This window comes from Ancylobacter polymorphus, from assembly GCF_022836935.1.
In the GTDB taxonomy this organism is placed as follows: domain Bacteria; phylum Pseudomonadota; class Alphaproteobacteria; order Rhizobiales; family Xanthobacteraceae; genus Ancylobacter; species Ancylobacter polymorphus_A.
This window is the reverse complement of sequence record NZ_CP083239.1, coordinates 2033108-2932194: the sequence shown is the minus strand read 5'-3', so window position 1 is coordinate 2932194 and position 899087 is coordinate 2033108. Positions and strand designations below refer to the sequence as shown.

Below are 899087 nucleotides of genomic sequence, written 5' to 3'. Positions count from 1 at the left end.
CCAGCGCCAGCAGCGCCGAGCCGCTCAGCGTCGTCATCAGATTGAGCGCGGCGAGCCGCAGCGGATCGTCCGGCAGCGCGCCGGCGATGAGTTCCAGCGTGCGCGGCGGCTGGGCGACATGGACGACGCCCTCGCTCAGCATGAAAATGGCGCCGAAGCGCTCGCGTGCCCAGGCCAGCACCGGGTCCCACAGTTCCACGTGCAGTGCCACCAGCTGCGCCGGAGTGTCGGTGCGATAGCACAGCAGATCGCTGCCGGCGTAGCGTACGATCTCGTCGCCGACCTCGGCCATGTTGGGCGCGACGCCGTCTAGAGCGGAATTGACCAGCCGTGTCATCGGCATGGTCATGGGGTCGATGAATTCGCCCTGCGCCTGCCACTCCTCCGCCAGAGCCTGCGCCAGCGCCAGGCTCGGCACCGCGACGAGGTGGCGCCCCGGCGTGCGCACGGGGCGACCGTCCAGCTCCACGCGGAACAGGACGCCCTCCGTCGCCGCGGCACCGGCCTCGCGGTAGAACCGCTTGGGCAGCGGCTTGCGCTCGGCAAAGCCCGGCCGGGCCGGCGCTGGCGGCGCCTCGGGAATCCCTTCGCTCACGCCACCGTCTCCCAGAGTTCGTCGATTGCCCGTTGCAGCTCGTCCGCATCCGTCGCCAGACGCTCGGCGCCCGACTGGGTCAGCAGATCAGGCGCGTGATAGCCCCAGCTCACGCCGATGGCGCGGGCGCCGGCAGCACGGGCCATCACCATGTCGAAGCTGGTGTCGCCGATCAGCACCGTGTCCATCGGCTCCGCGCCGGTGGCCGCCATCGCCTGCAGCACCATGGCCGGGTGCGGCTTGGAGGGGGCGTCGTCGGCCGTCTGGATGGTGACGAAGCGCCCTTCCAGCCCGTGATGGGCCAGCACCGCCGCCACGCCGCGCTGCGACTTGCCGGTGGCGATGCCGAGCAGCAGGTCGTCGCGGGCGGCGAGCCGGTCGATCAGCGCGCGCATGCCCGGGAACATCGGCTCGCTGAAATCCGGCTCGGTGCGCAATTCGCGGAACGCCTCGCGGTAGAGTTCGGCCAGCCGCTCGGCGGGAAAGCGCGGATCGTCCTCGCCCAGCCGCTGCATCGCTTCCACCAGCGACAGCCCGACAATGCCGAGAACCGCCTCGCGCGAGGGCATGGCGAGTTCCGCGCGGGTGAAGGCGCGGCCCATGGCGGCGACGATGACGTGCTGGCTGTCCACCAGCGTGCCGTCGCAATCGAACAGAACGAGTTTCATCGGCACCACGGCGCGGCTGACGGGGCGCGGCACGTGGGGGCACGGCCGCGCGGGAGAGCCGTCGAAGTCGGGGATGCGGCCGGGGATGTCAACCCCCGGCGCCGGGGCGGCCGGGCGGCCTCCCGAAAAGCAAACCGCGCGCCGCTGGGGGAAGCGGCGCGCGGCGGGGCTGGGAGCCGATGGACGGTCAGGCCGCCCGCAGGCTGCGCACCAGCTCACCCACTTGCTGCTTCAGGTCGCTGGCCTGATGCGCCAGCGAACCGGAAAGCGAGGTCAACTGGGCGGAAGCCGCGCCGGTCATTTCGGCCGCGCGGCCGACACCGACGATGTTCTCGCTCACCATGCCGGTGCCGCTGGCGGCCTGATTGGTGTTGGCGGCAATCTCCTGCGTGGCCGAGCCCTGCTGCTCCACCGAGCTGGCGATCATGGTCGTCGCGTCGCGGATCTGGGCGATGGTGGTGACGATGTGCTCGATCGAGCCCACGGTGCGGCCGGTCGCCTGCTGGATATCGTTGACCTTGAGGCCGATCTCCTTGGTGGCGCCAGCGGTCTGCTCGGCAAGCTGCTTCACTTCCTGCGCGACCACCGCGAAGCCACGGCCCGCCTCGCCCGCCCGCGCCGCCTCGATGGTGGCGTTGAGGGCCAGAAGGTTGGTCTGGGCGGCGATGTCGGTGATGAGGTTGACGACCTCGCCGATCTTGGTAGCCGCGTCGGACAGTTCGCGGATTTCGCCGGCGGCACGGTTCACCACCTCGGCCCCGCTCACCGCACGCCCGGCAGCGCCGCTGACTTGGTTGCCGATCTCGCGGATCGAGGAGGTGAGCTCCTCCGTCGCCGCCGCGACCGTCTGCACGCTGCCCGAGGCTTCGGCCGCAGCACTGCCGACCGCCGCCGCCTGACGGGAGGTTTCCTCCGCGCTGGCGGCGAGGTTGCGCGCCGCTTCCGACACTTCGGTGGAGGAGTTCGACAGCGCGTTGACGAGAGTGCCCATCTTCGCTTCGAACTCGTCGGCGATCGCCTGGCGCTGCGCCACGACGCGCTGGGCGGCGTGCATTTCGGCCTGGCGGGCCTCCTCGCGCGCCTTCTCGGCATCGACGAGAGCGCCGCGCAGCACTTCCGCCGAACGGGCCATGCCGCCGATCTCGTCCTTGCGCTCGGTGCCGTCCACGGTGACGGCGAGCACGCCCTGGGCGAGATTGTCGAACACCTTCCGCAGCTGCTCCAGCGGCTTCACCACGCCAAAGCGCGTCGCCAGGAAGGCCAGCAGCAGGACGAGCACGAGGCCGGCGGCCATGATGCTATACACTAGGGAGACGGTGGAATCGGCGTCGGCGCGCAGGCTGGCGGACAGCGTGGCGATGTCGTTTGCCCGCGAGCTCACCTCCTTGGCGATATCGGCGATGAGAGCCGTCGAAGTCGGCATGCAGCGCGCATTCCATTCCGCGACGATCTTGATGTTCTCCTCGGCCGAGGTCGAGGCATTGGCGCGGGCGACGATGTCGCCGCACTGCTCGCCGGTGAAGCGGTCGAACTTCGCCACCAGCGTTTTCACCTGCTCGGAGACCGAGGGGTCCTTGCTGGCCGCTTCCGCCATGCGGTCATGGAAGCCGGCGACGGCCTCCTTCTGCACCTTGATGGCGGCCTCATTGTCCTCGTCGGTCAGCGACGAGAGAGACTGATAGACACCCTGGTTGAAATAGACGGTGAAGCGATTGGCCCGGGCCAGCGCCACGGCGGCCGAGGCCGGGCCCGTGAGGGCCCCCTGATATTCCGAACTGATCGCCTGCATGCGGGTGCCGGCGAAAATCACCCCGCCGGCGGCGAAGGCGGCCAGCAGCAGCAGCAGCGCCGATATCTTGCCGATGAGCGGCAAATTCTTGAAGGACATGTGAGCTCCACGGGACAGCTAACCCAGCCCCAGCCCGGGCGCGTCGCTGCGCGGTGCCGGCCGAGACCTACCGCCGCCACCATGAAAACGCCGCCTTGTGTGAAGCTGTCCTGCCGGTAGGTCACAACCCCTGCGGATGCGCCGCCTCGGCTTTGGGGAGCGATGGTGGGCGGTGACGGGCTCGAACCGCCGACCCTCTCGGTGTAAACGAGATGCTCTACCAACTGAGCTAACCGCCCAACCTGTTTAGGCTGCTGCCTTTTCCGCTTCTCCGTCTTTCAACGGTGTCCCGTAAATGGCGCGTACCAGCTTTTCCAGAGCCTCGCGGCTCGCCGCCATATAAAGCGGGTCAGCGGCAGCGTAAACCTCCGTGATTGAATATCCCGGCATGCGATGGCCAAGGAACGCAGCCACCTCCCAGGGCGAAACCGAGTGTGACCTCATCCAGCGGGCGATGGTGTGCCGGAATGACGTGGGCTGCACCGTCTTGCCATCAAGGCCGGTATCCTTTCGCCGCGTGCGCCACGCCGTCTTGACGCTACCGGGAACCGCCCCGTTCGGGCTGACCAGCGCCGCGCCCATGCTTAAGCTGAAGGAGCGCCATCCCCGGCTTCTCGATAAACCGAAAGCTCGCAAGCGACAGGGGCACGACCGTCGCAAAGGTCAGCAAGGCGCCAAGCAGGAAGCTCACCTCCGCATTCTCGTTCGCAAGCGCAAAGATGGCTCTATAGATGCCCAGTTTCGAATAACCGGCTATCACGGGCGGATGCCATAGATAGATTCCAAAACTGGCCCGGCCCCAGTGGCAGACAAGCGAGGACGACAGAAGCTTTGTTGGCGCCAGGCACATACCTATCGTGAACGTTGCCAGCACGGTTGCCCAAAGGAAATAAACAATGGTGTGGTTCAGCTTCCAGCTCGTGAAGACACCTGCCGCGAAAATCAGCCAGAATCCGAACACAACCAAGGAGACGGTGGCGGCGCATGAAATCACGAGCAAAATCAATCCGATCAGCCGTACGCGCGCGGGACACAGCCGAACTGCTATTCGCCAGACATGGAAAGCCACGATCCCAGCGGCGAAGTAATGAAACTGGACGACAATAAAGAAATTTCCGAAAGATTGGAGCGGCCCCTTTACATCAACGAATTCATTGCGCCAGAGCGTAGCAAGCACAGTGGCTCCGATGAAGATGACAAGCGCTCTTCGTAGATTCGATGCCAGCACGATCAGCACGGGGAAAAGTAGATAGAATATCATCTCCACGCCGATGGTCCACGATCCCCAAACGTAGCCCTCCACGTAAGAGGGGACGAGGTTCATCGTAAAGGTCGCACTCGCCAAGAACTGCCCCAGCGTCGGGCCCGAGTCGCCGAAAACTGGCAACATTATTATATATAACAACATCATCACATAGAAAAAAGTAGCAATTCGCAAGAACCTCCTCATATAAAAGTCTTTTATACTCCCTTCCGTTTCGAGCTTACCAAAATACCCGATACACATGCCCATAGCGCTTATAATGAAAAACAATGGCACGCCCATCGCGGCGTAATTTAAAATATATATAGAAAGAATGTTCGTCGGAAGGTCACTCATCACTGTTAGATGGAACAGCATGATTGAGCTGGCAGCGTAGAAGCGCGCGGCTTCCATACCCGCGATTTTCTGCCTAGAAGAGTCCTGAAATACGCCGACGGACCCGGTCATATGCCGCATACGCCAGTTATCGCGTTTTTGCGTCGATGGCGTTCATACCGATTTTTTACATATATATATTGCATCTCTTATCACTGTGGCTCAGCGGTGAGTACACAACAGAATTTCGGTCTTGTCGGTCAGGACAGAAATAAAAATAGCGACGGTGAAGACATTGCCCTATCGCTGATGCTTTCCTGCGCAGCGACCGGAGATGATTATATTATCAGCCCCGGAAACTTCTCGGTTCGAATAGGAACTCCTCGTCGAATCCGCTCCTGAAGAATTTTTGATACACACCGATGCAGTATCGCATCCGTTCAAAGCAAAACTGTAGGTTTTCGTCTGTCAGGGGATAACGATCGTCCCTGAAATTCAACCGCATCATCGCGTCCAGCAGGACATCGAAATCATGCGCTTCGATGCCGCCGAGCAAGGCTCTGCGCAGGATCTCCACGGACGTATAGGACAGGCTCTCATTGACGCGGAAGTCGTTGGCGCGCATCTGATCGGGAGATGCGCCGATCATCCTCAAGAAGTCGACACAAAGCGATCCACCATGCCATTGTCGTCGATCATAGGGAGCCAATATCAACTCGATATCGTTGCGAGCGATCCATGTAGTGAGAACGTCGAGCTGTCCCGGATCATAGGCCAGCGGGTGGTCGTTGACGTCACTAGTGTACTGATTTGGATAGTATTTAACGCGCTCGCCAAATGCCGACAGCACGATGTCGCAAGGGTGTCGGATATAGGCGATCACCTTTTTCTTCTGGTCTCCGAGCAAATCCAGAAATCGGCTGGCTTCGATTTGCGGTTCACAAAACATTTCGCTCGAAATGAGCAGTTCCCTGCCTTGGGACCTGCGCAAGAGGTCCTCCAGAAGCCGCTCGCCGAGCGAAGAATCCTGACCGATCCGGAAGGCGTCAGCGAGGGGACTGTGGTTTGGCCACTCCGGCATGGTGGGGGCATAGAACACGCCCTGGCTGCCAAGTGCCGAAGCATTCAGTGCCAGAAACTGCTGTATGGCGCTGGAGCCCGTCTTGTGCAGCCCAATATGAATTATGACGGCCATCGGGCTCAGTCCACCCTCGACTTTCTCACGATGTACAGATCCTGATGCTCCCACCAGCAGGCGGCCTCATAGGCTAAGTATTCGGCCTGCGGCAGCGCGGCAATGCTCGCGTCGACAAAGGCTTTCGATGTGATGGTGTTGATTTCCGTTGAGAAGTGACCCTGGATTTCCAGTGAGAAGTGACCCGGGCTGATGGTGGTCTTGGGGTTAGGTTGCGGTCAAGTTTCGCGGCTTCTCCCTGGTGGGTTTGGGTGGCTTTGCCGAGCTGCTCTTGAAGCGGAAGCTGTCATTGCCGGTCTCGAGGATATGGCAGTGATGGGTGAGCCGGTCGAGCAGGGCCGTGGTCATCTTGGCATCGCCGAAGACGGCAGCCCATTCGGAGAAGCTGAGATTGGTGGTGATGATCACGCTGGTGCGCTCATAGAGCTTGCTCAGCAGGTGGAACAGCAAGGCGCCGCCCGAGGTGCTGAACGGCAGGTAGCCGAGCTCGTCGAGGATGACGAGGTCGGCATGGAGGAGCCGACCGGCGATCTGACCCGCTTTGCCTTGGGCCTTCTCCTGTTCGAGAGCGTTGACGAGCTCGACGGTAGAGAAGAAGCGGACCCGCCTGTGATGATGCTCGACGGCGTGGACGCCGAGAGCCGTGGCGATGTGGGTCTTGCCGGTACCGGGACCACCGATCAGGACGACGTTGTGCGCGTCGTCGAGGAACTCGCAGCGATGGAGTTGGCGCACGAGCGCCTCATTGACCTCGCTGCTGGTGAAGTCGAAGCCGGCGAGGTCGCGATAGGCCGGGAAGCGGGCGGCCTTGAGCTGATAGGCGGTCGAGCGCACCTCCCGCTCGGCGGTCTCTGCCTTCAGGAGCTGTGAGAGGATCGGCATGGCGGTCTCGAAGGCGGGAGACCCCTGTTCGATGAGTTCGGCAGCGGCTTGCGCCATGCCGTGCATCTTGAGGCTTCTCAGCATAATGACGAGGGCTCCGCTGGCCGGATCATGACGCATGGCGCGCCTCCCTGGCCCTGCGGAGGGCGTCATAGCGTTCGACATTGGCTTGAGGCTCGGTGGTCAGCGTAAGGGCGCCAGGAGCTGGGATCGTCGGCGTGCTCAGCGGTGTACCGTCGATCAGGCGGTGCAGCAGATTGAGGATGTGGGTCTTGGTCGGCACGCCTGCTTGCAGCGCGAGTTCGACGGCCGTGAGCACGACCTGCTCGTCATGCTGGAGGACCAGGGACAGGATCTCCACCATCTCGCGGTCACCGCCCGGCCGCTTGAGCAGATGCTGCTGCAAGGATCGGAACGCCGGCGGCATCTCGGCGAACGGTGCGCCGTTGCGCAATGCGCCGGGCTTGCGCTGGACCACGGCCAGATAATGCCGCCAGTCATAGACGGTCCGGCTCTGGCGATCATGGGAGCGAGCGAACACCCGACCATGCTCACAGATGGCCTGTCCCTCAGCGACCACAACGATCCGGTCGGGATAGACACGCAAGCTCACCGGGCGGTTGGCGAAGGAGGCCGGCACGCTGTAGCGATTGCGCTCGAGGTGGACGAGGCAGGTCGGGGAAACGCGCTTGGCGTGTTCGACGAAGCCGTCGAACGGCCGCGGCATCGGCATCAGGTGGCGGATCTCCTCAGCCCACACATCGGCGATCGAGCCGGGTTGCGAGCCGTGCCCGGCCTGCGACCACAGCTCCCGGCACCGGGTCTCGAGCCACTCGTTCAAGGCCTCCAGCGAGGGGACGTTCGGTATGGGTTGCCAGAGCCGATGACGGGCATCCTGTACGTTCTTCTCGATCTGCCCCTTCTCCCAGCCGGAGGCCGGGTTGCAGAACTCCGCCTCGAACAGGAAGTGGCTGACCATGGCCGAGAAGCGGATGTTGACCTGGCGCTCCTTGCCCCGGCCGACCTTGTCGACGGCCGTTCGCATGTTGTCGTAAATCCCCCGCCGCGGCACGCCGCCCAGTACCCGGAAGGCGTGGTTATGGGCGTCGAACAGCATCTCGTGGGTCTGCTGCGGGTAGGCTCGCAGAGTGAAGGCGCGGCTGTAGGACAGCTTGACGTGAGCGACCTGCAGCTTGGTGCGCTCGCCGGCGATGATCGCCCAGTCCTCAGACCAGTCGAACTGGAACGCCTCTCCGGGCACAAAGGCCAGCGGCACGAAGGTGCCGCGGCCGCTGGTCTGCTGCTCGCGCAACCGGGCGGCCTTCCAGTCGCGGGCAAAGGCCGCCACCCGATTGTAGGAGCCCTCATAGCCCAACGTCACGAGATCGGCGTGCAACTGCTTGACGGTGCGCTTGTGCTTGCGCGACTTGCCGCTCTCCACCCGCAGCATCGCCGCGAGCTTGTCGGCATAGGGATCGAGCTTGCTCGGCCGGTCCGGAACGTGAAACCGGGGTTCGACGCTGTCCGCTCGCAGGTACTTACGCACGGTGTTCCGTGAGAGCCCGGTGCGGCGGGATATCTCCCGGATCGAGCTACGATCCCTATGATGCCAGCGTCGGATGACGCTCAATAACTCCATGTCGATCACTCCGCTGTCCCCCGCGTGTGCCGCGTGAGACGTGGTGAAAACATGGGTCACTTCTCGATGGAAAAATCCGCTCCTGCAGGGTCAGATCTCAGTGGAAATCAACATGTGGCCGTCTCCGGCCGACGGCATGGTGACGATCACCCCTGCGCAGCTCGGCTATCTGCTGGAAGGCATAGACTGGCGGCATCCGCAGAGGACGTGGCGACCGGGCGCATCGGGGTAATTTGGGCGTGGCACAGGAGCGGCGGATATGATTCCATCGCCCTATGTCGAGCCCGATGGATCCTTTGCCGAGCGACCTTGCCGCGGCCCACGCCATGATCCTGGCGGAGCGTAGCGCGCGGCTGGAAGCCGAGGCGACCGTCGCCCGGGAGCGCGCTGCGAACAGCAGCACGGATGCCCTCATCGCGCGGCTGAAGCTGGAGATCGAGAAGCTCCGGCGCGAGCTTTACGGCACGCGCTCGGAGCGCAAGGCACGGCTGCTCGACCAGCTGGAGATGCAGCTCGAGGACCTGGAGGCTGACGCCACCGAAGACGAACTGGCCGCGGAAGCCGCAGCACAAACGGCCAATGTGGCGTCCTTCGAGCGCAAGCGGCCGGCACGCAAGCCGTTCCCTGATCATCTCCCGCGTGAGCGCGTCATCGTCGCCGCACCCGAGAGCTGCCCGTGCTGCGGATCCGGCAGACTGGTGAAGCTCGGGGAAGATATCACCGAGACGCTGGAGGTGATCCCGCGCCAGTGGAAGGTGATCCAGACGGTGCGCGAGCGCTTCTCCTGCCGGGCCTGCGAGGCGGTGACCCAGGCGCCGGCGCCGTTCCACGTCATCCCGCGCGGCCATGTCGGGCCGAACCTGCTGGCTATGGTGCTGTTCGAGAAGTTCGGCCAGCACCAGCCTCTGAACCGGCAGAGCGAGCGCTATGCTCGCGAGGGCATCGATCTGCCGCTGTCGACGCTGGCCGATCATGTCGGCGCCTGCGCCGCAGCGCTGCACCCGTTGCACGTGCTGCTCGAGCGCCATGTCATGGCGGCAGATCGCCTGCATGGCGACGACACGCCGGTGCCGATCCTGGCGAAGGGCACGACCGACACCGGTCGAGCCTGGGTGTATGTGCGCGACGATCGGCCCTTCGGCGGCGCCGATCCGCCGGCGGTGTTGTTCCGGGCATCACGCGACCGCTCGGGCGAACACCCGCAAGAGCATCTGACGCACTTCACCGGCAGCCTGCAGGCCGACGCCTATGCCGGTTACAATCGCCTGCTCGCTCCCGACCGCCAGCCGGGGCCGATCGTCGAGGCCCTGTGCTGGGCTCATGCACGCCGCAAGTTATTCGAGCTCGCCGACATCGCGGCGAACCGCCGGCGTGGGCGTAACGCCGCACCGATCTCACCGATTGCCTTCGAGGCCGTCGCCCGCATCGACGCGCTGTTCGACATGGAGCGTGAGATCAATGGCCTGAGTGCCGATCAGCGCCGAGCCGTTCGCCAGGAGCGCAGCGCTCCTCTCGTCGCCGAGCTTGAGGTTTGGATGCGCGAGCATCGCGCCAGGCTCTCCCGCCATGCACCTGTCGCCCAGGCCATGGACTACATGCTGCGGCGCTGGGACGCCTTCGCCCGCTTCCTCGATGACGGACACGTCTGCCTCACGAACAATGCGGCAGAACGGGCGCTGCGCGGCATCGCCCTCGGCCGCAAGGCCTGGCTGTTCGCCGGTTCCGACCGCGGCGCCGAGCGCGCCGCCGTCATGTACAGCCTGATCGGGACCGCCCGGCTCAACGACATCGATCCGCAGGCCTGGCTCGCTGACGTGCTCGCTCGCATCGCAGACATGCCGCAGAACCGGCTCGCCGAGCTGCTGCCCTGGAACTGGCATGCGGCGCGAGAGCCCGGGAGTCTCGCGGCATGAGCCATGTCGATCGGATCGCTCGCCTGAAGATCGAACTGGATGACTGGCAGCCCACCATCTGGCGCCGTGTCGAGGTGCCGCTCACCTCGTCGCTCAAGGCCTTGCACGACGTCATCCAGGCCGTCATGCCGTTCGAGGACACTCACCTGTTCGAGTTCCGCGCCGGCGGGCAGCGCTTTGCCATCCCCGATCCAGAATGGGACAGCCTGCGCGACAGGACCTATTCCGCCAAGACGTTGAGGCTCGGCGCTCTCATCGACCGCAGCATCACCGAGTTCAGCTACACCTATGACTTCGGCGACGACTGGCGGCACACGATCACGATCGAGGCGACCACCGCAGCCGATCCCGCCACGGATTATCCCCGTTACCTCGATGGTGCCCACCGTGCACCACCCGAGGATGTCGGCGGGCATCCCCGGCTTCAAGCTCTTCCTCGAAGCCATCGCCGATCCAACCCACGAGGAGCATGACGAGCTCATGCGCTGGTACGGGGCGCCGTTCGATCCGGCTCTCATCGACGAGGACCTCATCCGCGCCCGCATCGCAAGGCTCGCCCGACGCCGCGCAATCGGCAAAGCCGCGTTCGCCAAGAGCCGTGGTCAAATCAACTGATCAGGCCGATAACCCCCGTGGCCCTCGCCGGGGGGGTACGTTTTACCGCTGGTATGATCGCTACCTTGAAGGCGGGCCGGAGGCGCTGGAGGATCGCCCGTCGGCGCCGAGCCGGGTGTGGAACCGTATCCCTGCGGGCATCCACGACCAGATCATCGAACTGGCGCTGGAACAAGCCGAGCTGAGCCCCCGGGAGTTGGCCGTGCGCTTCACCGACGAGAAGCGCTACTTCGTGTCGGAATCAACGATCTACCGGCTGCTCAAGGCGCACGATCTGATCACCAGCCCGGCTTTCGTCGTGATCAAGGCCGCCGATGCTTGCACACCCGGACCACCCGCCCAAACGAGATGTGGCAGACCGACTTTACCTACTTCAAGATGATCGGTTGGGGCTGGATGTACCTGTCGACCGTGCTCGACGACTTCTCGCGCTACATCATTGCCTGGAAGCTGTGCACCAACATGCGCGCCGAGGACGTCAACGACACGTTGGACCTCGCCCTGGCGGCGTCCGGCTGCGACAGCGCCACGGTGTTGCACAAGCCTCAGCTGCTCAGCGACAACGGCCCCAGCTACATCGCCAGCGAACTGGCCGGATACATCGAGGCCAATAAGATGAGCCATGTGCGCGGCGCCCCGTGCCATCCTCAGACCCAAGGCAAGATCGAGGTAGCACCAGAACCTGAAAAACCGCATCCTCCTTTCATCGGGCTCGGCCTTCCGTCAGGTCGAACCAAGCTTAGCTCCCTGTCCGGCTTTCGGGGACCACCTCAAACCGCCCGCACGGCTTTCGCCGGCCGCGTTTAAGCATCGCCGCCGCGAGGCGGCAAGAGCCTCTAGGGTCTGTACCTGATCAGCCCTTTGAATTTGTGATCGAACATGATTCCCTCCGCATGCTTGGAGGAGTGTCATGGCAAACGAGTTCTGGCTGAGTGATGCTCAATGGCATGCGATCGCGGCTCATCTCCCACACAACCAGCCCGGCGCGCGCCGGGTCGATGATCGGCGGGTGATCAGCGGGATTGTCCATGTGTTGCGGTCAGGGTGCCGCTGGCGTGATTGTCCCGCTGTCTACGGACCCTACACAACGATCTATAACCGCTGGAACCGGTGGTCTCGCCGCCGGTTCTGGCAGGGCCTGTTCGAAGCCCTGCGTCAGGCATCGCCCGACGACGACTTTCACGCGATCGATTCCACCACCGCCAAGGCCCACCGCTCGGCCGCTGGTGGAAAAGGGGGGCGGAAGAGCAGGCTATCGGCCGCTCCCGTGGTGGCCGCACCACCAAGATCCACGCGCTCTGCGACCCGCTCGGGCGACCGCTCGCCATCGAGGTGACGCCAGGCCAACTCGGCGACCTGCGGGCTGCTCTCGTCCTGCTCGCGCAGGTCCCCAGGGCTCGGTCCTGTGCAGCCGATTGTGCCTACGACGCGCGTGGCCTGCGCCAATGGCTGATCGACCGTGGCACCACGCCCGTCATCCCGAACAACCCCACGCGCAAACAGCCGAGCCCGTTCGATCGAGAAGCCTATAAGCGCCGAAACCTCATCGAGCGCATGTTCTGCCGCCTCAAGGACTTCCGACGCATCGCAACACGCTACGACAAGCTCGCGAGAAACTACGCCTCCGCCGTCGCTCTCGCCGCAACTATCATCTGGTGGTGTTGATCGAGTCCGAAGCCTAGAGTGTTTTCGAGCGAAGTGGATACCGGTTCGCGTGAAGAAAACGCGACAAAACGAAGAATTAGATCATTTCACTGTTTCCGTGAAACGGTGAAATGATCTAGCGAGAAAGCGGCGCCGGTGGCAAAGAGGCTGTGGGTGAGAAGCGCGGCGCGGGGGCGCCAGCAGACGCGCCATCGGCCCGTGGGCCGTGCCATCCCGACGGTTGAGCCGGGGTGCGAGGGGCGCCGCTCATGCGGATGGACATCTGTAAAAATCAGGCGCAGCGCTTCTGTCGCTGCCGCCATGCGCCGCCATCGGAGGCGGGCGCAGCGCGGGTCCGCCGGCATGGCCGGCGAACCTGCGCCCTCAGTGCCGCACCGCACCCCGCACCCTCAGGCGCGGGGGGCGCGACGCCGCGAGGATCAACCGTTGACGGTTTCCTTCAGGCCCTTGCCGGGCGTGAACTTCGGGGCCTTGGAGGCCTCGATCTTGACCGGGTTGCCGGTGCGGGGGTTGCGGCCTTCGCGCGCGGCGCGGGTCACGACGGAGAAGCTGCCGAAGCCGATCAGCTTGACTTCTTCGCCGGCCTTCAGCGAGGCGGCAATAGCATCGAAGGTCGCGTCGACCGCGGCCGCCGCAGCAGCCTTCGTCAGCTTGGCCTGCTCGGCCACAGCGGCGACGAGTTCGTTCTTCGTGGTCATTTGACCGGTCCTTCCCTTGATTGCACAAGAATCGTCGGTCGCATGCACCGACGACGGGCGGGCACACTTTCCCCAAATTGCGGCGATTGCAAGCGCTCCCACCGCGAAACCCGCACAAATACACGGCTTCAGGGCAATTGCGCGTAATGGGATACCGTAATTTGTGACGGCTCCGCCACGCCCGCATTTTGGGCGAATGTGTGGGTTTCACCTCACCGAATCGGCGTCGGGGCGGCCAAGGCCCGGTGAAACGAAAACGGCGGCGCCCAAGGGCACCGCCGTTTCCTCTTTACGTTGCAGCGTCCCTATTCGCCCGCTCAGTGCGGGGCGATGACGCCGATCTCGTCGCGGGCGATGACCGGCTCGACCTCGGTGGCCGGGGCCAGCGCCTTCTCTTCCCAGACGATCGCCTCCGGCTGGCGGACGAGCGCGTGCTGCAGCACCTCGTCCATCCGCGACACCGGCACGACCTCAAGCGCGTTCTTCACATTGTCGGGGATTTCCGCCAGATCCTTGGCGTTCTCCTCGGGGATCAGAACCTTCTTGATGCCGGCGCGCAGGGCCGCCAGCAGCTTTTCCTTCAGCCCGCCGATCGGCAGCACCCGGCCGCGCAGCGTCACTTCGCCGGTCATGGCGACATCGCGACGGATCGGGATGCCGGTCAGCACCGAGGTCAGCACCGTGGCCATGGCGACGCCGGCGGACGGGCCGTCCTTCGGGGTCGCCCCCTCCGGCACATGCACGTGGATGTCGCGGCGGTCGAACAGCGGCGGCTCGATGCCGAAATCGAGCGCGCGCGAGCGGACATAGGAGGCCGCCGCCGAGATCGATTCCTTCATCACGTCGCGCAGATTGCCCGTCACCGTCATCTTGCCCTTGCCGGGCATCATGACGCCTTCGATCGAGAGGATTTCGCCCCCGACCTCGGTCCAGGCAAGGCCGGTCACAACGCCGACCTGGTCCTCGCTCTCGGCCTCGCCATAGCGGTACTTCGGCGCGCCGAGATAGTCCTCCAGCTGCTTGACCGTGATCTTGACCGTCTTCTTCTTGGTCAGCATCAGGTCCTTCACCGCCTTGCGGGCGAGATTGGAAATCTCGCGCTCAAGGTTACGCACGCCCGCTTCGCGGGTGTAGCGGCGCACGAGGGTGAGCAGCGCCTCGTCGTCGATCGACCATTCCTTGGGCTGCAGACCATGCTTGGTCAGCGCCTGCGGGATGAGGTGACGGCGGGCGATCTCGACCTTCTCGTCCTCGGTGTAGCCGGCGATGCGGATCACCTCCATCCGGTCCAGCAGGGCCGGCGGGATGTTCAGCGTGTTGGCGGTGGTCACGAACATCACGTTCGAGAGGTCGTAATCCACTTCCAGATAGTGATCGGCGAAGGTGTGGTTCTGCTCGGGGTCGAGCACCTCAAGCAGGGCCGAGGACGGGTCGCCGCGGAAATCCGCGCCCATCTTGTCGATTTCGTCCAGCAGGAACAGCGGGTTGGCCTTCTTGGCCTTGCGCATGGACTGGATGATCTTGCCGGGCATGGAGCCGATATAGGTCCGGCGGTGGCCACGGATCTCCGCCTCGTCGCGCACGCCGCCGAGGGCGACGCGCACATATTCGCGGCCCGTCGCCTTGGCGATGGACTTGGCGAGCGAGGTCTTGCCGACGCCGGGCGGGCCGACCAGGCACAGGATCGGCCCGGTGAGCTTGTTCTGCCGGCTCTGCACGGCGAGATACTCGACGATGCGGTCCTTGACCTTGTCGAGGCCGAAATGATCGGTGTCGAGCACGTTCTGGGCGAAGGGCAGGTCCTTCTTGACCTTGCTGCGGTTGCCCCACGGGATCGACAGCAGCCAGTCGAGATAGTTGCGCACCACGGTGGCTTCCGCCGACATGGGCGACATCTGCCGCAGCTTCTTCAGCTCATGCGTCGCCTTCTCGCGCGCTTCCTTGGAGAGCTTGACGGTCTTGATGCGCTCTTCCAGCTCGGCCAGCTCGTCGCGGCCGTCCTCGCCGTCTCCCAGCTCCTTCTGGATCGCCTTCATCTGCTCGTTGAGATAGTACTCGCGCTGGGTCTTCTCCATCTGGCGCTTGACGCGCGTGCGGATGCGCTTCTCGACCTGAAGGACCGAGATTTCGCTCTCCATCAGCGAAAGCACCTTCTCCAGCCGGCTGGTGACCTTGAGAATCTCCAGCACGGCCTGCTTCTCGGGGATCTTCACCGCGAGATGCGAGGCGACGGTGTCGGCCAGCTTCGAGTGGTCCTCGATCTGGGTGACGACGCCGACGACTTCGGGCGAAACCTTCTTGTTCAGCTTCACATAGCTGTCGAATTCGGCCAGCACGGAGCGGCCGAGCGCCTCGGCCTCGACCTTGGAGCCGAGTTCCTCTTCCAGCGCCTGCGCCTCGGCCTCATAGAGGTCGGTGCGGTCGGTGTAGTGGTTCACCTTGGCGCGCGAAATGCCCTCGACCAGCACCTTCACCGTGCCGTCCGGCAGCTTCAAGAGCTGCAGCACCGAGGCCAGCGTGCCGATCTTGTAGATGGAGGAGGTCGCCGGATCGTCGTCCGAGGCGTTCTCCTGCGTCGCCAGCAGGATGAAGGTGTCGTTGCGCATCACCTCTTCGAGGGCGCGGATCGACTTTTCGCGGCCGACGAACAGCGGCACGATCATGTGCGGGAAGACGACGATGTCGCGCAGCGGCAGGACCGGGAAGGTCTGCGCCACTCCCGGGGTGAGCGCGGTGCGAGGCTTGGGGCTCGTCATGGCTCTTTCCTTTCTTTGGGCGGCAGGCGGCCCGACCCGAGGACAAGCGTCCTCAGGGAGAACCGCGCCGCGATGCGGCCGGAACGCGAACGTTGATCTCTGTGCGGGGGCTGCGTCAGGCGCGCGGGGCACGTCGATGCGGTCGAGGACCGGTGGTTGAGGCTCAGATGGCGATGCCCCCGCCCCCCGTCAAGGGAGCGGGCCGCGCCGCTGGCCGGACCTGCTGGCCCGGCCCCGTCCACCGCCGGTCGACTACGCACTCGCGCCCGCATCGCCGGCCGCGCGGTCCGCATAAATGTAGAGCGGACGTGCGTTCTGCTCGACGACCTCTTTGCTGATGACGACCTCTTCCACGCCTTCCAGGCCCGGCAGGTCGAACATCGTGTCGAGCAGGATGCCTTCCATGATCGAGCGCAGGCCGCGCGCGCCGGTCTTGCGCTCGATGGCCTTGCGGGCGATGGCGCCCAGCGCTTCCTCATGAATGGTCAGCTCGACATTCTCCATCTCGAACAGGCGCTGATACTGCTTCACCAGCGCGTTCTTCGGCTCGGAGAGGATCTTCTTCAGCGCGGCCTCGTCGAGGTCGCCCAGCGTGGCGATGACCGGCAGACGGCCGATGAATTCCGGGATCAGCCCGTATTTCAGCAGGTCTTCCGGCTCCACTTCGCGGAACACTTCGCCGGGCTTGCGGTCCTCGGGGGCCGCCACCACCGCGCCGAAACCGATGGACGTGCCCTTGCCGCGCGAGGAGATGATCTTGTCGAGGCCGGCGAAGGCGCCGCCGCAGATGAACAGGATGTTGGTCGTGTCCACCTGCAGGAATTCCTGCTGCGGATGCTTGCGCCCGCCCTGCGGCGGCACGGAGGCGACCGTGCCTTCCATGATCTTCAACAGCGCCTGCTGCACGCCCTCGCCCGACACGTCGCGGGTGATGGAGGGGTTGTCGGACTTGCGGCTGATCTTGTCGATCTCGTCGATATAGACGATGCCGCGCTGCGCCCGCTCGACATTGTAGTCGGCCGACTGCAGCAGCTTGAGGATGATGTTCTCCACATCCTCGCCGACATAGCCCGCCTCGGTCAGCGTGGTCGCGTCCGCCATGGTGAAGGGCACGTCGAGGATGCGGGCGAGCGTCTGCGCGAGCAGCGTCTTGCCCGAGCCCGTCGGCCCGATCAGCATGATGTTGGACTTGGCCAGCTCGACATCGCCGGCGTGCTTGGTCGCGTGGTTCAGGCGCTTGTAGTGGTTATGCACCGCCACCGAGAGGACGCGCTTGGCATGGAACTGGCCGATCACATAGTCGTCCAGAACCTTGCAGATTTCCTTCGGGGTCGGGATGCCGTCGCGCGACTTCACCAGCGAGGATTTGTTCTCCTCGCGGATGATGTCCATGCACAGCTCGACGCATTCATCGCAGATGAACACGGTCGGTCCCGCAATGAGTTTGCGGACCTCGTGCTGGCTCTTGCCGCAGAACGAGCAGTAAAGAGTATTCTTGCTGTCGCCGCCGCCAACCTTGCTCATGCGTCTCTCCGTCCGCTCGGCGGTCCAGGCACTGCCCGGAACCGCCCCAGTCCCGCGGCCGCCGCGGGCCTCCAAGGGGGGAGAAACGCGACGGCTCGAAAAGGCCGTCAAAAGGAAGCGACTTAAGGGTCCCTGTTCTGTCACAGCCAAGCACGCTGGCTACGATCCGATCAAGAAGGCATTCGCACCATCCCCGCTTTCGCGAAATGGGCATCTGCCCGTCGTCCCCTCGTCACACCTCCAGGCGACACTTCATGCTGATGCCATGCAAGCGCGATACCGCGACGCATGCAAGCCCGCGCTTCATCTCGACGCGGGCTCAGGTGTCAATATAGGAAGTCGCGCCGCATTCGGAAACACGGCGCGAAGGCCCGTCAGGGCTTCACCGGCGCCTCATCCGGGCGCTTGTCGATCACTTTGTCGATAAGCCCGAAGGACTTGGCCACCTCGGCGGTCATGAAGTTGTCGCGCTCCAGCGCGTCTTCCACCGACTTGAGGTCCTGGCCCGTGTGCTTCACGTAGATCTCGTTGAGCCGCTGCTTGAGGCTCATGATCTCCTTGGCGTGGAGCATGATGTCGGTCACCTGGCCCTGGAAGCCGCCCGAGGGCTGGTGCACCATGATTCGCGCGTTCGGCAGGGCGAAGCGCATGTCCTTCTCGCCGGCGGTCAGCAGCAGCGAGCCCATCGAGGCGGCCTGGCCGATGCACAGCGTCGACACCGCCGGCTTGATGAACTGCATGGTGTCGTAGATCGCCAGACCCGATGTCACCACCCCGCCGGGGGAGTTGATGTACATCGAGATTTCCTTCTTCGGATTTTCCGCTTCGAGGAACAGCAGCTGGGCGACCATGAGGGTCGCCATGCCGTCCTCGACCGGACCGGTCAGGAAAATGATGCGCTCTTTCAGCAGCCGCGAATAAATGTCGTAGGAACGCTCGCCCCGGTTGGTCTGCTCGACCACCATCGGGACCAGGTAGTTGTTCAGGGTATCAATCGGGTCACGCATATTTCGATCCTCGGCGGCACGGCGCGCCTGCGCCGCCCGCGAATCCACCTACCCCACAATAAAGGGAAAGCGCGTCCCTACCAGCCCGCCGGTGCGGCAGCGGCGGGAGGCGGAGCCGCGCAACGCGCACGACTCCGCGCGTTCCGCCGAAATCAGGCCGCCTTGTCGTCCTCGTCCTCGGCATAGAGTTCCTCGCGGGTGACGGGGACCTCGTTGACGGTGGCGAGTTCGAGCAGGTAGTCGACGACCTTCTCCTCGAAGATCGGCGCGCGCAGGCTGGCCAGCGCCTGGGCGTTCTTGCGGTAGAACTCCCACACCTGCTGCTCCTGCCCCGGGAACTGCCGGGCGCGCTCGACGACGGCGCGGGTCACTTCGTCGTCGGTGACCTGGATGTTGTTCTTCTCACCGATTTCCGCAAGGACCAGGCCGAGGCGCACGCGGCGCTCGGCGATCTTGCGGTAATCCTCGCGGGCGGCCTCCTCGGTGGTGCCCTCATCGGCGAAGGTCTTCTTCTGGGCTTCCATCTCGGCGGTCACCGAACCCCAGATGCCATCGAATTCCTGCTCCGCCAGGGTCGGCGGCACGTCGAACTTGTGCAGGCCGTCCAGCGCGTCGAGCAGGCGGCGCTTGGCCTTGTTGCGGCTCTGCGCGTTGTGCTCCTGGGCGATGCGGCTCTTCACCTGCTCCTTAAGCGCGGCGAGGCTGTCCATGCCCAGCGTCTTGGCGAACTCGTCGCCGATTTCCATCTCGGTCGGGGCTTCGATCATCTTCGCCGTCACCTCGAAGGAGGCTTCCTTGCCGGCGAGGTGAGCGGCCTGATAGGCCTCGGGGAAGGTGACGGTGACGGTGCGGGTCTCGTCTTCCTTGATGCCGACCAGCTGCTCCTCGAAGCCGGGGATGAAGCTGTTGGAGCCGAGCACCAGCGGCACGTCCTCGCCCGCGCCGCCCTCGAACTTCTCGCCGTCGATCGAGCCGACGAAGGAGATGGTGACGCGGTCGCCGTTCTCGGCCGTGCCTTCGGGCTTGGCGGCATAGGGGCGGTTGGCGTCGGCGATGCGCTTGACGGTCTCCTCGACCTCCTCGTCGGAGACGGCGAGCACCGGCTTGTCCAGCGTGATCGACTTGAAGTCGCCGAGCGTGATCGCCGGCAGCACTTCGAGGTTCACGGTGAAGGACAGGTCGGCCTTGCCCTCGATGACCTCGTTCACCTGCTCCTGGTCCTGCGGCAGCTCCACCTTGGGCTGCATGGCCAGCTTGAAGCCGTTATCCTCGATGATCTTGGTGTTGGCCTCGTTCACCGCCTGGTCGATGACCTCGGCGAGCACGGACTTGCCATACATGCGCTTGAGATGCGCGACCGGCACCTTGCCGGGGCGGAAGCCGTTGAGGCGGACCTTGTCCTTGAGTTCGCTGAGGCGCGCATTGGCCTTGGCGTCAAGTTCGGAGGCCGGCAGCACCACGCGATATTCGCGCTTCAGACCTTCGGCGAGGAGTTCGGTGACCTGCATTTTAATCGGCCTTCGTCTAGTTTGCCGCGTGCGCGGGCTCTCGAATGTCGGTGTGCGTGGCCGCGTGATCGCCGACGGCCGCGCTCGGTGCAAATGGGTCGGAAGGCGGCACCGGACAAGGGTAAGGCACTGGTGCGGGCGGAGGGACTCGAACCCCCACGACTCTCGCCACTGGAACCTAAATCCTCGGCTGACTTACGCCACTTCCAACAATTTCAAGGGGTTCCATCCGCCACAGGTGGCGCGGTGTGGTACACTCACCGGGTCGTCGTCGCCCGGCAGGCGGATCGCAACGTTTGCTGCTCATCCCACCACACCTTGCAAAACTCCATGCGCCCGGTAAGGCGGTCCACCTTGATGAGACCCCCTAACGTCGCGCTCTCATAGTAGCTGTATCGAAGCTGCGCAAGGGCAGGTACTACCCAGAGGACCAGTGCCACCCCAAGGGCTGCAAGGCTCAGGCGGCCGATTTGGGAACCCACCCAAGTCCCTAGCCGCGCCAAGGTCGTCTGCTGGGCCGCTATGCGGCGGCGGGCATCCTCCTCGAACGTTGACATCGCGGGCTCCGCAGCGCTACCAGCGGCCGTTATAGGGCCCCCTTGGCGGAATTGGTAGACGCGACGGATTTAGGTTCCGTTCTCGTGAGAGGTGCCGGTTCGAGTCCGGTGGGGGGCACCAACTCGATCGTACCGAAGCTACACAGCCCCCAGCCGGCCGAAGAGGCGGCGATAAACCGGGCGCAGCGCGTCGATCAGATCGTCGGCCACCAGCCCGGGCCCGGCCTCGCGCGCGGCCTCGCCGTGGAGCCACACCGCGGCGCTCGCCGCCTCGAAAGGCGGCATGCCCTGCGCCAGCAGCCCGCCGACGATTCCCGCCAGCACGTCCCCCGCCCCGGCGGTCGCGAGCCAGGGCGGCGCATTGGCGGCGATGCTAGCGCGCCCGTCCGGGCTCGCCACCACCGTGTCCGGCCCCTTGAGCAGCAGCGTCGCCCCAAGGCGCGCGGCGCCGGCCCGCGCCCGCTCCAGCCGCGAGGGCGCCTCCAGCACCTGCGGGCAGCGCTCGAAAATCCGCGCGAACTCACCGTCATGCGGGGTCGCCACGGCCGCCGGCGCACCCGCCAGCGCCCGCGCCAGCGCGTCCGCCTCGCCCTTGAAGGAGGTGAGGAGATCGGCGTCGATGACCAGACGCCGGCCGCCGCACACTGCGAGCTTGGCGCGGGCCGCCTCCCCGACGCCCAGCCCGGGGCCAAGCACCAGCGTCGTCAGGCGCGGATCGGCGAGCAGATGCGCCAGCCCGGCCGCGTCCTCCACCGGCCGTACCATGATGGCGGAGAGATTCGCCGCGTGGATCGGCAGCGCCTCGGCCGGGCACGCCACCGTCACCAGCCCGGCCCCGGCCCGCAGCGCCGCGCGAGCGGAAAGCCGCGTCGCCCCGGTCGCCTGCGCCGGGCCGGAAACGGCCACGAGATGACCGCGCGAATATTTATGCCCCTCCGGCGCCGGCACCGGGAAATGGCCGGCCCACAGCTCCGGCACATTGGCGAAGGCGCGGGGCGCGAGGACGTCAAGCGCGGCGGGGAGGATGCCGATATCCGCGACGCTCACCTCCCCCGCATGCAGGCGCCCCGGCAGCAGCACATGGCCGGGCTTGGCGCGGAAGAAGGTGACGCTCCAGCGCGCCTCGATCGCCGCCCCGCGCACCGCCCCGGTCGCGCCGTCAATGCCGGAGGGCAGGTCCACCGCCAGTACCGGCAGTCCGGCGGCGTTCACCCGCTCCACCAGCGCCCGCGCCGCGCCGTCGAGATCGCGCGCTAGCCCGGCGCCGAACAGCGCGTCGATGACGAGATCGGCGCCGATGAGGTCCACCGTCTCCGCCGGCGCGACCGGCCCTTCCCAGCGCGCCGCCATGAGCGCGGCATCGCCGCGCAAGGCCTCCCGCTCGCCCAGCAGAGCGAGACGCACCCGGTAGCCGGCCGCCGCCAGGAGCCGCGCGGCGACGAATCCGTCCCCGCCATTATTGCCCGGCCCGCACAGCACCAGCACAAGCCCGCCGGCCGCCGTCACCCGCGCAGCGAAGGCTGCGACAGCGTGTCCCGCCCGTTCCATGAGCACCGCGCCGGGAACGCCGGCGGCGATAGTGAAGGCATCGGCGCGGGCCATTTCGGCGGGGGTGAGAAGCTGCATCGGTCCTGGGTCCTGCGCGGGCGGCGGCGTCGGCTTTAGCTTAGCGGAAACCGCGTCGGCCGGGGCAAGAGCACGACAGCCGCAACAATCGGCGGCAAATGCCTAGCTTTAGCGCAGCCCCTAGGCCGCCGGCCTCGCGGCTTTTGCCTACTTTGCCGGCATATCGCTCATAACTTCATCATTCCCGGAAATCGAAGCTGTTTGGCCGGTGCGGTAGCGGCATGCGATGATGCGCTATTAACGGTTTCCGGCGACACTAGGGTGCTTGGCATGGGTTCTGCTTCTTCGCGACCCGACTCGGCCGGGCGTCGCGGATCGACGAGTCAGGGAGACGAGGTCAGATGAAGAAGATTGAGGCCATCATTAAGCCCTTCAAGCTCGACGAGGTGAAGGAGGCGCTGCAGGAGATCGGCCTGCAGGGCATCACCGTCACGGAAGCCAAGGGCTTCGGCCGGCAGAAGGGACACACGGAACTCTATCGGGGCGCCGAATACGTCGTCGATTTCCTGCCGAAGGTGAAGATCGAGATCGTGGTCGCCGACGAGACGGTGGAAACGGCGATCGACGCTATCCGCCGCGCCGCCCAGACCGGCCGCATCGGCGACGGCAAGATCTTCGTTTCCAACATCGAAGAAGCCATTCGCATTCGTACCGGTGAGTCGGGCGTCGACGCCATCTGACAGCCAGCGTAGTATGGTGGCGCATATGAGCGCGCCGCATCCCCACGGATGCGGCGCGTATCGTCGTTGACCATCCGCTTGGGATCCATCTGCCCTGCAAAAGACGGCAGTATCAGAAGAGGTACGAACAATATGACGACGGCCAAGGATGTAATGAAGCTGATAAAGGACAACGACGTGAAATACGTCGACCTGCGCTTCACCGATCCCCGCGGCAAGTGGCAGCATGTGACCTTCGATATCTCGATGGTCGACGAAGATTTCTTCGCCGAAGGTCAGGCATTCGACGGTTCCTCCATTGCGGGCTGGAAGGCCATCAACGAATCGGACATGCATCTGCAGCCCGATCTCGACTCCGTCAGCATCGACCCGTTCTTCGCCGAAACCACGCTCGTCGTGGTCTGCGACGTGCTGGAGCCGACCACCGGCGAGCCCTATTCGCGCGACCCGCGCGGCATCGCCAAGAAGGCCGAGGCCTATCTCAAGTCCACCGGCATCGGCGACACCATCTATATCGGCCCCGAGGCCGAATTCTTCATCTTCGACGACGTGCGCTTCACCGCCGACCCCTACAACACCGGCTTCAAGCTCGATTCGGTGGAACTGCCGACCAATGGCGGCACCGAATATGAAGGCGGCAATCTCGGCCACCGCGTGCGCACCAAGGGCGGCTATTTCCCGGTGCCGCCGGTCGACAGCTGCCAGGACCTGCGCGGCGAGATGCTCGCGGCCATGGCCCGCATGGGCGCCAAGGTCGAAAAGCACCATCACGAGGTCGCTTCCGCCCAGCATGAGCTGGGTCTGAAGTTCGACACGCTGGTGACGATGGCCGACCAGCTGCAGGTCTACAAGTACTGCATCCACCAGGTCGCCAATGTCTATGGCAAGACGGCCACCTTCATGCCGAAGCCAATCTTCGGCGACAACGGCTCGGGCATGCATGTGCACCAGTCGATCTGGAAGGACGGCAAGCCGATGTTTGCCGGCAACAAATATGCCGACCTCAGCCAGGAATGCCTGTGGTACATTGGCGGCATCATCAAGCACGCCAAGGCGCTGAACGCCTTCACCAACCCGCTGACCAACTCCTACAAGCGGCTGGTCCCGGGCTATGAGGCGCCCGTGCTGCTCGCCTATTCCGCGCGCAACCGCTCGGCCTCCTGCCGCATCCCCTACACCACCTCGGCCAAGGCCAAGCGCGTCGAGACCCGCTTCCCGGACCCCGGCGCGAACCCCTATCTCGCCTTCGCCGCGCTTGTCATGGCCGGCCTCGACGGCATCCTCAACAAGATCGATCCGGGTCCGGCCATGGACAAGGACCTCTATGATCTGCCGCCGAAGGAGCTGAAGAAGATCCCGACCGTCTGCGGCTCGCTGCGTGAGGCGCTTGCCTCGCTCGACAAGGACCGCGAGTTCCTCAAGAAGGGCGACGTGTTCGGCGACGACTTCATCAACGCCTATATCGAGCTGAAGATGGCCGAGGTGATGCGGTTCGAAATGACCCCGCACCCGGTCGAGTTCGAGATGTACTACTCGGTCTGATCGGCACGCCGGTCGACCAACGGAAAGGGGCGCCGCGAGGCGCCCCTTTTTCGTGCCCGCCCGTCGATTTCCAGCGGTATCCTGCGGCAATTTACTCTAGGCGCTATCACGGTTGCGTGAATCGTGTAAGGCTCCCCTACGGTATCTTAGTGGGGGCTTTTCTATGCGTCATACTGTGTTGGGAGCCGTTGCGTCGGTGCTCCTGATGGGAACCAGCAGCGCCGCGCTCGCGTCGACCGGCTGCTCCGCTCTGAACGGCAGCTTCTCAGGCGGCTCGACCTCCGGCAGCATGACCGGCACCGGGTTCGCTGCCGGCGACACGATCAAGCTGACCATCACCGCCGTCGGGGGCTCCGACCGGCTGGGCCTCTACAATGCGACGACGCACAACCCGGCGATCCTGAGCTTCGACACGGTCGGCTCGCAGACCTATGTCGTGCCGGAGGCAACCACGGACGAACTCATCATCAGCGGCACGCAGTCCAACCCAGCCTCGAATTTCTCGTGGAGCTGCACGGCCGGCGGCGGCGGGAGCGCCGGTGTCACCGACAGCCAGAAACTGACCAGCGTCCAGTCGATCGGCTCGACGGTCGTGGCCAACACGTCGGGCGCCGCCATCAGCACCTCGGTGTCCACCGCCATCGATTCCGCGCTGGGCGGGGGCGGCTCCAGCCCCTCGACATCGACCGGCAAGGTCATGAGCGCCTATGAGTACGCCACTTATGTGGCTAAGGATAAAGCCTCTGGGTTCAATGGGCCAGCGCAGTTGGGGGCGTTCGGAAAGGCCTACAGTGAGGCATTAGTTTCCTACGGCGTGCACTCCATGGATGGGCAAGTGCCCGTGCTAACCGCAACTGGCATCGAGTGAGTAGCTAAGTCTTCGGTGACCGCCAGCACCTCGTCGCAATTCGCTCCCGCCGACAACCGCACCGGCGTTTCGCAAACCGCGGGCGATGCCTTCTCGGCCCTCAGCTATGCGAACGTCAACAAGTCGCTCTCGCTCGCCACGCCGATGGCCGAGCAGAACTGGAGCGCCTGGGTCGATGTGCGCGGCAGCGGATTCCAGCAGTCGGATTCCGACCTGATGAAGGGCACGCAGATTAACGCCACGGTCGGCCTCACCTATCGGCTCGCCCCCACCGTGGTGGTCGGCGTGTTCGGCGGTTACGAGAATTTCGACTATGACTTCGCCTGGCTCACCGGCAATCTGGATGGCGACGGCGCCACGGTCGGCACCTATGCCGGCTGGCAGATCACGCCGACGCTGCGCTGGAAGGGCATGGTCGGCTGGACGGGCCTGAGCTACGACGCCTCCGCCGGGCTGGCGGCCGGCAGCTTCGACGGCTCGCGCTGGCTGCTCTCCACCGGGATCAACGGCACCTATGATGTCGCCGGCTATGTCGTCGAACCCTCCGCCGATGTGTTCGCCCTCTGGGAAAGTCAGGGCAACTATATCGACACGCTGGGAGGCCTCCACGATTCGCGCGATTTCTCCACCGGGCGCGTCGCGCTGGGCGGCAAGGTGACGGCGCCGCACTGGATCGAGGGCGTGATGCCCTATCTCGGTCTTTACGCCGACTGGCGCTTTGCCTCGGACGATGCGGTGGTGGCGGATGTGCCCGACACCGGCATTGGCGATGGCTGGTCGGCGCGGGTCACGGGCGGTTTCAGCATGCGTGTTCTCACGGCCGGGTCGCTGTCGCTCGGCGGCGAATATGGCGGCATCGGCGCGGATTACAGCGTGTGGACCGGCACCGCCCGTCTGACCGTGCCGTTCTGACCCTCACAGTACCGACAGCGGGGCGGCGACGCCGCCTGCGCTGCCCTGCCTGCGCTGTGCCGATGGCGCCGTACGGCAGCACCCGGCACAGAGTGCGAGCAGACAAACAAAAAGGGCGGGTCGCAGGACCCGCCCTTTCGCATTGGAAGCCGAAGCGCCGATCAGCGCTTGGAGAACTGGAAGCTGCGGCGGGCCTTGGCCTTGCCGTACTTCTTGCGCTCGACCACGCGCGAGTCGCGGGTCAGGAAGCCACCCTTCTTCAGCGGGCCGCGCAGTTCGGGCTCGTAATAGGTGAGCGCGCGGGAGATGCCGTGGCGCAGCGCGCCGGCCTGGCCGGAGAGGCCGCCGCCGGAAACGGTGCAGACCACGTCATACTGGCCGGTACGGGCAGCGGTGGCGAAGGGCTGCTGGATGATGAGGCGCAGCACGGGACGGGCGAAATACACCTCGACGTCGCGCTCATTGACCAGGATCTTGCCGGTGCCGGGGCGCACCCACACGCGGGCGACCGCGTTCTTGCGCTTGCCGGTGGCGTAGGCGCGGCCCTGCTTGTCCAGCTTCTGGACATGCTTGGGGGCCTCGGCGGCCTGGGACTTCAGGGCTTCGAGCCCGTCGAGCGACTGGATGAGCTCAGCCATGATCAGATACCCACGTTCTTGCGGTTGAGCGCGGCGACATCGAGCGTCTCCGGCTGCTGGGCCTCATGCGGATGAGTGGCGCCCTTGTAGACACGCAGATTGCCCATCAGCTTGCGGCCGAGCGGGCCGCGCGCCAGCATGCGCTCCACCGCCTTCTCGACGACCCGCTCCGGGAACCGGCCTTCGAGGATGAACTTCGCAGTCCGCTCCTTGATGCCGCCGGGGAAACCGGTGTGGTGGTAATACACCTTGTCGTCGCGCTTGCGGCCGGTCAGCACCACCTTGTCGGCGTTGATGACGACGATGTTGTCACCGCAATCGACGTGGGGGGTATAGATCGCCTTGTGCTTGCCCTTCAGGCGGGTGGCGATGATGGTGGCGAGACGACCGACCACGAGGCCGGTGGCGTCGATCACGACCCACTTCTTCTCAATATCGGCGGGTTTTGCCGAAAACGTCTTCATGGGAAAATCCATATGCAAGGGCGCGGAGTACCCGCACCTCTCTCGTGGCGGGGTTCTAGACGAGAGCCCATGCAACGTCAATCCCACCTTATCGGATATATTGCTTATAAATCAATGAGTTACGATTTAGGTATTTTAATACCCCATCCTAACCCCTTGAAATCCGCCCTCCGGCCCGCCGCTCTACAGCCCATGCGGCCCCTCCCCGTGCCCGCACCGGCGCACCATATGTCGGATAGAAGCCTCGTCATCTGCCTGAGGAGACCCCGTGAATCACGATCCCTATGACGACGCCTTCATCGCGGGCTGGCTCGGACGCGTGCGCACCATCGCCGTGGTCGGCGCCAGCCCGAATCCGGCCCGCCCGAGCCATGGCGTCGCCCGCTTTCTCGCCGCGCACGGCTATACCGTGTTCGCCATCAATCCCGGCCAGGCCGGGCGCAACATCGCTGGGCTGCCCACCTATGCGCGCCTTGCCGATGTACCGGAGCCGATCGACATGGTGGACGTGTTCCGCGCGCCGGAATATCTCGCCGCCGTGGTAGCGGAATCGCTCGCCCTTTCGCCCCGCCCGCAGCTGATCTGGAGCCAGCTCGGCGTGCGCGACGATGCCGCCGCCGCCACCGCCGAGGCGCAGGGCATCGCCGTCATTCAGGACCGCTGCCCCGCCATCGAGATTCCCCGGCTGCGGCTTCCACGCCTCGCCTAGACGCAATATCAACAGCCAACTTCCGCTGTTTAATTCTTTCTCCAGCCCTGTTGCGTTTTTTAGCCAAGGCGCGACACTGCCTCCCAAGACGCCCGCCGCCGCGCACCGCTCGCGCGGCCGCTGAGCCGTCGACAGGAGAACGCCAATGACCGACGCCACCACCCCCGCCCCGGGCTTCGCCACCCTCGCCGTGCATGCCGGCGCCGCCCCCGACCCGACCACCAAGGCGCGCGCGACGCCGATCTACCAGACCACCTCCTTCGTGTTCGACGATGTCGACCACGCCGCCTCGCTGTTCGGGCTGAAGGCGTTCGGCAACATCTATACGCGCATCGGCAACCCCACCAATGCGGTGCTGGAAGAGCGCGTGGCGGCGCTGGAAGGCGGCACCGCCGCGCTGGCGGTCGCCTCCGGCCATGCCGCGCAGCTGCTCACCTTCCAGACGCTGCTGACCCCCGGCGACGAGTTCATCGCCGCGCGCCGTCTCTATGGCGGGTCGATCAACCAGTTCAACCACGCCTTCAAGAGCTTCGGCTGGAACGTCGTCTGGGCGGATTCGGACGATGTCGCCTCCTTCGAGCGCGCGATCTCCCCGCGCACCAAGGCGATCTTCATCGAGTCCATCGCCAATCCCGGCGGCATCGTCACCGACATCGCCGCCATATCGAAGATCGCCAAGCGCGCCGGCGTGCCGCTGATCGTCGACAACACGCTGGCGACGCCCTACCTCATCCGTCCGTTCGAGCACGGCGCCGACATCATCATCCATTCCGCCACCAAATTCCTCGGCGGCCATGGCAATTCCATCGGCGGCGTCATCGTCGATGGCGGCTCCTTCGACTGGCTGCGCGAGGGGCGCTATCCCTTCCTCACCCAGCCGCGCCCGGAATATGAGGGCGTGGTCATCGGCGAGACCTTCGGCAATTTCGCCTTCGCCATCGCCGCCCGCGTGCTCGGCCTGCGCGATCTCGGCCCGGCGCTGTCGCCGTTCAACGCCTTCCTGCTGCTCACCGGTATCGAAACGCTGCCGCTGCGCATCCAGCGCCATTGCGACAATGCGCTGGCGGTGGCGAAATTCCTCGCCGACCACCCCAAGGTGTCGTGGGTCAGCTATCCCGGCCTGCCGGGAGACCGCTATTACAACCTCGCCCAGCAATACACGCCCAAGGGCGCCGGCGCGGTGTTCACCTTCGGCCTGAAGGGCGGCTTCGAGGCCGGCGTGGCGCTGGTGTCCGGGGTGAAGCTGTTCTCGCACCTCGCCAATATTGGCGACACCCGCTCGCTCATCATCCACCCCGCCTCCACCACCCACCGCCAGCTCGCCGACGAGCAGAAGGTGCTGGCCGGTGCTGGCCCGGATGTGGTGCGCCTCTCGGTCGGCATCGAGGACGCGGCGGACATCATCGCCGATCTCGAACAGGCGCTGGCAAACGCCTGAGATCACCGGCGAACCGGCGCCGGCGGGCGCGCGATGGCCGATCTCGATCAGGCGCCCACGGGCGCCTGATTCACACCAAGGTTTCGCCAACCTTGCGGATCGTGAATGAATTGTGAGCGTGGCATGCGCGGCCCGCAGGGCTGGGATGCGGTATATTTCCTACCAAACAAGCAGGATGTCGAATATCTAGGCAACGGAATGATTAACGGACGTGCAGCTGCCGGGGATGCCCGGAGGCCGCGATCCGGTAACTACAACCGATGGAGACTGACATGCTGCTTTGGGGCCTCGTTGCCAAGCAGATCCGCCGCTACCAGGCGTATCGCCGCACTCTCGTTGAGCTCTCCCAGCTCGACGACCGCACCCTCGCCGACATCAACGTGTCGCGTGGCGAAATCACCAGCGTTGCCCGTCGCGCCGCCGCTGCGGCGTGATGCGGCCTTGAGGCCGGACGCTGGCGTCTGAATCGGACACATCGTCCACCTCACTGCACTGATCGTACGGCCCCGGAATTTTCCGGGGCCGTTCTTTTTTGCCCCCGTTCCGTGCTAAGCCGCGCGCGGATGTGTTGAGCAGCGGCAGGATATGAGCATCACCGAAAAGCGCCCGGTTCACATTGTCGGCGGCGGCCTCGCCGGCTGCGAAGCCGCCTGGCAGCTCGCCCGTCGCGGCACCCCTGTCGTGCTGCACGAAATGCGCCCGACGCGCGGCACCGATGCCCACAAGACCGACAGCCTGGCCGAGCTCGTATGCTCTAACTCCTTCAGATCAGACGATTCTTCCAATAATGCCGTCGGCGTGCTGCATGCCGAGATGCGCCGCCTCGGCTCGCTCATCATGGGCTGCGCCGACCGTCACCAGATCCCCGCCGGTGGCGCGCTGGCGGTCGATCGCGACGGCTTTGCCGAGGCCGTCACCGCCGCCATCGCCGCCCATCCGCTGATCACGGTGGAGCGCGGCGAGGTCGCCGGCCTGCCGCCGGAGGATTGGGACAGCGTCATCATCGCCACGGGCCCCCTCACCTCACCGGCCCTGGCGGAAGCGATCCGCGCCCGCGCCGACGAGCAGGCGCTCGCTTTCTTCGACGCGATCGCGCCGATAATTCACTTTGATTCCATAGACATGACCGTCTGCTGGTTCCAATCGCGCTACGACAAGATGGGGCCCGGCGGCACCGGCGCCGACTACATCAACTGCCCCATGGACAAGGAGCAGTACGAGGCCTTCGTCGCCGCCCTCGTCGCCTCCGACACCGTGCCCTTCCGGGAGTTCGAGGCCAACACGCCCTATTTCGACGGCTGCCTGCCGATCGAGGTGATGGCCGCGCGCGGACCGGAGACGCTGCGCCACGGCCCGATGAAGCCGATGGGGCTGACCAACGCGCATAACCCGACGGTAAAGCCCTATGCGGTGGTCCAGCTGCGGCAGGATAACGCGCTGGGCACGCTCTATAATATGGTCGGCTTCCAGACCAAGACCCGCCATGGCGAGCAGACCCGCCTGTTCCGCATGATTCCGGGGCTGGAGAAGGCGGAATTCGCCCGGCTCGGCGGGCTTCACCGCAACACCTATCTCAATTCGCCCCGTGTCCTCGACCCCACGCTACGGCTGAAGGCCGAGCCGCGCCTGCGCTTCGCCGGCCAAATCACCGGCTGCGAGGGCTATGTGGAAAGCGCCGCCATGGGGCTGATGGCCGGCCTGTTCGCCAGCGCCGAGCAGCGCGGGGAGGCCCCCGTCTTGCCGCCTCCAACCACCGCCCATGGCGCCCTCCTCAACCACATTACCGGCGGCCATATCGAGAGCTTGGAAGCGGGCCCACGCTCCTTCCAGCCGATGAACGTCAATTTCGGCCTGTTCCCGCCGCTCGACGCCAACCCCACTCGCGACGCCGAAGGCAACCGCCTGCGCGGCACGCAGAAGACGGTGGCCAAGAAGCAGGTGCTCGCCGCCCGCGCCCTCGCCGATATGGACGCCTGGGCCAAGGCCCACGCGGATGAGCCGAACGAGGCCGCCGCGTGAGCCTCACGGTCCCCGCCAAGGGCGGCGTGTTCGAGCTCGACACCGTGCTCAAGCGCGACACCTTCTCCACCATCGAGCGCGGCTTCTGGCGCGATGCCGCCGGCACCGTCTACCCGGCGGTCCGACGCAACTATGCGGAGGTGAAATGGTGGGTGAAGCCGCTCGCCCGCCACTTCGCCGCCCGCGAGGCGCGCGCGCTCATGCGTGCGGAGGGCAGCGGCCACACCGTGCCAGTGTATGCGCTGGAAGAGGGTTATCTGGTCCGCGGCTTCGTCGACGGCATCCCGCTGCAGATCGCCCGTCCGCGCGGCGACCGCGCCTTCTTCGCCTCCGCCCGCAAGGGCCTGCGCGAGGTACACCGGCGCAACATCGCCCATAACGACCTCGCCAAACCGCAGAACTGGCTCTACGCCGCCGATGGCCGCGCAGTCCTGATGGACTTCCAGCTCGCCATGGTATTCTCCAAGCGCAGCAAGGCGTTCCGTGTCGCGGCCTATGAGGACATCCGCCACTTTCTGAAGCAGAAGCGTAGCTACTGCCCGGAGGCATTGACCGCGCGCGAGAAGAAAATCCTGGCGCGCAAGAGCCTGTTCACCCGTGTGTGGATGAAGACGGGCAAGAAAATCTACAATTTCGTTACCCGCCGCCTGCTGAACTATCACGACACCGAAGGGCGCGGCCCTCGCGCCATGGAGCAGGGCCCGCGCATCGCGAGCGCGCTGGGCGAGGTCTCGAGCGTGCGCCACGTGCATATCTGCGATTTCCCCACCGCCGGCCATTCCTTCGGGCTCTATGCCTTCGTCGAGGCGGAGGGCGTGACCGAGGAGGGGCTGCGCGCGCATCTCGCCGCCCGCCTACCGGACCTGCTGCCGCCCGAGCATCTCCAGCTCGTGCCCGCCCTGCCACGCGATGCGACCGGCATGGTCCGCGACGACCTGCTGCGCCTCGTCGCCCTCAACCAGCTCGATCAACTCTCCCAGCTGCCGCGTGGGCCGGAGGAGGATGAGGCGCTGGCCGTCATCGTCCGCGAGCGCCGCAACCTCAGCGACCGCGTGCGCGGCGGCATCTAGATCATTTCACCGCTTCACGGAAACGGTGAAATGATCTAATTATTTGTTTTGTCGCGTTTTCTTCACGCGAACCGGTATCCACTTCGCTCGAAAACGCTCTAGCCGGCCGCGCCGCCGCCCGCCTGCGCCTTCAATTCGCGCACGAAGGCATCGACCAGCGGCTGCTCACCCTTGAGCCGCCGCGTGGCGGCGAAATGGGTGGTCTCGAAGCCATAGGCCTCGGGCCGCAGCACCCGCATCTCTCCCCGCGCCACCCAGTCCTCGCCGATATGGCGCGGGAGATAGCCGATGAACCGGCCGGAGAGGATCATCATCACCTGCGCCTCCATCTGCACGATGGCGCCGCTCGCGCGCGGGTGGTTGACCCGGTAGAGGTCGTCGAGGTGCCGATAGCGCCGCACCGAGAAAAGCGCCTCCTCGATGCGGGCATGGATGATGTCAGTGCCCGGCAACGCGAAGAGCGGGTGCGCGCGCCCGCAATAGAGCGCCTGCGCCTCGCGGTTGAGCGGCACATAGGTGAGGCCCGGCACCTTCTGCGAGAAGGGTCCGACCACAATGTCCCGCGCTCCGTCCATCAAGGCCCGCTCCAGCACCAGCGGCGTGCCGAGTTCGAGATCGACGAACACCTCGGACGCATAGGCCATGTAGCGCGACAGCGCTGTCTGCAAGCCGAGTTGCGGGTTGGTGACGACGCCATCGACAATGCCGATCCGCAGCCGCCCCACCAGCCGGCGCTGGTCCTGGCCGATGCGGCCGTGGAAGGCGTCGATGTCGTCGAACAGCCGCTTGGCGGCGGCGAGAGTCGATTCGCCGAAGGGCGTCAGCCGAAAGCCGGCGCGCCCGCGCTCGCAGAGCTGCCCACCCAGCTTGCGCTCCAGTGCCGCGAGATGGGTGGAGAGCGTGGATTGCGACAGGTTGAGCGCGATCTGCGCGTCTTGGAAGCCGCCCTTCTCCGCCAGCGTGACGAAGACGCGCAGCAGCCGCAGGTCGATATTGTCGAGACGGCGCATCCGCTCTCCACTCACATCGAACTTTGCCGATGTATCTTTCCATTAATTCCGATTTCTCCTGATGTGAAGATGCGCCAGCATGGCGGGGCCAAAGGGAGCCCACCGTGCCCGTCTTCCCCCGCCTCACCCGGTCCCGCCCATGAGCCTCGACGGCATTTCCGGCCGCAGCGTGCTGGTCACGGGCGCCAGCCGTGGCATCGGCCTTGGCATCGCCCGCGCTTTCGCCGCGGCGGGAGCGCAGTTGCATATGCTGGCCGATGACGAGGCGATCCATGAGGCCGCCGAACGCATCGGCGCGCGCGGCCACCGCGCCGACATCACCTCGGCGGAACAGATGGCAGCGGTGGCGGACGCGATCCCCCATCTCGACGTGCTGGTGAACAATGCCGGGCTGGAGCGCGTCACCCCGCTGGACGATATGAGCACCGACAACGAAGCGATTTTCCGCCGTGTGGTGGAGATCAATGTCGTCGGTACGTTTCTCGTCACCCGCGCTTTGCTACCCCGCCTCGCCCATGGCGGGCGCATCATCAACACCGCTTCCATCTGGTCGCGCGGCGCCGAGCAACTGTTCGGCGCCTATGTCGCCTCCAAGCACGCGGTGATCGGCCTCACCAAGACCTGGGCCAAGGAGCTCGGGCCGCGCGGCATCACCGTCAATGCCGTCTGCCCCGGCTGGGTGCGCACGGAAGCCTCGCTGCGCTCGCTCCATGCCATGGCCGCGCGCACTGGCCTCGCCCCCGAAATGCTGCTGGAGGAAATCGTCGCCGCGCAGATTCTGCCGGGCTTCATGGACCCGGAAGATGTGGCGGGTACATATCTCTTCCTCGCCTCGGACCTGGCGGCCAACATCACCGGCCAGAGTCTCGGGGTCGATCGCGGAGAATTGCCATGGTAGCCCACCACAAGGACCACCCCCACCGGGATTTGCGCGTCATCGTCACCGGCGCGGCAAGCGGCATCGGCCGGGCAAGCGCGGATGCACTGTGCGCCGCCGGCGCCAAGGTCATCGGCTTCGATCTTCACCCGCCACCCGACGAGACCCGCTGGCCGACCATTCTGGTGAACGTGGCGGACGAAGCCTCGGTCATTGGCGGCATGGAGGCGGCGGTGGCGGAACTGCGCGGGCTCGATGTCATCGTCAACTGCGCTGGCATCTGCGAGGAGACGCCGCTGGCGAGCCTCAATATCGCGACCTATGAGCGGATGGCGGCGGTCAATATACGCGGGCCGATGCTGATGGCACGCGAGGCGCTCTCCCGCTTCAGCGGCGAGGGGCCGGTGCGCGGGCGGATCATCAACATCGCGTCGGAACTCGCCTATCTCGGCCGCGCCGGCTTCTCCGGCTATGCCGGCACCAAGGGCGCGGTCCTCACCCTCACCCGCTCCTGGGCGCGGGAACTGGCGCCGGAGATTCTCGTCAACGCCATCGCGCCTGGGCCTGTCGACACGCCGCTGCTCGACTTCGCCAATCTGAGCGAGGAACTGAAGCGGCTGGAAACCGGAAACCCGTCCGGCCGCGTCGGCCGCCCGGAAGAGGTCGCGCAAGCCGTTCTCTTCCTGGCGAGCCGCACCACCACCTTCATTACCGGCCAGTGCCTCAGCGTCGATGGCGGCGCGGCGATGCACTGAACGGGCACGCCATCACACTCAGGGGGACCGCATGGTCGACAGCGTACGTCTCGACGAACTCAGCTGGCCGGAATTCGCGGCGAAGATGGCCGCCGGCGCGCCGGTGTTCCTGCCGCTCGGCTCCACCGAGCAGCACGGCCCGCATCTCCCGCTCAATGTCGATGTGGTGCTGCCCACCGGCGTGTGCGAGCGCATCGCCCGCGAGGTGGGCGGCCTCGTCGCCCCGACCGTCCCCTATGGCTGCAAGTCGATGCCGCGCTCGGGCGGCGGCGAGCAGTTCCCCGGCACGCTGAGCGTCGATGCCCACACCTTCGCGCTGGTGGTGCGGGACGTGATCCGCAACCTCGTCCGCCAAGGCGTGCGGCGTCTGGTGGTGGTCAACGGCCATTATGAGAACCTCTGGCCGTCGGTGGAGGGGCTGGACCTTGCCCGGCGCGAGATCGCCCGCGACGGCATCACCGACCTCACCGTGATGCGGCTGGAATATTGGGACTTCGCCCAGCGCGCGACGCTGGAGAGCATCTTCCCCGCCGGTTTCCCCGGCATCGAGTTGGAACATGCCAGCCTGATGGAAACCTCGTTGATGCTGGTGCTGCGGCCCGACCTGGTGGAAATGGACAAGGCGCCTTCCGACGGCCCGGCGACCTTCCCACCCTATGACCGCTTCCCGGTGCCGGACGATTTCGGCCTGCCGCCCTCCGGCGTGCTGGCGGTGGCCACCGGCTCGACCGTTGAAAAGGGCCAGGCGCTGATGGCCGATTACGTCACCCACATCTCCGCCGCCGTCCGCAAGGAGTTCGGGCTTTAGGCCCCAACACAGGCATCAGGTTCCGCCAATATGACCGACGCTTTCGAACCCCTCGATTCCGGCACCGTTCCCCGCTTCGCCGGCCTTCCCACCTTCATGCGCCTGCCGGTGGCCGAGCCCTCCCAGGTCGACATCGCGATTCTCGGCGTGCCGTTCGACCTCGGCACCACCAACCGCGCCGGCACCCGCCACGGCCCGCGCGAATTGCGCAACCAGTCGAGCCTGATGCGCCGCGTGCACCATGTCACGGGGCTATCGCCCTATGACCGCGCCCGCGTCGCTGATTGCGGCGATGTCATCATCGATCCCTTCGACCTGATGCGCTCGCTCGACATCATCACCGCCCATTATGAGGGCGTGCGGAAAGTGGGCGCGCTGCCGCTGACCGCCGGTGGCGACCATCTCATCAGCCTGCCGATCCTGCGCGGGCTGGCCAAGGATGGCCCGGTCGGGCTCATCCAGTTCGATGCCCATTCCGACACGTACGACACCTTCTTCAACGGCTCGAAATACACTCACGGCACGCCGTTCCGCCGCGCTATCGAGGAAGGCCTTGTCGACCCCAAGCGCTTCGTGCAGATCGGCCTGCGCGGGGCCATCTCCGACGCCGGCAATTATGATTACGCCCGTGAAATGGGCGTGCGCATCATCTTCATCGAGGAGTTCATGGAGCGTGGCGTCGCCGATGTGATGGCGGAAGCCCGCGCCATTGTCGGCGACGCGCCGACCTATGTGACCTTCGATATTGACGGCATCGACCCGTCGCAGGCGCCGGGCACCGGCACACCGGAAATCGGCGGTTTCTCCACCCGCGAAGCGCAGCAGATGGTGCGCCTGCTCGACGGGCTGGACATCATTGGGGCCGATCTCGTCGAGGTGGCGCCGCCCTTCGATCCCTCCGGTCTCACCGCCCTCACCGGCGCCACCATCCTGTTCGAACTGCTCTGCGTCCTTGCCGGCGCGGTGGAAAAGAAGGGCGCGCGCTGATGGCTCACGGTTATGAGGGCGGCCGGCTCGATCTTCCCTTCGTCGGCATCTGCACCTTCGGCAAATACCCGCTGCTGCTTGACTGGGACAAGATCGACGCCGATGTCGCCATCGTCGGCGCCCCGTTCGACCTCGGCACGCAATGGCGCTCGGGCGCCCGCTCGGGCCCGCGTGCCATTCGCGAAGCGTCGACCCTGTTCTCCTTCGGCCATGCGGGTGCTTACGACCACGAGGACGACGTCACCTATCTCGCGGCGGAGACCACCCGCATCGTCGATATCGGCGATGCGGACATGATCCACACCGACACCGAGGGTAGCCACGCCAATATCGAGCTGGCCGTGCGCAAGATCCTCGCCGCGGGCGCTCTCCCGGTGGTGCTCGGTGGCGACCATTCGATCAACATTCCCTGCATCGAAGCTTTCTCGGAGCAGGAGCCGATTCACATCGTCCAGTTCGACGCTCATCTCGACTTCGTCGACGAGCGCCACGGCGTGCGGCGCGGCCATGGCAACCCGCTGCGCCGCGCAGCGGAAAAGCCCTATGTCACCGGGCTCACCCAGCTTGGCATCCGCAACGTCTCCTCCACCGCGCGTGAGGGCTATGAGGCGGCGCGCGCCATGGGCTCGGACATCCTTTCCGTGCGCCAGATCCGCAAGCTCGGCACGGAAGCGGTGCTGGCGCGCATTCCTGCCGGCAAGCGCTATTACGTCACCATCGATATTGACGGCTTCGACCCCTCCATCGCACCCGGCACCGGCACGCCGAGCCATGGTGGCTTCACCTATTACGAAGTGCTGGAACTGCTGGACGGGCTGACCAAACGCGGCACCGTGGCGGGGGTCGACCTCGTTGAGGTGGCGCGGGAATATGACCCCGGCGGCGTCACCTCCATCCTCGCCGCCCAGTTGCTTCTCAACTTCATTGGCCGGATTCTTCACAACAGGGGCTCTTGAATACCGTTCAGCGCGGCCAATCTTGTCCCTGTTGGCGCCCGGCAGTGCCGCTGCCGGGCCGTCCCAGGAAGAGGATTTCCCATGGCTGACCACAAGACCGCGAATGACGTTCCGTCCAATGCCAAGAAGGTCGCCATCGACCTGCTCAACGCCAATCTCGCCGCCGGCATCGATCTCGCACTGGCGGTCAAGCAGGCGCACTGGAACCTGAAGGGCCCGCAGTTCATCGCGGTCCACGAGATGCTCGACGGCTTCCGCACCGAGTTGGACGACCACAACGACACCATGGCCGAACGCGTGGTGCAGCTTGGCGGCACGGCGCTGGGAACCACGCAAACCGTCGCCGACGGCAGCCCGCTGAAAGCCTACCCGACCGACATCTACGCCATTCCCGACCATCTGGCGGCTCTGGCCGAGCGTTTCGGTGCGGTAGCGAACAATGTGCGCAAGGCGATCAATGAGTCCGATGACGCCGGCGACCCGACCACTGCCGATATCTTCACCGCCGCTTCGCGCTCCCTCGATAAAGCGCTCTGGTTTCTCGAATCGCATCTCGAAACCCCGCACTGAGGTTACGATTCCGGTCCTCATGGGGACGAGATCAGCTCCCACGGAACGCTTTGCAATGCCGCACCCATCCAGCGGCGATTTTCCGTGGACCGGGGCACCTCTCTCATAAATCCGTTGGCGACCGCCGCATTTTCTCAATAATCTGCTGGCCACATCATCGGCGTCTGCTGCGTGACCGTTCGGGGACGGTCACGAAATCAGTCATCGATTACGGGGATGGGGACACAGCTATGAGGTCAACTGCACGCAAAGCTGCCCTGGCAGCGGAAACGGCCGGAGACTCCGACGCCCCGGAGGCGGGCTTTCCGGCGGTCGCCTCCTTGGATGGGCCCGCAGGGTCCGCATCGGTCACCCCCTTGGACATCGGGCGGCTGATCGAGCGGGCCCATCGCCGCTTCCTCGATGTGCTGCGCGCCGAGCTCACCCGCCTTGGCGTGGATGACATCAGCCCGTCGCAGGTAATGCTGCTGTTCAATATCGGCAATGACGAACTGTCCGTCCGCGACCTGCTGGAGCGCGGGCACTATCTCGGCTCGAACGCGTCCTACAATCTCAAGCAACTTGTTGATGCGGAATATGTGCATCGCGCCGCCTCGCAACGCGACCGCCGCTCGGCCCGGCTGCGACTGACGACAAAGGCGCAGAGCCTGTGTGACGCTATTCGCGCCACACATGACGGCCGACCCGCCGGCTCACAACCCGCACCTGATGATGAGAGTGATGACCTCACCATCGCCTATGGCGTCCTTCGGCGGCTGGAACTGCACTGGACAGGCGCCCTGCGGTAGCCAAGCGCCGTCGCGCCGCGCCGGCCGTCGCTGCGCCGTCAGGTAATCACGGTCGGCGCGCTGCGCCCCGTGCGCCCCTCAATATCCGACAGATCGCGGGCAATCTGCACCAGGCCGGCAAGCGCGTCCTGCGTGTCGAGATCGTGCCGGGCGGCGTCGGGCTCGAAACGCTCGAGATAGATGCGCAGCGTCGCGCCAGCAGTCCCCGTGCCGGAGAGACGGTAAACGATCCGCGAGCCGTCCTCGAAGAACACGCGGATGCCCTGCTTCGTGGTCACCGAACCATCCACCGGATCGCGGTAGGCAAAATCGTCGGCGCGCTCCACGGTGATCCCGTTGATGACGGTGCCCGGCAGTGTCTCCAGCCGCGCCCGCAGATCGGCCATCAGCGCATCGGCGGCGGCGCTGTCGACTTCCTCGTAATCGTGCCGGGTGTAATAGTTGCGCCCATAGGCCTGCCAGTGCTCGGCGACGATTTCCGCGACGCTCTGGCGGCGCACGGCGAGGATGTTGAGCCACATCAGCACGGCCCAAAGACCGTCCTTCTCGCGCACATGATTGGAGCCGGTGCCGAAGCTCTCCTCGCCGCACACGGTGGCGAGCCCGGCGTCGAGCAGATTGCCGAAGAACTTCCAGCCCGTCGGCGTCTCGTAGCATGTGATACCGAGCTTGGCGGCCACACGGTCCGCCGCGCCGCTGGTCGGCATGGAGCGGGCAATGCCGGTAATGCCCGCCTTGTAGCCCGGCGCGAGATGCGCATTGGCGGCGATGATGGCGAGCGAATCCGAGGGCGTGACGAAGCGGCCACGGCCGATGATCATGTTGCGGTCGCCATCGCCATCGGAAGCTGCGCCGAACTCTGGCCCCTCCTCCGACATGACGAGGTCGCAGAGCTCCTTCGCGTGAACGAGGTTCGGGTCGGGGTGGTGGCCGCCGAAATCCGGCAGCGGGGTGCCGTGCATCACCGTGCCCCGGCGGGCGCCCAGCGTCTCTTCCAGAATCGCGGTGGCGTAAGGGCCCGTTACCGCGCTCATCGCGTCGAAGCGCATGGTGAAGCCTGAGGCGAAAAGGTCGCGGATCGCGTCGAAGTCGAACAGCTCGCCCATCAGCTCCGCATAGTCTTCAACGGGGTCGATGACATCGACCACCATGTCGCCGAGGCGCGTGATGCCGAGCGTATCGAGGTCGACATCCTCGCCATCGAGAATCCGGTATTCGCGGATCGTCTTGCTCCGCTCGAAGATCGCGTCGGTCACATGCTCCGGCGCCGGGCCGCCATTGCCGATATTGTACTTGATGCCGAAATCGCCTTCCGGCCCGCCGGGATTGTGGCTGGCGGAGAGGATGATGCCGCCAAACGCCTCGTGCTTGCGGATGACGCAGGAGGCGGCGGGAGTAGAGAGAATGCCGCCTTTGCCCACAAGCACCCGGCCAAACCCGGCCGCCGCCGCCATCTTGAGCACGATCTGGATCGCCTCGCGGTTGTAGTAGCGTCCGTCGCCGCCGATCACTAGGGTCTCGCCCTCGAAGGCATCGAGGCTGTCGAACAGCGCCTGCACGAAATTCTCGATGTAGTGCGGCTGCTGGAACACCGGCACCTTCTTGCGCAGGCCCGACGTGCCCGGCTTCTGGCCCTCATACGGCGTAGTGGCGACGACGCGGATCATGCTCGCTCCCGGACTTTGCTCAACCCATCCCCGACAGCCGCAGCCGCGCCGGGATCGTTAGACGTTTGGGAAGAAGCCCGGTTCCCGATAAAGAGAGCCGGGCCAGGGTGGACCGTCACTTACGGACGAGATGGCGCAGCAGCCCGGCCGCCGAGGTCGAGACGCTGTCCGGCGCCACGCCGCTTTCCACCGCCGGCAGCAAGGTGCTGGCGAGTTCCTTGCCGAGTTCGACGCCCCACTGGTCGAAGCTGTTGATGTTCCACACCGCACCCTCGACGAACACACGGTGCTCATAGAGCGCGATGAGGCGCCCGAGCGTGTAGGGGTCGAGCGTTTCATAGGCGATGGTCACGGAGGGCCGGCTGCCGGTGAACACGCGGTGGGGAGCGATCTTGTCGGCGGTCGCCTCGTCACGGCCCGCGGCGAGAAGCTGCGCCTTGGCCTCTTCCAGCGTGCGCCCGCGCATCAGCGCCTCGGACTGGGCGAGGCAGTTGGCAATCAGCATGGCGTGCTGGCGCTTCAGGCCCGGCTCGGTCTCTTCCGCATGGCCCTTGGCGGCGATCAGAAACTCAACCGGAATCGGGCTGGTGCCCTGGTGGATCAGCTGGAAGAAAGCATGCTGGCCATTGGTCCCCGGCTCGCCCCACACCACCGGGCCGGTGTCATGCGCCACCGTCTTGCCGTCGAGCGTCACATGCTTGCCGTTGCTCTCCATGTCGAGCTGCTGGAGATAGGCCGGCAGCCGCGCCAGATGCTGGTCGTAGGGAATGACCGCGCGGGTGGCGTAGCCGCACACATCGCGGTGCCACAGACCGACGAGCGCGAGCAGGACGGGGAGGTTCTTTTCCAGCGGCGCGGTGCGGAAATGCGTGTCCATCGCATGGCCGCCGGCGAGAAAGCGGCGGAAATTCGCTTCGCCCACGGCGATCATGACCGGCAGGCCGATGGCTGACCATACCGAATACCGCCCGCCGACCCAGTCCCAGAAGCCGAACACCCGCTCCGGCGCGATGCCGAAGGCGGCAACCTTGTCGAGCGCGGTGGATACGGCGGCGAAATGGTTCGCCACCGCCGCCTCGCCCAGCGCCTCGACGATCCAGTGGCGGGCGCTGGCGGCGTTCGCCATCGTCTCCTGGGTGGTGAAGGTCTTGGAGGCGACGATGAACAGGGTGGATGCCGGATCGAGACCCTTCACCGTGTCGTAGAGATGGGCGCCGTCGATATTGGAGACGTAATGCGCGCGCGGGCCGTCATGGTAGGGCGTCAGCGCAATGGTCGCCATGACGGGCCCGAGGTCCGATCCGCCAATGCCGATATTGACCACGTCGGTGATCGGCTTGCCGGTCCAGCCCTTGAGCGCGCCGGAGCGGATGCCCTCCGCAAAATTCGCCATGGCGGCGAGAACCGAGGCGACATCGGCACGCACATCTTGCCCATCGACGACCAGCGGCGTCTCGCCGGGATCGCGCAGCGCGGTATGAAGCACCGCCCGGTCCTCGGTGAGATTGATGTGCACGCCGGAGAACATCGCCTCGCGCTTGGCCTCGACCCCGGCGGCCCGGACGAGATCGAGCAGCAGGCCGAGCGTGTCCGCCGTCAGCGAGCATTTCGAGAAATCGAGCAGCATGTCCTCGAAAGAGGCTGAGAAGCGCGCGAAACGGTCCGCATCGGCGGCGAAGAGGTCCGCCACCTTTTGCTCGGCGCGGGAAGCATGGTCGGCGGCCAGAGCCTTGAAGACGTCCTCGGTCGCTGCGCTCATCTCATCCTCCAGACGGTCCCCTCGCGGGACATTACTCGGTACGGCCCGGCTCGCTCCGGCCCATGCTCGCCTTCACCGCCTCGATCAGCTGCTTGAGGGTGAACGGCTTCGGCAGGAAGCCGAAATCCGCGCCCTCCGGCAGATTCTTGGCGAAGGCCTCCTCGGCATAGCCCGACATGAATATCACCTTGATGTCGGGATGGCTGGGGCGCAACTCCTTCAACAGCGTCGGGCCATCCATTTCCGGCATCACCACGTCGGAAAGGATCAGTTCGACCTCGCCGGGATGCTGCGCCATCACTTCCAGCGCCTCGACACCGGAGCCGGCCTCCAGCACATGATAGCCACGCGAGGCCAGTGCCCGGGCAGCGAAGGCGCGCACCGCCTCCTCGTCCTCCACCAGCAGCAGCGTGCCGCGCCCGGTGAGGTCGGCGGCCTTCGCCGGGACATCGGGCTCGGGCGCACGCGGTGCCAATTCCGCGGCATCGGGCACATGGCGCGGCAGGAAGACACGGAACACCGAGCCCCGTCCCACTTCGCTCTCCACCTGCAGCGTGCCGCCCGTCTGCTTGACGATGCCATAGACGGTGGAGAGCCCAAGGCCCGTGCCCTTGCCGACTTCCTTGGTGGAGAAGAAGGGCTCGAAGATCTTGTCGAGAATGTCGGGCGGGATGCCGGTGCCGGTATCGGCCACCTCCACCAGCACATGGTCGGCCTCCGGCAGGCCGGCCTCTGCGTAGGAAGCGGCCTGCGCGGCGCTGACATTCGCCGTGCGGATGGCGAGCGTGCCGCCGGCCGGCATGGCGTCGCGGGCGTTGACGGCAAGATTGACGATGACCTGCTCGAACTGGTTGAGATCGGCCTTCACCGGCCACAGGTCCCGTCCTTCCTTCACCTCCAGCTTGATCGTCTCGCCGAGCAGGCGGCGCAGCAGCATGGTGAGGTCGCTCATCACGTCGCCGAGCCGCAGCACCTGCGGGCGCAACGTCTGGCGGCGGGAGAAAGCGAGAAGCTGACGCACCAGACCTGCCGCGCGGTTGGCGTTCTGCTTGATCTGCATCACATCCTGGAAGGACGGATCGGTGGGGCGCGCATTGGCCAGCAGCAGGTCGGAATAGCCGATGATGGCGGTCAGCACGTTGTTGAAGTCATGCGCCACGCCGCCGGCAAGCTGGCCAACCGCCTGCATCTTCTGCGACTGGGCGAACTGCGCTTCCAGCGCCCGCTGTTCGGTGGTCTCGATGACATAGACGATCGCCGCCTCGCGCGCGGCACCGCCATCCTCCACCGAAGCGAAGTAGAAGCGCGCCGACCGGCCGCCCTCGCGCTCCAGAACGATGTCGAGCGGTGCCGACGGCGCCTGCCCCTGCACCGCCGCCGTCAACGCCCCCCGTAGCGGCGCGCGTGCCGGCTCAGGCACGAAATCGACAATGTGCCGGCGCTCGTCCTCGCGGCCACCGAACAGCCGGGCGAACATCGCATTGGCACGGACGACGCGGCCTTCGGCGTCTACCTCGGCGATAGCGATGGGCGAATTGTGGAAGAACCGGGCGAACCGCACCTCGGCCGCGCGGGCGGGATCGGCGGCATTGTCCTCGCGCGAGCGGTTGACCACCAGCGTGCGCGAGGCGCCCGGCGTGCCATCGGAGGCATAGGCGACGCGGTGCCAGAGCCGGACCGGAAGGGGCTGCCCATTCTTGCGCCGCAGGTCGAGATCCAGCACCTCGGTGCGCACACCGCCCGGAAGCGGCGCCATGCCGGTGAGCAGCGCCGCCGCCGGCCCCGGCACGATGTCGCCGACCGTGAGCCCGCCGGGGCCGAACTCGGCAAGGTCGTAGCCGAGCCAATCCACCAGCGTCGCATTGATGTAATGAATGGCCCCACCCGCCGCCGAGAAGAAGCCGGCCGGTGCGTGGTCGAGATAGTCGATGGCGTGCTGCAGTTCGAGAAAGGCGCTCTCCTGCCGCTCCCGTTCGCGGGTCAGGTCGCTCACCGTCCACACGGTGCAGCGCACGCCCTTCCCCGCCGCCGCCGGGCGGGCGCCGAGGCGGAGCCAGCGCACCGGCTGGCCGGGAACGGCATGACGCACCTCCTCGACGGAGGCGCGCCCCTCGCGCACGCTCTGGGCGAGGCGATAGACCGCCTCCGAGACATCGGGGTCGCTGGTAAACAGCCGCTCGACCGGCCGCGCCTCCTGCAGGGAGGCCGCGCCCGTGATCTCGCAATAGCGCGGATTGGCATAGAGCACCCGCCCGAGCGTATCGACGATGCTGACGCCCTCTGGGCCGCTGTCGACGATTCGTCGCGCCAGTTCGTCTCGCAGGTCCGGCTCGCCGAAGCGCAGCAGGCCCGCCGCATAGGCGAAGAGGGCGAAAACGCCGACGACCGCAAGGACGGTGAGCAGCCCGATGATCCACGGGTCGGCTCGGTCGCGCCCCAAAAGCAGCAGTGACACCACCGCGCCGACCAGCGCGAGCGCGACCAGCAGCACCAGCCGGATGCTGCCGCCGATCTCGGTCCGGTCGAGGGTGGGATCGTCGCGTCCGCCGTCCGCCATGTTCAAGCCAGGAGCCTTCCGCTGCCGCCGCCGACGCCGCGCAGCGAGGCGATTCAACCTGTCCTTCTTGGTGCCCGACCCGCTCCCCCGGAGCAAGGGCCGATTGGGCTTATCCGCCGCACGCAGCGATCTAAGCCGTGTGCGGAACGGCGGAATTGAGGCCGGGACTTGCCGGGAGAGCCCTGACGCGACACAAAGGACGTATGTGATCGGGCCTGTGCGACGCCAGCGCAGGCCGCCCTGCAGGAGATGTGGCGCATGATGGATGTACTGTCCGATCTCGGACCCTACACCGTACCGATCCTCGCCCTTGCCGGGTTGATCGTGCTGGCGGGCCTCGTGGTGTGGCTGGGCCGCCTGACCCGGCGCAATCGGAGCCAGCGCATGGTCGCCGGCCACCGGCTGGCCGTCATCGACCATATCCAGATCGACGAAACTCGCCGCCTCGTACTGATCCAGCGCGACGATGTTCAGCATCTGGTCGTGCTCGGTGGGGGCAGCGACTTCCTGGTGGAAAGCGGCATCGCCGCCGTCCACGCTCGGGCGCCGCAACACCCGTCCCTGGCCGCGCGGGGAGTCGAGCCGGCGCGCGCACACGCGCCGGGACGGCTGCCGGACCCCGCGCCGCATCACGAGCCGCTGCGCACCGAGCCGGCGCGGGCCCCGGACCACCCGCCGCTCGATCCTCACCGTTTCGACCCGCCGCGGCCCGGCGATCTTCACCGCCCCGCCCCGCGAGCCGAACCGCTGCGCGAGCCGCGCCCCTCCCGCGAGGCGCCGCCGCCGTCCCCGAACGCAGCGCGTCCGCCGCGCGCCACGCCCTTGCCCTCCGAAGCGCGCGGACCTGTGGACCCCCGCCCGCCGATGATCTCGCGCGGCCCGGCCCGCGATATCGGTGCGGAGCTCGCTCCTCTTCCGCCAGGCCCGGCGATGTCGCCGGGGCCGGTCGCCGGTCCGCCCTTTGCCCGCCGCCCGCTGGAAGCGCGCGCGCCTGAGATGGCGGAGGCCCCTCGCACGTCGCCGCTGCTGGCCCCACTGCCCCACGCGCCGGGCGCCGGTTCAGTCGCGACCCGCAGCGAACCTGTTGTGAGCGCTTCCGAACCTGACACCGGGGCGCGGGTCACTGTGAAGGTCGACCCGCTGTTTGCCGGCATGGCCGAGCATCTGGAGGAGACGCTGCGGCGTCCGCCCATGGCCGACGCCGAGCCTGTTCGGCCGGCAGTTGCCGCCTCGCCTCTTGGTTCGCCGGCGTTCGAACGCGCGCTCGAAAAGGCGATCGACCGGCCGGGGCGGTCCGCCGCGCCCGTGCCTCACGCGGCGATGCCTGTCCATGCGGCGCCATCGGCGCCCGACGTCTCCCCTCCGGCGGTCGCGGGACCCGTGGCGGAAATGTCGCCCGTTCCGCCCGCGCGGGCACCGCTGACCGCGGCGCCGGTCGTCAAGCCGCCCGTCGGCGCAGCCGATGCGCAGGCGCCAGAGATACGCGTGGACGCCATCGCGGAGAATGCGCCCGCTGCGCCCACGGCGTCGGTCCGGGCGATCGACATGTTCGCCCCGGAAATCCGCCTGCCCGACGAGGCCACCGCACCCCGTCCAGGCGAGGAAGTGGACCTGTTCGAGGAGGAAATGGCGAGCCTCCTGGGCCGCAACCGCCGCCCCTGAACCGCAGGACGCCACAGCGAGCAAAGGAAAAGGGCGGCCCGTTACCCGGGCCGCCCTTTTCATATCCCCTCGCCGATCCGTGATGATGACGGCAGATGGACGACCGCTGATTTCTAGTCGTCGCGATAGACGCGCTCCCGGCGCTCATGCCGCTCCTGCGCTTCGATCGACAGTGTCGCGATCGGACGGGCCTCAAGGCGCTTGAGCGAAATCGGCTCGCCGGTCTCCTCGCAATAACCGTAGGAGCCGTCATCGATCCGCTCCAGCGCGGATTCGATCTTCGCGATCAGCTTACGCTGCCGATCGCGCGCCCGCAGTTCGATGGCGCGGTCGGTTTCCGACGACGCACGGTCGGCAATGTCCGGGTGATTCTGATTCTCGTCCTGAAGGTGCTGAAGCGTCTCTTTCGCCTCGCGCAGGATGTCTTCCTTCCACTGCAGCAGCTTGTGGCGGAAATACTCCCGCTGCCGCTCATTCATGAAAGGCTCGTCCTCGCGGGGGCGATACTCTTGGTCGATCTCAACCGACATCGGCCTTGGTCCTCGTTTTCCGGGGGCACCCCTATCGGGGGCAGCTTATATCGCCACGCCCCGCGCCGCACAACACCTCACAGCGTCATGCGCTCGACACAAAATGCCGGATTTTTCAGCAGGTTGAGCGCCCAATCGAGGCAGGGAGCCGTCACGGCTCCCAAGCGCGAGCCGTGCCCGCGCCGCAAGGGGAAGCGCGCCGGTAGCCCGGCCCGCGCAACTACTCGAAACCGAGGAAGAACGTGTAGGCGAGCGAGACGCCAGCCTGGAACTGGTTGCGGTCGCCGTTCTGCACAACGAGCGGGCTGTCCGCCGCGTCGTCCATCAGATATTTGTACTCGGCAAAGATCGAACCGGTGATGTTCTCGGTGAAGCGCTTCACCACCTGCCCACCGAAGCCCACCGAATAGATGCCGCCGCCGGCCTTATAGGGCGTCAGCGGATTGCCGAGCGCCTGGGCGAACGTCGCCTCGGCCGGAGTGATTCCGTAATAGGTGTCGGTATAGCCCGAGCTGGCCAGCGTCATGCGCGGACCGGCCGACAGGGTGACGCCCCAGAGTTCCGGGCTGAAGTGAATGGCGTCGACAGCGAAGTCCGCCACAACGCCCTCGAAGCCGCCAAAGCCGTAGCGGACATCGCCGCGCAGGCGCAGCCAGTCCATCGGGAACCACTGGGCGTAGCCGCCGATCTGGTAGGCATAATCGATGTTGGACATGCCGCGCAGGGCGTAGGAGCTGGACGAGTCCCGCTTCCATGTCATCGTGCCGGTGATACCGGCCTCGAACACGCCGTTATCGAACAGCGCGATGCTCGGATTGTCGTTGAAGCTCTTGAACTCGCTCAGCCGGTCCGCGCGATTGATGCTGATGATCGGCTTGAAGCCGAACTCATAGTCATCCGAGCCCATCCAGGTCGGCACGCCCATCACATAGCCGCCAAGCGTGACCGTCCACTGGCGATCGCGCGATTCGGCCGGGGCGTAGGCCGGGTCGCCCTTATAGGTCATGTCGGCCGCATAGGTGATCGACGCCGTAAGGCCGAGCGTTCCCGCAACAACCACGACACTGGCGAAGCCGACTGACCGCATTGCAACCATCCTATGAAACCGACAGCCTCTTCCTTACAGCAGGTTAGCACGCAAGTGGTTGCCGAAAAGTCACTTAATGGCCGTCAATCATTAAGGCGACAACGCGTGCAGATACTCGCACCGCCGAATTTCGCGCCTATATGTCCGCTACGTCGCCGTCCCCTACTCATGGATTCTAATGCTGCGCCTCATCCTGCTGCGTCACGCCAAGTCCGCCTGGCCGGACGGGGTTGCCGACATCGATCGTCCGCTGGCCCCGCGTGGCCTGCGCGCCGCCGCCGCCATCGGCGCTTATATGGTGCAGGAGGAACTGCTTCCCGCCCTCATCTTCGTCTCGCCGGCACGCCGCACCATCGAGACCTGGGAGATTGTGAGCCGCCACTGGCCAGCGCACCCGCTGCCGGCCTATGAGCGCAGCATCTATGAGGCGCCCGCCGCCAATCTGATGCGTCTCGTCACCGCGCAGAACGAGGCGTCGCCCTTGATGCTGGTGGGGCACAATCCCGGCATGGAGGACTTCACCACGCTGCTCCTGCGCCGCGAGCAGCGGGCCAAGGTTCTGCCGAAATTTCCCACAGGTGCCTTGGCGGTCATTGATGTGCCGGTGGCGAACTGGGCCGAGATCGAGCCTGGCATCGGCACGCTGGAACGATTCGTCACGCCGCATGCGCTCGGGGTGACGAAGGAGAAGGACTAGCCGTGGCCTCCCGCCTTGACTGGCTGCTCGACGAGGCGCGCCTCACCGCGCAGACCCTGATCGACCGCGCCGAGGACCTCGCCAGCCCGACGCTGCGGCTCGGCATCACCGGCCTGTCGCGGGCGGGAAAGACCGTGTTCACCACCGCGCTGGTCCATGCGCTGATGCGCGGCGGACGGTTGCCGGTCTTCCGGGCCATGCATGAGGGACGCATCGCCTCCGCGAGGCTGGAGCCGCAGCCAGACGACGGGGTGCCGCGCTTCGACTATGAGGGGCATCTGGCCACCCTGGTGGACGACCGCCGCTGGCCGGAATCGACACGGCGCATCAGCGAGTTGCGCCTGGCCATCGACTACGCTCCCGCGCGCGGCGGGCGCCGGACGCTCACACTCGACATCGTCGACTATCCCGGCGAATGGCTGCTCGACCTGCCACTGCTCGACCAGTCCTTCGCCGATTTCGCCCGGCATAGCCTCGCCCTTGCCCATGCACCCGCCCGCCGTCCGCTCGCCGGCCCGTTCCTGGCGGCGTTGCAAGCGACGGACCCGTCCGCCCCGGCGGATGAGGCCGAGGCACGGAAGCTCGCAGCGCTGTTTACCGACTATCTCGCCGCGTGCCGCGCCGAGACCGTGTCGATGAGCCTGCTGCCGCCGGGGCGCTTCCTCATGCCGGGCGACCTCGAAGGCTCGCCCGCCCTCACCTTCGCCCCGCTCGACCTTGCCGAAGGTACGCAGGCCCCTTCCGGCTCGCTGCAGGCGATGATGGAGCGGCGCTTCGAAGCCTATAAGGAACGCATCGTCCGCCCGTTCTTCCGCGATCATTTCGCCCGGCTCGATCGGCAGATCGTGCTCATCGACGTGCTCTCCGCGCTCAATGCCGGGCCGGCGGCGCTGGCAGACCTCGAATCCGCACTGGACGGCATCCTCGCCGCCTTCCGCATCGGGCGGAACTCATGGCTTGCCGCCCTTTTCCGCCATCGCATCGGCAAAGTGCTGTTCGCCGCGACCAAGGCCGACCATCTGCACCACACCAGCCACGACCCGCTGGAGGCGATCCTGCGCCGGCTCGTGGAGCGGGCCTTGGGGCGGGCGGAAAACGCGGGTGCTGACATCGACGTGGTAGCGCTCGCCGCCGTGCGGGCGACGCGCGAGGCGATGGTGAAGCGCGGGCGGGCGCATCTGCCGGCCATTGTCGGCGTACCCGAGGCCGGCCAACACGGCGCGGACGATTTCGACGGGCTGGCGGAAGCCGCCGTTTTCCCCGGCGACCTGCCGGAGAACCCGTCCGCCCTGTTCGATCCCGCCCATGGCTTCAGCGGCCTGTCGGACGCGGCAGGCGGCGATTTCCGCTTCCTGCGCTTCCGTCCCCCGCTGGTCACACGCAATGCGGAGACTCTCGCGCTGCCGCTTCCCCATATTCGTCTCGATCGCGCGCTGGAATTCCTCCTCGGCGACCGACTGAAATAAAGCCGGCTGGACACGGACACCCATGAGCGACCGCACCCCTCGCCGCCCGCAAGCCTTCCGTCTCGACGATCCCGGCGTCGTGCTGGCCGAAGACGGTCGCGCCGCGCCACGTGGCGCCGTGGTGGTCACTCCCACCTCGGCCGAAGCTCTTGAGGAAATTACCCCGCTCCCGCCGGCCCCGCCGAAGACGTCGCGCTGGGGCCAACTGTTCTGGGCGGGGCTCGGCGGCCTGGTCAGCCTCGGGGCTGGACTGGCGGTGACGAAGCTGGTCGAAGACCTGTTCGCCCGTGCCGACTGGCTCGGCTATGTCGGCCTCGCTTTCGCGCTGGCTCTGGCGCTGGCCAGCCTCGCCATTCTGACGCGCGAGGCCTTCGGGCTCATTCGCCTGCGCACGCTCAATCACCTGCGCGAACAAGCGGCGGAAGCGCTAGCGAAAGACGACCGGCGCCTCGCTGAATCGGTGACGAATGAACTCCTGGCCATCGCCGCCACCTCGCCGCGCCTGTTTCGCGCCCGCACAGAACTGTCAGGCCATCTCGACGCCATCATCGACGGCGCCGATCTGATCCGGCTCACCGAGCGCCAGCTGATGGCCCCGCTGGACGCCGAGGCGACGCAGTTGGTGTCCAACGCCGCCAAGCGCGTCTCGGTGGTTACCGCCGTCTCGCCGCGTGCGGCGGTGGACCTCATCTTCGTGCTGGTGACCGCCATCGGCCTCGTGCGACGGCTGGCGCAGCTTTATGGCGGACGCCCCGGCGCGCTCGGCATGGTGCGGCTTTTTCGCCAGGTGGTCACCCATCTCGCCGTCACCGGTGGAATGGCGGCGGGCGATTCGCTGGTTCAGCAGGTTGTCGGCCACGGCATCGCCGCCAAGCTCTCGGCACGGCTGGGCGAGGGCGTGGTGAACGGTCTGCTCACCGCGCGGCTCGGTATCGCCGCTATCGAGGTGACACGCCCCCTGCCCTTCGTCGCCCTGCCGGCGCCGGCGCTCAGCGATGTCGCCTCTGGGCTCGTGAGCCGCAGCACGACGAAGGAGACCGGAAGCGAGGGCCAAAAGCCCCCGACGGGAACCGCTCAGCCCTGATTTTCCGGCGTGCGTACGACCAGCCCGTCCAGCGCCTCGGTGACCTTTATCTGGCAGGACAGGCGCGAGGTGGGGCGCACGTCGGAGGCGAAATCGAGCATATCCTCCTCCATGGGCCCCGGCTCGCCGGTGGCGGCCTGCCATGCTTCGTCCACATAAACGTGACAGGTCGCACAGGCGCAGGCGCCGCCGCACTCGGCGTCGATTCCCGGAACGCCGTTGCGGATCGCCGCTTCCATTACGGTGGCGCCGAGGGCGGCCTCCACGGTGCGCTCTGTGCCGGCGGCGTCGACGAAGGTGATTTTGGGCATGGGGGCTTCAGCGATTTGGAATGACTTCAGGAAGGTCCGCCCTAGATAACGATGAGACGCGCCGAACACCAGCCGGCTCGCACCACGTCCCGACGGTTTGGCCGCAGCGCGATTCGCGGGGCGGGAGGCGACGAAGAGATTTTCGGAAGACCGTGAATCACAGGTTTCACAGCGTGGTAAACAGGGCGTTAACGATAACTGAAATCAGCCCGTTAACCCCCGTTCCATTTCTGATGGTCAAGAGCGTAGGATAAAGCTGCGGGGAACTGGCGTTCCTCTCGTCAAGTGCGGAACTCTCCCACGGACGGGAATGCCATGACTCCGCGAAACCCCGGGCCGACGGCGCGAGCCGGTCGGAGTAGAGTACGGACCGGAGGCAGGCGCCGATGTCGACGAACACGAAGAAGATTGAGCAGGATCCCGCCGAGGCCGCGCTGTCGGCCATCGAGGAGGCGCTCAGTCTCGACCACACGCCAGATGACGGTTTTGCCGCATCGGCGGGGGACGACTTCGAGCTGCCCCCGGCCCGCGAGCCGGAGGGACCGCGGATCGAGACCCGCACCGGCGCCACTGGCGACGCCGGGTCGTCACGCTTTCTCGACGAAATTGACCTCTTCGGCGACACGGCGGAACCAGCCGAGTTCGACGCGGCGTCGCTCGACGACGACTTCCGGCTGTCCGAGGATGACCTCGCCGACACGTCCGACCTTGCTCGCGCGGGCGAGCCGACATTCGACGTCACCCCTTCCGGTGCCGATGCCGGGCTGAGCCCGGCTGCCCCCGCTGTGGCGGCAAGCGCGGCAGCCGCGGGCGCCGCGGCGGTTCTTCCTCGCAGTGAGGTGCGCAGCGAGCCCGAACCGGCCGAGACGGCCACGCCGTCGAAGGGACGCCGTGCCGCCGCCAATGACGACCGGGAGAGCATCGGGCAGCTGCTGGCGTCTCTGCAGCGCCGGCCCTCCTCCACGCCCTATGTCGTTGCCAGCATCGCCGCTCTGGTTTGGCTCGTGGCCGGCGGCGTGCTGCTGCAGGCGCAGTTCGGGGCCGTTGGCGGTAATTTCTCCGCGCTGATGAATGCGCCCGGCTTCCTCGCGGGCATTGCCGCGACTCTCGTTCCGCCGATCTTCTTCGTCGTGCTCGCCGCCATGGTACGGCGGATGCAGGAAATGCGGATCGTCGCCTACTCCATGGCGCAGGTCGCCATCCGCCTTGCCGAACCGGCGAAGACCCCGGCAGCCGCACCCGCCCCGGCCGTGATCGCGCCGGCAACCGCCGCCGCCCTGCCGGCCATCCAGATGCCGGAAGGCGTCTCGCCGGACACGCTCGCTCAATATGCCGGGCTCGAACAGGCGGTCACCCGCGCCAGCGAGGCGGAAGCCTTCGTGCGCGGCGAAGTTGCGGCACTGGCCCAAGCCTATGACGACAACAACCGCAAGATGCATCAGCTTATCGAGCGCCTGCAGCTCGAACGCGATGCGATCCTGACCCAGACCGAGCATGTGCGCGAGACCCTCGCCGCCTCGCAATTCACCTTTGCCGAGGAAGTCGGCAATGTCAGCGACCGCATCAACGAGACTGTCACGCTGGCCGCCGACCGGGTGGCCCTGACGCTTTCGGATCGTGGCGAACACATCACCCTCGCGCTCGGCCGCGTCGGTGACACCATCATTGAGGCGCTGTCCGACAAGGGCGGCGACCTGATCGACCGGCTGCAGGCGACGGGGTCGGAGGTCAACACCAACCTGTCCGATTCCAGCGAGCATCTGCTCTCCTCCCTCGCCGCCAAGAGCGACGAGATCGGCAACCGCCTCTCCGGCGTCACCACGCAGCTCACCGAAACGCTGAGCGCGCGCACGGACGAGATCAGCCGCCAGCTCTCGGGCGCGACCGACAACCTCTCCAAGACGCTGACGGCACGCTCCGACGAAATCGGCCTGCGGCTTGCCGGCATCGCCGAGAACCTAACCGACACGCTGGCCACCCGTACCGACGCGATCAGCCGCCAGCTCGCCGGTGTCACCGAAAACCTTTCCGACACCCTGTCGATCCGTACCGACGAGATCAGCCGCCAGCTGACCGGCGTCACCGAGAACCTCTCCGACACCCTCGCCGCCCGGACCGATGAAATCGGCGACCGCCTGCTGCGCACCGCCTCCGAACTGTCGCATGTGGTCAATCTGCGGACCGAGGAACTGGGCGACAAGCTGTCGGCCACGACCATCAACCTCACCAGCACGCTCACCGCGCGCTCGGACGAGATCACCGATGCCCTGGTCAGCACCGGAACGCGTCTCGCCGACGAGATCGCGATCCGCGCCAGCCAGGTGAACCAGACGCTCAAGACCACCGGTGACGCGCTGGTACTCGACCTCTCGGTGCGCGGCGGCGAAGTCGTGCGCAAGCTGGAAGAGACCGGCAACCGGGTGGCGGACACCATCACCGTGCGCGGCGACGACCTCGCCGACCGCATCGCCGATACCGGCAACCGCATCTATGACGCTGTCGCCGTGCGCGGCGCCGAGCTGGAGCGGCTGCTCGGCGAGACCGGGCAGCGCGTGGTCCACCAGCTGTCGCAGGCCGGCACCGGCATTCACGATGCCCTCGCCGAAGCGGCAGGCCGGGTCTCGCAGGATATCGACTATCGCGGCCAGGCTCTGACCCAGCAGCTCGCCCATGTCGGCGCCGAAGCGGCGCAGACGCTCGCCGACAACGGTGCGCGGGTGACCGAGCAGTTCCGCGAGGCGGCCGACTATCTCGCCTCCGACCTCACCACGCGCAGCGAGAACATGCGCGACCACCTGGAGCAGCAGTTCCGCAACATCGAGGATCTGGTCAGCGTCCGCGGCGGCGAGATCGCCGACCGCATCTCTGTCGACACCGCGATGCTGGGCCGCCAGATCGTCGACGGGCTGCGCGACTTCGATACGGTCATCAACACCAATGGTGGCCAGCTGGTCCAGCGCATTTCGGACCGCGTCGACGCGGTCACCCGCGCGATCGACACCAACCTCTCCGGCTTCGACGATCAGGTCTCGAACAAGGCAGAACAGGTGGCCGCCGCGCTCGACCAGCGCATTGCCAGCATCGAAAGCGTGCTCGACCGGGGCGTGGAAGGCCTCAACGAGACCCTTGGCAGCCGCACCGTCGAGTTCGCCCAGACACTGTCGGAAGGCGCCCGTCAGGCCAATGACGCGATGAGCGAATCGCTTGGCATGCTCAGCGGCTTCTTTGACGAGCGTGCCGGCACCATCGCCGACCAGCTCTCGCAGCATATCGATCAGGCCGACCGCACCCTCGCGGCGCGCGCCCAGGATATCGCGACCTCGCTCGACGAGCGCGTGGGCCGCTTCGAGGCGACCGTCATCAGCCGTCTCGACAATGTCGCCACCTCGGTGGAGGTGCGCGGCGCGGCAATGGCCGACCTGCTCGGCCAACGCATCGGTGCCGTCGCCGGTCAGCTGCGCAGCGAAGCGTCCGAAATCGAAACCAGCCTCACCTCGCTGGTCGACAATGTCAGCCGGACCCTGTCCGACCGGGCCGGCGAAGTGACGACGTTGTTCGACTCACGCACGGATGAGATCGCCCGCATCGTCGAAGAGCGCGGCAACGGCCTTCTCACGGCGCTGGAAGACCGCAGCATCTCCATCACCAGCGAGATCGCCCGCGCCAGCACCGATCTTCTGACGGCCATCGACGATCACCGCCAGAACCTGGTTGCCGCGCTCGACACCACGCGCAATGGCGCCGTGACCGAGATCATGCGCGCCAGCGACGAGTTGCTGAACACGCTGGAAGCCCGCTCGGATGCCATCATCTCCGCCTTCGACAGCGCGACCACCAGCCGCGCCGACCAGCTGATGCAGATCAGCGGCGATGTCGTGTCCTCGCTGCAGCAGATCACCGGCGATGTCGCCGCCTCTCTGCAGGCGGCGGGTGGCGAGGTCACCGCTTCGCTGCAGTCGGTGGGCAGCGACGTCAACAGCCAGCTCAAGCTGGTCACCGGCGAAGTCTCCACCTCGCTGCAGCAGATCGGCGGCCAGGTCACCCAGGAAATCGCCACAGCCGGCGATGTCCTCCTCAGCGAATTCGACGGGCGCGGCGCCCAGCTGGTGGAAAGCGCCCGCCAGGCGACCGCTCTCGCCTCCAGCGAGTTCTCCCGCCTCGTCGACGAGTTCGATGGGCGCGGCAGCCAGCTGGTCGAAAGCGTGCGCGAAGCCACCGGTGGGGCCTCCCAGGAATTCGCCCGCCTTGTCGATGCGTTCGACGGCCAGGGCGCTCAGCTTACCGACAGCGCCCGCCGCGCCACCACGGTGGCGTCCGAGGAGTTTGCACGGCTGGCCGAAGAGTTCGCGGCGGCGCTGGAAGGGCGTGGCAGCGGCCTGATCGATGCGATCGCCGCCAGCGGCCGTTCGGCGGTGGCCGAGATCGCCGCCACCAATGAGGCGCTGCAGGGCGATGTCACCAGCCTGCTGGAACGCCTTGGCGACGTGAACGTGCAGTTGCAGGACGTACTCGCCAGCTCGGCCAGCAATCTCGCCGACACCGAGAAGACCATCAGCGAACGTCTGGAAGCCTTCCGCAGCACCGTCGCCAATGTCGAGGAGGCCAGTGCCGTCGCCTCCGCGCGTATGGACGAGCAGATCCGCGCGCTGCGTTCGGTCTCCACTGACGTGCTCAAGGATGTCGCCCGCCTCAGCCATTCCTTCAGCGAGCAGGCGGGTCTCATCACCAACGTCGCCAATGCGCTCGGCAATGCGCATGAGAACCTGGACGACACGCTTGGCGGCCGCCACGAAGCGCTTCTCGCGCTCGCGGAACAGGTCACCGGGCGGACGGCGGAGCTGGATGAGCGGCTGTCGCACTACACCACCACGCTGGAGAGCACCTTCGGCCGCGCTGAGGAGCGCGTCGGTGCCATCTCCAAGTCGATCCTGGCGGCCGCCGGCAACTCGACCGAGGCCATCGTGCGCCAGCAGCAGGAGATGCGGGAAGCGACCGAGGCCGAGCGCGAACGTACTGTTGCTGCGCTGCACGAGACCTATGAGCAGGCCGTGCGTGAGGTCGAGACGCTGATGCGTCAGGCCAATCAGGGCTTCTCCGGCACCGCCCAGGCGCTGCGCGCCTCCGTCCAGGACATCCAGCGCCTGCTGGAGACGACCCGCGAGGAACTGAAGCGCGGCATTCTGGAACTGCCGGAGGAGACCGAGGCCAATGCCTCGGCCATGCGTCGTACCGTCGCCGAGCAGATCAAGGCACTGGCCGAGCTGAACGAGATCGTCTCGCGCCACGGTCGCACGCTCGACGTGGAAGCCGCCCCCCGCACGCGCGTTGCCGCCCCGCTGCCCGGCCCGCAGCCGCTGCCAGCAGCGCCGGCTCCCGCCGCGCGCGCGCCGCTCACCCGCCCACAGGCGGCAGCTCCGCGCCCTGAACCGGCCCCGCGGCCGGAAGCCCCCGCCTATTTCGAGGCCACTCGCGGCAATGGCAACGCGGCTCCCGCGCCCCAGCGCCGCGCCAATGTCACCCCGGCGGCCGCTGAACGCAGCGGTTCCGACAAGGGCGGCTGGCTGTCCGAACTGCTGGCGCGGGCCTCGGACGGTGAGAGCAATGCGCCCGTGGGCCCCATGCCCCGCAGCGTCCCGGTCAATCCTGCGCGCAGTTTCGATCCGCGCCAGGGCCAGCCGGAGCGGCCGGTGCACCACACCATCGAGTCGCTCGACTCGCTGTCGGTCGACATCGCCCGGATGATCGACCACGAAGCGGCGGTCGATCTTTGGGAGCGCTACAAGAAGGGTGAGCGCAACGTCTTCACCCGCCGCCTCTACACGATGCAGGGTCAGCAGACCTTCGAGGAAATCCGCCGCAAATATCGGCGCGACCTCGAATTCCGCGACACGGTCGACCGCTACATTGGCGAATTCGAGCGTCTGCTGGAGCAGGTCTCCCGCGATGAGCGCGGGCAGGAGCTGACGAAGACCTATCTCACCTCGGACACGGGCAAGGTCTACACCCTGCTCGCCCACGCCGCCGGCCGCTTCGACTGACGCGGCACGGCCGGCCCCTACCCCACCGAATGAGAGCCCCCGTCTTGAGCGGGGGTTTTCTTTTGGGCGGGGCGCGGCAGGCTGTGAACAAGCATCGTCGACGACCATCGTTGGGAAGGGAGCCGTTGGAGAACCGCTGCGGCTGCTGTGGCATAGCCACGGTACCGCCCGGGGGCGCACGCCACAGGGCGCGCTTCTCCCGTTGGGTTTCTTGGGGGTGTGTCGTCTCCGCTGCTTCGCTGCCGGGCTGGTGACGCTTGGCACAACGTGGGCGGACGACCACGGCCCCCATCGCAACGAGATGCCGGATGGCCGGGCCCCTCTGTCCAGCGGTGCATGTCGAACCCGACCCGGGGAAGCAGGCCGTCGCGAACGTTGCAGAGATCAGTACTCCGCGGATTGCACGGCTCATCTCGCGACAAAGAAAAACCCCGCCGCTCAGAGGAGCGGCGGGGTCCATCGGTCATCCGCTGATCGCGGCGCCCTGTCAGTGAGGCGCGGCGGCGGGCGTCTCGGCCTTGCGGGCGCGGCGGCGCTCGCCGAAGCCGGCGAGCCAGCGGCAGACGACATAGAAGGTCGGGGTGAACAGCAGACCGAAGACAGTCACGCCGATCATTCCCGAAAACACCGCCGTCCCAAGGGCTTGCCGCAGCTCCGCACCGGCGCCCGTGGCGATGACGAGGGGGACGACGCCGAAGATGAAGGCGAGTGAGGTCATGATGATCGGCCGAAGCCGCAGCTTGGCGGCCTCGGTGGCGGCGACGAAGCGGTTTTCCCCCCGATCTTCCAATTGCTTGGCGAATTCAACGATCAGGATCGCGTTCTTTGCCGCGAGGCCGATGAGGACGATGAAGCCGACCTGGCTGAGGATGTTGTTGTCCTGCCCCCGGATCTGGATGCCCACCACCGCCGCGATGAGACACATGGGCACGATGAGGATCACCGCCAGCGGCAGGGTCAGGCTCTCATACTGTGCCGCCAGCACCAGGAACACGAACACCACGCCCAGCGCGAAGGCGAAGATCGCGGTATTGCCCGCCCTCACCTGCTGATAGGCCAGCGTCGTCCACTCGAAGGCGAAGCCATCCGGCAGCACCTGGGCGGCGATCTGCTGCATTTTCTGGATGGCCTGGCCCTGCGAGGTGCCGGGCATGGTGTCGCCGTCGAGTTCCGCCGCCGGATAGAGATTGTAGCGGGGCACGCGGTAGGGGCCGGAGATGTCGTTCACCGTGGTGAAGGAGCCGAGCGGCACCAATTGGCCGTCCGCATTCTTGACCCGCAGCCGCAGCAGATCGTCCGAGGTCAGGCGATAAGGCGCGTCGGCCTGCGCCTGCACGCGGTAAGTGCGGCCGAACAGGTTGAAGTCGTTGACATAGGACGAGCCGATATAGGTCTGCAGCGTCGAGAACACATCGGCGATGTTGACCCCGAGCAGTTGCGCCTTGGTGCGGTCGATGTCGAGGAACAGCTGCGGCGTCGAGGTCTCGAACAGCGAATAAACCTGCTTCAGACCCGGTGTCTGGTTCGCCGCACCCATCATGGCGTAGACCGCGCCCTGCAGCGCCTGATAGCCGCGCCCACCGCGATCCTCGATCATCATCCGGTAGCCGCCGGCATTGCCGATGCCCGAGACGGGCGGCGGCATGACGACGATCATCTGCGCTTCCTCCACTGAAGCGAGCTTGCCGAACAGCGTGCCCTGGATCGCCGGGGCGGACTGGCCGGGATGCTGCGCGCGCTCGGCGGCGGGACCAAGGATGACGAACATGGCGCCCGCATTGGGCGCATTGGTGAAGGTCGCGCCGGAGAAGCCGACAATGTTCACCACATGCGCCACGCCGGGGGTCGCGAGAACCTCCTTGGCGGCCTTGGTCATCACCTCATTGGTGCGCGACAGCGCCGCGCCGCCGGGAAGCTGGGCCGCGACGATGAGGTAGCCACGGTCCTGCGCCGGAATGAAGCCCTGCGGCGTGGTACGGAACAGCTGGAAACCACCGGCGAGGATGGCGATATAGACCAGCAGCACCACCACGGCGACACGGACCAGCTTGCTGGTGAGCCAGCCATAGCCGCCCGAAACCGCGTCGAAGCCCTTGTTGAAATAGTAGAAGAAGCCGGTGAACGGCCGGGCGTACCAGGCCGGCTTGTGGTCTGGCCCCTTATGCGGCTTCAGCAGCAGCGCGCACATGGCCGGCGACAGCGTGAGCGACACCATCAGCGAGATCAGCGTCGAGCCGGCGATGGTGAGCGCGAACTGGCGGTAGAACTCGCCGGAAATGCCGGTGATGAAGGCCGAGGGGATGAACACCGAGGCCAGCACGAGCGAGATCGCCACCAGCGCCCCGCCCACCTCGTCCATGGTTTTGTACGCCGCATCGCGCGGTGAGAGCCCGGTGGAGATGTTGTGCTCCACGCTCTCCACCACCACGATGGCGTCGTCCACGACGATGCCGATGGCCAGCACGAGGCCGAACAGCGAGAGATTGTTCAGCGAGAAGCCGAACAGGCTCATGATGAAGAAGGTGCCGACCAGCGACACCGGAATGGCGAGGATGGGGATGATCGCCGCCCGCCAGCTTTGCAGGAACAGCACCACCACGATCACCACCAGAACGATGGCTTCCATGATGGTGTGTTCCACCGCCCGCACGGATTCGGCGATGAACTGCGTCGGGTTGTAGGCGGTGGAATAGGCGACGCCGGGCGGGAAACCCTTGGCGATTTCCTTGATCGCCGCTTCGATCGCCTCGCCGGTGGCGAGCGCGTTGGAACCGGGCAGCTGGAAGATGCCGAGCGCAACGGAGGGTTTGGAATCGAAGTAGGAGATCGAGGAATTATCCTGCGCCTCGATGTCGATCCGCGCCACATCGCGCAGCCGCACCACGGCGTTGCCCGTCTCTCGCACCACGATGTTGCCGAACTGCTCGGGCGTCGAGAGGCGGCCGAGCGTACGCACCGCGATCTGGAAGCCCATCTGGTTCGGCACCGGCGGCGCGTTCAGCACGCCGGAGGCGACCTGGAGGTTCTGCGCCTGCAGCGCGGCGGTCACGTCGCCCGCCGTCAGGTTCAGCGCCTGCAGCTTCAAGGGATCGAGCCACACCTGCATCGCGTAGTCGCGGGAGCCGAAGACGGTGATCGAGCCGACGCCCGGCACGCGCTGGAGCTGGTCCTTGATCTGCAGATTGGCGTAGTTGGAGATGAACAGCGAGTCGCGGGAATCGTCCGGCGAGAACAGGCTGACCACCATAAGAATGTCCGGCGAGGACTTGGCGACGGTGACGCCGATCTGCTGCACGTCCTGCGGCAGACGCGGTGTCGCCGTGGCGACCCGGTTCTGCACCTGCACCTGCGCGATATCGAGATCGGTGCCGATATCGAAGGTCACGGCGATGGAGAAGCGCCCGTCCGCGGTCGAATTGGAGGAGATGTAGAGCATCCCCTCAACGCCATTGATCTGCTGCTCGATCGGCGCGACCACCGTGTCGGCCACCGTTTCGGCGCTGGCGCCGGGATATTGGCCGCTGACATTGACCACCGGCGGGGCGATATCGGGATATTGCGCCACAGGCAGGGAGACGAAGGCGACCGCGCCGAGGATCATCACCACGATGGAAACCACCGAGGCGAAGATCGGGCGATCGATGAAGAAGTGTGAGAATCGCATGAGACCGCTCCGCGCTCAGTTGGCGGTGGTCGTGGTGGATGCCTTGCCGTCGGCCGGCTTGGTGTCGGCCGCCGCACCGGCGGCGGGAGGAGCCGCCGGAGCTTCCAGCTTGCCCACCACCTTCGCGCCGGGACGGATGCGCATCAGGCCATTGACGACGACGAGGTCGTCCTTGCTGAGGCCGCTGGTGACGACACGCTGGCCGTCATAGGCCCGGCCAAGGGTGACATATTTCATCTGCGGCGCCTGCGGCTGGTCGCCCGGCTGCATCACATAGACGAATTTGCGGGTCTGCTCGGTGCCGATCGCGACATCGGAAACCAGCAGCGCCTCGTGCGGGGCGGACGAGGGAATCTCGATGCGGCCGAACATGCCGGGGGTGAAGGTGCCGTCCGGATTGGCGAAGGTGGCGCGGCCGCGGATCGTGCCCGTATCCTCGCTGATGCGGTTATCGACGAAGTCGAGCTTGCCCTCATGCGGGAAGCCCTTCTCATCGATCAGTCCGAGCTTCACCGGGATCGAATCCGCCTTGGTGCCCAATTCCTTGGCCATGCGCTGGTAGCGCAGGTAGGACGCCTCGTCATAGGTGAACTCGAAATAGATCGGATCCAGCGAGACGATGGTGGCGAGCAGCGTATTGGTGTTGGTGCCGCCCGAGCCGCCGGTGACGAGGTTGCCGACCGACACCTTGCGGTCGCCGATGCGGCCACTCACGGGCGCCTTCAGATCGGTGAAATCGAGATCGAGCTGCGAGGCCTGCAGCGCCGCCTGCGCCGCCGCCACGCTCGCCCGCGCCGTGCGCTCGCTCTGCAGGCGCTGGTCATAGGCCTGCTTGGAAATGGCGTTGGACGTCTTGTCGTCGATCAGCGTCTGGGCGCGCTGAAGGTCGGAGGTGGCGAAGTCGAGTTCCGCCTGGGCGCGCTGGAGATTGGCCTGCGCCTGATCATGCGCCACCTGGAAGGGTCGCTTGTCGATGGTGAACAGGAGGTCGCCCTGCTTCACCAGCTGACCGTCAGTGAAGGCCACCTTTTCCAGATAGCCGGAAACCCGCGCATAGACATTGACGAGATCGACGGCGGCGAAGCGGCCGACATATTCGTCGTAATCGGTAATGGTGCGCGTCGTCGGATGGGCGACGGTCACGGATGGCGGCGGAGGAGCGGCCGCCGGCTGGCCCTGATTCTGCTCGGAGCACCCCGCCAGCGCGAGGGCGGCGAGCGAGAGGGCAGCGAGGGAAAGACGCGGCAGCGCGGTGATCATGGACATCTCCGGAACGGCTCATCGGGCATGTCGGGACACTGTCCCTTTGGGGTCGCAAGCCATGGGACACCCCGCCCGGAACCCATGACGCCGGTGCGACGTACCACAGTTTTGCTGCACCGCGTAAGCAATAAAACGTAAACGAACGTGCCCCTCAGCGCCGCCCGCGCAGCAGGCCGACAAGGTAGCGGCGACCAAAAAGCGCCAAGGCCAGAACCGCATAGACCGCTCCGCCCGCTGCGACGCACAAGGCCAGAAGCGTCTCGTCGCGGCCATGCGCCAGCACACTAAGCCAAGGCGGTGCGACGGTGGCCGTCGCGAACAGGGTCGCCGCCAGCGCGGCGAGGATCAGCCCCAGGCGCGGAAGGGCCCGCAGCAATTGCGCATCGCCGCACTCATAGCCGCGCCAGCGCGCCAGCAAAGCGAGCACCAGGACAGTGATCCAGCCGCCGACGGAGGTGGCGAAAGCCAGCCCCACCTGGGCGAACGTGCCCATCAGCAGCACTTTCAGGCCGATATTGATCACCGCCGCCCCCAGAGTCGCCAGCACGGGTGTGCGCGTGTCGCCACGGGCATAGAAGGGCGACATGAACGCCCGCACCACGACAAAGGGCGCGAGCCCGATGCCATAGGCGGCCAGCGTCGCACCAGCTTCGGCGGCCGCCTCCGGCGTGAAGGCGCCGCGCATGAACAGCCCGCGCATGATGATCTCGGGGATGGTCAACGCCGCCGCGAGGAAGGGCAGCACCAGCAGCAGTGTCAGCTCGATTGCCCGTGACTGGGCAAAGCGGGCGCCGTCGAAATCCTCCGCCGCGATACGGCGCGACATTTCCGGCAGCAACACGATGCCCGCCGCGATGCCGACCACGCCGATGGGCAGCTGGTTGATGCGGTCGGCATAAAACAGCGCCGCCACGGCCCCCTGCGGCAGGAAGGAGGCGATGATGGTGTCGGCGAAGATCGCCAGCTGGACGCCGGCCGAGCCGATGATCGCCGGGCCGAGAGCAATTAGAAAGGCGCGCGTCTCCGGGTCCAGCCGCGGCCGTCCGAAGCGCAGGCCGAGGCCGTGGCGCTCGGCATCGAACACCAGCAGCCCGAGTTGCAGGAATCCGGAGATAAGAACGCCCCAGGCCGCCGCATGGCCGGCGGTGGGAAACAGACCGGCAACGCTGAGCGTGCCGACCATGGCGACGTTGAGCAGAATGGACGCCGCCGCTGCCGCCCAGAAGCGGTCATTGGCGTTCAGTACCCCGCCGACCAGCGTCACCACGGCGATGAGGCCGAGATAGGGGAAGGTGATGCGGGTGAAGTCGACGGTGAGGGCGAAGCGGCCGGGATCGTCCGACAGGCCGGGCGCGAGCGTCGCCACCACCCAGTCGGTGGCGAGCAGGGCGATGGCAAGGATGGCCAGCTGCACCAGCACCACGCCGGTGAGGATGCCATCGGCAAAGCGGCGCGCCTTCACCTCGCCCTCCACGGTCTTCACCCGCGCATAGGCCGGGATGAAGGCGGTGTTGAACGCGCCCTCGGCGAAGATGGAGCGGAAATGGTTGGGCAGGCGGAAGGCGATGTAGAAGGCATCCGCCATCGGTCCGGCGCCGAGCACCGCCGCCATGACGATGTCGCGCACGAAGCCGGTGAGCCGCGAGAGCAGCGTCCAGCCGCCGACCGTGAAGATGCTGCGTATCATGGGAGCCGACGCGTTTGAGGCTGCCGGAATCGGACGGCGGGCGGAAAGCTAGCCTCCCCGCCCCCGCCCGGCCAGTCCTGCCGTGCCTTCAGGCGCCAAGCGCGCGGCGGACTGCCGCGATGACGCGCTCCTGCGCCGCCTCATCCAGATAGGGATGCATGGGCAGGCTGATCACCTCGCCGGCCAGCTTCTCGCACACCGGCAGACCGTTGCCTGCGGCGGGATAATGCGCATAGGCCGGCTGGCGATGCATCGGAATGCGGTAATAAACCGCCGTGGGCACGCCTTCCTTCTGCAGCGCCGCCGCCAGATCGTCACGCACGCCATGCGGCAGCCGGATCGTGTACTGCGCCCAGACCGAACTCGCACGCGGATCAACCATCGGCACCGTGCAGACATCGGCCAGCGCCGCATTGTAGCGGTCGGCGATGCGCTGCCGTGCGGCGATCTCGTCCTCGAAAATGGCGAGCTTTTCCAGCAGCACCGCAGCTTGGATCGTGTCGAGCCGACCGGTCATGCCAAGGCGGACATTCTCATATTTGTCGACGCCCTGCCCGTGCTCGCGCACGCTCTTCAGCACCGGCAGAAGTTCGTCGTCATCGGTCAGCACCGCACCGCCGTCGCCATAGCAGCCGAGCGGCTTGGCGGGGAAGAAGCTGGTGGCGGTGGCGTCGCCGAAGGAGCCGGTGCGCCGGCCGTTCCAGGTAGCGCCGAAGCCCTGTGCCGTGTCGCACAGCACCTTGAGACCATGCGCCTTGGCGATGGCCTCGATGGCATCCATGTCGGCGGGCTGGCCGAACAGATCGACCGGCACCACCACCTTCGGCGTGAGCCCCTTCTGCTTCGCCACCGCGATGGCGGCCTCCAGGCTGGCCGGGTCCATATTGAACGTGTCTTCGAGGATATCGACGAAGACCGGGGTCGCCCCGACCCACGGCACCACCTCGGCCGTGGCGCAGAAGGTGAAGGCCGGGCAGAACACCGCGTCACCGGCCTTGATGCCCCAGGCCATGAGGATCATGGCCAGCGCGTCTGTGCCGCTGGAACAGGCGAGCGCATGTTTGGCGCCGGCGAAGGTCGCGAGCTGCTGCTCGAATTCCGTTACCTCGGGGCCGTTGATGAACCGGCAATGCGTGAGAACCCGTGCCACCGCCTCGTCGATGCGCGTGCCAAGCCGCGCCCGCTGGGCGGCAATGTCGATGAAAGGAATGGGCGCCAACTCGGTCTTCACATGCGAATTCATCGGTGTTCCTTTCATGCCACGCTGGCGCGCAGGGGCGACGGCACGGCGGAGGTCGGCGCGGGGGGCGCGGGCTCCAGCGCCTCAAGGCAGCGCATGGCGACCGCAATCGCGGCCACGCCATCCTCGCCTGTCACCGCCGGCGCCGAACCGCCACGCACCGCCTCAAGGAACCGCAGCAGTTCAAGCCGCAGCGGTTCGGCATAGGCGACGGGAAGATGGCGCATGGAATAGCTGCCATCCGGCTTGTAGTCGAAATACTCGGTCACCTGGCGGGTGAGCAGGTCGCCGATCACGTATTTCTTGCGGGTGGCGACATGCACGGTGCGCGCCTTGAAGGGGGTCAGCCAGTTGGTGTTGATGTGCGCCAGCACGCCATTGGCGGTGCGGAACTGCAGCAGCGCGATATCCTCGCGCTCGGCCACCGCCGCCTTCACCTGCGGCTGCACCTCGGTGATGTGCGAGCCGGTGAAATGGCAGATCAGGTCGATGTCATGCACGGCAAGGTCGATCACCACACCGACATTCGACATGCGCGGCGGGAACGGACCGACGCGGGTAATGCCAATGGAGAGAATCTCCTCGTCGCGGATCGCATTCTTCACCGCCTCGACCGCCGGGTTGAAGCGTTCGACATGGCCGACCACCAGCGCCACATCCTTCGCCTTGGCCGCAGCGACGATCGCCTCCGCCTCGGCAACTGTGGGCGCGATCGGCTTTTCCACCAGCACATGCATGCCGGCCTCGATCGCGCGCAGCGACACTTCGTGATGGAGATGGGTCGGGGCGGCGATGACCAGCGCCTCGGCTCCGTTCGCCACGAGGTCGTCAATGCTGGCAAAGGCCTGGCAGCCAAGCAGTGCCGCCACCTTCTCGCGCTGGCCCTGATCGGGATCGGCGACGCCGACCATCTCGGCGCCAGGCAGGTCGATCAGCACGCGGGCATGGTTGTAACCCATGATGCCGACGCCGACGACGCCGACGCGAACGGGCTTAGAAGCCCCGCTCGGGTCCTTCACCATTCGGGAACATCCTTCCGTCTGAATAGGTTGCCGGGGTCTAACACGCGCCCCGAAGCGTGGCGAGAGAGGCCGAATCGTAAAGCCGCACCAAAGGCTTCACTATTTGCTTCAACCTGTTACCGACGGCCTCACTCGGGAGCGGCGGCCTCGGCCTCCGCCGCGTCGCCGGCCTCTTCCGCCGCAGCACCCGCGCTCGCCGCAACGGCGCCGGTATCGACGAAGCTCTTGTAGACGAAGGCCCGCCTGCCATCGACGATGATCTCGCACCATTGCTGGCAGGTCACCAGTTGCACCTGCTTGCCGCGCGGCAGGTTGCCAATGGCGGCGGCCCCCTTCTTCGGCGCCGCCCGCATCGTCACCGGGCTGCGCATGACCGCCGTACCGACAGGATCGCCGCCGAAGCCAGCTGGCAGAGGTTCAGCCACGGCGGGCGCCGCAGCAGCGGCAGGAGCGGAAGACGGAGCGTCGGCGTCGGAAGCCGCAGGAGTGGCCGCCGCGACGTCGCGCTGGGGTGCCCGGGCGGGCGGCAGCGGTGCCTGCTTCGGCAGGGCCGCCACGCGAGTCGTTGCTGGCGCATCGGCGCCCGCATCGGCGGCGACGGCCTCGACCGCCTCAGGCGCCCCTTCGGCGGCATCGGGGATGGCACCAGCGGCTGCCACCACGGGATCGGGCGCCGCGAAGGCGGTGACGCCGGAGGCCAGCGGCGCGACATCGGGAGCGTCGCTCGCGCGTCCCCGTGCGTTCAGCACGATGGGGGGCAGATTATCCGAGGCCGAGCCATGGGCCAGCACGGCCGGCGGGGCGGACGACGGCACCGAGGCCTCGACCGCCGCGCCCGACAGTTCCACCGGCTTGAGCGTAACGGCCGCTTGCCCCTCGGTCTGGGCGGAGGGAGCGACGCTCGCCACCGCAGCGTTGCCGATCACTTCAGGGGCGACCTTCGCCTCCTCACGGGCGGCAAGCGATTGCAGGAGGATGGCCCCGCCGCCGACCACCGCCATGAACACCGCCAGCACACCGAGACGCTGCCATGTGATGACATCCTTGGACGCGTTGCGTTTGCGCCGCGCCTCCGATTCTCCGGGCTGGCGCGCCGTGCTGCCGAAGCTGCGCCGACGGGCGGCCTGCGCTGTCTCGGCGGCGGGCGCCGCGACCGGTTCGATCCGTGCCGATGCCGGCCTGGCGGCCAGCACATCGCCCATATCGCCCAGCGCCGCGATACGGCTGCGGACATCGCCGAGGGAACGCTCCTCACCAGCCGTGGGGCGCGCTACCGCAGACGCCTCGCCGTCGGGTGGGCTCCCGTCGCGACCCGCCTTTTCCTGCTCAAGCGTGCTGACGATGGAGCGGAAATCCGAAATCAGCGAGGAGGAGAGACCGTTTCCGCGCGACTGTTGCGATGCCGTGGCCATGACGCGGGAACTCTACGCTACGAGGAAAGGGCGGGCGAACAAGAAAGACGAAACGGCAAAAGCGTCTGCACGGTGCGGATGCCGACAGTGCCTAGAAGCACTGACGGCCAGCTCAAGGGCGCGGCGCTGACCACTTCGCATGCGTTCTTCCAGTCCATTCGGGCCGGCGCCCTGAGGCCCGCGACCGAGTTCCGTAAACCGCCTTCGTATGCGACGGGTCACAACTTACCGGCAAATGGCCCCTTGATGCAAGAATGTCACATGCCGGAAATTTCCTTATGAACAAAGATTGCGGCAACTCTTGGCCGCCATCACACGCCTCGCGTCAAATTACCTCAACAGCTGCAATGCCTTGTGGGAAACACGTCCGCCCTTACACCAGCACCGCCCGTGCCGGGGCGGTCGTGGCGCCGAAAATGCGGCGATAACGTTCCAGCTCCGCCGGCGATCCCATGGCTTTGGTCGGATTGTCGGAGAGTTTCACCGTCGGGTGCCCGTCGGCCGAGATGACCTTGCAGACGATGGAGATCGGGTCCAGCCGCCCCTCAGGTGCGAAGCCACGGAAATCATTGGTCAAAAGCGTGCCCCAGCCGAAGCCCATGCGCATGCGGCCGTGGAAATGGCGGTAGATGCGCTCAATGTCGCCGATATCGAGCCCGTCGGAAAAGATGGCGAGTTTCTGCGTCGGGTCCTGCCCACGCGCCTGCCACCAGCGCAGTGCCTCCTCGCCGCCCTCGATCGGATCCTTGCTGTCGATTCGGATCCCGGTCCATCGCGCGACCCAGTCCGGTGCCTTCTCAAGGAAATGCGTGGTGCCGAAGGTGTCGGGCAGGATGACGAGGAGATTGCCCTCGTAATCCTGCTGCCAGTCGGCCAGCACGTCATAGGGCGCGCGGGCCAAGGCGGCGTCGCCGTCAGCGAGGGCGGCGTAGACCATGGGCAGTTCATGGGCGTTGGTGCCGGTGGCCTCGACCTCGCGGCGCAGCGCGATGAGGCAATTCGACGTGCCGAGAAAGCGCTCGCCCAGCCCTTCCATCATCGCCTGAACGCACCAGTCCTGCCACAGGAAGCCGTGCCGGCGCCGGGTGCCGAAATCGGCGACCCCAACCCCATTCAGCGCCTTCAGCCGTTCCACCTTCTCCCAGACGCGGGTCATGGCGCGGGCATAGAGCACCTGCAGCTCGAAGCGCCCCATGCTGCGCAGCACGGCGCGCGAGCGCAGCTCGTTGATGATGGCGAGCGCCGGGATTTCCCACATCGTGGTCTCGATCCACGGCCCCTCGAAGGTCAGCTCATATTGCCCGTCCCGCTTTTCGAGGTGGTAGGCGGGAAAGCGGAACCCCTCGAACCAGGCGACGAAGTCCGGCGAGAACATCTGGCGCTTGCCGTAGAACATGTTGCCACGCAGCCAGGTCGACTCTCCACGCGTGAGCGACAGGGTGCGCACATGGTCGAGTTGCTCGCGCAGTTCTCCCTCGTCGACGAAATCGGCGATGCGCACGGAATGGGTGCGGTTGATGATGCCGAAGGTGACGCGGGTGTGGAAGTGACGGCGGTAGATCGTCTGCGCCATCAAGAGCTTGTAGAAGTCCGTGTCGAGCACGGAGCGGACGATCGGGTCGATCTTCCACGTGTGGTTATAGACGCGAGTCGCGATGTCGATCATTCGGTAGGCCCCGTTTGCCCGGCCTCCCCTTCTAGAGCATGCCGCACGAAATTGCAGGCCATGCCTGCCGGCAGCGCGGTGCCGGTGCAGCCTGCGACGAAGGTCGTGCGATTTGGCCCTTGGAACCGCAGATCCAATGATTAACTGCGCTCCAACGCCCGGCCCAATGGCAGGGCCCCATCTCCACAGGAGCACATCGTGGCTGCCACGAAATCCCTCTTCGATACCTATCGCCTCGGCGACATCATCCTGGCCAACCGCGTCGTCATGGCGCCGCTGACGCGCAACCGCGCCGGGGCGGGACTCGTCCCCTCACCGCTCGCAGTGGAATATTATCGTCAGCGTGCCACCGCCGGTCTCATCATCACCGAGGCGACGCAGATCTCCGACACCGCGCAGGGCTATCAGGACACGCCCGGCCTGTTCACCGAGGCGCAGATCGAAGGCTGGAAGAAGATTACCGATGCCGTCCATACGGCCGGCGGCCACATCTTCGTGCAGCTCTGGCATGTCGGGCGCGTCTCGCACCGCTCGCTGCAGCCGGGCGGCGCCGCGCCCCTCGCCCCTTCCGCCATCCGCGCCAACACCAAGACCTATGTGAATAACGGCTTCGTCGAGGTGGACGAGCCGCGCGCGCTGGCGCTTGAGGAAATCCCGGGCATCGTCGACGACTTCCGCAAGGCGGCGGCCAATGCCATCCGCGCGGGCTTCGACGGCGTGGAGATTCACGGCGCCAATGGCTATCTCGTCGACCAGTTCCTGCGCGACGGCGCCAACAAGCGGACCGACGCCTATGGCGGGTCGATCGAGAACCGCACGCGGTTCCTCAAGGAGGTTCTGGCGGCGGTGATCGGCGAGATCGGCGCGGCCCGCACCGGGCTGCGCCTCTCCCCCGTCACCCCCGCCAATGACCTCGCGGACAGCGACCCGCAGGCGCTGTTCAACCACGTGATGGACGTGGTGGAGAGCCTGCACCCGGTCTATGTCCATATGATCGAGGGCGCCACCGGCGGACCGCGTGACATTGCGCCGGACTTCGATTTCGAGGCGCTGCGCGCCCGCTACAGCGGCGCGTGGATGGTCAATAATGGCTACGACAAGGCCATGGCGGAGCAGGTGATCGCGGACGGCAAGGCTGACCTCGTCGCCTTCGGCAAGGCGTTCATCTCCTCGCCCGACGCGGTGGAACGCCTGCGCCGGGGCGTCGGCTTCAACGAGCTCGACCGCGACCATCTCTATGGCGGCGGCGCCAAGGGTTATACCGACTACCCCACGCTGGAAGGCGCCAGCGCCTGACGCAAAAAGGCCCGGCACTGCCGGGCCTTTTCTTTTGCCGGGGGGGCCGAAGTCAGGCGGCGAGTGGCGCCTCGGGTTGGACCGTGCGCACCGCCACGTCGACATTCATGCCGAGATAATCGCCCGTCAGACCGGTGAAGCCGCCGCCCACCGGCACTGCTTGGCTGGGATCACGCGTAACCGCCACGCGGATAAGATTGTCAGCGGCAATGGTACCGTTGGTGGGATCGAACTCGACCCACCCCGCGCCCGGCAGATAGATGTCTGCCCACGCATGGGTGGCCCCCGCACCGACAACGCCGTTCTCGCCGCCATCGAGCGCGGGATCGTAGAGATAGCCGGTCACGAAACGCGCCGCGATGCCAAGAGAGCGCGCCGTCTCGATCAGCAGCAGAGCGAAATCGCGGCAGGACCCCGTGCCCAGGCGCAGCGTCTCCAGCGGCGGCTGCGTGCCTTCCTCGATCCGCAGATTATAGGCGAAATTCGCATGGATGCTGTTGTTGATGTCCGTCAGCAGCGCCATCGTGTCCGTGGGGCGGGTGGCGACGAAGCCCTTTGCCCAGGCCTCGAGCTCCCCGTTCGGATCGGGATAGTGCGGCTCAAGCATCCGGCCGAGATCGATCCGGTCATCCGGTGAATAGACGAACGGGTACGACTGCGCTTCCTCGGCGAGCTCGAAGATGAGGCCCCCCAGGCCGTAGCGCTCAAGTGTCAGAACGCTTTCGATCCGCAATTCGCTGGCCGGCTCGGCGAAGTCGACGATGGCAACGGAATTGCCGAATACGTCGTGGATCCAACGAACCGTGCCGTGCGGCGAGAGCACGAGTTCCGCCTCCACCAGCCGCAGATCATGGCTGTCGCGCGGACGAAGCATCAGCCGGTGCGTGTGAAACACCACCGGGTTTGCATAGCGGTAATGGGTGATGTGTCGGACGGTCAAAGTCTGCATGATCGATTCCAGCGAGCGGTGTAAACGCCGCCCGCACCAGAGAGGGGCCTCAGCGGCAGATGCGGCCCACCATGAAGCCCAGCACGCCCATCGCGACCAGCGCCTGGAAGGAATAAAGGCGCGGAGGGAACAAGGAGGCGGTCGAGCGGCTGCCGGGGTCCCGGGGTCCCTTCGACGCGTTCGCGCCGATCATAGTGGGTTGGGCCGTCGCTCCCTCCGGCTTGCGCTCCGGATTCGTGCCGCCGGTTCCCCCCGATACGCCATAACCGTTGTTCGGATGTTCCATGACCTGCCTCGCCTGATTGTGCTGTTGCGAGGCCTAACGCGCGAAGCCGCAATTCGTTCGCCGCGGCCTTCACGCCGGGCCGGCGACGGCCCCCTCACATGCGTCCGTTGAGAAAGGCCAGCATTTCCACCGGGCCCTGAGCGTTGAACAGCTTCACCTGCCGGCCGCCGCACATGTCGCAGCGAAGGCGCGGCGCGTTGCCGCCCTCCGTCGGCGGCGCGAGAGTGGCCGCATCGACACGCCCCAGTACGGAGCGCCGCCCGCAGCGCTGGCAATGGGCACACAGCATGGAAGACTGGTCGATCATGTCGCCCTCCTGAGCAAAGCGGCCTGGATCGCACCGCGCCGCCGCCAATAGATCGGCCTCGCCCGGTGCGTTTCACATGGCCGATAGGGAAGAGAAAGTCCCAGCGACGAGCGTCGCCGCGCGATGCCGTCAAATAATCATGACCGGTAAAATTAAGAAGAGGGGGTGGCGAAGAGACTTCGCCGTGGTTTCCACCAGTCGCCGGCGAACCGGGATTTGGTGGGCGCACTAGGGCTCGAACCTAGGACCCGCTGATTAAGAGTCAGCTGCTCTACCAACTGAGCTATGCGCCCCCGCCGCAGACCGTGGCCTTGCGGACGGGGGGTCGTGTAGCAGAGCCCCCGGGGTGTGTCCATAGGGTCAGGTGAGCTTCCTGATCTATCCACAGGCGCGGCGGACCGCCCTGCTTATTCCTGGAAGGCTTCCTCGCGCTTTTTGCGGACGGAGGGCAGGAGGACGATGATGAGGGCAAGCATGGCGAGGCCAAGCATGGTGGCGGAGATCGGCCGGGTGAAGAACACGGTCGGGTCGCCGCGCGAGATCAGCATGGCGCGGCGCAGATATTCCTCCAGCATCGGCCCGATGATGAAGCCGAGCAGCAGCGGCGCCGGCTCGCAGTCGAGCTTGACCAGCACGTAGCCGACCACCCCGAACAGCGCCATCGTGTAGACGTCGATGGCGTTGTTGTTGACGCTGTAGACGCCGATGCAGCAGAAGCCGACGATGAGCGGGAACAGGATGTGGTAGGGCACGGTGAGCAGCCGGACCCAGATGCCAATCAACGGTAGGTTGAGTACCACCAGCATAAAATTGCCGATCCACATCGAGGCGATGATGCCCCAGAACAGGTTCGGCTGCTCGTTGACCACATTCGGGCCCGGCACGATGCCCTGGATGATCAGCGCGCCGATCATCAGCGCCATGACCGGATTTGAGGGAATACCCAGGGTGAGCATGGGGATGAACGAGGTCTGCGCACCCGCATTATTGGCGCTTTCCGGCCCAGCCACGCCCTCGATGGCGCCCTTGCCGAACTTCTCGGGATGGCGGGAGATTTTCTTCTCGATCGAATAGGCGGCGAAGGAGGACAGGATCGCCCCACCGCCGGGAAGGATGCCGAGGAAGGAGCCTAGGAAGGTGCCGCGGAGGATGGGACCGAGGATGCGCTTGATGTCGTCCTTGGTCAGCAGCAGACCCTTCACCTTCTGCACCAGCACGGTACGGGTGTGCTCATCCTCCAGGTTGCGGACGATCTCGCCAATGCCGAACACGCCCATGGCCAGCGCGACGAATTCGACGCCGTCGGCGAGTTCCAGCATGTCGAAGGTGAAACGGGGCGTACCGGTGTAGACATCCTGACCCGACAGACCGAGCAGGATGCCGAGCACCACCATGGCCAGCGCCTTCACCACCGAGCCGGAGGCGAGCGCCACGGAGGCCACAAGCCCTAGAACCATCAGCGCAAAATACTCCGGCGGCCCGAATTTCAGCGCGAGGTCGGCGAGCGGCGGGGCGAAGACGGCGAGCAGGAAGGTGGCGACCGAGCCGGCGAAGAAGGAACCGAGCGCGGCGGTGGCGAGCGCCGCCCCGGCGCGGCCCTGGCGCGCCATCTGGTAGCCGTCAATGGCGGTAACGACGGAGGAGCTTTCGCCCGGCAAATTGATCAGGATCGCCGTGGTCGAGCCGCCATATTGCGCGCCGTAATAGATGCCCGAGAGCATGATCAGCGCGGAGACCGGCGGCAGGCCGAAGGTGATCGGCAGCAGCATGGCGATGGTCGGCACCGGGCCGAGGCCCGGCAGCACGCCGATCAGCGTGCCCAGCAGCACGCCGATGAAGCAGTAGAAAATGTTCTGAAAGGTGACGGCGACGGAGAAGCCGAGGGCGAGATTGTCGAAGATTTCCATGGGGTTCGCTCCTCAGTAGCCGCCGAGCCACGGGCCCAGCATGGGCAGTGGCAACCCGAGCCCCTTGATGAACACCGCCCAGGAGAACGCCACCATGATCGCGGAGGAGAGCAGCGCGGTGGTCAGGCGGAACTTGCGGCTGGCGAGGGTGGAGAGGAACACCGCCAGCCCCATGGAGGGGCCGAGGCCAAGCGGGCGGATGCCGAGGCCGAACACAACCACCGCGAGCGTCACCAGCCCCAGCGGCACCCATGGCCAGCGGCTCAGCCCGATTTTCTGCCCCTCATCCTCCTCCGCCACGGGGTGGAGTGTGAGTCCAGTGAGGAGGACGATGAGACCGAGAAAGCCGAGCAGGCCGGCCAGGATCATCGGGAAGTAGCCCGGCCCCATGCGGATGGCGCGGCCCATGGGCAGGTCCATCGCCTGCCAGGCGAAGAAGGCGGCGAGGAGCACCAGCAGGAAGCCGCTGGCGACCTCCTTCGGGCTTTTGACGAAACGTGTCATGGGATGTGTCCAGCGGCCGGATGGGGGACCGGCCCACCGGGGTGAGCGGCAGACCGGCGGGCAAGAGCGGGGGCAGGAAGCAGGGGCGGAACGCGTGCCGCAGCGGCGCGCCACAGCGGCGCGCCACATGGGCGCGCCGGAACTGCGGCGGCGTCAGTCGGCGAAGACGCCGGCCTTCTCGATCACCGGCTTCCACTTGGCGACTTCGGCTTCCAGATATTTCTGGTGCACTTCCGGCGTGGCGCGGTCCAGCGCCACCGGCTCGGTACCGAGATCGGCGAAGCGGGAAATGACCTTGGGGTCCTGCAGCGCGGCGACGAGCGCGGCGTTGAGCTTGTCGATCTCCGCCTTGGGCGTGCCCTTGGGCGCGTACATGCCGTGCCACACCGCCACCTCGAAGCCGGGCAGGCCGGCGGAGTCGAGGGTCGGGATGTTGGGCAGCGACTTCACCGGCGCCTTGGTGGTGACGCCATAGGCCTTCACCTTGCCGGCCTTGATCTGGCCGGTCGTGTTGGTGGTCTGGTCGCACAGCAGGTCGATCTGCCCGCCGACGAGATCGTTCATCGCCGGGCCCGTGCCCTGATAGGGAACGGTGGTCATCTGCGTGTCCAGCGCCGACATGAACAGCATGCCGCACAGATGCGAGGCCGAGCCGACGCCGGCATTGCCGTAGATCACGCCGTCCTTGTTCTTCTTCACATAGGCGATCAGCTCGGCCGCATCCTTCGGCTCCAGCGTCGATTTGCCGATGACGGTCATCGGCACGTCGGTCACGAGCCCGACTTCCTCGAAATCGGTGAGCACGTTGTAGGGCAGCTTGCGGTAGAGCGTGGCCGAGGTCGCCTGGCCGATATGGTGCAGCAGCACGGTGTAGCCGTCGGGCGCGGCCTTCGCCACCTGCCCGGCCCCGCGCGTGCCGCCGGCACCGCCGACATTCTCCACCACCACCTGCTGGCCGAGCGTGCGCGACATCGATTCCGCGATCAGCCGTGCCACCGTGTCGGTCGGCCCGCCGGCGGCGAACGGCACCACCATCGTCACCGGACGGTTGGGATAATCCTGCGCAACCGCGGCGCCAAAAGGCAGTGCCATCAGCGCCAAGGCCGCAAGGGCCGTGGCCGCCCCCTTGAAGTTCGTCATATGTCCCTCCCGAGACGTGTTGAGCCTGTTTGATTGCACGGTCGCCCGTCCGCGCGGGCGCCGTATTGTTGGGAGACTAGGCCACCACCCGCGCAACGCAGCGTCAAGTGGCCCTTTGGCTTAGAAAGCGTGACGCCTCGGAGATATCCTCGGTTGGCGGGCGGAGGGCGCATCACCGCTCTAGGAACCCGCCGCGCGACGTTCCATATTCGCCGCATGATTCAGGAGCCGCCTCCCCTCATTGTCGAAATCGCCTGGCAGGAGCCCTGGCTGGCCGCGCGCCGGCTCGGCACGCGCGAGGGTGTGCCGGTGCCGGGCCTGACCTTTCTCGACAGTGCCATGCGCCACCCCGTGCTCGGGCGCTGGTCCTATGTCATGGCCGAACCTTTCGGCCGTTTCCGTAGCGAGGGCGGTATCGCGCACTGGAACGGGACGCGCGAAGACGCGACGCCGCTGGAGGCGCTGCGCGCAAGGCTGAAAACCTACGCCCAGCCCCGACTGCCGGGCGAGGCCGGCTTTCAGGCCGGGGCGGCGGGCTATATCGCCTATGAAGCCGGCCGGCTGTTCGACCGCTTCCCCACCCCGCAGGCCGAGCCCGGCGAGGGGCCGGAAATCGACCTCGGCTTCTACGATCTCGTCGCCGCCTTCGACGTGGTGGCGGAACGGGCCTTTCTCATTTCCACCGGCTGGCCGGAGGCGGACCCCGCCCGCCGCGCCCGCCGCGCCCGCGAACGGCTGAACGACGCCAGCGCCCGGCTGGCGGCGCCGGAAGCCCCGCTGGGCGCGCCGGTGCGCGCGCGCGACTGGCGTTCCAATTTCGACGCGGAGAGCTATTGCCGCGCCGTCGCCCGGGTGATCGACTACATCCGCGCCGGCGATATTTTCCAGGCCAATTTCACCCAGCGCTTCGAGGCGGAGGTCGGCGCCGTCGACCCCTTCGCCCTCTATGACCAGCTGCGCCGCGCCAACCCCGCCACCTTCGCGGCGCTGATCGTCAATGACGACCGTGTCATCGCCTCCTCCTCGCCGGAGCGCTTCGTCAAGCTTATCGGCGCCGAGGTGGAGACGCGCCCGATCAAGGGCACGCTGCCGCGCTCGGTGGAGCCGACGCTCGACGCCTTTCGCGGCCGTGCGCTCGCCGCCAGCGAGAAGGACCGCGCCGAGAACGTGATGATCGTCGACCTGCTGCGCAACGATCTCTCGCGCGTGTGCCGGCCCGGCACGGTGAAGGTGCCGCGCCTGTGCGGGCTGGAGACCTATGCCAATGTCCACCACCTGGTCTCGGTGGTCACAGGCGAGTTGAAGCAGGGCTGCGATGGGCTGGATCTGATGGCCGCCTCCTTTCCCGGCGGTTCGATCACCGGGGCGCCGAAGATCCGCGCCATGGAAATCATCCGCGAACTGGAAGGCCGGCCGCGCGGGGTCTATTGCGGCTCCATCGGCACTATCGGCTTCGACGGCGCCATGGATTTCAACATCGCCATCCGCACGGTGACGGTGGAAGGCGGACGCGCCAGCTTCGGCGTCGGCGGCGGCATCACCACCCTCTCCGACCCTGCCGCCGAACATGCGGAAAGCCTGACCAAGGCCGAGCGGCTGTTCCGCGCCTTCACCGAGGGGGCGGCGCCGTGATCCTGCTGATCGACAATTACGACAGCTTCGTCTTCAACGTCGCCCGCTATCTCACCGAGCTCGGCGAAGAGGTGGAGGTCGCCCGCAACGACGCCCTGGACCTTGCGTCCATCGAGGCGCGGGCGCCGGAGGCGCTGGTGATCTCGCCCGGCCCCTGTTCGCCGAACGAGGCCGGCATCTCGCTGGAGGCGGTGCGGGCGCTTTCGGGAAAGCTGCCCATCCTCGGCATCTGCCTCGGCCATCAATGCATCGGCCAGGCCTTTGGCGGGCGCGTGGTGCGGGCGAAGGAGCCGATGCACGGGCGCGCCTCGCGGCTGCGCCATGCCGGCACGGATGTGTTTGCCGGCCTGCCCTCGCCGCTGCCGGCCGGGCGCTACCATTCGCTGGCGGTGGAGCTGGACGCGGGCGGGCCGTTGGTCGCCACCGCCTGGAGCGAGGATGGCGAGATCATGGGCCTCGCCCATCGCACCCACCCGACCTATGGCGTGCAGTTCCACCCGGAATCGGTGCTGACCCCGGATGGCTACGCGCTGCTGGGCAATTTCCTGAAATTGGCGCGTCAGTCTCCCTCTCCCCGTGGGGGAGAGGGCTGGGGTGAGGGGCCGCTGGCCCCGTCGGCTTCCCCTCACCCGGCGCTGCGCGCCGACCTCTCCCCCACGGGGAGAGGTGATGGCGGCAGCGTGCGATGACCTTGATCAGTGTCGAGGATCGCGGCTTCACCCTCGGCGACGGGGTGTTCGACACCGCGCTGGCGCTGGAGGGCGCCGTCTTCGCCCGCGACCGCCATGTCGGCCGGCTGGTGGCGGCGGCGCAGCGGATCGGCATCGCCCTTGAGGCGGCGGCGGTCGAGGCGGCGCTGGACGCGGCCGTGACGCCGGAGCCGGCCATTCTGCGCACCACGGTAACGCGCGGCACGGCGGCGCGCGGCCTGTGGCCGGCGAGCGCGGGGGCGCCGACCGTCGTGGTGACGCGCGCGCCCTGGTCCCCTGCCCTGCTCGGCCAGCCGGCGCGGCTGATCACTGCCAGCGGGCGGCGCAACGAGCTCTCGCCCACCGCCAACCTCAAGACGCTGGGCTATCTCGACCACATCCTCGCCTCACGCGAGGCGGCGGCGGCAGGGGGGGACGACGCGCTGCTGCTCAACACGCGCGGCCGCGTCGCCTGCACCACCATCGCCAATGTGTTCGCGCTCATCGCCGGGCGGCTGGTGACGCCGGCGCTCAGCGAGGGCTGCCTGCCCGGCATCATGCGGGCGCTGGTGATCGAGGCGGCGCCGCGGCTCGGGCTGGCGGTGGAAGAGCGCCCGCTGGCGCCGGCGGCGCTCAGCGGGGCGGATGCGGTGTTCCTCACCAATTCCGTGCGCTTCCTCCGCCCGGTGACGGCGCTGGATGGCATTCCACTGGGCGAAGCGCACGACACGGTTCGCAACTTGCAGGATATTATCTGGCGGCAAGCCACCGGCGGAAAATAAGCGCGCCGCTCACCTTGCGACTTCTTGCATTGGCGATAGAGGACGCGAGACAGGACGGCATCATATTTTTGACGCTTTCTTGGCCGGCTGCGTTTTGCACCGGTGACCCGACCCAGACACGCCGCAATTATTTGAAACCTTCCGGCGGCGGCGGCGTTGAAGACCACCGCAAAGCTGCCGGAGGTGCCCCATGCTTCGCCTGACACGCCCCCTGCTCGCCGCCGGAATCGGCGCGAGCCTTCTCGCCGGCGTCGCCACTTTGCCCGCCCTCGCGCAGAACGCGCCGATCCGGCTGGCGCAGGCCGGCCCGCAGGGCGGCGCCGCGACGATGGACGTGAACCTTTTCTATGACCAGCTGGGCCGCTTCGGCACCTGGGTCGCCCATCCCGATTACGACTATGTCTTCATTCCCAGCGATGTCGGCCCGGGCTGGCGCCCCTATCAGGAAGGGCGCTGGGTGTGGACCGAGCAATATGGCTGGTACTGGGAATCCTATGAGCCCTTCGGCTGGGCGACCTATCATTATGGCCGCTGGGGTTATGACCCCGCCTATGGCTGGTTCTGGGTGCCGGGCGACACCTGGGCGCCGGCCTGGGTGACGTGGCGGCGCGGCGGCGGGCGCACCGGCTGGGCGCCGATCGCACCGGACCGTCCCGGCTATGCCGTCGGCCGGCCCGCGCATTATGCCCCGCCCGTGGCGGAAAGCTGGGTCTTCGTCGAGGACCGCTACATGGCGGCGGAGGACATCGCCGTCCATGTCGCGCCGATCCCGCAGATCAACATCTATCTCCAGGCGGCTCCGGATGCGTATGAGCCGAGCTGGGACGATGGCTATTACGTCAATCGCGGCTTCGGCTACCGCGTCTATGACGCGCCGGTGCGCGAGCGGCTGGTGACGCGCGAGGTCTATTATGTCGACAATCGCGACGATGTTTTCTTCGATGGGAATGGCGGCCGGCTCGGCATCTTCGCGCCGCGCCTCGATTTCAGCGACCGGCGTGGCCCGCCGCCGCGCTATGTGCGCGAGATCGAGCCCGACCGGCGGCCGCTGATCCGGCAATATGTGCGCGAGGACCGCGACGTGCCGGGCTGGCTCGCGCCCTCGGCGGCGCTGCTCAACGTGCTCACCCCCGACAACCGGCGCGATCTGCGCGAACGCCGCTTCGAGAACCCCGACCGCTTCCGCCAGCAGGTGCAGCTTCTGGAGCGCGAGCGGGCCGACCGGCTGCTGGAAGAGCGGCGGCAAGCGGATGCGCGCGCCGAGGCGTTCCAGCGCCAGCAGCGCGAGGCGCTGGAGCAGCGCCGCGCCGTGTATGAGAAGCTGCGCGCGGAACAGCGCGCCAAGGCGCAGCGTGTGGTGGACCGGGTGGAAAACCAGCCCGGCCCGCGCCCCGGCGGCCCCGGTGCTCCCGGTGTGGGACCCGGCCGGCCCGGCGGCCCCGGTGCGCCCGGAGCGACGCCGCCCCGTCCGGGCGGCCCGAATAACGGTCCCGACGCCGGCCCCGGTCGCCCCGGCGGACCGGCCGCGCCCGGAGCGACGCCACCCCGTCCGGGCGGCCCGAATAACGGCCCCGACGCTGGCGCCGGCCAGCCGGGTAGCCCCGGTGCGCCCGGAACGACGCCGCCCCGTCCGGGCGGCCCGAATAACGGCCCCGACGCCGGCCCCGGCCGGCCCGGCGGCCCCGGTGCGCCCGGAGCGACGCCACCCCGTCCGGGCGGCCCGAACAACGGCCCCGACGCCGGCCCCGGCCGGCCCGGCGGTCCCGGTGCGCCCGGAGCGACGCCGCCCCGTCCGGGCGGCCCGAATAACGGCCCCGACGCCAGCCCCGGCCGGCCCGGCGGCCCCGCTACGCCCGGTGCCGCGCCGAATGCTCCGGCGGCCCCCGGCGCGGTGCAAAGCCCACCTGCCTCCTCCCGCCCGGGACCCGATCAGCCGCCGGCGGCGGCACGACCGGCCCCCAATCCGGCGCCGCTGAACAATGCGGATCGGGCGAAGCGGAATCAGGAGGTGCGCGAGCGGCAGCAGCAGGAGCGTCAGCAGAAGCAGGACGCTCAGCAGGAACAGCAGCGCGCCCGGCAGCAGCAGAACCAGCAGCAGCGTCAGCAGAAGCAGGAGGCCCAGCAGGAGCAGCAGCGCGCCAGGCAGCAGCAGCGCCAGCAGCAGCAGGACGCCCAGCAGGAACAGCAGCGCGCCCGGCAGCAGCAGCGGCAAGAGCAGAGGCAGCAGCAGATGCAGCAGCGTCAGCAGAAGCCGCCGCAGCAGCCGGGGGCACAGCAGGCCCGTCCCCCGCAGGGCCAGCCCGGTCCGAACCGGCCCGCGCGTCCGCCGCAGGGCCAGCCGCGCCCGCCCGGCGGCGGGGCGGGCGGTCCGGGTGGCCCGGGAGGTCCGGGTGGCCCCGGGCAGCCGCCCGTGCCGCCCGGCGCGCAGTAAGCGCGAGCCTCGACCGGAACGACGGACATTCCCGGCAAGGGCCACCGGAGCTTGCCGGGGCTGGCGGCTCCGACAGGCATGCCGTTGAAACAAAAGAGCCCCGGCGGTGCCGGGGCTCTTTCCTTAAATCACACCCTTCGGCGGCCGTTCATTCCGCCGCCGGCTGCGCCTGAGCGTTCAGGCTGCCGCGCTTGGTCGCCAGCTTGTTGAGCGCGATGATATAGGCCTGCGCCGAGGCGACCAGCGTGTCGGGGTCGGAACCGCGCCCGGTCACCGCCTTGTCGCCGTCTTCCAGCCGCACCGAGACTTCGGCCTGCGCGTCCGTGCCCTCGGTCACCGCGTGGACCTGATAGAGCGCCAGCTTCGCCTCATGCGGGACGATGGCCTTGATGCAGTTGAACACCGCATCCACCGGGCCATTGCCCTCGCATTCCTCGGTGACGAGGATGCCGTCCACCTTCATCTTCATGGTGGCGCGCTGCGGGCCGTGGCTGCCGGCGATGACGCTGAGCGAAACGAGCTTCATGCGGTCATGGGCGGCGGCGATCTCGTGATCGACCAGCGCCTCGATGTCCTCGTCATAGACCACCTTCTTGCGGTCGGCGAGTTCCTTGAAGCGGCTGAAAGCGTCGTTCAGCGCGTTCTCGCCCAGCTCGTAGCCCAGAGCCTTCAGCTTGTCGCGGAAGGCGGCGCGGCCGGAATGCTTGCCCATCACCAGAGAGGTCTTGGACACGCCGACGCTGTCGGGGGTCATGATCTCGTAGGTGGTGTTGTTCTTGAGCATGCCATCCTGGTGGATGCCGCTCTCATGCGCGAAGGCGTTCCGGCCGACGATGGCCTTGTTGTACTGCACCGGGAAGGAGGTGACGGCCGAGACCAGCTTGGAGGCGCGGGTCAGCATGGTGCTCTCGATGCCGGTGGCATAGGGCAGCACGTCGCCACGGGTGCGGATGGCCATGACCACCTCTTCCAGCGCCGCATTGCCGGCGCGCTCGCCGAGGCCGTTGATGGTGCATTCGATCTGCCGCGCGCCGCCGTTGAGCGCCGCCAGCGAATTCGCCACGGCGAGGCCGAGATCGTCATGGCAATGGGCGGAGAAGATGATCTGCTCGCCATTCGGCACGCGGTCGAGGATGTAGGCGCGCACCTGGCGGAACATCGCCTCATATTCCGACGGGGTGGCATAGCCCACCGTGTCCGGCAGGTTGATGGTGGTGGCGCCGGCCTTCACCGCCGTCTCGACGCAGCGGGAGAGATAGTCGATGGGCGTGCGGGTGGCGTCCATCGCCGACCATTCGATGTTGTCGACGAGGTTGCGCGCCTGCGTCACCGTCGCGGTGATGATGTCGATCACCTGATCCTGCGTCTTGCGCATCTGGTGTTCGAGATGGATCGGCGAGGTGGAGACGAAGGTGTGGATGCGCGGGCGCTGGGCGAACTTCACCGCCTCGCCGGCGCGGGCGATATCGGCGGGGATGGCGCGGGCGAGGCCGGCGATCACCGCGCGCTTGGTGCGGCGGGCGATCTCGGCGACGCTCTCGAAATCGCCGTTGGAGGCGATGGGGAAGCCGGCCTCGATCACATCGACGCCCATCGTGTCGAGCAGATCGGCGACTTCCAGCTTCTCTTCCAGCGTCATCGAGGCGCCGGGGCACTGCTCGCCGTCGCGCAAGGTGGTGTCGAAAATGACGACGCGGTCATGAGGGGTGGACATGTGGGCTTCCTTCTCGGCTCCGGCACCGGGAGCGGCAGGGCCTTCTGGCCCGTGCGGCATCGTCCGTTGCCTGTCTGACAGTGTGGCGGGAGGCGTCATCCCCTGAGCGCCCAGGCGCGAAGCCCGGCCGGCCCTCAGGGGCGGCTAAGAAGAAGGAGCCCGGACGCAAGGAGAACCTTCCCCGCAAACCGCAGCGCGGTCGGGGTCGCGGAAGAACGGCGGGCGGACGAATTCGTCACGGCTCGGCTCTCGCGAGGTTGCTCTGGCGCAAGGTCATAGCCGAGCGCGGGGGAAACGGCAAGGGCGGGGGTAAGCGGCGCCTCGGGCTCGCGCCTGCGGGGGGCGAGTGCGTCATGGCCGGGCGGGCGCCTAGCCGCGCGCCTTCGGGTGGAGGGGGCGGCCTCCCGAGGGTGCGGCAGCCGGGCCTCGCCCGGCCATGACGTTCGACCCCGTCACGTCCGTGCGGCCGGACGGGGAAGCGCAGACTTCAGTGCCCGCCCTCCACCTTGTGCGTCGGACGGCGCAGCAGCGGGGCGGCGAAGAACAGGGCGACGAACAGCACGGTGAGCACGAGGAACACGTCGGAAAACGCCATCACCTCGGCCTGGATGCGCACCTGCCCCGCCAGCCGCTTCAGCGCCGCCGTCCCGGCGTCCGAACCGAGGGCGGAGAGCGCGCGGGTCATGGAATCGAGCCGATCCACCGCCGTCGCATTCGCCCATTGCACATTCTCGTGCAGGCGGGCGAGGTGCAGGTCCCAGCGGTCGTTGAGCACGGTGTTGATGAGGGCGAGCCCCACCGCGCCACCGAGATTGCGCATCAGGTTGAACAGGCCGGAGGCGTTCTTCAGCTGGTCCGGCGGCAGGGTGCCGAGCGAGATGTTGTTGATCGGGATCATCGCCATCATGATGCCGACGCCGCGCAGGATCTGCGGCACCAGCAGCTCCCAGAAATCCCAGTCCTTGGTCAGTCCCGTCACCTGCCACGTGCCCACCGCGAAGGCGGCGAAGCCGAAGGCGATCATGGCGCGCGGATCGACCTTGCTCATCAGCCGGCCGGCGATGGGCGCGCACAGGAACATGGCGAGGCCGGAGACGAACATCGTCTCGCCGATCATCAGCGCCGAATAGCCCCGCACCCGGGCGAGATAGAGCGGGTAGAGATAGGTCAGCCCGTACAGCCCGATGCCGACCACGAAGCTGAAAGCCGAGCCGACGGCGAAATTGCGGTTGGCGAAGGCGCGCAGATCGACCACCGGCTCGCGGGAAATGAAGACGCGGGCGAAGAACGCCACCGCCGACACCGCGCCGAGCACGGCGAAGATGAGGATCCACTCATCCTCGAACCAGTCATTGGTCGGCCCCTCCTCCAGCACGAATTCGAGGCTGCCGAGAAAGCCGGCCATGAACAGCAGGCCCCACCAGTCGAAGCGGTCGAGCAGAGCGAGGTCCGGCTCGTCGAAATCCACCAGCGTTACCGTGGTGATGACGACGAAGATGCCGGGGATGATGTTGACCAGAAACAGCCAGTGCCAGGAGAACAGGTCGGTGAGATAGCCGCCAATGGTCGGGCCGATGGTCGGCGCCAGCGTCGCCACCAGGCCGATGAGCGGCGCCACCACGCCCTGCTTCTCGCGCGGAAACACGGAATAGGCGGCGGCGAACACGGTCGGGATCATGCCGCCGCCGAGAAAGCCCTGCAGCGCGCGATAGACGATCATCTGGTTGATCGAGGTCGCGGTGGCGCACATGAAGCTCATCACGGTGAAGCCCACCGCCGAGGCGGCGAACAGCCAGCGCGTGGACAGCGCCCGCGACAGGAAGCCGGACAGCGGAATCATCACCACCTCGGCGATGAGGTAGCTGGTCTGCACCCAGGAGATTTCGTCGGACGACGCGGCGAGGCCGGCCTGAATTTCGGACAGCGAGGCGGAGACGATCTGGATGTCCAGGATCGCCATGAACATGCCGAACACCATGCACAGGAAGGCGAACATGCGCCTCCCCTCGCTGGCGGCGGCGCGGGGCGCGGCGCCGGGCGTTGCTGTGATGTCGGACATGCGCGCCTCCTGAAGGCTCAGCCGCGGGTGTCGACGGTGGCGACCACCGACATGCCCGGGCGCAGCTCCGCCTTGTCGCGGGCCGCCTCATCCAGCTCGATCCGCACCGGGACGCGCTGGACGATCTTGGTGAAATTGCCGGTGGCGTTCTCCGGCGGCAGCAGGCTGAACACCGAGCCGGAGGCCGGGGCGACGCTGACCACGCGGCCATGGAAGGTCTCGTCGGGATAGGCGTCGACCTCGACATCGACCTTCTGGCCGGGATGCAGCCGGCCGAGCTGCGTCTCCTTGAAATTGGCGTCGACATAGACCTGCGCCATCGGCACCAGCGCGGCGATGCGCGTGCCGGCCTGCACCAATTGCCCCACCTGCACCGCGCGATTGCCGACGACGCCATCGAAGGGCGCCTTGACGAGGGTGAAGTCGAGGTCGCGCTGGGCCTGCTCGCGGGCGGTCTTCAGCTCGTCGAGCGTGCGCAGCGCCTCGGTACGCTGGGCGTCGAGCACGGCGACATTGGCCTGCGCCGAGACCACCTTCGCCTTGGCGGCATCGACGGCGGCCTGCGCCTTGTCGCGATCGGCGCGCGCGGTCTCCAGCGTGGCGCGGCTGGAGAACTGGTCCTTCATCAGCTGGGTCTGGCGGGTGAGTTCGAGATCGGCGCGCTGAAGTTCCGCCTGCTGCGAGGTCAGTTCGGCCTGCGCCTGGTCGATCTCCGCCCGCGCCGCCTCCATCTGCTGGCCATAGCGGTCGATCGTCGCCTGCTGGGTGGCGATCTTGTCCTCCGCCGCCTTGAGGGCGAGCCGGTAGTCGCCATCGTCGATGCGGGCGATGACATCGCCGGCCTTGACGTTCTGGTTGGTCTCGACATCGAGCGCGACGATATGGCCGGCCACCTTGGCGGCGAGGATCGAGGTGTCCGCGCCGACATAGGCATCGTCGGTGGAGACCATGAACCGGCCCACCCGCCACCAATCGGCGCCATAAAAGCCCCCGCCCGCCAGCACGGCGAGCAGGATCGCGCCAAGGATCAGCTTCTTGCGCGAGCGCGGCGGCTTGGGGGCCGCGTCAGTGGACGGCGCGACGGGCGCGGCGGCGTCCGGTGCCGGCTTGCGCGCGGTGAGCGGGATCGGCTCGGCGGATTGCCTTCCCGCCGCCTCCGGCAGTGCCTTGATCTCAGCCTGCGCCATGCCACCCTCCGTAACGTAACTAAACCGTTCAGTTCACTCTGACGCTTTACATATCAAACTAAACAGTTTAGTCAAGAGCTTTGACAACAGCGCTCCGCGCGCCCTATCAGGGGGCTGGGGATAGCCATGAGCATGATCGACATCGAAACGCCCGCCGCGCCTGCGCGCACCGAGCCGGAATCGTCCAAGCGCCGCGACATCATCGACGGCGCGCGGAAGGTCTTTTTCGAAAAGGGCTTCGACGCCGCCAGCATGGACGAGGTGGCCAAGGCGGCCAGCGTCTCCAAGGCGACGATCTATGTCTATTTCAATAGCAAGGAAGAGCTGTTCGAGGCGCTGGTGCACAATGACCGCGCCCGCTCCGCCGAACACCTGTTCGTGGTCGACCCCTCGATCGACGATGTGGCGAGCCTGCTGCGGCGGATCGGCATTTCCTTCATGACCATGATGGTGCAGCCGGACCATATAAGGCTGGTGCGCATGGTGATGGCGGTGGCGGAGCGGTTTCCGCGCGTGGGCCGCACCTTCTTCGAGGCCGGCCCCTGCCATGGCGGCCAGCGGCTGGGCGAGTTGCTGCGCCAGCAGGCCGATCTCGGCCGGCTCGCCATCGACGACGATCTCGCCGCCGCCTATGTGTTCTTCAACCTGTGCCAGAGCAATCAGGTGAAGGGCCTGCTGTTCGGCACCGAGCAGCAGCCCAGCCCGGCGCAGATCGAGGCCACGGTGGACCGGGCCGTGGCGATCTTCCTCGCCTATTACGGCGCGGAGCCGGTCGAGAAGCCCGCCGCGCGCGGCTAGAGCACGCGCCGATCAGCTTGCATCGCAAGCTGATCGGATAACGCGTTCTCTATCTTAGAGTTAGAGGGCGATTTACCGATCAGATTGATTCAATCTGATCGGATCGCACTCTAGAATGGGTGCTGCGGCCGTCCATCAGCCGCGCGGCTAGAGGTCAGGCCGCCCGGCGCTCCCAGATCTCGCGCAGCGCCTTCAGCAACGGTTCGCTCTCATAGGGCTTGGGCAGCACCGGCACGCTTTCGCAACCCGCCGGGATCATCGAACGGTCGCCATAGCCGGTGGCGAAGAGGAAGGGCACGCCGAGCCGCTGCAGTTCCTGCGCCACCGGGGCCGAGGTGCCGGCGCCGAGATTGACATCGAGCACCGCCACATCGGGCGTGAAGTCCTGCAGGCGGCGCAGCGCCTCGGCGGCGGAAGGCGCCGTCACCACATTGTCGATACCGGCATCGTTCAGCATCATCTCCACATCCATGGCGATGAGCATCTGGTCTTCCACCAGCAGCACGCCCAGTTCCGACAATGGCTCCGGCTGCTCCGGGGCGGCGCCGAGCCCCTCGCCCTCGGCCCCCTCCCCCGCCTCGCCCGACGAGGTGGAGATATGGCGGGCCGGCAGGCACAGATGCGCAACGAGGCCGCTGGGGGCGAATTCCAGCCGGCTGGTGCCGCCGAGATCATAGGGCACGCTGCGCTCGATCAACGCCATGCCGAAGCCGCGCCTTCCGGTGGCAACCACGTCGGGCCCGCCCTGTTCGCGCCACACCACCTCGCAATCGCCCTCCGGGGTGACGCGCCATGTCACTTCCAGCCGCCCGCCGAGACGCGACAGCGCGCCATATTTCGCGGCGTTGGTGGAGAGTTCGTGCAGCACCAGCGCCATGACCGAGAAGGCGCGCGCATCCAGCCACACCGTGGGGCCGCTCAGCGTCAGCCGGGACCCGTCGCCGCCATAGGGCGAGAGTTCGGCGCGCAGAAGATCGCCCAGTGAGCCGCCGCCGGCCCCGCGGACCACCTGGTCATGGGCGATGGCGAGCGCCTGAACCCGGCCGCGCAGGCTATCGACATAATCCTGCGTGCTGCGGCCGTCGCGCAGCGAGTGCTCCACCAGCGACTTGATGACCGCGAGAATGTTCTTCACCCGGTGGTTCAGCTCTTCATTGAGCAGGCGCTGGCGGGTGTCGGCCTTGTCGCGCTCATCGGCCATCAGCTCATTATGGCGCAGCACGATTTCCACCAGCGTGGAGCGCGCCGCTTCGGCGATCTCGCGGTCGGCCTCGGTCCACGGGCTCGCCTTGCCGCGCACCGTCTCCTTCCAGATGGCGAAGCTCTTGCGCGGGGTCAGCCGGTCGCCGAGCGGGCCGGTCTCATAGGTCTTTTCCGGCCGGCCGGCCCAGTCCAGCGTGTGGACGATCTCCTTGCGGAAGAACAGGAGATAGTCGCGCGGCAGCTGCGACAGCGGCAGCGCCAGCACGCCGGAGGCCTCGGCGCAGAACGCTTCCGCCCGCGGCCAGAGGGCGGAGAGTTCGTGGCTCGCCCACACCTTGCCCTCGGCCCGCTCGCCGATGAAATTGGCGAGGCCGGGAATGTCGGCGGCCGGCGGCACCGCGCCTTCCGCGCTCCACTGCCCGCCGAGCCACAGGCCGATGCCGTCGCACGGCATCAGCTTGGCGAAATCGGCGAGATTGGTGCGCAGAAGATCGCCAATATCCTCTTCCTGCGAGGCCAGGCGCAGCACGCGGTCGAGCGCCCGGCGCGCCATGGTGGCGACATCGAGCGTGCGCTTCTGCTTCAGCGCCTGCAGATGCAGGGCGAAGAAGGCGCCGAACATCTCCGCCGCCACCCGCTCCGCCATCGGCAGCACGCGCGGCGCATAGTGATGGCACGCCACCAGGCCCCAGAGCTGGCCGTCGACGATGACCGAAATCGACATGGAGGCGGCCACCCCCATATTGCGCAGATATTCGAGATGGATCGGCGATACCGAGCGCAGATGCGCGAAGGACAGGTCCAGCGGGTCGTCGAGCGGGGTTTCCTCCGGCACCAGCGGGCAGCGGTCGCCATTGGCATCGCCGATGACGCGGACGATGTTGCGGACATAGAGCGTGCGCGCCTGCTGGGGAATGTCGCTGGCGGGGAACCACTGGTGCAGGAAGCTCTCCAGATCCTCGCGCTTGTCCTCGCTCACCACCTGCCCGGCGCCGTCCTCGGCGAACTGGTAGATCATCACCCGGTCATAGCCGAGCAGGCTGCGGATCAGCCGAGAGGAATGTTCGAGCAGCTTGTCGATGTCCTTCTCGCCGCGCACGCGGGCGAACATGGAGCGCGCGAGGTCCAGCGCCGGTCCGTCCTCCGCCGAGGCGACCTCGAATTCGATGAGGCTGACACCTTTGAACACATGGGCGGACACGTCGAAGTGCCCGCCGGACGCCAGTTCGACATTGAACAGCAGCGCCGGCGAGGACGGGTCCGAGCCGCGCGCCAGCGCCTCGCGGATGCGGGTGGCGGCGTGCGGACCGAGCAGGTCGGCGAGATCGCGGCCGATGAGTTCCCCCGTCAGGGCGAGCATCTCGGCCGCATTGCTGGAATGGCGCTGCACCACCCCGCCCTGCGGATCGCAGGCGATGAGGCAGCCATGGCACTGCACGCTGCCGGGAATGTGGATCGGCTCGCGATCGCAATTGGAAAGATCGACCCGCTCACCCGCCGACATGAAGCGCCCCGGCCTTCGCACGCGCGGCCGGGCCGGTGAGGCCGGAAGCGGGGAGGAACATGCCCGCCGCCAAGGGCTTCGGACCAGGGCGGCGAGGCCGCGAACGGGGCGACGGACGACACGGAGCGAGGGGCATACGGGAACTTTTGGCTTTCACAGGCGGTCAGTAGCTACGGAGAACGCAATACCCCTCGCCGGGTTCCCCGCTCCGTCCGCCAAATCTTTCCCGCCTAGGGCACCGGCCGCGCCGCCAGCGCCCTTTCGCCATCGGTGATGAAGTCGCGGATGACCGGCACGTCGTCGCGTTCATTGGACAGCAGGAGCTGGAACACCATGTTCGAGCCGTGCAGAAAGCCGAGTTCCACCGCGACGAGGTAGAACTCCCACATGCGGGCGAAGCGCTCGCCCATCATTGCCACGACCTCGCCGCGCTTGGCCTCGAAGTTCTGCCGCCAGTGGCGGATGGTCCAGTAATAGTGCAGGCGCAGGATCTCGCAATCGGCCGTCCACAGCCCCACCCGCTCCAGCGAGGTGAACACTTCAGACATGGCCGGCACATAGCCGCCGGGGAAGATGTATTTGCGGATGAACGGCGCGGTCGAGCCGGGCGGCGACATGCGGCCAATGGCGTGGATCATGGCGAAGCCGCCCGGCGCCAGCAGCCGCTTGATGGTGTTGAAATAGTCGTCGAAATGATTGACGCCGACATGCTCCATCATGCCGACGGAGACGATGCGGTCGAAGCGGCCGGTGAGTTCGCGATAGTCGCGCTCGAAGAAGGTGATGCGGTCGGCGACGCCGGCCGCCTCGGCGCGCTTCTTCGATTCGGCGAGCTGTTCGGTGGCGACGTTGATGGCGGTGACATGCACGCCGAGCTCGGCGAGATAGATGGCGAGCGCGCCCCAGCCCGAGCCGATCTCGGCCACCCGCATGCCGGGTTCCAGCTTCAGCTTGGCGGCGATGTGGCGCAGCTTGGCTTCCTGCGCCTCTTCCAGCGAGGCGTCGGGGGTGGGGAAATAGGCGCAGGAATAGATCATGCGCGAATCCAGCCACAGCCGGTAGAACTCGGGCGGATGGTCGTAATGACTCTGGGCGTTGCTGGCCGAGCGGCCCAGCGGGTTCGACTGGTGCCAGCGCTTGAGCGCGCGCCAGGAGCGCCGCAACGCCTGCTGCACCGGATGCGAGGCGAGGCCGCGCCGGTTGACCGAGAACAGCATGAGGAAGTCGTAGACCGTCGAGCCGTCTTCGAAGGTCAGGCGGCCGTCCATATAGGCCTCGGCCGACACGAGTTCGGGGTTGAAGAACAGCTCGCGGTCGAGCTTTTCGTCCTTCAGCCGCATCACCACATTCGGCCCGTCCTCGCCGCTGCCGAAGACGGTGCGCGTGCCATTGGGCTCGATGACCGTCAGCTGGCCCTTATGGACGAACCGCTTGAGGAGATGGGGTAGAAACCGCATGGAACGCTCCGCCTGCCCGGCGAGCCCCCGCCGGTCCGCCTGCGGGCATCGGGCATAAGGGCCGCCGCCCTGTCAAGCGCGCGGGGCGGGTGCCGCCTTTCGTTAACCGGCCACCTCGCGCAGCGCCGGCGGCTTCGGCGTCTCCTCGGCGCGGGCGAGTTTGCGCACCTGCGAACTGGCGACGATGGTGCCGCGGTCGAAGAACGCCTCGTGGTTCTTCTCGATGTCCTCGGCGATGTAGCGGTAATTGACCATCAGCCCGTAGGACTGCGCCATGCCGCGCGCCGACAGGTCGCCGAACGGGTTGATCCGGTCCAGCCGCGCGCCATTGCCGAGATGGAAACGCGCCACCGGGTCCAACGGCTTGCCCTTCGGAGAACGTGCGATCAGGAAGTAATGCGCCGCCAGCGCCTCGATCACCGGGCGCAGCGCCTCGCGTGCCGGGGCATCGGGCGTCTCCTTCGCCGCAAGGCCGGCGAGCGCGCTGCGTTGCTCCGCCGTGAGAACGGTGGAGGCGGGGTCGGCGAGCTGCCCCTCCACCCAGGCGCGGAAGCCGGGCACGGGGGAGAGGGTGACGAACTCCTTCAGATTGGGAAATTCGCGGGAGATTTCCGCCACCACCTGCTTGATGAGGAAATTGCCGAAGCTGACCCCGCCGAGCCCGGTCTGGCAGTTGGAGATGGAATAGAACACGGCGGTACGCGCGCTCTCCGGTGCCAGCGGCGTGCGCGCCGTGTCGAGGATCGGCGCGATGGCGGAAGGCGTCTCGCGGGTCAGCGCCACTTCGACGAAGATCAGCGGCTCGTCCACCAGCGCGGGGTGGAAGAAGGCGTAGCAGCGCCGGTCGGGTGAGTCGACGCGGGCGCGCAGATCGTTCCAGTCGCGGATCTCATGCACCGCCTCGTAGCGGATGATCTTTTCCAGGACATTGGCGGGGGTCGACCAATCGATCCGGCGCAGCACGAGGAACCCCCGATTGAACCAGGAAGCAAAGAGATGAACGAAGTCGCGGTCGACTTCGGCGAGATCGGGGCGGCGGCGCAGGAAGCCGAGAAGATCGGCCCGCATCGCCACCAGCCGGGCGGTGGCGCCGGGGGCAAGGTTGAAGCGGCGGATCAGTTCCTGCCGGCGCGGCTCGCTGGCAAAGTGAATCTCCGCCACGCTGCGCGCGCCGGGATGGGCGGCGTGCGCCGCCAGCGCCTTGTCCAGCCGGGCGGCATCGGGGCCGAAATCATGCGCCAGCGTCTCGAAGAAGGCGATGCGCTCGCCGCTGCGCAGCCCGGCATAGGCGGCGAGAATCTCCTGCGCCAGCGCGACGCCGGAGGCTTCCCCCTGCCCGGAGAGCAGCCGCTCGCACAGTTCGGCGACGCTGGCGGTGCGGGCCTCGCCGGTGGGTCGGCGCTCACGGCCAAGGTCCAGCAGCGCACGTCCGCGCTCGGCAATGCTGCCGAGAAGCTCGCCGAAGAAGCTGGTTCCGCCGTCCATGCCGCCTCCCCTTTCGATGCGCATGCCGCGCCATCTGACCCCTATGGGGCGACGCGCGCAAGACAGCGGCGCCGCGCGCGGCAGCGGCAAAGGCGGACGGCGTGGACACGTTTTCGCGCGCGGCCGGTGCTTCCCCTTTAAATTCCGAGGCTTGGAAGCCATGTTCGCGGCCGATGCTGAAAGCCCTCCGTCTCATGCTCCTCGGTTTCCTGTTGCTCTTCATCCTGCCGCTCGGCGCGCATGCGCTGGTGCAGTGGCAGACGGCCGACTGGTCGCGCAGCTGGGGCAGCGCCGACTGGTCCAGCACCGGCACGCTGCCGGCGGCCGATGCCCACCCGCAAGCGATGGTGCGCATCTATGCCGCCCGCGTCGGGCGCTGGCGCGGCATCTTCGCCGTGCATAGCTGGCTCGTGTTCAAGGAGCCGGGCGCGGGGGCCTATGAGCGCTACGACAAGGTCGGCTGGGGCCGGCCGATCCGCCACAATGGCTATGCGCCGGACGGGCGCTGGTATGGCAACGACCCGGAGATCGTGTTCGAGGCCACGGGCGAGGAGGCCGAGCGGCTGATTCCGAAGCTGCGGGCGGCGGTCGCCTCCTATCCCTATGGCAAGGCCGGCGACTACCATGTGTGGCCGGGGCCGAACTCCAACAGCTTCATTGCCCATGTGATCGGCCAGGTGCCGGAACTCGGCGTCACCCTGCCGCCCACCGCCATCGGCAAGGATTATCCCGTCGATGGCGGCTGGTTCGGGCTCGCGCCCTCGCGCACCGGCCTCCGGGTGACGCTCGACGGCTATCTCGGGCTGACCGTCGCCTGGGTGGAGGGCATCGAGGTCAATTTCCTCGGCGCCGTCGCCGGGCTCGACCTGCGCCGGCCGGGCATCAAGCTGCCGGGTTTCGGGCGGATCGGCATTTGACCGGTGCCGGGCCGCTGTTGACGCCAAGGTGAAACCACCCGTTCACTCGCCTGCGTCATGCTGGGACATGGCGACAGGTGGGGGATGAGGATGAGCGCAGGCATGTTCAAGCGGTTCTGGCGGGGTGGCATCGCCGCCCTGTGTCTTGTTCCCGTGGCGCTCGCCTCGGCGCAGGCAGCGACCTGCGGCAATGACGCCTCAGGCTTTGCCGCCTGGCTGCCGGCCTTCAAGCGGGAGGCGCAGGCGCAGGGCATTTCGCCCGCCGCGCTGCGGGCGCTGGACGGGGTGACCTACGACACCACGGTGATTCGGCTCGACCGCAACCAGAAGCACTTCAAGGTGAGCTTCGAGCAGTTCGCCGCCAGCCGCATCAGCGCCGGGCGCATCGCCACCGGCAAGAAGAAGATGCAGCAATACGCTTCCACCCTCGCCCGCATCGAGCAACGCTATGGCGTGCCCGGCGAGGTGCTGGTGGCGATCTGGGGGCTGGAGACCGATTACGGCGTCAACAAGGGCAAGATGCCGATCCTGCGCTCGCTCGCCACCCTGTCCTATGACTGCCGGCGCTCCGATTTCTTCACAGGCCAGTTGCTCGACGCGCTGCGCATCTACCAGCATGGCGACCTGACCCTCGACGAAATGCGCGGCGCCTGGGCCGGCGAGATCGGCCAGACCCAGTTCCTCGCCTCGTCCTATGTGAAATACGCGGTCGATTTCGACGGCGATGGCCGCGCCGACCTCGTGCGCAGCGCCCCGGACGTGCTGGCCTCCACCGCCAATTATCTGCGCGGCCATGGCTGGCGCCCCGGTGCCGGCTGGGGGCCGGGCGAGCCGAATTATCAGGCGCTGCTCGGCTGGAACAAGGCGGAGGTCTATGTGAAGACCATCGGCCTGTTCGCCAGCAAGCTGAAGCAGTAGGGACAGAAGAGCGTCATCCCGGCCGCAGGCGAAGCCGAAGCGCCGGGATCGCGGAAACCGGACGGCGGACGATCCCGGCTCGCCGCTGCGCGGCGTCCGGGATGACGGCATGGGAGGGCGCACTACCGCCCATAAGCGAACAGCCCTTGCGCGGGATTTCGGCTTGCCGCGCGGGAAGGCGGGCGGCTTTATCGCAGTCCCCCCGTGATACTGCCAGGTGCCTGCCGTGACCGACGCCCTCCCCGCTTCCGCCGAAACCTATGACTACATCGTGGTCGGCGCCGGCTCGGCCGGCTGCGTGCTGGCGAACCGGCTTTCCGCCGACCCGAAGAACCGGGTGTTGGTGCTGGAGGCCGGCGGGCGCGACAACTGGATCTGGTTGCACATCCCGGTCGGCTATCTCTTCGCCATCGGCAATCCCCGCGCCGACTGGTGCTTCAAGACCGAGACGGAAGCCGGGCTGAATGGCCGGGCGCTGAACTACCCGCGCGGCAAGACCATTGGCGGCTCCTCCGCCATCAACGCCATGATCTATATGCGCGGCCAGGCGGCGGATTACGACCATTGGCGCCAGCTCGGGCTTGAGGGCTGGGGCTGGGACGACGTGCTCCCCGTGTTCAAGCGGCATGAGGACCATTATCTCGGCGCGGGCGAATTCCATGGCGGCGGCGGCGAGTGGCGGGTGGAGGCGCCGCGCCTCACCTGGAAGCTGCTCGACACGGTGCGGGTGGCGGCCGAGCAGGCGGGCATTGCGCCGATTCCGGATTTCAACACCGGGGACAATGAAGGCTCGTCCTATTTCCAGGTGAACCAGAAGCGCGGCTTTCGCTGGAGCGCGGCGCGCGGCTTCCTGAAACCCGTGCTCTCCCGCCCGAATCTGCGGCTGGAAACCTCCTGCCACACCGAGCGGGTGCTGATCGAGGACGGGCGCGCCGCCGGGGTCGTCTACCGGCAGAACGGCGTCACCAAGGTCGCGCGGGCGCGGGGCGAGGTGATCCTCGCCGCCGGCGCCATCGGCTCGCCGCATCTGCTCAAGCTCTCCGGCATCGGGCCGGGCGAGGAACTGGCGCGCCACGGCCTCAAAGTGAAACACGCGCTGCCGGGCGTCGGCGCCAATCTGCAGGACCATCTGCAATTGCGGATGATCTACAAGGTCTCGGGCGTGCCGACGCTGAACGAGCAGTATCACTCGCTGTTCGGCCGGGCGAAGATGGGGCTCGACTTCGCCCTGTTCCAGCGCGGGCCGCTGACCATGGCCCCCTCGCAACTCGGCATTTTCACCCGCTCGCGCGCCGGGGTGGAACATGCCGACCTCGAATTCCACGTCCAGCCGCTCTCGCTCGGCAAGTTCGGCGAACCGCTGCACCGCTTCCCCGCCTTCACCATGAGCGTGTGCAATCTGCGCCCCACCAGCCGGGGCACGCTGACGCTGGCGAGCGCCGACAGCGCCACCCCGCCCCGCATCCAGCCGAACTATCTCGCCACCGAGGAAGACCGGCGCGTCGCCGCCGACAGCCTGCGCACCGGCCGGCGCATCGTCGCCCAGCCGGCGCTGGCGCCGTTCACGCCGGAGGAGTTTCTGCCCGGCCCGGCTATCGACGACAGCGAGGAGGCGCTGGCCCGCGCCGCCGGCGATATCGGCACCACCATCTTCCACCCCGTCGGCACGGCGAAGATGGGCCTGGCCTCCGACCCGACGGCGGTGGTGGATGCGCGGCTGCGTGTGTTCGGTATTCGCGGCCTGCGCGTCGCCGATGCCTCGATCATGCCGACCATCGTCTCCGGCAACACCAATTCGCCGACCATCATGATCGCGGAGAAGGCGGCGGGGATGATCCTCGCGGACGCGCGGGGGTAGTTGCCGCCCCTTCCGGTCAGACCGGATCAATCTCCCTCTCCCCATTGGGGAGAGGTGGCCCGCGAAGCGGGTCGGTGAGGGGCCACCGTCCGGAGAGCTTTAGATCCCCCTCACCCCAACCCTCTCCCCGACGGGGAGAGGGAGCGACGACGTCCATCTGCGCCGGCGGCCTTGCCGAGATCTCCTACGGCGCCAGCACCACCTGCCGGCAGGCCTCGGGCAGGTCCTTCATCAGCATGGGCGGCTTGGGCTTGGGCGGCGTCGCCGGGGGCTTGGGGTGGAGATTCTCGTCCGAGAACCACCAGTCCAGCTCCGGCCCGCAGCCCTCGCCCGGCGTCACCGGATCCTGCGGGCGGCAATCCTTCGCCCCTTCCGGGCAGGAAAGCCGCACATGCATGTGGTAGTCGTGCCCCCAATAGGGCCGCACCTTCTGCAGCCACGAACGGTCGCCCTTCGCATCCCGGCACAGCGCCTTCTTGATCGCGGCATTCACCAGCACGCGCTCGACCTCCAGGTCCTGCGCCGCCGCCTTGATGACGGCGATGTGCGATGGCGTCCACACCGCCGCGTCCACGTCGAGCCGGTCTTTCCGCACGATCATGGTGGCGGCGACCTTCTCGCGCTCGTCGCGGGTGAATTCGCGCTTCGGCATCGGGGTGAGCCAGATATCGGCGTCGAGGCCGATCTGGTGCGAGGCGTGGCCGGTGAGCATCGGTCCGCCGCGCGGCTGCGACATGTCGCCGACCAATATGCCGGGCCATTGCGAGACGCTGGGCACGGTGGCGGCGAAGCGCTCCAGGAAGGCGATGAGGTTCGGATGGCCCCAGTTGCGGTTGCGCGACAGGCGCATCGCCTGCCAGGTCGCGCCATTGACCGGCAGCGCCTGCGCGCCGGCGAGGCAGCCCTTGGAATAGAAGCCGATGGCGCGCGCTTCCAGCGGCGCCGGCGCCTTGGCCGCGCCGAAGACCTGCTTGGCCGGCAGCGTGTCGAGCCGGCCGGCGTCCGACGTCTGCGCCGATGCTGCCCCTGCCGCCAGGACGAGGGCCAGCGCCGCGAGCCCCGCGCGCCGCCGCATCACTTCGCCGCCTGCGAGAGGATGACGAAATTCTTGTCCGAGCGCGTATCGGGCTTGGCGGAAAGCTCGGTGACGAACAGGGTCGAGCCCGGCACGAGCAGCTTGGCCAATTGCTGGTTGGCGCTCGCCGCCACGGTCACGCGGTCGATGGCGGCGGCGGCCTTGCCCCCGGCGGCGCCATAGCCCTCGAAGGACAGCGCCGTCCACGACACCTCGCCGCCGACATTCTTCAGGACATAGACGACATTGCCGAGCGGGGTCTGCGGGTCGCGGATCGTCACCGGGGCGGTGAAGGCCACCGCGCCGTCTTTCAGCACGGTCAGCGCCATGTCGGCCTGGCTGACGATCATCGTCACCGCGTCCTGCGCCGGATCGGGCGCCGCCTCGGTGTCGGGCGTGCCATTGCTGTTCTTCGGGTCGGCCTTGGCGATCGCCGCCGTGGCGTCGGCCGGCAGCACGAGGCCGGGATGCAGCACGTCCACCGGCTCGGAATGCGAATCGGCGATGATGACCGGCGTGCCGTAATGGGTGATGGAAAACAGCAGCTTGGCGAATTCCAGCGGCAGATGCACGCAGCCATGCGAGGACGGGTAGCCCGGCAGCCCGCCCGCATGCAGCGCCACCCCGGACCAGGTGAGCATTTCCGTGTAGGGCATGGAGGCGTCGTCATAGAGCGAGGAATGGTGGTCGACATCCTTCTCAAGGATGACGAACACGCCGACCGGCGTCTCGTGCCCTTCCCGCCCGGTCGAGACGGTGGAGACGCCGATGCGCACGCCGTTGCGGTAGACATAGCAGCGCTGGTCCGGCAGCGAGACGATGATGGCGACGAAGCCTTCCGGCGCACGGTCGGGGAACCAGGCGAACTGGCCGGGCTTCAGCTTGTCGACCTCGGTCTCCGCCACCTGCTGGGCGTGCGCCGGCCAGCCCCCGGCCACCGTCAGCAGGACCGCCGCGCCGCCCAGCAGCACCGCACGGCGATCCGCGCGCCAGCCGCTCGTCCCGTCCGTCATGGTGATTCTCCCTGTGCTGAAGCCAGCGCGACGATATCGGGCACGGGCGGGCGGCGCCAACCGCCGATTTCTGGTCGCATCGCGGGACGACGCACCGCAACGGAACCCCGGCCCTGCCAAGCCGTTGATCCTGCGAGACTGTCAACAATGGGAGGCCAACATGCAGACGACGCAGCAGAATGTCGACGCGCGCGAGACCCGCACGCTGATCGGCAGCGACAAGGTGGAAGGCACCGCCGTCTATCGCCCCAATGGCGAGCGTATCGGCACTATCGAGCGGGTGATGATCGATAAGCTGACCGGCCAGACCGCCTATGCGGTGATGAGCTTCGGCGGCTTCCTCGGCTTTGGCGAGGACTACTACCCGCTGCCCTGGTCGCTGCTGAAATATGACGAGCGGCTCGACGGCTATGTCGTCGACATCAGCGAGGAGCAGCTGCAGGGCGCGCCGCACCACGCGACCTCGGACGAGCGTTCCTGGCAGGACCGCGACTGGGGCCGCAAGGTCGACGACTATTACAACGTGCCGCCCTACGTCATCTGACGGCGGCGCAGCGCGGAAAGGGAACGGCCGGGCCCACGCCCGGCCGTTTTGCGTCGGCGCTCAGCCCTGCGCGTCCTTCGTCATGTCGACGAGATCGGCGCCGGGCGCGTTCTTCTGGATGGATTCGACGGCGGCCAGGGCGGATGCCTTGGCCTTGTAGCCCTCGGACGAGAACATCGCCTCACCGTTCGATGCGCGGAAGCGGAACCGGAACTCGCCCGCCTTGTCCTTGTAGACTTCGAACTTGTAGGCCATGGGCTGCCCTCCCTTCGATGCTGCAGGGAAGGCCGATCACATCACGAAAGCCGGCGCTTGGGTAGCGGGCGGCTCAGTCGTCGACCTTCAGCGCGGCGATGAAGGCTTCCTGCGGAATCTCGACGCGGCCGAACTGGCGCATCTTCTTCTTGCCTTCCTTCTGCTTCTCCAGAAGCTTGCGCTTACGCGTGATGTCGCCGCCATAGCACTTGGCGGTCACGTCCTTGCGCAGCGCGCGGATGGTTTCGCGGGCAATGATCTTGGCGCCGATCGAGGCCTGGATCGGAATCTGGAACAGATGCTGCGGGATCAGATCCTTCAGCTTCTCGCACATGGCGCGGCCGCGATATTCGGCGCGGGTGCGGTGCACCAGCATGGAGAGCGCGTCCACCGGCTCGGCATTGACCAGGATCGACATCTTCACGAGATCGCCGACCCGGTAATCGGTGATGTGGTAGTCGAACGAGGCATAGCCCTTGGAAATCGACTTCAGCCGGTCGTAGAAGTCGAACACCACCTCGTTCAGCGGCAGGTCATAGGTCAGCATGGCGCGCGCGCCGACATAGGTCAGCTCGATCTGGCTGCCGCGCCGGTCCTGGCACAGCTTGATCACCGAGCCGAGATAGTCGTCCGGGGTGAGGATGGTGGCGCGGATCCACGGCTCGCGGATTTCCTTGATCTTCACTACATCCGGCATGTCGGCGGGGTTGTGCAGTTCCAGCACGCTGCCGTCGTTCATCTCGATCTCGTAGATGACCGAGGGGGCGGTGGCGATCAGGTCGAGATTGAACTCGCGCTCCAGCCGCTCCTGGATGATTTCCAGATGCAGCAGCCCAAGAAACCCGCAGCGGAAGCCGAAGCCGAGCGCGGCGCTGGTTTCCATCTCGAAGGAGAAGCTGGCGTCGTTGAGCCGCAGCTTGCCCATGGCGGCGCGCAGATCCTCGAAATCGGCGGCATCGACCGGGAACAGGCCGCAGAACACCACCGGCTGCGCCGGCTTGAAGCCCGGCAGCGCTTCGGCGGTGGGGCGCTTTTCCTCGGTGATGGTGTCACCGACGCGGGTGTCCGCCACTTCCTTGATCGAGCCGGTGAGGAAGCCGATCTCGCCGGTGCCGAGTTCCGACATCACGGTGAGCTTGGGCGTGAACACGCCGACGCGGTCGACCTCGTAGACGGCGCCGGTCTGCATCATCTTGATGCGCATGCCCTTCTTCATCACGCCGTCGACGATGCGCACCAGCACGACGACGCCGAGATAGACATCGTACCAGCTATCCACCAGCAGCGCCTTCAGCGGCGCCTCGCGGTCGCCCTTGGGCGGCGGCAGGCGGGTGACGATGGCTTCCAGCACGTCGGGGATGCCGATGCCGGTCTTGGCCGAGATCAGGATGGCATCGGAGGCATCGAGGCCGATCACGTCCTCGATCTGCGCCTTCACCTTGTCCGGCTCGGCGGCCGGCAGGTCCACCTTGTTGAGGACCGGCACGATCTCGTGATTATTGTCGATGGCCTGATAGACGTTCGCCAGCGTCTGCGCCTCGACGCCCTGGGAGGCATCGACCACCAGCAGCGAGCCCTCGACGGCGGCGAGCGAGCGGTTCACCTCATAGGCGAAGTCGACATGGCCGGGCGTGTCGATGAGGTTGAGCACATAGTCCTGCCCGTCCTTGGCCTTGTAGGACAGGCGCACCGTCTGCGCCTTGATGGTGATGCCGCGCTCACGCTCGATATCCATATTGTCGAGCACCTGCTCGGACATCTCGCGTTCCGACAACCCGCCGGTGATCTGGATCAGGCGGTCGGCAAGGGTCGACTTCCCATGGTCGATATGGGCGACGATGGAGAAGTTGCGGATGTTGGAAATCGGCTCGGTGCTCATGCCGGGCGGGATAGCATTGGCGCCGTTACGCCACAAGGCGCCGCCTTGCGCGGCGGGGCGTGTTCGACCACATTCGCGCCGCCTGTCGCCAAGGAGCCCCCATGCCCGAACTCAAGGTCGCCCTCGTCCCCGTCACCCCGTTCCAGCAGAACTGCTCCATCGTCTGGGACGAGACCAGCAAGCGCGGCGCGGTGATCGATCCCGGCGGCGACCTGCCGCGCATTCTCGCCGCGCTGGAGGAACTGGAAGTCACGGCCGAGAAGATCGTGCTCACCCATGGCCATATCGACCATGCCGCCGGCGCGGCGGAACTGGCGGAAACGCTGAAGATTCCGGTGGAAGGCCCGCACAAGGGCGACAAGTTCCTGCTCGACGACCTGCCGAGCGCGGGCGAGCGCACCGGCATTCCCGGCCGCGTGGTGACGCCGGACCGCTGGCTGGAGGAAGGCGAGACGGTGGATATTGGCGGGGTGGTGTTCGAGGTGCTGCATGTGCCCGGCCACACGCCGGGCCATATCGTGCTGGTCAGCCGGGAGAACAAGCTCGCCATTGTCGGCGATACGCTGTTCCAGCGCTCGGTCGGGCGCACCGACTTCCCCTATGGCGACGGGCCGCTGCTCATCAAGGGCATCAAGGAGAAGATCCTGCCGCTCGGCGACGCCTTCACCGTGCTGCCGGGCCATGGCAACGCCACAAATATCGCGCTGGAAAAGCGCACCAACCCGTTCCTGCGCTGAGGCGCGCGGTCGGAGGGCGGCCGGGACCGGGCTCTCTCTTCCGCCACGGAACTGTGACTCGCCCTGACGCAAGGGAGGGTCGATGATGCTCCGGACGCCAGCCCGGAGCCCCGCCCATGCCGTGCCCCCTGTCGCGTATCGCCGCTCTCGGCTCCGCCCTGCTCCTCGGCCTCGCCGCGCTCATCGCCGCAAGCCCCGCCCGCGCCCAGGCGGAGCGCTGCCCCAAGCTGGTGGCGCAGAACCCGTTCCTGGAGCATCTGGCGCCGCGCGCCCTCCCCGCCGCCTATGTCGCGCCGCGCCAGGTGGGGCTGACCTATATCGGCCACTCCACCTTCCTGATCGAGACCGCCGGCGGGGTGACGGTGGCAACCGACTATAACGACTATGTCCGCCCCTCCGTGGTACCGCGCGTCGCCACCATGAACCGGGCGCACTCAACCCATTATTCGCTCAACCCCGATCCCGGCATCGAATATGTGCTCAAGGGCTGGCGCGACGACCGCGACCCCGTGCATTACGACCTCGACATTGACGACCTCTGGGTCGGCAACCTGCCGACCAATATCCGCGACTGGCAGGGCGAGACGATCCGCAACGGCAATTCGATCTTCGTCTTCCGCGCCGCCGATCTGTGCATCGCCCATCTCGGCCATCTGCACCACACGCTCACTGAGGAGGATATCGGCGCGCTCGGCCGGCTCGATGTGGTGCTGGCGCCGGTCGATGGCAGCTACACGCTCGACATTGACGGCATGATCGAGGTGCTGAAAGCGCTGGAAGCCCCGGTCATCATTCCGATGCACTATTTCAACGAGGGCACGCTGAACCACTTCCTCACCCGCTTCGCCGGGCGGGACTATGTGATCGAGCGGCGCGAGAGCCCGGAACTCGTGCTCTCGCGCGCGACGCTGCCGAAGAAGCCGACGGTGATCGTGCTGCCGCCGGGCGGGTGAGGCGGGTAGCCGTCTACTCGCCCTGTTGGATGAACGTCATCCTGAGGTGCCCGGCCCGCGGCCGGGCCTCGAAGGATGCTGTTTTGGACGTGCCGGAGACCCATCCTTCGAGGCTGGCTGCGCGAGCGCCTCAGGATGACGGCGCTCGTCCGTCAGTCATCTAACCGCCCGCCGCCACCGGCGCATAGGCCGCCGGATCGACCAGCCCCGGCCGGCCCGGCAGATCGAGCACGCTGACGCGCGGCATGCCCTCGGCGATCACCCGGCCGCGCCGCACCACGAACATCCGCACTGCCTTGAGCCGGATCGCCTCGATCGCGTCGGCCGCCTGCAGCAGCACGAAATCGGCGTTGCAGCCGGGCGCGATGCCGTAGCCCTCCAGCCCCATGATGCGGGCGGGATTGGTGGTGACGGCTTCCAGGCACCAGCTCATCGCCTCGCGCGAGGTCATCTGGCCGACATGCAGCGCCATATGCGCGACTTCCAGCATGTCGCCGGAGCCGAGCGAGTACCAGGGGTCCATCACGCAGTCATGGCCGAAGGCGACATTCACGCCCGCCGCGCGCAGCTCCGGCACCCGGGTCATGCCGCGCCGCTTGGGGTAGGTGTCGTGCCTTCCCTGCAGGGTGATGTTGATCAGCGGGTTGGCGATGGCGTGCACGCCGGCTTCCGCGATCAGCGGGATGAGCTTGGAGACATAGTAATTGTCCATGGAGTGCATGGAAGTGAGGTGCGAGCCCGCCACCCTTCCCTGCAGGCCCAGCCGCTGCGTCTCATAGGCCAGCGTCTCGATATGGCGTGACAGCGGATCGTCGCTTTCGTCGCAATGGATATCGACCCGCAGCCCGCGCGCGGCGGCGATCTCGCACAGCGCTTTCAGCGAGGCGGCGCCGTCGGCCATGCTGCGCTCGAAATGCGGGATGCCGCCGACGACATCGACGCCCATGTCGAGCGCGCGGTCGAGGTTCTCCGCCGCCTTGGGCGAACGGTAATAGCCGTCCTGCGGGAAGGCGACGAGTTGCAGGTCGATATAGTCCTTCACCCGTTCCTTCACGTCGAGCAGCGCCTCGACCGCCAGCAGCCGGTCGTCGCAAATATCGACATGGCTGCGGATGGCGAGCAGGCCCTGGCTCACCGCGAGGTCGCAATAGCGCAGCGCCCGCTCGATCACCGCCTCATGCGTCAGCAGCGGCTTCAGTTCGCCCCACAAGGCGATGCCTTCCAGCAGCGTGCCGGACTGGTTGAGCCGCGGCAGGCCGAGCGAGAGCGTGGCGTCCATGTGGAAATGCGCATCGACGAAGGGCGGCGTCACCAGCCGGCCATCCGCCTCGATGACGCGCCCGGCCTCGGCGTCGATGCCCGGCTCGACGGCGGTGATGCGGCCGCCCTCGCAGGCGATGTCCATGCCGGCGCGCCCGTCGGGCAGGCGGGCGTTCTTGACGAGAAGGTCGATGCTCATGGGAACTCCAGACTCACCTTTGGCCCTTGAAATAGGGCTTCATCAGCGCGCGCGGGTAATCCGCGCGGCGGGCGACCAGCACCAGCGCGGCGATGGAGAAGATATAGGGCAGCATGAGGAAAATCTGGCTCGGCACCACGCCGCCGGCAATGGTCTGCACCCGCAGCTGATAGGCGTCGAGCGCGCCGAACAGCAGGGCACCCAGCAGCGCCTTGCCCGGCCGCCAGGAGGCGAAGACGGTGAGCGCGATGCACACCCAGCCGCGCCCGTTGATCATGCCGAAATAGAAGGCGTTGAAGGCGGAAAGTGTGAGGAACGCCCCGCCCAGCGCCATCAGCGCCGAGCCGGCCATGACCGCGCCGATGCGCAGCCCGACCACGGAGAGCCCCTGCGCTTCCACCGCCTCCGGATTGTCGCCCACCGCCCGGAGCGCGAGGCCGAGCGGCGTGCGAGCAAGCACGAAGGCGAGCCCGCCGACACAGGCGAAGGCCAGCACGGTGAAGCCGGTCTGCTGGCCGAGGATCGGCCCGATGAAGGGCAGATCGCCCAGCACCGGCACATCAAGCGGGGCGAAGGGCTCGATGCGCGGCGGCGTCGCCACATTGGGGAAGGCGACGCGGTAGCCGAAATAGGCGAGCGACGTCGCGAGCAGCGTCACCCCGATGCCGGTGACGTGCTGGGACAGGCCGAGCGGCACGGTGAGCACGCCGTGCAGCAGGCCGAACGCCGCCCCCACGCCGGCCGCGACTAGCACCCCGCCCCAGAGCGGCAGGCCGAGATAGACCGCCAGCCAGCCCGACAGCGCGCCGGCGACAAAGATGCCCTCAATGCCGAGATTGAGCACCCCGGCCCGCTCGCACAGCAGCGCGCCGAGCACACCGAAGATCAGCGGCGTGGCGATGCGCAGCGTCGCGGCCCAGAAATTGGCCTGGGTGAGAATATCCAGCGCCTCCCACATCAGGCGGTCCCCCGGCGCACGAAGACGATGCGAAAGCGCGTCAGCAGGCCGCCTACCAGCACGCTGAGCAGGGCGAAGGCGACGACGAGATCGGCGAGATAGTTGGAGACGCCGATGGCCCGGCTCATCGAATCCGCGCCGACGAACACGCCGGCGACGAAGATCGCGGCGGGAATGACGCCGAGCGGCGAAAGGTTCGCGAGCGTCGCCACCACGATGCCGGCATAGCCGAAGCCGGGCGAGAGATCGGCGGTGAGGTAGCCCTTCAGCCCCGCCACCTCGCTCGCCCCCGCAAGGCCCGCAAGTCCGCCGGAGAGCAGGCCGACCAGCGCCATCGCCTTGCCCACCGGCAGGCCGGCATAGCGCGCGGCGCGGGCATTCTCGCCTACCGCCCGCAGGCGGAAGCCCCAGACGGTGCGGGTGATGAAGATGTGGAGAGCCACGGCGGCGAGGATGGCGAGCACCAGCCCCCAATGCAGCCGCCAGCCGGCGACCAGCTTCGGCAGCGTCGCCTCGTCCAGCACCGGCGCCGATTGCGGCCAGCCGAGCGCCATCTCGTCCTTCATCGGCCCTTCCAGCATCATTTGCACGAACAGCAGCACGATGAAATTGAGCAGCAGCGTCACCACCACCTCATCGGCGCCGAAGCGGGTCTTGAACAGCACCGGCACCAGCAGCAGCACCGCTCCGGCCAGCGCGGCGCCGATCAGCACCAGCGGCACCAGCACATAGGACGGCGCCTCGATCAGCCCGGCGCCCAGCGCCACGGTGGCGAGCGCGCCAGCATAGAGCTGGCCCTCGGCGCCGATGTTCCAGAGCTTGGCGCGGAAGGCGACGGCGGCGGCGAGGCCGGTGAAGATGAGCGGCGTCGCCCGCGTCAGCGTTTCCGCCAGCGCGAAGCCATTGCCGGCCGCGCCCTGCGCCATCAGCGCGAAGGCGGTGAACACCGGGGCGCCGGTAAGCGCCAGCGGAATGGCGGTGAGCGCCAGCGCCGCCAGCCCGGCGCCGATGGAGACGGCAAGGGTGAGCCAGAGCGGGGTGCGGGCGCGGGGCACGAAGCGGATCATGCGCGGGCTCCGGGCAGGGACTTCATGGCTGTCGTCATCACGCCGCCTCCCCCACGCCATGGCCGGCCATCATCAGCCCGACGGTACGCACATCCAGCCCCTCGGCCGGCAAGGCTGGCGAGAGATGCCCGGCATGGACCACGGCGATGCGGTCGGAAAGGGCGAACAATTCGTCGAGATCTTCGGAGATCAGCAGCACCGCCGCCCCGCGCCCGCGCGCGGCGATCAGCCTTCGGTGCACATCCGTGGTGGCGCCGATGTCGAGGCCGCGCGTCGGCTGATGCGCCAGCACGAGGCGCGGCGCGCGCTCCAGCACACGGGCCAGCACCACCTTCTGCATATTGCCGCCCGACAGGGCGCGGATTGCCGCGTCCGGCCCGGGGCAGCGCACATCATAGGCCTGTATCGCCTCGGCAGCGCGGGCGCGGATGGCGGCGCGGCGGATAAAGCCGGCGCGCTGGTTTTCCGGCGCGGCGATGGTTTCCAGCACGAAATTCTCGGCCACGGTGAGCGCGCCGATGGTGCCGTCGCGGTGGCGGTCCTCAGGGATTCGGCCGACCCCGGCAGCGACACGTCCGGCCGGATCGGCGCCAGCGAGGCGCGCGCCGTCGAGCCGCGCCTCCCCGGCACGGGGCGCGGCAAGACCGGCGACCAGTGCCGCCAGCGCGCCCTGCCCATTGCCGGAGACGCCGGCAATGCCGACGATCTCGCCGCCGCAGACCTCAAGATCGGCGTCTTCCAGCCGATCACGCGCGGAAGGCGCGCCGACGCTGACGCTCTTGAGACTAAGCACCGGCGCGGCGGGGGTGGAGGGCGGGCGCTCGCGCGCGGGAATGGCGCGGCCGACCATGAGCTCGGCAAGGGTCGCGCGATCGGCCCCGGCGGTCGGACGATCAGCGACCTTGGCGCCGCCGCGCAGCACCACCACCCGTTCGCACAGCGCCAGCACCTCGTGCAGCTTGTGGCTGATGAAAATGACCGCCAGCCCCTTCCCCGCCAGCGCCCGCACCGTGGCGGCGAGGCTGTCCGCCTCCTGCGGGGTGAGCACGGCGGTCGGCTCGTCGAGGATCAGCACCCGCACATCGCGATAAAGCGCTTTGAGGATTTCGATGCGCTGCTGCTCGCCCACCGACAGCCGCGCCACCGGCACGTCGAGATCGACGGCAAGGCCGCTCTCTTCCATCAGCCGGGCGATCTTCGCCCGCGCGCCACGCCCGCGCAGCTTGAGGCTCCACAGCGACTGGGTGCCGAGCACGATGTTCTCGAAGCCGGTGAGGTTTTCGGCCAGCGCGAAATGCTGGTGCACCATGCCGATGCCCGCCGCCAGCGCCGCCTGCGCCGAGCCGCCCGGCAGCGGGCTCAGCTGCCCATCGGCGCCGGCGATCGAGACGCTGCCCTCATCGGCGATGTAATGGCCGAACAGGATGCTCATCAGCGTGGTCTTGCCGGCCCCGTTCTCGCCCAGCAGCGCCACGATCTCCCCGGCGCGCACATCGAGGTCGATGGCGTCGTTCGCCACCAGCGGCCCGAACCGCTTGGTGATGCCGCTGAGCGAGAGGACGAGCGGGCGGGGATCGGGATGCCGAGAATCGGGGTGCATGGAACTGGCGCCGGGTCGGCCTCTTTACGAACCTCTCCCCGTCGGGGAGAGGTCGGCCGCGAAGCGGCCGGGTGAGGGGCGAGCACCGGAAACTCCCCTCACCCTTCCCTCTCCCCGACGGGGAGAGGGAAGAAGGCGTCACAACGCGCGCCTCACAGCGTCGATTTGGGCTCGGCGTCGTTGACGTTGACGCGGAAGAGACCGTCCTTGATCTCCTTTTCCTTCACCAGCACCATCTCGATCACCTCAGGCGGCACCAGCTTGGGGTCGAGCGGGGCGAGGCTCGCGCCGCCTTCGGCCATGTAGCTGTAGGGGCCGTAATCGGCGGCGACGAAGGTGCCCTCCGTCACTTCCTTGATCGCCTTGTCGATGGTCGGCTCCATCTGCCACAGCGCCGAGGCGATGATCGTGCCGGGGTACTGGCTCGACGTGTCGATGACGTTGCCGATCGCCTTCACGCCGCGCTCCTTGGCGGCGTCGGAGACGCCGAAGCGCTCGGCGTAGAGCACGTCCGCGCCCTTGTCGATCTGGGCGAAAGCCGCCTCCTTGGCCTTGGGCGGGTCGTACCAGGAGTTGATGAAGGTGACGATGAACTTCACGTTCGGATTCACCGAGACCGCGCCTTCCATGAAGGCCTGCATCAGCCGGTTCACTTCCGGAATGGCATAGCCGCCGACAAGGCCGATGATGTTGGACTTGGTCGTCTTGCCCGCCACCATGCCGGTGAGGAAGGACGGCTCATGGATGAAATTGTCGAACACCGAGAAGTTCGGCTTGGTCGGGCCGAAGGAGGAGCCCATGAGATAGGCGGTCTTGGGGTAATCCGCCGCCACCTTGCGGGCCGGGCGCTCCACCGCGAACACCTCGCCGACCACGAGGTCGGCGCCCTCTTCCGAATATTGGCGCATCACGCGCTCATAATCGGTGTTGGCGACGTTCTCGGAGAATTTATAGGTGATGTCGCCGCGCGCCTCGGCGGCTTTGAGCGCCTTGTGGATGCGCGACACCCATTGCTGCTCCACCGGCACGGTGTAGATGGCGGCAACCTTGATCGGCTTGGCCTTGCCGGCGGCGAAGGCCTCGCGGCCGGCGGCGGTCAGCGCCAGCGCGCCCGCGCCGAGCGCCAGCAATTGCCGCCGATCGAGCACGCCTGACGAAAAAAGCGGCAGGCTTCCAGACGACTTGCGCAGCATTTCCTGTACTCCCCGAATAAGCCCCGGCGACCGGCCCCAGCTCAGCGCCGCGATGACCCTGCCCATGCGAGGGCCGTGCCATTTTCGAACTGATTGGTCCGAAAAGTCACGGCCTCATTCTACCCTGTCCCCTGCCCCGTTGACATGGCGGGCGTCGGCTTCTCTTTCCAAGCCTGCGCGAGATAGCGGCGAATGAGGGGCGACATGCCCTCGGCGAAATCCTGCGGGCCGCGCACCACCAGCACCTCGTCGAATTCCGGCCTTTGCTCGCGCGCCCCGAAGCGGCGGATGCGGGCGGCAAGCGCCTCCGCCTCCTCCTGCGCGCGCACCTCGCGCAGCAGCGCCAGCCGGCGCGCATCGTGCAGCGCCGTCCAGCCGGGGGCGAGCGTGATGTCCTCGGCGGTCAGGCCGGTCTCCTCGGTGAGCTCGCGCCGGACGCTGCCTTCGAGGTCGACCGTTCCCTCGGGGGTGAGGTCGGTGAGGTCCGGCGTGCCGGCGGCGAAATAGATGCGCCCGGCATTGGCGGTCCATTGCGCCATGCGGATCAGGACAAAGCCGCCATCCGCCCCGCGCAGCGCGCCCATGGCGAAGGAGACGCGCAGGCGCGGATGCGCGCGCTCGCCCGACAGCAGCCAGAGCAGCGCGGCATAATCGGCCTCGGCATAGTCCGCCACCAGCCGCCGCTCCTCGAAGCGGTGCGCGTCGAGCAGCAGCACGCGGCCGTTCCACAACGCCGGATTGGCCGCCTTGCGCGCGGCGTAATGCGCGTCGATCGCCGCCCGCTCCTCCGGCGTGAAAATGAGCGGCGCCGGCGCGAGCCGGGCGTCGACATGGTCGAGCGTGCGCAGCGTCAGCCCGTCCGGCGCCGCCGCCATGCTCACCGGCCTGCCGGGCGCCCGGCGCCCGGCTCAGACATGCAGCACGCCTTCGGAGACGATGACCGCGCCGCCGCCGATGGTCACGGCGGTCAGCGCGCCGTCCTCCACCTTGAGCCCGAGCCGCACCAGGCTGGGACGGCCCATCTCGACGCCCTGCAGAATGTCATAGGCGTGGAAACCATCCCCCGGCTGCTCGCCGGCCAGCAGCGCCGCCGCCAGCGACGCGGCGGCCGAGCCGGTCGCGGGGTCCTCGTCGATGCCCATATTGGCGGCGAACATGCGGGCGCGGAAATCGCCCTCGCCATCCTCGTCGCGACAGAAAACATAGACGGAATCGGCGCCGCCGCCGAAGGTGGAGATCAGCCGCGCCGCGCTCGGGCTGATGCGCGCCAGCGCCGAGCGCGAGGCCAGCGGCACGCAGACAAAGGGCACCCCAGCGGAGGCGATGAACGGGCCATAGCCGTCAAAGCCGATATCGGACGTGTCGAGGCCCAGCGCCTGGGCGCAGGCCTCGCGCGTCATCGGCGCGGCGTCGAGGATTTCCGGGATGCGTGGCACGGTGAAGGTGGCGCTGCCGGAACGCTCGCCCCGCACCGTGACATGGCAGGCCACCGGCCCGACATTCTCCTCCAGCACGAAATCGTCGCTGGTGGTCACGCCGTCGCGCAGCGCCAGCAGCACCGCCGCCCCCACGGTCGGGTGGCCGGCGAAGGGCAGTTCGTGGCTGGTGGTGAAGATGCGCAGCCGCGCCCGGTTCGCCTCGTCCTGCGGCGGCAGGATGAACACCGTTTCCGAGAGATTGAACTCACGGGTGATCGCCTGCATGTGGTTGCCGTCGAGCCCCTCCGTGTCGAGCACGACGGCCAGCGGATTGCCGGAGAGTGTCCGGTCGGTGAAGACGTCGAGCACAACGAAGCGGCGGGCCATGGGGTCAGATCTTCTCCGGGGTGAAGAGGCGGGACGGGGTGACGAATTCGTCCTGGGCGGCGACGGTGAGGATTTCGCGCGAGCCGGCCGCCGCGGTGCGGGCGAGGAGGCCGTACGCGGAAGACGCCGCCTTGGCGAGCGCCTCGGCGGTGGAATGCGTCGCCTTCCAGTGCACGAAGAACAGCGCCGCGATGGCGTCGCCCGCGCCGTTCACCGAAATGTCGAGCTTGGGCGTGCGCAGGCGGAAGCGCCCGTCCGGGCCGGACGCCATCAGGTCGATGGAATCCTCCGGCGTGTCCTCGGTGTGCAGGCTGGTGACCATGATGACGCGCGGCCCGTTGGCATGCACCGCGTCGCAGGCCGCCGCCGCCTCATTGAGCGTGGTGGAGGAGCGGCCGGAGAGATAGTCCAGCTCGAACTGGTTGGGGGTGATGAGATCGGCCGCCGGCACCGCCCGGTCGCGCATGAATTCAGGGATGCCCGGCCGCACGAACACGCCGCGCCCGACATCGCCGATGACAGGGTCGCAGCAATAATGCGCTTCGGCGTTGGCTGCCTTCACACGGCCCACCGTGTCGAGAATGGCGTCGCCGATCTCGGCCGAGCCCATATAGCCGGAAAGCACGCCGTCGCAGCGCGGCAGAACGTTGCGGTCCTCCAGCCCCCCGACCAGCTCGCGGATCAGATCGGCGCCGAAGACCTCGCCGCGCCAGGCGCCATAGCCGGTGTGGTTGGAGAACTGCACCGTGTGCAGGCCCCACACCTCATGCCCGAGCCGCTGCATGGGAAACATGGCGGACGCATTGCCGACATGCCCATAGGCCACCCATGACTGGATCGACAGAATATTCATGCAACGCGCCCCACCTTTGCTGACGATCCGCGCTTAGCGCCCCGAAGGCAAGCGCTCAAACGAAATTCCGCGCGGCTCCCATAAGCGGAATCGATGCGTCGCCGGCACGCAGGCTCTTGTCGCGAATCCCCGCCCATGCGACAGGCTTAAGGCCATGACAGAGATGCTCTCCGCCGCCGCCCTCGCCCAGGCCGTCCACGCCGGACGCCTCTCCCCGGCCGATGTCGCCGAACGCTGTGCCGAGGCGATCCGCGCCCGCGAGGAAGAGGTGCGCGCCTTTGCCAGCCTCGACCTGCCGGCGCTGCTCACCGCCGCCGCCCGGCCGGGACTGGCGCAGACGCCGCTGGCCGGGCTGCCGGTCGGGGTGAAGGATATTCTCGACACGGTGGACTTTCCCACCGAGCGCGGCTCGAAACTCTTTGCCGGCTATCGTCCCACAACCGACGCGGCCATCGTGCGCATGGCGGCGCGGGCGGGCGGGCTCATAGCCGGCAAACTGGTGACGACGGAATTTGCCTTCCTGCAGCCGAGCGTCACCCGCAACCCGCGTCGCCTCACCCACACGCCGGGCGGCTCGTCCGCCGGATCGGCGGCGGCGGTGGCGGCGGGCATGCTGCCGGTGACGATCGGCACCCAGACCGGCGGCTCGATCATTCGCCCGGCCTCCTTTTGCGGCGTCACGGGCTACAAGCCGTCCTTCAAGCTGCTGCCCGTGCTGGGCCTCAAGCCGTTTTCCTGGTCGCTCGACACGATCGGCCTGTTCGGCGCCCATGTCGCCGATGTCGCCTTCGCCGCCGGGGCGCTGACCGGGCGCGACTTCGCGCTCGGCGACGACATGCCGGCCCCGCGCATCGCCGTGGTGAAGACGGCGCGCGCGGCGCTCGCCACGGCCGACGCCCATGCCGCGCTCGCCGCCGCCGCCGCCGCCGCCGGAAAGGCCGGTGCGCAGGTCACGGTGCTCGATCTGCCGGACGCGGTCGAGGCGGCGGACGAGGCGCATGGTGTGGTGCAGGGCTATGAGGCCGCGCTCGCCTTCGCCGATGAATGGGACCGCCACCGCGACGCCCTGTCGCCGACGCTTTCGACCTATCTGCAAGGCGCCGCCGCCCTCACCCCGGAACAGTACGATTCCGCCCGGCGCACCGCCCGCCGCGGCCGTCACGCGCTCGCCGACCTCTATGCGGATTACGACGCGCTGCTGACCTTCTCGGTGGCGGGCGAAGCGCCGGAAGGCTTCGCCAGCACCGGCTCGCCCGCCTTCAACCGGCTGTGGACGCTCACCGGCGGACCGTGCCTCAACATCACCGGCCTCACCGGTGCCACCGGCCTGCCGATCGGCGTGCAACTCGTCGGCCGTTTCGGCCGCGACCGCGAGCTGATGCAGATCGGCCGGTTCCTGGAGCGGGCCATCGTCGCCGCCTGAGACACGTTTCCGGTCCAAGCGCCTGCGGCCCGACAAAAAGTTGACGCCGTTTGGGTCAAAGAAAACGGTTTGTTAACGACACCGGCAGAGGCTTTGTTAAGTACGCATCGCTAGTTTGCCCCCATTCCATTTCCTTCGGGGGCGTTCCTCATGCGTATCAAGTCTCTCCTCCTCGGCACCGTCGCAGCGGCGGCTCTCGCCGCTCCGGCCCTCGCGGCCGACCTCTCCTATCCCGTGAAGGCGGCGCCCGTCGCCGCTTACGTGCCGGCCTTCACCTGGACCGGCGTCTATCTCGGCGGCAATGTCGGCTATGGCTGGGGCGATGGCTCCGCGCCGTGGAACAACTACCTGCTGTACTATTACAGCGGCTATGATTCGGTTGCCGCCAATGGCGGCTCCAACCCCACCGGCTGGTTCGGCGGCGCGCAGATCGGCTACAACTACCAGCTGGCGAACAACGTCGTTCTCGGCGCGGAAGCCGACTTCAACTTCGGCTCCATGACGGATCGCCTGAACTACACCGCCATCGCCGCCGGCGACCCGACCCTGCAGGACACCGGCTCGATCAACACCAAGATCGATTCCTTCGGCACCGTGCGCGCCCGCGTCGGCTATTCCATGGATCGCTTCCTCCCCTATGTCACCGGCGGTCTCGCCTGGGGCAATGTGAAGGTCAGCGAGAGCTTCACCTCCTATGCCGACGGCGCGCTCGACGGCTTCGGCGCCGCCTCGCGCAGCGACACGCTGTGGGGCTGGACGCTGGGCGGCGGCGTGGAATACGCCATCACCGACAACTGGACCGTGAAGGCCGAGTATCTCTACATCGACCTCGGCGACATCACCTGGGACGGCGCCTCCGGCACCAAGCTGGACATGTCCATGTCCACCCTCAAGGCCGGCGTGAACTACAAGTTCTGATCGCCGCAGCGACTGCCTGCGACAAGGCCCCGGACGGCAACGTCCGGGGCTTTTTTGCGTGAACCGAGATGCCGTTCACTCAACCCCGAGCAGCGACGCCGCCGCGCTCCACACCGCGTTCTTCACCCCCACGCCGGGGGGCGAGGCGACGATGGTGGGCGGGTCGGGGTTCTTCTCGCCATTGGTGGTCAGCCGGGCGAAGGTGACCTCGCCATCGGTATAGTAGCGGTCGCCACCGCCATTGCGCCCGAACAGCGTGGGGCCGAGACCGGTGACCTGATAGACCGTGCGCACCATGCCGGCGGCCTTGAGGTCGTCGATCAGCAGGTCGCGCACCGCATCGACATTGGCGCCGATATGGTGGGTCACCGCGCCGGTGTAATGGCTGAGGCCGACGCCCTTGTCATAGGTGGCAGAGCCGAGCCACACCGGGGCGCCTTCCTTGCCGCTGTCCAGCACCTTCCAGAAGCGCACATGGTCGCGCCGGTCGGCGCTGCGCCCGACCTCCTTCTCGAAGGCGAGGTCTTCCACCCGTCCATCATAGTAGAGCGGGCTCACCGGCGCCTGCGGATCCGGCCGGCGCAGCAGCACCGAGCCGACAATGGCGAGGCTCGATTTCAGCGTGATCGGGTCCGCCGGCAGCCAGCCGGCCGCGTTCATGGCGTGGAGGATATCCTCCCTCGTGCCGACCAGCCCGACATCGATCGGGTCGCCGGGAATGCCCTGCTTGGTCTGCGTCACCATCGGCATGTGCTTGATGCCGGGCTGGTGCTCGTGATGCGTCCACAGCCGCGGCAGCATCACATAGGCGAGCGCGGCCCAGATGACGAGCGCGACCAGCGCCCACATCAGCACCTTGCGCGTCTCGCCATCCAGCACGCTCACCGCCCCTACTCCGCCGCCTGCGACCGCAGGCTGAGCGGGTCATAATTGAGCACCGGGGCCAGCCAGCGCTCGGCCTCCTCCACGCTCATACCCTTGCGCGCGGCATAATCCTCGACCTGGTCGCGCTCGATGCGGCCGACGCCGAAATAGGCGGCTTCGGGATGGGCGAAATACAGCCCCGACACCGCAGCACCTGGCCACATGGCGAAGCTTTCCGTCAGCTCGACTCCGATCTCAGAGGTGGCGTCGAGCAGGTTGAAAAGAATCGCCTTTTCCGTGTGGTCGGGTTGCGCGGGATAGCCCGGCGCCGGGCGGATGCCGCGATAGGCCTCTTGAATCAGATTCTCATTCTCAAGCGCTTCATCCGGCGCATAGGCCCAAAACTCCTTGCGCACCCGCTCATGCATGCGTTCCGCAAACGCTTCGGCAAGACGGTCCGCCAAGGCCTTGAGAAGAATCGAGGAATAGTCGTCGTTCGCCGCCTTGAAGGCGTCGGAGCGTTCCTGCTCGCCAAAGCCGGTGGAAACGCAGAAACCGCCGATATAGTCGGGCACCCCGGTCGAGGTCGGGGCGATGAAATCGGCCAGCGCCAGATTGGTGCGCCCCTCGCGCTTGGCCATCTGCTGGCGCAGCGTGTGCAGCGTGGCGCGCTCCTGCGCCCGGCTGTCATCCGCGAACAGCACGATGTCGTCGCCCACCGCACCCGCCGGCCAGAAGCCGACCACAGCGCGGGCGGTGAGCCATTTCTCCGTGACGATTCTGTCCAGCATCTTGCGCGCATCGTCATAGAGCGCGCGCGCGGCGATGCCGACCTTGGGGTCGTCGAGAATGGCGGGGTAATGGCCGGCGAGTTCCCAGGACTGGAAGAACGGCGTCCAGTCGATATAGGGCACGAGTTCGGCGAGATCGTAATCGCTGAACACCTTTGTGCCGAGGAAGGTCGGCACCGGGGCCGTGTAGCTGGCGAAGTCCAGCGCCAGCCGGTTGGCGCGGGCATCCGCCAGCTTCACCCGCACCTTGTTGCGGTCGCTCTTGGCATGCGCGTCGGCGACCTTGGCGTATTCGGCGCGCAGGCTGGCGACGTAGTCGGTGCGGGTGTTGTCGTTCAGCAGATTGGAGACCACGCCCACCGCGCGGCTGGCATCGGTGACGTAGACCGCCTGCCCGCGCACATATTGCGGGGCGATCTTCACCGCCGTGTGGACGCGCGAGGTCGTCGCCCCGCCGATCAGCAGCGGCACCTCGAAACCTTCGCGCTCCATCTCGGCGGCGACATGCACCATCTCGTCCAGCGAGGGGGTGATTAGGCCGGACAGGCCGATCACGTCCACCTTCTCGGCCTTGGCGACCTCAAGGATCTTCGCCGCCGGCACCATGACGCCGAGGTCGATCACCTCGTAATTGTTGCACTGGAGCACGACGCCGACGATGTTCTTACCGATGTCGTGCACATCGCCCTTCACGGTGGCCATCAGCACCTTGCCGGCGGAGGAATCCCCCGTGGTGCCGTTGTCGATCTTCTCCTGCTCCATGAAGGGCATGAGATAGGCCACCGCCTGTTTCATCACCCGGGCGGACTTCACCACCTGCGGCAGGAACATCTTGCCGGAGCCGAACAGGTCGCCGACCACGTTCATGCCGGCCATCAGCGGGCCTTCGATGACATGCAGCGGCCGGGCGACCGACTGGCGCGCCTCTTCCGTGTCCACCTCGACGAATTCGGTGATGCCGTTGACCAGCGCGTGTTCCAGCCGCTTCTCCACGGCCCAGGTCCGCCAGGTGAGATCGGCTTCCTTCTTCTCGCGCCCGCCGCCCTTGAAGCGCTCGGCCAGCGCGAGAAGGCGCTCGGTGGCGTCCTCGCGGCGGTTGAGCACCACGTCCTCGCAGGCCTCGCGCAGTTCCGGTTCGATCTCGGAATAGGGCGCGAGCTGGCCGGCATTGACGATGCCCATGTCCATGCCCGCCGCGATGGCGTGGTACAGGAACACGGCGTGCATTGCCTCGCGCACCTGCTCATTGCCGCGGAAGGAGAAGGACAGGTTCGAGACGCCGCCGGAGATATGGGCGTGCGGCAGCTGCTGGCGGATGGCGCGGGTCGCCTCGATGAAGGCGACGCCATAGCCCGCATGTTCCTCGATGCCCGTCGCCACCGCGAAGATGTTGGGATCGAAGATGATGTCCTCAGGCGGGAACCCGACCTCATCCACCAGAATGCGGTAGGCGCGCGAGCAGATCTCGATCTTGCGCTCGAACGTGTCGGCCTGCCCCTTCTCGTCAAAGGCCATCACCACCACGGCGGCACCATAGGCGCGCACGAGGCGGGCATGGTGGCGGAACGCCTCCTCGCCTTCCTTCATGGAGATGGAATTGACGATGCCCTTGCCCTGAATGCACTTCAGCCCGGCCTCGATGACGCTCCATTTGGAGCTGTCGACCATGACCGGCACGCGGGCGATGTCCGGCTCGGCGGCGAGCAGGTTGAGGAAGGTCACCATGGCCTTCTCGGAATCGAGCAGGCCCTCATCCATGTTGATGTCGATAACCTGCGCGCCGTTCTCCACCTGGTCGCGCGCCACCGCCAGCGCGGCGGTGTAGTCGCCATTGGTGATCAGCTTGCGGAAGCGGGCCGAGCCGGTGACGTTGGTGCGCTCGCCGACATTGACGAAGGGAATGATCGGGGTGAGTTCGAACGGCTCCAGCCCCGACAGCCGCAGCATCGGCACAATTTCCGGGACGAGCCGCGGCGCGTGCGGGGCCACCGCCTCGGCAATGGCGCGGATATGGTCCGGCGTCGTGCCGCAGCAGCCGCCGACGATGTTGACGAGGCCGGAAGCGGCGAACTCGCCAACCAGCTTCGCCATCGCCGCCGGGCTCTCATCATAGAGGCCGAATTCGTTGGGCAGCCCGGCATTGGGATAGGCGCAGACCAGCGTGTCGGCGAGGCGCGAGAGCTCGTCGATATGGGCGCGCATCTCCTTGGCCCCGAGCGCGCAGTTCAGGCCGATGGAGAAGGGCTGGGCGTGGCGCAGCGAATTCCAGAACGCCGCCGGGGTCTGGCCCGATAGGGTGCGGCCGGAGAGATCGGTGATGGTGCCGGAGATCATGACCGGCACGCGGATGCCGCGTTCTTCGAACAGCCGCTCGATGGCGAACACCGCCGCCTTGGCGTTCAGCGTGTCGAAAATGGTTTCGATCAGCAGGAGGTCCGCCCCGCCATCCAGCAGCGCGGCGGCCTGCTCGCCATAGGCGGTGGCCAGTTCGTCGAAGGAGGTGGCGCGGAAGCCGGGATCGTTCACATCGGGCGAGATGGAGGCGGTGCGGTTGGTCGGCCCGATGGCGCCGGCGACAAAACGGCGGCGGCCGTCCTTCGCGTGCGCGAGGCGGGCGGCCTCCTTGGCGAGCTTGGCGCCCTCGAAATTGATCTCGTAGACGAGGCTCTCCATGCCGTAATCGGCCATGGCGATGGTGGTGCCGGAGAAGGTGTTGGTCTCGACGATGTCGGCGCCCGCCATGAAATAGGCGAGGTGAATGTCGCGCACCGCCTCGGGGGCGGTGAGGTTGAGCAGATCGTTATTGCCCTTGAGGTCGCGGTTCCACGCCTTGAACCGCTCGCCGCGATAGCCGGCCTCGTCCAGCTTCAATTGCTGGATCATCGTGCCCATGGCGCCGTCGAGCACAAGGATGCGCTCGCGCGCGGCCTGATGCAGGGCGTCGAGGGTGTCGGAGGTCAAGGTCGGGGCGTTGGCCATGACAGAGCACTTTCTACTCCCTCTCCCTGTCGGGGAGAGGGTTGGGGTGAGGGGTACCTGCGCGCATCGCGTCAACGATAGTCAGCAGGACACCGTCCATGTTTGTCAGCACGTCGTTATTCCAGAAACGGATAACCAGATAGCCACAGGCTTCGATCACCCGCGTCCTTGCCTCGTCGGTCGTGGCCGTATGCTGACCACCGTCGAGTTCGATTACCAGCCTCGCGTCGACGCAGAGGAAATCAACGAATGTATCTATCAACCGGCGCCTGTCGGCGAAACTTCCATCCGTCGAGGCGGCGGTCGCGCAACCGCGACCAGAGGAGAGCTTCGGCATCCGTCTGATCGCGTCTCAGCCGCCGCGCCCGCTCGATCCGACCGTTCATCTCCCCTCACCCGGCGCTGCGCGCCGACTTCTCCCCCACGGGGAGAGGTTAAATCAGCTTTCGACCAGCCTTCTACTCCCTCTCCCCGGCGGGAGAGGGTTGGGGTGAGGGGCTGCGGCGCGCAAGGCTTCGAGATTGCGCACAAGAACCCCATCAATGTTCATCAGCACGTCGTTATTCCAGAAACGGATGACCCGATAGTCATAGGCTTCGATTGCCCGCGTCCTTGCTCCGTCGGTCGCCCCATGTTGGCCGCCGTCGAGTTCGTTTAGCCGTTGCGCATCGACGCAAAGGAAATCGACGATGCATCGATCACCCGTCGCTGCGCGCCGACCTCTCCCCCACGGGGCGAGGTTAAGTGGCGTCCATTGCGCGGGCCTTTCGAAACGTATCTTGACGCTTCTTGGCCTCGGCGATCGCTGCGTCGAGTTTCTGGGCGAGCCCGTCAAGACGAACCTCTACGGCGTCGAACCGGCGTTCAAGTGCCATGAAGCAAGCCTGAATGTCGCGCTGCAAGCCCCTCACTTCAGCGACGATGTCGTCCTCCGGCTCGCTCATCGACCGTCTCCGTGGAACGCCCCTACTATAGGGCATCCCACTGCGAAATTCTCATGCCGCCGCCTGGCCCTTGCCGTCGCCGGCGCCATTGACCTCCTGCGGCGGGCGGATGCCCAGGAGGTGACACACGGCGTAGACGAGATCGGCGCGGTTGAGCGTGTAGAAATGGAACTCGGTGACGCCGCGATCCACGAGATCGAACACCTGCTCGGCCGCGACCGCGGCGGCGATCAGCTTGCGGGTCTCGGGATCGTTGTCGAGCCCCTCGAAGCGGGCGGCCAGCCAGTCCGGCATGAAGGTGCCGGTCTTCTCCGAGAAGTTCTTCGCCTGCTTGAAGTTCGAGACGGGGAGGATGCCCGGCACGATCGGCACATCGATGCCGCGCGCCCGCACCTTGTCGAGATAGGCGAAGTAGAGGTCATTGTCGAAGAAGCACTGGGTGATGGCCCGGGTTGCCCCGGCCTCCACCTTGGCGGCGAGAATGTCGAGATCGGTGTCGAGCGAGGGGCTCTCCGGGTGCTTTTCCGGATAGGCAGAGACCGACACTTCGAAATTGGCGATGCGGCGAATGCCGGCAACCAGTTCCGCCGTGGTGCGGTAGCCGTCCGGGTGCGGTTCATAATGATGGCCGACCCCGCCCGGCGGATCGCCGCGCAGCGCCACGATGTGGCGCACGCCGGCGTCCCAATAGCCGCGCACCACCTCGTCCACCTCGCCCTTGGTGGCGGAGACGCAGGTGAGATGCGCCGCCGGCGCGAGGCGGGTTTCCTTGACGATGCGCTCCACCGTGGCGTGGGTGCGCTCGCGGGTGGAGCCGCCGGCGCCATAGGTCACCGAGACGAATTTCGGCGCCAGCGGCGCCAGCCGGGTGATGGAGTTCCACAGCGTGGTCTCCATCTCGGCCGTCTTGGGCGGGAAAAACTCGAACGACACCGAAATGGGCCGCCCGCCGGCGCGGCGGCTGCGGCGCTCGACATCCGACGACATCAGGCGACCTCCTTGTTGTGTTGGGCGTCCGCCCGCGCCAAACGCGGATCGCGGGCGAGCCAGAGCGACACGGTGAGCCGGCCCTCCCCGGACGTTGCATGGTCCTTGGGGGCGAGCAGGCGATGGGATTGCGGCACGAGGCCGGCCTGGGCGAGCCAGCTTTCCATGATCTCCGGCGCGAAGCCGAGCCGGCGATGGGCGTGCTGCTCGCGCAGGAATTCGAGGTCGTGCGGGTCGAAATCGACCACGAGCAGCCGTCCGCCGGGGCGCAGCACCCGCGCCGCTTCCTTTATGGCGCGCGGCGCGTCTTCAAGGAAATGCAGCACCTGATGCACGATCACCACATCGAAGGCGTCGCGCGGCAGAGCGAGGCTGTAAATGTCGCCCTGCCGCACCGTAGCGTTGCGCACGCCGGCGCGGTCGAGATTGGCGCGCGCGACCGCCAGCATTTCGGCGGAGAGGTCGATGCCGACGCCGCGCTCCATCTCGCCCGCGAACAGTTCGAGAATGCGCCCGGTGCCGGTGCCGAGATCGAGCAGGCTACCGATGCGCCCGCCGGCCAGCGCCTGCCGGATGGCGGCTTCCACCTGCGCCTCCGGCACGTGCAGCCGGCGGATGGCGTCCCATTCATGCGCATGGGCGCGGAAATAGGCCTGCGCATGGGCGGCACGGGCGGCGCGCACCGCCTCCAGCCGTTCGCGGTCGCGCCGCAGCACCTCGTCATCGGGCGCCATGAGTTCCAGCAACGCATCGGTGAGCGCGGCGCCGGGCGCGTCGACGGCGCGACGGTAGAACACCCAGCTCGCCTCGCGGAAGCGCTCGACAAGCCCGGCCTCGGCCAGCAGCTTGAGATGGCGCGAGATTCGCGGCTGCGACTGGCCCAGAATCTCGGTAAGCTCGGAAACGGTCAGTTCGCCCTCGCCGATCAGCGCCAGCAGGCGCAGCCGCGTGTCCTCGCCGGCCGCCTTGAGGCCGTCGAGCAGCAACGCGAAACCGAGAGGGGAAGCGGACAAAGAGACCTCCAAGAAAGATATAAAGATATGTTTATGTCTTATCCCGACCCGACGCAAGGGGCCGCGACGCATCATGAGCGTTGAGAATGACGACACCGCACGCGGGATGACCGGCGCAGCCGGCGATTTCGGCGTGCGCCCCGGCGAGGTGACGGTGGACCTGCCGGCGCAGCCGGACGCCGGGCTCTATTTCATCGGCCGCATCCGCACCCCGTGGACGCAGCGCGCCGATTGCCCGAAAAATGCCGGCGAGGCGATGGCGCGGCAGGAGGTGTGCACGGTGGAGATCGACCCGGCCTTTCGCCCCGCGCTGCATGGACTTGAGGGAACCACCCATCTCTGGCTGCTCTATTTCATGGATCAGGCGCCGCGCAACCTCGTGGTGCAGGTGCCGCGGCGCTCCGGCACCGCCCATGGCACCTTCGCCCTGCGCAGCCCGGCGCGGCCCAACCCCATCGCCCTGAGCGCGGTGCGTCTCCTCGGCATCGACGGCGGCACGCTCACCGTGATCGGCCCCGACTGCCTCGACGGCACGCCGCTCCTCGACATCAAGCCCTATTTCGCCTCCACCGACTGCCACCCCGACGCCACTGTCGGCTGGCGGCGCGAACGCTCCGACACGGCCGGCCCTGCCGCTGGGTGATGTGTGGCGCCACTGCATCAGCCCCGCGCCACACGCATGGCAGGGCGGAACCCGCGTTTTCGTGAGGACTTATGGTCTTGAACCTGCCTTGATCCTGCGTCATGTCCCTCGGCAGAACATTTTGGCGCAGTTCCGCGCCGACAGATTCGATTAAGGCTTGATGATGGTCGTTCGCCTCGGTTTCGTCCCCGCTGTCGCCTTCTCGGTACTGGCATCGGTCGGCACCGCCGCAGCCCAGTACTACCCCGTCGAGGGTCAGGACCCGGCCGCGCAGGGTGGATCGGCCTATGACGCGGCAGGTAGCCGCGCGAATGAGAATGTCGAGGTCCCGGCGGCCTATGACCCCTATGGGGCGCAGGCCCCCAGCGCGGCGGCGCCCTCGGGTGCCTATGGCCAGCCCGGCGCTTACGGCCAGCCGCAGGCGGCTTATGGCACGCCTCCCGGCGTGCGCGATCCCTATGCCCCGGCGGCGCCCGGCGTGCCGCAGGTGGCCAATGCCCCCTATGCGGACCCCTCGCGCCAGCCCTCCGGCTATCCCGCCGGCGCCTATTCCGGCCAGCCGCCGGCCGGCATGGCATCGCCCTATGGCAACCAGGCCGCCGCGCCGCAGCCGGCCTACAGCCAGCCCAATTACGGCCAGCCGCCGGCCTATGGCCAGCCGCCCGCGCCGGTGAGCAATGGCGCCAACACCGCTGGCGCCAACGGCTCCAGCGTCGCCATGCTGCCGCCCGAGGACCAGCCGGAAGAAGGCCCGCCGAAGGAACTCCCGGCCAATCTGAAGCGGCAGGTGGTGGACTATGTGACCAAGGAGCCCCCGGGCACCATCGTCATCGACACCCCGAACACCTATCTCTATTACGTGCTGCCCGGCGGCAAGGCCGAGCGCTACGGCATCGGCGTCGGCCGCGAAGGCTTCACCTGGGCCGGCACGGAGAAGATCAGCCGCAAGGCGGAGTGGGCGGATTGGCGCCCGCCGGCGGAAATGATCGAGCGCCAGCCCTATCTGCCGCGCTTCATGGCCGGCGGCCCGGGCAACCCGCTCGGCGCCCGCACCATGTATCTCGGCGGCACGATCTACCGCATCCACGGCACCAACCAGCCTTCCACCATCGGCCAGTTCATGTCGTCGGGCTGCATCCGCATGCTGAACGAGGATGTGGAAGCGCTGTATGACAAGGTGAAGGTCGGCACCAAGGTGGTGGTGCTGCCGGGCAACCCGCCCGCCACCGCCAATGCCGGCGGCGTGCCGCCCACCGCCGCCGCGCCCGTCGCCGAGACCGGCTTCGCTGTCCGCTGAGCGGGCGCCGCGCGGACCTTCCGAGTCTCAAACGGCCGGATCGCCCCCGCGATCCGGCCGTTTTCATTCAGCCGCCCCAGAAGCGCTGGGGCGGAACGCGCAGGCTCACCTCGGTGCCGGCCGTGAGCGTACCGGCGCGCTCGACCCAGGCGACCAGCCCGCGCAGCCCCTTTGCCACCTTGGCGAAGTCCAGCTCCGCCGCGCTGTTCCCGGTTGCCGCCGCGATCGCCGCGCCGGCATGGCGGCAGGGCGCGTTCTCTCCCTCCACCACCAGCGCCGCGCCGCCGGTGAAATGCAGCCGCGTGCCCGGCGGCAGGCCGGTGAGATCCGGCACGCCCGCGATCACCAGATTGGCGCCGATCCATTCCGGCGCCACCGCCGGCACGCCGAGCCGGCGGGCGATCTCGGCGAGTTCGTCGGGCGCCACCAGCGACAGTTGCCGGCTGTTGCGGATCGGCGCCCCGCGCGGATACCAGGGCACACGCGAATCCGCCCGGCGGGCAAAGCCGGCATGGCGATCGCCCGCAATGCCCTCAAGCGTGAGCGCGAGTTCCGCCACCGCGCGGGTGATGAAGCCCGGCCCGTCGGCGATCAGCGTCTGCGCGAGTTGCGCGGTGAGGCGGCGGCCGGGCCGCGCGAGGGGCGCGCCGAACAGGTCAGGCGCCGGCGGTGCGGGGGATCGGGAGGGCATCCGGTTCTTCCATGACGACAGGGCAGCGCCAGCCTATACGTTAGGGCGCTCGTTCAACACGAGTCGCTGGAACTCCGGGAGGCGGGATCGCGTTACCGCGCTGCCGGCGTGGCGGGCAAGAATGAGGATCGACCACATGTCTTCGCAATCGGGTTCCCTCTCGCCGACGCCGGGCGGCATGGTCGCCGGGCATCTTTCCGAACTGCGCGCCAAATGGGGCTGGTTCGTCGCGCTCGGCCTGCTGATGGTCATGGCCGGCGCCATCGCGCTCGGCAATCTCGTGCTCAGCACCGTGGTCTCGGTGCTCTATATCGGCGTTATGATGGCCATTTCCGGCGGCGCGCAGGTCATCCACGCCTTCCAGGTCAAGACCTGGGGCGCCTTCGCCTTCTGGCTGCTCGACGGCCTGCTGTTCCTCGCCGCCGGCCTCGTCTGCATCTTCGTACCGATGGTGGCGGCCGAGTTCCTCACCCTGTTCCTCGGCGTGTCGCTGATTGTCGGCGGCGTGTTCCGCCTGGTCGCCGCCTTCCGGCTGCGCCCGGCCGAGGGCTGGGGCTGGATCGCCTTTTCCGCCGTCATCGCCATTCTGCTCGGCATCGAGATCATCGCCGGCTGGCCGGTGAGCGGCCTGTGGGTGCTCGGCCTGCTGCTCGGCATCGACCTGGTGTTCAACGGCATCGCCGTGCTGTTCCTCGGCTTCGGCCTGAAGAAGTAGCGCGGAACGGTGCCTGCGCCCCTAGCCGCCACGGCGACCACGCATGCGGATCCGGCCGAACGGCCGGCCCCGCCCCCACCCGCCTCCGGGCGCGATCTGCGGCTCGACCTGTTCCGTGGGCTGGCGCTGTGGTTCATCTTCCTAAACCATGTGCCCAACAATGTCGGCAACTGGATCACCAACCGCAATTTCGGCTTCTCCGACGCCACCGAGATTTTCGTCTTCATCTCCGGCTACACCGCCGCCATGGTCTATGGGCGCCAGCTCGATTCCAGCGGCGCGATGGTGACGTCCGCGCGCATCCTGCGGCGGGCGTGGCAGCTCTATGTCGCCTTCATCTTCCTGTTCGTCATCTACCTCGCCGAAATCTCCTATGTCGTCGGCAGCTTCGAGAACCCGCTCTATGCCGAGGAGATGGGCGCGCTGCAGTTCCTGGCCGAGCCGGACGTGGCGCTGGTGCAGGCGCTGCTGTTGAAGTTCCGGCCGGCCAATATGGACGTGCTGCCGCTCTATATCGTGCTGCTGGCAACTTTTCCGCCAATCCTGTGGGCGCTGAAACGCTGGCCCGATGCCACGCTCTTCGCCTCCTTCCTGCTCTGGCTCGCCGTGCAGTTCCTCGGCTTCAACCTGCCGGGCTATCCCGACGACCGGATGTGGTTCTTCAACCCCTTCGCCTGGCAGCTGATGTTCGTGTTCGGCGGCTGGTGTGGGCTCGGCGGCAGCGACCGGCTGTCCGTGCTGGTGCATTCGCGCCTCGTGCTGGCGCTGTCCGTCCTCTATCTCGCGCTGTCGCTGGCGGTGGTCACCAGCTGGTACTGGCCGCCGATGGAAGGTTTCGTGCCGCCGGTCATCGGCGACATCATCTACCCCATCAGCAAGACCGACCTCTCCGTGCTGCGCTTCGTGCATTTTCTCGCGCTGGCGGTGGTGATCGTCAGGCTGATACCGGTGCACGCCGCCTTTCTACGCTGGGAGTTGCTGAAACCGCTCATCATGTGCGGCCAGCACTCACTTGAGGTGTTCTGTTTCGGCGTCTTCCTTTCTTTTGCCGCACATTTCGTGCTGAACGAGGTCTCCGGCACGGTGCTCATGCAATTGACCATGAGCGTGTCCGGCATCGCCTTAATGGTAGGTCTCTCGGCATTGCTGTCGTGGTATGCTCGCGCCGAGCGCGACCGTATGGCGCGCAAGAAGGCTGGCTAGCGCGGTTCGACGTGAAACGCTGGATTTTGGGTGTTGTCTTCGCAAGCGTCCTTGCCTGGGACGGCGGACCCGTGGCCGCCGCCGAGACGGGGAAGGTGTGCGCGGCGCCCTCCGCCCTCACCCGCGCCGGCTTTGCCCTGCCGCGCCTCGCCCGTTCGCTGGAGAAGAAGGAACCGACCACCATCCTGGTCGTGAACAGCGCCAGCACCGCCAAGCCGCCTTCCACCTCTGACGGCGGCAAGGCGGTCGCCCGCCGCAGCTTCCCCAGCTATATCGAGGAGACGCTGCGCGCCCGCTATCCCGAGGGCGGCGTGGTGGTGACCACCCGCAGCCAGCCGCGCGCCACCGCCGAGGCGATGCTCGACGATCTGCCGGCCATGCTAGCGGAAACCAGGCCGGCGCTGATGATCTGGCAGACCGGCACCTACGACGCCATTCTCAGCGCCGAGACCTCCACTTTCTCCGACGCGGTCGGCACTGGCATCCGCTCAGCCCATGCGGCCGGCGCCGATGTCATTCTCGTCAGCCCGCAATACAGCCCGCGCACCGCCCTCGCCTTCGATATCGGCGCCTATACCAACGCCATGCGCTGGACCGCGCGGCTCGAAGGGGTGCCCTTCTTCGACCGCTACGCCATCATGCGGTTCTGGGAAGACGATGGCGTTTTCGATCTCGACACCGCCCGCCCCTCCCCCACGCTGTTCGACGATGTGCACAGTTGCATTGGCCGCCTTCTGGTGACCATGATCGTCGATGGCGTCGACCTGCGAACGCTCGGTTCCCGCTAAATGCTGCTGCGCCGTCTTCTTCCCCTCGCCCTCGCCGCCACCTTTCTGGCGCCCGCCGCCCTGCCGGCCCGCGCCCAGACGGTGATCCCGGCCGGTTGCCCTACCTCCAAGACGCTGGCCAAGCTCAACGCGCCGCTCGCCCGCACCGCCGCCGCGCTCAGGGGTGGCGACAAGGTGGTGATCGTCGCCATCGGCTCCTCCTCCACCGCCGGGGCCGGCGCCAGCAGCCAGGAGGCGAGCTATCCCGCCCGCCTGCAGGCGATGCTGCGCGAGCGCTTCCCCGCTGCCGACATCACCGTGCTCAACCGCGGCATTAACGGGCAGGACGCGCCGGAAATGCTGGCGCGCTTCGACAGCGATGTCGCCGCGCTGAAGCCGACGCTGGTGATCTGGCAATCGGGCGTGAACGCGCTGTTCCGCGACAACGGTCTCGCCTCCGCCGACGCCCTCCTGCACGAGGCCATTGCCCGGGTGAAGGCGATCGGTGCCGATCTGGTGCTGGTCGATCCGCAATATGCCCCGCGCGTGCTCGCGGATGACGATAGCGGGCCGATGGTCCGCCTCATTGATCAGGTGGGGGCGGAGGAAGGCGTGGCGGTCTATCACCGCTTCGCCCTGATGCGCGACTGGCACGAAAAGGCGTCCATGGGCTTCGATTCCTTCCTCTGGAAGGACAAGTTCCACATGAACGACTGGGGGTATAACTGCTTCGCCCGCGATCTCGGCCGGGCCGTGGTCGCCAATGTGGAATCGCAGCAGCGCTCGGCGGAAGTGGGCAATGCGGGCGGCACGGCGGCGAAGTCCGCCGGGCTTCCGGCCGCGCCTGCTCTGCCGATGTCGGCCGCAGCCGCGCCCTGAGCGGGCCCGCTCATCGGCGACGGCTTGAGCTCAGTCCTCGCCCTTGTCGGAGAAAGCACCGCCGAAGCGCTTCATCACCGCTTCGCGCGCTTTCAGCACACGGCGCTCGTAATCCTCGGCCATCGGCTCGGTGAGCACGCTTTCCAGCCCGGCGAGCAGCGCCCACAGCGCGGGAATCTCCGCCTCGTCCTCGATGAACTCGGCCATCGCCTCGCCATCGGCATCGTCGACCGTGCGCGAGAGGAACTCGAACAGCACGACTGCGACGGAGCGGTCGATGACCAAGGTGATTTCGTCGTCCGGCGCCTCGGCCATGCCATGTCCCCTTGCGAGCCTGTCTCCTTCCTATCGTCCCGTCACAGGGCGATGACAAGCCCACTGCTTGCATTCGGCGCCCTGCCGTGCTGACCCTTGGCGCGACAATGGGGAGAGGCACGATGACAGCGGCGGACGATCTGAAGACGGTCAGGGATTTCGTGCGCTATGCGGTGAGCCGCTTTGCCAAGGCCGGCATCGCCTTCGGCCATGGCACCAGCGAGCCGCTGGACGAGGCCGCCTTCATGGTGCTGGAAGGGCTCAACCTGCCGGTCGACGACCTTTCCCCCTGGCTCGACGCCCGCCTGACCCATGAGGAGCGCCTGCGCCTCGCCAATCTCATCGAACAGCGCTGCACCACCCGGCAGCCCGCCGCCTATCTGCTGGGGCGCACCTATATTGGCGGCGTGCCGTTCCGCTCCGACAAGCGGGCCATCGTGCCGCGTTCCTTCATCGGCGAATTGATGGCGGGCGAACTCTTCACCGGCGGCGATTATTCGCTGGTGCCGCAGCCGGAGACGGTCGGGCGCGTGCTCGACCTGTGCACCGGCTCGGGCTGCCTCGCCATTCTCGCCGCCATGACCTTCCCCAATGCCGAGATCGACGCGGTGGACCTCTCTCCCGAGGCGCTGACGCTGGCAGCGGAGAACGTCGCCGAACACGGGCTGGAAGACCGGGTGCGGCTGCTGGAGGGCGACCTGTTCGGCCCGCTCGGGGGCGAAGTCTACGACCTCATCATCACCAACCCGCCCTATGTCGATGAAGAGGCGATGGCCGCGCTGCCGGCGGAATACCGGCACGAGCCGAGCCTCGCCTTTGCCGGCGGGCCGGACGGGCTCGACATCGTGCGCCGCATCCTCGCCGAGGCACCGGCCCATCTCAGCCCCGGTGGCGGCCTCATCTGCGAATTTGGCACCGGCAAGGAAATCTTGCAGGCGGAATACCCGCATCTGCCCTTCCTCTGGCTCGACACGGAGGAAAGTGAAGGCGAGGTGTTCTGGCTCTCCGCCGCCGATCTCACGGTCAACGCGGATCTGCGCGTCATCAACCGCATGCCGCGCTGAGGTTCAGCCGCCCTTCTTCATATGCGCCAGCACGGCGGCGTCCGGCCAGCAGTCGAGCGGCAGACCGTTGGCCTTCTGATAGGCGCCGAGCGCGGCGCGGGTCTTCATCCCGGCCTTGCCGTCGATCTTGTCGGCGTAGAAGCCCTCGCGGGTCAGCACCTTCTGCATGAATTCGAGGTCGCGCGTCTTCACCAGCGCGATCTCCGCCCAATCGCGGGCGAAGGGCCTGTCGTCCTCGATGCGGTCGGCGAGATGGCCGACATAGAGGACGTACAGGTCGGCGAAATTGTAGCTCTTGAGCACGAAATAGTTGGCCGGCGTCAGGAAGGCCGGCCCATAGGGCCCCGCCGGCATGATGATCGACGCCTCGTCCTTCAGCGCGGCCGGCGGCACGCGGCGCCCGTCGGCGATTCGGACGCCGCGCTTTAGCCATTCACCGATCGGCAGCCGTGTCTCCGGCTCGGCCAGCGTGCAGTCGAAGCCCGGCGGCACGGTGATCTCATAGGCCCAGCGCTTGCCGGCCTGCCAGCCCTTGTCCTTGAGCAGGCTCGCCGTGGCGGCCAGCGCCTCCGGCACGTCGGTCCAGATATTGGCGGTGCCATCGCCGTCGAGATCGACGCCATAGTCGAGATAGCCGGTGGGCATGAACTGGGTCAGCCCCATCGCCCCGGCCCAGGAACTCTTCATCGCCGCGCGGGTGACATGGCCTTCGTCGAGGATCTTCAGCGCGGCGAGGAATTCGGCGCGGAACTCCTCCTTGCGCCGGCCGACATAGGCCTGCGTCGCCAGAACCCGCAGCGCGTCATGGTTCAGCTTGGCGCCGCCATAGGAGGTCTCGCGCGCCCAGATGGCGAGCAGGATCGGCCCCGGCACGCCGAACTGCCGCTCCAGCGCGGCAAGCTGCGCGCGGTACTGCGCCGCCAGCTTGCGCCCGCGCGCGGCATAGCTGGCGATCGCCTTGTCGGAGAGATAGGCCGCCGGGGTCTGGACGAATTCAGCCTGCCGGTCGGGTGCTTTCGGCTTGCCGGGAAGGGCGAGGTCGGGCAGCCCATAATCCGGCTCCAGCCCGGCGGTCTCGCGCTCGAAAGTGGCGCGGGAAATGCCCATGGCCTGCGCCGCCGGCCATTGCGCCGCCAGCCAGCGGTCAAAGCCGGCATCGGCGAGCGCGGGGCGCGCGGCGAGGAGGAGGCCCAGCACCAGGGCGGCGGCGACAAGGGGGCGGCGAAGCGCGGGGAACATCATGGCTTGAGATAACCCGTATCGCCCCCGGCTGTGAACCTTTGAGCGCAATCCGACCGGAGTGCGGATCGCTCACTCACCGCGGCGCTTTGCAAAAGGCGGGAACTCTCTTACCCTACCATGATGCCGGTCGGCGGCATGCGACACACCGGGATCGGACCATGAAGAAGAAGAGTTTGTGGTGCGCGGCGCTTGCCGGCGCGGGGATGATGGCCGCCGTGCAGATTGCCGGCCTGCAAAGCGCAGCCGCCCAATCCAAGCCGACCATCGAAACCGGCATGGAACATTTTCAGGGCCGCTGGGTGTGGCAGGGCGCGCTGAAGGACAAACGCGACCCGAAGAACATAAGCCGGCTTCAATTCACCGACCGCGATCGCATCGTCTATTGCTACAAGACCTTATGCGTCGAAGTGAACGTGCACCGCGACGCCGGCGGCGGCTTCAGCTTCACCACCAATGGCAAGAACAACTTCGTGATGGTCAGCGACGCCTCGGGCAACCTCAGGGGCCGGTTCTGGGAGGACTTCACCTCGCCGTCGCGTCCGCCGGACGCGGTCGTGACCTTCACCCTGAAGTCCGGCATCTGAGCGGCCGGCCGGCGCGTCGCGGGCGGCCCGCCGCGCCGGGCGTCAGCGCACCGCCACAATGAACAGCCGGGGAAAGCGCAGCAGCACCCGGCCGTCGACGCGGGCGGGATAGGCCTTGGCCAGCCGCGCGGTGTAGTCGGCGAGAAACCCCTCCCGCTCGGCCTCGTCGAGCGGCGCGAGATAGGGGCGCAGGCCGGTGGAGCGGAACCAGTCGGCAATGGCCCGCGGCCCCGCCAGCGGGTGGTTGTACAGCGTGTGCCAGATATCGACCTGGCGGGCGAGCGGCGCGAGACGGTCGTAATAGGCCCCCACCGCCGGCAGAACATCGCGGGCCGCGCCGGCGATGCGCGCCGCCCATCGCCCGGCGGCGGCGGCTTCCTCCATCAGCAGATGCGAGGGCTCGTTGACATTGTCCGGCATCTGCACCGCCAGCACGCCGCCCGGCGGCAGCCTGTCGAGCAGCCGCGCCAGCACGTCGAGATGCTCCGGCACCCACTGGAACACGGCATTGGCGAAGAGCAGGTCGGTGCCCTCGGGCGGTGTCCAGGAGGCGAGGTCCGCCAGCTCGAAGCGCGCGCCCGGCAGGCGGGCGCGGGCCTGCTCCAGCATGGCGGGGGAATTGTCGACGCCGATCACCTCGGCATCGTTCCAGCGCTGCGCCAGCAACTCGGTCGAATTGCCTGGCCCGCAGCCGAGGTCGATCACCCGGCGGGGCTTAAGGAGCGGCACCCGCGCCAGCAGGTCGCGCGGCGGGCGGGTGCGCTCATCCTCGAAGGCGAGATAGAGGGCGGGGTTCCAGTCTTCGCTCATCGCCGCCCTCCGTCCGCTCATGGCGTCACCGCATCAGCTTCTTGTGCTTCATCCGGTGCGGGATGATCTCGTCGACGCCGAGGCGGCGCTTCTTGTCTTCCTCATAGTCGTGGAAGTTGCCCTCGAACCACTCGACATGGCCCTCGCCCTCGAAGGCGAGCATGTGGGTGGCGATACGGTCGAGGAAGAAGCGGTCATGCGAGATGATGACCGCGCAGCCGGCGAAGTCTTCCAGCGCTTCTTCCAGCGCGCGCAGGGTTTCCACGTCGAGATCGTTGGTCGGCTCGTCCAGCAGCAGGACGTTGGCACCCTGCTGCAGAATGCGGGCGAGATGCACGCGGTTGCGCTCACCGCCCGAGAGCATGCCGACCTTCTTCTGCTGGTCGCCGCCCTTGAAGTTGAAGGCGCCGCAATAGGCGCGCGAATTGATCTCGCGCTTGCCGAGATACAGCACCTCGTTGCCGCCGGAGATTTCCTCCCAGACGGTCTTCTTGTCGTTCAGCGCGTCGCGGTTCTGGTCGACATAGCCGAGCTGGACGCTGTCGCCGACAGTGATGGTGCCGGCATCGGGCTTCTCCAGCCCGTTGATCATGCGGAACAGCGTGGTCTTGCCCGCGCCGTTCGGCCCGATGACGCCGACAATGCCGCCCGGCGGCAGCTTGAAGGACAGGTTGTCGATCAGCAACTTGTCGCCGAACGACTTGCTGAGGCCGTTGAACTCGATGACGTTGTTGCCGAGCCGCTCCGACACCGGAATGACGATCTGGGCGGTGGTCGGCGCCTTTTCGGACGCCTTCTTCACCAGCTCGTCATAGCGCTGGATACGGGCCTTGTTCTTGGCCTGGCGGGCCTTCGGGGAGGCCCCCATCCACTCCGCCTCAGCGGCGATCGCACGCTGGCGGGCCTCGTCCTCGCGGTTTTCCTGCGCCATGCGCTTGGCCTTCTGCGCCAGCCAGGAGGAATAGTTGCCCTCATAGGGAATGCCGCGGCCGCGATCGAGCTCAAGAATCCAGCCCGTCACATTGTCGAGGAAGTAGCGGTCATGGGTGACGATCAGGATCGCGCCGGGATAGTTGCGCAGATGCCCTTCGAGCCAGTTGGTGGTCTCGGCGTCGAGATGGTTGGTCGGCTCGTCCAGCAGCAGCAGTTCCGGCTGCGAGAGCAGCAGCTGGCACAGCGCGACGCGGCGGCGCTCACCGCCCGAGAGCTTGGAAACGTCCGAACCCTCTTCCGGGCAGCCGAGCGCATCCATCGCCTGGTCGATCTTGCTGTCGAGATCCCACAGGCCCTGGCCTTCGATCTCGTCCTGGAGCGCGGTCATCTCGTCCGCGGTCTCCTCGGAGTAGTTCATCGCGAGTTCGTTGTAGCGGTCGAGGATCGCCTTCTGCTTGGCGACGCCGAGCATCACGTTCTCGCGCACGGACAGGTTGGGGTCGAGCAGCGGCTCCTGCGGGAGGTAACCCACGCGCGCACCTTCCGCGACCCAGGCCTCGCCCGAGAAGTCCTTGTCCATGCCGGCCATGATCTTCAGCAGCGTGGACTTGCCCGAGCCGTTGGGGCCGAGAATGCCGATCTTGGCGTCGGGGTAGAAGGACAGGTGCACATTGTCGAGCACCTTCTTGCCGCCCGGATAGGCCTTGGTCATGCCGTGCATGTGGTAGATAAACTGATAAGCCATGTCCAAATCCTGCGCGTGCGGGCGAGCCGGTAACATGCCGCGCTGCCGCGGCGTCATAAGGTGCGGGTTGGGCGCTATGTAAACTGCGCGCCGTTGAGCGGCAAGGCCGTCACGCGCCGGACGCCCGCCAACCGCCCCGCGAGAGGCGGGCTTTCGCGGCTTTTTCACCGAGGTATTGGAACGCCTCCGGCTCTGGCGCGTTAGTGGCAGCCGGCGACCGTGCCGGCGGCCTATGCCTCTCTTTCGACCTCACTATGCCGGACCCGGGCGGAATAAACGACAGCATGGCGACAGCACCCAGCGCACCCCTCCCCCTGCTTCCCCGCCCCGACTGGGCTCTCTTCCTCGACATTGACGGTACCCTGATCGAGCATGCGGACCACCCGGAAGGCGTGAACATTCCAAGCGACCTGCCCGACCTGCTGGCGCGGCTGCAAAGCGCGCTCGACGGCGCAGTAGCGCTGGTGTCCGGGCGCACCATCGACTGGATGGACCGCCGCTTCGCCCCCACCCGCCTCGCCGCCTCCGGCCAGCACGGGGCGGAGGTGCGTCTTGCGCCGGACGCCCCCTCCGTGCCGATCCCGCTGCCGAAATGGCGCCGGCCGCTGGAACAGGCGCTGGACGAGGTGCTGGCCACCTGGCCCGGCGTGTATGTCGAGCACAAGCCGCTGTCGCTGGCCGTGCATTTCCGCGCCGTGCCGCAGTTCGGCGAGGCGATCATGGACCGGGTGATCGCGCTCGGCACCGGCATCGATGGCGGGGTCGAATTCCTCAAGGGCAAATACGTCATCGAAGTCCGTCAGGCCGGCCGCAACAAGGGCACGGCGGTGGCGGAACTGATGAACTCGGCGCTGTTCGCCGGCCGCCGCCCGGTGTTCCTCGGCGATGATGTGACGGATGAGGACGGCTTTCGCGCCGTCCGCGCCGCCGGCGGCCTCGCCCTCGCCGTCGGGCCCCGCCCGACCGATCAGGCCGATTTCAAGCTGGCCTCGCCCACCGAGGTGCGGCGCTGGCTGACCGACCTTCCCACGGCACTGGAGCGCGTGAATTCGTGAGCACCCATCTCGACCTGGCCGCCATCGGCAACGGCACCATCGCCGCGCTGATCGACCGCAACGGGCGCATCGGCTGGTGCTGCTGGCCGCGCATCGACGGCGACCCGGTGTTCTCCTCGCTGCTCGGCGGCACCGAGCCGGAGGCGGGCTTCTTCGACGTGGTACTGGAAGGCCAGGTGAAGGCGACGCGCCGCTACCAGACCAACACCGCGATCATCGAGACCATTCTGGAGAACGACCAGGGCGCCAAGTTGCGCATCGTCGACTTCGCGCCGCGCTTCAAGCTCTATGACCGCATCTACCGCCCGGCCATGCTGGTGCGGCGGATCGAGCCGATCAGCGGCATGTGTCGGGTGACGCTGCGCCTGCGCCCGCATTTCAACTGGGGCGAACAGCGCCCGGCGCCGGTGCGCGGCTCCAACCATATGCGCTTTGCCGGCGACGACGTGACGCTGCGCGCCACGACGGACCTGCCCATCGTCTATGTGATGGAAGAGCGCCCCTTCGTGCTCAGCAAGGCGGCGACTTTGGTGCTGGGGCCGGACGAGCCCTTCCCCGCCAGCATCGCCGACACCACGCGCGGTTTCGAGGAGAAGACGCGCGACTATTGGCACGAATGGGTGCGCTACCTCTCCATTCCCTATGAGTGGCAGGACGCGGTGATCCGCGCCGCCATTTCGCTGAAACTCTGCGCCTTCGAGGAGACCGGCGGCATTGTCGCCGCGCTCACCACCTCGATTCCCGAGGCGCCGCATTCGATCCGCAACTGGGACTATCGCCACTGCTGGCTGCGCGATTCCTATTTCACCGTGCGCGCGCTGAACATGCTCGGCGCCACCCGCACCATGGAAGACTATATCCGCTACCTCACCACGGTAATCGCCTCCGAGCCCTCGGGGCGGCTGGCGCCGGTCTATTCCATCGTGCCGGGCACGCCGCTGGAGGAGCGCTTCGCTCCAGCACTTTCCGGCTTCCAGGGCATGGGGCCGGTGCGCGTCGGCAACCAGGCCGGTGAGCAGGTGCAGAATGACGGCTATGGCCATGTCGTGCTGGCGGCGGCGCAGATGTTCTTCGACGAACGCCTGCCCAAGCGCGGCGACAAGGCGCTGTTCGAACTTCTGGAAGGCGTCGGGGCGCGGGCGGTGGAATTCGCCTTCGAACCGGATGCCGGGCTGTGGGAGCTGCGCGGCAAGCGGCGGCTGCACACTTTCTCCGCCGTGATGAGCTGGGCCGCCTGCGACCGGCTGGCCCGCATCGCCCGGGTGCTGGAACTGCCCGACCGCGCCGCGTTCTGGACCCAGCACGCCAACGAGATCCGCACCCGCATCCTCGCCTTCGCCTGGGACGAGGCGCGCGGCAGTTTCGTCGATGCGGAGGAGGACGGACAGCTCGACGCCAGCCTGCTGCTGCTGGCCGAGCTCGGCTTCGTCCGGCCGGACGATCCGCGCTATGTCGCCACGGTGGAGACCATCGGCCGCGAGCTGAAGCGCAATGGCTACCTCATGCGCTATGCCGGGGAGGATGATTTCGGCCTGCCGGAGACCTCCTTCACCATCTGCTCGTTCTGGTACGCCGGCGCGCTCGACCTGATCGGCCGCCGCGACGAGGCGCGCGAGATGTTCACCAGCCTGCTCGCCCGGCGCAACCCGGCGGGGCTGCTGTCCGAAGATATCGACAACCAGACGCTGGAGCTGTGGGGCAATATTCCGCAGACCTATTCCATGGTCGGCCTGATCGACACCGCCATGCGTCTGTCGAAGACATGGGAGGAAGCCTTTTGGCGCGGCTCGTAATCGTCTCGAACCGGGTGGCGTCGCCCAAGGAGCGCGCGGCCAAGGCGGGCGGACTGGCGGTGGCCCTGCGCGAGGCGCTGAGCCAGCGCGGCGGGCTCTGGTTCGGCTGGAGCGGGGAAACCGAGGTCAACCCGCCGGATGCGCCCAAGGTCTTCCGTTCCGGCCGCGTCACCTATGCCCTGCTCAACCTCGACCCGGAAGACCAGCGCGCCCATTATGCGGGCTATGCCAATGGCACGCTGTGGCCGCTGTGCCATTACCGGCTCGGCCTTCTCTCCTTCCGCAAGGCGGACTGGGAGGGCTATCGCCGCGTCAACGAGCATTTCGCCCGTGCGCTGATGCCGCTGCTGAAGCCCGACGACATCGTCTGGGTGCATGACTACCATTTCATCCCGCTGGCGGCGGAACTGCGCAAGCTCGGCTTCGGTGGGCGGATCGGCTATTTCCACCACATCCCCTGGCCGACGCCGGAGGTCTATCTCAGCCTGCCCTCGCATGCGGCGCTGGTCGACGATCTCTCGCGCTATGATCTCGTCGGGCTGCAGACCGAAAACGATGTCCGCGCGCTGTTGACCTACATCTCCTCCGAAGTCCGCGGCTGGATCGCGCCGGGCGGCACGGTGGGGCTGAAGGACCGGCGTTTCCGCGTCGCCGCCTATCCCATCGGCATCGACGCCGACGCCTTCGTCCACGACGCCACGAAGTCCGTCGGCAGCGAGGAGGAGCGGCGGCTGAACGAGAGCCTCGCCGGTCGCGCCCTCGCCGTCGGCGTCGACCGGCTGGACTATTCCAAGGGCCTGCCCGGCAAGTTCGGCGCTTTCGGCGAACTGCTGCGCAGCTATCCCGAGCACCGCTCAAAGGTGACGATGATGCAGGTGGCGCCGCTCTCGCGCAGCGAGGTGGCGGAGTATCAGGCGCTGCGGCGCGAGCTGGAGGAACTGGGCGGCGCCATCAATGGCGAATTCGCCGAATTCGACTGGGTGCCGCTGCGCTATCTCAACCGCCCGTTCCAGCGCGCCACGCTCGCCGCCATCTATCGCCGCGCCCGCATCGGGCTGGTGACACCCTTGCGCGACGGCATGAACCTCGTCGCCAAAGAATATGTCGCGGCGCAGGACCCGGAAGACCCCGGCGTGCTGGTGCTCTCGCGCTTCGCCGGCGCGGCGGACGAACTGAAAGGTTCGCTGCTGGTCAATCCCTATGACATCGAAGGCATGGCGGCGGCGATGGACCGGGCGCTGACCATGCCGCGCGAGGAGCGGCGGGAGCGCTGGCGCACCAATATGAACACGGTGGAGACCAACACCATCCATCATTGGTGCCAGCGCTTCATCGACGAGCTGACCCATATCGGCGACACGTTCGGCGAGACGGCCGACCCGCGCGCCGGCGCCCGGCCGCTCTGACGACCGGCGCGGGCCGCGTCAGGGCGTGTTCGGGTTAGGGCGTGTTGGGATTGGGGATCGCTCCGCGCGCCTGCTTCAGCCGGGCGATCTCCGCCCGGATCGGGGCGAAGGGGCCGTAGCGGTGCTGCTCGACCGGGAAGCTGTCGGCGAAGGGCGGATAGGCCGCGTCCACCGGCTTCAGCAGCAGATCGGGAAAATCCCGGTCGATGCCGGCGAGTTGCGGCCGCTTCTGCGACAGCACGAAGGCCGCCACGTCCCAGGCGTCTTGCGGCGCGAGCGTCGGCGCCACCCAGGACGTGCCATTCGGCATGTTGTCATGGACGAAATTGGCCAACGTGATCAGCCGCGCCGTGCCCGCGCCGTCATTGAAACTGTCCGGCCCCCAGAGCGGCGGGAAGGCATAGCCCATATCCGGCTGCGCCTCATTGCGCCGCACGCCGAGCCCGTCGCGACGGTGGCACTCCGCGCAATGGGCGGCATAGATCGCCGCGCCCCGCACCGGATCGGCCGCGCGGTCCAATTCGGGGATCGCCCCGGCCCCGGCGCCGACAATCGTCGCATCGGGCGGGATGTTGGTCGCGAGAACGTCGAGATAGGCGAGGATCGCCTGCATGGGCCGGTCGTCTTGGCGCATCGGCCGGCCGTTCATGCTGCGCTTCAGGCACTGGTTGACGCGGTCGAACAGCGAACTCACCGCACCGGACCGGCTGCTATAGGTGGGGTAGTCGGCGGAAGCGGCGACCAGCGGCAGGCCGAATTTCTTGCGGCCCGCCTGCAAATGGCAATTGGAGCAGGCGAGATTATTGCCGGCGAAGCGGGCGGCGGGATCGGCGACGGCCGGGCCGATATGGGCATAGGTCGCCTCGATGACCGAGCGGCCATAGCGGGCGAGCCGCCCCTGTTCATCGTCCGGCAGGGCATTGAAGGCGGGAACATCCCAGATGATGACGGGTTTTGGCGCGGCCGGCGGCGGCTCGACCTGGGCGAAGGCCGGCAGGGCCGAGCCGGCCAGCGCCAAAGCGAGACCGGCGAGGAGCTTGAGACTGGAAAAGCCGTAACGCGCCATCTTCACCATCGAGCCATCGTGCGCGGCGATGGTCTCAGAACACCGCGCGGGAGGCAATGATGGCGCGGAAGAGCCTTGTGCGGCGAAGAGCCGGCGACTTACCCGGCTCCTCCCCGCATCGGCGCACCGCGCATGGCTAGCCCTCCACCTCATGCGGGCCGATCAGCCGGCCGACATCGGGCAGCCAGCGCACCGTCATGGCGAAGCGCTTGGTGGCGCCCGGCGCCAGCAGCGACAGGCCCGGCTTGTCGATGAATTCGGCCGGCCCGTCCTCGGGCGAGGCATAGCCGGCCCAGGGCTCGATGCACAGGAACGGCGCGCCGGGCTTCGACCAGATGCCGAGATGCGGCATGTCGGGGAAGGCCACTTCCAGCCCCGGCTCGCCCGGCACGCCGAAGCGCACATGGTGCGAGCGCAGATCGAGGAAGATCAGCGCGTCGCGCGCGAACAGCGCGTCGGTCGGCTCCAGGATCGCGTCCACCGCCGGGTTGGCCTCGGTGGCGGCGGCGAGCAGCCCGCCGACCGGACGGTGGATGGCGTCGGCTTCCGCCTTCTCGAACACCAGCCGGTGGTCGGCGCGCGTGCCGCCATAAGGCAGCGGCCAGCGGAAGGCCGGGTGGAAGCCGAAACTCGCCGGCAGCACGCCCGCGCCCGTGTTCGCCACCTCCGCCTCGATGGTGAGCGTCGCCTCTTCCAGCCGGTAGGTGACGGTGAGCGAGAACGGGAACGGGTATTGCTTGCGCGTCTCCTCGTCGTCATGCAGCGCCAGACGCACCGCCTGATCCGTCGCCTCCTCCAGCGTGAAGGCGCGGCGGCGGGCGAAGCCGTGCTGCGCCATCGGATAGACCTTGCCGTCATGCACGAGCTGGTCGTTGGGCAGCCGCCCGACGATGGGAAACAGCAGCGGCGCGCGGCCGGTCCAGAAGGCCGGGTCGCCATTCCACAGCAGGCCATGCCCGTGCCGGTCCCTCAGCGCCACCATCTCCGCGCCCTGAGGCGAAATGTCCACCTCCAGGAAGCCCGACTTCAGCCGTACCGCACCGTCACTCATACCAATCCCCGTCTCGACTTCGCCAAAGATCAGGTCTAACCGGACCTTGCGGAACAAGGATTCCGCGCGCCCGCCACCCTCACCGTCCGGTTCCCATCATGGCCCAGACTCTCGGCCCTGTCGCCGCGCTCCTGCTCGGCGTGTTCTTTCTGGTAACCGGGAGCGGCCTGCAGAACACGCTTCTGCCGCTGCGCGGTGCCTTCGAGGGCTTCAGCGCCATCAATCTCGGCATATTGGGGTCGAGCTATTATCTCGGCTTCGTGGTCGGTTGCCTCGCCGTGCCGCATCTGGTGCGCCGCACTGGGCATATCCGCGCCTTTGCCGCCCTCACCTCGGGCGTGGTGGCGGCGATGATGGCGCATCCGCTTTTCATCGAGCCCTTCACCTGGTTCGCGCTGCGCACCATCACCGGCTTCTGCTTCGCCGGGCTCTATCTCGTGATCGAAAGCTGGCTGAACGACCGCGCCACCAACCAGACGCGCGGCTTCGTCATGAGCGCCTATGTCATCGTCGACTATGCCGCGCTCACCGCCGGGCAGATGATGATCACCCTCTACCCCGTGCGGGCTTTCGACCTGTTCGCCCTCGCCGCCATTCTGTTCTCGCTGGCGGTGCTGCCGGTGGCGATCGGCTCCAGCACCCAGCCGGCGCCGATCGAGACCGCCCGCATCCGCCTGCCGCGCCTGTTCAAGGCGGCGCCGGTGGCGATGGTCGGCTGTTTCGCCATCGGGCTCACCAATGGCTCGCTGTGGTCGCTGGGGCCGATCTTCGGCATCGGGCGCGGCCTCACCTCCGACGGCGCCGCGACCTTCATGAGCGCCGTGGTGGTGGCGGGCGCCTTGGCGCAGTGGCCGGTGGGCTATCTCTCCGACCGCATGGACCGTCGGCGCATCCTCGCCGCGCTGCTGGTCGGCGCGCTGCTCGCCGGGCTGGCGCTGGGGGCGCTGCCCTTCGACCTGCTCGGGCTCTGCCTGCTCGGCATGCTCTATGGCGGCCTGTCGCTGCCGGCCTATTCGCTGGCGGCGGCCCATGCCTATGACCGCACCGCGCCTTCCGAGGCCGTGGAGACGGCGGCGGGGCTGCTGCTGCTCTATGGCGTCGGCTCGGTGGTGGGGCCGGCGCTGGCCTCGCTCGGCATGCAGCATTACGGGCCGGGGGCGCTGTTCTTCTTCACCGCCGGCTCCTACACGCTGCTGCTGCTGTTCGTGCTCTGGCGCGTGCTGCTGAAGGAGAAGGGGCGGCAGATCGACGGCAAGAGCGAGCCCATCGCCTCGGCGGCCACCGGCACCGTGCCGCGGCCGGAAAAGAGCCGCGCGGAAGCGCCACTCTCGGGCCTGCGCCGCTGGCGCCGGGCCGCGTCTCCCCCGGCGGCCAAGCCTGTCACACCCAAGCCGGCTTCGGACAAGCCCCCGGCTTCGGACAAGCCCGTAGCCGCCAGCGCGCCGCCCCCGCCGCAGGCGCCCCAGCCGACCAAGGGCGAGGACGATTTCCCCACCGCGCAGGACGGGCGTTCCGACGGCGCGTAAGCCGGCGGAACTCCGGCGCTGCCCGTGCGTTGATACCGCGCCCTCTCCTGCCGCTTCGGGAAACGCCGCATGATCAAATACGCCGTGATCTTCCTGGTGATCTCGATGATCGCCGGCGCCATCGGCATGACCGGCGTGTCGCAGCTCGCGCGCAAGATCTCGCTCGTGCTGTTCGGCCTGTTCTTTCTCGGCTTCCTGCTGCTGATCGGCTTCGCCGTGCTGATCGACCACGCCGTGTCGACTCCCTGACGCGGAGACGGCCCCGTCGCGGATTGACATACCGCAAGGCACCCTCCCCCTTCGGTCGCTAGCCTCCGGGAAAATGACCAAGGAGGATGCCATGCCGACCGAAACCCTCTTATTCGTCGCCGCCACCATCATCGCCTTCAGCGGCTTCGCTGCCACGCTGGCCTATGTGGAAGCCTCCACCAAGGCCGTGCGCCGCCACAACCACCCGCTTCCGGGCGAGTGAGCGCACGCCGAAGCGACGCGGGGCGCCGGCCGACAGGACGGCGCGGCCGGCCCGATGGAGTGCCCGGACATGGGATTTCGGCCGCCGCGAAAGCGGTGGCGCGGGCGCAGGGATTCAGCTAGGAGAAGACGTCGGCACATTGTGCCGGCCGTAAGCGTCCGACGTCAGGCAACGCATCCACCCGGTCACGGCCGGCCGGATGCGCGTGCTCCGGACCCGCCGCGACCATCCAGAAGGATGGCCCGCATGGCCTCTCCCCTCTTCCGCAAGCTGCCGGCCCGCTATGCCGGCTTCATCATGCCGCTGGTGCTCTCGGTGCTGATGACCTTCGTGGTCTCGGCCATCGCCACGCTGCGCAGTCTCGGCCCCAGCCCCGCCTTTGTCGCGATGTGGCCCACAGCCTGGGCGCTGTCCTGGGTGGTGGCGTTCCCCACCCTGCTGCTCGTGCTGCCGCTTGTCCGGCGCATTGTCGGCCTGATGGTCGAACCGCCCGTGCGGTGAGCCAAAACAAAAGGCGGCCGAGAGGCCGCCTTCTGCATTCCGGACGCTGAAGCCCTGGAAGGCCGCCGCCTCAATTGTCGAGGAAGCTGCGCAGCTTGCGCGAGCGCGAGGGGTGCTTGAGCTTGCGCAGCGCCTTCGCCTCGATCTGACGGATACGCTCGCGCGTCACCGAGAACTGCTGGCCGACTTCTTCCAGCGTGTGGTCGGTGTTCATGCCGATGCCGAAGCGCATGCGCAGCACGCGCTCCTCACGCGGGGTGAGCGAGGCCAGCACGCGCGTGGTCGTCTCGCGCAGATTGGACTGGATCGCCGCGTCGATCGGCAGGATGGCGTTCTTGTCCTCGATGAAGTCGCCGAGATGGCTGTCTTCCTCGTCGCCGATGGGCGTCTCCAGCGAGATCGGCTCCTTGGCGATCTTCAGCACCTTGCGCACCTTCTCCAGCGGCATGCCGAGCTTTTCGGCCAGTTCCTCCGGGGTCGGCTCGCGGCCGATCTCGTGCAGCATCTGGCGCGAGGTGCGGACGATCTTGTTGATCGTCTCGATCATGTGCACCGGGATGCGGATGGTGCGGGCCTGGTCGGCGATCGAGCGGGTGATCGCCTGCCGGATCCACCAGGTGGCATAGGTCGAGAACTTGTAGCCGCGGCGGTACTCGAACTTGTCGACCGCCTTCATCAGGCCGATATTGCCTTCCTGAATGAGGTCGAGGAACTGCAGGCCGCGGTTCGTGTACTTCTTGGCGATGGAGATGACGAGGCGCAGATTGGCCTCCACCATTTCCTTCTTCGCCTGCCGGGCTTCCTTTTCGCCCTTCTGCACCATCTGCACGATCTTGCGGAATTCCTGGATCTCTAGCCCCGTCTCGGTGGCGAGGGCGTGGATTTCCGAGCGCAGATCCTTGATGCCGTCGAGTTCCTGCCCGACAAAACCCTTCCAGCCGCGCGAGGTCAGGTTCTTCACCCGGGCGACCCATTTCGGGTCGAGCTCGGAACCCTGATACTGGCGCAGGAAGTCCTCGCGCGAGACGCCGAAGCTCTCGGCGAGCCGCATCAGCCGGCCTTCCAGCGAGACGAGGCGCTTGTTGATGTCGTAGAGCTGCTCGACGAGATTGTCGATGCGCGCCTGGTTCAGCGACAGCGACTTCACGTCGAGGATCAGCGCGTCCTTCAGGCTCTTGTACTTGCGGTCCTGCGAGGGCGAGAGGCTCTCGTTCTTCAGCTTGGACTCGACGTTCTGGTCCTGAAGACGGCGCAGCTTCTTATAGGCGTCGGCGATGCGGTCGAAGGTTTCCAGCACCTTCGGCTTGATCTCCGCTTCCATCGCCGCCAGCGACAGGGAGTTCTCCATGTCGTCATCATCATCGCCGGCGATGGTCTCGCCGATGGTCGGCTCACGCTCCTCCTCCGCCTCGGGGGCGAGCGAGCCGCCCTCGACGATGGGGCCGTTCTTCGCCTCGGGCCCGGCATAGGTGGCCTCAAGGTCGATGATGTCGCGCAGCAGCACCTTGCCTTCGACGAGTTCGTCGCGCCAGATGATGATGGCCTGGAAGGTCAGCGGGCTTTCGCACAGGCCGGCGATCATCGCCTCGCGGCCGGCCTCGATGCGCTTGGCGATGGCGATTTCGCCCTCGCGCGACAGCAACTCGACCGAGCCCATCTCGCGCAGATACATGCGCACGGGGTCGTCGGTGCGCTCGCCCGGCTCGGACTTCGTCTCCGAGCGGATGACGGTGCGCGAGCCGGTCTCGGCCAGTTCGCCGCCGCTCTCTTCCTCTTCCTCCGCCGCCTCGGCCGGGGCTTCCTCACCTTCGGCCTCGGCTTCCGCCTCTTCCGCCTCGACGACATTGATGCCCATCTCGTTGAGCATGGCGTAAATGTCTTCGATCTGGTCGGAGGTGTTCTGCTCGGAGGGGAGAACCTCGTTCAGCTCGTCATACGTCACGTAACCGCGCTTCTTGGCGAGCTTGATCATCTTCCGGACGCCAGCGTCCGAAAGGTCCAGCAACGGGCTGTCCGGGGTGTCGCCGTCCTTCTCGGGGGCTTCCGTCGCTTCCGCTGCCTGCTTCGCCATGCGTTTGTGCTCCTCAAGCGCCGCAGACCTGCGTCCCGGCGTGCGACGGCGTCCTTGCGGCACCGCCCTTCGATCGTTCAACCCGGCGCCCCGCGCAGTGGCAGGCGAGAGACGCAAACAGGGCTACGCGCACCACGCGCCCGAAAGACGCGCGGGCGAGCAGCCCGAAGGGACCTTACATCGACCGCCCCGGTCGACCCGACGCGGCGCCGAACCCCTCTACCAAAGCTTCGGTTCCGTCAAGTGCCGCGAGCTGACTTTGTACGTCGAGAAAGCGCGCCCAATTCATCTCCGTGGGCTCTTCCGCCAGGCGTTTCTCGGCTTGTTTCAGTTCCTTAGATAGGGCATGGCCGCGCCGGTGCAAGACCAGACGCTGGTGCCACCACAACTCCACATCGCTGCGGCCGGCATCGGAGAAGGCCGGCCAGTCGTGCCGCGCCACCGCCATACGCCCCAGCCGTTCGACCAGCGGCGCCAGCCCCTGCGCTTCCAGCCGCGCGGTGAGCCGTTCGGGCGCTTCGGTATCGCCGTCCATATGCGCATCGAGTAAGGCGCGGCGCAGTTCCGCGGCCTCCTTGTTCTGCAGCGAAAGCCCGGCAAGCTCCTCCGCATATTGGTCGATCAGCCAGGAATGGTTGATGAGCGCGAACAGTAGGAGCGCCTCGTTACGCGGCATTTCCGCCGCGGCCCCGCGCACCAACGCCGAGCGGCGCATCGCCTCGCCGGCCGGTCGGCCCGCCCCGCCGCGACCATTGCCCGGCCGGCGCGCGCCCTTGGCGCCGGCACGCCCGGAATAGCCGGAATAGTCATTGGTCGAGCGCCGTCCGCCCTCCCCGCCCCCCGAGGACGGGGCGAACAGGCGGCGGAAGCGCTCCATCAGCTCGGCGCGGTAATGCTTGCGCACGGTTTCGTCGCCGATCACCTTCACGATGTCGCCGATCCGCGCCTCCAGCGCCGCCCGGCGTTCCGGCGTGTCGACACTCGCGCCCTCGATCTCGCGCGCCCACAGCACGTCCGCCAGCGGCCGGGCCTGCGCCAGCACCGCGTCCACCGCCTCACGCCCGCCGGCGCGCACGAGATCGTCCGGGTCCTGCCCCTCGGGCAGCAGGCCGAAGGAGAGGCTCATGCCGGGTTTGAGATGCGGCAGAGCGAGGTCCATCGCGCGGAAGGCGGCGCGCCGCCCGGCCTTGTCGCCGTCGAACAGCAGCACCGGCTCGGGCGCCATCTTCCACAGCAGCGACAACTGCTCCTCGGTCAGCGCCGTGCCGAGCGGGGCCACCGCCCCGGCAAAGCCGGCCTCGACCAGGGCGATCACATCGACATAGCCTTCCGCCGCGATGACGGCGGCGCCGTTATGGGCGGCTGTGCGTGCGTTGAAGGCGTTGTAGAGCAGCGCGCCCTTGTGGAAGAGCGGGGTCTCCGGCGAGTTGAGATATTTCGCCGGCACGTCCTTTTCCAGCGCCCGCCCGCCAAAGGCGACGACGCGCCCGCGCAGATCGGTGATGGGAAACATCACCCGGTCGCGGAAGCGGTCATAGGGGATGGCGATGTCCTCGGCCGAAATCAGCAGCCCGGCCTCGACCATGTCCTCGACGGGAACGCCGCGCCCGCCCAGCGCCTCTTTCAACGCGAAGCGGTCCGGCGGGGCGTAGCCGATGCGGAAGCGCTTCTGCACCGCCGGGCCTAGGCCGCGATCGGCGAGATAGCCGCGCCCCTTGGCGCCGGCGCGGCCCTGCAGCGTCGCCTCGAAATATTGCGCGGCGAGTTCCATCACCTCATGCAGCGTCTTGCGCCGGCTCTCGCGCTTTTCCTCTTCGCGTGACTGCACCGGCATCGGCACGCCGGCCATGGAGGCGAGCCGTTCCACCGCCTCCGGAAAGGGCAGGCCCTCGACCTCCATCAGGAAGTCGAAATGGTCGCCATGCTTGCCGGAGGAGAAGCAGTGATAGAAGCCCTTCTGATCGTTGACATAGAAGGACGGGGTCTTCTCAGGGTTGAACGGCGACAGGCCGCGCCACTCGCGCCCCTGCTTCTTCAATTGCACGCGCTTGCCCACCACCTCCGATACCGGGAGGCGGGCACGTATCTCGTCGAGGAACGAGGGCGGGTAGCGCATGGAGAGGTGAACTCAACCGTTAGGGCGGCCGGCCATTCTAGCAGGAGGCGTCGCTTTGCGACCGCAAGAAGCGTGCCGACGGCGGCATCGTCCCCGCTGTCCCCAGCCTCAGCTCGCTCCCATATAGGCACGCCACAGCGCCGCCGCGAGGATGCCGAGCGCGATCGCCGGCAGCGCCTTGCGCAAGACCAGCCGGGCGAGGATGGCGACCCCGACCGCGACATAGCCTTCCGGCCCGCCGCGCACCGTCGCCGGCACCACCAGCGCCACCAGCACCGCGCCGGCGAGATAGCGCAGGAAATTCTCGGTGCGGGCCGACATCGGCACGAAGCCGACGAGAAAGATGCCGCCCGCCCGCGTGGCATAGGTGACGAGCGCCATGGCGAAGACGACGAGCAGCGCCTGCGAGGTGCTCATGAGCGCCTCAGCTCGTCTCGGATGAGGCCGGCGAGCCCGCCCGCTAGCCCGCCCACCATCACATGCCAGTTCGGCGGCAGGAACCAGACGGCGCCCATGGCGGCGGCACCGGCCACCAGCCAGGGCAGATCGTCCACCCGGCCCCGCCGCAGCCCGACCAGCGTGGTGGCGAAGAAGGCCACCAGCACCAGATCGAGCGCATAGGTCTTCACATCGTCCAGGGTCAGCCCGCCGGCGACCGCGCCGATAATGGTCGCCGTCACCCAGGTCGCCCACATCAGCAGGCCGCCGCCGACGAGATAGCCGAGGTCGCGCTCGCCCTTGCGCTCGGCGGCGATCAGCGCCGCCCAGTTGAGATCGCTGAGCAGCGTCATCGCGCCATAGACCTTCCACGGCGAAAGCCCCCGGCACAGCGCCCGCAGCGAGGCGCCGAGCAGGATGTGGCGGGCATTGATGGCGAAGGTCGCCACCAGCAGCGGCAGCCACGGCACCGGGCTGGTCCACAGATCGAGCACGGCGAACTGCGCCGCCCCCGCGAAGACGGCCATGCTCATCAGCGCCGCCAGCCAGCCCTCCAGCCCGGCCCCGCGCGCGGCGATGCCAAAGGCGATGCCGAACACGAAGACCGGCGGCAGCACGGCGACGATGGCCCGGGCCCCGCGCCCGCATCCCGCAAGGGTCAGCGTGGCCGGCGCGGGCGATGGGGAGGCTGAAGACATGGCACCAACGCGCGAAGATAGACCGGCCGCAAGCCCGGCTCAGGCGGTGAGCAGCGCCTTGACCGTGCCGCTCGCCTTGCCGAAATCCATGACGCCGGTGTGGCGCTCCTTCAGCGCCGCCATGGTGCGCCCCATATCCTTGAGGCCATGGGCGCCGATCTCGGCGATGACGGCGGCGATGGCGGCCTGCGCCTCCGCCTCGGTCATCTGCACCGGCAGGAAGGACTGGATGATCGCGGTCTCCTCACGCTCCTGCGTGGCGAGATCGACGCGCCCGGCCTCCTCATAGACCTTCGCCGATTCCTCGCGCTGCTTGATCATCTTGGTCAGCAGCCCGAGCACTTCCTCATCGGAGAGCGGGTCCTTGCCATGGCCGCGCGCTTCGATGTCGCGGTCCTTGATCGCGGCATTGACGAGGCGCAGCGTGCCGAGGCGGCGCTTGTCCTGGGCCTTCATGGCCTCTTTCAGCGAGGTGTTGATGTCGTCGCGCAGCACGTCGGCCAGCCTTCCTGAAATCCGCGAGTCGGCATCTGCGCCCGATTCGGGGCCGCACGCCGCACGCGCCAATGGATGTTTCACCCGCGGGGTTTCTGCCCCCTCCGGCGGTCGCCGCCCGATCGCGAAAGGCGCCGCGCAGCAGAGCCCGGCGCAGCCATCCGCAATTCGTGGGCCAGATACGCAGTGTGGAGGCTGGCATCCGGCGCGGCAACGGACTAATTAGGGCACACGATGACAGGGAACAAGATCAATGAACGGTAGCGCTGAACAGCACTCCGGCGATGACGTGTGGGCCGAGCCGCTCGCGACCGCCGTCCTCGTCCTGGCCGATGGCACGGTCCTCGAAGGCTTCGGCCTCGGCGCCACGGGCCACGCGGTGGGCGAAGTTTGCTTCAACACCGCCATGACCGGCTATCAGGAAGTGCTCACCGATCCGTCCTATGCCGGGCAGATCATCACCTTCACCTTCCCCCATATCGGCAATGTCGGCACCAATGAGGAAGACGTGGAAACCGTCTCCATGGCCGGCGCCTCCGGTGTGCGCGGCGTGGTGCTGCATTCCGCCATCACCGACCCGTCGAATTACCGCGCCACACGGCATTTCGACGCCTGGCTGAAGGCGCGCGGCATCATCGCGATTTCCGGCATCGACACCCGGGCGCTGACCGCGCTGATCCGCGACGGCGGCATGCCGAACGCGGTGATCGCCCATGCGCCGGACGGCCAGTTCGATCTTGCCGCGCTGAAGGCGGAAGCCGCCGCCTGGCCGGGGCTGGAGGGCATGGACCTGGTGCCGATGGTCACCACCGCCCAGCGCTTCAACTGGGACGAGACGACCTGGAGCTGGCCGCAGGGCTATGGCCAGCAGACCGCCCCGGCGCACCATGTCGTCGCCGTCGATTACGGCATCAAGCGCAACATTCTGCGCCTGCTCGCCCGCGCCGGCTGCAAGGTCACGGTGGTGCCCGCCACCGCCACGGCGGAGGAGATCCTGGCGCTGCAGCCCGATGGCGTATTCCTCTCCAACGGCCCCGGCGACCCGGCGGCGACGGGGGAATATGCGGTGCCGGTCATCCGCGAGATCATCGATCGCGGCGTGCCGACCTTCGGCATCTGCCTCGGCCACCAGATGATCGGCCTCGCCGTCGGCGGGCGCACGGTGAAGATGCACCAGGGTCACCATGGCGCGAACCACCCGGTCAAGGACATGACCACCGGCAAGGTCGAGATCACCTCGATGAATCACGGCTTCGCCGTCGACCGCGACAGCCTGCCGGCCAGCGCCACCGAAACCCATGTCTCGCTGTTCGACGGCTCCAATGCCGGCATCGCGCTGACCGACAAGCCGGTGTTCTCGGTGCAGTACCACCCGGAAGCCAGCCCGGGCCCGCAGGACAGCCATTATCTGTTCGACCGCTTCGTCGAGCTGATCGCCAAGAACAAGGCGGCGTGACACGCCGCCCGCGAAGACCCTCGCCGGCCGCCGCGCCGGTGAGGGTCATGGCGCGGACATGGGCATCGCCCGCATCAGCAATGCGCCGCTGTTCACCAAGGGCGGAACAGGCGACGGTATTTTTGGTGGGTTGATACGATCAAATAGGGAACATAAAGTGAACGTGGGAGGAATTCCACGTGGATGACACTCTGAGGACCAAGCTCGGCATTCTCGCCGACGCCGCCAAATACGATGCCTCCTGCGCCTCTTCCGGCGCACGCGGGCGTAAGGCGGAGAAGGACGGCATCGGTTCGACCACCGGCATGGGCATCTGCCACTCCTACACGCCGGACGGGCGCTGCGTGTCGCTGCTGAAAATCCTGCTGACCAATTACTGCCTGTTCGACTGCGCCTATTGCATCAACCGGCGTTCCTCCAATGTGCGGCGGGCGCGGTTCAGCGTCGAGGAAGTGGTGGCGATCACGCTCGGTTTCTACAAGCGCAATTACATCGAGGGCCTGTTCCTCTCCTCCGGCATCATCCGCTCGCCGGACTACACGATGGAACAGATGATGCTCGTCGCCCGCCGGCTGCGGCAGGAGCATGGCTTCGCCGGCTATATCCACCTCAAGGCCATCCCCGAGGCCAGCCCCTGGCTGGTGGAGCAGGCCGGGCTGTGGGCGGACCGGCTCTCGGTGAATGTCGAACTCGCCTCCGACATCAGCCTGAAGGCGCTGGCGCCGGAAAAGGACGCGCCCGGCATCAAGGCGACGATGGGCCAGATGCGGGAGCGCATCACCGAGGCACGCGCGGAAAAGCGCCGCTTCGCCCCCGCCGGCCAGAGCACGCAGATGATCGTCGGCGCCGATGCCACCACCGATGCGGCAGTGCTGGAGACCAGCGCCGGCCTCTATGGTGGCTTTGGTCTGAAGCGCGTCTACTACTCCGCCTTCAGTCCCATTCCCGAGGCCAGCCGCGTGCTGCCGGTGAAGGCCGCGCCGTTGGTCCGCGAGCACCGGCTCTACCAGGCGGACTGGCTGCTGCGCTTCTACGGCTTCTCCGTCGACGAGATCGCTGCGGGCGGTGCGGGCGGCATGCTCGATCTCGACATCGACCCCAAACTCGCCTGGGCGCTGAAGCACCGCGAGCAGTTTCCGGTGGACGTGAACGCAGCCGACCGCGAGGCGCTGCTGCGCGTGCCCGGTCTCGGCGCCCGCGCGGTGGAGCGCATCCTGCGGGCAAGACGCCAGACGAGGCTGACGCTCGACGACATCGCCCGGGTGAGCACCGGGGTGAAGCGGGCGCGCGCCTTCCTCATCACCGCCGACCATCACCCGCTCAAGCTCACCGACCGCACGAATCTGCGCGCCCGCCTCGCCCCGCCGGCACGCCAGCTGGAGCTGTTCGCGTGAGCGTGGCGGCGGCGCGCGGCACGCCGGGCGACATCCGCGAGGTCGCGCTGCGCTTCGGCGCCGACCGCGCTGGATTTCGTGCCGCCGTGCGGACGCTGGTGGCGGCACAGGTGCCGCCGGCGCGCGTGGTCTGGCGGATGGCGGTGCCGGGCGAGCCGGCCATGGAGGGCGGCGGCGACCTGTTCGGCAGCCCCGGGCCGGGGATCGCGTCCGGCGGCGCGCCGGCCCTCGCTCTGCCGCGCGCGGTCGCGACGCTGGCCGATCTCGTGCTCTGCCACCGCGATCCCGCGCGCTTCGCCCTGCTCTACACGCTGATCTGGCGCGTGACGCAGGGCGAGCGGCAACTGGCCGACAACCCGGCCGATCCGCTGGTGCATCGTCTCGGGCGCATGGCGAAGGCGGTGCGCCGCGACATTCACAAGATGCACGCCTTCGTGCGCTTCAAGGCGCTGGGAGTGGAGAACGGGCGGGAGCGTTTCGTCGCCTGGTTCGAGCCGGAGCATTTCACCCTGGAAGCCGCCGCGCCGTTCTTCCGCACCCGCTTTCCCGCCATGGACTGGGCGATTCTCACACCGCAAGGCACGGTGGGCTGGAAGGACCACACGCTCGCCTTCGGCCCGCCCGCAAGCCGGCCCACTCTGCCGGAGGGCGACGGCTTCGAGGAAGGCTGGCTCGCCTATTACGCTAGCGCCTTCAACCCGGCCCGCGCCAACCCCCAGATGATGAGGACAGAGATGCCGAAGAAGTACTGGGCGAATCTCCCGGAGGCCCGCCTCATTCCCACGCTGCTCGAAGGCGCCCCCGCCCGCGTCGCCGACATGCTGGCGCGCGAGGCCGCCACGCCGCGCAAGCGCGACCCGCAAAGGGCGGTGGCGGCGATGGCGCAGCAGGCGCCAAGCAGCCTTGAGGCATTGAACGCCCTCATCGCCGCCTCGCCCGCTTTCGTCGCCGGCGGCACCCGTGCCGTGCTGGGCGAAGGGCCGCTCCACTCGCGGCTCGCTTTGGTGGGCGAGCAGCCGGGCGACCAGGAGGACGAGGAGGGACGCCCCTTTGTCGGCCCGGCCGGGCAATTGCTGATGAAGGCGATGGCCGAGGCCGGGCTCAGCCGCGAGGCGGTCTATCTCACCAATGCGGTCAAGCACTTCAAATTCGTGCCACGTGGCACGCGCCGCCTGCACCAGAAGCCGACCGCCGGGGAGGTGAAGCATTATCGCTGGTGGCTGGAAAAGGAGCTGGATTTCGTCCGCCCGCGCCTCGTCGTCGCGCTCGGCGGCACGGCGGCGCTGGCGCTGACCGGCACGGCGCTGGCGGTGACGCGGGAACGCGGCCCACGCCAATTGGGTGCGCATGCGGGCTATCTCACCGTCCACCCCTCCTATCTGCTGCGGCTGCCGGAGGAGAGCGCGCGCAACGCGGCGTATTCCGCCTTCGTCGCCGATCTCGCGGCGGCGAAGGCGCTGGCGGAGGCGGCGTGAGCGGGGAACCGGGTGGCGCGGCAGGCGGTTGAGACTTGCCAGACCGGAGACTGCCATGACCGTTCCCGAAGCCCGCCTGTTCCCGCCGTCCGGCGGCGTGCCGAACAACCCGACACTTCCGGTCCTGATCTACCGCGCCGCCCTGCCCGCTAATGCCGACGAGATCGAGCGGCGCCTCATCGCCAATGGCTGGGACTGTCGCTGGCGGGACGGCGTGTTCGACTTCCATCATTTTCATTCCACGGCGCATGAGACGCTGGCGCTGGCCCGCGGCTCGGCGCGTCTTCTCATCGGCGGAGAAGGCGGGGCGGAACTGGAGCTGGCGGCCGGCGACGTGCTGTTGCTGCCCGCCGGCACCGGCCATAAGCGGATGTCCGCCAGCCCCGATCTCGTCATCGTCGGCGCCTACCCGCCGGGGCAGGATTATGCGATCGAAAAGCCCGACGCCGCTTCGCTCGGACACGCGCGCGAGGCCATCGCGCGGGTGCCCCTGCCGGTCAGCGATCCGGTCGAGGGGGGCCAGGGCGCGCTCACCCGTCTGTGGAAGGGATGAGCGCTCCGCGCGGCGCGCAGGGCTACCTCCCGACTCAACTCTTCCCCCCCGAGGGAATCTGGTTTAAGGGAAGCCCCCAATTGCGGGGCGTGACCTCGCCCAGAAAGTTCAATCCGGGTCCGCCCAAGGACGCGTCGCACAACGCGTCCTTTTTCGTGCGCCCGGACCAATGCGCGAGCCGCACGGGATCCGATGCCGAAACGCACAGATATCTCCACCATCCTCATCATCGGCGCCGGCCCTATCGTTATCGGGCAGGCCTGCGAGTTCGATTACTCCGGCACCCAGGCGTGCAAGACGCTGAAGGCCGAGGGCTATCGCGTCGTCCTGGTCAATTCCAATCCGGCCACGATCATGACGGACCCGGACCTGGCCGACGCCACCTATATCGAGCCGATCACCCCGGAGATCGTCGCCAAGATCATCGCCAAGGAACGCCACGCGATCCCCGGCGGCTTCGCCCTGCTGCCCACCATGGGCGGCCAGACCGCGCTGAACTGCGCGCTGTCGCTGCGCAAGATGGGCGTGCTCGACGAATATGATGTCGAGATGATCGGCGCCACCGCCGAAGCCATCGACAAGGCCGAGGATCGCGAGCTGTTCCGCGACGCGATGACCAAGATCGGTCTCGACACGCCGCGCTCGCGCCAGATCAAGACCCTGCCGCAGGCGCTGGAAGCGCTGGAAGAGGTCGGCCTGCCCGCCATCATCCGCCCCTCCTTCACCATGGGCGGGCTCGGCGGCGGCATCGCCTACAACAAGTCGGAATATATCGAAATCATCGAGCGCGGCATCGACGCCTCCCCCACCAATGAGGTGCTGGTGGAAGAGAGCGTGCTGGGCTGGAAGGAGTATGAGATGGAGGTCGTCCGCGACAAGGCGGACAACTGCATCATCGTCTGCTCCATCGAGAACATCGACCCGATGGGCGTCCATACCGGCGATTCCATCACCGTCGCCCCGGCGTTGACGCTGACTGACAAGGAATATCAGCGCATGCGCGACGCCTCGCTCGCCGTGCTGCGCGAGATCGGCGTCGAGACCGGCGGCTCCAACGTGCAGTTCGCCATCGACCCGGAAACGGGCCGGATGATCGTCATCGAGATGAATCCGCGCGTCTCGCGCTCCTCGGCGCTCGCCTCCAAGGCGACGGGCTTCCCCATCGCCAAGGTCGCCGCGCGTCTTGCCGTCGGCTACACGCTGGACGAGATCGCAAACGACATCACCGGCGGCGCCACGCCGGCCTCGTTCGAGCCGACCATCGACTATGTCGTCACCAAGATTCCGCGCTTCGCCTTCGAGAAGTTCCCCGGCGCCGAGCCGACCCTGACCACCTCGATGAAGTCGGTCGGCGAGGCGATGGCGATCGGCCGCACCTTCCAGGAATCGCTGCAGAAGGCGCTGCGTTCGCTGGAAACCGGCCTCACCGGGCTCGACGAGATCGAGATCGAGGGCCTCGGCCTCGGCGACGACAAGAACGCGGTGCGCGCCGCGCTCGGCACCCCGACCCCGGACCGGCTGCTGAAGGTGGCGCAGGCCATGCGCCTCGGCCTCGACGACGCCGCCATCCATGCCGGCTGCAAGATCGACCCGTGGTTCCTCGAACAGATCCGCGAAATCGTCGACACCGAGGCCAAGGTGCGCGCGCACGGCCTGCCGACGACGGCGGGCGCCTTCCGCCGGCTCAAGGCCATGGGCTTCTCGGATTCGCGCCTCGCCGGCCTCGCCCGCCTCACCGAGGCGGAAGTCGCCGCCCGCCGCCGCGCGCTCGATGTGCGCCCGGTCTATAAACGCATCGACACCTGCGCCGCCGAATTCGCCGCCCCCACGGCCTATATGTACTCGTCCTACGAGATGCCCTTCGCCGGCGTCCCGGCCGACGAGTCGCGGCCCTCGAACGCCAAGAAGGTCGCCATTCTCGGCGGCGGGCCGAACCGCATCGGCCAGGGCATCGAGTTCGACTATTGCTGCTGCCACGCCGCCTTCGCGCTGAAGGATGCGGGCTATGAGACCATCATGGTCAACTGCAACCCGGAGACCGTGTCGACCGATTATGACACCTCCGACCGGCTCTATTTCGAGCCGCTGACCGCGGAAGACGTGATCGAGATCCTGGAGCGCGAGCGCTCTGCCGGTACGCTGCACGGCGTCATCGTGCAGTTCGGTGGCCAGACCCCGCTCAAGCTCGCCCGCGCGCTGGAAGAGGCGGAAATCCCGATCCTCGGCACCTCGCCGGACGCCATCGACCTCGCCGAGGACCGCGACCGCTTCAAGAGCCTGCTCGACAAGCTGAAGCTGCGCCAGCCGGCCAACGGCATCGCCTATTCCGTGGAGCAGGCCCGGCTGGTGACGGCCGAGCTCGGCTATCCCCTCGTCGTGCGCCCCTCCTATGTGCTGGGCGGGCGGGCGATGCAGATCATCCATGAGGAGAGCCAGCTCGGCGACTATCTCCTGGAGACGCTGCCGGGGCTGGTGCCGAACGACATCAAGGCGCGCTACCCCAACGACAAGACCGGGCAGATCAACACGCTGCTGGGCAAGAACCCGCTGCTGTTCGACCGCTACCTCTCCGACGCCATCGAGGTGGATGTCGACTGCCTGGCCGATGGCCGCGACACCTTCATCTGCGGCATCATGGAGCATATCGAGGAAGCCGGCATCCATTCCGGCGACTCGGCCTGCTCCCTGCCGCCCTATTCGCTCAGCCCCGAGACCATCGCCGAGCTGGAAGCCCAGACCCGCAAGATGGCGCTGGCGCTGGAAGTCGGCGGCCTGATGAACGTTCAGTACGCCATCAAGGACGGCAAGATCTTCGTGCTGGAGGTCAACCCGCGCGCCTCGCGCACCGTGCCTTTCGTCGCCAAGGTGGTGGGTCAGCCGATCGCCAAGATCGCCGCCCGCGTCATGGCCGGCGAGGCGCTCGCCTCCTTCGGGCTCACGCCCTTCGCCGGCGACCATGTGGCGGTGAAGGAGGCGGTGTTCCCCTTCGCCCGCTTCCCCGGCGTCGACACGGTGCTCGGCCCGGAAATGCGCTCCACCGGCGAGGTGATGGGGCTCGACCGCTCCTTCGCCGTCGCCTTCGCCAAGAGCCAGCTCGGCGGCGGCACCAAGGTGCCGACCTCGGGCACGGTGTTCATCTCCGTGCGCGAGGCCGACAAGGCGCGCATCCTCGATACGGCGCGGCTTCTTGTCTCGCTCGGCTTCAAGGTGATCGCCACCTCGGGCACCCAGCGCTTCCTGGCGGAAAACGGCGTGCCCAGCACCAAGATCAACAAGGTGCTGGAAGGACGGCCGCATATCGTCGATTCCATCAAGAATGGCGAGGTGCAGCTCGTCTTCAACACGACCGAGGGCGCGCAGGCGCTCGCGGACTCGCGTTCGCTGCGCCGCGCGGCCCTCTTGCATAAAGTGCCGTACTACACCACGCTATCGGGAGCGATCGCGGCGGCGCGCGGAATCAAGGCCTATATCGGCGGCGATCTGGAAGTGCGCGCCCTGCAGGACTACTTCTAACCCGGACCGGGCCCGACGGCGCCTCACGGCGCCTCGGGTTCACGGAAGACCGGACCAAGCCCGCGCGGGCGTTTCATGGAGGCAGATGGCCCCGATGGAACACCCGCGGGGGCTTCCTTTGCTTTTGGGAGGTCAAGAACAGACCAATGGACAAGATTCCGATGACCGCCGGCGGCCACGCCGCACTGGAAGACGAACTCAAGCGCCGCCAGCAGGTGGATCGTCCCCGCATCATCGAGGCGATCTCGGAAGCGCGCGCCCATGGCGACCTGTCCGAGAATGCGGAGTACCACGCCGCCAAGGAGCAGCAGGCGCTCAATGAGGGCCGTATCGCCGAGCTTGAGGACAAGCTGTCGCGCGCCGAGATCATCGATGTCGCCAAGCTCACCGGCGACACCGTGATGTTCGGCGCCACCGTCAAGCTCATCGACGAGGACACCGAGGAAGAGCGCGTGTGGCAGATCGTCGGCGATATGGAAGCCGATGCCAAGGCCGGCCGCATCTCCATTTCCTCGCCCATGGCCCGCGCGCTGATCGGCAAGAAGCTCGGCTCGTCGGTGGAAGTGGTGACGCCCAAGGGCGCCCGCTCCTACGAGATCGCCGCCGTCCGCTTCGCCTGATCACGGACACGGCCCGACATGACGGAGAAGGCGGCGATCGAACCGGCACGGCTCGAAGTCGTGGCGCCGAATTTCAAGCGCCGCCTCTCCGGTGTCACCTCCACCCTTGAGCGCGTCCTGCCCTATCAGGCGCGCGAGGTCGGCATCGCCGCCTTCGGCCCGGGCCTCGCGGCGCATGTGCCGCGCATCGGCCTCGGCATGTTCCGCCATTTCTGGGGCCGGCCGGCGCGCCGACCCTGCCGCATCTGGCACGCCCGCCGCAATGTCGAAATGCTCGGCGGCGTGGTGCTGCGCGATGTGCTGCGGATGCGGCTGGGGCTGGTCTTCACCTCCGCCTCGCAGCGCCGGCACACGCGCTGGAGCCGCTTCCTCATCGCCCGCATGGACGCGGTGATATCGACCTCCGCCAAGACCGCCGACTATCTCAAGCGGGCCTCGACCGTCATCCACCACGGCATCGACATGGGCAGCTTCGCCCCGGCGCCCGACAAGGCGGCGGCACGGCGCGCGGTGGGCCTGCCCGAAAGTCTCAACATGATCGGCTGCTTCGGCCGCATCCGCGCGCAGAAGGGCACCGACGTGTTCGTCGACGCGCTGATCCGCGTGCTGCCCGACCATCCCGGCTGGGGCGGCGTGGTGCTGGGGCGGGCGACGGGGGCGCATACCGCCTTTTTCGCCGAACAGAGGGCCAAGGTGGAAAAGGCCGGCCTCGCGGACCGCATCCTCTTCCCCGGCGAGGTCGCCACCTCGGACATTGCCCGCTGGTACCGCGCGCTCGACCTCTATGTCGCGCCCCAGCGCTGGGAGGGTTTCGGCGTCACCCCGCTGGAGGCGATGGCCTGCGCCGTGCCTGTTGTCGCCACCCGCGTCGGCGCCTTCGAGGAGCTGGTGGTGGAAGGCCGCACCGGCGCCATCATCCCGCCCGGTGACGTCCCAGCCATGGCGGAAGCGGTGGCGGCCTTCGTGCAGCGGGACGACGCCGACCGCGCGGCGATGGCCGACGCCTCCCGCCGCCATGTCGTCGACAACCACTCGATTGAGACCGAGGCGCGGCGGATCAATGCCGTCTATGACGAGGTGTGGTCGCGGTTCTGAGCCAGCCCGAGCACCGGGGCGATGAGAGCGGCGATCGCGCCGCGCACATCCAGCGTCGGCGGCTCCAGCGTGACGAGGGTGCAGGCGAACTGGTCCGCAGTCACCGTGCCGAGCGGCAGGATGGCGAGGCTCGGCGCGAAGGACGGCGCGGCCCAGCTCTTGGCCGCCCAGGCGGAAATCGCCTCGCTGGCATAGCCGTCATGCACCTTGGCCGAGCGCAGGCCGATCACCGGCCGCTGCGCGGTGAGCCCTTCCACCAGCATGCTCATCGAATCTTCCGTCACCGCCACCGCATCGGCGCCGAACAGCGCCCGCACCGAGCCCGGCCCGGCAGTGCGGTAGTCGATGAACTCGGCGAGCACGCCCTCCCCCGCCAGTGCCGCGAGGCGCGCGCCGACCGCGTCCGGCGTGCGGCGCGAGGTGGTGACCCGCCAGCGCACGCCATGCTCGCGCGCCACGTCGCGCACGAGGCGCAGCAGCGCGTCCCACTCGCCCTCCGGCCATTCCTTGCGATAGGCGGTGCCGCCGACCAGCAGCGCGATCTCCGCGCCCTTGAGGTCGGCAAGCGTCGACAGCCGCCGCGGGGTGGGATAGTCGGCGGGATCGACGATGGAGGGGATCGGCGCCCAGGCGGAACGCGGATTGCCGGCTGCGCGCGGCGAGGCGACGATCATCAGGCTGACCTCGCGCGTGTCATAGCCGCCGATGCCGCCGGAATAGACGAAGGGCACGCCGCCGAAGAAGCGGCTGAGCAGAATGCCGGCGGCGATGGTCGGCCGTCCGGAGCCGACGAGGACATCCGGCTTTTCCAGGGTCGAGGCGTCGATGGCATACATGGAGCGCAGCCAAGTGCCGGCGTCGCGGCCATAGCGGCGCATCACGAATTTGCGCACATCGTCATGGGCGAACCAGGTGGGGCGGATGTCGAGCCGCGTCACCTCCGTCGGGGCCAGCCGTTCGATGGCCAGCGCGACACCTTCCGCCTGGTTGAAATGCCCCGGCTTCTTGTCGCGCAGGACCAGCAGCTTCACTGGGCGCCCCCGCGCGGCTTGGTGCCGAACAGCTTGCGATGCGCGGTGCGGGTCAGCTTCTGCGTGCGGTAGATCACCCGCTCGCGCGCCCGCACGGCAAGGCCGGTGAGCCCTCTCACCTCGCCGTCCCAGGTCTTGAAGGCGATACGGGCGCGGCGGTGGATCGGCATTTCGCGAATGGTGGGGAAATGCGGCTTCAGCCGCGCCAGCCACCACGCCGCACCGTGCTGCGAGACATGGGCGTTGCGCCCGTCGGAAAGCAGCATCTTGGCCGGACCGGTATCGATGACGAACAAGGCCTGCGTCGCAGTCGCGGCGATGGAGGCCAGCACCGCGTCGATTTCCTCGTCCGGTATGTGCTCCATCACATCGACATTGACCGCCAGTTCCACCCGCTTGTTCGGCAGGGTGGAAATGGCGGGAATGGCGGGGTCATAGCGGTGGATCTCGCCAATCCCCGCCTTGGCGGCGATGAGGAAGGCGAGGTTGCTCTGCCCGCAGCCGAAATCGATCAGCGAGGCGGGCTTCAGCGCCATGATGTGCGGCAGCATGTCTGCCAGCGCGTGCCGCGCCGTGGCGCCGTAGCGGTGGCGGGCATGGAGCTTCGCATATTCGTCGACGAGGCTGTGTGCCATCCCTAGGCTCCGAAAAGGCGACGCTTGAGCTTGCCGAAGAACCGCCGCAGCTTGCGCGCGCGCTTCTCCACCTTGCGGCCGAGCTTGGTCTTCAGCGGCGCATTGGCGAAGGGCGTGCGGGCGCGATAGGCCATGAACAGGTCGCGCCGCGGGTGATTGCAGTCGGTGTAATTGGGCTTCACCTGGCCGATGAAGTGGACGATGCGGGCGCCTTCCCACACGGCGGGGTCGGCCTTGTAGACGCCCTTTTCCAGCCGGTGGTGCATGTTCCAGCTCTCGTCGAGCGGCAGCCACTCGCCCCGCAGCGCGCCGTTGAGCGCGTCCTGGTCCATCATCGGCAGCGAGGGCCGCGAGGCGATGAACTCGAGCGTGCGCTCGGTCACGCGCTCCCGCCGCCAGGCGTCGAGATCGATCAGCAGCACGCCGCTGTTGAAATAGCGCATCTCGTCCGGCAGGCCGATGGCACGGTTGCGGGTGATGTGGCGCTGCGGCACCAGCCGGGCGACATCGTCCACCGCTGCCACCGCGAAGCCTTGCATGGGCAGGGTGGCCAGCGGCGCCAGCGGCGCGGCGATCAGCGTGTCGCAATCGACATAGAGCAGCCGCCCCGTCGCCTCGGCCAGCGTCAGCGGCATGAGGATGCGGGCATAGGCGGTGCGCGAGAGATGGTTGTTCACCGGCCCAGTGGCGAAATGCCGGACCATGTCGTCGTCAATATCGAGAAAATGCAGGTCCGGCCGGCCATAGCTGGCAGCCATCCGCTTCTTGTCCTCGTCCGATACGCGGTCGCAGAACACCCAGACGGCGCTCACCGCATCCCCCGCCCGGTCGGCGATTGAGGCGAGGAGGACGGCGGTCAGTTCGACATAGGCGGTGTCGGTGGCGGTGGCGACGATCAAGGGACATTCCCTTCCATAGGCACCACCGCGGCGTCCTTCGACTGCTGCAGCGTCAGCGCGGTCTTCACATTGCGCACATTCGGCGCGCCGGTGAGTTCCAGCACGAAATTCTGGAACGTCCGCAGGTCCGGCGCGACGCAGAGCAGGATGAAATCGGTCTCGCCCGAGAGCATCCAGCACGCCCGCACCAGCGGCCAGCGCTCGACCTGCGCGGCGAAGGCGGAAAGGTCGGCCTCGGCCTGGCTGATCAGATGCACCATGGCGAAGGCCATCAGGTCGAAGCCGAGCTTCTTCTCGTCGAGCAGCGCCCTATAGCCCTTGATGATGCCTTCCTCTTCCAGCGCGCGCACGCGGCGCAGGCAGGGCGGGGCGGAAATGCCGACCCGCTGGGAAAGCTCCACATTGGTGATGCGGCCATCGCCCTGAAGCTCGCGAAGGATGTTCCAGTCGATCGCGTCGATGCGGCGAACCAAGAGGGGTATCTCCGTGTGCGGCGCGCCGTGGCGCGCCCTTGGCCGCGACGCGAATGCCGCCGCCGGCCAGAGCAATTATCTTGCGCGCGAGCCCCGCGCAATCTTCCTTCTGGAAAACTAATGGATAGGAACCGCCTGCCTTGCGGTTGCCAAGGTCAGCTCCTACATTTTCGCATGGCTAACGCAGCGGCCCGTGCACGGTGCTCATGTGTCGGCCGCGTTCCACGCCGCGCTTTCCCCCCTGCCGCAACTTTAGTGAGCCTGCCATGTCGGCCTCTTCCGCCCGTCCGGCCAACCACGTCAAGGTCCTGATCATCGGATCGGGCCCGGCGGGCTATACCGCCGCCGTCTATGCCGCGCGCGCGATGCTGGAGCCGGTGCTGATCCAGGGCATCCAGCCCGGCGGGCAGCTCACTATCACCACCGATGTGGAGAACTATCCCGGCTTCGCCGGTCCGATCCAGGGCCCGTGGCTGATGGAGCAGATGCAGGCGCAGGCCGAGAAGATGGGCACGCGCATCGTCAACGATCTGGTGACGCGGCTCGACCTCTCCTCCCGCCCGTTCCGGGCCGAAACCGATTCCGGCACGGTGTGGATCGCCGAGACCGTTATCCTCGCCACCGGCGCGCAGGCGCGCTGGCTCGACCTCGATTCCGAGCAGGCCTATCGCGGCCACGGCGTTTCCGCCTGCGCCACCTGCGACGGCTTCTTCTATCGCGGCAAGGAAGTGATGGTGATCGGCGGCGGCAACACCGCGGTCGAAGAAGCGCTGTTCCTCACCAATTTCGCCTCCAAGGTCACGGTGGTGCACCGGCGCGACAGCTTCCGCGCGGAGAAGATCCTGCAGGAGCGCCTCTTCGCCCATCCCAAGGTGGAAGTGGTGTGGAACGCCGCCCTGCATGAGGTGAAGGGCGAGCAGGAACCGCCGCACGTCACCGGCGTGGTGCTGAAGGATGTCGTCACCGGCGCGCTGTCCGAGCGGCGGGCCGACGGCGTGTTCATCGCCATCGGCCATGCGCCGGCGACCGATCTGGTACAGGGCCAGCTGACGCTGAAGCCCAGCGGCTATGTCTGGACGGCCCCGCATTCCACCCAGACCTCGGTGGAAGGCGTGTTCGCCGCAGGCGATGTCGCCGACGACATCTTCCGCCAGGCGGTCACCGCCGCCGGCATGGGCTGCATGGCGGCGCTGGAGGCCGAGCGCTTCCTCGCCGCCCGCGAGCCGCTCGCCCAAGCCGCCGAATGAACGAGGGCACCCGTCGGATGGACAACAAGGCCAATCGCGCGCGTGACATGGACTGGGACAAGCTGAAAGTGTTCCACGTCGCGGCTGAGGCGGGTTCGTTCACCCATGCGGGTGAAGCGCTCGGCCTGTCGCAATCGGCGGTGAGCCGGCAGGTCTCGGCGCTGGAGCAGGAACTCAACATCCCGCTGTTCCACCGCCATGCGCGCGGGCTGATCCTGACCGAACAGGGCGACCTGCTCTACCGCACCGCGCATGAAGTGTTCATGAAGCTGGAAGCGGCACGGGCCAAGCTGACGGATTCGCGCGAGAAGCCGAATGGCGAATTGCGCGTCACCACCACCATGGGCCTCGGCACCCATTGGCTGACCGCCCGCATCGGCGAGTTTCTCGAACTCTATCCCGACATCCGCATCACCCTCATCCTCACCGATGACGAGCTCGACCTCGCCATGCGCGAGGCGGACGTGGCCATTCGCCTGCGCCAGCCGGTGCAGCCGGACCTGATTCAGCGCAAGCTGTTCACCGTGCATTTCCACGCCTTCGCCTCGGCGGAATATCTCAAGCGCAACGGCCATCCGCGCTCGCTCGACGAGCTCGACAAGGACAAGCACCGCATCATCCTGCTCGGCGGGCCGATCCCCTCCTATTTCCAGGGGCTGAACTGGCTGGAACGGGCCGGGCTGGAAGACGACCAGGAAGGCCGCGTGCCCTCGCTCTCGGTCAACAATGTGCTCGGCCTCAAGCGGGCGGTGGAACGCGGCGTCGGCATCGGCATCGTGCCGGATTATCTCCTGGAGGATTCCGCCACGCTGGTGCAGCTCTTCCCCGAACGGACCACGCCGACGCTGGAAGCCTATTTCGTCTATCCGCAGGAAATGCGCTCGGTGGCGCGCATCCAGGTGTTCCGCGATTTCCTGGTCGCCAAGGCGCAGCGCTGGAGCTTCTGAGCGCGCTCCTTGCCGACCTCACGCCGGCGGCAGGGCCTGCGCCACCTCGCGGGCGACATAGTCGCCGGCATGCTGCCAGCCCGCGTCATTGTCGCCGCGAAAGCTGAGCAGCCGCTCGAACAGCAGCTTGCCGGTCGCAGCGTCGAGCACCGCCACCCGCATCGACAGCACCAGCGTGCTCATCTTGTGCACGCTGCCCACCAGCAGAAGGCGCGCGCCTTCCGCCCTCGCCCGTTGGCGCAGCGCCTCCACCCCTTCCGCATCGAGACGGCAGGCCCCGTCGCAGCCGAGCGGCAGGCTCCGCAGCTTGCCGTCCTGCCCGATGCCGCCGCGCACCTCCTGCGTCAGCGCGATTCGCCGCGTCTCATGCGCGGCGCGCTGGTCGGCGGGCTCGCCGGACGAATCGGTGAAGCCGATATCGGCCACGGCCACCAATTCCGGCGCCGCGGCGCCGGAATTGGGCGCGGCGAGCGACACGACCGCGAGCGACAAAACGGCGATCCACAGACGCGGGGCACGACGGGAAACCGGCATGGCACTCCTCCCTGAAACATCCCGCTCTGCGGCGGATGGGACGGAAAGATACGCGGCGCCGCCCTTTTGAGACAGGCGAAACGACTCACGGAGGTAATGGGCCCGCCCAATTCGCAGGCAGTGACAGCATCAAGAAACGCCCGATGCAATTACGCATGCCTGCCATGCAGGCATACATTATTGCAGAATGCCCGAGATGTGAGCATATGAACACCAGACGCCGAGGCGCCTTGCGTTTCGGCTGTTCCCCTCTGGAAGGTTCGCTGCTTCGGCAGCGAAAACTTTGGCCGGGCCCTTTTGGGACCCGGCCATTTTTCTTTCAGACGGTGGCGCGCCGCAGCGCCTCACATGAACAGCTTCTCGCCCGACATTCCCTTGTAGAGACCCGCGACCTGCTCGGCATAGCCGTTATAGAGCAGTGTCGGCCGGCGCTCGCCGGTGCCGATGTCGCGCTCGGAGGCCTGGCTCCAGCGCGGGTGCGGCACCTCCGGGTTCACATTGGCCCAGAAGCCATATTCGCGGCCCTGCACCTGCTCCCACAGCCCCACCGGCCGCTCCGCGACGAAGGAGATGCGCACGATCGACTTCACCGATTTGAAGCCGTACTTCCACGGCAAGGCGAGCCGCAGCGGCGCGCCATACTGGTTCGGCGCCGGCTTGCCGTAGATGCCGGTGACGAGGAAGGCGAGATTGTTATTCGCCTCGGCCATGGTCAGCCCGTCAATATAGGGCCAGGGGTAGATGAAGCGGCGCTGGCCGAGCGCCACTTCCGGGTTCATGAAGGTCTCGAAGCGCACATATTTGGCGCCGGAGAGCGGCTTGGCGTAGGCGACGAGGTCCTTCACAGGGAAGCCGGTCCACGGCACGGTCATCGACCAGGCCTCGACGCAGCGGTGGCGATAGATGCGCTCTTCCAGCGCCATGGCGCGGATCAGATCGTCGATCCCGACCTCGCGCGGCTGTTCCACCAGCCCGTCGATCTTCACCGTCCACGGCCGGCGGGGCATGCGCGCGGCCACGTCGGCGATCTGGTAGGCGGAGCGCTCCGAGCCGAACTCGTAGAAATTATTGTAATTGCCGGAAATCTCCTCCGGGGTGATCGGCCGGTCACCGGCGGTGAAGGCGGTGTTCTTCTTCGCGGGGTACAGGTCGCGCGTGGGGTCGTTGGCAGGATCGCCCGGGGCCGGGGCGGCGTCCGCGAAAGGCGCGAGCGCGGCGGACAGGCCGGCGACACCGAGCAGCCCCACCCCGGCGCCAAGAAGGTTTCGGCGCGAGAGATAGGTGGCTTCCGGCGTGACCGCGCTCTCCGGCAGTTCCCAGGACCGACGACGGCGTATGTGCATGGCGGGCTCCTCTTGGATGCTGCGGAGAGTACGCCGGAAGCCCGCCCTTTATTTCACCTGCCGCGTCAACTTCTCGTGCGGATATGAAAAAAGCCCGGCGGGGTGCCGCCGGGCTTTTCTGTCTTACGAAGGCGCCAGAGCGCCGCATGGCTCACTTGGAGACGAAGCTCACTTGGAGCCCAGACTCACTTGGAGACGAGGTGCAGGTCGCCCACGCCGAGCGCGACGTTCACGCCGGTCTGGCCTTCGACGCTGATCGGCTGCAGGGCGATGGTCTTGTTGGAACCGCCGACCAGCACGTTGCCGGCCACGCCCACGCCGAGCGCCACGCTGCCGGAGACGCCGACATAGGTGCCGTCGAGATCGGACGAGCGCACGCCCTTGGACGGCGCGAGCACAGTCCACAGCAGGATGTTGCGGCCGGTGATGCCGAGATCGAGGCCCCAGCGGTGGATCGAGCCCTCATAGGCGAACTTCTTGCCGCGCACGGTGGTGAAGGTGCACTCCAGCGTCCGCTTGGAGCCGATGATGAAGCTCACCGACTTGGAACCCGTGCAGGCCAGCGAGCCAGCCTCGACGCGCTTGGTCTGGGCCGAAGCCGGCGCGGCGACGAGGGTAGCGGCACCGGCGACGAGCGCGGTGGCGAGCAGGCCGCGCGACAGAACAGTACGGAACATTCAGATCTCCTGACGATGACGCGCTGCCGGCTCTCGGGAACCGGCGCCCCCGCCCTATGGCGCTTGCCGGCCGGGGCGCGCCGCCCGGCCGGTCAATACCCTTCTACCTCAGCGGAGCGAACCACAGAAGCGCTGGATTCGCAGGCAGGCCTCTTCCAGATCCTTGGTCGAGGTGGCGTAGGAGATGCGGAAGGCCGGGCCGAGGCCGAAGGCCGAGCCATGCACCACCGCGACGCCCTCGGCTTCCAGCAGTTCCGAGGCGAAGGCTTCGTCCGTGTCAATGACCTTGCCGGCCGGCGTCGACTTGCCGATCAGCCCGGCGCAGGAGGGATAGACGTAGAACGCGCCTTCCGGCTTCGGGCAGGTGAGGCCCGACGCCTGGTTGAGCATGGAGACCACGAGGTCGCGGCGCTCCTTGAACACCTTGTTGTTGGCGGCGATGAAGTCCTGCGGCCCGTTCAACGCCTCGACCGCCGCCCACTGGGCGATGGAGTTGGGGTTGGAAGTCGACTGCGACTGCAGCGTGCCGATGGCCTTGATCAGCGCCTCCGGCCCGGCGGCGTAGCCGATACGCCAGCCGGTCATGCAATAGGCCTTGGAGACGCCGTTCATGGTCAGCGTGCGGTCATAGAGCGCGGGCTCGACCTGCGCCGGGGTGACGAATTCGAAGTCGTCATAGACGAGGTGCTCATACATGTCGTCGGTGAGGATCCACACATGCGGATGCTTCACCAGCACATCGGTGAGCGCCTTCATTTCCTCGCGCGAATAGGCCGAGCCGGTCGGGTTGGACGGTGAGTTGAAGATCAGCCACTTGGTCTTCGGGGTGATCGCCGCTTCCAGCGCCTCGGGCTTCAGCTTGAAATTGTCTTCGAGCTTGGTCTCGACCGGCACCGGCGTGCCGCCGCAGAACTGGACGATATCGGGATAGCTGACCCAATACGGCGCCGGGATGATCACTTCATCGCCCGCGTCGACGGTGGCGACGAGCGCGTTGAACAGCACCTGCTTGCCGCCGGTGCCGACCGTGACCTGGCTCGGCTTGTAGGTGAGGCCATTCTCGCGCTTGAACTTGGCGACGATGGCCGCCTTCAGCTCGGGAATGCCGTCCACCGCGGTGTAGCGGGTCTGGCCATCGCGGATCGCCTTGATCGCGGCTTCCTTGATGTTGTCGGGCGTCTCGAAATCGGGCTCGCCGGCCGCGAGCGCGATCACGTCACGTCCGGCCGCTTTCAGCTCCCGCGCCTTGTTGGAAATGGCGATGGTCTGGGAGGGATTGATGCGCTTCAGGGCGGCGGATATCAGGCTCATGGCCGGTCTCCCTTGAGGGTTTTGCGCGCGACAACTAGTCGAGCCCTTGCGCCCCGGCAAGCGATTCCCTACCTGCGGGCGGCACCCGCGCTGCGTTTTCCTGACGCGGCCCTTCGTCAGCCCCCTCTGCCAGGAATTCCTGCATGCTGAAGCTCCATGCCATGCAAAGTTCCGGCAACTCCTACAAGGTGCGGCTGCTGCTGGCCCGGCTCGGCCTGCCCTTCGACCTCATCGATGTCGATCTGCTGCGCGGGGAGAACCGGACGCCGGATTTCCTGATGAAGAATCCGGAAGGCCGGGTGCCGCTGCTGGAACTGCCGGGCGGGCGCTATCTGCCGGAATCGAACGCCATCCTGTTCTATCTCGCCGATGGCACGCCGCTTCTGCCGAACGACCCTCTGGGGCGGGCGGAGGCGCTGCGCTGGATGTTCTTCGAGCAGCACAGCGTCGATTCCTCCATCGGCCATGCGCGTTTCTGGCTGAAGCTGGTGCGCGGCGGGCGCGAGCTGCGCACCCATGACATCGACCGCTGGCTGGAAGAGGGTTATGCCGCCCTCGGCGTGATGGAACGCCACCTCGCCCGCCGGCCCTTCTTCATCGACGGCACGCTCAGCGTCGCCGACATTGCCCTCTACGCCCATACCCATCTGGCGCATGAGGGCGACTTCGACCTGCGCCCCTTTCCGGCGGTACGGGAATGGCTGAAGCGGGTCGAATCGCAGCCCGGCCATGTGGCGATCGACTGGCGCCCGGCACCGATTCTTCAGCCGGTTAATGAACAGGTTAACGGGGCTTAACCCCTTGCCCTGAAATCGCCCCGAAATGGCACCGGGTCGCCCAAACCGGCGTCCCCGCCCGGCCGCCTTCCCGCACGAACTTACCTTCAGCCAAGGGCACCCGCCCGGACCGATTGAAGGGAGTTCGCCATGACCGATCCGATGTCGAACCAGTTCCCCGCCGCCCTGCCGCACACCGGCATGGTGGCGACCAAGCGCTACACGGCGGTCCGCCGGCTGCGCCGCGCCGCGCTGGAAGCCGGTGTCGTCCTGTCGCTGACCGTGGCCATCGTCGCCGTGCTGTGCCTGTTCGGCCTGCAGCGCGCCTCGGCCTTCGAGCTGGTGCAGGGCACCGCCTCGGATGAGCGCCTCGCCATCGGCGCGGTGCTGCTGGCCGCCTTTGTCGGCCTCTCCGGCCTCACCACCTTCATGCTGCGCAGCACGCTGCAGGCGGCCGGCGAGGCGAGCCCGCAGGAACGCCGCCGTAACTGAACGCTTCGGGCGGTCGCGGCGGGGCGCGGCCCGCGTCTGCGCCCCGCTCACCTTTCCTAACGTCATCGTGCGCGACAGGCGATTGGCCTGCCGGGCCGTGTGCTCTAACCATACGGCTCGCAACCGAACCCCGGAGCGCGCCGTGCCTCATCCTTCCCTCTCCTGGCGCCTCTCGTCGCGTCGCACTACCTTCGCCGGCCTGCTGGCGGCACTCATTCTCGCCACCGCCGCGCAGGCACAGCAGCCGGAAAGTGCGCCGATCGAGGCCCCCTCTTCCATCGGGCCGCTAAGCGTCGAGACCGTCGCCGCCGGCCTGCGCAGCCCCTGGGGTCTCGCCTTCCTTCCCGATGGCCGCATGCTGGTGACCGAGCGTCCCGGCACGCTGCGCCTCGTCAGCCCGAGCGGCACCGTCTCCAACCCGGTCGCCGGCGTGCCGCCGGTGTTCGCGCGTGGCCAGGGCGGTCTGCTCGATGTCGCGCTGGCCCCGGATTTCGACCGCAGCCGGCTCGTCTATCTCGCCTATGCCGAGCCGCGCGAAGGCGCCTCCGGCACCTCGGTGGCGCGCGGCCGGCTGATGGAAGAGAACGGCGATGCGCGGCTGGAGAATGTCGAGGTCATCTTCCGCCAGTCTCCGGCCGCCGGTGGCAGCAACCACTACGGCGCGCGGCTCGTCTTCGCCCGCGACGGGACGCTGTTCGTCACCCTCGGCGACCGCTACTCCCAGCGCGAGCAGGCGCAGAACCTCTCCAACCATATCGGCAAGATCATCCGCATCGCGGCCAATGGCGACGTGCCGACCGACAACCCGTTCCGCCAGAAGAACGGTGCCCGGCCGGAAATCTGGAGCATTGGACACCGCAATGTGCAGGGCGCGGCGCTCGACCCCGCCACCGGCCGGCTGTGGACCATCGAGCACGGTGCGCGCGGCGGCGACGAGCTGAACCATCCCGAAGCCGGCAAGAATTATGGCTGGCCGGTCATCTCCTATGGCCGCGACTACTCGGGCGCCGCCCTTGGCGAGGGCACGGAGAAGGCCGGGATGGAACAGCCGGTGAAATATTGGGACCCGTCCTTCGCCCCCTCCGGCCTCACCTTCTACACCGGCACGTTGATGCCCAAATGGAAAGGCGACCTGTTCGCCGGCGGCCTTGCCGGCACACGGCTGGTGCGGCTGCGGCTCGACACCGCGCGCGGCAGCGTCACCGAGGAGGAGGTGCTGCTCACCGACCTCAACGCCCGCATCCGCGATGTGCGCCAGGGACCGGACGGCGCGCTGTGGCTGCTGACCGACGATCCCTCGAATGGCCGCCTGCTGCGCGTCGCCCCCGCCGACTGAGCCTCACGACCATTTCTGGAAGATGAAGAACGCGCCCAGCGCGATCAGCGCGAAGCCGATCAGGTGGTTCCAGTGGAACGGCTCCTTCAGCCACAGCACGGAGAAGCCGGCGAACACCACCAGCGTGATCACCTCCTGCATGGTCTTGAGTTCCACCGTCGAATAGACGGCGGAGCCATAGCGGTTGGCCGGCACCGCAAGGCAATATTCGAAGAAGGCTATGCCCCAGCTCGCCAGAATGGCGATGAGCAGCGGCGAGGATTTGTGCTTGAGGTGGCCGTACCAGGCGAAGGTCATGAAGATGTTCGAGGCGAACAGCAGCACGATCGGCGTCAGCGTGGGCGGCAGCAGCGACGAGAAGAACGGCATGGGGGGAATCCGGTTGCGATGCGCCGAGCATCACCGCCTGCCCGCCGCCGTCAATGGTGCCCCGCCACTTGGCTGAGACGCGACCGTTGGGCGCGTTGCGGCACGAGCGGCTGCGGCCGGACGGTCGCGCACGATCCGACGGCGCCGGAGGCCGTGTGATGGTGTCTTTCTCGGCATTCACAAGTAAGTGATACGTAATTGCTTCAGCATTACTCCGAAACCGGCCAAAGGCGTCAAATTACCGTGGTCGGTGACGTGGGCTGTGGAATGCCAGATTCCAGCCGTTCACGTGCCCACATCTCTGCAACTTTCGCCCGAAACGCCGCCTTTTTCTAGCGGCGCCGGGCTCAACGCCATGACGCCACCTTCTGAAACAGGGAGAGCGTTATGAAGCGAAACGAGACGGCAAGACATGGATTGGCCCTGCTCAGCACCGGCGTGCTCGCGGCCTGCCTGGTGATGGCGAGCGCCCCGGCCGATGCCCGCCTGGGCGGGCTGGGCGGCGGCCGTGATGGCGGCTCCTCGGCCGGTGGCAAGAGCGACAGCGGCGGCAAAAGCGCGAGCGGCCGCAGCGGCGGGCTCGGCGGCTCGGTCGGACGCGCGGCGTCCGGCGTCGGCCGGTCCGTCGGCGGCGCCGTCTCGGGTGTCGGCCGGGCGGCCGGTGGCGCGCTTTCGGGCGTGGGTGACGGCGTCAGCCGGGCCGGCGATGCCGCCAGCGCCAGCAGCGGCGGAACCGGCTTGGGCGGCGCGGTCGGCGGGGCGGTGAGCGGTGCCGGTCGGGCCGTGTCGGGCATCGGCAGCGGCGTCTCCGGCGCCACGAGCGACCTCGGTGGCGCGGTGAGCGGGCTTGGCACGGGCCTTGGCGGGGCGGTGAGCGGCGTCGGCGCGGTGGGACCGCAGCCCTCAAGGGGCGACGCGACCACCTCGGTCACCGGGCGCGCGCCGGTCGCGGCCAATGTGGTCGGCCTGCAGATCGAACTGCTCAAGCGCGGCCAGCGCCCGCTCGGCTTCGGCCGCAGCACCAGCGGCAACATCGCGGATGTGAACGCGAATGTTCTGGGCCGGCGCGGCGTCAATGCCGATGTTGCGGTCGGCACGTCGCGCCAGCGTCCGCTCGGCGTCGATGCGCGCGTCGGCGCGCTCGGCCCACGCGGGGTCAACGCCAATGCCGACGCGACGCTTGGTGACCGTCGGCCCGCCTCGCGGGGCCTCGCCGACGCCAATGTCGGGCTGAACGCGCTGGGGCCGCGCGGGCTGAACAGCACCAACCGCGCCACCCTCGGCGGCCGGCAGGCGGTGGATGTGGCAAGCCGCACCACGCTCGGCGGCCCGCGCGGCGTGCGCGCCAATGCGGATGTCGATGTCGGCGGCGAGACCACCTCGGCGGTGGGTGTCGATATCGGCATCGGCGGCGGTGGCCCCGGTGGTCCGGGCGGTCCCGGTGGGCCGGGTGGTCCGGGTGGTCCGGGCGGTCCCGGCGGCCCGGGCACGCCCGGCGGCCCCTCCGCCGGGGGCGGCGGCGCGGCGACGGGAGGCAATGCCAACCGTTCCGACATGGCCGCGAAGAAGACGCGCTGCACGGGCGTCCTCTCCGAGCCGCGCGCCTATGACGCCGGCATCGTCGCCCTGTGCCGCGACCTTATCGGCGGCTGATCGATGAACCGAGGGCCGTCCCGGAATCCGGGGCGGCCTTCGCCTTTCACAGGCCCGTCTCGACCGCCGTCGCCTTTCCATAGGGAACGTCTTCGCGCCGCCGCGATTGCAGAGGAGTATTCCGTGGCTCCTCCAATCCGGTTTCCCCCATGGCCCAGCTTCTCGTCCTTCTCAACGCCAATGCCGGCACGCTGCTGGACCGCGACGCGGAGGAGGTTCGGCGCCACATCGCCGATGCGCTCGATGGCGGGGGTCGCACCGTCGAGGTCCGCCTGCTGCGCGGCAAGGAACTGGTGAAGGCCATCCGCGCCTCCGGCAGCGGCGAGCATGACACCGTCATCGTCGGCGGTGGCGATGGCAGCGTCAGCCTGGCGGTGCAGAGCCTCGAAGGTTCCGGCAAGACGCTGGGCATCCTGCCGCTCGGCACGCTCAACCTCCTCGCCACCGATCTCGGCATGCCGCGCGACCTCGATGCGGCCTTAGCGGCGCTCAGCAACGCGCGGGTGGGCGAGATCGACCTGGCGACGCTGAACGGGCGCCGCTTCCACACCATTTCCGGCATGGGCTTCTTCAGCCAGATGGCCCGCGCCCGCGAAACCGCCCGGCGTTGGAAGCTCTGGCGCTTTTTCGCCGTCGCCATCGCCGCCGTCTTCGCCTTGCGCCGCAGCGGCCGTTTCGATCTCGATGTGACGGTGGACGGCACCGACCATCACTTCCAGGCCTTCGCCGCGCTCGCCTCGATCAACCGCTTCACCGGGCCGGGCTGGCGGCGCGGCCGGCTGGACGAAGGCGTGCTCGAACTGCATGTGGCGGAAGATCGCGGCGGGCTCGCCCTGCTGAAGGCCGGCGCCGACATGGTCACCGACAATTGGCGCGACAATCCCGGCATCATCAGCCTGACCGGCCGGGAAATCGTGCTGCGCCGCGCCAACCGCGCCCGCGTGTGGGTGTCCACCGACGGCGAACTCGGGCGGGAGGACATGCCGCTCACCTACCGGATCGTGCCGCGCGGGCTGAAAGTCCTCATCCCGCCGCCTGCCGATGGCGAGAGCGCCGTCGTCGGGGCCACTGAAGCGGCCACGACACGAGCCGAGGCGCTTCAGAGTGGCTCGATCTCATAGACCACCGTGACGCCGGCGCGCACCTGCGTCTCGCCGGCTTCCACCGGCACCGAATCCATCTTCTCCGCCCGCGCCGCCATCATCATCATGCGCGGCATGGGCTGCGGGCCGGCCTCGCTGTTGATCGACACCACGCGCACCAGCCGCACCCCGGCGGCGCCGGCGATGATCTCGGCCTGGTGGCGGGCATCCTTCACCGCCTCGGCGCGGGCCGCATCCTCCAGCTTGCCGGGCTCGGCGAGGTCGAAGGCGATACCGTTGATCTGGTTGGCGCCATTGGTCACCAGCTGGTCGAGCAGATCGCCGAGCTTGGCGAGGTCACGCAGCCGCACCGTGACGGAATTGGTCACCTGATAGGAGGCGATGCGCAGCGGATCGCCGTCCTTCTTCTGCGGCGCGTATTGCGGCTGCACCGAGAAACCGGAGGTCGAGACATCGCGCCCCTCGACACCGGCGGCCTTGATCGCGGCGATCATCGTCGCCACGGCGGCGGAATTGGCGTCGAGCGCCTCGCGCGCGGTCTTGCCCTCGCTCACCACGCCGGAGGTGAGCGTCGCTCGGTCGGGAACGGCGCTGGCCGTGCCTTCGCCTGACACCGCGAGCGTCGCCCGCCGGGCATTGGGCGCGAGATCCTGCGCGGCGAGCGGCGACAGGCTGGCGAACAGCGCGGCGGTGCCGAGAACGGCGGCGCAGGCGGTGGCGCGGAGGAGCTTCATGTCGTTTTCTTTCCTGAAACCGGCCGGGGCGGCGGATTTAAGCGCCCGCCCGCCCCCATGCCGGCAGACTGACGATGCGGCACGCCAGAGCACCCCGCGAAGGCGGCGGGAATGCGGCGGCGGGCGACGCCTTCCCCGGCGGGCCCCTGCCACGCGCCGGGCACGGCACCCCTCACGTCAGATGTCGGGGTGGACGGCCGGCGCAAGGCGGTTGGCGCCGACGCCACGCTTTGCTAGTTTCCCCCGCCCGCCGCGCCACCGCGCGCCGCCGGCCGGGCCTGTAGCTCAATGGTTAGAGCCGACCGCTCATAACGGTCTGGTTGCAGGTTCGAGTCCTGCCGGGCCCACCAAATCATTCAATAGGTTAGCGGGTCTGCGCAAAGATCCGGTCGGCGCCCCCCAACGAAACACCAAAGCGCGCCGCTCTTCGCTCAAACGCCTCGCCTCCCCCACCCGCCGCTTCCAATGCCGGCGGCAAAATGGCACTGTGCCGGCCTTCGCGTTGGGTCTACATCCTCGTCCATGCTCAAACTGTGCTTTCTTCTCATCGGTGCGCCCTCGTTCCGGGCCCGGTGGTATGTCATCGCGATTCTCGGCGGGGTCTTCGTGACGCTTGCCACGCTGCTGGCCATCGACGCGTCGGATGGCGTCACCTTCGTCACACGCGAGGCTCTCGGCCTCATCTTCATCGTCAACGGGCTGGCGGCGCTGCTCGTCCTGCTGGGGCGGATGCGCGGGGCGGCGCGCTCGCTGCTCTTCCTGAAGGCCGCCGCGCTGATGCTGCTGGGGGTGCTGATCATCCAGCCGCCGGTCTCGACAGAATGGGCGCTCGCCCTGCTGTTCGGCCTCGCTTTTGCGCTCGACGGAATCGGGCGGATCGCCACCGGGCTGGTGGTGCGTTTCGCCGGCTGGCGGACGATGGCGCTCATCGGCGCGCTGGAAATCGCCGTGGCCGGTCTCATCATCACCGAATGGCCGCTGCCGCATAACCGCAACATCCCCTTCTGCATCGCCCTGCTGCTGGCGCTGTCCGGCTGGCTGCTGCTGCGCATCGGCTTCATGTTCCGCACGCTGGAAAGCGAGGCGGCCATTCTCGCTTTGCCGATCTTCGGCGGGCGCGGCTGGTACGACAACGCCCCTGTCATGATCGACACGGGCGACGAGCCGGCGCCGGATCAGCCGATGATCGTGCATGTGTGGACGCCGGTCGGCTCCGCCTATGCGCCGGAGCGGCGGCTGCTGGTGGACCGCTACGTCGCCGCCGTCGATGGGCACGGCGTGATCTCCACCGGCCACGCGGCGCTGGAAATGCCGCCGGACCTCTATATCAGCCATTACCCGGCCATGGAGGTGGAGCGCTCCAGCAGCGACTTCATCGCCTCGCTGCGCGCCACCGGCGAGAACGACCTCAAGGGCCGCTTCCAGCCCTCCTACGCCTATGAGTCGGACTGGTGGTGCCCGGCGGACCAGAATGTCGAATTCCGCAACTACAGCCCGCGCCGGCTGCGCGTGTTCTGGGCCGGCTACAAGCAGGACGACACGTATAACCTCACCAACCGCAACTGTTCCGTGGTGGTGGCGCAGGCGCTCGACGCCGCGCTCGAAGGGTCGCTGGCGAGCCGCTTCCCCTGGCTGCGCCTCCTCCGCCTGCTGTCCAATCCCGATATCTGGGTGGCGGCGATGATCCGCACCCGCGCCCATTCGGCGACCTGGACGCCGGGGCTGGTGCTGGACTATGCCCGCACCCTGGCGCGGATCGTCGAACAGAGTGATGTCGCCTGGAGCACGCGCCTGCTCGGCTTTCTCAAGCGGGGCCGGCACGGCCCGATAGATGGCAACGAGGTTCGCCCCGCATGACGACGCCGGTCTCCGCCGAACACCCCGCCAGCCTGCTCTCGCGCGGCGCCGTCATCATGACCGCCATGATGTTCGGGCTCACCTACAGCCTGAGCGCGGCGCTGATCGCGCTCGACCTGACCGCGCGCGGCCTGAGCGAGAGCCTGATCGGCGCCAACGCGGCCATGCACGCGGTCGGCGTGCTCATCACCGCGATGATCCTGCCGCGCATCGTCGCGTTTTTCGGCATACGCCGGCTGGTCATCATCGCGCTGGTGGTGGCGGCGCTGGTGCTGAGCGCCTTCCCGGCGATCCCGCTGATCTGGCTGTGGTTTCCGCTGCGCCTCGTCCTCGGCATGGCGTCGGAGATCCTGTTCGTGCTGTCGGAAACCTGGACCAACAGCCTGAGCACCGAATCCACCCGCGCCCGCGCCATGGCGGCCTATACCGCCGCGCTCTCGGTCGGCTTCGCCCTCGGGCCGCTGATCCTCTCCGTGGTCGGCTCCGGCGGCGCCCTGCCCTATCTCGTCGGCGCCGGCATTTCGCTGGTGGCCGCGGGTTTCATCGCCTCGCCGAAGGTGCAGGCGCCGGTGTTCGACGAACCCGCCACCGGCAGCCCGCTGCGCTTCATCCGCCTGGCGCCGGTCGCCATTTCCGCCGTGATGCTGAACGCGGCGATCGAGACCGCCGGCCTGTCCTTCCTCGCCATCTATGCCGTCAATCTCGGCTGGGAGGAGAGCGGGGCCACACGGCTGATGTCGTGCATGATGATCGGCGCCATCCTGCTGCAGCTGCCCATCGGCTGGCTCGGCGACAAGATGGACCGGGTGAAGCTGGTGATCGCCCTCGCCGCCGCCTCCATGCTGGGCGCGCTGGCCTGGCCGTTCGCCCTGCAGAACGAGATCGCCACCTATACGCTGCTGTTCCTGTGGGGCGGCGCCTTTGTCGGCATCTACACCATCATGCTCACTCTGGTCGGCAGCCGGTTCAAGGGGTCGGAACTGGTCGGCATCTATGCCGCCATGGGGCTGATGTGGGGGCTCGGCGCGCTGCTCGGGCCGCTGCTGGCCGGCTTTGCGATGAACGCCACGCTGCACGGCCTCGCCTTCTTCACCGCCGCCATCTGCGGCGCCTTCACCCTGTTCGTGACACTCAAGGGCCGGGGCGGTAGTTGAGAGCGGCCCTCACGCCCTTGTGGCTCGGCCATGCCTTGACCGCCGACGCCGCAGCGTCATTTCCGAGGGCGAAGCGCCCCGCCGACGGAGAGCGCGCCGCCGAGGCCCGATCATGACCCCTGCTTTCACCATCCCCGCCCTTTCGGCATCCACCATCGCCGCCAGCCTGTTCCTCCCGCTTCCCGCCTCTGCCCAGGCGATGCCGAACTCGCTCACCATGAGCTGCGCCCAGGCGCAGGCTCTGGTCGCGCGCCAAAGGGCGGTGGTCATCAGCACTGGGCCGGGTCTGTTCGACCGCTACGTCACCGATGCCGGCTATTGCCAGTCGCAGCGCTCCAAGCCCGCCTGGATTCCCACGCGCGACAACCCGCAATGCCTCGTCGGCCAGGAATGCCGCGAGCGCCGCTTCCGCTGGCGGTGAGCCCCATCTCCCGCACGAGCTTCGCGCCACAACGGCGAGACGGTTGCGCGATACGCGCACGGGGGGCATAAGCGCGGCAAAGAGTTTGGAGGAATTCCATGCCCGCCTATCGCTCGCGCACGTCCACCCATGGCCGCAACATGGCCGGAGCCCGCGGCCTCTGGCGCGCCACGGGCATGAAAGACGGCGATTTCGGCAAGCCGATCATCGCCGTCGTCAACTCCTTCACCCAGTTCGTGCCCGGCCATGTCCATCTCAAGGACCTCGGCCAGCTGGTGGCGCGGGAGATCGAGAAAGCGGGCGGCGTCGCCAAGGAATTCAACACCATCGCGGTGGATGACGGCATCGCCATGGGCCATGACGGCATGCTCTATTCGCTGCCCTCGCGCGAGATCATCGCCGACAGCGTGGAGTACATGGTCAACGCCCATTGCGCCGATGCCATGGTCTGCATTTCCAATTGCGACAAGATCACGCCCGGCATGCTGATGGCGGCGCTGCGGCTCAACATCCCGGCCGTCTTCGTTTCCGGCGGGCCGATGGAGGCGGGCAAGGTGCTGCTCTCCACCGGCGAGAAGAAGGTGGACCTGATCGACGCCATGGTCGCCGCCGCCGACGACCGGGTGAGCGACGCGGATGTGACGGTGATGGAGCGCTCGGCCTGCCCGACCTGCGGCTCCTGCTCCGGCATGTTCACCGCCAATTCCATGAACTGCCTCACCGAAGCCCTCGGACTCGCTTTGCCGGGCAATGGCTCGGTGCTCGCCACCCATGCCGATCGCGAGCGGCTGTTCGTCGAGGCCGGCCATCTCATCGTCGATCTCGCCCGCCGCTATTACGAGCAGGAAGACGAGAGCGTGCTGCCGCGCGCGGTCGCCTCGTTCAAGGCGTTCGAGAACGCCATGACGCTCGACATCTCCATGGGCGGCTCCACCAACACGGTGCTGCACCTGCTCGCCGCCGCGCATGAGGGCGAGGTGCCCTTCACCATGGCCGATATCGACCGGCTGTCGCGCCGCGTGCCGGTGCTGTGCAAGGTGGCCCCCGCCGTCGCCAATATTCATATGGAAGACGTGCACCGCGCCGGCGGCATCATGGCCATTCTCGGCGAACTCGACCGCGCCGGCCTCCTCCACACCGATCTGCCGACCGTCCACGCCCCCACGCTGGGCGACGCGCTGGAGCGCTGGGATGTGGTGCGCAGCAAGAGCGAGCAGGTGCAGAATTTCTACCGCGCCGCGCCGGGCGGAGTGCCGACGCAGGTGGCGTTCAGCCAGTCCCGCCGCTGGGACGATCTCGACCTCGACCGCGAAGCCGGCGTCATCCGCGACGCCGCGCATGCCTATTCCAAGGATGGCGGCCTCGCCGTGCTGTTCGGCAATCTCGCCGAGGATGGCTGCATCGTGAAGACGGCAGGGGTGGACGAGAGCATCCTCAAATTCACCGGCACCGCCACCGTGTTCGAAAGCCAGGACGACGCGGTCTCCGCCATTCTCGGCAACCGGGTGAAGCCGGGCCAGATCGTGCTCATCCGCTATGAGGGGCCGCGCGGCGGGCCGGGCATGCAGGAAATGCTCTATCCCACGAGCTATCTGAAGTCGAAGGGCCTCGGCAAGGCCTGCGCGCTCGTCACCGATGGCCGCTTCTCCGGTGGTTCCTCGGGTCTGTCCATCGGCCATGTCTCGCCGGAAGCGGCGGAAGGCGGCACGGTCGGGCTGGTGCGCGAGGGCGACGTGATCGAAATCGACATTCCCAACCGCCGCATCCACCTCGCCGTGGACGATTCCGAACTCGCCGCCCGCCGCGAGGAGCAGCAGGCCAAGGGCTGGGTGCCGGCGGCGCCGCGCAAGCGCAACGTCACCACTGCGCTCCGTGCCTATGCCGCGCTCGCCACCAGCGCCGCCAAGGGCGCCGTGCGTCAGGTGCCCTGAGCGGCCACTCGCGCGGCGACAAGGCCGACAGACGAAACGGAGGCGGGGCCGCAGGCTCCGCCTTTTTGCATCCCCCTTCACGATCCCGCAGGGAGGCCGACATGGCCGATGACGACGATTCCTATGTCTATGACGAAGCCACCGGCGAATGGCGCCCGGCCTCCGAGGTGAAGGCCGCCGCCGCGGCCGCCCTTGAAGTGCGCGACGCCTCCGGCAACCTGCTCGCCGACGGGGATTCCGTCGTGCTGATCAAGGACCTTAAGGTGAAGGGCGCCGGCCAGACGCTGAAACAGGGCACGGTCATCAAGACCATTCGCCTCACCGACAACCCCGAGGAAATCGACTGCCGGCACGAGGCCATCAAGGGGCTGGTGCTGCGCACGGAATTCGTGCGCAAGCGCGGCTGAGCACGGCGGACGGCGTGGCGCGCGGCACGGTGGCATGGTAGCGTCTGCCGTGCCCTCCACTGCGCAGGTTCTCCATGCGAAAGCCCGTCCTGAGAAAGCTCGTTCTCGCCCTCTCCCTTGCCGCACCCGTGCTTACGGGCCTGCCGCACGCCGCACTGGCGGAGAAGATCGACCTCTCCACCACCACCTGCGGCCAGTTCCTGGAAAGCGACAAGACCGAGATCATGCTGACGTTGGCCTGGCTCGACGCCTATTACAAGGATGTCGACGCGCCGCCGGTCATCGACACTGACAAGTTCATCGAAAACGCTGGCAAGCTCGGCGAGTATTGCGCGGCCAACCCGACCATCGGGCTGATCACCGCCGCCGACCAACTATTCGGCGAGTGAGTGCTGGCGCCCCGGTCACGCCTTCGTGAGCGGCCGAGCCATGCAGTGTCCGATCCGGTATTATTATCGGATCGGACGGTAAAATGAACCTGCACTGCCGACGCCATACGAACATTTGCCTGAAAAGCGGTAGCGAATTACGCAGCCACACAAGTTAATGTCGCGGAACTCTGGGAGATCGTCGGGATTATTCCTTCACTCAACAGGAGGATACAGCCGATGATCAACGCCAAGACAGCTTCCGCTGCCGTTCTCGCCGCCATGCTCGCCCTTAGCGGCCCCGCCCTCGCCCAGTCCAGCGGGACGGGCGGCTCTTCGTCGAGCGCGGGTGCGTCGGATTCCGGCGCGGGCACGGGCAACGATGCCGGCACCAACAGCACCGAAAGCCGCATCGGCGCTCCGTCCAACGCGACCTCGGGTTCGGACATGAACGCCCCGGAAGGTCGTAATACGACCACCGGCACCAGCAGCACCGACAATGTCGGCGCCACCACCGACCAGCCGAGCGACACCAAGTCGAACCGCGACTGCTCAAGCACGCAGACCCCCTGCTGACCCGCGCTGTCGTGACATGGGAAAGGCCGCCCACTCCCCGGGGCGGCCTTTTCTCATGCGCGCAGGATTACCCCACCGAGTTGCGAACAAAACGCGAAACGTGCTCTCTGGTTCGCTGATCCGCGCCGGAGATTCGTCCGTCCATGCAGCCCGCTGCCTATCTCGACACGCTCAATCCGCAGCAGCGGCGGGCGGTCGAGCATGGAATAAAGGGGCCCGGCGACACACTTGCCGGTCCGCTGCTGGTGATCGCCGGTGCCGGTTCCGGCAAGACTGACACGCTGGCCCATCGCGTCGCCCATCTCATCGTCAACCGCGCCGATCCGCGCCGCATCCTGCTGCTTACCTTCTCGCGCCGGGCGGCGGCGGAGATGGCGCGGCGGGTGGAGCGCATCGCTGCCAAGGTGCTGGGACCGGAAGCGCGGGTGCTGACCGAGGGGCTGAACTGGGCCGGCACCTTCCACGGCATCGGCTCCCGTCTGCTGCGCGACCACGCGCTCGACATCGGCCTCGACCCCGCCTTCACCATCCATGACCGCGAGGACAGCGCCGACCTCATCAATCTCCTCCGCCACGAACTGGGGTTCTCCAAGACCGAGAAGCGGTTCCCCACCAAGGGCACGCTGCTCGCCATCTATTCGCGCGCGGTGAATGCCGAGCAGAAGCTGGAAGAGGTGATCGGCCGCGCGTTTCCCTGGTGCGCGGGCTGGAACGGCGAACTGAAGACGCTCTTCGCCGCCTATGTCGAAGCCAAGCAGCGCCAGAACGTGCTCGATTACGACGATTTGCTGCTCTACTGGGCCCAGATGATGAGCGAGCCGACGCTGGCGGCCCGCGTGGCCAGCCGCTTCGACCATGTGCTGGTGGACGAATATCAGGACACCAACCGGCTCCAGTCCACCATCCTGCTCGGGCTGAAGCCCGACGGGCGTGGCCTCACCGTGGTCGGCGACGACGCCCAGTCGATCTATTCCTTCCGCGCCGCCACGGTGCGTAACATCCTTGACTTCCCCGGCCATTTCACGCCGCGCGCCGACACGGTGATGCTGGAGCAGAATTACCGCTCCACCCAGCCCATCCTCGCCGCCGCCAATGCGGTGATCGACTTCGCCAGCGAGCGCTACGCCAAGAATCTCTGGTCCGAGCGCGCGTCTGCCGAACGGCCGGTGCTGGTGAGCGTGCGCGACGAGATCGAGCAGGCCAATTTCATCGCCACCCGCGTGCTGGAGAACCGCGAGGACGGTATGGCGCTGAAGCAGCAGGCCGTGCTGTTCCGCGCCGCCCATCACAGCGGGCCGCTGGAAGTGGAACTGACCCGCCGCAACATCCCCTTCGTCAAGTTCGGCGGGCTGAAATTCCTCGATTCCGCCCATGTGAAGGATGTGCTCGGCGTGCTGCGCTTCGTCGAGAACCCGCGCGACCGCGTCGCCGGCTTCCGCGTGCTGCGGCTGCTCTCCGGCCTCGGCCCGGCCACGGCGGGGCGCATTCTTGACGCGGTCGACGCCGCCGGCACGCTGTTGCCGGCGCTGGAAGCGGTGAGCCCACCGGCCCGGGCGGAGCAGGAATGGCCGGGCTTCCTCGCCATGACACGCGAATTGAAGGCGAACAGCGCGGGCTGGCCGGGCGAGCTTGACCTCGTGCGCGCCTGGTACGAGCCACTGCTGGAGCGCCTGCACGAGGATGCCGGCAGCCGGCAGGCCGATCTCGTCCAACTCGCGCAGATCGCGGCGAGCTATCCCTCCCGCGCCCGCTTCCTCACCGAACTGACGCTCGACCCGCCGGACGCCACCAGCGCCGAAGCCGGGCCGCCGCACCGCGACGAGGATTACCTCATCCTCTCCACCATCCACTCCGCCAAGGGGCAGGAATGGAAATCCGTTTTCGTGCTCAACGCGGTGGATGGCTGCATCCCGAGCGACCTCGGCACCGGCACGCGCGAGGAGATCGAGGAGGAGCGGCGCCTGCTCTATGTCGCGATGACGCGGGCGAAGGACAGCCTGCACCTGATGCTGCCGCAGCGCTTCTTCACCCATGGACAGTCCGCGCGCGGCGACCGGCATGTCTACGCCGCCCGCACCCGCTTCATCCCGCCCACCATCCTCTCCCGCTTCGCCATGGCCAGCTGGCCGCCGGCGACGGCGGAAGCGGTGGGCACGCGGGCCACGCCGCAGGCCCCCATCGACATCGGGGCGCGGATGCGGGCAATGTGGAAATAGGGGGTCAGCGTATCCGCACGCCCGGCCCGTGCTCGCCGGGCGGCAACAGCATAATTCCGGCCTGTTCGAGCGTGGTGATGAGCAGCGCCTCCGTCGCGCGGTGGAGCACATGGCGGTGGCGCTCGAAATCGCGCACCGTGCTGCGCGAGACGCCCGCGCGCTCGGCCAGATGTTCCTGCGTCCAGTCGAGAAGCCCGCGTGCGGCGCGGCATTGTTCGGGCGCCAAATCCATCGCTTCTGCCTTGCGTAACGACGACCAAATCAACCATAATGGGCGACATATCGCAAGACTCGAGGATTAACCGCCCGCAGGGAGGCCCCCGCTACCTATGTCCCATGGCACGCTGCTCCTCGTCGCGCTGCTTCTGCCGTTCATCGGCAGCCTCGCTGCGGGGTTTCTGCCGACCCACGCGCGCAACACCGCCGCGATCCTGGCCGGCAGCGTGGCGGTGGCGGGGATCGGCATAAGCGTCTGGCTCTACACCTTGCTTGCCGATGGGGCACCGGTGCAGTTCTGGCTGTCCTGGCTGCCCATGCTGGGACTGGACTTCACCCTTCGGCTCGACGGCCTCGCCTGGCTGTTCGCCCTGCTGATCTTCGGCATCGGCGCGCTCGTCGTTCTGTATGCCCGCTACTACATGTCGCGCGAAGATCCGGTGCCGCGCTTCTTCTCCTTTCTGCTCGCCTTCATGGGCTCGATGGTCGGCATCGTGCTGTCGGGCAATCTCATCCAGCTGGTGTTCTTCTGGGAACTGACCAGCCTGTTCTCCTTCCTGCTCATCGGCTACTGGCACCACACCGCCAATGCGCGCGACGGCGCCCGCATGGCGCTCACCGTCACCGGCACGGGCGGGCTGTGCCTGCTGGTCGGCGTGCTGCTGATCGGCCGCATCGTCGGCAGCTACGACATCGACCAGGTGCTGGAATCGCGCGACCTCATCGTCCAGAGCGATCTCTATGTCCCGGCGCTGGTATTGATCCTGCTCGGCGCCTTCACCAAGAGCGCGCAGTTCCCGTTCCATTTCTGGCTGCCGCACGCCATGACGGCGCCGACGCCGGTGTCGGCCTATCTGCATTCCGCCACCATGGTGAAGGCCGGCATCTTCCTATTGATGCGGCTGTGGCCGGTCATGGCCGGCACGGATGCGTGGTTCTATCTCGTCGTGCCCGCGGGGCTGGTGACGCTGCTGATCGGCGCCTTCATCGCCATCTTCCAACAGGACCTGAAGGGGCTGCTGGCCTACTCCACCATCAGCCATCTCGGCCTGATCACGCTGCTGCTCGGCCTCGGCAGCCCGCTGGCGGCGGTGGCGGCGATCTTCCACACGCTGAACCACGCCATCTTCAAGGCGTCGCTGTTCATGGCCGCCGGCATCATCGACCATGAGACCGGCACGCGTGATCTGCGCAAGCTGAGCGGGCTCTACCGCTACATGCCGATCACCGCCACGCTCGCCATGGTCGCCGCCGCCGCCATGGCAGGCGTGCCGCTGCTCAACGGCTTCATTTCCAAGGAAATGTTCTTCGCCGAGGCGGTGGCGGAGCATACCGGCTCGCTGCTCGACGACAGCCTGCCCTATTGGGCGACGCTCGCGGGCGTGTTCAGCGTCACCTATTCGCTGCGCTTCATCCTCGGCGTGTTCTTCGGCCCGCCGCCGATCGACCTGCCGCACCGGCCGCACGAGCCGGCGCACTGGATGCGCTTTCCCATCGAGCTTTTGGTGCTGATCTGCCTGCTCATCGGCATCGTGCCGGGGCTCACCGTCGGCCCGTTCCTCGCCACCGCCGTGAAGGGCCTGCTCGACGCCACCCCGCCCTATTACAGCCTGGCGCTGTGGCACGGTTTCAACCTGCCGCTGATGATGAGCCTCATCGCCATGGCCGGCGGCGTGGTGCTCTATCTCGGCCTGCGCCGCTATCTCGAAAGCGGCATCGAGGGCCCACCGATCCTGCGCGACTTCAAGGGCCAGCGCATTTTCGAGAAGGTGCTGGCGACGCTGTCCTGGCAATGGGCGCGCGCCGGCGAGGCGACGCTCGGCACGCGGCGCCTGCAGCCGCAGATGCGCATCGTCATCGCACTCGCCGTGGTGGCGGCGCTGGCGCCCTTCATCGCCAATGGCGCGGTGGGCACGGGCGACATGCCCGGCACGCCGCTGCCGCCGGGCTTCGCCCTGCTCTGGCTGGTCGGCGGCGTCTGCGCGCTCGGTGCCGCCTATCAGGCGAAGTATCACCGCTTCGCCGCGCTGGTACTGGTCGGCGGGGCGGGCCTCGTCACCTGCGTCACCTTCGCCTGGCTGTCGGCGCCAGACCTCGCCGTGACCCAGCTTCTGGTGGAGATCGTCACCACCGTGCTGCTGCTGCTCGGCCTGCGCTGGTTGCCCAAGCGCATCGAGGATGTCTATCCCAGCCGTCCGCCGCTGAAAGTGCTGCTGCGTCGCTATATCGACCTCACCATCGCCTGTGCGCTGGGCGGGCTGATGGCGTTCCTCGCCTATTGCCTGATGACCCGTCCGCTGACCCAGAGCGTCTCGCGCTTCTTTGTCGAGCGCGCCTATTCCGAAGGCGGCGGCACCAACATCATCAATGTCATCCTGGTCGATTTCCGCGGCTTCGACACGATGGGCGAGATCGTCGTGCTGTGCCTCGCCGGCCTCACCGTCTTCGCCCTGCTGCGCCGTTTCCGCCCCGCGCCGGAGAGCATCGAGCAGCCGGAGCAGCAGCGCATCCAGCACGCCTACGATGTCGCCACGCCCGACCGCTCGCCCGGCGACACGGTGGCGGACTACATGCTGATCCCCCGGCTGATCATGCACTGGCTGTTCCCGGTGATCGCGGTCATGGCGGTGTATCTGTTCATGCGCGGCCATGACCTGCCGGGCGGTGGCTTCGCCGCCGGCATCACCCTCTCCATCGCCTTTGTGGTGCAGTACATGGCCAGCGGCACCCGTTGGGTGGAAGACCATCTGCGGGTGCTGCCGCTGCGCTGGATGGGGATGGGCCTGCTCACCTCCTGCGCCACCGGTGTCGGTTCCTGGTGGTTCGGCTATCCCTTCCTCACCTCGCATTTCCAGTATGTGGAGCTGCCCTATATCGGCAAGGTGCCGGCGGCCTCCGCGCTGGTGTTCGACCTCGGCGTGTTCGCCCTGGTGGTCGGCGCCACGGTGCTGATCCTCATCGCCCTCGCCCATCAGTCGCTGCGCAGTTCGCGCGCGGCGCAGGCCAGCGAGGGAGGCGAGTGATGGAAATCGTCCTCTCCATCGGCATCGGCCTGTTCACCGCCTCGGGCGTGTGGCTGCTGCTGCGCCCGCGCACCTATCAGGTCATCATCGGCCTTGCGCTGCTTTCCTATGCGGTGAACCTGTTCATCTTCGCCATGGCCGGCGGCGGGCTGCGCGTCGACGGGCCGCCCATCCTCGCGCCCGGCGGCGTCGGCGACCCCGCGAAGATCGCTGACCCCATCCCGCAGGCGCTGGTGCTCACCGCCATCGTCATCGGCTTCGCCATGACGGCGCTGTTCCTGGTCGTGCTTATGGCCGCGCGCGGACGCACCGGCACCGACCATGTCGATGGGCGGGAGCCGGACTGATGACCCCCGCCCTCGATCATCTCGCCATTCTTCCCATCGTGCTGCCGCTGGCCGTCGGCGCGCTCATGCTGCTGTTCGACGAGCGGCGGCGGCGGCTGAAGATGACGCTCAGCCTCGCCACGGTCTTCGCTCTGCTCGCCATCGCCGTGACCATGGTGGTGATGGTCGGCCTGCCCACGGGCGACCGCTGGTCGACCCTCATCGTCTACCCCCTCGGCAACTGGCCGCCGCCCTTCGGCATCGTGCTGGTGGTGGACCGGCTGGCCGCGCTGATGCTGCTGGTGACCGCCGTGCTGGGCTGCACCACGCTGCTCTTCGCCCTCGCCCGCTGGCACACGGCGGGACCGCGCTTCCACACGCTGTTCCTGCTGCTGCTCACCGGGCTCAACGGCGCCTTCCTCACCGGCGACCTGTTCAACCTGTTCGTGTTCTTCGAAATCCTGCTCGCCGCCTCTTACGGGCTGGTGCTGCACGGCTCGGGCACGGCGCGGGTGCGGGCGGGGCTGCACTATATCCCGATCAACCTCGTCGCCTCCTCGCTGTTCCTCGTCGGCGTGGCGGTGATCTATGGCGTGACCGGCACGCTGAACATGGCCGATCTCAGCCGGATCGTGCCGACGCTGGCGCCGGAGTCGCGCACCCTCATGGAAGCGGGCGCGGCGGTGCTTGGCATCGCCTTTCTGGTCAAGGCCGGCATGTGGCCGCTCAGCTTCTGGCTGCCGACCACCTATGCCGCCGCCTGCGCCCCCGTCGCCGCCATGTTCGCGATCATGACCAAGGTCGGCATCTATGTGATCCTGCGGCTGTTCCTGCTGTGCTTCGGCGACGAGGCCGGCGCGTCGGCGGATTTCGGTGCCGACTGGCTCTATTATGGCGGCATGGCGACGCTGCTGTTCGGCGGCATCGGCGTGCTCGCCTCGCAATCCATGCAGCGGCTCGGCGGCTATAGCGTGCTGATCTCCTCCGGCACGCTGCTCGCCGCCATCGGCACCGGCAACAGCGCGGTGATCTCAGGCGCGCTCTATTATCTCGTCGCCTCCACCTTCGCCATCAGCGCCTATTTCCTGCTGGTGGAACTGATCGAACGCGGCCAGGCCGCCGGTGCCGACGTGCTCGCCGTCACGCTGGAGATTTTCGGCGATCCGGAGGAGGATATCGAGGACGAGGACGAGGAGGTCGGCGTCGCCATTCCCGCCACCATCGCCGTGCTCGGCGGCGGCTTTGTCGCCTGCACCGCCGTGCTGGCCGGCCTGCCGCCGCTCTCCGGCTTCATCGGCAAATTCGCCATGCTGTCGGCGCTGCTGAACGAGGCGGGCGAAATCCCCTTCGACCACTGGCTGTTCGTCGCGCTGCTGATGCTCTCCGGCCTCGCCACCCTCATCGCCATGACCCGCAACGGCATCCGTACCCTCTGGGTGCCGGCCGAGACGGACATTCCGCGCGTGCGCGCCATCGAGGCTATTCCGGTCGGGGTGCTGCTGCTGCTCTGCGCGGTGATGACCTTCGCCGGGGGCCCGACCATGCGCTACATGGAAGCCACGGCGCAGATCCTCTATTGGCCGAGCGAATATGCCCGCGATGTGCTCGGTAGCCAGCCGGCGGGCCATAGCACGAGCGATTCGCGCGCCAGCGGCCACGGCCCGTCCGGGGTCGACACGACGGGAGCCACGCCATGAACGGGCTGCGCCGCGTCATCCCCTACCCGCTGCTGTTTCTCGCCCTGCTGGTCATGTGGCTCCTGATGACGCAGAGCCTGTCGCTGGGCCAGCTTCTGCTCGGCGCGGTGGTGGCGCTCGGTGGCTGCTGGGCCATGACCGCGCTCGATCCGCCACCGGCCCGGCTGCGTCGCCCCGCCGCCGCCGCGCGTCTGGCCGGGCGGGTGTTCGTCGATGTGTTCCGCTCCAATCTTGCGGTCGGCAGCATCATCCTCGGCAATGAGGACCGGCGCACCCATGCCGGCTTCATGCGGCTGAAGCTGGATTTGAAAAGCCCCTATGGCCTCGCCATCCTCGCCATCGTGCTCACCTGCACGCCGGGCACGCAATGGGTGCGCTACGATCCCGCCACCGGGCTCCTGCTGCTGCATGTGCTCGATCTCGTCGACGACAAGGAGTGGGTGCGCACCATCAAGGGGCGTTATGAGGGGCTGCTGATGGAGATCTTCGAATGAGCGTCGCCATCCTCGGCTGGTCGATCACGCTGGCGCAGGTGCTGCTGACCCTCGCCATGGGCTGCGCCGCGCTGCGCTTCATTCGCGGCCCGCGCGCGCAGGACCGCATCATCGGCCTCGACACCTTCTATGTGAACGCCATGCTGCTTCTGGTCACGCTCGGCATCCGCAGCGGCACCACGCTCTATTTCGAGGCGGCGCTGGTCATCGGCCTGCTCGGCTTCGTCGGCACGGTGGCGCTGGCGAAATTCCTCATGCGCGGCGAGGTGATCGAATGAGCGCCGCTCCCGACCTGCCGCTCTGGGCGGCGATTCTCGTCTCGTTCTTCGTCGTCGCCGGCGCGCTGGTGACGCTCATCGGCTCGATCGGCCTGTGGCGCCTGCCGGATTTCTACGCCCGCCTGCACGCCCCCTCGCTCGGCGCCACGCTGGGCACCGGGGCGATGCTGGTCGGGTCGATCATCTGCTTCTCCGTGCTGCAGCAGCGGCCGCTGATCCACGAAGTGCTGATCGGCCTGTTCGTCACCATCACCACCCCGGTTACGCTGATGCTGCTCGCCAGCGCCTCGCTCTACCGCGACCGGGTGGAAGGAAACGACGCCGCGCCCAAGGAAGACCCGGCGCCGACCGAGCTCTGAACCGCCTCAGCGGCGGGAATCCTCGGGCTTTTTCGGCGTGCCGTCCGCCGAGCCATCCACCGTGTTCAGCGTCTCCGGCGCGAATCGGCCACCATCGCGCCGGGCGGGCTCGCCATCCACCGGGGAATTGTCATTGTCCACCTCGTCCAGCGGCGGGGTCAAAGGGTTCGAGACCGCCGTGGTGCGGTCATCGAGCACGGCGTCGACATTGGCGGGGTCGACGACGACGGGGTTCTGGTCGAGCGTACGGGGATCGCGCACCATCGTAGGGCCTCCATGAGTGTTGCCAGAGGCAACAAGCGGGGCCGCCTGCGGTTCCCTCGTCTGCCCGCCGGGAATACCGGCTCAGGCGTGAAACAGCCGCCGATAGAGAGTGGAGCGGTTCACGCCCAGCCGGCGCGCGGCCTGCGAGACATTGCCGCCGCAGGCCTCCACCGCCTGCCGCATCGCCTCCACGGTGAGCGCGTCGAGCGTGCCGACGGGCGGCGACGCCGCGGGTGCGGCGAGAATGTCCGGCGGCAGCATGTCCTCGCCCACCGGGCGGAACGGATCGGCAAGCGCCGCCAGCGCCTTGAGCGTGCCGGCCAGCTGGCGGAAATTGCCCGGCCAGTCATAGGCGGCAAGCCGCGCCTCGCAGCCTTCCGACAGCGTCAGCCGCTCATCCGCCACCAGCCGCCCCCACAGCGCGCGGACGATCCCCGCCCGGTCCGGCAGGCGGCGCAGCGGCGGCAATTCGACGGTGTAATGGGCGATGCGGAAATACAGGTCCTGGCGGAAGCTGCCGGCTTCCACCAGCAGGCGCAGATCGCGATGGGTGGCGCAGAGCAGCGCCACGTCGATCTTCACCGGGCGCCCGCCGCCGAGCGGGGCGACCTCGCGCTCCTGCAGCACCCGCAGCAGGCGCGATTGCAGCGCCAGCGGCATGTCGCCGATCTCGTCGAGAAATAGAATGCCGCCATCGGCCTCGCGCAGCAGGCCCCGCCGCCCCTGCCGGCGCGCGCCGGTGAAGGCGCCGTCCTCATAGCCGAACAGTTCGGATTCGATCAGCGTCTCGGGAATGGCGGCGCAGTTGACCGCCACGAACGGCCCGCCGGCCCGGGCGCTCTGGCGGTGAATCTCGCGCGCCGCCATCTCCTTTCCGGTGCCGGTCTCGCCGCGGATCAGCACCGGCACGTCCGCTGCCACCATGCGCACCGCGCGGCCGAGCGCCGCCCGCTCCTCCGCCCCGAGCAGCGGCCCCTCCTCGCGCGGCGCACGGGGACGCGGCGTCGGCTGCGGCCGGGCGCGGGCGCCCTCGAAGCGGCCGAACAGGGTGCGCCCGCCCGGCTGGCGCAAGGCGTGGGTATCGCCGTCCGAGCCCGGCAGCCGTTCCAGCAATTCGCCCGCGCGCTTTTCGCCCAGCGCCGACCAGTCGGCCCCGACAAGGCCGAGCCCGGCGCGGTTGGCCGCGACCAGCCGGTCGTCTTCGAACACCAGCACGCCTTCGCGGGAGGTGCCGAGCAGCGCCCGGTCGGCCTGCAGGCGCAGCACCCGGCGGTCGGAAAAGCCCTCGTCAAAGAAACGATGCTCGATCTGCTCCACCGCCAGCCGCACGAGGCCGAGCGCATGGCGGTGGTCAACCGCCGCCGGGCCGGACATGTCGAGCGCGCCGACCGTGTGGCCATAGGGATCGAGGATCGGCGCGGCCGAGCAGCTCAGAATCGCGTGGGGGTCGTAATAATGCTCGCCGCCATGCACGGCGATCGGCCGCCCCTCCACCAGCGCCGTGCCCACCGCATTGGTGCCGGTGGAGCTTTCACCCCACAACACGCCCGGCCGCAGCGCCACCTGCGCCGCCCGCGCGGCGAAATCGGCGTTGCCGAGCGCGTCGAGGATCATGCCCTCCGCATCGGTGAGAATGACCACGCAGCCGGTCTGCATGGCGTCGGCATAGAGGCTTTCCACCTCCGGCCGGCACAGCCGGCGCAGCCGCTCATGCCGCTCGGCGATGGCGCTAAGCTCGTGCGCGGTCAGCGGTTCGAGGCGCGGCAGGGCGGCGTTGTCGAGCCCACGCTCCGCGCAACGCTTCCAGGAGCGCAGGATCGGCTCGGGCAGCAGCGCCGCCAGCGGCCGGTCATGCAGACCCTGCTGGAAGAACTGCCGGCGCGCGGCCAGCACGGCACGCGGCGAGACCTCTTGGCGCATGCGATCCTCCTGGAGTGTTGCAAAATGCCACACATGTCGCAGGTCTTGTTGTTCTTTCCGACAGTTTCTACCAAGTTTTCCGGCGGCGTCTATCGGTAGAATCCTCACGCCCTCGCGAGTACTCGTCTAAAGCGAGGTATTTCAATATTTTGCCGTGTCGCAACGACGATTTTTTGCGCTGCGATAGGCCGGCTGGCACGGGCGCTGCAATCTTGAGTGTCCCTATCGGGAGGATCCAATGAACAAGCCAGAACTCGCCATCACCAAGCAGTCCCCGTTCAAGGCCCGCTACGGCAATTTCATCGGCGGCCAGTTCGTCGAGCCGGTGTCCGGCCGCTATTTCGACAACACCTCGCCGGTGACCGGCGGCAAGATCTGCGAAGTCGCGCGCTCGGAAGCCGCCGACATCGACAAGGCGCTCGACGCCGCCCATGCCGCCAAGGCCGCCTGGGGCAAGACCTCGGCCGCCGAACGGGCGCTGATCCTCAACAAGATCGCCGACCGCATGGAGGAGAATCTCGACCTCCTCGCGCTGGCCGAGACCTGGGACAATGGCAAGCCGATCCGCGAGACGACGGCGGCCGACATTCCGCTCGCCATCGACCATTTCCGCTATTTCGCCGGCGCGGTGCGCGCGCAGGAAGGCGGCATCAGCGAGATCGACCACGACACTATCGCCTATCACTTCCACGAGCCGCTCGGCGTGGTCGGGCAGATCATCCCGTGGAACTTCCCCATCCTGATGGCGGTGTGGAAGCTGGCCCCGGCGCTCGCCGCCGGCAACTGCGTGGTTCTGAAGCCCGCCGAGCAGACCCCGTCCAGCATCATGGTGCTGGTGGAACTGATCGCCGACCTGCTGCCCCCGGGCGTGCTCAACGTGGTCAACGGCTTCGGTCTTGAGGCCGGCAAGCCGCTCGCCAGCTCGAACCGCATCGCCAAGATCGCCTTCACCGGCGAGACGACGACGGGCCGGCTGATCATGCAGTATGCCAGCCAGAACCTCATTCCGGTCACGCTGGAACTGGGCGGCAAGTCGCCGAACATCTTCTTCGCCGACGTGGCGGCCGAGGATGACGACTTCTTCGACAAGGCGATCGAAGGCTTCGTCATGTTCGCGCTCAACCAGGGCGAGGTCTGCACCTGCCCGAGCCGCGCGCTGATCCAGGAAAGCATCTATGACCGCTTCATGGAGAAGGCGCTGAAGCGGGTGGAAGCCATCATCCAGGGCTCGCCGCTCGACCCGGCGACCATGATCGGCGCCCAGGCCTCCTCCGAGCAGCTGGAGAAGATCCTCTCCTATATCGACATCGGCAAGCAGGAAGGCGCCGAGGTCCTCATCGGTGGCGAGCGCAACAATCTCGGCGGCGACTTCGCCGGCGGCTACTATGTGAAGCCCACCGTGTTCAAGGGCCACAACAAGATGCGGATCTTCCAGGAGGAGATCTTCGGCCCGGTCGTCTCGGTGACCACCTTCAAGGACGATGCGGAAGCGCTGTCCATCGCCAATGACACGCTCTACGGCCTCGGCGCCGGCGTGTGGACCCGCGACGGCAACCGCGCCTACCGCTTCGGCCGCGCCATCGAGGCCGGCCGCGTGTGGACCAACTGCTACCATGCCTACCCCGCCCATGCGGCGTTCGGTGGCTACAAGCAGTCGGGCATCGGCCGCGAGAACCACAAGATGATGCTCGACCACTACCAGCAGACCAAGAACATGCTGGTCAGCTACTCCCCGAAGAAGCTCGGCTTCTTCTGAGGCCAGGGCGCCCTCGCCGTCCCTCATGGCCGGGCTTGACCCGGCCACCCAGGCTTAACGACCCGCAGGCAGAAGGCTGGGTCCCCGGACCAAGCCCGGGGATGAGGAAGCGGGGGCGCTCCCCCCATCGTCCCCGGGTGTGTCCCGGGGACGATGGGGACATGCGCCTGATCTGGCCGAAACGGCCATGGGTGACGCGCAATGTCACTTCGCCCTCACGACCAGGGGGACCGGCCTGCGTGCTTCGAGACGCGGCGCGGCGCGCCGCTCCTCAGCATGACGAGGATTTGGGACGGCGCCGTCTCGGACTACCTCGTCATCCTGAGGTGCCCGGCCCCGCCGGGCCTCGAAGGACGCACCACCTCTCCACTTCTCTCTTCGCATGGAAAGGCGTCCCTCACGCCGCCCTCCGCCGAGCCGGCACCGCTTCACCGCTTTCTCCGGCGTTGACCCGATCCTGCCGGCGCCCCACCTCTCACTCGGATGTTCAGTCCCCGGGATGAGGGACAGGAAGGGAGCCCCCATGGACACGCAGACCGCGCCGCCGTCGGCCACTGAAGTCACCATCCCCCGCGTCCTCGCCACCGAGGCGGCACTGGCGCTGATCGAAACCTTGAAGGCGCAGCACGGCCCGCTGCTGTTCCACCAGTCCGGCGGCTGCTGCGACGGTTCCTCGCCCATGTGCTACGCGAAGGGCGATTACATGTTGGCCGACCGCGACGTGCGGATGGGCATCATCGGCGGCGCGCCCTTCTATATGAGCCCGTCGCAGTTCGAATATTGGCAGCACACCCAGCTCATCATCGACGTGGTGCCGGGGCGGGGCGGCATGTTCAGCCTGGAAAACGGGCGCGACGTGCGCTTCCTCACCCGCTCGCGGCTGTTCACCGACGAAGAGCTGGACCGCCTCGCCCCGCTCGCCTATGGCCCGGACGCCTGACCGCGGGGGTCCACAGCAAGTCCCGCAAAAGTGCGTCGCGGTTTTGCGATAGGAATTGCGTCTAATCAGAGAGTTAGAGCCGTTCCGGTGAATGTGAGTTTACCGGAACTTCTCTAGCGCGGCGTCAGCGCCGTCACCGCCAGCGCGGTGGCCGCCGCCCGGTTCTCGACGCCGATCTTGGCGTAGATCTGCTCCAGATGCTTGTTCACCGTGCGCGGCGACAGGCCGAGAATCTCGCCGATGTCGCGGTTGGCCTTGCCGCGCGCCAGCCATACCAGCACCTCCGCCTCGCGGAGCGTCAGATTGAGCTTGGACTTCAGCACCTGCTCCGGCGGGATGCCGGAATCCTCGACAATGCGCAGCAGCAGCTCCTCCGGGCCGATCTGCCCGACATAGGACAGCTTCAGCCGGCGCGGCGAGCCCTCGACCGACACCTCCACCGCCGCCATCTCGCCGCTGCCGCCATCCCCGTTGCGCCCCTCCAGCCAGCGACGCACCGGCTCCGGTAGGGTGAAGCTGTCGCCCGGCGCGGCGGCGCTGAGCGCGGTCAGCAGCGTGGTCGCCTGCGGCGTCGACCACAGGACGCGCCCGGCTCGATTGGCCGAGAGCAGATAGCGCCCGGCGGCATCGAGCGCGGCACGGGCGCTGTGGGTCTGCCGTGCATTGGCGAGATGCACGCGGATACGGGCGATCAACTCGTCCGGCGCGATCGGTTTGGTCACATAATCCACCCCACCGGCCTCGAGCCCCTTCACGATCTGCTCGGTTTCCGACAGGCCGGTCATGAAGATGACCGGCACATGCGCCACCGCCTTGTTGCGCTTGAGCTGCCGGCACGCCTCGAATCCATCCATCCCCGGCATGATCGCGTCCATCAGGATCACATCGGGGGTGATACGCTCGACCAGCGCCAGCGCATTGGCGCCCTCGGTCGCGACCAGCACGGTGGTCCCCGCCGCCTCCAGCGCGTCGGTGAGCAGGCTGAGGGTTTCGGGCGAATCATCCACCACAAGGACGATGTCGCGGCGCTCCACGCTAGGCATCATTGGCGCGCATCGCCTCCAGGACGGACATGTATTGCTTGAGATCGAAGGTTTCCATCAGCTCGCGCATATGGGCGACGAAGGCCTTGCTGTCGGGCGAGGCGCTTTCGATCTCCCGCAGCTTGGCCTGGATGCCGCGCACATAGCCGATCTCCCCCAGCTTCATCAGATCGTCGAGATGCACACCGGCCGGCGCCCGCAGCTCGCCCGGCTTGGCGGCCTCGCCAGCGACCAGCGCCGCGAGTTCGCCATCGCCCACCCATTCGAGGTCGAGCAGCGCCGCCATTTTTTCCAGCAGCGTGCGCAGATGCACCGGCTTGACCAGATGGTCGTCATGCTGGGCGAGGCCGTCGCCATGGATTTCCCCGGCATTGGCCGAGATCATGATGATGCGCAGCCGGCCGAAGCCTTCGTCGCGCAGCTGCCGCACCACCTCCCAGCCATTCAGCCCCGGCATGGAGATGTCGAGCAGAAGGAGGTCCGGCTCCCATTCGCGCACCATGTCCAGCGCCTGCACCCCATCGGCGGCGGCAAGCACGGTGAACCCAAGCGGCACCAGCAATTCATGCATGAGGTCGCGATGGGCGACATCGTCATCGGCCACCAGCACGGTGCGGCGCGGGCCGGTATAGCCGGCGATATGGCGGTGCTGGATCGGGCCGAGGCGCGAGGGGTTGGTCACCTCCGACAGCATCATCTTGACGCGGAAGACGCTGCCCTCCCCCGGCGCCGATTTCAGCGCGATCTCCCCGCCCATGATCTCGGTGAGCAGCTTGGTAATGGTAAGGCCGAGGCCGATGCCGGCGGTGGAATAGGTGCCCGCCCGCTCCCCGCGCTCGAACGGCTCGAAGATGCGCTTGTGGTCGGCGGCGGGAATGCCGATGCCGCTGTCCTCGATCTCGAACTCCGCCACCTGGTTGCGATAGGAAACGCGCAGCGCCACCCGGCCGCGATCGGTGAACTTGATGGCATTTGACAGCAGGTTGATGAGGATCTGCCGCAGCCGCTTCTCGTCGGTAAACACCACCGCCGGCAGGCGCTCCGGCCGCACATAGACGAAATCGATGCCCTTGGCGGTCGCCTGCAGCCGGAACATGTCGACCAACTGGTCGAGAAACTCGCCGATCCGCACCTCGTCCCGGGTGAGATAGAGCCGGCCCGCCTCGATCTTGGAAATGTCGAGCAGCCCGTCGATCAGGCCGGAGAGATGCTCGGCCGAGCGGCGCACCACGCGGATGGCGTCGCGCCGGTGCGGGGGAATGGCGACATCGCGCTCCAGCAGCTGGGCATAGCCGAGAATGGCGTTGAGCGGGGTGCGCAATTCGTGGCTGATGCCGACGACATAACGGCTCTTGGCGAGATTGGCGGCCTCGGCGGCTTCCTTGGCCTTTTGCAGCTTGGCGTCGGTGCGCTTATGGGCCTCGATCTCGCGCATCAGCAGCGCGGTCTGGCGGTTGCTCTCCTCCTGCGCCACCCGCCGGCTTTCCTGCGCCAGCACGAACAGCCAGGCAGCGACGCCGGCGATGATGAGCAGGATGAAGTAGAGCGTGAACAGCACATTGCCGACCGTCTCCGCCTGATCCGGCGGGGCGAAGGTCGACTGGAAGTAGATCACGCCCAATATGCCACCGATGACGGTCGCCAGCAGCGCCATCACGCCGATATAGTGGCCAAGGCGGGAATTGAGCTGCGTCACCATCCAGGCCGGCAGCGTTGCCCGCAGCGCCGCCAGAATCTGGTCGGGGAAGCGCGCCTCCTCCTTGCAGCGATCGTTGCAGCGCGCATCGAGCGAGCAGCACAGCGAGCAGATCGGCCCGGCGTAGACCGGGCAATGCGCCATGTCCTCCGGCTCGAATTTGTGCTCACAGATGCAGCATTTCAGCGTGTGGCGCGCCTCCCAGTTCTTCGCCGTCCGCCGCGCGATGTAGTAGCGCCCGCCTGTGGCATAGGCGATGCTGGCGGCGGTGACGAAAGACACCACCAGGGCGAGGAACGGCGCGAAGGCCTTCAGCGTCGGGCCGAGAAAGCCGGCAAAGGCGATGACGCCCACCAGCGTGCCGGCCAGCAGCGCGCCGACGCCGACGGGGTTGATGTCGTAGAGATGCGCCCGCTTGAACTCGATGCCCGGCGGGCTCCAGCCCATGGGCTTGTTGACCACGAGATCCGCCACCAGCGCCGCCACCCAGGCCACGGCGATGATGGCGTAAAGGCCGAGGATCTGCTCCAGCACCTTGTAGATGCCGAGCGCCATCAGCATCAGCGCGATGGTGACGTTGAACACCAGCCACACCACCCGGCCCGGATGGCTGTGGGTGAGGCGGGAGAAGAAGTTCGACCAGGCGATCGAGCCCGCATAGGAATTCGTCACATTGATCTTCAACTGGGCGAGGATGACGAACACCCCGGTGAAGGCCAGCGCCACCTCGGGCGAGAACACGGTCTTGAACGCCACCAGATACATCTGGGTCGGCTCGGCCGCGTGCAGGAACGGTATGCCCTGGGTGACGGCGAAATAGGCCAGAAACGAACCACCCAGCATCTTGATGCCGCCGGGGATGATCCAGCCCGGGCCGGCGCTGAGCAGTGCCACCCACCACAGCGCATTGCGCCGCGCCTCGGTGCGCCCGGGTGCCCGGCGCGGCAGGAAGCGCAGGAAATCCACCTGCTCGCCGATCTGCGCCACCAGCGCGAACACCACCGTCGTCGCCGTACCGAACAGCACGAGATCGAAGGAGCCGTCAGGATGGCCGAAGCGGCCGGTATAGGCGGTCCAGCCGGCGAAAGGGGTGTCGTCGAGGGCGAGGATGAAGACGAAGGGGATGATGTTCAGCACAAGCCAGACCGGCTGGGTCCAGAGCTGGAACCGGCTGATGAAGGTGATGCCGTGCGTCACCAGCGGGATCACCACCAGCGCGCTGATGAAATAGCCCACCATCAGCGGCACGCCGAAGCACATCTCCAGCGCCAGCGCCATGATCGCCGCCTCGATGGCGAAGAACAGATAGGTGAAGGAGGCGTAGATGAGCGAGGTCAGCGTCGAGCCGATATAGCCAAAGCCGGCGCCACGGGTCAGCAGGTCGATGTCGACGCCGAACTTGGCAGCGTAATAGCTGATCGGCAGGCCGGCGGCGAAGATGACGACGCAGACGAGAAGGATCGCCGCCACCGCATTTTCAAAACCATAGGCGAGCGTGATCGCGCCGCCGATGGCCTCCAGCGCCAGAAAGGAAACGGCGCCGAGTGCGGTATTGGCGACCCGCAGCGCCGACCAGCGCCGCCCGCTCTTGGCCGTGAAGCGGAGCGCGTAATCCTCCAGCGTCTCGTTGACGACCCACTGATTGTAGCGACGCCGAACGCGAACGATCTTCTGCTCCGCCGCCATGGGGGTGTGCCTCGCCGTGCCAACGCCAGACATGCTTCCGTGCCCACCCTCCCCAGGGATTTTCTTGTTTGTTGCACCGCGACGGCGGCGGGTTGCCACCCGCGCCGACGCCACCCCCAAGCATAAATCATTCCACACGCCGGTCAGGCCGAAGACAGATTAACGCAGCGCCTTGTCCCGCATTTAATTACCTTTTCCTTCGCCATCACAGCATTAAATGCCCAATAATCGGGCTAATCAGCGCCGGTTCTGTCCACTTTCCCTACACTTACCTCGCGCGCGCGCGAAAAAACCTATTCGACGCGAGGGAAAAACCTCCGCGCCGGACATACGATCCATTTTCGCCTTCACAGTGCGCGAGACACGACGTTTCCCCTATACGTCAATCGACGTATTGCTGCATCGCGACATCGCCCGCCACGATCCGGCCAATGCAAGCACAAGAGAAGCTTGTTGAGGCCACGTCAAACCCGTGGAGGGGAATCGTATGTCTTCGAAGAATGATCCGACGAACACGTTTTCAGCGACGCGGCGCAAGCTCTTGATGGGTATTGCCGCGCTCCCGGCCGTGCCTGTTCTTGCGTCGACCGGCCTTTTTTCCACCCCGGCACAGGCCCAGGCCCCGGCGACATCGGCGGTGAACACCACTGGTCTCGCCGTGACCGACACGGAAGTCACCGTCGGCATCCTGCATTCCGTCACCGGCACCATGGCGATCTCCGAGACCGGCTCGGTGCAGGCGGAAAAGCTGGCGATCGAGCAGATCAACGCCATGGGCGGCGTGCTCGGCCGCAAGATCAAGTTCATCCAGGAAGACGGCGCCTCCGACTGGCCGACCTTCGCGGAGAAGGCCAAGAAGCTGCTGGTCAACGACAAGGTCGCGGCCATCATGGGCTGCTGGACCTCGGCCTCGCGCAAGGCGGTGCTGCCGGTGGTCGAGCAGTATAACGGCATGCTCTACTACCCGACCTTCTATGAAGGTCTGGAGCAGTCCAAGAACGTCATCTACACCGGCCAGGAAGCCACGCAGCAGATTCTCGCCGGCCTGGACTGGGTGCAGAAGACCAAGGGCGGCAAGACCTTCTATCTCATCGGCTCGGACTATATCTGGCCGCGCACCTCGATGAAGATCGCCCGCAAGCACATCGAAGGGCACCTGAAGGACTCCTCGGTCGTCGGCGAAGAATATTTCCCGCTCGGCCACACCCAGTTCAATTCCGTCATCAACAAGATCAAGCTGAAGAAGCCGGACGTGATCTACGCCGCCGTTGTCGGCGGCTCCAACGTCGCCTTCTACAAGCAGCTCAAGGCCGCCGGCATCGACCTCAACAAGCAGACACTGCTGACCATCTCCGTCACCGAGGACGAGATCGACGGCATCGGCGGCGAGAACTTCGCCGGCGCCTATAGCTGCATGAAGTATTTCCAGTCGCTCGACAACCCGAACAACAAGGACTTCGTCGCCGCCTTCAAGAAGATGTGGGGCGAGAAGACCGTGATCGGCGACGTGACGCAGGCCGCCTATCTCGGCCCGTGGCTGTGGAAATTCACCGTCGAGAAGGCCGGCTCCTTCGATGTCGACAAGGTCGCCGAGGCCTCGCCCGGCATCGAGTTCACCAAGGCGCCGGAAGGCTACGTCAAGATCCACCCGAACCATCACCTCTGGTCGAAGACCCGCGTCGGCCTCGCCCAGCCGGACGGCCAGTTCAAGGTGGTGTTCGAGACCCCGGACCTGATCGAGCCCGATCCGTTCCCCAAGGGCTACCAGTGATCGGCTGACGCTCCCACCCGGAGAGGGCCGCGCCCTCTCCGGGACTTCACGCCGTTGATGCCAAGCGCGCGCTCGCGCGCCCGCCGGGGGATTCCTGAATGTTCGCTGACTATTCGCTGGCCGAGCTTGGCTCGATTTTCGTGATGCAGGGCTTTGCCGGCCTCATCCTGTTCTCGGTCTTCGTGCTCATGGCGCTCGGCCTCGCCATCATCTTCGGCCAGATGGGCGTCATCAACATGGCGCATGGCGAGTTCATGATTCTCGGCGCCTATGTCACCTATTTCACTTCGCAATTCTTCCTGAACTATGTGCCGGGCCTGTTCGGCGCCTACTTCTTTGTCGCCATGGTGCTCGCCTTTTTCGCCGCCGGCGCGCTCGGCATGGCGGTGGAATGGCTGATGATCCGGCGATTGTACAAACGCCCGCTCGACACGCTGCTCGCCACCTGGGGCCTCAGCCTCATTCTTCAGCAGGTCTACCGCTCCGTCTTCGGCCCGCGCGAAGTGGGCGTGGAACTGCCGAACTGGATGATGGGCTCAATCTCGCTCACCGACTCGATCGAAGTGCAGATCAACGGCCTGTTCGTCATGGGCCTTACCATCGCCATCACCGTTGCCGTCGCCCTGCTGATGTACAAGTCGGCCTGGGGCAAGCAGGTGCGCGCCGTGGTGCAGAACCGCGTCATGGCCGGCGCCGTTGGCATCAATACCGAGAAGATCGACCGCTACACCTTCGGCCTCGGCTGCGGCATCGCCGGCGTGGCCGGCTCGGCCTTCACCATGATCGGCTCGACCGGCCCGACCTCCGGCCAGCTCTACATCGTCGACACCTTCCTGGTCGTCGTCTTCGGCGGCGCGCAGAGCCTGCTCGGCACCATCGCCTCCGCCTTCACCATCTCGCAGGCCCAGTCGACCATGGAGTTCTTCCTCTCCGGTTCGATGGCCAAGGTCCTCACGCTGCTCGGCGTGGTCATCATCCTGATGCTGCGGCCGCAGGGCCTGTTCGTCATCAAGGTCCGTCGCTGAGGAGGCGCATATGAGCAAGTCATCCGGCCGCACCTTCTTCCTGCGCCCGCAGGACATGATCGGGATCGCGATCCTGGCCTTCATCCTCCTCGTCGTGCTTCCGCTGGCGCTGGACAATTTCCGCCTGCAATTCGTCGGCAAGTACCTCACCTACGCCTTCGTCGCGCTCGGCCTGGTGCTGTGCTGGGGCTATGCCGGCATCCTTTCCCTCGGCCAGGGCGTATTCTTCGGTCTCGGCGGCTACTGCATGGCCATGTTCCTCAAGCTGGAAGCCTCCAGCGTCGAGAACACCAAGATCCAGACCACGCCCGGCATTCCGGACTTCATGGACTGGAACCAGATCACCGCGCTGCCCTGGTTCTGGGAGCCCTTCAAGAGCTTCACCTTTTCCACCGTCGCCGTCGTGCTGGTGCCGGCCTTCTTCGCCCTCATCCTCGGCTTCGCTCTGTTCAAGCGGCGTGTGGGCGGCGTGTATTTCGCCATCATCACCCAGGCGCTCGCCGCGATCATGACCATCCTGATCATCGGCCAGCAGGGCTATACCGGCGGCATCAACGGCATCACCGATCTGCGCACCCTGCACGGCTGGGACATCCGCACCGACAGCGCCAAGACGATCCTCTATTTCGTCTGCGTCGGCCTGCTGCTCGCCTGCATCCTGCTGGCCTTCTACGTGAAGTCGTCCAAGCTCGGCCGCATCCTCGTCGCCATGCGTGACAAGGAGGACCGCGTCCGCTTCTCCGGCTACGACGTGGCCAGCTTCAAGATCTTCGTCTTCTGCCTGGCGGCGGCGCTGTCGGGCATTGGCGGGGCCATGTTCGCGCTGCAGGTCGGGTTCATGTCGCCGTCCTTCGTCGGCATCGTGCCGTCGATCGAGATGGTCATCTACACCGCGGTGGGCGGGCGCCTCTCCATCCTCGGCGCCATCTACGGCACGCTGCTGGTGAACTGGGCCAAGACCTCGTTCTCCGAGAGCTTCCCGGAACTCTGGCTGTTCGGCCTCGGCGGCCTGTTCATCGCCGTGGTGCTGATCTTCCCGAACGGCATTGCCGGCCTCTGGCAGAGCTACATCGCCCCGCGCCTCGGCCCGCTCTTCGGCGGCGCCGCCCGCCGGACGCCCCCCGCCGCGACGCCGCCCGCCGCCCCGTCCCCCGGGACGGCCGCCCCCGCCGCCGCCGAATAGGAGCCGGAGCCATGAACAGCCAAGTCATCACCGACTCCATGAACAAGGACTTCGTCCTGGCGGTGGAAGGACTCACCGTCTCCTTCGACGGGTTCAAGGCGGTCAACGACCTGTCCTTCTATGTCGACGAGAACGAGATCCGCGTCATCATCGGCCCCAATGGCGCCGGCAAGACCACGGTGCTCGACCTCATCTGCGGGCGCACCAAGGCCACCACGGGCTCGATCCGGTTCAAGGAACGCGAGTTGACCCGGATGAAGGAGCACGAGATCGTCCGCGCCGGGGTCGGGCGCAAGTTCCAGAACCCGTCGATCTATGAAGACCTCACCGTCTTCGAGAATCTCGAAATCTCCTATCCCAAGGGCCGCTCGGTGCCTGGCGCGCTGACCTTCCGCCGCGACCGGGCGGTGAAGGAGCGGGTGCAGGAGGTGGCGGAAACCATCTTCCTCGCCGACCAGCTCGACCAGCGGGCCGAATATCTCTCGCACGGCCAGAAGCAGTGGCTGGAGATCGGCATGCTGCTGATCCAGGACCCGGAACTCCTGATGCTCGACGAGCCGGTGGCCGGCATGAGCGTCTCCGAGCGCAAGAAGACCGCCGAACTGCTCAATACCATCATCAAGAACCGTTCGGTGATCGTGATCGAGCACGACATGAAGTTCGTCGAGGACATCGCCCACAAGGTGACGGTGCTGCACCAGGGCAAGATTCTCTCGGAAGGCTCCATGGCCAAGGTCCAGGCGGACCCGAAGGTCATCGAAGTCTATCTCGGCCATTGAGGGGGCGGATCATGCTGAACGTATCGAAGCTGCACGTCTCCTATGGCGAGAGCGAGGTTCTGCACGGCCTCAACTTCACCGTGGCGCCGAACGAGATCATCGCCATCATGGGCCGCAACGGCATGGGCAAGACCACGCTCATGAAGTCGCTCATGGGCATCGTGCCGACCAAGAGCGGCGCGGTGAGCGTCGGCGCCACCGACATCACCCGGCTGAAGAGCTATGAGCGCGTCAAGAACGGCGTCGCCTATGTGCCGCAGGGCCGCATGATCTTCTCCACCATGACGGTGCAGGAGAACATCGAGACCGGGCTGATCCCGCGCGGCGAAAGCAAGGTGCCGCCGGACATTTACGAACTGTTCCCGGTGCTCCTGGAAATGAAGGGCCGGCGCGGCGGCAACCTCTCCGGCGGCCAGCAGCAGCAGCTCGCCATCGCCCGCGCGCTCGCCACCGCGCCGAAGGTGCTGCTGCTCGATGAGCCGACCGAGGGCATCCAGCCCTCGATCATCCGCGACATGGCCCGCACGCTGAAGCGCATCCGCGACGAGCGCGGGCTGTCCATCGTGGTGTCGGAACAGGTGCTGTCCTTCGCCCTCGACATCGCCGACCGCGTGCTGGTGATCGAGAACGGCGAGATCGTCCACGAGGACCGGCGCGCCGATGTCGACGAGGCCAAGGTCGCCCGCTTCCTGTCGGTGTGAGCCCGGCCGGACCGCCTTCACCCTTTGCCAAAGATCCCAGCTTGCCCACGTGGAGTGAGACGCATGACCGAAACGCTGATCAAGATCGACCTGAACCAGTCGGCCTACGACAACGACATGGTTCACAACCGCTGGCACCCGGACATTCCGATGGTGGCCTGGGTGAAGCCGGGCGACGATTTCATCGTCGAGACCTATGACTGGACCGGCGGCTTCATCAAGAACAACGAATCCGCCGACGATGTGCGCGACATCGACCTGTCGATCGTGCACTTCCTCTCCGGCCCGATCGGTGTGAAGGGCGCCGAGCCGGGCGACCTGCTGGTGGTCGATTTGCTCGACATCGGCGCCATGCCGGACAGCCAATGGGGCTTCAACGGCTTCTTCTCCAAGAAGAATGGCGGCGGCTTCCTGACCGACCACTTCCCGCTGGCGCAGAAGTCGATCTGGGACTTCAAGGGCATGTACACCTCCTCGCGCCATGTGCCGGGGGTGAATTTCGCCGGGCTGATCCATCCCGGCCTCATCGGCTGCCTGCCCGACCCGAAGCTGCTCGACACCTGGAACACCCGCGAGCAGGCGCTGATCGACACCAACCCGACCCGCGTGCCGCCGCTCGCCGCCCCGCCCTTCGCCGCGACCGCCCATATGGGCCGGCTCACCGGCGACGCGCGGGACGCCGCCGCCGCCACCGGCGCGCGCACCGTGCCGCCGCGCGAGCATGGCGGCAATTGCGACATCAAGGATCTGTCGCGCGGCTCCAAGATCTACTTCCCGGTCTATGTCGAAGGCGGCGGCCTCTCCATGGGCGACCTGCATTTCAGCCAGGGCGACGGCGAGATCACCTTCTGCGGCGCCATCGAAATGGCCGGCTGGGTGCACCTCAAGGTCGAGGTGCTGAAGGGCGGCATGGCCAAGTACGGGATCAAGAACCCGATCTTCAAGCCCTCGCCGGTGACGCCGAACTACAAGGACTATCTGATCTTCGAGGGCATCTCGGTCGACGAGGCCGGCGGCCAGCACTATCTCGACGTGCACATCGCCTATCGCCAGGCCTGCCTCAACGCCATCGAGTACCTGAAGAAGTTCGGCTATTCCGGCGCCCAGGCCTATTCGATCCTCGGCACGGCGCCGGTGCAGGGCCACATCTCCGGCGTGGTCGACATCCCGAATGCCTGCGCCACGCTGTGGCTGCCGACCGAGATCTTCGACTTCGACATCAACCCCACCGCGGCCGGACCGACGAAATTCCTCGACGGCTCCATCGACATGCCGCTGTCACCGGACCTTTGACCCCCTCTGACGTCCGGTGCATGCGGGGCGATGCCAAGGCGTCGCCCCGCTCCCTTCATCTTAGAAATGAGGGCGATGCCAAGACATCGCCCCGCTCCCTCTCAGGAAACGCCCAAGGGGTCGCGCTCAAGACCCGCACACAGGGACATGCCGATGCCCGTCTATGAATATGAATGCGAAAGCTGCGGCGATTTCACCGCGATGCGGCCGATGAGCGAATATCAGGCCCCGCAGCCCTGCCCGGATTGCGGCGCACTGGCCCCGCGCGTGATGCTCACCGCCCCGCATTTCTCCGGCATGTCGCGCGAGAGCTTCACCGCCCATGCCACCAATGAGCGCGCCAGCCACGCGCCGATGACCACGGGCGAATATGCGGCGAAGAAACACCCGTCGAGCTGTTCTTGCTGCACGGGCGGCATGAAGAGCCGCTCGAAGAAATCCAAGACCGCCACCGCCGCCTCAGGCGCCAAGAGCTTCCCCTCCGCCCGGCCGTGGATGATCAGCCATTGAGGCGCTGAGCGCCCATGCCGGACCGGCGTCATCCCGGACGCGCCAAAGGTGCGATCCGGGATCGCGCGGACATTGGAGAGCGGTCCCGGCGCTCGCTACGCTCGGCCGGGATGACGGCAGGATCAGACCCGCTCCCCTCACTCCCCAATCGCCACGCCTTCGCGGCGCGGGTCGGCGGCACCGAGCAATCCGTCGGGCGTGATCGCCACCGCCTGCACGCCCGAGGTCATCGCCCCGGTCTTCACGCTGAAGCCGAGCGCGGCGAGGCCCGGCGCCAGCGCCTCCGCCGCCGTTCCCGCCTCGATCTCCACCGCGTCGAAGCGCGCCAGCACATTGGGCGCGGCGATGGCATCGGGCAGGCTCATGCCCCAGTCGAGATGGGCGAACAGCGTTTTGGCGACATAGCCGATGATCTGGCTGCCGCCGGGCGAACCTAGCGCCAGCACCGGGCGCCCGTCCTTCAGCACGATGGTGGGGGTCATCGACGAGCGCGGCCGCTTGCCCGGCTCCACCCGGTTAGCCACCGGCACACCGTCCTTTTGGGAGCGGAAGGAGAAATCGGTCAATTCGTTGTTGAGCAGGAAGCCGCCCACCATCAACCGCGACCCGAACCCCGCCTCGATGGTCGAGGTCATGGAGACGATGTTGCCCTGCGCATCGACAATGGTGATCTGCGTGGTGGAGGGCAGTTCCGGCGCCAGCCCGTCCGCACGCTCCGGGACGATGGCGGCGTGGTCCCAGGTGGGGTTACCGGGCGCGACCTCGGGCAGCGCGTCGTCGCCTTCCAGCAGCTTGGCCCGCTGGGCGAGATAATCGCGCGCCAGCAGCCCCTTGGTCGGCATCGGCACATAGTCGCTGTCGGCCATGTAGCGCTCGCGGTCGGCGAAGGCGAGGCGCGAGGCATCCGCGATCAGCCGCCACGCCTCGGGCGAGCTCGGGCCGAGCGCCTTCAAATCATAGGGTTCCAGCAGGCCGAGGATCTGGCCCAGGGTGAGTGCGCCGGAGCCCGGCGGCCCCATGCCGCAGACCTCCAGGCCGCGATAGGCGCCGCACACGGGCGCGCGCTCCTTCACCTGGTAATCGGCGAGGTCCTCCTCCTCCAGCAGGCCGGGATTGGCCGCGCCGCGCACCGCCGCGACGATCGCCGTCGCCAGCGCACCGTCATAGAACGCCGCCGCGCCACCGTCGCGTAAGCTGCGCAGCGTCTGCGCATAGGCCGGGTTCTTCAGCACCGTGCCCTCGGCCAGTGGAGCGCCGGCGGCGTCGAGGAAATAGGCCTTTGCAGCGGGATCGCGCGCCAGCGTGTCGACATCGCCGGCGATCAGCCCGGCAAGGCGGGGCGAGACGGCAAAGCCGTTCTCCGCCCGCTCCAGCGCCGGGGCGAACAGCGTCTCCCAGCCGAGGCGGCCATAGCGGCGATGCACCGTCTCCAACAGCGCCGGCGTGCCCGGCGTGCCGACCGAGCGCCCGCCGACCACGGCCTCCATGAAGGCGAGCGGCTGGCCCTGCGCGTTCTGGAACAGCGTCGGCGTCGCCGCGCGCGGCGCGGTCTCGCGCCCGTCAAAGCTGGTGAGCGTGCGGGTCGCGGCGTCCCAATAGACCAGAAAGCCGCCGCCGCCGAGGCCGGAGGATTGCGGCTCCACAAGGCCGAGCATCAGCTGCACCGCGACCATGGCGTCGACGACGTTGCCGCCCGCGCGTAGCATCTGCGCGCCTGCCTCCGCCGCCAGCGGGTTGGCCGCCGTCACCATCCAATTCCGGCTGGTGGCGGCTTTTGGCGCGGTGGCCAGCGCCCCGGCAGCCTCCGGCGCCCGCACGTCGGAAGCCTGCTGCGCCTGTAGCGGGCTCATGGTCAGCACCAGGGCGATAAGCCCGTGCCACAGCTTCATCTGCGTCCCCTCCCGCCTGTCGTGCACTCAAGATTGCGCGCCGTAACGCGATGTGAACAGCCGATTCCCACCCCGCACTGCAACAAGCGCGTGACCTTTTGGCGAATCGGTCTAAGCTTCAGTTGTCGTCAACAATCGAAAGGAGGTGATCCAGTGTCTGATCGTCTTGATCCGCGGTCGTCGGTATCCGTGACCTGGACGCTTGCCTCTTCTGAGGTTCGTTCCGCGTGATGCGATACGTCGCGCTGCCCTTCTAGGCAGTTACCGGACCGAACCGCGGTCTGACATGGGAAGGGCTGCCCTCGCGGGCAGCCCTTCTTTCTTGTCTCCCCGCCCATTACCGCAAGGACTACTTTGCCGAAGCCGATCCTCATCTATATCGACGCCGATGCCTGCCCGGTGAAGGACGAGACCTACCGCGTCGCCGCCCGCCACCGGCTCAAGGTGTTTCTCGTCGCCAATTCCTGGATCGCCATCCCGCGCGACGCCGAGGTCGAGCGCGTCATCGTCGCCGCCGGGCCTGACGTCGCCGATGGCTGGATCGTCGAGCGGGTGGAAGAGGGCGACCTCGTCATTACCGCCGACGTGCCTCTCGCCGCTCGGGTGGTGGCGAAGGGGGCGGAGGCCATCGGCCCGACGGGGAAACCCTTCACTGCCGCCTCCATCGGCATGCAGCTCGCCACCCGCAATCTGATGGCCGATCTGCGCGAAGCCGGCGAGATCACGCGCGGACCCCGCCCCTTCTCCCCGCGCGACCGCTCGGAATTTCTCCAATCGCTGGAACGCGCCGTGCAGCGTTTGAAACGAAAGGGCTTTGTGGCGGGTTGAAGGGGCAGAAACCAGGAGACGCCGATGCTGCAGGCCTGCCTCAACGGAGCGCGCGACCGCGCCTTCCATGCCTACACGCCGCTGACCCCCGCCGAGCTTGCGGCGGACGCCGCCGCCGTTGTCGCCGCCGGGGCGAGCGAGCTGCACCTGCACCCGCGGGACGCCTCCGGCGCCGAGACGCTGGACCCCGCCGCCGTCGCCCCCGCGCTTGAGGCCATCCGCGCCCGCGTGCCGGATGTGCCCATCGGCCTGTCCACCCATGCCGGCATCGCCCCCGGCGGCGCGGCGCGGCTGAAGGCGGTGAAGGGCTGGACGGTTCTGCCGGACTATGTGTCGGTCAATCTCATCGAGGACGACGCCCCCGAGATGATCGCGCTCGCGCTGTCGCGCGGCATCGGCGTCGAGGCGGGGCTGTGGTCGGTGGCGGATACGGAGCGCTTCATCGCCCTGCCCGAAGCGAAGAAATGCCTGCGCATTCTCATCGAGATCAATGAGCAGGATGTCGACGAGGGGCTTGCCGTCGCCGCCGCCATTCGCAAGCTGCTGGCCCGCGCGAGCCTCGACGTGCCGGTGCTGCAGCACGGCTATGACGCGACCGTCTGGCCGCTCTATCAGGATGCGCTGATGCGCGGGCTCGACGGGCGTATCGGGCTGGAAGACGGCAAGCATCTGCCCGATGGCAGCGAGGCGGCGGATAATGCGGCGCTGATCAAGGCCGCCTTCCGCCTCGCCCGCGTGCCGCCCAACCTGCCGCCGGAAGCCGTGCCGCCGCTGGCGGGGTGAAGCTGCTGTCAGCCGCGCCGAGTCGGGATCAAGTCCGCCATGCGCCGCTCGTCCGGACGCTCGCTGCCGGCCAGCCCGGCCGCCACGCCGGCGCGGTCGGCCTCGGAGCGGTTCTGGCTCATCTTGCGCTTGCCTTCCAGCCGGGTGATCGGCAGCCGCAGCCCGACAATGCCGCGAAGCTGCGCGGCAACGAAGGCCTCCGGCGCATCGCTCACCGACCAGGGCTCGGCGCGCTTCTGCTCATACAGCGTGGTGAGCCGCGTCACCGCCTCCAGCAGCCGCGCGGGATCGTCGAAGAACTCGGCCACGCCATAGGCGTGCACGGCCTCATAATTCCACGTCGGCACCACCTTGCCGTGCTCGGCCTTGGCGGCGTACCAGCTGGGCGTGATGTAGGCGTCCAATCCTGAAAACAGCACCAGCGCCTCGCCGATCGGCGCCGCTTTCCATTGGCCATTGGCCCGGGCGAGATGCCCGTAAAGCACGCCGTGCTCCCCCTCGCTCGCGTCGAGAAACAGCGGCAGCGGCGTCGCCATCAGCCCCTCGGCGGTGGCGGTGACCAGCGTCGCCAGCCGCGCCTCGCGCATGATGCTGCGCAGGATCGTCGGGTCGTCTTCGCGGAAGGCGGGCGGCGTATACATGACGAACCCCGGCAGGGATGGCGGCTGCCGGCACTCTACAGCCGGCCCGCCGCGCCGCCTATTTCATCTCCACTTCGACGAAGCTCATCGGCGCGTCGCCGGCATTGCGCACATCGTGGCGGATGCCGGCGGGGCGCGAATAGGCGGCGCCGGCCGCCATGGCGATTTGCGTCACCACCCCGTCGACATCGATCTCCATCAGCCCGTCGGTGACGAAGACGATGGCATAGTCCATCGCGTGCTCGTGCCAGCCCGTGGTGGCGCCCGGCGCGAAGTCCCAGCGGGTGATGCGCACCCGCGCATCGTCCGCCAGCTGGGTCGCGACGGCCGGAATGGTGCAGGCGAAGGCCATGAGGTCTATCCCGAGTTCCGCAGCCCGGCGGAGATGCCGTTAATGGTGAGCTGGATGCCTTGCAGCACCTTCTCGTCGGTATCGCTGGCGCGGTATTTGCGCAAGAGGCCGACCTGCACATGGTTCAGCGGGTCGATATAGGGGAAGCGGGCGCGGATCGAGCGTTCCAGCAGCGGGTTGGAGCCGAGCAGGGCCGGCTGCTGCGAGATCGCCAGCAGCGCGTCGATGGCGCCCTGATGCTCGGCGCGGATGCGGCCGAAAATGCTCTCGCGCAGTTCCGCGTCCTCCACCAGCGCCGCGTAGCGCGAGGCGATGGCGATGGAGCTCTTGGAGAGCACCATGTCCATGTTGGACAGCTGGGTGCGGAAGAACGGCCATTCCTGGTACATCTCCTGCAACAGCGGCAGGCCGTCGGGGTGCGCGTCCAGCCACTGGCGGACGGCCGTGCCGAAGCCGTACCAGCCCGGCAGCATCAGCCGGCACTGCGCCCAGGAAAACACCCAGGGAATCGCGCGCAGATCCTCGATCCGCCGCCTCTTCTTGCGCGAGGCCGGGCGCGAGCCGATGTTCAGCGTCGCGATCTCGTTGATGACGGTGGATTCCCAGAAATAGTCCTCGAAGCGCGGGGTCTCGTAGACCAGCGCCCGGTAAGCGGCGAAGGCGGCGTCGGAAAGCGCCTCCATGACGGTGAGATATTCCTCGCGCGGCGCCATGGCGTCGCCGGAAAGCAGCGTCGCTTCCATCGTCGCCGCCGCGAGGATTTCGAGATTGCCGCGCCCCACCGCCGGGTTCGAGTACTTCGACGAGATGATCTCGCCCTGTTCGGTGATGCGGATCTGCCCCTGCACCGCCCCGCCCGGCTGGGCGAGGATGGCGTCGTAGCTCGGCCCGCCGCCGCGCCCCACCGAGCCGCCGCGCCCATGGAACAGGCGCAGCCGCACCCCATGGCGCTTGAACACCTCGATCAGCTCGATCTCGGCCTTGTAGAGCTCCCAGCCGGAGGTGAGGAAGCCGCCATCCTTGTTGCTGTCGGAATAGCCGAGCATCACTTCCTGCACGCCGCCGCGGCTGTCCACCAGCTTGCGGTATTCCGGCAGGCGGAACATCTGCTCCATCACCTTGGCGGCGTTGCGCAGATCGCCGATGGTCTCGAACAGCGGCACGATATGCACCGCCGAGGCGCCGGCCGGGTCGACCAGGCCGACCTCCTTCAGCAGCAGCGCCAGCTCCAGCATGTCGGAGACGCTCTCTGCCTTGGAGATGATGCAGGTCTGGATCGCTTCCGGCCCGTAGATGTCGTGGATGCGGGCGCAGGTGCGCAGCATGGCGAGCTCGCCCACCGTCTCGTCGGAATAGCCGGCGAAGGGCGAGGTGAGCGGGCGCGCCGTGGTCAATTCGCGCAGCAGCAGCGCGACGCGGGTGCCCTCCGGCAGCGCCTTGTAGTTCGTGCCGGGCGCGGCGACTTCGAACAGTTCGGCGACGCAGCGCTCATGCACGTCGGAGTTCTGCCGCGAGTCGAGCACGGCGAGGTGGAAGCCGAACGCATCCACCGCCCGGCGCAGGGCCCGCAGCTTGCCGCCGGCGATGACGCCGGACTTATGCGCCTTGAGCGAGGCGTCGATGATGTCGAGATCGGCGCGCAACTCGGCCGCCGAACCATAGGGCCGGGCCGGAGGCATCTGGGTAATGCCCAAGAGATCGGCAACTTCCAGCCGGAAGGCGGTGGCGCGCAGGCGCGAGGCGATGGCGGTCACCGCGAGGCGGTAGGGCTCGTTGCGCCGGTGCGGCGAGAGATCGGGCGACGCGTCGACCAGCGCCAGCAGGTCGCTCGACACGCTTACCCGGATGGTGCTGATGGAGAGTTCGGCGCCGAGGCTGTCCAGCTCTTCCAGATAGAACCGCACCGCCTGCGCGGACTGCATGCGCATCGTCTCGCGCGTCACCTCGGCGGTGACGAAGGGATTGCCGTCGCGGTCGCCGCCGATCCAGCTGCCCATGCGCAGGAAGGAGGCAATTTCCGGCGCCTCCCCGGTGCGGCCTTCCATTGCCGCCAGCCGGTCCTCCAGCGCGGCATAGAGCGTCGGCAGCTGGCGCAGGAAGGTGTAATCGTAATAGGAAAGCCCGTTCGCCACCTCGTCCAGCACGGTCAGCTTGGTGCGGCGCAGCAGGTTGGTCTGCCACAGCATCAGCACGCGCCGGCGCAGTTCCGCCGCCGCCATTTCCTGCTCTTCCGGCGTTGGGTCGCGGCGGGCGCGGTCGGCCAGCAGCTCCGCCACCTTCATTTCATGCGTCAGGGTCGAGCGGCGGCGCACCTCGGTCGGGTGGGCGGTCAGCACCGGGCTCGCCAGCGCGGTGGTGAAGAAGGCGCGCAGATCGTCGGTGGAAATGCCGGCCTCGCGCGCCCGCTCCAGCGCCCGCGCCACCGTGGCGGGGCCGGCCGCGCTGCCATTGGCCGCCGCCGCGCGCATGCGGCGGATGACGTTCTGGTCCTCGGCGATGTTGGCGAGATGCGAGAAATAGGAGAAGGCGCGGACGATGGAAATGGTCTGGTCCGGGCCGAGATCGCTCAGGATCGCTTCCAGCTCGTGCCTTGCGCCCTCGTCCTCCTCGCGGTGAAAGCGGGTGGAGACGCGGCGTATGTGCTCCACCAGCTCATAGATCGCCTCGCCCTCCTGGTCGCGCAACGTGTCGCCCAGCACGCGGCCGAGCATGCGGATGTCCTCACGCAGCGACAGGTCGAGTTCGCCATCGGCTTCAGGCTCGGCATCGGAAAGGGCGATGGTCAGGGCAACGGACATGGCGATACTCCTTAAGGCGTAGACAACTTAGCAATTAGCATGCCGTCGATGACACCCGTGCGGGCGCGCTTATCCCCGGCAAGGCGGGGCGCATCGCGGCGGCAGACCGTCACGGGCGGATCGAGTTACCTGCGGATGGCGCGGCACACGGGAAGGTGAGGCTTGCGGGCCACACACCCACAGGTTTCTCAGGCTCGCCCCAGAGCCGCCGCGATTGTGAACGAATCCCCCGCCAGGATGAACACCATGCTCAGGAAAGCTTCATGGTTGAGGGTTCATAAAGAGCACATGAAGCGCCGACCTGCGGCGGTGCTTTTCGAAACAACCGGCCGAAAGCCGTGTTGACCCGATAAGCCGGGCCGCGAGGCCCGATTTAATTCACTGCGTAACGCGTATCAGGAAGGACGACCCAAATGCCCCCCGTCATGAACCGCAACGAGGTTCAGGCTCCCCTCGCTTCCCCCCAATCCAAGGCTTCCTACACCGGCGCCGTCTCGCCGCTGCGTCCCGCCGACGCGCGCGAGAAGAAGGCCGTGAACGTGCCCGTGGGCTCGATCGCCGCGATCGAATCGCAGCTCGGCTTCTGACGCCGCGCCCTTTGCGGACCCCTTCCCGCGCGACGCCACCCCCGGCGCCGCGCTTCGATCCCGAATGAGCCCCTGCCCCTCGGCGGCAGCGCCTCATCACAGGATTGTGTGTCGCCCGCAAAGCGCGGTTTTGCGCTGGCTCGCCGCGACCTGACGGCCCTGCGCGGCAGCGGCGCAGCCCCAAGGCACTGGATTCCGGGCGGCCTCTTCCCATATGGGTGACGTTGCGGCAACTCCGCACCAAACCCTTCGAGAGAGGCCAAGCCCTTGCTTTTCCCGCGTTCGCGTCCCTTCGCCCTGCGTCTGATGATCGGCGCGCTGTTTGTTGCCGCCGGCGTATTGGTGGCCACCGACTTCGCCGAGGCCCGCGCCGGCCGCAGCGGCAGCTTCGGCAGCCGTGGCACGCGCAGCTATTCGACGCCCGCCCCCACTCCCACCGCCCCCACCGCCCAGCCGCTGCAGCGCTCCGCGACGCCGCAGAACCAGGCCGCTACCGCGGCCCGCGCTCCCGGCGCGCAGCCCGGCGGCTTCTTCAACCGTGGCGGCTTCATGGGCGGGCTGATGGGCGGCCTGCTCGGCGCCGGCCTTTTCGGCCTGCTGATGGGCTCGGGCTTCTTCTCCGGCCTGGGCAGCCTCTCCGGCATTCTCGGCCTGCTGCTGCAGGTGGCGCTCATCTTCATCGTCGTCCGGCTGGTCATGGGCTGGCTGCGCTCGCGCAACCAGCCGTCCTATGCGGGCGGCGCGCGGCCCGACCCGATAAACCGGGATGCGATGAACGGCGCCGGCCCGGGCCCGCAGCCCGGTGCCATGGGCGGCGGCACGGCCGCGCCGCGCGCGGGCTTCGGCACCGCGCCGCGCGGCAAGCCGCTCAAGCTGGAAGGATCGGATTTCGACACGTTCGAGCGCACCCTCACCGAGGTGCAGGCCGCCTATAGCCGCGCCGACAAGGCCGCTCTTTCCACGCTGCTGACCCCGGAAATGGCTGGCTATATGGCCGAGGAGCTGGACGAGCTGGCGCGCGACGGGCTGGAGAACCGCGTCACCGATGTGAAGCTGCTGCAGGGCGACCTGTCGGAAGCCTGGTCGGAAGGCGACGCCGAGTACGCCACCGTCGCCATGCGCTACGAGCTGAAGGACGTGACGCTCGACAAGGCCACCGGCCGCGTCGTGCAGGGTGATCCGGACCGGCTGGAACAGGCGGTGGAGTTCTGGACCTTCGCCCGCCCCCCGCGCGGCCAATGGAAGCTCAGCGCCATCCAGCAGGGCTGAGCGGCCTCATATCCGAGACACGAGAAGGGCGGCCCGCGAGCCGCCCTTTTTCATGCGCGTCAGAATTCCAGCGGGTCGCGGCCGAAGCGGTTCGGCCCACGCGTGCCGCGCACCATGAACCAGAAGAAGATGACGATGGCGCCGATGCCGGTGAGGATCAGCAGCAGCCACCAGCCGGAGAAGTCCATGTCGTGGAAGCGCCGCACGCTCACCGCGATGGAGGGGATCAGCAGGGCGAGCGTTGCCAGCGTGGTCAGCGGAGTGAAGGCGTCGATCTCGCCAAAGGTCAGCAGCGAGAACGCCCCGAACAGGGCGGTGTCGAGCACGCCGGCGGCGATGTTGACGAGAATCTGGAAAACGACGAACCACCAATATTCCGAGCGCGGCGCGCGCCCGGAAAAGGTGGCGTACTTGCCGAGAACGCTGGAAATCGCCTGCGTGAAACTCATGTCTTCCCCCGTGCCCCATTGGCGCGAAGCCATATTCTTGGCACGAAAGGCGCGGAACACCATCCCCCGCGCCGCCTCGCCCGGCGCCGGTCTGCGGGAGAGCGGCTTTTGAAGATCACCATTGAAACCGACCCGGGCGTCGAGGTCCGCGATCTCATCGACCGTGGCCTCGATATCTTCAACGAGGCCAAGGCCGGCCCTTTGGGGGCGTCGCAGCTTTGGGTCATCGCCCGCGATGACGCCGGGGTTGCGACAGGCGGGCTCAAGGCCAGCACCTATTTCGGCTGGATGCACATCACCTGGCTATGGGTGTCGCCGCAGGCGCGCGGCAGCGGGATCGGCAGCGCCCTTCTGAACGCGGCCGAGGCAGAGGCGCGCGCGCGTGGCTGCACCGGGGTACATCTGGAAACCTATAGCTTCCAGGCACCGGATTTCTACGCGCGGCACGGCTATGAGCGCTTCGGACAGATCGACGATTATCCGCCCGGCCATGCCAACATCTGGTTGAAGAAGCGCTTCTGAGCGCCCGCCCTCACCGCTTCGGCGCGCGCCGTCCGCCCTTGCGATAGCCCTTGGTCATCGGGTCCGGCCGTTCCGGGCGCACCCAGTCCTCCACTCGCAGCGGCTCCACACGGTCGGTGCCGGGGCCCATATCGTCCAGCGACGGCTTGACGATGCGCGAGGTGCCGGAGGCGAACATGGAAGGCTCGCCCGGCTCGTAGACGGCCTGCGCCTCGTCGGCCCGCGCCTCATGACCGGAGGAGACGTGACCGGGCGAGGAGCGCCGGCCGGACGCGCCGCTCTTGCCCTTCTTCTCCGGCAGATTGGCGGCGCGGCCATATTTGCGCTCGCCGCGATAGCCGCCGGTGCGCTCGTCCACGCTGTCCTGCCGCGCCAGCGGATCGTCGGAGAGCACCAGTTCCGTCGCCTGCAGCCGCTTGATCTCGTCGCGCAGCCGCGCGGCCTGCTCGAAATCGAGATCGGCCGCCGCCTTGCGCATGCGCTTTTCCATGTCGGCGATCACGGTGGCGAGGTTGTTGCCATAGGTGGCCGCGCCCTCGGCGAGGCCGGTATCGACCGTCACATGGTCGCGCTCATAGACGCTGTTGAGAATGTCGCCGATCGCCTTGCGCACCGTCTCCGGCGTGATGCCGTTCGCGGTGTTCCAGGCGATCTGCTTCTCGCGCCGGCGCTGGGTTTCCGCCATCGCCCGCTCCATCGAGCCGGTGATGGTGTCGGCATAGAGCAGCACCCGCCCATCGACATTGCGCGCCGCGCGGCCGATGGTCTGGATCAGCGAGGTTTCCGAGCGCAGGAAGCCTTCCTTGTCGGCATCGAGAATGGCCACCAGCCCGCATTCGGGAATGTCGAGGCCCTCGCGCAGCAGGTTGATGCCGATCAGCACGTCGAAAGCGCCGAGGCGCAGGTCGCGCAGGATTTCGATGCGCTCGATCGTGTCGATATCCGAATGCATGTAACGCACGCGGATGCCGTTCTCGTGCAGATATTCCGTCAGGTCCTCGGCCATGCGCTTGGTCAGCACCGTCACCAGCGTGCGGTAGCCCTTCGCCGCCGTGGCGCGCACCTCGCCGAGCAGGTCGTCGACCTGGGTGCGGGCCGGGCGCACCTCCACTTCCGGATCGACGAGGCCGGTGGGGCGGATCACCTGCTCGACGAAGACGCCGCCCGTCTTCTCCATTTCCCATTTGCCGGGGGTGGCGGAGACATGCACCGTCTGCGGGCGCATCGCCTCCCATTCCTCGAAGCGCAGCGGCCGGTTGTCCATGCAGCTCGGCAGGCGGAAGCCATATTCCGCCAGCGTCGCCTTGCGGCGGAAGTCGCCGCGATACATCGCGCCGATCTGCGGCACGGTGACATGGCTTTCGTCGCAGAAGATCAGCGCGTTGTCGGGCACATATTCGAACAGGGTCGGCGGCGGCTCGCCCGGCTGGCGGCCGGTGAGCCAGCGCGAATAGTTCTCGATGCCGGCGCAGCTTCCCGTCGCCTCCATCATCTCGATATCGAAGGTGCAGCGCTGTTCCAGCCGCTGCGCTTCCAGCAGCCGCCCCATGGCGTTGAGCTCGTCCAGCCGCATCTTCAGCTCGGCCTTGATGCCCTGGATGGCCTGAATCAGCGTCGGGCGCGGCGTCACATAATGCGAATTGGCGTAGAGCTTGACGAATTTCAGGTCCTGCGACTTCTGACCCGTCAGCGGATCGAACTCCTGGATGCTCTCCACCTCGTCGCCGAACAGCGAGACGCGCCAGGCACGGTCTTCATAATGCGCCGGGAAAATCTCGATCACGTCGCCGCGCACACGGAAGGTGCCGCGGCCGAAATCGCCCTGGGTGCGCTTGTATTGCAGCGCCACGAGATCGGCGAGCAGGGCGCGCTGGTCGATGCGCTCGCCCACCTCGATCTTGAAGGTCATCGAGGCATAGGTCTCGACCGAGCCGATACCGTAGATGCACGAGACCGAGGCGACGATAATGACATCGTCGCGCTCCAGCAGCGAGCGCGTGGCGGAGTGGCGCATGCGGTCGATCTGCTCGTTGATCGACGATTCCTTCTCGATGAAGGTGTCGGTGCGCGGCACATAGGCTTCGGGCTGGTAGTAGTCGTAATAGGAGACGAAATACTCCACCGCATTGTCGGGGAAGAAGCTCTTGAACTCGCCATAGAGCTGCGCCGCCAGCGTCTTGTTCGGCGCCAGCACCAGTGCCGGGCGCTGCAGCCGCTGGATGACGTTGGCCATGGTGAAGGTCTTGCCCGAGCCGGTGACGCCGAGCAGCACCTGGTCGCGCTCGCCCTGCTTCGCCGCCGCGCACAGTTCCTCGATCGCCTGCGGCTGGTCGCCATTGGGCGTGTAGTCGGACTTCAGCACGAATTTGACGCCGCCTTCGGACTTCTCCGGCCGCGCCGGCCGATGCGGCACCCAGATCTGGCCGTCCACTTCGGGCCGGCCGCTCTCGATCAGCGCCGAGAGCGCGGCGACGGTGGCGGAGGCGCCCGAGGTCGGCGCCACGCCGAGCTTTTCGGCAAGGGCGGGATCGAGCGTGGCGGATTGCGCGGGCTCGAAGGCGCGCTGTGAGCGCTCGGAGAACCCGCCGGGACGTGCTGCTTTGGCCATGGCCGCAATATGGGGTGCGGCCGCGACGGTGGAAAGCCCCGCCGCGACCGCCGTGCCGCGTTTCAGTAGCCGGTGCCGGTCTTGGTCTTGCCGACGAAGGCGAAGACCATTCCATTGCCCTTGAAGCGGAGGTCGGTCTCGCGCGACAGCGCCGCCTGCACCGCCGGCGCGCTCAGTTCGCCGGAGAGGCTGGCCCCGGTCTTCCTGCGGAAGACGATGTCGCCGACATAGGCCTTGGTGACCTGGACGACCGAGCCGCCGGCGAGTTCTTCGGCCACCTGCGTGCGGCAGTCGGCCTTCTTCATCAGCTTGGCGAAGACTGTGCTCGCATCGGCGAGGCCCAGTTCATAGGAGGACGCATTGACGATCTTGTATTCGTAATAGTCGGAGATCGTGCCGGAAAGGCCCGCCTTGGCGACGGCGACGTTCAGCCCGGATACCGACGCCGAGAGCGTCCGCGTCGCCAACAGATCGATATCCGCGATGGCGTTGCCCTCCGGCGCCGGCACGCCGAACTCGCTGAGTGTGGTGGAAACGGTGCAGATGCGGATGAGATTGACCGGCGCCGAGCCACGGCGGCTACCGCCAATCGGCTTGTAGAGCCCGCCGACATAAATGCCCTTGGTCGGCGGCTCGATATTCGTTGAGCCGGGAATGATTGGAGTTTTGCACCCGCCGAGACACAGGCCTGCGGCTATCACGACCGGAATGAACGCCTTCATTGTAGCCCCCAAGGTTGAAACACCCAAAGGTTGCACAACCGCCACATACTACTCAAGGCATTTCGGCAGCAGGGCACCAGAAGCTGCCACCGAATTCTATTTGCCGCTTTTTTATACAATATTGACCCGTCAAACCGACTCTCAAGCAGCCTCTACGCCGAGAAGGACGACGCGACATCTCATTAAGATAATGAATTATCAGGATTTCTTTTTCATTCAGAAGCGGCACGCTTTCTGCATGCACCATTGCATGCAACGAACAAGGCAGGCCGCTCATGCCCGCAACACCGTCCCACGCCCTCCTCGCCGCCGAGCCGGCACCGCTCGCCTTCGCCCCGGCCCGCGCGGCGCTCATCATCATCGACATGCAGCGCGATTTCCTGGAGCCGGGCGGCTTCGGCGAGACGCTGGGCAATGACGTGTCGCGGCTGCAGGCGGCGGTGGAGCCGTGCAAGGCCGTGCTCGCCGCCGCCCGTGCCGCCGGCCTGCTCGTCATCCACACCCGCGAGGGCCATCGCCCAGACATGATGGACGCGCCGCCGGCCAAGGTGGAGCGCGGCTCCCCCACGGCCCGCATCGGCTGCGCCGGGCCGATGGGGCGCATCCTCATTCGCGGCGAGCCCGGCCACGACATCATCGCCGAACTCGCCCCCGCGCCGGGCGAGCCGGTGCTCGACAAGCCCGGCAAGGGCGCGTTTTACCAGACCGATCTCGAACTGATGCTGAAGAACCGGGGCATCGACACGCTGCTGGTGGCCGGCGTCACCACCGAGGTCTGCGTCCACACCACCATCCGCGAGGGCAATGACCGCGGCTATCGCTGCGTTGCGCTGGCCGATTGCTGCGCCTCCTACATCCCCGAATTCCACCGCGTCGGGCTGGAGATGATCAAGGCGCAGGGCGGCATTTTCGGCTGGGTGTCGGATTCCGCCGCCCTGCTCGCCGCGCTCGACACCTCACAAGCGACGGCGACCTCCGCCAGCGCCGCCTGAACCCGCCTGCCGCCTCCGGCGCCCGGCGCCGCTTTCACCGCGTCCCCGTCATTCGTTCTTCGAGGGATAACGAGCATGTCCGCGACTGAAATGACCCCGATCTCACCCGCCCGCACCGGCATGCGCCCGACCCTGTGGACGCGCGGTGACTGGAATGCCCTGTTCGGCTTCGGCACCAACATCCTCGTCAACATGCTTGTGCTGACCGGCCTGCTGCAATTCGTGCTGAAAATGCCGCCCGACATCGTCTTCGGCCGCATCCTGCCGGCGGTGGGGCTGATGATGTTCCTCTCCACCGCCTATTACGCCTGGCTCGGCTACCAACTGGCCAAGCAGACCGGGCGCGACGATGTCTGCGCCCTGCCCTCCGGCATCTCCGTGCCGCACATGTTCGTCGTCACCTTCGTCATCATGTTGCCCATCGGCGCGGCGACCGGCGATCCGATCCAGGGCTGGGAAGCGGGGCTGGTCTGGGTGTTCTTCCAGAGCTTCATCCTGATGATCGGCGGCTTCGTCGCGCCCTATATCCGCAAGATCACCCCCCGCGCGGCGCTGCTCGGCACGCTGGCGGGCGTGTCCATCGCCTTCATCTCCATGCGCCCCGCCTTCGAGATCTTCGCCACGCCGGTCATCGGCCTCACCTGCTTCGCCATCATCATGGTGAGCTGGTTCGGCGGGGTGAAGTACCCGCGCGGCATCCCCGCCGGCCTCATTGCCATCGCGGTGGGCATGGCCATCGCCTGGGGCTCGAACCTCGTCGGGCTCAACTATGGCGGTATGAGCCTCGCCAATGTCGGCGCCGCCTTCGCCACCTTCGGCTTCGCGGTGCCGCTGCCAGCCTTCGACCATGTGTTCCACGGCTTCAGCTATCTCGGCGTCATCCTCGTCACCGCCATCCCCTTCGGCATCTATGATCTCGTCGAGGCGATGGACAATGTGGAGAGCGCCGAGGCGGCGGGTGACCATTACCCCACCACCCGCGTGCTCACCGCCGATGGCGTGGTCAGCCTCATCGGTTGCCTGATGGGTAACCCCTTCATCAACGCGGTCTATATCGGCCACCCCGGCTGGAAGTCGATGGGCGGGCGCATCGGCTATTCCGCCGCCACCGGGCTCATGGTCATCGTGCTGTCCTGGTTCGGCATCATCGCCCTTTTGCTGGCGCTGATCCCGGTCGTCGCCATCTCGCCGATCCTTCTGTACATCGGCATGCTCATCGGGGCGCAGGCGTTCCAGACCACGCCGGCCAAGCACGCCCCCGCCGTGGTGCTGGCGCTCACGCCCCACCTCGCCGCCTGGACCAAGCTGCTGATCGACAATTCGCTGGCCGTGGCCGGCACCTCAGCCGCGACTCTGGGACTGGAGAAGCTCGGCGCGGTCGGCGTGCTCTATCACGGGCTGGAAGTGATGGGCGGCGGCGCCATTCTGGTCGGCTTGGTGCTGGGCGCCATCGGCGTGTTCGTGGTCGAACGGCAGTTCGTCAATGCCGCCGCCTTCGCCCTCGCCGGCGCCGTCCTCACCTTTTTCGGCTTCATGCACGGGGAAAGTGTCGGATTCGGCGTGACACCGGGGGTAGCATTTGCTTACCTTCTGGTTGCCGGCTTCCTCTTCGCCTGCGCCAAATACGCGGCGCTGCAGGGGGCGCCCGCCGGAGAGACGGCGGCCGGGCCGCAGCCGGCACCGGCGGAATAGACCTTCGCTTCGATGCTGGGGGGTATCGAAGCAGCTTGAGACGGCGCGGCACATCCCGCAGGATGTCCCGCGCCGCTCTTGCTTCCGGCCCCTTTCGGAAGCCGGACCGCTCCCGCCCCTGCCGTCCGCGAGGTCTCCATGTCGTTCCTGCTTTCCTTCGACCCGGCCACACTCGGCGCGCCGGAGGAAACCGCCCCGCCCGCCGACCGCCTCCTCTCCGGCGATCCCCGCCACCGCACCTGGAACGCCGAGACGCTGCCGGACGGCGCGCTGTTCGCCGGCATCTGGGAATCCACCCCCGGCGCCTGGCGGGTGGATTATGAGGAGTGGGAGTTCTGCTCGATCCTCGAAGGCGTCTCCATCCTGCACGAGGACGGCGAGGCGCCGGTGACGGTGAAGGCGGGCGACACCTTCGCCCTGCGGCCGGGCTTCAAGGGCGTGTGGGAAGTCGTCGAGACCACCCGCAAGCACTATGTCATCCGCCTCATCTGACGGCGGTGCGCAAATCCGGCGAAGTGTGGCCTTGCCGTCATTGACCGCGCGGCAGGCGCGACGCATCTTCGCCGCAGACTCTGTAGGAGACGCGCGATGCCGGCCGACATGAAGCATGCCAAGGGACGGGTGACGCGGGCGATGGCGCGGACCGCGGCCGGCGCTGGCGCGCTCTTCCTGCTCGCCGCCTCGCTCGGCAGCGCCGAGGCCGCGAATTTCTTCGAGAAGAACTTCTGGCTGTCCGGCCCGAACTACAGCGGCAACGTGCCGGCCTGCGACACGCCCGGCGCGCTGTCGAAGATCCGGAGCGACTTCGCCACCACCGAATCGCGCTTCTGGAACTCCAAGCTCACCATCGACCGCATCGACGATGTGCGCGAGGTGGCGTTCCGCCCGTGGGGCGAGCAGTATATTCCCCGCCGCTACTGCCGCGCCGAAGTCGTTATCTCCGGCATCGAGGGCACACCGCATTTCGAGAGCGAGGGGGCCTATGGCAGCGGCGCCTATGACGGCCACATGACCGGCAAGGCGGCGGCTCAGCCGGTGGGCAAGGCCCATGGCAAGGCGCCCGGCCTGCCGCGCACCCACACCGTGTGGTACTCGATCATCGAGGATGGCGGCTTCCTCGGCGCCTCCTGGGGCGTGGATTTCTGCGTCGAAGGCTTCGACCGCTCCTGGACCTACGCCCCGAATTGTCGCATGGCCCGTCCGTGAGGCGGGCGCGGGCGGCGGGGCTTGCCCTCGCCGCGCTGCTTTTCGCGCCGCTCGCCGCCAGCGCCCAGACCAAGGGCGAACCCGGCCAGTTCGACCATTACGTTCTCGCCCTCTCCTGGTCGCCCTCCTATTGCGAAGCCATGGGCGCGCGCGCCGAGCCCGCGCAATGTGCGACCGCCCGGCCTTTCGCCTTCGTCATCCACGGGCTGTGGCCGCAATATAAGCGGGGCTGGCCGGAGAACTGCGTCGCCCCCGCCCCCTTCCTCCCGGAGCCGCTGCTGCGCTCCATGCTCGACGTGATGCCGAGCCGCCGGCTGGTGCTGCACCAGTGGCGCAAGCACGGCACCTGCGACGGCACCGATTCGGCGGCCTATTTCGCCACCGTCCGCCGCGCTTACGAGCGCGTGACAATTCCCGAGGCCTTCCGCCGGCTCGACGACTACCGCATGGTCTCCCCCGGCGAGGTTGAGGCCGCCCTCCGCGCCGCCAATCCGGGCCTGGAGCCAGACATGATCGCCGTCGCCTGCGACGGCCGTCGGCTGACCGAAGTGCGCATCTGCCTCAGCCGGACGCTGGAATTCGCCCCCTGCCCGGATGTCGACCGCCGCGCCTGCCGCGCGGAGCGGGTGGCGATGCCGCCGCAGCGCGAGGGCGAGGGCGCGCCACAGAGGACCGAATGAACTACCGCCACGCCTTCCATGCCGGCAATTTCGCCGATGTCGTCAAACATGTCGTGCTTGCGCGCATCCTTGCCTATCTCGGGCACAAGGATGCCGCCTATCGCGTCATCGACACCCATGCCGGCGCCGGCCTCTACGACCTCACCGGCGACGAGGCCCGCCGCACCGGCGAGTGGGAGGGCGGCATCGGCGCGGTCCTGCGCGCCCGCTTCACCCCGGCGGTGACCGAACTGCTCGCCCCCTGGCTCGACGCGGTGCGGGCGGTGAACCCGCCGGCGGCGGACGATGCCGCGCTGGCCGCCGCGCTCTCCCGCTATCCCGGCTCGCCGCTCATCGCCCAGGCGCTGACCCGTCCGCAGGACCGGCTGCTGTTGTGCGAGACCCAGCCCGGCGTGCGCGCGGCGCTGGAGGAATCGGTCGGCCGCGACGCCCGCGCCAAGGTGCTTGCCACCGATGGCTGGCAGGCGCTCAGCGCCTATGTGCCGCCCAAGGAACGGCGCGGCGTGGTGCTGGTCGATCCGCCCTTCGAGGAGCCGGGCGAGTTCCACCGCCTCGCCCAGGGACTCGCCGAGGCGCATCGGCGCTGGGCGGGCGGCATCTATCTCCTGTGGTACCCGATCAAGGATGTGCGCGCGGTCGACGCCTTCCGCCGCGAGATCGAGCGCGCCGGCATTCCGAAGACGCTGAACATCCAGTTCGACCTGCGCGCCGTGCGGCAGGCCGACACGATGACCGGCTGTGGCCTCATCGTGGTCAACCCGCCCTTCACCCTCGCCGAGGAACTGCGCAGCGTGCTCGGCGCCCTCGCCCCCGTGCTGGCAACGGACGGCGCCGGGCGCGTGCGCGTCGGCTGGCTGACGCCGGAGCGCGGATCCGGCGCCTTGTAGCCCGCCGCGTCATCATCCGGCATCGGTCTTGCTTCACCCTGGCCCGAACCGACGTAACCGGCGGATGGGCACGCCCGTCCGGGGGTAAGGAGCAGGCGCATGGCGACGATGGGCACCGTCAAATTCTTCAACACCGACAAGGGCTATGGCTTCATCCGGCCGGATGATGGGGGGCGCGACGTGTTCGTGCATGTCTCGGCCGTCACCCGTTCCGGCCTCGGAACGCTGATGGAAGGCCAGCGCGTGAGCTTCGAGATCGAGCCGGACAAGCGCGGCAAAGGGCCGAAGGCCATCGACCTGCAGCCGGCCGACTGATAAGCCTGCCGGCCGAAGCTGCGGCGCCGCCGCGGCCGGGCGCAGGCGTCACCGGGCATCCGGAACGGCGGCGGCTGGCCCCTCAGAAGGTGCCGAACCCGATGAAGCTTCGCTCCTCCCCGCTGTCTCCGTTCGGACGCAAGGTCAAGATCGGCGCCATTCTGTGCGACATCCATCTCGATGTCGTGCCGGCCGACACGACCGACCCCACCGATTCCCTGCGGGAGCAGAACCCGCTCGGCAAGATTCCGGTGCTGCTGCGCGAGGACGGGCCGGCGATCTACGATTCCCGCGTCATCGTCGAGTATCTCGACATGGTGGCGGGCGGCGGCGTGCTGATCCCCGTGAGCGGCGAGGACCGCATCACGGCCTTGACGATGCTCGCGCTCGGCGACGGCATTTCCGACGCCGCGCTGCTGCAGATCTATGAGAGCCGCTTCCGCGACCCCGACACCCACAGCGCCCGCTGGCTCGACCATCAGGCGGGCAAGGTGGCGCGCGGGCTGGCGGCGCTGGAAGCCGCGCCGCCACAGCCACTGCCGGTCAGCGGTGCTGCGCATATCGGCGAGGTCGCGGTCGCCTGCGCGCTCGGCTATCTCGACCTGCGCTTTGCCGGCGCCTGGCGCGCCGGCCATCCCGCGCTGGTGGCCTGGCTCGACGCCTTTGCCGCGCGTGTGCCCGCTTTCGAGGCAACGACGCCGCAAGCCTGATCTTTCACCCTGATCTTTCGGACCGCCACCCGGCCATGAAAAAGGCCCCGGATCGCCGATCCGGGGCCTTTCTCTTTGAGGCAGCGTCAGCCGCGCATCAGAACTTGTAGTTCACGCCCGCGCGGACGATGTTCGCGGTCAGCCCGGTCTTGTAGCCGATGCTGTCGTAATAGTCCTCGCCGAGATCCATGTAGAGATACTCGCCCTTGATCGTCCAGTTGTTGGTGAGGGCGTATTCCACGCCGCCACCGACCGTCCAGCCGGTCTGGGTCTTGTCCGTGGACAGGCCGAACAGGTTGTCGCGCACTTCGGTGTGGCCGTAAGCGAGACCGCCGGTCACGTAGGGGAGGATGTTGCCGAAGGCATAGCCGAGGCGGGCGCGGACGGTGCCGAAATAGTCCATCTTGGACTCATAGCCGGCATAGGTGTCCTTGATGTCGGAGCCCTGGAAGTCGGCCTCGACGCCCACCACGACATTGTTGGCGAACTGGTAGTTCACGCCGATCTGACCGCCGCCGAGGAAGCCCGACGGATCGAGATTGACGATGCCCGCGCCGCCTTCGCCCGAACCCCAGGCATAGCCGGCATTGGCGCCGAGATAGAAACCGGTCCAGGTGAAGGCCGGCTCGACGATCATCGGCGCCGCCTTGGTGGGATAGGGCTGCTGCCGCGCCAGATCGGCCGCGAAGGCGGGGGCGGCGGCGAGGAGGGCGGCCGCAGCGACGCCCGAGCAGAGGATCTTCTTCATGGCTATTCTCCGAAAGAGTCCTGAAACCAGGAAAGGCGTGCGCAATCCCTTGGGCTTGCGTCTCGGAGCATGAAGTAGAAGCGCAGATGGGCAGGCCAAGGGCTGGATTGGGGCAGCCTCGCCGCATTTCCGGCCCCCACCCTCCAAGTGAGAGGCCGGAAGGGGCAGAAAACCGTTCGCATGCAACGGTTTTCGCGCCCTTGGCGGCCATTCACAGAACCGTGAGCGGCGCAACAATTCCGCCATGATCGACTGACGATCCCAGAAAGGGTGTGTCGTGCATGTCACAAATTTAGGGCCTTTGCCGCCGCACGGCAGGGCGACGGCGCGGAATCGGGGCGCCCACGCGCCCCGCTGGGGCTCAGAAACGGTAATTGACGCCGGCGCGCAGCACATTCGCGCTCATGCCGACATCGCGCGGGCCGAAGAAGCTGGCATAGGTCTCGTCGCCGAGGTCGATATAGAGATACTCGCCCTTGACGCTCCAATTGCCACCCAGCGCATATTCGGCGCCGGCGCCGAGGGTCCAGCCGAGATGGTTGCGGTCGTTGGACAGGCCGAGCAGCTGGTAGCTGCCGCCGCCATAGGCGAAGCCGCCGGTGCCGTAGATCAGGAACTGGTCGAAGGCGTAGCCGATGCGGGCGCGCACCGTGCCGAAATAATCGAGCGTGAACACCGAGCTCGACACATCCGCATACTGGATGTCGGCCTCGACGCCGAACACCAGCGGCCCGGCGCCCTGCCAGTTATAGCCCGCCTGCAGGCCCCCGAGAAAACCGTCGACATCCGGCGAGGCGTCGGCCTCGCCCCAGCCATAGCCGGCATTGGCGCCGAGATAGAAACCGGTCCAGGTGAACACCGGCGCCGGCGCGTAGGAGGCCACCGGGGCGGGCGCGGGATAGGACATGTCCGCCGCCGCGGCAGGAACGGCCATCAGGGCTACAAGCCCGAGACCGGCACGGATGCTGTTGTTCATGGTCGTCTCCTGAAATCCTGGCTCAGCCGCCGGCGAGCCAACAACTCTCGCCTGCGCTGAAACAATTCCGAAGAGACGACAAAGATGCGGCTGAAATCTCGCGGAATTCTGGAAGACAATATTATGCTTAATAGACCGTATACTTCATGTATACGGAAGTACCTCCGCATGGTTCACGTCTTGGACCACCGGCCAAGATCCCGGCGCAGGCGCTCTATGGCCTCGCGACGCGTGGAACGGTAAGAATGCGCGCCTTTCGGGCACCGAAGTACCAAGGCGCGGCAGGAAAATACCTATCCGCACCCCGCGCCGTCATCCACTACCGCGACTCGCCCGTAATGTTGTTCGGGCGAGGCGTCGCCCTACCCTGCCCCGCCAACACCCCTGAGACCGCATGTCCTATTCCCCCGCCTCCGCCCCGGCTTCTCCCCGCCCCGTCGCCCTCGTCACCGGCGGCGCGGTGCGGATCGGCCGCGCCATCTCCCTGCGGCTTGCGCAAGAGGGCTATGACATCGCCCTGCATGTGCGCCGGCCCGGCCCGGCGGCCGAGGCCACGGCGGCGGAGATCGTGGGGCTGGGCGGGCGCGTGGTCGTCCTCCCCGCCGAACTGGCGGAGGCGGAGGCGGTGGACGCGCTCATTCCCGCCGCTGTTGCGGCTCTGGGAAAGCTCAGCCTGCTGGTCAACAACGCCTCGGAATTCCAGCCCGACACGCTGGAGACGCTCGACCTCGCGCGGTGGGAGCGGCACATGGCGGCAAATCTGCGCGCCCCGGTGCAGCTCGCCCGCGCCTTCGCCGCGCAATTGCCGGAGGGCGCGCGGGGCGGCGTGGTCAACATCATCGACCAGCGCGTGCTGAAGCCGACACCGGCCTATTTCTCCTACAGCGTTGCCAAGGAGGCGCTGTGGTCCGCCACCCGCATGATGGCGCAGGCGCTTGCGCCGCGCGTGCGGGTCAATGCCGTCGGCCCCGGCCCGACGCTGGCCAATGGCCGGCAAGACGACAGCGCCTTCGCCCGCCAGTCCGCCTCGGTGTTGCTGGGGCGCGGCCCGCAACCGGAGGAGATTGCCGACGCCGTCGCCTATCTCGCCCGTGCGGCCAGCGTCACCGGGCAGATGATCGCGGTGGATGGCGGCCAGCACCTCGCCTGGCGCACCCCCGACGTGGAAGAGGATTGAGACCGGGGCTCAGCGCTTGCGCGCGTCGCTCAGCGTGAACCAGCCGATGCTGGTCATGACCAGCACCGCGCCGGCGATTTCCGCCGGGCTGGCGCTCTCGCCGAGAAACAGCACCGCCAGCACCATGGTCGCCACCGGGCTCACCGTGCTGATCATGGAATTGGCCTGCGCCGAGATGCGCTTCAGCGCCGCGTTCATCAAGAAGGTGGGCAGCACCGTGGCGCCGATGGCCACCATCACCGCCAGCATGAGCCCGTGCGGCGACACCATCAGCGCGTCCACCGGCCGTACCAGCGCGAACTGGCCGATCGCCATCACCGAGGCCGCAATCATGGCGATGCAGGTGAACAGCGCCGAGCCGACCTTCTGCAGCAGCGAGCGGGCGCACAGCAGATAGAGCGCGAAGCTGATCGCCGCCAGCGTCACCAGCACCGCGCCCTTCACCACATCCGAGCCCATGACGCTGACATTCTGCAGGAAGATCAGCGCCAGCCCGCCATAGCACACGGCGAAGGCCAGCATCGCCTTGGGGCGGATCGGCTGGCCGAACAGCAGCGCGCCGAACAGCGCGACATAGATCGGGTAGGTGAAGAGGATCAGCCGGCTGAACGAGGCCGAGGCATATTGCAGCCCGGCGAAGTCGAGATAGCTCGCCAGCCAGTAGCCGAGCGCGCCCACCAGCATGGACTGCACCACCAGCTTTCCGCCCGGCAGAGGCTCGCCCATGCCGCGCAGGCGCAGCAGCGCCAGCGCGCCGATGACGAGATAAAAGGGCAGCGAGAATGCCATGCGCAGCGCCAGCAGCGTCTCCGGGTCGATGCCCTCGGCATAGGCGAGCTTGATGATGATGCCCTTGGACGCGAACAGGGTCGCCCCGGCGGCACCGAAGGCATAGCCGGCCCAAGGCAGCGGCGGGGTGGAGACGGCTTGGCTCGATGCGGACATGAAGCTCCCATAGGCGCTTTTTCCCGCCCACGCACCCTCCCCCGGCGCAGGACGGCCCGGCGCCCGACGCATGTTCCAGCCCTGTGCCGCAACGGAAACAGCGCGGGAAGACGCGCCGGGCCCTGCCGGCCTCGACCGCGAAAAGCCGTGCCCCCGGCGCGCCCGCCCCTGTCCTATTCGCGCCAGTGAACCGCCACGAAAGGCGCGTGCCGGCAATTCTGGTAGCTGCCCTGCATGACATGCTGCGGCTTCATCTTGCCGGCGAAGGAGACGATGCGCGCCCCAGCCGGGGGCATGGCCTCCCCCTTGGGGTTGTCGTGGTCGGCATAGGCGTTGCAGTCCTGGCGGAAATAAACCACCCGGCCCTCCTCGAAGAAGGGCATCTCGTCGAGGTTACGGTCGAGCCAGCGCTGGTCGGAGATATGCCCCGGAGCGCCGCGATGGTGCTGGCAGGTCGCCACCGCCATCGCCGGATCCGCCACCAGCCGGTCCCACACATGGGTAAGGGTCCCGATGCGGTGGCGAAGGATCGCCGCATGCCCGCGCGTATTGCCGCTCTGGTTTCGGCCGCGCACGATGAGGAAATCCTCCTCCGGACGATCGGCGAGAAAGTCCACATTGCCGATCAGCACCATGTCGATATCGGTCTGCACCACGAGTTCGCCGTTCAGCCCGAGATAGTTATCGCTGAACAGCAGCAGCTTGCGGCCATTGCCGAGGTCCCAGTCGCAGAAATCGTAGCTCGGCAGCGGGTGCACCTCGATATCCGGCCGCAGCCCTTCCGGATCGTCCGTGACGCAGTGGAAGACGTGCGGCACGGTGAGGTGCCGAAGGAACATCGCCCGCAGCCGGTTGACATCATCGGCGCTGTAAAGATCGCCCCATTTGAAGCAGTTCACGTGCAGAAACATACCCGCCCCCTGAGGCATCCGATCGGTCGTGTTCAGTCCAAGCCCGGCGCGGCCGTGCGCTTCTTGCCCAGCGCGTAGCGGATCTCCTCGTCATTGCGGCGCAGATGCTCGGTGACGAAGGCCCGCTCGGAGGCATCGAGCCGCTGGCCGCACAGCAGCCGGGCGATGATCTCCGGCTGGTAGAAGCGCAGCGCCGCCGAGAGCACGAAGGCTTCGTCCACCAGGTCGGGCGTGGTGCTGGGCGAGCAGATGTCGGCGATATTGTCGGACCCCAGCCGCACCGCGACCCCGCGGCTCAGCAGTTCGAGGATACGTGGCATGCAATTGCCGGTCGGGGCCTGCAGCGGGCGCAGCATCCGCATGCCCAGCGCCGCCGAGGGGCAGGCGATGAGACCGATGTTCAGTTCGGCCATGGCGTCGGCGAGGCGCCAGAACCGGGCGTCGTCATAGGTCGAGGGCGAGACCATATGCACCGCCCACACCATGGGCTCGCCCTCCGGCGATTGCGGCGCGCCATGGCGGCGGATCGTCTCGATCAGCCGCTCCGTGCCGCACTCGCCGGCCTCGAACCGCTGATCCGTATGGACGTGGAGCATCTTGCCGAGCTCTTGCGCCAGTTCCAGCACGCGCCGGCAGTGCTCGGTGAAACCGATATGGCTGGGATAATCGTCAATATCGTCCGCCTCCGGCAGGCAGCCGATGAAATCGGCCCGCCGCGCGCCCTCGGCGAAAATCTCCCAGCGGGCGGGGTCGGCATCGTCGAAACCGAAAGGGGTATAGGCCCCCAGCCGCAGATCGATCCGGTCCGCCCAGCGCACCTTGATCTCCTGCATCCAGCCGAGATCTTTGAGGCCGACGCGCGGATTGGGCGTGACATCGACCATGGTGTCGGCCCGGCGTGTGTCCACCGCGACCATCTCCGCCAGCGCGTCCTCCACACGGGCAAAGAAGTCGTCGCGATCAAAGGCCGGCCCGGCATGCAGGTCCGCGATCATCGCATGCTTGCGCTTCAGCGAGACGTGGAAGTCCTCCACCATGCGATGCCCCGTGCCGGGCAGGTACCGGTCATCGAAAGTGCCGGCTCGGTCGAGGTGCAAATGCGCGTTGAACATCCCGCCGCCGCGACGCACCCCCTGCCGCAGCTGTTCGTACCAGACCCTCGACACCTTACCTGCCCCCTATCTGCCGCCCCGACCCTGCGGTTCCAACGCCGGCACCTCATCGCGGCGGCGGCGGATCATCTCGACCAGATCGAAAATGTGCGGCTCGTGAAAGAACTGCCCATGCCCCCCCGACACCAGATCGATGGTGAAATCGCCGACGAAATGCGCGCGGAATTCGGCGGCGGGGTCTTCGTTCCAGAGATAAGGGTTGCGGCTGCTCTCGCGCCCGAAACTCAGGGCCACCCGCCCGCCATAGCGCTCCGGCACCATCTTCTCGTGCAGCACCAGCAGCGCGACCTCCCGTCCGGCGGCAACGACGTGGCGGGCGACGTGGAAGGCGATGGTCGCCGCCTGGCAGTTGCCGCCGATGAAGAGCGGCCCCTGCGCCACGGTCCGCATGATCTCGCCGGCATAATGGGCGGCCAGCCGGTCAATATTCTCCGGCGACTTGACCATCGCCTCGTGACCGGAACGCATACCGAACACCGGCTGATCGTCGCCGATATATCGCGCCAGTTGCTCAAACTCGGTCCCGTTCTGCAGGCACCAGAACAGAGGCCGCCTTTTTCCGCGCAGATTGAGCCCGACGATGAGGGCGCCCGGGAAGGGGCGCTCTCCTTTCCAGCTCGCCGTATAGGCATGCAGCCGGGCAAGAATCTCCGGGTCGAGGCCACTCTCCACCACAGGGGGCCCGTCACCGATGCCGTCGTCGCCCTCGATGGCCGCAGCAAAGGCCGCCACCGTTCCCAGCTTCATGAGCACCTCGGCGGAAAGCCGCCGGCCAAGGCGCTGTTCCAGATCGGCGAGCATCCGGACCGCGAGCAGCGAATGGCCGCCCAGATCCCTGAAATGCTCGTCGCGTCCGACGGGACGCTCCAGCCACATTATCTCGCGCCAGAGTTCCGCGATCGTCTCTTCGAGAGCGGATTGCGGCGCGAGGAACGGGCGTTGCCGGCGTGTCAGCGCGCTGTCGCGCAGCGCCTTAAGGTCCACCGCACCTTCCGGCGTGCGCGGCAGCGCGGCGAGCGAGGTGAGTTCGATCGCCGGCAGCAGCCCGCCGATCGCCTCGCCGAGCCATGCCTTCAGTTCGTCCGCCGAGGTTCGGTTGAACTCGTTCAACACGACCCAGGCCGACAGCGTGCCGTTGGCCTCATCCGCGAGCACGGCCGCATCGTCGACGCCGGGATGGCCGGTCAGCAGCGTCCTGAGCCGATCACAGGACACCTGAGGCGGGGCGAGTTCCGCAATCGGCAGGTGGGAGTCATCGCCCGCGACGGCGGCGAGCACCTCGCCAAGCAGGTCGCCGAAGGCCAGAGCCCCGGTGCGGCCCATGACATCGCCGCGATAGCTGATCTGGCAGGACAACGCGGTGCCATCGGCCTCGAACTGGAGAGCGAGGGCAAAATCCGCGCTCTCCCGCTCCACCGGCACAAGCGCAACCGGCCTGTCGTTGATCCGCAGCGCGCCCTGACGGCGCTCCTGCCACGCCGCCATGACATGGTTGATCGGGGTGCGCGCCAGCCCGGGCGCCGCCATCATCTCGGCACCGGACAGGAAACGATGACCGTTGGCGGCAAAAAGGCCGCGTGCCAGCTCCGCCACGATGTCCGAGGCCGTGGCGGCCGGCGGCAGCGGCACGGAGAGGGGGACGAGGCGGCTGAGATAGCCGATCACCTCCGCCGCTTCCGGCTGATCGCGATTGGCCAGCGGGGTGCACAACAGGACGCGGTTCTGACCGGTCACGCGGTGCAGCGCCAGTGCCGCCCCGGTCAGCGCCAGCGCACCGACCGGCTGGCGGATGTCCCCCGCCCGCGCCCGCAGCGCCTCGGCAAGATCGGGCGCGAAGGTGATGCGCACGGAGCCGTCGGCCTCGGGCGGGCCGGCCAGACCCGGCAAGGAAGCGGGAGGATGGGGCTCCGGGAAGCGTTCGCCCCACCACACGCGCGAGTGCTGCCCGCGCGGGCCTTCGGCCATCTGGCGTTCCCAGGCCGCGATATCCGCGCACTGGACACGCGGCGGCGACGCGGCCGGCGGAGGCGCAAGAGCGATGGTCGGCATCGCCAGCAGTTCCGACAGTTCGGAGAGGAACACGTCGCGCGAGAAGCCGTCGAAGATGAGATGGTGAAAGACGAAGAGGAGGACGGTGCGCGCCGGGCCGAGCGTGAACACGCAATAGCGCCAGAGCGGCCCGCGCTCCAGATCGAACGGCCGCGCCGTGGCACGACGAAGCGCCTGCGCCACCTCAGCCGGCAGGCCCTCGCCCCCGCGCGTCGCCGTCGCCGCAAAGGCCACGGACTCCTCAATGGTGATCCGCGCCATGCGCGGCCGCAGGACGGGCCCCGCAGCCTCGGCGGGAAAGCAGAACCGCAGCGCTTCGTGCCGGTCATGAAGCGCGTTCACCGCATTGTAGAGGGCGTTGGGGTTCAAGGCGCCCGCCAGGTCGATCGCGACCGGGACGTGATAGACACCGTCTGCGGCGCGGGCGCGCGCGAGCGCAAGCAATGCCTCCTGCGCGAAGGTCAAGGCGCGCGGCGCCTCAGCAGGCCGACGCGTTACGCCGGCCGAGGCCGGAATTTCGGCCGCCCCGGAAGGGGCAAGCAGCGCGATGAGCGCCTCTCGCTCGGCCTTGAGCCGTGTGCGCAGCGTGTCGTCAAGCCGGTCGGCCGGCGCACTGCAGCACAGCCGCCCGTCTTCGACCCACAGGCGAATGCCGCTCTCGCCCAGTTCTTCGAGCAGGCGCAACGCACCCGTTGCTCCGCGGCCCGACGACTCCCCCACCAACCCGTGCACTGACGCCCCCGCCAACGAGCTGCACACGGCCCTAAGGCCGCCCTACCCCACTGCCTTGTGCGACGAGCCAGGAAGCGGGTCAATCGCCTGCTTTCCCATGCGTGAGTTATATTTCGAAAACGATGCGATCTGCGCCATCCGCAAGGCGCTCCCCATGGCCGAGGCGCTCGGCGAGGCGCCACGTCTCCTCGCAGAGGAAGTCGCGGTCATAATCGCGCTTCCAGCGATGGGCGCTCTCCCGCTCGATGCCGCGATGCGCGTGGAATTTGGGATCGCCGATCATGCGCGAGCCCGGCCGCAGCCCATCGGTCATGCGCTGCGCGGGGTCGCCAAGCGGGTCGAGCATGGCGGGTTCGAAGTCCAGGCCGAGCGCCGTGCAGAGCCGCGCGCACGCCGCCTCGGGCTGCTCGACAAGGTCCTCGTAGCGCAGATGCACCTGCCGCGCGTCCGGGATACCGTCGAGAAAGCCGAGCACATTGGCGTGGATGCTGGCCCAGATGAGTTCCGCCAGCTGGTGCGAGGGCAGCGGACAGGTCGCGTCAGCCCCGGGACCCGCCAGACGCGGCCACCACAACTGGCCGAGCCGTGCCTCGTCGAACGAACGGATCATCCCATAGGGGTGGCGGCTGAGATGAATATAGACCGCGTTATCGAACACCGTCTCGGCGGCATCGAGAACATGCGGATAAAGCCCATAGAACGGCGTCTTGTCGACCAGCCGCCGGGTGCCGATCGCGGCCTGCAATCGCCCATAGACCTCCGCCGCCGACGCACCCGCGCTTTCCATCTCGTCCACCAGCGCGGCGGCCTCATCCGGCCCGAGCCCCATCGCCCCGACAAAGGCGCGCGGCAACCCTTCCAGCTGCGAGCCATGGGCGGCGCCATACCATGCCCGCCGCGCCGCGAGATCGGGATGGCTCAGCAGATAGAGTTCGGGCGGCGCGAAGAGCTGCGTGTGGCCGGCCAGCATCGCACGCAGAAGCGTCGAGCCGGAGCGCGGCGGGCTCAGAACGAACACCGCTGGCGGATTGCGGGAAGCCTCGGCGCGACGCGACGGCAGCGGATCGGCCAGCGCACGGCGAAACACCGCGCGTTCGGCATCCGTCACCGGCGGGAGGACGATGTCCCGTCGGTGAAATTCCTGTCCGATGGCACGCGCGGCGAGTTCCGGATAATGCGTGGCGAGGAACGTCGCCTGAAGGTCCGGCGTGGGCGCCTCATAGACCGATGAGACGTAAAGAATGTGCTCGGGAAAACGGGCCTGGATGAGGGTAGCGGCCTGCGCCGCCTGAAGCGACGTGCCCCCGCACTGGAAGAAGTCTTCCTCGCCGCCCATCGTGTCCTTGCCGAGCACCCCGGCCCAGATTCCCGCGACCCAGCGGGCCAGAGGCCGTCGCGGCCAGTCCTGCGGCGGCGATGCGGGCGCGGCCGGCGCCGCCGGGGCCGTGGCGAAGCGCTCGACCAGAAGGTGACGCTGCAGCTTGCCGCCGGCGGTGCGCGGGATCGCCTCGACAACATGCAGCCGCGCCGGCACCCGCCCATGCCCGAGCAGGGGGCGAAGCGCGGCGCGGAGGGCGTCGCGATTGAGGGTTCCGACCAGCGAAGGCGCGGGGACGAGAGCGGCCTCGATCTCCTCGCCGAGCATTGGGTGCGGCACGGCAAAGGCGGCCGCGTCGGCGATGCCGTCCAGCGACAGCAGCGCCGCCTCGATCTCCGCCGGGCTGATCTTCTCGCCGCCGCGATTTATGAGATCCTTGAGCCGCCCGAGCAGCCACAGATGGCCATCCGCATCCAGCCGCCCGAGATCGCCGGTGTGGAACCCGTCAGCTCCGAAGACGGCGGCATCACCGGCCGCGGCGGCGAGATAGCCGGGGGAGACCTGCGGCCCGCGCACCACGACCTCGCCTTCCTCGCCCGGCGCCGCCACCTCTCCCGAGGGGCGGCGGATGACGATGTCCGGCCCCACGCACCGCCCCACCGATCCGGCGCGCTGGAGCGCCGGCTCCAGCGGATTGCTGGCGATGACCCCGGCGGTCTCGGTCATGCCGTAAATCTCGACGATTGGAACGCCGAGCTTTTCGGTCGCCTCGTCCTTCAGCGCGGGCGGCAAGGGTGCCGAGACTGAACGTAGAAACCGGAGCGAGGACGGCGGCACACCGGCGGCGAGCGGCGCATCCACAAGCGCGCGGATCATGCTCGGCACCAGCTGGGTCCAGGTCGGCGCCAGCCCGCAGCCGGCCTCGAACGCCGCCCGCGAGAACGCGCCGGCGCAGATGACGCTTCCGCCGGAGAGAAGCGGCGCGGCGATCAGGTCCCACAGGCCGCCGATATGAAATTGCGGAAGCAGGTTCAGGCCGCGGTCGCGCGCGGTCAGGCCGAGCGATCCGATCAGCGCAGCGGCGGCGGCAAACAGGTTCGTCTCGGTGAGAGGCACCAGCTTGGGCTGCGCCGTCGTTCCGGAGGTCTGGAGGATCATCCGCGTGCCGGCGGGAGCGGCCAGCGGATCGTCGCCGTCGACGGCAAGCGCCTCTCCCGAGGCGGGCCCGAGGCGCGGCCAGCCGGCGACATCAGCCGGCGACCATTCGACGGCGAGGGTGGGGACGCCGAAGGACGCGGCAACGGCTTCGGGCGTGCCGGGCAGCCCCGGCCGGAAAACGAGCAGATGCGGGCGCAGGCGCCGCAGCGCCGAGGCGATCTCGGCGGCGGTGAGTTCCGGGTTGAGCGGCACCGCAATGCCGGTGCGCATCGCCGCGAGGCAGAGCGTCGCCGCTTCCGCGCCCGCCGGCACGAGAAAGGCAATGCGCGCGCCCCGCCCCGCCCCGGCCTGTTCAAGCCGGCGGGCGAGCCCTGCGATGCAGGCGGGCAGATCCCCCCAGCGCAGCGGCGGCCGGTCTCCTGTGGCGAGCATGGCGGCCGCTTGCGGCTGCCGGCGCGCCCACAGCTCCAGTGTGTGCCAACCGAGAGCGTCCGCCGGCTCGCTCACGCCGCAAAGGCCCGCTGCTCATGCGTGCGGATGGTTTCCTGCAGGCGCCCCATGGCGGGATCGACCGTGGCGTCGGCCCGGATCCGCAGGCTGAAATTGAACGAACGCCGGGGAAGCGCGGCGGCGGGATCGAGGGCGGAAACCCCATGCCACGCACGGTCCGTCTTGGCGAAGAAGAACAGGCGGTTCGGGCGGAAGGCGCTGGAGCCGATCAGTTCCACCTGTTCCCGGTGAAGGAAGAAATTGCTGAAATTGATCTCCTGCGCCGGGTTGAGCGGGCGATAAAGTTCGGTCGCGCCGCCCCAGCCTTCACGCCAATCGGGCTGCGCGAAATACAGGACGAAGATCAGCAGCTTGTCGACGGAGTCGGAGTGCGGCGGCAGCAAGGCACCGTCTTCGATGCTCGAAAACTCGCATTGAAGTTCCACCTGTTCGGGCGTCAGCTTCTGGCGAAGGCTGAACAGCTCGCGATACGGACCGGCGGGCAGCGTGTCGAGCGGAACGAGTTGCTTCGTCCATTCCAGGCAATGGCTGAGAAAATCACGCGTTGACAGCGCGTGGAGGAAACCCTTCCACAGCGGATCGATGCCATCGAGCAGCGTGGGGACGGGGGGCATGCGGAACAGGATCCGCTTCTTGCCCATTTTCAGCGTGTCGAGAGCCGGATGCTGGTCGGGCATGACGAAGCGGCGATCCAGCGCCTCATAGATGTCGGCGGGCAGATAATTGTCGATCCAGCCATAAGGAAAGGGGTCGCGATGCAGTTGCGCAACGCAGGCACCGGGCGGGGCGATCGTTACATCCACCATGGCAGCTACCGAACTCCGGTGATTTTCGTTCGATTATTATAATAGCCACCGTCGGGACGCCAGATCGGAACACCGCAGATGGTAACGTCACCGCTCCCGCGTGTCGGTCGGCACCGAGGCTTCGGCGGAACGTCACGCCCTTCCCGCCCTTTCTGCCGTCGCCCGGTCGTCGCCTCAGCCGCTCGGGGGCGCGAACGCGGTATCGGAAGGAGCGGAGGCGGCCTGCGACCGGATGAGGAACGGCAGTTCGTCCCGCCGGGTCGCGCACATCGCGTTGAATGCGTGGCGTATCCGGTCGAGCGTCTCCGTCGCCACGGTCGGGTCGCGGCTCTCGTCGCTGAGGATATCGAGAGCGTCAAAGGTGTCGGCCAGCCAGGGGTTGAACAGGCGCAGTTCCGGCTCCGTCACCATCTGGCGCCGAAGGCGTTTGTCGAGGAAGGCGTCGATCTCGGTGGCGACTTCTGCGGGCGCGACCGGCCATTCCAGTTCAAGCGCCCGCCCCACCCGTGCCATTGTGCCGGGCCAATCCTCGATCAACCGGTCGTAGCGCAGGAACACCCGGCGCTGATCGCGTGTCTCGGCCTCCGCGTCCAGGACATGGCGGAGCCAGAGGAGGAGACCATGTTCCGTGGTCATTGCGTCGCCACGCTTGGCAAGGGAGGCGACCACTTCCAGCGGATTCCGGTAGGGGATCACGATGCGCGGGCTGAGCCCGCCGGTCGCCAGGGCATCCAGCCAAAAGGGCACCATCCGGCAGATGCGAGGGTCCTTCACGGTGCTGATGCGGCTCAGATCGAATTCCTTTCCCAGCACCGCCAAAAGCTTGCGGGTGCGGGCCCGGTTAGCCACCAGCCGCAGCGCCGTCCAGTCGTCCCATCGGCTGCCGGCCTCCCTCAGCATATCGTCATGCAACGCGCATAGACGCGCCGACTCCCAATAGCCGGTTGGGTTGTCCTCATGCCGCGCCATAGGGATCCTGGGCATGGCGAACCCCAGCTTGCCCAGAACGGCCGTGGTCGCCGACGTCCCGCTGCGATGCATGCCAAGGACGAGAATGAGAGGTCTCGTGCGGCGGGAGCGGAATAGACTGAAGCGCATGCCCGTATGCGGCTCCGATAAGGCCGGTATCGCCATTGCCGACAGGTAAAATGGGAAGAACACTAAGCCGCTTTTTATTCCCGGCGACAAGTTCCACCAGCAAATCACTGCCGGGAAAGCGATGAGTTCAGCCAGGGATTTCAGCGGCAGAACGCCGAACGGCACCTCTCGGGCGCGTCGGTCCATACACCAAATCCCGACCGCCGATTCCCCCGGGTATCAGGGGTCTCGCCAATCGGCGGCGGAGAGCGAAGACGGCGTCGTTTCCGGCGCCCGGCGCATGTTCCAGCCCTATGCCGCAACGGAAACAGGCGCGGGGAAGAGGCACCCGCCCCCTGTTCGCCCGCGCCGCAGATGCGTATCTAGGGACACATGATTGCCCGACCGACCCGCGACATGCCCGACCTCGACACCGACGATGCCGACATCGCCGAGCTCGACCAGGACGAGGCCCTCATTGCCGACCTAGCCGAGGAGGCCGAGCCCGCGCCGGGCTCCGTCGCCATGGGCCGCGCCGCCATTGCGCGCGCCCTCAAGCACGCGCCGAGCGGGCCCGGCGTGTACCGCATGCTGGGGCCGGACGGCACGGTGCTCTATGTCGGCAAGGCCAAGAGCATCAAGCGCCGCATCGTCGCTTATACCCGCCCGACCGGGCTGACCGCCCGCATCATGCGCATGGTGGCGGCCACGGCCGAGATGGAATTCGTCTCCACCGGCACCGAGACCGAAGCGCTGCTGCTGGAAGCCAACCTGATCAAGCAGCTGCGCCCGCGCTTCAACGTGCTGCTGCGCGACGACAAGTCGTTTCCCTATATCCTCATCACCCGCGACCATGTCTCGCCGCAGATCACCAAGCATCGCGGCGCCCGCAACCGGCCGGGCGACTATTACGGGCCCTTCGCCTCGGTCTGGGCGGTGAACCGCACCATCAACGCGCTGCAAAAGGCGTTTCTGGTGCGCTCCTGCTCCGACAGCTTCTACGAGGCGCGCACCCGCCCCTGCCTGCTGTTCCAGATCAAGCGCTGCGCCGGCCCCTGCACCGGCGAGGTCAGCCACACCGACTATGCCGAATATGTCCGCGAGGCGCGCGACTTCCTCTCCGGCCGCAGCAAGGCGGTGAAGGAGCAATTGGCGCGGGAGATGGAAGCCGCCTCGCAGGAGCTTGAATTCGAGCGCGCCGCCGCCCTGCGCGACCGCCTCGCGGCGCTCTCCGCCGTGCAGGGCACGCAGGGCATCAACCCGCGCTCGGTGGAAGAGGCGGACGTGTTCGCCATCCATCAGGAAGGCGGGGCGACCTGCGTGCAGGTGTTCTTCTTCCGCACCGGCCAGAACTGGGGCAACCACGCGCTCTATCCCCGCGCCGACCGGACGCTGGAGATCGGCGAGGTGCTGGAATCCTTCCTCGCCCAGTTCTACGAGGACAAGCCCTGCCCGCGCCTCATCCTGCTCAGCCATGACATTGCCGAGCGCGAGCTGCTGGAAGAGGCGCTTTCCACCCGCGCCGGCCATCGCGTGGAGATCGCGGCTCCCAAGCGCGGCGAGAAGCGCGAGCTGGTCGAGCACGCGCTGCAGAACGCCCGCGAGGCGCTCGGCCGCAAGCTGGCGGAAAGCGCCAGCCAGGCCCGGCTGCTGGAAGAGCTCGCCCGCGCCTTCGCGCTCCAGGGCCCGCCGAAGCGGATCGAGGTCTATGACAACAGCCACATCATGGGCTCGAACGCCGTCGGCGGCATGATCGTCGCCGGGCCGGAAGGCTTCGCCAAGAGCCAGTACCGCAAGTTCAACATCCGCTCGACCGAACTCACCCCGGGCGACGATTACGGCATGATGCGCGAAGTGCTGACCCGCCGCTTCTCCCGCCTCTTGAAGGAGAATCCGCGGGCGGTGCCCCTCCCTTCCCCCTCTCCCCTTGGGGGAGAGGGTTGGGGTGAGGGGGAGCCGCCTCCGGAACCGGCACGCGCGCCCCCCCTCACCGACCCGCTTCGCGGGCCACCTCTCCCCGACGGGGAGAGGGAAGCCGACGACATGCCGTCCGCCGCCTCCTCCGCCTGGCCGGACCTTCTGCTCATCGACGGCGGCCCCGGCCAGTTGAAGGCGGCGCAGGAAACCCTCGCCGGCCTCGGCGTCACCGATGTGCCGATGGTCGGCGTCGCCAAGGGGCCGGACCGCGACGCCGGCCGCGAGACCTTCTATGTCGCGGGGCGCGAGCCCTTCCGGCTGGAGCCGCGCGACCCGGTGCTGTATTTCGTCCAGCGCCTGCGCGACGAGGCGCACCGCTTCGCCATCGGCTCGCACCGCGCGCGGCGCAAGAAGGACCTGACCCAGGCCGGGCTGCAGGAAATTCCCGGCATCGGCCCGACCCGCAAGCGCGCGCTGCTGCACCATTTCGGCACGCTCAAAGCCATTGAACGCGCCTCGCTCGCCGATCTCGAAGGCGTGCCGGGGGTGAACGCGGCGACGGCGCGGGCGGTTTACGACTTCTTTCATGCCAAGGCGACATGAAGGACTGGAACGGCCATGCGCGTCATGCGATGGCCACAGCCCTGACGCATCGTGATAAGCCTGCGGCAGGCAAGGCTGGGGACCGGGACGCGATTGACGCGGCCGGCTCGCATGTTTACCTGCCTGTGAGGGAGCCGGCGCAGTATGGTCGATGTCGCATCTAACCCGCAGACGGATCGGGAGCCGGCCAAGGTGACGCGCGGACACGCCATGTCGCTGCCCAACATCCTCACCTATGGCCGCTGCGTGGCGGTGCCGCTGGTGGCCGCCTGCCTGTTCTGGTCCGACATTCTCGAAGGCGGCCTGTGGCTGCGCTGGGTCGCCGTAGCCCTATACGCGGTCGCGGCCATCACGGATTTCTTCGACGGCTATCTCGCCCGCGCCTGGTCGCAGCAATCGGCCATCGGCCGCATGCTCGACCCGATCGCCGACAAGCTGCTGGTTTCCGCCTCGCTGCTGATGCTGGCCTCCGACGGCACGATTCGCGGCTGGTCGCTGTGGGCGGCGCTGGTGATTCTGTGCCGCGAGATTCTTGTCTCCGGCCTGCGCGAATTTCTCGCCGAACTGCGCGTCAGCGTTCCCGTCACCCGCCTCGCCAAATGGAAAACCACCGCCCAGCTGGTGGCGGTCGGCGTGCTGCTGGCCGGCCCGGCGGCGGACCTCGTGGTGCCCGGCATCACCTTGTTCGGCATCGGCCTGTTGTGGATCGCGGCGCTGCTGACACTCTATACAGGCTGGGACTATTTCCGCGCCGGCGCCCGCCATCTGATCGGGGACGACGCGTGAAGGTGCTGTATTTCGCCTGGGTGCGCGAGCGCATCGGGCTGGAGGCGGAGGAGGTCGCGGTGCCGGAAGGCGTCGCCACCGTCGCCGAACTCGCCGCCCATCTCGCCGCCCGCGGCGAGGGCTATGCCCGCGCCTTCGAAAATCCGCGCATCGTCCGCGCGGCGCTCGACCGGCGGCACGCACGGCCCGACACGCCGCTGGGCGACGCACGCGAGATTGCCTTCTTCCCGCCCATGACGGGCGGCTGAACCAGCGAGGTGAGCATGTTCACCGTCCGCATCCAGGCGCAGGATTTCGACCCCGCGCAGGAGGCCGCCGCCCTGTCGAAGGGGCGCACCGACGTCGGCGCCGTCGTCACCTTCACCGGCCTGTGCCGCGCGCAGGACGCCCCCGGCGGCGCCCCGCTCATCGCGCTGACGCTGGAGCATTATCCCGGCATGGCGGAGGAGGAGATCGGCCGGCTGGTCGAGCAGGCCCGCGCCCGCTGGCCGCTGATCGGCGCCACCGTCATTCACCGCTATGGCCGCATGGTGCCGGGCGACAATATCGTGCTCGTCGTCACCGCCTCCGCCCACCGCGCCGCCGCCTTCGAGGCGGCCGAATTCCTGATGGACTGGCTGAAGACCAGCGCGCCGTTCTGGAAGATGGAAGAGCGCGACGAGGGCACCGCCTGGGTCGTCGCCAAGGACGAAGACGACGACGCGGCGGAGCGCTGGAACTAGCCGATTTTGCCTCCGCCCTTCGGCCGGGATGACGGCAGGAGCCCAGGCAAACGAAAAATGCCGGCCCGAGGGCCGGCATTTCCATCATGCGCTCTCAGCAGCCCTCAGGCCGCTTCCGCCTTCTTCGGCTGCACCTCGGACATGTAGTCCTCCAGCAGCGTCTTGGTCACCGGGCCGGGCTGGAAGTGCTGGCCGGCGATCTCGGACACCGGCGTCACCTCGGCGGCGGTGCCGGTGATGAAGCACTCGTCGAAGCTCGCCAGCTCCTCCGGCATGATCGCCCGCTCCACCACCTCGATGCCGCGCCGCTTGGCGAGCGCGATCACCGTCTGGCGGGTGATGCCATTGAGGAAGGCGTCGGCTTCTGGCGTGTGGACCACGCCGTCCTTGACGAAGAACACATTGGCGCCGGTGCATTCGGCGACACGGCCGCGCCAGTCCAGCATCAGCGCGTCGGCGAAGCCCTCGCGCTCGGCGGCGTGCTTGGAGATGGTGCAGATCATGTAGAGGCCGGCGGCCTTGGAGGTCGAGGGCGCGGTCTGCGGGTCGGGACGGCGGTACTTCGCCATGCCGATGCGGATGCCCTTGAGCCGCTGCGCCGGGTCGAAATAGCTCGGCCATTCCCACGCCGCGATGGCGAGGTGGATTTGGTTGTGCTGGGCGGAAACGCCCATCATGTCCGAGCCGCGCCAGGCGACGGGGCGCAGATACGCGTCCACCAGCTTCTGCCGGGTCAGCAATTCGCGGCAGGCGGCGTTGATCTCGTCCTCGCTGTAGGGAATCTCGAAGTCGAGCAGTTCGGCGCTGTGCTTCAGACGCGTCGTGTGCTCGTCGAGCTTGAAAATCTCGCCGCCATAGGCGCGCTCGCCCTCGAACACGCAGCTGCCATAGTGCAGCCCGTGGGTCAGTACGTGGACCTGCGCGTCCTGCCAGGGCACGAAGGCGCCGTCATACCAGATCCAGCCGCTGCGTTTGTCGAAAGGTTCGCTCGCCATGGTTAAGTCTCCCAACCGGTGCGCCGGCGCGCCATGGGGAGGCGCCGGAGCCCTTCTTTCCTTCGGCATGGTGGCTACGGCCTGTCCGGCGAGAGCGCAACGCTTTGCCTCGCGGCCGAAGTCCCGTTATCGTCGCCGCTCGGCACGAGCGGGTACGACTTTGTCCTGTTCCGAGGCGGATCGGGCGGCGTGCCGAACGATCCTTTCGTTGAACGGGACATCTGGGTAACGATCATAACGAAAAAAGTCAACATGGCTGACATAAATGTCTCGCTGACAGCGCGCACCGGCAAGAGCGAGCCGGGGGCGGCGCGTGGCTCGTCGTCCTCCGAGGGCGAGCCGATGCTCGACCTGATCGAGCTGTTGTTCTTCGCCTATCGCAATTTCGTCAGCGATCCCGACGAGATCCTGCAGGGCTTCGGCTTCGGCCGGGCGCATCACCGGGTGCTGCATTTCGTCAACCGCCATCCCGGCATGCGCGTCACCGACTTGCTCGACATTCTGCGCATCACCAAGCAGAGCCTCGGCCGGGTGCTGCGGGAGCTGGTGGACCAGGGCTTCATCGACAGCCGCGCCGGCGCGTCCGACCGCCGCCAGCGCCTGCTCTACCTCACCCCCAAGGGCGAGGCGCTGACCCAGGAATTCGTCGCCATCCAGTCCCGCCGCATCCGCCGGGCGCTGGAGGAGAGCGGCGGCGAGTCGCGCGAGCTGGTGCGCCGCTTTCTTGTCGCCATGATCGACCCGGAAGATCGCAGCTCGACCGAGAAGCTGATCGCCCGCGCCGACCAGGCCGTGGAGGCGCGCAGCGCCGCCCGCGGCCGGACGGCCGGCTGACGGGAGGACCGCCATGCTCGACGCCCGCCTGAGCCCGGCCGAAGCGGCAAGGGAATCCCGCACCATGCCTGCCGACGACGCCTTCCACCTGCTCATCGTCGATGACGACCGCCGCATTCGCGACCTGCTGTCGCGCTTCCTCACCGAGCATGGCTACCGCGTCACCACGGCGGAATCCGCCGCCGATGCGCGCGCCCGGCTCGGCGGCCTCGCCTTCGACCTTTTGATCCTCGACGTGATGATGCCGGGCGAGAACGGCTTCGACCTCGCCCGCTCGGTGCGCGCCGATTCCCCCGTGCCCATCCTCATGCTCACCGCCCGCTCCGAGCCGGGCGACCGCATCGAGGGGCTGGAGATCGGCGCCGACGATTATCTCGCCAAGCCGTTCGAGCCGCGCGAATTGCTGCTGCGCATCGGCAACATCATCAAGCGCGCCGCCCCGCCGCCGGCGCAGGCCATCGAGGCCGTGCGCTTCGGCCCCTTCACCTTCCATCTCGCGCGCGGCGAACTCACCCGCGACGGCGAGCTGGTGCGCCTCACCGACCGCGAGCGCGACATGCTGCGGGTGCTGGGCGAGGCGCCGGGCCAGACCGTGCCGCGTCAGGACCTCGTGGCCCCCGGCGTCGCCGCCGGCGACCGGGCGGTGGACGTGCAGGTCAACCGGCTGCGCCGCAAGATCGAGCGCGACCCGGCCAATCCGGCCTATGTGCAGACGGTGCGCGGCGTCGGCTACCGGCTGGTCGTCGCTCCTTGAGCCCCCGCGACACCAGCGTGGTGGGCGCCGCGCGGGCGCGCCTGCGCCTCACCCAGCGCCGCATGCGGGAGAACAATGCCCGCTTCGGCGCGTGGTTCAACCGCGTCATGCCGAAGGGCCTGTTCGCCCGCTCGCTGATCATCATCGTCACCCCGGTGGTGATCCTGCAATCGGTGCTCGCCTTCGTGTTCATGGAGCGGCACTACAACACGGTGACGCGACGCCTCTCCGCGGCGGTGTCGCAGGACATCACCGCCGTCACCCAGCTCGCCGTGGCCTTCCCCACCGAGGAAGACCAGGACAAGATCAAGCGCATCGCCCAGCTCACATTGGGCCTCACCGTGGATTTCCTGCCCGGGGAGCGCCTGCCGCCGCCCGGCCCGAAGCCCTTTTTCTCCACCCTCGATTCCGCCTTCACCAGCGAACTGGCCAAGCGCCTGCACCGGCCGTTCTGGACCGACACGGTCGGCAATTCCAACCTCATCGAGGTGCGGGTGCAGCTGGACGACATGGTGCTGCGGGTGTTTGCCCGCCGCAGCCAGGCCTATCTCTCCAATTCGCACATCTTCCTGTTGTGGATGGTGGGCACCGCGCTGGTGCTGATGGCGGTGGCCATCCTGTTCCTGCGCAACCAGATCAAGCCGATCGAGGCGCTGGCCGATGCCGCCATCGCCTTCGGCAAGGGCCGCGACGTGCCCGGCTTCCGCCCGCGCGGCGCGCGCGAGGTGCGCGGCGCGGCGCTGGCCTTCCTCGAAATGAAGCGGCGCATCGAACGGCAGATCGAGCAGCGCACCACCATGCTCGCCGGCGTCAGCCACGACATGCGCACCATCCTCACCCGGTTCAAGCTGGAATTGGCGCTGCTCGGCGACAGCGCCGACACCGAGGCGCTGCGCAAGGATGTCGACGATCTCCAGAGCATGCTGGAGGCCTATCTCGCCTTCGCCCGCGAGGATGTGGCGGAAACGCCGGCGCTCGCCGACATGGCGCGGCTGATCGAGGAGGCGCGGTTCAACGCCGAGCGGCAGGGGGCGCGGGTGAGCGCCAGCTATAGCGGCGACCCGCTGGTGATGGTGCGCGTCGACGCCTTCCGCCGCTGCCTCGCCAATCTCGTCGGCAATGCCGGCCGGCATGCCGCGCGCATCGAAATCACCGGCACGCGCGACGAGCGCTGGCTCACCATCACCGTCGACGATGACGGGCCGGGCATCGCGCCCGATCTGCGCGAGGATGTGTTCCGTCCGTTCTTCCGGCTGGACGAGGCGCGCAATCAGGATGCTGGCGGCTCCGGCCTCGGCCTCACCATCGCCCGCGACGCCGCCCGCGCCCATGGCGGCGATGTCATTCTCGGCGAAAGCCCGCTCGGCGGCCTGCGGGCGACGATCCGGATTCCGGTGTAGACGCGAGCCTCAGAACAACCGCGCGCCGTTGGGCACATCCTGGTCCGGCTTGAACAGCACCACCGCGCCGTCGGCGTCGGGAAAGCCGAGGGTGAGCACCTCGGACATGATCGGGCCGATCTGGCGCGGGGGAAAGTTCACCACCGCCGCCACCTGCCGCCCGATAAGATCCTCCGGCGCGTAATGCACGGTGATCTGCGCCGAGGATTTCTTGCAGCCGATATGCGGGCCGAAATCGATCACCAGCTTGATCGCCGGCTTGCGCGCCTCCGGGAAGGGCTCGGCCTGGATGATGGTGCCGACGCGGATATCGACCTTGAGGAAGTCCGCGATCGTGATCTGTTCGATGGGGGCAAGACTCATGATGAACGCCTCAAGCTGAACGCCACAAACCCCGCACCAGAGGCGGCGCGAGGTGATTCCGGCGGTCAGTCTACGCGAAAGCCCGGCGTCGCTGTCACGCCATCACGGGCGCGTCCGGCGGAACCGGGGTCTCCGGCGCGGCGGGTGCGTCGGTTCCCCGGCTCCCACGGCGTCCGCCGGTGGCGAGGCACACCGCTCCCTCGATCAGGCCGAGCGCCCGCTCGCCGCGCGCCAGCTCGCGGTCCAGCGCCGCCATGGTACGGGCGAGCGCGGGATCGTCGTCGGAGAGGAAAGTCTGCAGCACCCGGCCGAACACCAGCGCCAGTCCCTGCGCCCGCACCGCGCCCTTCAGGCCGGCGGTGTCGATGCGCGCCGCCGCCAGCATCCATTGCTGCGAGCGCACGGAAAGCTTGTTCAGCGCAAGGGCGAAGAACGGGTTGCGTCGCGCCGAGTCCATCAGCGAACGCAGCGCCGCCTTGTGCGACGCCAGCACGTCGAGCCGGCGCATCAGCACATCGACCAGACGGTCACGGGCCGGCTCGTCCGCCATGTCGTCGGTGGGGGCGGCCAGCACCTTGGAATCGACCTCGCGCAGGAAGCCGGAGAGCATGTCGAAGGTGGAACCGAAGGCGGCGCGCAGCTCCGCAAGCGGCATCTTCGCCTCGTCCGCCACTTCGCCGAGGCTGATGCGCTCGAAAGGTTTGCGCGCCAGCAGCCGCATGAAGCTGTCGAGGGCGAGGGCGCGCCCCTCGCTCACCTTCTCGGTGGTCGCTTTCGTTCCCGGGGAGCGTGCCATGATGACCTCCATTCCTGAACGTTGCCTCACCCTGATGTAGGGTGCGGCACCGCACGGGAGAAGCCCCCGCGCGGCAAATCCCGGCAGGGTTCGCGCACGAAAGCGGGAGCGCTCAGCCTGCGAGTTCGCGCGAACGCCGCGCCGCCGCCGCCACCGCCTCGGACAGCAGCGGGCCGAAGCCCTTGTCCTCGTCCATCAGCACGGCGAGCGCCGCCGCCGTGGTGCCGTTGGGCGAGGTGACATTGCGGCGCAGCTGCGCCGGGTCGATGCCGGTGCGAACCATCAGCTCGCCCGCCCCCGCCACCGTCGCCCGCGCCAGCCGGTCGGCCATGTCGGCGGGCAGGCCCGCCTGCGCCCCCGCCGCCGCCAGCGCCTCGGCCAGCAGGAACACATAGGCCGGGCCGGAGCCGGAAACGGCGGTGGCGACATCGATCAGCGCCTCGTCCTCCACCCATTCCACCCCGCCCGTGGCGCGCAGCAGCGCGTCGGCGATGTTCATCTGGTCGGGGCTCACGGCGCCATTGGCTACCGCCACCGTCACCCCGCGCCCGATCGCCGCCGGCGTGTTGGGAATGGAGCGGACCACGGCCGCCCCGGCGGGAAAATAGGATTCGAGAAAACCGAGCGTGCGCCCCGCCATGACCGAGACGATGAGCGTGCCGGCATCGGCCAGCCCGGCCACCCGGGCGAGCACGTCGGGGGCCACCTGCGGCTTCACCGCCAGCAGCATCACCGCCGGCGGGCCGCCATTGAGCGGGTTCAGCGCCACGCCGCGCGCCTCGATGAGGGCAGCAACTTCCGCCGGCGGCGCCGGGTCGATCACCGCCGCCCGCGCCGGATCGAGCCCGAGATCAAGCCAGCCTTCCAGCATGGCACCGCCCATCTTGCCGGCGCCGACAAGCAGCACCCGCCCGGGAATGTCGGAAAGTGTGGCCATTGTGGAACTCCCCTGCCCGCGCGAGCGCGCGTCTTCATCCGCGCGAATGCGCGCCGTCAGCGGTCTTACTGCCGCCGTCGCGCCGCTTTGGCAATGGGAGTGTGCGCCGGATCGGCGGGCCTGTGCGTCAGGCCTCGCCCACCGTCTCGAACAGGGTGGCGTCCATCGCCTCGCGGGCGGTCTTGCCGGCCCAGACGACGAACTGGAAGGCGGGGAAATAGCGTTCCACCGCCTCGATGGCGCATTCCATCAGCACCTCGCACTGGCGGTCGGTGGCTTCCGCCCCGGCCAGCAGCAGCGCGTGGCGGAACATGATGACGCCTTCCTTCGACCAGAGATCGAAATGGCCGACCCACATCTGCTCGTTGATGAGCGAGAGCAGGCGCAGCACCTCGGTCTTGCGCTTCTCCGGCACCTTCAGGTCGAAGGCGCAGGCGATGTGCAGAGCCTCGACCTCGTCCATCCACTGGAACGAGACATGGCAATCCGTCCACCGCCCTTCGAGGGAGATGGTGATCTCGTCCTCGGCCGAGCGCTCGAACGCCCATTCGTTGAGCGCGGCCATGCGCTCGACGAGATCCAGCGGGTTGAGGCTGATGTCGGTCTCGAAGTCACTAGTATGGGTCATGCTCGACCTCGCGAGGGTGGGACGCGGAGGGGGTCGAACGCACGCAACGCGACGGCTGAGGCAAGCCGTTCAAGAATCGAACGAATCGCCGTCGTCCCAACTATATCGCGCTGAATCCGTACCTCGCTACGACCGTTGTACCATGGTCCGTATAAAAACGGGCCATGGCGAAAATTGGCACCATTGACTTGTCGCGGGATTCGGCCCGGCGCGGCAAGCGCCGTGTCGAAGCGTCCACAAGCCAGGCGGATGAACGGCTCAACCAAGCGAATCGGGCGGATCGATCGTCGCCTCAAGCTTCGACTCGCGGGCCTCCAGCGCGGCGATGCGGGCGGCGAGCCGCTCATTCTCCTCGCGCGCGGCGGCGGCGAGTTCCTTCACCGTCTCGAATTCCTCGCGGGTGACGACATCGAGCTCGCGCAGGATGCGCTCGGCCTGGGCGCGCATCACGCCTTCCGCCTCGCGGCGCACGCCGGTGGCGACGCCGGCCGCGTCGTTCATCAGCTTGGCAAAATCGTCGAAGATCCGGCCGGTGGTCTGGGTCATGGTCATCTCCCGGGATGAGGCCGGTACTATGCCGTGCCTTTGCAGAAACAATGGGGCGGCCGGGCGGTGATCGCAAGGGGAGCGGCCTTTGCGCGGTGCGCGGCGGCCACAGGCGCCTTGATCCCGTCACGCAACGGGGGCAAAGCGAAGATGCCGCCTTCCGCACGTCCGCCGCCGGCCGCGCGCCCTTCCGCCGAGAGGTCCGATGCTGCTCACACCGCCGCTGCTCGCTTTGCCCTTCCCGAACATCGACCCGGTGCTGATCGAGCTCGGCCCCTTCGCCATACGCTGGTACGCGCTGGCCTATATTGGCGGCTTGCTGTTCGGCTGGTGGATGGCCAAGCGTCTGTGTTCCAGCCCGGCGTTGTGGGGCGGGCAGGCGCCGATCAAGCCGGAGGAGTTCGACGACGCGGTGGTGTGGATCGCGGTCGGCGTCATCCTCGGCGGGCGCATCGGCTATGTGCTGTTCTACAACCTGCCCTTCTATGCCGAAAATCCGTTGCAGGCCTTCACCCTGTGGCATGGCGGCATGGCGTTCCATGGCGGCTTCCTCGGCTCCATCCTCGCCATGTACCTGTTCTGCCGGCGGCGCGGCCTGCCCTTCGTCTCCATGCTGGATATCGCCGCCTCGGTGGTGCCGGTCGGCCTGTTCCTGGGGCGGCTGGCGAATTTCATCAATGGCGAATTGTGGGGCCGGCCGACCGATGTCGCCTGGGCCTTCGTCTTCCCGCATGGCGGGCCGGAGCCGCGCCATCCGAGCCAGCTCTATGAGGCGGGGCTGGAGGGGCTGGCGATCTTCCTCATCCTGCAGCTCGCCATCCGCGCCGGCGCGCTGGCCCGGCCGGGCACGGTGGCCGGCATGTTCGTGTTTCTCTATGGCTGCGCCCGCATCTTCGTCGAGTTCTTCCGCGAGCCCGACCCGCAGCTCGGCTATCTCTTCGGCGGCTGGCTGACCATGGGCATGCTGCTCTCCCTGCCCATGCTGGCGCTGGGAAGCTGGCTCATCTGGCGCGCCCGCCAGCGCCCGGCGCTGAGCGCAGGTGCCGCATGAACGCGCTGGCGGAACAGCTCGCCCGGCAGATCGCCCTCACCGGCCCGATCACCGTCGCCGATTATATGGAACAGTGCCTGTTCCACCCGACGCTCGGCTACTACACCACGCGCGAGCCCTTCGGCACGTCAGGCGATTTCATCACCGCGCCGGAAATCAGCCAGATGTTCGGCGAGCTCATCGGCCTGTGGGCGGCGGAAACCTGGCTGCGCCTCGGCTCGCCCGCACCTTTTGTTCTTGCCGAATTCGGCCCCGGCCGCGGCACGATGATGGCCGACATGCTGCGCGCCACCGCCCGCGTGCCCGGCCTGCATGAGGCCGCCCGCGTGGTGCTGTTGGAAGCCTCGCCCCGCCTGCGCGCCCGGCAGGCGGAAACGCTGCGCGGCCATGCCGTCGAATGGGTGGAGCGGATCGAGGCGCTGCCGCCCGGCCCGCTGATCGCGCTCGGCAACGAATTCGTCGACGCGCTGCCGATCCGCCAGTTCGTCCGCACGCCGGACGGCATCGCCGAGCGCATGGTCGGCCTCGATTCCGCCGGCACCCTCGCCTTCGGCCTGCGCCCTGGCGCCCGGCTCGATGCGCGCGGCGAGGCCCGCCTCGCCGCCGCCCCGCTGGGCGCGGTGCTGGAAACCTGCCCGCTCGGCCTCTCCATCGCCGCCACGCTCGGTGCCCGCATCGCTTTGAGCGGCGGCGCGGCGCTGCTGGTCGATTACGGCCATGCCGGCGAGCAGGAGCGCGGCGGCGGCTTCGGCGACACGCTGCAGGCGCTTTATCGCCGGGCCTTCGACGATGTGCTGGCCCATCCCGGCGAAGCGGACCTTACCGCCCATGTCGACTTCGCCGCCCTCGCCCATGCCGCCCGCACGGCCGGCGCACGGGTGTTCGGCCCCATAGGCCAGGGCCCGCTGCTGGAGCGGCTCGGCCTGGACGAGCGCGCCTTCCGGCTGAAGCGCGCGGCGAGCGAGGCCGACCGGGAAATGGTGGAGGCGGCGCGCCTGCGCCTCGCCGGCACGGAGGAGGGGCAGATGGGCGCCCTCTTCAAGGCGCTCGCCCTGGTGCATCCTGCGCTCGACATGGTGGCCGGATTCGCCCCCTCCGAACTGTTCGAGGACAATCCCGCATGAAGGTCGAATCCCCCGCGCTGAGCGGCCTGCCGGGCATCCGCCACGCCTTCTTCACCCGCGAGGGCGGCGTCTCGCAGGGCCTCTATGCCGGGCTCAATGGCGGCACAGGCTCGCGCGACGAGCCCGCCCATGTCGCGGAGAACCGCGCCCGCATGGAAGCCGCGCTCGGCGTGCCGTCCGGCCATTTGCTCACCGCCTGGCAGATCCACTCGCCCGATTGCGTGATCGTCGACCGGCTGTGGGACGAGCGGCCGAAGGCCGATGCGGTCGCCACCGCCACGCCGGGCATCGCCGCCGCCGTCACCATCGCCGATTGCGGGCCGGTGCTGTTCGCCGACCCGCACGCCCGCGTCGTCGGTGCCGCCCATGCCGGCTGGAAGGGCGCGGTCGGCGGCGTGCTCGACGCCACGCTCGCCCGCATGGAAGAACTCGGCGCCCGCCGGGAGAACATCGTCGCCGCCATCGGCCCGCTGATCCGGCAGGAAAGCTATGAGGTCGGGCCGGATTTCATTGAAACGCTCACCGGCCTCGACTCCGGCAATGCGCGCTTCCTCATCCCCTCGCCCCGGCCGGACCATGCGCTGTTCGACCTGCCCGGCTACATCGCCGCCCGGCTCACCGCGCTGGGCGTCGGCACCATCGACGATCTCGGTCTCGACACCTATGCCGACGAGGCGCGCTTCTTCTCCTATCGCCGCGCCACCCATCGCGGCGAGCCCGACTATGGACGCCTGATCGCCGCCATCACCCTGGTGTGAGCTTCGCCATGACCCTGCATTTCACCGCACCGGAATTCGAGCGCCGCCGCCAGCGCCTGCTGACCGTTCTGGCGGAACAGCGGCTCGACGGGCTGCTGATGTTCCAGCAGGAGTCCATGTACTGGCTCACCGGCTATGACACGTTCGGCTTCTGCTTCTTCCAGGCGCTGTGGCTCGGCGCGGATGGGCGGCTCGCGCTCCTCACCCGCTCGGCCGATCTGCGGCAGGCGCAGCACACCTCGCTGATCCAGGATATCCGCGTCTGGACCGACCGCGCCGACGCCACGCCGCAGCAGCAATTGCGCGCCATGGTGACGGAGCTGGGCGGCGCGGGCGGGCGCATCGGCGTGGAATATGAGAGCTATGGCCTCACCGCCGCGAATGGCCGGAAACTGGACGCCGCCTTTGACGGCATCGCCACGCTCATCGACGCCTCGCGGCTGGTGGACCGGCTGCGGGCGGTGAAGTCGGCGGCGGAAATCCTGTATGTCCGGCAAGCCGGCAAGCTGGCGCTGGCGGCGCGCGAGGCGGCGCTCGCCACCATCGCGCCGGGCGTCGACGAGGGCGAGGTGCTGGCGGCGATGCAGGGCGCCATCTTCAAAGGTGGCGGCGATTATCCCGCCAATGAGTTCATCATCGGCTCGGGCGCCGACGCGCTGCTCTGCCGCTACAAGAGCGGCCGGCGCGTGCTCGGCGACGAAGACCAGCTCACGCTGGAATGGGCCGGCGCCTATCGCCACTACCATGCGGCGATGATGGAGACGGTGGTGATCGGCCCGCCGCGCGACCGGCATCTGGAACTGTTCGCGGCGGCGAAGCAGGCGCTGGAAGCCTGCGCCCACGCCATGGTGCCCGGCCGCACCGCCGGCGAGGTGTTCGCCGCCCATGCGCATGTGATGGACGGGCACGGGCTGGAAAAGCACCGGCTGGCCGCCTGCGGCTATTCGCTGGGCGCCAAGTTCACCCCTTCCTGGATGGACCCGCCGATGTTCTACGAGAACAATCCCTGGGTCCTGGAGCCCGGCATGGTGCTGTTCGCGCACATGATTCTGATGGACAGCGACACCGGCACCGCCATGTGCCTCGGGCGCACCTATCTCGTCGGCGTTAACGCTAACGAGGGCTTAACGCCCGCCCCTCTGGACCTGATCGTTAATTAGTTTTAACCCTTTCCCGTCCGCTGGCGACGTTCGCGGCCCTGCTTCGGCAGGGACACGCGGCGCGACCAGCCCACAGGGAATGGTTCATGCTCGCTCGCTTCCGCCCTCTGGGCCGACGCCTCACGACGACCGCGGTTCTCCTTGCCGCCCTCGCCCTCGGCGCCTGCCAGACCAATGGCGGGGGCAACAAGCCAGTGGCGGCGACCGCCATCTCCTCGGGCAACAAGACCATCGCCTTCGAATCCATCGACGGCCCGCCGGAGCCGGTGTTCAACCGGCTGGTGGCCGACCTCTCCGACCAGGCCAAGGCCCGGCAGATGCCCGTCGTCTCGCGCGGGTCGCAGGCGGCCTACCGGGTGCGCGGCTATCTCGCCGCCACCGTCGCCAATGGCAAGGGCGAGGTCGACTGGGTGTGGGACGTGTTCGATGCCGACAGCGACCGCGTGCTGCGCGTCGCCGGCCGTGAGAAGGTCGGCCCCGGCAAGGATGTCTGGAACAATCTGGACGACGCCACGGTGCAGCGCATCGCCGCCCAGAGCCTCAGCGAAATCTCGACCCGCCTCGCCGGCGGCACGCCTGCGGGCGCGTCCACGACCCCGGCCGCCGCGCCCGAACTCGACCCGGCGGACGCTCCGCCGGTCAACCCCGGCGACGGTCCCGTCGTCGCCAGCGCGGTGCCGGACGACATCCCCGCCGATGTCGTAACGGCACCTTCCGCGACCGAAGGCGCGAGCAGCGCCCTCACCTTCGCCTCGCATCCCTGAACCCGCGTGGCACCTATGCGGCAACGCATGGGACAAGCGGGCGCGACGCGGCTCTGGAACCTTTACAGGCCGGGCCGGCCCGCCTATCAGGTCTGCGCGACGGCCATAAGACGGCCGGCGGAAGGTTGACGGCTGGGAGCGCGCCGGGAATGTCTGACAATAACGGTTCGATCAAACTCGTCGCCGGCAATGCCAACCGCCCGCTGGCGGAAGCGATCGGGGCCTATCTGCGCACCTCGATGACCAAGGCCGTGGTCCGCCGCTTCGCGGACATGGAAATCTTCGTCGAGATCCAGGAGAATGTGCGCGGCAAGGACGTGTTCGTCCTGCAGTCCACCTCCTTCCCGACCAATGACCATCTGATGGAGCTGCTCATCATCACCGATGCGCTGCGCCGCTCCTCCGCCCGCCGCATCACCGCCGTGCTGCCCTATTTCGGCTATGCCCGCCAGGACCGCCGGTCCTCCGGCCGCACGCCGATCTCCGCCAAGCTGGTGGCCAACCTCATCACCCATGCCGGCGCCGACCGCGTGCTCACCGTCGACCTGCATGCCGGCCAGATCCAGGGCTTCTTCGACATTCCGACCGACAACCTGTTCTCCGCCCCCGTCATGGTGGCGGACATCAAGTCGCGGTTCGAGCTGTCCGACATCACCGTCGTCTCGCCCGACGTGGGCGGCGTGGTGCGCGCCCGCGCGCTGGCCAAGCGCATCGACGCCCAGCTCGCCATTGTCGACAAGCGCCGCGAGCGCCCCGGCGAGAGCGAGGTGATGAACGTCATCGGCGATGTCGAGGGCAAGCGCTGCATCCTCGTCGACGACATCATCGATTCCGGCGGCACGCTGGTGAACGCGGCGGACGCGCTGCTGGCGCGCGGCGCCACCGAGGTCTACGCCTATATCACCCATGGCGTGCTGTCGGGCGGCGCGGTCTCGCGCGTCACCGCCTCGAATCTCAAGGAACTGGTGATCACCGATTCGATCCAGCCGACCGAAGCGGTGCGGGTGGCGCGCAACATCCGCGTCATCTCCATCGCCAGCCTGCTGGCGGAGGCCATCGGCCGCACGGCGCATGAGGAAAGCGTCTCCAGCCTGTTCGACTGAGCGGGCGCGGAAATACCGCCTAACCCCTTGATGTTGAACGGGCGGCGTCAAAATGCTGCGCTGCGCCATCTTGCGTCCACAGTTCGGCTGCACCCTGTCCGCTCGCTGAAACCGACCGGACTGTTCTGATGCCGCGTACCCCCTTGCCGCGTCTCTCCTTGCCGCGCCCCTTCGGGATCCGCCTCGCGCCCCTCGCCCGCCGCGTCGCCCCCGCGACGGGCCTGATGCTCGCCCTGGCCTTGCCCGCCGCCGCCCAGTCCATCGGCACTGTGACCAAGCCCGGCCTGCCGGACCCGTGGTTCGGGGTGATCATGATCTCGCCCTATGACGAGGCGGCGGCCGAAGGCTCGGCCTATGACGCCGCGCACGACGCGGCGGAAGCGACGGCGGAAGCGGCACAGCCCACCCCGCCGGCCGTCGCGGACGCGCCCGTGACCTTCGATCCCGCGCAGGAAACCGCCGTCATGCCCTCGCTGTGGGAGACCATCGAGCTCGGCCTCGGCGGGCCGCCGGAGGAGCCGGAGCCGGAAGCGCCCACGCCCTACCAGCTCATCGAACAGCGCAGTGCCCCCGTGCAGCGGGCGCGGGCCCAGCTGCCGACGCAGATGGAACTGCGCCAGGGCGCGGCGATCATGTCGGTTTCCTCCAGCGCCAACGCCACCGCTCCCGCCTCGGGCGCGCTCGCGACCACCAGCACCAGCGGCTCGGGCGAGCTGAAAGGTCGGCTCGGGCTGGAGCAGGACAATCTCACCGTCTACAGCACCGGCACGGTCGGCGCCTCGGCCGGACCGAACCCGGCTTCCGCCTCGCTCTATGACAATATCGCCGTCGGCAGCACCGTGTCGGTGCCGCTGGCGCCGCTCGGCCTCGGCGCGGAACAGCTCGGCACGAAGGTCGAGGTGGACAAGGGGAACAACGTGGTCACCGGGGTGGAGCTGCGCGCGCCGGCCGGCCGTGCCGAGCGCTACATCTCGGTGGAGCGCTCGCAGGCGCCCGGTTCGGAGGCGAGCGGCCTCGTCAAGGCGGGCGTGCTCGGCAAGTTCTGACCCCGCCACGCGGGCCGCGCATTGCCGGCCAAGGCTTTTGCTGCTATGAGCCCGCCCGGTTCCGGCCTTTCCGCACCCCTGGAGGCGCGCCGGGGCTCACCGTACCAAGCCTGAAGGAACGGGCCGCGCAAGCGGCCTTCTCCTTTTGCAACCATTTGAGGACAATCATGACCGCCATCAAGGAACTGAAGGCGCAGGCGCGCACGAAGGTCGGCAAGGGGGCCGCTCGTGCAGAACGCCGCGCCGGTCGCGTACCCGCCGTCATCTATGGCGACGGCAAGGCCCCCGTCGGCATCACGCTCGATCATATCGAGATCAACAAGATCATCTATGCCGGCCACTTCCTGACCACGCTGTTCAACGTCGAGGTCGAGGGCGAGAAGCACCGGGTGATCCCGCGCGACTACCAGCTCGATCCGGTCAAGGACTTCCCGCTGCACATCGACTTCCTGCGCGTCGCCGTTGGCGCCAGCCTCGCGGTCGACGTGCCGGTGCACTTCCTGAACGCCGAGACGGCCCCGGCGATCAAGCAGGGCGGCACGCTGAACATCGTCAGCCACACCGTTTCCCTCAACGTGCCGGCGGACGCGATCCCCGACGCGATCGAGGTCGATCTCTCCGGCTACAATTTCGGCGACTCGATCCACCTCTCGGCGGTCAAGCTGCCGGCGGGCGTGACCTGGGCCGGCCATGGCGACGACACGCTGGCCACCATCACCGCCCCGTCGGGCCTGAAGGAAGCCGAGGAAGACGAAGCCGCGGCTGCCGCGGCGGACGCCGCCAAGGGCTGACGCCTTTACGGCTGAAACGGCTGATCCGGGCGGCCCTTCGCGGTGCCGCCCGCCCATCCCGCGAGGAGAGCCGGAAGCCCGCTTCCGGCTCTTGTCGTTTCGCGGCGAGGCATGAACTGCAGGAGGCGCGCGGTGCTGCTGTTCACCGGGCTCGGCAATCCCGGGTCCAAATATGCCGGCAACCGGCACAATATCGGCTTCATGGCGGTGGACGCCATCGCCCGCCGGCACCGTTTCTCGCCCTGGCGCCGCCGCTTTCAGGGCGCGGCCTGCGAAGGCGAGATCGAGGGCCAGAAGGTGCTCGCCTTGCTGCCGGAAACCTACATGAACGAGAGCGGCCGCGCCGTCGCCGAAGCCCAGCGCTTCTACAAGATCGAGCTGCGCGACGTGTTCGCCTTCCATGACGAGCTCGACCTGCCGCCCGCCAAGGTGCGCTACAAGGTCGGCGGCGGCAATGCCGGGCATAATGGCCTGCGCTCCATCACCGCCCATTGCGGCAATGACTATGCCCGCGTGCGGCTCGGCATCGGTCATCCCGGCGACAAGGCGCTGGTGCACAACTATGTGCTGAGCGACTTCGCCAAGGCCGAACGCGACTGGGTAGAGGCGGTGTGCGACGGCTGCGCCGAACTTGCCGGCCTGCTCGCCACTCACCGGCTGGACGAGTTTCAGAACCGCATGCACCTGTTTCTGGAAGCGCGCGGCGTCGGCCCGGCGGAAAAGCCCGGCAAGAAGCCGGGCTGAACACCGGACAGCACCCGCCGGGGCACCCCTCACTTGCACTCGCCCGCCATTCTGCCTAACCACGGCGGCAATTGTTCCTCTCGACCGAGCATCGCATCATGGGCTTCAAATGCGGCATTGTCGGCCTGCCCAACGTCGGCAAGTCGACCCTCTTCAACGCGCTGACGCAGACGGCGGCGGCGCAGGCGGCGAACTACCCGTTCTGCACCATCGAGCCGAATGTCGGCGACGTGGCGGTGCCGGATGCGCGGCTGGAAACGCTGGCGCAGATCGCCGGCTCGCAGCAGATCATCCCCACCCGCCTCACCTTCGTCGACATTGCCGGCCTGGTGCGCGGCGCTTCGAAGGGTGAGGGCCTCGGCAACCAGTTCCTCGCCAATATCCGCGAATGCGACGCCATCGCCCATGTCGTGCGCTGCTTCGAGGATTCGGACGTCACCCATGTCGAGGGCAAGCTCGCCCCGGTATCCGACATCGAGACCATCGAGACCGAGCTGATGCTCGCCGACCTCGAAAGCCTGGAAAAGCGCGCGGCCGCGCTGGAGAAGAAGGCCAAGGGCGGCGACAAGGAAGCCAAGGAACTGCTCGACCTGATGAACCGCGCCCTCGTGCTGCTGCGCGACGGCAAGCCGGCGCGTCTGGTCGAGGTGAAGCCGGAGGAGGAAAAGGCCTTCCGCATGCTCGGCCTGCTGTCCTCCAAGCCCGTGCTCTATGTCTGCAATGTCGAGGAAGCCTCGGCCAAGAACGGCAATTCCCTCTCGGCTGAGGTCTTCGCCCGCGCGGCGGAGGAAGGCGCCAAGGCTGTCGTGGTCTCCGCCAAGATCGAGAGCGAGATCGCCGTGCTGCCGGCCGAGGAGCAGAAGGACTATCTCGAAGCCATCGACCTCGAAGAGCCCGGCCTCAACCGCATCATCCGCACCGGCTACGAGCTCTTGAAGCTCGTGACCTATTTCACCGTCGGCCCCAAGGAAGCCCGCGCCTGGACCATCACGGCGGGCACCAAGGCGCCGGGCGCGGCGGGCGTCATCCATTCCGATTTCGAAAAGGGCTTCATCCGCGCCGAAACCATCGCCTTTGACGACTATGTCAAGGGCAAGGGCGAGGCCGGCGCGCGCGATGCCGGGCGGCTACGGCTGGAAGGCAAGGAATATGTCGTCGCCGATGGCGACGTGCTGCATTTCCGCTTTAACACCTGAACCGGCGCGGCGCGCCATGACCGCCCCCGGCAGCGCGCCCCTGCTCCGCCCCGCCCGCCCCGGCGAGGGCGGCGCGCTTTTCGAGGTGACGCGCCTTTCCGTCGCCGGCCTCGCGCGCGGGCATTATGCCGCCGCGCAGATCGACGGCTGGATGGGGGCGCGCACCCCGGCCTATTACGAGGCGCTCATCGCCAAAGGCGGCGTGGTGGTGGCCGACCGTGGCGGCGTGGTGGTCGGCTTCGTCGATGCCGAGCCGGGCGAGATCACCCGGCTTTTCCTGCTGCCCGACGCCGCCGGCGCCGGCCTCGGCCGCCGGCTGCTGGAGATCGGCCTCCAAGCCGCCCGGCGCGGCCATGACGGCCCGGTGAAGGTGGAAGCGACCGTCAACGCCGAAGGCTTCTACCGCCGCCACGGCTTCCGCACGCTCGGCCAGGGCTTTTTCTCCCACGGCGTCGGCGGCGACCCGATCGCCATCGTGAAGATGGAACTGTAGCCGACCCACCCCTCCCCGCTCTTGACCTTGCCGCGCCGCTCGCCTGTCATGGACGGGCGCAGAGGGGGACGCGATGCTGTTCTGGGAGGATTTTCAGGAGGGGCATGTGGCGACCTGCGGGCGCTATGTGGTCGGGCGCGAGGAAATCCTCGCCTTCGCCCGCGACTATGACCCGCAACCGATCCATCTCGACGATTCCGCCGCCGAAGCGACGCGGCTCGGCGGGCTCTCGGCTTCCGGCTGGCATCTGTGCTGCATCTTCATGCGCCTCGCCGCCGACGGCTTCCTCATCCGCAGCGACTGCCTCGGCTCGCCGGGACTGGAGGAGGTGCGCTTCCTCAAGCCGGTGCATCCCGGCACGGTACTGAGCCTGCGCCGGCATGTGCTGGAAACCCGCTCCTCGAAAAGCCGGCCGGAAATGGGCCTGGTGAAGTTTCGCTTCGAACTGCTCGACGCCGCCGGCGAGGTGATGGCGGACCTTGTCGGCACCATCCTGTTCGGCCGGCGCAATCCCGGCTTCCGGCCGGCCTGAGGGGTGTGATGCGGTTCTTTGAGGATATCGAGATCGGCGCCCGCACCCGGCTCGGCGCGCACAGCTTCACCGAAGACGAGATCGTCGCCTTCGCCCGCGCCTTCGATCCACAGCCCTTCCATCTCGACGCGGCGGCGGGTGCGCGCACCCATTTCGGCGGTCTGGTGGCGTCGGGCTGGCATGTGGTGGCGATTTCCGCGCGGCTGCGGGCGCAGGCCTGGGCCCGCGAGCATGAGCTGCTGCGGCGCGAGGGAAGGCCGGTGCCGCGCCTTGGTCCCTCCCCCGGTTTCAAGGATCTGCGCTGGCTGCGCCCGGTGCGCCCCGGCGACACGCTGACCTTTCTCAGCGAGGTGACGGCGAAGAAGCCGAGCGCGAGCCGCCCGGAATGGGGCCTCGTCTTCACCCGCGAAACCGCCACCGACCCCGCTGGCACGCCGGTGATGGAGTTCACCAACAGCCTGTTTGTGGAACGGCTGGAGGGGTGACGGGGGCCTGCGCTCCGCCTCATGCCCGGGCTTGACCCGGGCCCCCAGAGACGCCTCCGCGTGCCAAGCCCTCGAACACGCCATGCGAATGCGGAAAGCTGGGTCCCCGGGTCAAGCCGGGGGATGAGGGCGTGAGGGGATTGGGCCTTACTCCCCTTCCCTCATGCCCGGGCTTGACCCGGGCACCCAGACTTCACACTCTGACCGACGAGGCGTGACAGGCCATGAAGCCGCACTGGGTCTATATCCTCGCCAGCCAACGTAACGGGACGCTCTATGTCGGCGTGACCCGAGATCTTCCCAAGCGCATGCACGAGCATCGGACAGGCCTGTTCGGCGGGTTTACCGAGCAGCATGGGGTGAAGACGCTTGTGTTTGCCGAGCCGCACGACACCGCCATGGCCGCGATCCAGCGCGAAAAGAACCTCAAGCACTGGCCGCGCCGCTGGAAGCTTGCCCTGATCGAGCGCGACAATCCCGACTGGCGGGACCTTTACGACGACCTGCTGTGACGGCCAAATAGCTGGGTCCCCGGGTCAAGCCCGGGGATGAGGGCGTGTGGGGATGAGGCCAAACTCCCCTTCCCTCATGCCCGGGCGTGACCCGGGCACCCAGAGACGGCTCCGCTTGCCAGGCTCTCGACCACTCCATGCGGATGCGGGAAGGCTGGGTCCCCGGGTCAAGCCCGGGGATGAGGGCGTGAGGGAATGAGGCCAAACTCCCCTTCCCTCATGCCCGGGCTTGACCCGGGCACCCAGAGACGCCTCCGCGTGCCAAGCCCTCGCTTAAGCGATACGGATACGGGAAGGCTGGGTCCCCGGGTCACGCCCGGGGATGAGGGCGTGTGGGAATGAGGCCATGCTACCCTTCCCTCATGCCCGGGCTTGACCCGGGCACCCAGAGACGCCTCCGCGTGGCAAGCCCTCGAACACGCCATGCGGATGCGGGAAGGCTGGGTCCCCGGGTCACGCCCGGGGATGAGGGGACAGAATCGGATTCAGCGCTCGCGCCGTCACGGCCACTTCACCACCGGCGGCATGGAGGAGAGGATCGAATCCACATTGCCGCCGGTCTTCAGCCCGAACAGCGTGCCGCGGTCATAGAGCAGGTTGAACTCGACATAGCGCCCGCGGCGGATCAGCTGTTCCTCGCGCGCGGCCTCGTTCCACGGTGTCATCATGTTCGCGCGCACGAGGCGCGGATAGACATCGAGAAAGGCGAGGCCCACCGCCTTGGTGAAGTGGAAATCCGCGTCCCGGTCGCCCGAGTCCAGCCAGTCGTAGAAAATGCCGCCAATGCCGCGCATTTCCTTGCGGTGCGGCAGATAGAAATACTCGTCGCACCACTCTTTATAGCGGGCATAGTCGATGTGCGGGCGCCCCTCGCAGGCGCCGCGCATCGCGGCGTGGAAAGCCACCGAATCCGGGTCTTCCTGGGTGCGGCGGGCGTCGAGCACCGGGGTCAGGTCCGCCCCACCGCCGAACCAAGCCTTGGTGGTGACGACGAAGCGCGTGTTCATGTGCACGGCCGGCACATGCGGGTTCGCCATATGGGCGATGAGCGAGATGCCGGTCGCGTGGAAGCGCGGGTCTTCCTCCGCGCCGGGGATCTGCTTGCGGAATTCGGGCGCGAATTCGCCATGCACGGTGGAACAGTGCACGCCCACCTTCTCGAACAGCCGCCCGCGCATCAGCGACATCACGCCGCCACCGCCCGGCGCGCCGGAATGGTCGGTCCGCTGCCATGGCGTGCGCTCGAAGCGGCCCGGGGCGCCGGGATAGAGCGCTTCCGGCGCCTCAATCTCCAGCGCCTCGAAGGCGGCGCAGATGCGGTCGCGCAATTCCTCGAACCAGGCGCGGGCGGCGGCCTTGCGGGCCTCGATGTCGGCGGCGGTCTCGGCACTCATGACGGCTCTTCCTGCGGATGGACGCAGGCCCGCTTCTAGCCTCTCCCGCCGCGCGCCGGAAGGGCGGGCTACACCATCGTGCCGGAGACCGCGCCGATGGCGGCGGTGGCGGCCATGGCCAGCGCGCCCCAGAAGGTGACGCGCAGCGCCGCCTTCACGGGATCGGCCCCGCCCGCCTTCGCCCCGGCGACGCCGAGCAAAGCGAGGAAGGCCAGCGCGGCGCCCGACACCGTCAGCGGCAGGCCGGAGAGCGGCATCAGCAGCGCGGTCGCCAGCGGCAGCGCCGCGCCGGCGGCAAAGCTGGCGGCGGAGGCCAGCGCCGCCTGCACCGGGCGGGCGGCGGTGATCTCGTTCATGCCGAGTTCGTCGCGCGCATGCGCCTCCAGCGCGTCCTTGGCCATCAATTGCCGCGCCACCTGGCGGGCGAGCGCCGGATCGAGCCCGCGCCCGACATAGATCTGCGCCAGTTCCTCCTCCTCGCCGGCGGGGTCGGCGGCGAGCTCGGCGGTCTCGCGCGCGAGGTCGGCACGCTCGGTGTCGGATTGCGAGGAGACGGAGACATATTCGCCCGCCGCCATCGACATGGCGCCCGCCACCAGCCCGGCAATGCCGGCGAGCAGCACGGCGTCGCGCTCAGCATTGGCGGCGGCGACACCGACGATGAGGCTGGCGGTGGAGAGGATGCCGTCATTGGCCCCCAGCACGGCGGCACGCAGCCAGCCGGCACGGTCGACATAGTGATTCTCGGCGTGGCGCGGGCGCATGCGGGGTCTCCGTCGGTCAAGGCGCAATCGGCAAGGCGCGGGAGGCTGCGCCGGAACCATTACATTCTTATGATACCGCCGGCCCCCAGGGGAAACCGTCCCCCGCCGGGGGACACAAAGGTGCCGCATCGCGAGCGCAGAAGGCGGCCCATGCTGACGCGCATCTTCACCCTGTTCGAGAAGCTGGTCGACCCCTTCCATCCCGCGCCCATCGGGCAGCCGCCGGAAGGGTTGATCGCGTTTTACTGGCACTTCGTGCGCCAGACCGGCTGGGTCTACGTCGCGGCGCTCGGCGCGGCCTTCGTCGTCGCGCTGATCGAGGTCTCGCTGTTCCGCTATATCGGCCAGATCGTCGACCTTCTGCAGGCCTCCAGCCCGCAGACCTTCTTCACCGACCATGGCGGGCTGCTGCTGTGGATGGCCTTCGTCGTCGTCGTCGCGCGCCCCTTGGCCAATCTGCTGCACGATTTGCTGGTGCGGCAGACGATCACCGCCAAGGTCGGGCCGATGATCCGCTGGCAGTCCTATCGCTGGGTGATCCGCCAGAGCGTCGGCTTCTTCAGCAACGACTTCGCCGGCCGCATCGCCACGCGGGTGCTGCAGGCCGGCCCGGCCCTGCGCGGCTCGGTGGTCGAGGTGATCGACGCGCTGTGGTACGCCGGCATTTACGCGGTGAGCGCGGTGCTGCTCTTCGCCGAGGCCGACTGGCGCCTCGCGCTGCCGATGGTGGCGTGGATCGGCCTCTATGTGCTGGCGCTCGCCGTCTTCGTGCCGCGCATCCGGCATCTGTCCAAGCGCACCGCCGAGAGCAATTCGGCCCTCACCGGGCGGGTGGTGGACAGCTACACCAACATCCTCACCGTGAAGCTGTTCGCCCATTCCGACCGCGAGGACAGCTATGTCCGCGCGGCGCTGGCGCGCAATGTCGACGACAACAGCCGCCAGCAGCGGCACATCTCGCGCATGGCCTTCACCATCAGCGTGCTGAACAGCCTGATGCTGGGCGCGGTCGGCGCGCTCGGCATCTGGCTGTGGTCGGTGGGCGCGATCAATCTCGGCGCCATCGCCCTGTCCACCGGCCTGTCGATCCGCATCGTCAACATGTCCGGCTGGATCATGTGGGTGGTCACCGGCGTGTTCGAGAATGTCGGCACGGTGCAGGAGGCCATCACCACCCTGTCGCGCCCGCGCGAGGTGGCGGACGCGCCCGCCGCCCCGGCGCTGCGTGTGAGCGAAGGCGAGATCCGCTTCGAGCGCGTGTCGTTCCACTATGGCAAGGGCGGGGGCGTGATCGACGACCTCTCCCTCACCATCCGCCCCGGCGAGCGCGTGGGGCTGGTCGGCCCCTCCGGTGCCGGCAAGTCGACGCTGATGAGCCTGCTGCTGCGCTTCTACGACCCGGAATCGGGGCGCGTGCTGATCGACGGGCAGGATGTGCGCGGCGTGACGCAGGATTCGCTGCACGCGCAGATCGGCGTGGTGACGCAGGATACGTCGCTGATGCACCGCTCCGTGCGCGACAACATCGCCTATGGCCGACCGGACGCCAGCGAGGACGCCATCCGCACCGCCGCGCGGCGCGCGCATACGGACAGCTTCATCGACACGCTGTCCGACCCGCAGGGGCGCGTCGGGCTCGACGCCCATGTCGGCGAGCGCGGGGTGAAGCTCTCCGGCGGCCAGCGCCAGCGCATCGCCATCGCCCGGGTGCTGCTGAAGGACGCGCCGATCCTCATCCTCGATGAAGCGACCTCGGCGCTCGATTCGGAGGTGGAAGCGGCGATCCAGGCCAATCTCGACGAGCTGATGACCGGCAAGACGGTGATCGCCATCGCCCACCGCCTCTCCACCATCGCCCGCATGGATCGGCTGGTGGTGATGGAGCACGGGCGCATCGTCGAGAGCGGCACCCATGCCGAGCTGGTGGCGAAGGGCGGCCTCTATGCCCGGCTCTGGCACCGCCAGTCCGGCGGCTTCATCGACGCGGACGAGGTCGAGGCGGCGGCGGAATAAGGGCGTTCTAGCCGCCGGCCTCGTCGACCCAGGCGATGGAGAGGATTTCGAGGCTGCGCCCCCCCAACTCGACCACGTCGCCGACGGACTTCCCCATCAGGGCGAGCGCGACGGGGGAGCCATGCGAGATCGTCGCCCGCGACGGGTCGGCCTCATCCTCGCCGACAATGCGGTAGGTCTGCACCCGGCCATCTTCCCGCTCGAAACTCACCGTGTGGCCGAAGGCGACGACCTCGTGCGAGGCGGGAGGCGGGGAAAGCTGGGCCGTCTCCACGCGCTGGGCATAGTAGCTGACATCGCGCAGCGGAATCGCCGCCTGCCGGCGCCGCTCATTGACATCGTCCAACGCGTTCGCGGCCGCCAGCGCCTGCTGCGCGGCGGCGAGTTCCGCCTGCAGCCTCGCGAGCCCCGCCTGCGTCACCAGATTGATTCGCCCCGAAATCGGCCGCGGCGGCAGAATGGTCTCCGACGCCGCCTCGGCGCTCTCTTCCTTCGCAAACGCAACGCTCACGTCGCCGGGCTCCTGTCAGGCGTTCACCATGTGCTGGCCCACAGCTAGCACCGCGCGGGGCGGAGGGGCTATGGGCCGTATACCGAGGACGAAGGCTCAGGCAGCCTCGCGCGGGGTTATGTTCGCGAGCTCCGGCCGTTCCGCCTGCGTCTTGGCGAGATCGAACGCGGTCTGGAGATTCATCCAGAATTCCGGGCCGGTGCCGAAATAGCGGCCCAGCCGCAGCGCCGTGTCAGCCGTGACCGGCACGTCCTCGCGCGCCAGCCGCTCGATGCGGGTACGCGGCACGTGCAGCGCCTTGGCGAGGCCATAGGGCCTGAGCCCAAGCGGCAGCAAAAACTCCTCGCGCAGGATTTCGCCGGGATGGATGGGCGGAGTTGGGCCGATCATCGCGCGCTCCTCAGTGATAGTCGGTGATCTCGACCTCGGCCGCATTGCCCTCGCGCCAGAGAAAGCAGATGCGAAACTGGTCGTTGATGCGGATGGAATGCTGGCCGGCACGGTCGCCCTTCAGCGCTTCCAACCGGTTGGCCGGCGGCACGCGCAGCGACTCCAGCGTCACCGCGGCGTTGAGCATGGCGAGCCGGCGCTGCGCCACCCGCACCAGATCGGCAGGAAAACCCTTGCCGACACGGCCACTCCACACCGCCTCCGTTCTCTTGTCCCTGAAACTGACGATCATCGTGGCGTGCGGCGTGGACGACGCAGCAAACGTATCTCAACATGATACGTCGCGCAACATCAGCTCCGCACCGCCCCCAATCCCCCCGTCTGCCGCAGCGCCTCGCCGAGAATCATCGCCCCCGCCAGCGCGACATTGAGCGAGCGGGCGCCCGCCACCAGCGGGATGACGATTCGCGCATCGGCCGCCTGATGCACCTCCTCCGGCACGCCGGCGCTTTCGCGACCGAGCAGCAGCACGTCGTCGGGCGCGAAGGTGAAGGCGGTGTAGGTCACCGCGCCGCGCGTGGTGCACAGAACGAGGCGCCGCCCCTCCCCGGCCCGCCAGACCTCGAACGCCGCGAAGCTCGCATGGCGGGTGATGGCGGCGCGGTCGAGATAGTCCATCCCCGCCCGGCGGAAGCCGGCATCACCGACAGGAAAGCCCGCCGGCTCGATAATGTGCAGCGACAGGCCGAAACAGGCGCTCATGCGCGCCAGCGTGCCGGCATTCGGCGCGATATCCGGCTGATAGAGCGCCAGCGCCAGCGTCATGAGAAACCCCTCCCTCGCCCGGCCGCGACGCGGCAGGAGTGCGTTGCCTAGGCCAGCCACCGGCCCGGCGGCAAGGCTGGTGGCGCCGGAATCTGCGCCCGCCGCGCGGCGTGCGGCGCCCGATGCGACCGGCCGGCCCGCCCCGCCGGGCGCGAAGACCCCTCGCGCGCTGGGGGCAGGACGGGTTGCCGCACTGGGTTCATCTGGACAAGGGACGGCCCGGATGCAATTAGAGGCAATCGAAGGTAGGGTCGACCGCGTGCCACGCGGACGCCTGCCTGTTTCGTGCGAGCGCTGGGCGCCGCGACGGACGGCGGGCCAAGGCAGCGGTGACGGGTTCGAGGGGAAAGGAAACCATCGTGGCAGCAACTGAGACGGCGGGTACCACGCGCCGCGACTTTCTCTACATCGCCACCGGCGCCATGGGCGCGGTCGGCGCCGCCGCACTCGTGTGGCCCTTCATCTCCCAGCTTCAGCCCGACGCTTCGGTCCTCGCGCTGTCCTCCACCGAGGTGGACCTGTCGCAGGTCGCCGAAGGCCAGATGGTCACGGTGAAGTGGCGCGGCAAGCCGGTCTTCGTGTGGAACCGCACGGAGAAGGACATTGCCGAGGCCAAGGGCGTGCAGCTCACCGCGCTGCTCGATCCGATCGCCCGCAATGCCAATCTCGCGGCGGACGCCCCGGCGACCGACGAGAACCGCGCCGGCGAGGGCCACGAGAAGTGGCTGGTCGTCATCGGCATCTGCACCCATCTCGGCTGCGTGCCGATCGGCCATTCCGGCGAATATGACGGCTGGTTCTGCCCCTGCCACGGGTCGGAATACGACACGGCCGGCCGGGTCCGTCGCGGGCCGGCGCCGACCAATCTCGAAGTCCCGCCCTACAAGTTCGTGTCCGACACGAAGATCTCCATCGGCTGAGCCGGCGTTCAGGGATATTCAAAGATGAGCGGACATTCCACGTTCGAGCCGAAGCACCCGGCGCTCAAGTGGTTCGAGAGCCGGCTGCCCCTGGTCGGCCTGATCCATTCCTCCTTCGTCGCCTATCCGACGCCGCGCAACCTGAACTACTGGTGGACCTTCGGCGGCATCCTGTCGCTGATGCTGGTCTGCCAGATTCTGTCGGGCGTGGTGCTGGTGATGCACTACACGCCGCACATCACGCTGGCGTTCGATTCCGTCGAGCACATCATGCGCGATGTCAGCTATGGCTGGCTGATCCGCTACATCCACTCGAACGGCGCCTCGATGTTCTTCATCGCGGTGTACATCCACATGTTCCGCGGCCTCTATTACGGGTCCTACAAGGCCCCGCGCGAGGTGCTGTGGATCCTCGGCTGCATCATCTATCTGCTGATGATGGCCACCGCCTTCATGGGCTATGTGCTGCCGTGGGGCCAGATGAGCTTCTGGGGCGCCACCGTCATCACCAACCTGTTCTCCGCCTTCCCGGTCGTCGGCCCGACCATCGTGGAATGGCTGTGGGGCGGCTTCTCGGTCGATAACGCGACGCTCAACCGCTTCTTCTCGCTGCACTATCTGCTGCCCTTCATGATCGCGGGCGTCGTCGTCCTGCACGTCTGGGCGCTGCATGTGGTCGGCCAGAACAACCCGACCGGCGTCGAGCCGAAGAGCGCCAAGGACACCGTGCCCTTCACCCCTTACGCGACCATCAAGGACGCGTTCGGCATGGTGTGCTTCCTCATCTTCTTCGCCTGGTTCCTGTTCTACATCCCGAACTATCTCGGCCATGCCGACAACTACATCCCGGCCAACCCGCTGGTGACGCCCGCGCACATCGTGCCCGAATGGTACTACCTGCCGTTCTACGCCATGCTGCGCGCGGTGCCGGACAAGCTCGGCGGCGTGCTCACCATGTTCGGCGCGATCATCGTGCTGTTCTTCGTGCCGTGGCTCGACACGTCGAAGGTGCGCTCGGGCGTGTACCGTCCGCTGTTCAAGCAGTTCTTCTGGATCTGGATCGCGGTGTGCATCGGTCTCGGCTGGCTCGGTTCCAAGCCGGCGGAAGGCGGCTATGTCATCGCCGGCCGCATCCTGACCATCTACTACTTCGCCCATTTCCTCATCATCCTTCCGCTGCTCGGCCTGTTCGAGAAGCCGAAGGCGGTGCCGGCCTCCATCACCGAGGCCGTGCTGGGCAAGAACAAGGGCGCGGCACCGGCCTCGGCGGGCGTCTCGGCGCCACAGACCAAGGGTTGAGCGGATCATCATGAGCACCACCATGTCCTTCCGTTCCACTCTTCTCCGTCCGCTCGCCGTCGCCGCGCTGGCGTTCGGCCTGGCCGCCCCGGCGCTTGCCGCCGAGGGCGCGCCCAAGCCCCCCCGCGAGGAGTGGAGCTTCGCCGGTCCGTTCGGCACGTTCGATCAGGCGCAGCTGCAGCGCGGCTTCCAGGTGTTCAAGGAAGTCTGCGCCTCCTGCCACGCGGCGCACCTGTTCTCGTTCCGCAACCTCGCCCAGCCCGGCGGTCCCTCCTTCAGCGAGGCGCAGGCCAAGGCGGTGGCGGAGAGCTACCAGGTGCAGGACGGGCCGAACGATGCGGGCGACATGTTCGACCGCCCCGGCCGGCTGTCCGACCGCTGGCCCTCGCCCTTCCCGAACGAGCAGGCGGCCCGCGCCTCCAATGGCGGCGCCTACCCGCCGGACTTCTCGACGCTCGCCAAGGCGCGCACCTATGAGGTCGGCTTCCCCGGCTTCCTGATCGACATCTTCACCCAGTATCAGGAGCAGGGCCCGGACTACATCCACGCCCTGCTGGTGGGCTATGAGGAGCCGCCGGAGGGCTTCGCCCTGCCGGAAGGCGCGCATTACAACAAGTACTTCCCCGGCCACGCCATCAAGATGCCGCAGCCCATCTCCGACGGGCAGGTGACCTATTCCGACGGCTCGCCGGAGACGCTCGACCAGTATTCGCGCGACGTCACCGCCTTCATGATGTGGATGGCGGAACCGCACCTCGAAGCGCGCAAGCGTATCGGCTTCCAGGTGATGATCTTCCTCATCATCTTCGCCGGCCTGCTCTACTTCACCAAGAAGAAGGTGTGGAAGGACGTCGCGCACTAAGGCGCCCCCCCTCCCGCCAGACACCGACACGCGAAGGGCCCCGCAAGGGGCCCTTTTGCATTTGTGCCGTCCCTCATCCCCGGGGGTGACCCGGGGACCCAGCCTTGCCGCCCCTCCCGCACTCACGTCTCAGCCCCGGGAGAACCGTATCTGGGTGCCCGGGTCAGGCCCGGGCATGAGGAGTATGGGCGGCCCGGAGAAGGCGGAGCGCGACCCGCCCCGCCCGCACGCCCTCATCCCCGGGCTTGACCCGGGGACCCAGCCTTCCCGCCGCTCACCACTCCCATCTCAGCCCCGGCCGGAATGTCTCTGGGTGCCCGGGTCAAGCCCGGGCATGAGGAGTATGGGCGGCTCCGGAGAAGGCGGAGCGCGACCCGCCCCTGCCGCACGCCCTCATCCCCGGGCTTGACCCGGGGACCCAGCCTTCCCGCCGCTCGCGCACTCACCCCTCAACCCCGACTGGGGCCGTCTCTAGGTGCCCGGGTCAAGCCTTCCCGCCGCTCCGCCACTCACAGCAGCCCCGACTGGCGCCGTCTCTGGGTGCCCGGGTCAAGCCCGGGCATGAGGGAAAAGAGGGGCATGCCCGCGCTGAACCCTGGCACGCCCCCGCCACACCCCGGCAGGGGGCGCTGGCGTTCAGCCCACCGCCCCCGTGACGATCTCCGCCAGAGCCGCCTCGCCGGAGGGGAAGCCGGCCTCGACCCACGCCTCCTCCGCCCGCCTCAGCGCCGCGCCGAGCGCCGGGCCGGGGGCCATGCCGCGCGTGAGGAAATCCGCCGCCTTGAGCGGAAACACGGGTAGCGGCCAGTCGGCGGCGATGGCGGCCAGGGCGCGCCAGCCTTCATCGTCAAGCGGCGCCCCGGCGCGGGCGAAGGCAATCAGCGCCCGGTCCTGAAACGCCTGCCGGCCCATGCGGTACAAAAACGCCTTCTGCCCCTTCTCGCACATGCCTGGCGTCGGTGCCGGGCCGGCCAGCGCGGTAAGCCGCGCGGCTTCGGTGTTGGACAGCCGCAGCCCCTCGCGCAGCGCCTCCGCGTCCGCGGGCTCGCGCACGCCAAGCGCGCCCAGCCGCCGCACGGCGTCGGGCGGCAGCCCCAGCGCCGCCTCCACCTCGGCGAGGCGGGCGAAGGTGGCGACGGCGCCCTCCCGCCCCAGCACCGGCGCCAGCAGCCCGGCCGCCTGCATCTGCGCCAGCGTCTCGGCGGCGCGGGGGGCGACAAGCAGCTTCATCAGCTCCGCCCGCACCCGCTCGCGCGAAAGCTGGCCCAGCCCGGCGCGGTGGCGCGCCGCCGCCGCCAGCGCGTCCGCATCGAGCGGTCCCCGGCCGAACGAGGCGTGGAAGCGGAACAGCCGAAGGATGCGTAAGTAATCCTCGCGGATGCGGGTATCGGCATCGCCGATGAAGCGCACGCGCCCGGCCCTGGCATCTTCCACGCCGCCGACGAGATCGACCACCGCGCCGGTGCGGGTGAGGTAAAGCGCGTTCATGCTGAAGTCGCGCCGCTGCGCGTCATGCTCCCAGCTGCGGCCGAAGACGACGCGCGCCCGCCGCCCGTCGGTCTCCACATCCTCGCGCAGCGTGGTCACTTCATAGGGCTCGCCCTCGGCGATGACCGTGATCGTACCGTGCTCGATGCCGGTCGGCACCGGCTTCAGCCCGGCGGCGTGGGCGCGGCGCGTGATCTCGTCCGGCAGAGCGGTGGTGGCGATGTCGATATCCGAGCGGAGCCCGCGCCCGATCAGCCAGTCGCGCACCGCGCCGCCGACGATGCGCGCCTCTTCGCCGTCCCCATCGAGCGCGGCGAGCACGCGGGCCAGGCCCGGGCGCCCTTCAAGAAGCGGGTTCATTCGATATGCCCCGGCACCATCACCCCGTCCTTCCAGGTCGGCGGCACATAGCGGCCGGTGGTCGGCCCGCGCGAGGAGGATTCGAACACATAAAGGCTGCCCGCCACCAGCAGCACGGCGATGACGGAACACACCAGCATCGCCCGCAGCGACCAGCCGGAAAGCCAGGAATCGACCTTGCGGCCGTAGCGCAGATACAGCGCGAAGGCGAGGAAAGGCAGGACGAACAGCGCGAGCTGGGCGAGGATACGGGCCATCAGGCGTAGATCCTCTCGTAAAGGCTGCGCAATATGCCGGCGGTGATGCCCCAGATGCGGCGCTTCTCATAGGTCATGGCGTGGAAGGTGCGGACCATGCCGAGCCATTCGCGGCTTTCGCGCTGGTGGTTGCCGTCATTCATCAGAAAATCCAGCGGCACCTCGAAGGCTTCGTCCACCTCGCCGGGGTTCAGCGTCAGCCCGAAATCCGGCTGGACGAGCCCCACGACAGGCACGATGCGATAGCCGGTGCGGGCGAGATAGGGGTCGAGATAGCCGAGCGGGTCCACCAGATCAGCCGCCAGCCCCACCTCCTCCTGCGCCTCGCGCAGCGCCGCGCCGAGCGGGCCGTCGTCCTGCGGGTCGATCTTGCCGCCGGGAAAGGCGATCTGCGCCGCATGGCTGGAAAGATGCGCCGAGCGCAGGGTGAGCAGCACGGTCGGCCGCTCGCGGGCGATGATCGGCACCAGCACCGCCGCCCCGCGCACCGGGCGGGCATCGACCAGCGCGCGGAATTCCGGCGTCAGCTCATGGTCGCCGCGCACCGGGTCGCCATCGAGGTCCGGCACGGCGAGCAGGCGGGCACGGGCGCGGGCGAGAAAGTCGCCGAGGTCGAGCGGCGCCGCGTCGGTCGTCTCCGGCGTCGTCAGCACGTTCACAGGCAAGGCGTTCATCCCTCCTCGTCCAGCTCTTCGGCGGGCGCCAGCGCGAAGAACGCCCCGCCCGAGGCGACGCCGAAGACGCGCCGCCCGTCCATCACGCGCTCTTCCGCCCGCTCGGCGAGATCGAGGAAGACGGCGCGGGTCAGCCGCGCCCACAGGCCGCGACGGATATAGACATAGGGTCGCGGCTCGCCATCCGCCCGTATGTCGACCCGCAGCTTATGGTCGCGGTCGCAGGCGACGACATCGTCGAGATTGGTGCGGAAGATAAGGCGCGGCGCGCCCTCCCCCGCCCCTTCCGGCTCCACCGCCATCGCGACGGCGAGGAAGGGCGCGTCCTCCACCCGGATGCCCAGCTTCTCCACCGGCGTCACCAGCACGTAGCGTTCGCCCTCGCGCCGCAGCACCGAGGCGAACAGGCGCACCAGCGCCGGGCGGCGGATCGGCCGGCCCTCATGGTGCCACACGCCCTCGCGGTCGATCACGATGTCGATCTCGCCACAATCGGGCGGATTCCACCGCTCCACCGGCGGCAGGGCTTGCGCGGGGCTGTTTCCGAGCGCGCGCACCAAATCGTCAATCCGCGCGGAAGTTTCTGAGTTCATGGGGAAATCCCTGTCACACGCATGCAATCGCGCAGTCGTGATCCCCCGCCCGATAGTCGACGCGGTTGCAGGATAGCGTAAGCTCAGCCCTGCGGAAGCCCAAGCCGGCGCGCGAATCCCTCGCGCGGTTGTGCGTTCCACGCGTTGCACTCGTTCGTGTTGCAGCGCACAATCGGCGCGGGGTGGAAGCGACGGGGCGTCTCGCGGTGCGGCCTTCGGGCCGGGCGGGGACGCGGGATTTGGAATTGCAGGAGCACGCCATGACATCCGCCACCGGCGAGAATTTCGAATCCCTCGATGACATGATCATCCGCACGGCGGAATCCACCGCCGCCAATGTCCGCGCCGCCCGGGCCGGCATCGGCGCGGTGATTTTCGGCCAGGAAGCGGTGGTCGAGCGCACGCTCATCACCCTGCTGTCCGGCGGCCACGGCCTCTTGGTCGGCGTGCCGGGCCTTGCCAAGACCAAGCTGGTGGAAACGCTCGGCGTGGTGCTGGGGCTCGACGCCCGGCGCGTGCAGTTCACGCCCGACCTCATGCCCTCCGACATTCTCGGCGCCGAGGTGCTGGAGGAAAGCGCCGGCGGGCGGCGTTCCTTCCGCTTCATTCCCGGCCCGGTCTTCGCCCAGCTCCTGATGGCGGACGAGATCAACCGCGCCTCGCCGCGCACCCAGTCGGCGCTGCTGCAGTCGATGCAGGAGGGCCATGTCACGGTCGCCGGCGTGCGCCATGATCTGCCGAAGCCCTTCCATGTGCTGGCGACGCAGAACCCGCTGGAGCAGGAGGGCACCTATCCCCTGCCCGAAGCCCAGCTCGACCGCTTCCTCATGGAAATCGATGTCGATTACCCCGACCGTGAGTCCGAGCGGAAAATCCTGTTCGACACCACAAGCGCGGAAGAGACCAAGCCGCGCGCGGTGATGACGGCGGACGAACTCGCCGCCGCCCAGCGTCTGGTGCGCCGCCTCCCCGTGGGCGAATCCGTAGTCGAGGCCATCCTCACCTTGGTCCGCTCCGCCCGTCCGGGGTCGGAGGCGGGCGACCTCTCGAAGTTCATCGCCTGGGGCCCCGGCCCGCGCGCCTCGCAGTCGCTGATGCTGGCGGTGCGCGCCCGCGCGCTGCTGGACGGGCGCTACGCCCCGTCGGTGGACGATGTGGTGGCGCTGGCCGAACCCGTGCTCAAGCACCGCATGGCGCTCACCTTCGCCGCCCGCGCCGATGGCGAGACGGTGCCGGGCGTGATCGCCAAGCTGGCGAAGCGGATCGGCTGAAGCTGTTTGTAACGGCGGCGCGCGCCGCCAAGCCTGTGTTGTAACGGCGGCGCGAGCCGCCAACCGTGTGACGGAGACCTGACCGGGTGGAATTCGACGCCGATACCGCCGTGCGAGGCGCCGCGCAGGACGCGGCCGGCCTTGTCGCGGCCATGCCCCGGCTGGTGCTGGAAGCGCGCCGCATCGCCGCCAGTGTTTATCACGGCCTGCACGGGCGCCGCCGCGCCGGCACGGGCGAGAATTTCTGGCAGTACCGCCGCTTCAACGATGGCGAGCCCTCGGCCCGCGTCGACTGGCGCCGCTCCGCCCGGGACGATCATCTCTATGTCCGCGAGCGCGAATGGGAAGCCGCGCACACGGTGTGGATCTGGCCGGACCTCTCCGCCTCCATGGTGTTTGCCTCGCCGCTGGTGTGGGAGACCAAGCGCGACCGCGCGCTCGTGCTCGCCTTCGCCCTGGCGGACCTGCTGGTGCGGGGTGGCGAGCGGGTCGGCATTCCCGGCGTGATGCGCCCTTCCGCCTCGCGCCGCATCGTCGAGAAGATGGCGGAATCGCTCATCCACGCCGCCAGCCTGCCGCAAAGCCTGCCGCCCGCCTTCGCTCCCTCGCCGCTGGCGGAAGTGGTGCTGCTCGGCGACCTGTGGAGCCCGACGCGGGAGGTGGTGGCGAGCCTTGGCGGCCTCTCCTCCTCCGGCGCCAACGGCCATGTGGTGCAGGTGTGCGATCCGGCGGAAGAGACCTTCCCCTATTCCGGCCGCGTCGAATTCCGCGAGCCGGAAAGCGGCGCCACGCTGACCATCGGCCGGGCCGAGACGGTGCGGGCGGAGTATGTCGCCCGCGTCGCGGCCCATCGCGACGCCATTCGCCGCGAGGCCGAGCGCCACCGCTGGAGCTTCCTCGTCCACCGCACCGACCGGCCGGCGAGCGAGGTGCTGCTGGCGCTGCATGCGCGCATGAGCGGCGGCCTTGGCGCCGTGCCGCCGCGCGAGGGCGCCGCTGACGAGACGGGGCATGTTTCGGGGCATCTGGCATGACCGGACTTTTCGGGCTGCCCCTCGCCTTCGCCACCCCGCTGCTGCTGACCGCGCTCGCCGCCCTGCCGCTGCTCTGGTTCCTGCTGCGCCTCGTGCCGCCGCGTCCGCGCAAGCTCGCCTTCGCGCCAATGCGCCTGCTGCTCGACATTCCGCCAAAGGAAGAAACCCCGGCCCGCACGCCGTGGTGGCTCACCGTGCTGCGGCTCCTGCTGGCCGCGCTCATCATCCTTGCCGCCGCCGGGCCGATCTGGAATCCGCCCGTCGCCGGCCCGGCCTCGTCCGGCCCGGTGGTGCTGCTCATCGATTCCGGTTGGCCCGCCGCCGCCGGCTGGTCTGCGCGCCTCGCCAGCGCCGAGGGCGTGGTCGCCGATGCCGATCTCGAAGGGCGCGGCGTCATCCTCATCCCCACCGGCGAGCCGCCGCTGGAGCCCCGCGTGATCTCCCCGCGCGAGGCGCGCGAGCGGCTGCGCACGCTCGCCCCCGCGGCCTTCGTGCCCGACCGCGCCCCGGCTTTCGCCAGCCTGGCCAAGGCGCTCGCCGCCGCGCCGGAGGCGAGCGTGATCTATCTCTCCGACGGCGTCGCCCTCGACAGCGCCGGCACCGCCCCGGCCGATCTCGCCGCCATCATTGGCAACCGGCCGCTCACCACGCTGGTCGATGGCGTCACCGAGCCGCTGGCGCTGGCGGCGGCCGACAATGCGGTGGACGCGCTCACCGTGAAGGTGCTGCGCGCCGGCCGCGAGAGCGCACCTCGCGCCGGCATGGTGCGCGCCTATGACATGCGCGGCCTGCCGCTGGGCGAGGCGCCCTTCGCCTTCACCGCCGGCGCCGGCGAGAGCGAGGCCCGCTTCGACCTGCCGGTGGAAATCCGCAACGAGGTGGCACGGCTCGACATTCGCGACGAGGCCTCTGCCGGCGCGGTGCAGCTGCTCGACAAGCGCTGGCGCCGCCGCACCGTCGGCGTGGTCTCCGGCGTCGCCGCCGACCAGCGCCAGCCCTTGCTCGCGCCGTCCTATTACCTCACGCGGGCGCTCGCCCCCTTCGCCGATATCCGCACCGCCGAGGGCACCTCCACTGCCGAGGCGGTGGACCGCTTCATCGAGCAGAAGCTGCCGGTGATCATTCTCTCCGATGTCGGTACCCTGCCGGCGCAGACGCAGGCCCGCCTCGCCCGCTGGGTGGAGGGCGGCGGCGTGCTCATCCGCTTCGCCGGCCCGCGCCTCGCCAATGGCTCGGACGAGCTGGTGCCGGTGACGCTGCGGCGCGGCGGGCGCGTGCTCGGCGGCTCGCTGTCCTGGGAACAGCCGCAGGCGCTCGGCGGCTTTTCGGCCGAAGGCCCGTTCCGCGACGTGGCGGTTCCGAACGACATCACCGTAAACCGCCAGGTGCTGGCCGAACCCGACGGGCTGTTGGCCTCCCGCACCTGGGCGACGCTCACCGATGGCACGCCGCTCGTCACCGGCGAGCGGCGCGGCGCCGGCACGCTGGTGCTGTTCCACGTCACCGCCGACACGTCGTGGTCGAACCTGCCGATCTCGGGCGCCTTCGTGGAAATGCTGCGCCGGGTGGTGGCGCTGGGCGGTGCCACCGCCAGCGAAGCCGCGACGGATGCCACCGGCGGGCCGGTGCTGAGTGGCGAGACGCTCGCCCCCACCCGGCTGCTCGACGGCTTCGGCGCCTTCCGCCCGACCCTGCCCACCGCCAAGGCGATTCCCGTCGGCTATCGCGGCCGCGCCAGCGCCGACCATCCGCCGGGCTTCTACGGCCCGCCGGACGGGCTGGTGGCGGTCAACGCCCTGTTGCCGCGCGACCGGCTGGTGGCGCTGGACCTCTCAAGCCTCGGCCGGCTGGAGCCCTACCGCGACGCCGCCCCGCGCGATTTGCGCGCGCCGCTCTTGGTGGCGCTGCTGGCCCTCCTTCTGGTCGACGCCATGATCGTGTTCCTGCTCGCCGGCGGCGCCTCCCGCCTCACCTCCCGTCGGACGGCCGGGGGTGCGGCCGCGCTGTTGCTGGCGCTCGGCCTCGCCACCGGCGCGCCGGGCGACGCCCATGCCCAGCCCAAGCCCATGACCCCGCCGCTCGCCCAGAGCGCGCAGGCTCCTGCACCGGCCGCCGCGCCGGACAAGCCGATGACGCCGGGCGAGATCGATTTCGCGCTGCAGGCGACCAATTCCACCCGCCTCGCCTATGTCGTCACCGGCGATGCCGAGACCGACGCGGTCAGCCGCGCCGGGCTGAAGGGGCTCACCGATTTCCTCGGTGAGCGCACCGCGCTGGAAGCCGGCGAGCCGATGGGCGTCGACGTCGCGCGCGACGAGCTCTCCTTCTTCCCGCTGATCTACTGGCCGATCGTGCCCGGCGCCGAGCGCCCGAGCCCGCAGACGCTGGCGCGCGTCGACGCCTTCATGAAGCAGGGCGGCACCGTCATCTTCGACACGCGCGACGCCGAGACCACGTTGCCCGGCTCCAACGGCGCCGGTTCGCCCGCCAATGCGACGCTGCGCGCCATTCTGGAGGGGCTCGACATTCCCGAGCTGGAGCCGGTGCCGCGCGACCATGTGCTGACCAAGGCGTTCTATCTGCTGCGCGATTTCCCCGGCCGCTTCACCGGCGGCACCACCTGGGTGGAAGCGCTGCCCGCCGCCGACGAGGCGGAGGAACGCCCGGCCCGCGCCGGCGACGGCGTGTCGCCGGTCGTCATCACCTCCAACGACCTCGCCGGCGCCTGGGCGGTGGACGAATACGGCCAGCCCCTGCTCCCGGTCTCCGATGGCGGCCCGCGCCAGCGCGAACTCGCCTTCCGCGCCGGCGCCAACCTCGTCATGTATGTGCTCACCGGCAACTACAAGGCCGATCAGGTGCATGTGCCGGCGCTGCTGGAAAGGCTGGGGCAGTGAGTTGTTTTCAGGTCACCCCGCCCGCCTCCCTCTCCCCGTCGGGGAGAGGGGGCCCGCGCAGCGGGTCGGTGAGGGGCCACGACGCTGCCGGTGCGTGCAGCCCCCTCACCCCATCCCTCTCCCCCCTGGGGAGAGGGGGTAAAACCCGCGCCGACGGATGCCTCCCATGAATCTCGGCCTCGCCTTCGATCCGCTGATCCCGCTGCCCTGGCTGATCGCCGCGGCGGTGATCGCCAGCGCGGTGGCGCTTCTGGTCATTGTCTCGCGCACGCGCGGCTCGCTGCTGCGCGCGCTCGCCATTGCGCTGGCCGTGCTGGCGCTGGCCAATCCCTCGCTGACCCGCGAGGAACGCGAGCCGCTCTCCACCGTGGTCGCCGTCGTCGTCGACCAGAGCGCCAGCCAGGATTTCGGCGAGCGCACGCAGATGACGCAGGCCGCCCGCGCCGAGCTGGACAGCCGCCTCGCCCGGCTGAAGGAACAGGGCGCCGAGATCCGCTTCATCGACGCTGGCGGCGGCGCCGGCGAGGTGGACGGCACGCGCCTGTTCACCGCGCTTTCCGCCGGCCTCGCCGATGTGCCGCCCGAGCGGGTGGCCGGCGCCATCTTCCTCACCGACGGGCGGGTGCACGACATCCCCGCTACCGTCGCCGCGCTCGGCTTCCGCGCGCCGGTGCATGCCATCATCTCCGGCCATGAGGGCGAGCGCGACCGGCGCGTGGCGCTCACCTCCACCCCGCGCTTCGGCATTGTCGGGCAGAACCAGACCATCGGCTACCGCGTCGAGGACGAGGGCGCCCCGGCCGGGGCGCGCGTCGCCGTCACCGTGCGCCGCGACGGCGAGGTGGTGGCCCGCCCCATCGTCACCTCGGGCCAGCCGGCGCAGGTGGATGTCGAGATCACCCATGCCGGCGCCAACATCGTCGAGATCGAGGCCGCCGGGCTGGAGGGCGAACTCACCCCGGTCAACAACCGCGCCGCCGTCTCCATTGACGGCGTGCGCGACAAGCTGCGCGTGCTGCTCGTCTCCGGCGAGCCGCATGTCGGCGAGCGCACCTGGCGCAACCTCCTGAAATCCGACGCGAATGTCGATCTCGTCCACTTCACTATCCTGCGCCCGCCGGAAAAGCAGGACGGCACGCCGATCAACGAGCTGTCGCTCATCGCCTTCCCGACGCGCGAGCTGTTCCAGCAAAAGATCAAGGATTTCGATCTCATCATCTTCGACCGCTACGCCCAGCAGGGCGTGCTGCCGATGATCTATTTCGACAATATCGTGCGCTATGTGCAGGAGGGCGGCGCGCTGCTGGTTTCCGCCGGCACCGACTACATCTCCGACGGCTCGGTCTATTACACCCCGCTCGACGCCATCCTGCCCGCCGGCCCGACGGGGCAGATGACCGAGACGCCCTACCGCCCGCAACTGACCGAAGCCGGCCAGCGCCACCCCGTCACCCGCGCTCTGCCGGGCTCGGAGAGCACGCCGCCGGCCTGGTCGCGCTTCTTCCGTCTGGTCGACACCGATGCCGCGCGCGGCACCAGCGTGATGGACGGGCCGAACGGCAAGCCCGTGGTGCTGCTCGACCGCGTCGGCGAAGGCCGCGTCGCCTTGCTGCTGTCCGATCATTTCTGGCTGTGGGCGCGCGGCTATGAGGGCGGCGGCCCGCATATCGACCTGCTGCGCCGGCTCTCGCACTGGCTGATGAAGGAGCCGGATCTGGAGGAGGAGCGGCTGCGCATGGTGGCCAGCGGCGGCGACATCATGGTCGAGCGCCAGACCATGGGCGACAGCGCCCCGCCCGTCACCATCACCACACCCACCGGCGCCACGCGGCGCGTGACGCTGGAACCCGCCGCGCCCGGCCTGTTCCGCGTCACCTTCCCCGCCGACATGCTCGGCCTGTGGCGCGCCAGCGACGGCACCCACACGGCGCTGGTGAATATCGGCCCGCTCAACCCGCTCGAATTCGCCGAGGTGACCTCGACCACGCAGACGCTGCGCCCGATCCTGGAAGCGACCGGCGGCGGCGTCTGGCGCATGGCGGACCTCGCCGGCTTTGTCCCGCGTGTCGTCGCGGTGCGCTCGGGCGAGCGCTTCGCCGGCGAGGACTGGATGGGCCTGCAGATGCGCGAGGTTTCCGTCGTGCGCGGGCTCGGCCTGTTCCCGCTCTTTGCCGGCCTGTCCGGCCTGCTCATCCTGCTCGCCGGCGTCGCCGCCGCCTGGGCCCGCGAGGGACGGTAAGGCCGACCCGGCGGCTTGGCTTCTGCATAAGCGGACGCCGGGGCTGGCCCCCGCGCCCGCGACCGGTCATGTTCGTGCGCCAACGAGTCGGAGCACCCATGACCCGCATCTATGGCTTCATCGCCGCCAGCCTTGATGGCTACATCGCCGACCGTAATGGCGGCCTCGACTGGCTCACCCCGTTCGACGATGTCGATTCCGGCTATCACGCCTTCATTGCCGAAATCGGCACGGTGGTGATGGGCCGCGCGACCTATGAGGCGATCATGGCCATGCCGGGCGGCTGGCCCTATGCCGGACGGCGCGGGCTCATCGTCACCTCGCGCCCGCTCGACGACGCCCCTGCCGGCGTTGCCGCCTGGACGGAAGGCGTCCCGGCGCTCATCGACCATGTGCGGACGAACGGAGACGGCGCCGCGTGGGTGGTCGGCGGCGGCGGGCTGCAGGCGGCCTTCATCGCCGCCGACGCCCTCGACCGGCTGGACCTGTTCGTGATCCCCGTGCTGCTCGGGGGCGGCATTCCGCTGTTTCCGCCGGGCGCAACGCCGGCCCGGCGGCTGCAGCTTGAAGACACCGAACGCTACGCCAATGGCATGGCGCGCCTGCGCTACGCGCTTTCCTGAAGCGCCGCCGGGGCGAAGGCCTTGCGCACGGCGCCGCGCACCTCGTCCAGCGGCGTGGCGTCGAGCGGGCACACCAGCACCCGCGCCGGGTCAACCGGGCCGGGCAGGCTCACCTGCCCGCGCGGCACGCGCTGAAAGCCCATGCGGCCATAATAGGGCTCGTCGCCCACCAGCAGCACCAGCCGCGCCGCGCCGTCGCCCTGCGCCAGCACCGCCTTCGCCGCGTCCAGCGCCCGTTCCACCAGCCGCCGGCCGATGCCGTGCGAGCGGAAGGGCGGTTCCACCGTCAGCGGCCCGAGCAGCAGCGCCGGCAGTTCGCCGATGACGATCGGCGTCAGCCGCACCGAGCCGACCAGCATGGTGCCGATGGAAGCGGTGAAGGAGAGGTCGCGCCGGTGCGGATTGCCCTCGCGCAGCCGGAAGGCGGTGCGGGCATAGCGGCCGGGGCCGAAGGTGCGGGCGATCAGCCGCTCGATGGCGGCATCGTCGGCGGGGGTTTCGGGCAGCAGGGAAATGGAAAGCTCGGTCATCGGGACTCTCGGCGCTCAGGATCGGCGGTTCGCCGCACCGAGCGGCCGTGGATCACGGCCGCCGGCGGGCGCGAACGGGCAGGCACACGCGCGCAAAGGCGCGGCGGGCTCGCTCGTCTCGTCGTCGCTGGGCCGGCAACCGGAACATCGGGCTTTCCTCGATCGGACGCGCCCGATAGCACGGACAGCGCGCGAGGTCGAGCCGTTGCCGGGCACGAAGGGCATGGAATAGGCTCCCGGCATGACCGCGCCCGACATCCGCCCCCTCGGCCCCGACACCGCCACCATCGACGCTCTCGCCGCCCTGCTCATCGAGACGGTGGCGGGGGGCGGCTCGGTCGGCTTCATGCATCCCGTGGCGCCGGAAAAAGCCGCCGCCTTCGCCCGCGCCAGCCTGGAAGCGGCGGCGCGCGGGGAACGCATCGTGTTCGGCGCCTTCGTCGACGGCACGCTCGCCAGCACCGTGACGCTGCTGCTCGCTCTGCCGGAGAACCAGCCGCACCGCGCCGAGATCGCCAAGATGATGACCGCGCCTGCCTTTCGCGGCCGGGGCCTGGCCCGCGCGCTGCTGATTGAGGCCGAGCGGCAGGCCACCCTGCGCGGCCGCACCCTGCTGGTGCTCGACACCGCCGAAGAGGAAGGCGCCGCCGGGCTCTATGAGAAAGCCGGCTTCACACGCGTCGGCGCCATCCCGGATTTCGCACTGAAGCCGCATGGCGGGCTGACCGCGACGCTGCTCTATGTGAAGCGCCTCGCCCCGGCCGGCTGATACCGGCATCCGCGCAAGACCGCCCTCTCCTTCGTGCAAACGGGAAAGCTGGCCTCCTCCGCCGCGCGCCCTATTGTCAGCGGCAACAGGGAGAGCGCGCATGGGACTGCTGGTCGAAGGCAAGTGGGTCGACAAATGGTACGACACCAAGAGCACGGGCGGGCGCTTCGTGCGCACCACGACGAGCTTCCGCAACTGGATCACGGCGGACGGCAGCCCCGGCCCTTCCGGTGAAGGCGGCTTTCCCGCCGAGGCCGGGCGTTACCATCTCTATGTCTCGCTCGCCTGCCCCTGGGCCCACCGCACCCTCATCATGCGGGCGCTGAAGGGGCTCGAAGACATCGTCTCCGTCTCGGTGGTCGATCCCTTCATGGGCGCGGAAGGCTGGGTGTTCGCCGACCACGCCGCCCGCCGGAGCGAGGGCGCCACCACCGATGCCGTGCTCGGCAAGCAGCGGCTCTACGAGGTCTATCTCGCCGCCGATCCCGCCTATTCCGGCCGCGTCACCGTGCCGGTGCTGTGGGACAAAAAGCGCGGCACCATTGTCAGCAACGAGTCGGCGGAAATCATCCGCATGCTCAACACCGCCTTCGCCGCCTTCACCGAGGACCGGCACGACTATTACCCCGCCGCCCTCGCCGGCGAGATCGACGCGCTGAACGCCCGCGTCTATGACGCGGTGAACAACGGCGTCTACAAGGCCGGCTTCGCCACCGCGCAGGACGCCTATGAGGAGGCGGTCACCGCCCTGTTCAAGGAGCTGGACGCGCTGGAAGCTCGGCTTGAGGGCCGCGACTGGCTGCTGGGCGAGGCGCTGACCGAGGCCGATATCCGCCTGTTCACCACGCTGATCCGCTTCGACCCGGTCTATGTCGGCCACTTCAAGTGCAATATCCGCCGCATCTTCGACTATCCGAACCTGTCGCGCTTCGTGCGGGCGTTCTACGCGTTGCCGGGGGTCGCGGGCACGGTGAACCTCACCCACATCAAGCGGCACTATTACGAGAGCCACAAGACCATCAACCCCACCGGCGTGGTGCCGGTGGGGCCGGAGGTGTGGTGGGGGTGAGGGGCCTCGCTTCAGCCACTTCCCCGACGGGAATTCGATTGCGCGGTGCGAAGCGGCGCCTATATTCCGTGAGAGGCATTGACCAGATCAGGCATAGCCATGTCGACGAAATCGCAACATGTCGCGCCGCGTGGCGACAAATGGATCGTCCGGACGACGGGTGCCGGCCGCGCCAGTGCGACATTCGCCACCCAACAGGAAGCCGTTGCGCGCGCACGCTCGATTGCCAAGGAGCGCGGCACCGAGCTTTACATTCACGGCACCGATGGCCGCATTCGCGAGCGCTTGTCCTACGGCAAGGATCCCTTCCCGCCCAAAGGGTGATGCTTGTCGGACTTCGCCAGAAGCGTCTTTATCAATTGCCCATTCGATGAAGAATTCGAGCCGATCCTTCAGGCGGTGCTGTTCTGCACGATCTATCTCGGCTTTACGCCGCGGATCGCCACGGAAAGTGCCGATTCTGGGGCGGTGCGGCTAGAGAAAATCAAAACGCTTATCGCGGAGTCGAAATACTCGATCCACGATCTCAGCCGCATTCAGGCACGCCGCCGGGGCGAGCATTTTCGGCTCAACATGCCGTTCGAACTTGGCCTCGACTATGGCTGCCGGCAGTTCTCGGGTGGCGAGCACCGGGCCAAGAGAATCCTCATCCTGGAAGAAAAGCCTTATCGTTATCAGGCCGCCATTTCGGATCTCGCCGGCTGCGACATCCAGGCTCATGCGGGACAGTTTGCCACCGCCATCCGCAAAGTCCGCAACTGGCTGGTGAGCGAAGCCGACATCCGGGCCGATGGCGCCACGCGCATACTCGCGGCCTATGAAGACTTCCAGACGTGGTATTATGAGCAGCAACTGGCGGCAGGGTTCTCCGAGCGCGACATCAGAGATTACCCGACCGCTGAATTGTTGGTGGCGATGAAGCAATGGGTCGCCAGCGATGGGCGCCCCTAGCCCCCTCACTTCCCGTCGAACCACGCCTTCCACTGCGGCACGGCGGTGGCGAAGGTGCCGCGATGGGTGGTCTTGCCGGTCGAGACCGCCTCCACCGCCGGGTTGCCCGTGCCCATCGCCCGCTGATAGGTCTGCGCCAGCTGGCCGAGGCCGGGGGTGATCACCTCGTCGGCCTCGCCGTAGTAATTCCGCACCGGCGACTTGATGACCCAGCGATAGGCGGTGGTCGCCTTGACCAGCCGCCCATAGGCCGACTCGGCAAAGAACTGCGGGTCGAAATAGGCCGGGCGGATCAGCTTCTTGAGGTCGGTGGGAATGGCGGCGGGGTCATAGGGCTCGCGCGCATAGGCCTTGCGGGCGATCTCATAGGTCTCGTCCGTCAGCAGCGCCCGCGCCAGCCCCGGCACGCCATAGTAATTCTCGAACGAGAAAGAGGAGAGGATGAACAGCGAGGTCACCCATGACGCGTCATTGGGGCGGGGAAAGTCGAGAAACCCGCTCAGCGCGACATAGATGTCCACCGGCGCGCTGGCGGTGGCGGCGGCGTCCACCTTCACGCCCTCCGCCTCCAGCTTTTCCAAGAGCGCCATGGTGACGAAGCCGCCCTGCGACCACCCGGCGAGATAGAGCTTCGGCGTGTCGATCTTCAGCGCCGCCAGTACCTGCCGGCTGGCGGCGAGCATGTCGGCGGTGGCCTGCTGGTGACTCGCCTTCACCATATAGCCCTCCGGCTCGGTGGAGAGGCCGAGGCCGAAATAATCGGCGCCGATCACCACATAGCCCTGCCCGGCGAACTGGGCGACCATCAGCGCCGTCTCCGGCGACTGGGCGATGAAGGACGGCACCTCCTGTTTCCCGTACACCGTGCCGTGCTGGTAGGACACCAGCGGGAAGCGGCTGCCGGGCAGATCGGGAATGGCGATCAGCCCCGTGGCCACGGTCGGCCGGTTACCGCGTTCGGGAATGAGGCTGGGATAGGTGACGCGATAGAGCTTCACCGCGTTCTTCGCAGGCGTGTAGCTGACGCTAATGCCGGCAAAGGCCGGAATCTGCTTGTTGAGCACCTCGTTCAGGCGCGCGACATCCCAGCGTTCGAGAAATTCATAACGCACGCCGCCGGCCACAGTGACGGCGCCGGCCTCCTGCGCCCGCGCCGGGGCGGCGATGGCAAGGGCGAGCAGGCTGAAGAACAGGGCGAAAGGCGCGGCGATGCCGCGACGGCGGGAGAACAGGGCCATGATCTGCCGGAAGCTGGGGGGGGTGGCGGGCCGCGGACCGGCAGGGCGCCGGCACGCCCCCGCCAGATACCACCCTCAGCCGACCAGCGCCACGCTCTCGTGGGCGGAGGCCATCTCCGCCTCGGTGCGCTTGCGGAAGCGCACCATGGTGTACATGCCGAGCGCCACGTCGCGCTTAACGGGCAAATCCACCGTGCCGTTGCGCACCGCCCAATTGTGCAGCCGGGCGAACTGGAATTCCGGGCGCCAGCCGAGCTTGCGGGCGCGGCGGGCGAACCAGCGCTCGAAAGCGGCGCGCGGGCCGTCCTCGGCGCCGAGATGGTTCACCAGAATGATCTCGCCGCCGGGCTTCAGCACGCGGGCCATCTCGTCCAGCGTCTCCTCGGGGTGCGGCACCACGGTGATGACGAACTGCGCCATCACCACGTCGAAGGAATTGTCGGCAAAACCCATATGGGCGCCGTCCATCAGGCAAAGGCCCTCGACATGGGTGAGGTTTTCCTTCGCCACCTTCTCATGCGCCTTGCGCAGCATGGGCTCGGAAATGTCGACGCCGACGATGCGGTTGCTGCGCTTATAGGCCGGCAGGGCGAAGCCGGTGCCGACACCGAAATCGAGGATCCGCCCGCCGATCTTTTCCGCCGCCTGCAGCGCCGCCTTGCGGCCGGGCTCGAACACCGCGCCGAAGACGATATCGTAAATCGGCGCCCAGCCGGCATAGGCCTCTTGAACGGTGGCGTGATCGAGATCGGTCTTCATGCGGTTCCCCTTGCACAACCCCGGGCCGGCGCGCCCATTCCTGCAGCCTTGTCGCGATGCGACGCGGCTGCAGTTTCCTGATCTTGGAGCACTTTCTTATCGATCCGGTGAATTCACCGGATCGGAAAGGGCTCTAACGTAACGTCAACTCAGGCCGAATGTGCCATCATCTCCGCGTCACGTGTCAGTGTGGTGAACGGCGCCAGCTTGCGGCGGATCACGCCGCCGCCGAGCATGCGGGTACCGGCCTCGCCATCCTCGTAGAACACGCAGGCCTGCCCCGGCGCCACGCCTTCCTCGGTGCCGTGCAGCCGCACCTCCACCCCGCCGCCCTCGGCGGGGGCAAGATGACCGGGCACCGGCGCGCGGGAGGAACGCACCTTCACATAAAGCTCGCGCTCGCGCGCGGCGGCCTCCTCAAGCGTTTCCTCGCCGAGCCAGTTCACCTCGTCGATGCGGATGGCGGAAACGCCGAGCGCGGCGCGCGGGCCCACCACCACCTGCCGGCGGCCGGCATCGATGCCCACCACATAGAGCGGCTCGGAAGCGGCGATGCCCAGCCCCTTGCGCTGGCCGATGGTGAAGCGCATCACCCCGGCATGCCGGCCCAGCACCCGCCCGTCGAGATGCACGATCTCGCCCGGCTCGGCCGCCTCCGGGCGCAGCTTCTCGACAATGGCGGTGTAATGGCCATTGGGCACGAAGCAGATGTCCTGGCTGTCCGGCTTGTCCGCCACCTTCAGCCCGAAGCCCTCGGCCAGCGCCCGCACTTCCGGCTTGGTGGTCTCGCCGAGCGGAAAGCGCAGCATGTCGATCTGCGCCTGGGTGGTGGCGTAGAGGAAATAGCTCTGGTCGCGGTTCTCATCCAGCGGGCGGAACAGGCCGCGCCGCCCGCCGTCCATCGTCCGGCTGGCGACATAATGGCCGGTGGCGAGAATGTCGGCGCCGAGGTCGCGCGCGGTCTCCAGCAAATCGCGGAACTTCACCGTGCGATTGCAGTCGACGCAGGGAATGGGCGTCTCGCCGGCCGCATAGGCATCGGCGAAGCGCTCGATCACCGCGTGGCGGAAGCGGCTTTCATAGTCGAGCACGTAATGGGGAATGCCGAGCTTTTCGGCCACGGTGCGCGCGTCATAGATGTCCTGCCCGGCGCAGCAGGCGCCGGGGCGGTGGTGCATCGCCTCGCCATGGTCGTAGAGCTGCAGCGTCACCCCCACCACATCATAGCCCGCCTGCGCGTAAAGCGCGGCGACGACGGAGGAATCCACGCCGCCCGACATCGCGACCACGACGCGCGTCTGGCTGGGGGCTCGGTCGGTGTCGTCGAGACGGATCATGGCGGGGCGGAAACCGGGAGAAAAAAGGACGCGTGCGACGCACTATATAGGGCACCTCGGCGATTTCATGAACCCTGCGCGGCGCGCCCGGGCGTCTGCGGTAACATTTTGCCCAAGCGCAGACGCCGGAGGTGTTGCCGTTGCGGCACGAAAAGTAAACAAACTCCTTCGCAACTATTAACGAAGCAGCAATCACTTAGCGCTCACGGGGTGGTGATTCGCTTAGGAGAATATTTAAATCTCCATCGCTATGCTCACTTTCATTGGTCGTGTGTATTGAGTGAGTGAAACATGACAGAACCCTATCGCCCGAGGGTGAAGTATGTAATCGGGCCGGACGGAAGTCCGTTGACCATTGCCGATCTGCCCCCGCCGAACACCCGGCGCTGGGTCATCCGCCGCAAGGCGGAAGTCGTTGCCGCCGTCCGCGGCGGGCTCCTCAGCCTGGAGGAAGCCTGCAGCCGCTATACGTTGACCACGGAAGAATTTCTGTCCTGGCAGGCCTCCATCGACCGCCACGGCCTCGCCGGCCTGCGCACCACGCGCATCCAGCAATACCGGCAGTAAAGCGGCGACGGCGTCCGACATTTCCGGCCGCCGCCGCCCGACGTCTCCCCATAAGCCCGCAAGCCGGCTTCCCCCTCGGCCTCAGCCCTCCAGCGCCGCGAGATAGTCGCGCCCCGTCAGCATGAACGGTGCATAGCGGCCCGGCCAGGTCTCTTCCCGCGCGCGCCGGCTGGGTCGGCAGCGGGGATCATAAGAATAGAAATCGGCCCAGCTCGCCTCACCGTCGAGCCGGCGCGCATAACCGGCAAGCGCCGGCAAGGTCTCGACGGGATCTTCGGCGCCAAGGTCGAAATTGATCTCGATTTCTTCACCGACATACACCGTCACGGCGGGGTAATGGGCGATGTCGACCAGACACACGCTCACCTTGTCGATCTCATCCACCGCACGAATGAACGCGGAGGGACGTGAGCGTGCATGGAACCCGTGAAGGTCGAGCATGAGGCGAGGCGCCACGCGGCGGGCGACGCCGTGCAGACGCTCCGGCCTGTCGAGCTGCAGGAACTCGACAAAGGGCGCCGCTCCCTCGGGCTGCGCGAAGCTAATTTCAAGATTGCCGTATAGCCAGTAGGGCTGCCGCGTCGCATGCGGCGCCGGCTCACCGATCGTCTTGGTCGGCTCCCCCAGCAGGGCGACGATTTCCTCCATCGAAGCGCCCGGCCGGACAGGCCCGAGGCAGCCAGTGTTGAGAAAATCGACGAGCGACGCGCGGATCATGCCGCAGCTTAGCTGGCGCGGCGGGCCCTCGTCGCCCCCCCTCAGCCGAGCCCGCCCAGAAAATCCGCCAGCGCCGCGCCGGCGGTCTCCACCGTCCCGACATTCAGCACGGTGAGGTCCGGCGGGGCGTCGAGCGCGGGCTCGCGCTTCAGCCGGGCGAGCACGTCCTGCGCGCTCTCGCGCCCCCGCGCGGCGATGCGCGCGGCCAGCATCTCCACCGGCGCGGTGACATGCACAATCTTCACCCGGGCGAAGCGGCGGCGCGCCTCGCTCACCGCCGCGCGCGAGCCATTGGCGACCACGGTGCAGCCGGCGAGAATATCCTCCGCCACCTCCGCCCCCAGCGCGTAGCTGAGCCCGTTGGCCCGCCAGTAGAGCGGGAAGCTGCCAAGCGCGACGCCTTGCGCGAAATCGCGCTCGTCCAGCGCGATATGGTTCTCGGTGGCATCCGCCGGCCGGGTGATGCGCCGGCGGGCGAAGCGCAGGTCGGTGCGCTCGGCCAGCCGCGCGCGGGCATAGGCGAGCAGCGTGTCCTTGCCGGCGCCCGAGGGGCCGACCACCAGCACCAGCAGGCCGGGGCCGAGTTTTTCGCCCACGTCCAGAGCCTGCGCCACCATTGCCTCGCCGTTCACGCCACGCGCTCCCCCTGCCGCCACACCGCCCGCGCCGCCGGGCCGGCCCCGGCCGCCGAGACGCGGATGAAATCCGCCCGCAGCCCCGGCGCCAGCCGGCCGCGATCGCTGAGCCCCGCCGCCTGCGCCGGATTGGCGCTCACCATCGCCACCGCCTGCGGCAGGGTGATGACGCCTTCCGTACGCGCCGGCAGGTCGAACGCCGCCAGCAGCAGGCTGCCGGGCACATAGTCGGAGGAGAGAATGTCGAGCACGCCCCGCCGCGCCAGGCTCTCGGCGGCGACATTGCCGGTGTGCGAGCCGCCGCGCACGATGTTGGGCGCGCCCATCAGCACGCGGATGCCAGCGGCATGCGAGGCGTCCGCCGCGCGGTCGGTGGTGGGAAATTCGGCGATCGCCACCCCGTCCCCGATCGCCTCGGCGACGTGATCGTCGGTGGCGTCGTCATGGCTCGCCAGCACGATGCCCTGCGCGCGGGCCATCTCCACCAGCCGGGCGCGGTTGGGTCGGGCGTAGCGGGCATGCGCCTCCTGCCGCTCGGAAACGATGAGGTCGAGCTCGGCGTCGCTCATGCCGCTCTTCTTCTTGTAATAGCTGCGGAACTGCGCCTCTGTCATGAACTGGCGCTGCCCCGGCGTGTGGTCCATCAGCGAGATCAGCCGCACGCCGGCCTCGTCGAGCAGCGCGCCCGCTTCCTCCACCACGCCGTCGGCGGTCACTTCGCAGCGCAGATGCACGAAATGTTCCGCCCGCAGCACGCCGGCGTCGCCCGCCTCGCGCACCGTGGCGGCGAGCAGCGCCGCGTCGCCATCCATGCCGGCCGCGCGCTTGTCCGGCCACACCCGCAGCGAATCGAACACGGTGGTGATGCCGGAAGCGGCGATCTGCGCGTCATAGGCGGTCACCGCCGCGAAGGCGTTCCAGGTCACGCGCGGGCGCGGGTAGAGATGGCCTTCCACATGATCGGTGTGCAGTTCGACAAAGCCGGGCAGCACATGGTCGCCGCCCATGTCGATGGCGCCGCGCGGTGCCGTGCCCTCGCCGATCTCGGCGATGATCCCGTCGCGCACCACGAGATGGCCGGGGCGCACCTCGTCTTCCAGCACCAGCAGGGCGTTGGCGTAGACCGTCTCGTTCATCATTCCCTCACGCCGCCGCTTTCACGCCGCCACCTGGCCGAAGCTCGTCACGTCGATCACCCGGTCGCACACCGCCTCGCGCACTTCCGCATCGTGGAAAATGCCGAGAATGGCGACGCCGGCCCGCTTCTTCTCCTCGATCAGTTCCACCACCACGGCACGATTGGCCGCGTCCAGCGAGGCGGTCGGCTCGTCCATCAGGAGCAGCGGGCGATGGGCGATGAGCCCGCGCGCGATGTTCACCCGCTGCTGCTCGCCGCCGGAGAAGGTGGCGGGCGGCAGGGCCCACAGCCGCTCCGGCAGGTTCAGCCGGGCGAGCAGCTCGCCCGCCCGCGCCACCGCCTCCTCCGCCGCCACGCCGTCATGGATCAGCGGTTCGGCCACCACGTCGAGGGCGCCGACGCGGGGGATCACCCGCAGGAACTGGCTGACATAGCCCATGGCGGTGTCGCGCAAGCGGATCAGCCGGCGCGGCGGCGCGGTGGCGACATCCACCACCTCGTCGCCATCGCGCACGCGGATCGCGCCGTCATCGACGCGGTAATTGCCGTACACCATCTTCAGCAGCGAGCTTTTGCCCGCGCCCGAAGGCCCGCCGAGCGCCACGCACTCGCCGGCATAGAGGTCGAAGCCGGCGCCGTTGACCACGGGCAGCCGTGCCCCTTCGCGCAGATGCAGGATGAAGGTCTTGGCGACGCCGGAAACGGAAAGGATGGGGTTAGTCGCCATGTCGTGTCTTCCTTGTCAACCCGGCCGAAGCGAAGCGGAGAGCCGGGATCGCGGGCCGACCGCGCGCTCCCGTCGGCAGACGATCCCGGCTCGGCGCGTGCCGCGCCGTCCGGGATGACGGTGAAGAGGGGGGCGCCATGCTCACGCCGCCAGCACCGAGGAGACGAGCAGCTGGGTGTAGGGCTCGCGCGGGTCGTCCAGCACCTGGTCGGTGATGCCGGTCTCGATCACCCGCCCGTGCCGCATCACCACCATGCGGTGCGAGAGCAGCCGGGCCACGGCGAGGTCGTGGGTGACGATGATCACCGCCAGCCCCAGCTCCGCCACCAGCTGGCGGATGAGATCGAGCAGCCGCGCCTGCACCGACACATCGAGCCCGCCGGTGGGCTCGTCCATGAACACGAGGCGCGGGCGGGTGACGAGGTTGCGGGCGATCTGCAGCCGCTGGCGCATGCCGCCGGAAAAGGCGCGCGGGTCGTCATCCACCCGGTCGGCGGCGATTTCGACCTTGGCCAGCCAGTCGATCGCCTCATTGCGGATATGGCCATAGTGCCGCCAGCCGACCGCCATCAGCCGCTCGCCAACATTGCCGCCGGCCGAGACCGCCATGCGCAGCCCGTCCGCCGGGTTCTGCCGCACGAAGCCCCAATCGGTGCGCATCAGCAGCCGCTTCTCGGCGGCGCCGAGGCTGGCGAGGTCGGCCATCCGTCCGTCGCGCAGCCGGTAGGAGACGCTTCCGGCGCTGGCTTCCAGCTCGGTGGAAAGCAGGCCGAGCAGGGTCGACTTGCCGGAGCCGGATTCCCCGACCACGGCCAGCACCTCGCCGGGATAGACCTCCAGCGACACGTCGCGGCAGCCGAGGCGGGCGCCGTAATTCTTGGAAAGACCCTCGGCGATGAGGAGGGGTTGTTCGTTCATGACGCGCCTCTCTTCTACTTCGTCATCCCGGACGGCGCGGCACGCGCCGATCCGGGATCGCTTGCCGATAAAGGCGTGGCAGGCACGCCCGAAGCCCCCTCACCCGGCCCTTCGGGCCGACCTCTCCCCGACGGGGAGAGGTGAAGCGCGCCGTCTGCTCCCTCTCCCCGCGGGGGAGAGAGTTGGGGTGAGGGGGAAGCGCCGGACATCTCGCCCCGATGGCCGGCTTCCTGCCGCCCGTTGCAGTAATCGGTGTCCGAGCAGACGAACATCCGCCCGCCCTTGTCGTCGAGGATCACCTCGTCGAGATAGACCCCGCTCGCCGCGCACAGCGCGCAGGGCTGGGCGAAGCGCTGCACCCGGAAGGGATGATCCTCGAAATCGAGCGAGCGCACCTTCGTGTAAGGCGGAATGGCGTAGATGCGCTTCTCGCGCCCGGCACCGAACAGCTGCAAAGCCGGGCAGTCGTCGAGCTTCGGGTTGTCGAATTTCGGGATGGGGGACGGGTCCATCACATAGCGCCCCGCCACCTCCACAGGGTAGGCATAGGTGGTGGCGATATGGCCGTGGCGGGCGATGTCCTCATAGAGCTTCACATGCATGAGGCCATATTCCGCCAGCGCGTGCAGCTGCCGCGTCTCGGTCTCGCGCGGTTCCAGAAAGCGTAGCGGCTCGGGAATCGGCACCTGGTAGACGAGGATCTGGTGCTCGGCGAGCGGCGTTTCGGGAATGCGGTGGCGGGTCTGGATGACGGTCGCCTCGCGTGCCGAGGTGGTGGTGGCGACCCGCGCCGTCTTCTCGAAGAAGCCGCGAATGGCCACCGCATTGGTGGTGTCGTCGGCGCCCTGGTCGATGACCTTGAGAACATCGTCCGGCCCCAGCACGGCGGCGGTGACCTGTACGCCGCCCGTGCCCCAGCCATAGGGCATGGGCATTTCGCGGGCGGCGAACGGCACCTGATAGCCGGGTACGGCGATCGCCTTGAGGATCGCCCGGCGAATCATCCGCTTGGTCTGCTCGTCGAGATAGGCGAAGTTGTAGGTGATTTCGGGCATGGCCCCGGTCGCGTGGGCGTTCATTCCGCCGCCTCCTTGATCCCGTCCGCCGGCCGCTCGGCTGCCTGTTCCGCGCGCATGCGGCGCACGAGGTCGAGTTCCGCTTGGAAGTCGACGTAATGCGGCAGCTTGAGGTGCTCGACGAAGCCAGTCGCCTGCACATTGTCGCAATGGGAGAGCACGAATTCCTCGTCCTGCGCCGGGGCGCCGGGCTCCTCGCCCAGCTCCTTCCAGCGCAGCGCCCGCTCCACCAGCGCCATGGACAGCGCCTTGCGCTCGCATTGCCCGAAGACGAGGCCATAGCCGCGCGTGAACTGCGGTGGCGTGGTCGCCGAGCCTTTGAACTGGTTCACGCTCTGGCATTCGGTCACCTGCACCGTGCCGAGCGAGAGTTCGAAGCCGAGTTCCGGCGCCTCGAAGATCACCTCGACATCGCCGAAGCGGATTTCGCCGACAAAGGGATGCGAGCGGGCATAGCCACGCTGGGTGGAATAGCCGAGCGCCAGCAGATAGCCCTCATCGCCGCGCGCCAGCGTCTGCAGCCGGGTGGAGCGGTCGACGGGGAAGGAGACGGGCGCGCGGGTGATGTCGAAGGGTTCGGCGCCGTCATCGGCGGGGGCGGCCTCGATCAGCCCCTCCTGCCCCAGCAGGTCGGTGACGCGCGGCATGGCGACGGGGGCGTCGGCGGGCGGATCGGCCTGTCTGGCCTCATCGTCCACCTCACCGGCCTCATCGGTCACACCAAGAGAGGTGTCCAGAAGCCGGTGGGTGTAGTCGAAAGTGGGCCCGAGAAGCTGGCCACCCGGCAGGTCCTTATAGGTCGCGGAAACGCGCCGGCGCACAAGCATCTCAGACGTATCAAGGGCTTGCGCATAGCCGAAGCGCGGCAGGGTGGTGCGGAAGGCGCGGATGAGGAAGATCGCCTCGATCAGGTCGCCGCGCGCCTGCTTCACCGCCAGCGCCGCAAGCTCCACGTCATAAAGCGACCCCTCCGCCATCACCCGGTCCACCGCCAGCGTCAATTGCTGCGCGATCTGGGCGAGGCTGACCGAGGGCAGATTCCTGTTTCCGCGTCGACACTTAGCGAGAAGCGCGTGGGCGTTGCGGATGGCCTTTTCGCCGCCTTTGGCCGCCACATACATGGCTCAACCCTCCTTCACGGTGACGGAACGCGGCAGGCCGGCAACCCCGCCCGCCCCCGCCAGCAGCAGGTCGACCCCGAGCGGAAAGCCCGCCCGATTGGCCGCCATCCGCTCGATAAAGTCCGCCGGCAACGGCGCCGCGCCGAAAGCGGTGCGGCCGTTGATTCCCGGCCCTTCCAGCACCAGCCCGGCGGTGAAGGAGTCGACCTGCAGGATCAGCGTCGCGGAGATGTCCGGAAACTCGGGTGAGCCCTGGGCGAAGTCGAAAAAATCAGGCATGTCAACGGGTTCGGCGATCAGCGCGAAGCGCGCCTCGCGCGCCTCCGCCACGATCGGCGCGCCGGTGTGGAAGCGCAGAAAGTCGACCACAGCGGGCGCGCCCGCGAGGGCGGGATCGAGCCAGAGCGGGGTTTCATAGTCGCACAGCGCCAGCACCAGCGCCGCCGCTTCCGCATTGAGCGGTGCCGGCGGGGTCAACCCGGCGCGGATCGGTTCCACCCGCCCGGGGCGTGACAGCGCCCACATGGCGGCGCGGAAGGTCGCCTGCTGGTCGAAGACGGGATCGGCGAAGCCAGCGGCCATAAGTGTCTGGGACATATCAATCTTCCCCGCGCACGAGGGTGAAGAAATCGACCTTGGTGGCCGCCGTCTCGGCCCGCACCTGCGCCGCCTGCACCGCCAGCCGCGCCCGCACCGGCGCCAGCGCCGCATCGACCTCGGCCCGGCGCGTCTCGTCCTGCCACAGCGCGTCGAGAATGGCGGCGGCGCGGGCCGCCTTCACATCGCGACCGAGGCGATAGGCGAAGCCGCTGGCGCCCCCTTCAAGCCGCACGGCGGCGCGGGAAACCGTCGCCTCGCCGAGATTGAATGCGGCGCCGTCGCCTCCGGTACGTCCGCGCAGCATCACCAGCCCGACCTCCGGCGGCTTGAGATCGGAGGCCACCGGCAGCGGGGCGAAGCCGGCCAGAACGGCTTCAAGCTCGCCCGCCTCGGCCCGCGCCATCAGCGCCATCGCGTCCTGCCGGGGCGAGCGGGAAGCCGCGCCATTGTTGGGTTTTGAAGGGGAAGGCTGCATTGGAAAAATCCGCTGACCTGCCGTCAAGGCCGTTTACATTTCGACGGATTTGTATATTCATCTATACAAACAGGCAAGAGTGGTTTTGCAGCGCGGTAGAAATATGGACCCGACAAACGACAGCGCCGTGACGACGCCCCCCTCCCCGGCGGAAGACGTGGCGCGCGGCACGGGCGTCGCGCTGTGGAAACAGATCGCGGAGCGGATCGAGGCGGATATCATCGAAGGCCGCCTCGCCGCCGGCGCCCGCCTGCCGACAGAAAACGAGCTGGCGGAACGCTTTGGCGTCAATCGCCACACGCTGCGCCGGGCACTGGCCCACCTCACCGAGCGGCGACTGATCGAGGCCACGCCTGGGCGCGGCACCTTCGTCAAGGAGCCGCCGATCCGCTACCCGATCGGGCCGCGCACCCGCTTTTCCGAGATCGTCTCGCGCGAAGGCCGCGCGCCCGGCGGCCGGCTCATCGGCTCGCGCATCGAGCCGTCCTCGTCCGAGATCGCGCAGGCTCTGGGGCTCGCCCCCGGCGCCGAAGTGCTGCGGGTGGACATGATCCGCGAGGCCGATGGCGTGCCGATCACCGTCGCCTCGCACTGGTACGAGGCCGACCGCTGCCGCGACCTCGACCTCCTGGTCGCCGCCACCGGCTCGGTGACACGGGCGCTGGAGACGCTCGGCCTCGGCGATTACCGCCGCCTTGAAACCCGCATCACCGCCCGCCCCGCCGATGAGGAGGATTGCCGCCTGCTCGCCCTCCCCGCCGGCCGCACCGTCATGGTACTGGATGCCATCAATGGCGACGCCCAGCGCCGCCCGATTCAATATTCGCGTGCCCGCTTCTGCGCCGACCGGGTGCAGCTTGTGGTGAAGAACTGAAAGGACCGATCATGGCCGCCCTCACCCGCCTTGAGGACCTCCGCGCGCTCTATGGCGAGGTGCGCGAGCGCAGCCGCCGCAAGGTGCTGCCGGCCATCGATCCGCACTCCCGCACCTTCATCAGCTTCTCGCCGCTGGTCATGCTGTCGTCCATGGGCGCGGATGGCCGCGCCGATGTCACCCCGCGCGGCGACGCGCCCGGCTTCGTCGTGGTCGAAGACCCCTCCACCCTGCTGCTGCCGGACCGGCCGGGCAATAACCGGCTGGACACGCTCACCAATCTGATCGGCAACCCAGCGGTGGGCCTGCTCTTCCTCATTCCCGGCGTCGACGAGACACTGCGCGTGAATGGCCGCGCCGAGATCCACGACGATGCGGACCTGCTCGCCCGCTTCATCGTCAACGGCAAGGCGCCGACGACGGTGCTGCGCATCGCGGTGGAGGAGGTTTACCTGCACTGCGCCAAGGCGTTCATGCGGTCGGGTGCATGGAATCCAGAGAGCTTCCTGCCGCGCGACCGCCTGCCCAGCATGGGCGAGATGATGCGCGACCAACTCGGCATGGCCAGCGCCGAAACCCAGGCGGAGATGCTGGAGCGCTACCGCGCCACGCTGTACTGAGGCCGCGCTCGCACGGGGTGGCGCCCCACCAACGGCCCATTAACCCGATGTCGCCATGATGGGACGCACGGGAAACGGGGACGAAAGCGCGATGGACGACGAGCGCCTGCGGGGCGAGACGCCCGGCCTCTCGCTGCGCGACGCGATTCGCGCCGCGCGGATGGAGGCGGCGGAGCGTTCCGGCGTCATCGTCGAGCTGCGCGACGCGACCCTCGCCCGCCTTTCCATGCTGAACGAACTGCTCGACCCGGTCTTCGCCCAGGTACCGCTGGAGCATGTCGACCTGTTCGACCGCGGCCTCATGCCGGGCGAAATCCCGCGTCTGTTCATCGACATGGTCGCGCATGTGACGCTGGCGCGCGACCGCCGCACCTACCGCTTCCTGCAGGATACGCGCTCAGGCCGCCACGTGCTGGCCGAGAGCGCCAATGCCAACGACATCGTCGACGCGGTGACGCGCTACATCGCCCGCCGGCTGATCGCGCGCGAACAGGCGATGGTCAGCGTCGGCGCGCCGCCGGAGATCGCGGCGGCCGAACCGCACCCGGCGCCGCACCACCCCGCCCCGGCGCCGCCTGCACCGCCCGAAACCGACCGGGCCGAGGGCGGCGGGCGCGCCCTGCCCTTCCTGCTGGGCCTCGTTCTCGGCGCGCTGGTCATGTTCGCGCTGACGAGCTTCTACCCCGAGATCACCGCCCGCTTATCGCTTCCGTGATCACCCGTGTCCCGCGCGAGGCCACGGTGGTCTCGCCCTGCTGGAAGCCGCGCGCCTCCAGCGTGCAGCGCCACGGAAAGCCGCCGTCCGAGACGCGCTCGATGCGGTAGAGGTGGTAGCCGCCCGGCCAGTGGCGGTCTTCCGGCCCGGCGGCGAAGGATGGCGCCTCGACGACCGGAATCAGGCCCGAATGCGGGCCGGGAATCATCTCCACCATCGGCACATGGTCATGGCCGCAAATGACGAGTTCCGCCCCGTGGCGGGCCAGAACCCCGCGCACGCGCTCCTCGTCGATCAGCCGCTTGTGCCCGGCGCGCAGACCCGCAGGGGGGTGATGGATCATCACCACCCGGAACAGCCCCTCGGCGCCCAGTTGGTCCAGCGCCGCGCCAAGCCGCTCGCACTGCGCCCGCCCCACCTTGCCGGTCGCCATGAAGGGACGGGTGGGAATGGCGGAGGACACGCCGATCAGCGCCACCTCGCCGCGTCGGCGCACGAAGGGGAAGGCGCTTTCATCGGTCACATCGCCATTTACCCCGTCGCCACGCATATAGTCGCCCCAGTTGAGGAGCGAATGGTGAGCGGTGGAGCGGACATAGGCGTCGTGATTGCCAGGCACGACCGTCACATCGAGGCCGTCGCCCAGCGATTTGAGGAAGTTGAGCCCGGTGGCGAATTCGGCCGCGAGGCCGACATTCACGAGATCGCCGGTCACCGCGATATGATCGGGCGCCATCGCCTTGATGTCGTCGACCAGCAGGTCGATCGTGGCGACGGAGAAACGGTGCTGGCGGCCGCGCCGCCAGTTGAGCACGCCAAGCGCCCGCTTTCCCGCCAGCTCGGCGAAGCGAGCGCGCGGCAGCGGTCCCAGATGAGCGTCGGTGACATGGGCGAGAACAAACACGCGGGCATCCTTATCAGCCCGGAGCGGGGAAAGGAAAGCGCCGGCGGTCACCCTTTGGGCAGTCCGCCCACGCGAATGACGGCTTTCCAGCGGCTTTTCGTCCGGCTCGTCCACCGCTGGACCCGACTGACCCGCAGCGTCACCCTCGGTGTGCGCGCCGTGGTGAGGGATCAGGACGGCGCCTTTCTCCTGCTGCGCCACACCTATGTGCCGGGCTGGCACCTGCCGGGCGGCGGTGTCGATCGCGGCGAGAGCGCCGCCGATGCCGTGGTGAGGGAACTGTTCGAAGAAGCCGGAATCACCGTCACCGCCGCGCCGCGCCTCCACGGCCTGCTGCTCAACCACCATCTCGGCGCGCGCGACCATGTCGCGGTCTATGTCATCGAGAGCTTCCAGCGCGGCGCCTGGACGCCGAACCGCGAAATCGCCGAGATCGGCTTCTTCCCCGTCTCTGCCCTGCCACCGGACACTTCCCCGGCAACCTGCCGACGCCTTGCGGAAGTGCTGGAGGGCCGGCCCGCCGCCGCGCATTGGTGACACTGTGGGGGGCAATGCGCTTTCCCGCCTTGACACCGTCCGGCCCGCTTCCTTATATCGCGCCACTTCGCGCATCGGTTCGCCGGTTCGCTGTGGCGGGGTAGCTCAGCTGGTTAGAGCACGGGAATCATAATCCTGGGGTCGGGGGTTCAAGTCCCTCTCCCGCTACCACAACCCTCTCTGTGACGATGTGCCAGAACGCAAAAAGCCCGGCCGAAGCCGGGCTTTTCGTTTGTGGCGCTAACGGCGGCTCAGTAGGGCGAGACGCACTGCTGGCGCGGGCCGTTGTAAGGCTGGAACGTGTTGTCCGAAGCGCGGTACGAGCGATACTGGCTGGCGCACCACTGGACATGGGCGTTGCCGCCGCCGGAATAGGTCGGCTGGCTCGCCGCCGCGCCCAGAGCTCCGCCGATGAGCGCGCCGGCCGCGAAGGCACCGGCCGGGAACCACCAGCCATTATACTGGCGGTAGCCGGGGCGGTAATAATTGTAGCCGCGATAGCCATTGTAATAATGGTTGCGGCCGCTGCGCCAATAGCCGTGGCGGTTGCCCTGCCTGTAGCCCTGACGGTAACCCTGGCGATAGCCCTGCCGGTTGCCCTGGCGATAGCCCGGACGGTACTGCACCGGCTCGATATTCGAGGTCGACTGCGCCACCGGCTGCGGGATGAACGGCGCGGACATCGCCGGCATCACGCTTGAGGTGATGACCATGGCCGCTGTCGCGATAGCAATAGAGAGCTTCTTCATAGTAGCTTCCTCCGAATGACAATCGTTACACAGGATGTAACGGCTGTTCCATGAATGCTCCCTGAACGAAATCTGCAGCAAGATTTCAGATTTCTGAACCTGCGTTCAGAATAGTCAGACACGGCATTCCAGAAGCCCAAACGCACGAGGGCGCGCGGAGTTCCCGCGCGCCCTCATCTGGCGGTATCAAGGTCGTGTGAGCGACGCGTCAGTCCGCGCCGGGATCGGCGACAAAACCCGCCGCCGCAATGCCGGCGCTCGCCGCCGCCTCGTCATTCTCCGACGTGTCGCCGGAAATGCCGACCGCGCCGATCACCGCGCCGCTTTCGTCGCGGATCAGCACGCCGCCGGGCACCGGCACCAGCGCCCCGCCCACCACATCCGTCACCGAAGCGACGAAGAAGGCCTGCTCCTTCGCCCGCTTGAAGATCGAGCGCGAACCCATGCCGAGCGCCAGCGCGCCATAGGCCTTGCCATGGGCGACCTCGAAGCGCTTGAGGCTGGTGCCGTCTTCGGCGGCGGAGACCTTCACCGCACCGCGCGCGTCGAGCACGACCACGGCCATCGGCTTGAAATTGCCGGCGCGGCAATGGCCGAGCGCGGTGGAAAGGATGGTCTGGGCGGCGTCGAGGGTGAGACTCATGGACGGCTGCTCCCGCTGCTGGCCGCGCCCGGCGCCGAGCGGCCCGAACCACGGATCATGTCGATGGCCTTTCCGATAAGCGGCCAGAACAGCATGATCAAGGCCAGGGTCGAGATGGTGCCGACCAGCTTGTTGGACCAGAAGATGCCCAGCCCGCCATCAAGCCCGATCATGGACTGGCGGAAGGCGTCCTCCGCCTTGTCGCCCAGCACCAGCGCCAGCGTCATCGGCGCCAGCGGGATGCCGATCTTCTTGAAGACATAGCCGACAATACCGAAGCCGAGCATGAGCCAGATATCGAACATGGCGTTCTGCACCGCGAAGGCACCGACCGCGCAGGAGACGATGATCATCGGCGCAATGGTGGCGAAGGGCACGCGCAGCACCGAGGCGAACAGCGGTACGGTGGCGAGCACGATGATCAGGCCGGCGATGTTGCCGAGATACATCGAGGCGATGAGGCCCCAGACGAAGTCCTTCTGCTCGACGAAGAGCAGCGGGCCGGGCTGGAGGCCCCACACCATCAGGCCGCCGAGCAGCACCGCCGCCGTACCGGAGCCGGGAATGCCGAGGGCCAGCATGGGCAGCAGGGCGGAGGTGCCGGCGGCATGGGCGGCGGTCTCGGGGGCGAGCACGCCCTCGATCTTGCCCTTGCCGAAGCTCGCCCCGTCGCGGGAGAAACGCTTGGCGAGGTTGTAGCCCATGAAGGAGGCGGCGATGGCGCCGCCCGGCGTCACGCCGAGCCAGCAGCCGATGGCGCTGGAGCGCAGCAGCGTCATCCAGTAGCGCGGCAGCGTCATCCAGGTGCGCCAGACGACGGTGAAGCGGATCTTCGCCTCCTGGCCCTTGAAGGCGAGGTGCTCTTCCATCGCCAGCAGGATTTCGGAAATGCCGAACAGGCCGATCACCGCGACCAGGAAGTCGAAGCCGCGCAGCAGTTCGACCGAGCCGAAGGTCATGCGCAGTTCGCCCGACACCGTGTCCATGCCGACCGCCGCCAGCAGAAAGCCGATGGTCAGCGAGATGACGATCTTGTGGCGCGCTTCCTTGCCGAGACCGACGAAGGAACAGAAGGTCAGCATATAGACGGCAAAGAATTCCGGCGGGCCGAAGCGCAGCGCGAAGCTGGCGATCCACGGCGCAAGGAAGGTGATGAGCATCACCGCGACGATGGAGCCGACGAAGGAGGCGGTGAAGGCGGCGGTCAGCGCCTCGGCGGCCTCGCCCTTCTGGGCCATCGGATAGCCGTCGAAGGTGGTGGCCACCGACCAGGCCTCGCCCGGAATGTTGAACAGGATCGAGGTGATGGCGCCGCCGAACAGCGCCCCCCAATAGATGCACGACAGCAGCACGATGGCCGAGGTCGGGTCCATGGTGAAGGTCAGCGGCAGCAGGATGGCGACGCCGTTGGGGCCGCCGAGGCCCGGCAGCACGCCGACCAGAATGCCGAGGCAGATGCCGATGAGCATCAGCACCATATTGTGGAAGGTCAGCAGAACGCCGAAGCCGTGGAACAGGGAATCAAGTGCTTCCATCGGGCCCTCCTCAGAAACCGAATGCCGCTTCGAGCGGGCCCTTGGGCAGCAGAACGTTGAACTGAACGTCGAAGACGTAGAACATCAGCGCCGAGAAGATCAGGCCGGTGAGCACCGACTTCCACGGCGAGAGCTTGCCGATGACGATCATGAACAGCGCCACGAAGATGAAGCTGGCGACATAGAGCCCGATGACCTGCACCAGGAACACGAACAGGATGGTCGGGATGAACACCCGCAGCACGCGGCCGAAGGCGCTGCGGCCGACGAAGATCTCGTCTTTCAGGTCGGGATGGCGCAGCGCCGAGATGATGCCGACCACGCTGGCGCCGCCGAGCAGCACCGAGAGATAGAAGGGGAAATAGCCGGCCTGCGGGCCGTCCGGTGCCCAGCCGGCACCGATGCGCAGATTGTCCCAGCCCAGGAACACGGCGACGCCCAGAAGGAGCGCCATCACCACGACTTCGACGCTGCGCGTCGACACCAGCGCGGGATCCACTCCCACGTTCGGGTCATCGGACATCGGTATTCTCCAGAGAAAAGTGCAGCCGGCCGGACGCCGCGCCCGGCGCTGGCGTCATCGCATCAAGGCAAGCGCCGGCGCGGCCCGAGGGCGCGCCGGCGGCCGCAAGGGTCAGTTGGCGACGAAACCCGACTGGGTCATCAGGTCCTTGTAGAGAGCCTCGTCCTGCTCCAGGAACTTGACCATCTCGGCGCCCTTGAGATCGGACGGCTTGAGCGCCTGCTTCTCAAGATATTCCTTGAATTCCTTAGTCTCGACCAGCTTGCCCAGCATGTCCTGGTAGAAAGCCACCTGGTCGGGGGTCACGCCCGCCGGCAGGAACACGCCGCGCAGCATGATCCACTGGAAGTCGATGCCCTGCGACTTGCAGGTCGGGATGTCCTTCCACGACTTGTCGCCCGCGACCTTGGCCGGGTAGTCCATCGGCTCATTGTCGAACACGCACAGCGCCTTCACCTGCCCGGCGCGCCACACGGCGACGTTTTCCGAGGGGTTGTTGACGTTGACCTTGATGTGGTCGCCGACCAGCTGGGTGGCCGCTTCGCCGCCCGACTTGTAGGGGATGTAGCTGAACTTGACGCCCGAGATCCGCTCGACAGCGGCCGCGAGAATGTGGTCTTCGCGCTTGGAGCCGGTGCCGCCGAGCTTGTAGGCGCCCGCCGGCTCCTTCTTCATTGCCTCGACGAGTTCCTGGGCCGTGTTGTAGGGCGCGTTGGCGTTCACCCACAGCACGAAATTGTCGAAGGCGAGTATGCTGACCGGGGTCAGCTTGCGCCAGTCGAAAGGCAGCTTGTTGGCGAGCGGCAGCGTGTAGATGGCCGAATTGGAGATGACCATCTTGTAGGGGTCGCCGGCGCTCGCCTGCATGTCCATCAGGCCCTCGCCGCCATTGGCGCCGCCCTTGAGCGTCACCACGATCGGCGTCGGCGAGAGCTTATTGTTCTGGATCGCCGCCTGCATCATGCGCGCCATCTGATCCGAGGCGCCGCCGGCACCGGCGGGAACGATGATCTCGATCGGCTTGGTCGGCTCCCACGCCGCCATGGCGGACGAGACGGTGAAGCCGGACAGGCAGGCCGCGACCAGCGCGGCGCGTTTGGAGACGAGCTTCTCCAGCATGGACATTTCCTCTCTTGTCGTTGAGCCGGAACGGGCCGGCACCACAGCGTTTCCGTTATATTTTTTGAGTTATGCATTCATAATGCAGAATCGACGCGTCATATCAAGCGGAGTTTTCCCCCTACTCCGCCGCCTCCAACTGCCGATGGGGAAGACCAACACGTGCCGCCGCAAGGCTTTGCGCGAGCACCTGCACCACATGCACCGCGTCGCGGGCGGCGCCGTCATGGATCTGGTGACGGCAGGACGTGCCGTCGGCGACGATGAGCGTTCCCGGCTCCGCCTTGCGCACCGCCGGCAGCAGCGAGAGCTCGGCCATGGCGAGCGAGGTGTCGATGGTCTCGCTGTGATAGCCGAACGCGCCGGCCATGCCGCAGCAGCTCGACTCCACCGTCTCGACCTGCAGCCCCGGCACCAGCCGCAGCGCCTTCTCCACCGCGCCCATGGCGCCGAAGCTCTTCTGGTGGCAATGGCCGTGCAGCAGCGCCTTCTCCGCCAGCGGCGCAAGTGGCAGGTCGAAGCGGCCGGCGTCGATCTCGCGGGCGATGAATTCCTCGATCAGCAGCGCATGGGCGGAAAGCGTCTGCGTCCCCTCCCCCGGCAGCATGGAGGGCAGTTCGTCGCGGAAGGCGAGCAGGCAGCTCGGCTCCAGCCCCACCACCGGCACGCCGCGCGCCACGAAGGGAGCGTATGTGTCGACCACCCGCCGCGCCTCGGCCTTGGCCTCATCCACCAGCCCGGCGGAAAGGAAGGTGCGCCCGCAGCACAGCGCGCGCTTGCTACCGTCCACCGGGCGCGGCATGTGCACGCGATAGCCGGCCGCGGTCAGCACCTCCAGCGCGGCGACGACGTTCTCCTTCTCGAACCAGCGGTTGAAGGTGTCGGCAAACAGCACCACCTCGCGCCCGCCCTCCGGCCCAAACGCCACCGCCTCCTCGCGGAAAGCATCCGCCCGCCAGCGCGGCAGCGTGCGGCGGGCGCTGAACTGGGCGATCCGCTCCGACAATTGCGCCGCCCCCGGCAGCCGGTCGCGCAGGTTGAGCAGCCACGGCATCCGCGCGGCAAGGCCGGCATAGCGCGGCAGATAGGCGACCAGCCGCTGGTGCAGGCTGATGCCCTTGGCCTTCGCCCGCGCCGCCAGTGCCTCGATCTTCATCTTCGCCATGTCGACGCCGGTCGGGCATTCGCGCCGGCACCCCTTGCAGGAGACGCACAGCTTCAGCGTCTCCATCATCTCGTCCGAGGCGAGAGCGTCGGGACCGAGCCGGCCGGAAATGGCAAGGCGCAGTGTGTTGGCGCGCCCGCGCGTCACGTCCTTCTCGTCGCGGGTGACGCGGTAGCTCGGGCACATGACGCCGCCCACCGCCTTGCGGCAGGCGCCATTGTTGTTGCACATCTCGATGGCGCCCTGCAGGCCGCCGCCCTCGCCGGAATAGCCGGACCAGTCGAGCGCCGCCGCGATCGGCGCCACCTTGTAGTCGGGCGCGTAGCGGAAGATGGTGCGGTCGTCGAATTTCGGCGCGCGGACGATCTTGCCGGGATTGTAGAGCCCGTTCGGGTCGAAGCGGTCCTTCACCTCCTCGAAAGCGCGGACCAGCCGGGTGCCGAACATGGTCTCGTGGAATTCCGAGCGGACGATGCCGTCGCCATGCTCGCCGGAATGCGAGCCCTTGTACTCGCGCACCATGGCGAAGGCTTCCTCGGCGATGGCGCGCATCGCCTTCACGTCCTTCTCCAGCCGCAGATTCAGCACCGGCCGCACATGCAGGCAGCCCTCGGAGGCGTGGGCGTACCAGGTGCCCTTGGTGCCGTTCTTCTCGAACACCTCCGTCAGCCGCGCCGTGTAGTCGGCGAGGTGCGGCAGCGGCACGGCGCAGTCCTCGACGAAGGAGACCGGTTTGCCCGCCTGCTTCATCGACATCATGATGTTGAGGCCGGAGGTGCGCACATCGGCAATCGCCGCCTGCAGCCCGGCCTCGCGCACCGGCACGACGCCGCCCCAGCGCGCGCCGTCGCGGTCCCAGCCGAAGCCGAGATCGCCCATCGTGTCGTCCAGCAGCTTCAGCCGCCGCTCATTCTCCGCCTCGTCCTCGGCGAACTCGACCAGAAGGATGGCGTCGGGCGTGCCGCGCACGAACTGCTTCAGCGTCGCCTGGAACATCGGGATTTCGCTGGCGAGCGCCAGCAGCGTCGAATCCACCAGCTCGACCGCGATGGGCTTGAGCTTCACCAGATGCTGCGCCGCGTCCATCGCCTGGTAGAAGCTGCCGAAATGGCAGGCGCCGATCACCTTCTTGCCGATCAGCGGCCACAGCTTCAGCTCGATCCGCGTGGAATAAGCGAGCGTGCCCTCGGAGCCGACAAGGATATGGGCGAGGTTGGTGCCGCTTGCCTTCGGCACCAGCGCGTCGAGATTATAGCCGCCGACGCGCCGCTGCACGGCGGGGAAGCGCGCCGCCACCTCTTCGGCTTCGCGCGCGCCAAGGTCGAACAGGTCGCGGGCGAGCGGCGCCAGCGGCGCGTCCGGCGGCAGGCTGGAAAGGTTGTGGTCCACCGGGCCGAAATGCGCCTTGGCCCCATCCGCCAGCATGGCGTCGATGGACAGCACATTGTCGCGCATCGTGCCGTAGCGCAGCGAGCGGCCGCCGCAGCTATTGTTGCCGGCCATGCCGCCGATGGTGGCGCGCGAGGCGGTGGACACATCGACCGGAAACCACAGCCCGTGCTTCTTCAGCGCCCGGTTGAGGTCGTCGAGCACGATGCCCGGCTCGACCACGCAGCGCCGGTTCGCCACATCGAGTTCGAGAATGCGGTTGAGGTGCTTCGACCCGTCAATGACGAGCGAATCGTTGATCGTCTGGCCGCATTGCGAGGTGCCGCCGCCGCGCGGCGTGACGGCAATGCCCTCGGCCCGCGCCAGAGCGATGGCGCGTTCGGCCTCTTCCGTCGTGCGCGGCACGACGACGCCCAGCGGCATGATCTGGTAGAACGACGCATCGGTGGCGTAGCGCCCGCGGTTGAAGCGGTCGAACCACACATCTCCCGAAACTTCCGCCTTCAGACGCCGCTCCAGTCCGGGCGTCAGCCGTGCCGCCATGATGGTCTCGCTCCCTCATGTCCTTTTTCGCGACGCCGGCGCGCCGCCATGGACTGAAACGCATTTTGCATTCATAATTCATTTATGCAAGATGGGGCGTGGAAGCGGGTCGTCACCAGCCGCCCGCTCGCAGCCGTGAAGAGGCGCGCGCATCAGCGCCGACCAAGGGAGAGAAAAAGATGTCCAGCAATGCCGCCCGGGTGGCGGGTCGTCATTTCCTGCAGATTCCGGGCCCCACGCCGGTGCCTGATCGCATCCTGCGCGCGATGGACATGCCGACCATCGACCATCGCGGACCCGAGTTCCAGAAGCTCGGCAAGCGCGTCCTGGAAGGCATGAAGAGCGTCTTCAAGACCGCCAACCCGGTCATCATCTACCCCGCCTCCGGCACCGGCGCGTGGGAAGCCGCCCTCGCCAACGTGCTCTCGCCCGGCGACAAGGTGCTGATGTTCGAAACCGGCCATTTCGCCACGCTGTGGAAGAACATGGCGATCAAGCTCGGCCTGCACCCGGAATTCATCGCCTCGGACTGGCGCATCGGCGCCGATGCCGACGCCATCGAGGCGCGGCTGCGCGAGGACAAGAACCACGAGATCAAGGCGGTCTGCGTGGTTCATAACGAGACCTCGACCGGCTGCATCTCGCTCATCCCCGAGGTGCGCAAGGCCATCGACGCCGCCGGCCATCCGGCGCTGCTTCTGGTCGACACCATCTCCTCCCTGGCCTCCATCGACTTCCGCCACGACGAATGGGGCGTCGATGTCACCGTCTCCGGCTCGCAGAAGGGCCTGATGCTGCCGCCGGGCCTCTCCTTCAACGCCCTGTCGCCCAAGGCGCTGGCGGCGGCGAAGAAGTCGACCATGCCCAAGCTGTTCTGGTCGTGGGAGGAAATGCTTCCCCACAATGAGAAGGGCTATTTCCCCTACACGCCCGGCACCAACCTGCTCTACGGCCTCGCCGAGGCCATCGACATGCTGCATGAGGAGGGGCTGGACAACGTCTTCGCCCGCCACGACCGCCATGCCGAGGCCACCCGCCGCGCCGTGCGCGCCTGGGGGCTGGAAGTGCTTTGCCGCGATCCGAAGTACTACTCGTCCTCGCTCACCGCCGTGCTGATGCCCGAAGGGCACGACGCTGACGCCTTCCGCGAGAAGACGCTGAACCATTTCGACATGTCGCTCGGCACCGGCCTCACCAAGCTGTCCGGCCGCGTCTTCCGCATCGGCCATCTCGGCGACACCAACGACCTCACCATTCTCGGCGCGCTGTCCGGCGTCGAGATGGGCCTGTCGGTCGCCGGCGTGCCGCACAAGAAGGGCGGCGTGCAGGCGGCGATGGACTACCTCACCGACTGCGCCCGCGGCACGCTCAGCGCCGCCGCGTGAGCCTCAGCTCCGGCCGCGCGACCTTCGTTGACCTTGCGAAATTCGCCGGCCGGAGCGATTTAGGGGTAGATTTGCGCAGGTGCCGCGCCGGGCGCGCGGCCATTTGGAGATTCGCCATATGGCGATGTCGGACACGGCCATCATTCCGCGGCGCAGCCTGCATGACGAGCTGGCCGCGCAGCTGCGCGACATGCTGATGCGCGGCGATCTGAAGGCCGGCGACAAGATTTCCGAACAGGCGCTGTGCCAGCGCTTCGGCGTCTCCCGCACCCCACTTCGCGAGGCATTGAAGGTGCTGGCCAATGAGGGGCTAGTCATCCTCTCCCCCAATCGCGGCGCCAGCGTCGCCCGCGTCTCGCCCGACGAGGTGGACGAGCTTTTCCCCATCATGGGGGCGATGGAGGCGCTGGCCGGCGAAGCCGCCTGCGCCCGCGCCACCGATGCCGACATCGCCCGCGTGCAGGCGATGCATGACGAGATGCTGGTGCATTACCGTGCCGGCGACCCGGCCGCCTACCTCAGGCTCAACCGGCGCATCCACGAGGCCTTCTTCGACATCGCCGGCAACCATGCGCTGGCCCAACTCTACCAGACGCTGATGGTACGTATCCACGCGGTGCGCTTCGTCGCCCAGAAGTCCAGCGAGCGCTGGCGCGAGGCGGTGGACGACCATGAGGAGATGATGGCCGCCCTGAAAGCGCGGGATGGCGCCCGGCTCGGGGCCATCCTCAAGCTGCACCTGCGCCACAAGGCGGCGATGGTGCATGAATCGCTGGAAGGCACGGATTCGCAGGCGGCGGAATAGGCGGGCGACCTCCAGACCGAACGTCATCCCGGCCGCAGCGAAGCGGAGAGCCGGGATAGCTCTCCGTCCTGCAGGCGATCCCGGATCGGCCTATGCCGTCCGGGATGACGCTCTAACAATTTCCCTCATGCCGCCTTCAGCGCGGCCGCATCCTTCAGCGCGGCTTCGAGCGCCGCCTCGCGCCGGCCGGCGGCGATGCCCTCGGCGATGATGAGTTCGGGCTCGACCCCGATGAAGCCGAACACCCAGCGCAGATAGGTCTCCGCGTGCTCGGCCACGGCGGCGAAGGACGGATCGGCATAGCTGCCGCCGCGCGCCAGCGCCACGATCACCCGCTTGCCCTTGGCGAGCCCCTCCACCGCGCCGCCCGCGCCATAGGCGAAGGTCTTGCCCGGCACGAGGATGCGGTCGATCCAGGCCCGCAACTGGGTGGGGACCGAGAAATTGTACATCGGCGCGCCCACCACCACGATGTCCGCAGCGAGGAAGTCGTCGAGCGCCTGCTGGCTCGCCGCATCGCCCTTGCCGCCGGACAGCGGATGGTCGGCCGGCATGGAGGCGGGCGTCGCGTGCGGCAGCGGGGCGGCAGCGAGATCGCGATACACGACGGTAAGCGAGGGATCGGCGGCGGTGAGCCGCGCCACGATGGCGGCGCTGACCTGCCGGCTCACCGAATGGTCGCCGAGAATGGATGAATCGAGGTGAAGGAGGGTCTTGGACATGATGCCACCGTGATTGGCTGGTTACGATTTGTAACTGACCCAACTAGATACCTGCGATAAACTCCGCAAGAACGCACATCGCTCACCCTGAGGCACACGGAAGTGACTGAGGAACATCCACCTTTCCATACTGAGGGCTGCCTCGCGGTCAGCCGCGTGCTGGCCCGCGTCGGCGACAAATGGAGCGTGCTCATCGTCATGCTGCTGGCCGGCGGGCCGCGCCGCTTCAACGAGATGAAGCGCATGGTCAACGGCATCTCCCAGCGCATGCTCACCCTGACCTTGCGCGGGTTGGAGCGCGACGGGCTGGTCTCGCGTACCGTCTACCCCACCATTCCGCCGCGCGTCGATTATGAGCTGACCCCGCTCGGCCATTCCCTGCGCGGCCCGGTGATGGCGCTCGGCCAGTGGGTGGAAGCGAACCTCGATGAGATCGCGCAGGCACAGGCGGCGTTCGACCGGCGCACCGCGCCCGATCCCGACGAGCGGCCGTTGCAGCGCGCGGCGGGGCTGTGACCGCCGCGCCGGGGTGCGCCCCGACGATAATTATTGATGCAATCTGACCGGCGCGCTAGGCTGAACGCCCACCCCGCCGGAAACGCCCATGCCCTCCTCGCCGATCATCCGTCATTCCCTGCACGAATCGCTGGTCGCTCCGCTGCGTGAGATGATCCTGCAGGGCGAATTGCGCCCTGGGGAAAAGGTGCCGGAGGAACAGCTTTGCGAGCGCTTCGGCGTCTCGCGTACCCCCATCCGCGAGGCGTTGAAGGTGCTGGCGGCGGAAGGGGTGCTGCAGATCCTGCCGCATCGCGGCGCCATCGTCGCCCGCATCACCGAGGAGCAGATCGACGAGCTTTTCCCGATCATGGCCTCGCTGGAGCGACTGGCCGGCTTGCTGGCCTGCGCCCAGGCCTCGGATGAGGACATCGCCCGCGTGCGCGCCCTGCACGACGCCATGATGGGGCATTTCGAGAAGGACGAGGAGGCGGAGTATCTGCGGCATAACCGGCTGATCCACGAAGCCTTTTTCGCCATCGCCGGCAATGCCACCCTCTCCGCCTATTACCAGCAGATCCTCACCCGCATCCATGCCTGCCGCTTCGTGGTGCGCAAGAGCCGCTATCACTGGGCGGCGGCGGTGGAGGAGCACAAGGCGATGATCGAGGCGCTGGAGGCGCGCGACGCCCCGCGCCTCGGCGCGCTGATGGAACGCCACGTCATGGGCACCACCGCCGGCATTGCCCGCGCCTTCATAGAGCGGATGCGCGCGGGCGCCGGCGACCCTTCGCCGCGCAGCGGGTCCGTGCCGGCCCCGCAGGAGGCCTGAGCAAAGGGCTCACATGGGCGTGAACGACCAATCTATAATTATTGATTTAAAATCATAAGTGAGCGGAGAGAGACCCCATGAGCGACGTACTCGATCAGGCGCCGCCGGACGCCGCGCCGGCCTCCGAGGCTGCTAAAGCGCCGCGCCCGCTGCCGCTCGCCGGCGTGCGGGTGCTCGATGTCAGTCAGGTGATGGCCGGGCCCTATAGCTGCATGCTGCTGGGCGATCTCGGCGCCGATGTCATCAAGATCGAGCCGCCCGGCACCGGGGACCAGACGCGCGGCGCCATGGGGTTCAAGATGAAGGGCCCGGATTCCATGGGCTTTCTCAACATGAACCGCAACAAGCGCTCCGTCGCCCTCAACCTCAAGAGCGAGGCCGGGCGCGAGGCCTTCTATGAGCTGGTGAAGACCGCCGACATTCTGGTCGAGAACTACCGACCCGGCGTGATGAAGAAGCTGAAATGCGATTACGAGACGGTGCGCGCCTATAATCCCCGCCTCGTCTACGCCTCCATATCCGGCTTCGGCCAGACCGGCCCCTGGGCCGGCCGTCCCGGCTTCGATCTGATGGCGCAGGCCATGTCGGGCGTGATGAGCGTCACCGGCCATCCCGGCGGCCCGCCGGTCAAGGCCGGCGTGCCGGTGGCCGATATCGGCTGCGGCCTGTTCGCCACCTATGCCGTGCTCGGTGCCTATATCGGCGCGAAGAACACCGGCGAGGGCCAGTATATCGACGCCTCGCTGTTCGAGGCGGCGCTGGCCTTCTCCGTCTGGGACATTTCGGAATATTGGGGGCGCGGCACCGAGCCGATCCCGCTCGGCACCGCCAACCGCATGACCGCGCCCTATCAGGCGGTGAAATCGCAGGACGGCTATTTCGTCATGGGGGCCACCAGCCAGAAGCTGTGGCTGCAGCTGTGCGAGACGCTGGCGCGGCCGGATCTGGCCGCCGATCCGCGCTTCGCCACCATCCCCGACCGTCTCGACAATCGCGAGGCGCTGATCGCCGAGCTGGAAAAGACCTTCGTTACCCGGACCTCGGACGAATGGGTCGAGACCCTGCTCGCCGTCGGCATTCCCGCCGGCACCATGTACACCTACCCCCAGGCCTTCGAGAGCGAGCATGGCCGCCACCGCCAGATGCGCATGGAGATCGACCACCCGCATGAGGGCAAGGTGTCGAATATCGGCTTCGCGGTGAAGCTCACCGGCACGCCGCAGCAGGTGCGGCTCCATCCCCCGCTGCTGGGCCAGCATACGGACGAAGTGCTGCGGGAGATCGGCCTCGACGAAGCGGCGGTGGAAAGCCTGACCACGCGCGGAGCCTTCGCCCCATGAGCGCCCCCGACACCGCAAGCCCCTCCCCTGCCGAGGGCCGCGTCCGCTTCTCCTGCGAGGGCGCGGTCGCTCACCTCGTCTTCGACCGACCCACGGCCCGCAACGCCATGAGCTGGCGCATGTATGAGGAGATGGCCCACGTCCTCGCCGCCATCGCGGCCGATCCCGCCATCCGCGTCGCGGTGCTGCGCGGCGCCGGCGGCAAGGCCTTCGTCGCCGGCACCGATATCGAGCAGTTCCGCGGCTTCTCCGGCGAGGACGGCCTCGCCTATGAGGCGAAGGTCGAGCACTATATGCGCCTTCTCGAACAGGTGCCCGTGCCGACCGTCGCGGTGGTGGAAGGCTGGGCGGTCGGCGGCGGCATGGCCATTGCCAATGCCTGCGATTTCCGTCTGGCGACGCCCGGCGCACGCTTCGGCGTGCCCATTGCCCGCACGCTCGGCAATTGCCTGTCGGCGGCAAATCTACGGCGGCTGGTCGCCACGCTCGGGCTTGGCATGGTCCGCCGCATGCTGCTCGCCGCCGAGACCCCGACCGCCGAGGAGATGCCCCCCGGCTATGTCGCGATCCATCCGGCTGAAGAACTCGACGCGGCGGTGGACGCGCTATGCGCGCGCCTCGCGGCCCATGCGCCGCTCACCCTGCGCGTCACCAAGCAGATGCTGGATCGCCTCGCCCATCGGCCCGGTGCCGACGACACCGACCTCGTCCGGGAAATCTATGGCAGCGCCGATTTCCGCGAAGGGGTGGAGTCGTTCCTCGCCAAGCGCCCGGCACAGTGGCGCGGGGCGTAACCCGTTTTCGTCACGTCCCAACTGAAAAAGCCGGCGCCCTGTCCGGGTCGCCGGCTTTCATTTCGGCCGTCAGGCGGTCAGCGGATCGGCGGGGCGTACTGGATGCCGCCGGTGCTCCACAGCTGGTTGATGCCGCGCGGAATGCCGAGCGGCGACTGCGCGCCGACATTGCGCTCGAACACTTCGCCGTAATTGCCGACGCTCTTGACGATGCGCATGGCCCAGTCCTTGGTCAGGCCCAGCTTCTCGCCATAGGCGCCGTCCGAACCGACGAAGCGCCGCACATCCGGCTTGGCGGACTGCGCCGCCTGGTCGAGCGTCACGGTGCTGATGCCGAGTTCCTCCGCGTTCACCAGCGCGTAGAAGCTCCACTTGACGATGTTGAGCCAGTTGTCGTCGCCCTGCCGCACCACGGGGCCGAGCGGCTCCTTGGAGATCACGTCCGGCAGCACGACATAGTCGGCGGGCTTCGGCAGCTTCAGCCGCAGCGCGTAGAGCTGCGACACGTCGGTGGTCAGCACGTCGCATTTGCCGTCGGCATAGGCCTGCACCAACTCGTCGACATTGGGCAGCTGGATCAGCTCCAGCTCCATCTTGTTCTGCTTGAAATAGTCCTGAACGTTGTCGACGCTCGTGGTGCCGGCCTGGGTGCAGACCTTGGAGCCGCCCAGTTCCAGCGCGCCCATCACATTCTTGGCCGCCGGCACCATGAAGCCCTGGCCGTCATAATAGGAGACGGCGGCGAACAGCAGGCCGAGATCGGCCTCGCGCTGCATGGTCCAGGTGGAATTGCGCGAGAGCAGATCGACCTCGCCCTTCTGCAGGGCGGGGAAGCGCGCCTCGGCCGAGAGCGGCACATACTCCACCTTGGCGGGATCGTCGAAGATCGCCGCCGCCACCGCCTTGCAGAAATCGACATCGAAGCCGGACCACTGGCCCTTGTCGTCCTTGGCGGAAAAGCCGGCGAGACCCTGGCTGACGCCGCATTTCAGCGTGCCGCGCGCCTTCACATCCGCCAGCGTGCCCGCCTGCGCGAAGCCGGCTGAGAGCAGAACGCCGGCGGCGGCCAGCGCGGTTGCGATCCTGTTCATTTTTCCCCCAATGTCGATCGAAAGCCGTGCGGCAGGACGGGCTGCGCTCACAGCTCGGGCGCCTGCCGGATGACCACCTTCGTCCCCACCGGGACGCGGTTGTAGAGGTCCTGCACGTCCGAATTGACCAGCCGGAAGCAGCCGGACGAAATCGCCATGCCGATCGTGTTCGGCATGTTGGTGCCGTGGATGCGGTAGACGGTGGAGCCGAGATAGAGCGCGGCGGCGCCCATCGGGTTGCCCGGTCCGCCGGCCATGAAGCGCGGCAGGTAGGGCTGACGCTGGATCATTTCCGGCGGCGGGGTCCAGTCCGGCCATTCCGCCTTGCGGCTCACCTTCTGCAGCCCGGCCCACTGGAAGCCGTCGCGACCGACGCCGATGCCATAGCGCAGCGCCCGGTTGTCGCCGAGCACGAGATAGAGGAAGCGCTCATTGGTGTGGACGATGATCGTCCCCGGCGGCTCATTGGTGCGGAAATATACCGGCTGGCGGCGGAAGGCCGGGTCCAGCTGCTCCTCGTCGGCCGAGGGCACATAGCCGGGCTTTTCCGGCACATCGACGATCTGGTTGCCCATGCCCGCCGCCGGCCGCATCTGCGCCACAGCTGGGCCGAGGGGAAGCGCGAGGGCCAGCGCCAGCGCCGCCCCGATCAGGCCTGCCCCCACATGATGAAGACGCATGTCATTCCCCTCTGAGAACCGGGCGCACGCGCACGCGCGCCACCGAGTCACGGGTCGCTCCCTGGGTCGGGATCGAAAGAGGATTATGACCTAAAGTCAATCACTGTTTGATGAAATCTGCGCCAGCCCTGCCGGCGCAGATCGTGTCGTGAATCGTCCGCGCTCAGCGCAGGTAGCTGCCCACCAGCGCCTCAAGCCGCTCCTGCCGGCCGGAGCGCGGCTGCGGGTCGAGCCCTTCCGCCGCGACGCGGGCGGCGATCGCGTCCAGCGAGCTGTCGGCGGCGAGCATCGCCTTGTTCGCGGGCGCCTCCCAGCCGGCATAGCGTTCATCGACCGCCTTCTGCAGCGCGCCGTCCTCGATCATGTCGGCGGCGATCAGCAGGGCGCGCGCGCACACATCCATGGCAGCCGCATGGGCGATGACGAGGTCTTCCGGCTCGATCGACTGGCGCCGCACCTTGGCGTCGAAATTGGTGCCGCCGGTGGTGTAGCCGCCCGCGCGCAGGATTTCGTACATGGCGAGCGCCGTGTCCTCGACATTGGTCGGGAACTGGTCGGTGTCCCAGCCGGACTGGGCGTCGCCCTTGTTCATGTCGATGGAGCCGAAAATGCCGAGCGCCGCCGCCATGGCGATCTCGTGCTCGAAGCTGTGGCCGGCGAGCGTGGCGTGGTTGGCCTCGATATTGACCTTCACTTCCTTCTCCAGCCCGGCGCGGCAGAGCAGGCCGTAGACGGTGGAGACGTCGAAGTCGTACTGGTGCTTGGTCGGCTCCTGCGGCTTCGGCTCGATGAGGATCGTGCCCTTGAAGCCGATCTTGTGCTTGTGCTCGACCACCAGGTTGAGGAAACGGCCCATCTGGTCGAGTTCGCGCTTGAGATCGGTGTTGAGCAGCGTCTCATAGCCCTCGCGGCCGCCCCACAGCACATAGTTCGCGCCGCCCAGCTCGTGCGTCACTTCCAGCACGTTCTTCACCTGCGCGGCGGAATAGGCGAACACGTCCGGGTCCGGATTGGTCGCCGCGCCCGACATGAAGCGCCGGTTGGAGAACAGGTTCGCCGTGCCCCAGAGCAGCTTGGTCTTCGACGTCTCCATCTTCTTGGCGAAGATGTCGGCGATGGCGCGGACATTGGCGTTCGATTCCGCCAGCGTCTTGCCTTCGGGGGCGATGTCGCGGTCATGGAAGGCGAAGAACGGCACGTCGAGAATGTCGAACAGCTCAAACGCCACATCCGCCTTGGCGCGGGCCAGCGCCAGTTCGTCCGTGCCATGCATCCACGGGCGCAGGAAGGTCTCGCCGCCGAAGGGGTCGCCGCCCGGCCAGGTGAAGCTGTGCCAATAGGCGACGGCGAAGCGCAGATGGTCCTCCATCCGCTTGCCCAGCACCACCCGGTCCTTGTCGTACCAGTGGAAGGCGAGCGGATCCCGGCTCTCGGGCCCCGCATATGTCAGCTTGTCGATGGAGGGGAAGAAGCGGGCGGTCATGAGGTCACTCCCTTGAGCGCGGGGTACAGCGCCTTGTAGAGCGCGTGGCGTTCCGCATAGGCCTGTTGAAGAACGGGATCGGGTTCGATGGTCTCAAGGCGGCGCGGCGGCAGGCAGATCTCCGCCGGGCTTTCGCCGGTGGCCGCCATGCGGGCGAGCCGCGCGGCGCCGAAGGCCCCTCCCCGCTCGCCATCCTCGATCCGGTTGAGCGGAATGCCGAGCACGCTCGCCAGCACCGCGATCCAGAAGCGCGAGCGCGAGCCGCCGCCGATGACATCGGCCTGGGTGAGGCGCGTGCCGGCGGCGGTCAGCGCGTCGAGGCAATCCTTGAAGGCGAAGGACACGCCTTCCAGCACCGCCTGGGTCAGCGCCGCGCGGCCGGTGTCGTGGTCCATGCCGATGAAGGCGGCGCGGATCGCCGTGTCGTTATGCGGGGTGCGCTCGCCGGAGAGATAAGGCAGGAAGGTGGCGCGCGAGGGCGCCTTGGGCGCATCGCCCAGCGGCGCCAGCAGATCGCCCGGCGCCTCCTTCGCCACCTCCGCCCACCAGCCCAGCGCCGAGGCGGCGGAAAGGATCACGCCCATCTGGTGCCAGGTGGCGGGAATGGCGTGGCAGAAGGCGTGGACGCTCGATTGCGGGTTCGGGGCGTAACGGTCCGTCGTCGCCCACAGCACGCCCGACGTGCCGAGCGAGACGAAGGCGTCATTGGCGCCGATGGCCCCGAGCCCGATGGCGCCGGCGGCATTGTCGCCCGCCCCGCCCGCCAGCACCGGCGGCGTCTCCATGCCCCAGCGCGCCGCCAGTTCCGGCTTGATCCGCCCGGCCGCCGCGCTGCCCTCGACAAGGCGCGGCATGTGTTCACGCGAGAGATAGGTGGCGGCGAGCGCCTCGTCCGACCAGTCGCGCCGGCCGACATCGAGCCACAGCGTGCCCGAGGCGTCCGACATCTCCTCCACCATCTCGCCGGTGAGGCGGTAGCCGACATAGGCCTTGGGCAGCAGCACCTTGGCCGTGCGGGCGAACAGGTCCGGCTCATGTGTGCGCACCCACAGGAGCTTGGGCGCGGTGAAGCCGGGGAAGGCGAGATTGCCGGCGATCTGGTGCAGCGCTGGGAAGCGCTCTTCAAGCTCGCGGCATTCGGCGGAGGAGCGCCCGTCATTCCAGAGAATGGCGGGGCGCAGCACCTTGCCGAAAGCGTCGAGCAACACCGCGCCGTGCATCTGGCCGGAGAGACCGATGCCGCGCACGGCGGCGAGCGCCGCCGGCTGTTCCGCCTTCAGCTTGTCGATGCTGGAGAGCGTCGCCTGCCACCAGTCCTCCGGGTTCTGTTCGCTGAAACCCGGCTGCGGACGCGAGATCGCCAGCGGCGTCTCCGCCGTCGCGAGGACGTTCTGCCCATCATCGACGAGCACCGCCTTGATGGCGGAGGTTCCAATATCGAGGCCGAGATACATGCCTCACACCCTTTCGGCACAACGGAGAAGGAAGGTCACGGCAGGTTGTCCCGCACGAAGATGTCGATGCGGATGCGCTCCTGCTCGTTCAGCAGCGGCTCGCCGGCGCAATGCGCCAGCAGCACCCGGGCGGCCGAGCGCGACTGGTGGCCGGCATCCTGGTTGATCACCGCGTCCATCACCCCGCGCAGCAGGAAGCGGCGCGTGTCGTCGGTGAGGTCGTGGCCGATGAAGATGAGGTCGCCGGCGCGGTTGGCGGCGGAAACCGCCGCGGCGATGCCGCGATTGCCGGCGCCGACATTGTAGACGCCGATCAGGTCCGGCACCTCGCGCAGCATCTGCGAGACGATGGCCTCGTTGCGCTCGTCCTCGTCGAGGCTCTCGCGCACCGGCAGCACCTTCAGCGCCGTGTATTCGCCCGCCATCACCTGGGTGAAGCCGAACTGCCGTTCGGCGTGGTCGCGCAGGGCCGGCGTGCCGACGATGAGGCCAATGGAGCCGCGCCGCCCGCGGGCGAAGCGACCGAGCAGGGTGGCGGCAGTGCGGCCGGCGGCGATGTTGTCGATGCCGACATAATGCAGGCGGTGCGAGGACGGCACGTCCGACACCAGCGTCACCACGGCAATGCCGGAGGCCGCGAGGTCGTCGATCGCCGCCCGCACGCGCGGATGGTCGAGGGCGACCACCGCCACCCCGTCATAATGGCCGATCAACCCCTCAAGCGCCGTCGCCAGCGTTTCCGGCGCGAACACGTCGACCCGAAGCGTGTCGATATAGGCGTTGTTGGCGGCCAGCCACGTCGCGGTGTTGGACACCTGCTCCCCGAGCATGCGCATGAACACATTGGCGCCGGCCGGCAGCACGAAGCAGAAACGGTAGGTTTCCCCCCGCGCCAGCCGGGCAGCGGCGAGGTTCGGACGGTAGCCGAGGCGGGCCACCGCCTGCTTCACCCGCTCCGCCGTGATGCCGCGCACCCCCGCGCGGCCATTGAGCACGCGGTCGGCGGTGGCCAGCGACACGCCGGCCTCCCGGGCGACATCTTGCAGGGTTATGCGCGAAACACCTCTGGACATGGCATCATGTTGCCCTCAAAATCTGAGGTACGCAACTCAGGCTGTGGATCGCCGCTTTAGACCAAAGATCGACAAGCGCCCGGCATCACGATTTGTTACCTTGACCATCAGCACCTCGCTGAGCGAGGTGAAACCCTACCGCCGGCGTCCGCGCCGGCCAACCACTTGACGGCGATCGGATCTCAATGAGGTTCGAACGTCAGGATAACGACCGCGGCAGGCATCGCCCCTTCGGGGCGGCACGCCCAGCCACCGGCACCCGCCTGTCGCACCCCTTTGGGAGGAAGAGATGAATCTGAAACTGACGATTTCCGCCATGGCCCTCACCACGGTTCTGGCGATGGGCGCTGCCCATGCCCAGCAGCCCGTGGTCGGCGTGAGCTGGTCGAACTTCCAGGAAGAGCGCTGGAAGACCGACGAGACCGCGATCAAGAAGGCGCTCGACGCCGCCGGCGCCAAGTACATCTCGGCCGATGCGCAGTCCTCCGCCGCCAAGCAGCTCTCCGATGTCGAGGCGCTGATCGCCCAGGGCGCCACCGCCCTCATCATTCTGGCGCAGGATGCCGACGCCATCGCCCCCGCCATCACCAAGGCGCAGAACGAGGGCATCCCGGTGGTCGGCTATGACCGGCTGATCGAGAATCCCTATGCCTACTACATCACCTTCGACAACAAGGAAGTCGGCCGCCTGCAGGCCGCCGAGGTGATGAAGGTGAAGCCCAAGGGCAATTACATCTTCATCAAGGGCTCGGCCTCCGATCCCAATGCCGACTTCCTGTTCTCCGGCCAGATGGAAGTGCTCAAGCCCTCCATCGACAAGGGCGACATCAAGAATGTCGGCGAGGCGTATACGGATAGCTGGCTTCCCGCCAATGCCCAGCGCAACACCGAGCAGATGCTGACCGCCAACAACAACAAGGTCGACGCCGTGGTCGCCTCCAATGACGGCACCGCCGGCGGCGCCATCGCCGCGCTCGCCGCCCAGGGCCTCGCCGGCTCGGTGCCGGTGTCCGGCCAGGACGCCGATTTCGCCGCGCTGAACCGCATCGCGCTCGGCACCCAGACCGTGTCGGTGTGGAAGGATTCGCGCGAGCTCGGCAAGCGCGCCGCCGAAATCGCCATCGACCTCGCCAAGGGCACCGATCCCAAGGCGGTGAAGGGCACCACCACCTTCACCGGCGGCCCGAAGGGCGTGGCGATGAACTCCACCTTCCTCAAGCCCGTTCCGATCACCAAGGACAATCTCGACGTGATCATCGACGCCGGCTGGGTGCCGAAGGCGACGGTCTGCCAGGGCGTGAAGCCCGGCACGGTGAAGGCCTGCAACTGATCCGGCAGCCGCCGGTCCGGTAACGATCCGCGCGGCGGGGGCTCACCCCGCCGCTGCGCAGGCGTCACCGCACCCAGCGCGCGGCGGGGAGAGAACGCTCATGACAGACACCACCACCACGACGCCGGCCCCCGCCTCGCGGGCCTCCGGCTCTGCCCCCGCCGCCGCGCCCACCAGCTTCATCGGCGCGCTGGAAATCGATGTCCGCTTCCTCGGCATGCTCGGCGCCCTCGCCGTCATCTGGGTGGTGTTCGATTTCCTCGCCGGCGGCACGTTCCTCACCGCCCGCAATCTCTGGAACCTCTCGGTCCAGAGTTCCTCCATCGCCGTCATGTCCACCGGCATGGTGCTGGTGATCGTGATGCGCCACATCGACCTGTCGGTGGGCTCCATCCTCGGCGTCACCGGCATGATCATGGCGGTGTTCCAGGTCAATTACCTGCTGCCGACCTTCGGCTTCAACCACCCCGCGGTGATCGTCCTCACCCTCGCCGCCGGCATCGGCATCGGCGCCGCCATCGGCGCGCTGCACGGCTTCGTCATCGCCTATCTCGGCGTGCCGGCCTTCATCGTCACGCTGGGCGGCCTGCTCGTGTGGCGCGGCGCCGCCTGGGCGGTGGCCGAGGGCAAGACGATCCCGCTGGTCGACGACAATTTCAAGCTGCTCGGCGGCGGTGCCAATGGCTCGGTCGGCGAGATGTGGAGCTGGGTGATCGCCGTCATCGCCTGCCTCGCCATCGCCTTCGCCGCGGTGCAGGCGCGCCGCCAGCGCCAGCGCTTCCACTTCCCGCTGAAGCCCGTCTGGGCCGAGTTCACGCTCGTCATTTCCGGCTGCCTCGCCGTGATCGCGGCCACGCTGGTGGTCAACGCTTACACGCTCCCACCCGCGCTCGCCCGCCGCTATGCCGAGGCCGCCGGCCTCACCGTGCCGCCGGAGGGCCTGTCGATCAGCTTCGGCTACGCCATTCCCGTGCTGGTGGCCGTCGCGGTCGGCATCGTCATGACCTTTGTGACCACCCGCACCCGCTTCGGCCGCTATGTCTTCGCCATTGGCGGCAATCCGGAGGCGGCGGAACTCGCCGGCATCAACACCAAGCGGGTGACGCTCGCCGTGTTCGCGCTGATGGGCGCGCTCGCCGCCATCGGCGCCGCCATCTCCACCGCACGCCTCAACTCGGCGACCAATGCGCAGGGCACGCTGGACGAACTCTACGTCATCGCCGCGGCGGTCATCGGCGGCACCTCGCTCGCCGGCGGCTCCGGCACCATCGTCGGCGCCATGGTCGGCGCGCTGGTCATGCAGAGCCTACAGTCGGGCATGGTGCTGATGCGCGTCGACACGCCCTATCAGAACATCGTGGTCGGCATCGTGCTGGTCGTCGCCGTGTGGATCGACACGGTCTATCGCAAGCGGATCAAGTGAGGAGCGCGACCATGAACGCTGTCACGTCGCCCGTCGCCAATCCTGGCGCCTCCCGCATGACCGGCACCCCTGCCGTCGACATGCGCGACATCTGCATCTCCTTCGGCGGCATCCGCGCCGTCGACGGGGTGTCCGTCGATCTCTATCCCGGCGAGGTCGTCGGTCTGCTCGGCCATAACGGCGCCGGCAAGTCGACGCTGATCAAGATCCTCGCCGGCGCCTATCGCCCGGATGCCGGCGAAATCCGCATCAATGGCGAGAAGGCCGATATCGGCAATCCGCGCGATGCCAAGCGCTACGGCATCGAGACCATCTACCAGACCCTCGCCCTCGCCGATAATGTCGACGCCGCCGCCAATCTCTTCCTCGGCCGCGAGCTGATGACCCCCTGGGGCACGCTCGACGACGTGGCCATGGAGGCGGCGACGCGCGAGGTGATGGGCCGGCTCAACCCGAACTTCCGCAAGTTCAAAGAGCCGGTGCGCGGCCTCTCCGGCGGCCAGCGCCAGTCGGTGGCGATCGCCCGCGCCATCCACTTCAACGCCAAGATCCTGATCATGGACGAGCCCACCGCCGCGCTCGGCCCGCAGGAAACGGCGCAGGTGGCCGAGCTGATCAAGCAGCTCAAGGCCGAGGGCATCGCCATCTTCCTCATCAGCCACGACATTCACGACGTGTTCGACCTCGCGGACCGGGTGAGCGTGATGAAGAACGGCAAGTTGGTGGGCACCGCCCGCACCTCGGACGTGACCAAGGACGAGGTGCTCGGCATGATCATCCTCGGCAAGAGCCCGCCTGGCGCGCTGGCCGGCCCGGGCGCCGCCGCCGACTGATCGTCCCGACGCGGGGGCTGGGGAGCGGCGGCGTGCCGCTGTTCCGGCCCCTCCCCACCTGTGCTATGAGGCGGGCAAGGGAGCACGCCGTGTCCGCAACCGACGCCACCGCCAAGGCCATCCGCCCCGCCGATGCGCCGCTGCGCCGGCTGGCTCTGGTGCTGGCTGTCGCCTATGTGCTGGTGTTGCAGGCGCTTCTCGGCGGCATGGCGAGCGGCGCCCATGCAGCCGGCTTCCTCACCGTCGACGCCTTCGGCCAGACGCTCTGCCTCAACAGACATGGCGTCCCCGACGCGCCGGGCGAATCCGGGCGCCATACACCCGATTGCTGCCTCACCGGCTGTCAGAGCGCCCCCGCGAGCGCCCTGCCGCCGCCGGTGGCGACCACGCCCGTTCTCACGGCCAGTCCTGCGCAGGCCCGCACGCTGGCGCCGCGCACCGCGCGCCTCGCCTTTCTCCCCGAGCGCTCGCCCCGCCATACACGGGCCCCTCCCGCCGCCTGACGCCGGAACACCGCTTTCGATCGTCATCAATGCGCCGGCCATGTGCGCGGAATGCGCCTGCCGGCAGCCCGGGAGACCTCACATGATCACCACCGTTCTGCGCCGCGCCCTTCGCCGCACCGAGGACCGCGTCGGCTTCGCCACCCTCGCCGCCGCGCTCGGCCTGCTCGTCATGCAGCCCGCCTTCGCCCATGAGTACAAGATCGGCAGTCTCGAAATCGAGCACCCCTGGGCGCGCATGACCCCGGCCGGCGCCAAGGTCGGCGGCGGCTACCTCACCATCGAGAATGAGGGCAAAGAGGCCGACCGCCTCGTCTCCGCCACCGCCGAGGTGGCCGGGCGCGTGGAAATCCACGAAATGGCCGTCAAGGACGGCGTCATGACCATGCGCATGCTTGCCGACGGGCTGGAAATCCCGGCCGGCGGCGAAGCCAAGCTGGCGCCCGGCGGCTTTCACCTGATGTTCATGGATCTGAAGCAGCCGCTGAAGGAAGGCGAGAGCTTCAAGGGCACGCTCACCTTCGCCAAGGCCGGCACGGTGAACGTCTCGTTCAAGATCGAGGGCATGGCCGGGCCGAAGGGTTCGGAAGCCGCCGGTCAGGATGGGCACAGCCACCAGCACGGCACCCCCGCCAACTGATCCTCATCAGCGGACCGCCCGCCGCGCGCCTTGAGGCCGGCCCTCCCCTGTGAGGGCCGGGGCTCGGCGCGTGCGTGGCGTGCCCTTTTCCGGAACCTCTCCGATGAACACCACGACTCTGTCTGCCGACCGCACGCTCGGCGCCGAGGAGCGCTCGGCCAATCTCTACCGCGCCGTCTGGCGCTGGCATTTCTATGCCGGCCTGCTGGTGCTGCCCTTCATGATCCTGCTGGCGGTGACCGGCGGGCTCTATCTCTTCCGCGAGGAGATCGACAATGTCTGGCACCACCAGCTCAAGGTCGTCGAGGCCCGCGCCACGCCTGTGGAGGCCCCCAGCGCCTGGATCGACGCGGCGCTCAAGGCCCGCCCCGGCACGGCGCTGAAGATCATCTCGCCGGTCGACGCCACCGCTTCGGCCGAGGTGGTGATCAAGACCCCCGAGGGCGCCCGCCGCTCGGTCTATGTCGACCCCTACGATTCGCGCGTCCTCGGCGAATTGAAGGATCGCGGCACCATCATGTGGCTGATGCGCCGGCTGCACAGCCTGGCCGAGTTCGGCCCCATCGCCAACGGCATCATCGAGATCGTCGGCGGCTGGTCGATCCTGCTGGTCGCCACGGGCTTCTATCTCTGGTGGCCGCGCAAGCAGGCCGGCGGCGTGGTGAGCGTGCGCGGCACGCCGGGCAAGCGCATCTTCTGGCGCGATGTTCACGCCGTCACCGGCGCCTTCGCCGGCGTGCTCATCGCCTTCATGTCGCTGTCGGGCATGCCGTGGTCGGTGTTCTGGGGCGACAAGGTCAATGAGTGGGCCAACAGCTCCAATTACGGCTACCCCTCCGGCCTCTACGTCAACGTGCCGATGTCGGACGAGCACCTCGCCCACGCCAACGGCCCCACCACCTGGTCGCTGGAACAGGCGAAGATGCCGGAATCGACCCCGGCTCCCGGCGCGCCCATCGGCATCGACAAGGCGGCGGCGATCGTGAACGGTCTCGGCGTCTCGCCAGGCTACACGCTGAGCCTGCCAGGCGGTCCCACCGGCGTCTATTCCGCCACGGTCTATCCCGACGACCTGTCCAAGCAGCGCGTCGTCCATCTCGACCAGTACACCGGCAAGCCGCTGATCGACTTCTCCTATGCCGATTACGGCCCGGCGGCGAAGGCGATGGAATGGGGCATCAACTTCCATATGGGCCAGGAATTCGGGCTGGCGAACCAGCTGTTCCTGCTCGCCTTGTGCCTCGCCATCATTCTGATGGCGGTGTCGGCCGGGGTGATGTGGTGGAAGCGCCGGCCGGCCGGTTCGCTCGGCGTGCCGCCCGCGCCCACCAGCGCCGGGGTGATGTGGGGGCTGATCGCCATCATGGCCGTGGTCGGGGTCATTTTCCCGCTGGTCGGCGCCTCGCTGGTGGTGATGGTGGCGCTCGACCTCGTCTTCGCCCGCCGTCGCCCGAAGCTGCGCACCGCCTGAGCGGGTTCCAGCCGCGCGCCTCTTCCCCTAACATTGCGCGGGGCAAGGGGCGCGCATGGCCGGAACGAAGACGACGACCGCCGACACGGAAGGCGCGGATGCGGGAACGCCGCGTCCGCGCGACGGGCTGTTCATCCGCGTCTATTTCGGCGATGGGCGCCATCTCGGCCCCGGCATGATCGAACTTCTGGAAGCGATCCGCCACGAGCGCTCGATTCTCTCCGCTGCCCGCCGGCTCGGCATGAGCTATCGCCGCGCCTGGCTGTTGGTGGACGAGATCGGCCGCAATTTCCGCCAGCCCGTGGTCGAAACCCATCCCGGCCGGCGCGGCCATGGCACTGATCTAACCGCCTTCGGCGAAAGGCTGATCGCGCTTTATCGCGAGGTCGAGCGCGCCAGCGCCGCCGCCAGCCGGGACGCGGTGGACGAACTGCGCGCCGCGCTGGCGCCGCAGGACGAAGAGGCGGGCAAAGACGGGTAGCGGGGAACCCGCGAGCGCCCGGCCCGTTGTCCCACCGGCGGGCGTTCCGCCCTGGGGGACACCATGCAGACGCTGCTTATCGTCATCCTGATCCTCGTGCTGCTCAGCGGTTTCGGCGTGTTGCGCGCCCGCTCGGCCCGGCTGCGCCTGGTGCTGATCGTGCTGACCATCGGCCTGCTGATCCTCGCGGTCATCGGCTTCGTGCGCGACGAGCAGGCGGTCGGACCCGGCGTGGCGCCGATCATTCAGGCGCCGTGACGCCGCCAGAACTGAGAAAATCCGGGTTACGGCTGTCGACCGCCACCGATTTCACCATCGCCCACACATCGAGCCCCGGCCGCAGCGCCAGCCGCGCCACGCTTTCGCGCGTGACCATGGAGGCGAGGCGGACGCCGCCGACGTTGAGGCCGACATCGGCATAGGGCCCTTCCTGCGCCACCACCTCTTCCACCACCGCCGGCAGCAGGTTGGAGACCGAGACGCCCTCGGGTTTCGCCAGGGCGATGGCGACATCGCGCGCCCGCACCCGCGCCCGCACCTTCTCGCCCACCGCTCGGTCCACCTGCGGCACGCGCAGTTCCCCGCCGGCAAAGGCGAGGCTGGACAAAGCGAGATCGGCATCGTGCCGGGCAACGACGCATTCCAGCAGCGTGCCGAGGTCGAACCGCCCGACCACTGGCAGCATCTCCGGCCGGGAGAGCACCTGCGCCACCGGCCCCGCCGCCACCTGCCGCCCGTCACGCAGCGCCACCAGGGTGTCGGCAAGGCGCAGCACCTCGTCGAGCGAATGGCTGACATAGAGGATGGGCAGGCGCATCGTGTCGCGCAGCCGCTCCAGATAGGGCAGGATTTCCGCCTTGCGCGCCTCGTCCAGCGCCGCCAGCGGCTCGTCCATCAAGAGCAGGCGCGGCTGCGCCAGCAGCGCCCGGCCGATGGCGACGCGCTGGCGCTCGCCGCCCGACAATGTGTGCGGCCGGCGCGCCAGAAGGTGGCCGATGCCGAGCAATTCCACCACCGCCTCGAAGCGGATGGGGCGTTCCGCCGCCCGGCAGCGGCGCTCGCCATAGCGCAGATTGCCCTCGACCTTGAGATGCGGGAACAGCCGCGACTCCTGGAACACATAGCCGACGCGCCGCGCCTCGATCGGCACGTCGATGCCGCGCGCCGCGTCGAAGAACACCTCGCCCCCGACCACGATGCGCCCGGCATCGGGCCGCACCACGCCGGCCACCGCCTGGATGATGGTGGTCTTGCCGGCGCCGGAACGGCCGAACAGCGCGGTGACGCCCTCGCTCGGCACGGCGAAGCCGCAGTCGAGCGCGAAACCGCCCGGCCGGGCGAGGCGCAGATCAACCTCGATCATGCCTATCCCCGCCCGATCATGACGCGGATGCGCCGGTCGACGAGGCTCGCCAGCAGCAGCGAGCCGAGCGCCAGCACCACGGAAACCAGAGTCAGCCGCAGCGCCATGGCGTCGCCGTCCGGCATATGGGTGGCGCTGTAAATGGCGAGCGGGATGGTGCGGGTCTGGCCTTCGACATTGGAGACGAAGGTTATGGTGGCGCCGAACTCGCCCAGCGCCGAGGCAATGGCGAGCAGCGCGCCGGAGAGGATGCCGGGCAGCATCAGCGGCAGCGTCACCGAGAAGAACACGTCGAGCCGTGAGGCGCCGAGCGTGCGCGCCGCCGTCTCCAGCCCCCGGTCCACCGCCTCCAGCGCCAGGCGGATGGCGTTGACGGTGAGCGGAAAGCTCACCACCGCCGCCGCCACCGTCGCCCCTGCCGTGGTGAAGATCAGCCGGATACCGAACCAGGCGTCGAGATACTGGCCGAGAAAGCCGCGCGCGCCAAGGCTGACCAGCAGCAGATAGCCCACCACCACCTTGGGCAGCACGAGGGGGAGATAGACCAGCCCGTCGAGCAGGCTCTTGCCGGGAAAGCGCGCGCGCGCCAGCACGAAGGCGGTGAGTACCGCGAGCGGCAGACTCCAGAAGGTCGCCCAGAACGCGACCTTCAGGCTGAGCGTGACCGCCGTCCATTCCTCGGGGGTGAGCATGCCTAAGGCCCTTGATCGCACATCCCTCACAGCTCGCTGCGCGAGCACCTCAGGATGACGTGGTTCTCATGATACGACACGCTGCGTCATGCTGAGGTGCCGGCCAGAAGGCCGGCCTCGAAGCACGCAGGCGGCCGACCAACGGCTCGCCTCACTTCACCACGAAGCCGTACTTCGCATACACCGCCTTGGCCTCCGGCCCCACCAGGAAGTCGAAAAAGGCCCGCGTCGCCGCAGTGTCCTGCCCCTTGACGATCTCGAACGGGTACTCGACCGGCGGATGGCTGTTCGCCGGGAAGGTGGCGACCACCTTCACATTCTTCGCCACCGCCGCGTCGGTGGAATAGACGATGCCGGCGGCCGCCTCGCCGCGCTCGACCAGCGCCAGCGCCGCGCGCACGCTCTCGGCGCCGACGACGCGCTCCTTCACCTTGTCCCACGCGCCGAGAGTGGTCAGCGCGGTCTTGGCATAGATGCCGATCGGCACGCTGTCGGTGATGCCAGTGGCGATGCGGCCATCGGCGCCGAGGAAGGCCATCCAGTCGAAGGCGGCGCTGATGGTCACATCCTTGGCCTTGTCCGCCGGCATTATGAGCACGAGGCTGTTGCCGATCGGGGTAACGCGGGTGGCCTTCAGCGTCAGGTCCTTGCTCTCGGCATAGTCCATCCATTTGTTGTCGGCGGAAGCGAAAATCCCCGCCGGTGCGCCGGCCTCCAGCTGCTTGGCCAGCGCCGAGGAGGCCGCGAAGGAGAAGGCGACCTCCGTGCCGGTCTTCGCCTTGTAGAGCTTGCCGATGTCCTGAAACGCATTGGTCAGGCTGGCGGCGGCGAAGACGGTGACGGGTGCCTCGGCCCGCACGGGCGCCGGGAGCGCTGTGCCGAGAAGGGCGGCGACGGCGGCAGCGGCAAGGCTGCGCAGGACAAGGCGGCGAGACGTCATGGCGGGCCCCCTCATATATCCCGTGATATACATGTATCCGTCCATATACATGATTGGCCGCGTGATGCCAGCACCGATCCGCCCGGCGACGGCGCGTCGGAAGTCCTGTGAACGGGGAGACCCAGAGGCTGCGGAAGTCAGATGCCCGAAAGAGCCGGGCGCGGCCTCAATCGATCATGCCGGTATGGCGCGCGGTGGCGGCGGCGACCTGCTCGGCGGCGCTCAGCAATTCCAGCGCCGGCACAGCGCCGTGGCCGCAGGTCACCTGCGGGCCGCCGCGCATGCGCCGCCGGCCGCTGGCATCCTCTTCCAGCGCGAATTCGTAAATGTGGTGGGCGACGCGGTGCATCACCCGGACCGTCGACGGCGAGAGCGTGACGACATCGAAATCGGTGTGCGGCATGGTCATCTCCCCTGTGGCCGCCAGTTCGGCGGGCCGGCGGCCGCGTGGGCGCGGCTCGGTTTGTCGGCGTCCGCCCTGCGGCGGAATGGAGCAGGAACTTTCGTCGAATAATGACGTTGCGACAATGGTAAATCCACAGGCGGCGCCGTTTTTGGCGCGTCCGGGCCGTGGCCCGGCTGTGGATTTACCTGCAACGGCCCCGCCTGCGGGCATCCCGTGAAGCCATGCCTCGTGGACTGGGCGACGCCTGTCGGTTCTCCGAAGCGGGCGCCGGGCCACCAAGTCGGAGACGCGTAAATGAGCCGAAACATGATGCTGATCGTGGCAGCGATCGTCCTGGTGATCGCCGCCTATGCCGCCGTCCAATATTCCGGGCGCATGACCCCGCAGCCCACGGAAAACCCGACCCCGCCGGCTGCCCAGCCCTCGGTTCCCCCGGCTGCCGATCCGATCACCCCGCCGCCGCCCGCGCCGGAAGCCACCCTGCCGCCGCCGAATGATCCGGCGGTGCAGCCCTCGACCCCGCCGGCCGCGTCGCCGGAACCCGCGCCCGCCACGCCGGCCGAGCCGGCTCCGTCTGCCCCGGCGCCCACGACCCCGTAAGGCTCACGCCTCCCCGCCGCGCTCGCCCGACATGGCGGCGAGCGCGGCCCTGGCGCGCGGGCTGTCCAGCACCGTCTCCACCGTCTGCGCCAGCCGCCGCCGCCAGTTCGGCCGCTCCTTGTCCGTGCCCGGCAGGTTCACCGCCACCGTCTCGCCGGCGAGATCGTCGAGCTGCGCCAGCGCCAGCGCCGCCTTGGTGCGCGAGACGAAGGCGTGAATCGCCGCCAGCAGCGCATCGTCGAGCGGCGCTCCCGCCGCCGGCAGCGTGGCAATCAGCCCCTCCTCAAGCAGCGCCGCGCATAGTCGTTCGCGCTCAGCGGCCCGCTCCACCAGCCCCGCCGCATAATCCGCCGCGTCGATCAGGCCGAGCGTTTCCCGCTCCTTCAGGTCGATCCCCTCCCACCAGCCGGCCAGCGTCGGCAGGTCATGGGTGGAGACGCAGGCCGCCGCCAGCGCCGGATAGTCCTCCGGCGGCGTGAACACGCCCGCCTTCTGCTCGAACCACAGCACGCGGTAGGACAGCATGCGCTCGGCGGAAAGCTGGTCGCGCATGCCGAAGGGCACAGTGCCGAGATCCTCGCCGATGACGAGGCACTGCGCCCGCGCGCTTTCCAGCGCCACCTGCGCCGCCAGCGCCTCGAACGGCATGGCGAGATAGGCGCCGTCCGCCCCGCTGGCCCCTTCGGGAATGAGGAACAGCCGCCGCAACCCCATCACATGGTCGATCCGCAGCGCGCCGGCATGGCGCATATTCGCCAGCAACAGCCCGGCAAAGCGGAGATAGCCGTCGCGCTGCAGCGCCAGCGGGTCGAAGGGCGGCAGGTTCCAGTTCTGCCCTTCCGGCCCCAGCGGATCGGGCGGCGCACCGATGGTGACGCCAGGCATCAAAAGGTCGGCCTCGGCCCAGGCTTCGGCGCCGTCCAGCGTCGTGCCCACGGCGAGGTCGCGGTAGAGGCCTAGCGAGAGCCCTGCCGCGCGCGCCCTCTCCGCCGCAGCGGCCAGCTGCCGGTCGGCCACCCATTGCTGCCACAGCGCGAAGCGGACCTCGTCCGCATGGGCGCGGCCGAACGCCTCCACCGCCGCGCCGCCGACCTCGCTCAGACCGCCCGGCCAGTCGCGCCAGGGGCGGCGGGGATGGGCGCCGGCAATCGCCTGGAACAGGGCGAAGCGGCGCAGCGTCTCGCCGCCTTCGGCGATGAAACGGTCGAAATCGGGGTCCGGCCCGCGCTCGAAGCGCGCGAAGGCGGCCCGCAGCGCCGCCTCCTTGGCCGCCCACACGCCGGCATAGTCGACCGACGGTGTGGCGGCGAGCGCGGCGAAATCCGCCATCTCCGCGCCGAGCGCGGCGACATCGATATAGATCGGGTCGAGGAAGCGCCGGTCGGACGGCGAATAGGGGCTGGTGCGCTCCCGGTCGTCCGGGAACAGCGCGTGCAGCGGGTTCAGCCCCAGCGTGCGCGCCCCCGCCTGTGCCGCCCGCTCGCCGAGTTCAGCCAGCGCGGTGAAATCGCCAATGCCCTGATCCGCCTCGCCCCTGCGCAGCGTGTAAAGATGCGTGCCAAGTCCGAACAGCCGTCCCCCTGCCTCAAGCACACGTGGCAGATGGCTCGCCGGCGGCGCGACGGTGATCCGGCACGCATCCGCGCCGAGGCGCAGCACATGCCGGCCCGGCGGCAGGGCGGGCAGCGCCACGGCGCGCAGCGTCGCCAGCCGGCCGTCCGGCCGCTCCACGCTGCGGCTCTCGCCGTCCTCGGGGCGGATGGGAAAGGCGATCTCCTGCCCATCCTCCAGCGTCACGGAAAGGTCCAGCCGGCGCGGCGCCTGTGCGGCCTCGCCCGCCAGCGTCAGCAGCGGCACTGTCCCCTCGCGCAGAAGGGCGGCGAAGGGAATGGCGCGGTCGAAATGCTGGGCGGACAGCCGGGCGAGGCTGTCGCTGACCTCGCCGGGGGTGCCGGCCGGCAGGTCCAGCGCGGCGAGCAGCGCGCGCTTGGTATCGTCGCCCACCTTCTGCGCCTTGCCATCGGCGGTGAACCACTGGCCATCGATGCCGGCCGCAGCGGAGAGCTTGTCGAGCCGCTCCAGCGCGGCGGCGCGGCGCGGTGCGGCCGGCTCAGTGGTCTCGACGGCGATCAGCACCGCGCGCGGTGCGACCTCGGTGGGCTCCCCCTCCCCGGCCTCCGGCCGGGCGGTGTCGGCGGCGACGCGCCAGACGAAGCCGTCGCGCGGTTCGGGCAGAACCAGCGGCTCCGCTTTGTCTGAGGCGTTGAGCGCCACCGCCACGCGGTCCGCCTCTTCCTCCGACATGGCTGGGGCGTAGAACACCGCCACCAGCGCGCGGGTGGCGCCGTCGTCCCAGCGCACCGTGCCGCCGGAGGGCGCACGCCAGTCGACATCGGCAATGCCGCTGCCATCGGGCGGGCGCCCGGTCAGCGGGGCCTCGCCGCGCAGCGCGCGATGGGCAAGGCGCAGCTTCACCAGCCGGGCGGTGAAGGCGGCAAGCTCCGCATCCATCGCCGACCAGTCGAGCCAGGTCAGCTCATTGTCCTGTGCATAGGCATTGTTGTTACCGGCCTGCGTGCGCCCGCATTCGTCGCCCATGGTCAGCATCGGCGTGCCGCGCGCGGCGAGCAGCGTCGCCAGCAGCGCCCGCGCATCGCCGCGCCGGGCGGCGTTGATGGCTGGATCGTCGGTGCCGCCCTCGACGCCGTGGTTCCAGCTCACATTATTGTCGGTGCCGTCGCGGTTGTGCTCGCCATTGGCGTCGTTGTGCTTGCCCGCATAGGCGACGAGATCGGCCAGGGTGAAGCCGTCATGGGCGGTGACGAAATTGATGCCGCGCGAGAGCGGGCGGTGGCGCCCGGCGAAAATGTCGGCAGAGCCGGCCAGCCGCGTCGCCAGCTCGCCCACGACGCCGGCATCGCCGCGCCAGAAATGCCGCGCCGTGTCGCGGAAATGGTCGTTCCATTCGCCCCAGCCCGGCGGAAAGCGCCCGACCTGATAGCCGCCCGGCCCGATATCCCAGGGTTCGGCGATGAGCGCGAGATCGCGTAGCGCCGGGTCCTGCTGCATCGCGGCGAGGAACGGCGCCTCCATGTCGAAGCCGGCTGGCCGGCGCCCCAGCGTGGCGGCGAGGTCGAAGCGGAAGCCGTCGAGCCCGCAGGCGGCCCAGCGCCGCAGCGCATCCATGGCGAGGCGCAGCACCGGCGCCCGCTCCAGCGCCAGCGTGTTCCCCGTGCCGGCATCGTTGATGAGGCGGGAGGGATCGTCGGCGGCGTGGCGGTAATAGGTCGCGTTGTCGAGCCCGCGCAGGCTCAGCGTCGGCCCGAAGGCGTCGCTCTCGCCGGAATGGTTCAGCACCACATCCAGCACCACAGCGATGCCGGCCGCGTGCAGCGCGGCGATGGTGCGGGCGATTTCCTCGAAACCGCCGGGCGCGAGGCGCGGATCGGGCGCGCCGAATACGACGGGATTGTAGCCCCAGTAATTGCTCAGCCCCAGCGGTGGCAGATGCCGCTCGTCGATCCAGGCCATGGCGGGCATCAGCTCCACCGTGGTGACGCCGAGCCGCACCAGATGGTCCAGCGCCGCCGGTTCGGCCAGCCCGGCAAAGGTGCCGCGTAAGCCGGGCGGAACCGCCTCCTGCCGCATGGTGAAGCCGCGCACATGCAGCTCGTACAGCACCTGCCGGTCCCAGCGGAACGGCGAGCGCGGCGCGACGGGTCCGGCTTCCGCCCCCATCACGATGGCTTTCGGCAGCGCGAAGGCGCTGTCGGTCTCGTCATGCAGCGCGCCGCTGGCGCGGTTGTCGAACAAGGCGGCATCGAGCCGGAACGGCCGGTCGAGCCGGCGCGCATAGGGGTCGACCAGCAGCTTGGCCGGGTTGAAGCGGTGGCCCTCCTTCGGCGCCCACGGCCCCGCCGCGCGCAGGCCGTAGCGGGCACCCGCCGTCACCCCGGCAATGTGACCGTGAAACACGTCGCCGGTACGCTCCGGCAGGCCGATACGGGCGATCTCCACCTCGCCCGCCGCGTCGAACAGGCAGAACTCGATGCGCGTCGCATGGGCGGAGAAAACCGCGACATTGATGCCGCGCGCGTCGAGGGTGACGCCGAGCGGCTCGGGGCTGCCGGGGGCGAGGGTAAGGTCGCTCACCCCGCCCGCTCCGCCGCCAGCGTGCGGAACAGCGTGTTGTACTGGCCGGCCGCCCGCTGCCAGGATACGTCGGTCGTCATCGCATTGCGCTGCAGCTTCTGCCACAGCGCCTTGTCCTGCCACAGCGCCGCCACCCGCTTGAGCGCGATCTGCAGCGCCGGCGCGGTGACGGGCGAGAACTGCACCCCGGTGCCGACGCCGGCGCTGCGCGCCATCTCGTTCACGTCGATCACCGTATCGGCGAGCCCGCCGACGCGCGCCACCAGCGGCAGCGCGCCATAGCGCAGGGCGGAAAGCTGGGTGAGGCCGCAGGGCTCGAAGCGCGAGGGCACGATCAGCACATCCGCCCCCGCCTGGATGCGATGCGCCACGCCCTCGTCATAGCCGAGCTGCACGCCGACGCGGCCGGGATGGGCATGGGCGGCCGCGGCGAAGCGGCCGGCAAGGTCGGCGTCGCCCGCACCGAGCAGCACCATCTGCGCGCCGAGGCCGAGCAGCGTATCGAGGCTGTCGGCCAGCAGATCGAGCCCCTTCTGCCAGGACAGGCGGCTGACCACGCCGAACAGCAGCGCCTCCGGGTCGGCCTCAAGCCCGAACGCCTCCTTCAGCGCCACCTTGTTCGCCGCCCGCGCCTTCAGCGTCTTGGCGTCGAAGGGCTTGGCGATCAGCGTATCGGTGGCGGGGTTCCAGCCAGCATCGTCGAGCCCGTTGAGAATCCCCGACAGAACGGAGGCGCGGGCATTGAGCAGGCCGTCGAGGCCCATGCCAGCATCGGGCAGCAGGATTTCGCCGGCATAGCCCGGGGAGACCGTGGTGATGCGGTCCGCCAGTTGCAGCCCGGCCTTGAGATAGCCGACCATGCCGTAATACTCGACGCCGCCAAGCCCGAACGCGTGCGGCGGCAGGCCGAGCATGGGGAAATCATGGGCGGGAAACTGCCCCTGAAAGGCAATGTTGTGGATGGTCATCACCGTGCCGGGCCGCCTTGTGCCGGCATAGTGGAGATAGGCCGGCGCGAGCCCGGCCTGCCAGTCATGCGCATGGACGATATCGGGCACGAAGCCGGCGATCAGGCCGAGCCCGACGCCGGAGGCCACCGCCCCCAGCGCCGCGAAGCGCCGCGCATTGTCGCCCCAGTCGGCCCCGTCCGGCCCGGCATAGGGGCCGCCCGGGCGGTCATAGAGATGCGGCGCCTCGATGACGAACAGGTCGAGCCCGCCGCCTTTGGCCGCCAGCAGTGTCGCCGGCCCGCCGAACAGATCGTCGAAACGGTGCGCCGGCGCCGCCTCGGTCAATTTCGCCATCACGGCGGGATAGCCGGGAACGAGCGTGCGAACCTCGACATCGTGCCGCGCCAGCGCCGCCGGCAGCGCGCCGGCCACATCGGCGAGGCCGCCGGTTTTGATCAGCGGAAAGACTTCCGAGACGACGGAGAGAACCTTGAGGGATGACACGTCAGACCCGCGCCCTGTGCCGTTAGAACCGAAGCCGCCGACGGCCTGAACCGCCGGCGCGGGTTGAGTGTAAAGCAGCTTCTTGTCGATCGGATTTCCCAACCCGACCGACGCGAGCCCCCTAGACCGACAGCTTGTCGATCATCTGCTGGGTAATGAGGCAGATGCCCTTTTCCGTGCGGCGGAAGCGCTTGGCGTCCAGCTCCGGGTCCTCGCCGACGACAAGGCCCTCGGGAATGCGCACGTGCGAATCGATCACCACATTCTTCAGCCGGGCGGACCGGCCGATCTCGACATAGGGCAGGATCACCCCGTTCTCGATCGAGCCATAGGAGTTGATCCGCACCCCGGTGAACAGCAGCGCCCGGCGCAGCGACGAGCCGGAGATGATGCAGCCGCCCGACACGAGCGAGGAAATCGCCTGTCCGCGCCGGCCCTCGTCATCATGCACGAACTTGGCCGGCGGGGTGATCTCGGCATAGGTCCAGATCGGCCAGTCGCGGTCATAGAGGTCGAGCTCCGGCACCACGCCGGTGAGGTCGATATTGGCCTCCCAATAGGCGTCCACCGTGCCGACATCGCGCCAATAGGGCGCCGTCTCCTGGTCGGAACGCACGCAGGACCGCGAGAAATGGTGCGCCGAGGCGGTGCCGTTCTTGACGATGTAGGGGATGATGTCCTTGCCGAAATCATGCGTCGACAGCGGGTCGGCGGCGTCGCGGCGCAGCTGGTCGATGAGGAATTTGGTCTCGAAGACATAGATGCCCATCGAGGCCAGCGCCTTGTCCGGCCGGCCGGGCATGGCCGGCGGGTCCTTCGGCTTTTCCAGGAAGGAGATGATGCGGTCCCGGTCATCGACATGCATCACGCCGAAGGCGCTCGCCTCGTGCCGCGGCACTTCGAGGCAGCCGACGGTCACGTCGGCCCCCGAGTCGACGTGCTGCTGCAGCATGATCTCGTAGTCCTGCTTGTAGACGTGGTCGCCCGCCAGAATGATGATGTGGCGGGTGTCATAGGCCTCGATGATGTCGAGGTTCTGATAGACCGCATCCGCCGTTCCCAGATACCACATGGTTTCCGAAACACGCTGGCTGGCGGGCAGCACGTCGAAGCTCTCATTGCGCTCATGGCGCAGGAAGTTCCAGCCGCGCTGCATGTGCCGGATCAGGCTGTGCGCCTGATACTGGGTGGCGACGCCGATGCGGCGGATGCCGGAATTGATGGCGTTGGACAGGGTGAAGTCGATGATGCGCGACTTGCCGCCGAAATAGACCGCCGGCTTGGCGCGGCGGTCGGTCAGTTCCATCAGGCGGCTGCCGCGGCCGCCGGCAAGGACATAGGCCATCGCGGAGCGGGCCAGGGGTGCGTTGGGTAGCGTCGGCCGTGCCATGTCGCGTGGTCTCCCTCAGTTACTCTGTTCCGGCTCGTCGCGTTCGGCGGCGCGCGTTTCCGGTTCCCATTTGAAATACAGCGTGGCGAGCGGCGGCAGCGTCAGCCGCGCGCTGGCGGGCAGCCCATGCGCGGGCTCGTCCGTGGCATCGACGCCGCCGAGATTGCCCATGCCGGAGCCGCCATAGAGATCGGCGTCGGTGTTGAGGATTTCGCGCCAGCGCCCCGCGCGCGGCAAGCCGACGCGGTAGTCGTGACGCGGCACGGGGGTGAGGTTGGCGACCATCACGACAGGCGCGTCGTCATTCTCGCCGAAGCGCGCCCAGGCGAACACCGATTGCGCGCTGTCGTCGACCACGATCCAGCGGAAGCCCTCCGGCTCGCAGTCGCGCACATGCAAGGCGGGCGTGTCGCGGTAGATCAGGTTGAGGTCGCGCACCAGCAGCTGCATGCCGCGATGATAGGGCCCCATGCCGACGAGATGCCAGTCGAGCGAGCGCTCCTCGCTCCATTCCCGGCGCTGGGCGAATTCCTGGCCCATGAACAGCAGCTTCTTGCCGGAATAGGCCCACATCATGCCGTAGCAGGCGCGCATATTGGCGAATTGCTGCCAGTCATCGCCCGGCATGCGCGAGAGAATGGTGCCCTTTCCGTGCACGACCTCATCATGGGAGAGCGGCAGTACGAAATTCTCGGTGAAGGCGTAGGTGATGCCGAAGGTCACCCGGTTGTGGTGCCAGGGGCGATAGACCGGATCGAGCGACATATAGTCGAGCGTGTCGTGCATCCAGCCCATGTTCCACTTGAAGCCGAAGCCGAGCCCGCCGGCGAAGACGGGCTGCGAGACGCCGGCCCAGGAGGTGGATTCCTCGGCGATGACCACCGTGCCGGGATGCTCGGCATAGATGATCTCGTTGGCGCGGCGCAGGAACGACACCGCGTCCTTGTTGTCGTTGGAGCCGTCGGGGTTGGGCGACCACTCCCCGTGCTTGCGCGAATAGTCGAGGTAGAGCATCGACGCCACCGCATCCACGCGCAGCCCGTCGACATGGAAACGGTCGAGCCAGTACAGCGCGTTGGCGATCAGCATATTGGCGACCTCGCGGCGGCCGAAGTCGTAGATCGCCGTATTCCAGTCCGGGTGAAAACCGCGCTGCGGATTGGGGTGCTCATAAAGCGGCCCGCCGTCGAAATGCGCCAGCCCGTGAATGTCGGTGGGGAAATGCGCCGGCACCCAGTCGAGGATCACCGACAGCCCCGCCTGATGCGCCTTGTCGACAAAGCGGGCGAAGCCGGCGGGGTCGCCGAAGCGGCTGGTCGGCGCGAACAGGCCGATCGGCTGGTAGCCCCAGGAGGCGTCGAGCGGGTGTTCGGAAATCGGCAGCAATTCGAGATGGGTAAAGCCCATCCACTGCACATAGGGGATCAGCTGGTCGGCGAGTTCGTCATAGGTGAGGAAGCGGTTGTCCTCGCCGCGCCGCCAGGAGCCGAGATGCACCTCATAGGTGCTCATCGGCTTGCGGCGCGCCTCGCCTTCGGCGCGGGCGGCGATATGGGCATCGTCGCCCCACGCGAAATTGTCGGTGCGCGCCACCACCGAGCCCGTTGCCGGGCGGAACTCGCCGGCAAAGCCGAACGGGTCAGCCTTGAGCGGCAACAGCCGGCCATCGGCAGCGACGATCTCATATTTGTAGATTGCCCCTTCGGTCACGCCGGGGGCGAAGATCTCCCACAGTCCGCTGTCGACGCGCTTGCGCATCTGGTGGCGGCGCCCGTCCCAGCGGTTGAAGTCGCCGACGACCGAAACGCGGGCCGCGTTCGGCGCCCAGACGGCGAAGCGCACGCCTTCGACACCTTCATGCGCGTCGGGATGGGCGCCGAGCCGCTCATAAAGCGTGCGATGCGTGCCTTCGACCAGCAGATGGTCGTCGAGCGGGCCGAGCATCGGCGGGAAGGAATAGGGATCGTCGAGTTCCCACGTTCCGCCCTCATTGCGGGCGCGCAGGCGGTAGCGCGCCCAGGCGGGGCGGTCGGGCACCAGCGCCTCGAAGAAGCCGGCCGGGTGCCGGCAGTCGAAGGTCGCGAACACCGCGCCGTCGGGCTCGATCGCCTCGAGCGCCTGCGCGTCCGGCACGAAGGCGCGCAGCACGAGGCCCTCCTCGGACTGGTGCGGACCCAGCAGCGCGAAGGGGTCGTGATGGCGGCCTGCGACGAGAGCGTCGACCTCCCGTGCGGGTGCCTGCCATGCCTGCATCACTGCCAACCCTTCCTGAGCCGAAACACCGGGGACAAGCCCCGCGCGCAGTGAAGGTTCCTCTACCGCCAACACAAAGTCCACTGGTCGCAGCCGCTCGTCGCGGCATCAGGTTAATGGCGGGCTTACCGGGGCGCGGCCCCGATGGCCGCCGTGCAACGGCCGCCGGGCGGAACCCGGCGGCCGGCCGCGTCAGCGCACCGGGCGCACTGGCACGTTCCAGATGTCCTTGGCGTATTCGGAAATGGTCCGGTCGGAGGAGAACCAGCCCATATTGGCGGTGTTGATGGCACTCGACGTCCACCATGCCGCCCGGTTGTTCCAGCGCGCGTCCACCTTGCGCTGGGCGTCCCAATAGGCGTCGAAGTCCGTCGTCACCAGGAAGTAGTCGTGGTAGCGCAGCGCGTCGACCAGCGGCTTGAAGCGGTCCGGCTCGTCCGGGGAGAACACGCCGGAGCCGACCGCGTCCAGCACCTCGCCGAGATGCTGCGAATTGCGGATCGAGCCCGCCTCGTCGATGCCGGCGGCGCGGCGCTGCTCCACCTCCTCGGCGGTGAGGCCGAAGATGAAGATGTTGTCGTCGCCGACATGCTGTTTGATCTCGACATTGGCGCCGTCGAGCGTGCCGATGGTGAGCGCACCGTTCAGCGCCATCTTCATGTTGCCGGTGCCGGAGGCTTCCATGCCGGCGGTGGAGATCTGCTCGGACAGGTCCGCCGCCGGGATCACCACCTCGGCGAGCGAGACATTGTAGTTCGGCAGGAACACGACCTTCAGCAGGTCCTTCACCGTCGGGTCGTCATTGACCACCTTGGCCACGTCATTGGCGAGCTTGATGACCAGCTTGGCCATCTGGTAGCTCGCCGCCGCCTTGCCGGAGAAGATCTTGACCCGCGGCGCCCAATTGCGCGCCGGATTGGCGCGCATTGCGTCATAGAGCGCGATGGTCTCCAGCACGTTCAGGAGCTGGCGCTTATATTCGTGGATGCGCTTGATCTGCACGTCGAACAGCGCGCCGGGGTTCACCTTGATGTCCAGCCGGTCGCGGATCAGCCGGGCCAGCGCCACCTTGTTCTGCCGCCGCACCGCCATCAGCCGGTCGTGCAGCGAGGAATCCCCGGCGAGCGCTTCCAGCTTCTTCAGCTGCGTCGCGTCGTCCAGCACCGCCGGCCCGCACACATCCACCAGCAGGTTGGTGAGGCCCGGATTGGCCTGGTAGAGCCAGCGGCGGAAGGTGATGCCGTTGGTCTTGTTGTTCATCCGCTCGGGGAAGAGGCGGTAGAAATCCTTGAACACCGTCGTCGTCATCAGGTCGCTGTGCAGCGCCGCGACGCCATTGATCGAGTGCGAGCCGAGGAAGGCGAGATTGCCCATGCGCACGCGCCGGCCATGGTCTTCCTGGATCAGCGACACCGAGCCGAGCAGCGCGTCGTCGCCGGGGAACTCGGTGCGCACCCGCTCCAGATGCTTGGCGTTGAGCAGGTAGATGATCTGCATGTGGCGCGGCAGCACCCGCTCCATCAGCGGCACCGGCCAGGTTTCCAGCGCCTCCGGCAGCAGGGTGTGGTTGGTGTAGGAGATGGTCCGCACCGTGATGTCGAACGCTTCGTCGAATTCGATGTCGTTCTCGTCGATCAGCACCCGCATCAGCTCCGCCACCGCGATGGCGGGGTGGGTGTCGTTGAGCTGGATCGCCACCTTGTCGGGCAGCGAGCGCACATCGCCGAAGCTGTCGACATGGCGGCGGATCAGGTCGTGCAACGAGGCGGCGGTGAAGAAATATTCCTGCCGCAGCCGCAGCTCCTGCCCCGCCGGCGTGGCGTCGGAGGGGTAGAGCACCTTGGAGATCGCCTCGGCCTTCACCTGGTTCACCAGCGCGCCGACATGGTCGCCCTGGTTGAAGGCGTCGAGCCGGATCGGATCGGCCGCGCGGGCCGACCACAGGCGCAGCGTGTTCACATGCCGCCCGCGCCAGCCGACGATGGGCGTGTCATAGGCGACCGCCTCCACCGTCTCGGCGGGATGCCAGACCTGCTTCTTGCGGTCGCCGCCCATGGCCACGGACTCCACCGAGCCGCCGAAGCCGATGTCGTAATAGACCTCCGGCCGCTCGAATTCCCAGGGGTTGCCGAAGGACAGCCAGTCCTCGGGATATTCCTGCTGCCAGCCATTCTTGATCATCTGGCGGAACAGGCCGTTCTCGTAGCGGATGCCATAGCCATAGGCGGCGATGGAGAGTGTCGCCATGCTGTCCATGAAACAGGCGGCGAGCCGGCCGAGGCCGCCATTGCCCAGCGCCGCGTCCGGCTCCACCTGGCGCAGCCGGTCGAGATCGACACCGAGATCGCCCAGCGCCGAGCGCGCCGTCTCCAGCATCTCGATATTGGTCAGCGCGTCGAACAGCAGCCGGCCGATGAGGAATTCCAGCGAGAGATAGTAAACCCGTTTGCGCCCTTCCGAATAGGTCTGGCGGGTGGAGGTGATCCAGCGGTCGACGATGCGGTCGCGGGTGGCGAAGGCGGTGGCGAGAAACCAGTCGCGGTCGCTCGCGGCGGCGGGGTTCTTGCCCACCGCATAGGTGAGCTTCGAGATCACCGCGGCACGGAACTTGGCGACCTCGTCGCCCTGCGCGGAAAGGGTGCGGGCGGGTGTCTCCGGCGTGTCCAGCATCTTCTCTTCGACCTCGACTGACATGTGCAGCTTGTGCTCCCCTTGCGGTCACTCCCCGCGAAACGGGAAGCGGCCGCTCATCTCACCCCTGCCGGATGCAACCTTTTGGCCAACTCAGCCGGCGCGGGGTTCCCTCTGAAACGCGGCCAGGGCGAGCACCAGCCATCCGAGGATGAGCATAGTACCGCCGATCGGCGCGGCCATAGGAAAAACAACGATGTCCCACAGCGCGCGCAGCGCCAGCGCCCCGCTGAACAGCACCGTGCCCAGCGCGATGATACCGGCGCCGACACTGGCGAAGGACCAGCCCGGACCGCGCAGCGCGGCCAGGGCGCAGCCTCCCACCACCGCGCTGGCGCCCAGCATGAGGAAGGTGGCGGCCGTGGTCAAATTCGGGGCGGCGTTCACATGCGCGCCGGCCGCCGCCGCAGCCACCCCGGCCGCGCCCATCAGGCCGGCGACAAAAACGAGGAAACGGCGAAAGGCGTTCATGGGTCGGCTCCGCTTGACTGGCCGTCCGTGGCGATGACGTGGAAGAAGGTTCCCGAAACGCGCCCCCGGCGGCTTCCTGAAGGACCCATTTCCTTACCCTGTCCATCGCTCAGCGCGACCAGCGGCGCATCGTCGCCGGCTTGTGTGACGCTGGCATAATGGAACTCGTGGCCGCGCAGCCTTGTCCCCGCCGGCCCCAGCGCCGAAGCGTCGAGCGTCACCGCGCGGCGATAGCCGAGATTGAGCCGGCGGCGGGCGAAGCTGGTGGCGTGGCCGAGCAGGCCGAGCATCGGGTGGCTCCGGCCCTCCGCGTCCTCGATCGCCTCGCCCAGCACCATGAAGCCCCCGCATTCGCCGTGCACCGGCCGGGTTCGGGCAAAGGCCCGCACCCCATCGAGAAAGCGGAAGGCTTGCGCGAGCCTTTCCCCATGCAGTTCGGGGTAGCCGCCGGGCAGCCAACAGGCATCGGCATGGTCGGCGGGCGCCTCATCGGCGAGCGGGGAAAAGGGCAGGATTTCCGCCCCCGCCCGGCGCCAGCCGGCCATCAGATGCTCATAGGCGAAGGAAAAGGCGACATCGCGCGCCAGGGCGATGCGCTGGCCGGGCGGAGCCAGCGCCACCGGCGCCGGGCCGGCCGGGGTCACCGGCGCCCCCAGCGCGCAGAGCGTAGCAAGGTCGATGTGCTTTTCCGCCCGTTCCGCCAGCGCCGCCAATTGCGCCGCGAGCGCGGGGTGCTCCTCCGCCTGCACGAGGCCGAGATGGCGCTCCGGCAGCCGCACCGCCCCGTCGCGCGGCAGGCTGCCGAGAATGGGGAGGCCGAGCGCTTCGATGGCCGTGCTGGCCTGCGTCCGGTGCCGCTCGCTCGCCACCTGGTTGAGGATCACCCCGGCGATGCGCACGCGCGGGTCATGGCCGGCAAAGCCGCGCACCACGGCGGCGGCCGATTGCGACTGGCCGGAAATGTCGAGCACCAGCACGACAGGCAGGCCGAGCCGGGCGGCGAGGTCCGCCGCCGCGCCGCTGCGCCCGGCCTCGCCCTCGATGCCGTCGAATAGCCCCATCGAGGCTTCGATGATGACGGTATCGGCCGCCTCTGCCACCTCCGCCGCCAGCGCGTCGATGAGGGCGGGCGGCATGGCGAAACTGTCGAGGTTGAGCCCCGGCCGCCCGGTGGCGGCGGCGTGGAAGGCGGGGTCGATATAGTCCGGCCCGGACTTCGCCACCCGTACCCGCACGCCGCGCGCCCGCAGCGCCGCCGCCACGCCGAGCGTCACCGTGGTCTTGCCCGAACCGGAGCGCGGCGCGGCGATGATGAAGGCGCGGGCGGTCATGCGGCGGCTCCGGGGAGTTCGCGGCTGCCCCCTCTCCCCGACGGGGAGAGGGATGGGGTGAGGGGCAGTCGAGCGCGGCAACTCAGGCACCCCTCACCGTCCCGCTGCGCGGGCCACCTCTCCCCGACGGGGAGAGGCAAAGGCAAGCCGCGCCCCCTCATTCCCGCCCCCGGAAGCGGCGCTGATAGGCGGCGTCATAGAGCGCGCTCTCGCGGAAATCCTCCGGCGCCAGCGCCTTACCCACCATGATGAGCGCGGTGCGCTCCACCGGCGCCGCTGCCACCTGCGCGACGATATCGCCCAGCGTGCCCCGGATCACCCGCTCGCGCGGCCGGCTCGCCTCCACCACCACGGCGACGGGGCACACCGCGCCATAGAGCGGGGTCAGTTCCGCCACCACCTCACCCAGCGCGTGAATGGCGAGATGGATGGCGAGCGTCGCCCCGGTCGCGCCAAAGGCCGCCAGTGTCTCGCCTGCCGGCATCGCCGAAGCGCGGCCGGAAACGCGGGTGATGACCAGGCTCTGCGCCAGCCCCGGCACGGTGAATTCGCGCCCCAGCACCGCGCTCGCCGCCGCGAAGGCCGGCACGCCGGGGGTGAGCGTGTAGGGAATGGCGTGTTTCTCCAGCCGCCGAATCTGCTCCGCCACCGCCGAATAGATCGAGAGGTCGCCCGACTGCAGCCGCGCCACATCCTGCCCCAACGCCTGCGCCGCGACGAACTCCGCCTCGATCTCGTCGAGCGACAGCGGCGCGGTATCAACGATGCGCGCGCCCGCCGGGCACCAGGCCAGCACCTCCGGCGGCACGATGGAGCCGGCATAGAGGCACACCGGACAGCGGGCGATGAGGTCGCGCCCGCGCAGCGTCATCAGGTCGGCCGCGCCCGGCCCGGCGCCGATGAAATGCACGGTCACGGTGCTTCTCCCTTCTCCGCCTCGCGCGCGAAGGCGCAGGTCACCGGCCCCAGCACGAAGCGCGGCCCGATCAGCGTCGAGCGCCGCCCGGCCACGGCCAGTGCCGAGGCTTCCGCCACCGAGGGCACGCCCATCAGCGCCACGACCCGGTCGGAATGGCTCATCGCCCGCGTGCCCGCCGCTTCCAGCTGGCGCTGCGGCACCATGACCAGCAACAGGCCGAGATCGAGCGCCGCCTTGATGATGCCGGCCTCGCTGCCCTTCGCCGCCGGGGTCGCCATCAGCGAGATGTCGCACAGCTTCACGCCGTGGCGCTCCATCGCCCCGCGCACAGCCGCGCACACCTCCTCCGAGGTGACGCCGCGCCGGCTGCCGACTCCGGCGACGATCACGGCGCGCCCCCCGGCTTCACCCAGCTCCATTGCGTCACCGGCATCGCCGGCCGCCAGCCGGTGAGCCCACCCACCGGCACGGCGCGGGCGACGGAGAGGCGCGTGAGGTCTCCCCCCAGCGCCGCATGGCGGGCGATGAGCAGCGCCTCGGTCTCCAGCGTCACCGCATTGGCGACCAGCCGCCCACCGGGCTTGAGCGCGGCCAGCGCGGCGTCCATCACGCCTTCATCGCCCGCGCCACCGCCGAGGAAAATCGCGGCCGGCGCCGGCAGGCCGGAAAGCGCCTCGGGCGCACGCCCCTCGACGATCTCCAGTCCGGGCACGCCGAGCGCGGCCGCATTGCGCCGCGCCCGCGCCGCCCGCTCCGGGTGCTCCTCGATGCCGATGGCGGCGAGCGAGGGGTCGGCCAGCATCCATTCAATGCCGACCGAACCGGCGCCGGCGCCGATGTCCCACAGAAGTTCCCCCCGGCGGGGCGCGAGGGCGGAAAGCGTCACCGCGCGGATCTCGCGCTTGGTCAATTGCCCGTCATGTTCGAACAGCGCGTCCGGCAGGCCCGGCGCCCGGGCAATGATGCGCGCGCCCTCCCCCGCGGCCACCTCGATGGCGAGCACGTTCAGCGCGTCGATATCATCGAGCGCGAAGCCCTCGGCCCGAGCGCGGCGCACAAGCTCGCGCGGGCCGCCCAGCGCTTCCAGCACGGTGAGATGGGAGCCGCCAAAGCCGCCTTCCGCCAGCAGGCGCGCGATCTCGCCCGGCCCGGCGCCGTCCGAGGTCAACACCAGCAGCCGCCGACCGGGGTAAAGATGCGCCCGCACCAGATCGAGCGAGCGGCCATGCACGGTAAGACAGGTCACCTCCGCCAGCGGCCAGCCGAGCCGGGCGCAGGCGAGGCTATAGGCGGACGGCGCGGGAAACACCCGCATCTCCTCCGCCGGCACATGCCGCGCCAGCGTGGCGCCGACACCGTGCAGGAACGGGTCGCCGGAAGCCAGCACGCAGACCCGCCGCCCGCGTAGCGCCAGCACCGCCTCGATGCCGCGCGCGAACGGGCTCGGCCAGGCCCGCGCCTCGCCCTTCACCGCATCGCCGGCCAGCGCCAGATGCCGCGCCCCGCCGAACACGATTTCCGCCGCCTCCACCGCCGCCCGCGCGGCGGGGGAAAGGCCATCGAGCCCATCCTCGCCGATGCCGACAAGGGTGAGCCAGCGGTCGTCAGCGGTTGACGCGGCGGAGGCGATGGTTTCACGGTCGGGCATGAACGCATCCGATAAGAGCCGGGAGGCCGGCGTCCCGCGCCTGCTCATCCTCGGCGGCACCAATGAGGCCCGCGACCTCGCGGCACGGCTCGCCGCGCGCGGGGGATTCGCGGTGAGCCTGTCGCTGGCCGGGCGCACGCGCAACCCGCTGCCTGTGGAGGCCCCCACCCGCTCCGGCGGCTTCGGTGGCGTGGAGGGTCTCGAAGCCTATCTGAAAACCGAGGGCATCGACGCGGTGATCGACGCCACCCATCCCTTCGCCGCCACCATGTCGCACAACGCCGCTGAGGCCGCCCGCCGCGCCGGCGTGCCGCTCATCGCCCTGCTGCGCCCCGCATGGCAGCGGCAGCCCGGCGATCTCTGGACGCAGGCCACGGACATTGCCGAAGCGGTGGAAAAGCTCGGCCCCGCCCCGCGCCGGGTGCTGGTGGCGCTCGGCCGCAATGAGGTGCGCGCGCTGGAGGCCGCGCCGCAGCACGCCTATCTCGTGCGCAGCATCGACCCCGTCGACCCGCCGCTCGCCCTGCCGCAGGCGCGCTATATCGAGGCGCGCGGGCCGTTCCCCGAGGCGGACGAGCACGCGCTGCTCAAAACCCACCGCATCGACGCCCTCCTGTCCAAGAACAGCGGCGGGGAGGCGACCTATGGCAAGATCAAAGCCGCCCGCGCGCTCGGCATCGAGGTGATCATGGTCACCCGCCCGCCCCGGCCCGAGGTCGAGACGGTCGACAGCGTGGACGGGGTGTTGGACTGGCTGGAGACACTCAGCCGAACCTCCTAGCCCTCTCCCCGTCGGGGAGAGGGTTGGGTGAGGGGCGCCTGCGGGCAAGGGCCGGCCCTCCCCCTCACCCCGACACTCTCCCCGACGGGGCGAGGGAGTGACGGCCACCGCCCGCATCACTCCTCCCCGGCGCGGCGCGGCGTGTAGACCAGCGCCGGCAGGCCGGGGCGTTCCACCAGCCGCGTCTCCGGCGAACCGACGATGATGCAGGTCGCCATGTCGGCCATGTGCCCGCGCGCATGGCCGAGCGGCACCACCCGCATCCGCTCGTCCGGCCGCCCCACCGCCCGGCCGAAAATGACCGGCACGCTCGCCGGCAGCTCGGCGCGCAGAATCTCGAAAGCGGTGTCGAGCTGGTGCGGGCGGGCTTTCGACACCGGGTTGTAGAACGCCATGGCGAACCCCGCCTGCGCCGCGAGGCGCAGCCGCTTCTCGATCACCTCCCAGGGCTTCAGATTGTCCGAGAGCGAGATGGCGCAGAAATCATGCCCCAGCGGCGCGCCGCACTTCGCCGCCACCGCCAGCATGGCGGTGATGCCGGGCACGATGGCGAGATCGAGCGCCCGCCATTCCGCCGGCCCGGCCTCGATCGCCTCGATCACCGCCGCCGCCATGGCGAACACACCGGGATCGCCGCCCGAGACCATCGCCACCGTGGCGCCGGCGGCGGCATGGGCCAGCGCCGCGCCGGCGCGCACCAGTTCCTCGCGATTGTCGGAGGGGTGGCGCGTCTGCCCCTCGCGCACCGGTACGCGGGCGAGATAGGGTTCGTAGCCATAAAGCGCCTCGGCGGCGCTGAGCGCCGCGCTCGCCTCCGGGGTGAGGAAGCGCGCCTCGCCGGGGCCGAGGCCGATGACGAACAATCTGCCCTTGCTCATGCCCTCGTCTCCCAGCCTGGCACCAGCACGATGGCGAAATAGGGCGCCGGGGCATCCCCGCGCGTCTCCAGCCTTTCGCACAGGCTGCCCGTCATCGTCCCGCGCTCGACATAGAGCGCCCGCTCCAGCCGCCCGGCAATGGCCAGCGCCCGGCGGATCTTCGGCAAATTGCGCCCCACCTTCATGATAACCGCCGCATCGGTGCCTTTGAGCCGGCGCGCCAGTTCGTCCTCGGCAAGCGTGCCCGGCAGAATGCTCAGCACATCGTCGCCCTGGGCGATCGGGGTGCCCGCCTGCGACCAGCAGCCGGACATGCCGGTGACGCCGGCGATGACCTCGGTCGGATAACGATGCGCCAGCCGCACATGCAGATGCATGTAGGAGCCGTAGAACATCGGATCGCCCTCGGAGAGCACCGCCACGGTGCGCCCGGCCGCGAGATGCGCCGCCACCGCTTCCGCCGCCGCCTCGTAAAACCCCGTGATCGCCGTGCGATAGGGCGCCTCGTCCTTCGGCATTTCCGTGGTCACGGGGTAGCCGAGCGGCAGTTCCTCCGCCCCGGCGCGGAAATGCGGATGGGCGATGGCGCGGGCATGGCTGGCATTGCCGAGCTTGGCGAAATAGGCGACCACATCCGCCGCGCCGAGCGCCCGCACCGCCTTCAGCGTGATGAGGTCCGGGTCGCCCGGCCCGACGCCGACGCCGATCAGCCGCCCCTGCGCGATCTCGCTCATAGGCCCGGCCTCGCCAGTGCGTTCACCGCCGCCGCCGCCATGGCGCTACCCCCGAGCCTTCCGCGCACCACCAGCCACGGCACGCCATGCTCGCCCAGCGCCAGCGCGTCCTTGGATTCCGCCGCGCCGACAAAGCCGACCGGGATACCCAGAATCGCCGCCGGCTTCGGCGCGCCGGCGTCGAGCATTTCCAGGAGGCGGAACAAGGCGGTCGGGGCGTTGCCGATGGCGATCACCGCGCCTTCCATCCTGTCGCGCCACAGCTCCAGCGCGGCGGCCGAGCGGGTGGTGCCGAGCCGCTCGGCGAGAGCGGGCACCTCAGGATCGCGCAATGTGCAGATCACCTCGTTCTGCGCCGGCAGCCGGGCGCGGGTGACGCCATGCGCCACCATCTGCGCGTCGCACAGGATGGGCGCGCCGGCCTTGAGCGCGTTGCGGGCGGCCCGCACCAGATCGGGGGCGAAATCGATGGCGAAGGCGGCTTCCACTAGCCCGCAGGCATGGATCATCCGCACCGCCACATCCGCCTCCTCGGGCGTGAAGCGGCCGAGCTCGGCCTCCTCGCGGATGATGGCGAAGGAGCGCTCATAGATCGCATTGCCGTCGCGCTCATAGTCGAACGGGGTGGACACTCAGGCCAGATCCTTCTCAATCGTCTCGCGCAGGCGCGCGGGAGGCACGATGCGGGCGGGCACGTCGCGCGGCGTGCCTTCGACCACGAGACCCGCCCCTTCGTCCAGCCCCACAATGGTCAGCGCCGCTTTTGCCGGGTGCGCGCAGCCCTTCGGACAGCCCGACACATGGAGATCGCGCCCACCCAGCAGCGGCACCAGCGTCGCCGCGAGTTCATGGGTGTCGAGCCGCGCGGAGGCGCAGGCCGGGCGCCCGGCGCAGGCGAAGACACGCCGGCGCGGGTCGCCGGCATCGGTGAGGAAACCGAGCCCCGCCGCTATCGCGCGCAGGGTTTCCGCCGCCTCGGGCGTGAGCCCGACCAACAGCAGCGCCCGCCCGGCTGCGGGCTCGACCTCGGTCACGCCCGCCCGACGCGCGGCGTCGATCAGATTCGCCAGCGCCGCCGCCCGGACCTGACCGAAGGCGAGGCCGATTCCGAGCGCAACGCTTCCGTCGCTGAGCGCGTGCAGACCCACCGGGTCGAAACCCTCCCCCGGTGCGGCGACGGGCGAGGCGAGGCCATAGGCGGCGCGCAGGCTCTCGATCCCCTCCGCCGCCACAAGTTCCGCCATCCGCGCCGTCGGGCCGCACGCCGCCAACCGCTGCAGCAGCGCGACCACCACCGCCGCCGCCCGCGCCTGTTCCATCACGCCGAACGGCGTGCCGGCGAGCGTGAGGGAAAGCCCCCCCTCCGCCGCGCTCACCGCGATATCCGCCTTCAGCCCGCCGAGCCGGAACAGCCCGCCGCCATCCACCACCACGGAGGCCTTCGGCGCCAGATGCGGCACCAGCGGGGCGGCGCGCTCGGAGATCGCCCGCGCCAGCGGGCGCGGGTCGAACCGCCCCTCGGGGTCGCGCCCCGCCAGCGCGCTCACTTCCACCGGAAAGCCCTGTGGCACGTCGATGCCGAGCGCCGCCACCGCCTCGGGAAGACCCGGCACGGTGGCCGGCGTCAGCCCGCGCAATTGCAGCTTGCCGCGCGCCGTCACCTCAAGGATGCCATTGCCGCGTTCCGCCGCCAGAAGCGCCAGCCCGGCGAGCTGGTCCAGCGTCAGTGGTGCCAGAGGCTGCAGCCGCGCCAGCAGCCCGTCGCCGGTTTGCATCGGTTCCGGCAGGCTCGGGCAGGCGCCCCGGCGCATGGAGAGCGCGCTCATTCCGCCGCCTCCCCGGCAAGCTGCGCGAGCCCGGCGCCGACATCGTTGCGGCGCGGGTGCCAAAGGCCCTTGTCGCGCGCGCCGTCGAACCGGGCGGCGATGAAGCGCGCCGCCTCGGGCGAGGCGTCCATCAGGAAGGCGCGCATGCCGGCATCGTCGACATAGGCGCCGTGCAGCGCGTCGATCAGATGGCCGGGCACGGCCCGCGTCGCCTCGGCGAAGCCGATCAGCCGGTCCACCGTCTCCGCCATTTCCGCCGCCCCACGCGGGCCGTGCCGCTTCAGCCCGTCGAGATAGCGCGGGTTCACCCGCCCGCGCACGATCCGCGCCAGCGCCGCCGCCAAAGGGCGGGCCTGCGGCCGGGCGGGATCGGAGGTGTCGAGCACCACGAGGTCCGGTGCGCGGCCGAGCTTTTCCGCCGCCGCCGCGAAACCGCCGATAAAGGCGAGATCGGCATCGCCTTCCAAGAGGTCGCGGCCGGGATCGTCGGCGCCATGCACCAGCATATCCGCCGCCGCCACCCGCGCGGCGAAATCGCCTGTCGCCCGGCCCGCGCCTTCCGCCCCGCCATAGGCATGCGAGGCGCTGGCGAGATAGGCGTCGGCCAGCGCGTCGCGCTCCATTCCGTCGGCGCGGCGTTCCAGCCCGGCGCCATAGGCCCCCGGCGCGGTGCCGAAAATGCGCGCCGCCCCCTCGCCCGCCGCGCGCAGCGGGTTTTCCTCCTCGCTCTCCTCGCGCCGCGCCACCGCCCGCAGCGCGGCATCGAGAAGCGCGATCTGCGCCGGGAACAGGTCGCGGAATAGCCCCGATATGCGAAAGGTGACATCGACGCGCGGGCGCCCCAGCACCGCCGGCGGCAGAACCTCGATGCCGGTGACCCGGCCCGAACCCGGGTCCCACACCGGCCTTGCGCCGATCAGCGCCAGGCCCTGCGCGATCTCCTCGCCGCCGGTGCGCAGCGTCGCGCTGCCCCAGAGGTCGAGCACGAGCGAACGCGGCCAGTCGCCATGCGCCTGCGCATAGGCGCGCACGATCTCCTCTGCCGCCAGCCGGCCGAGATCCATGGCGGTGGGCGTCGGCAGAGCGCGGGGGTCGCTGGTGAACAGGTTGCGCCCGGTCGGCATCACGTCGGTCCGCCCACGCCCCGGCGCGCCGGCCGGGCCGGCGGACACCCGGCGGGCGTCCAGCGCCGCCAGCAGCCCGTCGCGCTCGGCCTCCCCGCAGGGGCCACGGCCATAGACATGGAAACCGTCCTTCAGCCGCATCTCCTTGATGTCGCAGAGAAAGGCGTCGATCTGTCTGAGGGCCTCCTCCGGGTCGGCGCCCGTGTCCAGCCCGGCGTCGCGGGCAAAGCCGGTGCGCGTCGCCTCCTCCACGATCAGCCGGGCGAGGCGTTCGCGGCGGCGGCGGTCGAGCCCGTCGGCCTCGGCATATTCATCCACCAGCCGCTCCAGGCTAGCGGCGTCGTCCGCGAGGCCGGCCTCCTGCGTCGGCGGCGGCAGATGGCCGAGCGTCACCGCCGCGATCCGCCGCTTGGCCTGCGCCGCCTCGCCGGGGTTGGAGACAATGAACGGGTAGGCCACCGGCAGGGCGCCGAGCACGATTTCGGGGAAGCAGGCGCGGGTCAGCGCCACATGCTTGCCGGGCAGCCATTCCAGCGTGCCATGCGCGCCCATATGCACGAGAGCGTCGGCGGTCTGCTGCAGCAACAGGCCGAAGGCGATGAGCCCGTGGCGCGGCGGCAGGGCGGGATCGTGATACTGCGCCCGCCGGTCCGCCGCATCGCCGCGCTCCGGCGCCAGCGCCACGGTGACATGGCCGAAGCGCGCAGCGCGGAAGCGGAAGGCCCCGTCGATCAACTCCGGGTCGTCTTCCGGCGCTCCCCAGGCGGCCTCGACCGCCGCCACCGCCTCGGACGGCAGCGTGGCGAGATGGGCGCGGTAGGCGGCGAGGGAGAGGACGGCGTCGTGCCCCGCAAAGCCCTCTCCCCGGCGGGGAGAGGGTTGGGTGAGGGGTAGAACGGGGGCAGAGGGAAAAGCACCCCTCACCCCATCCCTCTCCCCCGCGGGGAGAGGGGGCGACCCGCCCCTCACCGCCGCCACTAGCGCCGTCTCATCGCGAGGCTCGTCTTCCACCCGGTAGCCGGCGGCCTTCAAATCGGCCAGCAGCGCCCGCACGCTCGCCGGCACGTCGAGCCCCACTGCCCAGCCAGTGCGGCCGGGAGCGCCGGCGTAGTCCGGCATCAGCACGGCGACGCGGCGCGCGCCGCGCGGGGTCTGGCGCAGCCGCACCAGGCGAGAGACGCGCTCTGCCACCTGCGCCACACGGTCGGGCACCGGCGCGTTCACCAGCGCGGCGAAGCCGGGCACGGCGTCCATCTCCTGCGGCGCCTTGAAGGAGAGCGCCCCCGCCAGCACCCGCCCGTCGAGTTCGGGCAGCACCACATGCATGGCGAGATCGGCGCTGGTCAGCCCGCGCACGCCCTCCGTCCAGCCGGTGCGGCTGGTGGTGCCGATGACCGCTTGCAGCACCGGCACGCCGGGCGCGTCCAGCACTGTCGCCTCGCCGGGATCGGCGGCGGCGAAGGCGGTCAGGGTCAGGATCGCGGCCGGGTCCATACCCGCCAGCGCATCGCGCAGGAAGCCGATGGAGACTGGCTCCTTCAGGCTGGCGACGAAGATCGGGCGCGGATCGAGCCCGCGCGCGATCAGCGCCGCACACAGGGCCTCCACCGGCGCGGTATCGCCCGCCAGCGCCATGGAGCGGTAGAAGATGATCGGGATGGCGGCGGCAGAAGCCCCCTCACCCCGACCCTCTCCCCGAGGGGGAGAGGGGGAAGAAAACGGCGGTGGGAAGCCGGCCAAAGCCCTCTCCCCGCCGGTGAGAGGGTTGGGTGAGGGGGACGCCCCGCCCCACGCATAAAACCCGGCCAGCGGCAGGTTCTGCGCCGCGGACGGCGGGGGCATCGCCCGCCCCGCATAAGTGGCAAGCAGCCGCAGCAGCGCGGCCATATTGCCCGGCCCGCCGGCGCGGAAATAGCCGAGCAGTGTGGCGAGCTCCGCCTCGCTCAGGGTGGAGGCCTCGGCAAGGCGGGGATCGTCGCGGTCCTCGCCCGGCAGCACGGCGAGGTGAAAGCCCCGTGCCCGCGCCTCGGCGCTGAGCCGGTCGACGCCGTAGCGCCACCAGTCGAGCCCGCCGAGCAGCCGCACCACCACGATGCGGGCATGGATCGCCACCTTGTCGATCCAGAGGTCGACCGACATCGGGTGGCGCAGATCGCGCAGATTGGCGAGGCGCAGGCTCGGCAGGTCCTCGCCCCGCTCTTCCTCCCGCGCCTGCGCCCGCGCCATGGCGGTGGCGAGCGCGCCGAGATCGCTGTCGGCAAAGGACACCACCACCACCTCGCCCGGCGTCTGGCCGAGATCGACCGGCTCGACGAGATCGTCGAGGCTGGAGGAGCTGGTGGCGAGAATGTGCATGGGAAGGCGGGTCTCCTGAAATCGTCATCCCGGCCGACACGCAGCGCCGGGCCGGGATCGGTTGCCGTTCATTCCGGCCGGCGATCCCGGATCGGCCTCGCGGCCGTCCGGGATGACGGAAGGCTCACGCCGCCACGCGCTCCCCGGCGAGGATCGCCTCCACCTTGGCGCGGTCGAGGCCCTTCAGCCCGATGGCGACGAGGCGCCCGGTGCGCTCAGCTTCGCCCCAGGGGCGGTCGAAATGATGCGCCACGCGCGGGCCGACCGCCTGCACCAGCAACCGCATCGACTTGCCGGCGACGGGCAAAAACCCCTTCACCCGCAGCACGTCGGCCTCCTCCGCCGCCCGCTCCACCCGTGCCGCGAACTCGGCCGGGTCGGTGATTTCAGGCACCGCGACGACGAAACTGTCGAAATCGTCGTGGTCGTGGTCGAGCTCGTCATCGTGATGCGTCTTGCGGTTCTCGATGTCGTTCTCGGTGCCGATGCCGAGGCCCATCAGGATCGCCGGGTCGATCCGCCCCTCGGTCACGCTCACCACCCGCACGCCCTTGGGCAGTTCGGCGTCGAGCGCGGCGCGGGCCTTGGCCTGGCCGGCATCATCGATCAGGTCGGCCTTGGTCAGGATGACGAGATCGGCGCAGGCGATCTGGTCGTCGAACACTTCCTCGATCGGGTCGTCATGGTCGAGGCTGTCATCGGCGGCGCGCTGAGCGGCGAGCGCGTCGTGGTCATGCGCCACGCGGCCGGAGGCCAGCGCCTCGCCATCCACCACCGCCACCACGCCGTCCACCGTCACCCGGCTCTTGATCGCCGGCCAGTGGAAGGCCTGCACCAGGGGCTTGGGCAGAGCGAGGCCGGAGGTCTCGATCAGGATGTGATCGACCTTCGGCTCCCGCGCGAGAATGGCGTCGAGCGCCGGCACGAAATCATCCGCCACGGTGCAGCAGATGCAGCCATTGGCGAGTTCGACGATGTTCTCTTCCGGGCAGGTGTCGATGCCGCAGCCTTTGAGGATGTCGCCGTCGATGCCGACATCGCCGAATTCGTTGACGATCACCGCCAGCCTCTTGCCGCGCGCATGCTCCAGCACATGGCGGATCAGCGTCGTTTTCCCCGAGCCGAGAAAGCCGGTGACGATGGTGCAGGGGACACGATCAAGGGCGGTGCGGGAATCGGTAGTCATGCGGCATCTCCACGGGCGACGGATTCGTGGGATGCGTCGGTCGCGGGGAGGAATCCCCGCGCGAAGCCGCGCCGTGGCGCGTCTCTGCCTGTCTGCCGGGCACCCCGCCGGCACGCACGACCGGACCGCCGGCAGGTCTCCTGGCTCGCGGGTCGCCGCCTCGTCGCCGCCTTCCCGGAGAGGTCTCCAGTGGCTTCCGGCTGAGGCTCGCCGCTTACAGTTGCGGGGGCAGCCGCGGAATTGGGGCCCGAGAGCCCCGCACCGCATTCCCTCTTCGTCCCTCCCTCGCGGGAGGAAACCGTCGGTCGCGGCCACTAAAGGAGGCTTGGCCGGCAAAGTCAAACCGCAGGCCCCGGCCCCCGGCGGTTGCCCGCCCCCGCGCCGCCGCTATAGTCCGCCGCTCGCCCGCCGCCGCCCCATTGGGAGCCGATGACGATGCCGCCCCGCTTTGCCCCGGTCTGCCTGCCATGGCGCTGACGCTCGTTCTCGGCGGCGCGCGTTCGGGCAAGAGCGCCTATGCCGAAGGCCTCGTCACCGCCCTGCCGCCGCCCTGGTGCTACCTCGCCACCGCGCAGGCCTTCGACGACGAGATGGCCGCGCGCATTGGCGAGCACCGCGCCCGCCGCGCGGAAGGCTGGGAGACGCGGGACGCCCCGCACGACCTCGCCGCCGCGCTCAAGGCGCTGCCGCCCGGCCGGCCGGTGCTGGTCGATTGCCTCACCCTCTGGCTTTCCAACCGGCTGCTGGCGGAAGCTGACCTTGCCACGGAGTCCGCCGCGCTGGTGGAAGCGCTCGCCGCCCATGACGGGCCGATTGTGGCCGTCTCCAACGAGGTCGGCCTCTCCATCGTGCCGGACAATGCGCTGGCCCGCCGGTTCCGCGACGCGCAGGGACGGCTCAACCAGATGGTCGCCGCCCGCGCGGAGCGCGTGGTGTTCACCGTCGCCGGCCTGCCGCTTTACGTGAAAGGAAGCGCCGCATGAGCGAGATTTCCCCCGAGGAGGCCGCCCGCCACCGCGCCAAGATGGAAAAGCGCAAGGCGGTGCAGGACGCGGAAGTGGCGGAAAAGACCGTCGAAAAGGGCCTGCTGCTCGTCCATACTGGCCCCGGCAAGGGCAAGTCCACCGCCGCCTTCGGCCTAGCGCTGCGCACGCTCGGCCAGCCGGACGGATTGAGGGTCGGCGTCGTCCAGTTCATCAAGGGCGCGTGGGATTCCGGCGAGCGCCGGGCGCTGGAGAGCTTCGGCGCGCGGGTGGAATGGCATTCCATGGGCGAGGGCTTCACCTGGGAGACGCAGGACCTCGCCCGCGACATCGCGTCCGCCCGCCGCGCCTGGGACAAGGCGCGCGAGATGATGGACGACCCCGCCTTCGGGCTGATCATTCTGGACGAGCTGAACATCGCCCTGCGCTACGATTATCTCCCCCTGCCCGAGGTGGTGGCCGCGCTCAGCGACCGGCGCGCGGGGCTGCACATCGTCGTCACCGGCCGCAACGCCAAGCCGGAGCTGATCGAGGCGGCGGACCTCGTCACCGAGATGGGGCTCGTCAAGCACCATTTCAAAGCCGGGGTGAAGGCGCAGAAGGGCATCGAATTCTGATGCGCGACCGATCGAAATCGGCACGCGGGCCGTGGCGGCGATCTCGCAATTGCGCAACGGCATTCCTATGTGAAAGCCGACGCCGGCTGTTGCGGCGTGGTTCTTTCATGGAGAAACGCTTCGATGCGTTCCACCCCCATCGCCTATCTGTTCTGGTGCTTCGGCCTGATCGGCGTGTGCGGCATCCAGCGCTTCTATACCGGCCGCTACTGGACCGGCGCCCTGTGGCTGTTGACGGTCGGCCTGCTCGGCATCGGCCAGATCATCGACCTGTTCCTCATCCCCGGCATGGTGCGCGAGGCCAATCTGGAGCGCCGCGTCGACTATCTCGAAGCAAGGCGCGGCTGAGGCCGGCCGCCCCCTCATCCCCGGGCTCGCCCCGGGGATCCACCACCTGTGCGAGCCTTCCTGTTGCGGGCCGTCCTGCCCTCTCCCCGTCGGGGAGAGGTGGCCCGCGCAGCGGGCCGGTGAGAGGGCTCCCGGCTCATCGGCCCCGATTCCCCTCACCCCATCCCTCTCCCCGACGGGGAGAGGGTGCATGACCGCCCCCCGCTCTCCCCTCGCCCTTATGTTCCAGGGCACCGGCTCGGATGTCGGCAAGTCGCTCATCGTCGCCGGCCTCGCCCGCGCCTTCACCCGGCGCGGGCTCATCGTGCGCCCGTTCAAGCCGCAGAACATGTCGAACAACGCCGCCGTCACACCCGATGGCGGCGAGATCGGCCGCGCGCAGGCGCTGCAGGCCCGCGCCGCCGGCGTGGCCCCTTCCGTCCATATGAACCCTGTATTGCTCAAACCCCAGAGCGAGATCGGCGCGCAGGTCATCGTGCAGGGCCGGGCGCAGGGCACGGCGAAGGCGGCGGACTACCAGAAGCTCAAACCCGCCCTCATGGCAGCCGTGCTGGACAGCTATGGGCGGCTGCGGGCCGAGGCCGACCTCGTGCTGGTGGAAGGCGCCGGCTCGGCGTCGGAAATCAATCTTCGCGCCAATGACATCGCCAATATGGGTTTCGCCCGCGCGGCGCAGGTGCCGGTCATCCTCATCGGCGACATCGACCGCGGCGGCGTCATCGCCTCGCTCGTCGGCACCAAGGCGGTGCTGCCGGAGGACGACGCGGCGATGATACGCGGCTTCCTCGTCAACCGCTTTCGCGGCGACCCGGCCCTCTTCGCCGCCGGCATGGAGGCGATCGCGTCCCGCACCGGCTGGGAGGCGCTCGGCCTCATCCCCTTCTTCACCGACGCCCGCCGCCTGCCGGCGGAGGACGCGCTGGCGCTCGACGCTCCGACGCCGGCGAAGCCCGGTGCGCGGGTGAAGATCGCCGTGCCGCTGCTGCCGCGCATCGCCAATTTCGACGATCTCGACCCGCTGGAGGCCGAACCGGGCGTCGACGTCGTGCGCGTGCGGCCCGGCACGCCGCTGCCCGCCGATGCCGCGCTCATCCTGCTGCCGGGCTCGAAATCCACCATTGCCGACCTCGCCGATTTCCGCCGCGAGGGCTGGGACATCGACCTTCTCGCGCATATCAGGCGCGGCGGGCGGGTGCTCGGCCTGTGCGGCGGCTACCAGATGCTGGGGCGCAGCCTCTCCGACCCCGACGGCGTGGAAGGCCCGCCCGGCACCGTGCCCGGCCTCGGCCTTCTGGAGGTCGACACGGTGCTTTCAGGCGAAAAGCGGCTCGTCGCCGTCACCGGGTCGGCCGGCGGCGCGCCCTTCTCCGGCTACGAGATGCATATGGGCGTGACCGAGGGCCCCGGCCGCGCCCGGCCCTTCGCGCTTATCGACGGCGCCGGGCCGGAAGGCGCGGTCTCCCCGGACGGGCGCGTCATCGGCACCTATGCGCACGGCCTGTTCTCGGACGACCGCCAGCGCGCGCATTGGTTGGCCACGCTCGGCGCGCCGCCGAGCGGGCTCGACTATGAGGCCGGGGTGGAGGCGGCGCTCGACGCGCTGGCCGCGCATCTGGAACGCCATGTCGATCTCGACCGGCTGCTGGAAATCGCGGCGAACGTCCCTCATGCCCGGGCCTGACCCGGGCACCCAGCGGCCGGGAGCGCCGGCATTCTCTGGATCCGCGGGTCACGCCCGCGGATGAGGGCGCGGAAGTGAGGCCCTTCCTCACCACCCCCAAGCGACCAGCGCCAGCCCGGCCACCAGCGCCAGCATCACCGCATCCGCCGCGCGGTAGAGGGCGAGCGCGCGGCGGATGTCGGCCGCGGTGCATTCATAGCGCCCGCCCTCGCCCATCAGCCCGTCGACGGAGAGCTTGCCGCCATAATGGCGCGGCCCGGCGATGGCGATGCCGAGCGCGCCGGCCATCGCCGCCTCCGGCCAGCCGGCATTGGGCGAGCGGTGGCGGCGGGCGTCGCGCCGCATCGCCTGCCATGCCCGGCGCGACGAAGCGCCCGGCACGAACAGCGCCCCGGCGACGATCAGCAGGCCCGCCAGCCGCGAGGCCGGCAGGTTGATCACATCGTCGAACCGCGCCGAGGCCCAGCCGAAATGAAGGTGCCGCGCGTCGCGATGGCCGATCATACTGTCGGAGGTGTTCACCCCCTTGTAGATCGCCGCGCCCGGCAGCCCGCCGACCGCCATCCACAAGGCCGGCGCCACCACGCCGTCGGAATAGTTCTCCGCCAGGCTCTCGATCGCCGCCCGCGCCACCCCGGCCTCGTCGAGCTTGTCCGGGTCGCGGCCGACAATGTGCGACACCGCCCGCCGCCCCTCATCGAGGCTCACTTCCAGCCCGTCCGCCACCGCGCCGACGAACTGGTAGAGGCTGCGCTGCGCCAGCAGGCTGGAGCCGGCGAGCCCGGCCAGCAGCAGGCCGATGAACGGCACCTTCATCGCGAGGCCCTGAACCAGCAGCCCGGCACCGCCGCTCACCGCCACGATCAGCACCAGCGCCCCGACGCCAGCGAGGCGCCGCTCGCGCGGGGCGGCGGCGTCGCGGTTGACATGGCGGTCGAGAGCGCCGATCAGCCGGCCGATCCACATCACCGGGTGGCCAATCCGGGCGAGCAAAAAGGAGGGATAGCCGAAGGCGACCTCGAACAGCAGCGCCGCCAGGGTTAAACCAAGAGTAAGGTCGAGGCTCATCGCGAGTGATTCTCTCGGCATGTCGTTGGTCCGGCGCGCGGTTCACCCCTCCCTGCCGGAAGGCGGCGAATCCCCCGGGGGGCCGCGCGGCCACCATTTCCGCCCGCGCGGTCGCCAGCAAGACCCCTGACGCCCAAGGGCACCTGAAACGGACGACGACGCACGGAATGAATATCCCCGTCACCTCATCGCACGGCATCCTGCCGCCTCACATCGAGGAGGCGAAGCGGGCGCGGCTCGCCGAGGTGTTCGGCTTCGACCGTTTCCGTCCCGGCCAGCAGGAGGTGGTCGATTCCATCCTCGCCGGCGTGCCGACGCTCGCGGTCATGCCCACCGGTGCGGGAAAATCGCTGTGCTACCAATTGCCGGCGCTGGTGAAGGGCGGGCTCTCCATCGTCGTCTCGCCGCTCATCGCGCTGATGGACGACCAGGTGAACGCGCTCAAGCTGCAGGGTGTCGCCGCCGAGGCCATCCATTCGGGCAAATCCCGCGAGGAGAATGTCGCAATCTGGCGCCGCGTGGCGGCGGGCGAGGTGCGCCTGCTCTATCTCGCCCCGGAACGCCTGCTCACCGAGCGCATGCTGGCGGCGCTGTCGCGCTTTCCGCTCGGGCTGGTGGCGGTGGACGAGGCGCATTGCATCTCGCAATGGGGCCATTCCTTCCGCAATGAATATCTCGGCCTCGGCCGGCTGCGCGAGATATTCCCCGGCCTGCCGCTGGTGGCGATGACCGCCACCGCCGACCGCGCCACCCGCGACGACATTGTCGAGCGGCTGTTCGGCGGGCAGGCGCGCGTCTTCGTCTCCGGCTTCGACCGGCCGAACATCTTCATCGGCGTCGAGGACAAGAAGGACCCGGCGCGGCAGATCGAGAGCTATGTCCGCGCCCGGCCGGGGCTGTCCGGCATCATCTACCGCATCTCGCGCAAGAAGGTGGACGAGACCGCCGAGCGGCTCGCCGCCACCGGCATCCGCGCTTTGCCCTACCATGCCGGCATGAGCGCGGAGGCGCGCGCCGCCAATCAGGAAATCTTCCTCGCCGAGGACGGGGTGGTGATGGTCGCCACCGTCGCCTTCGGCATGGGCATCGACAAGTCGGATGTGCGCTATGTGCTGCATGCCGACGCGCCGGGCACGCTGGAATCCTATTATCAGGAGATCGGCCGCGCCGGCCGCGACGGCCAGCCGGCGGAAGCGCTGCTGCTCTATTCCGCCGGTGACATCGCCACCCGCCGCCGCTTCCTCGACGAGGAACCCTCCCCGCCCGAGCGCAAGATGGTGGAAGCCCGCCGGCTCGACGCCATGGTCGGCTTCTGCGAGGCGGTGACCTGCCGGCGCGCCGTGCTGCTTGGCTATTTCGGCGAGCGCGCCAAGGCGTGCGGCGCCTGCGATGTCTGCCGCGATCCGCCCAAGGTGATCGACGCCAGCACCGAGGCCCAGCTGGTGCTGCGCCTCGTGCGCGCCACCGGCGAGCGCTTCGGCGCCGCCTATCTCGCCAGCGTCGTCACCGGCCAGCGCACGGATGCGATCTGCGGTCGCGGCCATGACAAGCTCGCCGATTTCGGCGCGGGCGGCGACAAGCCGGCGACCGAGTGGCGCGCCTTGCTGCGCCAGCTGGTCGCCACCGGGGCGCTGCACGCCGACCCCACCCGCTTCGGCGCGCTCACCCTCACCGAGACCGGCCTCGCCGTGCTGAAGGGCACCCGCGCCTTCACTTTGCGCGCGCCCGCCAAGCGCTCGCGCGAGCGCTTCGCCCGTTCCGACAGCGGGGCGGAACTGGCCCCGGCCGAAGCGGCGCTGCTCGGCAGGCTCAAGGCGCTGCGCCGCGATCTCGCGGCCGAGCGCAACGTGCCGGCCTATGTCGTCTTCGCCGACAAGACGCTGGAGGAAATGGCGGTGGAGCACCCGCGCACGCGCAGCGAACTCGCCGGCGTCAAGGGCGTCGGCGCCGCCAAGCTGGAGGCGTTCGGAGCGGCGTTTCTTAAGATTCTCAAAGAATTCTCTTAAGAAATCCGAAGAATTCGACCCGGGAAATTTTCCACGCGCAAAAGAGTTCACGAACGGCGAATCCCTCCCTAGACTGGGCATCAACGGGCGCAAAAGCCCGGAAGGAACCCTGCTCCGGGATGGAAACGATGAAGCTTCAACTCTTTGCCGCGGCGCTGGCCGCCACCTCTCTGCTCGCCACCCTGCCGCCCGCCGCCGCGCACGGCCCGACCCGCCAGAAAATCTCCGAGAAGATCGAGATCAACGCCCCGCCGGAGAAGGTGTGGGCCGTGGTCTCCAACTTCCAGGATGGCGGCTGGATTCCGGTGGTCGCCAAGACCGAAGGCACGGGCGGCAACGCCCCCGGCGCCAAGCGCACCCTGACCCTGAAGAACGGCGCCACCGTCGAGGAAGAGGTCGCCAAGTTCGAGCCGGAAAAGATGACCCTCATGTACCGCATCGACAAGGTCGACGTGGCGGTGCTGCCGGTTACCAATTACTCCTCCTGGTTGATCGTCACCCCGGCCGATGATGGCAAGAAGTCCGAGGTCGAGTGGCGCGGCGCCTTCTATCGCGGCTACCCCAATAACGACCCGCCGCCGGAGCTGAACGACGAAGCCGCCGTCAACGCGGTGACGGGCCTCTACAAGGCGGGTCTGGAAAGTCTGAAGAAGCAGATCGAGGGCGGCAGCTGAGCCGTGACGGCGCCCCCAATCTCGCGGCGCCCGGCCCCCTCTCCCCGTCGGGGAGAGGGTTGGGGTGAGGGGCGTGGGCGGCCAGACGAGCCGTCTCGCTCTCACGGCGTCATCCCGGCCGCGCAACCGCGCGCGCCGGGATCGCGCGCCGCCTCCGTGCGATCCCGGCTCGACCTTCGGTCGTCCGGGATGACGTTCATCGGTGCACTGGCCCTCCTCACCCTCCTCGCGGCCCCGCCCGCCCGCGCGGACGAGGCCTTCATCACCTCGCAGCCGGCGGAAACCCTTTCCGTCGTCGATCTCGCCACCCGCAAGGTGGTCGCCACCCTGCCCATCCCAGGCAAGCCGGCCGGCATCGCGGTGAGCGCCGACGGCGCGCGCGCCTTCGTCACGTCGCCGGATGGCAAGGCGCTGACCATCCTCGACGCCGCCAGCCGCACCGTCATCCACCGGGTGGAGCTGGGCGGCGGGCCGCTCGGCGTCGCCGTTCATCCCTCCGGCAGCCCGGCCTATGTCGCCGACTGGTATCTGCACCGAATCAAGGCGGTGGATGCGGCGAGCGGCGCGGTCACCGGCGAGGTCGCGGTCGGCCAGTCGCCCTCCGGCCTCGCGGTGACGCCGGACGGCGCGCTGCTGCTCTCCGCCGACCGCGATTCCGATGCGGTGAGCGTGATCGACACCAAAACCCTCACCCGCTTCGCCTCGATTCCCGTCGGCGCCCGTCCGTTCGGCGTCACCATCGATGCGGCGGGCGCGCGCGCCTACACCGCCAATGTCGCCTCCAACGATGTGAGCGTGATCGACCTCGCCTCCCGCCAGGTGGTGGCGCGCGTGAAGGTCGGCGCGCGGCCCTATGCGGTGGCGCTGGCGAAAGGCCGAGCCTTCGTCACCGATCAGTATGATTCGACCGTCACCGTGTTCGATACCGACACGCTGAAGACGCTCGCCACCATTCCCGTCGGCGACTATCCCGAAGGCATCGCCGCCAGCCGTGACGGCGCCTTCGTCTATGTCGCCTGCTGGGAGGCGAACACGCTGGAGATCATCGACGCCGCCACGCTGAAGGTGGTGGAGACGATCCCCGTCGCCGACGGCCCGCGCGCCTTCGGCGCCTTCATCCGCCGGACAGGCGATTGAGCCTCCCGCCCGGCCGGGTCTAGGATGCCGGCCCGGCACCCAGGAAAGGCACCGCCATGGACCCCGATTTCTGGCACAAGAAGTGGGAGGCGAACGAGATCGCCTTCCACGAGAGCGAAGCCCATCCGCTGCTGGTCCGGCATTTCCATGCGCTCGGCCTCGCCCCCGGCGCGCGGGTGTTCGTGCCGCTCTGCGGCAAGAGCCGCGACATGAACTGGCTGCTCGGCCATGGCTATGAGGTCGCCGGGGCGGAGCTGAGCCGCCTCGCCGTCGAACAGCTGTTCAGCGAACTCGGCGTGACGCCTGAGATCACCGAGATCGGCCCGCTGGAGCGCTTCGCGGCGGAAGGCATCACGATCTATGTCGGCGACATCTTCGACCTCACCCGCGACGTGCTCGGCCCGGTCGATGCCGTCTATGACCGCGCCGCGCTGGTCGCCCTGCCGGAGGCGATGCGGGCGCGCTATGCCGGCCATCTCGTGCATCTCACCCACAGCGCCCGGCAATTGCTGATCACCTTCGACTACGATCCGCTGCTCACCGTCGGGCCGCCCTTCTCCGTCAACGAGCACGAGGTGCGCCGGCACTATGGCGCGGCCTATCACGTGACCCTTTTGGAAAAGCACCCGCTCAAGGGCGGGCTGCGCGGCAAGGAGCCGGTGGCCGAGGAAGCGTGGAAGCTGGAGCGACGCTGACCGCCCGCTCCCCCTCTGGCCCGGGCGTGACCCGGGCAGCCAGAGGCTTGGGAGGTCGCCCCCGGCATCGGGCCGCGCGTCCGGCGCAAGCCGGGACCCCGGGCCAAGCCCGGGGATGAGGGCGCCCGCCCGCCCCCTCAGATCGCGTAGTCGCCCGGCTGCTGCGCCGGCGGGGCCTTGGTGTCGACGCCCGGCCCGCCGGAGGCGAACAGGCGGGCGCGGTCGAGCCGCACCGCCACCTTCTCGCCGATCGGCACCCGCACCGTGGGGGCGATGTCGGCTTCCAGCACCGCATTGCCGACCGCGATCTCCACCCGGCGAATGGCGCCGTGACGGCGGAAGGCGCGCACCTGCCCCTTCAGCCCCTCCGTGCCCGGCAGGCCCAGCGTCACATCGTGCGGGCGCACATAGAGCAGGCCCGGCCCGTCCGGCACGCCTTGCGTCGCCGCAGCGATGGCGGTGGCGCCAGCCAGCGCGACGCCGCCCTTCACCTCGACCTCGATCCGGCTCGACTCGCCCATGAAGCCGAACACGGCAGCGGTCTCCGGCCGGTCATAGACATCGTCCGGCGTGCCGACCTGCTCGATCTTGCCCTTGCCCATCACCACCACGCGGTCGGCGAGTTCCAGCGCCTCCTCCTGGTCGTGGGTGACGAACAGAGTCGTGTGGCCGGTGCGGTCGTGCAGTTCGCGCAGCCAGCGGCGCAGTTCCTTGCGCACCAGCGCGTCGAGCGCGCCGAACGGCTCGTCCAGCAGCAGCACCTTGGGCTCGATGGCGAGCGCGCGGGCGAGCGCCACGCGCTGGCGCTGGCCGCCGGAAAGCTGCGCCGGGAAGCGTCCGCCAAAGGCTTCCAGCTGCACCAGCGCCAGAAGATCGGCGACGCGCGAGCGGATCTCGGCCTCCGAGGGCCGCTCGGCGCGCGGGCGCGAGCGCAGGCCGAAGGCGACATTCTCCGCCACCGTCATGTGGCGGAACAGGGCGTAATTCTGGAACACGAAGCCGATGCCGCGCCGGCGCACCGGCACGGAAAGCGCGTCCTCGCCATTGAACAGCACCCGCCCATGGCTCGGCTGTTCCAGCCCGGCGACGATGCGCAGCAGCGTGGTCTTGCCCGAACCGGAAGGCCCGAGCAGCGCCACCAGCTCGCTGGGCTTCACATCCAGCGACACGTTGGAAAGCGCCGGCGCGCCGCTGCCGAAGCTCTTGCCGACCTGGTCGATGGTGACGGCGACCGTCATGAATTCACTCTCATTAGATGTACTAAATGGAATTATCCGCAAGATATCCGAAAATTCGCCGCTGTGAACCCCGCAACGCACCGCGCCCCGGCATCCGCCCCATGGCGGAAGGTGCGCGGATGAGGCTAGAAGGGGCGACCTTACCGGAAGTTCCCGCCATGACCGCCACCGACGCCCCGCTCCTTCTCAATCTCGATGGCTACACGCCCCTGCCTCCCGGCAAGGTCGCGGCGATCGTCACCATGCTGGAGATGACCGCCCCGCCGCCGCCGCTGCCGGAGCGGGCGAGCGAGGGGCTGACGCTGGAGCGCGTGCCCTGCCCCGATCCCGGCTGGTACCGCGCCCTGTTCCGCCGGGTCGGCGAGGACTGGATGTGGTTCTCGCGGCTGCGCATGAGCGACGCCGAACTGGCCGCCATCATCCAGCACCCCGAGGTGGAGGTGCTGCTGCTGCGCAAGGACGGGGTGGAGGCCGGCTATATCGAGCTGGACGGCCGCGAACCGGGCGAGATCGAACTCGCTTTTGTCGGGCTGGTGCCCGACATGGTCGGCAGCGGCGCCGGGCGCTTCATGATCAACCGGGCGCTGGCGCGCGCCTGGGAACGCCAGCCCCGGCGGGTGCATGTCCACACCTGCACCCATGACAAGCAGGGCGCGCTGCTTTTCTACCTCAAGGCCGGGTTCCGGCCCTATGCGAGCGCGGTGGAGATCGTCGACGATCCCCGCCTCGCCGGCCTGTTGGCACGCGAGGCGGCGCCGCATGTGCCGGTCATTCGCCCGGCCGGCTGAGAGGGTTCAGGCGCCGAGCACGGCGCGGGCGCGGCCGGCGATGTTGCGCGGGGTCATTTCCACCGGCGCCTCGATCCGCTCGCGCTCGCCCAGCGCCTCGATCTTCTTGAGCTCGTCCAGCGCATCGTCCAGCGCCAGCCGCGCCTCGCTGAGCTGGCCCTTCAGCTCGTCGGCGGAGCGGCGCATATTGTCGCGGCGGGTGGCGGCGGCGCGGGCATAGGTGGAATAGGCGAAATGCTGGGTGTCGGTGATGCCCGAGCGCTGTTCTTCGGCCTCGATCTCGCGTTCCAGGTCGCGCGCCATGCGGTCGAAGTCCGCGATCATGGTCTCGATCTGGGCGAGATGGCGGCGCTTTTCCTCCGCCTGGAAGCGCTTGAGGCGAATAAGGGTGTCCAGCGACTTCATGGTCGGCATAACTCCGTTCCGTCGTCCGCCCGCATCCCTGATGGGCGCGACAAGGCGGCCGTCACGTACCGCCATCACGCTGCGGCAAAGCCATTTTCGACAACAGATATTGCCGCTTCCTTACTCTTTCGTCGGAAAAGGGTGCCCGGCTGGGGGAAAGCACCTCAGAGCCGTCGGATCGAAACGATTTGTTTACCGGGCTCATTAATGATCGCGATGTCGTCCGGTGGGGTCAGGCTTTCGCGAAAGCGGAGTCGAGAGACTCACTTAGGCATGCTTGTTAAGATTCGACTCTAAGGGCTGGGATCTGGAATTCCAATTTTCGAACAAACTCTTGGCGGAAGACTCGAAGATAATTCGGATCGCCGCTTGTGCTCGGGAATCGGTTTTTGTTACCCCTTGTCTCACGAGTAACGAATCGGTGTGTGTCGGCCGGGCGCGGGGTGGGGTCACGCTCGGCTTGAAAGAGTCGTGTTGAGCGCTGACCCCCCCGGGGCCATGGCGAGGGAAGGGGATTGGCATGCGCGTCTTGCTCATCGAGGACGACCGCGCGACCGCGCAGAGCATCGAGTTGATGCTCAAGTCCGAGAACTTCAACGTCTACACGACCGATCTAGGTGAAGAGGGCGTCGATCTCGGCAAACTCTACGATTACGACATCATCCTCCTGGACCTCAACCTGCCCGACATGTCGGGCTATGATGTCCTCAAGGGGCTGCGCGTCGCCAAGGTGAAGACGCCGATCCTCATCCTCTCCGGCCTCGCCGGCATCGAGGACAAGGTGAAGGGCCTCGGCTTCGGCGCCGACGATTATCTCACCAAGCCGTTCCACAAGGACGAGCTGGTCGCCCGCATCCACGCCATTGTGCGCCGCTCCAAGGGGCATGCGCAGTCGGTCATCACCACGGGCGACCTCGTGGTCAATCTCGACACCAAGACGGTCGAGGTCGCCGGCAACCGCGTGCATCTGACGGGCAAGGAGTACCAGATGCTGGAGCTCCTCTCCCTGCGCAAGGGCACGACCCTGACCAAGGAGATGTTCCTCAACCATCTCTATGGCGGCATGGACGAGCCGGAGCTGAAGATCATCGACGTGTTCATCTGCAAGCTGCGCAAGAAGCTGGCCAATGCCTCGCAGGGACACAATTTCATCGAGACGGTCTGGGGCCGCGGCTATGTGCTGCGCGACGCCGGCAATGAGTCGGACCGCCTGTCCGCCTGACCGCCCGCTTCTCCGATCCTCCCCGACTGAAAGCCCCGCCGCAAGGCGGGGTTTTTGTTTTGGGGCTGGGCCGTCGCCTGCGTCATCCCGTCCGAGCGTAGCGAGAGCCGGGATCGCGATGAGGTGGCGCGCGATCCCGGATCGGCCGTTCCGGCCGTCCGGGATGACGTCTCGTTCAGGCGCCCTCGCCTGCTTTGCCTGCCCGGCTACTTCGCGTTCTTCGCCAGCCAGGCCTTGAGGAAGGCGATCTCGCCCTCCTGCGCCTTGATGATCTCTTCCGCCAGCGCCCGCAGTTCCGGGTCCTTGCCGTGTTCCAGCTCGATCCGCGCCATGTCGATCGCCCCCTGGTGATGGGGGATCATGCCGCGGGCGAAGTCGATATCGGCATTGCCGGTGAAGGGAATGGCCATCCCCTCATGCATGCGGGCATTGGCCGCCTCGAAGGCCTGGGTCGAAGGGGCCGCGGCGCTCATATGCGTGCTGTGGTCCATCTGGCTGTGATCCATGCCGGGCATGGGGGTGGTCGCCTGCTGCGCCAGCAGGGGTGCGGGCAGGACGAGGCCGGCGGCGAGCAGCGCCGCGCACAGGGTACGGTTCATGTGAAGAAATCCTCTGATGGTGGGAAAGCGGCCGTTCCGGCCGCGCGAAACCGATCAGAGAACGCGCGGCGGCGGCACCGGGATCCGCGGGGCAAGGCCCGCCCGCGTCGTCTCCGCCGGCACGGCCGGGCGCGCGGACACCGCCTCCGGCACCGGCAGGGCGGGCGAAGTGAGCGGCGGCACAACGGCCTGGGTCAGAACGCAGCACAGATGCGACGCAGCCGGCTTCTGTGCGGGGGTGACGGTTTGCGACGCCTGCGCCGCGGCTTGCGCCGCTTCGGACGCGGTCTCGTGGCAGGGCAGGACGGGGTCGGACACGGCCGGACCCGGCGCCGCGATCGCCCGCGCCGCCGCGACCGGGCTCGCCAGGGCGGCGCCCAGCGCACAAAGCGCCAACAGCAGGCGGAGCCATCGAAGCCGCATCATCCCTCCGGTGACGGCCGGCCGCAGAAACGGGGCCCATCGAGCCGTCACGCTAGCAAGCCCCGCCCGGAGAGGACAGAGCGGGCTCATCCGGATGGCGCAAGCGTGATCGGGCGTCAGCGCTCCGGCGGGCTTTGCAGCAGCGCCAGCACCAGCGCCACCGCGTCGCCGGCCGGCACCACCGCCTCGAAGCCCGGCGGCGTCGCGACGGGCGAGGTCGAGAGCCCGATGCGCCGGCCCGGCCCGGCAGCAATTCCGGCCTCACACCCCTCGCCATAGGCGTCGAGGTCGAACAGAATCACATCGAAGCGTTCGCCCATCAGCCGCGCCGCGCGCGGATCCTCGGCCAGCGACACCTCATGCCCGAGGGAGCGCATGAGCGCGCGCAGCGCGGTGCGGGCGGCGCCGGCCGGCGCCGTCACCAGCACGCGACACGGGGTCGGGCGCGGCGCCTGGGTGCTGGACGGCTCCAACAGCCGGTAGCGCCCCTGCGCGGTGGCGAGAAAGCGCAGACCGCCCACGCGCTCGATCCGGCCTTCCGGTGCCAGCCCGACGATCTCGTCGACGATCACCACCTCGCCCTCGCCGCCAAAGGCCAGCAGCATGCGCCGGGCCGGGGCGCCGGCCGTGGGCAGAAGCGCGATGCCCGGCACCTTCTCCAGCGCCGTCACCGTCTTCAGCGAGGCGATGCGCACCGCCTCCATCTGCGCCCGCCCGGCGCGCACCAGAAGATGCGCCGTGTCGGTCTCCGGCGCGGCGGCGGCGGGGCGCTTCATCGCCACGCCGAGCGGCAGCGCGACCATGGCCGCCCGCGTGCCGTCGGCCAGCAGCGCCATGCCGTCCACGAGATCGGCACCGCTGCCAAAGCGCGGCCGCCAGCCCGGCGGCAGGCTCTCCACGCGGGCCGTCTGCGCCTGCAATTCGCCTTCCACCAGCACGGCGGCGCGCACCTTGCCACCGCTGCCGAGCAGCAGCAGCGTGCCCGTGGTGGCACGCAGCGGCGCCACGCCCATGCGGGCGGCGAGATGGATGAGCGGCAGGCCGCTGGAGGCCAGCGTGCCGGTCTGGGTCATGGCGAGCAGCCGCGCCCAGCGCGCGCCGCTCACCGTCATCGTGTCCATCACCTGGGAGGCGGCGAAGGCGAGACGCAGCCCGCCAAGGGCGAAGGCCATGATCTCGACGCGCGCCGTCGCCGGGCGCGGGGCGGCACGGGTCGCCTCCGGGCGCGGCGCGGGCGCGCGCAGGCTCGCGGCGATGCGGGCGGCTTCGCGGGAAACGGGGCCGCGCGGGGCGGCAGGCAGGGAATCGACGGGGAACATGGGCGACCGGCACTACGGGACAGGACACACCGACCTTTCGGCCTGCGAATGTCAGTTTCCACCGATACCGTTAATGTCGTCTGAACCTTCGGGAAGCTGTCCCGCCCGCCGTCGCGGTTTCGCCATAAACCGGCGGCGCGGCCTCAGCCGCGCGCCACCAGAATCGTCACCGTGTCGCCTTCATGGGCGAGGTCGATGCCATAGCCGGTCGCCCGCGCCAGCAGGCCGGTGTAATGCGGCTGGATGGCATGGGCGTCGAGCGCCGCGCCCTCCTCGGCCGGGTGGCCGGCCAGCAGCGCCACGAGATGCGGGGGAATGCGCGAATGGCTGCCCTGGGTGGTGAGGCGGAAACCGCCCTCCTCGCCCGCGCCGTTCTCTTCCACGCCGATGCGCCCGCCGCGCGGAATGGTCGAGGTGGCGACCACCAGCAGGTTGAGCAGCAGCTTCACCTTGTTCTTCGGCGCGAGCACGCGCGGCAGCTGCCAGGTCAGGCTGGTGCGGTCGTCTTCCAGGAAGCCGCGCGCCACCTTTTCCGCGTCGCCGGTGTCGATCTGCGCCCCGGCCGAGCCGGCGGCGCCGAAGGCGAGGCGGGCGAATTGCAGCCGGGCAGACGCCTGCCGGGCGCTCTTGGCGATGAGGTCGAGCGCGAAGCTCTTCATCGCCGGGTCGTCCTCGTCTTCCAGCACTTCCAGCCCGTTGACGATGGCGCCGACCGGACTGATCACGTCGTGGCAGACGCGCGAGCACAGAAGAGCGGCGAGGTCGAGCTTGTCGAGGTCGATGGCGGTCGTCATCGCGTCCCTTGCGAAGAGCTATGGCGGGATCGCCCGCCCGGAAATCGCGCCGGCCTGTGTGGCCGGCATCGCCGGGTGTGATACACCGCGCTCCCATGGAGGCCAACCGTTTCTCCCCCTCCGCTCTCCCGTTCCAGCCGGAAACACGCGCGCAATGTCCTCTCTTCCCCCGCACCTGCCGCCCGCCCTCAGCCTGCTCTCCGCCCTCGCCGACGCGGCGCTGAAGGCGGGAGAGGTCATTCTGCGCATCCGCGCCGAAGGGCTCGCCAGCGGGGGTTTGGCTAGTGCGCGCAAGAGCGACGAAAGCCCCGTCACCGCCGCCGACCTCGCCGCCGAGGCGATCCTGCGCGAGGAACTCGCCCGCCTGCTGCCGGGCGTGCCCGTCATCGCCGAGGAGGCGGTGGCGCAGGGCCAGGGCGAAGCGCCGGCCGATACCTTCCTTCTGGTCGATCCGCTCGACGGCACGCGCGAATTCATCGGTGCCAGCGGCGAGTTCACCGTCAATATCGGGCTGGTGGAAGCCGGTGTGCCGAGCATCGGCATCGTGCTCGCCCCGGCGGTGAACAAGCTCTATGCCGGCGCCACCACGGCGGAAGGCGGGCTCGCCTTTCTCGGCGGCAACGACGCCGCTCCCGCGAGCTGGACGCCGATTCGCTGCCGGCCCATGCCGGAAAAGGGGCTCATCGCCGTCGCCAGCCGCTCGCATCTCGACCCGGACACCTCGGCCTTCCTCGCCAATCTCGACATCGCCGAATCGATCAGCTGCGGCTCGGCGCTGAAATTCGGCCTGGTGGCGGAAGGGCGGGCCGATCTCTATCCGCGCTTCGGCACGGTGTGCGAATGGGATGTCGCCGCCGGCCATGCGCTGGTGCGGGCGGCGGGGGGCAGCGTGCGCCGGCCCGATGGCAGCGCCCTGCCCTATGCGCGCACGCAGGCGGACTATCGGGTGCACGGTTTCATCGCCCGCGGCCGCGAGGCGTGAGGCAAGGCCGCCGGGCCACACCTGCCCCGCTTCCGCCCTTTTGGGCCGGCCATGCCTTTCTCTGGTCGCACTCCATGCTATTGATAGGCACGCGGTGCCGGTTGCCCGGGTCCTGAAACGGGCCCGTCACCGGCGGCGCCCTGCCTGTCGTGATCAAACGCGAGACCGTCCATGCCGACCTTGCGCGCCCTTTATGCCTGCTTCGCCCTTCTCTGCGCCCTGCCCTTCCTCGCCCCGCCCGCGGCGGCGCAGCAGGCCGGCGGCACCTATTCCACGGACGAACTGGTGGAGAAGGGCCATGGCTTCTTCGGCGAGGTCTCGCGCGGCCTTGCTCTGTCGATCGAGAAGGCGGTCAGCCAGTGGGGCCAGCCCAATGGCTATATTCTCGGCCAGGAGGGCTCCGGCGCCTTTGTCGGCGGCCTGCGCTATGGCGACGGCACGCTCTACACCCGCAATGCCGGCGACCTGAAGGTCTACTGGCAGGGCCCCTCGCTCGGCTGGGATTTCGGCGGCGACGGCGCCCGCACCATGATCCTTGTGTACAACCTCAACGGCATCAACGACATTTACCGGCGCTTCGGCGGCATTTCCGGCTCGGCCTATTTCGTCGCCGGCTTCGGCATGACGGCGCTGGCCTCCGACAATATCGTCGTGGTGCCGATCCGCTCCGGCGTCGGCGTGCGCCTCGGCGCCAATATCGGCTATCTGAAGTTCACCCCCTCGGCGACGTGGAATCCTTTCTGAACCGTCTCACCGAATGCCGTGCGGCCGGGCTAGCCCGGCCGTTTTGGTATCTGTAACCTGTTGGCTCCCTGGCCGGCGGTCCCGCTCCCGACCGCCGCCGCGTTGTGAGGTGAAATCACCGCATGATCGAAGCGATCATGTATTGCGCCATCGGCTTCCTGGCCGCGACCCTGCTGGCGCTGCTGACGCTGCCGGCCGTGTGGCGCCGGGCGGTGCGGCTCACCCGCAAGCGGATCGAGGGCGCGATTCCCGTCTCCATCGCCGAGGTGCAGGCCGACAAGGACGAACAGCGCGCCCTCTTCGCCGTCGGCATCCGCCGGCTGGAGATGGAAGTCGAGCGCCAGCAGGTTCGCACCGCCGCGCAATATGGCGAGATCGTCCGCCAGGCCGAGGCCCTGCGCCTGCGGCAGGACACGATCGACCGCCTCTCCACCGAGCTCGACGCGCTGCAGACCGAACATGCCAGCGTCTCCACCCATCGCGACCATCTGCTGGCCGAGCTGGAGACGACCACCAGCGCGCTGGAAGAAGCCCGCTCCGCGCTGCTCCATACCCGCGCGGAACTTGCCCGCACCCGCGACGCCTTCGAGGACACCCGTTCGCGTGAGGAAGGGCTGCAGATCGAGCATGTGGCGCTGACCACGCTGCGCGACACGCTGAAAGACCGCATCCACGAACTCGACCGCCAGCTCGTCGCCGCCAACGCCCATCTGGCGAGCGAGCGCGAGACGGTCCGCACCACGGGCGAAAGCCTCGCAACCGAACTGCGCCGGAACCACGCGATGAAGGACGAACTGGCCAAGGTGCAGGAGGCTCTCACCCGCGCGCAGGACGAACGCGCGGCGCTGCAGGAGCGGATCGAACAGCTCACCGCACTCGCCGCCGCCGTGCCGCCGGCCGCCAATGGCGCGGCGGAAAACGGCACGGAAGCCGCGGCACTGCTGCGGGAGCATATCAGCGACATCGCCGCCGGGGTCGCCCATCTCACCGCCCGGCTGGAAGGGCCGGGCTCGAAGATCGAGGCGCTGCTCGCCGAGCACACGCGCGTGCCCGGCGCGCCGCCGAGCCTCGCCGACCGCATTCTCGACCTCAAGGCCGCCGCCGACCGCTCTGAGGCCGAGCGCGCCGAAGCCGAGGCGCCGGCCGTCCCGCCCGCTCCCGCCGTCATCGAGGCCGTGGCCGCGGAAGAGGCCCGCCCGCAGGGCCGCGCCGCCGCCGGCTGATCCCATCCCCGCCGGCCCGAACCGGCGGGCGACCAAACGGACCGGGCAGCATAAGCCCGGCCGCCCTCCCGGGACGAAACGCATCAAGGAAACGCCATGAATCTCGCCCGCCTGCTCCGGGCCCGCGCCGATGCCGGCCGGCCCGTCCGTGTCGGCCTCATCGGCGCCGGCAAGTTCGGCTCCATGTTCCTCTCGCAGCTGCGCACCACGCCGGGCCTGCATCTGCTCGGCATTGCCGATCTCTCCGTGCCGCGCGCCCGCGCCGCGCTGGAGGCGACCGGCTGGGACGCGGACGCCGTCGTCGCCTCCTCCTTCACCGAGGCGCTGGGCACCGGCCGCACCATGCTGACCGATGACGCGGCCGCGCTCATCGCCACCGACGGGCTCGATGTCGTGGTGGAAGTCACCGGCAGCCCCGCCGGCGGCGCCGCCCATGCGCTGCTGGCAATCGAGCATGGCCGGCACGTCATCATGGTCACGGTGGAGGCCGACGTGCTGGTCGGCCCGCTTCTGGCCGAGCGCGCCCGCAAGGCCGGCGTGGTCTATTCCATGGCCTATGGCGACCAGCCGGCGCTGGTATGCGAGATGGTCGACTGGGCCCGCACCTGCGGCTTCAACGTCGTCTGCGCCGGCAAGGGCACCAAATACCTGCCGAGCTTCCACCGCTCGACGCCCGACACGATCTGGAGCCTCTACGGCCTCACCGCCGAACAGGCGGCGGAGGGAGGCATGAACGCGCAGATGTTCAACTCCTTCGCCGACGGCACCAAATCCTCCATCGAAATGGCCGCCATCGCCAATGCGGCGGGACTGAAGGCGCCTTCCGACGGGTTGCTGTTCCCGCCCTGCGGCGTCGACGACCTCGCCACCATTCTCCGCCCGCGCGAACAGGGCGGGGTGCTGGAGCATTCCGGCACGGTGGAAACCGTCTCCTCGCTGGAGCGCGACGGCCGCCCGGTGTTCCGCGATCTGCGCTGGGGCGTCTATGTCGTGTTCGACGCCGATCCCAGCCCGCGCGGCGATTATGCCCGGCGCTGCTTCAAGGAATATGGCGTGGTGACGGATGCCTCCGGCCGCACCACCGCGCTCTACCGGCCCTATCACCTCATCGGGCTGGAACTCGGCGTCAGCGTCGCCTCGGCGGCGCTGCGCCATGAGCCGACGGGGGTGACGGAAGCCTTCAATGCCGATGTGGTGGCGGTGGCGAAGCGCCCGCTAAAGGCCGGCGAGACGCTGGATGGCGAAGGCGGCTTCACCGTCTGGGGCAAGCTCTTCCCCGCCGCCACCTCGCTGGCGAAGGGCGGCCTGCCCATCGGCCTCGCCCATCACGTCACGCTCAACCGCGACATTGCGGAAGGCGAGATCGTCGGCTGGGCCGATGTCGAGGTGAAGGACAGCCCGGCGGTGCGCCTGCGCCGCGAAATGGAGCGGAGCTTCACCGGCGCGGCCTGAGCGGCGGAGGCGTAGGCTCCCAGCCGTCCGGGATGACGAGCCACCACCCCCTCATACCCGGGCTTGACCCGGGCACCCAGCGGCCCCGGTGCTCTCACGGAAAAGTCTGGATCCCCGGGTCAAGCCCGGGGATGAGGGGTGGCGCATGCGTCTAGGTCAGGGACGCGGCCGCGCCTCTGGACATCGCGCCCGGCCTCGCCTATCTCTGCGCCACGGTCTGCAGTTCACCGAGGCGTTGCCGCCCCGCGAGGGGAGCTAAACCTGCTCAACATTCGCACCCCGCACTTGTCCTTGTGCCCGGTCGCAAGACGGCAACCCCGACATTTCCTCGCGAAAGGGCACCAACGAGGATAAGTCATGCCCCGACTCCATCTGGCCTATGAGGCGCCGGATATTTCTGCGCTCGCCCGGACCCTGCATCAGGGCCTTGCCGCGCTCGACCGCCCGGCCGGCCATGTCGAACTGCTGAACCTGCTGGCGCGCGGCGCCGGTTATCGCAATTTCCAGCATTTGCGGGCGGATGCGCAGGCGCGCGGCCGGCTGTCGGCCGCCCCGCCCGAACCGCCGCCGGTGGCGGACCATACGCGCTGCGAGAAGGCGCTGCGGCTGTTCGATCCGCAGGGCCGGCTGGTGCGCTGGCCGAAGAAGCGCAACCAGCAGATCCTCTGCCTGTGGCTGCTGTGGTCGCGCCTGCCGAGCGGCGAGACCTTCCCCGAGCGGCGGATGAACGAGCTGCTCAACGCCGAACACTTGTTCGGAGACTACGCGCTGCTGCGGCGGGAAATGGTGGAATTCGGCCTATTCCGCCGCACGCCGGACGGGCGGGAATACTCCCGCATCGAACGCGAGCCGCCGCCGGAAATGGCCAAACTCGCCGCCCTGCTGCGCCAGCGCCGCGCCGCCGGCTAAGGCCGCTCTCCTGCCTCATGCCCGGGCGTGACCCGGGCACCGAGGGCTCCGGGGCGATCACCCCCAAGCCGTCATCCCGGCCGCAGCGAAGCGGAGAGCCGGGATCGCGCGCCGATCTGCCCCGGAAAATGATCCCGGATCGACGCGCTGCGTCGTCCGGGATGACGGGCCATTCCCCCCTCATGCCCGGGCGTGACCCAGGCACCGAGGGCTCCGGGGCGATCACTCCCAGCCGTCATCCCGGCCGCAGCGAAGCGGAGAGCCGGGATCGCGCGCCGATCTGCCCCGGAAAACGATCCCGGATCGACGCGCTGCGTCGTCCGGGATGACGGGCCATTGCCTCCCTCAAGCCCGGGGATGAGGGCAAGACGAATGTCCGCACTCGGAGACGTAGAGCTGACGCGCACGCGTCCCCTCACCTCGCTCATGCCCGGGCGTGACCCGGGCACCCAGACGACCGGGACGGCCTGCGCCAAGCCTGTGTCACCGGCGCGTGCGGAAAGTCTGGGTCCCCGGGTCAAGCCCGGGGATGAGGGGTGCGAGGGTGGGATGAGCCCATCGCTACCGCGTCGCCAGCACCCATTCGCGCGCGCGCGCTTCCGGATTGGCGTTCAAGAGAATGTCGGTGACGACGGCGAGGCTGTCCGCGCCTGCCTGCTGCACGCCCGGCGCGCGCTCGATGGTGAGGCCGCCAATGCCGACCAGCGGCAGGTCGCCGATCCGCTTCTTCCACTGCGTCACCCGCTCCAGCCCCTGCGGCGCCCAGCGCATCTTCTTCAGGATGGTGGGGTAGACCGGGCCGAGCGCGACATAATCCGGCCCCGCCAGCAGCGCGGCTTCCAGCTCCGCCTCGTCATGGGTGCTGATGCCGAGCTTAAGCCCGGCGCGGCGCATGGCCGGCACATCGGCCTCGGCGAGGTCCTCCTGCCCGAGATGGACGAAATCGCAGCCGAGCTCGATGGCGAGCTTCCAATAGTCATTGACGATCAGCTGCGCGCCATAGCGCGCGCACACCTCGCGCGCGGTGGCGATCTCGCGCCGCAGCTCGGCCTCGTCCATGTCCTTGGCGCGCAATTGCACCAGCTTCACCCCCTGCGGCAGCAGGCGGGGCAGCCAGGAGGCGCGGTCGACGATGAGATAGAACGGATCGAGCTTCATCACGCACTCACGCTTGGTTCTCAGGAGCCGACAAAGGCCCGGCCCATCACAGGGGTGGAAGGCGCCGCCATGTCGCGCACCTCCATGGGGTCCGCCAGCACCGCCTCGCGGCCCGCCGCGATGGCGGCGGCGAAGGCGCGGGCCATGCGCACGGGATCGCCGGCCTTGGCCACCGCCGTGTTCAGCAGCACCGCGTCATAGCCGAGTTCCATGGCCGCCGCCGCATGCGAGGGCACGCCGACGCCGGCATCCACCACCAGCGGCACGCCGGGGAAATGCGCCCGCATGGAGCGCAGCCCATAGGGGTTGTTGAGCCCGCGCCCGGAGCCGATCGGCGCGCCCCAGGGCATCAGCACCTCGCAGCCGGCGGAGAGCAGCTTCTCCGCCACGACGAGGTCTTCCGTGGTGTAGGGGAACACCTGAAAGCCGTCGCGGGAGAGGATGCGCGCCGCCTCCACCAGCCCGAACACGTCGGGCTGCAGCGTGTCGTCCTCGCCGATCACCTCCAGCTTCACCCAGGGCGTGCCGAAGAGTTCGCGCGCCATCTCGGCGGTGGTTACGGCTTCCTTCACCGTCTTGCAGCCGGCGGTGTTGGGCAGCACCTTCACCCCTAGATCGCGGATCAGCTGCCAGAAGCTCTGGCCCGCCTTCGCCGCGCCGGATTCGCGTCGCAGCGAGACGGTGACGATGTCCGCCCCCGAGGCGCGGATCGCCTCAGCGAGGATCGCCGGGGACGGGTATTGCGCCGTGCCGAGCAGCAGGCGCGAGGAGATTTCCGTGTCGTAGAAGGTCACCTTGTCGGTGCCGATGCCGGTCGTCAGGCCTGTCATCGCATCCATGGTTCATCCACCCTGCATGGGGGCGAGGATCTCCACCCGGTCGCCATCGGCAATCGGGGTCGCCGTGCGGCGCGCGGCCCTCACCATGTCGCCATTCACCGCCGTCGCCACGATGGCGTCGGCGAGTTCGAGTTCGGCCAGAAGGTCCGCCAGCGTGGCGGCGTCGGTGCTGGCCGGTTCACCATTGACGATGATCTTCATCCATCACCTCCGGGAAATAGGTCCCGTCAAACGCCAGTTCCGCCGCCCGGCGCGCCAGAGCGGGGGCGGCGAGGAAGCCATGGCGGTAAAGGCCGTTCACATAGATCGTGTTGCCGCGCTTGCGCAGGCGCGGAAGGTTGTCCGGGAAGGCCGGGCGCACATCCGCGCCGATCTCGACGATCTCCGCCTCGCCAAAGGCGGGGTGCAGCGCATAGACCGCGCCGAGCAGTTCCAGCATGGAGCGCCCCGTCACCCGGCCGCGCTCGTCATTCTCGATCGAGGTCGCCCCGATCATGAAATGCCCGTCGCCGCGCGGGACGATATAGACCGGGATGCGCGGGTGCAGCATGCGCACCGGACGGCTGAGCGCCACCTCGGTGGAATAGAGCACCAGCATCTCGCCCTTCACCCCGCGCAGGTCGGCGAGCGTGTCGCGCGCCGCCAGGCCGCGGCAATCGACCACGAGATCGGCCTCGCCGGCCGCGCCGGCCTCATCGTCCACCTCATCGAACCCATCGGCCTCGAAGCGGAAGGTAACCCGATGCTCGTCGACCAGCCGCCGGGTCAGGGCCGCCAGTGCCTTGCGCGGCTCAAGATGCGCCTCGGTGGGGAAGAACAGCCCCTGGTCGAAACGCCCCTCAAGATCGGGTTCCAATTCGCCGATCCGCGCCCCGTCAACCCATTCGAAATGCTCGGTTCTTCGCGAAAACCTCCGCAGGTCCGCGAGATCGCGCGGCTGGGCCAGCACCAGCGAGCCCTCATTGGGCACATCCGGCACCGCCACCTGCCAGTAAGCCTGTGATTCCAAACCGAGATCGACGATCAGCGGCTCCGCGCTCTCGCGCTCGCACCACGGCGCCAGCATGCCGCCGGCATACCAGGAGCAGCCCTGCCCCGACCCCGGCCGGCGGTCCACCACCGTCACCTGCGCGCCGCGCAGCGCAAAGGCATGGGCGCAGGTGAGCCCGGCAACGCCCGCGCCGACCACCTTCACCCGCATGGCGTTCGCCATGGGGTAAGCCGTTGTCGTTTCAGTCGATTTCGTGTGAGGAGACACTATGCACTCCCTCCCTCCGCCAGTGTCAACTGGATCAGGTTCAAAGGGTCGCCATGCCGCGCGAACGCGCCGATGGCCTCTCAGCCTCCTGACGAGGCTCCCCTGGACGCTCTGGATATAATCACTCAGCCGGCGAATGTCACCGGCGCTTGTCAATAATCCAACGGGTGCTCAGCCCCGCCGCGACATTGGCACCACATTGCTCGGCACCTTGCGCGTCGCCGCGACAATGGCGCGCTTCAGCGCCTCGCGGCTGAAGGGTTTGCCGAGGCGCGGCAGGCCGGCCCTGGCATCGGCCGGCAGTTCGGCATAGCCGGTTCCGAGAACCACGGGCAGTTCCGGCCAGCGCTGCTCGATCACCGCCGCCATCTGCACCCCGGTCATGCCCGGCATGGCCTGATCGGTGAGCACCACATCGAACACCTGCCCGGAATCGAGCAATTCCAACGCTTCCCGCGCGGAAATAGCCTCGGTGACGACGCAGCCGAGATCCTCCAGCATGGCGCCGGTGGCGGAAAGTACCAGCGGATCGTCATCGACCACCAGAACCCGCTGGGCGCCGTCCTCGCCATCCGGCACGCCGCTTTCATCCTCGACCTCGGCCGTGGGAGCCGGCCGCGCCACCTCGGCGACCGGCAGATAGATCGTGGCGGTCGTGCCCTTGCCGGGCGTACTGGAGAGCACAAGCCGCCCATCCGACTGGGCGGCGAGACCGTGAACCATGGCGAGACCGAGCCCTGTGCCTTTGCCGACGCCCTTGGTGGTGAAAAAGGGTTCGGCCGCACGCGCCAGCGTTTCCGCATCCATGCCGCTGCCGGTATCGGCGATCGACAGGCAGAAATAATGCCCCGGCTTCAGCCGCCCCGGCTCGACCACATCGTCCCCGGCCGGCGCGGCGACGTTTTCCTCCCGCGCGGCGATGGTGATCACCCCTCCATCGGGCATGGCGTCGCGGGCATTCACCGCGAGGTTCAACAGAGCAAGTTCAAGCTGGTTGGCGTCGACCCGCGCCAGCGGCAGGCCGAGCGGAAAACGCGTCTCGATGCGCACCGCCGGGCCGATGGAACGGCGCATCATCTCCGCCATGCCGAGCACAAGTTCCGGCACATCCACCGCTTCCGGCTTCAGGTCCTGCCGGCGGGCAAAGGCCAGCATGCGCTGGGTGAGCGCTGCCCCGCGCTGGGCGGCCTGCATGGCGTTGCCCAGCAGGGTCCGCAGCCGCGCGTCGTCCGGCGCGCGCTTGGCCGCGAGTTCGAGATTGCCCAGAACCACGGCGAGCAGATTGTTGAAATCATGGGCGATTCCGCCGGTGAGCTGGCCGACGGCCTCCAGCTTCTGCGCCTGGCGCAGGGCATCCTCCGCGGCGCGCCGCTCGGTGACATCGACGAGACCGCACAGCGTGTTGGTGAGGTTCCCGTCGGCGTCGCGTTCGGCCACGGCGGACAGCACGCAGTCGAGGAGGTGCCCGTCCTTGGCGACGAGCTTGTACTCCGCCTCCCGCAGTTCGCCGGTTTCCAGCAGGCGCGGCCAGTGCTCCTCGTTGCGCCGCCGGGCGGAGTCTTCCGTCATGAAATCGGTCAGCGGCCGCCCGACCACCTCCTCGCGCGGATAGCCGAGCAGGCTCAGCCAGCGATCACTGACCTGCGCGATGCGGCCATCCGGCCCCAGAGAGTGCAGCGGCAGCGGCGTGTGACGGTAGAGATTGCGGTAGCGCTCCTCGCTCTCGCGCCACGCCCCGGCCTCGCGGTCGGCGAGCAGCGCGACGCGCCGGTCATAGGCGGCGGCGAGCAACAAAGCGATGAAGATGGCAAAGGTGGCGGCGGTCACCACGGCGACAAGCGAGGCCGCACCGATCCCGCCCGACACGGCCGCCTGGGCCGTCGCGGCGGCGTCATGGGCGTCGGTATGGCCGGTGAAGGTGACACCCAGCATCGCGACATAGTGCATGCCGGCAATGCCGAAGCCGAGGGCCAGCGCCGCGATGGCACGCTGAAGCACCGAATGGTGGCGGAAGGCGAGCCAGATGGCGACGGTTGAGGCGGCAATGGCAAGGACGATGGCCATGCCGACATGGATCATGTCGTAGCTCATCGAGCCCGGCATACGCATCGCCGCCATGCCGGTATAATGCATGCCGACAATGCCCAGCCCCATGAAAATGCCGCTGAGCAGTATCCCCTCGAAGCCCACGCCCGGTCGGCTGGCGCCGAACAGCGCCAGCGCGGTGGCGAACACCGCCAGCAGAAGCGAGGCGAGCGTGAGTTCGGCGCCGTAGGAAATCTCCATCCCCACATTGAGCGCGAGCATGGCGATGAAGTGCATCGCCCATATGCCCCCGCCGAGCACAACCGCAGCGGCACCGAGCCAAACCAGCCCGGCGGACCGCGTGCGCGTCATGCGGCCGGCGAGATCGAGCGCCGTGTAGGACGCCGCGACGGCGATCAGGATCGACAGCGCCACCAGTGCGCTATTGTGGCTCCCGATGATGCTCATGATCGGCGTGTGTATCTCACCTTTTGCGCGGAAGAAGGCGCCTATCGCGCATCCTCGACCTCACATTGGCGGCGTCAAGGTCTCAGGACATGAAGGCCCTCATACGGCCTCAGAGATAACCCATGAACCAGAGAATGAGAATAATCGGCAGGGGAATACCGAGCATCCAGAGAGCGGCACCTTTGAACATGAACGACCTCCTTGCATGTGCAGCAAGGGAACACCGCAGGCCCCTCATCGGTTCCATCCCCGCCAGGCCCCGTTCGGCCCCCTCCCTGTCTGTCCCGGTGAACGATGTCCCCACCCTCCTCTCGCCTCGCGCACTACCTCCCTCCTCGCCTGCGCCAATTGCCCGGCCTGGTCCTGCCTGAACTGGCGATCCTCCTGGCCTTGCTCGCCGCGGCGCTGGCTTTGCTCGGCTTCGCGTTTATCGCCGACGAAGTGGTGGAGGGTGAAACCCACGCCTTCGACCAGGCGGTGCTCCTGGCCTTTCGCGCGCCCGGCGACCCGGCGGACCCGTTGGGGCCCGCCTGGCTCGAAATCGTCATGCGCGACGTGACGGCGCTGGGCGGCACAACGGTGCTGACCCTGCTCACCCTCATCGTGGCCGGCTTCCTCGCAATTGACGGCAAACGCGCCGCCGCTCTCTTCGTGCTGCTGGCGACCTCCAGCGGCGGCCTGCTGAGCTATGCGCTGAAACTCGGCTTCGAGCGCCCCCGGCCGGACCTCGTCGCCCATCTCGTCGATGTCCGCACACTCAGTTTCCCGAGCGGCCACGCCATGGGATCGGCGATCACCTTTCTCACGCTGGGCGTCCTCATCGTCCGCACCGAGCGCAAGCGACGGGTGAAAGCCTATGCGCTCGCCGTCGCGGTCGGTCTTACTTTGCTGGTGGGTTTCAGCCGCATCTATCTCGGCGTCCACTGGCCGACTGACGTTCTCGCCGGCTGGTGCGCCGGAAGCGCTTGGGCGCTTCTGTGCTGGATCACCGTCCTGCTGCTGCAACGGCGCGGAAAGGTGGAAAGCCCCACTGGCAACGGATCGGAGGACGCCAGCCCGCGCACGCCGCCCTCGTGATCCCCGCAAACCACCCGATGGCTTTCGCCGCGCGCTCGGCTATCATCACCTCAGGCCGCCGCAGAGCGCGCCAGCAAACGCAGGAGAAAGCCCATGAGCTCCACCGCACCGGAAGGTCATCTGATTCCGGGGATCGGCGTCATCGAGACCGTCGAATCCGACAACATCCTGCGCTGGGACGGCACCAATCTCTATGTCGAGCAGGATGTCTTCCATAATGGCCAGCTCGTCCATCGCCGCTACCGTAAGCGCGTGACCAAATCGGTTGCGCAGGCGATCGCCGCGATTCTGGCGCAGCACTGAGCGGCAGCGCCACTAGATCCGCGCCAGCAACCCACCCAGAAGCACCAGCCCCTGCGGCCACAGGCCGAGCCGGGCGGCGGAGCCGATGTGGCCGAGTTCGCCCACATCGGAGATTTCCGCGCCCCAGGCCTGCGCAAAGGCCTGTGCCTGGTGCGGCGTCACCCGCGGATCATCCCGCGATGACAGGATCAAGGCGGGGTAAGGCAAAGGCGAGAGTGGCATGGGGCCGAAATTGCGCACGAGATCGAAGGAGGGGTCGGGGTCGTCGACATTCGTCGGCGCCACCAGCAAGGCCGCCGCCACCTTGGCGCGCGCCCGCTCTGGCTGCGCCAAGGTCCAGCGCACGACGGTCGCCACGCCCACCGAATGCGCGATGAGCACCACCCGCCGCGGTGCCGCTTCCACCGCCGCATCGAGCCGGTGGGTCCAGGCCCCGACCTCGGGCCGGCTCCACTCGGCCTGGATCAGCCGGCTGGAGTTGGCAAAGGCGCCGAGCCAATGCGACTGCCAATGTTCGGCCGGCGCGTTCTCACGACCCGGGACGACGAGAAAATCGAAAGAGGCGAAATCGACCGCCATGCGCCCGCCCTCCTCAGCCCGGGATCAGAATGGCGAACAGGATCAGCCCCAGCCCCAGCAGGGACACGGACCAGACTGCCGAACGCAGATAAGGCACGCCCATTGCATAAAGCGGCACATAGACGATCCGCGCCCCGAGATAGAGCCACGCGCCCCAGAGCGTGAGCGCCCCTTCCCGGCCGGCGACGTGAGCGATCAGCACCGCCGCAGCGAAAAGAGGAAGCGTCTCATAAAGATTGGCCTGCGCACGCCGGAGCCGACCGGTGACCACACCGACCGGCGGACCGGGCTCGTCGCGCGGGCCGGCATTGTAGTCGAGCCCCGTCTCCCGGTTACGCCACATGGCGGGAAGCATCACCTGCACCACGGCGAGGACGAGAACCCAGGCGAGAAGGCTCAATTCGGTCGTCATGCGAGATCCCGTCGGATGAGAAAGGCCCCTGAGAGGCATCGCTATTCCTGCGCGATGCCCTACATTTAGCACATCATGGCCAAACAGAAGCAGATCAGGCGTCGCATCACCGACGGCCGCCCCCTCAGCCAGGTGGCGGCACTACCCTACCGTGTGACACCCGCTGGCGAGATCGAGGTGCTCATCATGACCTCGCGGGAAACCCAGCGTGTGGTGATCCCGAAGGGCTGGCCGATGAAGAACCGCAAGGACTGGAAGTCGGCGGAGATCGAGGCCCGTCAGGAAGCCGGCGTGGTGGGCGAGGTCGGCCGCAAGCGGCTGGGCCAGTATCTCTATTGGAAGCGGCTCGACAGCCATTTCGCGCTGGTGAAAGTGTCTGTCTATCCTCTCGCCGTGCGCCGTCAGCTCGCCGACTGGCCCGAGCGTCACGAGCGGGCGCAAGTCTGGCTGCCGGCCGAAGACGCCGCGCTGCTGATCGACGAGCCGGAACTCGGCGCGATTTTGCTCGAATTTTCGCAGTCCCGGGCGGCACGCTTGCTCGCGGCCTCCAAGCCGCCGCGCGCCGGTCGGTCGTCGCGTCGCACGGAGGCCAGCGCCAGCTCCGCGGCGGGATGAACCGCCACGGAGCGGGCTTTCGTCAGTCGATGATCTGCACGACCCGGTTGGTGGCGGGGTCGACCAGCACGGTGCGCTCGTTCACGACGGTGTAACGGTATTCCTGCACGCCATATTCGGCGGGTACTTCATAATAGCGGATGCTGCCCGGCGGCAGCTCGGTCCCGACCACGACCTCACGCTCGACGCGATAGGACGGGATGTTCTCTTCCACGACATAACCGCGGAAGCGCGACCGGCGCTCGTCGGAAATGCCCCCGACCACCGCCCCGGCGACACCGCCGACCACGGCCCCGACGGGGCCACCCACCAGCGCGCCACCGACGGCCCCCGTGGTCGCGCCGGCCGCGGTACCGGCGCCATCCTGCGCATTCGCGGCCAGCGGCGCGGCCAGAACCAGCGAAGCCGCAATAATAGCATGTCGAATCATGGTAATTCTCCTGTCGCCCTGCCCCTTTGATTGGCGGGAACTCAACGCCGAAACAGGAAAGGCGTTCCAGTGTCGGGGCAGGCGACAGAAGACGGCGGCGGAATACCTTGGCGTGCTCTGCCAGTTCAGGTTTCGGTATCAGAAACGTGGCGGTCGCGTTGGAACAGCCGGCCCCTCTCGGCGAACAGCACGAAGCCCAGCGCCGCGAGGGCCAAGGCGGCGAAGCCCAGGGTCAGCGGCTGCGTGGTGCCATCGAAATTCTGCCCCAGAGCGAAGCCGGCGAGCGCCCCGCCTACCGTGCTGACGAAACCCAGCACCGACGATGCCGTGCCGGCCACATGCCCCACCGGCTCCATCGCCATCGAATTGAAGTTCGACACCATGAGGCCGAAGCAGAACATCATCGCCCCCTGCAGGATGGAGAAGCTCCAGATGCTCTCGATCCCGGCCAGCACGATGGCGGCATGCACAAGCGTCACGGTGACGTAGCCGCACAGCGCCGCATGCGACACCCGCCGCATGCCCAGCTTTTCGACGATCCGGGCATTGAGCAGCGAGGAAGCCGCCATGAACACCGCGATCAGCGCGAAGATGAGCGTAAAGAACGCCTCGGCATCGAAGGCATCCGCGAACACCTGCTGCGCCGAATTGATGAAACCGAACAGCCCGCCCATCGCCATGGTGATGGCCAGCGTGTAGCCGACCGTGATGCGGCTGCGGACAATCAGCCCGAACGCATGGGAAATGCCGGCGAAGGAGATGGGCGAGCGGTCTTCCGGATGCAGCGTCTCCGGCAGCCGCGCCAGCGTCCAGACGAACAGCACCGCCCCGAACAGGCACAGCATCAGGAAAATGCCGCGCCACGGCGCGATCAGCATGATCGCCTGCCCGATGGAGGGCGCCACGATCGGCACCGAGAGGAAGACGAGGAAGGCGAGCGACATCACCCGCGCCATGTGCGAGCCGGAATAGCAGTCGCGCACGATGGTGATGGCGAGAATGCGCGTCGCCGCCGAGCCCACGCCCTGCAGCACCCGTGCCGCCAGCATCACCCCCAGCGTGCCGGCGAACACCGCTCCGATGGAGGCGAGCGTATAGACCGCGAGGCCGAACAGCAGCACGCGGCGCCGCCCGAAACGGTCCGCCAGCGTGCCATAGACCAGCTGCGCCCCGCCGAAGCCGAGCAGGTAGGCGGTGATGACGAGCTGGGCGTGGTTCGCCGTGTCGATGCCGAGCGACACGCCGATCTCCGGCAGCGCTGGCAGCATCGAGTCGATGGCGATGGCGTTGGTGGCCATCAATCCGGCGATGAACAGCACGAATTCCCGGAAACCCATTCCCGGGTGCGGAGAGCCGGCGGGCGGACGCTCCGGCGTGGACAGGGGGGAGGACATAGGCGATCCAATGCGGCAGGGCCGCCCCGATCGGCGAAGGGGCGGCGGCGGGTAGCGGACCTCGCCTTAGCGCGCGGCGCCGACGCGGCCTATAGGCCGAAAGACACAGACGGGTGAATTCCGCCGTGCGTCGGCGACAAAAGCAGCAACCGCAAGGCTTTCGTGCTGGCGTCAATAAATCTGATGGATATCATCAATGCGCCGGCGGCGGCCTGCCGGCGCCGCGCACCGCGTCGGGCGGAGGCGCCATCGGGGAGCATGCGCATGTTCGATCCGACCACGTGGACGGGTTTCCACACCTGGCTCAGCCTCATCGCCATCGCCACCGGTTTCATCGTGATGGCGGACCTCATCGCCGGCCGCGACCGGCGGGGCTGGACGGTGGCCTTCCTCGCCACCGCCTTCGCGACCAGCGCCACCGGTTTCGGCTTTCCCTTCAACGGCGTATTGCCCTCGCACATCGTCGGCGCCATCGCTCTGGCGGTGCTCGCCGTCACCGTGCCGGCGCTCACCCATTTCCACCGGGCCGGACGATGGGGCCTCGTCTATGCCATCGGCATTGTCGCCAGCCAGTGGCTGCTGGTCTTCGTCGCCATTGCCCAGCTCTTCGCCAAGGTGCCGGCGTTGAAAGCGCTGGCGCCCACCCAGTCCGAACCGCCCTTCGCCATTGCGCAGGGCGTCGTCCTGCTGCTCTTCGTGCTGGCCGGCATCGCAGCGGTGCGCGGAAAGAGGCCGCCCGCCGCCCTCCCCGCCTGAGGTCAGAACTTCGGCGGCGCCAGATCGAGCGGCGGCGCGTCGAATTGCGGGATGTTCAGCTCGATGGTCGAAGGGTCCACGGTGGAGGGCGCGCTGATCCAGTAGGTCACCGCCTCCGGCCACAGGATGACCACGACCACGAGAACAAGCTGCATCAGCAGCCAGGGGATCGCGCCCCAATAGATCTGCGAGGTGCGGATCGACTTGGGCGCGATGCCGCGCAGGTAGAACAGCGCGAAGCCGAAGGGGGGGTGCATGAACGCCGTCTGCATGTTCACGCACAGCAGCACGCCGAACCAGACGAGATTGATGTCGAGCTTCATCGCCACCGGCACCAGCAGCGGCACGATGATGAAGGCGATCTCGAAGAAGTCGAGGAAGAAGGCGATAAAGAAGATGAACACATTGACGAAGATCAGGAATCCGACCTTCCCGCCCGGCAGCTGGGCCAGCAGGTGCTCGATCCACAGCGCGCCGTCCATGCCCTGAAACACGAGGCTGAACACGGTGGCGCCGATGAGGATGAACACCACCATCGAGGTCAGCCGCGCGGTCGAGGCCATGGCCTGGCGCAGCAGGGTCCAGCTGAGCCGCCCATGCAGCGCCGCCAGCGCAATCGCGCCGACCGCCCCCATGGCGCCCGCTTCCGTCGGCGTGGCGAGGCCCATGGCCAGCGTGCCGAGCACCAGCAGGATCAGCACGATGGAGGGCACCATGCCCCACAGCACCTGCCGCACCAGCGGCCAGCCGCCCTCCCCGCGCGCTTCCGGTGGCAGCGGCGGCATATGCTGCGGCTTTATGAGCGACAGCACGAACACATAGGCGAGGAAGATCAGCACCTGCAGCAGCGAGGGGCCGATGGCGCCGAGATACATCTCGCCCACCGGACGGCCGAGCTGCTCGGCGAGCACGATCAACACCAGCGAGGGCGGGATCAGCTGGGTGATCGTGCCCGAGGCCGCAATGACGCCGGTGGCGAGGCGCTCATTATAGCCATAGCGGATCATCACCGGCAGCGAGATCACGCCCATGGCGATGACCGAGGCCGCCACCGTGCCGGTGATGGCGCCGAGGATGGCGCCGACGATGATCACCGCATAGGCGAGCCCGCCCGGCACCTTGCCGAACAGCTTGCCCGTTCCCTCCAGCAGGTCCTCCGCAAGCCCGCAGCGTTCCAGTATCGCCCCCATGAAGGTGAAGAACGGAATGGCGAGCAGCAGGTCGTTCGAGATGATGCCGTAGAAGCGGAACGGCAGCGCCTGCAGGAAGCTGAAGGTGAAATGGTCGGTCAGTATGCCGAGCGTGCCGAAGAACAGGCCGACCGCCACCAGCGAGAACGCGACGGGAAAGCCGGCCAGCATGAAGCAGATCATGCCGGCGAACATCAGCGGGGGCATCACGCCATAGGAGAACATGCGGGGCTCGCGCGTCGGATAGGGGCCGGAACAGCGGGGTGTCGTGCCGCTCCTATTGGAGCGGCTTCTCGTAGTCGGTCGAGATGTCGAGCACGCCCGACAGCGCGGCAATGCGCTTGATGAGTTCGGAAAGCCCCTGCACGGTGAGCAGCGCGAAGCCGAGCGGCAGCAGCAACTTGGCCGGCCAGAGGATCAGCCCGCCGGCATTCTGCGAGACTTCGCCGGCCTCGAAGGACTGCCAGAAGAAGGGGAAACTCAGCCAGGTGAGATAGAGGCCGGCCGGGATGAGCACCAGCAGGAAGCCCAGCGTGTCGATCCACAGCCGCACGCGGGGCGACACCGCCATGTAGACCAGATCGACCCGCACATGCTCGTTGCGCTTGAGCGTATAGGGGGCGCCCAGCAGCACCACGGCGCCGAACAGATACCACTGCACTTCCAGCAGGCCGTTGGTGGAATAGCTGAAGAGATAGCGTACCGTGGCATTGCCGGCGCTGACGAGGCAGGCGAACAGCACGCAGTAATCGGCGATACGGCCGAACTTCTCGTTGAACCCGTCAACGAAACGGCTGAAGGCGAGAAGCCCTCCCATCCTATCCCCCCGAACTGGCCGGCTGTTCTGTTTGGGCCGGGGCGCCCCCATCGCCGCCCCCACCGAGGACGGCAAGATAGACCATCGTCTCAGCCAATTTAACCCGCCTTGTCGCGGCGCGCGCCGACGGCGTCTCTGCCCTTGCGTCAGCGAACCGTGGTCACGCCGGCTCTGGCGGATTTCCCAAGGCGGCGCGGCGTGTTATCCCGCATGTCACTTTGTCGCCATCTTTCACGAAAGCTCCCATGACGCTCGGCGCGCTCCGCCTCCCGCTCGGTATCTGCGCGTTCATTCTCGCGGCCGGGGCGATTTATCTCGCACGCTCCGTGGTGGCGCCGGTGGCGTTCGCCCTGTTCATCATCGCCCTTGTCTGGCCGCTGCAGCAGCGGCTGCAGCAGCGCGTGCCGGCGCTGCTGGCGATGATGGTGACGCTGGTCCTCACCATCCTCGCGCTGGCCCTGCTCGGCTATGTCACCATCTGGGGCTTCAGCCAGGCCGGGCGCTGGCTCATCGCCAATGCCGGGCGCTTCCAGGCGATCTACAGCGAGACGGCGGCGCAGTTGGAGGAAATGGGGCTCTATTCCGCCGGCATGCTGGCCGACACCTTCAACGCCAGCTGGCTGATCGGCACGTTTCAGGGGCTGGCCGGACGGCTCAACGGCATGCTCGGCTTCGGCGTGGTCACGCTGATCTTCGTCATGCTCGGCCTGCTGGAGGTCGACATCGTCCGCACCAAGCTGGTGGCGGAAGCGGGCGACACCGGCCGGCGCCTCGTGCGGGCCAGTGCGGCGACGGCGGCGAAGTTCCGCACCTATATGATGGTGCGCACGGTGATGAGCCTGCTCACCGGCCTGTTCGTCTGGGCGCTGTCCGCCGCCATGGGGCTCGATCTCGCGCTGGCCTTCGGCGTCATCGCCTTCGCGCTCAACTACATCCCCTTCATCGGCCCGCTGGTGGCGACGCTGCTGCCGACCTTCTTCGCCCTGGCCCAATTCGGCGCGTGGGAGACTGCGGTGGCGGTGTTCCTCGCCATGAACGTCATCCAGTTCTTCAGCGGCAGCTATATCGAGCCGCGCGTGGCCGGCAAGGCGCTCGCCATCTCGCCCTTCCTCGTGCTGTTCGCCGTGTTCTTCTGGGCGTTCATGTGGGGCCTGTCCGGCGCCTTCATCGGCGTGCCGCTGGTCATTGCCGCCCTCACCTTCTGCGAGGAGGGCGACGGCACACGCTGGATCGCCCGGCTGCTGTCCGGCCGCGAGGAACCCGAGGTCCGCTCATGAGCACGCTTTTCAAGGTTTTGCGCAGGGCCCTCAAATGGGCGGGCGTGCTGGCGCTGGTGCTGTTCGTCGCCTTTCTCGGCTCGCGCGTCTGGTTCGCCCAGAGCGGCGCGCCGCTGGAACCCTGGCACACCTTCGTGCCGGAGGAGATGAGCGTCGCCGAGCTCGACAAGGCCGACTGGAGCGCCTACCTCGCCCGCGAGGACAAGCTGTTCGCCGACGTGACCCGCGAAGTCGTGCAGACGCTGCCGGAGGAGGACCGGGTACCCTCCAACCGCTATTTCGCCGGCAGCGTGGTCTACCCGCCCCATCTCTCGCAGGATTTCAACCGCTCCTATGAGCTGGTGCCGGAAGGCGCGCCGGTGGGCGTCGTCGTGCTGCTGCACGGGCTCACCGATTCGCCCTACAGCCTGCGCCATGTCGCCCGGCGCTATCTCGCCAATGGCTTCCTGGTCATCGCCCCGCGTCTGCCCGGCCATGGCACGGTGCCGGCGGGGCTCACCGCCGCCGAGTGGGAGGACTGGCTCGCCGCCACGCGCCTCGCCGTGCGCGAAGCCGCCGCCCGCGCGCCGGGCAAGCCTCTGGAAATCGTCGGCTTTTCCAATGGCGGTGCGCTGGCGCTGAAATACGCGCTCGACGCGCTCAGCGACGACAAACTCGTCCGCCCGGACCGGCTGGTGCTGATCTCGCCGATGATCGGCATCACCCGCTTCGCCCGCTTCGCCGGGCTGGCGGCGCTGCCGGCCTGGCTGCCGGCCTTCGACAAAGCGGCGTGGCTCGGCATCGTGCCGGAGTTCAATCCGTTCAAGTACAACAGCTTCCCGGTGAACGGCGCCGTGCAGTCGCACCGTCTCACACGGGCGCTGCAAGCCTCCATCACCGCCGAGGCGCGGGCCGGGCGGCTGAAGGATGTGGCGCCGACGCTCACCTTCCAGTCGGTGATGGACTTCACCGTCTCCACCCGCGCCATCATCGATGCGTTGTACGGCCAGTTGCCGGCCAATGGCAGCGAGCTGGTGCTGTTCGACATCAACCGCAACACCAAGCTCGGTCCCCTGCTGCGCGCCACCTCCTATTCAGCGCTGCTGCGCCTGCTGCCGCCGCTGCCGCGAACCTTCCGCACCGTGATCATCACCAATGAGGATGCGGGGTCGGACCAGGTGATCGAGCATGCCATCCCCGCCGGCAGCACCGAGGAGACGGTGCGTCCGCTCGGCCTGTTCTACCCGTCCGATGTCTATTCGCTGTCCCATGTCGCCCTGCCCTTCCCGCCTGAGGACGGGCTGTACGGGTCGCATCCCGATCCAAAGGACAATTTCGGGCTGGAGCTCGGGGCCATGGCGGTGCGGGGTGAGCGCGGCGCGCTGATCGTCAGCCTCGATGCGCTGGTGCGCATGTCGTCCAACCCGTTCTTCTCCTACATGAACGACCGCATCATGCCCCCGCCGGCGGCGGCGAGCGCGACACAGGAGCCAGCCGCCGCGCCGGCCCCCTGAGGCGCTCAGCGGTCGGCGCGGCCGTGCCTCGACGACTCGCCTTTGACACGGTGCCGCGCTAATGCTGGCACTCGGCACAGGCAGGGGCCTGCGGAGGCTGAATGCGTCTCGTCATCGTTGCGTTGGTTCTCGCCTTGTGCGCGGGATGCTCGAACCGGCCGGTGGGCGTGCTCACCCCCGTCGAGGCCGCCGCGCCCGACACCACCAAGGTCGATCTGCTCGTCGCCACCACGCGCGAGCCCTCCACCGACGCCGGCATTCTCTACACCGGCGAGCGCGGCGCGGGCGTGTCGCTCGACGCCTTCACCGTCTCCATCCCGCCGGACAGCCGCCGCCAGATCGGCGAAGTGCAGTGGCCGCGCCGCCTGCCGCCCAACCCGGAAACCGACTTCGCCACGCTCTCGGTCAAGCCGCTGCCGAATGTGAAGGCGGCGAAGGGCTGGCTCGACAGCCATCTGCCGCCGAGCCGGCGGGTGCTGATCTTCGTCCACGGCTTCAACAACCGCTTTGAAGACGCGGTCTACCGCTTCGCCCAGATCGTGCATGATTCGGGATCGGAGGTCGCTCCGGTCCTGTTCACCTGGCCCTCCCGCGCCCGGGTGTTCGACTATCTCTTCGACCGTGAAAGCACGATCTTCTCGCGCGACGCCTTCGAGGAGACGGTGTGGCAGGTCGCCAGCGATCCGCGCGTCGAGGACGTGACGATCATGGCCCATTCCATGGGGGCGTGGCTCGCCATGGAAAGCCTGCGCCAGATGGCGATCCGGCGCGGCAAGCTGCCGGCCAAGATCCGCAACGTCATCCTCGCCTCGCCCGATGTCGATGTCGACGTGTTCGCCTCGCAATGGCGGGCGCTGAACGGGCCGCAGGCGCGCTTCACCCTGTTCGTGTCGCAGGACGACCGGGCGCTGCAGGTTTCCCGCCGCATCGCCGGCGGCGTGGACCGGCTGGGGCTGATTGACACCCAGAAATACTACGCCGATCTGGAGAAATCCGGCATCGTGGTCATTGATCTCACTGCCATGCGTGGCGGCGACTCGCTCAATCACGGCCGCTTCGCCTCCTCGCCGGAGGTGGTGCAGCTCATCGGCCAGCGGCTGGTGAACGGGCAGACCGTCACCGATTCCGAGATCAGTCTCGGCGACCGCATCGCCGCCGGTGCCATCGGGGTCGGCCAGACCGTCGGCAGTGCCGCCGGCCTCGCGCTCAGCGCGCCGATCGCCGTCATCGACCCCAAGACGCGGCGCACCTATCAGGGCCAGGTCGAACGCTTCGGCCAGACGCTCAGCGAGACGGTCGAGGACCCGGCGGCGGACTGAACCGCCGCGTCAGCGCGCCAGGAAGCCGATCGCCGCCGCGTTGATGATGTCGATGAAGAAGGCCGAGACCAGCGGCAGGATGATGAAGGCGCGGGGCGAAGGTCCATGCGCCTTGGTCACCGCGGTCATATTGGCGATGGCGGTCGGCGTGGCCCCGAGGCTGATGCCGGTGAAACCGGCGGAGATCACCGCCGCCTGGTAGTCGCGCCCCATCGCCGGGAACACCACGAAGACGATATAGGCCACCGCCGCCACCGTCTGCACCGCCAGCACCAGCACCAAAGCGAGGCCCAGCCCGCCAATGCTCCATAGCTGCATGCTCATCAGCGACATGGCGAGGAAGATGTTGAGCGCGAGATCGGAGAGCAGCGCCAGCGCCCTCGTCCGGGTGGGCCAGGCGAGGCGCGGCAACAGGCGCGGCACGGTGTTGGTGAGCGCGATGCCGACCAGCAGGCACACCACGAACATGGGCAGCTTCAGCCCCGTCCACTCCACCGCCTCCTCAAGCCCGAAGGCGATGAGGATGGCGACGTTGAGCACCAGCACGGTGCGCAGCAGGCTGACATGGCTGATGTCGTCATCCGCACGCTCGTTCACTGGCTTCGGCAGGCCGACGATAGCCTCCTGACCCGGCTCGCTCCTGAGATGGTGGCGGGCGATGAGATAGCGGGCGATGGGCCCGCCAGCGAGGCTCGCCAGCACGAGGCCGAGCGTCGCCACGGCGATGCCTACCTCCAGCGCATTGGCGACGCCGAAGCGCTCCGCGATCAGCGGCGCCCAGGCGATGGTGGTGCCATGCCCGCCGATGAGCGAGGCCGAGCCGAGGAAGACGGCAAGCCCCTCGGGCAGGTCGAGCAGGCTCACGGCACCGAGGGCGATCAGGTTCTGGATGACGAGATAGAGCACGGTGAGCGCGAGCAGGATCAACAGCGGCCGCCCGCCGGCCACGAGGTCGTCGAGCCGGGCATTGAGGCCGATGCCGGTGAAGAAATACAGCAGCAGCATGTCCCGCGCGGCGAGATCGAACACGATGGCGGTGTCGAAGACGCGGTAGGCGATCAGCGTCGCCAGCGCCGCCAGCAGCCCGCCGGTCACCGCCTCGGGGATGTTGAACCGGCCGAGCGGCGGAATCGCCCGGTTGATGCCGGAACCGGCGAAAAACACCACGATGGCGATGGTGAAGGTGAGCAGACCCGAAATCTCGATCGCCGGCATGGTCACTCCGCCTCGGCGCCTTCAGGCACCCTTTTGCATGACATCCTTGGCGCTCGGCGCCCGGTCAGCGCCCTAGGTGCCACCCCGGTGCCGGCCATGGCAAGCCGGGCCGCGCCTCACACGCCGTCGAGCAGCGCGTCGAGATCGACCGAAGAGCGTTTGCCGATATTGTCGCCATCGGCCTTGAGGAAGGCGTCGGCCGCCTTGCGCCCCTCCTCCCGAAGCATGGCGAGGAATTCGCGTTCGGCATTCAGCTTGGAAGAATAGCCGAGTTGATCGACCACGCCGTTGGGCACGACATGAATGCGCATCCGCGCCCAGTGCGCGCCCTCGCAATTGCCGGGATCGGCCACCTGCCGCAGCAGGGCGATCATGCGCAGCTCCTTGATCAGCACGGAATTGAACGAGACTTCGTTCAGCCGGTTGAGGATTTCATAGGCGGTGCGCGGCGTGCCGGGACGCTCCACCGGGTTGATCGGGACGAGGATCGTGTCCTCCGACGCGAGTTCGCGCACCAGCGGCGTCATGGTCGGGTTGCCGGAATAGCCGCCGTCCCAATAGCTGTCGCCGTCGATTTCCACCGCCTGGAACAGGGTGGGCAGGCAGGCGGAAGCGAGCAGCACCTCCGGCGTGATCTCGGCATTGCGGAAAACGCGTCCCCGCCCGGTGCGTACATTGGTGGCGGTGATGAAGAGCTTGATCGGCGAGGTGCGCAGCCGCTCGAACTCGATCACCTTCTCCAGCACGGCACGCAGCGGGTTGGCGCCGGTCGGGTTGAGATCATAGGGCGAGTAGAGCCGCGACATCAGGTCGAGGGCGACGAAGAGCGGCGAATGGTCGAGCGTCCAGCGCCCGAGCAGCACATCGAGAGGACCGCGCTGGAACGGGCTGAAGCGCGCCGCCTCGGCGACATTGTGCCAGAAGGCGTCGAGCGCCGCCCGTGCGCCCTCCCGCCCGCCAGCGGCAAAGCCGTCCGCCAGCACCGCCGCGTTCATCGCCCCGGCGGAGGTGCCGGAAACACCTTCGATGCTGAGCCAGTCTTCTTCCAGCAGCCGGTCGAGCACGCCCCAGGTGAAGGCGCCATGCGAGCCGCCGCCCTGCAAAGCGAGTTCGACCCGCACCGGGCCGCGCGCCGAGGCGGGCGCCTGTCCCGCTTCCGGCTCATGCGCCGCGCTGGGCTGAGACCGCCGCCGGCCGCCTGGTCGCGGCTTCCGGGCGGTGGTCGAACCGGATGCCGATGCGGGAGACGGGATCTTGGAGGGCATGGGCGCGCCTTCTGGAACCGGGGGCGGGCACCGTAGCGGTCAGGATGCTGCGTCGCAACATCGGGAGAATGATCGACGAGCTCATCCCAAGGGCAGCAGCCGACCCTCCCGCAGCTCCAGAACCCGGTCGAACAGGTCCAGATTCTCGCGCCTGTGCGTCACCATCAGCACGGCCGGGCGCGGAGCGAGAGCAAAGAGGTGTTGCAGCAGAAGCCTCTCCGAGGGCAGGTCGAGAGCGTTGGTGGCCTCGTCGAGCATGAGCAGGCGCGGGCGCCGCAAAATGGCGCGGGCAAGGGCCAGGCGCTGGCGCTCCCCGCCGGAGAGCACGGCGCCGCCTTCGCCGATGAGCGTGTCGACCCCGCGCTCCAGGCGCCGCACCAGCGTGTCGGCACCCACAAGCTCAAGCACCGACCAGAGCGCGGCGTCGTCACAGGGTGTATCGGCCGTCACATTGGCGCGCACGCTGTCACGGAACAGATAGGGTTCCTGCACGACATAGGCGACACGCTCGCGCCAGGCCGGCAGGGCGGTGACATCAAGCGTGGAGCCGCCTACCAGAACCGCGCCCCCGTCCGGCGCCGTCAGCCCGGCCAGCACGTCGAGCAGCGTCGTCTTGCCCGCGCCCGAGGCGCCGGTGACCGCGATCCGTTCTGCCGGGTTAATGACGAGATCGACGCCGGCGAGGCCGGCCCCTTCGCCATGGAGCCGATGCACAGCCCGCAGTTCGACGGCCCCCGGCAGTATCCGCTGAGCTTCCACCGCCCCTGCAGCGGGCGCCTCCAGCTGCGCCTCCAGGGCCGCGACGGCGGCGAAGGAGGGCAGGGAATAGGCGAACTGCTGCATCGCCTGCTGCAGGTTCAGCACCGGTCCGGCGAGGCGGGCGCAGATCAGCACGAGCAGGATCAGCGCCGGCGTCGGCATCTCCAGCACCAGCGCGCCACCTGCCACCACCAGGCAAGCGCAGACGGCCGATCCGATGCCGAACACCAGCCGGAGCCGCGCCTGCCGTTCGGAGAAGCGCCGCCGGTTGCCGCGTGCCTCGCCGAGCGTGTCGCGGAAGTCGCGCAGGAAGCGGTACTGAAGGTTCTGCGCCAGTGCCGCCTTGAGCCCCGACAGGAGACTTCCCATCGTCTGCATCTGGTTAAGGCTGGAGCGGGCGAGATCGTGTCCCAGGGCGCCGGCCCGCTGCAGGCCGGAAAAGGCGACGCCCGCCGCGGCCACGGCCGCGAGCAGGGTGCCGGCCAGAGCCGGCGCCACATAGATGGCCAGCCCCCCCTGCACCAGCACCAGCAGCGCGGCCACACCGATCTGCACGAACAGCCGGACAGCCATGGCCAGCCGGATCATCTCCGTCGACAGGACGCTCTGGATTTCCGCGTGACGCACCGAGGCCAGCGACGCCCAGCGCGCGGAGGCCAGCCCCTGCACCAGTCGCGCGCGCTGGCCGTCGACGAAGTCGTTCTCCACCCGCCACAACAGCCGGTCGCGCGCATAGAGGAGAAAGGCCCGCGCCGTCATCGCCAGCAGGAAAGCCGCGAGAAGGAGCAGCAACAGCCTTTCGCGGCGCCATTCGGCGAACCAGAGGGAGACGAGCCCCTCACGGTCGGTGAGCAACTGCAGGACCGGGATGAGCAGAACGAGCCCGACGCTTTCCACCATCGCCCCGCCAATGATGAGGGCGATGCTGAGCGCCCCGCGCCCGCGTGCGGACTGTGCGAGAGCCCGCAGGAAGGCGACGAGCAGCGCCGCGTCGACGGGTTGCCGTCTCACGGGGCACGCCCCGTGCTACTGAACATGCCTCTCCCCGCGATCTGCCGGCCGGCCCAGAGCGGCAGGCGCAGCAGCGGATAGAGAAAAAACAGGTAGCGCGGCAGCGGCAGTTCCAGCACATCCTGGCCGTTTACCCCCCAGCGCAGGAACTCGCTGCCGATGTGCGCGGGCCCGCAGGCCACCGCATGCAGCATGGGCAGCACGAGCACCTGGCCTAACGAGGTCTGCGGATGGTTGGCGCCGAGTGACGCATGGCAGAGCCTGCGCATGGCCCGTTGCAGCGGCGCCTCGACCGCACGGGCCAGCGCGGCCGGCACCGGCAGCGCGAACAGGTCGCGGCACAGGCCATAGGCCAGCAGGGCCGCCGGCCCCGCCCCCCGACCTACGGCGTGGCGATAGAGGCGCAGCCGCTCCTCCTCCGCATGCCCTGCCAGCAGGGCATGAAGATCGGCCAGCCATTTCAGCCGAAACCAGCCGCTGCGCACGCCGTGGACGCAGAGATAGGCGAACTCATCGTCGGGATGAAAGCCGCGAATTGGCACGCCGCCGAGGCTCTCGCGCTTGCCGGCCCCCGCCCGAAGCGGGCCGAGAGGCAGCAGCCGACGGTTCTCGGTCAACCGCCAATGCGGCTCCAATTGCACGCCGCGCGTGGGATCGACCATCACCGCCTCGATCTGGAAGTCCCGTAGCGCGTCGATCCTGGCCGCCGTCAGCGGCGCCGCGGGAAAGACCGGCTGGTAGCCTTCCCCGGCGAGCAGGGCAAAGGTCGCCGCGAGGTCCTCCGGCGGCACCAGAAAGTCGATGTCCTTGCCGTGCTTGACCGCGAGCGAGCCATAGGCGCGCTGCCCGACCAGCGCACCCTTGAAGAAGATCACCTCGATTCCGGCGGCGTCGAACAGCCTCTGGAGTCGGACGGTGGCGGCGACGAGGGCGAGGTTGCGACGCGCCTGCGCGTGAAGGGCAGGTGCCGCTCCAGCGTGTTCAGCATCTCCATGGCCGAAGGCTTGGCGCCGCCGGAGTTCTCCTGCATCGCCAACGCCACCAGCGGAAACGCCGCCACCTCGCCGATGGCGGGTACGATCACCCGGCGGTTGAGACCGGTTCCTCAAGCGTGGAGAGCACGCCGACCCGCAGGGCATCGATGCCGACCGCCTTCTTGCCCCCGCTCTTGGCGAAGGCGTCCGCCGCCGCACCGATCGCCCCGCCGACAACCGGCAGGCTGCGGAAGTCGATGGTTGCCGGACCCATTCTGAGGCTGTACTCCCAGCCGGCCTTTTCCCCCGACAGCTGGCGCGCCGCACCAGAGTGAGGCGGAAATCGCCGTCCTTGGTCTTGAACGCGAAACTGAGTGCGATCCGGGTGCCTTCGGCCCCGAGCCGCAGGGCGCCGACCACGCCGGTGACGGTGAGGCTGCCGTCTTGGAACGGTGGCTCGAAGCCGATTTCCGCCGCCAGCGGCCGAAGCGCCCGGCCGAGATCGAAGCTCGTCCTGGCATTGACGGAGAAGTTCCACGTGCGCCTTGTCGATGGCGGCCTGCGCGGGTTTGAGCGCGGCATAGGCGTCGCCGGGACGCCACACCTCGCGCGTTTCGCGGGAGGCGACGAACACGCGCGTGGCGGTGGTGCGCCCCCCGCCCTTGGCATAGACCGGCAGTTCGAATTGCCGCGCGGAGACGGCCCCGCCGCTCTCGCCAAGCGCGGCCAGCCACACGTCCAACTGGGCGCAGCCATGATCCGTCAACCCCAGCGCCTCGAACCGTTCCGGGTCGATCTTCGACAGGGGAATGACGTTGTCCGCCTTTATCCCCTCATTGCCGCCGGCCATGGCCTCGCCCTTTGCTGAACACGTCACATTGCGAAAAGGCGCTCAGACGCCGAGCTGCACCCGATCGAAGAACTTGGTGATGTCGGAGAGTTCGACGGGAAACACGGGACTACGCCGCACCTGCTGCGACGCAAGAGCCTGCATTTGCTCAGCCATCTCCATTAGCCCCATCCCCTGCGCTGCGAGTATTGAAAGCGAATCTTCAGGAGGATCGGCGAATTCTGCGCCTTCGTTTGCCGAAATGGATTTTACGACGTCCACTCCATCGACATTTTCGAATTTTATTTTGTAGGATCTAACATATCGACCCCAAGGATTTCGCAATAAAACGAAACGCAAATCAACGTAACCCTTTGCACTTCTGACGGTTGTTTTTGAGGTTCCGGATATTTCGTAAGCATGACCAGGAACAAGTCCTTTGCGCTGACTTTCCGTTACGTAGATATCGAGGCCAAGATCAAGGAGATCAAGGATATACAAGACGTTGCGGGTGGATGCGAAAGCCGCCCTGGGGGGCTGCGCGGTGCAAGCTGCGGTCAGCCGCGTGAAGAGCGCTTCATGGTAATCCGTGTATTCGCCCGTTCCCCGCTTGCCCGGAAATGACTTCCTGACGAACTCCAGGAGCAACGTGCCGAAATCAATGTCCTCCATTTCACTCGCGGCAAGAGATACGGGCATCCGGACCATGCGCGCGAGGAACGGCCGAACGTCGGTGCTCCGCACCTCCCGCATCAGCTTCTTTTTCTTGTCGAGCATCCCGATCAAATCGACGACGACGGAGTGGTTCGCCTTTCGCGTGTCCGCGATGTGCTGCTTGATCGCGGCTCGCACGACGATGTCGTTCACCGGCACGGCGGGAACCGCGAGGGAGGTCGTCAGGCCCGACACTGTGCGGCCCAACACGCCAATGAACCGGTCGAAGGTCGCATCCCAGGTTTCGGCGAACGGATTTTCGAGACTCTCGTCGAGAACGCAGCGGAGCAGCGCGCCGCGATAGTCCCTCATATCCATCCATACCGTGCCGTTCGGGCCGGGAACTTCTATGTCGGCCGTTGCATCTTCCGTCTTTTCGCCCGTGAGATGTTGGTAGGCGCGCCCACAATTGCCGCCTTTCAGCGCCTCGACATAGTTGACGAAATACCGGTGGCCGGGGTCCGGCGCCGGACGGGTTGCCCTGTCGAACGGCCAGGGCGGCAGCGCTGGCTGGGGCTTGGTCGGATCGGGGATCTTGATCTGCACTTGCCGGAGCAGTGGTTGCAAATAATAGGCCCGAAAGAAAGCGTAGGCCTTTTCGACGAAATACGGCCAGACCGCGCTGTGGTGCTGCAGATCGACGACGTGGTCGCCGTTGACCTTCTTCAGTATCGTACGCTGGACCTGAACGATGACGGGGACTATCGCGCCGGCATTCTCCACATAGAACCGCACATGCACATGCAAACGATCCGCGGCGACACCTATCATCTCGTAGAAGAAATTCGCATTCTTCACACGGATCATCGAATTTATCGCTGACAGCAGATAACAGTCACCGATATCGCCCTGCTTTACATCCTCGAAATCGGGCTCGTACTTGAAGAGTGGACATGATACCGGAACGTACTTGTACTCATCGCTCGGCGGCGGAAGGTGCGTGTCGTTGAATGTATGAAAATCCCAGTGAACGAGAGGAGCCGGATCCCCCGGCGCCGGACCGGGTGGCGCGGGGAAGGCCAGCAGACCGTCCCTGTCCGCAAGGCTCACATTCTTCCGCACCATCCACCGCCCCCGCGCTCCTGCCGCGAAAGGTAGATTGGCACCCCAGAGTTGTACCGTCAATGAGCGCAATCAGGGATTTTTAACTGAGCGCCGCCCCGCAGACGACGCGCGCGTCGCCACAAGCCATTGAGATAAAATCCTTTCTTGTGTCTGGCGCGACTCTTCGCGCAGCGAACGAACCGAAGCCTCACCAAAGAATCACAACCTTTACGAGAAGAACCGCCGCGTCGAAGGGTGCAGGCTCCGGGCTCGCCCGCCGCGCCAGCAGCGCTCACGCGCCGGCGAAAACGGGCGACCTCGCATTGGACAGCACGCTGAACACGCCGTCGCGGTCCACCACCGTGCCGCAACTCGTCACATAGTCCGGGCGGGGCAGAAGGCGGCTCTGGCCCAGCTCCATATGCACATCGACCAGGCAGTCCACGAACTGGCGGGCGAGCTTGAAATCGGCGGCGGCGGGTCCGGTCATCGCGGTGATCGGGTTGACGATGCGCACCCGGTCCGGCCGCAGCGCCCGGAGCGCGCCGCTGGCGATGAGCGGCTGGGCGGTGTGGTCGAGCACATAGCCGATATTGCGCCCCGACAGGATGAGCGCCAGCTGCGACTGGATGCCGAGCCCGACATCGCCGCAGGTGTCGCTGCGCCGCGTGCGCTCGGGGTGGTAGTATTCGAGATGACCGCGGTTGCAATAGGCGGCGGATTCGATCTCCGCCAGCGTCAGTTCCTCCTCGGGAACGGCGAATAGCGGATGCCGGTGGCCGCAGCACATGAAGCCCTGCTCATCGAACAGATGCTCATAGGACAGCTGGGCATAATGCTCGTTCACCAGCCCGATGCCGACATGCAGCATGCCGTCGGCGACCCTTCCCGCCAGTTGAAAGCCGAGCATCACCTCCATGCGGAAGCGGATATTGGGATAATAGTCGCTGAAACGGTGAATGGCGTCGTGGATGCGGGCGCACGGGTTTTCGACGATGCCGTCCTGTATGCCGATGGAAAGCTCATAGCCGGCATTCTGGTTGATGTTGGCGGCCTTCTGCTTGAACGCTTCGACCGAGGCGAACAGCTCCTTCGCCGCCTTGTAAACCACCTCGCCCTCGCGGAAGAGCTTGAACCCCTTCGGCCCGCGTCGGCACAGCCGCGTGCCGAGGCGGATTTCCAGCGATTTCAGGTTCTCGCTGAGGGTGGATTGGGAGAGATTCAGCGCGGCCTGCGCGGCGGTGAAGCTCTGCTCCTCCACAATGGTGCAGAAGCAGCGCAGAAGCTTCAGGTCGATATCGTAGATCTGGCTGATAGACGACATGGTTCGGCCTCTCCGGTCAACGACACCCCTTCCCCCCGCCATCCCGCTAGCAAATTGTGCGCCGCATGATCGCGCGCGATCTGTCCGCGTGCGGCGCATCATGGCGGCGGAGGTAATTGCCCAGCGTTTGAACATCCTCTGCCCCGCTGCCCAAGGATGAGCCGCCCGGGCGCGAACATCGCTTGGGCTTTTCGCGATGGTACGGACAGGGAGCCCCGCCCTAGCCTCGGCCTATCGGTAACGGGCAGACAGGGCAGGTATCATGGCGCCACGGCCACTCCATCTCGGCTGGTTCACCAATTTCGCGGTCGATGAATGGACCAAGCCGTTCACCGGCGGCGGCGGCGACCCCTGGGATGGCGGGTTCTACATCGACATGGCCAAGGCCATGGAGCGCGCGTGTTTCGACTACATCATGCTCGAAGACACGCTGATGATCTCCGAGGCCTATGGCGGCTCCAACGCGGTCTATCTCAAGCACAACATCATGGGCCCGAAGGCCGACCCCTCGCCGATGGCGGCGCTGATCGGCGCCAACACCACCCATCTCGGCGTGGTGGCGACCTTCTCCACCATGGCCTATCCGCCCTTCATGCTGGCGCGCCTGTGCTCGACGCTGGACAGCATCTGCAAGGGCCGCTTCGGCTGGAACATCGTCACCACGGGCGAGGACCTCGCCGCCGAGAATTTCGGCATGGACAAGCTGCCGCCGCGCCAGGAGCGCTACGACATGGCGGACGAATATGTCGAACTCGTCAAGCAGCTCTGGGGCAGTTGGGACGCCGACGCCGTGGTGCGCGACCGCGCCACCGGCACCTATGCCGACGCTTCCAAGGTCCGGCCGATCCATTTCGAAGGCAAGTATTTCAAGAGCCGCGGCCCGCTCAACTGCGTGCCCTCGCCGCAGCAGCGCCCGGCTTTTGTGCAAGCCGGCGGCTCGCCGCGCGGGCGGCAATTCGCGGCCATGACCGCCGACAGCATCATCGCCCCTTCCATGGGCGTCGCCGGGCTGAAGGCCTATCGCGACGATGTGCGGGCGCGTGCGCAGGCCGGCGGGCGCGACCCGGACGAGATCAAGGTTCTGTTCGTCGTCGCCCCGATCCTTGGCGAGACCGAGGAAGAGGCGAAGGCCAAGGCGGCGCGCATCATCGAGGCGCCGGATTATTGCGAGAAGGCTCTGGCGATGATCGCCGCCATCACCGACATCGATTTCTCGAAATTCGACCTCGACGCTCCCCTGCCCCACCTCACCACCAATGGCGAGCAGGGCTCGCTCGACGCCTTCCAGCAGGCGGGCTCGGGCAAGACGCTGCGCCAGCTCTGCGCCGACCAGCTCTCGCGCGGGCTCGACGGGCTGATCGGCACGCCCGACCAGGTGGCCGAGCGCATGGGCGAGGTGATGGCGGAAGTGGGCGGCGACGGCTTTCTCATCACCCGGCCCTTCACCGCCAACATCAGCCGGCAATACATCACCGATATCTGCGAGGGGCTGGTGCCCGCCCTGCAACGGCGCGGCCTCGCCCGCACGAGCTACACCGAAGGCGCCACGCTGCGGCAGATGCTGCGGGAGTTCTGAGAGCGCGGCAGCGCCGCCTGCGGAAGCGTCATCCCGGAAGGACCGCAGGTCCTGTCCGGGATCGCGTGTCTATGGAATTGAGGGCGATCCCGGCTCTCCGCCTTCGGCTGCGGCCGGGATGACGAAGGATCGCGCGGCGTGGCCGCCTCACCGCAGGATCTGCGCGAGAAAATGGCGCAGCCGCTCGCTCGACGGCGCCTCGAAGAAGCGGGCGGCCTCGCCCATTTCCACGATCTCGCCCCGGTCCATGAACACGCAGCGATCCGCCACGCGGCGGGCGAAGCCCATTTCATGGGTGACGCAGACCATGGTGACGCCGCTGGCGGCGAGTTCCTCCATCACGCCGAGCACCTCGTTCACCATTTCCGGGTCGAGCGCCGAGGTCGGCTCGTCGAACAGCAGGATGCGCGGCTCCATGCACAGCGCCCGGGCGATGGCGACGCGTTGCTGCTGCCCGCCGGAAAGTCGCGCCGGGTATTTGCGCGCCTGATCGGCCAGATGCACCCGCTCCAGATGCGCCATGGCGAGCTTTTCCGCCTGCGCCTTCGACAGCCCGCGATTGAGCCGCGGCGCCAGCATGCAGTTTTCCAGCGCGGTGAGGTGCGGAAACAGGTTGAAGTGCTGGAACACCATGCCGACTTCCTGGCGGATGTCCTGCACCGTGCCTTCATCGCCCGTCAGTTCGACGCCATTGACCACGATCCGCCCGCCATCATGGCGTTCCAGCGCGTTGATGCAGCGGATCAGCGTCGATTTGCCCGAGCCCGAGGGGCCGCAGACCACCACCCTCTCGCCGCGCCGCACATCGAGATCGACCCCCGCCAGGGCGCGATGCGTGCCGTAGCGCTTCACCACCCCGGCGAGATGGATCGCCGGCACGGCGGCGAGGTCGGCGGGGAGCGCGCGCGGGCTCATGGTGTCACCTTCCCCCCGGCCGGCACAGCGACGGCATCCTCGGCGCTGTGGCGGTTGAGCCAGCGTCCCCAGAACTGGAAGCCGAGGCGCAGCACATTGACGAAGGCCCAGTAGAAGGCCGCCGCGCACAGGATCGGCGTGAACGGATCATAGGTCTGTTCGAAGATCGCATTCGCCACCGCCATCAGGTCGGTGATCGTCACCACGGAGACGATAGCCGTGCCCTTGACGAAGCTCACCACCTCGTTCTGGTAGGCTTTGAGCCCATAGCGCAAAGCGAGCGGCATCCGCACCCAGAGAAAGATGTTGCGCCTCGTGATGCCCAGCGCCTCGCTGGCCTCGACCAGCCCATGCGGCACGGCGAGCAGGCTGCCGCGCAGCACCTCCACCATATAGGCGGCATGGTTGAGGCTCAGCGCCACGATGGCGCAGCCGAAGGGCGAGCCGAACAGCACCCAGAACGGCCCCTCGCGCAGCGCCTCGATCTGGCCGAGGCCGTAATAGACGAGATAGAGCAGGATCAGCAGCGGGGCGCCGCGAAAGAACACAACGAAGATCTCCGCCGGCAGCGACAGGACGCGGCGGGGCGACATGCGGGCGAAGCAGATGGGAAAGGCCAGCATCAGCCCGATGATCAGCGGCAGCACGGTGAGGAACACCGTCACCCTGAGGCCGGCGAGCAGCGCCGGCAGGCTCTCCCAGGCGAGGGCGAAATCGATGGGAAGTGCGCTCATGCCTCGGCCCGGCTCGGTGAAGGCGGGGCGCGGCGCTGGCCACGGTCGAGACGGGCCTCCAGCCGGTTCGCGACCCAGAGGCTGGCGGCGCTGAAGGCGATGAACACCAGCGCGGTGGCGATGAAGAAGACGAAGGGCTCCTTGGTCGCCCCGGCGGCGATCTTGGCGGCGGCGACGAGGTCCTGCAGCCCGGCCAGCGACACCAGCGGCGTCTCCTTCAGCATGAAGCTCCACACATTGACGAGGCCGGGAAGCGCGAGCCGCATCACCTGCGGCAGGATCACCCGCCCCCACATGATGAACGGGGGAATGGCGAGCGCCCGGGCGCCCTCGAACTGGCCCTTGGGCAGGTTCTCGATCGCCCCGCGCACGAGTTCGGCGATATAGGCGGCATAGACGATGCCGAGCGCCGCCACGCCGGCGCCGAAGGGCGAGATATCGATGCGGGAGCCGAATTCGCCCAGCACCGCGCCCAGCATGGCGCTGCCGCCATAGAAGATGAGGAAGATCACCAGCAGCGACGGCACGCCCATGAAGATGGACGCATAGACCCGCCATGCCGCGCGGATGATCCTGTTGCGCGAGAGCGTGGCGACACCGATCAGCACGCCCAGCGTGAAGGCGAGCGCGAAACTGGTGAGGAACAGCTCCAGCGTGATCAGCGCTCCCTCGCCGAGCTGGCGCAGATAGCCTGCGAGGTCGGCGGGGGAGAGATTGGTCATCGGCCGGGTTCCAGGGGGCGCGCGGTCAGTTGGTCTTCTCGCAGGCGGCTTCCGCCGAGAGCGTGGCCACCGGCACGTATTTCTTGCGGATGGTGGTGTAGGTGCAGTCCTTGATCATCTCGGCGAGCGCGGTGTTGACGCGCTTGACCAGCGCCTCGCTCTTCTTCGGGAAGATCCAGCTATAGCCGCGCTCGGCCTCGGGGATGGACGGGTCGCCCAGCCAGTGGTCGCCGCCGGCGAGTTCGTAATCCTTGCCCTCGGGCTTGGCGATCAGTTCCAGCGTCCAGTTGATCTTGGAATCGAAGATCAGGTCCAGCCGGCCGGCGAGCAGATCGAGCTTCATCTGGTCGGGATTGTCGTAATAGACCTCGACGAAGGTGTCCTTGCCGAAATGCTTGTGGATGTAGGGCACCATGGAGGCGCCGCGCTGCAGCGCGATGCGCAATCCCTTGCCGGTGACGCCTTCCTTGGTCAGCGTGTAGTTGCTGCCCTTCTTCACCACGAAGGTCGCGGGATTATAGACGATGGGCATGGCGAACAGCGCCTTCTCCATCCGCTCCGGGGTCGGCGAAATCTGGGTGACGATGCCGTCGAACTTGCCCTGCAGCATGGACGGGATCAGCGCCTTGAAATCCATCACGACGATTTCGCAGTCCGCGCCGATGCGCTTGCACATCTCGCGCGCCAGCTCCGGCTCCATGCCGGTGAGGTTGCCGGAGGAATCCACCATGGAGAAGGGCGGGTAGACGCCTTCATTGCCGAGCTTGAGCTTCTCGGCGGAGGCGGCCGAGAGGCCGACCGTCGCCAGGAACAGGCCGAGCGCGAGGGTACCGGCCCGGCGGAGAGGATGATGCGGAAGGCGGGAGATCATCGGCGTCATGTCCTGGTGGGGGGCGGGGTTCGATGCTGGGGGGTCAGAATTCGGTCAGCGTGTCGCGCAGATGCTGGTGGGTGTAGGCGGCGCGGGTCAGGCCACGGCGCTGCAGCACCGGCACCAGCCCGTCGGTGATCGTCGCCACGGAGCGGCGCGAGACATCGCCGAGGGCGATGAGGAAGCCGTCGCCGCCCACTTCCTGCATGATCTCGTCCATCTGGCTGGCGACGCTGTCCGGCGTGCCGACGACATCGACGCAATAGCCGCAGCTCACATGGTCGATCATCGCCTGGCGCAGCGGCTTGTCGCCGGCGCGGGTGAGGAACTGCGAGAGGCTCGACTGGTGGCCGTTGGTGGTGAGCGTGAGCTGGCTCACCGGAGTGTCGAGGTCGAGACCGGAGAGGTCGAGATTGGTGCTCCAGCCGAAGCGGGCCATGCGGGCGTCGAGATTCTGCGCGGCGGAGACGCGACGCTGGTCGGCGGCCCATTTCGCCTGTTCCTCGGTCTCGGCGACGATGGGCGAGAGCAGGAACAGCACCTTGCAATCGTCCGGGTTGCGGCCGAGCCCGGCCATCTGCGCGCGGATGTCGTCGCGGTACTGTTTCATCGCGGCGACGCCATTCGGCGCGGCGACGATCGTGTCGGCATGGGTGGCGGCGATCTTGCGCCCGCTCTTGGAGCCGCCCGCCTGCGCGATGACCGGCTGACCCTGCGGGCACGGCCCGGAATTCAGTGGCCCGCGTGAGGCGTAGTATTTGCCGGCATAGTCGATGGTGTGGACCTTGGCGGGGTCGATCAGCACGCCATTCTCGCGATCATCGAGAAAGGCGCCCGGCTCCCAGGAGCCCCACAGCCCCTTGACGATGTCGATATACTCTTCCGCCATCAGATAGCGTTCATCGTGCTCGGGCAGCTTCTCCATGCCGAAATTCTGGGCGGAGAAGTCGGACGAGCCGGTCACCATGTTCCAGCCGGCGCGCCCGCCCGATATCTGATCGAGCGAGGAGACGATGCGGGCGGTGAGATAGGGGTGATAGGCGAAGGTCGAGAGCGTCGGAACGATGCCGAGCTTGCGGGTGGAGGCGGCGAGCAGCGTCGCCACCACGCTCGGCTCCTGCCGGGGGATGCAGATGCCGCCCTTCAGGAAGATGTCGCGCGAATTCTGCCAGTTCTCGCCGACATAGATCGAATCCTCGATCAGCAGATAATCGAAGCAGGCGCGCTCCATCGACCGTACGAGGTCGACGAAGAGATCGGCGCTCATCCAGTCCTGGCCGATATTGCCGGTCCACGGCTCGCCCCAGGCCTGGACGCTGGAACCCTGGAGAAACCAGGCGAGATGGAAGGGATTCGCCGTCATGCACGCACCTATGTCCTGATCCGCACGCCGGCTTCCGCCGGCACGCAGGAGAGGTTAAGGGCGCGACACCCGGGGGGAGTATCGTGAAGAGGCGAAGCTTGGTCGGCTGCTTGTGAATTAATCCTGCCCAAGAAGCCGGCAGATTGTGCCTCCGACCCGTCGGGCAAAAGGAAATGCCGGGCTCCGAGGGCCCGGCATCCTGATCATTCACGCATCACGCGCCGCAGCGCGTGCCGGTCACGCGCGGTAGCGGGCGCGCTCGCGCTGCACTTCCGGCGCGGTATAGGCCGGCGCCTCCGGGTCGAAGCGGGTCCAGCCCTCGTCACGGTAAATGCGCTCGCGCGCGGTCACATCCACGGCGGACTCGGCGTCGAGAATGGCCTGCGCCTCGGCCTCGCGCTCGTCCGGCACGCGGGCGGAAACCACGGTGCCGCCGCGACGCACGCCCTCGGCATAGACATGCGCCCGCTCCTCGGGCACGCCTTCCGAGGTCATCGCGCCGACGAGACCGCCGACCGCGCCACCCGCCGCCGCGCCGGCCACCGCGCCGGCGCCGGTCGCCACCAGCCAGCCCGCCGCCACGACGGGGCCGACGCCGGGGATCGCCATCAGGCCGAGGCCGGTGAGCAGGCCGCCCGCGCCACCGAGCACGGCGCCGATGCCGGCACCGGTGGCCGCGCCCTCGCCGGCATGGCTCTCATGGTGCTCATGGGTACGCCCATCGGCATGGGGCGTGGTCGTCGTCGTGGTCGTCGTCGTGGTGGTCGCGCTGTCGCGGCCATACCAGTCGTCGGAATTATTGGCCACGAGGCTGATCTGCGCGCGGTCGATGCCCAGAGCCTGCAGCTTGTTCACCGCGGTGAGCGCGTCATCGTAATTGTCGAAAAGTCCGGAAACGGTCGCCATGATAGGTCCTCCCTAAGGGGCCAGCGTGAGATCAGTTCGGAAAGACGTTGCCCTGATAGTCGAGCGCCACGTCATGCGAGGCGCCGCCCTTCATCGCCTTGCCGCGCCAGACGCCGTCCTTGTCCTTGGCGAGGCCGGTCACGTCGGAGAAGCCGCGCGCCTCGATGCGCTCCTTCGCCTGCGCTTCGGTGAAGCTGTTGGCGCCCTTGGCGGGCTCCGCCGGCTGGGGCGCGCTCTCGGTGGTCACGGCCGGCGTGTTGGGGTCCTGCGCCGCCGGCGGGGACTGCGCCCAGGCCGGCGCGGCGATCGCCATTGCAGCAAGAATAGGCAGAATGCGCTTCATCTGATGACCCTCCGATCACAAATTGTGAGGAGTGAACGCCATTTAGGCAGAACGGTTCCGCAGCGCGCCCGACCGAAACACGACAGAGCGGCGCGTCCCTTGACGCCGACGCAGGATGCGCTTGATTAGGAACCGGGGCGCGTGCAAGGAAACGCCATGAAAAACCGCCTGCCGCTCACGGTCGTTCTCGTCGCCCTGGCCCTTCCGGCCAGCGCGGTCGTCGCCTCGGCGCAATATTCGGGCAATCCCGGCCTGCGCAATCCGGGCGCGACGACGCCGGTGCCGAAGCAGGCCGGCAAGCCGCCGCAGACCTGGGAGCCCGCGGCGCAGCCGACCCCGGCCTCGCGTCAGCTCAATCCCAATCCAAGCTGCGTCACCCTGCCCTGCAACGCGCCGCCGGTGATCCGGAAACCGGCTTCCTGAGCCGCGCGTCTGTCACCGCCGCAGAAGACGGCGCCTAGAGCCCTGCCGTCTTGCGCAGCGCGGCGTTCATCCGCTCCTGCCAGCCGGGCCCATCCTGCTGGAAGTGCTCCAGCACATCCCGGTCGAGACGCAGCGAGACCAGTTCCTTGGCGTTGGGCAGCGACAAGGTGCCCCGCGCCGGCGCGGGCTTTTCCACCACGGGCGCCGGCTTGGCGGTCGCGCTCTTGAAGGCGGCTTCGGCGATGTCGCGGGCCGAACCGCTGCCGCGTCGTGTGGGGGTCATGGCCATGGGGAATCCTCGAATCGGCCGCAGCTTACAACTCATTCGCGCCGCGCCGCCAGCCGCGCCGGCCGACGGCGGACAGGCAAGCCTTGCGCGCTCGCGCCCCCGCCCCCACTCTTGCCGCCAGAGCAGGGGCGCGCCGCCGGCACAGCACCCCGGAGGTTCGCCATGTCCTACGGCTTTCTCGATATCGCCATCACCCCCAGCGTCCGGGCGGCGCAGGAGGAAATGGGCGTCGCCCATCTCTGGGAGGACTTTCGCGGCGACCGCGCCTCCGACCGCTTTTCCCGCAGCGAGGAAGCCTTCATTGCCCAGCGCGACAGCTTCTACATCGCCAGCGTGTCGGAAACCGGCTGGCCCTATGTGCAGCATCGCGGCGGGCCGCGCGGCTTTCTCAAAGTCATCGACGAGCGCACCCTCGCCTTCGCCGATTACAGCGGCAACCGGCAATACATCAGCACCGGCAATGTGGCAGCCAACAGCCGCACCTGCCTGTTCCTGATGGACTATCCCAGGCGTACCCGGCTGAAAATCTATGCCCAAGCCGAGGTTCTCGCGCTCGACGCCGATCCCGAGCTGACGGAAAAGCTGAGCCCGCAGGGCTACCGCGCCCGGCCTGAGCGCCTTTTCCGTTTGCGGCTCGACGCCTTCGACTGGAACTGCCCGCAGCACATCACCCCGCGCTTCACCGAGGCCGATATCACCGAGGCCGTCCGCCCGCTGCGCGACCGGCTGGCGGAGCTGGAGGCGGAGAATGCCGCGCTGCGCGCCCGCCTCGCCGGCGAGGGGCCGCAGGCCGGGGACTGAGCGGACCTGCGCCCCTGCCCCCTCACACCGAAGTGTCCTGCCGACGCGCGAGCGCCGCCGGAACACAAGCGCCGTCCGGCCATTAGCGTCTCACAGCCAAGGAGACCGATATGAGCGAACGCGCCCGGCACGCCACCTATGATCAACCCGTCGGCGGCTGGGGGTCGGCAAAGTCCCTGCTCAAACATTCCACTGAGCAGCACGCGGTTTCCGCCGTCGCGGCGCTGGTGAAGGACCACAACAAGACCGGCGGCTATATGTGCACCAGTTGCGCCTGGGCGAAGCCGGCCCAGCCGCACGCGGCCGAATTCTGCGAGAACGGCGCCAAGGCCACCTTCTGGGACGTGACCTCCCGGCGCACGACGCCGGATTTCTTCGCCCGGCACACCGTCGCGGAACTGCTCGACTGGTCGGATTACGATCTGGAGAACGAGGGCCGGCTCACCCATCCGCTGCGCTACGACGCCCGCCTCGACCGCTATGTCGAAGTGGCGTGGGAGGACGCCTTCGCCGATATCGGCGCGAAGCTGCGCACCTATCAGCCCGACGAGGCGGTGTTCTACGCCTCCGGCCGCGCCTCGCTGGAAACCTCCTATATGTACCAGCTGCTCGCCCGGCTCTACGGCACCAATAACCTGCCCGACAGTTCCAACATGTGCCACGAGACCACGTCGGTCGCCCTGCCGCCGACGCTGGGCACGCCGGTGGGCACGGTCCTTCTGGACGACTTCAAGGAGACGGACTGCATCCTCTCCTTCGGCCAGAATGTCGGCACCAATTCGCCCCGCATGCTGCACCAGCTGCAGGAGGCGCGGGAGCGTGACGTGCCCGTCGTGGTGTTCAATCCGCTGCGCGAAAAGGGCTGGGAGGAATTCGTCAATCCGCAGCGGCCCGGCCAGATGCTGACCAACGAGCCGACCACCATCGCAACGCAGTACTATCAGGTACGCGCCGGCGGCGACATCGCCGCCATGGTCGGCATGGCCAAGACGCTGCTGGCGCTGGACGACAAGGCGCAGGCGATAGGTGGCGCACGGGTGCTGGACGCGGAGTTCATCGCCGCCCACACGGACGGTTTCTCCGCCTTCGAGGCCATGGTGCGGGCGACCGAATGGGCGGAGATCGAGCACGAATCCGGCCTCGCCCAGGCGGAACTGGAGGCCGCCGCTCACACCTTCGCCAAGTCCCGGGCGGTGATCGCGATCTATGGCATGGGCCTCACCCAGCACCGGCTCGGCGTCGATACCGTGCAGATGCTGGTCAATCTTCTGCTCATGGGTGGGCATATTGGCCGGCCCGGCGCCGGCATCTGCCCGGTGCGCGGCCATTCCAATGTGCAGGGCCAGCGCACCGTCGGCATCGCCGAAAAGGCGGAATTGGTGCCGCTCGACCGCCTCGCCGCGCAGTTTGGCTTCGAGCCGCCGCGCGCGGACGGCATGAACACGGTGGAAGCCTGCGAGGCGGTCATCGCCGGCAAGGTCCGCGCCTTTATCGGTCTCGGCGGCAATTTCGTCCGCGCCATTCCCGAGCGCGAGCTGATGGAGGAAAAATGGCGCGATCTCGACCTCTGCGTGCAGATCGCCACCAAGCTGAACCGCAGCCACCTCGTCACCGCCAAGACGACCTACCTGCTGCCGACGCTGGTGCGCTCGGAGATCGACCGGCAGGCGACCGGGCCGCAAATCGTGACGATGGAGGATTCCACCACCTGCATCCACGCCTCGCGCGGCAGCTTCGAGCCGGCCGCAGACACGTTGCTCTCCGAGCCACGCATCGTCGCCGAAATCGCCAAAGCGACGCTGCCGCCCAATCCGCTTGTGCCGTGGGACCGCTGGGTCGAGGATTATGCCCGCGTGCGCGAGGCCATCGAGGAGACTTTCCCCGATGATTTCCGCGCCTTCAACGCCCGGCTCGACACGCCCGGCGGCTTTCCCCGGCCCGTGGCGGCGCGGGAGCGGCGCTGGGAGACGGAATCGGGCAAGGCGACCTTCACCCGGCCGAAGGCGCTTTCCGCCAGCTTCGACGATGGCCGCGATGCCGATGTGCTGCGCCTCATCACGCTGCGCTCCAACGACCAGTTCAACACCACGGTCTATGGCTATGCCGACCGCCTGCGCGGCATACACGGTTCGCGCATGGTGGTGATGATGAACCGCGACGACCGCCTCCGCCTCGGCCTCAGCGAGGACGGACGGGCCACACTCGTCACGGCGGTGGATGACGGCATCCACCGCGCCATGGGCGGCTTTCAGGTCATCGACTACGACCTGCCGCCCGGCACCTGCGCCGCCTATTTCCCCGAATGCAACGCGCTGATCCCGCTCTGGCACCATGCCGAGGGCAGCAAGACCCCGGCGGCCAAATCCGTGCCGATCCGGGTGCGGCCGGAGCGATCTGCCGTTAGGGAAGACGCCGAGCCTTCCGCCGGAACCCCCGCCGCTGCGGCGCGTTAGGCGAAGGCGTTTCCCGCTACCGCGCGGCGTTTTCTCGCAACCGCGCGCCGTGGCGGGAGGCTCGGCGCCAGGACAACCCACGGAGGTCGCAGCTGGACCCGATCGTTCCCTATTGCGGTCCCCCGCCTGAAAACCTGCTGACGGCGTGGAACCTCGCGCCGCTTCCGCTCGCCCTGTGCGCGGCGCCGCTTGCGCTCGCCTTCCTGCGCCGGGATGTGCCGCGCGGACCGGCGGCGCTGGCGGCGGCGGCGCTGTTTCTCGCCTTCGTCTCGCCGCTCTGCGCCCTCACCGTCGCGCTGTTTTCCGCGCGCGGGCTGCATCATCTCGTGCTCGTGCTGGTTGCCGCGCCGGCGCTGGCGCTGGCCTTCCCGCTCCGCCTGCCCTTCGCCCGCATCGGCGGCTTTCTCGGCCTGTCGCTGTTCCTCTGGCTCTGGCACCTGCCGGCGGCCTATACGCTGGCCTGGAACAGCCATGCCGCCTATTGGCTGATGCAGGCGGGCCTCCTCGGCTCGGGGTTCGCCTTCTGGTCGTCGGTGTTCCGGGTGGAGCGTCCGGCCGAACGCGTCGCCTCCGTCGGGCTGGTGCTGGCGCTGGCCGGGCAGATGGGGCTGATTGGCGCCATCCTCACCTTCTCCCCGCGCCTGCTCTATCTCCAGCATCTCGGCGCCACCGAGGCCTATGGCCTTGGCGCCCTCGCCGACCAGCAGCTGGCCGGACTCATCATGTGGGTGCCGGGCATGCTGCCCCTCGCCCTCATCGGCGCGCGGCTGCTGCGGCGCGGCTGGCGCGAGGCGAGCGCGGCATGATCGCCCTGCTGAAAGCGCTGCACATCGCCGCCCTCAGCCTGTGGTGCGCGGGGCTGGTGGCCATGCCGCTGGTGCTGCAGATCTATGGCCGGCGCGAGGAAGTGCGAACACAGGCCGGCTTTACCGAATTCCGCCTGCTGATGCACGCCGCCTATACCCGCATCGTCACCCCGGCCGCGATCATCGCCATCGCCGCAGGAACCGGGCTGATCTTCGCCGCCGACATCACCCAGCCCTGGCTGGTGGCGAAGCTGGTCGCGGTGGTGGGCATGGTGCTGGCCCATGCCTGGCTCGGCCATCTCAATGTCGAGGCGTCGGAAGGGCGCGGCTCCTATCAGATGCCGCACGCCATCGCCGCCCTCCCCGCCAGCCTCATCTGCATGAGCGCGGTGCTCTATCTCGTCCTCGCGAAGCCCGACCTGCAGCCGCTGATCGAGGCGCTGCCGGCGGCGCTCACCACCCCTCAGGGCCGCCCGCTTCCCGACGTTCTGGTGCCGATTTGATAGTCGAAGACGAGTTTTCCGCCATGCCAGCCGGTCAGGGCGGTCATTGCGGCCATGACCAGGGACAGCGCCAGCCCGACGGGCAGCACCGCGCCGTCGGGATCGCCGATGCGGATGATCCAGTTCATGCCGATGAGCGAGAGCAGCATCACCGCGAGGATGAAATGCGTCCAGCTGGCGGAGCGGTTGCGGATGCCGCGCACCATCAGGAGTTCGGCCGTGCCGGTGATCCCCGCCAGCACGCCCATGGCGAAGGCGCCGAACACCGCATAGGCCGAGACATGCGACCAGAAGCTGTTGCCGGTCCAGAGATAGAGCAGATCGCCGCCGAGCGTGCTGAAGGACAGCGCGATGGGAAAGGTCACCAGCATGGCGTGCAGGGGATGGCCGGAAATCGCGATCTTGGATTCCGTGTCCTCAAGCGCGCGCCGCTCTTCCAGCGGGTCGAACAGGTCGGGGCGGGCGTCCATCGGGCCTCCTTCGCGTGGCGGTCGGTCTCACCGGGCAAGTGCGCAGCCCTCGCGCTGGTTCCCATGACCCTCGCGGGATGCAAGGGCCCGCTCTCCACGCTCACCCCGGCGGGGCCTATTGCGCAGGACATTGCCTTTCTGTGGTGGGGGCTGCTCGCCGGGGCGACGGCGCTGGCGCTGATGGTGTTCGTGCTCGTCGCCCTCGGCTTCGGCCGTCCGCGCGCCATCACGGAAGGGCGCTGGGTGTTCGGCATGGGGGTATGGTTCTCCCTCGGCGTGCTCAGCCTCATCCTCATCGCCGCGCTCTGGGTCGGCGAGCGCATCCTGCCGCACGGGCCGGCGCTGGAAGTGCGCGCCCATGCCCGGCAATGGGCGTGGAGCTTCAGCCATCCCGGTGCCGATGGCCCGGTCACGTCCGAGGGTGTGCTGCACATCCCCGCCGGCCGGCCGGTGGATGTGCTCATCACCTCGACCGACGTGATCCATTCCTTCTGGGTGCCGCAGCTCGGCGGCAAGATGGACGCCATCCCCGGACGCGAGAACCGACTGCGCCTCGAAGCGGCGCAGCCCGGCACCTATGAGGGCCTGTGCGCCGAGTTCTGCGGGCTGGAACACGCGACCATGCGCTTCGAGGTGATCGCGCATGACCCCGCCCAATGGCCGCCCGTGTCGCCGGAGGGCCCGCGCCCATGAATACGTCCACGCAGACGCCCCACGACCCCGCCCCCATTCCGGCCAATCCGCCGCAGCGCGCGCTCGCCCTGCACCGGGAGCTGGACCGCGTCTGGCGCAACGCGCCGGGCCTATGGGGGCAGATCACCGCCGTCAGCCACACCACGCTCGGCCTGCGCTTCATGGTGACGGCCTTCATGTTCTTCGGCATTGGCGGGCTGCTCGCCATGCTGATCCGGGCGCAGCTGGCGACCCCCAACGGGGCCTTTCTCGACACCGCGCTCTACAACCAGATCTTCACGATGCATGGCAGCATCATGATGTTTCTGTTCGCCATTCCCATGCTGGAAGGGCTGGCGATGTACCTCTTGCCGAAGATGCTCGGCACGCGCGACCTCGCCTTTCCCCGGCTCTCGGCGCTGGGTTATTGGTGCTATCTGCTCGGTGGGGGCATCCTCATCGCCGCCCTCCTCGCCGGCGTCGCCCCGGGCGAGGGCTGGTTCATGTACACGCCGCTGTCCGGCAAGACCTATTCGCCCGGCATCAATGCCGATGTCTGGCTGCTGGGCGTCACCTTCGTCGAAATCTCCGCGCTGTCGGCGGCGATCGAGCTGATGGTCTCCATCCTGCGCCTGCGGGCACCGGGCATGAAGCTGACGCAGATGCCGCTTTTCGCCTGGTACATGCTGGGCACGGCGGCGATGATGCTGGCGGGCTTCCCCCCGCTCATCCTCGGCTCGGTGCTGCTGGAGATGGAGCGCGCCTTCGGCTGGCCGTTCTTCGACCCCGAACGCGGCGGCGACCCGCTCTTGTGGCAGCATCTGTTCTGGCTGTTCGGCCACCCCGAGGTCTACATCATCTTCCTGCCGGCGGCGGGCGTGCTCTCCACCGTCATTCCGGTGCTGTGCCGCACGCAGATCGTCGGCTATGGCGCCGTCGTCGCCGCCATTCTCGGCATGGTGTTCCTCAGCTTCGGCCTGTGGGTGCACCATATGTTCACGGTCGGCATCCCGCATCTGGCGCTGGCCTTCTTCTCCGCCGCCTCCATGCTGGTGGCGGTGCCCACCGCCGTGCAGATCTTCGCCTGGATCGCCACGCTGTGGCGCGGCCGGCCGGAACTGAAGCTGCCGATGCTCTATATTCTCGGTTTCTTCTTCACCTTCGTCATGGGCGGGCTCACCGGCGTCATGCTGGCGGTGGTGCCGTTCAACTGGCAGGCGCACGACACCGCTTTCGTGACCGCGCATCTGCATTACGTGCTGATCGGCGGCTTCGTCTTCCCCATGCTGGCCGGCGTCGCCTGGTGGACGCCGCTGATGAGCGGCCGCCGCCGGGTGCGCGGTCTGGGTGAAGCCGCGTTCTGGTTCATCCTCGTCGGCTTCCACGGCACCTTCTTCCTCATGCACCTCACCGGGCTGATGGGCATGGCGCGCCGCATCCCCTCCTATCCCGACAACCCGGAATGGACGGCGCTGAACCTCTCCTCGTCCTTTTTCGGCTTCGTCATGACCATCGGTTTCGCGCTGTTCGCCATGGACCTGATCCTGCAGGCGGGCTTCGGCAAGCGCAGCGTGCGCAACCCGTGGAAGGCGCCGTCGCTCGATTGGGCGATGGCGCTGCCGCCGCCCAACTATAATTTCGCCTCACTGCCGGGGCCGGCGCTGCAACAGGCCGGAGCCGACGCCGCCATGCTGGCGCTGGCGAAGGGCGAGGGCCTGCTGCCCGGCGCCCCGCGCGGCCGGCGCGAAATCCTCGTCACCTCGGTGGGCACGGCGCGGCCGGAACATGTGGCGATCCTGCCCGTCAATACCGGCCTGCCGCTGCTGCTGGCGCTCGCCATCTGCGCCTTCGTGCTGCTGATGCTGGCGGGGCTCTACACGCTGGCGCCGCTGGCGCTGATCCCGGTCGCGACGCTGATCTGGATCTGGGCGCGGCGCGCGGTGGCGCCGCTCGACGCCACGCCGATCGAGGTCGCGCCGGGGCTGGTGCTGCCGGTCCAGCCGGGCGATGGCGGGACACTGACCCGCAGCGGCCTCGCCAGCCTGCTGTTCGCCAATGGCACCTTCTTCGCCTCGCTGCTGTTCGGGCTGGCGTTTATCTCGCTGGTCTCCCCCGGCCCGGCCCGGCCGGTATGGCACGCGGACGGAACGCTGCTCCTCGCCGCCGGAATGGTCCTGGCCCTGCTGGCGGTCGCCGCGCTCGGCCTGCCCCGGGCGCTCGCCCGGATTGAAGCGGGGCGCCCCGCCGGGGCGGCGCTGCCGGCTGCCTTCGCCGCGAACCTGCTGGCGCTCGCCCTCCTCCTCGCGCTGGCGCTCTGGCAGCTGCCCGACCCCACGCGCCATGCGGCGGACGCGGTGCGGGCCGCGCTGGTGGCCTATGTCGGCCTGCACGCAGCCATCGCCACCCTGTTCACCGCCTTCGCGCTCGACCAGGCGAGGCGGGGCGAACTGGCCCCCGGCCGCGCCGGCGCGCTGCGCAATACGGGGCTCTGGCAGAGCTACACCCTCGCCGCCGCCGCGGTGACGCTGGCCGCGCTGTGGGCGCAGGAGGCGGCGTCGTGAGGCCGGCGGGCGGCATGGTCTGGCTCGGCTGGCTGATCGCCGGGCCGACGATATGGGCGGCGGCGTTCTCGCTCGCCTATGGGCTGCATGGCATGGGGTGCGAGCTCGGCTGGCCGGCGGTCGCGGTCGGGCCGGTCAGCCTGCACCGGCTCGCCATCGCCCTCCCCGCCCTTGGCGGCGCGCTCATCTGCCTCGGCCTTTTGGGGCGGGTGAAGACGGCGCTCGGACCGGAGGCGGACCTCCCCCGGCTCGGCCTGTGGATCGGGCTGGGCGCCACCCTGTTCAGCCTGGCGCCGGTGCTGGTGGCGACGAGCTGCGGGCCTGGCCCCGGCTGAGCCTCCGCCGCCCATTCAGCGGGAGGCGGCGCGCGCGCCCTCGCCTCGTGCCTTGTCGGCGCGCAGCCGCGCCCGCCAGACGCCGGCCTCGACCAGGCCGGCGATCACATCCGCCATCACCTTCGCCACCGCGTCGCTGCCGCGCGGGTTCATGGTGCGCGGCGACACCACCACCGACAGGCGCCAGGATGGCGTCGGGTCGAGAATGGGCACGGCCACCATCTCGCCGCGCCGCATCTCCTCGACAAAGGCGAAATGCGGCATGACGGCCAGCGCCCGGCCCTGCTGCACCAGCTGGGCGATGGCCGGCAGGCTGTCGCAGTCCATCGCCACCGGCGTGATGTCATGGCGGGCGGCGACCTGCTCGATGACGGTGCGCAGCACATTGGGCGCGCCCGGCAGGACGATGGGATGGTCGAACAGGGCGCGCAGCGTCACCCCGCCGCTCGCCGCCAGCGCGTGGCCCGGCGGCACGAACAGCATCAAATCCTCGACCATCAGCTCGGTCCAGGCGACGGTCTCGAAGGCCCGGCGGTCATAGAGCAGCGCGACATCGAGCCGCCCCACCTGCAGGAACTCGTCGAGATAGCCGGTCATCGCCTCCACCACGCGCAGGGTGATGTTGGGCTGGCGCTCGGCCATGGCGGTGATGAGCGGGATGGAGAGCCCACGGCAGGCCGAGGTCGGCAGGCCGACGGCGACGCGGCCGGACGGGTTGACCGATTGCGAGCGCACCACATCCTTCACCCGCTCCACCTCTTCGAGGATGCGGCGGGCATGGTCATAGAACTGCTGGCCCATCTCGGTCGGCGTCACGCCGCGCGCATGGCGCCGCAGCAGCTCGACGCCCAGCTCGTCCTCCAGGTTCTTCACCTGCTGGCTGAGGGAAGGCTGGGCGATGCGCAGCATTTCGGCGGCACGGGAAAAATTGCCGCTTTCAGTGATCTGCACGAAGTATTTCAGCTGACGAAGATCCATGGATCGCCCCGGCTCACCCGGCAACTCTGCGCGCCATCGTCCAATTGTCAAACTGACTAACAAATCATCATTTGCATGATCTATAGGCAGGAATTTTCCAATACTCGTTTTCAAACAAGACGTTACGAAAACAGGGGTTTGATCATTGCTGCCTATAAATAAAAACCATAGGCTGAACCTATATATGTGATCGGAAAATCGTCTTTGCCGATGCCGGCTGCTTGTCTCTAGCCTCTGCCTCGTCGAGCCACGCAGAGCCCCCCGCAACCCGTGGCCTCCGGAGATGCGCCAATGCCTTCCGCACGAACCCAGCGCTGCCAGCTTCTGGCGGCGACGGCGACGTTCGGCCGTGCGCCGGCACCCTCCCCAGCTTTTTAGGAGCGCCCATGTCCCGCGTCGTCGATCCCAGCCCCCACGACACCTTCATGCGCCGCGCCATCGAGATCAGCCGCGACAAGATGCGGGCGGACGGCTCGGCGCCGTTCGGCTGCGTCATCGTCAAGGACGGGGTGATCGTGGGCGAGGGCGTGAACAACGTCATCAACAACCACGACGCCACCTCGCATGGCGAGGTCGAGGCGATCCGCGATGCCGGGCGGAACCTCAAGACCTGGGACCTCTCGGGCTGCGACCTCTACACCACCTGCGAGCCCTGCGAGATGTGCGTCGCCTCCATGTTCTGGGCGAAGATCCGCCGGCTCTACTACGCCAACACGCTGAAGGACTGCGCCGATATCGGCTTCAAGCTGGAGCCGCTGACGAAAATGGTCCGCAGCGATCTGCATGAGCGCACCCTCCCCGCCGAACGCCTGCTCCCCGGCGAGGCCCGCGAGGTGCTCGACGAATGGGCGGCCTCGCCCGGCTTCAGCCCGTTCCAGTGAGTGCCGGCCCAATCCCGAACGCCCTTCCCGATGGAGACGACGACATGAACGAGTTCGACGGTCCGATCACCGATTTCCGCGCGCTGCTGCACCCGATGAACCGGCGCCGCCTGCTGCAGGGCGCCGGTGCGCTCGCCGGCGCCGCCGCGCTTGGCGTCACCGCCACCGCGCCGGAACCCGCCTATGCGCAGGACAAGGTGCTGAACCTGCTGTCCTGGCCCGGCCATGCCGATCCGGCGGTCGTGAAGCCCTTCGAGGACAAATACGGCGTCAAGGTCGTCGCCAAGGAATATGTCGGCGGTGAGCCGATGCTGGCGCTGATGAACCAGTCGCCCCCCGGCTCCTTCGACGTGGTGCTTGCCGATGCCGAGTACATCCACATGCTGAAAGAGGGCGGCTTCATCGACAAGATGAACCCGGCCGACTACCCGCTCGCCGATTACTGGCCGGAGTTCCAGAAGTTCGAGCCGCACTGGGTCGGCGACGATCTCTATTCGGTGCTGATCCGCTTCGGCTATCTCGGCATCGCCTACCGCACCGACGTGCTCTCGGAAGCCGACGTGAAGTCCTACAAGGTGCTGTGGGACCCGAAGATCAAGGGCAAGCTCGGCTTCTTCGACTGGTACCTGCCGACCATGGGCTGCCTCAGCCTCTATGACGGCAACAAGCCACCCTTCGACATTTCCGACGCCGCCTTCGGCAAGCTGAAGGAGACGCTGTTCTCGCTGAAGCCGCAGACCGCCGGCTTCTATTCCATGGCCGACCAGTTCTCCATGCTGACCAACGGCACCGCCGCCGCCATTCCCGGCGTCGGCGACTGGGTGGTGCTGCTCCTGCAGAAGAACGGCGTGCCGGTCTCCGCCACCGTGCCGGACGAGGGCGGCATCCAGTGGACGGAATCGATGTCCATCGTTTCCTCCTCCACCAAGAAGGACCTCGCCAAGGCCTTCATCCAGTACATGTCTTCGCCCGAAGGCCAGGTGCGCTCCTCGATCATGCCGGCCTACTGGGCCTCGATCCCCAACAAGAAGGGCTGGGAACTGCTCAACAAGCAGCACCTCGCCGAGGCCAAGGCGCTGCGCCACACCTTCGACGCCCGCAACGTCATGGACGAGTACAAGGACGGCAAGATCTTCATCCGCAAGACGCCGGTGCAGCAGAGCATCGAGCAGTGGAACGACGTCTGGTCGGAATTCAAGGCCATGTAGTCCGCGCCCCGGCGGGTGGCCGCGCGCCGCCCGCCGGCCCTGCTTTGCCCGGCACGAGCCCCGAAGGCTTCATGAGCGAAACCGTACCTGCCTCCTCGACGCCCCCGCCTGCGACGGTCCCGTCGCGCCGTGCCACCGGCGCACGCTTCGCCCTGTTCTGGGGCGCGCCGCCGGCGCTGTGGCAGGCCGCGTTCTTCCTCGTGCCGCTCGGCTTCCTCGTCGCCATGACCTTCTGGTCGGTGAAGAGCTTCCGCCTGACGCCGGATTCGACGCTGGCGAACTGGGTGTTCATCCTCAACGCCAGCTTCTTCCGCAACGCCTATGTCTACACCTTCTGGCTCTCGGTGCTCACCGCGCTGATCGCCAGCGTGGCGGCGTTTCCCGCGGCCTATACGCTCGCCTACAAGGTGAGCCCGGCGACGCGGCGCTTCATGATCTTCATGCTGGTGGTGCCGTTCTTCACCAGCTACCCCGTGCGCATCTATTCCACCCAGATCTTCTTCAGCCCGCAGGGCATCATCAACACCGTGCTCGTGCCGCTTGGGATCGGGCCGCTGCAGGTGCTGAACACGCCGACCGGCACGGTGGTGGGCTATCTCGTGCTCACTCTGCCGCTCGTGGTGCTGCTGCAGACCTTCGCCCTCGCCAATGTGCCGCGCACCCTCATCGAAGCCGCGCATAATCTCGGCTGCGGCCGCTTGCGCACCATCGCGACAGTGATCATCCCCTCGGCCCGCATCGGCCTCATCGTCGCCGGCACCTTCGCCTTCGTGCTGGCCTTCGGCGACTATGTCGCGCCGACCTATCTCGGCGGATCCAAGCCGCCCACGCTCAGCATCCTCATCGCCGATCAGGTGAAATCCGGCAACAACTGGCCGCGCGCCTCCGTGGTCGCGGTGATGATGATCGTGACGCTGATGGTGGTGATGCTGGTGATGATCGGCCTTGCCTATGGCCGGCGGAAAGGCAGGGCATGAGCATGGCCGCGCTCCGCCGCCTCCTGCTGGTCGTCTACACGGCGCTGGTGTTCGCCTTCATCTTCGCGCCCATCGTCTCGACCATCGTGTTCTCGTTCAACGCCGACCGCTTCCCCAGCCTGCCCTGGGGCGGGTTCAGCCTGCAATGGTACGAGGCGATCTTCGCCGACGCGACCATCCAGCGCGGGCTGATGAACAGCCTCGTTGTCGCCGGCGTCACCTGCGTCATCGCCACCTTTCTCGGCTTCTCCGCCGCCTATGTCGATTACCGCTACCGCTTCCTCGGCAAGTCGGTCTATCTCGCCCTCGCCGCCCTGCCGCCGACCGTGCCGGTGGTCATTCTCGGCGTGGCGCTGCTCACCTTCGAGGGGCGGGTCGGACTGTCGGGCACGCTGACCGGCATCATCGTCGGCCATGTCGTGCTCAGCACACCCTTCGCCATGGCGCTGGTGCGGATGCGCCTTGCCGATCTCGACCCCGATATCGAGCGCGCCGCCTGGAATCTCGGCGCCTCGCCCTGGGCGACCATGTTCGGCGTCATCGTGCCGTTCTGCCTGCCGGCGATCCTCGCGGCGGTGTTCCTCACGGCGGCCGTCTCCTTCGACGAGTTCATGATCGCCTGGTTCGTCTCCGGGGTGAACGAGACGCTGCCGGTGCGCGTGCTCGCCATGCTGCAGGGGCAGGTCAGCCCGCGCATCAACGCCATCGGCGCCATCGTCTTCGGCGTCAGCATCACCCTCATCGTGCTCGCCCAATTGCTGCTCGGCCGCCTCTCCGGCCGCGCGGCCCGCCGGAAAGGATGACGCGCATGGCCGCCCCCATGATCGAACTCGACCGCGTCGCCAAGCATTATGGCGGCCAGGCCGCCGTCGCCGATGTGTCCTTCACCATCGACAAGGGCGAGTTCATCGCGCTGATGGGCCCTTCCGGCTGCGGCAAGACCACCACGCTGCGGATGATCGCCGGGCTGGACCAGCCGACCTCAGGCGAAATCCGCCTGTGGGGAAGGCGGCTCAACGAGGATGCTCCCTGGGAGCGCGACGCGCCGCTGGTGTGGCAGAGCTATGCGCTGTTCCCCTTCCTCTCCGTTCGCAAGAACGTCGAATTCGGCCTCAAGCAGCGCCGCCTGCCGGCGCCCGAGCGCCGCAAGAAGGCGGAGGAGTGGATGGAGCGGCTCGGCATCGCCGGCTTTGCCGAACGCGGCATCGACCAGCTTTCCGGCGGCCAGCGCCAGCGCGTGGCGCTGGCCCGCGCCCTCGCCCTCGAACCCGAAATGCTGCTGCTCGACGAGCCGCTCTCCGCCCTCGACCCGCATCTGCGGGTGCGGATGCAGTCCGAACTCGTGCGGCTGCACCGCGAACTCGGCATCACCTTCATCTGCGTCACCCACAGCCATTCCGAGGCCTTCGCCATGGCCGACCGGGTGGTGATCATGAATGAGGGGCGCATCCAGCAGATCGGCGCGCCGCGCGAGATCCACCGCCGCGCCGCCAACCGTTTCGTCGCCGAATTCGTCGGCGGCAACAACCTGTTCACCGGCACGGCGCGGGTGGAGGCGAACGGCGCCATCGCGCTGGAAAGCCCGGTGGGCACCGTCCACGCCCCCGCCAGTGAGGGCGGCCCCGCCTCCGGCACGACCGCGACGCTGGTGGTGCCGGCCGACCGCATCGAGCTGGCGAGCGCGGGCACCGGCACGGGCAATGAGGTGGCGGCGCGCGTCGTCACGGTGGAATTCGTCGGCTCCACCGTCACCGTCTTCCTGGAAACCGAGGGCGGCGGTGAATTGCGCGCCCAGCGCTCGCTGCACGAAATCGAGAATACCCCGCTCGCCGTCGGCCAGCCGGTCGTCGCCCGCTGGTCCCCCAGCCAGGGCTTCTTCCTGCCGGGCTGACGCCCCCCTTTCCGCGCGAACCTCTGGAGCTTCGCCAATGTCCATCGTCATCCGCGGCGCCACCGTGCTCGCCATGGGCGGCCCGAACGGCAGCACCCCTTTCCTCGGCGATGTCCATGTCGAGGGCGACCGCATCACGGCCATCGGCGCGGATCTTCCGGTGCCGGAGGGCGCCACGGTCATTGATGGCAGCGGCAAGCTGGTAATGCCGGGCCTCGTCAACGCGCATCTGCATTCCGGCGAAGCGCTGTTCAAGAGCCGCTACGATAACCTGCCGCTCGAACTGTGGATGCTCTACGCCTACCCCATCCTCGGCGCCAAGGCGCTGAGCGAGCGCATGATTTATCTCCGCAGCATGGTGGTGGCCATCGAGTCGCTGAAAACCGGCGTAACCTGCCTGACCGACGACATTTTCGAGGCCCCGCGCCAGTCGCTGGCGCAGCTCGGCGCGGCGGTATCGGCCTATGACGATGCCGGCATCCGCGCCACCGTCTCCGGCCATGTGATGGACCGCGACTTTCTCGATTCCATCCCGTTCTCGCGCGAGCATGTCTCGGCCGAGCTTCAGGCGGAAGTCGCCAAGCTCACCCCGCCGACAACGGATGAATATCTCGCCTTCGCCAAGGAGGCCTATGCGCAGTTCCATGGCCGCTCGGGGCGCATCCGCTTCATGCTGGCCCCCTCCGCGCCGCAGCGCTGCACGCCGGAGCTGATGCAGGCGGTGAACGCGCTGGCGCTGGAATGGCAGGTGCCGTTTCACACCCATATCGTCGAGACCAAGGTGCAGGGCGTCACCGGCCCGGCGATGTATGGCAAGTCGCTGATGCGCTACATGGCCGATCTCGGCCTGATGCACCCTGGCACCACCATCGCCCATTCCATCTGGGTGACGCCTGACGACATCGCGCTGATGGGCGAGGCCGGCGTCTCGGTGGTGCACAACACCATCTCCAACCAGAAGCTCGGCGCCGGCGTCGCCCCAGTGCGGCAGCTGCTCAGCGCCGGGGTCAATGTCGCGCTCGGCTCGGACGGTATTTCCACCAACGACACGCCGCGCATGTTTGACGTGATGCATGCCTGCGGCCTGATCCACAAGGTGACGACGCCGGACTACACCCAGTGGCTCAGTTCCGCCGAAGTGCTGCACGCCTGCACGCTGGCGGGGGCGAAAAGCGCGCTGATCGGCCATGAGACCGGCTCGCTGGAAGCGGGCAAGAAGGCCGATTTGCTGGTGATCAATCTCGACACGGTGTGCTTCACCCCGCGCCACGACATCCTCAACCACCTCGTCTACAGCGAGAACGGCTCGTCCATCGAGAAGGTGATGGTGAATGGCGAGATCGTGGTCGAGAACGGCCGGCTGACCAAGATCGACGAGAAGGCGCTGCTGGCCGAGCTGCGGTCGCTGATGCCGGCTTTCAATGAGTACCATTCCGGCGTCGAGGCGGCGAACCGCGCCTTCGCCCCGGCTTTCGATGCCATCCACCGCCGCTGCAATCAGGTCGACCTCGGCATTCACCGCCTGGTCGGCACCAGCGACATGTGGCCCGCCTGACCCCCGACGGAGCCCCCGCCATGAGCACCCCCACCGTCCGCATCGCCGACATGACCTGGTACGAATTCGCCGACCGGATGAAGGAAGACCCCATCGTCTTCCTGCCCACCGGGTCGGTGGAGCAGCACGGCCCGCATCTGCCGCTGCTGACCGATGTGATCCTGCCCGTCAGCGTCGCGGAGGCGGTGGCGGCCGAGGTCGGCGGCATGGTCGCTCCGCCCGTGAGCTATGGCTACAAGTCGCAGCCGAAATCCGGCGGCGGCAACCATTTCCCCGGCACGCTGAGCTTGGATGCCAGCGTGTTCATCGCCCTCGTGCGCAACATCGTCAACGAACTCGTCCGCCACGGCGCACGCAAGATCGTGCTGTTCGACGGGCATATGGAGAATGCGTGGTTCCTGGTCGAAGCCGCCGACCTCGCGCTGCGCGACCAGGCCATGCTGGGCCGCAGCGATGTGAAAATCGTCAAGCTCGGCTATTGGGACTTCATCAACAAGGCGACCGAGGCCGTGCTGTTTCCCGATGGCTTTCCCAGCTGGGAGCTCGAACACGCCGCCGTCATGGAAACTTCGATCATGCTGCATGTGCGGCCCGATCTGGTGCGCGACGACAAGATTCCCGACGATCCCGCCGCCGTGTTCCCGCCTTACGACGTGTACCCGTTCGACACCCGCCCGATCCCGCCCACCGGCGTTCTGTCCTCCGCCAAATCATCCTCGGCGGAAAAGGGCGCGACCGTGCTGGCGCAGGTGGTGCCGGACATCGCGGCGAGCCTGCGCACGGTGTTCGGGCCGGAATGAGCGGCGGGCGGCTCAGCCATCCCCGCGCTCCCGCTTCACGCTCTTGGTCACGACATAGCTGAAATAGCGCGCGATCCCGACCTCCTGCTCCAGCAGGCGGTCGATCAGGCGCTGATAGCTGTCAATGTCGGGCACGACCACGCGCAGCACATAGTCGATGCCGCCGCCGGTGGCATCGCAGGCGATGATGGCGGGCTCGCGCGCCACCGCCTCCTCGAAGCGGCGGAAATCCGCCTGCTGGTGGCCGGCAAGACTGATCTCGACGATGACCGTGGTGCGCGGCTCATCCGCCCCGAGATCGATGATCGCGGTATAGCCCTTGATGATGCCGGTGGTCTCCAGCCGGCGCAGCCGCTCCCAGCAGGCGGCCGGGGAGAGATGCACCTCCTCCGCCAACTTCAGCTTGGTGATGCGCCCGTCGCGGCGCAGCGCCGCGAGAATGCGGTGGTCGATGGCATCGAGCTTCATCTTTTGCGACCGGGGGTGCATAATGTCATGAATACCGCCCCCTAAGAACGAGACAATTCCATGCTGCGTCAAGTCCACCCTGCGGCCGCCCTGCCGGCTGGCGCGGCAATGGGAAAAAGCGTGGACTGGCAGCCTCGCCTCACCAAGGCCAAAGGCCAGACCAAGCACGCGGCGCTGACCGAGCGCATCATCGCCGACATCGAGTCCGGCGTGCTCAAACCCATGGACCGCCTGCCGACGCATCGCGACCTGGCCCGCGCGCTCGGCCTGTCGGTGCAGACGGTGAGCCTGAGCTACCGCGAGGCGGAACGGCTCGGCTATCTCTCCGGCGAGATCGGGCGCGGCACCTTTGTCAGGACCCGCGTCACCGAGCGCGCCGGCCGCCTGATGCTGGACCGCAACCCGGATGAGGCGGTCGACCTCTCCATCGTCCGCGGCGTCTACACCAAAGCCCATGAGGAAGCCGCGCGCACCGTGCTGGCGGCGCTGGCGGAGGCGGATAATGATTCCTTCCTCAGCAGCTGCCGGCCGATCGCCGGCCTCGACCACCACCGCGAGGCAGCGCGGTCCTGGCTCGCGCCGCTGGGCATTGAGGCCGGAATCGAGCGCATCCTCATCACCAATGGCGCGGCCCATGGCCTGTTTCTGGCGCTGAGCTGCATCGTGCGCGCCGGCGACGTGGTGCTGACGGAGAACCTCACCGACCATGGCGTGATCGGCCTCGCCAATGTGCTGGGCTTCAGCCTGAAGGGGCTTCCCACCGACGCGGAGGGTATTCTCCCGGAGGCGTTCGAGGCGGCGTGCCTCGCCAGCAGCCCGCGCGCTCTGGTGCTGATTCCGACCCTGAACAACCCCACCAGCCATGTCGCCGGGCCGGCGCGGCGCGAAGCCATCGCCGCCATCGCCCGCCGCCACGGCGTGTTCGTGATCGAGGACGAAGTCTACAAGCCGCTGATCGACACGCCCCTGCCCGCCATCAGCCAGATGGTGCCGGACCTCGGCTTCTTCGTCACCAGCTTCACCAAAACGGTGCTGACCGGGCTGCGCGTCGGCTATCTCGTCGTGCCGCCGCATTATTCCATCCGCGCCGCCTCGATCCTGCGCGTCACCAGCTGGAGCGGGGCCTATCTGCTCGCCGAGATCGCCAGCCGCTGGGTGGAGGACGGCACGGCGCGACGCCTGCTCGCCGTGCAGCGCGAGGAAGCGCAGGCCCGGCAGGCGCTGGTGGCGCAGGCGCTCGGCCCCTACATCGCCGCCAGCCACCCGCTCTCGCTGTGCGCCTGGCTCACCGTGCCGCCGCACTGGACGGAGGACGGGCTGGTGCGCTCGCTGGCGGAACGGCGCGTGGCGGTGACGCCGTCCGACCCCTTCATCGCCGGCAGCAATCATGGCGGCGGCATCCGCATCTGCCTCGGCGGGCATTTCACGTCCGCGACCCTGGCACAGGCGCTGACCACGGTGCGGCAGACTTTCGAGCAGCTACCCCCGGTCTTCGACATCGGCGCCATCGGCTGACGACCCGGCCCCGCGCGGCCGAGCTGCGCGCGCACGCCATTGGATCATTACAATATAATAATTGACATGATTTTTGATGCCTCTCACCATCACAAGCGAGAGGGAATTTCAGTTCATGTCGCAACAAGCCGCCTCAGACGCCATTCGTTCCACCGGAGAGGACCTGCCGGTCGCCTTCGCGGCGATCGAAGCGGCGGCGGAGCGCATCGCCGGCCGTGTGGCGCGCACGCCGCTCATCGCCTCCCCGTCGCTGGCGGCGCTAACGGGCCAGCCCATCCATCTCAAGCTGGAAACCCGCCAGCCGGTCGGCGCCTTCAAGCTGCGCGGTGCCATGAACGCGCTGCTGGCGCTGGACGAGACGGCGCGACGGCGCGGGCTGGTCACCGCGTCCACCGGCAATCACGGCCGCGCCGTCGCTCATGCCGCGCGCGAGGCCGGGGTGCCGGCGGTGGTGTGCATGTCGGCGCTGGTGCCGGCCAACAAGATCGAGGCGGTGCGGGCGCTCGGCGCCGAGGTGCGGATTGTCGGCCGCTCGCAGGACGACGCGCAGGCCGAGGTGGAGCGGCTCGTGAACGAGCGCGGCCTCACCGCCCTCCCCCCTTTCGACCACCCGGATGTCATCGCCGGCCAAGGCACGATCGGCCTCGAACTGGTCGCGGACCTGCCGGACCTCGCCACGGTTCTGGTGCCGCTATCGGGCGGCGGTCTCGCCGCCGGCATCGCGCTGGCGGTCAAGACACTGCGCCCGAAGGTTCGCGTCATCGGCGTATCGATGGAGAAGGGCGCTGCCATGGCCGCCTCGCTCAAGGCGGGCCGGCCGGTCGAAGTGGTGGAGGAGGAAACGCTGGCGGATTCGCTCGGCGGCGGCATCGGCCTCGCCAATCGTTACAGCTTTCCGCTGTGCCGCGCTTTGCTTGATGAGGTGGTCCTCGTCAGCGAGGACGAGATCGCCGCCGGCATCCGCCACGCCGCGACGGCCGAGGGCGAAACGGTGGAGGGCGCCGGCGCGGTCGGCATCGCCGCGCTGCGCACCGGCAAGCTCCGCCCCGAGGGCCCGACCGCCCTGATCCTCTCCGGCGGCAATATCGACCCCGCCTTGCACCGCCGCCTCGTCAACGGAGCGTCCGCATGAGCCGCATGCTCGTCCTCACCGAAACCGACCTGCGCCCGATCATCCGCCTCGACGCCAGCGCCGTCGACAGCGTCGAGCAGGCCTTCGCCGCGCTGGCCACCAAGCCGGTCGCCATGCCGCCGATCCTGCGTCTCGACATCCCCGAGCATCGCGGCGAGGTGGATGTGAAGACCGCCTATGTCCCCGGCCTCGACGGCTTCGCCATCAAGATCAGCCCCGGCTTCTTCGACAACCCGCTGCTGGGCCTGCCGAGCCTCAACGGCCTGATGATCCTGCTGAGCACCCGCACCGGCCTCGTCGACGCGCTGCTGCTCGACAATGGCTACCTCACCGATGTGCGCACCGCCGCCGCCGGCGCGGTCGCCGCCCGGCACCTCGCGCGCCCCGATTCCGCCGTTGCCGCGATCCTCGGCGCCGGCATGCAGGCGCGGCTGCAACTGGAGGCGCTGACACTGGTGCGCCCGATCCGCGAGGCGCGGATCTGGGCGCGCGACGCGGCCAAGGCCGCCGCGACGGCGGGCGATCTCACCACGCACCTCGGCTTTTCCGTCACTGCCGTGGCAGACCCGGCGGCAGCGGTGCGCGGCGCCGATATCGTCGTCACCACCACGCCGGCGGAGCGGCCGATCCTGATGGCGGACTGGCTGCAACCCGGCCAGCACATCACCGCCATGGGCGCCGACAGCGAGCACAAGAACGAGATCGACCCCGCCGCCTTCGCCCGCGTCACCTACATCGCCGACCGGCTGAGCCAGACACGGCGCCTGGGCGAACTGCACCACGCCATCGCTGCCGGAATTGTCAGCGCAGACAAGAGCTTCGCCGAACTGGGCGAAGTCATTGCCGGCCGCGCGCCGGGCCGCACACGCCCGGACGAGATCACGCTCGCCGACCTCACCGGCACCGGCGTGCAGGACACCGCCATCGCCAATCTCACCCTTGCCCGTGCGCGCGACGCCGGCGCGGGGCGCCCCATCGACACCAAGGCCGCAGCCGGAGACATCGCGTGACCGTCACCCTCAACTTCTCCCGCGAGGAATATGCCGAGCGCCTCGCCAAGACCCGCGCGGCGATGGACAAGGCCGGCATCGACCTTCTGGTCGTCACCGACCCCTCCAACATGCACTGGCTCACCGGCTATGATGGCTGGTCGTTCTATGTCCACCAGTGCGTTCTCGTGCCGCCGACCGGCGAACCCATCTGGTACGGCCGCAAGCAGGACGCCAATGGCGCCAAGCGCACCGCCTATCTCGCCCACGACAACATCATCGGCTATCCCGACCATTACGTGCAGTCGACCGAGCGCCACCCGATGGACCTGCTGGCGCAGATCATCGCGGATCGCGGCTGGGACAAGGGTTCCATCGCGGTCGAGATGGACAATTACTATTTCTCCGCCGCCGCCTTCGCCTCGCTGGTCAGGCACCTGCCCAATGCCCGCTTCCAGGATGCCGGCGGGCTGGTGAACTGGCAGCGCGCGGTCAAGAGCCCGACCGAACTCGACTACATGCGCAAGGCCGGCCGCATCGTCGAGCTGATGCACAAGCGCATCGTCGAGGTGGTCGAGCCCGGCATGCGCAAATGCGACCTCGTGGCCGAGATCTACGATGCCGGCATTCGCGGCACGGCCGAGTTCGGCGGCGACTATCCCGCCATCGTGCCGCTGCTCCCCTCGGGCGCGGATGCGTCCGCCCCGCACCTCACCTGGGACGACAAGCCGATGCGGTCCGGGGAAGGCACCTTCTTCGAGATCGCCGGCGCCTATAAGCGCTATCACTGCCCGCTCTCGCGCACCGTCTTTCTCGGCACGCCGACACAGGCTTTTCTCGACGCCGAAAAGGCGACGCTGGAAGGCATGGAGGCCGGTCTCGCCGCCGCCCGGCCCGGCAACACCTGCGAGGACATCGCCAACGCCTTCTTCGCGGTGCTGAAGAAATACGGGATCATCAAGGACAACCGCACTGGCTACCCGATCGGGCTGAGCTACCCCCCGGACTGGGGCGAGCGCACCATGAGCCTGCGCCCCGGCGACCGCACCGAATTGCAGCCCGGCATGACCTTCCACTTCATGACCGGCCTGTGGCTGGAGGATATGGGGCTGGAAATCACCGAGAGCATCGCCATCACCGAGGCCGGGCATGAATGCCTGTCCAATGTGCCGCGCCAGCTCTTCGTGAAGCGGTGACGGGCATGCTCACCGCCTCCCCCCGCCCCTCCCCGATCGCGCCGACGGTCGATTTCGCCGCGAAAGGCGTGCAGCACGGCCATCTGCGCCTGCCCTACAGCCGCGACGACAGCGCCTGGGGTTCGGTGATGATCCCGATCTGCGTCATCGCCAATGGCGAGGGGCCGACCGCCCTGCTCACCGGCGCCAATCATGGCGACGAATATGAGGGCCCGGCCGCGCTGTTCGAGCTGGCGCAGACCTTGAAGCCGGAGGAGGTGCAGGGCCGCGTCATCCTCGTGCCGGCGCTGAACTACCCCGCCTTTCGCGCCGGCACCCGGACCTCCCCCATCGACCGCGGCAATCTCAACCGCAGCTTCCCCGGCCGGCCGGACGGCACGGTGACGGAGAAGATCGCCGATTACGTCACCCGCCACCTCGTGCCGCTCGCCGATCTGGTGCTCGACTTCCATTCCGGCGGCAAGACGCTGGACTTCCTGCCCTATGCCGCCGCGCATGAGCTGGCGGACAAGGCGCAGGAGGCGGCGTGCTTCGCGGCGGTGGCCGCCTTCGCTGCTCCCTATTCGATGAAAATGCTGGAGATCGACGCCGTCGGCATGCTCGACACCACCGTCGAGGACATGGGCAAGGTCTTCGTCACCACCGAACTCGGCGGTGCCGGCACGGCGAGCGCCACCAGCATCGGCATCGCCCGGCGCGGCGTCACCAACCTGCTGCGCCATGCCGGCATCCTGCGGGGCGAGCCGGAACCCGCGCCGACGCGCTGGCTCGACATGCCGTCATCCGACTGTTTCGCCTTCGCCGGGGATGACGGGCTGATCGCCTTCGCGGTCGATCTCGGCGCGCCGGTGCGCAAGGGCGACCTCATCGCCCGCGTCTATCCCATCGGACGCACGGGCGAGGCGCCCGCCGAATACCGCGCCGCGATGGACGGCGTGCTCGCCGCCCGCCACGTGCCCGGCCTGATCAAGGCGGGCGACTGCCTTTCCGTTCTCGCCGTGGTGACGGCGGCCTGATCGAACCGGCCGCCGAGCGGCCCAACACGCACGCCGGAACACGGCGCACCGCCTTTCACTCCAACCCGACCAGAGGAGAAGAACATGTCGTATCTCAAGCTCGCCGGGCTTTCCGCCCTCGCCCTCGCCGCCGGCCTCTCCGCCGCAAGCGCCACCACGCTGAAGGATGTGAAGGACCAAGGCTATATCCGCGCCGCCACCGCCAATGAGGTGCCCTATTCCTACATGAAGGATGACGGCACCTCGGCCGGCATCGGTCCCGATGTCGCCAATGCCGTGCTCAAGAAGATGGGCATCACCGATGTCACCTGGACGGTGACGCCCTTCGGCACGCTGATCCCCGGCCTGAAGGCCAAGCGCTACGATTTCGTCGCCGCCGAGCAGAACATCTCGCCCGAACGCTGCAAGCAGGTCGCCTTCACCGAGCCGAACTCCTCCTATGGCGAGGGGCTGCTGGTGAAGAAGGGCAACCCGAAGAAGCTCACCACCTATGCCGACATCGCCAAGGATCCGTCGCTGAAGGTGGCGGTGGTCTCCGGCGCCAACAATATCGACTTCCTGCGCGCCGTCGGTGTGAAGGATGACCAGGTGATCTTCATCACCGCCAATGCCGACGCGCTCGCCACCGTGCAGAACCGCGCCGACGCCTATGCCGCCACCGAGCTGACCGTGGCCGCGCTCGCCAAGGGGCAGGCCAATGTCGAGCAGGCGGCGCCGTTCACCGACCCGGTCGTCGACGGCAAGCCGGTGCGCAATTACGGCGGCTTCGCCTTCCGTCCCGAGGACAAGGACCTCTATCAGGCCTTCAACGCCGCGCTGGTCGAGTTCCGCACCACCGACGAGTACAAGAAGATCCTCGCCGGCTACGGCCTCTCGCCGGAGAGCATCAAGGCCGCGGCGGACCGCAAGGTGGCCGATCTCTGCGCCGGCAAGTAGCCCGCGCCGCCTGAACCCGCGTCCCTCCGCCGGCGGCCAGGCCACGGCGGAGGGCGTGCCGTTTCCGCCGCTCACATCGGGAGCTGTCGATGTCGTGGGTCTCCTATCTGCCCTCGCTGGCGCAGGGCGCCTTCGTCACCGCGTGGATCACGCTGGCGGCCATCGCCATCGGGGCGGTACTGGCTTTCGTCGCCGGCATCGCCCGTGTCGAGGGCGGACGGGCCGTCTCCACGCTGGCGCTGTGCTACACTGAGCTGTTTCGCGGCACCTCGCTGCTGGTGCAGCTGTTCTGGTTCTATTACGCGATGCCGCTGGTCGGCATCAGCTTCGAGCCGGTGGCAACAGGCATATTGGTGCTGGCGCTGCATGTCGGCGCCTATGGTTCGGAAATCGTCCGCGGCGCGCTGGCCTCCGTCTCGGTGCAGCAGCACGAGGCGGCGCGGGCGCTGAATTTCGGACGGCTGCACACGCTCATCCACATCACCCTGCCGCAGGCGCTCATCGAAATGCTGCCGGCCTTCGGCAACCTCGCCATCGAGACGCTGAAACTGTCGTCGCTGGTCTCGCTGATCTCCATCGCCGACCTGACCTTCCGTGCCCAGTCGATCCGCAACCTCACCCTCGACAGTGCCGGCGTCTACACGCTGACGCTGCTCGGCTATTTCGCCATGTCGCTGGTGCTGATGCTGCTGATGCGGCTGATCGAGCGGCTCGCCCGGCGCGGCGCGGCCTTCCCGCGCGCGGCGCATTCGTGAGGGGCCCGGCATGATGTACGGCTACGCCTGGGATACGACGACCCCGCTCACCTATGCGTGGTCGATCCTGCCCATCATTCTCATCGGCCTCACCGTGACGCTGAAGGCGGCCGCCGCCGGCTTCGCCATCGCGCTCGGGCTGGGTCTGGTCTTCGCCATGCTCCGGCGCAGCCGCTTCCGCAGCGTCTCCTGGACCACGGCCTGCATCGTCGAGTTCCTGCGCGACACGCCTCTGCTGGTGCAGCTCTTCTTCCTCTACTATGTGCTGCCGGAATATGGCGTGACCCTGCCCGCCTTCCTCACCGGAGCGCTGGCGCTCGGGCTGCAATATTCGGCCTACACATCGGAGGTCTATCGCGGCGGCATCGAGGCGGTGCCGCGCGGCCAGTGGGAAGCCGCCACCGCGCTCAACATGACCCGGATGCAGACCTATCGCGACATCGTCATCCCGCAGATCGTGCCGCGCATCCTGCCGGCCATGGGCAATTACATGGTGGCGATGATCAAGGAGACGCCCGTGCTCTCCGTCATCACCGTGCTCGACATGATGGCGCTGGCCAACATGATCGGCGAGCGGACCTTCGAATATCTCGTGCCGCTGACCATGGTCGGCCTGATTTTCCTCATCCTGACGCTGATCTGCTCGGCCGGCCTGCACCGGCTGCAGAAAGTGCTCCCCAAGGCAGGAATCCCGCTGCGATGACCGAGAACGCCCCCGCGCCCCTCATCCAGTTCGCCGGCGTGACCAAGCGTTTCGGCGCGCTCACCGTGCTCGACGACTTCAATTTCGAGGTCGCGCCGGGCGAGAAGGTCACGCTCATCGGCCCGTCCGGCTCGGGCAAATCGACCGTGCTGCGCATCCTGATGACGCTGGAGCCGTTCCAGGAGGGACGCCTCACTCTGGCGGGCAAGGACTATCACGAGCCTCACGGCACCGGCCCGTTCCAGGCATCGGAACGGCATCTGCGCGAGATCCGCAGCCATGTCGGCATGGTGTTCCAGAGCTTCAACCTGTTTCCGCATATGAGCGTGATGCGCAATGTGGCGGAAGCGCCGGTGCGCGTGCTCGGCCTCTCGCGGGCGGAGGCGGAGGCGCGGGCGGCGGATCTGCTGGCGCTGGTCGGGCTCGCGGACAAGAAAGACCATTTTCCCTCCCAGCTCTCCGGCGGCCAGCAGCAGCGCGTCGCCATCGCCCGGGCGCTGGCCATGCGCCCGCGCGTGCTGCTGTTCGACGAGCCGACCTCGGCGCTCGACCCGCAGCTGGTCGGCGAGGTGCTGGCCGTCATCCGCGACCTCGCCCATGAGCACGACCTGACCATGCTGCTGGTGACGCATGAGATGCGCTTCGCCCGCGAGGTCTCGGACCGCGTGTGCTTCTTCGACAAGGGCCGCATCTGCGAGCAGGGCGCGCCGGAGGCGATCTTCACCGCCCCCACCCACCCGCGCACCTGCGAGTTCCTGGCCTCGGTGCTGCGGTAGACGCCGCGCCCGCCGATAATCCTTCGGTGGACCGGCGAAGTTCCGGCGGCCTGTCGGTGGTCGCCGGGATGTTCGGAAACCCTCTCGGCCCCCGCCCGCCTAGGCTTCAGGGAACGAGAGAAAGGAGCCGCCATGATCGCGCCCGCCCGCAATGAACGCGCCCGCAACGAACGCTTCGCCCGCACCGCCGGCCACCCGGCGTTGGGGCGGCTGTCCGATCCGCGTCTGCTGCGCAGCCTGTCCTATATCGACGGCAAATGGACCGGCGCGCCGGAAGGCCAGACCTTCACCGTCACCGATCCGGCCGATGGCAGCGTCCTCGCCGAGGTCGCGGCGCTGGGTGCGGCCGAGGCGACGCGGGCGGTTAATGCCGCCCACCGCGCCTTCCCGGCCTGGAAAGGGCTTCTCCCCCAGGAGCGCACCGACCTTCTGCACCGCTGGCACGGGCTCATGCGGGAGGCCGCCGACGATCTCGCCCTTCTCATGACCCTTGAGCAAGGCAAGCCGCTGGCGGAATCGCGCGGCGAGATCGCCTATGCCGCCTCCTTCATCGCCTATTACGCCGAGGAGGCGCTGCGGGTGAATGTGGAGGGCGTCACCAGCCATCTCCCCGGCGCGCAGATGTCGCTCGCCCGTGTCCCGGTCGGTGTCGCCGCGCTGCTGACGCCGTGGAACTTCCCGTCCGCCATGCTCACCCGCAAGGCGGCGGCGGCGCTGGCGGCCGGCTGCACCGTCGTCGCGCACCCGTCCTCGCACACGCCGCTCTCGGCGCTGGCGCTGGCGGAGCTGGCCGAGCGGGCCGGCTTCCCGGCCGGCGTGTTCAATGTCGTCACCGGCGAACCCGCCCCGATCGCCGAGACCTTCTGCGCCGATCTGCGGGTGCGGGCGGTCAGCTTCACCGGCTCGACGGAGATCGGCCGGATCGTCGCCCGCAATGCCGCCTCCAGCATGAAGCGGGTGGTGATGGAACTTGGCGGCCATGCGCCGCTGATCGTGTTCGACGATGCCGATCTTGAGCGCGCCGTCGCCATCGCCGTCGATGCCAAATTCGCCACCTCCGGCCAGGACTGCCTCGCCGCCAACCGGATCTATGTGCAGCGTGCGCTTTATCCGCGCTTCTGCACCGCCTTTGCCGCGCGCGTCGCGGCACTGCGGATGGGGCCCGGGCTGGACGAGGCAACGGAGATCGGCCCGCTGATGCACGCGCAGGCCGTCGCGAAGGCGCAGGCGCAGATCGACGACGCGCGGACACGCGGCGCGCGCCGCCTGACACCGGAGCGCGCGCTACCGGGCCCGCTCTTCCTCGCCCCCACCGTTCTCGCCGACGTGCCGGACGAGGCGCTGATCATGCGCGAGGAAACCTTCGCCCCCGTCGCCGCCCTCGCCCCCTTCGACACGGAGGCAGAGGTGATCGCCCGGGCCAATGCCACCGAATACGGGCTGGTCGCCTATGTCGTCACACGCGACGGCGCGCGGGCGGCGCGGATGGCGCAGTCGCTCGACTACGGCATGGTCGCGGTCAACCGCGTCAAGATCACCGGCGCCCCCATCCCCTTTGGCGGCGTGAAGCAGTCCGGCCTCGGCCGCGAAGGCGCGCGCCACGGCCTCGAAGCCTTCACCGACCTCAAATATGTCTGCCTCGACCTCGGCTGAGGCGGGAGTTTTAAGGAGACCCATCATGCTCGACCATCCCGCCCCCGCCAGCAACGAACTGGAAAGCTGGGACCGCGACCACTTCTTCCACCCCTCCACCCACATGGCCCAGCATGCGCGTGGCGAGACCCCGAACCGCATCGTCACCGGCGGCGAGGGTGTCTATATCGTCGACCGCGAGGGCCGGCGCAGCCTCGACGCCTTTGGCGGGCTGTACTGCGTGAATGTCGGCTATGGCCGACGCAAGATCACCGACGCCATCGCCGAACAGGCGTCCAGGCTCGCCTATTACCATGCCTATGCCGGTCATGGTTCCGAGCCGTCGATCAACCTCGCCCGCATGGTGGTGGAGCGCGCGCCGGCGGGGATGAGCCGGGTGTTCTTCGGGCTTTCGGGGTCGGACGCCAACGAGACCAACATCAAGCTGGTCTGGTACATCAACAATGTGCTCGGCCGGCCGCAGAAGAAGAAGATCATCTCGCGCTGGCGCGGCTATCACGGCTCCGGCGTGATGACCGGCAGCCTCACCGGCCTCGCCGGCTTCCACAATCTGTTCGACCTGCCGCGCGCGCCGATCCTGCACACCGAGGCGCCCTATTATTTCCGCCGGCCGGACCGTTCCATGAGCGAGGAGCAGTTCTCCCAGTACTGCGCCGACAAGCTGGAAGAGATGATCCTCACGGAAGGGCCGGACACCATCGCTGCCTTCATCGGCGAGCCGGTGCTGGGCACCGGGGGCATCGTGCCGCCGCCGGCCGGCTACTGGCCGAAGATCCAGGCGGTGCTGAAGAAATACGACATCCTGCTGATCGCCGACGAGGTGGTCACCGGCTTCGGGCGGCTCGGCAGCATGTTCGGCTCCGACCATTACGGCATCGAACCGGACCTCATCACCATCGCCAAGGGCCTCACCTCCGCCTATGCGCCGCTTTCCGGCGTCATCGTCTCGGAGAAGGTCTGGCGGATACTGGAACAGGGCTCGGACGCCTACGGTCCCATCGGCCATGGCTGGACCTACTCCTCGCACCCGCTGTGCACCGCGGCCGGCGTCGCCAATCTCGAACTGGTCGACGAGCTCGACCTCGTCACCAATGCCCGCGAGACCGGCGCCTATTTCAATGCCGCGCTGAAGGACGCGCTCGCCGGCCACCGCTTCGTCGGCGAGGTGCGCGGCGAGGGGCTGCTGGCGGCGGTGGAACTGGTGCGCGACAAGGACGACCGCGCTTTCTTCGACACGGCCGAGAAGGTCGGCCCGCGCATCGCCGCCGCCATGCTGGAGCGCGGTGTCATCGCCCGTGCCATGCCGCAGGGCGACATTATCGGCTTCGCCCCGCCGCTGTGCCTGACGCGGGAGGAAGCCGATGCCGTGGTCGAGGCCACGCGCGGCGCGGTCGAGGCGGTTGCCGCCACGCTCGGCTGAGCCGGGCCGCGAGGGGCCCGGTCCGGGCCTCTCGCATTGCCGTCAGTTCCGCTTCGCCTTGATGTCGCGCATCACCTCGCGGGCGGCGTTGAAGCCGGGGATGCCGGAAACGCCGCCGCCCGGATGCATGGAGGAGCCGCAGATATAGAGCCCCTTCACCGGCGTGCGGTAATCCGCATAGCCCGAGACCGGCCGCTGGAAGAACAGCTGGTCGGTCGACAGCTCGCCATGGAAGATGTGGCCCTGCGGCAGGTTGACGATGTTCTCGATGTCAGGCGCGACGAGCAGCTGCGCCTCGATCACATCGTCGCGGAAGCCGGGGGCGTATTCCTCGATGGTGTCGAACACCGTCTTGCGGAAGTTCTCCTTCTCGGTGGCCCAGTCGCCGCCCTTCAGCGTGTAGGGCGCGTGGCCGCCGAACAGATTGACCACATGCTTGCCCGGCGGCGCCAGCGTCGTGTCGACCATGGTCGGCACCACGGGGGTGATGAAGGGGCGCGACGAGTACCAGCCATGCTTGGCATCGTCATAGGCGCGCTCCAGATAGTCGATGTCGGGCGCGATGTGCATATAGGTGGGGTAGTCGAAATTCCCCAGCGTCCCCTCGCGCCGCACCCGGTCAAGAATGCGGTATTGCGGCGGGCGCTCGCAGGCAATGTTCATCTTGAAGGCGGTCGAGAAGGTGCGATAGCCCTTGATCTCCCGCACCACCTCCTCCGGCAGATGCGTCTCGCCGACGAGGTCGAGATAGAGCGTCTTGGCGCTGGCATTGGAGATGATGGTCTTGGCGGCATAGGTCTCGCCTTTCGTGGTCGAGACCGCCGTGGCGCGGCCATTCTGCACCCGCACTTCCCGGATCGGCGCGCCGGTGACGATGTCGACGCCCTTCTCGCGCGCGGAAGAGGCGAGCGCCTGGGTGATGGCGCCCATGCCGCCCTTGATGAAGCCCCAGCCGCCGGCGCCCTCATGCTCGCCCATGATGTGGTGCATGATGACATAGGCCGAACCCGGCGATTTCGGCCCGGCGAAGGTGCCGATCGAGGCGTAATAGGCCAGCACCGCCATCACGCGCTCATCCTCGAACCATTCGCGCAGGAAGTCATAGGCGCTCATCGTCAGCATATCGACGATGCGGTACATCTTCCGCCCGATCTTGCGGTGGCGCCACAGCAGCGACGCCCCGTCCTTGAAGGTTCGCCAGTCGCGCTTGGTCGGGTCGACCGGCGTCTCCCACAGCAGCTTGCGCACGATGTTGGCCGCTTCGTTCAGATAGCGGTCGAATTCGGGATAGATATCCGCATCGTGCTTGGAGAAGCGGGCGAAGCTCGCCTGCGACTTGGCGATATTGTCGGAGAACAGGATGTAGTCCTCCCCGTCCAGCGGGGAGACCATGTCCGAGCAGGGCAGCACTTCCAGCCCGTGCTTCTTCAGCTCCAGCTCGCGAATGATGCGCGGGTGCAGCAGGCTCATGAGGTAGGAGAAGATCGACGCCCGGAAGCCGGGCGCGATCTCCTCCGTCACCGCCGCCCCGCCGACGACATCGCGGCGTTCCAGCACCAGCACCTTCTGTCCCGCCTTGGCGAGATAATTGGCGCAGACCAGCCCATTGTGCCCGGCGCCGATAATGATGGCGTCGTAAACCTTGCCCACGGTAACGTCGGCATTCATCGCTTCAACCCCACGCTGACGGATCGCATTCCCAAGGACGGCACGAATTATTCCGCGGCGACGCCGCGCAGCGGGGCCTTGGGCTCCAGTCCTTCGCGGCACATGTCCTGGAAGGCTTTGACCGAATACTCATTTTTCGGCGACAGCGGCCCGCGCGTGTAGATGCCGGCCTCCAGATTGCGCTGCACGCCGGTGATGATGTCGAGATCCTCGGTCACGATCTGCGCCGACCACTCGGCCGAGCGGCGGTTCTCTTCCGCTTTCTCCGGCGAGACATCGGTGAAGAAGTACCAGTTGATGTGGCGGATGCGCCCCGGCCCCAGCGGCTCGATAGTGGCGATGGACGAGCCCCAGTCATAGAGGTTCAGCATGAGGAAGGGGAAGCGATAGAAATACAGCCCCCGCGTCAGCCCGCCATCGCGCTTGGGCGCGTGCAAATGGAAGAACTTGTCTTTGGGGTAGGTGTCGATGCGGTAATTGTCGATATCCAGCGACTGGCACAGGCCCGGATGCATGGTCCGGCAGTGGTAGCATTCGAGGTAGTTCTCGCCATAGACCTTCCAGTCGACGGCGCAATCGCGATCCTTCGACATGAAATAATGCTGCTGCTCCAGCGGATAATCCGCCGCCATGGCGTGGATCGGGCCGAGCCAGTCGATGAGGCTCTCGCCGCCGCGGGCGATGCGCAGAAAGACGAGGCCGCGCCATTCCTCGGCGTCGATGGCGTAAAGGCCCCACGCCTTCGGGTCGAAATTGATGCCCTCGCCGAAATCCACCGCCTTGTTCAGGGCGCCGTCACGGGTAAAGCTCCAGCTGTGATAGGGGCAGACCACCAGCTTGCCGCAATGGCCCTCCTCCTTTTCCAGCAGCTGCGCGCCGCGATGGCGGCAGACATTGTGGAAGGCACGCACCACCCCGTCATCGTCGCGGATGACGAAGACGGGATAGCCCGCCAGCGTGCCGGTCACATAGTCGCCCGGCTTCTGCAGCCGCTCCGACCAGGTGAACAGCATCCAGTTGCGGGCGAAGATCTCCTTGCGCTCGCGCGCGTAAAGCGCGGGATCGCAATAATCGCTGGCCGGCAGGGTCCAGTCGAAGCTGCCAGCGGCGGCACTCGTCTCGGTGGTCATGTGCGTGCTCCCAGGCGTTCGGATCTTGCTGATCCCTTGAATGTTCAGGTGCGGTAGGACGGATCGAGCGCGTCGAGCATCCGCAGATGCGCGTCCCATTCGAGCTGCAGGTCGCCGTCGTCGAAATTCATCTGGTCATATTGCGCGCCGACCTTCTCGCAGACCTCGCGCGGCGGCAGCACGATCTCGCGGCCCATGGAAAGCGTCGCCACCTGCACCTCGCAGGCGCGCTCCAGATAGAACATCAGGTTGAACGCCTCGGCGACGCTGCGCCCGACGGTGAGCAGGCCATGATTGCGCAGCAGCAGGCCGCAATGGGTGCCGAGATCGGCGATGATGCGTTCGCGCTCGTCGAGATCGAGCGCGATGCCCTCATAGTCATGCAGACCGAGCCGGCCATAGAATTGCAGCGCGATCTGGTTGAGCGGCAGCAGCCCTTCCTTCAGCGAGGCCACCGCCATGCCGGCGCGGGTGTGGGTGTGGATGACGCAGGCCGCGTCGTGCCGGCTCATATGCACGGCGGAATGGATGGTGAAGCCGGCGGGATTCACCCGGTGCGGGCTGTCGCCCACCTTGTTGCCGTCGACATCGATCTTCACCAGCGAGGAAGCGGTGATCTCCTCCCAGCGGTGGCCATAGGGGTTGATGAGAAACCGCCCCGGCTCGCCCGGCACCCGCACGGTGCAATGGGTGTAGATGAGGTCGGTCATCCGGTAATGCGCGAGCAGCCGGTAGCAGGCGGCAAGGTCCACACGCTGCTGCCATTCAGCGGCGCTCATCTCCGGGCTCAGGCGGGCGACGACCATGACGGCTTCTCCTCAGTTCGGTTCGGCGACGGGATGCGCGGTAGCCGCGTCCCAGTCCTCAAGCGCCCATTGGCGCAGCAGCAGGGCTTCCTGCGCGCGGTCCGACAATTCCTCGCCCTGCGCATCGGTGATGGCGTAGTCACGCGGGCCGAGCTCGCACAGGAACAGGCAGTCGGCGTCCGTGCCGTGGCGCGCCTGCCATGAAGAAAATCCCCGCCGCCACCAGTCGCGGAACACGGCGACCCAGGGCTGGTGCTGGGGGAAATGCAGCGGCAGCTGCACCTGGCAGCGATTGGCCACCCGGCCCTGGAAGCTGTCCGAGCGCGCCAGCAGCCGGCCCACCTGCGCCTGATACTCAGTGCTGATCGGCAGCATCATCTCGCGGTCGACCACATAATGCGACAGGTCGGCGGCGAGCCGCAGCTCAGGGATGGCGTCGAGCAGCAGCAGCGTCGCGAACATGTCGTTGGTGATGCAGTTGCGATGTGTCTCGAACTGCAGCGGGACGCCCTCCTCCCGCCCGATCCGCATCCACGCCTCGATGACAGGCACCATCTCCGCCACGGAGAGCGGCATCACCTGGCCGATGACGATGACGAAGGGCGAACCGATCTCCTTGGCGAGGTGCAGCGCCGGGCGCAGTTCCTCGATCGAGCGGGGAAAGGCGGTCAGCAGCCCGCCAAGGCCGGTGCGGGCGAACTCCGCCACCGTGCCCCGCGCCGCGTCTATATCCATGGCGCCGAGGTCGATGGCCATGCCGTCGAAGCCGGCCGCCTTCACCGCGTCGAAGCGCTCGGGCACCGGCCGCTCCGGCGTGCCGGGGCGGCGGCGTTCGGTGGCCCAGAGCGACTGGTAGACCTTGAGCGGCATGGCTCAGACCCGCTTGGCGGCGCGCGGGCCGACCGGTTCGAGGTCGGTGTCGTCCATGATCCAGATCTTGTCGTCGGGATAGTCCGCCTCGGTCCGCCCGTTCCAGAACGCCTTGATCACCGCCAGCTGAAAGCCGAGATAGGTCATGGAATGCGGCTTGCGGCCCTTCTCCACGAAGATGGTGCGGTGGAGGTCCGGCAGCCGGTGGAACGGCACGCCGGGGAAGGCGTGGTGGGCGGTGTGGAACTGCATGTTCCAGCACATCCAGCGCATCAGCGCGTTGGTGCGGGTGGTGCGGGTGTTCTCGGTGATCTGGTCGACATGCGGCAGGCCGAGATGCTCGATCGTGTTCTGCAGCTGGTGCACCGGCTTCATCACGATCATCGGCAGCAGCCAGAGCTTCACCGCCAGCCAGCTGCCCGTCGCCACCGACAGCACCGCGATCAGCGCATAGCCCGCCAGATGCCAGCGCGCTTCGCGAATGACCTTCGCGTGCTGGTCCTGCGGAATGTAATGCTCGCTGACGATGCCGCAGGCGAAGCGCAGCACCCGACGGATGCGGCTGTACCAATAGGTCGGCCCCAGCACCCAGAGCAGATAGGACAGCATCGAATAGCGCTCGCGCCCCAGCTCGCCGTCGCCCTCCCAGTCCTGGGTGTAGCGGTGATGGGCGAAGTGCTGGATCTGGTCGAAATCGCGCGGATAGATCAGCACGAAGCCGAACAGCCGGCCGAAGAACTCGTTGAGCGCCTTGGTCTTGAAGACCGTGGAATGGCTCATCTCATGCTGGCCGGCATAGAGGAAGTTGATCAGCGTGCCGTGCAGCATGAACACCGGCACCATCCACCACGTGCCCCAGCTGAACCACAGCGCCGCGCCGGTGATCGCCAGCGCGCCGAGATGGCTGCCGAGCTGGATGAAGCCCGACACATCCGATTTCGCGCTCAGTTCCTTGAGCCGGGAGGGACTGATCATGTCCTTGCGGCCGAATACCTCGTCCATCTCATTCCTCCTCGAAATCGGGGCGGCGCTGCAGCGCCACGCGGGCCAGCAGGATCAGCGTCGTGACCACGATCAGCACGACGGAAATAGCGGCGACGGCGGGATCGACATTGTCGCGCAGCCCCATCCACATCAGCCGCGGCAAGGTGATCGCGTCGACGCTGGTGATGAACAGCGTGACGCCGATCTCCTCCCAGGACAGGACGAAGACCAGCAGCGCCGCCGTCGCCACGCCGAAGCCGATATTGGGCAGGATGACGTGCACGATGCGCTGGACGACGCCCGCCCCCATGCCGCGCGCAGCGAGGTCGATGCGCCGGTCGACCTGCGCCAGCGCCACCAGCACCATCACCACCGCGAAAGGCACCGTCATCACCACATGGGCAAGCGTCACGCCGATCACGCTGTCGAAGCCGATGGCGTGCGAGACCTGTGACATGCCGGTGAGCAGGAAATACAGCGTCATCGCCGAAACCACCGGCGGCACGATCATCGGCAGCAGCACGAAGCCGACCAGAAGCTGGGAGAAGCGCGGCTGCAGCATCCAGATGCCGAGCGCGAAACTGGTCGCCAGCCCGGTCGCGATCACGCTGGTGAACAGCGCGATGCGCGCGCTCAGCAGGATGCTGGCGAGCCAGTCCGGATTCTCGAACAAAGTGCGGTAATGGGTCAGCGACAGGCTGCCCTTGGGCAGGGTCAGCAGCCGGCCGGGGGTGAAGGAGATCGGCACCACCGCCAGCAGCGGCAGCAGCAGGAACACCCCCACCAGCAGCGCGAGCACGACCGCGACGGGCCCGGGACGCTGCAGCCTCATCGCCCGCTCCCCATCAGCCCGAGCCGGGCGAAGCGCGCCAGCAGGCCCATCAGCGCGGCGACGAGAACCACCAGCGCCACGCTGATCGCCGCGCCCAGCCCCCAGTCCGGGCTCTGGAACATGCGCAGATACACCAGCTCGGCCACCATGATCGACCGGCCGCCGCCGAGAATGGCCGGGGTGACGAAAAAGCCGAGGCTGAACACGAAGACGATCAGCGTCGCGCCGATCACCCCGGGCAGCGTCATGGGAAAGAACACCGACCAGAAGATGCGCAGGCGCGAGGCGCCCATGCCACGCGCCGCGAGCAGCACCCGCTCGTCCACCGCCCGCATCGCGGAAGCGAGCGGCAGCACGGCGAAGGGGATGAGCACATGCACCATGCCGGCGATCACGCTCGGCTCGTTGCGCACCAGCGCCAGCGGCGCGTCGATGAGGCCGAGCGCCTGCAGTGCGCTATTGACGATGCCGCGATTGGACAGCAGCGCCAGCCAGCCAAAGGCGCGTGTCAACAGCGAAATCCAGAACGGCACGAAGATGCAGATCTCGATGAGCCGGCGCTGCATCCTTGAGCCCCGCACCCAGACATAAGTGACGGCATAGGCGCAGGCCACCGCGATCAGCGTGACAAGAAAGCAGATGCGGAAGGTGCGCAGAAACACCGACAGCACCAGCGGATCGCTCACCAGCCGCTCATACTGCCCGACCCCCGGCTCCGGCAGCGTCACGCTCCACAGCGCGACGCCGAGGAAGGGCAGCGCATAGGCAAACGCCAGAAACAGCACCAGAGGCGCTGTCAGGGCGAGTGCGGGCCAGAAGGCGGAGCGCGGGCGCATGGGGGCAATCCGTCGGGGGCGAAAGCCCTCCCGCGCGGTGCGGGAGGGCGCGGGCCTCAGGCCGAGATGACCTTGGTGAACTCGTCGAGCGCGGCGCCGTAATTGTCGGCGTACCAGGGCATGTCGAGCACGGCCTGGCTCTTCATATTGGCGGGGTCGACCGGGTTGTAGCGCCGCTGGTCCGCGGGGATCAGCGCATCGGTCGCCGGGTTGGCCGGCCCCTGCCCGAGCATGTCGAACATCACCAGCTGGCGCTCGGGCACGGAGGTGGAGGCGATGAACTTCATCGCGTTCTCCTTGCCGCCGGGGTTGTTCTTGATCACCGCCAGCGCGCCCGGCGAGAGCAGCCCCTGATTCCAGGTGAACTTGATCTGCCCGCCGGAATCCTTCTCGATCAGCGAGGCGCGGGTCGACCAGATCAGCCCCATCGAGGCGTCGCCGCTCAGCATCAGCTGCTGGCTCTCCGCGCCGCCGCCCCAATAGGCCGCGACATCCGGCTTCAGCGCGGCGATCTTGGCATGGGCGCGCTTGAGATCGAGCGGGTAGAGCTTGTCGGGCGCGACGCCATCGGCGAGCAGCGCCGCCTCCCACATGCCCGCGCCCCATTTATACATGGTGCGCTTGCCCGGGAACGTCTTCACATCGAAGAAGTCGGCCATGGTCTTGGGCGGGTTGGCGCCGTATTTCTCCGCGTCATAGGCAAGGACATAGGAGAAGAAATAGGTCGAAGCGGCATATTCCCAGTCGAAGCCGGGCCGCATCTTCGCCTTGTCGACGATCGTATAGTCGATCGGCTCGATCATCCCCTGCTTGCCGAGCGAGATGGCCGAGAACGGGTCGGCATCGACGATATCCCAGGTCGGCTTGCCGCTCTTGAACTGGGCGGCGATGGCGCCCTCGGTCGGGCCGGTGCCGTCCTCCTTGACGACGATGCCGGTCGCCTTCTCGAAGGGCTGGCCATAGGCCTTGTCATAGGCTTTCAGCGCGTCGCCGCCCCAATTCACCAGCACGAGCTGGCGCACCTGCGCCAGCGCTTCGGGCGTGCGCAGGAGCAGCGGGGCGCCGCCAAAGATCAGCGCGGCGAGGGTGACGAAACGGCGGCGGTCGATCTCGCCACGCGCGGCCTTCGCCGCGAGAATGTCGAGGCAGTCTTTCTGGAATGCGTCGTTCACGGCGTGCTCCTGCTGTTTTCAGCTTTGCTCTGGAAGAAGGAAGCCATTCTCGAAGGACCAGGTGACCCAGACATCCGGCCCATGGGAGAGGATGCGGCCGGCGGCCTCGCTCGGCAGGGTCACGGTCAGCGGCGTGCCGCTGCGTGTGGCGAAGGCAAGGCGCATCGCCGAGCCGAGATAGGTGGTGCCGGCGAGCCGCGCAGGCACGCCATTGCCTTCCGCCGGCGGTTCGGGGCTGACCGACATGTGCTCGGGCCGCACCGCCAGCACGGCACTGCCGTTCAGGTTCTCATGCCGCGGCGCGGTGAGGCGCACCTCCTCGAACCGGCCGCTGGTGCCCCGCGAACAATGGCCGATGCCGTCGACGGGAAGCAGGTTGATCTCGCCGAGGAACTCGGCGACGAAGCGGCTCGACGGGCGCTCATAGATGTCGCGCGGCGCCCCGACCTGCAGCAGCCGGCCATGATTGAAGATGGCGATGCGCGAGGACAGCGACAGCGCCTCGCTCTGGTCATGGGTGACGAAGACGAAGGTGGTGCCGAACTCGCCATGCAGGCGCGCCACCTCGTCCTGCATGCGGCCGCGCAAATGCTTGTCGAGGGCGGAAAACGGCTCGTCGAGCAGCAGCACCGGCGGCTCGAACACCAGCGCGCGGGCCAGCGCCACGCGCTGCTGCTGCCCGCCCGAGAGCTGGGCGGGGCGCTTGTTCGCGTGCCCCACCAGCCCGACCCGGGCGATGATGGCGTCGACGCGGCGGGCGATCTCCTCGCGCGCCACGCCCCTCACCTGCAGCGGGAAGGCGATGTTCTGCGCGACGCTCTTGTGCGGAAACAGCGCATAGCCCTGAAACACCATGCCGAAGGAACGGTCTTCCGCCCGGCTGCGGGTGATGTCGGTGCCGTCGCTGAGCAGCCGGCCCGTGGTCGCGGCCTGGAAACCGGCGAGCACCATGAGGAAGGTCGTCTTGCCGGACCCTGAGGGGCCGAGCAGGGTGAGGAACTCCCCCGCCGCGATGTCGAGCGTGATGCCCTCCAGCGCCGTGAAGTGGCCGAAGGTTTTGCCGATCCCGACCGCCTGCAACCCGACCGCGCGCTTGCTCACCTTTGCCGCGTGCTCCCTGTATATGTAGAAATCCTAATCTCGCGATCCGCTCACCTCAAATGAATAAAAATGCCGAATGCTGTAGCTATAAATTCACGCCATTGGCGGCATGCTAAGCACGGATAGTGCGCCGCCTATCAATTCAGCATTCATAGCCGCATGACCGGCGCGGTCTGGACGAGGCGTGATTTCAGCCAGTCGGCGAAGGCCTCGATCGCGGGATTGCCGGGACGGTCGCGCGGGGTGACGAAGTAGTAAGCGCGCGAGGCGCGGATGGTGAGATCGAACGGCACCACCAGCCGCCCGGTCTCCACCGCCTGCCGGCAGACGAAATTGTCGCCGATGGCGATCCCCTGCCCCGCCAGCGCCGCCGCCAGAACGAGGTTCATGTCGGAGAAGATCACGCCCTGGTCGGTGCGCGGCGCCACGACGCCGGCCGCCGATAGCCAGGTAAACCAGTCTCCGAGCCCGTCGAGATGCAGCAGCACCGTGCGGAACACGTCCACCGGCTCGCTCAAGCCGCCGAGCTGGTTGAGCAGCGCCGGGCTGCATACCGGCATGAAATCGACCACGCTGAGCAGTTCCACGCTGTGGCGCGGCCAGTCGCCGTCGCCATAGGCAATGAAGGCATCGACGCCCGGCGCGTCGACATCCTCCAGCCGCGACGGGGTGACGATGCGCAGCGTCACGCCGGGATGGAGCTGGCGGAACTCGGCGATATGGGTGCAGAGCCAGAAGGTGGCGAAGCCCGGCGTCGAGCTGATGGTGATCGCCCCCTGCAGCAGCCCGCGATCGCCATATTGCACCGCCGCGTCGGCCAGCAGCGCCAGAGCGGTGCGCACATCGGCGGCGTAGCGCTTGCCCTGCGCCGTCAGGCTCACGCCCTTGCCGGCGCGCTGGAGCAGGGCGAAGCCGAGATCCTGTTCGAGGAAGCGCAGCTGGTGGCTGACCGCGCTGCGGGTGATGTTCAGCTCCGCCGCCGCCTGCCAGACCGTGCCATGGCGGGCGAAGGCTTCCAGCGCCCGCAGCGCCTGTGTCGAGGGCACTCGCATGAAACCTCGTCCTTCGTCCGCCGCAACCGCGCCCCGTGCACGCTCACGCCGGTTTCAGATAGGTCTCGACCAGCTCGGTCCAGAAGGCGGCGCCGATCGGCAGCAGATCGTCGTTGAAATTGTAGCCGGGATGGTGGAGCGGGCGGTCCGCCTCCGACACCCTTCCGCCGAGGAAGAAATAGCTGCCCGGCCGCTCCTTCAGCATATAGGCGAAATCCTCGCTGCCCATGCTGGGGCGCGCCATTTCGCGTACCTTGTCCGCCCCGGAGAAACGGGTGGCGAGCGCGCGCAGGAAGTCCGTCTCCGCCGCGTGGTTGATGGTGGCGTCATAGCTGCGCTGATAGTCCACCGTCGCGCTCATGCCGTAGCTCGCCGCCTGCCCCTCGGCGATCAGGCGGATGCGGCGCTCCAGCTCGTCGCGCACGCCCGGATCGAAGGAGCGGATGCCGATCACCAGTTCGGCGCGTTCGGGAATGACATTGCTCGCCGCCCCGGCATGGAAGGCGCCGACCGTGATCACGCTCGGGTCCATCGGGTGGATGTTGCGCGCGACGATGGATTGCAGCGCCATGACGATGGAGGCCCCGGCAAGGATGGGATCGGCCGTCGATTGCGGCTCCGCCCCGTGCCCGCCCCGGCCATGCACGGTGATGCGGCACTCATCCACCGCCGCCATGATCGGCCCGTCGCGGAACACGAAGGTGCCGAAGGGCACGTCGGGGTCATTGTGCAGCGCGAACACCGCGTCGCAGGGGAAGCGGTCGAACAGCCCCTCCTCCACCATGATCTTCGCCCCGCCGAAATTCTCCTCCGCCGGCTGGAAGATGAGATGCACCGTGCCGTCGAAATGGCGCCGCTCGGCGATGGCGCGCGCCGCGCCGATCAGCATGGCGGTGTGCCCGTCATGGCCGCAGGCATGCATCAGCCCCGGCGTCGTGCTGGCATAGGGCAGGCCGGTCTCCTCAAGGATCGGCAGCGCGTCGATGTCGGCCCGCACCCCGACCGAGCGCCTGCTGCTGCCCTGGGACAGCGTCGCCACCAGCCCGGTCTTGGCGAGCCCGCGCGTCACCTGATAGCCGAGCGCGGTCAGTTCGCGGGCGATGAGATCGGAGGTGCGCACCTCCTCAAGCCCGAGTTCGGGATGGGCATGCAGGTCCCGGCGCAGCGCGACCAATTCCGGCATCGCATTGGTGAGCGTGGCGCGCGCGTTCATGTTCAGGCACTCCGGTTGGGTATTCTGTTCTCGAAATAGCGGAATCCCGCCACCAGCAAAGCGGTGAGGATAAGGTAGATCAGCGCCAGCAGCAGCAGCGGCTCATAGGTCAGATAGGTGACCTGCCGAATCTTGGAGATGACGGCATAGACATCGATCACCGTGATGGTGGCGACGAGCGGGGTCGCCTTCAGCTGCAGCACGGTCTCGCCATTGAGCGTGGGCAAGGCGCGGTGCACGGCGCGCGGTAGCCAGATGCGCCAGAACAGTTTCCAGCGACCCATGCCATAGGCGCGGGCCGCCTCCAGCTCGCCCCTCGGCACGCCGGAAAAGGCGCCGCGCATCACCTCGCCCTCATAGGCGGCGAAGGAAAAGGTCAGCGCCGCCACGCCATAGGGCCAGGCTTCGCGCAGATAGGGCCAGAGGAAGGACTGGCGGATTTCCGGGAATTGCGGAAACAGCGAGCCGAGCCCGTAATAGAGCAGCCAGAGCTGTAGCAGCAGCGGCGTGCCGCGGATGATGGTGCAGAAGCCCTGCGCCGGCAGGCTCAGCCACCACGGCCCCGTCACCTGCACCAGCCCGATCGGCACGGCGAGCACGAAGCCGAGCAGCGCCGTGCTCACCAGCATCAGCAGCGTGACACCGACGCCGGAGACGAGCGCCCCGGCATAGGTTGGCAGCCAGTCCCAGCGCATGAACCACGCCGCGCAGAACACCAGCACGCCCGCCACTGCCATCAGCGCGAGGCGGTGCGGCTGGAGCAGGGCCCGCGCCCTCGGCAGCCGGGTCAGCGCCGTGGCCTCCAGCGTGCTCTCTTCCGGCGGAAGCTCCACCAGCGGTTCCGCCGCCCCGGCGCGGCGTTGGGGCGTCATCGCGCCACCCAGCCGCGCCGGGCGCGGGCCTCGATGAAGCGGATGACGAGGGTGGAAGCCAGCGTCAGCAGCAGATAGAGCACCCCTGCCGCGCAGAAGAACAGCATATAGGCCTTGGTCGTGCCCGCCGCCTGCCGCGTCACCAGCGTCAGCTCGCTGAAGCCGACCACCGCGAGCAACGCGGTGTCCTTGGTGCAGATCAGCCAGAGATTGGACAGCCCCGGCAGCGCATGCGGCAGCATGGCCGGCAGCGTCACCCGCCGCAGCACCATCAGCGGCGACATGCCGAAGGCGCGCGCCGCCTCGATCTGCCCGGACGGCACGGCGAGAATGGCCCCGCGCAGCACCTCGGTCGAATAGGCGCCCTGCACCACGCCGATGACGAAGATGCCGGCCGCCAGCCCGCTAATGTCCACCGACCCATAGCCGAGCGCGGCGGAGAGGCGGTTGAGCACATCCGTGCCGGCGTAATAGAGCAGCAGGATCAGCACCAGTTCCGGCACCGCGCGCACCAGCGTGGTGTAGACCTCCATCAGGTCCTTGGTCACCGGCCCGCCATAGAGCTTGCCGAAGGCGCCGCCCGTGCCGAGCACGAGGCCGAGCGCGTAGCCGCCAAAGGCGATCTTGAGCGAGTTCATCAGCCCGCCGAGCAGCACCCCGCCCCAGCCGGGCGGCTCCAGTGCCAGCAGGCCCCAATTGATCAGGTCGGCCGCCATCAGCCCCTCCCGGGCTCCGGCGGGCGCGGGCCGGCATCACCTGCCGGCCCGGCCCGCACAGGATCAGCCGCCATAGATGTCGAAGTCGAAATACTTCTTGGAGAAGCTGTCGTAGGTGCCGTTGGCGCGGATCGCCTTGATCGCGGCGTTGATCTTGTCCTTCAGCTCGGTGTCGCCCTTGCGCAGGCCGACGCCCACGCCGGCGCCGAGGATTTCCGGGTCATCCTTCACATTGCCCTTGAGGTCGCAGCACTGCTTGCCCTGGTCGGTGCTGAGGAAGGCGGCGAGCGCGATGGCGTCGGCCTGCACCGCGTCGAGACGCCCGGCCGCGAGGTCGGCATTGGCCTCATCCTGCGTCTGGTATTCCTTCACGGTCGCGCCGGCCTTGCCGAAATACTTGTTGGCATAGTCCTGGTGAATGGTGGCGACCTGCACGCCGATGGTCTTGCCCTTCAGCCCCTCCGGCGTCGCGGTGAACTTCTCGCTCTTGGGGCCGATCACGCCGGTCGGCGTGTTGTAGTACTTGTCGGAGAAGTCGATGGTCTTCAGCCGCTCGGGCGTGATCGACATCGAACCGACGATCATGTCGATCTTCTTCGAGGTCAGCGCCGGAATGATGCCGTCCCAGGCCACGGGCGTGATCACGCATTCGAGCTTGGCCTGCTTGCAGATGGCCTCCATGAACTCGACTTCCCAGCCTTCCCACTTGCCGCTGGCGTCCGGCGAGGCGAAGGGCGGATAGGGCTCGGCGGCGAAGCCGACCTTGAGCGGTTCGGCGGCCGCGCCGCAAATGCCGGCCATGCCGATGACGGCGGCGGCGATCATCGTCCTGAAAGCGTGTTTCATGCTGGTCCCCTCTGGTTTTCGGGCTTTTTCAGTGGCTTGAGCTGATGAACTTCTTCAGCCGCTCCGATTTTGGATCGCCGAAGATCTGTTCCGGCGGGCCCTGTTCCTCGATCACGCCATGGGCCAGGAACACGATGTGGCTGGCGACATTGCGGGCGAATTTCATCTCATGCGTCACCAGGATCATGGTGCGCTGCTCGCGGGCGAGATCGCCGATGACGGTCAGCACCTCACCGACCAGTTCGGGGTCGAGCGCGGAGGTCGGCTCGTCGAACAGCATCACATGCGGCTGGATGGCGAGGGCGCGGGCGATCGCGGCCCGCTGCTGCTGGCCGCCGGAGAGAAAGGCGGGATAGGCGTCGCGCTTGTCGAACAGGCCGACACGCCGCAGCAGCGCCTCGCCGCGCGCCACCGCCTCGGCTTTCGGCACGCCGAGCACATGCACCGGCGCCTCGATGACATTTTGCAGAATGGTCATGTGCTGCCAGAGGTTGAAGCTCTGGAACACCATGCCGAGGCGGGAGCGCAGGCGCTGCACCTGCCGCCGGTCCGCGGTCGCCAGCCCGCCGAGCCCGTTCGGCTTCAGCGCGATCTCCTCGCCGCGAATGGCGACCGAACCACGGCTGGGAACCTCCAGCATGTTGATGCAGCGCAGCAGCGTCGATTTGCCGGAGCCGGAACCGCCGATGATGGCGATGACATCGCCTTCATGCGCCGTGAGCGAGATGCCCTTGAGGACCTCCAGCGCACCGAAATGCTTGTGCAGGTCGCGAATGGCGATGGCCTCGGCGCGCTCCGTCATCGGATGGGCGCCTCCGCAGGCCGAGACCAAGGCATATCGCTCATGCCGTCCCTCTTTCCTGACGCCACCGCGCGCCCCGCCGGAGACCGGCAACGGGCAAGGCGTGAGCGCCTCGTGTCATTTCACGGGGTAACGATGCACTTTCCTTCGCAGTTATTCAAGCGTATAACTAATCGCACCGCAACGTTTTTGTGCAGTGCCAAAAATTTGGCAGTTGATCGCCAAGAGGTATCATATGTCGCCTTTCGGGTCGCAGGAAATGTCGGCGCCGCTGCAGCGCGTGCTCATGCGCCGCCCGGGCCCGAGCCTGCGCGCGGCGGACCCGGCGCAGTGGCACTACGGCCCGACCTTCGATGGCGCGAAAGCCGTCGAGCAATATGGCGCCTTCGCCCGCCTGGTCGAACAGTCCGGCGCCGAGGTCCTCTGGCTGGACGATCCCGGCGACGGGCTCGCCGACGCCATGTTCACCCATGACCCCTCGCTGATGACGGACCATGGCGCGGTGATCCTGCGCATGGGCAAGCCGCTGCGCGCCAGCGAGCCGGCGCTGCATGAGCGGGCCTATGCGGAACGCCAGATTCCGATCCTCGGGCGCATCGAGGCTCCCGGCACGGTGGAAGGCGGCGACTGCGTGTGGCTGGATGCGCGCACCCTCATTGTCGGGCGCGGCGTGCGCACCAATCAGGCGGGCATCGACCAGCTCGGCGCCCTGCTCGCCCCCTATGGCATCACGGTGCTGGGCTTCGACCTGCCGCTCTGGCACGGGGAAGAAGCCTGCCTGCACCTCATGAGCGTCATCAGCCCCTTGGCCGACGATCTCGCCCTCGTCTTCGCGCCCCTGCTGCCGGCGGCGTTCTACCAGCTGCTGAAGGCGCGCGGCATCCGCCTAATCGAAGCCCCCGCGGACGAGTTCCACGCCAGCAACGGCCTCTCGCTCAACGTGCTGCCGACACGCCCGAACGAGGTGATCATGGTCGAGGGCTTCCCCGCCACCAAAGCGGCGATGGAGGCCGCCGGCTGCACGGTGTCGACCTTCGCGGCGGACGCGCTGTGCATCGCCTGCGAGGGCGGCCCCACCTGCCTGACGCGGCCCGTGCTGCGTCGCGCGGCATGACCCGCCGCGATTTCCATAGGGGCACCGAGGCCGAGCGTCGGCACGACCTCATCGAGGCGACGCTGGACTGCATTTCAGAAGCCGGGCTACAGGGCGCCACCGTGCGCCAGATCGCGACACGGGCCGGGGTGACGGCGGGGCTGATCCGGCACTATTTCGCCTCCAAGGACATCATCCTCCAGGAAGCCTACAAGGTCCTCATCGCCCGGCTGACCGAGAAGGCGAAGAACCTTGAGGGCACGCCGGAGCAGCGGCTGTCGGACTTCATCTTCGTCAACCTGACCGAGCCCGTCGCCAACAGCCGCAGCCTCTCGCTCTGGGCGGCGTTCATCAGCCGGGTCAGCGTCGACCCCGCCCTCGCGGCGATCCACCGCGAAGGCTATCTGAGCTTCCGCGCCGAGCTGGAAGAACTGCTGGCGGACTTTTTCGCCGGCCGGGGCGCGCCCGTCACGCGGGAACGCATCCGCGCGCTGGCCATCGCCATTAACGGCATCCTCGACGGCCTGTGGCTGGAAGGCTGCCTCGCCGGCGAACTTTTCGGGGAAAGCGAACTGGTCTCGATCGCCTTTTCCTCCGTCGAGGCGCTGATCGGCCAGCCGATCGCCGCGCCAACCCCCACCGCTCGCGACCGGGAGTAGCCCAATGCGCTACGCATCCATCACCGACAGGCTCGCCCGCCTCGGCTCCGAGAAATGGGCCGTCCATGTCGAGGGCCGGCGCCGCAAGGCCGCCGGTCGGCCCATCATCGAGCTGACCATCGGCGAGCCCGACCTGCCGCCGCATGAGCGGCTGATCGCGGAAGCGACGCGCGCCATGGCGGCCGGCCGGCACCGCTATTCCAACGGGCGCGGCGAGCAAGTGGTGGTCGACGCGCTGGTGCGCAAATACGCGAGGCGCCGGCCGGACGTGACCAGCGACAATGTGCTGTGCTTTCCCGGCACCCAGACCGCGCTTTTCGCCGTCATGCTCGGCCTGGTCGAGACCGGCGACGCGGTGCTGGTGGGCGATCCGCTCTACGCCACCTATGAGGGCGTCGTCCGCGCCACCGGCGCCGAGATGATCCCCGTGCCGCTGCGCCCGGAAAAAGGCTTCCACATGCAGGCGGCGGATCTTGAGCGGGCGATCACCCCTCATTCCCGCGTGCTGCTGCTCAACACGCCGCACAACCCCACCGGCGCCGTGCTCACGGCCGAGGAGATCGCCGCCATCGGCGAGGTCTGCCGCCGCCACGATCTGTGGATCGTCTCCGACGAGGTCTATGAGGAGCTGATCCTCGAAGGCCGCTTCGCCTCGCCCTTCGACGATCCCGCCCTGGCCGAGTGCACCATTGTCTGTTCCTCCATCTCGAAGTCGCACGCCGCGCCGGGCTTCCGCAGCGGCTGGGCCATCGGGCCGGCCGAGTTCTGCGCCCGCCTTCTGGCGGTGTCGGAAACCATGCTATTCGGCCAGCAGCCCTTCATCGCCGACATGACCGCGCACGCGCTCGACAACCCCATCGGCACTTCGGCGCTCATGCGCACCGCCTATCGCCGGCGCGCCGCCCTCATCGGCACCATGCTGGCGGAGGCGCCGGGGCTGGTGCCGTTCCCGCCCGAGGCCGGCATGTTCATCGTCGTCGATGTCAGCGGCACCGGCATGGACGGCGAAGCCTTCGCCTGGGCGCTGCTGGACGAGGAGGAGGTCGCTGTCATGCCGGGCTCCGCCTTCGGTGCCGAGGCGCGCGACTTCATCCGCATCAGCCTCACGGTGCCGGATGACAGGATCGAAGAGGCGTGCCGGCGCATGGCGGCGCTGGCCGCGCGCTCGGGATTGAGAACGGCACGGCGGGCATAACGCGACATCCCGGTCGCGGCCGGGCAAGGCGGGGTGGGAGGAACGGTCATGGGTACGAAAACGGTTGGGGAGGCGCTGATCGACCTCCTGGAAGCCAATGGCGTCGAGGTGGTGTTCGGCATTCCCGGCGTCCACACGGTCGAGCTCTATCGCGGCCTCGCCGACGCGAAAATCCGCCACATCACCCCGCGCCATGAGCAGGGCGCCGGCTTCATGGCCGATGGCTATGCCCGCGTCACCGGCAAGCCGGGCGTGGCGCTTGTTATCACCGGGCCCGGGCTCACCAACACCATCACCGCCATGGCACAGGCGCGGCAGGATTCGGTGCCGATGCTGGTGATTTCGGGAGTCAACCGGCGCGCCTCGCTCGGCCAGGGGCTCGGCTATCTCCACGAATTGCCGGATCAGGCGGCACTGATGAAAAGCTTCGCCGCCGCCTCCTGGACGCTGAACGATCCGGCGGACCTCGCCTCGGTGGTGGCGCAGGCCTTCGCGGTCATGGGCTCGGCGCGGCCGGGGCCGGTGCATATCGAAATTCCCACCGATGTGATGCCGCTGCCGGCCGGCGCGATCGTCGCCAGGGCCACCGTACCGGCCCGTCCCGGTGCGGCGGCGGCGACGCTGCATCAGCTCGCCGCCCTGTGCGATGACGCCCGGCGCATCGTGCTGATGTGCGGCGGCGGCGCCGTCGCGGCGGCGGACGCGATCGAAGCGCTGGCGGAAAAGCTCGACGCGCCCGTGGTCATGACCGTGAACGCGCGCGGCCTTCTAGCCGGCCATCCCCTGCGCGTGCCGGCGAGCCCGAGCCTTGCCGCCACCCGCCGGCTCATCGCCGAGGCGGATCTCGTCATCGGGCTCGGCACCGAAATGGGCCAGACCGATTACGACATGTATGATGACGGCCACTTCCCCTCGCTGGCCACATTCGTGCGCGTCGACATCGACCCGCTCCAGCTCGCCCGCGCGCCGCGCGCGGACCTTCCCGTGCTGTCGACGGTGGAAGCGGCGGTCGAGGGCCTCCTGCCGCTCGTTGCCGCCCGCAGCGGCGACGGTGCGGCGCGGGCGGCAGCGACGCGCGAGGCGGCGTGGCAGGAACTGACGCCGAAAATCCGCACCGAGATCGGCGTGATCGAGGCGATCTACGCCGCACTGCCGGACGCGCTGGTGGTGGGCGATTCCACCCAGGCCGTCTATGCCGGCAATCTCTATCTCGATCTCGCCCGCCCGCGCGCCTGGTTCAATGCCGCCACCGGCTTCGGCGCGCTGGGCTACGGCCCGCCGGCCGCCATCGGCGCGGCGCTCGGTGCGCCGGAGCGCCCGGTGGTCTGCCTCACCGGCGATGGCGGGTTCCAGTTCTCCCTCGCCGAGATCGGCTCGGCGGTCGATGCCGGAACGCGGGTGATCTTCCTCGTGTGGAACAATGACGGCTATCAGGAGATCGAGACCTACATGGTCTCGAACGGCATCACCCCGGAGGGCGTGAAGCCCTCCCCGCCGGATTTCCTCGGCATGGCCGGGGCCTATGGCGTGCCCGCGCTGCGGCTCTCGGATGTGAGCGAGCTCGGCGCGGCCCTCACCGCCGCCAAGGAGCGCAACGGGCCGAGCCTGATCGAAATTCACCAGACGCGCACGCACGGCGCCACCGCCTGACGCGCCGCGCCTCTTCGATCCGGCGGAGGCATTTTCGCCGGAATTGGTCTAGACGGGGCCATGGTCGAGCGCTTCACCCTCATTGACGTGGCCCAGTGCCAGCAGGAGATCAAGAAAAGCCGCTTCCGCGCGGCGGCCGCGCCCGTGGCGGACGAGGCGGCGGCGAAGGCGTTCATCGCCGCGCAGTCCGATCCCGGGGCCAATCACAATTGCTGGGCGTGGCGGATCGGCGCCGCCTACCGCTTCAGCGATGACGGCGAGCCTTCCGGCACCGCCGGCAAGCCGATCCTCGCCGCGCTCGACGGGCAGAACCTAGACCGTGTCGCCGTGGTGGTCACGCGCTGGTTCGGCGGCATTCTGCTCGGCAGCGGCGGGCTGGTGCGCGCCTATGGCGGCACCGCCGCGCAATGCCTGCGCGAGGCCGCGAAGGTGGCGCTGGTGGAGACGGTGGCGGGGACGGCGGAGTGCGGCTTCAGCGATCTCGCTCTGGTGCAGGCGCGCCTCGGTGCCCTGCCCGGCGTGGAGGTCGCGGTGGAGGCCTTCACCGCGAGCGGCGCCATCCTGTCGATTGTGTCACCGGCCGCCCAAGTGGAGCCTGTGCAGCGACTGCTGTCCGACCTCACCAGCGGGCGCTCGCGGCTGCGATGGCAGGACGAGACGCCCGACGCCTGACGCCCCCCTCGCCCCCCGCCCTGCGTTTTCCGCAGGGCATCCGGCGTCGGCTGGCGACAATTTGGGCTGACGAAAACCCTGCACAGGTTCTAAGCTAACCCCACGCGGGCCCCTGCCCGTCTCCGCCAGCCGAGCACGTTTTTATGAACATCGCCGCCCCCCCGACCTCCCCCGCCGCCGCGCCCATTGCCGACGCCTTCGCCCACACGCCCTATGACGGGTCGCGCAAGGCGTTTTCCGTCGGCCTCGCCCCGCTCGACCTCGCGGAATGGATCGAGCCCGACGCCCACCTCGCCACCACGCTGGCCGAGCGCGCGGCGTTGATCCGCGACAAGCGCGACATCGTGGTGTGCGAGGAGCCGGACACCCGCGCGGCGCAGCGCGAGACGCTGGAGCTGCTCGTCGCCCATCTCACCGCGCGCTTTCCCGATCAGTACCGGCTGCAGGGCCGCCACCTCACCGTGACCGCCACCGGCCAGACCTTCGATCTCGACGACGAGAGCGAGGCACCGCTGGTCGTCGCCGGGCAGATCGTCTCCGACGATCTCGTGCTGCTGCGCAAAGGCGAGGCCGGCTACCGCCTCGTCGCCGCCGTGCTGTGCTTTCCCTCCGCCTGGTCGCTCACCGAAAAATTCGGCCAGTCGCTCGACGAACTCCACCGCGCGGTGCCGGGCTATGAGAGCAAGCTCGCCCGGGTGATGAACCGCATCTTCGAGAATCTGAAGGTCGATCAGCCGGTGTGGCGGGTGAACTGGTCGATCTATCCCGATGACGAGCGGCACCACCCCGAATCGAAGGAGCGCCCGCGCCACTGGTTCGAGGACCCCGCCCATCTCGCCCCGGAAGCCTTCGTGCGGGTGGAACGCCAGACCCTGCGCCGCCTGCCGGAGAGCGGCGACATGCTGTTCACCATCCGCATTCATGTCGACCCGTTCCTCGCCTTCCGCCGCCACCCGGAAGGGCGCACCCTCGCCGCCTCGCTGCGCGAGCAGATTCTCGGCCTCGACGCCGACCAGCTGGCGTATAAGGGGCTGACCGAGCACCGCGACGCCGTGGCGGCGGCGCTGGAAAGACTGGCGGCGGGCGACTGAACCGGCCGCGCATGTGGGGGGAAAGGCTGATGGTCTTCTGGGTTCCGTTGATCGCCTGGGCGCTCGCCATCGGCCTCGCCCTGCTGATGTCGTGGCGCGGGCCGCACCCGTTCTCGCTCGCCCTCGTGGTGGACCAGCTGCTGCGTTACATCCTGCTCCTGCCGGTCGGGCTGATGGGGCTGTGGGCCTTTCTGGGGCATGTGTTCTTCCCCGGCCAGGCGGCGGCCTCCATCGGCTGGGCGCCGAGCCCGTTCCAGTTCGAGGTCGGCATGGCCAATCTCGGCATCGGCGTCGCCGGTGTGATCGGTGCCTTTTTCGGCTCGCCGGGCTTCCGCGCCGCGGTGGGCATCGTCGCTCTGGGCTTTCTCGGCGGCGCCGGCATCGGCCACGCCATCCAGATCGAGGAGACCGGCAACGTGGCCAGCGGCAATGCCGGGCCGATCTTCTACACCGATTTCCTCACGCCGCTCGCCGTGCTCGGCCTGTTGCTGATCCAGCGCGTGCTCGGGCCCGTACCGCAAAGGTGATGGAGGGCGGGGGCCGGCACGCTTGCCTCCAGCCCGGTGCGGCCTAACTGATGGGCCATCCGTGAGGCTGCCTTGACCGACCCCGATTCTCCCGACCGCGAAGCCAACCGCCTTTCCGCCCGCGCTCTGCGCTATGCCCGCGTCGGCACCAGCGTCGGCGGCGTCGCCGCGCGCATGGCCGGCACCAGGCTGTTCGGCACCGGCGCGAAGCAGGGCGACGCCGCCGCGCTCGCCGCCGCGCTGGGCGGGCTGAAAGGGCCGATCATGAAGGTCGCCCAGCTGATGGCGACCATCCCCGACGCGCTGCCGCCGGAATACGCCAAGGAACTCGCCACGCTGCAGAACCAGGCCCCGCCCATGGGCTGGGCCTTCGTCAAGCGGCGGATGATGGCCGAGCTCGGCCCGGACTGGCAGGCGCGCTTCCTCTCCTTCGACAAGGAGCCCGCCGCCGCCGCCTCGCTCGGCCAGGTTCACCGCGCCCGCGCCCTCGACGGCACGGCGCTGGCGGTGAAGCTGCAATATCCCGACATGCAGTCGGCGGTGGAAGCGGACCTCAAGCAGCTCGGCCTGCTGCTTTCCATCCACCGGCGGATGGACCCGGCCATCGACACGACAGACATCGCCGAGGAGATCGGCGAAAGGGTGCGCGAGGAGCTGGACTATAAGCGCGAGGCCGCCCATGCCGGGCTCTACGCCGCCATGCTGGCGGATGCGCCGCAGGTGCGGGTGCCGCGCGTGCATAAGGACCTCTCCACCGGCCGCCTGCTGACGCTGGACTGGCTGGACGGCCGGCGCCTGCTCGATTTCGTCGACCATCCGCTGGAGGAGCGCAACGCCATCGCCCGCGCCATGTTCGCGGCGTGGTGGCAGCCCTTCTCCCGCTTCGGCGTCATCCATGGCGACCCGCATCTCGGCAATTACACCGTGTTCGAGCAGGCGGGCGCGCCGGCCGGGATCAATCTGCTCGACTATGGCTGCATCCGCATCTTCCCGCCCAGCTTCGTCGGCGGCGTGGTCGATCTCTATCGCGGCCTGCAGGCGGGGGACGAGGCCCGCATCGTCCATGCCTATGAGGTCTGGGGCTTTCGCGGTCTCACCCGCGCGCTGATCGACGTGCTCAACATCTGGGCCCGCTTCATCTATGGCCCGCTGCTCGACGACCGCGTCCGCACCATCGCCGACGGCGTGGCGCCGGGGGACTATGGGCGGCGCGAGGCCTTCACCGTGCACCGCGCGCTGAAGGAACAGGGCCCGGTGCGGGTGCCGCGCGAATTCGTCTTCATGGACCGCGCCGCCATCGGCCTTGGCGGGGTGTTCCTGCACCTCAAGGCGGAGCTGAATTTCCACGCGCTTTTCGAGGACGCGATCGCCGATTTCTCCACCGAAAGCGTGGCGGCGCGTCAAGGCGCCGCGCTGGTGGAGGCCGGACTGCGCTGACCTGCCCCGGCGCGCGCCGTTGCCGCAGGCGGAGTCTTCCGCTAAAGCGGAGCATCGCGCGATCATTATTCTTTGGGAGGGGGTCGACATGGCCGATCACGGAGTGACCGAATACGCCAAGGCGGATGGCAACGACTATGCCGAGCACCGGGGCACGTACCACTTCTTCACCAAGATGACCCTCGTCAGCACGCTGGCCCTGTGCAGCTTCATGGTGTCCTTCGCCATTGGCGGCGCCAACGGCCATTGGGGCATCTTCACCATCGGCACCCTCGCCTCGGTCGCCGCCTGCGCCATCGGCCTCGCCTCGGAAGACGGCAAGCCCAAGCTGCTGTTCGGCCTGCTCGGCGTTCTCGTGCTCGCCCTGATCATCACCTCCTGAGACCAGCCATGCGTATCGCGATTGTCAAAGAGAGCTCTGCTTCGGAGCCACGGGTCGCCGCGTCTGCCGACACGGTAAAGCGCTATATCGGTCTGGGTGCGACGGTTTTTGTTGCGTCGGGGGCGGGGTCGGCGTCGGGGATTGGCGACGGGGAGTATGAGGGCGCGGGCGCGACCGTGGTGGCGGACAATGCCGCCGCCGTCGCCGGCGCGGACATCGTGCTCGCGGTGCGCCGGCCGGAAGCCGCTTCGCTCAAGGGCGCCAACAAGGGCGCGCTGGTCATCGCCATCGCTGACCCGCATGGCCATGAGGCCGCGCTGACCGAGATCGCCGGCACCGGCGTGTCGCTGTTCGCCATGGAGCTGATGCCGCGCATCACCCGCGCGCAGGTGATGGACGTGCTGTCCTCCCAGGCGAACCTCGCCGGCTACCGCGCGGTGATCGACGCTTCCGCCGAGTTCGGCCGGGCCTTCCCGATGATGATGACGGCGGCCGGCACGGTGCCGGCGGCGCGCGTGTTCATCATGGGCGCGGGCGTGGCCGGGCTGCAGGCCATCGCCACGGCGCGGCGCCTCGGCGCGGTGGTCTCGGCCACCGATGTGCGCCCGGCGGCGAAGGAACAGGTCGAGAGCCTCGGCGCCAAGTTCATCGCCGTCGAGGATGAGGAGTTCAAGCAGGCGGAAACCTCCGGCGGCTACGCCAAGGCGATGTCGGCGGAATACCAGGCCAAGCAGGCGGCGCTGACCGCCAGCCACATCGCCAAGCAGGACATCGTCATCACCACGGCGCTGATCCCCGGCCGCCCGGCGCCCAAGCTGGTCTCGGCCGACATGGTGGCGTCGATGAAGCCGGGCTCGGTCATCATCGACCTCGCGGTGGAGCGCGGCGGCAATGTCGCCGGTGCGGTGCCGGGCGAGGTGGTGACGACCGCCAATGGGGTGAAGATCGTCGGGCATCTGAACGTGCCGGGCCGCCTCGCCGCCACCGCCTCGCAGCTCTACGCCAAGAACCTCTACGCCTTCGTCGAGACGCTGGTGGACAAGGGGTCGAAGGCGCTCAGCGTGAAGTGGGACGACGAGCTGGTGAAGGCGACGCTGCTGACCAAGGACGGGGCGGTGGTGCATCCCGGTTTCGCGCCGGCGCCGGCGGCGCCGGCCGAGGGCGCGTCGGCGGCGTGAGCCGGGCGGGCTGAGGGCCGGCACCCTTTCTTCCTCATGCCCGGGCTTGACCCGGGCACCCAGGTCTTCCGGGTGGCCCGGCGTCAGGCTGGGTCCCCGGGTCAAGCCCGGGGATGAGGGCGCGAAGGGGGAAGCGTTCGGCACGACGCCAGCCGGTTTGCCGGCTGCTCCAATGGCCGCCGCGTGCGGCTTCGGCAAGACGACCGCATCACGGAACAGAGCGGGCCTCCGGCTTCGGGGAGTGGGACGGCCCGGCAGAGACAGAGATAAGGGAATCGAGGAAATGGCCAATCCGGCAGGGGGCGTGATACTCGCCCAGAACGCGCCTGGCGTCTCCGACGCGGCGCAGGGGGCGATGGCGCAGAACGCGGCCGAAGGGGCGCGGATGGCGGCGGAAGTGGCGCGGCAGGCGGCGGAAGCGGCGCAGGCCTATGCCGCGGCGGCGCAGCAGAGCTATGCGGAACTCGCCGGCAACGCCGCGCATGCGCTGACCGGCGGGGCGATCGACCCCTTCGTGTTCCAGCTCGCCATCTTCGTGCTGGCGGTGTTCGTCGGCTATTACGTCGTGTGGTCGGTGACCCCGGCGCTGCACACGCCCTTGATGAGCGTCACCAACGCCATCTCCTCGGTGATCGTGGTCGGCGCGCTGCTCGCGGTCGGCGTCGACACGGTGGCGGAAGGCACGGGCTGGGCACGCGGCTTCGGCTTTGTCGGCCTCGTCCTGGCGGCGGTGAACATCTTCGGCGGGTTCCTGGTGACCAGCCGCATGCTCGCCATGTACTCGAAGAAGAAGTGAGCGCTGACATGAACGCCAATCTGGTCGCGCTGCTCTACCTCATCTCCGGTGTGCTGTTCATCCTGGCGCTGCGCGGGCTCTCCAGCCCGGTCACCTCCCGCCAGGGCAACATCTTCGGCATGGTCGGCATGACCATCGCCATTGTGACGACGCTCGGCTCCTCCCCGCCGGCCGGCCCGGGCGGCTGGGCGCTGGTGCTCGGCGGCCTCGCGCTCGGCGGCGGCGCCGGCGCGGTCATCGCCAAGAAGATCGCGATGACGCAGATGCCGCAGCTCGTGGCCGCGTTCCACTCGCTGGTCGGCCTTGCCGCCGTGATGGTGGCGGCGGCGGCGCTCTACGCGCCGGCGGCGTTCCATATCGGCGATCCCGGCCATATCCATGCCCAGGCGCTGATCGAGATGAGCCTCGGCGTCGCCATCGGTGCCATCACCTTCACCGGCTCGGTCATCGCCTTCGCCAAGCTCAACGGCAACATGTCGGGCAAGCCGATCCTGCTGCCGGCGCGCCACCTCATCAATGCGTCGCTCGCCGGCCTGATCGTGGTGCTGATCGGCGTGCTGGTGGCGACCGAGAGCCACACCGTGTTCTGGCTGATCGTCATCGCCTCGCTGGTTCTGGGCGGGCTGATCATCATCCCGATCGGCGGCGCCGACATGCCGGTCGTGGTGTCGATGCTGAACTCCTATTCCGGCTGGGCGGCGGCGGGCATCGGCTTCACTTTGTCCAACACCGCGCTGATCATCACCGGCGCGCTGGTCGGCTCGTCGGGCGCGATCCTGTCCTACATCATGTGCAAGGGCATGAACCGCTCCTTCATCTCGGTGATCCTGGGCGGCTTCGGCGGCGACAGCGCCACCGGCCCGGCCGGGGCGGTGGAAACGCGCCCGGTGAAGCAGGGCTCGGCCGAGGACGCGGCCTTCATCATGAAGAACGCCTCCAAGGTCATCATCGTGCCGGGCTATGGCATGGCGGTGGCGCAGGCCCAGCACGCGCTGCGCGAGATGGCCGACAAGCTGAAGGAGGAAGGCGTCGAGGTGAAATACGCCATCCATCCCGTGGCGGGCCGCATGCCCGGGCACATGAACGTGCTGCTGGCGGAAGCCAACGTGCCCTATGACGAGGTGTTCGAGCTGGAGGACATCAACTCCGAGTTCGCGCAGGCGGATGTGGCCTTCGTCATCGGCGCCAATGACGTGACCAACCCGGCGGCGAAGACCGACCCGACCTCGGCGATCTACGGCATGCCGATCCTCGACGTGGAGAAGGCCAAGACCGTGCTGTTCATCAAGCGCGGCATGGCGGCGGGCTATGCCGGCGTGGAGAACGAGCTGTTCTTCCGCGACAACACGATGATGCTGTTCGCCGACGCCAAGAAGATGGTCGAGGACGTGGTGAAGAACCTCAACCACTGAGGACGGCAGGGGCGGCTGAGCACGAAGCGCGGCCCCGCCGCCCCGCACCCGGCGGAGCGGGAGCGAGGCGGATCGGTCTCATCGTCCACCTCACCGCACTCATCGTCCACGCCAAGAACACGCGCAAAGGCCCGCCCTCCGGCGGGCCTTTTTGCCAGGGGGGGAGACGTGGATGCTGCGTTGCCGCAACGGATTTCATTGACGACGTGTGTATTGCATACCAGACTTAGACCAAAGAATAAGAAGCGTGACAGTCGAGGCTCCACCAGAGGGATACGCCATGCTTGTCGCCGATCTCATGAAGCTGAAGAATGCCCGCGTACCGACCGTTCGGATGGGCGAAACCGTTGAAATGGCAGCGACTTTGCTCAACCGCGAGCGCATCGGTGCCGTGGTGGTGAAGGATGCCTGCGGCTCGGAAGGCGTCACCGTGGTCGGCATTTTCTCCGAACGCGACGTGGTCCGCGCCATCGCCGAGCGCGGGGCGCTCGCGCTGCGCCTCACCGTCGGCGATCTCATGTCGCGCAACATGATTTCCTGCCGGATGGAGGACAGCGTCGACCATGTCCGCGCGCTGATGGAGCAGCACCATGTGCGCCATCTCCCCGTCATGGAGGAGCACCAGCTGGTCGGCGTGCTCAGCATTCGCGACGTGCTCTCGCACGATGTCCGCGCGGCGGCGACGCTGTCGGGCGCGGCGATGGCGGATGTGACGGCGGCGCCGCTTCCGGCGTAAGGTCTTGCAACAAAAGAAAAACCGCCCGGAATCGCTCCGGGCGGCTCGGTGTTTCTGTGGCGCCTGCCGTGTCACATGGCGGGGGAATGATCCTGCCGCATCGGCGCCGTCTCCATCTGGTGCACGCGGTCGATGACCGCCTTCTGCACCTTCTCGAAGGCGCGCACCTCGATCTGCCGCACACGCTCGCGCGACACGCCGAACTCGGCGGCGAGGTCTTCCAGCGTCATCGGGTCGTCGGACAGCCGCCGCGCCTCGAAGATGCGCCGCTCGCGCTCATTGAGCACGGAAAGCGCGCCCGAGAGTGCGCTGCGGCGGTTGTCCATCTCCTCATGCTCGACGAGAACGGACTCCTGACTGTCGCGATCATCCGCCAGCCAGTCCTGCCACTCCCCGCCCCCCTCGACATCTCCGCGAAGAGGCGAGTTCAGAGACGCGTCTCCGCCAAGACGACGGTTCATTTCGATCACTTCCTGCTCGGTAACGCCGAGCTTGGTCGCGATCTGCTGCACCTGGTCGGGACGAAGATCCCCCTCTTCCAGCGCCGAAATCTGGCTCTTTGCTTTACGCAGGTTGAAGAAAAGCTTCTTCTGCGCCGCCGTGGTGCCCATCTTCACCAGGCTCCACGAGCGCAGGATGTACTCCTGGATCGAGGCCTTGATCCACCACATGGCATAGGTGGCAAGGCGGAAGCCCTTGTCCGGCTCGAAGCGCTTCACCGCCTGCATCAGGCCGACATTGCCCTCCGAGATCACCTCGGAGATCGGCAGGCCGTAGCCGCGATAGCCCATGGCGATCTTGGCCACGAGCCGCAGATGGCTGGTGACGAGACGATGCGCGGCGTCGGGATCCTCATGCTCGCGCCAGCGCTTGGCGAGCATATATTCTTCCTGCGGCTCCAGCATCGGGAACCGGCGGATTTCCGCGAGGTAGCGGCTCAGGCCACCTTCGGCGGACGGTAGGCTCATAGCGGAACGGGCCATGACTGCACCCTCCTTCTCTCGCGGTCCCCATCAGCGGGCGACCGCCATGCGGCCGCTTGTCAGCCGGCCTCGAATTTATAATAGCAGGAAGAAGCCGAATTTGCGAAAGCGCAAGGCGTTACGGGGTCACGATACGTTGAGGCGGGCACGTCAGCCGCCCGCAGCCAGCACCTCCTCAAGGCGGGCAAGGTCCGGCGGCAAAGCACTTTCGAACGACAGGACTTCGCCCGTGGCGGGATGCTCGAACCCGAGCCGGGCCGCATGCAGCGCCTGCCGGCCGAGCCCGTCGAGCGCTTCTCGCGCCGCTTCGGGAAGGCGGCTCGCGCGCGTGCGCTGGCCGACGCCATAAAGCGCGTCCCCGAGCAGGGGATGGCCGATATGGGCCATGTGCACGCGAATCTGATGTGTGCGACCGGTTTCCAGCTGACACTCCACCAGTGTGGCGATCGGCCGGCCGAGCGTATCCGCGTACGCCGCGAGGCGCTGCCAATGGGTGATGGCGAAGCGCCCGCCGCTGCGCACCGCGATGCGCTCCCGCGCCACGGGATGGCGGGCGAGAGGGGCGTCCACCGTCCCGCTTGGCAAATCCGGCGCGCCCCAGACGAAAGCAAGATAGGCGCGCTCCAGCGGCCCTGTACGGCCATGATCGGCGAACTGGGCGGCGAGCGCCTTGTGCGTACGGTCGTTCTTGGCCACGACGAGCAGGCCCGACGTGTCCTTGTCCAGCCGATGGACGATTCCGGGCCGGCGCACGCCGCCAATGCCGGACAGGCTGGCGCCGCAATGGAACAGCAGCGCATTGACCAGCGTGCCGTCCGGGCTGCCCGGGGCGGGGTGCACCACCATGCCGGCGGGCTTGTCGACGACGATCAGATGATCGTCCTCATAGACGATGACGAGGGGAATGTCCTGCGCGGCCGGCGTGGCGTCCTCGGGCTCCGGCACCTCGACGCTATATGTTTCACCGGCTATCGCCTTGGCTGAACCACCGGCCACCGGCTTGTCGCCGCGAAGGACCCTCCCCTCGCCGATCAACGCCTGAAGGCGCGTACGGCTGAGTTCCGGCAGGTGGCGCGCCAGCACGCGATCGAGGCGAAGGCCTTCATCCTCGGGCCCGACGGTGATATCGACGCGGCTCGCGACCGCCTCCGGCGCGTCATCGTCCATCTCCTCGTTGAGTTCCGGTGCCGGCATGACTTCTCCTGATTCCGACGACACGCTCGACCCCGCGGCCGAGCGCGTGCTGCGCCGCATGCGCCGCTTCGCCGCCTTTTCCGGGCTTATCATGCTTCTGGGCTTTCTCGCCGTCTTCGGGGCCATCGGATACAAGCTGATGAGCGGCAGGAAAAGCGCGCCGGCGGAAATCGCCGGCACGATCCAGTTGCCCAAGGGTGCGGAGGTGCGCGCGGCCGTCGTTTCCGGCGACCTGATCGCCGTGACGGTTTTGCGTGACGGGCGCGTGGAGACGCATCTGTTCGATCTCGAGACCCGCGCGCCGCGTGGGGTGCTCGGTTTCGCCAGCACGCCGTGAAGCACTTCACCCGGCGCCGCGCGGGTCTTTACGGCGACACCGAAGCTGGCCGGTTGAAAAGATCGTCTCATTTCGCCCGCCCCCTTGATCCGGCCGGCAAAGCGCTCTAAGAGACCGGCCTGCCTAGATGCGCCCATCGTCTAGCGGTCAGGACGTCGCCCTCTCACGGCGAAAACCGGGGTTCGATTCCCCGTGGGCGCGCCATTTCCGTACAGAACCGCGGACACCCGAATGGGTGGCTTGATCGGCGAGTACGGCTCTTTCCAGAACCGATCATGATGTGTGGATGCCCTGCCGGTTGCTCGCCATCCGGGCCGCCGACGTTCGCCAGATCGGCCTGGAGCGTCCCACCCAGGCCGCATCCGGTTCGCCAGCGCGTCGGCGAGGGAGAGGCGACGCGAAGCGTTGTCCTGAGTTCACCCTTGCCGGTCTCGACTTTCAGTCGCGTGTCAGGGACAGGCGGCTCCGCTCTCGACCCAGGCGATCACCAGCGCCTTGGCCTCGGCCTGCGTGCCCGGCGCCGGCGTTCGTCCGGGGCCGGGATGCCACGCCCAGCCGACCAGCGTGTCATCGCCGATATGCTCGATCAGCTCGTGCAGCGACCTGCCGCCATTGCGGGCGGGATCCTTGATCTGCTCACAGATCTGCGCGACGGTCCGGCCCTCCCACGCCATTTCCGCGGGCGCGAGATGCCAGGCGGGATGACCCGGCATCCCGGCCGGATCGAAATTCGCCCCGCCATGGCAGCTGGAACAGCGCAGGCTGGCGAGCCCCATACCGTCGACGCCACGATAGACCGGCGGCTGGTGCAGCCGCTTGGCGTCGCCCTGCCGGGGACGATCCGTGGCCGGATGGCAGTTGGTGCAGCGCGGGCTGGTCAGCACCTTGCCGAGTTCGGTGAAATAGGCCGCCGAGCGCGTGGCGGGATCGGCGATCGTCGCAAAGCTCTCAGGTGACGCCAGCGCATTCGCCGGGGTGTCGGTCGGGGTCGCCAGCCCGTTCCGACTGGTGATGCCGGCCGTCAGCACGCTGACCGTCACCACCGCCCCCCACAACATCAGATGGCGCTTGTTCATCGTCATGGCCGCCGTCACGCCGCGAGGAAGCGCGAAGGATCGGCAAGGATCACATCGCGCACTGCCTGATGATATTTCACATAGCCGGAGCAACGGCAGATATGGCCGTCCAGCGCTTCCATGATGGTGCGCTCGAGATCCGCGCGCGCCACTTTCTGCTTTTCCAGCCGCTCCAGCAGCACTTGCCCCTCATTGAGAAAGCCGGGGGTGCAATAGCCGCACTGGAAGGCGAAATGCTCGACAAAGCTCACTTGCAACGGCGTCAGCACACCGTTGACGGCATGGCCTTCCACGGTCCGGATCGTCTGGTTGTTGAAATCGAGCGCCGGGACGACACAGGTCGGCCTTGTCACGCTGGTGCCGTCATCGAGATCGACGATCACGGCACAACTCAGGCACTGCGCCGCCCCGCAGCCGAACTTGGTGCCGGTCATGCCGAGCACTTCGCGCAGGAAGTCGTTCATCGACAGGTCCGGGCGAACGTCCAGCGGGCCAACCGCGCGACCATTGATCGTCAGCGACAACATCGTCACGCGAGCACTCCCTTGATCATCTCGGGCGTCACCGGCAGCGCGTAGAAACGATGACCCGTCGCATCAAAGATCGCGTTGAGCAGCGCCGGCACGACCGGGATCATCACCACCTCGGCCATTCCCTTGGGCGGCTCATTGGCAGCGAGCGGCGGCAGCACCTCGATATCGAGATCGTGCAGCGGCAGATCGGAGCCCCGCGCGACGACATATTGGCCGAGGTTCCACGTGCCATTGCCCGGCCCATCCTCGAAGGGCGGCAGATCCTCCAGCAGCGCATAGCCAACGCCCATGGCGAAGCCACCCTGCGCCTGGCCGAGCACGACTTCCGGAACCAGGGCCTTGCCGCATTCAAGCACGCTGTACGCCTTGACGATCCGCAGAATGCCTGTCGCGCGCTCGATTTCGATCCGCACCGAGGTCCCGCACATCGAGGCGAAGGCGGTGCCGATCCGGTTGTAGTCCGCCGGCGGGAAGGCCACCGCCTTGCGGTCCAGCCGCTGATAGCGGCCGCTGCCGCGCCGCACGGCCAGCGCATCGATCTCGGCGCTCCACTCGCCCTCGGGGAGCGCAAAGGTCGCTTCCGCCCAGGCCCAGCGCGAGAAGGCGTGCGCCATCGCACCCGTCACGCCCCCCTGCTCGTGAGCTTTCGCCGCAAGGGCCTTCAGCCGAAGCGGCGGGAGCCCCGAGAACAGCAGCGTCTCGCCCTGCCAATAGGCCTCGGTCCACCGCTCGGCGCGCGGATCATGGGGCGCGACACCCCACAGCGCCAGCGCCGCCGGCCACAAGCCAAATCGGAACACCACACGTGCGGCCTCCGCCGCGGCCTGCGTGCCGACATGCGCGCCGATGGAGGCGCTGGTGGCGGACGAGATGGCCGGCACCCAGCGCGGGTCGCGCGCGGCCTGGTCCTGATCGGCCTGCGATATCGAATAGGGATCGCCCGAGGTCACCAGTTCGAGCCCGTCGAACACGTCGATCTGCGCGACGGTCACTTCGTCGGCAATTGCACCGATATGGGTGGCGACACGGTTCGCCAGTGCCGTGCCAATACCATTGCCCATCTCGACCGCGTCGCCATTGATCGAGACACGCCCCTGCGGATCGATAGAGACGGCGCCGAGCGAGCAATCCGCGCCGGTGCCGTAGTCTTTCGCCGCGCACGCGACGCCGGTGCCGATGAGGAATCCGCTGCGTGCCGCCGCCTTCTCCCTGGCCCGATCTCGCCAGATCGCCTGCGTCTGCAGCCTGTCGAGAATTTCAGGCGCGCGGACCGAGACGGAATAGGGATTGCCGGTCATGGTGCGCGCCCCGACCTTGAGCGCGTTCCTGCGGCGGAACTCGATAGGGTCGAGCGAGAGCGCCGTGCAGGCTTCATCCACCAGCGTCTCCAGCGCCGTCATCGTCTGCAGCGTGCCGTAGCCGCGCATCGAGCCGGCGGTGACGCCGCGCGTATGCTCGGCAACGGTGGTGACGTCGACCTTGGGGACGGCATACATGCCGATGGCGCCGGTGGCCCCGACCACCGCGACGCTGACGGAATAGTTCGCAAGCCCGCCACCATCGAGCACATGATCGGCCGCAAAGGCGGTGATCAGGCCGCTTTTGCGGTCGACGCCGATCTGCGAGCGCATCTTGAACGCGTGGCGCTTCACCCCGCCCTGAAACTGCTGAAACCGGTCATGGGCGAGCCGCACCGGGCGTCCGGGGAAGAACATGGCCGCCAGCGCGACATAGAGCGGAAAGGGCGTATGGTCTCGCCCGCCGAAACCTCCCCCGACATAGCAGAAGCGCGTGTTGATCGTGGCGGGCTTGTGGTCGGCCTGCGCCGCGCCGAGCAGATGGGCTACCGCCTCCGCCGCCTCGAAGGGCGACTGCACGCCGATGACCATGTCGAGCGTCTTGGTCGCCGGGTCGTACCAGGCAAGCCCCGTTTCCGGTTCAAGAAACATCGGATCGACCGACTGCGTCTCGAACGAACGGTCAAGCGTCAGCACCGCCGGATTGACGGCCTCGAGCTCCGCGCGGATCGCCTCGCCATAGGCGGCGCCTTTGACATAGTCGGGGCCCTTCTCATCCGGCAGCACCCGCCAGATCGGCCGGCCCGAACCGCCGTCGACGAAGCCGGGGCTGATCCAGCCTTCCTGCAGCGGCGAGTAGATGTCCGGCGCACCGGGTTCAGCACCGGCGACACGGGTAAAGCGAAAGGCGCCATAATTCGCCCCCGCCAGCGGCCCGGTCTCCTTGCCGAACTTCAGCAAGTTGCCGGCGCGGAAGGCGACGCGGGCGACATCATAGGCATCGAAGGTCTCGAACAGCAGCAACGCGACGGGCTGGCCGAGATAGAGCGGCGTGGTGCCGACCGGGCAGAACAGGTCGCCGGCATAGAACTCCGGCACACGCGCGCCGATGCGCTTGATGTCTTCCGCCGTCACCACGAGTGTTGGCGTCGCCTGGGGCGGGAGCGCCGCCAGATCGAGTCCTTCATAGAGATGCGTGGCATCCGGCGCCCGCACCAGCAGCGCATGGTGGGTCGTGGCCGGCCACCCCGGCAGATCGGCGGCCCGAAAATCGGCGGCATAGAGCTTGCCGCCGGTGACTTTGGCGACGCCGTCGACGCGGCCCAATGCGGGATGCGCGACGCCGCGTCCCGGAAGCGTCTCGCGTGTGGTGAAGTCTGGAACCTGAGCGCTCGCGACCGGCGCGACGGAAAGCGAAATGCCGCAGACCGAAGCCAGCTTCAGAAAATCGCGGCGCGAAGGTCGCATAAGATGTTCTTTCAGGTCAGCACTGCGCAAATATGCAAAACTAAATCAAAAATGGTATTTAGATGCGCGTCACTTGGACGTTCATCCACGTGGACCTTGCACATATTGCCGCGAAAATCAGGGTCACGCATGTATTGACGCCCCCTGAACCGCCACAGCACCATCAGATCATCTTAGAAACGCTCTCAAGTCAACAGCGCAGCGCGCGAACGGCGGCTGCGGCCAGGCCCGTCTGATCGTGGCCGCGACCGCCCTGGTCCTCGCTGATCGCCGGGAAGGCGGCGACGTTGGCCGCAGGCGGGTTTCTCCGGCTCCGCCCTGTGCCGGGGTTGCGAGCTTGGCCTCGCCTCACTTCGCCCCGCGCCGGAACTCGCCGGGGGAGATGCCGACATGGCGGCGAAAAGCCCGCGTGAAGGTCGATTGCGAGGAAAAGCGGCAGGCATGGGCGATTTCCGCCAGGCTTAAATCGCTGTGCAGCAGCAAATCCTGCGCCCGTTCCACCCGCAGGGAACTGATGAAGCGGTGCGGCGGCACACCCATGGCGGAGCGGAAGGCGCGGGCGAAATGATGCACGCTCAGGCAGGCAATGTCCGAAAGCTCGGCCAGCAGCAGTTCGGATTCGATGTTGTCGTTGATGTAGTCGATGACACGGCGCAGCCGGTTGCGGTCGAGCGACACGTCGCCCAATGGCGGGCGCCGCTCGCCCGCATAGAGCGAGACGAGATGCGCCGCGAGGGCGCGGGTCAGGCTGTCGACCAGCAGCCGGCCGGCCGAGCTTTCCTGTTCCAGCTCGGCCTGAACGCGGAAGCCGACTTGCCGGAGAAAATCGTCGTCGACATCCGCGCGATAGGCGATCTCTTCCGGCGCCACCGGGCGCGAGAGGTCGCGCGACATGTCGGCGAACACCTCGCGGCCGATATAGATGTGCAGCACGTCCTGCAGGTCGTCGGTGATGCGGATGGAGTCTTCAACGACCCCGATAGGGCACAGCCATACCGTGCCGCGCCGTACGGCCGTGTCCTGAAGTTCCCCGCCCGCCCGGCGCTGCACCCGCGCGCCCTCCGCGCCGCGCAGGGCCAGAGTGATTTCCATCTGTTGCGGAACGGGCGGCGGTATCTCGCCCGCCGGATGGTTGCGGATCTCGGCCGCCATCCCCGACCAGTTGCGCCGCGCGGAACTGAACAGAAGCTCGGCCCGGGGAAACTTGCGGCGGCCAAAATCGTGCACGCTCGCCATGTGTCACATCCTCGTTCGCATGGGCTGCACTCTCACATTTCGATCCCGAGGCCGTGCGGTGCCGGGATCAACCACGTCAATCCAAGCAAACACAATGCCGATCCCGGCAAAGACGCCGCCGCAGGGCTGCGGCACGTTATGGCCCTGTAGTTTCCGCTCCCCCTTGCGACACGGCGCCGGCAGGGTGGAGCGGAGCGGACGGAGATGACGATGAACTCCAGGACCCCCGCGCAGCATGTCGAGGACGCCGGCATCGCCAGCGCCCCCGGCACCGCCTACCTTCTCAGTAATGAGCTCGTTGGTCGCCTCGGCGTCAAGGGCGACGAATGGTGGGGGCGCCTGAGGGTAACGGCACGGACCGTCGAGGCGGGGATCGAGAGCTGGCACGCGCTCGACGCGGAGGGCGGAAGCTGGCTCATCCGCAGCGCGCGCTGGAACAGCGCGGCGGCCTGCCGGCTGCAGCTTGGCGCCGCTCTCGCCCTACGGCTGGGCGAAGACCTCGCCGAGGTCCCGGCCTTTCTCGGCGCGCCGGAGAGGTTCGCCCTCGCCTATCCCCACCCTAAGCGACGCACCCTCGCGGACCTCGCCCTAGGCAAGGCCGGCCTTGCCGACTTTCTCGCCCTCGCCGTGGCGGTGGCGAGCGCGCTGGCGCGGCTGCACGCGGCTGGTGTCGTTCATGGCGCGCTGGTGCCGGGACGGCTGTTGCTCGACGCGGACATGCGTGTGCGTTTCGCCGAGTTCGAGGCTGGTGCCGGCGCGGGCGCCGGCCCTGCGCAGGACCACGCGACGCTGCGGCAGGAGCTGCCCTATGCCGCGCCCGAATTGCTGCGCACCGATCCGGCGCCGGCCGATGCCCGTGCCGACCTCTACGCCATCGGCGTCATTCTCTACGAGCAGCTGACCGGCGCGCTGCCTCTGGCCGCCGATGGCCTCGCCGGCTGGCTTCACGCCCATGTGGCGATGGAAGCGCCCTCGGTGCGGCAGCGGCGGCCGGACGTGCCGCCCGTGCTCGACGCCCTCCTGCTCAAGCTGCTGAGCAAGGACGCCCGCGCGCGCTACCAGACCGCCGAGGCGCTGGCGGCCGATCTGCGGCGCGTGGCGCGCGCGCTCGACCGCAACGGACAGGCGGAGACCTTCCCCCTCGCGCGCGGGGAGTTCGCCGATGCCGCGCAGGTCGCCACACGGCTGTTCGGGCGGCGGGAGGAGAGCCGGGCTCTGGCCGAGGCTTATGCGGCTTTCCGTGCTGCTGCGGCGCCGCATGTCCTGCTGGTGTCCGGCCCGCCCGGCGCCGGCAAATCCACGCTGGTCGAGACCTTTCTGACCGAGCTGCGGGGCCAGGGCGTGATCTGTGCCGCCGCCAAGGGCGTGCAATTGCGGCAGGGCGCGCCCCTCGCGCCGCTGCGGCAGGCACTGCGGCGGATACTGGCGCAGTTTATGGCCGGGGACGCCACCGCGCTCACGGCCGCGCAGGCGCGCCTCGCCACCGTGAGCGGATGCGGCCGGCTCCTCGCCGAACTGGCGCCGGACCTGCCCTTCCTGCCGCCGGACGCCTCCGCCCCGCGCGATGTCCCCGCGCAACTGGCGCAGGCCCGCTTGGCGCGAATCTTCATCGAGACCTTCGGCGCCCTCGCCGCGCCGGAGAACCCGGTGGTGCTGTTCTTCGACGACCTGCAATGGTTCGACCATGCCAGCCTCGCCGTGCTGCGCCAGCTCTGCGACGCGCCGCCCGCCCATGTGCTGGTGATTGGTTCCTACCGCACGGAGGCGCGCCATCGGATGAACCTGCGCGAGCTGCTCGATGCGGCCGTTCGTGCGGCACCGGAAGTGCGCCTGCAACCGCTCGCGGCTCGCGACACGGCCGAGTTGGTCGCCTTCACGCTCAAGAGCACGGCGGAGGAGGTGCGCGGCCTCGCCGAGATCGTCCACCGCGAGGCCGGGGGCAATCCGTTCCATGCCGGCCAGTTGCTGCAAAGGCTGCGCGACGAGCGCATTCTGCGGTTCGACGCGGAGCGCCATGAGTGGGTGTGGGACGCCGAACGCCTCGGCCAGCCGCAGGGCATTCCCGACCTGATGAACCGGCGCATCGACGCGCTGTCACCGCTCCAGCGTGGCGTCCTCCAGCATTGCGCTAGTCTCGGCGGGCGCTGCTCAGCGGCCGCGGCGGCGCGGCTGTCAGGCATCAGCGTCGAGCAGGCCGCGAGCGCCGCCGGCGCGCTGGTCGCCGCGGGCCTGCTGCACCGGGTGGGGGCGGATTACGCCATCGTCCATGACCGGGTGCTGGAAGCGGCCTATGCGCGGATGACGCCGGAGCACCGGGCGCGCGAGCATCTCAACAATGCGCGGCTGCTGGCCGCCGGCGACATCGCGACCGACCGCAACCTCGCCCTCGATATCGCCGCCCAGATCGAACGCTGCGAGCTCGACAGCCTTTCCGCGCAGGACCGCGCTCGCTTCGCCCGCATCGTCATGGTGGCGGCGCGGCTGTGCCGGAGCGCGGGCGATGCCGAGCGCGCGCTGCACTGCGTGGACCTGATCCGGCGCATGGCCGCCGATCCGGCTGAGGCCGGAGCGCTGCCCGGCTTCGACGTGGAATGGCTGCGCTGCGACTGCCTGCTGGCGCTGGCGCAGGTCGAGGAGGCGCTCGACGCGCTGGACGCCCTGCCGGCGCTGGCGCGCGACGCCTTCGACCTCGCCGACATCCAACGCCTTCGCGCGCTGGCCTTGACGGTCAAGAGCGCCTATCCCGAGGCGATCGCGGCGGCGCTGGACGGGTTGAGAAAGCTCGACATCGCGCTCGACGCGGCACCGACCCTCCAACAGATCGATGCGCGCTACCACGCCTGCCGGGAGCGGCTCGACGCGATGGGCCTCGACGCGCTGCTGGCGCTGCCCGACATGACCGACCGGCGGGCGCGCGCGGCGCTGGCGCTGCTCTCCACCCTCATCTCGTCCTTCTTCGTCGAAGGCGAACTGCGCTTCCTGCACACGATCTCTATTCTCGAACTCTCCCTCGCTCATGGGTTGGCGCCCGAAACCGCCTATGGCCTCGCTTTCTTCGGCATGCAGAGCGCCCAGCATTACGCCGCCTATGAGCGCGGTGCCGAACTCGCGGCGGCGGCGACCACCCTCGCCGCCCGCGACGGGTATGAGGCGCAGCGCACGGCAACGCTCATCGCCCTCGATCAGGTCAGCGCCTGGACCCAGCCGATCCGCACCGCGCTCGACCACGCCCGCGAAGGCGCCCGGATCGGACAGGCGGCCGGCGATGTCGGCATGACCTGCTATGCCCGCAACCATATCGCTTCCAACCTGCTGATCCTTGGCGAGCGGCTGGACCGGCTGCGGGTGGAGCTGGTCGACAGCCTCGCGAAGACCGCTGAGGTCGGCTATGCCGATATCGAGCAGATCCTCGCCGCGCAGCTCGCCTTCGTCGACGATCTCGCCTCGACGGACCGCGCGCCCGTCCCGGCCGAACCGGCCTCGCACAGCTCCTCCGTCGCCACGAGCTTCTGGACCGAGCATTACGCCGGGCTGCGCTGTTTCTATCGCGGCGATTACGACGCCGCCGCGCGCCATCTCACCCGCGCGGACGCGCTCGCCTGGGCGGCGGCGGCACATATCGACACGGCGCAATCCTGCTTCTTCCTCGCCCTCGCAAGGCTGCGCACCCTGCCGGCCGAGGCGCCGCTCGCCGCGCGCCTTGACGGCCTGAGCGAGGCCCGCGCGCGCTTTGCCGGCTGGGCGCGGCTCAACCCCGAAACCTTCGGCGGCAAGCATCTGCTGCTGGAAGCCGAGGCGGCACGGCTTGAGGGGCGCTTCGAAAGCGCGGCGGCGCTGTTCGAACAGGCCGCCGGCGCGGCGGGCGCCGCCGGCTTCCTCCACGACCAGGCCCTCGCCCACGAACTGGCTGCGCAGCTCTATCTGGGCGCGCGTCTCGTGGCGCCGGCGCAGGGTTGCCTGCGCGCGGCGGCGCGCTTCTACCGGCAATGGGGCGCCCATGGCAAGGCCGCGCGGCTCGGCGCCGCGCCGGAGCCCATGGACGATGCCGACACGCGCGTCGCCGCGCCGGAGCGGATGCAGAACCAGCTCGACCTCGCCGTGGTCAGGTCGGCCTCACAGGCATTGGCGGAAGAAATCGGGCTGGAACAGGTCGTCCGCACGCTGATGAAGAGCATGGTGGTGCATGCGGGCGCGCAGTTCGGCCTGCTGCTGCTGCTGCGCGGCGGCGCGCCGGTCATCGAGGCCGCGGCGCGGGTGCGTCACCAGGCGGTCGAGATCGAGCTGCGGCCGGACGCGGCGCCGGAACAGCTCATGCCCTCCTCCGTGCTGCAGACGGTGTGGCGCACGGGCAAGCCGGTGACGCTGGCCGATGCGGCGCTGGAAGCGCCCGATCGCGGCCTGTCGATGGGGCGGAGCAGCATCCGCTCGCTCGCCTGTATCCCGCTCCTCAAGCGCGGCGAACTCATCGGCATTCTCTATCTCGAAAACGCGCTGGCGGCCGAGGTGTTTACCCCGCGCCGCATGGCGATGCTCGACGTGCTGGCCCCGCAGGCGGCCATCTCGCTGGACGCCGCCCGGCTCTATGGCGACCTGATGGAAGAGAATCTGCGCCGCGCGCGGGCGGAATTCGACCTGCGCGAGGCCCGCAGCGAACTGGCGCGCACCACCCAACTGACCGCCATGGGCAGTTTCGCGTCCTCCATCGCCCATGAGATCAACCAGCCGCTCGGCAGTATCGTCTCCTATGCCGAGGCGGCGCTGCGCTGGATGAACCGGCCGGAGCCGGATCTGGAGGAGGTGAAGAGCAATCTGCACGGCATTCGCAATGCCGGGCGGCGGGCCGCCGACATCCTCCAGGCCCTGCGCGCGCTGGTGAAGCAGGCGCCCTCCTCGCTCGCCCCGCTGCGGATCGAAAGCGTGGTCGAGGAGGTGCTGGCGCTGCTGGCACCGGAGATCGCCGCTGCCGGGGTGACGCTCGCCACCGCCCTCGCCCCGGAAAGCCGCGCCGTGCTGGCGGACCGGGTGCAGTTGCAGCAGGTGATGTTCAACCTCGTCACCAATGCGCTGCACGCCATGGGCGATCCGGCACGCGCAGAACGCACATTGAGCATCACCACCACCACGACCGGGGACTGGGTCGAGGTGACGGTCGAGGACAGCGGCTGCGGCATGGCGCCGGAACTTCTGGGGCGGATCTTCCAGCCCTTCTTCACCACCAAGGCCACCGGCATGGGGGTGGGGCTCGCCATCTGCCGCTCCATCGTCGAATTGCATGGCGGCACGCTGGACGCGCGGTCGGTGGAGGGACGGGGCAGCGCCTTCCGCCTCCGCCTGCCCTTCCACGCCGAGGCGGCCAGCTGAGGCGCGGCAGGCTCAGTCAGCGTTGAGCGCGAGGTTGCGGCCGAGCCGCTGGCCATAGGCGACGATCGCCTGCCCGGCCGGCACGCGGACCCGCGCATAGGCGGCGAGCGCGGCATCGAGATCGGCATGCTGGCGCAGCGCGTCGCGCAGGGCGAAGGCGTCCCCCGCCGCCTTGGCGACGCCCATCGCCGTGTGGGGCCGGGCGACGAAGGCGGCATCGCCCATCAGCGCGACCCGGCCCTGCATCATATGGTCCGGCGCATAGTCGAAAATGGCGTGGATGAAGGGCTCCGGCTCTGTCGCCACCGCCGCCGCGAAGGAGGGCGGGAGCAGCTCCTGCGCCTGCGCCCTGAGCGCCGCCACGCGTTCGGGCCGGACACGCCCGGGGGCAAGCGAGAAGGGCCGTCGCACGCCGTCTCGGTCGGTGAGCACCTCGCCCAGTTCTTCCGGCGTGTAGCGGCGATACCAGACCCAGTTGTAGCGCCGGTGCCCGACCCCGGTGGCGCCGTCGGCGCCGGGGACGAGATAGCCCAATATGTGCGAGCCCGGCGCATCGCAGAAGGCAAAGCGCTCGAACAGCTGGCGCGCCGCGACCGCCGGCATGTCCGCTTCCGGCACCAGCCCGCGCCAGGTGGCGTAGCCGACATAGGCCGGCTGCGCCGATGGGCCGGAGACGGCGGCGCGGACCCGCGAGCCGATACCGTCGGCGCCGATGACGAGGTCCGCCTCCTCCTCGGTGCCGTCCTCATAGCGCACGCGCGCCCCGGCGGGCACCGGGTTCACCGCGACGGCGCGGGCGTCGATGCGGTAGCGCTCCGCCGGCACCTGCGCGCGGAAGCTGCGCCACAGCACATCCCAGGAAAGCTGCGTCTGCGGCATGTGCTGGCGGTGGATGATGCGGTCATAGCGGTCGAGATAGATGCGCTCCGGCGCGGTGACGCCGACACGGGCGACATGCTCGACGCCAATCTCCCGCAGCATGTCGAACACCTCGCGCTGCGCCACCAGACCGGCCCCGCGCCCTTCGAGGCCATGGCGCGAGCGCTCGCGCACCTGCACGTCGAAGCCGGCGCGGGCGAGGAGAACGGCGGCAAACAGGCCGCCCATCGACCCGCCAATGATGAGGATGCGAGGGTTCATGGCGCGCCTCCGGCCAGTTCAGCTGATGAAGTCGATGGTGCCGCCATCGACGCGCAGCGCCGCGCCTGTCGTTGCCGAGGACAGCGGAGAGGCGAGATAGACGGCGAAATTGGCCACCTCCTCCACCGTCGCCGGGCGGCCGAGCAGCGAGGAGGGGCGGTGCGCCTTGACGAAGGCCGCCCCGGCCTCTTCCAGCGTCTGGCCGGTCGCGGTCTCGGCGGCGAGCATCTGTGCCACGCCTTCCGAGAGCGTCGGACCGGGCAGAAGCGAGTTCACCGTGACCCCGGTGCCCGCCATGCGCTTGGCAAGGCCGCGCGCGAGCGCGACATCGGCGGTCTTGCTCACCCCGTAATGGATCATCTCGACGGGAATGTTGAAGGCGGATTCCGAGCCGAGGAACAGCATCCGCCCCCAGCCCCGCGCGGCCATGCCGGGTAGATAGGCGCGGGCGAGCCGCACGCCGCTCATCACATTGACCTGCCAGTGCCGTTCCCACACCGCGTCGTCGGTGTCGAAGAAGTCGGACGGCTGGAAGATGCCGAGATTGTTCACGACGATGTCGAAGGACGGCTCCGCCGCCACCAGCGCCCGCGCCCCCTCGGCGGTGGCGAGGTCGATCGCCTGCCCCCGCGCCTCCCCGCCGAGACGGGCGAGCGCCGCCGCGACCCTCTCCGGGGTGCGGCCATTGATGACGACGCGCGCTCCCGCGTCCTGAAGGCCCCGGGCGATGGCGAAGCCGATGCCCTCGGTGGAGCCGGTAACGAGGGCGGTCTTGCCGGCAAGGTCGATCTTCATCGCAGATCTCCGTGAGAGGCGCGCGCCACGGCCGATGCCGCCGGCGGCGGGAACAAGCGTTAGGCGCCGCGGCGCGCCCTGTCTTGCAGGAAGGCACGGCCCGCCGCGCGCGTGCCTACGGGAAAAATCCCGGACTTCCCGCGTGCTCACATGGCCGGCTGGCCTCGCGCGCCTTACTTTGCAAAGTGCGTGCACCGGGAAAGTCGAAACCGGCGGCGGGTAAATCATACATGAGTATTGTGCCGCCAAACCAATCATTCCCGGCGATACCCTGATGTAGAATGGAGCGCTTTCCATACGGCCGCCATTCTGACTGCAGCGCCGGACCCGACGTGACCTTGTGAATGCGTTCACCGGGCCGGCGCCACGCACGGCTCCCCGGAGCCGGCGTCGGTCTCATCACGCCGTCGGAGACACACATGGGCATCGCGAAGAGTATTCGTCCCTATCATGAACCCGCCGGGGGCTGGGGCGCCCTCAAGGCGATGGGCACCGCGCTGGTCGAGCAGCATGTCGCGGTCTCCGGCATGGCGACGCTCGCGCGCATGAACCAGCCCGGCGGCTTCGACTGCCCCGGCTGCGGCTGGGCCGACCCGAAAAACCCCTCGCCTTTCGAATATTGCGAGAATGGCGGCAAGGCGGTGGCCTGGGAGGCGACCACCAAGCGCTGCACGCCGGATTTCTTCGCCCGCTTCACCGTGAGCGAACTGGAAGCCTTCACCGATTTCGAGCTGGAAATGCAGGGCCGGCTCACCCATCCCCTGCGCTATGAGGCGCTGACCGACCGCTATGTGCCGGTGAGCTGGGAGGAAGCCTTCGCCACTGTGGGGCGCCATCTCAACGCATTGCCTAACCCGGACATGGCCGAGTTCTATACCTCCGGCCGCGCCTCCAATGAAGCCGCGTTTCTCTACCAGCTGTTCGCCCGCGCCGTCGGCACCAACAATTTTCCCGACTGCTCCAACATGTGCCACGAGGCCACCAGCGTTGGCCTGCCGCAATCGATCGGCGTCGGCAAGGGCACGGTGCTGCTGGAGGATTTCGACAAGGCCGACGCCATACTGATCTTCGGCCAGAACCCTGGCACCAATTCCCCCCGCATGATGACGGAGCTGCGCAACGCGTCGCGGCGCGGGGCGACCATCCTCTCCTTCAATCCGTTCCGCGAGCGGGCGCTGGAGCGCTTCCAGGCGCCGCAGAACCCGGTGGAAATGGCGACGCTGACCTCGACGCCGATCTCCTCCCACATCTTCCAGGTCAAGGTCGGCGGCGATGTCGCCGTGCTCAAGGGGATGATGAAACATCTCCTCGCCGCCGACCGCGCCGCTCAGGCGGCCGGCGCGGCGCCGGTGCTGGACTGGGATTTCATCCATGGCCACAGCACCGGCATCGAGGCGCTGATCGCCGATCTCGACGCCACGTCGTGGGAGGTCATCACCGCCAAGAGCGGCCTGTCGCGCGCCGACATTGAAAGCGCGGGCGCGGCCTATGCCAAGGCCGAGCGCGCCATTCTCGTCTATGGCATGGGCATCACCCAGCACCGCCACGGCACGCAGAATGTGCAGCAGATCGCCAATCTCGCTTTGCTGCGCGGCCATGTCGGGCGCGAGGGCAGCGGCATCTGCCCGGTGCGCGGCCATTCCAATGTGCAGGGCGACCGCACGGTCGGCATCACCGAGGTGCCCTCGACCGACTTCCTCGACCGGCTGCAGGCGCGCTACGGCTTCGCCCCGCCGCGCGCGCATGGCCATAACGTCGTTATGGCGCTGGAGGCGATGCTGCGCGGCGAGGTGCGCGTGTTCATCGGCCTCGGCGGCAATTTCGCCGCCGCGATTCCCGATCTCGCGCGCACGCAGGAGGCGCTGCGGCGGCTCGACCTCACCGTCCACATCGCCACCAAGCTCAACCGCAGCCATCTCGTCCATGGCCGCGAGGCGCTGATCCTGCCCTGCCTCGGCCGCACCGAGCAGGACATGCAGGCCACCGGCCCGCAGGCGGTGACGGTGGAGGATTCCATGTCCATGGTCCATGCCTCCACCGGCCACAACCCGCCCGCCTCGCCCTATCTGAAAAGCGAGCCCGCCATCATCGCCGGCATGGCGCGGGCGACGCTGGGCAGCAGGGTCGCGATCGACTGGGAGGGGCTCGTCGGCGATTACGCGCGGATCCGCACGGAGATCGAGGCGATCTTCCCGATCTTCCAGGGCTACAACACGCGGATCGAGGCGCCGGGCGGCTTCCATCTCACCTCGCTCGCCCGCGAGCGCATCTGGGCGACGCCGAGCGGCAAGGCGCAGTTCCTCGTCTGCGAGGGGCTGTGCGAAGACCCGGCCGTGACCCACCCCGACGCGCTGTGGCTGTCCACCATGCGCAGCCACGACCAGTACAACACCACGCTCTATTCGCTCTCCGACCGCTATCGCGGCGTCTATGGCCAGCGCGACGTGCTGTTCCTCAACCGCGACGAGATCGCCCGCCGGGGCCTCAAGGATGGCGACCGGGTCGACATCGCGACCCTCTCCGCGGACGGGGTGGAGCGCGCCCTGCGCGGCTTCCGCCTCATTGCCTACGATTTCCCGGCCGGCAGCTGCGCCGCCTACTACCCCGAGACCAACCCCCTCGTTCCGCTCTACGCGCACGATCCCCAGAGCTTCACGCCGTCGTCCAAGGGCGTGCCGGTGCGGATCGCCCGATCAACCCTTCAGCCGGGAGCCCAGTGATCCCATGGACGCCGTCGCTTTCGCCCGCCTGCAATTCGCCTTCACCGTCGGCTTCCACATTCTGTGGCCGACCCTGACCATCGGCCTCGCCTGGTTCGTCACCTGCCTCAGCGCCCTGTGGTGGCGCACGGGCAAGCCGGTGTACCGCCAGCTCATGCGCTTCTGGATGCGCATCTTCGCCCTCGGCTTCGGCATGGGCGTCGTCACCGGCATCGTGCTCAGCTATGAGATCGGCACCAACTGGGCCGGCTTCTCGCGCTCGGCCTCCAATGTGCTCGGCCCGCTGTTCCTCTACGAGACGCTGACCGCGTTCTTCCTGGAGGCCGGCTTCATCGGCATCATGCTGTTCGGCGAGGGGCGGGTGTCGAAGGGCGCCCATGTCTTCGCCAGCCTGATGGTGTCGGTCGGCGCGCTGTTCAGCGCCACCTGGATCATCGCCGCCAATAGCTGGATGCAGACCCCGGCCGGCGCCGTGGCCGATGCCGATGGCATCTTCCATGTGGTGAACTGGTGGGACGTGGTGTTCACCGCCTCCTTCCCCTACCGGCTGGCGCATATGGTGTGCGCGAGCTTCCTCACCGTCTCCTTCGTCGTCGCCGGTGTCTCGGCCTTCCACCTCTGGCGCGGGCGGCAGGTCGCGGCCTCGCGCACCGCCTTCTCCATGGCGCTGTGGATGGCGCTCGTCCTCGCCCCGACGCAGATCGCGCTCGGCGACCTGCACGGGCGCAACACGCTGGAGCACCAGCCGACCAAGCTCGCCGCGATGGAAGGTCTGTGGGAGACCACGAAGGGCCCGGCGATGACACTGATCGCCTGGCCGGACATGGCGGCGCAGAAGAACCTCTACGCGCTCGACATCCCCCATCTCGCCAGCCTCTACCTCACCCATAGCTGGGACGGCGAGGTGCAAGGGTTGAAGGCGGTGCCGCCGGCCGACCAGCCCAATGTGCCCGTCGTGTTCTTCGCCTTCCGCATCATGGCCGGCATCGGCATGGTGCTGCTCGCCACCGCCTTGACCGGGCTCGTGCTGCGCCTGCGCCACCGCCTGTTCGAAACGCGCTGGTTCCTCGGGCTGGCGATGGCGACCACGCCGCTCGGCTTTATCGCCGTCATTGCCGGCTGGACGGTGACGGAGGCCGGCCGGCAGCCCTGGGTCATCTATGGCCAGCTGCGGACGGCGGATGCGGTCGCCCCGGTGAGCGCCGGCGCGGTGGGGGCGAGCCTCATTGGCTTCTTCCTCCTCTACAATGTGCTGATGCTGACCTTCCTCTGGTTCGCCGGCCGCGCCGCCATCGCCGGGCCGACCGACTTGCCGGTGCCGGTCGAGATACATCCCGGCCTGGACGGCACCAACAGCGGCGGCCGCGCCGCCCTTCCCCCTGCCCCCGATGCGCCGCCCCTGCCGGGCGCGCCCCATGCTGCGGGAGCCTGACCATGATCGCCCTTCTCACCGCGCATATCGCGCTCGTCTTCGCCGCGCTCGCCGTGTTCTGCGTCGTGGTCTATGTGCTGGCCGACGGCCTCGACCTCGGTGTCGGCATCCTGTTCCTCGCCGCGCCGCGCGACGCGGACCGCGACGTGATGATGGCCAGCATCGAACCCGTCTGGGACGGCAACGAGACCTGGCTGGTGGCCGGCGGCACGCTGCTGCTCGCCGCCTTCCCCGCCGGCTACTACATCCTGCTGCCGGCCTTCTACCTGCCCATCGTCACCATGCTGTTCGCGCTGATCCTGCGCGGCGTCGCCTTCGGCTTCCGCCTGCAGGCGACACGGTTCCGCTTCATCTGGGACTTCGCCTTCGCCGGCGGTTCCATCCTCGCCGCGCTGTGCCAAGGGCTGATCCTCGGCGGGCTGATCGACGGCGTGCCGGTGGCGGACGGCATGTTCGCCGGGGGACCGTTCAGCTTCCTCAGCCTGCTCGGCCTGCTCTGCGGCATCGGCCTCGTCGGCGGCTATGCGCTGATCGGCGCCGGCTGGCTGATCCTGAAGACGCAGGGCCGCACCCAGATCTTCGCCCGCGAGATCGCCCATGCCGCGCTGATCCTCGTCGCGGTGATGATGCTGGTGGTCAGCGGCTGGAGCGCGCTCACCGTGCCGGACGTGGCGGCGCGCTGGTTCAGCCTGCCCAATATCCTGCTGCTGGCGCCGGTGCCGCTGGTGACGCTGGCGGTCATCGTCGCGCTCTGGCGCGGCATCTGGACCGGAGCGGAGATGCGCACCTTCGCCCTCGCGCTGGTTTTGTTCGCCCTCGGCCTCATCGGGCTGGTGGTGAGCCTGTGGCCCTATGTCGTGCCGCGCGCCGTCACCGTGTGGGACGGGCTTGCCGACCCGCAATCCCTGACCTTCATCAGCTTCGGCCTTGCCGTCGTCCTACCGGTCGTCCTCGCCTACCAGGCGCATGCCTACTGGGTGTTCCGGGGCAAGACCCTGACGGAGCACGGCGCCTATGACGCCCCGGCCGGGACGCATCAGCCCGAAAGCCTTTCGTGAAGACCTTCACGCCTCCCCCCAAGCGAGACCGGACCATGTCACGAAACATCGCAGAACTCATGATCGAAACCCTGGAACAGGCGGGCGTCGCGCGCATCTACGGCGTCGTCGGCGACAGCCTGAACGGAATGACGGAAGCCCTGCGCGACAGCGACCGCATCACATGGGTGCATGTCCGCCACGAAGAGGCGGCCGCCTTCGCCGCCGCGGGCGAAGCGCAGATCACCGGCAAGCTCGCCGTCTGCGCCGGCTCCTGCGGGCCGGGCAATCTGCACCTGATCAACGGCCTGTACGATGCCCAGCGCAGCCGCACGCCCGTGCTCGCCATCGCCGCGCAGATCCCCTCCTCGGAAATCGGCGGCGGCTATTTTCAGGAGACACACCCGCAGAACCTGTTCCGCGAATGCAGCGTCTATTGCGAGATGGTCTCCGACCCCTCGCAGATGCCCTATGTGCTGGAAAACGCCATCCGCGCGGCGGTGGGCGCGCGCGGCGTCGCCGTCATCGTGGTGCCCGGCGACGTGGCGCTGCGCGCGGCACCGGCGCGGGCGATCTCGCCGCCCGCCGGCCTGCTGCCCCCCACCCCGGTGGTGACGCCCGCCGTCTCCGAGATCGAGGCCTTCGCCGATCTGCTCAACGGCGCCAGCCGCGTGACGCTGTTCTGCGGGCGCGGCTGCGCCGGCGCCCATGCCGAACTGATGGCGCTGGCCGAGGCGGTCAAGAGCCCGATCGTGCATGCGCTGGGCGGCAAGGAATATGTCGAATACGACAACCCCTATGATGTCGGCATGACCGGCTTCATCGGCTTCGCCTCCGGCTATGAGGCGATGCATGCCTGCGACCTGCTGGTGCTGCTGGGCACGGATTTCCCCTACAAGCAGTTTCTGCCGACGGGCGTGAAGACCGTGCAGGTCGACATCCGCGCCGCGCAGCTCGGCCGGCGCTGCACGCTCGATCTCGGCCTCGTCGGCGATGTGCGGGCGACGCTCGCGGCCGTGCTGCCGCTGCTGCGAGCCAAGACAGACCGGGCGCATCTCGACGACGCGCTGGCGCGCTACAAGCGGGCGCGCGAGGGGCTCGATGCCCTCGCGGTGGGCACGCCCGGCCGCAAGCCGATCCACCCGCAATATCTCGCCAAGGTGGTGAGCGACCTCGCCACGGAGGACGCCGCCTTCACCTTCGATGTCGGCACGCCGACCATCTGGGCGGCGCGCTACCTCGCCATGAACGGCAAGCGCCGGCTGGTCGGCTCGCTGGTGCATGGCTCGATGGCCAATGCCATGCCGCAGGCCATCGGCATCCAGGCGGCGCAGCCGGGCCGGCAGGTGGTCTCGCTCTCCGGCGATGGCGGCTTCGCCATGCTGATGGGCGATCTCCTCACGCTGGTGCAGGAGAAGCTGCCGGTGAAGATCGTGATCTTCAACAATGGCGTGCTCGGCTTCGTGGCGATGGAGATGAAGGCCGCCGGCTTCGTCGGGCTCGGCACGGATCTTGAGAACCCCGATTTCGCCGCCATGGCCCGCGCCATCGGGCTGATGGCGGTGCGGGTGGAAGACCCCGGCGACCTGCCCGGCGCGGTGCGGCAGGTGTTCGACCATGACGGCCCGGCCTTGCTCGACGTGGTCACCGCCAAGCAGGAACTGTCCATGCCGCCGACCATCGGCATCAAGGAGGCCACCGGCTTCGGCCTCTGGCTGCTCCGCGCGGTGATGAGCGGGCGCGGCGACGAGGTGATCGACCTCGCCCGGCAGAACCTGCTGCCGCGCTGAGTGAGCCGCCCGCTTCGCCCTCACCGCAGCAGCGCCGCGCCTCCCGCGGCCATGAGGGCGAGGAAGCTGGCGCCGGCCAGCGTGAGGGCGAAGCGCCGCTTGCCGAACAGGCCGGCATAGGCCGTCTTCGCCAGCATGTTGGCGATGACGGCGAGGCCGAGCGCCCGCGCCGCCACGCTGGCGTCGAGCGTCGGCAGCATCCCGGCCACCGTCACCGTCACCGCGTCGACATCGGCGAGGCCGGACAGGGCGGCGGCGGCATAAAGCCCGCCCGTGCCCCAGATCTCGCTCGCCACCCGGGCGGCGAAGGCCACCGCCACCAGCAGCAGCGCCATCTTGAACACGGCGAGGAGATCGAAGGGATTGCCCGGCTCCGGCCGCTGTGCCGGCGGCGCGCCGGGCTCGGCCCGGCGGATCAGCAGCAGCGCGGCGGCGAACATCACCGCCGCGCCGGCCGCCAGCGGCAGCAACAGGCGGTCCGCCAGCGCGGGAAGCAGCGCCGACACCAGCAGCGCGGTGCGTACAAGCGAGACCCCGCCCGCGCTCACCGCCCCGGCGGCCAGTGCCCCGACGGCGGGGCTTTCGCGCGAGCGGCGGGCATTGGTGATGGTGGTGGCGGTGGAGGAGATGAGCCCGCCAATGGTGCCGGCGAGCAGTTCGCCGCGCGTGGCACCGAACAGGCGGACCGCGATGTAGCCGCAGAAGGAAATCGCCGCCAGCACGATGGCCATGGCGAGAATGCGCGCCGGCGACACCCCGCCGAACGGGCCGATCGGCTCCGCCGGCACGATGGGCCGCAGCACGAAGGCGAGCGCCAGCAGGATCAGCGCCGAGCGCAGCTCCGCCCAGCGCAGGCGCTTGATCGCCCGGTGCAGCATGTCGCGGCTGGCGAGGATCACCGCCAGCACCACCCCGCCGGCCGAAGCCAGCGTCATGTCGCCGAGCAGCGCCAGCGCGCCGAGCGCGAAGGTCAGCATCGCCGCGACCACGGCAGTCGCGCTGAAACGGTTCTCCGCTACGCCCTCGCGGTACTGGAACAGGGCGATGACGGCGGTGAGCGTGACGAGGAAGCCGACCAGCACCGCGCCCGACTTCGCCCCGGCGGGGGCGAGCAGCCGTTCCAGCAGGCCGGCGACGCCGCCCAGCATGCCGATGAGCGTGAAGGTGCGGATGCCGGCGGTGCGGGCGCCCTCATCCTCGTCGCGCTCGCGCCAGTGGCGCTCCACCCCCACCAGCGCGCCGATGGCGATCGCCAGCGCCAGGCGTCGGAAGATGTCCATCTCATCCATGGCCGGCCTCAATCCCTCGGGCTGCGCGCCTCCCGGCCCCCGCGACCGTGCGGCCGAACTATCGGCCCGGCCGGCAGGCGCCGGCAAGCGGGGGGATTACGGAGGGGAGCGCCCGTCTCGACAGAAGGCGCGGTTTAAGCCATTCCCTCCCCCATCGCCACGGGCGCCGGCGCGGGAGGGACGGATGCGGGACGCATGGATGAAAGCCGGACGCCACGTCGCGGCGCTCGGACTGCTCTGCCTCACCCTCGGCATGCCGGCCCGCGCCGCCGAGCCGCCCATCTGGCCGGATGATGCCATGCACCGGCTGGCGGCGCTGGCGCTGCTGCAAACGCTGAACGCCGAGCTGCTGTCCAATCCCAGCGCCACGCTGACGCTGGACCGCTGGTGCGCCGCGCATCGGCTGGCGGAGGCTCCCACCATCGTCGCCGACCGCGTGCGCGGGCAGGACAAGCCGGCGGGGCCGGAGATTCGCGCCCTGCTCAAAGTCCACGCGGACGCGCCGGTGAATTACCGCAGGGTCCGGCTCACCTGCGGCGACAAGGTATTGTCCGAAGCCGACAACTGGTATCTGCCGGCGCTTCTGACGCCGGCGATGAACGCGGCGCTGGAGACCACTGACACGTCCTTTGGCCGGGTTGTGAAGCCGCTCGACTTCCGCCGCACCACGCTCGGCGCCCGGCTGCTGTGGCAGCCGCTGCCCGAGGGCTGGGCGATGGGCGCGCCACTGCCGCCTGCGGCCGGCGCCCTCGCCATCCCGCCCTTCGTGCTGGAACACCGCGCCGTACTGACCCTGCCCGACGGCACGCCGTTCAGCGCGCTGGTGGAGAGCTATACGCGCGAGACGCTGGCCTTCCCCCCGCCCGCACTCGCCGCGCCGGAGGCTCAGAACGCTCCGAGATAGTCCATCTTGCCGACCGGCACGCCCTTGTGGCGCAGAATGTCGTAGGCGGTGGTGACGTGGAAGAAGAAGTTCGGCAGCGCGAAGGTGAGCAGATAGCTCGTCCCGACGAACTGCCTTTCGCCGCGCCGCGACTTCTGCACGATCTCCCGCGTCTCGCTGCCCGCGAAGCCGGCCGGATCGACGCTGGCGAGATAGTCCAGCGTGGCGGCGATGCGCTGGTGCAGTTCCGCGAAGGTCGTCTCGGTGTCGGGGAAGCTCGGCGCCGTGGTGCCGGTCAGGCGCGCGGCGGCGAACTTGGCGGAATCGCACGCGCTCTGGACCTGCCCGGTCAGCGGAAACATGTCCGGCGCGAGCCGTGCGGCGGCGAGTTCCGCGAGATCGAGGCCAGCGGCGGCGGCATGTTCCTCGCCCTTGCGCAGCAGCGCATCGAGATTGCCCAGCGCGCGCTGGAACACGGGGACGGAGGCGTCATACATGGAAAGCGGCATGGAAGTCTCCACAAGGGGAATGCGACGGGACCGCCCGCGCCGGAGCATCGCCTGCGGGGAATCGGCCGGCGCGTCGGTCGGAACGAAAAACCCCGGCGCGGAGAACCGGCCGGGGTTTGATCGAAGCGGAGACGGTCAGGCGATCAGAGCGCGCCGCCGACCCAGCTCAGCATCTTCGCCTTCGGCGCCGCGCCGACCTGGCGCGAGGCCAGCTGGCCGTCCTTGAACAGCAGCAGGGTCGGGATCGACATGATGCCGTACTTCGACGCCGTCGCCGGGTTCTCGTCGACGTTCAGCTTGACGATCTTCACCTTGTCGCCGAGCTCGCTCGCCATCTCGTCGAGCACCGGGGCCACCATGCGGCACGGGCCGCACCATTCCGCCCAGAAGTCGACGATGACGGGGGAAGAGGAGTTCAGCACCTCGGACTCGAAATTCTGGTCCGATACTTTTTCGACGCCCATTTGGACACCTTTCTAGAATCGTGGATTTCCACAAAGTTGACGGGAAGGTAGGTAGCCGCCCCCCCATGCGTCAAGGCAGCGTCACCCCAACGTGACTCTTTCCACCGCCCGCTCCAGCGCCGCGCCGTCGAGCGCATGCACGAGAGGGCCGGCGGTATAGACCAGCAATGCCCGCACAGGCTTGCCTGGGAATAGCTTGGCGATGAGCCGCGCATAGAGCGCGACCTGGCGGATATGCGCGGGCGGCATGGCTGATGCGACGCGCGGCACATGCCGGTCGGTCTTGAAGTCGGCGATCAGCACCGCGCCGTCGCTGACGCTCAGCCGGTCGATGCGGCCGGAAACCGGGGTGCCGTCCTCCAGTTCGCCGGCCAGCGGAACCTCGCCGAGGCTGCCGGGCGCGAACAGGGGGCTGAGTTCCGGCAGAGCCAGCGTCGCCAGCGCCTCGGCAAGCAGTTCCTCGCGCGCGGCCTCCGACCAGTCGGTGCTCGACGCCAGCAGGCGGCGGCCGGGCTCGGGCCGCCCAGCTTCGGGCAGCGGCGCCAGCGCCGCCATCAGCCGGTGCAGCAGATCGCCGCGTTCCAGCGCGCGGGCGGCATCGCCGGTGGGCGCGGGGCCAAAGACATCGGCGCCGGAGGGGCGAAGGCTCGCCGGTGCCAGCGTCTCGCGCACCGGCCGGGCCAGCGCCTGCGCCAGGGCGCGCTCCTCGGCGGCACCGGCGGGCGGCGGGGGGACAGGCAGCGGCGGCAGCGGCGCGTCCGCCGCACCGGCGCGCCAGCGCAGCACCGTGCCGGCAAAGCCGCTCGCCGGGACTTCCAGAGCCTCCGGCTCCAGCGCGGAGCGCACGAGATCGTACCAGCAATCGGCCGGGCGCTGACGCGCGCCATCCGCCCCGCACAGAACCAGCGCCGTCTCGGCGCGGGTCAGCGCGACATAGAGCAGGCGGCGATATTCGTCCTGCTGGGCGTCGTCGCCGCGCTGGCGGGCGCTCGCCATGGCTGATGTGTCGCCCTTCTTGGCCGGAGCGTGCAGCGCCACACGGCGGCCATCGGGCAGTTCCACGCGCAGCAGCCCGGCGCTGCGGCGGGTCATCGGCCCGGAGGTGGTGTCGGCGAGAATGACATAGGGCGCCTCCAGCCCCTTGGCGCCGTGCACGGTCATCACCCGCACCTCGTCGCGCCCGGCTTCCATGTCGCGCTTGGCCTCGGCGCCGCCGCGCCGCAGAAAGGCCAGGAACCCCGCGAGCGAGGGCGCCTCCAGGCTCTCATAGGACCGTGCCAGCGCCAGCATCTCGTCGAGCGCGTCAGCCGCCTCGGGCCCCAGCCGGGCGAGCATGGCGGCGCGGCCGCGCTCGCGCCCGAGCACGCGGGTGTAGAAATCGAACGGCCGCAGCCGCCGCGCCTCGTCGCGCAGCCGCGCCAGCCGCCCGGCGGCCGCGGCCCATTTCGGGTTCTCGCCCGCGCGGGCCGCCAGCACATCTTCCAGCAGCCCATCGCGGCCGGGCGCCAGCTTCATCAGGTCATTGTCGTCAAAGCCGAAGAGCGGGCTTTTCAGCACGCTCGCCAGCGCCAGCTCGTCGTCGCGGGCGAGCAGCGCGTCGCCCAGCGCCATCAGGTCCATGACCGCGATATGCTCGGCCACGACCAGACGGTCGGCGCCGGCCACTTCCACCCGCGCCTGCTTCAGTTCGCGGATGATGGAGGTGAACAGCCCGTCACGTCGGCGCACCAGAATAAGGAAATCGCCCGGCCGGGCCGGGCGCGTGCCATGGCGGCCGGTGACGGGAAAGCCTTCGCGGATGCGGGCGGCGATATGGGCGGCGATCTTCTTCGCCAGCCTTCCCTTGGGGTCGTCGGCGCCGGGCGCGTCGAGCGGGCGCTGCCAGGCGTCGACATCCACCTTCTCGCTCGGCGCTTCCGGCTCCCACATTTCCACCAGCGCCGGCAGCGCGGCGTGGATCGGCGCGTGCACCGGCGGCTTGGCTTCGGCGGAAAGGCCGCGATAGGAGGCCTCGCGACCGAACACCGCGTCCACCGCCTCCAATATGCCCGGCGCCGAGCGGAAGGAGTGCTGCAATTCCACATGCACGAAGCCGGCGCCGCCCGCCGCCTCGAATTCGCGCCGCACCGTGTCGAAGCGGCGGGGATCCGCACCCTGGAACGAGAAGATCGACTGCTTCTCGTCGCCGACCACGAACAGCGTGCGCGGCAGCTGGCGGTCCTCGCGCGCGCCTTCGCCCGCAAAAAACTCGGCCACCAGCGGGCGGATCACCTCCCATTGCTCCGGGCTGGTGTCCTGCGCTTCGTCCAGCAGCACATGGTCGATGCCCTGGTCGAGCTTGTAATGCACCCAGGCCGAGGCGCCCGAGGCCAGCAGCCGGCGGGCGGCGTTGACGAGATCGGCGAAGTCGAGCACGCCGCGCGCCGCCTTGGCCCGCTCATAGCGCCGCGCCGCCTCGCGCCCGAGGATCAGCACCGCCCGGCTGCGCTCGAAGGCGCGGGCGGCGGAAAGCTGGCGCGCCAGCGGGGCGATGCGGTCGCGCTCATTGATCAATTGCGGGTATTTCGCCCGCGCCGCCGCATTGCCGAACTGCCCCTCGGAATAAGGCTCGCCATCCTCTTTGAGAAACACGCCGGCATAGGTCTCCGCCACCGCCTCGGGCGGCGCCAGCACGGCCGCGCGCAGGCCCTGGCCGCGTTTGGCGCAATTGCCGCCTTCCAGCAGCAGCGCCTCCGCCAGCCCAAGCCACGCCCCGCGCGGGATCAGCGCCGCTTCGATGATCGCCCGCTCGATATCGGCGGAGGCGATGGGCGCGTCGAGCCCGACGGCGCGGGCGAGATCGTCCTCGCTCGCCGCGAGTGCCGGGGCATCCGCCACCAGCTCCTTCAGCAGATCGTTGATGCCGGCATCGGAGGTCTGGGCGACGATCAGCGCCAGCGCCTGACCGAGGTCGCTCGCCGGGGCGCCGGCGGCTTGCAGCACCACCTCCGCTCGCACCCGCGCCAGCAGTTCCAGCCGCGCCGCTTCCTCCAGCTCGCCGAAGCCGGCGGGCACCCCGGCCTCGAAGGGGAAGGCGTGCAGCAGCGCGCCGCAAAAGGCGTGGATGGTCTGGATCTTCAGCCCGCCCGGCGTTTCCAGCGCCTGCGCGAACAGCCGCCGCGCCTGCGCCCGGCGCAGCGGGTCGGGCGCGCCGCCATCGGTGCGGACGATCTCGGCGTCGAGCGCTTCGTCGTCCAGCGTCGTCCAGCGCCGCAATTCGCCGAGCACGCGGTTGGCCATGTTGGCCGCCGCCGCCTTGGTATAGGTGAGGCAGAGAATGCGCCCCGGCTTCACGCCCCGCATCAGCAGGCGGATCACCCGTCGCGCCAGCACATGGGTCTTGCCCGAGCCGGCATTGGCCGACACCCAGGCCGAGAGCATGGGGTCGGAGGCGGAGGTCTGCAGCACGGTGGCCGCCCGCAGCGCGCCGGGGGCGAGGTCGGTGATGTCGCTCATTCCTCGCCCTCCCCGCCGGTGGACCATTCCTTGGCCCGCGCCAGATGGTCGTAATCGCCATAGCGCCCGCCGAACATCGGCCGCGCCAGCGAGGCATAGCCGCGCGAGGGATTCTCGAAGGCAGCGATCAGCGTCTGCAGCCGCGCCAGCGTGTCGCTCGCGAGGCCGGCGGCGGTGCTGTCCTTGTCCACCGCGTTCACTTCCTTCACCTCGGCCGTGCCGAGCCTGATATAGGCGAGCCCGGCCGCCTCCTCGCCCGGCACGTCGGGGAAGCAGCCGGCCGCCGCCATCGCCGCTTCCAGCGGCAGCTGCGGGGAATAATGCACCGCCGTCTGCTTGGCGGTCGGCACCGCGCCGGTCTTGAAGTCGAGAATCGCCAGTCCGCCCTCGGCCAATTGTTCGATGCGGTCGGCGCGGCCGGTGAGGGTGAAGCGCCCGCCGGCGAGGGCCAGCCGGCCATATTTCTCCGCGAAGACCCGCCGGGTCCGGGTGCGCCGGGCGCGCTCCCAGCCGATGAGGCGCGGCACCAGCCGCTCGAAACGCGCCCACCACAGCGCGTGCTCGGCGGGAAAGCGCTCCAGCGACGCGAAGGCGGCGCGCCCATAATCCAGCAGCACCGCCTCGGCATTCGCCGGCAACGCCTCCGGGAACGCCTGCGCGAAGGTGCCGAGCGCGTCGTGAATGGCGCTGCCGCGCTCCCCCGCGCCCGGTGCCTCGTCGAGCCCGTCGAGCGGGGCGAGGCTAAGGACATGGCGGGCATAGATGGTGTAGGGGTCGCGCAGCCAGGTCTCGATCTCGGTGACGCTGAGCTGGCGCGGCCGCAGTTCCACCGGCGGCGCCGGCTCCGGCCGGGCGATGCGGGCGGCGGGCGGCTCCTCCTCGATGATGCCGGCGAGGCGGCGGAAGCGGTCGCCCCGGGCGATGGCCGCCTTCCAGCGCGCCTCCCCGCTCACCGCCGCCAACCGCTGCAAAAAGCGCGAGGGCACGGTCGGCGCCCCGCCGAGCTTGCGCGGATAGGACAGCACCAGTTCCGGCGCGCCGCAGCCTTGGGCGAAGTCATGCGCGGAAAGGCCGATGCGCCGCTCCGGCGCTTCGAGCCCCAGCGCGGCGCGCATCGGCCGGCTGAGCCAGGGGTCGGCACGCACGGCGTTCGGCCAGGTGCCCTCGACCAGCCCGGCCAGCACCACGCGGTCGACGCCGACGAGACGCGCTTCCAGCGGCCCGAGAATGCGCAGCCGCGCGCCCGGCACCAGCGGCGGGCGCACCGGCTGGCTGGAGAGCAGCAGCACCAGTGCGGCGGCATAATCCGCCAGCGTCATGGCGGGCGCATGCGCCGCGCCCTCCGCCAGCGCCTCGAAGGCGCGGGCGAGTTCAGCCAGCGCCGTCGCCTCGGCGGGGGAATCGATCCCGGGCCCGTCGGCCTCCGGCCCGTTCCACGCGGCGGCTATGGCCGCGCGGTGCGCCTCCAGCAGGGCGGCGAAGGGGTGCTCCCCCTCCCCCAGCGCCAGCAGCGGCGCGAGGGCGGCGGCGAGGCGTTTTGCGAGCGCCTCGGCCAGCGTGCGGCGCTCCTCGCCCAACCGGGCGCGCGGGTCGCGCGGGTGGAAATCGGACGGGCTGAACCCCGCCACCGCCTCGGTCAGCCCCGACGCTCCGGCCGCCGGCCGGGGGCCGCGCAGCACCATCATTTCCAGCGCGTCGGCGCCGGCGTCGAGGCGGGCGCGCTCCAGCCCGAAGCGGGCGAGCGGGTGACGCAACAGGGCGGAAAGCGGCAGCGGCGCCAGCGCGTCGCGGCAGGCATCCGCCACCAGCCTGGCGAAGCGGCCCGGCCCGCTCTCGGACAGCGGCTCGCCGGCGGAATCGTCGATGGCGACCTCGAAGCGCAGCAGCTCCGCCGCCACCCGCCGTGCAAGGTCACGGTCGGGGGTGATGAGCGCGCCGGTGCGGCCCGGCACTTCCAGCACCTCGCGCAGCGCCAGCGCGATGGCCAGCGCCTCCTCGCGCGCATCCTCCGCCTCGATCACGCTCACCTCGGCGAGCGCGGCGTCGATGGCCGCGGGGCCGAGCCGGTCGGACAGGCTCGCCCATTGCTCGGTGGAGGCGACGGGGCGCAGCGCCTCGGACAGAAGAGCCTCGCGGCCATGCGCGGCGGAGGGCGCCAGTTCGCGCACCGCCTCGCGCCCCACGCGCATATGGCGCTTCAGCAGCAAGGCGAGGCCGTATTGCGGGTGGCTCGGGGCGCTGGTCTCCTCGTCAGTCAGCCCCGCCCAGGAGGGCTCATCGAGCGTGAAATCCAGCCCCGGCAGCACCACGGCGCCGCGCGGCAGATGCGCCACCGTCGCCAGCAGCCGGGCGGTGGCGGGCATGGAGCCGGTGGAGCCGGCGGCGATGACCGGGCCGCCCTCGGCGGTGTTCGCCAGCCGCGCCGCCTCGGCGGCGATCAGCTGGTCGCGCCGCACCGCCGCGTCCACCTGTCCCTGCTCTTCCAGGAAGCCGGGCCAGAAGGCGCGGGCGATCTTGAGGAAGTCCAGCGCCATGTCCCAGTAGCGGTCGTGTTCGCCGGGCACCAGCGTGTCCAGCCGCTCCCACGGCACTTCCTGCGCCGCCATCTCATCGATCAGCCGCGCCAGTTCGTCGGCGAGGGCGAATTCCGCGCCCGGACCGGCGGCGACGGCGGTGCGCCCGTCATCGCCCGCCAGCGCCCGCCGCCACAGCCGGATCAGGCTCGCCAGCGCCAGCCGGCGGGTCGTCGGCGGCACGGCACGCGGCGGATCGGTGAAGGTCTCGGCGAAGGCCAGCGCGTCCTCGTCGACATCGCCGACCGGCACGATGCGCGGCAGCAGCGTCACCCCCGCCCCCATGCGCTGGCGCAGCGCCTCGGCCAGCAGGCGCCCGGCGCGGCGGGTCGGCAGATAGACGGTGGCGGTGGCAAGGCGCAGCGGATCGCCGCGCGGGGCGAAGCCTTCGACCAGCACCCCGTCGAGCAACGCGTCGGCCAGCACCGCAACGAAGGGCGCGGAGGAGGGAATCGAGAACAGCCGGGGATGGCGGCGCGGCGCGTCCATGCTCATGAGCGCGCGCCTCGGGCGGCCGCCATGCCCTCAGTCCTTGGAGCGCGCAATGGCCTCTTCGGCCTCGGCGATGGCTTCCGGCGTGCCGACATGCATCCACACCCCTTCCATGCGCTGGCCGAACAGCCGGCCGGCCTCGGCGGCGCGGCGGAACAGCCGGTTCAGCGAGAACGCCCCCTGCGGCGCATCCTCGAACAGGGCCGGCGCCACCACCGCCGCGCCAGCATAGACGAAAGGCACGGTGAGTCGCTCCGGGCGCGGGGTGAGCCGGCCGAGCCCGTCCATGAGGAAATCGCCCCGCCCGTCATAGCCGATGGAGGTCGCCGCCGGGGCGAGCAGCAGGCAGATGTCCATCGCCTCCGGGTCGAAGCGGTTGGCGAGACTGCGCAGATTGGGGCGGATGCCCTCGATCCACACCGTGTCGGCGTTCATCACGAAGAAGGGCGCGTCGCCCAGCAACGGCAGCGCCCGGGCGATCCCGCCGCCGGTCTCCAGCAACTCGCCGCGCTCGTCCGAGAGAATGATGCGCGGACGGGTGCGCCCTTCGAGGTGGCGCTCCAGCAGGTCGGCATGGGCGTGGAGATTGACCACGGCGGTGGTGACGCCTGCCGCCGCCAGGCTGTCCAGCGCGAAGTCGATCATCGCCCGCCCGCCGACCTCGACCATCGGCTTGGGCAGGCGGTCGGTGATCGGGCGCATGCGCGTGCCGAGGCCGGCGGCGAGCACCATGGCGGTGGTGATGTCGGTCATGAACGGCCGGGCTCATTCGGCGGGGTGGAGGCGGGCGTGGCAGCAGGCGTTGCCGCCGGTTTGGCGACCGGGAACACCGCCGGGCGCACGCCGGGCGGCAGCCGCGAGGCGCCGGGCGCGGTCACATGGTCCTTGTACCAGCTCGCCAGCCCGCCCAGCTCGGGGAAGGACAGGCAGCGCTCCAGATAGTTCCAGATGCGCGGCAGGTGCTTGAGATAGACCGGCTTGCGGTCGCGCTGGTTCAGCCGGGTGAAGATGCCGAGGATCTTGGTCGCGCGCTGCGCGCCCATCACTGCATAGGAGGCGGCAAAACCCTTGGTGTCGAAGCTGGGATCGGCGGTGCGCCGCGCCTTCACATAGCGCGAGAGCAAAGCCAGTTCGAGCGCTTCGGGCACGTCGACCCGCGCGTCCTGCGCCAGCGAGACGACATCATAGGCCGGCGGACCCATCACCGCGTCCTGGAAATCCAGCAGCCCGACCCGCGCCAGCCCGGCGCGCTGGGGCAGCCACATCAGGTTCGGCGAATGGTAGTCGCGCAGCACCCATACCGGCTTCTGCGCCAGCGAGGGCGCCAGCGCCGCCGTCCATAGCTGGCGGAAGGAGCGGCGGGCATCGGTGGACAGCCTTCCGCCGGAATGCGGCAGGTACCAGTCGAGCAGCAATTCGACCTCGATCAGCAGCGCGTCGAGATCATAGGGCGGGATGTGGTGGTCGAGGCCGGTGGTGACGGCGACGGTGGAGGGCAGGTCCTGCGCGTGCAGCGCCGCCAGCACGTCCACCGCCAGTTCGTAGCGCTCCGGCACCGGCGCGGGCGGGGTACCGTCGAGCACGCCCTCATGGCCGAGGTCCTCGATGACAAGCAGCCCGGCATCGAGATCGCCGCCATAGATCGCCGGCGCGGAGAAGCCACGCGCCCGCAGCGCCCGCGCCATGGCGACAAAGGGCTTCACGTCCTCGGCGAGATGGGCGATGGCGCTGTAGGGCTTGCCATTATGCACCGGCGGGCCGTCGGGCCGGCGCGGGGAATTCATCAGCACACCGTTGCGCTTGGCGCCGATCAGCCGCTCATAGGAGCGGGCGGAGGCGTCGCCCTGCAGGAAACGGCGCTGCGCCGCGCCGAAGCCGACCTGGTCGATCAGCGCCCGGATCGCCTTCATGCGGTAGAGCGCCCCCGCCATGCGGCCATAGCCGAGCAGGCGCACCCGGCGCATCTTCTCCGCGCCCTCGCTGGGCAGGGTGATGTGCACTTCCATCCGGTCGGGCCGCAGCACGGCGCCCTCGGCGCGCTCGGCCCATTCCACCAGCGTCACCGCCCCGTCGGTCTGCTCGCTCCAGCCGAGTTCATCGAGTTCGGAGGAATCGCCGAGCCGGTAGAGGTCGGCATGCACCACGCGGTGGCGCGGCAGGTCATAGGCCTGCAGCAGGGTGAAGGTCGGGCTCGGCACTTCGAGATTCGGATCGCCCGCCAGTTCGCGGATGATCGCCCGCGCCAGCGTGGTCTTGCCGGCACCGAGATCGCCGCCGAGCGTCACCAGATCGCCCGGCCGCAGCAGGGCGGCGAGGTCCATGGCGAGGCGGCCGGTGGCGGTCTCGTCCGGCAGCACCACGTCCCAATGCGCCACCGGCGAGGTGGGAACGGCGCCCGTGTTGCGGCTGTCGATCATCGCCCTACTCCGCCGCGTCCCGGCCGGCATCCGCCGCGCGCGGGAAGATGCAGGTCACCAGCGTGCCCCCGCCCGGCGCCGCGCTGAGGCTCACCGTACCGCCATGCAGCGCCACCAGCGAGCGCACGATGGACAGGCCGAGCCCGACACCGCGATGGCGCGAGCCGGCGGTGTGGCTCTCGAAGCGGTCGAACACCCGCGCGCCGATTTCCGGCGGGACGCCTGGGCCCATGTCGCGCACGCGGAACACCACCTTGTCGTCGCGCCGCTCGGCGGCGAGCGTGACGGTGGAGCCCTCCGGCGCGAAGCCGACGGCGTTGGAGAGCAGATTATAGAGCACCTGCCGCACCCTTTTCGCATCGGCGCGGAAGGTGCCGGCGGCGGGCGGCAGCTCGATGGACAAGCGGATGCCGCCCTCGGCGAGGCGGTCGCGCACGCCTTCCGCCGCCGCCTCCATCGCCGCGCGCAGATCGACATCGGTGAGTTCCAGCGTCATCGCGCCGGCGTCGATGGTGGCGAGGTCGAGAATGTCGTTGATGATGGCGAGCAGCGCCGCGCTGCTCTCGGTGATGTGGTTCACATAGGCGCGCTGCTTGGGGTTGAGCGGGCCGATACCGGTGTCGTCCAGCAGCTGGGCGAAGCCGATGATGGTGGTCAGCGGCGAGCGCAGTTCATAGGAGACATGGCCGACGAAGGTGCTCTTGAGGTGGTCGGCGGCGACCAGTGCCTCGTTGCGCTCCACCAGCGCGCGCTCCACCTGCACGCTGTCGGTGATGTCGCGCAGCGTCACCAGCGTGCCGCCATCCGGCAGCGGCTGGGTGGAGCCGTCGAGAATGATGCCGTCGGTACGCTCCAGCCGGAATTCGGTCGGCACGCGCGCGTCGATGCCGGTGACGGCGGCGCGCAGCTTGCGCCAGGCCGTGCCGTCGGCGGTCAGGCGGCGGCAGGCCTCGGCCACCGCGTCGATATGCGGGTGGGCGCCGAGCCCGGCCTTGTCGAGACGCCAGAGCCGCTGGAAGGCGGAGTTGGACAGGCCGAGCCGGCCGTCGCTGCCGAACACCGCCACCGCTTCGGCAAGCGCGTCCAGCGTCTCGCTCTGGATGCGGGTGAGCGAATTGAAGCGGCTTTCCAGCGCCAGGCGCTCGGTCACCTCGTCGAACAGATAGGTGACGCCGCCTTCCGGGTTCGGGGCGGTGACGACGCGCAGCGTGCGCCCGCCCGGCAAATGCCACCAGTGCTCGCGCGGCTCGATGGCGCGGTAGGCGGCGTGCAGATCCTCGCGCCAGACGCGGAAATCCGCCTGTTCCGGCAGGCGCCGCGCCGCGCGCAGCCGGTCGAGCACCGCGCCATCGGTCGGGCGGTCGTCGAGAAAGGCGGCGTCGAGCTCGAACAGACTGGCATAGGCGGCATTGTGGAACACCAGCCGCTGGTCCTTGCCGAAAATGGCGACCGCGGTGGCGAGCTGGTCCAGCGTGCGGCGATGCGCACCGATGACATGGGCGAGTTCGGCCCGCACCGTCTCCGCCTCGGTGGCATCGAGCGCGATGCCGGCGGCGCCGCCGCCGACCGGCACTTCCAGCACGTCGCGCACCTGCCGCGTGCCGGCGATCACCACCGGCTGGCGCGCCTTGAACGGCAGGCTGGCCGCGTGCAGCTTCTGCGCCTTGGCCCGGCTCTGCTGGTCGAGCAGCCAGAGGTCGCGCGCGGCCGCGTCATGCCCGTCGCGCGCTTCCACCGCATGGGCATAGGCGGCATTGCTCCAGCGCAGCTTGCCGTCCTCGCCGCCGACCCAGACGGGGGCGGGCAGCGCGTCGAGCAGCGCGCGCAGCGCCGTGGTCTCGTCGTCGAGGGTGCGATAGGCGACTTCGAGCCGCGCCTGGTCCAGCCGCACGCCGGTGATGTCGCGCAGGCGCAGCACCACGGCCGAGCCGACCGGGCGCCCTTCCGCCTCGACGAAGCGGCCGTCCTGCGTCGCCAGCGTGGCGGTGAGCGGCGTGCCGCGCGCCCGCAGCCGGTCCACCGCCGCCTCGATCTCGCCCGCCGCCGCCGGCACCAGCCAGGAACCGAAGGCGAGGATGCGGGCGGGCGCGACCACGCCGGTAAAGGCGGGGGTGTTGCCGATGATTTCCGGCTCGCCGGCGGGATCGCGCCAGACCACGACGATCTGCGGCTCGGCCATCAGCAGCGCGCGCGCCTCGTCGATCTGCGCTTCCAGACGGGCGATCTCGCCATAGGCTTCCGCCTCGCGCAGCAGCGACTGCCGGCGGTAGCGCAGATGCACGATGGCGGTGGTGGCGGCGAAGACGATGAGGCCGACGACGAGAGCGAGGCCGATCAGCGCGCTGGGGTCCTGCACCGCCAGCACCGCGAACACGCCGTCCCCGGCGGGCTGGGCATAGGCGCGCGCCCCGGAAAGGGCGAGCGCGCCGCCGGCAAGGGTGGCGGCGGCGAGAACCGCGAGGCGGGCAAGGGAGGCGGCGGGCAGCGCGGCCATGCGGCGCGCGGAGCGGCGGACAAGGCGGCGCAGCTGCCGGCGCCAGGGGCGCGAAAGCGTGCCGGCCCGCACGTCGCGGCGCCAGTCGTCTCCCGTCCCGCCGTTGTCGGCCGGATGCGCCATCCGAGCCCGTCTCCCCCTCGCCGCGTGCCGACCTCCGGCAAACGCCCCGCGCGCGGCGGGGCATCGAATCACCGCGACTTTAGCGAAGCCGGGTGTGCTCTAGAAGGGCCGGCGGCGGCCTATACAGGCCAAGGCGTGGCGGCGGGTCAAAGTCCTTCGAACAGGGCGGTAGAAAGATAGCGCTCGGCGAAGGAGGGAATGATGACCACGATGGTCTTGCCCTCGTTTTCCGGCCGCGCGCCCACTTCCAGCGCCGCCGCGATGGCCGCGCCGGAGGAGATGCCGACCGGGATGCCCTCAAGCCGGGCGATGGCGCGGGCGGTCTCGAAGGCGGTCTGGTTGCCGACCGTCACCACCTCGTCAATGACCGAGCGGTCGAGCACGTCCGGCACGAAGCCGGCGCCGATGCCCTGGATCTTGTGCGGGCCGGGCTGGCCGCCGGACAGAACCGGGCTGTCCTCCGGCTCCACCGCCACCATGCGCAGGCCGGGCTTGCGCGGCTTGAGCACCTGGCCGAGGCCGGTGATGGTGCCGCCGGTGCCGACGCCGGAAATGACGATATCGACCGCGCCGTCCGTGTCGTTCCAGATCTCTTCCGCTGTGGTGCGGCGGTGGACGGCCGGGTTGGCGGGGTTGCGGAACTGCTGGGGAATGATGGCGTCCGGCAGCTCCTTCACCAGCTCTTCCGCCCGCGCCACCGCGCCGCGCATGCCCTGCGCCGCCGGGGTCAGCACCAGTTCGGCGCCAAGCAGCGCCAGCATCTTGCGGCGCTCCACCGACATGGATTCCGGCATGACGAGGATCAGCCGGTAGCCGCGCGCGGCGGCGACGAAGGCGAGCGCGATGCCGGTATTGCCCGAGGTCGGCTCGACCAGCACGGTGCCGGCCTTGATCACGCCGGCTTCTTCCAGCGCCTCGATCATGGAGACGCCGATGCGGTCCTTGACCGAGCCGATCGGGTTGAAGAATTCGAGCTTGGCGAGAATGCGCGCCTTCACCCCCCGCTCGGCCGGCAGCCGGTTGAGCTGAACCAGCGGCGTGTCGCCAATGGTCTCGGTGATCGAGGAATAAACCCGCCCGCGGCCCGGCTTGTCAGCGGTGGTGGCGGTGGTGGTGGGAGCGGTCTCGGCCATGGGTGCCTCCAGCAAGCGGGCCGGCGCAGGCGCGGCCCGTCATTGGCGAATTGTTTTCGCCGGCAGCGCTAACATATTCACGCCGCCACGTCGAGAAAACAAATAATAAACGAAATCAAATTGTGAAATCTATGCCTTCTGGCAGGCCTTTGCGCAGCGTGTTCTGCGCGGCGGCGCGGCAGAGGTCTTCCACCGTCACCCCATCCAGTGCGGTCTCGAAGGCGCGCTCCGCATCGGCCACCGCCGGCTGGACGATGTCACGGACGATGGGCGGGAAGCCTTCCAGCGCCTCCTCGCCTTCCGCCTCGACCACGCGGACCACTTCGGCCACGGTGATGCGTCGGCGCTCGCGGGCGAGTTCATAGCCACCGCGCGGGCCGCGCACGCCCTTGAGCACGCCGGCATGGACGAGGGCCTGCAGCACCGGCTCCAGATGGCGCGGCGGCAATTCGTGCCGCGCGGCGAGCGCCTTGGCCGCCACCGGCGCGCCACGGGCGTGCAACGCCACGTCGACGACGGCGGCGATGGCGAGAAGGCTTTTATCGGAGAGGCGCGGCATGGCTCTTGGCTAGCGCGATATTTGCCGGCCGTCGAGCCCTGTCGAGCCAAATCCACCATCTCCGCGCGTTGTTTCGTCGAAATTACCGGTCTCGACGAGATGAATGCGCGTCACCGGCGCCACCACCATCTGCGCGATGCGCTGCCCGCGCTCCAGCACCACCGGTTCCGTGCCGAGATTGACCAGGATCACCTTCACCTCGCCGCGATAGTCGGAATCGACCGTGCCCGGCGCGTTCAGCACCGTCAGCCCCTGTTTCAGCGCCAGCCCGGAGCGCGGGCGCACCTGCGCCTCGAAGCCTTCCGGCAGGGCGAGCGCCAGCCCGGTCGGCACCGCCGCGCGGGCGAGCGGGGCGAGCGTCAGAGCCTCCCCCTCCGGCAGCGCCGCCATCAAATCGAGCCCGGCCGCGCCTGGCGTGGCATAGGCGGGCAGCGGCAGGCCCTCGCCATGGGGGAGGATGCGGACGGTGACAGCGAGACTCACGGGCGGGTCTCCTCAGAGCCGGTTGCGGCGATGATGCGGGCGATGAGGCGCGTGGCAACCTCGCTCTTGGAGGCCGGCGGCCACGCCTCCACCCCGGCCTCGGTGATGAGGTGGACTTCGTTGCTGTCGCCGCCCATCACCCCGCCGGGAATGCCGCTCTGGGCGGAAACGTCATTGGCGACGATCCAGTCGCAGCCCTTGCGGGCGCGCTTGGCCTGCGCATACGCCACCACATTCTGCGTCTCCGCCGCGAAGCCGATGACGAGGCCCGGGCGCCCCTCCCCCCGCTGCGCGATGGTGGCGAGAATGTCGGGATTCTCGGTCAGCGCCAGCGGTGGCAGGGCGCCGCCATCCTTCTTCATCTTCTCGCTGGCCTCACGCGCGGCGCGCCAGTCCGCCACGGCAGCGGCGAAGATGGCGATATCGGCCGGCAGCGCCGCCTCCACCGCCGCCAGCATCTCGCGCGCGCTTTCCACCCGGCGGACATCGACGCCGGCGGGGTCCGGCAGGTTCACCGGCCCGCTCACCAGCGTCACCCGTGCCCCGGCCTGCGCGGCGGCGGCGGCGATGGCGTGGCCCTGCTTGCCGGAGGAGCGGTTGGCGATATAGCGCACCGGGTCGATCGGCTCATGCGTCGGGCCTGAAGTCACCAGCACATGCCGCCCCTTGAGCGGGCCGTCGCCTTCCAGCATTGCCTCGGCGGCGTCGGCGATCTCCAGCGGCTCGGCCATGCGCCCCGCGCCCTCCTCGCCGCGCTCGGCCATGGCGCCGGCATTCGGCCCGACGAAGCGCACCCCGTCGGCGGCAAGCTGCGCCGCGTTGCGCCGTGTGGCGGGGTTCGCCCACATGGCCGGGTTCATCGCCGGGGCGAGCAGCACCGGGCGGGTATTCGCCAGCAGCACGGCGGAAGCGAGGTCATCCGCGAGCCCATGCGCCATCTTCGCCATCAGATCGGCGGTGGCGGGGGCGACGATGATGAGGTCCGCCTCGCGCGAGAGGCGGATATGACCGACATCCTGCTCCGCCTCGCGGTCGAACAGCTCGGTGAACACCGTGTCATGGGAAAGCGCGCCGGCGGCCAGCGGGGTGATGAAATGCTGCGCGGCGGATGTCATCACCACGCGCACCGAGGCGCCGCGTTCCTTCAGCCGGCGGATCAGGTCGAGGCTCTTATAGGCGGCGATACCGCCGCCGATGATGAGCAGAAGGCGCTTGGTGGCGAGCATGGCGTTTCCCGAAGGCCCGGAGCGGGAGGTCGGGCGTTCATACAGCCAAACGCCGATTCGGCCGAAGGGCAACCGCGAACATGCTGAACGCCCGCCGCCGGCAGGAGGGCACCGGCGGCGGGAGCGCGCCTTACTGCGCGAAGTTGAAGCGCGTCGGTGTGCCCGCGGCAAGGCTCGGCAGGAAGCTGAAATCGGACGGGGTCTTGTTGTCCACCAGCGTCGCCGCGCGGTGGCAACCAATGCAGGAACCGACGCCGCCAGAGGCGGTCGGCTGGGTGTTGTTCTGGATGTAGGTTTCCAGCGTTGCGTTGGAGAGCAGGCCGGGCACGGCATTGGCGGGATAAGGATCAAGGCGCGTTTCAAGCCCGGCCCCCCACTGGGTGCCGACGAGCTGGTAATTGGCGAGTACCGAATTCGAGTTCGCCAACGCAGTTTGCCACTGGGCGTTCAACTGCATGGTCAGATCATAGATCTGCCAGCACCTGACCACCTGCGGCCCAAGATAGAAGGTTCGCTCCCCAACGCCCGCCGGTTGGACATAGCCTTTGGCATAGGGCTGTTTCGTGTCCCAGGCGAAACTGGGAAGTTTGGACGACGCTGTGGGCTTCACATTCGTGGCGATCGGAACGGCGCTCGTCACCGGGACGTAATAGGATCCAATCCCTGCGCCCCGTGCCGCCTCGCCGCAGGAAGGCTGGTTGAGCGTCTTGCAAGAGAGAGGAGCTTTGGGATCGCAGGCGGCCGCCGCCAGCGGAGCATTGTCGATATGCTCGAAGGTCGACCAGATCCATTCCGGCAGCAGATTCTTGTTCGTGGCGTAATCGAGATTGCGCTGGATGATGTGCATGCCAACCATGCCGACCGTCACTTCGGCGCAGATCTCTTGAGTGCCGTTCACGAGGTCCTTTGCCACCGCCAGCAGCACGTTCTGGGTGATGTAGCGGCTTGCGTCGTCATTCGGCCCAAGAATGCGCCAGGCTATCTTCAGCTCCATGGCGCCGTGCAGCCCGACCGGAGCGGTTGAAACGGCGGGAAAGGCGACGGTCTGTCCGGCAGCGACAAAATTCGTCTGACCCTGGACAGTTGTCAGGGTGTTGTCCAGCTTGCCGTTGGGAGCTTTGAGATAAGCGAGCTCGATGAAGTTCAGCCGCCGCTCATAGAGCGTCCAATTGCCGTTGATGTCGATCAGCGGGACATCGGTGGAGGCCTGGTAATAGTCGTCGTTCTTCTGCGAAGGGTTGCCATTGCCGTCGCTGCCGATGGAAATGACCGGCAGGCCCGACTTATTGGCGCAGGTGGCCTGCTCCGGCGAATTGCCGAACACCTGGTTCACCTTCAGCCAGCTCTGCCACACGCGCACGCCGCCGGCGGCGAGGCCCGCAGCGGCGGGGGCAGATTCCATATTTATCATCCAGTTCAGCCCGACAAAGCTCTGCCACGACATGTTGTCGAACGGCGTCTGCGGATCACTGGCAGCGCTTGTGGGAAGCCCGCCGATGATGCCGTTATAGCCAACGCTGTTCGCGAGCATCTTGTCGGACCCGATATAGGCCGGGATGATGGAGCAGGGCGCGCTGGTGTCATTGGCGCAGAACTTCGCCGCCGGCACATAGGACGACTGGCTGTAGGCATATTGCGCGGCGGCGGTGGTGAGGCCGACCGCTCCGGCGAGGCACAGCATGGTGAGGGCACGCATGGTTCTTCTCCCCGCAAAGGTTGCAGGGAGTACCATTACACCATTATGGCACGGTTCGCACTCTTAAGTTGCATGCGCCGGAACGCGCAATTGAGCTGAAACGCCCCTCAGAACAGCATCTGCGCCAGCAGCAGCGCCGCGATCGCCCACAGCGCGCCGGCCACCCAGCGATTGCCCCGCCCCTCCGCCCGGCCGATGGCCTCGGTGCTGGCGGGCGAGAGGGTGAGCCCGTCGCGCGTGGCGGCGTCGAGCTGCACGGCGATGCGCTGGCCATGGGCGATGAGTTCCGGCAGCGTCTGCAGCGAGCGGCCCACCGCCCCGATGCCGACCGCCACTTCCTCGATTCGCCCGGCGGGGCCGAGATTGCGCTCAATCCAGGTCCGCACCACCGGCTCTGCGGTCTTCCACATGTCGAGCTGCGGGTCGAGGCTGCGGGCGACGCCTTCAACCACCACCATGGTCTTCTGCAGCAGCAGCAGTTCCGGCCGCGTCTGCATGTCGAACAGCGCGGTGACCTCGAACAGCAGGGTCAGCAGCCTGGCCATGGAAATCTGGTCGGCGCGGCGCGAATAGATCGGCTCGCCAATGGCGCGGATCGCCTGGGCGAAATCCTCCACCGAATGGTGCGGCGGCACATAGCCGGCCTCGAAATGCACCTGCGCCGTGCGCAGCCAGTCGCGGGTGATGAAGCCGAACAGGATTTCCGCGAGGAAGCGCCGCTCCTTGTGGCCGAGCCGGCCCATGATGCCGCAATCCACCGCCACCAGCTTGCCGTCGGCATCGACGAACAGATTGCCGGGGTGCATGTCGGCATGGAAAAAGCCGTCGCGCAGCGCGTGGCGCAGGAAGGACTGCATGACGATCCGGCCGAGGCGCGGCAGGTCGTGGCCGGCGTCGCGCAGCGCCTGCAGATTGTTCAGCTTGATGCCGTCGACCCATTGCGTGGTCAGCACCTCGCGCCCGGTGCGGTCCCAGTCGACCGCCGGCACGCGGAAATCTTCGTCTTCGCCGGTGTTCTGCGCCAGTTCGGACATGGCGGCGGCTTCCAGCCGCAGGTCCATCTCCATCGACACCGAGCGCGCCAGCGTATCCACCACCGCCACCAGCCGCAGCCGCTTGCCCTCCGGCGAGGTGCTCTCGCCGAGCCGGGCGGCGCGGTAGAAGGAAGAGAGGTCGATGCGGAAGCGGCGCTGCACATCCGGGCGCAGCACCTTCACCGCGACGCGGCGGGCGGTGCCGTCGGGGTCGATCACCTCGCCCTGATGCACCTGCGCGATCGAGGCGGCGGCGAGCGGCGGGTCGAGCCGGGCGTAGACCTCGGCGACTGGCCGGTCGAAGGTGCGGGCGATGGTCGCCTCCGCCACCGCCTGCGGAAAGGGCGGCATGCGGTCCTGCAGCAGTTCCAGGTCGCGGGCGAGCTGCGGGCCGACCACATCCGGGCGGGTGGCGAGGAACTGGCCGAGCTTCACATAGGACGGGCCGAGCCGCGACAGCGCGGCGCCGAGCCGGGCGGCGCTGGAGGCGGGCCCCCGCCGCGCGATCAGCCCGGCAAGCGCGAACAGCGGCTCGGAACCGGGCGGGCGCACGCCGGGGTCGATGCGCGAGGCGACGCCCTCGCGCGCCATCACGAAGCCGGCGCGGGCGAGGCGCAGATAATCGCCGAGAGGAGTGGCCACGGCGCTAGATCCGTACGCCGGAATGCAGCGCGACAATGCCGCCGGTCAACGGCTGCCACGCCACGCGCCGGAACCCCGCCCCGCGCATCAGGTCGGCGAAGGCTTCCGGCGGGGGGAATTTGCGGATCGATTCGACGAGATACTGGTAGGACTCGGCGTCCCCGGTCACCAGCTTGCCCATGCAGGGGATCAGCTTGAAGGAATAGGCGTCATAGATGGCGTCCAGCCCCGGCACGTCGACGCGGGAGAATTCCAGCACGAAGCAGCGCCCGCCGGGCTTCAGCACGCGCCGCATCTCGGCAAGCGCCTTGTCCATGCGCGGCACGTTGCGGATGCCGAAGGCGACGGTGGCGGCGTCGAAGCTCTTGTCGGCGAAGGGCAGCGATTCAGCGTTGGCCTCGACGAATTCCACGCGGTCGGCGAGGCCGAGCCCCTGCGCCCGCTCCCGCCCGACGCCGAGCATGCCGCCATTGATGTCGGCGACGACCGCGCTTGTGCCCGGCCCGCCGGCTTCCACCGTGCGGAAGGAGACATCGCCCGTGCCGCCGGCGACATCGAGCAGGCGGAAGGCGCGATCGCTCTTCGGCGGGCGCAGGCGGGAGACCAGCAGGTCCTTCCACACCCGGTGCAGGCCCATCGACATGAGGTCGTTCATCAGGTCGTAGCGGCGCGCCACCGAGTGGAACACCTCGTCGACCATGCGCTGCTTGGCGTCCAGCGGCACGGTGCGGAAGCCGAAATGCGTGTCGGCGCCTTGCTGTGTGTCGCCAATCACGTGTGTGTCGCCCGCCATGGCTGCGCGGCTCCCGCGTTCGATCCGAAATCGGGCCGGACCATAGCGGAGAGGCCCCGCGCCTCCAAGCCGCCGGCCGGGAGCCGCGAGCAACCCAGCCCTGCGCGGGCGGCTAGCCGCGGCTGCTCCGAATCAGTCCCGCCCGCTCACGCCGGGCAGCGGACATAGACCATGGTGCCGTAGCGGCCCGCCACTTCCGGGTCGAGCCATTTGAGCACCAGAACCTGCCCGTCGAAGCGCACCACTTCGCGGTCGGAGCGCGCGCCCGGCGGCTCGTCCGGCAGGCCGATATAGATCGGGCCGTTGCCGACCTGCTTCGACACCACCTCGGAGGGGGACGAATCGTCGGCGAGATACATCATGAACCCGCCCGACGGGCCGATATTGATGACATAGGGCTGCCGGCAGCCCTGGCGGGCCTGCGCCTCGGTGCGCGCCGCGTCCTCCGGCCGGTGATAGGCGGCCAGCCCCCATTTGCCTTCCACCTGCTGCGCCGTGATCGGCGAGGTGAACTGCGGGCGCGGCGGCTCGATCGGCTGCGGCGACGGCGCGGAGGCGCAGCCGGCCAGCAGGGCGGCGAGAGCGGCGGCCGAAGCCAGGCGGAGGACAGGGCGGGACAGGTTCATCGAGCACTCCGGAACGGAAGGCCAAACAGGCGGATAGCAGCGGTTAAGCACCAGCCCGCCATTTCAGATCCATGTATCGGGCATAATGAATGGTCTTTACGCCAGAAGACGAGCCGAACATAGTCCGCCCGCGCCCCGCCGTCGAACTCTCCCAGCCTTCCCGGCGAGAAAATGGACCGCGCCGGGCCGGAGTGAGTGACGTGACCGATTTCCTGATCCGGCCGGCGAGCGACGCGGATGGCGATGCCATCGCCGCGCTCATCGCCGCCGCCTTCGCCGAATATGAGGGCTGCGTGTTCGACCGCGCCGCCGAATTTCCCGAGCTCGACGCCATCGCCAGCCATTTCGCCGGACGCGGCGGCACCATCTGGGTGGCGCAAGCGGCAGAAGGCGTCATCGGCTCGATGGCGCTGGCTCCGACCCGCGACCCCGATGCGCCGGCCGGCGGGCAGGAGATCTTCAAGGTCTATGTCGCCCGCACCGCCCGTCGGCGCGGCATCGCCCGCACCCTGTTCGACACCGCGCTCAGTGCCGCCCACGCCGCCGGCGCGCCGGAAATCCGGCTATGGACCGACACGCGCTTCACCGACGCCCACCGCTTCTATGAGCGCTGCGGCTTCACCCGGGACGGGGTGGCGCGCGAGTGCCACGACCTTTCCGCCACCTGGGAATATCTCTACCGCCTGCCGCTCGCGGCCGGCCGGAAGGTCGAAGGCTGAACCTCCATGTGGCAGGCAACCCTTCGACGTGCCGTGCTCAACGGGCCCGCTCTGGTGGCCATCGCCGCCATCGGCCTTCTGTCGATCATGGACGGGGTGATCAAATATGTCGCCGTCGCCCATGGCCCCGGCCAGATCGCGATGCTGCGCTACGCCATCGGCGCGCTGGCGGCGGGGGCGGTGTTCTTCGCCTGCCGCACCCCCTTGCCCGGCCCTTCCATGCTGCGCCCGCATCTGTGGCGCTCCGTGCTGGTGTCGATCACCGCGCTGACCTTCTTCTACTCGCTCTCCGTGCTGCAGCTCGCGGTGGCGCTGGCGCTGTCCTTCAGCTCACCGCTGTTCATCGCCCTGTTCGCCGCGCTGTTCCTCGGCGAGCGGCCGGGAAAGTCGATCCTGCTCGCCATCGCCCTCGGCTTCGCCGGCGTTCTCGTGGTGCTGTGGAACGAGCTCGACATGAGCGCGGGCGGCAGCCTCGCCAATGGGCCGGGCGTGCTTGCGGCGCTGGTGGCGGCGGTCACCTATGCGCTCGCCATGGTGACGCTGAAGAGCCGCGCGGCGCGCGACCCGATCCCGACCATCGTGCTGCTGCAGAATGGCTTCGCCTGCTTGCTGGTGTCGCCGCTCGGCGCCTGGCAGTGGGTGCCGGTGTCGGGGGATGCGGTGTGGCTGTTCGTGCTCATCGGCGTGCTCGGCACAATGGGGCATCTGGGCATGGCCTGGGCCTATGGACGCGCGGATGCGAGCCAGCTCGGCGTGTTTGAATACACCTCCTTCCTGTGGGCGCTGGTGATCGGGCTGGTGGTGTTCAGCGAAATCCCCTCCCCCAGCACGCTCGCCGGCGCCGCGCTGATCGCCGGCGGCGCGCTCATCGCCTCGCGGCGCAGCCATTTGCAGGAGGCCGAAGTGGAAGTCGGTCCGTAGGCTGCGCTTCCCGGCGCGGGGCTGGACCCCGCGCCGCAAGGCGGTAGGTTAGGCCGCGACACGCCCGCCCCTCCCCTCCTCGTGCCACCCGGAGTTTTCCGATGCGCCCCCAAAAGGCCGCGCCGTTCCTCTCGGCGCCTCTCCTGCGCCGGCGCGCGGCGCTGGTCGCCCTCGCCGCCCTCGCGCTGCTGCCGGCGCTGCCGGTCGGCGCGGCGGAGCCGATCCGCATCGGCGAACTCAACAGCTACAAGGCGCAGGCCGCCTTTCTCGACCCCTATCGCAAGGGCATGGAACTGGCGCTGAAGCAGGTGAACGACGCCGGCGGCGTGCTCGGGCGGCCCCTTGAGCTGATCTCCCGCGACGATGGCGGCAATCCCGGTGACGCGGTGCGCGTCGCCACCGAATTGCTGACCCGCGACAAGGTGGACCTCCTCACCGGCACTTTCCTCTCCCATGTCGGGCTGGCGGTGGCGGAGCTGGCCAAGCGGCGCAAGGTGTTCTTCCTCGCCGCCGAGCCGCTGAGCGACAAGCTGACCTGGGCCGACGGCAACCGCTACACGTTCCGCCTGCGCCCCTCCACCTATATGCAGGTGGCGATGCTGATGCCGGAGGCAGTGAAGGCCAACCGCAAGCGCTGGGCCATCGTCTATCCCAATTACGAGTACGGCCAGTCCGCCGCGCAGACCTTCAAGACGCTGCTGAAGGCAGCGCAGCCGGATGTGGAATTCGTCGCCGAACAGGCAACCCCGCTCGGCAAGATCGACGCCGGCCCGGTGGCGCAGGCCATCGCCGACGCCAAGCCGGACGCGGTGTTCAACGTGCTGTTCGCCGCCGATCTCGCCCGCTTCGTGCGCGAGGCCAATACCCGCAAGGCGCTGGACGGCACCTTCGTCGTCAGCCTGCTGTCGGGCGAGCCGGAATATCTCGACCCGCTGAAGGAAGAGGCGCCGATGGGCTGGATCGTCACCGGCTATCCCTGGTACGCCATCACCATTCCCGAACATCAGGCGTTCCTCGACGCCTATCGCGCCGCCTATGGCGACTATCCCCGCCTTGGCTCCATCGTCGGCTACGCCACCATCAAGTCGCTCGCCGCCGGCCTCGCCAAGGCGGGCAGCACCGACAGCGAGAAGCTGGTCGAGGCGTTCGAGGGGCTGAAAGTGGATGGCCCGTTCGGCCCCTTCACCTACCGCGCCAGCGACCATCAGGCGACGATGGGCGCCTTTGTCGGCACGCTGGCGGTGAAGGACGGGCGCGGGGTGATGGTCGATCCCGTCTATATCGACGGCGCAAGCGTCCTGCCCTCGGACGCCGAGGTGAAGAGCCTGCGCCCGGCGGCGAATTAGCGCGGCGGGCGGGAAGACGCGATGTCGTTTGAGTCGCTGCTGTTCCAGGCGGTCAACGGTTTCGCCTCGGCCTCCGGCCTGTTCCTCGTCGCGGCGGGGCTGTCGATCATTTTCGGCGTCACCCGCATCGTCAACATGGCGCATGGCTCCTTCTACATGCTGGGGTTGTACCTTGCGGTCACGCTGGCGCCCCGGCTCGGTGAGATGTTCGGCGATGCGCTCGGCTTCTGGGGCGCGATCCTCGGCGCCGCGCTGATCACGGCGGCGCTGGGCGCGCTGGTGGAGGTGGTGCTGCTGCGGCGCATCTACGCCGCGCCGGAACTCTACCAGCTGCTGGCCACCTTCGCCCTGCTGCTGATCCTCAGCGACGCCACCCTCGCTTTGTGGGGGCCGGAGGACATTCTCGGCCCCCGCGCGCCGGGGCTGACGGGGACGGTCGAGCTCCTCGGCCGGCGGCTGCCGGATTACGACATTTTCCTCGCTCTCGTCGGTCCCATCGTCCTCATCGTCCTCCACATCGTACTCACGCGCACCCGCTTCGGGCGGCTGGTGCGGGCGGCGACGCAGGACCGAGAAATGGTCGCGGCGCTGGGCATCAACGAGGCGGTGCTGTTCACCGCCGTCTTCGCGCTCGGCACCGGCATCGCCGGCTTCGGCGGCGCGCTGCAGATGGCGCGCGAGCCGGCCAATCTCGCGCTCGACCTCTCGGTTCTGGGCGACGCCTTCGTGGTGGTGGTGATCGGCGGGCTGGGTTCGATCCGCGGCGCCTATCTCGCCGCCCTGCTGGTCGCCGAGGTGAAAGCGCTGTGCACCGCACTAGGGGTAGTGGAGGTGGCCGGCTTCACCTTCAACATGTCGCGGCTGACCCTGGTGGCGGAATTCCTGGTCATGGCGGTGGTGCTGGTGGTGCGCCCGCACGGCCTGTTCGGCCGGCCGCTGCCCCCCGCCGCCCGGCGTAGCGAAATAGAGGCGCCGCTCACCCCGCTGGGACAGCGGGGCCGGCTTGTCGTGCTGGCGGCGCTGGTGCTGTTCGCCGCCGTGCCGCTGTTCGGCCTGGTGTCCAGCTATGCGCCGGTGCTGGCGCTCGACATGGTGATCGCGGCGCTGTTCGCCGCCTCGCTGCACCTGCTCATGGGCCCTGGCGGCCTCGCCTCCTTCGGCCACGCCGCCTATTTCGGCCTGGGCGCCTATGGCACCGCCTATGCCGCGACCGTGCTCGGGCTGTCGACGCCGCTCGCCTTAGGCGTTGGAATCCTTACCGCTTCTGCCGGCGCCGTGCTGTTCGGCTGGTTCTGCGTGCGGCTGGAGGGTGTGTATTTCGCCATGCTCACCCTCGCCTTCGCCCAGATCGTCTGGTCGATCGCCCATCAATGGGAAGAGGTCACCGGCGGCTCGAACGGGCTGTTCGGCGTGTGGCCGGACCCGCCCTTCGACAGTGCCAACGGGCTTTATCTCGCCGCGCTGGCGGTCACTGTGCTCGGCCTCGTGCTTCTCCGCCGCCTCGTCTTCGCCCCGCTCGGCCTCGCCTTGCGGGCGGCGCGGGATTCGCGGCTGCGGGCGGAAGCCTCTGGAATCGCGGTGGAAAAAGTGCGCTGGCTCGCTTTCGCTGTGGCCGGCACGCTGTGCGGTGCGGCGGGCGGGCTGTTCGCCTTCGCCAAGGGGTCGATCTCGCCGGAGGCGATCTCGGTCGGGCGCTCGATCGACGGGCTGGTGATGGTGCTGCTCGGCGGCGTGCACAGCCTGATGGGCCCGCTGCTCGGCGCCGGCGGCCTTACGCTGCTGCAGGACATGGTGATGCGCGAGAGTCCTTATTGGCGCGGCCTGCTCGGCCTGCTCATCCTCGCGCTCGTACTCGCCTTCCCCTCCGGCCTCGCCGGCGGGCTGCGCCGCGTGCGGAGCGCGCCATGAGTGTCGGCACGCCCGTCCTGGAAATCTCAGCGCTGACAAAGCATTATGGCGGCGTGCGAGCGCTGGACGGGGTGAGCTTTACTATTGCGCCCGGCGAATTGCTGGCGCTGATCGGCCCGAACGGCGCCGGCAAATCCACCTGCTTCAACATCGTCAACGGCCAGCTGCGGCCGGATGCCGGCGAGGTGCGGCTCAAGGGCCGCGATATCACCGGCCTCGCCCCCCGCCGTATCGCCCGGCTGGGCGTGGGCCGCACCTTCCAGGTCGCCAGCGTCTTCGGTTCGATGACGGTGCGGGAAAACGTGCAGATGGCGCTGATCGCCGCCCGCGGGCAGGTTTTTCGCCTGTGGGCGCCGGCACATCGCATGGCGCGCGAGGAGGCGCTGGCGCTGCTGGAACAGACCGGCATGGCCGCGCAGGCCGAACGCCCCGCCGCCACCCTCGCCTATGGCGACGTGAAGCGGCTCGAACTCGCCATGGCGCTGGCCGGCAACCCCGGCCTCTTACTGATGGACGAACCCACCGCCGGCATGTCGGGCGACGAGCGGCAGGCGATGATCGCGCTGGTGCGCAGCCTCACCCGGGCGCGGGATCTCGCCGTGCTGTTCACTGAGCACGCCATGGATGTGGTGTTCGGCCATGCCGACCGCGTGGTCGTGCTGGCGCGTGGACGGCTGATCGCCAATGGCGGGGTCGAAGAGGTGCGGAACGACCCGGCGGTGCGCGCCGCCTATCTCGGGGGTGTCGCGCCCGCGTCGAGCGAGGCGCCATGAGGTCGGACCCGCCGATTCTGGAAATCGAGGGTCTCGACGCCTGGTATGGCGAGGCTCAGATCCTGTTCGACCTGTCCTTCCAAGTGGCGCCCGGCGAAGCCGTCGCGCTGGTCGGGCGCAACGGTGCCGGAAAGTCGACCACGCTCAAGGCGATCATGGGTCTTGTCCGGCGGCGGGCGCGCCGGCTGAGCTTCGGCGGCACCGACCTTATCGCGCTGCCAACCCACGCCATCGCCCGCCTCGGCGTCGGCTATGTGCCGGAGGATCGCCGCATCTTCACCGAACTCACCGTCCGGGAAAATCTCGACCTGGGCCGCCGCCCGCCTCTGCCCGGCGCCGGCCGCGCCGCGTGGACGCTGGAAGCCGTGTTCGAGCTGTTCCCTCAGCTCGGCGACATGCGCGAGCGGCGCGGCGGACAGATGTCGGGCGGCGAACAACAGATGCTGGCCGTGGCCCGCGCGCTGATCGGCAACCCGGCGCTGCTGCTGCTCGACGAGCCCTCGGAAGGGGTGGCGCCGATCGTGGTCGAGCAGATGGGCCGGGCGCTGGCGCGGCTGAAGGCGAGCGGCCTGTCGCTGCTGATCTGCGAGGAGAATTCGGACCTCTGCGCCGGGCTCTGCGACCGGGTTCTGCGGATCGAGCAGGGCGAACTGCGCGGACCGGCGCCGGCGCCACCGCCCTAGGCCGCCCCACCACCACGCGAGTGCTTCTATACGCACAATTTGCTCTTGCGTGATGGCCGGGCTGTGCTCTGATGCGATGACGGTATCAGAGGGAGGCATCGTCATGAACAGCGAGGGCGCGTACCAGCCGGACGGCGCCAGCGTCCGACCCGGCGCTGCCTATCACGTCGACGCACAGGTCGGCTTTCTCATCCGCGTCGCCAGCCAACGCCACACCGCGCTTTTCGCGGCGCGGATGGTCGAAGGGCTGACGCCGCCGCAATTCGCCGCCCTCGCCAAGCTGCGCGAGATCGGCCCTTGCTCGCAGAACCAGCTCGGGCGGCTGATTCATCTCGATGCCGCCACTATCAAGGGCGTGGTCGACCGGCTGGAGGCGCGCGCGCTGCTCTCTATAACCGACGATCCGCGCGACCGCCGCCGCCGCACGCTCGACCTGTCCGCCCGTGGCCGCGAGGTCGCCGATGTCGCGATCCGGGTGGCCGAAGAGATCAGCGCGGCCACGCTCGAACCGCTAACCCCGAGCGAACGCGCGGAAGTGCTGCGGCTGCTGCGCAAGCTCGGCTGAGCCGCGCCCTCGCGGTCAGGAACGTCCAGTGGCGGCAAGCAGAACCTGCCGCAGCGATTTTTCGATCTCGCCGCCGCAATAGGCGTCGCCATAGAGCTGGCGCGAACGCTCCCGCAATGTGGTGAGGGCGGGAATGGCGGCGACACGCCGCGTCAGGCCGGCGATTTGGGGTGCATTCTCATCCAGTAGCGCCTCAATGGCAGGAAAGCGCTCGCCCATCGTGCACCATAGCGTGCTGGTGACAATGTCGGCGACGCCCGGCTCCGGGGTGCCGAGCAGCGTGCCGCGCTCCGCCGTCAAGCCGTGACGCCGGCCCATCGCCTCGCCGATCCGCATCCAATGGATCAGACGGGGAATGAAAGCCTCCCAACGCGCGCGCGTCCACATCTGCCGACCGCCATCCAGCGTCACCTCGTCCAGCACGTCATTGGCATCATTGACCACTTTCGCCGTCAGCGCCCGCCGGGCGGGATCGTCGGCGATGAGGCCGAGACTCTCGCCGAGATAGATCGCGATGGCCGGCATCTGCGACAAGGCAAGGCCAGTGGCGCGCTCGACAAGCACCGGTGGTCCCATGAAGGCAATGGGCTGGTCGGTCGGATCACGCTGCATCAGCGCTTCGATCTCCCCCGCCCCATGCTCGTCCCAGCTCTTGCCGGCATGGGCCAGAAGCCCCCGGATGAACTGGCCGCGAAACGGCAGCGGCCAGTAGTAGAAATCATAATCGCTCACGCCAACGCCTCCTTCTGCCGGCAATCTCCGGGCAGAAAACGACGGCCGGCGATGTTGGTTCGATCCGGCCGGCGCTCGCACCGTGCGGCCCGGTGCCGACAAGAAGCGGCCGCCGCTGCGGCACAGCGACGGCCAGGTGGGTCTTCGGGGAGGAAGCAGGCAGCGCGCGGCGGCTCAGCCCCGCGCCTCGTCGTGGCGGCCGGATTCGTAGAGGAACCAGGTCCGGCGCTCGGTCTCGTCGATCCAGTTCTCGATCAGGCTGGCACTGGCAACATCACCATGCTCGTCGCACAGCGCGTGGGTGGCGCGCAGGAAGCCGGCGAGCGCGATATTGTCGCTGCACAGTTCGGCCAGCATGTCCTGGGCGGTGACAAAATCGGCGTCATTGTCGTCGAGCCGCGACAACCGGGCGATGTGGCCGACCGAACGCAGCGTTACGCCGCCGAGCTTGCGCACGCGCTCGGCGATGTCGTCGGTCATGGCGAAGAGCTGATCGCCCTGCTCGTCGAGCATGAGGTGATAATCGCGGAAGTGCGGGCCCGAGAGGTGCCAGTGGAAGTTCTTGGTCTTGATGTAGAGCGTGAACACGTCGGCCAGCAGCGTGGTCAGGGCACCGGCGATGTCGGCGACGGCGTTGGAAGGCAAGGCGGTGGGAGTCCCCAGCGGGGCGAGGCGGCGCTTCTTGGTAGCTTCGATGTCCATAACAGGCTCCTGAGGCTCGGTGCGGGGGCGCATGGGTCGAATACAGGACAAGCGTCAGCATGCGCCCCGAAGCGGCGCTCGTCTTGTCGGTTTGAACGGCGGCGGCGGACCGGCGCTAGCGCGGTAGCGGCTGGCCCTTGAGGGCTTCGAACACGCAGCCCATCATGGTGTCGGCGTCGAACGGCTTGGCGAGGAAGCCGGCGGCGCCCGCCTCCTGCGCCCGCCGCTTCACCCGCTCCTCGGGAAAGCTGGTGATGAAGATCACGGGAAGGGCGACGCCCCGCGCCCGCAACGCCTCGAACAGTTCGATGCCGCTCATGGTCGGCATCTGCACATCGGTAACGAGGCAGGCCGTGCGCGGCATCGTCGGCGAGGCGAGAAAATCTTCCGCCGACGCGAACACCGTCGTCTTGAAGCCGAAGGACCGGACAAGGCTGGAGGTGGCCACGCGCACCGACTCATCATCATCGACGATGGCGATCATCGGAACTTCAGACACGGGGGCATTCCTTTCGCGGTCAAAGCGGCACGCCTTGGCGCGTTCCCTGAAGGATGGCGCGAATGGTCCGGGATGCAAATCATACGGAGGTTTGCAATTTAAGCCTTTGTGATGCCAAGGCCGAGCGTTTCGGCCATCCGCACCAGATCCGCCAAGGACTTAGCGTTCATTTTGCGCATCACATGGCCCCGGTGGATCTTCACGGTGATCTCCGACAGATTGATCTGCGCCGCCACCTGCTTGTTCATCAGCCCTGAGGTGACGAGCGCCATCACCTCCTTCTCGCGGGCGGTGAGCGACTGATAGAGATCCCGGATGTCGGTGGCTGCCTTGTTGGCCTCGCTCTGCCGGCGGTCATGCTCGAGCGCCGTCGTGACCGCATCGAGCATGTCCTGGTCGCGGAACGGCTTCGTGAGAAAGTCCACCGCGCCCGCCTTCATCGCCCGAACGGTCATCGGGATATCACCGTGACCGGTCATGAAGATGATGGGCATGTTCATGGGCGAGGCGGCGATCTGGGCCTGGAAGTCCAGCCCGCTCACCCCCGGCAGGCGGATGTCGAGCACCAGGCAGCGCGGCGCGGCGGGCGGCTTGGCGGCGAGCAGTTCCGCCGCCGAGCCATAGAGTTCGACCCGCAGCCCGACCGAGCGAAACAGGCTGCTCAGCGCCTCGCGCAACGCCTCGTCGTCATCGACGACGATCACTGTCGGCGCGGGCGCGGCGGCGGGCGGGCGGCTGGACGAGGTATGCGAAATCACGGCGCCGGCTCCTTCAGTGCGGGCAGCTTGACGGTGAACTTCATCCCGTGATCGGGATTGGCGGCGAAGGCTATGCGCCCGCCATGGGCCTCGATGATCGAGCGGCAGATCGACAGCCCCATACCGAGCCCCTCCTTCTTCGTACTGTAGAAGGCGGTGAACAGATGTTCCGCCCCATCGCCGTCCACGCCGATGCCGGTGTCGCGTACCTCCACCGTCACGCAGCCGGGGCCGCCGGCCATCGCCTCCTGCCGGGTCGTGACCGCAAGGCGCCTTGCCCGGCCGGAAACGCTGGCCATCGCCTGGATGGCGTTCATCATCAGGTTGATGACCACCTGCTGCAACTGCACGCGGTCGCCGGAGATGGCCGGCAGCGCAAGCTGAAGGTCGAGCTGGACGGCGACATGGTGCGAATCCGCCTCCCGCTCCACCAGCGTCAACGCGTCCTCGACGACGTCGTTGAGGTTGAGCGCGACATGATCGGGATCGTCGCGGCGGGCCAGCGCCCGCAGCCGGGCAATCACATTGCTGGCGCGCCGTCCGTTGCTGATCATCCGCTCCACCGAGGCACGCGCCTCACCAAGGTCCGGCACATCGCGCCCCAGCCAGCGCAGGCACGCCTCGCCATTGGTGACGACCGCGGCAAGCGGCTGGTTCACTTCATGGGCAATGGAAGCGGTAAGTTCGCCCATGGTCGCCACGCGCGCGGCATGGGCAAGCTCGGTCTGGGCCTTTTGCAGCATGGCTTCGGAGCGTTTGCGTTCGGTGATGTCGTTATTGGTCTCCATAACAGCAACCGGGCGGCCGGATTTGTCGCGTTGCAACGACCATCGGCTGAGCACGGTGACCTGCGCACCGTCGCGCTTGAAATGGGTCAGCTCGCCTGCCCATTGCGAGTCCGCCAGCAGCGCCGCGTGGATGCGCGCCGGCGTGTCAGGAAAGCGGGTGCGCAGCAGGCTGGCGACCGTCTGGCCCAGTGCCTCCGCCCGGCTCCAGCCATAGAGCTCCTCGGCGCCGTGATTCCAGTAAGTGATCCGGTCGGCGAGATCGCGCACGAAAATGGCGTCGTGGGTGAGATTGAGCAGGTTGGCCTGCTCTCGCAGCGCCGAGGTCACTTGCTGGTTGCGCAAGGTGAGCAGGCTGGTGATGAGGATGGCGGACAGGCTGACGATCAGCCGCACCAGCGCCGAGCCCTCCCAGTCGTCCTGATGCACGATGAAGAAACTGGTGAGCGTCAGCGCGATGCAGGTGCCCGAGACCGCCAGCACGCCGCGACGGCCAACGAAATGCGCCGATGGCATGATGACGGCGACGTAGAGAACGGCGATGGCGGTATCGAGCGGCGTGAGCGTGTCGACGGCGAAGATCGGTGCCGCCATGACGACGGCCAGAGCCGGAAAGAAATACGGTGATTTTCCCGTCATGCCGCCTGGTACCTCCCGCCGCCCTGACGTTCCGTCAGACGGCGCATGACGGTTGAAGGTGCTGATTAAAGCTATCCTGTTCGCACGGTCCAGCGCAGATGCGGCGCGGCCGCCGGTATCTTCCCGCGCGCAGCTCCTGGGCTTAGAGGTATTTTTATAGTCTATCCCGCCCCGGCGCGGTGCCGTCGCGGCGATGCCTCCTTCGGTATCTCCGGGCGGCTCGCCGTACATACCAAGGTATGAAAGCGGACACCCAAGAGCATAGCGAACGAAACGCTGGTACGATTTTGTCTGGCGTCCAGCCGTCTACTCTCAACTCATCGAATTGCCTGATGATCTTGAGAGGATTTCAGATGCATTCCCCCGCAGCCAACACCACCGACAGCGGCGTGTATTGCGAGAGCGCAGAACGCCTTCAGGAAGCAGACGGCGCGATCACCGCCATTGACCGCAATGCGCGGGTCAAGTCGGCGCTGCCGAAATGGCGCCTCAAGCGCGTCGTTGAATATGTGAAGATGAACATTGGCGAGCGCATCACCCTCGCAGACATGGCTGGCGCCGCCGGGCTGAGCCGCATGCATTTCGCCGCCCAGTTCCGTCTCGCCACCGGACTGCGCCCGCATGACTATCTCCTGCGCTGCCGGATCGAAGCCGCGCAGGAATTGCTGGCGGGCACCAACCAGCGGGTGATCGACATCGCCCTCGCGGTCGGCTTTCAGACGCAGGCGCATTTCACCACGGTGTTCAAACGTGTCGTGGGTGACACGCCGCGGCACTGGCGGGTGGCCGAAGCCCGCCGGTTCAAGGTGGAAAAGGCGCAGATGGCGGCGCGCCGCGACCACGGGGCGAGCGCATCCCTTACGTTCATGGCCGCCGGCTGGCCGGGCCGAGCGGCGGCAACCGAGACGCGCGCCGCCATCGGCTTCTGACCTACGCCGCGCTCGCCCCCCTGCCGGTGCCCCCTGACCGGCCGGCGGTTTCGCGAAAGCGCCGCGCCTATCTGCCATGCACGACTGCACACACAAAAAGGCGCCCGCGCCCGCATTTCGTGCTTTCACGAAAAAATATATCGCGCTATATATTATCGCGAACGATGCAACGGCGCCTCACGGACGCCGGCCGCGCATCACGGGTTTCCCGCGCCCTCCCGCAGGAAGCGCAGGAAGAGACTGGTTTCTACCCCTCCATCAAAGGAATAGCGCTATGGGTTACGTCACGACCAAGGACGGCGTTGAGATCTTCTTCAAGGATTGGGGTCCGAAGGATGCCCAGCCCATCGTCTTTCACCATGGCTGGCCGCTGTCCTCAGACGATTGGGACGCGCAGATGCTGTATTTCCTCGGCAAGGGCTTCCGCGTCGTCGCCAGCGACCGCCGCGGCCATGGTCGCTCGGCGCAGGTCAGCGAAGGCCATGACATGGACCACTACGCCGCCGATGTCTCGGCCGTGGTGGAGCATCTCGACCTGAAGAACGCGGTGCATATCGGCCATTCCACCGGCGGCGGCCAGGTGGCGCGCTATGTCGCCAAGTTCGGCGAGCCGCAGGGCCGCGTGGCCAAGGCGGTGCTGGTCTCCGCCGTTCCCCCGATCATGGCCAAGACCGAAGCCTATCCCGGCGGCCTGCCGATCGAGGTGTTTGACGGCTTCCGTTCCGCGCTCGCCGCCAACCGCGCGCAGTTCTTCCTCGATGTCGCCTCCGGCCCGTTCTACGGCTTCAACCGCGAGGGTGCGCAGGTCTCGCAGGGCGCGATCAATAATTGGTGGCGCCAGGGCATGATGGGCAGCGCCAAGGCCCATTATGAGGGCATCAAGGCCTTTTCCGAGACCGACCAGACGGAAGATCTCAAGGCCATCAGCGTGCCGGTGCTGGTGATGCATGGCGAGGACGACCAGATCGTCCCCATCGGCAACTCCGCCCATCTGTCGGTGAAGCTGGTGCAGAACGGCACGCTGAAGACCTATCCGGGCTTCCCGCACGGCATGCTCACCACCCATGCCGATGTCATCAACCCGGACCTGCTCGCCTTCATCCAGGCCTGAGCGGGCGGCGAACGAGCCATTCCAGACGGCGGCGATGCCTTTGCGGGCATCGCCGCTTTTTTCGCGTGCGGTCAGCCGGAATTCCCGGCCATACCAAAGCGCTAGAGGCAGGAACGGGCGTATAATTTCCGCCGCCGACGCACCGCCTATGCTGGGCTCAATCAACTCTCCCGGCAGGCGACACGATGAGCGACGCTCACAATGCACCGGCGCTGAATCTTGGTAATCCGCCGCCCGCTCTGGCGGCGCTACTGTCGTTCTTCGCCCCGCTTCGGCCGCGCCTGCTCTTCGGGCTGCGCCTCGCCGCCTCGGTCAGCCTCGCGTTGTACATCACCTATTATCTCGAACTGCAGAACTCGTTCTGGGCCGCGACCACCGCGGCCATCGTCTGCCAGCCCAATCTCGGCGCCTCGCTGCAGAAGGGCCGCTTCCGCGCCATTGGCACCCTTGTCGGCGGGCTGATGATGGTGGCGATGCTGGCGGTGTTTCCACAACAACGCGACGCGCTGCTGTTCTGCCTCGCCCTCTGGTGCGGCCTGTGCGGGGTCGCGGTGGTGCTGCTGCGCAACTTCGCCTCCTATGCGGCGGCGCTGTCCGGCATCACCGCGGTGATCATCTTCGCCGACACGCTGGCGAATCCGGACACGGCGTTCTTTCTCGCCGTCATCCGCGTCGGCGAGATTTGCATCGGCATCGCCTCGGCCGGCTTCGTGATGGTGCTGACCGATTTCGGCGCGGCGCGCCGGCAACTGGCCGGCACACTGCGCGGCACGGCGGGACAGCTCAGGGACGGCTTCCTCGCGACGCTGCGGCAGGGCGGCGAGTCTCCCGACCTCATCGCCGCGCGGCGCGGTCTCGCGGGCAGCCTCGGCCTGCTGCACGCGCAGATCGACGCGGCCATCGGCGAATCCTCCTATCTCCGCTCCCGCTCCGGCAATCTGCAGCGGATGATGGACGGGCTGGTTGGCGCGCTCGTCGGCTGGCGCAATGCCGGCGCGCATCTCACCCTTCACAGCGAAAGCCGCACGTCGATCCGCGACCTTCTTGTTCCGCTGCTGGAGCGCCTCGACCCGGCACAGCTCGACCATGCCCCCCGGCAGCTGCGACAGGCGGCCGAGGAAGTCGTGGCACAGCTTGAAACGCTTCCTGCCAGCGACGGCGCCGGCCGCATCGCGCTCGACGCCACGCGCGAGGTCGTCTGCGGCCTCGCAGGCCTCGCCGACGCCATCTTGCTGCTGCGAGAACGCAACAGCCCGCGCCTCCCGCCGCCCCGCCGACCCTTCGTGATTGCCGACCCGTTGCCGGCGCTGCTCAACGGGCTGCGCGTCTTCCTTGCGGTGCTGCTCACCTCCGCCTTCTGGGTGGTGTCGGCCTGGCCGAACGGGGCTTTCGCCATCGTCTTCGCCGCCATCGGCACGCTGGTCTTCGGCTCCTTCGGCGATAAGGCTGCCCCCCTGTCGAAGGACTATGCGCTCGGCGCCGCCGCGATGGTGGGGCTGGGAAGCCTTCTGTATTTCGGCGTGCTGCCGGGCCTCTCGACCTTTCCCGCTCTCCTCGCCGTCATCGTGCTGCTCTACCTCCCGCTCGGGATGCTGCAGGCGGGCAGCTGGCACAATGTCTCCTTTCTCGGCATGTCCATCGCCGCGCTGCCGCTGCTCGGGGTAGGCAATCCGACCAGCTACGACGCCGCCGCCTATTTCAACCTTGCTCTGGCAATCGTCACCGGCACGGTCATCGGCACGCTGTTCTTCACCATTCTGCCAATGGTCCCGCCACCGCTCCGCGCCCGCCGGCTCATCGACCTGTCGCTGCGCGACTTCCGCCGCCTCCCCCGCTCCCCCGGCGCGACCACCTCCCTGCGCTGGACCGAGCGACTAACCCGGCGGGCCGAGGCGCTGCCGGTGCAGGCGACGCCGGAGCAGGCCGGAAGCCTGATGGCGCTGCTCGCCCTCGGGCAGGCTGTCCTGCAACTGCGGGCGCTGGCGACCGACGCCCCGACGGGCCGCGCCCTGCAGCATGCCCTCGACGCGCTCGCCGCCGGGCAGGTCGCCACCGCGCGGGACGCGTTGTCGAAGGCCGTTCTCGCGGGAGCGATCACGGACGATCCGCTGGGCCGGCGGCAACTAAAGGCGCGTGCCGCGATCGATGTGATCCGCGACACGATCGACCTGCACACCGAACTGCTCAGCGCCGGGGCCGTTGCGCGCTCCCCGCTCCTTTGAAAAGGCCGAACGACATGTTCAGAGAAATCGACATTCTCGGGGTCTATGTCGCCCCCTTCGCCGTGATGATTCTGGCGGCCTGGGTGGCGACCTTTCCGCTCAGCCGGATCGCCAATCATTTCAGCCTGTCGCGCCATGTCTGGCATCCCGGCCTGTTCAACCTCTGCATCTACATCATCCTGCTTTCGCTCATCGTCCTTTCTGTGGGGCCACGGCCATGACCATGCTCACCCCGGCCGCAGAGCGGCCGTCGACCTTTCGCGCCCTGCTGTCTGTGGGGCTCACTCTCTGCGCGCTCGCCGCCGCCGGCCTGCTCGGCTGGTGGACCTGGCGGACCTATATGGATACCCCCTGGACGCGCGACGGCACGGTGCGCGCCTATGTGGTGACCGTCACCCCGCAGGTCTCCGGCCGCATCATCGAACTGCCGGTCAAGGACGACCAGTTCGTACACAAGGGCGATGTTCTCATGGTGATCGAGCCCGACGACTACCAGATCGCGCTCGCCAATGCCGACGCCGCCGTGACCCGGGCCAAGGCCGATCTCGACAACAAGCAGGCGCAGGCGCAGCGGCGCGCCGATCTCGATGCCCTCGCCGTCTCCAAGGAGGAGCAGCAGGCATTTGCCGCCGCCGCAGAGATGGCGCAGGGCGCCTATCAGCAGGCGCTAGCCAATCGCGACCAGGCACGGCTCAATCTCAGCCGCACGCGGATCGTCTCGCCAGTCAATGGCTACGTCACCAATCTCCTCGCCCAGCCCGGCGACTACGCCACCAGCGGCCAGCGCGCCCTATCGGTGGTGGACAGCGACAGCTTCTGGGTCGACGCCTATTTCGAGGAATCGGTGCTGAGCGGCATCCATGTCGGCGATACCGCGCGGGTGGCGCTGATGGCCTATCCCGGCACGTTGAACGGCAAGGTCACGGGCGTCGGGCGCGGCATCGCGGTGCCCAACGCACAGCCCGACGGTTCCGGCCTCGCGACGGTGAACCCGGTCTTCACCTGGGTGCGCCTCGCCCAGCGCGTGCCAGTGCGCGTGGTGCTCGATCCTGTGCCGCCCGGCATCACCCTCGTCGCCGGGCTCACCGCGACCGTCTCCATCACCGGCGACGGGTCGGGCGGCTGACGGGCCGTGTGCCCGCCATCATCGCCGGCGCGGCGGCCGCATATGTTGCAGGCCGCGCACCATGGTGCGGCGGAGACGGGATAACCCGTTCGATGGGCAGTCGCTGAAGGTGAAGACACCCAAGGACGCCAATGCCCCCTGGAGCTCGGAAGCCTTGAAGGCCGTTCTTGCCCTGGAAAGCTCCCCAGGCACTCCTGGAGAGCCCACTCCGCTCCACTGGTTGCCACGGATCGCACTGCTGTCGGGCATGCGCCTCAACGAGATTTGCTCCCTGGAGGCCGTAGACATCCAGGAAGCGGATGGCGTCCGCTACTTCAACATCCCCGCTGGCAAGACAGAGAGCAGCGTCCGCGTCGTGCCCATTCACAGCAGCCTGCAGGCCTTCGTGGAGCTGTGTCCGCCGTCCGGTTTCCTATTCCCCAATCTCACACCGGGAGGCCCGGACAGGAAGCGCAGCTGGTACATCGGCAGAGACTTCGGGCGCAGCACCAAGCAGATCGAGGGGTGATCTACCTTTCACGGCTTTCGGAAGAACGTGGTCGAGACCTTCGAGCGCAGCCGCATCCCGGAAACCGAAGTCGCCCAGATCGTGGGGCACGGCAAGAAGGGCCTCACCTACCGGGTGTGCTCGCCCAACGGCCTCACCATTCGGCAGAAACAGGAGCTTGTGGAGTTGCTAAGGCTGCCGACGTGAACGCGCCCCGATTGCAGGCATCGAGAGGATCGCTACGGCTCCCAAAAGTGGTCGTTACCATTGCCGAATTATCAATGCGCGCGCGCAAAAGCACCCTCGGCATACCGCCGCAGCACGAAATCCCAAACCTGCGTCACTTTCGCGTCCCATAGCGCCTGCGGATAAGGCTCGTCGGGTAGTTCGTTCAGGCGCACCCGGATTTCGCTGAACACGGCGCTCCGCGTTTCCTGCCCCCGCACCCAATCAATCGTCTTTACCAGCCCATCCAGCTTCGTCAGCAGTTCTCGCGCAACCCGCTTCACCTCAACCTCCTGAGCCTGAGTCAGCTTCGGTTCGGGGGTGGTGAGCAGATCAAAAATTGCCAGCTCTTCCTCATTCAGGCCCTCTCGCGCGTCTCGCTGTTCCTCCTCGTCGAGGTCGGCAACGAAACCCTTCAGCGCTTCAAAGAACCGTTCCGTATCGATGGACCCGGCTTTGTATTCGGCAACGAGCTTTTCCAGCTTCTCGACCAAGTCGATGCGTGGGGGGTTCGCTTCGGCCATCTTCCGGGTCTTCCCCTCAGCCTCCTCTTTCTGCATCCGCTCCCGGTGGGGCAGGATGTTGAGGCCCTTCTTGCGACGGTCGTCCACCTCGTTCTGGCCCTGGCTGACGACCACCGCCATATCTAATTCGCGTAGCCATTGCAGCCGCTCTGCAATGGCCGCGCCTTTTGGAGCTGCGCGCGTCGATCCACGCCCCTGTTTTTTGGCCGTCTTCGGTAAAAGAGCTCCCAGCACAAGCTGTGAGGGGCCAGCTCTTCCTGGCATCCCGCATGGCCAGACGAACCCGGTCAACTGCGGGTCTAGGGCGTGTACTAGAATTCTGTACTAGAGCCGACCGCACAAACCCACATAAGCCATTGAAATATAAAAATTTATGGGTGGTGGCTGGGGCGGGAGGATTCGAACCTCCGCATGGGGGAATCAAAATCCCCTGCCTTACCGCTTGGCGACGCCCCAATGGTCGCGCCGCTAGCGGCGCGTTCCGTGGGGGCGGACATAGCCACAGCTTGACGCGGCTTTCAACCTCGACGCACCCGCCGGCCACAACAGGCTTATCCACTGCTCGCTGCGCAAGTGGTGGTGGGGCCCTTGCCGGGCGGCTCATTGCCATGTTACAGGCTGCGCGCCGCGGCGGAGTGTAGCGCAGCCTGGTAGCGCACCTCGTTCGGGACGAGGGGGTCGCAGGTTCAAATCCTGCCACTCCGACCACGCGGACCCAAGACATCTCGATGTCTGGGGACATGGGCACACCAGGGCCCTGAGAGATGCGCTCACAAGGGTGCAGACAGACCTAAGCCCTTATTCGAGATCGTCCGGCACGTGGCCGTAACGCACGATCTCGACCGCCGGCTGAAAATCCCCGACGTTCGGGTCCCCTGTCCGCGAAAAAGCGACCACACCCGCCTTCTGGCCCTTGAGCGCGCGTGCCATGGCTTCCGCCTGCCCCCGGCTCTGCGCCTCGCGCGGCTCTTCGGGGATGAGGTCGCCTTCTTCATTGGCGACGAAGGACAGCACGACATAGTAGGTGGTGGACATTTGGCGGGGCTCCTCGCCGCGGACCGGACGCCGTCAGATCAGGCGGCGGCAAAGCCCCCAGCCGCCTCCCCATCCGCGCCTCTTCCGCCCTCGTGAACGCTCTGGCCGCGCGGGTCAAGCGTGCACTAGGCGGGGAAGGCCCCTGGCCCGTCCGGGGCCGCAGCGTGTGCGGCCCCGGTTCCGGTCAAACGTTCAGCCCGCGCGCAGGTTCTGCACGAACTCGGCGACTTCGCGCTGCAGTTCGCCCGCGCGCGAGGACAGCGACGTCGACAGCGAGGAGAGCTGCGTCGACGCTGCGCCCGTCATCTCCGCCGAGCGTCCGACGCCGGCCATGTTGTCGTTCACCGCGCCGGTGCCGCTGGCCGCCATATGCGTGTTGCTGGCAATTTCGCGCGTGGCGGCAGCCTGCTCTTCCACCGCCGTGGCGATGGCGGTGGTGACATCGCGAATCTGGGTGATGGTGCCGACGATCCTCTCGATCGAGCCGACGGTGCGGCTGGTCGATTGCTGGATGCCTTGCACCTTCAGGCCGATCTCCTGCGTCGCGCGGGCGGTCTGCTCGGCGAGTTGTTTGACCTCCTGCGCCACGACAGCGAAGCCGCGGCCCGCCTCGCCCGCCCGCGCCGCCTCGATGGTGGCGTTGAGCGCGAGAAGGTTGGTCTGCGCGGCGATGTCGGTGATGAGGTTGACCACTTCGCCGATCTTGCTGGCGGCGTCGGACAGCTCACGGATCTCGCTGGCGGCGCGGGTGACTTCGTCCGAACCGGAGGCGGCGAACGCGGCGGCCTGCGTGACCTGCGAGCCGATTTCGCTGATGGACGAGCTCATCTCCTCCGTCGCGCTGGCCACCGTCTGCACATTGGTGGAGGCTTCCGCCGCCGCATTGGTCACCGCGACCGCCTGGCGCGAGGTTTCCTCGGCCGTGTCCGAGAGATTGCGCGCCGCCACTGACACCTCGCTCGAAGAAGAGGCGACTTGGTTGACGATGCTTTCCATATTGGCGACGAAGGATTGCGCCAGCCGGTCGCGCCGGGCCATGGCGGCGCGCTCAGCTTCGGCGCGGGCGGTCGCCTCGCGGCGGGCGGCTTCGGCCTCGGCAAGGCTGTCGCGGAAGGCGAGCAGCGCGTTGCCCATGGCGCCGATCTCATCCTTCCTTTCCGTGTAGTCCACAGCCGTGGCGTAATCGCCCCCGCGGATGCGCTCCATGCCGGCAACAGTGGCACGGATCGGCAAGGCGACGAGTTTGTTCAGCGCAAAGGCCGCCACCACGCCGATAAGAAGGATGATGACCACCGACAGCACGACGGCGTAGAGAATGACGTGTTCGGCGGACTGCATCTCCTCCTGACGGACGGTGAGCAGCGACGCTTCGGCCTGACTTAGCTCGGCGACAAGACCGCGGATCTTGTCGAAATACTCCTTGCCCTTGCCGGCATACTCCACTTCACGCGCGGCCTCCGCCTGCCCCGCCTTCATGAGACCGATGGCATAGGCCGACACATCGCGCTGCCAGGCCTCGACCTGCTGACGAACGGCATCGAGCCGCTGCTGCTGGACGGGATTGTCGCTGGTGAGCGACTTCGCTTCCTTCCAGTTGGTGACGAAGGCGCCTTCGCCGGCCCGGAGCGGATCGAGATTGCCATCCTTGCCGGTGATCAGATAGCCGCGCAGGCCGGTTTCCTGATCGACCATAGCGGCCATCATCCGGTCGACACGGTCCAGCACCTCATAGGTGTGGACGGTCCAGCCGACATTCTGACTGACGGTCGACTGCGCCTTCAGGATGACTCCACCGGTGACAAGGCTGGCAATGAGGACAAGCCCGAATGCCAGCATGATCTTTGTGCGGATCGCGAGATTCTTCACGTTCATTCGAGGTCTCCGGCGCTGCGGGCCAGGCCGCGCAGCCACTGTTTGGCTGTATCGGGGGTGGGTTGACACTGATGCGGACGATGAGAGGCGATGCGGCGAAACGAAGAGGCGGAGACGCAATGGCGCTCACGCTCCTCCCCTGCTCCAAGATCGGAGACATGGCTTGCGCGAACCTGACGCGTATCGGGGAGCGTTTCACTCTGTCAGGCAGGCGCCTCTGGCGCAGCGATCACCATCTGGAAACGGCACGCTTCTTCCCCATATGCCGTCGATGAACCCGCCACCTTGGTGCCGCGCGTGAGCGCGCCTTCCCTGCTATTTCAGCCCCTGCCCGCGCCGCTGACCCGAGATGGCCAAGCGCGGCTGGTCGGCGTCGAGATCGAATTCACGCGCCTGTCCGAGCGCGGGGCGGCGCAGTGCCTTAGCGCGCTCATCGGCGGAACGGTGGAGGAGGAAGACCCGCACGCCTTTCGGCTCACGGGTTCACGGCTCGGGGACATCGGCATCGAGCTCGACATGCGCCATGTCCATCCCGGACGCGAGGGCCCGGCCCGGCGACTGGGGCCACTCTCGCTCTGGCTCGGCGCGGTGGTGAGCCCGCTCGTGCCGCGCGAACTCATCACCGGGCCCTTGCCGGTGGAGAGGCTCAGCGAATTGGATGGGGTGGTTCAGGCGCTGCGCACAGCGGGAGCGAGGGGCGAAGGGGTGATACTCACCGATTCGCTCGGCCTGCATTTCAACGTCATGCCGGAAGCCACGGATGCCGGGACGCTGCTGCGGCTGCTGCAAGCCTATCTGGTGAGCGAACCGGCCTTGCGCCAAGCGACACTGACGAGTGGGCTAATGCGCTTCCACGCGCCACCGCCCTACGCCGCTGACTATGTCAGGCGGGTCCTTTCAGCCGACTACCGGCCCGACCTCGCCACGCTCTGCGCCGACTATGTCGCGGCAAACCCGACGCGCAAGCGCTCGCTCGATCTGCTTCCGCTGTTCCTGGAGCTGTTCCCGGACATCGGGCACCGCATCAGCGGCAAGGTGAAGCCGCGCGCCGTGCTGCATTACCGGCTGCCTCTCGCCTATGTCGGCCGGCCGGGCTGGAGCCTCGCGGCCGACTGGAATCACTGGGTGGCGGTGGAGGCGCTCGCCGATGACCCCGGCCGGCTCACCGAGGCGTGCCGGCAGGCCCTTCGATAGGCTGGCGGCTTGCTGCCGGTCAGCTGGCGATCGCCACCGGAAGCGGCCCGCGCCCGCCACGGCCCAGCGCACGGGGATTGAGGCGCTTCTCGGCCAGCAGGCGCAGCATGTCGGCGACGCGCTGGTGATGGGCCAGCCCTGCCTGAAGCAGGCGGCAGCAATCCGTCCGGCCGACGCCCGCGAGGCTGGCAATGAGGCCAGCATAGCGCGCGGCGGTATAGGCCGCAGATGCCTGCACCGCGCCGGCGATGGCGATGTCCAGCACATGATCATCGTCGATCTCGCCGGCCAGCTCTTCCGCGCTGATGAAGATGCCGTCGATCGCCGGGGACTCCGCGACATGCGGGCGGCAGTCGCGGCGGCGGCAGACTTCCTCGATCTGCACAATATTGCCGTTGCTCGCGGCAAGACCGTCTTCGAGATCGCGGCGCAGCGCCGGATCGGACACCTTGCCGGCCAGCGCAGCGAGCGTCTTGGCGATCCGGCGCTCGGTGTAGAGAAGCTCGCCGAGCCCCTGGATCAGAAGGTCGTCAAGCGACCTGATGTCTTTTGAGAGCAGTCCCACGGCACGTCCTCCCGCCTTTTGGCTGATGGACCAGCATCGCCGGTCGAGCGCCAAACGCGGGTGCGGGGTGGAAGTTCCGGCCGTCTCAACCGAAAGTATCAGGCCGGGGCGAAGGTGCCGTCCGGACCCAGTCGCTCCAGAACGCCGGTGGCCACGGCAAAATAGGCGCCCTGCAACGAAAGCCGGCCATCCTCAAGCCGCTCCCGCACCCAGGGGAAGGTCGCGAGATTGCGAAGGGACAGCCTGACGCACTGGTACTCCACAATGGTCCGCCGCTCGGCCGGATCGTCGCTGAGATTGAGGGCGATGTCGCGGGCCGGAGCGCCGATGCGGATCCAGTCCGGCAGGAAGTCCTGCGCCTGGGGCGGAGCGCCGTCGATCAACGCGCCGGCGCCGCCGCACAGCGCATGGCCGAGCACGACGATCTCCCGCACCTCAAGCACCCGCACGGCGAATTCGATGGCGGCGCTCGTGCCATGGTGCTGGTGGTCCGGCGTCGAATAGGCCGGCACCAGATTGGCGACGTTGCGCACGACGAACAACTCGCCCGGCCCGGCGTCGAAGATCATGGACGGGTCGACGCGGCTGTCGGAACAGGCGATGACGAGGGTCTGCGGCTTTTGCCCCAGAGCCGCCAGCCGTTCAAAGAGCGCCTTGCGCTCCGGCCAGCCGGTGGCACGGAAGCGGTGATAGCCGTCGAGCAGTTTGTCCATCCCTCACCCTTGCGATAGGCAGTCCGCGCAGTAGCTGAATAGACGTGCCGGGGCCGGCGTGCAAACGCCATGCCCGAACCGCACGCGCGCGCAAGCCGGAGGCATTGATGGCGGACGACATTCCCTTCGAGCGGCGCTTCACCGCTGTGCCGGGGGTTGTGGAAGAGGTGGCGCCGGGCGTGCGCCGGGTGCTCGCCCCCAATCCCGGGCCATTCACCTTCACCGGCACCTGCACCTATATCGTCGGGCGCGACGCGGTGGCGATCATCGACCCCGGCCCGGACGACGCCTCGCATGTCGCTGCCGTGCTGGCGGCGGTGGAGGCGGAGACGGTGACGCATCTCTTTCTCACCCACACCCATCGCGACCACAGCGGCGCGCTGGCGGCGCTGAAGGCGGCAACCGGTGCCCCGACCTATGGTGAGGGCCCCCACCGCGCCGCCCGGCCTCTGCACGCTCAGGAGGTCAACACGCTCGATTCCGCTGGCGACCGTGGCTTTCTCCCCGATGTGGCGCTGGCCGACGGCGCCCGGGTGGAAGGGGCCGGCTGGACGCTCGCGGCGCTGGCGACGCCCGGCCACACCGCCAATCACATGGCCTTCGTACTGGAGGAGGCCGGGGCGATCTTCGTCGGCGATCATGTGATGGGCTGGTCGACCACGGTGGTGGCGCCGCCGGACGGGTCGATGAATGACTATATGCACTCGCTGCGGCGGCTCAGGGAGCGGCCGGAGACGCTCTATTTCCCCGGCCATGGCGGCGTGATCACTCAGGGGCCGGCGTTCGTCGAGCGCTTCCTGCGCCACCGGCTGGCACGCGAAACCGCAATCATGCGGGCGCTGGAGCGGGGGCCGCGCGCCATTCCGGACATTGTACGCGCGATCTATTTTGGCCTCGATCCCCGGCTCGCCGGCGCGGCGGGGCTCTCCACCCTGGCGCATCTCGAAGATCTGGTGGAGCGTGGCGACGTGCTCACTGACGGCCCCGCCGTGCTCGCCGGCTTCTACCGCCTGCCCTGAGCCGCCACGGCGTCAGCGGCGCAGCGGGCGGCCCTGCTGGTCGGCCAGTTCGGCGAAGAGCTGGGAAATGCGCCGTGCATTGGAGCCGAAATCGGCATCGCCGCTGCGCGCGGTGGAGCGGATATCGACCCGCGTGCCGGTGGCGATGGGGCGGATGCGGATGACGAGATCATCACGCAGGCCGAAAGGCAGGCTGCGCGCCACCGCTTCCAGCCGCCCGTCGCGCCCGTCGCGCGGCGGCACCGCCTCGACCACCAGCCATTTGTGCCGCTTCGCCAGCGCCAGCAGGCCGCGGAAGATCTCGTCCGGCGGCGCCTCGAAGCTCATCGGCTTGATGCCGGGATAAAGGTCGAGCTGCAGCGCCGCCATCCGGTCGCCGGGATAGGCGAGGCTGTTGGCGGCGCGCGAGCGCACCGTGCCGAGGGTGACGAAGGACGGCGGGTCCTCGGGGTCTGTCGTCACGTCGGGAAGGTTGCGCACGCCCATGCCGAGCGCAGCGAGCGTCGCCGTCGGCATGATCAGCACCAGCGCCAGCGCCGCCGCGCCGATCACCCGCCACAGCCCTTTCAGCCCGTCATTCCAGATCACCACAAAGCCCGCCAGCGCCAGCACCAGCGCCAGCACCGCCACGGCGACGCCGGCCAGCACGGTGTAGAGCGCGCTGCGGAAATCCAAGGTCTCGGTGGCGAACAGCGCGGCGCCGATGAAGGTGACGGGAAAGGCGAAGATGGCGGTGCGCAAGCTCCATATGGCGAGCCGCGACATGCGTTCCTCGATGTAGAGCCGCCGCCGGATCATTGCTGCCCCTCCCCCGCCCGTCTCAGGCCACCGCCGGCTGGGCAGCGTCCGCACCGAGGATCAGCGCGGCCAGTTCCTCCACCGAATCCACCACGAGATCGGCCTCATGCGCGAAGTCGTCCACCGGCGCGGGCCCGCAGCGCACAAGGATCGCCATCGCCCCCGCCGCCCGCGCGGTTTCAAGATCGTGCCGGGTGTCGCCGACCAGCGCGATGGCGCAAGCCGGCAGGCCGGTGAGCGCGGCGAAGGCAACGACCATGCCGGGGTTCGGCTTCGAGCCATAACCCGAATCATGCCCGTACACGGCGCTGAGATAGGGCGAGAGGCCGAGCCGGTCGGCCTGCAGCCGCGCATTCGGCTCGGCGTCATTGGTGGCGATGCCGAGCGGCAGCCCCACCGCGTGCAGCCGCGCAAGTGTTTCGGCCGGCCGGCCGATGGGGGTGAGGTAGCGCGCGCCCTCTTCGCAGAACAGGTGATCGACCTGTTTATAGAAGGCGGCATCGGCTGCTCGCGCGAGGATGTCGGCCCAAAGCGGCCCATATTGGCGCGAGGACCCGGCGATGAGCGGCGAGGTCTGCAGGAAGCGCCGTTCCTCGGCGACATAATGGCTGGCATCAAACAGCCGTGCCAGCGTCGGGCCCTCGTCGCCGGCCAGACGCCGCATCACCGCACCGGCGGCAGGTCCCCAAGTGTGGTCGAAGTCGACAAGAGTACCATCCTTGTCGAACAGAATGGCGCGAGGAGCGTTCACAGTTTGTCGCAATCCAGTTCGTCCGGGCAGGCAAGCCGGCAATGGAGGCCTGATAGCATGGATTTTCCCCGGCTCCCATCCGCCCACCGCAGCGCCCTGTCCGGCATTGCCGGGCTCGCCTTGCTGGCCGTCGGCGCCGCGCCTCTGGCTGCCGAACCAGTGCAGGAGCTCAAGCGCTCGATTGACGAGGCCGGTACGGCGGTTAATCGCCAATTGGGCGACTGGCTCGGCGTGGCGCCGAACAGGTCGGCGCGCGCACGCAACGCGACGCGCGCCAAGGCGGCGGCCATTCCCCTGCCGCCGCCGCGCCCGCAGGACATCGCCGCCGAACCGTCGGCGGCACCCGCCGAAGGCGACGCGAGCAAGACAACGAGAGTACCGTCTGACGACGCCGCGCCCGTGGCCCCGGTGGCGGTGGCGCCCGCCCTACCCCCGCGCGATCCCCGCCCCGCCCGAGGCGACGCGCCGACGGAGCCCGCAGCCACCGCAGAGACAGCGGCGGCGATACCCGCGCCGGCAGAGCCGCCCGCCCCGGAATCCCCACCCGCCGCTCCCGAGCCGCCAGCGGAGAAGGCGGCAACGGACGAGGCGACGATAGGGACGGCTCCCGTTCCCCTGCCCCCGCCGTCTCCCGAGCCGCGCCTTGCCGCTCTGCCGCCGCCGGCGCCAGCCGCGCCGGCAGCCGCCCCCGCGCCGCCGGCCGGCACGCCGGAGCCCACCATCTGCCCGGAACTCTCCAACGAATCGCTCGGCGTGTTCACGCCCGTCGCGGTGACGGCCACCAACACCGCCTGCACGGTGGACCGGGGCGTTTCCCTCTCGGCCGTACGGATGAAGGACGGGCGGCTGGTGACGCTGGAGCCGGCGGCGACGCTGCGCTGCGAAATGGCCGCCGCCGTCGCGCGCTGGGTTCGCGAGGGAATCGAGCCGGCGGTGGCAACGCTCGGCGCGCCGCTCGATAAAGTGCTCGTCGCCGGCTCGCAGCAATGCCGCCCGCGCAACCGCGTTGTCGGCGCCCGCACCAGCGAGCACGGGCGCGGCAATGCGATGGACACACGGGGCTATGTGCTGAAGGACGGGCGGCGTTTCGTCATCGGCGCCCCAGTACCCGGCAGTGGTGACGCGGCCATGCCCGTCGCCTTCCAGGAATTGATCAAGGCCAGCGCCTGCGCCGACTTCACCACCATCCTCGGGCCCGGCTCGGACGGTTATCACGAGCAGCATCTGCACGTGGACCGCGCCGAGCGGCGCAGCGGCGCGGTGCTGTGCCAATGGTCTGTGGCCGAAGCGACGGCCAAGGTGCCGAGCCCGCCGCGCAAGCCGGACGCGCCCGCCGCGATGGACGCTACGGAAGGGGCGGATGAGGAGGCGCCGCCCGCCTCCTCCGCGGTCGAAAACCCCGGCACAAGTCAATAGGTCGGGGGTTCCGACCAAGGGCCCGCTTCCGGCGCGCCCGCCGCCGCTCTAGGGTGGGGCCGGTTCAACCCGGCCGGCGGAGTAGCTGCCATGCTTACCAATCTTCAGGCTCGCGACGTCGAGACGCTGATCCATCCCTATACCAACCTTGTCGCCGTGCGCGAGACCGGGCCGTTGATCCTGGAACGCGGCAAGGGCGTGTGGGTGCACGATGTCGACGGCAAGCCCTATCTCGAAGGCATGGCCGGCCTCTGGTGCACGGCGCTCGGCTACGGCAATGAAGAGCTGGTCGAGGCGGCCGCGACGCAGATGCGCAAGCTGCCCTTCACCCATATCTTCGGCGGCAAGAGCCACGACCCCGCGATCGAACTGGCGGAAAAGCTCAAGGAGATTGCGCCGGTGCCGATCTCCAAGGTGTTCTTCACCTCGTCCGGCTCCGAGGCCAACGACACCCAGATGAAGCTCGTCTGGTACATGAACAATGCGCTGGGTCGGCCGAAGAAGAAGAAGATCATCGCCCGCATGCGCGGCTATCACGGCGTGACCATCGCCGCCGCCTCGCTGACCGGCCTCGCCGGCAACCATAATGATTTCGACCTGCCGATCGCTGGTGTGCGCCACACCACCGCGCCGCACCATTATCGTCTGGCCGAGCCGGGCGAGAGCGAGGCGGATTTCGCCACCCGTCTCGCCGCCGATCTCGAAGCCCTCATCATCGCCGAGGGACCGGAGACGGTCGCCGCCTTCATCGCCGAGCCTGTCATGGGCGCGGGCGGGGTGATCGTGCCGCCGGCGACCTACTACCCGAAGATCCAGGCCGTGCTGAAAAAGTACGACGTGTTCTTCATCGGCGACGAGGTAATCACCGGCTTCGGCCGTCTCGGCACCGCCTTCGGCAGCGAAGCGATGGAGATGCGGCCCGATTCGATCTCCGTCGCCAAGGCTCTGTCCTCGGCTTACCAGCCGATCGGCGCGGTGATGGTGCCCGAACTGATGTATGAGGCGATGCTTACCGAGAGCAGCAAGCTCGGCAGCTTCGGCCATGGCTACACCTATTCCGGCCACCCCGTGGCCGCCGCCGTGGCGGTGAAGACGCTGGAAATCTACGAGCGCGAGAGCATCTTCGAACGGGTGCGGGCGAAGATCCCGCAGTTCGACGCCCGCCGCGCCGCGCTGGAAGACCACCCGCTGGTGGGCGAGGCACGCGGCAAGGGGCTGGTGGGCGCCGTCGAGCTGGTGGCAGACAAGAAGACCAAGCGCCAGTTCGACCCCAAGCTCGGCATGGCGGCGAAGTGCGTGGCTTTCTGCCAGCAGGAAGGGCTCATCCTGCGCAACGTGTTCGGCGACGCGGTCACCATCTGCCCGCCGCTGGTCATCTCTCCGGCGGAGATCGACGAATTGTTCGACCGCCTCACCCGCGCGCTCGACAAGACGCTGGACTACGCCGTGCGCGAGAACCTGCTGGCCGCTTGACGCGACAGGGCCCCGGCCGAGCGCCGGGGCCCTGCCCTTTTCGACATAATGGCAGGCGGCAAGCTCCTAAAGCACTGCACCGACAAACAAAAAGGGCGCTGCCAGCGGCAGCGCCCTTTTCATTTGAACCCGTCGCGGTCGTCAGAGAACGACGACGTTGGCGCCCTGCGGCACGCGGGTATAGAGGTCGATCACGTCCTCATTGAGCATGCGGATGCAGCCCGAGGAAATGGCCCAACCGATATATTCGGGCTGGTTGGTGCCATGGATGCGGAACAGCGTGTCCTTGTTGCCCTGGTAGAGATAAAGGGCGCGGGCCCCCATCGGGTTATGCGGACCGGGGCCGACAAAGTTCGGAATGCCGGCGAGGCGCTGCTTGATTTCCGGGGTCGGGGTCCAGGTCGGCCATTCGGCCTTGCGGCCCACCTTGGCTTCGCCCTTGAAGGCGAGGCCTTCTTCGCCGACGGTCACGCCGTAGCGGATCGCCTTACCGTTATCCTCGACCAGGTAGAGGAACTTCTTGTCGGTATCGACGACGATCGTGCCGGGCTTCTCGGTGCCGGCATAGTCGACGATCGCGCGCTGATACATCTCCGGCGGCTGAACCTTCTTATAGGGTGCGTCCGCCAGCAGCTTCTTGTCCCGCGGCGTCAGCGACGCCTCGGGAGCCGGCTGCCGCTGCGCATTGCTGCACGCCGCCAGAAGAACCGCCAACAGGACCACCGCCGCCCCGCGCAAAACCATATCCAAAGCTCCGAATCCCGCCACGCGCCATGCGCGTCAAATCGCTCGCTGTCCGTCGATTAACCCATGTAGGACCCGCCTTGAAGGGGCCACATGACTGCCACCGGTTCGTCGCCATAAGTTGTTGCGAAAAAACATCACTTCCGTTGGAAGAGGTCGAAAAAGCCGGGATGAAGCCGGCTAAGCGCCAAGAGGCCTTATCTCCGACCGCGACTTTGCATATTTTTGACGCAGTCGACGCCCACTTCGTCGGCATCCGCCCGCAATGGCGGGGAGTTCAACCTGGAGAGTGTCATGTCTACCGAAGAAGAAAGCCCGGCCCAACAGAGCCGCGCCCCCGAATCCCGACCGAGCGAGCGCTGGGACCGCGCGGAACAGAGCGCACATTGGCGCGAGATCGGCATTTCCGCGGTTGCCGCTGCGGCCCGTTACGCCTCCTCCAAGAAGACGGTATCCGATGCCCCCGTTTCGGGCGCGGCGCGGACCGATGATGCGGAAGCCAAAATCGTCACGCTTCGCGACGTAGAATATTTCGCGGCCTGAGGCCGCCTCTTCCCCCAGAGACGCTGAACGACGAACCGCCCTCCTTCGGGTGCTGCACCGATGTGCGCCCGGACGGGACAGGCTCGCCTGATTCGCGCCGCGATGACGGCTACGACACGGCCCTGCGCCTTTGGCGGGGGGCCGGCTGGCATCTGTTTGCGATCCAGAGCATGGTCGGCGCCGCCGCGACCCGTGCCGGAGGAGCTATGATCACCGCCTATTGCGTCCGCGACGGACTGCTCGCCCCCGTCGCCGTGCGGACCGTGGACGACATGCCGGACGACGCCGTCTGGGTCGACCTGTTCCGCCCCTGCGAGGGCGAGGACCGGATCATCGAGCAGGCGCTCGGCCTTTCCGTGCCGACGCGCGAGGAAATGGTCGAGATCGAACCGTCGAGCCGCCTGCGGGTGGAGAACGGCGCGCGCTACATGACCGGCGCCATCGTCTGCAACAGCGACGGCGAACGCCCCACACTGGCCGAAATCTCGTTCATCCTCGCCGGCAACCGGCTCACCACGGTGCGCTATGACGAGCCAACGCCCTTCCGCCTCGTCGTGGCCAAGCTCGATCGCGCCTGCCCGCCCGGCACGCGCGGCGACCGGCTGCTGCTGATCATGCTGGACACCATCATCGACCGCGCCGCCGACATCATCGAGCGCCTGTCGAGCGACATCGATGCCGTGTCACGCCAGGTCTTCGAGGAGGCCACCGACCGGCCGAGCGATAGCCGGCGCTTCCGCACCATATTGAAACTGCTGGGGCGGCGCGGCGATCTTGCCTCCAAGGTGCGCGAGAGCCTCGTGTCGATGGGCCGTCTCATCACCTTCCTGTCCACCGAGGGCGAGGCGCAGCGATTCGACAAGGAGCAGCGCGCGCTCTTGAAAAGCATGCAGCGCGATGTCGGCTCGCTGAACGACCACGTTTCCTATCTCGGCAACAAGATCACCTTCCTGCTCGATGCCACGCTGGGCATGGTCGGCATCGAGCAGAACAACATCATCAAGATTTTCGCGGTGCTCTCGGTGGTGCTGATGCCGCCGACGCTGATCGCCTCGGTCTATGGCATGAACTTCCAGCACATGCCGGAGCTGGACGAGCGCTGGGGTTACCCGCTGGCGCTGGCGGGCATGCTGGCGGCGGCGGTGGTGCCGTATCTGTTCTTCAAGTGGAAACGGTGGCTGTAGCGCCGTCATCCCGGACGAACTGGCGCCTTCCGGGATGACGGGGTGTCCGGCACGGCTCAGACGTGCTGGCCACCATTGATGTGGATTTCCGCCCCGTTCAGATAGGACGAGGTCTCGGTGCACAGCACATAGATGATCTTGGCTACCTCATCGGGCGTGCCGAGCCGCTGCATCGGGATCTGCTCCACCAGCTTCTCCGTGCCGGGCGACAGGATCGACGTGTCGATCTCGCCGGGGGCGATGGCGTTAACCCGCACGCCGAGCGGGCCGAAATCGGCCGCCATTTCGCGCGTCAGGCCGGCCAGCGCCGCCTTGGAGGTCGCGTAGGCCGCGCCGGCGAAGGGGTGCACGCGCGAGCCGGCGATGGAGGTGACGTTCACCACCGCGCCATGGGTGCGCTTCAGCTCTTCCAGCAGGCCGCGCGCCAGCAGGATGGGGGCGAAGAAATTCACCTGGAACACGCGCCGCCAGTCTTCCTCCGGCGTGTTCAGCGTGCCGAGCCGCGCTCCGCCCGCGCCCTTGGGCGAGATGCCGGCATTGTTGACCAGCGCGTGGAGTTGGCCATCGGGCAGGCGGTTCTTGATTTCCTCCACCGCCCGCAGCGTGTCGGCGGGGTCGGACAGGTCGACCTGGATGTGGTCTTCCGGCCCCATTTCCCAGGGGCAGTTTTCCGGGAAAGCGTGGCGCGAACAGGTGATGACGCGCCATCCGGCGGCGGAGAACCGCTTGACGGTGGCGTGGCCGATGCCGCGGGAGGCGCCGGTGAGCAGGAGAGTGCGGCGAGGCTGGTTGTTCATGGGCGATGTCTAGCTCAGCGACGGGGCGGTGTCAGGGGACGAGGCCGCCGGGGAAAGGCCGATCAGGGGTAGAGTCTCGTCTTGGTCCATTCCGGCGCCTCAGCCGTCTCGCGCGCGAAGACGACGCGATCATGCAGGCGGAAGGGCCGGTCGTGCCAGAATTCGATTTGCAGGGGGCGGATGCGGAAGCCGGTCCAGTGCGGCGGACGCGGCACCGTGCCGAGCGCGTATTGCGCCGTCACCTTGGCCACCGCCGTCTCCAGCGCGAAGCGCCCTTCCATCGGCCGCGACTGCTGGCTCGCCCAGGCACCGATCTGCGACAGGCGCGGACGGGAGGCGAAATAGGCGTCCGCCTCGGCTTCGCTCACCTGCTCCACCGGGCCGCGCACGCGCACCTGCCGGCGCAGCGACTTCCAGTGAAACACCACCGCCGCCTTGGGCGTGCCAGCAAGTTCGCGCCCCTTGGCGCTGCCGGTATTGGTGAAGAACACGAAGCCGCGCGCATCGCGCTGGTTCAGCAGCACCATCCGCACATCCGGCAGGCCGTCGGCGTCCACGGTGGCGAGCGCCATGGCGTTGGGGTCGTTGGGCTCGCTCTCCTTCGCCTGCGCAAACCATTCCTCGAACAGCAGGAAAGGTTCGGTGGCGGCGGTGAAATCACCGGATGTTAACGGTTCGGACGCTTCCATAACGACAACTTCGGACGGTCGAGTACGGGACCCATGGAAACGTTCCACAGGTGGCGAGAGCAGGCGGCGCGCGAACGGGACAGCGCGCGTCCTCCATATACGCTCCCGGCATCCTTCCGCACAGCACCCAGCGTGCTGACTTTGGTCGGCGCGGCGCTTCTCGTCGCCGGCTGCTCCACCGGGCCGGACCTCGACACGCTGGCGACCGGCTCGGTGCCCCCGAGCGCCTATGCCCGCGAGCCGGTGCCGAAAGGCATCGCCCCCGATGACTGGGCCGCCGCCCGCAACGCCCTCGCCGAAGCGCTGCGCGAGAAGCAGGCCGCTCCCAGCGTCCCTTGGGAAAACTATGCCAGCGCCACGCGCGGCACCGTGACGCCGCTCGGCGAGACCGGCGACGACGGCAAGTGCCGTGAGTTCCTGATGAGCTTCGTGCGCGAAAAGCAGGAAGACTGGCTGCAGGGCGAGGCCTGCCGCGCCGGCAAGAACGGCTGGAAGGTCGATCAGGCCCGCCTGCTCGACCGCTGAGCCCTCACCGCCCGCGATCTCCGCGCCAATGGCCATGGTGAGCCGTTGCATCCCCGCAACACCCTCCCTACATGAAGGGAAGCCGGAACCGCCGGACGAGATTACCATTCATGCGCGATCCCTATGACATTCTCGGCGTGGCCCGTAACGCTGACCAGAACGACATCAAGCGAGCCTTCCGCAAGCTCGCCAAGAAGCTGCATCCCGACGCCAATAAGGACAACCCGAAGGCGCAGGACCAGTTCGCCGAACTGAACGCCGCGCACGAAATCCTTTCCGACGTGGAGAAGCGTGGCCAGTTCGACCGTGGCGAGATCGACGCCGAAGGCAAGCCGCGCGGCTTCGAGGGCTTTCCGGGCGGCGGCTTCGGGCGCGGATTCCGTCGCCCCCCGCCGGGGGACGCCGCCTATGAGAGCTTCTCCTTCGGTCCCGAGGGCGCCCGCCGCTCCGGCCATGGCCCGCATGACGCGGGCGGCTTCGACGACGTGATCGCCGACATTCTCGGCGGCCTTGGCGGGCGCGGTCGGGGACGCGGCGCGGGTGGAGAAACGCCGCGCGGCGGCGATGTCGACATCACCGTGCCGGTGGCGCTGGAGCGCATCGTCGAGGGCGGGTCGGTGAAGGTCCACCTGCCCAACGGGCGTGTGGTCGAGGTGAAGATTCCCGCTGGCGCTGTCGAAGGCCACCGCATGCGGCTGAAGGGACAGGGCGAGCCAAGTCCGTTCGGCGGCGCCCCGGGCGATGCCTATGTGGTGGTGGCCTATGCCCCGCACCGGCATTTCCGCATCGAGGGCACGGATCTGCGTGCCGATGTGGCGTTGCCGCTCGCCGATGCGGTGCTGGGCGGCAAGGTGCGGGTGCCGACGCTGGGCGGCGAGGTCTCGCTCAGCGTGCCCGCGCACACCCAATCCGGCCGCACCTTCCGCCTGCGCGGCAAGGGCCTGCCCAAGGCGGACGGTAGCTTTGGCGATCTGCTCGCCACCATGCGGATCATGCTTCCCGAGGCGCCGGACCCGCACCTCGAAGAGCTGATGCGCAAGCGACGCGACGGCGCCGGCTGAGTTCCGCCGCCCGCGCACGCCTGTCGCGCGCGACCGCTCGCTTGAGCGGGTCCTGCTGCTGTGCGATAGGAACCTGCGCCCGGAAAGACGGGCAACGGTACGGAGCATCGTGACGAGCATGGCATCGGGCGGATTGATGAGCGGCAAGCGCGGCCTGGTGATGGGAGTGGCGAATAATCGCTCCATCGCCTGGGGCATCGCGAAGGCGGCCCACGCGCAGGGGGCGACACTCGCGCTCACCTATCAGGGCGAACCGCTGCGCAAGCGTGTGGAGCCGCTCGCCGCCGAGCTTGACGCGGCGATTGTCGGCCATTGCGACGTCACCGACCCCGCCACGATCGACGCGGTCTTCGCGGAGACGGAGCGCCAGCTCGGCGGTCTCGACTTCCTCGTTCACGCCATCGCCTTCTCGGACAAGAACGAGCTCGACGGGCGCTATGTCGACACCACGGCGGAGAATTTCAGCAAGACCATGCTGATCTCCTGCTACAGCTTCACCGCCGTCGCCCAGCGCGCGGAGAAGCTGATGACGAATGGCGGCTCCATGCTCACCCTCACCTATTACGGCGCCGAGAAGTGGATGCCGCATTACAATGTGATGGGCGTCGCTAAGGCCGCGCTGGAGGCGAGCGTGCGCTATCTCGCCGCCGATCTCGGCCCGAAAAACATTCGCGTCAACGCCATTTCCGCTGGCCCCATCAAGACGTTGGCGGCCTCCGGCATCGGCGATTTCCGCTATATCCTGAAGTGGAACGAGCTCAACGCCCCGCTGCGCCGCACCGTCACCATCGACGAAGTGGGCGATACGGGGATGTATCTGCTCTCCGATCTCGGCCGCGCCGTCACCGGCGAGGTGCATCACGTCGATGCCGGCTATCATATCGTCGGCATGAAGAACCCGGACGCGCCCGACCTCACCCTCGACCGGGACTGAGCCGACCCCCCAGCGGAGCACGCGCCATGATGAAGGCCCGCCTGATATCGCTCTTCCGCCGCAACGCCTTGCCCGCTCTGGCGGCAGGGACACTGGTGCTCGCTCTGGCCGGCCTGCAGCCGGCGGCGGCGCAGTCCGGCCCCATCATCGTCAACCCGCCGCCGGGGTCGGGGCTCTCCAACCTGCCCTATGTTCCCCCGCCGGACGCGCAGGACAGCGGCGTGCCGCCGACCTTCCAGCAATACCCGCTGATGAACCGCATCTTCGGATTCGGCGGCGCCATCTTCCCCGGCTATGTCAGCCCCAGCGACGGGCGCGACGACCAGGATCGGCGCGGCTATCTCACCGGCGGCCGCCAGGGGCCGGTGCTGTTCGCCGCCGGCTCGGCCGATTCGCTGTGCCAGATGACGCAGGCCCCGCAGGTGAAGGTGCTTTCTGCCCCGCCCGGCGTGAAGCTGAACTTCAGCATCGGCAAGTTCACCGCCACCGGCGTCGACGGCGGCTCGCATCGCTGCGTGGGTCGCACCGTGGGCGGCGTGCTGGTCACGGCCAAGGGCCGCGCGCCCGCCGGCTCCACGGTGACGCTTCGGGTCGCCTACCCGTTCAAGCGGATCAGCTACACGCATGTCGTGAGCCTGCCTTCCAAATGACCCGACGCATCTTTCTCGTTCGGCACGGCGAGACCGACTGGAATCTCGCCGGCCGCCTTCAAGGCTCGCATGACATCCCGCTGAACGATCTTGGCCGCGAGCAGGCGGCGGAGACGGCGCGGGTGGTGGAACGTCTCAGCGGCGGCGCGCGTCATCTCGACTTCGTCGCGAGCCCGCTCAGCCGTGCCGCGCAGACCATGGCGATCCTGCGCGCCGAGCTTGGCCTGCCGCCGGATGCCTTCCGCCGCGATCCCCGGCTGCGCGAAATCACCTTCGGCCGCTGGGAAGGCTCCACCTGGCCGGAACTGCGCCGGCGCGACCCGGTGAGCCTCGCCGCCCGCGATGCCGACCCGTGGAACTTCTCTCCCCCCGGTGGCGAGAGCTATGCCGAGCTTTCGACGCGGGTGCTGGAAGCGGTCGCCGAACTCACCGGCGATGCGGTGGTGGTGACCCATGGCGGCGTCGTGCGCGCCATGCTGCACGCCTTCGCCGGCATGCCGCCGAGCCAGGCGGTGGAGCTTCCGGTGCGCCAGGGGGCCGTCTATCTCATTGAAAACGGCGCGTTCGAACTCGCCGTCGCCTGACCTTCTTCCGGAGAGCCACGAATGGGCGCCCAGTTGATCCGTGCCGACGAGGCGCGCACTCCCCGTCCGATCTGGTGCGTCACGCCGCAGAACTGGCGCGAGGTGGCAAGCGGCCTGCCGGCACCGGCGCTCGCCTTTGGCGAGACCACGGGCTTCAAGGCCGAGGCCGGATCGCTGCTGGTGCTGCCGGCGGCCGATGGCGCCATCGCCGGCGTCCTGTTCGGCTGCGACGGCGCCCCGCGCGACCCGCTGAGCTTCGGCAAGCTCGCCACCGCCCTGCCGGCCGGCGACTATGTCATCGCCCATGCCCCCGTCGATCCCCGGCTCGCTGCGCTCGGTTTTCTGCTCGGCGGCTATCGCTTCACCCGCTACGGCAAGCGGGCGGGCGCCGATGTGCGGCTCGTGGTGCCCGAGGGGACCGACGAGGCCTATCTGCGCCGCACCGCCGAGGCGGTGACGCTGACCCGCGACCTCGTCAACACCCCCGCCAACGACCTCGGCCCCGCCGAAATCGAGGCGGCGGTGCGCACCCTCGCCTCGCGCTTTGGCGGACAGGTGAAGGTGACCACCGGCGACGATCTGCTGGCCGCCAATTTCCCGCTGGTCCATGCCGTCGGCCGTGCCTCTCCGCGCGCGCCCCGCCTCATCGACCTGTCATGGGGCGACCCAAGCGCGCCCAAGGTGACGCTGGTCGGCAAGGGCGTCGCCTTCGACACGGGCGGGCTCGATATCAAGCCGTCCAGCGGCATGCTGCTGATGAAGAAGGATATGGGCGGTGCCGCCAATGCCATCGGCCTCGCACAGATGATCATGGCGCGCGGGCTCAAGCTGCGGCTGCGGCTCATCGTGGCAGCGGTGGAAAACGCCATTGACGGTTCCGCCTTCCGCCCCGGTGACGTGTTCCCCTCGCGAAAGGGCCTCACCGTCGAGATCGGCAACACCGATGCCGAAGGCCGGCTGATCCTTGCCGACGCGCTCAGCCTCGCCGACGAGGAAGCACCGGAATTGCTGATCGACTTCGCCACACTCACCGGCGCCGCCCGCGTCGCGCTGGGGCCGCAACTGCCGCCGGCCTATACCGATGATGAGCCGCTGGCCGCCGACCTCGCCCGCCATGGCGCGGCGGAGGCCGACCCGTCCTGGCGGATGCCGCTGTGGCAGCCCTATGCCTCGATGCTCGACAGCAAGATCGCCGATCTGAACAACGCCCCCGGCAGCGGCTTCGCCGGCTCCATCACCGCCGCGCTGTTCCTGCAGCGCTTCGTCTCCCGCGCCGGGGCGTGGCTGCATCTCGACATCTTCGCCTGGAACCCCACCTCCCGCCCCGGCCGACCGGAAGGCGGCGAGGCGCAGACCATCCGTGCCCTCGACGCGTTGCTGGCCGAGCGCTACGGCTGACGCTGCGGCACAATCGAAACGCCGCTCGCGCGGGTGTTAATGGTTTCTTCGGCGCCGAGCCGCCATAGTCCCGAACAATCCGCAGCCGTAACGATTGCGGATCCGGGGACAGGCCAATGGCGGTCGAGCTGCGTCCATCGCAGGCGTTGCGTCTCCTGCACGAGCTTTCCCTCGCGCAGGTGCGCGACGACGCGCCCGATCTCAGCCAGCGCCAGTTGGCCATCCTCCTCAGCGTCTATCTGGAAGCCCCGCCGCATACGGTACGCGGGCTGGCCGCCCGGCTGGGCGTCACCAAGCCCGTCATCACCCGCGCGCTCGACACGATGGGGCAGCTTCGGCTTGTCTCCCGCCGGCGCGACGAGGCGGATCGACGCAATGTCATCATCCAGCGCACGGTGGAAGGCGCGCTCTACCTGGAGCGGCTCGGCGATCTTGTTGTCGCCACCGCCCGTGCCCTGCCACGCTGAACCTCGCCTCACCTCGCGCAGGAGCGCTCTGTGACCTTCGATCCCCGCCTCACCCCTGCCCGGCCCGACCTCGCTGCGCGCCATCTCCAGGGCGTGGTGACGGCGGAGCGCTTCGTCGAGGGCACAGCCGGCCGCATCGTCCACCCGACCGCACCGGTACGCGCCACGCCGGACCCGCTGGCGCCCTTGACCACGGAAGCGCTCTATGGCGAGGCGGTGACGGTCTATGAGACCACTGCGGAGGGCTGGGCCTGGGGCCAACTCGACGCGGATTCCTATGTCGGCTGGCTCCCGGCCGAGGCGCTCGCGCCAGCCGGCCCGGCGCCGACGCATAAGGTGAGCGCACTGCGCACGCCGGTGTTTCCCGGCCCCTCGATCAAGCTGCCGCCGATCGACCTCCTGTCTTTTGGCAGCCGTCTCGTCATCGCGAGCACGCGGGGGCGTTTCGCAGTGACGGCCGAGGGCGGCTTCGTCTTCGCCGACCATCTCGTGCCGCTCGATGCCTTCGAAGAGGATATCGTCACGGTTGCCGCCCGCTTCCTCGGCGCCGCCTATCTCTGGGGCGGGCGCTCCAGCCTGGGGCTGGACTGTTCCGGCCTGGTGCAGGCGGCGCTCACCGCCTGCGGCCATGCCTGCCCGCGCGACACCGACATGCAGGAGAAAGCGGTAGGGGCAGAAGTGGTGTTCTCCGGCGATCTCGGCGCGTTGCGGCGCGGCGATCTGCTCTACTGGCCCGGCCATGTCGGCATCGTCGAGGACGGCGCGACGCTGCTGCACGCCACCGCGCATTTCATGTCCGTGGTGCGCGAACCGCTGGAACCGGCGCTGGCCCGTATTGAAGCGTCCGGCACGCCGCTGCGCAGCGTTCGGCGGATTTAGCCGTTCGCCGCGACGAAGGCGTCCACCCGCGCCCGGTTCAGCGCGAACCATTGCAGGGCGATCAACACGAAGCCATTGGCGACGGGCGCGGGAGCCGGCGCTGAAAGCACCGCCAGCGCCTCGTCCACCGGCACCAGGAACGGCAGGGTCAGCTCGGTCTCGCCCGGCTCGCCGGCGATGTCGGGCACGGCAGCGGAATCGACCAGCCCCAGATAGATCGTGGCGTGCTCGTCCGTCACGCCGGGGCTGGGAAGGAAGCGGGCCATCGGCAACAGGGCGCGCGGGGCGACACCGATCTCTTCCATGCATTCGCGCCGAGCCGCCACCTCGGCCTCCTCGCCGGGATCGATGAGGCCGGCGGCGATCTCCACCAATTCCCCCTTCCCGGTCGCCAGCTCCGCCCCCAGACGGAACTGGCGGATCAGCACGAAACACGCCGCGCCGGGATCATAGGCCAGCACGCCCACCACCGGCCCGACGCGCAGAATGTCCCTGCGCTGGCGCAACGGTGCCCCGCCTGCCCCGGCAAAGGTGGCGATGAAACGGTGATAGGGGCGGAAGCCGGTTCCGACACTTTCCGGCTCGGTCAGGTCGAGGGCGATAGAGCGATCCGCGAGGTGACCGGCGCCGGCTTTCCCACTCATAGCGGCGCCGTCTCCATGTCGAAGGCCGCGGCGAACAGAGCGCGGGTGTAAGCGGTCTTCGGCTGGGCAAAGAGGTCGGCCGCCGGCCCCTCCTCCACCACCACGCCACCCTTCATCACCATGACCCGCGAGGCCAGAGCCGCGACGACGCGCAGATCATGGCTGATGAACAGATAGGTCAGGCCGCGCCTCTGCTGCAGATCGCGCAGCAGATCGACGATCTGCGCCTGCACGATCATGTCGAGCGCGCTGGTCGGCTCGTCCAGCACGATGAAGGAGGGCTCCAACACGACGGCGCGGGCAATGGCGATGCGCTGGCGCTGACCGCCGGAGAACTCGTGGGGATAGCGGTGGCGCGCCTCGGGATCCAGGCCCACATCGGTGAGCGCGGCGACGACGCGGGCATCGCGCTCGTCGGCAGACAGCCTCGGGTGATGCACGCGCAGCCCCTCGCCGATGATGTCGGCCACCGACATGCGCGGGCTGAGCGAGCCGAACGGATCCTGGAACACCACCTGCATCGCCTGTCGGTGGGCGCGCATCTGCTTGAAACCGAGCCGGTCGATGGGATCGCCCATGAACACGATCGGCCCCTCGCTGGAGATCAGCCGCAGAAGCGCCAGGCCGAGTGTGGTCTTGCCCGAGCCGCTCTCGCCCACCACGCCCAGCGTCTCGCCGCGCCGGATTTCCACCGAGATGCCATCCACCGCCTTGATGTGGCCGACCGTGCGGCGCATCACCCCGGCCTTGATCGGAAACCAGACCTTCAGGCCCGTGGTTTCCAGCACCACCGGCGCCTCGGGATGCGGCGAGGCGGGGTTGCCGCGTGGCTGGGCGGCGATCAGCGCCTGCGTATAGGGATGGCGGGGATGGGCGAAGAGTTCGCCCACAAGACCTTCTTCGACGATCTTGCCATGGTTCATCACGCAGACCCGGTCGGCGATCTTGCGCACGATGCCGAGATCATGGGTGATGAACAGCATGGCCATGCCGAGCCGGCGCTGCAGCTCCTTTAAGAGCTTGAGGATTTGCGCCTGCACGGTCACGTCGAGCGCGGTGGTGGGCTCATCGGCGATGAGCAGTTTCGGCTCATTGGCGAGCGCCATGGCGATCATCACACGCTGGCGCTGGCCGCCGGAAAGCTGGTGCGGATAGGAGCCAAGCCGGGTCTCGGGTTCGGGAATGCCGACCTCGGTGAGCAGTTCGATCACCCGCGCCCGCGCCGCCGGTCCGCGCATGCCGCGATGCAGGAACAGGATTTCGGCGATCTGCTGTTCCACCGTATGCAGCGGGTTCAGCGAACTCATGGGTTCCTGGAACACCATGGTGATGTCGTTGCCGCGCACCCGGCGGATCTCGCGCTCCTCCATGGCGAGCAAATTCTCGCCCTGGAAAAGAACCTCGCCGGAAGGGTGGCTGGCGGCGGGATAGTGCAGCAGCTTGAGAATGGAAAGCGCGGTGACCGACTTGCCCGACCCGCTCTCGCCCACCAGCGCCACCGTCTCGCCGCGGCGGACATCGAAGGAGACGCGATCCACCGCCAGCGTCGACCGCCCGCCCTGGGCAAAGGCGACGGAGAGATCGCGGACGGAGAGCAGGGGGATGTCAGTCATCGAGTTGCGCCAGCAGTTGATCGAGCAGAGCTATGTCGAGATCGACCTTGTTAAAGGCCGGGCGAACCGGCAATCGGAGATCGCCGCTGAGGAAATGCGAACAGCGAGCGATTTCGGCTGTGGCGATGTGGATGGCGTCGGGCAGCCTGACCGAGCGATGGTCGGCCCGAATTTGCGCTGTCGCGAGAAGAACGTCGCGACTGATGGACAGTGCTTCTATAGTGCCCACTGCCTCAAGCAAATCGCGGTAGACATAGACGCGATCGGCATTGTCTTCGCGAAGTGGTCGCACGAGCAGTTCAGCCAACGTCAGCTCACTGGTGACGATAGTTATTTCCTCATCGAAGGCTCGTTCAAGAAGCTCTCCCAACCGTTCCGATACGGGGCCGCCGTTTTCGACCAAGGTGATGAAAGCATTCGCGTCCCAATAAAGCCTCACGACGCTCAATCATCCCACTCGTCGCGAAGCTCCCGGATACGGCGAACGGCCTCCTCGACCGTGACCCCGGTCGGCTTAACCCGTGCCCTTATGTCAGCATAGGTGAGGGGCTTTTTGCGGAACGTCCCGGATTTTTCCTCCGGCACAACCGTCACCCGCACGTGCGTAGCTTCGAGCCCCTCTCGCAGGTCCTCGGGCAGTTTCTCCACCGGATAATGTTCGCGCACGATCTTGTTCATGGCTCTCGCTCCATCAACGACGATCCTACCACACCTCACTGGAAGGTCTTCCGCGGGTCGAAGGCGTCGCGCACGGCTTCGCCGATGAAGATAAGCAGGCTCAGCATGATGGCGAGGGTGAAGAAGCCGGTGAGGCCAAGCCAGGGCGCCTGCACATTGGCCTTGCCCTGCGCCAGCAACTCGCCAAGCGAAGGCGAGCCGGGCGGCAGGCCGAAGCCGAGGAAATCCAGCGCGGTGAGCGTCATCACCGAGGAGGAGACGATGAAGGGCAGCATGGTCAGCGTCGCGACCATCGCGTTGGGCAGCATGTGCCGCCACATCAGCACCGCGTTGGAAACGCCGAGCGCCCGTGCCGCCTGCACATATTCGAAGTTGCGCGCGCGCAGGAACTCCGCCCGCACCAGCCCCACAAGCGCCACCCAGGAGAACAGCAGCAGAATCCCGAGCAGCACCCAGAAGCCGGGGGCGAGGATGGAGGAGATGATGAGCAGCAGATAGAGCGCCGGAATGGCGGTCCATATCTCGATGAACCGCTGGAAGATGAGGTCGGTCCAGCCGCCGAAATAGCCCTGCACCGCGCCCGCCGCCACGCCGACGACGGACGAGATCAGCGTGAGGATCAGGCCGAACAGCACCGACAGGCGGAAACCGTAGATCAGCCGGGCCAGCACGTCGCGGCCCTGATCATCCGTGCCGAGCCAATTCCACTCCAGCGCGTCGCAGCCGCCGGTGCGGCCGAGCTTCTCCACGACAGGCGCGCATTGCGCCTCGGTCAGCATCCAGGTCGGGGGCGAAGGGGCCGGTGTCGGCAGGTCGAGATTATGGGTGGAATAGGAGTAGCGGATCGGCGGCCACAGCATCCAGCCGCCCTTCTCGCGGATCAGATTCTGCAAATAGGGGTCGCGGTAGTCCGCCTCGGTCTCGAAATCGCCGCCGAAGGTGGTCTCAGGGTAGGCGACGAGGCCGGGGAAATAATAGCCGCCGTCATATTCCACCAGGAACGGCTTGTCGTTGGCGATGAACTCCGCCCCGAGGCTGAGGATGAACAGCACCGCAAAAATCCAGAAGCTCCACCAGCCGCGCCGGTTACGCTTGAAATTGGCGAGGCGGCGCTGGTTCAGCGGCGAGAGCCACGGGCGGCGCGGCGCGGCGGAGGCGGCGGGGTTGGTCGGCACGGCGGCGTTGGCGTCCATGTTCAGACGTCCCGCGTATCGAAGTCGATGCGCGGATCGACCCAGGTATAGGTGAGGTCGGAAATGAGGTTCACCACCAGCCCCACCAGCGAGAAGATGTAGAGATTGGCGAACACCACGGGATAGTCGCGGTTGAGCACGCTCTCGAAGCCGAGCAGGCCGAGCCCGTCGAGCGAGAAGATGGTCTCGATCAGCAGCGAGCCGGTGAAGAAGGCGCCGACGAAGGCGCCGGGAAAGCCGGCGATGACGATCAGCATGGCATTACGGAACACGTGGCCGTAAAGCACGCGCCGCTCGGAAAGCCCCTTCATCCGCGCGGTGACGACATATTGCTTCCTGATCTCGTCGAGGAACGAATTCTTGGTCAGCAAGGCGGTGGTGGCGAAGGCCCCGAGCACCATGGCGGTGATGGGCAGCACCAGGTGCCAGAAATAATCGAGGATCTTTCCGGTCAGCGAAAGCTGCTCCCAATTGTCGGACGTGAGGCCGCGCAAAGGGAACCACGAGAAGAACGAGCCACCGGCGAACAGGATGACCAGCAGGATGGCGAACAGGAAGCCCGGTATCGCATAGCCGACCACGATGACCGCCGAGGTCCACATGTCGAAGCGCGAGCCGTCGCGCACAGCCTTGGCAATGCCGAGCGGGATGGAAATGCCGTAGCTGATCAGCATCATCCACAGGCCGAGCGAGATCGACACCGGCATTTTCTCGATAACGAGGTCGATCACCGAGACATCGCGGAAGTAGGAGCGGCCGAAATCGAAGCGGGCATAGTCCCACATCATCTTGAAGAAGCGCTCATGCGCCGGCTTGTCGAAGCCGAATTGCCGCTCCAGTTCCTTGATGAAGGCGGGGTCCAGCCCCTGCGCGCCGCGATATTTCGAGGAGACGGGATCGCCCCCCGGCGCGCTCTGCGGCATGCCGCCGAAATCGCCGCCGCTACCGGAGATGCGGGCGGTGGCCGAACTCCCCTGCCCGGTCAGCTCGGCAATCATCCGCTCAACCGGCCCGCCAGGCGCGAACTGCACCACCACGAAGGAAATCAGCATGATGCCGATCACGGTCGGCACCATCAGCGCGATGCGTCGGACGATATAGGCGAGCATTCGGTCGGGTTTCTCCGCGAGGCGGGTTCAAGGTGGCGGGCGGCCGGGGCCGCGTCAACTTAACGTCCGTTCATGCGCGACAACGGCGCCGCCGGCTTCACCCCGCCGAGCGCGTGCGCGGCGACCAGATGTCCGGTATGGCGCGGGCATAGGTGGGGCGCGGCGCGCTCGGCCAGCCGAACTCGTCCCAGAAGGCGATGCGGAACTCGGCCGAGTACCATTGCGGCACCCAGTAGCGCCCGGCCCGCAGGCGACGGTCGAGCACGCGGCAGGCGGTGCGCAGCTGGTCGCGCGTCGGCGCCGCGATCACCTCCTCGATCAAAAGATCAACCACCGGATCGGCGATGCCGGAGAGGTTGTTGGAGCCCGGAATGGAGGCCGCCGCCGAGCCGAAATAATTGCGCAGCGATTCGCCCGGTACGGTGGAGACGGAGAAGCGCCGCACCGTGGTGTCGAAGTCGAAATCGTTGAGCCGGCGCTGATATTGCGGCGAGTCGACCAGGCGGAAATGTGCCTCGATACCGAGCAGCTTGAGGTTTTTGATGAAGGGCGCGGTGTGGCGTTCCAGCCCGTTCTCGTCGTCGAGGAACTCGATGGAAAGCCCGTTTCCCTGTGGGTCGACGAGGCGGCCATCCTTGATGACCCATCCCGCCTCGCGCAGCAGCTGCGTAGCCTTGCGCAGCAAAGCGCGGTCCTGGCCGGAGCCATCGGAGACCGGCGGGCTCCAGGGGGGCGCCTTGAGCACGGCGATGTCTTCCGGGGTGAGCCGGCCGGCGATACGCTCGATCAGCGCGAGTTCGTCCGGCCCGGCCGGGCCTTCCGCTTCGAGGTCGGAATTCTCGAAAAAGGATGTCGTGCGCTTATAGGCATCGAACATCAGGTTCTTGTTGGTCCACTCGAAATCGAAGGCGTAGGATAGCGCCTCGCGCACGCGCGGATCGGCGAATTTCGGCCGGCGCAGATTGAGAAACCAGCCCTGCGCCCCGGAGGGCGTGCGATCGGGCAGGATCTCGCGCTTCACCTTGCCCTCGTTCAGCGCCGGGAAATTATAGCCCGTGGCCCAGCTTCGGGCGGTGAATTCCTGCCGGAACAGATAGGCCCGCGCCTTGAACGCCTCGAAGCCGACCTCGCGGTCGCGGAAATACTCGTAGCGCAGTACGTCGAAATTGTTCACACCGATATTCACCGGCAGCCCGTTGCCCCAATAGGCGGGGTCGCGGCGATATTCGATGTAACGGCCGACCTCGAACGGACCCACGCGATAAGGGCCGGAACCGAGCGGCACGTCCAGCGTGCTCGCGTCGAAGGGACGGGCGCTGTAATAGGCCTTGGAGAAGATCGGCAGCGAGGCCGCGAACAGCGGCACGTCGCGCGCCCGCGTCGGCGCGAAGCGCAGCACGGCGACCTCCTCGCCCTCCGCCTGCGCGCTCACGAGATCACGCAGATTCTGCGCGATGACGGGATGGCCCTTTTCCTTCAACAGGGTGAGCGAGAAGGCGACATCCTCGGCGGTGAGCTTCGAGCCGTCATGGAAGCGCGCCTGCGGGCGCAGGCGGAAGCGGTAGAGCGTACCGTCCTCCGACACGGAGACACTCTGCGCCACCAGCCCGTACAGCGCGTCCGGCTCGTCATAGGCGCGCGTCATCAGCGTGTCGAAGAGCAGTTCGACGCCCTGCGCGGCATCGCCCTTGAGGATGTAGCCGTTCAGCGTGTTGAAGGTCTGGAACGACTGGTTGAAGGCGATGGTGGGGCCGATTTGCGAGAAGGTGCCGCCCTTCGGAGACGCCGGATCGACATAGTCGAAATGGGCGAAATCGGCGGGGTATTTCAGATCGCCGAAAATGGAGAGGCCGTGGCGCTCCGGCCCGAGAGCCGCGGCCGGTGCGGCACTGGGCGCGCCGGGCGCCGGCTGCGCCACGGCGCGGCGGCCGAGCCAGGGCAAGGCTACGGTACCGGCCGCCAGCGCCATCAGAGCACGGCGGGAGAGCGGGGCCGACAGCAGCCCGCTCATCGTGCCGCCCCGGTCTTGGCCGCCTTCTCCGCGTCCCACCACCAGATGGCCGGGAAGGCGTCGCCGCCATATTCCGGCATCTTCTCGGGATGGCTGAAGCGGTTCCAGCGTGCTGTGCGGGTGTTGGGGTAGGTCCAGCTCGGGATCACATAGTCATGCGCCAGCAGCACCCGGTCGAGCGCATGGGTCGCGGCGACGAGTTCCTCGCGGTCCTTGGCGTAAATCACCTTCTCGATCAGGGCGTCGATGCCGGGGTCCTTGATGCCGGCATGGTTGCCCGATCCCGCACGGTCAGCGGCGCTGGAACCCCAGAAGTCGCGCTGCTCATTGCCGGGCGAGAGCGACTGTCCCCAGCCGGCGATGATCATGTCGTAGTCGCGGGCACGCAGGCGGTTGATGTATTGGGAGGAATCGACCTGACGGACGGTGACGGTGATCCCGAGCCGTTCCAGCGACGGCTTGTAGAACAGGGCGACGCGCTCGAAGGCCGGGTTGCCGATCAGAATCTCAAGCGTGAAGGGCTCGCCCTTGGCGTTCACCAGCTTGCCGTCCTTCACGTCATAGCCGGCCGCACGCAGAAGCTGCGCCGCCTCGCGCAGATTGGAGCGGCGAATACCCTCGCTGCCCGAGGGCGGGTTCTCATAAGGCTTGGTGAAGACGCTTTCAGGGATCTTGTCGCGGACGCTCTCCAGAATCTCCAGCTCCTTGCCTGTCGGCAGGCCCGAAGAGGCGAGCTCGGTGTTCTGGAAATAGCTCGAGGTGCGCTTGTACTGACCGAAGAACAACGTGCGGTTCATGCCCTCGAAATCGAGCGCAAAGTTCAGCGCCCGCCGCACCCGCTGGTCCTGGAACTTCTCGCGCCGCAGATTGGGGATGAAGGCCTGCATCGAACCGAAGGAACGGTTGGGGAACTCCTCGAGGATGACCTTGCCTTCCTTCACCGCCGGAAAATTATAGGCAGTGGCCCAGTCCTTGGCCGAGGACTCGATGCGGAAATCATATTGGTCGCCCTTGAAGGCTTCGAGTTCCACCGTTGAATCGCGGAAATACTCGTAGCGCTGCTCGGCGAAATTATTGGTACCGATATTCACCGGCAGGTCCTTGCCCCAATAATCCGGCACGCGCTCGAAGGAGATGGAACGGCCCGGCTGCACCTGCTTGACCTTATAGGGGCCCGAGCCGAGCGGCACTTCCAGCGTGCCCTGGCTGATGTCGCGCGGCTTGCCGTCCGGACCATTCGCCGTCCACCAGTGCTTGGGCATGATGCGCAGCTGGCCGACGATCTGCGGCAGTTCACGGTTGCCCGCCTGATCGAAGGTGAAGGTCACCTCACGCTCGCCGGTAACGGCGGCGCCCTTCACATGGCTGTAGTAATAGGCTTGGCGGGGGTTGTTCTTGGTCATCTGCTCGAACGACCACACCACATCCTCGGCGGTGATCGGCTGGCCGTCATGCCATTTCGCCTCCGGGCGCAGGCGATAGGTGACGGACGAGAAGTCAGCGGGATAGCGCACACTCTCGGCGATCAGGCCGTATTCCGTGGCCACCTCGTCAGAGGCCGGGCTCATCAGCGTGTCGTAGATGAGGTGCAGCCCAGCCGCCGCCGCGCCACGTGGAATGATGTCGTTCAGCGAATCGAAGGTGCCGTCGACGGACTGCCTCACGAGGCCAGTCTTCGGCGCGTCGGGGTTCACATAGTCGAAATGCTTGAAGTCGGCCGGGTATTTCGGCTCGCCCATCAGGGAGAGGCCGTGCTTCCACTCGCCGGCACTTGCCGTCGATGTGGCGGGGGCGGCAGGTGCCGCCTCCTGCGCCAGCGCCGGACCGGCGAGACCGATGCCGAGAAGGGCGACGGCGAGCGACCGGGTCATCGTCCCGCTCCATGCCGGAGGACGCCAGCCGGGGGCGGCGGGGCGGTCGGGGCGGTGGAGACGGATCATGCGCTTTCATCCCTCTGGCACGTCGGAAGGCGGGACCGTTCGGGTCCTCGCGACGGATTATGGACAGTGGCGTCGAATAAGAAGAGGTCAGTCCGGAAAAGAATAAGGCCGGCGACGCAAAGCGCCGCCGGCCTGACGTGATCGTGAAAGCCGCGCCCCGTGGGGCGCACGCCTCAGGGCGTGGCCGGCGCCGCCGGAGCGGGCTGGGCCGGAGCCGTTTCCGCCGGAGCGGGGGCCGCCGGAGCCGCGGGCGCAGGGGCCGCTTCGGGTGCAGGAGCAGCCGGGGCCGGAGCGGCCGGAGCCGGGGTCGCCTCAGGCGCCGGAGTGGCGGGCGCGGGAACGGTGGTCGCCGGCGCGGCGGAGCCAGCGGGCGGCGGCACGTTGCCGCCCGTCTCGCCGGAAGCCGGCTGGGTGGCGGCGGGCTCGGCAGCGGCAGGAGTCGCTTCCGGCGAGGGCAGCGGCAGCGGGCTGTGCGAGAGCGTGTTGAGATAGGCGATCAGGTCGGCGCGATCGGTGTCCTTGGCGATACCGGCAAAGCCCATCGCCGTGCCGGGAATGTCGGCCTTCGGATTCTTGATGAAGTCGCTGAGGTCCTGGAACGTCCAGTTGCCGCCATGGGCCTTCATCGCCGCGGAATAGGCGAAGCCCTCGACGCCACCGACCGGGCGGCCGACGATGCCATAGAGATCCGGGCCGACCTTGGCGCCGGCGCCTTCCACGAAATTGTGGCAGGCGGCGCACTTCTTGGCCTGGGCCTCGCCCTTCTCCGGGCTGGCGGCGGCGAGCAGCTGCGCGAGCGGAACCGCGGCCGGCGCGGCCTGCGCCTCGCCGGTCATTTCCTCCTGCACGGCGATCTCGTAGCCGGCCTTCTCAGGCCCGTGGCTGGAGAACAGAATGTCGGCGAACACATTCAGACCGAGCGTGAACGTGAGCACGCCCAGGACCGCACCAGCAACCTTGTTCAGCTCGAAGCTGTCCATCGAAATATTCGCTCCCTCACCCGGCACCGCGACCATCCGGCTGGTCCGCCGATACCCCGCGCGCAATGTATCAGCGCTCGCTTGCGACCGCCAATGGCGCGCGGGAACTAATCATTTTGACGGTTGACGTGCAACCCGTATAAGCGCGCTGCGGTGCTACGTTTCGCCACTCTGAGAGGGGCGCCGGCACCTTCCAGCACGATGACGGGGCTCCCGAATGTCCTCGCAGGACACAGTTATTCTTATTCCAGCCCGCATGGCTTCGACCCGGCTGCCGGGAAAGCCGCTCGCCGATCTCGGTGGCCGCCCGATGATCGTCGAGGTGGCGCGGCGTTCCGCCGCGGCGCAGATCGGCCGCGTGGTGGTGGCGACCGACGATGAGGGCGTGCGCGCCGCCGTGGAGAAGGCCGGCTTCGAAGTGGCGATGACCCGCGCCGACCATGCCAGCGGCTCGGACCGAATCTTCGAGGCGCTCGGGCGCATCGATCCGGCAGGCCGGGTGGCCCGCATCGTCAATGTGCAGGGCGACCTGCCGACCATCGACCCCGCGCTCATCCGTGCCGCGCTCGACCTGCTCGACGATCCGGCTGTGGATATCGGCACGCTGGCCGCCGAGATCACCGAAGCGGGCGAACGCACCAACCCGAATGTGGTGAAGGCGGTGGGCAGCCCGCTCAGCGCCACACGGCTGCGCGCCCTCTATTTCACCCGCGCCACCGCCCCCTATGGCGAGGGTCCGCTGTTCCACCATATCGGCCTCTATGCCTATCGGCGCCGCGCCCTTGAGCGCTTCGTCGCCCTGCCGCCCTCCGCGCTGGAGAGCCGCGAGAAGCTGGAGCAACTGCGCGCGCTGGAAGCCGGCATGCGGATCGATGTCGCCATCGTCGACACCGTGCCGCTCGGTGTCGACACGCCGGACGATCTCGAAAAGGCGCGCCTCATGCTCGCGCGCGAATCAACGTGAAGGACGCTGCCATGACGACCCGCCGCACCATCGTCTTCCAGGGCGAGCCGGGCGCGAACTCGCATATCGCCTGCCGCGAGGTCTATCCCACCCACGAGGCCGTGCCCTGCGCCACCTTCGAGGACGCTTTCGCTGCGCTGCAGAATGGCGAGGCCGATCTCGGCATGATCCCGATCGAGAATTCGGTCGCCGGGCGGGTGGCGGATATTCACCACCTGATGCCGACGTCCGGCCTCACCATCATCGGCGAGTTCTTCCTGCCGCTCTCCCATCAGCTTATGGCCGTTCCCGGCGCCACGCTGGCGACGGTCAAGTCGGCGGAGAGCCATGTGATGGCGCTCGGCCAATGCCGCAACATCATCCGCAAGCTCGGGCTGAAGGCCATTGTCGGCGCCGACACCGCCGGCTCGGCCCGGCTGGTGGCGGAAGCGCAGGACCCGAGCCGCGCCGCCATCGCCTCCCGCCTCGCGGCGGAGATCTACGGGCTGGATATCATCGCCGAGAACATCGAGGACGAGGCGCACAACACAACCCGCTTCGTCATCCTCGCCAAGGATGGCGACTGGGCGCCGGCCAATAACGGACCGACCGTCACCACCTTCGTGTTCCGGGTGCGCAACGTGCCGGCGGCGCTGTACAAGGCGATGGGCGGCTTCGCCACCAATGGCGTGAACATGACCAAGCTGGAATCCTACCAGCTCGACGGCGAGTTCTTCGCCACCCAGTTCTATGCCGATGTCGATGGCCACCCCGAGGACGCCAATCTCAAGCTGGCGCTGGAGGAACTGTCGTTCTTCTCCAAGGAAGTGCGCATTCTCGGCGTCTATCCCGCCCACCCCTACCGCGTGGCGCTGCGGGCCTGAAAAAGCAAAGGCCCGGCGCAGGACCGGGCCTTGTCTCATATAGAGCTATAAGGCCCCTACTCGGCGGCCTCGCCGGTCGCACGCTCGACGGCGTCCTCAATGGTCTTCAGCGCGTCCGGGTGCGGCATCGAGATGATGTTGTAGCCGGAATCGACGAAATGCACCTCGCCGGTCACGCCGGTCGAAAGGTCCGAGAGCAGGTACAGAGCGGCGCCGCCGACCTCGTCGATGGAGACGGTGCGGCGCAGCGGGGCGTGGCGCTTCTGATAGTTGAACATCAGCCGGGCATCGGCGATGCCGGCGCCCGCCAAGGTGCGGATCGGGCCGGCGGAAATCGCGTTCACCCGCACGCCCTGCGGCCCGTAATCGGCGGCGAGGTAGCGCACGCTCGCCTCCAGCGCCGCCTTGGCCACGCCCATCACATTGTAATTCGGCATCACCCGCGTCGAGCCACCATAGGTGAGCGTGATGAGCGAACCGCCTTCCGTCATCAGCGGCGCCGCGCGCTTGGCGAGCTCGGTGAAGGAGAAGCAGGAAATCACCATGGTGCGGGTGAAGTTCGCCCGCGTGGTGTCGGCATAGAGGCCTTTCAGCTCGTTCTTGTCGGAAAAGCCGATGGCGTGCACGAGAAAGTCGAGCTTGCCCCACTTCTCCTTCAGCGCCGCGAACACCGCGTCGACCGAAGCCAGATCCTCGACATCGCAGGCGAGCAGCGTGTCGCTGCCGAGGCTCTCGGCCAGCGGCCTCACGCGGCGCCCGAGCGCCTCGCCCTGATAGGTGAAGGCGAGTTCCGCCCCCTGCGCCGCCAGCGTCCGGGCGATGCCCCAGGCGATGGAATGATCGTTGGCGACACCCATGATGAGGCCGCGTTTGCCCTGCATCAGGTTGCCCTGAGGGGAAGTGCCCTGCGTCAGGCTCATGCTTGTGGTTCCTTCCGCCCCGCCGCCTCGATCACGCCTCGGGATGCTGGAACACCAGCACCGCATTGGCTCCGCCGAAGCCGAAGCCGTTGGAAAGCACCCGCTCCAGCCGCGCATTGTCGACGCGCTCGCGCACGATCGGCATGTCGGCGAAGGCCGGGTCGATTTCGTCAATATGGGCGCTCGCCGAGATGAAGCCGTTCTGCATCATCAGGATGGAGTAGATCGCCTCATGCACGCCGGTCGCGCCCTGCGAATGGCCGGTGAGCGACTTGGTGGCCGAGATCGGCGGCGCCTTGTCGCCGAACACGGCGCGGATCGCCTCGATCTCCTTGAGATCGCCGATGGGGGTCGAGGTGGCGTGCGGGTTGATATAGTCGATGCCGCCCTTCACGCCGGAGAGGGCCAGCTTCATGGCGCGGGCCGCGCCCTCGCCGGAAGGGGCGACCATGTCGGCGCCGTCCGAGGTCGCGCCATAGCCGATGATCTCGGCATAGATGCGCGCGCCGCGTGCCTTGGCATGCTCCAACTCTTCCAGCACCAGCACGCCGGCGCCGCCGGAGATGACAAAGCCGTCGCGATTCTTGTCATAGGGGCGCGAGGCGACCGCCGGGCGGTCATTATAATCCGACGACATGGCGCCCATGGCGTCGAACAGGCAGGAGAGCGTCCAGTCGAGATCCTCGCAGCCGCCGGCGAACATGATGTCCTGCTTGCCGTACTGGATCATCTCGGCGGCGTTGCCGATGCAGATATTGGTGGTCGCGCAGGCGGCCGAGATCGAATAGCTCAGCCCCTTGATCTTGAACCAGGTGGAAAGCGTCGCGGAAGCGGTCGAGCCCATCGCCTTCGGCACGGCGAAGGGGCCGACGCGCTTGGGGCTGGTGTTCTTGCGGGTGATGTCCGCCGCCTCGACGATGGTGCGGGTGGACGACCCGCCCGAGCCCATGATGAGCCCGGTGCGCTCGTTGGAAATCTCGTGCTCTTCGAGGCCCGCATCGCGGATCGCCTGATCCATGGCGACATGGTTCCACGCCGTGCCGCCGCCGTGGAAGCGCATGGCCCGGCGGTCGACCACCTCGCTGGCGTCGAGCTGGGGCGCGCCATGCACCTGGCTGCGGAAGCCGAGTTCGGCATAGGCGTCGGCCCGGCGGATGCCGCTCTTGCCCTCGCGCAGGGAGGCCAGCACCTCCTGGGTGGAGTTGCCTATGGACGAGACGATGCCCATTCCGGTTACAACAACACGGCGCATAGGCTTCCTTTCCTTCAAAGCACGCGAGAGGATCGAGACAGGCGAGATGGCCCCGCCCGGGTGGCGCCGCAAGGGCGCTGGGGTCAGGACTGGAACAGGCCGACCTTCAGGTCGCTCGCGCGATAGATCACCTCGCCATCGGCTTCCAACCAGCCATCGGCAATGCCGAGCACCAGCTTGGAACGCATCACGCGCTTGAAGTCGATGCCGTACACGACCTTCTTCACCGTGGGCAGCACCTGACCGGAGAACTTGATCTCGCCCGCGCCCAGCGCCCGCCCGCGGCCGGGAGAACCGAGCCAGCCGAGATGGAAGCCGACCAGCTGCCACAGCGCATCGAGGCCGAGGCAGCCGGGCATGACCGGATCGCCGATGAAGTGGCAGCCGAAGAACCAGAGGTCGGGCTTGATGTCGAGTTCGGCCCGCACATGCCCCTTGCCATTGGGGCCGCCATCCTCGGAAATCTCGGTGATGCGGTCGAACATCAGCATGGGCGGAGCGGGAAGCTGCGCGTTGCCCGGCCCGAAAAGCTCTCCGCGCCCGCACGCGAGCAGTTCCTCGTAAGTGAAGCTCGTCTGCCGCTCGACCATCGTCTCGGTATTACCCACGCTTGCTGTTTCCATGCCTTGAGCGGCCCGCAGCCGCCGGTTTTATGCGGCACGCGCGGGCACTCTCCGGCCCGGCCACCTGACGCAGCGCGCTTCCTATCACAGCGCCCCGCGCGCTCAAAGCCGGCCCGGCGCCTGCGGAGATGCCGAAAATGTCATCCCTATGACAATACCCCTGCACCGCTGCGCCGGAAAGCGGCAGAGGGTCGCCTCCGGCGCGGGCACGTAGGAAGGCTGCGCCATACCCCCCACAGATTGGAACTGTTACGATTATTCCGCCCGATATTGCCCCGGCGGTCACCGTACCGATATAATGCCAAGTGAAAAAGGTGCCCTGTGCCCGCTTCCGGCTCTGCCAGGAAGCGTGTCGCGGGGCCGGAGTTGCGGATCGACCTTGTCTCTCCCTTCGGGGGAAAGGCGGTAACGATGGTTCGGAAGACGAGATGAGCGAAGTTTTTCGCCCCCAGAACGTAGCCTTCTCCCGCATGGTGGTGGAAGAGGACGGCCCCGTGCTGCCGGTCGCCAAGCTGCGTGACGGCGCGGGCCGCACCGGCTGCCCGTTCCACGATGTGCGCCACATGCTGCGCGATGTCGGCCTGCGCCCCACCCGCCAGCGCCTCGCGCTCGGCTGGCTGCTCTTCGCCAAGGGCGACCGCCACGTCTCGGCGGAAATCCTGCACGAAGAGGCGATCAAGGCGCGCTTCCCGGTGTCGCTCGCCACCGTCTACAACACGCTGCACCAGTTTACCGAGGTCGGCCTGCTGCGCGAGCTGGCGGTGGACGGCTCGAAGACCTATTTCGACACCAACCCGTCGGACCACCATCACTTCTTCCTCGAAGGCGAGAACAACCTCGTCGACATTCCCAGCGCCTCGGTCGAGGTGGAGCGGATCCCCGAGCCGCCGGAAGGTTATGAGGTCGCGCGTGTCGACGTGGTGGTGCGCCTGCGCCCCAAGCGCCGCTCCTGATCCACGCCATTGCGCGAAATGTTCAAGGCCGGTCGCTCGACCGGCCTTTTTTCGTTTTGGCGGCACCGCCGGCTCACGCCCGCAGGAAGGCGGCAAGTTCGCGCAGCGCGGTTTTCGCCAGCGCATCGCCCGCGCGGGCGACCAGCATGACGGTCGCGGACGGCAGAGCGGGCAGATTCAACGCCGGGCCGACCTCGACGCTGCCCGCTGGCGCGAGATGGGTCGCCATGGGGGCGACCGCGAGCCCCGCCGCCACCGCCGCGCCGACGGAGGACACACTGCCGCCCGTGAAGGCTTCGCGCCAGCCAATCGCGGCCGAATCGAGCGCGGCGATCACGGCCGCGCGCACACCGCAGGGCGCCGCCAGCAGGGCGAGCGGCAGACGGCCGTCATCGGCGCGCCAGCCGGCGCCAGCAAACCAGCCATAGCGGTCCTGCCGTAGCATCTGACCGTCGCGTCGGTTGCCCTCGCGCCGGACCACGACGGCGTCGAGATCGCCGGCGTCGAAGGCATCCAGCAGGAGCCGCGAAAAGCCCATGCGGATGTCGAAGACGAGGCCGGGGCTCGCCGCCGCCAGCCGCCGCAACAGGCCGGGCAGCGTGTCGCCGGTGACATGATCGCTGATGCCAAGTCGTAGACGCTGCGGCGGCGCCACCTCCCACAGCCGCGCTTCGCGATCGGCCGCCAGCAGGCGGCGCGCCCGCTCCAGAAACGCCGCCCCATCTGCGGTGAGACGGACCAGGCGCGGCGTGCGCTCCAGCAGGGTGCGGCCGAGCCGGTCTTCCAGCTTGCGCAGCTTCAGACTCACCCCTGCCTGCGTGCCGCCCAGCGCCTCCGCCGCGCGGGTGAAGCTGGACAGCTCGGCGACATGGACAAAGGCGCGGACAAGTTCGAGGTCGAGAGGACGCTCATTCATTGCAAAATGCTATCATTGATATATTCAATGATAGCATTTTATCATGCTTCTCAGCGCGCTACGAGTCTCCGCACAGTGTTGCAAGGAGACCCGCCATGCCCATGATCCAGATAAAGTACGCGACTCCCACCGCCGCCGCCGGGCTGGACGCCGCCCTCGCCGCCCGCGCGTCGCAGCTTGCGCAGCAGCGGCTAGGAAAGGACCCGGCACTCACCGCGGTGCTAGTGGAGCGCGCCGACCCCGCGCATTGGTTCTGTGCGGGGCGCAGCCTCGCCGAAGCCGGCCTGTCCGGCTTCTGGCTCGATATCCGCGTGACTGAGGGGACCAACACCAAGGACGAGAAGGCGGCCTTCATCGCCGAGACCTTCGCCGCCTTCAGCGACATGCTCGGCCCCCTTCATGCGGAAAGCTATGTGCATGTGGTGGAAGCGCGCGGCGACGCCTATGGCTATGCCGGCCTGACCCAGGAACGGCGCTACATCGCCGCCCGGTCCGCCTAGGGCTCAAGCTGATAGGTGAGCGGCAGCCAGCGATACCCCTCGCCCTGCCGCTCGACATAGCCGAGCGAGGGGAAGGAGGTGTGATAGGCGGCCACCAGCACGCGGTCTGTCGACACCATGTCGTAGATTTTCCGCCGCGTGGCGGCGCCCGCCACCTTGTCCTGATCGAACAGCGCGTGCCAGTCCGGCCGCGCCAGCGAGGCGACCTCGTGATGGGCGCAGTCACCCCACACCAGAAGGCGCTTGCCCTGGCTTTCGACATGGAAGGCGAGATGCCCCGGCGTGTGCCCATGCGCCGCCACCGCGCGAATGCCGGGCAGCACCTCACCGTCCGCCGCAAGGAAACTCGTCTTGTCGGCCAGCGGCAGAACATGTGAGCGAAACAGGACGGCGGAGCCGTATTCGTTGCTCTCCTTCGGCGCCGCCAGCGGCCTGTCGCTCTTCCAGAAATCGAATTCGGTGGCGCCGATGACATAGCGGGCGTTCGGGAAGGTCGGCTTACCCTCGTTCATCAGCCCGCCGACATGGTCGGGATGGGCGTGGGTGATCACAACGACATCCACCTGCTCCGGAGCATAGCCTGCGGCGACGAGCGACTTCACCAGCTGACCGCCCGCAGGGGGCGGGACGAAGCCGTTGGCGCCATTGCCGGCGTCAAACAGCACCAGTTCGCGGCCCGTGTTGACCAGCGTGGGGGAGAAGCCGGGGCGGAAACGCCTTTCGGGCAGAAGGTTCGCCGCCATCAGCGCTTCGACCTCGCCCGCGAGCCGGTCCTCGCCGACGATGGGCCACGGCCCGTCAATCATCACGCTGGCGTCGAGCAGGCTGGTCACCTCGAACCCGCCGAGCCGGAAGCGCTGGAAAGTTGGGGTCGACGGCCCCAGCTCCGGCGCGGCCGCCAAGGCTGGAAACGCCCGCAGCACGGCCGGGGCGGCAAGGAGGCCGAGCGCGGCGGCGAGCGTCTGGCGGCGCGAGAATGCGAGCTGACGGCGCGCGGGAAGCGGAGACAAGCGGCGCATGGGCGTCCTCCAGGCCCGCTTCGCGGCGGACCATTTTGATGGTTGAATGCGCGCTTCGGGCGCGGCTTCGGGGAGGCTACAAATGGCGCCAGCGGATAGCTTGTACGAACGTGCGCCGACCGCCCCTCCCCGTCTCGCGGCCGGGCCGCTCTGGCATCTCGATGCGGCGCGCACCTGCTTCGTCGGTCCGCTCACCTACAACGCCCCGCACCAGCACGGCGCGCCGGTGTTTCTTGCCGGGCTGTACGGCCCCTTCGGCCTGCGGCTCGCCAGAGGCGACTGGCGCCGGGTGCGCACGGCGATGATTCCGGCCGGCCTTCTGCACGAGCTCGATGTGGGTGGAGAGCCGATCGGCGTGCTCTACATCGAGCCGTCGCTAGCGGGGGCCACCAGCCTTGCGGCTCTGACGGCGGGGACGGAGGAAAGCGGCGGTGCCGTTCTCGGCGCCAGCGGCGAATGCGCGCCGCTGCGCGCGCTCTGGGAGGATGCCGGCAGCCCCGACTGGGCCGGCGAGGCGCTGGACGATCTTCTCGGCTTTGGCGCCCGTCAGGCGCGGCGCGCATTGGATCCTCGCATCGCCCGCATCGTCGCGGGGCTGGACGCGACAGATCAAGCGCCGGGCGTGGCCAGCGCCTGCGCGCGGGTCGGTCTTTCCGCGCACCATTTCCAGCATCTGTTCACGCGGGAAATTGGCGTGCCCTACCGCCGCTACCGGGCGTGGCGGCGCCTGAGGCGGGCGATCGCGGCGGTGGCGGGCGGCAGCGGCCTGACCGCCGCCGCCCATGAGGCCGGCTTCTGCGACCAGGCGCATTTCACCCACGATTTCCGCCGCACCTTCGGCGCGCCGCCCTCGTGGAGTCTGAGCGGCGTGCGGATGTCTGGCGACCCAGCACGGCGGCGGGCCGCCAGTCAGGGGTGAGGCTCAAGCCTCTTCCATCGCTTCCAGTTCGCCGATCATGCGCTCGATAAGACCGAGGCCGGTCTGCCAGAAGGCGGGGTCGCGGGCATCGAGGCCGAAGGGCTTGAGCAGTTCCGAGTGATGCTTCGTGCCACCGGCCGCCAGCATGGCGAGATAGCGCTCGGCGAAGCCCTCCTGGGCGTTCTCATAGACCGCGTAGAGCGAGTTCACCAGGCAATCGCCGAAGGCATAGGCGTAGACATAGAAGGGCGAATGGATGAAGTGGCCGATATAGACCCAGTAATTCTCATAGCCGGGCCCGAGATGGATGGCCTCGCCAAGGCTTTCCGACTGAACTTCCATCCAGATGGCGCAAATGCGCTCGGCGGTTAGCTCGCCATTCTTGCGCTCGGTGTGGATGCGGCGCTCGAAGGTGTAGAAGGCGATCTGCCGCACCACCGTGTTGATCATGTCCTCGACCTTCGAGGCGAGCATCGCCTTGCGGGCTCGCGCATCCGGCGCCGCCGCGAGAAGCCGGCGGAAGGTCAGCATCTCGCCGAACACCGACGCGGTCTCCGCCAGGGTGAGCGGGGTCGGCGCCATCAGCGCGCCGTTCGGCGCCGCCAGCACCTGATGCACGCCATGGCCGAGCTCATGGGCGAGCGTCATCACGTCGCGCGGCTTGCCCATATAGTTGAGCAGCACATAGGGGTGGGCCGAGGGCACGGTGGGGTGGGCGAAGGCACCGGTGGCCTTGCCCGGACGCACGCCGGCATCGATCCAGCTCTTGTCGAAGAAGTCGCGGGCGATGTCGGCCATGCGCGGGGAGAAGGTGGAATAGGCGCCGAGCACCGTGTCGCGCGCCTCGTCCCAGCCGATGGGGCGCGTCTCCACCTTCGGCAGCGGCGCGTTGCGGTCCCAATATTCCAGCTTCTCCTTGCCGAACCACTTGGCCTTCAGCTTGTAATAGCGATGGGCGAGGCGCGGATAGGCGGCGTGGACGGAGGACACAAGCGCGTCCACCACCTCGCGCTCGACGCGGTTGGCGAGGTGGCGGGAATCCGCGATGTCCTCGAAGCCGCGCCAGCGGTCGGAGATTTCCTTGTCCTTGGCCAGCGTGTTGGTGATGAGGGTGAACAGGCGCAGATTCTCGCCGAACACCTTGGCCAGCGCCTCGGCGCCCTGTTTGCGCTTCTCCTCCTCCGGCTCGGCGAGGAAGTTCAGCGTCTGCTCCAGCGGCAGGCTCTCGCCGCCAACCTCGAAGCGCAGGCCCGCGACGGTCTCGTCGAACAGCCGGTTCCAGGCGCCACGGCCGGTGACGCCCTTCTCATGGAACAGGTGCTCGATGCGGTCTTCCAGCTGGTAGGGCTTCTCCGCCCGCACATCCTCGATCCACGGCCGATACTTGGCGAAGGCCGGGTCGGTGAGCGCCGTTTCCATCTTGGCATCGTCGAGCCGGTTCAGCTCCAGCGTGAAGAACAGAAGATGCGTCGAGGCGTCGGTGAGCTTTTCCTGCACGTCGCCATAGAATTTGGCGCGAACGGGGTCGGTGGTGTCACCGGAATAGACAAGGCCGGCATAGGAGTAGAGCCGGCCGAGCCGGTCCTCGATCTTCTCGTAGCGGGCGATGATGAGCGCCATCTGTCCGCCGGCATCCGCGCCGTCGAGCACCTCAGCCAGCTTGCCCTTATAGGCTTCCTCGAAGCCCGCCGACTCGGCGGCGACCGCGGCGAGGTCGGCCGTGAGCTCGGGCGAATCCATCGCCGGATAGAGATCCGACAGGTCCCATTGCGGCAGGGAGCCGAGAGCGGCGGCGGACGCCTCCGGCGAGCGGGGCGCGAAGGCGAAGGAATCGAAACGGCGCTGCATGGTCACTCCGGCGGGTAAGGCGAGGTGGCAGTGATATCGTGCGTCCCGGCGGGCTATCAACCGTCGCCTTGCGAATTGGCAGCGTCGACAAGGCGCGGCATTCTCTGCGAACCCTGCGCGTCCCGAGGAAAAAATGCGACCGCTGCTCCGAATTCTCGCCTGCCTGACCCTGCTCACCACTCTCGGCACCGCGCTGGCCGAGGCGGCGCCCCGCCGGATCGTGATCGTGCGGCATGGCGAGAAACACACGGCGCTGACCCTGTGCAGCCTCGGCAAGGAACGGGCGCAGGCGCTGGCGGCGCAATATCTCAGCCCGACCAGCCCGATGAGCCTGATCCGCAACGACCCGCCGGCCGCCATCCTCGCCATGACGCTGCATACGGTGGAGACCGCCCGCCCGATCGCCCGCGCCTGGGACATGCCCCTCACCGCGCCGCCGATCGGCTATGTGCCGATCCGCAACAACCGCTACTTCAATTCGAAGCTGAACGTGGTCAACCGCGACGTGGCGCGCGACCTTCTGGAAAATCCCCGCTGGCACGGCAAGACGGTGGTGATGGTGTGGGAGCATTTCCACATTGCCAGCGCGGCGCTGGAGGCGGAATTCGCCGGCGAGCAGGTGACGCTGCGCCAGCTGCTTCATCTCGACCGGGTGAAGGGCGTCAAGGGCGGCGTGCCGACCACCTGGCCCGACAGCAATTACAATTTCTTCTGGATCCTCACCTATGACCGCCCGAACGATACGGTGCCGAGCCGGTTCGAGGTCGTGCGGCAGTATTTCGCTGAGCCCTATGCCAACCTGCCCTCCAATGACTGGGGCGCGCCGGAGCCCCGCCCCGCGAACAGCGGCTGCTCCTGACAAAAAAAGAGCGCCACGGGGGCGCTCAGTCTTGGTCCATTTGGGATCGGCACGGTCAGTCGAAAGTGCGCTTCATCTTCTGCCAGGGCGAATTTTTGCCCTCATAGAGCGGGCCGAAGAAGGCGCGCGTCTTGGACTGGCCTTCGGTCTGGCGCACCTGCTGCTTGCGCACGCGCTCATGCTCGCGCACCTGGGTGCGGTCCACAGTGTCGCCAAAACGCGGCGTGTCGCGGGGACCGACGGACGTGGCGCCGGCCGGAGCCGCTGCAAAAACAAGGCCAGCAGCCACCAGAGCGGCAACGCCGACCGAACTCATCCGAGTCTTCGTCATGTTGACCTCCTCAAGAAACGATCTTCTGGCCTGACAACACGAGGCACTGAAAATAGTTTCCAATAGAGGCGGCGACGATCGACAAATTTCTCGGCACGCGACACGCCCACACGCGCGAGGAACCTGTCGCGCGTCCGGCCGTTGTTCGCGCGAAACCACGGGGGACGCCATGGCGATCACTTCTTCCACCACCGCCGCCTTCACCCCGCCGCTGCGCCTTAAGGACGAGGCCGAAGCGGTGGTGATCCGCACGCTCGACGAGGCGCTGGTCTTCGCCGAGCGCAACCCGCATCCCGAAGGCGACTATGAAGGGATGATCCGCCGCCTGCAGGGCGCCCATCGCGAGGAAGACGTTATCGAGGCCGCGAACGCCTTCCGCTGGTGGTGCGAGGCCAATGGGCTGCTGGGAGAGAACATCGGTTAAGCCTCGGCAACGCGCAGCACGACGATGCCGTTGCTGTTGCCGCGATTGCCGACGACGAGAACCTTGCCTTCCGGCGTGATGGCGACGGCGTCCGGCGGGCCATCCGCCTCATCGGCCGCGAAGCGCCGCCGAAGCCCGCCAAATCGCGGGCCAGTGCGTACGCGCAGCCGCAGCCCGTCCCGGTGATCGATGTCGTATGGGAAGGAATGGTGGGCGCGACAGGGATTGAACCTGTGACCCCCTCGATGTCAACGAGGTGCTCTCCCGCTGAGCTACGCGCCCATTCCGTGGTCTCTTGCGAGCGGGGCTCCCCTATAACCAGAAGCCCGGCTCGGTGCAAGCGGGGAATGGCGGCTGTGGATGACGCCGCCCTTCCCCACCGATCGGGCGCGCGTCAAGCCGCCAGCATCTTGCCGACCTCATTGACGAGATCGCGCAGATGGAAGGGCTTGGAAAGCACCTTCGCATCCTTCGGTGCCTGGCTGTCGGCATTGAGCGCGACGGCGGCGAATCCGGTGATGAACATCACCTTGATATCCGGGTCGAGATCGGTGGCGCGGCGGGCGAGTTCGATTCCGTCCATCTCCGGCATGACGATGTCGGTGAGGAGCAATTCGAACGGCTCCTCGCGCAGCCGGTCATAGGCAGAGCGACCATTGTCGAAATCGGCGACCTCATAGCCGGCATTCTGCAGCGCCTTCACCAGAAAGCGGCGCATGTCATTATCGTCTTCGGCGAGCAGGATCTTGAGCATCCCGGGCATCCTGATTGTCCTGAGGCGGCCATGGAGGGAGTCGGACGAACCGACCCGCGCACCGCGCCGCGTACACGTTCTCCTTGGGTACTCCAGCGCCCCTTAGCACATCGTGAACGCGCGCCCGTTTCCCTCGCGCGGACGTGTGCGCAAAAACTGGCGCGCCTCCGTGCGGCCGCATTCCGCCCCGCTATGCGTCATGTTAGACACGACGATCAGGCCCGCACGCGGCGGGACCGGAAGCGGATTGAGGAATGATGGCCGTCATTGCCGAGACGATCGACCCCGCCTTCGAGATCGTCCAACCGGCCGCGCTTCGTGCCCCGTTCCTGTTCAATTCGCCCCATAGCGGCATCGTCTATCCCCGCGCCTTCGTCAGCCAGTCGCGACTCGATCTGCCCGTGCTGCGCCGCTCCGAGGACAGCTTCGTCGACCGTCTGTTCGCCGAGGTGACGCGATTCGGCATGGGGTTCATGCGCGCACATTTCCCGCGCTGCTATCTCGACGTGAATCGCGAGCCCTATGAGCTCGACCCCCGCATGTTCGAAGGTCGCTTGCCCGCTTACGCCAATACGCGCTCCATGCGCGTCGCCGGCGGGCTCGGCACCATCGCCCGCATCGTCGGCGAGGCGCAGGAGATTTATGGCCGGCGCATTCCGGTGGACGAGGCGATCGCCCGCATCGAATCGCTCTACAAGCCCTATCATCGCTCGCTGCGCCAGCTGATGGCGCAGATGCAGCGCAGCTTCGGCGTCGCCGTTCTGGTGGACTGCCACTCCATGCCGTCCGGCTGCCAGCGGGACGGGCGCATCGACATCGTGCTGGGCGATCGCTACGGCACGAGCTGCGCCGGTGTCATTCCCGACACGATCGAAGCCGAGCTGCGCCGGCGCGGCTACAGCGTGGTGCGCAACAAGCCCTATGCCGGCGGCTTCATCACCGAGCATTACGGCAACCCCGCCTCCGGGATGCATGCGGTGCAGATCGAGATCAACCGCGCGCTCTATATGCGCGAGGCGACCTACGAACCGTCCGAAAATTTCGAGATCGTGCAGAACGATCTGCTCGAAGTCGCGCTCGCGCTGACCGAGATACCGCATCTCGACCTCGCGCCGCTGCGCACAGCGGCTGAATAACCCATATTTTTCAATTCATTGACGAGGCGTTTCAAATTTTTGATGGGGCGACGCAAAAAACCTCATCGCAGAGCCTTGCATTTTAAACATGCGAGCTATACCAATTCTGCACGCTCGGTTCCGGGCTGAAATCCACCACCGGTTGTTCGGTCAAAGCCGCTGAAAAAGCGGGGGGAAAGGTCGGTCCGAAAGGACGGACGGGCTCTCACAGAGAGACCACGGAACCGCAACGGGACGACCGGCAAGATGGCAGAAGCCACGGCAGGCGTTTTCGTCCGGCGCAAAAGAAAGAGGCCGCTTACGCAGCGCGCAAGCGGCCCAAGTCTAGGGAGGAAACGCCCAAGGAGGGCTGCACGGAGCGACGCCAATCGCTGCGTGCGAATGCAAGATGTAGGTGCATTGCGGAATAATCAAGGCAAGCCCTGTCAGTTTCTGGCATACCAAATACGGTGACGCGAGCGGTGTGACATTAATACCGCAACTTGCCGTATGAAATTACCTTTCAGGAGCGCTTGGCGCCCTGCCGGGCGTTGACGGAGCCGACCGGGGGGTCGCGGCACGTCAGCGCCCGTTTCCGTTTTGAGGCAGGCGCACGGCCGGTTGGCGGAATCCCGGCATCAGGAAACCGAGCCGTCTGTCCGGCTACCGCCTGAAGTTCGGCTGCCGAAAAAGCAGCAGAGCGAGCCCACCTCCCTTCTCGCCGCCCACCTTGATCCCGCACGCTTTCGCGCAGCGGTGGCGCGCTCTGTGCGACCAAGGGCGCATGAGGAGCCCGAACCCATTGAGCACGCGGGTGGGACGGGGAGAAGTGGCAGAAAAAGGCCTGCGTTCATTCGGGGCACCGTGCTCGCCCGGCACTCCAGACTGCGCCATTGAGGCCGAGCCGTCACGGCCGAGGCTGAACACTGCTCTTTCGCCGGGAGAACGGCCCTCCTCATCGCCAACCGACCGAGGCCGTTCCGCGCCCGGATGAGCTGCGCGACGCAGGAGCCGCGATGAACTCCCTTCGCGATAGTCCGGAGGTGATGATGGTGGCGCGATCAGCCTACTGAGATCGCGCGCAGGGAAACAGCGGGTCTGTCCGGCGCTGAAAAGAAAGAGGCCGCTTACGCAGCGCGCAAGCGGCCCAAGTCTAGGGAGGAAACGCCCAAGGAGGGCGGCGGCAGCGTGACGCCAATCACGCCGCCGCAACGCAATAAACATAGACCTGCGACGCCGCCGTGACAACGGCGAAACGAAAGAAACGAAACTGGCAATTGGTCGCAGGCGCTCAAATGATGACAATCGCGCATCCAGCGCGCGTGGCGCCGGAATCGGCACGCGGTGCTTTTAAGCGCCGCCTGCCATCGCCCTGAACCCGGCTTTCGTCGGGAGAACCCATCCCATGCGGAGCTGCATAGCGCGCCCGGGTCGCTGAAAATCTCATTGCTTTTCAAAAGGATGGCGAAAAAGAAAGGGGCCGCTCACGTTGCCGGAGCGGCCCAAGTCTAGGGAGGAAACGCCCAAGGAGGGCGGCGGTAAGGCGACGCCAATCGCTCTACCGCGCTGCAATAATATGGCAGGTTCACTTCTCCCGTGCAACGACGGAATTGCCCATTTCTTGACCCTGCCGGAATGGCAGCCATGCGCTTGGCGCGGGGCAAAATTGAGGGACGCCCCTCATCTCGCGCAGGAGTCGCGCCCGCCTCCGCCCCCTGCGCCACGCATAGGGCAATTGCCGTTCCCTGCGCTGCCCGGTAGGAAGTGAGGGCGCCGGACGGAACGTCCCGGCAGGGCAGCAGCAGGGGCAGGACCAGATGGGCGCGGTGGACTTCGAGAGCTTCGTCGACGAACTCGCCTCCGTGTCCGGGCAGGCCATACTGCCCTTCTTCCGCACCGCTCTGGGTGTCGAGGACAAGAGCCGCGGCGCGGTGTTCGATCCCGTCACCGCCGCCGACCGCGCCGCCGAGCAGGCGATGCGCTCGCTCATCCGCCGCACCTTTCCCAGCCATGGCGTGCGCGGCGAGGAGTTTCCCGATGAGGGCCTCGATGCCGATTATGTCTGGGTGCTCGATCCCATCGACGGCACAAAGTCCTTCATCAGCGGCATGCCGGCCTGGGGCACGCTGATCGGCCTGTGCCGGCAGGGCGAGCCGGTCTTTGGCATGATGCACCAGCCCTTCATCCGCGAGCGCTTCACCGGCGACGGCGCGCAGGCGCGCTATCGCGGCCCGGCCGGCGACCGCCGGCTCACCGTCCGCCCCTGCGCCTCCCTGGGCGAAGCGGTCATGATGACCACCAGCCCACTGCTGATGGAGGAAGGCAACCGCGTCCTCTACACGGAAGTGGAGAAGCGCGTGCGGCTGCCGCGCTACGGCGGCGATTGCTATGCCTATTGCATGCTCGCCGCCGGCCATGTCGATCTCGTCATCGAGACCAATCTGAACGATTTCGACATTCTGCCGCTCACCCCCATCGTTCAGGGCGCGGGCGGCATCGTCACCAATTGGGAGGGCGGCTCGGATCTCTCCGGCGGGCGCGTCGTCGCCTCAGGCGACCGCCGCCTGCATGAAGAGGCGCTGAGCGTGCTCAACCGCGGCTGAGGCCCCGTCGACGCCGATTCAGGCGGCCGCGCTGCCGGGAATGAAGGCATCGAAAGCGGCGAGCAAGGGCTCGCGGAACAGGTCGCGCTCCTGCAGCAATTCGTGTCGCGCGCCGGGAATGATAATGTGCGCGCCGGCGATCAGCCGGGTGCCGAGATGCTCGATGCTGGGCGTGGAGACGATCTTGTCCGCCCCCGCGCCGACCATCAGCAGCGGCTGGCGGATCGCCCGCGCCGAGGCCGGGTCGGCCAGCGTCTCCATCAGATCGAAGGCGGCCTTCACCCAGCCAATGGTCGGGGGGCCGACTTCGAGCTGCGGATGCTCCATGGATATGGTGAGGTTGCGGGCGAAGCGCGTGGCGTCGGAGGTCAGGCGATTGCCCTCGAAATGCACCTCGTGCAGCGGCCGCACCTTGCGGGTCGGCACATAGGCGCGCGACAGGCCGAGGCGCGACAGGGTGCGGGCAATGCGCCGCGCCGCGACATCGTGCTTCAGCAGCGAGAGGTCGAGCATGGGCGCGACCAGGAACATGCGCTCGAACGACTGCCCGCCCCGGCGCGCATGGTCGAGCAGGATGGCCGCGCCCATGGAATGGGCAAGGGCGAAACAGGGCCCCGGCATGTCCGGCAGCACCACCTCGCGCAGCAGCGCCTCAATGTCGAGCTGGTAGTCCGCGAAGTCCTTGATATGGCCCTTCATGGGGTTGGACAGCAGCCGCTGCGATCCGCCCTGCCCGCGCCAGTCAAGCGCGGCCACCGCGAAGCCCCGGCGCAGCAGGTCGCGCACGGTCTCGAAATATTTCTCGATCTTCTCGGTGCGGCCGGGAAAGACGCAGACAGTGCCGTGACACACGTCGCCCAGCGGCATCCAGCGGGCGAAACGCAGCCGGATTCCATCGGTGGCGGTGACCGCACCGCACAGGGCACCTTCCGGCACCGGATTATCCCGGGTCGAATAGAGAACGGGTTTGAAGCTCATGTCGCCGCGCGCTGGTTTTTGCCCTGCGGCTTATAGCGAAGCCCCGGCACCGGGCAAAGGCGCAAAAGCGCGCAAAGCGCCGCAACGTCAGGCCCGCCGGGCGGTGGCGCCTCTCAGTAGCGCTTGTCGCCGAAGCCGATCACCTTCATGCCGCTGATGGCGCCGGACGCGCCGTCCACCACCACTTGCACGCGCTCGCCGCGCGGGCCGTTGGCTTCCAGAAGAATGGTGGCCCCGCGCCGGCGGATCACGGAAATGTTGGAAAAGCCGCGCGCGCTCAGCATCCGCACCGCCGCGTCGGCATCCACCGGCCCGCCCGCCCGGCCGCCCGGCGGCGCGTCATAAGGCGCGTAGGGGCCCGGTCCCGGCGTATAGGGCCCGGGCGGCGGTCGATAATTCTGGGCGAACGCGGTCATGCTCCCCGGCAGCAGCGGGGGAAGCGTCCCGACCAGCAGTCCCACGGCGACGGCCAGCGCCACCGGTGCCCGCGTCCTCACTCCACACACCCCTTGATCGGATATTTACCGACCTTCGATCCCTTAACCCGTCGGCACTGAATAGGGTCCGAGCCCCTCGTTCATCCCGCGTTCATGTGCGATCCGCGCGGGCCGCGACAGGCGCGCCGCCGATTTCGCCATGAGGCTCTTGCGCGCCGCAAAGCCTTTCCTATCTCGCTGTTGTACCGGCCAGAAGGCGGTACGTGAACCGGGTTCGGCTCATTTGAGAGGACCCTTCTGCATGTCGCTTAATGTGAGGATATGCCATGCGTACGTTTGACCTTACCCCCCTGCACCGTTCGACCGTCGGCTTTGATCGCCTGTTCTCGCTGCTGGACCAGGTGAACAGCGTCGACACTGCCCCGACCTACCCGCCCTATAATATCGAGCGCACCGGCGAGAACGCCTACCGCATCACCGTCGCCGTCGCCGGCTTCACCGCGGACGATCTGTCCATCGAGGTGAAGGAGAATGGCCTGTCCATTCGCGGCGATCGCAAGGTCGAGGCCGGCAAGCCGGCCGATGTGCTCTATCAGGGCATCGCCGCCCGCGCTTTCGAGCGCCGCTTCCAGCTCGCCGACCATGTGGAAGTGCGCGGGGCCAGCCTCGCCAACGGCCTGCTGCATGTGGAACTGGTGCGCGAGATTCCCGAGGCGATGAAGCCCCGGACCATTCCCATCGCCACCGGCGCCAGCGCGCCGCGCGTGATCGAGGCCAAGACCAGCGAGGCGAAAGCCAGCGAGGCCCAAGCCGCGTGAGGCGGAGGCCGTACTAGCGAAGCCGACGGCCTGCTGCGGGTGAGGACCGTCCCCGCAGCGGCGCCTCAGCTCTCCATGGACAAAAAAGGGCGCCCCGGCGGACCACCGGGGCGCCCTTTGCGTTGCGGGCGGGAGATCAGTCCTCCGTCGGCGCCGGCTTGCCCGAGGCGCCGCGCGCATAGACCGAGGCGGTGCCGGCCGGCACGGTGCTGCCGGTGCCGACGCCGGTTCCCGTGCCGCTGCCGGCGGGGGGAACGGCAGGCGTTGCGGCGGCAGCCTTGGCCGGTTCGGCGGGCGGCGTGGCCGCGGGAGGCGCAGTCGATGCCGTCGCCGGGGGCATGGCGCTCGGCGGGACGGCGGTCCCCGGGATGATCCGCACCGGGGAGGCAGCGCCCGGCGCCGGCTCGCTCGCCCCCGTCGCAGCGGAGGGGGACGCGGGCGTCGTCGCATTGGCCGCCGGCTCGGGGGACGGCGGGGCGGAAGGCGGCGGGGAATCCGGGGCGGCGGCGGGCAGCGCCTCGGCCGAAGGCTCCGGCGCTGGGATGGCGGCGAGTTCCGGCGGCCGCGCGGGCGGCAGCGGCGCCACCGCCGGCAGCGCCTGACGGGCGGGTGCGGACGGCGCGGCGCCCACCGGCCCCTGCCCGATCGGGTGCATGGCGATCACCTCGCCGCTATAGGCATCGATACGCACGCGCATGCGCGCCCCCGAGCGCGCGGTGGCATCGACGAGATAGGTGTTGCCGTCGACGCGCGGCCGGCCGATGGCGCTCATGCCCAGGGAGCGCAGCATCGGGGCGACATCGGCGAAGGGAAAGCGACCCGGCGCCTGATAGACCGGCGGTGGGGGTGGATAGGCGGCCGGCGGGGGATAATAGACCGGGGGCGGCGGGTAATAAGCCGGGGGCGGGCCGTAATAGCGCTCCACATAGACCCCGCCATAGGGCCGGACATACATCTGCGCCTGCGCCGGCAGGCTGATGAGGGTGCACAAACCGGCCAGCGCCGGCACGGCCACCGCGAGGCGCCGGGGCAAGCGGGCGGTCGGCGCGCAGGGCATCGGCATGGACATCTCCGAAGCGGAAGGGCGAGTGGGCAGCGAAGCCGCAAAATGCGGCATCGGCAAGACCTTGGCGCATGTCCCCTCCCCTCCCCGCCCTCGCAACCACGCGGGCGGTAACGGCGACCTTCAGACGCAACGGCGTTGCGCACGGAGGCCAGGCGCCTTACCGTTCGTTTCGCTTCGCGCGCGCGCTTCGCAAGAAGAGTGAAAAAACGCGCCGGCGATTGCACGCGCGCCGCTTGTGCGCGGGCGTCAATTCTGGCATCTTCGCGGTTGATAGGGCAGGTATGCTGTCCTATAATTCGCGGCCCAGCCCTTCTGAGGGCGTGGCACGGCGGATGCTAGCGTAGTTCGGCGAGCGGGAACGCCTTGCGGGAGAGCGCCCCGCGGGAACAGACCGTTTCGGCGCCGGACATCAAAGCGACCCTTGAGGGAGTGACGGGAATGAATGAGGAATGGGGCGGCTCCGCCGCGCACGTTGTCCACGAGGCTCCGGTTCGTCCGGCCGCGGCGGATCGTGCCACCAAATCCATTTCCCACATCGACCCGGGCCTGCCGTCGGCGCAGGGGCTCTATGACCCGCGCAACGAGAAGGATTCCTGCGGCGTCGGCTTCATCGCCGACATCAAGGGCCGCAAGTCGCACCAGATCGTCCAGGACGGGCTGAAGATCCTGCTCAACCTCGAACATCGCGGCGCGGTGGGCGCTGACCCGCGCGCCGGCGACGGCGCCGGCATGCTGGTGCAGCTGCCGCACCGATTCTTCGCCAAGGAGGCGGAGAAGCTGGGCTTCACCCTGCCCGCGCCCGGCCATTACGCGGTCGGCCACATCTTCATGCCGCAGGACGCCGAGGGGCGGGAGATCATCCGCGCCACCATGGAGCGCGTGGTGGCGGAAGAGGGCCAGGTGCTGCTCGGCTGGCGCGACGTGCCGACCGACAACTCCTCGCTCGGCCACACTGTCCTCCCCACCGAACCGCGTCATGTGCAGGTTTTCATCGGCCGCGCCGAGGCGATCGCCAGCGAGGACGACTTCGAGCGCCGGCTGTTCATCCTGCGCAAGGTGATCTCCAACGCCGTCTACGACGCCAAGGACCCGCGCACGGCCGGCTATTACGTCGTGTCGCTGTCCTGCCGCACCATCGTCTATAAGGGCATGTTCAACGCTGACCAGCTCGGCGCCTATTATGCCGACCTGCACGACCCGGAGTTCGAGAGCGCGGTCGCTCTCGTGCATCAGCGTTTCTCGACCAACACCTTCCCCGCCTGGTCGCTCGCCCATCCCTACCGGATGGTCGCGCATAATGGCGAGATCAACACGCTGCGCGGCAATGTGAACTGGATGGCGGCCCGCCAGGCTTCCGTCGACAGCGAGCTGTTCGGCAACGACATCTCCAAGCTCTGGCCGATCTCCTATGAGGGCCAGTCGGACACGGCGTGCTTCGACAACGCGCTCGAATTCCTTATTCAGGGCGGCTACGAGCTGCCGCATGCCGCGATGATGCTGGTGCCCGAAGCCTGGGCCGGCAACCCGCTGATGAACGAGGAGCGCCGCGCCTTCTACGAATACCACGCCGCCATGATGGAGCCTTGGGACGGGCCGGCCGCCATCGTCGCCACCGACGGGCGGCAGATCGTCGCCACGCTGGACCGTAACGGCCTGCGCCCCGCGCGCTATCTCGTCACCAAGGACGACAAGATCGTGCTCGCCTCGGAAATGGGCGTGCTCACTTTCCCGGAGAGCGAGATCGTCACGAAGTGGCGCCTGCAGCCGGGCCGGATGCTGCTGGTCGACCTCGAAGAAGGCCGTCTCGTCCCCGACGAGGAGGTGAAGACCACGCTCGCCAAGGCGCATCCCTATAAGGAGTGGCTGCAGCGCACCCAGCTGGTGCTGGAGGAGCTGCGCTCGGTGGAAGCGCGCGAGGTGCGCACCGACGTATCGCTGCTCGATCGCCAGCAGGCCTTCGGCTACACCCAGGAAGACCTCAAGCTGCTGATGGCGCCGATGGCGACCACCGGCCAGGAAGCGGTCGGCTCCATGGGCACCGATACGCCGATCTCGCCGCTGTCGAAGAAGTCGAAGTCGCTGTTCACCTATTTCAAGCAGAACTTCGCCCAGGTCACCAACCCGCCGATCGACCCGATCCGCGAAGAGCTGGTGATGAGCCTCGTCTCCTTTATCGGGCCGCGGCCGAACATTTTCGACCTGGAAGGCAATTCCCGCCGCAAGCGGCTGGAAGTGCGCCAGCCGATCCTGACCAATGAGGACCTGGAGAAGATCCGCTCCATCGGCTTCATGGAGGAGCGCTTCGACACCCGCACGCTCGACATCACCTACCCCTCCGACAAGGGCGCGGCGGGCATGGGCGATGCGGTGGAGCGGCTGTGCGAGCGCGCCGAGGCGGCGGTGCATGGCGGCTACAACATCATCATCCTCTCCGACCGTCTCGTCGGGCCGGACCGCATCCCGATTCCCTCGCTGCTGGCGACGGCGGCGGTGCATCATCACCTGATCCGCAAGGGCCTGCGCACCTCGGTCGGTCTCGTGGTCGAGACGGGTGAAGCGCGCGAGGTGCATCACTTCGCCTGTCTCGCCGGCTATGGCGCCGAGGCGATCAACCCCTATCTCGCCTTCGAGACGATGATCGACATGCGCGTCGACATCCCCGAGGAGGTTGACGAGTACGAAATCGTCAAGCGCTACATCAAGTCGATCGACAAGGGCCTGCTCAAGGTCATGTCCAAGATGGGCATCTCGACCTACCAGTCCTATTGCGGCGCGCAGATCTTCGACGCCGTCGGCCTCAACCAGGAGGTCGTCGATCGCTATTTCTTCGGCACCGCCTCCTCGGTCGGCGGCATCGGCCTTGCCGAGATCGCCGAAGAGACCGCCATGCGCCACCGCGACGCCTTCAGCGACGCGCCGGTCTACCGCACCTCGCTCGATGTCGGCGGCGACTACGCCTTTCGCCTGCGCGGCGAAGAGCACGCCTGGGACCCCGAAACGGTCGCGGTGCTGCAGCATGCGGTGCGCGGCAATGCGCAGGACAAGTACCGCCACTTCGCCCAGCTGGTGAACGAAGCCGGCGCCAAGACGCTGAACATCCGCTCGCTGTTCCGCATCCGCGAGGCCGGCGAGATCGGCCGCGCGCCGATCGCGCTCGACGAGGTCGAGCCGGTGGCCGAGATCGTCAAGCGCTTCGTCACCGGGGCGATGTCGTTCGGCTCCATCTCGCGCGAGGCGCACACGACGCTCGCCATCGCCATGAACCGCATCGGCGGCAAGTCGAACACCGGCGAGGGCGGCGAGGAAGCGACGCGCTTCAAGCCGCTGCCGAACGGCGATTCCATGCGCTCGGCGATCAAGCAGGTGGCGTCGGGTCGCTTCGGCGTCACGGCGGACTACCTCGTCAACGCCGACATGATCCAGATCAAGATGGCGCAGGGCGCCAAGCCCGGCGAAGGCGGCCAGCTGCCCGGTCACAAGGTGGATGCGGTCATCGCCAAGGTGCGCCACTCCACCCCGGGCGTCGGCCTCATCTCGCCGCCGCCGCACCACGACATCTACTCGATCGAGGATCTGGCGCAGCTCATTTACGACCTGAAGAACGTCAACCCGGAAGCCGACATCTCGGTGAAGCTGGTGTCCGAGGTGGGCGTCGGCACGGTTGCGGCCGGCGTCGCCAAGGCGCGCGCCGACCACATCACCGTCTCCGGCTTCGAGGGCGGCACGGGCGCCTCCCCGCTCACCGCCATCAAGCATGCCGGCTCGCCCTGGGAGATGGGCCTCGCGGAAGCGCACCAGACGCTGGTGCTGAACAATCTGCGCGGGCGCATCGCGCTGCAGGTCGATGGCGGCCTGCGCACCGGCCGCGACGTGGTGATCGGCGCCATGCTGGGGGCGGACGACTTCGCCTTCTCCACCGCGCCGCTGATTGCGGCCGGCTGCATCATGATGCGCAAGTGCCACCTCAACACCTGCCCGGTCGGCGTCGCCACCCAGGACCCGGTGCTGCGCAAGCGCTTCAAGGGCACGCCCGAGCACGTCATCAACTACTTCTTCTTCGTCGCCGAGGAAGTGCGCGAGTTCATGGCGGCCCTCGGCGTGCGAACCTTCAACGAACTGATCGGCCGCTCCGACTGGCTCGACCAGCGCGAGGCGATCGAGCACTGGAAGGCCAAGGGTCTCGACTTCAGCCGCATCTTCGCCAAGCCGCAGGTCGGCCCCGACGTCGCGATCTACCACACCGAGCGACAGAACCACCCGATCGAGCATGTGCTCGACCGCACGCTGATCCACCAGGCCATGCCGGCGCTGGAGAGCGGCGAGAAGGTGGTGATCCACAGCCAGATCAAGAGCATCAACCGCTCCGTCGGCGCCATGCTCTCGGGTGAAGTGGCCAAGCGCTATGGCGATGCCGGCCTGCCGGACGACACGATCAACATCCATCTGACCGGCACCGCCGGCCAGGCCTTCGGCGCCTTCCTCGCCACCGGCGTCGCCATGACGCTGGTCGGCGAAGCCAATGACTATGTCGGCAAGGGCCTCTCGGGTGGGCGGATCGTGGTGATGCCGGCGGCGGACAGCGCCATCGTGCCGGAACAGTCGATCATCGTCGGCAACACGGTGCTCTACGGCGCCACCTCGGGCGAGGTCTATTTCCGCGGGGTGGCCGGCGAGCGCTTCGCCGTGCGCAATTCGGGCGCCATCGCGGTGGTCGAAGGCACGGGCGATCATGGCTGCGAGTACATGACCGGCGGCGTTGTCGTCGTCATCGGCCAGACCGGGCGCAACTTCGCGGCCGGCATGTCCGGCGGCGTCGCCTATGTGCTGGATGAGGACGGCACCTTCAAGAAGCGCTGCAACCTCTCCATGGTCGATCTCGAACCGGTGGAAGAGGAAGAGGACCTGCTGGAGCGCCTGCACCACCATGGTGGCGACCTGGAATTCAAGGGCCGCATCGATATCATGGCGGATATGGGCCATCACGACGAGGAGCGCCTGCATCAGCTCATCGCCAAACACCTGCACTATACGGGCTCGGCGCGGGCGCAGGCGATCCTCGACAACTGGGCCGATTATCGCGGCAAGTTCGTCAAGGTGATGCCCGTCGAGTACCAGCGGGCGCTGCGCGAAATGGAGAAAATGCGCGGCCTGCAAGCAGCCGAATAGGTCTGCCCGCACCCGCCGGGGCTCCCGGCGGGACCGGCCCTTCGGGAGGGCCGCGGCTCGGTCGCGGCGCGGTACGGTGCCGCGCCGCCATTTTCCAACTGGCATGTTTGATGTATCTGCACCGGGGGGTGGAATGCCTCCAAGGTGGCGGTGCTCCGCGAAAGAGGGCGCAATGGGCAAGGTTACGGGCTTTCTCGAAATCGATCGGCGCGAGGCGAAGTATCAGCCCGCCTCCGACCGCATTCGCCATTTCCGCGAGTTCACCCTGCCGCTGCCGGACGCCGAGGTCGCCAACCAGGCCTCGCGCTGCATGGATTGCGGTGTGCCGTTCTGCCATGGCCCGAATGGCTGCCCGATCCACAACCAGATCCCGGACTGGAACGACCTCGTCTATCACGGCAATTGGGAAGAGGCGGCGCGCAACCTCCACTCCACCAATAACTTCCCCGAATTCACCGGCCGCATCTGCCCCGCCCCCTGCGAGGAAGCCTGCACGCTGAATCTCGAGGACGTGCCGGTCACCATCAAGACCGTCGAACAGGCCATCGCCGACAAGGCGTGGAAGGCAGGCTGGATCAAGCCGGAGCCAGCCGCGCACAAGACCGGCAAGAAGGTCGCCGTGGTCGGCTCCGGCCCGGCCGGCCTCGCCGCCGCCCAGCAACTCGCCCGCGCCGGCCATGAGGTGCATGTCTATGAGCGCGAGCCGAAGGCTGGCGGCCTGCTGCGCTACGGCATCCCCGACTTCAAGATGGAGAAGCACTATATCGACCGCCGCGTCGCCCAGATGCAGGGCGAAGGCGTGACCTTCCATTACGGCGTCAATGTCGGCGTCACCACGCCACTGGAAGAATTGCTGGAAGGCCATGACGCGGTACTGATGTGCGGTGGATCGGAAGCCCCGCGCAACCCGGCCCTGCCCGGCCAGGAACTGGAAGGCGTGCACTACGCCATGCCCTATCTGGTGCAGCAGAACCGCCGCGTCGGCCATGAGGATGTGTCGCGCGAGCAGCCCATTCTCGCCGCTGGCAAGCATGTGGTGGTGATCGGCGGCGGCGACACCGCCTCCGACTGCGTGGGCACCGCCTTCCGCCAGGGCGCGCTGTCGGTACACCAGCTCGACATCCGCCCGGTGCCGCCGCTGAAGGAAGACAAGCTGGCGGTGTGGCCCTATTGGCCGACCAAGTTCCGCACCTCTTCCTCGCAGGCCGAAGGCGCCGAGCGCGAATTCGCCGCCGCGACCCTCGGCATCGAGGGCAAGAAGGGCCATGTCACCGCCGTGAAGTGCGCCCGCGTCGACGCCAAGCGCCAGCCGATCGCCGGGACCGAATTCCTGATCAAGGCGGATCTCGTCTTCATCGCTCTCGGCTTCGTCCATCCGGTGCGCGAAGGCATGCTGGAGCAGGAGGGCCTCACCCTCGACAAGCGCGGCAATGTGGCGGCTACCGATCTCGATTACGCCACCACCGTGCCGAAGCTGTTCGCCGCTGGCGACATGCGCCGCGGCCAGTCCCTCGTGGTGTGGGCGATCCGCGAAGGCCGTCAGGCGGCGCAGTCGATCGACACCTTCCTGATGGGCAGCTCCGTCCTGCCGCGCTGAGGGTCCTCGCCTGCCAGAAGCAAAAGCCGGGCCTCACGCCCGGCTTTTTCATGCGGCCATGTCTAAGGGGTAGGCGCCGTTCCCGGCAGCGGCGCCTGCGGCATGGCGGGAACCAGCGGTTCCGCCGGCTGGCCGGGCGGCCAGCGGAAATCGTCTGTGCGGCCGGCCACCGCTGGCGGAGCCGTGCCCTCGACCAGAACACTGGCCGGCTCCGGCTTGGCCTCCTCCGCCAGCGCCGAGCGGCGGCTATCATTGCCCGCGGCCAGCGCCGGCGCCCCGGCGAGCGTGCGCGCATTGCCGGCCGGCGGCCCTCCGGTCAGCATGATGATGGAAGGTCGCGTGTCCGCCGGGTCGGCGGCAGCGGCGGGAACGTCCTGCCCGGAGAGCAGATCGTCGAGCTTCTGGTCGACGAAGAAGGCCAGCTTGCGCGCGCCGGCGCGGGTGAAGCCGACACCGTCGGCGGTGCGCAGGCGGCGGCGCTGGCCGTCCACCGCCGGGCCGGACATCATGAACTTGCCGTTCTCATCGACGAAACCGTCGGTGGCGTCGACGAAGATGAAGCCGTTGCGCTCCACCATTTCCTTCAAAAGGGCGTTGTAGCGGGCGATCTGCTCGCTGCGCACGCTGTCTTCCACCGGCGGCAGACCGACCACGACCACGTTGCGGCGCTGCAGCTTCAACGCCAGCAGGAAGTCCTCGAAGCGACGCGAATAGAGTTCGCGCCAGCGCTCATCGAACAATTCTGCCCGCACGCCGGACGCATCGGTGATCGGCTCCAGATCGTTGGCGCCGGCGAGGACAACGATCACATCGGCCTGATCATTGCCCGTGGGCAATTGCCGCGCGCCAGCGAGAAGGTCCACCGTGCGACCCGGGGCAAAGCCGGCGCCGGCTTCCGCGCGACCGACTACCGCCGCGCTTTCGCGGTCGGCAGCGAAGGCATCCGCCAGCCCCTGAGCCAGCGTGCCGGCCTGCTCGTCGCCGAACACCAGCACCACGTCCTTCACCTTGTCGGACGCCGCCCGCGCCTCGCTGGACGAGGCATAGACCTTGCCGCGCGGCTCGGCCGGAGGCTGCGCCACCACGGGCGGCGGCGGCGCTAGCTGGGGTTCCATCGGCATCATACGCCGGGGGCGGGCGTCATTGCCGCCGAACAGATTGATCAGCGGCTGGAAGGGCGACCAGGAACGGCTCGGGGCGGCAGCCTGCGGCGGCGCGCCGCGCTGCTGCGGACGCGCCTGCTGGCGCTGCTGGGGGCGCTGCTGCTGTTGGGAAGGCCGGACGGAGGGCTGGCCGACATCGGCTGGCGGGCGGAACCAGTCGCTCTGCGCCTGCGCCAGCGCGCAGCCGGCCAGAAGCAGACCGGCCGCCGCCAGTGCCTTCGCTCCGATCCGATAGCCGAGCCTGCGGCCCATGCGCCGATTTCCCAATGGTGACACCCAGAACGGGTGGCCCATTATCGCGGCTGATTCAAGACCCTCCGGCCCGGTTCCGGTATCAGGAGCCGCCGCGCAGGCTGTCCAGCACCTCGCCGCTGGCCATTCCGTCCGGCGGCAGGCCGACCGCGACCTGATAATCGCGCACCGCCGCCCGCGTCTGCGCGCCGATCGCGCCATCGGGCGTGCCGACATTATAGCCGCGTGAGGCGAGGCGCTGCTGAAGCTCCGAGCGCTCATTGCGCGAGAGCGCGCGCTGCTCCGGCCAGGGCTGGACGAAAGGCCCGCCGCCACGCAGACGGTCGGCCAGATGGCCGATGGCGAGCGCATAGGCATCCGCCGGGTTGTAGCTGAGAATGGCCTTGAAATTGTCGGTCATCAGGAAGGCCGGGCCTTTGGCCCCCGCGGGCAGCAGCAGATAGGCCATCTCGTCGCCCGGCGGCATCGCCCGCCCGTCGGGGCGGTGAATGCCGAGCGCCGCCCATTCCCGCATCGGCTTGCGGATGTTCTTGTCGGCCAGCAGATAGTCGAAGCGGCGCGGCAGCACGACCTCATAACCCCAGCTGCGGCCCGCCTGCCAGCCGCCGCGCTTCAGCTTGTTGGCGGTGGAGCCCATGGCGTCGGCCACCGAATCCACCACGTTGCGATGCCCGTCACCGTCGAAATCCACCGCATCGCGCTGGAAGGCGGTGGGCATGAACTGGGTGAGCCCGAAAGCGCCGGCCCAGGAGCCGCGCAGATGGCTCTCCGGGATGTCGCCGCGATCGACGATGCGCAGGGCGGCGACGAATTCGTCGCGGAAATAGGCCTTGCGGCGGCCGACGCAGGCGAGCGTACCGGTCGCCTGGATCACGGGATAGGAGCCGCGCGCGCTGCCGTAATTGGTCTCGATGCCCCAGATGGCGGCGACGACATAGCGGTCGACACCATAGCGGCGCTCGACTTCCGCGAACACGGCCGCGTTCTGCGCCATCGCCTCGCGGCCCTTGCGGATGCGGGTCTCGGAGACGAGCATCTCGACATAGTCGCCAGCGGTGCGGCTGAATTCCGGCTGGGTCTGCAGCTTCTCCATGATGCCCATATCGGGCTTCAGCCCCGCCGTGTAGCGGCGGAAGCCGGCGGCGGAGACACCGGCGGCGCGCGCCTTCGGTTCCAGCGCGGCGATGCAGCGGCTGAAATTCGCTTCGTCGCGCGCCAGCGCGGCCGGGGTCATGTCGGGATGGCTGGCGGTGGTGGCCGGCGAGGCGGGAGCCGCCTCCGCCCGCGCCTGCGGACGCACGGGTGCCGGGCGGGCCGGTGCCGCATTGGCATAGGCGGCCGGCGGCGCGGAAAGGGCGCCGGTGATGTCGTCGGTGCCGGCACAACCGGCAAGCCCGAGACAGACGATGGCGACGCCGGCCGCGCGGCCGGCATACCCCCGGTCGGAGGCCGTGCGATGAACCATGACGCTTACCCTAACGCGGAAACCGGCGATGATTAGGCCGGCCGCATGGTTTCGGTGATGTTAACGCCGCGTCACTTTCCGCTGCGGCATTGCGCTTCTTTCGCGTCGTTTCGCGGAAGTGACTGCCCTTGGAACCTATTCCGCCACCTCCGCGTTAACCCACCGGTGCATTGACAGGAGCGAAGCGTTAAGTTCGTTGCGCTACGAGTTCGCCCGTCTGCCTGAACCTGCGTCATCAAGAGCGGCATATTCCCCCGATGGTAAAACCTATTCGCAAAGCGATCCTCCCCGTCGCCGGCCTCGGCACGCGCTTCCTGCCCGCTACCAAGGCGGTGCCGAAGGAAATGCTCACCGTGGTGGATCGTCCCGTCGTGCAGCATGTGGTGGACGAGGCGCGCGCCGCCGGCATCGAGCACATCGTCTTCGTCACCGGCCGCAACAAGGGTGTGATCGAGGACCATTTCGACCGCCAATATGAGCTTGAAGACACGTTGAACGAGCGCGGCAAGACCCAGATGCTGGCGATGCTGCGCGAGGAAACCATGGGTCCCGGCGCCACCAGCTTCACCCGCCAGCAGCTCCCGCTCGGCCTGGGTCACGCGGTGTGGTGTGCCCGCGACATCATCGGCAACGAGCCCTTCGCGCTGCTGCTGCCGGACATGCTGCACAAGCCGGCTAACGGCAAAGGCTGCCTCGGCCAGATGGTGCAGGCCTATGCCCGCACCGGCGGCGGCAACCACATCGCGGTATATGAGGTGCCGCCCGAGCAGACCGACCAATACGGCATTGTCGGCCTCGGCGAGGAGATGGCCGACGGCGTGCACAAGATCGCCCGCATGGTCGAGAAGCCGAAGAAGGAGGTTGCTCCCTCCAACCTCGCAATTTCCGGCCGCTACATCCTCCAGCCGGAAATCTTCGATCTCCTCGCCACCCAGGAGCGCGGCGCCGGCAACGAAATTCAGCTGACCGACTCGATGCTGAAGCTGGCCCAGACGCAGGATTTCTACAGCGTCACTTTCGACGGCGCGATCTATGATTGCGGCTCGAAGCTCGGCTTCCTCATGGCCAATGTGGCCTATGCGCTGGACAATCCGGAAATCTCCGGCGCCTTCCGTCCCGAACTCGACGCGCTGCTGGGGCGGGGTTGAGCCCCCGTCCTGCCGCTGCAATCTCATAAAAAAGGGCGCCCGACGGCGCCCTTTTGCTTGCTTGGCGCGGCTTGGCCGGCGCACCTCGCTTTACACCTTCCAATAATCCGCCGCGCCCTCCGGCAACGTGGCCACTACCCGGTCGAACGCTTCTGTATCGACATGACGGCGCAGCGCCCGGGCGACATCGGACAGGCAACTGTCGGGCGCGAAATTATGGTGCTGCCGCAGAGCCTGCACCTCACGCGTCAGCGTCGCCCGGTCGGCGAAGGGCCGCACCGGCTCCGCGACATCCCAACGCGAGACGAAGATCGCGCGCAGGAGCGGCGGTAGCACATCGGCGAAGCGAAGCGCCTGCTGTACCTCCAGCCGGCGGCGGAAGGTCAGCAGCACGCCTTCAACCATGGTGTAGGTCTGGTTGCGGGTGGCAAGCCCCGAGAAATCGCGGGCATCGGCGAGGAAACGCTCGAAATCGTCGGAGGCGTGCTGCAGTTCCATCGGCATCGGCATTCTCAGCCCTCCCCTCATGAAAGAAGGGCCCCCGCAAGAGGGCCCTTCGATATCACGAGCGCATGGTAGATGCTGCGGGCCTGGTCAGGCCGCTTCGTCCACATTGCGCGGGCGGGTGTCGAACAGAAGTTCGTTCGCCCCGCGCTCGACCCGGACGACATCGCCATCCTTCACCGTGCCGGCGAGGATGCGGCCGGCCAGCGGATCCTGCAGCAGCTTCTGCATCACCCGCTTGAGGGGACGCGCGCCATAGGCCGGGTCGTAGCCCTTGTCGGCGAGGAAGTCCCGCGCCTCGGGGGTGATCTCCAGCGCGATCTTGCGCTCTTCCAGCAGCTTCTCCAGCCGCTTGGCCTGGATATCGACGATGGCGCCCATCTGCTCCCGCCGCAGCCGGTGGAAGAGGACAATCTCGTCGACGCGGTTGAGGAATTCCGGGCGGAAATGCGCACGCACCACGCCCATCACCTCCTCGCGCACCGCCTCGCTGTCCTGCCCGTCGGGCTGGTTCACCAGATATTCGGCCCCGAGATTCGAGGTCATGATGATCAGCGTGTTGCGGAAGTCGACCGTGCGGCCCTGCCCGTCCGTCAGGCGCCCGTCGTCGAGCACCTGCAGGAGGACGTTGAACACATCCGGATGCGCCTTCTCGATCTCGTCGAACAGCACGACCTGATAGGGCCGGCGCCGCACCGCCTCGGTGAGCGCGCCGCCCTCCTCATATCCGACATAGCCGGGAGGCGCGCCGATGAGCCGGGCGACCGAGTGCTTCTCCATATATTCCGACATGTCGAGACGCACGAGCGCGGTATCGTCGTCGAACAGGAACGAGGCCAGCGCCTTGGTCAGCTCGGTCTTGCCGACGCCGGTGGGGCCAAGAAAGATGAAGGAACCGATCGGCCGGTGCGGGTCCTGAAGCCCCGCCCGTGCGCGACGGACCGCAGTCGAGACGGCTTCCACCGCCTCCTTCTGGCCGACGACGCGCTTACTGAGCATGTCCTCCATGCGCAGCAGCTTCTCCTTTTCGCCTTCCAGCATCTTGTCGACGGGAACGCCGGTCCAGCGCGAGACGACGCCGGCGATGTGGTCGGGCGTCACCGCCTCTTCCACCATCGCGCCAGCCTTCACCTCGGCAGCGGTGTCCTTCGCCTCAATGGCGGCGAGCTTCTTCTCCAGCGCCGGAATGGTGCCATAGGCCAGCTCGCCCGCCTTCTGGTACTCGCCCGAGCGCTGGGCGATGGCGAGATCGGCGCGGGCCTTCTCAAGATCGCTCTTGATCTTCTGCGCATCGCCGAGCTTCTCCTTCTCCGCCTTCCAGCGCGAGGTGATGGAGGCGGATTGCTCCTCCAGATTGGCGAGCTCCTTCTCCAACTTCTTCAGCCGGTCCTTGGAAGCAGCGTCGCTCTCCTTCTTCAGCGCTTCCTGCTCGATGCGCAGGCGCACGATCTCACGGTCGATATTGTCGAGTTCCTCGGGCTTGGAATCGACCTGCATGCGCAGGCGCGAGGCCGCCTCGTCGACGAGGTCGATCGCCTTGTCGGGCAGGAAACGGTCGGTGATGTAGCGGTTGGACAGCGTCGCCGCCGCCACCAGCGCCGAATCGGTGATGCGCACACCGTGGTGCAGCTCGTACTTCTCCTTGATGCCGCGCAGGATGGACACCGTGTCCTCCACCGTCGGCTCGGAGACGAAGACGGGCTGGAAGCGACGGGCCAGCGCCGCGTCCTTCTCCACATGCTTGCGGTATTCGTCGAGCGTGGTCGCGCCGACGCAGTGCAGCTCGCCGCGCGCCAGCGCCGGCTTGAGCAGGTTCGAGGCGTCCATCGCGCCATCCGTCTTACCGGCGCCGACCAGCGTGTGCATCTCGTCGATGAACAGGATGATGCCGCCTTCGGCCGCCTCGACCTCGGAGAGCACGCTCTTCAGCCGCTCCTCGAACTCGCCGCGATACTTGGCGCCAGCAATCAGTGCGCCCATGTCGAGGGCAAGCAGCTGCTTGTCCTTCAGGCTCTCCGGCACGTCGCCATCGACAATACGCAGGGCGAGCCCCTCGACGATCGCCGTCTTGCCGACGCCGGGCTCGCCGATCAGTACCGGGTTGTTCTTGGTGCGGCGGGACAGAACCTGGATGGTGCGACGGATTTCCTCGTCGCGGCCGATCACCGGGTCGAGCTTGCCTTCGCGCGCCGCCTCGGTGAGGTCGCGGGCGTACTTCTTCAGCGCGTCATAGGCGTTCTCCGCCGTGGCGCTGTCAGCCGTGCGGCCCTTGCGCAGCGCCTCGATGGCGGTGTTGATCTTCTGCGGCGTGGCGCCGGCCTTGGCGAGGATCTTGCCCGCCTCGCTGTCCTTCTCAAGCGCCAGCGCGAGCAGCAGCCGCTCGACGGTGACGTAGCCGTCGCCGGCCTTCTTCGCCGCCTGCTCGGCGGCCTCGAAGACACGCGCCATGGCGGGCGCGAGATAGACCTGGCCGGCGCCGGAGCCCTGCACCTTGGGCAGCTTGTTCAGCGCCGCCTCGGTATCGGCGAGCACGATACGGGGATCGCCGCCGGTGCGGGTGATCAGCCCGGCGCAGAGACCTTCCGGATCGTCGAGCAGAACCTTCAGCAGGTGCTCGGGAGTGAATTGCTGGTTGCCCTCACGCAGGGCAAGCGACTGGGCGGACTGGACGAATCCGCGCGCGCGCTCGGTGTAGATTTCGAAATTCATTTCGCGTTGCCTCCTGGCCCCCCGTCCGCCCATGAAGGCGCGAACGGTCATTCGGGACGACGGCGCCCGTATCCCGGCCGCCGTAACGGACCCCGTTGCGGCAATCCGTCCGTCCTCATGTAGTGTGGCGAAACGGCAACGGAAGGGCGTTGCGCCGGATCAAACGCGGATTTTGCTCAGGCCGCTGCCGCCGCTGTGCCGGGCCCTGCGACGGGACGCCTCGGCGCGGTGCCGCCGGGGCAGCCACCGATCAGATAAGCGCCCGCCGCCAGCACTGCCACGCCGCCCAAGACGAGGAAGGCCGCGGGGTAGCCGAGCCGCTGCGCCACCACCCCGCCCAGCAGGGTGGAGAGCGAAGCGCCGATGCCCTGCGCCGTCATGGCGAAGCCGAGGCCAAGATTGAACCGCCCCGATCCGGCGAGAATGCGGGCCACAAGGCCCGGCGTCGCGACGCCCAGCAGGCCGGCGCCGACACCGTCGAGCATCTGCACCGGAATCAACGCCCAGGCGGCCCCGTAATGCACCGCCGCCGCAGCGATGACACCCCGGATCGGCAGCGCCGCCAGGGCGAGCAGCAGCACGAGCCGATAGCCGCTGCGCTGGCCCAGCCACGCCGCGACCAGCGCCATCGGGATCATCGTGCCCTGCGCCACCACCACGGTCGCGGCGGTGAGACCGCTCGGGTCGGCGCCTGCGGTTGCCACCATCGCCTGCCCGAACAGCGGCAGCATCGCCGCATTGCCGAGATGAAACAGGCCAAAGGTGATGGCCGCCGTCACCAGCGCCGGTTCCCGCAACAGCTTGCCGATACTCTCATGCCCCTCCCCCACCGCCGCGCCGCTGCCGCCGCGCGCCGCCTCGTGGTCGATGGCTGCGGCCGGGATGGCGAGGGCCGACAGCGCGCCGAGCAGCGCCATCGCGCCCAGCAGCGCGAACACCGCCGGCAGGCCGAACCACCAGCCGAGCACGCCCGCCAGCACGGCGGCGAGGATGTTGCCGGCATGGTTGAACGCCTCGTTGCGGCCGAGCTGGCGGTCGAAGCCCGCCGGACCGACGAGACCGAGGGTGAGTCCGGCAATGGCCGGAAGCAGCGCGGCAGCGGCGACGCCGTTCACCGCCTGCGCCGCCGCCACCGCTACGAATTGGGGAATGGCGAGGATGGTCAGCGATGCCGCGAGGATGGCCGCCGAGCCGATGACGATGATCGCCCGCTTGGCGCGGCTGGCATCGACGAGGGCTCCCATCGGCATGGTCGCCGCCATGCCGACAAGGCCGCCCAGCGTCATCACCAGTCCGATCTCCGCCGGTCCCCAGCCTTTTTCCTGCAGGAACACGCCGAGAAACGGACCGAGCCCGTCGCGCACATCGGCGAGGAAGAGGTTCAGCGCGGCAAGCGCCGCGAGCGGGGAGAGCAGCACGGCGGAGGTGGAGGTGCGCATGGAGATCTACCGGCGGTGGCATCGCACCGGAAACGGCCGGCCGCCGGAACGGTTCCGACGGCACGGCGCGATCTTCGCCGGTCAGCGAGACTAGGACGCGGCGGGGCGCTCCGCCACCATCATGTAGTTGACGGAAAGATCGCCCGAGCGCCGCCACTCATCCGCCAGCGGGTTGAACACGACGCCCTCGCGCTCGATCACCCGCAGGCCGCCCGCTTCCAGCGCCGCCTGCAATTCCTCCGGCGTGACAAAGCGCTGCCAGTCATGGGTGCCCTTGGGAAGCCAGCCCAGCACATATTCGGCGCCGACAATGGCGAGGGCGAAGGCGCGCTTGGTGCGGTTCAGCGTCGCCGCGACCAGGAGACCGCCCGGCTTTACCATCTCAGCGGCGCGGGCGAGGAACAGGTCGACATCGGCCACGTGCTCCACCACCTCCATCGCCATGACCACGTCGAATCGCTCGCCCGCATCGGCCAGCGCCTCGGCCGTGGTGGCGCGGTAATCGACGGGAACGCCGCTTTCCTCCGCATGCAGCGCGGCGATGCGGACATTGCGCTCGGCGGGATCGATGCCGGTGACATCGGCGCCCATGCGCGCCAGCGGCTCGCTCAGCAGCCCGCCACCGCAGCCGATATCGAGCAGGCGCAGCCCTTCCAGCGGGCGGATGGCGCGGGGATCGCGGCCGAAATGCGCGATGATCGTCTCGCGCAGATAGGCGAGCCGGACGGGATTGAACTTGTGCAGCACCCGCATCTTGCCGCGTGGATTCCACCATTCGGCGGCGAGCGCGGCGAAGCGCTCGACTTCACGGGGATCGACGGTGGTGGCGGTTGCGGTCATCGGCGCCTCATCTTCGCCCGGCCGTGCCGAGAGGGATTCCAAGCTCGCGCGCTGCCGTTGCGGGCGCGGCGCGAGGTGGATATGTATACGCGCCTTTTGGGCCGGGAGCCCACCTCCTCCCGCCCGGCCCCACAGAAGAACACGGTACGGTTTCCCGCAATGGCACGTCTGGTGATGAAGTTCGGCGGCACCTCGGTCGCCAACATTGAGCGCATTCGCATCGTTGCGCGGCACGTCAAACGGGAAGTGGAGGCCGGCCATCAGGTCGCCGTCGTCGTCTCCGCCATGTCCGGCAAGACCAATGAGTTGGTCGCCTGGTGCCGCGAGGCGGCCGTGCTGCACGACGCGCGCGAATATGACGCCATCGTCGCTTCGGGCGAGCAGGTGACCTCCGGCCTGCTGGCCATCGTGCTGCAGGACATGGGCATTCCGGCCCGCTCCTGGCTCGGCTGGCAGCTGCCGATTTCGACCGACGACGCCCATGGCGCCGCCCGCATCCTCGACGTAAACGGCGAGGAGATCATCAACCGTTTCGCCCAGGGTGAGGTCGCGGTCATCGCCGGCTTCCAGGGCATCCACCTGCCGACCGGCCGCCTCACCACGCTCGGGCGCGGCGGCTCGGACACCAGCGCCGTGGCAGTCGCCGCCGGCATCAAGGCCGACCGCTGCGACATCTACACGGATGTCGACGGCGTCTACACCACCGATCCGCGCATCGTGCCGAAGGCGCGGCGGCTGGAGAAGGTGGCCTTCGAGGAAATGCTGGAAATGGCGTCGCTCGGCGCCAAGGTGCTTCAGGTGCGCTCGGTCGAGCTCGCCATGGTACACAAGGTGCGCACCTTCGTGCGCTCCAGCTTCACCGATCCGGACGCCCCGGAACTCAAGACCGCCGGCGACCCGCCCGGCACCCTGATTTGCGACGAGGAGGAAATCGTGGAGAGTGAAGTCGTCACCGGCATCGCCTTCGCCCGGGACGAAGCCCAGGTCAGCATTCGCCATGTGCCGGACCAGCCTGGCATCGCGGCCAATGTGTTCGTGCCGCTCGCGGATGCGAACATCAATGTCGACATGATCGTCCAGAACATCTCGGCCGAGGGCTTCACCGACATCACCTTCACTGTGCCGAGCACCGATTTCGAGCGCGCCAAGGCGGCCCTTGCCGTGGTACGCGACCAGATCGGCTTCCAGAGCATCGAGGGCGCCACTGACGTGGTGAAGGTCTCGATCATCGGTATCGGCATGCGCAGCCATGCCGGCGTCGCGGCACGGGCCTTCAAGGCGCTTTCCGAGCGCGGAATCAACATCCGCGCCATCTCCACCTCCGAGATCAAGATCTCGGTGCTGATCGACGCCGCCTATACCGAGCTTGCCGTGCGAACGCTGCATTCGGTATACGGGCTAGACGCCTGAAGTCAGGCAACGGCGCGGCGCGAGTCGCGCCGTCTTAAGTGACGCTCCGGGATAGCGGCTCCCGGAAACCGAGGACGGCCCATGCGTGGCGCGCTCGGCGGCCCGCGCGTGCTTTTGAGGCGTCTCCGCGAGGTCATGGCGGAGCCGGTGAGCGCGCAGGACCGCCTCGACAAGATCGTGGTACTGATCGCGGCCAACATGGTGGCCGAGGTGTGCTCGGTCTATGTGCTGCGCGTCGACGGCACGCTCGAGCTCTACGCCACCGAAGGCCTGAACCGCACCGCCGTGCATCTCACGGTGATGCGGATCGATGAGGGCCTCGTCGGCACGGTGGCGCGCGAGGCCGAGCCGATCAGCCTCTCCAACGCCCAGGCGCACCCGGCCTTCTCCTATCGGCCGGAAACGGGCGAAGAAATCTACCACTCCTTCCTCGGCGTGCCGATCCTGCGCGCCGGCAACACGCTCGGCGTGCTGGTGGTGCAGAACCGCGCCCACCGCTCCTATACCGAGGAGGAGATCGAGGCGCTGCAGACCACGGCCATGGTGTTGGCCGAGATCATCGCCTCGGGCGAGCTCACCGCCATGGCGCTGCCCGGCGCCGAGCCGGCGGCGCGCCGGCCGCTGCACCTCAAGGGGCTGGCGCTGTCGGAAGGCATCGGCCTCGGCCATGTGGTGCTGCACGAGCCGCGCATCGAGGTCACCAAGGTCATCGCCGACGATCTGCCCGGCGAATTGAAGCGGCTCGACGGCGCGGTCGAGACGCTGCGCGCTTCCATCGACATCATGCTGGAGGATGAGGGCGTCGCCCGCGTCGGCGAGCACCGCGAAATTCTCGAAGCCTACCGCATGTTTGCGCATGATCGCGGCTGGATCGGCCGCATGCGCGAGGCGGTCATGACCGGCCTCACCGCCGAGGGCGCGGTGGAGCGCGTGCAGTCCGACACCCGCGCCCGCATGCTGCGCATGACCGACCCCTATCTGCGCGAGCGGATGCACGATCTCGACGATCTCGCCAATCGGCTGCTGCGCCAGCTCACCGGCCGTGCCGCCGGTTCCGAGCACACCAAGCTGCCGGACAATGCCGTCATCGTCGCCCGCAATATGAGCCCGGCGGCGCTGCTCGACTATGACCGCACCCGCATTCGCGGCCTGGTGCTGGAAGAAGGCGCGGCGACCAGCCACCTCACCATCGTGGCGCGGGCGCTCGGCATCGCCGCCGTGGGCCATATGGAGAATGTCGTCGGCCAGGTCGATGCCGGCGACGCGGTGATCGTCGACGGCGTCTCGGGCGAGGTGCATATCCGCCCGCCCGCCGATGTCGAGAACGCCTATGTCGACAAGGTGCGGTTCCGGGCCAAGCGGCTGGAGCGCTACGCCGCCCTGCGCGACGTGCCGACCGTCACCAAGGACGGCACGCCGATCGAACTGCACCTCAATGCCGGCCTGCTGGTCGACCTGCCGCATATCGCCGAGACCGGCGCCACCGGCATCGGCCTGTTCCGCACCGAACTGCAGTTCATGATCGCCTCCGCCTTCCCGCGCACGAATGAGCAGCTGAAGCTCTATCGCTCGGTGCTGGACGCGGCAGGAGAGCGGCCCGTGGTGTTCCGCACTCTCGACATCGGCGGCGACAAGGTGCTGCCCTATATGCGGGCGATCGAGGAAGAGAATCCGGCGCTGGGCTGGCGGGCGATTCGCCTCGGCCTCGACCGGCCCGGCCTGCTGCGCAGCCAGATTCGTGCCCTGCTGCGCGCCGCCACCGGGCGCGAGCTACGCCTCATCTTCCCCATGGTGTCGGCGGTCGAGGAATATGACCGCGCCCACCACATCGTCGAGCGCGAGCTCACCCATCTGCGCCGGCACGGCCACGGCTTGCCCGAGCGGGTGCTGGTCGGGGTGATGCTGGAAGTGCCGGCGCTGTTGTTCCAGCTCGACCAGCTGTTCAGCCGGGTGGATTTCGCCTCGGTGGGCTCCAACGACCTCGTGCAGTTCCTCTATGCCGCCGATCGCGGCAATGCCCGCGTCGCCGACCGCTTCGATCCGCTTGCCCCCTCGGCTTTGCGGGCGCTCAAGCTGATCATCGACAAGGCGGCGGAATACGGCAAGCCGGTCACGCTCTGCGGCGAACTGGCCTCGCGCCCGCTGGAAGCGCTGGCCCTCGCCGCCATCGGCTACCGCAAATTGTCTGTTTCCCCGGCGTCCTATGGCCCGGTCAAGGCGATGCTGCTCGAACTCGACCTGACCGCCGCTTCCGCCTTTGTCGAACCGCTGCTCGGCACGCGCGGCGAGGTGGCGTCGCTGCGTCCGCAGCTCGCCGCCTTCGCCGAGAAGGCCGGCCTGCCGCTGTGAGTGCCGCCGCGTGACCGCCCTGCCCGATGCCCGCCTCGACCAGCTCCTCGCGCGCCATGCCGAGATCGAGCACGCCCTCTCCGCCAGCCCGGAGGCGGAGACCTATGTGCGCCTGTCGCGCGAATTCGCTGACCTCTCGCCGCTGGTCGAGAGCGTGAAGGCGCTCCGCCGCGCCGAGCGTCAGCTCACCGAGGCGCGCAGCCTCGCCACCGAGGCGGCGGGCGACCGCGAGATGGCGGCGATGGCGCAGGAAGAGGCGGAGACGCTGGAGGAGGAGGTCGAGACCCTCTCCCACGCGGTGCGGCTTGCGCTGCTGCCCAAGGACGCGATGGACGAGCGCGGCGTCATTCTGGAAGTGCGCGCCGGCACCGGCGGCGACGAGGCGGCCCTGTTCGCCGGCGACCTTTTTCGCATGTATGAGCGCTTCGCCGGCCTGAATGGCTGGTCGGTCGAGGTGCTGTCGATGACCGAGGGCACGGCCGGCGGCTTCAAGGAAATCGTCGCCGGCCTGCACGGCTCCGGCGCTTACGCCAAGTTGAAATTCGAATCGGGCGTCCACCGCGTGCAGCGCGTGCCGGACACCGAGGCCTCGGGCCGCATCCACACCTCCGCCGCCACCGTCGCGGTGCTGCCGGAGGTGGAGGATGTCGATATCGAGATCAACGAATCCGACCTGCGCATCGATGTGTTCCGCGCTTCCGGTGCCGGCGGCCAACACGTCAACAAAACCGAAAGCGCGGTGCGCATCACCCACATTCCCACCGGCACCGTCGTCGCGGTGCAGGACGAGCGCTCGCAGCACAAGAACAAGGCGCGCGCCATGGGCATGCTGCGGGCGAAGATCTATGAGGCCGAGCGTGAGAAGCGCGACAGCGCCCGCGCCAGCGAGCGCAAGGTGCAGGTCGGCTCCGGCGACCGCTCCGAGCGTATCCGCACCTATAATTTCCCGCAGGGGCGCGTCACCGATCACCGCATCGGCCTCACCCTCCACAAGCTGCCGGAAATCCTCGCCGGCGACGCGCTGGGCGAACTGGTCGATGCGCTGACGACGGAATATCAGGCCGCGCTGCTGGCGGAAGCCGAAAGCGCCGGCTGGGGCGAGCGGTGACCACGCGCACCGCCCTTCTGCGCGCCTTTGCCGCAGCCTTCGCCGAAAGCGGGATGGAGGCGCCCGAGCGCGAGGCCCGCGCCCTGCTCCGGGGCGGCCTCGGCCTCACCGATCTCGACCTCGTGACACGGGGGGAACAGGAAGTCGCGGAAGACGATGCGACCCGCCTTCGCGCTCTCGCGGAACGCCGTACCCGGGGCGAACCACTGGCCCGGCTGACCGGGCGGCGGGAGTTCTGGAGCCTCGACTTCTCCCTCAGCCCCGAAACGCTGGTGCCCCGCCCGGAGACGGAAACGCTGGTGGAGGTGGCGCTGTCGCTGTTCCCAGACCGTACCGCGCCGCTGCGATTGCTCGATCTCGGCACCGGCAGCGGCGCCCTGCTCGCGGCGCTGCTGAGCGAGTATCCCACCGCTTTTGGCGTGGGGGTCGACCTCGCGCCGGGCGCCGCCCGGCAGGCGCGCGCAAACCTTGCGGCGCTTGAATTTGCGACGCGCGCGGCGGTGCTGGTGGGGCACTGGGGGGAGGCGCTCGTCGGTGGCTTCGATCTCGTGGTCTCCAATCCGCCATACATTCCCAGCACCGATATTCCGGCGCTGCAACGGGAGGTTCGGACGCACGACCCGCTGCTCGCGCTCGACGGAGGGCCGCAGGGGCTCGATGCCTACCGCGCCCTCACTCTCGCGCTGCCCGGCCTGCTGGTTGCGGGCGGCTATGCGGTGCTGGAACTGGGCATCGGGCAGGAGCGGCAGGTGGCAGGTCTGCTGACCGCCGCCGGCCTCACCGTCCAAGGCCCGGCGCGCGCCGATCTCGCCGGAATCGCCCGCGCGATCATCGCCCGAAAGGCTTGATTGCGCAGAAGGCGCCGCAAAAAAGGGCTTGGAACACGTTCCCGAACCGATTAGTGTCTTTCGCAGGAATCGTCCTGAGACATCAACTGCCTTTTGGTGATTGGAACGCCGGCCGCTCATTCGTTCGGGTAGCCGTGCTCGTCGCTGGCAGTGGCGTTCAGCGCTTTGCGAAGAGCCTGGATGCGACCTGTTTCATTAAGGGGCGAACGCTCCAAGAGTTTATCGGCGTGGCTTCGGTTGCGCGATGAAACATGGGGTCGGCCGCAGCGCATTCGTGCGCGCGCCGGGTCCGGGCCGGAGAAATGCGGTTCGGACGGAGTGTCGTCGGCATGGCCGGCGACGATGCATCGTCGAGATGCGCTCCCATGGAAGAAGCCCGATGGTCGAGGTCGACCTGCGGCATGACTGGAGCCCCTCTGGGGTCCCGGCCTGCGGCAGCTTTTCCCCGGCTGACGGCGAGATTTGCCGCCGTGCCGTTGATGATGGTTGAGGCCGAAGCAACGGCACAGCGGACACCGTGTGATTGACCCGCCCGTGTGGCACCGAACGGCACTGCCGTCCGGCATTGTGGGGCACCAGAGACCAGCTCGATGCGAAATAACAATCAGCAGAAGCGTACGCGCGGCCGCAACAACGGCAATCGGCGCAGCCAGAATCCGCTTACCCGCGTTTACGAGTCGAACGGCCCGGACGTGAAGGTGCGCGGCACGGCGCAGCACGTCGTCGAGAAGTACCAGCAGCTCGCCCGCGACGCGCAGGCCTCCGGCGATCACGTGGCCGCCGAGAACTATCTGCAGCACGCCGAGCACTATTTCCGCATCATCGCCGCCGCTCAGGCGCAGTTCGGGGTGCAGGGTCAGCCCTATCAGCGCAACGACGACGACGATTTCGACGACGAGATGGACGAGGGCGGCGCGGAGCCGCCGCAGCTCTATCAGGTTCGCGAGCCGCAGGCGCCGCGCGAGAACGGCTACCGCGAGAACGGGCACCGTGAAGGCGGCCAGCGGGACGGCCAGCGCGATTTCCCGCGTGACCGCGACAATCGGCGCGACAATCGCGAGCGCGGTGCCGACCGCTATCAGGACCGGAACCAGGATCGCAATCAGGACCGCGGCCAGGATCGGAACCAGGACCGCCACGCCGAGCGCGGGCAGGATCGTGACCGGGGCGACCGTCCGGAGCGCAATGAGGGCCGTGAGGGCCGCTGGTCGCGCGACAACCGCCCCTACCGTGACAATCGCGACAACCGCGCGCCCCGCGAGGGTGGCGAGGGCGGCTATCGCGACCCCGCCCAGCAGCCGCAGCCGCGCCTCGGGCCGGATGTGGAAGCCGAGATCGGCCTGCCGGCCTTCATCACCCAGAGCGGCGGCGCCGTCCCGGTGACCCCAGCCGCACCGCGCCGGAACGAGGCGCCGGCGGAAGCAACGGAGGCCAAGGCCACCGAAGCCCCGATCCCGGCCGCCGTGCCCGTGTCTCAGCCGGCGGCTGAGCCTGCGCCCGCAGAGGCAGCCGCCCCTGCGGCGCCGGCCCCGAAGGCACCCGGCCGCAGCCGTGCTGCCAAGGCGGCCGCCGTGCCGGCGCCCGAGGAAGCCCCGACCGAGGACAGCGAGGCCCGTGCGCCGCGCACCCGCCGCCGCCGCTATCGCCGCGCCGATGCGGAAGGTGAAGGCGAAGGCGCCGACACCGCCCCGGCGGAAGTAGCGGAGTGAGTTAGCCCCAAATGAAAAGGCCCGGCGCGTGCCGGGCCTTTTTCGTTGCGGGAGCGCCTTTGTGCGGCCCCGAGACGTTCAGACTGTGATGCGGACGGAATCGCCCTCGGCGATGAGCCCACCCTGCTCGATCTCGGCGAAGATGCCGCAGTCGGTATGGCCAAAGGTCCGCATCAGCGTGCCCGGCACATCCATGTCGCGTTTGGCCGTCACCGGATCGACATTGGTGGCGGCGCAGCGGAAAATGCGCTGGGTGATCTTGAGCCGCACCTGGCTGCCGACCTCGATCGTATGGCCGACAAGGTCGAACTCCTCCCACGGCTCCATGCCGTCGAGATAGAGATTGCCGCGGAAGCGCAGCGGATCCACCGGCCGGCCGATGATCTCGCCCAGCGCCCGGCAACTCGCCAGATTGATCAGCGACACATAGCCCTCGGTGGTGTCGACGAAGCGAAAGGCCGGCGGTGCCGCCAGCACGCGCGGCGCGCCGCGCAGCTCGTAGCGCGAATAGCGCTGGAAGAACGCCTCGATCGCCTCGCGCCCTTCCGCCGTGTCGAGCCGGCCGCGCGCCACCTCGTCGCCGTCGAGATGGATGACCAGTTCCGCCGCCGCGTCGTCATAGCGCGCCTCAAGCGCCGCGAGCCGCTCATTGCGCATGAGCATCAGGAACTTGATCTTGGGCTGGAAGGCCGGCGCTTCCGGGATGAAGCCGGAGGGGCCGTTCTCGATGGCGTAAAGCCGGTCGCCGGGAAAGTACCCGCCCGCCTCAAGCTCGACCAGATCGAGACGCTCCGGCGTCAGCCCTTTCACGGGGTAACGGTAGAGCGCCTGAATGCTGGCGAAGCTGAGAGACTTCGGCGCCTCGTCAGCCGCGGTGAAAAGGTCGGCGTCGTCGGTCGATTCGCTCATCATGCCTCACCATATCGGCTCCGGGCGCCCACGTCAGCCGCGAGCGGGGACTCCGGCGGCCCGTGTTTTGCCTGTCGCAATTTTAGCTTTTCCTCGGCTTACGAATCCGTCTCAATGGCTGGCGGGTTCCCTGCCGAAACCACCAGGAGGGGGTCATGCCGCGGCTCTTCACCGCCCTCGAAATTCCGGCCGATATCGCCGAACACCTGTCCATGCTGCGCGGCGGTCTTCCCGGCGCCCGCTGGATCAGCCCGGAATATTACCACGTCACGCTGCGCTTCATCGGCGATGTCGACCATGTGGTCGCCCGCGACGCCGCCGCCGCGCTGGATGAAATCGAACGCTTCGGCTTCGATCTCACTTTGTCGGGCGTCGACCAGTTCGGCAATCACAAGCCGCACTCGATCTTCGCCGGCGTGCAGGCCAACCCGGCGCTGAACGAGCTTCAGGCCGAGCATGAGCGGGCGATGAAGCGCATCGGCCTGCCGCCGGAAGGGCGCAATTTCCGCCCGCATGTCACCCTCGCCCGGCTGCGCGACGCCGCGCCCCGGCAGGTGGCGGATTATCTCGCCTTGCGCGGCTATTTCCGCAGCAGCACGTTCGAAGTCTCGCGCTTCGTGCTCTATTCCTCGCGCGATTCGGTGGGGGGTGGACCCTATCGGGTCGAAGCCGCCTATCCGCTGATGTGACGGCCCGCCCGTTGCGAAACGCAAAGCCGGCAACCATGTCTTGGTTGCTGGCCCAGCCATGGGTCGTCCGGAGACCGAGATGAGCCAAAGAGCCGACCCTGCCCTTGATGCCGACCTGCTCGATGCCGCCCCCCTCGGCACGGAGCGCGAGGGGCTCTCCGGCGCCAGCGCGGCGGACGAGGCCCGGGTGCGCGCCGGCTTCTGGCCGAAGCTGGCGGGGGCGCTCTCGCGCATCCCCTTCGCCGAGGACGCGGCCGCCGCCTATTATTGCGCGCTGGACACTCAGACGCCGACGCGGGTGCGGGCGCTGCTGTTCGGCGCGCTCGCCTATTTCCTGCTGCCCACCGATGCGGTCCCGGATGTCTTTGTCGGCCTCGGTTTCACCGACGACGCGGCGGTGCTGGCGACGGCGCTCAATCTGCTCGCCAGCCATATCGGCGCCGATCACCGCACGGCGGCCAAGAGCGCGCTGGCGCGGCTGCGCGCCCGTTGAAGGCGCGCCGCGCCGCGACCGGCGCCGATCTTTGCCGCGAGCGCCGCTTCTGCCATCAATTCGCCGCCGCCCTTTCGCCAATTGAGCAGCAAAGCCGTCCGATCGGGGGTCCAAGGGTTCACAGCCGCCAACAGCGCGGATATCCCTGAGCCGCTGAGACGGAGAATCACGCGGAACCGCCGCTGGCGGCCTTTTGGAATACGGAGGATGCAGACCATGGGACGACGCACCGTGCGCGCCGCACTCGCCGGCCTGGCAATGGCATTGATCGGCATCGGCGGCGCCAATGCCCAGGGTGCGCCGAAGCTCGTCACCCAGTCGGGTGACTGGGGCGTCTATCTCGACACCAGTGGCAGCGGCAAGATTTGCTACGCGCTCTCCCAGCCCAAGACCCGCATGCCGGCAGGGCTGAAACGCGATCCCGCCTATTTCTTCATCTCCACCCGCACTGCCGAGAATGTGAAGGGCGAGGTCAGCGTGGTCATGGGCTTCGCGCTCAAGGAAGGCACGGACGCCACCCTGACCATCGGTACAAACAATTTCGACCTCTATACGCGCGGCACGGGCGCGTGGGTGCGCAACGTCGCGGAAGAGGCGCGGCTGGTGGATGCACTGCGCAAGGGCAAGGACGTGGTGGTGAAGAGCACCTCGGCGCGCGGCAATGTCACAACCGACACCTATTCGCTCAGCGGCATCTCGGCGGCCATCGACCGCGCCGCCCAGGAATGCCGCTGACGCGCCATGTGCGCCTGCTAGAGTGCCGGCGGCGGCTTCGCGCCACGCCCTTCCCCGAGCGCCCATCTTCGAGGTCATCATGCCTGCCGAACTGCGGCTCATCCCCTGCCTCGCCGACAATTACGCGGTGCTGCTGCGCGACCCTGTGACCGAGGCCACCGCCGTCATCGACGTGCCGGAGGTGGCGCCCGTTCTGGCCGCGCTGGAACGCGAGGACTGGACGCTCACCCATATTCTCGTCACCCACCACCACACCGATCACATCGCCGGCGTCGAGGCGCTGAAAGAACGCTTCGGCGCGACGGTGATCGGCCCGCGCGCCGAGCGCGACACCATTCCCGGCCTCGACTTCGCTGTGGTCGATGGCGATCCCGTCGCCGTCGGCGGGCTGGTGGGGCGAGTGATGGAGACGCCGGGCCACACCAAGGGGCACATCGTCTTCCTGTTTGAAGAGGAGCGCCTGCTGTTCGCTGGTGACACGCTGTTCGTCATGGGGTGCGGCCGCCCCTTCGAGTGCGATCCGCCCGTGTTGTGGGAATCGCTCGCCCGGCTGCGCACCCTGCCGGACGACATCGCGGTCTATTGCGGGCACGAATACACCCTTTCCAATGCCCGTTTCGCATTGAGCGTCGACCCTGAAAACGCCGCCATCGCCGCGCGGCTCAAGGAAATCGAGGCGCAGCGCGCCGCCGGCATGCCGACCCTGCCGACCAGCATCGGCGCGGAGAAGGCGACCAATCCTTTCATGCGCGCCGACGATCCCGAACTCGCCGCCCACATCGGCCTGCCTGGCGCCGAGCCGGGAGCGGTGTTCACCGAGCTGCGCAGCCTGAAGAACAGCTTCCGGGGCTGAGCGATGCGGCTGAACGGGCTTTCCGCCGCCGACATCGTCGCCCATCTCGGCCTTGTCCCCCATCCGGAGGGCGGGCATTACCGTGAGACCTTCCGCGATTCCCACCTGACGCCGGACGGGCGCTCGGCCTCCACCGCCATCTATTTTCTGCTGGCGGCGGGGGAAGTCTCGCACTGGCACCGGGTGGATGCGGTGGAGGTGTGGCACTGGCACGCGGGCGCGCCGCTCGAACTCTCGATCGCGCCGGGCGATGCCGGGCCCGTGGTGCCGCATCGGCTCGGCCCGGGCCTCGACGCGGGCGAGGAGCCGCAGCGCATCGTCCCACGCGCGGCCTGGCAATCCGCGCGCAGCCTCGGCGACTGGACGCTGGTCGGCTGCACCGTGGCGCCCGGCTTCCATTTCGCCGGCTTCGAGCTGGCGGCGCCCGGCTGGTCGCCGGGCTGAGCCGGGATCAGCGCCGCGCCAGCAGTGTCGCCACCGCCGCACCGCCAACGATGAGCGCGCAGGCGAGCCCCAGAGACCAGCTCAGCGCGGCAAAGCCCGCCAGCACCAGCAGCAGGGTGGAGAGCACCGGCGCCGCATAGGACATGACGCCGAGCAGGCGGATGTCGCCGCGCTTCATGCCGATGTCCCAGGTGTAGAAGGCGATGCCGACCGGCCCGATGCCGAGCGCCACCACGGCCAGCCACTCCCCTGCCCCCGCCGGCCATACGGACGGCTCGAACAGCACATGGCAGAGCGCCGAGAGCGCGGCGGTGGCGAGGCAGAAGCCGGCCACCACCTCGGTCGGCACGCTGGCGAAGCGGCGCGAGGCGACCGAGTAGACCGACCAGATCACCGCGCACAGCGCGGCCGCGAGATAGCCCGGCACATATTCCGGCGCGAAGCCGAAGCCGCCCGCCCGGGCGCCGAGCAGCACCACCGTGCCGGCAAGCCCCATAAGCGCGCCGATAATGTGCGCCGGCCGCAGCCCTTCCCCCGGCAGGAAGGCGGACATCAGCACGATGAGCAGCGGCCAGAGATAGGCGATGAGGCCGGCCTCGGCCGGCGGGGCCAGCTTCAGCGCCGAGAAATAGAAGAAATGATAGCCGAACAGCCCGCCCACACCGTGCAGCCACACCGGCCAGGGCTGGCGCAGCACGCCGAGGCCGACGCCGCGCGCCACCGCCGTGACCAGCCCCACCGCCCCACCAATGGCGAAGGTGAGCGCGGTGAGCAGGAAGGGCGGCACCGCGCCGGTGGAGGAGGTCGTCAGCGCCAGCGTCGACCACAGGAGAATGGCGCTGAAGCCGATCAGCGTGGCCGTCCGGCGGGACAGGGAGCGGGCGGGAGTGGAAGCGGAAGAGGGCATGGAAACACCTGTGCGGACCCTCCTTATGACCGGTGCGGCCGCACACGCCAAGGGTCGTCTTCGGCCTGCCGCCGACCGGGAATCGCACCGCGCACGGGAACCTGCGGCGCGGGGGCCGATTACCAAACGTCACCCCTGTTCGGAGGAGTTCCCCCTGATGATCTTAGCTCGTGCCCTCGCCCCGGCCCTCGCCCTTGCCGCGCTCTTCGCCGTGCCGGCCTTTGCCCAGACGCCGGCTCCGGCCACCGGCATCGAGGAGGCGCTGCGCATCGCCCGCGACAATGGCGTGGCCCAGGTCACCAAGATCGAGCTCGATGACGGGAAGTGGGAAGTGGAGGGAATGAACGCTTCCCAGCGCAAGATCGAGATCGACATCGACCCGGCAACCGGCAAGGTCCTCAAGACCGAGACACGCTAAAGGGCATCAAGCCGCCCGCTGTCGCAGCGGGCGGCGTTCGGCCTCAACTCAGCAGCTGGCCGCCATTGGCGGAGAGGGTCGAGCCTGTGATGAAGCCAGCCTCGTCGGCGGCGAGGAACACCACGCAGCGCGCGATCTCCTCGGCCTCGCCGAGCCGGCCGACGGGGATGTTGGCGACGATCTTCGCCAGCACGTCCGGGGGCACCGCCATCACCATCTCGGTGGCGATGTAGCCGGGGCATATGGCGTTGACTGTGATGCCCTTGCGCGCGACTTCCTGCGCCAGCGCCTTGGTGAAGCCGATCTCGCCGGCCTTGGCGGCGGAATAATTGGTCTGGCCCATCTGGCCCTTCTGGCCATTGATCGACGAAATATTGACGATGCGGCCGTAATTGCGATCGCGCATGCCGTCGATCACGTTGCGGCACATATTGAACACCGATGTGAGGTTGGTGTTGATCACCGCGTGCCAGTTCTCCGGCGACATCTTGTGCAGCATGCCATCGCGGGTGATGCCGGCATTGTTCACCAGCACATCGATCGGGCCGACCTTTTCCGTCACCTCGGCAATGCCCGCCTGGCACGCCGCGAAGTCGGACACGTCCCATTTGAAGGCTGGAATGCCGGTCTTCTCGGTGAACGCCGCCGCCGCCGCGTCATTGCCGGCGTAATTGGCCGCTACCGTATAGCCCGCCGCCTTCAAGGCTTCGCAGATGGCCGCGCCGATACCGCGCGTGCCGCCCGTGACCAATGCAACTCGCGCCATGTCTCCCCCCTCTGGCGTCCCTTTCCCAAGGGAACTCGCGACGGTTGTACGTCGATTTGTGACGGCGGCAAGGCGTTATCCCCCCTGCCGCCGGGTTCGTTGGAGTCACGGCCGATGCCCGCCGCGACCGTCCGCCTCAGTCGCGCTGAAGGCACATGGCGATGCCCATGCCGCCGCCGATGCACAGCGTGGCGAGCGCCTTTTTGGCGTCGCGCTTCTCCATCTCGTAGAGCAGCGTGGTGAGGATGCGGGCGCCCGAGGCGCCGATCGGGTGCCCGATGGCGATGGCGCCGCCATTGACGTTCACCTTGTCGGTATCCCAGCCCAGGTCCTTGTTCACGGCGCAGGCCTGCGCCGCGAAAGCCTCATTGGCCTCGATCAGGTCGAGATCGGCGGCGCTCCAGCCGGCCTTTTCCAGCGCGCGGCGAGAGGCGGGAATGGGGCCCGACCCCATGATGGCGGGATCGACGCCGGCCTGCGCCCAGGAGACGATGCGCGCCAGCGGCTTCTTTCCCGCGCTCGCGGCCCGGGCGGCGGACATCAGCACCACGGCGGCGGCGCCGTCATTGATGCCGGAGGCGTTGCCAGCGGTGACCGTGCCATCCTTGGAGAAGGCGGGGCGCAGCTTGGTCATCGCCTCGATGGTAGCGCCGTGGCGCGGGTATTCGTCATCGGCGACGACGATATCGCCCTTGCGCGAAGCGATGGTCACCGGGACGATTTCGTCCTTGAAGCGGCCCGCTTTCTGCGCCGCCTCAGCCTTGTTCTGCGAACGGACGGCGAAGCTGTCCTGCTCATCGCGGGTGATCTGCCACTGGCGGGCGACGTTCTCAGCTGTCGTGCCCATGTGATAGCCGTTAAAGGCGTCCCACAGGCCGTCCTTGATCATGGTATCGACCATCTCAAGGCTGCCCATCTTGGTGCCGTTGCGCAGATGCGCGCAGTGCGGCGCCTGGCTCATCGATTCCTGGCCGCCGGCGACCACGATGTCGCTGTCGCCATTGAGGATCGCCTGGTAGCCAAGCGCAACGGCGCGAAGGCCCGAGCCGCAGAGCTGGTTGACGCCCCAAGCCGGACTTTCCACCGGAATGCCGGCCGCCACCGAGGCCTGGCGCGCCGGGTTCTGCCCCGCGCCGGCGGTGAGGATCTGGCCCATGATGGTCTCACTCACCTCGCCCGGCGCCACGCCAGCCCGCTCCAGCGCGGCGGCGATGGCGATCTTGCCCAGATCATGGGCGGGCAGCGACGAGAGCGCCCCGTTGAACGCGCCGACCGCCGTGCGCGCAGCGCCGACAATGACGATGCCGTCTTTCATGAATGACGTCCTCCGGTACCGTTCCTGGATGCGGGCTCGGCCTCCCGGCCGGCGCCTCACCTTGTTATTTAGGTGTGACAGCATCGTGGTGGCCACCTGTGATCCATGTCAATGGCAGGCGGATATTCTTGACGTCAGGTCAGGCGTGCGCTGCACCCTGCCTTCGCGCGCGCCGTGGGGCGCCACAATTCCTGTAGCCGGGCGGCGGGAAACGTCCTAGAGTTTTCAATGGGAAACGATCAAGGCGACTGGATCACAATGGCAAAATCCACCGAACCCGTCACCATCAAGAAATACGCGAACCGCCGCCTCTACAATACCGGCACGAGCACCTATGTAACGCTCGAAGACCTCGCGCAGATGGTCAAGAACGGCGAAGACTTCGTCGTCTACGACGCTAAGACTTCCGACGACATCACTCACTCCGTATTGACCCAGATCATCTTCGAGCAGGAAGGCAAAGGCCAGAACCTGCTCCCGATCAATTTCCTTCGCCAGATCATCCGCTTCTATGGCGACAGCATGCAGATGCTGGTGCCACGCTATCTCGACATGTCGATCGAGAATTTCAGCAAGGAACAGAACAACCTGCGGGAACACTTCACCAAGACGCTCGGCATGGGCGGCATGGGAGGTATAGGCGGCTTCGGCATGCTGGAAGAACAGGTGCGGCGCAACATGGAAATGTTCGACCGCACCTTCAAGATGTTCCTGCCCAACGGGCGCGACGAGGCGCCCACCGCACCCGCAGCGCCGGCCGCTCCGCAGGCGGGCGATTTCGACGAGCTGCGCCGACAGGTGGCGGATATGCAGAAGCGGCTCGACAAGCTCGGCGACGGCGGCAAGAAGGACTGATCCACCGGGGAAACGACCGAGCCGGCTCCCGGCCGGCCCGGCGGCGCCGGAGCGGTGCCGCCCCACGTCACGCGCGCGACCTCCCGCACCATTAGCAGTAGCGAGCCGAGATTCGGCGCCAGCGCCTGCGGGTCAGGGCTGCGCCACGGAATTGGCCGTAACGACGGCGGCATCGCCCGTGACCGCCCCATTCGCTGGCACCTGCACCACGGACAGCCCCGAGGTCACCTGCGCCGCGCGGACACGGTCCAGCCCAACGAAGCGGATGCCGGCCACCTCGACATTGGATGGCGGCGCCGACTGGCCCTGCGCGGCGCGCGCAATCAGGCCGCGCAGTTCCGGCGCCATCTCCGCCAGCTGGGCGAACTTGGCGTGGTTATAGCCGTCGACCGACTTCACCTTCGACATGTCGACGACGACGGCGCCCAGTTCCACCAGTTCGGTATCCTGGGTGTAGGCCCCGAGCCGCGGCTTGTCGCCGGCGATGAAGTTGGAGAAGGCCAGCGCCTTGTCGTCGCTCGACACGATGACGATGAAGGGCTTGGGCGGCTTGCCGAAGCGCTTGAGCTGGCTCTTGAACACGTCGACATCGATGTCCGGCGCGGCCAGCACAATGTTGCCGATCTTCTCCACCGGCAGGCGCTTGCCGGAAATCTGGATCTGCCGCAGCGCCTCGACCGTCACCCAATTGCCCATGGAATGCGCGACGATGCTCACCTGGTCGGCGCCGCTGTCGAAGACGAGGCGGATCGTCTCTTCCAGCCGGTCGCGCGCCGCCGTGGCACTGTTATTGTCATAGACATAGTCGGCGACTTCGCCGCGCGAGGCCCAGGTAAACAACACCGGTACGCCCGTGGCCTTGGAATCCTCGGCCATCTGGGTGAGGCGATAGAGCGCCTCGGAGAACAGCGTGTTGTAGCCATGAACGAAAATCACCGCCTGCCGCTTGCCGGCCGGGTATTTCGCCAGTTCGCTCTTGAGATCGGCGGTGAATTCCTTCGGCGTCTCGCGATAGACCGCCTCGCGCACCACCATGTCCGTGGCGGGGTTGGGCGGCGACTTGGTCGGCGCCTCCACCATGCCGGACTTGTGAGTGGGCGGAACGCTGACCTGAACCTTGGCGAAGCTCAGTTCCGGCGTGCGTTCACCACTGTAGAACACGCCCGGCCGTGGGTCGCGGGCACGGGCCGAGGCGACCAGCAGCGTGTGGGTGCTGATGCTGACATCCTCGTCGGCGATGACGGAGAGCGCGTCCGGCCCCGGACGCGCGGCACAACCAGCCAGAACAGGCGCGATCAGCGCCAGCGCCACGATCCAAACGAAGCCGCTGCGCGATCCGCGACGAGACTTACGCGACACGACAGGCTCTCCGTTCGATGCGCCCGATGCTCCCCCCTTCATAAGGGCAGCCGGCACGATAGCAGTGGCGACCCTACAAGGATACGGCACCAAGGCTTCTGGATCGTTACCGCCACGCGGGGCAAATGCCGGCCGAACACGCGAAAGCCGGCCCGAGGGCCGGCTTCAGACAGATCGACACGGGTCCGGGGCGATCAGGCCTCGGCCTTGACCTTCAGCACCTGACGGCCCTTGTACATGCCGGTCTTCAGGTCGAGGTGGTGCGGACGGCGCAGCTCGCCCGAATCCTTGTCCTCGATATAGGTCGGCTTGGCGAGGGCATCGGCGGAACGGCGCATGCCGCGACGCGACGGGCTGGTTTTCTTCTTCGGAACTGCCATGGTCTTCTCCTGTCCCGGCCTGGCTCACGCCCAGTCGGAAGGGCCGCGCCGGATGGTGCGTAATTCGAGTGGCGGCTTATACAGACTCATACGCGCGAGCGAAAGGGGCTGACGCAATTCTGTCGCACGCTTCCTGCGCCACGCGACCTTAGAGGCAGGAGGTCAGCTCCGGCCCCTCGCGCGGGATGCGCGCCTGCAGGTTTCCCGCCAGCCGGTTCAGCCCTCGTCCCGGCTTTCCGGCATTGCGGTTGTGCGGATTGGGCAGCATGACCGCGAGCAGCGCCGCCTGTCGTGCCGTCAGATCGCGGGCGGAGCGACCGAAGGCCCGCTGCGCGCCGGCCTCGACGCCGAACTCCCCATCCGGCCCCCATTCGGCGATGTTGAGGTAGATCTCCAGCTGGCGGTGCTTGGTCATAACCGCGTTGAGATACAGCGCCAGCGGCAGTTCCAGCCCCTTGCGGATGACGCTGCGGCCGTTCCATAGGAACAGGTTCTTGGCGAGCTGCATGGTGATGGTGGAGGCTCCGCGCGGCGCGTTGAGCCCGTCCGATTCGTCGATCACCCCCTGCAGTTCCACCATGTCGATGCCGGAATGGGAGCAGAAGCGCGCATCCTCCGAGGCCAGCACGGAACGGATGAGCGTCGGCGAAATCTCGTCGAGAGGCAGCCACACCCGTTCCACACGCTGGCCGGTGACCCAGCGGCCGAGCATCAGCGTGGAGGGCGCGGGCAGCACATTATAGAGAAGACCCAGCACGAGCGGTGTCGCCACCACCACGACTGCGATCTTCCACGCCCAGCTCCACACCCGACCCATGCGTTCTCCCCGCCCCGGGCACTGTAGCCGCCCCGCTTCCGCCGGTCGACCGGGACGGGCTGCGGCAATCGCCTCGCTTGACCCCACCGCCCGCCTCGGGCACGCAACGCATTACCCCTCTTGAACGATCCCTCGGTCCGATGCCCCCCGCCGAAAACCGCCCTCCCCTCGCCGTTGCACTCGCCGCCACCGCCGATTCCGTCGCGGCCTATATCGACGACGCCATCGCCCGCAGCGGAGCTCCGGGCGAGCGGCTAGCGATGGCAATGCGGCACGCGACCCTCGCCGGCGGCAAAAGGCTGCGCCCCTTCCTAGTGATCGAATCGGCGGCGCTGTTCGGTGTCCCCTCGCATGCGGCGATGCCGGCAGCGGCGGCTCTGGAGTGCATCCACTGCTACTCGCTGGTGCATGACGACCTGCCCGCCATGGACAATGACGATATGCGGCGCGGCCGGCCGACCGTGCACCGCGCCTATGATGAGGCCACAGCGATTCTGGCGGGCGACGGGTTGCTGACCCTCGCCTTCGAGATCCTGGCGGATGACGCGACCGACACGGATCCGGCGGTGCGCCTCGCGCTCATCGCCAGTCTGGCCCGCGCAGCGGGAGTGGCAGGGATGATCGGCGGGCAGATGCTCGACCTCGCCGCAGAGGGGCGATTCGCGAAAGGCGTGGCGCACGGCGTCCCGCTCGACCTGCCGGCCGATTCCATCATCGAGTTGCAAGCGATGAAGACCGGCGCGCTGCTGCGCCAGGCCTGCGAGGCCGGCGCGCTGCTGGGGCGGGCAAGTCCCCCTGAGCGCGCCAGCCTGGACCGCTACGCCCGCGCCGTCGGCCGCGCCTTCCAGATCGCCGACGACCTGCTCGATGTCGAGGGCGAAGCGGGGCTGGTGGGCAAGGCCGTGGGCAAGGATGCCGCCGCCGGCAAGGCCACATTGGTCGGAAAGCTGGGCATTGAGGGGGCGCGGGCAGAGCTTGCGCGGCTGGTTGGCGAGGCGGAAGCGGCCCTTGCCGGCTTTGGCAGCGCGGCCACACTTCTCGTGGAAGCGGCATATTTCATCGCCGATCGGCGCAATTAGGACTTTCATCATCTCGACGGAACGATAAGTTCCGGGCAATGTTGTACCGAACGAGACCGTCCGCGCCGCGCGACGCGACCGTTTCCTGGAGGTTGAGATGCGTGTCGCCCTGTTCGCCCTTGCCGCTCTTGTCGCCGGCTCAGCCGTCGTCGCCACGGCCCCTGCCCAGGCGCAGGACAGCAACCGCATCATTATTCGCAAGCTGCCGCCGCGCTCCTATCTCGATCCCGGCCCCGTGGTGAAGCCCGGCACGGCGCGCGACCTCAATTACATCTATGTCGCCCAGTCGGTGTATCCGCAGTATGGCAATGATGGTGGCATTACCGGCATTCGCTGGCCGCTGCCGAGCCGCTTCGATCTGCCGGGTTACTGATTCGCCCCGTCTTTTTCGGCGCCTCGCCTGACGACACCGAAGCCCGGCTTCCGCCGGGCTTTTTCATGCGCCGAACCGCGACACAAAAGCCCGGACAGGAAAAAGCCCGGCACGAGCCGGGCTTTTCATGAGCTTGGAGAGAGGTCCGGCGGCTCAGTTGGCCTTGTCGAGTTCGGCGAGGATGGCGTCGCCCATGCCTGACGTGCCGACCCGAGTCTTGCCCTCGGAATAGATGTCGGCCGTACGCACGCCGCCCGCCAGCACGCCGGCGATCGCCGCCTCAATGCGGTCGGCGGCTTCCAGCTCGCCGAAGGAATAGCGCAGCGCCATGGCCAGCGAGCCGATCATCGCGATCGGGTTGGCGAGCCCCTTGCCAGCGATATCCGGCGCGGCGCCGTGCACGGGCTCATAGAGCGCGCGACGTCGGCCGGAGACTTCCTCGACACCGCCCAGCGAGGCCGAGGGCAGCATGCCGAGCGAACCGGTGAGCATCGCCGCGACGTCCGAGAGAATGTCGCCGAACAGGTTGTCGGTGACGATCACGTCGAACTGCTTGGGCGCGCGCACCAGCTGCATGCCGCAGGAATCCGCCAGCTGATGCTCCAGATGCACGTCCTCATAAGCCGAGCCGTGCACCTCGCTCACCACCTGCTTCCACAGCAGGCCGGTCTTCATCACATTGTGCTTCTCGGTGGAGACCACCTTGTTCCGGCGGGTGCGGGCAAGCTCGAAGGCGACGCGGGCAATGCGCTCGATCTCGTAGGATTCATAGACTTGGGTGTCGACGGCACGCTTCTGGCCATCGCTGAGGTCGGTGATGGTCTTGGGCTCGCCGAAATAGACGCCGCCGGTCAGTTCGCGCACGATCAGCACGTCGAGCCCCTCGACCAGCTCGCGCTTGAGGCTGGAGGCGTCGGCGAGGGCGGGGTAGCACACGGCGGGGCGCAGATTGGCGAAAAGCTGCAGGTCCTTGCGCAGGCGCAGCAGGCCCGCCTCAGGCCGGTCCTCATAGGGCACATTCGCCCATTTGGTGCCGCCCACGGCGCCGAGCAGGATCGCATCCGCCGCGAAGGCCTTGGCCATCGCCTCCTCGGAGATCGGCTGGCCGCAGGAATCATAGGCGGCCCCGCCGACGAGGTCTTCCTCGATGGCGAAGGAGGCGACCCCGCGCCGGTCAAGCCAGTCGATGACCCGCTTCACCTCGGCCATCACTTCGACGCCGATACCGTCGCCGGGAAGAAGCAGGAGCTTGTGGGTCGCCATGGTTTCCTCGCATTCGCCTGTGGCCCGAGCCTCTGTCTCAGGCGAAGCGTTGCTAATCGCTAAGCCTGACGCTGGCAAGACATTGGCCGGCCCGGCGCGGGCGAGGCCCCCTCGCGCGAAAGAAAAAAGCCGCCGGCGCGCAAACGCCAGCGGCCTGGAGCCGGATCCGATTGAAGCAAGACGAGCGGATCGCGCTCGAGTGGGACGAGTTTAGGCGTCACCCCGAGAGGTGGCCGGGGGGCATGCCGGCACCCGTTCTACGCAGCCTCTGCCCCGTTAGATCGTCTTGCGCGACATTTCTCCGGCGATGAAATCCGCCTGGCGCAGCGCCAGGGCGACGATGGTCAGCGTCGGGTTCTCGGCACCGCCGGTGGTGAACTGGCTGCCATCGGCGATGAACAGGTTCGGGATGTCGTGCGTCTGCCCGTGCTTGTTCACCACGCCGTCGCGCGCCTTCTCGCTCATCCGGTTGGTGCCGAGATTATGCGTCGAGGGGTAAGGCGGCGTCGGGAAGGTACGAACAGCGCCGACCGAATCGTAGATCGCCGCCCCACGGCTATAGGCGTGGTTGCGCATGGCGACATCGTTGGGGTGATCGTCGAAATGCACATTGGCCACCGGCAGGCCGTACTGGTCCTTCACGTCCGTGTTGAGGGTGACGCGGTTGGTCTCCTGCGGCATGTCCTCGCCGACGATCCACAGCCCGGCCATGTTCACATAGCCATCCATGGCGGAGGTGAAGGAACGGCCCCAGCCGCCGGGATCGAGGAAGGCGGCCATGAAGGGCACGCCGAGCGAGAGCGTCTCCATCTCGTAGCCGCCGGCGAAGCCGCGCTTGGTGTCGTTCCTCGCCTCGTCGCGGACGATGCCGGCCATGGTGGTGCCGCGATACATGTGCACCGGCTTCTCGAAGATGCCGTAGACCGAGCCGGTCATGTGCCGCATGTAGTTGCGCCCCACCTGCCCCGAGGAATTGGCGAGCCCGTCCGGGAACATGGCGCTGGCGGAGTTCAGCAGCAGGCGCGGGCTTTCGATGGAGTTGCCGGCCACGGCAACGATACGCGCCTTCTGGCGCTGGGTCTTGCCGTCCTTGTCGACATAGACGACGCCTGTCACCTTGCCGGAAGCATCGTGCTCGATCTTCTGCACCATGCTCTGCGGTCGCACTTCCAGATTGCCGGTGGCCTCGCCGCGCGGAATCTCGGCGATCAGCGTCGACCATTTCGCGCCCGACTTGCAGCCCTGGAAGCAGAAGCCGATCTGCTGGCAGGAACCACGGTCGGCGCGCGGCTCGCTGTTGATCGCCATCCGGCCGGTCGAGACCTCCTGGTAGCCGATCTTCTTCGCCCCGGCCTCGAACACCTTGAAGTTGTTGTTGCCGGGCAGGCCGGGAATGCCGTTGGTGCGGGTCACGCCCATCCGATCCTCGGCCTTGGCGTACCAGGGCTCCAGCTCGGCCAGCGTGATTGGCCAGTCGAGCAGATTGGCGCCGTCAATGTCGCCATAGGTGGTGCGGGTCTTGAACTCGTGCTCCTGGAAGCGCAGCGACGCGCCGGCCCAATGCACGGAGGAGCCGCCCACCGCCTTGACGATCCAGGCGGGGAGGTTGGGGAAGTTTTTATGCACCCGCCATGAGCCGGAGGTGGTGCGCATGTCTTTCCAGGCGAGCTGGGAGAAGCTTTCCCACTCGTTGTTGACGAAATCTTCCATGTTGTGGCGCTGGCCGGCTTCAAGGATCACCACCTTGATGCCCTTGAGCGCCAGCTCAGTGCCGAGCGTGCCGCCGCCGGCGCCGGAGCCGACGATGACCACGACGGAATCGTCATTCAGATCGAAGGGTGCGGACATGGGTTGAGCCTCCCCTCACAGCCAGGCGATGTCGTTGAAGCCGCGGTCGATGTAACCGCCCTTGTCGGCCGAGGAGCCCTCATAGCCGAAGATCGGCCACACCTCCTCCTGGTTGTAGAGGCCGACCACGAGGCCGCCGCGCACCTTCTGGAAGAAGGCGCTGTCCTCGATCTCGCGCAGCACCGCCACCCGCTGGTCCTCCCAGCCGACATCGGCATAGGCAACGCCGTATTTGGCCTTGGACAGGGTATCGAGGGTGATGACGCCGTCCTCGACCAGCGCCTTCAGCGCCGGGTCCTTGGCCGCGTCCGCCTCATAGGGCTTCATGGCAATGGCGTAGAAGCGGTCGGGGATGCGGTCATGCGGGTAGACGTCGCGCGCCATGACGATGAGCGTCCGCATCGTCTCCGGCTTCAGCGCGGTGACTTCCAGCCCCCACGCCTCGCGCGGGTTGAGCACGGCCGCGCCGCTCACCATCAGCGCCCCGGCGGCACCGAGGCCGGCGAGCACGGCACGGCGTGAAGGGCCGCGCCTGTCGATCAGTGTTGGCATTGTTACCTCCCGGTACTTTTATCTATTATTTTGTGATATCGGCGCCGCTTGGCGTATCGGCGCGGTCGTTCAGCGGTAGCGGCCGTGTTTCTGCAGCACCTCGATCTTGTAACCATCGGGATCGGTGACGAAAAAGAACTTGGCCAGCAGCGCGCCCTCGTGGAAAAACTCCTTGACCGGCTGCGGATTGAGGCCAGCTTCTGTGAAGCGCGCGTGCTCGGCGTCAAGATCATCGACCACAAAAGCGATATGCCCGTAGCCGTCGCCCAGCACATAGGGCTCGGTGCGGTCGTGGTTGATGGTCAGTTCGACCTCGAAATCGGCTTCCGGATTGCGCAGATAGACCAGCGTGAAGCCGTCAAAGGGAAGCCGCTGCGCGATCGTCAGCCCGAAGGCCCGCGCGTAGAAATCCACCGAGCGCGCCTCATCCAGCACGCGGATCATCGAATGAATGGCCTTCGCCACCTGTACCTCCGACCTTGAACCTCACTTCGGCGACGCAGGTCGCCTTGAGGAGGATGCTAGGCCGCAGAGGGAGCGGCAGGTGGTAGACCGCTAACACATCACCACGATGTGCATTGCCGACGGACGGTGCCCGCGCGCTATTCGGCGGCGTGCAGATGCACCCGCCCGCTCTCGCAGAGATAGCGCTCGCGGGCGGCCGCAGGGGCGATGCCGGCAGGGCGCAGCTCGGCGAGATAAATCAGACAGGAGCAGCGCAGCAGCGAGGCGAAGTTGCGCACCTCGCCATGCAGTTCCAGCACCTCGTCATGCAGCTTGGTGACGAATTTGCCCAGACTCATGCCCTGATGGGCGGCGACCTCTTCGAGCACGGTCCAGAAGGCGGCTTCGAGGCGAATCGAGGTGGAATGGCCGCCGATACGCACCGAGCGCGTCTGGCTGTCATAGGTTTCGGGCGCCTGGCCGGCGAAGATGTGGCACATGGAGCGTCTCCCGGGGTGTTCTCGTTTTGAACGATTCCATCCCGAGACGCGGGCGCTGTAAAGCGAAAAGGCTTCGAGGCTGGGCTCAGCCTTGCCGGCGTGCCGTTACCTCGATCTCGATCTTCATCTGCGGTTGCAGCAACCCCGCGACGATGAGCGTGGCGGCGGGTCGGGCCTTGGCGAAATACTGGCCGAAGATCGGAAAGACGGTCGCGGCGTAGGCCGCTTCGGTCACGATGTAGCGCACGCGCACCACATCATCGAGGCTAGCACCCGCCTCCGCCAGCGCGGCGGCAATGTTGCGGAAGCAGCCATGGGTCTGCGCCACCAGATCCTCCGGCAGCTCCATGGCGGCGTAGTCATAGCCTGTGGTGCCGGAGACGAAGATGTCGTTCCCATCCACCACGGCGCGGGAATAGCCGGCCTCCGCCTCGAAGGCGGAGCCGGAAGAGATGCGGCGACGCTCGGCCATTCAAACCTCCCGCGAGGCGCCGCGACATGGCGGCGCCAGCACGCTCTGGCCCAGGGGCGCTCAGGCCCAAGGGCGCTCTTCGGCGAGCTTGTCCTCATAGGACGCGATCTTGTCCGCCTTCACCTGGGTGAGGCCGATATCGTCGAGGCCGTTGAGCAGGCAGTGCTTGCGGAACGGGTCGATGTCGAACGAGATCGAGCCGCCGTCCGGGCCGGTGATGGTCTGGCTTTCGAGATCGACGGTGATCTTGGCATTGGCGCCCCGCGCCGCGTCGTCGAACAGAGCCGCCAGTTGCTCCGGCGTCACCCGGATCGGCAGGATGCCGTTCTTGAAGCAGTTATTGTAGAAGATGTCGGCGAAGGAGGTCGAGATCACGCAGCGAATGCCGAAGTCGAGCAGCGCCCAGGGCGCGTGCTCGCGCGAGGAGCCGCAGCCGAAATTATCACCGGCGATCAGAATCTGCGCGCCCTTATAGGCGGGCTTATTGAGCACGAAGTCAGGATTGTCCGAGCCGTCTTCCTTGTAGCGCAGTTCTGAGAACAGCCCGGTGCCGAGCCCGGTGCGCTTGATCGTCTTGAGATACTGCTTCGGGATGATCATGTCGGTGTCGACATTGACCAGATGCAGCGGCGCCGCGACGCCGGTCAGGGTGGTGAACTTGTCCACGGCACTCTCCTCAGATTCCGGAGGCGGCGCGTGCCGCTCCCCGTCAGATATTCCGCCTTCGCGGCTGATGTGACCTGACGACGCGCCGTTGGCAACCCGCCCCCCTTGCGAGGTCAGCGGCGGGGCAGCATGCGGCGCAGCACGTCGTCCTTGAGGACGTGGTGATGCACCAGAGCCGCCGCCGCGTGCAGCAGGGCCAGCACGACCAGCGCATTCGCCAGAAGCTCGTGCCACTCGATGACCTGGCCGGCGGCTGTCCGGTCCACCTCCACCGGAGAGGGAATCGTGAACAGGCCGAAGAACGTCACCTCATTGCCGCGCAGGAAGGCGAGATAGATGCCGACCAGAGGTGTTGCGACCAGCAGGACATAAAGCAGCACATGAACCGTCGTCGAGGCCAGGTGAACCGGCCGCGACAAAGCCGCCGAGGGCGGCGGCACCGGCCCGGCAAGCCGCGCCACAAGGCGCAGGATGACGAAGCCGAGAATCGTCAGACCCACGGAGATGTGGGTCCACCAGATGAGCGCGCGTCCGGGCGTGCCGCGCGCGAAGAAATCTTCGAGATAGGTGACGCCATAGGTGACGACGATCGCGAGCACCGTCAGCCAGTGAAGCGCCCGCAGCGGCAGGCTGTAGCAGGGCTCGGCAGAGGGAACGGATGAATTTGACATGGGCTTTGCCTCGTCTCTCCATTTGGAGAGATTCTAAGCAGAGCCTTACTCCGTTCCCATGCGGTCCGCTACGTATCCGCCTCCTCCTCGATCCGCTCCATGTCCTCGTCCGACAGACCGAAATGATGGCCGATCTCGTGCACGAGCACATGGGTGACGATATCGCCCAGCGTCTCCTCATTCTCCGCCCAATAGTCGAGGATCGGGCGGCGATAGAGGAAGATCATGTTGGGCAGCACGCCGGTCGCCAGCTCGTAGCCCTGCGCCAGACCGATGCCCTGGAACAGGCCGAGCAGATCGAACGGCGTCTCCGCCTCCATCTCCTTCAGCACCTCATCGGTCGGGAAATCCTCGACCCGGATGACGAGATTGCCGCACAGGGCGCGGAATTCCTCGGGCAGGCGGGCATAGGCCTCCTCAGCCATGGCCTCCATCTCCGCCAGCGAGGGCGCCCCGCGCTTCAGCCAATCCGCACTCATGGTCTCACCGCAGATAGGTCACGAGAAGATAGACGGCGAGCGAGAAGGCGACGACCACGGCCAGCCCCCGCCCGATGCGACGGCCCCACATTTCCATGGGGTCGTCGGGCGGAGGTTCCCAGAACGGATCGCCCCTCATCGCGGCGCCCTCCCCCGTGCGTTCAGCCCGCCCGCGGCCAGCTGCGCACGTCGACGAAACGACCGGCGATCGCCGCCGCCGCCGCCATGGCGGGCGAGACGAGATGGGTGCGGCCCTTGAAGCCCTGCCGGCCCTCGAAATTACGGTTCGAGGTGGAGGCGCAGCGCTCCTCCGGACCGAGCTTGTCGGCGTTCATGGCCAGGCACATGGAGCAACCCGGCTCGCGCCAGTCGAAGCCCGCCGCCTTGAAGATGGCGTCGAGCCCCTCGGCCTCGGCCTGCAGCTTCACCAGCCCCGAACCCGGCACGATCATGCCGGAGACGCCCTCACGCACCTTGTGGCCGCGCACGATGGACGCGGCGGCACGCAGATCCTCGATGCGGGCATTGGTGCAGGAGCCGATGAACACCTTGTCGATGGCGATGTCGGTGATCTTCGTGCCGGCGGTCAGGCCCATATAGGCCAGCGCGCGCTTCTTGGCCTCGCGCTTGTCGGCGTCGTGGATCAGTTCGGGGTCGGGCACCGTGCCTTCCACCGAGATCACGTCCTCCGGGCTGGTGCCCCAGGAGACGATGGGCGGCAGGGCGGCGCCGTCGAGGCGGATTTCCTTGTCGAAGAAGGCGCCGTCATCCGTGCGCAGCGTGTCCCAATAGCGCAGCGCCGCGTCCCAGGCGGCGCCCTTGGGGGCGCGCGGGCGGTCCTTCACATAGGCATAGGTGGTCTCGTCAGGCGCCACCATGCCGGCGCGCGCCCCGCCCTCGATCGACATGTTGCAGACCGTCATACGGCCTTCCATGGTGAGGTTGCGGAAAACCTCACCGGCATATTCGATGACATAGCCGGTGCCGCCGGCGGTGCCGGTGGCGCCGATGATGGCGAGCGTCACGTCCTTGGCGGTCACGCCCTCGGGCAGCCGGCCATCGACCAGCACCCGCATGTTCTTGCTCTTCTTCTGGATCAGCGTCTGGGTGGCGAGCACATGCTCGACCTCGGACGTGCCGATGCCATGGGCGAGCGCGCCGAACGCACCATGCGTCGAGGTGTGGCTGTCGCCGCAGACGATGGTGGTGCCAGGCAGGGTAAAGCCCTGCTCCGGGCCGATGACGTGGACGATGCCCTGGCGCTTGTCGAGTTCGTTGAAATACTCGACCCCGAATTCGCGGGCATTCTCGGCCAGCGTCTCCACCTGGGTGCGGCTCTCGGGATCGTCGATGCCGAAGCGGCGGTCGGTGGTCGGGACGTTGTGATCGACCACAGCCAGCGTCTTCGACGGCGCGTGCACGCGGCGACCCGCCACGCGCAGCCCTTCGAAGGCCTGCGGGCTGGTGACTTCATGCACCAGATGCCGGTCGATATAGAGGAGGCAGGTGCCGTCCTCCTGGCGGTCGATGACGTGGTCGTCGAAAATCTTGTCGTACAGGGTGCGGGGAGCGGACGTGCTCATGCTGGGCGTCTCATGCGATGAGGAAAACAGGGGCGGGCAGCAGCGCGGCCGGGAGCACGAAGCCAAAAGGCGGCTCCGGGCGGCGCTCAGCTAAGCCCGGCGACCGCGCAGGCGGTGAAGCGTCCGAAAAAGCGCGCCGGCAGGCGGACATGGTCCGGCACGGCGGCGAAACCGATGGTGGTCGGCAGGCGACGGCGGGCCTCGGGTCGAGCGGCACCGGGCGCCGGCGAGGTCGCCGCGCCGCAAGTAGCCGTGATCGAGAAGCCCTGCGCCATCATGGAACCCTTCTAGCAAGTCTCGGCGCGGCAAACAATCGCTGCCAGCCAGCCCCGCCCGGATCTGCGCTGCACGAGGGCGTGAAGGCAACGGTCGGAATGATTGGAATAATGTATTCCAAAGTAAATTGCCGCGTTTAGTGCGGAAACCGCGTCATCTCTCGCCAACTATATTCGATGTGGCGCAACGTCATGCGTGGCGTTAAGCTGATTCGGGGAAGGGAGGGGAATGATGCGCCTGTCCGATATCGCCTTGATCGCCGCGACATTCGCCACTTTCGCCGCTGTGGAAGCCGGCAATCGCGTGGAAATGCGGCCGCAGGAAGCGGCAAAGATCCAGCATCCGCAATTGATTACCTGCCCGCTGCGCAAGCCGGACTTCGCCACCGTCATGCAGGCTGCGATGCTCGGCGACGGCACGCTGCTGGTCGAGCAGCAGACCAACACCCGCGTCTCCCATATCAAGGACTGCTGACGCGCGCCGGCACACCATTCCGTAACGGCATCATCCTCTGGACAGGGTCAGGCGTCGGTGGCAATCCCGTTCCTCGTTGCGAACGAGGATCATGCGATGCTCCGGCTCTTCCTGCTCATGCTGGCGCTTGCGGCGGCGCCGGCGACCGGCCGCAGCAGCGATCTCCCCGAGGGCTTTGTGCGGCTGCACAGCCTCGCCCCCACCATTCGCCATGAGATGCGCTATGCCGGCAGCCACAATTTCGTCGGCCGCCCGATCGCCGGCTATGACGCGCCGGACTGCGTTCTCACCCGTCCCGCGGCCGAGGCGCTGGCTGCCGCCGCGCGGGAGCTGGCGCCAGAGGGGCTCGGCCTGAAGGTCTATGATTGCTACCGCCCGGCACGAGCTGTCGCCGCTTTTGTCGCTTGGGCGAAGGACCTGTCCGACGAGACGATGAAGCCGGAGTTCTATCCCCGCGTGCCCAAGAGCGAGCTTTTTGCCCGTGGCTACATCGCCGAGAAGTCCGGTCACAGCCGGGGCAGCACGGTCGATCTCGCGCTGGTGAGGCTGGAGCAGGCCCCCGCCAAACCTTGGAGGCCCGGCGACCCACTGGCGGATTGCGCCCTCCCGGCCGGCCAGCGCTACGCTGACGCGACACTGGATTTCGGCACCGGCTATGACTGTTTCGATGTGAAGGCGCATCACGGCGCCGCCGGCATCGCGGCGGAGGTCACCGCCAATCGCGAGACGCTGAAGGCACTGATGCAGCGCCACGGCTTTAGGCCCTATGCCGAAGAATGGTGGCACTACACGCTGGCGAACGAGCCTTTCCCCGACACCTATTTCGATTTTCCCGTCACAGCTGCGCCCTGAACGGCACCCGGCGCGGGACAAATGAAAAGGGCGGCCGAAGCCGCCCTGAACGTCCTTCATCGCCCGGCCGAAGCCGGAGCCCGCCTCACTCGGCCGCGACCGGGGCGGCGCCCTTCTTGCGGCTGCCGGCGTTCTTGTCCTGGCGCTCGGCGATACGGGCCGACTTGCCGCGACGGTCGCGCAGGTAATAGAGCTTGGCGCGGCGCACCTTGCCGCGACGGACAACCTTCAGGCTGTCGATGTTCGGCGAGTAGAGCGGGAACACGCGCTCGACGCCTTCGCCGTAGGAAATCTTGCGGACGGTGAAGCTCTCATTGATGCCGCCGCCATTGCGGGCGATCACGACGCCCTCATAGGCCTGTACGCGGGTGCGCTCGCCTTCCTTCACCTTCACATTGACGATGACGGTATCGCCCGGCTGGAAGTCGGGGATAGCGCGTACTTCGGCCAGCTTGGCAGCCTGCTCGATGTCGAGCTCGCGGATAATATCGACCATTTCTATCACCTCAGGCAGGATCGTCCGTGGCACGTCAGGCCCGGACGCCCGCATCTTGCTGTTGTCAGTTGGTAGTGACGGCGCGCCCTATACGCGAAACGCGCGGGTTTGTCATTCCCCCTTCGTCGCAGAACCGTCACGCGCGGCGCGATAAGCCGACCACAGATCAGGCCGGCGCTCCCGCGTCACCGCCTCCGCCTGCTCGCGCCGCCAGCGGGCGACCTTGGCATGGTCGCCGCCGGTGAGGATGGCGGGGATCTCAAGCCCTTCGAAGCTCTGGGGGCGTGTGTATTGCGGATATTCCAGCAGGCCGGCGGAAAAACTCTCCTCGGTGCCGGATTCCGGATGCCCCATCACCCCCGGCAGCAGCCGCACGCAGGCGTCGAGCAGCACCAGCGCGCCAATCTCGCCGCCGGAGAGAACCACATCGCCGACGGACACCTCCTCCAGCCCGCGCGCGGCGACGAGGCGGTCATCGACCCCCTCGAAGCGGCCGCAGATGATGACGACGCCCTCCCCAGCGCTCAGTTCACGCACGCGCTTCTGGGTCAGCGGCGTGCCGCGCGGCGTCATCAGCAGGCGCGGACGGGTGTCGCCCTCCGGTGCGGCGGCATCCACCGCGCGGGCGAGCACATCCACCCGCATCACCATGCCCGGCCCGCCGCCGGCCGGCGTGTCGTCGACCGATCGGTGGCGATCAGTGGCGTGGTCGCGCGGGTCGACCGTCTCCAGCGCCCAGCCGCCCTGCGCCAGAGCGCGCCCGGCCAGCGACAGGCCGAGCGGGCCGGGAAACATGTCGGGGAAGATGGTGAGAACCGAGGCGCGCCACATGAGCGGGCCCCTAACCCTGGTCCGCCTCAGGCGGCGGGGCTTCCTCGCGCACCCATTCGCCGGGATCGACGACAAGGCGGCCCGCCTTGATGTCGACCTGCGGCACCACCGCCTTGGTGAAGGGCAGCATCAGCGTCTTGCCGCCGGCTTCCGGGGTGATTTCCAGAATATCGCCGGCGCCGAAATCATGCACCGCCACTACCTTGCCGAAGGGCGCGCCTTCCAGGGTCTCGACGGCGAGGCCGATCAGGTCGGCATGGTAGAAATCGTCCTCCTCCTCCGGCTCGGGGAGCAGGTCGCGGGCGATGAACACGCCCTGATTGGTCAGCGCCTCCGCCGCCTCGCGGGTATCGACGCCCTCCAGCCGGGCGACGAAATGCTCCTTGGCCGGCCGCAGCGTCTTGATGCGAAACACGCGCGTGCCCACCTCGTCGGTCAGCGGCGCGTAGTCCATCAGCGAAGCCGGATCATCGGCGAAGATGAACAGCCGCACCTCGCCGCGCACGCCATGCGGCGCGCCGATACGGGCGAGGAGAATGCGGTCCTGGGGCATGGGGTGCGCTCTGAAATGGCCATCCTTCGAGGCTCGCCCCGAAGGAGGCTCAAGCGGGGCGACGCAAAGCCGCCCCGCCCAAACTCACTCCGCCGAAGCGGCGGCAGCGGCGGCGGCTTCGGCAGCCTTGGCGGCCTCAGCGGCGCGCTCCTGCGCCTTCTTGCCGGGGACGGCCTTGTTCGGGTTGTTGCGCGGGGAGCGCTTCACCAGTTCGAGGCTGTCAAGGAAGCGGGCGACGCGGTCGGTCGGCTGGGCGCCCTTGGCGAGCCAGGCCTTGGCCTTCTCGGTGTCGAGCGTGAAGCGGTCGGCGGCGTCCTTGGGCTTCAGCGGATCGAAGGTGCCGATCTTCTCGATGAAGCGGCCATCGCGCGGGGAGCGCGAATCGGCGACGACGATGCGGTAATAGGGACGCTTCTTGGCGCCGCCACGGGCGAGACGGATCTTGAGGGACATGCGGGTCTTCCTTTCAGCAGTTTTGTTCGGTTCGTCGGTTGGTCGGCCGCATCCCGGATGATGAAGGCGGAGCGAACGGAGATCCGGGATCGCTGACCGCCAGGCGGAGAACGATCCCGGATCGCCGCCTGCGGCGCCGTCCGGGATGACAGGCTGGATTCAAGGCACGTCGTTCGTCACTTCTTCTTTCCCGGGAAGCCCGGCAGGCCAGGCAACCCGCCCGGCTTGGTTCCCAGCCCCGGCAGCCCGCCCGGCAGGCCGGGCATGTTGCCGGGGAAATTCGGCGGCAGACCGCCACCGGGCAGGCCGCCCGGCATCTTCTCGGCCATCTGCTTCAATTGCTCGGGGCTCGGCATCCCGCCGCCCCCGCCAAGGCCGAACATGGAGGCGAGCCCGGCCATCGGGCCGCGCTTGGCGCCGGGGGCACCCATCGCCTTCATCATGTCCGCCATCTGGCGGTGCATCTTCATCAGCCGGTTGACGTCCTCGACCTTGGTGCCCGAGCCGGCAGCGATGCGCTTGCGGCGGGAGGCGTCGAGCAGCTTGGGATTGCGCCGCTCCTTCTTGGTCATCGAATCGATGATCGCCTTCTGCCGCTTCAGCACGCCGTCATTCATGCCGGAGGCGGCGAGCTGGTTCTTCATCTTGCCGACGCCGGGCAGCATGCCCATCAGCCCGCCAAGGCCGCCGAGCTTCTCCATCTGGTCGAGCTGCATGCGCAGATCATTGAGGTCGAACTGCCCCTTGCGCATGCGCTCGGCGGCGGCCATCGCCTTTTCGGCGTCGAGATTCTCGACCGCCTTCTCGACCAGCGAGACCACATCGCCCATGCCGAGGATGCGGCCGGCGACGCGGCGAGGATCGAAATCCTCCAGCGCGTCCATCTTTTCGCCGGTGCCGAGCAGCTTGATCGGCTTGCCGGTGACGGCGCGCATGGAAAGGGCGGCACCGCCGCGCCCGTCGCCATCGGCGCGGGTCAGCACGATGCCGGTGAGACCGACGCGCGCGTCAAACGCCTTGGCAGTGTTCACCGCGTCCTGGCCGGTGAGGCTGTCGGCGACGAGCAGCACTTCGTGCGGCTTGGTCGCGGCCTTCACCTCGGCCACTTCCGCCATCAGCGCCTCGTCCAGCGTGACGCGGCCGGCAGTGTCGAGCATCACCACGTCGTAGCCGCCGAGACGGGCGGCTTCCATGGCGCGGCGGGCGATCTGCACGGCGGACTGGCCGGCGACGATCGGCAGGGTGGCGACCCCCACCTGGGTGCCGAGCGTGGCCAGCTGCTCCATCGCCGCCGGGCGGCGGGTGTCGAGCGAGGCCATCAGCACCTTGCGGTTGCCGCGCTCGGTGAGGCGTTTGGCGATCTTGGCGGTGGAGGTGGTCTTGCCCGAGCCCTGCAGGCCGACCATCAGCACCGGCACCGGCGGCGCGGCGTCGAGGTCGATCGCCTTGGCGTCGGAGCCGAGCATGGCGACGAGTTCGTCATTGACGATCTTCACCACCATCTGGCCGGGGGTGACCGACTTGATCACCTCGGCACCGACCGCGCGCGTCCTCACCTTGTCGGTGAAGGAGCGCACCACGTCGAGCGCCACATCGGCCTCGATCAGAGCCCGGCGCACCTCGCGCATGGCCTCGTTCACGTCGGCCTCGGTGAGGGCGCCGCGTCGTTTCAGCCGGTCGAGTATGCCGCCAAGGCGGTCGGTCAATGAATCGAACATGCGTTCGCTCCGGTGCTTTCCCACAGCTCACAGCGCAATGCCGAACGGCGCCCGAGGGCGCAAAGCGCTGTCGGGCGTTGACCTCCGGTCTCGGGGACCGGGCGGCGGATCGGCTCGCGGGTTGTGCGAGGATGCCGGCTTGGTAAGCGCCGCCCGCCGCCAAGTCAAGTTTTGACGGCCCTTTGCGGGAGAGTACGGAGGTCACAGCCGCGTAACAGCCCCATCCTATAGCGTGCCCACCCTCGCGAGGAACCCGGTCATGACCCACGACACCGCCCCCCTCCCCGTCACCAGCGAGAGCGCCGCCGATGACTGTGCCGCCCTGTTCGAGACGCTGCTCTCACTGCGCGCGGCGGTGGTCGAGGAAGCCGCCCCGCTCATCGAGCGATTCCGGCGCGAGGCCGGCCGCGAGGACGCGGCGCTGGACAATCTCGCCTATTATCTCGCGCTGCGTCGGCATGAACTGCGCCCGCTGCAGCGGCAGCTGATGCGGCGCGGCCTGTCCTCGCTCGGCCGGCTGGAGAGCCGGGTACTGCCGACTCTCGACGCGGTGCTGGCGGCCCTCGCGGCGCTGGCGGGTCGCCCCGCCCCCTTCGCCATGCCGGACGAGACCGCCTTTTTCGCCGGCGCGGACCGCCTCGACGCCGCCGCGGTGGCGAGCCTCGGTCCGGAGCGGGCGGGGCGCTACACCCGCATCATGGTAACCCTGCCCGGCGAGGCGGCGGACGATCCGGCATTCATCCTCGCGCTGGCGCGGGCCGGCATGGATGTCGCCCGCATCAACTGCGCCCATGACACACCGGATGCGTGGCGTCGCATGGCCGAACATGTGCGCGTGGCAGGCGGGGCGGTTGGGCGCCCCATTGCCGTGCTGATGGACGTTGCCGGGCCGAAGATCCGCACCGGCGCCGTGCTGCCGATGCGCAAGGGCAAGCCTTCCGGCCGGCTGCTGCCGGGCGACACGCTTCGCCTGGTCGCCGAGGGCGAACCGCGCGTAGACGAGGGCGCGCTGTTCAGCGCCGCCGTCTCGCTGCCGGAGATCGTCACCCGCCTCGCGGTCGGCCACCGCGTGCGCTATGACGACGGCAAGGTGGAAGCGGTGGTCGAGAGCGTGCGCGAGGGCGAGGCGATCCTGCGCACTCTCCACACGCGGCCCGGCGGCACCAAGCTCAAGCCGGAAAAGGGCATCAACCTGCCCGACACCGCGCTTGGCCTCTCGCCGCTGACCGACAAGGACGATGCCGATCTCGCCACCGTCATCGAATGCGCCGATCTCATCGGCTATTCCTTCGTCAGCCGGCCGGAAGATCTCGATCTGCTCGACGCCGCCATCGCCCGCCATGGCGCGGGGCGCGAGCGCCCGCTCGGCCTGATGGCCAAGATCGAACGCCCGGAGGCGGTGCGCAACCTGCCCGATCTGATCGCCCGCGCCGCCCGCTCCGGGACGTTCAGCGTGATGATCGCGCGCGGCGACCTCGCGGCCGAAATCGGCTTCGAGCGGCTCGCGGAAATGCAGGAAGAGCTGCTGTGGATCTGCGAGGCCGCCGCCGTTCCCGCGATTTGGGCGACGCAGGTGCTGGAGGATCTGGTGCGCGACGGCATTCCCTCACGCGGCGAAATGACCGATGCCGCCATGGCCGCCCGCGCCGAATGCGTGATGCTCAACAAGGGTCCGGCGGTGGTGGAAGCGGTTCAACTGCTCGACCGGCTGCTCGGCCGCATGGCCGACCATCTCGACAAGAAGACCCCGACCCTGCGGGCGCTGCGCTCCTGGTAAGGCCATCGGCCCCTTTGGCGGCGCTCACTGTCCCACGAGATAGTGGGCGCCCCATTCCGAGGTGGGGATCGCCGCGCCCAGCGTGTAGTGGAAGCTGGTCACGTCGAGGCCGTCATGCGCGGTCTCGCATTCATAGGCGATGTGGTACCAGGTACCGCCGGAGCGCACCGCCGCGCCGGGCGCCTTGATCTTCCAGCCCTTCACCACGGGATCGCGATAGGCATAGGCGACGAGTTCGTCGGGGCGCAGGCCCTTGCCCGCCCGCTGGACCTCGCCCATCGCCCGGGTGTTGCACACCTGCTCGATCCGCTCCGAGGGCTCCAGCTGCATCATCTCGTCCTGGGTCGAGCGCGCCTGCGCACTGGAGAGGGCACCGACCGGCAGCGCGACCAGCGCGAGCAGAAGGGCGGCGGGGGCGGCGGCGATGTGCGGCATAAGCGCTCGAATCCTGTTCGCTCGTTGATGCTCTCCTTCAATAGCGCAGATTTGGCGATGCTATGGCGTCCCATCCGCATTTCGACAGGGCGCCTGCGAGTTGCCGAGCGCCGAGCGGCAGATTAGAACCGCCCCATGGCGCTGATGGACCTTGCCAACCCCACCCGTTTTCTCGCCCTTTCCGGGCGCGTGCTGCCATGGCTGAGCGGCCTCGCGCTCGTGACGCTGGCGATCGGCTTCGTGCTCGCCTTCCGCGCCCCGGCCGATTACCAGCAGGGCGAGACGGTGAAGATCATGTACATCCACGTGCCTTTCGCGTGGCTGGCCATGTTCGGCTATTCCATGCTGGCGGTCTCCGCGCTCGGCATCCTCGTTTGGCGTCACCCGCTGGCGGATGTGGCGCACAAGGCGATGGCGCCCATCGGCGCGGTGTTCGCCTTTCTCTGCCTGTTCACCGGCTCGCTCTGGGGACGGCCGATGTGGGGCACCTATTGGGTGTGGGACGCGCGCCTCACCTCCATGCTGGTGCTGCTGCTGCTCTATCTCGGCCTCTTGGCGCTGCGCTCGGCGATCGAGGACCCCAACCAGGCCGGGAGGGCGGCGGCGGTGCTCTCGCTGGTCGGCTTCGTCAATGTGCCGATCGTCAAGTTCTCCGTCGACTGGTGGAACACGCTGCACCAGCCGGCCTCGGTGTTCCGCATGGACGGACCGACCATCCATTCCAGCCTGCTCTGGCCTCTGCTGATCTGCGCGCTCGGCTTCACCCTGCTGATGCTGGCGCTGCACATGGCGGCGATGCGCAATGAAATCTACCGCCGCAGACTGCGCGTTCTGGAAGCGCGCGCCGCCGCCGAGGCGGCCTATGCGTGAGGCCTCCTGAATGTTCGGCGAGCACGGCTTCTTCATCCTCGCCTGCTATGGCGTGAGCGCCCTCGCGCTCGGCGGGCTGGCACTGTGGATCGTCCTCGACGGTCGCTCCGTGCGCCGCCGGCTGAACGAGATGGAGGCGCGTGGGGTCCGCCGCCGCTCGGCAGGCCGGAGCGACGCATGAGCACGCCGCCGGACACCCCGAACGCGCCCCCGGCCGCACGGTCCGGCCGCCGGCTGCTGGTGCTTTTGCCCCTGGTCGCCTTCCTGGCGCTGGCCGGGCTGTTCTATGGGCGGCTGTTCTCTGGAGATCCCTCGCGCGTGCCCTCGGCGCTGATCGGCCGGCCCGCGCCCACACTCGACCTGCCGCCGCTGGAGGGCCTGACCCGCGACGGCCAGCCCGTGCCGGGCCTTGCCTCGGCCGGGCTGAAAGGCGAGGTCACGGTGCTGAACGTCTTCGCCTCCTGGTGCGTGCCCTGCCGGGATGAGCATCCTTTCCTCGTCGAACTGTCGCAAATGCCGGGCTTCCGTCTCGTCGGGCTGAACTACAAGGACGATGCCGGCAATGCCCGCCGCTTCCTCGGCCGCTTCGGCAATCCCTATGCCGCCGTCGGCGTCGACGCCAATGGACGCGCGGCCATCGACTGGGGCGTTTATGGGGTGCCGGAAACCTTCGTCATCGGCAAGGACGGGCGCATCGCCTACAAATTCATCGGCCCGCTCGACGCGGACGGGTTGAAGACGCGCCTGCTGCCGGAAATCGCCAAGGCGCAGGCGGCGCCCTAGAGCGCGATCCGATCAGATTGAATCAATCTGATCGGTAAATCGCCCTCTAACTCTAAAATAGAGAACGCGTTACCCGATCAGCTTGCGATGCAAGCTGATCGGCGCGTGCCCTAAGCGCCGCTCAGTTCCGCTCGTCCGGCAGCACCGGCAGCGGCAGGATCTCGATCTCGTCCTCGATCAGCGCACGCACCTCGTCCGGCGTCGCCTCGCCGCGAATGGCACGCTTTTCCTCCTCGCCCTCATGCATGCGGCGGGCAAGGGTGGCGAACTCGTCGCCGACATCGACCGAATTGGCGACCACATGGGCGCGCACCGCGCGCAGCATGGCGCGCAGCTGCTGCTCCTTCTCCGACACCAGCGCAACCGGCTGCGGCGCCGGCACCGCCACCTCCGCCGGCTCGTCAACGGGCACCTCGGCGGCCGGCTCGAGAGCGAATTTGCGCGTTCCCCGCCCGAGCGCCGGCGCCATCAGCGCCTTTTCCACCTCAGCGGAACCGCAGACCGGGCACGTGATCAGCCCCCTCGTCCGCTGCTCGTCATAGGCAGCCGAGTCGCGGAACCAGCTCTCGAAGTCATGGTTCGCGGCGCAGCACAGGCGGTAGAGGATCATGCCGCGCCACCGGGCACGAGATGCAGCCGGCTTTGATCGGCCGGCATCACCAACTCGAAGCGCCGGCCGTTCGACAGCGAGGGAATCCGCCCGCGCACCGCCGCCACCTGAGCCGGGTCGATCTCGGCGGCGATGATGCCGGGCTCGCTGCCGCCCTCGGCAAGGATCGTGCCCCAGGGGTCGATGATGAGGCTGTGGCCGAAGGTCTTGCGGCCATTCTCATGCGTGCCGCCCTGCGCGGCGGCGAGCACGAAACAGCCGGTCTCGATCGCCCGCGCCCGCTGGAGAATGTGCCAATGCGCCTCGCCGGTGGATTGCGTGAACGCCGCCGGCGTGGCGATCATGCCCGCGCCCGCTTCCGCCAGCGCGCGGAACAGCGCGGGAAAGCGCAGATCGTAGCAGATGGTGAGGCCGAGCCGAATCTGCGGCAGATCGGCGACGATGGCGAGCTCGCCCGGCCGGTAGGCGGCGGATTCGCGGTACACGTCGCCATTGGGCAGGTCGACATCGAACATGTGGATCTTGTCGTAGCGGGCCGCGATCGTGCCGTCCGGGTCGAGGAGATAGGAACGATTGGCCGCGCGGTGCTCGCTCGCCCGCACCGCCAGCGAGCCGATATGCAGATGCACCTTCAGTTCGGCCGCGAGCGCGCGGAAGGCGGCCAGCGCCGGGTCGTCCTCTTCCGTGTGCAGCACCTTGAACAGCGCCTCGCGGTTCTCCTCCATCGTGCCGGTCATTTCCGGCGTCTGGATGTAGCTCGCCCCCTCCTCCGCTGCCTGACGGATCAGCGCGGAGGCCGCCGCGATGTTGGCGGCAACGCTCTTGGCCGTGCGCATCTGGATGAGCGCCGCGCGGAAAGGGGCACCCAGTGGCGGGGCACCGGGCATTGAGGCGTGGTCGGAAGACGTCATGATCGCGGTCTCGTTCAGCTTGCCAGCAGCGCGTCCAGTTCGCCTGCTTCCTCAAGCGCATAAAGGTCGTCGCAGCCACCGACATGCCGCCCGTCGATAAAGATCTGCGGCACGCTGGTGCGCCCATTGGCGCGGTTCGACATGGCCGAGCGCCCCACCGGATCGCCTGTCACATTGACCTCGGAGAAATCGACGCCCTTGCGGCCCAGCAGCGACTTGGCCGCGTGGCAATAGGGGCAGCTTGACGTGGTGTAAATCTCGATCTTCGCCATCGGCTTGTCCTAACCGTCAGCCGCCAGCGCGGCCGTGATCCTGGTCGCTCATGATATGGGCGCGTCCGCCTCGTCAGCAACCCGGGCGAACACCAGTACATCCACCTGTCCCGCCCCGGCGCGCTGCAGCGCCTTGACGCAGGCGTCGATCGTGGCCCCGGTCGTGAGCACGTCATCGACCAGAACCAGCCGCCGGCCGCGCAATTCGCCCTTCGCCATATCGGGCACGGCGAAGGCACCCTGCACATTGCGCGCCCGCGCCGCCCGGTCGAGCCCCACCTGCGGCCGCGTCGCCCGGCGCCGCTCCAGCCAGCCCGCGCGCACCGGCAGGCCCGTCTCGCAACCGATGACCCCGGCCAGCGCCGCCGACTGGTTGAACCGCCGCCGCCACAACCGCAGCCGATGCAGCGGCACGGGCACCAGCGCCTGTGCATCCGCGAGAATATCCGCGCCCGCGCGCGCCATCATCCGCCCCATCGGCGGAGCGACATCCAGCCGGTCGGCATATTTCAGCGCATGGATCAGGTCCCGCGTCACGTCGCCGAACGCCGCCACCGCCCGCGCCCTGCCATAGGCCGGCGGCGCCTCCCGCGCGGCCGGCGAGAGCAGCCGCCCTTCCCCGAAGCCATAGGGCAGAGGCGTGCCGAAACGGTCGCAGATCGGCGGCGCGATGAAGGCAAGCTGGCTCCAGCACGCGCCGCACAGGCAGCCCGGCGCGTCTACCGCAGCACGGCAGGCCATGCAGCCCGGCGGCAGGGCGACATCGACCAGCCCGCCCCACAGCCGCCGCGCCAGGCCGCGCAGCCGCGTGGCCAGAGCCGGCGGCAATGCCTCGGCCTCACCGGCAGGCGCGGACCTTGGCTCCGGGAGCGGTGTCATGGTGGCAGATTAGCACGGCTCCGGTTTCCCCGCCCATTGCCTCACCGCTTTTGGCCGCGCCCTGCCTTTGACCTCTCCTGCCCGCCGCCCTATGGCTCTCATCCGAGGAGCCTTAAGCATGCCCGCTGCCCCGACCGCCGCCGCGCCGATGAACGTGTTCGACCCCGTCGCCCTGGCGCAACGCCGCCAACGCGCCCTCGCGCTCGGCCCGGAGACCTTCCTGCTCGACCGGGTGGCAGAGGACCTCCTTGACCGGCTGGGCGCGGTGAAGCGGCGCTTTGGTAATGCGGCCGATCTCGGCACCCCGACCCGCGTCCTTCGCGACGCGCTGGCCGCCTCGGGCATGGTTGAGACCTACAAAGCCTTTGGTCCGGCGGAACGGGCCGATGTCGATGTTGTCACCGACCCGGAAATCCTGCCCTTCGCGCCGGCGTCGCTCGATCTCGTCGTTTCCGCCCTCGCGCTGCAGAGCGTCAACGACCTGCCCGGCGTGCTGGCGCAGATCCGCCGCGCGCTTAAGCCCGACGGGCTGCTGCTCGCGGGTTTTCTCGGCGGCGGCACGCTTACCGAGCTGCGCGAGGCCTTCGCCATCGCCGAAAGCGACACGCTGGGCGGCATCTCGCCGCGCGTCGCGCCTTTCGTCGATCTGCGCGATCTCGGTGGGCTGCTGCAGCGGGCCGGCCTCGCCCTCCCCGTCACCGATGTCGACCGCGTGGTGGTGCGCTATGGCGACCCGCTGGCGCTGCTGCACGATCTGCGCCGCATGGGCGCCGCCAATCCGCTGACCGACCGGCGGCGGGCCCCGCTTTTGAAGAAGACGCTGGTGCGGCTGTTCGAGGTCTATGCCGAACGCTTCGCCGATCCCGATGGCCGCCTGCGCGCGACCTTCGAGATTGTGTGGATTTCCGGCTGGGCGCCGCATGAGAGCCAGCAGAAGCCGCTGCGCCCCGGCTCCGCCAAGACCCGGCTGGCGGATGCGCTGAAGGTGCCGGAAGGAAGACTGCCGGGCGAAGGATAGAGCGCGCCCGCCCGATCTCTACCGCCCGGGTCCCAGCAGATCCAGCAGCACCGGGATCAGCGGCTCGTCCGCCGGCGGCATGGGGTAGTCGCGCAGCGCGCCCGGCTTCACCCAGGCGAGGCGCTGGCCTTCGCGACCCTGCGCCACCCCGTCCCAGCGACGGCAGATCCACAGCGGCATCAGCAGTTGGAAGGTCTCATAGGTGTGGCTGGCGAAGGTGAGAGGGGCAAGGCACGGCTCCTTGACCGTGATCCCCAGTTCCTCGGACAGTTCGCGGATCAGGCACTCCTCCGGCCGCTCGCCGGGCTCCACCTTGCCACCGGGAAACTCCCACAGCCCGGCGAGCGACTTGCCCGCCGGCCGCTCGGTCAGCAGCACGCGGCCATCGACATCGACAAGCGCGGCGGCGGCGACGAGAACGAGTTTCATACCGGGAATCCCGCGCCGCTCACGAGCGATAATCGCCGTTGATGGCGACATATTCCTTGGTGAGATCGCAGGTCATCACCCGGTCCGACCCACGCCCGAGGCCGAGATCGACGGTGATGTCGATCACATCGTTCTTCATATAGGCGGAGACTTCGGCCTCATTATAGGCCGGGTCGCGGGCGCCTTCATGCGCCACGCGGATGGCGCCGAAAGAGATGGAAAGACGGTCGCGCTCCGCCGGCTCGCCGGCCTTGCCCACCGCCATGACGATGCGGCCCCAATTGGCGTCCTCTCCCGCCACCGCCGTCTTCACCAGCGGGGAGTTGGCGATGGACATGGCGATGCGCCGCGCCGAGCGCTTGGAGGTCGCGCCCGTGACATGGATCTTCACCAGCTTGCGCGCGCCCTCGCCATCGCGCGCCACCTGTTCGGCGAGATCGGCCAGCACGCCGGTCAGCGCCTTGCGGAAGCGGGCGAGGCGTGGGTCCTTCGCGTCATTGATGCGCGGCGCGCCGGAGGCTCCGGTGGCGAACAGCATCAGCGTGTCCGAGGTCGAGGTATCGCCGTCGATGGTGACGGCGTTGAAGCTGTCCACCACGCCCTTTGAGAGCAGGGTCTGAAGTGCCGGGGCCTCGATGGCGGCATCGGTGAAGACGAAGGAGAGCATGGTCGCCATGTCAGGCGCGATCATGCCAGCGCCCTTGGCAATGCCGGCGATCGTCACCTCGACGCCATCGATCTTCACCTTGGCGGTGGCGAGCTTGGGGAAGGTGTCGGTGGTCATGATCGCCTTGGCCGGCTCGATCCAGGGCAGCGGCGCGAGGCGCGCGGCGGTCTCTTCCAGCACGCCCTCGAACTTTGTCGCGTCCAGCGGCTCGCCGATGACACCAGTGGAGGCGAGGTAGATCTCCTCCTCGCGGCAGCCCAGCGCCTTGGCCGCGATTTTCGCGGTCAGCGCGGTCGATTCCCTGCCCTTGGCGCCGGTGAACGCATTGGCATTTCCGGAATTCACCACCAAAGCCCGCGCCGTGCCGTGCGGGAGATTGGCGCGGCACCACTCGACCGGCGCGGAAGGGCATTTGGAGCGGGTGAACACGCCCGCCACCGTGGTGCCTTCGTCCAGCGTCAGCAGCAGCACATCGGTGCGGCCCTTATAGCGGATGCCGGCCTCGGCGGTGGCGAAGCGCACCCCGGCAACCGGGCCGAGTTCAGGCGTGGTCTTGGGGGCGAGCGGAGAGACGGGAGCAGCGTGGGCCATCGGCGGGAACTCGATCGCGGGAAAGGGCTGCACGGGTGTGCCCGAGATGCGCAACATCCGCAAGACGATGGGCGGCGGTCACGCTCGAACCCGCCATGCCGAATGGCGGGGCTCGATCGGAGCGGCGGCACCGGGACGGGTTCGGACAGGAAACCCCAGGGATGTGACGCGGCCGAGCGCGGGCATGGAAACGCGCGCGGAGCAAGTCTCAGTCGGCAGACCCGAGAACGGCATCATGAGCGGCCTAGCAGCGCTCGGTTCCGGCGGGCCGCGGCAGGCGACAGGCGGCAGTGTGTGGCCCGATGCGGCGACGACGCCCGAACATCGGCAAGCAAGGAGGATCCGGGCGGGGCGGAACGTCGAGCGCCGCCGGAGCCGGCGACGCGACCGAAGGCGTGTTTGACCTGGCCAGGGCCGGGCGGCATCGACGCCGCCGCCAGTATGGTTCGAACGGGGGGCGAGCCGTGGACCGAGGCGATCCGCAGGTGACAGCCGAGACGGCCCCTGCGGCTTGACCGATGACGCGGAGCCCTGCAGGCAGACCGGAGGCATTGTTCGACCACGCGCAAGGGGCGAGGGAATGAGGCGAGGCCCGAACGCAGCCACCCGGCATGAAGGATCGTGCCCCGATTTCCGAAAAATGAGGCGCGGGTGGATGACCACCGACGGATCAGCGCGATCGCTGGCGGCCGCGCACCTCGCTTGGGCGGAATGTGCCCGAACGCTACGGGCCTCGAACAAGCCACCGAATCCCTTTCGCCCGCGGAAGGGGGCAGGCTCGGCCGCAAGCGGCTCGAATCGGTCTCCACCGCCGCCGGGGGATCATCCTTGTGATCGACGCCCCTGCGTGCGCTTGGTACCACAGAGCCAACGCCGAAAATGAGCCAGCGGAAATCAAGGCATGGGTCGCCTTCGGCATGGGCTGACGACCAGATGGTCGATCTGACGACGGCTCATCCCGGCTCATCGCCGTGCAGCCCGGCGATGTCGACGCGAGGCGTATGGCGGAGCCCGGCCCGCACGACCTTGTCGCCCTTCTTGATCTTAGCGGCCATCAAACCACCTCCGGCGCCAGCGAGATGATCTTCATGTGCGCGCATCCCGCGCGCCGGGAGAGCTTGCAGATCGGCATCATCCGCGCTCAGGCGGCGGTGGAGGCGCGCCAGTTCAAGTCGAGCATCCGGCCGTCCAGGCCGACCTGCGTGCGGTCGTTTTGGCCGAACCAGATGGCAGTGCTTCGGATCCGGCTGGACACGGTCGGCTTTGGACGAATGCTCGTCTTGTCTGGGTGGACTCATCACGCGGCGTGAGGAGAGGACTCGGTACCGTCCCGACACCGCATCGCACCATCTTTACCTTTTGCGTCTGCCGAGCGACAAGTTGTGGGGGGCGATCTGAAGTGATTCGCGCTCGTCCACCCTCTGCTACTCGGCATTGCAGGTCCGGCCGAGGACGCGGGCCACCTTGCAGCGCGCGAGCCGCGTCGCCCGAGATTACCCACAAAAAGATTAGTCGGATAAGCAGTCTAGTATTGTTACGAAACGTATCGTTTCATGTATCGAAACGTTTCGTATCGTTTTCCGGCGAACGCATCTGGGCTACTGCCGTCGAACAGCGAGCGAGGGTATGGGCGGCGCTCCGAGGATGCGCGCGGTGCAAGAAAGTTAACGGCGATGGTTAATAAAACCGCTCTTTCACGCTCGGGCGGAGTCCAAGGGAGCACGGCACGACGGGGCTCCGAGGGGCCGCGCCGGAGCAAGGCCGCCACCGAGGCGATCCTGGAAGCTGCGGAGGCGGTGCTCGCCGAGACCGGATATGCCGGTTTCACGATCGAGCAGGTGGCGCGCCGGGCGGGCGCGGGCAAGCCGACCATCTATCGCTGGTGGAGCGGAAAGCCGGCACTGCTCGTCGAAATCTATGCCCGCCAGCCTTTCGACATGTCGGAGACCAACACCGGCTCTCTCGAAGCCGACCTGGCGGCGGCGTTGCGGAAGCTCATCACCTTCTGGCGCGATACGCCCGCCGGTGAAGCTCTCACCGCGCTGCTGGTGGAGGCGCAGCAGGACCCGGCGGCCTTGGAAACCCTGCGCGCCTTCCTGGCTGAGCGCAGCTTTCCCGTTGCCGAACTTTTCGCAAGGGCCGCGCGACGCGGAGAACTGGTGGCGGATTTCGACGCTGCGGCCGGCCTCGATCTCGTCAACGGTTATGTGTGGGCGCGCCTGCTGACGCGCCGGCTTGAAGATGACGCCGCCGGCCTCGCCGCCGCCGCCCGTCTGATCGCCCGGGGATGCCTGCGTTCGTGAGACCCTCGGTCCGCGAAAGGGCTGCGAGAGAGGCTTCCGGTGCCGCGACGCGCGCCCATCGCGCCCGCATGGAATAGGCACGCTCTGCGCAGCCTCCTCACGGCGGGGGGTGTGCGCAGGCCGCACTCGCGTGAAAGGGCCCTGCCGCTCAGACGGCCTCGCCGCCGCCCGCCTGATCGCCTGATCGCCTGATCGCCTGATCGCCTGATCGCCTGGGATGCCTGCCCTGCCGAGAGCCTCAAGCTTTGTTGACGGGAGAAGCGGGTCTCCAAGCGCCGCCCCGCATATGGTGCGGCCGGCCGCAAACCGTTCGACCTCGATCCCCACGCGGGCAGCGAGCCCCATGCCAAGATCCTCGCCCGAGGCCAGCCGACACTCCTGCGTGCCCGTCATCGCACACGCACTTCTGTCCAGAGGCGGCGCGGCGACGGCACAGCGGCGCCTCGCGCCGGCAGACCTGCCGCCGGATCAGCGGCTGATTGCGGCGGGTTGGCGCCGGCGTCGCGGCCCGCCCGGGGGCGAGCACAGAGACGTGCCAGAAGGGCCCCTTGGCCCGTTCGCGCTCGCTGAGCTATTGAGGCACCATGCCGCCCTTCGTATTGTGGGCCCCCTACGCGCGGATCAAAGGTTGACCGCCGCATGGCTGGAAGTCTGTTCATCCCGATGGGCTCTTACGTCGTGACGCCTGCCGGCGGCACGCCGGAGGCGGGAGGGGCTGCCCCTCGTCAGGAGATCGCCCCGTGAGCATCCCGGTCCCGCGATGAAAATTGGCGGAAAGACGATCAAGGCGGGCGTGCGATCGCTGCTGTGCACGCATGCGAATTGCCCTCCGGCGCGGGCGATGCCCTGCTGGCTGCGTCGCCTCGCCGGCAAGAGCCTAGAGCCCGGGGTCGATATCGTCGGCTTTCTTCGATCGGAGATCGGGCTTGGCGAAGCGGCGCGCCTCATGGTGGCCGCCCTTGACGCCGGCGACATTCCCGCAGGTTTCGTCAATGTTCCCCTGCCGGGGAGGATGGCCGAACCGGCATTGGCAAACCGGCTGGCCGCTTCATCCCGCCACCACACCGCGCTGGCCATCTTCGGCGCCGCCGAAATCGGCATGTTCGCCCGCCGCACCTGCCGCGACCAGACCAACATCGCCTATCCCTATTGGGAGCTGCCCAGCTTTCCCACCGCATGGAGGCGCTGGTTCGAACGCTTCGACGCGTACTGGGCGCCGACGACGTTCATTCGTGACGCGCTCGCGAGCGTCCATTCGAGGCCGATCAGCGTGGTCCCGCAACCCGTCGACCTGCCGACGGAACCACCACAGCAGCTGTTCACGGGCCCTTTGAAGTTTCACACCTTCTTTGACGCCGATTCCTCCATCGCGCGAAAGAACCCGCTGGGCACGGTAGAAGCGTTCCGCCTCGCGTTTCCGAGCGGACGGGAGGACGCCCGGCTGCTGGTCAAGGCACGCGGCGGAGGCTCGGACGCGGCCCGGCTCTCAAGCCTGCTGGCGCTTGCCCGCCAGGATGCCCGTATCGAGATTATCGACGGCACGCTCACCAGAGCCGAGATGACGGCCTTGATGGAGGACTGCAACGTGTTCGTGTCCCTCCATCGGTCGGAGGGATTTGGCCTCGGATGCGCCGAGGCGCTGGCGCGCGGCAAGGGGGTCATCGCGACCGATTTTGGCGGCACGCGCGACTTCATCAATGAGCAAACCGGGTATCCCGTGCAGTTCGCCGAGGCCGCCGTGCCCCCCGAGGATTACTTTGGCGCCGAGGGAAGCTATTGGGCGGAACCGAGCATCGCCCATGCCGCGAGCATCATGCGGGCCATCTATGACGATCCTGGACAGACCACCGCAAAAGCACAGGCGGGGTTCGCCCATCTCAAGCGCCATAATTCCTTTGACGCCGTGGGACACCTTATCAAAGCGCGGCTCGGCTGACGGCGGGCTGCCCTCGCTCGCGTCTCTAGGTAGAAATACGAGGGTGCGGACCACCGTGGCCCTGGAGGATCAAAATACCACTCCGCCGCTCGACAATCCGCTAGAGCGGTATGTATGTAGGTCCCGTGACGTTTTGTAATGCGTGGGGTCCAAGTTGAAGAAGGCGCTGATCACGGGGATTACCGGGCAAGATGGTAGCTATCTCGCGCGTCTGCTGCTTGAAAAAGGCTATGAGGTTACTGGCACCGTCCGCGCCAATTCGCAAGCCAAGCTGACCCGCCTGCGGAAGCTGGGTGTTGCTGAAGACGTGCAGCTCGTCGACTTCGACCTGAGCGAGATCAACAGCGTCAACCGCGTGCTCCGCCGGACCACCTTTGATGAGGTGTACAATCTCGCGGCACAAAGTTTTGTCGGCTCTTCCTGGGACCAGCCGCTTTATGTCGCCGATGTCAACGGCATGGGCGTGGCACGCCTCCTCGATGCCATCCGCACCTATTGTCCGCAAACCCGCTTCTATCAGGCGTCGACCTCGGAAATGTTCGGCCGCGCCCGGGCGGTGCCGCAGAGCGAGGAAACGCCCTTCCACCCCCGCTCGCCCTATGGCGCGGCCAAGGTGTATGGCCACTACATCACCATGAATTACCGCGAGTCGTTCGGGCTTCACGCCTCGTCCGGCATTCTCTTCAATCATGAGAGCCCTGTGCGCGGTGCGGAAATGGTGACACGCAAGGTCACCTTGGGGCTGGCCCGCTTCGCCCATGGCGAACATGTTCCGGTCGAACTCGGCAATCTCGATGCACGCCGCGACTGGGGCTTCGCCGGCGACTATGTCGACGGCATGTGGCGCATGCTCCAGCAGGACGAGGCGGACGATTATGTCCTGGCCACCGGGGTAACGACGCCGATTCGCGACTTTGTCGGCTTCGCCGCCGAGGCGCTCGGCCTCGCGCTGGAATGGTCCGGCACGGCCGAGGCCGAACAGGCCGTGGACCGGCGCAGCGGCAAGGTGGCGGTCAAGGTCAATCCGAAATTCTACCGGCCGGCAGAGGTCGACCTGCTGCTCGGCGACGCGACGAAGGCGCGCACGCGGCTGGGTTGGGCACCCAAGGTCACCGTCCGCGAACTCGCGGACATGATGGCCCGCTCGGATTACGACGACTGGAGGGCCGACGCCCCCTCGCGCTAATCAGCCGGCCGTCGCTGCGGTGGCCGGTCCAACTGCTGCGGTGAACGAAACTTCTCTGGCGCGGCGACGCGCGGGCCAGCGCGCGGCAGGCTCGGGCTGTAGCGGCAGCGTCCGACTCCTCGGAGTTCCCAATGCCGTTCGTCTCCTTCGCACAGAATTATGAAGACGTGATGCTCTGGCGGGCGCTCGGCCATGTCGAGGCCGGCTTCTATGTCGATGTCGGCGCCTTCTCACCCGACGCCGACAGTGTCACCCGCGCCTTTTACGAGCGCGGCTGGCGGGGCGTGAACATTGAGCCGCTACCCCACAGGCTGGCCGAGCTTGAGGCGCGGCGCGCGCGGGACGTGAATCTCGGCGTGGTGGCGAGCGATCACGACGGCACTGCCCGGCTGCACATCGTTGGCGATACGGGGTTGTCCACCGTCGATACCACCATTGCCGAGAGGCACCGTACAAAGGGCTGGGCGATATCGGCCATTGACGTGCCCCAACGCACATTGACTGGCCTCCTTGACGCGCACCTGGCGCCGGGACAGCCCATCCACTTTCTCAAGATCGATGTGGAAGGCCATGAGACCGCCGTGGTGCGCGGGCTGGATCTCACCCGTTATCGCCCCTGGGTGATCCTGATCGAGGCCACGCACCCGAACTCACCGGAAGAGACAGCGAGAAACTGGGAGCCGTTCCTGACGGCTGCCGGCTATCGCAACATCTATTGGGATGGGCTGAACCGTTTCTACCTCGCCGCGGAACACGAGAATCTCGCGCCGGCCTTCTCCGCGCCGCCCAATGTGTTCGATCAGTTCGTCAAGACTGACGAAAACGCGCATGCGCAGTGGTTGCAGGCGCAGGTGGACGGTTTGGAGCGCCTCCTCGCCGCCGAGCGCACCCTTAACGGCGACCTCACGGCGCAGATTCGGCAGCGGGAGCAGACGATCGAGGCGCTGACCACGGAGTTGGCCCGCCAGGCCCAGGCGGCCGCCGTCGCCCTTGAATGCGCCACTCAGCGGAGCCTCTGGGAGACGCTGTTCTTCCGCCCATCGGGTCGCCCGAAGAAGATGTTGCGCCGGCTGATGTTCCACACCAGCGGCAAGCCTCGCAAGGCGTTCCGCCGTCTCGTCGTTCACTCCAGCGGACGGCCCCGCCGGCCGTTCAGGCTCTGGCTCCACAGCGCGGAATACCAAGCTCTGCGCGGCGCGGTGGCGATGGCGGCCGCTCCCGGCATGGCGCCGCACCTGCCGGAGCCATCGCAGGATGCGTCTTCCCTCAGCCCCGCCGCATCCCATCTGTCGCGACGCATCGCGGCGCGGCGCGCTCGTCAAACGTCCTGAAGCGAGAGAGATAACGTGCGCATTCTTGTCGACCTGCAGGCGCTTCAGTCACGATCGAGCGGACAGCGCGGCATCGGCCGCTATGCCCGCTCTCTGGTGGAAGGCCTTCTGCGCCTGGCGCCCGAGGACGACTTCGTCCTGCTTCTGAATGGCATGATCGGCGAGGACAATGAGGGTCTGCAACGCGACTTCGCCGCATGGCCCAATGTCACCCTGCGCCTCTGGACCGCGGCCCGGCCCGGCAGCTTCCTGGCAACGGCCGCGCGGAGACGGGCGGCAGAGGCGACCCGCGAGGCCGTGATCGCCGATTGCGCCGCCGATATCGTTCTCGTCACCAGCTTGTTCGAAGGCCTGTCGGAGGACTGCGTGACCGGGGTCGGCCACACCCCGACCGCCGTGGTGCTTTATGACCTGATCCCGCTGCTCTTTTCCTCGCTCTACCTCACCGACCCCAATGTCACGGGCTGGTACCAAAGCAAGATTGAGGCGCTGACAAAGGCCGATCTGCTGCTCGCGATCTCCGATTGCTCGGCGCGTGATGCGGCACTGCATCTGGGACGGCCGGCGGATCGGATCGTCACCATAGGCGCCGATGTCGACGCCCGCTTCGCCCCTCTCGCCATCAGCGAGGAGGAACGCGAACGGCACACCGCCGGGTTGGGCCTCACCCGTCCCTTCCTCATGTACACGGGCGGCATCGACCATCGAAAGAACATTCCCGCCCTGATCAGCGCGTTTGCCACCCTTTCCCCGTCGCTGATCGAAACCCACCAACTCGCCATTGTCTGCCGCGCCACGGCGGATGAGAAGGAGCAGCTGCTCGCCCATGCCCGCGCCGCGGGCCTGCCGGACACGGCCGTGATCCTCACGGGCTATGTGCCGGACGACACTCTGGTCGCCCTCTATAATCTGTGCGCCGCGTTCATCTTCCCGAGCTGGTACGAGGGCTTCGGCCTGCCGGTGCTGGAGGCGCTGCGCTGCGGGGCTGCGGTGGTCGGGGCGAACACGTCGAGCGTGCCCGAGATCATCGGGCGGGACGACGCGCTGTTCGATCCGCACTCCATCGACGACATGGCGCGGATGATGGCGAAGGTTCTGACGGATGAGACGTTCCGCCAGTCGCTGCGCGATTCCGCGCCAGCACAGGCGGCACGCTACAGCTGGGACGCGACGGCCGCGCGTGCGCTCGATGCGCTGCGTGCACGGGTGCGCGAGACGACTCAAGTGGGATCCACCCAAACCGCTCGCCCCAAGCCGCGCTTGGCCTTTGTCGCGCCGCTGCCGCCGGAACGCAGCGGCGTCAGCTTCTACAGCGCCGATCTTCTGCCCGCGCTCGCGGACCATTACGACATCGAACTCATCGCGCGGGAGCCGGATTGCGTCGCGCCCACACTCGCGGAGCGGTTCCGGATAAGGGATGTCTCTTTTCTCCGGAAGCACGCCGAGGCCTTCGATCGCGTCCTCTACCAGTTCGGCAATTCGCAGTTTCACGCGCATATGTTCGATCTGCTGGAGGAGGTGCCGGGCGTCGTCGTCCTGCACGATTTCTTCCTGTCCGGCATCGAGCGCGCCACCTGTCTGACGCGCTTCTCGCGGCTTCTGGCAGAGAACCACGGCTATGCGGCCCTCCTCGCCTGCCACACGGCAGCCGAAGGCCGCGATCCCGTGACTGAGGCCATCTACGCCTGGCCCACCAATGCCCGCGCCGTGCGCGAGGCGGAGGGCGTGATCGTCCATTCCGAGCATGCCCGCCGACTGGCGCGGCACTTTTACAATCCGGCAACCGTCGCCGATTGGGTGGTCGTCCCCCACCTTGCCATCCCCCGGGACAGGGCCAACGTGGGGCGGGCCGAGACCCGCGCGCGGCTGGGCATCGGCCAGGACGAGGTGCTGATATGCAGTTTCGGCTATGTCGCGCCCACCAAACTGCCGCTCCGCCTGATCGAAGGCCTGTGCGCGTCGGCCTGCTCCACGGATTCCCGCGTCCGCTTCGTCTTTGTCGGCGATGCGGAAAGCCTGGGCGCAGCGATCATGGACCGGGTGGCCCACTCATAATGGGCCGGACGGGTTCACATCACCGGCTGGGCCAGCGAGGAACTGTTCAGCGACTATCTGCTGGCAGCCGATTTCGCCGTCCAGCTGCGCACGCACTCGCGCGGCGAGAGTTCCGGTTCGGTCATTGACTGCCTGACCGGCGGCCTTCCGGTGATCGTGAACGCGCATGGAAGCCTTGCGGATCTGCCGCCCGACGGGGTGCTGCATATTCCCGATGCCTTCGAAGATCGCGAGCTCGCAGAGGCCATCGACCTTCTGGTGAATGATCCTGTCCTGCGGCAGCGCATGGGCACGGACGGACGCGAGCGGATTTTGGCGGAACAGGCGCCGGCCGATTGCGCCCGCGCCTATTACGCCGCGATCGAAGGCTTCAACCGCCGCGCCCAGGGCCGGCGCCGGCTTGTCGGCGAACTGGCGCGACTGGAAACCGATCCCGCCCTCGACGTCGAGCTGGCGCAGGCCGCGGCCGACAGCCTGCCGGCCGGCGCGCGGCTGCGGCAGCTGCTGGTCGATGTCGGGGAAATCGCGAAGTGGGATGCCAATAGCGGTATTCAGCGGGTGGTGCGTGCCCTGCTGGAAACCTTGTTGCGGGAGCCGCCGGCCGGCTGGCGAGTGGAGCCGGTTTTCGGCGATCCTGTCCTCGGCCGCTACCGCTATGCCCGCCGCTTCACCTGCGAATTTCTGGGAATGCCCTGTGTCTGGCCCGGGGACGACCCCATCGACATCTACGCCGGCGACATATTCCTCAGCCCGGATGCCTGCTTCACTCAAATCCCGGAAATGCAAGCCGCGCTGGACGCGATGGCACAGGCGGGCGTGCATCTCGCCTCCGTTGTCTATGATCTGCTGCCGACCCGTTTCCCTCACTATTTCCCGCTGGCCGACGGGCTGTTCGCACGCTGGCTCGACACCATCGCGCGTTTTAACCAGTTGCTGTGCATCTCGCGGGCGGTGGCTGCGGATCTCGCCGACTATCTCGCAGCGCATCCGCCGGCCAATGGCCGGATGCCGGCCATCGACTGGTTTCACCTTGGCGCCGATCTTGAGACCGCGACAGCGCCGGTGGCGCGGGGCGAGGATCTGCGCGAGGCGGCGCTGCGGACGCCCGACCGACCGAGCTTCCTGATGGTCGGGACCATCGAACCGCGCAAGGGCCACGCCCTGGCGCTCGCGGCGATGGAACGTCTGTGGGGCGCCGGCGGGGATGCGGCGCTGGTGATTGCCGGCGCGCGGGGCTGGATGGTCGACGACCTCATGGAGAAGCTGCATCAGCATCCCGAAAGCGGCAGGCGGCTGATCTGGATCGAACGGCCCAGCGACGCGGAGCTGCGGCAACTTTACCGCGCATGCAGCTGCCTTCTCGCCGCCAGCGAAGGGGAAGGCTTCGGCCTGCCGCTGATCGAAGCCGCCCGACACGACCTGCCCATCCTCGCCCGCGACATTCCGGTCTTTCGCGAAGTAGCCGGCGACCATGCCAGCTATTTCGACGGCACGGGACCGGAAACCCTGCACGCGGCGCTCGAAGCCTGGCTCGCCGCCTTCCAGGCCGGGCGCGCGGTGGGATCGCGCGGACTGCCCTGGCTGACCTGGCGCCAGAGCGTCGATGCGCTTTTGCAGCGCCTCCCCATGAACTGAGCCACGCGGGGCGACCGTCCCGTCCGAAGGCGCTGGGCCTCTTCACGCGAAAAAGCCCCGGATCCGTGCGGTCCGGGGCTTTTCTACTCAACGGCTCGTCGCGGCAGACCGCGCGGGGGCCGCGGCGATCACGGGGTCGGGGTCGCCGGGGCGGCCGGCTTCGCGGCGGGGGCGTTGATCAGGTCGCCCGGCTTCGGCGCGGCCTCGGTCTTCTCGACCTTCGCGGCCTCGCGGGTCTTCTGCACCGCATCGGCCTGGGCCTTCTGCGCCAGGAACTGCTCGATCTGCGGCTTGACCTCGTCGAAGGTCGGCACCGGGCGCTCGCGCACCTCCTCAAGCTTGATGACGTGCCAGCCGAACTGCGTCTTCACCGGCTTGGAGACTTCGCCCGGCTTCAGCTCGAAGGCGACTTCGGCGAATTCCGGCACCATCTGCTCCTTGGTGAAGAAGCCGAGATCGCCGCCATCATCCTTGCCCGAGGGGTCCTCGGTCAGCTCGCTCGCCAGCTTGGCGAAGTCCGCGCCCTTCTTGAGCTGGGCTTCGACATCCTGCGCCTTCTTTTCGGCGGCAGCCTGGGCTTCCTTGTTGTTGGGGTCGGCGCGGAACAGGATGTGGCGGGCGCGCACTTCCTTCTCCGGCTTCTGCTGCTTCACCGCCTCTTCATAGGTCTGCTTCAGGGCGGCGTCGGTCAGCGCGTCCTTGGTGGCCTTGGTGAGGATGGCCTGCATCAGCACGCGCTTGCGGATGAAATCCATCTCGCGCTTGAATTCCTCGGTCTCGTAGAGCTTCTGCGCCTCGGCGGCCTGCGCCATGGCGTTGAGGTCGATGAGGAAGCCGAGCACATATTCGTCGCGCGCCGCGCCCTGGATCTGCTGCGGCAGGTTCGGCGCCAGTTCGGCGGCAGCGGCGGTCACGTCGCTGCGGCGGATCGGCTGGCCGTTGACGGTGGCGAGCACGGGATCGTCCTGGGTCGCGGCAGCGGCCGGCGCGGCCGGCTTCGGCGCGGCGTCCTGGGCGAGCGCCGGCAGGGCGGGAAGCAGGGCGGTGCCGATCAGCGCAGCCAGCAGGCCGGCACGCAGCGGGCCGGCGGAGACCCGGCCGGCGACGGCGCGAGCGGACGCCTTGGGCGCGGCGAGCGGGAAATGACGGGTCATGGAACGTTCCTCAATTCGGTTTGGCCGCGTGGGCCGCGAAAGCTGGCCCAGCACGGCACAGGTTGCAAGCCGGTATGATGGCCAACGCCGGATATTTCGCCGCTTGCGCGCCGGTGGCATGGGCTACCTGCGCGACCGCCCGCTGATCGGCGAAACTGTCGTCCGGCCTGCGATTGACAACCCCCAAACCCGTTCATAAGTGTGGCACGCGGTGCGGGTTCTCGCCGGCACTCGCGCTTATGTGAGCCAAGAACCCGCAAGCCGTTCGCGGCGGCCCGGCCCTGAAGACCCATTTCGGCCGCAAATGGCGTCTCGATGAGGCTTCAGCCCGCGCGTTCGCGCCCGCAGCTTGCTCAAGAGGACGTGGCGGCCCGTCACCGCCCGTCCGACACCTGCCCTTGGCGGACTCGGATTGGAAGTCTCATGTTCGGCGCTCTCGCGCGAAAGCTCTTCGGATCGGCCAATGACCGCCGCGTGCGCGGTTACCAGCCCAAGATCGCGGCCATCAACGCGCTCGAACCCGAGGTCAAGGCGCTCTCCGACGAGGCGCTGCGCGCCCGCACCATTGCCTTCCGCGAGCAGCTGGCCAAGGGCGCGAGCCTCGACGATTTGCTAGTCCCCGCCTTCGCCACGGTGCGCGAGGCCGCGCGCCGGGCGCTCGGGCAGCGGCATTTCGACGTGCAGCTGATCGGCGGCATGGTGCTGCATGAGCGCGGCATCGCCGAGATGCGCACCGGCGAAGGCAAGACGCTGGTGGCTACCTCCCCGGTCTATCTCAACGCGTTGACCGGCAAGGGCGTCCACGTCGTCACCGTCAACGACTACCTCGCCAAGCGCGACGCCGAATGGATGGGGCGAGTCTATCGCTTCCTCGGCCTCACCGTCGGCATCATCCATCACGGCATGGACGACAATGAGCGCCGCGCGGCCTATGCCTGCGATGTCACCTACGCCACGAATAACGAGCTCGGCTTCGATTATCTGCGCGACAACATGAAGTACGAGCTGAACCAGATGGTGCAGCGCCCGCACTTCTACGCCGTGGTCGACGAGGTGGACTCCATCCTGGTCGACGAGGCGCGCACGCCGCTCATCATTTCCGGCCCGCTCGACGACCGCTCGGATTTCTATAACACCATCGACACTTACATCCCGAAGCTGTCGAAGGAAGACTACGAGGTCGACGAGAAGCAGCGCTCCGTCGCCATGACCGAAGCCGGCATGGAGAAGATCGAGACCCTGCTGCGCGACGCCGGCATTCTCAAGGGCGAGAGCCTGTACGACATCGAGAACGTCTCGGTGGTCCACCACGTCAATCAGGCGCTGCGCGCGCACTCGCTGTTCCAGCGCGACAAGGACTACATCGTCCGCAACGGCGAAGTCGTCATCATCGACGAGTTCACCGGCCGCATGATGCCGGGCCGGCGCTATTCGGAAGGTCTCCACCAGGCTTTGGAAGCCAAGGAGCGGGTGCAGGTCCAGCCTGAGAACCAGACGCTGGCCTCCATCACCTTCCAGAACTATTTCCGCATGTATGAGAAGCTGGCCGGCATGACCGGCACGGCCAATACCGAAGCGGCGGAATTCCAGGACATCTACAATCTCGAAGTGGTCGAGATCCCGACCAACCTGCCGGTGCAGCGCATCGACGACGATGACGAAGTCTATCGGACGGCGGGCGAGAAATATAACGCCATCATCGACCTCATCACCGACTGCAAGACCCGCGGCCAGCCCGTGCTGGTGGGCACCACCTCGATCGAGAAATCTGAGCTTCTGGCCGAACTGCTGAAGCAGCGCGGCTTCAAGCAGAAGGACTTCTCCGACCCCGACGCCTTCCGCCCGCTCTATGACGGCGATCAGGGCACGGCGGACGACAAGGTGTTCGCGGTGCTGAACGCCCGCCACCATGAGCAGGAATCCTACATCGTCAGCCAGGCCGGCGTGCCCGGCGCCGTTACCATCGCCACCAACATGGCCGGCCGCGGCACCGACATCCAGCTCGGTGGCAATGCCGAGATGCGCATCAGCCACGAACTCGGCGACATGCCGGAGGGCGAGGAACGCGCCGCCGCCGAAGCCCGCATCCGCGACGAGATCGCCAAGCTGAAGGCGAAGGCGCTGGAAGCGGGCGGGCTCTACGTCATCGGCACCGAACGCCATGAGAGCCGGCGCATCGACAACCAGCTGCGCGGCCGCTCCGGCCGCCAGGGCGACCCCGGCCACTCGCACTTCTTCCTGTCGCTGGAAGACGACCTGATGCGCATCTTCGGGTCGGACCGGCTCGACGGCATGCTACAGAAGCTCGGCCTCAAGGAGGGCGAGGCGATCGTCCATCCTTGGATCAACCGCGCGCTGGAAAAGGCGCAGCAGAAGGTCGAGGCGCGCAATTACGACATCCGCAAGAACCTGCTGAAATACGACGACGTGATGAACGACCAGCGCAAGGTGGTGTTCGAGCAGCGCGTGGAACTGATGCAGGACGAGGACGTCGCCGAGACGGTCGCCGAAATGCGCCATGGCGTCATCGAGGACATCGTCACCAAGCATGTGCCGCCCAATGCCTATCCCGAGCAGTGGGACACGGACGGCCTTGACGAGCAGCTGCAGCGCGTGCTCGGCCTCGACCTGCCGGTCAAGGAATGGGCGGCCGAGGAAGGCATCGCCGACGAGGAGATGCGCGAGCGCGTGCAGCGCCGGGCCGATGAAGCGATGGCGCTTAAGGCGGCCAAATACGGCCCCGACATCATGCGCTATGTCGAGAAGTCGATCCTCTTGCAGACGCTGGACCACCTCTGGCGCGAGCATCTGGTGACGCTCGATCATCTGCGCCAGGTCATCGGCCTGCGCGGTTATGCCCAGCGCGACCCGCTGAACGAGTACAAGTCGGAAGCCTTCCAGCTGTTCGAGGCTATGCTCGCCAATCTGCGCGAGGCGGTCACCGCCCAGCTGATGCGCGTCGAGGTGATGGCCGCGCCGCAGACCGACGAGATGCCGCCCATGGCGCCGCACCATATCGACGCGGCGACCGGCGAGGACGAGTTCGCGCTCGCCGACGCCGAGATTGCCGCGGCGGCGACGCTGGCCCCGGCTTTCGACGCGGCGACGCCGAACCGTGACCCCAATGACCCCTCGACCTGGGGTCGGGTCGGCCGCAATGAGGCCTGCCCCTGCGGTTCGGGCCTGAAATACAAGCACTGCCACGGCAAGTTCGTCTGAGGCGGAGCGATGGGTGACGGGGCGCAGGGCGATCGAAATGACGACCTGCATCGCGTCGCCGCCGCCGAACAGCGGCTGCGCGACGCCGCTCTCGCGGGCGATGTCGCCGCGCTCGACGCGCTGCTGGCCGACGATCTGGTCTTCGTCAACCAGTTCGGCCATGTACTGAGCAAAGAGGACGATCTCGACCTGCACCGCACCGGTGCTTTCCGGCTGGAGCGGCTGACCTTTTCCGACTATCGGATCAGCCATCTCGCGCCCGGGCTGGTGCTCGCGGTGCTGCGCGCCGATGCCACTGGGACGGCGGGCGGAGCGCCCTTCGAGGCAAGGCTGCGCTTCACGCGGGTATGGCGGAACGAAGCCACGGGCTGGCGGGTCGCCAGCGCCCACAGCACCCCGCTCGCCTGAATCCCTTTCGGGACCTTACTGAACCGCTGAGAAGCTACCCGGCGCCAGAATGCCGGCAGCACCCGGGAGGGTCTGAACCGTGCCGGGCGTCGTCGCAGAGCCGGACGACACCACCGAAGGAGCCGAAGCGGCGGCGGCAGGCGCCGGCGGGTTCGCCCGCGTTGCCGCCTGCGGCGCCGCCGCCTGGCGCGGCACGGGCGGCCGGACGGGCGGAACCGGCACGTCGGCGATCGGCTCGGCCGCCGGGGCCGTCTCTGCCGGCGGCGCGCTGCCGCCGAACAGGTTCTTTAGGCTGTCGAGAAAGCCGCCATTGCTGCCGGCATCGAGCGCGGCCAGCTGCGGCAGCGGCGCCCGCTCAGCCGGCCGGGCTTGAACGTCGGCAGACGGCGAGCCGCCGGCCTGCGGCGGGGTCGGCGCCGAAGCGGGCGTCGCTGCAGCCACGGCCGGCGGCGCGGAAGTGGTCGGCGCAGACGTCAGCCCGCCGAAAAGATTGTCGAAGAACCCACCCGTGCTGGGGGCGGCGGCGGCAACGGCGAGGCGCGGCCCGCCCGGCGCATCGTCCGGACGCGGCGCCGGCAGCGGAACGGCGGCGGCCTCGGTCACCGTATCGGCGGTGGCGAGCGCGATGCTCTCCGCCGGCGCCGGCTCCGTGGTCGAAACTCCATAATCGCTGCCTGGCGGCTTCACCACCGGCGGCAGCGAACCGGGCGCGGACAGTTCGGGGTTTTCCAGCTTGGCGAGGAACACCTTATGCATGCCGCCATCCTTGCCGGTTTTGACCGGGGCGACGGGCTGCAGCGCGCCGGCGCTGGCGATCTTGGTGCTGACCTCCTTCTGCCGGGCGGCGACTTCTTCCTCCAGCCCCTCCGGCATCGTGTAGTCCGGGCAGGGAAGGCTCGCCTGCAGCTTCTGGTTCGGGTCGACCGGCGTGGCGTTGAACACATAGCGCTTGCCGCAATAATCCACCTTTGGCGGCGCCTTGGTGATCTCGAACACGTCGCTGCCTTCCTTCAGCATCTTCCAGAAGGCGAGATTCGGGTTGTTGCGGTGGCGGACCAGATTGTCCGTCGTCATGCGGAACGGATAGGCCTGCACCTGGAAGGAGCGCTGCCCGCCATAGAAGCTCTCGCGGCCGAGCGCGAAAATCTCCTGCACCTGCTCGTCGGTCATGGCGTAGCAGCCGCGCGAGGAGCAGTCGCCATGCACCATCAGATTGCTGCCGGAGCGGCCCCAGGCGCGGTCATAGGCATTGGGAAAGCCAAGGTCGAAGGCGAGGTAATAGCTGGAATTCGGGTTCATCTGGCCGGGGGTGATGGCGTAGAAACCCTCCGGCGCCTGCCGGTCGCCCTCCTTCACCTTCGGCCCCAATTCGCCGGACCAGCGGCAGATCGGGTAGGTCTTCAGCAGCGCATACTCGCCGCTGGTGGTTTCCTTCCAGACTTCGAGCTCGGATTCCTCCTTGAAGATCCGCACCACGATCGGGCTCGACTTGGTCATGCCCTTCTGGTCGATCAGCGCCAGAGTCTGCGGGGAGAGGCTCTTGCTCGCCTTCGACATGGGCGAGGAACTGTCGCCGCCATTGCAGCCGGCCAGCACCAGCGCGGTGCAGCCGGCCAATAGGGCCGCGCGCCAGCGCGCACCGAGTCCCCGGTCACGCGCCTGACGCGAGAGGCTCGAAATGGCCTGAAACCTCAACCCCGGTATCTCCCCGAAACCGCAGCGCACAAGGCGCCCGCGCCAAGCGTTATACCGCGTCCGGGGTCGGCGCAATCCCGCCGCGCATCACCGTCGATCACAGCCCGGCGAGGGGATCGCTTCGGCGCGCGCCCGTATCCGCTCAGAGATTGCGGCCGATGGCCAGGAACTTCTCGCGGCGGGCCTTGCGCAGCGCCGCCGGCTCCATCCCGTCGAGTTCCCCGAGCGCGGCCTCGATGGCATCGCCCGTCGCCCGCATCGCCGCCTCGGGGTCGCGATGGGCGCCGCCAGGGGGCTCGGGAATCACGGAATCGATGACGTGGAAACGGAGCAGGTCCTGCGCGGTGATCTTCATGTTCATCGCCGCTTCCTGCGCCTTGGCAGTGTCGCGCCAGAGGATCGAGGCCGCGCCTTCCGGCGAGATCACGCTGTAGATCGAATGCTCCAGCATCAGCACCCGGTTGGCGGTGGCGATGGCGATGGCGCCGCCGGAGCCGCCCTCACCGATGATGACGGCGACATTGGGCACGCCGAGCGAGAGGCAGGCATCGGTCGAGCGGGCAATGGCCTCGGCCTGGCCGCGCTCCTCGGCGTCGAGGCCGGGGAAGGCGCCGGCGGTGTCGACCAGCGAAATGACAGGAAGCGAGAAGCGGTCGGCCAGTTCCATCAGCCGCACCGCCTTGCGGTAGCCCTCGGGCCGCGCCATGCCGAAATTGTGCTTGATGCGGGTCTCGGTGCTGGAGCCTTTCTCCTGCCCGATCAGGCAGACGGCGCGGCCGCGAAAGCGGGCGAGACCGCCGAGAATGGCGTGGTCGTCGCCGAATTTGCGGTCGCCGGCCAGCGGGTCGAACTCCTCGAACAGCGCCGAGGCATAATCGGAGAAGTGCGGGCGCAGCGGATGACGCGCCACCTGCGTCTTCTGCGAGGGCGAGAGATTCGCGTAGAGCTGGAGCAGGGCGTCGCGCGCCTTGCCTTCCAGCCGCACGATATCGTCGCCAATGGCGACCGCGTCGCCCTGCGCCGCCATGGCGCGCAATTCTTCCAGCTTGGCCTCGAGTTCGGCCACGGGCTTCTCAAAATCGAGGTAGCTGCGCATTGGAAATGATTGAACCGGCTCACGGGAAAGGGGGGCCACCGGGAAGGACAGCCCGCGAAATCGGGCGGAAGCTGCCCCGAGAGGGTGGCGACGTCAAGGCAGGCGCGCATCTGCGCTCAATCGCCGCTGCCCTCACTGAGCGGATGCAGGTCGCGCACCAGGCTTTTCAACCGCTCATCGAGCACATGGGTATAGATCTGCGTGGTGGAAATGTCGCTGTGACCGAGCAGCGTCTGCACGATGCGCAGCTCCGCCCCATGCGCCAGAAGGTGGCTGGCGAAGGCGTGGCGCAGCACATGCGGCGACAGCCGCGCCGGATCGAGCCCGGCGGCCAGAGCGAGGTCTTTCAGGTCCAGCGCCACCTGCTGGCGGGTAATGTGCCCGCTCGCCGCGCCGGAGGGAAAAAGCCAGCGCCCGCGTTCGGCCGGTGCTTTGCGTCCGCCCGCCCCCGCCCGCTCCGCCGCGACCCTGTCCAGTGCCGCGCGATAGGCGGACATGGCGGCGCGCGCCGGCTCACCGAGCGGGACCAGCCGCTCCTTACTGCCCTTGCCGCGCACAATGATGGCGTCGCCGCGCGCATTCGCCGCCGAAGCCGGCAGCGCCGCGAGTTCGGACACGCGCAGACCCGTCGCGTAGAGAAGTTCGACGAAACAGGCGGTGCGCGCCCGCCGCGCGGCTTCAGCAAAGCTCGCCACCGCTTCGCCCGCCCGCTCATGGGCGGTGGCGATGAGACGGCTCACCTCCTCCTGCGACAGCACCTTGGGCAGCGGCCGGCTGCGGCGCGGCCCTTCCAGCACGGCGGCGGGATCGTCGCCGCGATGGCCCTCGGCATAGAGAAAGCGGTGGAACTGGCGCACGGCGGAGAGCTTGCGCGCCACGCTGGCGCTGGCGAGGCCGCGGGCGGAGAGCGCGGCGAGCCAGCCGCGCAGATCGGCGGTGGTGGCGCCCGCGATATCGCGGCCCTGCGTCGCCAGGAACCCTTCATAGTCTTCGAGGTCGCGCTGATAGGCGCCGAGCGTGTTCGCCCCGGCGCCCCGTTCAGCGGCCATCATGTCGAGAAACAGCTGCGCCTCGCGCGGGCTCATTTGGCGAACCGGTCCGGCGGCACCACGACGCTCATCTCGCGCATCTGCGGCTTCACCAGCGTGGCGAACGCCCACAGCGTGCCATAGCCGATGCCACCGAGGATGCCGAGAATGACGAGAAGGCGAATGAGGCTCGGCATGGTGAGCAGGCCCTGCACGATTCGAAAGGGGTTGTGCCGATCCTAAGGCCGTTCGGCGCGGCGGTGGAAGCCGGCGGTATCGTCCTCACCCTGCCATCTCTGTCTGAACGGAGCGTTACAGCGCCGCCACGGGCGCGCACGGGCCGCGCTCGCATTGCGTCACCCCCGCGCTGATGATAGTCCGCGCTTGAGCGAGCGAGCGCAGGGCGATGACGGCGGAACCCGAACAGGACGAGAAGGCGGAACGGCTGCGCGCACTTCTGGGTGCGCGCTCCGTCGTGCTCGTCGGCATGATGGGCGCCGGCAAGTCCTCGGTCGGCAAGCGCCTCGCCCGCCGCCTCGCCTTGCCCTTCGCCGATGCCGATACCGAGATCGAGCAGGCGGCGGGGATGACCATTCCGGAGATTTTCGCCCTGCGCGGCGAGCCGGCCTTCCGCGACGGCGAGAAAAAGGTGATCGCCCGCCTACTGGAAGCCGGGCCGATGGTGCTCGCCACCGGCGGCGGCGCCTATATGAATGCTGACACCCGCGCCGCCATCGCCGCCAACGGCATCTGCGTCTGGCTGAAGGCCGAGCTCGACGTGCTGCTGCGCCGCGTGCGCCGGCGCGACGACCGGCCGCTGCTGAAGAACGACCCGGAAGGCACGCTGGCCCGGCTCATCGACCAGCGCTACCCCGTCTATGCGGGCGCGGACCTCACCGTGGTATCGCATGACGTGCCGCAGGAAGTGATGGTCGACACGGTGATCGAGGCCCTGATCGGCCATCTCGCCGTGCCGGGATCGGGAGACGAGACGTGAACAAGCAAGCCACCCCTTTGGCCGCCGACCGCACCCAGCTCAGCGTCGGGCTCGGCGATCGCTCCTATGACATCGTCATCGGCCCCGGTCTGCTGGCAGAAGCCGGCGCGCGCATCGCCGCGCTACGGCCCGGCGCCCGCATTGGCATCGTCACCGACAGCAACGTCGCCGACCGCCATCTCGGCGTGGTCGAGGCCTCGCTGCGCGAGGCCGGCCTCACCCCGACACCGATCCTCGTCGAGCCCGGCGAGAAGTCGAAGTGCTTCGCCGTGTTCGAGCAGGTGGTGGACGCGCTGCTCGCCGCCCGCATTGAGCGGCGCGACCTCGTGCTGGCGCTGGGCGGCGGCGTGGTCGGCGATCTCGCCGGCTTCGCGGCGGCAGCGCTGCGGCGCGGCGTCGATTTCGTCCAGGCCCCGACCAGCCTGCTGGCGCAGGTCGATTCTTCCGTCGGCGGCAAGACCGGCATCAATTCGCGCCACGGCAAGAATCTGGTCGGTGCCTTCCACCAGCCGATTCTCGTGCTCGCCGACACCGGCGCGCTCGACACGCTGCCGCTGCGGGAGTTCCGTTCCGGCTATGCCGAAGTCGCCAAATACGGGCTGATCGACAACGCCCCGTTCTTCGGCTGGCTGGAGCGGCGCTGGGAAGCGGTGTTCCGCGGCGGGGCGGAGCGCATCGAGGCCATCGCCACCAGTTGCGCCTCCAAGGCCGCCGTGGTCAGCCGCGACGAGAAGGAGACGGGCGACCGCGCCTTGCTCAATCTCGGCCACACGTTCGGTCATGCGCTGGAAGCGGGCGCCGGCTTCTCGCAGCGCCTGCTCCATGGCGAGGCGGTGGCGGTGGGCATGGCGCAGGCCTTCCGCTTTTCCGCCGCGCAGGGGCTGTGCGCCACGGCGGATGCCGAGCGGGTGGAGGCGCATCTGCGCACGGTCGGGCTGCCGACGCGCATCGCCGACATTCCCGGCGCCCTGCCCGATACGGACGGGCTGATGGACCTGATCGCGCAGGACAAGAAGGTCTCGCGCGGCGCGCTCACCTTCATCCTCGCGCGCGGCATCGGCCAGAGCTACATCGCCCGGGATGTTGATCCCGCGCAATTGCGCGCCTTCCTTGAGGAGGAGCGCCGGGGCCGCTAAGAAGGGCGCATGACCCTTTATGACTGGATGGCCCTCGGCGCCGTCGTCCTCTGCCTCCTGCTGTCCTTCTTCTTCTCCGGCAGCGAGACCGCACTGACGGCCTCCTCCAAGGCGCGCATGCACGCGCTGGAGAAGAACGGCGACGCCCGCGCGGCGCTGGTCAACCGGATGATGGCGCAGCGCGAGCGGCTCATCGGCGGCATCCTGCTCGGCAACAACCTCGTCAACATCGCCGCCTCCTCGCTCACCACCGGGCTGCTGTTGGCGTGGTTCGGCTCGGCCGGCATCGCCTATGCGACGGTGGGCATGACCGTCGTCGTCGTCATCTTCTCCGAGGTGCTGCCCAAGACCATCGCCATCAACCATCCCGACCGCGTGTCGCTGCGGGTGGCGGGCCCGATCCGCTTCATCGTCGGCCTGTTCGGTCCGCTCACCCTCGCCATCGAGGCGCTGGTGCGCGCGCTGCTGCGCGCGATGGGCGTGCCGCTCGGCGCCACCACCAATGTGCTCTCCGCCTCGGAGGAATTGCGCGGCGCGGTCGACCTGCTGCACCGCGAGGGCAGCGTGGTGAAGGACGAGCGCGACATGCTCGGCGGCCTGCTCGATCTCGGCGAGCTGGAAGTCTCCGACATCATGGTCCACCGCACCAAGATGGCGAGTCTGAACGCCGACACGCCGCCGGAGCGCATCGTGCAGGAGGTGCTCGCCTCCCCGCATACGCGCCTGCCGCTGTGGCGCGAGCGGCCGGACAACATCATCGGCGTGCTGCACGCCAAGGACCTGCTGCGCGAATTGATGGCGCTCGGCAACGACACGTCCAAGCTCGACATCGAGAAAATCGCCCGCGCGCCGTGGTTCGTGCCCGACGTGACCTCGCTGCCGGACCAGCTCAAGGCGTTCCGGCGCCGCAAGCAGCATTTCGCCCTCGTGGTCGACGAGTATGGCGAGGTGATGGGTCTGGTGACCCTTGAGGACATTCTGGAAGAGATCGTCGGCGATATCTCCGACGAGCATGACCGCGCCTTCACCGGCGCCCGCCGCAACCCGGACGGCTCGGTCAGCGTCGAGGGCTCCGTGCCGATCCGCGATCTCAACCGCGCCATGGGCTGGCACCTGCCGGACGAGGAGGCGACGACCCTCGCCGGCCTCGTCATCCACGAGGCCCGCATCATCCCCGAGCCGGGGCAGGCCTTCATGTTCCACGGCTTCCGCTTTCAGGTGATGCGCAAGCAGCGCAACCGCATCACCCTTCTGCGCGTGGCCCCGCTGCGGCGGACGCAGGGGTAATCCCTCCGCCGCCGAGCGGGATCGCGGGTCAGCCCTGTGCGCCCCGCTTGGCGTCTCTCTTCGCCTGCGCGGCCTTGGTCCGCTGCGACACGCGGCCGACCTTCCCGGGATGAACGGCGGAGCGCCGGCGTCGGCTCGCGATAACCTCCATGCCCTCATCCGCCCGCGCCGCGCCGGGAGGCGGGCTGACGAAATTCTCCCGGCGCATCGCCAGCGCCTTTTTGGCGATCTCGGCCTGGCTTGGACGGGCGGCGAGTTCGGCCCGGCGCTCGATCTCGCGGTTGAGACGCTTTACCGCCGCCGCGAACACCTGCTTGCGGCGGCTCGGCCGCTCATGCGTGCCGGGAAAGCTGCCGCCGCGCGGTTCCGCCTTGCCGCGGGAGATGCGCCGCTTCTCCCAGGCAAGGGTGCGCTCCTTTGCGTGCAGGTCGCGCAGACGCTTGCGGGTCGATGAGAGATCGTCGTCGGATACGTCGTAGATTTCAGGATGATGAGTGAGGCGAACGACCTCATATTCGTCGCGGCTGATCAGGCTGCGCTCGGCACGACCCGCAATCGACATGAATATCTCCTCCATACACCAAAACAATTTGCGAAGCCGGAGGCCGTGCCCGACCGATCTACAGTGCGGGCGGCGGACACAACCATGGTTCCATTGGGCATATGGAAGAGACGAACGGGAAATCAAGAAAATGAACGCAGAGACGGCGCCCATGGGCGCTACGTTGCGCCGAAAACGTTAGGTAAACGCCATCGGAGACAGGCCTTACGCCGCTCTGGAAAAACGTCGCCGGCTCCCCATATCGGCGGAGCTTTCCTCTCCGGCGCGATGATCCGGCCGCTACTCGCCCGGTGCCTTGGCTTCGATGGCGAGGGCGTGCAGGCCACGCGCCAGTTCGTCCGCCAGCAGGCCGTTCACCAGACGATGCCGCGCCAGCCGGCTCTGGCCGGCAAAGGCCTGCGCGACAATACGCACGCGAAGATGCGTGAGCTGACCGGGACGATGACCGCCATGACCTTCATGCCGATGACTCTCATCCTCGAGTTCGAGAACGCTGGGCGAGAGTTCGGCCAGCGCCGCCCGCACGCGGGCCAGCCTCTGGGAGATCGCATCGTCGGTCGGCAGCGGGGGAACGGGCGTGCTCATGCCCGATGCGGTACGCCCGCCGCCTAGCCGCGTCAACAGCCCGGCGCGGCATCCGCCGACCCGATTGCACCGCAATCGCGGCGCACACTTGGCGGTTCTGCACCGTATAAGGCGCGGGACCGCATCGTTCCCGCCGCGTCATGGGGCCTCTGCCGCCTCGGAATGATGCGGTGGGGGCGGTGACGAACCCGCGGTTTCTTGTATACCTGCTCCAGCAACAGCATAATCGTCGGACCATGAAGCTCGACTCCCCCCTCTTCGATCGCATCCGGGTGAAGCCCGACCGTGATCGCCGCCTGAAGGCGGAAGGCCCTACCTGCGAATGGGAGGGCTGCTGCAATGCCGCGACTCACCGGGCGCCCAAGGGCCGGCAGATGGAAGGACAGTTCTGGCGCTTCTGCTTCGAGCACACACGCGCCTACAACCAGTCGTATAATTATTTCGCCGGCATGGGCGATGACGCCGTCGCCGCCTATCAGAAGGATGCCGCCACCGGCCATCGCCCGACCTGGAAGATGGGCTCGCGCGGCGCGGCCGGCCGCGCGGCCGAGCACGCCAAGCGCCATTCGACGGAGAATATCGGCGATCCCTTCGGCATGTTCGGTGAGGTCGGCGGCCGGGCGCGACCGGAGCCCGAGGCCCCGCGCGAAAGCCGGATGATCCGCAATGCCGAGCGCCGCGCCTTCGAATCCCTCGGCGTGGAGATTTCCGCCACGCCGGAGGAGATCAAGGCCCGCTTCAAGGTGCTGGTGAAGAAATACCATCCCGACGCCAATGGCGGCGATATTTCAACCGAGGACCGTCTGCGCGACGTGATCCAGTCCTATAATCATCTCAAGAACGCGGGCTTCTGCTAGGGAAGCGCGTGCCAGACCAGCCCGCGCGCATGCGCGGCAACGGAGGAAGAATGACCGCCCCGCTCACGCAAGCGCCCGCGCTGCCGGACATGAAGGTCTCTGTTCGTCAGGTGTTCGGCATCGACGTCGATCTCGAAGTGCCGGCCTACGCCGAACCGGACGCCTATGTCCCGGAGATCGACCCGGACTATCTGTTCGACCGCCCGACCACGCTCGCCATCCTCGCCGGCTTCGCCCATAACCGCCGCGTGATGGTCACGGGCTATCACGGCACCGGCAAGTCGAGCCATATCGAGCAGGTCGCCGCCCGGCTCAACTGGCCTTGCGTGCGCGTGAACCTCGACAGCCACATCAGCCGTATCGACCTGATCGGCAAGGACGCCATCGTGGTGAAGGAGGGCCTTCAGGTCACCGAGTTCCGCGACGGCATCCTGCCCTGGGCCTACCAGAACAATGTCGCGCTGGTGTTCGACGAATATGACGCCGGCCGCCCGGACGTGATGTTCGTCATTCAGCGCGTGCTGGAATCCGCCGGCCGCCTGACGCTGCTCGACCAGAACCGCGTCATCCGTCCGCACGGCGCCTTCCGCCTGTTCGCCACCGCCAACACGATCGGCCTCGGCGACACCACCGGCCTCTATCACGGCACGCAGCAGATCAACCAGGCGCAGATGGACCGCTGGTCCATCGTCACCACGCTGAACTATCTGGCCCATGACAAGGAAGTCGACATCGTCGTCTCCAAGGCCAAGAACCTGCAGACGCCGGAAGGCCGCGACACCGCCGCGCGCATGGTGCGCCTCGCCGACCTCACCCGCCAGGCCTTCATCAATGGCGACCTGTCGACGGTGATGAGCCCGCGCACCGTCATCACCTGGGGCGAGAATGCCGAGATCTTCCAGGATCTCGCCTTCTCCTTCCGCGTGACCTTCCTCAACAAGTGCGACGAGCTGGAGCGCCCGCTGGTGGCGGAGTTCTACCAGCGCTGCTTCGGCAAGGAACTGACCGAGTCCGCGGTCAACGTCGTCCTGTCCTGAGCGACACGCGCCCTCTCCCCGCCGGGGAGAGGGGCACCGCCCCGGCCTTTCGGGGCGCCCTCCCGCAAGGGAGCCGTGATGCCAACCTCCAAGGCAAGCCCATGTCCACGTCGAACCGCACCACCCGCACGCCGCCCAAGGAAGCCCCGACCGAGCCGCTCAAGCGCGCCGTCACCGGCTGCCTGCGCGCCATTGCGGGCAATCGCGAGATCGACGTGACCTTCGGCGCGGAAAAGCCCGGCTATGCCGATGGCCGCGCGCGGCTGCCGGAGCCGGCCCGCCGCATGTCGAAGCACGACGCCGCCATCATGCGCGGCCATGCCGATTCCATGGCGCTGCGCATGGCCTGCCACGACCCGAAGATCCACCAGCGCCTGGTGCCGATGGGCGAGCAGGCCCGCGCCGCCTTCGAGGCGGCCGAACAGACGCGCTGCGAATCCGTCGGCGCGCTGCGCATGGACGGCGTGGCGCTGAACCTCTCCGCCATGCTGGAGGACCGCTACCAGAAGGCCAATTTCGCCAATCTCGCCGACCGCTCGGACGCGCCGCTGGAACACGCGCTCTCGCTGATCCTGCGCGAGCGCATGACCGGCATGGCACCGCCCGCCGCTGCGCGCGAAATGGTCAATCTCTGGCGCGGCTTCATCGAGGAGCACGGTTCCGCCGCCCTCGATGAGCTGGCCGGCGCCGCCGAGAACCAGGCCCGCTTCGCCGAGGCGATGCGCGACCTGCTGTCCTCGCTCGGCATGGGCGAGGACATCGCCCCCTTCGACGAGAACAACGACCCCTCCACCGAGACCGACGACAGCCGCGACGACGACAACGGCAAGGGCAGCGACAGCGAGGAAGACGAGAACGCCGAGGGCCAGACCGAGGTTGATACCGATCTGTCCTCCGACCAGAACCCGGAAGAGTCCGAGGAGCAGCAGGACCAGCCGAATTCCGAACTGTCCGATGACGCCGAGCTCGGCGAATCCGACGATGCCTCCGAGCCATGGAAGCCGGAAAACGCGGTGCCGGCCGAGCCGCGCCCGCCGGAGTATCACCCCTTCACCCCGCGCTTCGACGAGACGGTGAACGCCGACGAGCTGTGCGATGCGGAGGAACTGACCCGGCTGCGCGCCCATCTCGACAAGCAGCTGGTGCATCTCTCCGGCATCGTCGCCCGCCTCGCCAACCGGCTACAGCGCCGGCTGATGGCGCAGCAGAGCCGCGGCTGGGAGTTCGATCTGGAAGAGGGCATGCTGGACCCGGCGCGCCTGCACCGCATCATTCTCGATCCGATGCAGCCGCTCTCCTTCAAGCGCGAGCGCGACACCGACTTCCGCGACACCGTCGTCACCCTGCTCCTCGACAATTCCGGTTCGATGCGCGGGCGCCCGATCACCGTCGCCGCCGCCTGCGCCGATATTCTCGCCCGCACGCTGGAGCGCTGCGGCGTGAAGGTGGAGATTCTCGGCTTCACCACCAAGGCATGGAAGGGCGGCCAGGCACGCGAAGCGTGGCTTTCCGCCGGCAAGCCGGGCGCGCCCGGCCGGCTGAACGATCTGCGCCACATCATCTACAAGTCGGCCGACGCGCCCTGGCGCCGCGCCCGGCGCAATCTCGGCCTGATGATGCGCGAGGGGCTGCTGAAGGAGAACATCGACGGCGAGGCGCTGGAATGGGCGCATAACCGCCTGCTGGCGCGCAATGAATCGCGCCGCATCCTGATGATGATCTCCGACGGCGCGCCGGTGGACGATTCCACCCTCTCGGTGAACCCCGGCAATTATCTGGAGCGTCATCTGCGCTGGATGATCCAGCAGATCGAGGACAAGTCCCCGGTGGAGCTGATCGCCATCGGCATCGGCCATGACGTGACGCGTTACTACAAGCGCGCCGTCACCATCGTCGACGCCGAGGAACTGGGCGGCGCGATGACCGAGAAGCTGGCGGAGCTGTTCAGCGAGCAGGGCGCGCGCGGGGTCGCCAAGGAAACCAAGGGCCGCAGCGCTGCGGCCTTCGCGCAGCCCCCCAAGGCGTCGCCGAAGCCCGCAGCTCCGGCCGGCCGCCCGTCCGCGACCCCGCTCTCAACCCGCCGGGTGCACTAAGCGGCGCGGAAGCGGCGGCGGCCGCACGATCCGCCGCCGTCATCCCGGCCGCAGCGAAGCGCAGAGCCGGGATCGGGCAGGCGGCAGGCGCGCGGCTTTCGTGGCGGCCCCCTTGAAAGCCGCCGGGCGTGCCCCATATAGGCTTCATCCCGGTCAGAACAGGGCTTCCGGCATGTTGGCACCTCGTCAGTGCCTCGCCGGATGGAGAGCGGTCAGGACGGATGTACTCCGGCCGCCCTTTCACCCTCCGGCCGCTTGACGAGCGGCCGGCTTCTGACCGGTTCTCTTCGAAGGAAGACAGGAAGCGCGCCCGCAAGGCGCGCTTTTTTGTTGCCGTCGGGCGACCCGGCGCGAGGCGCCGGCTGCGCCTCAGACGGGATAGGGCGGGCGGCTGCCGCCCTGCTCATCGCCAAAGGAGCCGCCGGGGCCGGGATCGTCCGGCAGATGCGGCATGGCGACCACGGGCGAGGCCTTCACCGCGCCTTCCCCTGTCGCTTTCGCGGCGACGGGCTTGATCGGCGCCGGCGCGGGGGACGCCGTGACATCCGTTTTGCCTTCCGCCTCGGGCGCCAGGCTGGCAGCGGCGCTGTCGGCGGACAGGTCGACCACAGGCTCCGCCGGCGGACGGCTCTCGATCGCGGCGGCGATCGCCAGTTTCACCCGCTCCGCCTCGTTCTCCAGCATCGGCGTCGTGGCGAGGCCCGGCGGCAGCTTCCACTCATAGGCGTCGAGCCGGCCGGTGACTGGCGACACCGGCCCCCAGGCTTCCGCCACCACGCCATCGGCGACCCAGGCCGGATCGCGCTGGGCGCGCACGGCGCGGGCGGTCCATTCGCGGGCCTTGCCGACATCGCCATGCTCGCCGGCCTCAAGCTCGGCCATCAGCAAACAGGTGCGCTGCGTCGGCGCCACCAGCAGCGGCGCCAGCGCGGTGCGGGCGACCTCATAATCCTGCGCGTCGAGCGCGGCGCGGGCGAGCGCCATGGCGCTTTCGGGATGCGCGGGCTGGTGCGCGGTGAGCGTGCGCACCCGCTTCAGCCGCTCGCGCGAGGCATCGCCGGGGCGCAGATGCAGATAGGCGTCGGCGAGGTCGGGATGCGGCGTGGCGGCATAAGCCGCCTCGATGATCTTGGCCGCCTTGCGGACATCGCCGGAGGCGCCGAGCAGACGGCCGGCGATCTCGGCCGCCGGCACCAGCGTCGGGGCGAGGCGCGCGGCTTCCTGCGCCTTTTCCCGCGCGCTGGCGGGGTCGGAGAGTTCGAGCGCCTGCGCCTGTGCGGCCAGCAGCACCGCGCGGCGGCGGCGATGAGTCGCGCGGTCGAGCGCACCATGCGCGGCCTCGCGCTCCAGCATGGCCAGCGCCCCGGCGAAATCGCCATTGAGGCAGCGCGCCTCGATCACCGCATCAGCCGCCCAGGCGAGGCCGGGCTCGTGGCGGGCGGCTTCTTCCGCCGCCTGCAGCGCCGCGCCCTGGTCGCCGCGCCGGCGCGCCTCCACATGCAGGCCGCGCAGGCCGAGCAGCCGCGTGCCGGGCGCCTCGGTCATCGAGCGGAACACCGCCTCGGCCCCGGCCGCGTCGCCGGAAAGCTGCGCCGCCTGCGCGGCGAGCAGCTTGGCGAGCGGTTCCTCGCCCAGGAGGCGCTGGGCGTCATTGGCCGCCCGGCGCGCACCGACCGCGTCGCCGGAACCCACCGCGACAAGACCCCGCGTCACCGCCGACCAGCCGCGATTGCGCCGCCGGCTGCGCCAGGAATGGGCGATGCTGTCGGGCGAACGGACGATCAGCCGCAGCAGCGTCCACAGCAGGATCGTCGCCGCCAGCAGCGCCAGCAGGGCGCTGGCCGCGACCAGAATGCTGGTCTCGATCTGCCAGCCCTGCCAGTCGATCACCACCGCGCCGGGCCGGTCCGCCAGCCAGGCGATGCCGAACGCCACGGCGGAAAGAACGAGGAGATAGACGACGAGCCGGATCACTGGCTTGCTCCCGCGAGAGTGGCGAGCGCCCGCCGATGCAGTTCGGCGAGGGTGGTGAGCGCCGCCTGCCGGGCGTCGAGCGCGGCGAGCATGGGCTGGGCCGCGTTACGCTCGGCTTCCGGCAGCGTGGCGATGGCCGTGCGCGCGCCCTCCGCATCGCCACGCGCCAGCGCGGCTTCCGCCTTGGCGAGATCGGCCGAGGCGGCGGCTTCATCGGAGCGGCGGATGGTGACGAGCTTCTGCGCGCCCTTCAACAGCGTGCCGACGACGCCCTCTTCCGTGGCAGCGGCTGGCGCCGCCTCGGCCTTCGGCGCGGTGGCGGCACGCAGCTGCGCGGCGAGCGCCGCATCGGTGGCATAGCCGGTGGCGGCGGCGGGCTGCAGCGTCGCGAGCGGCGCGCCCTGATCACCCAGCAGCGCCTGCGCCGCCTTCAGTTCGGTGGCGAAGGGGCGACCGTCGATCACCGCCTCGCGCAGGGTGCCGAGCACGACGATCTGCGCCGCACCCTGGCCACTGCTACGCTGAGCGGCGGTGGCCGCGCCGAGCTTTTCCTCCAGCGCGGCGAGGCGGGCATTGGTGGCGTCGAGCGCGGCCGGGGTGGCGGCCGGAGCCGGCGCCGGAAGCGCATTCACCCGCTGTTCCAGCGTCGCGACCTGTCCCTTCACCGCCGCGACATCCTCGGGCGAAGCCGCCGGCGCCGCGGCGGGCGCGGTGGCCGGAAGGGCGTCGACCTTGGAGCCGAGCGCGCCGAGCCCGCTTTCTAGCGCATCGAGCCGGGTCGCCAGTTCAGCGGGGGCGGCGAGCCCGGGCGCCGGCGCGTCGCCATTGCGCGCTTCCAGCATTTCCAGCCGCTGGCGCAGATCGAGCGCGCGCGCTTCCAGCTCGGTGATGGCCTCGACATTCTGCTCGGCGCTGGAAAAGGCGGAAACCACCGCGACGGCGAAAGCGGCGCCGATCACGCCGGAAATCAGCGCGACGAGGAGCGTGCCGAACAGGCCCAGCTGGCGCTTCGGCGCCGGCGCGGCCGGCGGCGGCACGGGATGCACCGGCTCCAGCGGGTCCGGTCGTGCGTCAGCAGGCGCGTCCGTCGACGCCGGCTCCTTCGTGTCGGGGGGCGTCGCACCGGCGTCGAGCACGGGGACCTCGCCGACGGCAGGCGCCTCGGGACCGGTTGGGGTTTGCGTCGACGTGTCCGGCGGGGCCGCGGAAGCGGCCTCATCCGCCGGCACCGGCGTCGTGGCCGCGTCGTCGGAAACCTTCTCCCCCTCGGGCGTCACGTCACGGGCGGAAAGGTCGAGCGTCGGCGGCTTGCGGCGCGCGGGCTTGGCCCCCGCCTCCGGCTTGTCGGTCGCGCTCTTATTGGGATCGTCTGTCGCCACGTCCTTACCTCCGCCTTGATAAAGCGCCGGGCTGGCCCCTGGTTCCGGGATAGACCGCCCGTCCCCGCGCCGCAACCTCGGGAGACTGCGATGGTTTACCGGCCGATGAGATCGAACAGCCCGTCCTCGGTCGGCTCGCGCGCGATCCGGGTCGGCCAGCCCATCGCCGCCAGCGGCTTCGCCACATTGGCGGAGAAGCACAGATGCTCGACATGGCGGAAATGCGTCGCCAGCCCCGCCGCTTCCGCCCGCCCCGCCAGCGTCGCCGCCGTGCGCGGCGAAAAATGGAAGGCCGCGTCGATCCGCCCCGCCCGCACCGCCTCCACGGTGGCCGGCGCCAGCGCCTCGGCCGGCACGGTGCGGTAGATCACGAAAAGTTCGGTGGAAATGCCGGCATCCGCCAGCACCGCGCCGATGTCCACCGCCCGCTCTTCGCCGGCGATATAGAGCAGACGCGCCCCGGCCGGCAGGCGTTCGCGCAGCAAGGCGCCCAGCGCCGCCCCGTCGCCGCCCGCCACATGCACCTCGGTGAACGCCTCCGGCGCCGCCGCCGCCGTGCGCCGGCCGACGGCATAGAGCGGCAGGCCGGCCAGCGCCGGCAGTTCCGGGCGGGTGCCCAGCAGCCGGGCGCTATTGACGCTGGTCAGGGTCACGGCGTCGAAAGTGCCGGCGGGCAGAAGCGCATCGGGCAGCGGCTCCACCGTCAGCATCGGATCGACCAGCGCGTCGCATCCGGCGTTGCGCAGCCGAGCGGCGGTGGCCTGCGCGTCCGGCTGCGGCCGTGTCACCAGCACCCGCATCAGTGCGGCAGCAGATCGGCCGGAACAATGGCGCGCATTTCCTTGCCCGCCGCGATGCCGAGTTCCAGCGCCCGGTTGATCGGCCCATAGCGCACGATCTCGTAGAAGCGCGAGCCGTCCGGCGCCAGCACCACGCCGCGGAAGCGGATCTCGTCGCCTTCCACCTGCGCCAGCCCGCCAATCGGCGTGCGGCAGGAGCCGTCGAGCTCGGCGAGATAGGCCCGCTCCACGCGCAGCGCGAGGCCAGTGGCGGGGCTGACCACCGGCACCACCAGCGCGTCCACCGCGATATCGCCAAAACGGGTCTCGATCGCCACCGCGCCCTGGCCGACGGCGGGGAGGAAATCCGTCGTCTCCAGCACCGAACTCACCTTGTCGGCGAGGCCGAGGCGGCTGAGGCCGGCATAGGCGAGCAGCGTGCCGTCGAACTCGCCGCTTTCCACCTTGGCGAGGCGGGTGTGTACATTGCCGCGCAGCAGCGACACGTCGAGGTCCGGCCGCAGCCGGCGCAGCTGCGCCTCGCGCCGCAGCGAGGCGGTACCGACGCGAGCGCCGGGCTTGAGGTCGCGCAGCGCCACGCCCTCGCGCAGGATCAGCGCGTCGCGCACATCCGCGCGCGGGAGGTAGCCGACAAGGTGCAGCCCGTCCGGCAGCCGCGTCGGCATGTCCTTGGCCGAATGCACGGCGAGGTCGATGCGCCGGTCGAGCAGCGCTTCCTCAAGCTCCTTGGTGAACAGACCCTTGCCGCCGGCTTCCGAGAGCGCGCGGTCGGTGATGGCGTCGCCCGTGGTGCGGATCACCTGCACTTCCACCGCCTCGTCCGGCCAGCGATGCGCCTTCAAGAGCGCGTCGCGTACCGCATGCGCCTGCCACAGGGCGAGCGGGCTGCCACGGGTGCCGAGCCGGAGTTTGGGAAGCGATTGCGTCATGCCGTCCTGCGGTGCTAGCGGTTCGTATGCGTTCAGTTCACCGGCCAACCCCGTAAAGTCAATGCGTGATCTTCTCCTGCTCGGCATCGAGACCACCTGCGACGAGACCGCCGCTGCGGTGGTGCGTCGGCGTGCCGACGGGACCGGCGCGATCCTGTCCAACATCGTGCATTCGCAGACCGAGGACCACGCGGAGTATGGCGGCGTGGTGCCGGAGATCGCCGCCCGCGCCCATGTCGAGGTGCTCGACCATCTCGTCGCACGCGCCCTGCGCGCCGCCGGGCTGCGGCTGGACGAGATCGACGGCATCGCCGCCGCCGCCGGCCCCGGGCTGATCGGCGGTGTCATCGTCGGCCTCACCACTGCCAAGGCGCTGGCGCTGGCAGCGAACAAGCCCTTGGTCGCGGTCAATCATCTCGAAGCGCACGCCCTCACCGCGCGGCTCACCGACAAGGTGCCCTTCCCCTTCCTGCTGCTGCTCGTCTCCGGCGGGCACACCCAGCTCGTCGCCGTCACCGGCATCGGTGAATATGAGAAGCTCGGCGGCACGATGGACGACGCCATCGGCGAGGCCTTCGACAAGACCGCCAAGATGCTCGGCCTGCCCTATCCCGGCGGCCCGGCGGTGGAACGCGCGGCGCTGCAGGGCGACCCCGAGCGCTTCGCCCTGCCGCGGCCGCTGCATGGCAAGCCGGTGCCGGATTTCTCGCTGTCCGGCCTCAAGACCGCCGTGCGCATCGAGGCGCTGAAGATCGCCCCGCTAAGCGAGCAGGATGTGAACGATCTGTGCGCCTCGTTCCAGGCGGCGGTGGTCGATATTCTCGCCGACCGCGTGCGCTGCGCGCTGCGGCTGATGCGCCATCAGGGGCTGAAGCCTTCCGCGCTGGTGCTGGCCGGCGGCGTCGGGGCCAACCAGTCGGTGCGCCGGGCGCTGCACAAGGTCGCGGCCGATGGCGGCACCCGCCTCGCCGTGCCGCCACCGGAGCTGTGCACCGACAATGGCGCGATGATCGCCTGGGCCGGCGCCGAGCGGCTGGCGCGCGGCCTTCACGACGGGCTCGACGCCTCCCCCCGCGCCCGCTGGCCGCTCGGCGAAATCGAGGGCGTGGGCGCGATGCGTGCCGCCGCGCAGGCGGCCGAGGCTGGCACCGACACCCCTGCCGCACCTCCGGTCGCGTCCGAAGGGATCGGCGGCTGATGCCGGCACGCTTCGCCTCCATCGGCGTGGTCGGGGCCGGCGCCTGGGGAACGGCGCTGGCCAATGCCGCCGCTCGCGCAGGGCGCGAGGTGGTGCTGTGGGGCCGCGACGCGGCGCTGATGGAGACACTGACACAGCGGCGGGCCAATCCCGCTCATCTGCCCGGCGTGTCGCTGGCCGATTCGGTGCGCCCGACGGACGATCTCGCCGCCGCCGCCGCCACCGATGCGGTGCTCCTCGTCGTGCCCGCACAGGCCAGCCGTGCGGTGGCGACCGCCCTCGCCCCGCATCTCGCGCCGGGCACGCCGGTCGTCACCTGCGCCAAGGGCATCGAGCGCGGCACCTCGCTGTTCATGACGCAGGTGCTGGGCGAGGCCTGCCCGCGGGCGGTGCCCGCCATTCTCTCCGGTCCCAGCTTCGCCGCCGATGTCGCCGCCGGCCTGCCCACCGCCGTGACGCTGGCCGCGCGGGACGGCGCGGTGGCGGAGGCGCTGGCCACCGCACTGGGCTCCGGCTCGTTCCGGCTCTATCACAGCGAGGATGTGCGCGGGGTCGAGATCGGCGGCGCGGCCAAGAACGTGCTCGCCATCGCCGCCGGCATTGTCGGCGGCCGCAGGCTCGGCGCCAGCGCCGGGGCGGCCCTGATCGCACGCGGTTTCGCCGAGCTGAAGCGCTTCGGCAAGGCGTATGGCGCGCGGGCGGAAACGCTCACCGGCCTGTCGGGCCTCGGCGACCTCATCCTCACCTGCTCCACCGCGCAGTCGCGCAACTACGCGCTCGGTCTCAGCCTCGGCCAGGAGGACGGCCTGCACCCGGCGGGCAAACTGGCGGAGGGCGCGCTCACCGCCAGCGTGCTGGTGGCGATGGCGCAGGCGCGCGGCGTCGACATGCCTATCGCCCGCGCGGTGGAAGACGTGCTGGCCGGGCGCCATGGCATCGAGCAGGCGATCGGTTCGCTGCTGGCACGCCCGCAAAAGGCGGAAGCGTGAGATATGGCCCGCCGGGCCCTGCGGGATGACGGAGGCGCGGCGAGGCGGTAAGTGAATGGGCCTCCCGGCGAGGCGACGAGGAATGGAAATGGCGCACTGGCTCTACAAGTCCGAACCCTTCAAATGGTCCTGGGAGCAGCAGGTCGCCGCTGCCGACAAGGGCACCCATTGGGACGGTGTGCGCAACCACTTGGCCAAGCAGCAGCTTCTCGCCATGCGGCTCGGCGATCGCGGGTTCTTCTACCACTCCAATGAGGGCAAGGAGATCGTCGGCATCGTCGAGGTGATCAAGGAAGCCTATCCCGACCCCTCCGATCCCTCGGGCAAGTTCGTCATGGTCGACCTCAAGGCGGTGGCGGCGTTGAAGAACCCGGTGTCGCTCGCGGCGGTGAAGGCGGAACCGCGCCTCGCCGACATGGCGCTGATGAAATTCTCCCGCCTCTCCGTCCAGCCCGTCACCGACGCCGAATGGGACATCGTGCTGGAGATGGCGGGCGGCACATTGTGACGCCGCGCGGCATCGCCGACCCCGCCGCCTTCATCCGCGCCGAGACGCAGCGCCTCGCCCCGCCGCTGGTGCCCGAAATCACACTGCACCTCGCCGAGGAATCGCTGCCGATCTGGCAACGGACCGAGGAGGAACTGGGCGAGATCGGCCTGCCGCCGCCATTCTGGGCCTTCGCCTGGGCCGGCGGGCAGGCGCTGGCGCGCTACATCCTTGACCATCCCGAGACAGTGCGCGGCAAGCGCGTGCTGGATTTCGCCGCCGGCTCGGGGCTGGTCGGCATCGCCGCGATGAAGGCCGGCGCGGCCCATGTCGCCTGCGCCGACATCGACCGCTTCGCCCATGCCGCCATCGCGGCGAATGCCGCCCTCAACGGTGCGGCGGTGGACGTGCTCACCGCCGATGTGGTGGGCACCGAGGGCGGCTGGGACGTGGTGCTGGCCGGCGACATCGCCTATGAGCGCGACCTGGCGACGCGGGTCTTCGCCTGGCTGGAAGCCCTCGCGGCGGGCGGCGTCGAGGTGTGGATCGGCGATCCCGGCCGCTCCTATCTGCCGCGCGAACGGCTGGAAAAGATGGCGGATTATGCCGTTCCGGTCTCCCGCGAGCTGGAAGACGCGGAGATCAAGGCCACCGCCGTCTGGCGCCCGAAGCCGCGCTGAAAGCCGGCGTGGTTCGCCCCTCCGCGCGACTACCTACCGACCAAAGTTGCGCGCCCGCGCGCTTGTCCCGCCCCGGCGGGGTCACCATAATCCCGCCGAAGCAAGAGAGGGCGCACAGCGCCGCCTGATGGGGAGAACGCCATGTCCGACAAGATTTACGACGTGCCCGCGGAGTGGGCGAAGCGGGCCTTCCTCGACGATCGCGCCTATCAGGCGAAGTATGAGGCCTCGCTCAACGACCCGCAGGCCTTCTGGGCCGACGAGGGCAAGCGCATCGAGTGGTTCGAGCCCTATACGGTGGTGAAGAACACCTCCTTCGACCCCGGCCATGTCTCTATCAAATGGTTCGAGGACGGCGTCACCAACGTCGCCTGGAACTGCATCGACCGGCATCTGCCGACCCGCGCCGACCAGGTCGCCATCATCTGGGAAGGCGACGACCCGTCCGAGCACCGCCACATCACCTATCAGGAGCTGCATGACGAGGTCTGCCGCTTCGCCAATGTGCTGCGCAACCGCAATGTGGAGAAGGGCGACCGCGTCACCATCTACATGCCGATGATCCCCGAGGCGGCCTATGCGATGCTCGCCTGCGCACGGCTCGGCGCCGTCCATTCCGTGGTGTTCGGCGGCTTCTCACCGGACAGCCTCGCCGGCCGCATCCGCGATTGCGGCTCCAAGGTCGTCATCACCGCCGATGAGGGCCTGCGCGGCGGCCGCAAGGTGCCGCTGAAGGCCAATGTCGACGCCGCCATCGCCAAGCTTGGCGATGTCGAGGTCGACCATGTCGTCGTCGTCCGCCGCACCGGCGGGGCGGTGAACATGGAGCCCGGCCGCGATGTCTGGTACCACGAGGCAGCCGATCTGGTGACCAGCCATTGCCCGGCGACGCCGGTGAACGCCGAGCACCCGCTGTTCATCCTCTACACCTCGGGCTCCACCGGCCTGCCCAAGGGTGTGCTGCACACGACGGGCGGCTATCTCGTCTATGCCTCGATGACCCACCAGTATGTCTTCGACTATCACGACGGCGACATCTACTGGTGCACCGCCGATATCGGCTGGGTCACCGGCCACAGCTACATCGTCTATGGCCCGCTCGCCAATGGCGCCACCACGCTGATGTTCGAGGGCGTGCCGAACTACCCGACCAATTCCCGCTTCTGGGAGGTCATCGACAAGCACAAGGTCAACATCTTCTACACCGCCCCCACCGCTATCCGCGCACTGATGCAGGGCGGCGATGCGCCGGTGACCAAGACCAGCCGCGCCTCGCTGCGCCTGCTCGGTTCTGTCGGCGAGCCGATCAACCCGGAAGCGTGGGAATGGTATTACCGCGTGGTCGGCGAGGAGCGCTGCCCGATCGTCGACACCTGGTGGCAGACCGAGACCGGCGGCATCCTCATCACCCCCCTGCCCGGCGCCACCAGGCTCAAGCCCGGCTCGGCGACGCGCCCGTTCTTCGGCGTGATCCCGGAAGTGGTGGATGCGGAAGGCAACCCGCTCAGCGGCGCCTGCGAGGGCAATCTGGTGATCGCCGACTCCTGGCCGGGGCAGATGCGCACGGTCTATGGCGACCATGAGCGCTTCATGCAGACCTATTTCTCCACCTATCCCGGCAAGTATTTCACCGGCGACGGCTGCCGCCGCGACGCCGACGGCTATTACTGGATCACCGGCCGCGTCGACGACGTGATCAACGTCTCCGGCCACCGCATGGGCACGGCCGAGGTGGAAAGCGCCCTCGTCGCCCATCCCAAGGTGTCGGAGGCCGCCGTGGTCGGCTATCCCCACGACATCAAGGGCCAGGGCATCTATGCCTATGTGACGCTGATGGCCGGTGTCGAGCCGACCGAGGCGCTGCGCAAGGAGCTGGTGGTCTGGGTGCGGCAGGAGATCGGCCCCATCGCCTCGCCCGACCTGATCCAGTTCGCCCCCGGCCTGCCCAAGACCCGCTCCGGCAAGATCATGCGCCGCATCCTGCGCAAGATCGCCGAGGACGAGTTTGGCAGCCTCGGCGACACCTCGACGCTGGCCGACCCGGCCGTGGTGGACGACCTCATCTCCCACCGACAGAACAAGAAGCACGCGGCGGTTTAGGCGGCATACGGTGGAAGCGGGGATCCGGGTAGCCCGGCTCCCCTCCGTAATCCCGGCCGGCGCGTAGCGCAGAGCCGGGACCGTTCTCCATTTGGATGACGATCCCGGATGGGCCTACGGCCCTCCGGGATGACGGTCATGGATGCGACCGCGTCGGGACCGGGTGCGGCCATTGTCCAGGGAATATGTTTGCGAGCCGGTCGCGCCACGCGTGGCCGGTCTTCCTTTGGGCGAAGGCAACCGCACTGGGCGCCCAAACGCCCGGCCTACCCCCGCACCAGATCGCCGATCAGGCTCGCCGCCACCGACAGCTTCGACACGCTGAGCCCCGAGCCGGCGATCTCGTGCACGCCATTGCGCGCGCGCTCCACCACCTCGCCGCGCGCCCGTGCCCAGCTCGACACCCCGGCGACGCCGGCGCCGTGCTCCTCGATCACCTCGGCGGTGAGCCGGCGCACCGCGCTCTCGAACGCCGCCAGCGCCCGCTCCAGCGCCAGCCGGTCGTAATAGTCCGTCACCGTCAAGGTCCGCGCAGGGCCGAGAATGCGCTCCAGCCGGAACAGCAGGGCGACGGCGAAGAAGGTCACGGCGGCATCCGCCAGCGGCGCGCGGGTGCGGTCGGCGATCAGCACGATATCGGTGGCGCTCTCCACCGCCGGCAGGCGGGCGATGCGGCGCGCCAGCGCCTCCGGCACGCCGGCCTGCGTCCACTGGCTGATGCGGGCATCGTGCAGCACCCGCGCTTCTTCGGGCAGCAATTCGCGCACCGGGCCGGCCAGCACCTTCTCCACCGGCGGGATGCCGGCGGCGTAATGGCCGACGAGGTCGTCGAGATTGCGCCGGAGGTCGACATTGCGCAGGAACCAGATGGCACGGTCGAGCAGCATGTCCTGCACGACGCCATAGAGGTCGAGCTGCACCGCGCCCGGCACCAGCCCGTCCAGCGCGTCGATCTCGCGGTTGAGCCCGGCGAGGCCGAAACCGTCGCGCACCACGGCGAAGGCCTTGGCGATGCCGTCAATGCCCGCGCCGGTCTCGTCCATCAGCCGGGCGACGAAGGCCGGCCCGCCATGGTTGATCATGGCGTTGGACAGCCGGGTGGCGATGATGTCGCGCCGCAGCCGGTGATGCTCGACGCCTTCCGGGAAATGCTCGCGCAGTTCGGGCGGGAAATAGGCCGCGAGTTCGCGCGCGAGATAGGGGTCGTCCGGCACGTCGGTGTCGAGCAGGTCGGCATGGACGGACAGCTTGGCATAGGCCAGCAGCACCGCCATTTCCGGCCGGGTCAGCGCCTCGCCGCGCCCGCGCCGCTCGGCGATCTCGTTGTCAGTGGGCAGATACTCCACCGCCCGGTCGAGCAGGCCGCGCGCTTCCAGCCGCTGCATCAGCCGCTGCAGGAAGCCGAGATCGTCGAGCCCGCGCATTTCCGCGAGCGAGAGCGCCAGCGTCTGCAGATAATTGTTGGTCAGCGCCAGCGCGGCGACCTCGGGGGTCATGCCGGCCAGCACCTGCGCCCGCGCCTGCGGGTCGAGCCGCCCCTCGCGCAGGGCCGGCGCCATGGCGATCTTGATGTTCACCTCGATGTCGGAGGTGTTGACGCCGGCGGAATTGTCGATGGCATCGGTGTTCAGCCGCACGCCGCGGCGCGCTGCCTCGATGCGCCCGCGCTGGGTGACGCCGAGATTGGCGCCCTCGCCGATGACCCGCGCCCGGATCTGGCTGCCGGTGATGCGCACGCCGTCATTGGCGCGGTCGCCGGCCTGCGCGTCGGTCTCGCTGGTCGCGCGCACATAGGTGCCGATGCCACCGAACCACAGCAGGTCCACCGGCGCGCGCAAGATGGCGCTGATCACTTCGGCGGGCGAAGCGGAGGCGGCCTCGAAGCCCAGAATCTCGCGCATCGCCAGGGTGAGCGGAATGCTCTTGGCGCTGCGCGGAAACACGCCGCCGCCGGGCGAGATCAGCGACTTGTCATAGTCCTGCCAGCTGGAGCGCGGCAGCGCGAACAGCCGCTGGCGCTCGCGGAAGGAGAGCTCGGGGTCGGGGTTCGGATCGAGGAAGATGTCGCGATGGTCGAAGGCGGCGACCAGGCGGATCGTGTTCTCCAGCAGCATGCCATTGCCGAACACGTCGCCCGACATGTCGCCGACCCCGGCCACGGTGAAGGGCGTGCGGCGAATGTCGATGTCGAGTTCGCGGAAATGCCGGCGCACCGCCTCCCACGCCCCGCGAGCGGTGATGCCCATCGCCTTGTGGTCATAGCCGACCGAACCGCCGGAGGCGAAGGCGTCGCCGAGCCAGAAGCCGCGCTCCAGCGACAGCGCGTTGGCGGTGTCGGAGAAAGTGGCGGTGCCCTTGTCGGCGGCGACGACGAGATAGGGGTCGTCCTCGTCGTGCCGCACCGTCTGCGCGGGGTGGACGGTCTGGCCGTCCTCGATATTGTCGGTCACGTCGAGCAGGCTGGAAATGAACAGCTTGTAGGCTTCGACGCCCTCGGCCTGGATCGCCTCGCGCGGCCCGGCCGGAAGCTGCTGCGGCACGAATCCGCCCTTGGCGCCCACCGGCACGATCACCGCGTTCTTCACCTGCTGCGCCTTGACGAGGCTGAGCACCTCGGTGCGGAAATCCTGCGGCCGGTCGGACCAGCGAAGCCCGCCGCGCGCCACCCGGCCGAAGCGCAGATGGATGCCCTCGACGCGCGGCGACTGCACGAAAATCTCGAACAGCGGGCGCGGCTGCGGCAGTCCCTCGACCTCGGCACTGAGGAACTTGAAGGCGATGGTCGGGCGGTGGCTGCCCTGCGGCGCGCGCTGGAAGAAATTGGTCCGCACCGCCGCACCGATGAGATTGGCGAAGCGGCGCAGGATGCGGTCCTCGTCGAGGCTCGGCACATCCGCCAGCGCGGCCTCAATGGCGGCGCGCAGTTCCTCCTGCCGCTCAGCCCGGCGCTCGCCCTGTTCGGGGTCGAAGCGGGCATGGAACAGCGCCACCAGCTTCTGCGCGATGCCGGGGTGGGCGTTCAGCGTCTGCCAGAGATAGTCCTGGCTGAAGGGAATGCCGACCTGCCGAAGATAGCGCCCCAGCGCCCGCAGCAGCGCGATGTCGCGCCAGCCGAGCTGGGCGGTCAGCGCCAGCGCGTTGAACCCGTCGCTCTCGCCGCCGCGCAGCACCGACATCAGCGTCGCGTGCAGCCGTGGCCCCAGCTTGTCGAGCGCGACATCGCCGCCGCCGCGCCGCGAGAGCAGCATGTCGTGCAGATAAACCGGTGCGCCCCCGCCGGGACGGACGGTGAAGGTGCGCTCGTCAATGACCACGAAGCCCATGGATTCGAGCAGCGGCACCCGCTCGGACAGCAGGCGCGGCACCTTGTAGCTGAACACTTTGAGCGCGAGGCGCCCGCGCTCGCGCAGCGTGGAGGGGCGGAAATCCGCCGCCACCGGGTTTGCCTCGCTCAGTTCCTCGATGAGGCGCAGATCGTCGATCGCCTCCGCCGGCGTCGCCGCCGCCTGATAGCCGGCTGGGAAGGCGCCGGCATAGCGTTCCATCAGTTCGCTCGCCTTGCTGGCCGGCACGGTGGCCGCCAGCGCCTCGGCAAAGCCGTCGCCCCAGGTGCGGATGATCGCGCCGATCGCCTCTTCCAACGTCGCGCGATTGATGTTCGGCACCTCGCCCGTGCCGCGCTCGATGATGAAATGCACCCGCGTCAGCGGGCCTTCCAGGAACAGCGGCCGGAACGCCACGACCTGCCCGCCGAAGCTCGACGCCAGCAGCGTGCCGATCTTGGCGCGGACCTCGCTGCCATAGCGTTCGCGCGGCACGAAGACGAGGATGGAGACGAAACGGTCGAACCGCTCATTCAGCGCCAGCACCCGCACGCGCGGGTGTTCGTCCAGCTGCAGGATGGCGAGCGAGAACTGGTAGAGCGCGGCAATGTCGATCTGGAACAGATCGTCGCGCGGATAGGTCTCCAGCACCTTCACCAGCGCCCGGCCGGAATGGCTTTCCGGCGCGAAGCCGGCGCGCGCCAGCACGGTGGCGGCCTTGCGCCGCAGCACCGGGATGGTGCGGACCGAGCTCGTATAGGCGGTGGCGGTGAACAGGCCGGCAATGCACAGCCCGCCGACCACACGCCCCTGCGCGTCGTAGCGCTTGACCAGCACCACATCGATCCAGGCCCGCCGGTGCACGCTGGAGACGGTGCGCGACTTGGTGACGATCAGCGGACTGGGATCGGCCAGCGCCTCGGCGATGTCGGCGCTGACCGAGCGCGGATCGCCGGTAGGACGGAACAGGCGGAAGGCCTCGTCCGCCATCATCCCGAGCGCATCCTCCATGCGCCGCTCGAACACCGTCGCTTTGGCGCCGGGCGTGCCGGCGGACTGATAGTGGCGGCAGCCGAGAAAGGTGAAGCGGCCGGCCAGCAGCCATTCCAGAAAGGCGATCGCCTCTTCCCGGTCCTCGCGCGGCACCATGGCGGGGGCGAGGGTGAGGTTGGTCACCGCCGCGCGCACCTGCGCCATCATCGGCTGCCAGGCGGCGACCACCACGCGCACCTGGTTGAGCACCACGCTGAGTTCGTCGATCAAGGCGAGCTGGCGCCCCTCATCCTCGATGCGCGGCACATGGATCTGGATCAGGCTTTCGCGCCGCATGCGGGCGCCGGCCGGGGTCTCGCCGGGCACGAGATTGGTCACCTGCCCGCTGGTGTCGCGGTCGACGCCCATGATCGGGTGGACAACGAAGCTCGCCGTCAGCCCCTGGGCGTTGAGCGCGCCCATGAGCGAATCAAGCAGGAACGGCATGTCGTCATTGACGATCTCGATCACCGAGACCCGGGCGAGCCGGTCGCCGCCCTCGGCGGCCGGGAGCTGTTCGATGCGGATGTCGAAACTGTCGCGGCGGCGGACCTTGAGATGCCCATAGGCGAGCCGGGCCAGCGCGGCGAGTTCGTGCGGCGTGTAAACCCGCACATCTTCCGCCACCGCGCGGCCGAACAGCCCCTGCGCGAACCGGGACGGCACGTCGCCGTCGGTCGCCTGCAGGATAAGGTCCGCCTGCTCGACGAGCTGGCGCGGCACGCGCTCGTCCTCGCTGGCCAGGAACCCTTCGACGCCCATCACTTCCCCCCGCCGGATGGCGCGGCCTCCGCCTGGGAGACCGCCCGCCGGCTGTAGCCGATTGTTCTATTATACGTCTATTCCGCCCACTGAAATGCGGGCGAGCCCTCTCTCGGCCGCTGTTGCCTGTTGGTCACAGAAAGACAAGACTATCGCCCGATTGATCTCGATCAAGCGCACGACTCGCCCGCGCCCTCACCAATAGGCCCGCGCCCTTGCACGGGGCTTAAGGGAATAAAGGGGTTTTGGGGCATGTCGTCCATCCGGTCATTTTTTGCTCGCACCGCCGCGCCGGCGGTTCTCGCGCTCGCGGGCGCCGCTCTGATGGGGGGCCCGGCGCTGGCCGCCGACATCTCCAAGGCCGCGCCGCTGGCCTACAAGGCGCCCGCGCCGGTGCAGGAACAGAGCCCGTGGCAGATTCGCCTGCGCCTGCTCGGCGTGTTCCCCGAGGATAATGGTTCGGTGCGCGGCGTCCCCGGCTCCGGGCTCGACATCTCGGATTCGGTGGTGCCGGAACTCGACATCACCTACTACTTCACCAAGAACTGGGCCGCCGAACTGATCCTCGGCGTCACCCCGCACGACATCAACGGCACTGGCACGATTGCCAGCCTGAACAAGATCGGCGAAGTCTGGCTGCTGCCGCCGACCCTGACACTGCAATATCACTTCACCGATTTCGGCGCTTTCAAGCCTTATGTCGGCGCGGGCATCAACTACACCTTCTTCTTCGATCAGAAGGCCTATTCGGCCGATTCGATCGACGTGAAGGACACGTTCGGCTGGGCGCTGCAGGTCGGCTTCGACTACATGTTCGACGAGCATTGGGGCCTCAACGTCGACGTGAAGAAGCTCTTCCTCAAGCCCGATTTCGACGTGGTCGTCGCCGGCCAGCCGCTGACCGGCAAGGCCGATCTCGACCCGTGGATCGTCGGCCTCGGCGTCACCTACCGCTTCTGAGGCGAGGGGCCTCACACGCAAAGGGCCGGCTCGCGCCGGCCCTTTTTCGTTGGCGTGTCCGTCCCGCTCAGTGGCGGAAATGGCGGATGCCGGTGAACACCATGGCGATGCCGGCCGCGTCCGCCGCCGCGATCACATCCGCGTCACGGATCGAGCCGCCCGGCTGGATCACCGCGGTGGCCCCGGCCTCGATGGCGGTGATCAGCCCGTCGGCGAAGGGGAAGAAGGCATCGGAGGCCACCACGCTGCCGCGCGTCAGCGGCTCGGCATTCCCTGCCGCCTCGGCGGCGTCGCGCGCCTTGTGGGCGGCGATGCGGGCCGAATCGACCCGGCTCATCTGCCCGGCGCCGATGCCGACGGTCGCGAGGTCCTTGGCATAGACGATGGCGTTCGACTTCACATGCTTCACCACGCGGAAGGCGAAGGCGAGGTCCGCCAGTTCCTTCGCCGTCGGCGCGCGCTTGGTCACCACTTTCAGCGCCATGTGGTCCACCACGGCATTGTCGCGCGACTGCACGAGATAGCCGCCGGCGAGCGACTTCACCGCCAGCCCGCCGCCGCGCGGGTCCGGCAGGCCGCCGGTCACCAGCAGGCGCAGATTCTTCTTGGCGCCGACAATGGCAGCAGCCTCCTCGGTCGCGTCGGGGGCTACGATGACCTCGGTGAAGATGTCGACGATGGCGCGCGCCGCATCGGCGTCCAGCGTGCGGTTCAGCGCCACGATGCCGCCAAAGGCCGAGGTGGGGTCGCAGGCCAGCGCCTTGCGATAGGCCTCGACCAGCGTTTCACCCTCGGCGACGCCACAGGGATTGGCGTGCTTGACGATCACCACCGCCGGGGCGCGGGCAGGGTCGAACTCCGCCACCGCCTCGAAGGCCGCGTCGGTGTCGTTGAGGTTGTTGTAGGACAGCGCCTTGCCCTGCAGCTGGCGGGCGGTGGCCACCCCCGGCCGCGCCGGGCCGCCGACATAGAAGGCCGCGCTCTGGTGCGGGTTCTCGCCATAGCGCAGCGCCTCCGCGAGGCGCCCGCCGAACACCCGGCTTTCCGCCGCCGCTTCCGCGTTTTCCTTCGCCTCCACCTCGGCGAACCAGGCGGCAATGGCGCCGTCATAGGTGGCGGTGCGGGCATAGGCCAGCTGCGCCAGCTTGCGGCGCGTGGCGAGGCTCGTGCCGCCCTTCTCTTCGATGTCGGCCAGCACGGTGGCGTAGCTCGCGGGATCGACCACCACGGCCACATCGGCGTGGTTCTTGGCGGCGGCGCGGATCATCGCCGGCCCGCCAATGTCGATGTTTTCGACGCAGTCGTCATAGCCGGCGCCGCGCGCCACGGTGGCCTCGAACGGGTAGAGATTCACCACCACGAGGTCGATCGGCAGGATGCCGTGCTCGTCCATGGAGGCGCGGTGGCCGGCATCGTCGCGAATGGCGAGAATGCCGCCATGCACGCCCGGGTGCAGCGTCTTCACCCGCCCGTCCATCATTTCGGGAAAGCCGGTGAGGTCCGACACATCGCTCACCTCCAGCCCCGCCTCGGCCAGCGCCTTGCGCGTGCCACCGGTGGACACCAGCGCGATGCCCTTGGCGGCAAGCGCCTGCGCGAAGGGCACGAGGCCGGTCTTGTCGGAAACCGAAAGCAGAGCGCGGGCGATGGGGCGGATATCAGCGGGCGTTGAACCAGACATGGGAGCGGCCAGTGCGTTTGAACGAGGAAGCCGCCGCCCCTACCACGTCTGGCCTTCCGGGTGAACCGCCCGGCCGGCAGGGCAGCCGTGCGCCGTCTATCCCCGCAGCGCCTTGAGCTGGACGAAGGTCCATTCCACCCGCGGCGTCTGCCGCGCGGTGCCTGTCATGACAAGCTGCGCGGTGCGGCGCGGGCCGGCGCCGCTGCCGAGGAAGATACTCTCCTCGATCGCCACGCTGCTGCCCGGCGCGGTGAAGGCCCAGTCATCGCCATCCGGCAGGCGCAGGATCACCGTCTGCCCATCCGAGGTGCGCGAAGGCTCGACCGAAGGGTGCAGGTGAAAGCGCACCGCGTAGCGGGCCGGCTGGTCGGCGGAGAATTCCTCGCCCTGCGCCACGCGGAACAGATCCTCGCCGTCGAGCCGCATGCCGTCGGCCGACAGACGCCAGGAGCGCTGATGCACCACGCCGAAGCGGCCGGCATATCCGTCATGGCTGGCGCGCAGCACATCCGCCCCGCCCCGCTCGCTACGGTCGACATGCAGGTCGCGGGGGCCGCTCAGCACCGGCGCGCCGCACAGGCGCGTCAGCGGGCCGGCGGCGAGGAAGCGGCAGGAGGAGGCATCCTCCACCACCACGGTGGAATGCGCCGCCGTCTGCCGCGCCACCGCGCGCCATTCGTCGCGCCCGGCGGCCGGCAGGCCGCAATTCACCACGATGCGGTGCCGCCCGGCGGAAAGCTCGAAGGACAGGCAGCCCGCATGCGCCTCCAGGCTCACCGGCAGCGGCGGCGGCGCGCCGGTGTCGGCGATGACCACGGTGGCGCCGGCTTCCATGCGCTGATAGCCGGAATAAGGCGCGTTCGCCACCGGCCGCCCGCGCGCATCGTCATAGGCCAGCACGGTGGCGAGCACGTCCGCCGGCGTCGGCCCCATGCCGTTGAACAGCGCGAAGGCGCCGTCGACATGGCGGAAGAAGCGCAGCATCGGCATCATCCGGTCGAGCGCGTTGAGCAGCGCCGGCGGCGGCGGCACGTGCCGCGCCTCATAGCTCTGGCGCAGCGGCAGCAGGTCGAGCAGCACCTCGATCAGCAGGCCGGGATTGCGGCTGACATGGCCGCCATCGCCCAGTATTTGCCGGTCGAGTTCCTCCACCAGCCGCTTCTGCGCCGCGCGCATCAACCGTGTCTGGTCGGCCATGCACAGGCTGGCCAGCGCCAGGGCGAAGGCGCAGGAAAGCCGCGCCCGCCCGTCCGGCGCGCTGGGGCCCACGCTCTTGATGTAGCGCACCTGCGCGGTGAGGCTGCGGATGAAGCGGCGGTGGAAGCTCGGATCGGCATCCTGCAGGATCAAGGGCGCCTGGGTGAGCCAGCTCGTCACCCGCCGCGCCGCCACATCGGGGGCGGAGGCCAGCGGCAGGCGGTGGCCGCGCATGGCGATCCAGTCGCCGACCAGCGCGCGGGCATGGGCGCGGGCGACCGGTGAGGCCGCCGCCTGCAAATGCCGCAGCCAGCCGAAGGAATAGAGCTCGCGCGCCCATTCCGGCGAGGGCGGCTCCATCTCGAAAGGCGAGGCGCCGTCGGTCAGCACCAGCTTGCCGACGAAGCTGTAGCGCCCGGCATAGAATTCGGCCGCGCGGGCGGGGTCGCCGGTGCGCAGCTCATGCGGGGCGAACAGCAGGCGCGAGGGCACCGGCACGGCCGTCGCCCGCCAGGGAAACCAGGGATGCACCAGCGTGCGCGCCACCAGCCTGTTCCAGCCGGTCTCGATCGCGAACAGCGCCAGGCGGGCGCGCTTCGCGTGGATGTCGCGGGCCATCAGCGCCTCAGCCCCTCTCGAAGACGCCGGGAATCACCAGCTCTGCCATGGGCGCGAGCTTAGCGGAGCGAGTCCCGGCCTCCAACCGGGCAGCAGGGCCGAAGGCGGCGCGGTGGAAAAGCTCACCCCCGGCGCAGCCGCGCGGCGAAGAAGCCGTCGAGGCCGGCAAAGCGCGGGTCCTCGTCCGGCAGATGGGTGGGCAGGGTGCGCACCTCGCCCTCGGCATTGATCCATTCCGCGGGGATGCCGCCCTCGCCCGGCGTCACCGGGTCGCGGACGAAATCGGGCCGGCGCGCAAGAAAGGCCGCAACCTGCCGCTCGCCCTCCTCCGGCTCCAGCGAGCAGGTGGAATAGACCAGCACCCCGCCCGGCTTCACCATGTCGGCGGCGTGGGAGAGCAGGCGCGTCTGCAGGTCGGCGAGGCTGGCAATGTCGCCCGGCGCCTTGGTCCAGGCGACCTCGGGGTGGCGGCGTATGGTGCCGGTGGCCGAGCAAGGGGCGTCGATCAGCACGCCGTCGAACGGGCCGGCATTGAGGCGCGTGGCGTCGGCCTCAATGATGTCGGCGGAGAGGTTCAGCCGTGCCAGATTGGCCTTGAGCCGGCGCAGGCGCGGGCCGGAACGGTCCACCGCCACCACCCGCGCGCCGGCAGCGGCGAGCTGGGCGGTCTTGCCGCCGGGCGCGGCGCAGAGATCGGCGATCGTCATTCCCGCCGCCGGGCGCAGCAGCCGCGCCGGCAGCGCCGCCGCCGCGTCCTGCACCCACCATTCGCCCTCCGCGAAGCCGGGCAGCGCAGTGACATTGCCGGCCTCGACCAGGCGGATCGAGCCGGTCGGCAGCAACCGGCCGCCGAGCTTTTCGGCGAGGGCCGCCGGGTTCTCCCGCGCGGTGAGGTCGAGCGGCGCCTCCTGAGCCAGCGCGCGGGAGATCGCCTCGCCCTGCGCCGGGCCATAGGCCGCCGTCCAGCCTTCCACCAGCCATTCCGGCTGGTCGGCGGCGTCGGGCAGCACCGCCCCACCCTCACGCGCGATGCGCCGCAGCACCGCATTGGCGAGCCCCTTGAAGCCGGCGGTCGCCGCCTGCTCGCCCACCAGCGTCACCGTGGTGCCCACCGCCGCATGGTCGGGCACGTCCATGAACAGGATCTGCGCCGCGCCGGTGAGGATCAGTACCTCCACCCGGCGCGCCTTGTCGGGAATGCCGCGTTCCAGCAGCGTCTTCAGCAGCGCGCGCAGGCTGCCCAGCCGCCGCAGTGTCGTCGCCGCGATCATCCGCGCCAGCGCCCGGTCGCGGTCCTCCAGCCCACGGGTGAGCCGCTCCAGCGTCTCTTCGAGCGGGTGGCCGGTGTCCAGCACGGCGAGCACCGCCTCGGCGGCGGCGCGGCGGGCGGCGAGGCCCGGCGCCTCGGAGGCGGGCGGTGAACCGGCGGGGGAGCCCGAAGCCGGGCGGCGGGGAGACGAGCGCGTATCTTTCATCGCGATGGGACTAGGCCGAGGCGGGCGGGAAGGCAACCTTATCCGCAACTTCCCGCAAGCGGTGCATCCAAATGCCGGCATGGGGGTTGTCGAAGCGGGTCCGAATGGGCCCTAATCCTTGCCGTGCCGCCCACCCTCGGCCTCGTCCTGCAGCGAATGGAACATGCCCAGCAAGATCCTCATCGCCGATATCGGCGGAACCTCCTCCCGCCTCGCTCTTGTCGGCCCGGACGGCGTGCCGCGCGACATCCAGATTCACCGCAATGACGATTTCGCCGGCTTCGAGCGGATGATCGAGGCTGATCTTGCCCAGCGCGGCGCGGAGGCGCGGGCCTCGGTCGGTGGCGCGGTGCTGGCGGTGGCCGGACCGGCGGATGAGGAGGAGATCCGCCTCACCAACCGTGACTGGGCCTTCTCCAAGCGCGAGATGCGGCGCTATTTCGGCTGGCAGAAATTCAACGTGCTGAACGATTTCGAGGCGCTGGCGCTGGGCGTGCCGGCGCTCACCGCCGACGACCTCGTCGCGGTCGGCGGCGGCCATGCCGAGCGCGACGCGCCCATTCTGGTGTGCGGGCCCGGCACCGGCTTCGGCACCGCAATGCTGGTCAAGACCGGCCGCAACCGCATGGTGCTCACCGGCGAGGGCGGACGGGTGCGGCTCGGCGCCGCCGATTCGGAAGAGGCGCTGCTGCTCGGCCATATGGTGCGCGAGCTCGGCCCCGTCGTGGTGGAGCACGCGCTCTCCGGCTCCGGCCTCGCCCGCATCCACCGCATCCTCTCCGGCACCGCCCTCTCGCCGGAAGAGGTGATTGCGGCGGCGAAGCGTGACGACGACGCGGCCCGGCACAGCTGCCACGTGTTCCTGCGGCTGTTCGGCCGTATCGCCGGCGATCTCGCGCTGATCACCAATGCGCGCGGCGGCGTGTTTCTCGCCGGCGGCGTCTCGGTCGGCCTCGCCTCGCTGTTCGCGCAATCGGACTTCCGCGCCGCCTTCGAGGAGCACCCGCCCTTCGAGGGCCGGCTCGCCGAGATGCCGGTGCATGTCATCACCCATCCGACGCCGGGGCTGATCGGCTGCGGCCAGTTCGGAGGCCGGGTGGCGCGCACGCTCAAGCCCGGTTTGCGGGTGGTCTAGCCAAACGCAGGTTCCGATCGGGCGGGCTTAACCTGATCGGAACCTGAACGCGTGCGACAGCCAGCTTTGCTATTTTTCGCGCTTGAAGAGCGCGCAGGAGGCCACCGTCGGCGCCATCTGCGCATAGCACAACTCAAAGCTGTTCGGATCGATGATGTGGCCGACGGAGTTTCCGTCACTGTCCGCCGAGCGGAGCGTCTTCCGATCTTCGGACAGGATCATGAATTTTTCTTCGCGGTGGCCCGCAGAGACGATCGTGCCGATGTACCGGCCCTGGTCCTGCTTGGTGATCTCGATCACGAGATCGGCGGAGACGAACCGTGGCTCGTTGCCGCTGCCGGCGCTGCCATAGTGACCCGCCGGGCTCATAATGATCGCCCGGCTCTTACCCACCCATTTGCCGAGGAGATCGGGCCACGCGTCCTGCGCAACCGCCGGAGCCGTGAGACACATGGCAGCAAGAACAACAGGCACACTTCGACGCACAGGTATCTCCCGACAAACAGACCGCCGATCCGCGACGGTATGATCTTGTCTTATGCCTTGGGAGACGCAAGGGGGTACCCGCGTCGAATGCCCTTACCGGTCCGCCCGTGGCGTGAAGACGGCGGCGTCCGCCTGCGCTTCCAGCGTGGCGGGATCGAAGCCGGCGCGCTCCAGCGTGGCGCGCATGTGCAGGGGCAGAGGCGCCCGCACATCCACCGCCTCGCGCCCCTTCTTCTGCGGGATCACCGCCCGGCGCGAATGCAGGTGCAGGATCGGCCCGCCCGGCAGGCGCGAGGCACCGCCATAGATGGAATCGCCCAGAATCGGATGGCCGATGGCGTCGAGATGCACGCGCAGCTGGTGCGTGCGCCCGGTGAGCGGCGAGAGTGCCAGCACCGCCAACCCCTCGCCCTGCGCGATCATCTCCCACTCGGTGATGGCTTCCTGGCCCTTGGGGTCGACCGCCATCCACCAGCCGCGCGTCGGCGAGCGCTTGGCGAGGCGCAGCTCGATGCGCCCGCGCGTCTCGCCCGGCACGCCGCGCACCACGGCCATATAGGTCTTGCCCACTGTGCCGTCGGCAAACGCCTTGCCGAGGTCGGCCAGCGCCTTGCGGTGACGGCCGAGCACGAGACAGCCGGAGGTATCCTTGTCGAGCCGGTGCGCGAGTTCCGGCGCATTGGGCAGGCCGAAGCGCAGCGCGTCGAGATGGTCGGCCAGCGTCTCGCCGCCCTTCGGGCCTTTATGCACGGCAAGGCCCGCCGGCTTGTCGATGACCAGCATCATACCGTCGCGGTAGAGCACGCGGGCGGCGATGTCGAAGGCGGGCGGGGCGGGCGTGACGGTGTCGCTCATCGCGCCGTCACACCACAAAGCAGCCCGCGCGTCGAGAGGCGCTACTTCGCCACCCAGCCGCCATCCATCTGCTGCATAGCACCCGTGATGGAGCGTGCCGCGTCACTGGCGAGGAACACCGCCAGCGCCGCGACTTCCTCCACGGTGACGAACTGCTTGGTCGGCTGCTCCGCCAGCAGCATGTCCTTCACCTGCTGCTCGGTCATGCCGCGCGCCTTCATCGTGTCGGGAATCTGCTTTTCCACCAGCGGCGTCCAGACATAGCCGGGGCAGATGGCGTTGACGGTAATGCCGAACGGCGCCGTCTCCAGCGCCACGGTCTTGGTCAGGCCGGCGATACCGTGCTTGGCGGCGACGTAGGCGGATTTGAACGGCGAGGCCACCAGCGCATGGGCGGAGCCTGTGTTGATGATGCGGCCCCACTGCCGCGCCTTCATGCCGGGCACGGCGGCCTTGATGGCGTGGAAGGCGGCGGACAGGTTCAGCGCCAGAATGAGGTCCCATTTGTCGTCGGGGAATTCCTCCACCGGCGCGACATGCTGCATGCCGGCATTGTTCACGAGAATGTCGACCGAACCGAGTTCCTTCTCCGCATAGGCCACCAGCCCGGCGCAGGCCGCCGCCTTGGTGAGGTCGGCGTCGGAATAAAGCGCGCGGACGCCGAATTCGCTTGCGATGCCGGCGCGCAGCGCCTCGATCTCGGCCGCATCGCCGAAGCCGTTCAGCGTGACATTCACCCCCTCGGCGGCGAAGGCGCGGGCGATGGCGAGGCCGATGCCACTGGTGGAGCCGGTGACGACGGCGTTCTTACCCTTCAGGGACATAGTCTATTCCTCATGCGACGGGACGGGCGGCCAAGGACAAGCAGCATCAGCCGCCCGCTGGAATCTAGGGCGGAGCGGTGACGTGCCCATCACCGCCCCGCCTCGACCAAGGCTCGGTCGCGGCTCAGGGCTGCTTGAGGCAGACCGCGACCACTTCCTTCACCGGATGCTCGCAGGCGACGACCGTCTTGCCGCCATCATCGGCGAAGGAGGCGATGTGCTGGAAGCCGCGCTCGGTGTTGACGCAATAGCCGGAGATGATGACCTCGCCGGTCTCGCAACTGCTGGTGCAGCCCGCCGCCGGGCACGGCACGCTGCGCACCGTGATTGCGGACGAACCGGGCGCACCCGCCGCGCCGGGCGTGCCGGCCGGCCCCTGCGGACCGGTGGGACCGGCCGGGCCGGCGGGACCGGCGGGGCCCGCAGGACCCGTCGCGCCAGCCGGGCCCGCCGGACCGGCAGGTCCCGCGGCGCCGGCCACACCGGCCTCGCCCTTCGGACCCGCCGGGCCCGAAGGCCCCTCGAAACACGCCGCCAGAGGCAGCGCGAGCGCCGCCACGAGAATGAACTTGAAAGCCTTCATGGAACCCCCACTTGACGAACCGGCACCTGTATCCTGCTCCGGCACGCGGACGCCCACAAGGGCGAAGCGCGCCGAACCCGCCGCCAGCCGCTGCCTCTTTCGTCGCCTGCGCCGGAACCGGGTGACGGCAGCGTGAAGGGGGCGTGACTCGAGCCGTCATGGCGCCGTGACGCCGGAAGGTCTATAATATCTACATGTCGGTTTTACCTCTCCCCGCCGGCCCGCACGGGCATGACCACGATGGCCACGACCATGACCACGCGGCCTGCGTCGCCGGGGCCATCGCCCGCTTCGAGGCGCGCTGCGCCAAAAGCGGCGCGCGGCTGACCTTGCTGCGTCGCCGTGTGCTGGAGGAACTGGCCGACAGCCATACCCCGCTCGGCGCCTATGACATCGTCGAAAGGCTCGGCGCCTCCGGCGAGAAGCCGCCGCCGATGTCGGTCTACCGGGCGCTGGACTTTCTGGTCAGCGAGGGGTTGGCCCACCGCATCGAAAGCCGCAACGCCTATCTCGTCTGCGGGCGCGAACACGGCCCCGACGATGTGATCGTATTCCTCATCTGCGAGGGCTGCGGCGTGACGGCGGAAGTCGCCTCCCACGCCATCGGCCGCGACCTCGCCTGGGCGACCCGCGCCGAGGGCTTCACCCCGCGCACCCCTGTGGTGGAGATCGCCGGCACCTGCGCAAAGTGCCGCGCCGCTACGGCGCAAGCGGACGCCGTCACCACGCCCGCCGAGGCGGCCCGTTGACGCCCCGCCCGCCCCGTCTTACCCCCTGCCGCCCGCCGCACGCTTCAGTCCCCGGACGATGAACATGGACGCCCTCTCCCCCGCCCCCGTCGTCGCCCCCGAGCTTGAAGCCGCCGGGCCCGCCCCGCGCCGCCGCACCGTGGCGGTGAAGGTCGGCGGCGTCACCGTCGGCGGCGGCGCGCCCGTCGTCGTGCAGTCGATGACCAACACCGACACGGCGGACGCCGAAGGCACCGCAAGGCAGATCGCCGCGCTGGCCCGCGCCGGCTCGGAAATCGTCCGCATCACCGTGGACCGCGAGGAAGCGGCGATGGCGGTGCCCGAGATCAAGGAGCGTCTGCTCAAGATGGGGCTCGATACCCCCATCGTCGGCGACTTCCATTACAACGGCCATTTGCTGCTGACGAAGTACCCCGCCTGTGCCGAGGCGCTCGACAAATACCGCATCAATCCCGGCAATGTCGGTTTCGGCGAGAAGCGCGACCGCCACTTCACCACCATCGTCGAGCAGGCGATCCGCTACCGCAAGGCGGTGCGCATCGGTGCCAATTGGGGCTCGCTCGACGGCGACCTGCTCACCGCCCTGATGGACGAAAACGCCAGGCTCCCCCGCCCGGCGGAAGCGCGCGCCGTCACCCGCGAGGCGCTGGTGCGCTCGGCCCTGCTCTCGGCCGCGCTGGCGGAGGAGATCGGCCTGCCGCGCGATCAGATCATCCTCTCCGCCAAGGTCTCGGCGGTACAGGACCTCATCACCGTCTATGCCGAACTGGCGCGCCGCGCCGATTACGCGCTGCATCTCGGCCTCACCGAGGCCGGCATGGGCTCCAAGGGCATCGTCGCCTCCTCCACCGCCATGGGCGTGCTGCTCCAGCAGGGCATCGGCGACACGATCCGCGTCTCGCTCACCCCCGAACCCGGCGGCGACCGCACCCGCGAGGTGACGGTGGCGCAGGAAATGCTGCAGACCATGGGCCTGCGCACCTTCGTGCCGCTGGTCGCCGCCTGCCCCGGCTGCGGGCGCACCACCTCCACCACCTTCCAGGAACTGGCCTTCGAGGTGCAGGATTTCATCCGCACCTCCATGCCGGAATGGAAGAAGCGCTATCCCGGCGTCGAGACGCTGAACGTCGCGGTCATGGGCTGCATCGTCAACGGGCCGGGCGAGTCGAAGCACGCCGATATCGGCATCTCGCTGCCCGGCACCGGCGAGTTCCCCACCGCCCCAGTCTATCTCGACGGCAAGAAGGCGATGACGCTGCGCGGCCCTTCCCTGCGCGAGGACTTCAAGAAGATCGTCGAGGACTATGTCGAGCGCCGCTTCGGCGTCACCGGCACTGCGCCCGCGCCGGGCGTCGATGCCGGCATTGATGCGGCGGAGTGAGGCGATGAAGAAGGGCTACAAGCAGCTGCTCGCCGAGGCCGACGCCGTGGTGAGCGCCATCGACGTGGCGGAGGCCGCGGCCCTGCACGGCCGCGACGACGTGGTCTTCGTCGATCTGCGCGACCCGCGCGAGCGCGAGCGCGAGGGCGCCATTCCCGGCGCCTTCTCCTGCCCCCGCGGCCTGCTGGAATTCTGGATCGACCCGGAAAGCCCCTACGCCAAAGAGGTCTTCCAGCAGGACAAGCGCTTCGTCTTCTACTGCTCGCTCGGCTGGCGCTCGGCACTGGCGACCAGGACGGCGCAGGAAATGGGGCTGGAAAAGCTGTGCCACCTCACGGGCGGCTTCACCGCCTGGAAGGCGGCCGGCGCGCCGGTGGAGACGGTCGTGGCGAAAGGGTGAGCTGGCGGCCGGCGTCAGCCCAGGCCGAGAAACAGCGCCAGCGAGCGCGTGACCCGAAGCATCACCTCGTCTTCCAGCTGGCCGAAGCTTGGGCCGGTCCGGTCGCGCCGGATCGTCATCGGCTTGTCGACCATGATCTGCGAGGACTTGCGTAACCCGTTGGCCTCGCTCGGTTCCACTGGAATACGGATCAGCGGCGCATCGACCAATGTGCCGGACAGAGGCAGTACCGTGACGGTCGCCGTCTCAGCGAACTGGTCCGCCTGGATCACCAGCGCCGGCCGGGGCTTGCCGATATCACCGGGCAGCGACACCGTCACGAGATGCCCGCGCATCACTCGTCCGCCACGACATCGGCCCAGGCCGCATCGATGAAGGACTGCACATCCTGATCCGCCAGGTCGGCCCTGGCGACGTTCCGCGACTGCCGCCGGCACTCATCAGCGAAGCCCGGACGCCGCGTATCGGGTAGCCATATCTGCACAGGGCGAAGCCCCGCCGCCCGCAACGCATCGCGACGTCGCTGAACCCGTGCCCGAACCGATGTGGCCATGTGGCTCACTCCATTACGTTACATGTAACATATGCAACCCACCACGTCGATCAAGAGCACCAGCCCCCACCCGTTGCCTCGCTTCGCCTTATCGCGTAAAAGCCCGCGCTCGCCCGAGCCTGTGAATGGCAGGGCCTTCAGGAGATCAGCACATGGGCTACAAGGTCGCCATCGTCGGTGCCACGGGTAATGTGGGCCGCGAAATGCTCGACATCCTCTCCGAGCGGGGCTTTCCCGCTGACGAGGTGGTCGCGCTCGCCTCTCGCCGCTCCGTCGGCACCGAGGTTTCTTTCGGCGACAAGACCATTAAGTGCAAAGCCCTGGAAAATTACGATTTTTCCGACACCGACATCTGCCTGATGTCGGCCGGCGGCGAGGTGTCCAAGGAATGGTCGCCCAAGATCGGCCGTCAGGGCTGCGTGGTGATCGATAATTCCTCCGCCTGGCGCTACGACAGCGACGTGCCGCTGATCGTGCCGGAGGTGAATGCCGACGCTGTCGCCGGCTTCACCAAGAAGAACATCATCGCCAACCCGAACTGCTCGACCGCCCAGCTCGTCGTGGCGCTGAAGCCGCTGCACGACAAGGCGACGATCAAGCGCGTCGTCGTGGCGACCTATCAGTCCGTTTCCGGCGCCGGCAAGGACGCCATGGACGAACTGTTCGCCCAGACCCGCGCCGTGTTCGTCTCCGATCCGGTGGAAGCCAAGAAGTTCCCCAAGCGCATTGCCTTCAACGTCATTCCTCACATCGACGTCTTCATGGAAGACGGCTACACGAAGGAAGAGTGGAAGGTGATGGCCGAGACGAAGAAGATTCTCGACCCGAAGATCAAGCTCACCTGCACCGCCGTGCGCGTGCCGGTGTTCATCTCCCACTCCGAGGCGGTGAACGTCGAGTTCGAGAATCCGATCAGCGTCGAGGAAGCGACCGAAACCCTGCGCAACGCGCCGGGCGTGCTGGTCGTCGACAAGCGCGAGCCGGGTGGCTACATCACGCCCTATGAAGCGGCCGGCGAGGACGCCACCTATGTCTCGCGCATCCGCGAGGACGCGACGGTGGAGAACGGCCTCTCCTTCTGGTGCGTGTCGGACAATCTGCGCAAGGGCGCGGCGCTGAACGCGGTGCAGATCGCCGAAGTGCTGGTCAACCGCAAGCTGATCCAGCCGAAGGCGCAGAAGGCGGCCTGACGTCCAGACACGACCCGCACGGGGTTGTGAAACGATCCGACGGCCGCCGCGAGGCGGCCGTTGCTGTTTGAGGCGCCGTCCGTCACCATTCCGCCGAACTCCCCCGCCACCAGTGGCTCATCCCAGCGGCTCCGGAGAGGCCCGACGTGATTCAGCGACTTCTGGCGATCTTCGTCGTCCTCACCGCACTCACTGGCGGCGCCACTGCACACCCGCATGTCTGGGTCGAGGTGCAGTCCGAACTCGACTACGCGCCCGATGGCCGGCTGACCGGGGTGCGCCACCACTGGAAGTTCGACGAGGCGTTCTCGACCTATGCGCTGCAGGGGCTGGAAACCACGCCCGACGGCAAGCCCAGCGACAAGACGCTGAAGGAACTGGCGCAGGTGAACATCGACTCCCTGCACGAGTTCGATTTCTTCACCTATGCCAAGCGCGGCAAGCAGGACATCAAGTTCCTGCCGCCGAAGGACTATTCGCTCACCTATGACGGCACCGCGCTGACCTTGCACTTCACCCTGCCCTTCGCCGATCCGCCGGCGAAGAAGGGGGAAATGTCGCTCGACGTTTATGACCCCACCTATTTCGTCGCCTTCCAGCTCGCCGACGATGATCCGGTGAAGCTCGCCGGCGACGCCGGCAGCTGCGCGCTCACCCTGCACCGCCCCGACCCGGCGGCGACGACAAGTTCGACCACGCTGTCGGAAGGCTTCTTCAACGCCCTCACCTCGGCCAGCCAGTTCGGCTCGCAATTCGCCAACCGCGTGACGGTGAAGTGCTCGTGAGACGGCAGCTCGCCCTGCTGGCGCTGACGCTCGGCGCCTGCGCGCTGATGCTGCATCCCGCCTTCGCCCAGAGCCCGTTCGGCGTCGGCGCGCCGGCGGCGCCCGAGGCCGGCGGCATCGCCGGCTTCATCCTCGCCAAGCAGGCGGAATTCTACCGGCTGCTCACCTCCGCCGTGCGCGCCTCCAAGCAGGATGGCCATGCGGTGCTGCTGCTCGGCGGCATTTCCTTCGCCTATGGCGTGTTCCACGCCGCCGGTCCCGGCCATGGCAAGGCGGTGATCTCCTCCTATCTGCTCGCCAATGAGGCGACGCTGAAGCGCGGCGTCGGCCTCGCCTTCGCCAGCGCGCTGGCCCAGGCGCTCACCGCCATCGCCGTCGCCGGCCTGCTCGCCGCCCTCCTCGGCGCCACCGCCGCGACGATGAGCCGGGCGGTGAGCTTCATCGAGCTCGCGGCCTATGGCCTCATCGTCGTCCTCGGCCTGCGCCTCGCCTGGATCAAGGCCCGCGCGCTCATGGCCGCCTGGCGCGGCACGCCCGCCCATGTCCATGGGCCGGATTGCGGCTGCGGCGACGGCCACGCCCATATGCCCGCACCTGAGGATTTGCCGCGCGGGAGCGGCTGGCGCGACTGGTGGGGGGCGGTGCTGTCGGTCGGGCTGCGGCCCTGCTCGGGCGCCATTCTCGTGCTGGTCTTCGCACTGGCGCAGGGCATTTTCTGGGTCGGCGCCGCCTCGGCCCTGCTGATGGGGGTGGGCACGGCGCTCACTGTCAGCGCCATCGCCGCGCTGGCGGTGTTCGCCAAGCACGCGGCGGTGCGGCTCGCCGCCAACCGTTCCGGATCGGCGGCGGCGGTGGCCTTGCGCGGCGTGGAACTCCTCGCCGCCCTGATGCTGGTGGCCTTCGGCCTTGCCCTGTTCTTCGGCTTCATGGCGACGGAGCGGCTGACGCTCGGCTAGCGCCTCAATCCTTCAGATAGTCGAACGCCACCTTGCCAAGGCCGAGGGTGAGGTCGGTGCGGAAATGCGCCGCCGAGATCACTTCCAGCACCGGCAGCTTGGCGACATCCGCCAGCGCATGCGGAAACAGGCCGAGCGCCGCCGGGCCGGTCCACGCCTCATAGACCGTGATGTCTTCGAGATAATATTCGACCAGCTCGCACACCCGCGTCGTGCCGTCGACATGGGGAATGATCTTCAGCACCCAGTTCGGGCCCAGAAGCGAGGCGTGCAGCGCCGCCTTGTCGAGCGCCGCATATTTGTAGCCCATGGTGGCGGAAGCGACGAGCACGCTGCCATAGTTAAGCGTGCCGACCAGCGTGTCGCTCTCCACCTTCAGGCTCGGCTTCGCCAGCTTCTTGGGAAAGCCCCACAGTTCGCGCCCGCCGGCGATGGGGGCCTCGTCGTCGAGATACATGGAGTGGACATAGCCACCCTTGACGCCGTTCAGCTCGACCGGAATCACCTGCCCGGTCTCGGTGTAGTCGCCGAAGCCGGTCGAATCCGGCATGCGGATGAACTCATATTTGACGATTGGCTCGACCACTTTCAGCGGCTCGGGCACCACCTTCTCCAGCGCCGCCGGATCGGTGCGGTAGGTGATGACGAAGAATTCGCGGTTGAAGAAGCGATACGGCCCCTTGGGAAAGGCCGGGTTGGTGAGCGGCATCGAATAGGCGGTGCGGCGAACGTCGTCGATCTTCATGCGGACTCTCTCCTGCGACGCCCGAGCCTAGCCTATTTACCGCTGCCGGGCAGGGGCCACGACCGGATCCGAGCGGAAGAACCCGGCCGCGCGCCCTCTCAGAGGCGGCGCCTCAGAACCGGTAGGTGAAGCCGCCCTTGATCGCGTTGGTGTTCACCTCGCTGGCGAACTGCCCCTCATAGCCGATATTGAGAAGCACATTTGCCCCCACCGCGAAGTCGATGCCGGCGCCGAACAGGAAGCTGTCCTCGGCGATCGGCGCGCCGGCCACGGTGAAGGCCGTGCCGGTGGAAGCGAAGCTCATGCCGAGCTCCGGGGTGATATCGCCATAGGCATGGCGCCAGGCGATGCTGGCATGCGGGGTCACCGTGCCCTCGCCCATGGCCAGTGTGGTGGCGAGGCGAAGGCCCAGCGTCGAATAGGGCACGTCATAGGACAGGCCGGAGGAAGCGAGGCCGCTGGTGAAGGCGCCGGTCTCGGTGAAGCTGTCCGTGTCGATCCAGCTCCACGCCATCTGCGCGAACGGCTCGAAGGCGACGCCGCCGGCTTCCACCGCATAGGCGGCCTCGACGAAGATGTTCGCGGTCGAGCCGTCATAGGAGCCGAGCGGGTTCTCGAACAGGCTGAGCATTGCGACGCTGCGCGTGGTGTCGATGCTGCTCCAGCCATAGCTCGCGCCGCCGCGCAGGCGGAAGGCGTCGAAATTCGCGCCGGCATAGGCGGCGAGGAGCACGGTGTCGGCGTCGGCGCTGCTCATCCGGTCGTCGACATCGAGGCTGGCGGAGGCATAGCCGGCGGCGAGGCCGAAGGTGACATTGCCCGCGGTGACGTCGCCGCCGGCGAGGAAGCCGCCGAGCGAGGAATCGACATCGGCGGAATTGCCGGTGCCATTCGCCGAATTCCACTGGCCAAAGCCCTGTGCCCAGGCGGCGTAGACCGGACCCGCCGGCTCAGGCGGCAGGGCCTTCACCGGGAACGGGCTCGCCGCCTCCGGCGCCTTGGCCGCATAGGCGGTCACCGGCCCGCCGGTGGCCAGCGCCGCCAGTGCCGGCGAGGCCCCGGCCGCCGAAGCCTGCCGGAGACGGCCGACGAGCGTGTCGGCCACCAGCGTCGACTGGAAATACAGCGTCGTGCCGACCGAGGCATGCACCTCGCCGGAGAGCAGATCGTAGCCGGCGCGGATCGCCTCTTCCTGACCGGATGTGCCGGCCAGCACGGTGGCCTGCAGCGCGCTGCCATTGGCGCGGTCGAGCGCGCCAGCGACGCTGGTCTGGTTGGCGGTGCGGGCGAGGCTGGCGAGGGACACGCCGTTGCGGGTGAGGGTGAGCGTCACCGAGGCGTCGTCGCGGCCGAGTGCGGCATTGACGAACAGGAAGTCTGGCTCCTCCAGCGTAAACTGGCTCGACGGCGTGGTCGTCGCCGCCGCCGAGATGATCTCGTAGGGCGTGCCGGTATAGACCGGGCCGATCGCCGAGAGCACCACCGTGCCGCCATTGAGCGTGAGCGTATCGGTAACGATGCGGTCCGAGGCGAGGCCGCTGAGCTCCACCTCATAGAAGGAGCCGGTCTCGAAGGTCGTCGTGCCCAGCACGGTAACCGTGCCGATGGAATTGCCCGGCGAGACCGTGCCGCCCAAGCCGACGACAATGTTGCCGACGGTGGCATTCCCGCCAAGCAGACCACCGTCCTCGACCGCCACGGAGGCGGCCGCCAGCGAACCGTTCAGCACGAAGGAGCCGTCGATCTGCACCTCGCCGTCGAAGGTGGAGACGCCGGTACCGGTGAAGCTGGAGAGTTCGCCCACCAGCAGCGTGCCGAAGTCGCGATACTGCGCCGCGTCCCCGAGCAGGGAGACGTCGAACGTGCCCGCGCCGGAGAGTTCGAACGTGTTGTCGCCCGCCCCGCCCAGAACCAGCCCGACGACCTCGCTGCCGGCGACATAGACGAACAGGTCGTTGCCGCCGCCCATGTCGACCGCGACCTCGCCGCCACTGCTGATAAGGCCGCTATTGACGATGGTGTCGTTCTGCGTGCCGATGAAGGTCACGGTCGGCCCGTCGGAGCGGATGATGCCCTCATTGAACAGCTGGGTGGCGAAGGGCGCCGGCCCCTGCGCGCTGTCGTCGATGAGGATGGCGCGGCCGACATCGTCGGAATCCACGTTCGGATAGTTGTCGAAGGCTTCGATGATGCCGGTCTTGTGGTTGTAGATGACGCCACCGCCGGCCGCGATGCCGTCGGCCGTGTTCGGCTCGCCATCCTTGGTGCCGGAGGCGCCGGTTCCCTGGATGAGGCCGTAATTGTTCAGCAGCACCTGGCCGTCGACATCGACGCCGTCGCCATCGCCGTCCGGCACGCTGTCCGTGCCTTCCTCGTCGATGAGCCCGGTAACCTCGCCGCGAATGGTGCCGTAATTGGTGACCGTCACCAGGGTCGCGCCGGTGCTGTCGATATTGATGCCCGAGCCGTTCTTGCCGGTGATGGTCGCCCCGGTCTCATTGGTGACGGTGACGGCGCCGTCACCGGTGATGCCGTGCTTGGCGCCGATGATCTGGCCGCCGGTCTTGTTGACGACCGTGCCGCCAGCCTTCTGGAAGTCGATCCCGTCGCCGTCGCTGGACAGGTCGGTCGACTGGATCAGCCCGTAATTCGTCACCGTGGCGCCGGCGCCGGGGCGGATCCCGTCAGCGGTGGCGGATGTGAGCGTGCCGTAATTGGTGATGGCGATGACATTGCCCGCGGAGGTCAGGTCGGCAAAGTCGAGCGCCTGGCCGGCCCCGCCGTCGATGAGGCCGCGATTGATCACCGTAATGATGGCAGAGGAGGCGTTGGTCGAAGCGTCGGCGCTGATCTTTACAGCGTCATTCACGCCGATGATCTCGCCGCCCTCTTCATTGGTGAGGGTGAAGGAAACGAGCTTCTCGACATTGCCCGTGGCGTCGAAACTGATCGCCTTGCGGTTGGTGGCGGTGGTCTGGATCGTACCGGAATTGGTCAGCGTGATCGTACCCGCGCCAAGGCGGATGGCGTCCTGGCCGGCGGCGGTGATCGCGCCGCTATTGCTGATGGAGACCACGGCCGTCGCCGCGGATGCCGAATCGAGGTCGAACACCTGCCCGGTGGTCGAACTCATCGTGCCGCTATTGGTCAGGGTGAGGGTGCCGTTCGCCAGGTCGTCATTGACACGGAAGGTGTCGTTCGACGCGGAGATCGTGCCGGTGTTGGTCAGCGTGTAGAGACCGGTGATCGACGAACCGTTGGTGTCGAAGGCGCGCCCGCCCGTGCTGCTGATCGTGCCGTCATTGGTGACGCTGATGCCGGTGCCGGTGGCGGCGCCGTTCCACAGCACCGCGACGCCCGAGGTGGTGATCGAGCCGGTACCGGTGACGGTGCCGACATTGGTGCCGGAGACCGTCTGCTGCGTGGTCGTCGCCGTGCTGATGTTGAAATCGTCGGCCTGCGCGGCCAGCGGCGCGATAAGCACGGCAGCGGCCACCACCAGCGCAAGGCGGCTTGTCGACGTGACGTAGCGGTTCGACGTGACGTGACGGTTCATGGCGGTCAGCTCCCCGGTCCTCTGTTCCCGCTGCCCCGCTAGCGAGCGCGGACGACAGACCGGTGACAGGTCGGTGACACACCTCAGATTGTTGGCGCGCGAGCGACTTCCTCTCCTCACCGTGGCCGAGTTGCCACAGCGGAAGGGAACTAACCTCCAGAAATCACGGTATTAAATAACCTCAGAACGCGATGAGGCCGGCCGCGCCGCTTTCGGTGCCGATGCCGAGCGCGCCGCCATCGCCGCGCCAGGCCAGCGCCGTCACCGGCGCGCCATCGGGGACGCGCAGCAGGATTTCCGCGCCGTCGGAGATGCGCACCATCAGCACCAGCCCGTCCTCGTAGCCGCAGGCGATCACTTCGTCGCGCGGATGGGCGGCGACGCTGGAGACGCGCACGTCGCGCGGCGCGAGCATGGAAGGCTGCTTGCCCATCGGCCCTTCCTTGCTGGCGAAGGGCCAAAGGATCGCTTCGCTGGAACCGGAGGTCGCGAGGAACTTGCCGCCAGCGGTGAACGCCATGGAGGTGACACGCGAGGGATAACCCGACATGCGCATATGCCCGCCATCGGCGAGCCGCCAGCCATGCAGTGCCGCTTCCTGCATGGTCGTCACCACGAAACGCATGTCCGGGCTCCACAGAACGCCGCGATGCGAACCCTTCCATTCCAGGAATTCGGGCTTGGCCTGGGCATTGGGGAACCAGAGCGAGACGCCGCCATAATGCGCGACGGCCAGCCGCGTGCCCTTCGGCGCGAAGGCGAGGCCGCCGACGGTGGAGGGGAAATCGTGCGACTTGCGCTCGCCCTTCACGGGAAGGAAATGCGCGGTCTTGCCGGCCGAGAAGGCCACAGTCCCGTCGGCCCCGGCCGCCACCTGGTCGATCCACCGGCCCTTCTGCTCGAACAGCGCCTGCGTCGCGCCGTCGGCGGTGGTCGCCACCACCCGCCCGTCATCGCCGCCGGTGAGGAGGCGCCTGTCGTCGCCGGCGACCGAGAGAACCGCGCCCTTATGCGCCTCCACCCGCGTCTCCTGCGCGTCCACCAGAACGATCTCGCCCTCGCCCAGCACGAAACCGGCGGTGGTGCCGAGAAAGCGCAGGCCGACGACCGCGCCGCCGAGAGCGAGCGGGCGCAGCTTCGAGGTGAGCGAGGAGGGCGTGGAGGATTGGGAGGTCATGGGCTCGACGGCTTCTTGGCGGGAAATGTCGGGTTAGCCCAATTCGCGGCCGGCGTCACGACGGAACTCCCCCGGCCCGCATCATCCCGGACCGGCCGTCAGGCCGTATCCGGGATCGTGGGCAGGGTGGGGAGGGATCGCAGGCTCTACGCCACGCAGCTGAGAAAACCCTTTTCCAGCGCCGCGGCATCGAGCTGCCGGCCGATGAAGACGATGCGGCTCACCTTCGCCTCGTCCGCACGCCAGGGACGCTGATGGTCGCCGTCGAGGATCATGTGCACGCCCTGGAACACGAAACGGTCCGCATCGTCCTTGAAGGCGAGAATGCCCTTGGAGCGCAGGATATTGGCGCCCTCGCGCTGGGTCAGCTCCTGGATCCACGGGAAGAACTTGTCCGGGTCCAGCGGCTTGTCGGTGGCGAAGGAATAGGAGCGCATGTCCTCGTCATGGAAGTGGCGGTGGCCGCCTTCCAGAAAGTCCGGGTCGATGGCGGTGATGCGGTCGAGGTCGAACGCCCCCTGCCCCAGCACCTTGTCGATGGCGATCTCGGAGCGCTGCGTATGGTGGATGCGGGCGAACGGGTTGATGGCGCGAATGCGCATCTCCACGTCCTTCAGCTCGGTCTCCGTCACCAGATCAGTCTTGTTGAGCAGGATCACGTCGGCGAAGGCGATCTGGCTCTTGGCCTCGGGCGCGTCCTTCAGCCGGTCCTTCAGCCATTTGGCGTCAGCCACCGTCACCACCGCGTCGAGCGCGGTCTTTGCCCCCACCGTCTCGTCGACGAAGAAGGTCTGGGCGACGGGGGCGGGGTCGGCGAGGCCGGTGGTCTCGATGATGATGCCGTCAAAGTCGTTCTTGCGGCGCAGCAGGCCGTCGATGATGCGGATCAGGTCGCCGCGCACGGTGCAGCAGATGCAGCCGTTGTTCATCTCGAACACTTCCTCATCGGCGCCGACCACGAGGTCGTTGTCGATGCCGATCTCGCCGAATTCGTTGACGACGACGGCGAATTTCTTGCCGTGCGGCTCGGAGAGGATGCGGTTGAGCAGCGTGGTCTTGCCGGCGCCGAGATAGCCGGTGAGCACGGTGACGGGGATTTTGGACGAAGCCGCTTCGGGCATGGTGAACTCCAGTGGTCGTCTCAAATGCGTCATCCCGGACGCCGCAGTGCGACGAACCGGGATCACGTGTTCCGTTCACATTTCCCGCCGCTCCCGGTCCGACCAGCGGCCGGCCGGGATGCGGGGGCCCCGCGTCAGCTCGACAGGGCCGAGGAGAGCTGGGTGATGTTGTTTTTCATCATGTCGATGTAGGTGCTCGCCGGGCCCTTGTCATCGGAGAGCGCATCGGAAAACAGCTCGCCGCCGATCTTCGCCTGGGTCTCCTTGGCGATGCGCTTGACGAGGCGCGGATCGGAGATGTTCTCCATGAACACCGCCGGAATGTTCTCGGCCTTGATCTGGCGGATGATGCGGGCAACGTCCTTGGCGGAGGCCTCCGATTCCGTCGACACGCCTTGCGGCGCGATGAACTCGACGCCATAGGCCGCGCCGAAATAGCCGAACGCATCATGCGAGGTGATGATGCGGCGCCGGCTTTCCGGGATCGCCGCCATCGCCGCCTTCACCTGCGCGTCCAGCGCCTCCAGCTTGGCGGTATAAGCGCTCGCATTGGCCTCATACGCCGCCTTGCCGGCGGGATCGGCAGCGATCAGCGCGTCGCGGATATTGGCGACATAGATCTCCGCATTGGCCACCGACTGCCAGGCGTGCGGGTCGATGCCGCCATGGTCGTGGTCATGCTCGCCCTTCTTGGCGTGGTCGTGGTCGTGATCCTTGTGGCCGTGCGCGGCGTGGTCGTCCTCATCCTCGTCCGCCATTTCGCGCGGGGTGATGCCCTTGGTGGCGACGACGATCTCCGCCTTGGTGCCAGAGGCCTTCACCAGCCGGTCGATCCAGCCTTCGAAGCCGAGGCCGTTGACGAAGACGATCTGCGCCGCCGCCACCTTCTTGGCGTCGGCCGGCGCCGGCTGGAACACATGGGCATCGCCATTGGGGCCGACCAGGGTGGTGACGGCGACGCGGTCGCCGCCCACTTCCTTCACGAAGTCGCCGAGGATGGAAAAGGAGGCGACGACGGGGATCTTCTTCGTGGCGTCCTGCGCGGCGGCGGGGAGCGCGAGCGGGAGGGAAAGGCCGAGCGCGAGCGCGCCGGCGACAGCAAGGCGGCGAGTGAGCATGGGGGGCTCCTTCAGGCTTCGAGATGGCGTTGCGGCAGGAAGCGGGGCAGCAGCCCGCCCACCGGCCCGAACAGCACCGACAGCGCATAGGCGCCGCCGGCGACAAGGATGATGGCGGGCCCGGAGGGCACGCCGGAATGATAGGAAACCAGCAGCCCCAGCACGCCGGAACCGCAGGCGATCAGCACCGAGACGCCGACCAGCGCGGTGAGCTCGCGGGTCCAGAAGCGGCCGGCGGCGGCGGGCAGCATCATGAGCCCGACCGCCAGCAGCGTGCCCAGCGCATGGAAGCCACCGACGAGGTTCATCACCACCAGCGCCAGGAAGATGAGATGGGTCGGCGCCCCCGCCCGGCTCACCGAGCGCAGGAAGCCGGGGTCGACGCTCTCCAGCACCAGCGGGCGCCAGGCCAGCGCCAGCGGCACCAGCGTCAGGCTGGAAATGGAGACGATGAGCAGCAGCGTCGCGTCATCGAGCGCCAGCACCGTGCCGAACAGCACATGCAGCAGATCGACATTCGAGCCGCGCAGCGACACCAGAAGCACCCCCAGCGCCAGCGAGATGAGGTAGAAGGCGGCCAGCGCCGCGTCCTCCTTCATCTGCGTCGCCCGCGCCACCGCGCCGGCGCCGAGCGCCACCGCGAAGCCCGCCACCAGCCCGCCCACCGTCATCGCAAACAGGTTCAGCCCGGCAGCGAGGAAGCCGACCGCCGCGCCGGGCAGGATGGCGTGAGCCATGGCGTCGCCGGCGAGACTCATGCGGCGCAGCATCATCAGCACGCCGATGGGACCGGCACCGATGCCGAGCGCGAGCACGCCCACCAGCGCGCGGCGCATGAAATCGAATTCGGCAAAGGGGGCGATGAGCAGATCGTAGATCACGCCACCCTCCCCGCCATCGCCTTCGGGGCAGGAGCACAGGCCGGCGCATCCTCGTCCCACGCCTCGCACATGCGGCGGGCCTCGGCGAGGTTGGCGGATGTGAGCACCTCGCCGGTGGCGCCCCAGGCGACCGCCTCGCGGGCGAGCAGCAGCGTGCGGGGGAAATGCCCGCGCACCAGTTCGAAATCGTGCAGCACGGCGATGACCGTGCGGCCTTCGCCGTTCCAGCGCTTCACCAGCGCGGTAAGATCGGTGATGGTGCCGGCATCGAGCGCGGTGAAGGGCTCGTCGAGCAGCAGCAGCCGCGCATCCTGCAGCAGCAGGCGGGCGAACAGCGCGCGCTGCATCTGCCCGCCCGATAGCGTGCCGATGGGGCGCGCCTCGAAGCCTTCCAGCCCGACGGCGGCGAGCGCCTCCTCGATCCGCACCCGGTCGGCGCGGCTGATGCCGCCGAACAGGCCGGCGCGCCGCCACAGTCCCATGGAGACGAGATCGTAAACGTCGATCGGGAAGGAGCGGTCCACCTCCGCCGCCTGTGGCAGATAGGCGATGTCCCGCGCCGGAATATGGCCCTCGATGCGCCCGGTGAGCGGCGACAATACGCCGGCAATGCCCTTGAGCAGGGTGGATTTTCCCGCCCCGTTCGGCCCGCAAATGGCGAGCAGGTCGCCCTCGGCCACCTCGCCGTCGAGATGGTGCACCGCCGGGTGGCGATCATAGCCGAGCGTGAGATTGCGGAAGGCCAGCACATTTCCCATCACGCACCCACCCCGATCACCGCCAGCGCCATGGCCCACAGCACCGCCGCCAGCGGCAGCGCGATGGCGAGGCGCTGCAGGGCGGACAGCCGCAGCAGCGAGAAGCCCGGCCGGGCCGGCGGGTGCCGCTCGCCCGCGGCATGGGAATGATGGCGATGCAGATGGGCGCCGCTGGCCACCTCGGCGCCGTGGGAAGCGCCATGCGCGTGATGATGGCCGTGGTCGTGGTCATCACCATGATCATGCGCGTGGCCCGGAGAATGAGCGTGCCCATGCCCGCCGACGTCGGCCTTTCCACGTCCCTCCGGAGGGGCGGATATGTGGGCGTGGTCGTGCAGGCGGACGGGGGCGACGGACATGCTCAAACTCCAGACCTGGAATTGATACTGTATATCGGCATTGCCCGTCCAGCAGAAAGATACAGTGTATCAACTCGTTGACGGTGCGTCAGCGGAGCCTCGCCGTGCGAGCGGTGCCCGTCGAATTGATCCGACATTCCCCAAGTGGCCTGCCGCTTGACTTCAAGATCGCCTGATTTTGCTCGCTGGGCAAGCGTTTTTCGCCCCGAGCGGTGTCTGTCGTCGCGCAAACGGCCGAAGTCGGGTGGATCAAGCCTCGAACCCGCAGCATTCTGGCCCGGCAGAGCCGCTTTTCCGCGCGGCAGACGGACCTGTCCTGCCGCTTTCGTTCAGCTTGGGCATGGATCGTGGTCATGCGCATGACGGAGGCGTTCGAAGACGGCGGATGGCGGCAAGGACGGCCCGCACCATCGGGCCGGTGACGGCGACCTCGGCCAACTGGAAGGTAATGGCGCGGGCGTGGCGGACGACGCGGGCGCCGATCTTGATCAGCTTGAGTTGCAGGCTGGTCAACGACCAGTCCGCCATGGCCTCGGGCAGTTCGATGCAGCGCAGGAAGGTTGCCAGGTTGTAGGCCAGCGCGTGCAGTTGCAGCCGCACCTCGTTGTGCCGGAACTTCCGGCATGACAGCCGCGTCCAGCGAAAGGCATATTTGCCTTCCTTGATGTGCTGCTCTGCGGTGCCGCGCTGGTTGTAGAACCTCACCACCCAGTCTGGCTCCATCGGCAGGTTGGTGACGATGAAGCCGACTTTGGGGAACAGCTCGCCCGGATGCCATTCGATCTTGGCGATGACGCGGCGCGGCTTGTCCCAGGACGCCGCCTGATACTCGAAGTCCTCGAAGAACCGTTTGACCTTGGTCAGCGAAGGCCGTCCCACGGGCCGTGTCAGCCGATGCGCGATCTTCTCGCGCAAGACGGCGTTGGCGGGCAGACGGATGGCGTAGAAGAACCTGGCTTCTTCCAGCCGCATATAGATCGCGGGGATCGCGTAGGCAGCGTCGGCCCGGAAGAAGCGTCCACCAAGGTCGCGGCCAGCATATCGGGCAATGACGGGATCAAGGACATCCCGCCAGCCATCGGCGCTGTGGGCATTGCCGTTACGCAGGGCGCAGCGCTCCAGCATGCCAAACTGGTTGAACAAGAAGATGGGGTGATAGCAGGTGCAGTCGAAATGCCCGTTCCAGGCAGCACCTTCCTGATCGCCGTGGGTGGGGCTGACCGAGCTGTCCATGTCCAGCACGATGTATTTCAACCCGTTGCGGTCATGAAACCGGTCGATCCATTGGCCGTTCAGATCGGCCAGCGCCGCCCGGTTCGCGGCCAGAGCCAGCGTCTCGGTCTCGAACCGTCCCATCTGCGATGCCGAAGCAGCTTGCGCCTCGACGGCCCTGCCGCCAACGACCTGACGCATCACGGGATCGAGGGCCAAGCGGTCGGCATCGTTCACATCCTCGTATCCGGCCAGTCGTCCGAACACCGATTGCCGGAACAATCCGTCAAGCCGATGGAGCGTGTTCTTCCCGGTGCGGCTGTCTCGCAGCGCCTCCGACGCCAGATTGGACAGGCCGAGCACGTCATCAAGCTCGCGCATCACCAGCAGGCCACCGTCTGAACTGATCTGCGCACCACGGAACTCCAGACGCACACGGCGGTCGAAATCAACCCGATCTCCCCGCGCCAAGCCCGCACCCTCCAGGTGATCCATGAAACGCGCCCCTCGCAGCCGTCAACGCCATGATTTATATGCGAAATATCACGATTACGACAGCGAAATCAGCGACTTACTTGGAGAATGTGGGTTGATGGGACAACACGTCTCGACGGCGCGCCCGCAGCGACCTATGAGAGGGCGCCTTTCTGCCTGCCGGCCTTGCCGGCCCGTCGACCTGGAGCCGTTGGAGCCCATTCATGGATATTTCGCGCATTTCGGTCGGGCCCAACCCGCCTGACGAAGTCCACGCCATCATCGAAATCCCCGCCGGCGGCGCGCCGGTGAAATACGAGATCGACAAGGAATCGGGCGCGCTGTTCGTCGACCGCTTTCTGCACACGCCGATGTTCTATCCCGGCAATTACGGCTTCGTGCCGAACACGCTCGGCGATGACGGCGACCCGATCGACGTGATCGTGCTGTCGCCCATGCCGTTGCTCGCGGGTTCGGTTATCGCCTGCCGCCCGGTCGGCGTGCTGATGATGACCGACGAGAAGGGCGGCGACGAGAAGATCCTCGCCGTGCCGGCGGACTCGGTCTATCCGTACCACTCCAAGATCAAGAGCTATGCCGACCTGCCGGAGCTGATCATCGAGCAGATCGGCCACTTCTTCACCCATTACAAGGATCTGGAGAAGGGCAAGAAGGTCACGGTCGCCGGCTGGGAAGGCCCGGAGCGCGCCCGCGAGCTGATCCTCAAGGCGATCGCCGCCTATAAGTGAGCGACGCGCCTCCGGCGTTGGGAAAATACGAAAGGCCCGGCCCGTCCGGGCCTTTCGGCTGTCAGGCCCCCGCCGCTTCCGGAGCGTCGACATAGCCCATCTGCGCCAGCGCCCGCTGCACGCCGACGGTGAGCGTCACACCCTCGCGGGCCGCGCGTTCGCGGTTGACCAGCCGGCGCGTTCCCGGCAGCCGCGCGCCGGGCTCGCTCTCGATGGTGAGCGCCAGGCGTTCGAGATGGTCGAGATAGGCATCGCCCGCCAGCAGGCCGGGATTGATGGCGATCACCACATGGCCGACCGAAGCGGGCGGCCCCTCGCCGGTGAAGAAGCTCGGCGCATCGAAGGAGAAGGTGGAGGCGGTAAGCGCCGCCGCCATCACCTCGACGACGAAGGCGAGAGCGGTGCCCTTGGCCTCACCCATCGGCACCATGGTGCCGGCGAGCCCCGCCTTGGCGTCAGTGGTGGGATTGCCCTCGCGGTCGAAGGCCCAGCCCGGAGGAATGGCCTCCTCGCCACGCTGCACGGCGGCGAGCAGATTGCCGCGCGCCACCTTGGCGACGGAGAGGTCCACCACCGCCGGCGCCCGTCCCTTCAGCGGCGTGGCGAAGGCGATGGGGTTGGTGCCGAACACCGGCCGCTTCCCGCCCCAGGGGGCGATGGAGGCCGAGGCGTTGGAAAAGGCGAGGCCGACGAGACCTTCATTCGCCAGCGTCTCCACCGGCTGGCCGGCGACGCCGAAATGGCTGGAGCGCCGCACCGCCATCAGCGCCACCCCGCTCACCCGCGCCATTTCCGCCAATGTCGGAAGAGCATGAGCGAGGGCGGGGTAGGCAAAGCCGTTGCCGGCATCCACCGCCAGCACCGCCGGCGCGACGGGGCGCATGCGCGGCACCGCATGGCCGTCGATCTTGCCGGCGGCGACCATGGCGCTGTAGCTCGGCAACCGGGTCAGGCCATGGGTGATGAGCCCGTCCGCCTCGGCGCGCACCAGCGCGTCGGCGGTCACCGCGGCATTGCCGGGCGCCGCACCGAAGCGCTCCAGTACCCGCGCCGCATAGGCGCGGGCAGCGTCAAGCGAGAGAGGGCGGGAATGGAACGCCGCCCGCGCGACCGAGCCTTCCATCAGCGGACCACCCCGCCGCGCGGCCCCGCCGGCAGCCGCGACAGATCGAAACGATGGACATCGCCGAGCAGTTCGACAAAAGAGCGCGCCCCGTACAGCGCGCAGACCTCGCCCTTCTCAAAGCTCGCCTCGGTGGCATCGCCCATCGCGCCGGTGGGCTGGATATCCTGCGCCATCCAGCCGAACCCGGCCGGCGAGCCGGCGCGCAGAAAGGCGAATTCCTGCTCCATGGCCAGCGTCACCGGAGGAAAGTCCCGCACCTCGTCCGTCCGCACCGTATCGGGCCGGAAGGCGAGCATCAGCGAGGTCTCCACCCCGCCGGCATGGATGCCGTGCTGGCGTTCCTGCGCGGTGAACAGGCCCTCGGGATAGCCGAAGCGATGCCAGGAGACCATGACCGCGAGCATGCCGAGCCGCGCCCGCAATTCGCGCGCGACGATGTCGAGGATCGGCACATTGCCGCCATGGGAATTGACGATCACCAGCTTGCGCACCCCGGCGCGGTGCACGCTCTCGCCGATCTCCGTCCAGGCGCGGATCACCGTCTCGGCCGAAAGCGTCAGCGTGCCGGGAAAATCGAGATGCTCGTTCGACTTGCCGATGGCCTGCATGGGCAGGAACAGGGCGGGGATATCGTCCGGCAGCAGCCGCACCACTTCCTTGAGATAGCCCTCGCCGATGAAGGCGTCGACGCCCACCGGCAGATGCGGCCCGTGCTGTTCCACCGCCGCCACCGGCAAGACGGCGATCCAGTTCTCCGTGTCGCCCTGGGCGAAGTCGGTCCAGCTGAGTTCGGTCCAGAAGCGTTTGGGGGGCATGGCACGGCTCCGGTCGTTGCTGGCGGCGTTCTAGGCTCAATCCTGCCGGGCCGCCAGCGCCTCGATTTCCACCTTGAATTCCGGCCGGGCGAAGCCGGAGACGATCATCAGCGTCGACGCCGGCGGCGGGGCAGCGATGAAGCGGTCGCGCGCCGCCATATAGCCGGCGAGATAAGCCCGGTCGGTGACATAGGCGTTGAGCCGCACAATATCGGCGCGCCCCATGCCGGCCTCGGTGAGGCAGGCCTCGATGGCGGCGAAGCACAGCGCGGCCTGTTCTTCCACCCCGTCGGGAATGGCGTCGTCCGGGGTGATGCCGAGCTGGCCGGAGACCAACAACAACCGGGCGCCGGCGGGGATTTCCACCGCGTGGCTGTAGCGGGCGAAAGGGGCGCGGATGGCGGGTGGCACGAAATGGCGAAGCATGGGGGTTCTCCGTTCAGCCGGGCCGAAGGCGGGCGATGCTGCGCATGCACAGTTCTCTCGCGACAGCATATGTGCATGGCGATTAAGCTCGCCTATCATGAGGGCATGGGTTCCGTCACGCACCGCCCTTGTTAGCCCGGATGGAGATTTCGATGCGCCCGCGTCTGCCGCGCTTGCGTTCCCTCTTCCCTCTCGCCGCGCTGGGTGCGCTGGCCCTCGCCACTCTGCTCACGGCCGGGCCGGCGCGTGCGGCGGACAAGGTGACCTTCGGCACCAACTGGGTCGCCCAGGCCGAGCATGGCGGCTTCTACCAGGCGGTAGCCGATGGCACCTATGCGAAATACGGGCTCGACGTCACCATCATGCCCGGCGGCCCGCAGGCCAATAACCGGCTGCTGCTGCCGGTGGGCAAGATCGATTTCTACATGGGCGCCAACATGCTGCAGGCGATCTCCTCGGTGGTGGAGAACATCCCCACCGAAGTCGTCGCCGCGATGTTCCAGAAGGACCCGCAGGTCCTCATCGCCCATCCCGACGTGACGCAGTTCGAGCAGCTGAAGACCCGGACGCTGTTCATTTCCAAGGAAGGGCTGGCGAGCTACTACCAATGGCTGATCGCCGATTACGGCTTCAGCGAGAGCCAGGTGAAGCCCTACACCTTCAACGCCGCGCCGTTCCTCGTCGACAAGAACAGCGCCATGCAGGGCTACATCACCTCCGAGCCTTATGCGGTGGAACAGCAGGGCGGCTTCAAGCCGAGCCTGTTCCTGCTCGCCGATTACGGTTTCGAGACCTACGCCACAACTATTGAGACCCGCACCGAGCTGGTGAAGCAGAACCCCGACCTCGTGCAGCGCTTCGTCGATGCCTCGATCATCGGATGGTACAATTATCTGTATGGCGACAATGCCAAGGCCAATGCCCTGATCAAACAGGACAATCCGGAGATGACCGACGCCATGATCGCCTTCTCCATCGCCAAGATGAAGGAATATGGCATCGTCGATTCCGGCGACACGACCACGCTCGGCATCGGTGCGATGAGCGATGCGCGGATGAAGGCGTTCTACGACAAGATGGTGAAGGCCAAGGTGCTGGCGCCGGGCATCGACTACGCCAAATCCTACACGCTGCACTTCGTCAACAAGGGCGTCGGCAAGGAGCTGGCGCCGAAATGAGGCGTGCCTCGCCCCCTGCTCGCCGCGCGAGCCCGGCATGAACGCTCACCCGTCGGACATCGCACCCCGTCCGGCCGGCGAGGGCGCGCCGCTGCTGCGGCTTTCCGGCGTCGGCAAACGCTTTGCCAACAGCGTCACCGCGCTGGAAGGGCTGGATATGGAGGTCCGCGCGGGCGAGTTCGTCTCGCTGCTCGGCCCCTCCGGCTGCGGCAAATCGACGGCGCTGCGGCTCATCGCCGGCCTCGCCGAGCCGAGCGAGGGCCGGCTGGACTGGGACGCGGACGAGAAGGCCCGGCGCGCGCAGCATCCCCACGCCATCGGCTTCGTGTTTCAGGAACCGACGCTGATGCCCTGGGCCAGCGTGTTCGGCAATGTGCATCTGCCGCTGAAACTCGCCGGGGTCGGCCGGCGCGAGGCCGAGCCCGCCATCATGGAAGCGCTGGAGCTGGTCGGCCTTTCCGCCTTCCGTAACGCCTATCCGCGCGAGCTTTCCGGCGGCATGAAGATGCGCGTTTCCATCGCCCGCGCGCTCGTCACCAAGCCGCGCCTGCTCTTGATGGACGAGCCTTTCGCCGCGCTGGACGAGATCACCCGCTTCAAGCTCAACAATGATCTGTTGGAGGTGTGGCGGCGCCTCAACTGCACCATCGTCTTCGTCACCCATTCCGTGTTCGAATCGGTCTATCTCTCGTCGCGCATCTTGGTCTTCCGCGCCCGCCCCGGACGCGTCTCGGCGGAACTGACCATCGCGCCGGATCAGCCGCGCGACGAAGCCTTCCGCACCTCGCCGGAATATGCGGCGCTGTGCCGCGAAACCTCCCTCGCCCTCGCCCGGGCGATGGACGCGCGCTAGCGGGGGCGGGCATGGCCACCTCGCCGCTGCGCTGGCTGCTCCCCCTCGGCGTGCTGGCGGCGCTCATCCTCGGCTGGGAAGCGGTGGTGAAGCTCAACAACCTGCCACCCTATGTGCTGCCGGCCCCGGACGCGGTGCTGGCGACGCTGGTGAAGGACCGCGCGGTGCTGTTCGCCTCCATGCTGGTGACGCTGCAAACCACGCTGGTCGCGCTGGCGCTGGCCGTGGTCGGCGGCGTCGCCCTGGCGCTGCTGTTCGCCAGCGCCCGCATCGTCGAATTCTCGCTGTTCCCCATCGCTGTCATTCTGCAGGTGACGCCCGTCATCGCCGTGGCGCCGCTGATGCTGATCTACCTCTCCACCGACAGCGCGGTGCTGCTCTGCGCCTGGATCGTCGCCTTCTTCCCGGTTCTGTCCAACACCACGCTGGGGCTGAACTCGGTCGACCCGAACCTGCGCGACCTGTTCCGCCTCTCCGGCGCCTCGCGCTGGCAGACCCTGGCGCAGCTCAAACTGCCCACCGCCCTGCCCTATTTCCTCGGCGGGCTGCGCATTGCCGGCGGGCTGGCGCTGATCGGCGCCGTGGTCGGCGAGATCGCCGCCGGCTCGGCCGGGCAGGGTTCGGGCCTCGCCTTCCGCATCGTCGAATCCGCCTACCGGCTGAACATTCCGCGCCTGTTCGCCGCGCTGCTGCTCATCTCGCTCACCGGCATCCTCATCTATGCGGCGCTGAGCCTGCTGTCCTGGCTGGTGCTGCGGCGCTGGCACGAAAGCGAACTGGGTGGCCGGACGTGACGCTCGATCTGAAGGCCCCGCCCGCCGCCTTCGTGCTCGGCCATGTGCGCGCGCCCGCCTGTCTCGTGCCGTCCTTTGCCGGGACGGCGGATGCGGAAGGGCTGGTGGCGCTCGACATCGCGGTGGAAGGGGCGCGCCTCGCCCGCCTCGCCCCGGCCGGCGCACTGGTCGAGGCCGGACCCCGGCTCGACCTCTCGGGCGGGCTGGTGCTGCCCGGCCTTGTCGACATCCACACCCATCTCGACAAGGGTTTCATCTGGAAGCGGGCGCCCAACCCCGACGGCAGTTTCGACGGCGCGGTGAACGCGGTGAACGCGGACCGCGCGGCGCATTGGAACGAGGAGGACATAAGCCGGCGCTTCGATTTCGGCCTGCGCTGCGCCTATGCCCATGGCACGGTGGCGATTCGCACCCATCTCGATTCCGATGGGCCGCGCGCTGCCGGCGCGTGGCGGGTCTTCGCGCAGATGCGCGAGGCCTGGCGCGGGCGGATCGAGTTGCAGGCCGTCGGCCTCATCGCCATCGACCGCGTGCTGGACGATTCGGCCTTCACGCCGTTGCTGGATCTGGTGCGCACCCATGGCGGCCGGCTCGGCGCCTATACCTATCTCACCCCAAACCTCGAAGCCGGCCTTGCCCGGCTGTTCGACGCCGCCGAGCGCTTCGGCCTCGGGCTCGATCTGCATGTGGACGAGCGCGACCGCGAGGGGCGCGGGCTCGACCTGCTGGCGCGCATGGCGCTGGAGCGCGGATTTGAGGGGCCGATCCTCGCCGGCCATTGCTGCGCGCTGGCGGTGAAGGGAGAGGACGAGATCGACCGCACGCTCGACCGCGTCGCGCAGGCCGGCATCGCCGTGGTCTCGCTGCCCATGTGCAATCTCTATTTGCAGGACCGCCAGCCCGGCCGTACCCCGCGCTGGCGCGGCGTCACTTTGCTGCAGGAAATGAGGGCGCGCGGCATCCCGGTCATGGTCGCGAGCGACAATGCGCGCGATCCCTTCTATGCCTTTGGCGATCTCGATCTCGTTGAGGTCTACCGCGAGGCCGCCCGCATCGCCCATCTCGACCATCCCCATGGCGACGGGCCGGCGCTCATCACCCGCGCGCCGGCGGCGCATATGGGCGTGGCGGCCGGCACGCTGGCCGAGGGAGCCGACGCCGATCTCTCGCTTTTTCCCGCGCGCAGCCTCAATGAATGGCTCGCCCGCCCGCTGGCGGCGCGCAACGTGCTCCGCGCGGGCCGCGCGATTGCGACCACGCCGCCCGACTATGCCGAGCTGGACGATCTGATGGAGCGCCCGCGTGACCTATGACATCGCCGCCCTGAAGGCCCGGCTGGCGGGCATCCGGCTGGAGGACAACCCGGCCGTGCTGCGGCAGAAGAGCCGCGATTTCTACTGGTACTCGCCGACGCTGAAGCGCCAGCTCGACGGGGTGGTCGGCGACATCCTCGCCGCCCCCGTTAGCGAGGAGGAGGTGCTGCGCATCCTCGCCGCCTGCTTCGACCTCGGCATTCCCGTCACCCCGCGCGGCACGGGCACCGGCAATTACGGCCAGGCCATGCCGCTGGCGGGCGGGCTGGTGCTCGACCTCTCCGGCCTCGACAAGGTGCTCGACATCGCCCCCGGCCGGGTGCGGGCGCAGGCCGGCGCATTGCTGGCGGACATCGACGCCGCCTGCGCAGCGAGCGGGCAGGAACTGCGCCTACACCCTTCCACCTACCGCACCGCCTCGCTGGGCGGCTTCATCGCCGGCGGCTCGGGCGGTGTCGGCTCCATCAGCTGGGGCGGGCTGCGCGACCTCGGCAATATCCTCTCGCTGCGCCTCGCCACCATGGAGACGAACCCGCGCCTCCTCACCCTGACTGGCGAGGAGGTGCAGAAGGTCGCCCACGCCTATGGCACCAACGGCATCATTCTCGACATCGAGATGCCGCTCGCGCCGGCCTATGACTGGACCGAGGCGATTGTCGGCTTTTCCGACTTCAACGAGGCCGCCGCCTATGCCAACGCGCTGGGCGAACAGGACGCGCTGCTGAAGAAGCTCGTTTCCGTTATCGCCGCGCCCATTCCGCAGATGAGCTTTTTGCGTCATCGCCCCTTCCTGCCGGACGGCCGGCACATCGTGCTGGTGATGCTGGCGCCGATGGGCCGCGCGGCGTTCGAGAGCTTCACCGCCCGCTGGGGCGGGGAAATGCTGTTCCGCTCCGATCTGCTGCCGCCGGAGGAGCGCAAGGGCCTGCCGCCGCTCTATGAACTTGCCTGGAACCACACGACGCTGCGGGCGCTGCGGGTTGATCCCGCCATCACCTATCTGCAGACGCTTTATCCCTTCCCGGACCAGCTGAGGCTGGTGGCGAAGGCGCATGACCTGCTGGGCGAGGAAGTGCCGGCACATCTCGAATTCGTGCGCTTCGATGGCAAGGTCACCTGCTTCGGCCTGCCGCTGGTGCGCTTTACCTCCGAGGAGCGGCTTGAGGAAATCGTCGCTCTGCATGAGGCGTTGGGCATCCCGGTGTTCAACCCGCACCGCTACACGCTGGAAGAGGGCGGCATGAAGCAGACCGACCCGGCGCAGCTCGCCTTCAAGCGCCAGGCGGACCCGCGCGGCCTGCTCAACCCCGGCAAGATGATCGCCTGGGAAAATCCCGACTTCGACTTTGCCACCGGCCGCACCTATCTGTTTCCGGGGCTCGAAGGCCGAAGCACGGGGGAGGTGGTCTGATGCGCGCGCTTGTCGTCTATTGCCACCCGGTGGCGGAAAGCTTCACCGCCGGCGTCCGCGACGCGGTTGTAAGGGGCCTGAAGGCCGCCGGCCATGAGGTGGATTTGCTCGATCTCTATGGCGAGGGCGTCGATCCGGTGATGGGCCGCGAGGAGCGGCTCGCCTATCACGAGCCCGGCCTCAACACGGTCCGCATCGCCGGTCATCTCGAACGGGTGAAGCAGGCCGACGCCCTCATCTTCGTCGCGCCCACCTGGTGGTACGGCCCTCCCGCCATGCTCAAGGGCTGGCTGGAGCGGGTACTGGTGCCGCACGAGACCTTCGGCATGCCCAAGCCCTTCCGCTCGCTGGAACGCCGGCTGACCAATATCCGCGTGCTGGCGGCGGTGAGTTCGCTCGGCTCGCCCTGGTATTGGTGGCTGTGGATCGGCCAGCCCGGCCGGCGCATCCTGCTCGACGGCATTGGCGGCATCGTCCACCGGCGCGCGCGCAAGCTATGGCTGGCGCTGCACAGCATGGATTCCGCCAGTGCCGAGCGCCGCGCCGCCTTCCTCGCCAAGGTCGAGGCCCGTTTCGCCCGGCTCTGACGCCGCGCACCCTCTTTGCCGGGCGATCTTTCGCTGGCATCGGTGTTTGTGTCACGGCAATGCGTTATTTTCGCATTAGATAATGGTACCGTGGCGTGCATTGGATGGCAGGGACGCCCATGAAGGACGGCTTCGACAAGAAGATTGGCCAGCGGCTGCATCACGTCGCGCGGCTTCAGCGTGCTCTGGCGGCACGGCGTCTTCAGGATATCGGGCTGTTTCCCGGTCAGGAAACGGTGCTCAAGCTGCTCTGCGAAAGCGATGGCCGCACCATGAGCGAGCTCGCCGCCGCGCTGAAGGTGCGCCCGCCGACCGCGTCGAAGACGGTCGGCCGCCTCTCCGCGCAAGGTCTGCTGGTGCGCCGCGCTTCCGAGGGCGATGCCCGGCTGGTGCGGGTGCATCTCACCGAGGAAGGCCGCCACCGCGCCGAGGCGATCGACGCCATTTCCGACTCCATCGAAGACACGATGATCGCCGGCCTCGACGGCAAGGACCGCAAGCGTTTCCGCAAGATGCTGCGCAAGATCGACCGCAACCTCTCCGCCCAGCTCGGCGCCACGACGACCGAGGCGGACGAGGACGCCGAGGACGCGGCCGAGGAAGAGACCGCCTGAACGCGAAAGGTGCCTTCTGCCGAATCGGGCTTGAAACCGGCCCGGCTTTGGTGAGGAATGTCGGCCCCTTTCCGCGCAGGAGTGCCCCATGTCCGGCCGCCCCGACCTTCTCCAGACCGGCCCGATGATGGGCATGATCGAGGCGCAGCTGAACGAGCACTTTACCGTTCACCGGCTCGACGCGCCGGACGCCGAGGCGATGCTGGCGGAAGTCGGCCCGCGCATCCGTGCGGTGGCCACCGGGGTCGGTTCCACCGGCGGCGGTGCCCGCCGGGTGACCGAGGCGCTGATGGCCCGTTTGCCGGCGCTGGAAATCGTTGCCAATTTCGGCGTCGGCTATGATTCCGTCGATGCCGAGGCGGCCGGCCGGCGCGGCGTGGTGGTCACCAACACGCCCGGCGTGCTCGACGACGAGGTGGCCGACCTCACCATCGGCCTGCTGCTCGCCACCATCCGCCAGATTCCCCAGGCCGAACGGCATCTGCGCGAGGGCAAGTGGCCCGCCGGCGGCTTCCCGCTCACCGCCACCCTGCGCGACCGCACGCTCGGCATTGTCGGCATGGGCCGCATCGGCCGCGCCATCGCCCGCCGGCTGGAAGGCTTCGGCCGGCCCATCGCCTATCACAGCCGCCGTCCTGTCGCGGATGTGCCCTACACCCATTATCCCGAGCTCGTCGCGCTGGCGCGGGATGTCGACGCGCTCATCGTCATCGTGCCGGGTGGCGCCGAGACCGACCGCATGATCAATGCCGAGGTGCTGGCGGCGCTCGGCCCGAAGGGCGTGCTGATCAATGTCGCGCGCGGCTCGGTGGTCGACGAGCCGGCGCTGGTGAGGGCCTTGGAAGACGGCACCATCGCCGCCGCCGGGCTCGACGTGTTCGCCAACGAGCCGCATGTCCCGGAAGCGCTGATCGGCAGGGACAATGTCGTGCTGCTGCCGCATGTCGCCTCCGCCACCCATGTCACCCGCAACGCCATGGGCCAGCTTGTGGTCGACAACCTCCTCGCCTGGGCGGCGGGCAAGCCGGTGCTGACTCCGGTGCCGGAGACGCCCGTGAAGCCGGTCGGCTGAGGGAGACGCCCATGCCGGCGCCCCGCCGCCCCGCCCGCCGCCGCCCGCGTGTCGCCGCCGCGCTCGTCGCCGGCGTGCTCGCGCTTGCCCACGGAGCACCGGCCAGCGCGCAGGAAAGCGACATTCCCGAGCCGGCCACGCTCGCGGCCGAGTATCGGCTGACCAATGCCGATGGCGACCGGGTGTGTCTTCTCACCCTGTCCGAGAAACCGCAGGGCCGGGCCCGCAGCCCGGCGCGCTTCGAGGTCGCCCTCGACCGGCAGGCCTGCGCCGGCGCCATCCTGTTCAGCGTCGACATCGCCTCCTGGTCGCCCGGCCCCGGCAATGCCATCCGGCTGCAGGGACCGGATGGCGCGCTGGTGGCGGAGTTTACGGAAGGCGTCGGCGGCACCTGGGAGGCGCTGCGCGAGGGCGATGGGGTGTATTTCCTCGTCAATCCGCGCCTCGCCGATCCCGCCCTGCACGCCGCCGATCTCGTCGGCATGTGGGACATGGCCGAGCAGGCGGGCAAGCCGCTGTGCCGGCTCGAACTCACCAATGCCGAGGCCGGCGGCGGCACCTTCCGCGCGCGCCTTGCCAAGGGCTGCCCGGCGCGGCTGGTGGCGCTGGCGCCGGACCGCTGGCGGCTCGACGGCGGCAGCCTGGTGCTGCTCACCGCGCGTGGCGAGGGCCTGCGCTTCGCCGCGCAGGAAGATGGCGGCTGGGAGAAGGTGCCGCCCGACGAGGGAACGCCGCTGCTGCTGAGCCGCCCCTGAGCCGCGCCGGTAGATGCGAGACTTTTGAACTATCTCCTGCTAGATGCCGTAACGGCAAGGTGGAGCTTCAACCGATGACGACCGATACGTCCCCCCGTGGCTTTTCGCGCCGCACGCTGCTGGCCGGCACCGCCGCGACCTTGGGGGCGCTCGCCGCCCCGCCGCTGGCGGCCCCGGCGCGGGCGCAGGCGCGCACCGGCAACCCCATCGAGGTTCTGGTGCTCGGCGCCGGCATGTCCGGCCTCACCGCCGCGCTCGCGCTGCAGCGGCGCGGCCACAAGGTGACGGTGATCGAGCGGCAGGGACGCATCGGCGGCCGGCTGCTCTCTCTGCCCTTGGGTGACGGCATGTTCACCGAGGCGGGCGGCGGCCATTTCCGCTCCGACATGCCGCTGGTGCTGAACTATGTGCGCCATTTCAACCTGCCGCTGCTCAGCCTGAATGACGGGCTGCCGGTCTATATGGTGGACGGCAAGACCGCGAAATCGGCCGACATCACCAACTGGCCGTGGGACCTGACGGCGGAAGAGCGCAACGTCACCGTCTCCGCCAATCTCAACCGCTATCTGTTCCGCGCCGGGCTCGACACCAACACCGTGCTCAGCCCCGACTGGCCGGACGAGGACCTGCTCGACCGGCTCGACGACATCACGCTGGAGGACCTGCTGCGCCCGGTGGGCGCCTCGCCCGCCTTCCTCAAGCTGCTCGCCGCCAATGCCGGGCTGTTCACCCCCTACGCGCAGACGCTCAGCATCATTCCCGACCTCGCCTATCATTTCGGCGACCAGAACGTGTTCCGCATCCAGGGCGGCAATAACCGCCTGCCGATGGCGATGGCCAATGCCCTCGGCCGTAGCAATATCGTGCTCGACGCGCAGGTGGTCCGCATCGACCAGACCGGCCCGCGCATCCGCGTCGGCACCAAGGACGGCAAGGAGTTCACCGGCGACGCCATCGTCTCCACCATCCCCTTCAGCGTGATGGACGAGGTCGAGGTCACGCCCGCCTGGTCCGCCGGCAAGGCACGCATGTTCGCCGAAATGGAGTGGGACAAGACGGTCAAGGTCATCGTCAAGACCCGGGAGCCGACCTGGCTCGCCCATAATGTGCGCGGCTGGCCGATGGCCGGCGGCGACCGGCCGTGGGAGCGCTTCATCGACATCACCGGCAACGAGCCCGGCGGCCATGGCAGTGGCTTCTTCTACCTCAATGGCGAGAATGCCGACCGCGTGCTCGCCGCCCCGCGCGAGGTGCGGGCGCAGCAGGTGGTGGACCTGTTCCAGCAGGACCTGCCGGGGCTGCTCGGCGATGTCGTCAGCGTCAGCGATTTCGCCTGGAGCGAACAGCCCTGGATTCGCGGCTCCTTCGGCTCCACCCCGGTCGGCGGCGGCTGGATGGTGAAGGAATGGACCGCACCGGAAGGGCGCATCCATTTCGCCGGCGACTTCACCACGCTGAAGACCGGCTGGGTCGAAGGCGCCATCGAATCCGGCCTGCGCGCCGCCCGGCAGATCGACCCGGAGGCGCGCCCGCTCTCCGGCGCGCGCTGACGTAGACGTCAAATCAGCCGCAGCCCGCGCAGCGAGGCGTGGCCGTCCTTGCCGACGATGATGTGGTCATGCACCTCGATGCCGAGCGGCTTGGCCACGTCGATGATGGTCTTGGTCATCTGGATGTCGGCATGGGACGGGGTGGGATCGCCGCTCGGATGGTTGTGCACGAGGATGATCGCGCTCGCCGCCACTTCCAGTGCCCGCTTCACCACCTCGCGCGGATAGACCGGCGTGTGGTCCACCGTGCCGCGCTGCTGCACCTCGTCGAGGATGAGCTGGTTGCGCTTGTCGAGGAACAGGATGCGGAACTGCTCCTGCTCGACAAAGGCCATGCTGGCCCGGCAATGGGCGATGACCGCGCTCCAGGAGGACAGCACCGGGCGGGCGCGCACCTGGCCGCGCGTCACCCGCTCCACCGCCGCGCCGATCAGCTTCAGCTCGGTGATGATGGCTTCGCCCACCCCTTTCACCTCACGCAGCCGCCCGGGCGGGGCGCTGATCGCCTCGGCGAAGGAGCCGAAACGGTCGATCAGAGCCTTGGCGAGCGGCTTTACATCGGCGCGCGGCACGGCGCGGAACAGCACGAGTTCGAGCAGTTCGTAGTCCGGCAGCGCCTCCCCGCCCCCGCTGCGGAAGCGCTCGCGCAGCCGCTCGCGATGGCCGAGGAAATGCGGCTCCGCCTCGTCGAAGCCGGAAGGCGCGGCCGGCTCGCTCCCGGCGGACCCCGGCGCGGCCTCGCGGCCGCCGCTGCGCCCTGCTCCGTTGCGCGCCATGCCGGCCCCGGCCCCGCTCAGTCGTTGCTGAAGATCGGCTTGTGATAGCCCTTGGGCGAGAGGGTGAAAATCTCGCACCCCGTCTCCGTCACGCCCACCGTGTGCTCGAACTGGGCAGAGAGTGAACGGTCGCGCGTCACCGCCGTCCAGCCGTCGGACAGCACCTTCACATGCGGGCGGCCGAGATTGATCATCGGCTCGATGGTGAAGATCATGCCGGGCATCAGCTCCGGCCCGTCGCCGCGCCGGCCGACATGCACAATGTTGGGCTCGTCGTGGAACACCTGGCCGACGCCATGGCCGCAGAAATCGCGCACCACGCTCATATGCAGCGGCTCGACGAAATCCTGGATCGCCGCGCCGATATCGCCGACATGCTTGCCGGGCTTCACCTCGGCGATGCCGCGCATCAGCGATTCATAGGTCACGTCCAGCAGCCGCTCGGCGCGGCGGGGAATCTCGCCCACCGGGTACATCCGGCTCGAATCGCCATACCAGCCATCGACGATCAGCGTCACATCGACATTGACGATGTCGCCCTCGCGCAGCGGCTTGTCGTTGGGAATGCCGTGGCAGACGACATGGTTGATCGAGGTACAGGTGGATTTGCGGTAGCCGCGATACATCAGCGTCGCCGGCAGCGCGCCATGGTCCATCGCGAACTCGAACACCAGCCGGTCGATGGCGTCGGTGGTCACGCCCGGCGCCACAAGCTCATGCACGAGGTCGAGCGCCTGCGCCGTCAGCTGCCCGGCCTTGCGCATGCCGGCAAAGCCTTCGGGGCCATGCAGCTTGATATGGCCGGTCTTGCGCAGCGGCGCGCCGGCCGCCTCCACATAGCTCATCGTCGAACGTCCAAAAGCACGGGGTCAGGGCGAAGGTGCGCCCCGAATGTAAGCCATCCGCGCGCTGGCGCAAGGAAAGCGCGCGCCGAACGGCCCGCGCCTCGCCCTCACCCCAGCGGCTTGGCCATATGCACCAGCCGCCGGTCGGGCAGTTGCTCCACCCGCTCGATGGCGTAGCCCTTGCGGCGGTACCAGTTGATGTTGGCTTCCAGCGGCTCGCCCGTATAGAGCCGCACCGTGTCCCGCCCGAGCGCGCGGGCCCGCGCCTCCGCCGCCGCCAGCAGCAGATTGCCATGGCCGAAACCCTGCGCCCGCGGGCAGGCGGCGAGGCTGTCGGCCAGCAGGTCGTCGCCGCGCGGCTGGAGAATGGCGACGGCGGCGATGCCGTCGGCGCCCTCCAGCACCCACACCTCGCGCTCGCGGAACACGCGGGCGTAATCCCACAAGAGCGGCACCGGCTCGACCCCGAGCAGGATGCGGTTGCGGGCATAGGCGGCGCGCTGCAGCGTCTCGACAGCGGGAAGATCGGCAAGGTCGGCGCGGCGCAGCGTGCGGCCTTCCACCTCAAGCGTGCGGGCGTTGAGCACGGAGAGCGAGACCAGCTGCCGGCCGGCGGCGTCGAAATTCTCCGGTGCCAGCCATGTCTCCATCGCCACCGCGATCTGCGGCCATTCCTCTTCGAGGATGGAGAACCACGCCGTGTCGCGGTTGCGGCCCTTGATGATCATGTGGTGGCGGAAAATCCCCTCGAAGCGGAAGCCATAGCGCTCCGCCGCCCGGCGCGAGGGGGCATTGAGCGCGTTGCACTTCCACTCATAGCGGCGATAGCCCAGCGTCTCGAACACATGGCGGGCCATGAGATACATGGCTTCCGTGCCGCCCGGCGTGCGCATCAGCGCCGGCGTGTAGAGGATATGCCCGACCTCGATCGTGCGGTTCGGCGGGTCGATCCGCAGATAGGTCGCATGGCCCACCGCGACGCCGGTCGCCTTGTCGATGATCGCGAACAGCAGCGGGTCGTCGCGCTCCGCCGCCGGGCCGTAATAGGCGGCGAACGCGGCGTAATCCGCATAGGGGCCGCTGGGGAGATAGGCGAAGATAGCCTCGCTCTCCGGCCCGTGGCTGGCGGCGTACAGCGCCGGCCCATGGGCGGCGAGATCGAAGGGCACGAGGTCGACGAAGCGGCCGGCGAGCACCGTGCGCACGGGCCGCTGCGCTGGCGCGGTGTCGACCAAGGGCCCGATCGGCAGTGCCGGCGGCGCGGAAAGCTCACTTAGCGGCCCAGTCATCGGCGTCTTGTCCCACTCCCGCATGGCCAGCGTCGCACTTGAACCCGGCCCCGTTCCCGTGTGACACGACTGCGAAAGACTGCAAGAGCTTTGATGCGCCGCGTCAACCGAAACGCCAACGCAAGCCGAACGAGGACATGATGACGCCAGCCGCCCGCCTGCCGATCCAGCCCGTCGCCGCCTTCGACCGCATCGGCGAGGAGAACGCCTTCGCCGTGCTGGCGCGCGCCGCCGCCCTGTCGGCACAGGGGCGCGACATCATCAATCTCGGCATCGGCCAGCCGGATTTCTCAACGCCGGGCCACATTGTGGACGCCGCGATCAAGGCGCTGCGCGACGGCCAGCACGGCTACACCCCTTCCGTCGGCATCCAGCCGCTGCGCGAGGCGGTGGCGGGCGACATCGAGCGCCGCTTCGGCCTCGGCATCGACCCCGGCCGGGTGATGATCGTCCCCGGCGGCAAGGTGACGATGTTCTCGGCCATCCTGATGCTCGGCGAGCCGGGGGCGGAAATCCTCTATCCCGACCCCGGCTTTCCCATCTATCGCTCGATGATCGAGTTCACCGGCGCCACCCCGGTGCCGGTGCCGGTGCGCGAGGAGAATGGCTTCGGCTTCTCCGCCGCCGAGGCGCTCTCGCTCATCACCGAGCGCACCCGCCTCGTCATCCTCAATTCGCCGGCCAACCCGACCGGCGGTGTGACCCCCAAGGCCGAGATCGACGCCTTCATTGCCGGGCTGGCCGCGCACCCGCAGGTCGCGATCCTCTCCGACGAGATTTATGACCAGTTCCTGTTCGACGGCGAAGCCCACACCACCCTGCTCGCCTACCCCGAAATCCGCGACCGGCTGATCCTGCTCAATGGCTGGTCGAAGACCTATGCGATGACCGGCTGGCGGCTCGGCTGGGCGCTGTGGCCGGAAGGGCTGTTCGACGCCGCGCGCAAGCTCGCGGTCAATGCGTGGTCCTGCGTCAACGCCCCGGCGCAGTTCGGCGCGCTCGCCGCGCTCACCGGCCCGCAGGACTGCGTGGCGGAAATGGTCGCCGAGTTCGACCGGCGGCGCCATCTGGTGGTGGACGGGCTCAACGCCCTGCCGGGCGTGCGCTGCGCCGTGCCGAAGGGCGCCTTCTACGCCTTCCCCAACATTACGGGCACCGGCTGGACCTCGGCCAAGAAGCTCGCCACCGCCTTGCTCGACGAGGCCGGCGTCGCCACCATAGGCGGGCCGGATTTCGGCGTGTTCGGCGAGGGCTATATCCGCCTGTCCTATGCCAACTCGGCCGAGAACATCTCCCGCGCGCTGGAGCGCATGGACGCGTTCCTGCGCAAGACGCCCGCCGCCTGAGGGCGGCGGCCGAACGGAGGCCGAGACCGATGACCGACCGAAGCCGCCTCGGCCTTCACCTTCTTGCCGCGCCGCTTCTGCTCGGGCTCGGCGGCATCGCCGTCGCGGCCGCGACTGACCCTGCGGCCTGCCGGCGCGAACACGCCGAGCCGCGCGCTTATCTCGACTGCCTTGGCGCGCTGCAGGCGGCGGGCGAAAGCGCGCTGGAACGCAGCGTCACCGGCGTGCTCGCCGCCATCGAGGCGCGGGCCGATCTGCAGCCGGCGCAGCGCCGCCGCTGGAGTTCGCTGTTCGAGGAGGCGCAGGGGCGTTTCGTCCACTGGCGCAATTTCGAGTGCCAGAGCATCGCCCCGTTCGAAGGCGAGGGCCCAAAGCAGAGCATTGGCGGGCGGCTCGGCGGGTCGGGCGTCATGGAACAGCGGCTGATCTGCCTGATCGGCCTCAACGGGCAGCGCGCCCGCGACCTCGAAACCCGCTACGCGCCGGAAGGCGGCTGGCCGCCGGCCGCTCCTGCGGCGCCCGCGCCGCCCGCCGAGGCCGCCGCCGCCCCGCCCACCCCGCCCGCCGGCGCGCCGCGCATCATCATGATCGCGCCGTGAGCGTCGGCCTCCACACGGCATCGGGATAAGCCGAGGAAGCGTCTTGTGCAGGGGCGGCGGTGTTGGGATCATGCCGCCCTCTTCCCCCCGCTCATGAAGGACCCCCGACCATGGATCTCGGACTCAAGGGACTGCGCGCCGTCGTCACCGGTGGCACCAAGGGCATCGGCCTCGCCATCGCCGAGACCCTGGCCGCCGAGGGCTGCGATGTCGCCCTGTGCAGCCGCAACGGTGCGGAGGCGGAAGCCACCGCCGCGCGGCTGGCGGAAAGCGGCGTGAAGACGCTGGGCGCGGCGGCGGATGTGTCCGACGGCGCCGCCCTGGCCAGCCTGGTGGACAAGGCGGCGGAAGCGTTCGGCGGGCTCGACATCGTCGTCGCCAATGTCAGCGCGCTGGCGGTCGGCCATGATGAGGAGCACTGGAAGAAGGGCTTCGAGACCGACCTGATGGGTACGGTGCGCCTCGTCAACGCCGCCATGCCTTATCTGGAAAAGAGCGCCGCCGCCTCCATCGTCACGATTTCCTCGGTGTCGGGCCGCGAGATCGATTTCGCCTGCGGTCCCTATGGCGTGTTCAAGGCGGCGCTCATTCACTATACGCAGGGCCTCGCCTTCCAGCTGGCGCCGAAGAAGATCCGCGCCAACACCGTCTCGCCGGGCAACACCTATTTCGACGGCGGCATCTGGAACCAGATCAAGGACGGCAACCCGACCCTGTTCGCCGAGGCGCTGGCCCTGAACCCGACCGGCCGCATGGCGACGCCGCAGGAAATCGCCAATGCCGCCGTCTTCCTGGCGAGCCCGGCGGCGAGCTTCATCTACGGCACCAATCTCGTCGTCGACGGCGCGCTGACCCGCGGCGTCCAGCTCTGATAATACCCTCCCCGTCCCGCCCGCGCGGGGCGGGGAGACGCCCCGGCCTTGCCTCCCCCGGCGAATAGGGCGAGGCTCCCGCGCGAATCGACGCGACAGGGAGGGACGCATGGCCCAGGTAATTTCCATCGGCGAAGTGATGGTCGAACTGGCCCGCGGCGCCGATGGCCGCTTCAGCCAGGGCGTCGGCGGCGATACCTTCAACACCGCCGTCTATCTCGCCCGCGCCGGCGTCGACACCGCCTATGCCACCGCGCTGGGCGACGATCCCTATTCCGACGCCATCCGCGCCTCCGCCCAGGCCGAGGGGCTCGACATCAGCCTGATGGCCCGCGTGCCCGGCCGCACCGCCGGGCTCTATCTCATCGACATCGACGCGGCGGGCGAGCGCAGCTTCACCTATTGGCGCGACAGCGCCCCCGCGCGCGAGCTGTTCGAACTGCCCGGCTGGGAGGGGATGTGCGAGGCGCTGATCGAGGCCAAGCTCATCTATCTCTCCGGCATCACCCTCTCGCTCTATTCGAATGCCGGACTGGGCCGCCTGCTGGCGACGATCGAATTCGCCCGCGAGCGCGGCACGCGCGTCGTGTTCGACGGCAATTTCCGCCCGCGCAACTGGCGCGGCGACGTGGCCCGCGCCCGCGCCGTCTATGCCGAGGCGCTGAAGCGCACCTCCATCGCCCTGCCGACCTTCGAGGATGAGGCGACGCTGTGGGGCGATGGTTCCCCCACCGCCACCGCCGAGCGGCTCGCCACCTTCGGCGTGCAGGAAATCGTGGTGAAGAACGGCGCCGAGGGCGCGCTGGTCGTGAGTGGTGGCCAGGCGCAGCTGGTCGCCATACCCCAGCCCGTCGTGCCGGTGGACACCACCGCCGCCGGCGACAGTTTCAACGCCGCCTATCTCGCCGCGCGCCTTGCCGGCGAAGCCCCGGCGGCGGCAGCGGAGGCCGGGCACCAACTCGCCGGTCGCGTCATCCGCCACCGCGGCGCCCTTCTGCCGCGCCACGCCAATGCCTGAGCGAGAGGGCCGCAGAGGCTGCAAACGCTTCTGCGAACGACTTGCAAACCCTTGTGCTTGCTTGATTTCTGCCCGCCAAGCGACTAAGCGCTGCGGCAGCGGGCGCGCGGCGCCGGAACGGGTTTGCGCCGATGACTGTCTCCTCGCGGATCGCCTTGATCAATGTCGGCGTCAGCCTCGCCGTGCTGGGGCTGAAATATCTCGCCTTCCTGCTCACCGGCAGCGTCGCGCTGTATTCGGACGCGCTGGAGAGCATCGTCAATGTGGCAACCGCCATCACGGCGGTGCTGGCGCTGCGGGTCAGCGCCAAGCCGGCCGATGCCGCCCATCCCTATGGCTATGCCAAGGCCGAGTATTTCTCCGCCGTCATCGTCGGCGTGCTGATCGTGGTGGCGGCGATCTCGATCCTGCGCGAGGTCTATCTCGGCTGGCTGGAACCGCACAGCTTCGATGCCTCGCCGCAGGGTCTGGCGATCAACGCCGCCGCGACGGTCATCAACGGCATCTGGTGCGCGGTGCTGATCCGCGAAGGCCGGCGCGCGCGCTCCCCCGCTCTGGCGGCCGACGGGCGGCATCTGTTCACCGATGTGCTGTCCTCGGCCGGCGTGCTGCTCGGCGTGGTGCTGGCGGTGCTGTCGGGCTGGGAGAAGCTCGATCTCGTGCTCGCCGGCCTCGTCGCGGTCAACATCCTCTGGTCGGGCTGGTCGGTACTGAAGGAGAGCGTCGGCGGGCTGATGGATCAGGCCGTGCCGGCGGAGACGCTGGAGCGCATCCGCAAGCGCATCGCCGCCGAGGCCACCGGCGCCATCGAGGCGCATGATCTGCGCACCCGCCAGGCCGGACGCATGACCTTCGTCGATTTCCACCTCGTCGTGCCCGGCGACATGCCGGTCAGCGAAGCCCACGCCATCTGCGACCGTATCGAGGACGCGCTGGAAGCGGAGGTTGCCGATATCCTGGTCAACATCCATGTCGAGCCGGAAGTGAAGGCCAAGCAGCAGGGCGTGCCGGTTCTCTGAGGCTCACTTGCCCGCGCGCAGCGCCGCCACCAGCTCCGGCGTCGGATAGGAGTCGGCCGGCAGGCCGAGCCGCATCTGCTCGACCTTGATCGCCTGCCGCGTCGCCGCCCCGACGATGCCGTCGACCCGGCCCACATGGTGCCCGCGCGCGTTGAGCAGCGTCTGCAGGTCCTTCACCTCGGCCATGGAGAGCACCGGAATCTTGTCGCCCTGCCCCCGGTTGAACGGCCCGGCGCCAGCGACGCGCGAGGCGAGATAGGCGGCTGACGTGGCGTAGGTCAGCGAGTTGTTCCACTCGGTGAACACATCGAAATTGGGATAGACGAGGAAGGCCGGGCCGTTGCGCCCCATCGGCAGCAGCAGCGAGGCGGGAAGCTGGTCGGCGGGAAGCTGGCCACCGCCCGCCCGCACCACGCCCATGCGCGCCCATTGCGCGCGGGGAATCTTGATCGACAGGTCCGCCTGGTCCCAGGGCAGGTTGGGCGGCACGCGCACCTCTTCCAGCCAGGGCTGACCGGCCTTCCAGCCCAGCGCCTTGATGTAATTGGCCGCCGAGGCCAGCGCGTCGGGCGCCGAGCGGATGAGATCGACCCGCCCGTCGCCGTCGAAATCGACGCCATAGTTGAGATAATGGTCGGGCAGGAACTGGAACTGGCCGAGTTCCCCCGCCCACGGCCCGCGCATCGTCTGCACGGTGAGGTCGCCGCGATCGATGATCTTCAACGCCGCCATCAGCTGGGTGCGGAACATTTCCGCGCGCCGGCAGTCCCAGGCCAGCGTGGCGACGGAGCGGATGGTCGGCTTGTCGCCCATGAAGGCGCCGAAATCGGTTTCCAGCCCCCAGAACGCCACCAGCACCGCGCCCGGCACGCCGAATCGCTGCTCGATGCGGCTGAACAGATCGGGATTGGCCTGGATCTTCTGCCGGCCCTGCTGGATGCGATAATTCGCCACCATGCGGTCGGAGAACTGGAAGAAGCTCTGGCCGAACACCTTCTGCCCGCGATCGGTTCCGACAATGTCGGGGGCATAGGTCAGGCCGTTGAGCGCCGCCGCCACCGTGCGCGGCGACACGCCTTCCGCCACCGCCTGCTGCTTGAAGCCGGCAAGCCAGGCGTCGAAGCCGGCGCCGCTGCGCCCGCAATTCTCCTGCGCCGAGGCGGCGGAGGAGAAGGCCAAAGGCGCGGCCAGCGCCACCAGTGCGGCCATCCGGCCGATCGAATTCTTCCAGCGGCGCATGGCACTCCCCGACCTGTCGTTCTGCAATCGTCTCGCCGTCAGCCATTCTACAGGAATACGGCAGCGGCAGGGTGACGGTTCAGGCCGATTGACCCCGGCTCCCGTTTCACCCAAGATCGACCCGTTCCAAGGGGAGCCCCGCTAGGGGGCTGAGAGAGCGCCGGCTGTGCCGCAAGGCACCGCAACGCGATGACCCTTCGAACCTGATCCGGGTCATGCCGGCGAAGGGATCGGAACCGAATGGCGTCGCCACGCGCGGGTTCAGGCCGCGTCCCGCGCCGCCATCCTTCCCCAACGTCATACGCCCGGATCTCCCCAACCCTCTGGTTCTGGAGATCCAGCATGTCGTCCAAGTCCCCCGACAACCTCAGCGTCGCCACCGGGCCGATTCCCGGCTCCCGTCGCCTCTATGCCGAATGCCCCGTGCGCGGCTTCCGCGTGCCATTCCGCGAAATCCTGCTGCACCCCTCGGCCGGCGAGCCCAATCTCGCGGTCTATGACGCCTCCGGCCCCTATACCGATGTCGAGGCCCGCATCGACATCGCCGCCGGCCTCCCCCGCCCGCGCGACGCCTGGGTGCAGGCGCGCGGCGATGTGGAGGCCTATGACGGGCGCGCGGTGAAGCCAGAGGATAACGGCCATGTCCCGGCCGACCGGCTCGTCACCCCCTTCCCGCTCGCCCACCGCCCGCTGCGGGCCCGGTCCGGCGCGGTGACGCAGATGGCCTATGCCCGCGCCGGCACCGTCACGGCGGAGATGGAATATGTCGCCTTGCGCGAGAACGGCCTGCGCGATCGCCTGCGCGACATCATCCGCGACGGCGAGGATTTCGGCGCCGCCATCCCCGATGTGGTGACACCGGAATTCGTGCGCGACGAGGTGGCGCGCGGGCGCGCCGTCATTCCCGCCAATATCAACCATGGCGAATTGGAGCCGATGGCGATCGGCCGCAATTTCCTGGTCAAGATCAACGCCAATATCGGCAATTCCGCCGTCACCTCCTCGGTCGCCGACGAGGTGGACAAGATGGTGTGGGCGATACGCTGGGGCGCCGACACGGTGATGGACCTCTCGACCGGGCGGAATATCCACAACATTCGCGACTGGATCATCCGCAACGCCCCCGTGCCCATCGGCACCGTGCCCATCTATCAGGCGCTGGAGAAGGTCGGCGGCATCGCCGAGGACCTGACCTGGGAGGTGTTTCGCGACACGCTGGTCGAGCAGGCCGAGCAGGGCGTGGACTATTTCACCATCCATGCCGGCGTGCGGCTCGCTCACGTTCCGCTCACCGCCAGTCGCGTCACCGGCATCGTCTCGCGCGGCGGCTCCATCATGGCGAAATGGTGCCTCGCCCATCACCGCGAGAGCTTTCTCTATGAGCGATTCGCCGAGATCTGCGAGATCATGCGCGCCTATGATGTCACCTTCTCGCTCGGCGACGGGCTGCGGCCCGGCTCCATTGCCGACGCCAATGACGCGGCGCAGTTCGCCGAGCTGGAGACGCTGGGCGAGCTGACGCAGATCGCCTGGGCGCGGGACTGCCAGGTGATGATCGAGGGGCCCGGCCATGTGCCCATGCACAAGATCAAGGCCAATATGGACAAGCAGCTCGCCACCTGCGGCGAGGCGCCCTTCTACACGCTAGGGCCGCTGACCACCGACATCGCGCCGGGCTATGACCACATCACCTCAGCCATCGGCGCGGCGATGATCGGCTGGTTTGGCACCGCCATGCTCTGCTACGTCACGCCGAAGGAGCATCTCGGCCTGCCCAACCGCGACGACGTGAAGACCGGCGTCATCACCTACAAGATCGCCGCCCACGCCGCCGACCTCGCCAAGGGGCACCCGCTGGCGCGGGCCTGGGACGACGCGCTCTCACGGGCTCGCTTCGAGTTCCGCTGGCAGGACCAGTTCAACCTCGCCCTCGACCCCGACACCGCCCTCGCCTTCCATGACGAGACGCTGCCGAAGGAGGCGCACAAGCTGGCGCATTTCTGCTCCATGTGCGGGCCGAAATTCTGCTCGATGAAGATCAGTCACGTAATCCGCGACACCGCCCGGCAGGCGGAAGAGGCCGCGCAGGGCATGGAGGACATGGCCGCCCGCTTCCGCGACGGCGGCGGCCAGCTCTATCGCGATGTCACAGCGGCAGAGTAGTTTTGGCGCGGCCGGGGCTTTCCCGGCCGCGTTCTCATCGGGAGCCCTCGCTGCATGACGTCGTCCCCTGTCCGCCCCACCGTCGCCGTGCTCGCCCTCGTCGAGCGCGCGGGTGAGGTTCTGCTGGTGCGCCGCGCCAACCCGCCCGACCAGGGGCTATGGGGCTTTCCCGGCGGACGGGTGGAGCCGGGCGAGACCTATCGCGACGCGGCGCTGCGCGAGCTTCACGAGGAAACCGGCCTTCTCGCCGCAGATCCGCGCCTCATCACCGTGCTGGACTTCATCGAGCATGAGGCGTCCGGCACCCTCGCCCATCATTTCGCGATGATCGCCGTGCTGTGCCGCTGGCAGGCAGGCGAGGCCGTCGCCGCCGACGACGCGCTGGAAGCGCGCTGGTTCGACCGGGCCGAACTCGCCCGCCTCGGCCCCGCCGCCAGCCTGAAGGTGGAGTATCTCGCCGACCTCGCCCTGGCTGCGGCGAGCACCGACTGAGAACTCCGCAACGAAAAAGGGGCCCGCGAGGGCCCCTTGTCCAAGGTCGTTCCGTTGCGTCCCGGGCGGCGTTCGCCGCCCGGGACGCAAGCGGATCAGGCATGCGCCGAGGCGGTCGCGGTCTTGTCGACCGAAGGACCCATCGCGGCGGACTGCGCCACATGCGACTTCAGCGTGCGCGGCAGCAGGGTGATCGCCAGGAAGGCGGCGAACAGGTCCATGGCGGCGACGGTGTAGAGCACGGTCGACCAGGTGCCGGTGGCTTCCATCAGCAGGTTGCCGATCGGCACGAACAGCGCGCCGATGCCCTTGGCGCAGTAGAGCACGCCATAGATCTTGGCGATGTGCTTGGTGCCGAAGGCGTCGCCGGCCAGCGCCGAGAACAGCGAGTAGACTTCACCCCAGGCGAGGAACACGACGCCGGAGAGGATGAGGAAGGCCCACGGATTGTGGCCGAAATAGCCGAGCGCGATGATGCCCATGCCTTCGAGCGAGAAGGCGATGACCATGGTCTTCTCACGGCCGATATGGTCGGAGATCCAGCCGAACAGCGGACGCGAAATGCCGTTCATGACGCGGTCGAGCATCAGGGCGAGCGGCAGGGCGGCCATGGTGAAGAAGTACAGGTTGACCTCGAACTCCTTCACGCCGAGGTCCTGCGCGATCACGCCCAGCTGCGCCACGGCCATCATGCCGCCGGTGACGACGCAGGTGAACATGACCAGCATCAGCCAGAACAGCTTGGTGTTCAGGGCTTCCTTCAGGGTGTAGTCGCGGCGGCTCTGGTTGAGCTTGGTGGAGGCCTTGACCTCACCCGCCTTCGGCGAACGCAGGAACCACGCCGCGATGAAGGCGAGACCGCCCTGCAGCAGGCCGAAGAAGAAGAAGGTCTCCTGGAAGCCCGAGGATTCGATCATCGCCGCGATGGGCAGGATGGTGGCGGCCGAACCGGCGCCATAGCCACCGGCGGTGAGGCCGACGGCGAGGCCGCGGCGATCCGGGAACCACTTCAGCGCGTTGTTGATGCAGGTGGCGTAGATGGAGCCGACGCCGATGCCGCCAATGGCCGCGCCGACATAGAAGCCCATCAGGGTGGTGGCCTGCGAATTGATGACCCAGGCAGTGCCGATGAACAGGGCGCCGAAGGCGACCATCAGGCGGGGGCCGAACTTGTCGATGAAGTAGCCTTCGATCGGCGCCAGCCAGGTCTGCACCAGCACGAAGATGGTGAACGCCACCTGGATCGAGGCGCGCTCCCAGCCGAAGGTCTGCTGAATTTCAGGGACGAACAGGGTCCAGGCATACTGGATGTTGGCGGTCGCGATCATGCAGACCACCCCGACGACCAGCTGCATCCAGCGGCGGCTCTCAGAGAAATCCTGGCCCGGCCCGACAGCCGCCAGAGTCTTGGACGTATTCAAGGGCGATCTCCTCTCCCAAATCGATAAATGCCGCGGATCGGCTTTTTTGTTGCGGTCGCTCCTGGGCCTGTGGGGCCCGGGCGCCGGCTTGTCGTTGGTCCCGGGGGCGCTTTCTGCGTCGCCCCCGCGACGGCCGCTCGTGCGGCATCTTCTTCTCAAAGGTTGCGCGGTATCCGCCCCTGACGCCGCGTTCCGACACTTCGGAGACGCCCTGCCGCAGGGTTGCGGAACCGACCCGCTGAGCAAGGATCATAATCGACAATATTATGTATGCCAATTGGCTTTTATGACTCGCCAACCGTTCCGTAAGGCTAAAGATACCGAACAATTTTCATTTGGTTGGTCGGTGGCTATTAATAGATGTAACATCGTTGTCGTGCAACGACGCTGCGTCAGTTCAAATTCAGATAAAAGTTGAAGATCAGGAACGTTCGGGAAGGGTGACTTGGCGTTGTCACGTCGCACGACACGAATGCCCGAACGACGACACGAAAGCGCACGGTTCGCATCCCCTTCTCGCCGCCAGTTTACAATTGGAATGCTGTCAATCTTGCCGCCAATGGAGGGCAGGCGCGCGTCAGCTTCCGGTGTTCCGGAAAAGAAAAAGGGCCCGTCCGAGGACGGGCCCTGAAAGAAGGCCAGGGAAGGAGGGGGCAGCTTACTCGGCCGCCACCACCTTCGACGCGGCCGCCTGCGCCGCGGCGCGGCGCCCATGGGCGGAGGCGAGCGGCTTCAGCACCACCAGCGCCATCACGGCGGCGATGATGTTGAGCGCCGCGGCGGTGATGAACACCGCATGCCAGCTACCGGTCATGGTGGTGATGATGGAGGTGAACGGCACGATCAGCGCCGCCGTGCCCTTGGCGGTGTAGAGCAGGCCGGCATTGGTGGTGGCGAACTTCGAGCCGAAGGCGTCGCCGCACATGGCCGGGAACAGCGAGTAGATCTCGCCCCAGGCGAAGAAGACGAGGCCGGTGAGGATGACGAACAGCACCGGGTTATGGCCGAGCACGCTCAGCGCATAGATGCCGACGCCCTCGATGGCGAAGGCCACGAACATGGTGTTCTCGCGGCCGATCTGGTCCGACACCCAGCCGAAGAACGGACGGGTCAGGCCGTTAAGCACGCGGTCGATGGCGGCGGCGAAGGTCAGCGCCGGCAGGGTGATGCCGATCAGGCTCACCGGAATATCGGCGATGCCGAAATCCTTGGCGATCGGGCCGAGCTGGGCGGTCGCCATCAGGCCGCCGGCGGCCATCATGACGAACATCGCGTACATCACCCAGAACAGCGGGGTGGAGAGCATTTCCTTCGGCGCGAAATCGCGGGCCGACTGGGAGACCTTGGCCACGGCCTTGGCGGCGAAGGCGGCGATCTGCTCCTTCTTCGGCGCAACGAGGAAGAGGGCGAGCAGCGTGATCACCACGCCCTGGCCGACGCCGAAATAGAAGAAGGCGGCCTCATAGCCCTGATTCTTGATCATGTTCTGGATCGGAATCACGGTCAGCGCCGAGCCCGCGCCGAAGCCGGCGGCGGTGATGCCGGCGGCAAGGCCGCGACGATCCGGGAACCACTTCAGCGAGTTACCCACGCAGGTGCCGTACACCGCGCCAGCGCCGATACCGCCGAGAGCCGCGCCGACATAGAGCAGGGTCAGCGTGTCGGCATAGGAGTTGATCACCCAGGCAAGGCCGCACAGCAGGCCGCCGAACAGCACCACGACGCGCGGGCCGTACTTGTCGACGAACCAGCCCTCAACCGGCACCAGCCAGGTCTCAGTGACGATGAAGATGGAGAACGCCACCTGGATCGCCGCGCGATCCCAGCCGTGGGTTTCCTGCATCGGATTGACGAAGAAGGTCCAGCCATACTGCATGTTGGCGATCATGCACATGCAGATCACGCCGAACACCAGCTGCAGCCAGCGCTTTTTATTGATGGATGCCGTTGCGTCAGATGTCATGTTGTCCTCGAACGTTTCCCAACGTAAACTGACCGACTATTTTCTGTTTTCTTATTGAATGCCCGCTACGCACGCCCATCCGGGCGGGTCATCAATCAGCCATTGAAACGACCATACTATGAATTTTGGGTAATGCAAAATTTTGCATACCACGAACACAGGCTATGTGTAGAACGCAGACTGACGTAACGGCATCTTCCCGTAGGGAATACTTGCCCATTATTACGTAGCGTCAGATGCCGCCTTGGATACGCAGGACGCCCGCGCGCCGGCGGAGCGCGCGGGTGAAAGGGTCCGGCCGGAAGCGCTGGGAAAGGCAGGCGCGGGGAACCCGCAGCGCCGGTAAGGGGCCTCCCGCATGGACATTCTGTATGTGTTATACGATGCTCACGATGCCTTGATCCGCCACAGAATCGCCAATGACAGGACAGGGTCGCGTGAAGGCCGCCAAAGCCGGCCGCGCCGCAGCCACGCTGCGACGGACAACAACAAGAACAAGACACCGAGCAACTGACGAGGAAACCGCCCGTGGAAAGCGCCGACACCCAGATGAGGCTGAACATCGCGCCTCTCGCCGCCAATACGAGCCTTCGCACGCTGGCCTATGACGCCATCAAGAAGGCCATCACCGAGATGGACATGTATGGCCAGGAGAGCGAGATCCGGCTCGATGAGCGGCAGCTCTCCCACGATCTCGGCGTCAGCCGCACGCCGATCCGCGAGGCACTGACCGTCCTCGAACAGGAAGGCTTCGTGCGCTCGGTGCCGCGCCGGGGCATCTTCGTCGTGCGCAAGTCCAAGCGCGAGATCATCGACATGATCATTGTCTGGGCGGCGCTGGAGAGCATGGCCGCCCGGCTGGCGACCAGCCGTGCCAGCGACCGCGACCTCGCGGAACTGCGCGACATGTTCCATGACTTCGAGGCCGAGGCGCCGGCCGAGCACATGAACGAGTACTCGAACGCCAATATCCGCTTCCACCAGACCATCATCCGCCTCGGCGGCTGCGCCATGATCGGCGAGGTGACGGAAAACCTGTTCATCCATATTCGCGGCATCCGCGCCGTCTCGGTGCGGCAGGAAAACCGCTCGGAGCGCTCGCTGCAGGAGCACCGCGCCATCATCGCCGCGCTGGTCGCCCGCGATGCCGATCTCGCCGAACGACTCGTGCGCGAGCACACGCTGGGCCTCGCCGCCCATGTGGAGAAGCACGGCCGCTTCCCCTCCTGACATCAGGCATGGTGCGGCGCACAGGTGCCGGCCGCTTCACGCGGCCGGTGCGCCGTCGTGGCGCGCGGGCGCGCCGCGCGTTCGCAAAGCGCTGAGAACGTAAGGCTTTCCGCCCCGGCGGCCGCAGATGCGCATCCCGGCCCGGACCTCCAATCACCCTACCTCAACACCGCCGACGAACTTTTGACTGCGCAGCGCAGCAAAGTGTTCAGACGCTCTCGCCAGCCGCATCCACCCGTGGTATATTGCATACGCAAGCGCGTTCCGGCACTCTTCCCCTGGGGCAGGTGGACCTGAGAAAGCGCGCGGCGCAGGTGAGGAAAAGGAGCCGGAGGGGTTCCCGCAGCGGGGACAAGCGAATTGACATGTTGGTATTTGGTATGCCACTTTTTCGGAAATCCACTGTGGGTTTTCCGCAGAGGACGCTTCCGTGAGCAGCAAAGCCGTTGAGAGCAAGCCCTGGCAAAGCGGTGAGAATGGTCTGACCATCGAACGCCTGCCGGCCAAGGAGAGCTTCAAGAGCAAGGCCTACGCCGCTCTCAAGGAAGCTATCACGCACATGAATATTTACGGCTCAAGCGAGCCGATGCTGCTCGACGAGCGGGACATTTCCGAGCGTCTCGGCGCAAGCCGGACGCCGATCCGCGAGGCGGTCGCGATGCTGGAGCAGGAAGGCCTGCTCCGCGCCGTGCCCCGGCGGGGAATTATGGTGGTTCGCCGCTCCAAGGCCGAGATCATCCAGATGATCGAGGCCTGGGCGGCACTGGAAAGCATGGCGGCCCGCCTGGCCACGCAGCGCGCAAGCGACGAGGCGATCGCCGAGCTGAGGACGTTGTTCAAGAAGTTCGATCTGGCGCGGATCGAGCGCGACCGGTGCGACGAATATTCGAGTGCGAATATCGCGTTTCACCAGGCGCTGATCCGGCTGAGCGGCTCTTCGCTGCTCGTGGCGATGACGGAAAACCTGTTCTTCCATGTACGGGCCATCCGCCACCGCACGATCTTCGAGATGGACCGGGCGCAGCGTTCGGCCTCCGACCATCTGGAGATCATTCTTGCTCTCGAGGCGCGGGACGCGGACCGCGCCGAGCGTTTGGTGCGCGACCACACGCTCCGGCTCGCTGAGCATGTCGAGAACCACGTAGACCTAGATTAGGGCGGCATGAACCCGCCGAAGGACGTTTGGGAGGGAATACGGGATGTCCGCAGTCGCACAGGTTATTGACGTGAATGCCGCCACCGAGACCGAACAGGAGCTCACGGACGGCTTCCACCTGGTCATCGATGCGCTCAAACTGAACGATATCGACACCATCTACGGCGTGCCCGGGATTCCGATCACGGACCTCGGCCGCATGGCGCAGGCCGAAGGCATCCGCGTGATCTCGTTCCGCCATGAGCAGAACGCCGGCAACGCCGCCGCCATCGCCGGCTTTCTGACCAAGAAGCCGGGCGTGTGCCTCACCGTCTCGGCGCCGGGCTTCCTCAACGGCCTCACCGCCCTGGCGAACGCCACCACCAACTGCTTCCCCATGATCCTCATCTCCGGCTCCTCCGAGCGCGAGATCGTCGACCTGCAGCAGGGCGACTATGAGGAAATGGACCAGCTCGCCATCGCCAAGCCGCTCTGCAAGGCCGCGTTCCGCGTGCTGCATGCGGCCGATATCGGCATCGGCGTCGCCCGCGCCATCCGCGCGGCGGTCTCCGGCCGTCCCGGCGGCGTGTATCTCGACCTGCCGGCCAAGCTGTTCTCGCAGGTGATGGACGCCGACGCCGGCGCCAAGTCGCTGGTGAAGGTGATCGACGCCGCCCCGGCGCAGCTCCCCTCCCCGGCCGCGGTCACCCGCGCGCTCGACGTGCTGAAGTCGGCGAAGAAGCCGCTCGTCATCCTCGGCAAGGGCGCGGCTTACGCGCAGGCCGACGAGGCGATCCGCTCCTTCATCGAAACCTCCGGCATCCCCTTCCTGCCGATGTCGATGGCCAAGGGCCTGCTGCCCGACACCCATCCGCTCTCGGCCGGCGCCGCCCGCTCGACGGTGCTGAAGGATTCCGACGTGGTCGTCCTCGTCGGCGCCCGCCTCAACTGGTTGCTCTCGCACGGCAAGGGCAAGACCTGGGGCGATGCCCCGAAGAAGTTCATCCAGATCGACATCGAGCCCAAGGAAATGGACTCGAACGTCGAGATCGCGGCGCCGCTGGTCGGCGACATCGGCTCGGTGATCGAGGCCCTGAACGAGGGCATCAAGTCCGGCTGGACCGCCCCCTCGCAGGAGTGGATCGGCGCGATCAACGCCCGCAAGGAAGTCAACATCTCCAAGATGTCCCAGCGGCTGCTGAAGAACTCGACGCCGATGGACTTCCACTCGGCGCTCGGTGCGCTCAAGCAGGTGATCAAGGAGCGTCCCGACGCGATCCTGGTCAATGAAGGCGCCAACACGCTCGACCTCGCCCGCGGCGTCATCGACATGTACCAGCCGCGCAAGCGCCTGGACGTGGGCACCTGGGGCGTGATGGGCATCGGCATGGGCTTCGCCATCGCCGCCGCCGTGGAAACCGGCAAGCCGGTTCTGGCGGTCGAGGGCGACTCGGCCTTCGGCTTCTCCGGCATGGAGGTGGAGACGATCTGCCGCTACAACCTGCCGGTCTGCGTCGTTATCTTCAACAATAACGGCATCTATCGCGGCACCGACACCGACCCGACCGGTCGTGATCCCGGCACCACCGTCTTCGTCGCCGACTCGCGCTACGACAAGATGATGGAAGCCTTCGGCGGCGTCGGTTACCACGTCACCACCCCGGACGAGCTCAAGCGCGCCGTGGACGAGGCGATGGACAGCGGCAAGCCGACCCTCATCAACGCCGTGATCGACCCGGCCGCCGGCAGCGAAAGCGGCAACATCGGCAGCCTGAACCCGCAGAGCGTCGTGAAGAAGAAGTAAGTCACACCGGGACGGGTGGGGAGCGGCAATATCCCCACCCGTCCCATTCCCTAAGTAACAAAGACACAACGGCGAAAAGCCGGGTCATCTTGAGAGGAACCCCATGGGCAAGGCATTGGACGGCGTTCGCGTCCTCGATTTCACCCATGTTCAGTCCGGCCCCACCTGCACGCAGCTTCTCGCGTGGTTCGGGGCCGATGTGATCAAGGTAGAGCGCCCGGGCGAAGGGGATGTCACCCGCGCCCAGCTGCGCGATGTCCCCAATGCGGACAGCCTCTACTTCACGATGCTGAACTCCAACAAGCGCTCCATCACGCTCGACACCAAGAAGCCCGAGGGCAAGAAGGTCCTCGAGGAACTGGTGAAGATCTGCGACGTGATGGTCGAGAATTTCGCCCCGGGCGCGCTCGACCGCATGGGCTTCAGCTGGGAACGCATCCAGGAACTGAACCCCCGCATCATCCTCGCCTCGGTTAAGGGCTTCGGCCCCGGCCCGTTCGAGGACTGCAAGGTCTATGAGAACGTCGCCCAGTGCACCGGCGGTTCCGCCTCGACCACGGGTTTCCGCGACGGGCTGCCGCTCGTCACCGCCGCGCAGATCGGCGATTCCGGCACCGGCCTGCACCTGGCGCTTGGCATCGTCACCGCGCTGTACCAGCGCACGCTGACCGGCCGTGGCCAGAAGGTGCTCTGCGCCATGCAGGACGCGGTGCTGAATTTCTGCCGCGTGAAGATGCGCGACCAGCAGCGCCTCGATCGCGGCCCGCTGCGCGAATACAGCCAGTTCGGCGAGGGCTTCCCCTTCGGCGACACCGTGCCCCGCGCCGGCAATGATTCCGGTGGCGGCCAGCCGGGCCGCATCCTGAAGTGCAAGGGCTGGGAGACCGATCCCAACGCCTACATCTATTTCATCACCCAGGCCCCGGTCTGGGGGAAGATCTGCGACGTCATCGGCGAGCCGGAGTGGAAGACCGATCCGAACTACGCCACGCCGGCGGCCCGCCTGCCGCATCTCAACGAGATTTTCCACCGCATCGAATCGTGGACCATGGCCCACACCAAGTTCGAGGCGATGGAAATCCTCAACAAGGTCGACATTCCCTGCGGCCCGGTGCTCTCGATGAAGGAGATCGCCGAGGACGAGTCGCTCTACGCGACCGGCACGCTGGTGGAGATCGACCACCCCACGCGCGGCAAGTATCTGACCGTCGGCAACCCGATCAAGCTGTCGGACAATGATGTCGCGGTCGAGCGTTCGCCGCTGCTGGGCGAGCACACCGAGGAAATCCTCGCCGAGGTTCTCGGCCTCGGTGGCGACGAGATCGAGCGCATCAAGGCCTCCGGCGCGGTCGGCGCCCCCGTGGCGCTGGCGGCGGAGTGATCCTGCGCGCCTGACGCGCCTCCCGGCGACGGGAGGCGTCGCGTGACGATACGGGCATGGCGCGGGCAACCGCGGCATGCCCGCAACGAGACGTTCCGCCGGAAGGCCGCCCGAGGCGCGGCGCCCGGCGGGATGTGAGGCCAGGGTGGACGAAAAGAAGTCGTGAATCGTTCCGAAGTCGATCACCCCCTGGGAGATGCCCGCCGGTGCTGAACAGCGCCGGGGAGCATGGGGAGACGAAAGCCTTCCATCCGCGGGATGGAGGCCTCAATCCGGCGGCAGGGTGAGCCTCCGTCCGGACTGTTAACGCGAAAAGGGAAGTCGACTACAATGTCTAAGCCCCTCGAAGGTATTAAGATCATCGATTTCACGCACGTTCAGGCCGGTCCGGCCTGCACGCAGCTTCTTGCCTGGTTCGGCGCCGACGTGATCAAGGTCGAGCGCCCCGGCGCGGGCGATGTCACGCGCTCGCAGCTGCGTCATGTCAAGGACGCCGACGCGCTGTACTTCACCATGCTGAACTCCAACAAGCGTTCGCTGACGCTCGACACCAAGACGGCGCAGGGCAAGGAAGTCCTGACCAAGCTGATCAAGGAGTCGGACGTGATGGTCGAGAATTTCGGCCCCGGCGCGCTCGACCGCATGGGTTTCACCTGGGAGCACATCCAGTCGCTCAACCCGGGCATGATCCTCGCTTCGGTGAAGGGCTTCTCGGAAGGCCACGCCTATGAGGACCTGAAGGTCTACGAGAACGTCGCGCAGTGCGCGGGCGGTGCCGCCTCCACCACCGGCTTCTGGGATGGCCCCCCGACCGTGTCGGCCGCCGCTCTCGGCGATTCCAACACCGGCATGCACCTCGCCATCGGCATCCTGACCGCGCTGCACCAGAAGGTGAAGACCGGCAAGGGCCAGAAGGTCGCCGTGTCGATGCAGGATTCGGTGCTCAACCTCTGCCGCGTCAAGCTGCGTGACCAGCAGCGCCTCGACGCCCTCGGCTATCTCGAAGAATATCCGCAGTACCCGCATGGCGAGTTCTCGGATGTCGTTCCGCGCGGCGGCAATGCCGGCGGCGGCGGCCAGCCGGGCTGGGTGCTGAAGTGCAAGGGCTGGGAGACCGACCCGAACGCCTACATCTACTTCACCATTCAGGGCCATGCCTGGGCGCCGATCTGTAAGGCGCTGGGCAAGCCGGAGTGGATTGACGATCCGGCCTACAACACCGCCGAAGCCCGTCAGGACAAGATCTTCGACATCTTCGCCTTCATCGAGTCCTGGCTCGCCGACAAGACGAAGTTCGAAGCCATCGACATCCTGCGCAAGTTCGACATCCCCTGCGCCCCGGTGCTGTCGATGAAGGAAATCGCCAACGACCCGTCGCTGCGCAAGAGCGGCACCGTGGTCGAGGTCGATCACCCCAAGCTCGGCAAGTATCTGACCGTCGGCTCGCCGATCAAGTTCTCGGACGTGGAAGTCGAGGTCACCGCCTCGCCGCTGCTCGGCCAGCACACCAACGAAGTGCTCGCCCAGCTCGGCTATTCGCAGGAAGAAATCGCCGCGATGCACGACGCCAAGGCGGTCTGATCGCCTGTGGCCTGCGGAGCGGCGCCCGGCGCCGCTCCTTTCCCGCCTTCCGCGGGACCTATCGGCCCCCTTTCACGCCACGCGGCAGATGCGGCGGAGAGGGAAAAGCCCACGAGCCTCCCGGAGCAGGACGAAGGGTTCACCCAACGTTCGGTTCCTCCTAGGCGACTAACGCCGGCGCGATGAGCGCCGGCTTTTTTTTTGCGCGCTACCGCCCCGAATATTGCGTCGTCAGCCGGCGCGCCGCCTCGCGCACACGCGAGCCGAGATCGGCGATGCGCTCGGGCGGCATGCGCACGGTCGGCGCGGAGATCGAGATCGCCCCCACAGGCTCGCGCCATTCGTCCAGCACCGCCGCCGCCACGCAGCGCATGCCCGGCGTGTGCTCCTCATCGTCGATGGAAAAGCCGCGCTCGGCGATTTCGGCAAGGTCGGCCTGCAGGGCGCGCCGGCTGATATGGGTGTGCTCGGTGAAGCGCTGCAGCTGGTCGCCGCCGAGCCAGGCGCGCCGCGCCTCCGGGTTCATGGCGGAGAGAATGGCCTTGCCGCCGCCCGAGGCGTGGATCGGCAGATCGCCGCCTATGCGGAAGAAGGCGCGCACCGCGGCATGGCTTTCCACCTGCGCGACGCAGACGAGATGCGGCCCCTCGATCAGCGACAGGTTCACCGTCTCGTTCACCCCGTGCGAGAGTTCGCGCAGCAGCGCGCGGGCGATCTCGGGCAGCTTGCGGATACGCAGATAGGCCGAGCCAACACGGAACAGGCCGATGCCGACCATCCACAGCCCGGTCGCCGCGTCATGGCCGACGAGGCCGCGCCGCTCCAGCGTGGTCAGCAGGCGGTGCACGGTGGAGGTCGGCAGTTCGGCCGCGCGCGCCACCTCGCTCAGCGTCAGCCCGTCGGACAGCGCCAGCACTTCGAGCAACGCGATGGCGCGGTCGAGCGACTGCACCTCGCCCCCGCCCTCGGTTCCGGTCGCGGAGGAAGGGCGGCCGCGGCGGCGCACGGTCGGAACATCCTGATTCATCCGCAGATCACCTCCGAAAGGGAGCACACCATCGCACCGCCCGGCCCCGCTGCCTACGCCGCACAGCCTAGGCCATCGGCCGGCGGGGTCGCCTCCCCGCATAAAGGCGCATCCTCACATTTTTCGCAAACCAGAAATATATCCCGTATTGCGGAAATAGCGCCGCCGTGGCATGTTTTCCGCGATTTCGGAAATTCATTCCGCAGTGCGGAAAGAATGATACCGCCCCGCAGCATGCGCCTGGGTTCCGCGACCCCCGCGCAAGGCGGCGCCGTGCGGTGCCGGACAAGTGTTTTGAACAGGTCGAACAGGCCGGTGCCGGGCGCCGCCAGCCCCTTCAAGGGGCGAGCCCCCGCCGGACCTGCGACGCGAGGAGGAAGTGCCATGGCCAAGATGCGTGCCGTCGATGCGGCGATCCGGATTCTCGCAATGGAAGGCGTCACCACCGCCTTCGGCGTTCCCGGTGCCGCGATCAATCCGCTCTATTCCGCGATGCGCGCCTATGGCCAGACGCGCCACGTGCTCGCCCGCCATGTCGAGGCCGCCTCGCACATGGCCGAAGGCTACACCCGCGCCAAGGCCGGTAATATCGGCGTGTGCATCGGCACGTCCGGCCCGGCCGGCACCGACATGATCACCGGCCTGTATTCGGCCTCCGCCGATTCGATCCCGATCCTGTGCATCACCGGCCAGGCCCCGCGCGCCCGCCTCTACAAGGAAGACTTCCAGGCGGTCGACATCGAATCCATCGCCAAGCCGGTCGCCAAGTGGGCGGTCATGGTGCGCGAGCCGGCGCTGGTGCCGATGGTGTTCCAGCAGGCCTTCCACGTCATGCGCTCCGGCCGTCCCGGCCCGGTGCTGATCGACCTGCCGATCGACGTGCAGCTGGCCGAGATCGAGTTCGACGAGGAAACCTACGCCCCGCTCGAAGTCTACAAGCCCAAGGCGACGCGCAAGCAGGCCGAGAAGGCCATTGCCATGCTGAACGAGGCCGAGCGCCCGCTCATCGTCTCCGGCGGCGGCATCATCAATGCGGACGCCTCCGACAAGCTGGTCGAATTCGCCGAACTGACCGGCGTGCCCGTCATCCCGACCCTGATGGGCTGGGGCACGATTCCCGACGATCACGACCTGATGGCCGGCATGTGCGGCCTGCAGACCTCGCACCGCTATGGCAATGCCAACATGCTGGCCTCGGACTTCGTGTTCGGCATCGGCAATCGCTGGGCGAACCGCCACACCGGCTCGGTCGATGTCTACACCAAGGGCCGCAAGTTCATTCACGTCGACATCGAGCCGACCCAGATCGGCCGCGTGTTCGGCCCGGATCTCGGCATCGTCTCCGATGCCGGCGCGGCGCTCGACCTCTTCATCGAGGTGGCGAAGGAATACAAGGCCGCCGGCAAGCTGAAGGACCGTTCCGCCTGGGCCAAGGAATGCCTTGACCGCAAGAAGACCATGCTGCGCAAGACGCATTTCGACAATGTGCCGCTCAAGCCGCAGCGCGTCTATGAGGAGATGAACGAGGCGTTCGGCCGCGACACGCGCTACGTCTCCACCATCGGTCTCAGCCAGATCGCCGGCGCGCAGATGCTGCACGTCTACAAGCCGCGCAACTGGATCAATTGCGGCCAGGCCGGCCCGCTCGGCTGGACTCTTCCGGCGGCGCTCGGCGTGCGCGCGGCGGACCCGGATGCGGAGATCGTCGCGCTCTCCGGCGATTATGACTTCCAGTTCCTCATCGAGGAGCTGGCGGTGGGCGCCCAGCACAAGCTGCCCTACATCCATGTGGTGGTGAACAACTCCTATCTCGGGCTGATCCGTCAGGCGCAGCGCGGCTTCAACATGGACTTCGAGGTCTCGCTCGCCTTCGACAACATCAATGCCGACGAGAATGCCGGCTATGGCGTCGATCACGTGGCGGTGGCCGAGGGCCTCGGCTGCAAGGCGGTGCGCGTCTCCTCGCCGAACGAGTTCAAGGACGCCTTCGTCAAGGCCAAGGCACTGATGAAGGAGCACCAGGTGCCGGTCGTGATGGAGTTCATTCTCGAGCGCGTCACCAACATCGCCATGGGCACCGAGATCGACGCGGTGAACGAGTTCGAGGAAGTGCTCGACCTGCCGCTGGAAGACGCGGCCAAGGCGTGAGGGTGTTGTCGCGCTGATACGCGAACCGATTAGCCTTTACTTTCCTCTCCCCGTTGGGGAGAGGTCGCCGCGCAGCGGCGGGTGAGGGGATAAGCCTCCTCCAGCGCTAGCCCCCTCACTCCACCCCTCTCCCCGCCGGGGAGAGGGAGCCCGTCCATCTTACGAATGCCCCAGGAGCGGTCCATGCCCCGTTTTGCCGCCAATCTCACCATGCTGTTCAACGAGGTGCCCTTCCTCGATCGTTTCGAGAAGGCCGCCGCCGCCGGCTTCACCGGCGTTGAGTACCTGTTCCCCTATGACTTCCCGGTCGAGGAACTGGTCGCCAAGCTGAAGGCGAACAACCTCAGCCAGGTCCTGCACAATCTCCCCGCCGGCAATTGGGGCGCGGGTGAGCGCGGCATCGCCATCCTGCCCGAGCGCGTGGACGAGTTCCGCGCCGGCGTCGACAAGGCGATCAGCTACGCCACGGCGCTCGGCTGCCCGCAGGTCAACATCCTCGCCGGCATCGCCCCGGCGGGCGCCGACCGCGAGCTGCTGCACAACACCTTCGTCAATAACCTGAAGTTCGCCGCGCCGAAGATCAAGGAAGCCGGTCTCAAGCTGCTGATCGAGCCGATCAACACCCGCGACATTCCCGGCTTCTTCCTGAACTACACCAAGCAGGCGAAGGCGATCATCGAAGAGGTCGGTTCCGACAACCTCTTCATCCAGTACGACATCTACCACATGCAGATCATGGAAGGGGATCTCGCCCGCACCATCGAGGCGAACCTGCCCCAGATCGCGCATATCCAGCTTGCCGACAATCCCGGCCGCAACGAGCCCGGCACCGGCGAGATCAACTACCCCTTCCTGTTCCGCCATCTCGACGCCATCGGCTACGAGGGCTGGGTCGGCTGCGAATACAAGCCGAAGGGCGAAACGGCCGCCGGCCTCGGCTGGCTGAAGGAACTCACCGGCGCAGCGTGAGGCTGCGGCGGTCAAGAAACGAAACGTCTGGGAAAACGAGGATAAGACGATGGCGAATGTTGGATTTGTCGGTCTCGGCATCATGGGCGCGCCCATGGCCGGTCATCTCATCGACGCCGGCCACACGCTCTATCTCTACGACGTCAAGCCGGTTCCGGCCGAGCTGACCGGCAAGGGCGGCGTGGCCTGCGCCAGCGGCACCGAAGTCGCCAAGAACGCCGACATCATCATCACCATGGTGCCGGACACCCCGCATGTGAACGCCGCCCTGTTCGGCGAGAACGGCATCGCCGCCGGCCTCACCCCGGGCAAGATCGTGGTCGACATGTCCTCGATCGCCCCGGTCGAGACCAAGGAGTTCGCCAAGAAGATCAACGAACTCGGCTGCGACTATCTCGACGCCCCGGTGTCGGGCGGCGAGGTCGGCGCCAAGGCGGCCTCGCTCACCATCATGGTCGGCGGCCCGGAGAAGGCGTTCGAGACGGTGAAGCCGCTCTTCGAGAAGATGGGCAAGAACATCACCCTCGTCGGCGGCAATGGCGACGGCCAGACCACCAAGGTGGCCAACCAGATCATCGTCGCGCTGAACATCCTCGCCGTCGGCGAGGCGCTGCTCTTCGCCTCCAAGGCGGGTGCGGACCCGGCCAAGGTGCGCCAGGCGCTGATGGGCGGCTTCGCCAATTCGCGCATTCTGGAAGTCCATGGCGAGCGCATGATCAAGCGCACCTTCAATCCGGGCTTCCGCATCGAGCTGCACCAGAAGGACCTGAACCTGGCGCTGAACGGCGCGCGTCAGATGCAGATGGCGCTGCCCTCCACCGCGCTGGCGCAGCAGCTGTTCAGCACCTGCGCCGCCAATGGCGGCTCGGCCTGGGACCACTCGGCCCTCGTCAAGGCGCTGGAACTGATGGCCAATCACACCGTCGCGCCGGACGCCTGAACGCATCTGCATTCATAATTCAAAACGACCTTCGGGGGCGCTTGGCGCCCCCGAACTGTTTCTGACGAGAAAAGTAAGCATTGCTGTCCGGCTAGTGAAATCCGACGCCCCGCGCCGTCTTTTGCGTATTCATTCAGACAATTGTTCTGGCCTATACACCGTGGACAAGCCGGTCCTTCGCGAAGTAACTTAAGTGACACGTCGCAAACACGCCCCGCTGGGATAAGCGAAGCGGCTAAACATGCGCGACGTTTTATCACGCCCGTGCCTTCGCTCTTGACTAGGGGCTCATTGCACCTAATCATGGCATACAAAATACCAAACAAGTCCGGGCGCCGCGGGGGCAGCCTGGACATAGGAGGGAGTCCCATGAAGGTCTGCATCTATGGTGCCGGCGCGATCGGCGGTTATGTTGGCGTCCAGCTCAAGCGGGCGGGCGTCGATGTCAGCCTCGTTGCCCGTGGCGCCCATCTCGAGGCCATGAAGAAGAACGGCCTCAAGCTGCTCATCGACGGCGAAGAGCGTGTCGAGCACATTCCCTGCTCCGACAACCCGGCCGAACTCGGCCCGCAGGACTATGTCATCGTCGCGCTCAAGGCCCATTCGGTGCCGGGCGTCGTCGACGCCATGCAGCCGCTGCTCGGCAACGACACCGCCGTGGTCACCGCCGTCAACGGCGTGCCCTACTGGTACTACTACAAGCATGGCGATCAGCTCGAAGGTAAGACGCTGGAAAGCGTCGATCCCGGCGGCAAGCAGTGGAATGGCCTGCGCCCCGAGCGCGCCATTGGCTGCATCGTCTATCCCGCGACGGAAGTGGTCGAGCCGGGCGTCATCAAGCACGTCTATGGTGACAAGTTCCCGCTGGGCGAGCCCTCCGGCGAGATCACCGACCGCGCCACCAAGCTCTCGGAGGCCTTCGCCGCCGGCGGCATGCGCGCGCCCGTGCTGCCCAACATTCGCGACGAGCTGTGGCTGAAGCTGTGGGGCAATCTCTGCTTCAACCCGATCAGCGCCCTCACCCACGCGACGCTGGACGTGATCGCCTCCGATCCCGGCACCCGCGCGGTCGCCAAGGCGATGATGCTGGAAGCGCAGGAAATCGCCGTCCAGTCGGGCGTCAATTTCCGCGTCGGCGTCGAACGCCGCATTGACGGCGCCGGTGCCGTCGGCGCGCACAAGACCTCCATGCTGCAGGATCTCGAACGCTCCCGCGCCATGGAAATCGACGCGCTCGTCACCGTCGTCCAGGAAATGGGCCGCCTCGCCGGCATCCCGACCCCGACCATCGACGTTGTGCTCTCGCTGGTCCGCCAGCGCGCGCAGATCGCCGGCTGCTACAACTGAGTTCGGCGAGACATGGCACACTGGGTTCGTTACCAGCGCTCGGGCGCGGCCGGCTTCGGCACGCTCGAGGGCGACACCATCGCGGTTCACAGCGGCGACATGTTCGCTGGCGCCACGCCGACCGGAGAGCGCATCGCGCTCTCCGAGGTCGATCTCCTCGCCCCGACGGAGCCGACCAAGGTCATCGCGCTGTGGAACAACTTCCACGCCCTCGCGGCCAAGATCAATTCGCCGGTTCCGGCCGATCCGCTTTATCTGCTCAAAGCCGGTTCCTGCCTCACCAGCCCCGGCGCCACCGTGCACCGCCCGGCCTCCTATGACGGCAAGGTCGTTTATGAGGGCGAGCTCGGCATCGTCATCGGCAAGAAGGCGACCGCCGTCTCCGAAGAAGAAGCCGATGGCTACATCTTCGGCTATACCTGCGTGAACGACATCACCGCGGCCGACATCATCAACAAGGACGCCACCTTCGCCCAATGGGTGCGGGCCAAGAGCTTCGACGGCTTCGGCCCGTTCGGGCCCGTGGTGGCGACCGATGTCGATCCCGCCAGCCTCGTCGTGCGCACGGTGCTCAATGGCGACGAGCGCCAGAACTACCCGATCAGCGATATGGTCTTTTCGGCCCGCCAGCTGGTGAGCCGCATTTCGCACGACATGACACTGAACCCCGGCGACATCATCTGCTGCGGCACGTCGGTCGGCGTCGGTGTGATGAAGGCCCCGAGCAACACGGTGGAAATCGTGATCGAGGGCATCGGGACGCTGAGCAACACCTTCGTGCAGTAGCGGCATAGGGTGTCTGCGTTTCGGCGCAGTAGCGTCTTGGCGCGTGTGCGCCTATAGGGAAATAGGATACGCCAATCGACGGGAGGGCCGGGGCGGCTCTCCCGACCCGCCGGTTGTGGAGGAGCGGAATTAATGAACATCCATGAATATCAGGCCAAGGGAGTGCTCCGCGAATACGGGGTCCCGGTGCCGAATGGCGTTGCCATTCTCGACGCCGCTGAGGCGGAAGCCGCCGCGGCCAAGGTCGCCGGCCCCGTCTGGGTGGTGAAGAGCCAGATCCACGCCGGCGGGCGCGGCAAGGGCAAGTTCAAGGAGGCCGATGCCGGCGAAAAGGGCGGCGTGCGCGTCGTCAAGTCCGCCGAGGAAGCGGCCGCCAATGCCAAGCAGATTCTCGGCAAGACGCTGGTGACGATCCAGACCGGCCCGGCCGGCAAGCAGGTCAACCGCGTCTATATCGAGGAAGGCTCCGACATCGACAAGGAGTTCTACCTCTCCGCCCTCGTCGACCGCGCTACCTCGCGCATCGCCTTCGTCGTGTCCACCGAAGGCGGCATGGACATCGAGGAAGTCGCGCACTCCACGCCTGAGAAGATCCACACCTTCTCCGTCGATCCCGCCACCGGCGTGATGCCCCATCACGGGCGCACCGTCGCGCAGGCACTCGGCCTCACCGGCGATCTCGCCAAGCAGGCCGGCGACCTCGTCGCCAAGCTCTATGCCGCCTTCGTCGGCAAGGACATGGCGATGCTCGAGATCAACCCGCTGGTCGTCACCAAGGACGGCAAGCTGAAGTGCCTCGACGCCAAGATCTCCTTCGACTCCAACTCGCTCTACCGCCACGCCGATGTGGTGGCGCTGCGCGACGAGACCGAGGAAGACGCCAAGGAAATCGAGGCCTCGAAATACGACCTCGCCTATATCGCCCTCGACGGCACGATCGGCTGCATGGTCAACGGCGCCGGCCTTGCCATGGCGACGCTCGACATCATCAAGCTCTATGGCGAAAGCCCGGCCAACTTCCTCGATGTCGGCGGCGGCGCCACGGAAGAGAAGGTGACGGCGGCGTTCAAGATCATCACCTCCGATCCGAGCGTGAAGGGCATCCTCGTCAACATCTTCGGCGGCATCATGAAGTGCGATGTCATCGCGCGCGGCGTCATCGCCGCGGTGAAGGCGGTCGGCCTCAAGGTTCCGCTGGTGGTGCGCCTCGAAGGCACCAATGTCGAGGAAGGCAAGCAGATCATCCGTGACAGCGGCCTGAACGTCATCCCCGCCGACGATCTCGACGATGCCGCGCAGAAGATCGTCAAGGCCGTGAAGGAGACTGTGTGATGTCGGTCCTCATCAACAAGAACACCAAGATCATCACCCAGGGCTTCACCGGCAAGAACGGCACCTTCCACTCCGAGCAGGCGCTGGCCTATGGCTCGCAGGTGGTCGGCGGCACCTCGCCGGGCAAGGGCGGCTCCACCCATCTCGGCCTGCCGGTGTTCGACACCGTCGCCGAGGCGCGCGAGAAGACCGGCGCCGACGCCTCGGTCATCTATGTGCCGCCTCCGGGCGCGGCGGATGCCATCTGCGAGGCGATCGCGGCGGAAATCCCGCTCATCGTCTGCATCACCGAGGGCATTCCGGTGCTCGACATGGTGAAGGTGCGCCGCGCGCTGGACGGTTCCAAGTCCCGCCTCGTCGGCCCCAACTGCCCCGGCATCGTCACCGCCGGCGAGTGCAAGATCGGCATCATGCCGGCCAACATCTTCAAGAAGGGCTCGGTCGGCGTCGTCTCGCGCTCCGGCACGCTGACCTATGAGGCGGTGTTCCAGACCTCGCAGGAAGGCCTCGGCCAGACCACCGCCGTCGGCATTGGCGGCGACCCGGTGAAGGGCACCGAGTTCATCGACGTGCTGGAACTGTTCCTGGCCGACGACGCCACCGAATCCATCGTCATGATCGGCGAGATCGGCGGCTCGGCGGAAGAAGAAGCGGCGCAGTTCCTCAAGGACGAGGCCAAGCGCGGCCGCAAGAAGCCGATGGTCGGTTTCATCGCCGGCCGCACCGCCCCTCCCGGCCGCCGCATGGGCCATGCCGGCGCCATCATCTCCGGCGGCAAGGGCGGCGCCGAGGACAAGATCGCGGCGATGGAAGAGGCCGGCATCGTGGTCTCCCCCTCCCCCGCGCGGCTCGGCAAGACGCTGGTCGAGGTGCTCAAGGGCCGCGTCGCCGCCTGATCGGCACGCGTCCAGGGCCTGAACACGACAAACCCCGCGGCGCCGCCGCGGGGTTTTTCATGTCATGCCGGGTAGCATTCCGGCGCCATTCCCGCCGTCTCCTCATTGCCGAGCAGCTCGACGATCATGATCGTCATCCACGCATGGCCGAGAATGAGCAGCGGCAGGAGGGGGTAAATCGACTGGAACATGCGCCGACTCCGATCGCGTCTGTGTTGCGACGCACAATACCGACGACCGCGTGTTTGTGGTATACCACATACCAGATACCGCCCTTGCGCCAGACGCATGACATTGACCCACCGGAACCCGCCAGCGGCTCCGCCGGTGAAGGCACAAAGAAAAAGGGGAAGCACGAGGCTTCCCCTTTTTCTTTGTAACGCTGCGAACATGTGTCAGTTCGGGTTCTGGTCCTGCTGCGCGGGCGGCGTCGCCGGGGCGAGGCCCCACGCCGTATAGGCCTGGCGGAACGCCGCCTGCCCGGCCCCGCCCTTGTCGAGCACCAGAATGGCGCGGCGGCCATTCTCGAACACCAGCGGCAGGTCGAGCCAGTTGCGGGAGATGATGAAGCCGAGATTGCGCTGCACGTCCGTCGGCAGCGAGGACAGGCCGATCAGGAAGTAGTTCGGCGCCACCCGCACGGCGAGCCCCACCAGCGGCGCGCCCTGCGCCCCTTCCGATGCCTTCGCCCGTACGCCCGGCACGCTGGAAATGTTGCCGAGATCGAAGCCCGGCGGCAGCTTGAACTGCACCTCGACGATATGCGAGGCCGGAATCGACGGGTCCTGGTTGCGGCGGAAGGTCAGCGTGGCGCTGAAATTGCGCGCGGGAATGGAAATCTCCGCCCGCACGCCGAGATCGGCCGGCTGGCCGGCGCTGGCGCTGGCCTGCTCGGTGCTCCACTCCACCGTGCCGACATATTGCTGCAGCCCCTGCTCGCCGCCGCCGGGGCTTTCCTCGAACAGCACGGCGCGCTGGTCGGTGCTCTGCCCCGCATCGGCGCCCCCCGGCGCCTGCGGCGCGCTGGCCGGCGCGGAGGCGGGCTCGCCGCTCGCTTGCGTGATGCGATCCGTCGACTTCGGGGCATCGGCGCGGGCCGGTGTGGCCGGCGCCTGCGCGGAGGGCGTGGACGAGCCGGCGCTGCCGCCATGCAGAAGCGCCACGATGGTCGCGCGCTGGGTATAGCCGACGACGCCGCCGGCGATCAGCAGCAGCACGAAAAGGCCAATGGCGATGAGCCGGCTGCGCCCACTCTTGGCGGCGGGCGCCTCGGCGACCGGCGGTTCCTCGCCTTCATCCGCCGTGTGCGGCAGCGCTTCGCCGCTGGCACGGGCCCCCTCGCGGGCGATGTCCTGAGCGGCCTCACCGGCCTCACGCTCGCGCACCAGCCGGGCAGCCTCGCTGCGCCAGTCGGACGGGCGGGCGGCGCCGCGCGGCGGCTCCAGCCCGGCGGCCACCGCTTCGGCCTCGCTGGGGTGAAAGCCGGTGCCGATCTCGGGCGCTCGCTCCACGGGACGCTCCGGGCTGCGCCCGCTCCAGCGCGGCGGCGGGGCGGCTTCGGGGAAGGCGGCTGGCGAGACCGACGGGGGCGGCGCAGATGGGGTTGCCGGTGCCGCCGGCGGATTCGCAGCGGTGAGCGGCGCCCGGGCCACGGGCGGAGGCGTCGGCGCAACGGGTGGCGGCGCAGGCGCTGCGGCAGGCGGGCTCACCGGCGCGGGTGGCGGCGCCGGGGCACGGGGCGGAGCGGCCGAAACCGTTCCGCCGAAATCGGCCTCCACCCGGTCGATCGCCGTCTCCAGCGCCTGCTGCTCGCGGGTGACATCGGCCGGAGAAAGCGGCGGGTCGACCGCGGTGAGCTGGGCGAGAAGCGCCCGCCGCGCCCGCTCATAGACAGCCTTGCGCGCCTCCACCGTCTTGTCGGGGAGGCCGCCAACGGCGCGGGCGATGAGCGGGTAGTAATCGGCCATGGGGGAGGTTCAGGTCCGGAGGGAAGGTCTAGGATTCAAACGGGTTCTGCACCAGGATCGTATCGTCGCGCTCGGGGCTGGTGGACAGCAAAGCCACCGGGCAGCCGATCAGTTCCTCGATAAGGCGCACATACTTCACCGCCTCGGCCGGCAGGTCGGCCCAGGAGCGGGCACCCGCGGTCGATTCGCTCCAGCCCTCGATGGTGACATAGACCGGCTCGACCCGCGCCTGGGCGTCCTGCCCGGCGGGGAAATAGTCGATCTCCTGCCCGTCGAGACGGTAGCGCGTGCAGATCTTCAGTTCGTCGAAGCCGTCCAGCACGTCGAGCTTGGTCAGCGCGATGCCGTTGATGCCCGAGGTGCGCACGGTCTGGCGCACCAGCGCGGCGTCGAACCAGCCGCAGCGGCGCGGACGGCCGGTGACCGTGCCGAACTCATGGCCGCGCTCGCCGATGCGCCGACCGGTGTCGTCGTGCAGCTCGGTCGGGAACGGGCCTTCGCCGACGCGGGTCGTGTAGGCCTTGGTGATGCCGAGCACATAGCCGATGGCGCCCGGGCCGAGGCCGGAGCCGGTGGCCGCCTGCGCCGCCACCGTGTTGGAGGAGGTCACGAAGGGATAGGTGCCGTGGTCGACATCGAGCAGCGCGCCCTGCGCGCCCTCGAACAGGATCTTGGCGCCGCGCCGGCGCTCGTCGTCGAGCAGCGCCCAGGCGCGGTCCATATAGGGCAGCACCTTGGGGGCGATCTCGGCGAGTTCGGCGGCAAGACGGGCGGCGTCCACTTCCTCGATGCCGAGGCCGCGCCGCAGCGCGTTGTGGTGCGCCAGCAGCCGGTCGATCTTGCCGGCCAGCGTTTCCGGCGAGGCGAGGTCGATCAGGCGGATGGCGCGCCGGCCCACCTTGTCCTCATAGGCCGGGCCGATGCCGCGCTTGGTTGTGCCGATCTTGGTGCCGGCGGAGGCGTTCTCGCGAATCGCGTCGAGTTCGCGGTGCAGCGGCAGGATCAGCGCGACATTCTCCGCCACGCGCAGCCGCTCGGGGGTCACTTCGACGCCCTGGCCGGTGATGCGGGTGATCTCGTCCACCAGCGCCCACGGGTCGAGCACCACGCCATTGCCGATGATCGACAGCCGGGCGCCGCGCACCAGGCCGGACGGCAGCAGCGACAATTTGTAGGTCTTGTCGCCAACGACGAGCGTATGCCCGGCATTGTGGCCGCCCTGGAAGCGGACGACCACGTCCGCCTGCTCGCTCAGCCAATCGACAATTTTACCCTTACCCTCGTCGCCCCACTGGGAACCGACGACGACCACATTCGCCACGAGCCACGCTCCTGCATTGCGAGGCGGGGTGCGGCGGCGTGCCGTGCCCGCGCACAGACAAAGCCCCGGCGAACGTCCGACCGGGGCTGCTTCGTCTTAAGGTATGACACCGGGAGAGGCAAGAACGCGGGCCATGCCGTTAACGCGATGCACAAGCGCGCGCCGCGGCATCGAACCGGGCGGCGAGGACAGGTCGGTATTGCAACACTGCAATCGGCCCACCATTGCGGCGCGATCGGTATTGCACGACCTTAGGGGCAAGAGATGAAGACTCCCCGAGGATCCGCCATGAACACGCTTTCCGCCGCCCCGTCGCCCGCCGCCGCTTCCGCCCTGCCCGCCACCCTGCGCCTTGGCGCGGTGCGCCTGCGCGTGCGTGACGCGGCGCGCTCGGCCGCCTTCTACACCGGCACGGTGGGGCTCGCGCTGCTTGGCAAGGGCGAGGATGGCAGCCTGCGCCTCGGCGTCGGGGACGAGACGCTGATCGAGCTGGTCGGCGCACCCGATGCCCATGCCCGCCCGGCCGGCACCACCGGCCTGTTCCATGTCGCCCTGCTGGTCCCGGATCGGCCCGCCCTCGCCGTGGTGCTGCGCCGGCTGGTGGCGCAGGGCGTGCGGCTCGGCGCCTCCGACCATCTGGTGAGCGAGGCGCTCTATCTCGACGACCCCGACGGCAACGGCATCGAAATCTATCGCGACCGCCCGGAGGGCGACTGGCGCTGGGACAAGGCGACGATCGAGATGGCGACGCACCCGCTCGATTTGCGCAAACTCCTCGCCGATGTGCCCGAGGGCGCCCCGCTCGACGCCCCCATGCCCGAGGGCACACGCGTCGGCCATGTGCATCTCCAGGTCGGCGACCTCGCGCGCGCCCGCGCCTTCTATGTCGACCGGCTCGGCTTCGCCATCACGACAGAGCGCTATCCCGGCGCGCTGTTCGTCAGCGCCGGCGGCTATCACCACCATCTCGGCCTCAACATCTGGCACAGCCGCAATGGCGGGCCGGCCCCCGCCAACAGCGTCGGCCTCGTCGCGTATGAAATCGTGCTGCCCGACGCCGCCGCCGTGGAGGCGGTGCGCGCGCGGCTGAACGCGGGGGGCGAGGCGGTAGCGGCGCGCCCGCACGGCTTCGCCGTCACCGACCCCTGGGGCACGCGGGCCGTGATCCGCGCCGCCAATTGAGCCCTGCCGGCCGCGCGACACATCAGCGGCGCGCGGCGATGGATCAGAAGATTTCATGCTGGCGCCTCCCGCCCGGCGGCGCCAGCGCGGCGGAAATACGCTAAAGCCTCGGCGCGCCACCCGTTCGCACCCGGGCCCGCTTATGTTCCGCCGCCTGTTCAACGCGCCTTACTTGTTGCTGCCCCTCGTCTCGCTGTTCTGGGCGGGCAACATCGTGATGGGCCGTCACGTCGCCGGCCATGTGCCGCCGGCGAGCCTCGCCTGGCTGCGCTGGGCGCTGGCGGTGATGATTCTCCTGCCCTTCGCCTGGCGCGCGATGCGAGCGGACTGGCCGCTGCTGCGCCGGCACTGGAAGCTGGTCGGCCTGCTCGCGCTCACCGGCATCACCCTGTTCAACACCATGCAGTACCACGCGCTGGAGTTCACCCCAGCGCTGAACGCGCTGCTGCTGCAATCGACCGGGCCGCTGCTCATCGCCTTCTGGTCGCTGCTGCTCAATGGCGAGCGGCTATCGCCCGGTCAGGCGGCCGGCATCTTCCTGTCGCTGATGGGCGTGCTCACCATCATCTGCCGGGGCGATCCGCATGTGCTGATGAACATCGCCTTCAACCGAGGCGATCTGTGGCTGATCGCGGCGATGGTGCTCTACGGGCTTTATTCCTCGCTGCTGGCGCGCCGGCCGGCCTTTTCCGCGCTCGGCTTTCTCGGCATCAGCCTCAGCCTCGGCCTCTTTATGCTCACGCCGCTTTTCCTGGCGGAGCGGATCATGGGCCCGCCGCTGACCTTCGACGCCAAGGCGCTGACCGCCATCGTCTATGTCGCGCTGTTTCCCTCGCTGCTGGCCTATCTGTTCTTCAACCGCGCGGTGCAGCTGGTGGGGCCGAACCGCGCCGCGCCATTCTTCCACCTCATGCCGGTGTTCGGCTCGGCGCTCGCCATCCTTTTTCTCGGCGAGCGGCCGCATCTCTACCACGCCGCCGGCTATGCGCTGGTGCTGTCCGGCGTCGTCATCGCCACCAAGTGGGCGCCGAAGACCGGCCGCCCGCCCGCTTCAGCCGAGCTCGAAGCTGGTGACGCCATAGACCGGCTCCAGCCTCGCCGGCCGGAGTGAGCCCCGGTACATCCGCGCCGTCTCGAACACGGGGGAGAGCCCGTGCCGGCGGGCGAGCGCCAGCGCCGGCGCGTTCGGCTCCGGCACGTCGAGTACGATGGGCCCGCTCCCCGCCGCCGCCCGCAGCACGCGAAACAGGCTGTCCGCCACCTCCGCCTCCTCGGCGACCAGCGGCCCGATCTTCCAGCCCGTCCGCGCCGGGCGCACCACGCCCCAGCCGGCAAGCCGACCCTCGCGCAGTACCGCCCTGCCGACATGGCCCGGTGCAGTGATCCACGCCTTGAGAAAGGCGGCACGGGGCGCGGGAAACACCTCGGCATCGCTGGCCTCTATCGCCGCGAACGGCACCTGCGCGAGGTCCACCGTCTCCCCCATCTCGCCGGCTTCCGGCGTGCCCGTGAAGCGGATGTTGCGATGGGCGAAGGCGAAGCCCTGGCTGGCGTAATTGGCCTGCTGCGCCACCACCCCGTCGAGGCCGATGGTGCGCGCCCCGGCATGGTCGAGACCCGCCTGCCACAGGCGAAACCCGATGCCCTGCCCGCGCAGGTCCGGCCGCACGATGTAGAAGCCGAGAAAGGCGAAGCGCGGATCGTAGTTCACCACCGAGATCACCGCCGCCGGCGCACCGTCGACTTCGGCAACGAGAAAGCCCGCCGGATCGACCGTGGCGAAGCAGCCGGCGTCGGCGAGGCCGGGATTCCAGCCTTCCGCCGCCGCCCATTCCACCGCCAGCCCGATTTCCGCCCTGTTAAGCGCGCGAATGCTAGGTACCACCGGCATTCACTCCTCCTCCGCCCTCGGGAGACGACAATGATCATCAAGGAAATCGGCATCGGCATCGCCTTGATGATGCTTGTGATGCTGGTTCATCTGATGGCGACCTATGTCCTGCTCGACTGGGCGGACGCCTATGACAACATGTTCAAGCGTCATCCCCGGCTGCGACTGCTCATGGCGCTTACCGTCGCCAATATCGTGCTGCTCGTCGCCCATCTCGTCGAGGTCGGCCTCTGGGCCGTTGTCTATGCCATGCAGGGCATCGTCGAGGATCACAACGACGCCTATTACTCCGCCTTCGTCAATTACACCGCGCTGGGCTTCGGCCAGTCGACGCAGGACGCCGGCACCCGGCTGATCGACCCGATGACGGCGGGCAGCGGCATCATGATGTTCGGCTGGAGCACGGCACTGCTCTTTCTCGTCATCCAGCAGCATCTGTCGGAGGTGCGCCGTCCGCCGCGCCGACGGGCGCCGCGCCATGACGAGGAGGTTCATGAGGACGCTCACCCGGTCGATGTGCATGACGCGACCGGCGCCGCCCCCTCGCCCAGGGTCACATCATAGAGGTCGGCACTGTTGCCCTTGGTCCACCAGATGTATTTGCCGCCGGCATAGCGCGCGCCGGACGCGGCGATGACATTGGCCGCCACCACGAATTCGCCCTTGAAGGAGAGGCTGGCCAGCGCCACCGGCGGGGCGTTGACATACTGCGCCGCCACGCGGCCGAAGGCGCCGCAGTCATAGGCCACGCGAAGCGTCTCCGCTTTCACCCCCTTTGGCAGGGGAAGGACGATCTGGTCAGCCAGCGCCGGGCCGCCGAGCACGGCAAGGACGGGAAGGGCGAGCCGAATGGCAGGGCGGGTCATGGCCTTACTCCGATGTCGGGGACGGCTTGTGATGGGCGTGCCAGTGCCGGGCGATGTCGATCCGGCGCGGCACCCATACACGGTCATGGCGGGCGATGTGGTCGAGAAAGCGCTGCAGGGCCAGGAACCGCCCCGGCCGGCCGGCGAGCCGGCAATGCAGGCCGACGCTCATCATCTTCGGCGCGTCCGCCCCTTCGGCATAGAGCACGTCGAAACTGTCGCGCAGATAGGCGAAGAACGGCTCGCCATGGTCGAAACCGGCGGGAATGGCGAAGCGCATGTCATTGGCGTCGAGCGTATAGGGAATGGAGAGGTGCGGCCCGCGCGGGCCCTCCACCCAGAAGGGCAGTTCGTCGGAATAGATGTCGGAATCATAGAGAAAGCCGCCCTCCTCCATGACGATGCGGCGCGTATGCTCGGACGTGCGGCCGGTGTACCAGCCGAGCGGGCGCTCGCCGGTGATCTCCGTGTGCAGGCGCAGCGCGGTGTCGAAGTCGGCCTTCTCCGCCGCGTAGGAATGGTTGCGGTAGTCGATCCATTTCAGCCCGTGGCTGGCGATCTCCCATTCCGCCTCCTTCATCGCCGCGACCGCTTCCGGGTTGCGCGCCAGCGCCGTGGTGACGCCATAGACCGTGACCGGCAGGCCGCGCGACGTGAACAGCCGCCACAGCCGCCAGAAGCCGGCGCGCGCGCCATATTCATACATGCTCTCGACATTCATGTGCCGCTGCCCCGGCCAGGGCTGGGCGCCGACGATCTCGGAGAGGAAGGCCTCGGAAGCAGCGTCGCCATGCAGGATGCAGTTCTCGCCACCCTCCTCGTAATTGATGACGAACTGCACCGCGATCCGCGCCCCGCCCGGCCATTTCGGGTCCGGCGGGGTGCGGCCATAGCCGATGAGGTCGCGGGGATAGACGGAATCGATGTTGAACATGCGGGCGGGTCCGGGGGCGAGCGGCGGGCGGCGAAGGGCGGCGCTCAGGCTAGCCGGTTCAAAGCTGCGGCGGAACCGGCACTGTCCACGCCGCAGCGCACAATTCTCGGCCCTGCCTCTCGACAAGCCGGCGCCCGGCGGTCTTGATGTCGCAACGCATTCCCCGCCACTCTTGCGCAAGGTCTCCGATGTCGCTTCCCGACCCCAGCCTCCTGCTCGCCCGCGCTCCCGTCGTCCCCGTCGTCACCGTGCCGAGCGTCGCCGCGGGCGTGAAGCTCGCGCGGGCGCTGGCCGAGGGCGGGCTGCCGCTGATCGAGGTGACGCTGCGCACCCCGGCGGCGCTGGAAGCCATCGCCGCCATCGCCGCCGAGGTGCCGGACGCCATTGTCGGCGCCGGCACGGTGACGCGGCCGGACCTGATCCAGAAATCCATCGACGCCGGCGCGCGCTTCCTCGTCAGCCCCGGCTGCCCGACCGCGCTGGCCGAGGCGCTGGCCGAAGCGCCGGTGCCGGTCATGCCCGGCTGCGCCACCGCCACCGAGGCGATGACGCTGCACGCGCTGGGCTTCCCCGTGCTCAAGCTGTTCCCCGCGGAAGCGGTGGGCGGCGTCAACCTCATCAAGTCGCTGGCCGGCCCGCTCCCCGATCTGCGCTTCTGCCCGACGGGAGGCATCAGCCCGGCCAATGTCGGCGCCTATCTCGCCCAGCCCAACATTCTCGCCGTCGGCGGCTCCTGGGTGGCGCCGAACGAGGCGGTGACGATGGGCGACTGGGAGCAGATCGTCGCGCTCGCCAAGGCCGCCGCCAAGCTGCACCGCGCCGCTTTTCCGATGTGAGCGCAGCGCGCTTCATGCAAAAGGCCCCCGGATCGCTCCGGGGGCCTTTTTCGTTGAGAGGAAAGCCGCGCCTCAGAACGCCAGCGGCTTGGCCTGCTTCACCGAGGGGAGCTGCTGCACCTTGGCCAGCAGCTCGGCCGGCACCGAGCCGTCGACTTCCACCAGCGCGATGGCGTCGCCGCCCTGCCGGTCGCGGCCGAGCGCGAAGGTGGCGATGTTGATGCCGGCATCGCCCAAGAGGCCGGCGAAGCGGCCGACAAAGCCCGGCTTGTCCTCATTGGTGACGTAGAGCATGGAGGGCGCGAACTCCGCGTCCACCTTGATGCCCTTGATGTCGACGATGCGCGGGCGCCCATCGGCGAACACCGTGCCGGAGATGGAACGCTCCATCTTGTCGGTGATGACGGTGAGCGTGATCAGGCTCTCATAATCGCCGGCGATCTCGCGGGTGGTCTCTTCCACCACGATGCCGCGCTCCTTGGCGATGCTCGGCGCCGAGACGACATTGATGTCCGCCAGCGCCGGGCGCAGCAGGCCGGCCACCGCCGCCGAGGTCAGCGCCTTGATCTTCAGGCTCGCCACCGCGCCGTCATAGGTGATGCGCACGGTCTGGATGTCGGTGTCGGTGAGCTGGCCGGCGAAGGAGCCGAGCTTTTCGGCGAGTTCGATGAAGGGCTTCAGCTTGGGCGCTTCTTCCGCCGTGATCGAGGGGAAGTTCACCGCGTTGGAGATGGCGCCGCGCAGCAGATAATCGCTCATCTGCTCGGCCACCTGCAGCGCGACATTCTCCTGCGCCTCGGTGGTGGAGGCGCCGAGATGCGGGGTGCAGATCACGTTGGGCAGGCCGAAAAGCGGGTTCTCGGTCGCCGGCTCGGTGATGAACACGTCGAAGGCCGCGCCCGCGACATGGCCGCTCTTCAGCGCTTCCGCCAGCGCCGCCTCGTCGACCAACCCGCCGCGCGCGCAGTTGACGATGCGCACGCCCTTCTTCGTCTTGGCGAGCGCCTCGGCGGAGAGCACGTTGCGGGTCTTGTCGGTCAGCGGCGTGTGCAGGGTGATGACATCGGCGCGGGCGAGCAGGTCGTCCAGCTCCACCTTCTCGACGCCGATATCCTTGGCGCGCTCCGGCGAGAGGAAGGGGTCGAAGGCGACGACCTTCATCTTCAGCCCGATGGCGCGGTCGGCGACGATGGAGCCGATATTGCCGCAGCCGATGATGCCGAGCGTCTTGGCGGTCAGCTCCACGCCCATGAAGCGGTTCTTCTCCCACTTGCCGGCCTGGGTGGAGGCGTCGGCGGCGGGGATTTCGCGGGCGAGCGCGAACATCATGGCGATGGCGTGCTCGGCGGTGGTGATGGAATTGCCGAACGGCGTGTTCATCACGATCACGCCCTTGGCGGTCGCGGCCGGGATGTCGACATTGTCGACGCCGATGCCGGCGCGCCCGACCACCTTCAGCCGCGTGGCGTTGGCGAGGATCTTCGGCGTCACCTTGGTGGCGGAGCGGATGGCGAGGCCATCATAATTGCCGATGATCTCGGCCAGCTTGTCCTTGTCCTTGCCCAGCGCCGGCTGGAAATCGACCTCGATGCCGCGGTCCTTGAATATCTGCACGGCGGCGGGGGAAAGCGCATCGGAAATGAGAACGCGGGGAGCCATGGGCTTCATCCTGTTCGGAAAAGGGGAACATCGACCCGCGCGGAGCGGGAGAGGTAAGGCTCCCGCCGCTGGCGGGAGGGGACGACGAAGCGTTCGTCGGGCGCACATGCAAGGCGTCGAAGGCGAGACGCGGCCGGGAGAGAAAGCCCTGCGCCTTCGCCGCCTGCACGGCCCCTTCGCCGTCCCCTTGCGTCAGCGGCGGGGACCGTCGCGAAAGGGGCTCAGGCCGCCTGCTTGAGGCCGGCCTTGGCGGTGGCGAAAGCCCAGTCGAGCCAGGGCAGCAGCGCGTCGAGATCGGACGCCTCGACCGTGGCGCCCGCCCAGATGCGCAGGCCCGCCGGCGCGTCGCGATAGGCGCCAATGTCATAGGCGACGCCGGCCTTTTCCAGCGACGCCGCCAGCGCCTTGGCGAAAGCCGCCTGCGCGTCCGGCGCCAGCGCCTTCACCTCGGGGTCGGCGACCACGAGGCACACGCTGGTGTTGGAGCGGGTTTCCGGCACCGTGGCGAGGAAGTCGATCCAGGGCGTCTTGGCGACATAGTCGGCCAGCACCTTGAAATTGGCGTCCGAGCGCGCCTGCAGGCCCTTGAGCCCGCCCACCGCCTTCGCCCAGTTCAGCGCGTCGATATAGTCCTCGACGCAGAGCATGGACGGGGTGTTGATGGTCTCGCCCTCGAAGGTGCCTTCGATCAGCTTGCCGCCCTTGGTGAGGCGGAAGATCTTCGGCAGCGGCCAGGCCGGAACATAGCTTTCCAGCCGCTCGACCGCGCGGGGTGAGAGGATCAGCATGCCGTGCGCGGCTTCGCCGCCCAGCACCTTCTGCCAGCTATAGGTCACGACATCGAGCTTGGCCCAGTCGAGATTCTGCGCGAAGGCGGCCGAGGTGGCGTCGCAAATGGTCAGACCCTGCCGGTCGGCGGGGATGAAATCACCATTCGGCACCCGCACGCCCGAGGTGGTGCCGTTCCAGGTGAAGACCACGTCATGGTCGAAATTCACCTGGCCGAGATCGGGCAGTTCGCCATAAGGCGCCTTCAGGACGCGGGCGTCCTTGAGCTTGAGCTGCTTGACGACATCCGTCACCCAGCCTTCGCCGAAGCTTTCCCAGGCGAGAAGATCGACCGGGCGCGCGCCGAGCAGCGACCACAGCGCCATCTCGACCGCGCCGGTGTCGGACGCGGGAACGATGCCGATGCGGTAATCAGCGGGAATTTCGAGGACGTCGCGGGTGAGGTCGATGGCGAGCTTCAGCTTCGCCTTGCCGACCTTGGCACGGTGCGAGCGGCCGAGCGGAGCGTCGCTCAAAGCCTCAAGCGTCCAGCCGGGACGCTTGGCACAGGGGCCGGACGAAAAATTGGGATTGGCCGGCTTCACAGCCGGCTGCGCGGTATTTGTCATGATAGCCATCCTTCCAGATGGGTGCCCCTCGGTGGGGAGGGGTAGCCCGAGAAGGGGTCTACTCCGGCCGGAGCGAAAGCGCAATAGGAAAAGGCTTTCCCGCCTATGTTCGCTTCGTCGCAACCTCGAACGCGCCGTTCGCTCGCAGGAACGCGCAGCGAACATGTGTCAGGAAGTGGCACAAAACTGACACAGCCACCTCGCTCCCCGTTCCGCGCCTGTTCCCCGGGGCCGCGCATGCTTAAGCGCGTCATAGCCGCCGCCCGCCGCCTCTGGCGCTGGCTGATGCAGCCCGATTGCCCGGCCGACTGCCCGAAGCGCGGGCCAGGTGGCGAGATGTGCGAGGAGTGCCTGCGGCTATGGGCTATCAAGTGAGACGCTGCGTCCATTTCGTCGGATTCCGGGGCGACGAGTACACATCGGCCGTGCGCGCTTTCGGGCGGCCTGACTTCATTCACCGCTGGTGGGACACTCGCGCTCGCCGGGAGATTGCCGAAGGCGATCTGATCGTATTTGCTCGCGGGGATGAGCATCAAGAGCCATCCCGCTTCACCGCACCAGACATAGAGGAGTGAGGGATGGGCGATGTCATTGAGTTCCTGCCTGACATTCCTCCCGGCCCAGAATGCCGAGAGGTGATCAAGCGCCTCCCGACCGAGCAGCTTAAGCGGGCATGGACGGCATGGGATCGCATCTATGAGCCGAAGGACAAGGGCGACTTCATCCTTGAGGCTCTGCACTCCGAATTGAACGAGCGTGGCGAGGGGCTCCACTGCGTGGTCTAAGCCTTCACGTCGCCCCGCCCCAGGTCGGCACATCGGGCGGCAGCGCCGTAAGCGCGATTCGCTTGCTGCCGCACTCGGCGCATCGCAGGCGCGGGACGAGATCGTCATGCAGAGCGCCGTGGTCCAGCCCGAGCCGAGCGGCGAGCGCCGGCAGATCAAGCTCCCGCGCATGCCAGCACGCCAGGCACGTCGCCCGGATGCCATAGCCGAGGGCGATGCACTCGCCGAGGGCGCCGTTAGATGAGGCCATGCCGGGAGCATAGGCCAGAAACGACGAAAAGGCCCCGCGCGACCTTTCGGCCGGCGGGGCAAGTCGACAGGGAGGAACGCCCGAGGGCTAAGAAACGGGAGGCGTCCCGGCAGCGATCCGCGCTCAGCGCGAATGTCATGATCGCTATTGACGACTACGCCAAAATGGCGTAATGTCATCTACATGGACGACGGCATTGGGCCGCTTCCATCGGTAAGGAGACCGACAATGACCACGATTTTCCGCGCTGCCATTTTCGTCCGCACCGACCGTCAGGCCGAAACGGTCCTGACTACCGAAGATATGGCCGGCCTAAGCGATGCCGACCTGCTCGCTGCCGGCGTCGCTTGCTACAACGATGTCTCCGCCGAGGAAAACGCCGACGCGGATGGCATCTGCCATGGTGTCACCCATGAACGCGACGCGGTGACCGGAGAGATGGCAGAATCCCGCCAAGTGATCGGCAGCATCGTCATTGGCAAATGGAAGGCCTGAATAAGGTGTCTCTTACCCCAGGCGATCTCGCCTCGCTCGCCAGCGCTGCCTACGGGCCGCGCTGGCAAAGCCCCTTTGCGCGTGACTTCTGTGTGCCGTTGCGCACGGTTCAAAGATGGGCGCGGGACGGCATCGGCAAGCCAAGCACAGCCAATGCCGCCCGCTCTTTCCTGATCGAGCGCGCGCGGCTGCGCATCGAGCCCCCTCCGCCTATCGGCGAAGAAGAGCGCGACGATCACGCCTATGACGAAATGCGCCCCCACATCGAGGCGCTGGTCCGCGTCGGCGGGGCGGCAGGCTGGCACGCGGCCGAAGTGCTCGCTGCCATTCTTGCTGTGACCGTCGATCTCATGAGCGAGGGGGCGGGAGAGGAGGCGACGGCACGGACGCTTGATGATGTGCTCGCGGCGTTGCGGCGGGGCACCTAGGTGTCGGCGATCTGTCTGAGGGACCATGCCGGCCAGCGCCCCTCATATTCATCCATCCGCGCGCGGTGCCGGGCCTGCCGGATGGCGCGCTCGGCCGCCTCCCATTGCTCCAGCGTCATGCAGCCCGAGAAGCCGGGGCCGTCGATCATGAGCAGGTCGGTAGGCGGGTCATGGGCGGCGCGGAAGCCGGGCACCGCGTCGATGGGCACTTTCGCCATGGCTAGCGCTGCTCCAGCCGCTCGATCCGGGCGTCGTGCTTGTCTACGGTCATGGCGAGGCCGGCGACCTTCTCGTCGGTGCGCACCCAGCGCTCCATCAGGTCGACCTGCCGCGCCTGCGTTTGCGCCTGCGCTGCCATCTGCACCTCCAGCACACCGATCCGTGCGTGCAGCAGGCCATAGGCGTAGCCGGCGGAAAGCAGCGCCCCCATGAAGGCCGCGATGTTGACGATGTTGATGGTATAATCGAGCCGGAAGCGGGCTCCGTCCGCCGGGCGGGGCATGTCCGTCATCACTTCCCGCCCTTCCAGCCGCACAGCTCGCGGCCGACGGCGTTGTGTGCCTTCACTTGGCGGATGGTGCCATCCGTGTCGGCGCGCTCCCAGGTGATCGCCCGGAAGGCGCCGCACGCGCCCCTAGTCGCGGCGGAAGGTGTCGTCGTCGCGCAGCCGGCCGTCGTCAGCATTGCGGCGATCAGCAGCAGCCCGCGCATCGTTCGCGCGCTCGATCGTGCGAATAACATCCTTCTCTCCCTCCGCAATGCAGGCGGCCCGGCCTTCCGAGCGCCCCTTAAGATAGATCCCGCTCACCGCGCCGGCGGCGAGAAGGGCGACGAGCAGATAGCGGCCGATGGGGCTGGCGAGCCATTTGAGGGCGATGACAGCGGCGGCAATCACTTGGTCTTCCTCCGCCGCCAGATCAGGAAGCCCGCGCCGCCGGCGAGCGCCAGCGCGAGGCCGATGAAGATCGCCACAGGCGGCCCGTTAGTGGCCGGCGCGGAGGGCGTGGCCGCAGGAACCGGCGACGGCTCGGCGGGCGCCACCGGAGCCTCAGCGGGCGCCCGGCTGGTGGCGCGCATTTCCAGCCCGGTCACGCACAACTCGCCCTCGCCGATCCGCGTCGCGTCGCCCATCTCCCGGCGCAGCACCAGCCCACGGATCACCTTGCCGCCGGCGCGATTGAACGCCGTCGCCGCGTCGCAGCTCTCGCGGAATTTCCCCTCGCGCCCCAGCCGCGCCGCCGTGGACTTGCACGCTCCACCGGCACCGATATTCCAGGCAAGAGAGATCATCATCGCGCCCCAGCTCGCGGGCGCCTGATCGAAGCCGGCAATGCAGCGTGTGAGCGGCTGGTAATAGTCCCTGACGAGCCGCACCCGCAGGCGCTTGGCGCAGCCGGCCCGCGTCTCCACCATTCCGGGCCGCACGTTCTCGGTGTCGCCGGCGCATATGGTCCAGACCGGCGGCTTGGCGATCTTGTCGAGATAGGCGCGCAGCTCCTCGCTTTCCCATGGCGGGATAAGCGTTTCCATCGCCAGCACGACAGCGGGCGGCACCCTCTCGCCGGTCGGCAGCAGGATATAGCCCCCGGCCGCCGTGGCGGTCGCCAGCACGGCAGCAATGGCCGTCGACGCCCGCTTGGACGGGCGCAGTGGTTTGGTCGGCATCAGTCCTCTCCGAGGCTCTTAGGCTGGGCGATGAAGCGGGAGACGATCGCGGCGCAAGCGGCGAGGCCGGCGAGAGCCCGCAGCCCCAGCGACACCTCGGGCAGGCGATCCACGGTGATCTGCAGCACCACGTTCAGCCCTTCGCACAGGCCGGCGATCAGGCCAAAGCGCACGCTCCAGGCGCGCGTCAGCACCCGCCGCCAGTTCGGGATGAGGCGCATGGCAGTCTCCAGATTGTCGGAAGGATCAGAAGGCGAGCGATCCGAGCGCCGCGATCAGCAGCAGACCGGCGAGCATGTCGAAAGGCCAAAGCTCGCTCTGGCGGGCGAGGATAAGCCCCCGTTGCACCGCCGGGCCGCAGGTCATCACGACGAGCGGCACACCGAAGCACAGTGCGGCGTGCACAGTCTCCATATGTGCGAAGGTCACTCGGGCGGAGGGGGCAGCTTGTAGAGCGGCACCGAATATGACGCCAAGGCGGCGGCTTCCTGCTGCTGTGGAGAAAAGCCGTCGTTGAAATACGCCACCGCAAAGTTGCTTGGGGTGATCGCTTCAAGGGCATCTGACGAACTGATGCAGCCATCTTCGCCCCAGATATAGTCTGGGGCCAAGGCCGGCAGATCGCCATTCTGGAACGCCATGAAAGCGGCGGCGAGCCAGTCAGGGGCCCCTTGATCCGACATGTAGTAGTGGGTCGGCGTATCGTCCCATTTCGCGTCGGGATCGGTGCTCGCGCTCAACGTGATATTCGTCGGGCCACGCCCCATGGCTTCTAGGACAGCATTGATCGCGGTCAGGTTTGCCGATGGAGTGATGGCAATGATATTGACTGTCATGGTCGCTCCTATGCAGCCCAAGCGGCTGCGATTGACGTGAACTCCGCAAGCGCCATGCTTTTGTGCGCGGCGCTCAGCCGCTTGGCATCGACAGCGGCCCAACCGGCCGCTGTCCCATTGTTGTTGTAGGCCCCGGTGCGGAAGGGGATTGTCGTGGTGGGGGTACCGGCCTGCGCAGCCGAGTATTCTTCTGTCGTTACCCCATCGACCCGCAGGAACAGCTTCACCGCCGTACCGTCAAACGTCAGGGCGGCAACAATCGTCTTGCCGCGAACGTCGGTCGTGCCGACTATGGTTGCCGCGCCTTCGCTCCCCACGCCAGCCGCGATGAACCCGTTGGTGGTGATCGCAAGCCAGCACCGGTCTGCGCCTGAGCCGGACGCACCAAGAACCATCTGGGTCGCAGCAAGCGACACTGCAACAGTGCCGTGATACAGCAGCGTCATTGGACCGGCCTGAGCGAAGAAGGTGGTTAGGTGGGTGTCGTCCAGGCCATCATAGCGGCACACACCGCCAGCCTGTCGCTTCCCCTGCAAGGGGGCCGATGCCTGCGAGCCGGCATTTCCAGGAGTTCGCTTCAGCGAAATGTTGTCCATTTTGCTGACCGAGCCAGCGCTGGCGTCGCCACCTCTCAGAGAGACAACAACCGGCGACCCGCTAGGGGTGAAATACTGAGGCACAAATGCGGTTGAAGTGCTCCCCGCATATTGGTTCCCCCCAGGCGACGAGCCAGCCATAAGTTTGGCGATAACGCCTGAAACCGTTTCTACTTCTCCCGCCAAGAAGTACATGAGGTTAGCGGTGAGCGAGATAGATTGGCTGGCAATCGCTCGGGCAGAGACATTCTCCATTCTAGCCTTCCCGGCGTCCCACGTAAGACTTCCGCCGGCGCTTATGTTCCATCCCGATACGTCGGTGGTAAAGTCTCCGTTAGTTACAAGCTCTGCCTGTCCCGCCAACTCCTGCGCGAGCGTGCGGCCGCCCCAAGCGCCACTGTCGAGCGCCAGTCCGATGCTCTCGCCTGCGTCATCTGCCAGCGTGACGCCCGTCGCCTCCTGAAAGTGCCTGTCTGTCTGCCCAAAATCGATGTCAAGCACTTGCGCCTCGGTCAGGCCATCGATCCACTCTTCCCACTGGATTGATGGAGCGCCACCATTCCGCCGGCTACTGATCGTCAGGCCGTATCCAAATCCATACATGTGGGGATCCTCACGGGAGGTCGAATTGGCGGTCTTGGCGGACGCGGTTGTACAGGTCGCCGAGCTGCGTTGTGGTCAGTCGGCTCGACCATCCGGCGAACATCTTGATCTTGTTGCCGTTGGTGCCGGCGATCGGGCCAGATACGTCGTAAGGGCCGGATGAAGCGCTGGCGGACGGGGAGCTATAGGTGCTGTTGGCTTGCACATTCTGCCCGTTGCAATGGAATGTCAGGCCATTGGAGCCGACAGACTCGTCGATCGCTATGGCCACAAAATTCCACGCCGAATCAACCAGATAGGCCGTGACGTCGCCGATCTGAGAGAGCGCCGCGCCACCCGACCCCTTGACCACATCGAGGACCATCTGCCGGGCGGCGGACGCTGGCCGGAGCGTGGAACGCAGGCCGACCGATGAGGTGGCCCCGCTGCAAGTCGAGAAAAGGTATACGCCTTGGCCGCTTGACCATGCCGGCACGTAGATCAGAGCAGCAACCGTGAAAGCGCCGTTATTCTTGTGCCAACTTTCTGCATAGCTCGGAGTGCCCGTTGACCGGAACAGGCTCCTGGAAATGCTCGTCATTGCGAACGCGGACGACAACGCGCCGACACCCCCTTCGAGCGAAGGGAACGCCCCGAACCCGCTGCCGTCGTCGCCGACATAGACGTTGTTCGCGTTCTGGACATCGACCCAAGTGTTGCCCGACGTGTAGCTCGCTGGGTCGCCGGCATCGAGCACGATGTTCGGCGTCGGAAGCGAAAGGCCGGCGATGATAGATTTAAGCGTCGGCACCGGCCGAGCCGGCGCAATCAGGCCGACGGGCATCATGTGGCGAGGTTCCCGATAAGCGCCCACTCATTCGAGGCGAGCCGGATGAGCGAGGCCGCGCCGTAGCGCTTGGCGATCTTGAGCTTGCTGTCCTCGCCGCGGATCGTGACGCCAGAGCCGGGGGCGAATGTCGGCTGGCCGGCGCCGTACCACATGAAATCGATCCGGGTTCGGTCAAGCCATGGCACCGACGCCTGTGGCGGGATGGTGATCGTGGTTGGGGACGCATTGGTAGATCGGACCAGCTTGCCGCGATCGGCGAACAAAAGAGTGTCCGCGGTCCCGGTGATGTCGCGGATCCCGATGTAGCGGCCAAGAACCTCGCGGTCGGCGATCAGCATAACCGCCTCTGCAATTGCCGCCTGGACGTTGGTCGAGGTAATCCCCGTCCCCGTGGGGTCGAAGGTGTGATTGATCGAGAGGAAGGCATCCGCCTCTATGGCGTGCGGATCGCATTGTGAGGCGTTCATCGCCCCGATATTCACCCATCGCCACGTGGCCGTGAAAAGCCCGAGAGCTGCCGTAATCTCATAGAAACCGGCCGCGACGTAGAACGCGGCTGCGCCATTGGCGTCGGTGGTGAACGGGTTGCCCAGCGGCGTTGCCCCCGCCTTGTCGGCGTAGAGCGTCGGCAGCAGCCCGGACGCCTCATTGCGCACCGTCACGGTCGCGCCGGGCATGACATTGCCGGCCTCGTCCGTGATCGAGGCCTGCCAGCGATAGAGCGTCATGTCGCAGCCTCCGCTTGCCCGCCGCCGGTCACAGCAGGCCGATCAGGCTGGCGACCGTGGTGCCGGCCGCCCAGACGCGCACCGGGCTGATATCGAGCGGCCCGGCACCGGCGACGGTAAAGGTACTGGTGCCGCCATCGACCAGCGTCACCTTCAGCGTGCCGGCCCCGTTGCAATAGAGCGCCTTCGGCACGGTCGGCAGATCGGTGTCGTTGTTCGGGGTGATGTCGAAGCATTTGCGGGCCGGCGCGGTCGGCGTCGCGGCGTGGGTGGCGAACGGGTCGGCCATGGTCGTCTCCTGTCGTCAGTTTGTCAGTTGATCTGAGCGCCGCGCACGTCAGGCGTGCCGATGATGGTAAGATGGCTTACGCCGTCGATTGCCGGGCCGCCCGCGCCTCCAGCCAGCGGGAAGCTTGACACGCTCGGGCCGCCCGCAACGCCCGGCCCGCCGCCAGTGCCAGCGAAGCCGAAGCCGACACCCGGCGCCTCCGATGTGCCCGGCGCGCCATTGCCGGCGGCAACGCCGCCCTGGCCGCCAACGGCACCCTGGCCGCCGCCGCCGCCATAGGTGTTGTCGCTGCCCGCCTGCGCAGCACCGCCGCCGCCGCCCCCCCAAACGCCGCCACCCTCGAATTGCAAAGTCGCCGGCTGCGCAAGTTTGAGAGCCGGCCCGCCCGCACTCCCAAACAGCCGGAACAGAAACCCGCCATCGCCGCCCGCGCCTTGAATGCGGCCCCGCAGCACGATCTTTGGCACGATGCCGCTTGGCCAGATTCCGAGATCGACAGCAGGCCGGGACGTGGACGACGAGCCCACAATGACACCGGCCTCGATCACAAAGGTAATGGTGTTGCCGGCCTCCGGCGCCGGATAGCTGAAGTCGTGTATGGTGCGGAGATTAAGATTGAAGTCGTTGGCGTCGATGGTGAGCACGCGGTTTGTCAGATCGTCATCGTCGAGGATGGCGAAGCGCATCTCTTCCGCTTCCACCTCATAGGCGGTCGGCGTCGGGTCGACGCTCACCACCTGCACCGGCACAAGGTCAGGCTCGCCCGTGTCCATCTGCAGGATGCGCGAGGCCAGAAAATAACCCCGGCCCTCCAACGGCGTCAGGCGTCCGCCGCGCAGAACCGAGAAGCTAAAGCGCCGCGGCGCATCACGGAAACGGCCGAGCAGGATATTGTTCACCCGCTGCGCCACCACCCGGGCGAAAGCGGAAATCCAGCTGCCATGGATCTTGTGATAGGCCGGCGTGCCGTAATCCACCTGCGCGTCGGCGTCGATAGTGAGCGCGGCGGAGCGGTAATTGTCGGCGTCGTCCGTCTTCTTGGTCGGGTCGCGCGGCCCGAAATAGGTCCAGGCCTGTGAGATGCGCTCTTTCGGCTGCTCCCGCACCCGCAGCGTGCCGGCCATCATCACCGTGTCGTCGATTACGTCGGAATTCGCCGGGATAGCCCGCAGCACCTGCAGGCGCATCTTGCGCGCGGCGTCGTCATCCCACACCGCAAGTCCGGCCTGCTCGATCAGCGCCGCGACGAGATCTTCGACATCGGTCGGCTCCGGCACGTTGCGCGAATACACCCGGCGCAGATAGGTGGCGCATTCCTCTTCCCACTCGGCGAGCGGAATATAGGCGGCCGGCACCTCGGCATAATTCACCATCAGGTCGCGGATGATGAAGGCCGGGGTCTTGCCGACATAGTCGAGGCACAGCTGCACGCGGTCCTGCGCCTCATGCGCCTGCGCACTGGTGCCGCGCTGCGCCCGCGTCAGGGTCAGCACATCGGCCGCGCGGGTGAAGGCGCACACTTCCTTGCCGCCAATGCAGACAAAGCCGCTGGCGGGATATTCGGCATTGCCGACGCCGGAAGGCGCCAGCGTCGCCGTCGTCGCGCCACTGGTCAGGTCGGCGAGCAGGAACCCGTTGGAAGGCTTCGGCGCCTGCGCCCGGTCGCCGCTCAGGAGCTTGAGCGTATCCTTCGCGGTGATCGTGAAAGCCCCATCGAGCGACGGCCCCTCGAAGCTCTCGATCAGGAAATGCCGCGTCTCCATTTGGTCGAGGCTCTGGCCAAGCTCGCCCTGTATCACCCGCAGCGCCCGCTGGCGCAGATAGGGCTGGCGCGCCCGCAGCTTGCCGAAGAAGGTGCCGGTGGCGAAGGGGTCATAATCCCGCTCGGTGCGGTAGGGGTCAAAGCCGAGCTTGCTGTCGCCCCAGCGAAAATCCTTGAACCGCACGCTGGCGCTGGCCCTCCGGCCGAGATCCTTGCCGAGCGAGATCACCGCCGGGGTCAGGCTCACATCGTCCAGGCAGCCAATCGCCTCGATCCCGCTGGCCGCCAGGTCCGCCGTGCCGAAGGCGAAACGCAGCGTCAGCGGCGTGGGCGCCGGCGCATAGTTCACCCGGTCCTGGCAGGTTCGACGGCTGTTGAAGCATTTGCGGGTGCCGGTGGGCGCGCCGCCCGTCAGCGTCGCGGTGCACGGCGCGGTGCCATAGGTGAGAGAGCAGATCTCAAGGTCGATCTCGACAAAGGTCAGCACAATCATAGCGCCACCGCGTCGATCTGCAGGGTGATGTGCACCATCACCCCCTCGCCGGTCATTTCCTGTTCGGGCCGCAGATCGCCCTTGACCACGCCATAGCCGACATCGCCGGGATAGAGCGCCGGCAGGAAGCAGAAGAAGAACGGGCGCTCCATCGAGGCGCGGGCAAAGCCGTCCATATTCGCGCGGAACCACGAATCCGGCAGGTAGCGAAAGCTCACGCTGGTGGTGAGCGAACGGCGGGTGACAATGCGGCCGAGATAGTCCCCACTCTCGGCGAAGCCGGTCACGATGTCGGTGGAGCCGGCATAGCGGATCGGCACCGCGCCAGGCTGGATACCGCGCGGAATGCGCGTCAGCCGCCCGATATAGACCACGGCGATTTCCGGCGGCGCCGCCCCGTCCGGCGGGGTGAGACGCAGGCGCATCGCGCTGGCATAGGCCGGCTCGAAGCGCAGCATCGCCGGCGCGTCGCCCGCCAGCACCACCGGCGCCAGCACCTCGATCCACGCGCCCGCGTCCTCGGGATCGGGGATCTCAAGCGAGAGGTTCCAGCCGGTCGAGCCGAGATTGTGCCGCTCGATCCCGACATAGTCGACGGCCTCGCCGCCCGGCAGGGCGAAGGTCACGGTCTGCTCGGCCGCGCTGGTCGAGCGCCAGCCTTCGGCGGTTGAGGGCGTGGCGAGGTTGCTGGCGGGATAGCCCGCCGCCTCATGGTCGGCGAGGATGCCGCCCGCCTGCACCACGCTGTGCCAGCCGAGCACGGGGGCGCTGGCGTCGGTGCTGTCGAGCGGCTCGGCCAGCACCAGCGCGTAGGAGAGAACAAGCGCCATGATCAGCAGCCTCGTGCGGCGTCAGTATTTGAGTTCATAGCCATCGCCCATCAGGTCGCTGATCTGCGCCATCAGTTCGATCACCGCCTGGCGCGAGAACACATCGCCCTTGATCTCGACAAAGGCCGGCGCCCGGCTGGCGCTGTCATTCGAGCCGGCCGGTGCGGCGGTCGCGACCGAGGAATAGGGCACGCTCGGCCGGCTGGAGCCGCCAGGCCGGGCGGCGGCGATGCTGGCGATCTGCGCCGCGCCAGCCGCAGCGACGGCGGCGGCGGCGGCGAAATTTGCCGGGGGCGGCAGCTTCAGCGCCTCGGTCACGCCGACGGCGGTATTCACCACCGCCTGCCCGATGCCGAACGCCTTGGAAGCGAGAAAGCCCTTTTCGCCGAAGGTTGCCGCAAGATCCGAGAGCGAGCCGAGCGTGTCGGAAACACCGCGCCATGTCATGTCGCGGATCTGCTGGTCACGCGCCGCCTGCCTCTCGGCAATGGCGTTCATGTTGTCGGCATATTCCTGTTGTGCCCGCAGCGAGAGGTCGCGCCATTCGCCTTCCATCCCCTCCCGGCCTTCGTAATAGGCTGCAAGGGTCTCCATGCGCTGCGCGTAGCTCTGTTCTTCAAGCTCCGCCTCGGTCATCAGCGACTGGCGCAGGCTCTCCACCCGCGCGGCAAGCTGATCCGTCTCGCTTGGCTGCGCCCGTCCAGCGCCGCCCCCTGTCGTCGCGGGCGGCGGGGTGCTGGTGGGCGGCAGAAGATCGCCGCCGAACTGCACGGGCTGCGACTGCTCGCGCAGCTTGAGCATCATCTGGAGATTGTCGCGCTCCTGCTCCAGCCAGGGCAGGCCTTTGCCGCCATACTGCGTTTCGTACCAAAACCGTTGCGTCCCGGTGGAGGCGGCGATGCGCTCGATCTCTTTGAGCCGGTCGCGGATCGTCGTGAGTTCCTGATCGCCCGGCTTTTTGAGCATGTCGAGGAAACCGCGCAGGGCGGCGGCCGATTCGACAATGGCGGTCTTGAGATAGGTGTCGACCGTGGTGGATAGCTCGCGGAACTGCTTATCGAGTTCGACGGCGGATTTGACGGTGTCTTCGCCGATCACACGATTGAGTTCGTGCGCGCGGTCGATCGTCCTCTTGATCCCCGCCGAGCCCTGGTCGATCAACTGCACGATCTGCTCGCCACCGGAGCCGCCGAGCAGTTCGTCGAACACACGGATCTGCGCCGCCTTGTCCAGCTGCCCGACGCGGTCGATGATCTCCAGCATCAGTGCCGACGGGTCTTTCAGCTTTTCCTTGAGGTCTTCGGCGCCATAGCCAAGCCGCTGGAAGGCGTCCGCCGCGCTGCCGCCGCCGGTGACGATGAATTCATCGGCCCGCAGGTTCAGTTCCTTGAACCCGTCGATCATCGCATCGAGGCCGATACGGTTCTGCTCGGCTACGAACTTCCATTCCTGAAACGCGGTGATGGAGAGGCCTGCGCGCTTGGCCTCATCACTCAGCGTCGCCATTTCGGCGGCGGTATTGCGCACCGCCGCCGCCACGCCGGCAAAGCCGATGCCCGCCAGCGCCGCCCCCATGCCCAGCGCGGCGGAAGACACCACATTGGCCGCGCTCGCCAGCCCGTTGCGCAGATTGGCGGCGAGGCCCTTCGCGCCGCGATTGACGCGCTCGACACCGTCGTCAAATTCCGCCGTGTCGAGGCCGAGCATGGCCCGAAGGCTGCCGACCACCAGTCCCTTCGCCATGTCTCACCTTTTCCGTGCGGGGCTTGCGGTCACCGCCGCCCATTGGCGGAAGATCGCCAGCTGCTCTTGTGCCGTCTGGGGGCGTGGCGCCGCGCGGCGCCCGGGGATGAGCAGGGTCTTGAGTTTCGGCAGGCGCTTGGCCCGCGCCAGCGCGGCGCCGGTCCAGGTAAGCCCCGCCCGGTCATTGTAGGCGCGGCGTTCACGCTCGGCCGCGCCTTCCATCATCAGCGTGATCTCGCGCAGGGTCAGGCCCCAGAACAGCGACGGGTCGAGGCCAAGCTCCATCCAGCCGGACAGCAGCGGGCCGGGGTCGATCAGCCCGTCGCCGCCGGAGGGCGGACATCCGCCCCCGCTTTCTTCGCGGGAAAGGCCAGGGTGAAAGCCTGCGTCACCCCCGCCAGCGCCGACGGCAGGCCGACCTCTCCCATCACCTCGCCCGCCTTGGCCTCATCCACACTGTGATGGTCGCGTAGCGCCGCCCACAGCACCGCGCGCAGCAGGGTGAGCGACATGCGGCTGGGGTCGCCGTGCATGGCCAGAATATCGGTCATCACGGCGCCCATCGGCCGGCCAAGATGGGCTTCCAGCGCGCACATGGCGTTGATGGACATGGAGAGCGTATAGGTCGCCTCGCCGGCGACAAGCGACACCTGGCCGCGATGCGGGTTTGCCACCATCGCCGTCACGCCGCGATATCGGCGAGGCCGGCGCTGGTGGCGCTGGCGCTGCCTTCCGAATTGGTGGCGGTGACAGTGACGGTGATGGTATCGCCGCTGTCGCTCGCCTGCAGCGTATAGGTGGCGTGCGTCGCCCCGGCGAGGTTCACGCCCTCATTCTTCCACTGATACGCGAAGGCCGGCGCCCCGCTCCACTGGCCGGGATAGGCGGTCAGCACCTGGCCGACCTGCGCCACACCAGAAATCGCCGGCTTGATCACATTCACGGGCGCGGCGGCGGCGGCATTCACCACCACGCCGCTCACCTTGACGGTGACCGTGGCGGTCATCTTGTCGTCCATCGGCACCGCCGGCGCATAGCCGGTGATGATGGCGTCGAAGGTCACGGTCTCCCCGGCCGGGAAGGTGCACCGCGCCTTAATCTTGGTGCGCAGCACGCTCAGGATGAGCGCCTCGCCCTCGCTGCCGGGCTTGAAGTTCATTTCGACGGAGGCTTCGCCCGGGTCCATCAGGCCGGGAATGAATTCCCGCGTGCCATTGGCCGACTGCATATGCGTCACGTCGATCGCATCCACCGCGAAGGCGGGCGGCGTGAGCGAGTTGACTTCACCGGGCGAAGCCCAGGTCGAGCCGCCGTCGGTCGAGATCTCGAAAAGACTGCCGTAGCCGATGCCGGGCTCGTCCATGGTCGCAACTCCAATGTGATGGGGGAAGGTCAGGCCGCGACGCGCGACCAGATGTCGAAGTCCAAGGAGACGAGGTGGAAAAGCTCGCTCTCGATCTTGTCGGCGCTCACGCGCTGCGCCGTCGGGAAAATGCCTTGAAAGACAATGCCGGCATGCGTGCCGCGATAGCCGGCGAGGCGCGCCGTCACCGCCCGCGCCGCCGCCATTGCCGGCGCCATGCCGGCGGCGTCATTGCCCTCCGGCGCCCGGGCGCGCACGTCGATCTGCACCAGCGCGCCGTCGAGTCCATCCACACCCTGCATGTGCAGGCCGACAGCGCCGCCGATCCGCGCCAGCCGAACAGCCGGCGAGGCGATGCCCTGCGGGAAGACATTCCAGCTGATCCGGTCACCCACCAGCGCCGCCAGCGGCGCCTCGGTGAGCAGCAGGGAAACGAGAGCCTCTTCCATCACGTCGCCCCCGTGCTGCCGGCCTTCGGCGCGCGCTTGGTCCGCGCGCGCTTCGGCTTCAGCGCCCGCGCCGCCGCCCGCCGCGCCGCCTTGTCGATCTCGCTGGCAAGCTCGGTCTTGATCCGGCCGAGCACCTGGTCGCGCGTCGCCGCAAAGGCGGGGCGCATATAGGCGTGCGGCGGCTGCTTCACCGAGCCGAATTCCTGCACCACGGCCTTGATGGCCGCGCGCTTCGTCTTCGCTTTGGCCGGGCCGACGGATACCTCAACAAAAGAGGCCCCGGCGCCCGCCTCACGCCGCGCGCTGCGCAGCGCCGCCCGCGCCTCGGTCTTGCTGCCGCCGGCCCGCAGCGTCTCGCCAAAGGCGCGCTTGCCCGCATCGCCCTCGACGCTGTTTTTCGTCGCCGCGATGATCGAGGCGGACAGGTCGCCCTTGTCCTTCGGCGCCAGCGCCGCCGCCCGGTCCACCATCGGCTGCGCCGCCTTCAAGAGCGCGCGCCGCATCACGCCCTTGGCCGTCGCTTTCGACAGCTCGCCCAGCGCCGCGTCGAGTTCCTTCAGGCCTTCGACGGAAACCTTGAGCTTGCCGACCATCAGAGAGCACCCATCACTCGGCCCTCGCCGAGGCGGTGATCTCGATGCCGTCGCGCCGACCGATCTCCTTGACGCCGGATATGTCGAAGGTCCGGCCCTCGAACACCAGCCACCACACGGGCGACAGCGGGGCGACATCCGGGCTCCAGCGGATGCGGAAGCGTGCGGTGATCGTTGCCCCCACCTCGGCCGACTGCATGCGCTCGCGGTCGGAGGCCGGCGCATACGCCGCCCACACCTCCCGCGCCGTCGGCGCCGCGAGGATCGGCGCGTTGAACCCGTCGCGCCCCGTCTCCGCGCCCGGCTCATAGAGCGTGATGCGGCGGTCCATCTTGCCCGGCTCGGCCATCAGAACCTCTGCACCCGTATGAGGCGCCGCAGATCCTGCGCGGCGGCGGGGTACTGGCCGAAAGCCTCGCGGTTGTCATACCAGTATTGCGTCAGCAGCCGGACACCCTGCTTGGCAATGGCGAGGAAGGGCTCTTCGTCCGGGCAACCGGCGAGATAGCGAACCCGGATCGTGTCGGGTGCGGCATCAGTAGGCCAGGCCGAAGCGGGCAGCAGCGCCCCATCAACGCCCCGCCCATCCGTGAAGCGCGCGCCACTCGGCCCGATTGTTTGCTCGGTGCCCGCCGCGTCCGTGTAGACGATGCTCACCAGCGAGGTGAAGGTGGGCGCCGGGAGCGCGATGCCGCCCTGCGGGAAGCAGGGCAGATCGAATTCAAGCGTCTGCGCGCCGATGGCGCGGCCGATGCTGCGAGGGCCGTCGAAGAACGCCGAGGCCGACGCCAGAAAGGCAGTAATCAGCGTGTCTTCATGCGCGGAATCCACGCGCAGATACATCTTTGCCTCCGCCAGCGTCACGAGAGGCGGCGGCGCGACGACGACCCTCGGCAGCATGGCGTCAGGCCTGGTCGGCTTCGGGCTTATTGAAGCCGCGCCCCTTCAGCACCAGCGCGCCGATCGGCGTGCCCGTGCCATGGGTGCCGGAGAAGTCGGCGAGCAGCTTCAGGTAGCGCTTGCCGCCCTTGTAGCCGGCCCGATATGCCGCCGCCGCCGCATGGGCGGAGGTGAGCGCCTTGATGATGCCGCCCGTCCCCACCGTGACGCCAAGCACATCCTTCTGCTCGACGGCGGCATAGGTCGAATCGTCGTCGCTATGCGTCAGCTTGAACTCGATCTTGTTCGTGCCCGAGAAGCTGATGCCGCCAATGCCGATGTCGAGAATGATCTCGGCAGCGTCATAGCCCTGCAGGTCGATGGCGGCGGGCGTGTTGTCGGCCGACAGGGTCGCGTTGCCGATGGCAACCGCGACGGTCAGCCCGGAATGAATGTCCTTCATGGGGAGAACCCTTTGCGAGGAGGAGGTGAAAGCCGCACAGGCGCGGCGCGAGGCCGGCGGAGCCCGCCGCCGGCCGGAAGGGCGGGCGGCGATCAGCTGGTGGCGATCTTCAGCAGCTTGACCGCTTCGAAGTTCTGGATGCCGCCGCCGACGCGCTTGGTGGTGTAGAAGGCCACCTTGCCGTTGACCTTGTAGGGGTTGCGCAACACGCGGATGCCGGCGCGGTCGATCACGAGATAGGCGCGCTGGAAATCGCCGAAGGCGATCGGGAAGGCATCCGCTCCCACGGAGGGCATGTTGTCATCGGTGATGACGGGCTTGCCGAGAATGGTCGACGGCGCTTCCGGCGTGGTCGGCGGCGCCCAGAGATAATTGCCCTGGCCGTCCTTCATCTTGCGCAGCGCGCCGAGGGTGATGTCGGACATCAGCCAGTTGGCGTTGTTGCGGTAGCCGGCGCGCAGCGCATGGAACAGATCAATCAGCGCATCGGCCGGCGCCGTGCTCGCGAAGGCCGAGGCATGGCCGCTGGCGATGTAGCCGGTCTTGCCCCATGCATAAGAGCCATTCGCCACCTTCTCATAGGACAGAAGGCCGCGCGGCTTCTTCACGCCGTCGCCGGTGATGAAGGCAGCGCCTTCCTTCTCGGCGAAGGTGATCGACACCTCGTCGGCCAGCCACTGCTCGATATCGATGCGCGCATCGTCGAGAATGATCTGCGTGGCATAGGGCTCGGCATAGAGTTCCATGACCGGGAATTCGAGCGAGCGCAGCGAAGGCGTACCCGTCTCGGTGCGCGCCTCTTCCTCGCCCACCCAGCCGGCGGCGGCGCCGCCCATATTGACATCCTTGGTGTAGGAGCCCGTCGAGATGGTGATGACGCGCGCCGCCGAGCGCAGAGCCGACACCGTGCCGAGCACGCGGTCGATAGTCGCTTCCATCTGCGTCGGCACGAGGAAGCCACCATCCGGGTTGGACTGGCTGGTGAGGCCAGCCTTCACCTCCAGATCGCGAAGCCCTGCCTCGGCGCCACGGCGGAAGAACCCGTCGAATGCCTTGGCGTGCGCCTGCACATCGGCATTCGGGGCGCCGCCGCCGCCGCCGAGCTTCAGCGCCGCGATGGCGGCATTGATCTCATCGAGCGCGGCAGTATGGCGGGAGATGTCCGCGTTGATGCGCTCGACCTTCTCCGCCTGCAACGGATCTTCGACCTTCTTGCGGATATCCGCGAGAGCCTTTTCCTGCTCGGCCTTGAAGGCTTCGACGGTACGCTGCAATTCGGCGAAGACCTTCACCGGGTCATCATTGGCTTCGGCGCGCACCCGCTGGATGCCGCGAAACGACGCCGACGGCGCGGCGAACATTGCCATGGTGGCGGGGCCGGCAAGGTTGCCGGAATAGTGAGCAAGCGCCGCCACCACGTGGGTGTCGACGCACAGGAAGGCGATTGCCGCGACGGCCAGCGCCGCGAACACGAAAGTGCGCATGATGCGCTCCTCTATTTACGGTGGGTTTCGATGAACCGACGAACGTCGGCGAGGTAGCCGCCTGCATCGCGCGTGGCGTTCCGGGTTGCATCGCGCTGGCCCAGAGTGAAGATTTCGTCCCGCTGCTTGCGGGCAAAGCCGGCATGCGCCAGACGCGCCTCCCAGCGCCGCCGGGCGATAATGGGTTCGGGCACTTCCGCCCGCGCCGAGGCGCCGGCCTCCGCTGTGCTGTCGAAGGTGCCATCGGCGAATTTCTGCTCGATCGCCTCGGCCGCCGTCAGATAGGTGCCATCCGAGCGGCGCGTCGGGCCGTCGAGCATGGCGATAATGTCGGCCTCGCTCTTGCCCGTGCGCCCGGCATAGATCGCGGCCATGTTCCGGTCGAAGCCGTCGAACACGGGCGCGGCGGCGGCGAAGTCGTGATAGTTGCCGATCACCGCGCCCCAGGCGCGATGGATCATCATCGTGGTGCCTTCGCCCATCAGCACCTCGTCGCCGGCCATGGCGATGATCGAGGCGGCGGAGGCGGCAATGCCCATCACCTTCACCGTCACCTTGCCCGGGTGCTCGGCCAGCTGGTTGTAGATCGCCAGCCCCTCGAACATGTCTCCGCCCGGCGAATTGATCTTCACCGTCACGTCCCGGGCGCCGATGCTGCGCAGGATTCCCGCCATCTTCTTCGACGTGAAACCCTCGCCCGACCACCAGTCCTCGCCCACCACGTCATAGATCGAGATGGTGCTGTCTTCACTGGCAGCGGCAAGGGGGCGCTCCGCCCAATGCGACAGCGCGTCCGCGCGCGCATCCCAGCTATAGAAGGCCGGCAGCGCCGCAGCGCTCACCTTAGGCAGCTTGCGCAGGCTCATCGCTCGGGTCCTTTTCTGGGGTCGGCATAGCCGGCACAGCGCCGGCCGGGGCATCCTTCGGCAGGTCATCGCCGCCAGGCTTGGGGCTGAAGCCGGTCGCTCGCCGCGCTTCGTTTTTCGTGAGCCAGCCGCCCCGCCCGCCGGCGCCGAGCGCCTTGGACAGGAAGTCGGCCTGGTCTTTCATGGAGCCGCGCAGCAGCTCCTGCTCGTCGAAATCGACGCAGTAGCCGGCGCGGCGTTCGTCCCGGGTGAGCGCGCAGCGCGCAATGGCCTCCTCCCACACCGTGAACCACGGCGCGAGGCCGAAGCGCACGAACATGGTGGCCAGCTGTTCGATGCCGGAGCCCCACGACGTTTCGTCGACCATCAGCAGCGGGCGCGGCACGCCGAAGGCCCGCGCCACTTCCTCCACCTGGTACTGCCGCATTTCGAGGTGCTGGTTATCGACGGCCGAGGCGGACGTGTTGCCCATCTTACCGCCCTCTTCCAGAATCATGTGGCGGCCCGCGTTCTCCCCGCCGGCGCGGCGCGACTGCATGCTTTCCTGCAGACGCTGATAGGCCTCCGGTGACAGCTGCTGCGGAAATTCCAGCGTGCCGGGCGTGATCTGCCCATTCTTGAACAGGTTCGCCGCTGCCTGCTCCGCCTTCAGCGCCAGGCCCAGCGCTTCCCTGGCGTAGCGCGTACGTGACAGGCCGTTCAGCCCGTCCACCGACGGCCCGCGCAGATGCAGGATCTCCTGCGGCGTGAAGACGGCCACGCCGCCACTGGGGCGGCTGTAGTGATAGAGGACGCTATAGTCCGGCAGCTGCTCCACCCTCACACGGTGCGGATCGAGCGGGAGGAACCGGATCACCCGCCCCATCGACCACACGGCCAAAGCGAAGGCATTTTCATGCAGGAGCGCCCGCGCCTGCATCATCGCCTTGAAATCGAACGGCGTCTGCCAGCCATTGGGTTCGTGCATCAACACCCAATAGAGCGGGTGATCGGCCTCAATCGTTCGGGTGCCATCGGACAGCACCCGCACAAGCTGGAGTGGCAGGCGCCCGACGGCGGAGGCGATCAGGTCGATACACCGGAAAGCCGCCGACACCCGCAACGCCGCGTCCGGCGTCATCACCACGCCGCTCTGCGTCTCCGCGCCGCCCCTCAGATGGGCGGCGAAGTTCGGGTCGTTGATGTCGAGGGCGACACCGCCATCGCCAGCGCTCGCGCGCACGGATGCCGGCCCGGCACCCAGCATGCCGCGCAGCCAATCCCGAACGCTCATGATGCCTCACACGTAGAGCACGCCGCGGGTCTCGTAGACCGAGCGGGGATTATGGGCGACGGGGTTGCGGCTCATCATCTCAATGGCGTTGAACGCGGCCATCATCGGGTCGATCTTTTCGGCGTCGGCGCGCTTGTGCATGTACACATTCTGGCCGCGCTCCTCCGCAAGCAGATTCCCGCATGTCCAGTTGAGCATGGCCGATCCGCAGTGCCTCAGTGTGCCGTCGGCGAGCTTGCGCTCCGCACCGAAAATGGACGATGACAGCTTGTAACCTTGGTTGACCGCCGCCACGCAGGGCTCGGTGATGCCATGCGACGCAAGCTCTTCCAGCAGGCCGGTCACGCCCGCAGCGTCGAGCCCGACGCCTCCGGTCGCTGGCAGCAGGCCCTCCTCGCGAACCTTCACGATGATGGCAGCGGCCTCCTCAGCGTCCTGCGTGACGTGCTCGCAAATGACGAGATCGCCATCCTTCTCATAGTCGCGCAGCCGCTCGGCGATTTCGGGGTGACGCTCAAGCACCACCTTCTGCGCCCACGCCTTGACCCACAGCATCCAATGCCGAGTGACCTTGTGCCGCCCCAGAGCGGCAAGGCCCCAGAGATCCTTGAGCCCGCCGACATCGCCGCCGAACGTGATCACGTCCGAATGAGCGATCAGATAGTCGAGCGTGATGCGCCGATCCGCCGCCGCCGGCCAGAAATCGACCCCGATCCAACGCCCGTGATGCAGCGCCTGGCCGATCTGGATATTAAGATGTTGCGACGCCCATTCGCGTGCCGCGCCGTCGCCCTTGTCCTGCGCCGTCCGCCATTCCGCTGTCAGGCGATCAATGGTGATGGAGCGCCCAAGGTTCGGCAGCACCGCCGGCCAGTTCTTCGGGTTCTTCCACGGCTTGTCTTCGGCGATCTGCATCGCTTCAGGGAATTCATAGAGGATCGGCAGCATACGCACGCCTTCGGTGATGCGTCCGTCACGCACACCGCGCGCATAGTCGAGCTCTTCCTTGAAAACCCCGAACGGCTCCACCTCGGACTGCGTGGTGATGATGATGAGCAGGCTCTCCTCATTCGTCACCATGCCACCCCGGATCTGTCCGATGACGCGGCTCGCATATTTGGCGTGCGCCATGACGTGCAGTTCATCGAGGATCGCAAAGGCGGGGATCGACCCCGTGACCACCTTCGGATCGAAGCTCTTGATCTTGAGCTTCGCATTCATCTGCACGCCGGTGACCGGGTCCACGTGCAGATCGATGATCGTCTTGATGTGCTCCTTCACCTTGAAGCGCCGCGACAGGTAGGGGTCAGCCGCGATCATCGCCGCTGCCTGGGCGAAGCACTTGTCGGCTACCTCCTGCGTCGGCCCGACGATGATGCCGTCGACATTCGGGCGCCGGTTCATCATCAGGGCAATCAGGCCGAGCGCGGCAGCATTGGTCGTCTTCCCATTTTTTTTGGGGACCAAGTTTAGGATTTCACCGACGAAGCGGCGCCCCGTCGTCGGCTCGATCGAACCGAACGCAACACGCACAATGTCGCGCATCCACTCGCCGGCAACCTCACCCATGGTCGGCATGCCGGCGATGTCGGGAACGCGCAGCTTGTTGAAGAGCGCGACGGCGCAGTCGGCCAGCACGTCGTCAAGCGGCAACGCCGGGATCGGGCTTTGTCCGGCCTGGAGCTTGGCGAACCAGTCGGGACAGGCGAAGGAGACGGACATCAGTGCCTCTGCATCCGCGCGAAGATATCGCCGTAGTCCGGCGGGATATCCTGCGCGTCCCTCTGTGCCTGCTCCTTCTTGCCCATCTTCACCGGCCGGTCGTCTTCGGCCTCGTCGTCCTCATCAAGGTTCGCGCCGCGGCTGCGGGGCGCCTGCGGCCCGGCGGCTTTCATCATCTCATGCAGCCGCCCGACAGCCGCCGTCTTCCCCTCGCGCACCAGCTTGAGCAGCACGTCGAGCATCAGCCCCTCGATCGACAGCCGCCCCACCTCCAGCTCGCGGGAAAAATGTTTGCGCAGCGTCTTTTCGTCGATGCCCATATCGTCGGCGATAGCCTTCTGCGTCCAGCCAGCCGCCACGCGAACGGCTACAAAGTCTTGATTTACCTTGTCTTTCTTGAAGGACGGGCGCCCCCGCCGATCACGGATCGGCAGGATAGGCTGGCCGAACAGATCGACCTGCGGCACCGGCTCGGAATTTTCATCGCTCACAGGAAAAAATCTCCGAACATGAGGGGCGCGGGTACGGAGGCGAGGGGCCTTCCGGACTTTTTGCCCCCCCCTCCCCGCACCGGGCCGTCAATGCCCCATGCGGCGCTCTTCGGCCTGCTTCACGCGGTCGTGGCAGGGCTTGCACAGCGTCTGCAGGTTGGCTTCGCACCAGAACAGGCTGTCATCGCCGCGATGCGGCACCTTGTGATCGCAAACCAGCTGCGAGGTGTTCGCCTCGATCTTCCCGCATCCGGTCATTTGGCAGGTGAACAGGTCACGCAGGAACACAGCCCTGCGCAGCTTCTGCCATCGGGCCGTCTTGTACCAAGCGCGCCACGGCGCCGCGATGCTGCGGGCCCGATCTCTATCAGGGCCTGCGTGCGTCTGGGTGGCAAGACGAGACGGTGCGGGAGCAAGCCGGGCTGGCAGCGTCTTCAGCCGCGCCATCGCCACGCCCCAGAAACGACAATGCCCGGCCGCGTTTCCGCTCCGGGCACAACTTGGACAATCTCATTTCGTGCGCAAATACGCGCACAGCTTCTGCCAACCGTCAAGCATCGCTGTAAACGATCCTGATCTCGCGCTCCTCGTGCTCCCACGCGGCACGCTCCGGGCGCCATACCCGGCGCTTGCGTAACCCACTGTCATCGCTCAGCTTCCACAGCCACGCCAGCGCGTCGAGCCCGCGCTGCAGGTGTTCCTGCTCCCTCTTGGAGCACGCACAATCCCTGAGGATAACTGCCTCCATCGCCCGGAAGATGAGGGGCGCCGAGTCGAGCGCGCGTATCTCGCCCATCGCCGCCTTGTGCTGCGTCAGCACGCGCTCGCGCATCTCCTCTTCCGTCTCCCGCCGCTCATCGGTGCCGGAAGCCTCCTCCTGTCCCGCTGCCGGCGCCACCATGCGGCCAAGCATGGAGCCCGTCGTCATCGGCGTGGCGAGCACCACATGGAACTGCGCCACCAGCGCCCGCCAGCGATCCGCCGCCCAATACTGCGCCTCGCTGATGGCCCCGGTCAGGAACATGCGGCCGATCACGCTTTCGGCCCGCTGGTCCATGCGCAGCTCTTCCGGCAGGCTGGCACGGTGCGGCTGCGCCATCACCGCCTCGCGCTCGCCCCGCTCCAGCACCGCGATGGTGGAACGCGACAGCTGGCCCGATGCCGTCCGTTTACCCGCCTTCCTCGGCCTGCCCCGCTTCGCCATCTCGCCTCTCCTCACCCGCCGCCGTCCACAAATGCCGCCATCTCGTCGTCGCCCGCCGCCGCCTCGCCCGGCGGGCCGGCGCCCGGCTTGGGCGGGTAGCGCATGGGGAAGCTCCGACCGGGAAGGCGCGCCATGGACCCATCCGGCAGCCGGGTCAGGAAACGGCCATAGGTGAGTCGATGTGCATTGCCGGTCGCCGCGAAGGCCTCCTGCCACGCCTGCCACGCCTCGCTGTCGGCCGCGACGAACACCCAGCGCTCATCGGTGCGTCCGCTCATCGCCCATTGCACGGCCCGGCTCACCGGGTCCGTCTCGACCGGCCGCGCGGCCTCGGCCTTGGCGGCAGGCGCCGGCAGATTGGCCAGCCCCTCCCATCGCCGCTCGGCGAGATAGGTCGAGGGATCGCAGATCTTGCGGCTCTTCGCCCGGCAATGGTCGAGGAAGCGCGGCAGCAGCGCCAGCGCCTGCGCCCGGTCGGTGGCGGAGAGCTTGGTCCATGCCCGCAGGGCCTTCGCCCGGCTGGCAGTCGGGTCGGCGCCGTACTGCGCCCACAGCACATCGAACTGCGTGTCGACCGTCTCGGCCGGTGCCGCCCCCTGCTCCCCTTCCCCATCAGAATTTGAAATCCCCACCCCTGCCCCCTGGGGGGGTTGGGGGGATTCTTCTTCAATTGAGGGTTCAAGTGAGGGATCTGGACTCGTCACCGTGACGAGGGGGCCTGATCGTGGTGACGAGGGGGCCTTGTCATGGTGACGAGTACCCCCCTCGTCACCCTGACAAGGGGGGGCGGCGGAGCGCGGCGAAATGCCGACCAGCAGCCGGATCATGTCGGTAGTGCGGGAGCCGTTTTCCCGCGCGCGCTCCGTGCGCTCGATAAGCCCCCGCGCCTCCAAATCGCGTAGCGACCGGGTGACCGTGGCGAGGCTCAACTCGGTGTATTTGACGATCGTGCGCCGGGCGACCCATGCGAGATTGTCGTCATTGGCGAAATTCGCCAGCGCCATCAGCACGAAGCGCGTGCTGGAACCCAGCACGATGTCGAGCTTCGATGCCCATGCCTGCGCTTCGTTGCTCATCCCCGCCCCCATTTCTTCGTGAGGGCTGCGTCACGGGCGTGAATGGCGCCGATCATACGATGGTGGTTCGCGTTCTCGATCGACTTCTGGTCGAGCAGCGCAGCCGCATAAGATCGAAGCGCGTATTTGACGATGTCGTTCTCCAAACGAAAAATCGTCTGCTCGTGCTCGCTAAGAGATGACGGGTCGAACCACGGCCGGCACTCCCGGCTCACGGCCCCTGCATCGAGCGCGTGCTTGATCCACCCATCCCCGAACGTCTCGCCGGTCAATTCGAGGCAGGCATTCATGACTTGCGTCATGGCGATCAGTTCATTGGCGAACTTCAATTCATCGCCGGAACCGGAAGCCAGCCTCAACATCTGGGCAGCCACGCGCCGCACAGCCCACAGGACAGCCTCTTTGGCGCGCGCGACATCGAGGTCGTGCTGTGTCTGCTGCGAAACCAGCCGGACAACCATCATGCCCCCTCCCCGCTAGAGGGCGCCGCCGGCGCGGCGAGATGGTCCACCACGGCGCCGATAGGCCCCAGCGGCACGCCTTCGCTGTCGCGATGCACGGCGGTCGCAAAGGCGGCGGGCGGCACGCCGTACTGCATGGCAATGGAGAGGATCGCCGCCGCGTCGCGGGCATTGGTCTCGGCGTCGGAGCCGCTCTTCGGCCCGCCGACGAACACTTCGCCCACGCGCCCGTCATCGTAGTAACCGAGCGTGACGACATAGAAGATATTGCCGAGCGTGAAGCTCATGCTTTCGGCAAAGCGCCGCACGGGAAGCAGTTCGCGCGTCATTCCGCCGCCTCCACTTGGAGGTCGGCCGCCGCCTCCGGCAGGAGGTCGGCCGCCTCGTCAGTGGCGAACAGCCCCTCATCCTCGGGCTGGCCGGCGCGGGCGCAGTTGCGCACCGCCTGCGCGAAATAGCTGGGTTTCAGTTCAAACCCGATGCCACGCCGCCCCATGCGCACGGCGCAATAAACCTCGGAGCCGATGCCGAGGAACGGGGTCAGCACCGTGTCGCCCGGGTTGCTCCACAGGTCGAGGCACCGCTCGATCACGTCGAGCTGCAGCGGCGAAATATGCTGCTCGTCCTTGGCGTCGCGGGCGCTGCGATATTGCAGGGTGCGCGTCTGGTTGATGTCCATCCACACCGGCGAGGCGTAGCGCTGCCAGATCAGCGTCGACACCCATGTGTCATAGGGCCAGGGCTTCGCCCCCGCCTCCAGCCCGGCACACCAGCGCTCATAGGCCGGGCGGGAAAGGTCGAGCCCCTCGCCGTGAAAGGTCTCGAAAGGCCCGCTGATCGGCTCGGAATTGTCGCCCGGCTTGCGGAAGGTCAGCACATAATCCGCCAGCCCCTGGCCGGAGAGGGCGGAGTCCTTCAACACCTGCTTGTGCAGCAGGCGGATGGATTTGGTGCGCTGCTGCGCCACCACCGGGTTTTTCCAGATGCACACTTCGGAATGGAAAATCCACCCGGCATCCTCGTAAGCCCGCACGATCTCGCCGCGGAAATCCCGCATGCCGATATGCCCGTGGCGGATCTTGCTGGTGGGCAGCTGCATGCAGTGCACGCTGTGCAGCCGGCCGGGCATCGTCACCCGCAGCAGCTCGGCGATCAGAAAGGCATAATGCTCCCAGAACAGCCCGCCCTCGCTGTTGGAAAGGTCGCGGTCGAAATTCGAGAACTTGTAGAGCCCTTCAAAGGGCGGCGAATGCACGCCGAAATGCACCGTTCCGCTGGGAATGGCGCGGATCAGTTCGCAGCAATCGCCCTGGTAGAGGGCGTGGGTGTCCGTCACCACCTGCTCGACGGCGCGGATCTCGCGGGCGGCCATCATGCGCCGGCTCCTATCCATTCGGGGAGAACAAAGGGGTGCCCGGGCGCATAGGCCGGGCGCTCGCGCTCCACGCCGCGCACGGCGCGGGTGGAAAGGTCGGCCATGTGGCGCACCATGGCGGCGGCCATGCGCTCGGCATCGGCCTCCTTGCGGCGCAGGTTCGCCAGCACGGCGCCCTCGGTGGCCGCCACCACGAAATGCACATTCACTGGGCGCGTCTGGCCGAAGCGCCAGAAGCGGCGGATGGCCTGATACACCTGCTCGAAACTGTCGGTCAGGCCGACAAAGCCGGTGTCGGCGCAGTGCTGCCAGTTCATCCCGAAGCCGGCGATGGAAGGCTTCGTCACCAGCACGCGGATGCGCCCTTCGGAGAAGTCGACCAGCTTGCGCTCTTTCACGTCGTCGATGTCGGTGCCCCGCACCTCCACAGCGCCGGGGATGGCGGCGGTGATCGCTTCGCTCTCGGCGTTGAGGTTGCACCACCACACGAAGGGGCGATCCGCCGGAGTAAGCGCCGCCGCCCGGGCAACACGGGCGCCCACGCTGTCGCGGCGCGCCGCCAGCCGTTCCTTCATCGTCACCGCCATGGGCGCGAACAGGCCGAAGCCCTCGCCGGAAAGCTCCACCTCCACCCGGTGCTCGATCTGGTGGAGCGGCGGCAGCGCATAGGCGCCATCGTCAAAGCCGAGGTCGGAAGGCCGGCGCAACATCACCGCCCAGCTGGCCATCCAGCGCCAGAAATCCTCCTCGGCGTGGCCCTTCAGCCGCCATTTCTGGGTGTCGCCGCCGTCATGCACAAAGAAGGTGGCGAGCATGTCGGTGTAGCTCATCACGCCGAGAAACTCGGCATGGTTGCCCAATTCCATGAAGTCGTTCGGCGCCGGGGTGGCGGTTGCCGCCAGCCGGTAGGGAATGCGCGCGCATTCCTCGATCAGCCGCGTGCGGTAATGCCCATCGGTGGATTTCAGGATGGACGACTCGTCGAGGATCACCCCGGCAAAGCGCGACAGGTCGAAGCGGTCAATCTTCTGATAGTTGGTGATGCTTGTGCCCGGCTCAGCGTCGCGCCCCGCCTTCACCACCCGGGCGGCAAGGCCGAACTTCCCGGCCTCGCGCCCCAGCTGGGCAGAAACCGCCAGCGGCGCCAAATGCAGCACATCGCCCTGCGTCTCCCGCTGCACGGCATCCGCCCAGGAAAGCTCCATCAGGCTCTTGCCCAGCCCCGTGCCGGCAAACAGCGCCGCCCGCCCCCGCCGCAGCGCCCAGCTTGTGCATGCATGCTGGAACTCGAACAAGCATTCCGGCAGGCCGGAAGGCGCGGCAATGCCGCTCGGCGGGTCGACAATCGCCTTGGCAGCGAGAAACTGGTGATAGGCGGAAAGGTCGCTCACCGCACCGCCTCCGCCGTGAAGTCCGCGCGGCGGCGGGCATGCGCCAGCTTCATGTTGCGCGGCTGGAACATGGGGCGCAGATGCGCCGGGTTGCAGCAGCGGCGCACCCGGCACTCGTGGTCCAGCTGCTCGCCCTTGCGCAGCGGGCGCCCGCCGGCGATGTGCCACACCACCTTGTGCACGGCCTGGGTCACGCCCTGCCATTTCACGCGGCCATAGCCGCCGCCGCGCCCGCTGCCGCTGTCGGCGCCCTGCCACACCCAGCACCCTTTGCCGGAGTCCAGCGCGGTCAACGCCGCCAGCCGGGGCGGCAGGCTGTCGAAGGAAAAGGGAGCCATCATCGCGCCTCCCGTATCGCGGCGGTAAGGCTCGCCACCTCGGCGGCAAGCGCGGCGTCGATTTCCACCTGCCGCGTCAGCTTCAGCACCGCGTGCAGCACGGTCGTGTGGTCGCGCCCGCCGAAGCGCCGACCGATTTCGGGAAGCGAGCGAAGGGTGAGCACCTTGGCGAGATACATCGCGATCTGCCGGGGCTTCACCACGCTCGCGGTGCGGCGCTGCGAGAGAAGATCCTCGCGTGTCACGCCATAGTGGCGACACACCACCCGCTGCACATCGTCAATCCGCACGGGCGACGGCACCTTGGCTGGCGTCAGCTGAGCGGCGTGCGCGGCGATCGCTTCCGCCGTCACCGGCCCGCCACCCAGCACCAACGTGCGCAGCGTCGCCACCTGCGCCGGCAAGGGCAGGTCCAGTGCCAGAAGCGCATCCATCGCCGCCGCGTCCAGCACGCGCACCAGCCGTCGCGCCTCGATCTCCAGCGCGGCCCGGCACAGCGCCGGGTCAGGCGCGGCAATCGCCACCACCACGGCGCCGGCCAGCGCCTCGCGGGCGCGGCAATCGCTCGGTGCCAGCCGCCCCACGGCAAGCCCGCGCACCCCGCCCCCGGTGATCTGGCGGCACCGCGCCTCCGTCGCGTCGTGGGCATCGTCCAGCAGCCGCAAATGCCCCACCGGCAGCGCCACACGCGCCGCCGCCAGCATCAGGCTCTTGCCGCAACCGGCCGGGCCGTAGAGGTAGAGCACCCGGCCGGGCAATGCGTCGCGCAGCAGCAGGCGCAGCATATGCAGCGCCTCTTCATTGCTCGGCCCGGCGGCAATACCGGCAAGCGCGGCGTCCACGGCGTCCGGCTCCGGCAGGGCGGCGGGCAGAGCCGCCTCCTCCCGGCTGGGCAGGGCCGTGTCGATCACCCGTGGCGCGGGATCGGGCAAAGCGGCATGGCGCCGGTTCCGGCCTTCCCGCCGCGCCCGTGCCATCGCCTCGCGCAGCATCTGCGCCTGCGGGTCGGCAAGGGTCACGCCCCCGCCCATCCCGGCCGGCAAGGCGGGAGGGGCTGCCAGCGCCTCCTCCCGCCCGCTTTGCCCGTCGCTTGACATTTTACAGCCGTCTTGGACGGAGCCGAGGTCATCCAGCTGTCTCGGCACCGGGCGCGGCATCACGCCCGGCAGAACGAAGGGGGAAAGCGGCTTGGCCCGCCGCTTCTCCGGCGGGGCATAGGCCAGCGTCGCGTGGTGGCGGCAATAGGCGCCCTCCACCACCCCGGCGCCGCAATAGCGCCCGCCGTCGACAGCCCGCTCATGGAAAGCCCAAAGCGGCCAGCGGCACATGGCGGTGTCGAGGTCGAAAAGCCCGCCGCCCGCAGGCGCGGGCGCGTCCGTGCGGTCAAGCATCGCCCGCCTCCTGCAATTTCAAGCTGTTACAGTGGGTGTTTCCCGTGGAGCTTCCCCGGCCGTCATCCCGGACGGCCGCAGGCCGATCCGGGATCGCGACGGTGTATTGGCGGGGGTGCGGGCCGACATAAGCGGCCAGCCGCGCCAGCCCGTCGAAGGAAAGCACCCGCCCGTTCTCGCAGCGCGAGATGGTGGCGGCGCTCACGCCCGCCGCCTTCGCCGCCTCGCGCACGCCATGCCCGCGCATCTCGCGCGTCACCCGCACCCCGGCGCCCAGCGTCGCCCAGCACACCGGCCCGGCCGGGCGGGGCGCGGTTGAGGCCTTCAGCCATACGGGATCGAGAAACAGCACGGCGCAGATCGCCATATGCGCATCGGCCGCCACCGGGTGCGCGCAGGCAGCGCGCCGCCACACCCGCAGGCTCACCCCGGCCGTGGCCGCCAGCCGCCGTTCCGCCTCGCCATCCAGCCGCAGCCCGGCCATGTGCCGCGCCAGCGCCTCGCTGCGCCCCTTGGCGGTGAAGCGGGCACGTTTTGCGTTCGCGCCCATGCTCAGCCCTCCGCCTTTTCACGGAGGCGGGAATAGAGGTTGCTCAGCGCCACCAGCGCCTCGTGCACCTCCGGCAGCGCCGCCCGGGCCTCATTGGCCGTGATCGCCGCGCCACCCTCGGAAAGCGGGCTCGTGCTGGCGAAAATGCGCGCCACGGCTTCGCCCATCTCCCGCATCGCATCCGCCGTCAGGGCGGCAACAGCGTCCCCCTCGCGCGGCAGCGGCACGAACACCCCACCAGCGCACAGCGCCAGGTGCTCGGCCGCGTCCGTGCAGCCAAAGGCGCGGGTGAACTGCACCACCTTGGCATAGGAGATTTCCGAGCCCGTCTTGTCCGGGTTCAGCTGCGCCCGCAGCGTCCAGTGCGAAACGTCGAGCATGCTGGCGGCGATGTAGATGCCCTCGGAAGCGGCGGAGCCGTGCGTGCGGCCGATGCTGTCGAACATCTTGTCGAGCGCGTCATGTGCGCTCCCGGGAAGCAAGCGCTTGCTCATCAGGCAATCTCCCGTTCACGCGCCCCCAGCGGCGCCAGCAGCGCGCGCAGGGGTTCGATCGAGGTCGGCCGCACGGGGCGGAAATGGGCGGAGAGAAACCAGATCTCCGGGCCGAAGGGCTCCAGATGCAGGAACACCCCGCCGCCGAACGGCTTGAGATCGGCAATGGTGTAGACACAGCCGGAAACCGGCAGCGGGATAGGCGGGGCGTCCTGCCCCGCCCTCACCCAGCCGTCATCCACGCACTCGACCATCTGGCCGGCGCGAAAGGCGCAGAAGCCGGTCATGGCGCCTCGCCCTCCGTGCTGCACGAAGACGCAGGCACAGCCGGGGCGGGTGTGTCAGTATGGCGGGGATGGCGCGATGCAACCGCGCCATCCCCTTTCATCCCCGCGTCAGGCGCACACGGAGACGAAACATGAACCTCTTCGACAATGCCGAGATCGCCGTCCCCTGTCCGCAATGCGGGCACGAGAACAAGGAGACGCTCGGTCGGCTCAAGCACGACCCGCAAATCGTCTGCGGCGGCTGCGCCGAGGTCATCACCATCGACAGTTCGGAACTGAAAGAGAGCCTCCAGGCCGTCGACAAGAAGCTGGCCGACTTCCGGCGAAATCTGTCCCGCCTCGGCAAGCGCTAGCAGGCGGGCCGTCGCCCGCTCGGCCGGCCGTGCGTCGAAGCAAAGTCTCAGACGAGAGGGAGCGCTCATCCCAACACCTCCGGGTGATTGGCATTTTCGGGGGAAGCCGCCGGCGGCACAGTGGGCGGCGGGTAAAGGTCGGGCCGCAGCGCATGGCGCGGCACGCCGGTGATGCGCTCCACGTCCAGCACCCGCTCGGCGGGGACCTTCCGCCACTGAGACACAGCGCCGTGGGTGATGCCGCACGCACGCGCGATCTCGGAAACGATGCCGCGACGCTTGGGGAGGATTTCGAGCAAATGAGACATGCCGCAATTGATAGCCAAACTAACATTCTGGCGCAAGGCTCGTGTTAGTTCATCTGTCTGGTGCGCTGCACACCCGGGCGCACAATGTGCGCATGGCTAAAGTCCGCACCAACTTCAAACCGCCGAAGCCGCGCCACTTCATTCGGCAGTGGCGAAAGCACCGCGGGTTGACGCAGGAACAGCTGGCCGAAATCGTGGGCGTCACCCACGGCGCGATCTCGCAGCTTGAGCGCGGCGAGACAGGCTATACCCAGCCCATGCTGGAGGCCTTGGCTGGCGCGATGCATTGCGAGCCGGCGGACCTGATCATGCGCGATCCCACGCAGGTCGGCGCCCCATGGTCGATCTGGGAAGCGCTCAAGCCGGCGGAGCGGGAAAAAGCGCTCGACTACATGCGGTTTCTGCAACAGCAGGTTGACGGACCCAAGGGCGACAAGGCAGCCTGACCCTAGGTCTGGGGAGGCTGCATCATGAGACTTTGTCGCTGGCTAGCGGCTGCCGCTGGCGCTATCGCTTTAGCAGGATGCACCACCGACCAGGCAAAGCAGACAATGGCCTCTCAGTGGGTCGGCCAGCCGTTCGATTCCTTCATAATGAAGTACGGACCGCCGCGCACCACTCAAGACCTTTCAGATGGCCGCGTGCTCTACACTTGGCAGTCGAAGGCGAACGTCTACCACATGCCGGCTACCGCCCACACAACAGTCTATGGCGGCGGCCGATTTTCGACACCAAGCGCACGAACAACCTACTATCCAGCGTCGACAGTTGTGCGCAAATGCGCGGTACAGATCATCGCCCAGCCAAATGGGCTGATTTCAGAGATCATGCCGACCGAAGATCCTTGGGGAGAGTGGTCGTCTTCAATGTGCTCCGAAATCTTCGCGGCAGGCGGCCCCCCTACGCCCATCGCAGCGCCCGAAGCGGCGGTCGAGCAATAGGAGCCTCCCGGCCGGGGAGGCGCTAGGCATCTCACAGCGAACCTACAAACCTCTGCGACATCGAGTGATTCTGCCCATTCCGGTGGCCGGATGATAGCTGAACTCGCTTATCCGCAGTCACGTTGATAGCCATACTCACATTTTCCGTTGCGGCGGATTGTTAGCTAAGCTATCACTATGCCCCATCACCCCAACGATGGGAGCACCCTCCGATGCACCGCCCGTTCTCTTCCCTGCCCACCCTCGCGCTGCCGCCCCATGAGGCCGGCGCCATTTGCGATGCAGTTTCCGATGAACTGCGTGCGCGTGCCGAAGCTACTCGTGCAGGCCTTTTTTCTGCCTCTGCCTTGTCGGACGAAACGAAGGCGGCGGTTGAAAGCATTGCGGCAGCTTTTGCAGCTTGGCCTTCCGAATTCGGCGCCATCTGCGACCGTGTGTCCGCCGCCGTGCGGGCCGAAGCCTATGGCGACACGGTCGAGAGCCTCGCCCGCGAAATTGAGGCCATCATCGCCCGCCAGGGCAGCATGCAGGAGGAAGACCTGCTGACGCTCGGCTGGTCCAAGCCCGCGCTGGTCGAGACGCTTCCGGACGCGCTGGAAACCGTCCGCGCCCGCGCCTCCCGCCACCTCTCCTGAGCCTTCTCCCAGGGCTTGCCCGGCGGTTCCTCGTTGCCGCCGGGCACTCGCCGGGGCGCGTTCTTCATACCCCCAGCCCGCACGCGCCCCGGCTCTTTCTCCAGCGCTTTGCGCCTGACAGCCGGAGAGACGGCACCTCCATCACCCCATGCGGAGCGCGCCATGTCGCCGCCGACCTTTCCCCAGATCAAGGGCATCGCCAATGCCGGCTTTCAGGCGCTGTGCGGCGAGACGGAGCGCCGCGAGGTGCCGGCCCAGCACGCCATTTCCACCATGCTCATCGCCATGGCGTACATGCTCGGCACCTATGCCTGCACGGTGAGCGTCGCCACCGGGCGTTCTGTCGAAGAGGTGATCGACGACATCACGGAAGGCGCCAGATGCGCCGCCGCTGATGCAAAGGATCTGATGCGCGCCGGGGCGCACGGAGCGGTGCAATGACCCTGCACCTCCCCGCCGGCCTCCGCCGCCGCCTGCTGCGCGCCGCCCTCGCCGTCATGGCCCGCCGCCCGGCGGATATGCTCATCGGCGGGACGGAGCGCCCCTATATGCGCCGCTGGTGGCTCCTGCCGCGCAACGCTCTCTTCAACATCTATCTGCACGATTTCCAGCGGGATGATGATGACCGCGCTTTGCACGATCACCCATGGCCCTCGCTGTCCATCCTGCTGCAGGGCGAGCTGATTGAGACCTATGCGCCCATCCCGGCGCTGGCGGCGGAGCCGGCGCACCAGCGCACCCGCCACCTCACGCCCGGCGCCATCGTCTGGCGCGGCGCGCGTTTCGCCCATCGCCTCGCGCTCACATGGTCGCCGCGCGCCATGGCGCCGCGGCCGGCCATCACGCTCTTCATCGTCGGCCCGCGTGTGCGCGAATGGGGCTTCTGGTGCCCGAAGGGCAGCCCCGCCGGCGGCTGGCGCCCGTGGAAGCGCTTTGTCTCGCCGGACGATCCCGGCGCCGTCGGCCCCGGCTGCGAGTGAGGCACCCCATGCACGCTCCCGCGCCCATCACCGCCCGCGATATCAGCCTCGCCTTGCGTGAGGCATGGCGGCTTGTCGCCGTTTTCGCCCCCATCGCCGTCGGCCTTGTCTGGGTCGGCATCCTGTCGTGAGCGAGGAGGAGGCTCCCATGCTCGCCCGCCTGCGCCGTCTCTCGCCATCCGCCCGCCTCGCCTGGGCGCTGTGGGGCATCGCCCTCAGCGGCGCCGCCGGCCTGCTGCTCGCCGCCAGCGCGGCGGGCGCGGCAGAAGCGGCGGCGGATGACGCGACCATCACCCTCTCGGTGGCAGACATCGCGGTCATCGCCCTGCTGCTCTCGATCGCGGCGCTTTGCGTCGCGGCCGGCAAGGGCGGGGAGAGTAGGCCGGATCGCCCGCACCGCCCGGCCGCCCGGCCCGGCAGCGACAGGAGGTCGTGATGGCCAAGTCCCCCGTCGAGCGCTGGGGCAGCGAGGCGCCCCGGCCGCGCAAATCCACCAAGGCGACCGAAACCACGTCGGCGCTGGAGCAGGCGGCCGAACGGCCGAACGAACAGCCCGACGATACGTCCCTTGCCGACGCCGCCGCCGGCTTCGCGAAGGAACAGCTGAAATCCTTCATCGAGCGGATCGAGCGGCTGGAAGAGGAAAAGAAGACCATCGCCGATGACATCAAGGATGTCTTCGCCGAGGCGAAGGGCACGGGCTTCGACGTGAAGGCCCTGCGCGCCATCCTGCGCATGCGCAAACAGGACGCCGACCAGCGCGCCGAGCACGAGGCGATTGTCGATCTCTACATGCAGGCGCTCGGCATGATCCCGTTCGAGCGCACCCCTCTCGGCCAGACGATGGAGGGGTGAGATGGCACCGAAACCCCTCCGCGCCGTCGAGATGGAAGAGGAGCATTTCGACCACATAGCCACCTGGGTGGCCTTCAAGTGCCAGCAGGCTTTCGAGGAGAAACTCGCCTCAGTCCTCAGCGAGGCCGAGGATGGTCTGCGCGCGGGCGTGCCTGTCGATTGGCCTGGCGTCCAGAAGGCTATCGACGACGCAGCGGATGATGTGGACTTCGAGGAACTGCGCCACTGGTATCTCATCAAGATCGAGCCCCCCCGATCGTCGAGACGATCATCGGCGAAGCGTGGGATCTCGCGCGCGCCGGCGAGACGGCTGAGGCGCTGCACCGCCTGTCCCTGCTCACCCGCCCGAAATGGCAGAGCGAGGCCGCCTGCCGCGACGAATACACCGTCGCCATGGCGGAAAGCCTTGCTCGCACGATTGCCGCTGAGCGCGCCCGCCACCGGGCTACGGCGCGTCCCTTTGCCGACACGCCCCTCGGCGCCACCTTTCTGTGAGGCTCCCATGAAGCTCATTGCCGAGCGCACCCACCTGCTCGCCGCCCTCAACGCGGTCGGCCATCTGGCGAAGGCCAAGGCCAAGATCCCCATGCTCGCCATGCTGCGGCTGCGCACGGAAGGGGATCGCCTCTTCATCGCCGCCACGGATCACGATGCCTATGCCGAGGCCGAAATCCCGGCGGTCGTGTCGCGCGAGGGCTCGGCCTGTGTGGAAGCGGCCATCCTCGCCCGGCTGGTGAAGGACTTCGCGGAAGGTTCACAAGTGAGCTTCGACGCGGGCGACGCCCTCGCCACGCTCAAGGCTGGCCGCAGTCGCTATCAGCTGCACGTTCTGCCGGCCGGCGATTTCCCCTCCGCTTTCGAGCCGAACGGCGCCACGGCCCGCTTCATGCTGATGCCGGAGGAAGTCCGCCGGGTGCTCGATCTGCCCTGCGCCGCCGCCGCCAAGAGCCAGCCGGCGCTGGCCTATCTGGAGGGCGTCTATCTCCACACCTCGGAAGATGACGGCACGCTGTGGGGCGCCGCGACGGACAGCTATGTCCTGCTCGCCGCCGATGTCGAGGCGCCCGAGGGCGCGCAGGATCTGCCGAAAAGGCGGGAAGCCGAAGGAGTCCGCGCCGCCCGTCCGCGCGGGCTCATGCTGCCGGCTGAAAGCGTCTCCCATATCCTGCGCCTCGGCGAGGTGCCGCTGGAAATCCATGCCGGCGAGAACGTCGTCGCCGTGCGGGGCGCCACAAGCGGGGTGAAGCTGCATTACGTCACCCGGCTGATCGAGAACATTTTCCCGTCCTATGAGCGGGTGATCCCGCCGGCCGAAGGCACGTGCCTCACGGTGGCGGGCGACAGCTTCACCGCCGCACTCAAGCGCCTCGCCAGCGTCGCCGGCAGCGACGAGCGCGCCGTGGGGCTGGAATGGGGCGAAGAGGGTGACCTGTCCCTCTGGCTCGACAACCATTCCGAGGGCATTTACGGCGCAGAGAGCGCCCCCATCGTTGCGCGCACCGGCCCCGGCCGCATCGGCATTCGCCCTGCCTTCGCCCTCAAGGCGATCGAGGCGCTGGGGCGCGGCACGATCGAGATCTGGTCGACGGCGGAGAACAAGCCCATCCGCCTGCGCAACCCGGACGACCCCGCCCTTGTCGCCGTCGTCTGGCTGCAGGTGCTCCGCCGCCGGCCGGAACAGGGTGCCCTCTTCGGCGAGGGAGAAGCGGCATGAGCAAAAACGGCCGCCCCATGGATAGCTGGGCAACCAACCCGCGCGTCGATCGGTACCTAGACGACAAGGCAATGGATAACATCGACCATGCGCTTGGTCGCCATGTTGATCCACTTGGCGCGACATACCGCGACCACTTCGCCACTGACGGGGCGCTCGCCGTAGAAATGGCCGCGTCACCTCATTGGGAGGAGCGCGGTCGCCATGGCGATATGCGGCTTTTCGGTGTGACCCAGGCCGGCCGCGAGGCGCTGGCATCGCATCTGAAAGAGATCGGCGACGGGCACCGGTCATTCATCGTCGCCTTCGACGGTCACGAAACCTTCATGGCGTCCCTGTCGGCGGGGAAGGCCAAGTACTCCCTCTGGCTCAAGGTCTCCGATTGCTGGCCCGATCTGACATTTAGCGAGTTCTGCCGCCGCGCCCGATGCAGGAGGGCAGCGTGACCGACAACCCGTCCAAGCCCGTCAACCTGTTTCTTCTGGCCTTCCTCGCGCTCTGTCTGGTGGCGACCGATGCGCAGTGTTTCGGCATCCTCGACAGCGCCATCGCCGCGCTGCGGGCAGTTATCCACGGAGCGAGCACATGAGCGGCGAATGGAAAATGGTGCCGGTCGAGCCCACCGACACCCAGCTTGCGGCAGGACGGGACGCCTGGTGCAAAGACCCGGCGCGACGGTCAAGCACCCTCTACAGCGCCATGGTGGCTGCGGCGCCGGCAAGGGCGTCATTCCAGCAGCGTGTGCAGCCTTGGATGCTTGCCTGCTTCGGCCCGGCCATCGCCGCCGACAAACTGGAGCGCGGCGACCGCCTGCTCGAAGAGGTGCTGGAGCTTCTGCAATCCGTTGACTACCCGCGCGAGCGTATTGCCAGCCTGTCGAGCTATGTCTGGTCGCGGCCGAAGGGCGAGCCGGCGCAGGAAGTCGGCGGCTCCATGGTGACGCTCGCGGCCTTCTGCCTCGCACACGATCTCGACATGCACGCGGCCGGGGAAACCGAACTCGCCCGCATCTGGACGAAGGTCGATGCGATCCGGGCGAAGCAGGCCGCTAAACCGACGGGCTCGGCGTTGCCGGTTGCCGTCGAACCCACCCCCGCGCCCGATCCGGCACAGGATGGGTCGTCGCATCCGCTTGGGGAGAAGGCGTGGCTTGATCTGGTCGAAAAGGACGATCGAACATCCCCTGCAGACTACCCCGACCACGCGCTGATTACACGGGATGAGCTTGCCACGTATATGGCATGGGCAACGGACGAACACCGCTGCCCGATCTGCGCCAAGCCGTTCAAGGTCGATGACCTCTGCGCAACCGATATCACCGAGGGCATTTGCCACGCGGCCTGCCTGGAAGGCTCGCCCGTCGTCGATCTCGAAACCGGCGAGGAGACTGGCGGCAAGGCCGATACGTACCGCTATGGCGACGATGCGACTCAGGGGGGCGGGGGATGATGGACCTTCGCCTTCCCGCCGAGGTCGCCGCCGAACTCCGCTGCTCCGAGCGCCATCTCCGTGCGCTCGCGAGAAAGCTTGGCGCCTGCCGTGTGATCGGCAAGACTATGCTTTTCACCGAGGCCGATGTCCGGGCCATTCTGGAGGCCAGCCGCCCATGCCCGTCAAAATCTACAAGCGCGGCGACATCTGGCACTTCCGGGGCACCGTTGCCGGCCGGCGACTTCGAGGCTCTACGGGCACAGGTGACAAGGCAATTGCGCAGCGCATCGCCGCCGAAAGGGAGGCAGAAGCGTGGAAAGGTCATCTTGATGGCCCCTCGGCCGTCCTGACCTTCGCCCAGGCTGCCGCGCTCTACACCCAGGCCGGCAAGGGCGATCATCGCACCCTGCGGATGATGGATTTCTGGAAAACCACCCTGGTGAAGAACATCACCGAGGGCCAGGTGCGTCAGGCCGCCGTCACGCTCTACCCCAGCCACAAGGCGGCGACCCGTAACCGCGAGGTGATCGCCCCCACACAGGCGATCATCAATCACGCCGCCAGCCTGGGCAAATGCTCCCCGCTCACCGTCGCCCGCTTCAAGGTGGCGAAGGTCGAGAAGATCCCGGTGACATGGGAATGGGTGCAGGCCTTCATGCGGCACGCGCCGCCGCACCTCGGTGCTCTCGCCTGCTTCATGTTTCTCACCGGCGCGCGCATCTCCGAAGCCCTCGCCGTGCGCTGGGAAGATGTGGACTTCACCGCCCGCAAGGCGAAGATCCGGCAAACCAAGCTCTATGGCGAAGAGCGCTTCGCTCACCTCCCCGCGCCGCTGCTCGTCGCCATGGCGAACTGCAAGCGCGATCGCGACACGGTCTTCCGCTATGTCGAGCGCGACAGCGTCCGCAAGTCATGGGATTCGGCCGTGAAGCGGGCGAAGATTGCCCCGCTCTCGCCGCACGCCTGCCGGCACGGCTTCGCCACCGCCATGCTTCACGCGGGCGTCGATCCGGTCACGGTGGCCAAGCGCGGCGGCTGGAAGAACGTTCAGCACGTTTTCGCGACCTATGGTCACGCCATGGAAGACGAAACGATCACGGATCGGATTGTCTCGAATACCGCCTTCCTGCCTCAGAGAAATTATGGAAAGGCTTGACCATCAAACACTTTCCGCTCTCAGGCGACGCGGGATTGACCATTATCTGATCGCAACCTTGCTCGGGTGCGCTCCGGGATATGCAAAGTCAATTCTGGACGGAAAGGCAGAAGCCGAACCGCGCGAGTTGGCGATTATTCGGCTCTGCTCGCTTGCGGCAATGCGAGGTATCCATCTAGTGTTTGGTGATCTGGCGCGTGGCTCTGAATGGCGCCCTATTCCAGACTTGGAAGACTATGAGGTCAGCCGAAGCGGGCAAATCCGGAGGAGGGCGTCAGGCCATGGAGCCCGCCCAGGACACCTCATAAAGCTGCGGGCGACCCGAACGGGGCATCTCCGCTTCAATTACTCGACGGGATCGCGAAAGGGCACAATGCAAGCCCATAGGGCTGTGGCCATTGCGTTCATTGGCCCACAACCGAGCCCTGGACACATCGTTTGTCACAGGAATGATGTGCCCACCGATAACCGCGCCGCCAACCTCTATTGGGGCACCCATTACGACAATTCGAGCGACAGGGCGCGGAACGGTCTGATCAAGAAGATTGGCTCAAATCTGACACAAAACGCTAGCGCCGGAGATTTCCCCGACATCAGAAGCATCAAAAAAGACTATAAGAAACAAATGCTTACAAGACTTGCAAAGATCAAAAATCGCGCTTTGCACGGCCCCCTCGGTGGGGAGGGGTAGCCCGAGAAGGGGTCTACTCCCGGCGGGAACGAAACGCAAGGGGCAAAAAATCCGCGCCGTGCCCGCGTCAGCGCAGGCGCGGATCGGCGGCTAAGTGCGCCCCCGCCCGAACCGGAGACGATTTTTTCGCCCGCCGCACGCGCGGGCTCATTTTACCGTCAAACGGTATGGAACTGCAGCGCGGGGTTCGTCGTCACCTGCTTGTCAGACGCTGGAAGGGATGGCGATGCTGACGGACCTGCAACCACCAAGGGCTATTTACGCAACCCACCGACGCTTTCACCGCATAGGCGGCAAATAGAAATCTCTGCCGACCTGCATTCACGTGCCTCAAGACAGAAGTGCCTAGAAGATGTTCGATATCATGCTGGACTACACGTTCTCTATCGCTCTCTTCATCATGGGGGCGATGTATCTGCTCCACTATGCGCTCTGATGTTGCGCCCCATCAGGGCCCCGAGCGCCTCCCCCGGCGAAGCCGTGCGGCCTGAAGTGATCCGGCCGGAAATGCGGCAGGCCGCCGCCACACCGGCGCATACCGGGCAGCCTGTCCACATTGTGATCGCGATCGCGCCCCGTGCCTTAACGCGGTCTTAACGCGGGGCGACAAGTCTTCTGCGCTGAACCACAGACGAGAGGAGGCTTCCCCCCATGATTGGACGGACCGCCATCGCACTGAGTGTGATGTTCCTTGCCAGCACGGCTGCCATGGCTGCCAAGCCGACAGCAATGGGTGAGTACAAGGACTGGAGCACCTGGCGCTTCAACGTCGATGGCAAGCCGCAATGCTATACCATCAGCACGCCCATCGCGAAAAAACCGGAGAGCCTCACCCATGGCGATGTGACGTTCTTTGTCACCGCCCTGGCCAACACCGCGCAGCGCACCGAGGTGAGTTTCCAGACCGGCTACAGCTTCGCCGCCGGTTCGCAGGTGGTCGCCAGCATTGGCGACGACAAGTTCGTGATGATGACCGAGGGCAGCAGCGCCTGGCTGCGCCGGGCCGAGCGCGAGCCGGCCTTTCTGGAAGCGCTGCGCGGCGGCAGCCAGATGAGCATCAGCGCCACTTCCGCGCGCGGCAATGACACGAGCTATGTGTTCTCGCTCAACGGTGTGACCGCCGCCACCAACCGCATCCTGTCCGGCTGCCGCTGAAAGGCGCCCCGCCGGCGGGTTGGGCACCGTGCCCGGCCCGCCGGTGCGCGCCCCAGTCGAACGCGCCCCAGTCGAACGCGCCTCAGTCGAAGAGGTAGCGCACGCCGAGCCGCACCTCATGCGCCGCCTGGCTGAAATCCGACAGCCCGCCGCCGAGACCGGCGTTTTCGATGCGGACATAGCGATAGCCGAGGTCGAGCTGCCAGTTCGGCGCCAGCGTCACCGTGCCGCCCGCCATCGCCGCCCAGGCGAAGCCCCAACCATCGCCCGCCCCGAGCCCGGAAAGCGACACATGCGCCCCGCCGAGGCCGGCGCCGACATAGGGCGTCACGCCATACCAGGTGCCGAGGTCGAGATAGGCATTGGCGAGCAGCGTGGTGGCGCTGGCCTCGCCGCTGAAGCCGCGAAAGGACACATCCGCCGCGCTGCGATAATCGGCGGTGAGGTCGAGGCGCAGCAGGTCGTTCAGCCGCAGGCCGGCGCCGAGGCCGAACACGCCGGCATTATCCACCGGCGCATGGCCGGCGGCGCCGAGATCGGCCGATTCGTTGAAGACGAAGCCGATATCGCCGCGCAGATAGAAGGCGCGCGCCTCCTCGACCTCCGGCGCACGGGACAGCAGATCGTCGGCGTCGAGATCGTCGAGCGCATCCGCCGCCCGCGCCGCGCCACCCGTGAGCAGAACGACACATACCGTCGCGAGCGCGCTCCCGCGCAGCCCTGCCCCAACCTTCTCACCCGACTTACGCATGCAACCATCCCAGACGAGCCGGAGAGTCCCGGCGTTCTTCGACGGCTGCACTGTGCCCGCGAGTGATTAAGAGCGGCTTAACCTTAACGCTTAACCTTGATTACATCAGGCAAGCCCGCAGGGCTTTGCCGCCGGGCGGAGCGTAGCTCCTGCCTCAGGCGAACCGAAGGTTCGGCCCCCCTCACCTTGCGTCATCCCGACGGGCCACCGGCCCGATCCGGGATCGCTCGCCCATTGGAACCCGATCCCGGCTCTTCGCCTTCGGCTACGGCCGGGATGACGCCTCTCGCGGGACTCGGCCAATCCGCCTCACCCCGCCCGTGCGGCGCGGGCGCTGGCTTCCAGATGCGGCACCAGCGCCGGGTCGAGCTTCAGCGCCGTCGCCAGCCGGGCGAGGAACACGCGCTCGGAGGTGGTGTCGGCGTCGATGGCGAGCAGCGCGGTCATATAGACCTCCGCCGCCTGCTCGGGCGAGGTGGCCTCAACGGCCAGCGCTTCCGGCGAGGCCGGGCTGCCGAGTTCCTGGGTGAGGAAACGCTCGGCTTCATCCAGCTGGGCGCCGCCGAGCTTGGCGGAAATCGCCGCGCGCTCGGCCTCGTCGACATGGCCGTCGGCCAGCGAGGCCGCGATCATGGTGCGCAGCAGCGTCACGTCGAAATGGCTGCGCTCGGCCTGCGCGGGATGGAAGGGCGACTGCGCCGGCGGCAGCTGGCTCGGCACCGGCTCGGCCGCCGTCTCCTGCGGCTTCTGGCCCTGCTGGTAATTCTGGTAGGCCTTGTAGGCGAGCGTGCCGACCAAAGCGAGGCCGCCGAGCTTCACCGCATTGCCGGCCATCTTCCGCCCGCCCTTGCTGCCGAGCACCAGCGACACCAAAGCGCCGGCCGCCGCGCCGGAGGCGAGCGAACCGCCATTATTTCCGAGATACTCCTTCGCCCGCCCCATCAGGTCGCCGGACGAGGCCGTGCCTGCGCCGGGCGGCTGCGCATTGGCACTGCCGGTGACACCCCCACTGAGACTGCCCGCGAGGCCGCCGAGCAGCCCGCCCAGCGGGTTCGTCTGCGCGGGCACCTGTCCCTGCGTCCCCGCCTGCGGCGTGAGGAACTGGTCGAGGAGCCGCTTGGCGTCGAAGTTCTTGAGGTCGATCATGGAATATCCTGCTCCTGTGGCAACAGGGCAGGTAGGGATGGAATGTGGCGGACGCTAGGTAAGCTCGCCGTTCCCCCTTCAGGATTTCGTCAGGCGGTGCCGTCCGCCTCGCCCAGCGTGAGCCCGGCACAGGCGATCAAGGGCGGAATGGCGAAGCACCACATACCCGCGAAATAGTAGAACGCCGCCGCCAGCCCGCAGCCCAGGGCAAAGCCGACGACGCTGACCGCCATGCGACGGAAGCGCGGCTTCAGCGTTTCAGCCTCGGCTCCGGCGACGCCGCGCATTACGTCGGCGAGGTCCAGCATCACCTGCGTCGTGGTCAGCGTCATCACCGTGGTGGGCGGGTAACTGGCGAGATGCATCCGCCCGACCGCGTTCTGCACGCCCATCGCTGCCACCAGCATCATGCCTGTCAGAATGGCGGCCGGGCTGTCGGCGTCGGCGAACGGACCGAGCCGGACCGCGAAGACGCAGGCAAGCGCCAGCAACGCGATCTTCAGCGCCAGAAGCGGCCGCAGACGCGACAGCGAGCGGGCCGCGAGGGCGACACTGATGAACCGTGTCGCGATCACCGCCAGGCAGAACACCGGCAGCGCCAGCAGCTTGCTGAGCGCACCGGTGCTGCCGTGAACCAGCGAAGCGGCCAGCGTGACGAAGTTGCCGGTCACATGGGCGCTGAAAAGCCCCTGCAAGGCGAGGAAGCCGGCGGCGTCGACATAGCCGGCATTGAGAGTCAGCACGGCGGGAAGAGAAGGCTTCATCGCGAATCTCCGGGCCAATCTTCCCCAGCCTAGCCCAATTGGCTCCGGGCCGCGGCAGGGGCGGTCCAAACGCGGATTGCGGCAGAGGCGCGCGCGCGTCATGTCGCAAGGCATGTCGCATCTCATGTCGCATTCGTTCAACGCCAGCGCCGAAACAATGCTCGCCGTTTTGCGGCCGGCGCGCGAGCATGCGGACAGACGACGAAAGCGGCCCCGCCCCCTCGGTTCGGCCGCCTGCGTCTCACTCTTTGCCGCGGAGGCGAATGTGCAGAAATTCTCCGGCTTCGAGCTGTTCCGCCGCGCGCTGGGCGGCCACAAGAGCTGGCAGCCGCAATGGCGCAATCCCGAGCCGAAGGCCGAATACGATGTCGTCATCGTCGGCGCCGGCGGGCATGGCCTGGCGGCGGCCTATTACCTCGCCAAGGAACACGGCATCACCAATGTCGCGGTCATCGAGCGCGGCTGGCTCGGCGGCGGCAATACCGGCCGCAACACCACTATCGTGCGCTCGAACTATCTGTTCGACGAAAGCGCCGCGCTCTACGAGCACGCGGTGAAGCTGTGGGAAGGCCTGTCGCAGGACATCAACTACAACGTCATGTATTCGGCGCGCGGCGTATTGATGCTGGCGCACAACCACCATGACGAGATCAGCTTCAAGCGCCATGTCCATGCCAACCGGCTGAACGGCGTCGACAATGAATGGCTCACCGCCGAGCAGGTGAAGGAATTCTGCCCGCCGCTCAACATCAAGAGCATGCGCTACCCCATCATCGGCGGCGCGCTGCAGCGGCGCGGCGGCACGGCGCGGCATGACGCGGTGGCCTGGGGCTTTGCCCGCGCCGCGGATTCGCGCGGCGTCGACATCATCCAGAACTGCGAGGTCACAGGCATCCGTCGCGGTCCCTCCGGCGCGGTGGAGGGGGTGGAAACCTCGCGCGGCTTCATCCGGGCGAAGAAGGTCGGCGTCTCCGCCGCCGGCCACACCAGCGTCGTCATGGCGATGGCCGGGCTGCGCATGCCGCTGGAGAGCTTCCCGCTGCAGGCGCTGGTGTCGGAGCCGGTGAAGCCCGCCTTCCCCACCGTGGTCATGAGCAACACCATCCATGCCTATATCTCGCAGTCCGACAAGGGCGAGATGGTCATCGGCGCCGGCACGGATGCCTACACCTCCTATTCCCAGCGCGGCGCGCTGCACATCACGGCCCATACGCTCGACGCCATCTGCGAGCTGGTTCCGCAGTTCCGGCGCCTGCGCATGCTGCGCAACTGGGGTGGCATCGTCGACGTGACGCCGGACCGCTCGCCGATCATCGCCAAGACCCCGGTGCCGGGTCTCTATGTGAATTGCGGCTGGGGCACCGGCGGCTTCAAGGCGACGCCGGGCTCCGGCCATGTCTTCGCCCACACCATCGCGAAGGACGCCCCGCACGCCATCAACGCGCCCTTCACGCTGGAGCGCTTCCGCGACGGTTTCCTGATCGACGAAGCGGCCGCCGCCGCCGTCGCGCACTGAGGAGGGCAGGACATGCTCATCATCACCTGCCCCTGGTGCGGCGCCCGGCCGGAAGTCGAGTTCCGCTATGGCGGCGAGGCGCACATTGCCCGCCCGGCCGACCCTTCCGCCCTCACCGACGCGGAATGGGCCGATTTCCTCTACAACCGCACCAATCCCAAGGGCCTGCACGCCGAGCGCTGGCGCCACATCCATGGCTGCGGGCGTTACTTCAACGCCCTGCGCGACACGGTGAGCGACTTCTTCGTCACCACCTACAAGGCCGGCGAGCCGCGTCCGGACATCGACGCCTCCAGCGGCGGGAGCAAGTGACATGACCAACCGCTTCCGCACCGCCTCGGGCGGGCGCATCGACCGCGCCGCGCCGCTGTCCTTCCGCTTCGACGGGCAGACCTTCTCCGGCTTCAAGGGCGACACGCTGGCCTCGGCGCTCATTGCCAATGGCGTCCACCTCATTGGGCGCTCGTTCAAATATCACCGCCCGCGCGGCTTCCTCTCCGCCGGCTCGGACGAGCCCAATGCGCTGGTCAATGTCGCCCGCGACGCCGCCCGCGCCGCGCCGAACCTGCGCGCCACGCAGGTGGAACTTTACGAGGGGCTGAAGGCGCAGAGCCAGAACCGCTGGCCCTCGCTCTCCTTCGACGCCGGCGCGATCAACGACCTCGCCGCGCCCTTCCTGCCGGCGGGCTTCTACTACAAGACCTTTATGTGGCCGGCAGGGGCGTGGAAGCGCTTCTACGAGCCGAAGATTCGCGCCATGGCCGGCCTCGGCGTCGCGCCCGATCTGCCGGACCCGGACCGCTACACCCAGAACCACGCCCATTGCGATGTGCTCGTCGTCGGCGCCGGCCCGGCCGGCCTTGCCGCCGCGCTCGCCGCCGCCGAGAGCGGTGCGAAGGTGATCCTGTGCGACGAGCAGGCGGAACTCGGCGGCTCGCTGCTGTCCGAGACCACCGCCACCATCGAAGGCAAGCCCGCTGCCGATTGGCTGGCCGCGACGCTGGCGAGCCTCACGGCGCGCGACAATGTCACGCTGATGCCGCGCACCACCGCCTTCGGCTATTTCCCGCACAACCACATTGCGCTGGCCGAGCGCGTCACCGAGCACCTCGCCGCCCCCGGCCCCGATTTGCCGCGCGAGCGGCTGTGGGAAGTGCGGGCGAAAGAGGTGGTCATCGCCGCCGGCGCGCTGGAGCGCCCGCTGGTGTTCCCCGACAATGACCGGCCGGGTGTGCTGCTGGCCGATTCCGCCCGCACCTACGCCAATCGCTACGGCACCAAGGTCGGCGAGCGCGCGGTGATCTTCACCGCCTGCGATGCCGGCTACCGCACCGCGCTCGATCTCAAGGCCGCCGGCGTCAGCATCGCCGCCATCGCCGATCTGCGCGCGGAAGTCTCCGGCGAACTCCCCTCCCGCGCGCTCGCGGCGGGCATCGATGTGCGCCCCTCCACCGTGCTGGTCGGCACCAAGGGCCGGCTGCGCGTCGCCTCCGCCCAGCTCGCCAAGGTGACGAAGGGCACGGTCGGCCCGGCGGAAACCATTGCCTGCGACGCGGTGCTGATGTCCGGCGGCTTCACGCCGAGCGTGCATCTGTTCTCGCAATCGCGCGGCAAGCTGGTGTGGGACGGCGCCGCCGGCGCCTATCTGCCCGGCACCTCGGTGGAGCGCGAGCGTTCCGCCGGCGCCTGCCGCGGCGTGAATGGCCTGCAGCGCGTGCTGGAAGACGGCTACGCCCAGGGCGAAGCCGCCGCGCTCGCTTCTCGCACCTACACTTCGCCCGCGCGCGGCGCCACGCCGGCGCCGGCCGCGCCGTCGCGGAGCCTCCCCGCCAGCGCCGAGGATCTCGGCACGGGCGGCTTCATCGGCGCCACCCCGCATGGGCGCAACCCCGCCTTCACCAAGGCGTTCGTCGACTGGCAGAACGATGTCACCTCCAAGGACCTGAAGCTCGCCACTCGCGAGGGCATGCGCTCCATCGAGCATGTGAAGCGCTACACCACCACGGGCATGGCGACCGACCAGGGCAAGACCTCGAACATGAACGCCCTCGGCATCGTCTCCGAGGCGCTCGACACGCCGGTGCCGAAGATCGGGCTCACCACCTTCCGCCCGCCCTTCACCCCCACCACGTTCGGCCTGTTCGCAGGGGCGGCGCGCGGCGATGTGTTCGATCCCGTCCGCAAGACCGCCATCCATGACTGGGCCGCCGAACACGGCGCCGCCTTCGAGGATGTCGGCAACTGGAAGCGCGCGCATTACTTCCCCCGCGCGGGTGAAGACATGCACGCCGCCGTCGCCCGTGAGTGCAAGGCGGTGCGCGCCAGCGTCGGCATGTTCGACGCCTCCACCCTCGGCAAGATCGAGATCGTCGGCCCGGATGCCGCCGAGTTCATGAACCGCATGTACACCAACGCCTGGGCCAAGCTGGAGCCCGGCCGGCTGCGCTACGGCGTCATGCTCCGCGAAGACGGCTTCGTCATGGATGACGGCGTCGTCGGGCGCATAGCGGCGGACCGCTTCCATGTCACCACCACCACGGGCGGCGCCCCGCGCGTGCTGGCGCATATGGAGGACTATCTCCAGACCGAATGGCCCGACCTTGATGTGTGGCTCACCTCCACCACCGAGCAATGGTCGGTCATCGCCGTGCAGGGGCCGAAGGCGCGCGAGGTCATCGCCCCGCTGATCGAGGGCATCGACCTCTCCAAGGAGGCCTTCCCGCATATGAGCGTGCGCGAGGGCACCATTCTCGGCGTGCCTACCCGGCTGTTCAGCGTCTCCTTCACCGGCGAACTCGGCTTCGAGATCAACGTGCCCTCCGCCGATGGACGGGCGGTGTGGGAAGCGGTCTATGCCGCCGGCGAGCGCTTCGGCATCACGCCCTATGGCACCGAGACCATGCATGTGCTGCGCGCCGAGAAGGGCTACATCATCGTCGGCCAGGAAACGGACGGCACGGCGACGCCGGACGATGTCAATCTCGGCTGGGCGGTGGGCAAGGCGAAGAAGGACTTCGTCGGCAAGCGCTCGCTCATCCGCGAGTCCATGTCCGCCCCGGACCGCCGCCAGCTCGTCGGCCTCAAGACCACCGACCCAAAGGTGGTGCTGGAGGAAGGCGCACAGATCGTCGCCGACCCCTCGGCTCCAGTGCCGGTGCCGATGCTCGGCTTCGTCACCTCCTCCTATCACAGCGCCGTTCTCGGCCGCTCCATCGCGCTGGCGATGGTGAAGGGCGGGCGCGCCCGCATCGGCACGAAGCTGATGGTGCCGATGCCGACCCACGCCATCGAGGTCGAGGTGGTCGAGCCGGTGTTCTACGACCCCAAGGGAGAACGCCTCAATGGTTGAGAGCGCTGCCGTGACCGCGTCCCTCGCACCCGCCCGCCCGCTCAGCGCGCTGGCCCCCGCCTCCCGCGTCCTCCCCGCCGCGCGGCTCACCGCGCTGGGCGACGCCGCCCGCCTGGTCTTCCGTGGCCGCGAGGCGGCGATCGGCCCGGCCGGCGAGGCCTTCGGCGTCGCCCTGCCGCGCGAGGCCTGCCGCTTCAATGCCGCAGGTGGCCGCTTCGCCTTCTGGCTCGGCCCGGATGAGTGGCTGCTGCTCGCCCCCGGCACGGAGCACGCGCCGCTCTTCGCCGCCATCGAGGCCGCGACGGCGGGTCTTCCCCACTCTCTGGTCGATGTCTCCGCGCGCAGCGTCGGCATCGAGATCGCGGGCGACAAGGCCGCCTTCGTGCTCAACCAGGGCAACCCGCTGGACCTGTCGCTCGACGCGTTCCCGGTCGGCATGTGCACCCGCACCGTGTTCCACAAGGCGGAAATCGTGCTGGTGCGCCATGCTGCGGACGTGTTCCACATCGATGTCTGGCGCTCCTTCGCGCCCTATGTCTGGGAACTCTTGGAAGACGCCCGCCGCGAACTGGCGTGACTTTTGCCGACAGCGGGGCTACGCGCGAGTTTCCCCTGGGTCCCGGCGCGGCGCTCCGGCTGCGCCTCCGCTGGGCCGGGACACGAAAGACCCGACCCGTGTCCCGGCCAAGCTGCACGACGTGCAGCGCTGAGCCGGGACCCAGCAGAGACTCTTCGGCCCTCTCGCCCCCTCGCGGAACACACCGCCATGATCAGTGCCTTCGAGCTGTTCAAGATCGGCATCGGCCCCTCCTCCTCGCACACGGTGGGGCCGATGCTGGCCGCGCTGCGCTTCACTGAGGGCCTCGCGGCCGAAGGAGTGCTGGCGCGCACCGCCCGCGTGGAGGTGATGCTCTATGGTTCGCTCGCCTGGACCGGCAAGGGCCATGGCACCGACAAGGCGGTGATCCTCGGCCTCGCCGGCCTGCACCCGCGCAATGTCGATCCCGACCGCGCCGACCTGCTCGTCGCCGGCGTGGCGGAAGACGGCCGCCTGCCGCTCGGCGGCAGCCACGGCATCAGCTTCGATCCCGCGCGCGACATCGTTTTTGACGGCGTCTCGCCCACCCCGCAGCACCCGAACACGCTCGCCTTCCGCGCTTTCGCGGCGGAGGGCGCGCCGCTGTCCGAGGCGCGCTGGTGCTCCATCGGCGGCGGCTTCGTCGTGCCGGAGGCGGAGGTCGGCCAGCCGCCGGCCGAGGACGAGGCCGCCCTGCCCTACCCGTTCCGCAATGCCCGCGAGCTGCTGGCCTATGCGGCGCGCGAAAACCTCTCCATCGCCGAGCTGGTCCTCGCCAATGAGCGCGTCCGCCGCGCGCCGGCCGAGGTGGAAGCGCGGCTCGACGGCGTGGTCGAGGCGATGATGGCCTGCATCGACCGCGGCCTTTCCACCTCGGGCGAATTGCCCGGCGGGCTGCAGGTCAAGCGCCGGGCCAAGGCGATCCGCGACAGCCTTCTCGCCCGCAACGCCCCGACCCCGCATGAGATCATGGACTGGGTCAGCCTCTACGCCATCGCGGTGAATGAGGAAAACGCCGCCGGCGGGCGGGTGGTCACCGCCCCGACCAATGGCGCGGCCGGCGTGGTGCCGGCGACGCTGCGCTATTACCGCGACCATTGCCCCGGCGCGAACCGGGAGGGGTTGCACGTCTTCCTGCTCACCGCCACCGCCATCGGCGCGCTGTTCAAGATCAACGCCTCGATCTCCGGCGCCGAGGTCGGCTGCCAGGGGGAAGTCGGCGTCGCCTGCTCCATGGCGGCGGGCGGGCTCGCCGCCGCGCTGGGCGGCACGCCGGCGCAGGTGGAGAACGCGGCGGAAATCGGCATGGAGCACCATCTCGGCATGACCTGCGACCCCATTGGCGGGCTGGTGCAGGTGCCCTGCATCGAGCGCAACGCCTTCGGCGCCATCAGCGCGGTCAACGCCGCCTCGCTGGCGCTGCATGGCGACGGCACCCACATCGTCTCGCTCGACAAGGTCATCGTCACCATGCGCGAGACCGGCCGCGACATGGCCTCGAAATACAAGGAAACCTCGCTGGGCGGCCTCGCCGTGAACCTGCCGGAATGCTGAGCCGCCCATGCCGCCGCCGAGGAAGCCCTCACCCGCCGCACAGCCGGTGCGACCTGACGCCGCAAATTTGCTATGCTGGGCCGAGGAGCAGGCCATGAACCAGCAGCGTCCCCCCTCCCTGGCCATGACGAGCGCGTCCAGCACGGCGGCGCCGGTGCTGAATGTCGGCTTCATCCTGGCCGATAATTTCACCCTCTCGGCGTTTTCGCTGATGGTCGACCAGTTCCGCCTCGCCGCCGATGATGGCGACCGCTCCCGCCCCATCCTCGCCCGCTGGCAGGTCATGTCCTCGCGGCAGGAGCCGATCCGCGCCAGCTGCGGCATCACGGTGGCGCCCTCCGGCCCGCTCGCCGACCCCGCGAACTTCCACTACATCATCGTCGTCGGCGGCCTGCTGCATGGCGGCCAGCAGCTGGACGAGGAGAGCATCGCCTATCTCAAGCGCGCCGCCCGTGCCGGCGTGCCGCTGGTCGGCGTCTGCACCGGCTCCTTCGTGCTCGCCCGCGCCGGGCTGATGACCGGCCGGCGCTGCTGCGTGTCCTGGTATCACTATCAGGATTTCATGGAGGAATTCCCCCACCACACCCCGGTGGCGGACCGGCTCTATGTCATCGATGGCGACCGCATCACCTGCGCCGGCGGCGGCGGCGCGGCCGATCTCGCCACCGCGCTGGTGGAGAAGTTTCTCGGCCGCTCCATCGCCCAGAAGAGCCGGCACGTGCTGCTGCTGGACCGCCAGCGCCCCGGCACCGAATCCCAGCCGCACCCGCCCATCGCCGATCTGGTGGCGGATGACCGCGTGCGCCGCGCGCTCTTGATGATGGAGCAGCACCTCGCCGATCCGCTGCCCATCGCCGACATCGCCCGCCGGCTACAGCTTTCCACCCGCCAGTTGGAGCGCCTGTTCCAGACGGTGATGGGCCAGCGCCCGGCGGAGTTCTACCGCCGGCTGCGGCTGCGCTATGCCCGCTTCCTGCTCGACACCACCGGCCGCTCGGTCACCGATATCGCGCTGGAAGCCGGCTTCTCGGACTGCGCGCATTTCTCCCGCCAGTTCAAGGCGCAGCACGGTTTCACCCCGTCCGATGCCCGCGCCCGCGCCCCGGTGGCGGTGCAGAGCGTCGCCGGCCAGCGGCTGTTCGACTGAGCGCGCTCAGGTCCCCGTCTCGGTCCGGCTGGCATTGCCCTTCATCAGGATCGGCCCGGTCGGGCGGCCGGTGGGCGAACCGCCTGCCGGCTCCAGCGTCACCTCGTAAAGCTGCTCCGCCGCCGGCGCCGGCAGGCCCTCGACGCTGAGCTCGACATTGCGCATCGCCTCCAAGAGGCCGACCGAGACCGGCCCGCGCTCGCGGTCCCACAGCGTCCACACCTGCAACGACTTGCCCTCCGGCGCCTTCAGGGCGCTCAGCGCCAGCAGCTCGGTGCGCCCGTCGCGGAAGGCATTGACCACAGCCGCCGGCTGGTTCTGGTCCGAGATCAGCACCGCCACCAGCACCGGCGCCTGTGCCGCCTGCCGCGCCAGCTGCGCCGTGCCGATCGCGAGTAGCACCAGCGCGGCCGAGGTCGCCAGCCCATAGAAGCGCCACAGGCTGAGACTCTCCCACCCTGTCGCCAGCCGCGAGGGGCGGGCGGGCGCGGGGCGCGCCGCCTTCGGTGCCGGCACCGCCAGCGCCGCCTCGATCCGCGGCCACAGCGCCGGATCGGGCCTCACCGGCGCGGCGGTGGCATCCAGTTCGGCGAGGCGCGCCCGCCACAGCTCCACCTGCACGGCGAGCCCGGCGTCGCGTTCCAGCCGCTCCTCACAGCGGCGCATTTCCTCCGCGTCGAGCAGGCCGAGCACATACTCGCTCGCCAGCCGGTCGCGCTCGTCGGCGCTCATGTCATGCACTCCCGCAGGGTGAGCAGGCTGCGGCGGATCCACGCCTTGGCGGTGCCGAGCGGCACGCCGAGCCTTCCCGCCAGTTCGCCATGGGTCAGCCCGCGCATATAGGCGAGCAGGATCGCCCGGCGTCGCAGCGGCTCCAGCCGGTCGAGACACCGCCGCAGCGCGCTGGTCTCGGACAGCGCCATGACCAGCGCCTCGGCATCCGCTGCCTCGCTGGCCGGCTCGATCGCCTCGAAATCGCCGACCGATTCCATCCGCCCCTCGCCGCGCAGCACGTTGAGGGCGGTGTTGCGCAGGATGGCGAAGGCCCAGGAGGTGGGCCGGCCGCGCGCGGCGTCGAACGTGCCGGCCTTGTCCCAGATGCGCAGAAAGGTGTCGTGCACCACCTCGTCGGCGAGATCGCGCCGGCGCAGCATGCGCAGGGCGACGCCGGTCATCTTTGGCGCCAACCGGTCATAGAGAAGCTGCAGGCCGGCGCGTTCGCCACGCGCGCAGCCTTGCAGAGCCTCGGCGAGGGCGTCTTCGCTCCCGCCATCGGCGGTGGGCGGCAAGGTCGTCATCGGGCGGCTCCCGCAAGGTAAGGCTTAATACTCTTACGCGACACCGCCGGTTTCAGATGCAAGGGCAAGAGATTTTTTCACACGTCGCTGCATCCGCCGGCGATTGCCGCGTGTAGCCGCTCCGTCCAGCCGACACGTGTTCGGCGCGAAAAGGAGTTCGCCACGATGAAAAGCGCGATGATCGCCCTCACCTTCAGCGCATTCACCTTCACCGGCCTCGCCCTCGCCGGCGGCGCGCAGGCGCAGACTGTCGCCGCCCTGCTCGACGGCAACAGGATCGCCCTGGTCGACGTCAAGGCCGCCAAGGCCGGCACGCCGGTGAAAGTCACCGGCGACGGCAAGCTCGTCGGCATTGATGTGCGCCCGGCCGACGGCCTGCTCTACGGCCTGTTCGCCGACGGCACCGTCGTCACCATCGACCCGATGACCGGCAAGGCGATGAAGAAGTCCACGCTCGCCACCATGCTCCCGGCGGGCTCCATGGCCACGGTCGACTTCAACCCGGTGGCCGACCGGCTGCGCGTCATTGGCAGCGACGGCACCAATCTTCGCGCCAATGTCGACGACGGCAAGGTGACGACGGACGGCGTGCTGAAATACGCCGAGGGCGACATGCACAAGGGCAAGGCGTCGAAGGTCGTCGCCGGCGCCTATACCAATTCGGTGAAGGGCGCCAAGGAAACCGCGCTCTATGACATCGACGCTGCCGCCGGCACCCTGGTCAAGCAGGCGCCGCCCAATGACGGCGTGCTCAATTCCGTCGGCAAGCTCGGCGTCACCGGCGAGGTTTTCGCCTTTGACATCGTCACGACAGCGGCCGGCGCCAATGAGGGCTGGCTGATGGCCGGCGACACGCTCTATGCGGTCGATCTCGCCACCGGCAAGGCCACCGCGGTGGGCAAGATCGCTGGCGTCACGGGCAAGGTGCACGACATCGCCATCCTGCCGGCGATGTGAGCCTTTCCACCTCCTGCCAGCCACGGAGAGGGCGGCGCGGCCACGCGCCGCCCTTTCTGCGTTGCGGGCGCTGCTGGAATGTCGCGTCCAGCAAATTGTCTGTCGCGTCGGTGAAAGTCGGCGGCGCACTTGTGTCGAACAATTCCAGACGACAAGCGGGCCGCACCCGCGCGAGGGAGAACAGACGATGCTCGATTCCACCGCCACCCCGCTGAAAGCGCTGCTGCGCCGCCGCAAGCCAGGCTACAGCCTGGAAGCGCCGTTCTACACCAGCCCGGAAATCTTCGCGGCCGACCTCGACATCATCTTCGGCCATCACTGGCTCTTCGTCGGCGTCGACCCCGACATTCCCGAGCCGGGCGACGCCATGACGCTGAATATCGGCCAGACCAACATCGTGCTGGTGCGCGACGATGATGGCGAGGTGCGCGCCTTCCACAATGTCTGCCGCCATCGCGGCGCGCCGATCGTGCATGACTACAAGACCACGGTGGGCAATCTCGTCTGCCGCTACCATTCCTGGACCTATGGCCTCGACGGCAAGCTGCTCGCCGCCTCGCATATGGGCGAGGGCTTCGACGCCTCCTGCCATGGCCTGAAGCCGGTGCATGTGCGCTCGCTGGAAGGACTGCTCTTCGTCTGCCTCGCCGACGAGCCCCCGGCGGATTTCGAGGTGATGGCGGCGAAGATGGCGCCCTATCTCGCCCCGCACGATCTGAAGAACGCCAAGGTGGCCTTCGAGAAGGACATCATCGAGCCCGGCAACTGGAAGCTCACCATGGAGAACAACCGCGAGTGCTATCACTGCGCGGGCAACCATCCCGAGCTGACCGTGCCGCTCTTCGCCTACGGCTTCGGCTTCGCGCCGGAAGAGCTCGACGAGCATGAGCGCAAGGAAGCCGAGGATTACGACAAGCTGCTCAAGGACAGCCATCAGGAATGGGAAAGCTGCGGCTTCCCCTCCACGCTGATGGAGCATCTCGACGACATGGCCACCGGCTTCCGCACCGAGCGCCTGCCGCTCGCCGGCGCGGGCGAGAGCCACACCCACAGCACGCAAGCCGCGTGCAAGAAGCTGCTCGGCCGGATCAACGACCCCAAGCACGGCGCGCTGCATTTCTGGACCCAGCCGAACAGCTGGCATCATTTCATGTCCGACCACGCCGTGGTGTTCTCGGTGCTGCCGCTCGACGCCGAGCGCTCGCTGCTCCGCACGAAGTGGCTGGTGCACAAGGACGCGGTCGAGGGCGTCGACTACACGATCGAGAACCTCACCGGCGTGTGGGACGCCACCAACGACCAGGATTCGGAACTGGTCGGCTATTGCCAGACCGGCGCGCGCAGCCCGGCCTATGAGCCCGGCCCCTACTCGCCGCACACCGAAATGCTCGTGGACAAGTTCTGCAACTGGTACGTCAACCGGATGAGCGAACACCTCGGGCGGTGAGGCAGGCAGACGCCTGCACGTCCCCTCATCCTCTCCCCGTTGGGGAGAGGTGGCCCGCGAAGCGGGTCGGTGAGGGGCCACGGGACCGCCCAAGCGCAGCCCCTCACCCCACCCCTCTCCCCGTCGGGGAGAGGGCGCATGGCTGATCCGCCGGGACAGTCGCTCATAATCGGAACCCGCCCCCATGCACGCGCCCACCCCCACCGTCTCGCCCGAACCAGCCGCCCCGCGCCTTGCCGGCGCCCTCAAGGCGTGGAACCCGGAGGCGGATGACGCGCTCACCGTCCTCGCCATCCGCGACGAGACGGCTGACGTGAAGACCTTCGTGCTGGCGCCGAAGGAGCCGTGCCTGTTCCACTACCAGCCCGGCCAGTTCCTCACGCTGGAGCTGGAGATCGGCAGCGAGACCATCAATCGCTGCTACACCATCGCTTCCGCCCCCACCCGCCCGCACACCCTCGCGATCACGGTGAAGCGCGTGCCCGGCGGGCCGGTGTCGAACTGGCTGCACGACCATATCCGCGTCGGCTCCACGCTGCGCGCGGTCGGGCCGATGGGCGAGTTCTCCTGCTTCATCGAGGGCACCCCCGCGCCGGCGCCGAAATATCTGTTCCTCTCCGGCGGCAGCGGCATCACCCCGCTCATGTCGATGGCCCGCACCTTCCACGACCTCGCCGAGCCGCGCGACATCGTCTTCGTCCACGCCGCCCGCTCGCCGGCCGACATCATCTTCCGCGACGAGCTGGAATTGATGGCGCGCAACCAGCCGGGCGTCTTCCGCTTTGCCCCGGTCTGCGAGGCCGACAGCCCGCGCAGCCCCTGGCACGGCCTGCGCGGCCGGGTGAGCCTTGGCGTGCTCGAACATGTCGCGCCCGATTTTCGCGAGCGCGAAGTCTTCGTCTGCGGCCCGGCGCCGTTCATGAAGGCGGTGCGGGAACTCCTGAAGGGCGCGGGTTTCGACATGGCCCGCCACCATGAGGAAAGCTTCGATTTCGCCGAACTCGCCAAAGCCGAGCCGGAAGTGGCGGCGGAGGTGGTTTCGGCCGAGCTGCTGCAGGCGGTGCCGGAGGCGCTGGAAGCGCCGGTCGTCACCTACACCGTGGAATTCGCCAAGCAGAAGCGCAGCATCGAGTGCCGCTCCGACATGTTCGTGCTGGACGCCGCCCGCCGCGCCGGGGTGCGCCTGCCCTCCTCCTGCTCCAAGGGCCTGTGCGGCACCTGCAAGTCGAAGCTCGTCGAGGGCACGGTGGAGATGAAGCATGGCGGCGGCATCCGCCAGCGCGAAATCGACGCCGGCATGGCGCTGCTGTGCTGCTCCAAGCCGACCAGCAATCTGGTGGTGGACCGCTGAGCCGGCGCCCGCACGGACACTAAAAACGTCATCCCGGAAGGGTCGCAGGCCCTGTCCGGGATCGCGATGCAGTCAGGGAGAGCGATCGCGGCGCGTCGCCTCCGGCGGCGGCCGGGATGACGGCTTGGCCGAGAAGGGTTCAGCGCCAGAGATCGAGCGCGCCGTTCACCGCCTGCTTCATGCCGTCATAGGCGCGGCTGGTGCCTTCCACCGTGCGGTCGACGATCTCGGTGGCGGTGGGAATGGGCGGCAGGCCGAGGAAGCCTTCCTTCTTCTCGCTCTCGCGGGCGACCACCGGGGCCGGGGGCAGCACGCCCGGTTCGGCGGCGGCGAGATCGAGCGGCCGACCGACCGAGGCGGGCGCGGCGGCAGGAGCCGTGGCGGCCGGCGCGGCGCTGCCGGCGACCGGCGCGGGCGCGTTTCGCACCATCGGGTCGCGGCTGTCGCAGCGCGCGCCGCACTGGTCGAAACGCTCCACGCCCGCCGGCAGGTCGGCGACGGTGATGTCGCTGGAAAGCGGCGCGGCGCCGGCATGGGTCGTGCGCGTCGCGGCGGACGGCGCGGCAGGCTTGGCGGCCTTCTGCGGCGGCTTGTAGACCGCGCCGGGCTCGATGGCGCGGATCATGGTGGGAATGTCGAGCTGGTCGCCCTTGTCGCTCGGCTCCTCGGCCAGATCGACCGGCTGGGCCACCAGCCGGGCCAGCGTCTTCACGCTTTCCTGCGCCTGCTGCGCGCCGGCCTGTTCCGCCTTGCCGCGCAGATAGCCGCTATCCTCGGCGACGACATAGGTGCCGACGGCGACCGCGAGCGCGAAGCCCACCGGCAGCATGAGGCGGCCGGCAAGCGAGGACTGGAAGCTGGAGCTTGAGCGCAGCATGGAGCGCATGGACGGAATCCCCTTCTATCTCGGCGCATTTCCGCCTGCGTTGGCGACCATTTTGCGGCATGATTGGTGCCAGTCGGTGACAAAGCGGGGGTAATCCTGCGCGCCGCTTTGCGACCATCATCCTCAGCAACATTGGGCAAGCCATTCCCCGGGTGCCTCCGACGTGCGCGACACCGCCTCCCTCACCCGCATCGGCTTCCTCACGCTGCCGAACCATTCGATGATCGCCTGCGCCAATGCGCTGGAAGCGCTGCGCATGGCCAATTACGTCGCCGAGGGCGAGCTTTATTCCTGGCGTATCGTCACCCCGGACGGCACGCCCGCCACCGCCAGCAACGGCCTCACCCTCTCCCCCACGGTGGCGCTGGCGGAAGCCGGCCCGCTCGACCTTCTGCTGGTGTGCGGCGGCATCGACATACGCCACGCCGCCACTCCGGCGGTGGCGGACATGCTGCGCCGGCTCGCCCGGCGCGGCGTGGCGCTCGGCGCGCTGTGCACCGGCAGCTTCGTGCTCGCCGAGGCGGGGCTGCTCGATTTCTACCGCTGTGTCGTGCACTGGGAAAATCTGCCGGCATTGCGCGAGGAATTTCCCCGCATCGACTTTGTCGAGGAAGCCTTCGTCATCGACCGCGACCGGCTGACCTGCACCGGCGGCATCGCGCCGCTGGAAATGATGCTCACCCTGATCGAGGCCAAGGCCGGTCGCGCGCTGGCCGACAAGGTGTCGGAACAGTTCATCGTCGACCGCGCCCCGCGCCGGACGGAGAAGGTGGCCGCCCGCCCGCGCCCGCTGCTGCCCGACCCGACGCTCGCCCGTGCGGTGCGGCTGATGGAGGCCGCGATCGAGCAGCCGCTCGGCGTCTCCGGCATCGCCAACCGGCTCGGCGTCTCCGCCCGCCAGTTGGAACGGCTGTTCCAGCGCCATCTCGGCGTCACCCCGGCTTCCTATCAGCTGCGGCTGCGGCTGGAGCGGGCGCGCGAATTGCTGCGCCTCTCGCCGCTGCCGGTCACCGATGTCGGGCTCGCCTGCGGCTTCCAGTCGGCGGCGCATTTCTCCACCGCCTATGCCCGGCATTTCGGCCGCCCGCCCAGCCGCGAGCGGCGCGGCGCCGCCCCCGCCCCGGCCCGGGCGTGAGGGTTGGGCATCGTCCGCACTGGCGCAGCGCGGCGCGTGGTATTAATTGTGCAAGGTGACTGCCCTTTCAGCGGCGCCTCACACACGCCGCGCCCCGAGACTGGCCAGAGATCGCGCCCCGAGAATGCGCCCATGAACGCGCCCGTGAATCCGAACGGTTATCGCAGGCTGGCCGCCCGCTACAGCGACCTGACCTCCGGCATGCTGGCACCCGAGCGCACACCGCTCGCCGATGCCTGGCTCGGCCTGCCCATGACCTTCGTCGCCGGCGCCACCAATGCCGGCGGGCTGCTGGCGGTGGGGCAATACACCTCGCATATGTCGGGCATCATCTCGTCGGCCGCCGACCATGCGGTGCTCGGCGCGATGGACCTCGTTCTCGGGGGCCTCGGCGCGCTCATCGCCTTCGTGCTCGGCGCCGCCACCTCGGCGGTGCTGGTCAATTGGGGGCGGCTGCATGTCGCCGGCCGCGAATACGCGCTGCCGCTGACGCTGGAGGCGCTGCTGCTGCTGGCCTTCGCGCTCATCGGCCCGTTCACCCGCCAGCATGCCCTCATGCTCGGCCTCGCCGTGGCGGTGCTGTGCTTCATCATGGGGCTGCAGAACGCCACCGTCACCAAGATGTCGGGCGCCAAGATCCGCACCACCCACATGACCGGCATCGTCACCGATATCGGCATCGAACTCGGCAAGCTGTTCTATTCCAACCGCCGCCGGCGCGGCACCGGCCTGCCGCTGGTGCTGGCGGACCGGGAAAAGCTGAAGCTGCTCAGCTATTTCCTCACCGCCTTCTTCGTCGGCGGCGTCGTCGGCGCGGTTGGCTTCAACCAGGTCGGCTTCGTCTTCGCCGTGCCGCTGGCGCTGCTGGTTCTGGCGCTCGCCGGCCCCTCGGCGCTGCGCATCCTGCTGCGCTGAACGGCTCGGTCGCAACGCTACCGGCGCGATGGCGCAAATCTTCTGTCCGGCATAGGCGCATGCGACCTATCGTGCCCGTGTCGGGTTTAGAATGCGTAGGCGAAGGAGCGCGCCCACCATCATGATCGCCAATGCCGAGGCACTTCTCAAACCCTTGACCATCAAGGGCCTCACCATCCGCAACCGGGTGATGTCGACCTCGCACGCGCCGGGCTACGGCAAGGACGGCAAGCCGCAGGAGCGCTATCAGCTCTACCACATGGAAAAGGCTAAGGGCGGCATCGGGCTGACCATGTTCGGCGGCTCCTCCTCGGTGGCGATCGACAGCCCCGCCGCGCCGTGGAACCAGATTTCCGTCACCGATGACAGCGTCATCCCCTATTTCCAGCAATTCGCCGAGCGCGTGCACGCCCACGGCGCCAAGCTGATGATCCAGCTCACCCATATGGGCCGGCGCACCAAATGGGACACGGAGAACTGGCTGCCGACCCTCTCCGCCTCGGTGCGGCGCGAGCCGGCCTCGCGCACCGTGCCGCGCGCCATGGACAAGCACGACATACGCCGCGTGGTGAAGGCGTTCGCCGACGCCGCCCGCCGCTGCAAGGAGGGCGGGCTGGACGGCTGCGAGATTTCCGCCGCCCATGGCCATCTCGTCGACCAGTTCTGGAGCCCCTCGGTCAACCAGCGCAGCGATGAATATGGCGGCAGCCTGGAAAACCGCATGCGCTTCGGCAAGGAAGTGCTCACCGCCATGCGCGAGGCCACCGGCGACGATTACGTCATCGGGATCCGCATGTCCGGCGACGAGATGATCGCCGACGGCCTCAGCCATGAGGACTGCGTCGCCATCGCCTCGGAATATGCCCGCCTCGGCCTTGTCGACTTCCTCAACATCGTCGGCGGCCAGGCGCGGGACGAGATGTCCCACGCCGTCTCGCTGCCCAACATGTCCTTCCCGGTCGCGCCCTTCCTCTATCTGCCGAGCGCGATCAAGCGCGAGGTGGAGGTGCCGATCTTCCACGCCCAGCGCGTGACCGATCTCGCCACCGGCGCCCGCGCCGTCGCCGAGGGCCATGTCGACATGATCGCCATGACCCGCGCCCACATCGCCGACCCGCATCTCGTGAAGAAGCTGATGGAAGGCCGCGACGACGACATCCGCCAATGCGTCGGCGCCGGCTACTGCATCGACCGCATCTATGTCGGCGGCGACGCGCTGTGCCTGCAAAACGCGGCGACCGGCCGCGAGGCGACCATGCCGCACGTCATCCCCAAGGCGGAGGTGACGCGCAGGGTGGTGGTCGTCGGCGCCGGCCCGGCCGGGCTGGAAGCCGCCCGCGTCTGCGCCGAGCGCGGCCATAGCGTGGTGCTGTTCGAGAAGGAGCCGGTGGTCGGCGGCCAGATCAACATCGCCGCCAAGGCGACCTGGCGCGAGGCGCTGTCCGGCATTCCGCGCTGGCTTTATGCGCAGGTGCAGAAGAAGGGGGTCGACATCCGCCTCGGCCGCGCCGCCACGCCGGAAGACATCACCGCCGAGGCGCCGGATGTGGTGATCATGGCCACCGGCGGGGTGCCCAATCTCGGCCATGCCAAGGGGCACGAGCACGCCGTCTCCACCTGGGACATCCTCACCGGCCGCGTCGAGCCCACCGGCTCGGTGCTGCTGTTCGACGAGATCGGCGGCCACAACGCCGCCTCCACCGCCGAGGTGCTGGCCAAGAAGGGCTGCCTCGTCGAGATGGTGACGCATGACGTGCAGATCGCGCAGGAGATCGGCACCACCAACAAGCCGGTGCATCTGCGCGAACTCTACAAGCTCGGCGTGGTGATGACCCCGAATACCGAGCTGATCGAGATCTACCCCGAAGGCAACCGCCTCATCGCCGCCCTGCGCAACACCATGACAGATGCGGAAGAGGAGCGCGTCATCGACCGCGTCGTGGTCGATTACGGCACGCTCCCCGTGGACGGCCTGTTCGAGGCGCTGCGGGGCGCGTCCATCAATGATGGCGAGACCGACCTCGACGCGCTCATTTCCGGCCGCGCCCCGCGCTGGACCGGCCAGCCGGGCTTCGCGCTCTACCGCGTCGGCGACGCCTGGACCGGGCGCAACATCCACGCCGCGCTCTATGATTCGCTCCGGCTCTGCAAGGATCTGTGAGGCGATGAGCGCCGCGAGGGGAACGCCCAAGGAACGTCATCCCGGACGGCCATCTGGCCGATCCGGGATCGTGCGCAGAATTGGCACGCGGTCCCGGCTCTCCGCCCTGCGGGCTGCGGCCGGGATGACGCCGCCGGCGGGCCTCCAACGCCATTCCAGCCCGCATGCGGTCATGGCCGCCCCCCTCACCCCCCCCTCTCCCCCATGGGGAGAGGGCTTGCCCCTTGCCCCTCACCCCACCCTCTCCCCGACGGGGAGAGGGCTCGCATGCCGCCGCGGGTTTTCCGCGCCGCGTCCGTTGGCGGCTGCTCTTCACCTCTCCCCGTCGGGGAGAGGTCGGCCCGCTGGGCCGGGTGAGGGGCTGCGCCACCCCCGCGAGGCCCGGCCATGACGGACCTCGCGCTTCTCCTCTCCCTCACCGTCCTCGCCATGGTGGCCATCGCCGGCGCCCTCGCCGTCCGCCGCGCGCGGGCGTGGCGCATCGGCCGGGCGGCGAAAGTGGACTGGGTGGCGGGCCTGCTCGCCCTGCCGAAACGCTACCTCGTCGATGTCCACCATGTGGTGGGGCGCGACCCCTATGCCGCGCGCATGCACGCGCTGGCCGCCGGCGGGCTGCTGGCCGGCTCAGGCCTCGCGCTCCTCGGCCTCATCCCGGCGCTGGGCGATAACAGGCTGTTCTGGTGGCTCACCGCGCTCGCCTTCGCCGCCGCCTTCACCGGGGGAGCGATGGTCGGGCGGCGGCGCTACCCGACAAAGCCGGCGCGGCTTTCCGGCGGGCGGTTCCAGCTGCTGCCCTTCCTGCTCGCCGCCTATAGCGGCGGCGGCTTCCTCGTCGCGCTCGATGCCTCGCTCGGCGGGGCGCTGCGCCCGCTCGGCCTGCTCGGCCTCGCCTTCGCGGCACTGGGTGGCATCGGCCTCGCGCTGCAGATCGACCGCGGCCCGATGCGCCACGCCTTTGCCGGCGCCGCCCATCTCGTCGCCCATCCCCGCCCCGGGCGTTTCAATGGCGAGCGCGCCACCGCGCTGGCCCCGCTCGATCTCGACGCCCCGCGCCTCGGCGTGGCGATGCCGGAGGATTTCGCCTTCAACCGGCTGATCGGTTTCGACGCCTGCATCCAGTGCGGGCGCTGCGAAATCGCCTGCCCGGCCTTCGCCGCCGGCCAGCCGCTGAACCCCAAACGCCTGATCCAGGACCTCGCCGCCAGCCTCCAGACCGGCGGCACCAACGCCGCTTATGCCGGCAGCCCTTACCCGAACGCCCGCCCGGTCGCCGGCATTGGCGGGCCGGGCCTGCCCATCGTCGGCGAGGCGGCGATGATCCACCCGGACACGCTGTGGTCCTGCACCACCTGCCGCGCCTGCGTCGAGGAATGCCCGATGATGATCGAGCATGTCGACGCCATCGTCGATCTGCGCCGCTTCCAGACACTGGAGCTCGGCGCCCTGCCGGCCAAGGCCGCCGCGCCGCTGATGGAACTGCGCTATGCCGACGAACCCGGCGGGCGCCCGCTCAACGGCCGCACCGATTTCGCCGCCGGCCTCACCCTGCCGCTGATGGCGCAGAAGGGCGAGGCGGAAATCCTGCTCTGGCTCGGCGACGGCGCCTATGATCTGCGCTATGGCCGCACGCTGCGCGCGCTGGTCACCCTGCTGCAGAAGGCCGGCGTCGATTTCGCCGTGCTTGGCGAGGAGGAGCGCGATTGCGGCGACCTCGCCCGCCGGCTGGGCGACGAGGCCGGCTTCCAGCGCCTCGCCCGCGCGAATATCGAAACGCTGGCGCGCTACCGCTTCGCCCGCATTCTCACCGCCGATCCGCACGCGCTGCACGCGCTGCGCAACGAATACCGCGCCTTTGGCGGCGCCTATGAGGTGGTGCACCACACCGCCTTTCTCGACGAACTGGCCGCCACCGGCCGGCTCACGCTCGGCGCGCTGGAGGCGACGCGCGTCACCTATCACGACCCCTGCTATCTCGGCCGCTACAATGGCGAGGTGGACGCCCCGCGCCGCCTGCTCGACCGGCTGGGAATCGCGCGGCTGGAGATGGAGCGTTCCGGCAAGCGCTCCATGTGCTGCGGTGGCGGCGGCGGCGCCCCGGTGGCCGATATCGAAGGCGAACGCCGCATCCCGGACATCCGCATGGGCCAGGCGGCGGCCACCGGCGCCGGCATCGTCGCGGTGGCCTGCCCGCAATGCTCCGCCATGCTGGAAGGCGTCACCGGCGAGCGCCCGGCGGTGCATGACATCGCCGAACTGGTGCTGATGGCGGTGGAGAAGGCCGGCACCGCCCCGGCCCGGTCAGCGCAGACCCACATCGCACAGGTGCCGGCATGAGCCGCCCGCGCAAGGACCCGCGCACGGCGCGCGCCGCCCATCTTGTGCCCGGCGGCGCCCGCCCGCGCTTCGATCTCGCGGCGACGCCTGTTGCCACGGGCCGCCCGCGCCGCGACCCGCGCGCGGAGGAACGCCTTGCCCTCGTGCCCGGCACGCTGCGCCGCCGGCTGGACCGCGCCCAGCGCGCGCCGGCCGTATCCGTCGTGGCGGTCGCCGCCCCGGTGGAGATGGAGGCGGCGCCGCGCCGCGTGGTCATCGCCGAGCCCGCCTTTCTCGTGGCCCTGGTGCCGGACGCGCCCGGCGGGCGGCTTTCCGCCCATGACCGGCAGCTTTTCGGCGCCGCCCGCCTCCTGGCCGATGCCGGTGGCGGGGCGGTGCTGGCGCTGGTCGACGCGTTTAGCGAGGAACTCGGCGCCGCCGGCGCCGACCGCGTGCTGGCGCTGCCCGTTTCCGGCTATGACCCGGAGGCGAAGGCGGGGGCGCTCAACGCCGCGCTCGCCGCGCTCGATCTGCGCCATGTGCTGTTCGCGGAAAGCGCGGAGGGCGGCGACCTCGCCCGGCGCCTCGCCGCTCTGTCGGGCGAGCCCTTCTTCGCCGGGGCGGAAAGCCTCACACCGAAGGCCGTCACCCGTGCCGCGCGCGGCCGGCAGGTGGAACAGCGCCGCGCGCCGGTGCGGCTGATGACGCTGGCCATCGACGCCATCGCCCCGCATGCGGGCAGCCTGCACGAGGCGCGCACCGTTGATTTCGCCTTCCCGGAGACGACGGGCGGCGCCCTTGTCTCCGCTGAGTTCATTCCTGCTGATCCGGCCAAGGTGTCGCTGGCGGAAGCCGATTTCGTCGTCTCCGCCGGCAATGGCGTCAGCGATCTCGCCACCTTCCGCGCTTTGGTGGCGGCGCTTGGCGGCACGCCCGGCGCCAGCCGCATGCTGTGCGATGCCGGGCTGATGCCGCGCGCCGCGCAGGTCGGCGCCTCCGGCACGGTGCTGGAGGCGCGTGGCTATTTCGCCCTCGGCATTGCCGGCGCGCCGCAGCATCTCCAAGGCGTGGCGCGCTGCGAGCATGTGATCGCCGTCAACACCGATCTGCACGCCGCGATGATCGAACGCGCCGGCCTCGCCATCGTCGCGGACGCGCAGAAGGTGATGCCGGCGCTGCTGGCGCTGCTTGAGGCGGAGGGCGCGCCATGAAGATCGCGGTTCTGCTCTCCGCCGGCCGGCACAGGGTTTCCGGCCGCCCGGCCCCGGTGCCGGTGGAACTTCAGGCGCTGCGGCTCGCCGTCGATCTCGGCGGTGCCGTCACCGGCCTGCATGCCGGGCCGGAGATCGGCCCGCTCACCGATGCGCTCGGCCATGGGCTCGGCCGTCTCGTGCATCTGCGCATGCCGGCCGAGGCCGATCCCACTTCCGCGCTCACCGCGGCGCTGGAAGCCGGCGGCTACGACCTCATCCTCGCCGGCCGCAGCGGCCAGGGGGGCGAGGATACCGGCCTCCTCCCCTACACGCTGGCGCGCGCCCTCGGCCGTCCCGTCCTCGCCGATGCCGCCGCGCTGGCACTGGGCACGGAGCCCGGCACGCTCAGTGTCGAGCAGGCGCTGGGACGCGGGGCGCGGCGGCGCCTCGTGGTGCGGCTGCCGGCGCTCGTCACCGTCCACCCGGCCGCGCCGGCCCCGCGGCCCTTCGCCTTTGCCGGCGTGCGACGCGGCCATGTCGAGACGCAGGAGATCGCCGCCCCCGCTTCCTCCCCCACCCCCGCCCCGCACGAGGTGGAAGAACGCCCCTATCGCCCGCGCCCGAAACTCATCGCCAGGGCCGCGGCCGGCGCCTCCGCCGCCGAGCGGCTGAAGGCGGCGACGGTGGCGGCGAGCGGCGGCGGCAAGCTGCTGGTCGACCCGGCGCCGGAAGACGCGGCGCGGGAGATCCTCGCGCATCTGCGCGCGCTCGGCCTCATCGCCGGGCGCTAAAGCCGGGGGCTGTCAGCGGCCTGTCAGCGGCACGCTGGCCTATTTTGCCGGGCAGTGCCGCGCCTTTTCCCATGCATTTGCCACGAAGAGACGCTAACAACCTACCGCTTCCCGGGGGCCCGGCGACGCATGCGCGAGAGGGAACCGATCATGCCAGAAACACGCGAGACCGCCGGCACACGCCCCGCACCTGCCGTAACGGCAGTCGGCCGCACGGCGCGCCGCGCCGGCTGAGCCGCCAAGCCGGGCCGCCAAGGCGTGGCCGCCAGCGCCTTTTCGTGATTTCTCGCTGAGACAGACAGACCGACCATGTCCGATCCGAACGAACCTTCGCGCGCCAGGGCCTCCTTCTTCGCGCGCGCGCCGCTGACGACGGCCATCCTCGCCACCGCTGCGCTTTCGGTCCTGTTCTATCTGTTCCCGCAGATCGACCTTGCCGTCGCCGGGCTGTTCCATGCGCCGGGCAGGAGCTTCCCCGCCGCCCAGATCCCGCTGCTGCAGGATTTCCGCACCTTCGGCTCCAATATCTCGCTGGCGCTGCCGCTGCTGCTGCTCATCGGCGTGGTGCTGAAACTGTCCTTCCCGGCCAAGACGAGCCTGGTGCCGCCGCGCATGGCGCTGTTCTTCATCTCGCTGTATCTGCTCGGCCCCGCCCTGCTGGTGAACGGCATCCTGAAGCCCTATTGGGGCCGCCCCCGGCCGATGAATACGGAACATTTCGGCGGCGCCTGGCCGTTTCAGGGCCCGTGGGTGATCGGGCCCCCGGGCCTCGGCAACCACTCCTTCTCCTCCGGCGAGGGGGCGTTCATCGCCTGCCTGCTGCCGCTGGTGCTGTTCGTCCCGCGCGAATGGCGCTGGCCGGTCGGCACGCTGCTCGGGATGTTCGTCGCGGCGGTCGGGCTCAGCCGCGTCGCCTTTGGCGGGCACTATCTCTCCGACGTGGTGATCTCCATCGGGCTGATGCTGATCCTGGCAGCGGCGCTTCATCACCTCATCTTCGTGCGCTACCGCCACACGCTCTCCGACGCGGCGCTGGAAAATCGGCTGACCGTGCTCGGCTATCGCATGGCCGGGCAGCGCGCCGCGCTGCGCCACTGGCTGCGCCGCACGCTCGCGACCTCCTATCGCAGCGCCCGCAATCTGCGCCGGGCCGAGCGGGCGATCCATCCCGGCGCCGCCGCCCGCGCCGCCGCCATGGACGGGCCGACGGGCAGTGTCGGCGCCCCCACCGGCACCAACACCCCCTGAGCGCCCTTAGCGCTGCGCGCTCTGCCAGTTCGGCGCGACATAGACCGGCGCGTTGGAGGGCGCCAGCAGCGGCTTGCCGAGAATATGGTCCGCCGCCTTTTCCGCCATCATGATGGTCGGCGCGTTCAGGTTCGCATTGGTGATCGAGGGCATGGCGGAGGAATCCACCACCCGCAGCCCCTCCACCCCGATCACCCGCATCTGCGGGTCCAGCACCGCCAGCGGGTCGGCAGGCGATCCCATGCGGCAGGTGCAGGAGGGGTGATAGGCGCTCTCCACCTTCTCGCGCACGAAGGCGTCGATCGCCTCGTCGCTCGTCACATCAGCCCCCGGCTGGATTTCCCGCCCGCGATAGTGCGCGAAGGCCGGCTGCGCGAAGATCTCGCGCGTCAGCCGCACGGCGGCGCGGAACTCGACCCTGTCATCGGGATGGGTGAGGTAGTTGAACCGGATGCGCGGCGCGGCGAAGGGATCGGCCGAGGCGAGCCGCACCCAGCCCCGGCTCTTGGCGCGCATCGGCCCGACATGGGCCTGGTAGCCATGTTCGCTCGCCAGCCCCTGCCCGTCATAGGTCACGGCAAGGGGCAGGAAATGATACTGGATATCCGGCGAGGCGACACCGGGGCGTGAGCGGATGAAGCCGCAGGCCTCGAAATGGTTGGTGGCGCCGAGCCCGTCCTTCTTCAGCAGCCAGCGCGCGCCGATCAGCCCGCGCGGGATCAGCCCCATCTTGGAATAGAGGGTGATCGGCTGGGTACAGGCCTGCTGGAAATAGATTTCCAGATGGTCCTGCAGATTTTCCCCCACGCCCGGCCGGTGCGCCACCATCTCGATGCCGAGGGGGAGCAGTTCATCGGCGCTGCCGATGCCGGAGAGCTTGAGCAGCTGCGGCGAATTGATCGAGCCGCCGGAGAGGATCACCTCGCGCGCCGCCCGCACCTCATGGCTCTGCCCGCCACGCGACCAGCGCACACCGATGGCCCGCCGCCCCTCGAACAGGATGCGCTCCACCCGCGCATGGGTCTCGACCTTGAGATTGGCCCGCTTCATCGCGGGTCTGAGATAGGCATTGGCCGCCGACCAGCGCACGCCGTCCTTGACGGTCATGTCCATGCGGCCGAAGCCTTCCTGTTGGTAGCCGTTCACGTCGTCGCTGGCGGGATAGCCCGCCTGCCGCGCCGCCTCGATGAAGGCGCGGTAAAGCGGGTTTTCCAGCGTGCCGTAGCGCGTGGCGAGCGGGCCGTCGCTGCCGCGATATTCATCCCCGCCCTCGCGCCGGCTTTCCGCCCGGCGGAAATAGGGCAGCACATCGGCATAGGACCAGCCGCGCGCGCCCTCCTCCTGCCAGCGGTCGAAATCCGCCGGCGCACCGCGCATATAGACGAGCCCGTTGATGGAGGAGGAGCCGCCCAGCACCTTGCCGCGCGGGCAGTGCATCCGCCGGCCGTTCAGCCCCGGCTCCGGCTCGGTCTCATACATCCAGTTGTATTTCTTCATGTTCATCGGGATGGAGAGCGCGCTCGGCATCTGGATGAACACGGAACGGTCGGAGCCGCCATATTCCAGCACGAGGACGCGGTTGCTCCCATCCGCGCTCAGCCGGTCGGCCAGCACGCAGCCGGCCGAGCCGGCGCCGATGATCACATAGTCGAACAGTTCATGCGCGGCGGCGGACATCAGTAGGGCGCCTCGACGCGGCCGAGATTGACGTAGACGCTCTTGAGCTGGGTGTAGTGCTCGATCGCCGCCTTGCCGTTCTCCCGCCCGAGGCCGGATTGCTTGGCGCCGCCGAAGGGCAGCTCGATCGGCGTGATGTTGTAGGCGTTGATCCAGCAGGTGCCGGCCTGCAACTGCGCGATCACCCGGTGGCCGCGCGCGAGGTCCTTGGTGAACACGCCGGCGGCGAGGCCGAAATCGGTGTCGTTGGCGCGGGCGATCACCTCGTCCTCATCGCTGAAGGACAGCACCGCCATGACCGGGCCGAAGATTTCCTCGCGCACGATGCTCATCCCGTCCGCGCAGCCATCGAACACGGTGGGAGCAACGAAGCAGCCCTTGGCCAGCGCCCCCGTGGTGACGCGGTGGCCGCCCGCCAGCAGCGCCGCGCCCTCCGCCTTGCCCTTCTCGATATAGGAGAGCACCTTTTCCATGTGCTCGGGCGAGATCAGCGCGCCGACCTGCGTCGCCGGGTCGAGCGGGTCCCCGACCACCATCTTCGCCACCCGCTCCTTCAGCTTTTCGAGGAAGGCGGGGCGCACCTTTTCCTGCACGAAGACGCGGGTGCCGTTGGAGCAGACCTCGCCGGCGGAATAGAAATTCGCCAGCAGCGCGCCGGACACCGCGTCGTCGAGATCGGCGTCGTCGAAGACGATGAGCGGCGATTTCCCGCCGAGTTCCAGCGTCACATATTTCAGCGTGCCGGCGGCATCGACCATCACCTTCTTGCCGGTGCCGACCTCGCCGGTGAGCGAGACCTTGGCGATGGCGGGGTGGCGGGTGAGCAGCCGGCCGGTATCGGCAAAGCCCTGCACCACGCTGAACACGCCCTCCGGCACGCCGGCCTCGACATAGATTTCGGCCAGCTTCAGCGCGGTGAGCGGGGTGAGTTCCGCCGGCTTGAAGATCATCGCATTGCCGCAGGCGAGCGCCGGGGCGGATTTCCAGCAGGCGATCTGTAAGGGATAGTTCCACGCGCCGATGCCGGCGACGATGCCGAGCGGCTCGCGGCGGGTGTACCCGAAGGCGCTGGGGCCGAGATCGAGATGTTCGCCCGACAACGAGGCGGCGAGGCCGGCATAATATTCGAGGCAGTCCGCGCCCGAGAGCACATCGACCACGCTGGTTTCCTGAATCGGCTTGCCGGTATCGAGCGTCTCCAGCCGGGCGAGTTCGTCGTTACGGGCGCGCAGCAGGGCGACCGCCCGCATGAGAATGCGCCCGCGCTCGGCCCCGGTCATCGCCGCCCAGCGCTTCTGCCCGGTGCGCGCGGCCGCGACTGCCGCCTCGATTTCGGCCTCGCCGGCGATCTCGATCTCCGCCAGCACCTCGCCGGTGGCGGGGTTGGAGGTGGTGAAGGTGGCGCCGCCATGCGGGCGGTACTGGCCGCCAATATGGTTGGCGTGCAGCTTGGGACGGCTGGTCATGGTCGCGGGTCCGTTGGTAGGGAGCGCCGGCGCGGCGGCGGCGATCTGGGCATCGACGAAAAGCGAGGCAACCTGCCGGGCGCTGACCGAGTCGGTCTCGCCGGCGGCGGAAAGCGAGGAGCGCAGCCACAGCCCGTCAATCACGGCGGCAATGGTGATGGCGAGACGGCGCACATCCTGCGGCGCCACCAGCGCCCGCAAATCGTGGCGCAGATTGGCCAGCATGCGCGCCTGATAGATGCGCTGCACCCGGCGCAGCCGCTCGGAATGCAGCACCTGCCCCCAGAAGGCGAGCCAGACGCTGGACGTGCGCTGGTCGAATTCCTCCGGCGCCAGATTGGCGTCGATCAGCGCCTGCACCCGCGCGCGCGGCGTCGACGCCGCGCCGAGCCGCTGCGCGGTGGCGCGGTAGAGCCGCAGCGAGAGGTGACGCAGCGTCGCCTCCAGGAGCCCGTCCTTGTCGCCGAAATAATGCGCGACGAGACCGGGCGAGACGCCGGCCCGCCGCGCGATCTGCGCCAGGGTCGAGGCGTTGAAGCCGATCTCGGCGAGCGAATCGATGGTGGCGTCGATCAGCTGTCGGCGGCGCACATCCTCCGGCGCGCGGCGGCGGGTCTCCTCGTCCCCACGCGCCGGACCGGTCCGGCCGGCCGGATCGGCCTCATCGTCCACCTCATCGAACCGCGCGGAAGGCTTCTGCGCCTGCGCATTCGCCCGGGCCACCGGCACCTCCTGATCGACGGAAGGGAACTATTGAATGGCTGTACAATACATGGATCATCCGCGCCGGCAATCCCCGGCGCGGGCGGCACGGAATACCGCCGCCGAGCGCGTCGCAACGCTTCTGTTGCCGTGGCGCAAATCGGCAAACGCCGCGAAAAGCGCCGTAACTTCGTCGTTTCTGGGTAAAAATTGCGCGTGACAAATGGTCCGATCGCGTTTTGAATAGCTGTTCAAAAGAAGCCTCCAGAGGCCGCATCCGGGCGGAGCGGGCCGGGCCCTAAAGGGTACCTAGACACCCCGCCGTCCCCGACTTGTCGATTCCGGCCGTACCGGGCTTGGCGTCAGGCCACGCCGGTTCCATGATCCTGCCAGGATGCCAACGGGAACAACAAAGATGCGCATGCTCAATTTCATGGCCGCCGCCACCCTCGGATTGGCGCTCGGCCTCGCTCCCCAGCCCCGCGACGCCGCCCAGGCCGCGGAGGCCGCAGCCTGCAAGACGGTCCGCTTCGCCGATGTCGGCTGGACCGACATCACCGCCACCACTGCGCTCGCCTCCTCCATCCTGGAAGCGCTCGGCTACACCCCGAAGACGCAGGTTCTCTCGGTGCCGGTGACGTATAAGTCCATGCAGACCAAGGATATCGACGTCTTCCTCGGCAACTGGATGCCGACCATGGAAGCCGATCTGAAGCCCTATCGCGAGGACAAGACGGTCGAGGTGATCGGCGTCAATCTCGAAGGCGCCAAGTACACGCTGGCGGTGCCGACCTATCTCTACGACGAAGGGCTGAAGTCGTTCACCGACATCGCCAAGTTCAAGGACAAGCTCGGCGGCAAGATCTACGGCATCGAGCCGGGCAATGACGGAAACCGCCTGATCCTCGACATGATCAAGGACGACAAATACGGTCTGAAGGGCTTCGATCTCGTCGAATCCAGCGAGCAGGGCATGCTTGCCCAGGTGGAGCGGGCCTCCCGCCGCAAGGAAGCCATCGTCTTCCTCGGCTGGGAACCGCACCCGATGAATGCCAAGTACAAGATGAGCTATCTCTCGGGCGGTGACGACGTGTTCGGCCCGAATTATGGCGGCGCCACCATCTATACCAACACTCGCGCCGGCTATACCAGCGAATGCCCGAATGTCGGCACGCTCATCAAGAACCTGAAATTCTCGCTCGACACCGAAAACGTCGTCATGGGCTACATCCTGCTCGACGGGATGGAGCCCGCCAAGGCGGCGGACAAGTGGCTGAAGGCCAATCCCACGGTGTGGGAGCCCTGGCTGGCCGGCGTCACTACCATCGACGGCAAGCCCGCCATCCCGGCGGTGAAGGCCGCGCTGAAGCTCTGAGCCCAGTGATGCGGCCTGGCGGCCCCTTGCCATGAGGGGCCGCCGCTTACGATCATAAGCGATGACCGTCATCCCGCGCCCCTCGCGGCCGGGCCTTGCTGAATGCTGACCGCAAGCGCCCCTGCCGGCAGGCGGCGCCCGCCCTCACTCACCCCGCCGAGGAGCGCCCATGTATGACTGGCTGACCGAGCACAAGATCCCGCTGGGAATCTGGCTCCGCGACTTCGTCGACCTGCTCACCACGCATGGTCAGGGCTTCTTCGACTTCGTGTCGCTGGTGCTGGGCGCGCTGATCGGCGGCTTCACCGCGGCGCTGCTCTGGGTGCCGCCGCTGCTCCTCATCGCCCTGTTCGGCCTCGCCGCCTGGCTCGTGCACCGCTCCATTGGATTGGTGGTGTTCATCGTCGGCTCGCTGCTGCTGGTGACCAATCTCGGCTACTGGTCGGCGACGATGGAAACGCTCTCGCTGGTCATCTGCGCCACACTGGTCTGCGTCGTCGTCGGCGTACCCATCGGCATCGCCGCCGCGCACCGGCCCTGGCTCTACACCGCCATCCGCCCGGTACTGGACCTGATGCAGACCATCCCAACCTTCGTCTATCTCATTCCGACGCTTGTGCTTTTCGGGCTGGGGGCGGTGCCGGGGCTGATCTCCACCGTCATCTTCTCCATCCCCGCCCCCATCCGCCTCACCCATCTCGGCATTTCCTCGGTGCCGCCCGCGCTCTATGAGGCCGGCAAGGCGTTCGGCGCCACTAAGACCCAGCTCTTGTTCAAGGTGGAACTGCCCTATGCGCTGCCGACCATCATGGCCGGCATCACCCAGTGCATCATGCTGAGCCTGTCCATGGTGGTCATCGCCGCCCTCGTCGGCGCCGACGGTCTGGGCAAACCAGTGGTGCGGGCGCTGAATTCCGTCAACATCGCCATGGGCTTCGAGGCCGGCCTCGCCATCGTCGTCCTCGCCATCGTGCTGGACCGTGTGTGCAAGCGGCCCGAGCGCCGCGCGCGAAAGGGCTGAACCATGGCCGCCGTCGAATTCCGCAACATCGACATCGTCTTCGGCGCCGACCAGAAGAGCGCCCTGAGGCTGATCGACGAGGGTCGCTCGCGCGATGAGATCCTCGCCGCCACCGGCGCCGTGCTCGGCGCGGCCGGTGTCAGCCTTGCCATCGAGCGCGGCGAGATCTGCGTGCTCATGGGCCTGTCCGGCTCCGGCAAATCCACCATCCTGCGCGCCATCAACCGGCTGAACGAGGTGGCGCGCGGCGAGGTGCTCGTCGAGCACAAGGGCGCCGCCATCGATGTCGCACGCTGCGACGAGAACACGCTGCGCGACATCCGCATGCACACCGTCTCCATGGTGTTCCAGCAATTCGGCCTGCTGCCCTGGCGCACGGTGCGCGACAATGTCGGCTTCGGGCTGGAACTGCGCGGCGACATGAGCGCGGCCGAACGCAACCGCATCGTCGACGAAAAGCTCGCCATGGTCGGCCTCACCAACTGGGCCGGGAAGTACACCAACGAACTCTCCGGCGGCATGCAGCAGCGCGTCGGCCTCGCCCGCGCCTTCGCCACCGATGCCGATATCCTGCTGATGGACGAGCCGTTCTCCGCGCTCGACCCGCTGATCCGCGACAAGCTGCAGGATGAGCTGCTGGACCTTCAGCGCCGCATCCAGAAGACCATTGTCTTCGTCAGCCACGACCTCGACGAGGCGCTCAAACTCGGCAACAAGATCGCCATCATGGAGGGCGGGCGCATCGTGCAGGCCGGCACGGCCGAGGATATCCTGCTGCGCCCGGCCAATGCCTATGTCGCTGAATTCGTGAAGCACATGAACCCGCTCAACGTGCTGCGCGGCACGGCGGTGATGCGCCCGGCCGCGAGCCTCGCCCGCGACGGCGACGCCGTGGTGCTCGACCGCGACGGCCATGTGAAGGTCAAGGTCGATGCCGACGGGCGGCCGGTGGCGCTCGATCTCGATGGCCGCACCGGCGTGCTCGCGACCGCCGATGGCGAGGCCGGCCTGATCGACGACAAGCTGGCGCATGACGCCGACTGCATCGTCGCGCCGGTCGATCTCAAGCTGAAAGCCGCCATCGAACTGAAGCGCCACACCGACCTGCCGATCCTGCTGGTGGACAGCCTTGGCCGCCTCGCCGGCCTGTGCGACGACGACGAAATCTATCGCGGCCTGCTGCGACGTCTCGACGGCTGAGCGCTTGGCTTCTTCTATAGCAGAGCGCCATCAGGCCGGGGCCTGACGGCGTTCACTGACTGGGTCGACGTAGGACAGGCACCGTTCAGGCTGCCGCCAGCCCCACCGCTTCCACGATGTCGCTCACCACCGCCTCGACGAGATCGCGATCATCGCCCTCGCCCATCACACGGATCACCGGTTCGGTGCCGGAGGGACGGATCAGCAGCCGCCCATGGCTGTTGAGCTTCAGCTCGGCGGCGGCGATCGCCTTCAGCACGCCGTCATTCTCCAGCGGTCGCCCGCTCTTGTAGCGCACATTGCGCAGGATCTGCGGCAGCGGGTCGAAGCGGTGGCACACTTCCGACACCGGACGTTCACGACGCTGCACCACGGCGAGCACCTGTAGCGCGGCCACCAGCCCATCGCCCGTGGTCGAATAATCCGACAGGATAATGTGGCCGGATTGTTCGCCGCCGACATTAAAGCCATGGCTGCGCATGTGCTCCAGCACATGACGGTCGCCCACGGGGGTGCGGGCGAGGGAGAGACCGCGATCGGCGAGATGACGCTCCAGGCCGAGATTGGACATGACGGTGGCGACGATACCGTCGCGCGACAGCCGGCCATCCTCCTGGAAGCTCTCGGCCACCACGGCCATCAGCTGGTCGCCGTCAACCAGCCGGCCCTTTTCATCGACGATCAGCACGCGGTCGGCGTCGCCATCAAGGGCGATGCCGATATCGGCGCGCACTTCCCGCACCTTGGCCGCCAGCGCCTCGGGCGCGGTCGAGCCGACATCGCGGTTAATGTTGAAACCATCGGGCTCGTCGCCAATGGTGATGACCTCGCAGCCGAGTTCCCACAGCGCCTCCGGGGCCACGCGATAGGCCGCGCCATTGGCGCAGTCGACCACGACCCGCAGCCCGTCAAAGGACTGGTTGCGCGGCAAAGTGCGCTTGGCGAATTCGATATAGCGTGCATGCACGCTCTCGATGCGCTTGGCGCGGCCCATATTGGCGGGTTGGGCCAGCATGCCGCCCATATCGCCGCTGATCAGCGCCTCGATCCGGGTTTCCAGCTCGTCGGAGAGCTTGTAGCCGTCCGGGCCGAACAGCTTGATGCCGTTATCATCATAGGGGTTGTGCGAGGCGGAGATCATGACGCCGAGATCGGCGCGCATGGAATGGGTGAGCATGGCCACCGCCGGCGTCGGCATCGGGCCGAGCAGCAGCACATCCATGCCGACGGCGGTGAAGCCGGCGACCAGCGCATTCTCGATCATGTAACCGGACAGGCGGGTGTCCTTGCCGATGACGACGCGGTGGCGATGATCGCCGCGCTGAAACACCAGACCGGCCGCCATGCCGACCCGCAGCGCGAGTTCCGCGGTGATGATGCCGTTGGCCCGGCCGCGAATCCCGTCGGTGCCGAATAATGTGCGTGCCATGCCCTGCCTCATGCGAATCGACGCCGTCCCGACGCGCCATCGGCGCGTCGGTTCTTACCCTTCTCTACCATTGAGCCTATAGGCAAGGGTTTCACAAAGTGTAAGCGTTCATTGCGGCACCGACCCGGCCGTCAAAGACGCGCTTGACGCCGGCGCGATCAGGATCACGCGATCTTATCTCGCGGGATACTTCACCAGCCTGCTGCACCGCAAAGTCGGCGACAAATAAAAAAGGAAGATCTGCTTGCGCAGACCTTCCCTCACTTCACCCCGAGACGGGGATCACGCCTGCGGCTGCGGCTCCATGCCGGCATCCGGGCGCGGCGGACGGTTCTTGCCGGCGCTCGGCACCACGGAACCGCGCGTATTGGCGGGCTCGATGGTGGTGTCACGCACCGGCGCAGTGCCGTCGAGCAGTCCGATGATCTCATCGCCGGACAGCGTCTCATATTCCAGCAGACCGCGCGCCAGCGTCTCCAGCTGGTCCTTGCTCTCGGTCAGGATGCGCTTGGCTTCGGCATAGCCCTCATCCACCAGCCGGCGCACTTCGCTGTCGATGGTCTGCGCCGTCGCTTCCGAGACGTTCTGCTGGCGCTGCATCGACATGCCGAGGAACACCTCGTCATTGTTTTCGCCATAGGCGACCTGACCGAGCTTCTCGGAGAAGCCCCAGCGGGTCACCATCATGCGGGCGAGGCGGGTAGCCTGCTCGATGTCGGAGGCAGCGCCGGACGTCACCTTGTCGTGGCCGAAGATCAGCTCCTCGGCGACGCGGCCGCCCATCATGATGGCGAGACGCGAAGTCATCTGCTCGTAGGACATGGAGAGCTTGTCGCGCTCCGGCAGCTGCATGACCATGCCGAGCGCGCGGCCGCGCGGGATGATCGTCGCCTTGTGCACGGGATCGGTCGCGGGAACCTTCAGCGCGACGATGGCGTGGCCACCCTCGTGATAGGCGGTAAGCAGCTTCTCGTCCTCGGTCATGACGAGCGAGCGGCGTTCGGCGCCCATCATCACCTTGTCCTTGGCATCCTCGAAATCGCTCATCGTCACCATGCGCTTGTTGCGGCGCGCGGCCATGAGGGCGGCTTCGTTGCAGAGATTGGCGAGGTCCGCGCCGGAGAAGCCGGGGGTGCCGCGGGCGATCACCTTGAGGTTCACATCCGGCGCCACCGGCACCTTGCGGGCATGCACCTTCAGGATCTGCTCGCGGCCGACCACGTCCGGGTTGGGCACCACGACCTGGCGGTCGAAGCGGCCGGGACGCAGCAGGGCGGGGTCCAGCACGTCGGGGCGGTTGGTGGCGGCGATGAGGATGATGCCCTCATTGGCCTCGAACCCGTCCATCTCGACCAGCAGCTGGTTCAGCGTCTGCTCGCGCTCGTCATTGCCGCCGCCAAGCCCGGCGCCGCGATGACGGCCGACCGCGTCGATTTCGTCGATGAAGATGATGCAGGGCGCGTTCTTCTTCGCCTGTTCGAACATGTCGCGCACGCGGCTGGCGCCGACGCCGACGAACATCTCAACGAAGTCGGAGCCGGAAATGGTGAAGAACGGTACATTGGCTTCGCCGGCGATGGCGCGGGCGAGCAGCGTCTTGCCGGTACCCGGGGGGCCGACCAGCAGCACGCCGCGCGGAATGCGGCCGCCGAGGCGCTGGAACTTCTGCGGGTCGCGCAGGAAGTCGACGATCTCGGTGAGATCGCTCTTGGCTTCGTCGATGCCGGCGACATCCTCGAAGGTGACGCGGCCATGCGCTTCGGTGAGCAGCTTGGCGCGACTCTTGCCGAAACCCATCGCCTTGCCGCCCGCACCGCCCTGCATCTGCCGCGACAGGAAAATCCACACACCGATCAGCGCGATGAAGGGCAGCCAGGAGATCAGCAGGCTGACGAACCACGGCACATTGTCGGTCAGCGGCTTGGCGGTGATCGACACGCCCTTGCCGTAGAGACGCTGCACCAGCGACGGGTCATTGGGGGCGTAGGTTTGGAAGGTGCGCCCATCGGTGAAGGTGCCGGTGATCTCCGGCCCCTGAATCACCACGTCGCGCACGCGGCCCTGATCCACATCGTTGAGCAGCTGCGAGAAGCTGACATCGTTCGTCGCCTGACGCTGCGCCGGATTCTGGAACAGCGAAAACAACGCCAGAAGAAGAAGAACGATGATCACCCAGAGGGCGAAATTCCTGATATTGGCGTTCATCATGTCCCTTTCGGCGTCGGATGTGACCGACGCACGGGCACCGCCGGCGCTGGCGGCCCTCCCTTGTCGCTCCGTAATTTAGGTGGCGCAGGGGGGATTGCCAAGATGCAGGGCAGCGGCCAGCTGCGACCATCCGCGCAAATCGGCGTCACTTGCGGGAACCGAGCGGCCGACGCTCCGGCGCCCGCGCCACGACGACACTCTGCCGGCTCACCCTCACCACCGCGCCGGCCAGGGTGCGCGCGCCCGTCTGCCGGCTCCCAAGGCCGGCGATCCAGCCCATCAGTGCCTCCAGCTTGCCGAGTTCCACCGGCCCTGTTCCGACGGTCCCGATCGCCCGGCCGACAAGTCGCAGGGCGATCTCCTCGGGCAAGGCTCCAAGGCCAAGGCGGGGAAAGACGAACCCGCCCTCCTCCCCCGGCACGGCTCCGAGAGCGGCGGCGGCAGCATCCGTCGCCGCCTCCAGCGCGGCATCGGCGCGGGCCATGCGGTGGGCATGACGCCCCAGCGTCGCGGCATCGCCCCCTTCCGCCGCCAGCGAGGGCATCAGCGCCCGCAGCCGCACACGGGCAAAGCGCGGGTTGAGGTTGGAGGGGTCCTCGGCGAAGACGACGCCCGCCGCCCGGCAAAGCGCGACCAGATCCGCCTTCGGCCAGCCGAGCAGCGGGCGCAGCAGAGTGAGCCTGCCCAGCGGTCGCACGGCCGGAATGCCGGCGAGCCCGCTGACACCGGAGCCGCGCAGCAACCGGAACAGGACGGTTTCGGCTTGATCGTCCAGCGTATGGGCGGTCGCCAGGGCGGTGGCGCCAATGGCGTGGGTGTGCGCGGTCAAGGCTTCGTAACGCGCATGGCGCGCCGCCTCTTGCAACCGCGTCACGGGGAGCGGCGCGGCGAGGTCGAGCACGCTGTGCGGGAGACCCAGCTGCGCCGCCAACGCGGCCACCGCGTCGGCCTCGGAGCGCGACTCGGCTCTCAGCCCGTGATCGACGGTGGCGACGTGAAGCTGTGTCGACGGCCGGCACTCGACCTGCCACCGTTTGGCCAGCAGCATCAGCGCAGTCGAATCCGGCCCGCCGGAAACGGCGAGCAGCACATGGTTGTGGGCGGCGAAGGCGGCAAAGAGCGTGGCGAGTTCGGCCGCATTCGGGCCGAGCGCGAGATCGGCGGGCGCAGCGTCAGCAGCCGGCGCGCTTCTGCTCACGCTCCACCCCCTGCTTCACCGTCGCCGAGGCGCGGGGATATTTATTGCCGACGGCATTCAGCGTGGCGCAGGCGGCATCTTTCTCGCCGATGGCGGCGAGCGACTGGCCGAGACGCAGCAGCGCGTCCGGCGCCTTCACCGCATTCGGGAAGTCGGTCGAGACCTTGAGGAAATTCTGCGCCGCTTCCTTGTAGGATTTGCGCAGATACTGGCTTTCGCCCAGCCAGTAATACGCGTCAGGCGTGGCGCGGTCCGTCGGGTAGAGACGGACGAACTGCTCGAAGGTCTGGCCCGCCCCCGCATAATCCTGGCGTTGAAGCGCACCGAAGCCGGCATCGAACAGCTCGCGCGGCGTGCCGCCTGCGGCCGGCGCTCCCGCAGTGGCGCCGGACAGCGTGCCGAGGTCCATGGGCGCGCCCGAAGGTCCGGAAGGTGCGGTCGTGCCGAGGGGACGCGGCGCACCCGGCGCGCCCGCCTGCGACGACGGGTCGAACACATCGGCGCGACGGGACGGGTCGGTGGCCGGCGCCGCCCCGACGGCAGGGCCCGTGCCGCCCTGCAACGCCCGCATTTGCTGCTCAAGCTGCTGGTTGCGGAACTGCAGCTGCTCGATCTGGCCGGTCATCTGCCGCAGCTGATTCTCCAGCCGGTCGATCCGGGTGACGAGGCTGTCGGCCTCCTCCACCGCCTCGGCGGGCTGGTTGCCTCCACGCACCTGCCCCGGCGGCTTGAAGAGATTGCCAAAGAAATTGTTGTCCTGCTGCGCCTGCGCCGCCTCATGGGGCAACGACGTAGCGGCGAGTGCAGCAACGAGAAAAAGGGCGGCGGGACGGAACGAGCGGACGGTCATCATGGCCATGCACTGGAACGGGAGGAGCGGCGGCGGGAGGCGACGCACTTTCCATTGGAGCATACGGGGCGGATCACGTCCAAAGTTTGACCCAGAAGGCGCCGCTTGGTCGATCGCCAGCCCTTCAAATGCCAAACCCGGCCCGCAGGGCGAGCCGGGTCAAGACAGGTTTGGACGCGGCGATCAGCTGCCGGCGGCGTTCAGCACCGTGACCGCGCGGCGGTTCTGCGACCAGCAGGAGATGTCGTTGCACACCGCGACCGGGCGCTCCTTGCCGTAGGAGATGGTCCGCATGCGGTTCGCCGCGACGCCGCGCTGCACGAGGTAGTCGCGCACGCTCTGGGCGCGGCGGGCACCGAGGGCGATGTTGTATTCGCGCGTGCCGCGCTCGTCGGCATGGCCTTCGATGGTAAAGGTGTACTTGGCATAGTGGTTCAGCCACTGCGCCTGCTTGTCGAGCGTGGCCTGCGCCTGCGGGGTGAGGCTGGTCTGGTCGCTCTCGAAGAACACGCGGTCGCCGACGGAGACGATGAACTCCTGCGGGCTGCCGGGAGGGGCCGAGCCGAGCGCCTGACCGGCGCCGTCCATCGGGTTCTTGGCACAGGCGGCCGCGAGCATCGCGAAACCGACGATGAAGGCGACGCGCGCGCCGCCCAGATGGCGCAACATACGGATCATTCCGCTGACTCCTGAATTCCCGACTGATCTGCCGACTGGCTGCTGGCGTCAATCAATGTTCTGTCGTGCTTTACAGAACCTTGCTGAATTGCGTCCATTTCGCGGCCATGCCTTAAACCGCCGCTTATGGTTAATCGTTCCCTGACAGAACCCGCTCAGGAGCGCAAGGGCGACCAAGCGGGATCGGACGCATAGCTGGGCGTCGGCACACGCTGCTCATTATAGCCGGTGATGTCGACCGTATAGAGCTGCGGGCCGCCTCCGCCCCCCGCGTCGCGGAAGAACATGATCACCCGGCCATTCGGCGCGAAGGTCGGGCCCTCATTGTGGTAGCCCTCGGTCAGAATGCGCTCGCCCGAGCCGTCCGGCCGCATCAGGCCGATGGCGAAGCGGCCCTGCGCCTGCTTGGTGAAGGCGATCACATCGCCGCGCGGCGACCACACCGGCGTCGAATAGCGCCCGTCGCCGAAGGAGATGCGGCGCTGGTTCGAGCCATCGGGATTCATGATGTAAATCTGCGAGCCGCCGCCACGATCGCTCTCGAAGCAGATCTGCGTGCCGTCGGGCGAATAGCACGGGGCGGTGTCGATGGCGGCCGTGTCGGTCAGCCGCGTGGTGGCCTTGGAGCGCAGGTCCATCACGAAGATGTTGGAATCCGCACCCTGCTGCAGGCTCAGGATCACCCGCTGCCCGTCCGGGGCGAAGCGCGGCGAGAAGCTCATATTGGGGAAATTGCCGACGACTTCGCGCTGGCCGTTTTCGATGTTGAGCAGATAGACGCGCGGCTCGCCGCGGCCATAGCTCATATAGGTGATTTCCTGGCTGGTCGGCGAGAAGCGCGGCGTCAGCACGAGATCGTCGCCGCGCGTGAGATAGGTCACGTTGGCGCCGTCCTGGTCCATGATGGCGAGGCGCTTGATGCGCTTCTCCTTCGGCCCGCTCTCGTCGACAAAGACGATCCGGGTGTCGAAATAGCCCTTCTCGCCGGTCAGACGCTCATAGATCGCGTCGGCGATGATATGGGCGACGCGGCGCCAGTTCTCCGGCTGGGTGAAATATTGCTGGCCGATCAGCTGCTGGCCGGCGAACACGTCCCACAGGCGGAATTCCGCCTTCACCCGCCCATCCGGCTGGCGGGTGATGCGGCCGGTGACGAGCGCCTGAGCGTTGATGACGCGCCAGTCCTGGAAGCGCGGCGAGGCGTCCGGGTTGGTGATCTTCTCGACGAAGGCGGCGGGGTCGATGGGCGCGAACAGGCCGGAACGGCGCAGATCGGCGGAGATGATCTGCGACACCCCCTTGCCGGCCTCGATGTCCTGCGGGCTGCCGCCGCCGACGAAATCGGTAATGGCGATGGGCAGCGGCTGCACGGTGCCCGAGGTGATGTCGAGGCGCACCGCCGCATTGGCCGGTGTCGAGCCCAGCATTGCCCCGCCAAGTCCGGCGGCGCCAAGCCCGGCGCCGCCGAGCGCCGCCATGCCGACAAGGACCGACCGGCGGCCGACAAGACCGTTGGCTTCAAGGGAAAAACGCCGCGACATTCTGGGTACCTCGAAAAAAACGGGCATCAATGAAGCATGGCCGGGTTGAACCCCAGCTCCAGTTCCTTCCACGTGTCGTAACGGTCGGCACGCAGCATCGGGAACGGGTTCTGTTGATTGGCGATCTCGTACAGTGCCCGCTGCGCGGTTTCCCGCACGATCGGCGCATAGGCATTGCCGGCGCCCTGCACCTCGACCAGCTGCGGCGCCCCCACCAGCCGGCGGTCCGGGCTCAGCACGATCTTGAACACCACTGTCACCTGAGCGGCGTCGACCGCGCCGGCCGGCAGCTTCCAGAAGCGGGCGATATAGGCGCGCAGCGCGTCGATCTCGGTCTGCGACAGGGAAGTTGCCGTTCCCTGCGACGCGCCGAGCGAGGCGGTGTTGTTGATGGTGTCGCCAAGCGCCGCCGTGCGCCGCGGGTCCTGCTTGTTCAGCAGGGCGGCGATCTGGTTCGGGTTGAAGTCGCGCTCGGGCGCCGGCTCCTGCACCACCTTGGGCGGAATGTTCTTCGGCTTCTTGGGCGGCGCGGGCGGCGGCGGGGTGGCCTGCGCCTGCTCCTGGGGCTTGGGCTGGTCCTTGGGCGGCTCCGGCGGCTTGGCGGCGAGCGCCTCCGCATCCTGCGGCGGGGGCGGCGCGGGCTTGGATTCGGCCTGAGCGGCCGGAGGCTTGGGCTCGGCGGGCTTCGCCTGAGGCGGCGGAGGGGGCGGAGGCGGAGGCGCGGACGGCTCGTTGGCGGCCTTCACCTCGGGCTTCTCCGACACCTTGGAGTCGAGGTTCTCCGCCTGCTTGGGCGTATCGGCCTTCTTCTCGACGACGGGCTTCGGGTTCTCCTTCGGCGCGTCCTTCTTGCCCGCCATCATCTTCGACATCTCGGAATCGGAGATGATGTCGATCGGCATGGATTCGGCCGGCGTCACCTCATAGGGCGAGGGTGACGCGAACGAGACCGCCATGAAGCCGATGATGCCGACATGAAGAACCGTCGAGGAGAGGAAGCCCGCCTTCATGCGTCAGCCCCCCTGGTCGACTTCGGAGACCAGCGCCACGCGCTTGAAACCGGCACCGGAGAGCCGACCCATCACCCGCATGACCGAGCCATAGTCGAGGCTCTTGTCGGCACGCACGAAGATGCGCTCCTCATAGCCGGCCTTGCCGATGGCCTGCAGCTTGGGCACGAGTTCGTCGACCGGGATCTCGGTGTCCTGCAGGAAGATCTTGCCGTCCTTGGTGATGTTGACGATCAGCGGCGCGCTCTCCTGCGGCACCGCCTTGGCTTCGGTCTGCGGAAGGTCAAGCGGCACGCCCGTGGTGAGCATGGGCGCGGCGACCATGAAGATGATGAGCAGAACCAGCATCACGTCGACCATCGGCGTGACGTTGATTTCGGACATGACGGCCCCGCCGCCCCGCCGGCGCGAACGCCGCGAGTGCCAGCCGCCTCCCGCTCCTCCTGCGGACATGCCCATGCGATCAGCCCCGTTCGTCGATCTGGCGCGACAGGATGGCGGAGAACTCGTCAGCGAAGCCCTCCAGCCGCGCCGCCTGCCGGTTCACCTGCGAAACGAACTTGTTATAGAAAATCGTCGCGGGAATGGCGGCGATGAGGCCGATTGCCGTCGCGAACAGGGCTTCGGCGATGCCCGGCGCCACCACGGCGAGGCTGGTGTTCTTCGACGCGGCGATGGACTGGAAGCTGGTCATGATGCCCCACACCGTGCCGAACAGGCCGATGAACGGACCGGCAGAGCCGACGGTGGCCAGCACCAGCAGGCGGCTCTCCAGCCGCTCCACCTCGCGGGCGATGGTGACGTTCATCACCTTGTCGAGCCGCTGGGTGAGGCCGGAAAGCGAGCGCGCACCGCCTTCATAGGAGCGCTTCCACTCCCGCATCGCCGCGACGAAGATCGCCGCCATGGCGTGGTTGGGGCGCGAGGAGAGCGAGCGATACAGCTCTTCCAGGCTCTGGCCGGACCAGAAGGTGGTCTCGAAGCGGTCCATCTGCCGCTTCATGCGACCGTACAGGATGGTCTTGTCGATGATGATCGCCCAGACCCAGATCGAGGCGAGCACGAGGCCCGCCATGACCAGCTTCACAATGAAGTGTGCCTGAAGGAAAAGGCCGATGAGCGACAGGTCGGCGCTGCCCATGCCGGCGCCGGCGGGCGCGCTCATCGCACCGGGAGGGGCGGCGACGGCCTGCCCGTCGACCTGCGCCGTCGGCGCGGCGGTGACCGGAGCGGGCGCGTTCTGGGCAATGGCTAGGGACGCGGGCGCCGTAAGAACCAGCATCACCGCGATTAAGAGCTTCTTCAGCGTCATCAAGCCAATCCTGCCCGCTCGTTAAAGGTCGCACCGCCGCCTTGCATCCGGTGCCGACAGCAGCGAATGCCCTGCATGGCTGCTTTAAGGGAACGCGTTCGCCATCAACCGACCGAGTCTGTCCAAACTTGGGCGATAAGGGCCGAGGCGCGTCTACAGCCGCGCGGTACAACACCGCATTAGGGTTAATACCGCGTTAGCGTTGCCGCATCGCAACAGCGAAAAGGGTGCTTTGCTACCGGGCGCGTGTCAGAGCTGCGGGGCCTGTTCCAGCGCCAGCTTCATGGCGGCGCGCAGCGCATCGGGAATGCGGCGGGCGCGGCCCTGGGCAACGAAGGCCACTTTCACCTTGCCTTCGACCAGCAGTTCGTCTCCCCGCTTCACCTTCTGGGCGAGGGTGATGGAGGCGCCGGCGACCTCGACCGGGCTGGTGTGGACTTCCAGCACGTCGTCGATGCGGGCGGGGCGGACGAACTGCAGTTCCATCGAGCGCACCACGAAGGCGAAGCCCGGTGCCTCGGCCAGCGCCTCGCCGAACAATTCGCCCTGCACCACGCCGATGAGGCGCAGATGGTCGGAACGGGCACGTTCCATGAATTTGAGGTAGTTGGCGTGGTAGACGATGCCGGAGAAATCCGTGTCCTCGTAATAGACCCGTACGGGCAGCACATGCCCACCCGGCACCAGCCGGCCGGCCAGATGCAGGAAAGGGTCGGCCTTGAGGGTCTCGGGGGAAAAAGGATCGGGGCGCTCGTTCATGGCGCCCTCATAAACGAGAAGTGCTCGCAAAAAAAGAACCGCGCCCTTCGGATAAAGGGCGCGGTTGCAGAGGGTGGAGCCGATCAGCGCTGGACATCATCCGTCGGCGCGGAAGGCGCGGCCGGGCGGTTGCGGCGGTCGGCCATGAACTGGTCGAACTCCGCCTTGTCCTTCGCCTGACGCAGGCGGTCGAGGAAGGACCGGAAGTCCTTCTGCTCCTCTTCCAGCCGGCGCAGCGTCTCCTGGCGGTATTCATCGAAGGCGCGGTTGCCGCTGGAAGGGAAGCCGCCACCGAACCGGCTGCCGAAATTGCGCATCGCTTCCGCGCCCTCTTCCTGCCAGCGGCCGAAGCCGCGCTTGCCACCACAAAACATCCGTCCACTCCCTATCGTGAAGGCCAGGACCGCAAGACCCAGAGGCCACCAGGCCATGAAGCCCAGTACCGTGAGCGCGATCCAGGCCGGCTTGCCGTAACTGTCGAGCTTCTGTGCGAGCTCCATGGGCGTACCGCTCCTGGGTAGAACCGCCGCGGGCCCCATGCCCGCTTAGGTTAATGTTAATCACATTCACATAGATAGAAATCCACCCGCCGCTTGTCAATGGGCGCGGTCTGCGGGATTGAAAAGCAAAGGACTGCTTCGATGACCGCATTGATTCCCGACTGGACCGAGGTCGCCGCTTTTTTCGAGCCCGATGGCCGACTGCGCGATCTCTATGTGCTCGATGCCGGCCCCGATGGCTGGCAGGCCGTGATCGACGGGTTGCGCGCACTCGATCCTCCGGCTGTCTTCGAGATCGACGGCGAGCCGGGCCTTATGCCCGACCGCATCGAAGATGTGTTCGCCGTCTGGAAGCGCGCAAGCCCCAGCCTGCGGTGGCATGCGGGCAATGTCGTGATCAACCTGCACTTCTTCCGCAGCGACGACATCGAGTTCGACATCGATCCGTCCGATGTCTGCGAGCCGGAGGACTGGCAGGCGCTCGGCCGCTTCATGCTGTGGCTGGCGGGACGCGCGCAGCGCCCGGTGATCCTGACCCCAGAGAACAAGCCGGACGATATCCTGCTGTTCTGCCGCGGCGCCGGTGCCGCCATCGAGGTCAACCTCACGACGGAAGACTAGGCGCGCGCCCTAGCCGCACGTACCGAGCCCCTTGAGATAGACGAGGAACGCGGCTTCCAGCAGGTCGTCGGGCGCCATGGGCAGTTTGCGACGGGCGCCGTCGGCGCGGCCGAACAGCGAGGCAACGCCATGCGCGAGCGCCCAGGTGTGCAGCGCCACCATCAAGGCGGGTGGGCGATCCCCGGCTGGCATGGAAGCGACCAGCGTGTCCGCCGCCTCGCGCAGCACGCCGAAGGCCCGCTGGCCAGCCTGATCGAGGGCCGGATAGGCCTCGTTGCGCAGGCCGGATTCGAACATGGCGACATAGTCCGCCGGATGCTCGCGGGCAAAGGCGAGATAGGCGCGGCCGAGCCGTTCAAAGGCCTCCGCCGGCGCCGGACGCCCCTCGTTCCAGCCGGCTTCCAGAGCTTTGGTGAAGCGTTCGAACCCATCAGCCGCGACCGCTGCAAGCAGGTCGTCGCGGTCGCGGAAATGGCGGTAGGGCGCGGCCGGAGAGACGCCGGCGCGGCGCGCCGCCTCGGCGAAAGTGGCGCCGGCGGTGCCCTTTTCGCCAATCAGCTCAAGCGCCGCCTTCATCAGGGCTTCCCGAAGGTTGCCGTGATGGTAGCCGCGCGATTCTCCGCCGTTCCGGGACCAGCTCATGTGAAGGGGACTTACATCACGCGGGAAGCCACGTCGATGGCCGGGCGCGCACGGGGTTAATCCGCGCCCTCGTCGAACAGCGGCATCTGGTTGACGCTCGACGGCGCGGCAAGGCCGAGATGCTTGAAGGCGTGCGCGGTCAGCACGCGCCCGCGTGGGGTGCGCTGGAGAAAGCCCTGCTGCACCAGATAGGGCTCGATGATCTCCTCGATGGCGTCGCGCGGCTCGGACAGCGCGGCGGCGATGGTTTCCACCCCCACCGGCCCGCCGCCATAATTCATCGCCACCACGGTGAGATAGCGCCGGTCCATCTGGTCGAGGCCGAGCCCGTCCACTTCCAGCGCCCGCAGCGCGTGGTCGGCGGCGGCGCGGTCGATGATGTCCTTGCCCGCCACCAGCGTGAAGTCGCGCACCCGGCGCAGCAGCCGCCCGGCAATGCGCGGCGTGCCGCGCGCCCGGCGGGCGATCTCGCGGGCGCCGTCCTTGGCGATGGGGATCCCCATCACCCGCGCGCCACGCGTCACCACCAGTTCCAGTTCTTCGACGGTGTAGAAGTTCAGCCGGATGGGAATACCGAAACGGTCACGCAGCGGCGTGGTCAGCAGGCCCGAGCGGGTGGTCGCGCCCACGAGGGTGAATTTCGACAGCGAGATCTTCACCGAGCGCGCCGCCGGCCCCTCGCCGATGATCAGGTCGAGCTCGTAATCCTCCATGGCGGGATAGAGGATTTCCTCCACCGCCGGGTTGAGCCGGTGAATCTCGTCGATGAACAAGACGTCGCGTTCTTCGAGATTGGTCAGCAGCGCCGCGAGATCGCCCGCCTTGGCGATGACAGGGCCGGAGGTGGAGCGGAAACCGACGCCGAGTTCGCGCGCCACGATCTGCGCCAGCGTGGTCTTACCCAGCCCCGGTGGGCCGACGAACAGCACATGGTCTAGCGCCTCGCCGCGCGCCTTGGCCGCCTTGATGAAGATGTCGAGATTGGCGCGCGCCTGCTCCTGCCCGACGAACTCCGCTAGGTTCTGCGGCCGCAGCGAGGCCTCCGCGAGATCTTCCTCGCGCTTGTCGGGGGCGACGAGGCGCTTGGCGTTCATTCCGCCCTCTCCCGTTCACGCGCGGGAAAAACGCCACCGGCCATCAGCACGCCGGTGACGAACGCAACCGCCGCCGCGAGGATCGGGGCCAGCAGCACCGCACGCTGCTCGAACAGCTCGCGAAACGCGCCGAAATCATAGGACACCGCGATAACGCCGAGCGGCAGCAATGCCACCACCACCACGGCCGCCAGCACGAAGAGCGGGTGGCGCGACCGGAAGGAAAGGGCAAAGGCGCAGATCCCGGCCACCACGCCGCCCGGCACCACCGCGATCGCGGCATAGTACGCGGAAGCCGCGCTGTGCATCAGCCGCTCGATGGTGAGCACGGCGAGAATCGCCCCGCCATAGGCGAAGATCATCGCCGGAATGCGGGCCGACCACGGCCAGGGCTGCCGCTTCCCCGGTTCGCGCGCGGTGATGAAGCGCAGCATCATCGCGCCAGTTCCTTCAGGCCGAGCCGGATCAGTTTGGCGGCATCGGCGCCCTCGCCGGCCTCGCGCAGGGCCGCCGCGATGGCCGCGCTCGCCTGAAGCTGCGCATAGCCGAGATTGACCAGCGCCGAGACAGCATCCGCCACCGGACCGGGCGCCTGCCGCTCCTCGATCTGTGCCGCGAGCCCCGCCACTGCCGGGTCGACGCTGGCGAAGCCCGGCGCCTTGTCCTTCAATTCGGCGACGATCCGGGCGGCGACCTTGGGGCCGACGCCATTGGCGCGCGCCACCATCACCTTGTCGCCGAGTGCCACCGCGTTTGCGAGCTCGGCGGGCGAGAGGGTCGAGAGCACGTTGAGCGCCACCTTGGAGCCGACGCCCTGCACATTCTGCAGCAGCAGGAACCAGCTCTTCTCCGCCGGCGTGGCGAAGCCGTAGAGCCGGATCATGTCCTCGCGCACGAAGGTTTCGATGAACAGCACCGCCGCCTCGCCGGCCTTGGGCAGCGCCTGCAGCGTGCGCCCGGAGCAGTGGACAAGATAGCCCACGCCCTGCACGTCGAGGATCACATGGTCGTCGCCATAGGAGTCGACGAGGCCCTTGAGCTTGCCGATCATCGTGCCGCCGCCTTTGCCGTGAGCTTCGGCGGCACCTTCGCCGCCATCTGCGCCTTCATCGCCGCCATGCCCCGATGCTGCGCATGGGTGACCGCGACCGCAAGCGCATCCGCCGCGTCATCGGTAGTGAAATCCGCCTGAGGCAGCAGAATCTTCATCATCAGGCGGATTTGCGCCTTCTCCGCCCGGCCGGCGCCGACCACGGTCTTCTTCACCAGCAAGGCCGCATATTCCGACACCGGCACCCCGGCCAGCGCGGGGGTCAGCATCACCACGCCGCGCGCCTGGCCGAGCTTGAGCGTCGAGGCCGGGTTGACGTTGACGAAGGTTTCTTCCACCGCCGCCTCATCGGGGGCATAGGCGCGCAGCACCTGCATCAGCTCGGTGTGGAGACAGGCCAACCGCTCGGCGAGCCCCCCCTCCTCCGGCGGCATCACCGTGCCGCAGGCGATGAAGCTGAGCCGCGTGCCGGCAGCCTCGATCACCCCCCAGCCGGTGCGGCGGAGGCCCGGATCGAGCCCGAGAATGCGAATCGGCGATGGCACCATGCCCTAGGGCGTAGCCGAACAAAGGACGAACGCCTAGGGGAGACGGTGCGCGCGGCGTCCGGGACACCGCGCATCGTCGCTCAGGGTGAACGCGCCGTTAACGCATGCGGCCTCAGCGCCCGCCGCTGAACGCCCCACTCGCCAGCGTCACCCCCACCCCGGTCGCCACCACGCCGATGATCGCCGCCGTGTCGGGATGTTCGCCCAGCACCGGCACCGCGATCACCGCCGCCAGGGCCGGCACCAGCCCCGTAAAGGCGGCGGCGCGGGAGGAGCCCAGACGCTCGATGGCGATGCCGAACGCCACCAGGGCGACGACACCGGACAGCAGCCCCTGAATAAGGAGCTGGATCAGGATTTCGCGGCCATAGCCAGCGGAGACGGCGTCGATCACACCGGGGAGACCGTAAGGCGTGAGGATGACGGCCGACCACAGCCCGACGAGCCCCACCGTCTCCGTCGCCTTCAGCCCGGTACGGCGAAAGGCCAGCGTGTAGCCGGCCCACATCGTCGCGCCGGCCAGCAGCAGCGCATGGCCGCGCCAGGCGCCGTCCTGCGGATACAAAAGGCCACGCCCGCCGAGGGTGAGCACGCCGAGCGCGATGGCGGCAAAGCCGATCGCCCGCGCCGTGCCGAGCTTCTCGCGGAACACCAGCACCGAGATGGCGGCGACGATCAGCGGCATGGTCCCGGGCAAGAGCGGCCCTACATCCGCCGCCGGCACGAAGCGCATCGCCGTCGCCACATCGAGGAAGAAGAAAGCGCCGGCGCCGAGAAAGCAGAGCAGGAAGGGACGCAAGCCCCGCTTCGGCCATAGGCCGATGCGCCACCAGGCGGGTGCGAGCACCACCGCTGGCACGATGAAGCGCAGCCAGCCGATGGTCGCCGGGGGCAGATGCCCGTGTACGGCGTGGCGGGTGGAGACGATCCAGCCGCCCCAGATGGCAATGGCGAGCAACGCGCAGCCGGCGCCGATCAAGCGGTCGGAAAGCGACGGCACCGCCGCGCCGCCCGGCGCGGCCGTTGAGACAGACGTGTTCATGAGCGAATTCCCGCCGCAAAGCGGCGCAAGCAAGAGGGGTACCCGGCGCGGCCGGGATGAGCGTTAGCCGAAATGTGGCGCGCGCGACCCGTCTTCGCAAACGCGTTTTGCGAATAGGCACGTTCGCGAAAACTGATGGATGGGACGGTTCGATCGCCGATCATGTTGACGCGTCTCTGGCGGGGAGCTAGCTCTACGCACGCAGGCCCTGGCGGCGTGCGCCTTCCCCCCGGTTCGTTCATGGCCCTCGACACCGCCCTTGCCTGGGCCTTCCTCACCGCGCTCATTGCTGGCGCGACGCGCGGCTTCTCGGGCTTCGGCGGAGCCCTCATCTTCGTGCCGCTGGTCAGCGCCGCCTATGGCCCGCGCGTGGCGGTGCCCTCGCTCCTGCTCATCGACACGCTGATGACGCTGCCCTTCGTCGTTCCGGCGCTGCGCGCCTGTGTCTGGCGACAGGTCGCCCCGCTGGCGGTGGGCGCCGTGGTGGCGGTTCCGGCCGGCGTGTGGGTATTGCAGCATACGAACCCGCTGGTGGTGCGCTGGGCGCTCGCCTTTCTCGGGCTGGGGCTGCTGGCGCTGCTGGCCTCGGGCTGGCGCCACACCGGCCGGCACACCCTGCCCGTCACGCTGGGCATCGGCGCGGTCGCCGGCTTCTGCGGCGGCGCGGCACAGATGTCCGGGCCTGCCGTGGTGGTGTACTGGCTCGGCAGCGGCCAGCCCTCCGTGCTGGTGCGGGCGAACCTGTTCGGCTTCTTCGCGCTGGTGACGCTGGCGACCGGCTCCTCCTACGCGCTCAACGGCATGTTCACCGCCGAGGTCGGGAGGCTGACCCTGCTTCTCGGGCCGGCCTATGCGCTCGGGCTCTATGCCGGCGCGCGCGCCTTTCGCGGCGCGTCGGACCGGCACTACCGCGTCGCCGCCTATTGGGTCATCGCCGCCGCCGCCCTCATCAGCCTGCCGCTGTTCGACACGCTGATCGGGCGGTGAGCAGCGCGACCCAGATCAGCCGCCCATCTTCGCCATGAAGGCGTCGGACAGCTCGAAATTGGCATAGACGTTCTGCACGTCGTCATTGTCGTTGAGATTGTCGACGAGGCGGATCAGCTTTTCCGCCACTTCGTCATCCACCGCCACCGTGTTCTGCGGCCGCCAGACGAGGCCGGATTTGCGCGGCTCGCCGAACTTGGCTTCCAGCGCCCGGGCGACCTCGTGCAGGTTCTCCACCGAGCAGACGACCTCATGGCCGTTCTCGTCCGAAGTCACGTCATCCGCGCCGGCGTCGATGGCGGCTTCCAGCATGGCGTCGGCCGAGGCCTTGGCGGCGTCGAACTCCACCGTGCCGATGCGGTCGAACATGAAGGAGACCGCGCCGGTCTCGGCCAGCGCCCCGCCGGACTTGGTGAAGTAGGAGCGCACTTCCGAGGCGGTGCGGTTGCGGTTGTCGGTCAGCGCCTCGACGATGACGGCGACACCGCCGGGGCCGTAGCCCTCATAGCGGATCTCATCATAGTTCTCCGAGTCGCCGCCCAGCGCCTTCTTGATCGCGCGGTCGATATTGTCCTTGGGCATGTTTTCCGCGCGGGCCGCCAGCACGGCGGCGCGCAGGCGCGGGTTCATCGCCGGGTCGGGCATGCCGAGCTTGGCCGCGACGGTGATTTCACGCGCCAGCTTGGAGAACAGCTTGGAACGCACCGCGTCCTGCTTGCCCTTGCGGTGCATGATGTTCTTGAATTGCGAATGCCCGGCCATGGCCGCCTCCACGTCACACCGGGCGGGCCCGTGGCCCGGCCGTGTCGAATGCCTGAAAGAAAAGGTGCGCGGCTTATAGGCGAGAGGGCGGGCGCGCGTAAAGCGCAGAGCGCATCACCTTACGCGGCTCGACACTCCGCAGACCCGCCCCCCTGCCGTGTCGCCATCACATCGTAATGCGTGCCGCCGCGGATCGGGTGGAAATGGTCGAACCCCATGGCGCGCAGACCCGCCTTGAGATTTTCCGGGTCCGCCCACGCGACATCGACTTCATAGAACACAGAGATCACCCGGTCGGCAAAACGGCTTCGCGCCAACTCCCCGATCACCACGTGCTCATGGCCCTCGGTGTCGATCTTCACGACCAATGGAAGGCCCGGGGCAAGATAAGGCTCGAGGATCGCGGCGGTGGAAATCTGGATTTCCTCGACGCCCTCCGTGCCGGCGAACGTGTTGTGAAGGGAAGCCGCGCCGCTATGCCCCGGCTTCAAGCGGATTTTCACGCGCGCATTCTCGGACGACAGGCCACAATTCAACGCGACAATCATGCCCGCCAATCCATTGGCACGGATGTTGGCGGTGAGCAGACGGAACGTCTCGCTCACCGGCTCAAGACTGACGGCTCGTTCGCAGTAAGGATTTTGAGCAGCGATGAGGGAATAAAGTCCCTGATTTGCCCCGATATCTACAAAAATGAACGGGTAATCGATTTCCCGCAGATAATTCGAGTAAAATGTTCCATAGGTCCCGTTAACGCAGAAACGAAAGGTCGCGTCGTTCCCATTTTCCGTCAAAAACACACCGTAGAATGAACGCACAATATTACGGTTGAATAGTTTATTTATCTTGCGAACGACGACTCGCCGGACCCTTCGCGGCGCCTTGGAAACGAAACGCAACCACCCCTGCGTTCTGAGCACGTCCAACATACCCATGCATGCCTCTGACAAAGGAGAGGGGTGAAAGCGGCTCGGCCGCCTCGCCGGCACCCTACCAGAAGTCCGGCACGGCCCCGCACAGGTTACCACCGATGCGCACCGGCGCCACGGCAATCGCGTGCCCGCTGCCATCCGTCTCCACCGCGAGCCCCGACAGCGTGCCCGGCCCGGTCGCCGGCTCGAAGCGCGACGAGCCGATCTTGCGGGTAAAGCGGCGCAGCGGCTCCTCCTTGTCCATGCCGATCACCCCGTCATAGCAGCCGCACATGCCGACATCGGTCATATAGGCGGTGCCGGCGGAGAGGATGCGGTGGTCGGCGGTCGGCACATGGGTATGGGTCCCGATGACGAGGCTCGCCCTTCCGTCGCACCAATGGCCGAAGGCCTGCTTCTCGCTGGTGGTTTCGGCGTGGAAATCGACAATGGCCGCATCCGCCACCAGTCCCAGCGGGGCCGCGTCGAGCTCGCGGTCGATGGCGGCGAAGGGGTCGTCGAGCGGCTCCATGAAGGCACGGCCCATCATGTTGACCACCAGCACCTGCGCGCCATTATTCGCCTCGATCAGCGCCGCCCCGCGTCCGGGCGTGCCGGGCGGATAATTGGCGGGGCGGACGAGGCGCGGCGCACGCTCGATGAACACCAGCGCTTCGCGCTGGTCGAAGGCGTGGTTGCCGAGCGTGACCGCGTCAGCGCCAGCCTCCAGGAACTCCTCATAGATCGCCTCGGTGATGCCAAAGCCACCGGCGGCGTTCTCGCCATTCACGACGACGAAATCGAGCGCCCATTGGCGGCGCAGGCGCGGCAGGTGCTCCAGCACGACCTGGCGGCCGGGACGCCCGACCACATCACCGAGGAAAAGAAGGCGCATGCGTCACTCCTCGGCCGGGCGGACGACACCGGCATCGGTGGCGATGGCGTCGAGCCGCTCATCATGTGCCTCCGCCGGCACGGCGGGCAATTCCTGCACCGCGAAGGCATAGCCCAACGCTTCGACGCGCTTGGCGTGGCGCAGCAGGCTGAGCGTGCGATCATAGAAGCCCGCTCCATAGCCGAGCCGGTTGCCGCGCGCATCGAAGCCGGCGAGCGGCACCACGAGCACATCGGGCGAGACAGCGGGCGCGTCCTCCGGCGGGGCGGGAATGGCCATGCGGCCGGGACCGGCGGAGGGGATTAGTTCGACCCCCGCCTCCCACAGCCGGAACAGCAGCGGCTTGCCGATTTCCAGCACGATCGGCAGGGCGATGCACGCGCCGGCCTCTCGCAGCCGACGCACCAGCGGACCGGTATCGATCTCGCCGCCAATGGACGCGAAGACGGAGACGACTTCGCCCCGCACCGCGCCGAGCCATTCCATGGCGTGGGCAGCAGCCGCTTCCGCCGCCGCCGCGCGCGCGGCAGGCTCAAGCGCCGCCCGCCGGGCGAGGGCCACGGTGCGGAGGCTGGCCTTGTCGAGTTGGGCGTCTGTCACAAGAGGCATGATGCAATGAGTGCGGAGCCACGATGGCCGTTGGAGGCTCGATCCCGGGAACCTACAACGTAGGTGGGCGCCGTGTGTCCAAGCCCAGGGGCAAGGTCAGGGACAGCTCCCTTTGAGATCGATAAGGCCCCGGAAATATGTGCTCCTGACGAACCCCGCAGCCCCGCGTGACAAATCTAGGACGCCGCAGGGAAAATTGCCAGAGGGGGATGACGGCGGCTGAACAGCTTTCGGTGAACGGGGGCGGGCGCGTCGCGTTTCCGCCAAAGAGTCTCGCCTGGGTCCCGGCTCGGCGCTCCGGCTACGCCGTCGCTGGTCCGGGACACGAAGCGCTGTGTCCCGGACCAGCGGCGCAAGGCGCCGCGCCGATCCGGGACCCAGCGAAGAGTCTTCGGCATGCCCCTCGCCCGGACATCCGCCGCAGCGATCTGTCAGGCCTCACCCCACGGTGAGCATGATCTTGCCGATATGCGCGCTGGTCTCCATCCGGGCATGAGCCTCGCTGGCCTTTTCCAGCGGGAAGCTCTGGTCCATGACAGGCTTGACCTTGCCGGCCTCGATCAGCGGCCACACCTTCTCGACCAGCGACGCGGCGATCGCCGCCTTCTCCGCCTTGGGCCGCGAGCGCAGGGTCGAGCCCATATGCGACAGGCGCTTGAGCATCAGCCGCATGAAGTCGATCTGCACCTTGGAGCCTTCCATGAAGGCGATCTGCACCAGCCGGGCCTGCGGCGCGGCGGCCTCGTAATTGCGGGCAATGTAGGAGCCGCCCACCATGTCGAGAATGACGTTGACGCCCTTGCCGCCGGCCTTCTCCTTCACCACGGCGACGAAGTCCTCGGTCTTGTAGTCGATGGCGACATCGGCGCCGAGCTGGCGGCAGACCTCGCACTTCTCGGCGCTGCCCGCGGTGGTGAACACGGTGGCGCCAAAGGCCTTGGCGAGCTGGATCGCCGTCGTGCCGATACCGGAGGTGCCGCCATGCACGAGGAATCGCTCGCCCGCCTTCAGCCCGGCGAGGTCGAACACATTGGTCCAGACGGTGAAGAAGGTCTCCGGCAGCGCCGCCGCCTCGACCATGGAAAGCCCCGCAGGCACCGGCAGGGCAGAGCCCTCATCCGCCAGACAATACTGGGCATAGCCGCCGCCGGAGACCAGCGCGCACACCTTGTCGCCGAGCTTCCAGCGCGTCACGCCCGCGCCGAGCGCCACCACCTCGCCGGCGATTTCGAGGCCGGGAATGTCCGGCGCGCCGGGCGGCGGCGGGTACAGGCCCTTGCGCTGCATCACATCCGGGCGATTGACGCCGGCGGCCGCCACCTTGACCAGGATTTCGCCCGCGCCCGGGACCGGCACCGGCCGCTCCACGGGAACCAGGGCTTCCGGTCCGCCCGGCGTGGGCAGGCCGATGGCGGTCATGGTGGCGGGCAGCTCGGTCACGGCGTCGTCCTCATCCTGTTCGAATGTTCCGTCCGTCCTAGGTCAAGCCGCCAGTGCTGGCAACCGCGCACAGGGGCGGCTAAGTTCATTGCATGTGCCGGGCGACGAACAGGAGCAGAGCGATGGCGATCGACGATGACCTTTTCCCCTCGGCGGCCCCGGCAGCGAAGCCCGCAACCCACATGGTCGGCACCGATATTTCCGCCCTCTCCGAGACCGAGATCGAGGAGCGCATCGTTCAGCTCGCCGCCGAAATCGAGCGGCTGAAGCAGGCCCTGGAGGCCAAGCGCGCCTCCCGCCTCGCCGCCGAGAACGTCTTCAAGCGCTGATGCCTTAACCCCCGATTAAGGTTTCCGACCTATTACTGGCGCCGGTCCTTTTTGACCGCGAGTGGCCTCTGTCCACTCTGTTTGACGCATCCCTGTCTACCACTTTACGAGCCGCCCCCTGGGCGGCTCTTTTTTCATCCCCGCTATCCCAAGCCGCCATCAGGCCGAACGCGATTCCGCCCTCCCCGGCTGGACAGCGCCGCACGGCTGCGCGACAGACAGCGGTGTCAGACGCCGCCGGGCGTCGTTGAGGGTTTCGCCGCGATGGGCAGCTTCCGCGAAGATTCGGACAGGGACGGCACCCCGGAGGCGGGCCGGGCCGCGCCGGGCACGGTGGCGTCGGCGGAGATGATCCGTTTTGCCGAGCGGCGCCTCGCCTCCCCCGCCTTCTTCGCGCTGTTTCAGGAAGGCATGGCGCTGGTCGAGGAAACCGCCGCCTATCTCGATGGTGAGGGCCGCGCGGCCAGCGCCGCACGCTCGCGCGGGCGCCTTGCCGCCTATGTGCAGCAGAGCATGCGGCTGTCCACGCGGCTGATGCAGCTCGCTTCCTGGCTGCTGCTGCGCCGCGCCGTGGCGGAAGGTGAGATGGCGGAGGCGACCGCCCGCCGCGAAGCCGCCAAGATCGACATAGAAGGCCCCCTGCGGGACGTGGACGCGGAAGCGCTGCTGCCGGAGCCGCTGACCGGGCTCATCGCCCGCAGCTTCGAGCTTCAGCGGCAGATCGCGCAGCTCGACGCTGCCCTCGCCGCGCCATCGGCGGCGGATGTGGCCGCCCTGCGACCGAATGTCGTGGCTGGGCAGATCGGCCGGCTGCGCCGCGCCTTCGAGCGCCGCTGACAGCACGTGCGGCGCGCGGACGGCGCGGTCAAAACCAGGGCAAACGAAAACCCTCGCGCCAGGCCGTACCCGGCGCGAGGGTTGATGTCGTTGCGTCGCGCGGCGTCCGAAAGGACGCCACTTCCCGGCCGATCAGGCCTTGAGGAAGCCCGCGAACTTCTTCTGGAACTTGGACACGCGACCGGCGCGGTCGAGCAGCTGGCCGGAGCCGCCGGTCCAGGCCGGGTGCGAGGTCGGGTCGATATCGAGCTGGAGGACATCGCCCTCCTTGCCCCAAGTCGTCCGGGTCGTGTACTCGGTGCCGTCCGTCATCACCACCTTGACGAAGTGGTAGTCGGGATGGATGTCGCTCTTCATGGGTAGCATCCTCAGCCGCCGCAGGCCGGCCCCTCGCGGGAGCCATGCGGCGATCTACAAAACGATCCTGCCGGAAATCCGAGCGGCTCTATAACCGAGACATGCCTGTGACACAAGCCGCCTCCAAGCCTTCAAATGCCGCGTCCACCGAAGCCTCCGCGCCGACCCTGCCGGAAAAGCCGGCCACGCGCCGCCCGCGCCTGAAGCCGCTGATGGCGCTGTGGCCGCATCTCATGCGCTATCGCGGCCGGGCTCTTGCGGCGCTCACCGCCCTGCTGGTCGCCGCCATCGCGACGCTGGTGGTGCCGATCGCGGTGCGGCGAATGATCGATTTCGGCTTCGACGAAAGCCATGCCGGTTTCATCGACCGCTATTTCGCAGTCATGATCGGCGTGGTGGCGGTGCTCTCGCTGGCCTCGGCGGCGCGCTATTATCTCGTCATGACGCTCGGCGAGCGGATCGTCGCGGATCTGCGCTCGCAGGTCTTTGCCCATCTGCTCACCCTCGACGGCGCGTTCTATGACAGCGCCAAATCGGGCGAATTGATTTCGCGCCTCACCGCCGACACCACGCAGATCAAGTCGACCGTCGGCGCCTCGGCCTCCATCGCGCTGCGCAACATCCTGCTGTTCATCGGCGCCACGATCATGATGGTCATCACCAGCCCCTGGCTGGCGGCGACGCTGCTGGTGGCGATTCCGGTCATCGTCGCGCTGCTGATCGGCGCCGGTCGCGGCGTGCGCAAGCGCTCGCGCGGGGCGCAGGACACGCTGGCGGAAGCCTCGGCCTATGCCGCCGAAGCCATCGGCTCGGTGCGCAGCCTTCAGGCCAACACGGCCGAGGGCGCCGCCGCGCGCCTGTTCAGCGGCGAGGTCGAGCACGCCTTCGGCGCCGCCCGTAACGCCGTGCGGGCACGCGCCTTTCTCACCGGCATCGGCATCTTCCTCGTCTTCGCCAGCGTGGTCGGCATCTTGTGGGCCGGCGCCAATGCCGTCCTCGCTGGCGAGATGAGCGCCGGCACGCTTGGCCAGTTCGTGCTCTACGCCGTGCTGGCGGCGAGCGGGCTCGGCCAGCTGGGCGAAGTGTGGGGCGAGATTTCGCAGGCGGCCGGCGCGACCGAGCGCATCGCCGAATTGCTGGCGGAAAAGCCGAAAGTGGCGCCCCCCGCCGCCCCCATTGCCCTGCCCGAACCGGCGCGCGGCGCCGTCGCCTTCGAGAATGTCGCTTTCGCCTATCCCGCAAGGCCGGACCTGCCGGCGCTCTCGGGCGTGAGATTCGCGGTGACGCCGGGCGAGCGGGTGGCGGTGGTCGGCCCCTCCGGGGCGGGCAAGAGCACGCTGTTCCAGCTGCTGCTGCGCTTCTACGATCCCGTCGCCGGCCGGGTGCTGGTCGATGGCGTCGACATTGCCGAAGCCGACCCGGAGGCGGTGCGCGCGCGCATCGCGCTGGTGCCGCAGGATGTCGCCATCTTCGCCACCTCGATCCGCGAGAACATCCGCCTCGGCCGCCCCGGCGCCACCGATGCGGAGGTGGAGGAAGCCGGCCGGCTGGCCCGCGCCGACGAGTTCGTCGCCCGCCTTCCCGAGGGCTGGGAAACCCCGGTGGGCGAGCGCGGCGTCACGCTGTCCGGCGGCCAGCGCCAGCGCCTTGCCATCGCCCGCGCCATATTGCGACAGGCGCCGATCCTGCTGCTGGATGAGGCCACCTCGGCGCTGGACGCCGAAAGCGAGACGCTGGTGCAGCAGGCGCTGGACCTTTCGATGCAGGGTCGCACCACAATCGTCATCGCCCACCGGCTGGCGACCGTGCTCTCCGCCGACCGCATTCTCGTCATGGACGGCGGGCGCATCGTCGAGGAAGGCACCCATGCCAGCCTCGTCGGGCGCGGCGGGCTCTATGCGCGCCTTGCGGCACTGCAATTCGGCGAGGCGACAGCCGGCGGCTGAGGCAGCGGGGTCCGGGGCTCACCGCCTTCGACCCCCGCCAGTGGGTTTCCGGTCGCCGATCTGAACCATCCTGCGGCTCCCGCATTGACCTCGGACACGCAGCCCGTGGCAGGGCGGCATTCGGCGTGCCGCATTGGCACCGCCCACCGCCACGGCGCACCGTCCTCGGCACGGGAGACCGAACATGGCCGTTTTAGAGGCATCGACGACGCGCATCGTCGCGCCGCCGCTCCACCCCTTCCTTATGCTCATCCCAGCGACCTGCCTCACCGCCGGGCTGCTGACCGATCTGGCCTATTGGGCCACCGTCAACACCATGTGGGCGGATTTCTCGGCCTGGCTGGTCAGCGCCGGGGCGATTCTGGCTTGGCTGGTGGCCATAGCCGGTCTGATCGAGCTGCTGATCCGCCCCGTGCTGCGCGCCAGCGCGGGCATGGCGGCCTATGTGCTCGCCTATCTCGCCGCCATGGTTCTGGCGACCTTCAACATGCTGGTGCACAGCCGCGACGGCTGGTCCTCCGTGGTGCCGTGGGGCCTCGCGCTTTCGGCCCTCACCGTGCTCGCCTTCCTTGCCGCCGCTGTCGCGGCTTACGGCCTTGTCGCCCGTCCCCGCATTGGAGGTTCGATCCGATGAACGGTTGGAAGACCTCGCTCGCCCCCTGCGTCGCGGCCGCCTTGGGCCTCCTCTCCTTCACCCTGCCCGCGCCGGCACAGGACGGCATCACCGTGGAGCAGCAGACAGGGCCCAATCCGGTGCTGCCCGAACCGCAGCTCGGCCTCTTCCCCACCATGAAGATCTCCGAGATCGTCGGTTGGAAGGACGGCGAAACGCCGAGCGTGCCTCAGGGCTACGCGATCAAGGCGCTGGCCACCGGCCTCGCACATCCGCGCGAGCTCTATGTCCTGCCCAATGGCGACATTCTCGTCGTAGAAGCCCAGGCACCGTCCGGCAAGCCCATCCGTCACCCCAAGGGGCTGGTGCGCGGCGTCGTGGAGAAAATGGTCGGCGGCGGTGGAGGCGGCGGCGGCGAGACCAACCGCATCACCCTGCTGCGCGACACCAATGGCGACGGCACGCCCGAGCAGCGCACCGTGTTCCTCGAAAATTTGCATTCGCCGTTCGGCGTCGCCCTCGTCGGCAGCGATCTCTATGTCGCCCACGCCGATGCCATCATGCGCTATCCCTATAATGAGGGCGACACGCAGATCACCGCCCCCGGCGAGTTGCTGGCGCCCCTGCCCGGCGGGCCGATCAACCACCATTGGACCAAGAGCCTCGTCGCCAGCCCGGACGGCAACCTGCTCTATGTCGGCGTCGGCTCGAACAGCAATGCCGCCGAGCGCGGAATGGAGGCCGAGAAGAACCGCGCCGCCATCCACGAGGTGGACCGCGCCACCGGCCGCCAGCGGCTGTTTGCCAGCGGCCTGCGCAATCCCAACGGCCTGACCTTCAACCCGACGACGGGGGCGCTATGGACCGTGGTCAATGAGCGGGACGAGCTCGGCCCCAATCTGGTGCCGGACTATCTCACCTCGGTCCAGGACGGCGGCTTCTATGGCTGGCCCTACAGCTATTACGGCAAGCATGTCGATCCGCGGGTGAAGCCGGAACGGCCGGATCTGGTCGAGCGCGCCATCGTGCCCGACTATGCGCTCGGCTCGCATGTCGCGGCTCTGGGGCTCGATTTCTACACCGCCACCGCCTTCGCCCCGCGCTATCAGGGCGGCGCCTTCATCGGCCTACACGGCAGCTGGAACCGGGATGAATTCAGCGGCTACAAGGTGATCTTCGTTCCCTTCGCCGAGGGCCGCCCGAGCGGGCCGGCGGAAGACTTCGTCACCGGCTTCCTCAATGAGCAAGGTCAGGCCCGCGGCCGGCCGGTCGGTGTGGCGGTGGACGCGACGGGCGCCCTGCTGATTGCCGACGATGCCGGAAATACCGTCTGGCGCGTCACCGCCACACCAGCGGTGAACGCCGCGCGCTGATGCGGGCCTGCGTCAGGTCCGCCGGCCAGCGATGGCGGGCCTCAGCCGCCCCGGCGCTCCATCCGCAGCGTCGGGCGGCCGGAGGTGGGGTTGACCCCGTGGCCGGTCACGACGAACCCCGCCTTTTCATAGAAGCGCACCGCCCGCTCGTTCTGCTCGTTCACGTCGAGCACGAGATGGCGCGGCGAGCGGGCGGCGGCGGCGGCGATCAGCCGGCTGGCCACCCCCGCGCCCCAATGGTTGGGATGCACCACCAGCTGGTCGACATAGCCGGTGCGGGGATTGACCGACACGAAGCCAAGCAGCGCCCCCGGCGCGCCGCCCTCCCCTTCCGCCTGGGCGAGGTCAATTTCCGCCCCTTCGTCGATCAGGGTGCCGATGCGGTGGCAGAGCCAGCCGCGCCGGGCCTCGAAATCGATTTCCGGCAGCGCCTCCTGCCAGGCTTCCACCCACAGATGCGTCATCTCGGGCATATGGCTCCAGTCGAAGCCGATCAGCAGGGGCGCGCGCGTCTCGCTCATCGCAAAGGGCTCATCGCTCTGTGAGCTTGAGTTCGATGCGGCGGTTGCGCGCGCGCGCCTCGTCATCGCTGCCGGCATCGAGGGGCTGGTACTCGCCAAAGCCAGCGGCGACGAGGTGCTGCGGTGAGACGCCGCGCTGCGCCAGATACTGCACCACCGCGATGGCGCGCGCCGCCGAAAGCTCCCAGTTCGAGGGGTAGAGCGGCGTGGCGATAGGCCGATTATCGGTATGGCCGTCGACGCGCAGCACCCAGGGAAGGTCGTCCGGTATCTGCTTTTCCAGTTCGATCAGCGCGCTCGCCAGCTTGTCCAGCGCGGGCAACGCGTCGGGGCGCAGCTGCGCGGCGGCGGGGTCGAAGAAGATCTCCGACTGGAAGACGAAACGGTCGCGCACCACGCGCACATCCGGCCGATCGCCGAGAATGGCGCGCAGCCGGCCGAAGAACTCGGAGCGGTAACGGGTCAGTTCCTGCACCCGCTGCGCCAGCGCGACATTCAGCCGCCGGCCGAGATCGGCAAGGCGGGACTGGCTTTCCTTGTCCTTCTGCTCGGAAATGTTCAGCGCCTCTTCCAGCGCCGCGATCTGCCGGCGCAGCGCGGCGATCTGCTGATTGAGAATGGCGATCTGCGCCGCCGCCGACGCCGCCGCGTCCTTCTCCTCGCCAAGCTGACGGGCGAGTTCGGCGCTGCGGCTCTGGGCGGACGCGACCTCCTCAGGGCTGGCGACCGCCGCAGCGGCGTCGCGCAGCACATCGCGTTCCTGTTCCAGCCGCAGCAGGCTGGCGCGCAGCGCGCCCACCTGGCTTTCGGCCTCGGCGTCGTTCGCCCGCTCCAGCGCCAGCAGTTCGGTCAATTCGCGGATCTGCGCCTGCAGCCGCGCCATGGCGTCGTCCTTGGAGCCGATCTCCTGGGTGAGGACGAACTGCGCGAGCACAAAGACGGAGAGCAGAAACACGAACACCAGCAGCAGCGTCGACAGCGCGTCGACGAAGCCGGGCCAGTAGTCGATGTGGCGCTCGCCACGGCGGGAACGACCCAGGGCCATCAGACGCTCTCGCGGTCCGACTTGGACTCGGCGATCCGCTCCAGCAGGCGCTTGATGTCGCGCTGCTGCTCGGCCTGCGCCTCCACCCAGTCGCGCACCATCTGCTGCTCGCTGCGCATGTGCTGCACAAGGCCCTGCAGGCTCTCGGCGAGATGCGCCATGGCGGAGGTGACGCGCTGCGAGCCGGCCTCGGTCATGGTCCGCTCAAGCCGGGCAATGGCGGCGGAGAGGTCGCTGAAATCCGGCGCCTGGGCAAAGGCGGGCGCAGGCGGGGGCGGCAGCGGCAGCGGCCCGATCGGCGTGGCAGAGATCGGCGCCGGCACCGGGCCACGGGCGCGCGCCGCCTCCGTGCCGAGATCCTCCACCGTGGTGGACAGCCAGTCTTCCAGGTCGATGTAGAAGCGGTTCTGCGCCTGCCCGGCCTGCAGGTCGAGGAAGCCGAGCACCAGCGAGCCGGCAAGGCCGAACAACGAGGATGAAAAGGCGATGCCCATGCCGCCGAGCGGCGCGGCAAGGCCGGTCTTCAACGTGTCGAGCACGGAGCCGGATTCCGGCCCCACATCCAGCGCGCCGATCACACGGGCGATCGAGCTGACGGTTTCGAGCAGGCCCCAGAAGGTGCCGAGCAGGCCGAGAAAGACAAGCAGGCCGGTGAGATAGCGCAGCAGGTCGCGCGCCTCGTCGAGGCGGGTGCCGATGGATTCGAGAATGCCGCGCATCGTCGCCTGCGAGATCGACATGCGCCCAACGCGGTCGCCGAGCAGCGCCGCCATCGGCGCCAGAAGCACCGGCGCCTGCCGCACTTCAAGGCCGGGATCGGCGATGCGGAAGCTGTTCACCCATTCCACTTCCGGCAGCAGGCGCAGCACCTGGCGGAAGGCGAAGATGATGCCGATGAACAGAACGCCGAAAATGACGCCGTTCAGGCCGGGATTGTTGAGGAAGGCGCGCCAGATCGGCTCGTGCAGAATGGAGGCCAGCGCCACGCACAGCAGGATGAATACGAACATCCGCACCAGAAAGATGCGGGGCGATGACAATTTATGAAATGAATCGGTAGCGCTCATGCCGTCGGCCGTCCCTGTGAAGGACGGCGATGGCCCGAAAGACCGCCCCTCGGGCCGGACTATGCCACAGACGCAGGGAAAAGGAACGCGGCAGAGACCTCAAGAAAAACCCTTATTTCTCTACCGTTACGGCTTTCTCTACGCCTTGTTGACGAGCGCCAGCAGGTCGCGACGCACCGTGTCATTGCCGACGATGATGTCGCCCTTGGCCAGCATCTTGTCGCCGCCGTCGAGGTCGGAGACATAGCCGCCCGCCTCGCGCACCAGCACGATGCCGGCCGCCATGTCCCACGGGCTGAGCCCGCGTTCCCAGAAAGCGTCGAAGCGCCCGGCGGCGACCCAGGCGAGGTCGAGCGCGGCCGAGCCGGTGCGGCGCAGGCCGGCGACCTTGGGGGCGATGGCGCCGTATTCGCGCCCGAACTGGGCGAAGTCGCCCCGGCCCATATGCGGCAGGCCGCAACAGACCACGGCATCGGCGAGGTTGCGCCGGGCGGCGACGCGGATGCGGCGGTCGTTCATGAACGCGCCGGCGCCCTTCTCGGCGACGAAAAGCTCGTCGGTGACCGGGTTGTAGATCACGCCCGCCACCGGCACGCCGTCGCGCGCCAGGCCCAGCGAGACGCAGAACAGCGGAATGCCGTGCAGGAAATTGGTAGTGCCGTCGAGCGGGTCGATGATCCAGCGATGGCTCTCGTCGGCCCCGTCGATCTCGCCGCTTTCCTCCATGATGAAGCCGAAATTCGGCCGCGCCTTGGAGAGTTCGTCGTGCAGGATGCGCTCGGCCTTGCGGTCGGCGTTGGAGACGAAATTCGCCGGCCCCTTGAGCGACACCTGCAGGTTTTCCACCTCCCCGAAATCGCGGATCAGGGAGCGGCCGGCCTTGCGGACGGCCTGGACCATGACGGTCATCAGGGGAGTACGGATCATGTCGAATTCCAGATGAAGCGCAGTCAGAAGCCGCGGAACGGTGCTGTCCTGTGCGCTGTGCGGCCGGCCGCGTCAAGCCCGCCCGGTTCTCGGGCGGATGCGCACGGCCGGAGAAGCACGGGCGGGAGCGTTCTCCCGCCGGGCGTTCAGCCCATGCCGACGCCGCCCGATGGGCTGGTGCCGAGTTCGCGGGTCAGCCGCTCCAGCCGCTCGGCGGCGCCGGTGATACCGCGCGCCACACGGGCCTCCGTCTCGTCGAGGCGCCGCGTCGCGGCGCTGCGGGCGGCGCGCTCGGCGCTCGCCTCCTTCTCCAGCGCCTGAATGCGCCGGCGCGCCTCGCTCAGTTCGTCCGCGAGGGTGATGGCGGCCATGATGCTGAGGCGCTGGTCGCCGATCTCGCCAAAGGCGACGCGCAGCTGCTCGATGCGGGCGTCCACTTCCTCGCCGAGGCCACTGAGATGATCCTCCTGGCCGTCGTCGCAGGCCATGCGGTAGGCGCGCCCGCCAATGCTGATGGTCACATAGGCCATTGCCGGTCCCTCAGCGCTCCTGCGCGGCGAGCACCGCGCGAATGGTTTCCATGGCGCTGCCCAGCCGGCGCGCGACCTCTTCATTGGCGCTGTCGAGCCGTTCCGCCCGAGCCTGCGCCCCGTCAAGCGCATCGGCGAGGCGGGAACGGTCGGCACCAAGCACATGTAGCTGCTGGGCGAGCGCGGCTTCCTGCCGCTCCACCTCCAGCCGGCGCTCGATGGCGCTTTCGAGGGCCTCGACCGCGCTGTCGAAGCGCCGCAGGGCGGCATCCACGACGCCCGTCGTCTCGCCCGCCTCAGGCGCGTTCATGACATCTCCCTTGTTTCGCCCGTCGCGGGCGGGAAGCGGGGGCGAAACGGCCCATGTGACGCTCCGTTCCACCCATGCGTCACGCATTCATCGCGGAACGAATCCGGCAATATTGAGCCTGCGGCGCGAGGCAGCGTCAACTTCGCCGCCGGTAGCCCTCGCAACCGACTGGTTTCAGCGGGCAGCGGCCGGGGCCCCTCCCCCCTGCGATGCCGGCCAGGGACGTTGTGCCGGGGGCTGTCACAGGGCTGTCTTTGACACCGCGCCCGGTGGTGCTATCACTCGCCAGCCCCGCCCGCACGCTGAGCTGGCCCGCCCGGGAGCACGCCGCCCGGCCTGCGGCACCGAAACGTCGCGTCCTGACACAGCAACCCATCTGCCTCGGAGAGATCCGTCCTCATGTCGAACCGCGAGAAGCACGACCGCATGGCCAATGCCATTCGGGCCCTGGCCATGGATGCCGTCGAAGCCGCCAATTCCGGCCATCCCGGCATGCCCATGGGGATGGCGGATGTCGCCACCGTCCTGTTCGGCAAGGTGCTGAAATTCGATCCGACCGACCCGCGCTGGCCGGACCGCGACCGCTTCATCCTCTCCGCCGGCCACGGCTCGATGCTGCTCTACGCCCTGCTCTACCTCACGGGCTATGAGGGCATGACGCTCGACGACATCAAGAATTTCCGCCAGCTCGGCTCCCGCACGCCCGGCCATCCGGAATATGGCCACACCGTCGGCGTCGAGACCACGACCGGCCCGCTCGGCCAGGGCCTCGCCAATTCGGTCGGCTTCGCGCTCGCCGAGCGCATGATGGCCGCGCAGTTCGGCGGCGACCTCGTCGACCACCACACCTATGTCATCGCCGGCGATGGCTGCCTCATGGAAGGCATCTCGGAGGAGGCGATCGAGATCGCCGGCCGCCAGAAGCTGAACAAGCTCACCGTGCTGTGGGACGACAACCACATCACCATCGACGGCTCGACCGCGCTGTCGGTGGCGACCGACCAGCTGGAGCGCTTCGCGGCCTCGGGCTGGGCGACCACCCGCATCGACGGCCATGACCCGGACGCCATCCTCGCCGCGCTGGAGGCCGCCAAGACCAGCGACAAGCCGACCCTGATCGCCTGCCGCACCACCATCGGCTATGGCGCGCCCAGCAAGGGCGGCACCAATGCCGTGCACGGCGCCCCGCTCGGCGCCGCTGAGATCGCCGCCGCCCGCGCCTTTCTCAACTGGGAATACGAGCCCTTCGTCATTCCCAGCGACGTGCTCGATGCGTGGCGCCTCGCCGGCCTGCGCTCGCGCCAGGCACACAAGAGCTGGAGCCAGCGCTTCAACGACGCCGACCCGGCGCTGCGCGGCGAGTTCGAGCGCCGCGTGCGCGGCGACCTGCCCTCCAAGCTTGGCGAGACCATTGCCGCCGTGATCGCCAAGGCCCGTGCCGATGGCGGCGCGGTGGCCACCCGCAAATCGTCGGAAATCGTGCTGGAAGCGCTCACCGCCGCCCTGCCGGAAATGGTGGGCGGCTCGGCCGACCTCACCCACTCCAACAACACCAAGACCAAGGCCACCTCGGTCTATGTCGAGCCGCCGAAATATGACGGCCGCTATGTGAACTGGGGCATCCGCGAGCACGGCATGGCGGCGGCGATGAACGGCATCGCCCTGCATGGCGGCTTCATCCCCTATGGCGGCACCTTCCTCGTCTTCTCCGACTATTGCCGCCCCTCCATCCGCCTCGCGGCGCTGATGGGCGTGCGCGTCGTCTATGTGTTCACGCATGATTCGATCGGCGTGGGCGAGGACGGCCCGACCCACCAGCCGGTGGAGCAGATCGCCGCGCTGCGCGCGATTCCCAACCTCCTCGTCTTCCGCCCCTGCGACACGGTCGAGACCGCGGAAGCCTGGAAGCTGGCGCTGGAGCACAAGACCGGCCCGAGCGTGCTGGCGCTGACCCGCCAGAACCTGCCGCTGCTGCGCACCGACGACACCGAGCGCTGCCTCACCGCGCGCGGCGCCTATGAGCTGGCGAGCGCGTCCGACGAGGCGGAGGTCACCCTCTTCGCCTCCGGCTCGGAAGTGTCCCTGGTGATGAAGGCGCGCGAGCAGCTGGAAGCGCAGGGTGTGCCGACCCGCGTCGTCTCCGTGCCCTGTTTCGAGCTGTTCCTGAACCAGCCCGAGGAAAGCCGCCGTCAGGTGGTGGGCAAGGCGCCGGTGAAGATCGCCGTCGAAGCCCTGATCCGTCAGGGCTGGGACGAGATCGTCGGATCCGACGCGGCCTTTGTCGGCATGCACGGTTTCGGCGCCTCCGGCCCGGCCCCGCAGGTCTTCGCCCATTTCGGCATCACCGTCGAAGCCGTGGTCGCGACCGCCCTCAGCCGCCTCAAGCGCTGAGCCGGGCCGAAAAGCTATGCAGCTGGCGCATGCACAATGCGCCAGCCCTGCGCCCAGCAAGCAGCGTCAAAAGAGCGGCTGGTGTCGTGGCCATCGTCGCGCTATGAGGCCCACGCGCGGATCGTGATGAGACAGCTTACCTGGGGATTAAACGCATGACGCTCAAGGTTGCCATCAACGGCTTTGGACGCATCGGCCGCAACGTGTTGCGCGCCATCATCGAGTCCGGCCGCACCGATATCGAGGTCGTCGCCATCAATGATCTCGGCCCGGTCGAGACCAATGCGCATCTGTTCCGCTTCGACAGCGTGCATGGCCGCTTCAACGGCGCGGTGACGGTCGACGGCGACACGATCAATGTCGGCCGCGGCCCGATCAAGGTGACCGCCGTCCGCAACCCGGCCGAGCTGCCGCACACCGCGCTTGGCGTGGACATCGCGCTCGAATGCACCGGCATCTTCACCGCCCGCGACAAGGCCGCCGCCCATCTCGCGGCCGGCGCCAAGCGCGTGCTGGTTTCCGCCCCGGCGGAAGGCGCCGACCTCACGGTCGTTTACGGCGTCAACCACGACAAGCTGACCAAGGATCACCTGGTCGTCTCCAACGCCTCCTGCACCACCAACTGCCTCGCGCCGGTGGCCAAGGTGCTGAACGACGCCGTCGGCATCGACCACGGCTTCATGACGACGATCCACTCCTACACCGGCGACCAGCCGACGCTGGACACCATGCACAAGGATCTCTACCGCGCCCGCGCTGCGGCGCTGTCGATGATCCCGACCACGACCGGCGCCGCCAAGGCCGTCGGCCTGGTGCTGCCGGAACTCGCCGGCCGTCTCGACGGCACCTCGATCCGCGTCCCGACCCCGAATGTCTCGGTGGTCGACTTCAAGTTCGTCGCCAAGAAGAAGGTGACGAAGGAGGAGATCAACGAGGCGATCAAGGCGGCCGCCGCCGGCCCGCTCAAGGGCATTCTCGGCACCACCGACCAGCCGAATGTCTCGACCGACTTCAACCACGACCCCCATTCCTCGATCTTCCATCTCGACCAGACCAAGGTTCTGGAAGGCAATTTCGTCCGGGTTCTGTCCTGGTACGACAATGAATGGGGCTTCTCGAACCGCATGTCCGACACGGCGGTCGCCCTCGGAAAGCTGATCTGAACAGCCGGCCCGGCCGGGCCTCCCGCCAAGGAGGTCCGGCCGTTTCGCAGATAAGATCAACAATCCCAGGGAGAAGACCATGAGCGAGGCTTCCGCCTTTCGCACCCTCGACGACGCCGACGTCGCCGGTAAGCGCGTTCTCGTGCGCGTCGATCTGAACGTGCCGGTCGACAATGGCCGGGTGACCGACGACACCCGCATCCAGGCCGTGCTGCCCACCATCCGTGAAATCTCCGACAAGGGCGGCAAGGTCATCCTGCTCGCCCATTTCGGCCGCCCCAAAGGCGAAGACCCGGCGCTGTCGCTGGCCCCCATCGCCGCGGAAGTGGCGAGCCGGCTCGGCAAGCCCGTCGCTTTCGCCCCTGCGACCATCGGCCCGGTGGCGGAGGAAGCGGTCGCCAAGCTGCAGAACGGTGACGTGCTGCTGCTGGAGAACACCCGCTTTGACAAGCGGGAAGAAAAGAACGACCCCGACTTCGTGGCGGCGCTGGCCTGCCTCGGCGATGTCTATGTCAACGACGCCTTCGCCACGGCCCACCGTGCCCACGCCTCCACCGAAGGGCTCGCCCACAAGCTGCCGGCCTTCGCCGGGCGCTGTATGCAGGAAGAGATCGAGGCGCTGGCCAAGGCGCTGGAGAAGCCCGAGCGCCCGGTGCTCGCCGTGGTCGGCGGCGCCAAGGTCTCCTCCAAGCTCGACCTGCTGGGCAATCTCGTCGCCAAGGTGGACATTCTGGTGATCGGCGGCGGCATGGCCAATACCTTCCTCGCCGCCCAGGGCAAGGATGTCGGCAAGTCGCTGTGCGAGCATGACCTCACCGGCACGGCGCTGGAGATCCTCGACAAGGCCAAGGCCGCCGGCTGCGACATCGTGCTGCCGGTCGACGCCCTCGCCGCCACCGAGTTCAAGGCCAACGCGCCGCACCGCGTCGCCTCGGTCGACGATATCAGGGCAGACGAGATGATGCTCGATGCCGGCCCGGCCTCGGTCGCCAATGTCGTGGCCCGGCTGAAGGACGCGAAGACCATCGTCTGGAACGGCCCGTTCGGCGCCTTCGAGCTGCCGCCCTTCGACACGGCGACCGTGGCGGTGGCGCGCGCGGCGGCGGAACTCACCGACGCCGGCGGACTTCTGTCCGTGGCGGGCGGCGGCGACACGGTGGCCGCGCTCAACCATGCCGGGGTGGCCGACCGCTTCACCTATGTGTCGACGGCCGGTGGCGCCTTCCTGGAATGGCTTGAGGGCAAGCCCCTGCCGGGCGTCGAAGCCCTGAGACGTTGAAGGACGCCCGGGCGGCGCGGTCCCGTCATTCGGAATCGCTCCGCCCGGTGCTAATATCCGACCGGTCCGGCCCGCGTTCGCTCCGGCGGCGGTGCCGGCCGGTCAGTTTCGCGCGGGAGAGAGACAATGACTGCAAGCCTCGAAGAGGTCGCGTATAAGCTGGCAGCGGGCGGCAAGGGCCTGCTGGCGGCGGATGAAAGCGCCAGCACCATCAAGAAGCGGTTCGACGCCATCGGCGTGGAATCGACGGAGGAGAACCGGCGCGATTACCGCGAGATGCTGTTCCGCTCCGAGGCGATGACCCAGTACATTTCGGGCGTCATCCTGTTCGACGAGACCATCCGCCAGAAGGCGAAGGACGGCACGCCGCTGGTGAAGCTGATCGAGGATGCGGGCTCCATCCCCGGCATCAAGGTCGATCTCGGCGCCCATCCTCAGCCGGGCTGTCCGGGCGAGACCATCACCGAGGGCCTCGACGGCCTCGCCGGCCGTTTCAAGGAATATTACGACCTCGGCGCCCGCTTCGCGAAGTGGCGCGCGGTGATTGATATCGGCCAGCACATTCCGAGCTACACCTCGATCCTCGCCAATGCGCAGGCGCTGGCGCGCTATGCCGCGCTCGCCCAGGCCGCCGGCATCGTGCCGATTGTCGAGCCGGAAGTGCTGATGGACGGCGACCACGACATCGACCGCTGCTACGACGTGACCGAGTGGGTGCTCAAGGAAGTGTTCCAGCAGCTCTTCTATGGCCGCGTGAAGCTGGAAGGCACGGTGCTCAAGCCGAACATGGTCATCGCCGGCAAGAAGTCGCCCAAGCAGGCCTCGGTCGAGGAAGTGGCGGAAAAGACCATCCGCTGCCTCAAGAATTGCGTGCCCTCGGCGATCCCGAGCGTCGCCTTCCTCTCCGGCGGCCAGTCGGACGAAGAGGCCACCGCCCATCTCGACGCGATGATCCGTCAGGGCGGGCTGCCGTGGAACCTCACCTTCTCCTATGGCCGCGCGCTTCAGGCCGCGCCGCAGAAGGCGTGGTCGGGCAAGGCGGAGAACGTCGCCGCCGGTCAGGCCGCGTTCACGCACCGCGCCCGGATGAACTATCTCGCCGCTCTCGGCCAGTGGACGCCGGAAAGCGAAGAGAAGAAGGCGGCCTGAGCCCTTCTCCTCGCTTGGCATGAGGTTGAGACGCCGCCCTTCGGGGCGGCGTTTTCGTTTGCGCGACGAGTTTGCGGTGACGGCGCCTCCACCGGGCAGGGGCCCGAAAAAGAAAACGCCGCCCCGGAGCGGCGCCTTCATAAGCCGAGGGACGTCCGCGCTCAGCGGCGGCCGCCGAAACCCCCGCCAAACCCGCCGCCGAAGCCGCCGTGGAATCCACCGCCATAGCCGCCGCCGAAACCGCCGCCGAAACCGCCAAAGTGGTCACCGCCGCCATAGCCACCGCCGAAACCGTCATAGCCGCCGGCGCGGGCGAAGCTGTCGGCGCGCTGGTCGCCATAGGACTGGTACTGGCGCTGCTGGTTCAGGCGGTCCATCTGCGCGGCATCGGTGTCGTTCGCCCAGCCGCTGCCGGTCTGGCGCTGCCAGCCGTTATTGGCATCGTACTGGTGAATCGAGCCGTCATGGTCGGTGTAGACATTGCCATTGTTCCACGCCACCGCGTTGCCGGTCTTGGCGTTGCCGGCGACGCCGCGGCTGTCGACGCTGACATGGCCGTTATTGTCGACCACGCCGGTCTCCGAGGCATGGCCGATGCCGGTCGTCGGGTTGTAACCCGCCGATTCACGCCCGGCAACGGCATTGCCGGTATAGGCGTTGCCCGCCACGCCGGCGCGCGCCTCGCCATGGGCGCCCGTATAGGGGTTGAAGAAGGCGGCCGAGCGCCCGGCGGCGTAGTTGCCGGTCCAGGGGTTGAAGGCGGCAGCGGAGCGGCCGGCGAAGTCGGTACCCCAGCCGGTCACGCCATGCACGGCGTTGGCGCCCCAGGCGGTACCGTAGGGGCCGACGCCCCAGGCGTGATCCCAGGTCGCCGCGCCGCCCCAGGCGCCGTAGATGTTGGTGCGGGCGATATCGACGCCGGCCCAGGGGCCGTACCACGGGCCGGGCCGCCAATAGGGGCCCCACCAGGGATACATCGCGCCCCAGCCGAAGGCGGCGTCGTAGCCGAAGCCGAAGCCCGTGGTCCAGGCGAAGGCGGCGTCATAGCCATAGGTGGCCGGGCAGCCATACCAGTACGTGCCGATATAGCCGACGCAGTTGTAGCCCGTGCCATAGACCACCGTGCCGCCGGGCTCGATCACCACGCCCATATAGCCGGGCGTGTAGCCCACCGTGACCACGTCGGCCGTCGAGGCGTAGACGCGGACATAGGTCACATAATGCAGCGGCGAGGACACCGGGATGGTGTAGATCGCATCCGGCACCACATCCGCCACCACCCAGGGGCCGCTCGGCGTCGCCGACACGAACCAGGCGCCCTGGAACAGCGCGTAATAGCGGCCGGGGTCGAGCTGGATCACCGGCGTGCGGGTGTTCTCGGCATAGGAAAGGATGGTGCCCTTGATCGGCTGGAACTTGGGCTGGCCGCCATCATACTGGACGGTGAGCTGGGTATCGCGCTTGATCGAGGCGGTCTGCGGCACGGTGGCGGCGATCGCCGCCTCCTTGGCCTGCGGCGTGCCGGGCACGGAGACCAGCGCGTTCGCCGCCGGATCGGTGGTGGAAATCTTGGCGAAGCTGGCCGGCAGGCTGGTGCCGGGCACGAAGGTCCACGGCCCGTTGAAGCCGGCGGCACGGAACCAGCGGCCGGAGATCAGCACGTAATACTGGTTGCTGTCGGGATCGAGGATGAGCGCGTGGTCGGCATTGCCCACGCGCAGCAGCGACGTGCCGCCCACCGGCGTCATCTGCGGCGCGCCGGCGGTGATGACGAGTTCGGTGGGCGTGGTGGAAACGATGATGGCGGGCGGGGTCGCCGGCTTCTGGCCATTCGCCGGCAGCATGGTCTGCGCCGGCTCCTCATAGGTGGCGGTGCTGCCGGCGGCCTCCAGCGCGGGGTCCGGCTGCGCGGTCACCGTCCACGGGCCTTCGACCGATGGCGCCTGATACCAGGTGCCCGAGGCCTGCAGGTGATAGAGCCCGGCGCTGTCGACCAGCATCAGCGGCTGGGTGTTGACGATGCGCTGGAAGCCCGGCACGCCGTTGACGGGGCGCGGCACTGGCTGCCCCGCGACGAGCACGAGCAGGGTCGGCTTGTCGGCGAAGATGATGCGCGGCGGGGTGTTCTGCACCGGCTGCGTCATCTCCTTGTCCAGCTGCTTGGTCGCGGCATAGCTGGTCATCAGCTGATCGAGGGCGAAGGTCAGGCCGTGCGGCGAGATGCGCGACTGCAGCGCGTTCAGCAGTACTGCGTTCTGCGAGGCGTCGGTCGGCACATCGACCGAGGTGATGCGGATATTGCTCATCTGCGCGAGCTTGGACGGCTTGTCGATCGCCACCCGCGCGGTGAACCGGGCGAGGCCATAGGTCGGGCCGGCGGCGGGCGTGGCGGAAGAGCCCGCAGCGCTGGCGGCGTTCGCGTCGGGCTTGGGCCCGATGGCGACGGCGGCACGGCCGGAGATCTGGTCGCCGTTCCATTGCTCGATGAGCGGCTGATAGACCTGCATCAGCTTGTCGCCGAGGTCGAAGCTGCGCGGCCAGGCCAGCGCGGCCGGCAGCGCCGACGGCGCGGCGGCGCCGGCCTGGGCGGCCGGGGGCGCCGGCTGCTGCGCCAGGGCGGGCGAAAGGCTCGCCGCGAACGCCGCGGCGATCAAGGCGAGAGACTGGGAATGAAGGCGCATGTTTCCCCCAAACGGGCGGCGGCGATCCGGCGACGGGCCGGTCGGCTTGCTGCGGTAGAGCATTAGCACCGCTGATTCGTAACGATAAGACGCCGCCCGAACACGAAAGCGACGACGAAGAGATCGCCGTTAAAATGTTACCGCATTAAGGCGAAAGCGCCGCCTTGCCGCGACCAGGGCGGCGTACTGGACCGCAAAGGGCCCGCCGCGCTACAGAAAGCGCCGCGTGCCGTGCTTTCGCCGCCATCCTCGCCGATGGCTTCCCCCAATGGCTCGTCACAAGACTGTTTCAATGGCTCGCTCCTCCACCCGCCCCGCCTCCGAACCGCCGCGCCCGGCGCCCCGCCTCTATGTGCTTGCCCCGGCCGCCGACGCCGCCGGCATCGCGGCGCAGGCTGAGGCGCTGCGCCAGGCGGCCGCAGAGGCCGACATCGCCGCCGTGCTGCTGCGTCCCGCCTCTGGCGTCGCCGCGCTGAAGCCGCTGCTGGACGCCTGCCAGGCAATCGGCGCCGCCGGCCTTGTCGATGGCGAGGCCGCCCTCGTCGCCACGCTGGGGGCCGATGGCGCGCATGTCGACGCGGTCCCCGCGCTGAAGGCCGCTGTCGCCGCGCTTCGGCCGGACGGGATTGTCGGCGCCGGCGGGCTGCGCAGCAAGCACGACGCCATGACGGCGGCGGAGAGTGGCGCGGATTATGTGATGTTCGGCGAGCCCGACGCGGAAGGCCGCCGCCCGCCCTTCGAGGCGACGCTGGAGCGCACCGAATGGTGGGCACAGCTGTTCGAGCCGCCCTGCGTCGGCTATGCGCGCACGCTGGAAGAAGTCGAGGCGCTCGTCGCCGGCGGGGCGGATTTCGTCGCCGTCGACACGCTGATCTTCGAGGCGCCCGTCGCAGGGGCCCGGGCGCTGGCGGCGCGCCTCGTCCTCCCCGCAGAGGCGTCCTGATGCGGCGGGCGTGCGGCAGCGCGGGGATGCGCGGCGTGGCGGTCATGGCTGGCCTGCTGCTCACTCATCTGGGCGGCACCGGCGCGGCGCTGGCGCAGTCCCCCGCAGCACCCAAGCCGGCAGCGCCGAAGCCCGCCGCATCCAATTCGCTCGCCACCCCGCTTGGCTCGCCTCTCGGCAGCTCCAGCACGGCAGCACCGCTCGGCACCGACCGCGATCCCGCCTACACCGCCTATCAGCGCGGACGCTACCGCACGGCGCTGGATCTCGCCGTCAGCCGGGCCAATGCGCAGGGCGACGCGGCGGCGATGGTGCTGGCCGGTGAGTTGCTGTCGCAGGGCTATGGCGTGCGCCAGGACCCCACGGCCGCGCGCAAATGGTACGAAGCCGCCGCCGCCAAGGGCAATGCCGATGCCCTCTTCACCCTCGGCGCCGTGCTCATGGCCTCGCCCACCGTCACCACCAAGGACCAGGCGGTGGAGTTCTTCCGCCAGGCCGCCGAGAATGGCAGCGCCCGCGCCGCCTATAATCTCGGGCTCGTCTATCTCCAGGGCGAGGTGGCGCCGAAGGAACCGGCCATCGCCGCCGAATGGTTCAAGCGCGGCGCCGAGCGCGACCAGCCCGACGCGCTCTATGCACTGGCGACGCTTTACCGCGATGGCAATGGCGTGGCGCGCGACCCCATCGAATCCGCCCGCCTGCTGCAGCGCGCCAGCGAGATCGGCAATGATGTCGCCACCACCGAGCTCGCCATCGCCGTTTTCAACGGCGTCGGGGTGCCGAAGGACGAGGAGCGCGCCGCCGCACTCTTCCGCAAGGCGGCACTGCAGGGCAACGCCATCGCCCAGAACCGCTATGCGCGCATCCTCTCCGCCGGGCGCGGTGTTCCCAAGGATGTGATCGCCGCCGCCGGCTGGCACCTCGTCGCCAAGGCGCAGAAACTCGATGACCCCATGCTCGACAAGCTGGTGGCGAGCCTCACCCCCGAACAGCGCGCGCAGGCGCAGGCGCGGATCAAGCCCTGGACGCCACCGCCGGCCTATTAGCGTAACCACCCGTCCGACCGGCAAAGCCGGGCGGCACGTTCCCGCCTTGCTCATGCCGCCGGGCACCGTTACTCATCGGGACGCTTCGCCGTTGGAGCCGGCGGCGCGGCGTCGAAGACAGCTTCTGGGGATTTCGTTTGCTCATCGCTCGTCCAGTGCCCTCGCGGGCCATGCCGCGTTTTCTCTCCCGCCGGCCGGATCTCGTCCGGGCGTTCGCGGTGGTGGCGGCAGTGCTGGTGGCGATGCTCACGCTGGGGGCGCCGCCCGCCCGCGCGCTGGAGGCGGTAGCGATCCGGCTCGATGCCCCGGTGATCGACCTCGCCCCCGCCATCGAGCGGCGCACCAGCGACAATGACCGGCTGCAGGTCTCCACCGTACCCGGCGCCGACGGCATCGTCCGCCGCATCGAGGTGCGCTCGGTGGTGCCGGGGCCGCATGGCAGCAAATGGGCGGTCTTCGCCCTCGCCAACAACACCGACGAGCAGGTCGACCGGCTGATCGTCGCCCCGCATTACCGCATGGTCGGTTCGGGCGTGCTTTGGCCGGATCTCGGCAATCGCCGCATCCTCAACGTCACCACCAGCCAGGGCTTCCGGCCCGAACTGCAGAACGCGCCGGACGCCGACGTGTTCTTCCTCACCCTCGACCCCGGCACCACGGTGACGCTGGTGGCGGAACTCGGCGATGGCGGGCTGCCGCAGCTCTATCTCTGGGAGCCGGAGGCTTACAAGGACAAGGTCAACAGCTTCACCCTCTATAATGGCATCGTCATCGGCATTGCCGGCCTGCTCGCCCTGTTTCTCACCATCCTGTTCGTGGTGAAGGGCAGCGCCATGTTCCCGGCGGCGGCGGCGCTGGCCTGGGCGGTGCTGGGCTATATCGGCCTCGATTTCGGCTTCTGGTCGAAAGTGTTCGGCATCTCGCCGCTGGCGCAGCAATTCTGGCGCGCGGCCGGCGAGGCGATCCTCGCCGCGACGCTGGTGGTGTTCCTGTTCGCTTATCTCAACCTCAATCGCTGGCATGTGCGCTACGCCCATGTCACCGCCGGCTGGCTGGTGTTTCTCGCCGCCATTGTCGGCCTCGCCTTGCTCGACCCCTCCGCCGCGGCGGGCATTGCCCGGCCCTCGCTGCTCGTCGTCTCCTTCATGGGCTTCGGCGTGGTGGTGTGGCTGGCGCTGCACCGCTACGACCGCGCCGTGCTCATCATCCCCACCCTGCTTCTGCTCGTCGTGTGGGTCATCACCGCCGGCATGGCGGTGTCCGGGCGCATCGGCAACGATCTCGTCGCCCCCGCGCTGCTCGGCGGTCTGGTGCTGATCGTGATGCTGATCGGCTTCACTGTCATGCAGCACGCCTTTGCCGGCATCGGCTCGGTGGCCGGCAGCGCCCAGGAGCTGGAGCGCCGGGCGCTCGCCGTGGCGGGCTCGGGCGACATCGTCTGGGACTGGGATGTCGACACCGACCGGATCCATGTCAGCCCGGAGGCCGAGCACATGCTGGGCCTCAAGCAGGGCACGCTGGAGACCGAGGCCGCCGGCTGGCTCGACATCATCCACCCGGGCGATCGCGACCGTTTCCGCGCCACGCTGGACGGGCTGCTCGACCAGCGGCGCGGGCGCATCGACCAGGATTTCCGCCTGCGTGCGCATGACGGCCACTATCTCTGGTTCAACCTGCGCGCCCGCCCGGTGGTCGGCACCGATGGCGAGGTGGTGCGCTGCATCGGCACGCTCTCCGATGTCACCGACAGCCGCACCGCCGAGGAGCGGATGCTGCATGATGCGGTGCATGACAACCTGACCGGCCTGCCCAATCGCGAACTGTTCCTCGACCGCATCGCCGCCGCCAACGGCCTCGCCCGCAGCGACGACCAGATCCGGCCGACGGTCCTGCTGATCGACCTTGACCGCTTCAAGCAGGTGAACGCCACGCTCGGCATGCCGGCGGGCGATTCCATTCTGCTCACCGTCGCCCGGCGCCTGATGCGGCTCGTCAAACAGCAGGACACGCTGGCCCGTCTCGGCAGCGATCATTTCGCGCTGATCCTGCTGTCAGAACGCGATCCCGAGCGCATCACCGCCTTCGCCGACACGCTGCGCCGCACGCTGCGCGCGCCCATCACCTTCGGCGACCGCGAAATCTTCATCACCGCCTCCATCGGCCTGTTGCTGGCCGACGGCCAGAAGCGGACCCCGGTGGAAACGCTCAAGGACGCCGAACTGGCGATGTATTTCGCCAAGCGCGTCGGCGGCGACCGCATCGAGGTGTTCCGGCCCAACATGCGGACGCAGAAGCTCGACCGACTGAGCATGGAGCAGGACCTGCGCCAGGCCCTGCAGCGCGGCGAGATCAGCGTGCTCTACCAGCCCATCGTCGATCTCACGACGCGGCGCATCGCCGGCTTCGAATCGATGATGCGCTGGCAGCACCCGACGCTGGGCACGCTGACGCCCGACGATTTCCTCGGTCTCGCCGAGGATTCAGGGCTCATCGTCGATCTCGGCTTGTTCGTGCTCGACACCGCCGCCCGACAGCTTGGCGTGTGGCAGCGCACGCTGCGCGGCGAGCCGATCTTCATCTGCGTCAACATCTCCTCCCGCCAGATGCTGCGGCACGATTTGCTGCAGGATCTGAAGGCGGTGCTGGCCCGCAATGTCGTCGCGCCCGGCACGCTGAAGCTGGAACTGTCGGAATCGCTGGCGATGGAGAACCCGGAATACACCTCGCAGATCCTCACGCGGATGCGCGAGCTCGACGCCGGGCTGACACTGGAGGATTTCGGCTCCGGCTATTCGGCGCTGGCCTATCTCCAGCGTTTCCCCTTTGACAGCATCAAGGTGGACCGCACCTTCACCAAGGCGCTGGGCCGCAGCGGCAACAAGGCGCAGCGCCCCATCATCCTGCGCACCATCGTCAACATGGCGCACGATCTCGGCATGGACATCATCGCCCAGGGCGTCGAGACCGAGCAGGTCGCCGCGGCGCTCGGCAAGCTCGGCTGCCGCTATGGCCAGGGACGGTTCTTCGGCGAGGCGATGACCGCCGATGAAGCGCGCAAGCGCCTGCAGCCGGAACAGCCCCCGACCTCGCTGCTGGAGCGCGGCCGCCAGCTCTCCCGCGGTGCGCGCGCGGCCGCGACCCCGCCGACGGTTCCCTCGGCCGCCACCCGGCCCGCCAGTGCCGCCGAGGCCGCGCAGCGCGCCGCCCGGCCGACCGCTGCGGAAGCGACGCCCGCATCGGCGCCCGCGGGTGCCGCGCCGGCCCCCGTGGCCGCGCGTCCCGCCGCCGCAACGACAGCTGCGGCGCCGACACAGACGCCGAATTCCTGACGCCGATCCTTCGGAAAACGCGTGGCGCGGCGAACCGCGCGCCACCTCAGGCGTGGCCAGCCTCAGCGGACAGCATGCCCGGATCGATGCCGATCTTGCGCAAGGCGAGATCATATTTCGCGCCAGCCTCGGCCTCGAACACCAGCGCCGGATCGGCCGGGCAATGCAGCCAGCCATTCTGCTGGATCTCGTTCTCCAGCTGTCCCGGCGCCCATCCGGCATAGCCGAGCGCCAGCATGGCGAAGGCCGGCCCGCTGCCGGCCGCCATCGCCCGCAAAATGTCGAGCGTGGCCGTCAGGCAGATGCCATCGTCGATCGGCAGGGTGGAATCCTGAATGAAGAAATCGGCGCTGTGCAGCACGAAGCCGCGTCCGGTTTCCACCGGCCCGCCGCGCAGCACCTTCACACCGCCGGCGCTCTGCGGCAGGTGAATGCGCTCATCCTTCGGAATGACATCGAGCTGCACCAGCAGATCGGGAAAGTTCACATGGGCCGCCGGCTGGTTGACGACGATGCCCATCGCCCCTTCCGGGGAATGGGCGCACAGATAGATCACCGACCGCGCGAAGCGCTCGTCGCGCATGCCGGGCATGGCGACCAGCATCTGTCCGTCGAGGAAGGTCCCGCCATCGAGGGGGTCGGGCTTCCGGGGGCGCTCGCGTCCGATCCACATAGAGGGAAGCCTAATCCCCGCCGGGGCATTTTCAAGCCCACCCGTTCACCGCTCAGCGACGGCGGGTACGGCCTCACACGAAAGTGCGCCTCGCACGACTTCCCCACGGGGAGCGGAGAGGCTATCGCCAAGACCATGCTGTCTCGTCTGTGTTCCCTCGCTCTGTGCTCGCTTGCGCTCGTGCCCGTCGCGGTGCCGGCGCATGCCGGCGACATGTCCTCCTGGTCGGCCCCGGAAGGCACGGCGGCGCGACTTATCGCGGGCGGAACGCAGGGCGACGCGCTGCTGGGCGGCGTCGAAATCCGCCTGCCGCCCGGCCTCAAGACCTATTGGCGCTATCCCGGCGACAGCGGCGTGCCGCCGCATTTCGACTGGACCGGCTCGCAGAATGTCGAGGCGGTGGAGGTGCTGTGGCCGGCCCCGGCGCGGTTCGACGATGGCGGCTCCTACTCCATCGGCTACAAGCATGATGTGGTGCTGCCGCTGCGGATCACGCCGAAGGACCGCGCGCAGCCGGTCGAGCTGAAGCTCAATCTTGATTTCGCCGTGTGCGGCAAGATCTGCCAGCCGGCCAATGCCGCGCTCGATCTCGCTTTGCCGCCCGGCGGCGCGGGCACGCCTTCCGCCGCGCTGGCCCAGGCCCTCGCCCGCGTGCCGCGCCCAGCTCCCCTCGGCGAAAAGGGCGAGCCCGGCATCGCCACCGCTGAGCTTGAGCGTAGCGCGGAGACGCCCGCCATCCGCATCGTCGCCGATGTCGGCAATGCCGCCACCGCCGATCTCTTCGTCGAAGGGCCGAACGAGGACTGGGCGCTGCCGCTGCCGGTGCGTGAGACCAGCCCGGATGGGCGCACCGTCTTCACGCTCCCGGTCGATGGCGTGCCGAAGGGCGCGGATGTCGCCACCGCCAAGCTTCGCTTCACGCTTGTGGATGGCGACCGGGCGATCCAGGTGGACGCGCCGCTTTCCGCACACTGAACCGGCTTCCCGCCTCGCGGGAAATCGCTATGGTACCGACCGACCGAACCGGCCCCTACGGCAGCCGGTTCGGCGCGGCGCTTCGGCGGGTCCGTTCCCACCCCTTCCCGCCCTATGAAAGGACGTTTCCATGACGATCAAGGTTGGCGATCAGCTCCCCAGCGTTACCTTCCGGGTGGCCACCGAGGACGGCCCGGTGCCGAAGAGCACCGACGAGATCTTCAAGAACAAGAAGGTCGTGCTGTTCGCCGTTCCCGGCGCCTTCACGCCCACCTGCCACAAGAACCACCTGCCGAGCTTCATCGCCCGCGCGGAAGAGATTCTCGCCAAGGGCGTCAGCACCATCGCCGTCACTGCCGTGAACGATCCCTTCGTCATGGCGGCGTGGGAGAAGGCCTCCAATGCCGGCGGCAAGATCGTGTTCCTGTCGGATGGCAATGCCGAATTCGCCAAGGCCATCGGCCTCGACTTCGACGCGGCGGCGGCGGGCCTCGGCGTGCGCTCCAAGCGCTATTCCATGCTGGTCGATGACGGCGAGGTCATGATCCTCAATGTCGAGGACGTGCCGAGCAAGGCCGACAAGACCAACGCCGACGTGCTGCTCACCCAGTTCTGAGCCGTTGAAGACGGGATTCCGGCCGGGCACGCCCGCGCCGGAATTTCCCGCGAGGGTCGAGACCACCGCCGGTCAGGCGATGATGTCGGGGCAGATCTGGTCCTCGATATAGCCGATGCGGTCGCGCAGCTGCAGCTTGCGCTTCTTGAACCGCGCCAGCTGGAGCTGGTCGCTGCCCGGCATGTCCTGCAGCGCCTGGATCGCGACATCCAGATCACGGTGTTCCTGCCGCAAGCGCTCCAGAACAGCCAGGAGCTCGCGTTCCTCTTCCGCCGTCATTTGTGTCAAACGCCCGACCCGAACCCGACTCATCCCCGGCACGGCCGAGGTCGGGCACGAGTATCGCCGCCCCTGCGGCCCGCCGCAACCGCCGGCTCCCGACACTGTGAGCGACCGCGCTGCGGTGCAGCACATCCTTTCGTCGACAGCCCCTCGCTCTCGTGACAGACTGATGACGTTCGCATCGGAAGACAGGAGATACTGTCCATGACCATGCAGTCGCATGTTGCCGAGTTGGAACGTCGCCATCAGGCACTTGAAAAGCAGTTGCGGGAAGAGACGACCCGCCCCGCGACCGACGCTACCCGCATCGCCGATCTCAAGCGGCGCAAGCTGCTCCTCAAGGACGAAATCGCCCGCTGCAAGAGCGGTACAGTACATTAAGGCCCTCACCCCACTCGCGTGACACAGCACAGCACGGACGACCGCCGCTCCAGGCCGCGTGTCTGAGAACGGTGATCGCTGTATCTGCGGTCCATGCCTGCCATGTCGCCTCGGCGCCGGGGCGTCGTCCCGGCGCATCCCTTTACTTGACATGACGACGCGGTCGCCGGCTTTACCGCTGGCGAACTGCTTGCGTGCCCGCGCGGACGCGACCAGCGCGGGCACGCGCGCGTTAGGCCCTCGACGAAGGGCGTAAGCATTTCAGCGTCTTGCCAGACGGGCGCGAAAGGCGAAATCTCGCAGCAACAAAAACCTGCTCGACAGGAATCTGCTCTGGGAGACGCCCGCATGTCCGCTGCCGCCAGCCGCTACCCGTCCGTCCATGGCCGCTCCATCGCTGATCCCGAGGGCTTCTGGCGCGAGGCCGCCCGTGCCATCGACTGGATAGAGGAAGGCGCGCGCGTCTTCGATCCCGCGCTCGGCATTTACGGCCGCTGGTTCCCCGGCTGGACCACCAATGTCTGCCATAATGCGGTCGACCGTCACGCGGAAGGCGGGCGCGGCGACCAGGCGGCGATTTTCTATGACAGCCCGGTGGCCGGCGCGCAGCGCCGCGTGACCTATGCCGAGTTGAAGGACGAGGTGAGCCTGCTCGCCGGCGTGCTGCGCGAACTCGGGGTCGGCAAGGGAGACCGCGTCGTCATCTACATGCCGATGATCCCGGAGGCCGTATTCGCCATGCTGGCCTGCGCCCGCATCGGCGCGGTGCATTCCGTGGTGTTCGGCGGCTTTGCTGCCGCCGAACTCGCCAGCCGGATCGAGGACGCCCAGCCCAAGGTCGTGCTGTCCGCCTCCTGCGGCATCGAGCCTTCACGGATCGTCAACTACAAGCCGCTGCTGGACCTTGCCCTGACCATGGCGAAGCACCGGCCGGAAACCTGCCTCATCTTCCAGCGGCCGCAGGTCGAGGCCAAGCTGGTCGCCGGCCGCGATCATGACTGGGCGACGCGCTGCGCGCAGGCGCGCACCGCCGGCACGCGGGCGGAGTGCGTGCCTGTCGAGGCGACCGACCCGCTCTACATCCTCTACACCTCGGGCACGACCGGCAAGCCGAAGGGCGTGGTGCGCGACAGCGGCGGCTACATGGTGGCGCTGCGCTGGTCGATGGAAGGGCTCTATGATGTGCGGCCGGGCGAGGTCTATTGGTCGGCCTCGGATATCGGCTGGGTGGTCGGCCATTCCTACATCATCTATGCCCCCCTGCTCACCGGCTGCACCACGGTGCTTTATGAGGGCAAGCCGGTCGGCACGCCGGACGCCGGCGCGTTCTGGCGGGTGATCGAACAGTACAAGGTCGCAGCGCTGTTCACCGCGCCCACCGCCCTGCGTGCGATCAAGAAGGAAGACCCGGAAGGCCGGCTGATGGGCGCCTATGACCGCTCCAGCCTACGGACCCTGTTCCTCGCGGGCGAACGCGCCGACCCCGATACGGTGGAATGGGCCAAGGCCCGGCTCGGCGTTCCCGTGGTCGACCACTGGTGGCAGACGGAGACGGGCTGGGCGATCGCCGGCAATCCGGTCGGCCTCGGCGCCCTGCCGATCCGCGTCGGCTCCACCGGCGTGCCGATGCCGGGCTATCAGGTGGATATTCTCGATGAAGGCGGCCACCCGGTCGGGCCCGACCGCATGGGCTCCATCGCCATCAAGCTGCCGCTGCCGCCCGGCTGCCTGCCGACGCTGTGGCGGCAGGATGAGCGCTTCCGCGAGAGCTATCTCGTCGACTTCCCCGGCTATTACAAGACGGCGGATGCCGGCTTCACCGATGCCAATGGCCAACTCTTCATCATGGGCCGCACCGACGACATCATCAATGTCGCCGGCCACCGCCTCTCCACCGGCGGCATGGAGGAAGTGCTGGCCGCCCATCCCGATGTCGCGGAATGCGCCGTCATCGGCATTCATGACGAGCTGAAGGGCGAGGTGCCTTGCGGCTTCGTGGTGCTGAAGGCGGGCGTGGCGCGCTCGCCGGCCGATATCGAGGCCGAGATCGTGGCGCTGGTGCGCGAGCGTATCGGCCCGGTGGCGGCGTTCCGCCTCGCCATCACCGTCAACCGGTTGCCGAAGACACGCTCGGGCAAGATCCTGCGCGGCACGATGAAGAAGATCGCCGACGCCGAGCCGTGGAACATGCCCGCCACTATCGACGATCCCGCCGCGCTGGACGAAATCGCCGCCGCGCTCGGCGCGCGAGGCCTCGCCAAGGTGACGGCCGCCTGAGTCCCAACGACGCATGAAAAAGCCCGGGGCGGCGGCGCCCCGGGCTTTTCTCGTTCAGGCGGCTACCCGCAAAGGCGGCTCACTCCTCGTCGTCGGCCTCGCTCTTGCGCGAGCCGCCGAGCTTGGCGAACACGGTTTCGAGGTCGATCGCCTCCTCGCGCGGCTTGCGGGCGGGCACGAAGGGCTCCGGCCCGTCGCCGATCGACAGGTCGACCGGCAGCAGCGTCGTCTCGTCGCCGACCGGCGCCACCGAGGCGGGACGGTCCTTGGAGGAGCGCTGCACCTCGATGTCGAGGTCGATCTGCGAGCACAGGCCGAGCGTCACCGGGTCCATCGGCGTCAGATGTGCCGCGTTCCAGTGGGTGCGCTCCTTGATCGACTCGATGGTCGTCTTGGTCGTGCCCACCAGACGCATGATCTGGCTGTCCTTCAGCTCCGGATGGTTGCGCAGCAGCCAGAGAATGGCGTTCGGGCGGTCCTGGCGCTTCGACACCGGGGTGTAGCGCGGGCCGCGGCGGCGCTTGGGCTCGGGGAGGCGCACCTTGGACTCGAGCAGCTTCAGCCGGTGATGCGGGTTCTTCTCCGCGCGCTCGATTTCCTCGCGGGCGAGCTGGCCCGTGGTGATCGGATCGCTGCCCTTGATGCCCTGCGCCACCTCGCCATCGGCGATGCCCTTCACTTCCAGCACGTGCAGCTTACAAAAGTCCGCGATCTGGTCGAAGGTCAGGGCGGTATTCTCGACCAGCCACACGGCGGTGGCCTTCGGCATCAGGGGGGCGTTCGCCATGGGACGCAGCTCCATCCAGTGAGGCGCCGGGCGGGCGGTGAAACCGAGCCGGCGTGCAGATTTCGGGTCTTCGGCCGCGCAAAAGTCTCCCCGCGCCCACCACCCGGAGGGGCGGAGCCTCGGACCGTCTCGCGATGACCGGGATGGCGTGAATATAAGCCCGCGCGCGCCGTCCTGCAAATCCAAAGACGCAGCGCATGGGGTGGCGGTTGCATTCCCCCGCTGCTAGCGTCCGCGCCCCCCACAAATAAGGATGACGCGATGAAGCC

The 899087-nt window shown here is 68.0% G+C and carries 852 protein-coding genes, 9 tRNA genes, 1 other RNA gene, 3 pseudogenes and 3 riboswitches (2 of these 868 running past the window's edge); of the genes and pseudogenes, 417 read left to right on the top strand and 448 right to left on the bottom strand.

From position 1 onward, the window contains the following. The 8 genes from K9D25_RS13800 to istA all read right to left on the bottom strand — a co-directional run. Positions 1 to 595, bottom strand: the 5' portion of a protein-coding gene (locus K9D25_RS13800) for an ATP12 family chaperone protein (RefSeq protein ID WP_244376047.1). 164 nt of this gene lie to the left of the window's left edge; only the first 595 of its 759 coding nucleotides appear in the window; its start codon is at positions 593 to 595; its stop codon lies off the left edge, out of view. After that, a complete protein-coding gene (locus K9D25_RS13795) occupies positions 592 to 1263 on the bottom strand; it encodes an HAD-IA family hydrolase (protein WP_244450873.1) in 672 nt (223 codons plus the stop codon). The genes K9D25_RS13800 and K9D25_RS13795 overlap by 4 nt, the downstream gene beginning before the upstream one ends. 187 nt (positions 1264 to 1450) lie before the next feature. After that, positions 1451 to 3151 carry a methyl-accepting chemotaxis protein gene (locus K9D25_RS13790; RefSeq protein ID WP_244376046.1) on the bottom strand — a complete coding sequence of 567 codons (1701 nt, stop codon included), beginning with the start codon at positions 3149 to 3151 and terminating at the stop codon, positions 1451 to 1453. Positions 3152 to 3314: 163 nt separating this feature from the next. After that, a tRNA-Val gene (locus tag K9D25_RS13785) sits at positions 3315 to 3390 on the bottom strand. Positions 3391 to 3689: 299 nt separating this feature from the next. Beyond that, a complete protein-coding gene (locus K9D25_RS13780) occupies positions 3690 to 4808 on the bottom strand; it encodes an acyltransferase family protein (protein ID WP_244376044.1) in 1119 nt (372 codons plus the stop codon). 268 nt (positions 4809 to 5076) lie between these two features. Then, positions 5077 to 5925: a hypothetical protein gene (locus tag K9D25_RS13775; RefSeq protein ID WP_244376042.1), complete on the bottom strand. Its 849-nt coding sequence runs from the start codon at positions 5923 to 5925 to the stop codon at positions 5077 to 5079. Positions 5926 to 6132: 207 nt separating this feature from the next. Then, positions 6133 to 6927 (bottom strand): IS21-like element helper ATPase IstB, encoded by a 795-nt coding sequence (gene istB, locus K9D25_RS13770; RefSeq protein ID WP_244376040.1) that lies wholly within the window; start codon positions 6925 to 6927, stop codon positions 6133 to 6135. Continuing rightward, the gene (istA, locus tag K9D25_RS13765; RefSeq protein ID WP_244450770.1) at positions 6917 to 8446 is read right to left on the bottom strand and encodes an IS21 family transposase; all 1530 of its coding nucleotides are present in this window, start codon (positions 8444 to 8446) and stop codon (positions 6917 to 6919) included. Before istA ends, istB begins: the two co-directional genes overlap by 11 nt. 287 nt (positions 8447 to 8733) lie before the next feature. On the opposite strand from istA, the gene tnpC reads away from it, so the two are divergent. The 5 genes and pseudogenes from tnpC to K9D25_RS13740 all read left to right on the top strand — a co-directional run bounded on the left by tnpC (position 8734) and on the right by K9D25_RS13740 (position 12639). Then, the gene (gene tnpC, locus K9D25_RS13760) at positions 8734 to 10359 is read left to right on the top strand and encodes an IS66 family transposase (protein WP_432207932.1); all 1626 of its coding nucleotides are present in this window, start codon (positions 8734 to 8736) and stop codon (positions 10357 to 10359) included. After that, positions 10356 to 10832 (top strand): plasmid pRiA4b ORF-3 family protein, encoded by a 477-nt coding sequence (locus K9D25_RS13755; protein ID WP_244376038.1) that lies wholly within the window; start codon positions 10356 to 10358, stop codon positions 10830 to 10832. Before tnpC ends, K9D25_RS13755 begins: the two co-directional genes overlap by 4 nt. Next, complete coding sequence (locus tag K9D25_RS13750) at positions 10735 to 10974, top strand: IS1096 element passenger TnpR family protein (protein ID WP_347881449.1); 240 nt, start codon at positions 10735 to 10737, stop codon at positions 10972 to 10974. Before K9D25_RS13755 ends, K9D25_RS13750 begins: the two co-directional genes overlap by 98 nt. A 37-nt stretch (positions 10975 to 11011) precedes the next feature. Beyond that, positions 11012 to 11827: pseudogene (locus K9D25_RS13745) on the top strand (DDE-type integrase/transposase/recombinase); the annotation flags it as partial. Between the two features lie 57 nt (positions 11828 to 11884). After that, positions 11885 to 12639 (top strand): IS5 family transposase gene (locus tag K9D25_RS13740; protein WP_244376034.1). Its coding sequence is split into 2 segments (ribosomal slippage): positions 11885 to 12221 and positions 12221 to 12639, totalling 756 coding nucleotides; the frame shifts between segments, so codons are not numbered across the junction. 419 nt (positions 12640 to 13058) lie between these two features. On the opposite strand, the gene K9D25_RS13735 is transcribed toward K9D25_RS13740, so the two are convergent. The 5 genes from K9D25_RS13735 to tig form a co-directional block, all read right to left on the bottom strand. After that, positions 13059 to 13337, bottom strand: a complete 279-nt coding sequence (locus K9D25_RS13735) for an HU family DNA-binding protein (protein ID WP_018386927.1) — start codon at positions 13335 to 13337, stop codon at positions 13059 to 13061. A 317-nt stretch (positions 13338 to 13654) separates the two neighbouring features. Then, a complete protein-coding gene (gene lon / locus K9D25_RS13730; RefSeq protein WP_244376032.1) occupies positions 13655 to 16093 on the bottom strand; it encodes an endopeptidase La in 2439 nt (812 codons plus the stop codon). Positions 16094 to 16345: 252 nt separating this feature from the next. Beyond that, positions 16346 to 17617 (bottom strand): ATP-dependent Clp protease ATP-binding subunit ClpX, encoded by a 1272-nt coding sequence (gene clpX / locus K9D25_RS13725; RefSeq protein WP_244376030.1) that lies wholly within the window; start codon positions 17615 to 17617, stop codon positions 16346 to 16348. Between the two features lie 374 nt (positions 17618 to 17991). Beyond that, complete coding sequence (locus K9D25_RS13720) at positions 17992 to 18624, bottom strand: ATP-dependent Clp protease proteolytic subunit (RefSeq protein WP_244376028.1); 633 nt, start codon at positions 18622 to 18624, stop codon at positions 17992 to 17994. Positions 18625 to 18776: 152 nt separating this feature from the next. Beyond that, complete coding sequence (gene tig / locus K9D25_RS13715) at positions 18777 to 20132, bottom strand: trigger factor (protein WP_244376026.1); 1356 nt, start codon at positions 20130 to 20132, stop codon at positions 18777 to 18779. Between the two features lie 593 nt (positions 20133 to 20725). Here tig and K9D25_RS13710 point away from each other — a divergent pair. Next, positions 20726 to 20810, top strand: a tRNA-Leu gene (locus K9D25_RS13710). A gap of 17 nt (positions 20811 to 20827) precedes the next feature. Here the strand turns inward: K9D25_RS13710 and K9D25_RS13705 are convergent. Then, positions 20828 to 22315, bottom strand: a complete 1488-nt coding sequence (locus K9D25_RS13705) for an NAD(P)H-hydrate dehydratase (protein ID WP_244376024.1) — start codon at positions 22313 to 22315, stop codon at positions 20828 to 20830. A gap of 341 nt (positions 22316 to 22656) precedes the next feature. Between K9D25_RS13705 and K9D25_RS13700 the strand changes: the two genes are divergently transcribed. The 4 genes from K9D25_RS13700 (at position 22657) to K9D25_RS13685 (ending at position 26317) form a co-directional block, all read left to right on the top strand. Further along, positions 22657 to 22995, top strand: a complete 339-nt coding sequence (locus K9D25_RS13700; RefSeq protein ID WP_018386933.1) for a P-II family nitrogen regulator — start codon at positions 22657 to 22659, stop codon at positions 22993 to 22995. Between the two features lie 132 nt (positions 22996 to 23127). Next, complete coding sequence (gene glnA, locus K9D25_RS13695) at positions 23128 to 24537, top strand: type I glutamate--ammonia ligase (protein ID WP_244376022.1); 1410 nt, start codon at positions 23128 to 23130, stop codon at positions 24535 to 24537. A 205-nt stretch (positions 24538 to 24742) separates the two neighbouring features. After that, positions 24743 to 25405 carry a hypothetical protein gene (locus K9D25_RS13690; protein WP_244376020.1) on the top strand — a complete coding sequence of 221 codons (663 nt, stop codon included), beginning with the start codon at positions 24743 to 24745 and terminating at the stop codon, positions 25403 to 25405. Between the two features lie 15 nt (positions 25406 to 25420). Continuing rightward, positions 25421 to 26317, top strand: a complete 897-nt coding sequence (locus K9D25_RS13685) for an autotransporter outer membrane beta-barrel domain-containing protein (RefSeq protein WP_244376018.1) — start codon at positions 25421 to 25423, stop codon at positions 26315 to 26317. A gap of 161 nt (positions 26318 to 26478) precedes the next feature. On the opposite strand, the gene rpsI is transcribed toward K9D25_RS13685, so the two are convergent. Both rpsI and rplM read right to left on the bottom strand, forming a co-directional pair. Further along, positions 26479 to 26955, bottom strand: coding sequence for a 30S ribosomal protein S9 (rpsI, locus tag K9D25_RS13680; protein WP_244376016.1), 477 nt, complete (start codon positions 26953 to 26955; stop codon positions 26479 to 26481). Between the two features lie 2 nt (positions 26956 to 26957). Next, a complete protein-coding gene (gene rplM, locus K9D25_RS13675; RefSeq protein ID WP_244376014.1) occupies positions 26958 to 27419 on the bottom strand; it encodes a 50S ribosomal protein L13 in 462 nt (153 codons plus the stop codon). A gap of 268 nt (positions 27420 to 27687) precedes the next feature. On the opposite strand from rplM, the gene K9D25_RS13670 reads away from it, so the two are divergent. The 5 genes from K9D25_RS13670 to K9D25_RS13650 all read left to right on the top strand — a co-directional run bounded on the left by K9D25_RS13670 (position 27688) and on the right by K9D25_RS13650 (position 32655). Then, on the top strand, positions 27688 to 28128 hold the full coding sequence (locus K9D25_RS13670; protein WP_244376012.1) for a CoA-binding protein: 441 nt from the start codon (positions 27688 to 27690) through the stop codon (positions 28126 to 28128). Between the two features lie 145 nt (positions 28129 to 28273). Then, entirely contained in the window at positions 28274 to 29566 is a 1293-nt protein-coding gene (locus tag K9D25_RS13665) for an O-acetylhomoserine aminocarboxypropyltransferase (protein WP_244376010.1), read from the top strand. 272 nt (positions 29567 to 29838) lie between these two features. Continuing rightward, entirely contained in the window at positions 29839 to 30000 is a 162-nt protein-coding gene (locus K9D25_RS13660; RefSeq protein ID WP_244376008.1) for a DUF1127 domain-containing protein, read from the top strand. 151 nt (positions 30001 to 30151) lie between these two features. Further along, positions 30152 to 31585: a methylenetetrahydrofolate--tRNA-(uracil(54)-C(5))-methyltransferase (FADH(2)-oxidizing) TrmFO gene (gene trmFO / locus K9D25_RS13655; protein WP_244376006.1), complete on the top strand. Its 1434-nt coding sequence runs from the start codon at positions 30152 to 30154 to the stop codon at positions 31583 to 31585. Further along, positions 31582 to 32655, top strand: a complete 1074-nt coding sequence (locus K9D25_RS13650; RefSeq protein ID WP_244376004.1) for a serine/threonine protein kinase — start codon at positions 31582 to 31584, stop codon at positions 32653 to 32655. Before trmFO ends, K9D25_RS13650 begins: the two co-directional genes overlap by 4 nt. A gap of 98 nt (positions 32656 to 32753) precedes the next feature. Here the strand turns inward: K9D25_RS13650 and K9D25_RS13645 are convergent, their stop codons facing one another. After that, positions 32754 to 33665 (bottom strand): LysR family transcriptional regulator, encoded by a 912-nt coding sequence (locus K9D25_RS13645; protein WP_244376003.1) that lies wholly within the window; start codon positions 33663 to 33665, stop codon positions 32754 to 32756. 139 nt (positions 33666 to 33804) lie between these two features. Between K9D25_RS13645 and K9D25_RS13640 the strand changes: the two genes are divergently transcribed. The 7 genes from K9D25_RS13640 (at position 33805) to K9D25_RS13610 (ending at position 39406) form a co-directional block, all read left to right on the top strand. Beyond that, on the top strand, positions 33805 to 34563 hold the full coding sequence (locus K9D25_RS13640; RefSeq protein ID WP_244376001.1) for an SDR family NAD(P)-dependent oxidoreductase: 759 nt from the start codon (positions 33805 to 33807) through the stop codon (positions 34561 to 34563). Further along, the gene (locus K9D25_RS13635; protein ID WP_244375999.1) at positions 34557 to 35297 is read left to right on the top strand and encodes an SDR family NAD(P)-dependent oxidoreductase; all 741 of its coding nucleotides are present in this window, start codon (positions 34557 to 34559) and stop codon (positions 35295 to 35297) included. The genes K9D25_RS13640 and K9D25_RS13635 overlap by 7 nt, the downstream gene beginning before the upstream one ends. Before the next feature lie 31 nt (positions 35298 to 35328). Further along, a complete protein-coding gene (locus K9D25_RS13630) occupies positions 35329 to 36105 on the top strand; it encodes a creatininase (protein ID WP_244375997.1) in 777 nt (258 codons plus the stop codon). 30 nt (positions 36106 to 36135) lie between these two features. Next, the gene (gene speB / locus K9D25_RS13625; protein WP_244375995.1) at positions 36136 to 37092 is read left to right on the top strand and encodes an agmatinase; all 957 of its coding nucleotides are present in this window, start codon (positions 36136 to 36138) and stop codon (positions 37090 to 37092) included. Further along, the gene (gene speB / locus K9D25_RS13620) at positions 37092 to 38048 is read left to right on the top strand and encodes an agmatinase (RefSeq protein ID WP_244375993.1); all 957 of its coding nucleotides are present in this window, start codon (positions 37092 to 37094) and stop codon (positions 38046 to 38048) included. Before speB (K9D25_RS13625) ends, speB (K9D25_RS13620) begins: the two co-directional genes overlap by 1 nt. A gap of 81 nt (positions 38049 to 38129) precedes the next feature. Beyond that, positions 38130 to 38618, top strand: a complete 489-nt coding sequence (gene dps, locus K9D25_RS13615; protein ID WP_244375991.1) for a DNA starvation/stationary phase protection protein Dps — start codon at positions 38130 to 38132, stop codon at positions 38616 to 38618. Positions 38619 to 38974: 356 nt separating this feature from the next. Further along, entirely contained in the window at positions 38975 to 39406 is a 432-nt protein-coding gene (locus K9D25_RS13610; RefSeq protein WP_244375989.1) for a MarR family winged helix-turn-helix transcriptional regulator, read from the top strand. Positions 39407 to 39444: 38 nt separating this feature from the next. Here the strand turns inward: K9D25_RS13610 and K9D25_RS13605 are convergent, their stop codons facing one another. From K9D25_RS13605 to cckA, 3 genes are all read right to left on the bottom strand, one after another. Then, the gene (locus K9D25_RS13605) at positions 39445 to 41073 is read right to left on the bottom strand and encodes an alpha-D-glucose phosphate-specific phosphoglucomutase (RefSeq protein ID WP_244375987.1); all 1629 of its coding nucleotides are present in this window, start codon (positions 41071 to 41073) and stop codon (positions 39445 to 39447) included. 115 nt (positions 41074 to 41188) lie between these two features. Beyond that, a complete protein-coding gene (gene pgi, locus K9D25_RS13600; protein ID WP_244375985.1) occupies positions 41189 to 42832 on the bottom strand; it encodes a glucose-6-phosphate isomerase in 1644 nt (547 codons plus the stop codon). Positions 42833 to 42863: 31 nt separating this feature from the next. Next, on the bottom strand, positions 42864 to 45389 hold the full coding sequence (gene cckA, locus K9D25_RS13595; RefSeq protein WP_244450872.1) for a cell cycle histidine kinase CckA: 2526 nt from the start codon (positions 45387 to 45389) through the stop codon (positions 42864 to 42866). 258 nt (positions 45390 to 45647) lie between these two features. Between cckA and K9D25_RS13590 the strand changes: the two genes are divergently transcribed. Continuing rightward, positions 45648 to 47051, top strand: a complete 1404-nt coding sequence (locus tag K9D25_RS13590) for a flagellar biosynthetic protein FliO (protein ID WP_244375983.1) — start codon at positions 45648 to 45650, stop codon at positions 47049 to 47051. A gap of 113 nt (positions 47052 to 47164) precedes the next feature. Here the strand turns inward: K9D25_RS13590 and dksA are convergent, their stop codons facing one another. Both dksA and K9D25_RS13580 read right to left on the bottom strand, forming a co-directional pair. After that, positions 47165 to 47581, bottom strand: a complete 417-nt coding sequence (gene dksA / locus K9D25_RS13585; RefSeq protein WP_126280180.1) for an RNA polymerase-binding protein DksA — start codon at positions 47579 to 47581, stop codon at positions 47165 to 47167. A 220-nt stretch (positions 47582 to 47801) separates the two neighbouring features. Then, positions 47802 to 48668, bottom strand: coding sequence for a MipA/OmpV family protein (locus tag K9D25_RS13580; RefSeq protein WP_244375982.1), 867 nt, complete (start codon positions 48666 to 48668; stop codon positions 47802 to 47804). 178 nt (positions 48669 to 48846) lie between these two features. On the opposite strand from K9D25_RS13580, the gene K9D25_RS13575 reads away from it, so the two are divergent. Genes K9D25_RS13575 through K9D25_RS13565 form a run of 3 tightly spaced genes read left to right on the top strand, consistent with a single transcriptional unit; the run spans position 48847 to position 51915 of the window. Next, positions 48847 to 49365: a SixA phosphatase family protein gene (locus K9D25_RS13575; protein WP_244375980.1), complete on the top strand. Its 519-nt coding sequence runs from the start codon at positions 48847 to 48849 to the stop codon at positions 49363 to 49365. Positions 49366 to 49367: 2 nt separating this feature from the next. Further along, complete coding sequence (locus K9D25_RS13570; protein WP_244375978.1) at positions 49368 to 50831, top strand: YcjX family protein; 1464 nt, start codon at positions 49368 to 49370, stop codon at positions 50829 to 50831. Positions 50832 to 50853: 22 nt separating this feature from the next. Continuing rightward, entirely contained in the window at positions 50854 to 51915 is a 1062-nt protein-coding gene (locus tag K9D25_RS13565) for a YcjF family protein (RefSeq protein ID WP_244375976.1), read from the top strand. Here the strand turns inward: K9D25_RS13565 and K9D25_RS13560 are convergent. Further along, on the bottom strand, positions 51906 to 52226 hold the full coding sequence (locus tag K9D25_RS13560) for a 2Fe-2S iron-sulfur cluster-binding protein (RefSeq protein WP_244375974.1): 321 nt from the start codon (positions 52224 to 52226) through the stop codon (positions 51906 to 51908). The genes K9D25_RS13565 and K9D25_RS13560 overlap by 10 nt on opposite strands. A 386-nt stretch (positions 52227 to 52612) precedes the next feature. Between K9D25_RS13560 and K9D25_RS13555 the strand changes: the two genes are divergently transcribed. Further along, on the top strand, positions 52613 to 58264 hold the full coding sequence (locus tag K9D25_RS13555) for an apolipoprotein acyltransferase (protein WP_244375972.1): 5652 nt from the start codon (positions 52613 to 52615) through the stop codon (positions 58262 to 58264). Between the two features lie 487 nt (positions 58265 to 58751). Here the strand turns inward: K9D25_RS13555 and K9D25_RS13550 are convergent, their stop codons facing one another. The 7 genes from K9D25_RS13550 to pncB all read right to left on the bottom strand — a co-directional run bounded on the left by K9D25_RS13550 (position 58752) and on the right by pncB (position 70218). Then, positions 58752 to 61928 carry an efflux RND transporter permease subunit gene (locus tag K9D25_RS13550; RefSeq protein WP_244375970.1) on the bottom strand — a complete coding sequence of 1059 codons (3177 nt, stop codon included), beginning with the start codon at positions 61926 to 61928 and terminating at the stop codon, positions 58752 to 58754. 15 nt (positions 61929 to 61943) lie between these two features. Beyond that, positions 61944 to 63188 (bottom strand): efflux RND transporter periplasmic adaptor subunit, encoded by a 1245-nt coding sequence (locus K9D25_RS13545; RefSeq protein ID WP_244375968.1) that lies wholly within the window; start codon positions 63186 to 63188, stop codon positions 61944 to 61946. Between the two features lie 154 nt (positions 63189 to 63342). Beyond that, the gene (gene murJ, locus K9D25_RS13540; RefSeq protein WP_244375966.1) at positions 63343 to 64878 is read right to left on the bottom strand and encodes a murein biosynthesis integral membrane protein MurJ; all 1536 of its coding nucleotides are present in this window, start codon (positions 64876 to 64878) and stop codon (positions 63343 to 63345) included. 88 nt (positions 64879 to 64966) lie between these two features. Next, positions 64967 to 66121 carry a DegT/DnrJ/EryC1/StrS family aminotransferase gene (locus K9D25_RS13535; RefSeq protein WP_244375964.1) on the bottom strand — a complete coding sequence of 385 codons (1155 nt, stop codon included), beginning with the start codon at positions 66119 to 66121 and terminating at the stop codon, positions 64967 to 64969. Positions 66122 to 66132: 11 nt separating this feature from the next. Continuing rightward, the gene (locus K9D25_RS13530) at positions 66133 to 67140 is read right to left on the bottom strand and encodes a Gfo/Idh/MocA family protein (protein ID WP_244375962.1); all 1008 of its coding nucleotides are present in this window, start codon (positions 67138 to 67140) and stop codon (positions 66133 to 66135) included. Positions 67141 to 67268: 128 nt separating this feature from the next. Then, positions 67269 to 68552 (bottom strand): SH3 domain-containing protein, encoded by a 1284-nt coding sequence (locus tag K9D25_RS13525; protein WP_244375960.1) that lies wholly within the window; start codon positions 68550 to 68552, stop codon positions 67269 to 67271. 373 nt (positions 68553 to 68925) lie between these two features. Further along, complete coding sequence (pncB, locus tag K9D25_RS13520; RefSeq protein WP_244375958.1) at positions 68926 to 70218, bottom strand: nicotinate phosphoribosyltransferase; 1293 nt, start codon at positions 70216 to 70218, stop codon at positions 68926 to 68928. Between the two features lie 198 nt (positions 70219 to 70416). On the opposite strand from pncB, the gene K9D25_RS13515 reads away from it, so the two are divergent. Further along, complete coding sequence (locus K9D25_RS13515; protein ID WP_244375956.1) at positions 70417 to 71514, top strand: alkene reductase; 1098 nt, start codon at positions 70417 to 70419, stop codon at positions 71512 to 71514. A gap of 52 nt (positions 71515 to 71566) precedes the next feature. Here K9D25_RS13515 and K9D25_RS13510 read toward each other — a convergent pair whose 3' ends face one another. The 7 genes from K9D25_RS13510 to K9D25_RS13480 form a co-directional block, all read right to left on the bottom strand. After that, positions 71567 to 72463 (bottom strand): transglutaminase family protein, encoded by an 897-nt coding sequence (locus tag K9D25_RS13510; RefSeq protein WP_244375954.1) that lies wholly within the window; start codon positions 72461 to 72463, stop codon positions 71567 to 71569. A 49-nt stretch (positions 72464 to 72512) separates the two neighbouring features. Further along, entirely contained in the window at positions 72513 to 72749 is a 237-nt protein-coding gene (locus tag K9D25_RS13505) for a hypothetical protein (protein ID WP_244375952.1), read from the bottom strand. Positions 72750 to 72843: 94 nt separating this feature from the next. Next, positions 72844 to 73056 (bottom strand): hypothetical protein, encoded by a 213-nt coding sequence (locus tag K9D25_RS13500; protein WP_244375950.1) that lies wholly within the window; start codon positions 73054 to 73056, stop codon positions 72844 to 72846. A gap of 217 nt (positions 73057 to 73273) precedes the next feature. After that, positions 73274 to 73349 (bottom strand) — tRNA-Lys (locus tag K9D25_RS13495). A gap of 114 nt (positions 73350 to 73463) precedes the next feature. Beyond that, on the bottom strand, positions 73464 to 74963 hold the full coding sequence (locus tag K9D25_RS13490; protein ID WP_244375948.1) for a tripartite tricarboxylate transporter permease: 1500 nt from the start codon (positions 74961 to 74963) through the stop codon (positions 73464 to 73466). A 12-nt stretch (positions 74964 to 74975) separates the two neighbouring features. After that, positions 74976 to 75467: a tripartite tricarboxylate transporter TctB family protein gene (locus K9D25_RS13485; RefSeq protein WP_244375946.1), complete on the bottom strand. Its 492-nt coding sequence runs from the start codon at positions 75465 to 75467 to the stop codon at positions 74976 to 74978. A gap of 153 nt (positions 75468 to 75620) precedes the next feature. After that, entirely contained in the window at positions 75621 to 76607 is a 987-nt protein-coding gene (locus K9D25_RS13480; RefSeq protein WP_432207879.1) for a tripartite tricarboxylate transporter substrate binding protein BugD, read from the bottom strand. Between the two features lie 216 nt (positions 76608 to 76823). Between K9D25_RS13480 and pabB the strand changes: the two genes are divergently transcribed. The 4 genes and pseudogenes from pabB to K9D25_RS13460 all read left to right on the top strand — a co-directional run bounded on the left by pabB (position 76824) and on the right by K9D25_RS13460 (position 82141). Beyond that, entirely contained in the window at positions 76824 to 78239 is a 1416-nt protein-coding gene (pabB, locus tag K9D25_RS13475; protein WP_244375944.1) for an aminodeoxychorismate synthase component I, read from the top strand. Further along, positions 78236 to 78811: pseudogene (locus tag K9D25_RS13470) on the top strand (anthranilate synthase component II); the annotation flags it as partial. The gene pabB and the pseudogene K9D25_RS13470, both read left to right, overlap by 4 nt. A 113-nt stretch (positions 78812 to 78924) precedes the next feature. Further along, positions 78925 to 79710, top strand: a complete 786-nt coding sequence (locus K9D25_RS13465; protein ID WP_244375942.1) for an aminotransferase class IV — start codon at positions 78925 to 78927, stop codon at positions 79708 to 79710. Positions 79711 to 79900: 190 nt separating this feature from the next. After that, a complete protein-coding gene (locus tag K9D25_RS13460) occupies positions 79901 to 82141 on the top strand; it encodes a DUF6600 domain-containing protein (RefSeq protein ID WP_244375940.1) in 2241 nt (746 codons plus the stop codon). A 148-nt stretch (positions 82142 to 82289) separates the two neighbouring features. Here K9D25_RS13460 and K9D25_RS13455 read toward each other — a convergent pair whose 3' ends face one another. The 3 genes from K9D25_RS13455 to K9D25_RS13445 form a co-directional block, all read right to left on the bottom strand. Next, positions 82290 to 83855 (bottom strand): 2-isopropylmalate synthase, encoded by a 1566-nt coding sequence (locus K9D25_RS13455; RefSeq protein WP_244375938.1) that lies wholly within the window; start codon positions 83853 to 83855, stop codon positions 82290 to 82292. A 487-nt stretch (positions 83856 to 84342) separates the two neighbouring features. Beyond that, positions 84343 to 85914: a DHA2 family efflux MFS transporter permease subunit gene (locus K9D25_RS13450; RefSeq protein WP_244375936.1), complete on the bottom strand. Its 1572-nt coding sequence runs from the start codon at positions 85912 to 85914 to the stop codon at positions 84343 to 84345. A gap of 17 nt (positions 85915 to 85931) precedes the next feature. Beyond that, entirely contained in the window at positions 85932 to 87101 is a 1170-nt protein-coding gene (locus K9D25_RS13445) for an HlyD family secretion protein (protein WP_244375934.1), read from the bottom strand. Positions 87102 to 87227: 126 nt separating this feature from the next. Between K9D25_RS13445 and K9D25_RS13440 the strand changes: the two genes are divergently transcribed. Next, positions 87228 to 87899 carry a TetR/AcrR family transcriptional regulator gene (locus K9D25_RS13440; protein WP_244375932.1) on the top strand — a complete coding sequence of 224 codons (672 nt, stop codon included), beginning with the start codon at positions 87228 to 87230 and terminating at the stop codon, positions 87897 to 87899. 154 nt (positions 87900 to 88053) lie between these two features. Here the strand turns inward: K9D25_RS13440 and K9D25_RS13435 are convergent, their stop codons facing one another. The 3 genes from K9D25_RS13435 to K9D25_RS13425 all read right to left on the bottom strand — a co-directional run bounded on the left by K9D25_RS13435 (position 88054) and on the right by K9D25_RS13425 (position 93548). After that, positions 88054 to 90606, bottom strand: a complete 2553-nt coding sequence (locus K9D25_RS13435) for an HWE histidine kinase domain-containing protein (protein WP_244375931.1) — start codon at positions 90604 to 90606, stop codon at positions 88054 to 88056. A gap of 230 nt (positions 90607 to 90836) precedes the next feature. Further along, positions 90837 to 92063, bottom strand: coding sequence for an SAM-dependent methyltransferase (locus tag K9D25_RS13430; protein ID WP_244375930.1), 1227 nt, complete (start codon positions 92061 to 92063; stop codon positions 90837 to 90839). 102 nt (positions 92064 to 92165) lie between these two features. Continuing rightward, entirely contained in the window at positions 92166 to 93548 is a 1383-nt protein-coding gene (locus K9D25_RS13425; protein ID WP_244375928.1) for a malonyl-CoA decarboxylase, read from the bottom strand. Between the two features lie 173 nt (positions 93549 to 93721). Here K9D25_RS13425 and K9D25_RS13420 point away from each other — a divergent pair, with 173 nt between their 5' ends. The 3 genes from K9D25_RS13420 to K9D25_RS13410 all read left to right on the top strand — a co-directional run bounded on the left by K9D25_RS13420 (position 93722) and on the right by K9D25_RS13410 (position 97241). Next, positions 93722 to 94465 (top strand): DUF3750 domain-containing protein, encoded by a 744-nt coding sequence (locus K9D25_RS13420; RefSeq protein WP_244375926.1) that lies wholly within the window; start codon positions 93722 to 93724, stop codon positions 94463 to 94465. A 90-nt stretch (positions 94466 to 94555) separates the two neighbouring features. Then, entirely contained in the window at positions 94556 to 95383 is an 828-nt protein-coding gene (locus K9D25_RS13415; protein ID WP_244375924.1) for a lytic murein transglycosylase, read from the top strand. A gap of 217 nt (positions 95384 to 95600) precedes the next feature. Then, the gene (locus K9D25_RS13410) at positions 95601 to 97241 is read left to right on the top strand and encodes a GMC family oxidoreductase (RefSeq protein WP_244375922.1); all 1641 of its coding nucleotides are present in this window, start codon (positions 95601 to 95603) and stop codon (positions 97239 to 97241) included. Between the two features lie 184 nt (positions 97242 to 97425). On the opposite strand, the gene mepA is transcribed toward K9D25_RS13410, so the two are convergent. Both mepA and K9D25_RS13400 read right to left on the bottom strand, forming a co-directional pair. Continuing rightward, complete coding sequence (gene mepA / locus K9D25_RS13405) at positions 97426 to 98316, bottom strand: penicillin-insensitive murein endopeptidase (protein WP_244375920.1); 891 nt, start codon at positions 98314 to 98316, stop codon at positions 97426 to 97428. Next, a complete protein-coding gene (locus K9D25_RS13400) occupies positions 98316 to 99329 on the bottom strand; it encodes a L,D-transpeptidase (RefSeq protein ID WP_244375918.1) in 1014 nt (337 codons plus the stop codon). Before K9D25_RS13400 ends, mepA begins: the two co-directional genes overlap by 1 nt. A 160-nt stretch (positions 99330 to 99489) precedes the next feature. Here K9D25_RS13400 and K9D25_RS13395 point away from each other — a divergent pair, with 160 nt between their 5' ends. Then, on the top strand, positions 99490 to 99873 hold the full coding sequence (locus K9D25_RS13395) for a PRC-barrel domain-containing protein (protein ID WP_244375916.1): 384 nt from the start codon (positions 99490 to 99492) through the stop codon (positions 99871 to 99873). Positions 99874 to 99933: 60 nt separating this feature from the next. Here the strand turns inward: K9D25_RS13395 and K9D25_RS13390 are convergent, their stop codons facing one another. Both K9D25_RS13390 and lepA read right to left on the bottom strand, forming a co-directional pair. Next, positions 99934 to 100128 carry a YegP family protein gene (locus tag K9D25_RS13390; RefSeq protein WP_244375914.1) on the bottom strand — a complete coding sequence of 65 codons (195 nt, stop codon included), beginning with the start codon at positions 100126 to 100128 and terminating at the stop codon, positions 99934 to 99936. A 73-nt stretch (positions 100129 to 100201) separates the two neighbouring features. Further along, the gene (gene lepA / locus K9D25_RS13385; RefSeq protein WP_244450870.1) at positions 100202 to 102007 is read right to left on the bottom strand and encodes a translation elongation factor 4; all 1806 of its coding nucleotides are present in this window, start codon (positions 102005 to 102007) and stop codon (positions 100202 to 100204) included. A gap of 101 nt (positions 102008 to 102108) precedes the next feature. Here lepA and K9D25_RS13380 point away from each other — a divergent pair, with 101 nt between their 5' ends. Beyond that, complete coding sequence (locus tag K9D25_RS13380) at positions 102109 to 102744, top strand: MBL fold metallo-hydrolase (protein ID WP_244375912.1); 636 nt, start codon at positions 102109 to 102111, stop codon at positions 102742 to 102744. Positions 102745 to 102860: 116 nt separating this feature from the next. Next, a complete protein-coding gene (locus K9D25_RS13375) occupies positions 102861 to 103697 on the top strand; it encodes an MBL fold metallo-hydrolase (protein ID WP_244375910.1) in 837 nt (278 codons plus the stop codon). A 160-nt stretch (positions 103698 to 103857) separates the two neighbouring features. On the opposite strand, the gene K9D25_RS13370 is transcribed toward K9D25_RS13375, so the two are convergent. The 8 genes from K9D25_RS13370 to pdxY form a co-directional block, all read right to left on the bottom strand. Further along, entirely contained in the window at positions 103858 to 105156 is a 1299-nt protein-coding gene (locus K9D25_RS13370; protein WP_244375909.1) for an amidohydrolase family protein, read from the bottom strand. A 13-nt stretch (positions 105157 to 105169) separates the two neighbouring features. Further along, positions 105170 to 106114 (bottom strand): ABC transporter permease, encoded by a 945-nt coding sequence (locus K9D25_RS13365; RefSeq protein WP_244375908.1) that lies wholly within the window; start codon positions 106112 to 106114, stop codon positions 105170 to 105172. Continuing rightward, on the bottom strand, positions 106114 to 107181 hold the full coding sequence (locus K9D25_RS13360) for an ABC transporter permease (RefSeq protein WP_244375907.1): 1068 nt from the start codon (positions 107179 to 107181) through the stop codon (positions 106114 to 106116). Before K9D25_RS13360 ends, K9D25_RS13365 begins: the two co-directional genes overlap by 1 nt. A gap of 37 nt (positions 107182 to 107218) precedes the next feature. After that, the gene (locus tag K9D25_RS13355) at positions 107219 to 108781 is read right to left on the bottom strand and encodes an ABC transporter ATP-binding protein (protein ID WP_244375906.1); all 1563 of its coding nucleotides are present in this window, start codon (positions 108779 to 108781) and stop codon (positions 107219 to 107221) included. Positions 108782 to 108933: 152 nt separating this feature from the next. Beyond that, positions 108934 to 109974, bottom strand: coding sequence for a BMP family protein (locus tag K9D25_RS13350; RefSeq protein ID WP_244375905.1), 1041 nt, complete (start codon positions 109972 to 109974; stop codon positions 108934 to 108936). Positions 109975 to 110093: 119 nt separating this feature from the next. Next, on the bottom strand, positions 110094 to 110849 hold the full coding sequence (locus tag K9D25_RS13345; protein WP_244375904.1) for an NUDIX hydrolase: 756 nt from the start codon (positions 110847 to 110849) through the stop codon (positions 110094 to 110096). A gap of 33 nt (positions 110850 to 110882) precedes the next feature. Continuing rightward, positions 110883 to 111779: a PhzF family phenazine biosynthesis protein gene (locus tag K9D25_RS13340; RefSeq protein WP_244375903.1), complete on the bottom strand. Its 897-nt coding sequence runs from the start codon at positions 111777 to 111779 to the stop codon at positions 110883 to 110885. Between the two features lie 4 nt (positions 111780 to 111783). Further along, positions 111784 to 112632 (bottom strand): pyridoxal kinase PdxY, encoded by an 849-nt coding sequence (pdxY, locus tag K9D25_RS13335; protein ID WP_244375901.1) that lies wholly within the window; start codon positions 112630 to 112632, stop codon positions 111784 to 111786. Between the two features lie 154 nt (positions 112633 to 112786). Between pdxY and K9D25_RS13330 the strand changes: the two genes are divergently transcribed. Next, positions 112787 to 114055: an amidase gene (locus K9D25_RS13330; RefSeq protein WP_244375899.1), complete on the top strand. Its 1269-nt coding sequence runs from the start codon at positions 112787 to 112789 to the stop codon at positions 114053 to 114055. A 150-nt stretch (positions 114056 to 114205) separates the two neighbouring features. Beyond that, complete coding sequence (locus K9D25_RS13325) at positions 114206 to 114973, top strand: outer membrane protein (RefSeq protein WP_244375897.1); 768 nt, start codon at positions 114206 to 114208, stop codon at positions 114971 to 114973. Positions 114974 to 115048: 75 nt separating this feature from the next. Here the strand turns inward: K9D25_RS13325 and K9D25_RS13320 are convergent, their stop codons facing one another. From K9D25_RS13320 to K9D25_RS13290, 8 genes are read right to left on the bottom strand one after another with little or no spacing between them, the layout of a single operon-like run. Next, a complete protein-coding gene (locus tag K9D25_RS13320) occupies positions 115049 to 115858 on the bottom strand; it encodes an LssY C-terminal domain-containing protein (protein WP_244375896.1) in 810 nt (269 codons plus the stop codon). A gap of 5 nt (positions 115859 to 115863) precedes the next feature. Further along, a complete protein-coding gene (gene metH / locus K9D25_RS13315) occupies positions 115864 to 119607 on the bottom strand; it encodes a methionine synthase (protein WP_244375894.1) in 3744 nt (1247 codons plus the stop codon). Positions 119608 to 119620: 13 nt separating this feature from the next. Next, the gene (locus K9D25_RS13310) at positions 119621 to 119869 is read right to left on the bottom strand and encodes an endonuclease domain-containing protein (RefSeq protein ID WP_347881448.1); all 249 of its coding nucleotides are present in this window, start codon (positions 119867 to 119869) and stop codon (positions 119621 to 119623) included. After that, positions 119850 to 119993 (bottom strand): DUF559 domain-containing protein, encoded by a 144-nt coding sequence (locus K9D25_RS24990; protein WP_347881447.1) that lies wholly within the window; start codon positions 119991 to 119993, stop codon positions 119850 to 119852. Before K9D25_RS24990 ends, K9D25_RS13310 begins: the two co-directional genes overlap by 20 nt. 53 nt (positions 119994 to 120046) lie before the next feature. After that, positions 120047 to 120442, bottom strand: coding sequence for a DUF559 domain-containing protein (locus K9D25_RS13305; protein ID WP_244375892.1), 396 nt, complete (start codon positions 120440 to 120442; stop codon positions 120047 to 120049). After that, complete coding sequence (locus tag K9D25_RS13300) at positions 120348 to 120551, bottom strand: hypothetical protein (protein ID WP_244450947.1); 204 nt, start codon at positions 120549 to 120551, stop codon at positions 120348 to 120350. Before K9D25_RS13300 ends, K9D25_RS13305 begins: the two co-directional genes overlap by 95 nt. A gap of 51 nt (positions 120552 to 120602) precedes the next feature. Then, positions 120603 to 121538: a methylenetetrahydrofolate reductase [NAD(P)H] gene (metF, locus tag K9D25_RS13295; RefSeq protein WP_244375891.1), complete on the bottom strand. Its 936-nt coding sequence runs from the start codon at positions 121536 to 121538 to the stop codon at positions 120603 to 120605. Beyond that, on the bottom strand, positions 121538 to 122551 hold the full coding sequence (locus K9D25_RS13290) for an ArsR/SmtB family transcription factor (protein ID WP_244375890.1): 1014 nt from the start codon (positions 122549 to 122551) through the stop codon (positions 121538 to 121540). Before K9D25_RS13290 ends, metF begins: the two co-directional genes overlap by 1 nt. A 106-nt stretch (positions 122552 to 122657) precedes the next feature. Here K9D25_RS13290 and tsaA point away from each other — a divergent pair, with 106 nt between their 5' ends. Both tsaA and K9D25_RS13280 read left to right on the top strand, forming a co-directional pair. Beyond that, positions 122658 to 123194, top strand: coding sequence for a tRNA (N6-threonylcarbamoyladenosine(37)-N6)-methyltransferase TrmO (tsaA, locus tag K9D25_RS13285; protein WP_244450869.1), 537 nt, complete (start codon positions 122658 to 122660; stop codon positions 123192 to 123194). A gap of 160 nt (positions 123195 to 123354) precedes the next feature. Further along, a complete protein-coding gene (locus K9D25_RS13280) occupies positions 123355 to 124491 on the top strand; it encodes a L,D-transpeptidase (protein WP_244375888.1) in 1137 nt (378 codons plus the stop codon). A gap of 67 nt (positions 124492 to 124558) precedes the next feature. Here K9D25_RS13280 and K9D25_RS13275 read toward each other — a convergent pair whose 3' ends face one another. After that, positions 124559 to 125182, bottom strand: coding sequence for an MOSC domain-containing protein (locus K9D25_RS13275; protein WP_244375886.1), 624 nt, complete (start codon positions 125180 to 125182; stop codon positions 124559 to 124561). 136 nt (positions 125183 to 125318) lie between these two features. On the opposite strand from K9D25_RS13275, the gene K9D25_RS13270 reads away from it, so the two are divergent. From K9D25_RS13270 to K9D25_RS13255, 4 genes are all read left to right on the top strand, one after another. Further along, positions 125319 to 125897 (top strand): HdeD family acid-resistance protein, encoded by a 579-nt coding sequence (locus K9D25_RS13270; RefSeq protein WP_244375884.1) that lies wholly within the window; start codon positions 125319 to 125321, stop codon positions 125895 to 125897. A gap of 9 nt (positions 125898 to 125906) precedes the next feature. Next, positions 125907 to 127100 (top strand): OpgC family protein, encoded by a 1194-nt coding sequence (locus K9D25_RS13265; RefSeq protein ID WP_244375882.1) that lies wholly within the window; start codon positions 125907 to 125909, stop codon positions 127098 to 127100. Positions 127101 to 127171: 71 nt separating this feature from the next. Then, positions 127172 to 127888, top strand: coding sequence for an SGNH/GDSL hydrolase family protein (locus K9D25_RS13260; protein WP_244375880.1), 717 nt, complete (start codon positions 127172 to 127174; stop codon positions 127886 to 127888). Then, entirely contained in the window at positions 127889 to 128746 is an 858-nt protein-coding gene (locus K9D25_RS13255) for an SGNH/GDSL hydrolase family protein (RefSeq protein ID WP_244375878.1), read from the top strand. It begins immediately after the preceding gene. Between the two features lie 30 nt (positions 128747 to 128776). Here the strand turns inward: K9D25_RS13255 and K9D25_RS13250 are convergent, their stop codons facing one another. Continuing rightward, a complete protein-coding gene (locus K9D25_RS13250) occupies positions 128777 to 129061 on the bottom strand; it encodes a hypothetical protein (protein WP_244375876.1) in 285 nt (94 codons plus the stop codon). Positions 129062 to 129183: 122 nt separating this feature from the next. Here K9D25_RS13250 and prmB point away from each other — a divergent pair, with 122 nt between their 5' ends. Next, positions 129184 to 130125 carry a 50S ribosomal protein L3 N(5)-glutamine methyltransferase gene (gene prmB, locus K9D25_RS13245; protein WP_244375874.1) on the top strand — a complete coding sequence of 314 codons (942 nt, stop codon included), beginning with the start codon at positions 129184 to 129186 and terminating at the stop codon, positions 130123 to 130125. Positions 130126 to 130128: 3 nt separating this feature from the next. Here prmB and K9D25_RS13240 read toward each other — a convergent pair whose 3' ends face one another. Continuing rightward, entirely contained in the window at positions 130129 to 131367 is a 1239-nt protein-coding gene (locus K9D25_RS13240; RefSeq protein WP_244375872.1) for a lytic murein transglycosylase, read from the bottom strand. Between the two features lie 158 nt (positions 131368 to 131525). Here K9D25_RS13240 and K9D25_RS13235 point away from each other — a divergent pair, with 158 nt between their 5' ends. Then, on the top strand, positions 131526 to 131951 hold the full coding sequence (locus K9D25_RS13235; RefSeq protein ID WP_244375870.1) for a hypothetical protein: 426 nt from the start codon (positions 131526 to 131528) through the stop codon (positions 131949 to 131951). A gap of 42 nt (positions 131952 to 131993) precedes the next feature. Here the strand turns inward: K9D25_RS13235 and tam are convergent, their stop codons facing one another. Beyond that, entirely contained in the window at positions 131994 to 132761 is a 768-nt protein-coding gene (gene tam / locus K9D25_RS13230; RefSeq protein WP_244375868.1) for a trans-aconitate 2-methyltransferase, read from the bottom strand. A gap of 25 nt (positions 132762 to 132786) precedes the next feature. After that, positions 132787 to 134439: an energy-dependent translational throttle protein EttA gene (gene ettA / locus K9D25_RS13225; protein WP_244375866.1), complete on the bottom strand. Its 1653-nt coding sequence runs from the start codon at positions 134437 to 134439 to the stop codon at positions 132787 to 132789. A 284-nt stretch (positions 134440 to 134723) separates the two neighbouring features. Between ettA and otsB the strand changes: the two genes are divergently transcribed. Genes otsB through otsA form a run of 3 tightly spaced genes read left to right on the top strand, consistent with a single transcriptional unit; the run spans position 134724 to position 138693 of the window. Then, on the top strand, positions 134724 to 135494 hold the full coding sequence (otsB, locus tag K9D25_RS13220; protein ID WP_244375864.1) for a trehalose-phosphatase: 771 nt from the start codon (positions 134724 to 134726) through the stop codon (positions 135492 to 135494). Further along, positions 135491 to 137287, top strand: coding sequence for a glycoside hydrolase family 15 protein (locus K9D25_RS13215; RefSeq protein WP_244375862.1), 1797 nt, complete (start codon positions 135491 to 135493; stop codon positions 137285 to 137287). Before otsB ends, K9D25_RS13215 begins: the two co-directional genes overlap by 4 nt. Continuing rightward, positions 137272 to 138693 carry an alpha,alpha-trehalose-phosphate synthase (UDP-forming) gene (otsA, locus tag K9D25_RS13210; protein WP_244375860.1) on the top strand — a complete coding sequence of 474 codons (1422 nt, stop codon included), beginning with the start codon at positions 137272 to 137274 and terminating at the stop codon, positions 138691 to 138693. Before K9D25_RS13215 ends, otsA begins: the two co-directional genes overlap by 16 nt. A gap of 34 nt (positions 138694 to 138727) precedes the next feature. Here the strand turns inward: otsA and K9D25_RS13205 are convergent, their stop codons facing one another. Both K9D25_RS13205 and K9D25_RS13200 read right to left on the bottom strand, forming a co-directional pair. Then, positions 138728 to 139759 (bottom strand): c-type cytochrome, encoded by a 1032-nt coding sequence (locus tag K9D25_RS13205; protein WP_244450868.1) that lies wholly within the window; start codon positions 139757 to 139759, stop codon positions 138728 to 138730. 136 nt (positions 139760 to 139895) lie between these two features. Further along, entirely contained in the window at positions 139896 to 140810 is a 915-nt protein-coding gene (locus K9D25_RS13200) for an aldose 1-epimerase family protein (protein WP_244375858.1), read from the bottom strand. A 98-nt stretch (positions 140811 to 140908) separates the two neighbouring features. Here K9D25_RS13200 and K9D25_RS13195 point away from each other — a divergent pair, with 98 nt between their 5' ends. The 4 genes from K9D25_RS13195 to K9D25_RS13185 all read left to right on the top strand — a co-directional run bounded on the left by K9D25_RS13195 (position 140909) and on the right by K9D25_RS13185 (position 143309). Further along, positions 140909 to 142336: an MFS transporter gene (locus K9D25_RS13195; protein ID WP_244375856.1), complete on the top strand. Its 1428-nt coding sequence runs from the start codon at positions 140909 to 140911 to the stop codon at positions 142334 to 142336. Positions 142337 to 142405: 69 nt separating this feature from the next. After that, positions 142406 to 142585, top strand: a complete 180-nt coding sequence (locus tag K9D25_RS13190; protein WP_244375854.1) for a DUF1328 family protein — start codon at positions 142406 to 142408, stop codon at positions 142583 to 142585. A gap of 91 nt (positions 142586 to 142676) precedes the next feature. After that, complete coding sequence (locus tag K9D25_RS24930) at positions 142677 to 142808, top strand: hypothetical protein (RefSeq protein WP_279613737.1); 132 nt, start codon at positions 142677 to 142679, stop codon at positions 142806 to 142808. 237 nt (positions 142809 to 143045) lie between these two features. Further along, the gene (locus tag K9D25_RS13185; RefSeq protein WP_432207878.1) at positions 143046 to 143309 is read left to right on the top strand and encodes a DUF2798 domain-containing protein; all 264 of its coding nucleotides are present in this window, start codon (positions 143046 to 143048) and stop codon (positions 143307 to 143309) included. A gap of 70 nt (positions 143310 to 143379) precedes the next feature. Here the strand turns inward: K9D25_RS13185 and rpoD are convergent, their stop codons facing one another. The 5 genes from rpoD to K9D25_RS13160 form a co-directional block, all read right to left on the bottom strand. Further along, positions 143380 to 145380 carry an RNA polymerase sigma factor RpoD gene (gene rpoD, locus K9D25_RS13180; RefSeq protein ID WP_244375850.1) on the bottom strand — a complete coding sequence of 667 codons (2001 nt, stop codon included), beginning with the start codon at positions 145378 to 145380 and terminating at the stop codon, positions 143380 to 143382. Between the two features lie 175 nt (positions 145381 to 145555). Continuing rightward, entirely contained in the window at positions 145556 to 147496 is a 1941-nt protein-coding gene (gene dnaG, locus K9D25_RS13175) for a DNA primase (protein WP_244375849.1), read from the bottom strand. A gap of 108 nt (positions 147497 to 147604) precedes the next feature. After that, positions 147605 to 147913, bottom strand: coding sequence for an AzlD family protein (locus K9D25_RS13170; RefSeq protein WP_244375847.1), 309 nt, complete (start codon positions 147911 to 147913; stop codon positions 147605 to 147607). Continuing rightward, entirely contained in the window at positions 147910 to 148632 is a 723-nt protein-coding gene (locus K9D25_RS13165) for an AzlC family ABC transporter permease (RefSeq protein WP_244375845.1), read from the bottom strand. The genes K9D25_RS13170 and K9D25_RS13165 overlap by 4 nt, the downstream gene beginning before the upstream one ends. A 39-nt stretch (positions 148633 to 148671) precedes the next feature. After that, positions 148672 to 149127: a GatB/YqeY domain-containing protein gene (locus K9D25_RS13160; protein ID WP_244375843.1), complete on the bottom strand. Its 456-nt coding sequence runs from the start codon at positions 149125 to 149127 to the stop codon at positions 148672 to 148674. Positions 149128 to 149380: 253 nt separating this feature from the next. Between K9D25_RS13160 and carA the strand changes: the two genes are divergently transcribed. The 7 genes from carA (at position 149381) to K9D25_RS13125 (ending at position 159233) form a co-directional block, all read left to right on the top strand. Then, entirely contained in the window at positions 149381 to 150583 is a 1203-nt protein-coding gene (gene carA, locus K9D25_RS13155) for a glutamine-hydrolyzing carbamoyl-phosphate synthase small subunit (RefSeq protein ID WP_244375841.1), read from the top strand. A gap of 179 nt (positions 150584 to 150762) precedes the next feature. Beyond that, positions 150763 to 151977, top strand: a complete 1215-nt coding sequence (locus K9D25_RS13150; RefSeq protein WP_244375839.1) for a putative DNA modification/repair radical SAM protein — start codon at positions 150763 to 150765, stop codon at positions 151975 to 151977. Continuing rightward, a complete protein-coding gene (locus K9D25_RS13145; RefSeq protein WP_244375837.1) occupies positions 151974 to 153452 on the top strand; it encodes a UdgX family uracil-DNA binding protein in 1479 nt (492 codons plus the stop codon). Before K9D25_RS13150 ends, K9D25_RS13145 begins: the two co-directional genes overlap by 4 nt. 55 nt (positions 153453 to 153507) lie before the next feature. Then, the gene (locus K9D25_RS13140; RefSeq protein WP_244375835.1) at positions 153508 to 154005 is read left to right on the top strand and encodes a cupin; all 498 of its coding nucleotides are present in this window, start codon (positions 153508 to 153510) and stop codon (positions 154003 to 154005) included. Between the two features lie 192 nt (positions 154006 to 154197). Continuing rightward, positions 154198 to 157518 (top strand): carbamoyl-phosphate synthase large subunit, encoded by a 3321-nt coding sequence (gene carB, locus K9D25_RS13135; RefSeq protein WP_244375833.1) that lies wholly within the window; start codon positions 154198 to 154200, stop codon positions 157516 to 157518. Positions 157519 to 157664: 146 nt separating this feature from the next. After that, positions 157665 to 158138, top strand: coding sequence for a transcription elongation factor GreA (gene greA / locus K9D25_RS13130; protein WP_244375831.1), 474 nt, complete (start codon positions 157665 to 157667; stop codon positions 158136 to 158138). Positions 158139 to 158156: 18 nt separating this feature from the next. Beyond that, on the top strand, positions 158157 to 159233 hold the full coding sequence (locus tag K9D25_RS13125) for a glycosyltransferase family 4 protein (RefSeq protein ID WP_244375829.1): 1077 nt from the start codon (positions 158157 to 158159) through the stop codon (positions 159231 to 159233). On the opposite strand, the gene K9D25_RS13120 is transcribed toward K9D25_RS13125, so the two are convergent. The 4 genes from K9D25_RS13120 to K9D25_RS13105 are packed head-to-tail and all read right to left on the bottom strand — an operon-like array spanning position 159206 to position 162271. Then, a complete protein-coding gene (locus tag K9D25_RS13120; RefSeq protein WP_244375827.1) occupies positions 159206 to 160264 on the bottom strand; it encodes an ELM1/GtrOC1 family putative glycosyltransferase in 1059 nt (352 codons plus the stop codon). The genes K9D25_RS13125 and K9D25_RS13120 overlap by 28 nt on opposite strands. Further along, on the bottom strand, positions 160261 to 160899 hold the full coding sequence (locus K9D25_RS13115) for a methyltransferase domain-containing protein (protein WP_244375825.1): 639 nt from the start codon (positions 160897 to 160899) through the stop codon (positions 160261 to 160263). Before K9D25_RS13115 ends, K9D25_RS13120 begins: the two co-directional genes overlap by 4 nt. 2 nt (positions 160900 to 160901) lie before the next feature. Next, a complete protein-coding gene (locus K9D25_RS13110) occupies positions 160902 to 161798 on the bottom strand; it encodes a glycosyltransferase family 8 protein (RefSeq protein ID WP_244375823.1) in 897 nt (298 codons plus the stop codon). Next, positions 161795 to 162271 carry an Lrp/AsnC family transcriptional regulator gene (locus K9D25_RS13105; protein WP_244375821.1) on the bottom strand — a complete coding sequence of 159 codons (477 nt, stop codon included), beginning with the start codon at positions 162269 to 162271 and terminating at the stop codon, positions 161795 to 161797. Before K9D25_RS13105 ends, K9D25_RS13110 begins: the two co-directional genes overlap by 4 nt. Before the next feature lie 266 nt (positions 162272 to 162537). Between K9D25_RS13105 and trxB the strand changes: the two genes are divergently transcribed. Further along, positions 162538 to 163518: a thioredoxin-disulfide reductase gene (gene trxB, locus K9D25_RS13100; protein WP_244375819.1), complete on the top strand. Its 981-nt coding sequence runs from the start codon at positions 162538 to 162540 to the stop codon at positions 163516 to 163518. A gap of 47 nt (positions 163519 to 163565) precedes the next feature. Beyond that, positions 163566 to 164465, top strand: coding sequence for a LysR family transcriptional regulator (locus tag K9D25_RS13095; RefSeq protein ID WP_162841762.1), 900 nt, complete (start codon positions 163566 to 163568; stop codon positions 164463 to 164465). Positions 164466 to 164483: 18 nt separating this feature from the next. Here the strand turns inward: K9D25_RS13095 and K9D25_RS13090 are convergent, their stop codons facing one another. The 4 genes from K9D25_RS13090 to K9D25_RS13075 all read right to left on the bottom strand — a co-directional run bounded on the left by K9D25_RS13090 (position 164484) and on the right by K9D25_RS13075 (position 168330). After that, positions 164484 to 164999: a DUF2380 domain-containing protein gene (locus K9D25_RS13090; RefSeq protein ID WP_244375817.1), complete on the bottom strand. Its 516-nt coding sequence runs from the start codon at positions 164997 to 164999 to the stop codon at positions 164484 to 164486. Positions 165000 to 165343: 344 nt separating this feature from the next. Next, entirely contained in the window at positions 165344 to 166342 is a 999-nt protein-coding gene (gene msrP / locus K9D25_RS13085) for a protein-methionine-sulfoxide reductase catalytic subunit MsrP (protein ID WP_244375815.1), read from the bottom strand. A 185-nt stretch (positions 166343 to 166527) separates the two neighbouring features. Further along, positions 166528 to 167019: a DUF992 domain-containing protein gene (locus tag K9D25_RS13080; RefSeq protein ID WP_244375813.1), complete on the bottom strand. Its 492-nt coding sequence runs from the start codon at positions 167017 to 167019 to the stop codon at positions 166528 to 166530. 108 nt (positions 167020 to 167127) lie between these two features. Then, positions 167128 to 168330: a pyridoxal phosphate-dependent aminotransferase gene (locus K9D25_RS13075; RefSeq protein WP_244375811.1), complete on the bottom strand. Its 1203-nt coding sequence runs from the start codon at positions 168328 to 168330 to the stop codon at positions 167128 to 167130. A 143-nt stretch (positions 168331 to 168473) separates the two neighbouring features. Between K9D25_RS13075 and K9D25_RS13070 the strand changes: the two genes are divergently transcribed. The 3 genes from K9D25_RS13070 to K9D25_RS13060 all read left to right on the top strand — a co-directional run bounded on the left by K9D25_RS13070 (position 168474) and on the right by K9D25_RS13060 (position 170934). Then, positions 168474 to 169127 carry a glutathione S-transferase family protein gene (locus K9D25_RS13070; RefSeq protein ID WP_244375809.1) on the top strand — a complete coding sequence of 218 codons (654 nt, stop codon included), beginning with the start codon at positions 168474 to 168476 and terminating at the stop codon, positions 169125 to 169127. 129 nt (positions 169128 to 169256) lie between these two features. After that, entirely contained in the window at positions 169257 to 169598 is a 342-nt protein-coding gene (locus tag K9D25_RS13065; protein ID WP_244375807.1) for a hypothetical protein, read from the top strand. A gap of 142 nt (positions 169599 to 169740) precedes the next feature. Beyond that, positions 169741 to 170934, top strand: coding sequence for a PQQ-dependent sugar dehydrogenase (locus K9D25_RS13060; RefSeq protein WP_432207877.1), 1194 nt, complete (start codon positions 169741 to 169743; stop codon positions 170932 to 170934). A gap of 3 nt (positions 170935 to 170937) precedes the next feature. Here the strand turns inward: K9D25_RS13060 and K9D25_RS13055 are convergent, their stop codons facing one another. Next, positions 170938 to 171303 (bottom strand): DMT family protein, encoded by a 366-nt coding sequence (locus K9D25_RS13055; protein ID WP_244375805.1) that lies wholly within the window; start codon positions 171301 to 171303, stop codon positions 170938 to 170940. 417 nt (positions 171304 to 171720) lie between these two features. Here K9D25_RS13055 and K9D25_RS13050 point away from each other — a divergent pair, with 417 nt between their 5' ends. Next, on the top strand, positions 171721 to 172956 hold the full coding sequence (locus tag K9D25_RS13050; RefSeq protein ID WP_244375803.1) for a hypothetical protein: 1236 nt from the start codon (positions 171721 to 171723) through the stop codon (positions 172954 to 172956). 149 nt (positions 172957 to 173105) lie between these two features. Continuing rightward, entirely contained in the window at positions 173106 to 174077 is a 972-nt protein-coding gene (locus K9D25_RS13045; protein ID WP_244375801.1) for a diacylglycerol/lipid kinase family protein, read from the top strand. Here K9D25_RS13045 and K9D25_RS13040 read toward each other — a convergent pair. Continuing rightward, positions 174056 to 174793, bottom strand: a complete 738-nt coding sequence (locus tag K9D25_RS13040; protein ID WP_244375799.1) for an SIMPL domain-containing protein — start codon at positions 174791 to 174793, stop codon at positions 174056 to 174058. The two genes, K9D25_RS13045 and K9D25_RS13040, sit on opposite strands and share 22 nt — an antisense overlap. Positions 174794 to 175067: 274 nt before the next feature. Between K9D25_RS13040 and K9D25_RS13035 the strand changes: the two genes are divergently transcribed. The 9 genes from K9D25_RS13035 to K9D25_RS12995 all read left to right on the top strand — a co-directional run bounded on the left by K9D25_RS13035 (position 175068) and on the right by K9D25_RS12995 (position 183723). Beyond that, positions 175068 to 175143: transfer RNA gene (locus tag K9D25_RS13035), tRNA-Ile, on the top strand. Between the two features lie 256 nt (positions 175144 to 175399). Further along, positions 175400 to 176650 carry a protease gene (locus tag K9D25_RS13030; RefSeq protein ID WP_244375797.1) on the top strand — a complete coding sequence of 417 codons (1251 nt, stop codon included), beginning with the start codon at positions 175400 to 175402 and terminating at the stop codon, positions 176648 to 176650. Next, positions 176647 to 177804: an MFS transporter gene (locus tag K9D25_RS13025; RefSeq protein ID WP_244375795.1), complete on the top strand. Its 1158-nt coding sequence runs from the start codon at positions 176647 to 176649 to the stop codon at positions 177802 to 177804. Before K9D25_RS13030 ends, K9D25_RS13025 begins: the two co-directional genes overlap by 4 nt. A 112-nt stretch (positions 177805 to 177916) precedes the next feature. Further along, positions 177917 to 178225, top strand: a complete 309-nt coding sequence (locus K9D25_RS13020) for a hypothetical protein (RefSeq protein WP_244375793.1) — start codon at positions 177917 to 177919, stop codon at positions 178223 to 178225. 98 nt (positions 178226 to 178323) lie between these two features. Continuing rightward, entirely contained in the window at positions 178324 to 180156 is a 1833-nt protein-coding gene (ilvD, locus tag K9D25_RS13015) for a dihydroxy-acid dehydratase (protein ID WP_244375792.1), read from the top strand. A gap of 101 nt (positions 180157 to 180257) precedes the next feature. Beyond that, complete coding sequence (locus tag K9D25_RS13010) at positions 180258 to 180563, top strand: zinc ribbon domain-containing protein YjdM (protein WP_244375790.1); 306 nt, start codon at positions 180258 to 180260, stop codon at positions 180561 to 180563. 74 nt (positions 180564 to 180637) lie between these two features. Further along, on the top strand, positions 180638 to 180952 hold the full coding sequence (locus K9D25_RS13005; RefSeq protein WP_244375788.1) for an HdeA/HdeB family chaperone: 315 nt from the start codon (positions 180638 to 180640) through the stop codon (positions 180950 to 180952). A gap of 219 nt (positions 180953 to 181171) precedes the next feature. Further along, on the top strand, positions 181172 to 181507 hold the full coding sequence (locus tag K9D25_RS13000; protein WP_244375786.1) for a hypothetical protein: 336 nt from the start codon (positions 181172 to 181174) through the stop codon (positions 181505 to 181507). Positions 181508 to 181650: 143 nt separating this feature from the next. After that, on the top strand, positions 181651 to 183723 hold the full coding sequence (locus K9D25_RS12995; protein ID WP_244375784.1) for an ATP-dependent helicase: 2073 nt from the start codon (positions 181651 to 181653) through the stop codon (positions 183721 to 183723). A gap of 4 nt (positions 183724 to 183727) precedes the next feature. On the opposite strand, the gene K9D25_RS12990 is transcribed toward K9D25_RS12995, so the two are convergent. Beyond that, entirely contained in the window at positions 183728 to 183955 is a 228-nt protein-coding gene (locus tag K9D25_RS12990; RefSeq protein WP_244375782.1) for a helix-turn-helix domain-containing protein, read from the bottom strand. Positions 183956 to 184052: 97 nt separating this feature from the next. Between K9D25_RS12990 and K9D25_RS12985 the strand changes: the two genes are divergently transcribed. From K9D25_RS12985 to mnhG, 6 genes are read left to right on the top strand one after another with little or no spacing between them, the layout of a single operon-like run. Then, the gene (locus tag K9D25_RS12985) at positions 184053 to 186962 is read left to right on the top strand and encodes a monovalent cation/H+ antiporter subunit A (RefSeq protein ID WP_244375780.1); all 2910 of its coding nucleotides are present in this window, start codon (positions 184053 to 184055) and stop codon (positions 186960 to 186962) included. Further along, the gene (locus tag K9D25_RS12980; protein ID WP_244375778.1) at positions 186962 to 187309 is read left to right on the top strand and encodes a Na+/H+ antiporter subunit C; all 348 of its coding nucleotides are present in this window, start codon (positions 186962 to 186964) and stop codon (positions 187307 to 187309) included. The genes K9D25_RS12985 and K9D25_RS12980 overlap by 1 nt, the downstream gene beginning before the upstream one ends. Further along, positions 187309 to 188985 (top strand): monovalent cation/H+ antiporter subunit D, encoded by a 1677-nt coding sequence (locus tag K9D25_RS12975; RefSeq protein ID WP_244375776.1) that lies wholly within the window; start codon positions 187309 to 187311, stop codon positions 188983 to 188985. The genes K9D25_RS12980 and K9D25_RS12975 overlap by 1 nt, the downstream gene beginning before the upstream one ends. After that, on the top strand, positions 188982 to 189479 hold the full coding sequence (locus K9D25_RS12970) for a Na+/H+ antiporter subunit E (RefSeq protein WP_244375774.1): 498 nt from the start codon (positions 188982 to 188984) through the stop codon (positions 189477 to 189479). The genes K9D25_RS12975 and K9D25_RS12970 overlap by 4 nt, the downstream gene beginning before the upstream one ends. Further along, positions 189476 to 189757: a K+/H+ antiporter subunit F gene (locus tag K9D25_RS12965; RefSeq protein WP_244375772.1), complete on the top strand. Its 282-nt coding sequence runs from the start codon at positions 189476 to 189478 to the stop codon at positions 189755 to 189757. Before K9D25_RS12970 ends, K9D25_RS12965 begins: the two co-directional genes overlap by 4 nt. Further along, positions 189754 to 190116 carry a monovalent cation/H(+) antiporter subunit G gene (mnhG, locus tag K9D25_RS12960; protein ID WP_244375770.1) on the top strand — a complete coding sequence of 121 codons (363 nt, stop codon included), beginning with the start codon at positions 189754 to 189756 and terminating at the stop codon, positions 190114 to 190116. Before K9D25_RS12965 ends, mnhG begins: the two co-directional genes overlap by 4 nt. Positions 190117 to 190122: 6 nt before the next feature. Here mnhG and K9D25_RS12955 read toward each other — a convergent pair whose 3' ends face one another. Further along, a complete protein-coding gene (locus K9D25_RS12955) occupies positions 190123 to 190380 on the bottom strand; it encodes a hypothetical protein (protein WP_244375768.1) in 258 nt (85 codons plus the stop codon). 81 nt (positions 190381 to 190461) lie between these two features. Next, on the bottom strand, positions 190462 to 192300 hold the full coding sequence (locus K9D25_RS12950; RefSeq protein ID WP_244375766.1) for a sigma-54-dependent Fis family transcriptional regulator: 1839 nt from the start codon (positions 192298 to 192300) through the stop codon (positions 190462 to 190464). A 238-nt stretch (positions 192301 to 192538) separates the two neighbouring features. Between K9D25_RS12950 and adh the strand changes: the two genes are divergently transcribed. Further along, positions 192539 to 194056, top strand: a complete 1518-nt coding sequence (adh, locus tag K9D25_RS12945) for an aldehyde dehydrogenase (RefSeq protein ID WP_244375764.1) — start codon at positions 192539 to 192541, stop codon at positions 194054 to 194056. A gap of 523 nt (positions 194057 to 194579) precedes the next feature. Further along, positions 194580 to 194996, top strand: a complete 417-nt coding sequence (locus tag K9D25_RS12940) for a DUF779 domain-containing protein (RefSeq protein ID WP_244375762.1) — start codon at positions 194580 to 194582, stop codon at positions 194994 to 194996. A 113-nt stretch (positions 194997 to 195109) separates the two neighbouring features. On the opposite strand, the gene K9D25_RS12935 is transcribed toward K9D25_RS12940, so the two are convergent. Together K9D25_RS12935 and K9D25_RS12930 are read right to left on the bottom strand one after the other, a co-directional pair. Next, a complete protein-coding gene (locus K9D25_RS12935) occupies positions 195110 to 196042 on the bottom strand; it encodes a response regulator (RefSeq protein ID WP_244375760.1) in 933 nt (310 codons plus the stop codon). Continuing rightward, positions 196032 to 199421 (bottom strand): hybrid sensor histidine kinase/response regulator, encoded by a 3390-nt coding sequence (locus tag K9D25_RS12930; RefSeq protein ID WP_244450866.1) that lies wholly within the window; start codon positions 199419 to 199421, stop codon positions 196032 to 196034. The genes K9D25_RS12935 and K9D25_RS12930 overlap by 11 nt, the downstream gene beginning before the upstream one ends. Positions 199422 to 199908: 487 nt before the next feature. On the opposite strand from K9D25_RS12930, the gene urtA reads away from it, so the two are divergent. The 7 genes from urtA to K9D25_RS12895 all read left to right on the top strand — a co-directional run bounded on the left by urtA (position 199909) and on the right by K9D25_RS12895 (position 206683). Then, positions 199909 to 201192, top strand: coding sequence for an urea ABC transporter substrate-binding protein (gene urtA / locus K9D25_RS12925; RefSeq protein WP_244375758.1), 1284 nt, complete (start codon positions 199909 to 199911; stop codon positions 201190 to 201192). Positions 201193 to 201290: 98 nt separating this feature from the next. Then, positions 201291 to 202217 carry an urea ABC transporter permease subunit UrtB gene (gene urtB, locus K9D25_RS12920; RefSeq protein WP_244375756.1) on the top strand — a complete coding sequence of 309 codons (927 nt, stop codon included), beginning with the start codon at positions 201291 to 201293 and terminating at the stop codon, positions 202215 to 202217. Between the two features lie 10 nt (positions 202218 to 202227). Next, positions 202228 to 203400 (top strand): urea ABC transporter permease subunit UrtC, encoded by a 1173-nt coding sequence (urtC, locus tag K9D25_RS12915; protein ID WP_244375754.1) that lies wholly within the window; start codon positions 202228 to 202230, stop codon positions 203398 to 203400. A gap of 11 nt (positions 203401 to 203411) precedes the next feature. Then, positions 203412 to 204179, top strand: coding sequence for an urea ABC transporter ATP-binding protein UrtD (gene urtD, locus K9D25_RS12910; protein WP_244375752.1), 768 nt, complete (start codon positions 203412 to 203414; stop codon positions 204177 to 204179). A gap of 11 nt (positions 204180 to 204190) precedes the next feature. Beyond that, positions 204191 to 204880 (top strand): urea ABC transporter ATP-binding subunit UrtE, encoded by a 690-nt coding sequence (urtE, locus tag K9D25_RS12905; protein ID WP_244375750.1) that lies wholly within the window; start codon positions 204191 to 204193, stop codon positions 204878 to 204880. 63 nt (positions 204881 to 204943) lie between these two features. Next, positions 204944 to 206173, top strand: a complete 1230-nt coding sequence (gene fmdA / locus K9D25_RS12900; protein ID WP_244375748.1) for a formamidase — start codon at positions 204944 to 204946, stop codon at positions 206171 to 206173. 153 nt (positions 206174 to 206326) lie between these two features. Further along, the gene (locus K9D25_RS12895) at positions 206327 to 206683 is read left to right on the top strand and encodes an FmdB family zinc ribbon protein (protein ID WP_244375747.1); all 357 of its coding nucleotides are present in this window, start codon (positions 206327 to 206329) and stop codon (positions 206681 to 206683) included. Between the two features lie 137 nt (positions 206684 to 206820). Here K9D25_RS12895 and ggt read toward each other — a convergent pair whose 3' ends face one another. Then, the gene (gene ggt, locus K9D25_RS12890) at positions 206821 to 208572 is read right to left on the bottom strand and encodes a gamma-glutamyltransferase (protein ID WP_244375745.1); all 1752 of its coding nucleotides are present in this window, start codon (positions 208570 to 208572) and stop codon (positions 206821 to 206823) included. A 354-nt stretch (positions 208573 to 208926) separates the two neighbouring features. Between ggt and K9D25_RS12885 the strand changes: the two genes are divergently transcribed. Continuing rightward, complete coding sequence (locus K9D25_RS12885; protein ID WP_244375743.1) at positions 208927 to 209400, top strand: YaiI/YqxD family protein; 474 nt, start codon at positions 208927 to 208929, stop codon at positions 209398 to 209400. A 24-nt stretch (positions 209401 to 209424) separates the two neighbouring features. Then, complete coding sequence (locus K9D25_RS12880) at positions 209425 to 210183, top strand: 3-keto-5-aminohexanoate cleavage protein (RefSeq protein WP_244375741.1); 759 nt, start codon at positions 209425 to 209427, stop codon at positions 210181 to 210183. Between the two features lie 8 nt (positions 210184 to 210191). On the opposite strand, the gene K9D25_RS12875 is transcribed toward K9D25_RS12880, so the two are convergent. From K9D25_RS12875 to ppc, 3 genes are read right to left on the bottom strand one after another with little or no spacing between them, the layout of a single operon-like run. After that, a complete protein-coding gene (locus K9D25_RS12875; RefSeq protein ID WP_244375739.1) occupies positions 210192 to 210824 on the bottom strand; it encodes an FMN-binding negative transcriptional regulator in 633 nt (210 codons plus the stop codon). Between the two features lie 58 nt (positions 210825 to 210882). Further along, positions 210883 to 211176, bottom strand: a complete 294-nt coding sequence (locus tag K9D25_RS12870; protein WP_244375737.1) for a cupin domain-containing protein — start codon at positions 211174 to 211176, stop codon at positions 210883 to 210885. A 5-nt stretch (positions 211177 to 211181) separates the two neighbouring features. Beyond that, a complete protein-coding gene (gene ppc / locus K9D25_RS12865) occupies positions 211182 to 213974 on the bottom strand; it encodes a phosphoenolpyruvate carboxylase (RefSeq protein ID WP_244375735.1) in 2793 nt (930 codons plus the stop codon). Between the two features lie 413 nt (positions 213975 to 214387). Here ppc and K9D25_RS12860 point away from each other — a divergent pair, with 413 nt between their 5' ends. Together K9D25_RS12860 and K9D25_RS12855 are read left to right on the top strand one after the other, a co-directional pair. After that, positions 214388 to 214561 carry a hypothetical protein gene (locus tag K9D25_RS12860; protein ID WP_244375733.1) on the top strand — a complete coding sequence of 58 codons (174 nt, stop codon included), beginning with the start codon at positions 214388 to 214390 and terminating at the stop codon, positions 214559 to 214561. 267 nt (positions 214562 to 214828) lie between these two features. Next, a complete protein-coding gene (locus K9D25_RS12855) occupies positions 214829 to 215830 on the top strand; it encodes a Tim44 domain-containing protein (RefSeq protein WP_244375731.1) in 1002 nt (333 codons plus the stop codon). Positions 215831 to 215889: 59 nt separating this feature from the next. On the opposite strand, the gene K9D25_RS12850 is transcribed toward K9D25_RS12855, so the two are convergent. After that, positions 215890 to 216279 (bottom strand): DUF805 domain-containing protein, encoded by a 390-nt coding sequence (locus K9D25_RS12850; RefSeq protein ID WP_244375729.1) that lies wholly within the window; start codon positions 216277 to 216279, stop codon positions 215890 to 215892. 108 nt (positions 216280 to 216387) lie between these two features. On the opposite strand from K9D25_RS12850, the gene K9D25_RS12845 reads away from it, so the two are divergent. Then, positions 216388 to 216801 carry a GNAT family N-acetyltransferase gene (locus K9D25_RS12845; protein WP_244375727.1) on the top strand — a complete coding sequence of 138 codons (414 nt, stop codon included), beginning with the start codon at positions 216388 to 216390 and terminating at the stop codon, positions 216799 to 216801. Between the two features lie 10 nt (positions 216802 to 216811). Here K9D25_RS12845 and uvrB read toward each other — a convergent pair whose 3' ends face one another. Together uvrB and K9D25_RS12835 are read right to left on the bottom strand one after the other, a co-directional pair. Further along, entirely contained in the window at positions 216812 to 219409 is a 2598-nt protein-coding gene (gene uvrB, locus K9D25_RS12840; RefSeq protein ID WP_244375725.1) for an excinuclease ABC subunit UvrB, read from the bottom strand. A 62-nt stretch (positions 219410 to 219471) separates the two neighbouring features. Next, the gene (locus K9D25_RS12835; protein WP_244375724.1) at positions 219472 to 220131 is read right to left on the bottom strand and encodes a hypothetical protein; all 660 of its coding nucleotides are present in this window, start codon (positions 220129 to 220131) and stop codon (positions 219472 to 219474) included. Between the two features lie 275 nt (positions 220132 to 220406). Between K9D25_RS12835 and K9D25_RS12830 the strand changes: the two genes are divergently transcribed. The 8 genes from K9D25_RS12830 to K9D25_RS12795 all read left to right on the top strand — a co-directional run bounded on the left by K9D25_RS12830 (position 220407) and on the right by K9D25_RS12795 (position 226613). Then, positions 220407 to 221123 (top strand): cysteine hydrolase family protein, encoded by a 717-nt coding sequence (locus K9D25_RS12830; protein WP_244375722.1) that lies wholly within the window; start codon positions 220407 to 220409, stop codon positions 221121 to 221123. A 75-nt stretch (positions 221124 to 221198) separates the two neighbouring features. Next, positions 221199 to 222815, top strand: a complete 1617-nt coding sequence (locus K9D25_RS12825) for a regulator (RefSeq protein WP_244375720.1) — start codon at positions 221199 to 221201, stop codon at positions 222813 to 222815. 138 nt (positions 222816 to 222953) lie between these two features. After that, complete coding sequence (locus K9D25_RS12820; protein ID WP_244375718.1) at positions 222954 to 223307, top strand: cupin domain-containing protein; 354 nt, start codon at positions 222954 to 222956, stop codon at positions 223305 to 223307. Between the two features lie 96 nt (positions 223308 to 223403). Further along, positions 223404 to 224021 (top strand): hypothetical protein, encoded by a 618-nt coding sequence (locus tag K9D25_RS12815; RefSeq protein ID WP_244375716.1) that lies wholly within the window; start codon positions 223404 to 223406, stop codon positions 224019 to 224021. Continuing rightward, on the top strand, positions 224018 to 224701 hold the full coding sequence (locus K9D25_RS12810) for a ribonuclease T2 (protein WP_244375715.1): 684 nt from the start codon (positions 224018 to 224020) through the stop codon (positions 224699 to 224701). The genes K9D25_RS12815 and K9D25_RS12810 overlap by 4 nt, the downstream gene beginning before the upstream one ends. After that, positions 224698 to 225588: a 23S rRNA (adenine(2030)-N(6))-methyltransferase RlmJ gene (locus K9D25_RS12805; RefSeq protein ID WP_244375713.1), complete on the top strand. Its 891-nt coding sequence runs from the start codon at positions 224698 to 224700 to the stop codon at positions 225586 to 225588. Before K9D25_RS12810 ends, K9D25_RS12805 begins: the two co-directional genes overlap by 4 nt. A 99-nt stretch (positions 225589 to 225687) precedes the next feature. Then, a complete protein-coding gene (locus K9D25_RS12800) occupies positions 225688 to 225903 on the top strand; it encodes a cold-shock protein (RefSeq protein ID WP_091436046.1) in 216 nt (71 codons plus the stop codon). Positions 225904 to 226004: 101 nt separating this feature from the next. Next, entirely contained in the window at positions 226005 to 226613 is a 609-nt protein-coding gene (locus tag K9D25_RS12795; RefSeq protein WP_244375711.1) for a glutathione S-transferase family protein, read from the top strand. 97 nt (positions 226614 to 226710) lie between these two features. Here K9D25_RS12795 and K9D25_RS12790 read toward each other — a convergent pair whose 3' ends face one another. Both K9D25_RS12790 and K9D25_RS12785 read right to left on the bottom strand, forming a co-directional pair. Beyond that, positions 226711 to 227361, bottom strand: a complete 651-nt coding sequence (locus tag K9D25_RS12790; protein WP_244375709.1) for an outer membrane protein — start codon at positions 227359 to 227361, stop codon at positions 226711 to 226713. 361 nt (positions 227362 to 227722) lie between these two features. Further along, entirely contained in the window at positions 227723 to 228337 is a 615-nt protein-coding gene (locus K9D25_RS12785) for an outer membrane protein (RefSeq protein ID WP_244375707.1), read from the bottom strand. Positions 228338 to 228731: 394 nt separating this feature from the next. On the opposite strand from K9D25_RS12785, the gene K9D25_RS12780 reads away from it, so the two are divergent. After that, a complete protein-coding gene (locus K9D25_RS12780; RefSeq protein ID WP_244375705.1) occupies positions 228732 to 229514 on the top strand; it encodes an SDR family oxidoreductase in 783 nt (260 codons plus the stop codon). 9 nt (positions 229515 to 229523) lie between these two features. Here the strand turns inward: K9D25_RS12780 and K9D25_RS12775 are convergent, their stop codons facing one another. From K9D25_RS12775 to K9D25_RS12745, 7 genes are all read right to left on the bottom strand, one after another. Next, positions 229524 to 230459, bottom strand: a complete 936-nt coding sequence (locus tag K9D25_RS12775; protein WP_244375703.1) for a DMT family transporter — start codon at positions 230457 to 230459, stop codon at positions 229524 to 229526. A 173-nt stretch (positions 230460 to 230632) separates the two neighbouring features. Beyond that, on the bottom strand, positions 230633 to 231370 hold the full coding sequence (locus K9D25_RS12770) for a hypothetical protein (protein ID WP_244375701.1): 738 nt from the start codon (positions 231368 to 231370) through the stop codon (positions 230633 to 230635). A gap of 32 nt (positions 231371 to 231402) precedes the next feature. Continuing rightward, entirely contained in the window at positions 231403 to 232536 is a 1134-nt protein-coding gene (locus tag K9D25_RS12765; protein ID WP_244375699.1) for a hypothetical protein, read from the bottom strand. 12 nt (positions 232537 to 232548) lie between these two features. Further along, positions 232549 to 235275: a condensation domain-containing protein gene (locus K9D25_RS12760; RefSeq protein ID WP_244375697.1), complete on the bottom strand. Its 2727-nt coding sequence runs from the start codon at positions 235273 to 235275 to the stop codon at positions 232549 to 232551. Between the two features lie 154 nt (positions 235276 to 235429). After that, positions 235430 to 238306, bottom strand: a complete 2877-nt coding sequence (locus K9D25_RS12755; protein ID WP_279613736.1) for an AMP-binding protein — start codon at positions 238304 to 238306, stop codon at positions 235430 to 235432. Further along, complete coding sequence (locus K9D25_RS12750) at positions 238303 to 239115, bottom strand: 2OG-Fe(II) oxygenase (RefSeq protein ID WP_244375693.1); 813 nt, start codon at positions 239113 to 239115, stop codon at positions 238303 to 238305. Before K9D25_RS12750 ends, K9D25_RS12755 begins: the two co-directional genes overlap by 4 nt. 174 nt (positions 239116 to 239289) lie before the next feature. Further along, the gene (locus tag K9D25_RS12745) at positions 239290 to 240399 is read right to left on the bottom strand and encodes a sulfotransferase family protein (RefSeq protein ID WP_244375691.1); all 1110 of its coding nucleotides are present in this window, start codon (positions 240397 to 240399) and stop codon (positions 239290 to 239292) included. A 186-nt stretch (positions 240400 to 240585) separates the two neighbouring features. Here K9D25_RS12745 and uvrC point away from each other — a divergent pair, with 186 nt between their 5' ends. The 4 genes from uvrC to K9D25_RS12725 all read left to right on the top strand — a co-directional run bounded on the left by uvrC (position 240586) and on the right by K9D25_RS12725 (position 244220). Beyond that, positions 240586 to 242712, top strand: a complete 2127-nt coding sequence (uvrC, locus tag K9D25_RS12740; protein WP_244375689.1) for an excinuclease ABC subunit UvrC — start codon at positions 240586 to 240588, stop codon at positions 242710 to 242712. A 144-nt stretch (positions 242713 to 242856) separates the two neighbouring features. Beyond that, on the top strand, positions 242857 to 243498 hold the full coding sequence (gene pgsA, locus K9D25_RS12735) for a CDP-diacylglycerol--glycerol-3-phosphate 3-phosphatidyltransferase (RefSeq protein ID WP_370874118.1): 642 nt from the start codon (positions 242857 to 242859) through the stop codon (positions 243496 to 243498). Then, on the top strand, positions 243495 to 243746 hold the full coding sequence (moaD, locus tag K9D25_RS12730; RefSeq protein WP_244375687.1) for a molybdopterin converting factor subunit 1: 252 nt from the start codon (positions 243495 to 243497) through the stop codon (positions 243744 to 243746). Before pgsA ends, moaD begins: the two co-directional genes overlap by 4 nt. A 15-nt stretch (positions 243747 to 243761) precedes the next feature. Further along, entirely contained in the window at positions 243762 to 244220 is a 459-nt protein-coding gene (locus K9D25_RS12725) for a molybdenum cofactor biosynthesis protein MoaE (RefSeq protein ID WP_244375685.1), read from the top strand. A 104-nt stretch (positions 244221 to 244324) separates the two neighbouring features. Here K9D25_RS12725 and K9D25_RS12720 read toward each other — a convergent pair whose 3' ends face one another. Continuing rightward, positions 244325 to 245215 (bottom strand): branched-chain amino acid aminotransferase, encoded by an 891-nt coding sequence (locus tag K9D25_RS12720; protein ID WP_244375684.1) that lies wholly within the window; start codon positions 245213 to 245215, stop codon positions 244325 to 244327. A 252-nt stretch (positions 245216 to 245467) separates the two neighbouring features. On the opposite strand from K9D25_RS12720, the gene K9D25_RS12715 reads away from it, so the two are divergent. The 3 genes from K9D25_RS12715 (at position 245468) to K9D25_RS12705 (ending at position 248203) form a co-directional block, all read left to right on the top strand. Then, complete coding sequence (locus K9D25_RS12715; RefSeq protein WP_244375682.1) at positions 245468 to 246049, top strand: MarR family winged helix-turn-helix transcriptional regulator; 582 nt, start codon at positions 245468 to 245470, stop codon at positions 246047 to 246049. Between the two features lie 13 nt (positions 246050 to 246062). Beyond that, entirely contained in the window at positions 246063 to 246803 is a 741-nt protein-coding gene (locus K9D25_RS12710) for a response regulator (protein ID WP_244375680.1), read from the top strand. A gap of 62 nt (positions 246804 to 246865) precedes the next feature. After that, positions 246866 to 248203, top strand: coding sequence for an ATP-binding protein (locus tag K9D25_RS12705; protein ID WP_244450864.1), 1338 nt, complete (start codon positions 246866 to 246868; stop codon positions 248201 to 248203). Between the two features lie 9 nt (positions 248204 to 248212). Here the strand turns inward: K9D25_RS12705 and K9D25_RS12700 are convergent, their stop codons facing one another. The 5 genes from K9D25_RS12700 to K9D25_RS12680 form a co-directional block, all read right to left on the bottom strand. After that, positions 248213 to 248566, bottom strand: a complete 354-nt coding sequence (locus K9D25_RS12700) for a tRNA-binding protein (RefSeq protein WP_244375678.1) — start codon at positions 248564 to 248566, stop codon at positions 248213 to 248215. Between the two features lie 94 nt (positions 248567 to 248660). Further along, entirely contained in the window at positions 248661 to 249362 is a 702-nt protein-coding gene (locus tag K9D25_RS12695; RefSeq protein ID WP_244375676.1) for a TetR/AcrR family transcriptional regulator, read from the bottom strand. 112 nt (positions 249363 to 249474) lie between these two features. Next, positions 249475 to 250299: a pyrroline-5-carboxylate reductase gene (proC, locus tag K9D25_RS12690; RefSeq protein ID WP_244375674.1), complete on the bottom strand. Its 825-nt coding sequence runs from the start codon at positions 250297 to 250299 to the stop codon at positions 249475 to 249477. Positions 250300 to 250426: 127 nt separating this feature from the next. Then, positions 250427 to 250927 (bottom strand): YbjN domain-containing protein, encoded by a 501-nt coding sequence (locus tag K9D25_RS12685; RefSeq protein WP_244375672.1) that lies wholly within the window; start codon positions 250925 to 250927, stop codon positions 250427 to 250429. A gap of 258 nt (positions 250928 to 251185) precedes the next feature. Further along, a complete protein-coding gene (locus K9D25_RS12680; protein ID WP_244375670.1) occupies positions 251186 to 251473 on the bottom strand; it encodes an accessory factor UbiK family protein in 288 nt (95 codons plus the stop codon). A 205-nt stretch (positions 251474 to 251678) separates the two neighbouring features. On the opposite strand from K9D25_RS12680, the gene lgt reads away from it, so the two are divergent. From lgt to K9D25_RS12610, 14 genes are all read left to right on the top strand, one after another. Then, a complete protein-coding gene (gene lgt / locus K9D25_RS12675; RefSeq protein ID WP_244375668.1) occupies positions 251679 to 252524 on the top strand; it encodes a prolipoprotein diacylglyceryl transferase in 846 nt (281 codons plus the stop codon). Further along, positions 252521 to 253648: a class I SAM-dependent methyltransferase gene (locus K9D25_RS12670; RefSeq protein WP_244375666.1), complete on the top strand. Its 1128-nt coding sequence runs from the start codon at positions 252521 to 252523 to the stop codon at positions 253646 to 253648. Before lgt ends, K9D25_RS12670 begins: the two co-directional genes overlap by 4 nt. Further along, positions 253645 to 254406 carry a peptidoglycan editing factor PgeF gene (gene pgeF / locus K9D25_RS12665; protein WP_244375664.1) on the top strand — a complete coding sequence of 254 codons (762 nt, stop codon included), beginning with the start codon at positions 253645 to 253647 and terminating at the stop codon, positions 254404 to 254406. The genes K9D25_RS12670 and pgeF overlap by 4 nt, the downstream gene beginning before the upstream one ends. Positions 254407 to 254414: 8 nt before the next feature. Next, the gene (locus tag K9D25_RS12660; protein ID WP_244375662.1) at positions 254415 to 255566 is read left to right on the top strand and encodes a M24 family metallopeptidase; all 1152 of its coding nucleotides are present in this window, start codon (positions 254415 to 254417) and stop codon (positions 255564 to 255566) included. An 86-nt stretch (positions 255567 to 255652) separates the two neighbouring features. After that, complete coding sequence (locus K9D25_RS12655) at positions 255653 to 256330, top strand: hypothetical protein (protein ID WP_244375660.1); 678 nt, start codon at positions 255653 to 255655, stop codon at positions 256328 to 256330. Positions 256331 to 256479: 149 nt separating this feature from the next. Then, on the top strand, positions 256480 to 257433 hold the full coding sequence (locus K9D25_RS12650) for a ribose-phosphate pyrophosphokinase (RefSeq protein WP_244375658.1): 954 nt from the start codon (positions 256480 to 256482) through the stop codon (positions 257431 to 257433). A gap of 128 nt (positions 257434 to 257561) precedes the next feature. Next, entirely contained in the window at positions 257562 to 258479 is a 918-nt protein-coding gene (locus K9D25_RS12645) for a hypothetical protein (RefSeq protein WP_244375657.1), read from the top strand. Between the two features lie 167 nt (positions 258480 to 258646). Next, the gene (locus tag K9D25_RS12640; protein WP_244375655.1) at positions 258647 to 259270 is read left to right on the top strand and encodes a 50S ribosomal protein L25/general stress protein Ctc; all 624 of its coding nucleotides are present in this window, start codon (positions 258647 to 258649) and stop codon (positions 259268 to 259270) included. Between the two features lie 132 nt (positions 259271 to 259402). Continuing rightward, complete coding sequence (gene pth, locus K9D25_RS12635) at positions 259403 to 260014, top strand: aminoacyl-tRNA hydrolase (RefSeq protein ID WP_244375653.1); 612 nt, start codon at positions 259403 to 259405, stop codon at positions 260012 to 260014. A gap of 98 nt (positions 260015 to 260112) precedes the next feature. Continuing rightward, the gene (gene ychF / locus K9D25_RS12630) at positions 260113 to 261210 is read left to right on the top strand and encodes a redox-regulated ATPase YchF (RefSeq protein ID WP_244375651.1); all 1098 of its coding nucleotides are present in this window, start codon (positions 260113 to 260115) and stop codon (positions 261208 to 261210) included. Positions 261211 to 261226: 16 nt separating this feature from the next. Next, positions 261227 to 261703, top strand: coding sequence for a GNAT family N-acetyltransferase (locus tag K9D25_RS12625; protein WP_244375649.1), 477 nt, complete (start codon positions 261227 to 261229; stop codon positions 261701 to 261703). Positions 261704 to 261776: 73 nt separating this feature from the next. Beyond that, a complete protein-coding gene (locus tag K9D25_RS12620) occupies positions 261777 to 262235 on the top strand; it encodes a MaoC family dehydratase (RefSeq protein WP_244375647.1) in 459 nt (152 codons plus the stop codon). An 8-nt stretch (positions 262236 to 262243) separates the two neighbouring features. Beyond that, complete coding sequence (locus K9D25_RS12615) at positions 262244 to 262720, top strand: MaoC family dehydratase (protein WP_244375645.1); 477 nt, start codon at positions 262244 to 262246, stop codon at positions 262718 to 262720. A 224-nt stretch (positions 262721 to 262944) separates the two neighbouring features. Then, on the top strand, positions 262945 to 263232 hold the full coding sequence (locus tag K9D25_RS12610; RefSeq protein ID WP_244375643.1) for a GIY-YIG nuclease family protein: 288 nt from the start codon (positions 262945 to 262947) through the stop codon (positions 263230 to 263232). A gap of 500 nt (positions 263233 to 263732) precedes the next feature. Here the strand turns inward: K9D25_RS12610 and hemF are convergent, their stop codons facing one another. Both hemF and K9D25_RS12600 read right to left on the bottom strand, forming a co-directional pair. Beyond that, positions 263733 to 264626, bottom strand: coding sequence for an oxygen-dependent coproporphyrinogen oxidase (gene hemF / locus K9D25_RS12605; RefSeq protein WP_244375641.1), 894 nt, complete (start codon positions 264624 to 264626; stop codon positions 263733 to 263735). Between the two features lie 68 nt (positions 264627 to 264694). Beyond that, positions 264695 to 265390 carry a VIT1/CCC1 transporter family protein gene (locus K9D25_RS12600; protein WP_244375639.1) on the bottom strand — a complete coding sequence of 232 codons (696 nt, stop codon included), beginning with the start codon at positions 265388 to 265390 and terminating at the stop codon, positions 264695 to 264697. A 150-nt stretch (positions 265391 to 265540) separates the two neighbouring features. Here K9D25_RS12600 and K9D25_RS12595 point away from each other — a divergent pair, with 150 nt between their 5' ends. Continuing rightward, positions 265541 to 267403 carry an ABC transporter ATP-binding protein gene (locus K9D25_RS12595; RefSeq protein WP_244375637.1) on the top strand — a complete coding sequence of 621 codons (1863 nt, stop codon included), beginning with the start codon at positions 265541 to 265543 and terminating at the stop codon, positions 267401 to 267403. Positions 267404 to 267410: 7 nt separating this feature from the next. On the opposite strand, the gene greA (K9D25_RS12590) is transcribed toward K9D25_RS12595, so the two are convergent. The 4 genes from greA (K9D25_RS12590) to K9D25_RS12575 all read right to left on the bottom strand — a co-directional run bounded on the left by greA (K9D25_RS12590) (position 267411) and on the right by K9D25_RS12575 (position 269129). Beyond that, the gene (gene greA, locus K9D25_RS12590; RefSeq protein WP_244375635.1) at positions 267411 to 267914 is read right to left on the bottom strand and encodes a transcription elongation factor GreA; all 504 of its coding nucleotides are present in this window, start codon (positions 267912 to 267914) and stop codon (positions 267411 to 267413) included. A gap of 96 nt (positions 267915 to 268010) precedes the next feature. Next, on the bottom strand, positions 268011 to 268304 hold the full coding sequence (locus K9D25_RS12585) for a HigA family addiction module antitoxin (RefSeq protein ID WP_244375633.1): 294 nt from the start codon (positions 268302 to 268304) through the stop codon (positions 268011 to 268013). A gap of 10 nt (positions 268305 to 268314) precedes the next feature. Further along, positions 268315 to 268596 carry a type II toxin-antitoxin system RelE/ParE family toxin gene (locus K9D25_RS12580; protein WP_244375631.1) on the bottom strand — a complete coding sequence of 94 codons (282 nt, stop codon included), beginning with the start codon at positions 268594 to 268596 and terminating at the stop codon, positions 268315 to 268317. A gap of 59 nt (positions 268597 to 268655) precedes the next feature. After that, positions 268656 to 269129, bottom strand: a complete 474-nt coding sequence (locus tag K9D25_RS12575) for a tRNA (cytidine(34)-2'-O)-methyltransferase (protein WP_244375629.1) — start codon at positions 269127 to 269129, stop codon at positions 268656 to 268658. Positions 269130 to 269488: 359 nt separating this feature from the next. Here K9D25_RS12575 and petA point away from each other — a divergent pair, with 359 nt between their 5' ends. From petA to K9D25_RS12560, 3 genes are read left to right on the top strand one after another with little or no spacing between them, the layout of a single operon-like run. Then, positions 269489 to 270049: a ubiquinol-cytochrome c reductase iron-sulfur subunit gene (gene petA, locus K9D25_RS12570; RefSeq protein ID WP_244375627.1), complete on the top strand. Its 561-nt coding sequence runs from the start codon at positions 269489 to 269491 to the stop codon at positions 270047 to 270049. 24 nt (positions 270050 to 270073) lie between these two features. Next, entirely contained in the window at positions 270074 to 271348 is a 1275-nt protein-coding gene (locus K9D25_RS12565; RefSeq protein ID WP_244375625.1) for a cytochrome b, read from the top strand. A gap of 10 nt (positions 271349 to 271358) precedes the next feature. After that, positions 271359 to 272210, top strand: coding sequence for a cytochrome c1 (locus K9D25_RS12560; protein ID WP_244375623.1), 852 nt, complete (start codon positions 271359 to 271361; stop codon positions 272208 to 272210). Between the two features lie 636 nt (positions 272211 to 272846). On the opposite strand, the gene K9D25_RS12555 is transcribed toward K9D25_RS12560, so the two are convergent. The 4 genes from K9D25_RS12555 to K9D25_RS12540 are packed head-to-tail and all read right to left on the bottom strand — an operon-like array spanning position 272847 to position 275582. After that, on the bottom strand, positions 272847 to 274058 hold the full coding sequence (locus tag K9D25_RS12555) for a CCA tRNA nucleotidyltransferase (protein ID WP_244375621.1): 1212 nt from the start codon (positions 274056 to 274058) through the stop codon (positions 272847 to 272849). Then, positions 274055 to 274315 (bottom strand): DUF6111 family protein, encoded by a 261-nt coding sequence (locus K9D25_RS12550; protein WP_244375619.1) that lies wholly within the window; start codon positions 274313 to 274315, stop codon positions 274055 to 274057. The genes K9D25_RS12555 and K9D25_RS12550 overlap by 4 nt, the downstream gene beginning before the upstream one ends. Continuing rightward, positions 274315 to 274989 (bottom strand): CoA pyrophosphatase, encoded by a 675-nt coding sequence (locus K9D25_RS12545; RefSeq protein WP_244375617.1) that lies wholly within the window; start codon positions 274987 to 274989, stop codon positions 274315 to 274317. The genes K9D25_RS12550 and K9D25_RS12545 overlap by 1 nt, the downstream gene beginning before the upstream one ends. Continuing rightward, entirely contained in the window at positions 274986 to 275582 is a 597-nt protein-coding gene (locus K9D25_RS12540) for a DUF1285 domain-containing protein (protein WP_244375615.1), read from the bottom strand. The genes K9D25_RS12545 and K9D25_RS12540 overlap by 4 nt, the downstream gene beginning before the upstream one ends. A 260-nt stretch (positions 275583 to 275842) precedes the next feature. Here K9D25_RS12540 and K9D25_RS12535 point away from each other — a divergent pair, with 260 nt between their 5' ends. The 5 genes from K9D25_RS12535 (at position 275843) to K9D25_RS12515 (ending at position 283646) form a co-directional block, all read left to right on the top strand. Then, complete coding sequence (locus K9D25_RS12535) at positions 275843 to 276853, top strand: AAA family ATPase (RefSeq protein WP_244375613.1); 1011 nt, start codon at positions 275843 to 275845, stop codon at positions 276851 to 276853. An 86-nt stretch (positions 276854 to 276939) separates the two neighbouring features. Beyond that, positions 276940 to 277887 carry a DUF58 domain-containing protein gene (locus K9D25_RS12530; RefSeq protein ID WP_244375611.1) on the top strand — a complete coding sequence of 316 codons (948 nt, stop codon included), beginning with the start codon at positions 276940 to 276942 and terminating at the stop codon, positions 277885 to 277887. Then, entirely contained in the window at positions 277884 to 280784 is a 2901-nt protein-coding gene (locus tag K9D25_RS12525; protein WP_244375609.1) for a DUF4159 domain-containing protein, read from the top strand. The genes K9D25_RS12530 and K9D25_RS12525 overlap by 4 nt, the downstream gene beginning before the upstream one ends. Before the next feature lie 166 nt (positions 280785 to 280950). Further along, complete coding sequence (locus K9D25_RS12520; protein ID WP_244375607.1) at positions 280951 to 283023, top strand: hypothetical protein; 2073 nt, start codon at positions 280951 to 280953, stop codon at positions 283021 to 283023. Positions 283024 to 283121: 98 nt separating this feature from the next. Beyond that, positions 283122 to 283646 carry a dihydrofolate reductase family protein gene (locus tag K9D25_RS12515; RefSeq protein ID WP_244375605.1) on the top strand — a complete coding sequence of 175 codons (525 nt, stop codon included), beginning with the start codon at positions 283122 to 283124 and terminating at the stop codon, positions 283644 to 283646. On the opposite strand, the gene K9D25_RS12510 is transcribed toward K9D25_RS12515, so the two are convergent. After that, positions 283631 to 284176, bottom strand: coding sequence for a GNAT family N-acetyltransferase (locus tag K9D25_RS12510; RefSeq protein WP_244375603.1), 546 nt, complete (start codon positions 284174 to 284176; stop codon positions 283631 to 283633). The genes K9D25_RS12515 and K9D25_RS12510 overlap by 16 nt on opposite strands. A 241-nt stretch (positions 284177 to 284417) precedes the next feature. Here K9D25_RS12510 and K9D25_RS12505 point away from each other — a divergent pair, with 241 nt between their 5' ends. From K9D25_RS12505 to K9D25_RS12490, 4 genes are all read left to right on the top strand, one after another. Next, positions 284418 to 284945 (top strand): GNAT family N-acetyltransferase, encoded by a 528-nt coding sequence (locus K9D25_RS12505; protein WP_244375601.1) that lies wholly within the window; start codon positions 284418 to 284420, stop codon positions 284943 to 284945. Between the two features lie 100 nt (positions 284946 to 285045). Beyond that, complete coding sequence (locus tag K9D25_RS12500; protein ID WP_244375599.1) at positions 285046 to 286014, top strand: glutathione S-transferase family protein; 969 nt, start codon at positions 285046 to 285048, stop codon at positions 286012 to 286014. A 99-nt stretch (positions 286015 to 286113) separates the two neighbouring features. Next, on the top strand, positions 286114 to 286338 hold the full coding sequence (locus tag K9D25_RS12495) for a DUF2188 domain-containing protein (protein ID WP_244375597.1): 225 nt from the start codon (positions 286114 to 286116) through the stop codon (positions 286336 to 286338). Positions 286339 to 286341: 3 nt separating this feature from the next. Further along, a complete protein-coding gene (locus tag K9D25_RS12490) occupies positions 286342 to 286965 on the top strand; it encodes a hypothetical protein (protein WP_244375595.1) in 624 nt (207 codons plus the stop codon). Between the two features lie 5 nt (positions 286966 to 286970). Here K9D25_RS12490 and K9D25_RS12485 read toward each other — a convergent pair whose 3' ends face one another. The 3 genes from K9D25_RS12485 to mnmA all read right to left on the bottom strand — a co-directional run bounded on the left by K9D25_RS12485 (position 286971) and on the right by mnmA (position 290299). Continuing rightward, positions 286971 to 288203 carry an alpha/beta hydrolase gene (locus K9D25_RS12485; protein WP_244375593.1) on the bottom strand — a complete coding sequence of 411 codons (1233 nt, stop codon included), beginning with the start codon at positions 288201 to 288203 and terminating at the stop codon, positions 286971 to 286973. A 75-nt stretch (positions 288204 to 288278) separates the two neighbouring features. Further along, positions 288279 to 288962 (bottom strand): class I SAM-dependent methyltransferase, encoded by a 684-nt coding sequence (locus K9D25_RS12480; RefSeq protein ID WP_244375591.1) that lies wholly within the window; start codon positions 288960 to 288962, stop codon positions 288279 to 288281. A 149-nt stretch (positions 288963 to 289111) separates the two neighbouring features. Continuing rightward, the gene (mnmA, locus tag K9D25_RS12475; RefSeq protein ID WP_244375590.1) at positions 289112 to 290299 is read right to left on the bottom strand and encodes a tRNA 2-thiouridine(34) synthase MnmA; all 1188 of its coding nucleotides are present in this window, start codon (positions 290297 to 290299) and stop codon (positions 289112 to 289114) included. 291 nt (positions 290300 to 290590) lie between these two features. On the opposite strand from mnmA, the gene K9D25_RS12470 reads away from it, so the two are divergent. After that, entirely contained in the window at positions 290591 to 290866 is a 276-nt protein-coding gene (locus K9D25_RS12470; RefSeq protein ID WP_244375589.1) for a DUF1153 domain-containing protein, read from the top strand. A gap of 81 nt (positions 290867 to 290947) precedes the next feature. On the opposite strand, the gene K9D25_RS12465 is transcribed toward K9D25_RS12470, so the two are convergent. From K9D25_RS12465 to phnG, 9 genes are all read right to left on the bottom strand, one after another. Next, on the bottom strand, positions 290948 to 291583 hold the full coding sequence (locus K9D25_RS12465) for a hypothetical protein (protein WP_244375587.1): 636 nt from the start codon (positions 291581 to 291583) through the stop codon (positions 290948 to 290950). Between the two features lie 41 nt (positions 291584 to 291624). After that, a complete protein-coding gene (phnN, locus tag K9D25_RS12460; RefSeq protein WP_347881445.1) occupies positions 291625 to 292215 on the bottom strand; it encodes a phosphonate metabolism protein/1,5-bisphosphokinase (PRPP-forming) PhnN in 591 nt (196 codons plus the stop codon). Next, entirely contained in the window at positions 292212 to 293354 is a 1143-nt protein-coding gene (locus tag K9D25_RS12455; protein WP_244375585.1) for an alpha-D-ribose 1-methylphosphonate 5-triphosphate diphosphatase, read from the bottom strand. Before K9D25_RS12455 ends, phnN begins: the two co-directional genes overlap by 4 nt. A 21-nt stretch (positions 293355 to 293375) precedes the next feature. Next, positions 293376 to 294083, bottom strand: coding sequence for a phosphonate C-P lyase system protein PhnL (gene phnL / locus K9D25_RS12450; RefSeq protein WP_244375583.1), 708 nt, complete (start codon positions 294081 to 294083; stop codon positions 293376 to 293378). A 141-nt stretch (positions 294084 to 294224) separates the two neighbouring features. After that, positions 294225 to 295001: a phosphonate C-P lyase system protein PhnK gene (gene phnK / locus K9D25_RS12445; RefSeq protein WP_244375581.1), complete on the bottom strand. Its 777-nt coding sequence runs from the start codon at positions 294999 to 295001 to the stop codon at positions 294225 to 294227. A gap of 14 nt (positions 295002 to 295015) precedes the next feature. Beyond that, positions 295016 to 296080, bottom strand: coding sequence for an alpha-D-ribose 1-methylphosphonate 5-phosphate C-P-lyase PhnJ (locus K9D25_RS12440; RefSeq protein WP_432207876.1), 1065 nt, complete (start codon positions 296078 to 296080; stop codon positions 295016 to 295018). Continuing rightward, complete coding sequence (locus tag K9D25_RS12435; protein WP_244375579.1) at positions 296077 to 297198, bottom strand: carbon-phosphorus lyase complex subunit PhnI; 1122 nt, start codon at positions 297196 to 297198, stop codon at positions 296077 to 296079. Before K9D25_RS12435 ends, K9D25_RS12440 begins: the two co-directional genes overlap by 4 nt. A 3-nt stretch (positions 297199 to 297201) precedes the next feature. After that, positions 297202 to 297795, bottom strand: a complete 594-nt coding sequence (phnH, locus tag K9D25_RS12430) for a phosphonate C-P lyase system protein PhnH (RefSeq protein ID WP_244375577.1) — start codon at positions 297793 to 297795, stop codon at positions 297202 to 297204. A gap of 1 nt (position 297796) precedes the next feature. Then, positions 297797 to 298273 carry a phosphonate C-P lyase system protein PhnG gene (gene phnG / locus K9D25_RS12425; protein WP_244375575.1) on the bottom strand — a complete coding sequence of 159 codons (477 nt, stop codon included), beginning with the start codon at positions 298271 to 298273 and terminating at the stop codon, positions 297797 to 297799. A gap of 103 nt (positions 298274 to 298376) precedes the next feature. Here phnG and phnF point away from each other — a divergent pair, with 103 nt between their 5' ends. From phnF to K9D25_RS12410, 3 genes are all read left to right on the top strand, one after another. Further along, positions 298377 to 299147: a phosphonate metabolism transcriptional regulator PhnF gene (gene phnF / locus K9D25_RS12420; protein WP_244375573.1), complete on the top strand. Its 771-nt coding sequence runs from the start codon at positions 298377 to 298379 to the stop codon at positions 299145 to 299147. Between the two features lie 11 nt (positions 299148 to 299158). Then, entirely contained in the window at positions 299159 to 299767 is a 609-nt protein-coding gene (locus K9D25_RS12415; protein ID WP_244375571.1) for a pyridoxamine 5'-phosphate oxidase family protein, read from the top strand. A 91-nt stretch (positions 299768 to 299858) separates the two neighbouring features. Then, positions 299859 to 300482 carry a hypothetical protein gene (locus K9D25_RS12410; RefSeq protein ID WP_244375569.1) on the top strand — a complete coding sequence of 208 codons (624 nt, stop codon included), beginning with the start codon at positions 299859 to 299861 and terminating at the stop codon, positions 300480 to 300482. On the opposite strand, the gene K9D25_RS12405 is transcribed toward K9D25_RS12410, so the two are convergent. Further along, complete coding sequence (locus K9D25_RS12405; protein ID WP_244375567.1) at positions 300457 to 301386, bottom strand: metallophosphoesterase family protein; 930 nt, start codon at positions 301384 to 301386, stop codon at positions 300457 to 300459. The two genes, K9D25_RS12410 and K9D25_RS12405, sit on opposite strands and share 26 nt — an antisense overlap. Before the next feature lie 75 nt (positions 301387 to 301461). Here K9D25_RS12405 and K9D25_RS12400 point away from each other — a divergent pair, with 75 nt between their 5' ends. Both K9D25_RS12400 and K9D25_RS12395 read left to right on the top strand, forming a co-directional pair. Next, entirely contained in the window at positions 301462 to 301923 is a 462-nt protein-coding gene (locus K9D25_RS12400) for an NUDIX domain-containing protein (protein ID WP_244375565.1), read from the top strand. Between the two features lie 94 nt (positions 301924 to 302017). Further along, positions 302018 to 302094 (top strand) — tRNA-Met (locus tag K9D25_RS12395). Between the two features lie 80 nt (positions 302095 to 302174). On the opposite strand, the gene K9D25_RS12390 is transcribed toward K9D25_RS12395, so the two are convergent. The 6 genes from K9D25_RS12390 to K9D25_RS12365 form a co-directional block, all read right to left on the bottom strand. After that, entirely contained in the window at positions 302175 to 302672 is a 498-nt protein-coding gene (locus K9D25_RS12390) for a BA14K family protein (protein WP_244375563.1), read from the bottom strand. A 208-nt stretch (positions 302673 to 302880) separates the two neighbouring features. Further along, positions 302881 to 303315: a GlcG/HbpS family heme-binding protein gene (locus K9D25_RS12385; RefSeq protein ID WP_244375561.1), complete on the bottom strand. Its 435-nt coding sequence runs from the start codon at positions 303313 to 303315 to the stop codon at positions 302881 to 302883. Then, positions 303312 to 304850 carry a tripartite tricarboxylate transporter permease gene (locus tag K9D25_RS12380; RefSeq protein ID WP_244375559.1) on the bottom strand — a complete coding sequence of 513 codons (1539 nt, stop codon included), beginning with the start codon at positions 304848 to 304850 and terminating at the stop codon, positions 303312 to 303314. The genes K9D25_RS12385 and K9D25_RS12380 overlap by 4 nt, the downstream gene beginning before the upstream one ends. Before the next feature lie 10 nt (positions 304851 to 304860). After that, positions 304861 to 305373, bottom strand: a complete 513-nt coding sequence (locus tag K9D25_RS12375; protein WP_244375557.1) for a tripartite tricarboxylate transporter TctB family protein — start codon at positions 305371 to 305373, stop codon at positions 304861 to 304863. A gap of 111 nt (positions 305374 to 305484) precedes the next feature. After that, the gene (locus K9D25_RS12370; protein WP_244375555.1) at positions 305485 to 306498 is read right to left on the bottom strand and encodes a Bug family tripartite tricarboxylate transporter substrate binding protein; all 1014 of its coding nucleotides are present in this window, start codon (positions 306496 to 306498) and stop codon (positions 305485 to 305487) included. A gap of 115 nt (positions 306499 to 306613) precedes the next feature. Continuing rightward, positions 306614 to 309589 carry an FAD-binding and (Fe-S)-binding domain-containing protein gene (locus K9D25_RS12365; RefSeq protein ID WP_244375553.1) on the bottom strand — a complete coding sequence of 992 codons (2976 nt, stop codon included), beginning with the start codon at positions 309587 to 309589 and terminating at the stop codon, positions 306614 to 306616. A gap of 179 nt (positions 309590 to 309768) precedes the next feature. On the opposite strand from K9D25_RS12365, the gene K9D25_RS12360 reads away from it, so the two are divergent. Continuing rightward, positions 309769 to 310974: a pyridoxal-phosphate-dependent aminotransferase family protein gene (locus K9D25_RS12360; RefSeq protein ID WP_244375551.1), complete on the top strand. Its 1206-nt coding sequence runs from the start codon at positions 309769 to 309771 to the stop codon at positions 310972 to 310974. A 118-nt stretch (positions 310975 to 311092) separates the two neighbouring features. After that, on the top strand, positions 311093 to 311779 hold the full coding sequence (locus K9D25_RS12355) for a GntR family transcriptional regulator (RefSeq protein WP_244375549.1): 687 nt from the start codon (positions 311093 to 311095) through the stop codon (positions 311777 to 311779). Between the two features lie 125 nt (positions 311780 to 311904). On the opposite strand, the gene K9D25_RS12350 is transcribed toward K9D25_RS12355, so the two are convergent. Continuing rightward, positions 311905 to 312501, bottom strand: a complete 597-nt coding sequence (locus K9D25_RS12350; RefSeq protein ID WP_244375547.1) for an FMN-dependent NADH-azoreductase — start codon at positions 312499 to 312501, stop codon at positions 311905 to 311907. Positions 312502 to 312603: 102 nt separating this feature from the next. Between K9D25_RS12350 and K9D25_RS12345 the strand changes: the two genes are divergently transcribed. From K9D25_RS12345 to K9D25_RS12330, 4 genes are all read left to right on the top strand, one after another. Beyond that, positions 312604 to 313017, top strand: coding sequence for a winged helix-turn-helix transcriptional regulator (locus tag K9D25_RS12345; protein WP_244375545.1), 414 nt, complete (start codon positions 312604 to 312606; stop codon positions 313015 to 313017). Positions 313018 to 313105: 88 nt separating this feature from the next. Next, the gene (locus tag K9D25_RS12340) at positions 313106 to 313828 is read left to right on the top strand and encodes a GntR family transcriptional regulator (RefSeq protein ID WP_244375543.1); all 723 of its coding nucleotides are present in this window, start codon (positions 313106 to 313108) and stop codon (positions 313826 to 313828) included. Between the two features lie 77 nt (positions 313829 to 313905). Further along, entirely contained in the window at positions 313906 to 315168 is a 1263-nt protein-coding gene (locus K9D25_RS12335; protein WP_244375541.1) for a CaiB/BaiF CoA transferase family protein, read from the top strand. Continuing rightward, a complete protein-coding gene (locus K9D25_RS12330; protein WP_244375539.1) occupies positions 315165 to 315962 on the top strand; it encodes an enoyl-CoA hydratase/isomerase family protein in 798 nt (265 codons plus the stop codon). The genes K9D25_RS12335 and K9D25_RS12330 overlap by 4 nt, the downstream gene beginning before the upstream one ends. 77 nt (positions 315963 to 316039) lie before the next feature. Here K9D25_RS12330 and K9D25_RS12325 read toward each other — a convergent pair whose 3' ends face one another. From K9D25_RS12325 to K9D25_RS12305, 5 genes are all read right to left on the bottom strand, one after another. Continuing rightward, positions 316040 to 317053 (bottom strand): amino acid ABC transporter substrate-binding protein, encoded by a 1014-nt coding sequence (locus tag K9D25_RS12325; protein ID WP_244375537.1) that lies wholly within the window; start codon positions 317051 to 317053, stop codon positions 316040 to 316042. A gap of 47 nt (positions 317054 to 317100) precedes the next feature. Further along, positions 317101 to 317733, bottom strand: a complete 633-nt coding sequence (locus K9D25_RS12320; protein WP_244375535.1) for a L,D-transpeptidase — start codon at positions 317731 to 317733, stop codon at positions 317101 to 317103. 163 nt (positions 317734 to 317896) lie between these two features. Further along, entirely contained in the window at positions 317897 to 319216 is a 1320-nt protein-coding gene (xylA, locus tag K9D25_RS12315) for a xylose isomerase (protein WP_244375533.1), read from the bottom strand. Then, complete coding sequence (gene xylB, locus K9D25_RS12310) at positions 319213 to 320670, bottom strand: xylulokinase (protein ID WP_244375532.1); 1458 nt, start codon at positions 320668 to 320670, stop codon at positions 319213 to 319215. The genes xylA and xylB overlap by 4 nt, the downstream gene beginning before the upstream one ends. A gap of 35 nt (positions 320671 to 320705) precedes the next feature. After that, positions 320706 to 321743 carry a LacI family DNA-binding transcriptional regulator gene (locus tag K9D25_RS12305; RefSeq protein ID WP_244375530.1) on the bottom strand — a complete coding sequence of 346 codons (1038 nt, stop codon included), beginning with the start codon at positions 321741 to 321743 and terminating at the stop codon, positions 320706 to 320708. Between the two features lie 316 nt (positions 321744 to 322059). On the opposite strand from K9D25_RS12305, the gene xylF reads away from it, so the two are divergent. From xylF to K9D25_RS12265, 8 genes are all read left to right on the top strand, one after another. Then, entirely contained in the window at positions 322060 to 323073 is a 1014-nt protein-coding gene (gene xylF, locus K9D25_RS12300) for a D-xylose ABC transporter substrate-binding protein (RefSeq protein ID WP_244450862.1), read from the top strand. A 100-nt stretch (positions 323074 to 323173) separates the two neighbouring features. After that, on the top strand, positions 323174 to 324496 hold the full coding sequence (locus tag K9D25_RS12295) for a sugar ABC transporter permease (protein ID WP_244375528.1): 1323 nt from the start codon (positions 323174 to 323176) through the stop codon (positions 324494 to 324496). Positions 324497 to 324507: 11 nt separating this feature from the next. After that, positions 324508 to 325329 (top strand): ATP-binding cassette domain-containing protein, encoded by an 822-nt coding sequence (locus K9D25_RS12290; protein ID WP_370874115.1) that lies wholly within the window; start codon positions 324508 to 324510, stop codon positions 325327 to 325329. Between the two features lie 89 nt (positions 325330 to 325418). Then, on the top strand, positions 325419 to 325832 hold the full coding sequence (locus K9D25_RS12285) for a hypothetical protein (protein ID WP_244375526.1): 414 nt from the start codon (positions 325419 to 325421) through the stop codon (positions 325830 to 325832). Positions 325833 to 325914: 82 nt separating this feature from the next. Continuing rightward, positions 325915 to 326472, top strand: a complete 558-nt coding sequence (locus tag K9D25_RS12280) for a copper chaperone PCu(A)C (RefSeq protein ID WP_244375524.1) — start codon at positions 325915 to 325917, stop codon at positions 326470 to 326472. A gap of 103 nt (positions 326473 to 326575) precedes the next feature. Continuing rightward, positions 326576 to 327943, top strand: coding sequence for a PepSY-associated TM helix domain-containing protein (locus K9D25_RS12275; protein ID WP_244375522.1), 1368 nt, complete (start codon positions 326576 to 326578; stop codon positions 327941 to 327943). 55 nt (positions 327944 to 327998) lie between these two features. Then, positions 327999 to 328424, top strand: coding sequence for a winged helix-turn-helix domain-containing protein (locus K9D25_RS12270; protein WP_244375520.1), 426 nt, complete (start codon positions 327999 to 328001; stop codon positions 328422 to 328424). Between the two features lie 63 nt (positions 328425 to 328487). Then, positions 328488 to 328682: a hypothetical protein gene (locus K9D25_RS12265; RefSeq protein WP_244375518.1), complete on the top strand. Its 195-nt coding sequence runs from the start codon at positions 328488 to 328490 to the stop codon at positions 328680 to 328682. Here K9D25_RS12265 and modC read toward each other — a convergent pair. From modC to K9D25_RS12245, 4 genes are all read right to left on the bottom strand, one after another. After that, positions 328666 to 329787 (bottom strand): molybdenum ABC transporter ATP-binding protein, encoded by a 1122-nt coding sequence (gene modC, locus K9D25_RS12260; protein WP_244375516.1) that lies wholly within the window; start codon positions 329785 to 329787, stop codon positions 328666 to 328668. The two genes, K9D25_RS12265 and modC, sit on opposite strands and share 17 nt — an antisense overlap. Before the next feature lie 2 nt (positions 329788 to 329789). After that, on the bottom strand, positions 329790 to 330479 hold the full coding sequence (gene modB / locus K9D25_RS12255; RefSeq protein WP_244375514.1) for a molybdate ABC transporter permease subunit: 690 nt from the start codon (positions 330477 to 330479) through the stop codon (positions 329790 to 329792). Between the two features lie 151 nt (positions 330480 to 330630). After that, a complete protein-coding gene (gene modA / locus K9D25_RS12250) occupies positions 330631 to 331419 on the bottom strand; it encodes a molybdate ABC transporter substrate-binding protein (RefSeq protein WP_244375512.1) in 789 nt (262 codons plus the stop codon). Positions 331420 to 331585: 166 nt separating this feature from the next. Then, positions 331586 to 331822 (bottom strand): hypothetical protein, encoded by a 237-nt coding sequence (locus K9D25_RS12245; protein WP_244375510.1) that lies wholly within the window; start codon positions 331820 to 331822, stop codon positions 331586 to 331588. Between the two features lie 297 nt (positions 331823 to 332119). On the opposite strand from K9D25_RS12245, the gene K9D25_RS12240 reads away from it, so the two are divergent. Next, positions 332120 to 332425, top strand: coding sequence for a hypothetical protein (locus K9D25_RS12240; RefSeq protein ID WP_244375508.1), 306 nt, complete (start codon positions 332120 to 332122; stop codon positions 332423 to 332425). Between the two features lie 3 nt (positions 332426 to 332428). Here K9D25_RS12240 and glgX read toward each other — a convergent pair whose 3' ends face one another. From glgX to cbiE, 10 genes are all read right to left on the bottom strand, one after another. Beyond that, the gene (gene glgX, locus K9D25_RS12235) at positions 332429 to 336577 is read right to left on the bottom strand and encodes a glycogen debranching protein GlgX (RefSeq protein WP_244375506.1); all 4149 of its coding nucleotides are present in this window, start codon (positions 336575 to 336577) and stop codon (positions 332429 to 332431) included. Further along, positions 336574 to 338031, bottom strand: coding sequence for a glycogen synthase GlgA (gene glgA / locus K9D25_RS12230; protein WP_244375504.1), 1458 nt, complete (start codon positions 338029 to 338031; stop codon positions 336574 to 336576). The genes glgX and glgA overlap by 4 nt, the downstream gene beginning before the upstream one ends. 121 nt (positions 338032 to 338152) lie before the next feature. Then, positions 338153 to 339421 carry a glucose-1-phosphate adenylyltransferase gene (glgC, locus tag K9D25_RS12225; RefSeq protein WP_244375502.1) on the bottom strand — a complete coding sequence of 423 codons (1269 nt, stop codon included), beginning with the start codon at positions 339419 to 339421 and terminating at the stop codon, positions 338153 to 338155. Positions 339422 to 339436: 15 nt separating this feature from the next. Continuing rightward, positions 339437 to 341674, bottom strand: coding sequence for a 1,4-alpha-glucan branching protein GlgB (glgB, locus tag K9D25_RS12220; RefSeq protein WP_244375500.1), 2238 nt, complete (start codon positions 341672 to 341674; stop codon positions 339437 to 339439). A gap of 192 nt (positions 341675 to 341866) precedes the next feature. Continuing rightward, positions 341867 to 344368 (bottom strand): glycogen/starch/alpha-glucan phosphorylase, encoded by a 2502-nt coding sequence (locus K9D25_RS12215; protein WP_244375498.1) that lies wholly within the window; start codon positions 344366 to 344368, stop codon positions 341867 to 341869. Positions 344369 to 344458: 90 nt separating this feature from the next. Beyond that, complete coding sequence (locus K9D25_RS12210) at positions 344459 to 344836, bottom strand: DUF423 domain-containing protein (RefSeq protein ID WP_244375496.1); 378 nt, start codon at positions 344834 to 344836, stop codon at positions 344459 to 344461. Continuing rightward, positions 344833 to 346167: a cobyrinate a,c-diamide synthase gene (locus tag K9D25_RS12205; protein WP_244375494.1), complete on the bottom strand. Its 1335-nt coding sequence runs from the start codon at positions 346165 to 346167 to the stop codon at positions 344833 to 344835. The genes K9D25_RS12210 and K9D25_RS12205 overlap by 4 nt, the downstream gene beginning before the upstream one ends. Positions 346168 to 346324: 157 nt before the next feature. Then, entirely contained in the window at positions 346325 to 347083 is a 759-nt protein-coding gene (gene cobM / locus K9D25_RS12200) for a precorrin-4 C(11)-methyltransferase (RefSeq protein WP_244375493.1), read from the bottom strand. After that, entirely contained in the window at positions 347080 to 347475 is a 396-nt protein-coding gene (locus K9D25_RS12195; protein ID WP_244375491.1) for a cobalamin biosynthesis protein, read from the bottom strand. Before K9D25_RS12195 ends, cobM begins: the two co-directional genes overlap by 4 nt. Continuing rightward, entirely contained in the window at positions 347472 to 348734 is a 1263-nt protein-coding gene (gene cbiE, locus K9D25_RS12190; protein WP_244375489.1) for a precorrin-6y C5,15-methyltransferase (decarboxylating) subunit CbiE, read from the bottom strand. Before cbiE ends, K9D25_RS12195 begins: the two co-directional genes overlap by 4 nt. On the opposite strand from cbiE, the gene K9D25_RS12185 reads away from it, so the two are divergent. Beyond that, on the top strand, positions 348733 to 349515 hold the full coding sequence (locus tag K9D25_RS12185) for a cobalt-precorrin-6A reductase (RefSeq protein WP_244375487.1): 783 nt from the start codon (positions 348733 to 348735) through the stop codon (positions 349513 to 349515). The genes cbiE and K9D25_RS12185 overlap by 2 nt on opposite strands. Before the next feature lie 116 nt (positions 349516 to 349631). Here K9D25_RS12185 and K9D25_RS12180 read toward each other — a convergent pair whose 3' ends face one another. From K9D25_RS12180 to cobW, 6 genes are all read right to left on the bottom strand, one after another. Beyond that, positions 349632 to 350393 (bottom strand): precorrin-3B C(17)-methyltransferase, encoded by a 762-nt coding sequence (locus tag K9D25_RS12180; protein WP_244375485.1) that lies wholly within the window; start codon positions 350391 to 350393, stop codon positions 349632 to 349634. After that, positions 350390 to 351127: a precorrin-2 C(20)-methyltransferase gene (locus tag K9D25_RS12175; RefSeq protein ID WP_244375483.1), complete on the bottom strand. Its 738-nt coding sequence runs from the start codon at positions 351125 to 351127 to the stop codon at positions 350390 to 350392. Before K9D25_RS12175 ends, K9D25_RS12180 begins: the two co-directional genes overlap by 4 nt. After that, a complete protein-coding gene (locus K9D25_RS12170) occupies positions 351124 to 351759 on the bottom strand; it encodes a precorrin-8X methylmutase (protein WP_244375481.1) in 636 nt (211 codons plus the stop codon). The genes K9D25_RS12175 and K9D25_RS12170 overlap by 4 nt, the downstream gene beginning before the upstream one ends. Beyond that, the gene (cobG, locus tag K9D25_RS12165) at positions 351760 to 352953 is read right to left on the bottom strand and encodes a precorrin-3B synthase (protein ID WP_244375480.1); all 1194 of its coding nucleotides are present in this window, start codon (positions 352951 to 352953) and stop codon (positions 351760 to 351762) included. Further along, a complete protein-coding gene (cobN, locus tag K9D25_RS12160) occupies positions 352950 to 356432 on the bottom strand; it encodes a cobaltochelatase subunit CobN (RefSeq protein WP_244375479.1) in 3483 nt (1160 codons plus the stop codon). The genes cobG and cobN overlap by 4 nt, the downstream gene beginning before the upstream one ends. Before the next feature lie 124 nt (positions 356433 to 356556). After that, on the bottom strand, positions 356557 to 357618 hold the full coding sequence (cobW, locus tag K9D25_RS12155; protein WP_244375477.1) for a cobalamin biosynthesis protein CobW: 1062 nt from the start codon (positions 357616 to 357618) through the stop codon (positions 356557 to 356559). Positions 357619 to 357731: 113 nt separating this feature from the next. Next, a riboswitch (cobalamin riboswitch) is annotated at positions 357732 to 357936 on the bottom strand. Positions 357937 to 358085: 149 nt separating this feature from the next. Between cobW and cobU the strand changes: the two genes are divergently transcribed. The 4 genes from cobU to K9D25_RS12135 all read left to right on the top strand — a co-directional run bounded on the left by cobU (position 358086) and on the right by K9D25_RS12135 (position 361247). Then, positions 358086 to 358601 carry a bifunctional adenosylcobinamide kinase/adenosylcobinamide-phosphate guanylyltransferase gene (gene cobU / locus K9D25_RS12150; protein WP_244375475.1) on the top strand — a complete coding sequence of 172 codons (516 nt, stop codon included), beginning with the start codon at positions 358086 to 358088 and terminating at the stop codon, positions 358599 to 358601. Further along, complete coding sequence (gene cobO, locus K9D25_RS12145) at positions 358598 to 359218, top strand: cob(I)yrinic acid a,c-diamide adenosyltransferase (protein ID WP_244375473.1); 621 nt, start codon at positions 358598 to 358600, stop codon at positions 359216 to 359218. Before cobU ends, cobO begins: the two co-directional genes overlap by 4 nt. Positions 359219 to 359341: 123 nt before the next feature. Continuing rightward, positions 359342 to 359566, top strand: coding sequence for an NINE protein (locus K9D25_RS12140; protein WP_244375471.1), 225 nt, complete (start codon positions 359342 to 359344; stop codon positions 359564 to 359566). 190 nt (positions 359567 to 359756) lie between these two features. After that, a complete protein-coding gene (locus K9D25_RS12135; protein WP_244375469.1) occupies positions 359757 to 361247 on the top strand; it encodes a cobyric acid synthase in 1491 nt (496 codons plus the stop codon). Positions 361248 to 361334: 87 nt separating this feature from the next. Here K9D25_RS12135 and cbiB read toward each other — a convergent pair whose 3' ends face one another. Next, on the bottom strand, positions 361335 to 362315 hold the full coding sequence (cbiB, locus tag K9D25_RS12130) for an adenosylcobinamide-phosphate synthase CbiB (protein WP_244450860.1): 981 nt from the start codon (positions 362313 to 362315) through the stop codon (positions 361335 to 361337). A gap of 167 nt (positions 362316 to 362482) precedes the next feature. On the opposite strand from cbiB, the gene recQ reads away from it, so the two are divergent. From recQ to tmpT, 4 genes are all read left to right on the top strand, one after another. After that, on the top strand, positions 362483 to 364321 hold the full coding sequence (gene recQ / locus K9D25_RS12125; protein WP_244375467.1) for a DNA helicase RecQ: 1839 nt from the start codon (positions 362483 to 362485) through the stop codon (positions 364319 to 364321). A gap of 128 nt (positions 364322 to 364449) precedes the next feature. Further along, the gene (locus tag K9D25_RS12120; RefSeq protein WP_244375465.1) at positions 364450 to 364995 is read left to right on the top strand and encodes an SRPBCC family protein; all 546 of its coding nucleotides are present in this window, start codon (positions 364450 to 364452) and stop codon (positions 364993 to 364995) included. A gap of 189 nt (positions 364996 to 365184) precedes the next feature. Then, positions 365185 to 366132, top strand: coding sequence for a cytochrome D1 domain-containing protein (locus K9D25_RS12115; protein ID WP_244375463.1), 948 nt, complete (start codon positions 365185 to 365187; stop codon positions 366130 to 366132). Positions 366133 to 366188: 56 nt separating this feature from the next. Beyond that, positions 366189 to 366827 carry a thiopurine S-methyltransferase gene (gene tmpT, locus K9D25_RS12110; protein ID WP_244375461.1) on the top strand — a complete coding sequence of 213 codons (639 nt, stop codon included), beginning with the start codon at positions 366189 to 366191 and terminating at the stop codon, positions 366825 to 366827. Between the two features lie 137 nt (positions 366828 to 366964). Here the strand turns inward: tmpT and K9D25_RS12105 are convergent, their stop codons facing one another. Next, positions 366965 to 368065: a sulfate/molybdate ABC transporter ATP-binding protein gene (locus tag K9D25_RS12105; RefSeq protein WP_244375459.1), complete on the bottom strand. Its 1101-nt coding sequence runs from the start codon at positions 368063 to 368065 to the stop codon at positions 366965 to 366967. Positions 368066 to 368223: 158 nt separating this feature from the next. Between K9D25_RS12105 and K9D25_RS12100 the strand changes: the two genes are divergently transcribed. Further along, positions 368224 to 368853 carry a GNAT family N-acetyltransferase gene (locus K9D25_RS12100; RefSeq protein ID WP_244375457.1) on the top strand — a complete coding sequence of 210 codons (630 nt, stop codon included), beginning with the start codon at positions 368224 to 368226 and terminating at the stop codon, positions 368851 to 368853. Between the two features lie 6 nt (positions 368854 to 368859). Here the strand turns inward: K9D25_RS12100 and K9D25_RS12095 are convergent, their stop codons facing one another. After that, positions 368860 to 369258 carry a flagellar export protein FliJ gene (locus K9D25_RS12095; RefSeq protein ID WP_244375455.1) on the bottom strand — a complete coding sequence of 133 codons (399 nt, stop codon included), beginning with the start codon at positions 369256 to 369258 and terminating at the stop codon, positions 368860 to 368862. 520 nt (positions 369259 to 369778) lie between these two features. Here K9D25_RS12095 and ctrA point away from each other — a divergent pair. After that, the gene (ctrA, locus tag K9D25_RS12090; RefSeq protein WP_091435836.1) at positions 369779 to 370480 is read left to right on the top strand and encodes a response regulator transcription factor CtrA; all 702 of its coding nucleotides are present in this window, start codon (positions 369779 to 369781) and stop codon (positions 370478 to 370480) included. A 206-nt stretch (positions 370481 to 370686) separates the two neighbouring features. Here ctrA and copM read toward each other — a convergent pair whose 3' ends face one another. The 4 genes from copM to chpT all read right to left on the bottom strand — a co-directional run bounded on the left by copM (position 370687) and on the right by chpT (position 373615). After that, complete coding sequence (gene copM, locus K9D25_RS12085; RefSeq protein WP_244375453.1) at positions 370687 to 371079, bottom strand: CopM family metallochaperone; 393 nt, start codon at positions 371077 to 371079, stop codon at positions 370687 to 370689. Positions 371080 to 371133: 54 nt separating this feature from the next. Beyond that, the gene (locus K9D25_RS12080) at positions 371134 to 371502 is read right to left on the bottom strand and encodes a hypothetical protein (protein WP_244375451.1); all 369 of its coding nucleotides are present in this window, start codon (positions 371500 to 371502) and stop codon (positions 371134 to 371136) included. Positions 371503 to 371618: 116 nt separating this feature from the next. Further along, positions 371619 to 372821 (bottom strand): chemotaxis protein CheW, encoded by a 1203-nt coding sequence (locus K9D25_RS12075; protein WP_244375449.1) that lies wholly within the window; start codon positions 372819 to 372821, stop codon positions 371619 to 371621. Between the two features lie 143 nt (positions 372822 to 372964). Further along, positions 372965 to 373615 carry a histidine phosphotransferase ChpT gene (chpT, locus tag K9D25_RS12070; RefSeq protein WP_244375447.1) on the bottom strand — a complete coding sequence of 217 codons (651 nt, stop codon included), beginning with the start codon at positions 373613 to 373615 and terminating at the stop codon, positions 372965 to 372967. A gap of 154 nt (positions 373616 to 373769) precedes the next feature. Here chpT and K9D25_RS12065 point away from each other — a divergent pair, with 154 nt between their 5' ends. The 5 genes from K9D25_RS12065 (at position 373770) to K9D25_RS12045 (ending at position 378925) form a co-directional block, all read left to right on the top strand. Then, positions 373770 to 374597 (top strand): 3'(2'),5'-bisphosphate nucleotidase CysQ family protein, encoded by an 828-nt coding sequence (locus K9D25_RS12065; protein ID WP_244375445.1) that lies wholly within the window; start codon positions 373770 to 373772, stop codon positions 374595 to 374597. Positions 374598 to 374768: 171 nt separating this feature from the next. Further along, positions 374769 to 375341, top strand: coding sequence for a DUF1134 domain-containing protein (locus K9D25_RS12060; protein ID WP_244375443.1), 573 nt, complete (start codon positions 374769 to 374771; stop codon positions 375339 to 375341). A 122-nt stretch (positions 375342 to 375463) separates the two neighbouring features. Further along, complete coding sequence (locus K9D25_RS12055) at positions 375464 to 376564, top strand: hypothetical protein (RefSeq protein WP_244375441.1); 1101 nt, start codon at positions 375464 to 375466, stop codon at positions 376562 to 376564. A 96-nt stretch (positions 376565 to 376660) separates the two neighbouring features. Next, positions 376661 to 378016 carry an NAD(P)H-dependent oxidoreductase gene (locus tag K9D25_RS12050; protein ID WP_244375439.1) on the top strand — a complete coding sequence of 452 codons (1356 nt, stop codon included), beginning with the start codon at positions 376661 to 376663 and terminating at the stop codon, positions 378014 to 378016. A gap of 357 nt (positions 378017 to 378373) precedes the next feature. After that, complete coding sequence (locus K9D25_RS12045) at positions 378374 to 378925, top strand: DUF2087 domain-containing protein (protein ID WP_244375437.1); 552 nt, start codon at positions 378374 to 378376, stop codon at positions 378923 to 378925. 561 nt (positions 378926 to 379486) lie between these two features. Here the strand turns inward: K9D25_RS12045 and K9D25_RS12040 are convergent. From K9D25_RS12040 to K9D25_RS12020, 5 genes are all read right to left on the bottom strand, one after another. Beyond that, complete coding sequence (locus K9D25_RS12040; RefSeq protein ID WP_244375435.1) at positions 379487 to 380083, bottom strand: thiamine phosphate synthase; 597 nt, start codon at positions 380081 to 380083, stop codon at positions 379487 to 379489. A gap of 20 nt (positions 380084 to 380103) precedes the next feature. Continuing rightward, positions 380104 to 380922 carry a thiazole synthase gene (locus K9D25_RS12035; RefSeq protein WP_432207875.1) on the bottom strand — a complete coding sequence of 273 codons (819 nt, stop codon included), beginning with the start codon at positions 380920 to 380922 and terminating at the stop codon, positions 380104 to 380106. A gap of 3 nt (positions 380923 to 380925) precedes the next feature. Further along, on the bottom strand, positions 380926 to 381123 hold the full coding sequence (thiS, locus tag K9D25_RS12030) for a sulfur carrier protein ThiS (protein ID WP_244375432.1): 198 nt from the start codon (positions 381121 to 381123) through the stop codon (positions 380926 to 380928). After that, complete coding sequence (thiO, locus tag K9D25_RS12025; protein ID WP_244450858.1) at positions 381101 to 382123, bottom strand: glycine oxidase ThiO; 1023 nt, start codon at positions 382121 to 382123, stop codon at positions 381101 to 381103. The genes thiS and thiO overlap by 23 nt, the downstream gene beginning before the upstream one ends. 51 nt (positions 382124 to 382174) lie before the next feature. Then, a riboswitch (TPP riboswitch) is annotated at positions 382175 to 382294 on the bottom strand. A 57-nt stretch (positions 382295 to 382351) separates the two neighbouring features. Then, positions 382352 to 384673: an MHYT domain-containing protein gene (locus K9D25_RS12020; RefSeq protein WP_244375430.1), complete on the bottom strand. Its 2322-nt coding sequence runs from the start codon at positions 384671 to 384673 to the stop codon at positions 382352 to 382354. A 378-nt stretch (positions 384674 to 385051) separates the two neighbouring features. Here K9D25_RS12020 and K9D25_RS12015 point away from each other — a divergent pair, with 378 nt between their 5' ends. Beyond that, entirely contained in the window at positions 385052 to 385750 is a 699-nt protein-coding gene (locus K9D25_RS12015) for a phosphatase PAP2 family protein (RefSeq protein ID WP_432207946.1), read from the top strand. 93 nt (positions 385751 to 385843) lie between these two features. Then, positions 385844 to 386053: a hypothetical protein gene (locus K9D25_RS12010; RefSeq protein ID WP_244375426.1), complete on the top strand. Its 210-nt coding sequence runs from the start codon at positions 385844 to 385846 to the stop codon at positions 386051 to 386053. Between the two features lie 12 nt (positions 386054 to 386065). Here K9D25_RS12010 and K9D25_RS12005 read toward each other — a convergent pair whose 3' ends face one another. Both K9D25_RS12005 and K9D25_RS12000 read right to left on the bottom strand, forming a co-directional pair. Then, complete coding sequence (locus K9D25_RS12005; RefSeq protein ID WP_244375424.1) at positions 386066 to 386632, bottom strand: RBBP9/YdeN family alpha/beta hydrolase; 567 nt, start codon at positions 386630 to 386632, stop codon at positions 386066 to 386068. 13 nt (positions 386633 to 386645) lie between these two features. After that, the gene (locus K9D25_RS12000) at positions 386646 to 387044 is read right to left on the bottom strand and encodes an MAPEG family protein (RefSeq protein ID WP_244375422.1); all 399 of its coding nucleotides are present in this window, start codon (positions 387042 to 387044) and stop codon (positions 386646 to 386648) included. A gap of 75 nt (positions 387045 to 387119) precedes the next feature. Between K9D25_RS12000 and K9D25_RS11995 the strand changes: the two genes are divergently transcribed. Beyond that, complete coding sequence (locus tag K9D25_RS11995) at positions 387120 to 387659, top strand: NUDIX hydrolase (protein WP_244375420.1); 540 nt, start codon at positions 387120 to 387122, stop codon at positions 387657 to 387659. Positions 387660 to 387681: 22 nt separating this feature from the next. Here K9D25_RS11995 and K9D25_RS11990 read toward each other — a convergent pair whose 3' ends face one another. Then, entirely contained in the window at positions 387682 to 388089 is a 408-nt protein-coding gene (locus K9D25_RS11990) for a DUF1236 domain-containing protein (protein WP_244375418.1), read from the bottom strand. A 125-nt stretch (positions 388090 to 388214) separates the two neighbouring features. Next, positions 388215 to 389426: a multidrug effflux MFS transporter gene (locus K9D25_RS11985; RefSeq protein ID WP_347881474.1), complete on the bottom strand. Its 1212-nt coding sequence runs from the start codon at positions 389424 to 389426 to the stop codon at positions 388215 to 388217. Positions 389427 to 389747: 321 nt separating this feature from the next. Here K9D25_RS11985 and K9D25_RS11980 point away from each other — a divergent pair, with 321 nt between their 5' ends. Further along, on the top strand, positions 389748 to 390239 hold the full coding sequence (locus K9D25_RS11980) for a hypothetical protein (RefSeq protein ID WP_244375414.1): 492 nt from the start codon (positions 389748 to 389750) through the stop codon (positions 390237 to 390239). Positions 390240 to 390241: 2 nt separating this feature from the next. Here the strand turns inward: K9D25_RS11980 and K9D25_RS11975 are convergent, their stop codons facing one another. Beyond that, positions 390242 to 391654 carry a TRAP transporter large permease gene (locus tag K9D25_RS11975; protein WP_244375412.1) on the bottom strand — a complete coding sequence of 471 codons (1413 nt, stop codon included), beginning with the start codon at positions 391652 to 391654 and terminating at the stop codon, positions 390242 to 390244. 52 nt (positions 391655 to 391706) lie between these two features. Next, on the bottom strand, positions 391707 to 392246 hold the full coding sequence (locus K9D25_RS11970; RefSeq protein ID WP_244375410.1) for a TRAP transporter small permease subunit: 540 nt from the start codon (positions 392244 to 392246) through the stop codon (positions 391707 to 391709). Positions 392247 to 392491: 245 nt separating this feature from the next. On the opposite strand from K9D25_RS11970, the gene K9D25_RS11965 reads away from it, so the two are divergent. The 3 genes from K9D25_RS11965 to K9D25_RS11955 all read left to right on the top strand — a co-directional run bounded on the left by K9D25_RS11965 (position 392492) and on the right by K9D25_RS11955 (position 396335). Then, the gene (locus K9D25_RS11965; RefSeq protein ID WP_244375408.1) at positions 392492 to 393523 is read left to right on the top strand and encodes an AI-2E family transporter; all 1032 of its coding nucleotides are present in this window, start codon (positions 392492 to 392494) and stop codon (positions 393521 to 393523) included. Next, the gene (locus K9D25_RS11960) at positions 393520 to 395016 is read left to right on the top strand and encodes an alpha/beta hydrolase (protein WP_244375406.1); all 1497 of its coding nucleotides are present in this window, start codon (positions 393520 to 393522) and stop codon (positions 395014 to 395016) included. Before K9D25_RS11965 ends, K9D25_RS11960 begins: the two co-directional genes overlap by 4 nt. A gap of 101 nt (positions 395017 to 395117) precedes the next feature. Continuing rightward, the gene (locus tag K9D25_RS11955; RefSeq protein ID WP_244375404.1) at positions 395118 to 396335 is read left to right on the top strand and encodes an alpha/beta hydrolase; all 1218 of its coding nucleotides are present in this window, start codon (positions 395118 to 395120) and stop codon (positions 396333 to 396335) included. Between the two features lie 9 nt (positions 396336 to 396344). On the opposite strand, the gene gltS is transcribed toward K9D25_RS11955, so the two are convergent. From gltS to K9D25_RS11920, 7 genes are all read right to left on the bottom strand, one after another. After that, on the bottom strand, positions 396345 to 397550 hold the full coding sequence (gene gltS, locus K9D25_RS11950; protein ID WP_244375402.1) for a sodium/glutamate symporter: 1206 nt from the start codon (positions 397548 to 397550) through the stop codon (positions 396345 to 396347). Positions 397551 to 397666: 116 nt separating this feature from the next. Continuing rightward, entirely contained in the window at positions 397667 to 398815 is a 1149-nt protein-coding gene (locus K9D25_RS11945; protein WP_244375400.1) for a patatin-like phospholipase family protein, read from the bottom strand. An 81-nt stretch (positions 398816 to 398896) separates the two neighbouring features. Further along, positions 398897 to 400585, bottom strand: a complete 1689-nt coding sequence (locus K9D25_RS11940) for an ATP-binding cassette domain-containing protein (RefSeq protein WP_244375398.1) — start codon at positions 400583 to 400585, stop codon at positions 398897 to 398899. Beyond that, complete coding sequence (locus K9D25_RS11935; RefSeq protein WP_244375396.1) at positions 400582 to 401724, bottom strand: nucleotidyltransferase family protein; 1143 nt, start codon at positions 401722 to 401724, stop codon at positions 400582 to 400584. The genes K9D25_RS11940 and K9D25_RS11935 overlap by 4 nt, the downstream gene beginning before the upstream one ends. Next, a complete protein-coding gene (locus K9D25_RS11930) occupies positions 401666 to 402409 on the bottom strand; it encodes a hypothetical protein (protein WP_244375394.1) in 744 nt (247 codons plus the stop codon). Before K9D25_RS11930 ends, K9D25_RS11935 begins: the two co-directional genes overlap by 59 nt. Positions 402410 to 402451: 42 nt before the next feature. Beyond that, positions 402452 to 404167 (bottom strand): C2 family cysteine protease, encoded by a 1716-nt coding sequence (locus K9D25_RS11925; RefSeq protein ID WP_244375392.1) that lies wholly within the window; start codon positions 404165 to 404167, stop codon positions 402452 to 402454. 271 nt (positions 404168 to 404438) lie between these two features. After that, the gene (locus K9D25_RS11920) at positions 404439 to 405470 is read right to left on the bottom strand and encodes a LysR family transcriptional regulator (RefSeq protein WP_244375390.1); all 1032 of its coding nucleotides are present in this window, start codon (positions 405468 to 405470) and stop codon (positions 404439 to 404441) included. 262 nt (positions 405471 to 405732) lie between these two features. Between K9D25_RS11920 and K9D25_RS11915 the strand changes: the two genes are divergently transcribed. Then, the gene (locus tag K9D25_RS11915; RefSeq protein WP_244375388.1) at positions 405733 to 407046 is read left to right on the top strand and encodes an NtaA/DmoA family FMN-dependent monooxygenase; all 1314 of its coding nucleotides are present in this window, start codon (positions 405733 to 405735) and stop codon (positions 407044 to 407046) included. Positions 407047 to 407193: 147 nt separating this feature from the next. On the opposite strand, the gene K9D25_RS11910 is transcribed toward K9D25_RS11915, so the two are convergent. The 7 genes from K9D25_RS11910 to K9D25_RS11880 all read right to left on the bottom strand — a co-directional run bounded on the left by K9D25_RS11910 (position 407194) and on the right by K9D25_RS11880 (position 412900). Further along, entirely contained in the window at positions 407194 to 407961 is a 768-nt protein-coding gene (locus tag K9D25_RS11910) for an amino acid ABC transporter ATP-binding protein (protein ID WP_244375386.1), read from the bottom strand. Beyond that, positions 407958 to 408695, bottom strand: a complete 738-nt coding sequence (locus tag K9D25_RS11905; protein WP_244375384.1) for an ABC transporter permease — start codon at positions 408693 to 408695, stop codon at positions 407958 to 407960. The genes K9D25_RS11910 and K9D25_RS11905 overlap by 4 nt, the downstream gene beginning before the upstream one ends. Then, positions 408692 to 409417: an ABC transporter permease gene (locus tag K9D25_RS11900; protein ID WP_244375382.1), complete on the bottom strand. Its 726-nt coding sequence runs from the start codon at positions 409415 to 409417 to the stop codon at positions 408692 to 408694. The genes K9D25_RS11905 and K9D25_RS11900 overlap by 4 nt, the downstream gene beginning before the upstream one ends. Before the next feature lie 25 nt (positions 409418 to 409442). Then, positions 409443 to 410288, bottom strand: a complete 846-nt coding sequence (locus K9D25_RS11895; protein ID WP_244375380.1) for a transporter substrate-binding domain-containing protein — start codon at positions 410286 to 410288, stop codon at positions 409443 to 409445. Between the two features lie 43 nt (positions 410289 to 410331). Beyond that, a complete protein-coding gene (locus K9D25_RS11890) occupies positions 410332 to 411651 on the bottom strand; it encodes an NtaA/DmoA family FMN-dependent monooxygenase (protein WP_244375378.1) in 1320 nt (439 codons plus the stop codon). A 237-nt stretch (positions 411652 to 411888) separates the two neighbouring features. Further along, the gene (locus tag K9D25_RS11885) at positions 411889 to 412557 is read right to left on the bottom strand and encodes a hypothetical protein (protein ID WP_244375370.1); all 669 of its coding nucleotides are present in this window, start codon (positions 412555 to 412557) and stop codon (positions 411889 to 411891) included. 31 nt (positions 412558 to 412588) lie between these two features. Beyond that, positions 412589 to 412900, bottom strand: coding sequence for a PepSY domain-containing protein (locus tag K9D25_RS11880; RefSeq protein WP_244375368.1), 312 nt, complete (start codon positions 412898 to 412900; stop codon positions 412589 to 412591). Between the two features lie 156 nt (positions 412901 to 413056). On the opposite strand from K9D25_RS11880, the gene K9D25_RS11875 reads away from it, so the two are divergent. After that, positions 413057 to 413323, top strand: a complete 267-nt coding sequence (locus tag K9D25_RS11875; RefSeq protein ID WP_244375366.1) for a hypothetical protein — start codon at positions 413057 to 413059, stop codon at positions 413321 to 413323. A gap of 34 nt (positions 413324 to 413357) precedes the next feature. Here the strand turns inward: K9D25_RS11875 and K9D25_RS11870 are convergent, their stop codons facing one another. Continuing rightward, complete coding sequence (locus K9D25_RS11870) at positions 413358 to 413612, bottom strand: BrnA antitoxin family protein (RefSeq protein ID WP_244375364.1); 255 nt, start codon at positions 413610 to 413612, stop codon at positions 413358 to 413360. A 162-nt stretch (positions 413613 to 413774) separates the two neighbouring features. Here K9D25_RS11870 and K9D25_RS11865 point away from each other — a divergent pair, with 162 nt between their 5' ends. From K9D25_RS11865 to K9D25_RS11850, 4 genes are all read left to right on the top strand, one after another. Continuing rightward, complete coding sequence (locus K9D25_RS11865; RefSeq protein WP_244375362.1) at positions 413775 to 414413, top strand: pyridoxamine 5'-phosphate oxidase family protein; 639 nt, start codon at positions 413775 to 413777, stop codon at positions 414411 to 414413. Between the two features lie 110 nt (positions 414414 to 414523). Then, the gene (locus tag K9D25_RS11860) at positions 414524 to 416866 is read left to right on the top strand and encodes an FdhF/YdeP family oxidoreductase (RefSeq protein ID WP_244375360.1); all 2343 of its coding nucleotides are present in this window, start codon (positions 414524 to 414526) and stop codon (positions 416864 to 416866) included. 215 nt (positions 416867 to 417081) lie between these two features. After that, a complete protein-coding gene (locus K9D25_RS11855) occupies positions 417082 to 417672 on the top strand; it encodes a cytochrome c oxidase assembly protein (RefSeq protein ID WP_244375358.1) in 591 nt (196 codons plus the stop codon). After that, positions 417669 to 418175, top strand: coding sequence for a CopD family protein (locus tag K9D25_RS11850; protein WP_244375356.1), 507 nt, complete (start codon positions 417669 to 417671; stop codon positions 418173 to 418175). Before K9D25_RS11855 ends, K9D25_RS11850 begins: the two co-directional genes overlap by 4 nt. Here K9D25_RS11850 and K9D25_RS11845 read toward each other — a convergent pair. Next, positions 418136 to 418645, bottom strand: coding sequence for a DUF2231 domain-containing protein (locus K9D25_RS11845; RefSeq protein WP_244375354.1), 510 nt, complete (start codon positions 418643 to 418645; stop codon positions 418136 to 418138). The two genes, K9D25_RS11850 and K9D25_RS11845, sit on opposite strands and share 40 nt — an antisense overlap. Positions 418646 to 418708: 63 nt before the next feature. Here K9D25_RS11845 and coxB point away from each other — a divergent pair, with 63 nt between their 5' ends. The 3 genes from coxB to K9D25_RS11830 are packed head-to-tail and all read left to right on the top strand — an operon-like array spanning position 418709 to position 422213. Further along, on the top strand, positions 418709 to 419338 hold the full coding sequence (gene coxB, locus K9D25_RS11840) for a cytochrome c oxidase subunit II (RefSeq protein WP_244375352.1): 630 nt from the start codon (positions 418709 to 418711) through the stop codon (positions 419336 to 419338). Further along, the gene (ctaD, locus tag K9D25_RS11835) at positions 419335 to 421878 is read left to right on the top strand and encodes a cytochrome c oxidase subunit I (protein WP_244375350.1); all 2544 of its coding nucleotides are present in this window, start codon (positions 419335 to 419337) and stop codon (positions 421876 to 421878) included. The genes coxB and ctaD overlap by 4 nt, the downstream gene beginning before the upstream one ends. Next, complete coding sequence (locus tag K9D25_RS11830; protein ID WP_244375348.1) at positions 421875 to 422213, top strand: hypothetical protein; 339 nt, start codon at positions 421875 to 421877, stop codon at positions 422211 to 422213. Before ctaD ends, K9D25_RS11830 begins: the two co-directional genes overlap by 4 nt. Before the next feature lie 15 nt (positions 422214 to 422228). Here the strand turns inward: K9D25_RS11830 and K9D25_RS11825 are convergent, their stop codons facing one another. After that, on the bottom strand, positions 422229 to 423191 hold the full coding sequence (locus tag K9D25_RS11825; protein ID WP_244375346.1) for a LysR family transcriptional regulator: 963 nt from the start codon (positions 423189 to 423191) through the stop codon (positions 422229 to 422231). Positions 423192 to 423577: 386 nt separating this feature from the next. Here K9D25_RS11825 and K9D25_RS11820 point away from each other — a divergent pair, with 386 nt between their 5' ends. From K9D25_RS11820 to K9D25_RS11790, 7 genes are all read left to right on the top strand, one after another. Next, complete coding sequence (locus tag K9D25_RS11820) at positions 423578 to 424072, top strand: nucleoside deaminase (protein ID WP_244375344.1); 495 nt, start codon at positions 423578 to 423580, stop codon at positions 424070 to 424072. A 44-nt stretch (positions 424073 to 424116) separates the two neighbouring features. Further along, the gene (locus K9D25_RS11815; RefSeq protein WP_244375342.1) at positions 424117 to 425280 is read left to right on the top strand and encodes an ABC transporter substrate-binding protein; all 1164 of its coding nucleotides are present in this window, start codon (positions 424117 to 424119) and stop codon (positions 425278 to 425280) included. A gap of 71 nt (positions 425281 to 425351) precedes the next feature. Next, positions 425352 to 426257 carry an ABC transporter permease gene (locus K9D25_RS11810; RefSeq protein ID WP_244375340.1) on the top strand — a complete coding sequence of 302 codons (906 nt, stop codon included), beginning with the start codon at positions 425352 to 425354 and terminating at the stop codon, positions 426255 to 426257. Beyond that, entirely contained in the window at positions 426254 to 427060 is an 807-nt protein-coding gene (locus tag K9D25_RS11805) for an ABC transporter permease (protein ID WP_244375338.1), read from the top strand. The genes K9D25_RS11810 and K9D25_RS11805 overlap by 4 nt, the downstream gene beginning before the upstream one ends. A gap of 5 nt (positions 427061 to 427065) precedes the next feature. After that, on the top strand, positions 427066 to 428148 hold the full coding sequence (locus tag K9D25_RS11800; protein ID WP_244375336.1) for an ABC transporter ATP-binding protein: 1083 nt from the start codon (positions 427066 to 427068) through the stop codon (positions 428146 to 428148). A 37-nt stretch (positions 428149 to 428185) separates the two neighbouring features. Further along, positions 428186 to 429703, top strand: coding sequence for an amidohydrolase family protein (locus K9D25_RS11795; RefSeq protein ID WP_244375334.1), 1518 nt, complete (start codon positions 428186 to 428188; stop codon positions 429701 to 429703). A gap of 20 nt (positions 429704 to 429723) precedes the next feature. Continuing rightward, positions 429724 to 430503, top strand: a complete 780-nt coding sequence (locus K9D25_RS11790) for a creatininase (RefSeq protein ID WP_244375332.1) — start codon at positions 429724 to 429726, stop codon at positions 430501 to 430503. Between the two features lie 12 nt (positions 430504 to 430515). On the opposite strand, the gene K9D25_RS11785 is transcribed toward K9D25_RS11790, so the two are convergent. Continuing rightward, positions 430516 to 430971 (bottom strand): Lrp/AsnC family transcriptional regulator, encoded by a 456-nt coding sequence (locus K9D25_RS11785; RefSeq protein WP_244375330.1) that lies wholly within the window; start codon positions 430969 to 430971, stop codon positions 430516 to 430518. A gap of 60 nt (positions 430972 to 431031) precedes the next feature. Between K9D25_RS11785 and K9D25_RS11780 the strand changes: the two genes are divergently transcribed. The 11 genes from K9D25_RS11780 to K9D25_RS11730 all read left to right on the top strand — a co-directional run bounded on the left by K9D25_RS11780 (position 431032) and on the right by K9D25_RS11730 (position 443062). Further along, positions 431032 to 432486, top strand: coding sequence for a PLP-dependent aminotransferase family protein (locus K9D25_RS11780; RefSeq protein WP_244375328.1), 1455 nt, complete (start codon positions 431032 to 431034; stop codon positions 432484 to 432486). A 115-nt stretch (positions 432487 to 432601) separates the two neighbouring features. Next, positions 432602 to 433618: a hydroxyectoine utilization dehydratase EutB gene (gene eutB / locus K9D25_RS11775; RefSeq protein WP_244375326.1), complete on the top strand. Its 1017-nt coding sequence runs from the start codon at positions 432602 to 432604 to the stop codon at positions 433616 to 433618. Continuing rightward, positions 433615 to 434628, top strand: a complete 1014-nt coding sequence (eutC, locus tag K9D25_RS11770; RefSeq protein ID WP_244375324.1) for an ectoine utilization protein EutC — start codon at positions 433615 to 433617, stop codon at positions 434626 to 434628. The genes eutB and eutC overlap by 4 nt, the downstream gene beginning before the upstream one ends. Then, on the top strand, positions 434625 to 435803 hold the full coding sequence (doeA, locus tag K9D25_RS11765) for an ectoine hydrolase DoeA (protein ID WP_244375322.1): 1179 nt from the start codon (positions 434625 to 434627) through the stop codon (positions 435801 to 435803). Before eutC ends, doeA begins: the two co-directional genes overlap by 4 nt. A 5-nt stretch (positions 435804 to 435808) precedes the next feature. After that, complete coding sequence (doeB, locus tag K9D25_RS11760; protein WP_244375320.1) at positions 435809 to 436819, top strand: N(2)-acetyl-L-2,4-diaminobutanoate deacetylase DoeB; 1011 nt, start codon at positions 435809 to 435811, stop codon at positions 436817 to 436819. A gap of 84 nt (positions 436820 to 436903) precedes the next feature. Next, on the top strand, positions 436904 to 437755 hold the full coding sequence (gene ehuB / locus K9D25_RS11755) for an ectoine/hydroxyectoine ABC transporter substrate-binding protein EhuB (RefSeq protein WP_244375318.1): 852 nt from the start codon (positions 436904 to 436906) through the stop codon (positions 437753 to 437755). An 89-nt stretch (positions 437756 to 437844) separates the two neighbouring features. Further along, on the top strand, positions 437845 to 438510 hold the full coding sequence (gene ehuC / locus K9D25_RS11750; RefSeq protein WP_244375316.1) for an ectoine/hydroxyectoine ABC transporter permease subunit EhuC: 666 nt from the start codon (positions 437845 to 437847) through the stop codon (positions 438508 to 438510). 10 nt (positions 438511 to 438520) lie between these two features. Further along, a complete protein-coding gene (gene ehuD / locus K9D25_RS11745) occupies positions 438521 to 439213 on the top strand; it encodes an ectoine/hydroxyectoine ABC transporter permease subunit EhuD (RefSeq protein WP_244375314.1) in 693 nt (230 codons plus the stop codon). Next, the gene (gene ehuA, locus K9D25_RS11740) at positions 439210 to 439989 is read left to right on the top strand and encodes an ectoine/hydroxyectoine ABC transporter ATP-binding protein EhuA (protein WP_244375312.1); all 780 of its coding nucleotides are present in this window, start codon (positions 439210 to 439212) and stop codon (positions 439987 to 439989) included. The genes ehuD and ehuA overlap by 4 nt, the downstream gene beginning before the upstream one ends. A gap of 132 nt (positions 439990 to 440121) precedes the next feature. Further along, positions 440122 to 441642 carry an NAD-dependent succinate-semialdehyde dehydrogenase gene (locus tag K9D25_RS11735; protein ID WP_244375309.1) on the top strand — a complete coding sequence of 507 codons (1521 nt, stop codon included), beginning with the start codon at positions 440122 to 440124 and terminating at the stop codon, positions 441640 to 441642. 25 nt (positions 441643 to 441667) lie between these two features. Beyond that, on the top strand, positions 441668 to 443062 hold the full coding sequence (locus K9D25_RS11730) for an aspartate aminotransferase family protein (protein WP_244375307.1): 1395 nt from the start codon (positions 441668 to 441670) through the stop codon (positions 443060 to 443062). Between the two features lie 42 nt (positions 443063 to 443104). On the opposite strand, the gene K9D25_RS11725 is transcribed toward K9D25_RS11730, so the two are convergent. The 15 genes from K9D25_RS11725 to K9D25_RS11655 form a co-directional block, all read right to left on the bottom strand. Further along, on the bottom strand, positions 443105 to 444730 hold the full coding sequence (locus tag K9D25_RS11725; RefSeq protein WP_244375306.1) for a phytoene desaturase family protein: 1626 nt from the start codon (positions 444728 to 444730) through the stop codon (positions 443105 to 443107). Between the two features lie 47 nt (positions 444731 to 444777). Continuing rightward, complete coding sequence (locus K9D25_RS11720) at positions 444778 to 445860, bottom strand: aromatic ring-hydroxylating oxygenase subunit alpha (protein ID WP_244375305.1); 1083 nt, start codon at positions 445858 to 445860, stop codon at positions 444778 to 444780. Positions 445861 to 445904: 44 nt separating this feature from the next. Beyond that, complete coding sequence (locus K9D25_RS11715) at positions 445905 to 446666, bottom strand: class II aldolase/adducin family protein (RefSeq protein WP_244375304.1); 762 nt, start codon at positions 446664 to 446666, stop codon at positions 445905 to 445907. A gap of 12 nt (positions 446667 to 446678) precedes the next feature. Beyond that, entirely contained in the window at positions 446679 to 447536 is an 858-nt protein-coding gene (locus K9D25_RS11710) for a sugar phosphate isomerase/epimerase family protein (RefSeq protein WP_244375303.1), read from the bottom strand. 3 nt (positions 447537 to 447539) lie between these two features. Beyond that, complete coding sequence (locus K9D25_RS11705; protein ID WP_244375302.1) at positions 447540 to 448538, bottom strand: fatty acid desaturase; 999 nt, start codon at positions 448536 to 448538, stop codon at positions 447540 to 447542. A 1-nt stretch (position 448539) separates the two neighbouring features. Then, positions 448540 to 449352, bottom strand: a complete 813-nt coding sequence (locus tag K9D25_RS11700) for an ABC transporter permease (RefSeq protein WP_244375301.1) — start codon at positions 449350 to 449352, stop codon at positions 448540 to 448542. Continuing rightward, positions 449349 to 450188, bottom strand: coding sequence for an ABC transporter permease (locus K9D25_RS11695; RefSeq protein WP_244375300.1), 840 nt, complete (start codon positions 450186 to 450188; stop codon positions 449349 to 449351). Before K9D25_RS11695 ends, K9D25_RS11700 begins: the two co-directional genes overlap by 4 nt. Positions 450189 to 450244: 56 nt before the next feature. Beyond that, complete coding sequence (locus K9D25_RS11690) at positions 450245 to 451360, bottom strand: ABC transporter substrate-binding protein (protein WP_244375299.1); 1116 nt, start codon at positions 451358 to 451360, stop codon at positions 450245 to 450247. 18 nt (positions 451361 to 451378) lie between these two features. Next, positions 451379 to 452461: an ABC transporter ATP-binding protein gene (locus K9D25_RS11685; RefSeq protein WP_244375298.1), complete on the bottom strand. Its 1083-nt coding sequence runs from the start codon at positions 452459 to 452461 to the stop codon at positions 451379 to 451381. Between the two features lie 149 nt (positions 452462 to 452610). After that, positions 452611 to 453513, bottom strand: coding sequence for a LysR substrate-binding domain-containing protein (locus K9D25_RS11680; RefSeq protein WP_244375297.1), 903 nt, complete (start codon positions 453511 to 453513; stop codon positions 452611 to 452613). A 43-nt stretch (positions 453514 to 453556) separates the two neighbouring features. Next, entirely contained in the window at positions 453557 to 454726 is a 1170-nt protein-coding gene (locus K9D25_RS11675; protein ID WP_244375296.1) for a M20 aminoacylase family protein, read from the bottom strand. A 2-nt stretch (positions 454727 to 454728) separates the two neighbouring features. Then, positions 454729 to 455598: an ABC transporter permease gene (locus K9D25_RS11670; protein WP_432207874.1), complete on the bottom strand. Its 870-nt coding sequence runs from the start codon at positions 455596 to 455598 to the stop codon at positions 454729 to 454731. After that, positions 455595 to 456314: an ABC transporter permease gene (locus tag K9D25_RS11665; protein WP_244375295.1), complete on the bottom strand. Its 720-nt coding sequence runs from the start codon at positions 456312 to 456314 to the stop codon at positions 455595 to 455597. Before K9D25_RS11665 ends, K9D25_RS11670 begins: the two co-directional genes overlap by 4 nt. 63 nt (positions 456315 to 456377) lie before the next feature. Then, positions 456378 to 457139 (bottom strand): transporter substrate-binding domain-containing protein, encoded by a 762-nt coding sequence (locus K9D25_RS11660; RefSeq protein ID WP_244450856.1) that lies wholly within the window; start codon positions 457137 to 457139, stop codon positions 456378 to 456380. A 49-nt stretch (positions 457140 to 457188) separates the two neighbouring features. Next, positions 457189 to 457962: an ABC transporter ATP-binding protein gene (locus tag K9D25_RS11655; protein WP_244375294.1), complete on the bottom strand. Its 774-nt coding sequence runs from the start codon at positions 457960 to 457962 to the stop codon at positions 457189 to 457191. A gap of 235 nt (positions 457963 to 458197) precedes the next feature. On the opposite strand from K9D25_RS11655, the gene K9D25_RS11650 reads away from it, so the two are divergent. The 13 genes from K9D25_RS11650 (at position 458198) to K9D25_RS11590 (ending at position 470790) form a co-directional block, all read left to right on the top strand. After that, positions 458198 to 459076 carry a dimethylarginine dimethylaminohydrolase family protein gene (locus K9D25_RS11650; protein WP_244375293.1) on the top strand — a complete coding sequence of 293 codons (879 nt, stop codon included), beginning with the start codon at positions 458198 to 458200 and terminating at the stop codon, positions 459074 to 459076. Then, the gene (locus K9D25_RS11645) at positions 459073 to 459714 is read left to right on the top strand and encodes a TetR family transcriptional regulator C-terminal domain-containing protein (protein ID WP_244375292.1); all 642 of its coding nucleotides are present in this window, start codon (positions 459073 to 459075) and stop codon (positions 459712 to 459714) included. The genes K9D25_RS11650 and K9D25_RS11645 overlap by 4 nt, the downstream gene beginning before the upstream one ends. A 4-nt stretch (positions 459715 to 459718) precedes the next feature. Continuing rightward, on the top strand, positions 459719 to 460909 hold the full coding sequence (locus K9D25_RS11640; protein WP_244375291.1) for a pyridoxal phosphate-dependent aminotransferase: 1191 nt from the start codon (positions 459719 to 459721) through the stop codon (positions 460907 to 460909). A gap of 48 nt (positions 460910 to 460957) precedes the next feature. After that, a complete protein-coding gene (locus K9D25_RS11635; RefSeq protein ID WP_244375290.1) occupies positions 460958 to 462559 on the top strand; it encodes a 5-guanidino-2-oxopentanoate decarboxylase in 1602 nt (533 codons plus the stop codon). A gap of 60 nt (positions 462560 to 462619) precedes the next feature. Beyond that, positions 462620 to 463231, top strand: a complete 612-nt coding sequence (locus K9D25_RS11630; protein ID WP_244375289.1) for an IMPACT family protein — start codon at positions 462620 to 462622, stop codon at positions 463229 to 463231. Positions 463232 to 463374: 143 nt separating this feature from the next. Beyond that, the gene (locus tag K9D25_RS11625; RefSeq protein ID WP_244375288.1) at positions 463375 to 464322 is read left to right on the top strand and encodes a heme-dependent oxidative N-demethylase family protein; all 948 of its coding nucleotides are present in this window, start codon (positions 463375 to 463377) and stop codon (positions 464320 to 464322) included. Between the two features lie 29 nt (positions 464323 to 464351). Further along, on the top strand, positions 464352 to 464849 hold the full coding sequence (locus K9D25_RS11620) for a DUF6790 family protein (RefSeq protein ID WP_244375287.1): 498 nt from the start codon (positions 464352 to 464354) through the stop codon (positions 464847 to 464849). Between the two features lie 72 nt (positions 464850 to 464921). Further along, positions 464922 to 466286 carry an ABC1 kinase family protein gene (locus K9D25_RS11615; protein ID WP_244375286.1) on the top strand — a complete coding sequence of 455 codons (1365 nt, stop codon included), beginning with the start codon at positions 464922 to 464924 and terminating at the stop codon, positions 466284 to 466286. 88 nt (positions 466287 to 466374) lie between these two features. Beyond that, a complete protein-coding gene (locus K9D25_RS11610; protein WP_244375285.1) occupies positions 466375 to 466668 on the top strand; it encodes an aa3-type cytochrome c oxidase subunit IV in 294 nt (97 codons plus the stop codon). Positions 466669 to 466676: 8 nt separating this feature from the next. Beyond that, on the top strand, positions 466677 to 467846 hold the full coding sequence (locus tag K9D25_RS11605) for a Re/Si-specific NAD(P)(+) transhydrogenase subunit alpha (RefSeq protein ID WP_244375284.1): 1170 nt from the start codon (positions 466677 to 466679) through the stop codon (positions 467844 to 467846). A gap of 355 nt (positions 467847 to 468201) precedes the next feature. Further along, complete coding sequence (locus K9D25_RS11600; RefSeq protein WP_244450829.1) at positions 468202 to 468642, top strand: proton-translocating transhydrogenase family protein; 441 nt, start codon at positions 468202 to 468204, stop codon at positions 468640 to 468642. A gap of 8 nt (positions 468643 to 468650) precedes the next feature. Continuing rightward, positions 468651 to 470054 (top strand): NAD(P)(+) transhydrogenase (Re/Si-specific) subunit beta, encoded by a 1404-nt coding sequence (locus K9D25_RS11595; protein ID WP_244375283.1) that lies wholly within the window; start codon positions 468651 to 468653, stop codon positions 470052 to 470054. A 280-nt stretch (positions 470055 to 470334) separates the two neighbouring features. Beyond that, positions 470335 to 470790, top strand: coding sequence for a CBS domain-containing protein (locus K9D25_RS11590; protein WP_244375282.1), 456 nt, complete (start codon positions 470335 to 470337; stop codon positions 470788 to 470790). 71 nt (positions 470791 to 470861) lie between these two features. On the opposite strand, the gene rpoH is transcribed toward K9D25_RS11590, so the two are convergent. Both rpoH and K9D25_RS11580 read right to left on the bottom strand, forming a co-directional pair. Further along, the gene (gene rpoH / locus K9D25_RS11585; protein WP_244375281.1) at positions 470862 to 471773 is read right to left on the bottom strand and encodes an RNA polymerase sigma factor RpoH; all 912 of its coding nucleotides are present in this window, start codon (positions 471771 to 471773) and stop codon (positions 470862 to 470864) included. A 150-nt stretch (positions 471774 to 471923) separates the two neighbouring features. Then, a complete protein-coding gene (locus K9D25_RS11580; protein ID WP_244375280.1) occupies positions 471924 to 472967 on the bottom strand; it encodes an RluA family pseudouridine synthase in 1044 nt (347 codons plus the stop codon). Between K9D25_RS11580 and K9D25_RS11575 the strand changes: the two genes are divergently transcribed. Both K9D25_RS11575 and K9D25_RS11570 read left to right on the top strand, forming a co-directional pair. Then, positions 472966 to 473304 (top strand): DUF6476 family protein, encoded by a 339-nt coding sequence (locus K9D25_RS11575; RefSeq protein ID WP_244375279.1) that lies wholly within the window; start codon positions 472966 to 472968, stop codon positions 473302 to 473304. The genes K9D25_RS11580 and K9D25_RS11575 overlap by 2 nt on opposite strands. 129 nt (positions 473305 to 473433) lie before the next feature. Next, positions 473434 to 473508, top strand: a tRNA-Glu gene (locus K9D25_RS11570). A gap of 245 nt (positions 473509 to 473753) precedes the next feature. Here K9D25_RS11570 and K9D25_RS11565 read toward each other — a convergent pair. The 4 genes from K9D25_RS11565 to K9D25_RS11550 form a co-directional block, all read right to left on the bottom strand. Continuing rightward, complete coding sequence (locus tag K9D25_RS11565; RefSeq protein ID WP_432207945.1) at positions 473754 to 474380, bottom strand: Isoquinoline 1-oxidoreductase subunit; 627 nt, start codon at positions 474378 to 474380, stop codon at positions 473754 to 473756. A 14-nt stretch (positions 474381 to 474394) separates the two neighbouring features. Then, on the bottom strand, positions 474395 to 474913 hold the full coding sequence (locus K9D25_RS11560) for a (2Fe-2S)-binding protein (protein WP_244375277.1): 519 nt from the start codon (positions 474911 to 474913) through the stop codon (positions 474395 to 474397). After that, positions 474910 to 477678: a xanthine dehydrogenase family protein molybdopterin-binding subunit gene (locus K9D25_RS11555; protein ID WP_244375276.1), complete on the bottom strand. Its 2769-nt coding sequence runs from the start codon at positions 477676 to 477678 to the stop codon at positions 474910 to 474912. The genes K9D25_RS11560 and K9D25_RS11555 overlap by 4 nt, the downstream gene beginning before the upstream one ends. Positions 477679 to 478026: 348 nt before the next feature. After that, positions 478027 to 478914 (bottom strand): AraC family transcriptional regulator, encoded by an 888-nt coding sequence (locus K9D25_RS11550; RefSeq protein WP_244375275.1) that lies wholly within the window; start codon positions 478912 to 478914, stop codon positions 478027 to 478029. A gap of 210 nt (positions 478915 to 479124) precedes the next feature. Here K9D25_RS11550 and K9D25_RS11545 point away from each other — a divergent pair, with 210 nt between their 5' ends. Continuing rightward, complete coding sequence (locus tag K9D25_RS11545) at positions 479125 to 484275, top strand: trifunctional serine/threonine-protein kinase/ATP-binding protein/sensor histidine kinase (protein WP_244375274.1); 5151 nt, start codon at positions 479125 to 479127, stop codon at positions 484273 to 484275. A gap of 12 nt (positions 484276 to 484287) precedes the next feature. On the opposite strand, the gene K9D25_RS11540 is transcribed toward K9D25_RS11545, so the two are convergent. Both K9D25_RS11540 and K9D25_RS11535 read right to left on the bottom strand, forming a co-directional pair. Next, a complete protein-coding gene (locus tag K9D25_RS11540) occupies positions 484288 to 485415 on the bottom strand; it encodes an FAD binding domain-containing protein (RefSeq protein ID WP_244375273.1) in 1128 nt (375 codons plus the stop codon). A gap of 18 nt (positions 485416 to 485433) precedes the next feature. Then, the gene (locus K9D25_RS11535; RefSeq protein ID WP_244375272.1) at positions 485434 to 486210 is read right to left on the bottom strand and encodes an SDR family NAD(P)-dependent oxidoreductase; all 777 of its coding nucleotides are present in this window, start codon (positions 486208 to 486210) and stop codon (positions 485434 to 485436) included. Positions 486211 to 486629: 419 nt separating this feature from the next. Between K9D25_RS11535 and K9D25_RS11530 the strand changes: the two genes are divergently transcribed. The 4 genes from K9D25_RS11530 to poxB are packed head-to-tail and all read left to right on the top strand — an operon-like array spanning position 486630 to position 493189. After that, positions 486630 to 488930 carry an FdhF/YdeP family oxidoreductase gene (locus tag K9D25_RS11530; RefSeq protein ID WP_244375271.1) on the top strand — a complete coding sequence of 767 codons (2301 nt, stop codon included), beginning with the start codon at positions 486630 to 486632 and terminating at the stop codon, positions 488928 to 488930. 4 nt (positions 488931 to 488934) lie between these two features. Then, positions 488935 to 490362, top strand: a complete 1428-nt coding sequence (locus tag K9D25_RS11525) for a cytochrome ubiquinol oxidase subunit I (RefSeq protein ID WP_244375270.1) — start codon at positions 488935 to 488937, stop codon at positions 490360 to 490362. 2 nt (positions 490363 to 490364) lie between these two features. Next, positions 490365 to 491420, top strand: a complete 1056-nt coding sequence (gene cydB / locus K9D25_RS11520; protein WP_244375269.1) for a cytochrome d ubiquinol oxidase subunit II — start codon at positions 490365 to 490367, stop codon at positions 491418 to 491420. Positions 491421 to 491455: 35 nt separating this feature from the next. Continuing rightward, positions 491456 to 493189, top strand: a complete 1734-nt coding sequence (poxB, locus tag K9D25_RS11515) for a ubiquinone-dependent pyruvate dehydrogenase (protein WP_244375268.1) — start codon at positions 491456 to 491458, stop codon at positions 493187 to 493189. A gap of 20 nt (positions 493190 to 493209) precedes the next feature. Here the strand turns inward: poxB and K9D25_RS11510 are convergent, their stop codons facing one another. Beyond that, positions 493210 to 494478 carry an MgtC/SapB family protein gene (locus K9D25_RS11510; RefSeq protein ID WP_244375267.1) on the bottom strand — a complete coding sequence of 423 codons (1269 nt, stop codon included), beginning with the start codon at positions 494476 to 494478 and terminating at the stop codon, positions 493210 to 493212. A gap of 199 nt (positions 494479 to 494677) precedes the next feature. Here K9D25_RS11510 and K9D25_RS11505 point away from each other — a divergent pair, with 199 nt between their 5' ends. Continuing rightward, entirely contained in the window at positions 494678 to 495382 is a 705-nt protein-coding gene (locus tag K9D25_RS11505; RefSeq protein WP_432207873.1) for a hypothetical protein, read from the top strand. Here K9D25_RS11505 and K9D25_RS11500 read toward each other — a convergent pair. The 15 genes from K9D25_RS11500 to K9D25_RS11430 form a co-directional block, all read right to left on the bottom strand. Continuing rightward, positions 495364 to 495870, bottom strand: coding sequence for a DUF1993 domain-containing protein (locus tag K9D25_RS11500; RefSeq protein ID WP_244375266.1), 507 nt, complete (start codon positions 495868 to 495870; stop codon positions 495364 to 495366). The two genes, K9D25_RS11505 and K9D25_RS11500, sit on opposite strands and share 19 nt — an antisense overlap. A gap of 143 nt (positions 495871 to 496013) precedes the next feature. Continuing rightward, entirely contained in the window at positions 496014 to 496334 is a 321-nt protein-coding gene (trxA, locus tag K9D25_RS11495; RefSeq protein WP_244375265.1) for a thioredoxin, read from the bottom strand. An 81-nt stretch (positions 496335 to 496415) separates the two neighbouring features. Further along, the gene (gene addA / locus K9D25_RS11490; protein ID WP_244375264.1) at positions 496416 to 499829 is read right to left on the bottom strand and encodes a double-strand break repair helicase AddA; all 3414 of its coding nucleotides are present in this window, start codon (positions 499827 to 499829) and stop codon (positions 496416 to 496418) included. Further along, positions 499826 to 502897, bottom strand: a complete 3072-nt coding sequence (addB, locus tag K9D25_RS11485) for a double-strand break repair protein AddB (RefSeq protein ID WP_244375263.1) — start codon at positions 502895 to 502897, stop codon at positions 499826 to 499828. Before addB ends, addA begins: the two co-directional genes overlap by 4 nt. Positions 502898 to 502927: 30 nt before the next feature. Beyond that, the gene (locus tag K9D25_RS11480; protein ID WP_244375262.1) at positions 502928 to 503647 is read right to left on the bottom strand and encodes a nucleotidyltransferase family protein; all 720 of its coding nucleotides are present in this window, start codon (positions 503645 to 503647) and stop codon (positions 502928 to 502930) included. Next, positions 503644 to 505311: a tRNA (adenosine(37)-N6)-threonylcarbamoyltransferase complex ATPase subunit type 1 TsaE gene (tsaE, locus tag K9D25_RS11475; RefSeq protein WP_244375261.1), complete on the bottom strand. Its 1668-nt coding sequence runs from the start codon at positions 505309 to 505311 to the stop codon at positions 503644 to 503646. The genes K9D25_RS11480 and tsaE overlap by 4 nt, the downstream gene beginning before the upstream one ends. 4 nt (positions 505312 to 505315) lie before the next feature. After that, the gene (locus K9D25_RS11470) at positions 505316 to 507928 is read right to left on the bottom strand and encodes a sensor histidine kinase (protein WP_244375260.1); all 2613 of its coding nucleotides are present in this window, start codon (positions 507926 to 507928) and stop codon (positions 505316 to 505318) included. Positions 507929 to 508074: 146 nt separating this feature from the next. Next, entirely contained in the window at positions 508075 to 509061 is a 987-nt protein-coding gene (gene cysK / locus K9D25_RS11465) for a cysteine synthase A (RefSeq protein ID WP_244375259.1), read from the bottom strand. 115 nt (positions 509062 to 509176) lie between these two features. Further along, positions 509177 to 509620, bottom strand: a complete 444-nt coding sequence (locus K9D25_RS11460; RefSeq protein ID WP_244375258.1) for an RrF2 family transcriptional regulator — start codon at positions 509618 to 509620, stop codon at positions 509177 to 509179. Positions 509621 to 509629: 9 nt separating this feature from the next. Continuing rightward, the gene (gene dut, locus K9D25_RS11455; RefSeq protein WP_244375257.1) at positions 509630 to 510103 is read right to left on the bottom strand and encodes a dUTP diphosphatase; all 474 of its coding nucleotides are present in this window, start codon (positions 510101 to 510103) and stop codon (positions 509630 to 509632) included. After that, the gene (gene coaBC / locus K9D25_RS11450) at positions 510100 to 511329 is read right to left on the bottom strand and encodes a bifunctional phosphopantothenoylcysteine decarboxylase/phosphopantothenate--cysteine ligase CoaBC (protein WP_244375256.1); all 1230 of its coding nucleotides are present in this window, start codon (positions 511327 to 511329) and stop codon (positions 510100 to 510102) included. The genes dut and coaBC overlap by 4 nt, the downstream gene beginning before the upstream one ends. A gap of 130 nt (positions 511330 to 511459) precedes the next feature. Beyond that, positions 511460 to 513025, bottom strand: a complete 1566-nt coding sequence (locus tag K9D25_RS11445) for a hypothetical protein (protein ID WP_244375255.1) — start codon at positions 513023 to 513025, stop codon at positions 511460 to 511462. A 107-nt stretch (positions 513026 to 513132) separates the two neighbouring features. Further along, positions 513133 to 514701 carry a 2-polyprenylphenol 6-hydroxylase gene (ubiB, locus tag K9D25_RS11440; protein ID WP_279613734.1) on the bottom strand — a complete coding sequence of 523 codons (1569 nt, stop codon included), beginning with the start codon at positions 514699 to 514701 and terminating at the stop codon, positions 513133 to 513135. A 4-nt stretch (positions 514702 to 514705) separates the two neighbouring features. Then, positions 514706 to 515494 carry a bifunctional demethylmenaquinone methyltransferase/2-methoxy-6-polyprenyl-1,4-benzoquinol methylase UbiE gene (gene ubiE, locus K9D25_RS11435; RefSeq protein ID WP_244375254.1) on the bottom strand — a complete coding sequence of 263 codons (789 nt, stop codon included), beginning with the start codon at positions 515492 to 515494 and terminating at the stop codon, positions 514706 to 514708. A 146-nt stretch (positions 515495 to 515640) separates the two neighbouring features. Next, positions 515641 to 516120, bottom strand: a complete 480-nt coding sequence (locus K9D25_RS11430; RefSeq protein ID WP_244375253.1) for a hypothetical protein — start codon at positions 516118 to 516120, stop codon at positions 515641 to 515643. Between the two features lie 200 nt (positions 516121 to 516320). Here K9D25_RS11430 and K9D25_RS11425 point away from each other — a divergent pair, with 200 nt between their 5' ends. The 7 genes from K9D25_RS11425 (at position 516321) to K9D25_RS11395 (ending at position 523035) form a co-directional block, all read left to right on the top strand. Then, complete coding sequence (locus tag K9D25_RS11425; protein WP_244375252.1) at positions 516321 to 516839, top strand: GNAT family N-acetyltransferase; 519 nt, start codon at positions 516321 to 516323, stop codon at positions 516837 to 516839. A 6-nt stretch (positions 516840 to 516845) separates the two neighbouring features. Beyond that, a complete protein-coding gene (locus K9D25_RS11420; RefSeq protein ID WP_244375251.1) occupies positions 516846 to 517760 on the top strand; it encodes a DMT family transporter in 915 nt (304 codons plus the stop codon). A 101-nt stretch (positions 517761 to 517861) separates the two neighbouring features. Next, entirely contained in the window at positions 517862 to 519106 is a 1245-nt protein-coding gene (locus tag K9D25_RS11415; protein ID WP_244375250.1) for an ABC transporter substrate-binding protein, read from the top strand. A 21-nt stretch (positions 519107 to 519127) separates the two neighbouring features. Beyond that, positions 519128 to 521014 (top strand): ABC transporter permease, encoded by a 1887-nt coding sequence (locus K9D25_RS11410; protein WP_244375249.1) that lies wholly within the window; start codon positions 519128 to 519130, stop codon positions 521012 to 521014. Beyond that, positions 521011 to 521787, top strand: coding sequence for an ABC transporter ATP-binding protein (locus K9D25_RS11405; protein ID WP_244375248.1), 777 nt, complete (start codon positions 521011 to 521013; stop codon positions 521785 to 521787). Before K9D25_RS11410 ends, K9D25_RS11405 begins: the two co-directional genes overlap by 4 nt. Then, the gene (locus K9D25_RS11400) at positions 521784 to 522470 is read left to right on the top strand and encodes an ABC transporter ATP-binding protein (protein WP_244375247.1); all 687 of its coding nucleotides are present in this window, start codon (positions 521784 to 521786) and stop codon (positions 522468 to 522470) included. The genes K9D25_RS11405 and K9D25_RS11400 overlap by 4 nt, the downstream gene beginning before the upstream one ends. Positions 522471 to 522573: 103 nt before the next feature. Continuing rightward, positions 522574 to 523035 carry a MarR family winged helix-turn-helix transcriptional regulator gene (locus K9D25_RS11395; protein WP_244375246.1) on the top strand — a complete coding sequence of 154 codons (462 nt, stop codon included), beginning with the start codon at positions 522574 to 522576 and terminating at the stop codon, positions 523033 to 523035. A 15-nt stretch (positions 523036 to 523050) separates the two neighbouring features. Here the strand turns inward: K9D25_RS11395 and K9D25_RS11390 are convergent, their stop codons facing one another. From K9D25_RS11390 to K9D25_RS11370, 5 genes are all read right to left on the bottom strand, one after another. Next, on the bottom strand, positions 523051 to 523767 hold the full coding sequence (locus tag K9D25_RS11390) for a glutathione S-transferase (RefSeq protein ID WP_244375245.1): 717 nt from the start codon (positions 523765 to 523767) through the stop codon (positions 523051 to 523053). A gap of 174 nt (positions 523768 to 523941) precedes the next feature. Continuing rightward, a complete protein-coding gene (locus K9D25_RS11385; RefSeq protein ID WP_244375244.1) occupies positions 523942 to 524469 on the bottom strand; it encodes a Dps family protein in 528 nt (175 codons plus the stop codon). A gap of 115 nt (positions 524470 to 524584) precedes the next feature. Continuing rightward, positions 524585 to 524968, bottom strand: a complete 384-nt coding sequence (locus tag K9D25_RS11380) for a response regulator transcription factor (RefSeq protein WP_370874154.1) — start codon at positions 524966 to 524968, stop codon at positions 524585 to 524587. A gap of 98 nt (positions 524969 to 525066) precedes the next feature. After that, the gene (locus K9D25_RS11375; protein ID WP_244450852.1) at positions 525067 to 525723 is read right to left on the bottom strand and encodes a response regulator transcription factor; all 657 of its coding nucleotides are present in this window, start codon (positions 525721 to 525723) and stop codon (positions 525067 to 525069) included. Next, positions 525723 to 527150 carry a two-component system sensor histidine kinase NtrB gene (locus K9D25_RS11370; RefSeq protein ID WP_244375243.1) on the bottom strand — a complete coding sequence of 476 codons (1428 nt, stop codon included), beginning with the start codon at positions 527148 to 527150 and terminating at the stop codon, positions 525723 to 525725. Before K9D25_RS11370 ends, K9D25_RS11375 begins: the two co-directional genes overlap by 1 nt. A gap of 353 nt (positions 527151 to 527503) precedes the next feature. Here K9D25_RS11370 and K9D25_RS11365 point away from each other — a divergent pair, with 353 nt between their 5' ends. From K9D25_RS11365 to K9D25_RS11335, 7 genes are all read left to right on the top strand, one after another. Then, positions 527504 to 528079: an AraC family transcriptional regulator gene (locus K9D25_RS11365; RefSeq protein ID WP_347881444.1), complete on the top strand. Its 576-nt coding sequence runs from the start codon at positions 527504 to 527506 to the stop codon at positions 528077 to 528079. 274 nt (positions 528080 to 528353) lie between these two features. Next, positions 528354 to 529190 (top strand): alpha/beta fold hydrolase, encoded by an 837-nt coding sequence (locus K9D25_RS11360; protein ID WP_244375242.1) that lies wholly within the window; start codon positions 528354 to 528356, stop codon positions 529188 to 529190. A 185-nt stretch (positions 529191 to 529375) separates the two neighbouring features. After that, complete coding sequence (locus K9D25_RS11355; protein ID WP_244375241.1) at positions 529376 to 531412, top strand: FUSC family protein; 2037 nt, start codon at positions 529376 to 529378, stop codon at positions 531410 to 531412. Positions 531413 to 531426: 14 nt separating this feature from the next. Further along, a complete protein-coding gene (locus K9D25_RS11350; protein WP_244375240.1) occupies positions 531427 to 531633 on the top strand; it encodes a DUF1656 domain-containing protein in 207 nt (68 codons plus the stop codon). Next, on the top strand, positions 531630 to 532538 hold the full coding sequence (locus K9D25_RS11345) for an HlyD family secretion protein (protein ID WP_244375239.1): 909 nt from the start codon (positions 531630 to 531632) through the stop codon (positions 532536 to 532538). Before K9D25_RS11350 ends, K9D25_RS11345 begins: the two co-directional genes overlap by 4 nt. Before the next feature lie 109 nt (positions 532539 to 532647). Further along, positions 532648 to 533046, top strand: a complete 399-nt coding sequence (locus tag K9D25_RS11340; RefSeq protein ID WP_244375238.1) for a hypothetical protein — start codon at positions 532648 to 532650, stop codon at positions 533044 to 533046. 27 nt (positions 533047 to 533073) lie between these two features. Then, positions 533074 to 533232 carry a hypothetical protein gene (locus tag K9D25_RS11335; RefSeq protein ID WP_244375237.1) on the top strand — a complete coding sequence of 53 codons (159 nt, stop codon included), beginning with the start codon at positions 533074 to 533076 and terminating at the stop codon, positions 533230 to 533232. 71 nt (positions 533233 to 533303) lie between these two features. Here the strand turns inward: K9D25_RS11335 and K9D25_RS11330 are convergent, their stop codons facing one another. Together K9D25_RS11330 and K9D25_RS11325 are read right to left on the bottom strand one after the other, a co-directional pair. Continuing rightward, complete coding sequence (locus tag K9D25_RS11330; protein ID WP_244375236.1) at positions 533304 to 533894, bottom strand: type I restriction enzyme endonuclease domain-containing protein; 591 nt, start codon at positions 533892 to 533894, stop codon at positions 533304 to 533306. 261 nt (positions 533895 to 534155) lie between these two features. Then, a tRNA-Gln gene (locus tag K9D25_RS11325) sits at positions 534156 to 534230 on the bottom strand. A 175-nt stretch (positions 534231 to 534405) separates the two neighbouring features. Between K9D25_RS11325 and K9D25_RS11320 the strand changes: the two genes are divergently transcribed. Continuing rightward, positions 534406 to 534482, top strand: a tRNA-Pro gene (locus K9D25_RS11320). Positions 534483 to 534572: 90 nt separating this feature from the next. Here the strand turns inward: K9D25_RS11320 and K9D25_RS11315 are convergent. Both K9D25_RS11315 and K9D25_RS11310 read right to left on the bottom strand, forming a co-directional pair. Beyond that, positions 534573 to 534809: a hypothetical protein gene (locus K9D25_RS11315; RefSeq protein WP_244375235.1), complete on the bottom strand. Its 237-nt coding sequence runs from the start codon at positions 534807 to 534809 to the stop codon at positions 534573 to 534575. Between the two features lie 192 nt (positions 534810 to 535001). Next, complete coding sequence (locus K9D25_RS11310; protein ID WP_244375234.1) at positions 535002 to 536681, bottom strand: methyl-accepting chemotaxis protein; 1680 nt, start codon at positions 536679 to 536681, stop codon at positions 535002 to 535004. Positions 536682 to 536978: 297 nt separating this feature from the next. On the opposite strand from K9D25_RS11310, the gene K9D25_RS11305 reads away from it, so the two are divergent. Next, complete coding sequence (locus tag K9D25_RS11305) at positions 536979 to 537875, top strand: amidoligase family protein (protein ID WP_244375233.1); 897 nt, start codon at positions 536979 to 536981, stop codon at positions 537873 to 537875. Positions 537876 to 537894: 19 nt separating this feature from the next. On the opposite strand, the gene K9D25_RS11300 is transcribed toward K9D25_RS11305, so the two are convergent. Together K9D25_RS11300 and K9D25_RS11295 are read right to left on the bottom strand one after the other, a co-directional pair. Beyond that, positions 537895 to 538440 (bottom strand): ferritin-like domain-containing protein, encoded by a 546-nt coding sequence (locus K9D25_RS11300; protein ID WP_244375232.1) that lies wholly within the window; start codon positions 538438 to 538440, stop codon positions 537895 to 537897. A gap of 98 nt (positions 538441 to 538538) precedes the next feature. Beyond that, positions 538539 to 539153, bottom strand: a complete 615-nt coding sequence (locus tag K9D25_RS11295; RefSeq protein WP_244375231.1) for a carbonic anhydrase — start codon at positions 539151 to 539153, stop codon at positions 538539 to 538541. Between the two features lie 107 nt (positions 539154 to 539260). Between K9D25_RS11295 and K9D25_RS11290 the strand changes: the two genes are divergently transcribed. Then, on the top strand, positions 539261 to 540172 hold the full coding sequence (locus tag K9D25_RS11290) for an MBL fold metallo-hydrolase (protein ID WP_244375230.1): 912 nt from the start codon (positions 539261 to 539263) through the stop codon (positions 540170 to 540172). A gap of 12 nt (positions 540173 to 540184) precedes the next feature. On the opposite strand, the gene K9D25_RS11285 is transcribed toward K9D25_RS11290, so the two are convergent. Together K9D25_RS11285 and K9D25_RS11280 are read right to left on the bottom strand one after the other, a co-directional pair. Further along, a complete protein-coding gene (locus tag K9D25_RS11285; protein ID WP_244375229.1) occupies positions 540185 to 540970 on the bottom strand; it encodes a DUF1499 domain-containing protein in 786 nt (261 codons plus the stop codon). Positions 540971 to 540992: 22 nt separating this feature from the next. Next, a complete protein-coding gene (locus tag K9D25_RS11280; RefSeq protein WP_244375228.1) occupies positions 540993 to 541721 on the bottom strand; it encodes an HAD family hydrolase in 729 nt (242 codons plus the stop codon). Positions 541722 to 541778: 57 nt separating this feature from the next. Here K9D25_RS11280 and K9D25_RS11275 point away from each other — a divergent pair, with 57 nt between their 5' ends. Next, positions 541779 to 543137, top strand: a complete 1359-nt coding sequence (locus K9D25_RS11275; protein WP_244375227.1) for an extensin family protein — start codon at positions 541779 to 541781, stop codon at positions 543135 to 543137. 90 nt (positions 543138 to 543227) lie between these two features. Continuing rightward, positions 543228 to 544610: an aminotransferase gene (locus K9D25_RS11270; RefSeq protein ID WP_244375226.1), complete on the top strand. Its 1383-nt coding sequence runs from the start codon at positions 543228 to 543230 to the stop codon at positions 544608 to 544610. Between the two features lie 141 nt (positions 544611 to 544751). Here K9D25_RS11270 and K9D25_RS11265 read toward each other — a convergent pair whose 3' ends face one another. Further along, positions 544752 to 545354 (bottom strand): L,D-transpeptidase, encoded by a 603-nt coding sequence (locus K9D25_RS11265; RefSeq protein WP_244375225.1) that lies wholly within the window; start codon positions 545352 to 545354, stop codon positions 544752 to 544754. 225 nt (positions 545355 to 545579) lie between these two features. Here K9D25_RS11265 and K9D25_RS11260 point away from each other — a divergent pair, with 225 nt between their 5' ends. Then, complete coding sequence (locus tag K9D25_RS11260; RefSeq protein WP_244375224.1) at positions 545580 to 545897, top strand: hypothetical protein; 318 nt, start codon at positions 545580 to 545582, stop codon at positions 545895 to 545897. Positions 545898 to 546103: 206 nt separating this feature from the next. Beyond that, positions 546104 to 547081, top strand: a complete 978-nt coding sequence (locus tag K9D25_RS11255) for a magnesium transporter CorA family protein (protein WP_244375223.1) — start codon at positions 546104 to 546106, stop codon at positions 547079 to 547081. Positions 547082 to 547137: 56 nt separating this feature from the next. On the opposite strand, the gene K9D25_RS11250 is transcribed toward K9D25_RS11255, so the two are convergent. After that, on the bottom strand, positions 547138 to 547878 hold the full coding sequence (locus tag K9D25_RS11250) for an SDR family NAD(P)-dependent oxidoreductase (RefSeq protein WP_244375222.1): 741 nt from the start codon (positions 547876 to 547878) through the stop codon (positions 547138 to 547140). A 62-nt stretch (positions 547879 to 547940) separates the two neighbouring features. Then, positions 547941 to 548567, bottom strand: a complete 627-nt coding sequence (pdxH, locus tag K9D25_RS11245; protein WP_244375221.1) for a pyridoxamine 5'-phosphate oxidase — start codon at positions 548565 to 548567, stop codon at positions 547941 to 547943. A 132-nt stretch (positions 548568 to 548699) separates the two neighbouring features. Here pdxH and K9D25_RS11240 point away from each other — a divergent pair, with 132 nt between their 5' ends. The 8 genes from K9D25_RS11240 (at position 548700) to K9D25_RS11205 (ending at position 555065) form a co-directional block, all read left to right on the top strand. Further along, a complete protein-coding gene (locus K9D25_RS11240) occupies positions 548700 to 549092 on the top strand; it encodes an RT0821/Lpp0805 family surface protein (protein WP_244375220.1) in 393 nt (130 codons plus the stop codon). A 110-nt stretch (positions 549093 to 549202) separates the two neighbouring features. After that, positions 549203 to 550153: a J domain-containing protein gene (locus tag K9D25_RS11235; protein ID WP_244375219.1), complete on the top strand. Its 951-nt coding sequence runs from the start codon at positions 549203 to 549205 to the stop codon at positions 550151 to 550153. Positions 550154 to 550271: 118 nt separating this feature from the next. Next, entirely contained in the window at positions 550272 to 551087 is an 816-nt protein-coding gene (fabI, locus tag K9D25_RS11230) for an enoyl-ACP reductase FabI (protein WP_244450851.1), read from the top strand. Positions 551088 to 551113: 26 nt separating this feature from the next. Further along, positions 551114 to 551737 (top strand): hypothetical protein, encoded by a 624-nt coding sequence (locus tag K9D25_RS11225; protein WP_244375218.1) that lies wholly within the window; start codon positions 551114 to 551116, stop codon positions 551735 to 551737. Further along, a complete protein-coding gene (locus tag K9D25_RS11220) occupies positions 551734 to 552321 on the top strand; it encodes a histidine phosphatase family protein (RefSeq protein ID WP_244375217.1) in 588 nt (195 codons plus the stop codon). The genes K9D25_RS11225 and K9D25_RS11220 overlap by 4 nt, the downstream gene beginning before the upstream one ends. A 21-nt stretch (positions 552322 to 552342) precedes the next feature. After that, positions 552343 to 553719: a leucyl aminopeptidase family protein gene (locus K9D25_RS11215; protein ID WP_244375216.1), complete on the top strand. Its 1377-nt coding sequence runs from the start codon at positions 552343 to 552345 to the stop codon at positions 553717 to 553719. 116 nt (positions 553720 to 553835) lie between these two features. Further along, positions 553836 to 554186 (top strand): MarR family transcriptional regulator, encoded by a 351-nt coding sequence (locus tag K9D25_RS11210; protein ID WP_244375215.1) that lies wholly within the window; start codon positions 553836 to 553838, stop codon positions 554184 to 554186. Positions 554187 to 554216: 30 nt separating this feature from the next. Next, on the top strand, positions 554217 to 555065 hold the full coding sequence (locus tag K9D25_RS11205; protein ID WP_244375214.1) for a C40 family peptidase: 849 nt from the start codon (positions 554217 to 554219) through the stop codon (positions 555063 to 555065). Here the strand turns inward: K9D25_RS11205 and K9D25_RS11200 are convergent. From K9D25_RS11200 to K9D25_RS11160, 9 genes are all read right to left on the bottom strand, one after another. After that, on the bottom strand, positions 555062 to 555709 hold the full coding sequence (locus tag K9D25_RS11200; RefSeq protein ID WP_244375213.1) for an NUDIX domain-containing protein: 648 nt from the start codon (positions 555707 to 555709) through the stop codon (positions 555062 to 555064). The genes K9D25_RS11205 and K9D25_RS11200 overlap by 4 nt on opposite strands. After that, positions 555706 to 557322: an ABC transporter ATP-binding protein gene (locus K9D25_RS11195; protein WP_244375212.1), complete on the bottom strand. Its 1617-nt coding sequence runs from the start codon at positions 557320 to 557322 to the stop codon at positions 555706 to 555708. The genes K9D25_RS11200 and K9D25_RS11195 overlap by 4 nt, the downstream gene beginning before the upstream one ends. Continuing rightward, the gene (locus K9D25_RS11190; RefSeq protein WP_244450850.1) at positions 557315 to 557761 is read right to left on the bottom strand and encodes a type II toxin-antitoxin system VapC family toxin; all 447 of its coding nucleotides are present in this window, start codon (positions 557759 to 557761) and stop codon (positions 557315 to 557317) included. The genes K9D25_RS11195 and K9D25_RS11190 overlap by 8 nt, the downstream gene beginning before the upstream one ends. Before the next feature lie 5 nt (positions 557762 to 557766). Further along, complete coding sequence (locus tag K9D25_RS11185) at positions 557767 to 558000, bottom strand: hypothetical protein (protein ID WP_244375211.1); 234 nt, start codon at positions 557998 to 558000, stop codon at positions 557767 to 557769. Between the two features lie 35 nt (positions 558001 to 558035). Then, a complete protein-coding gene (locus tag K9D25_RS11180) occupies positions 558036 to 559193 on the bottom strand; it encodes an ABC transporter permease (RefSeq protein WP_244375210.1) in 1158 nt (385 codons plus the stop codon). Positions 559194 to 559195: 2 nt separating this feature from the next. Beyond that, positions 559196 to 560302 (bottom strand): microcin C ABC transporter permease YejB, encoded by a 1107-nt coding sequence (locus K9D25_RS11175; protein ID WP_244375209.1) that lies wholly within the window; start codon positions 560300 to 560302, stop codon positions 559196 to 559198. Positions 560303 to 560399: 97 nt separating this feature from the next. Then, entirely contained in the window at positions 560400 to 562313 is a 1914-nt protein-coding gene (locus K9D25_RS11170) for an extracellular solute-binding protein (RefSeq protein WP_244375208.1), read from the bottom strand. Then, the gene (locus K9D25_RS11165) at positions 562310 to 564184 is read right to left on the bottom strand and encodes an extracellular solute-binding protein (RefSeq protein ID WP_244375207.1); all 1875 of its coding nucleotides are present in this window, start codon (positions 564182 to 564184) and stop codon (positions 562310 to 562312) included. Before K9D25_RS11165 ends, K9D25_RS11170 begins: the two co-directional genes overlap by 4 nt. A gap of 242 nt (positions 564185 to 564426) precedes the next feature. Then, entirely contained in the window at positions 564427 to 565233 is an 807-nt protein-coding gene (locus tag K9D25_RS11160) for a c-type cytochrome (protein WP_244375206.1), read from the bottom strand. A 217-nt stretch (positions 565234 to 565450) separates the two neighbouring features. Here K9D25_RS11160 and K9D25_RS11155 point away from each other — a divergent pair, with 217 nt between their 5' ends. Further along, a complete protein-coding gene (locus K9D25_RS11155; protein WP_279613733.1) occupies positions 565451 to 566197 on the top strand; it encodes a 3-deoxy-manno-octulosonate cytidylyltransferase in 747 nt (248 codons plus the stop codon). Positions 566198 to 566208: 11 nt separating this feature from the next. Continuing rightward, positions 566209 to 567060, top strand: coding sequence for a prephenate dehydratase (locus K9D25_RS11150; RefSeq protein ID WP_244375204.1), 852 nt, complete (start codon positions 566209 to 566211; stop codon positions 567058 to 567060). Between the two features lie 56 nt (positions 567061 to 567116). Here the strand turns inward: K9D25_RS11150 and fabI (K9D25_RS11145) are convergent, their stop codons facing one another. From fabI (K9D25_RS11145) to fabA, 3 genes are all read right to left on the bottom strand, one after another. Then, positions 567117 to 567980 (bottom strand): enoyl-ACP reductase FabI, encoded by an 864-nt coding sequence (gene fabI, locus K9D25_RS11145; protein ID WP_244375203.1) that lies wholly within the window; start codon positions 567978 to 567980, stop codon positions 567117 to 567119. A 31-nt stretch (positions 567981 to 568011) separates the two neighbouring features. Beyond that, positions 568012 to 569232, bottom strand: coding sequence for a beta-ketoacyl-ACP synthase I (gene fabB / locus K9D25_RS11140; protein ID WP_244375202.1), 1221 nt, complete (start codon positions 569230 to 569232; stop codon positions 568012 to 568014). Between the two features lie 83 nt (positions 569233 to 569315). Continuing rightward, positions 569316 to 569822 (bottom strand): 3-hydroxyacyl-[acyl-carrier-protein] dehydratase FabA, encoded by a 507-nt coding sequence (fabA, locus tag K9D25_RS11135; RefSeq protein ID WP_244450849.1) that lies wholly within the window; start codon positions 569820 to 569822, stop codon positions 569316 to 569318. A 461-nt stretch (positions 569823 to 570283) separates the two neighbouring features. On the opposite strand from fabA, the gene irrA reads away from it, so the two are divergent. Further along, entirely contained in the window at positions 570284 to 570808 is a 525-nt protein-coding gene (irrA, locus tag K9D25_RS11130; RefSeq protein WP_279613732.1) for an iron response transcriptional regulator IrrA, read from the top strand. Positions 570809 to 570881: 73 nt separating this feature from the next. Here the strand turns inward: irrA and K9D25_RS11125 are convergent, their stop codons facing one another. After that, entirely contained in the window at positions 570882 to 571724 is an 843-nt protein-coding gene (locus K9D25_RS11125) for a LysR family transcriptional regulator (RefSeq protein WP_244375201.1), read from the bottom strand. A gap of 95 nt (positions 571725 to 571819) precedes the next feature. On the opposite strand from K9D25_RS11125, the gene K9D25_RS11120 reads away from it, so the two are divergent. Continuing rightward, positions 571820 to 572224: a tautomerase family protein gene (locus K9D25_RS11120; RefSeq protein WP_244375200.1), complete on the top strand. Its 405-nt coding sequence runs from the start codon at positions 571820 to 571822 to the stop codon at positions 572222 to 572224. On the opposite strand, the gene K9D25_RS11115 is transcribed toward K9D25_RS11120, so the two are convergent. Further along, positions 572221 to 573243 (bottom strand): MBL fold metallo-hydrolase, encoded by a 1023-nt coding sequence (locus tag K9D25_RS11115; RefSeq protein WP_244375199.1) that lies wholly within the window; start codon positions 573241 to 573243, stop codon positions 572221 to 572223. The two genes, K9D25_RS11120 and K9D25_RS11115, sit on opposite strands and share 4 nt — an antisense overlap. Positions 573244 to 573325: 82 nt before the next feature. Here K9D25_RS11115 and K9D25_RS11110 point away from each other — a divergent pair, with 82 nt between their 5' ends. Continuing rightward, positions 573326 to 574162: a helix-turn-helix domain-containing protein gene (locus K9D25_RS11110; protein ID WP_244375198.1), complete on the top strand. Its 837-nt coding sequence runs from the start codon at positions 573326 to 573328 to the stop codon at positions 574160 to 574162. A gap of 3 nt (positions 574163 to 574165) precedes the next feature. On the opposite strand, the gene K9D25_RS11105 is transcribed toward K9D25_RS11110, so the two are convergent. After that, a complete protein-coding gene (locus K9D25_RS11105; protein WP_244375197.1) occupies positions 574166 to 576010 on the bottom strand; it encodes a M3 family oligoendopeptidase in 1845 nt (614 codons plus the stop codon). Positions 576011 to 576143: 133 nt separating this feature from the next. Here K9D25_RS11105 and K9D25_RS11100 point away from each other — a divergent pair, with 133 nt between their 5' ends. Next, on the top strand, positions 576144 to 576869 hold the full coding sequence (locus K9D25_RS11100) for a histidine phosphatase family protein (protein ID WP_244375196.1): 726 nt from the start codon (positions 576144 to 576146) through the stop codon (positions 576867 to 576869). Positions 576870 to 576924: 55 nt separating this feature from the next. On the opposite strand, the gene K9D25_RS11095 is transcribed toward K9D25_RS11100, so the two are convergent. Continuing rightward, positions 576925 to 577200, bottom strand: coding sequence for a hypothetical protein (locus tag K9D25_RS11095; RefSeq protein WP_244375195.1), 276 nt, complete (start codon positions 577198 to 577200; stop codon positions 576925 to 576927). Between the two features lie 169 nt (positions 577201 to 577369). On the opposite strand from K9D25_RS11095, the gene K9D25_RS11090 reads away from it, so the two are divergent. Beyond that, positions 577370 to 577624: a hypothetical protein gene (locus tag K9D25_RS11090; RefSeq protein ID WP_244375194.1), complete on the top strand. Its 255-nt coding sequence runs from the start codon at positions 577370 to 577372 to the stop codon at positions 577622 to 577624. A gap of 207 nt (positions 577625 to 577831) precedes the next feature. Here the strand turns inward: K9D25_RS11090 and K9D25_RS11085 are convergent. After that, positions 577832 to 577906: transfer RNA gene (locus K9D25_RS11085), tRNA-Val, on the bottom strand. Between the two features lie 112 nt (positions 577907 to 578018). Next, positions 578019 to 578378 carry a cell cycle two-component system response regulator CpdR gene (cpdR, locus tag K9D25_RS11080; protein WP_244450848.1) on the bottom strand — a complete coding sequence of 120 codons (360 nt, stop codon included), beginning with the start codon at positions 578376 to 578378 and terminating at the stop codon, positions 578019 to 578021. Positions 578379 to 578632: 254 nt separating this feature from the next. Here cpdR and K9D25_RS11075 point away from each other — a divergent pair, with 254 nt between their 5' ends. Beyond that, positions 578633 to 579514 (top strand): N-formylglutamate amidohydrolase, encoded by an 882-nt coding sequence (locus tag K9D25_RS11075; protein WP_244375193.1) that lies wholly within the window; start codon positions 578633 to 578635, stop codon positions 579512 to 579514. Positions 579515 to 581310: 1796 nt separating this feature from the next. Continuing rightward, entirely contained in the window at positions 581311 to 582096 is a 786-nt protein-coding gene (hisN, locus tag K9D25_RS11070) for a histidinol-phosphatase (RefSeq protein ID WP_244375192.1), read from the top strand. A gap of 18 nt (positions 582097 to 582114) precedes the next feature. Here hisN and K9D25_RS11065 read toward each other — a convergent pair whose 3' ends face one another. After that, positions 582115 to 583074 (bottom strand): alpha/beta fold hydrolase, encoded by a 960-nt coding sequence (locus K9D25_RS11065; protein WP_244375191.1) that lies wholly within the window; start codon positions 583072 to 583074, stop codon positions 582115 to 582117. 113 nt (positions 583075 to 583187) lie between these two features. Continuing rightward, positions 583188 to 583553: a hypothetical protein gene (locus K9D25_RS11060; RefSeq protein ID WP_244375190.1), complete on the bottom strand. Its 366-nt coding sequence runs from the start codon at positions 583551 to 583553 to the stop codon at positions 583188 to 583190. Between the two features lie 284 nt (positions 583554 to 583837). Here K9D25_RS11060 and K9D25_RS11055 point away from each other — a divergent pair, with 284 nt between their 5' ends. Beyond that, positions 583838 to 584329 (top strand): Hsp20 family protein, encoded by a 492-nt coding sequence (locus tag K9D25_RS11055; protein WP_244375189.1) that lies wholly within the window; start codon positions 583838 to 583840, stop codon positions 584327 to 584329. A 136-nt stretch (positions 584330 to 584465) separates the two neighbouring features. Here the strand turns inward: K9D25_RS11055 and K9D25_RS11050 are convergent, their stop codons facing one another. After that, complete coding sequence (locus tag K9D25_RS11050) at positions 584466 to 585392, bottom strand: hypothetical protein (RefSeq protein WP_244375188.1); 927 nt, start codon at positions 585390 to 585392, stop codon at positions 584466 to 584468. Positions 585393 to 585824: 432 nt separating this feature from the next. Between K9D25_RS11050 and gltB the strand changes: the two genes are divergently transcribed. Next, complete coding sequence (gene gltB, locus K9D25_RS11045) at positions 585825 to 590561, top strand: glutamate synthase large subunit (protein ID WP_432207872.1); 4737 nt, start codon at positions 585825 to 585827, stop codon at positions 590559 to 590561. Between the two features lie 172 nt (positions 590562 to 590733). Further along, positions 590734 to 592158: a glutamate synthase subunit beta gene (locus K9D25_RS11040; RefSeq protein WP_244375186.1), complete on the top strand. Its 1425-nt coding sequence runs from the start codon at positions 590734 to 590736 to the stop codon at positions 592156 to 592158. Positions 592159 to 592220: 62 nt separating this feature from the next. Here K9D25_RS11040 and K9D25_RS11035 read toward each other — a convergent pair whose 3' ends face one another. Both K9D25_RS11035 and K9D25_RS11030 read right to left on the bottom strand, forming a co-directional pair. Next, a complete protein-coding gene (locus tag K9D25_RS11035; RefSeq protein WP_244375185.1) occupies positions 592221 to 593573 on the bottom strand; it encodes an SGNH/GDSL hydrolase family protein in 1353 nt (450 codons plus the stop codon). Positions 593574 to 593655: 82 nt separating this feature from the next. Next, positions 593656 to 595038: a lytic murein transglycosylase gene (locus tag K9D25_RS11030; protein ID WP_244375184.1), complete on the bottom strand. Its 1383-nt coding sequence runs from the start codon at positions 595036 to 595038 to the stop codon at positions 593656 to 593658. A gap of 257 nt (positions 595039 to 595295) precedes the next feature. On the opposite strand from K9D25_RS11030, the gene K9D25_RS11025 reads away from it, so the two are divergent. Beyond that, the gene (locus K9D25_RS11025; protein WP_244375183.1) at positions 595296 to 596186 is read left to right on the top strand and encodes a UTP--glucose-1-phosphate uridylyltransferase; all 891 of its coding nucleotides are present in this window, start codon (positions 595296 to 595298) and stop codon (positions 596184 to 596186) included. 90 nt (positions 596187 to 596276) lie between these two features. Here the strand turns inward: K9D25_RS11025 and K9D25_RS11020 are convergent, their stop codons facing one another. From K9D25_RS11020 to ubiG, 4 genes are all read right to left on the bottom strand, one after another. Continuing rightward, complete coding sequence (locus tag K9D25_RS11020) at positions 596277 to 596696, bottom strand: DUF2267 domain-containing protein (protein ID WP_244375182.1); 420 nt, start codon at positions 596694 to 596696, stop codon at positions 596277 to 596279. An 84-nt stretch (positions 596697 to 596780) separates the two neighbouring features. Next, positions 596781 to 599399 carry an ATP-dependent chaperone ClpB gene (gene clpB / locus K9D25_RS11015; RefSeq protein ID WP_244375181.1) on the bottom strand — a complete coding sequence of 873 codons (2619 nt, stop codon included), beginning with the start codon at positions 599397 to 599399 and terminating at the stop codon, positions 596781 to 596783. A gap of 176 nt (positions 599400 to 599575) precedes the next feature. Next, on the bottom strand, positions 599576 to 600838 hold the full coding sequence (locus tag K9D25_RS11010; RefSeq protein WP_244375180.1) for an MFS transporter: 1263 nt from the start codon (positions 600836 to 600838) through the stop codon (positions 599576 to 599578). 90 nt (positions 600839 to 600928) lie between these two features. Further along, positions 600929 to 601678, bottom strand: coding sequence for a bifunctional 2-polyprenyl-6-hydroxyphenol methylase/3-demethylubiquinol 3-O-methyltransferase UbiG (gene ubiG / locus K9D25_RS11005; RefSeq protein WP_244375179.1), 750 nt, complete (start codon positions 601676 to 601678; stop codon positions 600929 to 600931). 159 nt (positions 601679 to 601837) lie between these two features. Between ubiG and K9D25_RS11000 the strand changes: the two genes are divergently transcribed. The 5 genes from K9D25_RS11000 (at position 601838) to K9D25_RS10980 (ending at position 609102) form a co-directional block, all read left to right on the top strand. Then, a complete protein-coding gene (locus K9D25_RS11000; protein ID WP_244375178.1) occupies positions 601838 to 603088 on the top strand; it encodes an aspartate kinase in 1251 nt (416 codons plus the stop codon). 81 nt (positions 603089 to 603169) lie between these two features. Continuing rightward, positions 603170 to 605437: a phosphoenolpyruvate--protein phosphotransferase gene (gene ptsP / locus K9D25_RS10995; protein WP_244375177.1), complete on the top strand. Its 2268-nt coding sequence runs from the start codon at positions 603170 to 603172 to the stop codon at positions 605435 to 605437. A 10-nt stretch (positions 605438 to 605447) separates the two neighbouring features. Next, complete coding sequence (prfA, locus tag K9D25_RS10990) at positions 605448 to 606545, top strand: peptide chain release factor 1 (protein WP_244375176.1); 1098 nt, start codon at positions 605448 to 605450, stop codon at positions 606543 to 606545. After that, positions 606542 to 607393 carry a peptide chain release factor N(5)-glutamine methyltransferase gene (gene prmC, locus K9D25_RS10985; protein ID WP_244375175.1) on the top strand — a complete coding sequence of 284 codons (852 nt, stop codon included), beginning with the start codon at positions 606542 to 606544 and terminating at the stop codon, positions 607391 to 607393. The genes prfA and prmC overlap by 4 nt, the downstream gene beginning before the upstream one ends. Positions 607394 to 607983: 590 nt before the next feature. After that, on the top strand, positions 607984 to 609102 hold the full coding sequence (locus K9D25_RS10980) for a DUF4167 domain-containing protein (protein WP_244375174.1): 1119 nt from the start codon (positions 607984 to 607986) through the stop codon (positions 609100 to 609102). A gap of 78 nt (positions 609103 to 609180) precedes the next feature. On the opposite strand, the gene K9D25_RS10975 is transcribed toward K9D25_RS10980, so the two are convergent. Beyond that, a complete protein-coding gene (locus tag K9D25_RS10975) occupies positions 609181 to 610014 on the bottom strand; it encodes an MOSC domain-containing protein (RefSeq protein ID WP_244375173.1) in 834 nt (277 codons plus the stop codon). Positions 610015 to 610166: 152 nt separating this feature from the next. On the opposite strand from K9D25_RS10975, the gene thpR reads away from it, so the two are divergent. The 5 genes from thpR to K9D25_RS10950 all read left to right on the top strand — a co-directional run bounded on the left by thpR (position 610167) and on the right by K9D25_RS10950 (position 613225). Then, entirely contained in the window at positions 610167 to 610700 is a 534-nt protein-coding gene (thpR, locus tag K9D25_RS10970) for an RNA 2',3'-cyclic phosphodiesterase (protein ID WP_244375172.1), read from the top strand. Between the two features lie 79 nt (positions 610701 to 610779). Beyond that, positions 610780 to 611193 (top strand): YkvA family protein, encoded by a 414-nt coding sequence (locus K9D25_RS10965; RefSeq protein ID WP_244375171.1) that lies wholly within the window; start codon positions 610780 to 610782, stop codon positions 611191 to 611193. Between the two features lie 216 nt (positions 611194 to 611409). Further along, complete coding sequence (locus K9D25_RS10960; protein WP_244375170.1) at positions 611410 to 611928, top strand: invasion associated locus B family protein; 519 nt, start codon at positions 611410 to 611412, stop codon at positions 611926 to 611928. 79 nt (positions 611929 to 612007) lie between these two features. After that, entirely contained in the window at positions 612008 to 612781 is a 774-nt protein-coding gene (gene gloB, locus K9D25_RS10955) for a hydroxyacylglutathione hydrolase (RefSeq protein ID WP_244375169.1), read from the top strand. A gap of 3 nt (positions 612782 to 612784) precedes the next feature. Beyond that, the gene (locus K9D25_RS10950) at positions 612785 to 613225 is read left to right on the top strand and encodes a cupin domain-containing protein (protein ID WP_244375168.1); all 441 of its coding nucleotides are present in this window, start codon (positions 612785 to 612787) and stop codon (positions 613223 to 613225) included. 7 nt (positions 613226 to 613232) lie between these two features. On the opposite strand, the gene yddG is transcribed toward K9D25_RS10950, so the two are convergent. Further along, a complete protein-coding gene (yddG, locus tag K9D25_RS10945) occupies positions 613233 to 614132 on the bottom strand; it encodes an aromatic amino acid exporter YddG (protein ID WP_244375167.1) in 900 nt (299 codons plus the stop codon). Positions 614133 to 614289: 157 nt separating this feature from the next. Here yddG and K9D25_RS10940 point away from each other — a divergent pair, with 157 nt between their 5' ends. Next, on the top strand, positions 614290 to 614550 hold the full coding sequence (locus K9D25_RS10940) for a PepSY domain-containing protein (protein WP_244375166.1): 261 nt from the start codon (positions 614290 to 614292) through the stop codon (positions 614548 to 614550). 43 nt (positions 614551 to 614593) lie between these two features. Here K9D25_RS10940 and phbB read toward each other — a convergent pair whose 3' ends face one another. Continuing rightward, complete coding sequence (phbB, locus tag K9D25_RS10935) at positions 614594 to 615316, bottom strand: acetoacetyl-CoA reductase (protein WP_244375165.1); 723 nt, start codon at positions 615314 to 615316, stop codon at positions 614594 to 614596. 136 nt (positions 615317 to 615452) lie between these two features. Further along, positions 615453 to 616631, bottom strand: coding sequence for an acetyl-CoA C-acetyltransferase (locus K9D25_RS10930; RefSeq protein ID WP_244375164.1), 1179 nt, complete (start codon positions 616629 to 616631; stop codon positions 615453 to 615455). Positions 616632 to 616889: 258 nt separating this feature from the next. Here K9D25_RS10930 and phaR point away from each other — a divergent pair, with 258 nt between their 5' ends. After that, on the top strand, positions 616890 to 617486 hold the full coding sequence (gene phaR, locus K9D25_RS10925; RefSeq protein ID WP_244450847.1) for a polyhydroxyalkanoate synthesis repressor PhaR: 597 nt from the start codon (positions 616890 to 616892) through the stop codon (positions 617484 to 617486). A 132-nt stretch (positions 617487 to 617618) separates the two neighbouring features. On the opposite strand, the gene K9D25_RS10920 is transcribed toward phaR, so the two are convergent. The 3 genes from K9D25_RS10920 to K9D25_RS10910 form a co-directional block, all read right to left on the bottom strand. Then, on the bottom strand, positions 617619 to 618845 hold the full coding sequence (locus tag K9D25_RS10920; protein ID WP_244375163.1) for an alpha/beta hydrolase: 1227 nt from the start codon (positions 618843 to 618845) through the stop codon (positions 617619 to 617621). Between the two features lie 194 nt (positions 618846 to 619039). Then, entirely contained in the window at positions 619040 to 619225 is a 186-nt protein-coding gene (gene rpmF / locus K9D25_RS10915; protein WP_018387408.1) for a 50S ribosomal protein L32, read from the bottom strand. A 148-nt stretch (positions 619226 to 619373) separates the two neighbouring features. Then, the gene (locus K9D25_RS10910) at positions 619374 to 620042 is read right to left on the bottom strand and encodes a biosynthetic peptidoglycan transglycosylase (RefSeq protein WP_244375162.1); all 669 of its coding nucleotides are present in this window, start codon (positions 620040 to 620042) and stop codon (positions 619374 to 619376) included. 140 nt (positions 620043 to 620182) lie between these two features. Here K9D25_RS10910 and K9D25_RS10905 point away from each other — a divergent pair, with 140 nt between their 5' ends. Both K9D25_RS10905 and K9D25_RS10900 read left to right on the top strand, forming a co-directional pair. Beyond that, positions 620183 to 621121 carry a polyprenyl synthetase family protein gene (locus K9D25_RS10905; protein WP_244375161.1) on the top strand — a complete coding sequence of 313 codons (939 nt, stop codon included), beginning with the start codon at positions 620183 to 620185 and terminating at the stop codon, positions 621119 to 621121. 97 nt (positions 621122 to 621218) lie between these two features. Next, positions 621219 to 621494 carry a hypothetical protein gene (locus K9D25_RS10900; RefSeq protein ID WP_244375160.1) on the top strand — a complete coding sequence of 92 codons (276 nt, stop codon included), beginning with the start codon at positions 621219 to 621221 and terminating at the stop codon, positions 621492 to 621494. A gap of 153 nt (positions 621495 to 621647) precedes the next feature. On the opposite strand, the gene leuB is transcribed toward K9D25_RS10900, so the two are convergent. The 12 genes from leuB to K9D25_RS10845 form a co-directional block, all read right to left on the bottom strand. Next, entirely contained in the window at positions 621648 to 622757 is a 1110-nt protein-coding gene (gene leuB / locus K9D25_RS10895) for a 3-isopropylmalate dehydrogenase (RefSeq protein ID WP_244375159.1), read from the bottom strand. Between the two features lie 276 nt (positions 622758 to 623033). Beyond that, positions 623034 to 624605 (bottom strand): GMC family oxidoreductase, encoded by a 1572-nt coding sequence (locus K9D25_RS10890; protein ID WP_244375158.1) that lies wholly within the window; start codon positions 624603 to 624605, stop codon positions 623034 to 623036. 15 nt (positions 624606 to 624620) lie between these two features. Next, positions 624621 to 625157: a twin-arginine translocation signal domain-containing protein gene (locus tag K9D25_RS10885; RefSeq protein WP_244375157.1), complete on the bottom strand. Its 537-nt coding sequence runs from the start codon at positions 625155 to 625157 to the stop codon at positions 624621 to 624623. A gap of 69 nt (positions 625158 to 625226) precedes the next feature. Further along, a complete protein-coding gene (locus K9D25_RS10880; protein ID WP_244375156.1) occupies positions 625227 to 625622 on the bottom strand; it encodes a VOC family protein in 396 nt (131 codons plus the stop codon). Positions 625623 to 625759: 137 nt separating this feature from the next. Continuing rightward, positions 625760 to 626101, bottom strand: coding sequence for a ribbon-helix-helix domain-containing protein (locus K9D25_RS10875; RefSeq protein WP_244375155.1), 342 nt, complete (start codon positions 626099 to 626101; stop codon positions 625760 to 625762). Between the two features lie 85 nt (positions 626102 to 626186). Then, complete coding sequence (locus tag K9D25_RS10870; RefSeq protein WP_244375154.1) at positions 626187 to 626573, bottom strand: RidA family protein; 387 nt, start codon at positions 626571 to 626573, stop codon at positions 626187 to 626189. Positions 626574 to 626633: 60 nt separating this feature from the next. After that, positions 626634 to 627239 carry a 3-isopropylmalate dehydratase small subunit gene (leuD, locus tag K9D25_RS10865; protein ID WP_244375153.1) on the bottom strand — a complete coding sequence of 202 codons (606 nt, stop codon included), beginning with the start codon at positions 627237 to 627239 and terminating at the stop codon, positions 626634 to 626636. A gap of 113 nt (positions 627240 to 627352) precedes the next feature. Continuing rightward, entirely contained in the window at positions 627353 to 627910 is a 558-nt protein-coding gene (locus K9D25_RS10860; protein ID WP_244375152.1) for a cytochrome b, read from the bottom strand. A gap of 68 nt (positions 627911 to 627978) precedes the next feature. Beyond that, a complete protein-coding gene (locus K9D25_RS10855) occupies positions 627979 to 628389 on the bottom strand; it encodes a metallopeptidase family protein (RefSeq protein WP_244375151.1) in 411 nt (136 codons plus the stop codon). Between the two features lie 4 nt (positions 628390 to 628393). Continuing rightward, on the bottom strand, positions 628394 to 628528 hold the full coding sequence (locus K9D25_RS24925) for a hypothetical protein (RefSeq protein ID WP_279613731.1): 135 nt from the start codon (positions 628526 to 628528) through the stop codon (positions 628394 to 628396). A gap of 22 nt (positions 628529 to 628550) precedes the next feature. Then, positions 628551 to 629972, bottom strand: a complete 1422-nt coding sequence (gene leuC, locus K9D25_RS10850; protein ID WP_244375150.1) for a 3-isopropylmalate dehydratase large subunit — start codon at positions 629970 to 629972, stop codon at positions 628551 to 628553. 86 nt (positions 629973 to 630058) lie between these two features. Next, on the bottom strand, positions 630059 to 630250 hold the full coding sequence (locus tag K9D25_RS10845; protein ID WP_244375149.1) for a hypothetical protein: 192 nt from the start codon (positions 630248 to 630250) through the stop codon (positions 630059 to 630061). Positions 630251 to 630479: 229 nt separating this feature from the next. Between K9D25_RS10845 and K9D25_RS10840 the strand changes: the two genes are divergently transcribed. Next, positions 630480 to 630722 carry a hypothetical protein gene (locus K9D25_RS10840; protein ID WP_244375148.1) on the top strand — a complete coding sequence of 81 codons (243 nt, stop codon included), beginning with the start codon at positions 630480 to 630482 and terminating at the stop codon, positions 630720 to 630722. Positions 630723 to 630818: 96 nt separating this feature from the next. Beyond that, positions 630819 to 631574, top strand: a complete 756-nt coding sequence (locus tag K9D25_RS10835; RefSeq protein ID WP_244375147.1) for a M15 family metallopeptidase — start codon at positions 630819 to 630821, stop codon at positions 631572 to 631574. Between the two features lie 85 nt (positions 631575 to 631659). On the opposite strand, the gene rplS is transcribed toward K9D25_RS10835, so the two are convergent. From rplS to ffh, 5 genes are all read right to left on the bottom strand, one after another. Continuing rightward, positions 631660 to 632070 carry a 50S ribosomal protein L19 gene (rplS, locus tag K9D25_RS10830; RefSeq protein ID WP_244375146.1) on the bottom strand — a complete coding sequence of 137 codons (411 nt, stop codon included), beginning with the start codon at positions 632068 to 632070 and terminating at the stop codon, positions 631660 to 631662. A 111-nt stretch (positions 632071 to 632181) separates the two neighbouring features. Further along, positions 632182 to 632901, bottom strand: coding sequence for a tRNA (guanosine(37)-N1)-methyltransferase TrmD (trmD, locus tag K9D25_RS10825; protein ID WP_244375145.1), 720 nt, complete (start codon positions 632899 to 632901; stop codon positions 632182 to 632184). Positions 632902 to 632911: 10 nt separating this feature from the next. Further along, entirely contained in the window at positions 632912 to 633454 is a 543-nt protein-coding gene (rimM, locus tag K9D25_RS10820) for a ribosome maturation factor RimM (RefSeq protein ID WP_244375144.1), read from the bottom strand. A gap of 84 nt (positions 633455 to 633538) precedes the next feature. Next, the gene (gene rpsP, locus K9D25_RS10815; protein WP_244375143.1) at positions 633539 to 633907 is read right to left on the bottom strand and encodes a 30S ribosomal protein S16; all 369 of its coding nucleotides are present in this window, start codon (positions 633905 to 633907) and stop codon (positions 633539 to 633541) included. 176 nt (positions 633908 to 634083) lie between these two features. Beyond that, positions 634084 to 635625, bottom strand: a complete 1542-nt coding sequence (gene ffh, locus K9D25_RS10810) for a signal recognition particle protein (protein WP_244375142.1) — start codon at positions 635623 to 635625, stop codon at positions 634084 to 634086. Between the two features lie 259 nt (positions 635626 to 635884). Between ffh and K9D25_RS10805 the strand changes: the two genes are divergently transcribed. Continuing rightward, positions 635885 to 637402 carry a pyruvate kinase gene (locus K9D25_RS10805; protein WP_244375141.1) on the top strand — a complete coding sequence of 506 codons (1518 nt, stop codon included), beginning with the start codon at positions 635885 to 635887 and terminating at the stop codon, positions 637400 to 637402. A gap of 24 nt (positions 637403 to 637426) precedes the next feature. Here the strand turns inward: K9D25_RS10805 and K9D25_RS10800 are convergent, their stop codons facing one another. Further along, on the bottom strand, positions 637427 to 637837 hold the full coding sequence (locus K9D25_RS10800; protein WP_244375140.1) for a DUF930 domain-containing protein: 411 nt from the start codon (positions 637835 to 637837) through the stop codon (positions 637427 to 637429). 135 nt (positions 637838 to 637972) lie between these two features. Here K9D25_RS10800 and K9D25_RS10795 point away from each other — a divergent pair, with 135 nt between their 5' ends. From K9D25_RS10795 to K9D25_RS10785, 3 genes are read left to right on the top strand one after another with little or no spacing between them, the layout of a single operon-like run. After that, on the top strand, positions 637973 to 638707 hold the full coding sequence (locus K9D25_RS10795) for a heme ABC transporter permease (protein ID WP_244375139.1): 735 nt from the start codon (positions 637973 to 637975) through the stop codon (positions 638705 to 638707). Positions 638708 to 638717: 10 nt separating this feature from the next. Beyond that, complete coding sequence (gene ccmD / locus K9D25_RS10790) at positions 638718 to 638888, top strand: heme exporter protein CcmD (RefSeq protein WP_244375138.1); 171 nt, start codon at positions 638718 to 638720, stop codon at positions 638886 to 638888. Beyond that, positions 638885 to 639490, top strand: coding sequence for a DsbE family thiol:disulfide interchange protein (locus K9D25_RS10785; RefSeq protein ID WP_244375137.1), 606 nt, complete (start codon positions 638885 to 638887; stop codon positions 639488 to 639490). Before ccmD ends, K9D25_RS10785 begins: the two co-directional genes overlap by 4 nt. Before the next feature lie 121 nt (positions 639491 to 639611). Here K9D25_RS10785 and K9D25_RS10780 read toward each other — a convergent pair whose 3' ends face one another. Genes K9D25_RS10780 through K9D25_RS10765 form a run of 4 tightly spaced genes read right to left on the bottom strand, consistent with a single transcriptional unit; the run spans position 639612 to position 642162 of the window. After that, positions 639612 to 640100 carry a DUF1178 family protein gene (locus K9D25_RS10780; protein WP_244375136.1) on the bottom strand — a complete coding sequence of 163 codons (489 nt, stop codon included), beginning with the start codon at positions 640098 to 640100 and terminating at the stop codon, positions 639612 to 639614. Further along, entirely contained in the window at positions 640097 to 641011 is a 915-nt protein-coding gene (locus K9D25_RS10775) for a carbon-nitrogen hydrolase family protein (protein WP_244375135.1), read from the bottom strand. The genes K9D25_RS10780 and K9D25_RS10775 overlap by 4 nt, the downstream gene beginning before the upstream one ends. 14 nt (positions 641012 to 641025) lie before the next feature. Beyond that, positions 641026 to 641283, bottom strand: a complete 258-nt coding sequence (gene grxC / locus K9D25_RS10770; RefSeq protein ID WP_244375134.1) for a glutaredoxin 3 — start codon at positions 641281 to 641283, stop codon at positions 641026 to 641028. A 48-nt stretch (positions 641284 to 641331) separates the two neighbouring features. Next, on the bottom strand, positions 641332 to 642162 hold the full coding sequence (locus K9D25_RS10765; protein WP_432207871.1) for a ComF family protein: 831 nt from the start codon (positions 642160 to 642162) through the stop codon (positions 641332 to 641334). Between the two features lie 118 nt (positions 642163 to 642280). Here K9D25_RS10765 and K9D25_RS10760 point away from each other — a divergent pair, with 118 nt between their 5' ends. Beyond that, positions 642281 to 643180, top strand: coding sequence for a methyltransferase domain-containing protein (locus K9D25_RS10760; RefSeq protein ID WP_244375132.1), 900 nt, complete (start codon positions 642281 to 642283; stop codon positions 643178 to 643180). An 18-nt stretch (positions 643181 to 643198) separates the two neighbouring features. Here the strand turns inward: K9D25_RS10760 and mutT are convergent, their stop codons facing one another. Both mutT and argJ read right to left on the bottom strand, forming a co-directional pair. Then, positions 643199 to 643609 (bottom strand): 8-oxo-dGTP diphosphatase MutT, encoded by a 411-nt coding sequence (mutT, locus tag K9D25_RS10755; protein WP_244375131.1) that lies wholly within the window; start codon positions 643607 to 643609, stop codon positions 643199 to 643201. Positions 643610 to 643628: 19 nt separating this feature from the next. Beyond that, positions 643629 to 644867 (bottom strand): bifunctional glutamate N-acetyltransferase/amino-acid acetyltransferase ArgJ, encoded by a 1239-nt coding sequence (argJ, locus tag K9D25_RS10750; protein ID WP_244375130.1) that lies wholly within the window; start codon positions 644865 to 644867, stop codon positions 643629 to 643631. 1001 nt (positions 644868 to 645868) lie between these two features. Between argJ and K9D25_RS10745 the strand changes: the two genes are divergently transcribed. The 7 genes from K9D25_RS10745 (at position 645869) to K9D25_RS10715 (ending at position 655313) form a co-directional block, all read left to right on the top strand. Further along, positions 645869 to 646177, top strand: coding sequence for a hypothetical protein (locus tag K9D25_RS10745; protein WP_244375129.1), 309 nt, complete (start codon positions 645869 to 645871; stop codon positions 646175 to 646177). Between the two features lie 243 nt (positions 646178 to 646420). After that, a complete protein-coding gene (locus tag K9D25_RS10740) occupies positions 646421 to 647170 on the top strand; it encodes a TetR/AcrR family transcriptional regulator (RefSeq protein WP_244375128.1) in 750 nt (249 codons plus the stop codon). Positions 647171 to 647930: 760 nt separating this feature from the next. After that, a complete protein-coding gene (locus K9D25_RS10735; RefSeq protein WP_244375127.1) occupies positions 647931 to 649106 on the top strand; it encodes a glycosyltransferase in 1176 nt (391 codons plus the stop codon). A 154-nt stretch (positions 649107 to 649260) separates the two neighbouring features. Beyond that, a complete protein-coding gene (gene gmd / locus K9D25_RS10730) occupies positions 649261 to 650292 on the top strand; it encodes a GDP-mannose 4,6-dehydratase (protein WP_244375126.1) in 1032 nt (343 codons plus the stop codon). A 131-nt stretch (positions 650293 to 650423) separates the two neighbouring features. After that, a complete protein-coding gene (locus K9D25_RS10725; protein WP_244375125.1) occupies positions 650424 to 651623 on the top strand; it encodes an FkbM family methyltransferase in 1200 nt (399 codons plus the stop codon). 15 nt (positions 651624 to 651638) lie between these two features. Next, positions 651639 to 653678, top strand: coding sequence for a glycosyltransferase (locus K9D25_RS10720; RefSeq protein WP_244375124.1), 2040 nt, complete (start codon positions 651639 to 651641; stop codon positions 653676 to 653678). 150 nt (positions 653679 to 653828) lie between these two features. After that, on the top strand, positions 653829 to 655313 hold the full coding sequence (locus tag K9D25_RS10715; protein WP_244375123.1) for a glycosyltransferase family 4 protein: 1485 nt from the start codon (positions 653829 to 653831) through the stop codon (positions 655311 to 655313). A gap of 128 nt (positions 655314 to 655441) precedes the next feature. Here the strand turns inward: K9D25_RS10715 and K9D25_RS10710 are convergent, their stop codons facing one another. After that, the gene (locus K9D25_RS10710; RefSeq protein WP_244375122.1) at positions 655442 to 656467 is read right to left on the bottom strand and encodes a peptidylprolyl isomerase; all 1026 of its coding nucleotides are present in this window, start codon (positions 656465 to 656467) and stop codon (positions 655442 to 655444) included. 423 nt (positions 656468 to 656890) lie between these two features. Between K9D25_RS10710 and secA the strand changes: the two genes are divergently transcribed. Both secA and K9D25_RS10700 read left to right on the top strand, forming a co-directional pair. Next, complete coding sequence (gene secA, locus K9D25_RS10705; RefSeq protein ID WP_244375121.1) at positions 656891 to 659686, top strand: preprotein translocase subunit SecA; 2796 nt, start codon at positions 656891 to 656893, stop codon at positions 659684 to 659686. 9 nt (positions 659687 to 659695) lie between these two features. Continuing rightward, a complete protein-coding gene (locus tag K9D25_RS10700; protein ID WP_244375120.1) occupies positions 659696 to 660094 on the top strand; it encodes a nuclear transport factor 2 family protein in 399 nt (132 codons plus the stop codon). 15 nt (positions 660095 to 660109) lie between these two features. Here the strand turns inward: K9D25_RS10700 and K9D25_RS10695 are convergent, their stop codons facing one another. From K9D25_RS10695 to K9D25_RS10680, 4 genes are all read right to left on the bottom strand, one after another. Further along, positions 660110 to 661789, bottom strand: a complete 1680-nt coding sequence (locus K9D25_RS10695) for a L,D-transpeptidase family protein (RefSeq protein ID WP_244375119.1) — start codon at positions 661787 to 661789, stop codon at positions 660110 to 660112. A 142-nt stretch (positions 661790 to 661931) separates the two neighbouring features. Beyond that, positions 661932 to 662885: an acetyl-CoA carboxylase carboxyltransferase subunit alpha gene (locus K9D25_RS10690; protein WP_244375118.1), complete on the bottom strand. Its 954-nt coding sequence runs from the start codon at positions 662883 to 662885 to the stop codon at positions 661932 to 661934. Positions 662886 to 663001: 116 nt separating this feature from the next. Further along, positions 663002 to 663970, bottom strand: coding sequence for a site-specific tyrosine recombinase XerD (locus K9D25_RS10685; protein WP_244375117.1), 969 nt, complete (start codon positions 663968 to 663970; stop codon positions 663002 to 663004). Beyond that, positions 663967 to 664110 (bottom strand): hypothetical protein, encoded by a 144-nt coding sequence (locus K9D25_RS10680; RefSeq protein WP_244375116.1) that lies wholly within the window; start codon positions 664108 to 664110, stop codon positions 663967 to 663969. The genes K9D25_RS10685 and K9D25_RS10680 overlap by 4 nt, the downstream gene beginning before the upstream one ends. A gap of 209 nt (positions 664111 to 664319) precedes the next feature. Here K9D25_RS10680 and K9D25_RS10675 point away from each other — a divergent pair, with 209 nt between their 5' ends. Genes K9D25_RS10675 through K9D25_RS10665 form a run of 3 tightly spaced genes read left to right on the top strand, consistent with a single transcriptional unit; the run spans position 664320 to position 667333 of the window. Next, positions 664320 to 664910: a shikimate kinase gene (locus tag K9D25_RS10675; protein WP_244375115.1), complete on the top strand. Its 591-nt coding sequence runs from the start codon at positions 664320 to 664322 to the stop codon at positions 664908 to 664910. After that, a complete protein-coding gene (gene aroB / locus K9D25_RS10670; RefSeq protein WP_244375114.1) occupies positions 664907 to 666046 on the top strand; it encodes a 3-dehydroquinate synthase in 1140 nt (379 codons plus the stop codon). Before K9D25_RS10675 ends, aroB begins: the two co-directional genes overlap by 4 nt. A 9-nt stretch (positions 666047 to 666055) precedes the next feature. Then, on the top strand, positions 666056 to 667333 hold the full coding sequence (locus tag K9D25_RS10665) for an HlyC/CorC family transporter (protein ID WP_244375113.1): 1278 nt from the start codon (positions 666056 to 666058) through the stop codon (positions 667331 to 667333). 28 nt (positions 667334 to 667361) lie between these two features. Here the strand turns inward: K9D25_RS10665 and K9D25_RS10660 are convergent, their stop codons facing one another. Continuing rightward, positions 667362 to 667895 (bottom strand): hypothetical protein, encoded by a 534-nt coding sequence (locus tag K9D25_RS10660; RefSeq protein ID WP_244375112.1) that lies wholly within the window; start codon positions 667893 to 667895, stop codon positions 667362 to 667364. A gap of 279 nt (positions 667896 to 668174) precedes the next feature. After that, positions 668175 to 668480 carry a BolA family protein gene (locus tag K9D25_RS10655; RefSeq protein WP_244375111.1) on the bottom strand — a complete coding sequence of 102 codons (306 nt, stop codon included), beginning with the start codon at positions 668478 to 668480 and terminating at the stop codon, positions 668175 to 668177. 236 nt (positions 668481 to 668716) lie between these two features. Here K9D25_RS10655 and K9D25_RS10650 point away from each other — a divergent pair, with 236 nt between their 5' ends. From K9D25_RS10650 to cobT, 3 genes are all read left to right on the top strand, one after another. Then, on the top strand, positions 668717 to 669337 hold the full coding sequence (locus tag K9D25_RS10650; RefSeq protein ID WP_244375110.1) for a J domain-containing protein: 621 nt from the start codon (positions 668717 to 668719) through the stop codon (positions 669335 to 669337). Between the two features lie 50 nt (positions 669338 to 669387). Further along, positions 669388 to 670374, top strand: coding sequence for a cobaltochelatase subunit CobS (gene cobS, locus K9D25_RS10645; RefSeq protein ID WP_244375109.1), 987 nt, complete (start codon positions 669388 to 669390; stop codon positions 670372 to 670374). Between the two features lie 101 nt (positions 670375 to 670475). Next, a complete protein-coding gene (gene cobT, locus K9D25_RS10640; protein ID WP_244375108.1) occupies positions 670476 to 672467 on the top strand; it encodes a cobaltochelatase subunit CobT in 1992 nt (663 codons plus the stop codon). 369 nt (positions 672468 to 672836) lie between these two features. On the opposite strand, the gene K9D25_RS10635 is transcribed toward cobT, so the two are convergent. The 4 genes from K9D25_RS10635 to hemC form a co-directional block, all read right to left on the bottom strand. After that, on the bottom strand, positions 672837 to 674441 hold the full coding sequence (locus K9D25_RS10635) for a heme biosynthesis protein HemY (RefSeq protein WP_244375107.1): 1605 nt from the start codon (positions 674439 to 674441) through the stop codon (positions 672837 to 672839). Further along, on the bottom strand, positions 674438 to 675820 hold the full coding sequence (locus K9D25_RS10630) for a COG4223 family protein (protein WP_244375106.1): 1383 nt from the start codon (positions 675818 to 675820) through the stop codon (positions 674438 to 674440). Before K9D25_RS10630 ends, K9D25_RS10635 begins: the two co-directional genes overlap by 4 nt. A 95-nt stretch (positions 675821 to 675915) precedes the next feature. Next, complete coding sequence (locus K9D25_RS10625; protein ID WP_244375105.1) at positions 675916 to 676608, bottom strand: uroporphyrinogen-III synthase; 693 nt, start codon at positions 676606 to 676608, stop codon at positions 675916 to 675918. An 11-nt stretch (positions 676609 to 676619) separates the two neighbouring features. Next, positions 676620 to 677549 carry a hydroxymethylbilane synthase gene (hemC, locus tag K9D25_RS10620; protein WP_244375104.1) on the bottom strand — a complete coding sequence of 310 codons (930 nt, stop codon included), beginning with the start codon at positions 677547 to 677549 and terminating at the stop codon, positions 676620 to 676622. 61 nt (positions 677550 to 677610) lie between these two features. On the opposite strand from hemC, the gene tsaD reads away from it, so the two are divergent. The 5 genes from tsaD to acs all read left to right on the top strand — a co-directional run bounded on the left by tsaD (position 677611) and on the right by acs (position 683003). Beyond that, a complete protein-coding gene (gene tsaD / locus K9D25_RS10615) occupies positions 677611 to 678747 on the top strand; it encodes a tRNA (adenosine(37)-N6)-threonylcarbamoyltransferase complex transferase subunit TsaD (RefSeq protein WP_244375103.1) in 1137 nt (378 codons plus the stop codon). Further along, positions 678747 to 679736 (top strand): NAD(P)H-dependent glycerol-3-phosphate dehydrogenase, encoded by a 990-nt coding sequence (locus K9D25_RS10610; protein WP_244375102.1) that lies wholly within the window; start codon positions 678747 to 678749, stop codon positions 679734 to 679736. Before tsaD ends, K9D25_RS10610 begins: the two co-directional genes overlap by 1 nt. An 88-nt stretch (positions 679737 to 679824) precedes the next feature. After that, positions 679825 to 680244 carry an EVE domain-containing protein gene (locus K9D25_RS10605; protein WP_244375101.1) on the top strand — a complete coding sequence of 140 codons (420 nt, stop codon included), beginning with the start codon at positions 679825 to 679827 and terminating at the stop codon, positions 680242 to 680244. Continuing rightward, positions 680205 to 680903: a class I SAM-dependent methyltransferase gene (locus K9D25_RS10600; RefSeq protein ID WP_244375100.1), complete on the top strand. Its 699-nt coding sequence runs from the start codon at positions 680205 to 680207 to the stop codon at positions 680901 to 680903. Before K9D25_RS10605 ends, K9D25_RS10600 begins: the two co-directional genes overlap by 40 nt. A gap of 141 nt (positions 680904 to 681044) precedes the next feature. After that, a complete protein-coding gene (gene acs / locus K9D25_RS10595) occupies positions 681045 to 683003 on the top strand; it encodes an acetate--CoA ligase (protein ID WP_244375099.1) in 1959 nt (652 codons plus the stop codon). 266 nt (positions 683004 to 683269) lie between these two features. On the opposite strand, the gene K9D25_RS10590 is transcribed toward acs, so the two are convergent. Beyond that, the gene (locus tag K9D25_RS10590; RefSeq protein ID WP_244375098.1) at positions 683270 to 688120 is read right to left on the bottom strand and encodes an NAD-glutamate dehydrogenase; all 4851 of its coding nucleotides are present in this window, start codon (positions 688118 to 688120) and stop codon (positions 683270 to 683272) included. 252 nt (positions 688121 to 688372) lie between these two features. Between K9D25_RS10590 and K9D25_RS10585 the strand changes: the two genes are divergently transcribed. Then, entirely contained in the window at positions 688373 to 689080 is a 708-nt protein-coding gene (locus tag K9D25_RS10585; protein WP_244375097.1) for an OmpW/AlkL family protein, read from the top strand. Positions 689081 to 689147: 67 nt separating this feature from the next. Here the strand turns inward: K9D25_RS10585 and purH are convergent, their stop codons facing one another. The 3 genes from purH to rsmB all read right to left on the bottom strand — a co-directional run bounded on the left by purH (position 689148) and on the right by rsmB (position 694051). Further along, a complete protein-coding gene (purH, locus tag K9D25_RS10580) occupies positions 689148 to 690761 on the bottom strand; it encodes a bifunctional phosphoribosylaminoimidazolecarboxamide formyltransferase/IMP cyclohydrolase (RefSeq protein ID WP_244375096.1) in 1614 nt (537 codons plus the stop codon). A gap of 96 nt (positions 690762 to 690857) precedes the next feature. Beyond that, a complete protein-coding gene (locus tag K9D25_RS10575) occupies positions 690858 to 692576 on the bottom strand; it encodes a heparinase II/III family protein (protein ID WP_244375095.1) in 1719 nt (572 codons plus the stop codon). A 122-nt stretch (positions 692577 to 692698) separates the two neighbouring features. Next, complete coding sequence (rsmB, locus tag K9D25_RS10570; RefSeq protein ID WP_244375094.1) at positions 692699 to 694051, bottom strand: 16S rRNA (cytosine(967)-C(5))-methyltransferase RsmB; 1353 nt, start codon at positions 694049 to 694051, stop codon at positions 692699 to 692701. 163 nt (positions 694052 to 694214) lie between these two features. On the opposite strand from rsmB, the gene K9D25_RS10565 reads away from it, so the two are divergent. Next, positions 694215 to 695186 carry a glucokinase gene (locus K9D25_RS10565; RefSeq protein WP_244375093.1) on the top strand — a complete coding sequence of 324 codons (972 nt, stop codon included), beginning with the start codon at positions 694215 to 694217 and terminating at the stop codon, positions 695184 to 695186. A 69-nt stretch (positions 695187 to 695255) separates the two neighbouring features. Here the strand turns inward: K9D25_RS10565 and K9D25_RS10560 are convergent, their stop codons facing one another. From K9D25_RS10560 to K9D25_RS10545, 4 genes are all read right to left on the bottom strand, one after another. Continuing rightward, positions 695256 to 695672, bottom strand: coding sequence for a hypothetical protein (locus K9D25_RS10560; RefSeq protein WP_244375092.1), 417 nt, complete (start codon positions 695670 to 695672; stop codon positions 695256 to 695258). Positions 695673 to 695765: 93 nt separating this feature from the next. Further along, complete coding sequence (locus K9D25_RS10555) at positions 695766 to 696527, bottom strand: RluA family pseudouridine synthase (RefSeq protein ID WP_244375091.1); 762 nt, start codon at positions 696525 to 696527, stop codon at positions 695766 to 695768. Positions 696528 to 696568: 41 nt separating this feature from the next. Next, a complete protein-coding gene (locus tag K9D25_RS10550; RefSeq protein WP_244375090.1) occupies positions 696569 to 697351 on the bottom strand; it encodes a 3-hydroxybutyrate dehydrogenase in 783 nt (260 codons plus the stop codon). A 124-nt stretch (positions 697352 to 697475) separates the two neighbouring features. Continuing rightward, positions 697476 to 697934: a hypothetical protein gene (locus tag K9D25_RS10545; RefSeq protein ID WP_244375089.1), complete on the bottom strand. Its 459-nt coding sequence runs from the start codon at positions 697932 to 697934 to the stop codon at positions 697476 to 697478. 194 nt (positions 697935 to 698128) lie between these two features. Here K9D25_RS10545 and K9D25_RS10540 point away from each other — a divergent pair, with 194 nt between their 5' ends. The 3 genes from K9D25_RS10540 to K9D25_RS10530 all read left to right on the top strand — a co-directional run bounded on the left by K9D25_RS10540 (position 698129) and on the right by K9D25_RS10530 (position 700464). Beyond that, positions 698129 to 698683 carry a Fur family transcriptional regulator gene (locus tag K9D25_RS10540; protein ID WP_244375088.1) on the top strand — a complete coding sequence of 185 codons (555 nt, stop codon included), beginning with the start codon at positions 698129 to 698131 and terminating at the stop codon, positions 698681 to 698683. Between the two features lie 64 nt (positions 698684 to 698747). Next, on the top strand, positions 698748 to 700064 hold the full coding sequence (gene ispG / locus K9D25_RS10535; RefSeq protein WP_244375087.1) for a flavodoxin-dependent (E)-4-hydroxy-3-methylbut-2-enyl-diphosphate synthase: 1317 nt from the start codon (positions 698748 to 698750) through the stop codon (positions 700062 to 700064). 4 nt (positions 700065 to 700068) lie between these two features. Continuing rightward, complete coding sequence (locus K9D25_RS10530; protein WP_244375086.1) at positions 700069 to 700464, top strand: rhodanese-like domain-containing protein; 396 nt, start codon at positions 700069 to 700071, stop codon at positions 700462 to 700464. A gap of 14 nt (positions 700465 to 700478) precedes the next feature. Here K9D25_RS10530 and K9D25_RS10525 read toward each other — a convergent pair whose 3' ends face one another. Together K9D25_RS10525 and K9D25_RS10520 are read right to left on the bottom strand one after the other, a co-directional pair. Beyond that, the gene (locus K9D25_RS10525; RefSeq protein WP_244375085.1) at positions 700479 to 700802 is read right to left on the bottom strand and encodes a type II toxin-antitoxin system PemK/MazF family toxin; all 324 of its coding nucleotides are present in this window, start codon (positions 700800 to 700802) and stop codon (positions 700479 to 700481) included. Next, entirely contained in the window at positions 700799 to 701017 is a 219-nt protein-coding gene (locus K9D25_RS10520; protein ID WP_244375084.1) for an antitoxin MazE family protein, read from the bottom strand. The genes K9D25_RS10525 and K9D25_RS10520 overlap by 4 nt, the downstream gene beginning before the upstream one ends. Before the next feature lie 152 nt (positions 701018 to 701169). Between K9D25_RS10520 and K9D25_RS10515 the strand changes: the two genes are divergently transcribed. The 3 genes from K9D25_RS10515 (at position 701170) to K9D25_RS10505 (ending at position 703948) form a co-directional block, all read left to right on the top strand. Next, positions 701170 to 702207, top strand: coding sequence for an aspartate-semialdehyde dehydrogenase (locus K9D25_RS10515; protein ID WP_244375083.1), 1038 nt, complete (start codon positions 701170 to 701172; stop codon positions 702205 to 702207). A 146-nt stretch (positions 702208 to 702353) separates the two neighbouring features. Next, positions 702354 to 702992, top strand: a complete 639-nt coding sequence (locus K9D25_RS10510) for a DUF1007 family protein (RefSeq protein ID WP_244375082.1) — start codon at positions 702354 to 702356, stop codon at positions 702990 to 702992. Then, positions 702989 to 703948, top strand: a complete 960-nt coding sequence (locus tag K9D25_RS10505; protein WP_244375081.1) for a nickel/cobalt transporter — start codon at positions 702989 to 702991, stop codon at positions 703946 to 703948. Before K9D25_RS10510 ends, K9D25_RS10505 begins: the two co-directional genes overlap by 4 nt. Before the next feature lie 4 nt (positions 703949 to 703952). On the opposite strand, the gene K9D25_RS10500 is transcribed toward K9D25_RS10505, so the two are convergent. The 9 genes from K9D25_RS10500 to K9D25_RS10460 form a co-directional block, all read right to left on the bottom strand. Then, positions 703953 to 704693 (bottom strand): acetoacetate decarboxylase, encoded by a 741-nt coding sequence (locus K9D25_RS10500; protein WP_244375080.1) that lies wholly within the window; start codon positions 704691 to 704693, stop codon positions 703953 to 703955. Positions 704694 to 704805: 112 nt separating this feature from the next. Continuing rightward, positions 704806 to 708249 (bottom strand): autotransporter outer membrane beta-barrel domain-containing protein, encoded by a 3444-nt coding sequence (locus K9D25_RS10495; RefSeq protein WP_244375079.1) that lies wholly within the window; start codon positions 708247 to 708249, stop codon positions 704806 to 704808. A gap of 181 nt (positions 708250 to 708430) precedes the next feature. Further along, entirely contained in the window at positions 708431 to 709426 is a 996-nt protein-coding gene (locus K9D25_RS10490; RefSeq protein ID WP_244375078.1) for a WD40 repeat domain-containing protein, read from the bottom strand. Positions 709427 to 709572: 146 nt separating this feature from the next. Continuing rightward, positions 709573 to 710547 (bottom strand): CobW family GTP-binding protein, encoded by a 975-nt coding sequence (locus K9D25_RS10485; protein WP_244375077.1) that lies wholly within the window; start codon positions 710545 to 710547, stop codon positions 709573 to 709575. Between the two features lie 134 nt (positions 710548 to 710681). After that, on the bottom strand, positions 710682 to 711665 hold the full coding sequence (locus K9D25_RS10480) for a metal ABC transporter substrate-binding protein (RefSeq protein WP_244375076.1): 984 nt from the start codon (positions 711663 to 711665) through the stop codon (positions 710682 to 710684). An 11-nt stretch (positions 711666 to 711676) separates the two neighbouring features. Next, positions 711677 to 712543, bottom strand: a complete 867-nt coding sequence (locus K9D25_RS10475; RefSeq protein ID WP_432207944.1) for a metal ABC transporter permease — start codon at positions 712541 to 712543, stop codon at positions 711677 to 711679. Next, positions 712543 to 713304 (bottom strand): zinc ABC transporter ATP-binding protein AztA, encoded by a 762-nt coding sequence (gene aztA / locus K9D25_RS10470; RefSeq protein WP_244375075.1) that lies wholly within the window; start codon positions 713302 to 713304, stop codon positions 712543 to 712545. Before aztA ends, K9D25_RS10475 begins: the two co-directional genes overlap by 1 nt. Further along, a complete protein-coding gene (locus K9D25_RS10465) occupies positions 713304 to 713663 on the bottom strand; it encodes a hypothetical protein (RefSeq protein ID WP_244375074.1) in 360 nt (119 codons plus the stop codon). The genes aztA and K9D25_RS10465 overlap by 1 nt, the downstream gene beginning before the upstream one ends. Before the next feature lie 351 nt (positions 713664 to 714014). Continuing rightward, positions 714015 to 715370: an IS1380-like element ISPme1 family transposase gene (locus K9D25_RS10460; RefSeq protein ID WP_244375073.1), complete on the bottom strand. Its 1356-nt coding sequence runs from the start codon at positions 715368 to 715370 to the stop codon at positions 714015 to 714017. A 203-nt stretch (positions 715371 to 715573) separates the two neighbouring features. Between K9D25_RS10460 and ppa the strand changes: the two genes are divergently transcribed. Further along, positions 715574 to 716098 (top strand): inorganic diphosphatase, encoded by a 525-nt coding sequence (gene ppa / locus K9D25_RS10455; protein WP_244375072.1) that lies wholly within the window; start codon positions 715574 to 715576, stop codon positions 716096 to 716098. A gap of 61 nt (positions 716099 to 716159) precedes the next feature. Here the strand turns inward: ppa and K9D25_RS10450 are convergent, their stop codons facing one another. Genes K9D25_RS10450 through K9D25_RS10440 form a run of 3 tightly spaced genes read right to left on the bottom strand, consistent with a single transcriptional unit; the run spans position 716160 to position 718465 of the window. After that, a complete protein-coding gene (locus tag K9D25_RS10450) occupies positions 716160 to 717221 on the bottom strand; it encodes an Ldh family oxidoreductase (protein ID WP_244375071.1) in 1062 nt (353 codons plus the stop codon). After that, positions 717221 to 718039 (bottom strand): creatininase family protein, encoded by an 819-nt coding sequence (locus K9D25_RS10445; protein WP_244375070.1) that lies wholly within the window; start codon positions 718037 to 718039, stop codon positions 717221 to 717223. Before K9D25_RS10445 ends, K9D25_RS10450 begins: the two co-directional genes overlap by 1 nt. A 36-nt stretch (positions 718040 to 718075) precedes the next feature. Beyond that, a complete protein-coding gene (locus K9D25_RS10440; RefSeq protein WP_244375069.1) occupies positions 718076 to 718465 on the bottom strand; it encodes a RidA family protein in 390 nt (129 codons plus the stop codon). Positions 718466 to 718617: 152 nt separating this feature from the next. Between K9D25_RS10440 and K9D25_RS10435 the strand changes: the two genes are divergently transcribed. The 10 genes from K9D25_RS10435 to K9D25_RS10390 all read left to right on the top strand — a co-directional run bounded on the left by K9D25_RS10435 (position 718618) and on the right by K9D25_RS10390 (position 728592). Beyond that, positions 718618 to 719643, top strand: coding sequence for an ABC transporter substrate-binding protein (locus K9D25_RS10435; RefSeq protein WP_244375068.1), 1026 nt, complete (start codon positions 718618 to 718620; stop codon positions 719641 to 719643). Between the two features lie 37 nt (positions 719644 to 719680). Further along, positions 719681 to 720496 (top strand): ABC transporter ATP-binding protein, encoded by an 816-nt coding sequence (locus tag K9D25_RS10430; protein ID WP_244375067.1) that lies wholly within the window; start codon positions 719681 to 719683, stop codon positions 720494 to 720496. An 11-nt stretch (positions 720497 to 720507) separates the two neighbouring features. After that, positions 720508 to 721290, top strand: coding sequence for an ABC transporter permease (locus K9D25_RS10425; protein ID WP_244375066.1), 783 nt, complete (start codon positions 720508 to 720510; stop codon positions 721288 to 721290). Beyond that, a complete protein-coding gene (locus K9D25_RS10420) occupies positions 721287 to 722603 on the top strand; it encodes a cytosine deaminase (RefSeq protein ID WP_244375065.1) in 1317 nt (438 codons plus the stop codon). Before K9D25_RS10425 ends, K9D25_RS10420 begins: the two co-directional genes overlap by 4 nt. Further along, positions 722593 to 724014 (top strand): FAD-binding oxidoreductase, encoded by a 1422-nt coding sequence (locus K9D25_RS10415; RefSeq protein ID WP_244375064.1) that lies wholly within the window; start codon positions 722593 to 722595, stop codon positions 724012 to 724014. Before K9D25_RS10420 ends, K9D25_RS10415 begins: the two co-directional genes overlap by 11 nt. Next, positions 724014 to 724601: an NAD(P)H-dependent oxidoreductase gene (locus K9D25_RS10410; protein ID WP_244375063.1), complete on the top strand. Its 588-nt coding sequence runs from the start codon at positions 724014 to 724016 to the stop codon at positions 724599 to 724601. Before K9D25_RS10415 ends, K9D25_RS10410 begins: the two co-directional genes overlap by 1 nt. A 119-nt stretch (positions 724602 to 724720) precedes the next feature. Beyond that, on the top strand, positions 724721 to 725215 hold the full coding sequence (locus K9D25_RS10405; protein WP_244450845.1) for a MarR family winged helix-turn-helix transcriptional regulator: 495 nt from the start codon (positions 724721 to 724723) through the stop codon (positions 725213 to 725215). Between the two features lie 88 nt (positions 725216 to 725303). Continuing rightward, the gene (locus K9D25_RS10400; protein ID WP_244375062.1) at positions 725304 to 726287 is read left to right on the top strand and encodes a 2-hydroxyacid dehydrogenase; all 984 of its coding nucleotides are present in this window, start codon (positions 725304 to 725306) and stop codon (positions 726285 to 726287) included. Positions 726288 to 726298: 11 nt separating this feature from the next. Further along, positions 726299 to 727042, top strand: coding sequence for a protease inhibitor Inh/omp19 family protein (locus K9D25_RS10395; RefSeq protein WP_244375061.1), 744 nt, complete (start codon positions 726299 to 726301; stop codon positions 727040 to 727042). A 74-nt stretch (positions 727043 to 727116) separates the two neighbouring features. After that, a complete protein-coding gene (locus tag K9D25_RS10390; protein WP_244375060.1) occupies positions 727117 to 728592 on the top strand; it encodes a flavin monoamine oxidase family protein in 1476 nt (491 codons plus the stop codon). 8 nt (positions 728593 to 728600) lie between these two features. Here the strand turns inward: K9D25_RS10390 and radC are convergent, their stop codons facing one another. The 3 genes from radC to K9D25_RS10375 all read right to left on the bottom strand — a co-directional run bounded on the left by radC (position 728601) and on the right by K9D25_RS10375 (position 731502). Continuing rightward, positions 728601 to 729368, bottom strand: a complete 768-nt coding sequence (gene radC, locus K9D25_RS10385) for a RadC family protein (RefSeq protein WP_244375059.1) — start codon at positions 729366 to 729368, stop codon at positions 728601 to 728603. Between the two features lie 17 nt (positions 729369 to 729385). After that, a complete protein-coding gene (gene map / locus K9D25_RS10380) occupies positions 729386 to 730213 on the bottom strand; it encodes a type I methionyl aminopeptidase (protein ID WP_244375058.1) in 828 nt (275 codons plus the stop codon). 107 nt (positions 730214 to 730320) lie between these two features. After that, positions 730321 to 731502 (bottom strand): GNAT family N-acetyltransferase, encoded by a 1182-nt coding sequence (locus K9D25_RS10375; RefSeq protein WP_244375057.1) that lies wholly within the window; start codon positions 731500 to 731502, stop codon positions 730321 to 730323. Positions 731503 to 731639: 137 nt separating this feature from the next. On the opposite strand from K9D25_RS10375, the gene K9D25_RS10370 reads away from it, so the two are divergent. The 5 genes from K9D25_RS10370 (at position 731640) to K9D25_RS10350 (ending at position 736356) form a co-directional block, all read left to right on the top strand. Continuing rightward, positions 731640 to 732848 (top strand): pyridoxal phosphate-dependent aminotransferase, encoded by a 1209-nt coding sequence (locus tag K9D25_RS10370; RefSeq protein WP_244375056.1) that lies wholly within the window; start codon positions 731640 to 731642, stop codon positions 732846 to 732848. Between the two features lie 29 nt (positions 732849 to 732877). After that, entirely contained in the window at positions 732878 to 733447 is a 570-nt protein-coding gene (locus K9D25_RS10365; RefSeq protein ID WP_244375055.1) for a lysozyme inhibitor LprI family protein, read from the top strand. A 110-nt stretch (positions 733448 to 733557) separates the two neighbouring features. Continuing rightward, entirely contained in the window at positions 733558 to 734319 is a 762-nt protein-coding gene (locus K9D25_RS10360) for an SDR family NAD(P)-dependent oxidoreductase (RefSeq protein WP_244375054.1), read from the top strand. Between the two features lie 109 nt (positions 734320 to 734428). Then, entirely contained in the window at positions 734429 to 735337 is a 909-nt protein-coding gene (locus tag K9D25_RS10355; RefSeq protein WP_244375053.1) for a sugar kinase, read from the top strand. Between the two features lie 131 nt (positions 735338 to 735468). Then, the gene (locus tag K9D25_RS10350) at positions 735469 to 736356 is read left to right on the top strand and encodes a cation diffusion facilitator family transporter (protein WP_244450755.1); all 888 of its coding nucleotides are present in this window, start codon (positions 735469 to 735471) and stop codon (positions 736354 to 736356) included. Between the two features lie 3 nt (positions 736357 to 736359). On the opposite strand, the gene K9D25_RS10345 is transcribed toward K9D25_RS10350, so the two are convergent. Further along, positions 736360 to 737595 carry a lytic murein transglycosylase gene (locus K9D25_RS10345; protein ID WP_432207928.1) on the bottom strand — a complete coding sequence of 412 codons (1236 nt, stop codon included), beginning with the start codon at positions 737593 to 737595 and terminating at the stop codon, positions 736360 to 736362. 119 nt (positions 737596 to 737714) lie between these two features. Continuing rightward, positions 737715 to 737842: riboswitch (TPP riboswitch) on the top strand. Positions 737843 to 737937: 95 nt separating this feature from the next. Between K9D25_RS10345 and thiC the strand changes: the two genes are divergently transcribed. Together thiC and K9D25_RS10335 are read left to right on the top strand one after the other, a co-directional pair. Then, a complete protein-coding gene (gene thiC, locus K9D25_RS10340) occupies positions 737938 to 739758 on the top strand; it encodes a phosphomethylpyrimidine synthase ThiC (RefSeq protein WP_244450754.1) in 1821 nt (606 codons plus the stop codon). A 54-nt stretch (positions 739759 to 739812) separates the two neighbouring features. After that, complete coding sequence (locus K9D25_RS10335) at positions 739813 to 740250, top strand: NUDIX hydrolase (RefSeq protein ID WP_244450753.1); 438 nt, start codon at positions 739813 to 739815, stop codon at positions 740248 to 740250. A gap of 95 nt (positions 740251 to 740345) precedes the next feature. Here the strand turns inward: K9D25_RS10335 and oxlT (K9D25_RS10330) are convergent, their stop codons facing one another. Together oxlT (K9D25_RS10330) and oxlT (K9D25_RS10325) are read right to left on the bottom strand one after the other, a co-directional pair. Further along, a complete protein-coding gene (gene oxlT / locus K9D25_RS10330; protein ID WP_244450843.1) occupies positions 740346 to 741578 on the bottom strand; it encodes an oxalate/formate MFS antiporter in 1233 nt (410 codons plus the stop codon). Positions 741579 to 742329: 751 nt separating this feature from the next. Next, positions 742330 to 743634, bottom strand: coding sequence for an oxalate/formate MFS antiporter (gene oxlT / locus K9D25_RS10325; protein WP_244450752.1), 1305 nt, complete (start codon positions 743632 to 743634; stop codon positions 742330 to 742332). A gap of 549 nt (positions 743635 to 744183) precedes the next feature. On the opposite strand from oxlT (K9D25_RS10325), the gene K9D25_RS10320 reads away from it, so the two are divergent. From K9D25_RS10320 to frc (K9D25_RS10300), 5 genes are all read left to right on the top strand, one after another. After that, positions 744184 to 744864, top strand: coding sequence for a GntR family transcriptional regulator (locus K9D25_RS10320; protein ID WP_244450842.1), 681 nt, complete (start codon positions 744184 to 744186; stop codon positions 744862 to 744864). 430 nt (positions 744865 to 745294) lie between these two features. Further along, entirely contained in the window at positions 745295 to 746020 is a 726-nt protein-coding gene (locus K9D25_RS10315) for a GntR family transcriptional regulator (protein ID WP_244450751.1), read from the top strand. Between the two features lie 43 nt (positions 746021 to 746063). Next, entirely contained in the window at positions 746064 to 747803 is a 1740-nt protein-coding gene (oxc, locus tag K9D25_RS10310; protein WP_244450750.1) for an oxalyl-CoA decarboxylase, read from the top strand. Between the two features lie 103 nt (positions 747804 to 747906). After that, a complete protein-coding gene (frc, locus tag K9D25_RS10305; protein ID WP_244450749.1) occupies positions 747907 to 749184 on the top strand; it encodes a formyl-CoA transferase in 1278 nt (425 codons plus the stop codon). A 330-nt stretch (positions 749185 to 749514) separates the two neighbouring features. Beyond that, complete coding sequence (gene frc, locus K9D25_RS10300; protein ID WP_244450748.1) at positions 749515 to 750765, top strand: formyl-CoA transferase; 1251 nt, start codon at positions 749515 to 749517, stop codon at positions 750763 to 750765. A 208-nt stretch (positions 750766 to 750973) separates the two neighbouring features. Here frc (K9D25_RS10300) and K9D25_RS10295 read toward each other — a convergent pair whose 3' ends face one another. Further along, positions 750974 to 751792: an IclR family transcriptional regulator gene (locus K9D25_RS10295; RefSeq protein ID WP_244450747.1), complete on the bottom strand. Its 819-nt coding sequence runs from the start codon at positions 751790 to 751792 to the stop codon at positions 750974 to 750976. A gap of 384 nt (positions 751793 to 752176) precedes the next feature. Between K9D25_RS10295 and gcl the strand changes: the two genes are divergently transcribed. The 7 genes from gcl to sucD all read left to right on the top strand — a co-directional run bounded on the left by gcl (position 752177) and on the right by sucD (position 760210). Further along, positions 752177 to 753940: a glyoxylate carboligase gene (gcl, locus tag K9D25_RS10290; protein WP_244450746.1), complete on the top strand. Its 1764-nt coding sequence runs from the start codon at positions 752177 to 752179 to the stop codon at positions 753938 to 753940. A 183-nt stretch (positions 753941 to 754123) separates the two neighbouring features. Next, positions 754124 to 754909, top strand: a complete 786-nt coding sequence (gene otnI, locus K9D25_RS10285) for a 2-oxo-tetronate isomerase (RefSeq protein ID WP_244450745.1) — start codon at positions 754124 to 754126, stop codon at positions 754907 to 754909. Positions 754910 to 754958: 49 nt separating this feature from the next. Further along, positions 754959 to 755849: a 2-hydroxy-3-oxopropionate reductase gene (gene glxR, locus K9D25_RS10280; protein WP_244450744.1), complete on the top strand. Its 891-nt coding sequence runs from the start codon at positions 754959 to 754961 to the stop codon at positions 755847 to 755849. 369 nt (positions 755850 to 756218) lie between these two features. Beyond that, entirely contained in the window at positions 756219 to 757196 is a 978-nt protein-coding gene (locus tag K9D25_RS10275) for a 2-dehydropantoate 2-reductase (protein WP_244450743.1), read from the top strand. Between the two features lie 12 nt (positions 757197 to 757208). Next, positions 757209 to 757982: a fumarylacetoacetate hydrolase family protein gene (locus K9D25_RS10270; protein WP_244450742.1), complete on the top strand. Its 774-nt coding sequence runs from the start codon at positions 757209 to 757211 to the stop codon at positions 757980 to 757982. Between the two features lie 132 nt (positions 757983 to 758114). Continuing rightward, a complete protein-coding gene (gene sucC, locus K9D25_RS10265) occupies positions 758115 to 759314 on the top strand; it encodes an ADP-forming succinate--CoA ligase subunit beta (RefSeq protein WP_244450741.1) in 1200 nt (399 codons plus the stop codon). Further along, complete coding sequence (gene sucD, locus K9D25_RS10260; RefSeq protein WP_244450740.1) at positions 759314 to 760210, top strand: succinate--CoA ligase subunit alpha; 897 nt, start codon at positions 759314 to 759316, stop codon at positions 760208 to 760210. Before sucC ends, sucD begins: the two co-directional genes overlap by 1 nt. A 62-nt stretch (positions 760211 to 760272) precedes the next feature. Here the strand turns inward: sucD and K9D25_RS24920 are convergent, their stop codons facing one another. The 3 genes from K9D25_RS24920 to K9D25_RS10250 form a co-directional block, all read right to left on the bottom strand. Then, positions 760273 to 760401, bottom strand: a complete 129-nt coding sequence (locus K9D25_RS24920) for a hypothetical protein (protein ID WP_279613807.1) — start codon at positions 760399 to 760401, stop codon at positions 760273 to 760275. Between the two features lie 204 nt (positions 760402 to 760605). Continuing rightward, the gene (locus tag K9D25_RS10255; RefSeq protein WP_244450739.1) at positions 760606 to 762177 is read right to left on the bottom strand and encodes a hypothetical protein; all 1572 of its coding nucleotides are present in this window, start codon (positions 762175 to 762177) and stop codon (positions 760606 to 760608) included. Between the two features lie 28 nt (positions 762178 to 762205). Next, positions 762206 to 763498, bottom strand: coding sequence for an adenylosuccinate synthase (locus tag K9D25_RS10250; protein ID WP_244450738.1), 1293 nt, complete (start codon positions 763496 to 763498; stop codon positions 762206 to 762208). A 288-nt stretch (positions 763499 to 763786) separates the two neighbouring features. Between K9D25_RS10250 and K9D25_RS10245 the strand changes: the two genes are divergently transcribed. Further along, positions 763787 to 764680, top strand: coding sequence for a VOC family protein (locus K9D25_RS10245; RefSeq protein WP_244450737.1), 894 nt, complete (start codon positions 763787 to 763789; stop codon positions 764678 to 764680). Between the two features lie 142 nt (positions 764681 to 764822). After that, the gene (locus tag K9D25_RS10240; RefSeq protein WP_244450736.1) at positions 764823 to 765791 is read left to right on the top strand and encodes a DMT family transporter; all 969 of its coding nucleotides are present in this window, start codon (positions 764823 to 764825) and stop codon (positions 765789 to 765791) included. Here the strand turns inward: K9D25_RS10240 and K9D25_RS10235 are convergent. After that, complete coding sequence (locus tag K9D25_RS10235) at positions 765732 to 766571, bottom strand: GNAT family N-acetyltransferase (protein WP_244450735.1); 840 nt, start codon at positions 766569 to 766571, stop codon at positions 765732 to 765734. The two genes, K9D25_RS10240 and K9D25_RS10235, sit on opposite strands and share 60 nt — an antisense overlap. A gap of 30 nt (positions 766572 to 766601) precedes the next feature. Here K9D25_RS10235 and K9D25_RS10230 point away from each other — a divergent pair, with 30 nt between their 5' ends. Beyond that, positions 766602 to 767135, top strand: coding sequence for a two pore domain potassium channel family protein (locus K9D25_RS10230; RefSeq protein WP_244450734.1), 534 nt, complete (start codon positions 766602 to 766604; stop codon positions 767133 to 767135). On the opposite strand, the gene K9D25_RS10225 is transcribed toward K9D25_RS10230, so the two are convergent. Together K9D25_RS10225 and puuE are read right to left on the bottom strand one after the other, a co-directional pair. Next, a complete protein-coding gene (locus tag K9D25_RS10225; RefSeq protein WP_244450733.1) occupies positions 767075 to 767437 on the bottom strand; it encodes an MliC family protein in 363 nt (120 codons plus the stop codon). The genes K9D25_RS10230 and K9D25_RS10225 overlap by 61 nt on opposite strands. 19 nt (positions 767438 to 767456) lie before the next feature. Further along, a pseudogene (gene puuE / locus K9D25_RS10220) lies at positions 767457 to 768371 on the bottom strand (allantoinase PuuE); the annotation flags it as partial. 188 nt (positions 768372 to 768559) lie between these two features. Here puuE and eda point away from each other — a divergent pair. Next, positions 768560 to 769207 (top strand): bifunctional 4-hydroxy-2-oxoglutarate aldolase/2-dehydro-3-deoxy-phosphogluconate aldolase, encoded by a 648-nt coding sequence (gene eda / locus K9D25_RS10215; protein ID WP_244450731.1) that lies wholly within the window; start codon positions 768560 to 768562, stop codon positions 769205 to 769207. Positions 769208 to 769279: 72 nt separating this feature from the next. Here the strand turns inward: eda and serA are convergent, their stop codons facing one another. Together serA and K9D25_RS10205 are read right to left on the bottom strand one after the other, a co-directional pair. Then, a complete protein-coding gene (serA, locus tag K9D25_RS10210) occupies positions 769280 to 770866 on the bottom strand; it encodes a phosphoglycerate dehydrogenase (protein WP_244450730.1) in 1587 nt (528 codons plus the stop codon). Between the two features lie 221 nt (positions 770867 to 771087). Continuing rightward, positions 771088 to 772263: a phosphoserine transaminase gene (locus K9D25_RS10205; protein WP_244450729.1), complete on the bottom strand. Its 1176-nt coding sequence runs from the start codon at positions 772261 to 772263 to the stop codon at positions 771088 to 771090. Between the two features lie 237 nt (positions 772264 to 772500). Here K9D25_RS10205 and K9D25_RS10200 point away from each other — a divergent pair, with 237 nt between their 5' ends. Further along, positions 772501 to 772638 carry a hypothetical protein gene (locus K9D25_RS10200; RefSeq protein WP_244450728.1) on the top strand — a complete coding sequence of 46 codons (138 nt, stop codon included), beginning with the start codon at positions 772501 to 772503 and terminating at the stop codon, positions 772636 to 772638. Between the two features lie 203 nt (positions 772639 to 772841). Next, complete coding sequence (locus K9D25_RS10195; RefSeq protein ID WP_244450727.1) at positions 772842 to 773048, top strand: hypothetical protein; 207 nt, start codon at positions 772842 to 772844, stop codon at positions 773046 to 773048. 4 nt (positions 773049 to 773052) lie between these two features. Here the strand turns inward: K9D25_RS10195 and K9D25_RS10190 are convergent, their stop codons facing one another. Further along, a complete protein-coding gene (locus K9D25_RS10190) occupies positions 773053 to 773298 on the bottom strand; it encodes a hypothetical protein (protein WP_244450726.1) in 246 nt (81 codons plus the stop codon). Between the two features lie 228 nt (positions 773299 to 773526). Between K9D25_RS10190 and K9D25_RS10185 the strand changes: the two genes are divergently transcribed. Together K9D25_RS10185 and K9D25_RS10180 are read left to right on the top strand one after the other, a co-directional pair. Next, positions 773527 to 773793, top strand: coding sequence for a hypothetical protein (locus K9D25_RS10185; RefSeq protein ID WP_244450725.1), 267 nt, complete (start codon positions 773527 to 773529; stop codon positions 773791 to 773793). Then, positions 773781 to 774221, top strand: a complete 441-nt coding sequence (locus tag K9D25_RS10180) for a hypothetical protein (protein WP_244450724.1) — start codon at positions 773781 to 773783, stop codon at positions 774219 to 774221. Before K9D25_RS10185 ends, K9D25_RS10180 begins: the two co-directional genes overlap by 13 nt. On the opposite strand, the gene K9D25_RS10175 is transcribed toward K9D25_RS10180, so the two are convergent. The 39 genes from K9D25_RS10175 to K9D25_RS09985 all read right to left on the bottom strand — a co-directional run bounded on the left by K9D25_RS10175 (position 774218) and on the right by K9D25_RS09985 (position 802745). Further along, a complete protein-coding gene (locus K9D25_RS10175) occupies positions 774218 to 774439 on the bottom strand; it encodes a hypothetical protein (RefSeq protein ID WP_244450723.1) in 222 nt (73 codons plus the stop codon). The genes K9D25_RS10180 and K9D25_RS10175 overlap by 4 nt on opposite strands. A 2-nt stretch (positions 774440 to 774441) precedes the next feature. Beyond that, positions 774442 to 774732 (bottom strand): hypothetical protein, encoded by a 291-nt coding sequence (locus K9D25_RS10170; protein WP_244450722.1) that lies wholly within the window; start codon positions 774730 to 774732, stop codon positions 774442 to 774444. A 123-nt stretch (positions 774733 to 774855) separates the two neighbouring features. Continuing rightward, entirely contained in the window at positions 774856 to 775116 is a 261-nt protein-coding gene (locus K9D25_RS10165; RefSeq protein WP_244450721.1) for a hypothetical protein, read from the bottom strand. Continuing rightward, positions 775113 to 775886, bottom strand: a complete 774-nt coding sequence (locus K9D25_RS10160) for a lysozyme (RefSeq protein WP_244450720.1) — start codon at positions 775884 to 775886, stop codon at positions 775113 to 775115. Before K9D25_RS10160 ends, K9D25_RS10165 begins: the two co-directional genes overlap by 4 nt. Beyond that, positions 775886 to 776107, bottom strand: a complete 222-nt coding sequence (locus K9D25_RS10155; protein WP_244450719.1) for a hypothetical protein — start codon at positions 776105 to 776107, stop codon at positions 775886 to 775888. The genes K9D25_RS10160 and K9D25_RS10155 overlap by 1 nt, the downstream gene beginning before the upstream one ends. Positions 776108 to 776132: 25 nt before the next feature. Continuing rightward, on the bottom strand, positions 776133 to 776300 hold the full coding sequence (locus K9D25_RS10150) for a hypothetical protein (RefSeq protein WP_244450718.1): 168 nt from the start codon (positions 776298 to 776300) through the stop codon (positions 776133 to 776135). A gap of 11 nt (positions 776301 to 776311) precedes the next feature. After that, complete coding sequence (locus tag K9D25_RS10145; RefSeq protein WP_244450717.1) at positions 776312 to 776722, bottom strand: hypothetical protein; 411 nt, start codon at positions 776720 to 776722, stop codon at positions 776312 to 776314. Between the two features lie 8 nt (positions 776723 to 776730). After that, positions 776731 to 777921: a hypothetical protein gene (locus K9D25_RS10140; protein WP_244450716.1), complete on the bottom strand. Its 1191-nt coding sequence runs from the start codon at positions 777919 to 777921 to the stop codon at positions 776731 to 776733. Between the two features lie 10 nt (positions 777922 to 777931). Continuing rightward, positions 777932 to 778747, bottom strand: coding sequence for a hypothetical protein (locus K9D25_RS10135; protein WP_244450715.1), 816 nt, complete (start codon positions 778745 to 778747; stop codon positions 777932 to 777934). Beyond that, positions 778744 to 779478, bottom strand: a complete 735-nt coding sequence (locus tag K9D25_RS10130; protein WP_244450714.1) for a carboxypeptidase-like regulatory domain-containing protein — start codon at positions 779476 to 779478, stop codon at positions 778744 to 778746. Before K9D25_RS10130 ends, K9D25_RS10135 begins: the two co-directional genes overlap by 4 nt. A gap of 28 nt (positions 779479 to 779506) precedes the next feature. Then, positions 779507 to 779767 carry a spike base protein, RCAP_Rcc01079 family gene (locus tag K9D25_RS10125; RefSeq protein WP_244450713.1) on the bottom strand — a complete coding sequence of 87 codons (261 nt, stop codon included), beginning with the start codon at positions 779765 to 779767 and terminating at the stop codon, positions 779507 to 779509. Positions 779768 to 779790: 23 nt separating this feature from the next. Then, the gene (locus K9D25_RS10120) at positions 779791 to 782022 is read right to left on the bottom strand and encodes a hypothetical protein (RefSeq protein WP_244450712.1); all 2232 of its coding nucleotides are present in this window, start codon (positions 782020 to 782022) and stop codon (positions 779791 to 779793) included. Then, positions 782019 to 782852, bottom strand: coding sequence for a hypothetical protein (locus K9D25_RS10115; protein ID WP_244450711.1), 834 nt, complete (start codon positions 782850 to 782852; stop codon positions 782019 to 782021). The genes K9D25_RS10120 and K9D25_RS10115 overlap by 4 nt, the downstream gene beginning before the upstream one ends. Before the next feature lie 21 nt (positions 782853 to 782873). Then, the gene (locus tag K9D25_RS10110; RefSeq protein WP_244450710.1) at positions 782874 to 784595 is read right to left on the bottom strand and encodes a phage tail tape measure protein; all 1722 of its coding nucleotides are present in this window, start codon (positions 784593 to 784595) and stop codon (positions 782874 to 782876) included. A 3-nt stretch (positions 784596 to 784598) separates the two neighbouring features. After that, entirely contained in the window at positions 784599 to 784880 is a 282-nt protein-coding gene (locus tag K9D25_RS10105) for a hypothetical protein (RefSeq protein ID WP_244450709.1), read from the bottom strand. Between the two features lie 29 nt (positions 784881 to 784909). Further along, a complete protein-coding gene (locus K9D25_RS10100) occupies positions 784910 to 785281 on the bottom strand; it encodes a gene transfer agent family protein (RefSeq protein WP_244450708.1) in 372 nt (123 codons plus the stop codon). Continuing rightward, on the bottom strand, positions 785278 to 785958 hold the full coding sequence (locus K9D25_RS10095) for a phage tail tube protein (RefSeq protein WP_244450707.1): 681 nt from the start codon (positions 785956 to 785958) through the stop codon (positions 785278 to 785280). The genes K9D25_RS10100 and K9D25_RS10095 overlap by 4 nt, the downstream gene beginning before the upstream one ends. 29 nt (positions 785959 to 785987) lie before the next feature. Beyond that, positions 785988 to 786407, bottom strand: coding sequence for a tail completion protein gp17 (gene gp17, locus K9D25_RS10090; protein WP_244450706.1), 420 nt, complete (start codon positions 786405 to 786407; stop codon positions 785988 to 785990). Then, positions 786407 to 787000: an HK97-gp10 family putative phage morphogenesis protein gene (locus tag K9D25_RS10085; protein ID WP_244450705.1), complete on the bottom strand. Its 594-nt coding sequence runs from the start codon at positions 786998 to 787000 to the stop codon at positions 786407 to 786409. The genes gp17 and K9D25_RS10085 overlap by 1 nt, the downstream gene beginning before the upstream one ends. A gap of 13 nt (positions 787001 to 787013) precedes the next feature. After that, positions 787014 to 787349 carry a phage head closure protein gene (locus tag K9D25_RS10080; RefSeq protein WP_244450704.1) on the bottom strand — a complete coding sequence of 112 codons (336 nt, stop codon included), beginning with the start codon at positions 787347 to 787349 and terminating at the stop codon, positions 787014 to 787016. Next, positions 787349 to 787900: a head-tail connector protein gene (locus K9D25_RS10075; protein ID WP_279613806.1), complete on the bottom strand. Its 552-nt coding sequence runs from the start codon at positions 787898 to 787900 to the stop codon at positions 787349 to 787351. Before K9D25_RS10075 ends, K9D25_RS10080 begins: the two co-directional genes overlap by 1 nt. Before the next feature lie 4 nt (positions 787901 to 787904). Then, positions 787905 to 788342, bottom strand: a complete 438-nt coding sequence (locus K9D25_RS10070; RefSeq protein WP_244450702.1) for a hypothetical protein — start codon at positions 788340 to 788342, stop codon at positions 787905 to 787907. A 92-nt stretch (positions 788343 to 788434) separates the two neighbouring features. Continuing rightward, positions 788435 to 789826, bottom strand: coding sequence for a phage major capsid protein (locus tag K9D25_RS10065; RefSeq protein ID WP_244450701.1), 1392 nt, complete (start codon positions 789824 to 789826; stop codon positions 788435 to 788437). 11 nt (positions 789827 to 789837) lie between these two features. Further along, the gene (locus K9D25_RS10060) at positions 789838 to 790692 is read right to left on the bottom strand and encodes a head maturation protease, ClpP-related (protein WP_244450700.1); all 855 of its coding nucleotides are present in this window, start codon (positions 790690 to 790692) and stop codon (positions 789838 to 789840) included. Beyond that, positions 790670 to 791965 carry a phage portal protein gene (locus tag K9D25_RS10055; protein ID WP_244450699.1) on the bottom strand — a complete coding sequence of 432 codons (1296 nt, stop codon included), beginning with the start codon at positions 791963 to 791965 and terminating at the stop codon, positions 790670 to 790672. Before K9D25_RS10055 ends, K9D25_RS10060 begins: the two co-directional genes overlap by 23 nt. A 6-nt stretch (positions 791966 to 791971) precedes the next feature. Next, on the bottom strand, positions 791972 to 793687 hold the full coding sequence (locus K9D25_RS10050; RefSeq protein ID WP_244450698.1) for a terminase large subunit: 1716 nt from the start codon (positions 793685 to 793687) through the stop codon (positions 791972 to 791974). Further along, the gene (locus K9D25_RS10045; RefSeq protein ID WP_244450697.1) at positions 793687 to 794178 is read right to left on the bottom strand and encodes a hypothetical protein; all 492 of its coding nucleotides are present in this window, start codon (positions 794176 to 794178) and stop codon (positions 793687 to 793689) included. Before K9D25_RS10045 ends, K9D25_RS10050 begins: the two co-directional genes overlap by 1 nt. Positions 794179 to 794265: 87 nt before the next feature. Then, a complete protein-coding gene (locus K9D25_RS10040) occupies positions 794266 to 794625 on the bottom strand; it encodes an HNH endonuclease (protein ID WP_244450696.1) in 360 nt (119 codons plus the stop codon). A 103-nt stretch (positions 794626 to 794728) separates the two neighbouring features. Next, complete coding sequence (locus K9D25_RS10035) at positions 794729 to 795382, bottom strand: hypothetical protein (RefSeq protein WP_244450695.1); 654 nt, start codon at positions 795380 to 795382, stop codon at positions 794729 to 794731. A gap of 11 nt (positions 795383 to 795393) precedes the next feature. Further along, positions 795394 to 796458 carry a helix-turn-helix domain-containing protein gene (locus K9D25_RS10030; RefSeq protein WP_244450694.1) on the bottom strand — a complete coding sequence of 355 codons (1065 nt, stop codon included), beginning with the start codon at positions 796456 to 796458 and terminating at the stop codon, positions 795394 to 795396. After that, positions 796455 to 796919 (bottom strand): hypothetical protein, encoded by a 465-nt coding sequence (locus K9D25_RS10025; protein ID WP_244450693.1) that lies wholly within the window; start codon positions 796917 to 796919, stop codon positions 796455 to 796457. The genes K9D25_RS10030 and K9D25_RS10025 overlap by 4 nt, the downstream gene beginning before the upstream one ends. Beyond that, positions 796919 to 797248: a hypothetical protein gene (locus tag K9D25_RS10020; RefSeq protein ID WP_244450692.1), complete on the bottom strand. Its 330-nt coding sequence runs from the start codon at positions 797246 to 797248 to the stop codon at positions 796919 to 796921. The genes K9D25_RS10025 and K9D25_RS10020 overlap by 1 nt, the downstream gene beginning before the upstream one ends. Beyond that, positions 797245 to 798294, bottom strand: a complete 1050-nt coding sequence (locus tag K9D25_RS10015; RefSeq protein WP_244450691.1) for a DNA-methyltransferase — start codon at positions 798292 to 798294, stop codon at positions 797245 to 797247. Before K9D25_RS10015 ends, K9D25_RS10020 begins: the two co-directional genes overlap by 4 nt. After that, positions 798291 to 799685, bottom strand: a complete 1395-nt coding sequence (locus K9D25_RS10010; RefSeq protein ID WP_244450690.1) for a helicase — start codon at positions 799683 to 799685, stop codon at positions 798291 to 798293. Before K9D25_RS10010 ends, K9D25_RS10015 begins: the two co-directional genes overlap by 4 nt. Further along, positions 799682 to 800023, bottom strand: a complete 342-nt coding sequence (locus K9D25_RS10005; RefSeq protein ID WP_244450689.1) for an HNH endonuclease — start codon at positions 800021 to 800023, stop codon at positions 799682 to 799684. Before K9D25_RS10005 ends, K9D25_RS10010 begins: the two co-directional genes overlap by 4 nt. Beyond that, a complete protein-coding gene (locus K9D25_RS25070; protein ID WP_432207927.1) occupies positions 800023 to 801414 on the bottom strand; it encodes a helix-turn-helix domain-containing protein in 1392 nt (463 codons plus the stop codon). Before K9D25_RS25070 ends, K9D25_RS10005 begins: the two co-directional genes overlap by 1 nt. Then, positions 801407 to 801964 (bottom strand): helix-turn-helix domain-containing protein, encoded by a 558-nt coding sequence (locus K9D25_RS09995; protein WP_244450688.1) that lies wholly within the window; start codon positions 801962 to 801964, stop codon positions 801407 to 801409. Before K9D25_RS09995 ends, K9D25_RS25070 begins: the two co-directional genes overlap by 8 nt. A 2-nt stretch (positions 801965 to 801966) precedes the next feature. After that, positions 801967 to 802458: a phage regulatory CII family protein gene (locus tag K9D25_RS09990; RefSeq protein ID WP_244450687.1), complete on the bottom strand. Its 492-nt coding sequence runs from the start codon at positions 802456 to 802458 to the stop codon at positions 801967 to 801969. Then, a complete protein-coding gene (locus tag K9D25_RS09985) occupies positions 802458 to 802745 on the bottom strand; it encodes a hypothetical protein (protein ID WP_244450686.1) in 288 nt (95 codons plus the stop codon). The genes K9D25_RS09990 and K9D25_RS09985 overlap by 1 nt, the downstream gene beginning before the upstream one ends. A gap of 131 nt (positions 802746 to 802876) precedes the next feature. On the opposite strand from K9D25_RS09985, the gene K9D25_RS09980 reads away from it, so the two are divergent. Further along, on the top strand, positions 802877 to 803098 hold the full coding sequence (locus K9D25_RS09980) for a phage terminase large subunit family protein (protein ID WP_244450685.1): 222 nt from the start codon (positions 802877 to 802879) through the stop codon (positions 803096 to 803098). A gap of 65 nt (positions 803099 to 803163) precedes the next feature. Here K9D25_RS09980 and K9D25_RS09975 read toward each other — a convergent pair whose 3' ends face one another. Beyond that, the gene (locus K9D25_RS09975; protein WP_244450684.1) at positions 803164 to 803406 is read right to left on the bottom strand and encodes a transcriptional regulator; all 243 of its coding nucleotides are present in this window, start codon (positions 803404 to 803406) and stop codon (positions 803164 to 803166) included. 92 nt (positions 803407 to 803498) lie between these two features. Between K9D25_RS09975 and K9D25_RS09970 the strand changes: the two genes are divergently transcribed. From K9D25_RS09970 to K9D25_RS09910, 15 genes are all read left to right on the top strand, one after another. Beyond that, on the top strand, positions 803499 to 803852 hold the full coding sequence (locus K9D25_RS09970) for a helix-turn-helix domain-containing protein (protein ID WP_244450683.1): 354 nt from the start codon (positions 803499 to 803501) through the stop codon (positions 803850 to 803852). A gap of 105 nt (positions 803853 to 803957) precedes the next feature. Then, positions 803958 to 804347, top strand: coding sequence for a hypothetical protein (locus K9D25_RS09965; protein ID WP_244450682.1), 390 nt, complete (start codon positions 803958 to 803960; stop codon positions 804345 to 804347). A gap of 347 nt (positions 804348 to 804694) precedes the next feature. After that, positions 804695 to 804982 carry a hypothetical protein gene (locus K9D25_RS09960; protein WP_244450681.1) on the top strand — a complete coding sequence of 96 codons (288 nt, stop codon included), beginning with the start codon at positions 804695 to 804697 and terminating at the stop codon, positions 804980 to 804982. 162 nt (positions 804983 to 805144) lie between these two features. Next, positions 805145 to 805423, top strand: coding sequence for a hypothetical protein (locus tag K9D25_RS09955; protein ID WP_244450680.1), 279 nt, complete (start codon positions 805145 to 805147; stop codon positions 805421 to 805423). Further along, complete coding sequence (locus tag K9D25_RS09950; RefSeq protein ID WP_244450679.1) at positions 805420 to 805962, top strand: hypothetical protein; 543 nt, start codon at positions 805420 to 805422, stop codon at positions 805960 to 805962. Before K9D25_RS09955 ends, K9D25_RS09950 begins: the two co-directional genes overlap by 4 nt. Before the next feature lie 8 nt (positions 805963 to 805970). After that, positions 805971 to 806093, top strand: a complete 123-nt coding sequence (locus K9D25_RS24915) for a hypothetical protein (protein ID WP_279613805.1) — start codon at positions 805971 to 805973, stop codon at positions 806091 to 806093. Between the two features lie 17 nt (positions 806094 to 806110). Then, entirely contained in the window at positions 806111 to 806398 is a 288-nt protein-coding gene (locus tag K9D25_RS09945) for a hypothetical protein (RefSeq protein WP_244450678.1), read from the top strand. A gap of 83 nt (positions 806399 to 806481) precedes the next feature. Next, positions 806482 to 806817, top strand: a complete 336-nt coding sequence (locus tag K9D25_RS09940) for a DUF2312 domain-containing protein (RefSeq protein WP_279613812.1) — start codon at positions 806482 to 806484, stop codon at positions 806815 to 806817. A gap of 502 nt (positions 806818 to 807319) precedes the next feature. Then, positions 807320 to 808531, top strand: a complete 1212-nt coding sequence (locus K9D25_RS09935) for a DNA polymerase III subunit beta (protein ID WP_244450677.1) — start codon at positions 807320 to 807322, stop codon at positions 808529 to 808531. Further along, complete coding sequence (locus K9D25_RS09930) at positions 808528 to 808977, top strand: hypothetical protein (protein WP_244450676.1); 450 nt, start codon at positions 808528 to 808530, stop codon at positions 808975 to 808977. Before K9D25_RS09935 ends, K9D25_RS09930 begins: the two co-directional genes overlap by 4 nt. Beyond that, complete coding sequence (locus K9D25_RS09925) at positions 808974 to 809120, top strand: hypothetical protein (RefSeq protein ID WP_244450675.1); 147 nt, start codon at positions 808974 to 808976, stop codon at positions 809118 to 809120. Before K9D25_RS09930 ends, K9D25_RS09925 begins: the two co-directional genes overlap by 4 nt. Then, positions 809117 to 809980 (top strand): hypothetical protein, encoded by an 864-nt coding sequence (locus K9D25_RS09920; protein ID WP_244450674.1) that lies wholly within the window; start codon positions 809117 to 809119, stop codon positions 809978 to 809980. Before K9D25_RS09925 ends, K9D25_RS09920 begins: the two co-directional genes overlap by 4 nt. Before the next feature lie 157 nt (positions 809981 to 810137). Further along, positions 810138 to 811118 carry a tyrosine-type recombinase/integrase gene (locus K9D25_RS09915; protein ID WP_244450673.1) on the top strand — a complete coding sequence of 327 codons (981 nt, stop codon included), beginning with the start codon at positions 810138 to 810140 and terminating at the stop codon, positions 811116 to 811118. Beyond that, the gene (locus K9D25_RS25065) at positions 811030 to 811809 is read left to right on the top strand and encodes an NUMOD4 motif-containing HNH endonuclease (protein ID WP_432207926.1); all 780 of its coding nucleotides are present in this window, start codon (positions 811030 to 811032) and stop codon (positions 811807 to 811809) included. Before K9D25_RS09915 ends, K9D25_RS25065 begins: the two co-directional genes overlap by 89 nt. Before the next feature lie 651 nt (positions 811810 to 812460). Then, entirely contained in the window at positions 812461 to 812964 is a 504-nt protein-coding gene (locus K9D25_RS09910) for an invasion associated locus B family protein (RefSeq protein ID WP_244450672.1), read from the top strand. An 82-nt stretch (positions 812965 to 813046) separates the two neighbouring features. Here K9D25_RS09910 and K9D25_RS09905 read toward each other — a convergent pair whose 3' ends face one another. The 3 genes from K9D25_RS09905 to K9D25_RS09895 all read right to left on the bottom strand — a co-directional run bounded on the left by K9D25_RS09905 (position 813047) and on the right by K9D25_RS09895 (position 815625). Beyond that, positions 813047 to 813715: an outer membrane protein gene (locus tag K9D25_RS09905; RefSeq protein ID WP_244450671.1), complete on the bottom strand. Its 669-nt coding sequence runs from the start codon at positions 813713 to 813715 to the stop codon at positions 813047 to 813049. 309 nt (positions 813716 to 814024) lie between these two features. Then, entirely contained in the window at positions 814025 to 814861 is an 837-nt protein-coding gene (locus tag K9D25_RS09900; protein ID WP_244450670.1) for a tellurite resistance TerB family protein, read from the bottom strand. Positions 814862 to 814950: 89 nt separating this feature from the next. Next, the gene (locus tag K9D25_RS09895; protein ID WP_244450669.1) at positions 814951 to 815625 is read right to left on the bottom strand and encodes a YoaK family protein; all 675 of its coding nucleotides are present in this window, start codon (positions 815623 to 815625) and stop codon (positions 814951 to 814953) included. A gap of 265 nt (positions 815626 to 815890) precedes the next feature. Here K9D25_RS09895 and K9D25_RS09890 point away from each other — a divergent pair, with 265 nt between their 5' ends. The 6 genes from K9D25_RS09890 (at position 815891) to K9D25_RS09865 (ending at position 823768) form a co-directional block, all read left to right on the top strand. After that, the gene (locus K9D25_RS09890; RefSeq protein ID WP_244450668.1) at positions 815891 to 817141 is read left to right on the top strand and encodes a sarcosine oxidase subunit beta family protein; all 1251 of its coding nucleotides are present in this window, start codon (positions 815891 to 815893) and stop codon (positions 817139 to 817141) included. Positions 817142 to 817153: 12 nt separating this feature from the next. Next, entirely contained in the window at positions 817154 to 817453 is a 300-nt protein-coding gene (locus K9D25_RS09885) for a sarcosine oxidase subunit delta (protein ID WP_244450667.1), read from the top strand. Between the two features lies 1 nt (position 817454). Continuing rightward, positions 817455 to 820490 carry a sarcosine oxidase subunit alpha gene (locus K9D25_RS09880; RefSeq protein WP_244450666.1) on the top strand — a complete coding sequence of 1012 codons (3036 nt, stop codon included), beginning with the start codon at positions 817455 to 817457 and terminating at the stop codon, positions 820488 to 820490. Positions 820491 to 820500: 10 nt separating this feature from the next. After that, positions 820501 to 821067 carry a sarcosine oxidase subunit gamma gene (locus K9D25_RS09875; RefSeq protein ID WP_244450665.1) on the top strand — a complete coding sequence of 189 codons (567 nt, stop codon included), beginning with the start codon at positions 820501 to 820503 and terminating at the stop codon, positions 821065 to 821067. A 189-nt stretch (positions 821068 to 821256) separates the two neighbouring features. Continuing rightward, complete coding sequence (locus K9D25_RS09870) at positions 821257 to 822621, top strand: L-serine ammonia-lyase (protein WP_244450664.1); 1365 nt, start codon at positions 821257 to 821259, stop codon at positions 822619 to 822621. Positions 822622 to 822715: 94 nt separating this feature from the next. Beyond that, entirely contained in the window at positions 822716 to 823768 is a 1053-nt protein-coding gene (locus K9D25_RS09865) for a GlxA family transcriptional regulator (protein WP_244450663.1), read from the top strand. A gap of 6 nt (positions 823769 to 823774) precedes the next feature. Here the strand turns inward: K9D25_RS09865 and K9D25_RS09860 are convergent, their stop codons facing one another. Together K9D25_RS09860 and K9D25_RS09855 are read right to left on the bottom strand one after the other, a co-directional pair. After that, positions 823775 to 824500 carry an anti-sigma factor gene (locus K9D25_RS09860; protein WP_244450662.1) on the bottom strand — a complete coding sequence of 242 codons (726 nt, stop codon included), beginning with the start codon at positions 824498 to 824500 and terminating at the stop codon, positions 823775 to 823777. Next, positions 824497 to 825066 (bottom strand): sigma-70 family RNA polymerase sigma factor, encoded by a 570-nt coding sequence (locus K9D25_RS09855; protein WP_244450661.1) that lies wholly within the window; start codon positions 825064 to 825066, stop codon positions 824497 to 824499. Before K9D25_RS09855 ends, K9D25_RS09860 begins: the two co-directional genes overlap by 4 nt. Before the next feature lie 165 nt (positions 825067 to 825231). Here K9D25_RS09855 and K9D25_RS09850 point away from each other — a divergent pair, with 165 nt between their 5' ends. The 3 genes from K9D25_RS09850 to K9D25_RS09840 all read left to right on the top strand — a co-directional run bounded on the left by K9D25_RS09850 (position 825232) and on the right by K9D25_RS09840 (position 828821). Then, positions 825232 to 826023, top strand: coding sequence for a DUF4394 domain-containing protein (locus K9D25_RS09850; protein ID WP_244450660.1), 792 nt, complete (start codon positions 825232 to 825234; stop codon positions 826021 to 826023). Positions 826024 to 826210: 187 nt separating this feature from the next. Next, positions 826211 to 827470 carry an aromatic ring-hydroxylating oxygenase subunit alpha gene (locus K9D25_RS09845; RefSeq protein ID WP_244450659.1) on the top strand — a complete coding sequence of 420 codons (1260 nt, stop codon included), beginning with the start codon at positions 826211 to 826213 and terminating at the stop codon, positions 827468 to 827470. 184 nt (positions 827471 to 827654) lie between these two features. Further along, the gene (locus K9D25_RS09840; RefSeq protein WP_244450658.1) at positions 827655 to 828821 is read left to right on the top strand and encodes a hybrid-cluster NAD(P)-dependent oxidoreductase; all 1167 of its coding nucleotides are present in this window, start codon (positions 827655 to 827657) and stop codon (positions 828819 to 828821) included. Between the two features lie 139 nt (positions 828822 to 828960). On the opposite strand, the gene K9D25_RS09835 is transcribed toward K9D25_RS09840, so the two are convergent. After that, complete coding sequence (locus K9D25_RS09835) at positions 828961 to 829707, bottom strand: hypothetical protein (protein WP_244450657.1); 747 nt, start codon at positions 829705 to 829707, stop codon at positions 828961 to 828963. A 163-nt stretch (positions 829708 to 829870) separates the two neighbouring features. On the opposite strand from K9D25_RS09835, the gene K9D25_RS09830 reads away from it, so the two are divergent. From K9D25_RS09830 to K9D25_RS09800, 7 genes are all read left to right on the top strand, one after another. Next, on the top strand, positions 829871 to 830842 hold the full coding sequence (locus K9D25_RS09830) for a GlxA family transcriptional regulator (protein WP_244450656.1): 972 nt from the start codon (positions 829871 to 829873) through the stop codon (positions 830840 to 830842). 132 nt (positions 830843 to 830974) lie between these two features. Then, positions 830975 to 831757, top strand: coding sequence for a YoaK family protein (locus K9D25_RS09825; protein ID WP_432207925.1), 783 nt, complete (start codon positions 830975 to 830977; stop codon positions 831755 to 831757). A gap of 121 nt (positions 831758 to 831878) precedes the next feature. Further along, positions 831879 to 833918 (top strand): NADH:flavin oxidoreductase, encoded by a 2040-nt coding sequence (locus K9D25_RS09820; RefSeq protein ID WP_244450655.1) that lies wholly within the window; start codon positions 831879 to 831881, stop codon positions 833916 to 833918. A 387-nt stretch (positions 833919 to 834305) separates the two neighbouring features. Continuing rightward, complete coding sequence (locus K9D25_RS09815) at positions 834306 to 836252, top strand: DUF3483 domain-containing protein (RefSeq protein WP_244450654.1); 1947 nt, start codon at positions 834306 to 834308, stop codon at positions 836250 to 836252. Further along, entirely contained in the window at positions 836249 to 837442 is a 1194-nt protein-coding gene (locus tag K9D25_RS09810; RefSeq protein WP_244450653.1) for an electron transfer flavoprotein subunit alpha/FixB family protein, read from the top strand. Before K9D25_RS09815 ends, K9D25_RS09810 begins: the two co-directional genes overlap by 4 nt. Further along, positions 837439 to 838215 carry an electron transfer flavoprotein subunit beta gene (locus K9D25_RS09805; RefSeq protein ID WP_244450652.1) on the top strand — a complete coding sequence of 259 codons (777 nt, stop codon included), beginning with the start codon at positions 837439 to 837441 and terminating at the stop codon, positions 838213 to 838215. The genes K9D25_RS09810 and K9D25_RS09805 overlap by 4 nt, the downstream gene beginning before the upstream one ends. Before the next feature lie 309 nt (positions 838216 to 838524). Further along, on the top strand, positions 838525 to 839463 hold the full coding sequence (locus K9D25_RS09800; protein ID WP_244450651.1) for a phosphatase PAP2 family protein: 939 nt from the start codon (positions 838525 to 838527) through the stop codon (positions 839461 to 839463). Between the two features lie 6 nt (positions 839464 to 839469). Here the strand turns inward: K9D25_RS09800 and betA are convergent, their stop codons facing one another. Continuing rightward, entirely contained in the window at positions 839470 to 841140 is a 1671-nt protein-coding gene (gene betA, locus K9D25_RS09795) for a choline dehydrogenase (protein ID WP_244450650.1), read from the bottom strand. After that, on the bottom strand, positions 841140 to 843329 hold the full coding sequence (betB, locus tag K9D25_RS09790; protein ID WP_244450649.1) for a betaine-aldehyde dehydrogenase: 2190 nt from the start codon (positions 843327 to 843329) through the stop codon (positions 841140 to 841142). Before betB ends, betA begins: the two co-directional genes overlap by 1 nt. 394 nt (positions 843330 to 843723) lie before the next feature. Here betB and K9D25_RS09785 point away from each other — a divergent pair, with 394 nt between their 5' ends. From K9D25_RS09785 to choV, 3 genes are all read left to right on the top strand, one after another. Next, positions 843724 to 844683, top strand: coding sequence for a choline ABC transporter substrate-binding protein (locus K9D25_RS09785; RefSeq protein WP_432207924.1), 960 nt, complete (start codon positions 843724 to 843726; stop codon positions 844681 to 844683). A 169-nt stretch (positions 844684 to 844852) separates the two neighbouring features. Beyond that, positions 844853 to 845704, top strand: coding sequence for a choline ABC transporter permease subunit (gene choW / locus K9D25_RS09780; RefSeq protein ID WP_244450648.1), 852 nt, complete (start codon positions 844853 to 844855; stop codon positions 845702 to 845704). Positions 845705 to 845707: 3 nt separating this feature from the next. Then, complete coding sequence (gene choV / locus K9D25_RS09775) at positions 845708 to 846904, top strand: choline ABC transporter ATP-binding protein (protein WP_244450647.1); 1197 nt, start codon at positions 845708 to 845710, stop codon at positions 846902 to 846904. 85 nt (positions 846905 to 846989) lie between these two features. On the opposite strand, the gene glmM is transcribed toward choV, so the two are convergent. The 11 genes from glmM to K9D25_RS09720 form a co-directional block, all read right to left on the bottom strand. After that, complete coding sequence (gene glmM, locus K9D25_RS09770) at positions 846990 to 848333, bottom strand: phosphoglucosamine mutase (protein WP_244450646.1); 1344 nt, start codon at positions 848331 to 848333, stop codon at positions 846990 to 846992. Positions 848334 to 848615: 282 nt separating this feature from the next. Next, positions 848616 to 850538: an ATP-dependent zinc metalloprotease FtsH gene (gene ftsH, locus K9D25_RS09765; protein WP_244450839.1), complete on the bottom strand. Its 1923-nt coding sequence runs from the start codon at positions 850536 to 850538 to the stop codon at positions 848616 to 848618. Positions 850539 to 850686: 148 nt separating this feature from the next. Further along, positions 850687 to 851739: a tRNA lysidine(34) synthetase TilS gene (tilS, locus tag K9D25_RS09760; RefSeq protein ID WP_244450645.1), complete on the bottom strand. Its 1053-nt coding sequence runs from the start codon at positions 851737 to 851739 to the stop codon at positions 850687 to 850689. Next, positions 851714 to 852598 (bottom strand): tol-pal system protein YbgF, encoded by an 885-nt coding sequence (gene ybgF, locus K9D25_RS09755; RefSeq protein ID WP_244450644.1) that lies wholly within the window; start codon positions 852596 to 852598, stop codon positions 851714 to 851716. Before ybgF ends, tilS begins: the two co-directional genes overlap by 26 nt. A gap of 174 nt (positions 852599 to 852772) precedes the next feature. After that, entirely contained in the window at positions 852773 to 853267 is a 495-nt protein-coding gene (pal, locus tag K9D25_RS09750; protein ID WP_244450643.1) for a peptidoglycan-associated lipoprotein Pal, read from the bottom strand. Positions 853268 to 853422: 155 nt separating this feature from the next. After that, positions 853423 to 854745 carry a Tol-Pal system beta propeller repeat protein TolB gene (gene tolB, locus K9D25_RS09745; RefSeq protein ID WP_432207943.1) on the bottom strand — a complete coding sequence of 441 codons (1323 nt, stop codon included), beginning with the start codon at positions 854743 to 854745 and terminating at the stop codon, positions 853423 to 853425. Between the two features lie 89 nt (positions 854746 to 854834). Further along, a complete protein-coding gene (locus K9D25_RS09740; protein WP_244450642.1) occupies positions 854835 to 855818 on the bottom strand; it encodes a cell envelope biogenesis protein TolA in 984 nt (327 codons plus the stop codon). Between the two features lie 3 nt (positions 855819 to 855821). After that, on the bottom strand, positions 855822 to 856277 hold the full coding sequence (tolR, locus tag K9D25_RS09735) for a protein TolR (protein ID WP_244450641.1): 456 nt from the start codon (positions 856275 to 856277) through the stop codon (positions 855822 to 855824). Positions 856278 to 856281: 4 nt separating this feature from the next. Further along, on the bottom strand, positions 856282 to 856983 hold the full coding sequence (gene tolQ / locus K9D25_RS09730; protein WP_244450837.1) for a protein TolQ: 702 nt from the start codon (positions 856981 to 856983) through the stop codon (positions 856282 to 856284). 396 nt (positions 856984 to 857379) lie between these two features. Beyond that, entirely contained in the window at positions 857380 to 857889 is a 510-nt protein-coding gene (ybgC, locus tag K9D25_RS09725) for a tol-pal system-associated acyl-CoA thioesterase (RefSeq protein ID WP_244450640.1), read from the bottom strand. A gap of 83 nt (positions 857890 to 857972) precedes the next feature. After that, on the bottom strand, positions 857973 to 858389 hold the full coding sequence (locus tag K9D25_RS09720; RefSeq protein ID WP_244450639.1) for a DUF2852 domain-containing protein: 417 nt from the start codon (positions 858387 to 858389) through the stop codon (positions 857973 to 857975). 99 nt (positions 858390 to 858488) lie between these two features. Here K9D25_RS09720 and K9D25_RS09715 point away from each other — a divergent pair, with 99 nt between their 5' ends. Further along, on the top strand, positions 858489 to 859010 hold the full coding sequence (locus tag K9D25_RS09715; protein WP_244450638.1) for a hypothetical protein: 522 nt from the start codon (positions 858489 to 858491) through the stop codon (positions 859008 to 859010). A 9-nt stretch (positions 859011 to 859019) separates the two neighbouring features. On the opposite strand, the gene K9D25_RS09710 is transcribed toward K9D25_RS09715, so the two are convergent. From K9D25_RS09710 to K9D25_RS09685, 6 genes are all read right to left on the bottom strand, one after another. Further along, positions 859020 to 859652 (bottom strand): TetR/AcrR family transcriptional regulator, encoded by a 633-nt coding sequence (locus K9D25_RS09710; protein WP_244450637.1) that lies wholly within the window; start codon positions 859650 to 859652, stop codon positions 859020 to 859022. Positions 859653 to 859708: 56 nt separating this feature from the next. Beyond that, positions 859709 to 860746, bottom strand: a complete 1038-nt coding sequence (gene ruvB / locus K9D25_RS09705) for a Holliday junction branch migration DNA helicase RuvB (RefSeq protein ID WP_244450636.1) — start codon at positions 860744 to 860746, stop codon at positions 859709 to 859711. Beyond that, the gene (locus tag K9D25_RS09700) at positions 860743 to 861183 is read right to left on the bottom strand and encodes a hypothetical protein (protein WP_244450635.1); all 441 of its coding nucleotides are present in this window, start codon (positions 861181 to 861183) and stop codon (positions 860743 to 860745) included. Before K9D25_RS09700 ends, ruvB begins: the two co-directional genes overlap by 4 nt. Further along, a complete protein-coding gene (gene ruvA / locus K9D25_RS09695) occupies positions 861180 to 861797 on the bottom strand; it encodes a Holliday junction branch migration protein RuvA (protein WP_244450634.1) in 618 nt (205 codons plus the stop codon). Before ruvA ends, K9D25_RS09700 begins: the two co-directional genes overlap by 4 nt. Beyond that, entirely contained in the window at positions 861794 to 862345 is a 552-nt protein-coding gene (gene ruvC, locus K9D25_RS09690; RefSeq protein WP_244450633.1) for a crossover junction endodeoxyribonuclease RuvC, read from the bottom strand. The genes ruvA and ruvC overlap by 4 nt, the downstream gene beginning before the upstream one ends. Positions 862346 to 862457: 112 nt before the next feature. Next, entirely contained in the window at positions 862458 to 863387 is a 930-nt protein-coding gene (locus tag K9D25_RS09685; protein WP_244450632.1) for a DMT family transporter, read from the bottom strand. A 240-nt stretch (positions 863388 to 863627) separates the two neighbouring features. On the opposite strand from K9D25_RS09685, the gene K9D25_RS09680 reads away from it, so the two are divergent. Then, positions 863628 to 864374 carry a sulfite exporter TauE/SafE family protein gene (locus K9D25_RS09680; RefSeq protein ID WP_244450631.1) on the top strand — a complete coding sequence of 249 codons (747 nt, stop codon included), beginning with the start codon at positions 863628 to 863630 and terminating at the stop codon, positions 864372 to 864374. 15 nt (positions 864375 to 864389) lie between these two features. On the opposite strand, the gene K9D25_RS09675 is transcribed toward K9D25_RS09680, so the two are convergent. From K9D25_RS09675 to K9D25_RS09650, 6 genes are all read right to left on the bottom strand, one after another. After that, positions 864390 to 865136 (bottom strand): YebC/PmpR family DNA-binding transcriptional regulator, encoded by a 747-nt coding sequence (locus tag K9D25_RS09675; protein ID WP_244450630.1) that lies wholly within the window; start codon positions 865134 to 865136, stop codon positions 864390 to 864392. 119 nt (positions 865137 to 865255) lie between these two features. After that, positions 865256 to 866071, bottom strand: coding sequence for an FkbM family methyltransferase (locus K9D25_RS09670; RefSeq protein ID WP_244450629.1), 816 nt, complete (start codon positions 866069 to 866071; stop codon positions 865256 to 865258). Between the two features lie 55 nt (positions 866072 to 866126). Next, complete coding sequence (locus K9D25_RS09665; protein ID WP_244450628.1) at positions 866127 to 866942, bottom strand: TIGR00282 family metallophosphoesterase; 816 nt, start codon at positions 866940 to 866942, stop codon at positions 866127 to 866129. A 3-nt stretch (positions 866943 to 866945) separates the two neighbouring features. Then, positions 866946 to 867551: a 5-formyltetrahydrofolate cyclo-ligase gene (locus tag K9D25_RS09660; protein ID WP_244450627.1), complete on the bottom strand. Its 606-nt coding sequence runs from the start codon at positions 867549 to 867551 to the stop codon at positions 866946 to 866948. 11 nt (positions 867552 to 867562) lie between these two features. Beyond that, positions 867563 to 867718: non-coding RNA, 6S RNA (gene ssrS, locus K9D25_RS09655), on the bottom strand. A 271-nt stretch (positions 867719 to 867989) separates the two neighbouring features. Beyond that, on the bottom strand, positions 867990 to 868991 hold the full coding sequence (locus K9D25_RS09650) for an NAD(P)H-quinone oxidoreductase (RefSeq protein WP_244450626.1): 1002 nt from the start codon (positions 868989 to 868991) through the stop codon (positions 867990 to 867992). Positions 868992 to 869113: 122 nt separating this feature from the next. On the opposite strand from K9D25_RS09650, the gene K9D25_RS09645 reads away from it, so the two are divergent. After that, a complete protein-coding gene (locus tag K9D25_RS09645; RefSeq protein ID WP_244450625.1) occupies positions 869114 to 869320 on the top strand; it encodes a DUF1192 domain-containing protein in 207 nt (68 codons plus the stop codon). A 264-nt stretch (positions 869321 to 869584) separates the two neighbouring features. Then, positions 869585 to 870157: a DUF1465 family protein gene (locus tag K9D25_RS09640; protein ID WP_279613804.1), complete on the top strand. Its 573-nt coding sequence runs from the start codon at positions 869585 to 869587 to the stop codon at positions 870155 to 870157. A 132-nt stretch (positions 870158 to 870289) separates the two neighbouring features. On the opposite strand, the gene rpmE is transcribed toward K9D25_RS09640, so the two are convergent. Further along, positions 870290 to 870514 (bottom strand): 50S ribosomal protein L31, encoded by a 225-nt coding sequence (rpmE, locus tag K9D25_RS09635; protein WP_244450624.1) that lies wholly within the window; start codon positions 870512 to 870514, stop codon positions 870290 to 870292. Positions 870515 to 870615: 101 nt separating this feature from the next. Here rpmE and K9D25_RS09630 point away from each other — a divergent pair, with 101 nt between their 5' ends. The 3 genes from K9D25_RS09630 (at position 870616) to K9D25_RS09620 (ending at position 874446) form a co-directional block, all read left to right on the top strand. Then, entirely contained in the window at positions 870616 to 872460 is a 1845-nt protein-coding gene (locus K9D25_RS09630) for an ABC transporter transmembrane domain-containing protein (RefSeq protein ID WP_244450623.1), read from the top strand. Positions 872461 to 872644: 184 nt separating this feature from the next. After that, positions 872645 to 873094: a DUF2231 domain-containing protein gene (locus K9D25_RS09625; RefSeq protein WP_244450622.1), complete on the top strand. Its 450-nt coding sequence runs from the start codon at positions 872645 to 872647 to the stop codon at positions 873092 to 873094. After that, positions 873091 to 874446, top strand: a complete 1356-nt coding sequence (locus K9D25_RS09620) for a PQQ-dependent sugar dehydrogenase (RefSeq protein WP_244450621.1) — start codon at positions 873091 to 873093, stop codon at positions 874444 to 874446. Before K9D25_RS09625 ends, K9D25_RS09620 begins: the two co-directional genes overlap by 4 nt. Positions 874447 to 874487: 41 nt before the next feature. Here the strand turns inward: K9D25_RS09620 and K9D25_RS09615 are convergent, their stop codons facing one another. From K9D25_RS09615 to K9D25_RS09590, 6 genes are all read right to left on the bottom strand, one after another. Continuing rightward, positions 874488 to 874967, bottom strand: coding sequence for a GNAT family N-acetyltransferase (locus tag K9D25_RS09615; protein ID WP_244450620.1), 480 nt, complete (start codon positions 874965 to 874967; stop codon positions 874488 to 874490). Between the two features lie 10 nt (positions 874968 to 874977). Further along, entirely contained in the window at positions 874978 to 876012 is a 1035-nt protein-coding gene (locus K9D25_RS09610) for a peptidoglycan -binding protein (RefSeq protein WP_244450619.1), read from the bottom strand. Further along, complete coding sequence (locus tag K9D25_RS09605) at positions 876012 to 877079, bottom strand: flagellar motor protein MotA (RefSeq protein ID WP_244450618.1); 1068 nt, start codon at positions 877077 to 877079, stop codon at positions 876012 to 876014. Before K9D25_RS09605 ends, K9D25_RS09610 begins: the two co-directional genes overlap by 1 nt. Positions 877080 to 877217: 138 nt before the next feature. Continuing rightward, entirely contained in the window at positions 877218 to 878006 is a 789-nt protein-coding gene (locus tag K9D25_RS09600) for an inositol monophosphatase family protein (RefSeq protein ID WP_244450617.1), read from the bottom strand. 146 nt (positions 878007 to 878152) lie between these two features. Then, positions 878153 to 878536: a cell division protein ZapA gene (locus K9D25_RS09595; protein ID WP_244450616.1), complete on the bottom strand. Its 384-nt coding sequence runs from the start codon at positions 878534 to 878536 to the stop codon at positions 878153 to 878155. Between the two features lie 10 nt (positions 878537 to 878546). Then, complete coding sequence (locus K9D25_RS09590; protein ID WP_244450615.1) at positions 878547 to 878846, bottom strand: DUF4164 domain-containing protein; 300 nt, start codon at positions 878844 to 878846, stop codon at positions 878547 to 878549. 399 nt (positions 878847 to 879245) lie between these two features. On the opposite strand from K9D25_RS09590, the gene tkt reads away from it, so the two are divergent. The 4 genes from tkt (at position 879246) to K9D25_RS09570 (ending at position 884828) form a co-directional block, all read left to right on the top strand. Next, positions 879246 to 881237, top strand: coding sequence for a transketolase (gene tkt, locus K9D25_RS09585; RefSeq protein WP_244450614.1), 1992 nt, complete (start codon positions 879246 to 879248; stop codon positions 881235 to 881237). A 155-nt stretch (positions 881238 to 881392) separates the two neighbouring features. Then, the gene (gene gap / locus K9D25_RS09580; RefSeq protein ID WP_244450613.1) at positions 881393 to 882400 is read left to right on the top strand and encodes a type I glyceraldehyde-3-phosphate dehydrogenase; all 1008 of its coding nucleotides are present in this window, start codon (positions 881393 to 881395) and stop codon (positions 882398 to 882400) included. A gap of 79 nt (positions 882401 to 882479) precedes the next feature. Further along, positions 882480 to 883679 carry a phosphoglycerate kinase gene (locus tag K9D25_RS09575; protein WP_244450612.1) on the top strand — a complete coding sequence of 400 codons (1200 nt, stop codon included), beginning with the start codon at positions 882480 to 882482 and terminating at the stop codon, positions 883677 to 883679. Between the two features lie 126 nt (positions 883680 to 883805). After that, positions 883806 to 884828 (top strand): class I fructose-bisphosphate aldolase, encoded by a 1023-nt coding sequence (locus K9D25_RS09570; protein ID WP_244450611.1) that lies wholly within the window; start codon positions 883806 to 883808, stop codon positions 884826 to 884828. Between the two features lie 161 nt (positions 884829 to 884989). Here K9D25_RS09570 and K9D25_RS09565 read toward each other — a convergent pair whose 3' ends face one another. After that, entirely contained in the window at positions 884990 to 887509 is a 2520-nt protein-coding gene (locus tag K9D25_RS09565) for a DUF5320 domain-containing protein (protein WP_244450610.1), read from the bottom strand. A gap of 292 nt (positions 887510 to 887801) precedes the next feature. On the opposite strand from K9D25_RS09565, the gene K9D25_RS09560 reads away from it, so the two are divergent. The 3 genes from K9D25_RS09560 to K9D25_RS09550 all read left to right on the top strand — a co-directional run bounded on the left by K9D25_RS09560 (position 887802) and on the right by K9D25_RS09550 (position 892827). Further along, a complete protein-coding gene (locus tag K9D25_RS09560; protein ID WP_244450609.1) occupies positions 887802 to 888452 on the top strand; it encodes a thiamine phosphate synthase in 651 nt (216 codons plus the stop codon). Positions 888453 to 888478: 26 nt separating this feature from the next. Continuing rightward, positions 888479 to 889498, top strand: a complete 1020-nt coding sequence (locus tag K9D25_RS09555; RefSeq protein WP_244450835.1) for a tetratricopeptide repeat protein — start codon at positions 888479 to 888481, stop codon at positions 889496 to 889498. A 170-nt stretch (positions 889499 to 889668) separates the two neighbouring features. Beyond that, positions 889669 to 892827 (top strand): EAL domain-containing protein, encoded by a 3159-nt coding sequence (locus K9D25_RS09550; RefSeq protein WP_432207923.1) that lies wholly within the window; start codon positions 889669 to 889671, stop codon positions 892825 to 892827. 46 nt (positions 892828 to 892873) lie between these two features. Here the strand turns inward: K9D25_RS09550 and K9D25_RS09545 are convergent, their stop codons facing one another. After that, positions 892874 to 893500: a YqgE/AlgH family protein gene (locus K9D25_RS09545; RefSeq protein ID WP_244450608.1), complete on the bottom strand. Its 627-nt coding sequence runs from the start codon at positions 893498 to 893500 to the stop codon at positions 892874 to 892876. Between the two features lie 135 nt (positions 893501 to 893635). Here K9D25_RS09545 and K9D25_RS09540 point away from each other — a divergent pair, with 135 nt between their 5' ends. Together K9D25_RS09540 and K9D25_RS09535 are read left to right on the top strand one after the other, a co-directional pair. Then, positions 893636 to 894475 carry a protein-disulfide reductase DsbD domain-containing protein gene (locus K9D25_RS09540; protein ID WP_244450607.1) on the top strand — a complete coding sequence of 280 codons (840 nt, stop codon included), beginning with the start codon at positions 893636 to 893638 and terminating at the stop codon, positions 894473 to 894475. Positions 894476 to 894605: 130 nt separating this feature from the next. Then, complete coding sequence (locus tag K9D25_RS09535) at positions 894606 to 895091, top strand: peroxiredoxin (RefSeq protein ID WP_244450606.1); 486 nt, start codon at positions 894606 to 894608, stop codon at positions 895089 to 895091. Positions 895092 to 895163: 72 nt separating this feature from the next. On the opposite strand, the gene K9D25_RS09530 is transcribed toward K9D25_RS09535, so the two are convergent. After that, positions 895164 to 895370, bottom strand: a complete 207-nt coding sequence (locus K9D25_RS09530; RefSeq protein WP_244450605.1) for a YdcH family protein — start codon at positions 895368 to 895370, stop codon at positions 895164 to 895166. Positions 895371 to 895577: 207 nt separating this feature from the next. Here K9D25_RS09530 and K9D25_RS09525 point away from each other — a divergent pair, with 207 nt between their 5' ends. Next, positions 895578 to 895754 carry a YdcH family protein gene (locus tag K9D25_RS09525; RefSeq protein WP_244450604.1) on the top strand — a complete coding sequence of 59 codons (177 nt, stop codon included), beginning with the start codon at positions 895578 to 895580 and terminating at the stop codon, positions 895752 to 895754. Positions 895755 to 896102: 348 nt separating this feature from the next. Continuing rightward, entirely contained in the window at positions 896103 to 898031 is a 1929-nt protein-coding gene (locus K9D25_RS09520) for a propionyl-CoA synthetase (RefSeq protein WP_244450603.1), read from the top strand. A 79-nt stretch (positions 898032 to 898110) separates the two neighbouring features. On the opposite strand, the gene K9D25_RS09515 is transcribed toward K9D25_RS09520, so the two are convergent. Beyond that, complete coding sequence (locus K9D25_RS09515) at positions 898111 to 898818, bottom strand: DUF1013 domain-containing protein (protein ID WP_244450602.1); 708 nt, start codon at positions 898816 to 898818, stop codon at positions 898111 to 898113. A gap of 261 nt (positions 898819 to 899079) precedes the next feature. On the opposite strand from K9D25_RS09515, the gene K9D25_RS09510 reads away from it, so the two are divergent. Beyond that, positions 899080 to 899087 carry the 5' end (the start) of a YceI family protein gene (locus K9D25_RS09510; protein WP_244450601.1) on the top strand. It continues 619 nt past the right edge of the window, so the window shows 8 of its 627 coding nt (coding positions 1-8); it begins with the start codon at positions 899080 to 899082; its stop codon lies beyond the right edge, outside the window.

What these genes read in the sequence shown, in the direction of transcription:
- cydB (WP_244375269.1), top strand. Translation starts at nt 490,365, where the DNA reads ATGATCGCCCTTCTCACCGCGCATATCGCGCTCGTCTTCGCCGCGCTC.
- K9D25_RS11945 (WP_244375400.1), bottom strand. Translation starts at nt 398,815, where the DNA reads ATGCCCTCCAAGATCCCGTCTCCCGCATCGGCATCCGGTTCGACCACC.
- K9D25_RS11505 (WP_432207873.1), top strand. Translation starts at nt 494,678, where the DNA reads ATGAAAGCCGGACGCCACGTCGCGGCGCTCGGACTGCTCTGCCTCACC.
- phnL (WP_244375583.1), bottom strand. Translation starts at nt 294,083, where the DNA reads ATGGCGACTAACCCCATCCTTTCCGTTTCCGGCGTCGCCAAGACCTTC.
- K9D25_RS13080 (WP_244375813.1), bottom strand. Translation starts at nt 167,019, where the DNA reads ATGTTCCGTACTGTTCTGTCGCGCGGCCTGCTCGCCACCGCGCTCGTC.
- K9D25_RS09530 (WP_244450605.1), bottom strand. Translation starts at nt 895,370, where the DNA reads ATGACGGCGGAAGAGGAACGCGAGCTCCTGGCTGTTCTGGAGCGCTTG.
- K9D25_RS10255 (WP_244450739.1), bottom strand. Translation starts at nt 762,177, where the DNA reads ATGGCCGATTACTACCCGCTCATCGCCCGCGCCGTTGGCGGCCTCCCC.
- K9D25_RS10235 (WP_244450735.1), bottom strand. Translation starts at nt 766,571, where the DNA reads ATGCCGGTGGTACCTAGCATTCGCGCGCTTAACAGGGCGGAAATCGGG.
- K9D25_RS10150 (WP_244450718.1), bottom strand. Translation starts at nt 776,300, where the DNA reads ATGGAGACTGTGCACGCCGCACTGTGCTTCGGTGTGCCGCTCGTCGTG.
- K9D25_RS09535 (WP_244450606.1), top strand. Translation starts at nt 894,606, where the DNA reads ATGACGATCAAGGTTGGCGATCAGCTCCCCAGCGTTACCTTCCGGGTG.
- K9D25_RS11995 (WP_244375420.1), top strand. Translation starts at nt 387,120, where the DNA reads ATGGCCAAACAGAAGCAGATCAGGCGTCGCATCACCGACGGCCGCCCC.
- K9D25_RS12325 (WP_244375537.1), bottom strand. Translation starts at nt 317,053, where the DNA reads ATGAACAGGATCGCAACCGCGCTGGCCGCCGCCGGCGTTCTGCTCTCA.
- K9D25_RS13115 (WP_244375825.1), bottom strand. Translation starts at nt 160,899, where the DNA reads ATGGCACACAGCCTCGTCGACGAATATGCGAAGCTCCATGCCCGCCAC.
- K9D25_RS24930 (WP_279613737.1), top strand. Translation starts at nt 142,677, where the DNA reads ATGCCGACCGAAACCCTCTTATTCGTCGCCGCCACCATCATCGCCTTC.
- K9D25_RS11825 (WP_244375346.1), bottom strand. Translation starts at nt 423,191, where the DNA reads ATGGATCTTCGTCAGCTGAAATACTTCGTGCAGATCACTGAAAGCGGC.
- K9D25_RS12745 (WP_244375691.1), bottom strand. Translation starts at nt 240,399, where the DNA reads ATGGACCGACGCGCCCGAGAGGTGCCGTTCGGCGTTCTGCCGCTGAAA.
- K9D25_RS09540 (WP_244450607.1), top strand. Translation starts at nt 893,636, where the DNA reads ATGCTGTCTCGTCTGTGTTCCCTCGCTCTGTGCTCGCTTGCGCTCGTG.
- K9D25_RS12795 (WP_244375711.1), top strand. Translation starts at nt 226,005, where the DNA reads ATGAAGCTTCGCTCCTCCCCGCTGTCTCCGTTCGGACGCAAGGTCAAG.
- K9D25_RS10035 (WP_244450695.1), bottom strand. Translation starts at nt 795,382, where the DNA reads ATGGCGAAGCGGGGCAGGCCGAGGAAGGCGGGTAAACGGACGGCATCG.
- K9D25_RS09990 (WP_244450687.1), bottom strand. Translation starts at nt 802,458, where the DNA reads ATGAGCAAGCGCTTGCTTCCCGGGAGCGCACATGACGCGCTCGACAAG.
- K9D25_RS10590 (WP_244375098.1), bottom strand. Translation starts at nt 688,120, where the DNA reads ATGGGCGTCGAAGGGTTCCTGGCCAGCGAGGACGAGCGCGTGCCGCGC.
- K9D25_RS11165 (WP_244375207.1), bottom strand. Translation starts at nt 564,184, where the DNA reads ATGACCCGGTCGCTCGCCGTCGCCCTTCTCGGCATCGGTCTCGCCGGT.
- K9D25_RS12965 (WP_244375772.1), top strand. Translation starts at nt 189,476, where the DNA reads ATGAGCGTCGCCATCCTCGGCTGGTCGATCACGCTGGCGCAGGTGCTG.
- K9D25_RS10075 (WP_279613806.1), bottom strand. Translation starts at nt 787,900, where the DNA reads ATGCTGCCGAGGGTCGTCGTCGCGCCGCCGCCTCTCGTGACGCTGGCG.
- K9D25_RS11645 (WP_244375292.1), top strand. Translation starts at nt 459,073, where the DNA reads ATGACCCGCCGCGATTTCCATAGGGGCACCGAGGCCGAGCGTCGGCAC.
- K9D25_RS11980 (WP_244375414.1), top strand. Translation starts at nt 389,748, where the DNA reads ATGTTCGATCCGACCACGTGGACGGGTTTCCACACCTGGCTCAGCCTC.
- carB (WP_244375833.1), top strand. Translation starts at nt 154,198, where the DNA reads ATGCCGAAACGCACAGATATCTCCACCATCCTCATCATCGGCGCCGGC.
- prmB (WP_244375874.1), top strand. Translation starts at nt 129,184, where the DNA reads ATGACAGCGGCGGACGATCTGAAGACGGTCAGGGATTTCGTGCGCTAT.
- cbiE (WP_244375489.1), bottom strand. Translation starts at nt 348,734, where the DNA reads ATGCCCGACCGTGAAACCATCGCCTCCGCCGCGTCAACCGCTGACGAC.
- K9D25_RS12280 (WP_244375524.1), top strand. Translation starts at nt 325,915, where the DNA reads ATGATCACCACCGTTCTGCGCCGCGCCCTTCGCCGCACCGAGGACCGC.
- K9D25_RS10520 (WP_244375084.1), bottom strand. Translation starts at nt 701,017, where the DNA reads ATGGCCACATCGGTTCGGGCACGGGTTCAGCGACGTCGCGATGCGTTG.
- cckA (WP_244450872.1), bottom strand. Translation starts at nt 45,389, where the DNA reads ATGGCGGACGGCGGACGCGACGATCCCACCCTCGACCGGACCGAGATC.
- K9D25_RS11200 (WP_244375213.1), bottom strand. Translation starts at nt 555,709, where the DNA reads ATGAGTGGGAAAGCCGGCGCCGGTCACCTCGCGGATCGCTCTATCGCC.
- phnH (WP_244375577.1), bottom strand. Translation starts at nt 297,795, where the DNA reads ATGTCCCAGACACTTATGGCCGCTGGCTTCGCCGATCCCGTCTTCGAC.
- K9D25_RS10585 (WP_244375097.1), top strand. Translation starts at nt 688,373, where the DNA reads ATGTCGTCCATCCGGTCATTTTTTGCTCGCACCGCCGCGCCGGCGGTT.
- K9D25_RS10135 (WP_244450715.1), bottom strand. Translation starts at nt 778,747, where the DNA reads ATGATGCCCGTCGGCCTGATTGCGCCGGCTCGGCCGGTGCCGACGCTT.
- glnA (WP_244376022.1), top strand. Translation starts at nt 23,128, where the DNA reads ATGACGACGGCCAAGGATGTAATGAAGCTGATAAAGGACAACGACGTG.
- K9D25_RS10105 (WP_244450709.1), bottom strand. Translation starts at nt 784,880, where the DNA reads ATGGAGCTTGGCCTCGACCCGTCGCTGTTCTGGGGCCTGACCCTGCGC.
- K9D25_RS11555 (WP_244375276.1), bottom strand. Translation starts at nt 477,678, where the DNA reads ATGCGACCTTCGCGCCGCGATTTTCTGAAGCTGGCTTCGGTCTGCGGC.
- K9D25_RS11625 (WP_244375288.1), top strand. Translation starts at nt 463,375, where the DNA reads ATGAACATCGCCGCCCCCCCGACCTCCCCCGCCGCCGCGCCCATTGCC.
- K9D25_RS09855 (WP_244450661.1), bottom strand. Translation starts at nt 825,066, where the DNA reads ATGACGACCTTGCCGCCCACCGCCGATGGCGGGAGCGAAGACGCCCTC.
- K9D25_RS13325 (WP_244375897.1), top strand. Translation starts at nt 114,206, where the DNA reads ATGCGTATCAAGTCTCTCCTCCTCGGCACCGTCGCAGCGGCGGCTCTC.
- K9D25_RS13750 (WP_347881449.1), top strand. Translation starts at nt 10,735, where the DNA reads ATGGTGCCCACCGTGCACCACCCGAGGATGTCGGCGGGCATCCCCGGC.
- eutC (WP_244375324.1), top strand. Translation starts at nt 433,615, where the DNA reads ATGAGCCGCATGCTCGTCCTCACCGAAACCGACCTGCGCCCGATCATC.
- K9D25_RS13235 (WP_244375870.1), top strand. Translation starts at nt 131,526, where the DNA reads ATGAAGAAGAAGAGTTTGTGGTGCGCGGCGCTTGCCGGCGCGGGGATG.
- K9D25_RS12750 (WP_244375693.1), bottom strand. Translation starts at nt 239,115, where the DNA reads ATGGTGGATGTAACGATCGCCCCGCCCGGTGCCTGCGTTGCGCAACTG.
- oxlT (WP_244450752.1), bottom strand. Translation starts at nt 743,634, where the DNA reads ATGACATCTGACGCAACGGCATCCATCAATAAAAAGCGCTGGCTGCAG.
- K9D25_RS10960 (WP_244375170.1), top strand. Translation starts at nt 611,410, where the DNA reads ATGGGACGACGCACCGTGCGCGCCGCACTCGCCGGCCTGGCAATGGCA.
- K9D25_RS12275 (WP_244375522.1), top strand. Translation starts at nt 326,576, where the DNA reads ATGAACACCACGACTCTGTCTGCCGACCGCACGCTCGGCGCCGAGGAG.
- xylB (WP_244375532.1), bottom strand. Translation starts at nt 320,670, where the DNA reads ATGTATCTCGGCCTCGATATTGGAACCTCCGCCATCAAGGCGGTGCTC.
- K9D25_RS13795 (WP_244450873.1), bottom strand. Translation starts at nt 1,263, where the DNA reads ATGAAACTCGTTCTGTTCGATTGCGACGGCACGCTGGTGGACAGCCAG.
- K9D25_RS11845 (WP_244375354.1), bottom strand. Translation starts at nt 418,645, where the DNA reads ATGGACGCCCGCCCCGACCTGTTCGACCCGCTGGAAGAGCGGCGCGCG.
- K9D25_RS10760 (WP_244375132.1), top strand. Translation starts at nt 642,281, where the DNA reads ATGCCCGCTGCCCCGACCGCCGCCGCGCCGATGAACGTGTTCGACCCC.
- K9D25_RS12435 (WP_244375579.1), bottom strand. Translation starts at nt 297,198, where the DNA reads ATGTATGTGGCGGCCAAAGGCGGCGAAAAGGCCATCCGCAACGCCCAC.
- tsaE (WP_244375261.1), bottom strand. Translation starts at nt 505,311, where the DNA reads ATGATCGACAGCCGCAACACGGGCGCCGTTCCCACCTCGCCGGTGGCG.
- K9D25_RS25065 (WP_432207926.1), top strand. Translation starts at nt 811,030, where the DNA reads ATGGTCACGCCATGGAAGACGAAACGATCACGGATCGGATTGTCTCGA.
- K9D25_RS10405 (WP_244450845.1), top strand. Translation starts at nt 724,721, where the DNA reads ATGAAGGACGGCTTCGACAAGAAGATTGGCCAGCGGCTGCATCACGTC.
- uvrB (WP_244375725.1), bottom strand. Translation starts at nt 219,409, where the DNA reads ATGGCCAAAGCAGCACGTCCCGGCGGGTTCTCCGAGCGCTCACAGCGC.
- K9D25_RS13170 (WP_244375847.1), bottom strand. Translation starts at nt 147,913, where the DNA reads ATGAGCACCTCGCAGGCGCTGCTCGTCGTCTTCGCCATGGCGCTCGTC.
- K9D25_RS13300 (WP_244450947.1), bottom strand. Translation starts at nt 120,551, where the DNA reads ATGAGCGAGCCGGAGGACGACATCGTCGCTGAAGTGAGGGGCTTGCAG.
- K9D25_RS11510 (WP_244375267.1), bottom strand. Translation starts at nt 494,478, where the DNA reads ATGGATGAGATGGACATCTTCCGACGCCTGGCGCTGGCGATCGCCATC.
- trxA (WP_244375265.1), bottom strand. Translation starts at nt 496,334, where the DNA reads ATGGGCGTCGAAAAAGTATCGGACCAGAATTTCGAGTCCGAGGTGCTG.
- K9D25_RS12575 (WP_244375629.1), bottom strand. Translation starts at nt 269,129, where the DNA reads ATGACGCTGGCGCTGGCGCTCTATCAGCCGGATATCGCGCCGAATGCC.
- K9D25_RS10085 (WP_244450705.1), bottom strand. Translation starts at nt 787,000, where the DNA reads ATGGTCGGCAAGCTCAAGGTTTCCGTCGAAGGCCTGAAGGAACTCGAC.
- K9D25_RS12565 (WP_244375625.1), top strand. Translation starts at nt 270,074, where the DNA reads ATGAGCGGACATTCCACGTTCGAGCCGAAGCACCCGGCGCTCAAGTGG.
- K9D25_RS13535 (WP_244375964.1), bottom strand. Translation starts at nt 66,121, where the DNA reads ATGAATTCGCATGTGAAGACCGAGTTGGCGCCCATTCCTTTCATCGAC.
- ffh (WP_244375142.1), bottom strand. Translation starts at nt 635,625, where the DNA reads ATGTTCGATTCATTGACCGACCGCCTTGGCGGCATACTCGACCGGCTG.
- K9D25_RS13485 (WP_244375946.1), bottom strand. Translation starts at nt 75,467, where the DNA reads ATGACACGTTTCGTCAAAAGCCCGAAGGAGGTCGCCAGCGGCTTCCTG.
- K9D25_RS12940 (WP_244375762.1), top strand. Translation starts at nt 194,580, where the DNA reads ATGGACACGCAGACCGCGCCGCCGTCGGCCACTGAAGTCACCATCCCC.
- metH (WP_244375894.1), bottom strand. Translation starts at nt 119,607, where the DNA reads ATGGCCAACGCCCCGACCTTGACCTCCGACACCCTCGACGCCCTGCAT.
- K9D25_RS10365 (WP_244375055.1), top strand. Translation starts at nt 732,878, where the DNA reads ATGACCGACCGAAGCCGCCTCGGCCTTCACCTTCTTGCCGCGCCGCTT.
- K9D25_RS12080 (WP_244375451.1), bottom strand. Translation starts at nt 371,502, where the DNA reads ATGCGGCTTCGATGGCTCCGCCTGCTGTTGGCGCTTTGTGCGCTGGGC.
- K9D25_RS11725 (WP_244375306.1), bottom strand. Translation starts at nt 444,730, where the DNA reads ATGAATGCCGACGTTACCGTGGGCAAGGTTTACGACGCCATCATTATC.
- K9D25_RS11900 (WP_244375382.1), bottom strand. Translation starts at nt 409,417, where the DNA reads ATGACCAATCTCTCCCCCGCCGACCTCGCAGGCTATCTGCGCCAGCTC.
- phnG (WP_244375575.1), bottom strand. Translation starts at nt 298,273, where the DNA reads ATGCAGCCTTCCCCTTCAAAACCCAACAATGGCGCGGCTTCCCGCTCG.
- K9D25_RS12615 (WP_244375645.1), top strand. Translation starts at nt 262,244, where the DNA reads ATGCGGTTCTTTGAGGATATCGAGATCGGCGCCCGCACCCGGCTCGGC.
- K9D25_RS10930 (WP_244375164.1), bottom strand. Translation starts at nt 616,631, where the DNA reads ATGAAAGACGGCATCGTCATTGTCGGCGCTGCGCGCACGGCGGTCGGC.
- K9D25_RS10515 (WP_244375083.1), top strand. Translation starts at nt 701,170, where the DNA reads ATGGGCTACAAGGTCGCCATCGTCGGTGCCACGGGTAATGTGGGCCGC.
- K9D25_RS13755 (WP_244376038.1), top strand. Translation starts at nt 10,356, where the DNA reads ATGAGCCATGTCGATCGGATCGCTCGCCTGAAGATCGAACTGGATGAC.
- sucD (WP_244450740.1), top strand. Translation starts at nt 759,314, where the DNA reads ATGTCGGTCCTCATCAACAAGAACACCAAGATCATCACCCAGGGCTTC.
- K9D25_RS11175 (WP_244375209.1), bottom strand. Translation starts at nt 560,302, where the DNA reads ATGCTCGCCTATATCGTCCGACGCATCGCGCTGATGGTGCCGACCGTG.
- modA (WP_244375512.1), bottom strand. Translation starts at nt 331,419, where the DNA reads ATGACGTCTCGCCGCCTTGTCCTGCGCAGCCTTGCCGCTGCCGCCGTC.
- K9D25_RS12375 (WP_244375557.1), bottom strand. Translation starts at nt 305,373, where the DNA reads ATGTCCGATGACCCGAACGTGGGAGTGGATCCCGCGCTGGTGTCGACG.
- ctaD (WP_244375350.1), top strand. Translation starts at nt 419,335, where the DNA reads ATGAATACGTCCACGCAGACGCCCCACGACCCCGCCCCCATTCCGGCC.
- cobG (WP_244375480.1), bottom strand. Translation starts at nt 352,953, where the DNA reads ATGAGCGCGCTCTCCATGCGCCGGGGCGCCTGCCCGAGCCTGCCGGAA.
- K9D25_RS13530 (WP_244375962.1), bottom strand. Translation starts at nt 67,140, where the DNA reads ATGGTGAAGGACCCGAGCGGGGCTTCTAAGCCCGTTCGCGTCGGCGTC.
- K9D25_RS11250 (WP_244375222.1), bottom strand. Translation starts at nt 547,878, where the DNA reads ATGAACAACCAGCCTCGCCGCACTCTCCTGCTCACCGGCGCCTCCCGC.
- K9D25_RS12705 (WP_244450864.1), top strand. Translation starts at nt 246,866, where the DNA reads ATGCGGGAGAACAATGCCCGCTTCGGCGCGTGGTTCAACCGCGTCATG.
- K9D25_RS11090 (WP_244375194.1), top strand. Translation starts at nt 577,370, where the DNA reads ATGGCGATCACTTCTTCCACCACCGCCGCCTTCACCCCGCCGCTGCGC.
- fabA (WP_244450849.1), bottom strand. Translation starts at nt 569,822, where the DNA reads ATGGTCGAGCGGCAGACGAGCTTCACTTACGAGGAACTGCTCGCGTGC.
- K9D25_RS10795 (WP_244375139.1), top strand. Translation starts at nt 637,973, where the DNA reads ATGGCGCTGATGGACCTTGCCAACCCCACCCGTTTTCTCGCCCTTTCC.
- K9D25_RS11875 (WP_244375366.1), top strand. Translation starts at nt 413,057, where the DNA reads ATGAAAAACCGCCTGCCGCTCACGGTCGTTCTCGTCGCCCTGGCCCTT.
- acs (WP_244375099.1), top strand. Translation starts at nt 681,045, where the DNA reads ATGTCCGACAAGATTTACGACGTGCCCGCGGAGTGGGCGAAGCGGGCC.
- tig (WP_244376026.1), bottom strand. Translation starts at nt 20,132, where the DNA reads ATGCAGGTCACCGAACTCCTCGCCGAAGGTCTGAAGCGCGAATATCGC.
- K9D25_RS09595 (WP_244450616.1), bottom strand. Translation starts at nt 878,536, where the DNA reads ATGGCCTATGTGACCATCAGCATTGGCGGGCGCGCCTACCGCATGGCC.
- K9D25_RS09640 (WP_279613804.1), top strand. Translation starts at nt 869,585, where the DNA reads ATGGGCAGCTTCCGCGAAGATTCGGACAGGGACGGCACCCCGGAGGCG.
- K9D25_RS09870 (WP_244450664.1), top strand. Translation starts at nt 821,257, where the DNA reads ATGATCAGTGCCTTCGAGCTGTTCAAGATCGGCATCGGCCCCTCCTCC.
- K9D25_RS10680 (WP_244375116.1), bottom strand. Translation starts at nt 664,110, where the DNA reads ATGCCGAGCCTCATTCGCCTTCTCGTCATTCTCGGCATCCTCGGTGGC.
- K9D25_RS13380 (WP_244375912.1), top strand. Translation starts at nt 102,109, where the DNA reads ATGCCCGAACTCAAGGTCGCCCTCGTCCCCGTCACCCCGTTCCAGCAG.
- ybgC (WP_244450640.1), bottom strand. Translation starts at nt 857,889, where the DNA reads ATGAACGAGCGCCCCGATCCTTTTTCCCCCGAGACCCTCAAGGCCGAC.
- K9D25_RS10655 (WP_244375111.1), bottom strand. Translation starts at nt 668,480, where the DNA reads ATGAGCACGCCCGTTCCCCCGCTGCCGACCGACGATGCGATCTCCCAG.
- addB (WP_244375263.1), bottom strand. Translation starts at nt 502,897, where the DNA reads ATGAGCATGGACGCGCCGCGCCGCCATCCCCGGCTGTTCTCGATTCCC.
- K9D25_RS11430 (WP_244375253.1), bottom strand. Translation starts at nt 516,120, where the DNA reads ATGAACCTGTCCCGCCCTGTCCTCCGCCTGGCTTCGGCCGCCGCTCTC.
- K9D25_RS10345 (WP_432207928.1), bottom strand. Translation starts at nt 737,595, where the DNA reads ATGCGCCGCTGGAAGAATTCGATCGGCCGGATGGCCGCACTGGTGGCG.
- tnpC (WP_432207932.1), top strand. Translation starts at nt 8,734, where the DNA reads ATGGATCCTTTGCCGAGCGACCTTGCCGCGGCCCACGCCATGATCCTG.
- K9D25_RS11870 (WP_244375364.1), bottom strand. Translation starts at nt 413,612, where the DNA reads ATGGCCATGACCCCCACACGACGCGGCAGCGGTTCGGCCCGCGACATC.
- K9D25_RS12585 (WP_244375633.1), bottom strand. Translation starts at nt 268,304, where the DNA reads ATGATCGGCCCAACTCCGCCCATCCATCCCGGCGAAATCCTGCGCGAG.
- fabI (WP_244375203.1), bottom strand. Translation starts at nt 567,980, where the DNA reads ATGAGCCTGACGCAGGGCACTTCCCCTCAGGGCAACCTGATGCAGGGC.
- map (WP_244375058.1), bottom strand. Translation starts at nt 730,213, where the DNA reads ATGAGCTATGTGGAGGCGGCCGGCGCGCCGCTGCGCAAGACCGGCCAT.
- K9D25_RS11985 (WP_347881474.1), bottom strand. Translation starts at nt 389,426, where the DNA reads ATGGGTTTCCGGGAATTCGTGCTGTTCATCGCCGGATTGATGGCCACC.
- urtE (WP_244375750.1), top strand. Translation starts at nt 204,191, where the DNA reads ATGCTGAACGTATCGAAGCTGCACGTCTCCTATGGCGAGAGCGAGGTT.
- K9D25_RS11310 (WP_244375234.1), bottom strand. Translation starts at nt 536,681, where the DNA reads ATGAACGTGAAGAATCTCGCGATCCGCACAAAGATCATGCTGGCATTC.
- K9D25_RS11575 (WP_244375279.1), top strand. Translation starts at nt 472,966, where the DNA reads ATGACTTCTCCTGATTCCGACGACACGCTCGACCCCGCGGCCGAGCGC.
- K9D25_RS13185 (WP_432207878.1), top strand. Translation starts at nt 143,046, where the DNA reads ATGGCCCGCATGGCCTCTCCCCTCTTCCGCAAGCTGCCGGCCCGCTAT.
- K9D25_RS12330 (WP_244375539.1), top strand. Translation starts at nt 315,165, where the DNA reads ATGAGCGCCCCCGACACCGCAAGCCCCTCCCCTGCCGAGGGCCGCGTC.
- speB (WP_244375995.1), top strand. Translation starts at nt 36,136, where the DNA reads ATGACCGACGCTTTCGAACCCCTCGATTCCGGCACCGTTCCCCGCTTC.
- K9D25_RS12340 (WP_244375543.1), top strand. Translation starts at nt 313,106, where the DNA reads ATGCCCTCCTCGCCGATCATCCGTCATTCCCTGCACGAATCGCTGGTC.
- trmD (WP_244375145.1), bottom strand. Translation starts at nt 632,901, where the DNA reads ATGTGGCGCGCCTCGGTTCTCACCATCTTCCCCGACATGTTTCCCGGC.
- K9D25_RS13580 (WP_244375982.1), bottom strand. Translation starts at nt 48,668, where the DNA reads ATGCGGTCAGTCGGCTTCGCCAGTGTCGTGGTTGTTGCGGGAACGCTC.
- K9D25_RS11000 (WP_244375178.1), top strand. Translation starts at nt 601,838, where the DNA reads ATGGCACGTCTGGTGATGAAGTTCGGCGGCACCTCGGTCGCCAACATT.
- mutT (WP_244375131.1), bottom strand. Translation starts at nt 643,609, where the DNA reads ATGAAACTCGTTCTCGTCGCCGCCGCCGCGCTTGTCGATGTCGATGGC.
- K9D25_RS12505 (WP_244375601.1), top strand. Translation starts at nt 284,418, where the DNA reads ATGACCGCGCCCGACATCCGCCCCCTCGGCCCCGACACCGCCACCATC.
- K9D25_RS10400 (WP_244375062.1), top strand. Translation starts at nt 725,304, where the DNA reads ATGTCCGGCCGCCCCGACCTTCTCCAGACCGGCCCGATGATGGGCATG.
- K9D25_RS09985 (WP_244450686.1), bottom strand. Translation starts at nt 802,745, where the DNA reads ATGACCGGCTTCTGCGCCTTTCGCGCCGGCCAGATGGTCGAGTGCGTG.
- rplS (WP_244375146.1), bottom strand. Translation starts at nt 632,070, where the DNA reads ATGGTCGATATTATCCGCGAGCTCGACATCGAGCAGGCTGCCAAGCTG.
- K9D25_RS13040 (WP_244375799.1), bottom strand. Translation starts at nt 174,793, where the DNA reads ATGAAGCTCCTCCGCGCCACCGCCTGCGCCGCCGTTCTCGGCACCGCC.
- K9D25_RS10350 (WP_244450755.1), top strand. Translation starts at nt 735,469, where the DNA reads ATGACTGTCTCCTCGCGGATCGCCTTGATCAATGTCGGCGTCAGCCTC.
- K9D25_RS12095 (WP_244375455.1), bottom strand. Translation starts at nt 369,258, where the DNA reads ATGAAGTCGCTGGACACCCTTATTCGCCTCAAGCGCTTCCAGGCGGAG.
- K9D25_RS09720 (WP_244450639.1), bottom strand. Translation starts at nt 858,389, where the DNA reads ATGGAGCTCGCACAGAAGCTCGACAGTTACGGCAAGCCGGCCTGGATC.
- K9D25_RS13355 (WP_244375906.1), bottom strand. Translation starts at nt 108,781, where the DNA reads ATGCACCCCGATTCTCGGCATCCCGATCCCCGCCCGCTCGTCCTCTCG.
- K9D25_RS11255 (WP_244375223.1), top strand. Translation starts at nt 546,104, where the DNA reads ATGATCACCGCCTATTGCGTCCGCGACGGACTGCTCGCCCCCGTCGCC.
- K9D25_RS10910 (WP_244375162.1), bottom strand. Translation starts at nt 620,042, where the DNA reads ATGGGTCGGGTGTGGAGCTGGGCGTGGAAGATCGCAGTCGTGGTGGTG.
- K9D25_RS10690 (WP_244375118.1), bottom strand. Translation starts at nt 662,885, where the DNA reads ATGCGCAGCTACCTCGATTTTGAGAAGCCCGTGGCCGAACTCGAGGCC.
- K9D25_RS13415 (WP_244375924.1), top strand. Translation starts at nt 94,556, where the DNA reads ATGAGCGCAGGCATGTTCAAGCGGTTCTGGCGGGGTGGCATCGCCGCC.
- K9D25_RS11405 (WP_244375248.1), top strand. Translation starts at nt 521,011, where the DNA reads ATGAGTGTCGGCACGCCCGTCCTGGAAATCTCAGCGCTGACAAAGCAT.
- K9D25_RS11635 (WP_244375290.1), top strand. Translation starts at nt 460,958, where the DNA reads ATGGGTACGAAAACGGTTGGGGAGGCGCTGATCGACCTCCTGGAAGCC.
- K9D25_RS10500 (WP_244375080.1), bottom strand. Translation starts at nt 704,693, where the DNA reads ATGAAGATCGACGACGTTCGCCGCACCGCCTATTCGATGCCGCTCACC.
- K9D25_RS12265 (WP_244375518.1), top strand. Translation starts at nt 328,488, where the DNA reads ATGCAGACGCTGCTTATCGTCATCCTGATCCTCGTGCTGCTCAGCGGT.
- oxlT (WP_244450843.1), bottom strand. Translation starts at nt 741,578, where the DNA reads ATGATCGCGACCGCCAACATCCAGTATGCCTGGACCCTGTTCGTCCCT.
- K9D25_RS11500 (WP_244375266.1), bottom strand. Translation starts at nt 495,870, where the DNA reads ATGCCGCTTTCCATGTATGACGCCTCCGTCCCCGTGTTCCAGCGCGCG.
- K9D25_RS11275 (WP_244375227.1), top strand. Translation starts at nt 541,779, where the DNA reads ATGGATTTTCCCCGGCTCCCATCCGCCCACCGCAGCGCCCTGTCCGGC.
- K9D25_RS11935 (WP_244375396.1), bottom strand. Translation starts at nt 401,724, where the DNA reads ATGCCCTGCGGGTCGGCGTGCTCTCCACGCTTGAGGAACCGGTCTCAA.
- K9D25_RS09950 (WP_244450679.1), top strand. Translation starts at nt 805,420, where the DNA reads ATGACCCTGCACCTCCCCGCCGGCCTCCGCCGCCGCCTGCTGCGCGCC.
- tolQ (WP_244450837.1), bottom strand. Translation starts at nt 856,983, where the DNA reads ATGAGCGCGCCCGCCGGCGCCGGCATGGGCAGCGCCGACCTGTCGCTC.
- K9D25_RS11610 (WP_244375285.1), top strand. Translation starts at nt 466,375, where the DNA reads ATGGCCGATCACGGAGTGACCGAATACGCCAAGGCGGATGGCAACGAC.
- K9D25_RS11040 (WP_244375186.1), top strand. Translation starts at nt 590,734, where the DNA reads ATGGGCAAGGTTACGGGCTTTCTCGAAATCGATCGGCGCGAGGCGAAG.
- K9D25_RS10080 (WP_244450704.1), bottom strand. Translation starts at nt 787,349, where the DNA reads ATGGCCGAGCCGGGCAAGATGGACCGCCGCATCACGCTCTATGAGCCG.
- K9D25_RS10600 (WP_244375100.1), top strand. Translation starts at nt 680,205, where the DNA reads ATGGGACATCGTGCTGGAGATGGCGGGCGGCACATTGTGACGCCGCGC.
- K9D25_RS10020 (WP_244450692.1), bottom strand. Translation starts at nt 797,248, where the DNA reads ATGACGCGCGAACTGCTTCCCGTGCGGCGCTTTGCCGAAAGCATGAGC.
- pgi (WP_244375985.1), bottom strand. Translation starts at nt 42,832, where the DNA reads ATGAGCGCAGCGACCGAGGACGTCTTCAAGGCTCTGGCCGCCGACCAT.
- K9D25_RS24925 (WP_279613731.1), bottom strand. Translation starts at nt 628,528, where the DNA reads ATGAGGGGCGATCCGTTCTGGGAACCTCCGCCCGACGACCCCATGGAA.
- K9D25_RS11630 (WP_244375289.1), top strand. Translation starts at nt 462,620, where the DNA reads ATGGTCGAGCGCTTCACCCTCATTGACGTGGCCCAGTGCCAGCAGGAG.
- K9D25_RS10005 (WP_244450689.1), bottom strand. Translation starts at nt 800,023, where the DNA reads ATGGCTCCCTTTTCCTTCGACAGCCTGCCGCCCCGGCTGGCGGCGTTG.
- K9D25_RS11150 (WP_244375204.1), top strand. Translation starts at nt 566,209, where the DNA reads ATGACGACCCGCCGCACCATCGTCTTCCAGGGCGAGCCGGGCGCGAAC.
- K9D25_RS11820 (WP_244375344.1), top strand. Translation starts at nt 423,578, where the DNA reads ATGTCCCGCGTCGTCGATCCCAGCCCCCACGACACCTTCATGCGCCGC.
- K9D25_RS11865 (WP_244375362.1), top strand. Translation starts at nt 413,775, where the DNA reads ATGTCCTACGGCTTTCTCGATATCGCCATCACCCCCAGCGTCCGGGCG.
- eutB (WP_244375326.1), top strand. Translation starts at nt 432,602, where the DNA reads ATGTCGCAACAAGCCGCCTCAGACGCCATTCGTTCCACCGGAGAGGAC.
- K9D25_RS12670 (WP_244375666.1), top strand. Translation starts at nt 252,521, where the DNA reads ATGAACGCGCTGGCGGAACAGCTCGCCCGGCAGATCGCCCTCACCGGC.
- K9D25_RS10395 (WP_244375061.1), top strand. Translation starts at nt 726,299, where the DNA reads ATGCCGGCGCCCCGCCGCCCCGCCCGCCGCCGCCCGCGTGTCGCCGCC.
- gcl (WP_244450746.1), top strand. Translation starts at nt 752,177, where the DNA reads ATGGCCAAGATGCGTGCCGTCGATGCGGCGATCCGGATTCTCGCAATG.
- K9D25_RS10665 (WP_244375113.1), top strand. Translation starts at nt 666,056, where the DNA reads ATGACCCTTTATGACTGGATGGCCCTCGGCGCCGTCGTCCTCTGCCTC.
- K9D25_RS11445 (WP_244375255.1), bottom strand. Translation starts at nt 513,025, where the DNA reads ATGCGTGCCCTCACCATGCTGTGCCTCGCCGGAGCGGTCGGCCTCACC.
- K9D25_RS09815 (WP_244450654.1), top strand. Translation starts at nt 834,306, where the DNA reads ATGACGGACCTCGCGCTTCTCCTCTCCCTCACCGTCCTCGCCATGGTG.
- K9D25_RS11185 (WP_244375211.1), bottom strand. Translation starts at nt 558,000, where the DNA reads ATGAACAAGATCGTGCGCGAACATTATCCGGTGGAGAAACTGCCCGAG.
- cobN (WP_244375479.1), bottom strand. Translation starts at nt 356,432, where the DNA reads ATGCACATTCTCGCCACCAGCTCCTCCAGCCTCGACGATCTCGTCGAG.
- K9D25_RS13465 (WP_244375942.1), top strand. Translation starts at nt 78,925, where the DNA reads ATGACCTTGATCAGTGTCGAGGATCGCGGCTTCACCCTCGGCGACGGG.
- urtA (WP_244375758.1), top strand. Translation starts at nt 199,909, where the DNA reads ATGTCTTCGAAGAATGATCCGACGAACACGTTTTCAGCGACGCGGCGC.
- irrA (WP_279613732.1), top strand. Translation starts at nt 570,284, where the DNA reads ATGAGCGAAGTTTTTCGCCCCCAGAACGTAGCCTTCTCCCGCATGGTG.
- K9D25_RS11580 (WP_244375280.1), bottom strand. Translation starts at nt 472,967, where the DNA reads ATGCCGGCACCGGAACTCAACGAGGAGATGGACGATGACGCGCCGGAG.
- K9D25_RS10540 (WP_244375088.1), top strand. Translation starts at nt 698,129, where the DNA reads ATGTCGGTTTTACCTCTCCCCGCCGGCCCGCACGGGCATGACCACGAT.
- K9D25_RS13005 (WP_244375788.1), top strand. Translation starts at nt 180,638, where the DNA reads ATGCGAAAGCCCGTCCTGAGAAAGCTCGTTCTCGCCCTCTCCCTTGCC.
- K9D25_RS10490 (WP_244375078.1), bottom strand. Translation starts at nt 709,426, where the DNA reads ATGACCTCCCAATCCTCCACGCCCTCCTCGCTCACCTCGAAGCTGCGC.
- K9D25_RS12065 (WP_244375445.1), top strand. Translation starts at nt 373,770, where the DNA reads ATGTCCTCTCTTCCCCCGCACCTGCCGCCCGCCCTCAGCCTGCTCTCC.
- K9D25_RS12550 (WP_244375619.1), bottom strand. Translation starts at nt 274,315, where the DNA reads ATGGCCCGTATCCTCGCCCAGCTCGCGCTGTTCGTCCTGCCTTTCCTC.
- ehuA (WP_244375312.1), top strand. Translation starts at nt 439,210, where the DNA reads ATGACCGAGAACGCCCCCGCGCCCCTCATCCAGTTCGCCGGCGTGACC.
- K9D25_RS11220 (WP_244375217.1), top strand. Translation starts at nt 551,734, where the DNA reads ATGACCCGACGCATCTTTCTCGTTCGGCACGGCGAGACCGACTGGAAT.
- ruvC (WP_244450633.1), bottom strand. Translation starts at nt 862,345, where the DNA reads ATGGTGCCATCGCCGATTCGCATTCTCGGGCTCGATCCGGGCCTCCGC.
- K9D25_RS12035 (WP_432207875.1), bottom strand. Translation starts at nt 380,922, where the DNA reads ATGGATGCGATGACAGGCCTGACGACCGGCATCGGCACCGACAAGGTG.
- cobO (WP_244375473.1), top strand. Translation starts at nt 358,598, where the DNA reads ATGAGCGAGATTTCCCCCGAGGAGGCCGCCCGCCACCGCGCCAAGATG.
- doeB (WP_244375320.1), top strand. Translation starts at nt 435,809, where the DNA reads ATGCTCACCGCCTCCCCCCGCCCCTCCCCGATCGCGCCGACGGTCGAT.
- cysK (WP_244375259.1), bottom strand. Translation starts at nt 509,061, where the DNA reads ATGGCCGAGACCGCTCCCACCACCACCGCCACCACCGCTGACAAGCCG.
- pdxY (WP_244375901.1), bottom strand. Translation starts at nt 112,632, where the DNA reads ATGAATATTCTGTCGATCCAGTCATGGGTGGCCTATGGGCATGTCGGC.
- K9D25_RS10240 (WP_244450736.1), top strand. Translation starts at nt 764,823, where the DNA reads ATGTTCCGCCGCCTGTTCAACGCGCCTTACTTGTTGCTGCCCCTCGTC.
- K9D25_RS10130 (WP_244450714.1), bottom strand. Translation starts at nt 779,478, where the DNA reads ATGACGCTCTATCGCTGGCAGGCCTCGATCACGGACGAGGCCGGCAAT.
- K9D25_RS12875 (WP_244375739.1), bottom strand. Translation starts at nt 210,824, where the DNA reads ATGTATACGCCGCCCGCCTTCCGCGAAGACGACCCGACGATCCTGCGC.
- K9D25_RS12660 (WP_244375662.1), top strand. Translation starts at nt 254,415, where the DNA reads ATGACCCTGCATTTCACCGCACCGGAATTCGAGCGCCGCCGCCAGCGC.
- K9D25_RS12600 (WP_244375639.1), bottom strand. Translation starts at nt 265,390, where the DNA reads ATGCGCCCGCGCCACGCCGAGAATCACTATGTCGACCGTGCCGGCTGG.
- K9D25_RS09900 (WP_244450670.1), bottom strand. Translation starts at nt 814,861, where the DNA reads ATGATCGACCTCAAGAACTTCGACGCCAAGCGGCTCCTCGACCAGTTC.
- K9D25_RS10885 (WP_244375157.1), bottom strand. Translation starts at nt 625,157, where the DNA reads ATGCCAACACTGATCGACAGGCGCGGCCCTTCACGCCGTGCCGTGCTC.
- K9D25_RS09645 (WP_244450625.1), top strand. Translation starts at nt 869,114, where the DNA reads ATGGCGATCGACGATGACCTTTTCCCCTCGGCGGCCCCGGCAGCGAAG.
- leuB (WP_244375159.1), bottom strand. Translation starts at nt 622,757, where the DNA reads ATGGCGACCCACAAGCTCCTGCTTCTTCCCGGCGACGGTATCGGCGTC.
- K9D25_RS12075 (WP_244375449.1), bottom strand. Translation starts at nt 372,821, where the DNA reads ATGTTCCCCGTCGATTCCCTGCCTGCCGCCCCGCGCGGCCCCGTTTCC.
- K9D25_RS09910 (WP_244450672.1), top strand. Translation starts at nt 812,461, where the DNA reads ATGATTGGACGGACCGCCATCGCACTGAGTGTGATGTTCCTTGCCAGC.
- K9D25_RS10360 (WP_244375054.1), top strand. Translation starts at nt 733,558, where the DNA reads ATGGATCTCGGACTCAAGGGACTGCGCGCCGTCGTCACCGGTGGCACC.
- K9D25_RS12380 (WP_244375559.1), bottom strand. Translation starts at nt 304,850, where the DNA reads ATGGAAGCACTTGATTCCCTGTTCCACGGCTTCGGCGTTCTGCTGACC.
- istA (WP_244450770.1), bottom strand. Translation starts at nt 8,446, where the DNA reads ATGGAGTTATTGAGCGTCATCCGACGCTGGCATCATAGGGATCGTAGC.
- K9D25_RS10950 (WP_244375168.1), top strand. Translation starts at nt 612,785, where the DNA reads ATGCGGCTGAACGGGCTTTCCGCCGCCGACATCGTCGCCCATCTCGGC.
- K9D25_RS11730 (WP_244375307.1), top strand. Translation starts at nt 441,668, where the DNA reads ATGCTCGACCATCCCGCCCCCGCCAGCAACGAACTGGAAAGCTGGGAC.
- K9D25_RS10740 (WP_244375128.1), top strand. Translation starts at nt 646,421, where the DNA reads ATGTATCGAAACGTTTCGTATCGTTTTCCGGCGAACGCATCTGGGCTA.
- greA (WP_244375831.1), top strand. Translation starts at nt 157,665, where the DNA reads ATGGACAAGATTCCGATGACCGCCGGCGGCCACGCCGCACTGGAAGAC.
- K9D25_RS10120 (WP_244450712.1), bottom strand. Translation starts at nt 782,022, where the DNA reads ATGATTGTGCTGACCTTTGTCGAGATCGACCTTGAGATCTGCTCTCTC.
- K9D25_RS09955 (WP_244450680.1), top strand. Translation starts at nt 805,145, where the DNA reads ATGTCGCCGCCGACCTTTCCCCAGATCAAGGGCATCGCCAATGCCGGC.
- K9D25_RS11785 (WP_244375330.1), bottom strand. Translation starts at nt 430,971, where the DNA reads ATGAAGCTCGATGCCATCGACCACCGCATTCTCGCGGCGCTGCGCCGC.
- K9D25_RS13055 (WP_244375805.1), bottom strand. Translation starts at nt 171,303, where the DNA reads ATGCCGTTCTTCTCGTCGCTGCTGCCGCCCACGCTGACGCCGATCGTG.
- K9D25_RS12970 (WP_244375774.1), top strand. Translation starts at nt 188,982, where the DNA reads ATGAACGGGCTGCGCCGCGTCATCCCCTACCCGCTGCTGTTTCTCGCC.
- K9D25_RS10890 (WP_244375158.1), bottom strand. Translation starts at nt 624,605, where the DNA reads ATGTCCGCACCCTTCGATCTGAATGACGATTCCGTCGTGGTCATCGTC.
- K9D25_RS13420 (WP_244375926.1), top strand. Translation starts at nt 93,722, where the DNA reads ATGCTGAAAGCCCTCCGTCTCATGCTCCTCGGTTTCCTGTTGCTCTTC.
- K9D25_RS09915 (WP_244450673.1), top strand. Translation starts at nt 810,138, where the DNA reads ATGCCCGTCAAAATCTACAAGCGCGGCGACATCTGGCACTTCCGGGGC.
- K9D25_RS13690 (WP_244376020.1), top strand. Translation starts at nt 24,743, where the DNA reads ATGGGAACCAGCAGCGCCGCGCTCGCGTCGACCGGCTGCTCCGCTCTG.
- coaBC (WP_244375256.1), bottom strand. Translation starts at nt 511,329, where the DNA reads ATGCTCGCCACCAAGCGCCTTCTGCTCATCATCGGCGGCGGTATCGCC.
- K9D25_RS10440 (WP_244375069.1), bottom strand. Translation starts at nt 718,465, where the DNA reads ATGCTTCGCCATTTCGTGCCACCCGCCATCCGCGCCCCTTTCGCCCGC.
- K9D25_RS13490 (WP_244375948.1), bottom strand. Translation starts at nt 74,963, where the DNA reads ATGGAAATCTTCGACAATCTCGCCCTCGGCTTCTCCGTCGCCGTCACC.
- K9D25_RS11925 (WP_244375392.1), bottom strand. Translation starts at nt 404,167, where the DNA reads ATGGTGCGGAAGAATGTGAGCCTTGCGGACAGGGACGGTCTGCTGGCC.
- urtB (WP_244375756.1), top strand. Translation starts at nt 201,291, where the DNA reads ATGTTCGCTGACTATTCGCTGGCCGAGCTTGGCTCGATTTTCGTGATG.
- K9D25_RS11595 (WP_244375283.1), top strand. Translation starts at nt 468,651, where the DNA reads ATGAACGCCAATCTGGTCGCGCTGCTCTACCTCATCTCCGGTGTGCTG.
- K9D25_RS11650 (WP_244375293.1), top strand. Translation starts at nt 458,198, where the DNA reads ATGTCGCCTTTCGGGTCGCAGGAAATGTCGGCGCCGCTGCAGCGCGTG.
- K9D25_RS13660 (WP_244376008.1), top strand. Translation starts at nt 29,839, where the DNA reads ATGCTGCTTTGGGGCCTCGTTGCCAAGCAGATCCGCCGCTACCAGGCG.
- K9D25_RS11360 (WP_244375242.1), top strand. Translation starts at nt 528,354, where the DNA reads ATGGGTTACGTCACGACCAAGGACGGCGTTGAGATCTTCTTCAAGGAT.
- K9D25_RS12680 (WP_244375670.1), bottom strand. Translation starts at nt 251,473, where the DNA reads ATGACCCAGACCACCGGCCGGATCTTCGACGATTTTGCCAAGCTGATG.
- K9D25_RS12320 (WP_244375535.1), bottom strand. Translation starts at nt 317,733, where the DNA reads ATGCGTCTTCATCATGTGGGGGCAGGCCTGATCGGGGCGGCGCTGGCG.
- K9D25_RS10295 (WP_244450747.1), bottom strand. Translation starts at nt 751,792, where the DNA reads ATGAATCAGGATGTTCCGACCGTGCGCCGCCGCGGCCGCCCTTCCTCC.
- K9D25_RS11125 (WP_244375201.1), bottom strand. Translation starts at nt 571,724, where the DNA reads ATGAATGAGCGTCCTCTCGACCTCGAACTTGTCCGCGCCTTTGTCCAT.
- tam (WP_244375868.1), bottom strand. Translation starts at nt 132,761, where the DNA reads ATGAGCGAAGACTGGAACCCCGCCCTCTATCTCGCCTTCGAGGATGAG.
- K9D25_RS09590 (WP_244450615.1), bottom strand. Translation starts at nt 878,846, where the DNA reads ATGAACGCGCCTGAGGCGGGCGAGACGACGGGCGTCGTGGATGCCGCC.
- adh (WP_244375764.1), top strand. Translation starts at nt 192,539, where the DNA reads ATGAACAAGCCAGAACTCGCCATCACCAAGCAGTCCCCGTTCAAGGCC.
- dksA (WP_126280180.1), bottom strand. Translation starts at nt 47,581, where the DNA reads ATGTCGGTTGAGATCGACCAAGAGTATCGCCCCCGCGAGGACGAGCCT.
- K9D25_RS12685 (WP_244375672.1), bottom strand. Translation starts at nt 250,927, where the DNA reads ATGACCCATACTAGTGACTTCGAGACCGACATCAGCCTCAACCCGCTG.
- K9D25_RS12370 (WP_244375555.1), bottom strand. Translation starts at nt 306,498, where the DNA reads ATGTCCATGCTGGAGAAGCTCGTCTCCAAACGCGCCGCGCTGGTCGCG.
- K9D25_RS11805 (WP_244375338.1), top strand. Translation starts at nt 426,254, where the DNA reads ATGAGCATGGCCGCGCTCCGCCGCCTCCTGCTGGTCGTCTACACGGCG.
- K9D25_RS11800 (WP_244375336.1), top strand. Translation starts at nt 427,066, where the DNA reads ATGGCCGCCCCCATGATCGAACTCGACCGCGTCGCCAAGCATTATGGC.
- K9D25_RS11965 (WP_244375408.1), top strand. Translation starts at nt 392,492, where the DNA reads ATGACGCTCGGCGCGCTCCGCCTCCCGCTCGGTATCTGCGCGTTCATT.
- K9D25_RS11530 (WP_244375271.1), top strand. Translation starts at nt 486,630, where the DNA reads ATGGGCATCGCGAAGAGTATTCGTCCCTATCATGAACCCGCCGGGGGC.
- K9D25_RS10745 (WP_244375129.1), top strand. Translation starts at nt 645,869, where the DNA reads ATGGCGGAGCCCGGCCCGCACGACCTTGTCGCCCTTCTTGATCTTAGC.
- K9D25_RS10430 (WP_244375067.1), top strand. Translation starts at nt 719,681, where the DNA reads ATGAACGCTCACCCGTCGGACATCGCACCCCGTCCGGCCGGCGAGGGC.
- K9D25_RS13365 (WP_244375908.1), bottom strand. Translation starts at nt 106,114, where the DNA reads ATGTGGGAGGCGCTGGATATTCTCACCCAGGCCAATTTCTGGGCCGCG.
- K9D25_RS09860 (WP_244450662.1), bottom strand. Translation starts at nt 824,500, where the DNA reads ATGAGCGCCGACGAGCGCGACCGGCTGGCGAGCGAGTATGTGCTCGGC.
- K9D25_RS09845 (WP_244450659.1), top strand. Translation starts at nt 826,211, where the DNA reads ATGCTCGATTCCACCGCCACCCCGCTGAAAGCGCTGCTGCGCCGCCGC.
- ruvB (WP_244450636.1), bottom strand. Translation starts at nt 860,746, where the DNA reads ATGAACGCCAAGCGCCTCGTCGCCCCCGACAAGCGCGAGGAAGATCTC.
- K9D25_RS11110 (WP_244375198.1), top strand. Translation starts at nt 573,326, where the DNA reads ATGGCGCCAGCGGATAGCTTGTACGAACGTGCGCCGACCGCCCCTCCC.
- K9D25_RS11075 (WP_244375193.1), top strand. Translation starts at nt 578,633, where the DNA reads ATGATGGCCGTCATTGCCGAGACGATCGACCCCGCCTTCGAGATCGTC.
- xylA (WP_244375533.1), bottom strand. Translation starts at nt 319,216, where the DNA reads ATGACCGCCCGCTTCTTCCCCTCCATCGACAAGCTGACATATGCGGGG.
- K9D25_RS11525 (WP_244375270.1), top strand. Translation starts at nt 488,935, where the DNA reads ATGGACGCCGTCGCTTTCGCCCGCCTGCAATTCGCCTTCACCGTCGGC.
- K9D25_RS12210 (WP_244375496.1), bottom strand. Translation starts at nt 344,836, where the DNA reads ATGAACGCCTTTCGCCGTTTCCTCGTTTTTGTCGCCGGCCTGATGGGC.
- K9D25_RS11295 (WP_244375231.1), bottom strand. Translation starts at nt 539,153, where the DNA reads ATGGACAAACTGCTCGACGGCTATCACCGCTTCCGTGCCACCGGCTGG.
- K9D25_RS10735 (WP_244375127.1), top strand. Translation starts at nt 647,931, where the DNA reads ATGAAAATTGGCGGAAAGACGATCAAGGCGGGCGTGCGATCGCTGCTG.
- rpoH (WP_244375281.1), bottom strand. Translation starts at nt 471,773, where the DNA reads ATGGCCCGTTCCGCTATGAGCCTACCGTCCGCCGAAGGTGGCCTGAGC.
- K9D25_RS11795 (WP_244375334.1), top strand. Translation starts at nt 428,186, where the DNA reads ATGTCCATCGTCATCCGCGGCGCCACCGTGCTCGCCATGGGCGGCCCG.
- K9D25_RS13700 (WP_018386933.1), top strand. Translation starts at nt 22,657, where the DNA reads ATGAAGAAGATTGAGGCCATCATTAAGCCCTTCAAGCTCGACGAGGTG.
- K9D25_RS11030 (WP_244375184.1), bottom strand. Translation starts at nt 595,038, where the DNA reads ATGGTTCATCGCACGGCCTCCGACCGGGGGTATGCCGGCCGCGCGGCC.
- K9D25_RS12000 (WP_244375422.1), bottom strand. Translation starts at nt 387,044, where the DNA reads ATGACGACCGAATTGAGCCTTCTCGCCTGGGTTCTCGTCCTCGCCGTG.
- fabI (WP_244450851.1), top strand. Translation starts at nt 550,272, where the DNA reads ATGGCATCGGGCGGATTGATGAGCGGCAAGCGCGGCCTGGTGATGGGA.
- K9D25_RS12455 (WP_244375585.1), bottom strand. Translation starts at nt 293,354, where the DNA reads ATGAACGAGACGGTCTACGCCAACGCCCTGCTGGTGCTGGAAGACGAG.
- K9D25_RS12930 (WP_244450866.1), bottom strand. Translation starts at nt 199,421, where the DNA reads ATGGCGGCGGAGCAGAAGATCGTTCGCGTTCGGCGTCGCTACAATCAG.
- K9D25_RS11540 (WP_244375273.1), bottom strand. Translation starts at nt 485,415, where the DNA reads ATGAACCCTCGCATCCTCATCATTGGCGGGTCGATGGGCGGCCTGTTT.
- K9D25_RS13430 (WP_244375930.1), bottom strand. Translation starts at nt 92,063, where the DNA reads ATGCGGTTTCTACCCCATCTCCTCAAGCGGTTCGTCCATAAGGGCCAG.
- urtC (WP_244375754.1), top strand. Translation starts at nt 202,228, where the DNA reads ATGAGCAAGTCATCCGGCCGCACCTTCTTCCTGCGCCCGCAGGACATG.
- mnhG (WP_244375770.1), top strand. Translation starts at nt 189,754, where the DNA reads ATGAGCGCCGCTCCCGACCTGCCGCTCTGGGCGGCGATTCTCGTCTCG.
- ilvD (WP_244375792.1), top strand. Translation starts at nt 178,324, where the DNA reads ATGCCCGCCTATCGCTCGCGCACGTCCACCCATGGCCGCAACATGGCC.
- K9D25_RS10125 (WP_244450713.1), bottom strand. Translation starts at nt 779,767, where the DNA reads ATGGCCGACCCGTTCGCCACCCACGCCGCGACGCCGACCGCGCCGGCC.
- K9D25_RS10875 (WP_244375155.1), bottom strand. Translation starts at nt 626,101, where the DNA reads ATGTGCCACATCTTCGCCGGCCAGGCGCCCGAAACCTATGACAGCCAG.
- K9D25_RS11680 (WP_244375297.1), bottom strand. Translation starts at nt 453,513, where the DNA reads ATGCGAGTGCCCTCGACACAGGCGCTGCGGGCGCTGGAAGCCTTCGCC.
- K9D25_RS10175 (WP_244450723.1), bottom strand. Translation starts at nt 774,439, where the DNA reads ATGGCGAAAGTGCCCATCGACGCGGTGCCCGGCTTCCGCGCCGCCCAT.
- lgt (WP_244375668.1), top strand. Translation starts at nt 251,679, where the DNA reads ATGCTGCTCACACCGCCGCTGCTCGCTTTGCCCTTCCCGAACATCGAC.
- K9D25_RS13165 (WP_244375845.1), bottom strand. Translation starts at nt 148,632, where the DNA reads ATGTCTTCAGCCTCCCCATCGCCCGCGCCGGCCACGCTGACCCTTGCG.
- otsB (WP_244375864.1), top strand. Translation starts at nt 134,724, where the DNA reads ATGGCGACAGCACCCAGCGCACCCCTCCCCCTGCTTCCCCGCCCCGAC.
- K9D25_RS10185 (WP_244450725.1), top strand. Translation starts at nt 773,527, where the DNA reads ATGACCACGATTTTCCGCGCTGCCATTTTCGTCCGCACCGACCGTCAG.
- K9D25_RS11955 (WP_244375404.1), top strand. Translation starts at nt 395,118, where the DNA reads ATGCGTCTCGTCATCGTTGCGTTGGTTCTCGCCTTGTGCGCGGGATGC.
- K9D25_RS13370 (WP_244375909.1), bottom strand. Translation starts at nt 105,156, where the DNA reads ATGAGCATCGACCTTCTCGTCAAGAACGCCCGCCTGCCCGACGGGCGC.
- K9D25_RS09670 (WP_244450629.1), bottom strand. Translation starts at nt 866,071, where the DNA reads ATGGGTATGTTGGACGTGCTCAGAACGCAGGGGTGGTTGCGTTTCGTT.
- K9D25_RS10245 (WP_244450737.1), top strand. Translation starts at nt 763,787, where the DNA reads ATGAACACGCTTTCCGCCGCCCCGTCGCCCGCCGCCGCTTCCGCCCTG.
- K9D25_RS12495 (WP_244375597.1), top strand. Translation starts at nt 286,114, where the DNA reads ATGTCGACGAAATCGCAACATGTCGCGCCGCGTGGCGACAAATGGATC.
- K9D25_RS11370 (WP_244375243.1), bottom strand. Translation starts at nt 527,150, where the DNA reads ATGACGGGAAAATCACCGTATTTCTTTCCGGCTCTGGCCGTCGTCATG.
- K9D25_RS09555 (WP_244450835.1), top strand. Translation starts at nt 888,479, where the DNA reads ATGCGCGGCGTGGCGGTCATGGCTGGCCTGCTGCTCACTCATCTGGGC.
- K9D25_RS13525 (WP_244375960.1), bottom strand. Translation starts at nt 68,552, where the DNA reads ATGGCCACGGCATCGCAACAGTCGCGCGGAAACGGTCTCTCCTCCTCG.
- K9D25_RS13330 (WP_244375899.1), top strand. Translation starts at nt 112,787, where the DNA reads ATGACAGAGATGCTCTCCGCCGCCGCCCTCGCCCAGGCCGTCCACGCC.
- K9D25_RS11975 (WP_244375412.1), bottom strand. Translation starts at nt 391,654, where the DNA reads ATGTTCTCCTATGGCGTGATGCCCCCGCTGATGTTCGCCGGCATGATC.
- yddG (WP_244375167.1), bottom strand. Translation starts at nt 614,132, where the DNA reads ATGCCCTCTTCCGCTTCCACTCCCGCCCGCTCCCTGTCCCGCCGGACG.
- K9D25_RS13045 (WP_244375801.1), top strand. Translation starts at nt 173,106, where the DNA reads ATGGCCCAGCTTCTCGTCCTTCTCAACGCCAATGCCGGCACGCTGCTG.
- K9D25_RS12985 (WP_244375780.1), top strand. Translation starts at nt 184,053, where the DNA reads ATGTCCCATGGCACGCTGCTCCTCGTCGCGCTGCTTCTGCCGTTCATC.
- modB (WP_244375514.1), bottom strand. Translation starts at nt 330,479, where the DNA reads ATGCTCACCCCCGAGGAATGGACGGCGGTCACGCTCAGCCTGAAGGTC.
- cpdR (WP_244450848.1), bottom strand. Translation starts at nt 578,378, where the DNA reads ATGCTCAAGATCCTGCTCGCCGAAGACGATAATGACATGCGCCGCTTT.
- istB (WP_244376040.1), bottom strand. Translation starts at nt 6,927, where the DNA reads ATGCGTCATGATCCGGCCAGCGGAGCCCTCGTCATTATGCTGAGAAGC.
- K9D25_RS13560 (WP_244375974.1), bottom strand. Translation starts at nt 52,226, where the DNA reads ATGCCCAAAATCACCTTCGTCGACGCCGCCGGCACAGAGCGCACCGTG.
- K9D25_RS11710 (WP_244375303.1), bottom strand. Translation starts at nt 447,536, where the DNA reads ATGCCGCTCAAGGTCTACCAGTCGCTCTGGGCCACCGAACGCCGCCGC.
- K9D25_RS10225 (WP_244450733.1), bottom strand. Translation starts at nt 767,437, where the DNA reads ATGACCCGCCCTGCCATTCGGCTCGCCCTTCCCGTCCTTGCCGTGCTC.
- K9D25_RS13065 (WP_244375807.1), top strand. Translation starts at nt 169,257, where the DNA reads ATGACCGATCCGATGTCGAACCAGTTCCCCGCCGCCCTGCCGCACACC.
- K9D25_RS09930 (WP_244450676.1), top strand. Translation starts at nt 808,528, where the DNA reads ATGAGCAAAAACGGCCGCCCCATGGATAGCTGGGCAACCAACCCGCGC.
- K9D25_RS11550 (WP_244375275.1), bottom strand. Translation starts at nt 478,914, where the DNA reads ATGGCGAGCGTGCACGATTTTGGCCGCCGCAAGTTTCCCCGGGCCGAG.
- K9D25_RS10390 (WP_244375060.1), top strand. Translation starts at nt 727,117, where the DNA reads ATGACGACCGATACGTCCCCCCGTGGCTTTTCGCGCCGCACGCTGCTG.
- glxR (WP_244450744.1), top strand. Translation starts at nt 754,959, where the DNA reads ATGGCGAATGTTGGATTTGTCGGTCTCGGCATCATGGGCGCGCCCATG.
- K9D25_RS13390 (WP_244375914.1), bottom strand. Translation starts at nt 100,128, where the DNA reads ATGGCCTACAAGTTCGAAGTCTACAAGGACAAGGCGGGCGAGTTCCGG.
- choV (WP_244450647.1), top strand. Translation starts at nt 845,708, where the DNA reads ATGGCCGCCGTCGAATTCCGCAACATCGACATCGTCTTCGGCGCCGAC.
- K9D25_RS09570 (WP_244450611.1), top strand. Translation starts at nt 883,806, where the DNA reads ATGACTGCAAGCCTCGAAGAGGTCGCGTATAAGCTGGCAGCGGGCGGC.
- K9D25_RS12545 (WP_244375617.1), bottom strand. Translation starts at nt 274,989, where the DNA reads ATGAACGCCTTGCCTGTGAACGTGCTGACGACGCCGGAGACGACCGAC.
- K9D25_RS09920 (WP_244450674.1), top strand. Translation starts at nt 809,117, where the DNA reads ATGAGCGGCGAATGGAAAATGGTGCCGGTCGAGCCCACCGACACCCAG.
- K9D25_RS12725 (WP_244375685.1), top strand. Translation starts at nt 243,762, where the DNA reads ATGTTCACCGTCCGCATCCAGGCGCAGGATTTCGACCCCGCGCAGGAG.
- K9D25_RS10140 (WP_244450716.1), bottom strand. Translation starts at nt 777,921, where the DNA reads ATGTATGGATTTGGATACGGCCTGACGATCAGTAGCCGGCGGAATGGT.
- choW (WP_244450648.1), top strand. Translation starts at nt 844,853, where the DNA reads ATGTATGACTGGCTGACCGAGCACAAGATCCCGCTGGGAATCTGGCTC.
- argJ (WP_244375130.1), bottom strand. Translation starts at nt 644,867, where the DNA reads ATGGCCCACGCTGCTCCCGTCTCTCCGCTCGCCCCCAAGACCACGCCT.
- cbiB (WP_244450860.1), bottom strand. Translation starts at nt 362,315, where the DNA reads ATGAGCCTCGACCTTACTCTTGGTTTAACCCTGGCGGCGCTGCTGTTC.
- K9D25_RS12185 (WP_244375487.1), top strand. Translation starts at nt 348,733, where the DNA reads ATGAACGCATCCGATAAGAGCCGGGAGGCCGGCGTCCCGCGCCTGCTC.
- K9D25_RS13565 (WP_244375976.1), top strand. Translation starts at nt 50,854, where the DNA reads ATGAGCGACCGCACCCCTCGCCGCCCGCAAGCCTTCCGTCTCGACGAT.
- K9D25_RS09610 (WP_244450619.1), bottom strand. Translation starts at nt 876,012, where the DNA reads ATGGCCCTGGGTCGTTCCCGCCGTGGCGAGCGCCACATCGACTACTGG.
- frc (WP_244450749.1), top strand. Translation starts at nt 747,907, where the DNA reads ATGGGCAAGGCATTGGACGGCGTTCGCGTCCTCGATTTCACCCATGTT.
- K9D25_RS12440 (WP_432207876.1), bottom strand. Translation starts at nt 296,080, where the DNA reads ATGAACGCCCACGCGACCGGGGCCATGCCCGAAATCACCTACAACTTC.
- K9D25_RS11195 (WP_244375212.1), bottom strand. Translation starts at nt 557,322, where the DNA reads ATGACTGACATCCCCCTGCTCTCCGTCCGCGATCTCTCCGTCGCCTTT.
- K9D25_RS12880 (WP_244375741.1), top strand. Translation starts at nt 209,425, where the DNA reads ATGCTGCAGGCCTGCCTCAACGGAGCGCGCGACCGCGCCTTCCATGCC.
- K9D25_RS11915 (WP_244375388.1), top strand. Translation starts at nt 405,733, where the DNA reads ATGGCGCCACGGCCACTCCATCTCGGCTGGTTCACCAATTTCGCGGTC.
- K9D25_RS10835 (WP_244375147.1), top strand. Translation starts at nt 630,819, where the DNA reads ATGCTCCGGCTCTTCCTGCTCATGCTGGCGCTTGCGGCGGCGCCGGCG.
- copM (WP_244375453.1), bottom strand. Translation starts at nt 371,079, where the DNA reads ATGAACCGTACCCTGTGCGCGGCGCTGCTCGCCGCCGGCCTCGTCCTG.
- K9D25_RS13200 (WP_244375858.1), bottom strand. Translation starts at nt 140,810, where the DNA reads ATGAGTGACGGTGCGGTACGGCTGAAGTCGGGCTTCCTGGAGGTGGAC.
- K9D25_RS11640 (WP_244375291.1), top strand. Translation starts at nt 459,719, where the DNA reads ATGCGCTACGCATCCATCACCGACAGGCTCGCCCGCCTCGGCTCCGAG.
- K9D25_RS10605 (WP_244375101.1), top strand. Translation starts at nt 679,825, where the DNA reads ATGGCGCACTGGCTCTACAAGTCCGAACCCTTCAAATGGTCCTGGGAG.
- K9D25_RS12560 (WP_244375623.1), top strand. Translation starts at nt 271,359, where the DNA reads ATGAGCACCACCATGTCCTTCCGTTCCACTCTTCTCCGTCCGCTCGCC.
- K9D25_RS11170 (WP_244375208.1), bottom strand. Translation starts at nt 562,313, where the DNA reads ATGAGCGGGCTGCTGTCGGCCCCGCTCTCCCGCCGTGCTCTGATGGCG.
- K9D25_RS10065 (WP_244450701.1), bottom strand. Translation starts at nt 789,826, where the DNA reads ATGCGCACTTTCGTGTTCGCGGCGCTGGCCGTCGCGGCAATCGCCTTC.
- pgeF (WP_244375664.1), top strand. Translation starts at nt 253,645, where the DNA reads ATGAAGGTCGAATCCCCCGCGCTGAGCGGCCTGCCGGGCATCCGCCAC.
- K9D25_RS12135 (WP_244375469.1), top strand. Translation starts at nt 359,757, where the DNA reads ATGACCGCCCCCCGCTCTCCCCTCGCCCTTATGTTCCAGGGCACCGGC.
- K9D25_RS13790 (WP_244376046.1), bottom strand. Translation starts at nt 3,151, where the DNA reads ATGTCCTTCAAGAATTTGCCGCTCATCGGCAAGATATCGGCGCTGCTG.
- K9D25_RS12390 (WP_244375563.1), bottom strand. Translation starts at nt 302,672, where the DNA reads ATGAAGAAGCTCTCTATTGCTATCGCGACAGCGGCCATGGTCATCACC.
- K9D25_RS09515 (WP_244450602.1), bottom strand. Translation starts at nt 898,818, where the DNA reads ATGGCGAACGCCCCCCTGATGCCGAAGGCCACCGCCGTGTGGCTGGTC.
- ggt (WP_244375745.1), bottom strand. Translation starts at nt 208,572, where the DNA reads ATGAAGCTGTGGCACGGGCTTATCGCCCTGGTGCTGACCATGAGCCCG.
- K9D25_RS13640 (WP_244376001.1), top strand. Translation starts at nt 33,805, where the DNA reads ATGAGCCTCGACGGCATTTCCGGCCGCAGCGTGCTGGTCACGGGCGCC.
- K9D25_RS10485 (WP_244375077.1), bottom strand. Translation starts at nt 710,547, where the DNA reads ATGCCCGAAGCGGCTTCGTCCAAAATCCCCGTCACCGTGCTCACCGGC.
- K9D25_RS12175 (WP_244375483.1), bottom strand. Translation starts at nt 351,127, where the DNA reads ATGAGCGAGATCGCGCAGGGGCGGCTGATCGGCGTCGGCGTCGGGCCG.
- K9D25_RS09975 (WP_244450684.1), bottom strand. Translation starts at nt 803,406, where the DNA reads ATGTCTCATTTGCTCGAAATCCTCCCCAAGCGTCGCGGCATCGTTTCC.
- K9D25_RS11410 (WP_244375249.1), top strand. Translation starts at nt 519,128, where the DNA reads ATGTCGTTTGAGTCGCTGCTGTTCCAGGCGGTCAACGGTTTCGCCTCG.
- fmdA (WP_244375748.1), top strand. Translation starts at nt 204,944, where the DNA reads ATGACCGAAACGCTGATCAAGATCGACCTGAACCAGTCGGCCTACGAC.
- clpX (WP_244376030.1), bottom strand. Translation starts at nt 17,617, where the DNA reads ATGAGCAAGGTTGGCGGCGGCGACAGCAAGAATACTCTTTACTGCTCG.
- K9D25_RS11910 (WP_244375386.1), bottom strand. Translation starts at nt 407,961, where the DNA reads ATGAGCCCGCGCGCGCTCCCCGCCGACCTCGCCGCCGTGCCGGCGATC.
- ruvA (WP_244450634.1), bottom strand. Translation starts at nt 861,797, where the DNA reads ATGATCGGCAAGCTCAAGGGCCTCGTCGACTCCTATGGCGACGACCAT.
- K9D25_RS13500 (WP_244375950.1), bottom strand. Translation starts at nt 73,056, where the DNA reads ATGATCGACCAGTCTTCCATGCTGTGTGCCCATTGCCAGCGCTGCGGG.
- K9D25_RS10425 (WP_244375066.1), top strand. Translation starts at nt 720,508, where the DNA reads ATGGCCACCTCGCCGCTGCGCTGGCTGCTCCCCCTCGGCGTGCTGGCG.
- K9D25_RS10845 (WP_244375149.1), bottom strand. Translation starts at nt 630,250, where the DNA reads ATGATGGCGCAGGGCTTCTCGATCACGGCTACTTGCGGCGCGGCGACC.
- K9D25_RS12620 (WP_244375647.1), top strand. Translation starts at nt 261,777, where the DNA reads ATGCTGTTCTGGGAGGATTTTCAGGAGGGGCATGTGGCGACCTGCGGG.
- K9D25_RS11675 (WP_244375296.1), bottom strand. Translation starts at nt 454,726, where the DNA reads ATGAACGCGCGCGCCACGCTCACCAATGCGATGCCGGAATTGGTCGCG.
- rpsP (WP_244375143.1), bottom strand. Translation starts at nt 633,907, where the DNA reads ATGTCCCTCAAGATCCGTCTCGCCCGTGGCGGCGCCAAGAAGCGTCCC.
- K9D25_RS11050 (WP_244375188.1), bottom strand. Translation starts at nt 585,392, where the DNA reads ATGCCGATGCCCTGCGCGCCGACCGCCCGCTTGCCCCGGCGCCTCGCG.
- K9D25_RS11395 (WP_244375246.1), top strand. Translation starts at nt 522,574, where the DNA reads ATGAACAGCGAGGGCGCGTACCAGCCGGACGGCGCCAGCGTCCGACCC.
- K9D25_RS13350 (WP_244375905.1), bottom strand. Translation starts at nt 109,974, where the DNA reads ATGCTGCGCAAGTCGTCTGGAAGCCTGCCGCTTTTTTCGTCAGGCGTG.
- K9D25_RS13460 (WP_244375940.1), top strand. Translation starts at nt 79,901, where the DNA reads ATGCTTCGCCTGACACGCCCCCTGCTCGCCGCCGGAATCGGCGCGAGC.
- msrP (WP_244375815.1), bottom strand. Translation starts at nt 166,342, where the DNA reads ATGCACATACGCCGTCGTCGGTCCTGGGAACTGCCGGAGAGCGCGGTC.
- K9D25_RS12010 (WP_244375426.1), top strand. Translation starts at nt 385,844, where the DNA reads ATGAGCTCCACCGCACCGGAAGGTCATCTGATTCCGGGGATCGGCGTC.
- K9D25_RS12610 (WP_244375643.1), top strand. Translation starts at nt 262,945, where the DNA reads ATGAAGCCGCACTGGGTCTATATCCTCGCCAGCCAACGTAACGGGACG.
- K9D25_RS13255 (WP_244375878.1), top strand. Translation starts at nt 127,889, where the DNA reads ATGCTGCTGCGCCGTCTTCTTCCCCTCGCCCTCGCCGCCACCTTTCTG.
- K9D25_RS13190 (WP_244375854.1), top strand. Translation starts at nt 142,406, where the DNA reads ATGATCAAATACGCCGTGATCTTCCTGGTGATCTCGATGATCGCCGGC.
- K9D25_RS11700 (WP_244375301.1), bottom strand. Translation starts at nt 449,352, where the DNA reads ATGAGGCTGCAGCGTCCCGGGCCCGTCGCGGTCGTGCTCGCGCTGCTG.
- K9D25_RS10025 (WP_244450693.1), bottom strand. Translation starts at nt 796,919, where the DNA reads ATGGTTGTCCGGCTGGTTTCGCAGCAGACACAGCACGACCTCGATGTC.
- K9D25_RS11315 (WP_244375235.1), bottom strand. Translation starts at nt 534,809, where the DNA reads ATGTCCACCACCTACTATGTCGTGCTGTCCTTCGTCGCCAATGAAGAA.
- K9D25_RS11545 (WP_244375274.1), top strand. Translation starts at nt 479,125, where the DNA reads ATGAACTCCAGGACCCCCGCGCAGCATGTCGAGGACGCCGGCATCGCC.
- glgB (WP_244375500.1), bottom strand. Translation starts at nt 341,674, where the DNA reads ATGCAGGCATGGCAGGCACCCGCACGGGAGGTCGACGCTCTCGTCGCA.
- K9D25_RS11810 (WP_244375340.1), top strand. Translation starts at nt 425,352, where the DNA reads ATGAGCGAAACCGTACCTGCCTCCTCGACGCCCCCGCCTGCGACGGTC.
- K9D25_RS11860 (WP_244375360.1), top strand. Translation starts at nt 414,524, where the DNA reads ATGAGCGAACGCGCCCGGCACGCCACCTATGATCAACCCGTCGGCGGC.
- K9D25_RS13020 (WP_244375793.1), top strand. Translation starts at nt 177,917, where the DNA reads ATGACCCCTGCTTTCACCATCCCCGCCCTTTCGGCATCCACCATCGCC.
- K9D25_RS11815 (WP_244375342.1), top strand. Translation starts at nt 424,117, where the DNA reads ATGAACGAGTTCGACGGTCCGATCACCGATTTCCGCGCGCTGCTGCAC.
- K9D25_RS10015 (WP_244450691.1), bottom strand. Translation starts at nt 798,294, where the DNA reads ATGATGGCCGCCCGCGAGATCCGCGCCGTCGAGCAGGTGGTGACGGAC.
- ehuB (WP_244375318.1), top strand. Translation starts at nt 436,904, where the DNA reads ATGTCGTATCTCAAGCTCGCCGGGCTTTCCGCCCTCGCCCTCGCCGCC.
- K9D25_RS09525 (WP_244450604.1), top strand. Translation starts at nt 895,578, where the DNA reads ATGACCATGCAGTCGCATGTTGCCGAGTTGGAACGTCGCCATCAGGCA.
- K9D25_RS13140 (WP_244375835.1), top strand. Translation starts at nt 153,508, where the DNA reads ATGACCGTTCCCGAAGCCCGCCTGTTCCCGCCGTCCGGCGGCGTGCCG.
- pncB (WP_244375958.1), bottom strand. Translation starts at nt 70,218, where the DNA reads ATGATCGACATCGCGACTCGCGTCTATAACCACACGTGGAAGATCGAC.
- K9D25_RS12835 (WP_244375724.1), bottom strand. Translation starts at nt 220,131, where the DNA reads ATGAAGGCGTTCATTCCGGTCGTGATAGCCGCAGGCCTGTGTCTCGGC.
- K9D25_RS10275 (WP_244450743.1), top strand. Translation starts at nt 756,219, where the DNA reads ATGAAGGTCTGCATCTATGGTGCCGGCGCGATCGGCGGTTATGTTGGC.
- K9D25_RS10480 (WP_244375076.1), bottom strand. Translation starts at nt 711,665, where the DNA reads ATGCTCACTCGCCGCCTTGCTGTCGCCGGCGCGCTCGCGCTCGGCCTT.
- K9D25_RS09715 (WP_244450638.1), top strand. Translation starts at nt 858,489, where the DNA reads ATGGGCGCGGTCTGCGGGATTGAAAAGCAAAGGACTGCTTCGATGACC.
- K9D25_RS10370 (WP_244375056.1), top strand. Translation starts at nt 731,640, where the DNA reads ATGATGACGCCAGCCGCCCGCCTGCCGATCCAGCCCGTCGCCGCCTTC.
- K9D25_RS12715 (WP_244375682.1), top strand. Translation starts at nt 245,468, where the DNA reads ATGGCTGACATAAATGTCTCGCTGACAGCGCGCACCGGCAAGAGCGAG.
- K9D25_RS10650 (WP_244375110.1), top strand. Translation starts at nt 668,717, where the DNA reads ATGAAGCTCGACTCCCCCCTCTTCGATCGCATCCGGGTGAAGCCCGAC.
- K9D25_RS10110 (WP_244450710.1), bottom strand. Translation starts at nt 784,595, where the DNA reads ATGGCGAAGGGACTGGTGGTCGGCAGCCTTCGGGCCATGCTCGGCCTC.
- K9D25_RS12120 (WP_244375465.1), top strand. Translation starts at nt 364,450, where the DNA reads ATGAAGCTTCAACTCTTTGCCGCGGCGCTGGCCGCCACCTCTCTGCTC.
- leuC (WP_244375150.1), bottom strand. Translation starts at nt 629,972, where the DNA reads ATGAGCACGTCCGCTCCCCGCACCCTGTACGACAAGATTTTCGACGAC.
- K9D25_RS11850 (WP_244375356.1), top strand. Translation starts at nt 417,669, where the DNA reads ATGATCGCCCTGCTGAAAGCGCTGCACATCGCCGCCCTCAGCCTGTGG.
- K9D25_RS13195 (WP_244375856.1), top strand. Translation starts at nt 140,909, where the DNA reads ATGGCCCAGACTCTCGGCCCTGTCGCCGCGCTCCTGCTCGGCGTGTTC.
- K9D25_RS11105 (WP_244375197.1), bottom strand. Translation starts at nt 576,010, where the DNA reads ATGCAGCGCCGTTTCGATTCCTTCGCCTTCGCGCCCCGCTCGCCGGAG.
- K9D25_RS12580 (WP_244375631.1), bottom strand. Translation starts at nt 268,596, where the DNA reads ATGATCGTCAGTTTCAGGGACAAGAGAACGGAGGCGGTGTGGAGTGGC.
- K9D25_RS10190 (WP_244450726.1), bottom strand. Translation starts at nt 773,298, where the DNA reads ATGGCCTCATCTAACGGCGCCCTCGGCGAGTGCATCGCCCTCGGCTAT.
- ubiE (WP_244375254.1), bottom strand. Translation starts at nt 515,494, where the DNA reads ATGGCGGGCGACACACACGTGATTGGCGACACACAGCAAGGCGCCGAC.
- K9D25_RS10780 (WP_244375136.1), bottom strand. Translation starts at nt 640,100, where the DNA reads ATGATCCTCTACCGCCTGTGCTGCGCCGCGAACCATGACTTCGAGAGC.
- addA (WP_244375264.1), bottom strand. Translation starts at nt 499,829, where the DNA reads ATGAGCGACATCACCGACCTCGCCCCCGGCGCGCTGCGGGCGGCCACC.
- K9D25_RS10725 (WP_244375125.1), top strand. Translation starts at nt 650,424, where the DNA reads ATGCCGTTCGTCTCCTTCGCACAGAATTATGAAGACGTGATGCTCTGG.
- cobU (WP_244375475.1), top strand. Translation starts at nt 358,086, where the DNA reads ATGGCGCTGACGCTCGTTCTCGGCGGCGCGCGTTCGGGCAAGAGCGCC.
- K9D25_RS11330 (WP_244375236.1), bottom strand. Translation starts at nt 533,894, where the DNA reads ATGGCGGTGGTCGTCAGCCAGGGCCAGAACGAGGTGGACGACCGTCGC.
- K9D25_RS10710 (WP_244375122.1), bottom strand. Translation starts at nt 656,467, where the DNA reads ATGACCCGTCATTTCCCGCTCGCCGCGCCCAAGGCGTCCGCTCGCGCC.
- K9D25_RS10060 (WP_244450700.1), bottom strand. Translation starts at nt 790,692, where the DNA reads ATGAGCCTGCGCAAGCTGCCTAAGGTGAGCGCTGCGGCGCTGCCGGCC.
- K9D25_RS11035 (WP_244375185.1), bottom strand. Translation starts at nt 593,573, where the DNA reads ATGGGCCGCAGGCTCGGCTATCGGATCGGAGCGAAGGCACTGGCGGCG.
- K9D25_RS12415 (WP_244375571.1), top strand. Translation starts at nt 299,159, where the DNA reads ATGGCCGCCCTCACCCGCCTTGAGGACCTCCGCGCGCTCTATGGCGAG.
- hemF (WP_244375641.1), bottom strand. Translation starts at nt 264,626, where the DNA reads ATGAGTGCCGAGACCGCCGCCGACATCGAGGCCCGCAAGGCCGCCGCC.
- K9D25_RS09895 (WP_244450669.1), bottom strand. Translation starts at nt 815,625, where the DNA reads ATGAAGCCTTCTCTTCCCGCCGTGCTGACTCTCAATGCCGGCTATGTC.
- thiC (WP_244450754.1), top strand. Translation starts at nt 737,938, where the DNA reads ATGTCGTCCAAGTCCCCCGACAACCTCAGCGTCGCCACCGGGCCGATT.
- K9D25_RS09630 (WP_244450623.1), top strand. Translation starts at nt 870,616, where the DNA reads ATGCCTGTGACACAAGCCGCCTCCAAGCCTTCAAATGCCGCGTCCACC.
- K9D25_RS09995 (WP_244450688.1), bottom strand. Translation starts at nt 801,964, where the DNA reads ATGGGCGCGAACGCAAAACGTGCCCGCTTCACCGCCAAGGGGCGCAGC.
- K9D25_RS11215 (WP_244375216.1), top strand. Translation starts at nt 552,343, where the DNA reads ATGGGCGCCCAGTTGATCCGTGCCGACGAGGCGCGCACTCCCCGTCCG.
- K9D25_RS12995 (WP_244375784.1), top strand. Translation starts at nt 181,651, where the DNA reads ATGCAGCCCGCTGCCTATCTCGACACGCTCAATCCGCAGCAGCGGCGG.
- K9D25_RS12525 (WP_244375609.1), top strand. Translation starts at nt 277,884, where the DNA reads ATGACCGGACTTTTCGGGCTGCCCCTCGCCTTCGCCACCCCGCTGCTG.
- K9D25_RS09800 (WP_244450651.1), top strand. Translation starts at nt 838,525, where the DNA reads ATGTCCGATCCGAACGAACCTTCGCGCGCCAGGGCCTCCTTCTTCGCG.
- K9D25_RS11880 (WP_244375368.1), bottom strand. Translation starts at nt 412,900, where the DNA reads ATGAAGCGCATTCTGCCTATTCTTGCTGCAATGGCGATCGCCGCGCCG.
- grxC (WP_244375134.1), bottom strand. Translation starts at nt 641,283, where the DNA reads ATGGCGAAGATCGAGATTTACACCACGTCAAGCTGCCCCTATTGCCAC.
- rpoD (WP_244375850.1), bottom strand. Translation starts at nt 145,380, where the DNA reads ATGGCGAAGCAGGCAGCGGAAGCGACGGAAGCCCCCGAGAAGGACGGC.
- fabB (WP_244375202.1), bottom strand. Translation starts at nt 569,232, where the DNA reads ATGCGCCGTGTTGTTGTAACCGGAATGGGCATCGTCTCGTCCATAGGC.
- K9D25_RS09970 (WP_244450683.1), top strand. Translation starts at nt 803,499, where the DNA reads ATGGCTAAAGTCCGCACCAACTTCAAACCGCCGAAGCCGCGCCACTTC.
- K9D25_RS10530 (WP_244375086.1), top strand. Translation starts at nt 700,069, where the DNA reads ATGAAGAAGGGCTACAAGCAGCTGCTCGCCGAGGCCGACGCCGTGGTG.
- K9D25_RS12895 (WP_244375747.1), top strand. Translation starts at nt 206,327, where the DNA reads ATGCCCGTCTATGAATATGAATGCGAAAGCTGCGGCGATTTCACCGCG.
- glmM (WP_244450646.1), bottom strand. Translation starts at nt 848,333, where the DNA reads ATGGCACGCACATTATTCGGCACCGACGGGATTCGCGGCCGGGCCAAC.
- K9D25_RS12205 (WP_244375494.1), bottom strand. Translation starts at nt 346,167, where the DNA reads ATGACCGCCCGCGCCTTCATCATCGCCGCGCCGCGCTCCGGTTCGGGC.
- K9D25_RS10170 (WP_244450722.1), bottom strand. Translation starts at nt 774,732, where the DNA reads ATGACGGACATGCCCCGCCCGGCGGACGGAGCCCGCTTCCGGCTCGAT.
- K9D25_RS10040 (WP_244450696.1), bottom strand. Translation starts at nt 794,625, where the DNA reads ATGGCGCGGCTGAAGACGCTGCCAGCCCGGCTTGCTCCCGCACCGTCT.
- K9D25_RS12470 (WP_244375589.1), top strand. Translation starts at nt 290,591, where the DNA reads ATGACAGAACCCTATCGCCCGAGGGTGAAGTATGTAATCGGGCCGGAC.
- K9D25_RS12645 (WP_244375657.1), top strand. Translation starts at nt 257,562, where the DNA reads ATGCCGCGTACCCCCTTGCCGCGTCTCTCCTTGCCGCGCCCCTTCGGG.
- tolB (WP_432207943.1), bottom strand. Translation starts at nt 854,745, where the DNA reads ATGGCGGCGCTCGGCGGCGCCGGGCTTGGCGCCGCCGGACTTGGCGGG.
- K9D25_RS10095 (WP_244450707.1), bottom strand. Translation starts at nt 785,958, where the DNA reads ATGGACGAGCCCGGCATCGGCTACGGCAGTCTTTTCGAGATCTCGACC.
- K9D25_RS11270 (WP_244375226.1), top strand. Translation starts at nt 543,228, where the DNA reads ATGCTTACCAATCTTCAGGCTCGCGACGTCGAGACGCTGATCCATCCC.
- cobT (WP_244375108.1), top strand. Translation starts at nt 670,476, where the DNA reads ATGTCCACGTCGAACCGCACCACCCGCACGCCGCCCAAGGAAGCCCCG.
- K9D25_RS11890 (WP_244375378.1), bottom strand. Translation starts at nt 411,651, where the DNA reads ATGACGGCGAATCCCTTCCATCTCGCCTGGTTTCTCCAGGGTTCCAGC.
- K9D25_RS11420 (WP_244375251.1), top strand. Translation starts at nt 516,846, where the DNA reads ATGTGGCAGGCAACCCTTCGACGTGCCGTGCTCAACGGGCCCGCTCTG.
- K9D25_RS13070 (WP_244375809.1), top strand. Translation starts at nt 168,474, where the DNA reads ATGCTGAAGCTCCATGCCATGCAAAGTTCCGGCAACTCCTACAAGGTG.
- K9D25_RS10940 (WP_244375166.1), top strand. Translation starts at nt 614,290, where the DNA reads ATGATCTTAGCTCGTGCCCTCGCCCCGGCCCTCGCCCTTGCCGCGCTC.
- ehuC (WP_244375316.1), top strand. Translation starts at nt 437,845, where the DNA reads ATGTCGTGGGTCTCCTATCTGCCCTCGCTGGCGCAGGGCGCCTTCGTC.
- gltS (WP_244375402.1), bottom strand. Translation starts at nt 397,550, where the DNA reads ATGCCGGCGATCGAGATTTCGGGTCTGCTCACCTTCACCATCGCCATC.
- K9D25_RS11115 (WP_244375199.1), bottom strand. Translation starts at nt 573,243, where the DNA reads ATGCGCCGCTTGTCTCCGCTTCCCGCGCGCCGTCAGCTCGCATTCTCG.
- K9D25_RS11025 (WP_244375183.1), top strand. Translation starts at nt 595,296, where the DNA reads ATGGTAAAACCTATTCGCAAAGCGATCCTCCCCGTCGCCGGCCTCGGC.
- K9D25_RS13240 (WP_244375872.1), bottom strand. Translation starts at nt 131,367, where the DNA reads ATGATGTTCCCCGCGCTTCGCCGCCCCCTTGTCGCCGCCGCCCTGGTG.
- modC (WP_244375516.1), bottom strand. Translation starts at nt 329,787, where the DNA reads ATGATCGAGGTTGATCTGCGCCTCGCCCGGCCGGGCGGTTTCGCGCTC.
- K9D25_RS13510 (WP_244375954.1), bottom strand. Translation starts at nt 72,463, where the DNA reads ATGCAGACTTTGACCGTCCGACACATCACCCATTACCGCTATGCAAAC.
- K9D25_RS12540 (WP_244375615.1), bottom strand. Translation starts at nt 275,582, where the DNA reads ATGAACTCAGAAACTTCCGCGCGGATTGACGATTTGGTGCGCGCGCTC.
- K9D25_RS12245 (WP_244375510.1), bottom strand. Translation starts at nt 331,822, where the DNA reads ATGCCGCACACCGATTTCGATGTCGTCACGCTCTCGCCGTCGACGGTC.
- K9D25_RS10775 (WP_244375135.1), bottom strand. Translation starts at nt 641,011, where the DNA reads ATGACGTCTTCCGACCACGCCTCAATGCCCGGTGCCCCGCCACTGGGT.
- K9D25_RS09810 (WP_244450653.1), top strand. Translation starts at nt 836,249, where the DNA reads ATGAGCCGCCCGCGCAAGGACCCGCGCACGGCGCGCGCCGCCCATCTT.
- K9D25_RS13480 (WP_432207879.1), bottom strand. Translation starts at nt 76,607, where the DNA reads ATGACGAACTTCAAGGGGGCGGCCACGGCCCTTGCGGCCTTGGCGCTG.
- K9D25_RS09520 (WP_244450603.1), top strand. Translation starts at nt 896,103, where the DNA reads ATGTCCGCTGCCGCCAGCCGCTACCCGTCCGTCCATGGCCGCTCCATC.
- urtD (WP_244375752.1), top strand. Translation starts at nt 203,412, where the DNA reads ATGAACAGCCAAGTCATCACCGACTCCATGAACAAGGACTTCGTCCTG.
- K9D25_RS09620 (WP_244450621.1), top strand. Translation starts at nt 873,091, where the DNA reads ATGAACGGTTGGAAGACCTCGCTCGCCCCCTGCGTCGCGGCCGCCTTG.
- sucC (WP_244450741.1), top strand. Translation starts at nt 758,115, where the DNA reads ATGAACATCCATGAATATCAGGCCAAGGGAGTGCTCCGCGAATACGGG.
- K9D25_RS10160 (WP_244450720.1), bottom strand. Translation starts at nt 775,886, where the DNA reads ATGCCGACCAAACCACTGCGCCCGTCCAAGCGGGCGTCGACGGCCATT.
- xylF (WP_244450862.1), top strand. Translation starts at nt 322,060, where the DNA reads ATGGCCCTCACCACGGTTCTGGCGATGGGCGCTGCCCATGCCCAGCAG.
- K9D25_RS10660 (WP_244375112.1), bottom strand. Translation starts at nt 667,895, where the DNA reads ATGTCGATTGCGGGTCGTGCCGAGCGCAGCCTGATCAGCCGCGACGAA.
- K9D25_RS09935 (WP_244450677.1), top strand. Translation starts at nt 807,320, where the DNA reads ATGAAGCTCATTGCCGAGCGCACCCACCTGCTCGCCGCCCTCAACGCG.
- K9D25_RS12955 (WP_244375768.1), bottom strand. Translation starts at nt 190,380, where the DNA reads ATGGTGCGCGATCCCCGTACGCTCGACCAGAACCCCGTCGTCGTCGAC.
- K9D25_RS10450 (WP_244375071.1), bottom strand. Translation starts at nt 717,221, where the DNA reads ATGGAAGGCTCGGTCGCGCGGGCGGCGTTCCATTCCCGCCCTCTCTCG.
- K9D25_RS09625 (WP_244450622.1), top strand. Translation starts at nt 872,645, where the DNA reads ATGGCCGTTTTAGAGGCATCGACGACGCGCATCGTCGCGCCGCCGCTC.
- K9D25_RS10460 (WP_244375073.1), bottom strand. Translation starts at nt 715,370, where the DNA reads ATGGATCACCTGGAGGGTGCGGGCTTGGCGCGGGGAGATCGGGTTGAT.
- K9D25_RS10410 (WP_244375063.1), top strand. Translation starts at nt 724,014, where the DNA reads ATGCGCGCGCTTGTCGTCTATTGCCACCCGGTGGCGGAAAGCTTCACC.
- K9D25_RS10575 (WP_244375095.1), bottom strand. Translation starts at nt 692,576, where the DNA reads ATGGCCCGCGACATCCACGCGAAGCGCGCCCGCCTGGCGCTGTTCGCG.
- K9D25_RS13205 (WP_244450868.1), bottom strand. Translation starts at nt 139,759, where the DNA reads ATGGCGCGTTACGGCTTTTCCAGTCTCAAGCTCCTCGCCGGTCTCGCT.
- K9D25_RS12510 (WP_244375603.1), bottom strand. Translation starts at nt 284,176, where the DNA reads ATGACCGAGCTTTCCATTTCCCTGCTGCCCGAAACCCCCGCCGACGAT.
- ettA (WP_244375866.1), bottom strand. Translation starts at nt 134,439, where the DNA reads ATGGCTTATCAGTTTATCTACCACATGCACGGCATGACCAAGGCCTAT.
- K9D25_RS09560 (WP_244450609.1), top strand. Translation starts at nt 887,802, where the DNA reads ATGGCTCGCTCCTCCACCCGCCCCGCCTCCGAACCGCCGCGCCCGGCG.
- K9D25_RS11460 (WP_244375258.1), bottom strand. Translation starts at nt 509,620, where the DNA reads ATGCCGCGCCTCTCCGATAAAAGCCTTCTCGCCATCGCCGCCGTCGTC.
- K9D25_RS13645 (WP_244376003.1), bottom strand. Translation starts at nt 33,665, where the DNA reads ATGCGCCGTCTCGACAATATCGACCTGCGGCTGCTGCGCGTCTTCGTC.
- K9D25_RS11235 (WP_244375219.1), top strand. Translation starts at nt 549,203, where the DNA reads ATGCGCGATCCCTATGACATTCTCGGCGTGGCCCGTAACGCTGACCAG.
- K9D25_RS12815 (WP_244375716.1), top strand. Translation starts at nt 223,404, where the DNA reads ATGCCGGCCGACATGAAGCATGCCAAGGGACGGGTGACGCGGGCGATG.
- ptsP (WP_244375177.1), top strand. Translation starts at nt 603,170, where the DNA reads ATGCGTGGCGCGCTCGGCGGCCCGCGCGTGCTTTTGAGGCGTCTCCGC.
- K9D25_RS11535 (WP_244375272.1), bottom strand. Translation starts at nt 486,210, where the DNA reads ATGAAGATCGACCTTGCCGGCAAGACCGCCCTCGTTACCGGCTCCACC.
- K9D25_RS12850 (WP_244375729.1), bottom strand. Translation starts at nt 216,279, where the DNA reads ATGAGTTTCACGCAGGCGATTTCCAGCGTTCTCGGCAAGTACGCCACC.
- K9D25_RS10545 (WP_244375089.1), bottom strand. Translation starts at nt 697,934, where the DNA reads ATGAAGGCTTTCAAGTTCATTCTCGTGGCGGCGCTCGCGCTGCCTCTG.
- K9D25_RS09980 (WP_244450685.1), top strand. Translation starts at nt 802,877, where the DNA reads ATGAACCTCTTCGACAATGCCGAGATCGCCGTCCCCTGTCCGCAATGC.
- carA (WP_244375841.1), top strand. Translation starts at nt 149,381, where the DNA reads ATGAACGGTAGCGCTGAACAGCACTCCGGCGATGACGTGTGGGCCGAG.
- uvrC (WP_244375689.1), top strand. Translation starts at nt 240,586, where the DNA reads ATGATTGCCCGACCGACCCGCGACATGCCCGACCTCGACACCGACGAT.
- murJ (WP_244375966.1), bottom strand. Translation starts at nt 64,878, where the DNA reads ATGATACGCAGCATCTTCACGGTCGGCGGCTGGACGCTGCTCTCGCGG.
- K9D25_RS13010 (WP_244375790.1), top strand. Translation starts at nt 180,258, where the DNA reads ATGGCCGATGACGACGATTCCTATGTCTATGACGAAGCCACCGGCGAA.
- K9D25_RS11620 (WP_244375287.1), top strand. Translation starts at nt 464,352, where the DNA reads ATGGTCTTCTGGGTTCCGTTGATCGCCTGGGCGCTCGCCATCGGCCTC.
- K9D25_RS12770 (WP_244375701.1), bottom strand. Translation starts at nt 231,370, where the DNA reads ATGTTTCTGCACGTGAACTGCTTCAAATGGGGCGATCTTTACAGCGCC.
- secA (WP_244375121.1), top strand. Translation starts at nt 656,891, where the DNA reads ATGTTCGGCGCTCTCGCGCGAAAGCTCTTCGGATCGGCCAATGACCGC.
- K9D25_RS13555 (WP_244375972.1), top strand. Translation starts at nt 52,613, where the DNA reads ATGTCGACGAACACGAAGAAGATTGAGCAGGATCCCGCCGAGGCCGCG.
- K9D25_RS12485 (WP_244375593.1), bottom strand. Translation starts at nt 288,203, where the DNA reads ATGGCCCTGTTCTCCCGCCGTCGCGGCATCGCCGCGCCTTTCGCCCTG.
- K9D25_RS12650 (WP_244375658.1), top strand. Translation starts at nt 256,480, where the DNA reads ATGTCTGACAATAACGGTTCGATCAAACTCGTCGCCGGCAATGCCAAC.
- K9D25_RS11055 (WP_244375189.1), top strand. Translation starts at nt 583,838, where the DNA reads ATGCGTACGTTTGACCTTACCCCCCTGCACCGTTCGACCGTCGGCTTT.
- K9D25_RS13605 (WP_244375987.1), bottom strand. Translation starts at nt 41,073, where the DNA reads ATGATCCGCGTCGTCGCCACTACGCCGTATGAGGGCCAGAAGCCGGGC.
- K9D25_RS12005 (WP_244375424.1), bottom strand. Translation starts at nt 386,632, where the DNA reads ATGGCGGTCGATTTCGCCTCTTTCGATTTTCTCGTCGTCCCGGGTCGT.
- phnK (WP_244375581.1), bottom strand. Translation starts at nt 295,001, where the DNA reads ATGAACGAACAACCCCTCCTCATCGCCGAGGGTCTTTCCAAGAATTAC.
- K9D25_RS11180 (WP_244375210.1), bottom strand. Translation starts at nt 559,193, where the DNA reads ATGGACGCCAACGCCGCCGTGCCGACCAACCCCGCCGCCTCCGCCGCG.
- K9D25_RS11990 (WP_244375418.1), bottom strand. Translation starts at nt 388,089, where the DNA reads ATGATTCGACATGCTATTATTGCGGCTTCGCTGGTTCTGGCCGCGCCG.
- K9D25_RS10675 (WP_244375115.1), top strand. Translation starts at nt 664,320, where the DNA reads ATGACGGCGGAACCCGAACAGGACGAGAAGGCGGAACGGCTGCGCGCA.
- K9D25_RS09885 (WP_244450667.1), top strand. Translation starts at nt 817,154, where the DNA reads ATGCTCATCATCACCTGCCCCTGGTGCGGCGCCCGGCCGGAAGTCGAG.
- K9D25_RS10375 (WP_244375057.1), bottom strand. Translation starts at nt 731,502, where the DNA reads ATGACTGGGCCGCTAAGTGAGCTTTCCGCGCCGCCGGCACTGCCGATC.
- ctrA (WP_091435836.1), top strand. Translation starts at nt 369,779, where the DNA reads ATGCGCGTCTTGCTCATCGAGGACGACCGCGCGACCGCGCAGAGCATC.
- K9D25_RS09835 (WP_244450657.1), bottom strand. Translation starts at nt 829,707, where the DNA reads ATGCGCTCCATGCTGCGCTCAAGCTCCAGCTTCCAGTCCTCGCTTGCC.
- K9D25_RS09820 (WP_244450655.1), top strand. Translation starts at nt 831,879, where the DNA reads ATGATCGCCAATGCCGAGGCACTTCTCAAACCCTTGACCATCAAGGGC.
- K9D25_RS12355 (WP_244375549.1), top strand. Translation starts at nt 311,093, where the DNA reads ATGGCGATGTCGGACACGGCCATCATTCCGCGGCGCAGCCTGCATGAC.
- K9D25_RS13090 (WP_244375817.1), bottom strand. Translation starts at nt 164,999, where the DNA reads ATGCCGGTTTCCCGTCGTGCCCCGCGTCTGTGGATCGCCGTTTTGTCG.
- K9D25_RS11290 (WP_244375230.1), top strand. Translation starts at nt 539,261, where the DNA reads ATGGCGGACGACATTCCCTTCGAGCGGCGCTTCACCGCTGTGCCGGGG.
- K9D25_RS12060 (WP_244375443.1), top strand. Translation starts at nt 374,769, where the DNA reads ATGCCGACCTTGCGCGCCCTTTATGCCTGCTTCGCCCTTCTCTGCGCC.
- K9D25_RS10685 (WP_244375117.1), bottom strand. Translation starts at nt 663,970, where the DNA reads ATGAGCCCGCGCGAGGCGCAGCTGTTTCTCGACATGATGGCCGCTGAA.
- K9D25_RS09785 (WP_432207924.1), top strand. Translation starts at nt 843,724, where the DNA reads ATGCGCATGCTCAATTTCATGGCCGCCGCCACCCTCGGATTGGCGCTC.
- K9D25_RS09850 (WP_244450660.1), top strand. Translation starts at nt 825,232, where the DNA reads ATGAAAAGCGCGATGATCGCCCTCACCTTCAGCGCATTCACCTTCACC.
- ppa (WP_244375072.1), top strand. Translation starts at nt 715,574, where the DNA reads ATGGATATTTCGCGCATTTCGGTCGGGCCCAACCCGCCTGACGAAGTC.
- K9D25_RS10270 (WP_244450742.1), top strand. Translation starts at nt 757,209, where the DNA reads ATGGCACACTGGGTTCGTTACCAGCGCTCGGGCGCGGCCGGCTTCGGC.
- K9D25_RS12400 (WP_244375565.1), top strand. Translation starts at nt 301,462, where the DNA reads ATGACGGCTTTCCAGCGGCTTTTCGTCCGGCTCGTCCACCGCTGGACC.
- trxB (WP_244375819.1), top strand. Translation starts at nt 162,538, where the DNA reads ATGTCGGCCTCTTCCGCCCGTCCGGCCAACCACGTCAAGGTCCTGATC.
- K9D25_RS12710 (WP_244375680.1), top strand. Translation starts at nt 246,063, where the DNA reads ATGCTCGACGCCCGCCTGAGCCCGGCCGAAGCGGCAAGGGAATCCCGC.
- K9D25_RS12775 (WP_244375703.1), bottom strand. Translation starts at nt 230,459, where the DNA reads ATGTCCGCATCGAGCCAAGCCGTCTCCACCCCGCCGCTGCCTTGGGCC.
- K9D25_RS10050 (WP_244450698.1), bottom strand. Translation starts at nt 793,687, where the DNA reads ATGTCCGTCTCCTTCGCCTGTCCCGACTGGTTCGCCAAGCTCCAGGCC.
- K9D25_RS13345 (WP_244375904.1), bottom strand. Translation starts at nt 110,849, where the DNA reads ATGGCGGCGGCGCCGGACGGGCTGACGCTGCGCACGCTCGACCATGTC.
- K9D25_RS11670 (WP_432207874.1), bottom strand. Translation starts at nt 455,598, where the DNA reads ATGACGCCCCAACGCCGCGCCGGGGCGGCGGAACCGCTGGTGGAGCTT.
- K9D25_RS11415 (WP_244375250.1), top strand. Translation starts at nt 517,862, where the DNA reads ATGCGCCCCCAAAAGGCCGCGCCGTTCCTCTCGGCGCCTCTCCTGCGC.
- K9D25_RS12180 (WP_244375485.1), bottom strand. Translation starts at nt 350,393, where the DNA reads ATGAGCAAGGGCAGATTGTTCGTCATCGGCCTCGGCCCCGGCGAGGCG.
- K9D25_RS12335 (WP_244375541.1), top strand. Translation starts at nt 313,906, where the DNA reads ATGAGCGACGTACTCGATCAGGCGCCGCCGGACGCCGCGCCGGCCTCC.
- K9D25_RS13575 (WP_244375980.1), top strand. Translation starts at nt 48,847, where the DNA reads ATGCTGCGCCTCATCCTGCTGCGTCACGCCAAGTCCGCCTGGCCGGAC.
- K9D25_RS09685 (WP_244450632.1), bottom strand. Translation starts at nt 863,387, where the DNA reads ATGAACACGTCTGTCTCAACGGCCGCGCCGGGCGGCGCGGCGGTGCCG.
- K9D25_RS10355 (WP_244375053.1), top strand. Translation starts at nt 734,429, where the DNA reads ATGGCCCAGGTAATTTCCATCGGCGAAGTGATGGTCGAACTGGCCCGC.
- serA (WP_244450730.1), bottom strand. Translation starts at nt 770,866, where the DNA reads ATGGCTCCCCGCGTTCTCATTTCCGATGCGCTTTCCCCCGCCGCCGTG.
- K9D25_RS13665 (WP_244376010.1), top strand. Translation starts at nt 28,274, where the DNA reads ATGACCGACGCCACCACCCCCGCCCCGGGCTTCGCCACCCTCGCCGTG.
- proC (WP_244375674.1), bottom strand. Translation starts at nt 250,299, where the DNA reads ATGGCCACACTTTCCGACATTCCCGGGCGGGTGCTGCTTGTCGGCGCC.
- ychF (WP_244375651.1), top strand. Translation starts at nt 260,113, where the DNA reads ATGGGCTTCAAATGCGGCATTGTCGGCCTGCCCAACGTCGGCAAGTCG.
- dnaG (WP_244375849.1), bottom strand. Translation starts at nt 147,496, where the DNA reads ATGCGCTACCCGCCCTCGTTCCTCGACGAGATACGTGCCCGCCTCCCG.
- K9D25_RS10785 (WP_244375137.1), top strand. Translation starts at nt 638,885, where the DNA reads ATGAGCACGCCGCCGGACACCCCGAACGCGCCCCCGGCCGCACGGTCC.
- hemC (WP_244375104.1), bottom strand. Translation starts at nt 677,549, where the DNA reads ATGACGCAATCGCTTCCCAAACTCCGGCTCGGCACCCGTGGCAGCCCG.
- K9D25_RS10805 (WP_244375141.1), top strand. Translation starts at nt 635,885, where the DNA reads ATGACCCACGACACCGCCCCCCTCCCCGTCACCAGCGAGAGCGCCGCC.
- K9D25_RS10495 (WP_244375079.1), bottom strand. Translation starts at nt 708,249, where the DNA reads ATGAACCGTCACGTCACGTCGAACCGCTACGTCACGTCGACAAGCCGC.
- K9D25_RS12240 (WP_244375508.1), top strand. Translation starts at nt 332,120, where the DNA reads ATGAGCCGAAACATGATGCTGATCGTGGCAGCGATCGTCCTGGTGATC.
- K9D25_RS13275 (WP_244375886.1), bottom strand. Translation starts at nt 125,182, where the DNA reads ATGCCCTCCCGATCCCCCGCACCGCCGGCGCCTGACCTGTTCGGCGCG.
- K9D25_RS10870 (WP_244375154.1), bottom strand. Translation starts at nt 626,573, where the DNA reads ATGGCCGAGCGTCGCCGCATCTCTTCCGGCTCCGCCTTCGAGGCGGAG.
- K9D25_RS10700 (WP_244375120.1), top strand. Translation starts at nt 659,696, where the DNA reads ATGGGTGACGGGGCGCAGGGCGATCGAAATGACGACCTGCATCGCGTC.
- K9D25_RS10070 (WP_244450702.1), bottom strand. Translation starts at nt 788,342, where the DNA reads ATGAAGGACATTCATTCCGGGCTGACCGTCGCGGTTGCCATCGGCAAC.
- gap (WP_244450613.1), top strand. Translation starts at nt 881,393, where the DNA reads ATGACGCTCAAGGTTGCCATCAACGGCTTTGGACGCATCGGCCGCAAC.
- K9D25_RS09615 (WP_244450620.1), bottom strand. Translation starts at nt 874,967, where the DNA reads ATGAGCGAGACGCGCGCGCCCCTGCTGATCGGCTTCGACTGGAGCCAT.
- metF (WP_244375891.1), bottom strand. Translation starts at nt 121,538, where the DNA reads ATGTCGTCGGATGTCGAGCGCCGCAGCCGCCGCGCCGGCGGGCGGCCC.
- betA (WP_244450650.1), bottom strand. Translation starts at nt 841,140, where the DNA reads ATGTCCGCCGCCGCGCATGAACTGTTCGACTATGTGATCATCGGCGCC.
- ppc (WP_244375735.1), bottom strand. Translation starts at nt 213,974, where the DNA reads ATGTCCGTTGCCCTGACCATCGCCCTTTCCGATGCCGAGCCTGAAGCC.
- K9D25_RS10765 (WP_432207871.1), bottom strand. Translation starts at nt 642,162, where the DNA reads ATGACACCGCTCCCGGAGCCAAGGTCCGCGCCTGCCGGTGAGGCCGAG.
- speB (WP_244375993.1), top strand. Translation starts at nt 37,092, where the DNA reads ATGGCTCACGGTTATGAGGGCGGCCGGCTCGATCTTCCCTTCGTCGGC.
- K9D25_RS12790 (WP_244375709.1), bottom strand. Translation starts at nt 227,361, where the DNA reads ATGAAGAAGATCCTCTGCTCGGGCGTCGCTGCGGCCGCCCTCCTCGCC.
- K9D25_RS12870 (WP_244375737.1), bottom strand. Translation starts at nt 211,176, where the DNA reads ATGGCCTTCGCCTGCACCATTCCGGCCGTCGCGACCCAGCTGGCGGAC.
- K9D25_RS13125 (WP_244375829.1), top strand. Translation starts at nt 158,157, where the DNA reads ATGACGGAGAAGGCGGCGATCGAACCGGCACGGCTCGAAGTCGTGGCG.
- K9D25_RS12055 (WP_244375441.1), top strand. Translation starts at nt 375,464, where the DNA reads ATGATCGAAGCGATCATGTATTGCGCCATCGGCTTCCTGGCCGCGACC.
- K9D25_RS24920 (WP_279613807.1), bottom strand. Translation starts at nt 760,401, where the DNA reads ATGTTCCAGTCGATTTACCCCCTCCTGCCGCTGCTCATTCTCGGCCAT.
- K9D25_RS13445 (WP_244375934.1), bottom strand. Translation starts at nt 87,101, where the DNA reads ATGGCGCAGGCTGAGATCAAGGCACTGCCGGAGGCGGCGGGAAGGCAA.
- K9D25_RS12700 (WP_244375678.1), bottom strand. Translation starts at nt 248,566, where the DNA reads ATGAGTCTTGCCCCCATCGAACAGATCACGATCGCGGACTTCCTCAAG.
- K9D25_RS13095 (WP_162841762.1), top strand. Translation starts at nt 163,566, where the DNA reads ATGGACTGGGACAAGCTGAAAGTGTTCCACGTCGCGGCTGAGGCGGGT.
- K9D25_RS12520 (WP_244375607.1), top strand. Translation starts at nt 280,951, where the DNA reads ATGAATCTCGGCCTCGCCTTCGATCCGCTGATCCCGCTGCCCTGGCTG.
- K9D25_RS11885 (WP_244375370.1), bottom strand. Translation starts at nt 412,557, where the DNA reads ATGGCGACCGTTTCCGGACTTTTCGACAATTACGATGACGCGCTCACC.
- K9D25_RS11735 (WP_244375309.1), top strand. Translation starts at nt 440,122, where the DNA reads ATGATCGCGCCCGCCCGCAATGAACGCGCCCGCAACGAACGCTTCGCC.
- otnI (WP_244450745.1), top strand. Translation starts at nt 754,124, where the DNA reads ATGCCCCGTTTTGCCGCCAATCTCACCATGCTGTTCAACGAGGTGCCC.
- mepA (WP_244375920.1), bottom strand. Translation starts at nt 98,316, where the DNA reads ATGCGGCGGCGCGCGGGGCTCGCGGCGCTGGCCCTCGTCCTGGCGGCA.
- K9D25_RS11780 (WP_244375328.1), top strand. Translation starts at nt 431,032, where the DNA reads ATGCTGCGTCAAGTCCACCCTGCGGCCGCCCTGCCGGCTGGCGCGGCA.
- K9D25_RS10320 (WP_244450842.1), top strand. Translation starts at nt 744,184, where the DNA reads ATGAGGCTGAACATCGCGCCTCTCGCCGCCAATACGAGCCTTCGCACG.
- K9D25_RS13780 (WP_244376044.1), bottom strand. Translation starts at nt 4,808, where the DNA reads ATGGAAGCCGCGCGCTTCTACGCTGCCAGCTCAATCATGCTGTTCCAT.
- K9D25_RS13735 (WP_018386927.1), bottom strand. Translation starts at nt 13,337, where the DNA reads ATGACCACGAAGAACGAACTCGTCGCCGCTGTGGCCGAGCAGGCCAAG.
- K9D25_RS25070 (WP_432207927.1), bottom strand. Translation starts at nt 801,414, where the DNA reads ATGCTTGACCGCACGGACGCGCCCGCGCCTGCGGGCGGCGGGCTTTTC.
- rsmB (WP_244375094.1), bottom strand. Translation starts at nt 694,051, where the DNA reads ATGAAAGATACGCGCTCGTCTCCCCGCCGCCCGGCTTCGGGCTCCCCC.
- K9D25_RS09575 (WP_244450612.1), top strand. Translation starts at nt 882,480, where the DNA reads ATGAGCGAGGCTTCCGCCTTTCGCACCCTCGACGACGCCGACGTCGCC.
- tsaD (WP_244375103.1), top strand. Translation starts at nt 677,611, where the DNA reads ATGCGTGATCTTCTCCTGCTCGGCATCGAGACCACCTGCGACGAGACC.
- K9D25_RS13360 (WP_244375907.1), bottom strand. Translation starts at nt 107,181, where the DNA reads ATGATCCGCTTCGTGCCCCGCGCCCGCACCCCGCTCTGGCTCACCCTT.
- K9D25_RS12515 (WP_244375605.1), top strand. Translation starts at nt 283,122, where the DNA reads ATGACCCGCATCTATGGCTTCATCGCCGCCAGCCTTGATGGCTACATC.
- K9D25_RS13340 (WP_244375903.1), bottom strand. Translation starts at nt 111,779, where the DNA reads ATGGCCCGCCGCTTCGTTGTGCTCGACGTCTTCACCGACCGGACACTC.
- K9D25_RS11095 (WP_244375195.1), bottom strand. Translation starts at nt 577,200, where the DNA reads ATGACGAAGACTCGGATGAGTTCGGTCGGCGTTGCCGCTCTGGTGGCT.
- pal (WP_244450643.1), bottom strand. Translation starts at nt 853,267, where the DNA reads ATGATCCGTATGTTGCGCCATCTGGGCGGCGCGCGCGTCGCCTTCATC.
- frc (WP_244450748.1), top strand. Translation starts at nt 749,515, where the DNA reads ATGTCTAAGCCCCTCGAAGGTATTAAGATCATCGATTTCACGCACGTT.
- K9D25_RS13395 (WP_244375916.1), top strand. Translation starts at nt 99,490, where the DNA reads ATGCAGACGACGCAGCAGAATGTCGACGCGCGCGAGACCCGCACGCTG.
- K9D25_RS12950 (WP_244375766.1), bottom strand. Translation starts at nt 192,300, where the DNA reads ATGCGCCAAGAGGTCTCGCCGCGTGCCGTGCTGGCCGCGCGCCGGCAG.
- K9D25_RS10145 (WP_244450717.1), bottom strand. Translation starts at nt 776,722, where the DNA reads ATGACAGTCAATATCATTGCCATCACTCCATCGGCAAACCTGACCGCG.
- K9D25_RS12385 (WP_244375561.1), bottom strand. Translation starts at nt 303,315, where the DNA reads ATGAGTCTCACCCTCGACGCCGCCCAGACCATCCTTTCCACCGCGCTC.
- K9D25_RS10900 (WP_244375160.1), top strand. Translation starts at nt 621,219, where the DNA reads ATGCGTGTCGCCCTGTTCGCCCTTGCCGCTCTTGTCGCCGGCTCAGCC.
- K9D25_RS10905 (WP_244375161.1), top strand. Translation starts at nt 620,183, where the DNA reads ATGCCCCCCGCCGAAAACCGCCCTCCCCTCGCCGTTGCACTCGCCGCC.
- K9D25_RS12825 (WP_244375720.1), top strand. Translation starts at nt 221,199, where the DNA reads ATGTCCGCGACTGAAATGACCCCGATCTCACCCGCCCGCACCGGCATG.
- K9D25_RS10800 (WP_244375140.1), bottom strand. Translation starts at nt 637,837, where the DNA reads ATGCCGCACATCGCCGCCGCCCCCGCCGCCCTTCTGCTCGCGCTGGTC.
- phaR (WP_244450847.1), top strand. Translation starts at nt 616,890, where the DNA reads ATGGCAAAATCCACCGAACCCGTCACCATCAAGAAATACGCGAACCGC.
- K9D25_RS12500 (WP_244375599.1), top strand. Translation starts at nt 285,046, where the DNA reads ATGGGACTGCTGGTCGAAGGCAAGTGGGTCGACAAATGGTACGACACC.
- K9D25_RS12290 (WP_370874115.1), top strand. Translation starts at nt 324,508, where the DNA reads ATGAACGCTGTCACGTCGCCCGTCGCCAATCCTGGCGCCTCCCGCATG.
- K9D25_RS10335 (WP_244450753.1), top strand. Translation starts at nt 739,813, where the DNA reads ATGACGTCGTCCCCTGTCCGCCCCACCGTCGCCGTGCTCGCCCTCGTC.
- K9D25_RS11210 (WP_244375215.1), top strand. Translation starts at nt 553,836, where the DNA reads ATGGCGGTCGAGCTGCGTCCATCGCAGGCGTTGCGTCTCCTGCACGAG.
- K9D25_RS10550 (WP_244375090.1), bottom strand. Translation starts at nt 697,351, where the DNA reads ATGTCCCTGAAGGGTAAGAACGCCGTCGTCACCGGCTCCACCAGTGGC.
- K9D25_RS09740 (WP_244450642.1), bottom strand. Translation starts at nt 855,818, where the DNA reads ATGAAGGCGGGCTTCCTCTCCTCGACGGTTCTTCATGTCGGCATCATC.
- K9D25_RS09880 (WP_244450666.1), top strand. Translation starts at nt 817,455, where the DNA reads ATGACCAACCGCTTCCGCACCGCCTCGGGCGGGCGCATCGACCGCGCC.
- K9D25_RS10055 (WP_244450699.1), bottom strand. Translation starts at nt 791,965, where the DNA reads ATGAGCGTTCGGGATTGGCTGCGCGGCATGCTGGGTGCCGGGCCGGCA.
- thpR (WP_244375172.1), top strand. Translation starts at nt 610,167, where the DNA reads ATGCCGCGGCTCTTCACCGCCCTCGAAATTCCGGCCGATATCGCCGAA.
- gloB (WP_244375169.1), top strand. Translation starts at nt 612,008, where the DNA reads ATGCCTGCCGAACTGCGGCTCATCCCCTGCCTCGCCGACAATTACGCG.
- phnF (WP_244375573.1), top strand. Translation starts at nt 298,377, where the DNA reads ATGGACCCGACAAACGACAGCGCCGTGACGACGCCCCCCTCCCCGGCG.
- rpmE (WP_244450624.1), bottom strand. Translation starts at nt 870,514, where the DNA reads ATGAAGAGCGACATCCATCCCGACTACCACTTCGTCAAGGTGGTGATG.
- K9D25_RS13450 (WP_244375936.1), bottom strand. Translation starts at nt 85,914, where the DNA reads ATGTCCGACATCACAGCAACGCCCGGCGCCGCGCCCCGCGCCGCCGCC.
- K9D25_RS10445 (WP_244375070.1), bottom strand. Translation starts at nt 718,039, where the DNA reads ATGCCCCCCAAACGCTTCTGGACCGAACTCAGCTGGACCGACTTCGCC.
- K9D25_RS13270 (WP_244375884.1), top strand. Translation starts at nt 125,319, where the DNA reads ATGTCTTCGCAATCGGGTTCCCTCTCGCCGACGCCGGGCGGCATGGTC.
- K9D25_RS11720 (WP_244375305.1), bottom strand. Translation starts at nt 445,860, where the DNA reads ATGACCACCGAGACGAGTGCCGCCGCTGGCAGCTTCGACTGGACCCTG.
- glgC (WP_244375502.1), bottom strand. Translation starts at nt 339,421, where the DNA reads ATGGCACGGCCGACGCTACCCAACGCACCCCTGGCCCGCTCCGCGATG.
- K9D25_RS12720 (WP_244375684.1), bottom strand. Translation starts at nt 245,215, where the DNA reads ATGGCGAGCGAACCTTTCGACAAACGCAGCGGCTGGATCTGGTATGAC.
- K9D25_RS12020 (WP_244375430.1), bottom strand. Translation starts at nt 384,673, where the DNA reads ATGAGCATCATCGGGAGCCACAATAGCGCACTGGTGGCGCTGTCGATC.
- ubiG (WP_244375179.1), bottom strand. Translation starts at nt 601,678, where the DNA reads ATGACCGCAACCGCCACCACCGTCGATCCCCGTGAAGTCGAGCGCTTC.
- K9D25_RS11715 (WP_244375304.1), bottom strand. Translation starts at nt 446,666, where the DNA reads ATGGTCGTCGCCCGCCTGAGCCCGGAGATGAGCGCCGCTGAATGGCAG.
- K9D25_RS12625 (WP_244375649.1), top strand. Translation starts at nt 261,227, where the DNA reads ATGACCGCCCCCGGCAGCGCGCCCCTGCTCCGCCCCGCCCGCCCCGGC.
- K9D25_RS12465 (WP_244375587.1), bottom strand. Translation starts at nt 291,583, where the DNA reads ATGATCCGCGCGTCGCTCGTCGATTTTCTCAACACTGGCTGCCTCGGG.
- K9D25_RS11705 (WP_244375302.1), bottom strand. Translation starts at nt 448,538, where the DNA reads ATGGACGAGGTATTCGGCCGCAAGGACATGATCAGTCCCTCCCGGCTC.
- K9D25_RS10115 (WP_244450711.1), bottom strand. Translation starts at nt 782,852, where the DNA reads ATGGCGCTTGTTCTCTCCTACGCGCTGGTGCTGGCCGAGCCGCTCGAC.
- K9D25_RS10855 (WP_244375151.1), bottom strand. Translation starts at nt 628,389, where the DNA reads ATGAGTGCGGATTGGCTGAAGCGCGGGGCGCCCTCGCTGGCGGAGATG.
- K9D25_RS13455 (WP_244375938.1), bottom strand. Translation starts at nt 83,855, where the DNA reads ATGTCCACCCCTCATGACCGCGTCGTCATTTTCGACACCACCTTGCGC.
- K9D25_RS12045 (WP_244375437.1), top strand. Translation starts at nt 378,374, where the DNA reads ATGCCCCGACTCCATCTGGCCTATGAGGCGCCGGATATTTCTGCGCTC.
- K9D25_RS11285 (WP_244375229.1), bottom strand. Translation starts at nt 540,970, where the DNA reads ATGATCCGGCGGCGGCTCTACATCGAGGAACGCATGTCGCGGCTCGCC.
- K9D25_RS12655 (WP_244375660.1), top strand. Translation starts at nt 255,653, where the DNA reads ATGCTCGCTCGCTTCCGCCCTCTGGGCCGACGCCTCACGACGACCGCG.
- K9D25_RS12115 (WP_244375463.1), top strand. Translation starts at nt 365,185, where the DNA reads ATGACGTTCATCGGTGCACTGGCCCTCCTCACCCTCCTCGCGGCCCCG.
- K9D25_RS12830 (WP_244375722.1), top strand. Translation starts at nt 220,407, where the DNA reads ATGCCCGCAACACCGTCCCACGCCCTCCTCGCCGCCGAGCCGGCACCG.
- K9D25_RS12800 (WP_091436046.1), top strand. Translation starts at nt 225,688, where the DNA reads ATGGCGACGATGGGCACCGTCAAATTCTTCAACACCGACAAGGGCTAT.
- eda (WP_244450731.1), top strand. Translation starts at nt 768,560, where the DNA reads ATGTCGCTTCCCGACCCCAGCCTCCTGCTCGCCCGCGCTCCCGTCGTC.
- K9D25_RS13635 (WP_244375999.1), top strand. Translation starts at nt 34,557, where the DNA reads ATGGTAGCCCACCACAAGGACCACCCCCACCGGGATTTGCGCGTCATC.
- K9D25_RS09665 (WP_244450628.1), bottom strand. Translation starts at nt 866,942, where the DNA reads ATGCGCCTTCTTTTCCTCGGTGATGTGGTCGGGCGTCCCGGCCGCCAG.
- K9D25_RS13505 (WP_244375952.1), bottom strand. Translation starts at nt 72,749, where the DNA reads ATGGAACATCCGAACAACGGTTATGGCGTATCGGGGGGAACCGGCGGC.
- lon (WP_244376032.1), bottom strand. Translation starts at nt 16,093, where the DNA reads ATGACGAGCCCCAAGCCTCGCACCGCGCTCACCCCGGGAGTGGCGCAG.
- K9D25_RS24990 (WP_347881447.1), bottom strand. Translation starts at nt 119,993, where the DNA reads ATGAACGGTCGGATCGAGCGGGCGCGGCGGCTGAGACGCGATCAGACG.
- K9D25_RS11565 (WP_432207945.1), bottom strand. Translation starts at nt 474,380, where the DNA reads ATGAACAAGCGCCATCTGATGTTGTGGGGGGCGGTGGTGACGGTCAGC.
- K9D25_RS10155 (WP_244450719.1), bottom strand. Translation starts at nt 776,107, where the DNA reads ATGCGCCTCATCCCGAACTGGCGGCGGGTGCTGACGCGCGCCTGGAGC.
- K9D25_RS11065 (WP_244375191.1), bottom strand. Translation starts at nt 583,074, where the DNA reads ATGAGCTTCAAACCCGTTCTCTATTCGACCCGGGATAATCCGGTGCCG.
- K9D25_RS12105 (WP_244375459.1), bottom strand. Translation starts at nt 368,065, where the DNA reads ATGACGGTCGCCGTCACCATCGACCAGGTCGGCAAGAGCTTCGGCAGC.
- K9D25_RS12270 (WP_244375520.1), top strand. Translation starts at nt 327,999, where the DNA reads ATGGCCGGAACGAAGACGACGACCGCCGACACGGAAGGCGCGGATGCG.
- K9D25_RS12360 (WP_244375551.1), top strand. Translation starts at nt 309,769, where the DNA reads ATGTCCAGCAATGCCGCCCGGGTGGCGGGTCGTCATTTCCTGCAGATT.
- K9D25_RS11120 (WP_244375200.1), top strand. Translation starts at nt 571,820, where the DNA reads ATGCCCATGATCCAGATAAAGTACGCGACTCCCACCGCCGCCGCCGGG.
- purH (WP_244375096.1), bottom strand. Translation starts at nt 690,761, where the DNA reads ATGTCTGGTTCAACGCCCGCTGATATCCGCCCCATCGCCCGCGCTCTG.
- radC (WP_244375059.1), bottom strand. Translation starts at nt 729,368, where the DNA reads ATGGCGCGCAACGGAGCAGGGCGCAGCGGCGGCCGCGAGGCCGCGCCG.
- thiO (WP_244450858.1), bottom strand. Translation starts at nt 382,123, where the DNA reads ATGCGGGTGAAGGTGGTCGGCGCGGGCGTTGCCGGGCTCACCTGCGCC.
- K9D25_RS11695 (WP_244375300.1), bottom strand. Translation starts at nt 450,188, where the DNA reads ATGCGCCCGCGCTCCGCCTTCTGGCCCGCACTCGCCCTGACAGCGCCT.
- K9D25_RS12050 (WP_244375439.1), top strand. Translation starts at nt 376,661, where the DNA reads ATGAATCTCGCCCGCCTGCTCCGGGCCCGCGCCGATGCCGGCCGGCCC.
- mnmA (WP_244375590.1), bottom strand. Translation starts at nt 290,299, where the DNA reads ATGATCCGTCTCGACGACACCGACCGAGCCCCCAGCCAGACGCGCGTC.
- K9D25_RS12990 (WP_244375782.1), bottom strand. Translation starts at nt 183,955, where the DNA reads ATGGATTTGGCGCCCGAACAATGCCGCGCCGCACGCGGGCTTCTCGAC.
- K9D25_RS11345 (WP_244375239.1), top strand. Translation starts at nt 531,630, where the DNA reads ATGACCATGCTCACCCCGGCCGCAGAGCGGCCGTCGACCTTTCGCGCC.
- K9D25_RS12480 (WP_244375591.1), bottom strand. Translation starts at nt 288,962, where the DNA reads ATGAAGACCGATCTCGATCACGCCACCGTTCAAGAGGCCTATGCCGGC.
- K9D25_RS11480 (WP_244375262.1), bottom strand. Translation starts at nt 503,647, where the DNA reads ATGACCGACATCACCACCGCCATGGTGCTCGCCGCCGGCCTCGGCACG.
- K9D25_RS12555 (WP_244375621.1), bottom strand. Translation starts at nt 274,058, where the DNA reads ATGAACCCGCTTCTTGAAGGGCGCCCGGGCCTGGCCCGCGTGCTCGCC.
- K9D25_RS09840 (WP_244450658.1), top strand. Translation starts at nt 827,655, where the DNA reads ATGCACGCGCCCACCCCCACCGTCTCGCCCGAACCAGCCGCCCCGCGC.
- ispG (WP_244375087.1), top strand. Translation starts at nt 698,748, where the DNA reads ATGGACGCCCTCTCCCCCGCCCCCGTCGTCGCCCCCGAGCTTGAAGCC.
- K9D25_RS11225 (WP_244375218.1), top strand. Translation starts at nt 551,114, where the DNA reads ATGATGAAGGCCCGCCTGATATCGCTCTTCCGCCGCAACGCCTTGCCC.
- K9D25_RS10465 (WP_244375074.1), bottom strand. Translation starts at nt 713,663, where the DNA reads ATGTCCGTCGCCCCCGTCCGCCTGCACGACCACGCCCACATATCCGCC.
- K9D25_RS09675 (WP_244450630.1), bottom strand. Translation starts at nt 865,136, where the DNA reads ATGGCCGGGCATTCGCAATTCAAGAACATCATGCACCGCAAGGGCAAG.
- aztA (WP_244375075.1), bottom strand. Translation starts at nt 713,304, where the DNA reads ATGGGAAATGTGCTGGCCTTCCGCAATCTCACGCTCGGCTATGATCGC.
- K9D25_RS10230 (WP_244450734.1), top strand. Translation starts at nt 766,602, where the DNA reads ATGATCATCAAGGAAATCGGCATCGGCATCGCCTTGATGATGCTTGTG.
- K9D25_RS10205 (WP_244450729.1), bottom strand. Translation starts at nt 772,263, where the DNA reads ATGACAAATACCGCGCAGCCGGCTGTGAAGCCGGCCAATCCCAATTTT.
- K9D25_RS13075 (WP_244375811.1), bottom strand. Translation starts at nt 168,330, where the DNA reads ATGAGCCTGATATCCGCCGCCCTGAAGCGCATCAATCCCTCCCAGACC.
- K9D25_RS09605 (WP_244450618.1), bottom strand. Translation starts at nt 877,079, where the DNA reads ATGAGCGCTACCGATTCATTTCATAAATTGTCATCGCCCCGCATCTTT.
- K9D25_RS09805 (WP_244450652.1), top strand. Translation starts at nt 837,439, where the DNA reads ATGAAGATCGCGGTTCTGCTCTCCGCCGGCCGGCACAGGGTTTCCGGC.
- K9D25_RS12980 (WP_244375778.1), top strand. Translation starts at nt 186,962, where the DNA reads ATGGAAATCGTCCTCTCCATCGGCATCGGCCTGTTCACCGCCTCGGGC.
- K9D25_RS11010 (WP_244375180.1), bottom strand. Translation starts at nt 600,838, where the DNA reads ATGCGCACCTCCACCTCCGCCGTGCTGCTCTCCCCGCTCGCGGCGCTT.
- K9D25_RS11895 (WP_244375380.1), bottom strand. Translation starts at nt 410,288, where the DNA reads ATGATCTCCCGCCTTCCGCATCATCCTCTCCGCCGGGCCGGTACCCTC.
- oxc (WP_244450750.1), top strand. Translation starts at nt 746,064, where the DNA reads ATGTCCGCAGTCGCACAGGTTATTGACGTGAATGCCGCCACCGAGACC.
- K9D25_RS13280 (WP_244375888.1), top strand. Translation starts at nt 123,355, where the DNA reads ATGATGGTCGTTCGCCTCGGTTTCGTCCCCGCTGTCGCCTTCTCGGTA.
- K9D25_RS11920 (WP_244375390.1), bottom strand. Translation starts at nt 405,470, where the DNA reads ATGTCGTCTATCAGCCAGATCTACGATATCGACCTGAAGCTTCTGCGC.
- pabB (WP_244375944.1), top strand. Translation starts at nt 76,824, where the DNA reads ATGATTCAGGAGCCGCCTCCCCTCATTGTCGAAATCGCCTGGCAGGAG.
- K9D25_RS11355 (WP_244375241.1), top strand. Translation starts at nt 529,376, where the DNA reads ATGAGCGACGCTCACAATGCACCGGCGCTGAATCTTGGTAATCCGCCG.
- K9D25_RS13440 (WP_244375932.1), top strand. Translation starts at nt 87,228, where the DNA reads ATGAGCATGATCGACATCGAAACGCCCGCCGCGCCTGCGCGCACCGAG.
- K9D25_RS11970 (WP_244375410.1), bottom strand. Translation starts at nt 392,246, where the DNA reads ATGGGAGGGCTTCTCGCCTTCAGCCGTTTCGTTGACGGGTTCAACGAG.
- K9D25_RS12365 (WP_244375553.1), bottom strand. Translation starts at nt 309,589, where the DNA reads ATGGCGGCACGGCTGACGCCCGGACTGGAGCGGCGTCTGAAGGCGGAA.
- K9D25_RS10975 (WP_244375173.1), bottom strand. Translation starts at nt 610,014, where the DNA reads ATGATGAGCGAATCGACCGACGACGCCGACCTTTTCACCGCGGCTGAC.
- rplM (WP_244376014.1), bottom strand. Translation starts at nt 27,419, where the DNA reads ATGAAGACGTTTTCGGCAAAACCCGCCGATATTGAGAAGAAGTGGGTC.
- K9D25_RS12780 (WP_244375705.1), top strand. Translation starts at nt 228,732, where the DNA reads ATGTCCTATTCCCCCGCCTCCGCCCCGGCTTCTCCCCGCCCCGTCGCC.
- phbB (WP_244375165.1), bottom strand. Translation starts at nt 615,316, where the DNA reads ATGGCGCGAGTTGCATTGGTCACGGGCGGCACGCGCGGTATCGGCGCG.
- K9D25_RS13435 (WP_244375931.1), bottom strand. Translation starts at nt 90,606, where the DNA reads ATGTCGGCGGGTGAGCGGGTCGATCTTTCCAATTGCGATCGCGAGCCG.
- K9D25_RS09710 (WP_244450637.1), bottom strand. Translation starts at nt 859,652, where the DNA reads ATGAGCTGGTCCCGGAACGGCGGAGAATCGCGCGGCTACCATCACGGC.
- K9D25_RS10435 (WP_244375068.1), top strand. Translation starts at nt 718,618, where the DNA reads ATGCGCCCGCGTCTGCCGCGCTTGCGTTCCCTCTTCCCTCTCGCCGCG.
- K9D25_RS09945 (WP_244450678.1), top strand. Translation starts at nt 806,111, where the DNA reads ATGCTCGCCCGCCTGCGCCGTCTCTCGCCATCCGCCCGCCTCGCCTGG.
- K9D25_RS09680 (WP_244450631.1), top strand. Translation starts at nt 863,628, where the DNA reads ATGGCCCTCGACACCGCCCTTGCCTGGGCCTTCCTCACCGCGCTCATT.
- gp17 (WP_244450706.1), bottom strand. Translation starts at nt 786,407, where the DNA reads ATGGAAGAGGCTCTCGTTTCCCTGCTGCTCACCGAGGCGCCGCTGGCG.
- K9D25_RS10860 (WP_244375152.1), bottom strand. Translation starts at nt 627,910, where the DNA reads ATGTCAAATTCATCCGTTCCCTCTGCCGAGCCCTGCTACAGCCTGCCG.
- K9D25_RS10195 (WP_244450727.1), top strand. Translation starts at nt 772,842, where the DNA reads ATGGGCGATGTCATTGAGTTCCTGCCTGACATTCCTCCCGGCCCAGAA.
- K9D25_RS12805 (WP_244375713.1), top strand. Translation starts at nt 224,698, where the DNA reads ATGAACTACCGCCACGCCTTCCATGCCGGCAATTTCGCCGATGTCGTC.
- cobW (WP_244375477.1), bottom strand. Translation starts at nt 357,618, where the DNA reads ATGACTACCGATTCCCGCACCGCCCTTGATCGTGTCCCCTGCACCATC.
- ybgF (WP_244450644.1), bottom strand. Translation starts at nt 852,598, where the DNA reads ATGGCCATGATGACCGTCCGCTCGTTCCGTCCCGCCGCCCTTTTTCTC.
- K9D25_RS09825 (WP_432207925.1), top strand. Translation starts at nt 830,975, where the DNA reads ATGAACGCGCCCGTGAATCCGAACGGTTATCGCAGGCTGGCCGCCCGC.
- cobS (WP_244375109.1), top strand. Translation starts at nt 669,388, where the DNA reads ATGACCGCCCCGCTCACGCAAGCGCCCGCGCTGCCGGACATGAAGGTC.
- K9D25_RS12295 (WP_244375528.1), top strand. Translation starts at nt 323,174, where the DNA reads ATGACAGACACCACCACCACGACGCCGGCCCCCGCCTCGCGGGCCTCC.
- K9D25_RS09660 (WP_244450627.1), bottom strand. Translation starts at nt 867,551, where the DNA reads ATGCCTCTTGTGACAGACGCCCAACTCGACAAGGCCAGCCTCCGCACC.
- K9D25_RS11155 (WP_279613733.1), top strand. Translation starts at nt 565,451, where the DNA reads ATGTCCTCGCAGGACACAGTTATTCTTATTCCAGCCCGCATGGCTTCG.
- K9D25_RS12040 (WP_244375435.1), bottom strand. Translation starts at nt 380,083, where the DNA reads ATGAAGCTCGATCCGTTCTATCTCATCGTCGACCGCGCCTCCTGGCTG.
- pgsA (WP_370874118.1), top strand. Translation starts at nt 242,857, where the DNA reads ATGGTCGATGTCGCATCTAACCCGCAGACGGATCGGGAGCCGGCCAAG.
- K9D25_RS13545 (WP_244375968.1), bottom strand. Translation starts at nt 63,188, where the DNA reads ATGATCACCGCGCTGCCGCGTCTTTCCCTCGCTGCCCTCTCGCTCGCC.
- chpT (WP_244375447.1), bottom strand. Translation starts at nt 373,615, where the DNA reads ATGACGACCGCCATCGACCTCGACAAGCTCGACCTCGCCGCTCTTCTG.
- K9D25_RS13630 (WP_244375997.1), top strand. Translation starts at nt 35,329, where the DNA reads ATGGTCGACAGCGTACGTCTCGACGAACTCAGCTGGCCGGAATTCGCG.
- dps (WP_244375991.1), top strand. Translation starts at nt 38,130, where the DNA reads ATGGCTGACCACAAGACCGCGAATGACGTTCCGTCCAATGCCAAGAAG.
- K9D25_RS11960 (WP_244375406.1), top strand. Translation starts at nt 393,520, where the DNA reads ATGAGCACGCTTTTCAAGGTTTTGCGCAGGGCCCTCAAATGGGCGGGC.
- K9D25_RS12140 (WP_244375471.1), top strand. Translation starts at nt 359,342, where the DNA reads ATGCGTTCCACCCCCATCGCCTATCTGTTCTGGTGCTTCGGCCTGATC.
- K9D25_RS11600 (WP_244450829.1), top strand. Translation starts at nt 468,202, where the DNA reads ATGGCGCAGAACGCGGCCGAAGGGGCGCGGATGGCGGCGGAAGTGGCG.
- K9D25_RS11350 (WP_244375240.1), top strand. Translation starts at nt 531,427, where the DNA reads ATGTTCAGAGAAATCGACATTCTCGGGGTCTATGTCGCCCCCTTCGCC.
- K9D25_RS12975 (WP_244375776.1), top strand. Translation starts at nt 187,309, where the DNA reads ATGACCCCCGCCCTCGATCATCTCGCCATTCTTCCCATCGTGCTGCCG.
- K9D25_RS13000 (WP_244375786.1), top strand. Translation starts at nt 181,172, where the DNA reads ATGATCAACGCCAAGACAGCTTCCGCTGCCGTTCTCGCCGCCATGCTC.
- K9D25_RS12215 (WP_244375498.1), bottom strand. Translation starts at nt 344,368, where the DNA reads ATGTCAGTCGAGGTCGAAGAGAAGATGCTGGACACGCCGGAGACACCC.
- K9D25_RS10610 (WP_244375102.1), top strand. Translation starts at nt 678,747, where the DNA reads ATGCCGGCACGCTTCGCCTCCATCGGCGTGGTCGGGGCCGGCGCCTGG.
- K9D25_RS12410 (WP_244375569.1), top strand. Translation starts at nt 299,859, where the DNA reads ATGGACGACGAGCGCCTGCGGGGCGAGACGCCCGGCCTCTCGCTGCGC.
- K9D25_RS11020 (WP_244375182.1), bottom strand. Translation starts at nt 596,696, where the DNA reads ATGCCGATGCCGATGGAACTGCAGCACGCCTCCGACGATTTCGAGCGT.
- K9D25_RS12100 (WP_244375457.1), top strand. Translation starts at nt 368,224, where the DNA reads ATGACCGCCACCGACGCCCCGCTCCTTCTCAATCTCGATGGCTACACG.
- clpB (WP_244375181.1), bottom strand. Translation starts at nt 599,399, where the DNA reads ATGAATTTCGAAATCTACACCGAGCGCGCGCGCGGATTCGTCCAGTCC.
- K9D25_RS12785 (WP_244375707.1), bottom strand. Translation starts at nt 228,337, where the DNA reads ATGAACAACAGCATCCGTGCCGGTCTCGGGCTTGTAGCCCTGATGGCC.
- K9D25_RS12640 (WP_244375655.1), top strand. Translation starts at nt 258,647, where the DNA reads ATGACCGCCATCAAGGAACTGAAGGCGCAGGCGCGCACGAAGGTCGGC.
- tsaA (WP_244450869.1), top strand. Translation starts at nt 122,658, where the DNA reads ATGACCGGCGCAGCCGGCGATTTCGGCGTGCGCCCCGGCGAGGTGACG.
- K9D25_RS11605 (WP_244375284.1), top strand. Translation starts at nt 466,677, where the DNA reads ATGCGTATCGCGATTGTCAAAGAGAGCTCTGCTTCGGAGCCACGGGTC.
- K9D25_RS11930 (WP_244375394.1), bottom strand. Translation starts at nt 402,409, where the DNA reads ATGGCCGGCGGCAATGAGGGGATAAAGGCGGACAACGTCATTCCCCTG.
- rimM (WP_244375144.1), bottom strand. Translation starts at nt 633,454, where the DNA reads ATGCCCCAGGACCGCATTCTCCTCGCCCGTATCGGCGCGCCGCATGGC.
- K9D25_RS11590 (WP_244375282.1), top strand. Translation starts at nt 470,335, where the DNA reads ATGCTTGTCGCCGATCTCATGAAGCTGAAGAATGCCCGCGTACCGACC.
- K9D25_RS10180 (WP_244450724.1), top strand. Translation starts at nt 773,781, where the DNA reads ATGGAAGGCCTGAATAAGGTGTCTCTTACCCCAGGCGATCTCGCCTCG.
- K9D25_RS09550 (WP_432207923.1), top strand. Translation starts at nt 889,669, where the DNA reads ATGCCGCGTTTTCTCTCCCGCCGGCCGGATCTCGTCCGGGCGTTCGCG.
- hisN (WP_244375192.1), top strand. Translation starts at nt 581,311, where the DNA reads ATGGGCGCGGTGGACTTCGAGAGCTTCGTCGACGAACTCGCCTCCGTG.
- K9D25_RS24915 (WP_279613805.1), top strand. Translation starts at nt 805,971, where the DNA reads ATGCACGCTCCCGCGCCCATCACCGCCCGCGATATCAGCCTCGCCTTG.
- K9D25_RS11160 (WP_244375206.1), bottom strand. Translation starts at nt 565,233, where the DNA reads ATGGACAGCTTCGAGCTGAACAAGGTTGCTGGTGCGGTCCTGGGCGTG.
- tolR (WP_244450641.1), bottom strand. Translation starts at nt 856,277, where the DNA reads ATGGGCATGTCCGCAGGAGGAGCGGGAGGCGGCTGGCACTCGCGGCGT.
- tmpT (WP_244375461.1), top strand. Translation starts at nt 366,189, where the DNA reads ATGGACCCCGATTTCTGGCACAAGAAGTGGGAGGCGAACGAGATCGCC.
- K9D25_RS10030 (WP_244450694.1), bottom strand. Translation starts at nt 796,458, where the DNA reads ATGAGCAACGAAGCGCAGGCATGGGCATCGAAGCTCGACATCGTGCTG.
- K9D25_RS10965 (WP_244375171.1), top strand. Translation starts at nt 610,780, where the DNA reads ATGAGCCAAAGAGCCGACCCTGCCCTTGATGCCGACCTGCTCGATGCC.
- K9D25_RS13425 (WP_244375928.1), bottom strand. Translation starts at nt 93,548, where the DNA reads ATGGACGGCGGAACCAGCTTCTTCGGCGAGCTTCTCGGCAGCATTGCC.
- K9D25_RS13400 (WP_244375918.1), bottom strand. Translation starts at nt 99,329, where the DNA reads ATGACGGACGGGACGAGCGGCTGGCGCGCGGATCGCCGTGCGGTGCTG.
- K9D25_RS09700 (WP_244450635.1), bottom strand. Translation starts at nt 861,183, where the DNA reads ATGATGCTGCGCTTCATCACCGCGCGCGAACCGGGGAAGCGGCAGCCC.
- ehuD (WP_244375314.1), top strand. Translation starts at nt 438,521, where the DNA reads ATGATGTACGGCTACGCCTGGGATACGACGACCCCGCTCACCTATGCG.
- coxB (WP_244375352.1), top strand. Translation starts at nt 418,709, where the DNA reads ATGACCCTCGCGGGATGCAAGGGCCCGCTCTCCACGCTCACCCCGGCG.
- K9D25_RS09545 (WP_244450608.1), bottom strand. Translation starts at nt 893,500, where the DNA reads ATGTGGATCGGACGCGAGCGCCCCCGGAAGCCCGACCCCCTCGATGGC.
- K9D25_RS12305 (WP_244375530.1), bottom strand. Translation starts at nt 321,743, where the DNA reads ATGTCCAGAGGTGTTTCGCGCATAACCCTGCAAGATGTCGCCCGGGAG.
- K9D25_RS12935 (WP_244375760.1), bottom strand. Translation starts at nt 196,042, where the DNA reads ATGATGCCTAGCGTGGAGCGCCGCGACATCGTCCTTGTGGTGGATGAT.
- rpsI (WP_244376016.1), bottom strand. Translation starts at nt 26,955, where the DNA reads ATGGCTGAGCTCATCCAGTCGCTCGACGGGCTCGAAGCCCTGAAGTCC.
- K9D25_RS11665 (WP_244375295.1), bottom strand. Translation starts at nt 456,314, where the DNA reads ATGGCGGCCGACCTGATCAATTGGGGCCTGCTGGCACTGGAGCCGCCC.
- K9D25_RS12820 (WP_244375718.1), top strand. Translation starts at nt 222,954, where the DNA reads ATGTCGTTCCTGCTTTCCTTCGACCCGGCCACACTCGGCGCGCCGGAG.
- K9D25_RS11905 (WP_244375384.1), bottom strand. Translation starts at nt 408,695, where the DNA reads ATGAGCGCACTTCCCATCGATTTCGCCCTCGCCTGGGAGAGCCTGCCG.
- tkt (WP_244450614.1), top strand. Translation starts at nt 879,246, where the DNA reads ATGTCGAACCGCGAGAAGCACGACCGCATGGCCAATGCCATTCGGGCC.
- K9D25_RS13590 (WP_244375983.1), top strand. Translation starts at nt 45,648, where the DNA reads ATGATGGATGTACTGTCCGATCTCGGACCCTACACCGTACCGATCCTC.
- K9D25_RS11655 (WP_244375294.1), bottom strand. Translation starts at nt 457,962, where the DNA reads ATGACGGAGCGCGCCGAGGCCATCGCCATTCGCGACCTGCACAAGCAT.
- K9D25_RS12535 (WP_244375613.1), top strand. Translation starts at nt 275,843, where the DNA reads ATGACATCCGCCACCGGCGAGAATTTCGAATCCCTCGATGACATGATC.
- K9D25_RS09565 (WP_244450610.1), bottom strand. Translation starts at nt 887,509, where the DNA reads ATGCGCCTTCATTCCCAGTCTCTCGCCTTGATCGCCGCGGCGTTCGCG.
- K9D25_RS11790 (WP_244375332.1), top strand. Translation starts at nt 429,724, where the DNA reads ATGAGCACCCCCACCGTCCGCATCGCCGACATGACCTGGTACGAATTC.
- K9D25_RS13375 (WP_244375910.1), top strand. Translation starts at nt 102,861, where the DNA reads ATGCCGTGCCCCCTGTCGCGTATCGCCGCTCTCGGCTCCGCCCTGCTC.
- K9D25_RS12695 (WP_244375676.1), bottom strand. Translation starts at nt 249,362, where the DNA reads ATGGCACGCTCCCCGGGAACGAAAGCGACCACCGAGAAGGTGAGCGAG.
- K9D25_RS09905 (WP_244450671.1), bottom strand. Translation starts at nt 813,715, where the DNA reads ATGCGTAAGTCGGGTGAGAAGGTTGGGGCAGGGCTGCGCGGGAGCGCG.
- K9D25_RS12350 (WP_244375547.1), bottom strand. Translation starts at nt 312,501, where the DNA reads ATGTCCAAGACCCTCCTTCACCTCGATTCATCCATTCTCGGCGACCAT.
- pdxH (WP_244375221.1), bottom strand. Translation starts at nt 548,567, where the DNA reads ATGGAAGCGTCCGAACCGTTAACATCCGGTGATTTCACCGCCGCCACC.
- K9D25_RS12860 (WP_244375733.1), top strand. Translation starts at nt 214,388, where the DNA reads ATGCCCCCCGTCATGAACCGCAACGAGGTTCAGGCTCCCCTCGCTTCC.
- K9D25_RS13720 (WP_244376028.1), bottom strand. Translation starts at nt 18,624, where the DNA reads ATGCGTGACCCGATTGATACCCTGAACAACTACCTGGTCCCGATGGTG.
- K9D25_RS10840 (WP_244375148.1), top strand. Translation starts at nt 630,480, where the DNA reads ATGCGCCTGTCCGATATCGCCTTGATCGCCGCGACATTCGCCACTTTC.
- K9D25_RS11100 (WP_244375196.1), top strand. Translation starts at nt 576,144, where the DNA reads ATGCGACCGCTGCTCCGAATTCTCGCCTGCCTGACCCTGCTCACCACT.
- K9D25_RS13705 (WP_244376024.1), bottom strand. Translation starts at nt 22,315, where the DNA reads ATGCAGCTTCTCACCCCCGCCGAAATGGCCCGCGCCGATGCCTTCACT.
- K9D25_RS11385 (WP_244375244.1), bottom strand. Translation starts at nt 524,469, where the DNA reads ATGGACATCGAAGCTACCAAGAAGCGCCGCCTCGCCCCGCTGGGGACT.
- K9D25_RS13550 (WP_244375970.1), bottom strand. Translation starts at nt 61,928, where the DNA reads ATGCGATTCTCACACTTCTTCATCGATCGCCCGATCTTCGCCTCGGTG.
- poxB (WP_244375268.1), top strand. Translation starts at nt 491,456, where the DNA reads ATGTCACGAAACATCGCAGAACTCATGATCGAAACCCTGGAACAGGCG.
- K9D25_RS10980 (WP_244375174.1), top strand. Translation starts at nt 607,984, where the DNA reads ATGCGAAATAACAATCAGCAGAAGCGTACGCGCGGCCGCAACAACGGC.
- K9D25_RS13250 (WP_244375876.1), bottom strand. Translation starts at nt 129,061, where the DNA reads ATGGCCGAGGCGCCGGACGACGAAATCACCTTGGTCATCGACCGCTCC.
- K9D25_RS11365 (WP_347881444.1), top strand. Translation starts at nt 527,504, where the DNA reads ATGCATTCCCCCGCAGCCAACACCACCGACAGCGGCGTGTATTGCGAG.
- recQ (WP_244375467.1), top strand. Translation starts at nt 362,483, where the DNA reads ATGAATATCCCCGTCACCTCATCGCACGGCATCCTGCCGCCTCACATC.
- K9D25_RS09600 (WP_244450617.1), bottom strand. Translation starts at nt 878,006, where the DNA reads ATGATCCGTACTCCCCTGATGACCGTCATGGTCCAGGCCGTCCGCAAG.
- lepA (WP_244450870.1), bottom strand. Translation starts at nt 102,007, where the DNA reads ATGAGCACCGAGCCGATTTCCAACATCCGCAACTTCTCCATCGTCGCC.
- K9D25_RS12595 (WP_244375637.1), top strand. Translation starts at nt 265,541, where the DNA reads ATGCTGACGCGCATCTTCACCCTGTTCGAGAAGCTGGTCGACCCCTTC.
- K9D25_RS13775 (WP_244376042.1), bottom strand. Translation starts at nt 5,925, where the DNA reads ATGGCCGTCATAATTCATATTGGGCTGCACAAGACGGGCTCCAGCGCC.
- K9D25_RS11400 (WP_244375247.1), top strand. Translation starts at nt 521,784, where the DNA reads ATGAGGTCGGACCCGCCGATTCTGGAAATCGAGGGTCTCGACGCCTGG.
- K9D25_RS11470 (WP_244375260.1), bottom strand. Translation starts at nt 507,928, where the DNA reads ATGGCGCATCCGGCCGACAACGGCGGGACGGGAGACGACTGGCGCCGC.
- K9D25_RS09865 (WP_244450663.1), top strand. Translation starts at nt 822,716, where the DNA reads ATGAACCAGCAGCGTCCCCCCTCCCTGGCCATGACGAGCGCGTCCAGC.
- K9D25_RS10200 (WP_244450728.1), top strand. Translation starts at nt 772,501, where the DNA reads ATGCTTAAGCGCGTCATAGCCGCCGCCCGCCGCCTCTGGCGCTGGCTG.
- K9D25_RS13025 (WP_244375795.1), top strand. Translation starts at nt 176,647, where the DNA reads ATGACGACGCCGGTCTCCGCCGAACACCCCGCCAGCCTGCTCTCGCGC.
- trmFO (WP_244376006.1), top strand. Translation starts at nt 30,152, where the DNA reads ATGAGCATCACCGAAAAGCGCCCGGTTCACATTGTCGGCGGCGGCCTC.
- K9D25_RS10555 (WP_244375091.1), bottom strand. Translation starts at nt 696,527, where the DNA reads ATGAGCGACACCGTCACGCCCGCCCCGCCCGCCTTCGACATCGCCGCC.
- rpmF (WP_018387408.1), bottom strand. Translation starts at nt 619,225, where the DNA reads ATGGCAGTTCCGAAGAAGAAAACCAGCCCGTCGCGTCGCGGCATGCGC.
- K9D25_RS10565 (WP_244375093.1), top strand. Translation starts at nt 694,215, where the DNA reads ATGCCCAGCAAGATCCTCATCGCCGATATCGGCGGAACCTCCTCCCGC.
- K9D25_RS11660 (WP_244450856.1), bottom strand. Translation starts at nt 457,139, where the DNA reads ATGATCGCCGCCGCCGTCATCGGCATGGCCGGCATTTGCGGCGCGGCC.
- ccmD (WP_244375138.1), top strand. Translation starts at nt 638,718, where the DNA reads ATGTTCGGCGAGCACGGCTTCTTCATCCTCGCCTGCTATGGCGTGAGC.
- thiS (WP_244375432.1), bottom strand. Translation starts at nt 381,123, where the DNA reads ATGAAGATCATCGTCAATGGTGAACCGGCCAGCACCGACGCCGCCACG.
- ftsH (WP_244450839.1), bottom strand. Translation starts at nt 850,538, where the DNA reads ATGAACGCCAATATCAGGAATTTCGCCCTCTGGGTGATCATCGTTCTT.
- K9D25_RS09965 (WP_244450682.1), top strand. Translation starts at nt 803,958, where the DNA reads ATGGCCTCTCAGTGGGTCGGCCAGCCGTTCGATTCCTTCATAATGAAG.
- K9D25_RS11265 (WP_244375225.1), bottom strand. Translation starts at nt 545,354, where the DNA reads ATGGTTTTGCGCGGGGCGGCGGTGGTCCTGTTGGCGGTTCTTCTGGCG.